The organism is Oceanobacillus sp. FSL W7-1293 (genome assembly GCF_037969815.1).
GTDB classification, from domain to species: Bacteria; Bacillota; Bacilli; order Bacillales; family Amphibacillaceae; genus Oceanobacillus; species Oceanobacillus oncorhynchi.
In genome coordinates this window covers 1,027,059-1,949,804 of the sequence record NZ_CP150212.1, presented here as the reverse complement: position 1 = coordinate 1,949,804, position 922,746 = coordinate 1,027,059, and the positions used below count along the sequence as shown (strand labels likewise).

Annotated in this window: 876 protein-coding genes, 28 tRNA genes, 6 rRNA genes, 10 pseudogenes, 5 riboswitches and 2 other annotated features (2 of these 927 running past the window's edge); of the genes and pseudogenes, 231 read left to right on the top strand and 689 right to left on the bottom strand. The window is 38.8% G+C overall.

The annotated features are described in order from the left end of the window. From MKY65_RS09665 to MKY65_RS09650, 4 genes are all read left to right on the top strand, one after another. Positions 1-171, top strand: the final stretch of a protein-coding gene (locus tag MKY65_RS09665) for a GNAT family N-acetyltransferase (RefSeq protein WP_339184309.1). 420 nt of this gene lie to the left of the window's left edge; 171 of the gene's 591 nt are visible here — the last part of the coding sequence; the start codon falls outside the window, past its left edge; its stop codon occupies positions 169-171. Positions 172-717: 546 nt separating this feature from the next. Next, positions 718-900 carry a hypothetical protein gene (locus MKY65_RS09660; protein ID WP_339184307.1) on the top strand — a complete coding sequence of 61 codons (183 nt, stop codon included), beginning with the start codon at positions 718-720 and terminating at the stop codon, positions 898-900. A gap of 433 nt (positions 901-1,333) precedes the next feature. Further along, complete coding sequence (locus MKY65_RS09655; protein ID WP_339185194.1) at positions 1,334-1,906, top strand: metalloregulator ArsR/SmtB family transcription factor; 573 nt, start codon at positions 1,334-1,336, stop codon at positions 1,904-1,906. A gap of 75 nt (positions 1,907-1,981) precedes the next feature. Next, entirely contained in the window at positions 1,982-3,211 is a 1,230-nt protein-coding gene (locus tag MKY65_RS09650; protein ID WP_339184305.1) for an MFS transporter, read from the top strand. Between the two features lie 420 nt (positions 3,212-3,631). Here the strand turns inward: MKY65_RS09650 and MKY65_RS09645 are convergent, their stop codons facing one another. From MKY65_RS09645 to MKY65_RS09625, 5 genes and pseudogenes are all read right to left on the bottom strand, one after another. Then, positions 3,632-4,462 (bottom strand): GNAT family N-acetyltransferase, encoded by an 831-nt coding sequence (locus MKY65_RS09645; RefSeq protein ID WP_339185192.1) that lies wholly within the window; start codon positions 4,460-4,462, stop codon positions 3,632-3,634. Between the two features lie 333 nt (positions 4,463-4,795). After that, entirely contained in the window at positions 4,796-5,731 is a 936-nt protein-coding gene (locus tag MKY65_RS09640; protein ID WP_339184304.1) for an alpha/beta hydrolase, read from the bottom strand. Between the two features lie 270 nt (positions 5,732-6,001). After that, the gene (locus tag MKY65_RS09635) at positions 6,002-6,835 is read right to left on the bottom strand and encodes an alpha/beta hydrolase (RefSeq protein WP_339184302.1); all 834 of its coding nucleotides are present in this window, start codon (positions 6,833-6,835) and stop codon (positions 6,002-6,004) included. A 188-nt stretch (positions 6,836-7,023) separates the two neighbouring features. Then, positions 7,024-7,555 (bottom strand): annotated as a pseudogene (locus MKY65_RS09630) (GrpB family protein). A 420-nt stretch (positions 7,556-7,975) separates the two neighbouring features. Continuing rightward, entirely contained in the window at positions 7,976-9,733 is a 1,758-nt protein-coding gene (locus MKY65_RS09625; protein WP_339184300.1) for an ABC transporter substrate-binding protein, read from the bottom strand. A gap of 107 nt (positions 9,734-9,840) precedes the next feature. On the opposite strand from MKY65_RS09625, the gene MKY65_RS09620 reads away from it, so the two are divergent. Then, positions 9,841-11,085, top strand: a complete 1,245-nt coding sequence (locus MKY65_RS09620) for an MFS transporter (RefSeq protein ID WP_339184298.1) — start codon at positions 9,841-9,843, stop codon at positions 11,083-11,085. A 347-nt stretch (positions 11,086-11,432) separates the two neighbouring features. On the opposite strand, the gene MKY65_RS09615 is transcribed toward MKY65_RS09620, so the two are convergent. The 3 genes from MKY65_RS09615 to MKY65_RS09605 form a co-directional block, all read right to left on the bottom strand. After that, the gene (locus tag MKY65_RS09615; protein ID WP_339184295.1) at positions 11,433-12,776 is read right to left on the bottom strand and encodes a serine hydrolase domain-containing protein; all 1,344 of its coding nucleotides are present in this window, start codon (positions 12,774-12,776) and stop codon (positions 11,433-11,435) included. Positions 12,777-12,853: 77 nt separating this feature from the next. Continuing rightward, a complete protein-coding gene (locus tag MKY65_RS09610) occupies positions 12,854-13,456 on the bottom strand; it encodes a hypothetical protein (protein ID WP_339184293.1) in 603 nt (200 codons plus the stop codon). A gap of 92 nt (positions 13,457-13,548) precedes the next feature. Next, positions 13,549-14,166 (bottom strand): LysE family transporter, encoded by a 618-nt coding sequence (locus MKY65_RS09605; protein ID WP_339184291.1) that lies wholly within the window; start codon positions 14,164-14,166, stop codon positions 13,549-13,551. Positions 14,167-14,450: 284 nt separating this feature from the next. On the opposite strand from MKY65_RS09605, the gene MKY65_RS09600 reads away from it, so the two are divergent. Beyond that, positions 14,451-15,860 carry a PLP-dependent aminotransferase family protein gene (locus MKY65_RS09600; protein WP_339184290.1) on the top strand — a complete coding sequence of 470 codons (1,410 nt, stop codon included), beginning with the start codon at positions 14,451-14,453 and terminating at the stop codon, positions 15,858-15,860. Positions 15,861-16,378: 518 nt separating this feature from the next. Here MKY65_RS09600 and MKY65_RS09595 read toward each other — a convergent pair. From MKY65_RS09595 to MKY65_RS09515, 17 genes and pseudogenes are all read right to left on the bottom strand, one after another. Beyond that, positions 16,379-16,786 carry an acyl-CoA thioester hydrolase/BAAT C-terminal domain-containing protein gene (locus MKY65_RS09595; protein WP_339184288.1) on the bottom strand — a complete coding sequence of 136 codons (408 nt, stop codon included), beginning with the start codon at positions 16,784-16,786 and terminating at the stop codon, positions 16,379-16,381. 101 nt (positions 16,787-16,887) lie between these two features. Further along, a complete protein-coding gene (locus MKY65_RS09590; protein WP_339184286.1) occupies positions 16,888-17,322 on the bottom strand; it encodes an acyl-CoA thioesterase/BAAT N-terminal domain-containing protein in 435 nt (144 codons plus the stop codon). A gap of 119 nt (positions 17,323-17,441) precedes the next feature. Then, positions 17,442-18,338, bottom strand: a complete 897-nt coding sequence (locus MKY65_RS09585; protein ID WP_339184284.1) for a DUF2268 domain-containing protein — start codon at positions 18,336-18,338, stop codon at positions 17,442-17,444. A gap of 19 nt (positions 18,339-18,357) precedes the next feature. Continuing rightward, positions 18,358-19,100: pseudogene (locus tag MKY65_RS09580) on the bottom strand (MerR family transcriptional regulator). Between the two features lie 401 nt (positions 19,101-19,501). Further along, positions 19,502-19,735, bottom strand: a complete 234-nt coding sequence (locus tag MKY65_RS09575) for a hypothetical protein (RefSeq protein ID WP_339184282.1) — start codon at positions 19,733-19,735, stop codon at positions 19,502-19,504. A gap of 164 nt (positions 19,736-19,899) precedes the next feature. Then, a complete protein-coding gene (locus tag MKY65_RS09570) occupies positions 19,900-21,072 on the bottom strand; it encodes an MFS transporter (RefSeq protein ID WP_339184280.1) in 1,173 nt (390 codons plus the stop codon). Further along, positions 21,073-21,447, bottom strand: a complete 375-nt coding sequence (locus tag MKY65_RS09565) for a MerR family transcriptional regulator (RefSeq protein WP_339184278.1) — start codon at positions 21,445-21,447, stop codon at positions 21,073-21,075. Between the two features lie 160 nt (positions 21,448-21,607). Continuing rightward, positions 21,608-22,135 (bottom strand): GNAT family protein, encoded by a 528-nt coding sequence (locus tag MKY65_RS09560; protein ID WP_339184276.1) that lies wholly within the window; start codon positions 22,133-22,135, stop codon positions 21,608-21,610. Positions 22,136-22,199: 64 nt separating this feature from the next. Continuing rightward, on the bottom strand, positions 22,200-22,349 hold the full coding sequence (locus MKY65_RS09555; protein WP_339184274.1) for a hypothetical protein: 150 nt from the start codon (positions 22,347-22,349) through the stop codon (positions 22,200-22,202). 330 nt (positions 22,350-22,679) lie between these two features. After that, complete coding sequence (locus tag MKY65_RS09550) at positions 22,680-23,432, bottom strand: PIG-L deacetylase family protein (RefSeq protein WP_339184272.1); 753 nt, start codon at positions 23,430-23,432, stop codon at positions 22,680-22,682. A 162-nt stretch (positions 23,433-23,594) separates the two neighbouring features. Continuing rightward, entirely contained in the window at positions 23,595-24,086 is a 492-nt protein-coding gene (locus MKY65_RS09545) for a GNAT family N-acetyltransferase (protein ID WP_339184270.1), read from the bottom strand. 121 nt (positions 24,087-24,207) lie between these two features. Next, entirely contained in the window at positions 24,208-24,615 is a 408-nt protein-coding gene (locus MKY65_RS09540) for a YrvL family regulatory protein (RefSeq protein WP_339184268.1), read from the bottom strand. Positions 24,616-24,716: 101 nt separating this feature from the next. Beyond that, a complete protein-coding gene (locus MKY65_RS09535) occupies positions 24,717-25,139 on the bottom strand; it encodes a PH domain-containing protein (protein WP_339184265.1) in 423 nt (140 codons plus the stop codon). A 316-nt stretch (positions 25,140-25,455) separates the two neighbouring features. Then, the gene (locus MKY65_RS09530) at positions 25,456-26,226 is read right to left on the bottom strand and encodes a CPBP family intramembrane glutamic endopeptidase (protein WP_339184263.1); all 771 of its coding nucleotides are present in this window, start codon (positions 26,224-26,226) and stop codon (positions 25,456-25,458) included. 13 nt (positions 26,227-26,239) lie between these two features. After that, complete coding sequence (locus MKY65_RS09525) at positions 26,240-26,545, bottom strand: hypothetical protein (protein ID WP_339184261.1); 306 nt, start codon at positions 26,543-26,545, stop codon at positions 26,240-26,242. A 400-nt stretch (positions 26,546-26,945) separates the two neighbouring features. Beyond that, entirely contained in the window at positions 26,946-27,263 is a 318-nt protein-coding gene (locus tag MKY65_RS09520; protein ID WP_339184259.1) for a GNAT family N-acetyltransferase, read from the bottom strand. 332 nt (positions 27,264-27,595) lie between these two features. After that, positions 27,596-28,192, bottom strand: coding sequence for a TetR/AcrR family transcriptional regulator (locus tag MKY65_RS09515; RefSeq protein WP_339184257.1), 597 nt, complete (start codon positions 28,190-28,192; stop codon positions 27,596-27,598). A 93-nt stretch (positions 28,193-28,285) separates the two neighbouring features. On the opposite strand from MKY65_RS09515, the gene MKY65_RS09510 reads away from it, so the two are divergent. Continuing rightward, positions 28,286-28,819: a hypothetical protein gene (locus MKY65_RS09510; protein ID WP_339184255.1), complete on the top strand. Its 534-nt coding sequence runs from the start codon at positions 28,286-28,288 to the stop codon at positions 28,817-28,819. Between the two features lie 173 nt (positions 28,820-28,992). On the opposite strand, the gene MKY65_RS09505 is transcribed toward MKY65_RS09510, so the two are convergent. The 7 genes from MKY65_RS09505 to MKY65_RS09475 form a co-directional block, all read right to left on the bottom strand. Continuing rightward, a complete protein-coding gene (locus tag MKY65_RS09505) occupies positions 28,993-30,420 on the bottom strand; it encodes an aspartate ammonia-lyase (protein ID WP_339184253.1) in 1,428 nt (475 codons plus the stop codon). Between the two features lie 42 nt (positions 30,421-30,462). After that, the gene (locus MKY65_RS09500; RefSeq protein WP_339184251.1) at positions 30,463-30,675 is read right to left on the bottom strand and encodes a hypothetical protein; all 213 of its coding nucleotides are present in this window, start codon (positions 30,673-30,675) and stop codon (positions 30,463-30,465) included. A gap of 381 nt (positions 30,676-31,056) precedes the next feature. After that, positions 31,057-31,752 (bottom strand): hypothetical protein, encoded by a 696-nt coding sequence (locus MKY65_RS09495; RefSeq protein WP_339184249.1) that lies wholly within the window; start codon positions 31,750-31,752, stop codon positions 31,057-31,059. Positions 31,753-32,110: 358 nt separating this feature from the next. Continuing rightward, positions 32,111-32,464 carry a hypothetical protein gene (locus tag MKY65_RS09490; protein WP_339184247.1) on the bottom strand — a complete coding sequence of 118 codons (354 nt, stop codon included), beginning with the start codon at positions 32,462-32,464 and terminating at the stop codon, positions 32,111-32,113. Positions 32,465-32,623: 159 nt separating this feature from the next. Continuing rightward, on the bottom strand, positions 32,624-33,139 hold the full coding sequence (locus MKY65_RS09485; RefSeq protein ID WP_339184245.1) for a hypothetical protein: 516 nt from the start codon (positions 33,137-33,139) through the stop codon (positions 32,624-32,626). After that, positions 33,078-33,545: an alpha/beta hydrolase gene (locus MKY65_RS09480; RefSeq protein ID WP_339184243.1), complete on the bottom strand. Its 468-nt coding sequence runs from the start codon at positions 33,543-33,545 to the stop codon at positions 33,078-33,080. The genes MKY65_RS09485 and MKY65_RS09480 overlap by 62 nt, the downstream gene beginning before the upstream one ends. Before the next feature lie 250 nt (positions 33,546-33,795). Beyond that, entirely contained in the window at positions 33,796-33,936 is a 141-nt protein-coding gene (locus MKY65_RS09475) for an FbpB family small basic protein (RefSeq protein WP_289585226.1), read from the bottom strand. 314 nt (positions 33,937-34,250) lie between these two features. On the opposite strand from MKY65_RS09475, the gene MKY65_RS09470 reads away from it, so the two are divergent. Beyond that, positions 34,251-34,463, top strand: coding sequence for a helix-turn-helix transcriptional regulator (locus MKY65_RS09470; RefSeq protein ID WP_339185190.1), 213 nt, complete (start codon positions 34,251-34,253; stop codon positions 34,461-34,463). After that, positions 34,460-34,855 carry a hypothetical protein gene (locus MKY65_RS09465; protein ID WP_339184240.1) on the top strand — a complete coding sequence of 132 codons (396 nt, stop codon included), beginning with the start codon at positions 34,460-34,462 and terminating at the stop codon, positions 34,853-34,855. The genes MKY65_RS09470 and MKY65_RS09465 overlap by 4 nt, the downstream gene beginning before the upstream one ends. A gap of 68 nt (positions 34,856-34,923) precedes the next feature. Here the strand turns inward: MKY65_RS09465 and MKY65_RS09460 are convergent, their stop codons facing one another. The 3 genes from MKY65_RS09460 to MKY65_RS09450 all read right to left on the bottom strand — a co-directional run bounded on the left by MKY65_RS09460 (position 34,924) and on the right by MKY65_RS09450 (position 36,457). After that, positions 34,924-35,718: an AAC(3) family N-acetyltransferase gene (locus MKY65_RS09460; RefSeq protein WP_339184239.1), complete on the bottom strand. Its 795-nt coding sequence runs from the start codon at positions 35,716-35,718 to the stop codon at positions 34,924-34,926. A gap of 127 nt (positions 35,719-35,845) precedes the next feature. Then, complete coding sequence (locus MKY65_RS09455) at positions 35,846-36,172, bottom strand: permease (protein WP_339185188.1); 327 nt, start codon at positions 36,170-36,172, stop codon at positions 35,846-35,848. A 75-nt stretch (positions 36,173-36,247) separates the two neighbouring features. Continuing rightward, positions 36,248-36,457, bottom strand: coding sequence for a helix-turn-helix transcriptional regulator (locus tag MKY65_RS09450; protein WP_339184237.1), 210 nt, complete (start codon positions 36,455-36,457; stop codon positions 36,248-36,250). Between the two features lie 254 nt (positions 36,458-36,711). Here MKY65_RS09450 and MKY65_RS09445 point away from each other — a divergent pair, with 254 nt between their 5' ends. Further along, the gene (locus tag MKY65_RS09445) at positions 36,712-36,915 is read left to right on the top strand and encodes a hypothetical protein (protein WP_339184234.1); all 204 of its coding nucleotides are present in this window, start codon (positions 36,712-36,714) and stop codon (positions 36,913-36,915) included. Between the two features lie 140 nt (positions 36,916-37,055). Here MKY65_RS09445 and map read toward each other — a convergent pair whose 3' ends face one another. The 16 genes and pseudogenes from map to MKY65_RS09365 form a co-directional block, all read right to left on the bottom strand. Then, entirely contained in the window at positions 37,056-37,796 is a 741-nt protein-coding gene (gene map / locus MKY65_RS09440) for a type I methionyl aminopeptidase (RefSeq protein WP_339184231.1), read from the bottom strand. 289 nt (positions 37,797-38,085) lie between these two features. After that, positions 38,086-39,093, bottom strand: a complete 1,008-nt coding sequence (locus MKY65_RS09435; RefSeq protein ID WP_339184228.1) for a ketoacyl-ACP synthase III — start codon at positions 39,091-39,093, stop codon at positions 38,086-38,088. A 521-nt stretch (positions 39,094-39,614) separates the two neighbouring features. Beyond that, on the bottom strand, positions 39,615-39,902 hold the full coding sequence (locus MKY65_RS09430) for a hypothetical protein (protein WP_339184226.1): 288 nt from the start codon (positions 39,900-39,902) through the stop codon (positions 39,615-39,617). A gap of 414 nt (positions 39,903-40,316) precedes the next feature. Beyond that, a pseudogene (gene tnpA, locus MKY65_RS09425) lies at positions 40,317-40,786 on the bottom strand (IS200/IS605 family transposase). Between the two features lie 253 nt (positions 40,787-41,039). After that, complete coding sequence (locus tag MKY65_RS09420) at positions 41,040-42,125, bottom strand: Rpn family recombination-promoting nuclease/putative transposase (protein WP_339184224.1); 1,086 nt, start codon at positions 42,123-42,125, stop codon at positions 41,040-41,042. 468 nt (positions 42,126-42,593) lie between these two features. Continuing rightward, positions 42,594-44,039: an MDR family MFS transporter gene (locus tag MKY65_RS09415; RefSeq protein ID WP_339184223.1), complete on the bottom strand. Its 1,446-nt coding sequence runs from the start codon at positions 44,037-44,039 to the stop codon at positions 42,594-42,596. Between the two features lie 204 nt (positions 44,040-44,243). Further along, entirely contained in the window at positions 44,244-45,275 is a 1,032-nt protein-coding gene (locus tag MKY65_RS09410) for a C45 family peptidase (RefSeq protein ID WP_339184221.1), read from the bottom strand. Then, positions 45,272-46,030 (bottom strand): MerR family transcriptional regulator, encoded by a 759-nt coding sequence (locus MKY65_RS09405; protein ID WP_339185185.1) that lies wholly within the window; start codon positions 46,028-46,030, stop codon positions 45,272-45,274. The genes MKY65_RS09410 and MKY65_RS09405 overlap by 4 nt, the downstream gene beginning before the upstream one ends. Before the next feature lie 383 nt (positions 46,031-46,413). Beyond that, a complete protein-coding gene (locus tag MKY65_RS09400; protein ID WP_339184219.1) occupies positions 46,414-46,830 on the bottom strand; it encodes an ester cyclase in 417 nt (138 codons plus the stop codon). Between the two features lie 122 nt (positions 46,831-46,952). Next, a complete protein-coding gene (locus tag MKY65_RS09395) occupies positions 46,953-47,468 on the bottom strand; it encodes a ClbS/DfsB family four-helix bundle protein (protein ID WP_339184218.1) in 516 nt (171 codons plus the stop codon). A 37-nt stretch (positions 47,469-47,505) separates the two neighbouring features. Then, the gene (locus MKY65_RS09390; RefSeq protein WP_339184217.1) at positions 47,506-47,736 is read right to left on the bottom strand and encodes a DUF3923 family protein; all 231 of its coding nucleotides are present in this window, start codon (positions 47,734-47,736) and stop codon (positions 47,506-47,508) included. Between the two features lie 49 nt (positions 47,737-47,785). Beyond that, positions 47,786-48,085 (bottom strand): DNA-binding protein, encoded by a 300-nt coding sequence (locus MKY65_RS09385; RefSeq protein WP_339184215.1) that lies wholly within the window; start codon positions 48,083-48,085, stop codon positions 47,786-47,788. 101 nt (positions 48,086-48,186) lie between these two features. Then, the gene (locus tag MKY65_RS09380) at positions 48,187-48,795 is read right to left on the bottom strand and encodes a DUF6434 domain-containing protein (RefSeq protein WP_339184213.1); all 609 of its coding nucleotides are present in this window, start codon (positions 48,793-48,795) and stop codon (positions 48,187-48,189) included. Positions 48,796-48,822: 27 nt separating this feature from the next. Next, positions 48,823-49,557: an SDR family oxidoreductase gene (locus MKY65_RS09375; RefSeq protein ID WP_339185183.1), complete on the bottom strand. Its 735-nt coding sequence runs from the start codon at positions 49,555-49,557 to the stop codon at positions 48,823-48,825. Between the two features lie 63 nt (positions 49,558-49,620). Then, positions 49,621-50,286, bottom strand: a complete 666-nt coding sequence (locus MKY65_RS09370; protein ID WP_339184211.1) for a Pr6Pr family membrane protein — start codon at positions 50,284-50,286, stop codon at positions 49,621-49,623. 187 nt (positions 50,287-50,473) lie between these two features. Further along, positions 50,474-50,659, bottom strand: coding sequence for a hypothetical protein (locus MKY65_RS09365; RefSeq protein WP_339184209.1), 186 nt, complete (start codon positions 50,657-50,659; stop codon positions 50,474-50,476). 203 nt (positions 50,660-50,862) lie between these two features. Between MKY65_RS09365 and MKY65_RS09360 the strand changes: the two genes are divergently transcribed. Beyond that, positions 50,863-52,131 carry an aminotransferase gene (locus tag MKY65_RS09360; protein WP_339184207.1) on the top strand — a complete coding sequence of 423 codons (1,269 nt, stop codon included), beginning with the start codon at positions 50,863-50,865 and terminating at the stop codon, positions 52,129-52,131. A 61-nt stretch (positions 52,132-52,192) separates the two neighbouring features. Here MKY65_RS09360 and MKY65_RS09355 read toward each other — a convergent pair whose 3' ends face one another. From MKY65_RS09355 to MKY65_RS09290, 14 genes are all read right to left on the bottom strand, one after another. Further along, on the bottom strand, positions 52,193-52,951 hold the full coding sequence (locus tag MKY65_RS09355; RefSeq protein ID WP_339184206.1) for a dipeptide/oligopeptide/nickel ABC transporter ATP-binding protein: 759 nt from the start codon (positions 52,949-52,951) through the stop codon (positions 52,193-52,195). After that, the gene (locus MKY65_RS09350; protein ID WP_339184204.1) at positions 52,944-53,756 is read right to left on the bottom strand and encodes an ABC transporter ATP-binding protein; all 813 of its coding nucleotides are present in this window, start codon (positions 53,754-53,756) and stop codon (positions 52,944-52,946) included. Before MKY65_RS09350 ends, MKY65_RS09355 begins: the two co-directional genes overlap by 8 nt. A 10-nt stretch (positions 53,757-53,766) precedes the next feature. Continuing rightward, entirely contained in the window at positions 53,767-54,612 is an 846-nt protein-coding gene (gene opp1C, locus MKY65_RS09345; protein ID WP_339184202.1) for a nickel/cobalt ABC transporter permease, read from the bottom strand. Positions 54,613-54,614: 2 nt separating this feature from the next. Beyond that, positions 54,615-55,544, bottom strand: coding sequence for a nickel/cobalt ABC transporter permease (gene opp1B, locus MKY65_RS09340; protein WP_339184200.1), 930 nt, complete (start codon positions 55,542-55,544; stop codon positions 54,615-54,617). A gap of 70 nt (positions 55,545-55,614) precedes the next feature. Further along, complete coding sequence (gene nikA / locus MKY65_RS09335) at positions 55,615-57,201, bottom strand: nickel ABC transporter substrate-binding protein (protein ID WP_339184199.1); 1,587 nt, start codon at positions 57,199-57,201, stop codon at positions 55,615-55,617. A 60-nt stretch (positions 57,202-57,261) separates the two neighbouring features. After that, complete coding sequence (locus MKY65_RS09330) at positions 57,262-57,783, bottom strand: GNAT family N-acetyltransferase (protein ID WP_339184197.1); 522 nt, start codon at positions 57,781-57,783, stop codon at positions 57,262-57,264. Positions 57,784-57,915: 132 nt separating this feature from the next. After that, positions 57,916-58,845, bottom strand: coding sequence for an urea transporter (locus MKY65_RS09325; RefSeq protein ID WP_339184196.1), 930 nt, complete (start codon positions 58,843-58,845; stop codon positions 57,916-57,918). A gap of 99 nt (positions 58,846-58,944) precedes the next feature. Then, a complete protein-coding gene (locus MKY65_RS09320; RefSeq protein ID WP_339184195.1) occupies positions 58,945-59,766 on the bottom strand; it encodes an urease accessory protein UreD in 822 nt (273 codons plus the stop codon). A gap of 1 nt (position 59,767) precedes the next feature. Next, complete coding sequence (ureG, locus tag MKY65_RS09315; protein ID WP_339184194.1) at positions 59,768-60,379, bottom strand: urease accessory protein UreG; 612 nt, start codon at positions 60,377-60,379, stop codon at positions 59,768-59,770. Positions 60,380-60,394: 15 nt separating this feature from the next. Continuing rightward, the gene (locus MKY65_RS09310) at positions 60,395-61,081 is read right to left on the bottom strand and encodes an urease accessory protein UreF (RefSeq protein ID WP_339184192.1); all 687 of its coding nucleotides are present in this window, start codon (positions 61,079-61,081) and stop codon (positions 60,395-60,397) included. Continuing rightward, a complete protein-coding gene (locus MKY65_RS09305) occupies positions 61,074-61,529 on the bottom strand; it encodes an urease accessory protein UreE (protein ID WP_339184191.1) in 456 nt (151 codons plus the stop codon). The genes MKY65_RS09310 and MKY65_RS09305 overlap by 8 nt, the downstream gene beginning before the upstream one ends. Positions 61,530-61,540: 11 nt before the next feature. Beyond that, on the bottom strand, positions 61,541-63,250 hold the full coding sequence (gene ureC, locus MKY65_RS09300; protein WP_339184189.1) for an urease subunit alpha: 1,710 nt from the start codon (positions 63,248-63,250) through the stop codon (positions 61,541-61,543). Then, on the bottom strand, positions 63,240-63,569 hold the full coding sequence (gene ureB / locus MKY65_RS09295) for an urease subunit beta (protein ID WP_193064540.1): 330 nt from the start codon (positions 63,567-63,569) through the stop codon (positions 63,240-63,242). Before ureB ends, ureC begins: the two co-directional genes overlap by 11 nt. A gap of 11 nt (positions 63,570-63,580) precedes the next feature. Further along, the gene (locus tag MKY65_RS09290) at positions 63,581-63,883 is read right to left on the bottom strand and encodes an urease subunit gamma (RefSeq protein ID WP_339185181.1); all 303 of its coding nucleotides are present in this window, start codon (positions 63,881-63,883) and stop codon (positions 63,581-63,583) included. Positions 63,884-64,370: 487 nt separating this feature from the next. Here MKY65_RS09290 and MKY65_RS09285 point away from each other — a divergent pair, with 487 nt between their 5' ends. After that, positions 64,371-65,744: a transposase gene (locus MKY65_RS09285; RefSeq protein ID WP_339181899.1), complete on the top strand. Its 1,374-nt coding sequence runs from the start codon at positions 64,371-64,373 to the stop codon at positions 65,742-65,744. A 397-nt stretch (positions 65,745-66,141) separates the two neighbouring features. Here the strand turns inward: MKY65_RS09285 and MKY65_RS09280 are convergent, their stop codons facing one another. The 17 genes from MKY65_RS09280 to MKY65_RS09200 all read right to left on the bottom strand — a co-directional run bounded on the left by MKY65_RS09280 (position 66,142) and on the right by MKY65_RS09200 (position 81,676). After that, a complete protein-coding gene (locus tag MKY65_RS09280) occupies positions 66,142-67,014 on the bottom strand; it encodes a hypothetical protein (RefSeq protein WP_339184186.1) in 873 nt (290 codons plus the stop codon). A gap of 123 nt (positions 67,015-67,137) precedes the next feature. Continuing rightward, complete coding sequence (locus MKY65_RS09275; protein ID WP_339184184.1) at positions 67,138-68,157, bottom strand: serine hydrolase domain-containing protein; 1,020 nt, start codon at positions 68,155-68,157, stop codon at positions 67,138-67,140. 35 nt (positions 68,158-68,192) lie between these two features. Continuing rightward, positions 68,193-68,840, bottom strand: a complete 648-nt coding sequence (locus MKY65_RS09270) for an HAD-IA family hydrolase (RefSeq protein ID WP_339184182.1) — start codon at positions 68,838-68,840, stop codon at positions 68,193-68,195. A 14-nt stretch (positions 68,841-68,854) separates the two neighbouring features. Next, positions 68,855-68,995 carry a hypothetical protein gene (locus tag MKY65_RS09265; protein WP_339184180.1) on the bottom strand — a complete coding sequence of 47 codons (141 nt, stop codon included), beginning with the start codon at positions 68,993-68,995 and terminating at the stop codon, positions 68,855-68,857. Positions 68,996-69,066: 71 nt separating this feature from the next. After that, positions 69,067-69,966 (bottom strand): PhzF family phenazine biosynthesis protein, encoded by a 900-nt coding sequence (locus MKY65_RS09260; protein WP_339184179.1) that lies wholly within the window; start codon positions 69,964-69,966, stop codon positions 69,067-69,069. 91 nt (positions 69,967-70,057) lie between these two features. Continuing rightward, entirely contained in the window at positions 70,058-70,654 is a 597-nt protein-coding gene (locus MKY65_RS09255) for a hypothetical protein (RefSeq protein WP_339184177.1), read from the bottom strand. Between the two features lie 98 nt (positions 70,655-70,752). Beyond that, positions 70,753-71,301, bottom strand: coding sequence for an MFS transporter (locus MKY65_RS09250; RefSeq protein ID WP_339184175.1), 549 nt, complete (start codon positions 71,299-71,301; stop codon positions 70,753-70,755). Between the two features lie 192 nt (positions 71,302-71,493). After that, positions 71,494-71,892: a RidA family protein gene (locus tag MKY65_RS09245; protein WP_339184173.1), complete on the bottom strand. Its 399-nt coding sequence runs from the start codon at positions 71,890-71,892 to the stop codon at positions 71,494-71,496. Positions 71,893-72,272: 380 nt separating this feature from the next. Continuing rightward, a complete protein-coding gene (locus tag MKY65_RS09240) occupies positions 72,273-72,800 on the bottom strand; it encodes a GNAT family N-acetyltransferase (RefSeq protein WP_339184171.1) in 528 nt (175 codons plus the stop codon). 222 nt (positions 72,801-73,022) lie between these two features. Beyond that, positions 73,023-73,670: an SDR family oxidoreductase gene (locus MKY65_RS09235; RefSeq protein ID WP_339184169.1), complete on the bottom strand. Its 648-nt coding sequence runs from the start codon at positions 73,668-73,670 to the stop codon at positions 73,023-73,025. Positions 73,671-73,916: 246 nt separating this feature from the next. Continuing rightward, complete coding sequence (locus tag MKY65_RS09230) at positions 73,917-74,705, bottom strand: enoyl-CoA hydratase/isomerase family protein (RefSeq protein ID WP_339184167.1); 789 nt, start codon at positions 74,703-74,705, stop codon at positions 73,917-73,919. 70 nt (positions 74,706-74,775) lie between these two features. Then, entirely contained in the window at positions 74,776-76,365 is a 1,590-nt protein-coding gene (locus MKY65_RS09225) for an AMP-binding protein (RefSeq protein ID WP_339184166.1), read from the bottom strand. 56 nt (positions 76,366-76,421) lie between these two features. Continuing rightward, the gene (locus MKY65_RS09220; RefSeq protein WP_339184164.1) at positions 76,422-77,201 is read right to left on the bottom strand and encodes an enoyl-CoA hydratase; all 780 of its coding nucleotides are present in this window, start codon (positions 77,199-77,201) and stop codon (positions 76,422-76,424) included. Positions 77,202-77,300: 99 nt separating this feature from the next. Beyond that, positions 77,301-78,479, bottom strand: a complete 1,179-nt coding sequence (locus tag MKY65_RS09215; RefSeq protein ID WP_339184162.1) for a lipid-transfer protein — start codon at positions 78,477-78,479, stop codon at positions 77,301-77,303. A 38-nt stretch (positions 78,480-78,517) separates the two neighbouring features. Further along, positions 78,518-79,288 (bottom strand): SDR family NAD(P)-dependent oxidoreductase, encoded by a 771-nt coding sequence (locus MKY65_RS09210; RefSeq protein ID WP_339184161.1) that lies wholly within the window; start codon positions 79,286-79,288, stop codon positions 78,518-78,520. 27 nt (positions 79,289-79,315) lie between these two features. Then, the gene (locus tag MKY65_RS09205) at positions 79,316-80,497 is read right to left on the bottom strand and encodes a CaiB/BaiF CoA-transferase family protein (RefSeq protein WP_339184160.1); all 1,182 of its coding nucleotides are present in this window, start codon (positions 80,495-80,497) and stop codon (positions 79,316-79,318) included. Positions 80,498-80,518: 21 nt separating this feature from the next. After that, positions 80,519-81,676, bottom strand: a complete 1,158-nt coding sequence (locus MKY65_RS09200; RefSeq protein ID WP_339184159.1) for an acyl-CoA dehydrogenase family protein — start codon at positions 81,674-81,676, stop codon at positions 80,519-80,521. A 210-nt stretch (positions 81,677-81,886) separates the two neighbouring features. Between MKY65_RS09200 and MKY65_RS09195 the strand changes: the two genes are divergently transcribed. Beyond that, positions 81,887-83,605 (top strand): sigma 54-interacting transcriptional regulator, encoded by a 1,719-nt coding sequence (locus tag MKY65_RS09195; RefSeq protein ID WP_339184158.1) that lies wholly within the window; start codon positions 81,887-81,889, stop codon positions 83,603-83,605. Positions 83,606-83,853: 248 nt separating this feature from the next. On the opposite strand, the gene MKY65_RS09190 is transcribed toward MKY65_RS09195, so the two are convergent. From MKY65_RS09190 to MKY65_RS09170, 5 genes are all read right to left on the bottom strand, one after another. Beyond that, positions 83,854-84,135: a hypothetical protein gene (locus MKY65_RS09190; RefSeq protein WP_339184156.1), complete on the bottom strand. Its 282-nt coding sequence runs from the start codon at positions 84,133-84,135 to the stop codon at positions 83,854-83,856. Between the two features lie 188 nt (positions 84,136-84,323). Continuing rightward, on the bottom strand, positions 84,324-84,686 hold the full coding sequence (locus tag MKY65_RS09185; protein ID WP_339184153.1) for a hypothetical protein: 363 nt from the start codon (positions 84,684-84,686) through the stop codon (positions 84,324-84,326). After that, positions 84,676-85,215, bottom strand: a complete 540-nt coding sequence (locus MKY65_RS09180) for an acyl-CoA thioesterase (RefSeq protein WP_332093608.1) — start codon at positions 85,213-85,215, stop codon at positions 84,676-84,678. The genes MKY65_RS09185 and MKY65_RS09180 overlap by 11 nt, the downstream gene beginning before the upstream one ends. A 135-nt stretch (positions 85,216-85,350) precedes the next feature. Continuing rightward, entirely contained in the window at positions 85,351-86,247 is an 897-nt protein-coding gene (locus tag MKY65_RS09175) for a LysR family transcriptional regulator (protein WP_339184151.1), read from the bottom strand. 329 nt (positions 86,248-86,576) lie between these two features. Beyond that, a complete protein-coding gene (locus MKY65_RS09170) occupies positions 86,577-87,221 on the bottom strand; it encodes a hypothetical protein (protein ID WP_339184149.1) in 645 nt (214 codons plus the stop codon). A gap of 379 nt (positions 87,222-87,600) precedes the next feature. On the opposite strand from MKY65_RS09170, the gene MKY65_RS09165 reads away from it, so the two are divergent. Together MKY65_RS09165 and MKY65_RS09160 are read left to right on the top strand one after the other, a co-directional pair. Beyond that, a complete protein-coding gene (locus tag MKY65_RS09165; RefSeq protein WP_339184148.1) occupies positions 87,601-88,326 on the top strand; it encodes a hypothetical protein in 726 nt (241 codons plus the stop codon). 249 nt (positions 88,327-88,575) lie between these two features. Continuing rightward, positions 88,576-88,896: a hypothetical protein gene (locus tag MKY65_RS09160; RefSeq protein WP_339184147.1), complete on the top strand. Its 321-nt coding sequence runs from the start codon at positions 88,576-88,578 to the stop codon at positions 88,894-88,896. Positions 88,897-89,479: 583 nt separating this feature from the next. Here MKY65_RS09160 and MKY65_RS09155 read toward each other — a convergent pair. The 19 genes from MKY65_RS09155 to MKY65_RS09065 form a co-directional block, all read right to left on the bottom strand. Then, positions 89,480-89,563 (bottom strand) — tRNA-Leu (locus tag MKY65_RS09155). A 7-nt stretch (positions 89,564-89,570) separates the two neighbouring features. Then, positions 89,571-89,644 (bottom strand) — tRNA-Cys (locus tag MKY65_RS09150). Between the two features lie 11 nt (positions 89,645-89,655). Then, positions 89,656-89,727: transfer RNA gene (locus MKY65_RS09145), tRNA-Gly, on the bottom strand. A 5-nt stretch (positions 89,728-89,732) separates the two neighbouring features. Next, positions 89,733-89,807: transfer RNA gene (locus MKY65_RS09140), tRNA-Gln, on the bottom strand. Positions 89,808-89,848: 41 nt separating this feature from the next. Then, a tRNA-His gene (locus MKY65_RS09135) sits at positions 89,849-89,921 on the bottom strand. Between the two features lie 5 nt (positions 89,922-89,926). Further along, a tRNA-Trp gene (locus tag MKY65_RS09130) sits at positions 89,927-90,000 on the bottom strand. Between the two features lie 15 nt (positions 90,001-90,015). Then, a tRNA-Tyr gene (locus tag MKY65_RS09125) sits at positions 90,016-90,101 on the bottom strand. Positions 90,102-90,114: 13 nt separating this feature from the next. Then, positions 90,115-90,187, bottom strand: a tRNA-Phe gene (locus MKY65_RS09120). Positions 90,188-90,210: 23 nt separating this feature from the next. After that, a tRNA-Asp gene (locus MKY65_RS09115) sits at positions 90,211-90,287 on the bottom strand. Between the two features lie 4 nt (positions 90,288-90,291). Next, a tRNA-Met gene (locus tag MKY65_RS09110) sits at positions 90,292-90,368 on the bottom strand. Positions 90,369-90,389: 21 nt separating this feature from the next. Further along, a tRNA-Val gene (locus MKY65_RS09105) sits at positions 90,390-90,465 on the bottom strand. Between the two features lie 3 nt (positions 90,466-90,468). Continuing rightward, positions 90,469-90,543 (bottom strand) — tRNA-Glu (locus MKY65_RS09100). A 15-nt stretch (positions 90,544-90,558) separates the two neighbouring features. Continuing rightward, positions 90,559-90,650 (bottom strand) — tRNA-Ser (locus tag MKY65_RS09095). Positions 90,651-90,653: 3 nt separating this feature from the next. Continuing rightward, a tRNA-Asn gene (locus tag MKY65_RS09090) sits at positions 90,654-90,728 on the bottom strand. A gap of 68 nt (positions 90,729-90,796) precedes the next feature. Further along, positions 90,797-90,912 (bottom strand): 5S ribosomal RNA (gene rrf / locus MKY65_RS09085). A gap of 129 nt (positions 90,913-91,041) precedes the next feature. Beyond that, positions 91,042-93,963 (bottom strand): 23S ribosomal RNA (locus tag MKY65_RS09080). Positions 93,964-94,160: 197 nt separating this feature from the next. Continuing rightward, positions 94,161-95,722: ribosomal RNA gene (locus MKY65_RS09075) — 16S ribosomal RNA — on the bottom strand. Together the 16S, 23S and 5S rRNA genes with 14 tRNA genes alongside form the textbook arrangement of a ribosomal RNA operon. Before the next feature lie 740 nt (positions 95,723-96,462). Continuing rightward, positions 96,463-97,836 (bottom strand): transposase, encoded by a 1,374-nt coding sequence (locus tag MKY65_RS09070; protein ID WP_339181899.1) that lies wholly within the window; start codon positions 97,834-97,836, stop codon positions 96,463-96,465. Positions 97,837-98,243: 407 nt separating this feature from the next. Beyond that, complete coding sequence (locus MKY65_RS09065; RefSeq protein WP_339184145.1) at positions 98,244-99,125, bottom strand: nucleotidyltransferase-like protein; 882 nt, start codon at positions 99,123-99,125, stop codon at positions 98,244-98,246. Positions 99,126-99,375: 250 nt separating this feature from the next. Here MKY65_RS09065 and MKY65_RS09060 point away from each other — a divergent pair, with 250 nt between their 5' ends. Then, the gene (locus MKY65_RS09060) at positions 99,376-99,747 is read left to right on the top strand and encodes a YgzB family protein (RefSeq protein WP_339184143.1); all 372 of its coding nucleotides are present in this window, start codon (positions 99,376-99,378) and stop codon (positions 99,745-99,747) included. Positions 99,748-99,874: 127 nt separating this feature from the next. Here MKY65_RS09060 and perR read toward each other — a convergent pair whose 3' ends face one another. From perR to MKY65_RS09040, 4 genes are all read right to left on the bottom strand, one after another. Continuing rightward, a complete protein-coding gene (perR, locus tag MKY65_RS09055) occupies positions 99,875-100,321 on the bottom strand; it encodes a peroxide-responsive transcriptional repressor PerR (protein WP_042533451.1) in 447 nt (148 codons plus the stop codon). A 98-nt stretch (positions 100,322-100,419) separates the two neighbouring features. Next, the gene (locus MKY65_RS09050; RefSeq protein WP_339184140.1) at positions 100,420-100,977 is read right to left on the bottom strand and encodes a cob(I)yrinic acid a,c-diamide adenosyltransferase; all 558 of its coding nucleotides are present in this window, start codon (positions 100,975-100,977) and stop codon (positions 100,420-100,422) included. A 26-nt stretch (positions 100,978-101,003) separates the two neighbouring features. Further along, positions 101,004-101,477, bottom strand: coding sequence for a thioredoxin-dependent thiol peroxidase (gene bcp, locus MKY65_RS09045; RefSeq protein WP_339184138.1), 474 nt, complete (start codon positions 101,475-101,477; stop codon positions 101,004-101,006). Positions 101,478-101,539: 62 nt separating this feature from the next. After that, a complete protein-coding gene (locus tag MKY65_RS09040) occupies positions 101,540-101,974 on the bottom strand; it encodes a potassium channel family protein (RefSeq protein WP_339184136.1) in 435 nt (144 codons plus the stop codon). A 274-nt stretch (positions 101,975-102,248) separates the two neighbouring features. Between MKY65_RS09040 and MKY65_RS09035 the strand changes: the two genes are divergently transcribed. Next, complete coding sequence (locus tag MKY65_RS09035; protein ID WP_339184134.1) at positions 102,249-103,547, top strand: glutamate-1-semialdehyde 2,1-aminomutase; 1,299 nt, start codon at positions 102,249-102,251, stop codon at positions 103,545-103,547. Between the two features lie 76 nt (positions 103,548-103,623). Here the strand turns inward: MKY65_RS09035 and MKY65_RS09030 are convergent, their stop codons facing one another. The 4 genes from MKY65_RS09030 to mutY form a co-directional block, all read right to left on the bottom strand. Next, complete coding sequence (locus MKY65_RS09030; protein ID WP_339184132.1) at positions 103,624-105,372, bottom strand: ABC transporter ATP-binding protein; 1,749 nt, start codon at positions 105,370-105,372, stop codon at positions 103,624-103,626. Between the two features lie 163 nt (positions 105,373-105,535). Beyond that, a complete protein-coding gene (locus tag MKY65_RS09025) occupies positions 105,536-106,069 on the bottom strand; it encodes a DUF402 domain-containing protein (RefSeq protein ID WP_339184131.1) in 534 nt (177 codons plus the stop codon). 176 nt (positions 106,070-106,245) lie between these two features. Continuing rightward, complete coding sequence (locus tag MKY65_RS09020; RefSeq protein WP_040984584.1) at positions 106,246-106,422, bottom strand: gamma-type small acid-soluble spore protein; 177 nt, start codon at positions 106,420-106,422, stop codon at positions 106,246-106,248. A gap of 174 nt (positions 106,423-106,596) precedes the next feature. Next, entirely contained in the window at positions 106,597-107,673 is a 1,077-nt protein-coding gene (mutY, locus tag MKY65_RS09015) for an A/G-specific adenine glycosylase (protein ID WP_339184127.1), read from the bottom strand. A 72-nt stretch (positions 107,674-107,745) separates the two neighbouring features. Here mutY and MKY65_RS09010 point away from each other — a divergent pair, with 72 nt between their 5' ends. After that, positions 107,746-108,735, top strand: coding sequence for a metal-dependent hydrolase (locus tag MKY65_RS09010; protein ID WP_339184126.1), 990 nt, complete (start codon positions 107,746-107,748; stop codon positions 108,733-108,735). 125 nt (positions 108,736-108,860) lie between these two features. Here the strand turns inward: MKY65_RS09010 and MKY65_RS09005 are convergent, their stop codons facing one another. Both MKY65_RS09005 and recX read right to left on the bottom strand, forming a co-directional pair. Then, on the bottom strand, positions 108,861-109,193 hold the full coding sequence (locus MKY65_RS09005; RefSeq protein WP_339184125.1) for a YfhH family protein: 333 nt from the start codon (positions 109,191-109,193) through the stop codon (positions 108,861-108,863). 60 nt (positions 109,194-109,253) lie between these two features. Further along, positions 109,254-110,078 carry a recombination regulator RecX gene (gene recX, locus MKY65_RS09000; protein ID WP_339184122.1) on the bottom strand — a complete coding sequence of 275 codons (825 nt, stop codon included), beginning with the start codon at positions 110,076-110,078 and terminating at the stop codon, positions 109,254-109,256. Between the two features lie 91 nt (positions 110,079-110,169). Here recX and MKY65_RS08995 point away from each other — a divergent pair, with 91 nt between their 5' ends. Continuing rightward, positions 110,170-111,063, top strand: a complete 894-nt coding sequence (locus MKY65_RS08995) for a TIGR01777 family oxidoreductase (protein ID WP_339184121.1) — start codon at positions 110,170-110,172, stop codon at positions 111,061-111,063. A gap of 738 nt (positions 111,064-111,801) precedes the next feature. On the opposite strand, the gene MKY65_RS08990 is transcribed toward MKY65_RS08995, so the two are convergent. Next, positions 111,802-112,485: an Rpn family recombination-promoting nuclease/putative transposase gene (locus MKY65_RS08990; protein WP_339184119.1), complete on the bottom strand. Its 684-nt coding sequence runs from the start codon at positions 112,483-112,485 to the stop codon at positions 111,802-111,804. A gap of 504 nt (positions 112,486-112,989) precedes the next feature. Between MKY65_RS08990 and MKY65_RS08985 the strand changes: the two genes are divergently transcribed. Beyond that, entirely contained in the window at positions 112,990-113,553 is a 564-nt protein-coding gene (locus tag MKY65_RS08985) for a GNAT family N-acetyltransferase (RefSeq protein ID WP_212928309.1), read from the top strand. A gap of 76 nt (positions 113,554-113,629) precedes the next feature. Here the strand turns inward: MKY65_RS08985 and MKY65_RS08980 are convergent, their stop codons facing one another. From MKY65_RS08980 to MKY65_RS08965, 4 genes are all read right to left on the bottom strand, one after another. Then, a complete protein-coding gene (locus tag MKY65_RS08980; RefSeq protein WP_042533423.1) occupies positions 113,630-113,809 on the bottom strand; it encodes a hypothetical protein in 180 nt (59 codons plus the stop codon). A gap of 12 nt (positions 113,810-113,821) precedes the next feature. Continuing rightward, a complete protein-coding gene (locus MKY65_RS08975; protein ID WP_212928308.1) occupies positions 113,822-114,667 on the bottom strand; it encodes an SPFH domain-containing protein in 846 nt (281 codons plus the stop codon). Between the two features lie 74 nt (positions 114,668-114,741). Beyond that, entirely contained in the window at positions 114,742-115,620 is an 879-nt protein-coding gene (locus MKY65_RS08970) for an MBL fold metallo-hydrolase (RefSeq protein WP_339184116.1), read from the bottom strand. Between the two features lie 218 nt (positions 115,621-115,838). Further along, entirely contained in the window at positions 115,839-122,057 is a 6,219-nt protein-coding gene (locus MKY65_RS08965) for a Cna B-type domain-containing protein (protein ID WP_339184114.1), read from the bottom strand. Between the two features lie 116 nt (positions 122,058-122,173). Between MKY65_RS08965 and MKY65_RS08960 the strand changes: the two genes are divergently transcribed. Next, positions 122,174-123,547 carry a transposase gene (locus MKY65_RS08960; RefSeq protein WP_339181899.1) on the top strand — a complete coding sequence of 458 codons (1,374 nt, stop codon included), beginning with the start codon at positions 122,174-122,176 and terminating at the stop codon, positions 123,545-123,547. Between the two features lie 59 nt (positions 123,548-123,606). Here MKY65_RS08960 and MKY65_RS08955 read toward each other — a convergent pair whose 3' ends face one another. From MKY65_RS08955 to MKY65_RS08880, 16 genes are all read right to left on the bottom strand, one after another. Further along, entirely contained in the window at positions 123,607-126,072 is a 2,466-nt protein-coding gene (locus MKY65_RS08955; protein ID WP_339184113.1) for a collagen binding domain-containing protein, read from the bottom strand. 484 nt (positions 126,073-126,556) lie between these two features. Continuing rightward, a complete protein-coding gene (locus MKY65_RS08950; protein ID WP_339184112.1) occupies positions 126,557-129,601 on the bottom strand; it encodes an ATP-binding protein in 3,045 nt (1,014 codons plus the stop codon). Between the two features lie 36 nt (positions 129,602-129,637). Further along, positions 129,638-130,636: a response regulator gene (locus tag MKY65_RS08945; protein ID WP_339184111.1), complete on the bottom strand. Its 999-nt coding sequence runs from the start codon at positions 130,634-130,636 to the stop codon at positions 129,638-129,640. A 553-nt stretch (positions 130,637-131,189) separates the two neighbouring features. Continuing rightward, complete coding sequence (locus MKY65_RS08940; protein WP_339184109.1) at positions 131,190-134,219, bottom strand: ATP-binding protein; 3,030 nt, start codon at positions 134,217-134,219, stop codon at positions 131,190-131,192. Between the two features lie 33 nt (positions 134,220-134,252). Continuing rightward, on the bottom strand, positions 134,253-135,239 hold the full coding sequence (locus MKY65_RS08935; protein WP_339184108.1) for a response regulator: 987 nt from the start codon (positions 135,237-135,239) through the stop codon (positions 134,253-134,255). Between the two features lie 363 nt (positions 135,240-135,602). Further along, complete coding sequence (locus MKY65_RS08930; RefSeq protein ID WP_339184106.1) at positions 135,603-137,747, bottom strand: AAA family ATPase; 2,145 nt, start codon at positions 137,745-137,747, stop codon at positions 135,603-135,605. 1,126 nt (positions 137,748-138,873) lie between these two features. Further along, entirely contained in the window at positions 138,874-139,656 is a 783-nt protein-coding gene (pdaA, locus tag MKY65_RS08925) for a delta-lactam-biosynthetic de-N-acetylase (protein WP_339184104.1), read from the bottom strand. Between the two features lie 59 nt (positions 139,657-139,715). Beyond that, positions 139,716-141,023, bottom strand: coding sequence for a Na+/H+ antiporter NhaC family protein (locus MKY65_RS08920; protein WP_339184101.1), 1,308 nt, complete (start codon positions 141,021-141,023; stop codon positions 139,716-139,718). A gap of 130 nt (positions 141,024-141,153) precedes the next feature. Next, on the bottom strand, positions 141,154-141,888 hold the full coding sequence (locus tag MKY65_RS08915; RefSeq protein WP_339185179.1) for a YfkD family protein: 735 nt from the start codon (positions 141,886-141,888) through the stop codon (positions 141,154-141,156). Positions 141,889-142,129: 241 nt separating this feature from the next. Then, positions 142,130-142,816 carry an amino acid ABC transporter permease gene (locus MKY65_RS08910; protein ID WP_339184099.1) on the bottom strand — a complete coding sequence of 229 codons (687 nt, stop codon included), beginning with the start codon at positions 142,814-142,816 and terminating at the stop codon, positions 142,130-142,132. A gap of 9 nt (positions 142,817-142,825) precedes the next feature. Further along, complete coding sequence (locus tag MKY65_RS08905) at positions 142,826-143,674, bottom strand: transporter substrate-binding domain-containing protein (protein WP_339184098.1); 849 nt, start codon at positions 143,672-143,674, stop codon at positions 142,826-142,828. Positions 143,675-143,862: 188 nt separating this feature from the next. Continuing rightward, the gene (locus MKY65_RS08900) at positions 143,863-144,678 is read right to left on the bottom strand and encodes a YihY/virulence factor BrkB family protein (RefSeq protein WP_339185176.1); all 816 of its coding nucleotides are present in this window, start codon (positions 144,676-144,678) and stop codon (positions 143,863-143,865) included. Between the two features lie 201 nt (positions 144,679-144,879). Further along, a complete protein-coding gene (locus MKY65_RS08895; RefSeq protein WP_339184097.1) occupies positions 144,880-145,176 on the bottom strand; it encodes a YtxH domain-containing protein in 297 nt (98 codons plus the stop codon). A gap of 13 nt (positions 145,177-145,189) precedes the next feature. After that, positions 145,190-145,657: a low molecular weight protein-tyrosine-phosphatase gene (locus tag MKY65_RS08890; RefSeq protein WP_339185174.1), complete on the bottom strand. Its 468-nt coding sequence runs from the start codon at positions 145,655-145,657 to the stop codon at positions 145,190-145,192. 191 nt (positions 145,658-145,848) lie between these two features. Beyond that, on the bottom strand, positions 145,849-146,844 hold the full coding sequence (locus MKY65_RS08885; protein ID WP_339184095.1) for a glutaminase: 996 nt from the start codon (positions 146,842-146,844) through the stop codon (positions 145,849-145,851). 350 nt (positions 146,845-147,194) lie between these two features. Beyond that, positions 147,195-147,899, bottom strand: a complete 705-nt coding sequence (locus MKY65_RS08880) for a CAP domain-containing protein (RefSeq protein WP_339184093.1) — start codon at positions 147,897-147,899, stop codon at positions 147,195-147,197. Between the two features lie 817 nt (positions 147,900-148,716). Here MKY65_RS08880 and mreBH point away from each other — a divergent pair. Beyond that, the gene (mreBH, locus tag MKY65_RS08875; protein ID WP_042533393.1) at positions 148,717-149,724 is read left to right on the top strand and encodes a rod-share determining protein MreBH; all 1,008 of its coding nucleotides are present in this window, start codon (positions 148,717-148,719) and stop codon (positions 149,722-149,724) included. A 354-nt stretch (positions 149,725-150,078) separates the two neighbouring features. Here the strand turns inward: mreBH and MKY65_RS08870 are convergent, their stop codons facing one another. The 4 genes from MKY65_RS08870 to MKY65_RS08855 all read right to left on the bottom strand — a co-directional run bounded on the left by MKY65_RS08870 (position 150,079) and on the right by MKY65_RS08855 (position 155,318). Then, a complete protein-coding gene (locus MKY65_RS08870) occupies positions 150,079-151,251 on the bottom strand; it encodes a saccharopine dehydrogenase C-terminal domain-containing protein (protein ID WP_339184090.1) in 1,173 nt (390 codons plus the stop codon). 52 nt (positions 151,252-151,303) lie between these two features. Further along, the gene (locus MKY65_RS08865; protein WP_339184088.1) at positions 151,304-152,803 is read right to left on the bottom strand and encodes an aldehyde dehydrogenase family protein; all 1,500 of its coding nucleotides are present in this window, start codon (positions 152,801-152,803) and stop codon (positions 151,304-151,306) included. 391 nt (positions 152,804-153,194) lie between these two features. Further along, complete coding sequence (gene aroE, locus MKY65_RS08860) at positions 153,195-154,100, bottom strand: shikimate dehydrogenase (RefSeq protein WP_339184086.1); 906 nt, start codon at positions 154,098-154,100, stop codon at positions 153,195-153,197. A 21-nt stretch (positions 154,101-154,121) separates the two neighbouring features. Next, the gene (locus MKY65_RS08855) at positions 154,122-155,318 is read right to left on the bottom strand and encodes an MFS transporter (RefSeq protein WP_339184084.1); all 1,197 of its coding nucleotides are present in this window, start codon (positions 155,316-155,318) and stop codon (positions 154,122-154,124) included. Between the two features lie 438 nt (positions 155,319-155,756). Between MKY65_RS08855 and MKY65_RS08850 the strand changes: the two genes are divergently transcribed. Both MKY65_RS08850 and MKY65_RS08845 read left to right on the top strand, forming a co-directional pair. Beyond that, positions 155,757-157,112, top strand: a complete 1,356-nt coding sequence (locus tag MKY65_RS08850) for a sodium-dependent transporter (protein ID WP_339184083.1) — start codon at positions 155,757-155,759, stop codon at positions 157,110-157,112. A gap of 443 nt (positions 157,113-157,555) precedes the next feature. After that, the gene (locus MKY65_RS08845; RefSeq protein ID WP_339184082.1) at positions 157,556-158,905 is read left to right on the top strand and encodes a CoA-disulfide reductase; all 1,350 of its coding nucleotides are present in this window, start codon (positions 157,556-157,558) and stop codon (positions 158,903-158,905) included. Positions 158,906-158,941: 36 nt separating this feature from the next. Here MKY65_RS08845 and MKY65_RS08840 read toward each other — a convergent pair whose 3' ends face one another. From MKY65_RS08840 to MKY65_RS08825, 4 genes are all read right to left on the bottom strand, one after another. Continuing rightward, positions 158,942-159,610, bottom strand: a complete 669-nt coding sequence (locus MKY65_RS08840; RefSeq protein WP_042533379.1) for a hypothetical protein — start codon at positions 159,608-159,610, stop codon at positions 158,942-158,944. Between the two features lie 314 nt (positions 159,611-159,924). Then, positions 159,925-161,811 (bottom strand): ABC-F family ATP-binding cassette domain-containing protein, encoded by a 1,887-nt coding sequence (locus tag MKY65_RS08835; RefSeq protein ID WP_339184080.1) that lies wholly within the window; start codon positions 161,809-161,811, stop codon positions 159,925-159,927. A 30-nt stretch (positions 161,812-161,841) separates the two neighbouring features. Then, positions 161,842-162,027: a hypothetical protein gene (locus MKY65_RS08830; protein ID WP_339184079.1), complete on the bottom strand. Its 186-nt coding sequence runs from the start codon at positions 162,025-162,027 to the stop codon at positions 161,842-161,844. 318 nt (positions 162,028-162,345) lie between these two features. Beyond that, the gene (locus MKY65_RS08825) at positions 162,346-162,864 is read right to left on the bottom strand and encodes a redoxin domain-containing protein (protein WP_339184078.1); all 519 of its coding nucleotides are present in this window, start codon (positions 162,862-162,864) and stop codon (positions 162,346-162,348) included. A 98-nt stretch (positions 162,865-162,962) separates the two neighbouring features. On the opposite strand from MKY65_RS08825, the gene MKY65_RS08820 reads away from it, so the two are divergent. Then, positions 162,963-163,949, top strand: a complete 987-nt coding sequence (locus tag MKY65_RS08820; RefSeq protein WP_339184076.1) for a P1 family peptidase — start codon at positions 162,963-162,965, stop codon at positions 163,947-163,949. A gap of 80 nt (positions 163,950-164,029) precedes the next feature. Here the strand turns inward: MKY65_RS08820 and MKY65_RS08815 are convergent, their stop codons facing one another. The 3 genes from MKY65_RS08815 to MKY65_RS08805 form a co-directional block, all read right to left on the bottom strand. Further along, on the bottom strand, positions 164,030-164,941 hold the full coding sequence (locus MKY65_RS08815) for an RluA family pseudouridine synthase (protein WP_339184075.1): 912 nt from the start codon (positions 164,939-164,941) through the stop codon (positions 164,030-164,032). 83 nt (positions 164,942-165,024) lie between these two features. Continuing rightward, on the bottom strand, positions 165,025-165,255 hold the full coding sequence (locus MKY65_RS08810; protein WP_042533367.1) for an excisionase family DNA-binding protein: 231 nt from the start codon (positions 165,253-165,255) through the stop codon (positions 165,025-165,027). Then, positions 165,256-165,543: a GNAT family N-acetyltransferase gene (locus tag MKY65_RS08805; protein WP_042533365.1), complete on the bottom strand. Its 288-nt coding sequence runs from the start codon at positions 165,541-165,543 to the stop codon at positions 165,256-165,258. A gap of 170 nt (positions 165,544-165,713) precedes the next feature. Between MKY65_RS08805 and MKY65_RS08800 the strand changes: the two genes are divergently transcribed. Next, entirely contained in the window at positions 165,714-166,586 is an 873-nt protein-coding gene (locus MKY65_RS08800) for a GNAT family N-acetyltransferase (protein WP_339184073.1), read from the top strand. 55 nt (positions 166,587-166,641) lie between these two features. On the opposite strand, the gene MKY65_RS08795 is transcribed toward MKY65_RS08800, so the two are convergent. Then, complete coding sequence (locus tag MKY65_RS08795; RefSeq protein WP_339184071.1) at positions 166,642-167,172, bottom strand: thermonuclease family protein; 531 nt, start codon at positions 167,170-167,172, stop codon at positions 166,642-166,644. 46 nt (positions 167,173-167,218) lie between these two features. Next, positions 167,219-168,172 carry a D-2-hydroxyacid dehydrogenase gene (locus MKY65_RS08790; RefSeq protein ID WP_339184070.1) on the bottom strand — a complete coding sequence of 318 codons (954 nt, stop codon included), beginning with the start codon at positions 168,170-168,172 and terminating at the stop codon, positions 167,219-167,221. Between the two features lie 215 nt (positions 168,173-168,387). Between MKY65_RS08790 and MKY65_RS08785 the strand changes: the two genes are divergently transcribed. Together MKY65_RS08785 and MKY65_RS08780 are read left to right on the top strand one after the other, a co-directional pair. Continuing rightward, positions 168,388-169,257, top strand: coding sequence for a MoxR family ATPase (locus MKY65_RS08785; protein ID WP_339184069.1), 870 nt, complete (start codon positions 168,388-168,390; stop codon positions 169,255-169,257). A gap of 33 nt (positions 169,258-169,290) precedes the next feature. Then, a complete protein-coding gene (locus tag MKY65_RS08780; protein ID WP_339184067.1) occupies positions 169,291-171,204 on the top strand; it encodes a VWA domain-containing protein in 1,914 nt (637 codons plus the stop codon). Between the two features lie 441 nt (positions 171,205-171,645). Here the strand turns inward: MKY65_RS08780 and MKY65_RS08775 are convergent, their stop codons facing one another. After that, positions 171,646-172,674: a PTS sugar transporter subunit IIC gene (locus MKY65_RS08775; protein WP_339184065.1), complete on the bottom strand. Its 1,029-nt coding sequence runs from the start codon at positions 172,672-172,674 to the stop codon at positions 171,646-171,648. 217 nt (positions 172,675-172,891) lie between these two features. On the opposite strand from MKY65_RS08775, the gene MKY65_RS08770 reads away from it, so the two are divergent. From MKY65_RS08770 to MKY65_RS08755, 4 genes and pseudogenes are all read left to right on the top strand, one after another. Next, positions 172,892-173,638 carry a DeoR/GlpR family DNA-binding transcription regulator gene (locus MKY65_RS08770; RefSeq protein WP_339184064.1) on the top strand — a complete coding sequence of 249 codons (747 nt, stop codon included), beginning with the start codon at positions 172,892-172,894 and terminating at the stop codon, positions 173,636-173,638. Then, on the top strand, positions 173,639-174,550 hold the full coding sequence (gene pfkB, locus MKY65_RS08765; protein ID WP_339184062.1) for a 1-phosphofructokinase: 912 nt from the start codon (positions 173,639-173,641) through the stop codon (positions 174,548-174,550). Positions 174,551-174,566: 16 nt separating this feature from the next. After that, positions 174,567-175,007, top strand: a pseudogene (locus tag MKY65_RS08760) (fructose PTS transporter subunit IIA); the annotation flags it as partial. 69 nt (positions 175,008-175,076) lie between these two features. Continuing rightward, positions 175,077-176,960, top strand: coding sequence for a fructose-specific PTS transporter subunit EIIC (locus MKY65_RS08755; RefSeq protein ID WP_339185172.1), 1,884 nt, complete (start codon positions 175,077-175,079; stop codon positions 176,958-176,960). A 122-nt stretch (positions 176,961-177,082) separates the two neighbouring features. On the opposite strand, the gene MKY65_RS08750 is transcribed toward MKY65_RS08755, so the two are convergent. Beyond that, positions 177,083-177,298, bottom strand: a complete 216-nt coding sequence (locus tag MKY65_RS08750) for a DUF2187 family protein (RefSeq protein WP_042533352.1) — start codon at positions 177,296-177,298, stop codon at positions 177,083-177,085. A gap of 156 nt (positions 177,299-177,454) precedes the next feature. On the opposite strand from MKY65_RS08750, the gene MKY65_RS08745 reads away from it, so the two are divergent. Then, positions 177,455-177,862, top strand: coding sequence for an SLAP domain-containing protein (locus tag MKY65_RS08745; RefSeq protein ID WP_339184060.1), 408 nt, complete (start codon positions 177,455-177,457; stop codon positions 177,860-177,862). 426 nt (positions 177,863-178,288) lie between these two features. Continuing rightward, complete coding sequence (locus MKY65_RS08740; RefSeq protein ID WP_339185170.1) at positions 178,289-178,906, top strand: response regulator transcription factor; 618 nt, start codon at positions 178,289-178,291, stop codon at positions 178,904-178,906. Between the two features lie 132 nt (positions 178,907-179,038). Here MKY65_RS08740 and MKY65_RS08735 read toward each other — a convergent pair whose 3' ends face one another. The 8 genes from MKY65_RS08735 to solA all read right to left on the bottom strand — a co-directional run bounded on the left by MKY65_RS08735 (position 179,039) and on the right by solA (position 186,764). Continuing rightward, positions 179,039-179,293: a spore coat protein gene (locus tag MKY65_RS08735; protein WP_042533348.1), complete on the bottom strand. Its 255-nt coding sequence runs from the start codon at positions 179,291-179,293 to the stop codon at positions 179,039-179,041. A gap of 15 nt (positions 179,294-179,308) precedes the next feature. Then, positions 179,309-179,497: a hypothetical protein gene (locus MKY65_RS08730; protein WP_339184058.1), complete on the bottom strand. Its 189-nt coding sequence runs from the start codon at positions 179,495-179,497 to the stop codon at positions 179,309-179,311. Between the two features lie 198 nt (positions 179,498-179,695). Beyond that, on the bottom strand, positions 179,696-180,238 hold the full coding sequence (locus MKY65_RS08725; protein WP_339184057.1) for a GNAT family N-acetyltransferase: 543 nt from the start codon (positions 180,236-180,238) through the stop codon (positions 179,696-179,698). A gap of 124 nt (positions 180,239-180,362) precedes the next feature. Beyond that, positions 180,363-180,821, bottom strand: a complete 459-nt coding sequence (locus tag MKY65_RS08720; RefSeq protein ID WP_339184056.1) for a GNAT family N-acetyltransferase — start codon at positions 180,819-180,821, stop codon at positions 180,363-180,365. A gap of 111 nt (positions 180,822-180,932) precedes the next feature. Further along, complete coding sequence (thrS, locus tag MKY65_RS08715) at positions 180,933-182,855, bottom strand: threonine--tRNA ligase (RefSeq protein ID WP_339184055.1); 1,923 nt, start codon at positions 182,853-182,855, stop codon at positions 180,933-180,935. A gap of 619 nt (positions 182,856-183,474) precedes the next feature. Next, positions 183,475-183,885 carry a heme-binding protein gene (locus MKY65_RS08710; protein ID WP_339184052.1) on the bottom strand — a complete coding sequence of 137 codons (411 nt, stop codon included), beginning with the start codon at positions 183,883-183,885 and terminating at the stop codon, positions 183,475-183,477. Between the two features lie 45 nt (positions 183,886-183,930). Continuing rightward, positions 183,931-185,142: a formaldehyde dehydrogenase, glutathione-independent gene (fdhA, locus tag MKY65_RS08705; RefSeq protein WP_193065108.1), complete on the bottom strand. Its 1,212-nt coding sequence runs from the start codon at positions 185,140-185,142 to the stop codon at positions 183,931-183,933. A gap of 452 nt (positions 185,143-185,594) precedes the next feature. Then, positions 185,595-186,764: an N-methyl-L-tryptophan oxidase gene (gene solA, locus MKY65_RS08700; RefSeq protein ID WP_339184050.1), complete on the bottom strand. Its 1,170-nt coding sequence runs from the start codon at positions 186,762-186,764 to the stop codon at positions 185,595-185,597. Between the two features lie 280 nt (positions 186,765-187,044). Here solA and MKY65_RS08695 point away from each other — a divergent pair, with 280 nt between their 5' ends. Together MKY65_RS08695 and MKY65_RS08690 are read left to right on the top strand one after the other, a co-directional pair. Then, the gene (locus tag MKY65_RS08695; protein WP_339184048.1) at positions 187,045-187,962 is read left to right on the top strand and encodes a LysR family transcriptional regulator; all 918 of its coding nucleotides are present in this window, start codon (positions 187,045-187,047) and stop codon (positions 187,960-187,962) included. A 503-nt stretch (positions 187,963-188,465) separates the two neighbouring features. Further along, the gene (locus MKY65_RS08690) at positions 188,466-188,711 is read left to right on the top strand and encodes a phage holin (protein WP_339184046.1); all 246 of its coding nucleotides are present in this window, start codon (positions 188,466-188,468) and stop codon (positions 188,709-188,711) included. A gap of 79 nt (positions 188,712-188,790) precedes the next feature. On the opposite strand, the gene MKY65_RS08685 is transcribed toward MKY65_RS08690, so the two are convergent. The 5 genes from MKY65_RS08685 to uvrA all read right to left on the bottom strand — a co-directional run bounded on the left by MKY65_RS08685 (position 188,791) and on the right by uvrA (position 196,527). Beyond that, positions 188,791-189,690 carry a diacylglycerol kinase family protein gene (locus MKY65_RS08685; RefSeq protein WP_339184045.1) on the bottom strand — a complete coding sequence of 300 codons (900 nt, stop codon included), beginning with the start codon at positions 189,688-189,690 and terminating at the stop codon, positions 188,791-188,793. 758 nt (positions 189,691-190,448) lie between these two features. Continuing rightward, positions 190,449-191,534: a hypothetical protein gene (locus MKY65_RS08680; protein ID WP_339184044.1), complete on the bottom strand. Its 1,086-nt coding sequence runs from the start codon at positions 191,532-191,534 to the stop codon at positions 190,449-190,451. Positions 191,535-191,629: 95 nt separating this feature from the next. Next, positions 191,630-192,415, bottom strand: coding sequence for an ABC transporter ATP-binding protein (locus tag MKY65_RS08675; protein ID WP_339184043.1), 786 nt, complete (start codon positions 192,413-192,415; stop codon positions 191,630-191,632). A 685-nt stretch (positions 192,416-193,100) separates the two neighbouring features. Continuing rightward, positions 193,101-193,820, bottom strand: a complete 720-nt coding sequence (locus MKY65_RS08670) for a DUF998 domain-containing protein (RefSeq protein ID WP_339184041.1) — start codon at positions 193,818-193,820, stop codon at positions 193,101-193,103. Positions 193,821-194,064: 244 nt separating this feature from the next. Next, a complete protein-coding gene (gene uvrA, locus MKY65_RS08665) occupies positions 194,065-196,527 on the bottom strand; it encodes an excinuclease ABC subunit UvrA (RefSeq protein WP_339184039.1) in 2,463 nt (820 codons plus the stop codon). Positions 196,528-196,786: 259 nt separating this feature from the next. Between uvrA and MKY65_RS08660 the strand changes: the two genes are divergently transcribed. Further along, entirely contained in the window at positions 196,787-197,500 is a 714-nt protein-coding gene (locus MKY65_RS08660; protein WP_339184037.1) for a MerR family transcriptional regulator, read from the top strand. Positions 197,501-197,601: 101 nt separating this feature from the next. Here MKY65_RS08660 and MKY65_RS08655 read toward each other — a convergent pair whose 3' ends face one another. The 10 genes from MKY65_RS08655 to MKY65_RS08610 form a co-directional block, all read right to left on the bottom strand. Then, positions 197,602-198,525 carry an aminopeptidase gene (locus MKY65_RS08655; RefSeq protein ID WP_339184036.1) on the bottom strand — a complete coding sequence of 308 codons (924 nt, stop codon included), beginning with the start codon at positions 198,523-198,525 and terminating at the stop codon, positions 197,602-197,604. Positions 198,526-198,554: 29 nt separating this feature from the next. Next, positions 198,555-199,229: an AroM family protein gene (locus MKY65_RS08650; RefSeq protein ID WP_339184035.1), complete on the bottom strand. Its 675-nt coding sequence runs from the start codon at positions 199,227-199,229 to the stop codon at positions 198,555-198,557. A 1-nt stretch (position 199,230) separates the two neighbouring features. Then, complete coding sequence (locus MKY65_RS08645; protein ID WP_339184033.1) at positions 199,231-200,166, bottom strand: DUF1177 domain-containing protein; 936 nt, start codon at positions 200,164-200,166, stop codon at positions 199,231-199,233. Positions 200,167-200,203: 37 nt separating this feature from the next. Continuing rightward, positions 200,204-201,253 carry a DUF917 family protein gene (locus tag MKY65_RS08640; RefSeq protein ID WP_339184032.1) on the bottom strand — a complete coding sequence of 350 codons (1,050 nt, stop codon included), beginning with the start codon at positions 201,251-201,253 and terminating at the stop codon, positions 200,204-200,206. A gap of 16 nt (positions 201,254-201,269) precedes the next feature. Continuing rightward, a complete protein-coding gene (locus MKY65_RS08635; protein WP_339184030.1) occupies positions 201,270-202,838 on the bottom strand; it encodes an OPT/YSL family transporter in 1,569 nt (522 codons plus the stop codon). Continuing rightward, entirely contained in the window at positions 202,828-203,481 is a 654-nt protein-coding gene (locus MKY65_RS08630) for an aspartate/glutamate racemase family protein (protein ID WP_339184028.1), read from the bottom strand. Before MKY65_RS08630 ends, MKY65_RS08635 begins: the two co-directional genes overlap by 11 nt. 304 nt (positions 203,482-203,785) lie before the next feature. Then, entirely contained in the window at positions 203,786-205,372 is a 1,587-nt protein-coding gene (locus MKY65_RS08625; protein WP_339184026.1) for a PucR family transcriptional regulator, read from the bottom strand. 305 nt (positions 205,373-205,677) lie between these two features. Continuing rightward, positions 205,678-205,899, bottom strand: a complete 222-nt coding sequence (locus MKY65_RS08620; protein WP_042533305.1) for a helix-turn-helix transcriptional regulator — start codon at positions 205,897-205,899, stop codon at positions 205,678-205,680. A gap of 11 nt (positions 205,900-205,910) precedes the next feature. Then, on the bottom strand, positions 205,911-206,393 hold the full coding sequence (locus tag MKY65_RS08615; RefSeq protein ID WP_339185168.1) for a DUF2975 domain-containing protein: 483 nt from the start codon (positions 206,391-206,393) through the stop codon (positions 205,911-205,913). Between the two features lie 42 nt (positions 206,394-206,435). After that, entirely contained in the window at positions 206,436-207,245 is an 810-nt protein-coding gene (locus MKY65_RS08610; RefSeq protein ID WP_339184025.1) for a DUF817 domain-containing protein, read from the bottom strand. 304 nt (positions 207,246-207,549) lie between these two features. On the opposite strand from MKY65_RS08610, the gene MKY65_RS08605 reads away from it, so the two are divergent. After that, on the top strand, positions 207,550-208,653 hold the full coding sequence (locus MKY65_RS08605) for a 5-methyltetrahydropteroyltriglutamate--homocysteine S-methyltransferase (RefSeq protein ID WP_339184023.1): 1,104 nt from the start codon (positions 207,550-207,552) through the stop codon (positions 208,651-208,653). 112 nt (positions 208,654-208,765) lie between these two features. Here MKY65_RS08605 and MKY65_RS08600 read toward each other — a convergent pair. The 4 genes and pseudogenes from MKY65_RS08600 to MKY65_RS08585 all read right to left on the bottom strand — a co-directional run. Further along, positions 208,766-209,248, bottom strand: a pseudogene (locus MKY65_RS08600) (methylated-DNA--[protein]-cysteine S-methyltransferase); the annotation flags it as partial. Positions 209,249-209,299: 51 nt separating this feature from the next. Next, positions 209,300-209,851: pseudogene (locus MKY65_RS08595) on the bottom strand (bifunctional transcriptional activator/DNA repair enzyme AdaA); the annotation flags it as partial. Positions 209,852-209,928: 77 nt separating this feature from the next. Then, a complete protein-coding gene (locus tag MKY65_RS08590) occupies positions 209,929-210,345 on the bottom strand; it encodes a DUF5367 family protein (RefSeq protein ID WP_339184021.1) in 417 nt (138 codons plus the stop codon). Further along, positions 210,342-210,929: a TetR/AcrR family transcriptional regulator gene (locus tag MKY65_RS08585; RefSeq protein ID WP_339184020.1), complete on the bottom strand. Its 588-nt coding sequence runs from the start codon at positions 210,927-210,929 to the stop codon at positions 210,342-210,344. The genes MKY65_RS08590 and MKY65_RS08585 overlap by 4 nt, the downstream gene beginning before the upstream one ends. A gap of 193 nt (positions 210,930-211,122) precedes the next feature. Here MKY65_RS08585 and MKY65_RS08580 point away from each other — a divergent pair, with 193 nt between their 5' ends. After that, on the top strand, positions 211,123-211,866 hold the full coding sequence (locus MKY65_RS08580; RefSeq protein ID WP_339184019.1) for a GNAT family N-acetyltransferase: 744 nt from the start codon (positions 211,123-211,125) through the stop codon (positions 211,864-211,866). 142 nt (positions 211,867-212,008) lie between these two features. Here the strand turns inward: MKY65_RS08580 and MKY65_RS08575 are convergent, their stop codons facing one another. Next, positions 212,009-212,977 (bottom strand): 2-hydroxyacid dehydrogenase, encoded by a 969-nt coding sequence (locus tag MKY65_RS08575; RefSeq protein ID WP_339184018.1) that lies wholly within the window; start codon positions 212,975-212,977, stop codon positions 212,009-212,011. A 327-nt stretch (positions 212,978-213,304) separates the two neighbouring features. Here MKY65_RS08575 and MKY65_RS08570 point away from each other — a divergent pair, with 327 nt between their 5' ends. Continuing rightward, complete coding sequence (locus MKY65_RS08570) at positions 213,305-213,787, top strand: hypothetical protein (RefSeq protein WP_339184017.1); 483 nt, start codon at positions 213,305-213,307, stop codon at positions 213,785-213,787. Between the two features lie 110 nt (positions 213,788-213,897). Here MKY65_RS08570 and MKY65_RS08565 read toward each other — a convergent pair whose 3' ends face one another. The 3 genes from MKY65_RS08565 to MKY65_RS08555 all read right to left on the bottom strand — a co-directional run bounded on the left by MKY65_RS08565 (position 213,898) and on the right by MKY65_RS08555 (position 219,035). Then, complete coding sequence (locus tag MKY65_RS08565) at positions 213,898-215,583, bottom strand: 2-isopropylmalate synthase (protein WP_339184016.1); 1,686 nt, start codon at positions 215,581-215,583, stop codon at positions 213,898-213,900. A 64-nt stretch (positions 215,584-215,647) separates the two neighbouring features. Further along, positions 215,648-215,911: a binding site (T-box leader), on the bottom strand. Between the two features lie 310 nt (positions 215,912-216,221). Continuing rightward, positions 216,222-218,123, bottom strand: a complete 1,902-nt coding sequence (locus MKY65_RS08560; protein ID WP_339184015.1) for an endonuclease MutS2 — start codon at positions 218,121-218,123, stop codon at positions 216,222-216,224. Between the two features lie 525 nt (positions 218,124-218,648). Beyond that, complete coding sequence (locus MKY65_RS08555) at positions 218,649-219,035, bottom strand: hypothetical protein (protein WP_339184013.1); 387 nt, start codon at positions 219,033-219,035, stop codon at positions 218,649-218,651. A gap of 97 nt (positions 219,036-219,132) precedes the next feature. On the opposite strand from MKY65_RS08555, the gene MKY65_RS08550 reads away from it, so the two are divergent. Beyond that, positions 219,133-221,169, top strand: a complete 2,037-nt coding sequence (locus MKY65_RS08550) for a copper-translocating P-type ATPase (protein WP_339184012.1) — start codon at positions 219,133-219,135, stop codon at positions 221,167-221,169. A 75-nt stretch (positions 221,170-221,244) separates the two neighbouring features. Here MKY65_RS08550 and MKY65_RS08545 read toward each other — a convergent pair whose 3' ends face one another. From MKY65_RS08545 to MKY65_RS08510, 8 genes are all read right to left on the bottom strand, one after another. Next, positions 221,245-222,558: a D-serine ammonia-lyase gene (locus tag MKY65_RS08545; protein ID WP_339185166.1), complete on the bottom strand. Its 1,314-nt coding sequence runs from the start codon at positions 222,556-222,558 to the stop codon at positions 221,245-221,247. 114 nt (positions 222,559-222,672) lie between these two features. Next, a complete protein-coding gene (locus MKY65_RS08540; RefSeq protein WP_339184011.1) occupies positions 222,673-223,242 on the bottom strand; it encodes a GNAT family protein in 570 nt (189 codons plus the stop codon). Between the two features lie 142 nt (positions 223,243-223,384). Next, complete coding sequence (locus MKY65_RS08535; protein ID WP_339184010.1) at positions 223,385-223,771, bottom strand: hypothetical protein; 387 nt, start codon at positions 223,769-223,771, stop codon at positions 223,385-223,387. Positions 223,772-224,046: 275 nt separating this feature from the next. Further along, a complete protein-coding gene (locus MKY65_RS08530; RefSeq protein WP_339184008.1) occupies positions 224,047-224,505 on the bottom strand; it encodes a hypothetical protein in 459 nt (152 codons plus the stop codon). Positions 224,506-224,517: 12 nt separating this feature from the next. Next, positions 224,518-225,318 carry a DUF3100 domain-containing protein gene (locus MKY65_RS08525; RefSeq protein ID WP_339184007.1) on the bottom strand — a complete coding sequence of 267 codons (801 nt, stop codon included), beginning with the start codon at positions 225,316-225,318 and terminating at the stop codon, positions 224,518-224,520. A 19-nt stretch (positions 225,319-225,337) separates the two neighbouring features. Further along, positions 225,338-226,411 carry an NAD(P)-dependent oxidoreductase gene (locus MKY65_RS08520; protein WP_339184006.1) on the bottom strand — a complete coding sequence of 358 codons (1,074 nt, stop codon included), beginning with the start codon at positions 226,409-226,411 and terminating at the stop codon, positions 225,338-225,340. Beyond that, positions 226,347-227,798, bottom strand: coding sequence for an aldehyde dehydrogenase family protein (locus MKY65_RS08515; protein ID WP_339184004.1), 1,452 nt, complete (start codon positions 227,796-227,798; stop codon positions 226,347-226,349). The genes MKY65_RS08520 and MKY65_RS08515 overlap by 65 nt, the downstream gene beginning before the upstream one ends. 127 nt (positions 227,799-227,925) lie before the next feature. Next, positions 227,926-229,512 carry a helix-turn-helix domain-containing protein gene (locus tag MKY65_RS08510; RefSeq protein WP_339184002.1) on the bottom strand — a complete coding sequence of 529 codons (1,587 nt, stop codon included), beginning with the start codon at positions 229,510-229,512 and terminating at the stop codon, positions 227,926-227,928. Between the two features lie 467 nt (positions 229,513-229,979). Here MKY65_RS08510 and dps point away from each other — a divergent pair, with 467 nt between their 5' ends. Next, the gene (dps, locus tag MKY65_RS08505; RefSeq protein ID WP_339184000.1) at positions 229,980-230,465 is read left to right on the top strand and encodes a DNA starvation/stationary phase protection protein Dps; all 486 of its coding nucleotides are present in this window, start codon (positions 229,980-229,982) and stop codon (positions 230,463-230,465) included. A 72-nt stretch (positions 230,466-230,537) separates the two neighbouring features. Here dps and ltrA read toward each other — a convergent pair whose 3' ends face one another. From ltrA to MKY65_RS08355, 30 genes and pseudogenes are all read right to left on the bottom strand, one after another. Continuing rightward, a complete protein-coding gene (gene ltrA, locus MKY65_RS08500; RefSeq protein ID WP_339183998.1) occupies positions 230,538-231,923 on the bottom strand; it encodes a group II intron reverse transcriptase/maturase in 1,386 nt (461 codons plus the stop codon). Positions 231,924-232,552: 629 nt separating this feature from the next. Continuing rightward, a complete protein-coding gene (locus MKY65_RS08495; RefSeq protein ID WP_339183997.1) occupies positions 232,553-233,536 on the bottom strand; it encodes a helix-turn-helix domain-containing protein in 984 nt (327 codons plus the stop codon). A gap of 81 nt (positions 233,537-233,617) precedes the next feature. Then, entirely contained in the window at positions 233,618-235,189 is a 1,572-nt protein-coding gene (locus tag MKY65_RS08490; protein WP_339183995.1) for a sugar hydrolase, read from the bottom strand. Positions 235,190-235,225: 36 nt separating this feature from the next. Then, a complete protein-coding gene (locus tag MKY65_RS08485) occupies positions 235,226-236,581 on the bottom strand; it encodes a glycoside-pentoside-hexuronide (GPH):cation symporter (RefSeq protein ID WP_339183993.1) in 1,356 nt (451 codons plus the stop codon). 335 nt (positions 236,582-236,916) lie between these two features. Then, complete coding sequence (locus MKY65_RS08480; RefSeq protein WP_339183990.1) at positions 236,917-237,675, bottom strand: DeoR/GlpR family DNA-binding transcription regulator; 759 nt, start codon at positions 237,673-237,675, stop codon at positions 236,917-236,919. A gap of 384 nt (positions 237,676-238,059) precedes the next feature. Next, positions 238,060-240,738: a family 78 glycoside hydrolase catalytic domain gene (locus MKY65_RS08475; RefSeq protein WP_339183988.1), complete on the bottom strand. Its 2,679-nt coding sequence runs from the start codon at positions 240,736-240,738 to the stop codon at positions 238,060-238,062. 19 nt (positions 240,739-240,757) lie between these two features. Further along, entirely contained in the window at positions 240,758-242,329 is a 1,572-nt protein-coding gene (locus MKY65_RS08470; protein ID WP_339183986.1) for a sugar hydrolase, read from the bottom strand. A gap of 167 nt (positions 242,330-242,496) precedes the next feature. Then, positions 242,497-243,561, bottom strand: a complete 1,065-nt coding sequence (locus tag MKY65_RS08465; RefSeq protein ID WP_339183984.1) for an NAD(P)-dependent alcohol dehydrogenase — start codon at positions 243,559-243,561, stop codon at positions 242,497-242,499. Between the two features lie 17 nt (positions 243,562-243,578). Continuing rightward, complete coding sequence (locus MKY65_RS08460; RefSeq protein ID WP_339183982.1) at positions 243,579-244,451, bottom strand: carbohydrate ABC transporter permease; 873 nt, start codon at positions 244,449-244,451, stop codon at positions 243,579-243,581. Positions 244,452-244,463: 12 nt separating this feature from the next. Continuing rightward, the gene (locus tag MKY65_RS08455) at positions 244,464-245,351 is read right to left on the bottom strand and encodes a sugar ABC transporter permease (protein WP_339183980.1); all 888 of its coding nucleotides are present in this window, start codon (positions 245,349-245,351) and stop codon (positions 244,464-244,466) included. A 223-nt stretch (positions 245,352-245,574) separates the two neighbouring features. Next, entirely contained in the window at positions 245,575-246,855 is a 1,281-nt protein-coding gene (locus MKY65_RS08450; RefSeq protein ID WP_339183978.1) for an extracellular solute-binding protein, read from the bottom strand. 446 nt (positions 246,856-247,301) lie between these two features. Continuing rightward, positions 247,302-248,759 carry a response regulator gene (locus tag MKY65_RS08445; RefSeq protein ID WP_339183975.1) on the bottom strand — a complete coding sequence of 486 codons (1,458 nt, stop codon included), beginning with the start codon at positions 248,757-248,759 and terminating at the stop codon, positions 247,302-247,304. A gap of 50 nt (positions 248,760-248,809) precedes the next feature. Then, positions 248,810-249,580: an IS21-like element helper ATPase IstB gene (istB, locus tag MKY65_RS08440; protein ID WP_193065035.1), complete on the bottom strand. Its 771-nt coding sequence runs from the start codon at positions 249,578-249,580 to the stop codon at positions 248,810-248,812. Next, entirely contained in the window at positions 249,577-251,157 is a 1,581-nt protein-coding gene (gene istA, locus MKY65_RS08435; RefSeq protein WP_339180036.1) for an IS21 family transposase, read from the bottom strand. Before istA ends, istB begins: the two co-directional genes overlap by 4 nt. 184 nt (positions 251,158-251,341) lie before the next feature. Beyond that, entirely contained in the window at positions 251,342-253,075 is a 1,734-nt protein-coding gene (locus MKY65_RS08430) for a histidine kinase (RefSeq protein WP_339183973.1), read from the bottom strand. A gap of 981 nt (positions 253,076-254,056) precedes the next feature. Then, positions 254,057-254,905: a rhamnulose-1-phosphate aldolase gene (rhaD, locus tag MKY65_RS08425; protein WP_339183971.1), complete on the bottom strand. Its 849-nt coding sequence runs from the start codon at positions 254,903-254,905 to the stop codon at positions 254,057-254,059. Positions 254,906-255,017: 112 nt separating this feature from the next. Beyond that, on the bottom strand, positions 255,018-256,274 hold the full coding sequence (gene rhaA / locus MKY65_RS08420) for an L-rhamnose isomerase (protein WP_339183970.1): 1,257 nt from the start codon (positions 256,272-256,274) through the stop codon (positions 255,018-255,020). A 2-nt stretch (positions 256,275-256,276) separates the two neighbouring features. Next, on the bottom strand, positions 256,277-257,695 hold the full coding sequence (rhaB, locus tag MKY65_RS08415) for a rhamnulokinase (RefSeq protein WP_339183967.1): 1,419 nt from the start codon (positions 257,693-257,695) through the stop codon (positions 256,277-256,279). A gap of 47 nt (positions 257,696-257,742) precedes the next feature. After that, positions 257,743-259,062, bottom strand: coding sequence for an MFS transporter (locus MKY65_RS08410; protein WP_339183966.1), 1,320 nt, complete (start codon positions 259,060-259,062; stop codon positions 257,743-257,745). Positions 259,063-259,094: 32 nt separating this feature from the next. Then, a complete protein-coding gene (gene rhaM, locus MKY65_RS08405; protein ID WP_339185164.1) occupies positions 259,095-259,409 on the bottom strand; it encodes an L-rhamnose mutarotase in 315 nt (104 codons plus the stop codon). A gap of 512 nt (positions 259,410-259,921) precedes the next feature. Continuing rightward, positions 259,922-261,994 carry a bifunctional aldolase/short-chain dehydrogenase gene (locus tag MKY65_RS08400; RefSeq protein WP_339185162.1) on the bottom strand — a complete coding sequence of 691 codons (2,073 nt, stop codon included), beginning with the start codon at positions 261,992-261,994 and terminating at the stop codon, positions 259,922-259,924. 523 nt (positions 261,995-262,517) lie between these two features. Continuing rightward, positions 262,518-263,936, bottom strand: a complete 1,419-nt coding sequence (locus MKY65_RS08395) for an MFS transporter (RefSeq protein ID WP_339183964.1) — start codon at positions 263,934-263,936, stop codon at positions 262,518-262,520. Between the two features lie 102 nt (positions 263,937-264,038). Continuing rightward, on the bottom strand, positions 264,039-264,659 hold the full coding sequence (locus tag MKY65_RS08390; RefSeq protein WP_339183962.1) for a nitrite reductase: 621 nt from the start codon (positions 264,657-264,659) through the stop codon (positions 264,039-264,041). A gap of 127 nt (positions 264,660-264,786) precedes the next feature. Further along, complete coding sequence (locus tag MKY65_RS08385) at positions 264,787-265,065, bottom strand: glutaredoxin family protein (protein ID WP_339183960.1); 279 nt, start codon at positions 265,063-265,065, stop codon at positions 264,787-264,789. A 36-nt stretch (positions 265,066-265,101) separates the two neighbouring features. Then, on the bottom strand, positions 265,102-265,770 hold the full coding sequence (locus MKY65_RS08380) for a hypothetical protein (protein WP_339183958.1): 669 nt from the start codon (positions 265,768-265,770) through the stop codon (positions 265,102-265,104). 99 nt (positions 265,771-265,869) lie between these two features. Beyond that, complete coding sequence (locus MKY65_RS08375) at positions 265,870-266,457, bottom strand: DUF1541 domain-containing protein (RefSeq protein WP_339183956.1); 588 nt, start codon at positions 266,455-266,457, stop codon at positions 265,870-265,872. Between the two features lies 1 nt (position 266,458). Continuing rightward, positions 266,459-268,886: pseudogene (locus MKY65_RS08370) on the bottom strand (heavy metal translocating P-type ATPase). An 86-nt stretch (positions 268,887-268,972) separates the two neighbouring features. Further along, entirely contained in the window at positions 268,973-269,179 is a 207-nt protein-coding gene (copZ, locus tag MKY65_RS08365; protein ID WP_339183955.1) for a copper chaperone CopZ, read from the bottom strand. A gap of 74 nt (positions 269,180-269,253) precedes the next feature. Continuing rightward, positions 269,254-269,601, bottom strand: a complete 348-nt coding sequence (locus MKY65_RS08360) for a metal-sensing transcriptional repressor (protein ID WP_339183953.1) — start codon at positions 269,599-269,601, stop codon at positions 269,254-269,256. Between the two features lie 199 nt (positions 269,602-269,800). Beyond that, positions 269,801-270,241, bottom strand: coding sequence for an Lrp/AsnC family transcriptional regulator (locus MKY65_RS08355; RefSeq protein WP_339183951.1), 441 nt, complete (start codon positions 270,239-270,241; stop codon positions 269,801-269,803). Positions 270,242-270,359: 118 nt separating this feature from the next. Between MKY65_RS08355 and MKY65_RS08350 the strand changes: the two genes are divergently transcribed. Continuing rightward, entirely contained in the window at positions 270,360-270,911 is a 552-nt protein-coding gene (locus MKY65_RS08350) for a cysteine hydrolase family protein (protein ID WP_339183949.1), read from the top strand. 167 nt (positions 270,912-271,078) lie between these two features. Here MKY65_RS08350 and MKY65_RS08345 read toward each other — a convergent pair whose 3' ends face one another. The 9 genes from MKY65_RS08345 to MKY65_RS08305 form a co-directional block, all read right to left on the bottom strand. Further along, on the bottom strand, positions 271,079-272,038 hold the full coding sequence (locus MKY65_RS08345; RefSeq protein ID WP_339183948.1) for a cation diffusion facilitator family transporter: 960 nt from the start codon (positions 272,036-272,038) through the stop codon (positions 271,079-271,081). Positions 272,039-272,221: 183 nt separating this feature from the next. Next, positions 272,222-272,545: a metalloregulator ArsR/SmtB family transcription factor gene (locus MKY65_RS08340; protein ID WP_042533193.1), complete on the bottom strand. Its 324-nt coding sequence runs from the start codon at positions 272,543-272,545 to the stop codon at positions 272,222-272,224. A 143-nt stretch (positions 272,546-272,688) separates the two neighbouring features. After that, a complete protein-coding gene (locus MKY65_RS08335; protein WP_339183946.1) occupies positions 272,689-273,591 on the bottom strand; it encodes an ROK family protein in 903 nt (300 codons plus the stop codon). Positions 273,592-273,678: 87 nt separating this feature from the next. Further along, on the bottom strand, positions 273,679-274,830 hold the full coding sequence (locus MKY65_RS08330) for a GGDEF domain-containing protein (protein ID WP_339183944.1): 1,152 nt from the start codon (positions 274,828-274,830) through the stop codon (positions 273,679-273,681). Between the two features lie 384 nt (positions 274,831-275,214). Beyond that, positions 275,215-275,676 carry a VanZ family protein gene (locus MKY65_RS08325; RefSeq protein ID WP_339183942.1) on the bottom strand — a complete coding sequence of 154 codons (462 nt, stop codon included), beginning with the start codon at positions 275,674-275,676 and terminating at the stop codon, positions 275,215-275,217. 181 nt (positions 275,677-275,857) lie between these two features. Further along, a complete protein-coding gene (locus MKY65_RS08320; RefSeq protein WP_339183941.1) occupies positions 275,858-276,910 on the bottom strand; it encodes a hypothetical protein in 1,053 nt (350 codons plus the stop codon). A 346-nt stretch (positions 276,911-277,256) separates the two neighbouring features. Beyond that, the gene (locus MKY65_RS08315) at positions 277,257-278,885 is read right to left on the bottom strand and encodes a hypothetical protein (protein WP_339183939.1); all 1,629 of its coding nucleotides are present in this window, start codon (positions 278,883-278,885) and stop codon (positions 277,257-277,259) included. Between the two features lie 95 nt (positions 278,886-278,980). Continuing rightward, entirely contained in the window at positions 278,981-279,883 is a 903-nt protein-coding gene (locus MKY65_RS08310; RefSeq protein WP_339183938.1) for an IS1595 family transposase, read from the bottom strand. A gap of 848 nt (positions 279,884-280,731) precedes the next feature. Further along, positions 280,732-281,166 (bottom strand): VOC family protein, encoded by a 435-nt coding sequence (locus MKY65_RS08305; protein ID WP_339183937.1) that lies wholly within the window; start codon positions 281,164-281,166, stop codon positions 280,732-280,734. 669 nt (positions 281,167-281,835) lie between these two features. Between MKY65_RS08305 and MKY65_RS08300 the strand changes: the two genes are divergently transcribed. Next, positions 281,836-282,444: a hypothetical protein gene (locus MKY65_RS08300; protein ID WP_339183936.1), complete on the top strand. Its 609-nt coding sequence runs from the start codon at positions 281,836-281,838 to the stop codon at positions 282,442-282,444. 210 nt (positions 282,445-282,654) lie between these two features. On the opposite strand, the gene MKY65_RS08295 is transcribed toward MKY65_RS08300, so the two are convergent. The 4 genes from MKY65_RS08295 to MKY65_RS08280 form a co-directional block, all read right to left on the bottom strand. Beyond that, positions 282,655-283,491 (bottom strand): sulfite exporter TauE/SafE family protein, encoded by an 837-nt coding sequence (locus tag MKY65_RS08295; RefSeq protein ID WP_339183934.1) that lies wholly within the window; start codon positions 283,489-283,491, stop codon positions 282,655-282,657. 381 nt (positions 283,492-283,872) lie between these two features. Next, positions 283,873-284,520, bottom strand: a complete 648-nt coding sequence (locus tag MKY65_RS08290; protein WP_339183932.1) for an endonuclease III domain-containing protein — start codon at positions 284,518-284,520, stop codon at positions 283,873-283,875. Beyond that, a complete protein-coding gene (locus MKY65_RS08285) occupies positions 284,517-285,488 on the bottom strand; it encodes a zinc-binding dehydrogenase (RefSeq protein WP_339183930.1) in 972 nt (323 codons plus the stop codon). The genes MKY65_RS08290 and MKY65_RS08285 overlap by 4 nt, the downstream gene beginning before the upstream one ends. Positions 285,489-285,515: 27 nt before the next feature. Then, positions 285,516-285,824, bottom strand: coding sequence for a hypothetical protein (locus tag MKY65_RS08280; RefSeq protein WP_339183927.1), 309 nt, complete (start codon positions 285,822-285,824; stop codon positions 285,516-285,518). A 209-nt stretch (positions 285,825-286,033) separates the two neighbouring features. Here MKY65_RS08280 and MKY65_RS08275 point away from each other — a divergent pair, with 209 nt between their 5' ends. Continuing rightward, the gene (locus MKY65_RS08275; RefSeq protein ID WP_339183926.1) at positions 286,034-286,996 is read left to right on the top strand and encodes an ABC transporter ATP-binding protein; all 963 of its coding nucleotides are present in this window, start codon (positions 286,034-286,036) and stop codon (positions 286,994-286,996) included. Next, positions 286,989-288,506, top strand: coding sequence for an ABC transporter permease/substrate-binding protein (locus MKY65_RS08270; protein WP_339183925.1), 1,518 nt, complete (start codon positions 286,989-286,991; stop codon positions 288,504-288,506). Before MKY65_RS08275 ends, MKY65_RS08270 begins: the two co-directional genes overlap by 8 nt. A gap of 150 nt (positions 288,507-288,656) precedes the next feature. Here MKY65_RS08270 and MKY65_RS08265 read toward each other — a convergent pair whose 3' ends face one another. Beyond that, on the bottom strand, positions 288,657-288,986 hold the full coding sequence (locus MKY65_RS08265) for a helix-turn-helix domain-containing protein (protein ID WP_339185161.1): 330 nt from the start codon (positions 288,984-288,986) through the stop codon (positions 288,657-288,659). Between the two features lie 754 nt (positions 288,987-289,740). Between MKY65_RS08265 and MKY65_RS08260 the strand changes: the two genes are divergently transcribed. The 4 genes from MKY65_RS08260 to MKY65_RS08245 all read left to right on the top strand — a co-directional run bounded on the left by MKY65_RS08260 (position 289,741) and on the right by MKY65_RS08245 (position 294,095). Further along, positions 289,741-291,210, top strand: a complete 1,470-nt coding sequence (locus tag MKY65_RS08260) for an aldehyde dehydrogenase family protein (protein ID WP_339183923.1) — start codon at positions 289,741-289,743, stop codon at positions 291,208-291,210. Between the two features lie 80 nt (positions 291,211-291,290). After that, a complete protein-coding gene (locus MKY65_RS08255) occupies positions 291,291-291,455 on the top strand; it encodes a hypothetical protein (protein ID WP_339183921.1) in 165 nt (54 codons plus the stop codon). Positions 291,456-291,488: 33 nt separating this feature from the next. Further along, the gene (locus MKY65_RS08250) at positions 291,489-292,901 is read left to right on the top strand and encodes a cytosine permease (RefSeq protein WP_339183919.1); all 1,413 of its coding nucleotides are present in this window, start codon (positions 291,489-291,491) and stop codon (positions 292,899-292,901) included. Positions 292,902-292,919: 18 nt separating this feature from the next. Then, entirely contained in the window at positions 292,920-294,095 is a 1,176-nt protein-coding gene (locus MKY65_RS08245; protein ID WP_339183918.1) for an iron-containing alcohol dehydrogenase, read from the top strand. 595 nt (positions 294,096-294,690) lie between these two features. Here the strand turns inward: MKY65_RS08245 and MKY65_RS08240 are convergent. The 42 genes from MKY65_RS08240 to MKY65_RS08035 all read right to left on the bottom strand — a co-directional run bounded on the left by MKY65_RS08240 (position 294,691) and on the right by MKY65_RS08035 (position 342,730). Continuing rightward, positions 294,691-295,245: an HD domain-containing protein gene (locus MKY65_RS08240; protein ID WP_339183917.1), complete on the bottom strand. Its 555-nt coding sequence runs from the start codon at positions 295,243-295,245 to the stop codon at positions 294,691-294,693. Next, positions 295,242-296,411 (bottom strand): MFS transporter, encoded by a 1,170-nt coding sequence (locus tag MKY65_RS08235; protein WP_339183915.1) that lies wholly within the window; start codon positions 296,409-296,411, stop codon positions 295,242-295,244. Before MKY65_RS08235 ends, MKY65_RS08240 begins: the two co-directional genes overlap by 4 nt. A 71-nt stretch (positions 296,412-296,482) precedes the next feature. Continuing rightward, positions 296,483-296,582, bottom strand: a riboswitch (purine riboswitch). A gap of 99 nt (positions 296,583-296,681) precedes the next feature. After that, complete coding sequence (arsC, locus tag MKY65_RS08230; protein ID WP_339183913.1) at positions 296,682-297,101, bottom strand: arsenate reductase (thioredoxin); 420 nt, start codon at positions 297,099-297,101, stop codon at positions 296,682-296,684. A 14-nt stretch (positions 297,102-297,115) separates the two neighbouring features. After that, positions 297,116-298,456 (bottom strand): arsenic transporter, encoded by a 1,341-nt coding sequence (locus MKY65_RS08225; RefSeq protein ID WP_339183911.1) that lies wholly within the window; start codon positions 298,454-298,456, stop codon positions 297,116-297,118. Next, complete coding sequence (locus MKY65_RS08220; protein WP_339183908.1) at positions 298,431-298,775, bottom strand: metalloregulator ArsR/SmtB family transcription factor; 345 nt, start codon at positions 298,773-298,775, stop codon at positions 298,431-298,433. Before MKY65_RS08220 ends, MKY65_RS08225 begins: the two co-directional genes overlap by 26 nt. Positions 298,776-298,865: 90 nt before the next feature. Next, positions 298,866-299,063 (bottom strand): hypothetical protein, encoded by a 198-nt coding sequence (locus tag MKY65_RS08215; RefSeq protein WP_339183907.1) that lies wholly within the window; start codon positions 299,061-299,063, stop codon positions 298,866-298,868. A 57-nt stretch (positions 299,064-299,120) separates the two neighbouring features. Further along, positions 299,121-300,467, bottom strand: coding sequence for an NAD(P)-binding domain-containing protein (locus MKY65_RS08210; protein ID WP_339183905.1), 1,347 nt, complete (start codon positions 300,465-300,467; stop codon positions 299,121-299,123). A gap of 359 nt (positions 300,468-300,826) precedes the next feature. After that, positions 300,827-301,276: a MarR family winged helix-turn-helix transcriptional regulator gene (locus tag MKY65_RS08205; protein ID WP_339183903.1), complete on the bottom strand. Its 450-nt coding sequence runs from the start codon at positions 301,274-301,276 to the stop codon at positions 300,827-300,829. A 591-nt stretch (positions 301,277-301,867) separates the two neighbouring features. After that, the gene (locus MKY65_RS08200) at positions 301,868-304,006 is read right to left on the bottom strand and encodes a heavy metal translocating P-type ATPase (protein WP_339183901.1); all 2,139 of its coding nucleotides are present in this window, start codon (positions 304,004-304,006) and stop codon (positions 301,868-301,870) included. Next, positions 303,999-304,367: a metalloregulator ArsR/SmtB family transcription factor gene (locus MKY65_RS08195; RefSeq protein ID WP_339183899.1), complete on the bottom strand. Its 369-nt coding sequence runs from the start codon at positions 304,365-304,367 to the stop codon at positions 303,999-304,001. Before MKY65_RS08195 ends, MKY65_RS08200 begins: the two co-directional genes overlap by 8 nt. Before the next feature lie 323 nt (positions 304,368-304,690). Then, complete coding sequence (rlmD, locus tag MKY65_RS08190; protein WP_339183898.1) at positions 304,691-306,088, bottom strand: 23S rRNA (uracil(1939)-C(5))-methyltransferase RlmD; 1,398 nt, start codon at positions 306,086-306,088, stop codon at positions 304,691-304,693. 149 nt (positions 306,089-306,237) lie between these two features. Continuing rightward, a complete protein-coding gene (locus MKY65_RS08185) occupies positions 306,238-307,152 on the bottom strand; it encodes a diacylglycerol kinase (RefSeq protein WP_042533072.1) in 915 nt (304 codons plus the stop codon). A gap of 496 nt (positions 307,153-307,648) precedes the next feature. Beyond that, positions 307,649-309,079: an Asp-tRNA(Asn)/Glu-tRNA(Gln) amidotransferase subunit GatB gene (gene gatB, locus MKY65_RS08180; RefSeq protein ID WP_339183895.1), complete on the bottom strand. Its 1,431-nt coding sequence runs from the start codon at positions 309,077-309,079 to the stop codon at positions 307,649-307,651. Beyond that, the gene (gatA, locus tag MKY65_RS08175; protein WP_339183894.1) at positions 309,079-310,545 is read right to left on the bottom strand and encodes an Asp-tRNA(Asn)/Glu-tRNA(Gln) amidotransferase subunit GatA; all 1,467 of its coding nucleotides are present in this window, start codon (positions 310,543-310,545) and stop codon (positions 309,079-309,081) included. The genes gatB and gatA overlap by 1 nt, the downstream gene beginning before the upstream one ends. Positions 310,546-310,563: 18 nt before the next feature. Beyond that, positions 310,564-310,854, bottom strand: coding sequence for an Asp-tRNA(Asn)/Glu-tRNA(Gln) amidotransferase subunit GatC (gene gatC, locus MKY65_RS08170; RefSeq protein ID WP_339183892.1), 291 nt, complete (start codon positions 310,852-310,854; stop codon positions 310,564-310,566). Positions 310,855-311,242: 388 nt separating this feature from the next. After that, complete coding sequence (locus MKY65_RS08165; protein WP_339183889.1) at positions 311,243-312,511, bottom strand: helix-turn-helix transcriptional regulator; 1,269 nt, start codon at positions 312,509-312,511, stop codon at positions 311,243-311,245. Between the two features lie 348 nt (positions 312,512-312,859). Next, positions 312,860-313,978, bottom strand: coding sequence for a CamS family sex pheromone protein (locus MKY65_RS08160; RefSeq protein WP_339183887.1), 1,119 nt, complete (start codon positions 313,976-313,978; stop codon positions 312,860-312,862). A gap of 6 nt (positions 313,979-313,984) precedes the next feature. Beyond that, positions 313,985-315,994 (bottom strand): NAD-dependent DNA ligase LigA, encoded by a 2,010-nt coding sequence (ligA, locus tag MKY65_RS08155; protein ID WP_339183885.1) that lies wholly within the window; start codon positions 315,992-315,994, stop codon positions 313,985-313,987. Positions 315,995-316,000: 6 nt separating this feature from the next. After that, positions 316,001-318,247: a DNA helicase PcrA gene (pcrA, locus tag MKY65_RS08150; protein WP_339183883.1), complete on the bottom strand. Its 2,247-nt coding sequence runs from the start codon at positions 318,245-318,247 to the stop codon at positions 316,001-316,003. Positions 318,248-318,279: 32 nt separating this feature from the next. Then, positions 318,280-318,972 (bottom strand): heptaprenylglyceryl phosphate synthase, encoded by a 693-nt coding sequence (locus MKY65_RS08145; protein WP_339185160.1) that lies wholly within the window; start codon positions 318,970-318,972, stop codon positions 318,280-318,282. Positions 318,973-319,253: 281 nt separating this feature from the next. Continuing rightward, on the bottom strand, positions 319,254-319,577 hold the full coding sequence (locus tag MKY65_RS08140) for a YerC/YecD family TrpR-related protein (protein ID WP_339183881.1): 324 nt from the start codon (positions 319,575-319,577) through the stop codon (positions 319,254-319,256). Positions 319,578-319,715: 138 nt separating this feature from the next. Then, complete coding sequence (locus MKY65_RS08135) at positions 319,716-321,443, bottom strand: adenine deaminase C-terminal domain-containing protein (RefSeq protein ID WP_339183879.1); 1,728 nt, start codon at positions 321,441-321,443, stop codon at positions 319,716-319,718. A gap of 389 nt (positions 321,444-321,832) precedes the next feature. Beyond that, positions 321,833-323,107, bottom strand: a complete 1,275-nt coding sequence (locus MKY65_RS08130; RefSeq protein ID WP_339183877.1) for a TRAP transporter large permease — start codon at positions 323,105-323,107, stop codon at positions 321,833-321,835. After that, positions 323,104-323,601: a TRAP transporter small permease gene (locus MKY65_RS08125; RefSeq protein WP_339183875.1), complete on the bottom strand. Its 498-nt coding sequence runs from the start codon at positions 323,599-323,601 to the stop codon at positions 323,104-323,106. Before MKY65_RS08125 ends, MKY65_RS08130 begins: the two co-directional genes overlap by 4 nt. Positions 323,602-323,633: 32 nt before the next feature. Continuing rightward, positions 323,634-324,665 carry a DctP family TRAP transporter solute-binding subunit gene (locus MKY65_RS08120; protein ID WP_339183873.1) on the bottom strand — a complete coding sequence of 344 codons (1,032 nt, stop codon included), beginning with the start codon at positions 324,663-324,665 and terminating at the stop codon, positions 323,634-323,636. Further along, a complete protein-coding gene (locus MKY65_RS08115; RefSeq protein WP_339183871.1) occupies positions 324,662-325,573 on the bottom strand; it encodes a hydroxymethylglutaryl-CoA lyase in 912 nt (303 codons plus the stop codon). Before MKY65_RS08115 ends, MKY65_RS08120 begins: the two co-directional genes overlap by 4 nt. Beyond that, positions 325,573-326,775 (bottom strand): CaiB/BaiF CoA-transferase family protein, encoded by a 1,203-nt coding sequence (locus MKY65_RS08110; RefSeq protein ID WP_339183869.1) that lies wholly within the window; start codon positions 326,773-326,775, stop codon positions 325,573-325,575. The genes MKY65_RS08115 and MKY65_RS08110 overlap by 1 nt, the downstream gene beginning before the upstream one ends. Continuing rightward, on the bottom strand, positions 326,772-327,449 hold the full coding sequence (locus MKY65_RS08105) for a GntR family transcriptional regulator (protein WP_339183867.1): 678 nt from the start codon (positions 327,447-327,449) through the stop codon (positions 326,772-326,774). Before MKY65_RS08105 ends, MKY65_RS08110 begins: the two co-directional genes overlap by 4 nt. A 177-nt stretch (positions 327,450-327,626) precedes the next feature. Further along, positions 327,627-328,718: a glycerol dehydrogenase gene (locus MKY65_RS08100; protein ID WP_339183865.1), complete on the bottom strand. Its 1,092-nt coding sequence runs from the start codon at positions 328,716-328,718 to the stop codon at positions 327,627-327,629. Between the two features lie 174 nt (positions 328,719-328,892). Continuing rightward, positions 328,893-330,137 carry a phosphoribosylamine--glycine ligase gene (gene purD, locus MKY65_RS08095; protein WP_339183863.1) on the bottom strand — a complete coding sequence of 415 codons (1,245 nt, stop codon included), beginning with the start codon at positions 330,135-330,137 and terminating at the stop codon, positions 328,893-328,895. 81 nt (positions 330,138-330,218) lie between these two features. Continuing rightward, a complete protein-coding gene (purH, locus tag MKY65_RS08090) occupies positions 330,219-331,751 on the bottom strand; it encodes a bifunctional phosphoribosylaminoimidazolecarboxamide formyltransferase/IMP cyclohydrolase (RefSeq protein WP_339183862.1) in 1,533 nt (510 codons plus the stop codon). Then, positions 331,751-332,326 carry a phosphoribosylglycinamide formyltransferase gene (gene purN / locus MKY65_RS08085; protein WP_339183861.1) on the bottom strand — a complete coding sequence of 192 codons (576 nt, stop codon included), beginning with the start codon at positions 332,324-332,326 and terminating at the stop codon, positions 331,751-331,753. The genes purH and purN overlap by 1 nt, the downstream gene beginning before the upstream one ends. Beyond that, positions 332,323-333,342, bottom strand: a complete 1,020-nt coding sequence (gene purM, locus MKY65_RS08080; RefSeq protein ID WP_339183859.1) for a phosphoribosylformylglycinamidine cyclo-ligase — start codon at positions 333,340-333,342, stop codon at positions 332,323-332,325. Before purM ends, purN begins: the two co-directional genes overlap by 4 nt. Positions 333,343-333,400: 58 nt before the next feature. After that, a complete protein-coding gene (gene purF, locus MKY65_RS08075) occupies positions 333,401-334,807 on the bottom strand; it encodes an amidophosphoribosyltransferase (RefSeq protein WP_339183857.1) in 1,407 nt (468 codons plus the stop codon). After that, complete coding sequence (gene purL, locus MKY65_RS08070; protein WP_339183855.1) at positions 334,783-337,011, bottom strand: phosphoribosylformylglycinamidine synthase subunit PurL; 2,229 nt, start codon at positions 337,009-337,011, stop codon at positions 334,783-334,785. Before purL ends, purF begins: the two co-directional genes overlap by 25 nt. Beyond that, on the bottom strand, positions 336,995-337,681 hold the full coding sequence (purQ, locus tag MKY65_RS08065; protein WP_339183853.1) for a phosphoribosylformylglycinamidine synthase subunit PurQ: 687 nt from the start codon (positions 337,679-337,681) through the stop codon (positions 336,995-336,997). The genes purL and purQ overlap by 17 nt, the downstream gene beginning before the upstream one ends. 2 nt (positions 337,682-337,683) lie before the next feature. Beyond that, positions 337,684-337,929 carry a phosphoribosylformylglycinamidine synthase subunit PurS gene (gene purS, locus MKY65_RS08060; protein WP_042533017.1) on the bottom strand — a complete coding sequence of 82 codons (246 nt, stop codon included), beginning with the start codon at positions 337,927-337,929 and terminating at the stop codon, positions 337,684-337,686. Then, a complete protein-coding gene (gene purC, locus MKY65_RS08055; RefSeq protein ID WP_339183852.1) occupies positions 337,926-338,639 on the bottom strand; it encodes a phosphoribosylaminoimidazolesuccinocarboxamide synthase in 714 nt (237 codons plus the stop codon). Before purC ends, purS begins: the two co-directional genes overlap by 4 nt. 13 nt (positions 338,640-338,652) lie before the next feature. After that, complete coding sequence (purB, locus tag MKY65_RS08050; protein ID WP_339183849.1) at positions 338,653-339,948, bottom strand: adenylosuccinate lyase; 1,296 nt, start codon at positions 339,946-339,948, stop codon at positions 338,653-338,655. After that, positions 339,945-341,078: a 5-(carboxyamino)imidazole ribonucleotide synthase gene (gene purK / locus MKY65_RS08045; protein WP_339183847.1), complete on the bottom strand. Its 1,134-nt coding sequence runs from the start codon at positions 341,076-341,078 to the stop codon at positions 339,945-339,947. Before purK ends, purB begins: the two co-directional genes overlap by 4 nt. Further along, a complete protein-coding gene (gene purE / locus MKY65_RS08040) occupies positions 341,065-341,556 on the bottom strand; it encodes a 5-(carboxyamino)imidazole ribonucleotide mutase (RefSeq protein ID WP_339183844.1) in 492 nt (163 codons plus the stop codon). Before purE ends, purK begins: the two co-directional genes overlap by 14 nt. A gap of 387 nt (positions 341,557-341,943) precedes the next feature. Then, positions 341,944-342,044: riboswitch (purine riboswitch) on the bottom strand. A gap of 86 nt (positions 342,045-342,130) precedes the next feature. Continuing rightward, positions 342,131-342,730, bottom strand: coding sequence for a DUF2179 domain-containing protein (locus tag MKY65_RS08035; protein WP_339183842.1), 600 nt, complete (start codon positions 342,728-342,730; stop codon positions 342,131-342,133). Between the two features lie 1,338 nt (positions 342,731-344,068). Between MKY65_RS08035 and MKY65_RS08030 the strand changes: the two genes are divergently transcribed. Further along, positions 344,069-344,599 (top strand): DUF4269 domain-containing protein, encoded by a 531-nt coding sequence (locus MKY65_RS08030; protein WP_339183840.1) that lies wholly within the window; start codon positions 344,069-344,071, stop codon positions 344,597-344,599. Between the two features lie 62 nt (positions 344,600-344,661). Here the strand turns inward: MKY65_RS08030 and MKY65_RS08025 are convergent, their stop codons facing one another. Beyond that, positions 344,662-344,910: a hypothetical protein gene (locus MKY65_RS08025; protein ID WP_339183838.1), complete on the bottom strand. Its 249-nt coding sequence runs from the start codon at positions 344,908-344,910 to the stop codon at positions 344,662-344,664. 77 nt (positions 344,911-344,987) lie between these two features. Continuing rightward, complete coding sequence (locus MKY65_RS08020; protein ID WP_339183837.1) at positions 344,988-345,485, bottom strand: MOSC domain-containing protein; 498 nt, start codon at positions 345,483-345,485, stop codon at positions 344,988-344,990. 157 nt (positions 345,486-345,642) lie between these two features. Between MKY65_RS08020 and msrA the strand changes: the two genes are divergently transcribed. Together msrA and MKY65_RS08010 are read left to right on the top strand one after the other, a co-directional pair. After that, positions 345,643-346,173, top strand: a complete 531-nt coding sequence (gene msrA / locus MKY65_RS08015) for a peptide-methionine (S)-S-oxide reductase MsrA (protein WP_339183835.1) — start codon at positions 345,643-345,645, stop codon at positions 346,171-346,173. A 24-nt stretch (positions 346,174-346,197) separates the two neighbouring features. Further along, positions 346,198-346,641: an SRPBCC domain-containing protein gene (locus MKY65_RS08010; protein ID WP_339183832.1), complete on the top strand. Its 444-nt coding sequence runs from the start codon at positions 346,198-346,200 to the stop codon at positions 346,639-346,641. Positions 346,642-346,705: 64 nt separating this feature from the next. Here MKY65_RS08010 and MKY65_RS08005 read toward each other — a convergent pair whose 3' ends face one another. The 3 genes from MKY65_RS08005 to MKY65_RS07995 form a co-directional block, all read right to left on the bottom strand. Continuing rightward, entirely contained in the window at positions 346,706-347,419 is a 714-nt protein-coding gene (locus MKY65_RS08005; RefSeq protein WP_339183830.1) for a gamma-glutamyl-gamma-aminobutyrate hydrolase family protein, read from the bottom strand. A gap of 174 nt (positions 347,420-347,593) precedes the next feature. Beyond that, positions 347,594-348,898, bottom strand: a complete 1,305-nt coding sequence (locus MKY65_RS08000) for an NCS2 family permease (RefSeq protein WP_339183828.1) — start codon at positions 348,896-348,898, stop codon at positions 347,594-347,596. A 167-nt stretch (positions 348,899-349,065) separates the two neighbouring features. Further along, positions 349,066-349,166, bottom strand: a riboswitch (purine riboswitch). Between the two features lie 192 nt (positions 349,167-349,358). Next, the gene (locus MKY65_RS07995; protein WP_339183826.1) at positions 349,359-349,922 is read right to left on the bottom strand and encodes a TIGR00730 family Rossman fold protein; all 564 of its coding nucleotides are present in this window, start codon (positions 349,920-349,922) and stop codon (positions 349,359-349,361) included. A 350-nt stretch (positions 349,923-350,272) separates the two neighbouring features. On the opposite strand from MKY65_RS07995, the gene MKY65_RS07990 reads away from it, so the two are divergent. Then, positions 350,273-350,929, top strand: a complete 657-nt coding sequence (locus tag MKY65_RS07990) for an alpha/beta hydrolase (protein WP_212928272.1) — start codon at positions 350,273-350,275, stop codon at positions 350,927-350,929. Positions 350,930-350,999: 70 nt separating this feature from the next. Here the strand turns inward: MKY65_RS07990 and MKY65_RS07985 are convergent, their stop codons facing one another. Both MKY65_RS07985 and MKY65_RS07980 read right to left on the bottom strand, forming a co-directional pair. Further along, positions 351,000-352,895 (bottom strand): ABC transporter permease, encoded by a 1,896-nt coding sequence (locus tag MKY65_RS07985; RefSeq protein ID WP_339183825.1) that lies wholly within the window; start codon positions 352,893-352,895, stop codon positions 351,000-351,002. Then, positions 352,870-353,634: an ABC transporter ATP-binding protein gene (locus MKY65_RS07980; RefSeq protein ID WP_339183823.1), complete on the bottom strand. Its 765-nt coding sequence runs from the start codon at positions 353,632-353,634 to the stop codon at positions 352,870-352,872. The genes MKY65_RS07985 and MKY65_RS07980 overlap by 26 nt, the downstream gene beginning before the upstream one ends. 291 nt (positions 353,635-353,925) lie before the next feature. Here MKY65_RS07980 and MKY65_RS07975 point away from each other — a divergent pair, with 291 nt between their 5' ends. Continuing rightward, complete coding sequence (locus tag MKY65_RS07975; protein ID WP_339183821.1) at positions 353,926-355,335, top strand: catalase; 1,410 nt, start codon at positions 353,926-353,928, stop codon at positions 355,333-355,335. Between the two features lie 75 nt (positions 355,336-355,410). Here the strand turns inward: MKY65_RS07975 and MKY65_RS07970 are convergent, their stop codons facing one another. The 3 genes from MKY65_RS07970 to MKY65_RS07960 all read right to left on the bottom strand — a co-directional run bounded on the left by MKY65_RS07970 (position 355,411) and on the right by MKY65_RS07960 (position 357,635). Then, positions 355,411-356,403 (bottom strand): sensor histidine kinase, encoded by a 993-nt coding sequence (locus MKY65_RS07970; protein ID WP_339183819.1) that lies wholly within the window; start codon positions 356,401-356,403, stop codon positions 355,411-355,413. 76 nt (positions 356,404-356,479) lie between these two features. Next, positions 356,480-356,917 carry a GNAT family N-acetyltransferase gene (locus MKY65_RS07965; protein ID WP_339183817.1) on the bottom strand — a complete coding sequence of 146 codons (438 nt, stop codon included), beginning with the start codon at positions 356,915-356,917 and terminating at the stop codon, positions 356,480-356,482. 19 nt (positions 356,918-356,936) lie between these two features. Beyond that, complete coding sequence (locus MKY65_RS07960) at positions 356,937-357,635, bottom strand: response regulator transcription factor (RefSeq protein ID WP_339183815.1); 699 nt, start codon at positions 357,633-357,635, stop codon at positions 356,937-356,939. 181 nt (positions 357,636-357,816) lie between these two features. Between MKY65_RS07960 and MKY65_RS07955 the strand changes: the two genes are divergently transcribed. Further along, positions 357,817-358,179 carry a YxeA family protein gene (locus MKY65_RS07955; RefSeq protein WP_339183813.1) on the top strand — a complete coding sequence of 121 codons (363 nt, stop codon included), beginning with the start codon at positions 357,817-357,819 and terminating at the stop codon, positions 358,177-358,179. A gap of 102 nt (positions 358,180-358,281) precedes the next feature. Here MKY65_RS07955 and MKY65_RS07950 read toward each other — a convergent pair whose 3' ends face one another. From MKY65_RS07950 to MKY65_RS07940, 3 genes are read right to left on the bottom strand one after another with little or no spacing between them, the layout of a single operon-like run. Then, the gene (locus MKY65_RS07950; protein WP_339183811.1) at positions 358,282-359,850 is read right to left on the bottom strand and encodes a PASTA domain-containing protein; all 1,569 of its coding nucleotides are present in this window, start codon (positions 359,848-359,850) and stop codon (positions 358,282-358,284) included. After that, entirely contained in the window at positions 359,843-360,514 is a 672-nt protein-coding gene (locus MKY65_RS07945) for an ABC transporter ATP-binding protein (RefSeq protein ID WP_193063887.1), read from the bottom strand. Before MKY65_RS07945 ends, MKY65_RS07950 begins: the two co-directional genes overlap by 8 nt. Positions 360,515-360,529: 15 nt before the next feature. Continuing rightward, a complete protein-coding gene (locus MKY65_RS07940; RefSeq protein WP_339183810.1) occupies positions 360,530-361,999 on the bottom strand; it encodes an ABC transporter permease in 1,470 nt (489 codons plus the stop codon). Positions 362,000-362,658: 659 nt separating this feature from the next. Between MKY65_RS07940 and fosM the strand changes: the two genes are divergently transcribed. Continuing rightward, on the top strand, positions 362,659-363,081 hold the full coding sequence (fosM, locus tag MKY65_RS07935; protein WP_339183809.1) for a FosM family fosfomycin resistance protein: 423 nt from the start codon (positions 362,659-362,661) through the stop codon (positions 363,079-363,081). Between the two features lie 174 nt (positions 363,082-363,255). On the opposite strand, the gene MKY65_RS07930 is transcribed toward fosM, so the two are convergent. The 4 genes and pseudogenes from MKY65_RS07930 to MKY65_RS07915 all read right to left on the bottom strand — a co-directional run bounded on the left by MKY65_RS07930 (position 363,256) and on the right by MKY65_RS07915 (position 368,350). Beyond that, on the bottom strand, positions 363,256-365,850 hold the full coding sequence (locus MKY65_RS07930) for an ABC transporter permease (RefSeq protein WP_339183808.1): 2,595 nt from the start codon (positions 365,848-365,850) through the stop codon (positions 363,256-363,258). Further along, the gene (locus MKY65_RS07925) at positions 365,847-366,530 is read right to left on the bottom strand and encodes an ABC transporter ATP-binding protein (protein ID WP_339183807.1); all 684 of its coding nucleotides are present in this window, start codon (positions 366,528-366,530) and stop codon (positions 365,847-365,849) included. The genes MKY65_RS07930 and MKY65_RS07925 overlap by 4 nt, the downstream gene beginning before the upstream one ends. A 125-nt stretch (positions 366,531-366,655) precedes the next feature. Further along, a pseudogene (locus MKY65_RS07920) lies at positions 366,656-367,662 on the bottom strand (HAMP domain-containing sensor histidine kinase). After that, entirely contained in the window at positions 367,649-368,350 is a 702-nt protein-coding gene (locus MKY65_RS07915) for a response regulator transcription factor (protein ID WP_339183806.1), read from the bottom strand. Before MKY65_RS07915 ends, MKY65_RS07920 begins: the two are co-directional and overlap by 14 nt. A gap of 361 nt (positions 368,351-368,711) precedes the next feature. Between MKY65_RS07915 and MKY65_RS07910 the strand changes: the two genes are divergently transcribed. The 4 genes from MKY65_RS07910 (at position 368,712) to MKY65_RS07895 (ending at position 371,568) form a co-directional block, all read left to right on the top strand. Continuing rightward, positions 368,712-369,209: a sigma-70 family RNA polymerase sigma factor gene (locus tag MKY65_RS07910; protein WP_339183805.1), complete on the top strand. Its 498-nt coding sequence runs from the start codon at positions 368,712-368,714 to the stop codon at positions 369,207-369,209. Then, positions 369,199-369,882 carry a zf-HC2 domain-containing protein gene (locus MKY65_RS07905; protein WP_339183804.1) on the top strand — a complete coding sequence of 228 codons (684 nt, stop codon included), beginning with the start codon at positions 369,199-369,201 and terminating at the stop codon, positions 369,880-369,882. Before MKY65_RS07910 ends, MKY65_RS07905 begins: the two co-directional genes overlap by 11 nt. A 159-nt stretch (positions 369,883-370,041) precedes the next feature. Next, on the top strand, positions 370,042-370,515 hold the full coding sequence (locus MKY65_RS07900) for a GyrI-like domain-containing protein (RefSeq protein WP_339183803.1): 474 nt from the start codon (positions 370,042-370,044) through the stop codon (positions 370,513-370,515). A 492-nt stretch (positions 370,516-371,007) separates the two neighbouring features. Next, positions 371,008-371,568, top strand: coding sequence for a biotin transporter BioY (locus MKY65_RS07895; protein WP_339183802.1), 561 nt, complete (start codon positions 371,008-371,010; stop codon positions 371,566-371,568). A 151-nt stretch (positions 371,569-371,719) separates the two neighbouring features. Here the strand turns inward: MKY65_RS07895 and MKY65_RS07890 are convergent, their stop codons facing one another. Beyond that, a complete protein-coding gene (locus MKY65_RS07890; RefSeq protein WP_339183801.1) occupies positions 371,720-372,271 on the bottom strand; it encodes a recombinase family protein in 552 nt (183 codons plus the stop codon). Positions 372,272-372,358: 87 nt separating this feature from the next. Here MKY65_RS07890 and MKY65_RS07885 point away from each other — a divergent pair, with 87 nt between their 5' ends. From MKY65_RS07885 to MKY65_RS07870, 4 genes are all read left to right on the top strand, one after another. Then, positions 372,359-373,795, top strand: a complete 1,437-nt coding sequence (locus MKY65_RS07885) for a SulP family inorganic anion transporter (RefSeq protein ID WP_339185159.1) — start codon at positions 372,359-372,361, stop codon at positions 373,793-373,795. Positions 373,796-373,810: 15 nt separating this feature from the next. Next, a complete protein-coding gene (locus tag MKY65_RS07880) occupies positions 373,811-374,230 on the top strand; it encodes a universal stress protein (RefSeq protein ID WP_339183800.1) in 420 nt (139 codons plus the stop codon). 133 nt (positions 374,231-374,363) lie between these two features. Further along, positions 374,364-375,593 (top strand): hypothetical protein, encoded by a 1,230-nt coding sequence (locus MKY65_RS07875; RefSeq protein WP_339183799.1) that lies wholly within the window; start codon positions 374,364-374,366, stop codon positions 375,591-375,593. 139 nt (positions 375,594-375,732) lie between these two features. Further along, positions 375,733-377,031, top strand: a complete 1,299-nt coding sequence (locus tag MKY65_RS07870; RefSeq protein WP_339183798.1) for an arsenic transporter — start codon at positions 375,733-375,735, stop codon at positions 377,029-377,031. 120 nt (positions 377,032-377,151) lie between these two features. Here the strand turns inward: MKY65_RS07870 and cyoE are convergent, their stop codons facing one another. The 8 genes from cyoE to MKY65_RS07830 all read right to left on the bottom strand — a co-directional run bounded on the left by cyoE (position 377,152) and on the right by MKY65_RS07830 (position 383,324). Continuing rightward, a complete protein-coding gene (cyoE, locus tag MKY65_RS07865; RefSeq protein WP_339183797.1) occupies positions 377,152-378,069 on the bottom strand; it encodes a heme o synthase in 918 nt (305 codons plus the stop codon). A 303-nt stretch (positions 378,070-378,372) separates the two neighbouring features. Continuing rightward, positions 378,373-378,828 (bottom strand): hypothetical protein, encoded by a 456-nt coding sequence (locus tag MKY65_RS07860; protein WP_339183796.1) that lies wholly within the window; start codon positions 378,826-378,828, stop codon positions 378,373-378,375. 224 nt (positions 378,829-379,052) lie between these two features. Continuing rightward, positions 379,053-379,967 carry a glycine betaine ABC transporter substrate-binding protein gene (locus MKY65_RS07855; protein WP_339183795.1) on the bottom strand — a complete coding sequence of 305 codons (915 nt, stop codon included), beginning with the start codon at positions 379,965-379,967 and terminating at the stop codon, positions 379,053-379,055. Positions 379,968-380,210: 243 nt separating this feature from the next. Further along, positions 380,211-380,522 (bottom strand): hypothetical protein, encoded by a 312-nt coding sequence (locus tag MKY65_RS07850; protein ID WP_339183794.1) that lies wholly within the window; start codon positions 380,520-380,522, stop codon positions 380,211-380,213. A 198-nt stretch (positions 380,523-380,720) separates the two neighbouring features. Beyond that, on the bottom strand, positions 380,721-381,428 hold the full coding sequence (locus MKY65_RS07845) for an ABC transporter permease (RefSeq protein ID WP_339183793.1): 708 nt from the start codon (positions 381,426-381,428) through the stop codon (positions 380,721-380,723). Next, the gene (locus MKY65_RS07840) at positions 381,425-382,432 is read right to left on the bottom strand and encodes a LytTR family transcriptional regulator DNA-binding domain-containing protein (protein ID WP_339183792.1); all 1,008 of its coding nucleotides are present in this window, start codon (positions 382,430-382,432) and stop codon (positions 381,425-381,427) included. Before MKY65_RS07840 ends, MKY65_RS07845 begins: the two co-directional genes overlap by 4 nt. A 74-nt stretch (positions 382,433-382,506) precedes the next feature. Next, a complete protein-coding gene (locus tag MKY65_RS07835; RefSeq protein ID WP_339183791.1) occupies positions 382,507-382,734 on the bottom strand; it encodes a hypothetical protein in 228 nt (75 codons plus the stop codon). Positions 382,735-382,826: 92 nt separating this feature from the next. Next, positions 382,827-383,324 carry a small multi-drug export protein gene (locus MKY65_RS07830; protein ID WP_339183790.1) on the bottom strand — a complete coding sequence of 166 codons (498 nt, stop codon included), beginning with the start codon at positions 383,322-383,324 and terminating at the stop codon, positions 382,827-382,829. Between the two features lie 38 nt (positions 383,325-383,362). Here MKY65_RS07830 and MKY65_RS07825 point away from each other — a divergent pair, with 38 nt between their 5' ends. Next, complete coding sequence (locus MKY65_RS07825) at positions 383,363-383,515, top strand: hypothetical protein (RefSeq protein WP_339183789.1); 153 nt, start codon at positions 383,363-383,365, stop codon at positions 383,513-383,515. A gap of 181 nt (positions 383,516-383,696) precedes the next feature. Here the strand turns inward: MKY65_RS07825 and MKY65_RS07820 are convergent, their stop codons facing one another. From MKY65_RS07820 to MKY65_RS07800, 5 genes are read right to left on the bottom strand one after another with little or no spacing between them, the layout of a single operon-like run. After that, complete coding sequence (locus MKY65_RS07820) at positions 383,697-384,452, bottom strand: alpha/beta hydrolase-fold protein (protein ID WP_339183788.1); 756 nt, start codon at positions 384,450-384,452, stop codon at positions 383,697-383,699. 38 nt (positions 384,453-384,490) lie between these two features. Continuing rightward, positions 384,491-385,402 (bottom strand): iron-hydroxamate ABC transporter substrate-binding protein, encoded by a 912-nt coding sequence (locus MKY65_RS07815; protein ID WP_339183787.1) that lies wholly within the window; start codon positions 385,400-385,402, stop codon positions 384,491-384,493. Between the two features lie 37 nt (positions 385,403-385,439). Then, positions 385,440-386,474, bottom strand: a complete 1,035-nt coding sequence (locus tag MKY65_RS07810) for an iron ABC transporter permease (protein WP_339183786.1) — start codon at positions 386,472-386,474, stop codon at positions 385,440-385,442. Further along, the gene (locus tag MKY65_RS07805) at positions 386,471-387,505 is read right to left on the bottom strand and encodes an iron ABC transporter permease (protein WP_339183785.1); all 1,035 of its coding nucleotides are present in this window, start codon (positions 387,503-387,505) and stop codon (positions 386,471-386,473) included. The genes MKY65_RS07810 and MKY65_RS07805 overlap by 4 nt, the downstream gene beginning before the upstream one ends. 47 nt (positions 387,506-387,552) lie before the next feature. After that, positions 387,553-388,389, bottom strand: a complete 837-nt coding sequence (locus MKY65_RS07800; protein WP_339183784.1) for an ABC transporter ATP-binding protein — start codon at positions 388,387-388,389, stop codon at positions 387,553-387,555. Between the two features lie 1,259 nt (positions 388,390-389,648). On the opposite strand from MKY65_RS07800, the gene MKY65_RS07795 reads away from it, so the two are divergent. From MKY65_RS07795 to MKY65_RS07780, 4 genes are all read left to right on the top strand, one after another. After that, positions 389,649-390,269, top strand: coding sequence for a TetR/AcrR family transcriptional regulator (locus tag MKY65_RS07795; RefSeq protein WP_339183783.1), 621 nt, complete (start codon positions 389,649-389,651; stop codon positions 390,267-390,269). Positions 390,270-390,337: 68 nt separating this feature from the next. Further along, entirely contained in the window at positions 390,338-391,069 is a 732-nt protein-coding gene (locus tag MKY65_RS07790; protein ID WP_339183782.1) for an ABC transporter ATP-binding protein, read from the top strand. Continuing rightward, positions 391,041-392,603 (top strand): hypothetical protein, encoded by a 1,563-nt coding sequence (locus MKY65_RS07785; protein WP_339183781.1) that lies wholly within the window; start codon positions 391,041-391,043, stop codon positions 392,601-392,603. Before MKY65_RS07790 ends, MKY65_RS07785 begins: the two co-directional genes overlap by 29 nt. 5 nt (positions 392,604-392,608) lie before the next feature. Continuing rightward, complete coding sequence (locus MKY65_RS07780; protein WP_339183780.1) at positions 392,609-392,812, top strand: DUF1648 domain-containing protein; 204 nt, start codon at positions 392,609-392,611, stop codon at positions 392,810-392,812. Positions 392,813-392,870: 58 nt separating this feature from the next. Here MKY65_RS07780 and MKY65_RS07775 read toward each other — a convergent pair whose 3' ends face one another. The 6 genes from MKY65_RS07775 to MKY65_RS07750 form a co-directional block, all read right to left on the bottom strand. After that, positions 392,871-393,806 carry a YitT family protein gene (locus MKY65_RS07775; protein ID WP_339183779.1) on the bottom strand — a complete coding sequence of 312 codons (936 nt, stop codon included), beginning with the start codon at positions 393,804-393,806 and terminating at the stop codon, positions 392,871-392,873. 407 nt (positions 393,807-394,213) lie between these two features. After that, a complete protein-coding gene (locus tag MKY65_RS07770; RefSeq protein ID WP_339183777.1) occupies positions 394,214-395,212 on the bottom strand; it encodes an acryloyl-CoA reductase in 999 nt (332 codons plus the stop codon). 57 nt (positions 395,213-395,269) lie between these two features. Further along, positions 395,270-396,067 (bottom strand): MerR family transcriptional regulator, encoded by a 798-nt coding sequence (locus MKY65_RS07765; protein WP_339183775.1) that lies wholly within the window; start codon positions 396,065-396,067, stop codon positions 395,270-395,272. Next, positions 396,042-396,971, bottom strand: coding sequence for a DUF2268 domain-containing protein (locus tag MKY65_RS07760; protein WP_256705978.1), 930 nt, complete (start codon positions 396,969-396,971; stop codon positions 396,042-396,044). The genes MKY65_RS07765 and MKY65_RS07760 overlap by 26 nt, the downstream gene beginning before the upstream one ends. Positions 396,972-397,155: 184 nt before the next feature. Then, complete coding sequence (locus tag MKY65_RS07755; RefSeq protein WP_339183772.1) at positions 397,156-397,581, bottom strand: DnaA N-terminal domain-containing protein; 426 nt, start codon at positions 397,579-397,581, stop codon at positions 397,156-397,158. Positions 397,582-397,604: 23 nt separating this feature from the next. After that, positions 397,605-398,060: an 8-oxo-dGTP diphosphatase gene (locus MKY65_RS07750; RefSeq protein WP_339183769.1), complete on the bottom strand. Its 456-nt coding sequence runs from the start codon at positions 398,058-398,060 to the stop codon at positions 397,605-397,607. 141 nt (positions 398,061-398,201) lie between these two features. On the opposite strand from MKY65_RS07750, the gene MKY65_RS07745 reads away from it, so the two are divergent. Together MKY65_RS07745 and MKY65_RS07740 are read left to right on the top strand one after the other, a co-directional pair. Continuing rightward, positions 398,202-398,837 (top strand): pentapeptide repeat-containing protein, encoded by a 636-nt coding sequence (locus tag MKY65_RS07745; protein WP_339183768.1) that lies wholly within the window; start codon positions 398,202-398,204, stop codon positions 398,835-398,837. 89 nt (positions 398,838-398,926) lie between these two features. Continuing rightward, on the top strand, positions 398,927-399,859 hold the full coding sequence (locus MKY65_RS07740) for an aldo/keto reductase (protein WP_339183767.1): 933 nt from the start codon (positions 398,927-398,929) through the stop codon (positions 399,857-399,859). Positions 399,860-399,919: 60 nt separating this feature from the next. Here MKY65_RS07740 and MKY65_RS07735 read toward each other — a convergent pair whose 3' ends face one another. From MKY65_RS07735 to MKY65_RS07705, 7 genes are all read right to left on the bottom strand, one after another. Next, positions 399,920-401,101 (bottom strand): aminotransferase, encoded by a 1,182-nt coding sequence (locus MKY65_RS07735; RefSeq protein ID WP_339183766.1) that lies wholly within the window; start codon positions 401,099-401,101, stop codon positions 399,920-399,922. Beyond that, positions 401,098-401,592 carry an Lrp/AsnC family transcriptional regulator gene (locus MKY65_RS07730; RefSeq protein ID WP_042532894.1) on the bottom strand — a complete coding sequence of 165 codons (495 nt, stop codon included), beginning with the start codon at positions 401,590-401,592 and terminating at the stop codon, positions 401,098-401,100. The genes MKY65_RS07735 and MKY65_RS07730 overlap by 4 nt, the downstream gene beginning before the upstream one ends. A 223-nt stretch (positions 401,593-401,815) precedes the next feature. Then, positions 401,816-402,442, bottom strand: coding sequence for a LysE family transporter (locus tag MKY65_RS07725; RefSeq protein WP_339183763.1), 627 nt, complete (start codon positions 402,440-402,442; stop codon positions 401,816-401,818). Positions 402,443-402,460: 18 nt separating this feature from the next. Further along, complete coding sequence (locus tag MKY65_RS07720; RefSeq protein WP_339183762.1) at positions 402,461-402,883, bottom strand: DUF2000 domain-containing protein; 423 nt, start codon at positions 402,881-402,883, stop codon at positions 402,461-402,463. Continuing rightward, the gene (locus MKY65_RS07715) at positions 402,883-403,710 is read right to left on the bottom strand and encodes an AraC family transcriptional regulator (RefSeq protein ID WP_339183761.1); all 828 of its coding nucleotides are present in this window, start codon (positions 403,708-403,710) and stop codon (positions 402,883-402,885) included. Before MKY65_RS07715 ends, MKY65_RS07720 begins: the two co-directional genes overlap by 1 nt. A gap of 127 nt (positions 403,711-403,837) precedes the next feature. After that, entirely contained in the window at positions 403,838-404,251 is a 414-nt protein-coding gene (locus MKY65_RS07710; protein ID WP_226895162.1) for a disulfide oxidoreductase, read from the bottom strand. A gap of 10 nt (positions 404,252-404,261) precedes the next feature. Further along, the gene (locus tag MKY65_RS07705) at positions 404,262-404,954 is read right to left on the bottom strand and encodes a thioredoxin domain-containing protein (RefSeq protein WP_339183760.1); all 693 of its coding nucleotides are present in this window, start codon (positions 404,952-404,954) and stop codon (positions 404,262-404,264) included. 442 nt (positions 404,955-405,396) lie between these two features. Here MKY65_RS07705 and MKY65_RS07700 point away from each other — a divergent pair, with 442 nt between their 5' ends. Both MKY65_RS07700 and MKY65_RS07695 read left to right on the top strand, forming a co-directional pair. Continuing rightward, positions 405,397-405,600 carry a helix-turn-helix transcriptional regulator gene (locus MKY65_RS07700; protein ID WP_339183758.1) on the top strand — a complete coding sequence of 68 codons (204 nt, stop codon included), beginning with the start codon at positions 405,397-405,399 and terminating at the stop codon, positions 405,598-405,600. A 7-nt stretch (positions 405,601-405,607) separates the two neighbouring features. Continuing rightward, entirely contained in the window at positions 405,608-406,075 is a 468-nt protein-coding gene (locus MKY65_RS07695) for a DUF2178 domain-containing protein (RefSeq protein ID WP_339183756.1), read from the top strand. Between the two features lie 106 nt (positions 406,076-406,181). Here MKY65_RS07695 and MKY65_RS07690 read toward each other — a convergent pair whose 3' ends face one another. The 7 genes from MKY65_RS07690 to pgsB form a co-directional block, all read right to left on the bottom strand. Continuing rightward, on the bottom strand, positions 406,182-406,760 hold the full coding sequence (locus MKY65_RS07690) for a histidine phosphatase family protein (RefSeq protein ID WP_339183754.1): 579 nt from the start codon (positions 406,758-406,760) through the stop codon (positions 406,182-406,184). 291 nt (positions 406,761-407,051) lie between these two features. After that, positions 407,052-407,684, bottom strand: coding sequence for a LysE family transporter (locus MKY65_RS07685; protein WP_339183753.1), 633 nt, complete (start codon positions 407,682-407,684; stop codon positions 407,052-407,054). A 299-nt stretch (positions 407,685-407,983) separates the two neighbouring features. Further along, positions 407,984-408,277: a hypothetical protein gene (locus tag MKY65_RS07680; RefSeq protein ID WP_339183750.1), complete on the bottom strand. Its 294-nt coding sequence runs from the start codon at positions 408,275-408,277 to the stop codon at positions 407,984-407,986. Between the two features lie 20 nt (positions 408,278-408,297). Beyond that, positions 408,298-409,941, bottom strand: a complete 1,644-nt coding sequence (locus MKY65_RS07675; RefSeq protein ID WP_339183748.1) for a gamma-glutamyltransferase — start codon at positions 409,939-409,941, stop codon at positions 408,298-408,300. Further along, positions 409,931-411,094: a CapA family protein gene (locus MKY65_RS07670; RefSeq protein ID WP_339183746.1), complete on the bottom strand. Its 1,164-nt coding sequence runs from the start codon at positions 411,092-411,094 to the stop codon at positions 409,931-409,933. Before MKY65_RS07670 ends, MKY65_RS07675 begins: the two co-directional genes overlap by 11 nt. 11 nt (positions 411,095-411,105) lie before the next feature. Further along, positions 411,106-411,555 carry a poly-gamma-glutamate biosynthesis protein PgsC gene (gene pgsC / locus MKY65_RS07665; protein ID WP_339183745.1) on the bottom strand — a complete coding sequence of 150 codons (450 nt, stop codon included), beginning with the start codon at positions 411,553-411,555 and terminating at the stop codon, positions 411,106-411,108. 12 nt (positions 411,556-411,567) lie between these two features. After that, a complete protein-coding gene (gene pgsB, locus MKY65_RS07660; protein ID WP_339183744.1) occupies positions 411,568-412,743 on the bottom strand; it encodes a poly-gamma-glutamate synthase PgsB in 1,176 nt (391 codons plus the stop codon). Between the two features lie 811 nt (positions 412,744-413,554). Here pgsB and MKY65_RS07655 point away from each other — a divergent pair. Continuing rightward, entirely contained in the window at positions 413,555-413,989 is a 435-nt protein-coding gene (locus tag MKY65_RS07655) for a YndM family protein (protein WP_339183742.1), read from the top strand. 111 nt (positions 413,990-414,100) lie between these two features. Continuing rightward, positions 414,101-414,667, top strand: coding sequence for a spore coat protein (locus MKY65_RS07650; protein ID WP_339183741.1), 567 nt, complete (start codon positions 414,101-414,103; stop codon positions 414,665-414,667). A gap of 59 nt (positions 414,668-414,726) precedes the next feature. Here the strand turns inward: MKY65_RS07650 and MKY65_RS07645 are convergent, their stop codons facing one another. The 3 genes from MKY65_RS07645 to MKY65_RS07635 form a co-directional block, all read right to left on the bottom strand. Further along, on the bottom strand, positions 414,727-415,275 hold the full coding sequence (locus tag MKY65_RS07645; protein ID WP_339183740.1) for a GNAT family protein: 549 nt from the start codon (positions 415,273-415,275) through the stop codon (positions 414,727-414,729). A 4-nt stretch (positions 415,276-415,279) separates the two neighbouring features. After that, on the bottom strand, positions 415,280-415,885 hold the full coding sequence (locus tag MKY65_RS07640; protein WP_339183739.1) for a TetR family transcriptional regulator: 606 nt from the start codon (positions 415,883-415,885) through the stop codon (positions 415,280-415,282). Between the two features lie 207 nt (positions 415,886-416,092). After that, entirely contained in the window at positions 416,093-416,941 is an 849-nt protein-coding gene (locus tag MKY65_RS07635) for an MBL fold metallo-hydrolase (RefSeq protein ID WP_339183738.1), read from the bottom strand. Between the two features lie 260 nt (positions 416,942-417,201). On the opposite strand from MKY65_RS07635, the gene MKY65_RS07630 reads away from it, so the two are divergent. After that, positions 417,202-417,582, top strand: coding sequence for a hypothetical protein (locus tag MKY65_RS07630; protein WP_339183737.1), 381 nt, complete (start codon positions 417,202-417,204; stop codon positions 417,580-417,582). A gap of 126 nt (positions 417,583-417,708) precedes the next feature. On the opposite strand, the gene MKY65_RS07625 is transcribed toward MKY65_RS07630, so the two are convergent. The 3 genes from MKY65_RS07625 to MKY65_RS07615 form a co-directional block, all read right to left on the bottom strand. Then, positions 417,709-419,205 (bottom strand): DHA2 family efflux MFS transporter permease subunit, encoded by a 1,497-nt coding sequence (locus MKY65_RS07625; RefSeq protein WP_339183735.1) that lies wholly within the window; start codon positions 419,203-419,205, stop codon positions 417,709-417,711. A gap of 170 nt (positions 419,206-419,375) precedes the next feature. Then, positions 419,376-420,263, bottom strand: coding sequence for a TetR/AcrR family transcriptional regulator (locus MKY65_RS07620; RefSeq protein ID WP_339183734.1), 888 nt, complete (start codon positions 420,261-420,263; stop codon positions 419,376-419,378). A 797-nt stretch (positions 420,264-421,060) separates the two neighbouring features. After that, positions 421,061-421,954: a LysR family transcriptional regulator gene (locus MKY65_RS07615; RefSeq protein WP_339183732.1), complete on the bottom strand. Its 894-nt coding sequence runs from the start codon at positions 421,952-421,954 to the stop codon at positions 421,061-421,063. A gap of 116 nt (positions 421,955-422,070) precedes the next feature. Between MKY65_RS07615 and MKY65_RS07610 the strand changes: the two genes are divergently transcribed. Continuing rightward, positions 422,071-423,099, top strand: coding sequence for a putative sulfate exporter family transporter (locus tag MKY65_RS07610; RefSeq protein ID WP_339183731.1), 1,029 nt, complete (start codon positions 422,071-422,073; stop codon positions 423,097-423,099). An 82-nt stretch (positions 423,100-423,181) separates the two neighbouring features. Further along, positions 423,182-423,592 carry a ribosomal protein L7/L12 gene (locus MKY65_RS07605; protein WP_339183729.1) on the top strand — a complete coding sequence of 137 codons (411 nt, stop codon included), beginning with the start codon at positions 423,182-423,184 and terminating at the stop codon, positions 423,590-423,592. Positions 423,593-423,647: 55 nt separating this feature from the next. On the opposite strand, the gene MKY65_RS07600 is transcribed toward MKY65_RS07605, so the two are convergent. Together MKY65_RS07600 and MKY65_RS07595 are read right to left on the bottom strand one after the other, a co-directional pair. Further along, complete coding sequence (locus tag MKY65_RS07600; protein WP_339183728.1) at positions 423,648-426,860, bottom strand: efflux RND transporter permease subunit; 3,213 nt, start codon at positions 426,858-426,860, stop codon at positions 423,648-423,650. Positions 426,861-426,992: 132 nt separating this feature from the next. Continuing rightward, positions 426,993-427,619: a TetR family transcriptional regulator gene (locus tag MKY65_RS07595; RefSeq protein WP_339183726.1), complete on the bottom strand. Its 627-nt coding sequence runs from the start codon at positions 427,617-427,619 to the stop codon at positions 426,993-426,995. A gap of 340 nt (positions 427,620-427,959) precedes the next feature. Here MKY65_RS07595 and MKY65_RS07590 point away from each other — a divergent pair, with 340 nt between their 5' ends. Continuing rightward, complete coding sequence (locus MKY65_RS07590; RefSeq protein ID WP_339183725.1) at positions 427,960-428,259, top strand: NUDIX domain-containing protein; 300 nt, start codon at positions 427,960-427,962, stop codon at positions 428,257-428,259. Between the two features lie 73 nt (positions 428,260-428,332). Here the strand turns inward: MKY65_RS07590 and MKY65_RS07585 are convergent, their stop codons facing one another. Both MKY65_RS07585 and MKY65_RS07580 read right to left on the bottom strand, forming a co-directional pair. Continuing rightward, on the bottom strand, positions 428,333-428,521 hold the full coding sequence (locus tag MKY65_RS07585) for a hypothetical protein (protein WP_339183723.1): 189 nt from the start codon (positions 428,519-428,521) through the stop codon (positions 428,333-428,335). A 141-nt stretch (positions 428,522-428,662) separates the two neighbouring features. Beyond that, the gene (locus MKY65_RS07580; RefSeq protein ID WP_339183722.1) at positions 428,663-429,676 is read right to left on the bottom strand and encodes an NADP-dependent oxidoreductase; all 1,014 of its coding nucleotides are present in this window, start codon (positions 429,674-429,676) and stop codon (positions 428,663-428,665) included. Between the two features lie 195 nt (positions 429,677-429,871). On the opposite strand from MKY65_RS07580, the gene MKY65_RS07575 reads away from it, so the two are divergent. Then, the gene (locus MKY65_RS07575; RefSeq protein ID WP_339183720.1) at positions 429,872-430,576 is read left to right on the top strand and encodes a phosphatase PAP2 family protein; all 705 of its coding nucleotides are present in this window, start codon (positions 429,872-429,874) and stop codon (positions 430,574-430,576) included. A 216-nt stretch (positions 430,577-430,792) separates the two neighbouring features. On the opposite strand, the gene MKY65_RS07570 is transcribed toward MKY65_RS07575, so the two are convergent. Continuing rightward, positions 430,793-432,115, bottom strand: a complete 1,323-nt coding sequence (locus MKY65_RS07570) for a replication-associated recombination protein A (protein WP_339183718.1) — start codon at positions 432,113-432,115, stop codon at positions 430,793-430,795. A gap of 961 nt (positions 432,116-433,076) precedes the next feature. Here MKY65_RS07570 and MKY65_RS07565 point away from each other — a divergent pair. After that, positions 433,077-433,502 carry a hypothetical protein gene (locus tag MKY65_RS07565; protein ID WP_339183716.1) on the top strand — a complete coding sequence of 142 codons (426 nt, stop codon included), beginning with the start codon at positions 433,077-433,079 and terminating at the stop codon, positions 433,500-433,502. A 220-nt stretch (positions 433,503-433,722) separates the two neighbouring features. Here the strand turns inward: MKY65_RS07565 and MKY65_RS07560 are convergent, their stop codons facing one another. Next, positions 433,723-434,682: a substrate-binding domain-containing protein gene (locus MKY65_RS07560; protein WP_339183714.1), complete on the bottom strand. Its 960-nt coding sequence runs from the start codon at positions 434,680-434,682 to the stop codon at positions 433,723-433,725. Positions 434,683-434,708: 26 nt separating this feature from the next. Beyond that, complete coding sequence (locus tag MKY65_RS07555; RefSeq protein WP_339183712.1) at positions 434,709-435,440, bottom strand: metallophosphoesterase family protein; 732 nt, start codon at positions 435,438-435,440, stop codon at positions 434,709-434,711. A 485-nt stretch (positions 435,441-435,925) separates the two neighbouring features. Here MKY65_RS07555 and cax point away from each other — a divergent pair, with 485 nt between their 5' ends. Further along, complete coding sequence (gene cax / locus MKY65_RS07550) at positions 435,926-436,984, top strand: calcium/proton exchanger (protein ID WP_175297043.1); 1,059 nt, start codon at positions 435,926-435,928, stop codon at positions 436,982-436,984. A 126-nt stretch (positions 436,985-437,110) separates the two neighbouring features. Here the strand turns inward: cax and MKY65_RS07545 are convergent, their stop codons facing one another. Next, complete coding sequence (locus tag MKY65_RS07545) at positions 437,111-437,944, bottom strand: SDR family NAD(P)-dependent oxidoreductase (protein WP_339183711.1); 834 nt, start codon at positions 437,942-437,944, stop codon at positions 437,111-437,113. Between the two features lie 110 nt (positions 437,945-438,054). On the opposite strand from MKY65_RS07545, the gene MKY65_RS07540 reads away from it, so the two are divergent. Continuing rightward, positions 438,055-439,017: a YafY family protein gene (locus tag MKY65_RS07540; RefSeq protein ID WP_339183709.1), complete on the top strand. Its 963-nt coding sequence runs from the start codon at positions 438,055-438,057 to the stop codon at positions 439,015-439,017. A 107-nt stretch (positions 439,018-439,124) separates the two neighbouring features. Then, the gene (locus tag MKY65_RS07535) at positions 439,125-440,927 is read left to right on the top strand and encodes a sodium:proton antiporter (RefSeq protein WP_339183707.1); all 1,803 of its coding nucleotides are present in this window, start codon (positions 439,125-439,127) and stop codon (positions 440,925-440,927) included. Positions 440,928-441,066: 139 nt separating this feature from the next. On the opposite strand, the gene MKY65_RS07530 is transcribed toward MKY65_RS07535, so the two are convergent. The 22 genes from MKY65_RS07530 to MKY65_RS07425 all read right to left on the bottom strand — a co-directional run bounded on the left by MKY65_RS07530 (position 441,067) and on the right by MKY65_RS07425 (position 468,566). Beyond that, complete coding sequence (locus MKY65_RS07530; RefSeq protein WP_339183705.1) at positions 441,067-442,497, bottom strand: 6-phospho-beta-glucosidase; 1,431 nt, start codon at positions 442,495-442,497, stop codon at positions 441,067-441,069. A gap of 72 nt (positions 442,498-442,569) precedes the next feature. Then, the gene (locus tag MKY65_RS07525; RefSeq protein WP_339183703.1) at positions 442,570-444,492 is read right to left on the bottom strand and encodes a beta-glucoside-specific PTS transporter subunit IIABC; all 1,923 of its coding nucleotides are present in this window, start codon (positions 444,490-444,492) and stop codon (positions 442,570-442,572) included. Between the two features lie 373 nt (positions 444,493-444,865). Further along, positions 444,866-445,723 (bottom strand): PRD domain-containing protein, encoded by an 858-nt coding sequence (locus MKY65_RS07520; protein ID WP_339183701.1) that lies wholly within the window; start codon positions 445,721-445,723, stop codon positions 444,866-444,868. 1,253 nt (positions 445,724-446,976) lie between these two features. After that, positions 446,977-447,825, bottom strand: a complete 849-nt coding sequence (gene kynA, locus MKY65_RS07515) for a tryptophan 2,3-dioxygenase (protein ID WP_339183699.1) — start codon at positions 447,823-447,825, stop codon at positions 446,977-446,979. Position 447,826: 1 nt separating this feature from the next. After that, complete coding sequence (gene kynB, locus MKY65_RS07510) at positions 447,827-448,459, bottom strand: arylformamidase (RefSeq protein WP_339183697.1); 633 nt, start codon at positions 448,457-448,459, stop codon at positions 447,827-447,829. After that, positions 448,459-449,733 carry a kynureninase gene (kynU, locus tag MKY65_RS07505; RefSeq protein ID WP_339183695.1) on the bottom strand — a complete coding sequence of 425 codons (1,275 nt, stop codon included), beginning with the start codon at positions 449,731-449,733 and terminating at the stop codon, positions 448,459-448,461. Before kynU ends, kynB begins: the two co-directional genes overlap by 1 nt. A gap of 251 nt (positions 449,734-449,984) precedes the next feature. Beyond that, entirely contained in the window at positions 449,985-451,442 is a 1,458-nt protein-coding gene (locus tag MKY65_RS07500) for a YdiU family protein (protein WP_339183693.1), read from the bottom strand. A 227-nt stretch (positions 451,443-451,669) separates the two neighbouring features. Continuing rightward, entirely contained in the window at positions 451,670-452,851 is a 1,182-nt protein-coding gene (locus MKY65_RS07495; RefSeq protein ID WP_339183691.1) for a GTP-binding protein, read from the bottom strand. A 131-nt stretch (positions 452,852-452,982) separates the two neighbouring features. Next, positions 452,983-453,525: a dCTP deaminase gene (dcd, locus tag MKY65_RS07490; RefSeq protein WP_339183689.1), complete on the bottom strand. Its 543-nt coding sequence runs from the start codon at positions 453,523-453,525 to the stop codon at positions 452,983-452,985. Beyond that, positions 453,522-454,727, bottom strand: coding sequence for a GTP-binding protein (locus MKY65_RS07485; protein ID WP_339183687.1), 1,206 nt, complete (start codon positions 454,725-454,727; stop codon positions 453,522-453,524). The genes dcd and MKY65_RS07485 overlap by 4 nt, the downstream gene beginning before the upstream one ends. Positions 454,728-454,773: 46 nt before the next feature. Beyond that, the gene (locus MKY65_RS07480) at positions 454,774-455,739 is read right to left on the bottom strand and encodes a GTP-binding protein (protein WP_339183685.1); all 966 of its coding nucleotides are present in this window, start codon (positions 455,737-455,739) and stop codon (positions 454,774-454,776) included. Between the two features lie 143 nt (positions 455,740-455,882). Beyond that, complete coding sequence (gene rpsN / locus MKY65_RS07475; RefSeq protein WP_339183684.1) at positions 455,883-456,152, bottom strand: 30S ribosomal protein S14; 270 nt, start codon at positions 456,150-456,152, stop codon at positions 455,883-455,885. A 295-nt stretch (positions 456,153-456,447) separates the two neighbouring features. Next, complete coding sequence (locus MKY65_RS07470; protein WP_339185158.1) at positions 456,448-456,540, bottom strand: SDR family oxidoreductase; 93 nt, start codon at positions 456,538-456,540, stop codon at positions 456,448-456,450. 991 nt (positions 456,541-457,531) lie between these two features. Then, positions 457,532-459,649, bottom strand: a complete 2,118-nt coding sequence (locus MKY65_RS07465; protein ID WP_339183682.1) for a penicillin-binding protein 2 — start codon at positions 459,647-459,649, stop codon at positions 457,532-457,534. 526 nt (positions 459,650-460,175) lie between these two features. Next, positions 460,176-460,898, bottom strand: a complete 723-nt coding sequence (locus tag MKY65_RS07460; protein WP_339183680.1) for a dihydrofolate reductase family protein — start codon at positions 460,896-460,898, stop codon at positions 460,176-460,178. 62 nt (positions 460,899-460,960) lie between these two features. Further along, on the bottom strand, positions 460,961-461,602 hold the full coding sequence (locus tag MKY65_RS07455; RefSeq protein ID WP_339183679.1) for an SDR family oxidoreductase: 642 nt from the start codon (positions 461,600-461,602) through the stop codon (positions 460,961-460,963). 126 nt (positions 461,603-461,728) lie between these two features. Continuing rightward, a complete protein-coding gene (gene ectB, locus MKY65_RS07450) occupies positions 461,729-463,003 on the bottom strand; it encodes a diaminobutyrate--2-oxoglutarate transaminase (protein WP_339183677.1) in 1,275 nt (424 codons plus the stop codon). Between the two features lie 153 nt (positions 463,004-463,156). Further along, on the bottom strand, positions 463,157-464,407 hold the full coding sequence (locus MKY65_RS07445; protein ID WP_339183675.1) for an ATP-grasp domain-containing protein: 1,251 nt from the start codon (positions 464,405-464,407) through the stop codon (positions 463,157-463,159). A 345-nt stretch (positions 464,408-464,752) separates the two neighbouring features. Then, positions 464,753-465,475 (bottom strand): RibD family protein, encoded by a 723-nt coding sequence (locus MKY65_RS07440; protein ID WP_339183673.1) that lies wholly within the window; start codon positions 465,473-465,475, stop codon positions 464,753-464,755. Between the two features lie 59 nt (positions 465,476-465,534). Further along, the gene (locus MKY65_RS07435; RefSeq protein ID WP_339183671.1) at positions 465,535-466,389 is read right to left on the bottom strand and encodes an aldo/keto reductase; all 855 of its coding nucleotides are present in this window, start codon (positions 466,387-466,389) and stop codon (positions 465,535-465,537) included. A 114-nt stretch (positions 466,390-466,503) separates the two neighbouring features. Then, on the bottom strand, positions 466,504-467,313 hold the full coding sequence (yidA, locus tag MKY65_RS07430; RefSeq protein ID WP_339183668.1) for a sugar-phosphatase: 810 nt from the start codon (positions 467,311-467,313) through the stop codon (positions 466,504-466,506). A 140-nt stretch (positions 467,314-467,453) separates the two neighbouring features. Beyond that, positions 467,454-468,566: a sorbosone dehydrogenase family protein gene (locus MKY65_RS07425; protein ID WP_339183667.1), complete on the bottom strand. Its 1,113-nt coding sequence runs from the start codon at positions 468,564-468,566 to the stop codon at positions 467,454-467,456. 242 nt (positions 468,567-468,808) lie between these two features. On the opposite strand from MKY65_RS07425, the gene MKY65_RS07420 reads away from it, so the two are divergent. After that, positions 468,809-469,222, top strand: coding sequence for a MerR family transcriptional regulator (locus tag MKY65_RS07420; protein ID WP_339183666.1), 414 nt, complete (start codon positions 468,809-468,811; stop codon positions 469,220-469,222). A gap of 100 nt (positions 469,223-469,322) precedes the next feature. On the opposite strand, the gene MKY65_RS07415 is transcribed toward MKY65_RS07420, so the two are convergent. After that, positions 469,323-470,495 (bottom strand): MFS transporter, encoded by a 1,173-nt coding sequence (locus MKY65_RS07415; protein ID WP_339183665.1) that lies wholly within the window; start codon positions 470,493-470,495, stop codon positions 469,323-469,325. 429 nt (positions 470,496-470,924) lie between these two features. On the opposite strand from MKY65_RS07415, the gene MKY65_RS07410 reads away from it, so the two are divergent. The 3 genes from MKY65_RS07410 to MKY65_RS07400 all read left to right on the top strand — a co-directional run bounded on the left by MKY65_RS07410 (position 470,925) and on the right by MKY65_RS07400 (position 475,061). Further along, positions 470,925-471,815: a LysR family transcriptional regulator gene (locus MKY65_RS07410; protein WP_339185157.1), complete on the top strand. Its 891-nt coding sequence runs from the start codon at positions 470,925-470,927 to the stop codon at positions 471,813-471,815. Between the two features lie 442 nt (positions 471,816-472,257). Then, positions 472,258-473,229 carry a CAP domain-containing protein gene (locus MKY65_RS07405; protein ID WP_339183664.1) on the top strand — a complete coding sequence of 324 codons (972 nt, stop codon included), beginning with the start codon at positions 472,258-472,260 and terminating at the stop codon, positions 473,227-473,229. A gap of 365 nt (positions 473,230-473,594) precedes the next feature. After that, the gene (locus tag MKY65_RS07400; RefSeq protein WP_339183662.1) at positions 473,595-475,061 is read left to right on the top strand and encodes a UDP-N-acetylmuramoyl-L-alanyl-D-glutamate--2,6-diaminopimelate ligase; all 1,467 of its coding nucleotides are present in this window, start codon (positions 473,595-473,597) and stop codon (positions 475,059-475,061) included. An 82-nt stretch (positions 475,062-475,143) separates the two neighbouring features. Here MKY65_RS07400 and MKY65_RS07395 read toward each other — a convergent pair whose 3' ends face one another. The 3 genes from MKY65_RS07395 to MKY65_RS07385 all read right to left on the bottom strand — a co-directional run bounded on the left by MKY65_RS07395 (position 475,144) and on the right by MKY65_RS07385 (position 477,574). After that, entirely contained in the window at positions 475,144-476,040 is an 897-nt protein-coding gene (locus tag MKY65_RS07395; protein ID WP_339183660.1) for an NAD(P)/FAD-dependent oxidoreductase, read from the bottom strand. Between the two features lie 198 nt (positions 476,041-476,238). Then, positions 476,239-476,565 (bottom strand): DUF4870 domain-containing protein, encoded by a 327-nt coding sequence (locus MKY65_RS07390; protein ID WP_339183658.1) that lies wholly within the window; start codon positions 476,563-476,565, stop codon positions 476,239-476,241. 112 nt (positions 476,566-476,677) lie between these two features. Continuing rightward, entirely contained in the window at positions 476,678-477,574 is an 897-nt protein-coding gene (locus tag MKY65_RS07385; protein WP_339183656.1) for an NAD(P)/FAD-dependent oxidoreductase, read from the bottom strand. 424 nt (positions 477,575-477,998) lie between these two features. On the opposite strand from MKY65_RS07385, the gene MKY65_RS07380 reads away from it, so the two are divergent. Then, complete coding sequence (locus MKY65_RS07380; protein ID WP_339183655.1) at positions 477,999-480,041, top strand: 3'-5' exonuclease; 2,043 nt, start codon at positions 477,999-478,001, stop codon at positions 480,039-480,041. Positions 480,042-480,170: 129 nt separating this feature from the next. Here MKY65_RS07380 and MKY65_RS07375 read toward each other — a convergent pair whose 3' ends face one another. After that, positions 480,171-480,929 (bottom strand): transposase, encoded by a 759-nt coding sequence (locus tag MKY65_RS07375; protein WP_339183653.1) that lies wholly within the window; start codon positions 480,927-480,929, stop codon positions 480,171-480,173. 403 nt (positions 480,930-481,332) lie between these two features. Further along, positions 481,333-481,767 carry a small multi-drug export protein gene (locus MKY65_RS07370; RefSeq protein ID WP_339183651.1) on the bottom strand — a complete coding sequence of 145 codons (435 nt, stop codon included), beginning with the start codon at positions 481,765-481,767 and terminating at the stop codon, positions 481,333-481,335. Positions 481,768-481,868: 101 nt separating this feature from the next. Here MKY65_RS07370 and MKY65_RS07365 point away from each other — a divergent pair, with 101 nt between their 5' ends. Next, the gene (locus tag MKY65_RS07365; protein WP_339183649.1) at positions 481,869-482,696 is read left to right on the top strand and encodes a MerR family transcriptional regulator; all 828 of its coding nucleotides are present in this window, start codon (positions 481,869-481,871) and stop codon (positions 482,694-482,696) included. Between the two features lie 268 nt (positions 482,697-482,964). Here the strand turns inward: MKY65_RS07365 and MKY65_RS07360 are convergent, their stop codons facing one another. Beyond that, positions 482,965-483,318: a metalloregulator ArsR/SmtB family transcription factor gene (locus MKY65_RS07360; RefSeq protein WP_339183648.1), complete on the bottom strand. Its 354-nt coding sequence runs from the start codon at positions 483,316-483,318 to the stop codon at positions 482,965-482,967. A 232-nt stretch (positions 483,319-483,550) separates the two neighbouring features. On the opposite strand from MKY65_RS07360, the gene MKY65_RS07355 reads away from it, so the two are divergent. Further along, positions 483,551-484,549: an NADP-dependent oxidoreductase gene (locus MKY65_RS07355; RefSeq protein ID WP_339185156.1), complete on the top strand. Its 999-nt coding sequence runs from the start codon at positions 483,551-483,553 to the stop codon at positions 484,547-484,549. 283 nt (positions 484,550-484,832) lie between these two features. Here the strand turns inward: MKY65_RS07355 and MKY65_RS07350 are convergent, their stop codons facing one another. The 11 genes from MKY65_RS07350 to MKY65_RS07300 all read right to left on the bottom strand — a co-directional run bounded on the left by MKY65_RS07350 (position 484,833) and on the right by MKY65_RS07300 (position 495,762). Beyond that, positions 484,833-485,783 (bottom strand): D-2-hydroxyacid dehydrogenase, encoded by a 951-nt coding sequence (locus MKY65_RS07350; RefSeq protein WP_339183646.1) that lies wholly within the window; start codon positions 485,781-485,783, stop codon positions 484,833-484,835. A gap of 32 nt (positions 485,784-485,815) precedes the next feature. Next, on the bottom strand, positions 485,816-486,805 hold the full coding sequence (locus MKY65_RS07345; protein WP_339183644.1) for a C4-dicarboxylate TRAP transporter substrate-binding protein: 990 nt from the start codon (positions 486,803-486,805) through the stop codon (positions 485,816-485,818). A 325-nt stretch (positions 486,806-487,130) separates the two neighbouring features. Beyond that, a complete protein-coding gene (locus tag MKY65_RS07340) occupies positions 487,131-488,414 on the bottom strand; it encodes a TRAP transporter large permease (protein ID WP_339183642.1) in 1,284 nt (427 codons plus the stop codon). Between the two features lie 26 nt (positions 488,415-488,440). Next, positions 488,441-488,923 carry a TRAP transporter small permease subunit gene (locus MKY65_RS07335; protein WP_339183640.1) on the bottom strand — a complete coding sequence of 161 codons (483 nt, stop codon included), beginning with the start codon at positions 488,921-488,923 and terminating at the stop codon, positions 488,441-488,443. Continuing rightward, positions 488,920-489,906: a C4-dicarboxylate TRAP transporter substrate-binding protein gene (locus MKY65_RS07330; protein WP_339183638.1), complete on the bottom strand. Its 987-nt coding sequence runs from the start codon at positions 489,904-489,906 to the stop codon at positions 488,920-488,922. The genes MKY65_RS07335 and MKY65_RS07330 overlap by 4 nt, the downstream gene beginning before the upstream one ends. A gap of 16 nt (positions 489,907-489,922) precedes the next feature. Next, positions 489,923-491,176, bottom strand: a complete 1,254-nt coding sequence (locus tag MKY65_RS07325) for an enolase C-terminal domain-like protein (RefSeq protein ID WP_339183636.1) — start codon at positions 491,174-491,176, stop codon at positions 489,923-489,925. A gap of 27 nt (positions 491,177-491,203) precedes the next feature. After that, positions 491,204-491,959: a glucose 1-dehydrogenase gene (locus MKY65_RS07320; protein WP_339183634.1), complete on the bottom strand. Its 756-nt coding sequence runs from the start codon at positions 491,957-491,959 to the stop codon at positions 491,204-491,206. Between the two features lie 14 nt (positions 491,960-491,973). Next, a complete protein-coding gene (locus MKY65_RS07315; protein ID WP_339183633.1) occupies positions 491,974-492,984 on the bottom strand; it encodes an alcohol dehydrogenase catalytic domain-containing protein in 1,011 nt (336 codons plus the stop codon). 56 nt (positions 492,985-493,040) lie between these two features. Further along, positions 493,041-493,991: a sugar kinase gene (locus MKY65_RS07310; protein ID WP_339183631.1), complete on the bottom strand. Its 951-nt coding sequence runs from the start codon at positions 493,989-493,991 to the stop codon at positions 493,041-493,043. A 57-nt stretch (positions 493,992-494,048) separates the two neighbouring features. Then, positions 494,049-494,675: a bifunctional 4-hydroxy-2-oxoglutarate aldolase/2-dehydro-3-deoxy-phosphogluconate aldolase gene (locus MKY65_RS07305; protein ID WP_339183629.1), complete on the bottom strand. Its 627-nt coding sequence runs from the start codon at positions 494,673-494,675 to the stop codon at positions 494,049-494,051. An 82-nt stretch (positions 494,676-494,757) separates the two neighbouring features. Continuing rightward, entirely contained in the window at positions 494,758-495,762 is a 1,005-nt protein-coding gene (locus MKY65_RS07300; RefSeq protein ID WP_339183627.1) for a LacI family DNA-binding transcriptional regulator, read from the bottom strand. A gap of 305 nt (positions 495,763-496,067) precedes the next feature. On the opposite strand from MKY65_RS07300, the gene MKY65_RS07295 reads away from it, so the two are divergent. Beyond that, positions 496,068-496,607 carry a PadR family transcriptional regulator gene (locus MKY65_RS07295; RefSeq protein ID WP_339183625.1) on the top strand — a complete coding sequence of 180 codons (540 nt, stop codon included), beginning with the start codon at positions 496,068-496,070 and terminating at the stop codon, positions 496,605-496,607. Between the two features lie 20 nt (positions 496,608-496,627). After that, on the top strand, positions 496,628-497,113 hold the full coding sequence (locus MKY65_RS07290; protein ID WP_339183623.1) for a DUF4188 domain-containing protein: 486 nt from the start codon (positions 496,628-496,630) through the stop codon (positions 497,111-497,113). A 96-nt stretch (positions 497,114-497,209) separates the two neighbouring features. On the opposite strand, the gene MKY65_RS07285 is transcribed toward MKY65_RS07290, so the two are convergent. The 3 genes from MKY65_RS07285 to MKY65_RS07275 are packed head-to-tail and all read right to left on the bottom strand — an operon-like array spanning position 497,210 to position 499,976. Continuing rightward, positions 497,210-497,398 (bottom strand): twin-arginine translocase TatA/TatE family subunit, encoded by a 189-nt coding sequence (locus MKY65_RS07285; protein ID WP_339183621.1) that lies wholly within the window; start codon positions 497,396-497,398, stop codon positions 497,210-497,212. A gap of 38 nt (positions 497,399-497,436) precedes the next feature. Further along, positions 497,437-499,176, bottom strand: a complete 1,740-nt coding sequence (locus tag MKY65_RS07280; protein ID WP_339183619.1) for a GMC family oxidoreductase — start codon at positions 499,174-499,176, stop codon at positions 497,437-497,439. Positions 499,177-499,196: 20 nt separating this feature from the next. Beyond that, positions 499,197-499,976, bottom strand: a complete 780-nt coding sequence (locus tag MKY65_RS07275; RefSeq protein WP_339183618.1) for a gluconate 2-dehydrogenase subunit 3 family protein — start codon at positions 499,974-499,976, stop codon at positions 499,197-499,199. Positions 499,977-500,498: 522 nt separating this feature from the next. On the opposite strand from MKY65_RS07275, the gene MKY65_RS07270 reads away from it, so the two are divergent. Continuing rightward, on the top strand, positions 500,499-500,825 hold the full coding sequence (locus MKY65_RS07270; protein ID WP_339183615.1) for a four-helix bundle copper-binding protein: 327 nt from the start codon (positions 500,499-500,501) through the stop codon (positions 500,823-500,825). Between the two features lie 47 nt (positions 500,826-500,872). Here the strand turns inward: MKY65_RS07270 and MKY65_RS07265 are convergent, their stop codons facing one another. The 8 genes from MKY65_RS07265 to MKY65_RS07230 form a co-directional block, all read right to left on the bottom strand. After that, positions 500,873-502,459: a glutathione ABC transporter substrate-binding protein gene (locus tag MKY65_RS07265; RefSeq protein WP_339183613.1), complete on the bottom strand. Its 1,587-nt coding sequence runs from the start codon at positions 502,457-502,459 to the stop codon at positions 500,873-500,875. A gap of 240 nt (positions 502,460-502,699) precedes the next feature. Further along, complete coding sequence (locus MKY65_RS07260) at positions 502,700-503,299, bottom strand: response regulator transcription factor (RefSeq protein ID WP_339183611.1); 600 nt, start codon at positions 503,297-503,299, stop codon at positions 502,700-502,702. A 2-nt stretch (positions 503,300-503,301) separates the two neighbouring features. Continuing rightward, positions 503,302-504,426 carry a sensor histidine kinase gene (locus MKY65_RS07255; RefSeq protein ID WP_339183609.1) on the bottom strand — a complete coding sequence of 375 codons (1,125 nt, stop codon included), beginning with the start codon at positions 504,424-504,426 and terminating at the stop codon, positions 503,302-503,304. A gap of 102 nt (positions 504,427-504,528) precedes the next feature. Then, positions 504,529-505,581: a fatty acid desaturase gene (locus MKY65_RS07250; protein WP_339183607.1), complete on the bottom strand. Its 1,053-nt coding sequence runs from the start codon at positions 505,579-505,581 to the stop codon at positions 504,529-504,531. Between the two features lie 262 nt (positions 505,582-505,843). Beyond that, complete coding sequence (gene ppc, locus MKY65_RS07245; protein ID WP_339183606.1) at positions 505,844-508,594, bottom strand: phosphoenolpyruvate carboxylase; 2,751 nt, start codon at positions 508,592-508,594, stop codon at positions 505,844-505,846. 566 nt (positions 508,595-509,160) lie between these two features. Continuing rightward, positions 509,161-509,370: a gamma-type small acid-soluble spore protein gene (locus tag MKY65_RS07240; RefSeq protein WP_339183604.1), complete on the bottom strand. Its 210-nt coding sequence runs from the start codon at positions 509,368-509,370 to the stop codon at positions 509,161-509,163. Positions 509,371-509,622: 252 nt separating this feature from the next. After that, complete coding sequence (locus MKY65_RS07235; RefSeq protein ID WP_339183603.1) at positions 509,623-510,339, bottom strand: dihydropteridine reductase; 717 nt, start codon at positions 510,337-510,339, stop codon at positions 509,623-509,625. Between the two features lie 274 nt (positions 510,340-510,613). Next, positions 510,614-511,507, bottom strand: a complete 894-nt coding sequence (locus MKY65_RS07230) for a sulfurtransferase (RefSeq protein WP_339183601.1) — start codon at positions 511,505-511,507, stop codon at positions 510,614-510,616. A 328-nt stretch (positions 511,508-511,835) separates the two neighbouring features. Here MKY65_RS07230 and MKY65_RS07225 point away from each other — a divergent pair, with 328 nt between their 5' ends. Continuing rightward, positions 511,836-512,399, top strand: coding sequence for a hypothetical protein (locus MKY65_RS07225; protein ID WP_339183600.1), 564 nt, complete (start codon positions 511,836-511,838; stop codon positions 512,397-512,399). Between the two features lie 241 nt (positions 512,400-512,640). On the opposite strand, the gene MKY65_RS07220 is transcribed toward MKY65_RS07225, so the two are convergent. Genes MKY65_RS07220 through MKY65_RS07200 form a run of 5 tightly spaced genes read right to left on the bottom strand, consistent with a single transcriptional unit; the run spans position 512,641 to position 517,143 of the window. After that, positions 512,641-513,453 carry an energy-coupling factor transporter transmembrane component T gene (locus MKY65_RS07220; protein WP_339183599.1) on the bottom strand — a complete coding sequence of 271 codons (813 nt, stop codon included), beginning with the start codon at positions 513,451-513,453 and terminating at the stop codon, positions 512,641-512,643. Next, positions 513,450-514,313, bottom strand: a complete 864-nt coding sequence (locus MKY65_RS07215; RefSeq protein ID WP_339183598.1) for an energy-coupling factor transporter ATPase — start codon at positions 514,311-514,313, stop codon at positions 513,450-513,452. The genes MKY65_RS07220 and MKY65_RS07215 overlap by 4 nt, the downstream gene beginning before the upstream one ends. Beyond that, entirely contained in the window at positions 514,298-515,110 is an 813-nt protein-coding gene (locus MKY65_RS07210; RefSeq protein ID WP_339183595.1) for an energy-coupling factor transporter ATPase, read from the bottom strand. The genes MKY65_RS07215 and MKY65_RS07210 overlap by 16 nt, the downstream gene beginning before the upstream one ends. Before the next feature lie 22 nt (positions 515,111-515,132). Beyond that, positions 515,133-516,071, bottom strand: a complete 939-nt coding sequence (gene menA / locus MKY65_RS07205; RefSeq protein ID WP_339185155.1) for a 1,4-dihydroxy-2-naphthoate polyprenyltransferase — start codon at positions 516,069-516,071, stop codon at positions 515,133-515,135. 19 nt (positions 516,072-516,090) lie between these two features. Continuing rightward, the gene (locus MKY65_RS07200; RefSeq protein ID WP_339183592.1) at positions 516,091-517,143 is read right to left on the bottom strand and encodes an FAD:protein FMN transferase; all 1,053 of its coding nucleotides are present in this window, start codon (positions 517,141-517,143) and stop codon (positions 516,091-516,093) included. 347 nt (positions 517,144-517,490) lie between these two features. Between MKY65_RS07200 and MKY65_RS07195 the strand changes: the two genes are divergently transcribed. The 9 genes from MKY65_RS07195 (at position 517,491) to MKY65_RS07155 (ending at position 525,864) form a co-directional block, all read left to right on the top strand. Beyond that, positions 517,491-519,365 (top strand): FAD-dependent oxidoreductase, encoded by a 1,875-nt coding sequence (locus MKY65_RS07195; RefSeq protein WP_339183590.1) that lies wholly within the window; start codon positions 517,491-517,493, stop codon positions 519,363-519,365. Between the two features lie 76 nt (positions 519,366-519,441). Beyond that, entirely contained in the window at positions 519,442-519,858 is a 417-nt protein-coding gene (locus MKY65_RS07190; protein ID WP_339183588.1) for a NusG domain II-containing protein, read from the top strand. A gap of 55 nt (positions 519,859-519,913) precedes the next feature. Next, the gene (locus tag MKY65_RS07185; protein ID WP_339183586.1) at positions 519,914-520,468 is read left to right on the top strand and encodes a Gx transporter family protein; all 555 of its coding nucleotides are present in this window, start codon (positions 519,914-519,916) and stop codon (positions 520,466-520,468) included. A 63-nt stretch (positions 520,469-520,531) separates the two neighbouring features. Further along, on the top strand, positions 520,532-521,518 hold the full coding sequence (locus MKY65_RS07180) for a polyprenyl synthetase family protein (RefSeq protein WP_339185154.1): 987 nt from the start codon (positions 520,532-520,534) through the stop codon (positions 521,516-521,518). A gap of 225 nt (positions 521,519-521,743) precedes the next feature. Beyond that, a complete protein-coding gene (locus tag MKY65_RS07175) occupies positions 521,744-522,022 on the top strand; it encodes a hypothetical protein (protein ID WP_339183584.1) in 279 nt (92 codons plus the stop codon). Positions 522,023-522,041: 19 nt separating this feature from the next. Continuing rightward, positions 522,042-522,650, top strand: coding sequence for a hypothetical protein (locus MKY65_RS07170; protein ID WP_339183582.1), 609 nt, complete (start codon positions 522,042-522,044; stop codon positions 522,648-522,650). Positions 522,651-522,819: 169 nt separating this feature from the next. Further along, positions 522,820-523,581, top strand: coding sequence for a glucose 1-dehydrogenase (locus tag MKY65_RS07165; RefSeq protein WP_339183580.1), 762 nt, complete (start codon positions 522,820-522,822; stop codon positions 523,579-523,581). Positions 523,582-523,708: 127 nt separating this feature from the next. Then, positions 523,709-524,044 (top strand): thioredoxin family protein, encoded by a 336-nt coding sequence (locus MKY65_RS07160; protein WP_339183578.1) that lies wholly within the window; start codon positions 523,709-523,711, stop codon positions 524,042-524,044. Positions 524,045-524,508: 464 nt separating this feature from the next. Further along, positions 524,509-525,864 (top strand): sodium:glutamate symporter, encoded by a 1,356-nt coding sequence (locus MKY65_RS07155; protein ID WP_339183576.1) that lies wholly within the window; start codon positions 524,509-524,511, stop codon positions 525,862-525,864. Between the two features lie 63 nt (positions 525,865-525,927). On the opposite strand, the gene MKY65_RS07150 is transcribed toward MKY65_RS07155, so the two are convergent. The 4 genes from MKY65_RS07150 to MKY65_RS07135 form a co-directional block, all read right to left on the bottom strand. Then, positions 525,928-527,124, bottom strand: coding sequence for a chromate transporter (locus tag MKY65_RS07150; RefSeq protein WP_339183574.1), 1,197 nt, complete (start codon positions 527,122-527,124; stop codon positions 525,928-525,930). Between the two features lie 18 nt (positions 527,125-527,142). Continuing rightward, the gene (locus tag MKY65_RS07145; protein ID WP_042532745.1) at positions 527,143-527,451 is read right to left on the bottom strand and encodes a PadR family transcriptional regulator; all 309 of its coding nucleotides are present in this window, start codon (positions 527,449-527,451) and stop codon (positions 527,143-527,145) included. Positions 527,452-527,645: 194 nt separating this feature from the next. After that, positions 527,646-529,259: a tetronasin resistance protein gene (locus MKY65_RS07140; RefSeq protein WP_339183572.1), complete on the bottom strand. Its 1,614-nt coding sequence runs from the start codon at positions 529,257-529,259 to the stop codon at positions 527,646-527,648. A gap of 24 nt (positions 529,260-529,283) precedes the next feature. After that, positions 529,284-530,165 carry an ABC transporter ATP-binding protein gene (locus MKY65_RS07135; RefSeq protein ID WP_339183570.1) on the bottom strand — a complete coding sequence of 294 codons (882 nt, stop codon included), beginning with the start codon at positions 530,163-530,165 and terminating at the stop codon, positions 529,284-529,286. A gap of 304 nt (positions 530,166-530,469) precedes the next feature. Here MKY65_RS07135 and MKY65_RS07130 point away from each other — a divergent pair, with 304 nt between their 5' ends. Then, the gene (locus tag MKY65_RS07130; protein ID WP_339183568.1) at positions 530,470-531,069 is read left to right on the top strand and encodes a TetR/AcrR family transcriptional regulator; all 600 of its coding nucleotides are present in this window, start codon (positions 530,470-530,472) and stop codon (positions 531,067-531,069) included. A gap of 68 nt (positions 531,070-531,137) precedes the next feature. On the opposite strand, the gene MKY65_RS07125 is transcribed toward MKY65_RS07130, so the two are convergent. The 4 genes from MKY65_RS07125 to MKY65_RS07110 all read right to left on the bottom strand — a co-directional run bounded on the left by MKY65_RS07125 (position 531,138) and on the right by MKY65_RS07110 (position 536,971). Beyond that, a complete protein-coding gene (locus MKY65_RS07125; protein WP_339183566.1) occupies positions 531,138-531,497 on the bottom strand; it encodes a Lin0512 family protein in 360 nt (119 codons plus the stop codon). 274 nt (positions 531,498-531,771) lie between these two features. Then, entirely contained in the window at positions 531,772-532,647 is an 876-nt protein-coding gene (locus MKY65_RS07120) for an arginase family protein (protein ID WP_339183564.1), read from the bottom strand. Between the two features lie 716 nt (positions 532,648-533,363). Then, complete coding sequence (gene sda / locus MKY65_RS07115) at positions 533,364-533,543, bottom strand: sporulation histidine kinase inhibitor Sda (RefSeq protein WP_339183562.1); 180 nt, start codon at positions 533,541-533,543, stop codon at positions 533,364-533,366. A gap of 242 nt (positions 533,544-533,785) precedes the next feature. Next, positions 533,786-536,971: an efflux RND transporter permease subunit gene (locus MKY65_RS07110; protein ID WP_339183560.1), complete on the bottom strand. Its 3,186-nt coding sequence runs from the start codon at positions 536,969-536,971 to the stop codon at positions 533,786-533,788. A gap of 136 nt (positions 536,972-537,107) precedes the next feature. Between MKY65_RS07110 and MKY65_RS07105 the strand changes: the two genes are divergently transcribed. Beyond that, positions 537,108-537,725: a TetR/AcrR family transcriptional regulator gene (locus MKY65_RS07105; protein WP_339183558.1), complete on the top strand. Its 618-nt coding sequence runs from the start codon at positions 537,108-537,110 to the stop codon at positions 537,723-537,725. Between the two features lie 250 nt (positions 537,726-537,975). On the opposite strand, the gene MKY65_RS07100 is transcribed toward MKY65_RS07105, so the two are convergent. After that, a complete protein-coding gene (locus MKY65_RS07100) occupies positions 537,976-539,859 on the bottom strand; it encodes a heavy metal translocating P-type ATPase (protein ID WP_339183556.1) in 1,884 nt (627 codons plus the stop codon). A 223-nt stretch (positions 539,860-540,082) separates the two neighbouring features. On the opposite strand from MKY65_RS07100, the pseudogene MKY65_RS07095 reads away from it, so the two are divergent. Continuing rightward, a pseudogene (locus MKY65_RS07095) lies at positions 540,083-540,273 on the top strand (DUF6366 family protein). A gap of 162 nt (positions 540,274-540,435) precedes the next feature. Here the strand turns inward: MKY65_RS07095 and MKY65_RS07090 are convergent. The 5 genes from MKY65_RS07090 to MKY65_RS07070 form a co-directional block, all read right to left on the bottom strand. Continuing rightward, a complete protein-coding gene (locus MKY65_RS07090) occupies positions 540,436-541,110 on the bottom strand; it encodes a hypothetical protein (protein WP_339183554.1) in 675 nt (224 codons plus the stop codon). A gap of 220 nt (positions 541,111-541,330) precedes the next feature. Beyond that, on the bottom strand, positions 541,331-542,047 hold the full coding sequence (locus MKY65_RS07085; RefSeq protein WP_339183553.1) for an FAD-dependent oxidoreductase: 717 nt from the start codon (positions 542,045-542,047) through the stop codon (positions 541,331-541,333). A 149-nt stretch (positions 542,048-542,196) separates the two neighbouring features. After that, positions 542,197-543,138, bottom strand: a complete 942-nt coding sequence (locus MKY65_RS07080; protein WP_339183552.1) for an LCP family protein — start codon at positions 543,136-543,138, stop codon at positions 542,197-542,199. 24 nt (positions 543,139-543,162) lie between these two features. Continuing rightward, positions 543,163-543,792, bottom strand: coding sequence for a DUF1232 domain-containing protein (locus MKY65_RS07075; RefSeq protein ID WP_339183550.1), 630 nt, complete (start codon positions 543,790-543,792; stop codon positions 543,163-543,165). Positions 543,793-544,070: 278 nt separating this feature from the next. Then, positions 544,071-544,532 (bottom strand): GNAT family N-acetyltransferase, encoded by a 462-nt coding sequence (locus MKY65_RS07070; RefSeq protein WP_339183548.1) that lies wholly within the window; start codon positions 544,530-544,532, stop codon positions 544,071-544,073. A gap of 180 nt (positions 544,533-544,712) precedes the next feature. Here MKY65_RS07070 and MKY65_RS07065 point away from each other — a divergent pair, with 180 nt between their 5' ends. From MKY65_RS07065 to MKY65_RS07055, 3 genes are all read left to right on the top strand, one after another. Continuing rightward, a complete protein-coding gene (locus MKY65_RS07065; protein ID WP_339183547.1) occupies positions 544,713-545,225 on the top strand; it encodes a cupin domain-containing protein in 513 nt (170 codons plus the stop codon). A 378-nt stretch (positions 545,226-545,603) separates the two neighbouring features. Next, positions 545,604-546,068 (top strand): hypothetical protein, encoded by a 465-nt coding sequence (locus MKY65_RS07060; RefSeq protein ID WP_339183545.1) that lies wholly within the window; start codon positions 545,604-545,606, stop codon positions 546,066-546,068. A 20-nt stretch (positions 546,069-546,088) separates the two neighbouring features. Continuing rightward, complete coding sequence (locus tag MKY65_RS07055) at positions 546,089-547,243, top strand: DUF418 domain-containing protein (protein WP_339183543.1); 1,155 nt, start codon at positions 546,089-546,091, stop codon at positions 547,241-547,243. A gap of 116 nt (positions 547,244-547,359) precedes the next feature. Here MKY65_RS07055 and MKY65_RS07050 read toward each other — a convergent pair whose 3' ends face one another. The 5 genes from MKY65_RS07050 to MKY65_RS07030 all read right to left on the bottom strand — a co-directional run bounded on the left by MKY65_RS07050 (position 547,360) and on the right by MKY65_RS07030 (position 552,476). Next, positions 547,360-549,333: a TRAP transporter permease gene (locus tag MKY65_RS07050; RefSeq protein ID WP_339185153.1), complete on the bottom strand. Its 1,974-nt coding sequence runs from the start codon at positions 549,331-549,333 to the stop codon at positions 547,360-547,362. A gap of 35 nt (positions 549,334-549,368) precedes the next feature. After that, a complete protein-coding gene (locus MKY65_RS07045; protein WP_339183541.1) occupies positions 549,369-549,794 on the bottom strand; it encodes a DUF1850 domain-containing protein in 426 nt (141 codons plus the stop codon). Between the two features lie 37 nt (positions 549,795-549,831). Further along, on the bottom strand, positions 549,832-550,812 hold the full coding sequence (locus tag MKY65_RS07040; protein ID WP_339183539.1) for a TAXI family TRAP transporter solute-binding subunit: 981 nt from the start codon (positions 550,810-550,812) through the stop codon (positions 549,832-549,834). A gap of 412 nt (positions 550,813-551,224) precedes the next feature. Then, positions 551,225-551,518 carry a hypothetical protein gene (locus MKY65_RS07035; protein ID WP_339183536.1) on the bottom strand — a complete coding sequence of 98 codons (294 nt, stop codon included), beginning with the start codon at positions 551,516-551,518 and terminating at the stop codon, positions 551,225-551,227. 109 nt (positions 551,519-551,627) lie between these two features. Then, positions 551,628-552,476 (bottom strand): AraC family transcriptional regulator, encoded by an 849-nt coding sequence (locus MKY65_RS07030; protein WP_339185152.1) that lies wholly within the window; start codon positions 552,474-552,476, stop codon positions 551,628-551,630. A 243-nt stretch (positions 552,477-552,719) separates the two neighbouring features. Here MKY65_RS07030 and MKY65_RS07025 point away from each other — a divergent pair, with 243 nt between their 5' ends. Next, entirely contained in the window at positions 552,720-553,160 is a 441-nt protein-coding gene (locus MKY65_RS07025) for a cell wall hydrolase (RefSeq protein ID WP_339183535.1), read from the top strand. Positions 553,161-553,618: 458 nt separating this feature from the next. On the opposite strand, the gene MKY65_RS07020 is transcribed toward MKY65_RS07025, so the two are convergent. Both MKY65_RS07020 and MKY65_RS07015 read right to left on the bottom strand, forming a co-directional pair. Further along, positions 553,619-553,975, bottom strand: a complete 357-nt coding sequence (locus tag MKY65_RS07020; RefSeq protein WP_339183534.1) for an MmcQ/YjbR family DNA-binding protein — start codon at positions 553,973-553,975, stop codon at positions 553,619-553,621. Between the two features lie 158 nt (positions 553,976-554,133). Further along, entirely contained in the window at positions 554,134-555,000 is an 867-nt protein-coding gene (locus MKY65_RS07015) for an aldo/keto reductase (RefSeq protein WP_339183533.1), read from the bottom strand. Between the two features lie 417 nt (positions 555,001-555,417). Here MKY65_RS07015 and MKY65_RS07010 point away from each other — a divergent pair, with 417 nt between their 5' ends. From MKY65_RS07010 to MKY65_RS07000, 3 genes are all read left to right on the top strand, one after another. Beyond that, positions 555,418-556,035, top strand: a complete 618-nt coding sequence (locus MKY65_RS07010) for a DUF47 domain-containing protein (protein WP_339183532.1) — start codon at positions 555,418-555,420, stop codon at positions 556,033-556,035. Between the two features lie 15 nt (positions 556,036-556,050). Then, a complete protein-coding gene (locus tag MKY65_RS07005) occupies positions 556,051-557,049 on the top strand; it encodes an inorganic phosphate transporter (protein WP_339183529.1) in 999 nt (332 codons plus the stop codon). 357 nt (positions 557,050-557,406) lie between these two features. Continuing rightward, the gene (locus MKY65_RS07000; RefSeq protein ID WP_339183526.1) at positions 557,407-557,784 is read left to right on the top strand and encodes a MaoC family dehydratase N-terminal domain-containing protein; all 378 of its coding nucleotides are present in this window, start codon (positions 557,407-557,409) and stop codon (positions 557,782-557,784) included. A gap of 151 nt (positions 557,785-557,935) precedes the next feature. On the opposite strand, the gene MKY65_RS06995 is transcribed toward MKY65_RS07000, so the two are convergent. Together MKY65_RS06995 and MKY65_RS06990 are read right to left on the bottom strand one after the other, a co-directional pair. Continuing rightward, positions 557,936-558,682, bottom strand: a complete 747-nt coding sequence (locus tag MKY65_RS06995) for an SDR family oxidoreductase (RefSeq protein WP_339183525.1) — start codon at positions 558,680-558,682, stop codon at positions 557,936-557,938. A gap of 243 nt (positions 558,683-558,925) precedes the next feature. Beyond that, a complete protein-coding gene (locus tag MKY65_RS06990; RefSeq protein WP_339185150.1) occupies positions 558,926-560,011 on the bottom strand; it encodes a nitronate monooxygenase in 1,086 nt (361 codons plus the stop codon). Between the two features lie 196 nt (positions 560,012-560,207). On the opposite strand from MKY65_RS06990, the gene MKY65_RS06985 reads away from it, so the two are divergent. Next, entirely contained in the window at positions 560,208-561,080 is an 873-nt protein-coding gene (locus tag MKY65_RS06985) for a LysR family transcriptional regulator (protein ID WP_339183523.1), read from the top strand. A gap of 41 nt (positions 561,081-561,121) precedes the next feature. Here the strand turns inward: MKY65_RS06985 and MKY65_RS06980 are convergent, their stop codons facing one another. The 4 genes from MKY65_RS06980 to MKY65_RS06965 form a co-directional block, all read right to left on the bottom strand. After that, complete coding sequence (locus MKY65_RS06980; RefSeq protein ID WP_339183522.1) at positions 561,122-561,718, bottom strand: sugar O-acetyltransferase; 597 nt, start codon at positions 561,716-561,718, stop codon at positions 561,122-561,124. Positions 561,719-561,867: 149 nt separating this feature from the next. Further along, positions 561,868-562,248, bottom strand: a complete 381-nt coding sequence (locus MKY65_RS06975) for a VOC family protein (RefSeq protein ID WP_339183520.1) — start codon at positions 562,246-562,248, stop codon at positions 561,868-561,870. A 197-nt stretch (positions 562,249-562,445) separates the two neighbouring features. Beyond that, on the bottom strand, positions 562,446-562,676 hold the full coding sequence (locus tag MKY65_RS06970) for a hypothetical protein (RefSeq protein ID WP_339183518.1): 231 nt from the start codon (positions 562,674-562,676) through the stop codon (positions 562,446-562,448). Between the two features lie 54 nt (positions 562,677-562,730). Beyond that, positions 562,731-563,057, bottom strand: a complete 327-nt coding sequence (locus MKY65_RS06965; RefSeq protein WP_339183516.1) for a maltose acetyltransferase domain-containing protein — start codon at positions 563,055-563,057, stop codon at positions 562,731-562,733. 297 nt (positions 563,058-563,354) lie between these two features. On the opposite strand from MKY65_RS06965, the gene MKY65_RS06960 reads away from it, so the two are divergent. From MKY65_RS06960 to MKY65_RS06950, 3 genes are all read left to right on the top strand, one after another. Further along, positions 563,355-564,047 (top strand): hypothetical protein, encoded by a 693-nt coding sequence (locus tag MKY65_RS06960; RefSeq protein ID WP_339183515.1) that lies wholly within the window; start codon positions 563,355-563,357, stop codon positions 564,045-564,047. A gap of 585 nt (positions 564,048-564,632) precedes the next feature. Then, positions 564,633-565,145, top strand: a complete 513-nt coding sequence (locus MKY65_RS06955) for a CvpA family protein (protein WP_339183514.1) — start codon at positions 564,633-564,635, stop codon at positions 565,143-565,145. A 93-nt stretch (positions 565,146-565,238) separates the two neighbouring features. Beyond that, a complete protein-coding gene (locus MKY65_RS06950) occupies positions 565,239-565,625 on the top strand; it encodes a DUF2255 family protein (protein WP_339183513.1) in 387 nt (128 codons plus the stop codon). A gap of 119 nt (positions 565,626-565,744) precedes the next feature. Here the strand turns inward: MKY65_RS06950 and MKY65_RS06945 are convergent, their stop codons facing one another. The 4 genes from MKY65_RS06945 to MKY65_RS06930 form a co-directional block, all read right to left on the bottom strand. Continuing rightward, positions 565,745-566,629 (bottom strand): LysR family transcriptional regulator, encoded by an 885-nt coding sequence (locus MKY65_RS06945; RefSeq protein WP_339183511.1) that lies wholly within the window; start codon positions 566,627-566,629, stop codon positions 565,745-565,747. A gap of 257 nt (positions 566,630-566,886) precedes the next feature. Then, positions 566,887-568,008, bottom strand: a complete 1,122-nt coding sequence (locus MKY65_RS06940; protein ID WP_339183509.1) for an Rpn family recombination-promoting nuclease/putative transposase — start codon at positions 568,006-568,008, stop codon at positions 566,887-566,889. A 415-nt stretch (positions 568,009-568,423) separates the two neighbouring features. Beyond that, complete coding sequence (locus MKY65_RS06935) at positions 568,424-568,744, bottom strand: carboxymuconolactone decarboxylase family protein (protein WP_339183507.1); 321 nt, start codon at positions 568,742-568,744, stop codon at positions 568,424-568,426. Positions 568,745-568,762: 18 nt separating this feature from the next. Beyond that, positions 568,763-569,182 (bottom strand): cupin domain-containing protein, encoded by a 420-nt coding sequence (locus MKY65_RS06930; protein WP_339183505.1) that lies wholly within the window; start codon positions 569,180-569,182, stop codon positions 568,763-568,765. Between the two features lie 307 nt (positions 569,183-569,489). Here MKY65_RS06930 and MKY65_RS06925 point away from each other — a divergent pair, with 307 nt between their 5' ends. Next, positions 569,490-570,344, top strand: a complete 855-nt coding sequence (locus MKY65_RS06925; RefSeq protein ID WP_339183503.1) for a multidrug effflux MFS transporter — start codon at positions 569,490-569,492, stop codon at positions 570,342-570,344. A 65-nt stretch (positions 570,345-570,409) separates the two neighbouring features. Further along, complete coding sequence (locus tag MKY65_RS06920; protein WP_339183501.1) at positions 570,410-570,709, top strand: hypothetical protein; 300 nt, start codon at positions 570,410-570,412, stop codon at positions 570,707-570,709. Between the two features lie 166 nt (positions 570,710-570,875). Here the strand turns inward: MKY65_RS06920 and MKY65_RS06915 are convergent, their stop codons facing one another. After that, positions 570,876-571,205, bottom strand: coding sequence for a hypothetical protein (locus tag MKY65_RS06915; RefSeq protein ID WP_339183499.1), 330 nt, complete (start codon positions 571,203-571,205; stop codon positions 570,876-570,878). A gap of 192 nt (positions 571,206-571,397) precedes the next feature. Beyond that, the gene (locus MKY65_RS06910) at positions 571,398-572,414 is read right to left on the bottom strand and encodes a ZinT/AdcA family metal-binding protein (RefSeq protein ID WP_339183498.1); all 1,017 of its coding nucleotides are present in this window, start codon (positions 572,412-572,414) and stop codon (positions 571,398-571,400) included. An 816-nt stretch (positions 572,415-573,230) separates the two neighbouring features. Between MKY65_RS06910 and MKY65_RS06905 the strand changes: the two genes are divergently transcribed. Continuing rightward, positions 573,231-574,640, top strand: a complete 1,410-nt coding sequence (locus MKY65_RS06905; RefSeq protein WP_339183497.1) for a family 1 glycosylhydrolase — start codon at positions 573,231-573,233, stop codon at positions 574,638-574,640. Between the two features lie 16 nt (positions 574,641-574,656). Here MKY65_RS06905 and MKY65_RS06900 read toward each other — a convergent pair whose 3' ends face one another. Then, positions 574,657-575,562: a MurR/RpiR family transcriptional regulator gene (locus MKY65_RS06900; RefSeq protein WP_339183495.1), complete on the bottom strand. Its 906-nt coding sequence runs from the start codon at positions 575,560-575,562 to the stop codon at positions 574,657-574,659. A gap of 52 nt (positions 575,563-575,614) precedes the next feature. On the opposite strand from MKY65_RS06900, the gene MKY65_RS06895 reads away from it, so the two are divergent. The 4 genes from MKY65_RS06895 to MKY65_RS06880 all read left to right on the top strand — a co-directional run bounded on the left by MKY65_RS06895 (position 575,615) and on the right by MKY65_RS06880 (position 578,640). Continuing rightward, a complete protein-coding gene (locus MKY65_RS06895; RefSeq protein ID WP_339183494.1) occupies positions 575,615-577,015 on the top strand; it encodes a PTS transporter subunit EIIC in 1,401 nt (466 codons plus the stop codon). 318 nt (positions 577,016-577,333) lie between these two features. Beyond that, a complete protein-coding gene (locus MKY65_RS06890; RefSeq protein ID WP_339183493.1) occupies positions 577,334-577,648 on the top strand; it encodes a metalloregulator ArsR/SmtB family transcription factor in 315 nt (104 codons plus the stop codon). 87 nt (positions 577,649-577,735) lie between these two features. Beyond that, complete coding sequence (locus MKY65_RS06885) at positions 577,736-578,164, top strand: DMT family transporter (protein WP_339183492.1); 429 nt, start codon at positions 577,736-577,738, stop codon at positions 578,162-578,164. An 11-nt stretch (positions 578,165-578,175) separates the two neighbouring features. Beyond that, entirely contained in the window at positions 578,176-578,640 is a 465-nt protein-coding gene (locus MKY65_RS06880; protein WP_339183491.1) for a DMT family transporter, read from the top strand. Between the two features lie 135 nt (positions 578,641-578,775). Here MKY65_RS06880 and MKY65_RS06875 read toward each other — a convergent pair whose 3' ends face one another. After that, entirely contained in the window at positions 578,776-579,531 is a 756-nt protein-coding gene (locus tag MKY65_RS06875) for an SDR family oxidoreductase (protein ID WP_339183489.1), read from the bottom strand. 218 nt (positions 579,532-579,749) lie between these two features. Here MKY65_RS06875 and MKY65_RS06870 point away from each other — a divergent pair, with 218 nt between their 5' ends. After that, positions 579,750-580,163 carry a MerR family transcriptional regulator gene (locus MKY65_RS06870; protein WP_339185149.1) on the top strand — a complete coding sequence of 138 codons (414 nt, stop codon included), beginning with the start codon at positions 579,750-579,752 and terminating at the stop codon, positions 580,161-580,163. A 602-nt stretch (positions 580,164-580,765) separates the two neighbouring features. Continuing rightward, a complete protein-coding gene (locus MKY65_RS06865) occupies positions 580,766-581,350 on the top strand; it encodes an N-acetylmuramoyl-L-alanine amidase (RefSeq protein WP_339183487.1) in 585 nt (194 codons plus the stop codon). A 156-nt stretch (positions 581,351-581,506) separates the two neighbouring features. Here the strand turns inward: MKY65_RS06865 and MKY65_RS06860 are convergent, their stop codons facing one another. Together MKY65_RS06860 and MKY65_RS06855 are read right to left on the bottom strand one after the other, a co-directional pair. Further along, complete coding sequence (locus MKY65_RS06860) at positions 581,507-582,523, bottom strand: phosphotransferase (protein WP_339183485.1); 1,017 nt, start codon at positions 582,521-582,523, stop codon at positions 581,507-581,509. 377 nt (positions 582,524-582,900) lie between these two features. After that, positions 582,901-583,098 (bottom strand): DUF2281 domain-containing protein, encoded by a 198-nt coding sequence (locus MKY65_RS06855; protein ID WP_339183484.1) that lies wholly within the window; start codon positions 583,096-583,098, stop codon positions 582,901-582,903. A gap of 532 nt (positions 583,099-583,630) precedes the next feature. On the opposite strand from MKY65_RS06855, the gene MKY65_RS06850 reads away from it, so the two are divergent. Both MKY65_RS06850 and MKY65_RS06845 read left to right on the top strand, forming a co-directional pair. Continuing rightward, on the top strand, positions 583,631-584,737 hold the full coding sequence (locus MKY65_RS06850) for a DNA alkylation repair protein (protein ID WP_339183482.1): 1,107 nt from the start codon (positions 583,631-583,633) through the stop codon (positions 584,735-584,737). Between the two features lie 689 nt (positions 584,738-585,426). After that, on the top strand, positions 585,427-586,104 hold the full coding sequence (locus tag MKY65_RS06845) for a hypothetical protein (protein WP_339183481.1): 678 nt from the start codon (positions 585,427-585,429) through the stop codon (positions 586,102-586,104). A gap of 761 nt (positions 586,105-586,865) precedes the next feature. Here the strand turns inward: MKY65_RS06845 and MKY65_RS06840 are convergent. Both MKY65_RS06840 and MKY65_RS06835 read right to left on the bottom strand, forming a co-directional pair. Further along, positions 586,866-587,441 (bottom strand): dihydrofolate reductase family protein, encoded by a 576-nt coding sequence (locus tag MKY65_RS06840; RefSeq protein WP_339183479.1) that lies wholly within the window; start codon positions 587,439-587,441, stop codon positions 586,866-586,868. A 506-nt stretch (positions 587,442-587,947) separates the two neighbouring features. Next, the gene (locus MKY65_RS06835; protein WP_042532689.1) at positions 587,948-588,145 is read right to left on the bottom strand and encodes a cold-shock protein; all 198 of its coding nucleotides are present in this window, start codon (positions 588,143-588,145) and stop codon (positions 587,948-587,950) included. 392 nt (positions 588,146-588,537) lie between these two features. Between MKY65_RS06835 and MKY65_RS06830 the strand changes: the two genes are divergently transcribed. From MKY65_RS06830 to MKY65_RS06820, 3 genes are all read left to right on the top strand, one after another. Continuing rightward, positions 588,538-588,996 (top strand): DUF4183 domain-containing protein, encoded by a 459-nt coding sequence (locus MKY65_RS06830; protein WP_339183476.1) that lies wholly within the window; start codon positions 588,538-588,540, stop codon positions 588,994-588,996. A 145-nt stretch (positions 588,997-589,141) separates the two neighbouring features. Continuing rightward, a complete protein-coding gene (locus MKY65_RS06825) occupies positions 589,142-589,525 on the top strand; it encodes a DUF4183 domain-containing protein (RefSeq protein ID WP_042536064.1) in 384 nt (127 codons plus the stop codon). A 183-nt stretch (positions 589,526-589,708) separates the two neighbouring features. Further along, positions 589,709-590,107 carry a hypothetical protein gene (locus MKY65_RS06820; protein WP_339183474.1) on the top strand — a complete coding sequence of 133 codons (399 nt, stop codon included), beginning with the start codon at positions 589,709-589,711 and terminating at the stop codon, positions 590,105-590,107. A 586-nt stretch (positions 590,108-590,693) separates the two neighbouring features. On the opposite strand, the gene MKY65_RS06815 is transcribed toward MKY65_RS06820, so the two are convergent. Then, positions 590,694-591,884 carry an MFS transporter gene (locus MKY65_RS06815; RefSeq protein WP_339183472.1) on the bottom strand — a complete coding sequence of 397 codons (1,191 nt, stop codon included), beginning with the start codon at positions 591,882-591,884 and terminating at the stop codon, positions 590,694-590,696. A gap of 119 nt (positions 591,885-592,003) precedes the next feature. On the opposite strand from MKY65_RS06815, the gene MKY65_RS06810 reads away from it, so the two are divergent. Next, positions 592,004-592,909: a LysR family transcriptional regulator gene (locus MKY65_RS06810; protein ID WP_339183470.1), complete on the top strand. Its 906-nt coding sequence runs from the start codon at positions 592,004-592,006 to the stop codon at positions 592,907-592,909. Positions 592,910-594,125: 1,216 nt separating this feature from the next. Here MKY65_RS06810 and guaA read toward each other — a convergent pair. The 12 genes from guaA to MKY65_RS06750 all read right to left on the bottom strand — a co-directional run bounded on the left by guaA (position 594,126) and on the right by MKY65_RS06750 (position 611,730). Then, positions 594,126-595,661 (bottom strand): glutamine-hydrolyzing GMP synthase, encoded by a 1,536-nt coding sequence (gene guaA / locus MKY65_RS06805; RefSeq protein WP_339183469.1) that lies wholly within the window; start codon positions 595,659-595,661, stop codon positions 594,126-594,128. A 174-nt stretch (positions 595,662-595,835) separates the two neighbouring features. Beyond that, positions 595,836-595,937, bottom strand: a riboswitch (purine riboswitch). Positions 595,938-596,019: 82 nt separating this feature from the next. Then, a complete protein-coding gene (locus MKY65_RS06800) occupies positions 596,020-598,221 on the bottom strand; it encodes a transglutaminaseTgpA domain-containing protein (RefSeq protein ID WP_339183468.1) in 2,202 nt (733 codons plus the stop codon). Continuing rightward, a complete protein-coding gene (locus tag MKY65_RS06795; protein ID WP_339183466.1) occupies positions 598,218-599,486 on the bottom strand; it encodes a DUF58 domain-containing protein in 1,269 nt (422 codons plus the stop codon). The genes MKY65_RS06800 and MKY65_RS06795 overlap by 4 nt, the downstream gene beginning before the upstream one ends. Next, complete coding sequence (locus MKY65_RS06790; protein ID WP_339185147.1) at positions 599,483-600,451, bottom strand: MoxR family ATPase; 969 nt, start codon at positions 600,449-600,451, stop codon at positions 599,483-599,485. Before MKY65_RS06790 ends, MKY65_RS06795 begins: the two co-directional genes overlap by 4 nt. 347 nt (positions 600,452-600,798) lie before the next feature. Then, positions 600,799-601,647: an aldo/keto reductase gene (locus MKY65_RS06785; RefSeq protein ID WP_339183465.1), complete on the bottom strand. Its 849-nt coding sequence runs from the start codon at positions 601,645-601,647 to the stop codon at positions 600,799-600,801. Positions 601,648-601,767: 120 nt separating this feature from the next. Beyond that, a complete protein-coding gene (locus tag MKY65_RS06780; RefSeq protein ID WP_339183463.1) occupies positions 601,768-602,751 on the bottom strand; it encodes an aldo/keto reductase in 984 nt (327 codons plus the stop codon). Positions 602,752-603,086: 335 nt separating this feature from the next. Beyond that, positions 603,087-603,665, bottom strand: a complete 579-nt coding sequence (locus MKY65_RS06775; RefSeq protein ID WP_339183462.1) for a DapH/DapD/GlmU-related protein — start codon at positions 603,663-603,665, stop codon at positions 603,087-603,089. Between the two features lie 241 nt (positions 603,666-603,906). Continuing rightward, on the bottom strand, positions 603,907-605,439 hold the full coding sequence (locus tag MKY65_RS06770; RefSeq protein ID WP_339183461.1) for an AbgT family transporter: 1,533 nt from the start codon (positions 605,437-605,439) through the stop codon (positions 603,907-603,909). A gap of 277 nt (positions 605,440-605,716) precedes the next feature. Continuing rightward, positions 605,717-606,922, bottom strand: a complete 1,206-nt coding sequence (locus MKY65_RS06765) for a cystathionine gamma-synthase family protein (protein WP_339183460.1) — start codon at positions 606,920-606,922, stop codon at positions 605,717-605,719. 30 nt (positions 606,923-606,952) lie between these two features. Continuing rightward, positions 606,953-608,173, bottom strand: coding sequence for a M24 family metallopeptidase (locus MKY65_RS06760; RefSeq protein ID WP_193063092.1), 1,221 nt, complete (start codon positions 608,171-608,173; stop codon positions 606,953-606,955). Between the two features lie 218 nt (positions 608,174-608,391). Next, positions 608,392-610,071, bottom strand: a complete 1,680-nt coding sequence (locus MKY65_RS06755; protein ID WP_339183458.1) for a PucR family transcriptional regulator ligand-binding domain-containing protein — start codon at positions 610,069-610,071, stop codon at positions 608,392-608,394. Positions 610,072-610,242: 171 nt separating this feature from the next. Continuing rightward, positions 610,243-611,730, bottom strand: coding sequence for an amidase family protein (locus tag MKY65_RS06750; protein WP_339183457.1), 1,488 nt, complete (start codon positions 611,728-611,730; stop codon positions 610,243-610,245). Positions 611,731-612,320: 590 nt separating this feature from the next. Between MKY65_RS06750 and MKY65_RS06745 the strand changes: the two genes are divergently transcribed. Next, a complete protein-coding gene (locus MKY65_RS06745) occupies positions 612,321-613,898 on the top strand; it encodes a BCCT family transporter (protein WP_339183455.1) in 1,578 nt (525 codons plus the stop codon). 125 nt (positions 613,899-614,023) lie between these two features. On the opposite strand, the gene MKY65_RS06740 is transcribed toward MKY65_RS06745, so the two are convergent. The 6 genes from MKY65_RS06740 to MKY65_RS06715 all read right to left on the bottom strand — a co-directional run bounded on the left by MKY65_RS06740 (position 614,024) and on the right by MKY65_RS06715 (position 622,250). Beyond that, the gene (locus tag MKY65_RS06740; RefSeq protein ID WP_339183454.1) at positions 614,024-615,214 is read right to left on the bottom strand and encodes an MFS transporter; all 1,191 of its coding nucleotides are present in this window, start codon (positions 615,212-615,214) and stop codon (positions 614,024-614,026) included. Between the two features lie 266 nt (positions 615,215-615,480). After that, on the bottom strand, positions 615,481-617,217 hold the full coding sequence (gene pabB, locus MKY65_RS06735; protein WP_339183452.1) for an aminodeoxychorismate synthase component I: 1,737 nt from the start codon (positions 617,215-617,217) through the stop codon (positions 615,481-615,483). Continuing rightward, entirely contained in the window at positions 617,214-617,801 is a 588-nt protein-coding gene (locus MKY65_RS06730) for an aminodeoxychorismate/anthranilate synthase component II (RefSeq protein WP_339183450.1), read from the bottom strand. The genes pabB and MKY65_RS06730 overlap by 4 nt, the downstream gene beginning before the upstream one ends. 34 nt (positions 617,802-617,835) lie before the next feature. After that, a complete protein-coding gene (locus tag MKY65_RS06725) occupies positions 617,836-618,285 on the bottom strand; it encodes a hypothetical protein (protein WP_339183448.1) in 450 nt (149 codons plus the stop codon). 191 nt (positions 618,286-618,476) lie between these two features. Beyond that, positions 618,477-619,928, bottom strand: a complete 1,452-nt coding sequence (abc-f, locus tag MKY65_RS06720; protein WP_339183446.1) for an ABC-F type ribosomal protection protein — start codon at positions 619,926-619,928, stop codon at positions 618,477-618,479. A gap of 591 nt (positions 619,929-620,519) precedes the next feature. Continuing rightward, positions 620,520-622,250, bottom strand: coding sequence for a sigma 54-interacting transcriptional regulator (locus MKY65_RS06715; RefSeq protein ID WP_339185146.1), 1,731 nt, complete (start codon positions 622,248-622,250; stop codon positions 620,520-620,522). Between the two features lie 371 nt (positions 622,251-622,621). On the opposite strand from MKY65_RS06715, the gene MKY65_RS06710 reads away from it, so the two are divergent. Continuing rightward, positions 622,622-624,103 carry a sodium:pantothenate symporter gene (locus MKY65_RS06710; protein WP_339183444.1) on the top strand — a complete coding sequence of 494 codons (1,482 nt, stop codon included), beginning with the start codon at positions 622,622-622,624 and terminating at the stop codon, positions 624,101-624,103. A 148-nt stretch (positions 624,104-624,251) separates the two neighbouring features. Then, positions 624,252-625,679, top strand: coding sequence for an amidase (locus MKY65_RS06705; RefSeq protein ID WP_339183442.1), 1,428 nt, complete (start codon positions 624,252-624,254; stop codon positions 625,677-625,679). A 113-nt stretch (positions 625,680-625,792) separates the two neighbouring features. On the opposite strand, the gene MKY65_RS06700 is transcribed toward MKY65_RS06705, so the two are convergent. The 5 genes from MKY65_RS06700 to MKY65_RS06680 form a co-directional block, all read right to left on the bottom strand. Further along, the gene (locus MKY65_RS06700; RefSeq protein ID WP_339185144.1) at positions 625,793-627,220 is read right to left on the bottom strand and encodes an FMN-binding glutamate synthase family protein; all 1,428 of its coding nucleotides are present in this window, start codon (positions 627,218-627,220) and stop codon (positions 625,793-625,795) included. Positions 627,221-627,395: 175 nt separating this feature from the next. Further along, a complete protein-coding gene (locus MKY65_RS06695) occupies positions 627,396-627,566 on the bottom strand; it encodes a hypothetical protein (protein WP_339183440.1) in 171 nt (56 codons plus the stop codon). 18 nt (positions 627,567-627,584) lie between these two features. Next, the gene (locus MKY65_RS06690) at positions 627,585-628,751 is read right to left on the bottom strand and encodes a Ger(x)C family spore germination protein (RefSeq protein WP_339183438.1); all 1,167 of its coding nucleotides are present in this window, start codon (positions 628,749-628,751) and stop codon (positions 627,585-627,587) included. Next, on the bottom strand, positions 628,744-629,853 hold the full coding sequence (locus MKY65_RS06685) for an endospore germination permease (protein ID WP_339183436.1): 1,110 nt from the start codon (positions 629,851-629,853) through the stop codon (positions 628,744-628,746). Before MKY65_RS06685 ends, MKY65_RS06690 begins: the two co-directional genes overlap by 8 nt. Then, on the bottom strand, positions 629,850-631,388 hold the full coding sequence (locus tag MKY65_RS06680; protein WP_339183434.1) for a spore germination protein: 1,539 nt from the start codon (positions 631,386-631,388) through the stop codon (positions 629,850-629,852). The genes MKY65_RS06685 and MKY65_RS06680 overlap by 4 nt, the downstream gene beginning before the upstream one ends. Before the next feature lie 128 nt (positions 631,389-631,516). Between MKY65_RS06680 and MKY65_RS06675 the strand changes: the two genes are divergently transcribed. From MKY65_RS06675 to MKY65_RS06655, 5 genes are all read left to right on the top strand, one after another. Further along, entirely contained in the window at positions 631,517-632,536 is a 1,020-nt protein-coding gene (locus MKY65_RS06675; protein ID WP_339183433.1) for a DUF3231 family protein, read from the top strand. A gap of 288 nt (positions 632,537-632,824) precedes the next feature. Continuing rightward, positions 632,825-633,325 (top strand): hypothetical protein, encoded by a 501-nt coding sequence (locus MKY65_RS06670; protein WP_339183431.1) that lies wholly within the window; start codon positions 632,825-632,827, stop codon positions 633,323-633,325. 308 nt (positions 633,326-633,633) lie between these two features. After that, positions 633,634-634,425: a hypothetical protein gene (locus tag MKY65_RS06665; protein ID WP_339183429.1), complete on the top strand. Its 792-nt coding sequence runs from the start codon at positions 633,634-633,636 to the stop codon at positions 634,423-634,425. 2 nt (positions 634,426-634,427) lie between these two features. Continuing rightward, entirely contained in the window at positions 634,428-634,886 is a 459-nt protein-coding gene (locus MKY65_RS06660; protein ID WP_339185142.1) for a hypothetical protein, read from the top strand. Between the two features lie 55 nt (positions 634,887-634,941). After that, on the top strand, positions 634,942-635,490 hold the full coding sequence (locus tag MKY65_RS06655) for a CBO0543 family protein (protein ID WP_339183427.1): 549 nt from the start codon (positions 634,942-634,944) through the stop codon (positions 635,488-635,490). Positions 635,491-635,594: 104 nt separating this feature from the next. On the opposite strand, the gene MKY65_RS06650 is transcribed toward MKY65_RS06655, so the two are convergent. From MKY65_RS06650 to MKY65_RS06635, 4 genes are all read right to left on the bottom strand, one after another. Next, entirely contained in the window at positions 635,595-637,037 is a 1,443-nt protein-coding gene (locus tag MKY65_RS06650; protein WP_339183425.1) for a M20 family metallopeptidase, read from the bottom strand. Between the two features lie 110 nt (positions 637,038-637,147). Beyond that, a complete protein-coding gene (locus MKY65_RS06645; RefSeq protein ID WP_339183422.1) occupies positions 637,148-637,603 on the bottom strand; it encodes a hypothetical protein in 456 nt (151 codons plus the stop codon). After that, positions 637,600-638,421 (bottom strand): DUF3100 domain-containing protein, encoded by an 822-nt coding sequence (locus tag MKY65_RS06640; RefSeq protein WP_339183420.1) that lies wholly within the window; start codon positions 638,419-638,421, stop codon positions 637,600-637,602. The genes MKY65_RS06645 and MKY65_RS06640 overlap by 4 nt, the downstream gene beginning before the upstream one ends. Positions 638,422-638,449: 28 nt before the next feature. Then, positions 638,450-639,901, bottom strand: a complete 1,452-nt coding sequence (locus MKY65_RS06635) for a M20 family metallopeptidase (RefSeq protein ID WP_339183418.1) — start codon at positions 639,899-639,901, stop codon at positions 638,450-638,452. Positions 639,902-640,035: 134 nt separating this feature from the next. On the opposite strand from MKY65_RS06635, the gene MKY65_RS06630 reads away from it, so the two are divergent. Further along, positions 640,036-642,063 carry a helix-turn-helix domain-containing protein gene (locus MKY65_RS06630; RefSeq protein WP_339183415.1) on the top strand — a complete coding sequence of 676 codons (2,028 nt, stop codon included), beginning with the start codon at positions 640,036-640,038 and terminating at the stop codon, positions 642,061-642,063. 107 nt (positions 642,064-642,170) lie between these two features. Here the strand turns inward: MKY65_RS06630 and MKY65_RS06625 are convergent, their stop codons facing one another. Next, positions 642,171-642,593, bottom strand: a complete 423-nt coding sequence (locus tag MKY65_RS06625) for a DUF1801 domain-containing protein (protein ID WP_339183413.1) — start codon at positions 642,591-642,593, stop codon at positions 642,171-642,173. A gap of 4 nt (positions 642,594-642,597) precedes the next feature. Continuing rightward, complete coding sequence (locus MKY65_RS06620; RefSeq protein ID WP_339183411.1) at positions 642,598-643,515, bottom strand: VOC family protein; 918 nt, start codon at positions 643,513-643,515, stop codon at positions 642,598-642,600. Positions 643,516-643,764: 249 nt separating this feature from the next. Here MKY65_RS06620 and MKY65_RS06615 point away from each other — a divergent pair, with 249 nt between their 5' ends. After that, positions 643,765-644,958 (top strand): MFS transporter, encoded by a 1,194-nt coding sequence (locus MKY65_RS06615; protein WP_339183409.1) that lies wholly within the window; start codon positions 643,765-643,767, stop codon positions 644,956-644,958. Positions 644,959-645,050: 92 nt separating this feature from the next. Here the strand turns inward: MKY65_RS06615 and MKY65_RS06610 are convergent, their stop codons facing one another. Next, complete coding sequence (locus tag MKY65_RS06610; RefSeq protein WP_339183407.1) at positions 645,051-645,446, bottom strand: acyl-CoA thioesterase; 396 nt, start codon at positions 645,444-645,446, stop codon at positions 645,051-645,053. A gap of 408 nt (positions 645,447-645,854) precedes the next feature. Between MKY65_RS06610 and MKY65_RS06605 the strand changes: the two genes are divergently transcribed. Next, positions 645,855-646,613, top strand: a complete 759-nt coding sequence (locus tag MKY65_RS06605; protein WP_339183404.1) for an IclR family transcriptional regulator — start codon at positions 645,855-645,857, stop codon at positions 646,611-646,613. 69 nt (positions 646,614-646,682) lie between these two features. On the opposite strand, the gene MKY65_RS06600 is transcribed toward MKY65_RS06605, so the two are convergent. The 25 genes from MKY65_RS06600 to MKY65_RS06480 all read right to left on the bottom strand — a co-directional run bounded on the left by MKY65_RS06600 (position 646,683) and on the right by MKY65_RS06480 (position 678,425). Continuing rightward, the gene (locus tag MKY65_RS06600) at positions 646,683-648,581 is read right to left on the bottom strand and encodes a TRAP transporter permease (RefSeq protein WP_339183402.1); all 1,899 of its coding nucleotides are present in this window, start codon (positions 648,579-648,581) and stop codon (positions 646,683-646,685) included. A 120-nt stretch (positions 648,582-648,701) separates the two neighbouring features. Then, complete coding sequence (locus MKY65_RS06595) at positions 648,702-649,667, bottom strand: TAXI family TRAP transporter solute-binding subunit (protein WP_339183399.1); 966 nt, start codon at positions 649,665-649,667, stop codon at positions 648,702-648,704. A gap of 38 nt (positions 649,668-649,705) precedes the next feature. Then, positions 649,706-650,557: a 3-hydroxyacyl-CoA dehydrogenase NAD-binding domain-containing protein gene (locus MKY65_RS06590; protein ID WP_339183397.1), complete on the bottom strand. Its 852-nt coding sequence runs from the start codon at positions 650,555-650,557 to the stop codon at positions 649,706-649,708. A gap of 18 nt (positions 650,558-650,575) precedes the next feature. Continuing rightward, positions 650,576-651,769, bottom strand: coding sequence for a thiolase family protein (locus tag MKY65_RS06585; RefSeq protein ID WP_339183395.1), 1,194 nt, complete (start codon positions 651,767-651,769; stop codon positions 650,576-650,578). A 24-nt stretch (positions 651,770-651,793) separates the two neighbouring features. Beyond that, entirely contained in the window at positions 651,794-652,567 is a 774-nt protein-coding gene (locus tag MKY65_RS06580) for an enoyl-CoA hydratase-related protein (RefSeq protein ID WP_339183393.1), read from the bottom strand. A 37-nt stretch (positions 652,568-652,604) separates the two neighbouring features. After that, complete coding sequence (locus MKY65_RS06575) at positions 652,605-653,369, bottom strand: enoyl-CoA hydratase/isomerase family protein (protein WP_339183390.1); 765 nt, start codon at positions 653,367-653,369, stop codon at positions 652,605-652,607. Positions 653,370-653,400: 31 nt separating this feature from the next. Beyond that, entirely contained in the window at positions 653,401-654,183 is a 783-nt protein-coding gene (locus tag MKY65_RS06570) for an enoyl-CoA hydratase-related protein (RefSeq protein WP_339183388.1), read from the bottom strand. A 21-nt stretch (positions 654,184-654,204) separates the two neighbouring features. Further along, positions 654,205-655,425 (bottom strand): CoA transferase, encoded by a 1,221-nt coding sequence (locus tag MKY65_RS06565; RefSeq protein ID WP_339183386.1) that lies wholly within the window; start codon positions 655,423-655,425, stop codon positions 654,205-654,207. Between the two features lie 703 nt (positions 655,426-656,128). Next, positions 656,129-657,082: a GNAT family N-acetyltransferase gene (locus MKY65_RS06560; protein WP_339183385.1), complete on the bottom strand. Its 954-nt coding sequence runs from the start codon at positions 657,080-657,082 to the stop codon at positions 656,129-656,131. Positions 657,083-657,178: 96 nt separating this feature from the next. Next, positions 657,179-658,054: a MurR/RpiR family transcriptional regulator gene (locus tag MKY65_RS06555; protein WP_339183383.1), complete on the bottom strand. Its 876-nt coding sequence runs from the start codon at positions 658,052-658,054 to the stop codon at positions 657,179-657,181. A 128-nt stretch (positions 658,055-658,182) separates the two neighbouring features. Next, positions 658,183-659,334 carry a DUF1343 domain-containing protein gene (locus MKY65_RS06550; protein WP_339183381.1) on the bottom strand — a complete coding sequence of 384 codons (1,152 nt, stop codon included), beginning with the start codon at positions 659,332-659,334 and terminating at the stop codon, positions 658,183-658,185. Positions 659,335-659,356: 22 nt separating this feature from the next. Further along, positions 659,357-659,974: a YesL family protein gene (locus MKY65_RS06545; protein WP_339183379.1), complete on the bottom strand. Its 618-nt coding sequence runs from the start codon at positions 659,972-659,974 to the stop codon at positions 659,357-659,359. Between the two features lie 43 nt (positions 659,975-660,017). Beyond that, positions 660,018-660,905 (bottom strand): carbohydrate ABC transporter permease, encoded by an 888-nt coding sequence (locus MKY65_RS06540; RefSeq protein ID WP_339183378.1) that lies wholly within the window; start codon positions 660,903-660,905, stop codon positions 660,018-660,020. Between the two features lie 13 nt (positions 660,906-660,918). Next, positions 660,919-661,866 carry an ABC transporter permease subunit gene (locus tag MKY65_RS06535; protein WP_339183376.1) on the bottom strand — a complete coding sequence of 316 codons (948 nt, stop codon included), beginning with the start codon at positions 661,864-661,866 and terminating at the stop codon, positions 660,919-660,921. A gap of 80 nt (positions 661,867-661,946) precedes the next feature. Beyond that, on the bottom strand, positions 661,947-663,566 hold the full coding sequence (locus tag MKY65_RS06530; protein WP_339183374.1) for an extracellular solute-binding protein: 1,620 nt from the start codon (positions 663,564-663,566) through the stop codon (positions 661,947-661,949). Positions 663,567-663,652: 86 nt separating this feature from the next. Beyond that, positions 663,653-665,266, bottom strand: a complete 1,614-nt coding sequence (locus tag MKY65_RS06525; protein WP_339183372.1) for an extracellular solute-binding protein — start codon at positions 665,264-665,266, stop codon at positions 663,653-663,655. A gap of 189 nt (positions 665,267-665,455) precedes the next feature. Then, positions 665,456-667,048 (bottom strand): beta-N-acetylhexosaminidase, encoded by a 1,593-nt coding sequence (gene nagZ / locus MKY65_RS06520; protein WP_339183369.1) that lies wholly within the window; start codon positions 667,046-667,048, stop codon positions 665,456-665,458. 35 nt (positions 667,049-667,083) lie between these two features. Next, positions 667,084-668,961: a beta-N-acetylhexosaminidase gene (locus tag MKY65_RS06515; RefSeq protein ID WP_339183366.1), complete on the bottom strand. Its 1,878-nt coding sequence runs from the start codon at positions 668,959-668,961 to the stop codon at positions 667,084-667,086. Between the two features lie 407 nt (positions 668,962-669,368). Continuing rightward, complete coding sequence (locus tag MKY65_RS06510) at positions 669,369-670,115, bottom strand: hypothetical protein (RefSeq protein WP_339183364.1); 747 nt, start codon at positions 670,113-670,115, stop codon at positions 669,369-669,371. An 84-nt stretch (positions 670,116-670,199) separates the two neighbouring features. After that, the gene (locus tag MKY65_RS06505; protein WP_339183362.1) at positions 670,200-670,928 is read right to left on the bottom strand and encodes a DUF2071 domain-containing protein; all 729 of its coding nucleotides are present in this window, start codon (positions 670,926-670,928) and stop codon (positions 670,200-670,202) included. Between the two features lie 121 nt (positions 670,929-671,049). Further along, positions 671,050-671,958 carry a DMT family transporter gene (locus MKY65_RS06500; protein WP_339183359.1) on the bottom strand — a complete coding sequence of 303 codons (909 nt, stop codon included), beginning with the start codon at positions 671,956-671,958 and terminating at the stop codon, positions 671,050-671,052. 647 nt (positions 671,959-672,605) lie between these two features. Further along, complete coding sequence (tkt, locus tag MKY65_RS06495) at positions 672,606-674,600, bottom strand: transketolase (RefSeq protein WP_339183356.1); 1,995 nt, start codon at positions 674,598-674,600, stop codon at positions 672,606-672,608. Positions 674,601-674,704: 104 nt separating this feature from the next. Further along, positions 674,705-676,063, bottom strand: coding sequence for a PTS ascorbate transporter subunit IIC (locus MKY65_RS06490; protein ID WP_339183355.1), 1,359 nt, complete (start codon positions 676,061-676,063; stop codon positions 674,705-674,707). Positions 676,064-676,095: 32 nt separating this feature from the next. Continuing rightward, positions 676,096-676,377 carry a PTS sugar transporter subunit IIB gene (locus MKY65_RS06485; protein WP_339183352.1) on the bottom strand — a complete coding sequence of 94 codons (282 nt, stop codon included), beginning with the start codon at positions 676,375-676,377 and terminating at the stop codon, positions 676,096-676,098. After that, positions 676,374-678,425 carry a BglG family transcription antiterminator gene (locus tag MKY65_RS06480; RefSeq protein ID WP_339183351.1) on the bottom strand — a complete coding sequence of 684 codons (2,052 nt, stop codon included), beginning with the start codon at positions 678,423-678,425 and terminating at the stop codon, positions 676,374-676,376. Before MKY65_RS06480 ends, MKY65_RS06485 begins: the two co-directional genes overlap by 4 nt. Positions 678,426-678,864: 439 nt before the next feature. Here MKY65_RS06480 and MKY65_RS06475 point away from each other — a divergent pair, with 439 nt between their 5' ends. After that, positions 678,865-679,152: a hypothetical protein gene (locus tag MKY65_RS06475; protein WP_339183349.1), complete on the top strand. Its 288-nt coding sequence runs from the start codon at positions 678,865-678,867 to the stop codon at positions 679,150-679,152. A gap of 59 nt (positions 679,153-679,211) precedes the next feature. Here the strand turns inward: MKY65_RS06475 and MKY65_RS06470 are convergent, their stop codons facing one another. Next, positions 679,212-679,421, bottom strand: coding sequence for a hypothetical protein (locus MKY65_RS06470; RefSeq protein WP_339183348.1), 210 nt, complete (start codon positions 679,419-679,421; stop codon positions 679,212-679,214). Positions 679,422-679,948: 527 nt separating this feature from the next. Here MKY65_RS06470 and MKY65_RS06465 point away from each other — a divergent pair. Further along, positions 679,949-680,614, top strand: a complete 666-nt coding sequence (locus MKY65_RS06465; RefSeq protein ID WP_339183346.1) for a YoaK family protein — start codon at positions 679,949-679,951, stop codon at positions 680,612-680,614. Between the two features lie 976 nt (positions 680,615-681,590). Here the strand turns inward: MKY65_RS06465 and MKY65_RS06460 are convergent. Continuing rightward, positions 681,591-681,812 (bottom strand): hypothetical protein, encoded by a 222-nt coding sequence (locus MKY65_RS06460; protein WP_256705886.1) that lies wholly within the window; start codon positions 681,810-681,812, stop codon positions 681,591-681,593. Between the two features lie 190 nt (positions 681,813-682,002). Here MKY65_RS06460 and MKY65_RS06455 point away from each other — a divergent pair, with 190 nt between their 5' ends. Beyond that, entirely contained in the window at positions 682,003-683,292 is a 1,290-nt protein-coding gene (locus MKY65_RS06455) for a Y-family DNA polymerase (RefSeq protein ID WP_339185140.1), read from the top strand. 208 nt (positions 683,293-683,500) lie between these two features. Here MKY65_RS06455 and MKY65_RS06450 read toward each other — a convergent pair whose 3' ends face one another. Beyond that, on the bottom strand, positions 683,501-685,285 hold the full coding sequence (locus MKY65_RS06450; protein WP_256705885.1) for a DNA ligase D: 1,785 nt from the start codon (positions 685,283-685,285) through the stop codon (positions 683,501-683,503). 89 nt (positions 685,286-685,374) lie between these two features. On the opposite strand from MKY65_RS06450, the gene MKY65_RS06445 reads away from it, so the two are divergent. The 3 genes from MKY65_RS06445 to MKY65_RS06435 all read left to right on the top strand — a co-directional run bounded on the left by MKY65_RS06445 (position 685,375) and on the right by MKY65_RS06435 (position 688,465). Beyond that, on the top strand, positions 685,375-686,253 hold the full coding sequence (locus MKY65_RS06445; RefSeq protein WP_256705884.1) for a Ku protein: 879 nt from the start codon (positions 685,375-685,377) through the stop codon (positions 686,251-686,253). Positions 686,254-687,001: 748 nt separating this feature from the next. Further along, positions 687,002-687,697: a response regulator YycF gene (gene yycF / locus MKY65_RS06440; protein WP_256705883.1), complete on the top strand. Its 696-nt coding sequence runs from the start codon at positions 687,002-687,004 to the stop codon at positions 687,695-687,697. 330 nt (positions 687,698-688,027) lie between these two features. Next, positions 688,028-688,465, top strand: coding sequence for an HIT family protein (locus MKY65_RS06435; RefSeq protein WP_256705882.1), 438 nt, complete (start codon positions 688,028-688,030; stop codon positions 688,463-688,465). Between the two features lie 99 nt (positions 688,466-688,564). Here the strand turns inward: MKY65_RS06435 and MKY65_RS06430 are convergent, their stop codons facing one another. From MKY65_RS06430 to MKY65_RS06325, 22 genes are all read right to left on the bottom strand, one after another. Beyond that, positions 688,565-688,735, bottom strand: a complete 171-nt coding sequence (locus tag MKY65_RS06430) for a hypothetical protein (protein WP_339183343.1) — start codon at positions 688,733-688,735, stop codon at positions 688,565-688,567. Positions 688,736-689,184: 449 nt separating this feature from the next. Then, positions 689,185-689,955, bottom strand: coding sequence for an N-acetylmuramoyl-L-alanine amidase (locus MKY65_RS06425; RefSeq protein WP_276540062.1), 771 nt, complete (start codon positions 689,953-689,955; stop codon positions 689,185-689,187). A 50-nt stretch (positions 689,956-690,005) separates the two neighbouring features. Further along, positions 690,006-690,266: a holin gene (locus MKY65_RS06420; protein WP_256705879.1), complete on the bottom strand. Its 261-nt coding sequence runs from the start codon at positions 690,264-690,266 to the stop codon at positions 690,006-690,008. 5 nt (positions 690,267-690,271) lie between these two features. After that, complete coding sequence (locus MKY65_RS06415; RefSeq protein ID WP_339183340.1) at positions 690,272-690,586, bottom strand: hypothetical protein; 315 nt, start codon at positions 690,584-690,586, stop codon at positions 690,272-690,274. A gap of 70 nt (positions 690,587-690,656) precedes the next feature. Beyond that, positions 690,657-690,911 (bottom strand): hypothetical protein, encoded by a 255-nt coding sequence (locus MKY65_RS06410; protein WP_339183338.1) that lies wholly within the window; start codon positions 690,909-690,911, stop codon positions 690,657-690,659. After that, positions 690,901-691,350: a hypothetical protein gene (locus MKY65_RS06405; protein WP_339183337.1), complete on the bottom strand. Its 450-nt coding sequence runs from the start codon at positions 691,348-691,350 to the stop codon at positions 690,901-690,903. Before MKY65_RS06405 ends, MKY65_RS06410 begins: the two co-directional genes overlap by 11 nt. Beyond that, positions 691,347-695,315, bottom strand: coding sequence for a phage tail spike protein (locus MKY65_RS06400; RefSeq protein ID WP_339183335.1), 3,969 nt, complete (start codon positions 695,313-695,315; stop codon positions 691,347-691,349). The genes MKY65_RS06405 and MKY65_RS06400 overlap by 4 nt, the downstream gene beginning before the upstream one ends. A gap of 33 nt (positions 695,316-695,348) precedes the next feature. Then, the gene (locus MKY65_RS06395) at positions 695,349-696,131 is read right to left on the bottom strand and encodes a distal tail protein Dit (RefSeq protein ID WP_339183333.1); all 783 of its coding nucleotides are present in this window, start codon (positions 696,129-696,131) and stop codon (positions 695,349-695,351) included. A gap of 10 nt (positions 696,132-696,141) precedes the next feature. Beyond that, positions 696,142-700,704 (bottom strand): tape measure protein, encoded by a 4,563-nt coding sequence (locus MKY65_RS06390; RefSeq protein ID WP_339183331.1) that lies wholly within the window; start codon positions 700,702-700,704, stop codon positions 696,142-696,144. 133 nt (positions 700,705-700,837) lie between these two features. Next, positions 700,838-701,092, bottom strand: coding sequence for a hypothetical protein (locus MKY65_RS06385; protein WP_193062992.1), 255 nt, complete (start codon positions 701,090-701,092; stop codon positions 700,838-700,840). A 137-nt stretch (positions 701,093-701,229) separates the two neighbouring features. Beyond that, positions 701,230-701,610, bottom strand: coding sequence for a tail assembly chaperone (locus MKY65_RS06380; protein WP_339183327.1), 381 nt, complete (start codon positions 701,608-701,610; stop codon positions 701,230-701,232). 117 nt (positions 701,611-701,727) lie between these two features. Continuing rightward, positions 701,728-702,270, bottom strand: a complete 543-nt coding sequence (locus tag MKY65_RS06375; RefSeq protein ID WP_339183325.1) for a phage major tail protein, TP901-1 family — start codon at positions 702,268-702,270, stop codon at positions 701,728-701,730. 12 nt (positions 702,271-702,282) lie between these two features. Continuing rightward, positions 702,283-702,672 (bottom strand): hypothetical protein, encoded by a 390-nt coding sequence (locus MKY65_RS06370; RefSeq protein WP_339183323.1) that lies wholly within the window; start codon positions 702,670-702,672, stop codon positions 702,283-702,285. A gap of 34 nt (positions 702,673-702,706) precedes the next feature. Beyond that, positions 702,707-703,522 (bottom strand): hypothetical protein, encoded by an 816-nt coding sequence (locus tag MKY65_RS06365; protein WP_339183321.1) that lies wholly within the window; start codon positions 703,520-703,522, stop codon positions 702,707-702,709. Between the two features lie 45 nt (positions 703,523-703,567). Further along, positions 703,568-703,930, bottom strand: a complete 363-nt coding sequence (locus MKY65_RS06360; RefSeq protein WP_339183319.1) for a hypothetical protein — start codon at positions 703,928-703,930, stop codon at positions 703,568-703,570. 136 nt (positions 703,931-704,066) lie between these two features. Further along, entirely contained in the window at positions 704,067-704,420 is a 354-nt protein-coding gene (locus tag MKY65_RS06355) for an HK97-gp10 family putative phage morphogenesis protein (protein ID WP_339183317.1), read from the bottom strand. Then, positions 704,420-704,728: a hypothetical protein gene (locus MKY65_RS06350; RefSeq protein ID WP_339183315.1), complete on the bottom strand. Its 309-nt coding sequence runs from the start codon at positions 704,726-704,728 to the stop codon at positions 704,420-704,422. Before MKY65_RS06350 ends, MKY65_RS06355 begins: the two co-directional genes overlap by 1 nt. Continuing rightward, positions 704,728-705,081, bottom strand: a complete 354-nt coding sequence (locus tag MKY65_RS06345) for a phage head-tail connector protein (protein WP_256705868.1) — start codon at positions 705,079-705,081, stop codon at positions 704,728-704,730. The genes MKY65_RS06350 and MKY65_RS06345 overlap by 1 nt, the downstream gene beginning before the upstream one ends. A 2-nt stretch (positions 705,082-705,083) precedes the next feature. After that, on the bottom strand, positions 705,084-705,365 hold the full coding sequence (locus tag MKY65_RS06340; RefSeq protein ID WP_276540061.1) for a hypothetical protein: 282 nt from the start codon (positions 705,363-705,365) through the stop codon (positions 705,084-705,086). A gap of 65 nt (positions 705,366-705,430) precedes the next feature. Next, a complete protein-coding gene (locus MKY65_RS06335) occupies positions 705,431-706,489 on the bottom strand; it encodes a major capsid protein (RefSeq protein WP_332094349.1) in 1,059 nt (352 codons plus the stop codon). A gap of 13 nt (positions 706,490-706,502) precedes the next feature. Next, on the bottom strand, positions 706,503-706,862 hold the full coding sequence (locus tag MKY65_RS06330; RefSeq protein WP_339183312.1) for a hypothetical protein: 360 nt from the start codon (positions 706,860-706,862) through the stop codon (positions 706,503-706,505). A 15-nt stretch (positions 706,863-706,877) separates the two neighbouring features. Further along, a complete protein-coding gene (locus tag MKY65_RS06325; RefSeq protein WP_339183309.1) occupies positions 706,878-707,612 on the bottom strand; it encodes a DUF4355 domain-containing protein in 735 nt (244 codons plus the stop codon). A 236-nt stretch (positions 707,613-707,848) separates the two neighbouring features. Between MKY65_RS06325 and MKY65_RS06320 the strand changes: the two genes are divergently transcribed. After that, positions 707,849-708,166 carry a hypothetical protein gene (locus MKY65_RS06320; RefSeq protein WP_339183307.1) on the top strand — a complete coding sequence of 106 codons (318 nt, stop codon included), beginning with the start codon at positions 707,849-707,851 and terminating at the stop codon, positions 708,164-708,166. Positions 708,167-708,366: 200 nt separating this feature from the next. Here MKY65_RS06320 and MKY65_RS06315 read toward each other — a convergent pair whose 3' ends face one another. From MKY65_RS06315 to terS, 6 genes are read right to left on the bottom strand one after another with little or no spacing between them, the layout of a single operon-like run. Then, the gene (locus MKY65_RS06315; RefSeq protein ID WP_339183305.1) at positions 708,367-708,537 is read right to left on the bottom strand and encodes a hypothetical protein; all 171 of its coding nucleotides are present in this window, start codon (positions 708,535-708,537) and stop codon (positions 708,367-708,369) included. Further along, positions 708,534-709,457 carry a minor capsid protein gene (locus tag MKY65_RS06310; protein ID WP_339183303.1) on the bottom strand — a complete coding sequence of 308 codons (924 nt, stop codon included), beginning with the start codon at positions 709,455-709,457 and terminating at the stop codon, positions 708,534-708,536. Before MKY65_RS06310 ends, MKY65_RS06315 begins: the two co-directional genes overlap by 4 nt. Next, positions 709,447-710,910 carry a phage portal protein gene (locus MKY65_RS06305; RefSeq protein WP_332094279.1) on the bottom strand — a complete coding sequence of 488 codons (1,464 nt, stop codon included), beginning with the start codon at positions 710,908-710,910 and terminating at the stop codon, positions 709,447-709,449. The genes MKY65_RS06310 and MKY65_RS06305 overlap by 11 nt, the downstream gene beginning before the upstream one ends. A gap of 17 nt (positions 710,911-710,927) precedes the next feature. Continuing rightward, the gene (locus tag MKY65_RS06300) at positions 710,928-711,080 is read right to left on the bottom strand and encodes a hypothetical protein (protein ID WP_339183299.1); all 153 of its coding nucleotides are present in this window, start codon (positions 711,078-711,080) and stop codon (positions 710,928-710,930) included. A 14-nt stretch (positions 711,081-711,094) separates the two neighbouring features. Next, the gene (locus tag MKY65_RS06295) at positions 711,095-712,420 is read right to left on the bottom strand and encodes a PBSX family phage terminase large subunit (protein WP_339183298.1); all 1,326 of its coding nucleotides are present in this window, start codon (positions 712,418-712,420) and stop codon (positions 711,095-711,097) included. After that, the gene (terS, locus tag MKY65_RS06290; protein WP_339183296.1) at positions 712,417-713,070 is read right to left on the bottom strand and encodes a phage terminase small subunit; all 654 of its coding nucleotides are present in this window, start codon (positions 713,068-713,070) and stop codon (positions 712,417-712,419) included. The genes MKY65_RS06295 and terS overlap by 4 nt, the downstream gene beginning before the upstream one ends. 155 nt (positions 713,071-713,225) lie before the next feature. On the opposite strand from terS, the gene MKY65_RS06285 reads away from it, so the two are divergent. Continuing rightward, a complete protein-coding gene (locus tag MKY65_RS06285) occupies positions 713,226-713,357 on the top strand; it encodes a hypothetical protein (RefSeq protein ID WP_339183295.1) in 132 nt (43 codons plus the stop codon). Between the two features lie 3 nt (positions 713,358-713,360). Here the strand turns inward: MKY65_RS06285 and MKY65_RS06280 are convergent, their stop codons facing one another. The 10 genes from MKY65_RS06280 to MKY65_RS06235 form a co-directional block, all read right to left on the bottom strand. Continuing rightward, a complete protein-coding gene (locus tag MKY65_RS06280) occupies positions 713,361-714,056 on the bottom strand; it encodes a DUF6338 family protein (RefSeq protein WP_339183293.1) in 696 nt (231 codons plus the stop codon). Between the two features lie 90 nt (positions 714,057-714,146). Continuing rightward, entirely contained in the window at positions 714,147-714,944 is a 798-nt protein-coding gene (locus MKY65_RS06275; RefSeq protein WP_339183291.1) for a hypothetical protein, read from the bottom strand. Between the two features lie 508 nt (positions 714,945-715,452). Continuing rightward, positions 715,453-715,869 (bottom strand): hypothetical protein, encoded by a 417-nt coding sequence (locus MKY65_RS06270; RefSeq protein WP_339183289.1) that lies wholly within the window; start codon positions 715,867-715,869, stop codon positions 715,453-715,455. A 145-nt stretch (positions 715,870-716,014) separates the two neighbouring features. Beyond that, positions 716,015-716,608, bottom strand: a complete 594-nt coding sequence (locus MKY65_RS06265; protein ID WP_339183287.1) for a sigma-70 family RNA polymerase sigma factor — start codon at positions 716,606-716,608, stop codon at positions 716,015-716,017. A 90-nt stretch (positions 716,609-716,698) separates the two neighbouring features. Further along, complete coding sequence (locus tag MKY65_RS06260) at positions 716,699-716,863, bottom strand: hypothetical protein (RefSeq protein ID WP_339183285.1); 165 nt, start codon at positions 716,861-716,863, stop codon at positions 716,699-716,701. Between the two features lie 19 nt (positions 716,864-716,882). Then, positions 716,883-717,050, bottom strand: coding sequence for a DUF3954 domain-containing protein (locus MKY65_RS06255; RefSeq protein WP_339183284.1), 168 nt, complete (start codon positions 717,048-717,050; stop codon positions 716,883-716,885). After that, positions 717,050-717,586, bottom strand: coding sequence for a Holliday junction resolvase RecU (recU, locus tag MKY65_RS06250; RefSeq protein ID WP_339183282.1), 537 nt, complete (start codon positions 717,584-717,586; stop codon positions 717,050-717,052). The genes MKY65_RS06255 and recU overlap by 1 nt, the downstream gene beginning before the upstream one ends. Positions 717,587-717,790: 204 nt before the next feature. Beyond that, a complete protein-coding gene (locus MKY65_RS06245; RefSeq protein ID WP_339183280.1) occupies positions 717,791-718,099 on the bottom strand; it encodes a MazG-like family protein in 309 nt (102 codons plus the stop codon). An 81-nt stretch (positions 718,100-718,180) separates the two neighbouring features. Continuing rightward, positions 718,181-718,456: a hypothetical protein gene (locus MKY65_RS06240; RefSeq protein WP_339183278.1), complete on the bottom strand. Its 276-nt coding sequence runs from the start codon at positions 718,454-718,456 to the stop codon at positions 718,181-718,183. Then, a complete protein-coding gene (locus MKY65_RS06235) occupies positions 718,456-718,695 on the bottom strand; it encodes a hypothetical protein (protein ID WP_339183277.1) in 240 nt (79 codons plus the stop codon). Before MKY65_RS06235 ends, MKY65_RS06240 begins: the two co-directional genes overlap by 1 nt. 138 nt (positions 718,696-718,833) lie before the next feature. On the opposite strand from MKY65_RS06235, the gene MKY65_RS06230 reads away from it, so the two are divergent. Continuing rightward, a complete protein-coding gene (locus MKY65_RS06230; protein WP_339183275.1) occupies positions 718,834-719,118 on the top strand; it encodes a transposase in 285 nt (94 codons plus the stop codon). A gap of 62 nt (positions 719,119-719,180) precedes the next feature. Here the strand turns inward: MKY65_RS06230 and MKY65_RS06225 are convergent, their stop codons facing one another. From MKY65_RS06225 to MKY65_RS06140, 18 genes are all read right to left on the bottom strand, one after another. Further along, entirely contained in the window at positions 719,181-719,414 is a 234-nt protein-coding gene (locus MKY65_RS06225; protein WP_339183273.1) for a hypothetical protein, read from the bottom strand. Between the two features lies 1 nt (position 719,415). Further along, on the bottom strand, positions 719,416-719,721 hold the full coding sequence (locus MKY65_RS06220; protein ID WP_339183270.1) for a hypothetical protein: 306 nt from the start codon (positions 719,719-719,721) through the stop codon (positions 719,416-719,418). A 104-nt stretch (positions 719,722-719,825) separates the two neighbouring features. Continuing rightward, positions 719,826-720,086 (bottom strand): hypothetical protein, encoded by a 261-nt coding sequence (locus MKY65_RS06215; protein WP_339183268.1) that lies wholly within the window; start codon positions 720,084-720,086, stop codon positions 719,826-719,828. 12 nt (positions 720,087-720,098) lie between these two features. After that, positions 720,099-720,371, bottom strand: coding sequence for a hypothetical protein (locus tag MKY65_RS06210; RefSeq protein ID WP_339183266.1), 273 nt, complete (start codon positions 720,369-720,371; stop codon positions 720,099-720,101). Continuing rightward, the gene (locus MKY65_RS06205) at positions 720,371-720,535 is read right to left on the bottom strand and encodes a hypothetical protein (RefSeq protein WP_339183264.1); all 165 of its coding nucleotides are present in this window, start codon (positions 720,533-720,535) and stop codon (positions 720,371-720,373) included. Before MKY65_RS06205 ends, MKY65_RS06210 begins: the two co-directional genes overlap by 1 nt. Continuing rightward, a complete protein-coding gene (locus MKY65_RS06200; RefSeq protein WP_339183262.1) occupies positions 720,525-720,695 on the bottom strand; it encodes a DUF6011 domain-containing protein in 171 nt (56 codons plus the stop codon). Before MKY65_RS06200 ends, MKY65_RS06205 begins: the two co-directional genes overlap by 11 nt. Positions 720,696-720,697: 2 nt before the next feature. Continuing rightward, on the bottom strand, positions 720,698-721,471 hold the full coding sequence (locus tag MKY65_RS06195) for an ATP-binding protein (protein ID WP_339183260.1): 774 nt from the start codon (positions 721,469-721,471) through the stop codon (positions 720,698-720,700). A gap of 9 nt (positions 721,472-721,480) precedes the next feature. Continuing rightward, complete coding sequence (locus MKY65_RS06190) at positions 721,481-722,260, bottom strand: Replication protein O (protein WP_339183259.1); 780 nt, start codon at positions 722,258-722,260, stop codon at positions 721,481-721,483. Between the two features lie 174 nt (positions 722,261-722,434). Next, positions 722,435-723,262: a recombinase RecT gene (locus MKY65_RS06185; RefSeq protein WP_339183258.1), complete on the bottom strand. Its 828-nt coding sequence runs from the start codon at positions 723,260-723,262 to the stop codon at positions 722,435-722,437. A 390-nt stretch (positions 723,263-723,652) separates the two neighbouring features. Further along, a complete protein-coding gene (locus tag MKY65_RS06180) occupies positions 723,653-723,838 on the bottom strand; it encodes a hypothetical protein (protein WP_339183257.1) in 186 nt (61 codons plus the stop codon). Beyond that, positions 723,839-724,021 carry a hypothetical protein gene (locus MKY65_RS06175; protein ID WP_339183255.1) on the bottom strand — a complete coding sequence of 61 codons (183 nt, stop codon included), beginning with the start codon at positions 724,019-724,021 and terminating at the stop codon, positions 723,839-723,841. Then, on the bottom strand, positions 724,018-724,950 hold the full coding sequence (locus MKY65_RS06170; protein WP_339183253.1) for a YqaJ viral recombinase family protein: 933 nt from the start codon (positions 724,948-724,950) through the stop codon (positions 724,018-724,020). The genes MKY65_RS06175 and MKY65_RS06170 overlap by 4 nt, the downstream gene beginning before the upstream one ends. Before the next feature lie 86 nt (positions 724,951-725,036). Next, the gene (locus tag MKY65_RS06165) at positions 725,037-725,255 is read right to left on the bottom strand and encodes a hypothetical protein (RefSeq protein ID WP_256705836.1); all 219 of its coding nucleotides are present in this window, start codon (positions 725,253-725,255) and stop codon (positions 725,037-725,039) included. Between the two features lie 197 nt (positions 725,256-725,452). Then, on the bottom strand, positions 725,453-725,695 hold the full coding sequence (locus tag MKY65_RS06160) for a hypothetical protein (protein WP_339183251.1): 243 nt from the start codon (positions 725,693-725,695) through the stop codon (positions 725,453-725,455). Next, the gene (locus tag MKY65_RS06155; RefSeq protein WP_193065341.1) at positions 725,692-725,955 is read right to left on the bottom strand and encodes a helix-turn-helix transcriptional regulator; all 264 of its coding nucleotides are present in this window, start codon (positions 725,953-725,955) and stop codon (positions 725,692-725,694) included. Before MKY65_RS06155 ends, MKY65_RS06160 begins: the two co-directional genes overlap by 4 nt. 115 nt (positions 725,956-726,070) lie before the next feature. Continuing rightward, positions 726,071-726,379 carry a helix-turn-helix domain-containing protein gene (locus MKY65_RS06150; protein ID WP_256705833.1) on the bottom strand — a complete coding sequence of 103 codons (309 nt, stop codon included), beginning with the start codon at positions 726,377-726,379 and terminating at the stop codon, positions 726,071-726,073. Continuing rightward, the gene (locus MKY65_RS06145; RefSeq protein WP_339183248.1) at positions 726,380-727,165 is read right to left on the bottom strand and encodes a phage antirepressor KilAC domain-containing protein; all 786 of its coding nucleotides are present in this window, start codon (positions 727,163-727,165) and stop codon (positions 726,380-726,382) included. 208 nt (positions 727,166-727,373) lie between these two features. Next, a complete protein-coding gene (locus tag MKY65_RS06140; protein ID WP_256705831.1) occupies positions 727,374-727,616 on the bottom strand; it encodes a helix-turn-helix transcriptional regulator in 243 nt (80 codons plus the stop codon). Here MKY65_RS06140 and MKY65_RS06135 point away from each other — a divergent pair. Continuing rightward, entirely contained in the window at positions 727,615-728,031 is a 417-nt protein-coding gene (locus MKY65_RS06135; RefSeq protein WP_339183246.1) for a hypothetical protein, read from the top strand. The genes MKY65_RS06140 and MKY65_RS06135 overlap by 2 nt on opposite strands. On the opposite strand, the gene MKY65_RS06130 is transcribed toward MKY65_RS06135, so the two are convergent. Both MKY65_RS06130 and MKY65_RS06125 read right to left on the bottom strand, forming a co-directional pair. Next, a complete protein-coding gene (locus MKY65_RS06130; RefSeq protein ID WP_339183244.1) occupies positions 728,023-728,226 on the bottom strand; it encodes a hypothetical protein in 204 nt (67 codons plus the stop codon). The two genes, MKY65_RS06135 and MKY65_RS06130, sit on opposite strands and share 9 nt — an antisense overlap. A 166-nt stretch (positions 728,227-728,392) precedes the next feature. Beyond that, on the bottom strand, positions 728,393-728,617 hold the full coding sequence (locus tag MKY65_RS06125; RefSeq protein ID WP_339183242.1) for a helix-turn-helix transcriptional regulator: 225 nt from the start codon (positions 728,615-728,617) through the stop codon (positions 728,393-728,395). 161 nt (positions 728,618-728,778) lie between these two features. Here MKY65_RS06125 and MKY65_RS06120 point away from each other — a divergent pair, with 161 nt between their 5' ends. The 9 genes from MKY65_RS06120 to MKY65_RS06080 all read left to right on the top strand — a co-directional run bounded on the left by MKY65_RS06120 (position 728,779) and on the right by MKY65_RS06080 (position 734,232). Continuing rightward, on the top strand, positions 728,779-729,171 hold the full coding sequence (locus tag MKY65_RS06120; protein ID WP_339183240.1) for a helix-turn-helix transcriptional regulator: 393 nt from the start codon (positions 728,779-728,781) through the stop codon (positions 729,169-729,171). A gap of 45 nt (positions 729,172-729,216) precedes the next feature. After that, entirely contained in the window at positions 729,217-730,212 is a 996-nt protein-coding gene (locus MKY65_RS06115) for a hypothetical protein (protein ID WP_339183238.1), read from the top strand. Between the two features lie 33 nt (positions 730,213-730,245). Continuing rightward, a complete protein-coding gene (locus MKY65_RS06110) occupies positions 730,246-730,332 on the top strand; it encodes an SHOCT domain-containing protein (protein ID WP_339185138.1) in 87 nt (28 codons plus the stop codon). Between the two features lie 13 nt (positions 730,333-730,345). Next, positions 730,346-731,710, top strand: coding sequence for a hypothetical protein (locus MKY65_RS06105; RefSeq protein ID WP_339183237.1), 1,365 nt, complete (start codon positions 730,346-730,348; stop codon positions 731,708-731,710). Positions 731,711-731,742: 32 nt separating this feature from the next. Further along, positions 731,743-731,943 (top strand): hypothetical protein, encoded by a 201-nt coding sequence (locus MKY65_RS06100; protein WP_339183235.1) that lies wholly within the window; start codon positions 731,743-731,745, stop codon positions 731,941-731,943. A gap of 116 nt (positions 731,944-732,059) precedes the next feature. Beyond that, positions 732,060-732,545 carry an ImmA/IrrE family metallo-endopeptidase gene (locus MKY65_RS06095; RefSeq protein ID WP_339183233.1) on the top strand — a complete coding sequence of 162 codons (486 nt, stop codon included), beginning with the start codon at positions 732,060-732,062 and terminating at the stop codon, positions 732,543-732,545. 36 nt (positions 732,546-732,581) lie between these two features. Next, the gene (locus MKY65_RS06090; protein WP_339183231.1) at positions 732,582-732,860 is read left to right on the top strand and encodes a hypothetical protein; all 279 of its coding nucleotides are present in this window, start codon (positions 732,582-732,584) and stop codon (positions 732,858-732,860) included. Then, positions 732,857-733,027 carry a hypothetical protein gene (locus MKY65_RS06085; protein WP_339183229.1) on the top strand — a complete coding sequence of 57 codons (171 nt, stop codon included), beginning with the start codon at positions 732,857-732,859 and terminating at the stop codon, positions 733,025-733,027. Before MKY65_RS06090 ends, MKY65_RS06085 begins: the two co-directional genes overlap by 4 nt. Further along, on the top strand, positions 733,027-734,232 hold the full coding sequence (locus MKY65_RS06080; RefSeq protein ID WP_339183227.1) for a tyrosine-type recombinase/integrase: 1,206 nt from the start codon (positions 733,027-733,029) through the stop codon (positions 734,230-734,232). The genes MKY65_RS06085 and MKY65_RS06080 overlap by 1 nt, the downstream gene beginning before the upstream one ends. Positions 734,233-734,306: 74 nt before the next feature. Here MKY65_RS06080 and groL read toward each other — a convergent pair whose 3' ends face one another. Both groL and groES read right to left on the bottom strand, forming a co-directional pair. Next, a complete protein-coding gene (gene groL / locus MKY65_RS06075; protein WP_339183225.1) occupies positions 734,307-735,941 on the bottom strand; it encodes a chaperonin GroEL in 1,635 nt (544 codons plus the stop codon). A 61-nt stretch (positions 735,942-736,002) separates the two neighbouring features. After that, positions 736,003-736,284 carry a co-chaperone GroES gene (gene groES, locus MKY65_RS06070; RefSeq protein WP_339183223.1) on the bottom strand — a complete coding sequence of 94 codons (282 nt, stop codon included), beginning with the start codon at positions 736,282-736,284 and terminating at the stop codon, positions 736,003-736,005. Positions 736,285-736,601: 317 nt separating this feature from the next. Between groES and MKY65_RS06065 the strand changes: the two genes are divergently transcribed. Both MKY65_RS06065 and MKY65_RS06060 read left to right on the top strand, forming a co-directional pair. Next, the gene (locus MKY65_RS06065; RefSeq protein ID WP_339183221.1) at positions 736,602-737,306 is read left to right on the top strand and encodes a type II CAAX endopeptidase family protein; all 705 of its coding nucleotides are present in this window, start codon (positions 736,602-736,604) and stop codon (positions 737,304-737,306) included. A gap of 1 nt (position 737,307) precedes the next feature. Then, a complete protein-coding gene (locus tag MKY65_RS06060) occupies positions 737,308-737,502 on the top strand; it encodes a DUF4305 domain-containing protein (RefSeq protein ID WP_339183219.1) in 195 nt (64 codons plus the stop codon). Between the two features lie 119 nt (positions 737,503-737,621). Here MKY65_RS06060 and MKY65_RS06055 read toward each other — a convergent pair whose 3' ends face one another. Beyond that, positions 737,622-738,257, bottom strand: coding sequence for a redox-sensing transcriptional repressor Rex (locus MKY65_RS06055; RefSeq protein ID WP_339183218.1), 636 nt, complete (start codon positions 738,255-738,257; stop codon positions 737,622-737,624). 355 nt (positions 738,258-738,612) lie between these two features. On the opposite strand from MKY65_RS06055, the gene MKY65_RS06050 reads away from it, so the two are divergent. Beyond that, positions 738,613-740,547: an ABC-F family ATP-binding cassette domain-containing protein gene (locus MKY65_RS06050; RefSeq protein WP_339185136.1), complete on the top strand. Its 1,935-nt coding sequence runs from the start codon at positions 738,613-738,615 to the stop codon at positions 740,545-740,547. Between the two features lie 116 nt (positions 740,548-740,663). Further along, the gene (locus MKY65_RS06045; RefSeq protein ID WP_339183216.1) at positions 740,664-741,824 is read left to right on the top strand and encodes a CBS domain-containing protein; all 1,161 of its coding nucleotides are present in this window, start codon (positions 740,664-740,666) and stop codon (positions 741,822-741,824) included. Positions 741,825-741,921: 97 nt separating this feature from the next. Here the strand turns inward: MKY65_RS06045 and MKY65_RS06040 are convergent, their stop codons facing one another. The 8 genes from MKY65_RS06040 to MKY65_RS06005 all read right to left on the bottom strand — a co-directional run bounded on the left by MKY65_RS06040 (position 741,922) and on the right by MKY65_RS06005 (position 747,264). Beyond that, the gene (locus MKY65_RS06040; RefSeq protein ID WP_339183215.1) at positions 741,922-743,094 is read right to left on the bottom strand and encodes an FtsW/RodA/SpoVE family cell cycle protein; all 1,173 of its coding nucleotides are present in this window, start codon (positions 743,092-743,094) and stop codon (positions 741,922-741,924) included. Positions 743,095-743,255: 161 nt separating this feature from the next. Then, on the bottom strand, positions 743,256-744,266 hold the full coding sequence (gene tsaD, locus MKY65_RS06035) for a tRNA (adenosine(37)-N6)-threonylcarbamoyltransferase complex transferase subunit TsaD (protein WP_339183214.1): 1,011 nt from the start codon (positions 744,264-744,266) through the stop codon (positions 743,256-743,258). Next, entirely contained in the window at positions 744,263-744,745 is a 483-nt protein-coding gene (gene rimI / locus MKY65_RS06030; protein ID WP_339183213.1) for a ribosomal protein S18-alanine N-acetyltransferase, read from the bottom strand. The genes tsaD and rimI overlap by 4 nt, the downstream gene beginning before the upstream one ends. After that, the gene (tsaB, locus tag MKY65_RS06025; RefSeq protein ID WP_339183212.1) at positions 744,709-745,413 is read right to left on the bottom strand and encodes a tRNA (adenosine(37)-N6)-threonylcarbamoyltransferase complex dimerization subunit type 1 TsaB; all 705 of its coding nucleotides are present in this window, start codon (positions 745,411-745,413) and stop codon (positions 744,709-744,711) included. The genes rimI and tsaB overlap by 37 nt, the downstream gene beginning before the upstream one ends. A 10-nt stretch (positions 745,414-745,423) precedes the next feature. After that, on the bottom strand, positions 745,424-745,870 hold the full coding sequence (tsaE, locus tag MKY65_RS06020) for a tRNA (adenosine(37)-N6)-threonylcarbamoyltransferase complex ATPase subunit type 1 TsaE (protein ID WP_339183210.1): 447 nt from the start codon (positions 745,868-745,870) through the stop codon (positions 745,424-745,426). 12 nt (positions 745,871-745,882) lie between these two features. Next, positions 745,883-746,842: a thiamine-phosphate kinase gene (gene thiL / locus MKY65_RS06015; protein ID WP_339183209.1), complete on the bottom strand. Its 960-nt coding sequence runs from the start codon at positions 746,840-746,842 to the stop codon at positions 745,883-745,885. 215 nt (positions 746,843-747,057) lie between these two features. After that, positions 747,058-747,134, bottom strand: a tRNA-Asp gene (locus tag MKY65_RS06010). 53 nt (positions 747,135-747,187) lie between these two features. Then, positions 747,188-747,264, bottom strand: a tRNA-Met gene (locus MKY65_RS06005). A 627-nt stretch (positions 747,265-747,891) separates the two neighbouring features. On the opposite strand from MKY65_RS06005, the gene MKY65_RS06000 reads away from it, so the two are divergent. Together MKY65_RS06000 and MKY65_RS05995 are read left to right on the top strand one after the other, a co-directional pair. Continuing rightward, positions 747,892-749,265, top strand: coding sequence for a transposase (locus MKY65_RS06000; RefSeq protein ID WP_339181899.1), 1,374 nt, complete (start codon positions 747,892-747,894; stop codon positions 749,263-749,265). Between the two features lie 87 nt (positions 749,266-749,352). After that, on the top strand, positions 749,353-749,913 hold the full coding sequence (locus MKY65_RS05995) for a hypothetical protein (RefSeq protein ID WP_339183206.1): 561 nt from the start codon (positions 749,353-749,355) through the stop codon (positions 749,911-749,913). Positions 749,914-750,076: 163 nt separating this feature from the next. On the opposite strand, the gene yidC is transcribed toward MKY65_RS05995, so the two are convergent. Then, positions 750,077-750,859, bottom strand: coding sequence for a membrane protein insertase YidC (yidC, locus tag MKY65_RS05990; protein WP_339183203.1), 783 nt, complete (start codon positions 750,857-750,859; stop codon positions 750,077-750,079). Then, positions 750,805-751,179 carry a hypothetical protein gene (locus MKY65_RS05985; protein ID WP_339183202.1) on the bottom strand — a complete coding sequence of 125 codons (375 nt, stop codon included), beginning with the start codon at positions 751,177-751,179 and terminating at the stop codon, positions 750,805-750,807. The genes yidC and MKY65_RS05985 overlap by 55 nt, the downstream gene beginning before the upstream one ends. A 195-nt stretch (positions 751,180-751,374) precedes the next feature. Between MKY65_RS05985 and MKY65_RS05980 the strand changes: the two genes are divergently transcribed. After that, a complete protein-coding gene (locus MKY65_RS05980; protein ID WP_339183200.1) occupies positions 751,375-751,932 on the top strand; it encodes a DUF1697 domain-containing protein in 558 nt (185 codons plus the stop codon). 181 nt (positions 751,933-752,113) lie between these two features. Here the strand turns inward: MKY65_RS05980 and rrf (MKY65_RS05975) are convergent. The 7 genes from rrf (MKY65_RS05975) to MKY65_RS05945 form a co-directional block, all read right to left on the bottom strand. Continuing rightward, positions 752,114-752,229, bottom strand: a 5S ribosomal RNA gene (gene rrf, locus MKY65_RS05975). A 141-nt stretch (positions 752,230-752,370) separates the two neighbouring features. Beyond that, a 23S ribosomal RNA gene (locus tag MKY65_RS05970) occupies positions 752,371-755,292 on the bottom strand. 254 nt (positions 755,293-755,546) lie between these two features. Further along, a 16S ribosomal RNA gene (locus MKY65_RS05965) occupies positions 755,547-757,108 on the bottom strand. A 200-nt stretch (positions 757,109-757,308) separates the two neighbouring features. Beyond that, positions 757,309-757,382, bottom strand: a tRNA-Ile gene (locus tag MKY65_RS05960). 9 nt (positions 757,383-757,391) lie between these two features. Then, positions 757,392-757,465, bottom strand: a tRNA-Gly gene (locus MKY65_RS05955). Between the two features lie 21 nt (positions 757,466-757,486). After that, positions 757,487-757,563: transfer RNA gene (locus MKY65_RS05950), tRNA-Pro, on the bottom strand. Position 757,564: 1 nt separating this feature from the next. Further along, a tRNA-Arg gene (locus tag MKY65_RS05945) sits at positions 757,565-757,641 on the bottom strand. 756 nt (positions 757,642-758,397) lie between these two features. Here MKY65_RS05945 and MKY65_RS05940 point away from each other — a divergent pair. Genes MKY65_RS05940 through MKY65_RS05930 form a run of 3 tightly spaced genes read left to right on the top strand, consistent with a single transcriptional unit; the run spans position 758,398 to position 760,236 of the window. Then, positions 758,398-758,718, top strand: a complete 321-nt coding sequence (locus MKY65_RS05940; protein WP_339183197.1) for a PadR family transcriptional regulator — start codon at positions 758,398-758,400, stop codon at positions 758,716-758,718. After that, complete coding sequence (locus tag MKY65_RS05935; RefSeq protein WP_339183195.1) at positions 758,711-759,268, top strand: DUF1700 domain-containing protein; 558 nt, start codon at positions 758,711-758,713, stop codon at positions 759,266-759,268. The genes MKY65_RS05940 and MKY65_RS05935 overlap by 8 nt, the downstream gene beginning before the upstream one ends. Continuing rightward, complete coding sequence (locus tag MKY65_RS05930; protein WP_339183193.1) at positions 759,265-760,236, top strand: DUF4097 family beta strand repeat-containing protein; 972 nt, start codon at positions 759,265-759,267, stop codon at positions 760,234-760,236. Before MKY65_RS05935 ends, MKY65_RS05930 begins: the two co-directional genes overlap by 4 nt. Positions 760,237-760,491: 255 nt before the next feature. Here the strand turns inward: MKY65_RS05930 and nikC are convergent, their stop codons facing one another. The 12 genes from nikC to MKY65_RS05870 form a co-directional block, all read right to left on the bottom strand. Continuing rightward, positions 760,492-761,340 carry a nickel transporter permease gene (gene nikC, locus MKY65_RS05925; protein ID WP_339185134.1) on the bottom strand — a complete coding sequence of 283 codons (849 nt, stop codon included), beginning with the start codon at positions 761,338-761,340 and terminating at the stop codon, positions 760,492-760,494. Positions 761,341-761,439: 99 nt separating this feature from the next. Further along, positions 761,440-762,441, bottom strand: coding sequence for an ABC transporter permease (locus MKY65_RS05920; protein WP_339183192.1), 1,002 nt, complete (start codon positions 762,439-762,441; stop codon positions 761,440-761,442). A gap of 172 nt (positions 762,442-762,613) precedes the next feature. Further along, a complete protein-coding gene (locus MKY65_RS05915; RefSeq protein ID WP_339183190.1) occupies positions 762,614-764,290 on the bottom strand; it encodes an ABC transporter substrate-binding protein in 1,677 nt (558 codons plus the stop codon). 237 nt (positions 764,291-764,527) lie between these two features. Continuing rightward, the gene (locus MKY65_RS05910) at positions 764,528-765,496 is read right to left on the bottom strand and encodes a dipeptide ABC transporter ATP-binding protein (RefSeq protein ID WP_339183189.1); all 969 of its coding nucleotides are present in this window, start codon (positions 765,494-765,496) and stop codon (positions 764,528-764,530) included. Then, the gene (locus MKY65_RS05905) at positions 765,471-766,487 is read right to left on the bottom strand and encodes an ABC transporter ATP-binding protein (protein ID WP_339183187.1); all 1,017 of its coding nucleotides are present in this window, start codon (positions 766,485-766,487) and stop codon (positions 765,471-765,473) included. Before MKY65_RS05905 ends, MKY65_RS05910 begins: the two co-directional genes overlap by 26 nt. A 292-nt stretch (positions 766,488-766,779) precedes the next feature. Next, the gene (locus MKY65_RS05900) at positions 766,780-767,673 is read right to left on the bottom strand and encodes a ribokinase (protein ID WP_339183185.1); all 894 of its coding nucleotides are present in this window, start codon (positions 767,671-767,673) and stop codon (positions 766,780-766,782) included. A 169-nt stretch (positions 767,674-767,842) separates the two neighbouring features. Further along, a complete protein-coding gene (locus MKY65_RS05895; RefSeq protein WP_339183184.1) occupies positions 767,843-768,739 on the bottom strand; it encodes a DMT family transporter in 897 nt (298 codons plus the stop codon). A gap of 334 nt (positions 768,740-769,073) precedes the next feature. Beyond that, positions 769,074-769,946, bottom strand: a complete 873-nt coding sequence (locus tag MKY65_RS05890; protein WP_339183182.1) for a MurR/RpiR family transcriptional regulator — start codon at positions 769,944-769,946, stop codon at positions 769,074-769,076. Positions 769,947-770,148: 202 nt separating this feature from the next. Next, the gene (locus tag MKY65_RS05885) at positions 770,149-771,237 is read right to left on the bottom strand and encodes a hypothetical protein (protein ID WP_339183179.1); all 1,089 of its coding nucleotides are present in this window, start codon (positions 771,235-771,237) and stop codon (positions 770,149-770,151) included. Positions 771,238-771,426: 189 nt separating this feature from the next. Continuing rightward, positions 771,427-772,833, bottom strand: a complete 1,407-nt coding sequence (locus MKY65_RS05880) for an NAD(P)/FAD-dependent oxidoreductase (RefSeq protein ID WP_339183177.1) — start codon at positions 772,831-772,833, stop codon at positions 771,427-771,429. Further along, positions 772,830-773,735, bottom strand: coding sequence for a 4-hydroxy-tetrahydrodipicolinate synthase (gene dapA / locus MKY65_RS05875; protein WP_339183175.1), 906 nt, complete (start codon positions 773,733-773,735; stop codon positions 772,830-772,832). The genes MKY65_RS05880 and dapA overlap by 4 nt, the downstream gene beginning before the upstream one ends. A gap of 21 nt (positions 773,736-773,756) precedes the next feature. Then, the gene (locus tag MKY65_RS05870; RefSeq protein WP_339183173.1) at positions 773,757-775,262 is read right to left on the bottom strand and encodes an aldehyde dehydrogenase family protein; all 1,506 of its coding nucleotides are present in this window, start codon (positions 775,260-775,262) and stop codon (positions 773,757-773,759) included. A gap of 249 nt (positions 775,263-775,511) precedes the next feature. On the opposite strand from MKY65_RS05870, the gene MKY65_RS05865 reads away from it, so the two are divergent. Further along, positions 775,512-776,255, top strand: coding sequence for an SDR family oxidoreductase (locus tag MKY65_RS05865; RefSeq protein WP_339183171.1), 744 nt, complete (start codon positions 775,512-775,514; stop codon positions 776,253-776,255). Positions 776,256-776,421: 166 nt separating this feature from the next. On the opposite strand, the gene MKY65_RS05860 is transcribed toward MKY65_RS05865, so the two are convergent. Both MKY65_RS05860 and betB read right to left on the bottom strand, forming a co-directional pair. Next, positions 776,422-777,630, bottom strand: coding sequence for an iron-containing alcohol dehydrogenase (locus MKY65_RS05860; RefSeq protein WP_339183169.1), 1,209 nt, complete (start codon positions 777,628-777,630; stop codon positions 776,422-776,424). 63 nt (positions 777,631-777,693) lie between these two features. Continuing rightward, a complete protein-coding gene (gene betB, locus MKY65_RS05855) occupies positions 777,694-779,163 on the bottom strand; it encodes a betaine-aldehyde dehydrogenase (RefSeq protein ID WP_339183167.1) in 1,470 nt (489 codons plus the stop codon). Between the two features lie 237 nt (positions 779,164-779,400). Here betB and MKY65_RS05850 point away from each other — a divergent pair, with 237 nt between their 5' ends. Together MKY65_RS05850 and MKY65_RS05845 are read left to right on the top strand one after the other, a co-directional pair. Beyond that, entirely contained in the window at positions 779,401-779,961 is a 561-nt protein-coding gene (locus MKY65_RS05850; RefSeq protein WP_339183165.1) for a GbsR/MarR family transcriptional regulator, read from the top strand. Further along, positions 779,924-780,883 carry a glycine betaine ABC transporter substrate-binding protein gene (locus MKY65_RS05845; protein ID WP_339183163.1) on the top strand — a complete coding sequence of 320 codons (960 nt, stop codon included), beginning with the start codon at positions 779,924-779,926 and terminating at the stop codon, positions 780,881-780,883. The genes MKY65_RS05850 and MKY65_RS05845 overlap by 38 nt, the downstream gene beginning before the upstream one ends. A gap of 68 nt (positions 780,884-780,951) precedes the next feature. Here MKY65_RS05845 and MKY65_RS05840 read toward each other — a convergent pair whose 3' ends face one another. The 4 genes from MKY65_RS05840 to MKY65_RS05825 form a co-directional block, all read right to left on the bottom strand. Continuing rightward, a complete protein-coding gene (locus MKY65_RS05840) occupies positions 780,952-781,455 on the bottom strand; it encodes a GNAT family N-acetyltransferase (RefSeq protein ID WP_339183161.1) in 504 nt (167 codons plus the stop codon). A 217-nt stretch (positions 781,456-781,672) separates the two neighbouring features. Next, positions 781,673-781,840, bottom strand: a complete 168-nt coding sequence (locus tag MKY65_RS05835; RefSeq protein ID WP_175297038.1) for a hypothetical protein — start codon at positions 781,838-781,840, stop codon at positions 781,673-781,675. 14 nt (positions 781,841-781,854) lie between these two features. After that, positions 781,855-783,789, bottom strand: coding sequence for an aconitate hydratase (locus MKY65_RS05830; RefSeq protein WP_339183159.1), 1,935 nt, complete (start codon positions 783,787-783,789; stop codon positions 781,855-781,857). Between the two features lie 191 nt (positions 783,790-783,980). Further along, on the bottom strand, positions 783,981-784,163 hold the full coding sequence (locus tag MKY65_RS05825; protein ID WP_339183157.1) for a hypothetical protein: 183 nt from the start codon (positions 784,161-784,163) through the stop codon (positions 783,981-783,983). 150 nt (positions 784,164-784,313) lie between these two features. Between MKY65_RS05825 and MKY65_RS05820 the strand changes: the two genes are divergently transcribed. The 3 genes from MKY65_RS05820 to MKY65_RS05810 are packed head-to-tail and all read left to right on the top strand — an operon-like array spanning position 784,314 to position 785,313. Beyond that, positions 784,314-784,538, top strand: coding sequence for a hypothetical protein (locus tag MKY65_RS05820; RefSeq protein ID WP_339183156.1), 225 nt, complete (start codon positions 784,314-784,316; stop codon positions 784,536-784,538). Positions 784,539-784,555: 17 nt separating this feature from the next. Then, on the top strand, positions 784,556-784,681 hold the full coding sequence (locus MKY65_RS05815; protein ID WP_339183154.1) for a hypothetical protein: 126 nt from the start codon (positions 784,556-784,558) through the stop codon (positions 784,679-784,681). Beyond that, positions 784,681-785,313 (top strand): protein kinase family protein, encoded by a 633-nt coding sequence (locus MKY65_RS05810; RefSeq protein WP_339183152.1) that lies wholly within the window; start codon positions 784,681-784,683, stop codon positions 785,311-785,313. The genes MKY65_RS05815 and MKY65_RS05810 overlap by 1 nt, the downstream gene beginning before the upstream one ends. An 85-nt stretch (positions 785,314-785,398) precedes the next feature. On the opposite strand, the gene larC is transcribed toward MKY65_RS05810, so the two are convergent. The 7 genes from larC to MKY65_RS05775 form a co-directional block, all read right to left on the bottom strand. Further along, positions 785,399-785,866: a nickel insertion protein gene (larC, locus tag MKY65_RS05805; RefSeq protein ID WP_339183150.1), complete on the bottom strand. Its 468-nt coding sequence runs from the start codon at positions 785,864-785,866 to the stop codon at positions 785,399-785,401. A gap of 29 nt (positions 785,867-785,895) precedes the next feature. Further along, the gene (gene larB / locus MKY65_RS05800; protein ID WP_339183148.1) at positions 785,896-786,642 is read right to left on the bottom strand and encodes a nickel pincer cofactor biosynthesis protein LarB; all 747 of its coding nucleotides are present in this window, start codon (positions 786,640-786,642) and stop codon (positions 785,896-785,898) included. 33 nt (positions 786,643-786,675) lie between these two features. After that, on the bottom strand, positions 786,676-787,569 hold the full coding sequence (locus MKY65_RS05795) for a LarC family nickel insertion protein (protein WP_339183146.1): 894 nt from the start codon (positions 787,567-787,569) through the stop codon (positions 786,676-786,678). Positions 787,570-787,815: 246 nt separating this feature from the next. Next, positions 787,816-788,655: an ATP-dependent sacrificial sulfur transferase LarE gene (gene larE / locus MKY65_RS05790; protein ID WP_339183144.1), complete on the bottom strand. Its 840-nt coding sequence runs from the start codon at positions 788,653-788,655 to the stop codon at positions 787,816-787,818. Positions 788,656-788,777: 122 nt separating this feature from the next. Next, complete coding sequence (gene larA, locus MKY65_RS05785) at positions 788,778-790,052, bottom strand: nickel-dependent lactate racemase (protein ID WP_339183142.1); 1,275 nt, start codon at positions 790,050-790,052, stop codon at positions 788,778-788,780. 168 nt (positions 790,053-790,220) lie between these two features. Beyond that, entirely contained in the window at positions 790,221-791,345 is a 1,125-nt protein-coding gene (locus tag MKY65_RS05780; protein ID WP_339183139.1) for a 2-keto-3-deoxygluconate permease, read from the bottom strand. Further along, on the bottom strand, positions 791,335-792,501 hold the full coding sequence (locus tag MKY65_RS05775) for a glycerate kinase (RefSeq protein WP_339183137.1): 1,167 nt from the start codon (positions 792,499-792,501) through the stop codon (positions 791,335-791,337). Before MKY65_RS05775 ends, MKY65_RS05780 begins: the two co-directional genes overlap by 11 nt. A gap of 147 nt (positions 792,502-792,648) precedes the next feature. Here MKY65_RS05775 and MKY65_RS05770 point away from each other — a divergent pair, with 147 nt between their 5' ends. After that, positions 792,649-793,743 (top strand): sugar diacid recognition domain-containing protein, encoded by a 1,095-nt coding sequence (locus MKY65_RS05770; RefSeq protein WP_339183135.1) that lies wholly within the window; start codon positions 792,649-792,651, stop codon positions 793,741-793,743. A gap of 55 nt (positions 793,744-793,798) precedes the next feature. Here the strand turns inward: MKY65_RS05770 and MKY65_RS05765 are convergent, their stop codons facing one another. Next, positions 793,799-794,896 carry a hypothetical protein gene (locus tag MKY65_RS05765; protein ID WP_339183133.1) on the bottom strand — a complete coding sequence of 366 codons (1,098 nt, stop codon included), beginning with the start codon at positions 794,894-794,896 and terminating at the stop codon, positions 793,799-793,801. A gap of 699 nt (positions 794,897-795,595) precedes the next feature. Here MKY65_RS05765 and MKY65_RS05760 point away from each other — a divergent pair. Next, positions 795,596-796,768, top strand: coding sequence for an MFS transporter (locus MKY65_RS05760; protein WP_339183130.1), 1,173 nt, complete (start codon positions 795,596-795,598; stop codon positions 796,766-796,768). 219 nt (positions 796,769-796,987) lie between these two features. Here MKY65_RS05760 and MKY65_RS05755 read toward each other — a convergent pair whose 3' ends face one another. After that, positions 796,988-797,848: an SDR family oxidoreductase gene (locus MKY65_RS05755; RefSeq protein WP_339183128.1), complete on the bottom strand. Its 861-nt coding sequence runs from the start codon at positions 797,846-797,848 to the stop codon at positions 796,988-796,990. A gap of 330 nt (positions 797,849-798,178) precedes the next feature. Continuing rightward, positions 798,179-798,544, bottom strand: coding sequence for a helix-turn-helix domain-containing protein (locus MKY65_RS05750; protein WP_339185132.1), 366 nt, complete (start codon positions 798,542-798,544; stop codon positions 798,179-798,181). A gap of 201 nt (positions 798,545-798,745) precedes the next feature. Between MKY65_RS05750 and MKY65_RS05745 the strand changes: the two genes are divergently transcribed. Together MKY65_RS05745 and MKY65_RS05740 are read left to right on the top strand one after the other, a co-directional pair. After that, positions 798,746-799,327 carry an NAD(P)H-dependent oxidoreductase gene (locus tag MKY65_RS05745; RefSeq protein ID WP_339183126.1) on the top strand — a complete coding sequence of 194 codons (582 nt, stop codon included), beginning with the start codon at positions 798,746-798,748 and terminating at the stop codon, positions 799,325-799,327. Between the two features lie 77 nt (positions 799,328-799,404). Further along, positions 799,405-800,097, top strand: a pseudogene (locus MKY65_RS05740) (SDR family oxidoreductase); the annotation flags it as partial. 167 nt (positions 800,098-800,264) lie between these two features. Here MKY65_RS05740 and MKY65_RS05735 read toward each other — a convergent pair. The 12 genes from MKY65_RS05735 to MKY65_RS05680 form a co-directional block, all read right to left on the bottom strand. Further along, on the bottom strand, positions 800,265-800,474 hold the full coding sequence (locus MKY65_RS05735) for a hypothetical protein (RefSeq protein WP_339183124.1): 210 nt from the start codon (positions 800,472-800,474) through the stop codon (positions 800,265-800,267). Between the two features lie 63 nt (positions 800,475-800,537). Then, positions 800,538-800,996 (bottom strand): GyrI-like domain-containing protein, encoded by a 459-nt coding sequence (locus MKY65_RS05730; protein WP_339183122.1) that lies wholly within the window; start codon positions 800,994-800,996, stop codon positions 800,538-800,540. A 273-nt stretch (positions 800,997-801,269) separates the two neighbouring features. After that, a complete protein-coding gene (locus MKY65_RS05725; RefSeq protein WP_339183120.1) occupies positions 801,270-801,857 on the bottom strand; it encodes a type 1 glutamine amidotransferase family protein in 588 nt (195 codons plus the stop codon). A 560-nt stretch (positions 801,858-802,417) separates the two neighbouring features. Further along, a tRNA-Leu gene (locus MKY65_RS05720) sits at positions 802,418-802,501 on the bottom strand. 12 nt (positions 802,502-802,513) lie between these two features. Further along, positions 802,514-802,601: transfer RNA gene (locus tag MKY65_RS05715), tRNA-Leu, on the bottom strand. 10 nt (positions 802,602-802,611) lie between these two features. Next, positions 802,612-802,687 (bottom strand) — tRNA-Lys (locus MKY65_RS05710). Positions 802,688-802,781: 94 nt separating this feature from the next. Then, positions 802,782-802,856 (bottom strand) — tRNA-Gln (locus MKY65_RS05705). A gap of 7 nt (positions 802,857-802,863) precedes the next feature. Continuing rightward, positions 802,864-802,940 (bottom strand) — tRNA-Asp (locus tag MKY65_RS05700). Between the two features lie 28 nt (positions 802,941-802,968). Continuing rightward, positions 802,969-803,040, bottom strand: a tRNA-Glu gene (locus MKY65_RS05695). A 16-nt stretch (positions 803,041-803,056) separates the two neighbouring features. Further along, a tRNA-Ser gene (locus MKY65_RS05690) sits at positions 803,057-803,147 on the bottom strand. Positions 803,148-803,153: 6 nt separating this feature from the next. Then, positions 803,154-803,228: transfer RNA gene (locus tag MKY65_RS05685), tRNA-Asn, on the bottom strand. A 261-nt stretch (positions 803,229-803,489) separates the two neighbouring features. After that, positions 803,490-803,942, bottom strand: coding sequence for a SprT family protein (locus tag MKY65_RS05680; RefSeq protein ID WP_339183116.1), 453 nt, complete (start codon positions 803,940-803,942; stop codon positions 803,490-803,492). A 447-nt stretch (positions 803,943-804,389) separates the two neighbouring features. Here MKY65_RS05680 and MKY65_RS05675 point away from each other — a divergent pair, with 447 nt between their 5' ends. After that, positions 804,390-805,883: a catalase gene (locus tag MKY65_RS05675; RefSeq protein WP_339183114.1), complete on the top strand. Its 1,494-nt coding sequence runs from the start codon at positions 804,390-804,392 to the stop codon at positions 805,881-805,883. 106 nt (positions 805,884-805,989) lie between these two features. Here MKY65_RS05675 and MKY65_RS05670 read toward each other — a convergent pair whose 3' ends face one another. The 17 genes from MKY65_RS05670 to acpS form a co-directional block, all read right to left on the bottom strand. Beyond that, on the bottom strand, positions 805,990-808,149 hold the full coding sequence (locus tag MKY65_RS05670; RefSeq protein WP_339183112.1) for a Tex family protein: 2,160 nt from the start codon (positions 808,147-808,149) through the stop codon (positions 805,990-805,992). A 132-nt stretch (positions 808,150-808,281) separates the two neighbouring features. Beyond that, positions 808,282-808,887 (bottom strand): SpoIIE family protein phosphatase, encoded by a 606-nt coding sequence (locus MKY65_RS05665; RefSeq protein WP_339183110.1) that lies wholly within the window; start codon positions 808,885-808,887, stop codon positions 808,282-808,284. After that, a complete protein-coding gene (gene sigB, locus MKY65_RS05660; protein WP_339183108.1) occupies positions 808,884-809,675 on the bottom strand; it encodes an RNA polymerase sigma factor SigB in 792 nt (263 codons plus the stop codon). Before sigB ends, MKY65_RS05665 begins: the two co-directional genes overlap by 4 nt. Further along, entirely contained in the window at positions 809,647-810,123 is a 477-nt protein-coding gene (gene rsbW / locus MKY65_RS05655) for an anti-sigma B factor RsbW (RefSeq protein ID WP_042532436.1), read from the bottom strand. Before rsbW ends, sigB begins: the two co-directional genes overlap by 29 nt. After that, positions 810,123-810,455 (bottom strand): STAS domain-containing protein, encoded by a 333-nt coding sequence (locus MKY65_RS05650; RefSeq protein WP_042532434.1) that lies wholly within the window; start codon positions 810,453-810,455, stop codon positions 810,123-810,125. The genes rsbW and MKY65_RS05650 overlap by 1 nt, the downstream gene beginning before the upstream one ends. Positions 810,456-810,586: 131 nt before the next feature. Then, on the bottom strand, positions 810,587-811,600 hold the full coding sequence (locus MKY65_RS05645) for a PP2C family protein-serine/threonine phosphatase (protein WP_339183104.1): 1,014 nt from the start codon (positions 811,598-811,600) through the stop codon (positions 810,587-810,589). Between the two features lie 183 nt (positions 811,601-811,783). Then, complete coding sequence (locus MKY65_RS05640) at positions 811,784-812,185, bottom strand: anti-sigma regulatory factor (RefSeq protein WP_042532430.1); 402 nt, start codon at positions 812,183-812,185, stop codon at positions 811,784-811,786. A gap of 3 nt (positions 812,186-812,188) precedes the next feature. Then, entirely contained in the window at positions 812,189-812,545 is a 357-nt protein-coding gene (locus tag MKY65_RS05635) for an STAS domain-containing protein (protein WP_339183102.1), read from the bottom strand. A 5-nt stretch (positions 812,546-812,550) separates the two neighbouring features. Further along, entirely contained in the window at positions 812,551-813,420 is an 870-nt protein-coding gene (locus MKY65_RS05630) for an RsbT co-antagonist protein RsbRA (protein WP_339183099.1), read from the bottom strand. Positions 813,421-813,708: 288 nt separating this feature from the next. Then, positions 813,709-814,245, bottom strand: coding sequence for an NADPH-dependent FMN reductase (ssuE, locus tag MKY65_RS05625; protein ID WP_339183096.1), 537 nt, complete (start codon positions 814,243-814,245; stop codon positions 813,709-813,711). Positions 814,246-814,858: 613 nt separating this feature from the next. Continuing rightward, entirely contained in the window at positions 814,859-815,572 is a 714-nt protein-coding gene (locus tag MKY65_RS05620; protein ID WP_042532423.1) for an HAD family hydrolase, read from the bottom strand. A 167-nt stretch (positions 815,573-815,739) separates the two neighbouring features. Next, a complete protein-coding gene (locus tag MKY65_RS05615) occupies positions 815,740-815,874 on the bottom strand; it encodes a hypothetical protein (protein ID WP_339183093.1) in 135 nt (44 codons plus the stop codon). 127 nt (positions 815,875-816,001) lie between these two features. Next, complete coding sequence (locus tag MKY65_RS05610) at positions 816,002-816,364, bottom strand: type II toxin-antitoxin system PemK/MazF family toxin (RefSeq protein ID WP_042532419.1); 363 nt, start codon at positions 816,362-816,364, stop codon at positions 816,002-816,004. 5 nt (positions 816,365-816,369) lie between these two features. Continuing rightward, complete coding sequence (locus MKY65_RS05605; RefSeq protein WP_042532417.1) at positions 816,370-816,657, bottom strand: hypothetical protein; 288 nt, start codon at positions 816,655-816,657, stop codon at positions 816,370-816,372. Between the two features lie 471 nt (positions 816,658-817,128). Continuing rightward, complete coding sequence (locus tag MKY65_RS05600; protein ID WP_339183089.1) at positions 817,129-818,166, bottom strand: outer membrane lipoprotein carrier protein LolA; 1,038 nt, start codon at positions 818,164-818,166, stop codon at positions 817,129-817,131. Between the two features lie 63 nt (positions 818,167-818,229). After that, entirely contained in the window at positions 818,230-819,747 is a 1,518-nt protein-coding gene (locus MKY65_RS05595) for an NAD(P)H-hydrate dehydratase (RefSeq protein WP_339183087.1), read from the bottom strand. Positions 819,748-819,830: 83 nt separating this feature from the next. After that, the gene (gene acpS / locus MKY65_RS05590; protein WP_339183084.1) at positions 819,831-820,187 is read right to left on the bottom strand and encodes a holo-ACP synthase; all 357 of its coding nucleotides are present in this window, start codon (positions 820,185-820,187) and stop codon (positions 819,831-819,833) included. Between the two features lie 132 nt (positions 820,188-820,319). Here acpS and MKY65_RS05585 point away from each other — a divergent pair, with 132 nt between their 5' ends. From MKY65_RS05585 to nagB, 4 genes are all read left to right on the top strand, one after another. Then, the gene (locus MKY65_RS05585) at positions 820,320-821,105 is read left to right on the top strand and encodes a rhomboid family intramembrane serine protease (RefSeq protein ID WP_339183082.1); all 786 of its coding nucleotides are present in this window, start codon (positions 820,320-820,322) and stop codon (positions 821,103-821,105) included. 140 nt (positions 821,106-821,245) lie between these two features. Beyond that, positions 821,246-822,001: an A24 family peptidase gene (locus tag MKY65_RS05580; RefSeq protein ID WP_339183080.1), complete on the top strand. Its 756-nt coding sequence runs from the start codon at positions 821,246-821,248 to the stop codon at positions 821,999-822,001. A gap of 332 nt (positions 822,002-822,333) precedes the next feature. Further along, positions 822,334-823,800 carry an N-acetylglucosamine-specific PTS transporter subunit IIBC gene (nagE, locus tag MKY65_RS05575; RefSeq protein ID WP_339183078.1) on the top strand — a complete coding sequence of 489 codons (1,467 nt, stop codon included), beginning with the start codon at positions 822,334-822,336 and terminating at the stop codon, positions 823,798-823,800. 28 nt (positions 823,801-823,828) lie between these two features. Beyond that, positions 823,829-824,560, top strand: coding sequence for a glucosamine-6-phosphate deaminase (gene nagB / locus MKY65_RS05570; protein ID WP_339183075.1), 732 nt, complete (start codon positions 823,829-823,831; stop codon positions 824,558-824,560). A 238-nt stretch (positions 824,561-824,798) separates the two neighbouring features. On the opposite strand, the gene MKY65_RS05565 is transcribed toward nagB, so the two are convergent. Next, positions 824,799-826,280 (bottom strand): DEAD/DEAH box helicase, encoded by a 1,482-nt coding sequence (locus tag MKY65_RS05565; RefSeq protein ID WP_339183072.1) that lies wholly within the window; start codon positions 826,278-826,280, stop codon positions 824,799-824,801. A 583-nt stretch (positions 826,281-826,863) separates the two neighbouring features. Between MKY65_RS05565 and MKY65_RS05560 the strand changes: the two genes are divergently transcribed. Both MKY65_RS05560 and MKY65_RS05555 read left to right on the top strand, forming a co-directional pair. Further along, positions 826,864-827,775 carry a DMT family transporter gene (locus MKY65_RS05560; protein WP_339183070.1) on the top strand — a complete coding sequence of 304 codons (912 nt, stop codon included), beginning with the start codon at positions 826,864-826,866 and terminating at the stop codon, positions 827,773-827,775. Positions 827,776-827,798: 23 nt separating this feature from the next. Continuing rightward, complete coding sequence (locus tag MKY65_RS05555; RefSeq protein ID WP_339183067.1) at positions 827,799-828,653, top strand: DegV family protein; 855 nt, start codon at positions 827,799-827,801, stop codon at positions 828,651-828,653. Positions 828,654-828,698: 45 nt separating this feature from the next. Here MKY65_RS05555 and MKY65_RS05550 read toward each other — a convergent pair whose 3' ends face one another. From MKY65_RS05550 to MKY65_RS05520, 7 genes are all read right to left on the bottom strand, one after another. Then, on the bottom strand, positions 828,699-829,394 hold the full coding sequence (locus tag MKY65_RS05550; RefSeq protein WP_193064395.1) for an alpha/beta fold hydrolase: 696 nt from the start codon (positions 829,392-829,394) through the stop codon (positions 828,699-828,701). A gap of 103 nt (positions 829,395-829,497) precedes the next feature. Beyond that, positions 829,498-829,818, bottom strand: coding sequence for a hypothetical protein (locus MKY65_RS05545; protein ID WP_193064396.1), 321 nt, complete (start codon positions 829,816-829,818; stop codon positions 829,498-829,500). Positions 829,819-830,033: 215 nt separating this feature from the next. Beyond that, entirely contained in the window at positions 830,034-830,318 is a 285-nt protein-coding gene (locus tag MKY65_RS05540; protein ID WP_339183063.1) for a glutaredoxin domain-containing protein, read from the bottom strand. 231 nt (positions 830,319-830,549) lie between these two features. Then, on the bottom strand, positions 830,550-831,158 hold the full coding sequence (locus MKY65_RS05535; RefSeq protein ID WP_193064398.1) for a PepSY domain-containing protein: 609 nt from the start codon (positions 831,156-831,158) through the stop codon (positions 830,550-830,552). A 167-nt stretch (positions 831,159-831,325) separates the two neighbouring features. After that, the gene (tcuA, locus tag MKY65_RS05530; protein ID WP_339183060.1) at positions 831,326-832,837 is read right to left on the bottom strand and encodes an FAD-dependent tricarballylate dehydrogenase TcuA; all 1,512 of its coding nucleotides are present in this window, start codon (positions 832,835-832,837) and stop codon (positions 831,326-831,328) included. A 98-nt stretch (positions 832,838-832,935) separates the two neighbouring features. Next, the gene (locus MKY65_RS05525) at positions 832,936-834,003 is read right to left on the bottom strand and encodes an isocitrate/isopropylmalate dehydrogenase family protein (protein WP_339183057.1); all 1,068 of its coding nucleotides are present in this window, start codon (positions 834,001-834,003) and stop codon (positions 832,936-832,938) included. A gap of 92 nt (positions 834,004-834,095) precedes the next feature. Next, the gene (locus MKY65_RS05520; RefSeq protein WP_339183055.1) at positions 834,096-834,962 is read right to left on the bottom strand and encodes a LysR family transcriptional regulator; all 867 of its coding nucleotides are present in this window, start codon (positions 834,960-834,962) and stop codon (positions 834,096-834,098) included. 156 nt (positions 834,963-835,118) lie between these two features. On the opposite strand from MKY65_RS05520, the gene MKY65_RS05515 reads away from it, so the two are divergent. From MKY65_RS05515 to MKY65_RS05500, 4 genes are read left to right on the top strand one after another with little or no spacing between them, the layout of a single operon-like run. Next, entirely contained in the window at positions 835,119-836,234 is a 1,116-nt protein-coding gene (locus tag MKY65_RS05515; protein ID WP_339183053.1) for a hypothetical protein, read from the top strand. A 14-nt stretch (positions 836,235-836,248) separates the two neighbouring features. Beyond that, a complete protein-coding gene (locus MKY65_RS05510) occupies positions 836,249-837,733 on the top strand; it encodes a tripartite tricarboxylate transporter permease (RefSeq protein WP_339183051.1) in 1,485 nt (494 codons plus the stop codon). A 1-nt stretch (position 837,734) separates the two neighbouring features. Beyond that, positions 837,735-838,178, top strand: a complete 444-nt coding sequence (locus tag MKY65_RS05505) for a tripartite tricarboxylate transporter TctB family protein (protein ID WP_339183049.1) — start codon at positions 837,735-837,737, stop codon at positions 838,176-838,178. A gap of 17 nt (positions 838,179-838,195) precedes the next feature. Further along, entirely contained in the window at positions 838,196-839,359 is a 1,164-nt protein-coding gene (locus MKY65_RS05500; protein ID WP_339183047.1) for a PrpF domain-containing protein, read from the top strand. A 100-nt stretch (positions 839,360-839,459) separates the two neighbouring features. On the opposite strand, the gene MKY65_RS05495 is transcribed toward MKY65_RS05500, so the two are convergent. The 5 genes from MKY65_RS05495 to MKY65_RS05475 all read right to left on the bottom strand — a co-directional run bounded on the left by MKY65_RS05495 (position 839,460) and on the right by MKY65_RS05475 (position 843,570). Next, positions 839,460-840,092 (bottom strand): PepSY domain-containing protein, encoded by a 633-nt coding sequence (locus MKY65_RS05495; RefSeq protein WP_339183045.1) that lies wholly within the window; start codon positions 840,090-840,092, stop codon positions 839,460-839,462. An 83-nt stretch (positions 840,093-840,175) separates the two neighbouring features. After that, on the bottom strand, positions 840,176-841,531 hold the full coding sequence (locus MKY65_RS05490) for a HAMP domain-containing histidine kinase (RefSeq protein WP_339183043.1): 1,356 nt from the start codon (positions 841,529-841,531) through the stop codon (positions 840,176-840,178). After that, on the bottom strand, positions 841,528-842,217 hold the full coding sequence (locus MKY65_RS05485; RefSeq protein WP_339183042.1) for a response regulator transcription factor: 690 nt from the start codon (positions 842,215-842,217) through the stop codon (positions 841,528-841,530). The genes MKY65_RS05490 and MKY65_RS05485 overlap by 4 nt, the downstream gene beginning before the upstream one ends. 198 nt (positions 842,218-842,415) lie before the next feature. After that, the gene (locus MKY65_RS05480; RefSeq protein ID WP_042532366.1) at positions 842,416-842,736 is read right to left on the bottom strand and encodes a thioredoxin family protein; all 321 of its coding nucleotides are present in this window, start codon (positions 842,734-842,736) and stop codon (positions 842,416-842,418) included. A gap of 21 nt (positions 842,737-842,757) precedes the next feature. Continuing rightward, positions 842,758-843,570: a DUF368 domain-containing protein gene (locus tag MKY65_RS05475; RefSeq protein ID WP_339183040.1), complete on the bottom strand. Its 813-nt coding sequence runs from the start codon at positions 843,568-843,570 to the stop codon at positions 842,758-842,760. A 274-nt stretch (positions 843,571-843,844) separates the two neighbouring features. On the opposite strand from MKY65_RS05475, the gene MKY65_RS05470 reads away from it, so the two are divergent. Then, positions 843,845-844,036, top strand: a complete 192-nt coding sequence (locus MKY65_RS05470; RefSeq protein ID WP_339183038.1) for a hypothetical protein — start codon at positions 843,845-843,847, stop codon at positions 844,034-844,036. Positions 844,037-844,089: 53 nt separating this feature from the next. Here MKY65_RS05470 and MKY65_RS05465 read toward each other — a convergent pair whose 3' ends face one another. Then, positions 844,090-845,115 (bottom strand): hypothetical protein, encoded by a 1,026-nt coding sequence (locus tag MKY65_RS05465; RefSeq protein WP_339183036.1) that lies wholly within the window; start codon positions 845,113-845,115, stop codon positions 844,090-844,092. A 514-nt stretch (positions 845,116-845,629) separates the two neighbouring features. Here MKY65_RS05465 and MKY65_RS05460 point away from each other — a divergent pair. Beyond that, positions 845,630-846,493 carry an arginine deiminase family protein gene (locus MKY65_RS05460; protein WP_339183035.1) on the top strand — a complete coding sequence of 288 codons (864 nt, stop codon included), beginning with the start codon at positions 845,630-845,632 and terminating at the stop codon, positions 846,491-846,493. Between the two features lie 269 nt (positions 846,494-846,762). Then, a complete protein-coding gene (gene mqo / locus MKY65_RS05455) occupies positions 846,763-848,271 on the top strand; it encodes a malate dehydrogenase (quinone) (protein ID WP_339185131.1) in 1,509 nt (502 codons plus the stop codon). Between the two features lie 72 nt (positions 848,272-848,343). On the opposite strand, the gene MKY65_RS05450 is transcribed toward mqo, so the two are convergent. Further along, positions 848,344-848,940 (bottom strand): TetR family transcriptional regulator, encoded by a 597-nt coding sequence (locus tag MKY65_RS05450; RefSeq protein WP_339183033.1) that lies wholly within the window; start codon positions 848,938-848,940, stop codon positions 848,344-848,346. A gap of 333 nt (positions 848,941-849,273) precedes the next feature. Here MKY65_RS05450 and MKY65_RS05445 point away from each other — a divergent pair, with 333 nt between their 5' ends. The 5 genes from MKY65_RS05445 to MKY65_RS05425 all read left to right on the top strand — a co-directional run bounded on the left by MKY65_RS05445 (position 849,274) and on the right by MKY65_RS05425 (position 855,110). Continuing rightward, a complete protein-coding gene (locus MKY65_RS05445; protein WP_339183031.1) occupies positions 849,274-852,576 on the top strand; it encodes a YhgE/Pip domain-containing protein in 3,303 nt (1,100 codons plus the stop codon). Positions 852,577-852,869: 293 nt separating this feature from the next. Next, complete coding sequence (locus MKY65_RS05440; protein ID WP_339183029.1) at positions 852,870-853,223, top strand: CidA/LrgA family holin-like protein; 354 nt, start codon at positions 852,870-852,872, stop codon at positions 853,221-853,223. Beyond that, positions 853,216-853,911, top strand: coding sequence for an LrgB family protein (locus MKY65_RS05435; protein WP_339183027.1), 696 nt, complete (start codon positions 853,216-853,218; stop codon positions 853,909-853,911). Before MKY65_RS05440 ends, MKY65_RS05435 begins: the two co-directional genes overlap by 8 nt. Before the next feature lie 91 nt (positions 853,912-854,002). Further along, entirely contained in the window at positions 854,003-854,533 is a 531-nt protein-coding gene (locus MKY65_RS05430; protein ID WP_339183026.1) for a hypothetical protein, read from the top strand. Positions 854,534-854,564: 31 nt separating this feature from the next. Beyond that, positions 854,565-855,110 carry a hypothetical protein gene (locus tag MKY65_RS05425; RefSeq protein ID WP_339183024.1) on the top strand — a complete coding sequence of 182 codons (546 nt, stop codon included), beginning with the start codon at positions 854,565-854,567 and terminating at the stop codon, positions 855,108-855,110. A 79-nt stretch (positions 855,111-855,189) separates the two neighbouring features. Here MKY65_RS05425 and MKY65_RS05420 read toward each other — a convergent pair whose 3' ends face one another. The 7 genes from MKY65_RS05420 to MKY65_RS05390 all read right to left on the bottom strand — a co-directional run bounded on the left by MKY65_RS05420 (position 855,190) and on the right by MKY65_RS05390 (position 861,572). Beyond that, positions 855,190-855,939, bottom strand: a complete 750-nt coding sequence (locus MKY65_RS05420) for a putative hydro-lyase (protein ID WP_339183022.1) — start codon at positions 855,937-855,939, stop codon at positions 855,190-855,192. Continuing rightward, complete coding sequence (locus MKY65_RS05415; RefSeq protein WP_339183020.1) at positions 855,911-856,909, bottom strand: biotin-dependent carboxyltransferase family protein; 999 nt, start codon at positions 856,907-856,909, stop codon at positions 855,911-855,913. The genes MKY65_RS05420 and MKY65_RS05415 overlap by 29 nt, the downstream gene beginning before the upstream one ends. Next, complete coding sequence (locus MKY65_RS05410; RefSeq protein ID WP_339183018.1) at positions 856,899-857,669, bottom strand: 5-oxoprolinase subunit PxpA; 771 nt, start codon at positions 857,667-857,669, stop codon at positions 856,899-856,901. The genes MKY65_RS05415 and MKY65_RS05410 overlap by 11 nt, the downstream gene beginning before the upstream one ends. Continuing rightward, positions 857,647-858,390, bottom strand: a complete 744-nt coding sequence (gene pxpB / locus MKY65_RS05405; protein ID WP_339183016.1) for a 5-oxoprolinase subunit PxpB — start codon at positions 858,388-858,390, stop codon at positions 857,647-857,649. The genes MKY65_RS05410 and pxpB overlap by 23 nt, the downstream gene beginning before the upstream one ends. A 14-nt stretch (positions 858,391-858,404) precedes the next feature. Next, positions 858,405-859,610 carry an Nramp family divalent metal transporter gene (locus MKY65_RS05400; protein WP_339183015.1) on the bottom strand — a complete coding sequence of 402 codons (1,206 nt, stop codon included), beginning with the start codon at positions 859,608-859,610 and terminating at the stop codon, positions 858,405-858,407. Between the two features lie 314 nt (positions 859,611-859,924). Beyond that, positions 859,925-860,362, bottom strand: a complete 438-nt coding sequence (locus tag MKY65_RS05395) for a RidA family protein (RefSeq protein WP_339183013.1) — start codon at positions 860,360-860,362, stop codon at positions 859,925-859,927. Beyond that, positions 860,346-861,572 carry a pyridoxal phosphate-dependent aminotransferase gene (locus tag MKY65_RS05390; protein ID WP_339183010.1) on the bottom strand — a complete coding sequence of 409 codons (1,227 nt, stop codon included), beginning with the start codon at positions 861,570-861,572 and terminating at the stop codon, positions 860,346-860,348. The genes MKY65_RS05395 and MKY65_RS05390 overlap by 17 nt, the downstream gene beginning before the upstream one ends. Before the next feature lie 160 nt (positions 861,573-861,732). Between MKY65_RS05390 and MKY65_RS05385 the strand changes: the two genes are divergently transcribed. Next, the gene (locus MKY65_RS05385) at positions 861,733-862,689 is read left to right on the top strand and encodes a LysR family transcriptional regulator (protein WP_339183008.1); all 957 of its coding nucleotides are present in this window, start codon (positions 861,733-861,735) and stop codon (positions 862,687-862,689) included. 186 nt (positions 862,690-862,875) lie between these two features. Here the strand turns inward: MKY65_RS05385 and MKY65_RS05380 are convergent, their stop codons facing one another. Both MKY65_RS05380 and MKY65_RS05375 read right to left on the bottom strand, forming a co-directional pair. Beyond that, a complete protein-coding gene (locus MKY65_RS05380; RefSeq protein ID WP_339183006.1) occupies positions 862,876-864,171 on the bottom strand; it encodes an aminotransferase class V-fold PLP-dependent enzyme in 1,296 nt (431 codons plus the stop codon). Between the two features lie 655 nt (positions 864,172-864,826). After that, a complete protein-coding gene (locus tag MKY65_RS05375; protein WP_339183004.1) occupies positions 864,827-865,039 on the bottom strand; it encodes a hypothetical protein in 213 nt (70 codons plus the stop codon). Positions 865,040-865,101: 62 nt separating this feature from the next. Between MKY65_RS05375 and MKY65_RS05370 the strand changes: the two genes are divergently transcribed. Beyond that, on the top strand, positions 865,102-865,836 hold the full coding sequence (locus MKY65_RS05370) for a hypothetical protein (protein ID WP_339183002.1): 735 nt from the start codon (positions 865,102-865,104) through the stop codon (positions 865,834-865,836). A gap of 193 nt (positions 865,837-866,029) precedes the next feature. Here the strand turns inward: MKY65_RS05370 and typA are convergent, their stop codons facing one another. Continuing rightward, positions 866,030-867,853: a translational GTPase TypA gene (gene typA, locus MKY65_RS05365; protein WP_339183001.1), complete on the bottom strand. Its 1,824-nt coding sequence runs from the start codon at positions 867,851-867,853 to the stop codon at positions 866,030-866,032. 174 nt (positions 867,854-868,027) lie between these two features. Between typA and MKY65_RS05360 the strand changes: the two genes are divergently transcribed. Continuing rightward, entirely contained in the window at positions 868,028-868,168 is a 141-nt protein-coding gene (locus MKY65_RS05360; protein WP_339182999.1) for a hypothetical protein, read from the top strand. Here the strand turns inward: MKY65_RS05360 and MKY65_RS05355 are convergent. Then, entirely contained in the window at positions 868,165-869,535 is a 1,371-nt protein-coding gene (locus tag MKY65_RS05355) for a HAMP domain-containing sensor histidine kinase (RefSeq protein ID WP_339182997.1), read from the bottom strand. The two genes, MKY65_RS05360 and MKY65_RS05355, sit on opposite strands and share 4 nt — an antisense overlap. 2 nt (positions 869,536-869,537) lie before the next feature. After that, positions 869,538-870,227 (bottom strand): response regulator transcription factor, encoded by a 690-nt coding sequence (locus tag MKY65_RS05350; RefSeq protein WP_339182994.1) that lies wholly within the window; start codon positions 870,225-870,227, stop codon positions 869,538-869,540. A gap of 352 nt (positions 870,228-870,579) precedes the next feature. On the opposite strand from MKY65_RS05350, the gene MKY65_RS05345 reads away from it, so the two are divergent. Next, positions 870,580-871,947: a trypsin-like peptidase domain-containing protein gene (locus MKY65_RS05345; RefSeq protein ID WP_339182992.1), complete on the top strand. Its 1,368-nt coding sequence runs from the start codon at positions 870,580-870,582 to the stop codon at positions 871,945-871,947. 247 nt (positions 871,948-872,194) lie between these two features. After that, a complete protein-coding gene (locus tag MKY65_RS05340; RefSeq protein WP_339182991.1) occupies positions 872,195-873,124 on the top strand; it encodes a zinc ribbon domain-containing protein in 930 nt (309 codons plus the stop codon). Positions 873,125-873,212: 88 nt separating this feature from the next. On the opposite strand, the gene MKY65_RS05335 is transcribed toward MKY65_RS05340, so the two are convergent. Beyond that, positions 873,213-873,833, bottom strand: coding sequence for a TraR/DksA C4-type zinc finger protein (locus MKY65_RS05335; protein ID WP_339182990.1), 621 nt, complete (start codon positions 873,831-873,833; stop codon positions 873,213-873,215). Between the two features lie 220 nt (positions 873,834-874,053). Between MKY65_RS05335 and MKY65_RS05330 the strand changes: the two genes are divergently transcribed. Continuing rightward, the gene (locus tag MKY65_RS05330; protein WP_339182989.1) at positions 874,054-874,950 is read left to right on the top strand and encodes an NAD(P)-dependent oxidoreductase; all 897 of its coding nucleotides are present in this window, start codon (positions 874,054-874,056) and stop codon (positions 874,948-874,950) included. 92 nt (positions 874,951-875,042) lie between these two features. Here MKY65_RS05330 and MKY65_RS05325 read toward each other — a convergent pair whose 3' ends face one another. The 4 genes from MKY65_RS05325 to MKY65_RS05310 form a co-directional block, all read right to left on the bottom strand. After that, entirely contained in the window at positions 875,043-875,243 is a 201-nt protein-coding gene (locus MKY65_RS05325) for a cold-shock protein (protein ID WP_198048619.1), read from the bottom strand. A 406-nt stretch (positions 875,244-875,649) separates the two neighbouring features. Next, a complete protein-coding gene (locus MKY65_RS05320; RefSeq protein WP_084612924.1) occupies positions 875,650-876,081 on the bottom strand; it encodes a spore coat protein in 432 nt (143 codons plus the stop codon). Between the two features lie 34 nt (positions 876,082-876,115). Then, positions 876,116-876,649 carry a spore coat protein gene (locus tag MKY65_RS05315; protein WP_042532318.1) on the bottom strand — a complete coding sequence of 178 codons (534 nt, stop codon included), beginning with the start codon at positions 876,647-876,649 and terminating at the stop codon, positions 876,116-876,118. A 199-nt stretch (positions 876,650-876,848) separates the two neighbouring features. Further along, complete coding sequence (locus tag MKY65_RS05310; protein WP_042532316.1) at positions 876,849-877,058, bottom strand: hypothetical protein; 210 nt, start codon at positions 877,056-877,058, stop codon at positions 876,849-876,851. Between the two features lie 224 nt (positions 877,059-877,282). On the opposite strand from MKY65_RS05310, the gene MKY65_RS05305 reads away from it, so the two are divergent. After that, a complete protein-coding gene (locus MKY65_RS05305; protein ID WP_339182985.1) occupies positions 877,283-878,260 on the top strand; it encodes a rhodanese-related sulfurtransferase in 978 nt (325 codons plus the stop codon). A gap of 48 nt (positions 878,261-878,308) precedes the next feature. On the opposite strand, the gene MKY65_RS05300 is transcribed toward MKY65_RS05305, so the two are convergent. After that, positions 878,309-878,998: a hypothetical protein gene (locus MKY65_RS05300; RefSeq protein WP_339182983.1), complete on the bottom strand. Its 690-nt coding sequence runs from the start codon at positions 878,996-878,998 to the stop codon at positions 878,309-878,311. 84 nt (positions 878,999-879,082) lie between these two features. Between MKY65_RS05300 and MKY65_RS05295 the strand changes: the two genes are divergently transcribed. Then, on the top strand, positions 879,083-879,562 hold the full coding sequence (locus tag MKY65_RS05295) for a glutathione peroxidase (RefSeq protein WP_339182982.1): 480 nt from the start codon (positions 879,083-879,085) through the stop codon (positions 879,560-879,562). 49 nt (positions 879,563-879,611) lie between these two features. On the opposite strand, the gene MKY65_RS05290 is transcribed toward MKY65_RS05295, so the two are convergent. The 4 genes from MKY65_RS05290 to MKY65_RS05275 all read right to left on the bottom strand — a co-directional run bounded on the left by MKY65_RS05290 (position 879,612) and on the right by MKY65_RS05275 (position 883,937). Then, positions 879,612-880,787, bottom strand: a complete 1,176-nt coding sequence (locus tag MKY65_RS05290; RefSeq protein WP_339182980.1) for a M20 family metallopeptidase — start codon at positions 880,785-880,787, stop codon at positions 879,612-879,614. Between the two features lie 160 nt (positions 880,788-880,947). Further along, positions 880,948-882,384, bottom strand: coding sequence for a proline--tRNA ligase (gene proS, locus MKY65_RS05285; RefSeq protein WP_339182978.1), 1,437 nt, complete (start codon positions 882,382-882,384; stop codon positions 880,948-880,950). 76 nt (positions 882,385-882,460) lie between these two features. Continuing rightward, positions 882,461-882,716: a binding site (T-box leader), on the bottom strand. Between the two features lie 71 nt (positions 882,717-882,787). After that, complete coding sequence (locus MKY65_RS05280) at positions 882,788-883,270, bottom strand: DUF456 domain-containing protein (protein WP_339182976.1); 483 nt, start codon at positions 883,268-883,270, stop codon at positions 882,788-882,790. A 46-nt stretch (positions 883,271-883,316) separates the two neighbouring features. Then, the gene (locus MKY65_RS05275; RefSeq protein ID WP_339182975.1) at positions 883,317-883,937 is read right to left on the bottom strand and encodes a glycerol-3-phosphate acyltransferase; all 621 of its coding nucleotides are present in this window, start codon (positions 883,935-883,937) and stop codon (positions 883,317-883,319) included. A 168-nt stretch (positions 883,938-884,105) separates the two neighbouring features. On the opposite strand from MKY65_RS05275, the gene MKY65_RS05270 reads away from it, so the two are divergent. Continuing rightward, positions 884,106-884,663: a M15 family metallopeptidase gene (locus MKY65_RS05270; protein ID WP_339182973.1), complete on the top strand. Its 558-nt coding sequence runs from the start codon at positions 884,106-884,108 to the stop codon at positions 884,661-884,663. Between the two features lie 91 nt (positions 884,664-884,754). Here MKY65_RS05270 and MKY65_RS05265 read toward each other — a convergent pair whose 3' ends face one another. From MKY65_RS05265 to ytzI, 3 genes are all read right to left on the bottom strand, one after another. Further along, entirely contained in the window at positions 884,755-885,063 is a 309-nt protein-coding gene (locus tag MKY65_RS05265) for a hypothetical protein (protein WP_339182971.1), read from the bottom strand. 142 nt (positions 885,064-885,205) lie between these two features. Next, the gene (locus tag MKY65_RS05260; RefSeq protein ID WP_339182969.1) at positions 885,206-886,531 is read right to left on the bottom strand and encodes a right-handed parallel beta-helix repeat-containing protein; all 1,326 of its coding nucleotides are present in this window, start codon (positions 886,529-886,531) and stop codon (positions 885,206-885,208) included. Positions 886,532-886,550: 19 nt separating this feature from the next. Beyond that, complete coding sequence (gene ytzI, locus MKY65_RS05255; RefSeq protein WP_339182967.1) at positions 886,551-886,730, bottom strand: YtzI protein; 180 nt, start codon at positions 886,728-886,730, stop codon at positions 886,551-886,553. 345 nt (positions 886,731-887,075) lie between these two features. Here ytzI and ehuB point away from each other — a divergent pair, with 345 nt between their 5' ends. The 4 genes from ehuB to ehuA all read left to right on the top strand — a co-directional run bounded on the left by ehuB (position 887,076) and on the right by ehuA (position 890,223). Then, a complete protein-coding gene (gene ehuB / locus MKY65_RS05250; protein WP_339182965.1) occupies positions 887,076-887,939 on the top strand; it encodes an ectoine/hydroxyectoine ABC transporter substrate-binding protein EhuB in 864 nt (287 codons plus the stop codon). Positions 887,940-888,062: 123 nt separating this feature from the next. Beyond that, entirely contained in the window at positions 888,063-888,740 is a 678-nt protein-coding gene (locus MKY65_RS05245) for an amino acid ABC transporter permease (RefSeq protein WP_339182964.1), read from the top strand. After that, the gene (gene ehuD, locus MKY65_RS05240) at positions 888,740-889,453 is read left to right on the top strand and encodes an ectoine/hydroxyectoine ABC transporter permease subunit EhuD (RefSeq protein ID WP_339182963.1); all 714 of its coding nucleotides are present in this window, start codon (positions 888,740-888,742) and stop codon (positions 889,451-889,453) included. The genes MKY65_RS05245 and ehuD overlap by 1 nt, the downstream gene beginning before the upstream one ends. Then, positions 889,453-890,223, top strand: a complete 771-nt coding sequence (gene ehuA, locus MKY65_RS05235; protein ID WP_339182961.1) for an ectoine/hydroxyectoine ABC transporter ATP-binding protein EhuA — start codon at positions 889,453-889,455, stop codon at positions 890,221-890,223. The genes ehuD and ehuA overlap by 1 nt, the downstream gene beginning before the upstream one ends. A gap of 468 nt (positions 890,224-890,691) precedes the next feature. On the opposite strand, the gene MKY65_RS05230 is transcribed toward ehuA, so the two are convergent. The 7 genes from MKY65_RS05230 to MKY65_RS05200 form a co-directional block, all read right to left on the bottom strand. Further along, a complete protein-coding gene (locus MKY65_RS05230) occupies positions 890,692-891,327 on the bottom strand; it encodes a queuosine precursor transporter (RefSeq protein ID WP_256705767.1) in 636 nt (211 codons plus the stop codon). A gap of 46 nt (positions 891,328-891,373) precedes the next feature. Then, positions 891,374-891,871, bottom strand: a complete 498-nt coding sequence (gene queF, locus MKY65_RS05225; protein WP_339182958.1) for a preQ(1) synthase — start codon at positions 891,869-891,871, stop codon at positions 891,374-891,376. Between the two features lie 103 nt (positions 891,872-891,974). Then, positions 891,975-892,021: riboswitch (PreQ1 riboswitch) on the bottom strand. A gap of 104 nt (positions 892,022-892,125) precedes the next feature. Next, positions 892,126-893,049 carry a UDP-N-acetylmuramate dehydrogenase gene (gene murB / locus MKY65_RS05220; protein WP_339182956.1) on the bottom strand — a complete coding sequence of 308 codons (924 nt, stop codon included), beginning with the start codon at positions 893,047-893,049 and terminating at the stop codon, positions 892,126-892,128. A gap of 171 nt (positions 893,050-893,220) precedes the next feature. Beyond that, on the bottom strand, positions 893,221-894,027 hold the full coding sequence (locus MKY65_RS05215; protein WP_339182954.1) for an alpha/beta fold hydrolase: 807 nt from the start codon (positions 894,025-894,027) through the stop codon (positions 893,221-893,223). 366 nt (positions 894,028-894,393) lie between these two features. Then, the gene (locus tag MKY65_RS05210) at positions 894,394-894,951 is read right to left on the bottom strand and encodes a hypothetical protein (protein ID WP_339182952.1); all 558 of its coding nucleotides are present in this window, start codon (positions 894,949-894,951) and stop codon (positions 894,394-894,396) included. A 274-nt stretch (positions 894,952-895,225) separates the two neighbouring features. After that, positions 895,226-895,660 (bottom strand): universal stress protein, encoded by a 435-nt coding sequence (locus MKY65_RS05205; RefSeq protein ID WP_339182951.1) that lies wholly within the window; start codon positions 895,658-895,660, stop codon positions 895,226-895,228. A 701-nt stretch (positions 895,661-896,361) separates the two neighbouring features. Then, a complete protein-coding gene (locus tag MKY65_RS05200; protein ID WP_339182950.1) occupies positions 896,362-897,150 on the bottom strand; it encodes a histidinol-phosphatase HisJ family protein in 789 nt (262 codons plus the stop codon). A 112-nt stretch (positions 897,151-897,262) separates the two neighbouring features. Between MKY65_RS05200 and hisZ the strand changes: the two genes are divergently transcribed. The 11 genes from hisZ (at position 897,263) to MKY65_RS05145 (ending at position 907,217) form a co-directional block, all read left to right on the top strand. Further along, positions 897,263-898,474: an ATP phosphoribosyltransferase regulatory subunit gene (hisZ, locus tag MKY65_RS05195; RefSeq protein WP_339182949.1), complete on the top strand. Its 1,212-nt coding sequence runs from the start codon at positions 897,263-897,265 to the stop codon at positions 898,472-898,474. Next, entirely contained in the window at positions 898,471-899,124 is a 654-nt protein-coding gene (gene hisG, locus MKY65_RS05190) for an ATP phosphoribosyltransferase (protein WP_339182948.1), read from the top strand. The genes hisZ and hisG overlap by 4 nt, the downstream gene beginning before the upstream one ends. Next, positions 899,105-900,409 carry a histidinol dehydrogenase gene (gene hisD, locus MKY65_RS05185; RefSeq protein ID WP_339182947.1) on the top strand — a complete coding sequence of 435 codons (1,305 nt, stop codon included), beginning with the start codon at positions 899,105-899,107 and terminating at the stop codon, positions 900,407-900,409. Before hisG ends, hisD begins: the two co-directional genes overlap by 20 nt. Then, the gene (gene hisB, locus MKY65_RS05180; protein WP_339182945.1) at positions 900,396-900,980 is read left to right on the top strand and encodes an imidazoleglycerol-phosphate dehydratase HisB; all 585 of its coding nucleotides are present in this window, start codon (positions 900,396-900,398) and stop codon (positions 900,978-900,980) included. The genes hisD and hisB overlap by 14 nt, the downstream gene beginning before the upstream one ends. Before the next feature lie 23 nt (positions 900,981-901,003). Beyond that, positions 901,004-901,609 carry an imidazole glycerol phosphate synthase subunit HisH gene (gene hisH / locus MKY65_RS05175; protein ID WP_339182943.1) on the top strand — a complete coding sequence of 202 codons (606 nt, stop codon included), beginning with the start codon at positions 901,004-901,006 and terminating at the stop codon, positions 901,607-901,609. Beyond that, entirely contained in the window at positions 901,606-902,328 is a 723-nt protein-coding gene (gene hisA, locus MKY65_RS05170) for a 1-(5-phosphoribosyl)-5-[(5-phosphoribosylamino)methylideneamino]imidazole-4-carboxamide isomerase (RefSeq protein ID WP_339182942.1), read from the top strand. Before hisH ends, hisA begins: the two co-directional genes overlap by 4 nt. After that, on the top strand, positions 902,318-903,079 hold the full coding sequence (gene hisF, locus MKY65_RS05165; protein WP_339182940.1) for an imidazole glycerol phosphate synthase subunit HisF: 762 nt from the start codon (positions 902,318-902,320) through the stop codon (positions 903,077-903,079). The genes hisA and hisF overlap by 11 nt, the downstream gene beginning before the upstream one ends. Continuing rightward, a complete protein-coding gene (hisIE, locus tag MKY65_RS05160) occupies positions 903,079-903,711 on the top strand; it encodes a bifunctional phosphoribosyl-AMP cyclohydrolase/phosphoribosyl-ATP diphosphatase HisIE (RefSeq protein ID WP_339182938.1) in 633 nt (210 codons plus the stop codon). Before hisF ends, hisIE begins: the two co-directional genes overlap by 1 nt. Further along, positions 903,704-904,765 (top strand): histidinol-phosphate transaminase, encoded by a 1,062-nt coding sequence (gene hisC / locus MKY65_RS05155; protein ID WP_339182936.1) that lies wholly within the window; start codon positions 903,704-903,706, stop codon positions 904,763-904,765. The genes hisIE and hisC overlap by 8 nt, the downstream gene beginning before the upstream one ends. Positions 904,766-905,001: 236 nt before the next feature. Then, entirely contained in the window at positions 905,002-905,943 is a 942-nt protein-coding gene (locus tag MKY65_RS05150; RefSeq protein ID WP_339182934.1) for an agmatinase family protein, read from the top strand. Positions 905,944-905,996: 53 nt separating this feature from the next. Beyond that, positions 905,997-907,217, top strand: a complete 1,221-nt coding sequence (locus MKY65_RS05145; protein WP_339182932.1) for an Nramp family divalent metal transporter — start codon at positions 905,997-905,999, stop codon at positions 907,215-907,217. Positions 907,218-907,401: 184 nt separating this feature from the next. On the opposite strand, the gene MKY65_RS05140 is transcribed toward MKY65_RS05145, so the two are convergent. From MKY65_RS05140 to MKY65_RS05110, 7 genes are all read right to left on the bottom strand, one after another. Then, positions 907,402-908,145, bottom strand: a complete 744-nt coding sequence (locus MKY65_RS05140; protein WP_339182930.1) for a SurA N-terminal domain-containing protein — start codon at positions 908,143-908,145, stop codon at positions 907,402-907,404. 221 nt (positions 908,146-908,366) lie between these two features. Further along, entirely contained in the window at positions 908,367-909,392 is a 1,026-nt protein-coding gene (locus tag MKY65_RS05135) for an iron chelate uptake ABC transporter family permease subunit (protein WP_339185128.1), read from the bottom strand. A 34-nt stretch (positions 909,393-909,426) separates the two neighbouring features. Then, entirely contained in the window at positions 909,427-910,416 is a 990-nt protein-coding gene (locus MKY65_RS05130) for an iron chelate uptake ABC transporter family permease subunit (RefSeq protein ID WP_339185127.1), read from the bottom strand. 44 nt (positions 910,417-910,460) lie between these two features. Further along, positions 910,461-911,504, bottom strand: coding sequence for a siderophore ABC transporter substrate-binding protein (locus MKY65_RS05125; protein WP_339182929.1), 1,044 nt, complete (start codon positions 911,502-911,504; stop codon positions 910,461-910,463). A 573-nt stretch (positions 911,505-912,077) separates the two neighbouring features. Beyond that, positions 912,078-912,857 carry an ATP-binding cassette domain-containing protein gene (locus tag MKY65_RS05120; RefSeq protein WP_339182927.1) on the bottom strand — a complete coding sequence of 260 codons (780 nt, stop codon included), beginning with the start codon at positions 912,855-912,857 and terminating at the stop codon, positions 912,078-912,080. 419 nt (positions 912,858-913,276) lie between these two features. After that, entirely contained in the window at positions 913,277-913,993 is a 717-nt protein-coding gene (locus MKY65_RS05115; RefSeq protein ID WP_339182925.1) for a DsbA family oxidoreductase, read from the bottom strand. 73 nt (positions 913,994-914,066) lie between these two features. Then, on the bottom strand, positions 914,067-914,519 hold the full coding sequence (locus MKY65_RS05110; protein WP_339182924.1) for a DUF2188 domain-containing protein: 453 nt from the start codon (positions 914,517-914,519) through the stop codon (positions 914,067-914,069). Positions 914,520-915,144: 625 nt separating this feature from the next. On the opposite strand from MKY65_RS05110, the gene MKY65_RS05105 reads away from it, so the two are divergent. Beyond that, complete coding sequence (locus MKY65_RS05105; protein WP_339182922.1) at positions 915,145-915,324, top strand: hypothetical protein; 180 nt, start codon at positions 915,145-915,147, stop codon at positions 915,322-915,324. A 367-nt stretch (positions 915,325-915,691) separates the two neighbouring features. Here MKY65_RS05105 and fni read toward each other — a convergent pair whose 3' ends face one another. Beyond that, positions 915,692-916,741 (bottom strand): type 2 isopentenyl-diphosphate Delta-isomerase, encoded by a 1,050-nt coding sequence (gene fni, locus MKY65_RS05100; protein ID WP_339182920.1) that lies wholly within the window; start codon positions 916,739-916,741, stop codon positions 915,692-915,694. 279 nt (positions 916,742-917,020) lie between these two features. Here fni and MKY65_RS05095 point away from each other — a divergent pair, with 279 nt between their 5' ends. Further along, positions 917,021-917,563, top strand: coding sequence for an HD domain-containing protein (locus tag MKY65_RS05095; RefSeq protein WP_339182918.1), 543 nt, complete (start codon positions 917,021-917,023; stop codon positions 917,561-917,563). 57 nt (positions 917,564-917,620) lie between these two features. Here the strand turns inward: MKY65_RS05095 and MKY65_RS05090 are convergent, their stop codons facing one another. From MKY65_RS05090 to MKY65_RS05080, 3 genes are all read right to left on the bottom strand, one after another. Continuing rightward, positions 917,621-918,445 (bottom strand): aldo/keto reductase, encoded by an 825-nt coding sequence (locus MKY65_RS05090; RefSeq protein ID WP_339182916.1) that lies wholly within the window; start codon positions 918,443-918,445, stop codon positions 917,621-917,623. Between the two features lie 164 nt (positions 918,446-918,609). Next, positions 918,610-919,170, bottom strand: a complete 561-nt coding sequence (locus MKY65_RS05085; RefSeq protein WP_339182914.1) for a DNA-3-methyladenine glycosylase I — start codon at positions 919,168-919,170, stop codon at positions 918,610-918,612. Beyond that, positions 919,163-920,005, bottom strand: a complete 843-nt coding sequence (locus MKY65_RS05080) for a sulfurtransferase (protein ID WP_193064439.1) — start codon at positions 920,003-920,005, stop codon at positions 919,163-919,165. Before MKY65_RS05080 ends, MKY65_RS05085 begins: the two co-directional genes overlap by 8 nt. Positions 920,006-920,309: 304 nt before the next feature. Here MKY65_RS05080 and pepT point away from each other — a divergent pair, with 304 nt between their 5' ends. Next, the gene (gene pepT / locus MKY65_RS05075; protein WP_339182911.1) at positions 920,310-921,542 is read left to right on the top strand and encodes a peptidase T; all 1,233 of its coding nucleotides are present in this window, start codon (positions 920,310-920,312) and stop codon (positions 921,540-921,542) included. Positions 921,543-922,313: 771 nt separating this feature from the next. Next, positions 922,314-922,746, top strand: partial view of a D-alanyl-D-alanine carboxypeptidase family protein gene (locus MKY65_RS05070; protein ID WP_339182909.1) — the beginning only. 623 nt of this gene lie beyond the right edge of the window; the window shows 433 of its 1,056 coding nt (coding positions 1-433); its start codon is at positions 922,314-922,316; its stop codon lies off the right edge, out of view.

Below are 922,746 nucleotides of genomic sequence, written 5' to 3'. Positions count from 1 at the left end.
TTTAACAATCTTCATTTTCATCGAATAGAGGCTCATATAAACTTAGATAATACACCTTCTATCCGTCTAGCAGAACGCGTGGGGTTCACCTATGAATGTACTAGAAAAAAATTTATTTATGAGTCTGATGAATGGGCTGATAATCTGATTTATTATATGAATTCTAAGTAAATATTTTAAAATGAAATGCTACACGGCACGTCCTATTCAGTAATAGGGCGTGTTTTGCGATAAGCCGGATAACGTTAAAAAACTTGAAAGATATCTATGATTAGAACGCTTTACACTAATTTTTAAGTATAGTATCCTTTCGAATAAGTAAATATGTATCCTATTCAAGCAGAACAGCTGCATCGGAGGAAGGCCTGCTTCTTAGAATAGCTGAGGTGACTAAATGTTTAAATATATATTGCTTTTCTTATCTATTTTACTTTGCCTGTCGATAGTGAATTACCTTCTTCCTTCATTTGATTGGAGTATATTGAAAATAATAGGGATTTCCTTTTTCACTGCATTTTTCACTTGGCTTTTAAATCAGCTGGCACCCAGGAAATCAAATTAAGCAGGTATGAATTGTATTTTTAGCTGATCAAACGTATTCGTGATATAGGCAATACCCTTCATACACTTATGACTGTGAAATTGCGGTAATAATCCATCAGGAGTATTGATATTTTTGATGATCAGTTTAAGAACTATTTAAAGGAGTGTTCAATTATGGTTTCCGTTTTAAATATATTATCTAAAGTCTGCTTTATTCTTTCCGGTCTGGCCATTTTAATTTTTACTATTATTTTTGATAAATATCTTGCAGGTTTTATCCTCTTCTTTTTATTTTTCATACTAGCAATTGCCATTCTCATATATACGAATAAAAAAATGAATAAGGAATCTGCTTAAACATGCTATCGAACGATTAAGCAGATTCCTTATTCATGAAGTCTTGTTTCATTTTTCTAAATAGGGTTGAATATTTTCGACTTGCATTTCTCAACAATTATATACGCTTGATTTATTCGTGTTCAATATTCGTCAATTAGGTATTCATCTTCTTCCCACTCTTCCTCTTCTCCAACTTCACTAACTCCTTCGGCTATTCATTGCATATCCTTCCTTTTTTACCCTTGTTTAACAAGTATAATTTATTTATGTGGTGAAAATAAATTCTGATTCGATTTATTTAACTAAATTAGACACTTAGATTGCAATATACTTTGAGAATACGAACGCTTTTTGAGCAAAAACTGCCCTGCATCTAAATATTAATTTAAACAAAAGGGTTTTCATATTCATCTAATTAGATTATAATCTAATTAGATGAGGAGGCAAGATGATGCAACTAGATCGAATCGTTCATTTTCACAAAACCATTGGAGATAAAACCCGGATACGCATTATTAGCTTATTGAAATCAGGGCCGCTCCATGGTCAAGCAATTGCAGGCAAATTAGGGTTGAAACCGCCAACCATTTCGCACCATTTAACAAAATTAAAAGAAATTGATGTGGTTTATCAACGACGTGATAAAAATACGATTTATTTTTACTTAAATAAAGATAAACTGGAACGAATGGCCCAGGAGATTATTCGAATCGGGAGTGATGAAATGTTTGGAAAGTTTGATATCACAAAAGAAGAAAAAGCAATGGTTATTCGGAACTTCATCGATCACCAAGGAAGATTAAAGTCATTGCCCGCTCAAAGAAAGAAAAAGCTGATTCTCTTAGAATATATGCTACGTGGTTTAGAGCACGGAAAAACGTATCAAGAAAAAGAAATCAATGAACATATTCAACAATATCATCCAGATTATGCAACTATTCGGCGTGAATTTGTGATGGCACATTTTATGTATCGTCAAAATAGTATTTATGAACTTAATCCGGTTGATATGTGGCCTGTTTAATCAGGCTATTTTTTTCGATAACTAATTAGATGATTATCTATTTAGATATCCATCTACTTTAATGGAGGGGATAAATTGCTTGTTTTTCATGTTTTAAAAAAAGAACCCAACTATCAAATTGTATTCTGGAGCTCTGTCTTAAATGGGATTGGCGGACGATTCGCTCAAGTCGGATCCTTTGCACTTCTTTATCTACTAACGGAATCCGGAATTGCATTAGGAATACTTATGGCTCTGCTGGTCTTACCCACCATTCTATTTGCTCCTATCAGCGGTTATCTGGCGGATCGTTTTCACCAGGCCAAACTGTTATTTGGGACAGATTTGTTGAGAGCACCGTTCGCATTACTTCCGATACTGGGAGCAATAACAGAACAGCTGTGGCTGTTATATCTTAGTACATTTATTATCGCCAGCGGGCAGGCTGTGTATAGACCCGTTCGTTTTTCGCTTATTCCGGATATTGTTGAAAAGAAAAACTTGGTTTCCGTTAATGGGTTAGAGCAGAACGTCGTAGGGATAACACTTGTTTTCGGCTCAATGCTTGGAGGAATCATTGCTTTTTTAACCAATGTGAACGTTTTATTTTTCCTCCATGCAATCTGTCTAATGTCAGCAGCGATTTTAATAAGCCGTTTAACAAGAAGTAACATTACCAAAAGTTCAAAAATGAAAGCTGCAGAATCTTCATTGCGTGAAAGCGGATTTTTAATCATAAAAGTTGCTTTATTACGTGTGTTTTTAATGGTTATGCTGCTCATGCCACTTGCAAATGGCGTGGATAATGTCATATTTAATCTGATTGCATTAGAAGTGTTTGATAAGGGAGATCTGGGTGTTGGTTTCATTTATGCATCCTTAGGAATGGGCTTTGTCTTAAGCTCGACAATGGTTAAGTGGATTCGCGGAAAATATATTGTAATAGGAATTTTCATGATTTTACTGGAGGGCACAGGTCATTTACTACTCAGCCAATCAGGATTTTTTATGCAAGCTCTCGTGCTTGCTATATTTATAACATTTGTAGGAGGAATAAGTGACATATGTTTTGATACAGTATTGATGAAAATACTTCCTGCTTCGAAACGAGGATTTTTATTTGGTTCCTTATCCATGTTTCAGAATAGTTCCATGGGTATCGCGATGATTGGGGCAGGTTTTTTAACAGAATGGCTTTCCCCCTTGCAAAGTTCTTTTCTCGTTGGTGTGGCCTATATCCTTTTTGCATTCATCTTTATATTAGCATTTAGAAGCGTAGATTTTCGTGCTTCCATACGGAAATTAAAAAGATTGGATTTCAGATAATGACAAAGGTGATATGATACAAGACGAATATCTATCACCTTTTTCAGGAAGTTATTTATACATACACACCCAGAATTAGTGAAGCAAATAACCAAGCCCAAAAGCTACCGAAAAAAGAAGAAAAACAGCCGGAATAGCTATCAGTATAATCAAAGAAAATGTTTTCCAGAGACCCCGATAACTGAAGAGCCAACAAGCAAATATTAGTATAAATACAGTTAGCAGCGGTGGCATTGCTCCCGTTTCTGTTCCTTCGATGGCAGATTTATATATCCAATATGCAATAAGCAATATTGGTATAGTTAGAATCCCTAAATATTTCCTCATACGAATCACACCTATCTTCACTTATTTATCACAAAGCAGGCAGCAAATTTATATCAGATAATGAATAAGAATTTACAAAGATTGAAGCAACAATCACTCCAACTTAAAATCATACCCTAAATAATGAAATTTTATTCTAAATCCAATTCTTTCTGCAACCGCAATGGAAGGCTTATTAGATTCCATACAATCCCAATACGGAATAAAGTTATTTCTCATGCAATCTTCTACATAAGCTAAAGCAACTTTTTGTGCTAATTTTTTACCTTGATGCTCTTCCAATGTTTCAATAGCAATACAGTGCACATTATCAACGACAAAACTCGAAATACAAATACTTACAATTTTATTTCTATATATAACACAGTAACCTATTCCTTTGCGAAAGAAGCTGCTTGCTGAAGACCAGCTCTCTGCAATTTGGGAGTGTAAGAAATCAATATTATTAATGGATTTATTCCTATTTTTAAAAAGCTCTTCATTGATTTCGACAATATCATATCCTTCTTCAATCATAAGGTTAAAGTTACTTTTGTAATCATTTTTTTCCAATGTGTAAACCCTCTGTTTCCAGCTTCCTAAACGACGATTTGCAAACACGCTTTTTATCGTATCATCCCATTTATAATGATTTCCAATTCCCTCAAACCAGGATAGCTCTACCTTCTTTGCCTCTGGTGTAATTACTGTATCAACAAAATGATTTAATTCATTATTGAATTTCTTATTTCTTTCATTTCCAATAAAGAAAAAACCATCATTATTCCCCATCCAGATCACTCCAGATGTTGGAGCATCTATATTATCAACAAAAATACGACCTGGATTTACTCCTTCTACTACGGCTTTGGCTTCTAATTGACCTTGTGCATGCAACAAGTTTTTACATTTATGGAATTCAGACTTTTTTAATTCAGTAATCATCATTAACTACCATCCTGTCCTTATTAAATATAAGAATGGTTCATAAAAACCATTCTCCATCCACCTGGCTCTTCTACAGCGACAACGTTTTTCTTTCCAGTATTCATTTTGCGGCTCTACTTTTTCATAACCATTTCAGATAAATGTTTTTGAAAAAAGCCCTTTCTATCATGCTTCCGGAAATATCCCACTGCATTTTTAACTTAATCTATAATTTCGGGAGTAAGTCCTAAATCTCCTCCTGTTTTCTTTAATAAAGAGCTTCTTAAAGAATTACTCCGAAACTTCTGATATTCATAGCAACACGCCTGAAAAAGTAGAATTGAATACTAATCATTTATTTTCTATGATTGAGCTTAATACTTCATTAAATTTTTCCGCTTCTTCCCATTGAGGAAAATGACTTGAATTTTCAAACCAAACCATCTCTTTTGGAGTATTTATTGTTTGATAATATTCCTCCACCAGCGTTGAAGAAACATGCTTGTCATGTCGCCCTTCTAAAAAAATAATAGGAATGTCAAAATCCGTTTCATTACTAAAATCAATCGTCATAAGTTCTTGCCATAAATATTGAATCGATTGTAAGGAACCTTTTTCCCGGTTGATTAAATCCCTCCATGTATATGTTGATGAAAAGATAAAATCTTTTACAAACGTATTATAGTTACTTTTTCCATATAGTGAATGTTTGTATTTAACAACTAACTTCGTAATAAACAATAAATCCTTCAACCAATTCTCTTGAGTTAGGGAAAGGTCTGTATTATTAAGTCTGGCAGTAATTTTGCTTTTGTTTCTTTTTTCACTTTCTTCAAGAACAAAATCATATTGACGCCTTAAGCCTTCTTTCATATCGACTACTTGACCGCAGCCAAAATAGGTATGTATCAAATGAGGATATTCTTTAGCAAATGTTAATCCGAGCACACTTCCCCAGGAATGTCCCAGAAGATATAGTTTCTCTTGATCAAACTTTTTCAGTAAATGATTAACTAAGGTATGTAAATCGTTAATAAAAGTTTGAATGGTTATATGTTCTTCATTTTGGAATGAGTAATAAGATTTCCCTGCCCCTCTTTGCTCCCAAACAACGACATTAAAATGTTTACTTAATACCCGGTTATATTTATAAACTAATGGTAAAGCAGCATCGCCAGGACCTCCATGTATGTATAATAAAAGGGGTAATTTATCGTCATCTCCAAAGATAGAAATAAATTGGTTGGATTCATTTATTTTCCAATACGCTGATAGATTTATATTCATGCCCTATTAATCCTCGAAGAAAATAAGGCAACGTTGAAATCTATATTTATTTTTTAATTCATAATCATTTAGTGATTTTCCTTCTATATTATTTATTAATGGATTTGCCACATCATTTTCAGAAGATCCAGCGGTGATTGGAAAGACCTTTTAACGAAATAAACCTTCAATTCACCCTTTACGTGAATCACTTCAAAATGCTCCCAAATCGGGTAACTACCTCTTTCTCTTTTATATATCACGGAATTCTCCTATATCTTCCTCAGAGAATTATACCGTTCTCCTTACAAACGCTTTAAACTTCTCTTCCTCCTCAATAAACGGATTGTGATTTGATTCCTCAAAGACAGTTAATTGGGAATGGGATATAAGTTCTGCGATTTCAACACCAAACTCAACAGGACATTGCGCATCATATCTCCCAGAGTATATGTAAGCTGGTACATTTACATTGTTTAATTGATTCCGAAGATCATAGTTTTTCGCTTCTACTTTTCTGAAATAATCCAGGTTTTCTCCAACCGTCCGACCGCTATTTGGACGTTTTTTTGCTTCAAGTAATTTATCTTCCGAATAATAAGACATTAATGCCCATTCATATCCTAATGTTTGACGCTCTTCCGGCGCTGTATCAGGATTGTTCAATAACTCCATGATTTCAACTATTCGTGAAAAATGCTTATTTTCTGAGCAGTAAATGCTGTTTTTATGCGCAGCATATTCTTTACTTGCTGCTGTACAGCCTGCAATTATTTTTGTTAAAGCATCTGGTGCCTCTATCGCATATTGCAATGCCAGCACTCCACCTGTTGAATGACCAGCAAATCCCCATTTTTCAATACTCAAAGCTGTTCGAATCGCTTCCAAATCTTTTATAACCTCTTTCATGCTAAGTTGAATTTCATTTTCAGCTTGTACAGAGCTGCCTGCTCCCCGCGTATTAATTAAGTAAACCTTATAATGTTCGGTAAAAGGGTTTGCTGATAAATTTCCGCGTTCGTCGAAAGCCATATATAAATGTGCGATAGCTAAGGGGTCCCCTTGACCAGCTGTAAAATACTCGAAAATACCTCTTTCTGTTTCAATAAATCCTTGCTTCCACATACGATTCATCCCTCATCTCTAATCTAGTTTAAAACAAATCATGCGTTTACCTTATTAATAAATCGACATTTAGGAAATCCCTTTCAACCCTCAACAAGAAGTAATCATTTCTGCAGAGATTAGATGTTTATTTTAGTTATTTAAAAACATGTTATAGTGCAAATTACTCAAACATTTTTATTCGGTGTTTAACCCTTTCTCTTTTTTAAAATTTCTTTAACAAATTCTTCCTTGAAATCAGTATAATCATTGACTCCTGTAGAAGATATTTTTAGATACTCCAACTTTATTCTCTAAATAATGTTTTCTTGCAGCTTCATCTGAATTTAAATAATTTTTAAAGAAAATTAAATTGTTCCATAGCTTCTTTTGATATTCAACCAAGTGAATATAATGGGTTTTTACTTTATAGGTGTCATCAGTAAATTTTGCTAATACAATTTCTCCCGGCCTCTCCACTTTCAACCTTAAAAAACCCGATCTACTAAAATCTTTAAATAAAGCTTTATCTACCCTATTCAAATCATCAACACCCACTAATATATCTATGATTGGCTTTGCGGCCATCCCCTTAATTGCTGTACTGCCAATGTGCTGAATACGATTTCCCTCAAGAGTTGTGTTTTCTAGCAGCTTATTTTTCACTCTAATAAATTCGTCGTTCCACTCAGGTGTATAGTCTACTAATCTCACTTCATCACTGTTTAAACCTAAATTCACGTTTTCACCTCTCGCATTTTGACATGAATACCCACCTTGCAACTTTACAATATTAAAACGGTAAATCATTAAGTTTAATCGGAGTTATTTCTTTGTTCTCCCAGTCGCTTCTAATAAAGGCATAGTAAATTGAGTCTGAAACAGTACCATCATTATTTTCCCAAGCGTTTCGCAGGTATCCTTCTTTAACGTATCCACATTTGCTAGACGTTTTTGTCATAGCTATCTTGTCACATCGAGTATATGCTTCTATCCTGATTTTCTTATCAGGCAAACTAAAGACGTAATCTATATTCCAATTAACTGTTGTATATTGTATATATTTTGAATGCTTATCGTATCAGGTATAAGTATCGTTTCAAAGTACATATTTCATTTACTATGAATTACTTTGGAAGATGTAATCTTATTGTTGTTAGTCTACTCTTTAATCCATAACTTATGAAATACCGGCCAGCCATATCCGCTTATTTGAATTCCTTGTAAATTAGATTGGAATATATTCTGATTAGATGCATGGGCGGTAAAAATAATGGTGCCGTCCTCTTTTAACTTTTCTTCAACTGCTTGGAAAGCTTGGATAAAGCTTTCATAATCTGGCTGCTTAATAATGATGTCAAATCCTTTTTCTAATTCATCACGTTGAGATGGGCTAAGATACCTGCGAATACCATATTCATTACGAAGCAATATAAGAATAGCTAATTCCATGTTATCTTCAAAACCTTCTCCTGTGTATAAGGCATCAAACGACAACATAAAATCTTCCTTGTAGAAATCAGACAACTTAATAGGATAAACCTCTATCTTAATGCCAATCTCATCTAGTCTTTGCTTCATCCATTGAGCATCTTCTAAAAAATCTTCAAAAGATAATGCTGCTAAATGGATGGTCTCACCATTGTAGCTAGATTGATTCAGAAGCTGTTTTGCATTTTTCATTGAATGGCAGATGTTCTTGTAGTCACTTCGCTCTGGAATAAAACTTGTAGAAGGAGCAACTCTGGGCTCGCCCAGATCCTGAACCATTTTCTGAGAATCGATCATTTCACTCACAGCTTGTTTAAAGAAACGGTTTTGGTGTATCCCAGTCTTGTTCATATTAAAGATAATGTAATTACTTCCATTATCATGAATCGTAAACGTGAAGCCATTTGTTTGATCTTTCCTGAGATTATCATGAGTGAAAAAGTGCAACGGATTCAGGTTAGTTTCCGGCAGTTTCCACAGTTGAATCTTATCTAAAAAAGGTCTTCCTTGAAAATGATTATCGAAAGCCTTCAAAATTATTTTTTCATCATCTATATAATCCATTTTGAAAGGTCCCGTTCCCAAAAGAATTATCTTTTTGATATCTGAACCTGCAGGAACAATGGAGGTAAAAATAGCACTCAAATAATGAGGAAATACATGATTTCCGTTTCTTAAATGAAAGGATATCGTATATCTATTCTGGACCGTAATGTCTTTTATCTCCTCCAACAACCATTTATTCGGAATGTTTATGTCTTCATTTATCAGCGATTGAAATGTCCATTGGACATCTTTACTGGTTAAAGTGCTCCCGTCGTGAAATCGAACCCCTTTGCGAATATAAAAAGTCCAAATGGAATGATCTGCATTCACTTCCCATCCATGTGTCAAATGGGGTTCGATGGTTTTAGTGACAGCATTATAGCGAACCAACGTATCAAACACATCATTTAGAATATGAGCTTCTGCAGCAATCGTTACAAAGAAAGGATTCATATTGTACAGATTGTATTGAAGGGGAATATGTAAAATATCCTTCATTTCTTCTTGGTCTTCTATATGTTGAATACCAAATGCGTTTTGAACGGCAGATAAAAGGGTCTCCTTTAGCTCTGAGGAAAAATGCCGTTCTAATGCAAAGTTTACTGCTTCTTTTACCTTCTCTTTTTGGAGCAAATTTTCCACATGAAGAAGTGCCGCTTCTTCTAAAGTCTTTAAAAAAACTAAGGTGGATTTTTTCCCGCGACCGCGCTGACCTTTCCAGACAATATATCCTTCCTGAATCCATTTTTGCAGGATATAATGAGCATTTCTCGATGAACAAAATAAAATATCAGCTATTTCTTGTTTTGATATAAGGACTTCCTGTGCCCCTCGATATTCTGGCTGGCATTTTAAATCAATATAATACTCTAAAACATTCATTAGAAGAAAACCCCTTTTAAAAAATAGGAAATATAAAAATATTGATTGCACTTTTTCCTTCCTATTTTCCAATATACAATATAATCTAAGGAAGGAGAAGAAAAATAATGAATCTATTAGCGTTAAAACAGTTCCATGTAAATATTAAAATTCGAATGGTTGTTTCATTTGTTTCGGATATAGCGGAAATGAGTATATTCCCCTTTATGGCTATGTATTTTTCCAGTAATCTAGGTATCACTTGGGCTGGTGCAATTTTAACGTTGACAACAATTGCATCTATCGTCTTTGGCATGTACGGAGGTTCTTTTGCAGATCGGTTCGGAAGAAAGAAAGTTATGGTAGCAGGAAGCATGGTTCAAACAGTCGCATTTGTTATCATTGCTCTTGCGAATTCTCCATGGTTTGAATCCGTCTGGCTTACATTCGTTATGTTTTTTCTATTAAGTATTACCAGCAGATTTATCGATCCTGCTTCAGAAGCACTCCTTATAGATGTTAGTTCAGAGGAGGAGCAGCCATTGATGTATCGATTTATTTATTGGTCTACAAATCTCGCATTCTCTATCGGTATCATTCTCGGCGGTTTACTCTTTCTTACTCATAAATTCGAGCTATTTTTTGGGTTTGCCATCCTTTCCATCTTTACTTTCCTGTTAACGCTAGTGTGGATTCAAGATGATTATGTACCAAAAAATGAACAGATGAAAAATGGTTTTATGTTAGGCTTTATTTCTGTTTATACAGAGGTATTAAAAGATGCTCGTTTCATGATCCTTTGTGTATCAACATTACTCATCCTGTCCTTAGAATTTCAGCTATATGGCTTTATCGCTGTTCGTCTTAGTGAGGATATTCATACTTCAATATTTGGAATTACTATTGACGGACCCAAAATGTTAAGCATTCTAATTATCACGAATACGATGCTTGTCATTTTAGCTTCAGGTATACTTGGGAATATAGTTCGAAAAATCAATATAAAATCTACGTTGTTCCTAGGCTTGTTTATGTATGTATTGGGGTACAGCTTCTTAGCATGGAGTCATGTAGTTGCTGTGTTAACCATTGCCATCACAATTGCAACGATTGGAGAAATTCTTTTCCAGCCAATTCGATCAACTTATGTAGCGCAGCTGGCAAACAAAGATGCCAGAGGCTCTTATATGGCGGTAAGCGGATTATCCATGGAGGCCGGGCAAATCTTAGGAAGCTTAGGATTAATGGTCAGTGCTTTTTTATCGAATGCAATGATGGCAGGGCTTTTTTTATTAATAGGCGGACTTGGGATATTGGGTTTCTTTTGGTCGATTCAGGATAGTAGATTAAAAACAACAAAAGAGATTGCATAATCAGCTGTTAATATATATTGTTAGAAAATTGGTTGCCATCAAAACCTGAGATGGCAACCTTAATCAAGATTTAGGTCTGGAAATCGCGCTTCGATGGCTCATTTCGTCAAAGATTATTGCTATATAAATTGAAATTAAAAGTTTCTTCTAACTTAATAAATGAAAGTATTTTCCTTAGTTTCTTTAAAAGTAATGTTGTACTTCTGAATAAAAAGATTACTTAAAAGTTAAATTTTTACTATTATTTTAGATGTTTCCGTATTTAAGGTACCACCTAAATAAAAATAATTCAACATAAAAATTGAAAATTTTCAAAAATTAACAATCCTTCAATCTCATTTCTGCTCTTACACTATGTCACCAGATTGTTGAGTACTATTTGCTAACGATAAGTCCTTATAGGCAATATATCTATTATCATTAAAATCTTTATACTCCACGTTTTCAATCTGACCTGATAATGAGTAATAGCATATAAGCTGCTCATTAACCATTCCAGTTAAAAAAGTTGTTTTTGTTGCATTGTGACTGACTGGCACAAGTTTAAATTTACATAATACCCCGTACATTTTAGTAACAGTTAAATATAGCTCTTCATTTTTTAAAGTGATGTCCAAAATTTGGAGCTCATCATCCTCAATAATATACTTCCCAGCAATAAGCTTCTTGTCGGTAATATTGACTGGTTGAATAGAAAATGGCAGAGATACTGGCTCATCAAAAATGATCTTTGTCATCTCTTGCATTAAATGTGTTACAGGTGTAACGCTCATATTACTTAGGAAAATTATTGTAACTGATTCATCGACGAATCTGAAAAAGTTGCTGCAAAAACCACTGATATCTCCAAAATGGTGCATGCATTTTCGGCCTAATATTTCAGATACCACCCATCCAGAAGCATATGAACTAAATTTGGGAGTAAACATTTTTTCCAGTAGTTCTTTGCTGAGGAGTTGCGATGATTTTAATGCCTGATCCCAAAGGAATAAGTCCTCTGTTGTAGAATATAAACCATAGGCTCCTAAGGGAAAGGATAAATCTGCATAAGCTGCGTGAATTGGTTTTTCCCAAAATGAATAGCCTGATGCTAAGTCTGGAACTATTTCAACTCCGTTGTCACAACCTGTATTATTCATACCTAAAGGAAGACATATTTTTGCTTGTATATATTCTGCAAAGGACATACCTGAAACCTTTTCTAAAATTACTGTCAGTAATGCGTATCCTGAGTTGGAATATTCAAATTTACTGCCTGGTCTAAAATTTAATTCAAGATGTTTAAATGAATCAATTAATTGATTCAAAGTCATTGGGAGTCTCATTGTTTCAGACCAAAAATCAGGAAAACTTGTGTAATTTGGAATCCCTGTTGTATTTGTTAAACAATGATAGATTGTAATTTTTTCACCTTGTGGAAAATCAGGAAGATACTTATTTATACAATCATCAATACTTAATTTCCCTTCTTCATGTAATTGAAAAATACCCATGGCTGTAAAAGCTTTCGTAAGCGATCCGATACGAAATTTAGTTGTAGGTTTATTAGGTACAAAATGCTCAATATTCGCCATACCAAAACCTTTATTTAAAAGAATATGTCCGTTAGAAGCAATTAAAATGGAACCATGTAGGTACCCGTTTTCTTCGTATCTTTCTATCCATCTACCTATCCGTTCTTCTACTCTCATGTAGTTCTCCTCTTATCTCCTAAATTTAAATGAATATTATTACATTAGTAAATCTATTATAATTATTCCACTATCATCTACTTCACAAATTCAGCCTTAAGTAAATAAGCAACATCATATTTTTCAAGCTCATTCATATGTCCCGCCGCATCTTCAAAAAAATCGGTTGTAAGTGAATGCACCCCATTTTCGTCATCAGAATACGAAATATTTGCCAATACGGCTTCACCGTTGTCTATAGCTACCTTTTCCGAAGTACTCCCCCATACACTCGCCATGCTCTCTAAACCGGTTAAATCTGTATCCGAGACATTAATTGAAGTCAAGTTCTCATTGGTACCAACTCCGATATTAAAGCTATTATTGTTTTCATTTGTATTTTCCGAAAGTGTAACAATAATGGAACCGCTTTGCTCAACCTCTGTGGTCAGATGAGCTAATCGATCATCAACCAGCTTACCTGCTTCATATTTTTCAATCCATACAGATGCTTCTTTATATTCACTATCTATATTGAAATCAAATACAAATGATTTATCTGAAGCAATGGAAAGTATGGCGTCTTCCCTCTCTGTTAATTCACTGACAGAAAGGCTGTTTGCATCCGTAGCAGTTTGGCTGCAGGCAACTAGAGCTAATGTCGACAATCCGATGATGAATACCCTAAATAATCTTTTCATTTTTTCTCCCCTTTTTTAACCCGTATTTTGGTCATTCTTTTTCTTAACGATAATGTTGGATACTCATCTTCCAGCGCGTACCACTTTCCTCATTAAAAAACCAATGTGATGATATTCTTCATTATAACCAAACTCACTATAATAACAATAATACTCGAAACTTTGTTTAATATGATGATATACTTCCCCGTTCTATCAATAGATCCGATTAATTTCCCGAGAATCGCAAGGAAAATAAACCATAACCAGGACACCACAATTGTGGAAATACTAAATAGCAATTTCTCCGTGCCAGAATAAATAGCAGCACTGGTACCGATTATCCCTATCGTATCCATAATGGCATGCGGATTAAGCAAGGATACTGATAAAGCAAATCCAATTTGTTTTTTTGCGCTCATCGATTCATACTTTTTTAAGCTTGCAGGCTTTTCATTCCACAGAGACCAAGCCATATAGACTAAGAAGATAACGCCAACCGTATAAATGAAAATTTGTAAGGCGGGCAGCGACATTAATATGAGCGAAACACCCAAGATTGCTAAAACAATTAGGAATGTATCACATAGACCGGCGGTTATGACCACTGGAAGCGCACCGATTATTTTTTTATGATTCGCACCTTGATTAAAAATAAATACATTTTGAGCACCCAAAGGCAGTATAAGTCCTAGTGCGAGAATGAAACCATGAATGACAGGTTGTATCATCAATTTCCCTTCTTTCATTTTATGATTTGGTGTACAAGGAAGTACCCCTTAATATCTTTCATCCTTCATCAAAACAATTTCTCAAATTACCAACCAGAAGAGACATTATCATAAGGACTCTTTTTTGCATATTGGATTCCGTTTTTTCTTTATCCCCTTTAAATATAAAGCTTTTTTAAAGCCTGCACTAAAAATACCTCTTTAAATATGTATGTTATACTAGGATTAAAATAAAGAAACCTGCCAGATTTAAAATAAAAATCCAACCAGAAACGAGAGATAAGATGAGCGGATTCAAATATAAAAAAATCGTTGATGATATTATTCATAAAATAAATGAAGGAGAATTGAAACCAGGAGAAAAACTAGCCTCCCAAAGAGAAATTGCGCAATATTATCATGTCAACAGATCAACCGTCGTGCAATCCTTGGATATTCTCAAAAGCTACGGTGTACTAGATACTATAGAGAAAAAGGGTGTATTTGTATCTCCTAATAAATGGAATACATACATAACAAGTAATATTCGTTGGCAAGATTATATCGGAAAGAGTTTGTCTAAAAACAATCACTACTATATTCAAAAGATTAATGAATTAGAGTTTGATGAAAACATCTTACGGTTGGGGACTGGGGAATTAGCACCTGACTTCATACCCAACCATTTATTTAAAGAGATTTTAAGGCAAGATGAAGAGAATAAATTAACAACAAACTATGAAGAGCCAAAAGGAAAATTAGAGCTTCGATCAGAAATTGTTAACTATATGAAAAAAAGAGGAGTAGTATGTGATGTAAATAATATTTGTGTCACTTCCGGGGCTTTGCAAGGTTTAAAATTGATTGCTGATGGCTTACTTGTACCGCAATCAAAAATTATTATTGAAACACCATCCTATATCCATTCCGTCCGCACATGGCATAATATTAGAGCCAGAATGACTCCACTAACCATTGACTACATCAAACGGAACATAAATAATTTATTTAAAGCTGGGAGTGACTATAAAAACAGTATCTTTTACTGCATTCCATCGCTACATAACCCGACGCAGAACACCTATACCAAAATGGAAAAACAGAAAATCATAAATCAATGTCAAAAAAATGGCATCCCTATCGTAGAAGATGATATTTATGCTGATTTATGGTTTCGCTCTGAGCAACCTGTGCCAATGAAAGCATTAAAAAACAGCGATAATGTTCTGTATTTAGGCAGCCTCTCTAAAACCGTAAGTCCGGGCTTGAGAATTGGCTGGATTGTAGCAGATAAAAATGTTATTCGTCACCTGGCGGACTTAAAAATGCAAAATGATTATGGCGCAAGTTCTATTTCGCAGCATATTGCTGCAAGGTGGCTGCGTGACTTTCATGATTCTCATATCAAAAAATTAAAAAAGAAGTTAATGTATAAAAGAGATTTATTTCTAAAGGCTTTAACAACGTATTTATCCGATTATGGGGAATGGAATAAACCGGATGGTTCCTTTTATATTTGGTTTAAGCTGCATGTTTCGCTGGATGTAAAAACACTTTTTAATGAAGCGATTAAAGAAAATATCCTGATCCAACCAGGAGAGATTTATGATAATAGTGCAGCCGATTATATTCGGTTTTCGTATTCTTATATAAATGAAAATAGGATTGAGGAAAGTGTTAGAAGCTTAAAAGAAATAATGGAAAGAATAAGGTAATAGGTCAGTAACTTCATTTATTCATGAAGGGAAAACGGTTAGGTTACAACACGATAATTGTCTGGACTTTCCACCTATCCAAACAATTAAAAACAAGTTTAATAGCCTTAACGGATTCACTTTATGAAAAGGTTACTCCTTTTAGGTCTATTATATTGTTTCTCTCCTACGTTCAAATATTCAATTGCCAGACAATCTCTAATTCGTTTCTCTTCATTCTAACTTAAAAATTTCCCCAAAAAAGATTTGACGCTTTTCCAAGCCTTAGCATGAGCTACAGCATTAGCATGAGGATTTCCCCCGAGCAACATTGTGAAGCCCGAATCAAAAGCAAGCTTATCTGAATCCGTTGTCGGTATTCCAGGAGTAACAAAATAATGTCCTGCGCCGGGATAGGTTATATGTTCATAATAATAGGGATGATTTCTTTCGTCCTAAACGCTCTATCACTTTATCAAACATTATATCTGAAGGCCACAATTGATCATCACCACCCGAAATCAAGAGGACAGGATCATTTATGTTCTCTTGATTTCGGCATTCGTTTGTCCTTCCGTCAAATGGAAATACCAATCCCGAAAAATGATAGGCTCTCCTGTTTGTATACTTTTCCCTAAAGACGCTCCAACCTTTTCAGGTGCTTTCCCTTTTGCATAGGGCAACTCCTCGCCTTTATATTTCCAAGAGGAGGAACTACTATTATTTTGACTAATTCCAGGATAAACAACCGAACTTGGTGCATAACCTGCTACCGCCTTAATCGCTGGAAACATAGAAGCTGATAATAGAGCTAGTTCCCTACCCTTTGATGTTCCAACCATACCAATTTTCTTAGTATCTACATTTGGTTGATTGCCCAACCAATTTATTGCTTTTTCAATATAATCAGCTGAAATATTAACCAACTCATCTGGTAAATCTTCCATACCAAAGTAAGCTAAAGCAAGTGTATTAAACCCATATGAAGCTAAAAGCGCAGTATTTTCTTCATGTAAACCACCTTCTGATCCCCCAAGCACAATGTTGGTTAGGAAAACAACGTTGCGACTATTCCTTGTTCACGTACCGGTATTCTTTTAACTTCGGGCAAAACGAAATGCCGCTTCAAAGATAACACATCCAACAATGCTTCTTGTCTTTTCAATATTAATTTTACTTCCAAAGGGTTTAAAGGTGTTTGCTTTTTTGATGGTGCGTTTGAGTTGGGCAACATAGACCAAAAAAGACCAGCCGCATCAGCCTCAGAATAAGTTCCTGAAATAGGTTGGGCAGTCATTAAATCAACTCTTCCTTCCGTATCCGCTTCAAATACAGCGCAGGATTCCCAATCTACCCCAAAGTTATCTTGCATTTCAGCTTTAAGCATTACAATATCACATGGAGAAAGTCCGCTCATACTGATTTTCACCTGAGAATCTATTAAATTACTGTTGGCTGAAAAATGAATTTTATGCAGTTCCATTATTTCACTCCTTTCCTGCTGTACAATTTACAGTAAAGCAATGAAAACTATTGGCTAAATAATTATTTTGGACTAATAGTAGATTGTTTTCACTTTTAGCCCGAGGCAGTCATCCATTTTTATTTATCGAACAATCCGCAATGATTTATTATTTCATCTGTTCTCCGCAGGGTTGCTTCAGCAATTCCTATGTTATTTTCTTTCATAAAAGACTGTACAACTTGGAATCCAACGGCATAACCGGCAAATGGTGATAATCCCACAGGCTGGTATCCTTGCTCTACTGCAATTTTATCTCCAAACATATAGCTGCTAACTTCCGCAAAACCTTTAACATCTAATGCATCTTTCATTACCTCGGTAGAGTACGCTAAGTCCTCTTTATCAAAAGAGGTAACCCAAGGTCCTAAAAGCTCCTCTCCATAAAGCTCTTTAGCAAATGATTCTGCTAATCCTTCTATGATTAAATAGTCACCAACCGTAACATTGCCATGATCCCAATCAAAATACGAAAAACGGATATTATGGTTAAATTCATGGGCAATCACTGCTGGAATTTTAGGAGTATTATAGGAATCGGGGTAAATAGACACTTGGATAAATCCCGGAATTCCACCGAATCCGCAATAACCCTTCTGCAATTCTAATTTTTTCGGATCTGCTATATACATTCCAAATCTTAATTCGTCCGTATTTATATTTAAATTATTTTCTTCTATAAATTGGACACAATCGTTCAACGTATTACGTGCTGTTTCAAGTGCTTGAATATCTTTTAAATTCTCCAATGCCTTTTTTCCTGTTTGCGTTTCAGATACATCAAGATAACCGAGCATATTTGTAGCCATTATGACATCATACCCATTAGGGTCTTTAGCCTTTAATGGAACATTAATCGTATTCCACATCTTTTCAAAAGGCTTCATCATAGAGTATCGAAAGTAATTTTCTCTATTTTCCTCCATAGAGAATAACTGTTCATATTGTTTCATTGTATTTTCTATTATTATTTCCACTGTAACCACCCTTTTATTTCTAATTATTTGTAAAGACCTTTATTGCACCGCTCATCAGTGTTGTTAACCCTGTACCATATTAATCAATGTTTGGTATAAAGCGCTTATCTTCCATATAAACTTGACTTAATCCATAAAATTCTTCAAGAGAGTAGTTCTTCCTAAAATTTTCATTTAAGAAATCATACCATTCTTTTATGATGGCTTGTACTTCTTGAGATTCATGGGAAAAATCATGACAAACCGCAAGTTTATTAAAAATCGCATCCCACCTTTCCAATAAACTTTTGCGTTCATCCTCTGACATTCTTTTTAATTTCGCGTTTACAAGATTGGCAGATTCATTTCCCCAACGTTTACGAGCTTCTTGTTCATAGGCTTTATAGCTAAAGCCAAGCCTTCAAATTTCTCTTCATTTGTCATCTTTATTTCACCTGACATATATTGAATGGTTTTATTAATCGTATTTATCATTTTATCGATATTACTTTGTTTCTCTAGCAACATTTTCCGTTGAAACAGCAATGCTTCCCCGTGGTTAAATGATGGGCTATAAATAATCTTTCTTATTTCTTTTAGAGATAAACTCAACTCTTTAAAGATCAAAATTTGCTGGAGCGTTTTTATATTTTCTTCTGTGTATAATCGGTAACCGGAACTGGTAGTTTCTTTTGGAGTCAATAAACCAATCTCATCATAGTGATGCAGTGTACGAGCACTAACACCCATTAAATCAGTCACTTCCTTTACTCTCATTGCCACTTTTAGCACCTCCTTGTTTAGTACTATGAGGCCTTACGCACCGTAAAAGTCAATAGAAATATCAATTTATTGAAAGTTATTTATTACTCAATTTATTTTTTAACGGGCGCTCTTTAAATCATCTTATGTCGGTTATGATATTTAGTTTGATTTTCAAGTAATCAGAAATTATAAACTGGATCAGCCCTATTTCTATCTTCCACAAACCAGTGTTTCCCTACTGGCAGCTATTTGTTAATTATTGTTGCTAATCATTCCCGAAAAATTATGGCGTAATTATATATTAAGTATACAAGAGGTGATTAAAACACAAGCGAGAAATAATGGTCAGTATACAATTATTTCTCGCTTGTAAAATATTTAAATATAAAAAAACAGCCAAGAACTTTATTTACTAAGATTCATGACTGTTTGCTTTTACTTGCATTTATATTGGTAAAAGATTTTATAGCTTCAAAATCATCTATATTAATTGTTTTAAATATTAAGTCAAATTTATCAAGTTCTGATATTGGTTTTTTACCTCTGCTATCACCGTCAGTTCGTCGCCTTTGATTCATTAATTCACTATTCTTTTTAACTTTTTCTAAAAAACGGCGAGCATCCTTCCCTTTAGCTGTTGGAGCATTTCGCATTTTAATTCACTCCTTTTCTTAATTATATCAAGAGCATCTTCTCCATTGCAATTAAGGGATTTTTCTATTATCAATAACACTTAAACCTGTATATACAGCATGGCCACTCTTTTTACTTTTGTAACTTTTTGACTTTATTTTTTTAAGTTCTAAAAGAAAACTTATTATTCAAAAGTACTCCTTTCTTTCTTATTCGTAATTTTATGAATCATAACAAACAGCAACAAAGCAATAAGTACCAATATCCCGCTCCCAGCTCCTACATAATTAACCGAACTTACACTAATCACACCGCCGCCTACAAATGCACCTAATCCAATCCCCATATAAAGCGCGGATGCACTAAAGGATAAAACCATTTGCGCTGATTTTGGATTCAATGATATAAGAAAGGTGTTAAGAGCAGGATTCATCCCAAATCCAGGAACGCCCCATAAAATGGCGACAATGGATACCATAATAACCGCAAGTGTTGATGGATTTAATAACGATAAAAAGGAGAAAGAGGCCAATAATACTGCAAATCCTCCAAGAGACAGCATGAGTGTTTTAGAAGCACCAATTCGATCTGTAAAATATCCGCCTATTAAGTTTCCAAAGAGTGCTCCAATTCCAAATAACATTAGAAAAATACTGATATTCTCCATATTGGTAATCCCCGTAATAATTGGAGCAATATAGGTATAGGTCATAAAGCCGCCAGTAGTACCAATTATATTTACAACTAAGGTTAATAAAATAACCTTATTAAATCCTTTTAATCTTTCTCGAATCGTCATCTCTGCTTCCCTTTTCATTTTAGGTAAAAACAGAAAAACTCCGATAACTGTTATAAACGAAATAACAGATACAAGAATAAATGAATAGCGCCATGTGGCTGCATTACCAATCCATGTTCCGATAGGCGCTCCTAAAACTAAACCGATGGTTATACCTGCCAATATAAATGATAATGCCTTCCCTCTCATTTTTTCAGACACCAAGCTGGCAGAAGCAGTCATTGCTAAAGGAGTAAATATCGCTGCTGCCAAAGCAGCCAATATTCTAGTAATAAAGAGCATTTCAAAAGAAACTACCATCGCAGAAAGTGCATTTGCAATCGCAAATACCAGCATGGACACAACCAATAACCCTTTTAAAGGCAAATTCATTGTTAAGGTTCCAAAAAGAGGTGCTCCGATAGCATAGGCAATTGCAAAGGCAGTAACCAGTTGACCTGCTGCAGCAATCGTGACATTCATATCATTGGAGATATGCGGTAACAAGCCAGCAATCACAAAGTCGTCTGTCCCGATAATAAATGTTCCAAGCACAAGTATAAGAAGCCGATAATTCACTTAACCCCCACCTTCTTCTTTTTTCATTTTCCAATACTTCATCAATTTTTCTAAATGCAATTCAATCTCTTGTAGGTGTTTAATTTGTTCACGAACACTTATTAACCTTTCCGAATAAAGATCTACGGCATCTTGAGCACACTCCTTATTTCCAGCAAGCTGAAAATCACCACATGATAAAACGTGATAAATCTCCTCTGTATTCATTCCCAGCTTTAAAAATAATTGAACAGCTTTTACCGTTTCAATATCTGATTCCTCATATTCCCGATATCCGTTTTCCTTCCGGGGAGGACGAATTAAATGCTTCTTTTCGTAATATCGTAATGACCGAATGCTTACTCCTGTTTCCTTTGACAATTCACCGATTTTCATTGGTTTGCCCCCTTCTTTTTCTTAAGTAATATCATCATAAGCCCTGACACCGTGTCAGGGTCAATTCCTTTTTCTTTTGGAATTCTTTACTAAAAAAGCCTTACTGTTTTTTGACAGCAGGCTTATGATGAAATACTCAAATAATTTCATCTCTTTTTAATTACATTTTCCTCCATTCATTTTCTAACATGCTCATTTCCCATAAACTCCAATATTCATTTCCTACTTTCCTAACGTCTCTAAGTAAACCCTCTTTCACAAAACCAACTTTTTCATAACTCTTTATAGCTGATTCATTAAAATCAAATACACCTAATCCAACTCTATGTAGGGACAGATTATCAAAAGCAATTTTGAGTAATTCAGTTACCATTTTCTGACCTATACCTTTACCACGTGAGTTATTGTCACCTAACAATACTTTTCCTATTCTTGCAGAACGGTTCTTTAAATCAATATTGTTTAGAGAAATATGTCCAATCGTTTCATTGGTTTTATTCAAAACGACTTTATAAATATGTACTTTTGAATTTTCTTCATTAGCACCTTTTATATATTGATTTAATTGTTTTAGATCTAAGGGGTAATTAAAATGAGGTCCTGCCCATTGCATAAGAAACTCTGGTGAATCAATCCAACTTATAAGTAAATTAAAATCTTTTTCGCTAAAATATTCCAATCTAATCAATTGTATTCATCTCCCGTTATTTTATGTTAATTAGAAATTAAAGTATAGTTATGAATAATAACCGTTAAGCTTTCTTTCTATTTGATATCCAATATTGTGCTGTTCCTCCAACACCTGCTCCTATTAGTAAACCATATAGAAAAAAATCAAAAATAATGCCAATAACCATACCCATTCCAGTTATCATTAAATAAACATTCCCGGAAAAAAACATCTTTATTTTACCTCCCACAGAAATATATTATATTCTACTAGAAAATAGGTTACTTACATTATCTAAATTATAAAGGCGATTTCAAACACAGAATATTTCGACTTGAATCAATGTTATAATATGTAACCATGTTCAAAGAAAACATACTTAGGAGCTATTTACTCATAAATTACTGTGCCTAATATGTACTATTTTTTAAATCAATTACAGAGCTTTAAGAATTACACAGCATTAAGAATAACAACATATTTATTCTAATCTTCTTACCAACTGATTCACCTAAGAGATGTTCATTTCTTTCAACCAATAACTAGCTACTTTAATTAACAGTTACATATCCATTGCATCTACATTGCTGTGCAGAAACATTAATGGTAAAATTTTAAATCCTTCCGCATAGTTGGAATCATCCTCAATTTGCTTTGCATGTTCCGTTGCTTTATAGGAAAGATAATTTGTTATAAACGTTAAATAGTCCCCGGAAAATTGACTCTTATGCGCTTGAAGAGCTTTTAACTTTTTCTCCCAAAATCTATCTACATTGATAAATGTGTTTGGATTCTTAGTGGTATAATATCCCATCGCCTGCACTTTATGTTCTTTAAGATCCGCTTGCAATTGCTCAGGATAAAACCTTGCATTTCCACTTATCCGCGCTGCAAAAGATGCAACTTTACCAGTAACGACATGATCGAGGTGGGTTTCATAATCGAGCCAAGGATCTACAGTAAAAATAATATCAGGGCATACTGTACGGATTACTCTTACTAACTCTCGCCTCAATTCTTCACTATCATATAAATGTCCATCAGGAAGATCCAACCAGTGTAATTGATTCACACCTAGAATGGAACTGGCTTCTTCCTGCTCCTTTTTTCTGATTTCTATTAATTTCTTCGTTGATAGACTCTTATCATTACTTCCGGAGCCGCCGTCCGTAACAGTTAGATAATGTACATCCACCCCTTCAGATGCAAGTTTTGCAATTGTCGCACCTGCTCCAAATTCATTATCATCATGGTGGGGCTGAATAAATAATGCCCGTTTCATATGGAAAGGATTTGGTATTTCAAAAGAAATCATCTGCTTCACCTCGTTTTATTATATAAAGTTCTTATCATTCCAAAAATTAATATAATTTCTCTATCTTTTAGCGTCTTATTACCATTCCACACCGTATTATTTACCCTTTTACCTTAAGTACTTTCCGCTGCAATGATACCTATGGCAGAAAAAATCTAGAATTTAATTAGAAGGTTCAATTGAATAGATTGCTTGTTCAGCTCCAAACCTGCTAATTGTTCGTTCTAGTTTCATACCTACCCTCTCTAAGAGCTTACAAGAGGATGTATTAACAGTTTGTGTTTCGGCAACGATTTTGGGAAGGTTCAATTCACTTAAGCCATAATCGATTATCAGCTGAACTACCTCTGTTGCATAGCCCCTCCCCCACCAATTCGGTAAAAATTGATAGGAAACTTCAAGGTAAGCGCCATCATGGTGTGGGTCAAGTGAAACTAATCCAATAAAGTTACCTGTGTGTTTTTCTCTAACAGCCCAATAAAAAGAATCATCACTTATTTTAAGCATTTCATCCAATGATGCTTCAATTGAATCCTCTTGACGTACACCACCAAGAAATTTTCTTACTTCACAATCTACATATAATTTTTTCACATCAGCATAATCAGATTTTTGGAAGGTGTTAATGACACATCTTTTTGATTCAAACAACATAATTCATCTCCTGATAATAAATTTATAATCTTTTCATCATGTTCTAAGAATTTATCTCTTTGGCCTAATAATCCTTTCCCCCTTCTATTTCACAATATTTCCCGGTGACTGCACAACTCTCTTAATCTTCTTTTTTATCTTGAAACAATAATTCAGCAAAAGTTAATACAAGGGAAAGGATTAGCTTTGTCCCTAAAGAAAGAGTAAGACTGTTCATAAACGTATCTACGGTCATAATAACAACCCAGTTTGTTGCAAACCCAAAAAGAAATTCGATGACAAGTGATGTTATTCTCCCCGATAATTTTTCAACGGTTAATTTAGCTATGACACCCATAAATAAATCAACTACAAATCCTAGAACAAAGACACTTATGACAAAAATGATTAATGACCAAACAGATTGATATTGAACGCCGAGCAGTACAAAAATTCCTGTTATGCCAAAGAAGAAAATTGCCATTAAAATTCCTACTATAAATATAACAAAAAGTGTCATTCCAATTATATTTTTTGTTTTTTCTTTCATAAATAGATGTATCTCTCCTCTTCCGCTGACTGTCTCGAATATCAAATGAAAATATTGTAAATGATCCCTTGTAAATTTAATTTAACGATATATTAATTCACCTATATATTGGTTTTATTAACTTTTATTTTTGGATTTATTTTGGTTATTTCATTAATGAAACGTTTTGGATTTTTTGGAGATATTAATATTGTATCATATTGGTTATAATTTATTTCTATTCTATTAATGGACAAAGCCGGCGCTGCAATTGGATTTTTTGTAAAACGTATAGAATGAATTTTATCAATAAAAATCGGTTTCTTCTTTAAAATTCCAGAACGTACTTCAAGGACCCCTCTTGCAATTATATATTTTGTATTAAACCAGGCAGTCCCCACAAAAAATATAGAAACCAGTGAAATGATTGTTAAAATCAAACTAAATTCTATAAAAATGGAATATATAATTAGATAGATAAAAAACATCTGTGATCCCCATATTACCCCGCCAAGCCACAAATCTTTTTTCGAGGCAAATACCACCTTCTCCCCCCTCTTTTAAGTATCAGCAATTTATTTCTACACATGTTTTAATCGAAATGATCTTATATTAGATTGGATAGCTTAATTGGTATGTTAAAGCATTTTGATTCATTGCTGTAAAGCGACGGTTCAATCAATTCATCAGTTTCATTGCATCATTCAAAAAATAAACCCCGCTAAAATTATTCGGTTATTAGTTGAGAAATATAGCCTGCCAAAAGTCCTGCTAAGAATAATTTTTAGCAGGACTGATTTGCAGACGAAGATTGAACAAGATGCGTTTTCCTCCAAATTTCTCCATAATCGCTTCTGTTGCTTAATAGAGTATCGGTACGATTAGAACGTGAAGAAAGATATCTGCTGACATATGTGCAATAATTGCGTATTCTAAACCTCTTTTCCAATACAAGTAACCGAACCATAAGCCTAAAAGACCGTTCAAAACCAATGTACGAATAACAATAACTCCGGACAACCCACCAAAAACTTGTGCTGCGGCCGGTAAGTGCCCCGATCCGAATAGTATAGCTACAAGGAAAATTGCTATATAGTAAAAACTATTGGGAATATCTCCTTTTTGTTTTTTTGTTATCCAAGCTAATAACCAAACAATGAGTGTCATTCCGAACAATCGCAGCATGATTTCTTCCGTAATTCCTCCGTATATGGAAGCAAGTAAACCTTGCCACCAATTTGGAGAAGCCATTTGATCAGTTGCTGCTCCCATCAAAGGATTAAATACGAATAAATCAAGAAGAATTACAATAACGCTTCCAATTATTGCTACAACTATACTGTTAATCAACCACTTTTTTGAAATATGTACCCATGTCTTTTGATAAACCATTCCATTTAATATTGGAGCATTTAATCCTGTACGATTTTGAAGCCTTAAGCCAACCAATATCATGACAAACATATATAAGGCCTGAAAAGTTGAATTAATAATTATTATTAATGAAGTCGGTATATCTCCTGTTATAGATTGATTGCCCATTAAAGTTAATTCATATGGTATGATAGCAATTATTCCTATTGTGTTTAATATCGTAAATAACAGGACAAGTTTTATTCTCCAGTTTCCCATACATATACTCCTTTTAATGTCCCATTCGGTCTAATCCGATTGCAATAATAATCAAAATCACATCAATAAAAGCTAATACCCCAGAGATTTTTTCAACGATAGCTCCAAACCATAGGATGAAAATAGATGTTAAAATAGCGATAACACCTAAAATAATTATGAGAATACCAATCCTATTTGCCAGTCTTTCTTTATTAATCGGCTCCCATGTTTCCTTAAAACCTGCAAGATAGGAAAATTCCACTTTTGTTCGAACAAAATATCCAGCTCCAACCAAAGCTATACCGATAATTAGACCGATTGCCATGTTAATTATCATTTCTTTTGCCCCCTTTATACAATAGTTATTACGAATTTAATATGTAAAAGGTTTCAATCATTCCATAAAAAGAACCTTTTATGGGATAAATAACTAATATTGAAACAATCATCTGCTAAAGCAGGTGGAGTTGAACCACGCATTTGGAAATTAAAGCGTTTGTTTCTTATTTGTTGTGTTGTTTAGATTGGCGCTTGTTGTGCAAACTTATTTGCTATGTGAAATCGGTTCAAAACACAAAAGCTTCAAAGTAAAACATTGCATTTAGCATAATGCTAAGAGCAATGTTTTACTTTATGATTTAGGAGGGATTATAACAACATCTCCATCTCCGAACCCTTATCAACAAATCCCATTTTCTTACAAAAATGATATCCCTCCTCAGAAGCATGTAACCATATCATATGCGCCCCACATCTACATTTTCGCAATGAGAAATACATTCTTCTAATAATGTACGAGCTATGCCAAGACTTCTATAGTTAGGTTTGGTATACATATTCATTACGTATGCTTCTATCCCGCTTATGTTCTCGCCTTGGGGTGGCCTGTCAAAAAATACTAATCCGCTTATAGCGACAATCTTTCCTTTATCTTCTGCTAACCAAGCGGTGAACTTACCATTAGATAGCTTTTCCCTAAAATAAACCTGATTTGCGTTAAATACGTTAGACTTATTTTCTTCATTTACGTCACCAGCTGCTGTCAGAAGTTCCATTCTTAATTCCGTAATCGCTATCAGTATCCGTTAATGAGGCTTTTCTGATAGACCAATTCATTTATTTCCCCCTTCATTATTTATTAGATCATCTCTAAAAAACGTTGAGTTAATAATATTGGGTGAAAATCACGGCTAATTTAAAATGGATGTTGTCTATTTCGTCAATTCGCGGCCGTTTAGGAGTCTCAAATAGTTTTCTTTTCTATTTTTATTCAGATTGATTTAAATAATTGGGGGAGGTCGCTAGCAATATTTAAATAGATGTTCAGCGTTCTTTAATTTAATCAACTTACAATTCATTCATACTCAAGAATTATAAGGTTTTTAAATTACTTTAAAAGAGAATGAAGGTGATACTTTAAAGTCTCCATCATTTCTTCATGTGTAAACTGCTCTGGATTTAATAAATGATGCATTGCCATTCCATCAACAATTGCATGAAGCCTGTTAACCTCCATCTCTAGGTCAAGTCCATTTTTTGCTATATCTAATAATTGTAATGCGTGAACGACATTTTTAAATCCTTCATGCATGTCACTATAGACTTTATCACTTAGCTCACGAAGTGTTTTATCGACTAGAACTTTTGCGGAAAAAGCTAACCACACCTCCATTTCTATTTTTCGTTCTTCATCGATAGGCAGTACTTCACTTACACCCTCTGTCACAAGCTCTAACGGGTCCCTGTCTTTTGAAAATTTCCTTGCTTTCGCTCTTTGAATAACCCGATCGGATACAAGTTCCATAGAAAAGTGCAGCAATTCCGACTGCGTTGCGAAATAATGTCTGACAGCACCAACTGATAAACCTGAAGCTTGTGCTATTTTTCTGACGGTTGCTTGTTCAATCCCCTCTTCTACAATAACTTTCCATGTCGTTTCTGCAATTTGAATTTTACGTTTTTGATGATCTACTTTTTTTGGCATGTTTTTATTTTAGCACACTTGTATTAAATAAACAATCATGCTACTATTAATTTAATACAGTTGTACTAAATTAATAAAAAGGATGTGTTCCATTTGATTGGCTGGTTAATTATAGCTTGTGAAATTGGATTTTGGGTGTTTGTTTTAGCTGGATTATGTTCCAGATATGTATGGAAAAAGAAGAAACTAGGTACCTTTCTGTTGATTTGTACGCCCATTGTAGATCTCATATTGCTTATTGTAACGGTCATTGATTTAAAAAATGGCGCTGTTGCTACTACGATACATGGAATAGCTGCGGTTTATATTGGTGTAAGTATTGCTTTTGGCCATCGGATGATTCAATGGGCAGATGGACATTTTAATTATCGATTTGGAAACGGGGATAAGCCGGTAAAAATAAAGTACGGAAAAGCGCATGCCAGAAAAGAACGTGAAGGATGGTACCGGCATTTGCTCTCCTTGTTCATCGGCGGCGGGATATTAGTAAGCATCACTCTTTATATTAACAATTATGCTCAGACGGAATCATTAATGCGTATTATGCTGCTCTGGTCTCTCATTGTGATCATTGATTTTGTAATAAGTTTCAGCTACACACTTTTCCCTAAAAAACAAAAAGTATAGTGTGAAATTGGGGAAATTGGCTTTTCGATTAGAAGGATAGGTCTTCACAGTGAACTACTCTCACCGGTATGACCCTAACTAGTTATTTAGTGAGGAGCGCTTCTTTTGGGAGGAAGTGATAATCAAAAGGTAACTGCGTTCTTTAAGCAAGAAATCAGTTACCTTTTTGATATTCATTTTTTCATCAGAAACTCATTCCCGGCAATGCCTGGTGTCGTCATTTCTTTTGGATCCAGAATCGTATCCAATTCCTCCTCTGAAAGTAGGTCGTGCGCCTTGCAGATTTCTTTGATAGTCAGCCCTGTTTCAATTGCCTGCTTAACTACCTTGGCGGCTGTTTCATATCCTAAATGTGGATTCAATGCGGTGATAATGCCATAACTTTCTTCCACATACTCACGGCACCTCTCTACATTTGCTTCTATACCACTTACTGCATAGCTTGTAAATACATCTAAGCCATTATCCATTATTTTAAGAGACTGCAGCAAATTAAAAATAATAACAGGCCCCATCACGTTTAATTCAAATTGCCCGGCTTCAGATGCCATACAAATCGACTGGTCATTTCCTGCAACTTGAAAAGCAACCTGGTTGACCACTTCAATCATGACCGGATTTACTTTTCCAGGCATAATGGAAGAACCCGGCTGCTTTGCAGGAAGAATGATTTCCTGAAAACCTGTCATTGGTCCGGATACCATCAAACGCAAATCATTACAAATTTTGGACATATTCATTGCCAACACTTTTAACGCCGCTGAAAGTGCCGTATAAGCATCTGTATTTTGTGTGCCATCCACTAAATTTTTCGCTGAATGGAGCTTTACACCAAGCTGTTTAGATAGTTGTGTTACCGCCTTTTCCATGTACTCAGGTTTGGCATTAAGTCCTGTCCCAACAGCTGTTGCCCCAATATTGACCGTCAGCATTGCCTCCGCTGCCTGCGTAATTCTATTAATATCCCTGCCAACTACTTCCGAATAAGCGCTGAATTCCTGCCCTAACAGGATCGGTACAGCATCCTGAAGGTGGGTTCGACCCATTTTTAGCACATTCTGAAATTCTGCTTCTTTCTTCACCAGTTCTTTTTCCAATCGCTTCAAGGTCGTGATCAATTCCTGAGCCATGCGATAGGAAGCTATTTTTAATGCCGTTGGTATCGTATCATTCGTGGACTGGGACATGTTGACATGGGTATTAGGCGAACAGAAATTATAATCGCCTTTTTCTTTCCCCAATATTTCCAAAGCACGGTTGGCCAACACCTCATTCATGTTCATATTAATGGAGGTACCTGCTCCTCCCTGAATGGAATCCACAACGAACTGATCCAATAGTTTTCCTTCCATCACTTCTTCGGCAGCGCTTACAATTGCTCCCCCAATAGATTCTGGCAGCATTCCAGTATGCATATTGGCCAGTGCCGCTGCCTTTTTCACCTCGGCAAGCGCGAGAATCAGCTCTTTATGAACTGGGATTTCCGTGATGGGAAAGTTCTCAAGAGCACGTACCGTTTGAACGCCATAATAAGCATCCTGAGAAATCGTTTTTTGACCTAAAGAGTCTTTTTCAATTCTAAATCCTGTTTTATTCATCATATACACTTCCTGTACAAATACTAATCTATCACGTTCATTATACTACCAAAAGGGAATAATTCCTACCCAATCTCTATGTTTCTGTTCGTCCCCTGCTTCTCTAATAATATTTGTATCATTTGCTGCTTTAGCTATAATTGTTAATAGTTCTTCCTGATCTGAAAAAGAAAGCGTGTTTGGAACAGCAAAGGGATAGACTATTTTATTTTCTAAAGTGAGAAATGAAATAATCTCTTTATTTTTTGTTTCCGTCAATTATCTGTGGCCTTTCATATAACAATTAAAATAGTATCAAAAAATCTGTGAGCTTTTTAAAAGTGATATTAAATTTGTGATTAAAAGATAAATCGTTATAGGCAATTTCCCGTAACAGTTTATCTTTTTCTTGTTGTCCGAAATGTGAACGTTTTCATTATTATAAACTAGTGTTTTAACACGCAACTCTACTACTCTATCACGATAGTTCATCCGAATAATTACATTAAATATAATGGCAACAACCCAATGGATAGCTGCTCATCCATTGGATATATGTGCGTACTCTAATTACTCCTTCGCCTTACCTCATATATCTATGAAAAATTTGGAATGTTAACGCAACGCCATAATACCATTACTTCTAATAATTACAATCGCCTATTCCATAATCAGATACGCATCAATTACTTTTTTGACATCTTCCGGATTACCTGTTTCCACCTCTACTAGTTCTACTTCTTCCAAAATTTTTTGATATGTGTTCTGCAATGCTTCCTCGCCTGCATTATTTCCCCATCGTGGAGGAATATTATATACATTAATCGTTCCATCCCCATTACTGCTGTAAGTTATAACACCAGGCTGTCTGCCACCATCTAATACAGTAACATCCTCAGGATATACAGCACTTTCCTCATCAACTTCATTCAATGGTTCACCTGCAGAAATATGCCGTACATATAAATTTTCATTTGAAGGTTCTTCCAATTCACTCAGCTGCAGCCATATACGGGCATATTCTATTTCTTCTGCGGAATAACCATCCAATATGCTGTCTGTTTCATTATCAGATGCTTCTCCTTCCATATTTCCAGAAGGTTCACTATCCTCATTTTCTGATCCATCTTCTTCTGTATTTGCAGAATTATTACCATCCCCATTTTCTTCTTCGTTACGATTATCATTTTGCTCTGCCCCATCTGATTCCCTATCTTCCCCGTCATTTTCTAAAGCAGCATCATTATCTGGCGTTTCTTCTGCTGATTCATCATTTGAATCGTTTGTACATGCTGTAAGTAACAAAAGGAATAGTAACATAGAAACCATACTGTAAAAATATTTATTTCTCATCACCTGAATCTTCCTCCCTTATTTCTAACCATATAATTCCTCTTTTTTAGATGACTTAAACTATTTGTTTATTTCATTTCTCATCTTTATATGTTATTCTTGCTGCGCTTAGGAGGATTATTATAAGTTTAATGAGCAGGATTTTTGCAGCTGTCTTTTCACCGCTTTTATTGTTCTTATTACATAGTAAAACAGGTTAATTTATTGCATAAAAAAAGAGGATCTCCCCGCTTACACAGCAAGAACCTCCATTCCCAATTAGCAGTTAACTCTTTGTTAATCTGTAACAACTTATTGTAGTATAATATCCGGTTTTATTTCCCGCTCCTTTAAACTTTTGTTTATAAGAAGCTCCTTTTCTCTAATCTAAGTACATTAAATTTAAACGGTATTCTCCAATAAAAAAGGATGTAGGAAATCGAAATTTCTCTATGCCCATATGATATTTTGTGTTGGTATTAATATTTTCCCAAACATCTTCCGTGAAATTATGATTCTCTTCATTATAAATAAGTTGTGTTTTGTCATTAATTTCAATTAGTTGTTCCTTTCCTTCATCTATTAATTCAACTTTCAACTCAAATTTATCATCTGATTTTTGTTTATCAACTACTTCAAAGCTTCCAAAAGAAGAAGTAGTATATAAAATGTAATTTGTAAGAACATAATAGGCAATGATAAGACCTAAAATTATGAAAATACTTCTTTTTTTCATCAAATCTTCCTTCCCAGAAAAATATATCATTTTTTATTATAGAATGAAATAACTAATTTAATTTATGGAAGCTGTGTACCGTCTATTAATCTGATTACAACTGGATATGTTTCACTTTGATAAAAATGTCTATGTGTATAGGTGCTATAACTCCATGTTCTATTTTTCATCAGAAATTAAACCAATAAATGCATGAACTTCTTCGCTTATTTCCTTATAACGCGTCCAATGCAGATAATGATGCCCCTCCAAGGTAACAATTTTACTGGCAGAGGAATCTGTTACCTGTGTTTCAAAAAAAGTCAGCATATTTTTACCATCCGTGGTTTCCTGATCTTCTTTTGGAGTAAAGAGTAAAACAGGCATATCCGCCGGAAATGTCATCTCTGCCGTTTTCTCAATATTATTGGCTATTTTATTGGCTTCGGCAACAACATTTTTGTTATTCATTTTCCAAGCGGAGATAGCTTTGGTCATTTTTAAATTATCTTCAGAATATGTACCGTCAGCAGCAAGCGGCAGGAAGTCTTCAGAGCTAATATATGTTGCTAACCTTGCCAATCCGGAAGGTGCTAAATAGCTCATATATCCAGGCATTGCTGGGGCAGCTTCATCAAAGTACGCTAACGCCTCTGGTAAAGTCGGGTCGATGCCTATGACAGTCTGGATACACATTAGCAAAATACATGCCGTATATTCCTGAAACGGAATGGGGCATCAATATATATGGACCATGGATATCCGATTGCTTTAGAGCGATTCTTAATTCTTCAACAATATTTTCCACTGTTCGTTCTTTTTCGGTTAATTCACTCCAGCCATAACCAAATCCCTCGACCACAACTACTTTATTTTCCTTTGCTAGTTCATTTAATAACGGTTCAAAATCTAGGGCTGGAGCGGCGGTTCCTAGTCCACTCATTAAAACAATCGTATTATCGCCTTCCCCTTTTATATAAATATGCATATCCTTCCCATCCACTTCAACAAATTCTCCGATTGGCGGATACGTTTTTTGCTCAAATGCAGTCATGATATTATTAAAAAGAAACCACATGACAAACGCAGCAACACTAATCAATAATATATTCCTTAAAACCCTCCAAAGTCTAACTTTCCTTTTCGTTTTCATCATTATTTCCTTTGGCCTTCTTTCTTTTTAATTCTATCTTACCGTGCCAACGAACGTTTAAGAATGAACCTGAGGAATATTTATGGATAGGCCTTGAGGCTTATCGGATATCGCTGCCTAGTTACTGCAAATATATTTCTATGTAATCTTTTTTTAGGCACTAAAAAACCACTATAGTAAGGGGCTCTTACTATAGTGGTCAGCTTTTTTTATAACCTGAAAAAGCTTCTTGTTTCTTCTCTAACTTCTCTTCAATTTGGGAAATTCTTTTTTCATCGTTTAATAATTCTTGTCTGTTTAAATCGACAAGCTGTTCAAAATTTAATGTTTTTGGTCTCAATTTATACCCTCCTCTCTTTCTATACCTTTATTATAACTTATAATCGTTTGTATAAATCAAAATTGTTTGAACATTTATTGAATTTTTTATACTTTTTATAGGAAGGATTGATAGATTATATTGTGATTTTTTATTCATTAAAAAAAGGCAGGGTATTGGTGATACCATAGATGCAAAAGCCTCACACAGCCAACATAACAACTAAAAAAATTATATTATTTACATTTTATATCTCTGGCCTTCAATACGAGGCTTTCGTAATATACTTCTATTTATGTAAAGGTATATTTACATTTTATAAAGATGGCGAGCGAATGCCTGTACAAAACAACATCAAAGAAATAAGAAAACAAAGAGGCATTAAGCAATTGCAATTAGCTGAGGATTTACAAGTATCGCGGCAAACGATGACGGCAATTGAAAAAAATAAATACAATCCAAGCTTAGAACTCGCTCTAAAAATTGTTAAGTACTTTGAACTTCCGATTGAAGAAATTTTCATTTTAAAGGAGGACGACAAATCATGAAGAAGCATTTACAACCTTGGGTTTGGACGATCGTTGGGAGTATTGGTTTTATTGCTTCGCTGCTCGTGAAGACCATTATCTATTTATTTACTAGTGAATTTGATTTCTCCGGGCTTCTCGGATTGCTTACCGGATTATTTATTATAATCATCAATATAATCATTGTTAAAACGAAAAAAGATAAAACGCCTTCGATAGATGAAAGAACCCTGAATAACATTAAAAAATTCTATGCGATTTCCCCGCATATTTATTTAGGAATCATCATTATAGGACTTATTATTTTATCTATAATGGGAATGGAAGTGATTTCAATCACTTATCTGTGGGCAGCAGTTATGTTGTATTTGGTATTAAGTGGAATTGGGTCACTCGTAATCCATTTAAAATAAGTGAAAGCTTTTCCAAAAAACAAAAACAGGATAACATTTTTATCATTCTTCCATGTTATCCTGTTTCCTTATTTTATATTTTTTCCTGTAAAATCAACTAAATCAGGCTGATAAAACAGCTTTGAGCGCGCTTCTCCAACATAGCCTTCCAAAATGGCAAATTCCTTTTCAAACTTTTCTCCGATTGCGGGGAACTTTTCCTCATCATAATCGAGCTCTTTATATTCTTTCCATACCCTCTGACCGTTTTCTAAAACCGGACTCATTTTATGAACTTCTTTTATTCCTGCAGCTTTATGCTCTCCGTAATGCATAGATGTATTGGTTCCATAATCCGTTCCAAGCATCAACACATAGCCTTTGTTACGATATATATATGCAAGCGGAGAGTTATCTCCCAGTCCATTATCTAATGAGTGATCACTTGCGATTGCATCCCTGTTCTTTCCCCATACAGAAAAAGAGTGTACAGGATGATAACTGCGTTTGACATCAGGATATGTTCGGAATGCCTCTGGTATAGTCCCCATTCCAAAGGTCGGTGTTACACCGGGATCAAACGGTGGTAATTCCTTCATTACTTCAGGAATCCATTCTTCTGGAATTGCCGGATTACTCCACTCTCTTGGATCCGATATGTCACCACTATGAGCTGGCATGATAATCGTCCCTTTTGAAGTTACCACGTCCTGTAAAGCATGAATAATAGCTACTGGGCCGCCACAGACCCATCCTAATGATCTCATGGAGGAATGGACGATTACCGTCATCCCTTCATATAAGCCCAGCTTTCTGAAGTCATTCGCAAGCGAGCTGCGCGTTTGCGGTGCATTGGATTGTTGGATTAATTCTTCCTGACTCATAATGAAAAACTCCTTTGTATATGAGAGAAATCACAATAATAGACTGACATGATTTCATATGATTCCATTCTGTCTGATATTTTTCTGTCCATATGTATTATCGTTTATTTCATCAAGCTAGAAAATATTAATACTTTTTCGCAGCGATGACCATGCAAATAAATACTGTACAAATGGTTAACGCTGTCAGAATATAGAGCACGTCCAATGCAGATAGTGTTAAGAGATTAAACTGCAGAATAATCATTAGTATCATAAAATAAGCTAATAAGGTGAAATAAGCATACTCCAGCCCCTTTTGCCTAATTAACTTCATTCGTTCATCTTTTTGTTTGAATTGTGGATAAAGATAACTCATGCAAAAAGCCATAATACCTAATGATGGCATGATATAGGTGGAAGTTGGCGGAAATGCATTTGCCATTACCGCTGCAAATACAATAAAACCAAACATACCTGCCTGAAAAAAACCTAAAATTAAGAATAGTCCCCGGTTTGCATCTTTATTCACGATATCCCTCCTGCTCATTTATTTCTTATAATCTTCTTCCTCTAAAATAAAAAGATTCTCTACATTTGTTTGAAAAAGCTCGGCTATAATCATGGCTAAAGGAAGTGATGGATTGTATTTTCCTTTTTCAATTGAAATAACGGTTTGTCTTGAAACGCCAAGCAGCTCAGCAAGTTTTTCCTGAGAATAATCAAATTTTCGTCTGAATTCCACCATATTATTTTTCAATCGATTTCAGCCCCTTCATGATTAATGGTAAAGTAAAGGTTACTTGACGTCAAATAACCTTTACTTTAATTATTTAATATTCCGTTTGAATATTGCAGTGTAACTGGCTGTAAAATATTTATAAAATCATAACTAACAGCCGCTGTATTTCGTACGCTTTTTGTAGATTGGAAATTTTGATACAATGACCCCAGGAAGCAGGGTTCGACATTTCAACAATCGAATGACCTTACAAAGGAAAGAGGGGGATTTTATTGGCAGGATTATTAGAAAACATATCCCAATTGTCTGGAGCAATCCTCCTGATATGTGCCGTTTATTATTATTTTCATTTTAAAAAAATCAAAAAGGAAAGAAAATTAACAGCCATGGAACGAATCGTTTATGTCCTGACTCAAATTGCGATTTTCCTATGGATGGGCAGTAATTTACTTCTGTTTCTGGATCGAATTTATTAAAGGGCGGTAATGGCCTTTAATATGCCATACCGCCCTTTAATGGAATGATAATCTCTTGTTATTAAATAACGATGGAGATAACTAACCTCAATAACAAAATGGCTATTTAAACAATCTGGTTTAAAACATTAAAAACGTACTTACAATGTAGTAATAATCGGCCCTTCCTTCGTCAGAATAATCGTATGCTCATATTGGGCTACAAAGCTTTCATCTGTCAGGAAAGTCCACCCGTCATCCGATTGGTAAACTTCCTCTTCCAGTGTAGAGATAAACGGTTCAAAAGCAATAACCATACCATCTTTTAAAATTTCATCATCCCAGCGGGAGTAGTAATTGAAAATATGGTCCGGCGCTTCATGAATAGATCGGCCAACGCCATGCCCCGTAAGGTTTGTTATAACAGTTAAATCATTTTGCTTGGCTGCATTGTGCACCGCTTTTCCAAGACCACTTTTTTTCGCACCCGGCTTTGCCTTCTTCAGACCAGCATCAAATGCTTCTTTAGCAACGTCACATATTTTCTGCAGGATTTCCTCTCCATTTCCGACTACAAAGGAAATTCCAGTATCGGCAAAATAACCGTTTTTTGAACCTGACACATCAATATTAACAAGGTCGCCTTCCTGAATAATCCGTTTTCCCGGAATACCGTGGGCTACTTCTTCATTTACGCTGATGCATGTATATCCAGGGAAATCATATTCTCCTTTTGGTGCAGATTGTGCTCCTTCTTTTTCAAACATCTCGCCTGCTATTTCATCCAGCTCTTTCGTTGTGATTCCAGGTTTTGTACATCGAACTAATTCATTTCGAATGGCTCCACAAATTTTACCGATCTCTTTTAGACCTTGAAAGTCTTTTTCTGTCTTTGCAATCATTGTGTATCCTCACTTTTTAAGTATTTTATAATTTATATTTCATTTTGATTTTATCATAAACAGTATGGATTTTTCTTCAACTAAAAATTCTTTGTAAAAAATAAACAATCAAAAGAGCTATCTTTTTTTATTCTTATAATGGCGTATCATACAGCCAGTTATATATAATAAATACTACTTTAACTATTTTTAGAATTTAACGGTTTGTATCGCCACGATTTTATAAAAAATAATAAGAGGACTTTCGTACATAAATGCATTACGAAAATCCTCTCCTATACATATTTAATTATAATGGTCTCGGCGTATTAACTTCCTCATCAAAATTTATTTTTAACAGCTGCCCTGCATGCACCAAGCCTGAACCGAAGCCGTACAGAAGCGCTTTATCTCCATTCTGCACTTTCCCATTCCGAATACCAAGGTCCAGCGCCAGTGGAATGGTTGCTGCTGAAGTGTTCCCAAATTTCTCAAGGCTATAAAGTGTTTTTTCGATCGGGTGTCCTATTTTTTCACAAATCGGCTCAATCAATCTCAGATTGGCACTATGCGGAATAAACCAATCTACCTCATCTAAGGTGGCTTCCGCTTTCTCTAAAAGCTGTTCAATGCTTTTCGGCACCTTCCTTACTACCCATTTGAAAACTTCTCTTCCGTTTTGGACAAGATATTTTGTGTCAATCAGCTCTACATCATTCACCTTGTTAGCTAAGCTGGTTTGATATACATGCTGAGCGCCACTTCCATCGCTGCCCAAATGGAAGTCGATAAAATCTTCTGCTCCCTCATCTTTTTCCACTAACACTGCACTGGCAGCATCACCGAATAAAATACAAGTGCTTCTATCCGTATAATCCGTTACTTTTGAAAGCGTTTCTGCACCAATCACAAGCACCTTCTTATGAAGGCCGGAACGAATTAAACTATTCGCCGTATGCAGCCCATAGACAAACCCCGCACATGCTGCACCTAAGTCAATTGCCCCTGCCTGCTTGATTTTCAGCCGGTTCTGTATAATGCTTGCAACAGACGGATATGGAAAATCTGGCGTGCTGGTTGCTACAATAATCATATCGACATCTTCCACTGTTTTATTATATCTTCGCATTAAATCTTCTACAGCAGCTACACATAAATCACTCGTAAATTCATCGGAACGCGCTATTCTGCGTTCGTGAATTCCAGTTCTTTGTACAATCCAATCATTTGTTGTCTCCACCATTTCTTCCAGATCGAAATTCGTTAATTTCTTCTCAGGTACATAGCTTCCAATCGCAGTCATTCTTGTTCCTATCATTTGTATCCCTCCAACATAATTAGAAGTTAGTGTTATTATCTGGTACTAATTATAGCATAAAAAAATTGGACAGTCCTCGTAAAAAATAGAATTCTTACTAAATATCATTCTGTATTGAAGCTTTGAAAATAAAATTTTAGCAGCTGAATCATTATAGCAATATTTGATATTCTTCCCCTAATTTCAACAAAAGAATGTCAGAATATGCGCTTTCCCGGGAAATATTCCAAGTCATGAAGGGAAATATTTTTTACCGGTTCAGGACATTAACTTACGTTTGTTTGATTTACATAGTGGATTATAGTTAAGTATCATACACTGCAGTTATCTCATTTTTCGTTTTAACAGTATTTCTAAATAACAAACAAGCCGCAGTTCTCTGACACACCAGATAAGGAAAAACAGGATACATAACTCCACATAGGATTTAATTTTCTATTTACATAAAGCAATAGGGAGAATATCCGCCCTCTTACAACTTCTTCAACGAAAGCTTTAACTTGTTAATCGATAACTTTTGATTAATCATCTTCCTTCTTATTTACGATCATTAGGTTAATATTTATATCTTGATTGATGACAGAGTTCATTACTCTAAAATACTTTGCAAATTGTGCATTACTCGTATAATCAACAAAATGTATTTCTTGTTCTGTATGTAAAGCTTTATAAATCTCCTCCACATATTTAATCATTTCCATAACCGTTTTATGGTCGGATACAATAGCTCCATAACACAAATAATTCTCATTTGGTTGATCCAGTTTGTTCGATTCATCGAAATAATTTAGTGTGCCATTCCTTCCCATCTCTTAAATTAATCTGTCTTGACGTTGCATATCATGCATTTTATATTAATATAAGGAGTACACTCCTTCCCCGCTATCATTTTGCAGGGCTTGGGTGTTTTTATTTATGAGAATAATCCATCATTCGGCTTTTTTATAATTGCTGAGCGTGTTAAGGAAAACAAAATTATTTATTACAAATATTGGTAAATTAGTTCCGATGATTCGTGCTCTTGTTATTTTGAACAATTTACATACAGAGGCCTGGCAAATTCCAGTTATGTTAAATTTTTCTGACCATTACGATAACCAAAACCATCAGTGTGAACTGGTGGTTTGCTCTGCGGCTGAAGGCCTATGTTACCGGCCTCGGCCTAAAAGGCCCACTGAATGGTTTCCCTTTTGCACCACACTCACTGATTCTAAAAGAATCTTTTATTTCTTCTTATTTTTCTCTCCAGTGAACGGATCAAATTCTTCAAATAATGTTAATTAATCACTCATGTTGTCCTATTTAAGCTGATTTTTAATATATTCTTGAATTTGATTTTTATTTCTGCCCACTGTATCTACAAAGTAGCCTCGACACCCAAGTTTACGATTACCATATCTGTACTTTAAATTAGCGTGGCGATCGAATATCATTAAACTACTTTTGCCCTTTAGGTAGCCCATGAACTGAGATACTCTTAGTTTTGGTGGAATACCTACTAACATATGAATGTGATCTTTACATGCATTTGCCTCGTGTATCTCATCCCCTTTCCTTTCACAAAGCTCTCTTGCTATTTCTCCGATGCATTTTTTATATTTTCCATAAATAATTTGTCTTCTATATTTTGGTGCAAAACGATGTGGAACTTACATCTCCATTGTGTATGTACTAAACTATTCTTGTCCTGCATTGGACATGCCTCCTTCTTTGATGAAATTTGGTGGTCGGGAAACCAACCTTATCTTATCATAAAGAGAGGCTTTTTTTGCCTCACGCTAGAAGCTCTATGGACCCCCCGACATAGTCAGGGGTTTTCAAAGACCATAAAAAACTTGGTTACCATCAAGCCATTAGATGACAACCAAGTTTGAGTTCATTCAGAAAATATCCGTTTTTTTATCCGCAAAGAGTGCGAACAAAAATCAACTCATTTCTTTTCTATCTTAATTTTCATATGACTCCCGAAGCATTTTTACTTCCTTCAGGCTGAGGCTTGTTAATTGAGTGATTTCTTCATCCGAATAGTTTCTCTCTAACAGCTTGGTGGCAAAATCCCGTTCCGCTTCTACCCTGCCTTGCTTTATTCCCTGTTCTTTTCCTACTTCTACTCCTTCCTGTCTACCTTGTTCTATACCTTTCTCCATACCTTTCTCCATACCTTGTTCTATGCCTTTTTCTAAGCCCTTTTTTGTTGCCTCTTCCTCGATTTCTCTAAACAGTCTTCCAAATGTCGGCGTATCTCTCAATTTTTCCATTCCCATGATTTTTCCTTCCTCCTTTTCATTTTGTGCGATTGGTAATAATTCGTACAGTTTTTCCTGTAATTCCGCTGGGACCTGTAGAATATAATCGATAAAATACAATAGCGCTGAAAGATAGGTGTCACGGTGCGAATATTTTTCGAGTGCCAGGCTGATAAGCTGCTGTTTAAACTGGAACCTTTTTTCATGGTCTTCCTTTGTCCTGCCTGAGTTTTCACTGACATAGATTCCTGCAAGCACCGCTAAAGCGAATGGATTATCAGATTTTTTCAGCTTCTCCTTATCCTTTCCGTAAAATCGATAGACATTGTATAAGTAAGTTAATTCTGTTCCATAGAAAGAATAACGAAATGTATCTTCATAATTCTGATGACTTGCATCTGTCAGCAGGGCGATGGAATAAATCGGATGCTTATGTTTGTCATAGATTCGATAAAAGTACTTAAACATGCGTTCAGCAAAGTCTTGCTTCCCAACAGCCTGCACTTCGATATGAACGAAGATGTATTTTTCTGCACCGTTCTTCATTGTCACTTTGGCTAACCTATCTGAATATTTTCTTCCTTTTTTTGAGTTAATCACAAACTGAAAAAGTTCTATATTCGGGAAATCTGTTCCTTTTTCAAAATCAATTTCCGGGTACAAATCGGGTGCGAAAAATTCCATAAATTCTTGAAACAGTTCTTCAATCAAATTTTTCCAAAGTCCGTCATAATCTGTATCCTTTGCATCGTAATTGTTTGTATTTTCTTTTACGGTGGTTATCATTAGTTTATCACATCCCCAGGTAATATTACATTTGATTTTCATCATAGCGGCTTTGGGCGGGGAAAGCAAAACGGTGAAATTGGATTTCCTGCGTGAAAAACAGCTGTATAAATGACGTTTTAACTTAGGTTTGTGCATTTTTCAATGACAATAGGATGTTCATATTGCATTTTTCATGTTTTTTCAGGATATCAGAAAAATATTGGAGCCAATTGTATTTTACTAACACAAGGTTTAGTTCCATCCAGCTCCCCTCTATACAATAAGCTTAGTCGAAGCTCCTTTGCCTCTATCGTTTTTCCTATTCTTTCCTGCCGTGTAAATCGAAAAACAGCGCCAAGGCTTTCCTTGACGCTGCTCCTCTACCTATTTGTGATTCATATAAATAAGCTGTTCCCTTCATAAAACCAGTAGAAACTGCAGCCAAATAGCTTTTTAGAAGTCTTATTTAGTACCGGTTTACTAGGCTTATCTGGATTGATGAGCAGTCTGGTGTTCTTCCTCATCTCGCTCTTTAGTACTTCCCTCTTCGCCAGATGCATTGCCATTCTTCATAAAGAAGCTGATCACAATCCCAATCAGAGAGAGTATGGTAATGACCATAAAGGCTGTATTAACACCATGGATCATCGGATAAGTTATATCCGGATTATGCTCTGCAGACATTTCCGTTGTTGTCATTATCGTGATGACAATCGCTGTTCCAACAGAGGCTGACACCTGACGCATCGTATTCGTCATCGCCGTTCCATGTGGAATCAAATCTCTAGGAAGCTGATTTAAACCGGCAGTTGTCACAGGCATCATAACCATAGACAGACCGAACATCCGGATCGCATACAGAATCGCAATCATAAGCATCGATGTGGATGGTCCCAGATTGGTAAAGGCGAAAGTAGAGATGGTGATAATGATGAGCCCGGTTACCGCGAGCCACCTTGCACCGAAACGATCAAATATTTTACCCGTAATCGGCGACATTATCCCATTCACAAGCGCGCCGGGAAGAAGTGCCATTCCAGCTTCCGTCGCTGTAAAACCGCGCGCATTCTGCATATACAGCGGAACTAAGGTTTCCGTACCAATCAATCCCATAAACACAATCATGGGAATAATCGTTGATAAAGTAAAGATAGGATTTTTAAATACCCTAAACTCCAGCATAGGTGTCTCCATACGTAATTGCCTGATAACGAAGCATACTAGCGCTACCGTTCCGACAATCAGGGTAGTAATCGTAATGGGACTTGCCCAGCCATTGTTTCCTGCACTTGTAAATCCATATAAAAATCCGCCAAAACCGAAAGATGACAAGATAATCGATAACATATCCAATTTCGGATACGTTAATTCCGTAACATTTTTCATCACTTTAGCTGCAAATACAATAACGATAATTGCTATAGGCAGAATAAGAAGAAATACGGCGCGCCAGGAGTAATTCGTGATAATCCATCCGGACAATGCAGGACCAATCGCTGGAGCAAAGGAAATTACCAGCCCTACCAATCCCATCGCTACGCCGCGGTTTCTGACAGGAAAAAGTAGTAAAAACACAGTCTGCATCAGCGGCATGATTACGCCCGCACCGCTGGATTGAATGATCCTTCCTAAAAGCAGCATACCAAAGTTCGGAGCCATAGCAGAAAAAGCGGTCCCGACAGCAAACACGGTCATCGCAGTAATAAAGAGCTGCCTTGCCGTGAAGCGTGCCATTAAAAATGCCGTGACTGGTATCATAACGCCATTGACGAGCATGAAAACCGTCGTCAGCCATTGTCCGGTATTGGCACTTACATCCATTTCGTCCATGATTGGCGGAATAGCAGTAATCATCGTCGTCTGGTTTAAAATTGATATGAACCCACCTGTAAGAAGTACAATAATGATGGGTGTTTTATTAAATGATTGCACTTTCCTATGACACCCTCCTTCATATAACAAATTACAATAGTGACCATGTTACAGGAATGATTTCGTTTTGTCGACGATTGTGCTTTACATTTTCCCGTCATACCAAGGGTAAAGATTTGATACAGAGAACAACAAATTTAGCGCACTGTGGTTAAGAAAAGATATATTTAAAGGATGGCATGATTTCAATCTAAACCCGCCATATTAACAAAGGAAGCTCCCGCTTGCTATCTCCCCTGCAAGTATACAAGGCAGTTTTTCTTTTCCTTTCAGCCAATCATTGAACGAAAGGAAATAGGGATCACCGTTTCCGCCAATCCCCACCACTACACTCCGGTCTTTCGGGCAATAGACCACCGTATGAAGTGTTCCAAAGTATTCTTTATAATCCTTGAAAAATAATGGCGATTCTTCATCATTAAATATATGATACGCAGAAATTGGAGTAACATTTTCCTTTTCCAAGGCTTCCAAATAATTTTTACGATGTAGCGACCCTTGAATGTATGCTCTATTTTTTTCATTTAGCTGCTTGGATTCAAAATGATTCGTACATATCAGCGGTGTCCTTTTACAAACAATCTGTTGTGCTGGTGATACTTCCACAACAGCATTATTTCCTTCTCTATCCATGATGGAAAAGTTCACGCAATATTGATGGGGAACTTGTTTAATAAGTGAAATTGCTTCATTAATGTCAGCACATTGCTCCAAGACCAGCCGGCATATCGTCGTTGCTAAAAATCCTTTTTGACTGATTTTTTCATTTACTAAATGCAGTCCAATCACTAGTCCTTTTTCATTCATACCGTCCAGTCTGCCAATAATCTGCTGGCTGAAGCCGATGCTTGCATAGCCGTTATCCGAATTGAGCAGCACCAGTCGAGCATCATATAATGCCTCACTGAAATCATAATTTCTCACATACAAAGAGTCATTAGCCAGTGCAGTACAGCCCATGGAAGGCATTTGTATATTGTATCCTCCAAACAGCTGCATTGCTGTATCTACATGAATGTTCATTCCTGCAGCCAGCCCCTCTATCTCATTCAAAAGACTTGGCGAAACTTTCTCTATTTGTTTTCTTGCTTCCCGCATATCTCCAATCGGCTGTAATCCCGTTTGCTGTTTCCATTTTGCATTCGTTTTCAGCGTAATGCCCTGTTTCCTTCCGATTTCATACATCTTCCCTTTTAGTTCCATGACTTCCACCTGCAGTTTTTTTCTATGCTTCATTGCTTCGCCCCTATATAACTGACAGGCATAATGATGTCGGCTGTTTCCATCTGGTCACCGCGATACCATTCCAGAATAGAACCAGCAGGAGTCCAGCTGTTTGTCACGCAATAATCCATTAAGCTGCGATAAGCTCTTTCAATTTTTGAAAAGTCTTCATTAAAAGGAAGACCGACACAGAAGCTGCCCCGCATTTTTTCTGAAAAAGCATCTGGAAAGAGTGCTGTATTTATTTCTCGGGATACACCGAAGCCAATCTCTGCTTTGACTTGATTTCTGTTTCCGGATATATACCGTAAATACATGTTGTTAATCGGAATATGGCGCTGTTTCATCTGTTCTCTTCTGAAAATAAACTCCCGGCTAAACTGTCCCGCAGCGGATTCTGCCTCAAACCAAATGACTTTCTCTCCCGCTTTTTCAAACATATAAATCTCTTCTTTCTCATTATCACTTTCTAAATAGCGAAGACTGACTTCCAGCTGTCTCTGATTTTCTTTTATGGTTTGAATCCATTTCTTCTTCATCTGCTTCCTGCTGTATTCGTTTGCTTCTAAATAAAGCTGAATATCACGGATAGGAACCTTGGCTGTCCGCAAGCTTGCAATCAGCTTGGCGAGAGGAATTTGATCTTCGGCATACATGCGGTAGTTACTGTCCTCCTCCCTCACTGATTTCAGAAGATGCTTTTCTTCATAAAAACGAAGGGTGCTTTTTGGTATTCCAGTCTGTATTGAAAAGACCTGTATTGTCATCAATATGCTTTCCTCCAATCCGATTTCTTAACTATAAGCATAAACCTTTAAGTAACTTGAATGTCAAGAAGTATTCTGTAGACTGCCACTTTAAAAAGCCATTTAAATTCATCCCATCATTAAGCATTTTGAAGCCCTTAATGACTGAATTTTCTTCACGAAATGAACCATCTGTTCCCGCCAAAAAAATCAAAAAACACTGAAGCAGCTGCATTTCAGTGTTTTCTTAACTAGATTTTGATTATAACGTTATGTTTCTTAAATGTACTCGCTTTCCGAACTAATTTTAAAAAGGTTATCATATTGTACGTCCACAGCTCCATCCTTCATATAGAAATAGCAAAAATTAATGAATTTTCAAGTAAGCCCAACTGAACATATCGCTAAAATACTTCCAGCTGATTCATAAAATCTATTACATCAGAAGAAACCCAATAATCTTTGATTTTACCCTTTTCAATACGGAATATGTCCGTTCCATCAAAAGAAACAAGCTTTCCTTTCTCTGCTTTTGCTCCTTCCATATTACCATTATAAATACCTTCAAAATTCCAGCGGGCAGAGACATAGTTTCCTTCTTCAATGGGATGAACCACTAGGGACATGTTTACATTTTCAAAATAGTATTTAGCAGATTCAACAACATCCTTTAATGCTTTTACCCCTTTTGCGCTGCCCGAATCTTTGCCATCTGTTCTTGCTTGATGCACTGTGCAATCCTCATCAGTAATGTCATGCAGAATAGATATGTCTTCATTCCAGGCATTCATCCATGCTTGATAAATTTCTTTTCCATTCATATTATAAACCCCTCTCTTGTTTAATAGGACTCCCTTAATAACATGATACGTTAGTAATTTTCCGATTAACTTCCTATTCTTTTTTGGTATCTGCTTATTTTGTAGATTGCAGCAATGCAAACTTATACTTCCCGAACCTTTTTCCACTTTCTAATCTTCGTCCGGAATGTCTTAAACGGCGCCACTGTATTAATATGGATCCATTTCCAAATCGCCCAGCTGGAAGGAGTCGTCGTCGCCCATTGTCTGCCACCCTGCTCAAATAACTCTTTATCCTGATAGCTTTCTACCAACTGAATGACCCGGTCAACATCTTGATGAAACTTCTCAATCAGATTTCCCAATGAATCATCTGCATACGTATCATAGAAGCTTTGATAAAGGCCGCCGAGATTATTCCATTTATAATCCGGCGTTGGCATGATAGCATCTTCCCCATTTTGATTGGCCTGCTCCCAGGATAAGATTAAATTCATCCATCCCAGCTGATAAGCAATCATTTGTGCCGGCGTTCTGTCTACATCATCTACAGAGACATCTTTATCTGCATGATTCACTGAATCAAATTCACCGATAAATAGATTGGCTCTCTTAGTGATTTCATCAATTAGAGCTTGTTTACTCTCGTAACCCTGCATGTCATCCATCCTTTCTAAGATGTAAATTGTTTTATTTTTAATTTTTTGCCAGAGACGGATGCTTTCTTTTCCTGGCAAAATATAAAAATATCAGTTGACCTATCAAAACAAGCACAAAAAATCCGCCTAAAACCATAAATGCAAGAAATCTTAATTTAGGAGTCTGTACCACCCCTGCTCCGTCAACATCTCGAACGCCGATAACAACAGATGCTGCTATAAAAAATAGTATCCAAACGATACTTGTTGTCCACCAAATTTTCATCATATGTATCACCTAGCCATTTCTTTTTCAAGTTAATCTATAAATCCATGCATTAATTATACTTTTCTCTGGAGGAAATCCATTCCATAAATTGTGTATACGGATAATAGGTTTTTCCATTCAGCTCTATCTTTGGCGCATTTGGATATTTTTGTAATAACTCTTCAATCTCATCTTTACTCAAATTAAGATAAAATTCCAGCTCATTTTCTTTGATAAACATATTATATTGATTACCGGCTTCTGGACGGCCAAAATTCTGCAGGCCTTTCCCAACAAAATATCCCATCGCTGCCAATCCAACCGCCAGTGCCACGAAACCAAAACCTAGTCCAGATATTTCTATTTCCATTCCATATCTCCCCCATTTTTCAAATTCTCTTTTAAGTTATCCATCTAAACAACCATAAAAATAGCATGTAATCTCCCAATCCAGATTCGTGTTAACTTACTTCATTCCGCTTCAGATACAGACCGATATACATTATCGCCGCGTCTGCTCCAAACTTTCTTCCAAGCACTGATTGCGTCTTGCAGTGATTTTCCCTTATTCGCCGAATCATCAAAATAAGCACGAATAAACGTATTATATTCAAATTGTCCGGAAATCGTTGTACGCTTTCCTTTCTTTTTATCTTCTTCTAATTGATAATAATGATCTACTACGTCTTGATATGTTTTTCCAGCATTGGCTTTGAGATAATTCTGCAAGGCTACAGAGAAATGAAACTTCGGGCCAATCACACGTTTAAAAAATTCTCTGTGCTCCTGCGTGCATTTAAAATCGGCCTCAATCACCGTTTCCAAGCTCATCGAAGCTTCTTTTTTCTGTTGCGCTGCATAAACATGCACTGTTTTAGATTTGACAGCTTGCGGTCGCTCCCCTGTTTTTAAATAATGGATGATACGTTCTGCAATTTCTGTTTTAGCTCCTGAAGTTCGCATTCCTTTCTTTCTGCAAAAATCCTGCAATTCCACCTTCAACCAATAGAAATCTAAAAAATCTTCTATCGAAATGTTCTCATCCAAATAAGGTCGAATCTCTTTTTTCTGCTTGTTCATTTTTTCGTTTCCCCCTAACGTACAGCTTCATCTCATGTAACCGCCATTATTAATATCAAACGTAGCTCCTGTATAATGTTTCGACTTATCCGATAACAAGAACACCACTGTTTCAGCAACATCCTTAGCAGTTACTGGTGTATCAACTAATTCGCTATGTAAATATTCTTTTTTTCTCCACGAAGGGACGACTTCCATCATCGAGGTGTTCACCATCGTCGGCGCAACAGCGTTTACCCGGATGTATGGAGAAAAATTCATGGCACAGCTTTTCGTCAGCCCCAGAATTGCTGCTTTTGAAGCACCATAGATTGCATCTGAGCTCCCCTCCATCCCTGCAACGGAGGACATATTGACAATCACGCCAGGATGCTTTGCTTGAAGCAGTTTTTCACCAAACAGCTGCGAGAAATAAATGCCTCCTTTCACATTCACGTCTAATACCTTGTCTATTTCATCCTCTTGATAATCTGAAATATTTTTTGCTAAGTAGATACCTGCATTATTCACTAATCCATCTAACTCGGGATGTTCTGTTTCCAGATAATGAAAGAATGCAGAAACTGCTTCATAGCTGCTGATATCTAATGCATATGTAAATAATTTGTCGCGATGATCTATCCTCTGCTTTAAATCATCCAGTCCTTCTTGATTCCTATCACACGCTATAACAGCCGCGCCTTCCTCTATACACTGCCGGACCACTTCCTTCCCGATTCCAGCAGCTGCACCAGTAACGATAATTTTTCTATTTTGAAGCACCATTAAAATCTCCTTTATTTCATTTTATTATATATCCATTTCCTCAAACTCTTTCATGCAAATCTATCGCGACGAAATAGCTCCATCCTTATGACCGATATACAAAAATATTCGATTAGATACAATCAGCAGAAACCCAAGAATAATATAAACAAATAAAAAAGCGGCAATAAAGCCTGCAACATTTGAATAACTTCCCACGCCTGCCGGAATCTCGCCATTGGGGTTTAAAAAGAAATAGGGGTAAAACCCGTCCATTAATCCTCTCAAGCTTGAAATAACACAATAAATAACCGGATAAATCATCCAATAAAAAATATATTTATAGCTGTATCTTTTCTTCGTCTCCAAAAGAAGCCAATTAATAAAGACGGCTATCGGAATAAAATAATGCAGCATAACATTCGTAATGGTGCGGATGCCAGTATATTCACCCCCGCTGGCAAGAAGAAAATGATAGGTAAAAATGCATACAAACATATAAATAACGGAAGCATTTTTGAAAAAATCCAAGAATGGACTCTGATTTTTACGATATGAAATGGCAAAGCTGCTGCACAGAAAGGTTATCGCAACCATTAAATTCGATTGAAACGTAAATTTCGTTAGCGACACCAAGGGGTCAGGGGAGTAGGCAACGTGTAAAATAACACTGATAAAACCTGTAAGCCCGATTAATAAATGAAAACCCGGCTTTAACCTGAATGGTCTTTTGATTACATTTCCCATATAAATACTCCTATCTTGTTTTCTATACAAAATAGCGCAGCTCAATTAAGGCTGCTCTGTTACCTGATTTGCAGCTGCTCCTATTATAGAATTCTACATATCTGCCATAACTCCTGCTCTTATAGTTGAATTTAAACAGTTTATTAATGCAGAAACGATCTCCAAACTAACTTTCTCCATCCCCGCTTCACATTACATCCGTCACCCATCTCAGCACGCCTCTAAATGACCAAAAGAGAATCCGAATCGGAAGAATGATAACTTCCGGAATCCAAAAAAGAATATCAAAAAACAAATCGGTCTTTGTATAATCTCCTTTTCCTTTTCTGCTTTTCCTTGTTTTCGATTTCTTCTTTTCCCACCAGTCACTCATTATCTTATTCCTTCCCTTTCTTATTATCTTTCTTTACGGAATACAGCCGGGAAATGTTTCAATTATTTAACAATTTTATAGAGGAAATGCTTCCTTATTAAATAGATTTGTAAACTTCTCATGTTTTCCCTTGCAATTCTTATTGAATGAAATAAAATAATTAACAAGAGATAAAATTAAGTTACACATGCCGGAGGGATAAAATGAGCACGCTACAACAGATGGATCATTCCAGTCTGCAACATCTTCATGAAAAAACAAAGAAAGAATTGGATGCAATCAAGAAAGAAAATCTATCCTTAAATATGGCTAGAGGAAAGCCAAGCGCTGAGCAGCTGCAATTGTCATTGGAATTGTTAGACAGCGTTACTTCTAAAAATATTGGGGATAACTTTTCTGTTTTAAATTATGGGATGGTAGATGGTCTGCCAGAAGCAAAAGCATTATTTAAAGATCTATTAGAAGTAGATACAGAGGAGATTTTAATCGGAGGTAATGCCAGCCTGAATATCATGCATGATCTGATTTCAAAAGCATTGATTAAAGGCGTTATTGATAGCGAAACTCCTTGGGGTAAAGAAGATGCAATTAAATTTATATGCCCTGTCCCTGGTTATGACAGGCATTTTACGATTTGTGAACAATACGATATCGAAATGATTTCCGTAGAGATGCTGAATGACGGTCCGGATATGGACAAGGTGGAAGAGCTTGTACGCAACGATGCGTCCATCAAAGGAATGTGGAGTGTTCCGAAATATAGTAATCCCGAGGGTATTACATATAGTGATGAGGTCGTGGAACGTTTAGCTAAAATGGAAACGAAAGCAAAGGATTTTAAAATTTTCTGGGATAATGCGTATGCCATTCATGACCTGACGGATCATCCTCCAAAATTAAAAAATATATTGGAAGCATGTAAGGAACACGGAAACCCAAACAGAGTATTTATGTTTGCATCTACTTCCAAAATGACTTTCCCGGGCTCTGGTGTTGCAGTCGTAGCAGCAAGCAGGGAAAATATCAGCTTTATTAAAGAACAGTTAAGCGTGCAGACAATTGGTCCTGATAAAGTAAATCAGCTGCGCCATGTCCGCTTTTTTGAAAACTATAGTAATCTGCTGGAACACATGAAAAAGCATGCTGAAATTATGAAGCCTAAATTTGATGCCGTAATAGAAATACTTCATTCCAAATTGGATTCTTATGGTATTGCTACATGGGCAGAACCGGATGGAGGCTATTTTATCAGCTTAGATACGATGGACGGCTGTGCTTCTGAAGTAATCCGTCTTGCCAAAGAGGCTGGAGTCACCTTAACCGGAGCCGGAGCAGCCTTTCCATATGGGAAAGACCCACGTGACAGAAACATTCGTATTGCGCCATCATTCCCATCATTAGAGGAAGTGGAAAAAGCAATCGACGTATTATGTACATGCATTATTCTTGTAAGCACGAAAAAATTATTATAAAAGATGTAACATGCCATTTGCCGGTTTAGCAGGCAAATGGCATGTTTTATATAGTAGAATTCTATTCCACCCTAAACCGAACCACCGCTTCCAACAGCCTCTTCGCATAAGCACTCTGCACATTTGCCAGATTTTTTGTCTCTATTTGCTCAACGATTTTCCCTTCATTTAAAAACATCACTTGATCACATAGATAAGCAACGGTTTGTAGGTCATGTGCGATAAATAGACAGGTCATATCCATTTCTTTTTTTAGCGTATCGAGTAACTCTAAGATTTGTGCTTGAACAGAAACATCAAGCGAGCTGACCGCTTCATCCAGAACCAGAAATCTTGGCTTTGTACTAATTGCCCTGGCGATACATACCCGCTGCAACTGTCCGCCGCTTAACTCATGCGGATAACGTTCTGCTAACTCCTTAGACAGACCGACTTTCTCCATTAAACTTTCCGTTGTTTCCTGTATCGGATGATTCCGGCCGAAAGCCTTCAATGGTTCCATGATAATATCTTTTACCTGGAAAGCAGGATTGGCTGAAGACGTATAATCCTGAAAAACCACACTCATCTGTCCTCTATTTTCTTTTCTCCACGCTGCTGGATTTTTCCCCTCCAGCAACAGACTGCCGCTGTCTGCTTTTTCCAAGCCTAATATCAATCTGCTTAATGTACTTTTACCACTGCCGCTTTCCCCGACTAAGGCAACCCAATCTCCGTCATGAATCTGAAAGGATACGTCCGCTAAGACAGATAATCTTCCTTTTCTGAAGCCTGCTCCTGTTTTCGGATAGGTTTTATAGACATTTTTTACTTTAAGCATGATAGGAATCCTTTCTCATCGATTGTTCAAACGCGCGGGTCAATTTGATTCTTGTATCCACCAAGTATTTTGTATATTCATTTTGTGGATGCTGAAATATATCTTCTGTCCTGCCATATTCCACTTGTTTCCCGTCTTTCATCACAAGCACATCTTCCGTCAGCTGTTGGATAACGCCGAGATCGTGAGAAATAAAAATAAAGGTGGTCCCCGATTGAGTCTGGAGACGCTGAAACGTTGCAATGACTTCGCTTTGAGTAATAGCGTCCAGCGCAGTGGTTGGTTCATCCGCAATAATAATATCAGGCTGTACGGCTGCTGCAATGGCAATCATACATCGTTGCAGCATTCCGCCGGACAATTGATGCGGATATTTCTTCAGCACCTGTGCAGCTTCCTTTATCCCCACTCTTTCCAATTCTCTCAAGAATACTTGTTTGGCCTCTGTCCTGGCAATTTTCAAATTCTCACATAGCGTTTCCTGCATCTGCTTTCCAATGGTATCTAACGGATCAAAGGCGGACATGGCATCTTGCAGAATCATGCTGATATGCCGGGCTCTTATATCTCGAATTGATTTTGTCTTCATCCTCAGCATATCCGCATCTTCAAAATAGGCTGCGCCAGAAACGGTTATCAAGGGCGCTGTAAGCCTCAGCATCCCCTTCACCGTCATTGACTTGCCGCTGCCGCTTTCCCCGACAAAGCCCAGACTGCGGCCGCGTTCCAATTTAAAAGATATATCTTCAACAATAACCTCGTTTGATTGTGTATCTTGTATCGATAAATTTTTCACTTCCAGCATAACCAAGCAATCACCTCATTCTTTTACCGCGCTTTCCACGCTTAACATTAAAGGCATCCTGCAGACTGTCCCCAAGAAAATTAAATGCCGCTACCACAACAAGAATTGCTATTCCCGGAGCAAGCATTAATTCCGGATAGATGGTCATCACGTTCTTCGCTTCGTTTAACATCATTCCCCATTCAGGCGTCGGTGCCTGCACTCCCAGCCCGAGGAAGGATAAAGCGGAAATCATTAAAATCACCGAACCTGCATCAAGTGTGGCCAGGACCGAAATCTCGCCGATGGCATTCGGCATGATATGCTTTTTGAAAATATGCCATCTGCTGAAGCCGGACACTCGGGCAAACTGAATATAGTTTTTATCGGCATATTTAATGATAATCGAACGGACCATACGTGTGTACCATGCCCATTTTGCGATAATACTTGCGATAACGATATTGGTAAGTCCCGGTCCCATCATTCCGATAATGGCTAGAATCATTACTTCACTTGGAAAGGACATAAAGACATCGCAAATCCTCATAATGATCTCGTCGATTTTCCCGCGAAACAGCCCAGCGATTCCTCCAATCAATGTTCCAATCACAATCGTGACAATCATGGTTATAAAGGCAATGAAAACTGTCGTGCGAATCCCGTATAGCAGCCTGGAAAAAATACATCTCCCCAGCTGATCCGTACCAAGCGGATAGGTTGTACTTATTCCCGCCAGTTTTTCTTTTACATTGACATCAATTGGACTATGCGGGGCTAGCCATGGCGCGAAAATTCCTGCCAGTACCACAAGGGTTAAGAAAATGATACAAATCATGGCGGAACGATCTCTCATCAATTTATTTAAAACCCCCATGATCATACCTCTTTTCTCATTCTTGGATCGAATATGGCAGTAACGATATCTACCAGTAAGTTACAGATGACAAATAAAACCGCCATCAGAAAGACATACGCTTGGATAACGGGATAATCATAATTGAATATCGCTGTCACACTAAGCCTGCCTATCCCCGGCCAGGCAAAGATATTCTCGACAATGACAGTGCCTGCAATTAATTTGGGAATCGACATGCCCAGTGCTGTAATAGCAGACTGAAGAGAGTTTTTGAAAATACGCTTTAAAATAATACCCTCTTTCATCCCGCGGGCTTTTGCATAAAGTACAAAATTCTCGTTTTTGTTTTGCACCATATTATTTCGAATCAATCTCACATAGGTGGAAATATAAGCAAAAGCTAACGTTACTGCCGGCAGAATAACAGATGTCCAAGAGCTCATCCCGCTTGTCGGCAGCAGATTTAATTTAATTGAGAAAAACCATATCAGCAAAAGCCCGATCCAATAACCGGGCATGGCCTCTGCAATAAAGACAAAGCCTCTAATGGTCCGATCAATGATGCTTCCTTCATAAATCGTACATAGAATGGAGGCAGAGACGCTGATAAAAACAATCATAACGAAGGCAACCAGCGCAAGCAGCAACGTAGCTGGCAATGCCTGCCCGATTTCTTCAATCACCGGTTTATTATTAACAAAGCTGTTTCCGAAGTCACCTTTGATACTGCTGGTCACCCATGTAATATATCTTTCAAAAAATGGTTTATCGAGGCCCAGCTCCTCGCGCATCTCTGCAACAGCTGTTTCTGTCGGTGTGATTTCATTTACCCGCAGCGCGACTTCCGCCGGATCACTGTCGCTCAGATTAATGAGAATAAACGCCAAAAAGGATATTCCTATTAATAAGGGAATGATGCTTATGATTCTTTTCGTAATATAACGCTTCATTTACTCCACCTACATTCTTACTCTTACATTAAAGAACCAAAAAAGCGGACCTTCATCCGCTTTTTTTAATTTACTCTGTATCAAAATACATGTTTTCAAATGGAACTTCATATTGAGAGACATTAAACGTGACACCCTGCAGTTCTGGTCGATGGACTGCTTTTGTACGTGAGTATGTGAGCGGGATGTATACTGCTTCATCATGGATATACGATAACACTTCCGCATACATCGCTTCTCTATTCTCCTCATCATGCTCAATCATCAAATCGGTAATTGTTTCGTCCAGCCACGCTTTCTTGTCCAGCCCTGTCTGCGCCTGATAATCGCCATGCGCCGGGATTCTCCAGGAGGACAGGTATGATTGCGGGTCATAAGGCGTTCCCCATGATAAGGAATATTGCAAATCAAATTCTCCTGATTTTTGTCTGTCTAAAAACGCCTGCTTCTGCTCTCCAGTGATATGCAGCTCCACACCTATCTCCCGCAAATCAGACTGAATATATTCACTGATCGTCTTTTCCTGTGCATTATCCGAATTATAATACAGGTTAAGCTCTAATTTCTCGCCATCTTTATAACAATATCCATCATCACTATTCAACTCCCAGCCGGCATCATCGAGCAGATTATTAGCTTTATCCGGATCATATTTCCTTTCCTCCAGTCCAAGGTCGCTGTAAGGAACTGTCGATGCAAGCAAGGTCGGCGCAACAGATTCTGATCCATTTAAGATACCATCCGCAATCGATTGTTTATCAACCGCATATTGCAGCGCTTCTCTTACCTCAATTTCGCCAGTGATAGGACGATTGGAGTTCAATAAAATTGCCCTGGAAGCGACCGGCTCACTCATTTCGGTTACGTACTCTCCCTGCTCTTCCAGCGCGGAGAAAGAGTCCAGGTCAATCATATCTCCATCGGATCCAAAAATCAGATCGACCTCTCCTTTTTCAAGGGCAAGCAGAATGGTCTGATGATCCGGCATCACCTTCCATCTTACTGCATTCATTTTAGGCTGTTCTCCCCAATATTCATCGTTGGCAGTGAACACAGCCTCCTGATTCTCGTTATGTTCTGATAAAACCCACGGCCCTGTTCCCGAATAACCGCTGATGCCATCCTTTGTCGTTCCATCCACAAAGTCATTGGGAGATAAAAAACGAAACGGGCGGGTAAGCCCCAATTCCGTTAATGTCGGATAATACGGATGCTCTAACACAAGTTTATACGTATATTCATCCACTACCACATTTTCGTCAATCAAATTAACTAAATCCAGCCAAGCATGACGTTCTTCATTATCCATGATGGCATCCATATTCTGTTTTACCGCCTCTGCGTTGAACTTTTCTCCGTCAGAAAAGGTAACATCCTCTCTTAAATGAAAGGTATATTCCAGACCATCCTCTGAAATCTCCCAGCTCTCCGCCAGCCAAGGCTCTACACCGTCTTCCGTATTCTTGACCAGTGATTCAAACACCATATTCTGGGCTGCCATTTCTCCACTGTATAAATGCGGATTAATATCGCGGATATCCTTCGAGCTGGCATATACGATTTCATCTTTAGCTGCTGTATCATTTTCCGAATTGCTGCAGCTTGCCAATAAAAGCAAAAACAATACCGAAAGCAGCCCTATATTTATTTTTCTCATTTTATTACTCCTATTATTCTTGATGTCATGCCTAAGGAAGCTGCTAACGCAAAAGGAATACTATAACTTCCTATCCATATGCAGTGTTTTCCAAACGGGATCTGACTCAGCCAATCTTTCTTTAAAGCCCAGTGCTTTCCAGAAGGGAACCCCGCCTGGCAGAAATGGATGAGTATGCAGATAAATCTTCTCGTATCCTGCTGCTTGAATCGACTTTAAAGCCGTTTGATAAAGGGCAGAGCCAATTCCTAAACGTCTATATGCCGGATCTATATAGCATCTTACCAGTTCCGTTGTCTTCGATTGCGCGTAATATTGCTGCAGCTCATCAAAACGATTGTCATAGGGCAGATAACCAATTGTACCAAGCACATTGCCCGCTTCACTTACAGCTGCAAATAACGCCGCTTCTTTCCTATTTATATAATGTGCATAAAAATGAAGCATATCCGGCGGTAATTGCTGATGATCCAACATCGGAAATACTTCTTTTCGAATCGTTGTCATAAAATCCACTACCTGTGCAGCGTCCTTTTGTCCGACCTGTTTCACACGATATTTTACAGGTGTTTGTATAGACATTTCCTATCAGCGTCTCCTTGCTCTGATTGATTCCTTCATGTTGTTCTCTCTTGATAGCTGCAGGCAACATCAACTCGTTTCTCTATTGATGTTACTCTGCAACAACGCTTCATCATAAAAATTCATTTTCTATTATACTCTATTTCCCGGTTTTAAGATAGAATTTGATGCGCTCAACAGCAGCCATGTAATGATTACAAATGGAATGGTTAATACAGGCAGGCCGTATGGGATAAGCAGAATAGATAAGCTCGCAGAAATCGGCACCGTCAATAGTGCTCCTAGCAGACCGTATACAAACATACCTTTCGAACCCTTGGCATTGAATGTGTGACCAACTGCTATAGCTGTCAAAATCGCATTGTATCCATATAGCCCAAGCTGAATCTGATCATTTTCTGCCCCTAATATGTAAGCAAAAGCCAAAGCAGCGACAGCGGATAGAATGGTACTCGCGCTAACTCTGATTCCGGCAATCAGAATTCCTGCCAGAATCAGTGCACCTGCCCACACAGAATCCAATAGAAAGATTTCGCTGATGCTTTTAAAAAATGCAGTAATCCAATCCATCCCGCTTCCTGCAATATACTCCCAGTGCATTAGATTCTGCGGTACAAGCTGATCACTCATTGCGAATAAATCTAATTTATAAGGAAATAAAAATATCAGCCACGATGTAATAATGAATGGAAAAGTGAGAACCGGAATACGCACGAAATAATTATTTAAAGCTACGGTTGCTAATGCGGATAATCCAGTTCCTGCAAAGGCAAGCAGCCACAGATAAGGTCCATCCAAAAAAATAAGAATAGCTAAACAGGTTAATACAGCGTTATAGCCCATTAATCCATCCTCTATAAAACTTCTATTCTTTGTCAGCACATAGCCTATGACATTCGCTATTATCACACTTAATAAGGATACTACGGCAAATTGCCAGGAAACAACAAGAATGCCCAAAAAAATGAAAAGCCCTGTTTTCCAATTCGCCAGCAGGATTACTTGGGAAAAACTGTGCAGCGTACTGATCAAATAATAATTTCCAGAAATTTGTCGTTCCATCTTATCTACCTTTCCAAAGGCCGGGGAAGCTAGCTGTCGAATATTTCTAAATGCTCTTTCAGATACCCTGCTTGTCTTCCCCACCGTTTTTAAACCCTTTTAATACTTCCGTAAAAATACAGGAGACATGCCAAACCATGTTTCTCGTAAATACCCATGACACGTTTGCAGTATCTCTTCGATGATTTGCGTCTGATTGGCCAATATTCTCAAAGAAAACCCCGGGACCGGACACCTCGAGATACCGAAGTTCACGTCCTTCTGCTCCATCATATCATAGATATTTTCAATTACTTCATCTGTCACATAAGGACTAATAACCATCATGGAGCCTAAATGACTATACCCTTCCATTCTTCCAAACACAGAAGGATTATTTTTAGCCGGTTCCGTTACAATACGGTCAAAAACGCCTAATTCCTTATGGATAAACACTTCATTTTGCAAATCTACCTTGTCATAACTGAATTGCTTTCCGGTTGGTGACCATCCAGGTGTAATAATATCGGAGCAAATCAATGTCGAGGTATTATCTACATAAAATTGGTTGAGCTGTTTATACGAACCTTCCCGATAAACGATTAGCGGGTCCGGGATATACTCCAGCAGACTGTTCGATTTCAAGGTAAACTTCCCATACTGATACGCAGGCTCTCCCGGGGTTTTATATACTTTGGTTGCAGATTGCGTTGTCAAAATTGCCCGGGCATTTTCATTCACCCTAATATCCATGGAATATGTATCTGCGGATAAATAGCCGCCTCCAGGATTTAATAGATAATAGGTTAATTGCCCGGAATTGTCTAAATAGATTGGACGCATTACTTTGAAGGCACCTCGGAAATATACATCCGCAGGGACCGTTTTATTCTTCTTCTCGGTTAATTCAAGCTGAAGCTCTCCGGTCCATTCCTTCTGCATCTTAGACAATTCCTCGAAGCAGTACATTATCTTTCAGCCAATCAATTACTTCGTTCAATCCGTCATTATTTTTCAAATTCGTAAAAATAAATGGTTTATCTCCTCGAAATTCTTTCGTATCTCTTGCCATGATATCTAAATCCGCTCCAACATACGGCGCCAAATCTGTTTTATTAATAATAAATAAATCCGATTTAATCATGCCCTGCCCGCCTTTACGGGGGATTTTCTCTCCCTGGGCTACATCAATGATATAAATAGAAAAGTCTACAAGCTCCGGACTGAATGTCGCTGCCAGATTATCCCCGCCGCTTTCAATGAAAATCAATTCCACGTCAGGAAAGCGTTCGGTTAATTCATCAATCGCAGCAAAATTCATAGAGGCATCCTCTCTGATAGCGGTATGCGGGCACCCGCCAGTTTCCACACCAATAATCCGATCATCCTCCAGCACACCATTTTTCATTAAAATTTTAGCGTCTTCTTTGGTATAAATATCATTCGTAATAACCGCCATGTCCATTTCATTATTTAACTGTCTTGTTATTTTCTCTACTAACTCTGTTTTTCCAGCCCCTACTGGACCGCCAATACCTACTCGAATCGGTTCCATATCCAAATCTCCCTTCTAAGACATAAATATCCTTACTTTTACATGCTCATGCTTCATTTGTGAAATTTCCAGACCGGGCGAAACAATCCCAAAGTCATCTATCGTTAAATCAGCTATTTCTTCCGCAACACGATTTATTAATTGCTGACTCTCCAGCAGTATCTTCTGCCCGTCTGTCTGCCCCAGCGGAATAGCTCTTACTGCATTCTGTACCAGGTTGGACACCAGGGAATATAAGTAAAACCCAAGACCCTCCTGAGGTTGTATCCTGTGATAATGGGCAATAACTGCAAAGACAATAGCGCTGTGCCCGAATGATTTCCCTTGCTTTATTCGTTTTAGATAATTTGCAAGTATTCCGTATTCAAACAGACTTTCTGCCAGCTTCAGCATTCGGACTCCCATTTGGGTATTTCCTTCCCTTGTTTCCTTTGGAAGGTTCTGGACATAAAGCAGCCGGTCCATATGCCAAATCCGCTCCAAATCATTTTCACACAGCGCATCGCATACAAGTTGAAAAGCAAGCCCTTCTGTATATTTCACCTGTTCCCTGAAATACGTATCCAGCCATTCTTGAAATGATATCCTGTCCTTCACAACATCTTCTTGAATATAGGTTTCCAGTCCAAATGAATGGCTGAAGCCGCCAATCGGAAAGTTTGAATCGCATAACTGAACAAAGGTGAGCAATGAATTAGTCATGGCTATGCCCTATATGTTTAAACGCTTCTTTTAATTTGCGCTCTTCCCGCTGATAAGAAATGTCTAGCTGTTTCAGCAATTCTTCTACAAGATAATCATATTGGACAATCATATTATCCACTTCAAATTGTGCAGGAAGATGACGGTTTCCTAGTTGGTGCGCAATGACGCCCATTTCATGAATATCTTTAGGATGGATAACAATCACATCATCCTGATAGACATCAATAAAAATAATATTGGATGCATCTTTATATAAAACGTCGCCCTTTGTCAGGGCCTGTCTTTCTTTTAAGGAAATACCGATATCCTTTCCATGGTCTGTTTTCACCCGTAAAATACGCTTCAGCAAATCGGCACTTTCCAGATAAACCTTTTCTTTATGCAGCTTTGCAAGCTCTGCTTCTTCTATATCATTTACATTCATCTCAATTTTTTCAACCAGCATTGGTCATCACCTCAAAATAAAAAGTATCGTTGCCCCATTGCCACCTCTTTCAGCGGTTCACAGGTTATGACTTCACCGTCCACTTTTACTTCATATGTTTCCGGGTCCACATCAATGGTTGGTGTCTTATCATTCAGCTTCATATCTTTCTTCGTCAGATTACGAATGTTTTTTACAGGCAGCACCGTTTTCTCTAAACCCAGCTCTTCCTTTATCCCCTTTTCATAGGCTGCGGTGGATACAAATGTTAAGGAAGTTCGTTGCATTGCTTTCCCATGCGCTGCAAACATCGGGCGATAAATAACCGGCTGTGGTGTTGGAATCGATGCATTGGCATCCCCCATCACACTTTCAATAATCGAGCCGCCTTTTACAATCAATTCTGGTTTCACACCGAAAAATTCCGTTGGCCAAACAACCAAATCAGCATATTTCCCAGCCTCTACCGACCCGACATACTCGGAAATACCATGGGTAATCGCCGGGTTAATCGTATATTTTGCAATATAACGTTTTACTCTATTATTATCTGCAGTTTCTGTATCTCCCTCAAGTATACCGAGCTGTTTTTTCATTTTATCCGCTGTCTGCCAAGTTCTTAAAATAACCTCGCCAATCCGCCCCATTGCCTGTGAGTCGGAACTGAGAATGCTGAGTACACCCATATCATGCAGAACATCCTCAGCAGCAATTGTTTCTTTGCGGATACGAGAGTCAGCAAACGCTACATCCTCCGGTATCGACGGACTTAAGTGATGGCAAACCATCAGCATATCGACATGCTCTTCAATCGTGTTGACCGTATAAGGCATGGTCGGATTGGTAGAGGAAGGAATCACGTTTGGATATTGTGCTGATTTGATAATATCCGGAGCATGCCCACCGCCCGCGCCTTCTGTATGATACATATGAATTACGCGGTCTTTCAGTGCTGCCATTGTATTTTCAACAAATCCGCCTTCATTTAAGGTATCTGCATGCAGCGCCACCTGTACATCGTATTTATCGGCGGCCTCCAACGCATGGTCAATCGCAGAAGCAGTCGCTCCCCAATCCTCATGTACTTTTAAACCGATTGCTCCGGCTTCGATTTGCTCTGCCAGCGGCTCCATCGAAGCAGCCTGTCCTTTCCCTGTATATCCAATATTCACCGGATAATCTTCTGCAGCCTCCAGCATCTTATGAATATTCCATTTCCCCGGTGTAACGGTTGTTGCTTTTGAACCGGAAGATGGTCCTGTGCCGCCGCCAATCAATGTTGTTAAACCAGATGCAAGCGCCGTTTCAATCTGCTGCGGTGAAATAAAATGAACATGGGCATCGATTCCGCCGGCAGTCACAATTTTTCCCTCCGCTCCAATAATATCAGTCGCTGCGCCTATGGTAATATCGACGTCATTCATCACCAGTGCATTACCACTCTTGCCGATTCCGCATATTTTGCCGTCTTTAATGCCGAGATCCGCTTTATAAATCCCTGTGTAGTCTAATATAATTGCATTTGTCAATACCGTATCGGCAGCTTCATCATTTAAAGCAAGCGGATTTTGCCCCATGCCATCCCGGATGACTTTTCCTCCGCCAAAAACAACTTCATCCCCATACGAAGTATAATCCTTTTCAATTTCAATGATGAGATTTGTGTCAGCTAACCTCACTCGATCACCTGTTGTAGGTCCGTACATTTCTGCATATTGTCTTCGGGGAATATTATAAGCCATTTACTTTCTCCTTCCCGACGCTTCCATCTGTCATATTATTAAATCCATATATCTTTCTCTCTCCGGCAAAGTCTACCAGCTCCACCGTCTTTTCATCCCCCGGCTCTAGACGGACCGCAGTTCCTGCTGGAATGTTCAACCTTTTGCCAAAAGCGGTATCCCTGTCAAACTTTATCTGTGTATTGATTTCATAGAAGTGAAAATGTGATCCAACTTGTACTGGGCGGTCTCCTAAATTAATGACGGTTACTTTCGTTGTATCTCTTCCTTGGTTAATTTCTATCGTCCCTTCTTTTGGCAGCACTTCTCCTGGTACCATCGAAATCCCTCCTATTTAATTGGATGATGCACAGTTATCAGCTTTGTTCCATCTGGAAACGTTGCTTCTACCTGAACATCCTTAATCATTTCAGGTACCCCTTCCATGACATCTTCCTCCGTAAGTATGGTTGTACCAAAGCGCATTAATTCAGCAACACTTTTGCCATCTCTTGCGCCTTCCATTAATTCATAAGTAATCAGTGCAACACTTTCCGGATGGTTTAATTTTAAACCTCTGTCCTTTCTTCTCCTTGCAAGGTCAGCGGCAACAACAACCATCAGCTTATCCGTTTCTCTTGGCAGCAGATTCATCAGCTTCCCTCCTTGATTTACTTGATGATGCATCATTTAAAAAATCATCTCGTTATTCCCAATAGTTCGATAATTATTGTGATGCAAACTGGTCTCCTTAACCCAGCATTGAAGAATAGATTAAATCACCGGTTTCGACTTATCTCATTTTTTGAATAACTTCATATGTTATATTATCTAACATATGAAGTTATGTTAATTATCATAAGAGTTATATTATAAAAATGCAAGTCTTTTAACTAAATTGGTTTTGAATAATTTCTACGGAAGGTACAAACACACTGATATATCTACAAAAATAAACCAGATTCTATATTGTTTATTTCGCAATAGAATCTGGTTTATTTATTAAATCGTTGAGTGAATTTCATAATTCAAAGCCCTTGTGTCCCAAGCTTTTTGAAACATAAAAAAAGAAGTACCTCCCCAAATCTTGTATAATGGTAGTTACCCAGAAAACCATAAAAAGACTGGAGGAGTACTTCTTATGACCATTATACGACAACCGAGTCTATTTGGCATCCAAGAATTATATGACATGGAACCTACCCAAAAATATGAAGCGATTATTTCAGCGATTGATCTGGATCGTATTTATCATGCGATTAATAAGAAATCCCGGCTTGGAGCGCCTGTTGAGCTAAATTATGCAGGGATGATTATTTCCTTTTTTATTCGCTACATCGAGCGTATCCCAACCATCAAAGACTTAATCAAGCGTCTAAATGATGACTTTATCTTTAAAATGAACTGCGGATTTCTTGTTTCCGATTCTACACCATCAGAAGCTGCTTATTCCCGCTTGGTAACGAAATTGAGTGAATCAGATATTTTAGAAAAATCCTTCGAAAGCGTAACGCTGGCAGCCGTCACCGAAGGGTTTATTGTCGATGAAGTCATTGCCATTGATGCAACCCATTTTGAAGCACGAGATAAGGCACCTGCCAAAAAAGAAGAAAAATCAGAAACTACGCCAAAAAAGCGCGGACGCAAATCCAAAGAAGAACGCGAACAGTACCTTAAAGACCAAGCGGAAAAGGAAGCAAACCTGCCATTGTATGAAAAGAAAATCGAAGCACAGTTAGACGTTCCGTTAGACATCTTGCGTGCAGAAGTGCCAATAGCCCCCAAATGGGGTGTGAAAAAGAATGCAGATGGTAAAAATGAATACTGGTTTGGCTATAAAGCCCACCTCGCAGTTGGTGCATCCAGCCAATATATTCTGCAATCTTTGTTTTCATCTGGCAGCTTAAATGATGGGAAAGCCGCTATTGCCCTATTGAAGGGAATGGATCAACGACTTCCGCTTACGTCTGCTTCTTACCAGACATTGGATGCGGGTTATGATTTTGAACCGATTTATGAACAGATTCATCGCATGTGTCAACAGTCTGTCATTGCCTATAATAAGCGCAATGAAGGCGAAATGATCGGGTTTGATAAGGATTTTGCCCCAACCTGTTTGCGAGAACATTCCTATAAATATGACAGCTTTGATCCGAAATACGAAACATTGAAATATACCAGACCAAAGGAATGCAGCGACTGTCCCCTTGCGAATGAAGGTATCTGTCAAAAAGTGTATAAAATCAAGATAACTACCGATTTAAGAAGGTATACCGCACCAGCACGAGGATCAAAAGCTTGGAAAAATATTTTCAAACAACGGACAGCAGTAGAACGTGTTAATGCTTATCTGAAAGAGTTCTATCAGCTAAACAATGTTCGTTATCGCACTGGAAAGCGTGCAAAAGTTCATTTTGACATGGTCGCTTTGATTTATAATGCTTCCAAATTAGCTGCTGATCGCATCCAAGCAGAGCTTATTCAGCAACAACAAGCGCATAATTTTTGTTTTTAAAAATACACTTTCGAAAATTCGGTTCGTCTTTGTATTTTTAAAAAGAGCAATTATGAAATTCATTCCGTTATGAAAAAAATTTATGATGAAGCATATAAAACGCAATTTCATTCAGTGGGAGTTTTCAACGCACAAATGTTTCCGATGGGGTGAGTAATCGCAGCCCCAGGAGATTGCGAACTTAGTCTACTGTTTTTCTCTCACTGCGTTAGCCTAAGTGATTCAGGAAGTTAGCTCATCTGATTTCACGCCTTAATAAATTTATTTTTACGTTTGATTTTGACGGGAGTTTTACGGACAGTTTTCTAAGATAAAAATTATACTTTGAAATAAGACCGGGCGTGAAGTGAACATAATCGATTATACTCCCCATTCCATTATTCCCGGCATTTTCATATCACTTATCAAACCAATAAGCCAAAAACTTAAACTCACCCCATTCTTTATATAGCTGCTGCAATTGTGATTTAGGTGGAAGCTCACCAGCGAAATATTTATTTTTTACATGCTTTTTAAATTCGCTGTCTACTGGCAAAAAGTCGTATCTTCCTAATAACATTAAAATAATGCTGAGTGCATAAGGTCCGACGCCTCTAATTTCTTTCAGCTCGTGAACGACATCTTCAGTCGGCATTTCTGGATTGGTAAGTTCCTCTAAGTCATATACACCATTACATATGTTTAATGCAAGATCATAAATATAATCACTTCGATAGCCTAATTTGATGCTTTTATTTAAAAAGATTTTATCTTTCTTTAAAACTGCTTCTGGTGCAGGAAAAGTAAATAATTCCGACTCATTCGAGTATCTTTCTCCTAAATGACTCACAAAATTCGTTGTCATGGCAATGGTCCGGCTCCAGGTCGTATTGGTTGTGAAAATCGTCTTTACAATATCTTCAAAGATGCTTGGGGAGCGTAAAAGTCTTCCTTTATTTTCCACTACGATTTCCTGCATATTCTGGTCAGCGCTGCACATTTGATAAAAAGCACGAAAATCCTCATCTAAACGAAACATCCAGTTAACCTTGCGAACAATCTCTTCACTTTCTTTTCTCGTTAACGTTTGCTTATCCCCTGTTTCTACCATTAATTTATTTTGATTCTGTGTTATATGCAGCAGAACGATTTTGCCAGTCGAAAGCGCTTCTACCCTTTTTAAAACACTTCTGTCATCGTTAGCTTGAAAAGGCGGCAGTAAATACCATCCGTGATCGGTAACAGCAGCTTTAAAATTGAATTGTTTTGGCAGTTCAATAGCATTTCTCAACACGATTTCCTCCTGTCTAAAAACTATTATTTTATATAGGGGGGGCAAAACCTCTAGTCTAGTTGTAAAAAAGGAGTGGAACCAATATAACGAAACTTCACGCAGCGGGAGTTTTGTTCTTCTTCATGATAAACAACGCATCACCGTATCTCCAAATGATCGGACATCCGATAAATAATCATACCCTTCAGGTGACCCGAAGCTGTTAAACATCCGTACAGCTACTATATTTTCCTGTGGAATCACTAATAACGTTACTCCTGTATATCCCAGTATCTGATACGACCCTTTAGGAACGCTTTGCCCAATTTCTGTTTTTTCAGCCGGTAAGTCTTTCACAAACCAAAAAAAGCCATTTTGCGGAAGGTTTTTATCTATCGTTGATGGGCTTTGTACCGTTGCAGCCATCTGTATTATTTCTTTCGGTATCATTTGTTTTCCATATAGATAGCCTTTCTTAAGGTGTACATAGCCCCAATATGCCAATTCACGTGCAGATACATACATATTCATTTTGTTGCCTTCCGTGCTTTCACTAACATTCCAATTTTTATCAGACTCATCTCCAAGAATCACATCCACAAGCTTCTCCTGTTTTCGCGCATACCAGTTGGATTCATTAAATTCGAAAGGATTAAAAACCTGTTCATGAACAATTTCAGATACCGTTTTACCGGTAGTTTGTTTTACAAGCTCCGTTAATACATCTATTCCAACCTGTCTATATGACCAATTTTCCCCTGCAGGAAATTCCCGAAATACCGTACCTTCTTTTTTATGTAAACCATGTGCATGGGTTAATACATGCCTTATTGTTGTATCCTTCCATATATCTTCATCAAGTCCAGGAAAATAATGCAGTATCAAATCATCTATGCCTTTAATTTTCCCATAATAGACTGCGTACGCCACAGCAAATCCAATATAGCTTTTCCTCACAGAGGCTACATGAAATTGGGTATCTTCCTGAACTATTCTTGAACCTGATTTGTTTGATTGGCTTCCAAAATAGTCTTCTAATACTACTTTATCGTTGTGAATTACAAAAGCAGCAGCTCCGGAGCAGGTTACCTTTTCCGCTGTATTTAGGATATGTTCTGTTATAGGAACAAAATCTTTATTCTTTTTTGAGCTGAGAAACATTGTATCCCCCCTGTCTGTCGAATATCCATTATTTTTTAGGTGAATTGCATTCCTCTCAATTCAATTAAATCATTAATCACAACATCTGCTTGCGAAAGCTCTTCTTCTTTCGCAAAATCAAAGCTGCATCCTACAGCAGTCAATCCATTATCTTTTGCCGCTTTAATGTCTGATATCCGGTCTCCAACCACTACCGCTTCCTCTATTCCATATGTCGTTAAAATAGTTTTGACCAAATCAGATTTACTAAATGATTCGATTTGTTCAATACTATAAGTCTCTGAAACCCAGTCATCTAAATGATAATAATCCACAATCGCTTTTAAATAGGCTGGTACTCCATTACTGGCGATAAATACGGTATACCCATCCTTTAATAAAAACTCAAAAATATTCTGTACATTCGGATATAATGCACCATTTCCGTTTTTTATATTTTCAATTAATCTATCTTGAAAATAATCATTGATGTGCTCCCTTTCCTTCACAGAATGATTCGGCAGTAAAGTTTCCCATACTACCGGCAATGGAACTCCCATAATTTCCCGGAACTTATCAATTGGGATGGCGCCTTCCCATTTCCCTAAAGAAGCTAAATAGGTAAACGTATCTTCTAATGACAATTCTAAAATTTTATCTGTTTGAAATAATGTTCCGTCCATATCAAAAATTACTGATTTCATTCTTCCCCACCTCTTTAATACGGAATAAAAATCCCTTTTAATTTATTTTTATATCTTTCTACCTTCTTTATTTTCTTGAAAGTAATCAGAGATAACAATGCAACAGCGATTAGCGTCCACTCATGCGTTTCTCCTCTGTTATCTATAATCTTCATTAGAATCATCACTCCTTGATTTTGACTTTCACAGTAAGATATTTTCATCAATATACATTACTTGTATTCTTCTAATTTTCCAACATAATCTCAAAATCTTTCACAAAAACAGCATTCCCGGTAATTTGAATATCATATGACTCCCCATTCTTAGAAACCTGAACACCTACCCTGCCATCTTTACCAATTTCATGTCCCTGCTCCACCACAAGCTTCATCACATCTTTCCTATCTTCCTTTATGAAGTCAGCATAATAAGCACCCATTACTCCCGACGCTGTTCCTGTTACTGCATCCTCTACAGTACCTGAAAATGGAGAAGAGAAGTGCCTTGCATGCATATCCGCATCTGTATCATACGTTTCGATACAAAATGGATGTACAGACGATTTAGGCATCTCCTTTAAAATTGCAGGAAAATCTTTATTCTTTGGTTTCATTTTACGAAAAGCTTCTAAATTATTTATTGGAATCAGCAGTGTCCAAGCACCTGTGCTTCCATAAAGAATTGGTAAGTTATCATGTATATCCGATTCCTCTATCCCAATTGAATGAGCTAAATCTATTTTAGAGCCATGGAACGCTACAAATTCCGGTGCAGCCTGGTTCATTGTTATCGTTATTTCTTTTTCAGCAGCAGAATCAAGCCTTACTGGTAAAATCCCTGCTTTAGTTTCAATCGTTAATTCTCTTTTATCTCCGAACAGTCCTTTTGTTTTTAACGCATACACCGTTGCCATCGTCGCATGACCGCATAAATTCATTTCATGTCCTGGCGTAAAAAAACGTATCCCTAAGTCTGCTGTTTCTGATTTAACTGGAAATGCCGTTTCATTGAATCCTACTTTAAATGCGACTTCCTGCATTTGCTCATCTGTCAGCTCATCCCCATTTAAAACAACTCCAGCAGGGTTTCCTTTATTCGGCACCTTACTAAATGCATCATAATGATATACTGTGACCGATTTCATGCTATGTCCCTCCCGTAATCATATTAAAATTCCCGATGAAAAATCTTAATATTTATCGGGAATTTTAATGTGCTGTTTTGCTTACATTCTCCTATTTGTTATAAACTGGCTCTACTTTGCTCAATGCGACGCCAGCCTTTCCAAAACGAAGGAAGATGCAAGCTGGCATCAATAGAATAAAAGCGCCGATCATCAAAGCAATTTTTTCCGTAAATAATTCCGGAATAGCTCCCGCTAAAAAAGTTCCCAGTATGGAAAATAGTCCGCCAATAACATAGGTGGAGCTCCTCACTCTTGTTAAGAATTCATCTGGCGTAATCCCCTGGTGAACAGCACCTTGCACAATAAAAGCCATAGATAGCGCACAATCAAAAACAGCCATCCCAAAACACATCATAATAAAAACGTTTGTTGCTGTAATCATTAATATTCCTATCCCTGAGATAATCAGCAAGAAACTCATCAGCAACACCCAATTTAGATTTTTAAATTTATTGATCAAAAAGATGCCAACGATGTTACCAATCCCAGCACTTGATAGCAAAATACCAATGAACCCTTCAGCCAACTCTAATGTAATCCGAGCGTAAAAGATTATAGTTAATGTAATAAATATCGTTGTGAAAGCTAATATTGCCATGGCTATTGTGCTAATCAGCTGTTGTGGATTAGAGATTAAAATCTTCAATCCAGCGATGGACCTTCTTAAAAACACGCTCCATTTACTTTTTTGCAGCTCTTCCGTCTCTGTCCCTATAAAACCTTCTTTATTACGAATAAAACCAATCAACAGGCAGAAAGAAGAGATAAAATCCCGCAAATAAGCAACGTTAATACCGAGCCTGTTTTTGCTAATAATATTCCACCCAACGCAGGGCCGATGACAGTAGCAATAGCATCAGCTGCTTCAATATTTGTATGTGCTTTTAACAGATTTTCTCTGCCGGCAATGGCAGGAATCATTGAAGTAAACGCTGTTCTGCTAATTAAGGCAAGTAACCCCATTACGAACAGCAAGGAAGCAATAATTACTGCATTGACATTCTGTGTTGCCAGAAGAAACGCGAGCATAAAAATGCCTATTCCATATAAAAAATGACAAGAAGATGCAATTCTGACCTTATTCTTCGTTTCTACCCATGTTCCGATTGGGATGGCAAATAGAACCGTACCCAATTGCTGAGACAAAGCGACAAGGGCTGTAACCAGCGGCGAACTGGTTAGACCTAATACAACTAAAGGAATCAACAGCTCTCTAAACCTTCCATTTAAAATAGAAAGAAACTCTGAACCCCACATCCGTCTAAAATCTTGGTTAATGAGTATCGATTTCAATTTAATTCTCTCCTCTTTAAGGGAGATATACTGCTTTCAGGAAATGCATGAAAAAGATTCCTATCTGCGTATAACTGACATTCCTACCCGCCATAGTGCTTATTCCGTTTTGTAGATATCTCCCTGCTTCATCATTCCGTTGCAGATATGAAGAGAGATTGTTAAATTGGACAATCCATTTTATATAGCTCCTTATTTATTTTCTTTACACGCCCATGCATCTATCTCTACTTTAAATTGTGGACCGGCCAGCCCGGCAATAAAGACCATCGTTGTACAAGGAAGGTGATCCCCTAAAAATTCGCCAATTGCTTCTCTTCTTCTATCCGCATCCATTTCCCCGACAATATAAAAAACAAGCTTCGTCAGGTTTTCTACGTCCATATCCGCTTCCTGTAAATTGATGCGAATGTTTTCAAAGGCCATTTTTAATTGCTCCACGGAATCCTCTGAGACATTGCCTTCCACATCCATCCCTAACTGGCCCGACAAATTTAACCACCGTATGTCTCCGGAAGCTTCGATTTGATGACTATACGGAGCTAATGGTTTATGTACATTCTTTGGATTTCTGGATTCTATCACTTTCATTCCTCCTGCTATTCTATTATTTTTTTATTAGCATATCGATTTGCAGATTAATTATTATCTCGCGCATTTATCTGATAACATCAAGAGGAAAGCTTATTTAATAAAGCGTTCCCCTCTATCTTTTTAACAGTCTTCTAATCAGATAAATAACAAGGACAACAGCTATCACCGTAATAATCATCCCTGGTATTCCGATATTTCCCATCATCTATTAGTCCCCTTTTTTATTTCAATATGATTTAATTGTAAGAATTTTATATATTCTGTTCTTTCATGTTAACATATTCCTAGATGTTGTTGTAATTAGCTGGGAAAATACATTCTAAGAAATCTCAATATCCTTAAAACCTTCCAGTATATTTGAATATATTTTTCAATATTCACTCCCATCCTGAAGTAAAAACAATATGCTCCGCACTGTCTAAACTTAGGTGACGCACCAGCCCGCTTTTTTCTGCAACCCTTAAAGAAGGTATGTTAGATGGACGAACTCTCGATATGATTGGTAATTCAGAAAGGTGTTCACGAGCTAAATACACAGAATATCTGGCTACCTCCGCAGCATATCCTCTTCCCCAAACCTTTGGTGAAAATCTATAGTACAAGTTTAACACTTCGCGCCCTTGCCAATTTATATTTCTTACGCCTCCAATTCCTATTACATCCGAGCCCTTTCGCTCAGAAATCATCCAATAACCGTACCCATGCGTTATCCAGTCCTTATTCCAAAGTTCTATCTTTTCCAGAGCTTCCTCTATGTTTTTCATTGGTCCAGACGGCCGGTATGTATTTGTTTTGGGATCTCCTTCAATCTCAAGGACAGCATAAGCATCTGCTTCTGATGGCTTTCGAAGAATTAGATTTTCTGTTTTTACTTGTTCAAAGACTTTTTTGATTAAAGCATTCATTATAAATCCCTCTCTTCTTTATACAGTATATTGGTTTTTAAAATTCTAATTATTTAAATTGAAATGAAATGATACCATTATGTCCTCTTTATTTTTTTATTACCTCAAGCTGATATTAATTGCTCCCATATTAAAAGGCTATTTAACAAAGAAAGACCTGTGCCCATCTTTTACATAGCACAGGTCTTTCTAGACAGATTAGAAAATCTGACGTTCTTATTATCACACCGACTGTATCGCTTCTTCAACAGCTGTCTGTCCGCCTACTGCACGAAATCTCTTGCCGATGGTTGTATCATTTTTCAAGCTGGTATAAATTACTTTCGCAATATCTTCCCGAGGGACTTCTCCACGTTCCACATTGGCTCCAAGATTTACTTGATTGGTGCCAGGTTCATTCGTTAATAGTCCTGGATGAATAATGGTATAGTCTAAATCGGAGTTTAACAGCCACTCATCTGCATAGTGTTTCGCTACGACATAAGGTGCAAACGATTCAGGGGCTGATTGAATAGCTTCACGGCTGGTATCAAACGAACTAATCATGACAAAACGTTTAACATTCGTCTGTTCTGCCGCTTGAATGGTTTTCACCGCTCCATCCAAATCAATCATCAGGGTTTTATCCTTTCCAGTTTTCGGACCGGAACCAGCTGTGAATACGACCGCGTCCACACCCTCTGCTGCATTAGCAATTGCATCGACTTCATCCTCTAAGTTAACAATGGCCGTTTCCGCACCTAAATCTTTAAAATAATTCGCTTGTTCTTCCTTGCGAATCATCGCACGTGCCTGATCCCCATTGTCTTGAATCAGCTTGACCAGATGCTTCCCTATTTGTCCATTTGCTCCAACTACTAAGATATTCAACACACTCACCCTTTCTTTTTGCCTTCTCCCTATTTATTGTAAAGGTTTCAGAATGAGATGTTAAATAATTGGATTGTGTAGAAGAGCTGGCTGGGTAGTCAGCGTGATTTACATCAATAGTTTAAAAGGCTTCTTTCATCCTAAAATATTAAAATAAACATGAAGACATACAGTGGCCAATCTTCCATATTGGGCTTACAAAGAACGATGCGGCAGCTGATATAAGCTATGATTTCTTATTCACTATTAATATCCTTTAAATTCAGGTGTCCTTTTTTCCGAAAAAGCACTTAACCCTTCCCGGAAATCATGTGATTGCGTATGATTTTTAAGCGCCAGTAATTCTTGCCTTAGTGCTGTATCCAATGATTGATCCAATCCGTCTTTTACCAGCCTTTTTATTTCACTTAAAACAAGCGGGCTTTTAGCGGATACTTTATCTGCAATTCTTTGTGCAGCTGTTTCAAGTTCTTCGGCAGGTACTATCTCATGGATAAACCCATACGCTTTCCACACTTCAGCAGGCAGCATATCCCCTGTAAGCAGCAGATATTTCGCACGATTTATTCCAATTTCTTTTGGCAATCTGACAGCTCCTCCTCCGCCAGGAAGTACGCCAAAATTAGCATGACCATCTCCTATTTTTGTGTTTTCGGAAGCAATAACTATATCTGCTGTCATTGCAAGCTCTAAACCGCCGGCAAGGGTAACACCATTTAATGATACGATAAGCGGTTTGGATAAATGATTTAATTTGGTAAAAAGTTCTTCCGCATAATCTAATAGACCCTTTTCTCCATCTGGCTCTTTATCCAAATCATCTAAGAGTTCTTTTAAATTGGCGCCTGCACAGAATGCCTTTCCTTTTCCAGATAATACAATTACCCGAATTTCATTATTTAACTCAATCTCTTCAAGTACTTGCGTGAACTCTGTAATTAGTTTTTTCGATAAAGAATTCATTTCATTAGGTCGATTTAGATATATCCAGGCAGTTTGCTGTTTTTTTTCAAAAATAATTTCTTCATAACTCATGCGGCATAAACCCCTTTCTGTTTTATCTCTTATACTTCAAGAAACTAAACGATCAATAATTGAATCTTGTTTAGTTTTGTCCCATCAATAAATCCTGGTATTCATCTTTTAAAGAGCGCTTTAATAATTTTCCTGCCGAGGTTAAAGGTAAGTCATTTCGAAAAACAATATGCTTTGGCAATTTATAACCGGACAGTGTTGTTTGACAATACTGTATGATTTCTTCTTCTGTAATTATAGCTCCATCTTTTAATACAACTGCAGCTACTACGGATTCTCCCCATTGTGGATGAGGAACACCGAAAACAGCACATTGATTTATATCAGGATGCTGACTTAACGTGTTCTCTACCTCCTGGCTGGAAACATTTTCCCCGCCTGTTTTCACAATATCTTTTTTTCGATCGGCAAAATAATAATTGCCTTGTTCATCACGAATTAGAACGTCTCCAGTATGATACCAGCCATCTCGAAAAGCCCTGCTATTTGCTGCTTCATTATTATAATAACCAATGACGACTACGGGACCTCTTGCTATCTGTTCTCCAGGTACTCCATCAGGCACTTCATTTCCATTTTCATCAATTAATTTAATCTCGCTGCCTGTATGCATCACCCTTCCAACGTATCTTCCGTCCCCATTCGGAACTTCATCCCATGTTTTAAACCAGCTCCCTGTCAAAGGGGTTGCCGTCGTTTCACTAGAGCCTTGTATCGTAAAAAATTTTGCATCCGGAGCTATTTTATTCCATCCAACCACCATACTTTTAGGAATCGTACTGGACCACGTAATTAATTTGCGAAGATAAGATAAATTAAATCCGTCAGAAATCCCTAATATCCCCAAATATAGAGTTGGCGGCAGAGCAGTGAATGTAATTTTATATTTTTCAATTAACTCTGCCATTTGCGCCGGTACAGGTGTCTCCGTCATAATGATGGTTATGCCGACCATATTGCTATTTAACAAAAAGGTAAATCCCGCCATATGAATCAAAGGTAACGATAAGAGTATATTGTCTTCAGGCTGAAACGTACCTGCTGCCATATAGGCGTAATTTGCATGAAAAAAATTTCTATGGCTTACCATGACACCTTTGGGTGCAGACTCCGTCCCACTTGTATAAAAAAGAGCTAAAACATCTTCATCATATAGTTCTAATTCTGGTTCTTCTTCACTTCCATTTTGCAGCTGGCTAAAATCCTCCCAGTCATCAGGAACTTCCGTTGTACGAATGCCATAAAATTTTTCAATTCCAGTTAATTGATCCGCAACCGATTGCACCAAGTCGATATGATTTTTGTCCACAAAGAACATGCGAGGCTGTGAAGATTGCATAAGCTGACTTATCTCATTCGCTTTCAACATAAAGTTCAGTGGCATATACCAGGCTCCAATTTTTGCTAGAGCATAGGATAAAACAACAACCTCCGGACTGTTTTTCCCCATTACAGCAATCCTGTCCCCTTTTTGAATTCCTGCCTCTAATAGTGAATGTGCCACTTGATTAACTTGTTTATTCAATACGTCGTAGGTATACTTCGTCTGTTCTCCATCTGCACTATAGTAAATCAATGCGGGTTTACTTGGATACCGGTTACTCGCCCTTTTTAAGCCATCTCCTATAATCGACCTTGATCCAAAATTTGTATTCGTCATTTTTTCCCTCCTCATAATTTGAATAAAACAATCTTCTAATTTCAAACCGGCCGTACTTAATATCCATGAAAAATAGGGCTTCTTTTTTCGTTAAATGCCTTTTTTCCTTCTTTAAAATCTTCTGTTTGAAAGATACTGGCTTGTCCAAGCGCCTCCATTTCTAAAATACGCTCCAATGAGGAATACGGCGCTTGATGAAGAATGCTTTTTGCTAGTCCTAATGCTCTTGTTGGTCCATTTGCTAAGGATATGGCCAGCTCTTTCCCCTTCTCTCTGGACCTGCCTGCTGCCACAACTTCATTAATTAATCCGTAATCTAATGCTGTATTTGCAGAAAGCATTTTTCCCGTAAAAATTAATTCAGCTGCTTTATGCATCCCAATTTTTTGAGGCAGAAAGTATAACCCGCCCAGGTCTGGTAATGCGCCTACTTTTGCAAAAATCTCAGAAAAGCTTGCTGTCTCTTCAGCTATAATCATGTCACAAGCAAAAGCCAGATTACTGCCTGCTCCGACTGCCGGGCCATGTATCGCAGCAATCGTCGGCTTCTCCATATGATATAAACCTAATACTGCTTCATGCCCTTTCTGCAAAAATTCTTTTACTTCTGTTACGTTCGTTTCATCCATACCAAAATCCTTCAAATCACCTCCTGCGCAAAATCCTGTTCCTTCGCCATATAGTAATACCGCACGAATCGATGAATCTCTTTTTGCTTCATTTACTGCTTCTGCCAGTTCAAATAGCATATCTGCATTTAATGCATTCAATCGATCCGGACGATTCAACACGATTTCTAAGACCCCTTGATCAAATGTTTTTTTGACATTGGCCACATTTCCACTTCCTTTAAATAACGAACTTTGAGCTTCATCCTTGTTCCATTCTTTTATATGAAATAACCACTCGATTGCAATTAATTCAATTTTCAAATATTAAAGTGTTTGGTACATTGTCACCACGCAAGCCCCGCCCAGTCCTAAATTATGCTGTAACGCAACCTGTGCTCCCTCAACCTGCCGCTTCCCTGCCTCTCCACGAAGGTGCCAAACAAGTTCCGTACATTGTGCCAGCCCTGTTGCGCCAAGAGGATGTCCTTTAGACATGAGACCGCCTGATGGGTTGACGACGATTTTTCCACCATAGGTATTATCCTGATTATGGATGAATTTCTCTGCTCCACCTTTTTCAACAAGTCCTAATCCTTCATACGAAATAACCTCATTTGGCGTAAAGCAATCATGCAATTCTACAACATCGATATCCTCTGGGCCGATACCCGATTTTTCATAGACTGCAGCGGCTGCTTTTTCTGTCATTTTAATTCCTACTAAATGCATATTATCGTTTTTCGTATCTGGCTTATCCGTTGTCATAGATTGAGCGGTTATTCTCACTGCCTTCCGGAGGTTATGTTTTTTTGCAAAGGCATCATTGCAAACAATAATAGCTGCTGCTCCACAAGTTGGCGGACAAGCCATCAGTCTCTTCAAACCTGGGTATACCTCTGGTGACTGCATTACTTCGTCCAGCGTGATACGATTGGTAAACAAGGAGTAAGGATTATGGACCGCGTGCTGTCTTGATTTAACAGCAACTTTTCCAAAGATATCCGGATTCGCTCCATATTTTTCAAGATACTCTATTCCGGCTGCGCCAAATACCTTTAAGGCAACTGGCCCATCTGGTAATTCTGGGTTTAATACATCAAACTGATCATAAAGCCATTGAAAGGGCGATGTACGATCTGACCAATTTTCCCCTAACGCTCCCGGCTGCATTTCCTCAAATCCAAATGCTAAAGCACACTCTGCTGCACCAGATTCCACTGCTTGACGCGCTAAAAAGAGTGCAGTGGATCCCGAAGAACAATTATTATTTACATTGATAATCGGAATCCCCGTCATACCAACACGATAAAGTGCGGTTTGGCCGCTTGTACTATCACCATATACATAGCTTGCGTAAGCTTGATCGACATCCGGCAGGCTGATACCCGCGTCTTTCAAGGCATTTGTTATTGCCTTTGAAGCCATAATTTCATATGGCTCATTTTTTCCCGGCTTTTCAAACTTTACCATATCCACCCCAATAACATTTGCATTATTTGTCATGTTACCGCCTCCTCACTGTTCCAGCTATGTTAAGCAAATTATCTTGGCGCCATCCGAATACCGCCGTCCAGTCGAATAACCTCTCCATTTATATACTCCTGTTCCATCAAAAATCCTGCTAGCTCTGCAAACTCGCTCGTTTTTCCTAAACGTTTTGGAAATTCAACACTTGCAGACAGCTTCTCTATTACCTTTTCAGACAAAACACTGGCCATTGGTGTCATAAATAACCCAGGAGCAATGGTGTTAACTCGTATCCCAAACTCTGATAAATCTCGTGATAATGGTAATGTCATTCCTGCTACACCAGCTTTACTTGCCCCATAAGCAGCCTGCCCCATCTGTCCATCGAATGCTGCGACAGAGGCTACATTAATAATCGCTCCTCTTTCTCCAGAATCTGTAACTTCCTCATTGTCTTTCATCACATTTGCAGCTAAACGCAATACATTAAAGGTTCCAATTAAATTTATTTCAACGACTTGCCTATATTTTTCTAATGGTAATACCCCCTTTCGACCGATTGTTTTACCCGGAGTTCCTACACCAGCACAATTTACACAAATATGAATCTTGCTAAAGGCCTCAAGTGCTGAATCAATTCCCTTTTGTACAGATTCTTCATCGGATACATTCACTTTTTGATAACGAACATTGCCTCCTAATTTCTCAACAACCTCATGAGCTTTTTCTTCATCTAAATCAAAGATAACAACCTTTGCTCCTTTTTCTACTAGCATTTCTACTGTTGCCAGCCCCAACCCCGAAGCTCCACCTGTAACGACAGCCACTTTCTCTTTTATTTTCATACCTTTCCGCTCCTTTTCAAGTGTTTTTTAACCAAATAATCCTTTTTGGGACAACTCCATGATTTCTTCTTCATTCCAGCCTGCATTTTTTAAAACTTGATTCGTATGTGTTCCGGTTTGTACTCCAGCATAGCGATATGAGGCCGGCTGACTAGAAAATTTAATGGGAAAAGCGATCTGATTCTGTGTACCTCCCTCCCATTTTGAAACCGGAACAATCATCTCACGCGCTTTTATTTGCGGATGGTCAACTGTTTCAGAGAATTTTAAAACAGGTTCAACGCATCCATCAAAATTATCACCTAGCATGGCAAGCCATTCATCAAATGTTTTTCCTTTAAATATGCTCTTCATTGCTTCCTTAAACTGGTTTTGCTCCTCTTCTTTTATGCTGCCGCTAAGATGGAGAAGCTGTGGATCGCCAAGTAAGTTACACAGCTCTTTTTGAAATTTTGGCTCAAGACTGCCAACGGAAAAATACCGCCCGTCTTTTGTTTCGTAAAAATCGTAAAAAGATCCCCCGTTAAGCATTAATGACTCTGGCTCTGGTTCCGTTCCACCTGCCAGATAGCCGGACCCATACAATGCATTGAAAGCATACATATTGTCCATAATACTTACATCTATATATTGGCCTTCACCAGTGTTCATTCGATGGTAAACTGCGGCTAAAATACTAATTACTGCCGGCATTGATCCGCCTCCGATATCAGCTGCTTGAAATCCTGCCGGGACCGGTGCCTGATTTTTTCGTGCTGAGTAACTGGCAGCTCCGGATAAAGCAAGATAATTAATATCATGCCCGGCCTTAGCTTGTAGAGGTCCCGTTTGCCCATACCCAGTAATAGAGCAGTAAATAATGCTTGGATTCGCTTGTTTCAAAGTTTCATAACCAATCCCCAGGCGGTCCATTACGCCTGGACGAAACTGCTCAATAATGATGTCATACTCATCAATCAGTTTCTTGACGATTTCTGTTGCCTCTGGCTGCTTTAAATCAAGCGTCATCGATTGCTTGGAGCGGTTGAGCTGTGCATAAACAGCTGAAACTCCCCCTTCCATCGGCGGAAGCTGCTTTATCATATCTCCCCTATGCGGTGATTCTACTTTTATCACGTCTGCCCCCATATCTGCGAGCATCATTGTCGCAAATGGACCTGGTAACAAGGTGGTAAAATCCAGTACTTTCATTCCATTTAAAATACCCAAGTGAGTTCCTCCCGCCAATAGCTAGTTAAATACATCCTTACTGATTATTTCTTTCATAATTTCTGATGTACCCCCGTAAATTCGCTGCACTCTGGCATCTACATACGCTCTTGAAATTGGATATTCCTTCATATAGCCATAGCCGCCAAAAAGCTGTAAGCATCCATCTACTATCCTTCCTTGCGCTTCTGTAGTTGAAAGCTTTGCAATACTTGCATCTGCAGTCGAAAGCTGATTGTTTTCTAATAATCTAAGGCATTGCTCTACAAAAGCACGATTAACTTTTGCCTCTGTTACCATTTCTGCTATTTTATGGCGAATTGTCTGAAGTTCATTTAAGTGTTTTCCAAAAGCTTCTCTTTCTTCGAGATATTGTATTGTAATAGTAAGTGCGCCCTCCATAGCTCCACATGCTCCAACAGCCAACGTAATTCGTTCTCTGGGCAGTTCATTCATCAATACAGCAAAGCCGGCGTCAACTCTTCCTACTATCCGATCGGATGAAACATTTACATCCTCCAGGTATAATTCCGATGTGTCTGCTGGATATAAGCCAATTTTGTTTAATTTTTTCCCTTTGATGACCCCTGGATCTGCCGCATCTACTATAAATAGACTTGTCCCCTTAGAAGCTTTCTCATTCGGATTTGTTCTTGCAGCGACAATGGCAAAATCAAAGGTTTGCCCGTTTGAAATAAATGTTTTGGAACCGTTGATAACATAGCCATCCATATCCTCTTTTTTCACTGCAGTAGTCTGGATTCCCTGTAAATCACTCCCAGCCCCAGGCTCTGTCATAGCAATTGCACTTATTAACTCCCCTGTAGCCATTTTAGATAAATAATATTTTTTCTGCTCTTCTGTTCCAGAATTCAAAATGTAATGAGCTATAATAATAGAATGGACTGATATATTAGTAGATACCGCACTATATCCCAGTCTGCTTAACTCATCAATAATTGTTACCGAAAAGGAAAACGGTCCCCCTAAACCGCCATATTGTTCTGGAACATCCACGCATAGGAAACCTGCCTCCCCTAATTTCCTCCATAATTCTCTTGGGATGATGCCGTCCTCTTCCCACTGCTCGTAATATGGCTCGATTTCTTTTTTTGCAAAAGCTTCAATTGATTTTTTTAGTAACAATATTTCTTCATCCACGTATTGTAATTGGTTCATTTTAAACACCTCCATTTTTACACTCATCTATTAAGAAGCAAAAATCATGCCAATTATTTTTCAGCTTCCTGCTGGCAATATTTACAGGGCATTGTTAATCATCGTTAACACTCGAACTGTTAACTGATAATTTTTGTTAACGGAATTATTTATATTTACTAATAATTTGGTACAATAAGAGAAACTATTTACTTACCAGGAGGAATGAATTTGCTGATCTCGGATTATATGACCACTAATTTTGTCAGCTGTACCGTGAAGGATACCTTAGAAGATGTGATTGAGGTATTTTTAAATACACATTCAAAGATGCTGCCTGTTGTAGACATGAATGGGTTATTGATCGGAATCATTACAAAGAATAAAATTTTTCACCTATTAGTAAATAAATTTTCATTTAAAACACCTATTACAGCGTTCTATATTGAACAACCAGTATTTTTAAAAGATACAGATTCCCTTAGCGAAGCAAGAGCTCATCTGTTAAATCATAATGTTGGACACGCTCCAGTAGTAAACTCTGAAATGAAGCCAGTTGGCTTGCTTTCAACACAGGAGCTGTTGGACTCCTATAACATCGTTTATAATCAATTCACATCTGTTATTGACTTTGCCTATGATGCAATGATTGTTCTTAATAAAAATGCAGAAATAACAATGGTAAATAAAAGCTTCACCGATCTGTTTCAGCTAAGCAGCAAAGAAGTCCTTTCTAAATCTACATCTGAGTTATTCCCTGAATTAGATATTGAAACGATTTTGAAGCGAGGGACGAATATTAGTAATACGCCACAAATAATAAATGGTACCCAATGCCTTATTTCTATTACGTTAATTAGAGAAAATGGTGAATTAAACAGCGCTATTTGCAAAATTTCTTTCCGAGGACTAACAAACCTTTTGGAAGCGTTGACAAAAGTAAAAAGATTAGAAAAGCAAGTATCTGCTTATAGAGATGAAATTCATAAAAGCAAAGGAACAAAATATACATTACATGATATCACAGGGGAATCTAAAGCGATTCAAAAAGTTAAGAATGAGGCGTTGCTTGCTTCGAAAAGTATTTCTACCGTTTTAATAACTGGTGAAAGCGGTACTGGAAAAGAGCTGTTAGCCCAGGGGATCCATGCAGCTTCCAATCAGACAGGAAGATTTGTTGGAGTAAACTGTGCAGCAATACCGCCAGAATTGCTGGAATCGGAGTTTTTTGGTTATGAAGGCGGCGCATTTACAGGCGCAAAACCAGGCGGCAGGAAAGGTAAGTTTGAACTGGCCCAAAATGGAACAATCTTTTTGGATGAAATTGGAGATATGCCTCTTCCTTTGCAGGCAAAATTGCTTCGAGTTTTACAAGAAAAAGAATTCCAGCCAATTGGCAGCGAAAAAACCATTCATTTAAATACCAGAATCATAGCTGCCACAAATCAGGACTTAGAAAAATTAAATCGGAATGGTAAATTTAGAGAAGATTTATATTATCGTTTAAATATTATGAATCTCAAGATGCCTCCCCTGCGTGAAAGAATAGAAGATATACCAGAAATCGCAAATGATATTATCAATCATTTGAACCGGAGCGGTTTTTTTATCAAAGGCGTAACACACTCCGCTTTAGTGAGATTAATGGAGTATTCATGGCCCGGCAATGTGAGGGAGCTGCAAAATATGATTGAAAGAGCAGCGAATATACGATCCGGTGATTACATTGATGTGGATGACATTCCTTCTATTTTTAGAAATACGGAGGAGACATCATCCTCCTTAGAAAAAGGGATATATAATTTTAAAAAACGAATTAATATCACCGAAAAAGAAACCATTCTAGAAGCTTTACGAGAAACGGCAGGGAATAAAACCAGGGCGAGTGAATTGCTTGGTATAAGTAGACCCTGGCTATATAAAAAGATGAAGGAATATGGAATCTATTGATAGAAAAGCTGGAAGACTACTTCCTGGCTATCTAATGATTAAATAACAGATTTTAACTTTGGATAGCTGAACGGTTTCCATTCTCTTTTCTATTTTTCTGAGAAAAGATGAACCTTTTCAAATTTTATTTCCCCACTAAAAAAGAACAGTTAGAAAATATCTGTTCTTTTTTGATTGGAATAAGAATTATATTGTTAAACGATTAGTTATTCTCTGCCATCTGCTTTGTAAATAATCTATACTCCTTCTCACGCCTCCCCCATACCAAAACCTAGTAAAAGCAAATAAACAAGTGCTCCCGTTAAGATGAGAGAAATTATCAATCCAAATACGGCAACAACCTTTTTTTCATTCTTTTTAAAAAGAGCAGCTACACTTAAGATGATTGATAACGGAGCGCCAATAAATTGGGCAAGGAGGATAATTTGAGCTAATACTAATGGTTCTATATCAGCCACGGCAAACAATAATAGAAATAACAGTATAGGCAGCCCGAGTGATAGATAACTGATCCAAGAATACTTTTTCATCAAGAAAGCCTCCATTCTTCGTAAAGCCTGATAGATATTTCACAGAACAGCTAATTTAATTAAAGGAATATTATTCAAATTATTTTAACACAAAGCTGCTGATATAATCATGACTATTTTATTTACGTGCCCACAATCGCAAAAACAGGGCTTATCACTCCAAATAACATGGTGATAAGCCCTGGCTGCTATTTAATGATTGTATTGACCTGAATAAGCTCCGGCTTTGCCCCCAGCACTAACAGAAATACTTGTGAATAGGAAACTTGTTCTAAACGCTGCAGGATAGACAGCAATTTTTCAAAATCCTTTTGTTCTTTTAATAAATTCACTTCTTTCTGATAAAGGTGTATAACAGACTCCCGAATAAAAGGAGGTTTGGTTGCTTCTTCATTTCTTACTAATAGTTCCCCTAAATATTTATAAGGAATCTGCAACTGTCTAGTCAGACTCACGATATGCTGTAAATGCTCATACAATTCTCTGTAATCCCTTTGAAGCTGGTCAAGCTCTTCCTCTATTTGATATAAACTATTTATATTAACAAACATAGATATCTCCTCTTTCCCATGGTTTTTCCAAACCAATAATTTGTGTCAGCTCTTTACTGTGTTCTCTTCGCTTCCGGCGCATCGCTGCCCGCTTTTCGCCAGATTCATATAAGAATTTTTCTTCTGCTGATTCCGGTACAATGGGTGCTACTTTCACAGCCTTTTTGTTGCTGTCCAGGGCAACAAAGGTAAGAAAAGCAGTGGCAGCAATTTTTCTCTCCCCTGTAATCATATCCTCGGCAATCACCTTACAAAAAATCTCCATCGATGTATTGCCTGTATAGGAAACAAAGGATTCAATACATACCGAATCAGACTGACGAATCGGATGAAGAAAATCAATTGAGTCCGTAGAGGCTGTGACACATTCCTTCACTCTCGCATGCCTTCTTGCAGAAAGCGTGGCATTATTATCTAATTTCTTCATCAATACACCTCCAAAGAGGGTATTGTAATTATTTAAATCATTGATTAGCACTTGATCCGTACTAACTACTCTGCTTTCATTTGGGTGTTTATAACTGTTCATATTTCAACTGTTCCCTTCCTTAATAAAATTGCTTTATTTTTACTCTATACTTATCTTAAATCCTATCGTTCTATAATAAAAATAGTAATTCTTTATTTGAATTATAGATGAAATCTATGGAAACGCCATATTTAATTATTTTTTGCCATCTTTAAACATCAATTCTTCCTGCATAAACTTCAGCCACTCTTTGGTAACAAAGGAGGTATAGCTATTCTTCTTCCAAATAATTGCTAATTGCCATAAAATCGAAGGATCCGCAATTTCAATACTGACAACGTCTTCCTTTAGCGTGTCAATAATACTTGCCGGGAGAATACTTACCCCAAGGCTTGCCGTAATCATCTGTTCGATAAAGTACCACTGTGAGCTCTCCGCAATCACCTTAGGAATAAAACCAGCAGTCTTACACGCCTCTGTTATACGATCATTTAAGATGAAATCTTCACTAAATAAAATAAAGTCATCATCTTTTAATTCAATAAGACTTACTTTCTCCCTCTCGGCAAATTTATGAGAGCGCGGAACCACCAATTTCAACTGCTCCTCAAGCAGAAAAAATTGATGAAAGGTATCCGTATCTGTCGGCAGCACCGTAATACCGACATCGACCTCATCATTAATGATGCTCTCTTCAATCCGCTTACTGCCACTTTCTAATAATTCAAAGCTGATATCCGGATAGCTCTCATGAAACTCTCCAAGCGTGTGAATAAACAGCTTTACATTCATAATCGGAGGCAGCCCTATTTTAATATGCCCCTGCTTCATTCCTAACAAATTATTCATTTCTGTCGGAAGATTTTCATATAACCGGACAATTTCTCTTGCCTGCTGTAAAAACGCTTTTCCCGCATCAGTAAGCACCATTTGCCGTTTATGACGGTCAAATAATTCCATTCCTAATTCTGCTTCTAGATCCCGTAAAAGCTTACTAATCGTAGGCTGTGAAATATACAGCTTTTCTGATGCCTTAGTCATGCTGCCAGTTTTGACGATTTCTATAAAATAAATCATGTGTTTTAGTTCCATTGTTTTGCCTCTTTCTTGATTAAGGTAGTTATTTTAAGTTTACCATTTTAAGGGTTAAGATAACCATTCAAGTATTGTGGATAGCTGATGAATTGGGTGGAAGGCAATTTTTCTAGTTTTGTTGTAGAAGCCATTTCTTTGGTTATATTGCTATTGTTAGCGACGAAATCTTTTACAAACAAAAACACGCTCTAACGTAACATTATTCTACGTTAGAGCGTGTTAAATATTTTAATTATCTCGCGAAAAAATTCTACATCAAATTCATATTTTATATAAATCCAATAAAGAGCGTCCCACTGTATAGTCTTTGTCGTTACTAATCCCTTTTATTCTTTTGGAAGCTCAATTTCGAAATCGAGTTCTTCGCCTAAATCATCGTAACTTTCCGAATCATATGGAGCAGAAAATACTAATCGAACAGATTCTACGTCTTCTGCTTCGGAATTTTCAAGCATGTAGTAGAAAGTATCGTTCGCTTTCGTTCCAGCCATCATTTCTCCGTCAATATGTCCGCTTAGCCACAAATCAGGCTCAATCTGCTCTCCCGTACTTGTAGCCATTCTACCTTGTCCAGCGTAGAAAGTAACATCATTATCCGAAGTGTTCTCTACGGAAACATCTACTTGAATATACTCGATATGATCCGTCTCCAGCATATCCGCTGTTTCTCCTTCAAAGCTAGCCTCAGCAGTAGCAATCTTATCAATCGTTAGAACAATTGGACCAGTTTCGAAAGTTTCGCCTTCTTCCCACATTCTATGTAGTGTGCGAGTACCGTCCTCTGTTTCTTCTGTTTCGCCCTGTTGTGGCGATTCCGAATCTTCCGTTTGCTCCTCTGTGTTACCTTTGTTTTCTTCTTCCGTGCTTTCTTCAGAATTTTGCGCGTCCTCTTCGCCTTCTGCTTCACTTCCACACGCAAAAAGAACCAATGATAGTAATAAGAATAATACCGTTAATAAAATCTTTTTCATTTACTAATTCCCCCCTATTTTTCTAAGCTCAATATGCTCACCCTTAACATACTACATTATTTCCAATAGAATGAAAAGATGTTTATTAAAGTCTATTTAAAATATTTTATCGCACTAATTCCTTTATGTGCTTTACATATCTACACGCACGATTTTAGTCGTGCCAAGGTATCTCGAAGTGCTTAAACCTAAATTTTATGCGGAATAGAAGTCGATTAAGCTTCGCCAAACTCCTAACCACTTCGCAAGATTTCCACCTTCACGACACATTCTCGCATTCTTTGAAACGTCAATGTAAATCCCCTGTAAAATTATCCGCCGATATGTTACGCTAACCCCAACGTAAAATTTACCATTAATGGAAAAGGAGTTCGATCGGGTGACGAAAAAAAAGACAACTAAAGAGGAGATGGCGAAGGCCAAAGAAGAATTAAGTAAAATCAAAGACGAGTGGCAAAGATTACCGAAGAACGGAAAAATAGGCACGATTGTTGTAGCTGCTGTTATCGTCATCGCTATTTTTGTTTTTATCTTCGGAAATAACGAATTGGATAATCCCGTAAATAATACAGCTTCGAATAATAATTCAAATGGCGAATCCGTTGAACCTGCGGATGTTGCGGAAGAAAAGGATACTGTAGACGTAGAAAGCCTCCCTATTGCCGAATACATAGTTAAAACTGACAATCACGTAGAAGCTGCAGAATTATCCAATGAGGGAATTCTAACTATATTACTTGATGCGAGCAGTTCATTTAGCCCTAAGTCTGTAGCTAGTACATACGTATATTGGTCTTTCGAGGCAATTAACAAATCATTCCAATCCGATGAAGTGAGCGAAGTTAGCATAGTTATTCAAGCCCCTCTAATAGATAACCAAGGAAACGAAGAAGTCAACGAAGTCATTACCTACGCTTATACAAGGAACGATTTTAACGATTTAGATTACGACAATTTCCTGCGGTTAGCTAGTGGACAAGAATGGAGAATTCTAAATGAAGCATATGCTTACTTTGTCCACCCAGCTGTATTTAACGAGGTTGACTTCGATTACCAAAATAACCTGTCTAACAGAAATTCAAAAGTTCCATTAGTAGAGGAATAATACGTAACACTATGATTAATAATATATAAGGCGTTCTTGTTTGCTATAATCGCTTCGAGAACGCCTTTTGAATTTTGTTTCTTCTACATAGCTACCTCTAAACCTATCCAGGCATTTCCGACCATTCGATTTCTTTACTTCTTCAAATATGCTGTCAAACTATGTAATTCTTCTATAAAAATTTCCGTTGATACGGTACGATTTATTTAATGTAAAATTTACCACCAACGGAAAATGGGGTACGATTGAATGACGAAAGAAAAAAATAAAAAGAAGATGAACCAGAATTGGGAGAAAAAATTCTTTATTATCTCAACCGCAATTATCTTTTTTATTACTATATCTGCTTTTATTTACGTAAATATTGATTCGGATAACCTTGGGAACAACATGGCTTCAAATAATGATTCGAATACGGAATCGGTACATACTCCGGAAGCTTCCCAGCAAGAAGAAGACGAAACTGAGTACGATTTTTTTCTAAATAAAGTAGGCGATTTTCTTATCTTTGACTTCGGAGATTTCACGCTTGAAATAAGAGCTGCGGAAATCGTCGAGAAAGAAGAATGACAATTTTACGGAAGACACATCGTTTATAGAAGCTGCTACATTCTTCGTCACACAAGGCGACAATGAACTAGACGAAGTTACCGGGGTTATGTCTGACCCAAGCAGTAATTATTATGTCGAAAATACTACGGATGGCGAAACACTAATTGAATTCGAATTTGCGCTAGAAAACCTCGAAGATGACGTCACAATTAACGTTGACCCAATGAGCGAGTATGAAGGTGTTTCATCTTATATATAATGGATATTAATTAAAATTATATAGAACGCATTAAAACGTCAATCTTAACGGATTGGCGTTTTTATTCAGCATAAATTCCCAGCATATTTACATTGATAAATGCTCATACTTAAGTTCTCGATAAGGTAGATCTTCGATAGAAAATGCCACTATAACCAAAGTAACTCAAGTCTCTCAGCAATAAATGTACAGTTTACCCATCGCCCATTACTCTCTGTGCGTTTAATTTAGCTAATCTAGTCGCTCAAAATCGATCCCAAAATAATGCGTATGCCAGGCTGTTCTCTACGAAAAAATCCCCGTTAAAACTGTATCTCAACAGCTTTAACGGGGATTAATGAATACCGAAGGTGGGACTCGAACCCACACGCTCGTGAAAGCATCGGATTTTGAGTCCGACGTGTCTGCCAATTCCACCACTTCGGCAAGTGTTTGGAGGCGGTAACCGGATTTGAACCGGTGATAAAGGTTTTGCAGACCTCTGCCTTACCACTTGGCTATACCGCCATTTATTCTAGAGCGGAAGACGGGATTCGAACCCGCGACCCCCACCTTGGCAAGGTGGTGTTCTACCACTGAACTACTTCCGCAAAAATGGCTGGGCCACCAGGATTCGAACCTGGGGTACACGGGATCAAAACCCGATGCCTTACCGCTTGGCTATGGCCCAACGATTCTATTATTGATTTATGTAGTATTAAATAAAAAAGGGGCGACCGGTGGGGATCGAACCCACGTGTGCCGGAGCCACAATCCGGTGCGTTAACCACTTCGCCACGACCGCCATATTGGCAGGGGTAGTAGGAATCGAACCCACATCAAAGGTTTTGGAGACCTTCGTTTTGCCGTTAAACTATACCCCTATGATATTTTATAAATGGTGGAGGGAGTAGGACTCGAACCTACGAACCCGATGGGAGCGGATTTACAGTCCGCCGCGTTTGGCCAACTTCGCTATCCCTCCACTAAATGAAAGGTGGCTCGGGACGGAATCGAACCGCCGACACAAGGATTTTCAGTCCTCTGCTCTACCGACTGAGCTACCAAGCCAAATCTTATTTCAAATGTTTAAGTGGCGGTCCGGACGGGACTCGAACCCGCGACCTCCTGCGTGACAGGCAGGCATTCTAACCAACTGAACTACCGGACCATTTTGGTTGCGGGGGTAGGATTTGAACCTACGACCTTTGGGTTATGAGCCCAACGAGCTGCCAGACTGCTCCACCCCGCGATATGAATTTAAGAACTTACATGGTGGAGGATGCAGGGCTCGAACCTGCGACCCCCTGCTTGTAAGGCAGGTGCTCTCCCAGCTGAGCTAATCCTCCATTTGGTGACCCGTACGGGATTCGAACCCGTGTTACCGCCGTGAAAGGGCGGTGTCTTAACCGCTTGACCAACGGGCCATGTAATAGTTTAAATGGCGGAGAGCGAGGGATTCGAACCCTCGAAGCCGCGATAGCGGCTTACACGATTTCCAATCGTGCTCCTTCGGCCTCTCGGACAGCTCTCCATATGGCTCCACAGGTAGGATTCGAACCTACGACCGATCGGTTAACAGCCGATTGCTCTACCACTGAGCTACTGTGGAATAATTCCATAATATTAAAGAAAGAAGTAATTCGCTTGTCCTTAAGGACTTCATAAGAGAATACTCTTGCCTGGCAACGTCCTACTCTCGCAGGGGGAATCCCCCAACTACCATTGGCGCTGAAGAACTTAACTTCTGTGTTCGGCATGGGAACAGGTGTGACCTCTTCGCTCTCGCCACCAGACAATGATTTAAAAATCAGTAACAATCAATATTATAATCGTTTTTGAGAAAAAATCAAGTACTAATTTTAAAAAATATGTAAGAATTTGCACCCTGAAAACTAAATAAGAGTAACGTGACATGAAAAAACTTAGATAAGTCCTCAATCGATTAGTATCCGTCAGCTGCACGTGTCGCCACGCTTCCACCTCGGACCTATCAACCTCATCGTCTCTGAGGGATTTTACTCACTTAAAGTGATGGGAAGTTTCATCTTGAGGGGGGCTTCATGCTTAGATGCTTTCAGCACTTATCCTTACCACACGTAGCTACCCAGCAATGCTCCTGGCGGAACAACTGGTACACCAGCGGTGTGTCCATCCCGGTCCTCTCGTACTAAGGACAGCTCCTCTCAAACTTCCAACGCCCACGACGGATAGGGACCGAACTGTCTCACGACGTTCTGAACCCAGCTCGCGTACCGCTTTAATGGGCGAACAGCCCAACCCTTGGGACCGACTACAGCCCCAGGATGCGATGAGCCGACATCGAGGTGCCAAACCTCCCCGTCGATGTGAACTCTTGGGGGAGATAAGCCTGTTATCCCCGGGGTAGCTTTTATCCGTTGAGCGATGGCCCTTCCATGCGGAACCACCGGATCACTAAGCCCGACTTTCGTCCCTGCTCGACTTGTAGGTCTCGCAGTCAAGCTCCCTTCTGCCTTTACACTCTTCGAATGATTTCCAACCATTCTGAGGGAACCTTTGGGCGCCTCCGTTACCTTTTAGGAGGCGACCGCCCCAGTCAAACTGCCCGCCTGACACTGTCTCCGAACCGGATTACGGTCCTGGGTTAGAATGGTCATACAGTTAGGGTGGTATCCCACGGATGCCTCCACGTAAGCTGGCGCTCACGCTTCAAAGGCTCCCACCTATCCTGTACAAACTGCACAAACATTCCATATCAGGCTACAGTAAAGCTCCACGGGGTCTTTCCGTCCTGTCGCGGGTAATGCGCATCTTCACGCATAGTATAATTTCACCGGGTCTCTCGTTGAGACAGTGCCCAAGTCGTTGCACCTTTCGTGCGGGTCGGAACTTACCCGACAAGGAATTTCGCTACCTTAGGACCGTTATAGTTACGGCCGCCGTTTACTGGGGCTTCGGTTCAAAGCTTCGCTCCGAAGAGCTAACTCTTCCCCTTAACCTTCCAGCACCGGGCAGGTGTCAGCCCCTATACTTCGCCTTTCGGCTTCGCAGAGACCTGTGTTTTTGCTAAACAGTCGCTTGGGCCTATTCACTGCGGCTCACTCACAAGTGAGCACCCCTTCTCCCGAAGTTACGGGGTCATTTTGCCGAGTTCCTTAACGAGAGTTCTCCCGCTCACCTTAGGATTCTCTCCTCGCCTACCTGTGTCGGTTTGCGGTACGGGCACCTATGATCTAACTAGAGGCTTTTCTTGGCAGTGTGAAATCAGGAACTTCGGTACTCTATTTCCCTCCCCGTCACAGCTCAGAATCATGTCAGACGGATTTGCCTGTCTGACTTCCTCGCATGCTTGGACGCACATCCATCGGTGCGCACTCCTTATCCTCCTGCGTCCCCCCATTGCTCAAACAATCATGAGGTGGTACAGGAATATCAACCTGTTGTCCATCGCCTACGCCTGTCGGCCTCGGCTTAGGTCCCGACTAACCCTGAGAGGACGAGCCTTCCTCAGGAAACCTTAGGCATTCGGTGAAAGAGATTCTCACTCTTTTTTCGCTACTCATACCGGCATTCTCACTTCAAAGCGCTCCACCAGTCCTCACGGTCTGACTTCACAGCACTTTGAACGCTCTCCTACCATTGTTCGTAAGAACAATCCGCAGCTTCGGTGATACGTTTAGCCCCGGTACATTTTCGGCGCAGCGTCACTCGACCAGTGAGCTATTACGCACTCTTTCAATGATGGCTGCTTCTAAGCCAACATCCTGGTTGTCTGTGCAACGCCACATCCTTTTCCACTTAACGTATACTTTGGGACCTTAGCTGGCGGTCTGGGCTGTTTCCCTTTCGACTATGAACCTTATCACCCATAGTCTGACTCCCAAGTGTAAGTAACTGGCATTCGGAGTTTGACTGAATTCGGTAACCCGGTAGGGGCCCCTAGTCCAATCAGTGCTCTACCTCCAGTACTCTCTATCTTGAGGCTAGCCCTAAAGCTATTTCGGAGAGAACCAGCTATCTCTGTGTTCGATTGGAATTTCACCGCTACCCACACCTCATCCCCGCATTTTTCAACATACGTGGGTTCGGGCCTCCAGTCAGTGTTACCTGACCTTCACCCTGGACATGGGTAGATCACACAGTTTCGGGTCTACGACCGCATACTCATTCGCCCTGTTCAGACTCGCTTTCGCTACGGCTCCGTGTCTTCCACTTAACCTTGCATACGATCGTAACTCGCCGGTCCATTCTACAAAAGGTACGCCGTCACCCATTAACGGGCTTCGACTACTTGTAGGCACACGGTTTCAGGTTCTATTTCACTCCCCTCCCGGGGTGCTTTTCACCTTTCCCTCACGGTACTGGTTCACTATCGGTCACTAGGGAGTATTTAGCCTTGGGAGATGGTCCTCCCGGATTCCGACGGAATTCCACGTGTTCCGCCGTACTCAGGATACACTCCGGAGGAAATTCTTTTTCGATTACAGGGCTGTTACCCTCTTTGGCTGACCTTTCCAGATCGATTCATCTAAAGAATTTCTTTGTCACTCCAATGGAATGTCCTACAACCCCAAGAAGCAAGCTTCTTGGTTTGGGCTCTTTCCGTTTCGCTCGCCGCTACTCAGGAAATCGATGTTTCTTTCTCTTCCTCCAGGTACTGAGATGTTTCAGTTCCCCGGGTCTGCCTCACCTATCCTATGTATTCAGATAGATGTACTGTTCCATTACGAACAGTGGGTTCCCCCATTCGGAAATCCTCGGATATAACGTTTACTTACAACTCCCCGAGGCATATCGGTGTTAGTCCCGTCCTTCATCGGCTCCTAGTGCCAAGGCATCCACCGTGCGCCCTTATTCACTTAACTAAAGTTTTTGAATAAGATGGCTGATTACAGAATGTAATCAGTTGTGTCGCTATATCAATAGCTTTTTTGCCTTATTTTTAAAGTTTGATGTCGTTGTTACTCTTATTTAGTTTTCAAGGTACAAGCTTCCTTTGAGAGAATTGCTCTCTCAAAACTGAACCAAACAACCACGTACGAATTCCGTTATATATCCTTAGAAAGGAGGTGATCCAGCCGCACCTTCCGATACGGCTACCTTGTTACGACTTCACCCCAATCATTCGTCCCACCTTCGGCGGCTGGCTCCAAAAGGTTACCTCACCGACTTCGGGTGTTACGAACTCTCGTGGTGTGACGGGCGGTGTGTACAAGACCCGGGAACGTATTCACCGCGGCATGCTGATCCGCGATTACTAGCGATTCCGGCTTCATGCAGGCGAGTTGCAGCCTGCAATCCGAACTGAGAACGGTTTTATGGGATTTGCTGGACCTCGCGGGTTCGCTTCCCTTTGTTCCGTCCATTGTAGCACGTGTGTAGCCCAGGTCATAAGGGGCATGATGATTTGACGTCATCCCCACCTTCCTCCGGTTTGTCACCGGCAGTCACCTTAGAGTGCCCAACTGAATGCTGGCAACTAAGATTAAGGGTTGCGCTCGTTGCGGGACTTAACCCAACATCTCACGACACGAGCTGACGACAACCATGCACCACCTGTCACTTTGTCCCCGAAGGGAAAACTCTATCTCTAGAGTGGTCAAAGGATGTCAAGACCTGGTAAGGTTCTTCGCGTTGCTTCGAATTAAACCACATGCTCCACCGCTTGTGCGGGTCCCCGTCAATTCTTTTGAGTTTCAGCCTTGCGGCCGTACTCCCCAGGCGGAGTGCTTAATGCGTTAACTTCAGCACTAAGGGGCGGAAACCCCCTAACACCTAGCACTCATCGTTTACGGCGTGGACTACCAGGGTATCTAATCCTGTTCGCTCCCCACGCTTTCGCTCCTCAGCGTCAGTTACAGACCAGAGAGTCGCCTTCGCCACTGGTGTTCCTCCACATCTCTACGCATTTCACCGCTACACGTGGAATTCCACTCTCCTCTTCTGCACTCAAGTCCTCCAGTTTCCAATGCACGTTTGCGGTTGAGCCGCAAGATTTCACATCAGACTTAAAGAACCGCCTGCGAGCGCTTTACGCCCAATAATTCCGGACAACGCTTGCCACCTACGTATTACCGCGGCTGCTGGCACGTAGTTAGCCGTGGCTTTCTGGTCGGGTACCGTCAAGGTACGATCAGTTACTATCATACTTGTTCTTCCCCGACAACAGAGTTTTACGATCCGAAAACCTTCATCACTCACGCGGCGTTGCTCCGTCAGACTTTCGTCCATTGCGGAAGATTCCCTACTGCTGCCTCCCGTAGGAGTCTGGGCCGTGTCTCAGTCCCAGTGTGGCCGATCACCCTCTCAGGTCGGCTACGCATCGTCGCCTTGGTGAGCCGTTACCTCACCAACTAGCTAATGCGCCGCAGGCCCATCTGTAAGTGACAGCAAAAGCCGCCTTTCAACTTTCCATCAGGTGATAGAAAGTGTTATCCGGTATTAGCTCGCGTTTCCGCGAGTTATCCCAGTCTTACAGGCAGGTTGCCTACGTGTTACTCACCCGTCCGCCGCTCGTTCCACGAACTTCCCTCCGAAGAGTTCCGTTCGCTTCCCGCGCTCGACTTGCATGTATTAGGCACGCCGCCAGCGTTCGTCCTGAGCCAAGATCAAACTCTCCATAAAAGTGTTTGAAACTTTAGCTTTCAGAAGTCAACTTCTGACTTATTTTTTAAGAAAAACGAGGTTGTCTTTCTTCTTTCGTACTGGTTGTTTTGTTCAGTTTTCAAAGAGCAATTTGTATTGCTTCGCTTCAAGCAGCGACTCTATTAATATAACATGAAAGCAATTTCGTTGTCAACGACTTTTTTTATTTCATGTTAGCTGAGCGCCCGCTCAAATCAGCAACGAAATTAACTTTACCATGCTGGAAATAGAAAGTCAACGATTATTTTAAAATTTATCCGAAGCGGATTTTAAAAATAGCTTCATATAGAGGAACTGTAAGTTTAACAAATGGTATATAACGAAACAAAACGTTGCCATATCAGCTTTCAGAGAGTTTACCTTACATATTACAGCAATGGAGAATATACTTCTTCTTTTTATTTCTTCATCCTTTTCTCTTTGCAGATGTTCCTTTATAAAGAAACAAATGGACAGAAAATAACTCCGTTCTTTTTAGCTTTTCTTCTTTTCATTTTAAAAAGTAGATGAAAAACAGTCCAAATTTTCTTTTTATCAAAAAACAAGTTACACTCTCTCCACACACTTCAAGCATAATTAGGAAAAACTTTAATATATAAATTTGTAATAAGAAGTCTTGCTCCCTTTCTAAGTTATTATAATCACCAATTAATTGAATGAATTTCATAATTGCTCTTTTTAAAAATACAAAGACGAACCGAATTTTCGAAAGTGTATTTTTAAAAACAAAAATTATGCGCTTGTTGTTGCTGAATAAGCTCTGCTTGGATGCGATCAGCAGCTAATTTGGAAGCATTATAAATCAAAGCGACCATGTCAAAATGAACTTTTGCACGCTTTCCAGTGCGATAACGAACATTGTTTAGCTGATAGAACTCTTTCAGATAAGCATTAACACGTTCTACTGCTGTCCGTTGTTTGAAAATATTTTTCCAAGCTTTTGATCCTCGTGCTGGTGCGGTATACCTTCTTAAATCGGTAGTTATCTTGATTTTATACACTTTTTGACAGATACCTTCATTCGCAAGGGGACAGTCGCTGCATTCCTTTGGTCTGGTATATTTCAATGTTTCGTATTTCGGATCAAAGCTGTCATATTTATAGGAATGTTCTCGCAAACAGGTTGGGGCAAAATCCTTATCAAACCCGATCATTTCGCCTTCATTGCGCTTATTATAGGCAATGACAGACTGTTGACACATGCGATGAATCTGTTCATAAATCGGTTCAAAATCATAACCCGCATCCAATGTCTGGTAAGAAGCAGACGTAAGCGGAAGTCGTTGATCCATTCCCTTCAATAGGGCAATAGCGGCTTTCCCATCATTTAAGCTGCCAGATGAAAACAAAGATTGCAGAATATATTGGCTGGATGCACCAACTGCGAGGTGGGCTTTATAGCCAAACCAGTATTCATTTTTACCATCTGCATTCTTTTTCACACCCCATTTGGGGGCTATTGGCACTTCTGCACGCAAGATGTCTAACGGAACGTCTAACTGTGCTTCGATTTTCTTTTCATACAATGGCAGGTTTGCTTCCTTTTCCGCTTGGTCTTTAAGGTACTGTTCGCGTTCTTCTTTGGATTTGCGTCCGCGCTTTTTTGGCGTAGTTTCTGATTTTTCTTCTTTTTTGGCAGGTGCCTTATCTCGTGCTTCAAAATGGGTTGCATCAATGGCAATGACTTCATCGACAATAAACCCTTCGGTGACGGCTGCCAGCGTTACGCTTTCGAAGGATTTTTCTAAAATATCTGATTCACTCAATTTCGTTACCAAGCGGGAATAAGCAGCTTCTGATGGTGTAGAATCGGAAACAAGAAATCCGCAGTTCATTTTAAAGATAAAGTCATCATTTAGACGCTTGATTAAGTCTTTGATGGTTGGGATACGCTCGATGTAGCGAATAAAAAAGGAAATAATCATCCCTGCATAATTTAGCTCAACAGGCGCTCCAAGCCGGGATTTCTTATTAATCGCATGATAAATACGATCCAGATCAATCGCTGAAATAATCGCTTCATATTTTTGGGTAGGTTCCATGTCATATAATTCTTGGATGCCAAATAGACTCGGTTGTCGTATAATGGTCATAAGAAGTACTCCTCCAGTCTTTTTATGGTTTTCTGGGTAACTACCATTATACAAGATTTGGGGAGGTACTTCTTTTTTTATGTTTCAAAAAGCTTGGGACACAAGGGCTTTGAATTATGAAATTCACTCAATTGTTACTCTTTTTTATCGGGGATTCAAATTCTCAGTACCGCTTATACAGTAAATCATTATTCAGCACGTTTTTTACATTCTATACTGAATAATGAAGAAAAAGTTCCCTCTTCTATAATCTCATCCATCCCCAGATTCGTTTTATTCTAAAATAACCTTCTGCGGATATAAGATAATATATAGTAGAAACCAAAAATTACTTATTCTGCAATTCCATAAAATTGCAGAATAAGTAATTTGTTTTCTTTCCGGAATGCTCCATTTAGAAATCATCATTATACTTCTTCTAACTTCTTTACTTTATACATTCTCTGAAACACATCTGGATTTTTGGTGGCGACAAGTTTCATATCAATAATATCCTTCTCTTCTAAATAAGAAATAATCGCATGTAAATCCAGACTGTAGTGTTCAATCTCCGGTAAGTCTTTAATCGAAGCATAGGACCAATAGTCCTCTTCTTTATTTAATAAATTTAACAAATGTGTTGAAGCAGATTCCGCTTTATTCAACAGGACAAAATCCATTGCTATCAGCATAAGCTCAATTCTTTTTTCTAAATTCTCTGTGCTGTCCATTAACTTTTCATATAATTTGTAGACCTCTAAATCAATCCTCTTTACCTGGTTCCAGACAGTTACTTCTGGATAATAGCCCTGATCAATTACGGACAATCTTGCTAAATAATGAAGTGCATTTAATATTTTACTGTAAGAATCCATCACTTCTTTTGCTTCATATAATGCTTTTCCTTCACTATAGTTTTTTAGAAGCTTTCCAAAGTCAATTATTTTTCTGAGTGTACGTTTATCCTTTGGAAAAGATTGAAGCTCATCTTTTAATTCTTTTATAAATTCATTCCTGTCATAGGCTTTTCTTCCATAGATCACCCATTCTGCCGCACGCCGATATCCGCTCGTATCAATCCAATCCATCAGAAGCGATTTCGTTACCATATGCATTGCTACGGTCTGACCGTTTACTTCATAATGTTTAACAAACCAATCGACTTCTTGTTTTTCGACAATAATCAATAAGATACTATCAAATTCATCCGTAATTGGATGATCAAAAAGTGATTTCTCCACAATAAGTATTCCTAATGTATTTGGATTGCTTGCATGCTCCTGGTAAATCATTCTTTGAAAATTCTCCATGTTAATTGTTGCCTCCCTGTTTTGCCTCTAATAAACATAATTCGATATATACTTTAAAAAAACCTTTTTTGCATCGTAAAGAAAGGATAAAATTTTAATTTTTATTTTCGCCGGGACCGGCAATACACCATTCCGGATTAAACGGAAACAGATCGGAGCCATTGTATGGCTTATCTCGCTAAGTTTTCTTTATAATTCATTCTTCTAATATTCTATGATATACTAAATTTGAAACTTAAGGGGGATTTAAATGGCGAAACAATTAACTTATTCAAGTAAAATAAATAAAATACGCACCTTTGCCTTAATCCTTGTGTTTGCTGGTATCTTAATCATGTATGGCGGACTTATGGTTCGTAATATTCAGTGGCTGATGCTCGCTCTGTTTATATTGGGCATACTGATGATTGTACTGAGCTGTGTTGTATACATATGGATTGGCACCTTATCCTTGAGAGCGGTTCCTGTCGTTTGTCCAAACTGTGAGAAGCCTACAAAAATGTTAGGGCGTGTAGATGCATGCATGCATTGCAAAGAACCGCTGACTTTGGATAAGAACTTAGAAGGTAAAAATTTTGATGAACGGTATAATCATCGCAAATTCCGTGAAGAAAACAAATAATAAAAAGGCACCATGCTTCGGAGGATTTCGTTAAAGGAACATCCCGCAAACATGGCGCTTTTTTATATAGTAATTAAAAATCGGCCCCGCCTGCTTGCTTACCAGCGAACCCGATTTTTAACATTCTTCACTGTTCATTTGCTGCCTGCTGCTCTTTGCAGGCATTGCATGTACCATAAACCTCCAGGCGGTGATGGCTTACATCAAAACCTGTCACCTGTTCAGCCAGTGATTCCACTTCCTCTAAAGAAGGATAGTGAAAATCAACAATCTTCCCACACTGATTGCAAATGATATGATAATGATCTGAGGTATTACAGTCAAATCTGCTCGAAGCATCTCCATATGTGAGTTCTCTAACCAGTCCGATATCTTTTAATACACGTAAATTATTATAAACGGTCGCAACACTCATATTGGGAAATTTTCCTTCAAGTGCTTTATATATATCATCCGCAGTCGGGTGAGTCATTGAATTAAGCAAATACTCCAGCACGGCGTGTCGCTGTGGTGTAATCCGGACGCCTGATTTTTTCAAAGTATCGATTGCTTGCCGTAATTTAACTTCAGACACCCTAAACACCTCTCTTCCCAATTAATAATATTATTAGATTATAATTCTTATAATTAGTGTATCGCCCTGTGTGCATAATGTCAATTAATTCACGTTTATCAAACATCCACATGAAGAGACTTTTCATCTCCGTCAAGCTGCTGATTGACATACCTGGCAGCGACAAATAAATAATCGGATAATCGGTTTAAATAAACAAAAACAAGCTTATTATCTACTTCATCTTCTAATCCTACAGTCAAACGCTCTGCCCGTCTCGCTACAGTACGTGCATGATGGAGTGCACTCGCAGCTCTGTGGCCAGATGGAAGGATAAAATTCTTTAAAGGTTCAAGTGATTGATCCCACTCATCAATCTGTTTTTCCATCTCATCAATATGCTTCTGTTCAAGCTTCCAATAAACTTCCTTCCCCTTTGGCGTCGATAATTCTGCACCAACATGAAAAAGAATGGTCTGTACGCGGTGCAGCTGGTCAAGAAAAGCAGCCTTTTTATCCCAATCCGTTTCTTCGATATAGCTTACTGCCAAGCCAATACTGGAATTCACTTCATCGCATGTCCCATACGCCTCTACTCTTAGGTGATTCTTTGGTACACGTTGTCCATAGACTAACGATGTCTGTCCTTTATCTCCAGATCTGGTATAGATTCGCAAGCTGCTCCACCCCAATCCCTCTATTTTTAATCCGCTATGTTTTCCTTCAAATAATTTAACGCATCCACAACATGATCTTTTACCCGGACTTTCCGATATTCTTTGATTAGCTTTCCTTCTTTATCTAAAATAAATGTAGAGCGCTCAATACCATAATATTCCTTTCCAAAGTTTTTCTTTAGCTTCCATACTCCAAATTGGTCAGCTGCCTGATGATCTTCATCAGAAAGCAAGGTAAATGGCAGTTCATGCTTATCGATAAACTTTTGATGACGTGCTTCCGGATCCGGGCTGATCCCGACAATAACTGCATCCAGTTCCTTGAAGCTTTCATGATGGTCTCTGAAATCACATGCTTCTGTGGTGCATCCTGGTGTCATATCTTTTGGATAAAAATATAAAACAACGTACTTTCCTTGGAAATCTGATAAGCTGACTTGTTCCCCGTTCTGATTGGGCAGGGTAAAATCATTTACTTTTGTTCCTAATTCGACTTGCATCCAATCCCTCCATTTAAAAATTCAATCTTCTCCCTTAAATATAGCATATCGCAGGGTAAGATTCATTTATCATTGTCTCTGCTGCTGATCTGTACAACTTTTAATACAAAAGCAGCCGGCAATATGTAGCCGATCAGCGCTTCTGAGATAGCAATGATCCTGCCGACGCCGACCGGCGCTAAATCACCATAGCCTAGAGTCAGCAAAGTGACCCCGCTAAAATAAATAGAATGAACAACCGATCCCCATATTGTCACTTCTCTAAGCTCTCCATGCTCCACAATAACGATTCCTTGAAAAGATAAAATAAAATAGATTAAGCCGTAGCCAACCATTGTAATGCAATAAACAATCAGCATAGCAATAAAAATTTCTAAAGAAAAATGTCCTTCCTTCATTTGTATACGTGAATGAACTAATTTATATTGAATGAAATCATAAATGCTTTTTCCAATTAAAATGATAATCGTAATAAGGAATATCCAAGGGATACTCATCTCTTTTACTCCTCCCCTACTGCCTTCCCTCATTAAAAAAACAGCTAGATGCAAACGTCAAAATATGAGGAATCTCAATTTTTAATATCCGCTTTTCCTATGTATATGCAGAAACCAAAACAGTTTGTACAAGTTTTCTGTGTAATTTTTTGTTATATTAGTAACTGGGTAAAATATTACAGAAAACCAAATTGTTCATTTTACCTTTTAAATGAACTTGTAAAAGCGTGTCATACCCTTTACAAGTTGGGAAGAATGAGGAGGAAACGAAATAATGAAATTTACAAATTCTGAGAAGCTGCATCAAGAAGCTTTACAACATATTGTCGGCGGGGTGAATTCTCCTTCCCGCTCTTATAAAGCTGTGGGCGGGGACTCTCCTGTCTATATGAAAAGAGGACAAGGTGCTTATTTCTGGGATGTGGATGATAATAAGTATATTGATTATTTAGCTGCATATGGACCGATAATAACTGGCCACGCTCACCCGCATATCGCAAAAGCGATTGCTGAAGCAGCAACTACCGGCGTTCTATACGGAACACCGACGGAGCTGGAAAACACATTTGCGAAAATGTTAAAAGAAGCGATGCCTTCGTTAGAAAAAGTGCGCTTTAATAATTCAGGCACAGAGGCGGTGATGACGACTATCCGCGTAGCCCGCGCCTATACAAACCGTACAAAAATCATTAAATTCGCAGGCTGCTACCACGGCCATTTCGATGCTGTACTGGTAGAGGCAGGATCTGGACCTTCTACGCTGGGTACGCCGGATTCAGCCGGAGTTCCTGCTTCCAGTGCTGCAGAGGTAATCACCGTTCCATTTAATGATTTAAATGCCTTTAAACAAGCACTTCATCGCTGGGAAGGTGAAATTGCAGCTGTACTGGTCGAACCGATTGTAGGGAACTTCGGAATTGTCGAACCGTTCGAAGGATTTTTACAAGAAGTAAATGAGCTTACCCATCGTGCCGGTGCGCTAGTCATTTATGACGAGGTAATTACTGCCTTCCGCTTCACCTATGGAAGCGCCCAGCAAATCTATAATATCGAGCCTGATTTAACAGCAATGGGTAAAATCATTGGCGGCGGTCTTCCAATTGGCGCTTATGGCGGACGCAAGGATATTATGGAGCAGGTTGCACCGCTCGGGCCTGCCTATCAGGCCGGCACCATGTCCGGAAATCCCGCTTCAATGGCAGCAGGTATTGCATGCCTAGAGGTGTTACAAGAAGATGGGGTATATGAAGAATTAGAACGTCTTGGAAAACGGCTTGAAGAAGGTATCTTGGAAAAAGCAGAAGAATTTGGTATCCACATTACCATAAATCGCCTTCGTGGAGCTTTAACCGTATACTTTGGCGTTGATAAAGTAACCAATTACAGTGAAGCAGATGCTTCAGACGGAGAAGCCTTTGCAACCTTCTTCCAGCTTATGCTGAACGAAGGTATTAATTTAGCTCCTTCTAAGTACGAAGCATGGTTCTTAACAACAGAGCATACAGACTCTGATATTGAAAATACCATCGATGCTGCAGGTCATGCATTTGCAAAAATGGCTGAGAAAAAATAATATAATGGCACGATAAAAAAGCATTTCCCGGAGAAATCAACCTCTGGGAAATGCTTTTTTATCCTGTAAATGAATTTTATTCATCCAGATTTTGAATCTGATACAAATCATAATAATGACCACGGAGCCGCATTAATTCCTCATGCGAACCTATTTCTACAATTTCCCCATTTTCCACAACAACAATGCGATTTGCATGGGTAATGGTTGCTAAACGGTGGGCAACTATAAACGTTGTCCTGTCTGAAGCAAGCTTTTCAAGGGTTTCCTGAATGAGATGTTCACTTTCTAAATCAAGTGCTGACGTTGCTTCATCAAAAATTAATAGCGGCGGATTTTTCAAGAAAACACGCGCAATAGCTATCCGCTGCTTCTGTCCGCCAGATAACTTCACACCGCGTTCTCCGACCATGGTTTCATAACCCTCGGGCATGTCATCAATAAAGTCATGCGCATTTGCTGCTTTTGCCGCCCGGATGACTTCCTCTCTCGTTGCCTCTGGGTTCCCCATCCGGATATTCGTCTCAATCGATTCAGAGAACAGAATATTATCCTGAAGCACCATTCCAATATTGTCCCGCAGCGCCCGGGCCTGCATATCCCTTAAGTCCATTCCATCGATTTCAATCGACCCGCCTGTGACATCGTAAAAGCGTGGAATCAAACTGATTAGTGTCGATTTCCCTCCCCCACTCATTCCGACAAAGGCTATGGTCTCTCCTTTTTGGACATGAAGGTCGATATCCTTAAGCACTGACACATCTTCCTCATCATATTGGAAGGAGACATGATTAAAGGATACTTTTCCTTTCAGCCTTCCCGGATCAACCGCATCCTTTTTGTCCGTAATATCATATGGCTCATTCATTAATTCAAATACACGGTCAATAGACGCAATGGATTGTACTAACGTCGTCGATGAGTTGATCAGCCTGCGCAATGGGCTGTACACCCGCTCCATATATCCGACGAAAGCTACCATCGTTCCGAGTGATGTATTGCCCATAATAACCTGATAACCTGCAAAAGCAATGACGAGCAGCGGCGCCAAGTCAGTAATCGTATTGGTCACGGCAAAGGTTCTGGCGTTCCAATCCGTATGCTTTAAAGCCCGGTCCAGGAAATGACGGTTTCTTTTATCAAACTGCTCATCTTCATAATCTTCCAGCGCAAAGCTTCTTGTCACCGGCACCCCTTGGATACGCTCATGCAAGTGGCCTTGTACTTCTGCCAGAGCTTGTGACCTTTCTCTTGTCAGACGGCGTAAGCGTCCGAAAAAGTATTTGACAGAAATCCCGAACAGCGGGAATAAAATAATCGATACAAAGGTGAGCGGCACATCCATGGTAAACATAATAATGATAGCAATTAAAATGGTTGTGACATCCAGCCAAATATTCATTAACCCGGTCATCACAAAATTTTTCGTCTGCTCCACATCATGAATTACCCTGGAGATGATTTCACCTGTTTTGGTCTTCGAATAGAATTTCAGGCTTAGCTTTTGAAGGTGATCGAATAATTTTCCTCTGATATCAAAAAGAATTTTATTCCCGACCCACTGCGCTAAGTATTGACGAATATACTCAACCGGCGGGCGGACAATTAAAAATACGACAAAAGAAATACCCATAATCCAGAATAAACGGGTTATTCTCTCGGATTGGGTCATGTTTTCTACCGTAACAATATCATCGATAACGTATTTCAAAATCAAAGGCATTAACAGCGGAATACCAAATTTAACAACACCGATGAGTAATGTCCAAATAATCTTCCATGTGTATGGTTTTACAAATTTCATATACTGTTTGATGCTGCTCATTTATCAACTTCCTCTACTTGAAAAGGTATTTCGTTTTAATATCCCTCTAAATAAAAAAAGGATATCCTTGTTATGTCATCCGTAACAAGGATACCCTTTTACTCAGTCGAATTGCAATCAAACCGCTCAAACATCGCTAAAAATATTTGTTTTCTTTTCAAACTTAATGATACGTTAAGTACATTTCATACCAATCATCGACAAACCCCGGAGAAAAAGGACCCTTTCCCTGGCGAATCCAATGAATTAATAATTCTAATTGCTGATAAAGAATATGATGAATTTCTTCCGGGTATTTCATCAAAACTTTATTTTCTTCATATTCATCTTCATCAAGGAGGTTAAACGTCATATCTGGAAATACCTTCACGTCTAAATCGTAGTCAATGTATTTTAGCGATTCCGCCCCCTCATCGTAAACAAATGGGGAGCTGAGATTACAGTAATAATGAATTCCATCATCCCTGAGCATACCAATAATATTAAACCAATGCTTCGCATCAAAATAACAAATGGCTGGCTCTCTCGTCATCCAGGAATGACCATCGCTTTCGATGACTTTTGTCCGATCATTCGCTCCAATTATAATACTTTCCGTTCCTTTTAATACGACACTATTTTTCCAGATTCTATGAAGTTGTCCATTATGTTTATAACTTTGTATCATCATTTTGGAACCAGCGTTTGGAGAAACCATCCAAAATCTCCCTCTCCATTTTCATACAGTGATTTATGAATTATCTTATATTATAAGCCTTCAGCCATAAAAGTTAAAGGATAAGTCCTTTTTATTTCCATAATGGTTTCTTCATTGATATGTAGAATCATTAAAAGGGTTTCCGTAATTGGAAACCCTTTTGGGTAAAACAGATGTTATTGCTTGTTTTGTTGAGATTGTTGGTTTTGCTTTTTCACTTCTTGTGCATCTGTTTCTTGAGCAAACTCAGTACCATATTGTCCTTGAGCTGCTTGTTGGTTTTGCTTTCTTACTTCAGCTGCGTTTGTTTTTGCAGGATTTTGTTGGTTTTGTTGATTTTGTTTTTTAGCCATCAATATCACCTCCGCAATAATTAATTTGTCCCGAAGCGCATTTCTTTATCCAAACTTTTTTAAAGAAATATTTTTAGCATGTTGGAAACCCCGGCCGACAAAGCATTAAGGCGTATTTTTGATGACAAATATTTTTATCAGTATTTATATTTCGTCGTTACATTCGATAATATTTCATTTTTCCTCTAAGAAGGGTATCATTTTTTGATGTGAAACAGGAAAAGGATATTCTTTCATTTCTTCTAAGGAAACAAATTTTAAGCGGTCATCCTTTACTGTTTCCTGATTCGTGATTGCTTTACGTACATCTACATTCCAAATGATATGAGAAAAAACGTGTTTGATGGATGTGCAGGATTCTTTGATTTCCACATCTAACCCATAATTTTCTTCCAGCCATAGCTGCCAGTCTTTTTTAACGATATCATCGGCAGGTATCATAGGAAATTGCCATAATCCTGCAAGTAGTCCAGAATCCGGTCTTTTTTCAATAATATATTTCCCTTCTTGATTTTGGATCAGCAATGCAATATATTTTTTCTTTTGCTGCTTCTTTGCTTTCTTTTTCACAGGCAGCTTTTCCTGAATTCCATCAACATATGCCTGACAATGCTCCATCACCGGGCAGAACATGCACATAGGCTGCTTCGGCGTACATATCGTCGCACCTAAATCCATAATAGCTTGATTAAAGGAGGAGGGATCTTCCTTTGAAATCATTTCCGCTACGTAGTATTCAAACAACTTTTTGGTGGAGTTTAAAGCAATATCTTCTTCAATATGCAATACGCGGGAGAAAACACGCATGACGTTACCATCCACCGCCGGAATCGGCTGATTATAAGCAATAGAAAGAATCGCCCCTTTTGTATATGGCCCTACTCCTTTTAAGTCACTGAGCTGCTTTGGGTCATCCGGGATTTTTCCATCATATGCTTCTACAATCTCGCGTACTGCTGTTTGTAAATTTCTTGCGCGGGAATAATAACCTAAGCCTTCCCATTGTTTTAAAACATCCTGCTGATCAGCTTCAGCCAGTTCATATACAGTTGGATATTTCTCCATAAACCGATTAAAATAAGGGATGACCGTATCTACTTTCGTTTGCTGAAGCATAATTTCTGAGACCCAGACGCGATAAGCATCATTATTTTCGCGCCACGGGAGATCACGTTTATTTTCTTCGTACCATCTAAGTAAATCTTCTTGAAAAGCGGAAATATTTATTTGTTCTAATCTTTTATCGTTCATGTTTTCACGTCCTATGTGTTAAAATAATATTGGAGTGCTTTGATGGAAGCAACTTAAGGAGGATATGTAACTATGGATACTGGTACGCATATCGTTATGGGTGTTGCACTTGGCGGTTTAGCAACGTTAGACCCAAATGTGCAAAGTAATCCTACTCTATTTCATGCCGTATTGGTTGGAACAGTCGTCGGATCACACGCTCCTGATTTTGATACGATTTTTAAATTAAAAAATAATGCAACGTATATAAGACAGCACCGCGGAGCATCTCATTCACTCCCTGCTATTCTTATGTGGAGCCTGCTTGTATCTGGAGCAATTTATTTATTTGTTCCAGAAGTGAGCTATTTGACTCTCTGGCTATGGACATTGTTAGCTGTGTCCATCCATGTTTTTGTCGATTTATTTAATGCGTATGGTACACAGGCATTTCGGCCATTCACCAAAAAATGGGTTGCCAAAGGGTTTATTAATACATTTGACCCTTACATTTTTTTCTTGAATGTAGCTGGTATCGTCGCGTGGGCATTAGGTGCCAATCCCGGATACACTTGGCTGATTATTTATACAGTCATTGTATTATATTACATCAAACGCTATATGGACAAAAGGGAAATCGTTCAGAAAATCAAAGAATACTTCCCTGATACAGAGATTGTCGCTACATCCCCTACGCTTAAACAAAATTATTGGCGCGTTGCTATTACGACAAGCGACCGTTATTATGTAGGCAGCGTTGAGAACCGGCACATTGAGATTGTTGATGAATTTTATCGAGTACCTTTACCCGATACAGATGTCATCAAAGCTGCGATAAAAGATAAAAATATCTCTTCATTTTTAAATTTTTCACCGGTGTACCGATGGGAAATAAATACGGATGAAGAGGATATTATAGAAGTTCGTTTTATTGATTTACGCTATCGCAGCAAAGGGTATTATCCATTTGTAGCTGTGGTAAAGCTGGATAAGAGCCTGGAAGTAATTACTTCCTATACAGGCTGGATTTTCTCAGAACAGAAGCTTCAAAGTAAATTGATACCAAGCGACTCAAGTCCTTAAAGCTTATACAGGACGTGAATACGGTAACTCTGCAAATGGTTCAGGCGTTTGAAACAGCGGTACCTTATTTCGATAACTAAAAGGAACAACTCAGGTGAAACGGATTTCGCCTGAGTTGTTTTTATTCAGTTCACTTTTTTTCCTAATAAGGAGATTGGCAAGGCTTCAATATTTTCACTTTCTTCATTTAATAAATCAATACGATAACCCCATGCAAATACCCCATTAATATAGGATATTCTGAATTTATAGCCTGTTTCCATTTTAAGCTGATAAATTTCCTCTTTTTCAAAATCATCCGGACTCATTGTGTAGGCAAGCGCTACTTGCATTTTTCTTTCACATATTTGCATCTCTGAAATATTCCCAAGCTGCTCTGCTTTTTGAGCCTGCTCTTTTAGTTTCCCAATTTCTTGATGCAGCTGTTCTATGGAATAATCACTATATCGAAATTTCATTCTTCTCCCCCTTACTGTCGATTCCTATTGTACCAAATATAACAGAAAAGTAACCCACATTTATTCTTGATTTCCCATGTATTCCTCAACAAATTGCTGAATCATATCGAAATGGAAGCCTTTTCGATATAAACCTTCCATTACTTTTTGCTTAAGCTGGAAGCCTTCATATTTTTTTACATGCTTTTGATACAGCTTTTCTCCTTGAAATTTCAAGGCCTCCCATTCCTGATTTGTATCCTCTTCCTGGTCCATGGTCTGAATTGCTTCAAAAACAAGCTGCTGATTAAATCCTTTTTGAAGAATCGTATTTTTGGCTTGGTTTATCTGTTTTTGAAAAGAATCCTTCGAGCTTTGCTTTATTTTTTTTCCCAGCAGCTTTTGAACTTTTTCTTTCTGCAAGGCTGGCGTATATTGCTCTAAAGCATTTACAGCAATTTGTCCGCTAATCCCCTTTTCAAAGAGCTCCTGTTCAATGACTTTTGGACCTTTTGAGCTTGTATTTATACGCGAGCGCACAAACATTTCAGCAAATTGCTGATCATCAAGCAGTTTTTCTTTCTTCAACCGCTGCATAATGACAGCAATTTGTTCCTCTTCCACTTCTTTTTTCTGTAAATACGTAATCACTTCTTTTTCCGAACGTATTCGATAGCTTAAAAAGTGAATAGTAAGGGTATATACTTTATGGAGATTATCTTGTTCCTTCAGTGTTTCGATGAGTTCATTATCTAATTCCATTCCTTTCTCCAGACGAAATTGAATGAGAATATCCTCACCGACACTAAACCCATATTCATCACCAGCTGATGTGTTTAAAAATATATTATAGCGATGCTTCTGTTTTTTTTGCGTTGTAATTCGGGTAATTTTCCGCAACATCATTCACCTCTCTTTTTATCATAGCAAAAAATGAAGCAAGCAGATAACATGAAATATATACTTTAAAATATCATCTAAAGGAGGTTTCAATATTATGAACATACTAATAACCGGAGCTACAGGATTTTTAGGCAATAAATTGGCTGCACACCTCACCAGCCTTAATCATAAATTATATATCCTGACCCGTTCTCCTGAGAAAAAAACAAATACATCGCACCTGACTTTTATGGGGTATGATACGACCGCAGATGAACTTCCGAGAATAGATGCTGTCATTAATCTTGCAGGAGAATCATTGTTTGGATACTGGACGAAAAAGAAGAAGGAGGCTATCCTTACCAGCCGTCTTCGTGTCACCAAGTATCTTGTCCAATTAATGAAAGCCATGAAGGAAAAACCAGATGTATTTATTAGCGGCTCCGCAGTAGGATTTTACGGGATGTCTGAAGATTTCATCTACACTGAGGCAACGACGCAGCCTGGTACCGATTTTCTTGCATCTGTAACAAGGCAATGGGAAGAGGAAGCGAATGAAGCCGAAGAGTTGGGAATTCGAACAATCTACGCCCGTTTTGGCATACTGCTGGGCAAGGACGGCGGTGCATTTCCGCTTATGTCATTGCCGGTAAAATTATATACAGGCGGACACATCAGTGATGGCGAGCAATGGCTTTCCTGGATACATGTTCAAGATGCAGTAAACTTAATCACCTTTGGCTTAGAAAATCATACCTTAAAAGGTCCAATCAATATTACTGCTCCTACTCCTAAACGCAATAAAGATTTTATGAAAAAAGCAGCACAGGTATACAAACGACCGAATTGGCTTCATTTGCCGGCTGTATTCTTTTATCTTACCTTGGGAGAAATGGCGCAGCTTCTGATAAAAGGACAGTACGCGTATCCAGAAAAGGCGCTCGCACACGGATTCACGTACGATTTCCCCTCCCTCAATCAGGCTTTATTAGATTTGAAAAATAATTAAATCATGAAAATGCTTTTTTAAGTAAAAAAGCAAAGAAAAAATGCTGGTTTTGTATAGGAGCATGCCATGTTATTTTCCTGCATGCTCCTTGTTATTTTCTATTTTATCGCAGTGTAACTGGCTGGGGCTAGGGTTACCAATGTTGTCAGGTTAGTGCGACCGCTACGACGGGTTATGGTGGGGTGAGTAATCGCAACCCCGGAAAAACACTACGCTTTCCGTGGGCTTGAACTCAGCATCCTCGATAAAGAAGACTTAGCGATTGGCAAGCCGACAGGCGCAGACAGAGCTAAAGCCGCACTTATGCCCCGAGGGTAAAAAAAGAAGTTCGCTTTTTTCTGCGGGGTCTTCCCTCCGCGCTTTCCCACGACGGACAGGACGTCCTAATGTCGGTCGTTGGTCACAGGATGTGACAGTTCTTATCCGACCAGGAGTCCCCGTGTTTTTCTTTCGCTAGTTAGTCTTGTTGCTATCTACTTGTATCAAATATAATTTTTATAAAATTCATTAACCTGACAACATTGCTGGGATTACTTGCCCCATTGTAAAGAACTGTGCGTCGAAAAACCCCATTGAAGGAAGTTTCACTTTATCAGAGCACTTTACACTCTGCTTATTTTGATGCCTCCTGCTGAATCATCTCTAATTGCTCTGAGGTTAAACCCGTCACCTGTAAAATGGCCGTTTGGCTTATCCCCTGCTCTAACATTTTGAGTGCCGTCTGTTTTGCAGATTCCTTTAGTGCGGACTCTGCTTCAAGCCTTTTTCGTTCCGCTTCTTTTCTTTTGATTTCCGCCTTTTCCTTCTGCTTTTCTGCCTCTTCCTTCTGTTTTTCCACTTCTTTTTTCTGTTTTTCTGCTTCATCTCATACAGACGAAAGATATTATAAAAGGCGTCCGTTTCATCCAGCAGGTTAAAATGCATGATATTAATACTGATGACAGGGTACAATTCTTTATAGCTTTGCCCTTCTTTCAGCTGCTCTGAAAAAAGTCTTGACCAATAATACAGCGATCTTTTAATCATATTATACTCATTATTGATTTGAATTTCTATGTTGACCCATTCTTTATTCTCCGTCCTGATTAAGAGATCTAATCTGGATTTCTTATCTTCTTCATACTCGCCGCCAATTTCGATATTTTGAAAGTAAAGCTGCTGAATTGGACTTCTTCCTGATTTGGCTAAAATGGCATTGAGAAAGACGACAGTGATATCCTTATTCTTTTCGTTTCCAAATAGTTGTTTAAAAGCATAGTCTACTTTTAAATCCATTAATTGGAGATCCGGTATTCGATGCAGTGCTTTGTTGGTGCGCTCTTTTCTTCTTTGATATTTGTTGTATGACTTGGATTCTTCCTGTACATGCAAAGGGATTATTTCGGATGAGGAGTATACTTTTCGGAGACATATTTGGGGCATAAAAACACATCCTTTTATTTTGATAAGGTGAGTTTCTAAGGTGACTATTTAAACAAAGTATACAGAACAAACGTTCTTTAATCAAGGTTTTTTTATGCTATTTTCTTATTTCTGTTTGGTAACCATTCTCTCCTGCTTTTTTACGTTTTCTCTAGTTTCGAATCGGCTGCAGCTAGACTGGTACAAAATAAACTTACAAAAATTTCATGCTTTATTATTAAAAAAACACTTGCATTTCCCCAAAAAAATCATACAATAAAATTATCAAAAATGAATTTGAAAAGAGCTGATGAACAGCCTATTCGGCTGTATTGATAGAAGATCAATTAAATAGGGAAGGCAAATGGTGCGCCACCGGGGTTTCCTGGTTCTAGCGGGTTCGATTCCCGCCCCGAATTTTTGTTTCCAAGCTACTTTAAAAATAAAAATTCGAGGGCGGGTGACTCACTAGCTGCGGCTTTTTTGCTAATGAATGTACCCGCCTGGAAAAAGGAGGGTATTTTTATGCTTAAAATACGTGATTTAATGGAAGTGCCAGCTTTATATGAATTGATGACAGCCCCTGAGGTATACCCATTTGTCAGGCAAAAAGCTGCAACCGTGGATGAATTTTATTTTTCAACCAAACAGACAATAGAAGCGGAAGACCGTGGAGAATTAATTTCCAGAACGATTTTAGATGAGTATCAGCAGCCAATTGGTACGATCAATCTTTTTGATATAGAGGATAATTATGGATTTTTAGCTACTTGGATCGGTAAGCCGTATTTTGGTAAAGGCTATAATCGCCAAGCAAAAGATGCCTTCTTTCATGAACTTTTTACTACTAAAGGCATTGATGGTATCTTTATGAAAGTGCAAAAAAGTAACCAACGCTCTTTAAAAGCTGTTTTAAAGCTTCCTTACGTTACTTTTGCAAATGAATTATACGACTCTATGTATAAACGCGTTAACGCACATTCTAATGAAGCAATATATGATTTATTTGTGATTACGAAAGAACATTATCTGTCCTATCAGCAATTTCATTCAGAAGCTGCTGTCAATTCTGATGAGGAAGTATCCTAAATAAAAACAGCCTTAAGAAATCACAGCTCCTGATGATTTCTTAAGGCTATTCGTTCGGGATTTCCATCGAAATTCTTTAATCTTCCCCAATTTTCTTATCCTGTTTTTTCGGCAGTCTTCCCGCCCGTTTAGCAGATTCTCTCAGCAAAAATTCAACGTGGCTATTGACACTGCGAAACTCATCCTTTGCCCAGCGCTGCAATATATCATAAAGCTCAGGATCAATACGTAATGGAAAGTTTTTTTTCTTCGCCATAATAACCCCTGCTTATTGGTAAAGCGATCCTGTATTGATTACCGGCTGTGTTCCTTGATCGGAGACAATGGCAACAAGCAGGTTATTGATCATTGCCACTCTGCGTTCATCATCTAAATCCACTACGTTATCTGCTTCCAAGCGGGAAATAGCATCCTGGGCCATTCCGACAGCACCCTGAACAATTTGCTCCCGGGCTGAGATAATTGCACTTGCCTGCTGACGCTGCAGCATCGCCTGAGCGATTTCTGTAGAATATGCTAAGTGTGTTAATCTCGCTTCAATCACTTCTACACCAGCAACCTGCAGACGGTCCTGAAGCTCTGTTGTTAATTGGTTTGATACTTCATCTGCATTTCCGCGTAAGGTTAATTCTTCATTGGTAAAAGAATCATATGGATACGTTGTTGCCACAGCGCGAATAGCTGTTTCACTTTGAATCTCCACAAAATCCTCATATTGATCAACATCAAAAACTGCTTTCGCTGCATCTACCACCTTAAAAACAACCACTGCAGCAATTTCAATCGGATTTCCGTTCACATCATTCACTTTCAGCCGATTACTGTTAAAGTTACGAACTCTCAAGGAGATTGTTCTGCGTACAGAAAATGGTATAGTTACCAAAATTCCTTCACGACGCACCGTTCCCATATACTTTCCTAAGAAAATAACAACAACAGACTGATTAGGCTGCACGATCGTTATCCCGCTGATTAGAATACCCGCAATTAAAACAAGCACAACCCCTAAAACGACATACGATTGAACAATACTGAATACCCCTAATGCAAGTAAAACAACAATCAGGCCGATTCCAAGTGCACCATTAATGCTCCACGCTTTACGTTCCTGCATGAAATCCACTCCTTCATATCTTTATTATACTATAATGATATCATTTTTGTATTAAATTGTAAAAAGATATGATGTTAGCCTGCATGCTCTTCCACAAATTTCTGAATTGGATCCATTCTTGGGTTTACAATTAACGTCTCTCCATCTGTTTCAACTGTAATACTGTCTAATGCGGCAGTAGAATAAATCAGTGCATTGATTTCATATAAATGATCAATCACACGAGGAACAGGATGACCGTAATTATTATCTTTACTGTAGGTTAAAATAGCAATTTCAGGATCTACCGCTTCCAAAAAAGACATAGCCGTGCTTGTATTCGAGCCATGATGCCCTATTTTAATCAAATCTGCATCGACATCATGCTTTTTTTGTATCTCCTTCTCTTCCTTTTTACCAACGTCTCCCATTAAAAGCATGTCTGTTTTTTCGTAATTAAGCTTTAAAACTAACGAGGATGCATTAGGAGAAGTTAATGGCTGTGCTGCATTCCAAATATCCAGGGAAATCATTGGATCAATCTCAATCGGTGTATCTTTTTCAGCAATTGTCAGCGGTATTTGTAAATCACGAATCCGATTCATATATGCAGCAAATGTTTTTGTCGGATGAAGCTTGCCGATATCAACCACACCGCCTACATCTATCTCATCCAGGACCTTTACTAAACCGCCGATATGATCGACATCCGGGTGAGTAGCAATCATTAAATCAATTTCATTAATCCGCAGTTCCTTAATATAGTTAACGAGAGCATCGCCAGCCTCCGGAGGCCCGCCATCAATTAAAATAGTCCGGTCTAAAGGCGTCTCGATTAAAATACTGTCTCCTTGGCCAACATTAATAAAATGCACCTTCATTACAGGCATTTCTTGTTCTGCATGGGCGGTTGAAGGGGTATGAAATTGTATTGTTATCAGTATAAATAAGAGGATAAAAACACTTTTTCGCATACTTTAAATACCTTCCCTTCTTTTTCATTAGTTTGAGCAAAAAGAAAGCTCGATATGACGACAGGTGATTGGTAATTGTTGAAAGGAATTTCTGCCGTTGTTTTATGCAGGCGATATGTAAGCAAGACGCCATATTTAATTTTTTCTTTTTAAGACAGAAAAAGAGGCTATTACCTTTAATTGGCAATAACCTCTTTTTTTAATTAAATCCGTTCTATCTAGTGAGATGAACGATTACGAAGACGGTATACAATCATTAGAATTGCACCGGCCGCCAGTAAACCTAAGCTGATAAGCAATAAGTTGAACATGGATGTTGCTGTGCCTGGCAAGGTTTCTCCATCATCACCTTTACCGGTCTCAGCACCTTCTCCAACTTTAGGATCTCCTGCTTTTTCAACAGCATCTCCATCTGTTTTGCCTTTTCCATCAGCGGTTGCTTCACCAGAGTCTGTTGCTTCTGCCTCTGGTTCTTCTGGACTTTCTGAATCGGTTGGCTCTTCTCCTGGGTTGCCTGGAGTCTCAGGGTCTGCCGGTTCTTCTTCCGGCTCTCCTGGTGTTTCAGGGTCTGTCGGTTCTTCTCCCGGCTCTCCTGGTGTTTCAGGATCTGTCGGCTCTTCTCCCGGCTCTCCTGGTGTTTCAGGGTCTGTCGGCTCTTCTCCCGGCTCTCCTGGTGTTTCAGGGTCTGTTGGTTCTTCTGATTCTGCTTTCACAAAACCAAAATCTAATGTTGGGTCATGCTCTCCGTCTTCTGTTAAGTGACGAGATACCGCAAACCATGTAGATGAATCAATGGAATTATCATTTCCTGCTTCTTCCAAGGTTGGTACATACCCTTTCAAGGCTTCTGCAGATGCTTCCCGGTCAATTCGTACAATGTACGTTTTATCGATTGGCAAATTTTCAAAGATATAATATCCATTTTCATCTGTAGTAACTGGTCCTACAGGATTTCCATAAACATCTGTTACTGGATTTCCTTCCTCATCTTCAATCGTTAAGACGACTCCTTTAAGCGGAATATCCGTTTCATCTTGTAATCCATCTTTGTTCACATCAATCCATACATAATCTCCTACACTTACTTTCGCCGGACGATTGGTGATGGTGAACCCATCTGCCGCATTTCCTTCTACATTATCCGTTACATATCCGTTAACAGCTGCTTCTTGAACAGTATAAGTAACCTCTGTTCCAGCTGCAAATTTAGGCATATTTGTAAACTCAAATGTCCAATCCATGTCCGCAGTGACTTCTGCTGAATTCACTTTTTCTCCGTCTGCTAACAAGTTAACAGTGATGGAATCTGGGCGTTGATCCGTATAATTATTGTCATCCCAGATTTTGGTTCCTTTTACATCAATCCGTTCCGGTTCATGCGTGTTCGTAATGACATAGCCATTTTCTGCATTTCCGGCTGTTTCCGCTTCATAACCATCAACAGCTGCTTCTTCCACTGTATAGTCAATCAGCTCTCCATTATTGTATTCGTCTAAATCAGTAAAGTCAGCCTGCCAATTGTTATCAGCGCTTAATACCGCTTCTTTTTCTGTTTCTTCACCGTCAGCGATTAATTTCACTGTAATGGATTCTGGACGAATACCATCTTGATTGTTTGCATCTTCCCAATGTTTGATAACATTGATGCTTGTTTTTCCTGGTGTATAACTATTAGTAATATCCATACCAGTAATCTCTGTAGAATAATCTTCTACATTATCTTCTTGAATGGTATAGTTAATTTCTTCTCCATTCTCAAATCTCGGCAAGTCTGTAAATGCATAGCTCCAATCTGATTCCTCTGTCACTTCTGCATCTTCTACTTCCTCACCATTTGCTAATAAATGAACTGTAATGGATTCTGGACGTTTGCCGTCTTGGTTATCAGCGTCATCCCAGGTTTTGGTTCCTTCTAAATCAACCAACTCTGGCTCATGCGTATTCGTAATGACGTAGCCATCCTCCGCATTTCCAGCTGTTTCACCCTCATAACCGTCAACAGCTGCTTCTTCCACCGTATACTCGATTAATTCACCGTTTTTAAATTTATCCAAGCCCGTAAAATCTGCTTGCCAGTTATTTGATTCATTCAATTCGATGGAATCTATTTCTTCCCCATCAGCAAGTAAACTCACTGTAATGGATGCCGGGCGAATGCCATCCTGGTTTTCCGCATCTTCCCAAGCTTTAGAAACAGGAACACTGGTTTGTTCCGGTTCATGATGGTTGGTTAACAGGATATTTCCATGGTCGGCATCATTGACAGAGACTTCATAGCCTTCTGGCACAGATACTTCTTCTACGGTGTAATTAATTTCTTCGCCGCCATTTTGGTATGCATCCAGTTCAGACCATGTATGCATCCAGTCATTTTCTGCAGACAGAATAACCGTATCGCCAACTTCATTTTCCCCTGCATACAATTGAACCTCAATCTGTTCAGGGCGAATACCGTCTTGGTTATCGTTGTCGTTCCATCCTTTTGAAACAGTAACCGATGTTAGTTCTGGCGTGTAAGCATTAGTGACAGTCACATTGCCGTCATCTCCGGTTTCCAGTTCGGTTGAATACTCCGTAACGGAATCTTCCGTCACACGATATCCAATTTCTTCTCCATTACGATTTTTCGGCAAATCTTCAAACGAATGGGTCCAACCGTTTTCTTCATTCAATTCAGCTGTTCCAACAATTTCCGATGCATCATTGATGACATTTACAGTCACGCTGTCCGGGCGGACGCCATCCTGATTCTCTGCATCATCCCATTCTTTGGTAACAGGGATTTCAACTGTATCTGGTGTACGGTTGTTTGTAATCAACACGTTTCCATTAACTTTTTCTACCGTTGGCTCCTCATAACCTTCCGGGACATTTGTTTCTTCTGCCGTATAGTTGATTACTTGACCACCGTCTTGATAAACATCTAATTCTGTCCAAGTATGCGTCCAATCATTTTCTGATGATAAACGAACAGGTTTGTTAACAGGTTCTCCATCAGCGAATAATTGAACGGTTACATGTTCCGGCCGGACGCCATCTTGGTTATTGCCGTCCTCCCATCCTTTCATAACAGTCAATGATGTTTGTTCTGGCGTGTAGCTGTTGGTAATGACAAATCCATCTGCTTGTTTTACAGCAGTTGCCCCGTAGCCTTCGATGGCATCTTCTGTAATACGGTATTGGATTACTTTCCCATTATCATATTTCGGTAATCCTTCAAATACATGAGACCATTCTCCATTTTCATCTGCAGTTACTTCTGCTGTCTGAACAATTTCAGACTTTCCATTGATAACACGAAGCGTAATACTCTCTGGTCTGTTGCCATCTTGATTATTGGCATCTTCCCATACTTTTGAAACTGGAATATCAATCAATTCTGGCTCATAGCTGTTGGTAATCGAAATTGCTCCGTGATTTTCGTCATTTATATCTGACTCATATCCTGCTGGAACATCGACTTCCTCCACTGTATAATCAATAGGTTCTCCGCCATCGCGATTCGCATCTAATCCAGACCATGTATAGGACCACTTATCTGCTGCTGTGATGAGCACCTCATTTCCTAAGGCTTCTCCGTCTGCAAGCAATTGAACGCGAATACTGTCCGGTCGCTGTCCATCCTGATTATTTGCATCATTCCAGAATTTATTGACGGTAACAGAAGTCTGCTCTGGCGTATGTTCATTCGTTACAGTAAATGTTCCGTTACCATTATTGGAAATAGTAGTGGAATAATCTTCTACTGTATCCTCTGCCACGCTGTACGCAATTTCTACGCCGTCACGATATTTTGGTAAATTCTCAAAAACATGTGACCAATTCCCATCGTTATCAGCTGTTATTTCTTCCGTTGCCACAACGTTTGAACGATCATCATAAAGATGAATCGTAATGCTGTCTGGTCGTGCTCCATCTTGATTGTTGGCATCTTCCCATGCTTTTTCTACTGTAATATCCGTCATTTCTGGTGAGTAACTGTTTGTGATGGTATAGCCATTTTCAGTGCTTCCACTAACAGTACTTTCGTAGCCAGCCGGTATATTTGACTCTACAACAGTATAGTTAATTCGTTCTCCATTTTGATATTCATCTAAATCGGTAAAGATAGCTTCCCAATTATTGGATTCTTTCAAAATTCTTTTAGCTCCAAATTTTGCTTCCCCATCTGCATACAGCTGTACCATAATGGCATCTGGGCGGGCACCATCCTGGTTATTTGCATCTTCCCATACTTTTTCTACCGGGATATCTATCTTGCCTGGTGTATAGCTGTTTGTGATAACAAATCCATTTTCTGCATCTCCGGAAACATCACTTTCATACTGCTCCGGTACGTTTACTTCTGCGACGGTATAATTAATCTTATCTCCGCTATTATCCAGCTCCGGTAAATCTGTAAATGAACCTTGCCATTCATTTTCATTACTCAAAATAACGTTTTCTGTATCGGTTTCCTCGCCATTTGCAAATAATGCAATTTCAACGGATTCCGGACGATTGCCATCCTGGTTGTTCGCATCCTCCCAAGCTTTCTCCACTGGAATTTCAGTAGTTGGAGATACGAATTCATTTGTAATCGTTAATCCATCCTCGGAAACAGATTTCTCATAGTTTTCTGGGACAGTTACTTCATCGACCGTATAGTCGTACGCATTACCGCCCGAATCAGTTCTATCCAAGTCCGTCCACGTATATTCTGTTTCACCGTCTTCCAAGGTGACCGGATCTCCAAATGCTTCTCCATTTCTGAATAATTGCAGTTCAATGGATTCCGGGCGATGATTTTCGCCGCCTTGCCATTCTTTCGTGCCTGTTACATTAATTTTTTCCTTGGTGTTTTCGAAATTAACTTCAAAAACTTTTTCATTGCTGCCATATGGCTCATCTACATTAATTTCGATTTCTTTATCGGATAACACGTAGCCATTTGGTGATTCAATTTCTACCAAGATATAGGTTCCTAAGAATAAGTTTCCTACTTCTAAAATACCATTCTCAGTAGTAAATTCGCCCATTAATACTCTCTCTTCATTTACAACTCGATATAATTCAAAAGTTGCTCCTGAAGATTTGATTACTTCTTCAGTAGCTGAATCAACTTTAGAAAGTTGGATAGCTCCACGATCTTTTCGAAATTCTCCACCAACCCATGAAAATTGTCTTGCTGAGATTTCGTTTGTTTCCCTCGTTACTGTCTCAATTTCTTTACCCTTAAGGTCTACTGTATTATTAACAGTTTGCCCATTTTCGGCAATAACGATAGTGGTATAAGTGATTGTTAGAGCTTCAGTTAAATCCTCATCAAAAGAGATATTTAAAATTGTTTGGCCATCTTCAGTAGTTTCTGTTTCAAGCGTATAACCAATCTCTTCACCACTACTTGTAACAATAGTCAAGCTGTCTTCTACAAATGACAGACCAGCACTAATTGTATCTGTAAGTGTTGCATCACTTATTCTTGAAAGGCTTTCATTAGCAGTGATTTTCCATTCAAGTTCTTCACCAATATAAACTTCGCTTACATCAGGCAGAACTTCTTTATTCAACACTTTATCCCATCTGTCATAATGCACAGATGAAGAATAAGGATATTTTCCTTCTTCTGTTGTTACTTCCGCATGGTTTACATAATTTTCTTCTGAAATGTCTGGAACTCTTGTTTCAAACTGAATGACATATCTTTCAGTTACTTCACCATTAAAGTTAACAGTAAGTTCATTACCCTCAACTTCTACAGTATAATCATCATTAAGAGTTAATTCAGTATCAGTAATTGTTGTATTACCACCTGCATCTACTTCATAAACAGATACTGTGATACTGTCTTCAATGATTTCTCCGTCATAACCTAATGTATCAGTAACTGAAACATTTTCCCCAAGATTATGCTGATGATAGTTAAAGTACACTTGCCAAGCGATTCTTCTATCAGATGCATCGGACCAACTATCTGAATCAACAAGATTCCCTTCTTTAAAGCCACTATTCCAAGCGTTTTCTATTACACGTTGGCTAGCATCGTCTTCTTCGTTAATTTCACGATTATTTTCCGTTGTTCCTCCAAAATGTGCGTGGTTTCTATAAAGACCAGCTTCATCTTCATTAGAATGAGGAATCAATGAATTTCCGTCTTCATCCACAAATTGCTCGTCATAAGAAGTAGTATAGTTCACTACTAATTCTGCTTTTTCTATTTCCCGGTTGAATACAATTGTAAAGCCATTTTGGTATCCACCCTCAATTGGAGCAAGTGTATAATCTTCTCCTGAAACAAGATTTTCATTACCAAGAGTAATTTCAACTGTCCCTGGCAATAAGATTAGCCCATCATTTGTGAAGGTATCAGTAATGGTAAAACCTTCATTGATGTCTTCTCTCGTAGGATCGACATTTAAACGCCAATTAATTGTTTTCTCATTATGAGTGAATTTCATAATTCAAAGCCCTTGTGTCCCAAGCTTTTTGAAACATAAAAAAAGAAGTACCTCCCCAAATCTTGTATAATGGTAGTTACCCAGAAAACCATAAAAAGACTGGAGGAGTACTTCTTATGACCATTATACGACAACCGAGTCTATTTGGCATCCAAGAATTATATGACATGGAACCTACCCAAAAATATGAAGCGATTATTTCAGCGATTGATCTGGATCGTATTTATCATGCGATTAATAAGAAATCCCGGCTTGGAGCGCCTGTTGAGCTAAATTATGCAGGGATGATTATTTCCTTTTTTATTCGCTACATCGAGCGTATCCCAACCATCAAAGACTTAATCAAGCGTCTAAATGATGACTTTATCTTTAAAATGAACTGCGGATTTCTTGTTTCCGATTCTACACCATCAGAAGCTGCTTATTCCCGCTTGGTAACGAAATTGAGTGAATCAGATATTTTAGAAAAATCCTTCGAAAGCGTAACGCTGGCAGCCGTCACCGAAGGGTTTATTGTCGATGAAGTCATTGCCATTGATGCAACCCATTTTGAAGCACGAGATAAGGCACCTGCCAAAAAAGAAGAAAAATCAGAAACTACGCCAAAAAAGCGCGGACGCAAATCCAAAGAAGAACGCGAACAGTACCTTAAAGACCAAGCGGAAAAGGAAGCAAACCTGCCATTGTATGAAAAGAAAATCGAAGCACAGTTAGACGTTCCGTTAGACATCTTGCGTGCAGAAGTGCCAATAGCCCCCAAATGGGGTGTGAAAAAGAATGCAGATGGTAAAAATGAATACTGGTTTGGCTATAAAGCCCACCTCGCAGTTGGTGCATCCAGCCAATATATTCTGCAATCTTTGTTTTCATCTGGCAGCTTAAATGATGGGAAAGCCGCTATTGCCCTATTGAAGGGAATGGATCAACGACTTCCGCTTACGTCTGCTTCTTACCAGACATTGGATGCGGGTTATGATTTTGAACCGATTTATGAACAGATTCATCGCATGTGTCAACAGTCTGTCATTGCCTATAATAAGCGCAATGAAGGCGAAATGATCGGGTTTGATAAGGATTTTGCCCCAACCTGTTTGCGAGAACATTCCTATAAATATGACAGCTTTGATCCGAAATACGAAACATTGAAATATACCAGACCAAAGGAATGCAGCGACTGTCCCCTTGCGAATGAAGGTATCTGTCAAAAAGTGTATAAAATCAAGATAACTACCGATTTAAGAAGGTATACCGCACCAGCACGAGGATCAAAAGCTTGGAAAAATATTTTCAAACAACGGACAGCAGTAGAACGTGTTAATGCTTATCTGAAAGAGTTCTATCAGCTAAACAATGTTCGTTATCGCACTGGAAAGCGTGCAAAAGTTCATTTTGACATGGTCGCTTTGATTTATAATGCTTCCAAATTAGCTGCTGATCGCATCCAAGCAGAGCTTATTCAGCAACAACAAGCGCATAATTTTTGTTTTTAAAAATACACTTTCGAAAATTCGGTTCGTCTTTGTATTTTTAAAAAGAGCAATTATGAAATTCATTCATTATAGTTAATTCCATCAAAACTCTTTTGATACGTATTTGCATGCGGACGGATTGTAGCATCTCTATCTCCGCCACCTTCACCAACACCGTCACCTTCCATACCTACAGTGTTTGTAAATGCATCCGCATTATTGAAATTATCAATACTAGTCGTATATTCAATTGTAATTGTTTCCGTACCAACATCTGGCAAATCAATTGTTAATAAGCCATCTTCTTCATCATGAGTCGCTCCAGGGAATTCATTACCATTTTCACCTGTAATTGTAATGTTTGTTAATGTTAATCCCTCTGGCAATTGGTCTGTTACGGTAACATCGCCCAATAGATGTTTTGCTTTGTTTACAGTAACTTTCCAAGTAACTGTACGATTTTCATAATCAATATTGCCCGCTTCTACTTTCTCAAGAATCGGACCTCTATCGAACTGAACTGTTGCATCATCATCGTTCAATTCTTCATCACCATCAAAAAGAATGGCTGTATTTGTGAACCCATTATTCTCTTGGTATTCACCCTCATTAACTTCTGACCAATTAATTTCAGTCAGGTAAGTGATTGTATATGTTTGATCCGGGCTTACTTGACCTAATTCGATTGGGAAATCATCTGCTTCAATATCAGTACCTTCACCATTTAAAGTGATATTAATAGATCCTGGAACAATTTTTAAACCATCTGGTAATTGATCCTCAATCCTGGCATCATCAATAGACATACCATTTTCATTAACGATAATGGTCCATTCAATCTGATCACCCGATTCTGAATCAACTCGATTTCCTTCCTTCTGAATCGGATTACTTCTTTCACCTCCAGAAACGGTTGCTTGTGCTTCCAAGTCAATATTATCACTTACAAATGTCGCATCATTGGTGAACTGTGCTACATTAATATCTTCAATTGATGTTGTATATTTGACCTGATAGCCGCTTCTTCCATCGATAGAATCGAATGTCATTTCAAATCCATCGTCAGTAAGAGTTGGGGCGTTAAAATCGTCAATTGGATCTCCTACGATCTCATTACCATCCACATCAATAGTGATTTCTCTAACTTCAAAATCACGTGCTTCGCCAAGACCGTTTGGAATAACATCGGCCAGCATTCCATTCTCTATTGCCTCGTCAGCACCATTCACAATATTAACTGTCCAATAAACTTCTCTTGCATTGACAGGGCTATCCGTACGACCGGATTTATCTAAATCTGTATTAACTTCTGTCGGTGTAACTTGAACAGTTAAATCTCTTTCACCATCGCCATCAAAATCAATCTCTTGCTCCCATTCCTCAGTGAATATTTCTCGGTCAAAATTTAATTGGAAACCTACGTATCCATTTTGAACACTTTGATCCTCAATGTTCTCATCGAATGTAAAAATCAATTCACCATCATTAATGGTAAATGTTCCTACTTGGGTACCTTCTACCATTATAGGTTGATCTGGCGTATTTACCCAATGTAGAAATACATCTGGCAATGGCATAGATGCTGTATCTCCAGCTTGAATGGTTTCATCTGTTTCCCAGCTATATTGAACCTCATAAGTTCCATCAAAATCAACTTCATGACCGTCTTCAACATCTTCACCACCTAGTCTAAACCACTCAAAGGTAAAGATATTCCCTAGCTCAGCCTGAGGTCCAACCTCCGATGCAGCAGAAGGCGCAATATTTTCTTCTTCAGCCGTTTCCTCCTCTACGGCTTCCTCGGCCTCTTCTTCAGTTACTTCTTCCTCTACAGCTTCTTCGGTTCCTTCTTCTTCAGCCGCTTCTTCCTCTACAGCTTCCTCGGTCCCTTCTTCCGTTGACCCCTCTTCTACAGCTCCCTCGGTCCCTTCTTCTTCAGCTGCTTCTTCCTCTACAGCTTCTTCGGTCCCTTCTTCAGCTGCTTCTTCAGCTGCTTCTTCCTCTACAGCTCCCTCGGTCCCTTCTTCTTCAGCTGCTTCTTCCTCCACAGCTTCTTCGATTCCTTCTTCCGTTGACCCCTCTTCTACAGCTTCCTCAGCGGTTTCCTCTCCTTCCACAACTTCTTCTTCCTTTTCTAAAGGCAATTGCAGCTTCAATGTACCCTCAGCTTCTGAATGCTCCAGTGCCGATTCATTAAACGTGACACGGATTACATCCTCTGTTGTTTCAAAGGAGGCAATTTCCACTTCTTCCCCTTCCGAAGATATTATGCCCTCCTGCTCTATTAGTGCTGCAGGAGAATTAAAATCTACAGGCTGACTTACATCCTCTAAATCATAACCGGCAAGCGACCAGTCTATATGTAGAAACCAGCCATCATCTTCCTCGGAAAAAGAACCTTCAGAAATGCTTTCAAAATCAAAAAACGTATCATTTTTGTTTTCTTCCGCGTATGCCGTTTGAATAGGTGCAATACCTGTTACAACGGACTGCATAACAAGAAGAAAAATCATAAATATACTGGCTCTTTTTGCTCTTCTCTTCAATTATTCCAGTCCTCCTTTTTTATTTAGTTTTTAATCACTGCTGGAATAGGGAAAACCGACACCTCCTAATATCTCTGTATCTTTAAAATGATTTCTGTTCTGCTGAAAAGCATAAAAGAACGTGTTCTAATAGATGAATAGATGCTTGCTATTCATGAAAACGCTCTGGCCTTAAACTTATCCAACTGACAGAAACATTTTAAAGTTTCATTTGACTACATACTCATCCTCTAATCCGTACCATTTTTCTAGTATTCATGAAGTAAAATTTCAATTTATCCCGTTATATTAGAAATGAGCTTTTGTAGTCATTTTTATCATAACTTACGGAGTATACTCAGAAAATAGTATGTATATATACAAATTCTATACAGCCTGATAATCCATAAATATTCCAATATCTGTATGAACCTAACTAAAGGAACCTCCCTTCTATTAAGCAGATAAAACACTTAATAAAAGGAAGGTTTCATGAAGGTTCATCCTATTCTGTTGGAGGCAAGTCCACCTCAAAAAATACTTTCAATCCTTTCTCCTTTGAGCTTATCATCTGCAGTCCCTTCCCAAAATGCTGATGCAATCGTTTATCCACATTAAAAATCCCAATACCTGATTTGCTGTCAGATTCTCTGTTTAAAATGGTTTGCATTTCCGCTTCTTCTATACCTGCCCCATCATCCTCCACCGTAATCACTGCTTTGTTACGGGAGATATTTTTTATACATCTGATGGTGACGGTTCCTTTGCCCTGTCTGTTTCGAATACCATGCTGTACCGCATTTTCCACTAATGGCTGGATGGAAAGGAATGGAACATAGACCTCCTCTTCATCTTCCAGATCCCACTTCACCTGTAAAGCTTCGCCAAAGCGTACCTGTTCAATATACAAATAGGAGCGGACGATATTTAATTCTTCCTTCAAGGGGACCAGCTCTTTCATATGCTGAAATTGAAATTTACTTCTCAATAAATTACTGAATTCGTTCAGGAGTATTCTCATTCCTCTTACGTCTAATTCGCTTAATGCCATAATAGAATTCAATGTATTAAATAAAAAATGCGGCTGTATCTGTGCCTGCAGCCAAGAGGTCTCCATCTGTACCTGCTTCTCGGCGACACGCTTCAGTGTTACCAAAGAATCCATACGTGCTTTCAGTTCAACCGGTTCAACAGGCTTTCCAATGTAATCATTTGCCCCAGCTAAAAAAGCGGCCTGTATACCTGTCGTTCCACCGGTAAGCAGCAGCAAGGGCAATTCTGTCAGAGAAAAGCGTTCCCGAATTATTCTGGCAAGCTCATATCCTGATATTTCCGGCATCATAATATCTGAAATAACGAGATCCCACTCCCGCTTTTTCAGTTCCTCTACAGCCTGTTTAGCATTGGAAACAAATACCGGATGATATGCATCATCGGGAATAATCGCTTTTAAAGCCAATAAACTTGCCGGATTATCATCGACAATCAGGACAGACGGCATCTGATTGTTTTTTCTATTTGGCTGTACTGTTTGTTCACTTTCTTCTTTTGGCATCTGCTTTTCTATTTGGCTTTCAGAGGTCCATGCTGCCGCTTCTTGCGCTGCCAGTGCTAACGTGAATGTAAAGGTTGTTTTTTCTCCTTTTTTAGAAGAAACTTGAATTCTCCCGCCATGAAGTTCTACTAACTGTTTCGTAATATTTAATCCTAATCCAAAACCGCCTTCAGACATTTCATTTTCCGGATGCCCCTGTTCATAAGGCTGAAAAATCTTCTTCTGCATCTCCTCGCTGATTCCGATGCCTGTATCTGTCACATGAATTTCTGCTTGATGATCTTTGACAGAAGCAGAGACCCTGATCGACCCCTGATTGGTATACTTAATGGCATTATCTACGAGATTAAATAAAATTTGTTTCACCCGATTTTCATCTGCATATACAGGAGGAAAATCTTTTGGAATCAAATGAACGATAGACAGGCTCTTCACATCGGATGAAAAACGCAATGCATCGATAATTCCTGTGACAATCGACTCTAACGCAATCACTTGTCTGTTTAATCTCGGTTTATTAATCTGTAAGTTTCTGGTCTCCAATAAATCTGACAACAGCAGATTCATTTGCTGCCCGACGTTCAAGACAGTGTTCAATTCGGTCATGCTCTGTTTGGACAAATTTGTTTCTTCCCTGTCCCGCACCGCCTCGGAAAGCAATAATATACTATTCAACGGATTACGGAATTCATGAGATGTATTTGCCAGAAATTGATCTTTTTCCTCATTCACTTTTTTCAATCTCTCTGCTAAATCCTTTGTCTCCTTATGCTTTTGAAAATATCTCTGAAACCAGACAATCGTATAGCAGGTTACAAAAATCAGCAGATCAAATGGATAAAAGGTCAAATAAATACTTTGTCCTTTCCATATAAAATTCCATATCGCATGATTGGTAATAGCAGCATAACTGCATACCAGAAAATACGCAGCTTTTTGGTTCGTCTTATACATTGAAACAATTGAAGAAATGGTAACAATTGCCGTAACAATACCAAATATATAATAAAGCGGACGAAGCGCCAAAATTTGCGGCATCGACAAAAAGATAGTGACCACAGCCAACACGGCCATCCCCCATTTAAAAAACGGAAAGATTTTATTCCAATAAGGCAGCTTTTGATGATCGGTACATTGAACCAATGCATAAAAAATGATTAAATACACCGTATGGATCATCCAATACTCTAATTCATAACTCAAATTAAAAAATTGCTGCAATAATTTCTCGCCAGTATGAAACAGAAAACCCGAAAACAAGCTAAAGGCCAGCAACGAGAAAGAAAGTACTTTTTTATCTCTTCCCCCAATAAAATAAATAATCAATGTGTATACCGTATGCATGAACAGAATAGCTGCAATGACAACTTGTGAATAGTTTGTGAGCTGTACTTCTCTCGTAATCGTTTCATCTGTCCCAAACCGAAGTGAGAGGTAAATACCGCCATCTCTGCTGTCGATAAAATTGGCAGCTTGAATCACAACATCTATATTGCCCTCTTCGTCCGCTTTAAAAGTCACTGTTTTAGGCATAATATCCGCAACATACGCGGCTTCCGTTTCCGCCAATCGGCCCGTCTCCGCTACTTTCTGCCCATTCACGTAGATTTCCGATGATGTACGGATGTTTGGGACGTATAATTTAAAATTCCGGTCATCCTCCGGCTGTACTCTTACTTGCAGCCTGTAAGTTCCATAACCAAAAGGAGAACCCAGATTATTCTCCCAGCCATGAGGCACTTGAATTGCTTCCGGCGCTTCAACAGTGGAGGCATCCTCCTGCATCAAAAACTGCGATGGGTAAAAATCCCACACCCCATCCAGCAATATTGATTGCCCTTCTTCTATTTCCCATGATCTTAAATCAAGCTTTCCTTCTTGAATATCAGGAGTTATATTTTCTTGAAATAAACCTGCCCAAATCAGACGCAAAGCAGACAAACTGATCATACAGAGAATCACAAAAATCGCCGTTCGGATATTATCTTGTTTCATTGATATCAACTCTTTTTTTCATGGCCATCCTTAACCTTAAATCCATGATTTCTCTTTTACAATCTCTGCTGCCTCTGCATCAAAATCGGTTAACTCTTTTAACTTCGACATATTATAGGACGACGACTTCTCATAACGATGTAAGTACGCTGCTAATCGAATGATAAGCTCCAGCCATAAATCTCTCAGTATGTTCCTCTCGTGCACAGCCCAAAGATAGTCAAGGCCGGCAAAGTACTCGTCTTGATACACATCCAGCACCTTGAAGTACTGCTCGGTATTTATGTTTTCTTTTTTTAATAAATCATACGCTGCAAACTTAAATTCACGCGATTGAATCTGTACATCATCATCGATATCAATTTGATAAAATTCTTTTTGACTGATAATTTTAATCGGTGCATCTATTTGCTGCATAACCTTTCTAATCTGATATACCGTTGTATACAACTGAGCATTCGCTTTCTCCCAGGGTAGGTTACTCCACAGCAAATCAATCAATTCACTTTTCCGGATAGTATCCTCATGATGATGAATAAAATAAGCAAATAATTCTTTTGCTTTGGACGTTCTCCATTTTACATCGATCCTCTCCTTCCCTTGATATATTTGCAAAGCTCCTAAATCCTTAATGACGGTCGCCTGATTTTCAGGTACGCTATTCTGTTCTGCCATCTTCCTTTCCATTATCCGCTGTATAGTTATGGTTAAACGCTCCTGTTTTACAGGCTTTAATATGTAATCTACTGCATTTAATTCAAACGCTTTAATCGCATAGTCATCATATGCTGTAACAAAAACTATATGTAAAGAGGGCTTGATATTTATCAGCTGCTCCGCTAAATCTGTACCTTTCATGGCGGGCATATGTATATCTATAAATACAGCGTCTATGTGTTCTGTCTGAATATGATAAATCAAGTCCTCAGGGTCCATATACTTCCCTGAAATATGTACTCCTTCTATTTTACGCAACAGTAAATCCAAATATTGTAATGCCAAAGGTTCGTCATCAATAATAGCAATTTGAAGCATAGAATCTCCCCCTGATTAGTTATCTTTAGTATTTCTAACATACATATAATTCAAGGATACATGATGATAAATAACAGCTATCTGATTTTATCTATACAAATTCTATACAAATACCTGCTTTTTACTCCATACTTTCGTTGCCTTTCACGAATGTGATTTATTCCAATCATTTAATTTTTTAATATTCCATAATGTCATGTTATACGATTCATAATTGCTTTTTAAAGGAATTTTGTATTGGTGTTAAATGGAATAGATACTTTTTTATTGTAAATTCAGCTTTTTTCAAAATCTGACGCATGATAATGAACGAATAAAACTTCAACCGGCTAGTTGTCCTTGAAGAAGGCAGTGCCTATCTTTTTCAATATCATTCCTTTGCAAATAAATAAAACTCCATTTTAAGCAGACGGGGGCTCCGCCGCAAAATGAAGTTTTGTTTATCTATATTGCAATGGATGGGGGTTACCTGCCGCTTCAAGCTTGGAGAAGACTTGAAATGAGAATCAGGATAATATAATGGTACGATTCGTTCACTGCATATAGTTTCACTTTATATATCTATTTCAAAGGATACGCTCGTTCCTTTATTCACAGTACTGATAATGGTTAATCCCTTTCCGTAATGCTGATGCAATCTTTTTTCTACGTTTAATACACCTACCCCTGATTCGCTATCCGATTCTCCTTTTAAAATGTCAGGAATGTCTGCTTCTTCTATTCCTGCCCCGTCATCCGCAACGGTAATCACTGCTTTGGAGCGGGAAGAATTTTTTTGAAAGCTTATAGTCACCGTTCCTTTTCCCTGTCCGTTTCTAATTCCATGCTGGACCGCATTCTCCACTAATGGCTGGATCGATAGGAAAGGCACATTGACTCCTTCTTGTTCGTCCAGCTTCCATTTCACCTGCAAGGCTTCCCCAAAACGGACTTGCTCAATAAATAGATAAGAACGAACAATGTTTAATTCTTCTTCTAAAGGTATCAAGTCCTTCATTTGCTGAAACCGAAATTTACTTCTCAAGAAATTGCTGAGTTCATCGAGAAGCCTGCGCATTGCCTCTACATCCCACTCACTCAAGGCCATAATCGAATTCAGTGTATTAAACAAGAAATGCGGTTGTATTTGAGCCTGCAGCCAGGCTGTTTCTAATTGTAATTGCTGCTCAGCAACACGCTTCATTGTGATTAAAGAGTCCATCCGGGCTTTCAGCTCTATAGGCTCCACAGGTTTGGTAATATAATCATTTGCTCCCGCCAAGAAGGCCGCCTGAATGTCAGCATTTCCTCCGGTCAGCAGCAGGACAGGGAGTTCTGTCAGGGTATAACGCTCTCTAATCATACCGGTAAATTTATAGCCTGATATTTCCGGCATCATAATATCGGAAATGACTAAGTCCCAATCCCGCTTCTTCAGTTCTTCGAGCGCTTGCTTTGCACTGGTCACCGTCATCGTATCGTATGCATCTTCTGACAAAATGGAGTTTAATGCTAATAAACTCGCCGGATTATCATCAACCAGTAAAACTGCCGGAGTCTGGCCGTCATGTAATGGTGCTAATTCAGCTTCTATCTTCTCTGAATACTTGACATCCGTCTGTTTCGTCTGATTGGAGAGCTGTACAGCTGATTGCGGAGAGGCTAATTCTAAAGTAAACGTAAAGGTTGTTCCCTCCCCTTCTTTCGAGGAGACCCAAACCCTGCCTCCATGAAGCTCAACCAGCTGTTTCGTAATACTTAATCCCAGCCCGAACCCGCCTTCCTGCATCCCACTTGTTGCATTATCCTGTTCATAAGGAAGAAACAACCGTTTTTGCATTTCTTCACTGATTCCGATACCAGTATCTGTTACATGGATTTCCGCATATTTTTCTTTTTTTGCTGCAGATATAATTACTTCTCCCTGATTCGTATATTTAACAGCGTTTCCTGCTAAATTAAATAAAATCTGCGTGACGCGATTTTCGTCCGCATAAACTGCTGGAAATTCCTTTGGTATCTTATTGACCATTTGCAGCTGCTTCATATCTGATGAAAGCTGCAGCAAGTCCAGGACGCCGGTTGCAATAGGCTCCAGAGCAACCGCCTGCTTGTTCAAACGCGGTTTCGTACGATTTAAATTCCTCGCTTCCAGCAAATCTGTTAATAAAAGGTTCATTCGCTTTCCGACGTTCAATACCGTATGAAGTTCACTTACACTCCGCTTTGACAATACTGCTTCTTCCCTGTCCATGACAGCCTTAGAAAGCAGCATGATACTATTTAAAGGATTGCGGAACTCATGAGAAGTATTCGCCAGAAATTGATCTTTTTCTTGATTCATCCGTTGTAAGCTGGACGCCAATTCTTTTGTTTCTTCATGCATTTGAAAATACCCTTTAAACCAGACAATGATATAGCATACGACCGCAACAATCAGATCAAATGGATAAAACGTTAAATAAACACTTTGTTCCCTCCATGTTAAATCCCATATATAATGATGAACGACAGCAAAGAAACTAAGTACAAGGAACATATTCGTTGCAGGATTCTGTCTATACAGCCGGACTACAGAACAGAAGGTAACGATAATAGCTATGAAAGCAAATAGATAATAAACAGGAAATAAAAATAGAATCTGCGGTATAGATAAAAATAAGGTTATTCCCATCATGGCAAATATACTCCATTTATAAAAAGGAAATATCCTTTTCCAATATGGCAGCTCCAGATGATTTGTACATTGCAGCAAAGCATAACATCCCAGCAGAAGCAAGGTGTTCGCTATGCGAAAATCGAAATCATAAGATATATTGAAAAACTGGTGAATCAATTTATCTCCATTACTTAAAAGAGATGTCATAATCATGCAGAACATTAATATAGAAAAATACAATAGATACTTATCCCGATTTCCGATCAGATATAAAATGAAGGTATATACTGCATGAATTAAAAAGATAACAATGATGCTGATTTGAAAATAACTGGACAGCTGCGTTCCGCTTGAGATAGCCTGCTCTGTCCCGAATCTCACAGAACGGATAATACCGCTGCTCCTGATATCTTTATAGTTGGCTGCTTGAATAACGATATCGATAATACCTTCTTCATCTGCTGTAAAAACGATTCTCTGCGGTAAATTTTTTGCAGTATATTGTTCTTCTGCTGCAGCTATCTCCCCAGATGATGCCAGTTTCCTTCCGTTCACATAGATCTCCGATGAACTGCGAATACTTGGTATGTATAACCCATAATTTTGTTCTGCATCACGATCCACTTTTATTTGCAGCCGGTAGCTTCCATATCCAAAGGAAGAACCTAGTATATCATTCCATCCTCTGGGGACTTCTATAATATCTGATTCCCCCTGCACCGAGCTCTCATCCATAATAAAGCGGGAAGGATAAAACTCCCACTCTCCATCTAAAACCAGTGTTTCTTCCTCTCCCAGATCCCAAGTTTGGATATCAAGCATCCCATTTTGAATATCGGGCTGTACCTCCTCTTGAAAAAGACCCGTCCAAATCAAACGGAAAGCAGACAAACAAAGCATAAAAACAAGCAAAATCACTGTCAGCTGAATCGCATTTTTTTTCATTCTTCTTCACTCTTCCAGACCCATTTTCTAATGCTATAATTTTTCATTTACTAATATTCGAGCTTCTTCGTCAAAACTTACCAGTGCACTTATTTGAGAAATTTTACGAGATGAAGGTGACTTATTGTGAAGGGTATCATTTATCAGATTATCTATTATTTGCAGCCAAATGTTCCTTATCTCATTTCTTTCTTTCATAATCCAATCAGCTTCTACCCCTTGCAAATAATCCCCTTGATAGGTTTCTAATAATTTCATATGTGCTTTAACTGATACATCATTCTCCTGCAAGGCCCTCCATGCTGCTTGTTTCCAGCTAATAGATTGAATATCCACTTCTTCTCCCAAGGTTATTTCATAAGATTCCTCCTGACTGACTATCTTAATTGGGATTCCTATTTGCTGAATTACCTTTCTTATTTGATAAACGGTGGAATACAATTGAGAATTGGCCTTTTCCCAGGAGAGGTGGGCCCACATGAAATCTATCAGCTTTTCCTTTCGAATGGTATTTCTATGGTTTTGAAGAAAATAAAAAAATAACTCCTTTGCTTTCGACGTTCTCCACTTTACTTCTATCGGGCTCTCTTCCTTATAAAAACGAACTGTACCCAGGTTTTTGATATGATACGCTGCATTTAACGGAGCTTTATGTAATATTTCATCCTTTTCTTTGATGCGTTCAATGGTCAACTCTAACCTCTCTAACTGTACCGGCTTCAAAATATAATCTAACGCATTCAGTTCAAATGCTCTGACTGCATACTCATTATAGGCTGTGACAAAAGCAATATTTAGAACGGGCTTGATATTTAACAGCTGTTCAGCTAAATCGATCCCCTGTATATCAGGCATATGAATATCCATCAATACGGCATCTACGTCCTCCGTTTGAACATGATTTATTAACCCTTTCGCATTATTAAATTTACCGGTAACCTGTACTCCTTCTATTTTGTTTAAGAGAAAATCCAAATACTGCAACGCCAATGGTTCATCATCAATGATACAAATCTTCACGCTTTCATCTCCATCCGTTTTTATCGTATACATAATATTAGAAAAACTTCCATTGCGGTTAAAGCGAGTTTGAAAACATCTTTTTGCTTTTTATACAGATGCTATCTGGTGATAAACGATTCTATTGCTTTGATTTTCAAAAACTGATCCTTATTCTTTTTATACCATATATCGAACAAAAAAACCTTACTTTCTCACACATTTTAATTCTTTTATACAGCGGGAATGAATTTCAAAGCTGGGGAGTAACTTAACGTAAGTTTTTCAAATAAAAAAAGACCAGCTAAACCAAATTCAATTGGTTTGCTGATCTTTTTTTATGCTTTATTTTATTTGATATGCCTAATACCATTTCACCTTATATTAAGATGCATTGGAAACAACAATTTCTTCGTCTTCAACATCTACATGAATGTCTGTTACATCTTCTCCTTCAAGAATCAAATCTGTTAATTGATCCTCTACTTTATCCTGGATAACACGACGTAATGGACGTGCGCCAAAGCGTGCATCATATCCTAATTGAACAAGACGTTCTTTTGCTGCATCAGAGATAGTGATGGTAATTTGATTTTCCTTCATGGTTGCTTCTAAATCATGCAGCATAAGGTCTACAATTTGCAGTAAATCTTTTTCTTTTAATTCATTGAAGTTTACAATCGCATCGAAACGGTTCAAGAATTCTGGTTTGAAATAGTTGCTTAAGTTTTCCATTGTCGCAACAGATTCATGTGTTTTCGCATTGAACCCGACACTTACTTTTTTCTCACCAGTTCCAGCATTACTTGTCATAATGATAACCGTATCCTTAAAGCTTACTCTTCTGCCGTGAGAATCGGTTAAATGACCGTCCTCCATGATTTGCAGGAACGTATTTTGCACATCTGGATGTGCTTTTTCGATTTCATCCAGCAACAGAATAGAATATGGGTTTCTGCGGATGCGTTCGGTCAGCTGTCCAGCTTCTTCATGACCGACATATCCTGGCGGTGAACCGATAATTTTAGACACCGCGTGTTTTTCCATATATTCACTCATATCCAGACGAACCAGCGCATCTCTCGTACCAAACATTTGCTCAGCCAGTACCTTCGTCAACTCTGTCTTACCGACACCGGTAGGGCCGACAAATAGGAAGGAACCGATTGGACGCTCTTTTGCTTTTAATCCAGCACGGCTACGGCGGATGGATTTCGCAACTTTACCTACTGCTTCTTCCTGCCCGATAACTTTGGCACGGAGATCGTCAGCTAAGTTTTTCATTTTTTCTTTTTCATCTTTTTGCATTTTTGTTACAGGTATGCCTGTTTTTTCTTCTACAATCAATTGAATGTCAGAAATATCTACATCCAGCGTTTTCTCACCATCTTCAACTTTATCCATCTGCTTTTGCAATTGAATTTCTTGGTAGCGTAGATTTGCAGCACGCTCATAATCTTCTTTTTCGGCTGCTTCCTGTTTTTGTTTCACTACTTCATCCAAGTGTTGCTGCAAGGTTTCAGAATCCTTCCCGGCATTTGCAAGGTTTAATCTGGAACCGACCTCATCCATTAAGTCAATTGCTTTATCCGGAAGGAAGCGGTCTTGAATATACCGGTTGGATAAACCGACAAATGCTTCGACGACTTCATCAGAATAGCGAACCTCATGGAATTTTTCATAACGGTCTTTGATTCCTTTTAGTATTTTCACTGCATCCTCTAAGGATGGTTCTTTTACGATAATCGGCTGCAGACGTCTTTCCAGCGCAGCGTCTTTTTCAATTTGACGATATTCTTTCAATGTTGTTGCGCCAATTACTTGCAGGTCGCCGCGTGCAAGAGCTGGCTTCAAGATATTGCCTGCATCCATTTGTGAGCTTTCTGCAGTACCTGCACCAACAAGCAAGTGAATTTCATCGATAAATACGATCACGTCGTTACGCTCTTGCAACTCAGCAATCAATTTATTCATCCGCTCTTCAAATTGACCGCGGATACCAGTGTTTGCAACTAAAGAAGCGACATCCAGCAAGTAGATTTCTTTGTTCATTAATTTAGTAGGAACATTTCCTTCTACAATATTGACAGCCAGTCCTTCTGCAATCGCTGTTTTACCAACGCCCGGCTCACCGATTAATACCGGATTGTTTTTATTTCTTCTATTTAATGTTTCGATAACTCGTTTAATTTCTTTATCTCTGCCAATGACAGGATCAATCTTTCCTGCTCGTGCTTGATCAGTAATATTTTTTGCTAACTGATCAATCAAGCCATTTCCATTGTTTGATTTTTGTTGTGTTCTAGTACGTGCATTTGCACCACTTTGCTGATTTCCTTGGAAAAAGTTGTTGGCAAATGATTGATCCATATTGCCAAATGGAGAATTAGAGAAAAAGTCGCTGTTCATCATATTTCCTTGTATTTCTTGTAAACATTCATGGCAAAGATGCACTTCCATACGCTGTCCATTCATTTGCATTTGTGCATTAATAGTTGCCTCATTTTGTCCACAGTTTTGACATTTCATTTCTCATTCCTCCTTATAACTTAGTCAGATAGCTTATTTATTCGTTGTTTTGACTTTGACTATCTTTGACTATATTTACATTATACTCTGACCTACTTTGACTTTCAAGTGTTTTGGTCAAATTTTTTTATTTTTTTTTGACCTTTATCTTTTATGCTAGTTTACATATAGGCTAAACCCTTGTCCCGCAAGAGATTTAGCAGCTTATATATTCGTCAGATTTTCGGTCAAAGAGGTCAAAACACACAAATTTATTATAAACTCAACTTTCGTACCTAAGAATAAGCATATATATCTTGCTATTTCAGGGTGAACATGTTCTCCATTACATACTTGCATTTTGGTTAAATATCCGGCCTTGTTGGAATTGGTGATGGTGTGTAGCTCCGCTCCGGCCAACCACTCCGCTTTCCATGGGGACGGCTTCAGCTAACTTGAAAAGAAACCCGCTTTTCAAGTGGATCTTCAGCTCGCCCTGTTCCCATAGGAGTCTGCGTGGTTGGCCTTCGCTCTGATAGGATGCAACAGCGAATGAAAGAAATAAGATTTTAATGGGCTGAAGGAAAATGCAGCTTTTGCCCGAATAACCAATCATAACAGCATGGATATGAAATACAGGGAATAGCTTTTATGCACAGAAAGTAATCTTGGTGGAACATTTTACCATGCAGCATGAAAAAGATGTTCTACCTGATTAGACATCTATTTGGTGAGTTGTTTTTTCACGTATAGAACGTCTTACTAGCGGAGGCGGACCGTTTTGACTCCTGAGGGATCAGCACCATCTGAAGATCCACTTTTGCCAAGTGCTCTTCTTAGCAAAAGTTAGCTGAAGAGCATGCCCCTAGGAAAGCAAAATGGTCCGCCGCAGCGGTGCTTTACACTTCGCCTTCTATATCTTTGTCAAGGAAGTTATCAAAGGAACGATCAACTCCTGTTTCTATGGAAATGAAGTTACTTTTTAATGTGCGAAAGTTGAATTATAAAAAAGAAGGCTTTTTCTTTCTCATAAGGATGATTTGTTTTTGCAGTATATCAAAAAAACTGTCCTTTTAGAAGCGTAACGGTTTATCAGAAATGTTTCTTCTGACTTTCATCCGTTTCTTCTATATAAGGACAGTTCAACTTAATACGGAAACTGTTTTGGCAATTGCTTGCTTAGCCATAAATCGTCTAAGCTTTTAAATTGGTAGCCTTCTTTCTTTAAATCCTGAATCACTTTTTCCAAAGCGGTTGCATTATCACTGGAAACTGCGTGAAGTAAAATAATTGCTCCTGGATGTATCTGTTTCATAATTTCATCGTAAGCATAATCTGCACCTTTTTGTGAGTTGGTTTCCCAATCTTTAAAGGCCAATGACCAAAATACATGAACAAGCCCTAACTCTGTTGACCATTTTAATGTATCTGTACTAAAAGTACCCCGCGGCGGTCTGACATAAATTAATTCATCCTGATCACTGACCTCTGCAACAGCTTGTTCTAAATCGGTCAATTCTTTGTTGATGGCTTCTTTATCCATCACAGTAAAGTCCGGATGATGATAGGAATGGTTGCCAATAATATGTCCTTCATCGACCATCCTTTTGACCAAATCAGGCTCACTCTCCACGTAGTGCCCTGTTACAAAGAAAGCTGCAGGAACCTTTTCCTGCTTTAATACATCTAATATCTCTGGCGTAAATCCTTGTTCATAGCCATTATCAAATGTCAGATAGAGATTTTTCTCACCGGAATCGTCCAGATAAAAAGCATTGTATTTATCTAATACCTCTTGGTAAGTGCCAATTTGGGGCGGTGTATGATTCGAGTTCTTTTGATACCCCCATCCATATGCGTTACCTGTATCCATTGGAAATGCACATAAGAAAAAGGCAAGTGAAAGCAGCAAAGTGATTGTTCTTTTCATTTCAAATTCACCTACTTTTTCTCTTACCTTTTCCTTTATATCTTTATTTTATTCACTTTTTAAAGAACCATTGCAGCAATCCATCCGAAAATAAATAATGGAATATTGTAATGGATGAATGTCGGTACACATGTGTCCCAAATATGATCATGTTTTCCATCTGCATTTAAACCAGAGGTTGGGCCAAGTGTACTGTCTGAAGCTGGTGAACCAGCATCTCCCAATGCTCCGGCTGTACCGACTAAAGCCGCTGTTGCTAAAGGAGAAAAGCCGGCAGCTAAACAGATAGGAACAAAGAGGGCTGCAACAATCGGGATTGTTCCGAATGACGTTCCAATACCAATCGTAATAACCAGACCTAATAACAAGAGAACAAATGCAATTAACGGTTTATTATCTCCTAAAGCAGAAACAGATACCTCCACTAATTCCGCTACAGCACCTGTTTCCTGTAAAACATTCGCAAAACCGGCAGCTGCAAAAATGATAAAAGAAATCATCCCCATCATGGAGATTCCTCCTGACATCACAGAATCCAGATTTCTAAATGGTAATGCTACCAGAACGAACATAGCGATAATTCCAGTCAATGCACCTAAAATCAAATCTTGCGTTATAATTTGAACGATAAGCGCCAATATAATGGCAATAATCGTCATTACATGCTGTTTACTGAAAGTCACCTCTTCGACTAAATTCTCTGGTTTTATTTTTTCTTCCTTCATCAGGTCCTTAGATGTTTTATCTTTTCTATACGTAAATAATATACCAATTAATAGACCAACAATCATTCCGGCACCAGGAATCAGCATAGATAAAGTTACTTCATGTAAAGTGATTTCTCCTCCATTAGAATTCAGTCCATCCAAAATCAGTGTTTGGAAAAGCAAACCAAAACCAGCGGGAATCATCATATAAGGTGCTTTTAAACCAAACGTCAGAGCCACTGCTACAGCGCGGCGGTCCATCCGCATTTGATCAAATAGTTTTAATAAAGGAGGGATTAAAATTGGAATAAAAGCAATATGAACCGGAACTGCATTTTGTGATAAACACGCAACCCCAGCTAATGCGAATAGCATCATTGTTTTCTTCCCTGTTAATACGCGAATAATAAAATTCACTAAAATTTTTGTAATGCCTGTGTAGCTGATAGCCACTGCAAAAGCACCTAATAATATATAGCTTAATGCTGTATTTGCGGCATTTCCCATCCCTGCCACCATTAATTCAACAGAGTCAGTAAATCCTAATCCGGACATTAAGCCGGCAGCAATCGTTGAAATTAAAATAGATAAAATAACATTTACCTTTAATAAACATAAAACAGTCATTAATAGGACTGCTGAAAGAACAACCCATTCCATTTTTCTTCCCCCCAATAATCATTACATTTTCTCTTTAATACTTTATCATAATAAAGCATTAAAGAGAAAATTGCAATATATTTTTGCTAAATATGTAAAAAGGACTGTCTTTTCGACAATCCTTTGATGTTTATTTTACTTTAAAGGAGAAAGATAAATAATCCTGTACAGGGATCCAGGCCCCGATTCCTTGCTTGGTTACATTCTTAATTTGAATGGTTTTATTGGATCCTTTTAATTCAATATATACTTCTCCGAATGTCACCTGCCCTTTCTCATTAACGGCCGGCGCATAAGCATCCAGTATCCCGTGCTTTTCCGTTGGGATGTTATACGAATTAGTTAATTTTGTATTATGACCAATAACAGCTTGATACGAAAGAGGAAGCTTTGTATTTTCGCTGGCTTTTAACAGCATCATCGTTTTTATTTGTTCCGGATTACTTATTTTACTGGTCAGGGCGCCATTTATTTCTTTTTCTTCCTGCTGATAATAGCTCATCTCCTGGGCTTTCTCACCGCCAACATTATTCATTTCATTTTTATTGATATGCTGGTATTCCCAATTAATATTTGATTCCGCAGATTGATAATTGATTGGCCACCTTCCCAGATAGACCATACCGCGATATCCGATTGCTATAGGAGATGGTTTGATACTGCTTTCATTCAAAATCTTAATCAGCTCCGGATTTTCGATTGGAATGCCGACCTCTTCGATCAACTCTTTCGTTAACTTGCTGGGTTCAATAATCTCCTGGTCTTCTGTTGAATTCGGAAATGTGTTTTCTTTTGAGATATCCAGTACATGGCTAGGTATATTCAATCCTTCTTTTATTTCTTCAGCAAAGCTGCTGATTGGCATCAAGAGCCAGATTAAACATAAAAGAAGTGTAAAAAAATAAGCACGATTGCATTTTTTCATTCCCGTACCTTCCTTTCTTTTTGTTTTATTTTTTCAGAAAGGAAGGAAACTATACACCAGAAGCCTTGAGACTTTTTGGAAATTATAAAGAATACAGGAAAAATAAACTTTTCAATGCAAAAAAGAGACACCGGAATGTCTCTTTATCATTTGTCAGATGCTGTTGTTACATGCAGTAAACCTATTTTACAAAAACACTATATTTTTTCTCTAAACGGTCCTGAAGCATGCCGATTAAAATACAAACCGGCCAATAAATAAGTGCCGTCAAGACGTACATGGTCATTGCATCAAATTCTCTTCCAGCGACAATTTGTGCTTTTTGGAATAATTCCGGCACTGTAATCACTGCAGTCAAAGACGTCGCCTTCACAATATCCATAAAAACATTTGTTAAAGGCGGTATGGCAATTCGGGTAGCCTGGGGCAGAATAATTTTACGCAGGGTCAGCCAATAAGGCATATTTAACGCCCGAGAAGATTCCCATTGGCCTTTCTCCACGCTATTTAATGCCGATCTGTCGATTTCCGCAATATATGCGGCACTATTTAAACCCAATCCAATGATTGCAGCATGGACTGCGACAAGCTGGATTCCGGCAGAGGGCAAGCCCAGATACAGGATATATAAAAATACAATAATTGGTGTTCCCCGCATAAAGGATATATAGAGCCTGGCCGGCCATCTCAGAAGAACGTTTTCAGACCCTCTTGCCAGCGCTAATAAAAGCCCCAGGACAAGCCCAATCAGCATACTGCCGATGGAAATCAGTAATGTTATCGGCAGGCCGCCAAGAACAAAAGGCAGACTCTCCCACGCTAATTGAACATCAAAAAAACCGCCAAAATCAATATTTGTTATATTCATTTTAAACCTCTAAAAATCCAGACCTTCTACAATTTCGACTTCTACATCCGGTTCTTGGGAAGCGTCTTCTTCGTAAAATTCTTTTGCCAGTTCACTTAATGTTCCGTCTTCACGCATATCATTTAAAGCACTGTTCATTTCCTCCTGAAGCGTGGTAGATTCTTTTGGCATCATTAGAGCCTGCTCCGTTGGATTAAATTTTAAAGTCGGGTGCAAGTGCAAATCAAAATCAGGAAATGCCGCTACCCCGAATTTAGTCAAATAATAATCATTTAATACTAAATCCGTTCTCGCTGTACTGATATCACTTAGATAAGCTTCATTCGGTGCATTACCATAGGTTTTTACTTCTGCTCCATAATGCTCTGCGATTTGACTGTAAATAGTCGAGGCTGCCCCGCCGGCTTTTTTACCCTCTAAGTCTTCCAGTGTTTCTATTCCTGAATTATCTGATTCTCTGACTGCTGCGACAATATACGAATATTTATATGGATCCGTAAATCCAAATTTTTCTTGATTGGTTTCTGTAATCGTAGCATCATTTGCTCCTACATCAATTCTGCCGCTATTGATTGCAGTAGCTAAATCATCCGCGCCCATGATTTCAAATGAAACTTCTAAATCTAAGCGCTCCCCGATTTCTCTCATAATCTCTACGGTATAGCCTGTCAACTCATCATTTTCATCGTAGTAGGATGCGCCAATCAATGTTCCAGAAGTCCCTGCTACAATTTCCCCTTTTTCCTGTATGCTCTCCCAATGTTCATCTGTTACCTCTTCCTGGTCTGCAGACCCGCAAGCAGCCAGCAACAATGCCGCTAGAAGAATAAAGCTAAAAACAAATATGTTCTTTCTCATTCTAAACCCTCCCTGTATTATACTTTTTACATAAAATCAGTATAACAAAGAAAGATTTGTATGAAAACACTTTAATATCCTGTTTATGCTTTTCAATTTATTATATTAGTACAGAAATAAATCGGAAGCACATGCTTTTTAATTTCATTCTTAAAAAAAGAAACGGCAAGCTGACTCGCCGTTTCTTTTTAACGTCTTTTCCAATTTAGAAGGGCTGCATTAAAAATACCGCCAATAATAATAATGATTCCAAATAAATAAAACCAAATTAATAAAATAATGATGGTGCCCAAACTGCCATAAGTCGCAGAAAAATTCCCCAGGTTATGTACATAAAAAGAAAATCCCCAGGAAACCAGCTGCCACGCAAGCGTTGCGAATGCAGTGCCCCATACAACCTGTGAAAATTTAAGACTCCGGTTAGGCGCCAGCTTATACAAAAAGAGCAGTACAATAAAGAAGATAAAAGAAGACACAACCCAGCGCAAGGTTCCCCACGCCGCTAAAAATGATTCCGTAAATCCGATCCATGAAAAAAGATACGTGCCAATCATTTTTCCGAAAACCGGAAGCAGTAAAGCTAAAATAATAATTAAAACCATTCCTATGGTAAGCACCATCGCCACAAGCCGTGAAACGATAAATGACCGGTCTGTTTTTATCCCGTAAGCGTAATTAAATGCTCTTGTAATTGCATTGACACCATTGGATGCTGCCCATAATGTTCCAATAATACTGATGGAAAGCAGTCCGCTGTTTTGTACAGTCAATGATTGCAGATTTGTTGTAATCAGCCCCATCACCTGTTCCGGTGCAAAGTCGCCAATCGTTTCTAAAATTAAATCCATATCAATTGGCAAATACGGAATCAAATTAAGTAAGAAGATTAAAAAAGGGAATAAGGACAAAATAAAGAAGTAAGCAAGCTGAGCTGCTAGTCCAAACACATCTACTTCTCCATAATGCCTCCAAAAATATTTACCTATACTCTGCAGATTTCGAATATTTCCCAACCTCCCCTTCCCACTTTTCAGACGGCTTGTTCAAAAAAGGAGAAGGCGGATGCTACTAAAGATAAACATTCCATTTTTTCACTTTCACTTTATGCGGATGTTCAAAAAGTCCAATACAAATAACACGCCGAATTTCTGCGTTGGCGGACTTTTTGAACACACACTTTAATCCTTCTATTTGAACATCCTATACTATTCTATTTCTTTATTCGAAAATTTATTCGTTACTTTATCTAATGTTTGTTCTACTTGCTCTAAAGCATTCATCGCATTAGCAGAGCCGCTTTCAAAGGCTTCGTTTACCTTATCCACTGTACTTTGCAGCCCTTGGATTGCTTCAGAAGGATTGCTGATATAATAAGACGAAGCAGATTTTACCTCTTTTACTTTTCCGCAGGCATAACTGCGTGCCTCTTTATCCAATAACGCTACTGCGCCTCCTGCTACTGCTCCTGCAACAATACCTAAAATAATTTTACGTTTTCCCATTAGTATCTCTCCTTTAATCTAAATGATGCTTTTCTTTTAAAAATTGAAGCAGTCCGTGACAGCCCTCTGAAACTAATCGATATGTCTGATCGAAATCCCCGGTATAATATGGATCAGGGATATCCTCTTCTTCTATGTTTTCCACAAATTCCATTAATTTCACGATAGCTGCACTTTCCTGATTGTTGGACCCTGTAAGTGTATTATAATTATTCTGATCCATCGCAACCATATAATCAAATTGCTTATAATCATCTGCTGTCAGCAATCTTGATTCCATTCCATCACAGGAAATCCCCTGCTGATCAAGTATCTCCTTTGTCCCGGAATGCGGCGATTCCCCAAGATGCCAGTCACCGGTTCCGCAAGAATCGACCTGAATCTTCTTTTCCAGATGCTCTCTTTTCACAAGGTCACGGAATATCGCTTCTGCCATTGGAGAACGGCAGATATTCCCTAAACATACAAATAATACACGCACCAATCCCTACACACCTCATTACTTATTTCTCGTCTGCTTCCAAAGAAGCTCTTCCCATTGTATATCCCAAATACCTGAATAAGTTTGGGATATTCTACATTAACTCCATTATAAGCAACTTAGCCTGATAAGCAAAGACTAAATTGCAGAAAGTTGTTATTCCGTTTCCATTTTTGTCGAAAAATATTTAGTTAAAACAAACTCAAATCCCAGCTGTTCGCAATATGACGGAGTAATTTAATTCCTGCAACACTATTTCCCTGCTTGTCCAAAGCTGGTCCAAATACACCAATACCACAGCCGCTTAAAAATGGCAACTCATTTTCACGCACTCTTGGAGGGACAACTGCCAGAATCCCGCCTGAAACACCACTCTTTGCAGGAATACCGACATAAGAAGCAAATTTCCCTGAAGCATCATACATCCCGCATGTCAACATTAAAGATTTGGCAATACGCACGATATTCCTGGGAATAATTATTTCTTCTGTTTCAGGGTGAATGCCATCATTCGAAAGAACCAGGCCTATACGGGCTAAATCATCTGTCGTAACATTAATCGAGCATTGCTTAAAATATGTTTCTAAGGTTACTCCTAAATCGGATTCTAAATATCCTTCTTCTAATAAGTAATAACCAATGGCTCGATTACGCATGGAAGTATCACGTTCCGATACATATACATCAATATCAATTTCCGGACGGCGGCCAATCATTTTTTCCATTAATTGAAATAATGGTTCCAGCTTTTCATCTGATGTGTTCCCGCTTAATAATGATGAGGTAGTAATTGCTCCTGAATTGACCAGGGGATTAAATGGCCTCTGGTGTCCCTTAACTTCTAAGTGCATAATAGAGTTAAACGCTTCCCCTGTCGGTTCCACATCTACTCTTTGCAGAACATAAGCTATTCCTCTGTCCATACATGCCGTAATAAAGCTAAGAACTTTAGAAATACTTTGAATAGAAAACTCATGCTCCACGTCACCAGAGCGGATTTCTGTTCCTTTCTTCCCAATAATCGTAATGCCTAAAGAATTGGGATCTGCTTCTTCTAATTTTGGTATATAATCAGCAACTTTTCCAGTGTCTGTCTGCTTTTTAAAAAACTCTACCCAGCCGTCTACATATTCTTGAATCCATTGCTCCGTTTTTTCTGTATTTAAATTCACATGTCCTTGTACCATTTTGACACCCCTTTACTATAAATTGAAACTATCTTCATTCTAAAACTTCTTATAAAAACTATACCCCGTAAAGCATCATTTTAGCCGTCAATCTTTTCCATGATGCATTTATTTTCTTACCTGACAGAGAGTTTGGCCGGAACAATCAACCATATGATTAAAAAGCACTCTTTTTTCGGAAGCTAAAAACCACAAAAATTTCTGTCATTACAGCATTTTTGTGGTTTTCACTATTGTAGCATGAAGCATCTTATGTAAAAAAACCTCCCGTATGAATGGCTCTTCAATAAAAAGCATTGTCATTCACGCGGAAGGTTTTTCATTTATCTTATTCTATTAAAAGAATCTGTTTATTTTCCAATAAACATTTGAGTCCAATAGTTTCCATCTTCTACATGACCAATTCCGATGTGAGTGAAATCACCATTCATAATGTTTTCACGGTGTCCTTGGCTGTTCATCCATGCATCTACAACTTCTTCTGGAGATTGCTGACCTTGAGCAATATTTTCACCAGCAGTATTGTAATCAATACCGAAGCTTTGCATCATATCAAATGGAGAACCGTAGTTCGGGCTATTATGATCGAAATAGTTATTTTCTTGCATATCTTGTGATTTCGCACGAGCTACTTCACTTAACTCTGTGTCTATTTCAAGCGGTGCAAGACCTTCTTTTTCTCTTTCTTGGTTAGTTAAGTCAACTACTTCTTGTTCAAATTGACTTACCTCTCCATCTGCCTGATTGTTTTCTTGATTTTGCTGATCTGCTTCCTGATTTCCAGCCTCTTCTTGATTTGCTTCTTCAGATGACTGGTTTTCAGCTGGCGCCTCAGCTTCTGTATTTGGAGCTGCTTCTCCGTTTATCATATTAAAGCAATCGAAATTGCTCGTATTTAATGTGTCCCAACCTTGACCGTTCACAGAATAGTCGTTCTGTGCGGAATTTTGAGGAAAGGCTCCTGAATTTGCAGATGCTTCTACATCTGAAACGAACGCTCCTCCAAACAATACGGTTGCTGACAATGCAGTAGCAATGCCTACTTTCTTAAACATGCACATACACTCCTTTTTTTGTTGTTTTGTTTTGTGCGAAATCATCATAACACAGGGTTTTCTGTAATATTTGAAATAATCAAGGCAAGGTTTACCAGAGCCCTTTTTCCCACTCTATTTTTTTGCTTCTAAACTTGTAAAACCTTATCAAATCTACTATTCTAAATGAAGTATAATTCTCCTGCTTTGGAAATTAATCAATCGACAGGAAATCATTTCTATAAAATGAATATTGACAAGTTTCTACAGCAGGTCTAATGTTACATCATAAGCACATTTGTAACAGAAATGTTACTTGATTTCATTTCGCTTATGTTTTATTTTAAAAACTAGTTCTTTCTATATAATAAAGGGAGTTCAATACCCCCAAAAAAGCAATCATTTGATAGAATAGTATTTTAAGAAAGTGAAATAATTTTGTTATTATTTATCGATAACCAGCAGACTTAAAGTAGCAGCCGATTTAAAATAAACGCTGCGCCGGTTACGATATTTTGTCGTGAATTGTACATTATTACTATAAAGAATCAAAAAATGGAATCATTTAAATTAGATATGTATATGTATGAAATGTATAAAAGCGGATATGTAACGGACTGATATGAAGTAATGATTTTTCATTCTTTTTGAGGTTTGTTGAATATTCACTTACAGAGGAAAATTAAAAACCCAATAAAAATGAGGCGTTGGAAAAGGAACTTCTTAGTCTTATTTACTGGACTTTTTGAATACGTACTTATACGGAAAAGTGCCGTAGTTTATCTTTTCTGTCTACAATCAAAAATAAAAATTGGAATTATAATGGAGGATTTTATATATGTTTTCAAGTGCTGAAATTGGTATTGATTTAGGAACTGCAAATATTCTGGTGTATTCAAAATCAAAGGGAGTTGTTTTAAACGAACCTTGTGTAGTAGCAATTGACGTGAATACAAAGCAAGTAATGGCTGTCGGAACAGAAGCAAAGGAAATGGTCGGTAAGACGCCGAAGAATATCATCCCGATCCGTCCTTTAAAGGATGGGGTAATTGCAGATTATGACGTTACTGCTCAATTACTGAAAGAATTACTTAAAAAGGTAAGCAAAACATTGGGGATGTCCATGCGCAAACCGAATGTCATTGTATGTACCCCGTCAGGCAGCACAAGCGTAGAAAGAAGAGCCATTCATAATGCGGTCTCAAGCTATGGCGCAAAACAAGTTCATTTAATTGAAGAACCTGTTGCTGCAGCAATTGGAGCAGATTTACCGGTAGATGAGCCTTACGCTAATGTGATCGTGGATATCGGCGGCGGTACCTCAGAGGTTGGTATCATTTCCTTTGGAGGTATTGTATCCTGTAACTCTGTACGTACTGCAGGAGATAAAATGGATGAAGAAATTATTCAGCATATCCGGAAGCAATATAATATTTTAATTGGAGAACGCACTGCCGAAAATATTAAAATGGAAATTGGGTATGCACATCCAAATCATAAAGAAGAAACAATGGAAATCCGCGGCCGTGATATGGTTACTGGACTTCCAAAAACAATCGAAGTTACTTCTACCGAAATTTATGCGTCCTTAAAAGAATCTTTAGAACAAATTTTAGAAACGATTCGTTCAACATTGGAAGAATGCCCGCCAGAATTGAGTGGTGACATCGTTGATAACGGGATTGTTCTTACAGGCGGCGGTTCTCAACTAAATGGAATGCAGGAGTGGCTTGCAGAAGAGCTTAGCGTTCCTGTTCATATTGCTCCAAATCCGTTAGAATCTGTTGCTATTGGAACTGGACGGGCGTTGAAAATGATTCACAAATTACAAAAAGCAGCAAAATAGAATTTATTTTTCTCTGAGGTGCACCCAGAAATAGAATAAATTGCGCTATTTAATTCCTTTTTGACCTATCATAATCATATACGGGGGCTTATACTCCCTGTATATGATTAAAAAAGCTTTTCCTTTTAAAAATTAGAGTTTTAAAGGGCTTTTTAAAGCTGTCTAAAAGAATGGTTAGAAAGAAACGAAGCAACGAGCTCACTTGGTTTCTCTCTCCATCTTTTATATTTAAAGTACAACCGTCTCTTTTGAGCAAAATCAACCAAAGTTTCTTCCTTTTTTAAAAATACCGAATGGGAAGTTCTTTTTGTCGTGCTCTTTAATGAAATCGTTTTCTATATTAACTTATCTTTGTCAAGAAACTGTGGATTGTGTTTCCATCGATATTTTTTCTTTAATCATTACTCCCCTTTTTGCCATCTCGTTAATATAAGCTTTTCCAGGGATGATTTTTTCAGGCGGGTATACTCCTTTTTTTGTGATGGTCCCTCCAGCAATCATCTGTGCAGCAATAGAAATGGTATTCGCTGTTGCCCGTGCCATCGCCGTCACACCAGTCTCCTGATCTTTATATGTCACCATTTCATAGGTGAATACCGTTTTTACACGCTTGTTATAGCCTGTAATTACAGCACGTAATAAAACGGCATCTTTTTTATCCTTTAAATCGACAATAGGATCAAGCACCTTCAGCAAAACCTTCCGGGGGCTGACTTTTACACCATCGATAACCACCTCATAATTGTTCCTGGTTAAATTCAAATCGACCAGCAGCTTGAATTTTTCTGCATGCCCGGGATAACGTATTGTTTTATATTCCAATGTCTCTAAATAAGGAAAAGACTTTGTCAGTGTTGATGTTCCGCCTGAGGTGTGAAATGCCTCCAACTCTCCAAAATCAGCAAATTCTATCGGCTCTATTTCAGATAAGGATGGCACGGTGATTAATTGATGATTCCGGATAATCTCTGATGGATCGGTATAATGATCTAATACCCCTTCCATAGAAAATACATGATTATATTTTAAAGGTGCTTCCGGATGGACAGGAATCCCGCCTACAAATAATTGAATGGAAGCTGCTTTTTCTAATTTACTGGCACCATAGCCGGATAATATATTAATCATACCAGGGGCTACCCCTAAATCAGGGATAATGGTTACACCGGCAGTCCTCGCTTCTCCTTCCAGCTCCAGCACTTTATCCGTAATATGATCGATGTGACCTCCCAAATCTACGACTGAGGTTTCCACTTTGATACCAGTTTTTGCCACTATTTCATTAAAGGTATAAAACAGGGCGTTCACTACCACATCAAAGCGGCTCATAAAATCAGCGAGCTCCGCTTCATTTTTTGCATTTACCTGATAGGCCGTCATCAGGGGTGATTGAAGCTGATAACAAATCTCCTGAGCCCTCCCTAAATCGATATCTGCAAGACCAATTTCTTTGATGCCCTCACTATTTGCCAGATCTCTTGCTACCTCTTTCCCCATGAGACCGGTTCCTAATACTCCTATTTTCATGATGATTCCTCCTTTTCGCTTCCTGCTTTTCAAGGCACCCTATCATGATAGTCTATGCATCTGTATCAATTTGGGCACGCTGCAGCTTCCCGCTATAATCGACATAGACCGCCTTCCATTCTGTAAAAACATCAAGCGCCTGCACACCGGAATCACGATGCCCATTTCCCGTGCCCTTTGTTCCTCCAAAAGGTAAATGGATTTCCGCTCCTGTTGTTCCTGCATTGACGTAAACAATCCCTGTATCTAAGTCACGCTGCGCTTGAAAAACCCGATTCACATCCTGCGTGAATATAGAGCTGGATAAGCCATACTTCACCTTATTATTTGCAGCAATTGCTTCTTCAAAATTATTTACCTCAATGAGTGAAACAACCGGCCCAAAAATTTCTTCCTGTGCAATTCGCATATCTATCGTAACGTCAGTAAATAGCGTCGGTTCAAAGTAAAAGCCTTTCTCATAATTTTCTACTGTAAGCTGTTTACCGCCAGCAGCTAATTTTGCTCCTTCTTCTTTCCCAATTTCTATATATTTTAAGATTTTATCTAAGCCGGCCTGATTAATGATTGGACCAATCTTATTATTGGAATCAAGTCCATCTCCTATCGTCAGGTTTTTCATCGCTTCTAATAAACGTTCTTCCAGTGTTTTTCGAACAGCCTTATGAACAATAACGCGGCTGCAGGCGGTACAGCGCTGGCCGCTTGTTCCAAAGGCGCTCCAGAGAATCCCTTCTACGGCTAAATCAATATCTGCATCTTCCATTACAATCACAGCATTTTTCCCGCCCATTTCAAGGGAAACCTTTTTCAATTGTTTCCCGCATTCCGTTGCTACCTTTCTGCCTGTTTCATTGGAGCCGGTGAATGAAATAACACGGATTGCATCATGCTCAATCATTGCCTGCCCGACAGTAGCACCAGAACCATAGACAACATGAAGAATTCCTTTTGGCAGTCCTGCTTCCTCAAAAATCCTTGCTAATTCATTTGCCATAAGCGGGGTTTCCGAGGAAGGCTTCCAGATAACAGCATTCCCGGAAACAATTGCTGGAAACGATTTCCACGTCGCAATTGCAATCGGGAAATTCCATGGCGTGATAATCCCGACCACCCCAACTGGGCATCTCTCGCTCATCGCAAATTTATCCTTTAATTCAGAAGGGGTCGTCTGCCCAAATAAACGCCTTCCCTCTCCTGCCATATAAAAAGCCATATCGATTCCTTCCTGAACCTCTCCCCGTGCTTCTTCAATGACTTTCCCGTTTTCCAATGTTAATAGCTGAGATAACCTTTCCTTTCGTTCCTTCATCATTGTTCCTACTTTATACAATAGTTCCGCACGCTGCGGCGCAGGTACCAGTGCCCACTCTCTTTGAGCAATTCCTGCTGATTCTGCTGCCTGAGTAATTGCTTCTGCACTGGAATTAGGAACTTCTGCAATTACTTCTCCATTTGCCGGATTATAAACCTTTTCCTTATTTGTTACCTCTGTCCATTCACCGTTAATAAAGTTTTTTAAATTTCTCTCTTCATTTGTAAGCGTTATCATTTGATTTCCTCCCTTTAAAAAATGATTCAATCACATTTCTCAGGTAAGTGCATTCAACAAATTGATTCGAGATGATTATAAAATACATATAGCTTGAAATACTCTGACAGTTACCCGGACTCTTTGAAAGGTTCAAAAAGGTTAATCTGGTCTTGCGTTTTTCTATCCCACAAAATAATTTACTCTTTCTAATTTTAGTATAATGGAACCGCCAATATGTTTACAACTAATTTCAAATAATTTTCAGAAATTGACATATAAACTTATATTGATTTATTATTGACCGATAATAATCAATCCTAATCTTCATCGATCAAAAATTGGCTGGATAAAGTCCGGTTAAAAACCAAACTTCATCCAGCCAATCAAATGCTTTTTTGTATTGTTTCGATTAAAACATAATTTCTTTTATTTTTTCACGGGGCATTTCCTCACCTGTGAATTTTTCGAATGCAAGCGCGCCCTGCCAAAGCATCATGCCAAGGCCATTAATCGCTTTGCTGCCGCCTTCCTCTGCTTGTTTGAGCAGCTTTGAACGCTGCGGGTTGTATACTACATCGGTAATCACAAGATCATCACGAAGCACGTCTAACGTATCGTCGATAATGCTCAAGTCATCAAGCGGCTTCATACCAAGGCTTGTAGCATTAGCGAGAACGAGGCTTTCAGCAACTTCGCGGCGAAATGCTTCTTTATCCTCAAGCGGTAAAATATTTGCCTTTACTTGGTATTCTTGCATTTCTTCATTGATGTATTTCACGTTTTTTTCTGCGTTGCTGAAAAATTTATCATCACGGGCGAAAACACTAATTTCACGGATACCTGATTGAACAAGCTGCGTGGCTATTGGTGTAGCAACCCCGCCAGAACCAACTAATGTGACTTTTTTTCCTTTAAGTTCGACGCCGTGTTCAAGCAAATTGGATACATAACCAAGCCCGTCTGTGTTATAGCCTTTCAGCTTGCCATTTTCGTTCACAACAGTATTGACAGCGCCGGCATGCTTCGCACCTTCATCAAGCTCGTCCAAGTATTGAATCACTTCCATTTTGTTTGGCATCGATATGTTAAATCCAATAGCTCCTATAGCTTTCATACCTTCTACCGCCTTCTCTAATTCATCGTTACCTACTTCAAATGCAAGGTATGCATAATTTAAGTCTTTCAGCGTATAGCCTAAGTTGTGCATACGCGGGGATAAGCTGTGCCCAATCGGTGTAGCCAGAAGCCCGACCAATTTCGTGTAACCATCTATTTTTTCTAAGTTTTTTTCAAAATCTGCTGCCATTGTATCCATCTCCTCTATTTTATTCTTACTTTAAGAAAAAATCTTCCTTCTTCGGGAAGCGATATAAAGTGCCAACAAAATACCTAGTACTGCAATCACCATATCAAACACAAGGGTCATGCTGATTCCAATTAAATCAACAAGTGAGCCGGTAATGATCGGCACCAGAATAAAAGCAGCACTTGATGCAATATTTACATAGGCTGTGGTGGTTCCTTTGTTTTTCCGGAAAAAATCAGTCATGATACTTAACGCCAGCTGAAAAAGCCCTGAGGTAAATAAACCTAACAAGAAGGTGCTGACCAGAACAACCGGATAGGACTCCACAAAGAACAGTAAAAGCATTGCAATAAAAGCTATAATTGGATAAACAATTAAAACCGTGATTGGTCTAATAAATCGGTCAAGCACTACAGCAAGCAATATGACGGAAACAAGCGCACCGATACTGAAATAACTGAGCAGCTGAACAGAATCATGTTCACTTAAGCCGATAAACTGTTCGCCAAGTTCAGGTAACCATGTTTGCCATACAACGAATAATGCCGTTGAAGTAAAACCAATTAAAATAATAGCCAGGCCCTCTCGCATCATGGACGGTTTGGTTTTTAATGCTTTCTTATCTTGTTCTTTATCTGATTCTTCATCTTCTGAAGTGTCGCCATTTTCTACTTCAGGGAAAGGCATAAAGAATAAGTAAACACCGCTAATGACATAAAGAATACCGAGGATAAAGAATGACCATCCCCAAAATATGCCATTTGCTGCCAAAAAGGAAATCAAGAATGGTAAAACAGTCGCTCCAATGGAGACAAAAGCTTTAACTAAAACAGTTGCTGTGCTCGATTTTTTCGGAAATGATTCAATCAGCGCCGGGTATGTCCCGGAATCCAATAACGAGTTAGCAATCCCAGCAGTAATTGCGAAGGCAAATGCTAAATAATAGCTTGATGTCAGCGGCATACCGAGCAAAAACAGTAAATACAAAAAACTCGCAGCAATAATAATTGGCTTACGGCCGATTTTGTCAGAAAGCCTGCCCACAAAAAATAAAGCCGCTAATTTCCCAATACCGATAGCTGAAACGAGAAAACTGACCTGAGAGGGAGTCACATCATACAGCCGAGATAAATTGCCCATATTAGAAGCAATAATAATATTGATCATGCCGAGCATGAAAAAGTTTAAATAGAGGCCAAATGAGGTCTTTATATAAGGATTGTTCAACTTCTGTCCTCTCCTTTGTTGTTACTAATTGATATACTTAGACTTAGTATGAGCGGCTTAGAAAAATCTATTCTCCTTCATTAACGGTCATTCCTTGCTTTATATTGGAAAGACTAAGAAAACCAAAAATATCACTTAGTTTTTAAAACATCCGTGTTCTTGCTAAGGAGATTGTCCGCTGCGGGAAGCGGAGTATATTTCCGGGGCCTAAAATTACTCACCCCACAAAACCCGTTGGAGCGGTTATTTTCAGCTATCTTTATAAACATTCTTATTCTTTAAGAAAGAGCGTCCTTTATTAAAAGGCCTTGAAGGATATCCCTGTACACAAAGGAATCGATAATGTTACGTTTATGTCAGAATAAAACTCCCCGCTGAAGGAAGCTCCGTTTTATGATATACTGGACATTGATTTTATAGAGGAAGGATTTTACGAATATGGAAAAACAGACAGAACAATGGTCGACAAGACTTGGATTTATTTTATCCTCTGCCGGCGCCGCAGTCGGCTTGGGTGCTATCTGGAAATTCCCTTACATGACCGGGATGAACGGCGGGGGAGCATTTTTCTTTATATTTATCTTATTTACTGTTCTGATTGGCCTTCCGCTGCTTATTGCCGAATTTGTTATTGGCCGCGGCGCTCAGAAGGAAGCTGTCAGCGCTTATCAAAAACTAACGCCGAAACGGAGCATCTTTTCATTTATTGGGCATTGGGGCGTTGCCGGGGCTTTTATTTTAATGTCCTTTTACAGTGTTGTCGGAGGCTGGGTATTGATTTACAGTCTGATGTCTGTCCCTGGTATGGTTATTTCAGATAATAGCGATTATGCTGCTTTATTTGATACCATTACTGGAAGCCCGCTGCTTACGATTGCAGGACTTGCATTCTTCGTATTTTTAAATTCCTTTGTTATCTCTAATGGAATTCAAAATGGTATCGAAAAATATAGTAAAATACTGATGCCTTTATTATTTCTTTTTTTCATTATTATCGTGATTCGTGCATTAACCTTTGAAGGTGCCATGGAAGGCGTACGTTTCTTCCTTCAACCTGACTTTTCCCAGTTAAATGGTGAAAATATTTTATATGCATTGGGACAGGCCTTCTTCTCATTGGCAATCGGAATCTCTGTAATGGTAACCTACAGCTCTTATTTGGCTAAAAATGTCAGCTTAACAAAATCAGCAGCTTCTGTTTCTGTCATGAACATTCTGGTATCCTTACTTGCCGGATTAGCGATTTTTCCAATTGTATTCTCATTCGGTCTTGAACCGACTGAAGGACCTGGATTATTGTTTATCGTTCTTCCGGAAGCATTCTCGCAAATGCCTTTTGGTGAATTATTCTTGAGCTTGTTCTTGTTCTTATTCTTGTTTGCAATTTTAACTTCTTCATTTAGTATGCTGGAGATTATTACCTCTTCGGTGAATGAAAGAGTAAAAGCTTCCCGGAAACAAATCGCCTGGGTTGCCGGAGTGGCCGTATTTATCTTTGGGATACCAGCTGCTTTATCATCCAATGCCCTTGCCGATTTTCATATTTTCGGAAAAACAGCATTCGACGCAAGTGATTTCTTAGTCAGCAACATTATGCTTCCTGTCGGTTGTTTATTCATCGCCTTATTTGTAGGGTTCAAAATGAAGCGCACATTAGTCGAGCAAGAATTTCATGCAGGAAATCCTTTTGGCAACGGGATGTTCCAAGTATGGTACCAGATATTACGATGGATCGCTCCGATTACTATCGTGATTGTTTTCCTTTATTCACTTGGAATATTCCAGCTGTTTTAATAAAGCGAATAAAATCTCTCTGCTTTTGCAGGGAGATTTTTTTTAAAGAATAAAAAGCATATAAAAAAATGCTGAATACAGCCGCTCCAGAATTTGTGTTATTTCTTTATAAAAAAGCAAATAAAACATAGTTATTCTTAGATGGGAGCGAATGTTGTCGACTCCTGCGGGAAAAGCAACAGGTAGACCTGAGCAGGAAGTGGTGTTCTTACCGTGAGGCTGAACGTTGCCCGCGGAAAGCGACTTCCTGGGACTGCGATTACTCGCCCCATCGAATACTGTCGGAGCGGACATCTCCTTGGCAAGAACACCGATGTTTTAAGTGGTGTTCTTGTTTTTTTATTGCATAAACACTTTTTAAATCGGACAATAACGGGAACTATATAGTAATGAACTAATACTATGCTATTTTAAGAAGCCAATTGGAAAGGAGCCATTTGCGTATGGTAAATAAAATTGTTATTGTCGGCGGTGTCGGCGGAGGTGCTACGGTTGCAGCACAGATACGGAGAAACGATCCAGATTCCGAAATTCATATTCTGGAGCGGTCTGGTTATATTTCTTTTGCTAACTGCGGGATGCCTTATTATATCGGAAGAGAAATCACAGACCGAAATCGGGTGATTTATTCTGAAAATGATTTTGCAGAGAAATATCAGCTTTCTATTGAAACCTATGCAGAGGTTACACATATTGAAAGAGAAAAGAAAACCATTTTCTTTGAAAAAAATAATAAGCCTTATGAAATGGACTATGATACATTGATTCTTTCTCCAGGGGCACGGGCTGTTATGCCTGATTTAGATGGCATCACATCCAATACGTTTACATTACGGACCATCGAGGATATGGACCGGATAGAAGCATTTATTTCAGATAAAAAACCAAAAACAGCAGCCATTATCGGCGGCGGATTTATTGGTTTGGAAATGCTTGAGAATCTGCATAGAAGAGGGCTCCAATGCTCGCTTGTCGATCATTCCGAGCATGTCATGTCAAGATTGGATGCCGATATGGCAGGCCATGTAGATGAACATATAAAAGAAAACGGGGTAGATCTTTATCTAAATGATAAGTTAGAAAGCTACTCTAATCATGGCACAACCCTGCAGCTTCAAAGCGGAAAAAGCCTTCAGGCGGATATGATATTAATGGCTATCGGTATTACACCAAATATTGAACTGGCAAAAGATGCTGGTTTGGAATTAGGAGAAACCGGTGCAATTAAAGTTAATAATGTCATGCAGACCAGTGACCCTGCTATTTATGCGCTGGGAGATGCTGTGGAGGAAGTCGATTTTATTACAAAAAAACCAGCACATGTAGCATTGGCATGGCCGGCACATCGTCAAGCATTTGTTGTTGCATCCCATTTAAATGGAGAAAAGATTCAGCGTGACGGTATTTTGGGTTCATCTATTTTCCGTATCTTTGATTTAACGGTTGCTATTACCGGCCAAAATGAAGGTGCTTTAGATGAATTAGGCATTCCCTTTGAAGCAGTCCTGTCCAAAGGATATTCTCATGCCGGATACTATCCGGGTTCGGAAATGCTCTGGATGAAGATTGTATTCGACCCGAAATCAGGACAATTATTAGGGGGCAGTGTTATCGGGCCAAAAGGAGCGGATAAGCGCATGGCTGTATTAGCAACTGCGATTAAAGGCAAACTCACCGTAGATGACTTAACGGACTTGGAGCTTGGCTATAACCCGATTTATTCAGGCTCTAAGGATGCTATTAATATTCTAGGATATAAGGCGAGGGAAAAATGGAAAAAAGCAAATAAATGACACAAGCCGGCTGATAACATCCAGCCGGCTTGTTTTTTAATGATCTTCAAATTGATAAACTAATTCATATCTTGTTTCATCTAATAATTCTGCAACATGCACACGGACGCCGTGACCGAATACAATCTCATCATCCGTCATCGCTACAATCATAGCACGAGTATTATTATGGATATCCAAATAAATATCACCCACAGCAGGCTGTAATGCATCATCATTCTCTGCTAAATAAGAAATCGATTCATCCTGCAGCTGTTTTTCTTCCGGAACAAGGGATTTATCGAAATAAGCAATCTCTTGACTTGCCTCTGCTTTCCCTGGAACCATCACAACATATTCACTATGTTTAACACCATTATCGCGTGTTGTAATTACGTTTCCGTCTTCTACCCGCTCTACCTTCTCTATTTCATTTAATGAATAATGATCTAAAAAGTCCGGAGTAGGCTTCACAATCAAAATATAATCACCCGCTTTTGGTTTTGCATATTGATCAATCGTATATCTTTTACCATAAAAAATAAATGTATCATTATGTTTAGGACGATAAAAATTAATATCTTTTGCGGTTGTTAATACTTGTTTCATATCCTTTAACCGATACATGTGAACAGATTTTTTAAACATTGGTTTGACAGAATATACCTTATGCAATTCATTTTCATAAAATACAAACTGACCTTTTCTTACTTGAAAAAGCTTCATTTAATGACCTCCTTGATTAATCAATTCCAAAATAAGGTACGCTCTTCTTCTCTATATTCCCTTATACTCGTAAAAATGAAACATATAAAAACTTTTCTTTTCAATTTGAGAAGCGATAGATTGTTTTAATTGAGGATCAGGGACTAATATTGCTATACGCAATAAAAGAAGCTTTAGCTAATAGTTACAGGTGCGTTCAGCGCCTTCACACTAGACTTTTTAACCTATCTGGTGATTTTCCAACGTAAGTATAACACGCCAAACAACCGAATGCTACCCAGTTTTTGTATAACTTCAAAATTAATTTCACCAAATCATTTCCCTGATTCAAAGCTTTCTTTTAATAATGATAATTCTTCCCAACGTTCCATCTTTTCTTCTAATTTATCTTCTACCTCTTGCTGTTCTGTAAATAAAGGCTGTACCTTGCCGATATCACTTCCAGCTTCCGCAATTTCCTGTTCAATTTCGGTCAATCGTGATTCGAGCTGAGTAATTTCATCCTCTATTGTTTCCCACTCACGCTGTTCCATGTAAGATAATTTCTTTTTCGTTTTTACAGATGCGGCCGGTTTTGATTCTTTCGGGGCTGCAGCCTTTGTCTGCTTTGGAATCGCGTTTGTTTCCAAGAATTCGCTGTAGTTTCCATAATAAACAGATACCTCCCCTTCCCCTTTGAATACAAAGAGCTTGTCTACAATACGGTCCAGGAAATAACGGTCATGTGAAACAGTAATTACGACGCCTGGAAACGACTCCAGATATTCTTCTAAAACAGCCAGCGTTTGTGTATCTAAATCATTCGTCGGTTCATCTAAAAACAAAACATTTGGTTCGTGCATCAATACTTTGAGTAAATAAAGGCGCCGTTTCTCTCCGCCTGATAACGTACGTATATAAGACCATTGCTGTGCTCTTGGAAATAGAAATTGCTCCAGCAGCTGCTCTGCGGTAATTACTTGACCATCCGCAGTATGCATGACTTCGGCTATTTCTTTAATATACTCGATAATACGTAAATCTCCATCTAAATCTTCATCATCCTGGGTATAATAACCGATTCGCACTGTCTCGCCAATCTTCACCTCTCCCTTATCAGGCAAAATACGCTCTGCCATCATATTGAGCAAGGTTGTTTTACCTGTACCATTAGGACCTATAATACCAATTCTGTCTCCAGGAATAATCTGATGGGAGAAATCATGAATCAGTGTCTGCTGGCCAAAAACCTTTGAGATTTCTGTCAGGTCAATAACGTCATTTCCAAGCCGCTTTGAGCCCGCTTGAATAGCAAGATTTTCTTTCTTCGTATCAAATTTCTTTCCCTTCATTTCCTCTACCCGTTCGACCCGGGCACGCTGCTTCGTCGACCTTGCCTTTGCCCCTCGTTTCAGCCAGGCAAGCTCCCGCTTTAATGTATTGCGATGCTTTTGCTCATCACTTATTTCCTGAGCTTCCCGCTCTGCTTTTTTCTCTAAAAACAGTTCATAATTCCCTTCATAAACATAGAGATTTCCTTTATCCAGTTCAAAAATACGATTGGTTACCCGGTTCAGAAAGTAACGGTCATGCGTCACTAATAAAATCGAGCCGCGATAGCTCTGTAAATATTTCTCCAGCCATTCGACCGTTTCGTGGTCAAGATGGTTGGTAGGCTCATCTAAAATAAGCAAATCAGCAGGCTGAATCAGCGCTTTAGCAATAGCAACCCTTTTCCTTTGTCCGCCAGATAACTCATGAACCTTCTTATCAAAAGCTGTGACACCGAGCTTCGTTAAAATTGTTTTTGCATTGGCGTTAGCCTCCCATGCCTCTGCCTGATCCATCTTTTGCTGCAGCTGTAACAGCTTCTCCTGAAACGACTCGTTCTCCGGTTCCTTCTCCAAATTTAACAGGGCTTGTTCATAAGCACGCATCCGTCTCATTTGCTCTGATTCTCCATAGTAAATCTGCTCAATCACTGTTAAATCCTCATAAAGATCCATTTCCTGTGCAATATATTCAATCTGATAACCCTTTGCATGTTTTATTTCGCCTTGATCCGGATCATCTATTCCTGCAATGACTTTTAAGAAGCTTGACTTCCCTGTTCCATTCACGCCAATCAAACCGATTCGATCCAATTCACCGATGGCCGCATGGATATTTGTAAACAGATTTTTATCTCCATAAGACTTGCTGATATTTTCAATACGTAACATCACGCATCACTTCCTTCATAAAAATATGGATTATGATTTATCAGACTCTTTCTTTTCCCTAATCCACGTCTTAATCATTAGAACGATAAGTAATAATAACCATGAAGTAACCAAGTAGAAAATAAGCTGGCTGGCTTGACTCATCTCTTGGAAAAATGTAAGTAAGCCAATCCACACAATGAGAGTAATCACAAACTGTCCAAGCAGTAATTTCATTTCTAACGCCTCCTTAAAGTTTAGGTTATCTATGTATTCTTGATTTTACTATCTATAAAAAACGCCTAACGTATATTTTATCGCATACGCAGGCATTTTTCTATCTATATTCATTATCTTTTTCGTAAAGGAGCCGTTCATTTATTCATGTTTAATTAAAAATCCTGATCCTTATCGATGTTCAAACACAGCCTCTATTATAATGCCATAAAACGAAACTTCACTCCGTGGGAGTTTTACGTACGGTTCTCCGTGATAAAACAAGTATTTCCACTTATAGATAAAGGTCTTCATGCTTGTTTTTAAATTCTTTACCAATTATTCTTTCTTCATCTGCTCAAACTGCTTCACCATCTGCTCATAGCTTAAAGCGCCAATCGATTTAAATTGAATGATTCCTTCTGCATCAACCATATACGTCACGGGAATCGGCTGAATTCGATACAAATTACTGACTTCGCCTTCTTTATCTAATAAAACAGGAAAGGTCAGCTCAAGTTCTTGGATAAATTGCCCCACTTGCTCCGTGCTCATTTCTTCATCCGTTAAGTTTACAGAAAGAATGACTGGATCATGCTCCTGATAAAACCGCTCCATATCCGGCATTTCCTGCTTGCAAGGTGGACACCAGGTTGCCCAGAAATTAATCATGACCCGCTCACCTTTAAAATCAGACAATTGCAGTGTTTCTCCGTCAAGTGTTTCCAGCGTGAAATCCGGCGCCTTATCCCCAATCTTTGCTCCCTCCTGCACTCCCTCTGCATATGCAGGGTGTATTGTTAGTAAAAAAAGAAGCAAACTAATCATTAACATGTTAATTTTTTTATTTCTCCTCATATAATCACCTCTGTCTTAATTTCTCCGATACTGTCTACGCCATACAAACGTTATCCCGTTTGTTATAATTTACTTAAAAATGAAAGGTTTTGAAGTGTATGACATTACCAAAAGGAACAAAAAACTGTATTACAGATGTCCCGGATGTGCAAGTAGGTCACGTGACGCTGTATGAGCACCTGAATGAAACAGATACGATTTGCACGGGAGTTACAGCTATATTGCCTCATTCCGAAAATATATTCAGAAAAAAAGTCGCCGCTGGAAATGCTGTTATTAATGGCTTTGGGAAAACGACAGGGTTAATGCAGATAGACGAGCTTGGTGTTTTAGAAGCCCCTATTATGCTGACAAATACCCTAAGTGTCGGAGCAGTGATGCAGGGTGCCTTAGCGTATATGCTGGAGGAAACAGAAGAAATCGGTGATACGGCAGGCACAATCAATTTAGTTGTCGGGGAATGCAATGACGGTTACTTGAACAGCATCCGCTTACAAGCTGTCAAACCGGAGCATGCTGTAAATGCTATTCAAAACGCAACATCGGAAAGCAGTCTGGAAGGAGCAGTGGGTGCTGGAACTGGCATGCAGTGTTTAGGATATAAAGGAGGCATTGGCACTTCTTCCAGAATCATCTCTGCCGAAAACAAAAAATATACACTTGGCACACTAGTTGTAAGTAATTTTGGCAGACGTGAACAGGCTTTATTTCCTGTGAATTCTACTGAAAACCCGGATACACCTGACGGATCGATTATGATGATTCTTGCTACAGATGCTCCTTTTTCCGACCGCCAGCTTAAACGGCTTGCCAAGCGTTGTGCAGTTGGACTTGGAAGAACGGGAAGCACGATTGACAATGGGAGCGGCGATATCGCTATTGCCTTTTCTACAGCTGCAAAAATCGCTCATCATTCCAATCAAATAACTGACTCTATGGCAGTGATTCGGGATGATCATCCAATCATGAATCAATTTTTCCAGGCTGTTGCAGAAGTGGTAGAAGAAGCCATTTACCGTTCCTTACAGCAGGCAGAAACCACAGTAGGACGCGGAGGGAGAATGTTGGAAAGAGCTCCGATTTAACGATTTTTATTGTGCTGTATTTCTCTTTCTATGTCGAAAAAAGCCATTATCCAATGGTTCATGGGTAATGGCTTTAATGATTATTTCGATTTATGATAAAAAGATTTTGGAACATCTGAACGGAAAAACATCAGTTTATTTGTTTTCGGATGGTAAAGAGCCAATGCTTTAGCATGCAATCCTAATCGGCCAATCACACGGCGATTTCCGCCGCCGTATTTCTTATCCCCTACTACCGGATGGCCCAGCTCTTGCATATGAACCCGGATTTGATTCTTTCTGCCCGTTTCCAGCTCTACCTCCAGTAAAGAAAAACGTTGATTGGATTGAATAACCCGATAACGTGTCGCTGCCCGCTGACCGTCATTTTTAACCCGGCTGGAGTACATCTTATGTGTCGGACTTTCTTTTAACCAGGAAACAATATAGCCTTTTTCTTTAGTAACCTGTCCTTCCACTAAAACGACATAGGTTCGTTCTTTCACTATATCCTTCCAATTATCCTGAAGTTTGCGTTTTACCTTCTCGCTTTTTGCAAAAACCATCACTCCAGATGTTTCCTTGTCTAAGCGGTGGACGACAAAGATACGATTTGCCGGATCCTCCTGTTTCACATAATCCATCAGCTGATGAAAAGCAGTTTGTCTTCTCTCTTCCTTTGTTGCAATTGAAAGCAGACCTGCTTCTTTATCAATGACAATGATATCTTCATCCTCATAAACGATGGACATGCCAATAAAGATTTCCTGCTTCACCGCTTCTTTATTCTTTAATATTTTAACAACCTGTCCCTTTTCCAGCATGTAATTATGCTGTGTTTGGATGCGATCATCCACAGAAACCTGCCCTCTGGTTAAAATAGACTTTACCGAATTACGGCTGCGGTTTTCTAGAACCTCTCTTAGAAAAGGAAATAGTTCTCCCGATTCCGTAACTTCATAAGTCAAAAATGGCGCAGCTTTTTTCGATCGGGGACGTTTTTTGTTTTTCATGTTAAATCTCCTTTATTCTTACACCGTATAGAATTTCATTTTTCACAAACCTTTTTCAGTATATACACCCTTGCGTATAAAAGCTAGTCCTCATCCTTTACATCAATGTCCTCTGGAATTGGTTCGTCTAAGTAAGCTTGAATGACCTTCCTATACTTCTCGACCTGTTCGAAATATGTTGTAAATTGTTCTTTATTGATTAAATAGTTTTCCCCATCATAAATCGCACGTATCTTCCCTTGTAAAACATAAGTACGCACAATGGATTCATCTATTGATAAATACGCTGCTGTTTCTTTGATTGTTAGATACATTTAAATAAATTGCTTTTGAAGGACGTCATGATACGCTTCATTTTTCTGCATTTGTTTTTTTGCAAACGGGCATAAAGGGATAATATATTTGTCGTTTTCTCGTGCATACAGAACAACTTGCTCCAGCAGCTGTTGAGCAATCCCCTGGCTTCGGAGTTCTTTTGCCACATACGTATGATCAATAACTAAACGGTTCGATCCTGATTGTACAAAAGTAATTTCTGCTTCCGGATCCTTGATATCCTCCCCAACGTAAAATTTTGTTTCTCCTTTATGAATGGTAGCCATGTTAGCCCTCCTAAATATCTACATTTCTTTCATTATACTCTTTCAAGTTTCTGGTCTCAAGACATTATTTTTGTAAGCGTTTTAAATATTAAGAAATTAAACTCTTTTTCTAAAATAGATTGCTGGACGAAACCAGATACTTCTTTCTACAATGAACATGAGGTGATTTTTTGAATACTTATATCCGACAATTATTACCATCCGATAAAAAATTAATGGAAAATATGCAGACAGGAATAGAAGATGATTATATTATACGCATTTTTGAGACTTTATGTACTGGAAACCACGTACTTTTTGGGCTCTTTTATAATAATCAATTAGTGAGTACAGCAGGCTATTCTATTTTCGCATCCGCTTATGCCATGCTAGGCAGATTAAGAAGCGATATTCGTTATCAGGGAAATGGCTATTCCAATCGTTTAACTCAATATGTGCTGAATCAGGCATTCCAAACCAAAGGTGTGGAGTGGGCAGGTGCGAATACACAAGCTCATAACACCCCGGCACAAAAGGTATTGAATAAAATCCATTTGGAAAAGCAGACCGAATTTTATGGTTGCACAGCAAACAAATTGGATGGAATACCTGATACAAAGGGAGCTTGGCGGGAAATAACGGATACAGAAGAAAAACTGAAATTATTAGATACATACCATGTTAAGGAACATACATTTTTCCCGCTTGAATGCTATTACCCTTTTCCAAGCTCGTCTAAGCTTTTTCAAGCAGAACAAATAAAGAGCTGGCGTTTTTTTCAAGAGGGCGGCCTTCCTCCATTAATTGCAAAGAAAGATACTAAAAAAAAGGTGTATCTTCACGCTGTTTATCCATATAAAGATTTATTTCAGCGCAGAGGGTTATGGAATACGATTGCGGAAGCACAGCATGCGTTACAAATACAGCACCCAGATAAGGACGTCCATGTATGGATTGATATTCCGGCTTCTATCATCGATCAGCTGCCTGACGAACATCCATTTGAATTAGATTCCCCGTGGCTGCTGTATGGAATGGACAGAGATGCGTGGGCAAACCTCTAAAAAAGCAGGCGATGTATCTTTTAAATACATCGCCTGCTTTTAGCCTTCATACTTTTTAATATTCATGAAACCTGCTTTCCGCATAGCCGGGAATTGACCAGATATTTTCTCCATTTTCTTTTGCCTCTTCCTGCGCTTCCTCCAGATCTTCTAAATACTTTGTATTCGGCTCATAGACAAAGCCGACCCTTGCATATCCTTCTTCGACTAATAACTGGTTAACATTATCATCATCTGCCCAGATATAGGCAAGCATCCGGTCGTAATCGTCTCTTTCGGGATTCCCTCTTTCTAACTCGACCGTTTCCCCTTCCGGCATCAGTTCTTTGGCAAAATCACTTGCTTCTTCACCAAACGGCTGTACTTCCGTATCAGGCTTCACACTTTCCGGGGTATCAATCAAGAGTAAGCGGACCCGCTCTCTTGTTCCATCTTCCAGATGAACAATCACGGTATCGCCATCGACGACCCGTTCCACAGTAACCAATTCTCTTCCTTCTGCCGGTTCATTGTCTTCTAAAAAATCTAGCAGCTCGCATCCTGTTAAAACAAACAGCGAAGCGAGCAGAATAAATAGCTTTTTCATTTCTTACATCCTTATCATTATCCATATTCTTTTTTCGAATTATTTATTAATAACCACGTTCATGACGGTATAGATTAATCGACGGCGCTTTCCCATCTAAATAGTTTTTTAAATTCGGAATAAAAATATCTTCAATAACACGCTGATTATAAAATTCCGTTGCTCCTGCGGTATGCGGAGTCAAAATCACGTTTTCCATTTCCCAAAGCGGGCTGGATTCTTCCAGCGGTTCCTTTTCAAATACATCGATCCCGGCACCGGCAATTTCATTATTCTCTAACGCCTCAATCAGCGCTTTCTCATCAACGATTGGCCCTCGTCCGATATTGACAAAGAAAGCATCGTTTTTCATCTGTTTAAATTGTTCTGTGCCAATCAGATGATGGGTATCCTCTGTTAACGGCAAAGTAACAACCACATAATCACTATGCGGAAGTACTTTATCTAATTGATGCGGCTGGTACATTTCATCCACATTTTCTGCAGCTTTCCCTGAATGACGGACTCCAAGCACCTTCATTCCAAAGGCTTTTGCTATTTTAGCTGTTTCCTGTCCTATTTTCCCTGTGCCAAGCACTGCCATTGTCTTGTTATGAATTTCTCCGCGGAGTTTTGCGTGATGCCACACCTTCTCCTGCTGCTGTCTGACATAAGTATGAATTAACCGTGTAAATCCTAGAATATACGCAAAAATTGTTTCGGAAATCGGATAGCTGTGCACCCCGTTTGCGCTTGTTAATTGAATGTTCTTTTCCACAATTTTATCTAAGTTTAACGAATCGACCCCTGCACTCCAGGATTGCACCCACTTCAGCTGACTGCTTTCCAGATAGGTGCTTTCTTTATCCTTGCGCCAATTAACAAGAATTTCTGCTTGTTTCAGAATATCATCCGAAAGCTCTTTGCCCGTATGAATTTCCCAATCAGGAGCAGCCTTTTTTATTTCCTCTACATACGCATCCTCCAGATTTAAATGAATTGCCATTATCCTTTTCGCCATGTATCCTCCTATCCGACACCATTCTCCTAACCATCGATGGCACCTGTCTCTATATTCTTATCATTATCTTAGCAATTGCTCAGCCATATCGCAACGACTGCGCATTCTTTGTATTTTTCGAGAACAAGTAATACAATTGTGAACGGAGTCTATATCTATTTAAAAACATTGATAAAACGGAATCACAGCAATGGATTTCGAAAGGAGAAACAATAATGAATGCTATTCAATTACCTGAAGCAGTCCAAGAGCTGCTTAAAAATAATAAAAAAGAAGTAACAGATCGCGAGGAATTGATCCGTTCCGGCGGATACCTCCCGCCAAGTGATGATTTATTGATTGATGCCATTGTCGCATTAAGTATGGGTAAAAATATTTTATTAAAAGGACCGACCGGCGCTGGGAAAACAAAATTTGCGGAAACACTCTCCTCTCTTTTTCAGCGTCCGATGTACAGTGTAAACTGTTCCGTTGATCTGGATGCAGAAAGCTTGATGGGGTTCAAAACGCTTGCTTATGAAGAAGAAAAACAGACGATTGAATTTGTTCCGGGACCAGTTACCAATGCAATGAAGCAGGGAACATTTCTTTATATTGATGAAATAAATATGGCTAAGCCGGAAACCTTGCCGTTGATTAATGGTGTTTTAGATTATCGCCGAACGATTACGAACCCTTTCACCAATGAGATTGTGACTGCTGCAGACGGGTTTGGTGTTATTGCGGCGATCAACGAAGGCTATATTGGAACGGTTCCTTTAAACGAAGCATTAAAAAACCGTTTTATTGTCATTGATGTACCTTATATCCAAGGAGCACAGCTGCAGCAATTAATTACCGAATCAACCAAACTGACAGATAAACAGCTGATTGGGCGTTTTGTGACATTATCCAATGATTTAATTACAGCGGTAAGTCAAGGGAAATTGTCAGAGGATGCTGCTTCCATTCGCGCTCTGCTGGATGCTTGCGACCTCTCGACCTACCTTCCGCCTAAACGTGCTATTTTACGCAGTATTGTGGATAAGCTCGAGGAAGAACGTGAGAAAGCTTTTGTGGAGAATTTGGCAGACACGTTATTTTAATTAAAAAGGAAGTCCAAAAGGAGTAACTTTGATATGTACCGATTTCACCAAACAAAGGTTGACACCCATTTGTTTATGCAATTGCAGGATTTAACGACGGTTTTGGCGAAGAATGAACAATTACAATTCGAGTCCAGCTTTGGTTCCTTTATTGATGTAACAGAAAACAAAGTAACCGCCGGCCGTTTTTGGGATCGTCTCCCGGCAGAAATGCAGGAGGCCGGCGCGAAATCAGATGTCATCCTGCGCACATTAGGCACTCTGCATCAGACCGATGTAAAAAGCCTGCAGCAATTCAAAAAGGATTTGGAGGATTCCCTTCTTCCCAAATTTGCAATCCAGCTGATGACGTTATTAGAAGACATTCGTTTAGAGGACGCAATCCGGAAAGAACGTCCGGGCACGAAGCGAAACTTTTCTTACAGGCGAGCGTATTTCCATCACTATTTCACGACCCAGCTGCAGTCCAATGTCACACGCAGCTACGCAACCGATGAAATATTTTGTATGATTTATTTATTGCTGTTTGCCAATCAGCCAGACCCAAGCTTTCCTCGTGTGGAGAAAGCACAGCTGGATATGCTCGACAGTTTAAAAAGCCATCTGTACAGTGTTTTTGAGACAAAGCATACACGCGATAATGTGGCGTTAACCGAACAAATCGTTCGAAAGATGCAGCAGGCAGGTTATACAGATTCGATTCATGAATACTTCATTCTCCCAATCGGACACGTTGAAACATATGAAAAAAATACGCTGTTTGATGAATTAACACGTACCGATCCGTTAGTGAATGACGATCAGCAGGAAGAAACCAATGAAGAAAATGAATACTTTGATGAAACCTTCTCCACCTGGCATCGTGAAAATAAAAATGATGACCGTAAGCAAAACTTTCTGCAATTTGAGTTGGAGCAAGGCACAAAAACCTCGATGCTTGGCGGCGGTGCCCGTGAAACAGAAGACGGCGATCAGGCGATGGCTGCGATTCAAGGGACTTCCGGTCAGAGCAAGCAAAATGATTATTCCGATAAGGAAACGCTAAGTAAAGAAGAAAATACATCTGAAAACAGTGGCGAATCAAGCTTTGGGAAGGAAAATGAACATGCGCAGATGTTTACAGAGTATGCAGAAGCACCTACAGAGGACGAAGAATTACAATACCGGCAGTTAGTAGAGGAAATCGACCCTTTTAAAAGAAAACTTGCCAAAACCATTCAATTAACGCTGGAGCATAAACAGAATGCACCGCGAACAGATTTATTGTTTGGGCGGCTCTCTAAAAAACTGCTTCCTATCTTTTTAGAGGATTCTCCGCGTGTATTTTATAAAAAAGAACAGGAATCAAAGGAATTCGATGCGGTATTTACCTTGTTGATTGATTGCTCTGCCTCGATGGAGAACAAGATGGAAGAAACAAAACGCGGTGTGGCCCTGTTTCATGAAGTGTTAAAAGAGCTGCGCATTCCGCATGAAATCATCGGTTTCTGGGAGGATGCCAATAAAGCCAGTGACAGCTACCAGCCGAATTATCTGCAATATATCCAGACTGTAGAGGATTCCTTGTATAAAGAGCAGGGAGCCAAAATTATGCAGCTGGAAGCACAGGAGGATAATCGGGACGGTTTCAGCATTCGTCATGTTACCAAGAAATTAATTCCCCGCAGCGAGAAAAATAAATTTCTGCTGATATTTTCTGACGGACAGCCGGCAGCTTCCGGCTATGACCAGAATGGCATTGTGGATACGTATCAGGCTGTAGCCAATGCCCGCAAGCATCAGATTGATGTAGTAGGAATGTTTCTCGCAAACGGGCAGATTGAAGAAAATGACGATACAATGATGCAAAATATTTACGGAAAAGAACGCATTATGGTTCCAGATGTGAGCGCCCTGCCAGAGCATTTTACTCCTCTGCTCAAGCGCTTATTACTGAAAGCAATTTGATAAAACGAAACTTCACTCAGTGGGAGTTTTTCGACGCACAAATGTTTCCGATGGGGCGAGTAATCGCAAAAGCACTTCGATGGGACGAGTAACCGCAGTCCCAGTCCCAGGATGTGCTAGTGCAGACGTTGCGACAAATGTTTTCGGTGGGGCGAGTAATCGCAACCCCAGGACGTCGCGAACTTAGTCTGCTTCCTTAATTCTCCCACTGAGTGTTAGCTGAGTGATTCAGGGAGTTCGCGTCCGTTATCTCCCGCCTAAATAAATTTATTTTTACGCTTTATTTTGAGGCGGGAGTTTTACGGACGGTTCTCCGTGATAAAGTGTTTTTCCCCCATACAAAAGGCGAGCATTTTTCGGAAATGCTCGCCTTTTATGATTAAATACAAATATATATTATTTTTCTGAAATTTATTTTCAAACCAAGATAACCTGAAGACTTTATTGAACTTCCATATGCAAATCGCCTGTTTTTGCCCAGCCTTTCATTTGCAGTGCCTTGTAAGTCATTACAGAAATAATTGCCGGCGTAATCACACCAACTACAATGTACATGACTAAAACGCCCGCACCTTGATTGGCTAAAATATTTAATGGCGCAATAAACGAGTTTAGTCCTAAACCGGCTAACTCATAGGGTACTTCAAAATCAAATATTAAAATAGCAATTGGTGCACAGATAATCGATGATGCAAACGGTCCGATAACTAAGCGCGGATTCTTCACAATATTTGGCACCTGCACTTTCGGTGTTAAGAAGAACTGCGCAATATTCGCTCCTAAATTGTTTTGTTTGATTGACATGGCAGTGAACCCTACAAATTGAGCTGTGCAACCGATCAAAGCTGCTGCACTTGATACGGGATCAAGCTGTAATGCAATGGCTATAGCCGCGGAAGATGCCGGCGACATCAAAAAGATACTCCAAATTAATGAAATAACAATGGCTGATACAAACGGAGACCCTACAGTAGAACTCGCAATGATTGCACTGATTTTCTCAAGCAGCGGGGTTGTCACGGCCGCTAAACCAACACCGGCAACTCCCCCTACAAAAATAGAACAAAACGGAATTGCCATCATATCTAGCGATGTTTTCCCTGTTACACGCTTTCCGACCCATGTAGCAATCACAGCGGCTAGTACCGCACTGATCGGCTGTCCTGTAATGAGTGTCCAGCTTCCGTCGGCCGTCATCGATAAGGCATTCGCACCAACCGTACTGGAAGCCATCGCTCCAAAAATAACTAAAGTATTTCCCCCAAGCTGATAAGCTATTCCAGCACCAATCGCCGGTGCCAGCATCAGCTGAGCTGCATTACCAATCAATAGAAAACCTTCCCACCCTGTAAATGTTCCGATTGTTTCAATCAATAATCCGATACCAAGCGTCACTAAGACGGCATTCGCCAATCCCTGTGATGCTTTGTACATTCGATCAATGATGTATTTCTTTGTTGACTCTTTCACTTTTCGTACCTCCTAATAATTCACTTAATTTCCTTTTCTTTAAATTAGTGGGAAATGTTATTCAATTCTAAACAGAAAGTGCTATTTATCATAAACCCATTTCTTTTTCGCGTCAATAATTATTTTTTTCTGAATGTTTATCTTTTCGATGAAAATGAACGTTTTTGGTTGTTTCCGACTGTATTTAATGATATTCTATCATTAAGAGGTGAAAGTAATGCTGACAGATGAACGCCATCAATTTATTTTACATCGTCTAAATGAAAGCGGTGTAGTTAAGTCTGTAGATTTAATCGAGAGCCTTAACTGCTCTGAGTCCACTATACGTAGGGATCTTGCTCATCTAGAAGGCAAAGGACTCCTGCTCCGCATCCACGGTGGAGCAAAATTGAACGCTACATTTGGAGCGGAATTGACCTACCAGGAGAAAACAGTCAAAAACAGTCAACAAAAGAAAAATATAGGAAGGCATGCTGCCTCCCTTTTAGAAGAGAATGATGTGATTTATTTAGATGCAGGGACGACAACACTGGAGATGATACCGCATCTTGCTAATTTGTCGATTACCGTTGTTACAAACGGTATTGCCCATGCTTCGATGCTTGCGGACAGGCAAATTGAAGCCTATCTCGTAGGCGGTAAATTAAAGCATTCCACAAAAGCAATGGTGGGCGCGCCAAGTCAACATTCTTTAATGAATTATCAATTCACTAAAGCCTTTCTCGGCGTAGACAGCATTGATATGACATATGGCTGTACCACGCCGGATCCGGAGGAAGCAACAATGAAACAGCTTGCTATTGAAAGAGCTTCAGACACATATTTTCTTGCAGATGACAGCAAATGGAACAAAGTCAGCTTCGCAAAAATATGTAATTTCTCGGATGTAACGTTTATTACGGATAAAATATCAACGATTCACCAACCCTATTTAAATCACACAACTATTTTGGAGGTAGATTAGATGATCTATACAATCACTTTAAATCCATCGATTGACTATATTGTTCCGGTCGACAAATTGGATTTAGGCGGGTTGAGTTATATGAAGGATGACTATAAGCTCCCCGGCGGAAAAGGTATCAATGTGTCACGAATTTTAAAGGCACTCAGGACAGACTCTGTTGCTCTTGGTTTTGTCGGCGGCTTTACCGGCAAATTTATTGAAGATGCTCTGGACGAATTAGATGTTCGGACAAACTTTGTCAATATCCAGGAAGATACCCGCATCAATATTAAGCTGAAAGCTGATCAGGAAACCGAAATAAATGGACGCGGTCCTGCTTTATCAGATGAAGAAGTAGCAAGGTTCCTGAAACAGTTAGAAGAGGTGAAGGATGGAGATACGGTAATTTTATCCGGAAGCAAGCCCCCTTCCCTTCCAGACAATTTCTATGAGCAGTTAATCCAAAGAGCAACCAATCAAGGCGCTGCGTTTGCGATTGATACAACAGGCGCTGCGCTTGAAGCATCGTTGAGCTATCAGCCGTTATTGGTTAAACCGAACATTCATGAGCTGGAAGCATTATTTGATGTGAAGCTGCAAACAGATGAAGAAGTCATCACTTACGGGAAAAAGCTCTTAGAAAAAGGAGCAAAACACGTGATTATTTCCATGGGCGGAGATGGTGCATTACTTATCACGAAACAGGAAAACTATAAAGCAAAAGCGCCAAAAGGAAAGCTGATTAACTCCGTAGGCGCCGGCGACTCCATGGTAGCAGGATTTATCAGCTCCTTCTTAAAATCGGGAGATCCGGCCGAATCATTTAAAACAGCAGTTGCTTCTGGCAGCGCTACTGCTTTTTCAGAAGACCTGGCTACTGCAGAAGCCATTGAAAAGCTGCGTTCCCAAGTCCAAGTAGAAACCATTTAATTTTTAGATAGAAAGGATGAAAAACATGCAGGTAACTGATTTATTAAAAAAAGACGTCATGATTTTAAACCTTCAAGGCACATCGAAAGAAGCTGTCATTGATGAAATGATTTCAAGTCTTTATAAAAATGGCATTATAACAGAACAAGCATCATTTAAAGAAGCTATCCTGGCTCGCGAAGACCAATCCTCCACCGGCCTCGGTGACGGAATCGCCATGCCGCATGCGAAAACAGCGGCAGTAACCCAACCTACTGTCTTATTCGCTAAAAGTGAGGCAGGAATCGATTATGATTCCTTAGATGGACAGCCTGCCCACCTCTTCTTTATGATTGCTGTTCCGGATGATGGAAGTGATACACACTTACAAACCATCGCAGCGCTATCCCGTCTTTTGATGGAACCGGATTTCACAGGTAAATTAAAAGAAGCAAGCACTCCGGATGAAGTACAAGCGCTTTTCGCAGAAGCAACCAAAGAAGAGGACGCTCCGGAAGAGGAAGCAGCTGAAGAAACAAACGAAGAGATGAACGTCACCGATCTATTGAAAAAAGACGTCATGCTTCTTGACCTTCAAGCTTCATCCAAAGAAGCAGCAATAGATGAAATGATTGCAAACCTTTATAAGCATAATGTCTTAACAGAGCAGGAATCATTTAAAGAAGCTATATTGGCTCGCGAAGAACAGTCCTCTACCGGATTAGGTGACGGGATTGCGATGCCGCATGCAAAAACAAAAGCAGTAACCGAACCTACTGTCCTATTTGCCAAAAGTAAAAATGGAGTAGATTATAATTCCTTAGATGGACAGCCTGCGCACCTTTTCTTTATGATTGCTGTCCCTGAAGGCGGAAATGACACGCACTTACAAACACTGGCTGCTCTTTCCAAACTGTTAATGGAACCTGTCTTTGTAGCAAAGCTGAAGGAAGCATCTACACCTGATGAAGTGCAGCAGCTGTTCCTTGATGCAACACAAGAGGATGCTGCGGAGGAAAAAGCAGAGGCGCCCGAATCAGGCAGTTCAGCCAGCAGTGATGAAAAACCTTTCGTCGTAGCAGTAACGGCTTGTCCTACTGGTATTGCCCATACCTATATGGCAGAGGATGCTCTCAAGAAAAAAGCAAAAGAAATGAATGTAGACATCAAAGTAGAAACAAACGGTTCAGATGGTACGAAAAACCATTTAACAAACGAAGACATCGAGCGTGCTTCCGGCGTTATCATTGCTGCCAGCAAAAAAGTAGAAATGGCACGTTTTGATGGCAAACACGTTGTTGAGCGACCGGTTGTAGACGGCATTAAAAAAGCAGAAGAACTAATTACCAAAGCATCTACACAGGATGCGCCCGTTTATCGTGACTCCGGTGAAAAATCGGATGACGATGGAGAGTACGAAAAGCAATCCGCTTGGGGGAAAATCTATAAAGATTTAATGAACGGAATTTCCCACATGCTTCCATTTGTTATTGGCGGCGGAATTTTAATGGCTATTTCCTTCCTGTTTGAAAGTTTCTTAGGAAGTGAATCAGAATTCTTCTTATTCTTTAACAGTGTTGGAGATACAGCATTTAATTTCTTAATTCCAATTCTTGCTGGTTATATCGCCATGAGTATTGGCGACAGACCTGGTTTAATGCCTGGTATTGTAGCTGGTATGATGGCAGTACAGAGTGATGCCGGTTTTATCGGCGGTCTTATTGGCGGTTTTGTAGCTGGTTACTTGGTCGTATTAATCAAACACTTATTAAAAGACCTGCCACAGTCTTTAGCAAGCCTTAAACCCATTTTATTATATCCTGTGCTCGGATTACTTGCCACAGGAACAGCAATGTACTTTGCAATCGGACCAGTTTTTTCTAAACTAAATAGCTTCATCCTAAGCTTCCTTGAAGGAATGGGTACAGGAAATATCGTTATACTCGGCATCCTTCTTGGCGGTATGATGGCTATCGATATGGGCGGACCATTTAATAAAGCTGCTTACACTTTCTCTATCGGAATCTTTAATGATACAGGAGACGGCGCATTTATGGCAGCCGCTATGATTGGCGGTATGGTGCCGCCATTGGCTATCGCCCTTGCAACAACCTTCTTTAAAAATAAATTTACTTCAGATGAGCGTAAATCTGGAACAGCCAATTATATAATGGGACTCTCCTTTGTTACAGAGGGTGCTATTCCATTCGCAGCTGCTGATCCATTACGTGTAATTACCTCATCTGTTATCGGTGCTGCAATTGCCGGAGGGCTGACACAATTCTTCCATAGTACCATTCCAGCACCACATGGCGGTATTTTCGTTGTTTTCTTAGGTAATGCATGGTGGTTCTTCTTACTATCATTACTTATTGGTACAGTTATCTCAGCGTTAATACTTGGTATATGGAAAAAACCAGTTTCCAAATAAGAAAGAATCAATACCTGGATTTTCAAGGGGCGAGTTCGACAAATGTTGAACTCGCCTCTTTTTCTAATACATAAAAAAGCTCTGGCACAATTGCGATGCCAGAGCTCTTCATTATATCGAAACTATTTTCTCTTATAATTTTTATGATTTACTACGGTTTTAATCGGCTCTCCAGTAGATGGATGATTTCCGATACGGACAATAACCGAATTCTCGCGGATAATAAGCACTTCTGCTTTCTTACCCTTATATTCTCCTCGAACAATACTGATGGTTTCACCGACTTCTGCAATATCCTCCTGCTTCACCGGTTCTTGTTCTAAATTTTCTTCTTCCATGTTATAACCTCCCTGTATCAATAGCGAACTAGTATTTTACCTCATTCATCGTACCACAAGTGTATAAGGAATTATATTTTTTTTCAAAAGAAACGCTAAAAATTTATTTCTATGCTCGAATCTTATATAATCAAGGTATCTTAAGGAGGATTTGTTATGAACCTTGTTTTTGACCCCAAATGGGATGAAGCGCTTCCCGATAAGGACCGTCGTAAAATTGAACAAACGTTCCAACGATTCGTGCTGCCAAATACTGCTGGAAAACAAATGACATTTACCCCTTTATGGCAAGCAAGAAATCACCGGTCTGATTTATTGGTTACTGTTTTAATTAATAATTATAGCAGCCAAGCGTATTCCTTTGGAAACACCACACTAAAATACGTAGAAGACGACGCAGTAAAAGCCGAAAAGACATTCACTTTAGAAAGGGTTTATGTACCTCCAGACACCAGCATGCCCTGGACATTTATTTTTCCGGAATTCAGCTTTACAAATAGCTCTATTAACTTACATGGCAGCTTAATTTGTCACAATTTAAATGACCTTGCTTCTCATGATTGATTATGACGGATAATGACTAATTGTGGTGAAAAATAACTGCTGTTATATTTCCTGGTTCAACCTGATATTGGAAAATAGATTAAAAAACGTACCCTTTGAACTACATTTCGTTTTATAATTAGTATATTACTTGGATATTCATGCATAGGTAGGTACTTTTTCTTTTTTAAACCGGGATTTAATTATCATTTTTTATTAAAAAACTATTACAAGATTTTATTTCATACAATCCTATGCTATATTTGAAGATAGGTTTCATCATGAATAAGTTGAAAATCCATATCCCTGCCCTTATAGTATTAAAAGCTCGAACAGATTAGTCGAAACCTGTAAGTCAGCTTCAAGAATCAACATCGCATAATTATTCATTTTATATTGACATCACGAAAATACTTGCTCAAATGACAGGAGAGGATAATATTGAGTATGACACCAACTTCGAATTCAACTTTGAATTTTATTGACGCATTTACGTTATCTGAAAAAACAAATTTAAATATTTCAATCCTATCTTTAAGAGATTTGGATGATTTTCAACTTGATTCATCAAATATACCGGATTTAATTATGATTCCAATTTATCAATACAACGATATTACACGCATTCTCGAACAGGAACAGTTAAAGGATGTGAAACTAGCAATCATCCTGCCTAATTTGCATATGAAGGATATTATCCGCTTGTATGAATTTGATATAGATGGATATTTTGTTAAAAATATGAGCCTGAATGAAATCATATCAGGAATCCGCTTTATTAATGAAGGATGCATTTATGTTTACCCCGAATTAGCTAAGGCATTACACGATGAATTTTTAACGCTATCTTCTACGTTACAGTCCCGTCCGGATGGCCTTCTTACCAAACGGGAATGGGATGTCTTACTTGAAATATCCAGAGGAAACAACAATGAAATTATCGCCAACAACTTAGAAATCTCTGATAAAACAGTGAAAAACCATGTAACCACCGTTTTACGCAAGTTAAATGTTAATGATCGGACGAATGCGATGCTGTTAGCGTATCGTAAAGGCTGGATCTAAAAAATAAAAAGTATGACTAAAACGAGAAGCCTATGAAATATATAGACTTCTCGTTTTTATAATGGATAGTTTGTAACACACTCAGGCATTCTGAAACTGTACTTTATGCTGTACACACGCTCTTTCCAGCTATTAGCTGCCCTGAGATAATTCTGTTTGCACTTGCTGTACTTCTTGAGGAGTTGCCGTTTGACCAGGCTGATAATAACCATGCTGCAATGCATATTGGTATACTTTTAATTGGCGTGCTTCATCCCGATTTCTTAGTTCTACAAATTTTTGGCGCAACGCAGGGTTATTCGATTCAGAAATATAACCGGCGTAACCTTTCAAACTTGCATTAAGACCATTTAAATAATCATTTACCATCTCTTTATCCTGAAACATTTTCAAATCACCTTCCTATTGTTGTAAAAATGACATTAATTGTTGCTGCGCATTGCGAGCATCCTGTGCATCAAATTGCAGGATTGATTTAAATTCCGGATCCTGTGCCTGTTCAGCATAGGCCTCCAGCTTATTCACAATCATTCCATGCTCTCCAATAACCTTACGCAATGTTTCCAGTTCTGTTTGCGTTAATTGGCTCATCAGACAAACCCCTTTCCATAAATTTATCAAGGTTATTATGCCCGGTGAATGAATTTATATGCTTTTGGATAGGTGCGATAAAGAAATTTTTTACTGTTTTATTTCATTTTAAAACATATTAAGACGGAATCCATTTCTATATTTTCTTTCATAGCAAATACAGTTCTCGTTCCAAAACTATGTAAGACTGTTCTCATGCTATGCCTTTAATCTCAAAACATCGCTTGTCAGCTTCGGTTCAAACCCGTAGATTTCTTTCTGTTTGTAAGAATGAATTTCCTCATAAATGGTTATCATATAATTCAGTAATTGCTCATTTGTTTTTTCTTGTTCATCCCAGTACATAATATCCAATTCTATTTCTGTATGAGATACTAATGCCTGGAATCGATAAGAAATCCTTTCTGAAACCTTAAAGCCTTCACGGAAATAAAAACGCAGGCGTTTCTCTGTATCTTCATCCCTTTCATCGACTGGCTCTACTTCCAAAATAATCGTTTTCTGTTTGTTTTTTAACTGTTGGATCAATTTTTTACCTATCCCTTTCCCCCGGGCATTTTCAGAAACCCATAAAAAGTCAACAAAAACAAAATCGGCATACTCCGCATACATCATAATGTGCAAATCACTTTCATCCTTATGATAATGATTTGGCTTGTCCTTCAGCAAAGCTTTCAATTGCTCTTCCGCTTTCATTTCTTCCACTGGAAAATATCCGTTTAAACGTTGAAACCAATTCACCGTAAAACCTCCTGTTACTTTTTTCACTTTGGCACTGCCCTTTTATCATTCTTTCCTTGTCCAGATGCTGTTGTGGTAAAAAGCCGATGACTGTATGAAATCATCGGCTTTCATGAGAAAATTCCTATTCTGCTTCTAACAACAGCACTGCTTCTTCTTCAACAAATTCACCGGTCCGCTGGAAGCCGCTATGTTCATATAAGGTGATGGCTACATGATTTTCTTTTACAGCAGAGGTGCGTAATTCTTCTTCCGGATAATCTCTTTGAAAGTCTTCTATAAATTTCTTTAAAGAAGCTTTTCCATATCCTTTGCCTTGAAAATCCTTCGCAATCATAAATCGTTCCATCCACCATGAATCCTTATCATAAATATCATCTGCCGGGTAATAACAGAACATGAGAAACCCGACCATTTCCTCCTCATGATAAATTGCATAGGGATGTTTCTCTTCCTTTTCATATACTGCTTCCAAAACAGAATACCAATTAGGAGCTACAAAATCTTTTTGATTATCATTCACCTTTAATAGCGAGCATTTTTTATAGTTCGAGCTGTCAATTTCCTTAAATGTAATTGTCATCCTCACTCATCTCCCTTAGTTATAGATGATACCTCCATTTTATACGAAAGGAAAAAGAATGGACAGTAATTACTCAAAGATATCTAATTTAAAACTCCTAATTCTGTAAAATCAGGCGCGCTTTTCCGCAATTTCTTTTTCAAGATGTTTCTGTACGTCTATCGCCGATAAGCTCTGACTCTGCTTTTCTCCATATTTTCGGACGTTTATTGTCTGGTTCTCTTCTTCTTCGTCACCAGCAACAAAAATATACGGTATTTTTTTCATCTGTGCTTCTCTTAATTTTAGTCCCAGCTTTTCTTCCCGATAATCTGCTTCGATACGGATACCTGCTTCTTTAAAAGTATCTATTAATTGATTTGCATAGGAATGATGAACAGAAGAAACTGGTAAAATAATGGCCTGAACAGGAGCCAGCCAAGCAGGAAAAGCACCTGCAAAATGTTCAATCAGAATGCCCAAAAAGCGATCGATGGATCCATAAATTGCCCGGTGTATAACAACAGGGCGCAGCTTTTCATTTTCTGCATTGACATAAGTTAAATCAAATTTTTCCGGCATTTGAAAATCAAGCTGGAGCGTCGCACATTGATGACTGCGTCCCAAGGCATCTTTGATATGAAAATCAATTTTCGGGCCATAAAATGCACCGTCTCCTTCATTTACTTGGTAAGGCAGCTCCATCCGCTCTAACACATTTTCTAATGCCTGCTCTGAGGCCTCCCAAGCAGCATCTTCTCCCATTGATTTTTCTGGACGCGTAGATAATTCAACGGCATAGCTGAAGCCAAACACCCCATAAATCTCATCAATTAAACGAATGGCTCTTTCCATTTCCGCCTCTACCTGATCTTCCCTTACAAAAATATGGGCATCATCCTGACAGAAAGTACGGACCCGGAGCAATCCATTTAAAGCGCCGCTGTATTCATGACGATGGACTTGGCCGAACTCAGCCAGCCTGATCGGCAAATCACGATAAGAACGCAGCTTTTGTTTATAAATCAGCATATGTCCCGGACAATTCATCGGCTTTAATGCAAAATTAGTATGATCTACTTCCGAAAAATACATATTTTCCTGATAGTGATCCCAATGACCAGATTCTTCCCAAAGCTGCTGGTTCATCAAAAGCGGTGTACGCACTTCCTGATAGCCTGCTTTTAATTGTGCTTCTCTGGAAAACTGTTCAAGCTCCTGACGGATAATTTGGCCATTCGGCAAATAGAACGGCATGCCAGGCGCTTCTTCAGAAAACATAAACAGCTCCAGCTGCTTTCCTAATTTACGATGATCTCTTTTCTCTGCTTCCTCTAAGAAATGCAAATGCGCTTCTACATCTTTTTTCTTCGCAAAGGCAATGCCGTAAATACGCTGCAGCATCTCATTATTACTGTCGCCCCGCCAGTATGCTCCTGCCAGACTTGTAAGACGAAATGCCTTCACGAATCCGGTAGACGGTAAATGAGGGCCCCGGCATAAATCAGCGAAATCTCCCTGTTCATAGATTGTGATTGCTTCCTCAGCCGGGATACTTTCTAACAGTTCAACCTTATAAGGCTGGTTCTGTTCTTTGAAATACGCTTTCGCCTCCTCCAAGGATAACTCATACGAATAAATTGGAAGATTTTCCTGTATAATCTTTTGCATCTCTTTTTCGATTTTCGCCAAATCTGCCTGTGTAATGGATTCCCGACATTTCATATCATAATAGAACCCATGTTCAATCACCGGACCAATACCAAACTGAACGTTTCCTTTTCCATAAAGCCGCTCAACAGCCTGTGCTAAAATATGTGCAGCAGTATGCCGCATGACCTCCAGACCTTCGTCTGAATCCAGTGTCAACAATTCAATCGCACTTTCTTCGGCAATAGGATAACTTACGTCCACCAGCTTGCCGTTCACTTTTCCAGCAACAGCCTTCTTCGCTAAGCCTTTTGATATTTGTTCAGCAATTTCTTTTAAGGAAACTCCTTTGTCTGCCTTACCTTCTCTTCCATCTGGAAATATAATTTTCACTTCATTTTTCATTTTCTACATACTCCTTCTTCATTTTAGGCAAATAAAAAAACATACTCTTCCCTCTCATAAAAAGGGACGAATATGCTTCTCCGTGGTTCCACCCAGATTTCCGCCAAGTGATTGGCAGCTTCATTTTGCAGTAACGTTGCATATGACGGCGTCAGTTGTTACCCTGACACAGCTCGGAGGCGGTAAATTACACTTCTTGGTTAGAAAGCTCTCACCTTTTGCTCTCCTCTCTTTAAACCTTCCATGTAATTCATGTCCTCTTCATTGCCTTTTATTGTTCCAAGCTTTTCATTTTATTAAAAAAACACATCCTCCCCTTCCTAAGAAGGGGCGAATGTGTTAACTTCGCGGTTCCACCCAGATTCCCGTCAAGCTGATTGACGGCTTCATTTAGCAGTAACGTTGCATATGACGGCGTCAGTTGTTACCCTGACACAGCTCGGAGGCGGTAAATTACGCTTCTTGGTTAGAGAGCTTTCACCTTCTGCTCTCCTCTCTTTGAACCTTCCATGTAATTCATGTCCTCTTCTTCGCTTCTCTTGAATAAATTATAGAATATCATACTAAAGTTTTTTCATTTATGCAAGCGTGTTTTTTAAAATAATAAGCTGAGCCGAAATTATTTATTCTCAAAAACATCCACTGCTGCCTGCGCTACCTGCATATCATGCTCTACAGAGCTTCCGCTTACGCCTACAGCACCGATAACTTGATCATTCTCTACTAATGGGATTCCTCCTCCGAAGAGTACAATCCGTCCATTATTCGTGGTGTTTAATCCGTACAGTTCTGCATGCGGTACTGTTGCCTCTGCTAAATTAGAAGTTGGCATTTTTAACGCAACGGAAGTCCAGGCTTTATTTTGTGCGATATCAATACTGGCCAGCCACGCGTCATTCATCCGGTGTACAGCAATGAGATTTGCGCCTTCATCGACAACCGATATAACCATCGAAACGCCAATTTTTTCAGCTTCTTTTTCAGCACCCTCAATCAGTTTTTTCGCTAATTCCAGATTTACTTTAGTCATCAAATGATTCCTCCTTCTAAAAAATAGGCAGAAGATTCTCCAAAATTATCGTAATGCACCATGCGGGTCAATGACGAATTTCTTCGCGACGCCGCCATCAAACTCTTTATACCCGGCAGGAGCTTCGTCCAGTGAAATAACCGTTGCATTGACCGCTTTGGCAATCTGTGCTTTTCCGCTTAAAATAGCTTGCATTAAATCTCTGTGGTATTTCATGACAGGAGTTTGCCCGGTTACAAAGGTATGCGCCTTGGCAAAGCCTAAACCAAACCGGATTTTTAATGCGCCCTCTTGTGCATCTTTATCTTTGGCACCGGGATCACCCGTTACATAAAGCCCCGGAATACCTAGACGCCCGCCAGCCCGGGTAATATCCATAATGGAATTTAATACAGTAGCTGGGGCTTCGTCTGCATTTTCTCCATGGCCGCTCGCTTCAAAACCAACCGCATCAATCGCGCAATCCACTTCTGGTGTTCCAAGAATTTGTTCGATCTGTTCTTCTAAATTAGCATGCTCCCGCAGGTTTACCGTTTCACAGCCAAAGCTTCTCGCCTGAGCAAGCCGTTCTTCAATCATATCCCCAACGATGACAACAGACGCACCAAGTAATTGAGCAGAGTGAGCAGCTGCCAATCCAACAGGTCCGGCTCCTGCTACATATACTGTTGATCCGGTTTTAACACCTGCACTTACCGCCCCGTGATAACCGGTTGGAAAGATATCAGACAGCATCGTTAAATCCAAGATTTTTTCCATTGCCTGATCTTTATCAGGAAATTTCAACAGCTGAAAATCCGCATAAGGAACCATTACATATTCCGATTGGCCGCCAACCCAGCCGCCCATATCCACATATCCGTAGGCGGAACCGGGACGATCCGGGTTCACATTCTCGCAAATATGTGTATCCTGCTGCTTGCAATTTCGGCAGCGCCCGCAAGCAATATTAAACGGAACGGAAACAAAGTCCCCTTTTTTAATAAACTCCACATCGCGTCCTGTTTCAATGACTTCTCCAGTAATTTCATGACCAAGAACCAATCCGGACGGGGCAGTTGTTCTGCCTCGAACCATATGCTGGTCACTTCCGCATATATTCGTTGTAACCACTTTCACAATAACACCATGTTCACATTTTCGGCCAACATTCAGGGGATTGACACCGGGGCCATCCCTTAAGACAAGATCTGGGTATCCAATTTCTTCAACTGCTACTACTCCCGGCTCCTTATACACGACGCCTTTATTTGTCATCTTTATGATTCCTCCAATCTTTTGTTTGAACTACCGATTGCAAGCGATGTCATAATAGGAAAATGTGAATTCAATCCCCCCTTTTAATTAATAATCAAGCAGGTTCTGATTTTCAAAAAATTTCTATTTATTCCTATAATAGATTCTAATTGCCAGCAGGTAAAATATCTAATATTGATAAGACCCATCTGTAAAACTGATGACAAAGGGCGTTCAAAAAGGAACAGGGAAAGTATATTATTACAATCTCCTATTGGCGCATTAAACCCTGAGTCTATATCATTTACACTGCTATAATTTTCTTTTCAGGTACTGTTCCCGCTGTAATATTTGGTAAACACAAAATAATAATTTTAGTAGAATCTCCTCCATTTTCCATATCTATTGTTCGGTGATTATGAATTCTATCATGGAGAATCGGCCGTAAAGCTTCCGTTACATGAAGTTTCTTTTTATGTTATTGGATCCTTCAGACTTGGGCGATTCAATTTAAAAATAGAAATATCATGCTTTGTTTCGCCAGTCACAGCTAATTGAGATAGTATTTCTCCTACTGCACTTGCAAACTTGAAACCATGCCCTGAAAACCCAGCCGCAATAGAGATATGGGGATAGCCAGGATGTTTATCAATGATAAAGTGACCGTCTGGCGTTCTGGTATATAAGCAAATCATCCCTTTCTTTAAGGGACCGGATGCTTCCGGCATGAACTGATTCAGAAACTCCCGGAGATGCCCCTCGTCGTTTTCATCCGTTCCGAATTCTCGATTCATTGTGTCTGGATCTATCGCATGAACATAATCATGTCTTCCCATTTTTACTCCGCAGCCATTAAAGGTAGGAAAACCGTAATAAATAGCTCTTGTATCACCTGCTGGCACCTCTACCATAAACGCAGGGAATACATTTGAATTAAATAAAGCTTCATTTGCTTCAAACCAGGCAACAGGCTGTCTTGTTGGAACAATGGGGAGTTTTAACCCTACTTTGTCAGCTAATTTCCCGCACCAGGAACCGGCACTAATAATTAACTTATCTGAAGTGAACAGACCTTTTTCTGAAATCACTTTGACAGTATCTTCATAGGCCTCGATATCTTTGATGGGATTATTAAATGAAACTTCTGCTCCATGATGTATAGCCAGCTCCTTATATGCCTGCGTGCAATTTTCACTAAATAAAATCCCTGAGTCCGGCTCAAAAAAACCGCTATAGTTATCTGGAACATGCAGCCCTCTAAATTGCTCTCTTATCTGTGTACCTGTGAGCTGCTCAACCTTTAAATGGTATTCTTTCCCGCTGGCAATTGCTTCCTCAATAAATGGCGCATTATTTTCAGGACCAAATCCCACAGCTCCAACCTGGGTAAATATTTTATGATGGGTTTTCTTTTCCAGCTCATTCCAAAGCTCCTGTGCCCGAAGAGCAAGCGGCACATACTCTCTTCCTTCTCCATAAGCATGGCGAATAATTCTGGTTTCCCCATAATGACTCCCTTGATCATGCGGCGGATCATAGGAATCAACGAGCAAGACCTTCACCCCCTGCCTCGCCAAATAATACCCCGCAGCCATTCCCATCGAACCTGCACCAGCCACAATGACATCATAATGTTTCGTCATCTGACAACCTCCCTTAAATTTATAGGAAATGAAATATCCATTTTTTAAGAAATACCTTATCCGGAAGTAACTAAACCATGCTATTCATCTTCATGTTTTCAAACACCAGGGTTGCGACCATCACTATCAGCCGGGCAAAAAAATAATTCCTCTTAATTTTCAAATATTTCAGCTTGTTTCTTATTAAGGTATATTATAAAATGAAATCGCAATCATGAATAATGATTTAAAAAGATAGCTGCTATCACCAGTAATGAATGGAAATTGGAGGAGGCTGGAAATGGAGATTAAAGACTTGTTAATTTTTCAAAGCGTTGCCCAGAATGGGAGTATCAGCAAAGCCGCAGATGAACTTAATTATGTTCAATCACACGTCACAGCCAGAATAAAATCATTGGAAGCAAAATTACAAACCCAGTTATTTGATCGCCACAGCAGAGGGACTACGGTGAATTCAGAAGGAAAAAAGCTTCTGGGCTATACAGAAAAGATATTATTTATGATAGAAGAAATGAATAAAGATTTTCGGGATTCTGCCCATCCATCTGGTACGCTTGAGATTGGTACGATCGAAACGATTATGAAGCTGCCGATGATTTTATCCGCCTATCATAAAAACTTTCCCAATGTGGATTTAACACTGAAAACCGGCGTATCTCAGTATCTTATTAACCAGGTATGGAAGCATAAACTGGACGGCGCTTTTGTTACAGGCTTTGGCGAACACCCGGAAATGGAGCAAATTAACGTTTTCCAAGAAGAGTTAGTTATCATATCCGATAGCAGAAAAGCGGACTATCAAGAATTAAAAAATAGGCCCTTACTCGTTTTCAATTCAGGATGCAGCTACCGGGAGCGGCTGGAAGGCTGGCTGCACGACGAGGGGATAATGAATCCGAAAATTATGGAATTCGGGACATTGGACACCATTCTGGGGAGTGTTGCATCAGGACTCGGCATCAGCCTGGTTTCTAAGTCAGCAGTCAGCCATCTGGAGGAATTAGGAACCATTCAATGTTATCCGATTCCCAAAAAGTACAGTGATATATCAACGGTTTTTATCAGACGGACCGATACCTACTTAACAAATACGATGGAAAAATTTATCGACACCATACATGAATATAAACATACACCTTATTCTCCTTTCGTAAAACCGGTTGTTAATGATTCGGAACGTGAAGCCTATTCGCTATGACAGAAATTAATTACTGCAAAGAATAGCGTCATGAATCATTATCTTATTTTTTAAGCCTTCTTCTCTTTTTCACCGATATCCTATCTTACGTTCTGCACTCAAAACACAAGGGAGTCAAGTAGTAAAAATACAGATCTCCCTTGTCTTTATTATATATTTGAGTACAGTGCAACAGACTGCAAAGATTCCTGCTTCCAACAGGGGGGAAAACCCCAAAAATTCCCCTCCAGTCTTTTTAATATCTCTGCATCACAACAATGCATGCAGCTTTTTTTGATAACTCCATTTACTATCCCGCCTTATTTATTGCCTTTTATGCTCATAATTATCTTCAAATAACCATAGTTATAAAATAAAACTCCGCTCTGTACTGCAATGGAAAAAGGGGCTGGAGCTGGAGGAATTCCCCATCAAAACCATACGCGACGACGTCACATATAAGGATAATCTAATGGCCCTTGATGCAAGTAAATTTAAATGGTCACAATAAGGAGGTTTCTTTCTTGAGTGAAAATCTGGCAAAAATAAATAATAAATGGATTCGGCTGGCTGTTTTAATCATCGTATTCATCAATACAGCTGCCATGCTTTTAGGCTACAAACTCATTCCTTTGTCGAACGAAGAGCTTGTTTCCGTGTTATCTCTCATTGCTTTATTCGTATCCGAAATCTGGAACCATTGGAAAAATAACAGCTATACACCCTCTGCAAAGGAAGCGGATAAACTGATGGAAAAGCTGAAACGTTAACACAGAAAAAGCTGAGGGACAAGGTCCTGCCTCTTCTTTACGCAGAACAGGCATACACTTATCCCTCAGCTTTTGCTTTTTATTCCATCTCCCCATAAATCATATCCAAATGTTTCGGCAGCACTTCAATCGTTGCTGGTGTTTTATTTAAAAATTCGCCATCACAATCAATATTTTGTTCCGGGGAAGCAGATACTTCTAAACGGTTTGTCCGAAAATAAATAATATCATCGTCTTTTTCATTTTTTGGATAATCATCCTGTATTTTGGCCTCCAGCCATTTCTTTAAATACTTCAGTTTTGCTTCTTTGACAATCAAGACATCAAATTTTCCGTCCTCTACATCTGCATTCGGAAAGAAGGATTGAATTCCGCCGAGAAAGGAACCATTTCCAATAACCAGCAATTCTGCGTTTTCGTCGTAATCGAATTCCTCGCTATGTAATTTCAATCCAAAAGCTTCATTTTGGAAAGCAAGCTTTGAAGTGTTCAAATAATAAGAAACTCTCCCAAAAACCTGCTTATTTGCTTCATCCATTTCTTCAGCAACCTTGGTAATAATGCCAATTCCCCAGAAATTTAAAAAGTAGTTCTCACCGTATTTACCTACATCGACTTGAATTCGTTTCTGCATGATAATTTGCTCTAACGCTTCTAATGGCTTTTGGCTGATGCCAAGCGTCCGGGAAAAATCATTGCATGTTCCGCCTGGCAAAATAGCGAAAACTGGCCTGTTTTTCAATGGAACGATGGCATTCATGATTTCAAAAACAGTTCCATCTCCCCCGCCTGCAATCAGTAAATCAACTCCTTCTGCATGCTTTTCAACAAAACGTTTTCCATCCCCTTCTTTCTTGGTCTGAAAGATGGTTACCTCTTCAAATATTTCCGTTAATCTAGATTGAATTTTATCTAATTGTTGTGCCAGCTTTTGTTTTCCGGCGTTCGGGTTTATAATTAAAGCGACTTTTTTCACCATTTCCGCTCCTCACAAATCCATATTTTACTGCATCGATATGTTTAAAGTTCTCCATTACATTTATAAATAACTCAACTTTCGCACCTAAGAATAAGCAAATATATCTTGCTATTCCAAGATGAACATGTTCTTCATTATCATACTTGCATTTTGGTTAAATATCCGGCCACTTTGGAATTGGTGATGGTGCATAGCTCCTGCAACCAACCACTCCGCTTTCCGACGTACAAATGTTTTCGATGGGACGAGTAATCGCAGTCCCAGGACGTACTAGTGCAGACGTTGCAACAAATGTTTTCGATGGGGTGAGTAATCGCAACCCCAGGACGTTGCGGTCATAGTCTGCCATGGGGACGGCTTCAGCTAACTTGAAAAGAAAACCGCTTTTCAAGTGGATCTTCAGCTCGCCCTGTTCCCATAGGAGTCTGCGTGGTTAGCCTGCGCTCTGATAGGATTCTACAGCGAATGAAAGAAATAACATTTTAATGAGCTGGGCGTAATATCAGCTTTCGTCTGAACAACCCAATCATGACAGTATGGATATGAAATACAGGGAATCGCTTCGATGCACAGAAAGTAATCTTGGAGGAACATTTTACCATGCAGCATGAAAAATACCTTTATTCCATTGTACATGAGACCTGCTGTTCTTGCTAAAACACAGCTTAAATTATTTGTAAGATGTTATTCCTTCAAAAGAAAAAAGCTGGCGAAACGTTTTTTCCAGAACATTCCACCAGCTGTTAATCTATTCTTATTTAGAATTCTGTCTCTTTTACTTCTCCGGTAGTCTGATCTACCGTATACCATCCATACGTAGCGGTATGTGCTAAGTCGTCATCCTGATCAACAAGCTCATATACCTGCACCACATAGTTTCCTTCTTCATCCTGATGACTCGTAACAACCTCTAAACTATCATCGACCATATTTAAGTGTTCTTTGACTAATTTTTCAGCTGCTGCAGCATCAATCGATGAGGCATTTTCATCTGTATTCTCTTCTTCGTTCTCTTCTGATTCCGGATTCTGATTGCTCTCAGAGTTATCCATATCGGTATCTTCTGAAGTATCACGGTCACTGGTATCTGTATCGCCCTGGCCAGAATTATTTTCCTCACTGTCAGAACTTACCTGATCATTCTCTTCTTCCGCTGCATTTACTTCATTATTTGCTGTATCTTCATCTGTTGATTCATTTGTTTCTTCTGCTGCTCCACCTGCTTCTTGATCTGCAGTGTCATTATCTGTATCATTTTCCTGTTCGTTTTGATTCGTATCCGCTTCCCCATTTGAAGCATCCCCATCATTTTCTTCAACTGGAATATCCTCTGTTTCTACATCAGATACAATCCACTTCTCTTCATCCCAGGAAATAGAATAAGTAACGATAAGCAAATTATCTGTCTGTTCTTGCTCTACTTCATACACATCATCTTCTGTTTTCTTCAATTCATACGTTTCTTCTTCATCAAACCAGACAGGATCTTCGGAAGTAACTATGTAGATGGGTCCCTCTTCATTCTCTTCAAAATAAGTATCCACCATGTCTGCTGCTAAATCATCTGACATAATGGTCAAGAATTCCTCCTGAAGCTCTTCCAGAGAATTAAAATCCGTTACTTCTCTGTCTTCCGCTGCATTTTCAATCACATTTTGGAATGCTTCTTTGTAGGTTTGTAATACCTCTTCTGCTTCTTCTTCCTCTAATTCAGGGATTTCTTCTGTCTGTTCATCCGGTTCTGGCGCTGGCTCTTGAGCTTCTTCATCATTATTGCTGCAGGCTCCCAGCAATAATACGATAGCCGCAGCTACAGCCATCAGCCTAAACAATCTGCTTTTCACTATATTTTCCCCCATTTCTAATTTCTTCTTCTTTATCATACACCTTTTCCAATAAATTAGAAATATCTTCAAACAGGGAAAAGTCATGCAAGCCGCTACCTTCTTTTTTCAATCGTTAACCAGGGTCTGCCTCCGTCCCAATGTACCTGAACAGGGATTTTAAATGTTTCACTTAATAAAGCATCGGTTAAAACATCCTGCTTTTCTCCAGTCGCTACCAACTTCCCATCACGAACTAAGGCCACGTGGGAAATGGCTTCTGTAATTTCTTCAATATGATGCGTGACATAAAGCAGGTGCGTACTCGCTTTTATATCGTCCATTAATTCCAGCACTTCTTCACGCGATAAAATATCTAAGCCGGAGCAGGGTTCATCTAAAATCAGTATTTCCGGTTGGCTCATTAACGCCCGGCCAATAAGAACTCTTCTTCTTTCTCCTTGCGAAAGCACTTGATATTTTTTCCCTTTTAAGTAGTCTAATCGAAGGTCTGAAAGAATCTGATCAGCCTGCTGCCAATCCGCTTCAGATACCTCTTCATAAATACCAAAGGAAGCAAATTTACCGCTGACAATCACATTTTCAACCGGCTCCAGCTGGATTGTCTCTTGAAAACGCTCCAGCGCACTGCTTACATAGCCAATTGATTTTCGTAATTCAGATAAATCTGTTCTTCCAAAAAGCCGATCCAGCACGGTCATTTTCCCAGACGTCGGATAATTATAACCAGTAATAATATTTAAGAGCGAGGTTTTACCTGATCCATTTAAACCTAAAATGGCCCAATGCTCCCCCTCTTTAATTTGCCAATTAATATCCTGTAAAATTTCCTGATCATTTCTGCGCCATGTTATCTCATTAAAATAAACAATGTTCTCCATTTCTTATCCCCTCTATCTAATTGAAAAGTCTGTTAATTATTCCGCTAGAATACTATAAGATGTGCTGCTTTTCTAGTAAAATGCCTTTTATCATTGTAATTTTATATAACCTATTATCAAAGGAATAACGGGAATAATGCGGACAGCAAGCAATGCCTTCGTTAATCCTAGATAATCTGCCTAAATAATACTATATAAATTGAAGTAAGAAATTACACTTTATTTTTCTTATAAAAATGACGAAATAATGATTGAAAACAGTAACTAGCGGAAGAAAAACACGGAGACTCCTGTGGGAAAGCGCGGAGGGAAGACCCCGCAGAAAAAAAGCGAACTTCTTTTTTTCTACCCGCGGGGCATAAGTGCGACTTTGCTTCTGTCTGTGCCTGACGACTTGCCAATCAGCAAGTCTTCTTTAAAGGAGGCTGAGCTCAAGCCCACGGAAAGCGTAGTGTTTTTCTGTAGCGGTAGCTATTAATATTAATTACAATAACAACGAATAAATTCCCTTGCTGCTAGTTTTTCGGTTGATTCTATATCATAACAATTTTTCATTATCAGAATATCCAAATCATAGCACTAAGCCGCTGTCAGTTCAATCTTATTTATTGAATTGCAAGCAGATTGATAATTCTATGAAAAGGAGTTGATTTCATGCATTTATCCATTTCTTTGCAATGCAGCTTTATATATCATATCGCCTGCTCCAAAGACCAATAGCCGTACCTGTCAGCCAGATATATACCGAAGCATAGAGAATACGCTGAAGCAAACCGCCGGGAAGTCCGGTCAATACAGGCTGTAAGAAAAGACTGAATAAAGCTGCTGAAGTGACTGCCGTACAAATCATCGTCCACCAAAATAGACGCGGCATTTTTTTATAAATCGCAATACTGATTAAAATCATCGCTGGAATCTGCACAACCATTCCCGGGAGCGCGGTGAACGTATGCCAATTAAAGTGAATATCTGCAGGAATGATACCAGAGATACCATAGCTCACTCCAAAAATACCAAGAAAAATACTTGCCATTTTAGCAGAGCGAACCTTTGGCCATAGCGGGTACACCAAAACAGCCCCCGTCAAAATAGCTAAACCCGTTAAGAAAAACGTCCAGTTCATCAGCCAATGATAGGGTGAACAAATTGCGTAGCTTGCAAGTACATACGTATCTGTTCCACAAGCCGTTACGCCAAGGTCACTCATCGGCTGTTTCATAAAGCTATAAGGAGCTGTAGTCGCCCTGATGACAACCGCTTCAATAATAAAATAAGCACTTAAAGCAATCCAGCTGAGCAGACCAATTAGAATAGATAACCTGTTAGATTTACGTAATAAAAATATTGCCGCGACTCCTGCTATTGCAACGATTAGCATTGTTATTAAGTGAAATTCATAACGCATTTACTTCTGCCTCCTCTGCTAATTGAATATATAATCATTTGGCAAAGTTGTATTCACTAATTCATATCCCTTTCTTTCTACTTACGTTGCTTCCCCCTCTAAGGATTCATTCCATTTTGTTGGAAAGGTTTCTTATTTGAAAAGGCCACCCTTCTTTTACAAGGATGGCCTTTTCCAGCAACGTATCGTTAAAGTGAAACTTCCTTCAGTGGGTGAGTCTTCCCGCCAGTCATGCAGCGATAAATTAAACCTGCAAATACTGCCCGGTAAATGAAGCTTTGTTTTCCTTTATCATCTCCGGTGTTCCTTCAGCAATCACGTTTCCTCCTTTTGCGCCGCCTTCAGGACCTAGATCGACCACCCAGTCTGCTGCTTCGATTACCTGACTGTTGTGCTCCACCATAATCACTGTATTTCCTGCATCCACCAGCCGATTTAACAGCTTGAGCAGCTGAATCGTATCATTCGGATGCAATCCAGTGGTCGGCTCATCTAATAAATATAGTGACGTCTTTTTCCCTTGCTTCATTAACTCTTTGGCCAGCTTTAATCGTTGTCCTTCTCCTCCAGATAAAGTAGTTAAGGATTGTCCCATTTTCAAATAGCCTAAACCGATTTCTGTTAAGAGCTTTAAGATGGCTTGTATCTTTTTCTCCCCTTCAAATATAGAAAGGCATTCATGGATAGAGCTTTCTAAAATATCATTGATGGAATAACCCTGGTATTTTACTGCTAATATCTCTTGTTTAAACCTTCTCCCCTGACATTCCGGACAAACGACCTCTAAATCAGGGAAAAAGAGCATATTGGTCGTTACATAGCCAAGTCCCTGACAATTTTCACAGCGACCTCCTGCGGTATTAAAGGAGAAATGCTTTGCCGAGAGTTTCTTTTCCTTTGCTTCCGGCAGCTTCGCAAACAAGGCTCGAACGGGGGTAAATAAATCAATGTAAGTTGCTGTATTGGAACGTTTCATTCTGCTGAGCGGAGACTGGCCGACAATAATCATCTGATCAAAGACATCCAGACCAGTTATTTTTTCAAAGCCTTCGTGGATAGCATCATTCGCTTTTGCCAGCACTTCAAATAACAGCGATGACTTGCCTGAGCCTGAAACACCGGTTACTGCGGTTAAGCAGGCTGTCGGAAAGGTTACGGTCACATCCTGAAGATTATTTGCAGCAGCATGATGTATTGTTATTCCTACCTCTTTCCCTGTCCGATCATTCGTTTGCCGAGGCTTTTCTGCACGCAAATATTGCCCGGTAACTGATTTTTCCTGCTGAAGCAATTCCTGCAGTGTTCCTTGACCAACCACAGTGCCTCCAAGCTTTCCAGCCCCCGGTCCAATGTCAATAATATAATCCGCCTCCCGCATGACATCCACATCATGCTCAATCAACAGAACGGTATTCCCTAAATCACGCAAATGCTTTAAGATACTAATCAGGCCGGCTGTGTCCTTCGGGTGCAAACCGACTGTCGGCTCATCCATAATATATAATACACCGGTAAGTGCAGAATCTAAAAGTGCAGATAACCGTATACGCTGTGCCTCCCCGCCGGATAACGTAATCATTTGTCTATCCAGCGTCAGATAGCCCAGCCCTATTTTGATAATGCGGGAAAGCTTTGTTTTTATATCTTCCATAAATGTTCCGACAAGCTGATAACTTGTCTGCTCCAATGAAGCTTCTAATTTATCTATCCAAGCTGCCATTTCCTCTAAGGAGTGGACAACCAGCTGAGGAATTGTCCAGCCTTCAACAGTAACTGCTCTGCTCACTTTATTTAAACGTTCTCCATGACAATCTGGACAGGTCTGCGAGTAGAAAAAAGCATCTGCTTCAGCTGAAGAACCATCATGCTCTGCATAACGGCGCCACATCGAGGTTAATACGCCGGGGAATTTTCCTTTCTCTACTGTTTTGGGAGGCTTTACGTTTGGAAACAGCTGCTTCACCTCATCACTTTCTACACCATAGTAAAGAATAGCCTTTTGACCTTCATTAAAATCCCTGATAGCTACGTTATCCGCATCCGGAAGCTGATAATATTGAAAGGCTGCTTTTAAAACAGCAATTTGATATTCGCCATAACGTCCGGCAAAAATTGCCACAGCGCCATCTTCTAAAGAAAGCTCCTCATGAAAAACCGATGGCAGATGAATAGCTACTGTTTCTCCCAATCCTTTACAGGTCGGACAAGCTCCTTCGGTTGTATTATAAGAAAAGTGCGTCCGAGTCAGCTTTTCCATTTTTTCATTACAATTCGGGCAAAAGATATATTCTGTAAAGCTATCCGCTTCTTTTTCCACGCTTCCTTCATAAGTCATTGGATTAATGCTATATTGACAGCTTGGGCATGTTCTTTCTCCAAGCTTTTCAAAAACCATTCTCAAGCTGGTATACATATCTGTCATCGTCCCCACTGTCGAACGTGGATTCCGATTGGTGATATGCTGGTTGATACTGATTGCAGGAGATAACCCGCTGATAGTGTCAACTTTCGGCTTATTAATTCCCTGCATCCCCATTGATTCTAAATATTGACGCTGGCATTCATTGAATAAGGTGTCCAGAGCAAGCGTGCTTTTTCCAGATCCAGATGGCCCTGTTACCACTATCAGTTTGTTTTTAGGGATAGACACAGAAAGATTCTTTAGATTATTCTCCCGGGCTCCTTTTACAGTCATTACATTATGCATGTTGATATTCCTCCTCCGTGATTTTTGTTTTCTTCCTTTTTTCTGTTTGCAAGTGCAATGTTTTTTTCATGGTGACATGGTGAACGATAGTTTTAATAACTAATTGCATCTTGATATCCCTCCTTTCAAACATCTATTACCATCATATAACATTTGTGCAAGTGCAAAGTTTTACTTAAAATGATAAGCTATAATAACGTTGAACAACCAAAACCCGTCATGGGTCTATAAGGTTTTAGTCTAATCTTTGGAGGTAATCATGGAACTGCGGCCAATCGATATTGCTAAGAAACTAGATGTAGGAACAAGTGCATTACGACACTATGAAGAATGGGGCATTGTGCCAAAAGCGATTCGGAAAGCAAATGGATATCGTGTGTATACCGAGGTTCATGAAGCTTATTTTCAGTGCATTCGGGCTATGTACCCTGGTTTTGGGATGGGGACTGTCCGCAGAGTGATGCCTCTGCTGCAGGAAAATAAATATATAGAAGCATTATGGGAAGTCAACCAAGTACAGGCTGAGTTATTTGAAAGAAAACAGCAGGCATTGGATGCTGCTTCTATCTTAAGTCCAGATAACATACAGGACTTTATGAAAAAACAGCAAAAGAAATATTATTCGATTGGGGAAGTAGAAGACGAATTACATGTTGCTGCGACCACCCTCAGACATTGGGAAAAGGAAGGATTAATCGCTCCTGAAAGAAATCCGGAAAATGGCTACCGATTATATACGCGGGAGGATATGAGGAGAATATTAATCATCAAAACGGTACAATCCTCCGTTTATCTGTTGGACACCGTACGCGATATCCTGGATAAAATACAGCATCACAGTTTAACAGATGCCAGAAAAATTGTGATTGATGCGCTGGATTATATGGATTATCAAATCGAGCAGCAATTAAGAGGAGCTTATTATCTATATAGACTGATTGATTTGTTGAAGAGCAAAAATACAGCTGTTTAATCTTTTTTTCTGGGAACGCTTCGTATTTTTTAACGCTTTAACACAATGCCCATAAAAATAGAAAACAGATATTCAATTTTATGGAATATCTGTTTTCTATTTTATTCAAATTCCCAATCTAATTGCGGTTTTTTGGTAACACAATCAATATGCACATCTGCTTTATTCATTCCGCCAAAAGTATGATTAGAGCCAAAAGCAACATGGACCGTTTCATAAGCTTTTTCATCTTCTAAAATATTTCCAGTGATTCTCGCAGCATGGTTCGTGCCAATTCCAAGCTCAGCTGCCAGACGCCCATTTCCTTTTCCAAGAAGGGTTAATAGCAATTCCCCCTGTTCTCCGGTTGCTTGAACAAGTCGTCCTTTTTCAACTGTCAGAACAACAGGCCCATCTACCAATCCGATTCCTGCCATGGACCCATTTATTTCTATTTTCCCTTCAGCCAGTCCTTCTACAGGAGCAATATATGCTTCCCCAGATGGAAGGTTTCCTGATGCTGTTTTACCGCGGAATATTCCTGTGCTTGCTATTCCATCTCTGCCTTCTAGCGGAATACGGAGTTTAAGATTTTTTTCTGTTCCAGTTGTAATGGTTACTGCTTTCGCTTTTGTCAGCTTAGCGGTCATTTCGTTTGTTTCTTTTTCTACGCGCTTGTAATCTGCACTCATTGCTCCTTGAAGAATCATATCTTCCGTAATTCCTGGCATCGTAATCACACTTACCCCATGGGCATTTGCATTTTTTCTTGCAACCGTATGAGTAAGGGAATGCTTGGTCAGGCAGAATACAAGATCATATGAAAGCATCGCTTCAGAGATTGATTCCGATGGTTCTTCTCCCGATTTACTGCGGTCCGACATTATTTGTAAATTTGTATTCCAGCCATCCTGCTCCAAAGCCTCATTAAATTTCTTTCCCAGAGCTTCTGTACTATGATCTGTTACCACTAAAATTTTCGTATCTTTCTCTGCAAATACATTATTCTTCATTAATTTCGCAACGGTTTGCTGAAAAGAATTCATTTTACTGCCTTCTTTCTATGCCTTAAAAATTATAATCTATTTAAGTGTGCTTTTGCTGCATAAGCAGCGACTTTTCTTGGAAGAAATACCTTTAGTTCACTTGCATTTACTGCTCTCTTCTCATGCTCTTCATTGTAACCCATACAATCAAGGACAATCAAATCTGCTCCCCGGTTTTTTAAAGCTCTTGCAGCTCCTTCTATATTACTTTTTTCATAAGGAGAAGCTACTTCCACAAGCTTTTTTATTTCCGGATGATTCCACTTTTCAATCAACGAATCTCTTTGCTCTTCTAAAGGAATAATTAACCCCAGATTTCCTGACGGCATTACCTTGTGGACAGCTTGGTTTAACTCAACGTCTGGATAAATAATTGGCTTGGTCCCTTGTATAGTTGGAAAATCTCCTGTACAAAGCATAATAATTACTTCTGTCTGTTCTTCCAACATATCTCTTTCTTCCTGGAGCAGTGGAAGAAGTTTTGATTTTCCCATTTTCACAGAGCCTCCGTTTCTGACTCTGGATATATACGTTATGTCCGAAGCATCCGGAGCAACGGTATGAAATGAATCCACATCAAGCCGGTCCAATGCTCCTTTTTCAATGATTTCTGTTTCTGATCCAAGAATTCTCTGAATAGAAGGAGTAACATCTGTACGCGGAGCTTGTCCGATAGTTAAGACGCCAACGCTTCCTTTTACCATCTTAGGCTTTCCCCAATGTTTGCAGATGTTTCATCGATCCATAAAGTTCTTCCAAACGATTATACTCTGCTTCATCATAAAATTCGATTTGCTTCTGAGTAAATTCTTTAGCTACTTCAATTGAAAAACGGACAGCCTGTGCAACATCCACTTCATGGCTTGCTCCTGTACCGCTTCCCGGAACAGCTGTCTGCGCAGTTATTGCTACACCAATAACTGGTGCATCTGTCGCAACTGCTGGTTGGAGGATACTGTTAATATGGAAAACATCATTTCCATATGGAGTAATATCCTGTGTGGTGACCGCAAAAGTGACTGGTAATTCTCCCGTTGTCATCTCCATAATTCTTATTAAGTCATCGTTGAATTTTAAAACATATCCAGACTTCACAGTTGGTGACAATGCTATTCCGCGGTGATTAAATACTTTATTTCCTTTTGTCGTATCGATAGATAATACTGCATCCATCTCTGGGAATACTTCATATTGATTCATCGTCAAAATATCAACCGGTGATCCCATAAAATCTACAGGCTTATGTGGCTGAGTTGGTGCATTTGGACAAATATGTGTGGTGATATAAATATCTCCAGGCAGGCGATCTCCTTTTTCAGCCATCGTTGCTAGTTTCAAAGCTGTTGTAACTGCTGCAGCCGCACCATCCCCATCAGAGACAAACCCGATACGATTTGGACGTGCACCAAGTCCGCCTAATCTTCCAACAATACCTAAAGAAGGCGCTTCCCCTCCGTCTATTTTTCCATTTGTTCCTTTAATCACTATTTTAATGAAATCAGTCGAACCAGCTTCTCCATTTACTGTCTCAAAACCGGCATCGCAATAAGTCATTTCATCGAACAGTTTTACAATTTTTTCACCATTGATACTTGGATTATCTAATAATTCCATAACTTCCATTGTATATTTTAAAGACATTTTATCTTCAGCTCCTTAACGTGTTTTGTATATTCTTTTAAATAATTGATTTATTGATAATTGGCTCTACCGCTTTTAATAGCTTCTGATTGTACATGGTAGAACTTAAAAGTAAGTTCTCTTTTGGTACTGACATAACAGCTATTTTTATGCCTTCTTTAATTTCTGCACTAACTAGCGGTTTCCCCGTCTCGACATCGAAAGTCATAATTAGATCAGGAAATGTTCCTTTACGCTCTCCGTTCTTTTCTGCGGTCATATATTCGTTCCAAAAAGTAAGCTCTAAATCATCAATGCGAACATAACCAACATCAAATCCACCTGTTTTATCCAATTGAAATTCATTCACTTTACCAGAATGAATAATTCTTCCTTTTAAGTACGTCACTGCTTTTTCAATCCGTTCTGGACCCTCAGGTACAGATAAAAATTCATTACCTAGTTCAATTGCCTGTGTTATTGCTCCAACTGCTGCATTTTCCTTAATATACTGCGTATCGACTGGATTTCGGCAAACACCAACCATGCCTCCTGCTTGCACTGAGATGGAGCGGACTGCACTGGAAGTAAGGTCTAATGTACCTGTGATGGAACCAGCTGCTTCTTTATCACCTTTCCCTCCAGCAAAGGTTTGAATCGATTGATAATCCGCTACTTCGGAAAGATTCATTGACCCCATGGAACCTGTTGGATGTGCTCTCCCATTGGAAGGGGCGTCTACTACTGGCAAGCCAGTAGCAGCAGCTTGCAGCCAGCCATTAATCGTTGTTGAAGCACCATTTTCATTTGTCATTAATGCTGCAATCGGCTTGTCAAATTCCATTTTCATTCGATGAACTGTATTAACTAATTGATCGGAATCAACATACATTTCTTTAGCGGAAGGAGCTCCTACTAAGGAAACACAAGGAACAAATTCATTGTCCTGTAATTCATCGACTGTAATCAGCTCCGGATTTCCCAAAGCAAAAGCAAGGTCGGCCTTTTCTAAGCCGTCAGCGATCCAGCCGCCTCCACCTCCTCCAAGAATACATCCTCCATATACAGCACTAATTGCATCTTCTTTTGTTAACTTTTTTCTAACCATTGTCCAATCCCCCTAATTATCTTGCTTTCCATAAAGATGAAAAGAAGCTATAAATCGCATCACCGGCGATAAATCCGGCTGCCATCGTATACATTGTATTTTCTGCCTCCTGGCCTCGAAGCTTGATAATTGCTATTCGAATAATCAGTCCGGCGATAACAGCCCAGCCGGCAAGTGGGTTAACAATCAGCAAGCCCGTCGCAAATAAAACTCCCATTTGACGCTTTGGACCGCCAATAAGCTGGATAATTGCACCAGGAATGGCCCATATTAATATCATCATGCCTACATTTCCTGTCAGACCCGATTCAATTGTTGCTGCATAAACTGCATCAACAGGTGGAATGAGTCCTTGTTCAAAGAAACTCTCTGCGAATAAAAAAACAACGACAAATGCGACACCAAATCCGATAAACGCACTTTTAAGCTGTTGCTTCCTTCCAAACAATTCCTGCTCCAGAGTGGCTCCTTTTCGTAAAATAACACCTGTTTTCAAATCAAATCCCAAGTCTGCAAAAGCAGGTCCAGTCGAAGCGGTATATCCTGTTAGTAACGCAAGGGCAATCGGTGGAAATCCAATCATCATTCCGATTAATAAGAAAATCAGCGTTACTGCAAATGCAGGAAACCATCCAGAGTGCATAGCGGCAATTCCGACAATCATCTCACTGATGATAGCAGCAAGTGCAGCAAATAAAACAAATACAACAATCTGCCATACTGGCATGTCTGTCATAATTCCACCTAAAATTGCGACTACCACTGCACCTAGAGCATAAAATAGATAACCAAGTCCAAAACCAGTTTTTATATCCTTTTCTGTACGTGTATATTCATGCTCTGGAATCTGTTCATTTATTTTTCTCTGTTCTTTTCTCGATTTGACAAGGATGAAAATAAACTGTAACAGTGCTACACTTCCCGCACCAATCATCATGCCATGTGGAATATAATATGCATTTAAATCTAATCCAAATAAAGGATCAGAATATCCCATAAGTAATAAACCTATTCCAAACATGGCAAGAGCCCAAATATTACCGATAAAAGCTACACCAAAGGCTGACATCGAGATGCCAAAGTAAGAACCAATTACCCCGCCAATAATGCCCAAACTTAAATATTTGGCTTTCTTTCCACCTTCATCTCCTGCTTTGATAGCTTCTGCAGTTGCTATTCCTGATGGCCAAGCTTCATCTGAACCAAATAACTTTGTATCAAACACTTTATATAAGATTAAAGCATCGATAGCAAGAGCAATTCCTGAACCAATCAGCATAGGAATTATCAACTCAGGAACTCCCATTGCATAAGGTAATCCAATTGGAATCAATAAACTGTTTGCTGCGCCAAAGGTTGCAGCAGATATCGTTGTTTGCACCAAATTCTGGTTTTCCAATGTACGATATTTATAAAACATCTGCATCGGAATCCTCGCAATTAGCATTGCAATTAGAGCACCAATAATAGAGGTATTCGGAGTAATCCCCAGTGACGTAATTAACTGCATCCCAATAATCGCACCTAAAAACGCGATAATAATAGAGAATATAATAAATGTAGGATCAAACGTTTTATTCTTCATCTTTTTCCCTGCTTTCTATTAGCTGATAGGCTATCGCCTGCGCTTCGACTAAATCAATCACAGGAATTTTCACCCTTTTCTGTAAATAGTTCTTTAAACGTATTGTTGAAAAGCCTGTACAAGCGAATAAAATAACATCAGCACCCGATTCTATCTGCTCATGAACAAGTGTCAATAGTTCCTGTTTTGCGTTCTCTTTGAATAAATCTGTTGTTTTACTTAGTTTTGGTGAAGAAGTATAAGCGTGGAAACGACTTCCGAGCTCTTCTTTCATTCTTATTGGAGCCTCTTGGGTTATCCCAATAATTCCAACCTTACTCCCTACCATCCTGGCAGCATGTGCACCTGAGACTCCTGCACCGATTATTGGAATATCTGTTTCCAAACGAGCTTCATCTAATGCCGGATCCGCCGCACAGCTGATGGTAATTGCATCAATATCCCTTTCTTGGGATAGCTCTTTTGCCAGAGAAACAATTTTGGGTATCGCTGCTGCTTCCGATTCATTATCATATATACCATTCGGCTGCTCTCCGATACATTTTGTTTTTGAGGCAATTTGATACAACTCTTTCATTCTTGTTCCATGCTCCATCAAAATATTTTCATTATCTGTTGATAATACTCTGATAATTCCTAACATTACTTCATCTCCTTTCCGGCTATTATAAAGAGTTATAAATTATTTTAGAATGTTAAAAATGTGCAATATATTTACAATAAATTTTCACACTTTTTTCAACTGCATAGAAAGTGCACACGTTTTATCTTTCTAAAAATGACTAAAAATAAACCCATTATAGCTGTTATGAAATCAATTGAATGGCCTGGTTTCCAAAAAAACTGGAGCAATACTCAGATTCTATCAGTAGAGTCTGAGTATTGCCCCGGTTTCTTTAATTTCCACAATATTTTATTCATAACAATATTTTTTATCGTTTTATCTTTCAAGATAATTCTTTTATTTTCAAACAAAAACGCAATATAAAACCTGCTTCCGGATTACTGATATCCATATTTAACTCCTCTTCAATTTTATTAATTCGGTAATTTAAGGTACGTCTGTGGATAAATAATTTTTCAGAAGTTTTAGATATATTTCCGTTATTATCCAAATAAACGATTAGCGTATGCAGTAAATCATCATTTTCTTCCCGAAGCAAGGGAGACAGAACTGTGTCGGTATATTTTTGCACAACATCTTCTGAGGTTAAATTAATCAATATCTCATAAATTCCTAATTGGTCTTGGATATAAACATTTTCTTCCGGTTTTACCTTTTCCCCTATTTCCATCATTTTTGTAACAGAATGAATCGACTGATCGAAGTTTTGAGAATCTGATATGCAAGAACTTATTGAAATACGAATCGGTTCTGCACTGTTTCTTGCATTATATTGCACAACAATCTGCTGCCATGCCTTAACAAGCATTGAATAATTCACCTTTTCCCCATAATGAAATGCATAAAAATAATTATGTTTTTCAAAAATTAATGTCTGACCAAATTCGAATTTCTTTATTAGAACGTCCAATTCTTTCCTGATGAGACAGGAGGAATCCACCAACAAATTCGCAGGCTGGTCCGACTGTCTTATCCATGGCGCTTGAAAGTGTACAATGGTTATTCCCTTATCTTCATTCTCCTTCAAATCATTTAAAAAAGATTCCATTAACTCTATTTCATATAGTCGATTTTTTTGATAATAAATCTGGTCACTCATAAATAGTTCACTCAATTTATTACTCATTTTCTTCATAGTGACAGAATCTGTTTCGGCTAATTTTTCATCTGCATAGAGTACATGAATAATTCCAAAGATTTGATTCTTTGACGTCAAAGGAATCAGCATCCTATTTTTATATCCTTGCATTTTATAAATAATAAATGATTGATCATTGAATTCCGTTATCCATCCTTCAATGACTTTTAAATAAGAAGCAGCTTGTGGAGGAGAAAATAAAGCGTTCTTTTTCCTCCATCCATCTGTTTTAAAATAAGCAGAACGATACAAAAGTTTTCCTTCCAGATCTTCCACATAGACAGAAGCTTTCACGATTTCTGCCATATTTTCAATTGCCTGCTCCATGGAAATAAAATTTGATTCTTGTATTTGAGTAAATGGATGATGGGTTTGAATTTGCAGTTGTTTCTCTTCATATAATTTTTCATATAGAGGCATCAGAATATTGATATACGAAATATTCTTTGGAATAGATATAATCGGAAAATCTCTTCTGCTTGCCAATTCAATCATTTTTTCTGGAAGCTTATTAATAAACCTTCCAAGCTTGACTACAATCCCAGACGCACCTTTCTCAATTAAAGTACGGACAATGTCAACTTGCTTTTCTTCGTCATCCTTAATCGAATAGAAAGTAGTCATAATCAATATACCGGGTGTAACCCAATCCAGCACTTCAGGAACCTCCATTACTTCAACAGAATTAATTATATTATTTAAACCTTCATGCCCTGTAATTAGTGTTCCTTCTGATAACTCTCCAATTTTTAATGCTTCTGCAATTCTCATAAACGTACTCCTAACCGTTTCCTAATCTCATTTATAATTTTCAAAACAAATTATTGGTTCACTATCTGAAATAGGATATTACAGTATCTTACCTCTTTACATTATTTGAAGTCAAATACATCAAACACTTTTATATCACATTAATAAACAGCCATGAACCTCAATAATCCTGAGTTTATGGCTGTTAGTTTCTTATTATAGAGCTGCACTAAAAATTATCCTTTTAGACAATTCCTATACTTTTTTATAAACTTCATCAAGGGAATCCAATGATTCATTTTTAGTATAACTTTAGAAAAAACCTCTCAAACTCCTTCTTCCTCATCCGGCACATACTCTAAAATATCCCCTGGCTGACATTCCAAAGCCTCACAAATCTTTTCCAATGTAGAGAACCGAATCGCTTTTGCTTTTCCATTTTTCAGGATAGACAGATTCGCCATGGTAATACCAACCTTCTCTGTTAATTCCGTCACACTCATTTTGCGTTTTGCCAGCATCACATCAATATGAATCACTATTGCCATATCATCACCCCTCACACGGTCAAATCATTTTCTGTTTTAATTTCTAACGCATTTTTAAACAGCTTCTGTAAAAGGGAAGCAAATACAGCAACAACAAATGAAACAAACAATGGCACCATGCCAATTATAATTACACCTGGAGCATCATCCTTCTCGGCAAACAAATAAATAAACGGCATCGTCAGAATATAAATCCCAGTAATTGTTAAAGCACATTGTTTAATCCTTTTCAGAGTAAAAACAGCCTCTTCTGAAAAGGTCTGATTTTGGTCAATCAGCCTCAGTAGTTTTAAGGCTTGGTAAAGTGCCAGATAAAATGGAATCGTTGTAAAAAAAACACCAATTACAATTGGATATATGATCCATTTAACCATCGCAGAACTATCCGAAATATGGATGATAATTTGCGGAATTAAAATAACTGATAGGGCAATCATTATTAATCCCATTAAATAAATAACTGTTTTCAAAAATGTCGTTGAGCTTTTCTGCATCATAATCACCTCGTTTATATATATATAAAATACTTCTCTTAATTAACTTTTACTTCTGGCAATTCCTTGATTGCTCCCTTCCAATAATCCTTCTATCTTCGCTTGCGATTGCTTTAACATGGCTACAATCAAGAAGCTGACAATGACTAATAACAGCCAGGAGCTTACTTTTCCTAAATGTACCATACTCCATGCTTCTGCCTGATTTGGATATTCCCACGCCTGGAAGAAGGTTGCTATATTCTCGGCTATCCAAATAAAGAAGCCTATCAGGAAAAAGGAAAGGACGATGGGCATACGATAACGTTTATTGCCGACCTTATAGTCCACCCATGCTCTTAAAAATACGATAAGCACTAATGCAGACAGCCACCATCTGATGTCCAGCCAATAATGATGGGTAAAGAAATTCAAATAAATCGCAGCTGCCAGCGGTCCTGCTAAAAAGATGGATGGCCATTTTACCAGCCGAACATCTAATCTTCTCCAAGCCTGACATAAATAGCTGGCGACACTTGCATACATAAACCCGCTGTATAGCGGAACTCCAAAGATCTTCGTAAACGCTTCTTCCGGATAGACCCATGAGTCCATATTCACTTTAAAAATTTCTAAAGTCAATCCGATGATATGAAATAAGGTAATGACGACAAGCTCTTTTTTCGTTTCCAATCCGGAGGCTATCATAAAAACCTGTGCGACAAGACAGATAATCAGTAGCCAATCATATCTTGACAGGAAAGGTAAATCAATAAACTTTGTTATCGCTAAGGACGCAAAAATAATGACAGGAAAGATACAGGATAGTGCCTGTTCATAACCAAATCGTATAAGCTGTTTGATTGCTTTCATTTTTTTAATCTCCAATTTAAAATTTCATTACTAACATTGATTATAGATAACTATTTATCGAAAATCAATAAAAATATTCCATTTAGGGATAAATCTCTTCATTCACCCTGTTATAACAAGCTATTGCATCTATTCAAAATTAAATGGAATTTTCCCGACAAAAATTTTAATTAAACAGAATGCCCACTATATGTTAAAACTATATCTACCAATATGTTTTAAGTATTTTACAGACTTTTATTATTCTGTATATAATTAATCTATTAAGCATAAGTAAATACATAACTTACGAGGAGTTGCAGCGATGTTAAACATAAAATACGATATTGTAGGTTCTTTTTTAAGACCCGATGAAATTAAGATTGCCCGTGCAAAATATTTCAATGGAGAAATCGATTTAACCGCATTAAGAGAAGTAGAAGATCAGGCCATTTCTGATTTGGTGGAAAAGGAAGTAGCGCATGGTCTTAAGTTTGTTACAGACGGCGAGTTCAGACGCAGATGGTGGCATCTTGACTGGCTGAAAGAGTTTGACGGTTTTACTACAAAGCATTTTGATAAAGTAATCAACGGGGTCACGAACAAAATTGAGCTGGGATGTATTGAAGGGAAAATTTCTTATGACAAGAATAAGAATCATCCAGAAGTAGAAGCCTGGGATTATTTACATAGCCTCGCTAAAAAATACGATGGCGTAGAAGCAAAAAAATCTATCTCCGGACCAAATATGATTCTGGTTGATCATTTTCTTCAGCTCGGCATCAAGGATACACCATATTATGGCACCGATATTGACCTCGTTATTGAGGATATTGGAACAGCCTATCAGGAAGCCATTCAAGATTTATATGATCATGGATGCCGTTACTTACAGATCGATGATACGTCATGGACCTATATGATTGATGACACATTCAATGAAAAAGTATCCGCTCTGGGTTATACAAAAGAAGAGGTTTTAGAGTGGTTTAGACGAGCTTCAGCCAAGGCCTTGGAGAAAAAACCCGAAGACATGACAATTGCAACGCATTTTTGTAAAGGTAACTTTAAAGGAAACCCGCTCTTTTCAGGATTTTATGATTCAGTCGCAGAAGTTATCAGCACGATTCCTTATGACGGTTTCTTTGTGGAATATGATGATGCCCGTTCCGGTTCCTTTGCGCCTTGGGAAGTGCTTAAAAATACCGGCGCTATATTTGTCGTCGGTCTTATCTCTACCAAAAATCCGGCATTGGAAGCACATGATGATATCAAGAAAAGATACCTGGAAGCCAAATCCGTCGTTGGCGATAACATTGCACTGTCTCCACAATGCGGCTTCGCTTCTGTGGAAGAAGGAAACTCGATTGATGAGGAAATACAATGGAAAAAGATTGACCTGTTAGTTTCCTGTCAGGATTTTCTCTAAATGAAGGATAATCTCCAGCAGTTGTGAGATGGAAAAAGCATTAGAAAGCTTGGCTGTGCCAGACTTCTAATGCTTTTTCTTCTCTCCGTATTCTAATAGATGCTCTAAGCGCTTATCTCCGCTCCAGCTCTAATAAACGTTCTTTCATCGGAATACCTCCGCGAAATCCTGTCAGCTTGCCATCCTTTGCAATCACACGATGACACGGGACCAGAATCATTACTGGATTGGCGCCGATTGCAGCACCCACAGCTCTTACCGCTTGCGGCTTTTCTATTTTTTCCGCTATATCCATGTAAGAAACTGTCTTCCCATAAGGGATGCTTTGCAGCGCTTCCCAGACAGCTTCCTGAAAAGCAGTCCCTTTTATATCAATGGGTACATTAAATTCTTTTCTTTCTCCGTCCAAATAAGAAATCAGCTGCTCCTTATAAGCATTTATTTTCTGTTCATCATGTACCAGCTCTGCACCTGCTCTTTTTTTCTCAGCCCAGCTTTCTATCTCATCTATTTCTTTCTTTTGAGATCCGACATAGCATAATCCATTATCAGTTGCTGCAAGATAGAACGACCAGCCGTTATGCTCTAATTTCCCATAATAAAGTGTTTCTTCTTGGTTATCTTTCATTACAGACACCTTCTCCCTGTTCTCTTTTCTGAATTGACGCGGTGTTTGTTGATTCTTTTCTTTAAAAAGTGTCGTAAAGCGAGTTGGATTTGTTATTCCGATAAGATGCGCTATCTCCTTCACAGATAAATCCGTTTCTATTAAGCACTCCTTTGCTTTCTCCATCCGAATCTGCTGCAAATAAGCCAAAGGAGTTATTCCTTTTATCTTTTTAAACACGCGATGCAGGTGATAAGGGCTGCCATGAACCGCTTCACCCAGTTCACTTAAAGTAAGGGGCTTTGCATAATTTTCCCGGATATAATTTTCCGCCTGTATCACCCATTCTTCATCCGGCAGACTGCTTCCTCCAGATTTACACCTCTTACATGGCCTGTATCCAGCCTGTAAAGCATCTTCTGCCCTTTTGAAAATGGTAACATTATCAAAGTTGGGAATTCTGGATTTACAAGAAGGGCGGCAAAAGATTTTTGTTGTTTTCACCGCATAAAAGAATTGCCCGTCATACGCTTTATCATTTTTTATAATTGCCTTTCGCTGCTCTGCAGTTATTTTTGTATCCAACGGCAACCACCTCTTCTTTCATTGTACACCTGAAAGATAAGAAATAAAGAATAATCCAATTAAAAAGCAAGATATGAAAGCTTCTACTTTCCTCTTACCACTTGTTTTTGCCTGACTTTCTGCTGAAATAAAAAGGGAATTACTAAATACAAGGCATAAGCAAAAGACATCCAGGATGAAAAAGCAATGATCTGTGGCTCGTTTAAGTCAGGAAAAATCATTTGATAATTTGAAAAAACGAAGCTATCCAATACTAAACCAATCATGGTGCCTACAATTCCAAATCGTATCGCGGCATAATCTTTTTTATCAAATAGAGTATAAAGATAGATGACCAGCGTTAATAGAATGGCTGTTCCAACGAGAAGTGCTCCGGAACTATACATAAATGCATCTGTACCAGGCGGAAAAAGAACAGCTTCTCCAAAAATCCGGAAAAATAAGGTAGCTGCGCCCCAAACGATGGCCCCCCATGCTGCTGTGAACAAATAGGTTTTCATTCTGCTGCCTCCTTCTCGCTTAAATTTGTAAGAGCCTCTATAATCTGTTCAAATTCCTGATATACTTTTTCAACTGGAAAATCTTTTTGCAATAAAGCCTGCATCGCCAAGCCATCCACCATGGCATTAAACATAATTCCCCATGCTTCCATGGAAACACCCTGCACCGGAGATGCCGGCCAAATTTTTAATAGATTCTCGGATAAAGCTTGATTTTCTGCCTGCATAATCTCTGACAGCTGATTTCTGATCGTATCATTTTTAAAACTGGCTGCTGTCATTAAAATAAACAGCTGATGAAAAAAGGAATTATAGGAACAGCGGCTTTTAGCCGAAGCAATCGCCTGCTTTAGCACATAGGTATTACTTTTAGAAATTTCATCCCAGCTTTTTTCACATATGTCCTCGACAATGCTCAAGAGCAGCTGTTCCTTGGTCCGAAAATGGTAATAAATCGTCCCTTGAGTTACCCCGGCTGTATCTGCTACCGCTCTCAAAGTAAACTTCTCCGTCCCCTTCTCAACCAGACATTCCTCGGCATATTGAATTAACTCCTGCTTGCTGACTCCATTAGGTTTTGCCATTCGCACACCGTCCTTTTAGTTATTCAACTGACTAACTTTAAAATATCATAACCAAATACTTTTTACAATGATTCTTCTAGATGTTATTACACGACATAAAAGCCTGTTACTATACCGAAAAAAGAATACCTTTTCGCATTGAATGTTTATACAAATAAATGTATAATAATTCAAAAGCTATCGGAGGGATATTATGCATGATAAGACGATGGAAGAATTATCTTTAAACAATTGGCAGCCTTTATCTACATTACTTTATGACGGCTGGGTGCTGCGATTTGCAAATGGTTATACCAAACGGGCAAATTCCATTCAGCCTATCTTCTATTCCACTTACGAATTGGAACAAAAAATAGATGCATGCGAGAAAATCTATTCAGAAAAAAATTTACGTACCATATTTAAAATTACGCCTTTTATTCAGCCAGAAAACTTGGATGATATATTAAAGGAGCAGGCTTATTCATTAATGGACTATACCAGTGTCCAAACTATAGCTTTAGATACTATCAGCGAGCCGACACTTCATTCGGTAAGCATAGATGAAAAGATAAACAGAGAGTGGCTGGATCGTTTTTGCCAACTTAATAATGTAGAAGAAAAAAATAAGGATACCATGCTGCAGATGCTATCCAATATCATAACGCGAAAGTGCTTTATATCCCTCTATTATAATGAAGAAGTGATTGCCTGCGGTCTAGGTGTTATCGAGAGGGAATACATAGGGCTTTACGATATTGTCACCGCTAGTCAATATAGGAATCAAGGATTCGCCGAACAGCTGATATTGCATTTATTAAAATGGGGAAAAGATAAAGGAGCTAAATACAGTTACCTGGCTGTGCTGCTGAATAACGAACCTGCATTGCGACTCTATTCCAAAATTGGTTTTTCTGAAATTTACAGGTATTGGTACAGAGTAAAAGAAAATAAGTAAACGCCGGTTCTTCTGCCGGCACTGTAGCAACACGTCAATAAGCATAAAAAAGGGATGATTGCATCTATTTTCATAAATACAATCATCCCTGCCTTTCTTTCTAAATGGATAAATTATTTTTTATCGCAGTGTAGCTGCCATTTTACCGCTTCATAACGTTTTGAGGCTCTCCTTCTAAAAACGCCATCGTATTATCAAAAGCAATTTTAGCTCGTGCTTCCATGGCTTCATCTGTTAAAAAGCCGACATGAGGAGTTAAAATGGCATTTTTCGCATGCAATAATTTATAATTTCCTGGAATTGGCGGTTCCATATCAAACACATCAATACCAGCTCCTGCGATTTTGCCGCTGTTCAACGCATCTGCCAACGCGTCATTATCCACAATCGGCCCCCGTGCACAATTAATTAAAACAGCTGTTTCTTTCATCAAGCTTAGTTTTTCTTTAGAAATCAGCCCCTTCGTGTTCGGCATCAGCGGCACATGTAAGGTTACAATATCTGATTGAGCCAATACCTCATCTAAATCCATATACTCCACGCCCAGTTCTACTGCTTCTGGATTGATGCTCGCCTGGTTGGAGGCAACTAATTTAGCACCAAATGCTTTGAATAAACGGGCAGTTTCGATACCAATTTTTCCTGTACCGATAATACCGACTGTTTTTCCTTTGATTTCCTTTCCCTGAAAAGCTCCAGAATAATCAGCCGCACGGATATCACTATTCCCCTGCGTTATGCGGCGATACAAATCCATCACCAGGCCAATGGCTAATTCAGCAACTGCCTGATTGGCATATCCTGCTGCATTACATACGAGAATATCTTGATTTTTTGCATCTGCAATCCCTACATGATCCACTCCTGTAAAAGCAACATTGATTAATTTTAAATTGTCATTTTGATTAATTACTTCAGTCGGATACGGATTATTTGCAATCATGACTACATCTGCATCCCCACTCCGTTTGGCCAGTTCTTTCGTATCGGTTGTTTTTTCATTATAGTAAACAAATTCATGCCCTTTCTTTTGGAGTGGTTCTGCTAATTTTTCAATAAATGAATCTGGAACGTTTAGTGGTTCTAATAATTTGACTAACATATCTGTCATTCAATCCTTTCTGCTATCCTTCTTAGCTGCTGATTTAGTTTTTTAGTCTACATTTTAAACTATCTATTGTTTCATTATAATGATAAACATTATGTTAACTCAAGAATTGACCATCATTCTTTTCGGTCATATCTAATTCATTTGGACATTTCGCCCCTTTTAATCCAGTTATGTCTTAACTTCTGTCCCTTTCACTTGAATACAGTAAAAACCAGCCCGTCTTCATCCCTCTATTCTGCCGGTAACTGCAAATAGCTATTGTATGATGATACACTTATCAGACAGAAGCTGGAAGTGCAACAACATACATTTAAAGGGGATAAAATCATGTATTTTGATCGAATTGATTATTATCACGAGTCTGCTTACGAACCTTATATGCAAAAATTTCAAAAAGACGAGGAAGAACTGACAGAAACAGATAGGAATGCAATTGAATACTATGCCGGAAACCATATCGGCTTCTTTCTGACCTGGATTATTCAACATCAGTTTAAAGGGGAATTGTTAAAAGAAATAGCAAATGAAGATCTCCAGGCTGTACGAAACGAAACAATGTCCGGGATAGAGTTTTTTATTAAACATTATGATGGAAAATTCACAGATGAAGATGTCTCTAAAGAAATTTTTCCGTTTGTAAATGCTTATTATGAAAGATACTATCTGACTGATTATGGATTATGGGTAGTAGATGATTTAAAAGAAGTACCATTTGGTTTCATCGGTACTTGGGAAAATTATCATGATTTTGAGTATACGATTGATTATGCCTATCAAGACTACAAAGATCAGAAACTCTATTTAAACTAAAAGAAGAAGAGCTTCGCTTAAACATATGTCTAAGCGAAGCTCTTCCATTCATTGATGTTTTTTTGAAGTCTCTTGATACGCTTCGTTTTACTTGAGATTCCTAAAACACATTACTTTACCGTTTCTTTTTGACTTATCAAGGCATCCTCCAGCCGATTCACAGCTACCACTAAAGCATAAATAGATGCCGCGGTGATATCCTCATGAATGCCTGCTCCCCAATAAATCTCACCCTGATGGGAAATACCAATCTGTGCACAAGCCTCTGCAGAGGAGTCCTTGCCTAAAGATTGCTGCTCATAAACTTCTAAAGCATAATCGATATCAAAGTGCGCTTTCAACGCATTGCTGATCGCATCCAGACTTCCGGCTCCTTTTCCTTGCAGCTCGATTTGCTCATTTTCTTTTTGGATAGTTAACGTAACTTCCTGCCCTGTTCCTTTATTGAAATAGTAATCTACTAATTCAAAGTTTGGATGATATTCCACATAATTTTCTCTAAAGACCTGATAAATTTCTTCTGCAGAAAGCTCTCTGCTTGTTTGATCAGATACTTTTTTCGTTGCATATCCCATTGCTTCGTTCATTTTATACGGAAGTTTTACGCCAAAGTTCGTTTCCAGAATATAACCGATTCCGCCTTTTCCGGACTGACTGTTGACCCGAATAACATCTGCCTGATAATTTCTGCCGATATCTACTGGATCTACTGGAATATAAGGAACATCCCACTTTTCCGTATTTGTTTCCTGACGGTATTTCATCCCTTTGGAAATTGCATCCTGATGTGAACCAGAAAAGGCTGTAAAGACAAGATCGCCGGAATACGGATGTCTTTCATGCACTTCTGTTCGAGTCAGCTTCTCATACTTTTCACGGATGGCATTCATCTGACTGAAATCCAGTTCCGGGTCAAACCCTTGGGAATACATATTCATTGCTAAGGTAATCAAATCGACATTCCCTGTACGCTCACCGATGCCAAATAACGTACCTTCTACTCGTTCTGCACCAGCTAAAACGCCAAATTCAGCATCACTCACGCCGCTTCCACGGTCGTTATGCGGATGAATCGATAAAGTGACTCCATCCCGATAAGCCAGATTTTTGTGAATATATTCAATTTGATTAGCAAAAATATGCGGCATCGCAATTTGAACAGTGGTCGGGATATTGATGATTGCTTTATGATCAGGTGTCGGCTTCCAAATATCTAACACACTATTACAAATATCTAAAGCATAATCTACCTCTGTTCCTGGAAAGCTCTCCGGACTATATTGGAAATAAATATCTCCTCCTGCTTCTTCCGCAAGCTCTTTCACTAAAACAGCTCCATCTAGAGCAATTTGTTTAATTTCTTCTTTAGATTTCTTAAATACCTGCCTGCGCTGAGCTTCCGAAGTGGAATTATATAAATGTACGATGGCTCTTGGTGCTCCTTGAATTGCTTCAAAGGTTCTGCGTATAATATGCTCTCTTGCCTGCGTAATCACCATAATTGTTACATCATCTGGAATCATATTATTATCAATTAATTTCCGTAAAAGATTAAACTCTGTATCAGAGGCAGCCGGAAAACCAACTTCGATTTCTTTAAAGCCGATATCTACTAATAACTGGAACAATTCCAGCTTTTCTTCCAGATTCATTGGAATAGGCAACGCTTGGTTTCCATCCCGCAAGTCCACGCTGCACCATGTTGGAGCTTTCTCCAAGGTTTCTTTCTTCACCCAGTCATAAGATACTGTCGGTGGCATAAAATATTGTTTTCCGTATTTTTGATGATTAAACATGATACATTCCTCCTCAAATTAAATTGAAATAAAAAAAGCCTCTCCTCTCCAGCAAATTATTTTGCCAGGAGACGAAAGACTTATTCTTACGCGGTACCACCCCGGTTTCATGATAAACCAAATTACCATGCACTTATCCAGATACAGACAAAACTGTCTTATATCCTTCCCGTGTAACGGCGGGGTTCCGTCCTTAATTACTTTCTTAACTTGATTTCACTAAGGCTGCTCTAAGGCGAGTTCCCTGCTTCCCTGTCGTTGCTTCTCATCAGCCAGCAACTTTCTGTAAACAAGTCAGTCAAGTACTATTCCTTATCCTTGCATTCCAATTTTGATATTTTCACTATCTTATCAGATTTATCAAAGAATGGGAAGGGGGAATTTTAAAAATATTTTTTGTTGCTTGTAAATTCATATTGAAATCATCAGCTTGGTACTATTTGTATCAGGTGTTCCATGTCTTTTAAATACCCTTCCGATTTCATAGAACAAAATTTCATTCAGGGAGTTAACGCCCGTAAAACTCCCGCCTAAATAAATTCGTTTTTACTCTCTGTTGGGAGGAGGAGGTTTACGGGCAGTTCTAATAACAGAAGATGCCTAACCTTTTTTATAGCCAGCACAGACAAATAGTCAGCTTACTTTTTCCTGTTTCTAATCTCTTTCTCCACCTTCCGCAATGCTTTTTTAGATCCCCGCTCAAAATCATGCTGCATTTTCAGGGAATGATAATCCTCGAATAAAGTTTCCATATCATAGCCTGCCGGATATAAATTCTTCCCTTTAATCTCTAAGGAGATTCGTTTTACATTCACCGTAATCAGCTCATTTTTATAGAAAACGACCACATTATATTGTGAATCAGCTCCTTCATAGATAATTCCAAAATCATCATATTCCAACAGCTTAACCCGATCTCCTTTTTCATACTCCGTAAATACAGCTGATTTCTGTTTAACTGTCTTAGGCTTTCTAATTTTATTATGATTAACAAGCTCGAAATGATATTCTTTATTATTCATATAATCCTTCGCTTTTTGAAGAACTTGTTCTTTCATATTCATTTTTCTGGAGATCCACAGGGCATTACTTTCTCCTGATTTCCCCATAATCAATTTATACAGCGGCTCCAATGTCTCACTATTAAATTGCATGGCGGCATTCATGAAGTCCGGATGCATTTCTGAAAAACGCTTGATTTCACCATAATGGGTTGTAGCAATAGTAATACTTCCCATTTGATAAAATTCTTCTAAAATAGAGATAGCAAGAGCGGCTCCTTCATTCGGCTCTGTTCCGCTGCCAATCTCATCAAAGAGCACTAAGGAACGATGATTCGCCTGCTGCATAATCTCAGCTATATTTTGCATATGAGAAGAAAAAGTACTTAGCGCATTTTCCATACTTTGATTATCGCCAATATCCACAAAAATAGTTTCAAATAAGCTGATTTCCGTTTCCTTATTGGCCGTTATATGAAACCCTGACATCACAGATAATGTCAGAAGTCCAATCGTCTTTAACACAACGGTTTTTCCGCCGGCGTTTGGCCCGGTGATAATCAGGCTCCTGAAATCGTCACCTATCTCAAAATTCAAAGGCACTGCTTCCCCTGTTAACAGCGGATGTTTACAATTGATCAGTTTCATATACCCGTGATCATTCAACTTCGGCTCCAGGCCATTCGTCTGCTTACTAAATTTTGCTTTAGCAAACACCATATCATATTGGCCAATCAATTCCATATTTATTTTTAACTCGCTGATATTTTCTAAAATCATCCCCGATAAAGTTGCCAGAATTTGATATTCTTCCATCTGCTCCTCTGCTTTTAGGACGGCGAGTTCATTATTTAATTTACTGACTGCAGCAGGTTCAATAAAAACCGTAGAGCCTTTGGAAGAGGTGTCTACAATTATGCCATCAACATGATGCTTATAAGCAGCTTTGATTGGGATTGTATATCGATCATCTTTTTTACTGATAAACGCTTCCTGGATATATTTTTTATACGCACTGCTTTTCAAAAATCGGTTTAAACGTTCCTCCATCTTCGCCTCAACAGTTTGAATATGATTTCGAATTCGTTTCAATTCTTTGCTTGCTGCGGAATCGATTCGATTTCCTTTTATCGAAAAGTCAAGCTCCTCTTCTATACTTTGAAATACAGCCATTGAATTTGCATAAGAGGCTAAAACAGGTGCAAAAAATGCTTTATCGAGCATATATTTTTTGATTTTCCGGCAGCCCCGCAGGAAATCCGATACATTCACTAGATCATCCGGCTGTAAGATGATTCCCTTTTCTAGATTTTGCATGATATTTTCAATGTTGGAAACGCCCAGGAAAGGAACACGGCTATTCGTATTCAAAACGGCCACCGCTTCCGTCGTTTCATTCAATCTGCTTTTCACCACATTGATATTTGAGCTGGGCTTTAAATTATCCATCAACTGCTTTCCCAGCCCGCTGATACAATAAGATCTGATAATTTGTTTTAATTCATTATATTGCAGTTTCTCAAAGGTTATCTCATTCATTTTTTTGTTCTCCTTTACGATATACGTTGAAGTAATCAAATTCCTCTCTTGTTTACAAGGGAGCGTATGAATGAAGATACCTGCCCATTAGATTTCAATACGTATCTTCTCATCCATTTTGAGAATGAATTTTGCCAATAAAAAAAGCCGCAGGAATACCGCAGCTTTTTGACATAATAACCCATCTGTCATATACATCTGTTTCAGAATAACAACAGATAACACAACGAGACAAGACGATTATGATGAGGTGCTTATAAGTTCAGCAGGTATCTTCATAGGTTGAAATAAATACATTACAAATAAAGGGTCTACTCACCCTAATTATTTCCATATTTATTTCGTTTGAAATTATCCTATTTAGAACCTACTACAATACTCACACAGCACACTCCTTATTTATTTAAATAGCATTGAAATCTAATTTATAATCACATTATACAATATTTAAAAATGAAATGGAACTGCAAATTTATATGAGATGTATTTCTTCTTAACATCAGGTCAAGGCATCCCATCCCTTTTCTATTTCAAGTATTGTTTGACGTCTTCTATGGTTTTCAATTCATCTATATGAGCCACTATCGCTTCCAGTGTGCTTATTTCCTGTTCGTGTATCTTTTTCTTTATATCTTCTGAAGGTGGAGCTACGAATTTTGTGATTAATCGAATTGTGGTATTGGCTATACCTTCTGCTCTGCCTGATAGATGGTATTTACCACGGCGTGGATATCCTTTTTGCGGATATCCCGAAAACACCATCAGAATAATCCGCAGGAACACATTCAATTGGACATTTTCGTCTTTATAACCAGATACATCGTATAGAAAAAATTCATAATCAGGGACATATTTCTGCAGATCGGGCAGGAAATCCTTATACCCTTCCAGCAGGTACAAACGAAAGTTCACTGACCATTAAAATCCCCTCTCCAGATTGAATAATTACATGTTTCAAAAATACCTTATAGGGGTATAATAAGAATAGAAGGAAAGGAGTGGATTACAAATGCATGAACAACATAATCATCACAACGCGCATCATTCCGACCATGAACATCATCAAGAGGAGCAGCATACTCATTCCCATCACGATCATCATGAGCATATGATTGCAGATTTTAAAAAGCGGTTTTACATTTCGCTTGTACTGGCGCTACCGATTATTCTGCTTTCGGATATGATTCAGTCGTTCTTTAATTATTCGCTAACATTTGCTGGGGATCATTGGGTGGAGCTGATTCTGGCATCTATTATTTTCTTCTACGGCGGCTGGCCATTCTTAACAGGTGCTGTGGACGAATTAAAACAAAAATCTCCTGGAATGATGACGCTGATCGGATTTGCAATTACTGTAGCCTATGTTTATAGCGCCGCTACTGTATTGGGTTTGGAAGGCCATGATTTATTCTGGGAATTAGCAACACTGATTGCCATTATGCTGCTGGGGCATTGGGTAGAAATGAAATCTGTCAGCAAAGCCTCTGACTCCTTGGAATCTTTAGTAGAGCTGATGCCACAGGAGGCAACGAAAATAGATAAAGCAGGAAACACCGAAGTCATAGCCGTTTCAGAGCTAAAAAAAGGGAATCATGTGTTGATTAAACCAGGCGAAAAAATACCAGCGGATGGTATCATTATTAACGGACAATCCTCTGTGGATGAATCCATGCTGACTGGCGAATCGGTCCCTGTTGAAAAACAAGTAAAAGATGAAGCAATCGGCGGTTCGATTAACACATCTGGTTCATTGACAATTGAGGTTTCTAAAACAAGTGAAGAAGGCTATCTTTCACAGGTGGTTCAGCTTGTTAAAGAAGCACAGGAAAGTAAGTCAAAAACGCAAAAGCTTTCCGACCGTGCAGCAAAATTACTGTTTTATGTTGCTATAACTGCCGGAATCCTTACATTTGTTATTTGGATTTCCCTTGGCTATGGAATGGAAGAAGCGATGAAACGAATGGTAACAGTTCTAGTCATTTCCTGTCCACACGCCTTAGGGCTGGCAATTCCTTTGGTAGTTGCCCGTTCCACTTATCTGTCAGCTCAAAACGGTTTGTTTATCCGTAATCGTGCAGGCTTTGAAGATGCACGAAAAATCGATACAGTTGTATTTGATAAGACAGGCACATTGACCAAAGGGGAATTTGCTGTAACAGATATTATTCCCAGCAGCAATATAACCGAAAAAGAGCTCCTGCAAAAAGCAGCTTCTATTGAAGCACAGTCAGAGCATCCGATTGCTGCAGGGATTGTTGCATCTGCGAAGAAGCAGCAAATAAACTTGACCACACCAGAAGCCTTTGATTCCATAACAGGTGCAGGTGTAAAAGCGAAATTGGAAGGTTCCTGGCTTTTAGCAGTAAGCCCCGGTTATATGGATAAAAATGGAATCCCTTATGATAAAGAAGCTTTTAACCAGCTTTCTGATGCAGGAAAAACGGTGATTTTTGTTCTAGAGGAAGAACAATTCATTGGAATGATTGCCCTTGCTGACCAAGTCAAAGCTTCCTCCAAAGAAGCTGTACGCCGTTTACATGAGCTTGGCATTGAAGCACAGATGCTGACTGGTGATAATCAGACCGTAGCAACCGGCGTGGCCAAAGAAATCGGCATTGACCACGTTATCGCTGAGGTGCTCCCAGACCAAAAAGCCGATCAAATCAAACAGCTGCAGGCAAATAAAAAAAGAACAGCGATGACCGGTGATGGCATCAATGACTCCCCTGCTTTAGCCACTGCTGATTTAGGCGTAGCAGTTGGAGCCGGGACAGACGTCGCGATGGAAACAGCTGATGTTGTCTTAGTAAATAGTGACCCGGTCGATGTTGTTTCCATTATAGAGCTTTCCCGCTTAACCTATCGCAAAATGATTCAAAACCTTTGGTGGGCAGCAGGCTATAATATTATTGCCATTCCATTAGCGGCAGGAATACTAGCCCCTTGGGGCATTGTCCTAAACCCTGCCGTTGGCGCAGTATTAATGTCACTCAGTACGATTATTGTAGCCTTCAATGCCAGGTTATTGAAAAATAAACATGCCTAGAGAAGGCTTTCTCCATGTAGAAAAACGCAAATCAGCTGGCGCGTCTGATTTGCGTTTTTTCTATTCGTTCAATAATCACCTTATATCAGGATTGTTTTTATATTCCAGCCCCTTTTGATATTCCGCTTCCTGAATGTCACCCGGCACCATGCTCCCGCCGGTAGCCCAGATTAAGTGCGTATCTCCATCGGTCACTTTTGAATCATTTTGAACGACATAGGAAGGTCCCATCAATCCGGTAACAGCTGAAGGTTCCAAATGAATGCCCTCTGCATCAGCCATTTCTGCAATTAGACGAAACATTTGCTCATCACTCACCGTATAAATTCCTTCTAACAGCGGCTTCATGACTTTTCCGACAAAACCAGAGGGTCTGCCGACAGCTAAGCCATCTGCGGCTGTTTGATTATCTAATCCAAAGTCATTGACGGAAATCTCATTATGCAGTCCTGTCATCATTCCGACCAGCATACAAGGGGAATGGGTCGGTTCTGCAAAATAACATTTTACAGCGTCACCAAAGATAACCTTCAAGCCAAACGCAACACCGCCTGGGCCTCCGCCGACACCGCAAGGCAAGTAAACATGGAGCGGCTTCTCCGGGCTCACTTGAATTTCCTGTTCTTCGAATTGCTTTTTCAAACGAATAGCTGCCACCGTATATCCTAAAAATAAATCCTTAGAATTTTCATCATCGATAAAATAGCTTTTCGGATCATTTTCAGCTTCTTTTCTTCCCTCTTCCACTGCCTTGCTATAATCAGATGGATGCTCCATAACCTGAACTCCGCGCGATCTTAACAAATCCTTTTTCCATTGCTTTGCATCTGCAGACATATGGACAATGACTTGAAAACCAAGCTTGGCACTGATGACGCCGATACTCAGACCCAAATTACCTGTGGAGCCTACAAGAATCGTATACTGCGAGAAAAATTCCCGATACGTTGCTTCCGTCATTTTACTATAGTCATCTGTTTCAGATAACAAATGATGCTCCTGTAACAGGGTTTCTGCATATTTGAGCACTTCATAAATACCGCCTCTTGCTTTAATCGAACCGGAAATTGGTAAATGACTATCCAGCTTTATGTAAAATGCACCAGGAATTTTTTGACCTGTAATCGTTTCGATTCTGGCCTTGATTTGCTCCCCTTCTATCAGCGGGGATTCAATAATTCCCCCATCCTTTTCCGTTTCGGGATAGGCCTTTGCTATAAAAGGCGCAAATCGTTTTAAGCGTTCCTCTGCATCTTTCATATCTTTTAATTGAAGCGGCTGGCCTTGAAGCGCTTCCTTATTTCCCTTTACATCTGGATTACTCCAATAAAACGGGGTGTAATTTAAGATAGGGCCCAAATCCGGAAATTCCCTGATCCATTCCTCCATCGGTTTCCCCTTTATAATTGTCATTATCCTGTCACCTCTTTTTGAAAATTGTTCTGTTATGCTAGATTATAACACTCTCCACTTAAAACAAATAATTTGATGGCAGGCATTCTGCTATGCTTTTTCTTCGCTTAACCACATTTCCCTCGTTAATTTCATTTGCATAGAATCGATCCATTCCCCTTCAAATTCCAGCTCGTTTTCATTGATGCCGACTTTCACAAAACCAATTTTTTCATAAACATGTCTTGCCCTTGGATTAAATTCCAAAACGTCCAGCGTCAGATAATGAAGTGTCGTGTTTTTAAACACATAATCGATAAGAAGCCGTGTCGCCTCTGTTCCTAAGCCGCGATTTCTCCCCTGTGGACCAATAAGTATTCTGAAATTCATACTATGCGTGGATTCGTCGTATAAATTGATTACTGCTTCGCCCACCAAAATGTCTGGGAATGGATCAATAATAGCAAGGTCCAGACGGTCCGTTTGAATATGCCTTGAACGGTACCAGCCAAGAATATTTTCTTCTTCCTCTTCAAAATCAAAATCCACATCGCTTCCGGTTAATTTTAAAACTTCCTCATCCGTCAGGCATGCTTTTATATGAGGAAAATCTTCTTCCTTAAACGGCCGAAGCGTAACCTTTTCACCTTTCAGCCAAGGTTTATGACTTAAATCTATCATACCGCAGCTCCCCCTTTTTCATTAACATACATGGATATAGTCCTAATTTCCAATGAAAGCAAATCTTTTTCAATCGAAATAACGCAAAGAAAGTCATAGAAAAAGCACCTTGTTATCTGCCTGACTTAACAAGGTGCTCTGCTTATTTCTTGAACGCTTTATATATAAAATAACCAATGATACCAATCACTGCATAAACAGCAAAAAAGACAATAAAGCCCCATAAGCCCATGACGGCATCAGCGAATTCCATATTTCCGCGTTGTGTATAGGCCTGCTGAATCTCCACAGCAAATACAAGGACAACCATTACGGTAAAGGTGTAGAGAAAAGCCAAAATGGCAATACTCCACTTTATTTTAGATAGAATTTTAAAAACAACATAGACAAAAAAGAAAGTTACGATTCCCAGGATGCCAAAAATCCAGAAATGCAATTCTTTATCTGTCATATTCGAACCAAATGTATTGGCAATCACATCATGCATATCATTGATTAAATCGACAATCAACATAATTGCTTCCCTCATAGCAGACTCCCCTCTGTCAGAAAATGCTTATAATCATAGCCTACACGAAAACAAAAAATAATTCCTTCCTTATCTCTTTAAATTTATACAGCTTTACGCAATCAAAGGAAGTATGATAATGGGGAACATGTTCATCTTGGAATAGCAATATATATGCTTATTGTTAGGTGTGAATGTTGAGTTATTTAAAAAGATTATTTATGCCGTACACGATTTATACATAACTCGCTGTATTCATTAAGACCGTATTCTTTAAGAACAGCGCTACTTATCATTTAAATAATTCCTTGGAATCGCAATATAATTTCTGCAATCAATGCCGAACCTATAAATGTTCCTAACATGACTAAGCTTGCCACAACAATCGTTTTCCATCCTAATTTCACAAAATCTGTCCACGAACGGCCGATGGCAATACCGGCATAAGCTAATATAGGCGTTGCAAGTGCGAGAAGCTCGACCTGACTCGTCCATTCAACAATTTTCTCCGAACCTGGCATCCATGGCATAGATACCAGGACGCCTATCAGTGAAATATAAGCAATACTCGGAAAATTAACCGGGATAAGTTCTCTTAAAATAAATCCAGCTAAACAAATCAGTATGAGTGTGATCATCCCAGGAACCGCTGCTAATGGCATAATTTCATAGCCTGCCCAATTTCCTATAAGGGCCGTAAACCCAAAAATAACTAATAATAATGTCCATTCTTGTATGTTTTTTAATAACATCATTAAGCCCCCTCATCATTTAGACGATCTATTTCGAGTCATCACACGGTATATTTTTTCTGTCAGCGGCAAACCAATAAACAGGCTGACCCATAGTCCAGTTGAAAGCGATAATAAATTACTTGCTCCAGCGAATGCGACAATTTGAGTTTCTAAATCTGGAAATGCAGCTATAAGCGAACCGCTGGCTGCTGCCATCATGCTGCCGCTTCCCACACCGGATGCCATGGCAAAAGAAAGCGGACTAAGTGGAGTAATCGTCGCAAGCAGACCGGAAATCAGCCCCAAGAATACGGCTCCAAATACGGTTCCAAAAATATACATCGCCATAACACCGCGGCCTTCTGGAGAGTTAATACCAAACTTGTCCATAATCAATCCAACGTTTGGTTCCCGTCCAATCGAATGAGTCATTCCAACAGCTTCCCGTTTCATCCCCAGCCAAATGGCCACAGGAAGCGCAAATAATATTGTCCCTAGATTTCCTAATTCTTGCAGGAGTAATGCCGGGCCAGCTGCAATTACTTCCGGCAAAGATGGACCAATGATAACTCCGATTTTTGCCAATAATAAAGCAACTCCGAGCACAATAATAGGCTCTGCATTTTTTGATTGCTCTTCTTTAACCAATGGAGTAAAAAATAAAATCAGCCCGATAATTAAGGCATATAGCATAGGTAAAAGTAAAATGACTCCAGGGCCGACCGTGATACTGAATTGTCCAATTGCTTCTGTTATCAAAACAATGACAAGTACGATAGCGTGCAAACGCCAATCCTTCCATAACCCCATAACTGTAGTGGATTTTTTACTCATTTTGGAACCCTCCTTTTTATTAATTATTCAGCAATTCTCCTTTTCTTAATTGCCTAATCATTTCATAGACAGCTGTAGAATCTTTATGATTCTTCCCGTTAAAGCTGGCGAGTTGAAATAATTGATGGGCGGACTGGCTGGAAACCGTCGGGATTTGCTGGCTTTCAGCAAGGTCCCGGTATAAATTCATATCTTTCATCATATTCGCTAAAGAAAATTTCACATCATTGAATGTGTCTTTTAACATATTTGTCCCAAAAACATCCATTACACGTGTTTGCGCAGATCCATTTTGTAAAATAGAAGCAATTTTCTCCTTGGAAACACCCGCCTTTTCGCCAGTAATAAGCGCTTCACTTAACAAGGTGATCACTCCTCCAACAACCATGTTATGACACAATTTCACAATTTGACCTGCACCACTTTCCCCTACGTATTCGATATTCTCCCCCACCGCTTCTAAAACAGGTAATACCTCTGGAAAAGCTTGTTCGCTTCCCCCGGCCATAATCGTCAGCGTGCCGTTATGAGCACCTTCCGGACCGCCGCTTAATGGACAGTCAAAATATTCGATTTCATATGTTTTAGCGATTTCATGCAATTGTCTTGTGATTGCTACATCATTTGTGCTCATATCTAAGATATAAGCCCCTTTTTTCATTACAGAAAATGCCCCCTGCTCTTGATCTGTCATCAATCGCTGAATAACTGAAGGGGCTGGCAGGGATAAAATCATAACATCAACCAATTTTGCTAATGTTCTAATATTTTCAGCACCAATGGCGCCTTTATCCGTCAATGCCTGTACAAGTTCATCATTAATATCAAAAACATGTACATGATAATCTTTTTTTAATAAATTGGAAGCAATTCCAGCTCCCATTAATCCGCATCCGACGATTCCTATATTTTTCACGAAACTCTCCCTTTCCTGGTTGACTTCATTTGAATAATAGACAGACGGAACATCAGGTTTATTAGAATATAGATGTGCATTCCAGGATATGAGCCGTCTATCTATTATCGTTTTATGCTTTAATATAAACAGTTTTATACTCTGTCCAAAAATCCAATGCTGTTGACCCTTGTTCACGAGGACCAATGCTGGATGCTTTTTTGCCGCCAAAAGGATATTGATTTTCAAAATAATTAGATGGGATGTTCACATGTGTAACCCCTGATTCAATTTCACGAATGAAATGAAACGCTTTATTCATATCATTTGTGTATATTGTTGACGAAAGCCCAAATTCATTATCATTCGCCAGCTCAATTGCTTCCTCGTACGTATCTACTACTGTAATTCCTATTACCGGACCAAAAATTTCTTCCCGGTTAATCGTCATTTCCTTTGTCACATTACTGAATATGGTCGGCAAGACAAAATATCCCTTGTCCTTTCCGTCGTCTGTCAAACGCTTTCCTCCATATTCCAATGTGGCTCCTTCATCTATAGCAGAGTGAACGTAATGTAAATAGGTGTTTAACTGCCCTTCATCAATTACCGGACCATTGTCTACGTTCTCTGTAAATCCATCAGCAATAACTAATTTTTCTGCCCGTTTTACGAGTTTTTCAATTAATTCTTTTGCGATGGACTTTAATACAATCACGCGGCTGGTTCCTGTACAACGCTGTCCATTATCTAAAAACCCGCTAATCACCAGATTTTCAACCGTTTCATCCATATTGGCATCTTCAAGAATAATAGAAGGATTTTTCCCGCCCATTTCTGCCTGCATTTTTGCTCCGCGAGCTGTTACAGCTTTTCCAAGTGCCAATCCTACATCCGTTGATCCTGTAAACGATACAGCTTTGATTTTCGGATGATTTCCAATAGCGCTCCCAATCACCCCGCCGGGTCCCGTCACCATATTAATTACTCCAGCAGGTACCCCAGCTTCTTCAAATAATTCCATGATTTTCACACTAATTAGCGACGTATTACTTGCAGGTTTAAAGACTACAGTGTTTCCTGCGATCATTGCTGGAGCAATTTTCCAAATCCCGATGCCTAACGGAAAATTATAAGGAGCTATCACACCAACCACCCCAAGCGGTTCCCGAACAGTGTAGCCGAAGATATCATTATCCTGAGAAGGTATGGTTTCACCTGTCAGCCTGGTTGCTTCTCCGCTAAATTGCTTCATCGCCTCAATCGTTTTACGTACTTCTCCATGTGCCTCCCGGAGTGACTTGCCAACTTCTTTTGTAATAATGACAGCCAATTCTTCCTTCTTGATTTCAAGAAGCTGAATCAAATTGAAAATGACGTCCCCTCTTTTCGGAGCTGCTGTGCGCGACCAGTTTGAGAAAGCGTTTTCAGAAGCTTGTATAGCTAACTCGACATCTTCCTCATTAGATTGTTGGAAAAAGCCTAGTATTTCATCTGTTTTTGCAGGATTTACGCTTACGTATGTTTCATTTGTTTTTGATGGAACCCATTCCCCATTTATAAAATTAAAATACGTATTGCTCATTTCTAAATAGCCTCCTTTGAATGCTTGATATATTTCATCTTAAAATGAAAGCGCTTAAAATGAAATAGGGCGAGCAACAAAGATTACCCATCTTTTTTGTTGCTCGCCACATATAGACGAAAGGCTATCACGAAATCAATCCAATCCAATCCTTCTCATCATCAAATTGGATGTCTAATGCTTCCTCTATTTTTCGTAAACGATAGTAAAGTGTATTGGCATGTATATGCAAATGCTCAGCCGTTTGTTTATGATTTTTATTTAAATGGATAAATACTTGAAGTGTTTCAATAAAGCTTTCATCCAGTGAATATAAATGCTGCAGCTTATCGTGCATAAACATTTTCAGAACATCCTCGTCTACTTCATATAGAAGCCTCTCAACTCCCAGCATAGCATATTCAACTATCTCCATCTGGTGATGTTTGGCATACCCAATGGAACGGATGGCTTCCTGATAGGAAACAGACAGTTCCTTTATATTCGTTTCTCTGCCAATACCATAAATAATCTTCATGTTATTCCAATATATTTTTATTTGTTTAATAAGCTCATATAAACGATTCTTTTTTGGCTCCGGTACAATAACAATTACCTGAAATGTACGCGTAAAGATTAAACTGTCTATTCCCAGCGACTGACTAATTCGCTCTATTGATTGGATAAATCGTTCTTTTTCTATTAATTTGTCTAGCTGCCATAATGATTTATCCTTCCCTTCCATTATCATACATTGCACATTCCAATCTTTCTTCCATTTCACATATTGTAAAGCATGCTGCAGATCTCTATCTGAAACTCCTTCTATTAATTGATTAAATACTTCCTCTCTGAAATGGATTTCTTTTTCAAAAAGCGCATTATTCTTAATCAATTCTAATGCAATGGGAAGGCTTGCCTGTTCAATAGCAATTTTGCTCATATAAGAAAAATCATTAAAGGCTTTTTCAAATTTCAGTAATCCCAGTCTCTCATTTCCTCTTACGATAGGAAAAATATTTTCTTTGTATGGTTCTTCTATCTCACGATCAAACTGGACCGGTGATTCAATAATTTTTTCTAATAAAGCAATGACATTTTCAATTCCTCGCCCTTCAATAATTAATGCATAAAATTGATTATGAATAGCATACGATTGTCTAAGTAAATTATTTTTCTCTTTTAAATCCTGATAAACATTTGAATTATCTATTGCTATTGCCGTTTGATCAGCAACTGCTTCAATAACCTGCATATCCTCTTTAGTAAATATATTATTTCGGCTGAAATTATTGACAACAACCATGCCATAGCAGCGGTTCTTATTTACAATCGGAACAACAAATGTGCTTTTTATTTTTCTTTCTTTAATCCCTTTATAATAATATTGATAATTTTTGGCGGTCATATTTTTCATATAGTCGTCAATTTCTTCCTCCGAAGTGAACAGTTTTGACTTTTTTTCTTGAAACACCCTGCCAGCAATCGATTCACCGGGAGCGAATGCAATTTTTTCAAAAGCTTCCTTATCCACATCCTGCCCTTCAGCAAATTTAAGTGTTTTCGTTTTTTCATCATATAAATAGATAATAAAAACCCCTGACACATCAATTAACTCCGTGGCTGCTATAATAACACTTTTTAGGATTTCTTCTATTTTTAATGACTTTGTCAGCATTTTATTTATTTCCAGCAGTTTTTTTGCTTTATGAATATCCTTAAAATTTTCGTCCATTCATTTCACCACTTTTCTAAAAATCTAAATAAATAATTTATTTATTATCTTATCACAATTACTATAAAATAATTGTGATATTCAAAGCCTCACGATAAAACGCCTCAGTAAATACAAACGCCCCTGGTGTTAGATTTTCCTTCTAACCTCAGGGATCTGCATCAAGATATTTTCATGCGTATAATCGTTATTTTTATGTAATCTTAAAGAACGTCCGAATTGCAGGAATTCCAGTTCTGGATGGCAGACCTCAAATTGTCCTGATTATTTCCATTTCCAGACGTTTACTATTAAGGCGAATGGGGTATTAGTAATGTTAATAGTGTATTTAAGATGTTTTTTTGTATCACATGGATACAGAATGGCAGAACTGTTTTTTTACAAAAGAAAGAGCATAGCAAACCGACTTATGTCTGCCTCAAACACTCTAAAAATACAATGAAAAACTTTCTAGGAGGTAATACAAATTGGGTACATTTAGAAAAGCACATTCAGAAAAATCCAGAGAACATATGATAGAGCTTCTTAATCAGCAGGTAACGGATTTAACGGATCTTTTCATTCAGACAAAGCTGGCACATTGGAACGTTCGCGGACCGCATTTCATTGCTTATCATGAGTTTTTCGATGATTTGGCTGGAGAAATTCCAGAGTTGATTGACTCTGTCGCTGAACAAGCTGCGAGTTTGGGCGGTTCTGCCGGCAAACCGGTACAATTTATTGCATCAGAAACTAGATTGCCTGCCTGGGAGCTTCAAAATACTAAAGACATTTTAGTGCTTGAAAACCTGACAGAACGCTGGGCAATTGTAGCTAATAATATCCGGGAAGATATTGAAACTTCTGCTGATGAAGATCCGGATACCTCTGATTTATTTACCGAAGTATCCCGAAAATTGGACAAAAGCCTCTGGTTCTTAGAATCTCATCTGACAGATGGTAGTTCAGAATAATCGAGTAGGGAAAAGCTAAATAACTTTTCGCCCCTCTCACACCACCGTACGTACGGTTCCGTATACGGCGGTTCAATAGTTTGAGTGTACGAACTGGTATTGAAGAGCGATATCTTTATATCCTCTCGATGCCAGTTCTTTATCTGTCAATGAACGGTGGAGTACATAGCTACTCGATATGACCCAGTAGCCTTTTCTTGTATTCGACCATTCATAAGCTTTCCGTTTATCGATACCTAAATGAATTAGATTCTTTCTTTTGGTACGTGGATTTTTCCACTGTTTCCAAATGTACTGTCTAATTCTTCGCTTCAGCCACCCGTTTAGATTCTTCATAAATCCTTTCATTTCTCCTATGCCATAGTAGTTTATCCACCCTGTCATCAGTTGCCGGATTTCTTTTAGAATCACATCGATACTTCGTCCACGATTACGTTTCGTAATTCGTTTGAGTTTCTGTTTAACGGTCACTTTTGCTTTATAATGCGGACGGATTTGAACACCTTTCTTTGTAACGAGGAGACAGAAGCCTAGAAACTTTCGTCTCAAAGGACTTCCTACTGCGTTCTCCCGATTCACTGTAAGACTTAAATCCTTCTCGAGAAATTTCGTCACACTCTTCATGACGCGCTGACCTGCTCTTTTACTCTTCACGTAAATGTTACAGTCATCTGCGTAACGTACGAATCGATGTCCTCGTTTTTCCAGTAATTGGTCTAACTCGTTTAAGTAAATATTACTGAGTAACGGCGACAGGTTTCCCCCTTGAGGCGTTCCTTCCTCTGATTTTTCAAAAATGCCGTCAATCATGATTCCACTTAATAAATATTGTCTTATCAAGCGTAGTACTCGTTTATCCGTTATCCGTTTTTCCACAAAGTACATTAGTTTATCATGATTTACTGTATCGAAGTAGGCTTTCATATCCAAGTCCACCACATATTTGTACCCTTGTTCGTAGTACGATTTTGCCCGTATGATGGCTTGATGTGCACTACGTTTTGGGCGAAACCCAAAACTATTATCGGAGAACGTCGGTTCAAATATGGGCTGTAACACTTGGTTTATTGCTTGTTGAAGCATTCGGTCAATAACGGTAGGAATTCCCAGTTTTCTTGTTCCACCATCTTCTTTGTCTATTTCAACCCGCAATACGGGTTGAGGTTTATATTTCCCAAGATACAACTGTGTTAATAATTCTTCCCTGTGTTCCCTCAAGTATGGAAGCAGCTGGTCGTATGTCATACCATCCACTCCGGCTGCTCCCTTATTTCTGACCACTTGAAGATAAGCTTGATTCAGATTGTTCCTTGACAGGATTCTTTCAAACAGATTGGATACACCATTTTGATTGTTCTTCTCACCATGAAAGGCACTATGCACTTCGACATACCCTTCATGTTCCACACTATCTCTCTGTCGATAGCCAGATTCTCCTGTTTTCTGCAGTTCTCGCACCTTTCACACCTCCTAGACTTTTCAAAATTACTATTGTTCGGTCCTCCATGTTTTGGTCCTTTCACACTACTACGACCTCTGCTGACTTCTTGTGATTCACCAAGATGTCACCACCTTGGTTGTGTCGGCTCGTTATCACTCAACTCACACGTCACCCTCACAAGACCTCCCCCGGTAAGAACGAAAACTTTCCTCCCACGTAACTGCTAGATTTACTGTATAGGTTTCGGGCAGTATTGGATTTTATCTTGTTATGCAGACTCATCCGACCTAAGCCAGCCTTCTATCTAATTTCTGTTCGTCAGTTCGGGAGTTTGCGTCCAGCTTCCTTCAGCCACTACCTCACGATAGCCACCTTGCCTTTCGCTAACAGTTCCTACTGCCAAGCCTGTAGTGGTCTTTCACCACCAAGTTTTCGCCCATGCAGGGCGCACATAAAAAAAACAAGGAGCTGCTGAAGGGCAGTTCCTTGTTTTCATACTTTTTAAAGATAATGCTATTATTTTTGTAGTGCTCTAAATGATTTGTTGGTTACAGAACTTAAGGATTACCATTTAAGTTTTTCATTAAAATACTAGTAACAGCTATTTAATAATGGTCCTCTCAATTATGTTTATATTAAACTTCATTTAATTTCTTCGCATCTGGTTTGGTGTTATGCCATAGTAATGTTTAAATTTACGGTAAAAAAAATTAATATTTTCATACCCTACTTGATGTGCAATATCCACCACGCTTTTGTTTGTATTTTTTAAAAGTTCTCCTGCCCGAATTAATCGCTGGCTTTGAACTAACTCCATAAAAGTCTTACCTGTTTTTTCTTTAAGCATATTTCCTAAATAATTTGGATTAAAATAAAATTCTTTTGCCATATACTGAAGTGAAATGTTTCGATAATTCGTTTCTATGAAACTTAATAAATCAATTATATTTGTTTTTCCTTCTAATGTTTCAATATCATCATAATTCTTATCATGTTGATATACACGCATTAATTCTGTAAACATAACTAAAATATAGCTATTTATCATCTCCGTTGAGTATTCATCTGGATCTAGGTATTCACGAATCATATTTTTTATTATATAATGTAAATTTTTATTCTCTTCTGAATGAAATAAGATATATCTATCACGGATTTGATTGTTACTAGCAATACTTAATAAAAATTCAGGTACAATTCCAGTCTTGGAAAGGCGTGTAAAGAAAGAAGTGGAGAACGTTTCCTTTTTCATAATGATATTGATTAATATATCATTTTCATTCAAATGAGCAATTCCATGAGGAACATCTTTATCTAAAATACATAATTGTCCTTGCTCCAACACAATCTCCTTGCCGTTAATAAATTGCTTACATTTCCCTGAATAAACATAATTAATTTCAATAAAGTCGTGAGTATGTACTGGCATTTCTGCAAAGCGATGATGTTTATTTATAAAAATAGGGCCTCTGTCAAAAAAGTATTTTTCCTGCATTCTAGGAATTGTAGCGCCCTCTTCCAAGTAAAGTTCATTACCGTCAAAATCATTTATATTTTCTCGTCTCTGTCTTTGTTTTACTTCAATTTCATCTAAACTCCTCAGAATACGATCTAATTCTTGCAGGTCCAAAACAATCCACTCCCTGAAGTACTATCTTCTATCATTATACTAAATCCTTCGCAGTTCCCCCTACAAAAATAGCATCCTTCCTTATAAATTATATTTTCTTATTAAGTAGGTCGGGGTACAGCTCCAAGCATGACAATAACTATTAATTAAATGACTGCCATATGGCGAATAATCCTTGTTTGATGGATTGTAGAGTTCCCAGAAAGTATCCGCGCCATCCTTAATCATACCACCCCAATATTCTTTTATAATAGTAATTGTTTTTTTCTTTTCACCTAATAGAAGTAAAGCTTCTGCTAAATGATGATACATATACGGTGTATTCATCATAATTGAAGGCTTTTCTGTTAATAATCGATTCATTAACTTAAGATTTGATTTTTGATCTAGAACCCCTGAAATCACCATCCAGACCTGACTTGCCCATGATACTTGATAATCAGAACCACTGACAAAAAATTCTACATCCTTATCCCATAGATGTTGAAGCGTCGATTCAGTTACATCTTCAATCTTTTTCTGCAAAAAACGGTACGTTTCCTTATTATTCAATATTTGGGCTAGCTTTTTTGCTTTTTTCATAGCATATATCAAGATTGCTTGTGATGGAGCTTGTTTATTTAAATCATCATTCCAATCGATAAAGGACCACCATGTTTCATCATCTTTTACAATGTTCCTTTCATCCAGTCTTTCAAGCCCCAGTTCAATCTGGCGATAGGCGATTGGCCAAAGGTCATCCAAGGTTTCTAAATCTTTAGTAACCATATAGTAGTCATATAAAGTTGTTGTAAAAAATAGCGAATAGTCATATAAATAGGTATCGTCTGGCATTAATTGGGGCTCCATAAACAAATTTGCTGCTATTTGTCCTTCTTCATTAGGAACTGCTGCAAATAAATATAAACAACGTTTTACCAAATCATTATTTTGGAAAGTTTCATAATTAGCAAGAGCTTGTAAACGCAAATCTCCTAGCCACATTCTCCTATCTCTTTTTGGTCCATCTTCAAACACGCTTTGAGTACAATCTTTTAGTGTATTGATACTAACCTGATCAATCACATTTAATTCTTTGTCCGAACTATTTAATGGAACAACGTTCTTAGAATCTGCTGATGTCACTGTATTACAATAGATATCTTCAAATGAAACTCTATATTTAGCTGAAGTATCAAGTACTTCTACTTTTACGTAACGAAAGCTATATCTCCTTGGTAGGGATAAAACTTCCGGCAAGACATCTACATGAAGCATTTCTTCTTGTAACCACGAACTGCTAATCCATCCATTATAATTAGAAAATGGTTCCGCAACCTCAACCGGCATCTCTCCAAAGGTCAAACGTAGATGTAATGGTGCATCTGGCGGACTTCCTACCGGTTTAATATTCGTTGTAAGGTAACCAACTAAATGCTTCCCAAAGTCCAGAATAAATGTATCCCCTTTTCCAAAGTCCTTTCCTTTTAAATCAGCAGCTGGCTCAACAACATTACTTTTCCATCCATGAATTTCATTAACATCTGGAGTCATTTCTATTATTGAGATGGGATGAATTATATTTTTATTAAAGTTTGGTTTTAACTTATCTGCTTTCTCTTTATAAAACTTATTTTCTATAATTGTTCTATTTTTCACTTGCTGAATTTTCATTAAAAACCCGCCTTTATAAAATTAGTAATTGCATATTTAATTTTTTTGATCAACAATATCCTTATAATCTCTGTACTTTTCATCTAATTCTTTTCGTATAGTAGGATAAATCTTATCTAAATTATAGAAACTCATAATTATCATAGAAATAATAACCATTACAGCTGGAATAATTAAATAACTTGCTTTAATTGCTAACAAAGCTGGATCTGACTGTACCTCATTAGGTACATAACCACCAATAGACAATGTCCACGCAGTGATAGAACCCGCCATAGCTAAAGCCAGTTTACCTATAAATCCATTTAACGCATTCAATACTCCAGTAACATTTATCCCTGTTTTCCATTCACCATAGTCAACTGGATCCGCTTGCATAGAAAAGTAAATACTTTGACGTAATCCATATCCTAAAGCGGCTACTGATGCCCCTGCTATTAGTCCTAAAAGATTTATATTAGCTATCATCATAATGATAAAACCTAATAAATTGATTGCACTAGAAATCATATATACCGTCTTTTTGAACATTCGTTTAGAAAATATAGGTGTTAGCAAAGTTCCTAATAAAGGTACAAACGTTGTAATTCCTGCGATTATACCTGCTAAATCTGGACGTCCGACATTATAAGTATAGTAATAGATTAATGCACCTTGCATAAAGAAGTGGGATCCCCACATAAATATAATGTTTAAAGCAAAAATTTGCCAGGGACGATTTTGTTTTAATGAAACAAAAGCCTGTTTTAAAGACACTTTCTTCTGCTGAATCTTTACTTTCTCCTCTACATTTTTAAACGTAACGAAGAACAGTAATACCGCAATGATAGAAAAAATAGTCATTGTAATAAAAAATCCTCTTGCTTGTGATCCACCGCCTAACATATTTACAAGTGGTAAAGTCAACACACTTACCGTAGTTGCACCTATGAAGGAAAAGATAATTCTTGTTGTAGCTAAAACTGTTCTTTCCTGCGAATCACTTGTCAAGCTAGGTAAGATTGATGCCAAAGGGATATTAACCATTGTATAAGCTATTGATAATCCAATATAAGTAATATAGGCGTAAATTAATTTACCAACTGAACCTATATCTGGCACATAAAATGCTAAAATTCCTAGTATACCAAAAGGAATAGCACCAATCAGAAAATACGGTCGAGATTTTCCCCATTTTGTATCTGTCTTGTCAATAACTACGCCCATTGCTATATCTGTAAAAGCATCTATTAAACGAGTAATCAAAAAAAGTAAACTAACTTGGGCAGCTGCAATACCTGCAACATCTGTATAAAAGAACATTAAATAAAGCGTTATCACTTGCCAAATTAAGTTACAAGCTAAATCCGCAACTCCATATCCAAATCTTTGCTTCCATACTCCTGTACTCATATATATTGAACACCCTTTCAATTCTCTTTATATAATAAGTAAAACGCTTTCTAACATAATTAACAATAATCATTTCACAGCTCCTATTGACCATTTCACAGATTGCAGAAAGACATCTTCCCGGATGACATCATACGCCTTTCCTTTGATTCAATTTTCCATACTTCAACTTACAAGTAATTGCTGCTTACGAATCTACAGTGCAGTATGTATTCATACCACCGAAGTGTTACAGTTACACAAAAAAGATGACTTCTGCGCAATACAGAAATCATCTTTTTGATATACTTGAAAAAAGTATATATTTTTCATTAATTTGTTGTTTTCCTTTTTTATTATACTTCTTTAATATCAATTCCCCGATCCCTTAATTTCAGTATACTACTACGTTCTGTATCTCGATCAATGATTAAATGATCCACTACATCTAAATCACCAATTTTTGCAAATGCCTGGACACCGAGTTTACTGTGATCAATCATGATGTAAACCTTATCTACATTTGAAATCATTTTTTCCTTTACTCTTGCTTGTTGCTCATCTGATTCGCTCATTCCACGATCCAAATGCAATCCTTTACAAGAAATAAAAGCTTTATTTAAATGATAGGAGTCTAAACATAATTCTGCAACTGGGCCTATATAAGAAAGTGATTCTTTACGGAGTATACCTCCAGTAGATATCACCGTTACTTGACTTTTGGTACTTAATTCCATAGCTACTTTGATAGAATTCGTTAATACAGTAATAGAGATGTCAGGCAATACTTTTGCCATATACCAAGCGGTTGTACTCGCATCTAATATGATTTTATCGCCTTCTTCAACATGCTTTACCGCCTCTATTGCAATTGCTTTCTTTTCTTCCACATTCATAATTTCCCTTTTAGAGTAGGGAATTTCCAACGAATCCGAATGAAGGCTTACTGCCCCTCCATGACTTCTCAACAATTGTTTTTTCTTCTCTAACTTTTCTAGATCTCTACGTATGGTCTCTTCTGTAACAGAAAACAAATTACTCAGTTCAGATACTCGCACACTTTTTCTTTCATTTACTAATTCTACAATTTTTTGCTGTCTTTCGGCTACTAACATCTTATTCCTTTCCCTTCTGTATAGCTTCTATAATATCCGTTTTCTATTGTAACTTTAGAATACCATTTTTGATTAATTTTTGGCTATTCTCTAGAAGTATTAAACTATAATTGTTTTTACAGAAGAGTTTTGTTTAAGAGCTTACCCCTGTAGATGTACAGAAAGATCGGAAAACTCCCATTGTGATTCAAAAATTCATTCCATGATAAGAAAAAGTCGGTTTTCCGCCAAAATACCTTACAATAAAAGAGATATTTCTTAATAAAGCAGAAAAATAATTTAGTAAACACGCCATTGAATTATAAGTTTCTCACCCCGAAAACTAGCTAATCATCCCATTTACTTTATCAATTTTTTCAAAAAATGGATTTGTATCCCTCTCAATTATATAATTTGAAAGGAATAATTACCTGATCCTAACTTTATGACCGTATCTGTATGGTTTCTATAGAATTGATAGAGACCTTCAATATCTGATAATTGTTTGTTTCTTTCGGTAACTTGTAACGGTGATATATCTCTAAGAACAATCGTTGCACTGGCATTTGCAGGTATATTTACATTGTATTGCATATCCTTTTCAGATATTTTCCACTCAGACTTAACTGATCCATACATGGTTTCAACACTTGCGCTTACCCAATCTAAATTTGCACCGGTACGTGGTTCAAGTAAAATATGTTTATAACCTGGTTTATCAGCAGTTGAATCAATACCAGCTAACACTTTGTACAACCATTCTCCAATAGACCCATAAGCGTAATGGTTAAATGAATTCATATCATCACTCCAAAATGAACCATCCTCTTTAATGCTATCCCAATGCTCCCATACTGTTGTAGCACCTTTCGTAACCTGGTACAGCCAGGAAGGATAGTCCGTTTGCAATAATAACCTGCAAGCAACATCGTGATAACCATGTTTGCTTAAAACAATATTTAAATAAGGTGCTCCAATAAACCCAGTCGTTAGATGATAGTTCTCTTTTTTAATTAATTCAACTAAATTGGCTGCTACCTTTTCCATTTGATTCTCACTTGCAAGTTCAAACATTAAAGTTAATACATGAGCAGTTTGGGTTTCTACTGTTAAATTCCCTGATTCTAATATGAATAATGATTGATATGCTGACTTTATCTTGTCTCTCAATATACGATATGTCTTTGCATCCTCTTCTTTATTTAACACCTCTGCCGTTTTCCTTAATAAATCTGTTGAATATGCAAAATAAGCTGTTGCAATGAGTGTCTTATCCGTTGCACCGCTATAAGTATCGGGTTCAGAATCTAACCCTAACCAATCTCCCAACTGAAAACCTCTATCCCATAGTTCCTCCTTGGTACCTTGATTTCGTATATACTCTACCCAGTTCTTCATACTTTGATATTGCACATCCAAAATACGTTTATCGCCATAGCTAAGATACATTGACCAAGGAATAATGACAGCAGCATCACCCCAGGCAGCTACGGAATGAGTAACTCCTCCTAAGTTTCCACTTGTTTTTTGAATAATATTCGGTACCACATATGGCACTCCTCCATTATCTAATTGATCTGCTTCCAAATCTTTTAACCATTTTGTGAAGAAAGGTGCTACATTCCTCAGATAAGCAGATGTTCGGAAAAACATTTGTGCATCACCTGTCCATCCAAGCCTCTCATCTCTTTGAGGACAATCGGTTGGTACATCTAAAAAGTTACCTTTAAGCCCCCAGTTAATATTACGATGCAATTGATTGATTAGCTCATTTGAACTTTCAAAGGAACCGGTAGTCGACATGTCAGAATGCAGTACAACTCCAGTAAAGTCCTCTATGTTGATATCATTCAAAAAACCCGTTAATCTTACATACTGAAAACCTTGAAACGAAAAGCGAGGTTCAAACATTTCCCCCTCAGGATCGCCTTTACATATATAAGTTATTTCCTGTGTAGCCTTTCTTAGATTACCAACGTAAAAATTTCCATCTTTATCCAATATTTCTGCATGATGTAAGGTTATTTTTTGCCCTTTATTACCCTTCAATTGACAATGCATCCAACCCACCATATTTTGACCCATATCCAGTACTGTTTCTCCATTTGGGGTTTGGATTATCTTTTTTGGCTTAATATACTCTACTTTTCTTACGGGTTCATTTCGCTGATCAATAAGTTTATATTTATCATATGATAAATGCTTTGTAGGTACCCATGTTTTGTCATCCAATGCAGCTTTTGACCAATTATCTATTTCTTCACGTGCATCATAGTATTCACCAAAATAAATCTCAGACATTTGAATAGGGCCAGTAGTCGCTTTCCAACTATCATCTGAAGTTATAACTGTCTTCGTTCCATCTTCATAAGTAATATGAATTTCTAAAATGGCAGCTTTTTTATCACCATATATATTCGTACGACCTTCAAAGCCAAAGTATCCTTTATACCAGCCGTTTCCAAGAATAAAACCTATAGCATTTCTACCTTCTTTAATAAGTGTAGTAATATCATAGGCTTGATATTGTATTCGTTCCTGATAACTTGTCCAACCCGGTGTAAAATAAAAATCCCCTATACGATTTCCATTCAATTGTAATTCATACAATCCTAATGCGCTTGCATAAGCTCTAGCTTTTTTAATCGGTCTATTAACATGAAATTCCTTCCTTAAATAATGGCAGGCTTCTGGATTATCTTTTATTTTTCTTTGATTGGAAGCACAAATCCATTTAGCTTGCCAATTAGATGCATCTAACATACCTGTTTCCCAATAGGCAGTATTAGACCATTCTGATTCTTGATTCGAATCATCCCATACCTTTACACGATAATAGTATCTCGTAAAAGGTTGAAGGTTTATTTGATTCAATGGAATATGAACGCTTTGATCAGATAATACCTTTCCTGAACTCCATTCGATAGATTGAAAGATTTCATCTAGTGCTACTTCTATAAAATAAGCTTGTTGTTTTACATTTCTTTGATCCGATATTAATTTCCAATTCATTCTAGGGTGTTTTACATCTAAGCCTAAAGGGTTCTCTAAATATTCACATCGTAATGACGTTACACGTAGCATATCTTCACTCCTAGACAGATTAAAGTTTATATTTTCGTATAAAATAGGTTGGCGTACAACTCCACGCATGACAGTAGCTATTAATTAAATGACTTCCATACGGTGAAAAGGTTGGATTATCAGGGTTAAAGAGCTCCCAAAAAGTATCTGCTCCTAAATCAACCATCTTTCCCCAATAGTTTTCAAGGTATTGAATAGCGATTTCTTTCTCTTCACTAATTAACAATGCATCAACTAGATGGTGATACATATATGGCGTATTAATACCGACTTTTGGATTTTCTTTTAATAATCGCTGAAGTAACTTTTTATTTCTTTCCTTATCAAACACTCCTGCAATCACCATCCAAATCTGACTTGCCCATGAGATTTGTCGCTTTTCACCACTTATAAAAAAGCCAACTTGTTCATCCCACAAATATTCAATCGTTGCTTTCGCTATGATATTGATTTGTTTATCTATCCAACTAAATGTTTCTTCTTCCTCCAGTATTTTTGCTATTTTCGCTGTTTTCTTCAATGTATAAATTAACACTGCTTGTGAAGAGGCTTGTTTGTTCAGTTCTTCGTGCCAATCAATAAATGACCACCATGACGAATCATCCATAACAATATTTTCCTTAGAAAGGCGACTCAAAGCATTCTCCACTTGTCTAAGTGCGGATGGCCATAAATCTTTTAATGTCTGTTTATCTTTTGTTGCTTCATAATAATCAAACAAAGTGGTTGAAAAAAATAATGAATAATCAAATAAATAAGTGTCATCGGGAATTAATGTAGGTTCTAAAAATAAATTAGCTGCAATCTCTCCATTTTGATTAGGTACCGCTGCAAACAGATACAAACATCGTTTCACTAAATCATTATTTTGTACGGTTTGGTAATTTGCTAAAGCTTGTAATCGTAAATCGCCTAGCCACAATCGTCTATCTCTCTTAGGTCCATCTTCAAATACATCATGCATACAATCGATAAGGGTTTTAATACTTACCTTATCGATTTGTTGCATTTTTTCATCTGCTATCTCTACCTGAGGTATTTTATTAATATCAGCAGACGTCACTGTCTTACATGAAATCGCATCAAAAGAAACGCTATATTTTGGCGAGGTATCTAAAACAGAAACTTTTAAATACCTAAAACTATATCTTCTTGGTAACGTAATAGTAGCTGGCATAACATCAACATAAAATACTTCCTCTTGCAGCCAAGAACTGCTTAGCCATCCTTCATAATTATAAAAGGGTTCGGATACTTCAACCAATGTTTCACCAAAAGTTAACTTAATATGCAGAGGGGCATCGGGTGGGCTCCCTACTGGATTTATATTCAACCTTAGAAAGCCTGCCATATGGTCATTAAAGTCAACAATAAATGATTCATTTTTACCGTATGCTTTATGTTTCATTTCTTGCCAAGTTGCTATTTTCTTGGCATTCCAACCATGAATAGCCTGTGAATCTTCATAGGTTGTTATATAATGTTTAGGTTGTTGCAATTTGGTATTTAATTGCGGTTTTAATTGTTCTGCGACCTGTTTAAATTCCGAATTTTCTATTATATCTCTATCCTTGCTTTCTTGTATATTCATTAGTTACCTCCTTGTTTACACAAATTCACACATACTATCTTAAAAAATTTTCATCATAACATGTTAAAACTATCCCGCTTTAACCAGTTATTTTGCCGTCCATGAAAGATTTATTCATTTTTCTTATTTGGTTGAATTTTTTAATCATCTTTTATAGAAACTAGTTATCAGTCATTAGGATATATCATAATCTTTATGCTATTTTTCTTATCATACATTGCTTTTTCTAAAGCAATTTGAGTATCTTCTAAGCCATAATGATTCGTCATAAGCGGTTGCAAATCATATTGACCAGAACCTAAAATATCAATACCTTGTGAATATGTATTAGCGTATCGGAATATACCAATAATATCCACTTCCAAACCACTTACCGTATGGATGTTAAAGGTAATGTTTTCTTCTGGGGGTAAGCCAATCACTGCCATTTTTCCACCACGTTTAATGGTCTGTAAAATCGTTTGGAATGCACTTTTATTTCCTGAACATTCCCATGCTAGATCTACACCTTTATTGTTAGTTACAGCAAAAATTTCCTCTATTACATTATCACTTATAGGATTTAATACATGCGTTGCTCCTAATTGTTTCGCAATCTCTAATCTCTTTGGCTCTACATCTGAAACAATAATATTTTTTGCTCCATATGCTTTAGCTGCAATAATAGACATTAATCCAACCGGGCCCATTCCTGTAATAGCTACTGTATGACCTAGTCTTAAACAAGTTCGATGTGCTGCATGTAAGCTAACGGAAAATGGTTCAATCAGGGCAGCTTCCTGATAAGACAATTGGTCTGGTATAACGTGTGCAAAATCAGCTCTAATCTTAACAAATTGACATAAAGCGCCATCTATTGGAGGCGTTGCAAAAAATGCTACACTTGGACAAAGATTATACCGTCCTAATTTACAATTCTCACATAACCTACAGGCAACTCCTGGCTCAATAGCCACCCTATCTCCTAATGTAAACTTCTCTACATTCCTCCCTATCTGAATAACCTCACCAGCACACTCATGTCCTAGAATAAATGGTGTTTTTACCTTTGTATTACCAATTCCTCCATGTTCAAAATAATGAATATCTGAACCGCATATTCCAACTGCCTGAAGTTTCACTAATATTTCGTTATCAGATAAAGATGGAATAGGTTGCGTTTTAATTTCTATCTTTTTTATATCTGTCATTACAGCCGCTAACATGCGAGTTGGTATTACAGCTTGATCCATGTTTTTTTCCTCCCCCATCATCCTTTTACTGCCCCGCTTGTCATACCTTTCATTACCGTTTTATTTAAGAAAAGATATAAAATAAGGGTTGGCAAAATTGCCATTGAAATGGAAGCAAATGTTGGACCCCAATCCCGCTGACCGTATTGACCGGCAAAGCTCATTAATCCTGTTTGGATCGTTCTTAAATCAGAATCACTTATGAAAGTCATCGCAAAAATTAGATCATTCCAAACAAAGAAAAATTGTACAAGTGCTACAGTTACAACAGCATTCAAGATCATCGGTAAAGCAATCGAAAAAAAGATGCGATAAATATTAGCCCCGTCCATAATAGCTGATTCTATCAATTCATTTGGAACAGCTTTAAAATAACTAGTAAACAAGAAGATAGTCAGCGGAAGACCAAATGCTATGTATACGAGAATTAAACCAAATAAATTATTTAACAAACCAGTATGGTAATACATCGTAAAAATCGGGAGCAAGACAATGGGAACAGGCACCATAATACCTGAAATGAACAATAATAAAGTACCTTTTTTCATTTTCCATCGCATTTTTTCAAGCGCAAATGCAGCTCCTGCTCCAATAATAATAATCAAAAACAATGCTGGAAAAGTAACTACTATACTATTCTTAAAGTAAGTGCCCATATTTCCCGTATTCCATGCTTCTACATAATTATCAAAGTGAAACCCCTGTGGCAATGCATACATTGGTGCAGAATTGAATTCTTCAGGAGTTTTCAAAGAAGACATGAGTAACCAAAAGACCGGATACACCGCAATAATAACAATCATAATTATCAGCAGTTTTCCTAAGATATTTGCAACCAGCTTTTTTAAGTTGAAAGATTTATTCTGTTTAGTTATTGGTGTTAATTCCACTAGAATCTCTCCTTATTTCTTTTCTTCTTTCCATGAAGATTGGTATACAATAAGCGTAATAATTAATGTTAAAAATAGTAAAAATAAAGCAATTGTACTACCATATCCATAGTTCCCACTTGTAAAAGCCTGTTGATACATATGAACTGATAATGTAGTTGTTGATTTGCCAGGACCTCCGTTGGTTAAAGCTACTACCTGTTCAAATACCTTTAATGTTCCGCTTAAACTAAAGATAATCGCAGAAATAAGAATAGGTTTAATTAAAGGCAGTATAATAAATTGTGTTAATTTCCACCCTTTCGCCCCATCGATTCTTGCAGCTTCTAATACATCTTCTGGTACATCCATGAGACCAGCATACAGAATGACAGCATAGAAACCCATCGCTTTCCAAATCTCCATAATGCATAAAATCCAAAATGCTGTTTCTGTCTGTCCTAACCAAGGTTGGACTAATTGCTCTAAATGAATCGCTTCTAGCAGACTATTAATTAACCCCAAATTAGGTGCTATTTCAAATAATTTCGAGAATAATTGAGCTATTGCTACAGTTGGTAATACTACTGGAAAGAAAACCAGTGTTCTTACAAGAAAAGAAGCTTTTTTTATATAAAATACATATAATAGAGATAACAGAAGCCCTAAAAAAACCTGACCCGTGGTTACTATTAATGTAAATTTAGATGTAACCCATAAACTGTTATAAAAATCCGGGTCATTAAATAAAGCAAAATAATTGGCTAATCCAGCAAATTCAAAGCCACTAATTAAAGACCCCTCAAAAAATGTATACACACTTGACCATATAATAGGAACAAATAGCAATACCATAAAGATCAATATAGCCGGCAAAATAAATATCATTATTGCCTTTCGATCATTTAAAACCTTATGCATGATTTCACCTCAACTACTAAGTTTTATAAAGTGAGACTTCCAACAGCGGGGATTCTCCTATGATGATTAGCGTAACTTATTATGTTGTTAGCAACCGTTTTAATCTATTAATTTCAAAAATAACTATTTAGGTCAGCTTTTACGGATGCTTTATAAAATGATAAAATGATAAAATGATTCAGGAAGGAAGGATTACCTCCTTCCTTTCTTTATTAAGCTATGATTAATTGTTTAATTCATCTTCCATTGCCTGCATATACTCTTCTGGCGTCATATCACCATTTATAAGCAATTGAGCATTCTGTTCCGCTAATAATTTTTGGTCTGCGTTAAATCGACCTTCAAACCATAACGCAGCATTTTCAGCTTCTTCAATTGTTTCCAATGTTAATTCGGTTAGTGGGCTAACATCTTCTGGCATATTTTCTACTTTAAATCCTGATACCATTCCCATCTCATTAATAGCTGTTTCTCCATAATTAGTGAACGCTTCTTTTACCCAATCTGCCATTTGTTCATCATATTTATTAGAAGCAATACTTAATGTTAAACCAGCGTTCATAGACCAATCAGAAAGGCTTCCTTCTCCACCTTCCACTAAAGGAATATTGAAAAGTCCAATATTATCTACACCAACTGAATTTCTACTTGTATCATTAAAATTTGCTACATCCCAACTACCACTGTAATACATTGCTGCATTTCCCTGTAGAAAGCTATCTAAGGCAGTATCCGCATCAACCGTATTAACTCCTTGTCCAAAATACCCCTTATCTCCCATATCCTGAATCGTTTGAGCTGCTTCGATAAAACCTTCATCTGTCATATTTAATTCTCCATTACTTACTCTTTCCATGGCGTCAGTTCCATAATATCGAATGATGTAGCCATTGATATATCTAGTAATCGGCCACCTTTCTTTTCCAGCTACTGAAAATGGCTGCACTCCTGCATTTTCTAAAGTTTCACTTACTTCTAAAAGTTCATCCCATGTTTCTGGAATATCTAACCCTTGCTCCTCAAAAATTTGTTTATTATACCAAAAACCTTCAATATTCATTTCTACTGGCAAAGCATATAAACCGCGACCATCACTTAACTGTTCCAGCAAATCAATAGCGCTTGTATTTAGTTCTTCATATATTCCTAATTCTTTGAGTTCATCTTCAATATCTATAACAGATTCATTATCAATCAATTCCCCCAATTGATTTGACTCATACTTAAATAATTCTGGTAAATCATTACTAGCTGCAAGAAGAGAAATTTGTTGCAGAATATTATTTTGCTCAATTGTTTCGATTTGCAAATCTGTATCTTCTCTCTCATTATCATAATCTGATAAAATTTTTGCCTCCTGTACATCAGGCGGATCTTCAGATATGAAATCTATTGTTCTTACATCTCCACCACCACCGCTACCTGACCCTTCACTTGAACTACATCCTGCCACAATAAATACAGAAAATATTGCTATAAATACGATAAATAATCTCCTAGTCATATCTATACTCCTTTTTTAATTATGATAAAATCTATTATTATTGTAAGCGCAATCAAATAAAGTTGTAACCGCTTTATAAATTAGAAAAGTGTCCGTTTTTTTCAGATTTTTGATAAACTATCTATCAAATAGCGAATGTAAGTGAATGATGATGGTATCTGAAAAATTTCAATCAAATAACCCGGGAGAAGTTCCTTGAAAGGATTTCCCCCGAGTTTTCTGCTAGCACTGTATTCGTTCTTTCTCTCAAAACTATCTTTTTTTAACCAGTTATCACTATCTATGAAAACAGGGATTTTTACTTTGCTTGGACCATTCTTGTAAAACTAAATTCAAACAAGTATTGAATAAGACTTTTATACAAATGCTGCACTCTCATCATAATAAGTTTTTCTATAGATGCCTGATCATTTTCATCATTTTATACCATTCTATAATATGAGAAGTTACAAGGAGCTTTCTTTTTTATATTTACCTGGAGAAACACCTGTATATTTTTTGAATATTTCGGAAAAATACCGGTAAGTCATATAACCGACATCATGGCTAACATTTGATACTGTATTCCCTTGGCGCAACATAAGTTTTGCCACATCTATACGCAGCTGAGTTAAATATTTAATATATGTCATCCCCACCGCCTCTTTAAACAAGACACTAAAATAATTGGGATTTAATCCTACTTCATCCGCAATTTCTTGAATTGAAATACTTTCATTATAATGAAGATGGATATATTTACGCGCTTCCTCAATAACTGGGTATTTGTGAACAAGCTGAGATTTTTCATGAAAATCCAATATCCAATCAAAAGTAGAAAAGAGCCAAGATTTTAACTCCTCTTTCGTATTCAACTTTCTAAATTCGGAATGTGAGAAAAATGGGAGCGGTTCACTTAATGCATATTCAGGATTTTCGAAAATATCTATACATAAATACAATAATTTTTGCAGCCTTTTCGCAATGATTCTAATTTCATCTAAGTCTTCTTCAAGACTAGTAAAATAATTAGTCAGTAATCTATACACTTGCTCTTGATTACCCAATTTCATATTGTAAACAATTTGTTTTTCTTGCTCTGTAATACAACTCTTCCAATGGTTATTTTGGTTTATTTCATCGAATAATATAATGCCTTCTTTATCTTGTATTAACCCTAATTTATAGGCTCTCAATGCTTCCATATAGCTTGTGTATAATCTGTCAATTTCTACATACATATTTCCTGCAGAATAGATTCCCCCATCCCTTTTCTTTTCCTTTAAAATTTGTAATACGTTGGAAGGATTAGGAGTATATAAATAAATAACATTAATATAATTAAAACCTACAGTGATTGAAACGGATAAGTAATCAGAGTTTGAGTCTAATGAAAACGAAGGCGAATCATGAACAATAACCATAAAACCGCTTATTTTTTTTGCATATTCAAATTCACAAAACCAATTTTCTATACTACCTTGATTTTGCATTAGTAAATCCATTGTCATTTTTTCTAACTTCATTTTTTTATGTTCATTAGCATTTTTTTGCTTATCTTTTTGTTCTAATATTTTTTGAAGTGTCTCATTGATCATTGGAATAGTGATTGGTTTTTCTAAATAATCAATTACACCCAATTTTAGAGCATTTCTCACATACTCAAATTCATTAAAACCACTAAACACAACACATAATGTTTCAGGCGATCTATCTAAAATCTCTTTTATTAACGTCAAACCATCTTTGCCAGGCATGCGTATATCAGTAAACACAATTTCTGGCTGATATTTTTCATACAACCGAAATCCCTCTTCGCCATTATCTGCTGTTCCAACAATTTCAATACCAAATTTTGACCAATCTATCATTCGTTTCATGCCTTCTAACACTATAAATTCATCATCAATTATTATCGCTTTCACCTTAAGAAACTCCTTGTGAGCGTCAAGTAGAAATGAACACTTTTTGCTAATTAAATTTGGACACTTTCTTCCATAAAAATGGAAGAACGGTGTTTCATTCGATAACTATCATCATCATGAAAATGAATAACTTCAGCCCGATGTAAAATTCTATCTAGGATAGCCGTTGTAATCCCTGGATCACCTAGTAATTCTCCCCATTCATTTGGTCCTTTATTAGAAGTTAATATAATTGAAGCCTTATCATAAAGGTCATTAATAAGATGGAAAAATAAATTCGCTTCACGTGTATCCATTGCCATAAACATTAAATCATCAATAATCACTAAATGAGAGGAACGAATTCGTTTCATTCTCGTTTGTGATTTTCTAGTAACTTCTTCTGTTTTTAATGTTTGAATCAGTTGCCCCATGGAAATAAAAGAGACTTTATATCCTTTTTGTATGGCTTCTATGCCCAGCCCTGTAGCTAAATGTGTTTTACCTACACCTGGCGGTCCTAAAACGATTAAATTATAGAGTTGATCTAGCCAGGTAAACTCCTTTAATTGATATACTTGTCTTTTGCTGAGTGATTGCTGCTCATCTAAATGAAACTCGTCCAACGTCTTATAGGAAGGGAATGCAGCCCATTTTAATCGTTTTTCGATTAATTTTTCATCCCTACGTTTTAATTCATATCCAGTCAATTGTTTCAAAAGTACTTGATATGTCCAATCTTCTGACTCTGCTTGTTGAATCAGAGATGGCAAATAATTTGCCGTCTCTGTGAGTCTCAACGATCGAAACTGTTGTTGTATTTCTTCGATTGAATGACTCATACCGTTGCTCCTTTCAATAACTCTATATAAGAATCCAATTCTCTTGTTTTTGGCTTGATTTGAAGCAGCGTATCATCCATACCATGCAATGTTTTGATAGCTTCTATTTGCGGAGGCCTTTGATGAGAATCCGTTTGTCTTTGGATAAACTCTACGACATCTCTAAACTCTGTTGCACTATATATTTTGCGTGTGACACATTCTTCTAAAGCTTGGTTCCTTCGTTCTCTTGTTACTGTTTTAGATACCTTTAAAATAAGAGATAATTGATCTCGTATATAACGAGGATATCTTTGGTGAATTTCCTGAAGGAAATCAGAAGCCATTTCCTTATCATCAAAGTACGTTGATACCGTTTCTATATAGGCAGCTATTCCTTTAGAACGGTCTCTGGTATGTTGAGAATCTTGAATCAATTTCCCTTTCTCTATACTTAATGTGTGTTTGGCAATGATTGCTCCATTCGATTCTTCACGTATTATTAATTCGTTTTGATCGCTTATTTCAATAAAAACTTCTTTATCTTTTTTATATGTACCAAGTGGTACCGAATACCGATTCGATTGATAGATAATAGTATTGTCCTTACGAACATTTCTTGTTATACTATTATCGATATTTGAAATTGAAATTTTTTTGTTGACTGGTCTTAAGTGTTGTTTTTCTAGGGCAAACACTTCGACTGGTCTTTTTTTTGTTGTATTATGCACTTTTCCGTTTCCCGTTCGAATCAGCCATGCTAAACAGGATTCATTCCATTTATCTATATGGTGAAATACGCGGTTCTTCGCAAAATTCTTCTTCACAAATCCTACGACATTTTCAATCTTCCCTTTACTTTCTGGATCAGCTTTTCTACATACAAAGAGCTTTAATTTTCTTTCTTCCCTGTATGCTTGAAATTCACTGGTAAGGATGAGATCACCTTCATTTTCACTTACTACGATAAGGGAATCTTGATCATAAGCTAACTCATATGGAATTCCTCCAAAATACTGAAAAGCATCTTCGTGAGCTTGAATCATATCTTTTGTTGTAAAAGGACGGGAGAGCCACGCAACGTATTTATAACGAGAGTGCGAAAGCACGAAACTAATAAAATATAATTTCCTCTCCTTTCCCTGGGATGTTTTCTGTATCGTCTGACCAAAATCTACTTGGGCTTGCTGCCCCATTGGTGGATCTGGAATAGCTTGATAGACACGCTTCATTTCTGTCTTTGGAATATGATATTTTTCCCGGAGTGCTTTGACATAACTACGAACGGTACTTTCTCCAACACATAGAGTTGGAAACCTTTCTTTTAACCAATCATGAACTTGAGCACTAGAAAGATCTGGATGTTCTGTTAGCCAAGTATGAATAAGTAATTCGTAGGCATCTAATTTCTTCTTTCTTGTCTGTGTGGAAGCTACCCACTCCGCCATTTCCTGAGGAGACTTTTCAAGGTATTTATATACTGTTGTTCTTGATATACCTAGTTTTCTAGCTATTCTCCGTATTTTAAATCCTTCTTGTTTTAGTTGATAGATTTCCATATACACTTTCCATGTTTCCACCTTTCTTACTCCTCCCATTTCTGTATCGTACAAACATGTATTATACAGTAAATGAAAGATTGCAATAGTTAGTTGGTACCTGACGGAACGGCGAGCATGTAACAGGCTGCCGCCCCTACGGGGCAACAGCCTGTTACATGCCTATCCCCCAAGAAAAGTGTTCATTCTTATCAAGCAATAATGGTCTACTTTAGTTTAGCAGTTACACTCCTTTATCATGGGGGATATATTGAATTCTCACCACTGTTCCCTTTCCTGCTACACTCCTAACTTTAAAGGAACTTGTTGTACCATAATATATTTCTAACCTTTCCTTAATATTATTTGTACCATAACCTTGATAGATAACCTGAGTATCTTCCATTCCCACTCCATCATCAGCTATATAAAATTCAATTTTTCCTTTATACTGCTTCCCTCTAATCATTATTTTACCTAAGCCAATCTTTTTCTCCAGCCCGTGGTAAATAGAATTTTCCACCAATGGTTGTAATAATAATTTCAATATTATTTTTTCTTTAATGTCATTATCTATCTCTTTTATATATGTAAAGCGATTGTTGTATCGGACATTTTGTATGGTCATATAATAATCAATATGTTTTATTTCTTCACTGATAGGTATCTCCGTCTTCCCTTTGCTCAACATAATTTTGAAACTCTCTGATAACGAGATTGTCATCTCTGCGATGTCGTTTTGCTTATTTATAATAGCCATCCAATAAATAGAATCCAATGTATTATACAAAAAATGCGGGTTAATATGAGCTTGCAATACTCTTAACTCAGCTTCACGCTCTTTCACTTCTAGGTTTTTAATATTTTCCATCATATGTTTATTATTGATAGCCATCTTTTTAAAAGTCTCACCAATTTGTCCCACTTCATCATTATTAAACTTTTCTTTAAAGCCAAACTCTCCTTTAGACCATCGAATCATCATTTCTTTTAATTTTTCTAATGGATTCGTAATTGTTTTGGACAATACAACAGATAAAATAATAGCAATCAATGCGATAATCGAGGCGATAAGAAAGGTTATATTTCGAATAGAGTGTAATTCTGCTAACAAGTGTTTTTCTTGGATAATATGGACTAATTCCCACCCTGTCGTTTCATTCTGATATTGATTATAAATATACTTTTCCTCCTCTAGATAATGGTAGATGCTATCTATCGAGGAATAATCATTGAATTTTTTCATGACAGAAGGATCACTAGCATAGAGCATATTCATATTATCATCTTCATTATTTATAACCATTAATTCCGTTTTACCTTCATCACCCTCATTTGGCTGATGAAATAAAGAATTATTAATATTAATAATTAAAAATCCCATATTATCCATTCTTATGTCTCTGGGATCTAATAACCACTTCACTGTAGAGAATGTATCCGTATCACCTGGTTCAATTACGTTATAATCAAAAAATACTTCTTTTCCTTCCATACCGACAGTTGTGTCATACCAATCTGAATCTTCAACAAGTGATCTTTTTTCTTCCACTTCATAAACTCCCAAATTGTCTGATCTACCATTACATATGGCTCGATATTGCGTGTCTACGAGGCACACCGAATCAATATATTTTCGTTCCACAATATAATCTGACATGATAGTTTGTAGTTGATAAGTAGTATATTGTTCACCTTTGTCTAAACCTACTGTAGTCAACTGCTGTTGTAATTGCGAATTTGATAATATATATCTATTCATTTTAATAATACTATTAAATACATAATCAATACGCTCGTTAAACGTTTTCAACTGTTCATGATAATAATTGGTATAGTTTTCAATAATCGAATCTGAAGATATTTTATATGAAATGATACCTACTAAAAAAAGAGGAGGTATGGATAGAACAATCAGTGTTAATAAAAACCTATTTCGTATTTTATGTAGCGGTAATCTATTAATTATTTTTTTCATACCTACTCATTTCCCCTACTATTTATACAACTTATCAGAATATATTTAGACAGCGAAAGAAATCTTGTTGAAAATTATACGTTGGATCCAGAATTTCTATCCTTAAGCCAAACCCTATTGTTATTTCCGAAGCATTCAAGAAAACAGAACGCTTCATGTTCAACGAAACACCGAATACGAACACATTTTCAAGAAAATATTTCTCTAATAAGAATCAGTAAATATTCTACATTTGACGATCTGAATTGAAATCCTATCACTTTTTAAAGGTATATAAAATTCAGATAACTAAATAAAAGAGATCTTATAAATTCATTGCCTTTTTTCTTAAAATAAAAAAATGTGTTTTCTTATTTTAATTTAAAAATCTATATAGTTGACTTTAAATTTATGTTTTTATACAACATGGTGAAAATAGCGATCCTCTCGTTCTGATGTGAAGGGAATCTAATAATTATTACCTTAAAGTATCACAAGGAAGAAAGGATTGTATAAATTGAAACTTCCTTCAATGGGGGTTTTCTTTCATCCCCCACTGAAGGTTAGTTGGACCAATCGGGCTGTTACTGGCTTCCCAATCTCCCACTAATATCATTTTTTACTCATTTCTTGAAGTGAGAGGCTTACAAAAGCCCTTCGACGGGGCGAGTAATCGCAGCCCCATCCAGTTACACTGCGATAAATATCCACTCTTAAAATGTTTCAGTTCCCAGAAACTATTTCCCTTAGAATCCCCATACTTCACCCGTATTGAAGCACATCCTAAATAATATAAGATGTGTATAATAACTTTAATTGTGCCTTTTTTGAATTATTTATTCTTTTTGGAGCTGTTTTCCATAGAGTTATATTATTTCTTAATTTCATTAAAAAATCAAAAGTTCTTTCTAATTTATTTATGATTTTGATGACATATCATTCTATGAATAATCCAAGAATAGTAACAAAACTCACAAATAGAGATTTACTTAATATAAGGTTTTAATTTAAAAAGTATCTTTTCGACGGCTCCACATTAAATGCCTCTGCGAGAGCAAGTAATTCCTGATCAGTAATAACCTGCTTTGCTCCACCTTGATGTGCATTAACTAAATGATATACTTTAGCAGCTTTTTCAACTGTTTCGATTAAACCAAATGCTTCATCAATGGATTTACCAGCACCAAAAATACCATGATGCGGCCATATTACTAAGCGGAATTCACTCATTTTTCTTGCCGTTTCTTGTCCAATTTCAAACGTACCTGGTACCATCCAAGGCAGGATGCCAACGCCTTCAGGGAAAACAACCAGACATTCCGTACACATTTGCCAAAGGGTCCTGGTAAAACTTACTTCGTCTAAATCATGCGTAAATGTCATGGCAATTAAATTTGTTGCGTGTGTGTGCATGATAACACGATGGTTTGGATCTTGCTTTAAGCGTTCCGTATGACTCATAAAATGAGAAGCTAGTTCACTTGTAGGTCGTCCGCCATCACTTAATCCCCATAGTAATTCTACACTTTTACCATCTTCTGTTAATCGTAGCAATGCAAGGCATTCTTCTGGTTTTTCAATTACTTTCCTAAAATATTTCCCTGAACCTGTAACGAGGAAATACTTTCCTGCAAGTTCTGTAATTGGAAGTTCTAATTCAATTGTACGTAATACATTCGTAATATCTATATAGGGATTTACTTCTTCTTCCGTTAATAAACAACTTATATTCCCACCATTTAATTCGTCCCAACCCATTTTCCACATATCATAAGTTGTATTCATTATATTGGTTACAAAAGGTGCGCTTAATATAGGGTGATAATACTTCCCCTCAGTTGTCATTTTCATTTGTCTACTTCTCCTCTCTATCGTTATAACAATTTCATCATATACTCTTTATATTATTCGTAAAAAGCAAGTGTCACACAATATTTCATTGTTACACTTGCTTTTTTAATTATTATTTTCTTTTTGCCATTACAACTTCTTCATATTTTTTTACTTCATTTAACCACACTTCACCTACTGGAACATCCATTTGTTCACAATAGTAATCCCAAATAGCACCAAATGGATAGGTTTTCAGTTCTTCCATTAATGCAAGTCTTTCTGTGAAATTTCCTTTTTCTTGTAACTCTTTTAAGTACTCGTTTGGTGTAAGCAAAGCGTATAACAAAGATTTGATCATGTTTCTTGTACCAATTGTCCATGCTGCGATACGATTAATACTTGCATCAAAGAAATCAAGTCCAATTCTTACTTTATCTAATGCGCCATTGCGCACAATTTCCAAGCCAATTTCACGTAGTTCATCGTCTAATATAACTACATGATCACTATCCCAACGCACTGGTCTGGAAACATGCAAAGCTAATTCATCACTATACAAAAGCATGGAAGAAATCTTATTAGAAATTACCTCTGTTGGATGATAATGTCCAGAATCCAATAAGAGAAGTTTATCATTTTTCAATGCATATCCCATATAAAATTCATGAGAACCAACGACATATGCTTCAGAACCGATACCAAATAATTTACTTTCAACTGCATCTACATTATATTTTTCGTCAATTTCAACAGAAAAAATTTCATCCAAAGATTCTTTTAATCTTTTTCTCGGAGTTAAGCGATCACTCGGGATATCTTTATAACCATCTGGAATCCAAATATTGGTTAGTGTTGATGTGCTAAGTTCTTTCCCAAAGTATTCAGCAATTTTACGGCTTGCACTCGTATGACGAATCCAGAAGTCCCTAATTTCTTTATTAGGATGGGCCAACGTTAATCCATCCTCTGCTTTTGGATGAGAAAATAATGTTGGATTAAAATCTAAACCGAGATCGTTTTTCTTTGCCCAATTCACCCAGTTTTCAAAATGCTTTGGTTCGATTTCATCTCTGTCAACAACTTCCCCATCTGTTTCAGCATATATTGCATGTAAATTAACACGATGTTTTCCTGGAATCAGAGAAAGTGCTTTTTCCAAGTCACTCCTTAATTCTTCTGGAGTTGTTGCTTTCCCAGGATAATTCCCAGTGACATCTATTCCACCAGATAGTTCTTGTTGATTTACTTCAAAACCACCTATATCGTCTCCTTGCCAGCAATGAATAGAAATGGGGACTTGTTTTAATTGTTGCAGTACATCGTCAACATTGACACCCCATTTTTCATATTGTTTTTTGGCAATTTCGTAATTCTCTTTAATTGTCATATTTACCCCTCCACTTTTTGTTTCTTAGTATATGTTTTCAATTCAAAAGACTCATTGATAAGACTTCTTACATTCTTTATATTATCGATTTTATTTAACGCCATTAATTGCGCCGCTATATTCCCAATCGCCGTTGCTTCAGTTGGTCCAGCAACAACTTCCTTATTAGTTGTATCAGCAATTAACTGGTTTAGCATTTCATTTTTTGAACCTCCGCCAATAACATTTATCTTTTGGAAATTCTTTTCATAGATTCCTTCAATCTGATTGATAGCGTTCTGGTAGCTTACTGCCAAACTATCAAACACACATTTAGCAATTTCTCCTGGTGTTTGAGGTACTAATTGATTGGTTTCTTTACAATATAATTTGATCTCTTTAATCATATTTTCTGGTTTTAAGAATCGATCATCATCTACATTTACCTTGGAATTAAAATGTTCTTCCTGATTGGCCATCTCAACGAACTCTGCAAAAGAATATTTATTATTATAATTTTGTTTTACTTCCTGCATCATCCAAAGACCCATAATGTTTTTTAAAAACCGGAAACTGAAATCCATGCCCCCTTCATTCGTGAAGTTATAATCCAAAGCTTTCGTAATACAGATTGGGAAACGATTTTCCACACCAATCAGCGACCATGTTCCCGAACTAATATATATCGTATCATCTACCTCTGGAACTGCTAAAACGGCAGACCCTGTATCATGGGTTGCAGGCAGAATAACTTCCAAATTAAATCCAAATTCATCTACTAATTCATGTCTTACATTTCCTATCAAGGATTTTGGGGGTAAAATTTTTTGAAACATTTCCTTATTAATACCAAGCTGTTCTAATAACTCTTTATCCCATTTTTTTGTAAATGCATTCACCAATTGAGTTGAGGTTGCATTCGTATATTCATTTATTTTTTCACCAGTAAGTAAGTAATTTAGATAATCTGGAACCATTAAGAATGTTTTCGCTTTCTCTAATACTTCTGGGTTATTTTTCTTTAAATAATATAATTGATAGATGGTATTAAATTTTTGAAATTGAATCCCTGTTTCTAGATACAAACGTTCTTTGCTTACAATAGTAAATACCTCTTCCATCATTCCGTCTGTTCTGGAATCCCGGTAGGAAACTGCATCTGTTAATAATTCATCATTTTCATCTAATAATACAAAATCGACTGCCCACGTATCAATACCTATACTTTCGGGAATAAAGTTTTTTTTCTTTGTTTTATGAATTCCTTTTTTTATTTCTGAAAATAGCTTTTCTATATTCCAGCAAAAGTGGCCATTTATTTCAATGAGTTTATTTTCAAAACGGTGTATTTCTTCTAAAATCATCTTACCATCCTGTAAATAACCAGCAATCAGTCTCCCGCTCGAAGCACCAATGTCTACTGCCAGACTACATTTTTGCATTGTATCACCTTCCACCAGAAAAAATTTACGTTATTTATACTTAGTCATCATCTTTCTATTACTTCATCTTTCTTAGATACTGTATCTCCGTAACGTTCTTGTTCAATTTGTTGTAAAGTTTTCCCCTGTGTATGCGGCGCCAGTACAATACCAATTATCATATGAATAACCAAGAAAGTAATCATCACAATACCTGCAACTTTAAATCCTAATGTTGCCATGATCGTTGGTAACACAAAAGACCATATTGCAATACCTGTACGCACGATGAAGTACATGAGTCCTTGTGCAGTCGCACGATAACGTGTAGGAAATAATTCACTTGTCCATAATGCATAGAATGCTTGAGCACCAATGCCAGCTGCTGCTCCCCAAAGAACAACGAATGCAATTAATGTAGGCCATGTCATTGGCATGAAAGTTAAAATAATCCATGCTACTACTCCCATACATGCTCCAACACCAAATAATGTTTTTCTGCTGAACTTATCACCAAGTTTCATGAATATAAAATAGGTGGTCAGCACGGTAAACATCCATAAAAATGATTGTAGTAGGTTAGCTTCCATATTACTTAATCCGCCGACATTTTCATAAATGTAAGGCATAAAATATCCCATTGCTCCAGCAGTCAAATTCCAAAATAAATAAATACCCAACAGCAAAAATAAAGCTTCCCGATTTGCTTTAAGTGTAAATAATTCCTTTAAAGAACTTTTCTGAATTTTACCTTTTGCTTTATCAGATTTTTCTTGTTCTTGTTGTTCTTCCCAAATTTTAGACTCAGGTAAGCCACGCCGTATATACAATGCTACAGCTGCTATGATAAATAAATGAACAAATATAAGTCTAGATCCTAGTAATCCAAGTGGCGCGACTAATACTGCTAACGCAAAAGTAACCATCGGTCCAATTGACCACGCTAATTGTGCTGCACCAACATGTGCTGCCCGTTTTTCTTTCGGTGACTCTTCTGCAATATAGGTCCAAGATACTGGAACACCTGCACCAACTGCAATACCCGTAATAATTGTACCAATTAATAACATTGGAAAGTTAACGGATGCAGCTATCAACGTAACACCAATCATAAAAACTAACAGGTCATAACTGAAAACAATTTTTCTTCCGAACTTATCGGTCAGTGGTCCTCCGATTAAAGCACCGATTGCTGCACCTAAAGCATTTGCACTTAAGGCACTAAGTAGCCCCACTCCTAAACTATCAATTCCTAAATAAGCTTGCCATAACGTCAAGCTACTTGCAGCCGCAATAATTGAACCAGCTTCAATATAGTTCGCCATAGAAATAGCAATAGTAGCTTTCCATCCTGTTACATTTTTTGCAGCAAACCTTCTTTTGCTCATTTGTAACATCTCCCTCTATTATTATATTTTCATCAATCCATATGAAAAACTTCTTTTAAATTAGTAGATACGGGGCTTTTGTCTGGATATGTTTCCATTACTGAGTCCATAAATTCCCACCATTTTTGATTTATCTCTGTCTCAGCCATTTGCTTCCACTTTTTTTCGTTTTCAATCTCAATGTAACCAAATAATTTATTACTTTCTCTATCTAAGAAAATCGAATAATTACTAGCTCCATGGCGATGAAGTTCTTCTACCATTTCTGGCCATATTTCATTATGCCGTTTTTCATACTCTTCATGCTTGTCTGGATAGACAGTCATAACAAATGCTTTTCTAATCATCATTTCACCCTTTCAATTGCATTTGAAAATTCAAAATAAAACATAAATCCATATCATTGGTAACGGTTACAACATTATACGTTTACTATAATACGCTTTTAATCATAAATCAATGCAAAACAACAAAAAAATGTTTATTTATTTTTGTTTTAGTTATATACATGTTTAATTCACAATTATAAATTTTGATTTTATTTGAATATTGCATACTTACTTCTATATTATTTTTAGTATGTGATATTCTAGCTCTTAAAAGGTTGATATTATTTTATTTTTAAAATGTTTAAGAAACTTATTATTTAACAAATGTTGGTAATACTTTTCGTTAGGATCGAATCAATAAAATACTTTTAAAAATCAGGTATTTCAAGATGCTATCTAAAGGGAAACTTCATTTCATGGGGTTTTACTTTCCATCTCCCACAGCAGGTTATTACCACTTACACTGGGGTAAAACTATATATTAAAAAGGATAGAAAGTTTTTCTTTCCTTCCTATCCAATCTAGTTTTGTTACCTTGTAAATGCTGCCGCTACTCCTCCATCTACAGTTACCATACAACCGGTTGTTTTCGCAGACTTGGAAGATGCTAAAAAGGCAATGGATTCTGCAATATCTTGTGGTAATATATTTACATTTAGAATCGTTCTCTTCCGATAATGTTCTTCTAATTCATCTGCTCCAATTCCATAGGAGGAAGCTCTTTCTTCTTTCCATTCGGAATCCCAGATTTTTGAGCCACGAATAACCGCATCTGGAAGTACAGAGTTAACCCGAATTCCATATTGCCCGCCATCTGCTGCAATTGTCCGGGCTAAATGCACCTCTGCTGCTTTTGCAGTACTATATGCTGCTGCATTTTTTCCTGCATAGATGGAATTTTTTGATCCAACAAATACCATATTTCCGCCAATTTCTTGATCTTTCATTAACTTGAATGCTTCTCTTGCCACAAGGAAATATCCAGTTACCAATACATTTATGTTTAAATTCCACTTATCAATAGTTGTCTCCTCGAAAGGACTAGAACTAGCTAAACCAGCGTTATTTACGATGACATCTAATCCACCGTAAGTCAATATGGAACCTCGGATTGCAGCAGATACATCTTCTTCTTTTGTAACATCCATTTTCACTGCTACTGCACGATTTTCTCCAAATCTTTCATTAATCTCATTAGCTAATTCTTGGGCTCCTTCTAGATTGATATCCGCCACAACGACATGCGCACCATCCTGTACTAAACGAATACAAGTAGCGCTTCCAATACCCCCTGCTCCTCCAGTTACAAAAGCAATCCGACGTGAGAACTCAGCTTCTGGTGGAGATAAACTTAACTTATAAAGTTCTAGTGGCCAATATTCGATAGCGAAAGATTCTGCTTCATCCAATGATATAAAGTTACCTAATATAGTAGAACCACGCATAACAGATACCGCACGATGATATAAGGATTTACTAACATTAGCTGAAGCCGAATCCTTTCCTGTATTAATCATTCCAAGACCAGGAATTAATATCACTCGTGGTCCCGATTCGACCATTTGGTCCCCTTCAGATTTATTACGTTCAAAATAATCAATATATTCTTCAACAAATCCAGTAATTCCATCTTTTATTTTGTCCACTAAATGGTCTATATCTTTACTGCTAGGATCCCAGTCCACAAATAAAGGTACACGCTTTGTATGTACAAGATGATCCGGACACGCAGCACCCACTTTAGATAATTCTTTTGCATCACGACTATTAACAAAATTTAAAATTTCTTGACTATCATCATACGTAACAATCATTTTCTTATTTTTACTTACTTGGCCGCGAATAATTGGTAATACTTTGGCATAAATCTCTTCTCTTTCTTCTTCCGAAAGAACTTCATACGTGTTGCCACCAAACAAGGTTTTTTCTTCTGCTTTTGCTTCAATGTAATCTTCTGCTTTTTGAATCACAGATATAGTTTGGTTATAAGTTTCTTCAGATGTTTCTCCCCAAGTTACCAAACCATGTTTTTCCATAATAACTAATTCTGCATTAGGATTATTTTGTACACCTTCAGCTATCATTTTAGAAAGTTTAAATCCTGGGCGAATATATGGTACCCACACAAATCTGTCACCATATATCTCTTTGGCAATCTCTTGCCCGTTATCAGCACACGCAATAGAAATAATAGCGTCCGGATGCGTATGGTCGACATGCTTAAATGGTAAAAATGCATGTAATAAAGTTTCAATAGAAGACCTTGGGTGTTTTACATTAATCATGCAATGTGTTAAATAATCAACCATTTCTTCATCTGTCATATCATCTTTTTCCATTAATGGTCGAATGTCATCCATTTTTAATCCCGTAAAGTTCTTTGCTCCCATTGTAGCAAGATCTGAACCGCTTCCCTTTACCCACATTACCTCAATTTCGCTTCCTTTGAAGTCGGTTTCAATGGATTTTGTAGAAGTATTACCTCCTCCCCAATTTGCAACTGAACGATCAGAGCCTAATAAATTAGAGCGATAAACCAACTGTTCTAAACCGCTATCAAAATTACTCTTCGTATTATCCCATTTATTTTGAACCAAAACTATTTCCTCCCTTTTCTTTATAATCAAACATTAACATATATTTGTTTATTTTTGAATACCTTTTATCATTTTTGTTATTGTATTGTTTTTTATTATAATTTTCTTTTTAAGTTAAAATAGATATAAAACGAAAACTTCACTCAGTGGGAGATTTAAAGAAACAGACTAAGTTCGCTACGTCCTGGGGTCGCGATTACTCGCCCCATCGAAAACATTTGTACGTCGGAAAGCAAAACGGTCCGCCATAGCAGTGCTTTACACTTCACCTTCTATTCTTTGCCAAGGGCGTTATCGAAGGAACGATCAACTCCTATTTCTATGGAAATGAAGTTACTTTTTAATGTACGAAAGTTGAGAATATAAAAAATCTACAATTTATCTCAACTGATATGACATAAAAATATCCCAATCCAGCAAATGTATTTTTACTAGATTGGGATAAACTTGTTCCTAAAATTTTTGTATTTTACTCTATAAAATTAGTTTCTTCCTGCCGAGTAACTTTATTTAATCTTCTATAGCATTATTATTTCCGCACACGTATAAATAATAAAGTTAACACAGCTCCAACAAAAGCAAACATACCTGCCCAGAAAAAACCTTGTTGAAATCCTTCATTTAAAGCAATGATTGAATCAACAGAATCACTCACCCTAGTTGCTGCACCGGCAATTGCAACCATAATTGACAAGCCAATAGCAGAGCCGATTTGGAAGTTCGTATTGTATAAACCGGAAGCAAGACCTGATTTTTTGGGCTCTACTTCTGATACTGACGCTGTTGTAGACGCTAAATAAGCAAGTGCATTACCCAGCGCTGCAACAAATGAAGGTATTAATACACTTATAAAGTAAGTGCCATCCACTGTTGCAAATTGTGAAAATAAAATATTACCCAATCCGAGAATCACAAAACCTGTAGCCATCGTCATTTTTATACCTAACTTTGCCAATACCTTTTCAGCTACGACGATCATGAAGAATGCCATAAATAAAGGCACAGGCAATACTGCCATTGCGCCGGCTGTCGGAGAGTACTGTAACACTTGCTGCAGATAAAGGATCAACATATAAATTAATGGGAACCATGCTGCCTGTGTTAAAAAGACGCCGATATTACCAATACCTAAGTTAGGTGTTTTAAATATATTAAGTGGTAGTAGCGCTTCTTTCATCTTGGATTCTACGATAAGGAAAATCAGAAACAGAACAACACCTGTAATAAGCGAAATCATAACATTACTTGATGTCCAGCCGCTATGTTCCGCTGATACAATACCATAAACAAGTAACATCAAAGATGCTGTGACTAAAATAGCACCGACATAATCAATACGCCCTTTTAATCTTTGACCGGATTTTTGTAATAGTTTAGGACTGAAAATCAAAACTATAATACTTAACGGTACATAGATGAACAATGTCCAGCGCCAGCCGAGTGATCCAGTTAAAAGTCCTCCAAATACAATTCCGAATGCGCCCCCTGCTGCACCAGACAAGCCCCAAAAGGCTAGTGCTTTTGCTTTTTCAGACGAGCTGAAATTAAACAGCCGCATGACCATAGATAGAGCTGAAGGAGCTATTAAAGCAGATCCCAATCCTTGAATTCCACGGAATATATTTAGACTTAGCTCGCTCCAGGCTAAACCAGCAAATAAAGATGAAACTGCCAAAATTAGAACACCAGTATTAAAAATACGGCGGTTGCCATATAAATCAGCTAATTTCCCTCCTAATAAAAGGAAACCTCCAAATATGAGCAGAAATGCGCTCATCACCCATTGCAAACTTTCTTGCGTATAACCGAGTGATTTCTGAATGGACGGCAGTGCTATCTGAATAATAGACGCGTCCATTATAACAAGGAAGTTCGCAAAACATAATAAAAACAGTGCTTTCCACCGTTTAGGGTCTGGTTGTGAGTTTATATTTGTATGTGTAGACATAGATGTATTGCCTCCAGTAAATAGTGCATGTATTTAATCAATATAAAGATGTTATTTATCACGAAGAGGTATCCGTAAAACTCTCACTGAGTAAGCTTCATTTTAAATATTTATCAGCCTCTCTTTTCCGATTCTTCTCCAGAACTTAAAGAAAGTCTCTCTTTTCTTACCAAGTTTTGCATAGCTGTCAATAATCTCAGCTACTAATTCGTATAACTTTTCCGGCTCCAGGTTCTCTTTCAGAAGCGTCCCCACTTCTGCATCGAAGCCCTTGCCCTTTCCGCCTACATATAAATTGTACTGATCCTTAAATTTCATAACGCCTATATCGCTTACCATCGGTTCTCCACAGCCAATCGGACAGCCTGTATAAGCCATCTTTAAAGTGAAAGGAACTTGTTTGCCGGCAAATCGCTTATTAAGCTCTTTGGCTACAGGCATCCCTTCCCGCTCTTCTCCTTTACAAAAATTGCAGGTTCTTAAGCTCTTAACGTAATTTCCCACTGGATAACAAGCCAATCCGGCACTTTCAAATTCCTTTATAATTTCTTCTTTATTACTTTCCGGTATTTCAATATAAAGCTGTTGAAAAGTGGTTAATTCCAGCTCTTCGTTTTCATCCATATATTTGGAGATGGTCAGCAGCTGGTTGGCATTTAGTTTTGATCCGAATCCAATACCTCCATTGGCGGCGATTTTAATCTTTTTTCCATCACTCTCCATATAAACTCCCCCTCTTTATCCTTTTTCATTACTTTTATACAATACGCTAGTAAGGTATTTTTAATGACAGAAAATAAATAGATTCCGTAAAGAAATAAAATCTCTTTACGGAATCCATTTCTCTCTCTTAGCTGACTTCTAACAGCTTTTTGATTTCTTCTTTATTTTGCTCAAACCCGGTCATACTTTTCGCTTTTTTCCTTAAACCCAGCATAGACGATCGAGAAAAAACAATGCCGGGAACGATTCTATTTCCTGTTATCTTTTTTAATTCCTTCTCTTTTTCGGGCTGTTTTGCTAAATCATATTGCTTATGCGGGATTTGATGTTCTTCCAAGAATTTTTTCAAGTCCTGGCAATCCGAGCAAGTTGGTCTAGTATAAATTTCCAAATGATATGCAGCCATTTGCAAACTTACCTCCTCCAGGTATGATGACATTACTTATTTACTTACTTCAATATTGAATGAATAAGTGTGTACCTTATTACCGAATTCAAATTCTGCCCAAATTTTATACATTCCCTGCTTTGGAAAATGAGCATGGAATGTGGTTGTGTCGTCAGAATCTGGATGAACATGGATATATTGTTCTGCTGCTTCATCTACAATGACTACATGCCCTAAAGCACCTAAATGTGGTTCAGGTGTTTCTCCATGCATATTAAAATCTAAGGGTACTGCTTTTCCGGTCTCTGCTTTGACGGCCTCTAACGTAACGGTTTTACCATCTACTTCTTTTGTCCAATCATCGTCAGAGTTTAAGGCAGCTTCACCTGTTTTCTTCGTTCCGACCTCAACAGGGCTTGGAGCTACCTGATATGCTTTTTCCTTTGGCGTAATATCAACAAAGGCTTTGTAGGTACCATCCATTAAAGGCTGATTAATGGTATAAAGGCCTTCCTGTTCTTTTTCCGGATGCAAATGATAATACTGCTCCAAATCATTCGATACCATAATAAAATGCATTTCTTTTTCATGTGCTAAAGCCAATTCCGGTGCTTTTCCGGTATTATCCTCTAAGGCGATAAATATTTTTCCTTCCTTATAGGTTACATTTACTTTTACCTCTGATTCACCCGAATGGTGATGGTGGTGATGACTATGATCCATATTTACTTCCTCCTTTGATTTTTTCATATGATAATTCACAGCATTTCCGTTTGCCTCGACAGATTCTATGAGAAGAACTTTTTTACAAAAGGGTAACTCTTAATCTGCCGGTGCTAACTCCGCCTCTGTTACCCATTTATGATATTGAACTTCTTCTCCAGTATCTGTGGTTTCAAAATCAATCATATAGACAGTGGTTTCATCTGCCGAATCGATTTCCGCATGAGCACCGTCCATTCCTTCCATATGATTGGCATTCAATACAACCTCCGTACCAGGATCTAAGGGGGCAGCATCTGGATTTTCCAATTCTTCATGGATAACCCACTTATGATTTTCGATTTCCTGCCCATCTTCTGTCGTATAAGATACGGTGTAAACCGTCGTATCAAACGCGCCGGAGACTTCCGCAACAGCACCATCCATTCCTGGCATGTGATCGGCGCTTATGATTGCCTCACTTCCGATTTCAAATGTCGGGTCCGCTGCTTCTTGAAGACCTGCAGGGATGTCTCCAGAACTGGACATTTCTTCAGCTGAATGATCCATCCCTTCATGCTCATCTGTGTGTTCATCGTGTTCCATTTCTCCGCTTGCCAGCGGATTTTGCCCAGTAATAATGGCAAACGCTGCGAAAACAGCTGCTACATAGATAATCCCTAAGGAAACCCACTTCTTAATGGACATATTATTGGCCTCCTTTTAATTTCAAGCGTTGTAATCGTAAAGCATTTAGTACAACGGATACTGAACTGAATGCCATCGCTGCTCCGGCAACCCATGGAGCGAGCAGTCCAATTGCTGCGACTGGAATGGAAGCTGAGTTATAGAAAAAGGCAAAGAACAGGTTCTGTTTGATATTACGCATTGTTTTTGCGCTAATTTGTACACTGTCTGCTACGCTATTTAAATCGCCGCGCATCAGCGTAATATCCGCTGCTTCAATCGCTACATCTGTTCCTGTACCAATCGCCATGCCGATATCTGCTACGGCTAACGCTGGCGCGTCATTGACACCGTCACCAACCATGGCTACTTTTTTGCCTTCCTGCTGAAGCTTTCTAACCTCATCTGCTTTTTGCTCGGGAACGACTTCTGCGATAACACGGTCTATTCCTACCTGTTTTCCAATTGCATCAGCTGTCCGCTGATTATCTCCAGTCAGCATAATAACTTCTAATCCTTGCTCGTGCATTCTTTGAATAGCAGTTTTAGAAGTCTCTTTTACAGTATCTGCCACCGCAATAACACCCGCTAATTGATTTTCCAAACCAATTAACATCGCTGTTTTTCCATCTGATTCAAGGTTCGCCATATTATCTTCTACAGAAGAGACATCAATATTCTCTCGCTTCATTAGCTTTCTTGTACCAACAAAAATCATTTTCCCATCTACAGATGCTTGAATACCGTATCCTGGTATTGCTTCAAAAGAATCGGTTTCTTGAATCTGAACGCCTTTTGCTTTTGCACCTTTTACAATTGCTTCTGCCAATGGATGTTCAGAATTATTTTCAGCAGAAGCGACGAAAGCGAGCACTTCTTCTTCTGTAAACCCTTGCTCAGGCAGAACATCTGTTAATTCAGGTTCTCCTTTGGTTACTGTTCCTGTTTTATCTAAAACAATCGTGTTTAAGTTACGTGTATTCTCTAAATACTCTCCGCCTTTAAATAACACACCAAGCTCTGCTGCTCTTCCTGATCCGGCCATAACGGATGTCGGAGTAGCCAGACCAAGCGCACATGGGCAGGCGATGACCAATACCGTAATCGCAGGGACTAAAGCAGAGCGTAAATCGCCAGGTGCAACAAAGAAATACCATACAAGTCCCGTCACAAGTGCTATTCCTACAACGATGGGAACAAATACGCCAGACACTTTGTCAGCAACACGCTGAATGTCGGCTTTACTTCCTTGTGCTTCCTCAACAACCTTTACAATTTGAGACAGAGCTGTATCCTTACCAACCTTGGTAGCTTCCATCGTCAGCAAGCCATTTTTATTAATAGTCGAACCAATAGCTACATCTCCTGTCTTCTTATCAACAGGAATACTTTCCCCAGTAATCATCGATTCATCAACTGCTGATTCCCCTTTTATGATTTGACCATCCACAGGGATTTTTTCACCAGGACGTACCATAACCACATCACCAACGATTACTTCTTCAATTGCAATTTCTTGTTCTTCTCCGTTTCTGATGACGCGGGCAGTTTTTGCCTGCATGCCAAGCAATTTTTGAATTGCCTGACCAGTTCTTCCCTTGGCACGAACTTCGAATAGTTTACCAAGCAGGATTAATGTGATAATAACTGCCGCAGCTTCAAAATAAAGCTCTGGCATACCCGCCTGCCCTTGTACCTGCCACTCGTAGCCGAGGAAAATACTATAAACAAAAGCAACCGTTGTTCCTAATGCAACAAGGACATCCATATTCGCACTGCCATTTTTCAATGCTTTATATGCGGATTTATAAAATTGTGCACCGACAATAAATTGTACGGGCGCCGCTAATGCCAGCTGTACCCACGGATTCATCAGCATATCCGGTGAATAGATAAACGACGTAAATTCAAAGTGTGTTACCATTGTCCATAATAAGGGAAGGGTTAAAATGGCTGAAAAAATAAATTTCCCTGTCTGATGTCGAATTTCTTCTTCTTTATTATTTGCTGTTTCTTCTTTAGATGATTGCACTTTTAAGCTGTAGCCTAATTTTTTTACAGCTTCCATCATATCGCCTGCAGTAACTTGGCCTTGGTCATAATCTACTGCTACGTTTTCTAAAGCAAAGTTGACAGAAGCGTTAGAAACACCTTCCATTTTATTTAATCGTTTTTCAATTTTATTGGCGCACGCTGCACAGGTCATACCCGATATATCAAATGTTTGCTTATCATGCGCAACATGATAGCCTAATTTTTCAATTTTATCTTCAAAATCCTGCACATTTGTTTTATCAGGATCATAAACAACCTTTGTTTTTTTCAATTGCAAAGTTGACATTTGCATTTTCCACGCCTTCTATTTTGTTGAGCCCTTTTTCAATTCTATTGGCACATGCTGCACAGGTCATGCCTTGAATTTGTAAGTTTACTTCCTTTTGTGCTCCCATTTTTTCCACCTCTCTTATACCTTATAGGGGTATTTAAATTTCAAAAAGGGAATCGTGCTGAAGCAGCACGATTATCCCCTTCTTATTTAAGCAACATCATAGCCTTGTTCTTCAATTACTTCTGTAATTTCTTTTAAATTTACTTTATTAGCATGGAAGGTTACGTCTACTTTTCCATCTTCTAAATGTACTTTGACAGATTCAACTCCATCCAATTCTCCTACGTTTCCTTCAATTGAATTGACACAATGACCACAAGACATCCCTTGAACATTTAACGTTTTATTTTCCATGTAAATTACCTCCTAATTTTTAATGCACTTTTATATTACCATACCCTGGATAGGTATTGTCAAGTTAAAAATTTTTATTTCATTATTTTTGAGATAGTTGTCATAAACTCTGCAACAATTTCTGGGTCTTTACTCTCTAGCCTATCTATTACACATGTGTTTATATGGCTTTCCAGAAGCAGCCTTGAAACAGAATGCAATGCAGATTGCACCGCCGACATTTGCGTTAAAATGTCATCACAATATACATTCCGGTCAATCATTCGTTTAACACCTTTGACCTGCCCTTCAATCCGGTTCATGCGATTCATTAAATTCCGCTGAAGCTCATCTGTCATATGCGTGCTGGAATCTTCTCCATCTTTAGCGCAACACATTTTCTTCTGTTCAATCGGAACCATTTGCTCAGCTGTCTTACCCATATCTATTCTCCTCTCTTGTTCAAGGATTATTCAATCTAATTTGTTTCTAAATCCATCATACTATACCCCTATAAGGTATGTCAAACTTATTTTTATAATATATCACATTCCTGTTGACTGATTTCCAGCCAATTACACTGTAATAAACCTCCTGCATCTTAACTTCCTTGATCTGGATAACCAGATTTAAAAAAATAAATCAGGTCGCATTCAACGGATTATGCTGCTTTATTTCTTTTATAGATAAGTATAACGTATAATTCCCAAAATCGAGAATTTTATTAAGAATAAGGTTTAACTGTTCTTGAGAACGAACTTTTACTTTTAAATGGTAACATCCTTCACCTGATACCCGGTGAACCTCAACAATTTCCTTTTGATTATTGGTGAAATAAGTAAACGAGTGATGATCTGTAGTTTTCATATAAATGATAACAAAAGCTGTATAAGAAAGTCCTAATTTCATTTCGTCCACAATAACCGAATATGCTTTGATTACGCCATTATCCTCAAGTCTTTTAATACGGTTTCCTACAGCTTGTCCTGTCATATGAATCTGCTTTCCTAAGTCCTTCCACTGCATACGTGAATTTTCAGACAGTATCTGAAGTATTTGAAAATCAATGTTATCAAGTTCCATAATCTATTCCTTTCACCGTGAAATGATTTGCCGTAAAAGTGTTTCAGCAACGTATCGATAGAAATTAAAGTATCGTTTATCATGATATTGTAACAAAATTTTTAATGAGGTGATAATAATGAGCACAGCTTTAATTATTGTAGATATCCAAAACGACTATTTTCCAAACGGAAATATGGAATTAGTTAATCCTGACAAAGCAGCTGCAAACGCTGCTAAAGTACTTGAATGGTTTAGACAGCATCACAAAGATAATATTTTTCACATTCAGCACATTGCAAGCAATCCATCGTTAGGATTCTTTCTCCCAGACACAGAAGGTGCAAATATAAATGATACTGTTCTTCCATTAGAAAACGAGCATGTTATCACAAAGCATTTCCCTAACAGCTTTTTAGAAACAGATTTAGAAAGTAAATTAAAAGAAATAGGAATAACTAACGTCGTTGTTGTGGGCATGATGACGCATATGTGTATTGATGCTACAGTTAGGGCTGCAGTGGATTTAGGTTATGATACGACACTTATTGAAGATGCATGTGCTACCAGAACCTTGGCCTATAATGGAAAAGAGGTTCCAGCTGAACAAGTTCATTATGCTTTTGTCGGTGCACTTGATGGTATGTATGCTAACGTTATTTCTACTGGAGACTTTCTCTCCAATAACTAAAACAATTTAAGAAAGTATTATTGGTTGCTTAGGCCATGTAAAATCAATAAACCATTCCCGACAAAATTTTCAAGTTATCCATCATCAAAAAATGGAGATTTCTCTAATTCCTGAGAAATCTCCATTTTTATTTAAACTCTTACATTTCCGCCTTACCCCCTGCTGAATCAATGACTATGCCCATGATGATGATGCTCTTCCCCCGCATACTCTGCCTGACACATAATCGTATCTTCATGAGGATGTTCCTCTGTTTCTACTTGAATCGTGACATGACCGATGTTCTCATGCTCCAATTCATGTTCAATTTTCCGGAGCAGCTGCTGACTTTCTTCTACAGTCATCTGACCATCTACAATAATATGGCAGGAAAGCACATTCTGTCCGCTTGTTACACTCCATACATGCAGGTCATGAATTCCCTCGACACCATCTATATCACTCATCTTTTTAACGACATTTTCTAAATTCACATTAGCAGGTGTGCCTTCCATCAATACATGGATAGAGGCTTTCGTTACACGCCAGCCGCTGACTAAAATAAGCAATGCTACCAGCACACTTGCTACTGTATCTGCCCAAGTCCATTGAAAGAAAATGATAAGAAGTGCTGCAATAATCGCTCCTACTGATCCTAATAAATCACCTAAAACATGGAGGAACGCAGCTCGCATATTCAAATTATTTTCTGTATCTCCGCCGCGCAGCATAATAAATGCTACAATAATATTGACAAGTAAACCAATAACAGCAATAATTAACATTCCCGTTGAAGCTACTTCCGGCGGATCAAACAATCGCTGATAACCTTCATAAAAAATGTAAATGGATACAATAAGTAATGTGGCGCCATTGATGACCGCTGCCAGTATTTCAAAGCGCTTGTATCCATATGTCTTCCCGTAATTGGCAGCTCTTTCTCCTAATTTAAAAGCAATCAATGCAATTAATAAAGAGATGGAATCGCTCAGCATATGTCCCGCATCCGCTAAAAGAGCTAAGCTGTTTGTCAGCAAACCACCTATAACTTCTATAACCATAAACACCGTGATAACAAGAAAACTAATCAGCAATGTCTTTTTATTTGCACCATGTGTATGGTCATGGCCGTGATGATCGTGTCCCATGTTAAAACCTCCTTTATGTTTATATTCATATATACGTATATAGATGCTTACAGAAATCTTCCGCCTGCCTTCTAAGTTAAGAAGCACCGATACTTTTTAAATATGTCTTTTCATCATTAGATTAGTATGTAATCATATACAAATATTAAAACGATTACTTTTATAACATCAATGATTTTGATCCTAACTATGACAAGCGTGGTCTATCATTTGTTTTAATATCAGCATAACGTGTTCATCATCATGAGAATAGTAAAGCGTGGTTCCTGCCCGGCGATATTTCACAAGCCGAAGATTCTTCAAAAACCGCAATTGATGAGATACGGTCGATTGCCTGATATCCAACGTATCTGCAATTTCATTAACGGAACATTCTTTTTGAAAAAGCAGATGAAGAATTCGGACTCTTGTCGGATCTCCTAATGCTTTAAAGGTCTGTGTAACGATAAATAATGTTTCTTCATCGATTTCCTTAGAAGGACTATTTTCAAACTCCAGCTCTTCCATTGTTTTATGAGCCTCCCTTTTAACTATTGTTATTTATCAATTTGCTTATATGAACATATTAACATATACGCATTTAACTTTCAATGAGAAGCCTTTTTGTATTCTTCCTTTAAAGAATGTTAAATACAAAAAGGCAGTTCCCATCACCCATTCAGCAAATTTCCTGTTTTCAGCAGGTGATGATATGTAGCCCCTACAATCCCTGAGTGATTTTTAAAATAACAGGTGTTGATTTCTAACCAATCCTCGTTTAATTCATATGCTTTTAACTGTGATTTTAATTCACTAATAAACGAATCACGATTAGAAATTCCTCCCCCTATTAATATTTTTGCTGGATTAATAACATAAAAAATATGATATATTAAATTCGCAATACGGTCATAAAATGTGGATATGATTTCTATTGCGTCTGCATCGCCCTCATCAAAGGCTTGAAACACTGTTTCTCCAGTTACCTCACTTAGCGGGATTCCTTTCACGGAGGAAAATTGTTTTCGTATAATTGCCATTGTAGCTTTAAGATTTAAGGAATTACTGAAAAGATTCGGTGTTTTGTCCGGGCTGGTCTTCATATATCCAAATTCACCCGCGCGGTGCGAGGCGCCCCTATATAACTGATTATTAAGAAATAAGGCTCCTCCGATCCCGGTGCCAATGGTCATACATACAAAATCGGTATCCTCCCGAGCATTTCCCAGCCATTTTTCTGCATAGGCCACGCAATTAACATCATTTTCAATTGTAACTGGAATAGATAGCTTCTCATCCAGATAGGTTTTCATATTGAAATGATCAAAATCTCTATAAGCCCCTCCATTTTCGATATAGCCGCTTTCCGCATCGATAAATCCAGGAGCGCTGATGGCCAGTCCATTGATTTCGTTGTATTTAGAAGATGCAATTTCCACAATCTTGTCCAGTACAAAGTTACCGTTTGTATTTTTTGAAGAAAATAATTCTACTTCTAATATATCTCCCTGTTCATTTAATATACCGTATTTTATTTCCGTACCGCCTATATCAAATGCTAAATACTGCTTCATTATAAATCCCCCAATATGAACTCATATCAAACGATGATGTTCTACAATTTTGTAATATAATTACTTCCCCTGCAAGCTCCTTATACATTACGAATAAATTCTTATTGCATTTCTTGCTTCTTTTGCCTGATACAGAGCCAAATCCGCCCTTGCAAACCACTGCGAGGTATCTATTCCCTCTTTATATACCGCCATTCCAAAACTGGTTGTCAAGCTTAGCAGGGGCAGCTTTTTAATCTTTATTTCGAGCAGCTTCTCTTGTATTCTTCTGCAAATTCCTGCCGCCTCTTCTATACTGATATCTTGAAAAATCAAGCAAAATTCATCTCCGCCATAACGATAAGGCGTATATTTTCCGCTGTTTTCTTTTAAAATTTGTGCAAATTCAATGATGCATTCATCTCCGCTATAATGCCCCCATGTATCATTGATTTGCTTAAAATTATCAATATCGATGATGGTCAGAATATACTTTCTACCGGAAGTGCCTTCTATGTTTTTTAAATGATGATGAAACGCTTTGCGGTTATGGATACCTGTCATCTCATCAATTTCCAGCTTTTTCTCTAAATGATATCTTTCTAATTCCAGCTGGATACTGGCCATGTTTTTCTTTCGTTGATAATGAATAAAAACCATACAGGTAAAAGAAAATGCAAGGAGAATAAATAAACCGACTAAAAAATCTCCTAATCTTAATGCGCTGTTAAAAATAATACTTTTTTCTGTATCCCATACAATAAATAATTCCGAAACGACAAAACCAAGGATACTGGCTGCAGTTGTTACTGCGGTGACCCTATAGCAGGTGTAGCCGGCGGTCAGCAAAATAGCGATAGCAAAAATAAAATAACTCACTGCAAATATCGTATGGACAGTGAACAGAACAAAAGCGATAGCCACTAAAAGCAGGGATATCGTATACATCTTTCCCTGGTGCGAAATGCGTTTAGAATACATCACTGCCGTACCAATCGCGAGGAATATTACATTCAGAATGCTTGGTACGGCAATAAACCTCCAGAGATAGATTGGAATAGACGTGCTTAGCAGATCCGTCCGGACAATGATGATGCTGAGAAGACATTCAATGATAAAAGTAAAAATCACAAGCCAAATGGATAATTTATAATGAAACCGGAGCCAGTCCTCGTCCAGCCTTGCATATTCCTTTTCAATTTCAGGAATACTGGTGGCTTTTCTTTCATCTGGATCTAACGTTATTTTATTCTGTCCCATATCAGCCCTCACACTTTAATTATCTTTTTCTGCCATGGAGCTGGTTCAGCGTATATGAAAAATTCCATTAGATACTAAGAAGCTATCATGCTTTTCACTAACGTCTAAAAACTGCAGAGATAATGATAATTTAGTTTATTTTAATCAAACTAGTTCTTATTTCATATTAGCATATATGGAAAAAATAGTTGTAATTTTTGTTTTTTATCCAGTGAATCAAATTAAAAACAGCCTTTATACTTTTTGTTATTGAAGTATAAAGGCTGTCTTCGAATTTCTCTAAAGCTTTCTAGATTCATTTATACATATCAAACTGCAGAAGCGTTAAAACCACTGGGAAACTATTATTAAAAAGAACAATGAACTGTAAAGCGAAACCATTAGTCAGCGGATACGCTTCTTGCTGCTCCGCCTTACCAGTTTGGAAATTAGTAAATAAATCACAATTCCTGTGCCCGCACCAGCACTATCAATCAAGACATCTCTTGCCTCTCCGGATCTCCCGGGGATAAATAATTGATGCACCTCATCTGTGATGGCATACAGAATACAAATCAATAAGGCAATACCTATACCCCGCTTGCCAAATACACCGCTTCTCCTTAATCCGTTCAAAACAAGAACGCCCAGTATTAAATAAGCAAAAAAGTGCGCATTTTTTCTAATGATATGATGCAGCTCTTCTATATGGAACTGGAATGAAGAAGCAAGATTCTCCAAGGTATTTATAATCATTTCGGTAATTCCTGAACTGAGTTCATTGGAAATGGCAGCAGGCTGATGGGATAAATAAAAAATAAGCGCCATCCAAAATATCACTGCGATCCAGGAGAGGATTTTGTACATGTAACTAGCTCCTTATATATGTGTTTTATCTGCATGAAACATGCACTTATTCAAGTGGCACCTTTCTAAAGCGTATCAGACGGATACTACTCGCTTCTTATGTATGAGAAAAATAATAAATGGTAACCCCCTTTAAGAAAGGAATTATTTCCCTTAAACTTTCTATAATAACATTTTATCGCTACAATAATGTTTTTACAGAAACCTTTTGCGCACTCCAGCCAAGGCTTTTTGCCCAAGCCCGCATCTCAGACTTTTCCAGCCTATCTTCGCTTTCATAAATAGTTCCTAAAAAATTGGCAAAGCCGCTTAAGCCGCCAACATCATCACATACGGAGATACCTTGTTTATGAATACAAACTGGTTTATGCTTATCCAAAACCATTGCTTCTGCTTCCGCCAACTCCTCTTGATCTATCAAATTTCGATGTAATAAATCCGCACAATCCTCATATTTGGTGATTTTCACCGTCCAATCATCTCCAAAATCATACTGATAAATGAGTTCATCTGTTACGGGAAACAATTTATTGTCCTGTATTTCTTCCGCTTTCGCAGCGATTGTCTTATCCACTTCCAGACGCTCCAGTAAGTTTTCTACATCCCCCTCTAAAGTAAACGCTGAGCGCATTTCAGCAAGAGTTAATTCAACTAATGGCGCTTTCCGGATGGTTCTCATTTCTGTATCAGGATTTTGCTTTTTCCGTTCCAGATAATCAGTAAATGATTCTTTCACTTCAATCATTGTAAAATAATCTAACATTTCCTTCATATCCTGCTTCGCTATTTCCGGCTGCTCCAGTGTCCCCTTATATATGAAAGGCCCTGTATACTTCTTCCTCAACCATGTATTGATACTTCCACTTTTATAATCTTCGTCCCAAAAAAGATCACTTTCTGCTTCAGAAGGAGGTTGAAATAGCGTACCTACTAAATCAGACCAGCCCTTTACCGTGCCTCCGGTCAGTTTCTGAAATACAGGATCAGGAAGTTGAAATTTGCGCAGATGCGCGTTTTGCCATCCAAATAGTTTTTGAATTGCATAATGAAGGTTGTGCAGCGGCATATCAGATGGAATTAGAATGTCTCTGGATATAGAATCCCCCGTTAAAGACTCTCCATATCTTTTCAGTATCCTTTTTTGATAGTCTGACAAATAAGCATCTTTTAATTCCAGATGAAGACGTACAGGAGTAATTTTTTCGTTAGTCATATCCATATTGTGATTCATCATTTCCCTTCTCATAAGCAATTGTTTTTATCTACATGCAAGTTTCATGCAACTATCTTTATTATATGAAACATTGGTTCTATTGCCAAGTAAGGTTACATTTACCACATCAGGAAGGTTCATTCTGAAATGCGCCGCATTCTATATTAGGTCCAATCTCGATTCATTTTCAAATTGCACCTTTCCGTTATATGGATAAAGATATCAGCTTGAAGCTGTTGTTTGAACAACCGCTTCAAGCCGTGTCAGAGAGAGTTATTTTTCTCCCATTTATGATGGATTCTTTCCGTTACATTCTGACACATAGAAATTATCATTAATCTTTTTAACTTTATGTCAGCTTTATCGCTTACAATATAAATTTTTCCAATAAATTTCTATTATTCAATACCGATTTACACAACCTGTTCAAATTTATTTCGTCTGCTTTAATGTTCAAAATGCTAAGCACCCTATTTATCACATTTCTTTCATTCAGATGTTCCATATAGTAGCCCCAAAAATCTTTTCTTATCAGGAAGTGACGGTTTGCAAGGATTAACTTTCGCATTTTATCGTATTCTGATTCTTTATTAAATTGGTCGAAGATATCCTTATGTTCCTCTATCATTTCAGTGGTAAATTCTTTTAATTTCATTAACTGTTTCTCTATTTCCGGATCCAGACTGTCTCCTGGTTCCCAGAGAATCAAGTCATCTATATCACTAATGACGTACTTGGGAGAATGCGTTTCTAACTCTTCTTTATACTCGTTCATTAATTGAGATAGAAGATCTTGAATTGTTTCTTTATTATCATTATCTGATTCCTCAGGTTCTGATTCCCTATGGGTTGATTCCTTTTGTTCTGCTTCTTCATATTCTGATTCCTTGATTATCTTCAGTTCCACCAATTCTCCTAATTTATTTTCTAAAATATGCTTAACTTCTTCCGATGACATTGTTGATTTCATACTTTCTTGAAAACCGGCCATCTGAAAAAATGTTTTTCCAAACTGAGAGTACACGGTTTCCGGCTCTTCCCCTTCCGGCCGGTTATAAGCTATCAAATCATCATCGATTCGAATTTTTCCATCATTCCACTCTAACGATAAAACCGTTTCTGCAAATTCTTGCGCATCATACTGACAGCCCTCCCGGTCAAGCACACAAATTTCACATGCCTTTTCCACCGAAAATCCCATATTGCAAAAGCTGCTTAAAGAACTGCGAAAACCAATTGTCGAAACATCATATTGTTTAAATTTTTCTGTAAAGTAGGCTTTTATCGTCTCATCACTATACTGCTTTCTTATTAACTCCCCCAAAGCAAAGTCCCCTCCCTGCATGTTTAGAGCCATAAAAGCTGTTAGTGCGCCATACTCATCTCCGACAATTCTGCTGATTCGTTTTATTAATTTTTCATTATCCGCTCTCTCTGTCAATTGGATTGGCTTTTGCAAAATAGTGTTTGCCCATTCGATTGCTTTGTTCATCTGTCCAATGGAAATGTCCCCTCTTACAATAACTTGTTCTGGAAACCTGCTTTCAAATAGACAAGCAATTGCTAATATATAATTATGATAAGGGGTCCCTTGTGTCTTACTATCAAACACCGAGACACTATCTATCGGTATCTGACGTTCTTCCTGATCATAGAACACATACCAGTTCATCCAATCCGCCAAAATATCGGGACACCCTTCACGCAGAGGGTTCCGTTTGCGATAGTGTTCTATATCCCGGTAAAGAATAAAAGATTCTGCCCCATGCATGGTTTTATACTCCCCAAATACATGCCATCCTTTTTGATCCTTACCCAATTCAATTTCATCTCCACGAACACCATATACCCATGGTACTCCGTAAGTATCCCTGTCTATAATATGGCCTAAAAACGGATATGCACGGATTAATTCCAGTGATTCCTCATATACAGATTCCCACTTCGCCCGATCTATCTCATTCGGTAACATATCCATGTAAATATAAACACCCATCTTAATCCTCTCCCTATTAATAAAAGTTTCATCAAATATTTGATTAAAATTATTATACTGTAATAGTTATATCGAATCAAGAACAAATGTTCTTGCTATGCACTTACCTCAGTAATAGGATGAGGAGGTGATAAAATACAAGCATTTAACAGCCGATCAAAGATTTCGTTCGGATAAAACCGCCGATTAAAGCGGAAACAGAATTCATCAAAGTAGGACTGAAGATAATCAGAACCCAGTCCGTGATAGGTACCTTGAATATAGGCTTTCGCATTACCAATGATATTGTGCAGCATTTTCAAAAAGGTATCTGGATTTTCTTTATAATACGCTTTGGATGAATGGAGATAACCACTGTTAGCTAACGGTTTGTAGGAAGTATGTCCATCCGAAATAATTCTCGATCCTGATTGAACCCAAGTGTGTGCAACACACTTTATTTCGTTGATACTCACTTTGTCAATCACTTCGATGCGCAGAAATGCCGGATGATTTTGCGTATCTTTGGAAAGGGCAATGACCGCTTTACTTTTACTGGTTCCACGTCCGTCTTTTCCTTTACGAGGGGCTCCAAAGTAAGCATCGTCCATCTCGACAACGCCGGAAAGCAGATACATGGAATCCCGTTCTTTCATGGCAGCTCGAATCTTGCGCAGCATATGCCATGCAGTGCGGTAGTTGATGTTCAATATCTGAGACAGCGATAAGGCTGATTTTCCTCGTTTATCATGGGCAACCAGATACATCGCCCAGAACCATGTTGTCAGAGAGAGTTTCGTTTTATGCATGATAGTGCCCGCCGTGATAGATGTTTGATAATGGCAGGAACAACATTCAAAAAGTTTTCGTGTCTTGATGTAATAATACGTTGTGTGCGCACACTTCGGACAGGAAAAACCTTCTTTCCAACGTTGATCAACCAAGTAATTTGCACACTTTTCTTCCGTACCAAAGGCTTGTTGAAACTCAATCAGACTCATTGCTTTTCCTTTTGCCATGATAACACCTCCGAACATTTGTTTTATACCTTCAGTATACCACACAAATGTTCGTGTTTTAAGAGAAAAGTTTTCTTTACTGAGCAGAGTGCATAGTCAGAACAAATGTTCGATTAATCAAAGATATAAAATAAATAAATTCTATTAACAAGAAAGAAGCTGAAAAGTTTTATATTATCAGGTATCTTTTGACTACCTATTTTAAATAATGTTCGAGTTTTAAAATAGAAGAAAGTTAATTTTATTCATTAATACACATATATCCTTTTTCCAGACTGCGCCCAATAATACTTTACGATAAGCCAGATTAACTTTTTCCAATTATACATTCCTGCGCGCATACATTTGTTTTATACTCTCTGCAGAAGTCAAATCAACCGGGTTATCTAATTGAACAATTCCTGCAATAATAATATCCGCATCCTTTTTCTTTTATTTCTTGACCTTCTTTATTATATAAAGGATATCACTGCCTTCGAACTCTCAATTGTCTCTGTTGAGGACTTTAATATGAAGTTTCTCCAGACTGTTTTTTTAATCTGCAAGAAAATGAGTTAACCTCTCTTGTTGTTCTGAAATTTCTTGCTTGAACGATTACCATGAAATTTTGATCAGGTCTTATGTGGTGTGGTTTTCTAAATGTGCTACATATTCTCTTTAACCGCCAATTTGTTTCCTAAAATAGATATTCAGGGCGCATTTCTATTCTTCATATACAGAAAAAAACGTCCCTATCTTCCCTGAAGGAATTAGTAAACGTCTTTGTTCCTCTTATATTTAATTACCTTACAGATTCTAATTAATAGTGCTGCATTTTTTAGTCGGAATCTCTGGCATATCAAATTGATTTATTCAAAATCTTTACTTAAAATATCAACACGTTCTTCAAAAGATACCTCGCGGTGGATCTCGTGTAACATCCATACATATCCATAACTATCAGCGAACATTGCATTGGAGATGCCCATTTCCTCCATCCTTGTGACAGGCTGTATTTCTGTTGCATGAGCAGCCATCGCTTTTTCATATGTTTCTTGAATGTCTGGAACTGCAATATTGAACCAAAAGGATTGTGTTTCCCCTTCTTTTGGGGCAAATAATTGATATTCAGGGTTCTCATCAAGCATGTGGAAACGGGTTCCATAAATAGTAAATACCGCTTCATTATTTCCTGTCTTAAAATCTGTTTCTTCCACTACTTCTACATCAAAAATAGACTTGTACTGCTTTAAAGCAGCTTTACCGTCTTTTACAACAAAATCAAATTCTACGCCTTTAATCATCTGACACGCTCCTGTTCACTTTTAACTTACCTGAATGTATAAAAAACTTATATAGACTCTTTTCTCATTCTTAAATCAAATATTAACATACTTTAAAAGCCTATCAAATAAAAAGGGAAAAAGCTATTAGAAAGTGGATTAGTAAAGAGCATTAACCAAAATATAAGGATTCTTAACAATATTATTATGCTGGTAATAATAATAAAACCTCTTTAAATTCTGTTTTACAAATGCATAATGGAAATAGAAAATCAAAATGAATAGCATTAAATGTACCATTACTATACTCATCTACATATATAAATCCATAACTGACAGATGTTCTTTAATCAATTCTCTACATTATATTTCTCGGGAACATATTTATATTCCTCTAAGAAATCATATTGTATCTCTAATGTTTCTATAGCGTAATCCATCGATGCCTGACTCTCTTCCATAATAATCCCTACTGTTTGTAGAACTCGTCCACTATCACTGACTGCTATAAACAGTTTGAAAATCAATATCTTTTATTCCAACATCTGCTTGATGAATATTCCAAGCAAAATCAGCAACGGTGGCAAAGATATCAACATTAGGAGGTTACCTTTTTGTGCCTACTTCACAAACGTTTAAAATGCTTCTATACTAATTACTAACAAAAATTTTATGTAAGGAGATGAACTTATGGGGATTGAGTTAATGGAATTTATTCCGGTTCATACAACTACTAAGCAAGTAGCAATTGATGGAGAGTCAGCGTTACAGGTGACTAAAAAAGATAAGTTGATGGATTTTGACGAAAATACTTATGCTAAAGCTGAAAACACTTCATTCCATAATGGTGTGATTGAAGTTAAAATGTTAAGCAGATTACTGCCGGATGCACCTGATTTTGCACGAGGATTCATTGGGATCGCCTTCCGTATCGATGATGAGGATTCTACCTTTGAATCTTTTTATGTTCGGCCAACTAATGGTCGTATCGATGATCCGGTGAGAAAAAATCGAGGAATCCAATACTTTTCCTACCCTAAATACAAGTTTGATTATTTTAGGGATAATGGGATTACAGATTTTGAAGGCCCGGCAGATATTGGACTTGATGAGTGGATCAGTCTAAAAGCTGTCATTGAAGACAATAAAGGAACCTTCTACCTCAATGATAACGACAATCCTGCTCTGGTTGTAGATAATATGAAACTTGGATCAGACGCAAGAGGAGCAATCGGTTTGTTTGTCGATATTGGTACTGAAGGATACTTTAAGGATTTAGTTATTACACCAACAGACTAATCGAAAAGAATATTGAGATGGTAGTCAGAATAACAGCCGTTCAGAAATAGACGGCTGTTTAGTTATCTAGGTATTTATAAAATTCTCTAGTTACGGATAATCTTTAAATTAAAAATTGATTATTATACATGAGGATTAAAGATATGAGGGAAAAGAACGGGGAGCGTTAAAGAAATTAAGAAAATCATTTTGCTGAATCTTTCGTTCTCCTTAATGAACCATGATAAGGTTAACGACATTATACAAATTGATAAAAATGATTAACAATATAGCCGCATTAAATATCTTTTCAATCAGCTTGTTAGACAATCTAATAGCAATATTGGTGCCTATTAAACCGCCAATAACCCCACCTGTTATCATATAACCTGCCATAGATAAATCATAATTTGTAAATCCAGTGGTCAGTGCAATTAACAAAAGCGCGGATAACTGTGAGAAAAAGATAATAAATATAGAATTAAAAGCTGCATCTCTTACATTCAGTGAAAAAAATAGAATTAATACAGCCACATTTAGAGGGCCGCCTCCAATTCCTAAGAAAGCAGAAAGAAACCCTAATGATAAACCAATCATTATAATAATCATTCTATTTTCAAATACAAAGGATTTTAGTTTGTCCTTTTTCAAAAAATAGAAAAGTAACAGCGTAAGAAGTAAAGCAAGCGTTACTGATTGAAGGAGAGCTGTTCCTGTCAGCATACCAAGCGATACTGCAAAATAATTAAATACGAATTTACCTAAAATTCCTCCTGTAATTGAACCTAATGCTAAAAGCAAACTAATTGTTTTGTCAATTTTCGCCTCACTTCTTGATATACTTAATTTTATTAAGGACATTGTTGACATTGCCAATACAGTAGCAGCTGATAATACTCCAATCGTAGGTAAATCAAAATGACCAAAGAAGTCTAACAGCGGCTTGATAATAACTCCTCCGCCCAAACCAGCAACTGCTCCAAGTATCGAAGCTGACAAACTAATGATTAAATATAAGATAAATATAACAATCATCTCCAAAAGGTTGAATGGAATCAACGAATACAAACTACTTCCTGCTGCATAGGCAAAAATAACTTTAACTATTCAAATAAAGACATGATAATCAATTGAAATTATCATATCTTTTTCCCGAATACATTTTGCATTTGCAGAGGATTGATAATAAATTTCGAATTTCTTGATTTACAAGAGATAATTTCACCTTGCAATGAAAAAGTTATGATATCGATACGTTTACTCATATCCAATATGTCCCCAGTTAAAAATATCTGTATTTAGACATAAATCATATCCATTCTGCCTCACTTAATATCTAAGAAAGATTGATAATAACGTTTTTTGTGAAGACTGCTCTTTTACTAAAGACCCGCACTTCTTCTACAATAACCGCTGACTCGCATATCTTACTAGTACTTACTAATAAAATCAGCTATCTCCACTCGATTTACTTCCCAGCAGCCAGGACTCCTCCATACCTTTATTTTTTCCATAATGCTTGCCATGAACATCAATTACCGCATGCCACTCCTTACAAAGTTTATGAGGGATGTCCTTTACAATCGGCATAAATTCTCCTCGCATTTGTTCATAGGTTTTGTATTCTCCAAGACCTAATCGAGTAAATAACCGTCTTGCATAGAGATCGGCAATAAAGACATTGCGTTCAAAAATATAAAGTAGCATTGCATCCGCGGTTTCTGATCCTACCCCTTTAATTTTCAACAATTCTTTTCGTAATTCTTCCGTTGAATACAGGTGAAATTTAACAAAGCTATCTCCATGACTGACAAACCAGTGGATTAAGGCCTTGATATACTTGCTTTTCTGCTTATAGAAACCAGCTGGATATACCAGTTCTTCTAATTCCTTTATTCCAATATTCACCAACCCATCTACTGTTAGATACGGTGTAAGATTCGCTAATGCTCGTTTGGCATTTTTTTCGGTAGTTTGTTGGATTAATATCATAGAAACCCAATCGGAAAGACGATTATTATCTTCCCACCAGTTTTGATGTCCATAATGAGCGACTAGTTTATTTAGAACATGAATTTTTTCTTCATTTGTTTTCATCTATTCATCGCCTCTGAATGGAGAACAATCACTTTGCCAAAACTATTTGTGCTTTCTAAATATTGATGAGCTTGAGGCACTTCTTTTAGAGAAAATATTTTTTCAGGAGTAATCTGAATTTGATTTTTTTCAATATACTGAAGAAGCTCTTTTATCTTAGCTTCATTCACATTATTAGAATAGAACGCAGTGAGATAGCTATTATTTTTTATATCAAAAATAGGATCAAAATTCTCTAAATACCATTGCCCACCTAATTGACCAGTGCTGCAAATAATGCCTCCTTCATTAATATGATGGAAAGAATTTTTGAGCGTTGCGGGACCAATGAGTTCAAGAATTCTGTCATAGGTTTTGTCAGTTTGTAATACTCCATTTCTATCCTCCACCACATCAGAAAAGCCTGCTCTGCGTAAGGTATCTCTTTTATTAAGGTGACGGCTGGTGCCGTCAATGGAAATGTTTTTATACTTTCGTTTAATTAAATTTATAAACGCAACACCAACACCACTAGTGCCACCTCGAACTAAAATGTAATTACCTTCTTTAATTTGTAAATTTTTCATGGAACCGAAGGCAGTATAATAAGTCTCTGGTATCGTTGCTAATTCTTCCCAAGATAATTCTGTCGATACAGGATAAATTTGTTTGTTTGGCAGTAAAGCATATTCTGCATAACTGCCATCAAAAGCTCTTCCCATCTCTCCCATTATGGAGATTACCTTTTGTCCTTTTGGCAAACGATTTTCATCAGTTGTTTCTTCAATTATTCCAACGGCTTCAATCCCTAAAATCCGCGGGAAATGCACAGAAGGCGATTTTCCCTCTCGAGTAAAAATCTCTGAGTGGTTAATGCCGAATCCCATTATTTTAATTAAAGACCAACCTTCTTTTATGGTTGGTGTTGAAACTTCTGTATAAACAAGCTTCTCTGGACTTCCTGCTTCATAAACAACAATTGCTTTCATACGCCATTCCTCCAGTATTCAAATACTTTAATTCTCTCTATAAAAGCCATAAAATTGATGGTCTTGTGACCGTTGATCAAAGCGGCGTAGAATGTGTGTTAATTCTTTTCCAAAGGGGGATATCGTAATAATATCTCTTCTCTTCTGATTCTCAATTTTTAGTAGCTGATCGTTATATAATTCCCAAAAACATTGATTTACCAGCAATCTCTTATCTGGAAAATAATTAATAACCTCATCCAATCTGGCTGCTGAATTATTCTCTTCAATGAATTTCAGCATAGAAATTTTAATTGGGTGATTAATGATGGAGAAAAATATGATGAGAGAATCCATTTTTAAAACACCTCTTTTCATTTCTATTGTAAATTTATAAAAAGGAAATAAGAAGTAGGCACTTTTTTATTAGATACTTACAAAAAGGTAAGTGACTTATAAAAAAGTGCCTACTTCTATCCAATTGATAGTTATTTTACAATAACAACGAGAAAGTGAGCAATCTGTTTCATATCAATATATAGTTGGAATGGAGAGGAAGTATCTCTATGATTACATTTAACAATGTAAGTAAGCAATTTCCTGATGATACTGTAGCAGTAGATTCTATTGATTTCAAGATTGAACAAGGAGAATTCTTTGTTCTAATCGGTCCCAGCGGCTGTGGAAAAACCACTACTTTAAAGATGATTAATCGTTTAATCCCGATTTCAGATGGTACAATCTTTATTAATAATCAACGAATCAGTGATTATCAATTAGAGGAGTTACGTTGGAATATTGGTTATGTGCTTCAGCAAATCGCCTTGTTTCCGCATATGACGATTGAAGAAAATATTGCAATCGTTCCAGAGTTAAAGCATTGGGATAAACAGAAGATCAAGGAACGTGTGACTCAATTACTGCACATGGTTGGCTTAGATCCAGCAACCTATCGACACAGAAAGCCTGTTGAGTTGTCAGGAGGACAACAACAAAGGGTTGGTGTGATAAGAGCATTAGCAGCTGATCCAGATATTATTCTTATGGATGAACCGTTCAGTGCATTAGATCCCATTAGTCGAGAGAAATTACAGGATGATATTCTTCATCTTCAACAAACGATTCAGAAGACAATCGTGTTTGTTACCCACGATATGCAAGAGGCAATTAAACTAGCTGATCGTATTTGCTTAATGAATCAAGGTGAAATTGTGCAAATTGGCACTCCTGATGAAATGATTCATACACCTGTGAATGACTTCGTCAGGGATTTTGTAGGTTTAACTGGTAAGCCTGCTATAGCCTTTAATCTGCAAGCTTTTATGGAGCCTACGGAGAAAGAGGACGTAGATGTAGGGAAAGCACAGCTTTCGCATTCGGCCTCCCTCGAAGAAACGCTGCAAGCATTGTCAGAGCAAGATCAAGTGTTTGTTGAGAAAAGCGGTAAGGTAATAGGCTATGTAAATAGGCAAATGATGATTGTCCATTTATCTAAACAAGCAGCAGGAGTGGAGACCGCTTATGAATAATATCTTGCAAGAATTTCAAAGTAGACAAGGCGACCTCTGGCAAGCTTTGTTGGAGCATATTCAGATTTCCTTTCTCTCTCTCTTTTTTGCGGTTATAATCGCTATTCCATTGGGAATTTTCTTAACTAGAAAAGAAAGAATCGCAGAGGGGATTATCGGTGTAGCTGCGGTATTACAAACCATCCCTTCCTTGGCATTGCTCGGGTTATTTATTCCTCTATTCGGTATTGGGCGACTTCCGGCTGTTATTGCATTAGTTATCTATGCTTTGCTGCCGATTTTACGCAATACATATACAGGTATTAAAGAAATTGACAAGTCACTGATCGAGGCTTCCAAAGCAATGGGAATGAATCAAATCAAGAGACTGCAAAAAGTAGAATTACCTTTAGCCATGCCAGTTATTATGGCAGGTATTCGCACTGCTATGGTACTTATCATTGGAACGGCAACACTTGCTGCTCTTATTGGAGCTGGCGGTTTGGGTGATCTAATCTTGCTGGGGATTGATCGTAATAATTCTACACTGATTATTTTAGGGGCAATCCCTGCTGCACTTTTAGCAATTGCTTTTGATTTCTTGTTACGAAAGATGGAAAATATATCCTATAAGAAATCACTTGCCACCATTGCAGTTATTATAGTAATTACTTTTAGTTTTTCTGTGGTACCAAGCCTGATGAAAAGCAACCAAGATACATTAATCATTGGTGGAAAACTAGGGACGGAACCTGAAATTCTAATTCATATCTACAAACTGTTAATTGAGGAAGAAACAGATATTCAGGTAGAATTAGAACCTGGTCTTGGTAAAACCACCTTTCTATATAACGCCTTACAATCAGGCAATATTGATATTTATCCTGAATTTACGGGAACAATTATTAACGAATTCCTAAATGAAGAAGCAATCAGTAATAATAAAGAGGAAGTATATACCCAAGCGCATGATGGAATTTTAGAAGAGGAAAATCTCACTTTACTTGAACCAATGGCATTTAATAACACGTTTACCTTAGCTACTTCACAGGAGTTTGCTGAAGAGCATCAGCTCAAAACGATTTCAGATTTACATGGGTTAGAGAATGAATTATTCGTTGGTTTCACATTAGAATTCTCAGATCGAGAGGATGGTTACCTTGGTATTCAGGAAGTATATAACCTGACATTCCCTAACCTTACCACGATGGAACCACAACTTCGTTACACAGCACTAGAGCAGGGTAATATTAATTTACTGGAAGCTAATTCCACTGACAGTGAAATTAGGAGGTACGAGTTGACTGTTTTGGAAGACGATCAAGAATTTTTTCCACCTTATCAAGGGGCACCTCTGATGAGGACGGAAACTCTGAAAGAACATCCAGAGCTGGAAGAGATTCTTAATCAATTAGCTGGAAGAATTACCGATGATGAAATGCGCGAAATGAATTACCAAGTCGGCGTTGAAGAACAAAATGCGAGGGATGTGGCTGAATCTTACCTGCTGGAAGAAGGGTTCATAGAATAATTGGAAGAGGTTTGGGACAAATCATTTTATGTCCTATCTCTATTTCCTTTTTCAGTCTGCTGATTTTATGATAAACCCCCTAAAAATATTGATATCAAAATGATTACGAATAATATGAACACTGACTAGGTAATCAGTGTTCATATTATTCTACTTTAAATTTTCTTTGATATACGCTGTTCCCCACGCACTCATTGAATCAATAATTGGACGCAATGAATCACCTAATTCACTTAATGAATATTCAACCTTTGGTGGAACAACCGCATAATTTTTTCGGTCAACAATGCCATCTTCCTCCATCTTTCGTAAGTTCTCCGTTAAAACTTTTTGGCTAATCCCATCAATCGCTTTATGTATTTCATTAAAACGTTTGGTACCAGTCAATAATTCACGCATAATCAATAGTTTCCATTTATTCCCGATTAAATCAACTGTTGTAGCAACTGGACAAAAAGGTAATTCCTCTTTACTTAGCATCATTTTACTCCTTATCTATTTTCTCATTTGATTCTTAATACTAACATAAGTATGTGAAAGTTATCTATGTTTTCCTCCTAGGCGTTGTTGTACCTCTTTTTGATGAATATAATTCCATCACTATGGCTAACGATTAAATGGTGGCTCCCCTCCTCCTACTCATGAATTAAATTTTGATGTGCGTTTGATTTTTACTGGGTTCTCATTTTTATTACAGCCAATAAAGCCTTTTGTTTTTTATTCCTACTAAACAATCATCCCCCTCCTAATCAGTATTTTGACCTGCAAGCATAGACTTAACTGCAACATACTATAACTGTACTTACTGAGTTTTAATAATAAATATTATATTATTTCGAGAATTAATGATAGATAAAATAATAGTGCGTGTTCAAAAAGTCCGATAAATGGGACCAAGAAGTTCAAGGCGACTTCATTTTTACGCACAGAGCATATGCTATTAAATACGTGAGTATCGGAAAAATGAAGTCAACGCAGGAATTCGCCGTGTCATTTTTATTGGACTTTTTGAACAACCTCTAATAGATAGATGACGCGAATAGTCGTCATAAATGTACTAAAAACGACTTAAATAAACAATTTTCCACTCTTATACTGTATTAATGGCTGAAAACAATAAAATAAAGGCGTTTATCACTTTATATCGAACTTGCTTTAAAAAGTAAGATAATTTATTCTTAATAATTATGCTTTGAAATATCAGAAATATCAGTATGAAAAAGGAGATTTAACTATGGAGTTGAACCACTATATTAATGGCAATTGGTACACATCAGTAAACGGGCAGGAAAGGAATATAACGAATCCAGCAAACGGGAAAATAATTGCCCATACAGTTGATGGAACTACAGACGATGTTAAAACAGCTATTAGAGTAGCACGCTCTGCTTTTGATCAAGGAGATTGGGCAGAATTGTGTAGTACTGAGCGTTCTAAATTATTAATAGAAGTTGCTATTCGGATTGAAAAACACCTAGATACAATTGCAGAGTTGGAAATGTTGGACAATGGAAAACCACTGCATGAAGCAAAAATTGATGTACAAGATGCGGCGGATTGTTTTCGTTATTATGCATCTATTATCCGAACAGCGACTGGGCAAACTTATAATACTGCCCCAGCATTGGAAACAGTAGTTGTACGTGAACCTGTAGGTGTTTGCGGATTAATTGTTCCTTGGAATTTTCCTTTACTAATGAGTGTGTGGAAAATTGCTGCTGCGCTTGCAGCAGGCAATACTATCGTACTAAAACCTTCTGAAATCACTCCGATAACAGCAGTTAAGCTATTTGAAATTTTTGATGACATTGGTTTGCCAGATGGCGTTGTTAATCTAGTGATGGGAGATGGCAAAATAGTAGGTAATGAACTGGCTGTTAGCCATGATATAGATATGATTTCTTTTACCGGAGGAACCGATACAGGCAGACATATCATGAAAGCTGCTACAGGTAATTTAAAGAAAGTATCCCTTGAATTAGGTGGCAAGTCACCAAATATTATTTTTGCAGATACGGACATAGATATGGCTGTGGATTACGCGCTATATGGTATTTACTATGGTGCAGGGCAAATTTGTTCGGCTGCTTCTAGAATATTAGTAGAAGACTCTATCTATGGTGCATTTGTCGAACGTTTTGTCATACGGGCAAACAATATTACTGTCGGAGCAGGAGATAATCCGAATACAGAGATGGGGCCACTTGTTAGCGAAGAACATATGCAAAAGGTGCTGGCGTATATTCAAACAGGCAAAGAAGAAGGAGCACGTATTGCATGTGGCGGGAACAGATTAACAAATATGGAACTTGAAAATGGTTATTTTGTTGAACCGACTGCATTTATTGATGTAAAACAACATATGAGAATTGTTCAAGAAGAAATATTTGGACCAGTGGTTACAATACAAAAATTCACGAATGAGTCAGAAGCAATTGAGTTTGCAAATAATACAAAGTATGGTCTGGCAGGATCTGTATTCACAAAAGATTATAATAAAGCTTGGAGAGTTATAAAAAAAATAAAAGCTGGTATAACTTGGATAAATACGTATCACGAAAATTATTATGAAGCTCCTTGGGGCGGTTATAAAGAAAGCGGAATTGGTCGGAGTCTTAGTGAATCAGGTCTGGATGAGTTTTCAGAGCTTAAGCAAATCAATATCAACCTACAGCCCGATATGATTGATTGGTTCAGAGAGTAAAAAGTTAAAACTCGTTAAAAATATCAAACTAAATTCCTTCTACTCATTCAAAAAGTTAAAAAAAAGGAGGCATCTATTCTATGGATGGAAAAGAAAAAAGCATGGATAAAGAAATAGAATATCGAGTCAAAAAAATAGAGGCAGATGACTACGATTATGGACCAGCATTAAATAAGAATGATGTGATTGCCATGATTATTGTCAGTGTTATTTGTGTATTTGGATTGATTTGGGGAGTTATGTAATAGGCTTATGAAACGAATGGAGGAGAAGGACAATTGAAGAATGTAGATAGAGATGTTTATTATGGCATCATGCCATTATTAAAACATGAAAGAATTTATAGTTATTGGGATATTGTTTTAGCAACAGGCGCTTGGGCAATTGCTACTTGGTGCTATGTTCAAGGAGGAACGATTGCTTCACTGTTAGGATTTAAAGAAGCTATTACAGGAACAATGTTTGGCATGGTTCTCGCTGGGATAATTATTTATTTATGTGTTATCATTCCGACCAGAAATGGTATTGACATATGGTTATATTTACGTGCTTTATTGGGTCACTTAGGTGTAAGTATTTTTGCCATTATCTATATAGCGGGACAATTTGGATATTATTCTATTAATGCGGAAATATATGCTAACTCTGTGATGAGGTTATCAGATGCAGCAGGTTTTTCGATTTCAAGTGTATGGAAACCATTAATTGCTATTACTTGTATTATTTTTGGAACGATGATTGCATTAAGAGGACCAATTGCAGTTAGAACTTCTACAAGAATCATGGTGCCCTCCCTTCTGCTGGTAGGTGTCATTATATTAATCTCTGTATTTAGCCAATTTTCTATTGCTGATTTAGCAGCTATTACACCGCCAGATGAAGGAGCCTATGGAGATCGTCATACGAGTTATATGCTAGTTATGGAATGGAATATAGCATACATATTGGCTTGGTTTGGGGCACTTGGTGTATTCGCCAGGCTTGTTAAAACAGAACGTTCAAGCTATTGGGGACATATGACCGGTTTTTCCGTTATCATGGCTGGCTTTATTTGTATTGGTGTTATTACAACGTTAGCAATGTATGCATCCACCGGAGTAGTGACGGATGATCCTACTGAATGGTTAATTGAATTAGGCGGACCTGGATTTGGACTTATTTCACTCATATTTATTGTGATTGCTAATGTAACTACGCAAGCAGTTGGATTATATAGTTTTGCTGTAAGTAGTAAAGTAATCATGCCAAAACTTAAATTTAAGACTGTCACTTATTTCTGGGCTGGCTGGGTTACCCTCTTGATTTTATGGGGCGGTATTTGGACATATTATGAAACTTTCCTAGCTGTTATCGGTGCTACAGCTGGTTCTGTCGTAGCGCTAGTTATTGCAGATTTTTATATCGTAAGAAAACAGCGCTTTTCCATGCGCGGATTATATAAAGTGAATGGGGATCAAACTTATACGTATACAGGTGGATTTAATATACCTGCTTGGGTATCCTTTTTTGTAGGAATTATATGCTACTTTTTAGTATATGATCCAATCAACGCTGTACCTAGAAGTGATATTTTCTTGTATACGACCGCTACAGGTCTGACAATGTTTGTAAGTGCAGCTTTATATATTATTTTAAGTAAGTTTACCAGAATAAAAAATTATTTAATCAAAACAGAAAAAACAAATAAATAAATTAAAGAGGGGCTATAAATGAATTTTGAATATTTGATGCCAACAAGAATAATTAACAAGAAAGGTGTAAGTTCAAATATCGGATATTATGCAAAAGATTACCATCTGAAGCATGTTCTGATTATCTCTGATAAAGGAGTAGAAAAAGCAGGTTTATTAACAAATATTTATAGTAGTTTATATGATTATCAGATTGAATATGAAACTTTTTATGATGTTAAACCAAATCCTCGTGACACAGATTGCAATCGGATTGCTTCTGAATTTAACAATAAGCCCATTGATGCAATTATAGCTATTGGAGGAGGGAGTGTAATCGATACGGCCAAAGCAGTCAGTATTCTTTGTACGAATCAAGGAGTAATAAAAGACTATGAAGGAATGTCGTTAGCTGAAAAGCCCCCACTTCCAATTCTTTGTATTCCAACTACCGCTGGAACAGGAAGTGAAGTTACTTGCTGGTCAGTGATTACGGATACGACCAATCATTATAAAATGGGTATTGGTGACTATCGCATTATTCCGAAGCTTGCCTTGTTAGACGTAGAATTAACACAATCATTACCAGCTCCTGTTGCAGCTAGTACTGGTTTAGATGCATTAACTCATGCGATTGAAGCATACACTTGTCAAATCGCAAACCCGATTACAGACGGGTTAGCACTCCATGCTATCAAGCTGATTAAGGAGAACTTAGCAGAAGCAGTTAACAATAGAAATGAAGAAGCAAGGGAGAATATGCTTATTGCTAGCTTAATGGCTGGAATTGCCTTTGGTAATGCAGATACAGCAGGAGTACATTGTATATCAGAAGCTATCGGAGGCAAGTATGATACGCCACATGGAGTAGCAAATGCTGTCTTTTTACCTTATATGTTTCATCACAATATGGAAGCCAATTTTAAAAGGCATGCAGAAGTTGGATTTGCATTAGGAGTAGATTCTGATAAATCAGTAGAGGAAGCTGCAAATGAGACAGTGGAAATTTTATTGCGCTTAAATCAGAAATTCCATATTCCTCTGTTTAAAGAACTGGAAAATGTGGATCAAAGCGATTTTCAGCAACTGGCTGAAACAGCTGTTCAAAGTTCATCTAATCCGAATAATGCAAAAGAAATGACTGTATCCGATTATGTAAAAGTGCTTGAAAAAGCATACAGAAATTCTTTAAATTTGAATACAGATAGTAAATAAGGGTAAAATAATCTTTCAGAATTTAAAATGTAATAGATGTATAAATATATAGCATATGTATTGGTACTTATTGAACCCCCTCCCTAAGTAGGAGGGTTCTTTTTAATCTGAAAGCGAAAAGAAATAAATGCTAGTAATGTTAGGATTAATTATTTTATCATCAAGTACAATTTTTATATTATCTTATAAACTAACTTATCAAATTTTATGAATACCTCTGAATGTATCAGGTTTTTCTCGACAGTCTTTCCCACTATTATTTCAAACATTATCATTTTGTACACTTAATCTAACTAACGCACTATCGTTTGTTCCCATCATAACTAGTGATACATTAAAAGCTGTTTACTAACTGCCCCATCGCAGTAGAATGAGCTCCATATAAAGAAATAATCCCCTACTTTAATACCTTTTTTCACATCTTTGTTTTCTATTACTACGCTGATTAATTTTTCTTGCCTGCTAACAATCTGTCTAAAAGCACCAGTTGTATACAAGCAAAAAAACTAATGGATAGTTTCACAGACATTGAGCGATTGCTTATGGAAGCTCTAGTTCATCGTATCAAGAAATTTTTTAAAATATTGTCATATGATTACTGGTTGATTAATGTTTTGTAATGATTTTCTATATGACTAATAAATTCTACTTTTACTTCATGCATGGCTCTGTAAGATAAATCATGCTTACGAACATGCTGTTTACTATTTCCTATGTTTGCATTTAACAAATTTTCCATTTCATAGTATAACATTGCGTCATCAATTTCTTTGATAGCCTCTAATTCTTGAACTGTTAAATTTTCTAAAGAATAAGCTTGATAAATGACCTTTTGCAAATTGTCTTCAAGTTTCAAATAACTTTTTAATTCTTTTTTTACTGGTCTTGTTATATCTGAAATATATGCTTCTGAGGCGTCATGTAATAAACAGCCTAATTGTACTCTGGTTGAATAATCTCTTATTTTTGCTTCTTCAGCACAATTTAAAGAATGTTGTGCTACGCTATAAAAATGACTACAATGCCCATTAGCTCTACAAATTAATGATAATGCATGAGCAATATCTTCCGTTTTTATTTCTGTTATTTTAGGGTCTAGTGGGTAAAAATGGATACCTGTAAATGTATTTATGTGTAGTCCATTTCTCATTTTGATTCTCCTTTTTTTACTTTTAAAGATTGTATTTTCAATGATAAAATTGCAAATAACAATGCAATTACGACTAATATAGATCCAATTTTCGCTAAATCCATAGCTGAACCTAATATTGCATAAGATGTACCACCAATAGCCGAACCAAGAGAAATCCCTAATTGTAAGGCTGATGTATTTATACTCTGTTGAATATCAGATGTCTTCGGAGAAATCTGTATTAAGTAATTCTGAAGAGGAGGTGTTAAAGCCCAGCTAAGAGCTCCCCAAACAACCATTATAAATAGGAATAGTGGTAAAAATGAAGTAGCATAAGGAAGTACAAATAAAGTGATAGCAAAAAAAGTAATAACTAATAAAATAGATTTACTGGAACCTAAATGGTCACTTAACCAGCCACCAATGATATTTCCTACTACAGAGGCTACACCAAAAATTAAATAACATACACTAATCCACATAGAATTCATATTGAATGCTTCTATCAAAAACGGTGTGAAATATGCATAAAGCATATAATGGCCTGCAAGCATAAACAAAACAATTAAATGTGCACAATAAATCTTAGGATTTCTTAACGATTTAATTTGAGTTTTTAAAGATACCACTTTAGCAACCGGCATACTGTCCAGAGTTTTATGAATTAGTACCATTGATAAAACAGCTAGTAAAGCTATACCTAAAAATACAGAACGCCATCCAAACAGATCAGTTACAAAAATACCGATGGGTACCCCTATAACAAGCGAAGAACTTACTCCCATCATGATTATTCCTAAAGCCCTTGCTCTTTGATATGGTTCTACAATTTTTGATGTAATTGTTAATGATAAAACAATAATTAAAGCGGTACACATCGCAGTTACAATTCTTGCAACCATTACAAAGAAAAATATAGAACTAATCGCCGTAATGATATTTCCAATAGCAAATAGAAACAACGCAATGAGATAAAGACGTTTTCTTTCTATTTTTGCGGTTAAGGACAACAGAACAGGAGCAGAAATTGCGTACACAAAAGCAAATACTGTTATTAATTGTCCCGCCTTAGCTAATGAAACGTTTAAGTCATTTGCAATAACAGGTAAAATTCCTCCTACAATTAATTCAACCAAACCCACTGTAAACGCAGAAACCGCTAATATAAAAACTTTAAAGTTCAATAAAATCAACCTTTCTATACATACGTCTTACATTTTTTCATAGATACAGAATAAAAAAATCCTGATTACAAAAATAAAAGACGAATTTTTGTAATCAGGATTTAACGGTTCCTGGTAGAGACCCTCAAACCATATTATTGAGGTTATACATATAATTTTTCATAATATTAACATATAAAATTATTATTTACAATACTATATTTTATATAGAACATTGAAAAATAACTCGTTCCCTCTTGTTTACATGGAATCGAAGCAAATAATCATACATTATTCTCCTGTTTCCGCAAAACATCTGATTCTTTCTCCTATTTGGTCCCGAACCCGTTGGAATACAGCCCATTTTTCCTCTTCATTCCCTTGAGCTTTGGCTGGATCATCAAATCCCCAATGGTCACGTTTCACTTGTGGCGGTGTCATTGGACATTTATCCGCAGCATCCCCGCATAAAGTGACTACAAAGTCTGCATTGTTTAAGATTTCCGGGTCAATCATATCGGATGTTTGGTTAGAAATATCAATATTGACCTCTTGCATTGCTTTTACGGCATTTGGATTTAAACCATGTGCCTCGATTCCTGCACTTTTAACCTCCCATGCATCCCCAAGATTTTGTTTTGCCCAGCCTTCAGCCATTTGGCTTCTGCAAGAATTTCCAGTACATAAGAAATAGATTGTTTTTTTAGACATAATCATGCTCCTTGTTAAAATAGAATTAATGTTAGATATAGACCTACTAATGTAATCAATAAGATGGGAAGGGTTAAAATAATCCCTGTTTTAAAATAAGTGCCCCATGAAATTTTAACGCCTTTTTGAGATAATACATACAACCATACTAGTGTTGCTAAAGAACCTATAGGCGTAATTTTGGGACCTAAATCTGAACCGACTACATTTGCATAAATAAGAGCTTCCCGTAACACACCAGATGTGTTTGTTTCCGCAATGGCTAACGCATCAATCATTACGGTAGGCATATTATTCATGATGGATGATAGGAATGCCGCAATGAATCCCATGGCAACTGTTGCAACAAATAATCCTTGATCAGCAACTGTTTGAATGATACCTGCTAATGCAGATGTCAATCCGGCATTCCCTAAACCGTAGACCACCACGTACATTCCAATGGAGAAGAATACAATATTCCATGGTGCTCCTTTCATTACTTCCTTTGTATTAACTGCGGTACTCTGTCTTGCCATGATAATAAAGAAAATCGCAATTGTTCCAGCAATAATCGAAACAGGCACGTTGATAAATTCGCTGGTAAAGTACCCAATCACTAATAGGCCAAGCACAAACCATGATAGACGAAACATTTTTAAGTCCTTAATCGCATCGCCTGGTATTCTTAATTTCGATACATCATAGTTTTTAGGTATGCTTTTTCTAAAGTAAATTAATAATACCGAAATGGTTGCTACCAGGGAAAATAAGTTTGGAATAATCATTCTTGAAGCATATTCCACGAACCCAATACCAAAGAAATCTGCTGAAACAATATTAACTAGGTTACTAACAATAAACGGAAGGGAGGTTGTATCAGCGATAAACCCACTGGCCATGATAAATGGAAAAATCATTTTTTCTTTAAAATTCAAGTGACGTACCATCGCAAGCACAATCGGTGTTAGAATGAGTGCTGCACCATCATTCGCAAATAAGGCTGCGACAATCGCTCCCAAAATACTGATATAGACAAACATCTTGATTCCATGCCCTTTTGCTATTCGTGCCATATGTAATGCTGCCCATTCAAATAATCCAATCTCATCTAATACCAATGAAATAAGAATGATGGCGACAAATGATAATGTTGCATTCCATGTGATGCCAATAACTTCAAGTACATCACTAAATCCCACTACTCCTGCGAGTAAAGCAATAACAGCTCCTCCCATGGCTGACCAGCCAATGTTTAAATTCTTCGGCTGCCAAATGACTAGGACTAGCGTTAAAACAAATATTATAATGGCGAGTATAAGTGTTGCTGACAAAATAAGACCTCCAAACCTAACAGCAAGAAATGCGTGTCCCATTCTCTTCCAGTTCTTTTAATTTATCATCTTGATCTGGTAATTGATCCAAAATTGGTTTGATGAAAGAATAATACGCACTCTTATTATTGACCGAATAAAATATCCATTGACCTTTTCTTTCTTCCTTCACTAACCCCAAATCTTTCAGTTTACGTAAATGTTGGCTAATGGATGGTTGACTGGATTGAAATATTTCAACGAACTCACAAACACAGCAAGTCTGTTCATCCATTAATTTTAGCATGGTTAATCTTGTTTTATCACCAAGTAATTTTAAAATCCCCGCAGCTTTCTCCATTTCAATTATTGTTTGCAGCATTTGATTTCCCCCTTCTTTATTAAATCACGACATAAGTATATAATTATGCACTTATATAATCAAGCAAAAATTTAGTGGAAACTTTATTTCCTATTCTTTTAATTCCTCATAGGCTTCCATAAAATGTTCAAAAGAAATGTTTCCAAATGTATTTTCATCGTTTCGAAATAGACGTTCAAAGGTGATTTCCTTTGCCTTCTCTAAAGTACATTGACTGCTGTTCATAATTAAAGAAAAATACGCCATGAAGTATTCCTTGCTTAAATCTCCGCCTTTGTTAATAATCATTTAGATGACCTCCAAATAGGGAAAGTAATAATACTTCCCCTGTGATTTTTTAAAATTTCAGCAACACGAATTAGCAGCATTTAAATTCGTACTGCATACGCCTGTTTCAGGTAATTCCAGTTCTACTTTTTCAGAGGCTTCATAATCACCCGATAAATACGACACAATGGATCGAACTTGTTCATACCCTGTCACCATTAAGAATGTTGGAGCTCGGCCATAACTTTTCGCTCCCACGATATAAAAATCCTTTTCAGGCTGTCGCAATTCTTTTTCTCCATGCGGACGTACTGTTCCGCAGCTGTGGATATTGGGATCAATTAAAGGTGCAAGATCTTTAACACTTTCTGTTGCTGTATCAATACTGGTTCTTAGCTCACTCAAATTTGAAAAGTCTGGACGATTGCCAGTATTGACAATCATTTCATCTATATCTGAAATAGTTTTTAATTCTCCTTGTGATTCTCCTGTCAGCTCTATTTTGCCTTCTTTTTCGATTATACATTGGATTCTAAAAGGAGTAATTACTTCAAATGTATTTGTTTCTACTAAGTTGTGTATATGTCTTCCTAATGCTCCTCTTGCCTCAAGTACATCCAATTCTTCTCCTCCAAACGCCTCTTTTACGCTATTTTTCCTTAAAATCCATATAATCTCCGTTGCAGGATGTTCTTCTTTTAATTTCTCTAATTCTAACAGGGAATTGATGGCAGAATGACCACTTCCAACAACAGCAACCCGTTTGTTTAGATAGCGGTCTTTATCTTCTCCAAAAATATTTGGAATGCCATAAAAAATTTGATTCTTTATATCTTTCTCTTCTTTTAACCATATTCCATTTGAATTTGCTGGATTGGGATTTCCCCAGGTTCCGGTCGCATCTATGACTGCGCTTGTTTCAAACTGTACCAGGTCGTTATCTTGTTCTGCATAAATCACAAAAGGTTGTTGTTCTCGATTAGCTGTTTTCATTTTATCTGTATTTTTACGGCTAATGGAAATAACCTTTGTATTCACAAACAAGGAATTTTTGACTTCTGGTGTATTCGCTAACGGTTTTAAATATTGGTCAACTAACTCTTTACCAGTGGGCAATTCATCTTGTTTTGGTACATTCCAATCTTGTTTTTTAAGAAATTTCAATGCCTTCTTATCAATATTATATTTCCAAGGTGAAAAGACTTGGACATGCCCCCAGGTTAAGATATTCTCTCCCACTTGAGAGCCGGATTCTAACAAAATAAAAGGTTGTTCGTAACTAGCTAAATGAGCTGCTGCGGCAAGACCTACTGGCCCAGCACCAATAACTGCAATAGGTAAAGATTTGTTATCTTGTTTATTACTTTCCTGTTGTCGTACTTCCTGCGGTTGGCAACAATTCGTTTTAATTTCTATACGTTCCATGATTATCATCCTCACCAATTTTTTTAACTATTTCCCATTGATATTCCATCTTCTTTATATATTTCTTTTTATATGCTTTATCACGAACTTACTATCAGAGCCAACTCTTCTTAATGTTGCAGAAGAAAAAGAACGTTGCCCTTCAAGACCAACATAATAAAGTCCGAAAGTGTTTTGGCTGGTACCAGCTTTTTGTATTGGTCTTAGGTCTTCCTTCAACATCAAATTTTTCGATTGATGTTAGATATCTAAAATCAGAACGATACCCTGTCTTTGCCCTCCATCAATGACGATAGAGTCATAAATCATTTTGCGCTTTTTTCATTTGTAAAATGCAAGTATTTGTTTTATAAAATAATTTATCTTGGAGCAGGAGCACAGCAATAACCAATTTCACCCATTGCATTATTAAGTAACTGAATAGAGCGAATTACAGTTTCTTTTTCGAAATCAGTCATATGCGCAAATATTTCTTCTAAATAAGTATTTATCTGTTCGTCAATGATTTCAGCTACCTTAGTTCCTTCCATTGTTAACTCAAGCGTATGAATGCGTCGATCATTTAGGCTAGGTGTCTTATTAACTAAATTCATTCTTATTAAAGATTGAACTTGGCGGCTAAAAGTAGTAATGTCCGTCCCTAAGGCTTCAGCTACTTCTTGGACTGATGGAGTATGTTGACGATTGATTTCATAAAGAATATGGCTTTGAATTAATGAAATATCAAGCCCATCTGCTGAACAACAGTTTTTATTCAAAAGACCAAAGCGACGCGACATCATTTGAAAAAGATCACGAGTATTTTCCATATCTAAATTCACCTCTTTATATCGTTATACAATTTTTAATTGCAAAATGCAAGTTTTTTTATGTAGCTTAACTTTAATTTATTAAACTTATAACGTAGTCATTCAATTTGTCACGATTCTAACAATAACTCATATTTATATAAGTTGAATTATTTAAACTATCTTTTACATCTAACAAGAAAGCGATTCTTATATTAAGCGCTCTAACTAGCGACGTTTTTGATGGGATTGCGGTGGCTAGAAACTAACATCTTTATTTCAATTTATATAGATTGTAACTTTTTTTGAATATCACTGTCTTCTTTATTGTAGATACCTATGCCGATAAAGAAACAGACACACACGTTTTTGTTGGCTTCAATACTATCCATTGTATACTTATCTAAGTTTAACAGAATGGCTCCTTTCGCAGTTAAAAAATTTTACTACGAAAGGAGCTTATCATTTATTTCCACTGTAATGAATCATAACGTTTTCGGCAAAACATGCCAGTTTGTTCTTTCTTAACAAGAATAACGAAATGAATATTTTGCTGTTTTAGCGAAAAATCCTATAGCCAAACCAGCCTGCCCGCCACCAATTACTATTACGTCATATACCATAGAATTTCCTATTTTTTATCCTTAATAATCGTAAACTGTTTAATGTCACAAGCAATGTCGCCCCCATATCTGCAAATATTGCTATCCATAGTGTTAACCAACCGGGTACAACTAATAATAATGCAACAGCTTTAAGTCCCAGAGAAAAGGTAATATTCTGTTTGATAATCATCAATGCTTTTCGGCTTAATTGAACAGTATAAGGCAACTTATTTAAATCATCAGACATAAGAGCAATATCTGCTGTTTCTAATGCTGTATCAGTTCCTGCACCACCCATAGCTACTCCAACTGTAGAAGCCGCAAGTGCTGGTGCGTCATTCACTCCGTCACCAACCATGGCGACATTTTTATGTTCTCTTCGAAGTTTTTTAATAAAAGTCAACTTATCTTCTGGCAGTAAATCAGCTTCAACATCGACAACCCCAGCTTGTTGTCCAATGGCTTTTGCAGTTCGTTGATTATCACCTGTCAGCATGACTGTTTCTATTCCAAGATGATTTAATTGATTGATAACTTCTTTTGATGTTTCCCTTATTTCATCTGCTACAGCAATAAATGCAAGAATTTCTGATTGCGTCCCTAAAACCATGACCGTTTTTCCTGCAGTTTGTAAATTGGTAATTTTTTCTTTGTGGTTACTTCTTATTTGATTGTGCAATTCTTCAAAAAGAGCTGGGCTGCCTACATAATATAATTCATTATTTATCTTTGCTTTGACGCCCTTTCCTGTTATAGATTGAAATTCTTCCATAGATATATCGTTGAAATGTAATCTGTTTTCCTCCGCCTTTCTTATAATAGCGGAAGCAAGAGGGTGTTGTGACCCTTTTTCAATTGCTGCTGTAATCGTCATTAGTTCATCTTCATTTCCACCATACGTTACAATGTCTGCGACAACAGGAATTCCTTTTGTTAAGGTTCCTGTTTTATCAAAAGCAATGGCTTTAAGGTTTCCAGTCTCTTCTAAATAGACACCGCCTTTAATTAATACGCCATTTTTTGCAGCGTTTCCTATAGCAGTAACTACGGCAACTGGAGTAGAAACAACGAGAGCACAAGGGCAGCCAACTACGAGAACAGCTAAGCCTTGATAAATCCATGTATTCCAGTCACCAACAAACAATGGCGGAATAATCGCTATTAACATAGCTAAAATTACGATAGCAGGAGTATAATATTTGGCAAACTTATCCACAAATGCTTGAGAAGATGCTCGTTCTGCTTGGGCTTCTTCCACAAGATGAATGATTTTTGAAAGTGTGGTATCTTCCACTCGTTTGGTTACTCTAACTTCAAGCAAGCCTTCTTCATTTAATGTTCCAGCAAACACTTCGTCGTCTACTGTCTTAGCGACTGGAACACTTTCACCTGTAATCGCAGCTTGATTTAAGGTGGATGATCCCTTCAACACTGTGCCATCCATGGCCAATTTTTGACCAGATTTTACAATCATAATATCTCCAACTTGAATATCATCCACATGGATACTCATTTCTTCATTGCCTCGACGAATCAAGGCTTCTTTCGGTGCAATATCCATTAATGACTCGATAGATTGACGGGCTTTATCCATAGAGTAACGTTCCAATGCTTCACTAATAGCAAAAAGGATAACAACCGTTGCTCCTTCCATCCATTCGCCAATGATGGCTGCACCGATAATCGCGATAGTCATAAGGGTATTCATATCGAATTGTAGTCTACTAAGATTTCTAAGTCCTTTCATAAAGAGCGTGTAGCCGCCAGTTAAAATAGATACTGCATACCCAATAGTCGGAAGAAAGTGTTCTTCTCCTAATTGTTTTCCTAAAAACCAACTAACTAAAAGCAATATTGCTGAAATATAGACCTTTATATTTTCTTTTTGTTTCCAAAAAGGTTCATGAACTACCTTTTGTTCTTTTTCATCTCGTACCTTTAAATTTTCAAATGATCCTGCTTTTTCTAGCTCCTCAATGGTTATTTTCCCTTTAACATAAACTTTTGACGCTCCAAAATTTACTTCAGCATCTTCCACACCTTGTATTTTTTTTACGTTATTTTCAAAAGTTTTTGCACAACCTGCACAACTAAATCCTTGCACACGATAAGCTTTCATTTCTTCTTTGCTTAATGATTCAGACATTTGCTTTTACCTCTTTTTGATGAACTAATGTAATCGAAATTAATTGTTTAATGTGTTCATCATCCAATGAGTAAAAAGCAAGTTTTCCTTCTTTACGATACTTCACAATTTTTTGTTTATGCAGCGTCCTTAAATGATGGGACGCAGTTGCTACAGAGGAGCCAATGATATTTGCTATATCACATACACACAGTTCATCATCTATACATAACGCATAGGAAATTTTTGTTCTATTTTCATCTGCAAGTACTTTGAATAATTGGGAAACGTAAGATAAATTTTCTTTTTGTAATTCTTCTTGTATACGATTGACTTTTTCCTCGTCATAACAATAAACTTCACACATGTCTTTTTTAGCCAATTCTATCACTCCATTTTCATTCAAATAATCATTTGATTATAGGTTATCTTATTTTCTTTATATATTCAAGTATATATTTGAATAAAATATGAGGTCAGCTGAATAGAAGCTCATTTTTTACAATTAATACAAAAACAATAAAAAATAGACGTTCAATTGTTTGAACGCCTAAAATTTTAAAACTTGCTTATTATGGAATTTTTATTTTGTTGTGCCTTCATATACCAGATTGATTCCCACTGAAACGTCAACGTGGTGTTTCAGCACTTTTTTTCGCCCATTTTGACCATCAGGTATAAATTGGTAATGCTTGTGAAACACCGTCATACTAAGGATTTCGACGTATTCTTCCGTTGTATCGAAACTATAACCTCCACGTGCCCCGTATTCGGAAACATATCCACTGGCTGTACTTCCATCGACTCATAACCGCCATCTTCCAAAATACGCAGATCCCTTGCCAGCGTTGAAGGATTACAGGAAACATAAACAATCCGCTTCGGCTTCATTTCCATCATCGCATCCAAAAATTCCGGATCACAACCCTTTCTCGGAGGATCGACAACAATGACATCTGGATCTAAGCCTTCCTTCTTCCACTTTGGCATGACTTTCTCAGCCTGTCCTACGGTAAACTCCGCATTATCTATTCCGTTATGCGCTGCATTTTTCTTTGCATCTTCAATGGCTTCTGGAACAACCTCGATTCCATAGACTTTTTTTGCTTTTTGGGCAAGAAAGAGCGAGATTGTACCTATGCCGCAGTATGCATCGATTACTACATCATTTTCATCAATAGCTGCATACTCCAGAGCTTTATCATAAAGCACCTTCGTCTGAACAGGGTTTACTTGGTAAAAGGACTTTGGTGAAATCGCAAAGGTTAAGTCGCCTATCGTATCGTGGATATAAGCTGCTCCCCACAATACGTTTGTCTTCTTCCCTAAAATTACATTCGTACGCTGGTCATTGATATTCTGCACAATCGAACGGATAAATGGAAACTTCTCCGTCAATTCTTCGATGATTCGCTCTTTACCGGGAAGCTTGGCTGTACGCGTTACAAAAACAACCATCATTTCTCCTGTAAAATGCCCTGTCCGAATCATAATATGACGCAGCTCGCCTCGATGGGTTTCTTCATTATAAGCTTGGACACCATATTTATTCATTAAGTGCCGAACAAATGGCAGCACCTCATTCATTGCGTGACTATGCACATGGCAGGTATCCTGATTCTGCAGAATTCGATGGCTTCTTTTCTGGTAATAGCCTGTAATTAATTCGCCGTTTTTTTCATCGACAGGGATTTGTATCTTATTTCGGTAATGAGAAGGGTCTTCCATCCCAATGATTGGATGCACGGGAACATGCTCCAGATGCGCTACTTTTTTCATCACATTATGGACCTGATTCTGTTTCATTTGTAATTGAAGGGCATAGCTCATATGCTGGAGCTGACAGCCTCCACAGTACACATGACAGGTTGGTTCCACACGTTCCGGACTTGTTTTCTTCAGCTCTAACAGCTTCCCAAATCCATATTTTTTATTTGCTTTGACCACTTTAATAACGGCTTCTTCTCCCGGTAAGGTCTTCGGAATAAACAAAGGATAGCCGTCCACTTTTCCTACGCCGCTTCCTTCATGGGTAATATCTTCAATTGTAACAGTCAATTGTTCATTTTTTTGAACAGGGGTATTTCCTGTTGATTTTGCCATTGTCATCTTCCTCTATTTCCGTAATCACTTTAATTCACCTTATTTTATCACAGGCTTTTAAGAAACAACAACTGTTCATATGCTCAAGGAGACAGGAGCAAACAAAAAAGCCTCTAAAACAACTTCATGTGGTTTAGAGACCTTTATTTTTATTCCAGCTCTTCTTGATGCTCGATGAAATCTGCTGGAACCATAAACTCGATATGTTCCTGAAGATTGATGAATTCTCCCGGCAGCATGCCACCGTATTCCCCATCAATATTCAGCTGCATTTTATCCTCATTCGTCACTTTAACACGCTTTGCCTGTGTATAGATGATGTTTTTACTTTTTAAGTGTTCCCCGCGAAGGGCAAGTGATGCAATTTGAATAAATTCTGCAAGATTTGTTTTCTTTAGAATGAGAACATCAAAGTACCCATCATTTAAACGAGCATCGGGAGCAAGCTTTTCAAAACCGCCGACGGAATTCGTATTAGAGATTAGAAATAGCATGATATCTTCTTCCAGTACATGTTCATCGTACTCAATTCTGACATGGGCCGGCTTTAAAGAAGGAAGCATCTCAATGCCTTTCATATAATATGCTAATTGACCTAACATTGTTTTTAATTTGCTCGGGACATCATATGTTAATTCTGTCAGTTTTCCTCCGCCGGCAATATTAATAAAATAATGCTCGTTGACTTTTCCGATATCTAATTTCAGCGAATTGCCTTCTAAGATAACATCTACAGCTTTATTAATATCTCTGGGAATTTGAAGTGCTCTGGCAAAATCATTTGTTGTTCCAGCAGGCAATATCCCTAACTTTGGCCGATATTCCTGTTCGGCTACGCCATGTACGACCTCATTGATCGTACCATCGCCGCCAGCCGCAACAATTAAGTCATAGCCTCTTTCTACAGCAGTTCTTGCAGCATCGATAGCATCCCCTTCACATGTTGTCGCATGTGCGGAAGTTTCATAGCCGGCAGTTTCCAGCTTTTCTAAAATATTGGGTAATGCCTTTTTGATTGCTTCACGTCCCGAAGTTGGGTTATAAATGATTCGGGCCTTCTCCATGTTCTTTCCTCCCCATACGGTCCATCTTGCAATTGCTTCTTTACAGACACGTATTATATAAAGTATCACTTCATTCTTTGCTTTTCTTCTCCTTAGATGAAAGGAAACCTAGAGAACCTCACAACATTCCATAGCAAATATTTACTTTACGTATTACAGAACGGTGATATTCACTGAAATCTCTCTCAAAATAGATACATAATAAAAAGCAGTATTTATCCATGATCTGACATGAATAACCTATGAAGTACCTTTATGTTGAAATTATAATCGTATTAAATAAACTCGTCTAATCCATATCATAGACTTTTTTGATGTGTTTGAAAAGCAAAATGAACAAAAAATAACAAGCTTCGATGAAATATACTATCCTTCTGCCATGTTTGTCAGTGTCTGTCCATCCATCTTTTTTGACCATTGGATAGGCTGCCACATATAATTTCTGCGACAGCCTTCCTGTTACTACATTTATTCTATTACGTTTTACCAAAAAAGCTTATCGCTTCTCAAGCTCCGCAGCAAGAATTTCGTTGACCAGCGGCGGGTTTGCCTGTCCTTTGGTTGCTTTCATAATTTGGCCGACAAGGAAGCCTTTTGCTTTTTTCTTTCCATCCTTGAAATCAATAATGGATTGTTCATTTTGATCAAGAATGTCATTTATTATTGGCTTTAATTGCTCCGGATCAGAGATTTGAACCAGGCCTTGTTCTTCGACAATTTTTTCTGGGTCGCCGCCATTTTCAACCAGCTCTGCAAATACCTTCTTCGCAATTTTAGAGGAGATTGTGCCGTCTTCAATCAATTTAACCATTTTCGCCAGGGCATCTGGTGTAATTGCCAGCTCTTCAATCTCTTTATAATGCTTATTCATGTAAGCAGAAACTTCTCCCATTAACCAGTTGGATACTTGTTTGATATCTGCTCCATGTTCTACGGTTTCCTCAAAGAAATCAGACATCTGCTTAGATGCCGTTAATACATTCGCATCATATTCAGATAAGCCTAATTCGCTTACGTAACGCTCTCTTCTCGCATCTGGAAGCTCAGGAATTTCACTGCGGATGCGTTCCTTCCAAGCCTCGTCAATATATAATGGCACCAGATCCGGCTCAGGGAAATAACGATAATCATCTGAACCTTCTTTGATACGCATCAGAATCGTTTCTTTTGTTTTTTCATCGTAACGGCGTGTTTCCTGCAGAATTTCTCCGCCGGATAATAATACTTTTTCCTGACGTGTTTCTTCAAATTCTAATCCTTTTTGAACAAAGGAGAACGAGTTTAAGTTTTTCAATTCTGCTTTGGTACCAAATTCCTCTTGTCCGATTGGACGAAGTGAAATATTGGCATCACAGCGCAGGGAGCCTTCCTGCATTTTTACATCAGATACTCCTGTATACTGAATAATATTTTTCAGCTTCTCCAAATATGCATATGCTTCTTCTGGAGAACGCATATCCGGCTCAGATACAATTTCAACTAATGGTGTTCCTTGACGATTGTAATCGACATAGGAATAACCGTCTTCCCCATGTGTTAATTTTCCTGCATCCTCTTCCAGGTGCAGACGGGTGATACCAATTTTTTTCTTCTTGCCGTTTACTTCAATTTCAATCCAGCCATTCTCGCCGATTGGCTGATCAAATTGCGAGATTTGATAAGCTTTCGGATTATCTGGATAGAAATAGTTTTTACGGTCAAATTTCGTATCTGTTGCAATTTCACAGTTGAGTGCCATTGCCGCTTTCATCGCAAAGTTGACTGCTTCTTCATTTAAGACTGGCAGTGTGCCCGGATAGCCTAAGTCAATCGGATTGACATTCGTATTTGGCGCAGAGCCAAATTCATTTGTACTCGGGCTGAATATTTTTGATGCGGTTTTTAATTCTACGTGTACCTCAAGTCCAATAATTGTTTCGAAATTCATTACTTGGCACCTCCTAGTTGAGGTCGTTTTGTATGGTGTTCAGTTGCTTGCTCAAATGCATGTGCTGCACGATAAACCGTGCTCTCATCAAAATAGTTTCCGATAACCTGCAAGCCGATTGGCAATCCATCCTCGGAGAAACCGCAAGGAATAGAAATACCGGGAACGCCTGCTAAGTTGACAGGAATCGTTAAGATATCATTCACATACATCGTTAATGGATCACTTGTTTTTTCGCCGACTTTAAATGCCGGTGTCGGTGTTGTCGGTCCAACAATCACATCATATTCTTCTAAAATTTTATCAAAGTCATTTTTAATTAATGTACGTACTTTTTGCGCTTTTTTATAATAGGCATCATAGTAACCAGAGCTGAGCGCAAAGGTTCCAAGCATAATACGGCGTTTCACTTCATCGCCGAAGCCTTCACTGCGGGATTTTACAAACATATCCAGCATATTTTCTGCATTCTCTGAACGGACGCCATAGCGTACGCCGTCAAAACGGGCTAAGTTCGCAGAAGCCTCAGAGGATGATAATAAGTAATAGGTTGAAAGTGCATATTTAGAATGCGGCAAGGATACTTCTTCCCAAGTGGCACCAAGGGATTCATAGACCTTCAACGCCTCTAAAACAGCATTTTTTACTTCTTCGGAAACTCCTTCTGCTAAGTATTCTTTAGGAACAGCTATTTTTAATCCCTTTACATCGCCAGTTAATGCTTCTGTATAAGCCGGAACTTCTACATCTGCACTGGTAGAGTCCATTTTGTCATGTCCTGCAATAACTTCCAGTACACGTGCATTATCCTCTACCGTACGGGTCAATGGGCCAATTTGGTCCAGAGAGGATGCAAACGCCACAAGTCCAAAGCGGGATACACGTCCATAAGTAGGCTTCATTCCTACAACACCGCAGAATGCTGCCGGCTGACGAATCGATCCGCCTGTATCCGATCCAAGTGAGAATAATACTTCCCCTGCTGCGACTGCTGCTGCAGAACCGCCGCTGGAACCGCCCGGAACGTGGGCTGTATTCCAAGGGTTACGAGTCGGCTCATAGCCGGAGTTTTCATTGGAAGATCCCATCGCAAATTCATCCATATTTAATTTACCGACTGCAACCGGATTTTCAGCATCCAGCTTGTCAACAACGGTTGCATTGTATAACGGGTCTGTGAAATTATCTAAAAATTGACTTGCACAGGTCGTGCGAAGTCCTTTCGTTACGATATTATCTTTAATACCAGCCGGGATACCGAATAGGACACCGGATTTATCCTCACGTTTGTCCAGTTCTCTTGCTTTCTCCAGCGCTTTTTCTTCATCAAGTGTTAAGAATGCATGCACATCCCCGTCCACTTCTTTAATTTGCTGGTAAGATTCTTTCACTAAGTCTTCTACAGTAATCTCTTGATTATGTAATTTTGTTTCCAATTCTTTTATCGTATAGTCAAATAAAGACATGAATATGGTTGCCTCCTTTTATTCTAGAATAGATGGAACACGAATTTGTCCATCCTTTTGGTCAGGAGCATTCTTCAATGCATCCTCTTGTGTAATCCACTTTTTAGGCTCATCTTTGCGCATCACATTTTTCAAATCTAATACGTGTGTGGTTGGCTTCACATTTTCTGTATCTAATTCATTCAGCTGCTCAGCATATTCAATGATAGCACTCAGCTCATTCGCCATTTGTTCCACAGCTTCATCATCAAATTCCAAGCGTGCGAGATTAGCTACATGCTTTACCTGCTCTTTTGAAATCTCTGCCATTTGCTTAACCTCCAAAATAATCGTATTTATTTATAATATGCTATAAAAATAGCACTTATATTCGAGCGTGCATTTAGAATAAACATCATTCAGCCTATACACTCATTAAAACAACATTATATCATTTTTATAAGATGTTTTATATTAATTATTGCTATATAAATTGAAATTAATATTAGTAGCATTATTAACATTCATGGTGGTATTAATAATAGTACTATGAATAACACTCTTATTAATACCGTTATTAACACGGATTCCACTTATGATAATAGCAAAACTTGCTTATACAAGGCAAGTTTATATTGCTGCATAACAAAAAAACCAAGTTATACTATAATTTACAATTAACATTATAGAATAACTTGGTTTTAGACATAAAATTATATCAAATGTGAGCAATATGCTTATACATTTGGTTTACTTCTCTATAATACTGTGCCGCGTCCTTGTAATTATTATTACCTTCATAACGCTTTGCCAGCAGCTCGGAATAAAGAATAAAATTCCCGTAGTCCTTTTGCTTCTTTAATAATGGAAGTAAATCTTTGACCAATAATTGTTCAAACAGGTTGAACTGTTCCTCAAGCAGATAATTATAGCTGCGCAAGATGTATTTATACACAAGATACGGCTGTTTATCCTTTAAATCATAGAATACATTTAATCCGTAATCAATATACTCTTCAGCCTCATCATAATAATTCGAATGGTAATATTCACGTACGAGAGAAGCTGTGATCTCCACTTTGGTATTCGCTGAGACGTCTGAATCATTTAAAATCCCTTTATAGTATTCAATCGCTTTTGTCGAATCACCCTTTGAAGCATATAGATAACCAAGATTCTGGTGAATCTTTTGAACGACTTTTTTATCATGAATGGTTTCTGCAAGCTGCAGACCAAGTGTGAAATTTTTAATTGCCTTTTCATAAAGCTTAATATGAGTATAACAAATTCCTAAAATATTATGGGCACGTGCACAGTGCAGGAAGCTATATTGCTTCATATACATTTCCAGAGCCTCTTCTGCATATTCGATTGCTTCAAGGGAGTTCCTCAGCTTAGAATGTGTCATCGAAATATAATACTTCAAGTCGGCCTCTGCCTTTTCCTCCAGGCGATGATCCTCTGTAATTTTTTCTGCCCGTTTGTATTGATACATGGAATGATAATAATTCTTCACCGCAAAGCTGTAGCGTCCGTTAAATAAATACCAGTAATACTGTTCTTCTACACTAAACGTGTTTACAACCTCTTTTAACTGCGTAATTTTATTGGCAGCCAAATCGATTCTTTCAATGAATAAAAAATAATTAATCTTATGAATCTCAAACATAATGAGGTGATTAGAATAATTTTTATCCATCAGCATCTGGATTTCCTGATAGGCAGCTTCCATGTCTTTTTCTTTGGTATTCTCATCAAGCATCTCATACCAATTCTTACAGAGTTCGCCGATTTTCTCCTCCTGGCTCTGATCTATTGTAATACAAAGCCGGTGACACAGCCTTCGGATAATATCCTCATTTGGTTCTGTTTTTTGATTCTCAATCTTCGATAAATAGGATAAAGAAACAATTCCCTCCGATAGCTCCCCTAGAGTCATTTTCTGCTTTGTACGCTGGATTTTGATATACGTCCCAATCGCTATCATGTTATCTTTCACCCCACACTTTTATACTTTTATCACGGCATAGCGGTTCGTGAAGCAACCGTCTCTGTAATAGAGAAATTTTGTTTGACTGCTTATCTAATTTTTTCATAAATAAAGAAAATTAGTGCGAAAGTGCTTAAAAACATTTTCCAATGATAAGCTATTTTAATTCCTTTGTCATTATATCTTCTATAAACCCATTGTACCATACTCTGCCGTTCTTCAATTTGGGAAAATCAATAGAAGAATCATTAAATAACTTTCGCCTTCCCGGAAAATTTTCTTAAAAAAAGAAAATCCACTGCTGCTAGCTGATAAACTGCTAGTAACAGTGAATTTCCTGATGCTTTAATCATAAATATGAACTTGAATTTCATCCTCACCCGCATTACGGTAAAGCAGACTCTCCGTCTTCTGGCTGGAAGTAATATTAACTTCTATATCATAATAGTTTGGAAACATATCTTCAATCAGACCATACACATACTGGGTAAAACCGATAACCTCTCCCTTGCCGTAAAATTCTATCGGGACATCGATGCGTAATTTCTGAAGCTCCTCATCTATATAGAAGCCTTCCCCTACCATTCCGACATAGTTTGGAAAGAAATCACGAATTTCATTTCCAAAGCTTGTTACAAGCTCTTGATCATCATAATATTTTTCCTGACCTTCATCAGAAGGGAAGAGGATATTTTCTTCTTCTACATCCTCCCAGCCGTCAATTGAGCTGCTCCCTCCATCCACATTTGTTTTAGCTACAAAATTTCCCGGCACAGGAGAAGCTTGCTCCTCTTCCCGGTAAATACCGATCATAATAGGAACATCACTGAGCTCTTCATCATTTTCACGAATATCATTGACAATATCCTGTGCAATTTCTGTTGCTTGTTCCATCATTGCACTTTCAGAGATATCTTCATATTGGTAAGGCTCGCCAGTATCTGTCTGGAATTGATAAACAGATTTCATCGCAAGTCCTATAGAGATTCCTTCTAAATTGACATTTCCATCCTCTGTCTGTGTTAAATAATTTTGTTCTAGAACATGGGATAAATAACGCGGATTTTCCCTGAAGGTCTCTTCATCTGCCCCTAGATTTACTTCAGGATTTAAATCATCAATCCAATTATTCACACGATCTTCTGTAAAATATTGCCCTTCTTGAAAATAATAATCTTCCGGACTATATGAATCCGTGGACAGACGGCGTAGTCCTTCTTCCATTTCATCAATATCTACACGGTTCGCCATTTGCCTTGTAATAACGCCTCTTGCCTCACTTGGCTGATATGGTAAAATCATTCGGTAATTTTCCCCTGAAAGTCTATTGCTAGGCACGATAGAAGTCTCTTCCTGGCTGCTGGCATCCTCCTGGACGACTTCCTCCTCGCTGGATGACTGCTGCTGCACACATCCGCTTAAAAACAGTGCCACTACACTAATGGATAGCATCCATTTTTTCAAAGCGAATCACTCCTCTCCCTCGGTCGCTTCTTTTAACTCTGTTTCACTCCACACTTCTATCCCCAGTTTTTCTGCTTTTTCCAGCTTTGATCCGGCGTCCGCTCCGGCAATAAGGACATCTGTTTTTTTACTTACACTGCCAGTCACTGCCCCGCCTAACGATTCAATCAGCTCTTTCGCTTCTTTTCTCGTATACTGCTCCATTTTACCAGTCAATACAACTGTTTTTCCAGAGAATAAGCTATCTGTTTTTATTTCTGATTTCTTTTGACCGGTGTAAGTCATATTTACACCCAGCTCTTTTAATTCCTTCAATAGCTGCGTCACTTTTTCTTCTTCAAAATATCGGACAATGGAATCTGCCATTTTCTCGCCAATTTCTTCAATGGCTACAATTTCCTCCAAGTTGGCATGCTGAAGCCGCTCCATGGTTTCAAATTCCATCGCCAGAGTCTGTGCTGCTTTTGAACCAATAAAACGAATCCCAAGTCCGAACAATAATCTTTCCAATGAATTGGCTTTAGAAGCCTCAATAGCATTTAAAAGATTAGTAACGGATTTTTCGCCCATCCGTTCTAAATTCAACAAATCCTCTTTTTCCAATCGATATAAATCAGCAATGGTATGGACCAAATCTTCACGGAAAAGCTGAATGATAACTTTTTCTCCTAAACCATCAATATTCATCGCATTCCGGGATACAAAGTGAATCAATCCCTCCATCAATTGTGCCGGACAGTTCGGATTGATGCAGCGTAATGCTACTTCCCCTTCTAGACGAACCAGTTCATTGCCGCAGTCCGGACATTCCTCAGGCATATGAAATTCTTTTTCTTCCCCGGTCCGCTGTTCGATAATCGAACGGACAACCTTTGGAATAATATCGCCTGCTTTTTTGATAACTACCTGATCCCCAATCCGGATATCCTGTTCACGAATTAAATCCTCGTTATGCAAGGAAGCCCGCTGCACAGTTGATCCTGCTATACGGACAGGTTCAAGAATGGCTGTCGGAGTCACTACGCCTGTTCTGCCGATGCTTAATACAATATCTTTTAAAGTAGTTACAACTTCTTCTGCCGGGAATTTATAAGCAATCGCCCACCGCGGGCTTTTCGCAGTAAAGCCCAGTTCATCCTGATGATCCAGGCTGTCTACTTTCACCACAATCCCGTCAATTTCGTAATTTAAGTCCTTGCGGTGTTCGGTCCAATACGTAACAAATTCCAATACCTCTTCAATGCTCTTACATCTTTTCCATTCTTTATTTGTTTTAAATCCCAGACGATGCAAGGCCTCTAAGCTTTCACTATGACTGGTGATATTACTGTTTTCCCATTCACCGACGCCGTATAGAAAAATATCTAAATTACGTTTAGCTGCAATTTTCGGGTCCAGCTGCCTCAATGATCCGGCAGCTGCATTTCTCGGGTTGGCAAACGGTTCTTCACCCTTTTCTTCCCTTTCTTTATTCATCTCTAAAAAGGACTTATGCGGCATAAAAGCTTCGCCGCGAACCTCCAAAGTTCCAGCTTCTTTGATACTTAATGGAATACTTCGTATCGTGCGCAGGTTAGATGTAATGTCTTCACCAATTCTTCCATCGCCGCGAGTGGAACCCAGAACAAATTTGCCCTCCTGATATTTTAGAGAAATTGCTAAACCATCTATTTTCAACTCGCACACAAAAGTAACCTCACCAGATACGCCTTCTTGAGCCCGTCTGGCAAAATCTCTTAGATCCTGCTCATTAAAAGCATTGCCAAGGCTCATCATTGGCGTTTCGTGCGTTACCTTCCGAAAAGCATCAAGCGGTTCTCCACCAATCCGCTGAGTAGGAGAATCCTCTCTAGCAAGGTCTGGATGCTCTTTTTCTAAATCCTCCAGCTCCCTTAACTTCTGATCATACTCCGAATCGGGTACAGTCGGGTTGTCCAATACATAATAGGAATAACCATATTGATTAAGGACTTCTACTAAGGAATCCATGCGTTCTTTGATTTCTTGTTTGTTCATTCTATTTTACTCCTTTGTTATGGGGGCAAATTTTGCAAGAAGACGTTTGATGCCTACCGGAGCAGGAAATGCTACATCTAATTCCAGCTTTTCTCCTTCTCCCTGTACTCTTACAACCGTACCCGTTCCCCATTTTTTATGAGCAGCTTTATCACCGACAGACCAGCTTTTAGATTCTGCTCCGCTGGACTTAGGTGCCTGCATTTTTTCAGCCCGTCTCTTCGGTGGTGCTTCCTGCTTCTGGCTCGAGCCAAAGCTGTTTCGCATGCTGCCAGATCCGCCAAATGGAGATTTTTGAGTTGTTTCCATGCCATCCATCAATTCCACCGGGATCTCATTGATAAATCGGCTGATTGGATTCATATTGGTACGTCCATATAAAGTACGCATTTGCGCATGCGTCAAATAAAGCTCCTCTTCTGCTCTGGTAATACCGACATAAGCAAGACGGCGTTCCTCCTCCATCTCTTCCTCGTCAAACATCGAGCGGCTGTGTGGAAATACATTCTCTTCCATTCCAATTAAGAAAACAACAGGGAACTCCAGTCCTTTTGCTGCATGCAATGTCATCAGGGTGATTTTTTGAGAATGATCCGGATCCTCTTCATCGACACGGTCAATATCTGCAATCAATGCTAAATCGGTTAAAAAGGCGATGAGCGTTTTGTCTTCTTCACTTGCTTTTTCAAATTCTTGTGTAACAGTTTTAAACTCTTCTAAGTTCTCCAGTCTCGATTGTGCTTCGATGGAACGTTCATTGTTCAGCATTTCTTCATAGCCGGTCCGTTCCAGCACAGCTTCTACCATATCTGTTGCTGTTAAAAACTCCTGCTGCTGTGTGAGCGAGCTGATAAGGCTCCCGAATCCTGCTAAAGCATTGGCTGCTTTTTTCGAAACACCGGTGAAATCAACTTCCTTCACTGCTTCAAAGAGAGAAATATCATGCTCTGCTGCATATGCCTGCAAGCGTTCAATCGACGTTTTTCCTATTCCTCTTTTAGGTTCATTTACCACACGCTGGAAGCTGATATCATCATCGGGATTCGTAATTAACCTTAAATAAGCAATCATATCCTTGATTTCTTTACGGTCATAGAAGCGTGTACCGCCAACCATTTGATAACTGATAGCTGATTTGACAAATGTATCCTCAATTGCACGGGATTGTGCATTGGTACGATACAATATAGCAATGTCACTTGGCTGGTATTTGCCTGACCGGGTTAACTGCTGAATGGTATCTGCAATATATAAAGCCTCTTCCTGCTCAGTTGCTCCTTTATAATAGGATATCTTTTTTCCGTCATCCTTATCCGTCCAAAGATTTTTCGGCTTTCGTCCAGAGTTATTGCCAATTACTTTATTCGCCGCCAGTAAAATCGATTTGGTAGAGCGGTAATTTTGCTCCAGCATGACAGTTTTCGCTGACGGATAATCTTTTTCAAAGGACAGGATATTCGTAATATCTGCTCCGCGCCAACGGTAGATAGACTGGTCTGAATCGCCGACTACACACAGATTTTGATACCTTTTAGCAAGCTGTTTGACCAGAAAGTATTGTGCATGGTTTGTATCCTGATACTCATCGACATGAATATATTGGAACCGTCTCTGGTAATATTCCAACACGTCTGGTACACGATCAAATAAATGAATCGTCTGCATAATCAGGTCATCAAAATCTAAGGACTGATTTTTCCGCAGCATTTTCTGATAGCCTTCATAAATCTGCGCTACTTGGCGGTCATAGAAATTACCGGCATTCTTCGCAAATTGATCTTCTGTAATCAGCTCATTTTTTGCTTTACTGATCTGTCCAAGCATCGCCCGGGGATCAAATTTCTTTGGATCAATATTGAGATTTTTAAGTACTTGCTTCACAACAGATAATTGGTCTGCGCTGTCTAAAATGGAAAAGTTCGAGGAATATCCAATCCGGTCAATGTCCCGGCGTAAAATCCGGACACACATTGAGTGGAATGTAGAGACCCACATATATTCACCTTGAGGACCGACTAATTTCGCTACCCGCTCCTTCATTTCTCTTGCCGCTTTATTGGTAAAGGTAATCGCTAAAATATTTCGGGGAGCTACTTCCTTCTCTCCCATTAAATAAGCAATCCGATGTGTCAATACGCGTGTTTTCCCGCTTCCGGCCCCCGCCATAATTAAGAGCGGACCTTCTGTATACCGTACAGCCTTCTGCTGCTCCGGATTTAATGTATTTATCATCGCTTCCAGCGTTTGCTCCATCTTATCTCTTCCTTCCTTGGTTATTCTCCTTTTTACACATCCTCTTTAACAGCTGCTACTGTCTTGAGTGCTTGTTTTATATCCGTATAAATACTATTTCCGACAATAATTGCATCAGCATGCTCTTTCATCTCTTTGGCCTGCTCCGGCGTCTCAATACCGCCGCCATAGAAAAGCTTGGTCTCATTAAGTTCTGCCTTCACCTCACGAACGACTTCTGCATCGCCATAGGTACCACTGTATTCCACATAAAAAATGGGCAGATGAAAAACGTGCTCTGCCATATATGCATATGCCTTTACATCTTCTATATCGGGCAATTCACAATTCGTATGCTGGAAAGCCTTTGCTTCTGGATTTAAAATGCAATAACCTTCAAAGTATACCTCACTGTACTCCATCATGTCGATATATTCCTTGATTGCTTTTTGCTGTATATCCATTACATATTTTTTCTCTTTTGAATTCAATACCATCGGAACAAAGTAAGTATCAAAGCCTGGAGTCAATGCTTCTTCATTCGAGATTTCCAAAACCACCGGCACCATGTGTGCTCTGCGAATCCTTGATAATAAGTCTAAAACCCCATCTAATGTAACGTCATCCGTGCCGCCGACTATAATCGCGTCGGTCCCTGATTCACAAATTTTATCTAAATCTTCATCAGATATTTCCTTTGCCGGATCTAATTTAAACAGATGCTTCCATTCATTTATATTCATAATCAGTACAAATCCTCCATTATTACATTCATCTCTTTATTATAACAAAAATCGGCATATGTATAGAACGGATAAGGTAAAGATTTTCAATATCTTAAGCAAAAACTTATTTACAAAATAGTGTTTATAAAGTGAAACTTCCTTCAGCGGGGATTTTTCGACGCACTACGCTCTATGATGGGACGAGTACTCTTAGACCCCAGCCAGTTACATTGCGATAAAATGAAAAAGAGAAATCGAAACTATTTCTCTTGCCTCAATAGTTTCGATTTCTCTTCTAGGCTTTATTCTTCTGATTCTTCTTTTTCTTTTTCCCCTTTGATATGCAGCCTTTTTAAAACCAAATTATAGCCGTCACTGCCATAGTTAATGCAGCGTCTCACTCGGGAGATGGTTGCAGTGGAAGCTTTTGTTTCCTGCTCGATGGCACTGTATGTTTTTTCTTCTGTCAGCATTTTTGCAACCCGTAAACGTTGTGCCAGGGATTGGATTTCTGACATAGTGGCAATATCATCGAAAAACTGATAACACTCCTCACGCGTTTTTAATGATAATATAGCATCAAACAATTGATCAAGCTGCTCCCCTCGTAGCTTATCTATTTGCACTTCATTTCCCCCTTATTTTCCCTGTCCTTCTCTGTACCATTCTGAAAAGAAGAATAGGAAATAGTATTTTATTCATCCAACGAAGCTTTCTTCTATAAACAAGAGCTTATTTTCGTCCATCAGAACAACTTTATTATACTAACGCATCGTAGCCGGAATTACAATTTCCCGTTTTTTCACATCCAGCAAACCCTGCTGTGTAATACGGAAGAAAGGCAGGTGGAAGGCAGAAAGAAATAACAGGCTGTAAATCGGATCTTCATAAGCATATCCGTGCGCTTTCAACACCTTTTTTATTTCCTTATTCATCGGAATCAATTCTTCCATCGCGTTCTTCGGCATCACTCCTCCAAGGGGAAGCGGCATTTCTGCTAAGATCTCCCCCTGGTCCACCAATACAATTGCTCCGCCCAGCTCTCTCATCCGTTTCGCGGCAATACGGATATCTTTCTTAGAATTACCAATATGAATAATATCTCCCGTAGCTGAAAAACTGCTGACCAGCGCACCGAGCTCCGGAGCAAATCCGCGAATAATTGTATTTACCCGCCACTTGCCGTGCTTATCAATTAACGCAATAAATTGCTCGCTTTTACTGGAGGGAATCTGATCAGCACTGACATCTGATACAATCGTATATGGCTGGATAATCACATCATTGACCATATCCATCCCGATTGGACTGGAAAACTGTAAATCCTCATCCGTCAGCTCCCAGTCAAATTCAACTGGTGTAATATCAAATTCTTCCCAATTAATGACGGATGGATAAGGAATTGCTTCGCTGTCCTTTTTGATCCATTTCCCTTTGCTTATCACGCTCTGCGGATGCGGATTTTGTTTATCTAAAAGGATATTTATATTAGCAACTCTTCCCGGCGCAATACTGCCGAATTCTTCTTCCATATTAAAATGTCTGGCAGGATGATAGCTCGCCATGCGATAAGCCGTTTCCGCAGGCAGTCCATTCTCTATTGCTTTCTCAATACAAACATTGATGATGCCATCTTCCATAAAGGCTGGTGTTGGTCCATCCATGGTAAAACTCATATTATCAAATTGCGATAATCCTTTATCCAGAAGGCCTTTGATTATTTCGGGCAAATCTGGACGGATCGGTGAATAACGAAGACTGACACGATAACCAAGCTCCAGCCGTTTTAACACATCCTCCGCTGTCATTGATTCATGATCACTCGAAATGCCGAAAAGCTTCATTTTCGTCAGAGTGCGGGAGGACGCGCCCGGCAAGTGGCCTTCTATCGGCTTGCCCAGCTTCTTCATCTCCTGAATCCAGTACAGCAGACGGTCACCGCCTGTCAGCAGGCTCGGCCAGTCCGTCAGCTCTCCTCCCTGAATAACCAGCGGATGCTCTGCCCAATCTAATACATCTCTCGTATTAAACACATGATCATCCTTCAATATGGTCTGGCTGTCAAAACGATTCCACCAAAACATATTTACCGGCAATTTCGAGAAAGCATTTATCATAGAGAACGTTTTCTTTTTATTTAACAGCAAATACCAGGTTAAATTATCATTTACAAAGGTCGTTGTTCCCGTTTTCGCAGCATACATCACCGTTTCTTCCGGATTGGCAGCCTGAAAAGGATGCGCATGCGGTTCGATGTAGCCTGGCACTACAAATTTCCCCTGACAATCATAAAAATTTGTTCCTGTTGTCTCTTCCGGCAGGTTCTCACCTACATATACAATCCTGTTCTCATCAATCCAAATATTCGCTTCAAGCCATTGATTTGTATATACATTTAAATAGGTTGCATTGGTTAAGACAATACTAGGGGCAACCGTCCCGTCGATTACATTGATATGCTGTCGTAATTCCCTATTTCTCCATAATGTCATTAAGCAACTCTCCACTATTTGTCATTTGTTTTTATTTTATCATAATGTCACGCTTTAATATAGTAAAGTTGATTATTTCTCTTATATTCATATATGGATACTATGTTTATATTTTTGTGTTGATCCTATACTTTTCAGTTTTAGGTCTGGCAAAATTCTACTGGGAGGCTAGATGAATAATCCTATTAAAAAATTCGCGTTGATTCAACGAGTGCTATGGGTATCCCGATTTTTAAACAGTGATTTTACTGTTAATATTCCATTTCCACAAAAAAACAGCGTAGTTTCTACACATTATGTAAAAACTACGCTTTGTTAATTTACTATCTGACAGAACGATTAAATGCAAGTCCAAAGCATCTTTAAAACTCCCTCTCTAAGAGTTTTAATTACTGTACATTCTCTACAAGATACGTTGCAATTTGCGGGAAGAAGCATAGCAGAATGATAAATAAAATCATAATAAGGGCATAAGGGATTACGCCTTTTACAATTTCCGCAATGGAATTCTTTCTATCCAGTCCTTTTAAAACAAAGAGATTTAATCCTACAGGAGGTGTGATTAACGCCAATTCCATATTAACAACCATGATGATAGCAAACCATATCGGATCAAACCCTAAAGCAGTAATAATTGGATACAGGATTGGCACCGTAATAACCAGAATAGATACAGTTTCTAAAAACATTCCTAATACCAGTAATAGTATGTTAATAAAAATAAAGATTACCCACGGAGAGACATCTGCCGAGGTAGCTGCCTCTGTAATTTGCTGCGGAATCTGTAAAATAGTTAAGATAAAACCGAGCATTTTAGCGCCAATGATAATAAATAGAATCATTGCGCTCGTATTAACTGTAGAAAGGATCATCTTTTTCAAACTAGCAAATGTCAGGTTTCGATATACAAAAATAGCAACGAGAAAGGCTAATACCACGCCGACGGCAGCTGCTTCTGTCGGTGTAAATATCCCTGAATAGATTCCGCCGATAATCACAATCGGCAGCAATAATCCCCAAATTGCTTTTTTAGACGCTTCCCAGCGTTCTGCCCATGTAGCAGGCTCTTCTTTTATATGGCGCATCTGAATAGAAGAAAAAATCATAAAACTTAACGTTAAGATAATCCCCGGCACGACACCGGCAATAAATAATTTCCCGACGGATTCACCAGTAAGTGAACCGTATAAAATCATTGGCACGCTCGGAGGAATAAGAATTCCCAGTGTACCGCCGGCTGCCAATAGTCCAAGCACATATTTCTTTTTATACCCACGGCGAACCATTTCCGGCAGGGCCACAGCACCTACTGTCACAGCTGTTGCAACACTGGATCCGGAAATAGCTGAAAAAATCGCACAGCAGAAAACGGTCGCTATACCTAATCCTCCCGGAAAATGTCTGAACCATCTGCTCGCCATTTCATATAAATCCCGGCCTACACCGCTCACAACAAGGATTTGGCTCATCAATATATACATCGGCAAAGCTGTTAAGGTAAAGTCATCCAAAGCAGAATACGCTATAATCGGGATCTGTGCAAAAGCGAAACTCCCGCCATTAAATAAATACATTCCCAGTACAGCCAGCATCCCTAAAGAAAAAGCGACAGGGAGACCGATAAGTAAGAATGTTGCTAAGCCTCCTACAAAAAATAGATTCATAGATGATCTCCCCCTTTATGTACGCCGCCATCGATCAGCTGTAAGATAAATGCGATAACGAGTAAAACGCCGCCTATCGGAATAAATAACTCTGGTAAATACATCGGTATGCGCAGCAAGGAGGTAGAAATAACTCCTAATTCAAATGTCATGAAAACATGAGTGAATCCGTACCATGTTAATAGAACACTAAAAAGTAATCCTATTACATTGCAAATATATCCGAATACCTTACGAGTTGTTTCGTTCACCCGATTAACTAATAAATCTACCGTAATATGCGAGTACGTTCTTACGGCATATGCCGTTCCTAAAAAACAGCTCCCTATAATCGCATAAGTAGATAATTCCGTTGCCCATGCAGTCGGCGTATCAAAGAATGATCTGGATATTACTTCATAAAACGTCATCAGCGTTGTCGCAATTATTAGAATTCCAGCCAAATATCCTGCATACTTAATTAATAAATCAGAAAATTTATATACTTTATTCATGCTATAACTCCCTTCCAAGTGATGAGCAACTTTTATTCGTCATCTACCATATCTAATAATTCTATGCCTGCTTCTCCCGCTTCTTCCTCAAATATTTTCCGTACCGGCATTGCCGCTTCTTTCCATATGTCGAGTTCTTCAGCAGGTACTTCATATACTTCCATTCCCCGGTCCTTCAACACTTGGAGTGTCCTTTCATCTTCTAATTTTGTCTGCTCGCGAATCCATTCCTCCGTTTCGCTGGCAGTATCTTCAATCAATGTTTGTGTATTTTCAGGCAATTCATCCCAAAAATCTTGGTTCACGCCTAGAATAAACTCAAAATAAGTATAATTATTTATCGTCAAATAATCTGTCACTTCATCATAACTGCGCTGAACCATTGCTGTTGTTCCAGATGTTGCTCCATCTACGGTTTGTCTTTGCAATCCCATATATACTTCTCCGCCTCCCATAAACACAGGAGATGCGTCATAAGCTTGAATTAACTCAGAAGGGAGTGTTCCTACACTGCGGATTTTCAAGCCTCTAAAATCTTCTGGTGATTCCAGCGGGCGTTTATTATTCGCAAATTGTCCAAAACCATAATCACCAAACATTAACACTTTCACGCCTACATCTTCCATTTCTGATCGAAGTATATCTCCAAATTCACCATTCAACGCTTCCCCTACTTCCTCATATGTCTCAAATACATAAGGGACATCAAATACACCCATAGCAGGCACCGTGGAAGACCAGATTGTAGACGAGTTCATTCCCATTTCCACACCGCCTGTTAAAAGAGATTGGTTCATATCTGTATCAGACAGCAGCTGTCCATTCGCAAAAACCTGCATGTCTATCTGACCGTTTGATTCCTCTTCTATTTTTTTGGCAAATTCTTCTATTCCTTCTGAAATATGATGACCTGATGGCAGGTTATAAGCTAATCGGATGGTCGCCGGTTCATATTCCTCTTCGCTTGCACCTGCTCCTTTCGAGACCTCGTCATCGTTGCTGCAGGCTGCTAAAATAATTCCTGTAAGAACTAACAGAAAAGAAAGGTGACGTAACCTCTTCATTTTATCATCTCCTTTATCGTGCGCTCTCTATCTAAATGGCGAATTCTTCCCAGAGGTGTTTTGGAAGAAAGACTTGCTGCAAAATCAGCAGCCTCGAACAGCTTGTTGACATCCACTCCTGTTCTAACTCCCATCCGCTCAAATAGATATACTAAATCTTCCGTTGCCAGGTTCCCCGCTGATCCTGGAGCAAATGGACATCCGCCAATTCCGCTTACAGCTGTTTCAAACATTCGTACTCCTGCTGAATACGCGGCATACGCATTCGCTGCTCCCAAACCTCTGGTATCATGAATATGGAAAGAAACCTTCGTATCTCCTGTCAACTCTAATACTTTTTTGAACAAACAATCCACAGCATCTGGTGTTGCAATGCCAATTGTATCCGCAATTCCAATTCTGTCTGCTCCGGCCTGTACCGCTTTTTTTACCAATTCGAGCACTTTTTCTTCCTCTACATGCCCTTCATAGGGACATCCAAAACTGACCGCAATCGAGAAGCAAATCTCCATTCCTTTTGATTTTGCTTCCCCCGCCACTTCTTTAAACATTTCGAAATTTCTCTCGATCGTCATTCCTAAATTTTTATCGCTGAAGGTTTCTGTTGCAGAAGCTGCCCAATTCAGTTCTAAATGCGGAAACTCACTTGCTCGCATAAATCCCCTTTGATTAGGAATCAATGCAATGGGCAGCACATTCTTATTGGAACGGAGCTGCTCTAATAACGCTTCTGCGTCGGCCATCTGCGGAACCTTTTTCGGGTGAACAAAAGAGGCAGCCTCAATTTTTTTAATTCCTGCTTCTGTCAGCTTATGGATAAGCTTTGCTTTCTCTTCTGTAGAAATATTTTTCGGTTCTATTTGCAGCCCGTCACGCGGACTTACATCAATAATAGTGACCTGAGCCATCAGATAATTCCTCCCTCTTTTAACCTTTTAAAATCCTCATAGGAGAAGTTTAGAAATTCCTTGTAGATTTCCTCATTATGCTGGCCGAGTACCGGTCCATTTGCTTCAATTTCACCCGGCGTTTCCGAAAGTTTTGGAACAATACCTGGAGTCTTTATTTTTTGGCCGTCATCCAGCTCAATTTCCTGAATCATGTCTCTGGATTGGTAATGTACGTCCTCGATAATATCCTTGATACTATAAATCGGGCTGACTGGAACGGAAGCTTCATCTAAAATCCGCTGCACCTCTTTGATTGGATGCTGTTTCGTCCACGATTCAATAACGTTATCAATATATTCCACATTATTCACTCTGTCTTGGTTCGTAGCATAGTTTGAATCTGCTGCCATATCCTCTCTTCCGATGGTTGTCATCAGACGCTGGAAGATCCGGTCTCCGTTTCCGCCGATAATGACATAAGAGCCATCCGCACACAGGTAGGAATTAGACGGAGCAACTCCCGGCAGTGTACTTCCTGTTCTCTCGCGAATCTCCCCTGTTAAATCAAACTCCGGAAGCATCCCTTCCAATAGGCTGAATACAGATTCATAAAGAGCCACATCCACTTCCTGTCCCTTTCTTTCCTCGTCCCGGTCCCGAACCCGCAACGCCATCAATGTACCAATAACAGCATATAGTCCGGCAACCATATCTCCAATAGCAATCCCGACCCGAACTGGCGGTAAATCCGGGTATCCAGTTAAATACCTCAGACCCCCAACCGCTTCTGCGACGCTTCCAAACCCGGCTTTTTCCCGATAAGGTCCTGTCTGACCATAGCCGGATATTCGCGTTAATACGATAGAAGGATTTACTTTCTTAAGGGTCTCATAGCCTAGCCCCCATCTCTCCAGCGTACCTGGTTTAAAATTCTCCAAAACGACATCCGCGTTTTTTGTCAGATTTTTAATGATTTCCTGTCCTTCCGCCTCACGAAGATTGACAGTAATCGACTTTTTATTTCGTGATTGAACATGCCACCAAACGGATGTATCCTTGTACATGACTCTCCAGTTTCTGAGCGGATCACCATTTTTCGGTTCTTCTACTTTAATCACTTCTGCTCCAAATTCAGAGAATAATTTCCCCGCAAAAGGAGCCGCTACAATATTTCCTAATTCTAATACCCTAATTCCCTCAAGAGGCTTTTTCTTACTCACTCTAATCCCTCCAACTCGTCTCTGTTCAAATTCAGAAAGTGTGTAAAATCTCTTTCAATATGCTGTTTCATTAATTCTTTTGCAGCATCTGCATCCTTCCTGGCAATGGCCTCCCATATTTGCTCATGATCAGCAAATGCGGTTTCTCTATGTGTCGGGTCTTTATCCACAATGACTTCCCGATAAAAACTATTCACCCCGCGCAGTGTCCCAAGCATGGATATGAGAAAAGGATTCGCGCTGGCTTCAATAATAATATCGTGAAAAGCTACCGTAACATGTTTTTCATTGTCATCCTGCTTTTCTTTGTGGTTGGCAGTATTTTCCACTTCCTGCCTCATCAAGCGCAGCTGTTCATCTGTCCGTCTGACAGCAGCATAATAAGCAGCAAGCGACTCCATCCCTATCCGGCATTCGTATAAATACCTAAAATCTGTAAGAGAAGGCTCTACAACTGTAACACCGCCGGTTTTTGATAAATTCAGAAATCCCTCTTTTTCCAGCATCCGTATCGATTCACGGATGGGACTCCTGCTAACATTTAATGCTTCTCCTATCTTTTCTTCTATTAATCTTTCTCCAGGTTTGAATTTTCCGACAATAATTTGCTCTCTCAAGTAATCGTATACTTGGCTTTTTAAGGTTTTCTTTACAATTTCTACGATAACGATCACCTCTTGTATACAGTATGCAAGTTCATTCGTTCATATTATTACAATAAAAGTAAAAAGTCAAACTATTTCAAAGATAAAAATGCAGATTTTTCTTCATTCAGAGAAAATAAGAAAACTCTGCATCCATAACTGGGTGCAGAGCTTCTTTAAGTTAATTCAATTATTGTAAACATACGGTTACTTTTTACTTAATTGATCCACCGCTAAAATAGCTTGGGCAACATCATCGGCAGTGATTTCTTCAGACAGGTTACCCATGGTTTCGCCTTCTTGTGTTGCTGCAACTCCAACCTTTTGTAAATCTTCATAGGATACTTCGTCCAAATGCATTTCTTCCAAGGTCGTCGGCAGGCCTAATGACTGATAAAAATCAATGTATTTTTGGATTTCCTGTTCTGGATGCAATTCCAGTACAAGCTGTGTCAGCGTACCATAAGCAACCTTCTCACCATGAGTTAAATGATGAATATCTCCATCCAGTACGGTAAAACCATTATGGATAGCATGTGCAGCAGCTAATCCACCGCTCTCAAATCCAAGTCCAGATAAGAGAGTATTTGCTTCCACGACCGCTTCCACTTGCTTTGTCACCAGATTTTTTTCCACTGCCTTATATGCTGCTTTTCCGTAAGCAAATAATGTTTTCTCACAGGCTTCTGCAATAGCACGTGCAGCAATGCTCGTCTTTCCTCCTGCCATTGCTTCTCCATTACTTTTAATCGTCGCTCTTGCTTCCACCCATGTTGCCATGGCATCAGCTATTCCAGAAGCAAACAGACGGGCTGGTGCACCAGCTACTACTTTCGTATCTACCAGCACTAATTCCGGGTTTTTATTGTAAAACTTATAGGATTCAAATACACCCTCATCGTTATAAATAACAGATAATGCACTTGTCGGTGCGTCTGTTGATGCAGTCGAAGGAACAATAACAACACTTACTTCCAGCTCATCCGCAACGGCTTTTGCTGTATCTAGTGTTTTTCCTCCTCCGACACCGATGATAAAGTCGGCCTCTGCTTTATTACCTTCTTCTGCTATGCGGCTGATTTCTGTTAAAGAGGCTTCGCCATTAAATGGAACAAAATGAAAATCGATATTTACATCTTTCAGACTGCTCTCGACCGTTTCCTCCGTTATCTCCCAAACTACGTCATCAGATATAATTAACGGCTTTTTCCCAACTGCTTCAACATATTTGCCAAGCTCGTTTAAAGCTCCTTTTCCTTGTACGTATTTGCTAGGTGAAGTAAAAATAACGTTAGACATCTAATCTCTCCAATACTTATATTTCCCTTTATTATACCCATCATTTGGATTACCAAAACAACAGAATATCCTTGCATCTCATATTCAGAAAATAGCAATATTTTGTCGTCACACCTTTTAAAAGGCAAAATAAAAAATGCAAAGGAGGTTTCCGTCCTTTGCATTTTTATATCTTTATTTAGCAATATCGCTCCGGTAAAAAAAGTTACCATTCAGTTCTGCTTTATCCAGCTGCTGATATACTTTGTCTGCAGCCTGTGAAAGTGTGTCTGCACGTCCGCCGATCAGGAGCACTCTGCCTCCGTCATTGACAAGCTTTCCATCTGTCTTTTTTGTTCCGGCATGAATAATATAGGTGTCTTCGGTATCTTCAAAACGCGGAAGCTCATTTCCTTTATTGTACGCTCCAGGATATCCTTCCGATGCAAGCACAACACCGACGCATGCTTCCTTATGCCATTCTAAATTTGGATTTTTTTTCGCTATTACATCCTGCAGGACCTGAACTAGATCATTCTTCAATAAAGGAAGAACGACCTGCGTTTCCGGATCGCCAAAACGTGTATTGAACTCAATTACTTTGGGTCCGTTTTCCGTCATCATTAGGCCCGCATATAGAATCCCCGTGAATGGTCTGCCCTCTTCCAGCATTCCTGCTGCTGTTTTCTCTAAAATCTGTTCAACAGCGAACTGATAATCTTCTGCCTTCAAATCCGGAATCGGCGCAAAAGCTCCCATACCGCCTGTATTCGGACCTTCATCATGATCAAAAGCCCGTTTATGGTCTCTTGCTGCCATCATTGGATAGACCTTATCCTCATGGACAAATGCCATTAAAGAGAATTCAGCGCCCTCTAAATATTCTTCAATAACTACGGTGGAACCGGCCTGATCAAATGCTTTGTCCACAAGCATATCATCGATTGCCTGAACAGCTTCCTCCTCTGTCATCGCCACAATAACACCTTTTCCTGCTGCTAAACCATCTGCTTTGATTACAATAGGAGCGCCTGTTTCCGCAATTCTCTTTTTCGCTTCTTCAGCATCCTGATAAACGCCGTAAGAAGCAGTAGGGATCTTATATTTTTTCATAAAATCCTTTGCAAAGCTTTTACTGCCTTCCAGCCATGCCGCTTCTTGTGTGGGGGCAAAAACTGCAAGGTTTTCCTGTTGAAACCGGTTGGTGATTCCGGCATTTAACGGATTCTCAGGGCCAACAACCGTTAAATCAATTGCCGCTTCTTTTGCAAAAGCTGCCAGTTCTTCGATGTTCATTTCATCAATGGGAACACATTCGGCTTCTTCTTCCATGCCGGCATTTCCAGGAGCAACATAAATCTTGTCTAACTGCAGGTTTTCCTTTAACTTTTTGATGATACTATGCTCTCTGCCGCCGCGTCCTACAACTAATATTTTCATAGCTTCCCCTCCAATTTCAGCTTCTTCCCTGCTAAAAAGCTCCTGCATAAACGAATTAAGAAGAAATACAGGAGCTCTATATTAATGTTTAAAATGACGAACAGCTGTAGTCACCATGGCAATCCCGTATTGATTACATACATCGATGGAATCTTGGTCGCGTTTGGAACCGCCCGGCTGAATAATCGCTGTGACACCGGCTTTAGCTGCTGCTTCTACGGTATCCGGCATCGGGAAGAAGGCATCTGATGCAAGCACAGCTCCTTTCGCTTTATCTCCAGCCTGTTTAATGGCAATCTCTGCTGCTCCGATCCGGTTCATCTGACCGGCGCCCACACCAATGGTCTGTGCATCCTTTGCAAGCACGATTGCATTTGATTTCACATGCTTCACAGCTTTCCAAGCGAATAGTAAATCAGCTATTTCCGCTTCAGTCGGCTGCTTTTCCGTTACCACTTCTAAGTCCTCGTTCGTCACTTCTTTGACATCTAAATCCTGGATAAGAACTCCACCGTCAACGGTGGTCATCCGTTTTTGGTCAGCCTGCTGATTCGAAACATCCAATTCTAAGAGACGGATATTTTTCTTCTCTGTTAGTAAAGCAAGTGCATCCGCCTCAAAAGAAGGTGCAACGACGATTTCTAAGAAGATTGAAGAAAGCTGCTCTGCTGTCTGTACATCAACCGGACGATTGCAGGCTACAATCCCTCCAAAAATAGAAACAGGATCCGCTTCATACGTACGTCCAAATGCTTCTGCCAATGTTTCCCCAATACCGATGCCGCATGGATTCATATGCTTGACCGCAACGGCAGCAGGGTCATTATAGTCCCGCAAAATTTCTAATGCTGCATTGGTATCCTGAATATTATTATAAGAAAGCTCCTTGCCATGCAGCTGGTTGGCAGTTGCCAAGGTTGCTGCATTTTGAATAGGTGCTTTGTAAAAAGCTGCCTGCTGATGCGGATTCTCTCCATAACGTAAATCCTGCACCTTTTCATAGGTTACGGTATATGTTTCTGGAAATACTTCTTCTGTCTGTGTTTGGAAATAAGCTGCAATCATCGCGTCATAATGTGCTGTATGACGGAATACTTTCGCTGCTAATTTCTGACGAAAAGCATAGTTATCCTCTTCCGTTTCCAGAGCTGCCAGAACAGATGGATAGTCAGCCGGGTCGGCAACAACGAAGACATCTGCAAAGTTTTTCGCTGCAGAGCGAAGCATAGAGGGTCCGCCAATATCAATGTTTTCAATAATTTCATCATGGCTTACCCCTGATTTTTGAACTGTTTCTTTAAACGGATAAAGGTTAACAGCTACAAGATCGATTGGAGCAATATGATGCTCCTCCATTTGCGCACGATGATCTTCATTGGTTCGTTTTCCTAAAAGCCCGCCATGAATCATCGGATGCAGTGTTTTTACTCTTCCATCAAGCATTTCCGGAAAGTTTGTTACTTCCTCTACCGGAATCGCCTGGACGCCAGACTCTTTCAATAAACGGATGGTTCCGCCGGTTGATAAGATTTCAAATCCTTTTGCTTCGAGTCCTTTTGCAAATTCTGCGACCCCTGTTTTATCAGATACACTAATAAGCGCACGTTTTTTCATTATAATTCCTCCGTTATATTCTGCATAAGTTGATTGATTACATTTGGATATAAGCGATGCTCCACGGCTTGGATTCTCGTTTTCAGCTGCTCTTCCGTTTCTTCAGGCAGCCTTTCTATTTCTTCCTGTGCAATGATTGGGCCGGTGTCCATGCCCTCATCTACATAATGAATCGTTACTCCTGTCTTGGAAACACCGGCTCTATAGGCTTGGCCAATCGCGTCTTTCCCAGGAAAGTCCGGTAAAAGGGAGGGATGTATATTAACAATCCTGCCTTCATATTGTGAAAGTAAGGTCTCTCCGATAAGCCGCATATAGCCTGCTAAGAAAATCCATTCAACTTCTAAATCCTGCAGTTTTTCAGCAATCACTTTTTCATACTCCTGTTTAGAAGCATACCTTTTTGGCTCTGCTACAAGCGTCTCGACACCATAACCTTGAGCCTTTTTGATAACCGCTGCTCCCGGCTTATCACAAACAAGCAGCACGATCGAACTCGCAATTTTTTCATCCAGCATCATGGCATCAAAATTACTTCCTGTGCCTGATGCAAACACACTAACCCGCTGTTTCATGAAGAAATCTGCACCCCTTCACCTGCAATGACCTCTCCGATAACTGCTGCTTCGACCTTGTTCTCCTGCAATATATCACAGGCTTTCTGCGCTTCTTCATTAGATACAGCTACGACCATGCCGATGCCCATATTGAAAACACGGTACATCTCACGTGCATCGATTTCTCCTCGTTTTTGCAGGAATGGAAAAATCTCAGGAACATTCCATGCCCCTTCCTGTACTGCTGCTCCAAGGCCATCTGGCAGCATCCGCGGAATATTTTCATCAAACCCGCCGCCGGTAATGTGTGCAATTCCTTTAATATGTACCTCTTCTTTTATAGCTTGAACCGCTTTTGCATAAATCTTCGTCGGTTCCATCACGGCTTCACTTAGAGGTTTTGATAATCCATCAGGAGTTTCTTCAAAATCCAAACCTTCAATTAGCTTGCGGACAAGCGAGTAGCCATTGGAATGAATTCCGCTCGAAGCGAAGCCAATCAGCGTATCTCCCTCTGCTATGGTTTTTCCTGTAATAATCTCTGCTTTCTCGACGATACCTACCACAAAACCAGCTAAATCATATTCATCTGCATCATACATCCCCGGCATCTCTGCTGTCTCACCGCCGATTAATGCAGCTCCTGCCTCCTGGCACCCTGCTGCAACACCAGAAACAATCGCTTCGATCCGTGCCGGGTCATTTTCCCCGCAAGCAATATAATCTAAAAAGAAAAGCGGGTCGCCCCCCTGAGCAACAATATCATTGACACACATCGCTACTAAATCAATTCCTACCGTATCATGCTTATCCAGTTCGATTGCCAGCTTTAATTTGGTGCCGACGCCATCTGTCCCGGAAAGCAGGACAGGCTCTTGATAGGAAAAGGAGGATAAATCAAATGCTCCTGCAAAGGAACCTAAAGAGCCCAGCACCTCTTTACGATGTGTTTTTTGAATATGTTTTTTCATTCGCTCTACTGCTTCATAGCCTTTTTCAACATCTACACCAGCTTGTTTATAAACATCTGACATCTTTTCGCCCTCCAACATGGTTTTGATTCTAGTGTGGCTTCAAATGGAACACCCACTTCTAGCAGTTTGATATGTCCATTTCCTTCTCATCAGCCGGAGCAACTGGGTACAAGCCTGTCATACAAGCCATGCAGACACCTTGATTGATCGTTTTATCTTTGACGATGGCATTCTCTAAGCCTTCTTCAGACAGATAAGCGATGCTGTCTGCCCCAATGATTTCTCCAATTTCTTCAATACTGTTGTTTGCTCCAATCAGTTCTTCCTTCGTAGACATATCGATTCCATAATAACAAGGGTCTGTTATCGCTGGAGAAGCAATCCGTACATGAACTTCCTTTGCACCAGCATCCTTTAACATTTTTACAATTCGTCTGCTTGTTGTTCCGCGAACAATCGAATCATCAATCATAATGACACGTTTTCCCTCTACAATTCCGCGGACTGGAGACAGCTTCATCTTTACACCAAGCTCTCTCAGCTCCTGGGAGGGCTGGATAAACGTTCTTCCGACGTAACGATTTTTGATAATTCCCATTTCATAAGGCAGCTTGCTTTCCTCTGCGTAGCCAATGGCAGCTGAAATACTGGAGTCCGGCACTCCTATCACTAAATCTGCATCAACCGGCGCTTCCTTAGCCAGCTCTTTTCCCATCCGTTTCCGGGAGGCATGTACATTGACATAATTTAAATCACTATCCGGTCTGGAAAGATAGACATATTCCATCGCACACATTTGTCTCTTGTCGCGCGGGGCAAACCGGAAGGAAGTAAGACCGTCTTGGTTAATTTTAATTAATTCACCCGGCAATACCTCCCGCTCAAAGGTTGCACCAATTTGGTCGAAAGCACATGTTTCCGAGGCAACGACATACGCTTCCCCTATTCTTCCAATAGAAAGTGGTCTGATTCCGGCCGGATCCAGCGCAGCATATAAGGTATCATCCTCTAAAATAAGATAGGCATAAGCACCTTTGACACGGTTGAGCGCTTCCGAGATAGTTGCTTCCGTGACCTCTCCGCTTCGTTTCATTAAATGGGCTAACACTTCTGTATCGGAGGTCGTTTGAAAAATGCTTCCCTCTTTTTCAAGCTCTTCACGTAATGCGGTAGCATTCATTAAATTTCCATTATGTGCTAAAGCCATCCCGCTGGTAAGTGACTGAAAAAGAAGGGGCTGTACATTTTCCAGCCCTTTTCCACCCTGGGTAGCATACCTTACATGCCCTAAAGCAATTTTTCCGCTTAAATCATCAAATTTCACTTGCTTAAAAACATCATTAACCAGTCCAAGCTGTTTATAACCGGTTAATTCCTTATCTTTGCTGACAACAATCCCGGCACCTTCCTGCCCGCGATGCTGCATCGAATGCAGCCCATAATAGGTTAATTCTGCTGCTTTCTCATGTCCCCAAATTCCGAATACACCGCATTCCTCGTTTATGCCTTTGATTTCAGCAAGCATGGAATAGCTCCTTTCCAAAGTGCTTTTAACGCTGCTGCATCTTTCTGTAGAATCATCTCGTTATTTGCCGTAACCGTTAGTTGATTATCTGCTGTTACCTGACCAAGTCTGGCTGCATCCGCAAATACATCTTCAAAAGCGGCCTGGTGCTCCGGCTTTACGGTAACAAGAAAACGTGATTGGGTTTCACTGAATAACGCAACCGTTGCATCTCCTGTAAGTGTCACTTCTGCACCCAGCGCTTCACTGGAGAATAATGATTCCGCTAATGCAACTCCTAGCCCGCCCTCTGCAAGGTCATGCGCAGATTGGATTTTACCCTGCCTGATTAAAGAGAGCAGTTTTTCCTGACGTTCCGCTTCAATCGTTAAATCCAGATGTGGTGCTTTTCCTTCATATTTTCCATCCTGGATAAATTGCAATTCACTGCCGCCAAATTCATTTTTCGTTTCCCCGATAAGATAAATACTGTCGCCGGCTTTTTGGAAAAAGCTTGGCGTAATATGCGCCGTAGATTCATGCAAGCCAACCATGCCGACAACCGGTGTCGGATAAATCGATTTCCCTTTGGACTGATTATATAAGGAAACATTTCCGCTGATAACCGGCGTTTGTAATGCTTTACAGGCCGCACTCATTCCATCAACGCTTTTTTCCATTTGCCAGAAGATTTCCGGATTTGTCGGATTACCGAAATTCAATCCATCTGTAAGACCTAATGGCTTCGCTCCGGAGCAGACAATATTGCGGGCTGCTTCCGCAACAGCAATCTTTCCGCCTTCTTCCGGGTCTAAATAAATATAGCGGGAATTACAATCCGTTGTGATAGCCAAGGCTTTGTCTGTCCCCTTGATACGAACGACTGCTGCATCAGAACCAGGTGTAACAACGGTATTGGTCTGCACCATGGAATCGTATTGGTCATAGACCCACTCTTTACTGGCAATCGTCGGACGCTGCAGTAATTGTTTCAACGTTTCTCCATGATGATCCACAGCTGGTGTTTGGACATCAATCTGCTGGAAATCCTGATAGTACTGGGCTTCCTTCGATGGCATATGATACACGGGTGCATCATCCGCCAAAGAATCCACCGGAATATCTGCCACGATTTCATCGTGATGCTTGATACGGAATACTTTTTCCTCGATAACCTTTCCGACTGGAACAGATTTCAAACCGTACTTTTCAAATATATCGATAATCTCCTGTTCACGGCCAGCTTTCACACAAAGCAGCATCCGTTCCTGTGACTCAGACAGCATCATTTCATAAGCAGTCATATTTTGCTCGCGCTGCGGTACAAGATCTAAGTTCATTTCCAGTCCAGTTCCTGCTTTACTCGCCATTTCACTGGCAGAAGAGGTTAAGCCGGCAGCTCCCATATCCTGCATGCCGACAAGTGCGTTAGAATGAATGACCTCCATACATGCTTCAATCAGCAATTTTTCCATAAACGGATCGCCGACTTGTACAGCAGGGCGGTCTTTGTTGGAATCCTCTGCTAAATCATCCGAGGCAAAGGTCGCGCCATGAATGCCGTCTCTCCCTGTTGGCGGTCCTGCATACAAAATCGTATTGCCGATCCCCGCAGCAATTCCTTTTTGTACTTCATCATGATTGATCAGTCCCACACACATGGCATTGACAAGCGGATTATCTTCATAGCTGTCATCAAATTGTACCTCTCCGCCGACAGTTGGAACACCGACACAGTTTCCATATCCGGCAATCCCGGCAACAACCTCGGAAAATAGATACTTGGTACGGTTCGTGGTTAACGGACCAAAGCGTAAAGAGTTCATTAACGCAATCGGACGTGCTCCCATGGAGAATACATCACGGATAATGCCGCCGACGCCGGTTGCTGCTCCCTGATACGGCTCAACAGCGGAGGGATGATTATGACTTTCCACCTTGAAAACAACTGCCTGCTCATCGCCAATATCAATGACTCCTGCACCTTCTCCAGGTCCCTGCAAAACATTTGGGCCTTCTGTCGGGAACTTTCTTAAGAGAGGCTTGGATGTTTTATAGCTGCAATGCTCTGACCACATAACAGAAAAGATGCCTGTCTCCGTAAAATTCGGACGACGGCCAAGGATCGTTTTGATTTTCTCAAACTCTTCATCACTTAAACCCATATCCTGATACAATCGGTCTTGTTCAATTTTCTCTGAATCCATATTATGCGTTAACTGCATTGCTGCTCCTCCAATTCGCGATCATAGATTGAAATAGCCTTAAGCCGTCTTCACTTCCTAATAATGCCTCCACTGCCCGTTCCGGATGCGGCATCATACCCAGCACATTACCTGCTTTATTGCGAATACCGGCAATATCCTCGACAGAGCCATTTGGATTGTTTTTATAAGTGAATACGATTTGATTATTGTCCTTTAATTTCTGTAACGTTTCCTCATCACAGAAATAGTTGCCTTCTCCATGAGCGATTGGAAAACTAACAACCTCGTTCTTATCATATAACGTTGTAAAAACCGTCTCATTATCCTCGACAACCAATTCCTCCTGATGACACATAAACGAAAGATTTTTATTGCGCATTAATGCTCCCGGCAGGAGGCCTGCTTCCGTCAATATCTGAAATCCATTGCAAATCCCCAGTACAGGCTTGCCTTTTTCCGCATGCTCTCGAATCTTGTTCATAATATCTGATGTAGATGCCATCGAACCAGACCGTAAATAATCTCCATAAGAAAAACCGCCCGGAATCAGAATGCCATCCACTTCATCTAACAAATGCGTATCTGTATACCAGACAAGGCTGGCTTCAGCACCTGCAACCTCTCCAGCTGCATGGTACATGTCCCTGTCACAATTAGAACCCGGAAAAACAATCACAGCTACCTTCACAATTATCGTGCCTCCTCTAGCTCGATCCGATAATCTTCAATGACCGGATTCGCCAATAATTGCTCACACATCTGCGTTACTCTTCCCTCTAATCCAGGCCCGTCCTCTACTTGAAGTTCAATATATTTTCCGACACGAACATCTTCCACCTCTGGATAATCCAAAGAATGAAGCGACGTTTGAATTGCCTTTCCCTGTGGGTCTAACACACCTTGTTTTAACGTAATATATACCTGTACTTTTCTCATAGCTGCGCCTCCAAACGATTTAGTATTTCTTCATATACGGTAATCAAATCTCCTGTTCCTTGCCGAAAAACATCTTTATCTAATTTTTCATTGGTTTCGATATCCCATAATCTGCACGTATCCGGGGACACCTCATCAGAGAGCAGAATGTCACCTTCCTTGTTTCGGCCAAATTCCAATTTAAAATCGACCAGACGGACACCGATTGCAGCAAAAATTTCTGTTAATGCCTGATTCACTTTTCTTGCCTTCTCTTTGATGCCGGCTAATTCTTCCGCTGTAATATCTGTTAGATAAAGCGCATGCTCATCATTAATCAACGGGTCTCCTAAACTATCATCCTTATAAAACAGTTCTGCCAGCGCAGGCTCAAAAGACGTTTTTTCCTCGATGCCGAGACGTTTGGTAATACTACCTGTCGCAATATTCCGAATTACCACTTCTAGCGGAATAATATCTGTTTTCTGAACTATTTGGGTAGTGGAATCCAGCCGCTCGATAAAATGCGACGGAATTCCTTTGTTTTCTAATGCTTGGAACAGGAGGGAAGAGATCTCGTTATTGAGTCTCCCCTTCCCGGTAAACTGAGCTTTCTTCTCTCCATTAAAAGCTGTTGCATCATTCTTATACGAGAGAATCAAGTGATTTTCATCCGTGTCTGATTGATAAACCTTCTTTGCTTTTCCTTCATACAAAAGCTCGAGTTCCATATGGGAATTCCTCCTAGGCAAGTCCAATTTTTGTAAAGATTTGATCGACATTCTTCAAATGGTAGGTATAATCAAAGCAGCCATCGATTTCTTCCTGTGTTAATTTACTTGTAATCCGCTCATCCTGTTCTACCAATTCCTTAAAAGAAGTCGCTGTTTCCCAGGCTTCCATTGCTTTGGGCTGCACGATATCATAAGCTTCCTCACGCGCCAATCCTTTATCAATCAGCGTTAACAATACGCGCTGTGAGAAAATAACCCCGTGAGTACGGTCAATGTTGCGCTTCATATTTTCAGGGAATACTGTTAAATTCTCTACAATATTGCCGAAGCGGTGCAGCATATAGTCCAGTGCAATCGTCGCATCCGGCAAAATGACACGCTCTGCAGAGGAATGCGAGATATCACGTTCATGCCACAATGCTACATTCTCATAAGCCGTTACCATATAACCGCGGATAACGCGTGCCATCCCTGTCATATTTTCAGAACCAATCGGGTTACGTTTATGCGGCATCGCGGAAGACCCTTTCTGGCCTTTGGCAAAGCGTTCTTCTACTTCTCTTGTTTCTGTTTTTTGCAAGCCGCGGATTTCGGTTGCAAACTTTTCAATCGATGTAGCAATCAATGCTAACGTAGATAAATAAGCTGCATGACGGTCACGCTGCAAGGTTTGTGTGGAAACCGGCGCTGGCGATGTGCCCAGCTTTTCGCAGACATATTGCTCTACAAACGGATCGATATTGGCATAGGTTCCAACCGCTCCAGACATCTTTCCAAACTCTACATTGTTCGCTGCAAGCTCAAAACGCTCGACATTACGCTTCATTTCCTCATACCATAAGGCCATTTTCAAACCAAAGGTTGTCGGCTCTGCATGCACGCCATGGGTGCGCCCCATCATCACCGTATGTTTATGTTCTTTCGCTTTTTCTTCTAAAATACGGACAAAGCGATTCAATCCATTTCTTAAAATGTCATTTGCCTGTTTCAATATATAAGAAAGAGCTGTATCCACCACATCGGTTGAAGTCAAACCATAATGGACCCATTTTCTTTCCTCGCCTAATGTTTCCGATACAGCGCGGGTAAATGCAACCACATCATGGCGTGTTTCCTGCTCGATTTCATAGATACGGTTGATATCGAAAGAAGCATTCTCACGCAATTTTTTAACGTCCGCTTCCGGAATAAACCCAAGCTCACTCCATGCTTCACAAGCCAAAATTTCCACTTCCAGCCAAGCCTTGAATTTATTTTCCTCTGTCCAGATATTGCCCATTTCTTCTCTTGTATAACGTTCGATCATTGATTTGCTGCCTCCTCAAAAATATCCAATTGTTTCCGTAAAGCTTCTGCTGTTTCTGCTGTAAATGTGATATGTCCCATTTTACGTTTTTCTTTCGGTTCTTCTTTTCCATACAGATGAAGGAAACCAAAATCATGATTCGCAGTAAATTCGATTGCTTCCGGAAGGGATTCTCCTAAGATATTGACCATCGCGGTCGGCTGATGCAAGCTGACTGGGATAAGCGGCAGTCCGCAAATTGCCCGGATATGCTGCGTGAATTGCGATACATTACACCCTTCGATCGTATAATGTCCGGAATTATGCGGTCTTGGTGCCATTTCATTCATATAAATCGTACCCTCGCCGACAAACATCTCAATCGCAAAAGTCCCGACAATCTCCATGCGTTCCGCAATTTTCGCCGTCATCGCATACGCTTTTTCTCCAAGTACCGCCTCTATTTCTGCCGGCACCGTTGTTTTGTACAGAATATGGTCACGGTGTTCGTTCTCGGCGATAGGGAAGAAGGTGATATCTCCTTGCTGCGACCTTGTAAAGACAACCGAAATTTCCTTATCAAAAGGAACCCATCGCTCTATTATACAATAGCCATGCTCTTGGAAAAACGCTAAAGCTTCCTTTTTATCTTCTTCTGTTGTGAGTTTCAGCTGTCCTTTTCCATCATACCCTCCCCGGCAGGTTTTAATGACTGCCGGAAGCGGAATAATGGACAGCGCTTCTTTACAGGCTTCCTCTGTTTTCACGATGCGAAATGCCGGCACGGAGAGCTCTAACTCATCCATCAGCAGCTTCTCTTTTTCCCGGTTCTGGGTAACCTCTAATGCCAGCGCACCCTGCGGAAGCTTTCCTGCGTTCTGGATCAGCTCTGCAGCATCCAAATCGACATTTTCAAATTCATATGTAATCACATCGGTTTTTTCAATCAATTCTTTTACAGCTGTGATTTCTGCATAGTCTGCTACAATCTGCTCATCAGCAACCTGTGCAGTCGGGCAGTTCGGTGTCGGGTCTAAAACAACAATGCGGTATCCCATGTATCTGGCAGCAATCGCCATCATTCTGCCAAGCTGACCGCCGCCAATAATTCCAATCGTCTGAGGTGACAAGATTTGTTTAATAGGTTGCAAGCTGATCCCTCATTTCCTGAACAGCGTCTTTCATTGCTGCACGGTATTCTTCTAATGCTTTTTCTGCATCTTTATCAAACGTGCTGATAATCTGCGTTGCTAAAATAGCCGCATTTTTTGCCCCCGCTTTGCCAATGGCAACTGTTGCAGTCGGGACACCGCCGGGCATTTGAACAATCGATAAGAGTGAATCGACTCCTTGCAGGGCTTTGCTTTCAACAGGAACGCCAATAACCGGGAGCGTTGTCTGTGAAGCAATCATTCCTGGCAGATGTGCTGCGCCGCCTGCACCGGCAATAATAACCTTCAGCCCTTTATCCCGCGCGCCTTGAGCGTAGGTAAACATATCATCCGGCGTACGGTGGGCGGAAATAACTTCTTTTTCATAGCTGATATGTAGCGTTTCAAGTTCTTTGCAGGTATGCTGCATGGTTTCCCAATCGGAGATACTTCCCATAATGACACCAACTTGAGCCATCGAATCCCTCTTTCTGAATTTTTATTGTTTTTACGGATTTTAAAAGATAGTTTTTAAGATAATGTTCGGATTTTGATTGAAACAATGAAATAATAAGTTACAGCTTACCTATTCAGAAATACATTACTTTTCCAACAGGAGTTTGTATGTGTTTTTTCTAGGACTGGCATTGCGATTACTCGCTCCACCAAAAACCTTCGATAGCTACTTTTACAACTTAAACCTCTTATTACATCAAGAGAATAAGTATATAAACCATTAAAAAAGTCCATTCACCTTCCATAAGGGAAGATGAATAGACTTGGTTAAAAGTTGTTCAAAGCGTAGTTAACTGGACTTTTGAACATCCTTATTATAAGCATCATTCAACATCCGCTGTTCTTCAAACAACGGCTCATCCTCCCTCATAGTCCGGTCATTTACGGTGCCGGGTAGAAACTTTTGAGCCATATTCTCAAGTATATATGAGGCATTTTTCAATTGTTGGCTTTAGCATACCAAAAAAAAATGAAAAATGCAAGATAATGTCGAACAATTTTAGCTTTACATGAAATTAATGTTCGGTTTTTGAAGACTATTCTTTTGAATGGCCTTCATTTTGTGTCTGTTCTTTATTTTTATTATTATTCTCTTTACGCATCAATTTTCCTTTACGAACCTGTTTTACCCAGAACCCGCCGTGGATTCGTTTTGGTTCGTAAGAAATAATAAATGCTTTCGGATCAATTTCGTGAATGGTTTCATATAATCTCAATTCATACTTTCTCGGTGTTAAAATTTGAACGGAAAGTCTGTCTCCATCCATTCCATAGGAGGACCAGCTTGTTACGCCATATCCCTTTTCACGAAGACGCTGTGTGAAATTTAAATCTGGATTAGCAGAGACAACATTTACGGTAATGTAGCCGAGGGCAAGCTTTTCTTCAATTTTGGAACCAATAATCAACCCTGTTGCGAAACCTACTGCATAAGCAATCACATTTTGAAATTGGTTGAGGTTATCTAATACGAGCATTAGCCCAACAACATACATAACCATTTCAAATATACTCACAAATGCGGCAATATAGGTTCTTCCCTTTAGTGTTAAAATCATACGAACCGTCATAATTGATACGTATAGCACATTCACTATAAATATAATGGCCACCATAACAAGCACATTCTCTAACATATTGATTCCCCCTCTTTACCTCATATTAAGTGAAAATTTATTCAGTGAAGGTTGTGTATATCCCTCCTAAATAAGGAACAAAGATTACGATCATAACTTTCTTGTCGTCGTCATCTCTTTGTGACTTACAGCCAGTTACACTGTGGTAGAATATCCTTACAAACAGAAGAAAATACATTCAAACAAATTACAGACCTTGTGAATATTTCCCTTTATTTCCTAAAATAAAACACATTGGTTTTAAGTGAAACAGGGTTACTTTAATTTACCATAATTATAAATCATTACGCTACAGATTTTTGATAAAATAAAACTTTGATCAACGGGAAGTTTATGAGCGCTTCTCCGTGATAAAAGTTCTTACTCATATTATGATATTTTATTAACACGTAGACCAAGTTCATCCTTTCTTTCAAAAGTTTCTTTTTGTATATTAACTCAACTTTCGCACCTAAGAATAAGCATATATATCTTGTTATTCTAGGATGAACATGTTCTCGATTACCATACTTGCTTTTTGGTTAAATATCCGGCCATTTTGGAATTGGTGATGGTGCATAGCACCGCTCCGGCCAACCACTCCGCTTTCTATGGGGACGGCTTCAGCTAACTTGAAAAGAAACCCGCTTTTCAAGTGGATCTTCAGCTCGCCCTGCGATGCACAAATGTTTTCGATGGGGCGAGTAATCGCAGTCCCAGGACGTGCAAGTGCAGGCGTTGTGACAGGAGTCACGGGTTTAGCCTGCAAACCATTTAGGAGTCTACGTGGTTGGCCTGCGCTCTGATAAGATTCTACAGCGAATGAAAGAAATAGCAGCTTTCGCCTGAACAACCCAATCATAACAGCATAGATATGAAATACAGAGAATAGCTTCGATGTACAGAAAGGAATCTTGGTCGAACATTTTACCATACAGCATGAAAAATATGTTCTATCTGAATTAAACATCTATTTGGTGAGGTGTTTTCCATGTATAGAATATCCTACTAGCGGAGGAAAAACACGGAGACTCCTATGGGAAAGCGCAATGGTCTTCGGTGGGGCGAGTAATCGCAAAAGCTCTTCGATGGGACGAGTAATCGCAGTCCCAGTGGGAAGACCCCGCAGAAAAAAGCGAACTTCTTTTTTTGAGGAGGCTGAGCGCAAGCCCATGGAAAGCGTAGTGTTTTTCCGCAGCGGTGCTTTACACTTCACCTTCTATTCTTTGTCAAGGGAGTTATCCAAGGAACGATCAACTCCTGTTTCTATGGAAATAAAGTTACTTTTTAACGTGTGAAAGTTTAGTATATTTAGAAAAATCTTATCCCACAATCTCCATATAAGGGAAGTGTGTTATTTTGTTAAAAAATATAGCGTACCTGAAATCTGGAAACGAAAAACAGAGCAGAGCGTATAACGTGATTCATCAATTAAATATAATGAAAGATTTAAAATCATACTCTCCCATATTATGCGGAACTATACCGCTGGGGATTGACACAGCAAGCTCTGATTTAGATATGATTATGGAAGTGTACCACCTGCAAGACTTTGCAAAGATTATACATAATTATTATGGCTCTTACTCAGGTTTCCGGTTAAAGAATAAAACGATCCGGGGAAAACCAATCGTAAAAGCAAATTTCACTTATCAGAAATTTGAATTTGAACTATTTGGTCAGCCCCAGCCTGTCGCAGAGCAGTATGCTTATCTGCACATGGTTATTGAAAAATATCTGCTGGATGAACATCCATTGTGGAAAAGTAAGATTATTGCGTTAAAAGAAGATGGCCTTAAAACGGAGCAGGCATTTTGCGCTATGCTTGGGTTAACTGGAGATCCTTATGAAGCCTTAATAGATTACGGGCGTAAAAGACAGATAATCTGAAGTATTTTGATTTGCCCTTCTCAATAAGCATGAAAAAAAAGGAGTTTTTCCTCCTTTTTTCATTACATAGCTATTCTTTTAAGCAATAATCTTGTAAGACCAAAAGTAACTACCAATGATGTTACAGCAATAATGAATGGGGAAGCAGCACTTGCTTTTATAAGTGCCGTCTCTGAAGATAAAGCACCTGTCTGTTGCCAAGCCGCACTGATATCAGGAGTATAAAGCAGCGTCCATATCATCCCTGCAGCAACTTGAAGTACTAAAAAAGAAACACAGAAAATCCCTGCAAAAACCAGATATTTTTTCATGAATATTTTCCTCCCTTTATCTGCCTTACGATTTAACAAGGCTTAAAGATTCAAATTTTCATTAGAAATCTATCTTCCTAGAATCCTCTCAATCTCTTTCGCAATGTCTTCCTCCAAATAATCCCTAAATCTGTACAATGAAACAGTTTATCCGCACTCCATAAATTTTCTCGATCTAAATACATGACTTCATTACAAGCTGCAATCGACCACTGGGGGTTGGGACGTTCTATCAGTTGTAAATCTTTCTTCGGCTGGATTTTACCTGCTTCCAGCACGCGAAAATACCATCCTGTTTTTAAGCCGTTTTCCATTTCCTTCTGCGATACGATGCCAGGCTGAGATACTTGAATCGTTGCTTCCCCTAACTGATAAATATCGCCAATAAAAACAGTATGCTCATCCATTTCCAGCACAGAGAAATTTTCTTTCTTCTCGCCTGCACGTTCTGTAAATAACTTCTTTACACCCGGTTCATTATAATGCTTCACTGGAAAAGCAAAAATACTTTTATCAAAAATAGCTTTCTTTTTTTCCGGATTCTCTTTGGCAAATCCTAATCTAGATAAATACATAATATTTATTATCTCTTTCTGTTTACTAGTAAGAATCCTATGTACAAATGGTTCTTCCATGATGTCACCTTATTTCTAAAAATACTTAAATTATGTTATATTAATTCCATTCTACAAATTATCGTGACTTTTGAAAAGCCTCAAGGAGGAAGTGAACATGACAATGCAAAAAGCAACATTTGCCGGCGGCTGCTTCTGGTGTATGGTGAAGCCCTTCGACCAATGGGACGGCGTACACCAAGTGATATCCGGTTACACAGGAGGACATATCGATAATCCTGCTTATGAGCAAGTCAAGCAGGGAAATACGGGACATTATGAAGCGGTGGAGATTACGTATGATGATTCCTTCATCGATTATCAAACAATCCTCGATCTATACTGGCCGCAAATCGACCCAACTGATCCGGACGGGCAATTTCAGGATAGAGGCGAGCAATATCGAACAGCAATCTTTTATCATAATGAAGTCCAAAAAGAATTGGCTGAAAAATCAAAGCAGCAGCTTGCTGAGAGCGGCAGGTTTTCCAAGCCGATTGTAACAGAAATCAAAGCAGCAGCACCCTTTTATCCTGCAGAAGATTATCATCAGGATTTTTATAAAAAAAGTAAAGAAGAATATGAAGAAGACCGCGCTAAATCAGGCAGGGATGAATTTATCGCTGAAAATTGGCAGCCATCATCCTAAACAAACTTATTTGGAGGAATTTCAGTGAAAAAACAACTTATTGTTACCGAAGAAATAACCATTCATGCATCCTTAGAGAAGGTTTGGGAAGTATTAACACTTCCGAAATATGTAGCACAATGGGATGAGCTGCCGGAGGACTACCCTTCTGAACCAATGACGGAGGGCAGCAAAGTAGTTTGGGACCTGCCAAACGGAGAACAGTCTATTACTACGATTATAAAAGCAGAAAAAGAAAGAGAGCTTATCATCGATTTACACGGAACTGGCTGGAAATTCAAGCCCGAACCAGGAGAGGTTGCTTACCGTTATTTATTAGAACCTGCAGGCAGCCATACAAAATTAGTTATCGAAATTGGTGACTTCTCTCTTTTGGATCAAGGGAAGGATTATTATGACGCTTCCGTTGATTTTGCAAAAGAATCCTCTAACGTGATAAAAGCTTTAGCTGAAAATGAATCGAAATAGCTTGGATAAAGAGACTTGATAACGAATAGGTTAGATGGTCTCTTTTTGCATGTAATCCATCAACCTACCTTTCTTTACACGCTTCAATAAACCCCTTATAAATTGCCAAAGACGGGTCATTTTCGAGATGAATCATGCCTTCCGGATGCCACTGTATCCCTAAAACAAAACGATGCATTTTACTTTCAAAGGCTTCCATCACACCATCTCCTGCCACAGCCGAAATCATAAAATCCTTCCCTAGAGAGCGGTTTGCCTGATGATGGTAGCTGTTCACCTTGACTTCCGATGCCTGCACCAGCTTTTCCAATAAAGAAGAAGGTGTTATCTTGACAGCATGCGACCGGTGATGAAAAGCTGCTTTTTGAGTATGCTGTATCAACGGTTTTGGATACTGCGAATCTAAATCCTGATACATGGTTCCACCAGTAACAACATTTAAAATTTGGCATCCTCTGCAAACGCCCAATACCGGCTTATCCTTCTCTAAAAAATAAGGAATAATCTCCTTTTCCAAGCGGTCTCTTTCAGGAATGATCGTACCTAAATTCGGATTCGGCCCCTCTTGAAACAGGGAAGGATCAATATCATAGCCTCCAGGAAGATAGAGACCGTCCAATTTATCAAGCAATGCTGCAATCTCCTGATAATCGCTGTAATACGGCAGAATAACAGGGATGCCGCCGGCTTTTTCGATAGCTCTTACATTTCGCAGGTTCATTTTATATTCCATGCCATCTACTTCCATCGATGCGGTTAACCCAATGATTGGTTTCATTTGTACATTACCTCCTTGTGTATTTTATATGATTTGCATTTGGTGTATTCTATACATGCGAAGTGTATTCTGTGAATCTATTGAATACTATTTTCTCAATGGATTAATTTCCAGTATACAACAAAGGGAGAGTGCTATCATAACGCACCCTCCCTATATATTTCAGTTTTATTTTTACGTCAAAAAGATAAAATACAATGCAAAAATAACAAACAAGACATACATAATCGGATGAATTTCTTTCGCCCGTCCTTTAACAAGCATCGTAATCGGATAGAATATAAATCCAATCGCAATCCCCGATGCGATGCTGGCAGTTACCGGCATCATCAGTACAGTAAAGAAGGCTGGTACAGCAATCTCGAATTTATCCCAAGGAATGTCCTTCAAGCTGCTTGCCATTAACACACCGACAATAATCAACGCCGGAGCAGTCACTTCATTCGTTACTACACTTAATAAAGGAGAGAAAAATAAAGCTAACAGGAAGAACAAGCCTGTGACAACTGCTGTAAAACCGGAACGTCCGCCTACGCTTACGCCGGATGTAGACTCTACAAAAGAAGTAGTTGTAGATGTACCGACAGCAGCCCCGACCACACTTGCAGATGCATCTGCAAAAAGTGCTTTTCCTGCTCTTGGCAGCTTATTGTCCTTCATCAATCCTGCTTTTGTTGCAACGGCAACAAGCGTCCCTGCCGTATCAAAGAAATTAACAAACAAAAACGTTAAAATAACAATCAGCATTTGCATGGTAAAAATCTGATCAAAATGAATGAATGCCTGTCCAAATGTCGGCGCTAGGCTTGGCGCACTGCTGACGATTCCGCTGAGGCCAGATGGCACTGGAATCAAGCCAAAAATCATTCCAACAATCGAGCTGATAATCATCCCGTAAAAAATACCTGCTTTAACACCAACCGTAATTAAAATAACTGAAACAGCAATCCCAAAAATAGCTAATAATACCGTCGGCGAGGATAAATCACCAAGTGCAATAATGGTTGACGGATCAGCCTGAACAATTTCTGCATTCTTTAAACCGATAAATGCAATAAACAAGCCAATCCCAGCTCCTACCGCCTGTTTCAAGCTTGGCGGGATAGCATTAATAATAATTTCACGAATTCCGGTTAAGGTTAAACCAATAAATATAATTCCTGAAGCTAACACACCTGCAAGTGCTGTTTCCCAAGGGACACCAAAACCAATTACGACGGTATACGTAAAAAATGCGTTCAGTCCCATCCCAGGCGCAAGTGCAACTGGATATTTAGCGAGAACTCCCATGATGATCGAACCAAAAGCAGCCGCAATTGCTGTCGCAGCAAATACCGCTTCATGGTCCATTCCCGCTTCTCCTAAAATACTCGGATTAACAAATAAAATATAAGCCATTGCTAAAAAGGTCGTTAAACCCGCGATAAACTCTGTTCGAAAATTCGTACCCAGTTTTTCAAACTCAAAAAATTTACTCATGAACTTTTTTCCTCCATTTTTTATCGGAATTTTTGTATATTCCCTTAGATAGAAAAGTTCCACAAACGCTATGTATTCAGCACGATTATTTTTTTGTAAACAGTGCTTATAAAAAAACTCTTAATCAAATTAAGAGTTTCCATAGGAACAGCAGATAATAATCTAAAATAAAATTATTTCCGCTGCGTAGTCAGACCATTTACGGCAGTCTGGTAGAAACTCTGGGCCATATCCCCGAAATTATACGCATTTCTATTAAGTTCACATCATTATATTACTAATGCACCTCCTATTTGTCAATAAAACACGAACAAAAACATTCTTTTTCATCTTAACATTCGTCGATAGACTTTCCCACGTAACATAAAGCCGCTATTTTATACATTAAAAACATAGAAATGCTGTAATGACAGCTTTTCTATGTTTTTTCTAACACGTCTAATTAATCGCACGATACACTTTACGTATATTGTCGTATTTCAGGCGGCACATAACTGGAAATAAACGCTTCAATCTCTTCCAGGGAATCGGAAAATAAAATACGTTCTCTATCCTGGATGGATAAAAAGCCGTTTTCTACCATCTCATCGTAAACCCTTGCTAAACTGTCATAATACCCATTCTGGTTAAAGAGAATGCACGGGTTATTATTCTGCCCCACTCTTGACCAGGATATCACTTCAGCTATTTCTTCCAGCGTTCCCGGTCCGCCTGGAAGGGCTATGTAGCAATCACCCAATGATATCATTTTATTCTTTCGTACAGTCATTGAATCAACAATTTCTAATGTCGTTAACTTGGGATGACTTAGCTCTCTTTCCACTAAGAAGTCAGGAATAACTCCAATCGCTTCTCCTTTGTTTGCCAATACCTCATCCGCAACGGCACCCATTAATCCAGCTTTTCCGCCACCGTAAACCAACGTGTGCTTCTTTTCAGCAATCCACTTTCCAACCCGCTTAGCCGCTTCCTTATAGGCTGGATCTGTACCAAGACTTGCCCCGCAATACACAGCAATATGCATATAAATCCCCCTTCTAAATCCATCTCTTTTTTTATAGTAAACATAACTTATTTTACAATGTAACCCGGACCTGATTCAATATGCTGTATACTATATAAATTGAAATTAATAGCTACCGCTACAGAAAAACACTACGCTTTCCGTGGGCTTGAGCTCAGCCTCCTCGAAAAAAAGAAGTTCGCTTTTTTCTGCGGGGTCTTCCCTCCGCGCTTTCCCACAGGAGTCTCCGTGTTTTTCTTCCGCTAGTTACTTTTTTCAATCATTATTTCGTCATTTTTATAAGAAAATAAAGTGTAATTTCTTACTTCAATTTATATAATAATAAAAATCATTAGAAGGGTGATAAAAACATGAACTGTATATTCGTCCATGGTCTTGGTCAAAATGCTGCCAGCTGGCAAAGGGTTATTGATTACACAGAAACAGATTCTCACCAAATAGCTTCTCCTGATCTATTTCTATCTCTTGAAGAAGGCAAAGTTAATTATCATCATCTCTATCAGCGTTTTTACGATTATTGTGAACGTCTTGACGGTCCGATTCATCTGTGCGGTCTTTCCTTAGGTGCCATTCTTTCTTTAAATTATGCGCTCGATCGCCCGGAGAAAGTCCAATCTCTTCTTTTAATAAGTCCACAATATAAAATGCCCGGGTTTCTCCTCTCACTTCAAAATGTCATTTTTCGGATGCTTCCCAGCCCGGTCTTTCAAAAAATGGGGCTGCCGAAAAAGGATGTGATTCAATTAACTAATTCCATGAAGCAAATAGATTTCAACAGGCAATTAGCAGATATATCATGTCCAACGCTTATTCTGTGCGGGGAAAAAGATAAGCCTAATAAAAAAGCAGCGGAACAGCTAAGCAGCCTGATAGCTGGTGCAAGCTTAAAAATAATCAGGAAAGCCGGACATGAAGCAAATGTAGATAATCCTCAAGAGCTTGCAGAAATAATAAATGATTTCTGGAGTGAGTCCGTATTATCTCCGTCTCAACATGAAAATGTATAAAAAAAGGCTGCATACAGCAGAAACGACTAAGCTTCCCGTTGTATGCAGCCTTTTGTTATGAAACATGTTATTAACGCAATGCCTGCTTCACCTGTCGAATGTAATAAAAACGAACAATAAAGAAATACACAATTTGAATAGCTAAAAACATTCCGAGTACCATTGCCGATTCCTTTACCAGACTGTAGAAAAACATATTGGAAAGCGCCGTTAATGCGACAGCTCCATGAACCAGCGCAACAGCAATCGGCGCAAAGAAAAGAAGTGCGGTTTGTCTGTTCAATACTTTCTTCAATTCTTTCTCCGTTAATCCCATTTTCGTGATTGCCTGGAACTTCTTTTTATCTTCATCTAAATCGGAATAAAGTCGGAAATAGAGAAAGCTTCCAGCTGATACGAAAAAGACGATTCCGATAAATAGGCCGACGAACAGGATTGGTCCATACATTTTATTGATAAGATATTCTTCATACTCACCAATCCGGATTCCTTCTGTAGATAATTCATCATCTAATTTTTCCGCTATCCCTAAAGGAATCTCCTTGTCCTCTGCTTCCTGCCAAGCATAGTAGTTTTCTTCCATAGCAGGCTTAGGCAGGCTCTCGAAATCATGATCAGAAACAACATAATATTTTTGGGTAGCAGGCAGTATACTAGATTCTACCAGCTGTACTGGCTCTAAAACAGTGTTTCCCAGCTCAAGCTCCGCATCCTTTAATATATCCGCTTCCTCTTTATTCGAATTATCCCCGCCGATATTAAGAAAAATAACTTCAGGTCCCATCAAAGCCGGAGCACCGTCTTCTATCTGAACCGTTTCATTATCACTTAATTCCGCAATCCGGTTATAATCGGACTCCTTTGTAACCATAACCTGCGATTCATCAGGCAGCTCATAATAAAGGAGCGTTACCTGCTCTTTATCCACGTCAACATTTGCTTCCCGCAGCGTTTCATCAATATACGAAACATTCGCTTCCTCATTTCCTGTATCATAGTCCTGATAAGAAATCGTAGTTTGGTTCATCTGCTTGATTCCTGCAGTGATATACGATTGAAACCCATACAGCGAGCCAATGGCGCTAAATGCAACGGTTGAAATAATCGCTACTAAGAAAAATGATCTTGCATTATCCTTCATTCTAAAAGATAGATCGGATAAAAGAATCATATTTGTTTTATACCAGAATACATTCTCTTTCTTTTTTAACCGACGGATGATAAATACACTTAATTGGGTAAACAGAAGATACGTGCCAATAATCACGACAATAACAACCGGAATCAGTGCAAAAAACACTTGTAAACCTTCCACTGTCAAAGCAACCGCATATCCCGTTCCAAGCAAAAGCACTGCCAGAATGGTTAAAAACAAGTTTGCTTTCGGCTCCCCTTTTGACTTTTTATCCCCTTTGATTAAGTCAATCAATTTTCGGCTCCGTAAAATATACGACACAAATAATGAAATTAAGAAAAATAGCACCATAAAGCAGCCAAAGGTTATCAAAATAGGCTGTGTTGGAAAATAAAATGGCAGTTCATTATCAATAATGAGCACATTTTCAGCAATCAATAAAATACCTTTGGAAAAAACGAGCCCTAATCCAATACCGCCGATGGTAGCCAGCAAGCCGATGAACATATTTTCTAAGAAAACCATCGAGCGGATTTGTTTCATACTCATTCCCTGAATCATCAATAAGCCGAATTCTCTTTTCCGTGATTGCAGGAAAGAACTCATCGAGTAAAGCACAAAGAAAAAAGAAAACACATAAATAATCCCGGCAGCCACATTCATCCCAAAGCTGACATACGAATCCATATTATCTCCCGTCAGCTGCGGATGAGAAGCAAAAATAGAAAAGGTAAAGAAAACCATCACAGTAAAAAGGCTGGTTAGAAAATAAGCTGCATATAACCGTTTATTCCGGATGACATTATTAAACGCGAACTGACGAAAAGTCATTGGAATCCCCTCCCATTAATGAGAGTGTGTCGATAATCTTTTGGAAAAACGCCTGCCGGTTATCGCCCCGGTGAATTTCCGAATAAAACTTCCCGTCGCGGATAAATACGACACGATTACAATAACTTGCAGCCTGCGGATCGTGTGTTACCAAAAGCATCGTTGTCTTTTCCTTTTCATTAATGGACTCTAACATTTCCATCACATCTTTGGAGGACTTGGAATCCAGATTTCCTGTCGGTTCATCTGCCAAGAGCAGCTTCGGGGTATGAATCATTGCCCGGGCAACAGCTGCTCTCTGCGCCTGCCCACCGGAAATTTCATAGGTTCGTTTATTCATGATTTCCGTTATCCCCAGCTTCGCAGCAATTTCCTCTGCCTTTTTCTTCATTTCACTTACCTTTTTGCCATCAAGAGTTAACGGCAGCACCATATTCTCTTCCACGGTCAGTGTATGGAGCAGGTTAAAATCCTGAAAGACAAATCCTAACTCCCGTCTGCGGAATTGAGCAAGCTTTTCTTTTTTGAGACGATGCGGGTCTTTCCCGTTAATTAAGATTTCACCTGTTGTCGGCTCGTCAATCGTAGCAATCATATTTAATAACGTTGTCTTACCGCTTCCAGACGGCCCCATAATTCCGACAAACTCATTATCCTCTACGGTCAAATCAATATCTGACAAGGCACGATAGGAGACTTTGCCTTCATAAACTTTGCTGACTTGCCTTACTTTCAACATATAAATCCTTCCTTCCTTATCATTTCATTTAACCATAGTATATCGCTGCTCTTAAGGAAGAAACTATCGAAATTCCTTTCAATTACCTTACAGCATTGTAAGATAAGTATCTATTGTTTTAAAGGGATTTTCCAGCGTCCATCATCTTGATTCGTCTTTCCGCTTACCAAAATCTATTTTGTACCTTTTAATTTCCCAATCTCCTGATTATTTTTTACTAATAAGGCATATTGAAACAAGCAATATTCATAACATTATTAAGGTAGATTATATTTTCACAAGGAGGAACTAATGAGCGATAACAATCAAAACCCGCAACAAGGAAAACGTCATCCTGTTCCAAAAGCAGAAGCAGCAGAAAACAAGCACGCTGCTCGCCAACATGACCCATCCAACACTTCCGGCCCGATGCACTCCCAAACGGTTGGTAAAGATGGTCCGATATTGGAACAGGATAACATTTTGCATGAAACACTGGAAACGTTCATTCACGAGAAAATCATCGAACGTCCTTTACATGTGAAAGGATATGGTGCCTTCGGGTATTTCGAGACACTGAACAGCATGAGCAAATACACAAAGCTTCCTTTTCTTCAGCAGGCTGGTCAATCCGTTCCTGTTGCGGTCCGTTTTTCACTCGGAGCGAGCAATAAAGGAACCCCGGATACATCGCGAAACATACGTGGATTTTCAACGAAGTTCTATACAGATGACGGGATTTTTGACCTTATTTGTAATGATATCCCCGTCTTTTTATTACGTGATCCGATGCGTTTTCCAGAAAGTATCAAAGCTCTTTCCCCATCACCTAAGAACAACCTGATGGATCCGAATTCGCTTTGGGAATTTGTCGCCAGGCACCCGGAGTCCACCCATTTTATCGTCCGTCTCTTTTCTGACCAGGGTACAGCCAAAAGCTTTCGGCGAATCCCTGCTAACAGCGTCAGTACGTACGTGTGGCGGAATGCAGAAAGAAAACGTCATTATATAAAATACCAGTGGATTCCATTCGACGGTGTACAATTCATTACAAGCAGCGAGGCAGATAAAATTGCAGCGGCCAATCCGGATTATTCCGGAGAAGATCTCTACAACACGATTGCAGACGGGGGCGTAGTAGAATACGGACTGTATGTACAAATGATGGATCCTAAAGATGCGGGGCAGCTTCCGTTCAATCCGCTTGATGATACAAAAGTATGGGATCCAAAGATGTTTCCTTTTCACCCTGTCGGAAAGATGGTGCTTAATCGCAATCCAGACGATTATATGGAGCAGGTGGAAAAGCTTGCATTCTCTCCATCAAACTTGCTGGACGGAGCGGAATTGTCCGATGATAAAATCGTACAAGGACGGGCGAATGTATATTGGGATTCGCAGCGCTATCGTATCGGCCCGCGGTTCCGAGATGTGCCGGTAAATGATCAGAAGCATTGGAAGCCAAGCGATTTACAGACGAGCGGAGAAGGCAGGTATGTGGAAGGCGAGCTCATACGCTCGGATATTGTAAAGCAGGATGATTTTACCCAGGCAGGGGAATACTATCAATCTTTATCGCAAACAGGAAAATCCCAGCTTGTCTCGAATCTTGCAGCCGGACTGACAGGAGTACGGCGAGACTTGCAGGCAAAGGCAATAGAGTATTTTTCGCTTGCTTCCTCTGAACTCGGGGAACGTGTATCAGACGGATTACGATCGTAAATTATAGCATGACATCTGCCACAGTAGCACCATTGCGGCAGATGTCATTTCTTTAGATACTATTTCACTTTAAATTCATCGCTTTTGCGTTTCCGAAAAAAGAATCCGGAACGTGGTGCCCTCTCCCACCCTTGACTCAAATTCAATCCGATGATGAAGATACTCCACGGATTCTTTGATTAAATACAATCCCATTCCGGTAGATTCTCTAAATTTCCTGCCGTTCTCACCAGTATAAAAAGCATCAAAAATACGTTTTTTATCGGCTTCTGGAATGCCGACACCAAAATCCTTCACTTCCAACACAGCTTCTTTCTCCCTTTCATAAATAGAGATAAGAATGGAATTGCTTTTGTCTGCGGAGTACTTTACAGCATTTAAAACAAGCTGGGTCAGGATAAAGAAAAGCCACTTTTCATCTGACTGTACTGTCAGCCCTTCCGTTCGTTCTTCCACTTTCGGATAAACTTTATTGCGTATGTAGAATCGTTTGTTTTCACCGTTTACCTCATGGACCAATGATTCCAAATGTATCGGTTTGATATGAAAATCCTGCTCAATTGTCCGCAGCCTTGCCATATAAAGAATTGTATTTAATCCCGATTTCATCCGCTCCGTTTCCTCCCGAATACTGGAGGAGTCCGGCTCATCCAGATTCTGTGCGGTAAGCTCAATGACTGAGATAGGTGTTTTCATTTGATGCACCCACTGATCCATCAGCTTAAGATGCTCCTCCCTTTCCTTTTCAATGGTATTGATCTGCTGCTGATACTGTTTATACTGACTTCGCAACAAATCGTTCATTGCTTCGGAAACAGGATGCGGGCTGCTTTTCTGCAAGGATTCATCTAAGGATTCCATCGGATGGCTTAAACGGTGATAAAATGTCCGGCGGCTGAAATACTGATAAAAAAGATAACAGACTAGAAAAAAGAATCCAATAAAAATCGCGTACAATGCCGGCAGTAAATTCCGGTAGCCATCCAGCCAGTAAATAAGCAGAATAGCCGTAAACTGCACGATATTAAGGACAATCAATAAAGCATGTTCCTTTAAAAATAACTTCATTTCCAACCTCCTTTCAGAGGATGTTCAAAACGCCCAATGAAAATGACTTTTTGAACACGCATGTTAAACATCTGCTTCAAACATCACGGCTTAGAAAAACAAGTCTTTCTATTTCTTTAAAGCCATTTCGTTTATAAAATGCTTCTGCCGGTATTCCCCGGTCCGTCAAAAGAGAAATAGCAGTAACTGCTTCCGTTTCCATTACTTCTCTCAAATGATGAAGGAGCGCCTTCCCTATTCCTTTATTTTGTCTGTCCGTATCTACACACATTTCATTGATAAAAAACTCATCTCCATTCCACCAAGCCCGGCGTGTCCCAAAAATAAATCCAATAATCTCTTCATTTTCTATCGCTGACACACCAAAAAATCCAGGAGTCCGGTAAAAATCTGCCAGATACTGTTTGGCTTTTTCTAACGTCCATTTATCATTCCATGGTTCCCCATTAAAAACGGTTAAAAATAATTTACTGCATGGAATCAAATCTGCTTCCACAACGGTTTTAAATTGCATAGAATCCTCCCCATTTACATTATTCTTCTTTCAACAGGCTTTTTAAGCGGTAGCCGACTCCTCTAACCGTCTCCACCCCATCTGCAATCCCGACAGACTGCAGCTTTTTCCGCACTCTTGTTATATTGACGTTCAATGTGTTTTCATCCACATAGGTCTGGTCGTCCCACAGCTTCTCCAGCAAATCTTCTCTGCCGGCAACACGCGGATAACGATTCATTAAGGTTTCCATAATATCCGCTTCTTTTTTAGATAAAAACGTATCCTCTCCGGCGAAGGTTAATTCCAGCCGCTCCGGGGAAAGCTTTAACCCTTCCACCTCCAGGAATCGCTCCTTTGCGTCCTGTGCATACGCTCCATATGCCCGTCGCAGCTGACTGCGTATTTTTGCCATCACGATTTCCGCACTGAACGGTTTTGTGATAAAATCATCGCCTCCGTTTTCCAGAGCCATCACCTGGTCCATCTCTCCTATGCGGGCAGAAATAAAAATCACCGGGCAGGTAGACAGCTGGCGAATTTGCCTGCACCAATAAAAACCATCATAGCTTGGTAAATTAATATCCAGAAGCACTAAGTCAGGATTTTCCTCTTGAAACACTTCCATAACCCGTTCAAAATCCGTAATAAAAGACACCCGATAGCCATATTTTTCAATATAATCCTGCAGATGCTTTGCAATCTTCGGATCATCTTCTACAATCATAATGGTTTGCATCCGTATCCCCTTCCCCGTTTTTAACTAATTATGGCACAGATTGGATGGAACCACAAAAATGGAGAAAGCATTTTCACCTTACAATTCTGTAAGCTAACTGTAAGAGAAAGCGATTTTTTCAGCCTGCCTCCTTCTTTACAATAAAGATTAGAATAAAGAACGTAAAAAGGAGTGTCATGATATGAAAAAAGCAGTAAAAGTATTGTTTGGAATACTCATCCTCTTCACCCTCGCCGCTGTTGCCATCCAAAAGACAACTGCCGGCATCATTCCATTAACAGACTGGTTATTACAGCACCCGGTAGAGACCTATTATGCAGAAACAGCTGATGATAATTACGAAAAGCTGTGGACCGGGAATTATAAGTATGTCTTTTCAGGGTATAATGCGAATGGCGAGGAGCAGCAAATCACAAAAGTAATCGATAGAGAGCTCCGGCCAGGTGCTTTTCTGCGCATTGATGCATCGGGCAGCTATGGTAAAGGCTGGACAGAGGTAAGAGAAGAGGATGTTTCAGAAGAAGCGCTGCTGCAGTTAAATTAAGAACCAGAATTTTGCAATGCTGCAACAATATTTTATAAAAAAAAGGAGTAATCCCATGACAATTGGGAGATACTCCTGCTTCAATATCGTACTTCTTTGTGTCTATTCCTCTCCTGCTTCAAGGTTTTCCGCTTCTTCCAATGCATCCGGCGACTCACCTGCACCAAGCTCTGGTTCAGGATCTTCCAGTCCGTCAGCTTCACTTGGGCCGGGCTCCGGATAAACATCTTCCGGCCCTCCATCGAATGCCGGCGGATTTGGCGGTGCAGAATCATTATTGCTAATTCGGACCTCCACCGTATACGTCATGGGTATAAATTCATTAAATACACCCATATCCACGACGGTTCCCTTTACTTCGGATGAATCAACATACTTCACAATATAGTTAATATCTGCGCCCTTTGATTGATACTCCTCATAAAACAGTCTTGGCAAATCACCCTCTGTTTGTCCGCGGAAATCATGTAAATATGGTCTGCCTTGCGAATACGTCACAGTCACATCCTTATCATCTTTATTTGTCAGCTTTGTATCTGCTTCAACAGATTGTGAAATCAGCGTTCCATAAGCAACATCTGCATGAAAAGCATGCTTTACGGTGACATTTAAATCTGGATAATTCATCGCTGCTTCTTCCGCAGTTACTCCTCCAAAATTCGGAACGACCACTGCTTTACCGGCAGATACAACCACTTCCATCTCGTCTCTTTTCGCGATTTTCTCATCCGCTGGTTCACTTTGACTGATAATAGTCCCTTCTTCGACGCTGTCCGAATCAGACTCTTCATAGCTCATCTCAATCTCATTAGTCTCTGCCCATTTTTCCACTTCTTCTTTGGCGACTCCTGTAAAGTCAGGGATGGTAATATTCTTTTCGAAAACTTCTTCTCCTCTTGAATAATAGACAGCAGCACTATCCTTCCGTTTGTATTCCGATTCATCAATACTGCTATCCTTGATGGAAAACTGAAGAAAGCCCCCTGCTTCGATATCATCACTATATTCTGTGACCAGCTGCAGGTTTTCTGCTTTATTTTCTTCAATCCAGATTTGTGCTTCTTCTTGGGACATCTCTGAAAAATCAACCAGCGGAATAACTTCTTCTGGATCAGCACCTAAACTGCTGATTAATTGCAGCGTTTTTCCTTTTTTAATCTTGTCCCCTTCTGAAACACTTTGGGAAATAACATGGTTCGCGTCATGCTCCATGCTGTGTTCCTGTTCTAATTCGATTTCCACATCGTTCTCCTCAGCCCATGCCCGCACATCTGCCACAGGCTGACCCACAAAATTTTCTATCTTCACATGAACAAGCAGATAATAAATGAAGAAAATCAAAATACAAGCTACAACAGCTCCTGAAATAAGCAGCCACATCCGGCGTTTTTTCTTCCTCCGGTAATCTAAGTCAATTTCCACTTCTTCTTCTGCCTCCTGATAGCGGCTGCTTCTGGAGGAAAGTGAGGAAGAAGCAGGGGGAGACGCATGCTTATGTACGGGTTCTTCTTTTTCCACAGCAGAAGCCTGTTCCTCGTGCTTCTGCTGCGGTACTTTTTCTTCCTGTTTCTGTTCTTTCTTATTGTCACTGCTCTTTATTTCCTTGTCTTCTTTTTCATTTACCAGATCATCATATTTATCTTTATTAAACTTGGATAAAAAATCACTCATAGGAAGACAGAACACCCTTCCTTAATTGGAAAGCCTGATCAGACTGTTCGGCAATTTCATTGGAGTGAGTTACCACAATGACACATTTTCCATGCTCATGTGCCAATTTTTTAAAGATATCAATGATTTCCTGCTCCATCTCTTCATCAAGATTTCCAGTAGGTTCATCGGCAAGAATCAATTCCACGTTCGTTGCCAGCGCACGGGCAATGGCAACACGCTGCTGCTCTCCCCCGGACAGCTGATTAACCAGACGGTCTGCTTTATTTTTGACAATCCCGATATAATCCAGCAAATTATACGCTACGGTTTTGGTATCATCCGGAATTTCATTTTCCGTGATTGACATCGGGACCAGTACGTTTTCAATAGCTGTAAAAGTCGGGATTAAATTATAGCTTTGAAAAATAATCCCCACATTATTGCGGCGGTATTTTTCATATCCAATTTTCTTAATATTTTCCTCGTTAAATAACACTTCTCCGCTATGCGGTGAATCCAACGCACTGAGCAAGGATAACAAGGTTGTCTTTCCTGAGCCGGACTGCCCTAAAATCGTATAAAACTTCCCCTTCTCAAAAGAGATAGATGTATCTTTTAAAATATAACGGCGCTGTTCGCCGTCCTGATAATAATAATTTAAATCCTTTGCTTCTAATATCATCTTCTCACCTCACCATCACATCAGTATTTTCTTTGGATTCAACCGGACAATATAAATCAGCGGGATAATCGTTGAAATCAAAATCGTTAACAGACCGATTCCATAAAAACCAAGCACATAGCTGGAATTAAGACTGACCTCATACGAATCCATCACATCTTCTGCCGTCAAATTGGTTTCTATCCCTTCATAATAAATAACACCTTCAAAGCTTTCTTCTTGCGTATCATCTGCTTTCATCATCGTATCTGATACTTGCCCTGCTAAGAGATTTCCAGTAAATAATGATAATGTAATACCAACAAAGGCAACGACGATTACTTCAATTAAAATCTGCCCGACAACCTTACCCCTTTTCTCACCTAAGGATAAGTAAATCCCTAATTCACGTTTACGGTCCCGCAAAAATAGTAAAACGACTAATCCCGTAATGAGTACGGTCGCAATCACAGCCACTAATAAAACATATTTTGACAGCGTGGACATGGATTCCATCGGTCCTGAAATATCATCATATTGGTCACTTGCGCTAATTACCGTATAAAGCTCCGGCAATAACGGGGTCACCTCTTCCTCAAACGGCTCTATATCCTCTGGATTATTTAAGTAAAAGATCGGTGTATAGTATTCCATCGTTTCTTCTTCCAGCATTTCAGCAATTTCCGGGTCATCTTCTGCATATACCTCCCAGTAATACTGTTCTTCGGCAGATATAATGGCATTAGGAACATATACGGTATTCTGATAGTCGATATCCTCCATCAGGAACATATCGCTATCTTCCTCTTTACTCTCTGTCTCTTCCTTTCCAGATTGCGGATCGAATAATCCAATCACTTCTAAAACAATATCTCTGGAATCCAATACGGTCTCTTCACCCGTTTCTTCCGAGTATTCATAAACGGCATTTAATAACGTAAAGGTATCCCCTACCTCTAAATTATTTTGCTCTGCCAGTTTTTGAGATATAATTGCCACGGACGTGCCATTCTCAATCTCTTCCTCTGTAAACACCCGTCCGTCTGTTAACTCCCCTTTTCCTTCTTCAAAATCAATAACTGGAGCGTAATTGATCCCTTTCAAGCTAAAAGGGATATTATCTTCCTCCCCATACATAACATCCTCTTCCAGTTCTTCTTGATAAGGTTCTATACTCTCTGACCCCATCCAGGTGGTCATGCTGTAATCATAGTATTTCACATAAGGAAGCTCGCCGATCTGTTTAATCAGATCAACGCCCAGCTCTTCCATCTCCAATGTTTCCATCTCTTCCTCAGACATGGACTCCCATGCTTTATAATCCATATCAACCGTTGCTGCAGTCCCCAGTCTTTCTTTAATGGTGGACTCTACATTGCCGGTTGCCTGCTGAATCGCAATAGCGCCAGAAATCAAATTTCCTAAAATAAAAATAACTGCAAGTAAAATCAATGACTTTCCTTTTTTTCTAGTAATCCCTAAAAAAGCCCGTTTCATAAAATTCATAACTAACCCCCTCAACAACTTCTAACAATAAATTCTTTTTTAGTATAAATATTACAATTAATATAAAATAACTATCCAAGCCACTACTTGGATATAGCCTCTCACCTCGTTCTAATGATGTATTTTTGTTGCACTGTATTAATACATTAAGACACATATTTAAATGTATTATATTCTTAATACAGCAGAAAAACAACTACTATTTTAAAAATATACAAAATTTTCTTTTCCTTAGGATGGAGCGGAAATAATTTTTCGTAAATATACGCACATCAGAAATTAACATGTGCTTTTGCATTAATAGAGTAGGCTCTTTAACGTAAGAAAACTTTTTGGTAGAGTTAAAGAATGAAATGAATATAAACGAAATTGATTAAATCATTTAAAGGAGAGAAAGATTTTGAAGAGGGGTCTAGTACTTATACTTTGTGCTTTTTTTCTTTTGGCAGCCTTATCCGCTTGTCAAAAAGAATATACCGGCGAATACACCGAGTGGGGAGAAAAGACGAATAGCAATGTGCTACGGAATTGTTAGAAAACCATGATATACCTTACGAAATAAGAAATGAAATCATCTATATTCCGGAAGATGCTTTTGATGCAGCTATTTATTGTTGTGCTTAGTACTGAAATACACTAATCATGTTGAGGTGATAAAATTGTTTGTAAAGGGAGTAAATCATTTTTTATTTTCTGTTTCTGATTTGGAAAAATCCATACGTTTTTACCAGAATGTGTTTGATGCTGAATTACTGGTTAAGGGAAAAAGTACAGCTTATTTTGATTTAAATGGCATGTGGCTGGCTCTTAATTTGGAGAAGGACATACCCCGGAATGAAATAAGTCAATCCTATACACATATTGCTTTTTCCATTGAAGAAGCTGATTTTGACAGCATATATAACAAATTAGAGGAGTTAGGCGTAAATATTTTAACGGGCCGTCCCAGGGATGAAAAAGATAAGAAATCGATCTATTTTACAGACCCTGATGGCCATAAATTCGAATTTCATACAGGCACGCTGCAGGACAGGCTGGATTATTATAAACAGGAAAAGCCTCATATGGAGTTTTATATTTAAACGGATAGCTTTGTTTGATTCGCGGCTTCTCCGATTCGAAACATGTTCGTCTATGGATCTTTTTCACTATTAGCGCGAACAGCCACGTTATGATAACTTTAAAGCCCAGCATTCTAAATAACAAAAAACAAGCTATCTCAGATATTCCCACCCGAGATAGCTTGTTATGTTGCTCTAAATATTTTCCTGTCTTAACGTCTCCACGATACTATCCTTCTTCAATTTCGACATCGAGTAAAGCATGGCTGATCCAACAATCAGAAATACAGCTAATATAGCTATTCCAATATACATCCACGGAATGTTGAAGCTGTAATCAAAGGCGTATTGCGTCTGCCAGTAAATAATATACATCACCACAAAACTGATGGGCAGCCCATACAGCAAGGATTTTATTCCATAAAACAGGCTCTCAAAATAAATCATTTTACGAAAAGCTTTTGGCGTCATGCCAATCGATTTCATCGTTGCAAACTCTCTTCTCCGCAGAGCAATACTTGTTGAAATGGTATTAAAGATATTAGCAACGGAAATCAATGTAATCAGGACGATAAACCCGTAAACAAAAATAGACAGCACCCGTGCGAATTGTTCATTATCCTGTCTGACTTCATACTGATTGTAAATAGATACCTCATCCGCAATCCCCAGCGCTTCTATATCCTCTTGCGCCTGGTCCGGATCATCAGAGGTGACATATATCTCAGATAAACTTGTTCTTTCATTTGGAAATGATTCCATTGTATTCTCAAGCACTTGCTCCGGTACAATAAGATAAATGGTGTTCGAATCGGCATAGGAATTTCCAACAGGATATTGATTCGTCAGACCAAGCAGCTCGATGTCTTCTCCCTGTCCGAAGTTCCAATCGCCTGTTTCTTCATTGTAGCTGCGCACTTGCAGCGGCAGCCTATCCCCTGTATCCACTTTTAACATATCTGTTTCGATGTATTGCGTGCCATCATTATAGGTGACATGGTTTACTAAAACACCACGAAAATCACTTTTCGTTACATCTGTTATATCATTATCGGCTAGATATTGTTCCCAATCCGCATCAGATAAGCCCACTAATTCCAGGTTATATGGGAGACCTTCTGCTGTTTCAGGAGTTTCATCCCTATTTTCATAGTTCTCTCCAGCCATTTGCTCTGGAAAATACGCCTGAAGCTGGGCTGTTTTGTAAATGAAACTTTCCTCCACACTATCTAAATCCTGTATGTCTTGATAGATTTCCCACAAAGGATTGGAATCATCTACCTCTCCCGTGCCGCTGATGGAAATATCATATTCCAGTTCCTCCGACATCACTTCATATGATTTGGTCAACGAGCTGGTATAGAACCCTACAGCTAAAAATAATATAACGCTGATCATTAGTGAAAAAACAGTCACCTGATAACGTTTCTTATGTCTCTTTAAATTCTTCAAAGCAATTTCCGCTTCATAGCCAAAGAGTTTACGGACGATACGGTTTGTTTTCACTTTCTTTTTCGTTAATTTGACATCCTTCGCCTGGCGGATAGCATCTATTGCAGTTACTTTAGATGCTCTGACTGCAGGTATCCATGCAGAAATCAAAATAGTCATCAAAGAAACACCGACAGCTATCCCAATTAAAGGAAAAGTAACAACCAGCCGGAAATCTGTCTCAAGCCCTACATTTTGTAAAATCTGATTCACATAATGCAGCGTGATGCCAATGCCGGCAAAACCAGCTCCAATTCCAATAGGAATACTGATCAATCCGATTAAGAGCCCTTCAAATAAAACGGAATTTCTTTTTTGCCGTTTCGTCGCTCCAACGCTCGCAAGCATCCCCAAATACCGTGATCTTTCTGATACAGAGATAGCAAATGCATTATAAATTAAAGCCATGGAACCAATTACGATAATCAGCATAATAACCGTTAATAATCCAGATAAAGTAGAAACCGTCCCGCTATTCAAGGAAACAAGGTACGTATTCAATAAAGTCGTGTTAAAATTATACGCATCATCCGCTACATCCAATTCTTGTGCCAGCAAATCTACATCATCGAAAAGGGTTATCCCTAAATCATTCACTTTTACAAAAGCACGGTCCACCACAGATGACGCTTGTGCATCCGTATAAGCTAACACGGTATATCCTGGAGACCACGGCTCGTCCCATATCGGTTCTTCAATTTCACCAACAATCGTAAAGCTGTATTCGGTTTGCTCACGTAATTCTTCATCTAATTGTCCTTCAATAACCAAAAGGGAATCATTTTGGTCTAACGCACGATTTTCCATACCTTCCGTTCCTGTATAACGTCTTTCTCCTATGTCTAACTCAATCGTATCTCCAATTTGGTAATCAAAATCCTGTCTCTTTAATTCCTCAGAGATCACTACCTCCTTTTCATTTGCCGGGAGCCGGCCTTTCGTCAGATTCACTTGCATCTGCTCCATAGCCGTTTCATCCATGCCCCGGACATACAGGTATCTTTTCAATAATTGGTCATTCAACGGTGCATACCCATATTCCTTCATCACACCAATGGAATCTGTATTGGCATCGGTTTGAATTTTTTCCAGCTGCTCTGAATCAAGCTGATCCATGCTGTAATGCCAATTTCCCTCATTAGCAATCGCATCCCGCTGCTGCATATCTATAAAAGAAATTCCCAGGGAAGCTACTCCTGTAATCATCGCAACAGAAATAATGACACCAATAATAGTAATAAGCGTTCTTCGTTTATTTTCTTTTAAATGCCTTAACGTAACTTTATTGACTATATTCATTGGCGAATCACCTCGTCCTTGGCGATCACACCGTCCTCAATGGAAATAATCCGATCAGCCTGAAGGGCAATTCGTTCATCATGGGTAATGACGACCAATGTCTGGTGATATGTTTTATTAAATAGTTTTAATAAATCAATGATTTCTTTACTATTCTTACTGTCTAGATTCCCTGTCGGCTCATCCGCAAGAATAATAGACGGATTACTGATTAGAGCTCTGCCAATGGATACACGCTGCTGTTGTCCCCCAGATAGCTGATTCGGTAAATAATCTAATCGGTCTTTAAGTCCAAGTATTTCTATCAATTCCTTAAAGTGCTTTTTTTCCACCTGATGAGAATCTAACAGCATCGGCAACGTAATATTTTCCTCCACGGTTAAAATCGGCAGGAGATTATAAAACTGATAGATTAAGCCAATCTGCCTCCTGCGAAAAACAGCTAACTGTGTTTCATTTAATTCATAGATATCTGTATTCTCTATAAATACCTTGCCATCCGTCGGCCGGTCCACACCTCCCAGCAAATGAAGCAGTGTCGATTTCCCTGAACCAGACGGTCCAATAATTGCTACAAACTCCCCCTGTTCCACGGAAAATGATACATTATCCAATGCTTTTACCGCCGTGTCACCTTTTCCGTACACTTTAGACAAATTTTCAACCCGCATTAATTCCACTACAATTTCCTCCTTATTTTTCTTTGCTCCCTACTTTACCTGTCTAAGGTGACGGGATGGTGACAATAACAGTGACAATATTGTCACTTATGATGACATAATCTGCTGATAAAGTGAAACTTCATTTAGCGAGCTGCTTCTCCCTGATAGAATTTAATTAAAAAAGTGGTTCCTTTTCCAGATTCACTTATTACTTCAATATCTCCCTGCTGGTTAGCAACAATCGAATAAGCCATCGCCAAACCAATACCAACACTGCCATCAGCCGCCTGACTTCCTTTATAAAAACGTTTAAAAATATGCGGAAGCTCTGTTTTTTCAATACCTTTCCCATTATCTTTGATTCGTATTTCTGTAAAAATGGCATTTTCCTCATAAGAGATGGAGACTTTTCCGCCATGCGGGGTGTGTTCTATTGCATTCTTTAAAATATTAATACAAGCCTCTTTCGTCCAATTTTTATCGCCTATAAAAGTCACCCCTGGCTTTTCTTCTATCTCCAGCTCTATCTCCTTCAGCTCCACAGGGATCTCCATTGGTGCTACGACTTCTTGTATAAGCTGGTCCACTTCAACCTTTTCCTTGCTGAATAACGTAGTTCCCGCATCGATTTTGGAAAGCTTTAATAACGAGGATACAAGCCATTCCATCCGTTCTAATTGCCTGCGAATATGATATGTAAATTCCTGCCGCTTTTCCGTCTCCATATTCGGATCGCTTAATAAATCAGCCATTACGGTCATCGAAGTCAGCGGTGTTTTGATTTGATGAGAAATATCGGAAATCGCATCTGTGAGTTTTTCTTTATCCTTCTGCAGCCCTTCCTGCTGTTCGGATAGCATCCGGGTCATTTTATAGATTTCATTTTTAATATACTGAGGTCCCCTTCTCTATTATCCCGGACATCGAGCGCGGTATCTCCTGCCATAATTTTTCGTAAATAACCGGATAACTGGATAATCCGCTGATAGCGCCAGGCCATCCATACCATATAGCAAATCGCCAGGCTCCCGCCGACAATCGCAATATAGACAGCTGTGACAGGAGAATGCATATATCCTAATAGCATGCCAATTCCTAAAATCAATACCGTGGAAGTGAGAAAAAACCGGATTTCTTTATTTCGTAACATCTTCTGCCGCCATTCTGTATCCCAGCCCTCTGACTGTTTCTATGATTGCCGGCCGTTGCGGATTATCTTCAATTTTCTTTCGAAGCCGTTTAATATACACCGTAAGCGTATTGTCGTTGACAAACTCCCCAGCCACATCCCATATCTGTTCCAGCAGCTGCTCCCGAGACAGTATCTGCCCGCGGTGATTGATAAAAATCATCAACAGCCGATATTCCAGTGCGGTTAATGCCAGTTCTATGCTTGCTTTATATACTTTTCCTTCCAACGGAAAAACCTCCAGCGAATCAAGGAGGACAGAATCCTTCTCCTGCGTGTTATTTTTTTGATAACGCCTGAGCACGGTTTTAATCCGTGCACTTAATTCACGTATACGAAACGGCTTGGTAATATAATCATCTGCCCCCATATCCAGTCCCATTACCACGTTTACTTCATCATCGGCAACAGTTAGAAATATAACCGGAACATCTGCACTTTCTTTGACACGCCGGCATAAATCATAGCCGCTGCCATCCGGTAAGGATAAATCAAATAAGCATAGAGAAATACTGTTGATTTCTGTGTCTATCCTTTCCTCTGCTCCTTGCGCATGATGACAGACAATCACTTCATAGCCTTCTTGGCTTAAGGAATACTCCAAGCCGGAAGCAATTGTTTTATCGTCTTCTACAATGAGTAATTTCATAGCTGTCCCTCCATTTATCTGTTTCATTGCTGTTAACTGATATCTATGGTCATTATACAAATGAATTTCAAGAATTTATAGGATTAATATATATTTTCCACTTTTCTTTTAATATGTTTTATGTACGATAAGACTGTTTTTGATTCGTTTATTTACCATTTAAAGAGACCTATTATTCTCCCGATACAGCTGTTTTTCCATCTATCTTAGACCAGCTGAAAATTGTTTACAGAAGAAGGTAAATAGCAGAAAATAATAGAGTTGGAAAAAAATATTGTAACGAATCAGTAAATTCTTGGATATATAGATGATTAAACATTTAACAATCATTAATTAGATTACAATTGAGAGGAGGTAAAAAGTGAACACAGAGGATGTTTATCAGGAATATGGAGACTTTATTTTTAAATACTTATTAACATTGACTAATAACAGTCAGACTGCTGAAGAATTGACACAGGAGACCTTCTATCAAGCTATCAAATCCATTGATAACTTTCATAACAATGGAAAAGCTAAATTTTCTACCTGGCTGTGTTCTATAGCAAAAAATGTCTGGTTACAAGAACTGCATAGGGAAAAGAAAAGGAAACAGTTAGAAGAATCGCTCCAGAAGGAGAATACGCTATCTTATCATTTGGAGGAAGAATATTTTAAGAAGGAAGATAAAATCAATTTTTTCAAGCAAGCCCATCAGCTTGATGAGAAAAAGCGTGAAATTATTTATCTCAGGCTGTTGGGGGATTTATCTTTTAAAGAAATAGGGTTGATTTTCGGAGAATCAGAAAACTGGGCCCGGGTAACATTTTATCGAGCTAAACAACAATTACGAAAGGGTGACAAAAGGAATGAACCATAGCGTCTTCAAAGATTTAGTACCTAGTTATATTGAAAACCTGACGAGCGATGAAACAAATAAACAAATGGAAGAACATATGGAACAATGTGCGGAATGCAGGGAATACTTTAAAGAAATGCAAGAGGATTTGATAGTAGAACGTACACATGAGCAAAAAGATGAGAAAAAAAATATTGATTATTTGAAAAAGGTTCGATCAAAAAACAGGAAAAAGATTTTCGCAATCACAGGATCGCTGCTTGCGCTTTTTCTTCTTCTATCCATTAGCTATTATTTCCTTTTTGTCCATATGTGGATAGCAGATGAAAACAATGTGGAAACAACGATTCAGCAGCAGAATCAAACAACTACGCTGACTTTTCAATCAAAAAATGATAACCGCTACCTTTTAGCCATGCTGCAGCCAGGAGATAAAGAGTATGTTGATACAATTATTATCTATGAAAATTGGAATATCCTTGCAGATACGAAAATAAATTATTTTTCAGAAGTGGCAACTGATCACCAAAATGGAAGTGAGATTACGTATACATTTTTAGATGAAAATACGTTATTGCTACCTGATGGAACAGAAAAGAAACTGACAGATGAAGATATAATACACATTCAATATAAAGACCGTACGGAAGAAATACAATTAAAGGATTTATACAACGCAGAAAATAATAATTAATTGGAGAGAATCGTCATCAGATAACCTTTCACCTAAAAATGATAAATTTCAAAATATCATTTTTAAAATTATTTTAAAACTCTGGTTGTTTTTCATTTTAAAGGGACTTATGATGTTCATAGACGCCGGCGTACTTATATTTTTAGGAGAATGTTTATTATGAAATTAGAACAAGTTTCAGATCTGCCAATTGTCTATATGCGGAGAACAGGTGCATACGGAGAGGAAAATAATCAGCTAATGGCTAGATTTAAGCATTGGATGACCTATAACAATGTTTCAAAGGGTAATTTATTGACAGATAATGCAGTTGTATTAGGTATTATTTGGGACAATCCAGCACATGTTCCTTCTGAAGCATGTCGATATGACACAGCCCTTGTGCTTTCTGAGCAGCAGGTAATAAATGATGAATGTGTTCAACAGGGTATATTACAAGGGGGCAATTATGGTGTTTTCACGGTGGAACATACTGCCGATGCATTGTCCAGAGCATGGCAGGTTATTTTCTCTGAATTAGCTGAAGCCGGCCATCAGTTAGATGAAACAAGGCCAATTCTAGAGCGGTATGTGCAGTCCATGCTGGAAAAACATGTTTGTGAAATTTGCTTGCCTATTCAAAACAGAATTTAAAACAGCTTGTTGAAATAACAAATAATTTATTTCGCTATAAAACGAAACTTCATTCAGTGGGAGTTTTTCGACGCACAAATGTTTCCGATGGGGCGAGTAATCGCAGTCCCAGGATGTGCTAGTGCAGACGTTGCGACAGGACGTCGCGAACTTAGTCTGCTTCCTTAATTCTCCCACTGAATTAGCCTAAGTGATTCAGGGAGTTAGCGCCCGTTATCTCCCGCCTAAATAAATTTATTTTCGCTCTTTATTTTGAGGCGGGAGTTTTACGGGCGATTCTCCGTGATAAATAATAATTTTCATTCCTCAGGAGTTTTACCTCTATCTTTATATACAGGAGGTTTCGTATTACCTTTGTCCATGCTTAGAGGCTCTCCTGAGGATTTATTATTCTCCCACACTTAATTGTCACCTAAATAAAATATAGGTTGACAATTAAGTGTATATTCCCTTATTCTATTAATATCAAAACTAGAAAGTGTGGGAATAAAATTGAAATTAAGAGATATGATGTTTATATCATTGTTCGCAGCAATTATGGGGATTTTTGCTATTTTCCCTCCGATTCCAGTCCCTTTTATTCCCGTCCCTATCGTCGTACAGACAATTGGTATTATGTTTGCAGGCGGAATATTAGGTGCGAAACGAGGCGGACTCAGTATCTTGCTTTTTGTGTTTCTCGTTGCTGTCGGGGCACCGTTATTAACTGGCGGGCGCGGCGGTTTAGGAGTGCTTATTGGGCCAACAGGAGGATATATTCTAGCTTATCCGATTGCAGCATGGATTATCGGGTATTTAACGGAAAAAAGCATCCGTCACCTGACCTATTGGAAGCTCGTATTAATTACAACCTTTGGCGGGGTTATCATTGTGAATGTTATCGGTGTTACCTATTTATCTATTTTATCTAATCTTCCGTGGGGACCGACTGCTATTTCTGCCTTGGTCTTTTTACCCGGAGATGTCGTGAAAGCACTAATTGCCAGTGCCGTTATTATAAAAATCAATCAGGTGTATCCTCTGATTGATAAGAAAAAGCGTGTTACATATTAAGGTGATAAATGCTTGGACAATTAACGATTAGAAATACCATCTTTTAGGTAGATAACAGCATTGAATTTAAGTGAATAAGGGAGATATTGGAATAGAAGTAACTATCCTTCAATTTTTGAAAGTCAATAAATCATTCCAATATCTTCCCAAATCAATTCTCCCCCTCAAACGATTCCAAATAACGATAAAGCGTTGACTTACTTATCCCTGTTTCATTTTTAATATCAAATAATTTAAAGCCATCCTGATACATCGCAATCGCCTTTTTAATATTTTCATCCGATTTCTTAGGACGCCCAATGGTTTTCCCCTGCTGCTTCGCCTCATACATCCCTTGCGTTGTAGATTGTTTAATACTGTCTGATTGGAATTGCAGAATATGTGCCATCATGTCCTGTAAATGAATGTTTAGCAGCGTATCGCTTTGAATATCCTCATTCAGAAAATGGATTTTTACATTATCTTTTTCACATACTTTTAATACTTCCATCAAGTGGTGAAAGGTATCAGCTAAGGCAATCATTTTTTCTACAAAGATACTGTCTCCTGGCTGCATCTCCATCAATAGATTCTCCAGCTGGATTCGTTTTTTCGGCGTTCCATGTGCTTCTTGAAAAATCCGGTCACATTTTCCTTTTAAAGATGCTAGTTGGTTTTTAGAATGTTTATCGTTATATAACGGTCTTGTATAGCCATATATCATATTATCCGCTCCTATTTATTTCCCTGAAGGGTTCCTTTTTGGGAAAGTTAGTGCTACAATGTGAAAAGAATTTTAGAAAAGGAGTTTATCATGCAAACTTTAAAACAACAATGGTTCGGTAATATCCGGGCTGACATCTTATCCGGCATTGTCGTTGCGCTCGCTCTTATTCCGGAAGCGATAGCTTTCTCCATCATAGCGGGTGTTGATCCAATGGTCGGATTATATACCTCATTTATTATTGCTGTAGTCATTTCTTTTGCCGGCGGCCGGCCGGGAATGATTTCCGCAGCTACCGGAGCAATGGCATTACTCATGGTTCCGCTGGTCAGAGATTATGGTCTCGACTATCTTTTGGCAGCAACCATTTTAACAGGTATTATTCAGCTTATCTTTGGTATTTGCAAGGTTGCTAAAGTCATGAAATTTGTTCCAAATGCAGTCATGATTGGCTTTGTCAATGCATTGGCTATTTTGATTTTTATGGCCCAGCTGGAGCATTTTATTGGCATTTCAACCATGACTTATCTATTTGTGGGGATTACATTAATCCTATTATATACTTTACCACGGTTTATCAAAGTAATTCCAGCTCCATTGATTGCTATTGTCGCATTAACGTCCATTGCCATATTTAGCGGCGTCAACCTTAATACAGTAGGGGATCTTGGAACAATCACTCAGACACTGCCGTCTTTTTTTATTCCGAATGTGCCGTGGACATTTGAAACGCTGCAAATTATATTTCCATATGCGTTATCCATGGCGATTGTCGGGTTGCTGGAAACTCTGCTTACCTCACAGATTGTCGATGATATGACTGGAACGGAAAGCAATAAAAACGGAGAAGCACGCGGGCAGGGAATGGCCAATTTTATTACTGGATTCTTTGGCGGAATGGCAGGCTGTGCGATGATCGGCCAGTCGGTGATTAATGTAAAATCTGGCGGGCGCGGACGTTTATCTACATTCATTGCAGGTATTTTTCTAATGTTTCTCATTATTGTACTGGGGGATCTGGTTGTTCAAATCCCCATGCCTGTTTTAGTCGGCATTATGATTATGGTAAGTATCGGAACTTTTGATTGGAGCTCCTTTAATTATTTAATAAAGGCTCCGCGCACAGATGCCATCGTAATGTTAACTACTGTTATTATCGTCGTCTATACACATGATTTATCCAAAGGAGTCCTTGCCGGAGTGTTGTTAAGTGCTATTTTCTTTGTGATAAAAATTTCAAATGTGAAAATTTCCAAAGACAGCAATCGCTACAGTATTCATGGGCAGCTCTTTTTCGCTTCCATCGATGGATTTGTTGATTACTTTAAAAAAGCGGATATTCAGAGTGAAAAAATCCAGATTGATTTCTCTGACAGCCGTGTCTGGGACGATTCTGGTGTCGGCGCCATCCTAAAAGTATCCGAATTGTTAAAGTCCAAAGGAATTCAGGTGGAGCTTGTCGAACTGGATAGTTCAAGTAAAAAAATAATGGATAAATTGAATGGGGTTTTATCCTCACATTAAAAGGAGAGATATTTCATGTATAAACATATTTTACTTGCTTCAGACGGTTCGGAAAATGCGGTGCGTGCTGCAAAAGAAGCGGTTAAAGTTGCTTCATTTGATAAAGAATCCGTTATTGACGTTGTGTATGTCATCGATATTGAAAAGTCAAAGTCAGATGTTCTCCATGCAAATTCCAGTGAAGCCGTTGATTTAGAACGCCGTAAAAAGAATTCAAAAGTCATTCAAGTTCTAAACCAGGCAAATGCAGCCTATCAAACAACGATTCTGCGCGGCAAGCCCGGTCCCGAAATTGTTCAGTACGCCAATCAGCAAAAAGTAGATATGGTTATCATCGGCAGCCGCGGTTTAAATACGCTTCAGGAGATGGTTTTAGGGAGTGTCAGCCATAAAGTGATGAAACGGGTGAACTGCCCGGCGCTGATAGTAAAGTAATCTAATACAGCAGCTTATGTTTTCAACCAGGCCGCCAAGACCAAGGGTTAACAAATGATGAATCGTAGGATATAATTATATTTTGATATATAATTAGCAAAAGAATTAATTTTCAAACAAAGGATGGAACTGGATGAAAAAAAGATTATTTTACGGCCTGATACTGATTTTATTTGTTATCCTTGCTGGCTGCAGTGATTCAGATGAACCGCCGTCGGATGAAACGGTTGAAGAAGCTCCGGATGAAGAAACAGAAGAAACCGCAGAAGACAATAGTGAAGTAACCGAACAACTGGAGAAAGAGCTGGATGAATTGGATGATGAGCTGCCGAGGGACGCAGCAGAATTCTTGCTGGAGGAGTTTGGAGAAACAGCCAACATAGACTCCACACTCGTTTCAGATGATTTTTATATCCTGGAAAAACGGGAAGCTAATGATAAGTTAATGCGATTTTATGAAGAACCGCGTCATTTAGTATCTGAGATTGCCCAATATGATGACGACGGAGGAGAAACCAACGGGCTGTCCGTAAACATGCTGGGAGATATCGAAGCAGATTCAGAAACAACTTACATAGAACGTTTAAAGGATACGAAGCAGATACTTGATTTTTTATTTGCCTATAATGATCAGGAATATGATATTCATACAGTGATATGGTCCTTTCCAATCAAAGGGCACGCCGCTATCGAGCAGTATGGAAGTATCAGCAGCACCATCATAGCGGAGAGAATAACAAGAGAGCAATATGAAAATGAATGGGAATCCGTTGATTTTGATCAGATAACGATGGATGAGATACGCGATATGGAAAATACACCGATTGTCGATAATAAGCTGCTCTACCCTTTTACAGACCGGCTGGACCGGCACGATGTTCTCGGTCAGACATATGAAGTTAACGGTTTAAGTGTTACGCTGGAAGAAGCAGAACGATTAGATGAATATGACGGCGTATCGATTGATGAATTTTGTGCTGCGGAGGATGAAGATCGAAGCTGCAATTCTTTTATAAAAGCAAACTTTGTCATTAAAAATGACCGTGATTATGATATGGCTGGTTTTTCAACATTTTTATTTGGTTTGAGCTGGACAATGGATGATGGTCAGAACCAAGAGACCTCCCCCTTAACTGATACAGCGAATGGATTTGATTTCCCCAATTTGGAGTATGATATTTTAGTACCCTCCGGTGAGGAGAGAACGTTTGAGGTGGTCTTTGCTGACTATAATGATGTTGAACACGTAACCATCAACTTTAACAACTATGTATTTGATGAGGCTAATAACACCAGCAATGATTCGATGGGGCCGATGGATCAAGACCTCAATTTATCCTGGCTGCTGGAAGAAATTTTATAAAACATATAAGGATAGGTTTCACTTTTCTCCTCGTTTAAGTGTAAATCTATCCTTTTTTTGATAAAATGAAAGTCTGTTTTACACATTTTCATAGTTTGTATAAATTACATTCCATTTAGTTGAAATAAAGGAGATCACCATGACACCAACGCTTATACTTGCACTTATTATTTTTTTCATCACACTTGTTTTCGTCATTTGGCAGCCTAAGGGTTTAAATATTGGCTGGTCTGCAACAGGCGGAGCGATTCTTGCCATTTTATCCGGAGTTGTCGAATGGAAGGATGTTCTGGAAGTGATTGGCATTACCTGGAATGCTACCTTAGCCTTTGTAGCTATTATTTTAATCTCCTTAGTTTTAGATGAAATCGGCTTATTTGAATGGTCTGCACTGCATATGGCGAAAGCAGCTAAAGGGAACGGCCTGAAAATGTTTATTTACGTCGGTATATTAGGCGCAGTCGTAGCAGCGTTATTTGCCAACGATGGAGCAGCTCTTATCCTGACACCAATCGTACTGGCTATGGTTCAGCACCTGCATTTTAAAGCACATATGATTTTTCCGTTTATTATTGCCGGAGGATTTATTGCTGATACAACCTCCCTCCCCTTTATCATTAGCAATCTGGTGAATATCGTATCTGCAGACTTTTTCGGGATTGGTTTTGCAGAATATGCAACACGGATGATTATTCCTAACCTTTTCTCTTTTATTGCGACCATGTTCGTGCTGCTGATTTATTTTCGCAGAACGATTCCGAAAAGGTATGATTTATCCAAATTAAAAAAGCCGGCAGAAGCGATCAAGGATAAAAAGCTGTTTCGTTTATCCTGGTATGTTCTCAGCCTATTGATTATCGGCTACTTTACAAGTGAATGGATACATATTCCTGTTTCTATCATTGCCGGCTTGATTGCAATGCTCTTTATACTCTTGGCAAAACGCAGCCCGGCTGTCCATGCAAAAAAAGTAATTATAAATGCTCCCTGGAATATCGTCATCTTTTCTATCGGCATGTATGTTGTTGTGTATGGACTGGGAAACGCCGGTCTTACCTCCGCCCTTGCTGCTCTGATTCAGGCTGCGGCTGATCAAGGATTATTCGCTGCCACGTTTGCCATGGGCTTTCTCGCAGCAGTTCTGTCATCTGTAATGAATAATTTGCCTACCGTGATGATTGATGCGCTTGCTATAGCGGAAACAAATACAACGGGGATTCTAAGAGAGGCACTTATTTACGCAAATGTCATCGGATCTGATTTAGGGCCGAAAATTACGCCGATAGGCTCGCTGGCCACCTTAGTCTGGCTGCATGTGCTGTCACAAAAAGGGATAAAAATATTATGGGGAGAGTACTTTAAAATTGGTATTATTTTAACTTTTCCTATTCTCTTTATTACGCTGCTCGGACTGTATCTGACTCTGATTATTTTTTAAAAATCCGCTAATAAGAAATCCAAACACCTTCAAAAAAGTGTTTGGATTTCTTATTAGATTCAACAATTTCTTCTCAAAGGAGCAGCCTTTTTGATGAATCAATTTCATATTTTATTTACACTACAATTTAAAAATAATCCCCATCAACGAATAAATAATCACGGTTGAAAAAACAACTGTCATATGAATCAAGGAATAAATAAACATTGATTTTGCCCATTTTTTCGAGTCCATCCGCTGGTAGCCGAAAACACTCAACATAAGCCACCCAAGACTCATTATAAGCGCTACAAGCATCAACCCGACACTTAATGAGCTCAATAAAAAGCTGATACCAAACATAATGATTAAATAAATATTCGTCTGGATATAGGTGCGCCGGACTCCTTTTACAACCGGAAGCATCGGGATTCCAGCTGCTTGATACTCCTCATGTCTTCGAATCGCGATCGAATAGAAATGCGGCATTTGCCAAATAACTGCAATGACAAAAAGACCTAAAATCGCCGGATGTGTAATGTCCGGATACATCGCAGCCCAGCCGATTAATGGAGGCATCGCTCCAGAGATACTGCCGATTTCTGTATTATATACGGTTCTCCGCTTACTCCACATCGTATATGGAAAAACATAAAAAAACAGTCCCAGAAAGCCTAATAGTCCTGCCAGCGGTGTCGTCAAACAAAGCAGGATAATTCCAGCTATAGCCATAACGATGCCCAGCCACAGTACTGTGCCAGGCTTAATTTCACCTGTAACCGTCGGACGGCCTTGTGTTCTTTTCATAATTGCATCGATTTCCCGATCGTATAAATTATTGAAAGCTCCAGCTGCTCCTATCACGAAAATAGAACCTAAAAACGCAAATAAGATTTCCAAGAGCTTATCTGTAATACTAATCTGGTACGTGTATAAAGATAAGGTTAATCCTGCAAACATCGGAACCAGGTTGGAGCGTATAATACCTGTCTTCACGGTTTGCGAAAGTATCTTTAATAATGGCGTTTTTTGATTTTGTCCATTGATTGTTTCTGCCATTTCGAATCTAATCCCCTTTTATCTATCTATCTGAAATGAATACCTTTGCTTTAAATAAGGATAAAGCAAGAAGTAATAAATTTTTAAGCACTATGAAAAATATATACCATACACCATTTTAATTCCAGTGAATTTGTTTGTATAGCAGGTTTTATTAAACAAATTTGTGAACATTAGACGAACACGTTTTTATAATGTTCTCATTTTTATTAATGAAATCCTGCCATATCGGGTTTTATTATTTCCAGAGATACATTAAGAAGGGCAAATACCACTATCTGATATTTGCCCTTCTTTACTCTTTCACCCTATAACATTCCCTGCTCTCCGATGCTTTACCACCGTGACGATACCGGCAATAAGATAACCAATACTGCCTAAGATTCCAATAATTCCTAGAACTAACGTCAAAAGAACACTTAATCCTCCTAGCACAATCAGCAGAATCCCTGTAAGCTTGACTCTTATTTTTTTCGCTAAAAAAACGGCAGCGACAATGCCTAACAAGGCATAGATAATAGAAATAATAATCACAAAGGTTATGATGCTGCTAAAAATTTCTATCTGTTCTTCCAGTGTTATTCCTCCAAGATCATCTCCAGCTGCTTGCAGATTTTCCTCAATATATTCCCGGAATTCCCCGTCAGATTCTATGTTGCCAAGCATACTGTAGGAATTCATTGCCAAAAGAGCATATGATAAAATAGCAATGATAATAAATACAATACTGACATTATATTTTACTTCTCCAGTTCTCAAAAATGGCACCCCCTGTTTACACATTTTTTAAATTATGTAAGTTTCTTTTTGATTCCTTCCTCTATATTAAATCATATACAGGAGGTTTGAAAAGAATGTAGCGATATATATGTTTTTTTCTTTCTTTTCGAAAATCCGATATAAAATGAAAAACCTTATACGAAAGAACCTGCGAATGAGCCGATTCTTTCCATATAAGGCTTTCCTCTTTTATTGAATTATTTTTAGTTTGCTTCTAAATCCTCAATCGAATCAATATCCATATATTCTGGAACAACAAGACCGATTTTAGCGCCTTCTAAATTAGGTCCTAAATCTTCAAAGTTGTCCTGATTCGCTTCATAGAATTCACTATGTGTTAATGGTAACCAGGCAGCTAAAGTAGCATCGATATCGCCAGAGGCAACCGATTCAAAAACAACTGCTACATCTACCTCCGTTACAGTCACTTCAAAACCATGCTGTTCCATTGCCGCTTTTACGACGTTGGAAGAAGCACGCTCTGAATCCCATGGTGTAGACGCAAGCTCTATTTCAGCACCGTTTCCGTCATTGACTCCTTCTGCCCATGCATCTACTCTGTCTTGATTATCCTCTACCCATTGTACCGCTACATCTTCAATATCTTCACCAGTTTCTTCTGCTTCATACATAATTTCTTCCATATCCTCTACTTCCCATTCAAACTGGTCAATAAATTGATAGGCATCTGGATTATCGTCTTCCAATCCAAGTCTTGCTAAAGAATTAAGCGTTTCTTCTCCCCCATAAATTTCTTGAGGATCTTCCAGGTACTTCATATCTGGATAAAGCGCAAACATCCAATGCGGATTCCAGCCTGTAATAACGATTGGTTCTTCATTCTCAATAGCTGTTCCTAATTCAGACATCATTGCTCCGGTAGATGACAGCTCTACGTCCCAGCCATCTAAATTCTCATATTCTTCTAGAGCATTTTCCGTAGCAACAGAAATCCCGGCTCCGGGTTCAATACCAATAATCGTATGATCTACCGCTTCACTGTAATTCGTTTCGCCGTCCTCTCCAGTAGATTCATCATCAGAGCCTCCACATGCCGCAAGTAAGAATACAGCTAAAATAGAAAGAATAAATCCAAGTCCTTTTACTTTCTTCATCATAACCATTGCTCCCCTTTCTAAAGTATGTAAAATAAGCCTATATCCTCTTTTAAAAGGAATTTTTTCATGACAAATTACATTCTACCTTTCTATCACAGCTCCTTCAAATGGCGTAAGCCGGCAAATAAACGGATAAATCAGCAAATAGTTGAATCTTTTATACCTCATCATACAAAAGCATAAGTTTAATGCTTATTTCTTATGTTTGAGCATTTTTGTTCAATTGACAAATAATTCAGATTATTAATCTTTTAAAAATACTAAGGATACCGCTTGTTTTTTAAACATCGGCGTTCTCTCCGAAGAGATGTCCGCTCCGGGAAGTCGCTTTCCGCGGGCAACGTTCAGCCGCACGGTAAGAAAACCGCTTCCTGCGGGGTCTTCACCTGTTGCTTTTCCCGCAGGAGTCGACTTCCCTCCGCTCCCATCTAAGAAGAAATAAGTTTTATTTGCTTTTTTTCTACCCGCGGGCGTAAGTGCGACTTTGCTTCTGTCTGCGCCTGACGACTTGCCAATCAGCAAGTCTTCTTTAAAGGAGATGAGCTCGGGGCCCATGGAAAGAGTAGTGTTTTTCTGGGGTTGCGATTACTCACCCCACCATAACCCGTCGTAGCGATCGCATTAACCTGACAACATTGCAGATTACTCCCTCCATGAAACCTGTTAGAGCGGCTATATTCAGCATTTTTTTGCTTTTCCATGTGCCAAAAAACAGCACCTAACGCACCTGCTGTTTTTTACACATTTATTCACCTAATCAAATTGCTGCTTCTTATACCAGCTTATAAACACTGCACCTACTGCTGCCATCCAAATCACAGGTACAGCTAAATAAGACAGAAAGGGTTCATTGTAATAGATTTGATCAATCCCATAATGTATATGATAATTTGGAAAGATGGCCAGCCAGGGCATCGCTTCCCGGCTGCTATTCATCAAAAGACCTTCCAAGAAAAAATAAAATATCATGATTGGCGATCCATAAAGACTGACTTCAATGGTGTTCTTTGTTTTTATGCCTAAGAACGTACCAGTAATTAACATCATTATCACAATAGGCAAAACAAGTATAAATAGCTGTAAATGAAATAGCAGATGATTCCCATAAAGTACAAAGAAAAGAAGCAATATTAGTACTGTTGTCGTAAATGTTACCATCATTTTTGAAAGAAGAATTTCTTTTAGGGAGAAACCAGCCTGCTTCAAACGCCGGATGGTTCCTTGCTCCTTTTCTTCCACGACTAAATTTCCTTGCATCAGCAATGTCAGCATCCCAAAAACAAATGCAAACACAAACGAAATCGGAATTTCCTCGTGTGGGAGCAAGGCAAACAACGAAATCAAAATAGCACCTGTAATCAGGTTAAAGAGCACTTGCCCATTCCAGCGCAAATCACAAATGTCCTTATAAAGCAATGCTTTGAAGCGATACAAATGTCCCGTTTTTTCATTTTTCATCATAAATGGATCAACTCTTTCAGCTTACTATAGTTTCCTTTTGATAATGGAATGGTGCTTTTCGATGGATTATCCAGACTGAGACTGTAGCTGTTTTTGCTCCAAATAATAATTTCCCGTACCCGCTGCAGGTTAACTAGATAGGATCGGTGACAGCGAAAAAATCCCAAAGGCTGCAGCCGGTCCTCTAAACTTTTTATCGTATTGGACGAGGCAAATTCCTCATTATTCACAAAAAGATATGTCTGCCCATCACGAGCCTCTATATAATCAATTTCAAGCGGATTAAAAAGAATGATTTTATCCTCGATTTTTGCACTAATCTTATCCAATTGTACCTGCATACTTGTTATTTCTTCCTCTGGTTCTTCTTCCGCCGTATTTTCAGCATCTTCTATATCCTGTTCCAGCTGCTGGACGCCCCGTTCGGAATATCGATAAACAGCGCTTCCAAGTCGAATGGCTTCTTCCAAGGTCGGCGTAAACAATACTACTGCTGCACCTTTATCCGCTAAATGAAGCAGCAGATTATGAAGTACATGCTTGGATTGAAGGTCCAATCCAAGGGAAGGATCTTCAAAAATATATACTTCTGCCCGCTGGATCAATGCGGAAGCAAATAGCAACCGCTGCTGTTCGGATAATGTCAGCTGTTTTGTTTTCTTCATTGTACAATGCTGCAATTCACATAGGTTTAAAACGAATTCTAAATCTGCCTGATGCCGATATAATTTGCACCAAAATAGAAGCATCTGCTTCACGTTTAATCGTTTATATAAACCGTCCGTCTGCTGAAACAGATAGACATTTTGAAATCCGTCTTCCGGCAAGGTAATCGCTTCTTTTTTGATATGCTCCGGATGATTTAACAGAGCAAACAGGCGTCCAATATATTCATTTTCACACTGAACAGCAATGATGTCCCCTTTTTGGACAGTCAGGCTCAAATCCGGCAGCAGAACTGTATTTTGTTCAATTTTTCTTAGCTTGTTAAAAGACATTACCATCCAAACGTCTCCTTTGTTCAATTCGTTATCTTAGTTTCAATATTATAGGAAACATCCTCATTTAACCATTATTTTTAATACTTGCTCGAATCTCCATTTGAGCTTAAAGAGGCTAACAAAAACGAAAGAGCAACAATCAGAGCAATGCTGATAAAGCCGGCAGGAATAAACCACCCGGGAGCTTCATACTTTGGCAAGGCGGGAATAGCCTGTGACAAAGGCTCATAGATAACCAGAAATGGAATAACTGCAAACAAAATCATCAGTACAGCTACACCTGCCTGTTTTATTTTTTTCATCATGTATCTTCTCCTTTTTAAAATTTGAAATAGATGAAGGAATATCTTAATATTTCAGTTTCTACTTACATTCAACGGTTTCCTCCGCTTTAACTTTAAGAAAATGGATTCAGGTTAGGAAGGTATTCCAAAAGATTGACACCATAATGAAAAGCTGCCCCCAATGCAACCGACCATACTCCTATACCAATTGTCTGCCAAATACTCACATAAGACTTTTTCGCTCCTGACGCAATAGAAATTGCAGCACACACATGAAAACAAATAATCGGGCCAGCAAAGGATAAACCAGCAACTCCATATTTATTGAATATGTTTTGCGCACGGTTTTTCCGCTTACTTTCTTTATTTTTCTTTCCAGCTATTTTCTTCCGCAAACCAGAAATAAGCCAAATAAACACCATGACAGACAACCAATTACCAACTGCACCAATCAGGACAACTTGAATACTTGGAAATCCAAAGACAATCCCGATTGGAATCGCTACATAGGATTCAAAAAAAGGCACAATAGAAATTAAAAACACACTTACATACTGCACCCATGTATCTGCCTCAATTAGCTTAATTAATAGATCTTGAAAAAACTCCATAAAAAATTCACTCCTTATTTGCTTAGTGACTCAAGCATATGGGAGAAAAAGCGCTGCTGCATCAGATTCCGGATGAAGAGAGGGAAAATAGCATGGAATGGAAGCTGGATTATGATGAATGGTACTTGTTTTTTTATGAAAGGCAGCTATCGTATAAATTTATAAAAGATAAACAGAATGAATGGGGATAAATGAGAGACAGACAAACCTGAATATTATTTTATATGGTTAAACTGACATATCTTTATAACACGAAGCAGGATTCCAATATTTTTCTTTATTCTTTTACTATACTTGAGAATAACTTGGAATTTATATTCCCGTCTCCTCACCAAAAAAAGGAACCTCCTAAAAGAGATTCCTTCCTGATTTTTATGAATGCAGAAATCGCATTCCCCTGCTAAACGCAGTAGGCACAATAGACATATGGTTCTCTCCTTCTGATGCAAAAAAAGCTGTTTTTAAATCTTTATTGCGCTCAGAAAGTTTTTCATACATGGCAAGACCGTTTGCATACATTTGCTTGTTTTCAACTTGCTCTGCAGCAATAAACAGTCCCTTGACATGTTTATCATTGATATTTGTTTCATATGATAGAATTGCCTGCTTATTCCACCATATGGAAGGACTGCAGGCGAAATAATGGCTGAAAAGGCGGGAACGCTGAAATAATGTATATAAAACAAATAAACCTCCAAGTGAATGTCCAAAGATTGTTTGCTTCTGCTGATTTGTTTTATATTTTTTATTTATAAATGGGATTAATTCCGCTTCTAGAAAATCCATAAATTCCTCTGCTCCGCCATGTTCCTGCCAAGAAGATCCGTCTGGCCTTGCTGGCAGCTCAACCTCTGCAGCTGGAGGGGTAAAATCATATACCCGGTTAGAATGAAACGGCTCCCCTCCCTCATATTCGATACTAACTAACAACATCGGCTCGATCCCTGTTTTCTCGAATCGCCTGCTTTGCAGCTTTATCATTTCACTGAAAAGCGTGCCATAAGCATTTCCATCCAAAATATATAACACGGAAAATCCGTTGTCTGGAACTGGCTGCTCCGGGATGAAAACATTTATAATATAAGGGTGATGCTTTCCAGAAAACTGAAATCTTTTGTTGCGATACATGGAATGACTACCTCCTGTGATGAGTTAGAAAAGCTTTCTTATTGAAGAAATCCTTCTTCAAAAATGTCCAGTAAATATTCCAGTGTTGCCGGGTCGCTGTAGCTTGCCTCTTGTGTATCAATTTCGATTACCTGATTATTTTCTACTGCCGGAATGGACTGCCATGTTTCACTTTTTGTAAATTCATTCTCTCCGCCCATACTGCTTAGAATAATAAAATCTCCTGCATATTCTGGCAGTGTCTCCTGCGATAAGTTGTAATAGCCGTCGGCAAGTGCATCCTTTTGTACTTTTTCAGGCATCTCCAGCTCCATTGTCTGATATAATATTTCTGTCCCGCGTGCCCAATTATCTCCAAAGACAGCGAAATTTTTAGAATCTGTTTCAAATACAGATACGGAAACATCTTCCCCGTGCTTTTCCTTTATCTTGTCACCGACTGCTTTCGCACGTTTAGTGAAGTCATCCACCCATTCCTGTGCTTCTTCCTCTTTATTTAGAAGCTTACCAATCTCTATTTGCTGCTCCAGATAATCCAGCTTTCCCCATGTATAAATAACAGTCGGAGCAATCTTTTCTAACTCATCCAGATTCTCCATATGTGATCCGGCGATAATTAAATCCGGTTCCAGCGCCAAAATACCTTCTGGATCATTTTCCGAAACTATTTCTATATCTGCCATATCTTCTTCAAAAAGCGGACTCGCTTTTGTCCATTCATCGACCCCTACTAAATTTCCGTCTAAAGCGAAAACATTTGGTCCATTTGACAGGGCAACAATTCGCTGCGGTTCAGCAGGTATTTCAACCGGCCCTGTTTCTGATTCATACGTAACGGTTTCATTTGATGCTTCTTCCTTCCCGTCATTTTGTTTGCTGTTTGACTGATTGCTGCAGCCCGCAATAACAAGACAGAGTAAACATCCAAAAAGAAATAGTAATTTTTTCATTTGTTTTCCCTCATTCTATTTTTATTGTTTTAAACTATTAATCTTTCAGCCTTGCTAATAAATATAAAAAGTATGGTGCTCCAATTACAGCGACGATAATCCCTGCCGGCACTTCCGGCTGTTTAATGAAACCGCCAATCATATCTGCTGAGAGCAGCAGCAGCGCCCCCACCAAGCCTGACACTGGAATTACATACTCATGCTTGTCTCCAACCAGCTGTCTGCTGAGATGCGGAGCAATAAGCCCAATAAATCCGATCCCCCCGCTGACAGATACACTCGCTGCTGCCAGACCAACAGCGGAAGCCAGTAACACACGCCGTTCTTTTTCTAAGTTTGCTCCTAACCCAATGGATGTTTCTTCCCCTAAGTGGAGAATATTCAGAACCATTGCTTTGGAATAAACAAACGGGACCAGGATAACAAGCCACGGAAGCAATGCAAGAACAAACTGCCAATTGGAGCCCCATATACTTCCCGCAAGCCAGGTTGCCAGAAATTGATAGGTCTCTGGGTTCAACCGCAGTGTTAATACAATCATTAACGCATTGATACCGGCTGCAACTGCAATTCCTGTCAATACCAGCCGCATCGGCGAAATTCCCTCAGACCGCTTGTAAGAAAGCAAGTAGATGATAAGGGCAGCACCTGCTGCTCCAAAGAAAGCTAAAAACGGCATCAGAAAGACAGATATTGTTGTTGTTACTGCAAAAAAGGATAAAAAAAGCATAATGGTTAAACCTGCTCCAGCATTAATCCCAATAATTCCAGGATCTGCCAATGGGTTCCGAACAATCCCCTGCAGTACGGTTCCTGAGATCGCAAGACCCATTCCTACCAGCAAAGCAATAATCATACGCGGCAAGCGAAAATCAAATAAAATAAGCGCCTGCTGCTCTGTACCTTGTCCAAATAAAGTAAAAATAACCTCTGCCGGTGTTAAGTAAATGCTCCCTGTATTTAAGCTGATAAAAAATATGATAATAATCAGAAGGACTAAGGTAACACTGACCAGCCCTGCTCTTCTCGCTTTTCTGACTTGGCTATGCTGTTTGTTTTTCTGTAATGTCATACCATTCCCCCGCCCTTTCTTGCCAAGTATAAAAAGAAAGGCACGCCCAATAAGGCAATTAAGGCACCAATCGGCATTTCATGAGGAGGACTGATAATACGTGCTGTTAAATCCGCTAACACAACCAGTAACGCACCATAAATGACCGTTCCGGGAATAATCCAGCGGTAATCGTACCCAAACAGCCAGCGGGCCATATGCGGTACAATCAATCCCACAAAACTCACCGCGCCGACGACAGAAACAGCCAGACCAGCTAATACAACAATAATCAAGGCAGCAGTTAATTTAATGCGTCCAGTTTTCGTACCCAGCCCAACCGCAACTTCTTCTCCCAGACTTAATAATGTAATTGAGCGGGATATTATCACTGCAGCGATAACTGCCAGCAGCAGCCAAGGTGTAATTATTTGCAAATGGCCCCAGCTTGTACCGGAAATACCGCCTGCATACCAGAATGCTAAGTCCTGCCCAATTTCATAATAAAGCGCGATTCCTTCACTTAATGCTCCCAAAAGGGCACTGACTGCTGCACCAGCCAACACTAAACGGATTGGTGTCAGGCCATTTTTTGATAAAGAACCGATGCCATATACAATTCCAGCACCAAGGGCAGCACCGAGGAATGAAAATAAAATCATATATACATACGACAGATGCGGAAAAAATGCAAAACAGCATGCTAACATAAACACAGCACCGGCATTTAATCCAAGCAGTCCGGAATCCGCAAGCGGGTTACGTGTCATCCCCTGCATTAATGCCCCAGATACAGCAAAACAGCTGCCGACAATTGCTGCTCCAAGGATACGCGGAAAGCGTATTTCCCTGATAATTTGATGCTGCTGTAAATCCGGATCAAATTGAAATATGGCCTGCCAGACTGTTTTCAATGGCATATCCGCAGCGCCAAGAGATACAGCCAGCAGCAAAGATAATAGTAAAAGGAAGCTCCCCGCCGCTAAAATAAGCACATTCCGGACAGGCCGCACGGTTTCTCTGACTTCTTTTAAATCTTCTAGTTCATTCATTGATTAGTTACCTTTCATTGTTTACTTTTACTATTTATCATAAATGCTTAACCTGACACCTTTTGATGGCATGGTTTAGATGAAGCGCATGCCGATTCCGCCTGACATAACTGATACGATAAGCAAATCGGATTCGCACTATGCGGACACCTTGCTAGATGTGCATCAATTTGAAAAACCTGCTGCAGATTACCACAGGTCATCACATCCTCTGGCGTACCGTCTGTCACAACCTCTCCATCACGCATCGCAATCATATAATGCGAGAAGCGCGAAGCATGGTTTAAATCATGCAGAACCATAATAATGGTACGACCTTCTTCTTTGTTGAGGCGCTCCAATAAGAGTAAAATGTCTAATTGATGTGCCAGATCTAAATAAGTAGTCGGTTCATCCAGCACAAGAATATCTGTCCCCTGCGTCAAGGCCATTGCAATCCAGACCCGCTGTCTCTGCCCGCCGGATAAAGCACTGATTGCCCGCTCCTGAACTTCCGCTAATCCTGTCACCTCAATTGCCCAGTCAATGTATTCGTAATCTTCCTTCCTTAGAGAACCCATCCCTTTTTTATAAGGAAACCGACCATAAGAAATTAATTCATATACGGTCAATCCGCCAGGCGCTTCGGCAGTTTGAGGCAGGATAGCCATGCGTTTTGCAATCTCTTTTGTATCGACCTTATGAATTGCCTCGCCTTCTAAAAAAACTGCACCGCTTTTCACGCTTAAAATGCGGGCAATTGTTTTGATGAGCGTTGACTTTCCACAGCCATTCGGGCCGATAATCGTTGTGATTTTATTGGCCGGGATCGAAATGCTGAGGTCTTGGATAATTAACTCATTCGCATAGCCGACATCGATTTCGTTTATTTCGATTGCTTTCATTGGTTCGCCTCCTTTTCTATGACATTTTAATTTTTTGATAATGATAATCATTATCACTGATAACGATTATCATTATTGATTAAAAAGATGATCTTGTCAAGATAAATTTTTAATACTCTAATATATATTGAAATTAATAGCTACCGCTACAGAAAAACACTACGCTTTCCGTGGGCTTGAGCTCAGCCTCCTCGAAAAAAAGAAGTTCGCTTTTTTCTGCGGGGTCTTCCCTCCGCGCTTTCCCACAGGAGTCTCTGTGTTTTTCTTCCACTAGTTACTGTTTTCAATCATTATTTCGTCATTTTTATAAGAAAAATAAAGTGTAATTTCTTACTTCAATTTATATAGTCTTGAATTATCTCTAAACCATCTAAAGCTATTATTATCAATTATTTACACCTGGACTTTATAGAAGTTTCTGAATAAATATGGCAAAATTGTTATAGATTATATGTAAATTGTATTTAAATTAACGGGTTAAAAATTAGGAATGGATGAGATGGTGATGCAATATGAAAAAACATACGAAGCTTGGGAAGTCAATTTTTTGGTTAGGATTTCTATTTTTCATGACAGGGATGATGTTTAATGAAAGGATAGGTACGATAACGGACGGTCCAGAGGTCTTTTCTACTTTTTCCTTGCCATTACTTATAACAGGAATAATTATAGTCCTCATTTCTAATTTCTTTACAAACAAGAAGGCTTAGCTTCTTATTATTGGTTTCATTCCAAACAATCTATTATAAAACGAAACTTCAATCAGTGGGAGTTTTCGACGCACAAATGTTTCCGATGGGGCGAGTAATCGCAGTCCCAGGATGTGCTAGTGCAGACGTTGCGACAAATGTTTTCGGTGGGGTGAGTAATCGCAACCCCAGGACGTCGCGAATTTAGTCTGTTTCCTTAATTCTCCCACTGATTGTTAGTTGAGTGATTCAGGGAGTTAGCGTCCGTTATCTCCCGCCTAAATAAATTTATTTTTACGCTTTATTTTGAGGCGGGAGTTTTACGGACGGTTCTCCGTGATAAATTTGAGAAAACGAATTGTTCGCACCTTCAGCGATTAATTCGTTTTCTATGTATTAAATGCTCATCGTCTATACACAACACAGGATATCTCGTCTACTGTCAGGCATCATTCATATCTTAATTATTTTTAATGGACAGGTTTCCTTGTCAATATAAAATTATGCTCACCTCTGAATTGACACTTTGTCAGTCGTCTGTATATACTATCCTCAAAGGAGGTATATAACATGAGAGATGTGAAATTGCCTGAAGTTCGAAAAGCAGAAATCCTGGATGCTTCGATGAAGCTGTTTACAGAAAAAGGCTATCTGCAGACAACTACACAGGATATTATCAACCAAGTAGGAATTTCACGAGGACTGCTTTATTATCACTTTAAAAATAAAGAAGAAATTCTTTATATCCTGGTTGAAAAATCTGTTAAGCCGCTTATCCTGCAGATGGAAATAATAGTTAACGATACTTCATTGACCCCAATAGAGAAGTTAAAACAGTTTTTACAAACAACGATTATTCAAGAAGATTCTGTTACAGAGGAGAAAGTCACCCTGCAGGAAACGGTTCAACTGGAAGAAAACAGATATATGATGGACCGTTTTTATCATAAATTTATTGAAAAGCTGCTCCCTTTGTTTACAAAAGTGATAGAGGAAGGAAAAGAGCAGAACGCTTTTCAAGTAGCTTACCCTTATGAGACTGCCCATTTTTTAGTAACAGGATATGTTTTTGTTTCGAATGATCTCAAGCTAAAAAAATTAGCTGTAGAAGAAATGGAAATTTACTTAGAAGCTTTTAAGGGAGTTTTAGCAAAAACGCTGGGAATTGAAGAATCGATTTTAAATTGGTAACCAATGTACCTTACTTCATTGGTTTCTTTTATCACTACGACTGACACTTTGTCAATAGGAGGGAATTTATGCTAAAAGCAAATCATGTTTCAAAAATATACGAAGACGGTACAAAGGCAATTACAGATATTAAACTTCACGTTCAAAGCGGCGATATTTACGGATTTATTGGAGCGAATGGAGCAGGAAAATCCACGATGATCAAATCAATTGTTGGCATTCATCCATTTAATGAGGGAGAGATCTCGATTGATGGCTATTCCATGAAAAATGATCCTGTTCTTTGTAAGAAAAGAATGGCTTATATCCCAGATACCCCGGACCTTTATGAGCATTTAACCGGCATGCAGTATATCAACTTTATAGCCGACATTTTTGAGGTTAATCTTACGGAAAGAGAATCATCTATCGAAAAATACAGCAGCCTGTTCGAAATGACTGGCAAGCTCCATCACAGCATCACTTCCTACTCTCATGGAATGAAGCAGCGGATTGCAATCATTGCTGCTCTGGTACATCAGCCATCCCTGTTTATCTTGGATGAACCATTTGTCGGCCTGGATCCAACTGCTTCCTTTCAATTAAAAAAACTGATGCAGAAGCATGCAGATAATGGCGGTGCCGTGTTCTTTTCTACGCACGTCTTAGAAGTTGCCCAGAAGCTTTGTAATAAGGTAGCCATTATTCATAAAGGAAAGCTTGTCAAAAACGGCTTAATGGAAGAGGTTGCCGGCTCAAAAACCTTAGAAGACATTTTCCTGGAGGTTCGCAATGAATCAAAAAATATGGATATTATTTAAAAATGACCTTGCCAACAGCTTTCATCTCCATGATTTATTTCGTTCCGGCAAGCAAGGAAATGGAGGGAAAATAACGGCTGTTGTTCTGCTTCTTATGGGAATACTTCTGCTTACGTATAATATACTGTCAGCCAAAACATTGGTCAGTCTTGGCCAGACAGCTATGATTCCGGGATACATGCTTTCTGTTTCCAGCATCATGATGGTTTTCTTATCGTTGCTACGAGCGAATGGAACAATCTTTGGCAGCAGCGATTTTGAACAGCTGGCTGCTTACCCCGTCAGTGAAAAAGAAATTTTTATCAGCAAGCTGCTTCACCTCTATTTTTTCAATTTACTGATTGGTCTGTTATTCAGCCTGCCTGTTTTATTCGTCTGGGCCACAAATGCTATTGTCTCGCCGATTTTAATTATCTTGTTTTGCATCACAGCGCTGGTTGCCCCTGTGATTCCAATTTGTATCGGTGTCATTTTTGGAAGTCTCGTTTATCGGATGGCGGCTTATTTTCGGCAAATGAATCTGATTGCTGTCTGTTTATCTCTGTGTCTATTAGGTGCTTTCAGCTATTTTATCATGACGCAATCTAACCAAACAGATAGCATGCAAGATATCGGAACCGCTGTGTATAGTCAGATGACAGCTATTTATCTGCCTTCCGTCTTATTTCAATTTAACAGCATTGCAGACAGCTTTTCTATTCTGTTTTTTCTTTTTATCAGCGGTTTATTGTTTTTAGTGCTTACCTTTTTCGGCAGCAGATACTACCGAATATTGAACCTTCGCCTTCTCACTTTAAAAAGCACAAACCATATGAAACCGCGAACGATCAAACAGCGAAGTATCTTCGTTGCTTTATGGAAAAAGGAAATAGCTGCTTTATTCAGCTCTTACAACTATTTGCTTAATTCGATATTAGGCACCGTGCTGTTAGTTTTTATTAGTATGGCATTACTTCTATTTGGATTTGAAAAACTAACAACGGTTATTCCGCTTCCTGTTTCTATACAGACCGTTACCAATGTATTCCCCATGTTTGTTGCAGCAATGCTGTTAATCAGTAATCCGGCAGCTGCTGCACTATCCATGGAAGGGAATAAAGTCTGGATTTTAAAAACACTGCCGATTGAGCAAAAAAGTGTGGTCCATGCTAAATTAGCCTGTACCTTTTTCCTGCATTTTATTGGTTTTGCTATTAGCATCCTAGCTTATACCATCCATTTATCTCCAACGATAGAACAGCTGATGTGGGCCATCCTAATTCCAGTAAGCTATTCCGCTTTTATCACGACGTTTGGATTGATGCTGAATTTTTCCTATCCACATTTCAGCTGGAAAAACGATATGTATATCGTTAAACAAAGCCCGCCTGTTTTAATCGCTGCATTTACCGGAATGGCAATGATGATTGTACCGCTAGTGCTTATTTTATTTCAGATACTTCCGTTGTTTGTGATTTATCTTGCACTTTGCATTCTATTGCTCGGTCTAGCTGTGTATTTTTATCAGCGGACCTGCACGATAAAATTTATATAAGGAGAATGATGATGAAAAAGGATATCACTGTATTTTTAATCATGTTCGTTATTTTGTTTGGAATTATTCTATTTTTGCCTGATTTCATTCCAATTCATTTTAATTGGCGGGGAGAAGCAGATATTGTAGTTCATAAATTTTTTCTTTTGATCGGGGTGATTATTCCTTACTCTGTTTACTGGCAATTTTTCAGAGAAAAGAGAGATTAATATCTCTATATGAAAAAGGTCCTTTCCATATCCTAGGGAAAAGACCTTCTTCACGTATTTATGCTTTTTCGTTTACTGTTGTATTATCAGGCGATGTAAAACTCTCTTCATCCGCCTGTTTCTTATAATAGCGGCGTTCCAGTTTCTTGCTTCGGAATGTCTTCTGCCCAGGGTGATGAGCTTCTGCAAAGCTGCCACCGGTAACATCCTTCACCGTATGCACAACCGTGAATGCATTTTCGTCAATGCTGCTGACCAGCTTTTTCAGATAGAATAACCGCTGCTTCGGGATGGCGACATAAATCAGATTTTCCTCCACACCATCTGCATTTTCCTCTGCTTTTAATACGGTCGTATGCGTCCCCAGACTAGTTTGCAGCGCATGTTCGACTTCTTTTGTTTTATTGGAAAAGATGTGCACCACTCTTTTTGCTTCAAAACCTTCTAATACATAGTCCGTTACCCTCTTTCCAATAAACAGAGCAAGCACTGTATACATCGTGTACACCGGACCAATCACAAAAATCCCGGCAATGACAACAGACGCATCCAAAACAAAATTGGTTCCTGTCAATTCCCAGCCGAATTTATAATTTAACATGCGGGCGATAGTCGATGTTCCTCCTGTCGTGCTTCCTGAGCGGAAAATAAGTCCAAAACCGGCACCGGTAAATACGCCTGCAAAAATTGCTGCCAGAAGGGGGTCTGGTATTCCTGTAGCCAGGTCTTCGAGGATATAAATAAATAATGAAAATAACGGGATGGTCACAAGCGATTTGATAATCATGTCCTTTGGCAAGTAACGAAAGCCGATCAGAAGAATAACTGCATTCAGAATAAATGTCGTCATGGCAGGCGATATATCTGTTTCGTGGTAGATAAGCAGAGCCAGCCCCGGCACGCCTCCCTCTGCTAAAGAATTCGGCATCGCAAAGACTGCTACGGAAGCAGCAAAGAAAAATGTACCGGCAATTAAAAATACATAGTTCTTCATTGTGTATTCCTCCTTATTTAGTTGTGTGAAGTTCATTCTGAACGGTTATCCTATTTTATCCTCTAAAACAGGATAATGTCCCAAAAAGATATACCTCATTCGATAAAGTAATTATCCCAGCAAAGCGAAATAACCACCCGAAAAAAACCTTTCCCTAAATGAATTAGGAAAAGATTTAAAAAACAAAAATGGGCAGAACCCACGCATCAATTAAAACAGACGGCATGTAATTCTGCACTTTAACTGAGATAATCTTCTTATACTGGTTACTTTAACGTACTAAACACTTCTTTTCAACAGCTAAATGAAATTATTTCATTACTTCAGCATGTCTTAAAAGATAGTACTAAACAAAAAAAAGGAAGGAGAACGCCATTTCTACGCCCTCCTTCTGCATGGTACATATATTAATCACCTAAATTCACAAGCACTCTTCCCAAATGATTACTTTCTAATACAGCTGGCAGCAGCTCTGTTAACTCCTCTAATCCAGCTTCCTTATATACCATATCTTCAAGGTTATCTAATTTTAAATCAGAGGCTAAACGCTCCCAGATATGCTTCCGTTCTGCCATCGGACAATATACCGAATCAATCCCGAGAAGGGAAACACCGCGTAAAATAAATGGAAAAACAGATGACGGTACATTGACACCGGCTGCCATTCCGCTGACCGCAACGCTGCCCCGATACTGAATTTGCGCCAATAAAGCTGCTAACGGCTCCCCGCCTGCTGCATCGATCGCTCCTGCCCATTTCTGCTTATCCATCTTTTTCAGCTCTCCGTTATAAACTTCTTTTCTGTCAATAACTTCGTCTGCACCTAATTGTTTCAGATAAGCAGCCTCCTCAGTTTTTCCTGTACTGGCTGTTACCTGATACCCTTTCTTTTTCAAGAGGGAAATAGCAATACTTCCGACACCGCCTGTTGCTCCAGTGACAAGGATAGAGCCGTTTTCCGGCTTCATTCCATTCTCTTCTAACCGCTGGACAGATAAAGCAGCTGTAAAACCGGCTGTTCCTAGTATCATGCTTTCTTTTAAGCTCAACCCTTTTGGAAGAGGCACAATCCATTCTGCCGGAACACGTGCATATTCACTATATCCGCCAAAGTGGGAGACACCTAATTCGTAGCTGGTAACAATAACTTTATCGCCTGCTTTATAGCGTTCATCCTTGGAATCAATTACTTCTCCGGCTAAATCGATTCCCGGAATAAACGGATATTCCTTTACAATATTTCCATTTGGATGAGCAGCAAGCCCGTCTTTATAATTGATCCCGCTGTACTTTACATCGACTAGAACATCGCCCTCAGGTAAATCAGAAGGTTCGATTTCTTTTACATTTAAATTCAAGTTTTCATTGTCTTTTTCTACGACAAGTGCTTTAAATGTGTTTGCCATGATATAACCTCCATCTAACTATATATTCTAATTGATTATTCCCTGAATTTAGGTGCTTCAATCCTGTATTGATTTACTATTTTTATGTGACAGCTTTTCATCTTCACAATGGTATAAAATAGCTTGATGAATAAATTCATTCAATGTATCGTTTCCGAATTGATTGATATATGCTTTAAAGCTTTTATCTTCCTTATACGTATAAGCAATACATTGCATGATTTCTGTATCACCTATCATAAACTGTTCGAGATAACTTTTCCATTCTAGAACGATTTGCTGTACTTTTTCAGAAGCAGGTGATTCCTCTGAGAGCTTGGCAAACTGCATGAATACATCCTGCATATTCTGATCAAAAGCTTCAAATACAGCAGCTCTTTCTTCTTCGGGAATTTGTTTGATATTTTTTTCATATTCTTGATACTTATCTGTATCCCCATATACATATTTAGCTTCCATTTGATACTGTTCTTTTAATGGCAGCACGCTGCCTTCCTGAAAAATATCCAAGTTAGAGATATCTTTTCCAGAAATAAAATCATTTAAATTGGCTAATGTCCGCTCGAGGTTTTGCTTTTTTATTTGCATCGCTTCATAATGTCCGGCTAAAATCGTCCTTTGCTCTTGTTTTGGCAACTGTATAATCGCCGCTATTTCTTTCAAGGGCAAATCTAGTTCCTTTAACAGCAAAATGGTCCGCAATTTTTTGAGATCCTCCTGGTTATACAGCCGGTAGCCTTTATCTGAATAGCTATAAGGCTTTAATAAATGGATTTCATCATAATAATGCAGTGTTCTTTTCGTTACACCTGTAATGGTAATCATATCTTTAACGGTGTAGTATGGTTTCTTCATCCCAATATGCTTCCACCTCGCTTAATATCTCCTGAGCCGGGAGTGTCGTTGCTTCCACAATGGATTTCCCTGTTTTTTGCAGATAATACTTCACTAAATAATAACCGCATGCATACCCGGCACTATGTGGCACTCCTCCAGCAACCGGTAACCCCTGTAATTTAGCAACTTCATCTCCATAAAGATACGCCATGATTTGCTGTAATCCTGTGATTTCTAAATGCTCTCTCAATACCGGTTTGATAATATGATTCAATGTATCAGCATCTGTTTTGCTGACCCAAGGTCCGATTAAATCTTCCCCATATAAAGAAGTCGCAAAGTTTTCTGCCAGTCCTTCACTGACAATCAATTCCCCAAGATTAATTTTATCATCCCATTTAATAAATTGATAACGGACATTATGATTACATTCATGTGCTAAAGCAGGTTTTAATCTTTTTAACGTATACTCATTTGGAAGCAAGCTTAGAATAATGTAGCCGGGAATCCCTCCTTCCCCACTATATCCTTCACTTAGCTGCAAGATTTTGCTGTCCGGACTGCCTAACAAAATCGTAAATAAATATTCAGACACAGGTAAATGGATCCCATGCTGTGTAAATTGGTTTAAGCAGTGTTCCAATGTTTGCTTTAATTCACCCCATAACGCATCAGAGGAAATCTGTTTCATGTCTGATTCAACTTCAGTTGTTATCATCTCCGGTGACAGATGTGCCATATTATTTATTGTCATCACATCAAATCCATTTTCCTCCTCCGCATGGAATGGAATCTGCTGTATTTCCCACTTTTTCTTGTAAGGACCAAGCATCTCCCGTCGATACAACTCTGTTTTTTCTTCTGGTGGACTAGCTATGACCTTCTTATAAATCTTATCCGAACGTAATATGTTGATATTCATTTTATCACACCTTTTCAAAGTTTATTTTTAACTTACAGTATGACGTAACGTGAAGGTCAATATGAAAAGATGAAATAATCTGCTGCATACACATGAAAAATCTCAGCAATAGAAATTACTGAGATTTTTCTTAATTTATAAGACCAAAGTTATTACTTTTGCTATAGGAGCATTTTTTTTAACATCACTTCATCTGCTGCTCCAGCTTACTTATTTTTTCTTCCAGCAATGCAGCTCTTTCATCCAAGCGTTTCACATCGATCAGCCGCTGCACTTTCTCCTCCAGACAGTCTATCTTTGCCTCTAACCTGCTGATGCTGTCCGTTTCATATGAAAATGATTCTAAACGGGTAGTAGAAAAAATAGAGTCAGCATTCTTTTCCTCTACTGCAAAGCAGATAATATAATCTTCTCCCGTTACTTCTTTTACAGCCTCCCCAATCCGTTCACTATATTGAGTCTCCAGCCAATCGATCGTAAATTCATTCGCTGCAAATACTGTTAATTCATCTTCGTCCCATTCCACTGTTGTATTTTTCAGCCATGTATCAAAACTTGGTTTAGATAAGTCACTGCTTAGTTTTTCTAAAACTTTTCCCCATATATCCATATTGTTTTCCTCCCTCTATATAATTAAAATAAGACAACTTCTTTCTTTTCATTGCGCTGGTTATAATAGAACTCTGAAATCTTCTCATCTACAAATACCTTATACATCTCCATAAAATCAGGCGCTAATGGATAATCCGGCAATGCAGCTTTATCAATCCAAAAAACCTCCCCTTCATCCGAACCCTTTAATTCTCCAGAAAAAGAATTTGTTTTATAAAGTAAAACGACATACCTTTCATCCTGGTTCGTCTGGAATTGCTTTGTTCCACACAGCACAGGTTGTTTTATATGCAGGCCTGTCTCTTCCTCTACTTCCCGGACTACTGCATCATGGAATGACTCCTCTTTTTCAATATGCCCGCCGGGGAAAGTAATTCCCGGCCAGTTTTTATTTTGTCTATCTTGGACTAGAATCTGCCCCTGTCCATTTTCAATCATGCACATATTGGTGAAAATTGCTGCTTCCGATCGCCCCATGCTGACTCCCCTTTTTCGTCTATATTTCCTTACTGTCTAGTATACCATTCTACAAATATCGTGAAAGGAAGATATGTTATGATGGAAAAAATGCAATATTAGAATGATAATGTAAAAGAGGCTAAGGAAAGAAGGTATAAAATGAAAATAGACATTCCAAAAATTTCACCTGCATTAACTGAAAAAAGATTTACCGATATTTTTTACGAAGAGGATCCGTTACTGGAAATGTGCGAAATCACTGGAGCAGAGTTTACCAATGAAGTGGTGGAGCGTGTACGAATTTACGATGCGGTTATCAAAAATTGCCAATTCAATCAGACAGACTTTGAAAATATAGAGCTGACAGATGTCCGATTTGAAAATTGTGATCTATCCAATGTAAATTTGACGAAATCTTCTATCCACCGCGTGGAGTTTATTCATTGCAAATTAGTCGGCTGTGAATTTCCGGAATCGTCCATTGGCAATGTCCGATTTGATGATTCTACCTTAAATCTGGCTGCTTTTGGAAATGCGAAGCTTGAGAAGGTTATATTTAATGAATCCGTATTAACCAATGTTGATTTCTACAATTGTAAATTCAAAAAAATTGAATTTAACCGCTGCGATTTAAATGAAGCGAATTTTGAACAGACTACGCTGAAAGGAATCGATATCAGTTCTTCCAGTTTTGAAACATTGACCGTTTCATTAGAAAGCTTAAAAGGCTGTAAAGTTTCCTCTTATCAAGCAATTCAATTTGCTTCTCTGATTGGATTAGTCGTTAAAGAATAATAACAGATGCATTTGTTAACTTATGTTTAACTATCCTATTTTGTGGTATATTCATAATAGAGTAAATCAATCGGAAAAGGAGTTTTATAATGGTTAAACATGTAAATTTAGGTAAATCAGATGTTTCTGTACATCCTATCGGCTTAGGAACCAATGCAGTAGGAGGCCATAACATTTATCCGGATATGCTGGATGAGGAACAAGGAAAAGACGTTGTCCGTACAGCACTGGATAATGGGATTAATATGCTGGATACAGCGTTTATTTATGGGCCGAAGCGCTCGGAAGAATTAGTTGGAGAGGTTATTCAGGAATATAAGCGTGAGGATATCGTGCTGGCAACGAAGGCAGCGCATAAATTTGTCGGCAATGATACGGTAATGGACAATTCACCGGCATTTTTAAAGCAATCTGTTGACGATGCGTTGAAGCGTACACAGACAGATTATATTGATTTGTTTTATATCCATTTCCCTGATGTAGACACGCCGAAAGCAGAAGCAGTCGGTGCTTTAAAAGAATTAAAAGATCAAGGTAAAATCCGTTCCATCGGGGTTTCCAATTTTACGCCAGAGCAATTGAAGGACGCAAATCAGGACGGTTATGTAGACGTGTTGCAGGCAGAATATAACCTGTTAAATCGTGATGCTGAAAAAGACTTTTTCCCTTATACTGCGGAAAATAACATCACATTTATTCCTTACTTCCCATTAGAATCTGGTTTATTAGCTGGGAAATATGATAAGAACACCACTTTTTCTGATTTACGGGCAGAAAAACCAAATTTCCAAGGGCAGCAGTTCTTAGATAACCTGGAAAAAGTAGATCAGGTAAGAAAAATTGCGGATAAATACGGAGAAGAGGTTGCTCATATTGTTCTGGCCTGGTATTTCTCTCAAGACTCAGTTGATGTGATTATTCCTGGCGCAAAACGCCCAGAACAGGTGTTGAGCAACAAAAGAGCTGCTGAGATTTCATTATCTGAAGATGATATTCAAAAAATCAGCAATATCTTTGCTTAATCGTTTAAAGATAAAAACCCGCGTATTGTTTTAAATGAAAAACAATACGCGGGTTTTCGGTTACAAATATTTACTGACAAAACGATTCATCCGCTTCGTAGCTTCCTGCAGATTTTCCATCGAAGTCGCATAGGAGCAACGGATGTGCCCTTCTCCGCCAGCACCAAAGATATCCCCCGGCACGACAGCAACATGCTCTTCATACAATAATTTCTCCGCAAATTCTTCCGAAGATAATCCAGTTGCTTTAATAGACGGAAATGCATAAAATGCGCCTCCAGGCATATGACAGGCTAAGCCCATCTCTGCAAAAGACTCTACAAAAAATCCGCGTCTCTGCTTATAGGATTGCGTCATTCTTTCCACATCATCCATTCCGCTCTTCAAAGCCTCTAACGCTCCATACTGCGCCATTGTCGGTGCACACATTAAGCTGTATTGATGCAGCTTCAGCATTGCTGCCAATAAATCAGGCGGTGCCATTACAAAGCCTAAGCGCCAGCCTGTCATTGCAAAAGCCTTGGAAAATCCGGAAATTAAAATCGTTCTCTCCTTCATCCCATCCAGCGCCGCAAAGCTGACGTGCTTGTGATCATAGCTTAATTCTGCATAAATCTCATCAGAAAAAACAATCAAATCATGCTCTTCTGCTAACGTTGCTATTTCCTGCAAATCTTCTTTTAACATCACAGCACCAGTAGGATTATTCGGGAAGCTGATCATTAACGCCTTTGTTTTTTCTGTGAGCACGGCCCGAATCTGTTCCGCGGATACTTTAAAATCATCTTCTATTTTTGTCCCTACCGAAACCGGCACACCTCCTGCCATGGATACAAGCGGCGCATAGGATACAAATCCAGGCTCGACAATAATGACTTCATCCCCCGGATCTAAAATAGCACGGCAGCCAATATCGATTGCTTCACTTGCCCCGACAGTGACAAGCACCTCTGATTCCGGATCATAATCCACTCCAAAGCGCTGGTCCATATATTTTGTTATTTCCTGTCTTAATTCAAGCACACCGGCATTCGCTGAATAAGCAGTAAATCCTCTTTCCATCGATGAAATACTAGCCTCACGAATATTCCATGGTGTTGTAAAATCAGGCTCTCCCACACCTAAAGAAATAATATTATCCATCGAAGAAGCTAAATCAAAAAACCTCCGGATGCCGGATGGCTTAATATCCTGGATACGTGATGATAAACGATTTTTCGTTTTTACGCTTACTTGACTCATGGTGTCACCACAATTCTGCGATCTTCTTCGCCTTCTTCAAAAATAATTCCGTCATGTTTATACTTCTTCAACTGAAAATGGGTTGTCGTTGAAATCACAGAATCGATGGAGGAGAGTTTTTCTGAAACAAAGCGGGCAATCTCCTGCATTGTCTTTCCTTCAATCACTACCTGAAGATCATACGCACCGGACATAAGATATAGGGCCTGTACCTCAGAAAAGCGATAAATACGCTCTGCAACCTCATCAAATCCCACGCCGCGTTTTGGAGTTACCTTCACATCAATCATCGCTGTTACCTGTTCAGCCTGTGGCACCTTGCTCCAATCCACCACTGCAGAATAGTTTAAGATAACCTTCATTTTCTCTAATTTTTTTAAAATCGTTTGAATTTCTTCTTCACTTATATTTGTCATTTTCGCTAATGTATTGTAATCAATTCGCGCATCTTCTTCTATAATTCTCAAAATTTCTAATTCTTTTTCTGTCATTCTCCTTTGACTCCTTTACCATTTCTGTCCAATATCCAATCTCGTGTTTGGATTATATTCCATCATAACATATTCGACAGGATAAATTCATTTCTGTCCCCAAATATTTTAAATCTTTTGTTTTGTATATATCAAGCATTTCTAATTTTAGGAGATGAAATCGTAAACAAAATAAAATCTGGAAATCTGTCAAAGGAAAGTATCTCTTTCTGCAGAAAAAGTTCTAAATAACCAGCTTTATCCCAAAACCCATTAATAGCATTCCGGCACATTTTTGAAAAACCTTTTGAAATCCAGGCTTTTTCAGCCAACGCTTCATTGTATCTAAAAAATAAACCAGCATAAAAAACCAGCCGGCCGCTATCAGCGTTAAGATACATCCAAGAAAAATCAGCTGCTGATTAACATTTCCGCTTACATCTATAAATTGCGGCATAAAGGTGATGTATACCAAAACCGTTTTCGGATTCAATATATTACTGACGGCCCCCTGAAAAAAAGAATCTTTAGAATAAGATTTTGCTGTTTTCCTATTATCATTTTTCTCTGATACAGCGTCCATGGAGAAGGTATCTCTTGAAATGAAAGCCCGGATCCCTAAATAAATGAGATAAGCAGCTCCAAGATATTTAATGATATTGAAAAGAAAAACTGGCTGGGCAATCACAACAGACAGCCCAAAGACAGCAATCATGGTCCAGAAGGTGAGTCCAGCCGCTATCCCGAGTATGGTAGCACAGCCAGCCTTTGCACCATAACGGAAGGTATTTTTCATCACCAATACTGTATCTGTCCCCGGCAGCATGGACATCATCAATGCCATCAGGATATATGCCATTAAATTATCCATCCCTTATACTCCTTTCAGCTACCTTAATAACGCAAGACTGCCTGTTAATTGATTCACTTTTTTCTTTTCTCCATAGATTCCCAATCCATAATACAAATAATCTGATTTCGATTTCTCCTGCAGCTTTGCTATGTATTCCTCATACGTTTTACAGCTTTGCGCTGCATTGGAAAAATCAACAACAGTCAGATTAGCAAACGGCTCTGTCATTGTTTTACCTCTTAATTCATGAAGCAGTCCGGCATTTCCCTTTAAAATAGGAATAGGTGTTTTTACAATTCCTGCATGCTCCACACCAGATAAATCCGTTACATTCTCCCCTGCCATTTCAGGGGCTTCCTTTCCAAGTGTGACCCCGAGAATAGCTGCTGTATTAGCAATTAATCCTAAAGGCAGATTTTCATCGATAACTAGTACACATTTCGTCTCCATCGAATGCATTATATCTCTCCGTTCCGTTCAAAAATCTTCATATATTGCTTCGGTGTTAATCCAATCATGCTCTTAAAAAACCTGGTCAAATGACTTTGATCACTGAACCCCGTCAGAAAAGCTACTTCAATCGGCTTCACTCCTTGTTCTAACAGCCTTTTTGCATGATTCACCCGAATTGTTTCCAAATAGCTGTAAGGAGAAATTCCCTTTTGTCTGGTAAAGGATCTCAATAAATAATATTTGCTCCATCCTGTTAAATCGCTTAACGCTTGTAATGAAATTTTTTCAGCATAATGCTTTTCTAAATAATTGCTGATTTCCTGCACCTTTTGAGAGGATTCCAGTTCTTTTTCCGGGATAGTCAGGTCCGAATTTATCTCAATAAGCTCTTCCACTAAATAAAGAAACAGCTCTTCTTTTTGGAATGCCTCCTCTTCCTCCGTCATTTTCTGATGAAGGTCTTTTAAAGCAGATGCTACTTCATTCTTATACAAAACATTTTCTTTAAAACGCGGAAGAACCTCCTCTCCCTTCATCTCAAATACAGCTTTTTTCATCACATCCGCTTTTACATTAATACAGCGGTAATCCAATGTTCCTCCATCCACCTGCTCACAGCTGTGGGTATCGTACGGATTGAAAATAAGTACATCGCCCGGCTGAATAACATATTCATCTCCCTGGCAGATTAACTCCCGATCTCCCTCCTCGATAAAGCCAATTACATAATAATCATGAAAATGCGCCGGAAACTTTTGTGTGATTCCTTTAAAACGATATGCTTCCACATCTAAATCCGGATCTAAATAAATCGTTCGCGTTTCATCTGCCATACTTATTTCTCCCTCCTTACACCGCTTAACCTTCTTCTAAACTAACAAATACTCTCTGTATTTTCTTGTATGATATTGCGCTTTTTTACATAAAACAGCCGCCGAAAAGTTTTCCGGCGGCTGTTACTTACTTTTTATTCGATTTCATAAGCAGCATAAAAATAATAATTAGAGTGAAAGCAGTGAAGGCTAAAAATGGTATCGTCATAAAACCGAACCAATTTATATATTCTGCATTACAAGGCACCCCGCCAACACATGGCTTTAACGGGGCAAACCCCGGTACTTTTTGCTGAAGATAATGATACAGCGAAATACACCAGCCGATAATGGCAATGGGCAGTACATACTTTTTGATTGTAAATTCCTGTTTGAACGTAGCTACTCCAAGGATAAAGGCCAATGGATACATCGCAATCCGCTGATACCAGCATAATTCACACGGTATAAATCCTTTTATTTCACTAAAATAAAGGCTTCCTAAGGTGGCAACTAAAGAAACGACCCAGGCAAAATACATATAAAGCTGTCTCATATCCAGTTTATTCATCTTATTCACCTAACGCTTCGTCAATCGCTGCTTGGATAACCTCGTAATCAAACGTATCATCATCGTCTATCTTAACATTATTAACCATAATCGTTGGAGTTGATTCCACTTCATACTGATTTCTTAAATTATCATCTATTACAAGTTCATCCATAAGCGGATTATTTTCTACATCCTCCGCTAATGCCGCTTCGATATCTTCCATTAATGCCTCTGTATCAATTCCCTCAACCCCATCAGCAATTTCCTCTATTTTATCGTTGGTTACCCATGTCGCTTGCTGATTTTGTGGCTGGTCATCAAACAGGGCATGATGGAAATCCCAATACGCATCAGGGTTCTGCACATAGACAGCTTCCGCTGCTAATGAAGCTAATCGTGACTCTTCTCCATGGAACAATATATTGACATATGAAAATTGCACGTCTCCATTATCTATATAGTCCGCTTTCAATTGTGGAAAAATAGTTTCGTCCCATGCTTTACACCCAGGACATTTATAATCTCCAAATTCGACAACAGTTACTGGAGCGTCTGAGTCTCCATAGATTGGTTGTCCTTCTGTGGAAGGTGCTTCATCAAATTCCCTTCCAAAAGATTCTGAGTCCCGGTTTACGAGCACAACCAGTAACACCAACAGCGCAACAACTATTAACGTTATCGTTACGATTACTTTTAATGGCGATTTTTTCATATAAACATCTCTCCTATCTAGGTAAATATAACATATAAATGTCATTTTGCTCAGCCTGAAATTACAAAAAGTAACTTTGTAACAAAAATTTAAATACAGTACCAATATACATTATTTTTTACAGTCGTACACCTATTTGATTGTCACTTTTATGACAATATCAAAACATCTTCGTTTTGTCTAACCTTGCAATTAAAATGTTTATAAAAAAAGTACTCTATACAAGGCAAGAAGGTCAAGCATCCTGTCATTTGCTAGAATTTTGAACTCCCTCTTAAAAGATAGAAAATCGATACATAAAGTAAAACTATATCACGACGAACAAATAGACTGTTTTATTGCAATAAAGATACATTAAAAATGTGAAGTTGACTTCTCATTTTGCTTTTGATAACATAAAATGAGAAATCAACTTCACATCACTAAAGAGAAGAGAGATGTCATGATCGTTATCAATAAGGTGCAGACATTTAGAAAGCAAAAAAAGATGACACAGGAGGCATTGGCAAATAAGGTCGATGTATCCAGAAAAACGATTGTTTCTTTGGAAAAGGGCAATTACACGCCTTCTTTATTGTTGGCATTACAGATAGCAAAAGTACTGGAAACAGATATTAACGTTATTTTTTATTTAGATGAGGAGTGATCCTGCTATGAAGAAAATTATATTTGAACAAACGGGGAATATCATTATGATACTGCTCCTGACCTTGGGAATGATACAAACGGTTCTAACTGCTACTGTAAATAAAGGCTCTTTTTCTTTTTCCTTTGAATTCGGCATTTTTTGGTTTTTATTTTTAGGCTGGCTAATTATTTTTGGCATTGCCCGATTTTGGTACGGGAAGAAAAAGAATAATGAAGGCTATAGCACTCGAAAAGGAGAATTCAGCACGCAAGATGAACGGGAGGAGTTAATCTCCAAAAAAGCCAGTCTGATTACCTTTAAAATGCTGATCTCCTTATGGGTTGTCCTTCTTTTTCTGTGCTTCGGACTCGGTTTATTCGTTACAGATATCAAAACCTTACAAACCATGGTTATCGGCATGTTGGGAGGCAGTCTTATTATAGGGTTTCTCTCGTATCTGACTGTCTGGATAATACTTGATTCAAAGGATTAATCTGCAAGCTACAAGCAATATCATAAAATAACTATTGATATAAGCGGTTTTATACAATTGGCAGACTTATAGTAAGCCTGATTTAGTTACAGGCTTACTCCGCTGACTAAAGGTGAGAATAATCATGATTAATGATTTCCACTAATTCAAACGTATCTTTATCAAATTTAAATTTCAAAATACAGCAGTTAGCCATTCCGCTTTGCTGGTCAATTTGACTGGTATGACTCCAGATTCGCATAAATTGCCGGCAGGAGGCACCATGAGAAACAGCCAATACAGTGTTGCCCTTTTCCTCCTGCATTATTTTCAGCAGCGTATCCGAAACCCGCTTTCTCAATTGCATTTCTTCTTCACCGCCATAAGCCACAAAAAAATCTCTATAAGGAAGCTGCGGATTCAAGTATTCATGTTCCGCTTCAAACGTTCCGAAATTCCATTCTTTTAGTCCCTTTACTCGCTTATATGGCATATCCGTAATTAGTTCTAATGTATCACAGGCTCGTTCAGAAGTTGAAGCATAGGCGCTGTCAAAGGTAATTTCATTGTCGGAAAAATATTCCGCTGCAATTTTAGCTTGGTTCATTCCTTTTTCTGTTAATGGCGAATCACACCAGCCTTGAATCTTTTTCTGCTGATTAAAGAGTGTTTCCCCATGCCGCATTAAATATAATGTTTTCTCCATCTTTTTCTTCCTTTCTTTATCCATAATCATAGCATTCAACATGTTAACTTTGTTATGAGCCTATCATTTTTCAAAACTTATGGAAAGCAGAACACGCTTATCCTATCTTTGACTTCTGCCCCAAGCTTAAATAATAAAAGGCAGGGTTTGATTTTCAAAGAAAGTAAAGATGGATATCCATACACTAGAAAAGAAAGCCTATAAATCAAAAAAGGCTTTCTTTACGATGCAATTCGGCTTGAAGTACAATAATTCCGCTATCAATCTAGTTTAATCAGGCCAGCCGCTGACTTAAATCATATCTGTTATAACCTTAAAAAATTCATAAACAAAATACCCGGAAAAACCAATTAGTACGATACCGGCAATAATAGAAAATCCTTTGATCATTGCCCGGTTCATTACTTTTCGCGTTGTAGCTACAATCGCCAGCAAACCGATATCATGCAGTAAAATTCCTGTTAAAATCCCAGCAGCAATAAGTAAGAAATTGGATGGCTGCTCTGGATTATATGTGTTACTTAAAACAGCTCCAAAAACACTCAGCCAAAACACAACATTTCCTGGCGAAATAGCCACAAGAAATCCATTTCGGTAGGAGGAGCGTATGGATTTAGCAGGTTTTTCCCCTGCCAATGTAATATCACTATCAGCATTTTTAATCGATTCATAACCAATCAGAAATAAAAAGACTGCGCCGACCAGCCACATAGGGATTTGTATAAAAGGTAATTGCAGAATAGATGCTAAACCTAAATAAAGCGCAGCAATCAAAACAAAATCGATTGTCATTCCGCCTAATCCTACAGCCCAGCCATGCATAAACCCATTTTTTAGACCCTGCTTTGTCATTTCAATGGTAATCGCTCCCACTGGCATCGCAATAGCAAGTCCTGCTATCACATATGTAAAAAATAATGCCATATCTTTCGTTCCTCCCAAAAAGAAAATATTTTCTATCATACTATAAAATACAACTAATGTATATCTATACATTTCCTTTTATATTTATTCTTTCCGAAAAGGCGGCAAACTGCTTTCTGATGGTAAAGATAAGCTAACACTCTCTGAATATCCTTTTAAATAAAAAAGATATAATTAATTAGCAACCTTCTAATTGCCCGAATAAACCGCACCTTTAAAATACATAAAACGAATATGATGGGTTATTCATTGCGCATAAAAAAAAGAGGCTCAATATATGAACCTCTTTTTCTATCATTTTATTCCTCGGCGCTAGAAGCATCTACGTTATTGCTTTCATCCTGCTCATCATCTTCTTCATCTTGCTCTTCATCATTTTCGTCATTATTTGCGCTGGCAACGTTATTTTCAGCCTGTTCTTCTTCTGGAGCATCTGCAGACTCAGAATCTGCCGCTTCCGCCGCCGCAACATAATTTCGGATTTGATATCGTTCTGTGTCAGACAGGTCGTCCCATTGTTTGTAATTAGTCATGAATGTTAAAGCAAGAACAAGCAGCAAAATTGGCGTAATGCCAGTAATTATTTTTTTCACTTTACCTTCCTCCTGTTAGATTAATCTTTGACTTGCACTATACCGTTTCTCCGTTCATCTGCCACACCATAAATGGAATTAGATTCATCATCGATAACAAGTGCCTGAATTCCTCCATAAAAATCGTGTTCCGTTTGATTGTAGATTTCATAGCCCCGGGCCCTCAGACCTGATTGAATATCGGTATCTAACTCGCCTTCTGTGAAAATATCATTATCTTCAATGTAAAATCTATCATCCCCGACGGCATCTTCAAGCGTTTCATCAAACATCAAATATTTCACGAGCACTTGTGTCATCACCATCGGGATCCTCTTACCGCCTGGCGAGCCAATTCCGATCATCCGGTCACCATTTGTCAAAATGGTTGGGCTCGTGAAGCTTCTTGGTGTTTTCCCTGGCTCAATACTATTTAATGACTCATCCCTTTGACTGAAGTTTTCCATTTGGTTATTCATGAAAAACCCGCCTACATCGTCACCGGAGCCAAAGAAATTCCCTAAGGTATGCGTTGCTGATACCATTGTACCATCTTGGTCGACAATGACAAAATGTGTCGTATTATCGTGGTCTTCCTCATCGGATACCGAATCATTCACTTCATAGTCCTCGGATAATTCATCGAGTGAAATCGTGTCCGCCATCTGCTGTGTATGCTCAGGTGATGTCAGTTCATCAGCAGACATCGCATCCGTAAAGAATCTGTCCCCCACATTTTCAACGCGGTCATCATAGGACCGTTTGGAAATTTCTCCAATCAGATGCATATAATCTCTTTGATTATTCTCCGTCGACCCAATATTTAACTGCTCCGCCATTTGCAGAGACTGAATCAGTGTCACTCCTGCTAACGGCGGCGGCGCAGAATACACATCATATCCGGCAAAGGTGCCGTGCGCAGCTTCCGTCGTTTCTGCGGTATAACCGCTTAAATCCTCCGCCGTTATTGTTTCCTCATGTTCTAAGATTTGGTCTGCAATTGGTCCGTTATAAAAAGCATCCGCTCCGCCTTCCTGAATTTGACGTAAAGTATCTGCTAATTCAGTCTGCACCAATGTATCGCCCGCTTCTAATATGTCATTATCCGGGAAAAATTGTTCCAGCTCTGGAACATTCATCCGGTAAGAGCCTTTACTAAGCCGGTCTACCAAATGTCCGTCAACTTGAAACCCTTCTTCTGCATAATCGATTGCCGGCTGGATCAGATCCTGCATATCCATCGTACCTAAATCCTTATTGAGATCCTCCATTCCCCTTACTAAACCTGGAATAGCAAAGGTTTCCGGCTCTGCACCTGATTCTGGTGCCGTTTCACGGTACTCATAAACGGTAGGCTCCTCTGCATCATGCGGGTAGACAAGCATCTCTCCGCCGCCGCCGATACCTGAACCATAGGGCTCTACAACGCCAAGCACGTAGGAAACGACTACTGCCGCATCCGCTGCGTTCCCGCCTTCTTCCAATACTTTATTCCCTGCTTCTACTGCTAATGGATGCGAAGCGCTCACACCATATCCTTCTGACGAATTGATTGTCTCCGATTGTTCGACACCATAATCGGTCGTTGTCGTATCCGATTCAAACATTCCTTGCTGAGCATAAACAAATACCAGCCCTGCTACGACAATAACTCCCAATATAATCATAAGTTTTTTATTGCCCATTATCAGAACTCCTTCCTTCTAAAACATCAGAATGATCCACTTCCAGAATCAGCTTCCCATCTTCTTTTTCAAAATTCTCTTCCGGCTGATTATTCATTAATTGCATATGAATTTTCATTTGGTTATATTTGTTTTCTGTTACGTAAGGCTGTGCTCCATCTATACGCAGCGGCGTAATCTCAAACCTGCCTGTCCCGTCGCTTAATAGATCATACTGCACAATCGCACTATCCTTTGTCCTGGACCAGCCCTGGTCAAAAACAAAGTTGCCCAGTCCGTAAAAAATAACACCATCTTTATATTTTTCCACTTCTGATAACACGTGCGAGTGATGTCCAATAATTGCATCTGCGCCGGCATCAATCATTGCCCTTGCTAACTCGGTCTGTCTCGGGTGCGGCTGATTATCATACTCAACCCCCCAGTGCATGTTCACAAAAACAAGGTCTGCCTCTTGCTTCGCTTCTTCAATCATTGGAAAAATATTATCCGGCAACGAACGGGCTACGCCTGCCCGGTAACCAAGCGCTGAGAAGCCCTCTACAAGCGCATCTGTATAACCAAGTGTTGCAATTCTTATTCCATTCACGTCCTGATAATCAACAGCTGTTGCTTCTTCTACATTTTCCCCGGCACCAACATGGGCTAAACCTGCACTATCAAGTGCCGAAATCGTATCAGTCAGTCCTTCTGCGCCATAATCCATCATATGGTTATTAGCCAGATTGAGCATGGTAAAATTCATTTCTGCTAAAGCTTGAGCTGCCTCTTCACCCGTATGTAGATGAATTCGTTTATCTATTTGCTCATAATTATCTTCATCTTGCAATAAAATCGGATTCTCAAAATTACCAGACACATAATCCGCATTGTCAAAGAAAGGCTTCACTTTTTCAAATGGATAGGTTACTCCGTATCTCTCTGTCACATCTTCCACGTGACGGCCAAACATGATGTCACCGACAAAAGTAGCTGTCAGCTCTGAATCATCTCTGCTTTCAACCTGTGCTACATCTGGTGAAAAGAAAATTTTATGTCCGATAATGAAGACAACAACAACAGCTAAACCGATGGCCACATGTTTACCGGCAGATTTTTTATGACGTTTCCCCATCCGTAATATTTTTTCTTGATATGTTAATTTTTTAGACATATTAACCCTTCCTATATGATGTAATAAACGCTTAAAATAACAAAAGTAAGTCCACCTAATAGAAGCGAACTTCCGATAGTAATAATGGCTCCTTGTTTTTGAATGGTATTGGCGATAAGACCGGGTACAATAACCCCAATCCCTCTAAACTCCAATATTTCAAACGGGAGCACCGGATAGGTGAAATCGAGGAGCAGCTTCAACACAATTCCTACGGATAACATAGCAGCAAATTTTCTGCGTCCATAAAGCAGGACAATGCGTGAAAGTCCGTATGTCACAATAACATATGTTAAAAGACTGATACCAAAAATAACGGCAATAAAGATAGGCTGGTCAAAAACCAGTGCTAAATATCCAGGCACAACCAGTCCTGCCGGAACAATGCCAGTTTTCTCTGAAAAAAGTAAGCTTAGAATAACTCCAAGCACGAGTGCAATATATAAATCTGAGCCAAACATTCTATGATCCTCCTATTTCTCTGTTTCTGTGCCGGCATGGAATTTTTCAACTAATGGTTCGGCAGCACCGTGGATATTCCCTATTCCATAAATCATATTATCTGATGATATCTCGATTAATGTTTCATAGATTTCATCCGTTGATTTTCCTTGAAGATCCATTACTTGATTAACTTCCAGTTTGCCAGATTTTACAGCATTCTTAATCGGGTCTGCCTTTTCCCCAATCAATACAAGCACATGCATCGGCAGGTGCGGCAATACATCATCCACAAATTGAATGGTCCGGTCCACACGGTCTGCCCGGCAGTTCATTACGATAATCGGGTTCTTCGCGGGATATCCTAATGACGCTACATTCTTCCAAATGTTAATGGTAGAAACAGAGTCATTGGCCGCAAAACCGTTAACGAAATAAGTTTCGGAATCCTCATGGCTCACCTGCTTAATCCACATCGCGCCCGGATCCGGCTGCGCCTTAAGCATTCCGCGAAATGCTGTTTCTTCATCAATATCCAATGCTTCCGCAACTGCTAAAGCGAGCGAAGCATTTTCCGGGAAGATCATATAATCGAATTTGCGTAAATATGCATCCGGAATTTTGCTGTTATCGGCAACGATCACTTTCGTGTTTCTTTTCGCTGCTTCTTGTTTAAAATACTCTACATAAGGACCTTCCGAGATAATTAAATGCCCATTATGCGGAATCGTCGCTGTAAAGGCTTCGGCAATCTCATCTAATGTTGGCCCCATGACATCCATATGGTCTTCCAGCACATTAACAATTACACCAATATTCGCTTGGAGCAGCTTCTCCTGAAAAACAATTTGATAATCCGGGTTGACCGCCATACACTCACTTACCAACGCCTCGGCGCCCAAATCGGCTGCTTTTTTCACAACGATTTTCTGTTCACGGATATTCGGGCCCTCGGGACGTCGAACAATAGGCTCTTCCTCCGGCGTATTCCAATAAATCATCCTTGCTGAAGTACCAGTCGTTTTCCCGATGGTCTTATATCCTGCTTCTTTAATAATACCTGTAATCAGCCGCGTTACTGTTGATTTCCCACGGATTCCATTCACATTCACCCGAATCGGCAAAGCATTCACATGCTTTTTATGCGAATTCCACTCCAGGATACCGATAACCAGTACAATAACGAGCACAATTGGAATCAATAACATAACTATACCCTTCCTTTATCATTCATCAAATCATGAAAATCGCAGAATTTCATTTCGCAATCATCAGCTGTCATGTTTAGACACACTTTGACAGCACGTTAGACATTTTAACAAAAAAAATAAGTGTTACTAAGAAAAAATCTTTTTTTTATTCTATTTGTAATCTGTGTGACTAAACTGACTTTCAAATGTAATGTATTGTAATTTTATAAAATTTATGTCGATTACTTCTGCTATATTTCAAGACTTTCTAATCTATTATATCAATTTTTATAGGATTGTCGTTTTTCAAATCCCTTCTTACGCTTCATTCGCAGAAAAAAGTAACAAAGGAGAATTTATCCAATTGATGCACTGCCCATAAGTTGACCTTGATGAAGGCACACACAAGAAAACGGATATCGAATCATTCACCTAATCAAACCCGTTATATAGCAGGAATCTGCCGATCTATAGTTTTCAAATTCAACGAAATTAATATTCCGATAATCAGCAAGCCAATAATTTTAAAGGGGTATTAAAAAAAATGGCGCATCAAATTTAAGAAAATTCTGCTAAAAATGACAGAATATAAAACGAATTGGTTTAATATACCACGTTCGAGCAAATTCTAAACCAACTGAATCACAATAAAAGAAACACTATGACTCAGACAAATAAGCTGTACGTGTTATGAAATATACAGAGTTACTGCATAAACACTAGGATTAGAGAGCAAAATACAGTTATTAATAATGGCAAACTTCATCGAGCAGGAGATTTTTCTGATGAATGAGACTCCGATAATAAAAATTGAAAGGTAGGTGATTAGATGAAATACGTTTTGGCATTCTTCATTAAATTTGCTCTGACAACAGGAATATTATGGGTCACTTTAGGTTTGATTTTTCAAATTTCTTTCAGCAGCTTGATGATGACCAGTTTGATTTTAACTGCCGTTGCATTTGCAGGTGATATGCTGATTCTTCCCCGGATCGGGAACATAGCAGCAGCAGTAGGTGATTTTGCACTTGCTTATATCGGCATCTGGGGAATCGGCGCTTTACTGTATGATAATGCACTTTCTGTGGATGGAGCGGCATTAATAGCTGCTTTTCTAATTACGATAAGTGAACTTTTTTATCATCGATATTTGCGTAATTTTGTGTTTGATTATGTAGAGAGGGAGGAGAAACACATTCATTCGGATAGCTTGCAAACAGAAATAAGTGAAGAATTTCATGCTAAAAAAGACAAAAACAAATAAAAAACTATTTCGGCTTGATATTTTCGCAAGTTTTTCCCGTCAACGCCTGAAAGTATAAATTAAGTCTAACGGCAAAGCATAAGAGAAATAGAAAAATAAGGAGTGGTTCCCATGAAATTAGCCTCCCATGAATTACATGAGTTAAGTGAGCTGATTGCAGGGTGTTATAATACAATATCTTGCATGGCAGGCTTTATCAATCAAGCCCAAGACCCTGAATTGAAGGGTTTATTACAAAGGCACTTCCCGTTACATGTACAAGACTATAATCTAAAAGTAGAATTTGTTCAAAGCGAAACAACACCGGATATTACAAAATTTCAGCCTGCTCAGATAAATCCGATGTTAGCCTCTTATACGCAGGCTCCCGTTTCAGAATTTCCTGCTGCAACGCCGCGAACAGAAGTACAGCAGCATACCGACCGTGAAATTGCTACAGCTTATCTGCTTAATCAGAAGAGTTCAGCCAAAAATTATGGTAATGCTTCTGTAGAATGCGCTAACCCGGATTTAAGAACGTTTTTGGAACATGCCTTTTTGAACAGCAATCACCATGCTTACGAGGTTTGGCAGTATATGACAAAAAAAGGCTATTACCCATTAATGGCCGCACCGGATCATGCCATTCAGACGATAGCATCTATCTACCAGCCAGTTGAGCAGCCGCCTCAATTATAAAAACAATTAAAAACCAGGAGCAGAATTTCAGCTTCTCGCTCCTGATTTTTAACGAACTTCTACACTATCTTTTTTCTCTCAACATATTCTTTTTGCAAAATTCCCATATGAATCATATCGTACCACTTCCCGTCCCGAAATAGAGCCTCTCTGCTTTTCCCTTCCAATTCAAAACCAAGCTTCTTATACAGATGGATTGCCCGCTCATTAAAGGAAAACACCCGTAAGGATATCCGGTGCAGATTCAGTTCAAGAAAAGCATAATCAAGCAGCAATTCCATTCCTTCTGCCCCGTAGCCCTTTCCCCAATATGCTTTCTCGCCAATATCAATTATACATTCTGCGTTCCGGTTTTTATGATCTATGTGAATGAGGGAGACAATCCCAATGGCCTTATCCTTTTGCTTATCAACCATCATATACCCTTTTGACGTGTCTGATTTTAAAATAGCATACTCTACAAAATCCTCGGTAGCTTTTATTGGATATACATCTAAAGCAGGACTGGTTGAATGCATGACCTCTACATCATTTCTCCATTTGTGATAAAGCTCTGTATCCTCTTTGGTCATCTTTCTCAATTGAAGCCTTGCTGATTCAAATAACAAACAATCACTCCTTATATACTAATTTTTCCAAAGTAAAGCGCAGAATGGATAATTGTTCCCGTACTTTCGTTTGTTTGTTTCCCAGCTGAAAAGTATCGAGCATCAGTCCATTTAAAAAAGAAATCATATATCTGGAAATCCGCTCTGGCCGCTGCTGCAGCTGAAATTCTTTATTTTGATTACCCGTTCTTAATACTTCTTCTATCGCTTCCGTTATTTCATCGTAACGCTGGGATACATAAGAAAAATCGTCTTTATGCTGTTGCGCGGTTAAAAAGAATTCCGCTTTTGCCCGAAGCAAAGACTGATGGATATTTTCAATAACCTGCTGCTGCCTTTCCAGCCAGCGCTGGAGCTGGGGCCAAATCCGTTCATCATCTGACACTTCAAAAAACTGCACATCCCTTTGATCGTCTTCTCTTAGCACTTCCAAAAAAATATGATCCAGATTATTAAAATAACTGTATATTGCCCCCCTCGATACACCAGCTTCATCCATGATATCCTGCATCGATGTCTGCACATAGCCTTTCTTGATAAAGACCCCTTTCGCAGCCAAAACCAAATTTCTTCTCTTTTCTTGCTTATAAGCCTCACTTACTTTAGGCATCGAATCACCTCGATTTTAATCAATAAAATATACAACAGTGTCGTTTATTTCATTATAACGACACTGTTGTATATTTTCAAATTTGAACTGCTTCTGCTTTTTGTTCAGCCAGAAAGATGAGATGGTCATATAAAAAGATTGCTGATTTATATAATCCAGCAATCTTTTTATAATAACCGTATTTCATTCTCTAATAAGCCATCTGCGCTATTTCTGTTCACCGTCGACATATCTCCCGAAATCAGGAACAGCTGTCTGATCAAATGTTTTTACTAATTTCTTCAGTCCTTCAGACAGTTCCTCTTCATACATTGGTTCTCCGTGCCCTGTTATTGCGATTGCAGGTTTTAAGGCTTCCAGCGTTTGAACCGATTTCTTTGCTGCTTCCCAATCTGTTGTGAAATATCGGGGCGGTCCGTGTATTTCTCTCTCCTGTACCATCACTTTATACAAGGAATCCTGTTTCACAGTAATAAAAGCATCTCCAGCAATCAGCATTCGATCGGATTCTCTATATAAGGAAACATGTCCCGGAGAGTGTCCGGGGGTGTGTATCCATTTACAGCCAGGCATCTCTGGCACACTTCCATCAGCCGGGAGCTCCACTATACTGCTTCCAATGTCAATGGGCTCATTAGGAAACATGGAAGACGCTTTAGCAACCAGCCCGCCCTCCACACTCGGATCCGGCTCAGGATAACTCTTTTTTCCGGTCAGAAATGGAAGCTCCAGCTTATGGGCATAGACTGGGACATTCCAATGCTTCACTAAATCAACCAGTCCTCCCACATGATCAAAATGACCATGTGTTAAAATAATTGCTTTTGGCCTGCTGTTCTTGCCAAAACGTTCCTCTGTCACAGCTATAATTTTATCTGCTGATTTCGGCATACCTGCGTCAATCAATACAACGCTTTTTGTTTCTGGGTCTTGTACGAAACAAATATTAACAATTTGGATGGTATGACAATAGATGTCTGGCAAAACTTCTGTCCCGGCACCGCTGTTCACAGATGTAGCCGGAATATATTCATAATCCGCTCCGTTCTGATTCATTTTTTTATCTCCTCCTAATATGCCATTGTTTAAATGAATACAATGATACCTTTCCTTTGCATTACATTTTTATCCCTTTTGGAGAAAGATTTTTATATTTTTTCTGGACAAAGGTTTATAGCAGTCCTGTTAAGCAATGCGTTTAAATAATTGTTTCCTCTGCTTAAAAGTTTCCATTATTTAACTAAAAATCAACCGAAGCTGAACCATCGAATTTTTTAAAAAATATGTTATATTAAAACAGAGAAAGGAGTTTTACCATGTCAAAAAAGATTCTGATGATTGCTCTGACATTATTAAGTGCAATCGTCTGTATTTTATTAGCTGCGCGACAGCCGACAGGTCCCAATACCATTTCCTATGATGATCTTGGCGGTTTATTTATTTCCATAGGGATGGTCGTCGTGTTATTTTTACCGCCCTTTCTTTTATCATTCTTCCATCATGTGGTGGTAAGAACTATTTCAGCAATTTATCAAGCCTTGATTGCCATTTCTTTTACCGGGCTTATTTTGGGAAGCTTTTTTGCATCGACGGGTGCGGCTGTTACGATTACAGCAATCATCGGCACGATTTTAAGTATTGCAAGTATTTTTGTAACCCTTTATGCAGGAAAAACAAAAAATACATACAGCTTCTAAAATGGATTGGATAATTATCTTATCCATTTTTTTATGAAGAAAATTCTTTATTATAAGAAACATTTTTTCCTAAATTAAAACCAGGGTGCTGTTCATTTTTCGAACAGCACCCTGGTTCTATATAGATTATGCTTTTTCCTGTACAAGATTATCCTGTTGCAACTCCGGTTGTTCTTCCTGCGTTGTTCTGCCTCGTTTAATAAAGAATGACAAAATCAACCCGATAACTGCAAATACCGTAGATACCATAAAGGCATCATTGATTCCCTGTACCTGTGCAAGGTTAGCTGCATGGAGCATATCTTGCTGGTTTGCAGGATTAAAATGATTATCTGCAATAATACCTTCTATACTGTTTTTAGCCTGGTTCGTCATAACTGTTACTAAAAACGCGGTCCCAATTGCTCCTGCTACAGAACGTACAGTGTTAACCATTGCTGTACCATGCGGATGAAGCCTTTGCGGCAGTTGATTTAATCCAGCCGTCATAATAGGCATCATAATCATGGACATGCCGAACATACGAATGGTGTAAATAACAATCAGGTACGAATAGCTTGTTGTATCGGTAAGCTGTGTAAATAAATACGTTGTTACGACAGTTATCGCTAAACCGAAAACAGCAAGCGGGCGTGCACCAATTCGATCAAATACCTTACCAGTAATCGGCGACATAATCCCCATTACGATCGCTCCCGGCATCAACATCAAACCGGAGTTCATCGGGCTGACACCTAAGACATTTTGTAAATATAGCGGAATCAGCAGCATTGGAGCAAACATAGCTACCGTAATTGCTATATTAATCACCGTGGTCAGAGAAAAAATACGATCCTTGAACACCCGGAAATCCAACATAGGGACATCTGCCTTTAATTCACGTAACACAAATAAAATTAATCCAACAAAGCCGACGACTAATCCGGTGATTACTGTTGCATCTGTCCATCCGTTTGTTCCGGCTGTACTAAAGCCATATAGAATTCCGCCAAACCCGAGGGTAGATAGAATAACCGCTATTACATCAATATCCGGGAAGGTCTGTTTGGTAACATTTTTCAAGAAAACAGCTCCAAGAATAATTGTTAAAACAGCAATTGGGAAAATGATATAGAACAGTAATCTCCATGAGTAATGTTCTACTACAAAGCCGGATAATGTCGGGCCGACCGCTGGCGCGAAGATAATCGCAATACCAATAACCCCCATCGCTCCTCCGCGTTTTTCAACCGGGAACAGTGCCAGAACCACAGTTGTTAACAGCGGCATAATAATCCCTGCGCCGACTGCCTGAATAATACGTCCGGCCATCAATATAGGGAAATCTGGTGCAATCCCGCAAATTAATGTTCCCAGCGCAAATAAGCTAATTGCTGTTAAAAACAGCTGTCTTGTCGAAAATTTCTCCATAAAAAATGCCGTAATCGGAATAAGCACCCCATTAACCAGCATAAATCCTGTCGTAATCCACTGTGCTGTACTTTCTACGATATCTAAATCCTCCATTATCGAAGGCAATGCTACATTCATCAATGTCTGATTCAAGAGCGATACAAATGCGCCCAGAATGATAACAGCAAGAATGGGCCCTTTTTTTATATTGTTCATTGTTGATTCAGCCATAATACTTTCTCATCTCCTATTTCTTCTACTATTCTTTTTTCAACTAATTCCAGTCATTGATTTGGAAGATACAGCTTCACTTCACTTATTCCGCATAACGAAAGAAAAAGAATGTTAAAAAAATCACATTCCAATCCTTTCTTCTTATTTACTTCACTTTTAAAAAACGGCTACACGGTCTGCAATGTTTTTAAAAATACTTCTATCCGATGCACAAGCGGCTGACATTCTTCTATCTCAGCTAAAAACAAAAGTAATGATTTAACTAAAAACGTTCTGGGTTTCTTTTCATGGATTTCTGCTTGTAAAGATTGCACGGCTGCAGCATACTCTTCTTTTTCCTCATCATACAGCGCCAATTTCTTTATTTTTTTCTCCAGTTCTTCCAAAAGCTGATTGATTTGCTGTTCTGGAGATTTCGGTTCTAAGTCTGCTTGAAAAGCCTCGTATTCTTTCATTTCCAAAGGTGTCAACACAGGTTCTGCCTCTGTTGTATTTTGTACGATCGTATCAAACCGCTCCACGACAAAACGGGCAACATCTTCAAAATCAAGCTCCTTGTGATCTCGAAAAATCAAAGAAGTATACTCTTTTAATGTCCCCTGAAACATCAGTGCCAGATCCCAGATGTACGGCTCTACTTGGCTTCCATAAGCCTCCATAAAGCAATCCTTATACCAATTCATCATCGTGATTCGGATTCGTTTCATAAGCAAAGAAATTTTCGGATTGTCATGCGGAGGCAATGCTGTCAGTAACATACTCAAGTAATCTTTATTTTCACGAATCCCGTCAAACTGTACAACCACCTTTTGAATCAGCTTTTCTTTCGGAGGCAGGGTGGCATCCAGATTGAGATTTTCAGCCTGCTCCAGCATTTTCCGATGATTATGCCGGATAACCTGTATCAATAAGTCTTCCTTCGAATCAAAAAAATTATATAATGTTCCTTTGGAAATTCTGCAGTCATTAGCAATTTCCTGAACCGATGTGGCAGCATATCCTTTTTTAGAAAAAAGATGAATCGCGGATTGCATAATTTCTTCTTTTTTATCCATTATTTATCCCCTTTTTAAAACACATCTCTTCCGCATTTTTGCTTTCTGATATCCCTGTTCCTAAAAACAACTAGATCATATTACTGTTAGCTTTCTTTCATCCATATGACCACTAAGTCAAATTAGTACTATCAAGTCACTGACATATTATAATTGACCGTTTGGTTTTTTGTCAACTACTCAGTTCTATTATAATTAGACGAGAGGATCCCCAACCTCAAGGCAGGCTAACGTCGTAACGTCCTGGGGTTGCGATTACTCACCCCATCGAAAACATTTGTACGTCGGAATGTTCAGGGTGAAACCCAATGAGTAGGTGGGAGGTGAATTGCCTTTTTGCATTTACGAACATAAGTTTGCATGGTGTAATGTTCTTGAAAGACGCTCTTTGAAAACTAAACATAGCAGGTTGTGGCGAGAATCGTTGCTTTGCCACGTAAAATGTTCAAGCCAAACATGGCAGCCAGGACACACAAACATGTGAACCTCATATAGGCTGAAACGTAATTTCAGGAGGCAGGACCAATGGGCTAGCGAGGTTGGGTGTTTTTAGCACACCGATGTGTCAGCTCCACTGGCGGTTAATCGTCATCTTGAAAGTCGACACCCCAGAAACCCACACTTCAAATTTTTTAGAAATGAAGTCGCGGGAGTATTCATAAGTGAATAATTTATTTAAAAAGAGCCATACTTTTGCCAGTATGGCTCCTTAAAGGGAAACTTTCATCAAGGGGATGTTTTGTATCTCTCATTGAATATTTAGTTGAATGAATCGATTTAAATATACCTGCAATAAGCTAAACTATCCGCAGCAATTTACTGCCCCGCAATTGCTCTATAAAAATCTCTAAGGTTTTCGTTTGGAATGGCGATTTCGTAATAATAGAAAACGCACGCGTAAAAGGAAACCCTTCCATAGGCACTATCTTTAAATCACCATATTTTACTTCCTTTTGAATCGCCCATTTCGAAAGCAGCGTAATGCCTAATCCAGACGCAACAGATTCTTTGATTGATTGGGTACTGCTAAATTGCATCAACCGGGCAGGGTGAATGCCAGCCTTTTGAAAAAAGTTTTCCGTCGCCGCTCTCGTACCTGAACCATGTTCGCGCACAACCCATGTTTCATTTGCTAAGTCACTCAGCTCGATTTTCGTTTTTTGATGGAACAGCTTATTTTCTGCCGAAGCAACGATAACCATTTTATCTTCTGCTAATTCCTCAATCATCATGTCCTTCCTGTTAAATTCTCCTTCTATTATTCCTACATCCAGTTGATGCGTTGCAACCAAATCCGCTATTTCAGCAGTATTCCCAATCGTCACAGCTGGTTCGATATCCGGATGTATTTCCAGCAGGTCAGCAATAATCCTTGGTAAAACATATTCCCCAAAAGTGTAGCTTGCTCCAATGGCTAAGGGTCCATTCGCTCGATTCATCAAATCATCCACTAAATGCTGCATGGTTGTATATAAGCCCAGTATTTCCTTCCCATAATGATAAACAATTTCTCCAGCTTTATTTAAACGAACATATTTGTTGCTGCGTTCCAATAACCGTATGCCTGCACTCTCCTCCAATGTACGAATATATTGACTGACCGCCGGCTGGGTCATGTAATGCTCCTCCGCCGCTTTGGAAAAACTCTGCTTTTCTGCAACGGTTATAAATATTTGCAAATGCTTATCCATCCCTTCACCCTCTTTCCTCTCATTTCTATTATAACAATTTACTTATCCTGTTTATTATAATAAATTATTTTCCTTATGCATTTATGTTGGCTATGCTATAAGAAGGAGGTGCTTTTATGACTTCACAAGCATCACATCGAATAAAACGACAGCGTTTAAATTCTGCAAAAAACTGGATTGGCGGTATTGGATTTACCTTTTTTATTGCCTTGCTCGGGTTCTTCTTAGCAAAAGTTCCTGGCTTTAACCATGCTGGGCAGCTCGCCTGTGCTATCATTATCGCCATCATTTACAGACAATTTTTTGGTTATCCGGAAGCGCTGCGTTCTGGAATTACGTTTTCATCTAAAAATCTGCTCCGCTTCGCTATCATTTTGTATGGATTAAAACTAAACATCGATACCATATTGCATGATGGGCTCGGACTCCTTGTACGTGATGCGTTTATTATTCTGTTTGCAATCAGTGTGATGATCTGGCTTGGCAAGGTATGCAAAGCAGATAAAAATATTTCGCTTCTGCTCGGAATCGGGACAGGAGTTTGCGGTGCTGCCGCCATTGCAGCTGCAGCACCAATTATGAAGACAAAGGATGAAGATACTGCTATCAGCGTCGGGATTATTGCAATGATGGGCACTGTCTTCGCACTTGGATATTCATTATTGCGTCCTGTCTTACCATTAACCGCTTTGGATTATGGAATTTGGTCGGGAATCAGCCTGCATGAGCTTGCCCATGTTGCTATTGCAGCAGATCCGGCTGGAGAAGATGCATTAGCCATTGCATTACTTGCTAAATTAGGACGTGTATTTTTACTTATTCCTCTTTGTTTTATTCTTATTTATATAATGAAAATCAAAACAAGCGGTTCTCAAACACAAAATAAGGTTGATTTTCCATGGTTTCTGCTTGGTTTTATCCTGATGAGCCTTATTGGCAGCTATGTGCTTGGACACACCATCCCTATATCTGAAAATATGATGGAAGGAATCTCCGCAGCAACCACATGGATATTGACAGTAGCTATGGTCGGGCTTGGATTGAATGTCAACCTGAAAGACTTGCGGTCAAAGGCTTTAAAACCGTTGCTGGCAGTGACTGTTACATCTGTTTTTCTTTCTATTATTGCTTACTTTATTATTTGAATACGTTATAAAATGAAAATTTACTCAGCGAGAGTTTCGTTTTATGTTATGATAAATGAAAAAAACAATGGAGGTAACTGACATGTCCATGGAAATTATTCTGATTGCTGTTATTGCTGTTGCTGTTATTTACCTGTTAACGTTACGAAATAGAGATAAATCCACTAATGGACAAAGGAAAGAGCTGCAATCTCCAGAAGAAATTCTACCCGAAATTCAGCAAAGACTTGAAGCAGGTGAGGATAAAATTAAATTGATCAAGTTTGTCCGTATAGAAACCGGACTGGGGTTGAAGGAGGCAAAGGATTTCGTTGAGGGAAATTATAAAATGAATCCTTCCATTGATACAGAGCTTCAAGAAAAAGTACAAGAGATGCTTCAATCAGGGGCAGGGAAAATTAAAGCTACAAAATACGTTCGGGAACAAACGGGATTTGGCTTAAAAGAGGCAAAAGATTTTGTTGATAACGTTGAAAAAGAAGCAAATATGTAATCAAACAAATCAATATAAACAGGGCAGCTCATATGGGCTGCCCTGTTTATATTGATTATTTTATTTCTTTTTTACGAAATTTAGCAAGTACTTCATAAACAATCGGTACAATAACAAGTGTTAACAGTGTAGAGCTTGTTAAACCGCCAATAACCGTAACACCAAGGCCTTTGGAAATGAGACCGCCGCCTTCTGCTCCAATTGCAAGCGGGATAAGCGCTCCAACTGTCGCAAGAGCTGTCATCAGAATTGGACGAAGCCTTGTCGAACCAGCTTCCAGTAATGCTTCTCTGGTAGAAAGTCCTTCCTTCTCCTGATGGATAACGCGGTCAATCAATACAACAGCATTGGTTACCACAATACCAATCAGCATCAGTGCACCAATCATTGCAGAAACACTAAGTGGCTCGCTAGCAATCCATAACGCAACTAAGCTTCCTATTACTGTAAATGGCAGGGAGAATAGAATTGCAAATGGCGCCAATGCTCCGCCAAAGGTAACAACAAGTACAAAGTAAACAATCGCTATAGCTGCCAGCATTGCAAGCCCAAGCTGTGTAAAGGAATCATTGATTTCTTCTGTTACCCCGCCAAATTCTACACTCACACCACTCGGCAGGCCTAATTCGCTGATTTGCTCTTCTACTTCACTAGACACTGCGCCAGCATCATTTGTGCTTATATCCGCTGTAAGAGATGCATACATTTTGCCATCTCTGCGGTCAATGGTATCCGGTGATTTTTCCTCTTTTACATCCATCACTTCTCCAACTGTAACAGTTGTTCCTAATGGAGTTGGAATCTCAATATCCGTTAAATCATCTATGGAATTATATTCTCTTTCTTCTGTCTCTACATAGACATTAACGTCTTCCCCGTCATGTTTCACGGTAGTAAGAACCGGCGCATCACCAGCATCACTTAGATTCATGCCAATTTGAGCTGCTGTCAGACCATATTGGCTTAATTTTTCCTGATCTGCTACAAGTGTGTATTGGTCATATGCTTCAGACATACTGGATTCAGCTTTCTCTAAATCGTTGTTGTTTTCTAAAATAGGTAAAACCTGATTAGAAGCACTTTGGATATCCTCCAGATTATCACCGAAAACATACAGCTCTAATCCACTGCCCATGCTGGCAAAGTCCATACTCTTCCATTCGCCGTTTTCCGTATCTTCATTCAGCGCGTCAATCACTTTAGCAGGCTCTTCACTGAAATTCTCAAAATCATCATCATACTCAATAAAGAACAATGCGGAATTATCTCCGCCCGCCCCCATCATACTCGTCATCGGGTTGCCGCCGCCAAGTGAATACTGATACGTAGTGACACCTTCCCGGTCACTTAAGAAGCTTTCTGCATTACTTGCCGCTTCTTCTGCTTCTTCTTGTGTTTCTCCTGGTTCAGGACTATACGTAGCCATGATCATTTTTTGTTCCTCATCCGGCAGGAAGCTTACGCCAATAACCGGCAAAAGGAATAAACTGAGTACAAGCACAAGAACAGAACCGCCAAAAGTAACTAATTTATGATCTAAGACCCAATTTAATATACGCTTATAAAAACGTGCTAACTTATTTGGCTTCTCTTCATGTCCGTCAGTTTCTTCAACTGTCTTACTGTTTAATTGCTTTTTATATAATGAATGAGCAAGCATTGGCACCACGGTTACTGCAACGAGTAAAGAGGCAGCAAGCGCAAAGACAACAGCAAGTGCAAACGGCATAAATAATTCTCCGACCTGTCCGCTGACTAAACCTAGCGGCAGGAATACAGCTATGGTTACAACTGTTGAAGAAAAGATTGGAACAAACATCTGTCTGGTTGCTTCACGTATCAAATCTTTTCCGCGCAGCTTTTCACCCGGTAAAGCCATTCTCCGGTAGATGTTTTCCATAACAACAATGGAATCATCGATAACCCTTCCGATAGCTACGGTCAACGCCCCCAGCGTTAAAATGTTCAAGGTAATATCCATTTGCTGTAACAGGAATAAAGCCATTAATAAAGATAATGGAATAGAAATAATGGAAATCAATGTCGTTTTGATACTTCTTAAAAATAGCAGAATTATAACGACAGCAAAAATAATTCCAAAGAGAGCCTTGCTCAGCATGGTATTCACTGATTCTTCAATCGGTTCTCCCTGGTCAAATGTAGATGTTACCGTAAGTCCTAATTCATCTTCAAATGTTTCTGCTTCAGCTTTCACTCCATTTACCACATCTACCGTATTCGCATCGGCACTTTTCACGATTTGAATACCAATGGAGTCCTCCCCATTCGTCCGGGAAATAGATTCTGCTTCACCAACCACTTCAATATCTGCAAGTTCGCCAAGCTGTACGGTTGCCATTTCCGCCGGTAACTGCTGTCCTGCCTCAGCTTGATCTGGCATCTCATCACCAGCTGCCTCTTGGTCTGGCATTTCTGCAGATGGATCCATATCTTGTGCTTGTCCATCCTGTTCCGGCATTCCTTCAGGAGGCATCATGTCTTGTTGTCCGCCAGCATCACCAGATGGTACTGCCGGAATCTCAAGCTCCTTTAAATCGTCCACTGAAGCAATATCTCCATCGATAACCACATTTTTTACGTCTTTATCAAACGTGGTTAATCCAAGTGGAAATGTAATATCAGATCCTTGAATAATTTGTTCAATCGTATCTTGGTCCAGTCCATATTCATTTAATGCTTCTTCATCAAATTCGATATTAACCTCGTTCATCTGCTGTCCAGTAACTTGAACATCGGAAACCCCTTCGATGCCTTCCAGGGCTGGTACAACATCCTGCTCGACGCTATTGGTCAATTCTTCTAAACTATGCGCATTGTCACTAATGCTTAAAGCCATTACCGGCAGTGCATTGATACTTAACCTGGAAACCTCCGGATCATCTGCTCCTTCAGGCAACGAAAGATCAGACAGCACTTCTGTTACTTCCTCTGCCGCCTTATCCATATCCTTATCAAAGTCAAATTCTAATTGAACGGATGACATATTTGCCATAGAAGAGGAAGTAACATTTTCTACCCCTTCTAAATTTTGTACTCGCTGTTCAATCGGTTCGGTTACCTCATTAACAATCTCATCTGGAGCCGCTCCAGGATAAGTCGTCATAACAGAGACATTCGGCATTGTAATATCAGGCATTGTTTCTTGTTTCATATTTAAGCCTGCAAATAACCCTGTAATAACTACCATAATCGTAAGAATCCATATGGCAAATTTATTATTAAGGGAGAAATTAATAATCTTCTTCAAATCGTACACCTTCTTGTAATAGTATGTTTTCTTTTTAAATTCACTTGTTCAATTTTTTTGTCCTGTTCAAGCTAAACGGAGACAAAGGAATCAAAAAAACAATGTTAGCTTGTGTTCAGGAATTTTCACCGCTTATCCTTGTTCATCTCCCTTGTATAATCCTTTTTTAAGTAAATTCATTTCAAACCGATAGTTATTCATAGCGTCTTCGAATGTATTATGTTTGGCAAAATGCTTCATTAAATTGTGGAAGGTTACCGCCATAATAATTTCCATGATATGAATAACTTCCTCATCATTGGAAATATTCAATTTTTCCTTATCAATAGCTGTTACAATTTCCAAAAAAGGCTTCCCAAACCGGGATTCACTAAAATCACTAAGAATTTTATTCTCCATCTGGTAGTCCATATTTAAAAATACATTTCTAAAAAAATCACGATTTTTTTGCACCTGAAATTCTTTTTGCATTTTTTGAAAGGTCTCCATAAATGCTTCAAATAAATCACCGCTATTTTTCTTCAGAATAGCAATAAATTCCTCACTGTTCACTTTCATCTGTTTTTCTAATAAGAAATAAAAAGCATCCTCCTTTCCATCAAAATACTGATAAAAACTTCCTCTTGGTATGTCTGCATTCTTAATAATATTTGAAACGGATGCTTTATTTAACGGCTTATTCGAAAACTCTTTTTTAGCTGCAGCAAGTAAATTATCCTGTTTTTCTTTCGGCAAATTGTAAAAAGTCTGTTTCGGCATAATCCCCCTCCTCTAAAATTATGACACTTTGTCGCATCTAGACTTGATTAATGTTATTTGATAAATAATTTAATGTCAACTTTCAAGGCGACACCTTGTCACTTTAAAACAACTGGGCTTAAATCAAATTGATGAAGATTCCTCTCTGATTGGGATATGATATATTAAATAAAGAAGCTAGAAGGAATTCAATTAGAAGTCTTAATAAACGAGGTGTGTATAATTTTGAATCCAATCAAAAAAGTATACGGATATATAACAAGGTGGAAGGACAACAAAATAGGTACTTGTATTCCGGCATTCTAACCCAGCAGCTGGAATACAGATACCCAAAGGGACAGTGAAAAAAGGAGAAGACACGATTCATGCGGTCATTAGAGAAATGAACGAAGAAACAGGTTTGAAAAAGTTTAAAGTCGGAGCATTGATTGCAGAAGATTTTTGGAAAAATAATGATGGGGCGGTTCATCATAGGTTTTTTTATGAGATATATGTAACAGAAACTCTTAATGAATGGGAATATCAGCCAACAGGCGGCGGGGAAGAAAAAGGGCTGACCTTCCATTACTTTTGGATTTCTTCCAAAAACGAAACAGAGCTCGTCCGAGGGCATGGAGATTATTTAGATTATATTTTTTAACAGAAGGCTTTTTATAGACACATGTTAATATGTTTTCTCAGAAACTTCCAATTTATAATAATGCTCTTATCGACTATCTGACTTCTTCCTGCTGTTTTTCTTTGCATAATACGTCCATGTAATACACAATCCAAAATAAAGCGATGACTAAAAACGCATAGAGGGTCCTTTTATTATCTGGTATAAAGATAATTAAAGAAATAGATATGAGTAAAGACGGCGGCATAAGTATCCAATAACGTTTATGTTTAAAAGTATTCATAGCAGCCCTTCTCCATTAAATCAGAAATCCAGCCCGAAAAACATGATAGCATTTCCATCATTACTTCTTCTCAACAAATCTAGTTTTTTAAAAGAAGCCGCTTATTCAGAACATATGAATCAAGCGGCTTTCTCTGTAAACTTATTCTGCATCAGCAACTTTTACCAGCTGCTTCCCTATATTATCTCCGGAAAATAGTCCTAAAAACGCATCTGGAATCGCATGGAATCCTTCCTGAATGGTCTCTTCAAACTTCAATTCACCATTTGAAACTGCTTCTTCCAATGCCTGATAGGCTTCATCATATTGGTCGGCAAAGTCGCCTACCAGCAAGCCCTGCATTTTCACACGTGATTTAATAAGGAATTGCTGCACGCGCAGGCCAATATCTTTCTCTCCTTCTTCTAAATTATAGGCAGAAATCGCGCCGCATACAGGTACACGGGCGAACACATTTAATAACGGCCAGACAGCATCTGAAATTTCACCGCCGACATTCTCATAATAGACGTCAATTCCATCTGGACATGTTTCTTTCAACTGCCCGCTGACATTTCCTTTTTTATATTCAACAGCTGCGTCAAGCCCGAGTGTTTCTGTAATATAAGCAGCTTTTTTCTCTGATCCGACGATTCCTACAACTCGTGCTCCTTCTTTCTTAGCCAGCTGTCCCGCGATTTGTCCGACAGCTCCTGCTGCCCCCGATACAACAACGGTCTCTCCCTTTTTTGGCTCGCCAATATGCATCATGCCGAAATAGGCGGTGAGTGCAGGCATTCCCAACACGCTTAGAGCGCTTGATGGACTCATTCCTTTTGTAGTTACCTTTCTCACCTTATCATTTTTGACCACATTGTATTCCTGAAAATCGAGCGTACCAGTTACCAGGTCGCCCTTTTCAAAATTACTGCTGTTGGATTCGACCACCTGGCTTACTGTTGCGCCCTTTAATGGTTCCCCTACTTCAAAAGGAGCTGCGTAGGATGGACCATCAGACATTCTCCCGCGCATATAGGGGTCAACCGATACATACAACGTTTTAAGCAGCAGCTCTTCTTCTGAAGGTTTACCGATTTCTGCCTTTTTAAATTGAAATGTATTTTCATCCGGCAGCCCATTTGGACGCTCTTGTAGTATTAATTGTTCTTGTGTCATCCTTATTTCCTCCCTAATCTTTACTGTTAACAAAATAAAAATTAACCTTTATGTATCTTTTCCTTTCTCTCTAAAAGATTAAACATAACTTTTTGTTTATTTCCATGCAAAAAAGCTTGTTATTATGTACAATGAAAATTTGACAATTAATTTAAATAGGGAATTGTAAATAGAGAGAGAAAGAAGGTTAGCGTTTTGAAGTCTCAAAGATTAACTCTTGCTTCTTTTTTATTGGCAGGGATTATATTTCTATTATTATTCGGCGTCATCGCCTGGAGTGTATATTTTGAAAGCAATTGGATCCGTTCCTTTGATTTATCATGGATTGAGCGGATTCAGGGAACAATTTCTGAAGGAAAAACAGCCTTTATTATGTTTATGACAGAACTGGGAAGCATGAAAGCTGTTATCGCCATGACAATTATTATTTGTATTGTCCTCTTTTTCAAGCGTAAATTTGCAGAAGGATTATGGTTCGGCGGTACGATTCTTGTCTGCGCAGCAATCGGCGGAAAAGTATTAAAGAAAATCGTTGACCGTGATCGTCCTAACTTCTTACAACTTATTGAAAAAACAAACGAAAGCTTCCCGAGCGGACATGCCACAGCTACAACGATTTTTTATGGTTTTATCGGGATGGTACTTATTCTTGCAGTTTATCAAATATGGAAAAAAATAATTATCGGCTTTATCACACTTGCTTGGATTGGTTTTATATTATTTACAAGAATTTATTTAGGAGTACATTTCCCTACAGATGTGCTTGCCGGATTTTTATATGGTTTAGCTGCAATATTTATTTCCATAGGCGTCTATTTACTTATTCGGGAGCCGCTTCGTCAGCTGCTCCGAAAACTTCATTTAGCTGATCAAAGTCAGGCTTTTAAAAGAGCGAGATAGTACGAAGAAAGGCATCCGTATGAGATACGGATGCCTTTCTTTTCGAAATTTGCGGCGAAAGAACATGCAGTTCACATCTGCATATCGTACGTTGTCTCTCGGCTTACGCAAATCAGCTCATCGCAAAATAAAGTATAGCATGGTTTTGGTTAAAATACCACGCTTATTTTTTACCTTCCAGCTAGAAAAGTTTTCATCCCTTCATCTGCTGAGCTGTTAATTATTCCTTTTCTGCCATTCCTTCACATAATTCAATCTTTCTTTAAATTTTTTCTCATTTCCTTGCTCTGTCGGGTAATAGTACTGCTGTCCCTCTAACGAAGGAGGCATCGTTCGCATTGCGGTTAATTTATCTTTTTCATCATGCGCATACTGATAACCCTTTCCATAATCCAGTTCTTTCATTAGCTTTGTCGGTGCATTTCTTATTTGCAAGGGTACAGGTTCATTAATCGATTCCTTTACATCCTTTTTCGCTTTTTGCCGCGCTCGGTACACGGCATTTGATTTGGGCGCCAGTGACAAATAAATAACTGCTTCGGTAAGATGGACATCACATTCCGGCATTCCGATATAACGACAGGCTTGAAATACATCCGTGGTAATTGTCAGTGCACGTGTATCAGCTAAGCCGATGTCTTCACTCGCAAAGCGAATCAGCCTTCTGGCAATATAGATTGGATCCTCTCCTGATTCAAGCATTCTGGACATCCAATAAATCGCGGCATCGACATCACTGTTCCGCATCGATTTATGAAGGGCAGAAATGATATTATAATGCTCTTCGCCACTCTTATCATACAGAAAGGAAGTCCGGGTAATCAGCTGTTCCAGATTCGACTCGTTGATATAGAAGCCTTCAGCATTTGTGCCGCTATTTAACACCGCCATCTCTAACGTATTTAAGGCACTCCTTGCATCTCCATTTGCAAACTTTGCAATCGCCTCTAAGCTTTGTTCGGTTATATGAATATCCTTATCTCCAAATCCATACGGATGGGTTATTGCATTCTTTAAAAGGTTTACAACATCAGCTATTTCCAATTGATTTAAAACAAACACCTTACTTCTCGACAGCAATGCTGCATTTACTTCAAAGGAAGGGTTCTCCGTTGTTGCCCCGATTAAAATAATACTGCCATTTTCGACATAAGGCAGAAAAGCATCCTGCTGCGCCTTGTTGAACCGGTGTATTTCATCAATAAAAATAATGGTTTTTTCACCGAAATCGCGTCTTGTTTCCGCTTCCTTCATTATATTTTTGATATCCTTGATGCTGCTGTTTACTGCAGACAGATTAATAAATTTTGATTCTGTCTTATGTGCAATAATTTCAGCCAACGTTGTTTTGCCAACGCCAGGCGGCCCCCAAAAAATAATCGAAGTCACCTGATCATTTTCGATAAATTCACGCAACACCTTCCCTCGCGCCAATAAGTGCTGCTGACCGACAAATTCATCCAGTGTTCTGGGACGGACACGGCTGGCAAGCGGGGAATTTCTTTTATTATCCTCTCCAAAAAGCGATTCCTGTTTCATTGGACTCACCTCTCATTTCAGCAAATTGATTGTTACGGAATAATTATATTTATTTCAAACGTCTAAACTCAACTTTCGCACATTAAAAAGTAACTTTATCTCTATAGAAACAGGAGTTGATTGTTCCTTGGATAACTTCCTTGACAAAGAATAGAAGGTGAAGTGTAAAGCACCTCACCAAATAGATGTTTAATCAGATGGAACATATTTTTCATGCTACATGGTAAAATGTTCCGCCAAGATTACTTTCTGTGCATCGAAGCGATTCCCTGTATTTGATATCCATACTGCCATGATTGGGTTGTTCAGGCGAAAGCTGCTATTTCGTCCAACTTATCAAAATGTTAGTTCCTTCATTCGCTGTAGAATCCTATCAGAGCGCAGGCCAACCACGTAGACTCCTATGGGAACAGGGCGAGCTGAAGATCCACTTGAAAAGCGGGTTTCTTTTCAAGTTAGCTGAAGCCGTCCCCATGGCAGACTAAGACCGCAACCTCCTGTTGCAACGTCTGCACTAGTACGTCCTGTACGTCGGAAAGCGGAGTGGTTGGCCGGAGCGGAGCTACGCACAATCATCAATTCCAAAAAGGCAGGATATTTCACCAAAATGCAAGCATGGTAATCGAGAACATGTTCATCCTAGAATAACAAGATATATATGCTTATTCTTAGGTGCGAAAGTTGAGGTCTAAACTTTAAAGCTTTCGTCTTCGTTATTTGAAGTAATCAAAACTACCAAAAGAACATTTGTTCCATTATAACAAACGTTTATTTATTTGCAAAGCTTTTAAAAACAAGGAAGAAATATTCGTTACAGCCGCAAACAGCCCGATTGAGCTAACTGCCAGCGGTTTTAACAAAATGCGTAAGCGCATTCTGCAGTCATCATTTTATCTCCGATTAGAAGCTAACTGCCTTTATGCTATAATAAAACAAAGTATTTACTGAAGGAGGATGACATATGCTTTTTGTACAAATCTTTTTGATTATTATTATCGTTGTCGGAATAATCTATTTATTATTTTTACGCAAAAGAAATAAATTCAATCCATCCCATTCACAAAGAGATCCTTTCGAGGTTATTATAGAAGCCACTGAAATGCTTGAGGATAATAAAAATAATGCGTCACCTTTAAAATTTATACGAATCATGAAATATGTACGGCAAGAAACCGGTATGGGCTTCTTCGAATTAAAAAGATATGTAAACAACTCGACCTCCCCCTATCTGAAATTAGAAGATCCAGAGGTTGTAAGCCATTTAAAAGATATGCTTGAAAATAATAAGGATGATCATCAGGCTGTAAAGTATGTGCAGGGTCGCAGCGGGTTAAATTTCGAAAAAGCAAAGGATTATGTTGATAAATTTAAAAAGGCGGATATATAAACTAAAAAAACACTTGACCTGAAAACGATATCAGAAAGTACACTCAAGTTAGAGAACAATCCGGCGGCATGCGGCATAGATTTTGGATATTGATATGAGTGTAACTGAAAAGGCATGATCGTATCATATACCATGATTTTTGCCGTGCCAGGATTGTTTTTTTATGTTCATGAAAAGCAGTAAACATTCTCAAGACGTTGCTGCTTTTCATCCTTTTTTATCAAACCGTTGACCTTTCCATTAACTCCGTTGAAACTTCTTTATGGGAAATCTCTTCAGCTATGGCCTGTTCAAACAAAATCTGCCCGATAGAATACAGTGGGATATTAACGGAAGTAATTTGCATAGCACGTGCTATTGGCTGATCATCAAAGCCAATAACCGCTAAATCACGCGGAACCTTGAGTTTATAGTTTGAACTGGAAGTAATTATACCCGCTGCTACTTGATCACTTGTCGCTAGAATAGCTGTAGGACGTTCCTGAAATGCAGCGATTTCTCGTAAAATACGTTCCCCATCTTCTATATTGAGACATTTTTTAAAGATATAATCTTTGTGAAAAGGGAGACCTTTTAACTTTAAAAAATCACGGTAGGCACGTTCACGCTGACTGCTGTTTGCCCCCTCCAGCCGATTGATAGAAAAACCAATTTTCCGGTGTCCATGCTCATACAGGTACTCCAGGGCCCTCATAAAACATGCATAATGATCGATATACGTATAGCTCAACGGCGTATCTTCCCCATTTTCAAATAGAACAATGCTGCCATATTGCTGATAATGTTCCACTGTTTCTAAAGATATTTTTCTGGAACAAATGATCAAACTGTCTATTTGCTTTAGCTTTAACATTTCTAAAGCTTCTTTCTCCTGATGCTCGTCATACCCAGTCTGATACAGCACCAGCTTATATTGATGAACAGAAGCTGCCTGTGATATCCCTTGAACCAGCTGTGAAAAATACGGCACATCTAAAAATGGCAAAACGATGCCTATAAGATGCGTCTTTCCTTTCTTTAAATTAACCGCATTAATATTTGGAATATAGCCTGTTTCTATAATTGCTTTTTTCACAGCCTTTACTTTTTCCTTTTTGACATAAGGATGATTATTCAGTACGCGCGAAACCGTACTGACAGATACACCTGCAGCTTTCGAAACATCATGAATATTTGCCATCTCCCTGCCCCCTGCCTGCTACAGATTTACGCTTCAATATGGTTGATATACGTCGTTTCGTATGAATCTCCCGTTATTATTAAACAATTTAATCTTCCACCATAAGCACATGCTCCGTCGATATCAATTTTTTTATTCCCAAAAAATATGCTATTATCATTTTTTCCGCGAAGATTCTGCGTTGGCGTGTGCCCATGCACGACGGTAAAATCGTGGGGATGATCAAAGCCTAAAAATTCTTGACGAATCCAGATTTTATCAAAATCGGGCGTCTCCTTCCAATCATCCAATGCTGGGTCAATACCTGCATGAATAAAGAGATGGTTTTCCGTTTCATAATAATACGGCAGATTAGATAAAAATTCTAAATGCTCGCTATCATCTTCTTTGATTTTTTCCTTGGCAGCCTGCAAATGCTCCCCTGCAGTATTACCTGAAAAAAAGTCTTCTCCCACATATGATTCTATCGTATCCATCCCGCCATTGATTAAATAACGCCGTTCCTTATCTGGATTGTTGCTGAATATACACTCCAAAAACATCTGATCATGATTTCCCCGCAAAGCAATAGCTCCCTCTTCTGCCAGTTTCATTATATAAGCAACCGTCCGCTTTGGCTCAGGTCCTCTATCGATATAGTCTCCCAGAAGGATAAGCTGGTCTTCTTTTGGGTTATAATGATTTAATTGCAATAGCTGCTCAAGCTCATGATAACAGCCATGAATGTCGCTGATGGCAAGGATTCTTTTGTTTGACATAATAAATCACTCCTCTTTTCGTTTGACATTTTTTCCATGGTGTTTGAATAGCTGTTATTACAAATCTGCCTCCTGGTAAACATTATATTATGCAGAAGGCTCGTTTACATGGCCTTATAATAAATGATCCAATTCACCTTTTTTAAATATGGCTTGAGCGTTATATTCATCCGTGAAATTCTATTCCTCCCAGCTCATACCTATTCTTTCTGACTATTTTATACTTTTTTTGAGGCAGCTTCTAGAATAAATCCTCCATTCTCTACAAATACAAAATATCTCATTCTATTATACCCTTATTTAACTCCAGATAAATCTGTAATAACAAAGTGAATAGCACCTTTTTTACTGCGCAAGTGTAAATAATGTGATCTCTCTTTATTTTAATACCGTTTACGTTAAGCGGAATTATCTTCCTCCAAATAATATCGAATCAATCGGGGTAATCTATAGCTATCCAGATATAGAAAAACGGAGGGACTTTGATGAATAAGTTATTTATGATACTCGTGTTGATTGGACTGCCGCTTTCCATCATCGGCTCCATCTTTCATTGGTCTGCTATCATCATGTTTATCATCTATTGCTTGACGATTATTGCTTTAGCGGGCTTTATCGGCAGAGCTACGGAAAGTTTAGCAATCGTTTTAGGACCGAGAGCTGGGGGATTGTTAAATGCAACCTTCGGAAATGCGGTTGAACTTATTATTTCTATCTTTGCATTAAAAGCCGGACTCATTGGAATCGTACTGGCTTCGTTAACTGGCTCTGTATTAGGCAACTTACTGCTTGTCGGCGGGTTATCCTTTTTTGTCGGCGGACTGAAATACAAAAGACAATCCTTTAGTGTTCACGATGCACGTCATAATGCAGGTATGCTGATTTTTGCTGTGATTGTTGCCTTTGTTATTCCAGAAGTATTCACCCAATCGCTGAACGAACGTGATACGATGATTGTCAGTGTTGGAATAGCTGTTATTTTAATCGTGTTATATTTGGCAGCATTACTATTTAAATTCGTTACCCACCGTGGCGTTTATCATTCAGATAACGAACAAAATGAATCGAAACAGGAGGAAGAACCTGAATGGGGGAAAGGCAAAGCAATTGTTATTCTGGCACTTGCTACAGCTGCTGTTGCTTATGTTTCGGAGCATTTGGTATCGACATTTGATACTGTCGGCGCGGCATTTGGATGGTCTGAATTATTTATCGGGATCATTATTGTAGCAATTGTCGGAAATGCAGCAGAGCATGCATCAGCGATTGTCATGGCTTATAAAAATAAAATGGACGTCGCTGTTGAAATAGCCGTTGGTTCCACCCTGCAGATCACAATGTTTGTTCTGCCGATTCTTGTTTTGTTATCCCTTTTCTTTTCCACATCGATGCCGCTTGTCTTTACATGGCCGGAGCTGATCAGCATGGTGACAGCTGTATTTTTAATGATTACCATCTCGAATGATGGGGATTCCAATTGGTTTGAAGGGCTTACTTTATTAGCTGCATATGTGATTATGGGCATCGGATTTTACTTTATCTAAGGTTCGTAATAGAAAATACGCATATTACAGCCAGTGGCCTTATTATATAAGAACACTGGCTATTTTACATAGAGAATATCTGTTTTCCAAGTAATCCATTCTTTTAAAAATAATATACATCCGAGTCTATATGGTAAATGGCGGAATATAACGCCCGTCTATATCTGTAAATCCATACTCCTTCGCTAATTCTCCCGCTCGGAACACCTGCCCGCTTTTCTCCATCACATTTGGATCAGCTGCTAATGCTGCAATTCCTCTTCCAACATAGTATGGTGTTTCTGTTTGCTGTAAATCATCCGCTTCCCTCCAGTTTTCTTCGTCTGCACCATGATATTTCAATACGAGCTCGGTCCGCATAAATCCGGGAGAAACAGCAAGAACAGCAATATTATCCGCTTTTAATTCGATAGATAGCCCATAGGCCATTCGCACCAACGCATTCTTAGCTAAATCATAATAAAATTGGCCAGTGTATTTGCCATGATCCCAAAACGTTGTATGAATGATCAAAGCCTGTTTATTTTCTCGAAGCAAGGGAACAGCAAAGTGATTGACAGCCAGTTGCGCTCTTACGCCTGCTGTAAACATTGTATCCCAATTTTGCAAGGTCAGCTCCCAAAAAGGTTTTCCTTCCACACCCAAGTCATGTGCGCCCCAAACATTATTTATCAAAATATCCAGCTTTCCCTGCTCTTTGCGAATTTGAGAAATCACAGCCTCTGTTTCTGGATCTTTCGTATGGTCGCACTGTAATGCAATTGCTTTTCCACCGGCAGCTTCTATTTCTGAAACCGTGTCATTAACGGTCCCCGGCCAATGATTCGTAGATGCTCCCCGAACACTGCGGCCTGTGACATATACGGTTGCACCAGCTTTCCCCAGTTCTACAGCAATACCGCGTCCGGCTCCTCTGCTTCCGCCTGTGACAAGAGCTACTTTTCCATTCAATGTTTTCATTCTCTTCCACCCTTTCTTCCTCAGATATTTTCATTATACAAACTAATTCTTGACATCTATTGTCATATTTCATTTAATTAATATAATTCATTAGAAGAAAGGTGATGTTCATGCGAGGGGACCGTTTCATATCCATTCTTTTATTGCTGCAGTCGTATGGTCGAATGACTGCTAAAGAATTATCTAAAAAGCTGGAAGTCTCCGAACGGACAATTTACAGAGATATGGAGGTTTTAAGCGGCTCTGGCATTCCCGTTTTTGCTGATCGCGGCAAAAATGGCGGCTGGTCTTTAGTTGATGGGTATCAGACTGATTTGACCGGCTTAAAGGAATCGGAAATACGCGCTTTATTCGTGCCGGCAGCTCCTCAATTACTGGATGATTTAGGATTAACCCGTACTTCTGAAGACGCCAGAAACAAAGTTATCGCATCCCTGCCTGCAGCTTATCGTGAAAGTGCAAAGGATGTATGGAGCCGCATTCATATTGATACCAGCTCCTGGCGGGGAACAAAAGAAAAAATTGCATCCTTTGAGGTTCTGAAAAATGCAATATGGAAAAATAATAAATTGAATATCCTCTATCAGCGTGCAGACGGACAAACCAATCATTATATCGTACAGCCGCTGGGACTAGTTGCGAAAGGAAGCAGCTGGTACGTGATTGCCGCAAAGGAAAATGGAGATATCCGGAATTATCGCGCTTCACGAATCCAGTCTGCTGTGCCAAGCAAAGAAACCTTTGAAAGACCGGTTGATTTTGATATTGCAGCATACTGGAAAAACTCAAAACAAGCATTTATCAAGGCCTTGCCGACTTATGAGGTATGGGTAAAGACTTCCAGAGAAGTGCTGCCGAGACTTTCCTTTTCAACTTATTTTGTACGGATAATAGAGACTGCATCTACTGACGAAAAAGGATGGACACACGTTAAATTAGCTTTTGATACAAAAGAAGAAGCAAAGCGATTTCTTCTTGGATTTGCAGACCAAATGACCATTACGGAACCAGAAAGTCTTCATGCAGAAATTCTTCGGATGGCTGAGGCCGCTGTTGCACATTATAAGAAATAAACGATATTCAGTAATATGATTTATTCACCTTCTGACAAAATATAAGACAAACTCTACCAGAATTGATAAACTACTTTACATGAATCTAAAAGAACGGAGAAAATGCTATGGAAAATATTGCTCTAGTCAGTATTGTTGTTATTATTGTCGTTGGTATCTTCTCGCAATGGCTGGCTTGGCGAATTCAATGGCCTTCCATTGTTATCATGTCCATTGCCGGTCTATTATTGGGACCTGTGCTTGGGTTGTTCAACCCGCAGGACGCATTGGGCAGCCTGTACAGTCCATTGATTTCGCTTGCTGTCGCCATTATTTTATTTGAAGGCAGCTCCAGCCTCGATGTCCGGGAAATCAGAGGCGTATCTAAATCCGTATTCCGGATCGTTACGTTCGGTGCTTTCATTGCCTGGATCGGCGGAGCACTCGCTGCTCATTTTATCGCAGGCTTGAGCTTGGAGATATCTTTCATTATTGGCGGTTTATTTATTGTAACCGGACCGACTGTTATTCTGCCTTTGCTGCGGAATGCAAAATTAAAACCGCGTACGGCAGCTGTCCTTAAATGGGAAGGAATTATTGTTGATCCATTCGGTCCGCTGCTTGCATTATTTGCTTACGAAATTATTAAGGTACTTACAACAGAAAGTCTGCATGCAAATTACTTAATTCATTTCTTTCTCAGTGCCATTATTGCCGTTATTCTCGGCTATGTAATCGGCATGGTGGTCAGCTTAATGATCAGCAAAGGTGTATTTCCCGAATACCTAAAAACACCGATTATTATATCCTTTCTCCTGCTTTGTTTTACCGTAGCCGAGGTTATTATGCATGAAACTGGCATGCTGGCTGTTACCGTTATGGGATTAACAATTGGCCGTACCAAACATTATGTATCCTCTATCGGCCATGAAGTCAGTCACTTTGTTGAAAATATTTCTGTCCTGCTGACATCCACTATTTTCATTTTACTGACGGCTTCTTTAACACGGGAGACAATTGCGGAGATGTTCACTTGGCCGATTATCGGCTTTGTTCTTGTCATGTTATTTATTGTACGGCCTTTATCGATTTGGCTCTCTACTATTGGCACAGAGCTTTCCAATTCTGAAAAAATGCTGATTGGCTGGATTGCACCGCGGGGAATTGTTGCTCTGTCTGTTTCCGGTTATTTTGCAACCATTCTGCTGAATGACGGGCATGAAGGTGCTGCTATGCTGACAGCTTTAACCTTTGCGCTTGTATTTATTACTGTATGCGCGCATGGCTTTTCACTGCGACCAATTGCTAAGGCGCTCCATCTTGCCAATGACACCGCACCAGGCGTTCTATTAGTGGGAGCAAACAGCTTTTCCATTGCATTGGCTGCTTATTTACAAAAGATGGATTTACCTGTATTAATCAGTGATTCTTCCGCCACACAGCTGCAGCCTGCTGTAAACAAGGAAATCCCTGTTTATCACGGACAAATTCTGGCAGAGCACAGCGAATATGAAGTAGACCTGACACCATATGAGACCATTCTTTCTTTAACTGGAGATGCTGCATTTAACATACTAGTCAGCCAATCCTATGCACCTAAATTTGGTCATAATCATACATTTACCCTTACCAGCAACAACTATAAACAAGAGGGCTCGAACAAAATTCCGTTTGCAGGAAAAGGACATCTCCTGTTTCATGAAGATGCTGTATTTACCGAATTAAATAAGAAAATCAATACAGGCTACACGATACAAGAGTTCCCATTAAAACAAAAAGGAAAGCTTGAGAAGGAGCAATTGCCGGAAGATACGGTTCCACTGTTTATCAAAAAGAAGAACCATACCATTCAGCTGATTACGTTAAGAAGTAAAATAATGTTAGATGAAGAGGATCAGCTTGTTGTTTTACAGAAAAATAAGCATACTTAAATGGGACAAAGCCTCGCTGAAATGATGATACTTCATCTATCAGCGAGGCTTTTGAAATACATTTTTCGTTTATATCGATTTATTTATGATTGGAAATATTCATCTTAACAACTAACTCTCGGTTACCCTCTAAATCAAATTATAGCTTCTCCCCATTCGAAGCAATCACTTGCTTATACCAATCAAAGCTTTTCTTTTTCGAACGTTTTAAGGTCCCTTTTCCTTCGTTATCACGGTCTACATAAATATAACCGTAACGTTTTTTCATTTCGCCGGTGGAAGCACTGACAATGTCAATCGGACCCCAGCTGGTATAGCCGATGATATCCACACCATCTTCTATTGCTTCACCCATTTCGGCGATATGCTCCTTTAAATACTCTATACGATAATCGTCGTCAACGGTACCATCAGCATTTAATTGGTCAATCGCGCCAAGTCCGTTTTCCACAACAAATAATGGCTTTTCATAGCGGTCATACAGCTGATTAGCCGTAATGCGGAAGCCTTTTGGATCAATTGTCCAGCCCCATTCGGATGCTTTCAGATATGGATTGGCAACAGAGGCAAATACATTTCCATCTGTGATATCCTTTAATATTTCCGGATCAGTGCTTGTTGTTCTGCTGGAATAATAGCTGAATCCGATATAGTCCACTGTATGATTCTTCAATAGTTCTTCATCATTTTCTTCCATATCGATTTTCAAACCATTGTCCTGGAAAAAGCGTTTTGCATAACCAGGATAGTGCCCGCGGGATTGCACATCAATAAAGAAGAAGGATTCCCTGTCTCTTTCCATTGCTTTGGCAACATCGTCTGGATTAGAAGTGTACGGATACGTTGTACCTGCTGCCAGCATACAGCCGATTTTAGCATCCGGGATAATTTCATGCCCGGCTTTTACAGCTAAGGCACTTGCGACGAGCTGATGATGCGCTGCCTGATATTTGATTTGTAACTCATTTTCGCCTTCATCAAACACTAATCCGGCACCAACAAATGGAAGATGCAGGAGCATGTTTATTTCATTGAATGTCATCCAATATTTCACTTTATCCCGGTAACGTGTGAAAATCGTTTTTGCATAGGTTTCAAAGAAATTCACAAGCTTGCGATTTCTCCAGCTTCCATAGGCTTCAATTAAATGTACCGGCACATCAAAATGAGCAATGGTTACCACCGGTTCTATGTCATATTTCCGCATTTCATCAAATAAATCATCATAAAATTGAAGACCTGCTTCATTTGGCTCTGCATCGTCTCCATTCGGGAAAATACGCGCCCATGAAATCGAAACTCGTAATGCTTTAAATCCCATTTCCGCAAACAAAGCAATATCTTCTTTATAGCGATGGTAAAAATCAATGGCTTCATGTGACGGATATAATTCGCCTTCAACAGGTTTTAATGAATCCACTTTTCCTGTCATGACCTGCCAGCGCTTTTCTCCCGTCGGCAATAAATCAACCGATGTTAATCCTTTTCCATCCTCTAAATAGGCACCTTCTACCTGGTTCGCAGCTACCGCTCCGCCCCATAAAAATCCTTTTGGAAATTGTGTCATCATAAAAACTCCTTTGTTTAGTATGGAGAAGGAAAGACTGGATACAGCACTTTCCTTCTGTTTATTTGGAATCCGTTACTTTTCTAATGAAAGCAGCGGGTCGCCAATCTTAATTTGTTTTGTTTCTGTGAAAGCAATATCTTTATACTCACCTGAATTCGTGATAATAATCGGTGTAGTCAGCGGGAAGCCGGCTTTTTTAATTTCTGGTATATCAAATTCAATAAGCAGCTGCCCCTTCTCGACTTTTGCGCCTTGTTCTACGTGACCCTTGAAGTTCTTGCCGTCCAATTGTACTGTGTCCATCCCAATATGCATTAAAATCTCAGCACCATTTTCCGTAGTGATTCCAATGGCGTGATTTGTAGGGAACATCGCCGAAACGGTTCCAGAAACAGGTGAGATCAATTTCCCTTCCGTCGGCTCCACTGCAATCCCTTTCCCAAGCGCTCCGGAAGCAAATGCAGTATCTTCTATTTCTTCAAGTGCAATGGTTTTTCCAGTTAACGGGCTGACAATGTCTTCATTTTGTATCGTAACAACTGTTTCCTCTTTTGCGGAAGCTGCTTCAGCTGCTGGTGCAGCTGTTGCTTTTTGGTTAATCCCTCCGAAGAAATAAGTCAGAACAAAGGATAGAACCATCCCGACCGCTGCTGCTATGATAGTACCGATAAATGCTGTGTTTAATCCTTCCTCTGGATGGATCATGGCAGGGAATTGAAAGATACCAAGTCCGCCGAGCAAGTGAATTTTCGTCCCGAATAATCCAATGATTGCTCCACCGACAGCTGATGATATAAGCGAGATAACAAATGGTCGCTTCAATGGTAAAGCAATCCCGTATAAAGCAGGTTCCGTTACGCCGAATATGGAAGAGATAAACGCCGGCGGGCTGAGTGTTTTCGTAGTTTCATTTTTTGTTTTTATCCAAATAGCCAGTACTGCTGCTGCTAAAGCAAATGAATGCACGAAAATCAATGCCAGAATTGGATCTTCTCCGGAAACCGCAACATTGTTAAACGCAATAGGAATAAGCCCCCAATGCAATCCAAACATAACAAATACCATCCAGAAACCGCCCAGAAAAGCACCTGCAATAATAGGGCTTAAATCATATACCCAGACAGTTACCTGTCCCAATAATTGACTTGCCCAGGTTGCAATTGGGCCAATCACAATAAAGGTTAATGGAACAATAATCAGTAACGTGAACATAGGTACAAAAAACATTTTGACAACATTAGGAGTAATTTTCGCTAAAGCCTTTTCAATTTTTGCTGCAAAAAATGTTGCTACAATAATTGGTATAACAGACATCGAATACGTCATTAAAATGACTGGAATACCAAAGAATTCTATATAGACAGGTGATTCAAACACCGTTCCTGCAAATAAGGTATACAACGGTTCTGCCGCTGCGGGTATTCCCTCCAGCGCAGGATATACCAGTGCCATGGCAATAACCATACCTATAAAAGGCGTCCCGCCGAACTTTTTCATTGCACTATATCCTAATATAATCGGCAAGAAATAAAACAGGGCATCCCCGGTTGCATTTAAAATTTGGTATGTTCCGCCTTCTTCGTTAAGCCATCCAATCGCAACGAATAAAGCATTGAACCCTTTGATCATACCGGACGCCGCCAATACTCCAAGAATCGGCGTGAAGATACCGGAAATCATATCAATAAAACGGTTGAGCAAGCTGCCTTTATCTCCGCCATCCGCTTCATCAGCAGATCCTTTTGACTCAAAACCGCCGACTTCTACCACTGCCTTATACACATCAGGTACATGGTTGCCGATAACTACCTGGTATTGTCCAGCACTTTTCATGACGGTTACAACGCCATCCATTTCTTTTAATACCTCTGTATTTGCCTTTTCCTCGTCTTTTAATTTAAAACGAAGACGCGTAATACAATGAACAACACTGTTAACGTTTTCTTTTCCGCCGACATTTTCAATGATATCTTTGGCTAATTGTTCATATTTCATTGTTTTCCCCTCTTTCTATTAAAGTAAAACAAACTAAATCTATTTTCTGATTTTCTTCAGGATTATTGCCTGAAATGGATTCTTTTACATATAGCGTTTGCTTAAAACATCTTACGTTGTGATACTTTTCCGGATGGAGATTACGCTTCTAAAAAATAATAAATAATTCCGACATACTGCCTGGCAACAGCTCATCCATTCGTTTTATGATGATTTATAATTTGTTCCAACCACCTCCTCAAGGTAATAAAAAAAACCTAAATTACACACAGCATACAGAGCTCTCCTCTGTAAACTGCGGGTAACTTAGGTTTTGCCTGCTTCATCAGTAACAATCCTAAACATGATTATTCAATTGAAGATTTCTTTTATATCACGATGTAGAATCTATTTGGTGCCGATTGGTAATTCGGTGGATATGCAATGTTAAGTAAACTTTTTCATCATTGGAAATGTCCCAATCATAATTTTTAGCAATATAGGCTGCAATTCTTTCTGTGCATTCAAATGCAGCTGTATATTTCCTTTTCACCTGTTCATACAGGAAATCATCATGCGTATTCTCTGCTTTTTCTTTTCGGATAAAACGGGTAGCAAAAAATCGCAGATGTGTCAGAAACCGTTCATAGTTGATAGAATCCTCATCCAATTCAATTTTGAAATAGTATCTGACAATATTCAGGATATTATTAACCAGCTCCGTTACTTTAATTGCGGTATCCATGTTTTCACCGGATAGTTGACTATTGACCAGATGCAGGGCAATAGAAGCCGCTTCATCTTCTACAAGCCTTACTCCAGTATCCTCTTCCACCATATCCAACGCTTTTAATGCAATATGAAACTCCTGTTTATAATATCTGCGAATTTCCCACAACAGCGGATTTTTCAAGTCGATGCCGTTTTTATGTCTTGTAATCGCAAAGCTTAAATGATCCGTTAAGGCAACATATAAATAGTTATCTAATTTATACGTCAGCTGAGATTTAGCCAGTTCAAGGATTTTGTAAGAAAGATCCAAGTATATCTCAGAAGTTTCTTTCATTAATTCCGCAAGCTTCTTAGCTACATTAGAATTCTCCAGCACAAAGGTTTTCTCCACTTTCGATGATTCAATCGCATCTCCAGTCTTTTTTTGAAAAGCTAACCCTTTGCCCATGACAACGATTTCCTGATTGGATTCATCTTTTGACATAACTACATTATTATTTAATACTTTTGTAATTTTCAATTGCATTCACACCTGAAATGAGTATTTTTTAAATTCTTCTGATACCTGTTTGTCCAGAAAAAAACCTGGATTAACCCAAAATTGTAGACAGAAAGCCATACAATCCGCTGTGATTAACCCAGGTTTTGCCTGCCGAACAGTAACAATCCTTTAGTTAACTTCATTATAGATGATTACGGTTTCAAATGCAACAGGAAAGTAGATTTTTTACCTAACTGTTTAAGCACTTCCTGATATAGATAGTAAAATATATTTATTTTATCGTCACCGTTCGTTCTTATCCATTCCATCTTATGCTATTCTTCTATTATCTCCGTTAGCTGAACCTGGGTTTTGAATATAATATACTCAACTTTCGCACCTAAGAATAAGCAAATATATCTTGCTATTCCAGGGTGAACATGTTCTCCATTACCATACTTGCTTTTTGATTAAATATCCGGCCTTTTTGGAATTGGTGATGGTGTATAGCTCCGCTCCGGCCAACCACTCCGCTTTCCATGGGGACGGCTTCAGCTAACTTGAAAAGAAGACCGCTTTTCAAGTGGATCTTCAGCTCGCCCTGTTCCCATAGGAGTCTACGTGGTTGGCCTGCGCTCTGATAGGATTCTACAGCGAATGAAAGAAAGAAGATTTTAATGAGCTGGACGAAATAGCAGTTTTCGCCTGAACAACCAATCATGACAGTATGAATATGAAATACAGGGAATAGCATTTATGCACAGAAAGTAATCTTTACGGAACATTTTACCATGCAGCATGAAAAATATATTCTATCGGTTCAAACTTCTGTTTGTTGAGTTGTTTTTCACGTATAGAATACCCTGCTAGCGAAGGCGGACCGTTTTGACTCCTGAGGGATCAGCACCATCTGAAGATCCACTTTTGCCAAGTGCTCTTCTTGGCAAAAGTTAGCTGAAGAGCGTGCCCCTAGGCAGACTAAAGTCGCAACGTCCTGTTGCAACGTCTGCACTAGTACGTCCTGTACGTCGGAAAGCAAAATGGTCCGCCGCAGTGGTGCTTTACACTTCACCTTCTATTCTTTGTCAAGGGTGTTATCGAAGGAACGATCAACTCCTGTTTCGATAGAACTGAAGTTACTTTTTAATGTGTGAAAGTTGAGTAATATAAAAATGGCTTTGGCTTCATTGGAACAAATGATTTTAATCAGAAATAATGCGTCGCATAGGATACATTTCACAGGATAAACATTTAAGATAAATTATACTGGCCAAAATTCGATGTATCTACAATTACAGCTCTGTTCGCAGCTCCCACAATTCTGGAAAAAAATATTGGTCCAGTACTTTTTTCAAGTAGCTCACGCCGCCAGAACCGCCTGTTCCTTTTTTAAAGCCAATAATTCTTTCTACCGTTTTCATATGCCTGAAGCGCCATTGCTGAAATAGGCCTTCTATGTCCACCAGCTTTTCAGCAAGCTCATATAACTCCCAATACTGCTCTACGTTTTTATAGACAATCATCCAGGCTCTTTTCACGCTCTCATTCGTCTGATGCGTGATACTGGCGTCCCTGTTCAACACTTCTTTATCAATAGAAAACCCTGCTCTGGAGAGAGCTTGAATCGACACATCATAAAGACTTGGCGCATCGTATGCTTCTTGTAAAATTGGATAAAGATTCGTATCATTTTCATATATTTTGAGAACATATTCTGTTTTATATCCCAAGGCAAATTCTACTAATCTATTCTGATAGGATTGAAATCCAGAAGCACTTCCCAATTTATCTCTAAACTCGATATACTCACTTGGCGTCAGCGTAGAAAGGACGTCCCATACACTTTTCAGCTGCTCCTGTATTTGAGATACGCGCGCAAGCTTTTTAAAGGAAGACCTGAGGTTATCTGCCTGTATATCATCAATGGCAGAATGGATTTCATGCAGAATCTGCTTCATCCACAGCTCGCTTACATGATGAACAATGATAAATAACATTTCATCATGATGGCCGCTTAACCGATGCTGGCTCGATAATAACGTATCCAGGCTTAAATAATCACTGTATGTCATCTTCTCTTTAAAATCAGTTTGGATACTCTTTTCATTTTCAAAAGCTTGATGTTGATTGACCGATTTCATTTTAACGCTCCTCTATTGGTTTTATGACAGCACGAACTGGACTCCCATCCCCTTCTTCCAACGCTAATGGCAAGGCAATCAATTCAAAATCACCTTCTTCAACCTGGTCCAGCATCACATTTTCCAAAATATAAATATCATGGTTGTACAATGCATGGTGCCCGGTCAAATCTTTACTTGAAATCGAATCCACAGATGGGGTGTCTACACCTACAAGCTTTACACCGAGCTCTTTCATATAAGCTGCTCCATCAGCTGTTATCGGAGACACTTCTTCCGGAAAACGATTCGGTTTGTTTGGGAGCGCCGTTTTAATCAGCAAACGCTCTGCATGCGAGATTCCTTTTGTTTTTATAGCTTTTTCGCTAATTTCATTAAAATCACTTAAATCAATCACCTTACAAGGACCAATATAGCGCTCAATATCTAAGTCCAGTATCCGCTTGCCCTCATTTGAAAAATGAAATGGTGCATCAACGTGCGTGCCTATATGAGCACTTGTTTTGATTCTGCCGATATTAACAACTCCCGACGCCTCTTTCGTTACGGGCGTATCATAGTGAAATGGTTCATCCCCCGGCCAATGTGCCAGATGGTTATTTAACGGTTGGGAAATATCGATCCATTTAGACATCAGGAAACAACCTCTCTTTCATTGGAAAATTGATCGTAAGCTTTTTCTTCCATAATATTCTTTAGTATTTGTATACATTCATAAACATCTGTAAACGAATTATATAAAGCCACCGGCGCCAGCCGAATGCCGGATGGTTTTCGAAAATCCGGAATGACCTTCTTCCTCTTTAATGCTTTGCAAATTCTCGCAGCCTCCGGATGTTCAAGGTAAATATGCCCTCCACGCTGTTTTTCATTTACTGGATTACAAATCTCAAAATCAAATTCCTTTAATTCATGTTCAATCAATTCCATCATATAAGCGGTCAGCTGCAAGGACTTTTCGCGTATTTTTTCTATTCCGGCTTCATGAAACAGCTCTAATGCTCCAATTAGCGGAGCAGCACTTAACACATGCGGTGTCCCGATTTGAAAAGCTCCGGCATTCCCGGCGGCCGTCAACGTATGCTCCATATCAAACTGCTTTTCTTTATCCGAGCTGAACCAGCCCGCAAGTCCAGGCACAGCCCCGAAATGCTTTTCATTCACATAAAGCGCCGCCACACTGCCGGGGCCGCCATTCAAATGTTTATAGGTGCACCAAAACGCAAAATCAACGTCCCACGCATGCAGTTGATGCGGGACAGCCCCAATCGAATGACATAAATCAAAACCAATTTTTATACCGCGCCCATGCGCTGCTGTTGTCAGCTTTTCCATATCTAAGATTTGTCCGCTCCGGTACAGGACGCTCGGCAATACAATTAATGCAATCTCTTCTGTCATTGCATCTATAATGGTCTCTTCATCCAGTATGTGCCCATCCTCACTCTGTACTTGAATAAGGTGGGATTCATCATACCCTTTTAACTTCAGCTGTGCTTTTAAAGCATAAATATCACTGGGAAAGTTTAATGCATCTGCTAAAATTTTTGTTTTGCTTCCTTTTGGTTTATAAAATGTGGACACAAGCTGATGCAGATTTACGGTTGTTGAACCAGTTACGACAACCTCCTCTTTTTGGGCACCAACAAGCACGGCCATTTTTTCACCAAGCGATTCCGATAAGTAGTACCAGGTGTTCTCTCCTTGCGTCCATCCATCAATCGCATGCTTTTTCCAGGAAGCAAGCAAATCATAGACGGACTGCTCTGCTCTTTTGCTCATCAAACCTAAGGAATTCCCATCCATGTAAACGTATTCATTTTCGAGATAAAATTCATTTCGGAAGGACCTTAATGTATCCTCCGCATCTAGCTTTTCAGCATAGGTTCTTGTATATCTTTCTTCCATTTTGTCACTTCCTTTGCCATTATGCTATGGTTGAAACGTATTAAGGGATTTTTAGACTGTTTTGCTAATTATCTTCTGTTAACAGCTTACCAATAACTCGACATGAATGGAACCAATAACATAACTATTGTTAAAAATAGAAAATACTTCCCATATCAGATGGAGCAGCCCTAAAAATAAGCCCAAAAAGATTATGTTGATAATTTCTTGGGCTTCTATCTGTTCCATTCTTACAATTCCAAAGTATATCATCACGTACCACAAAACGTCTGAAAATCCTGTTCCGGCGGATCAACAGCATATTTCTCCTGCTCCTCTGTATACGCATAAGGATCTTCCAATGCTGTTAATAAAGCATGAAAAGGTTCGTAATCGCCTTCTGTCACAGCCGCAGCCAACACCTCTTCCACCAAATAATTTCGGGGAATAATCGATGGATTATGCCGTTTCATTAATTGATAAGCTTCTTCTAAAGATGCCGTCTGACTTTCAAGCTTATCCTGCCATGCCTGATGCCACTCTTTAAAAGCAGTGGATTGGAAAAGAACGGAATCAGCATCAAGCTGCTGCAGCGTTAAAGCACGGAAGGTATTGGTAAAGTCTGCATGATATTTCTCCATCAAATCCAACAAGCTTCGAATCAATGTTTTATCATCATCACTTTGACCGATAATCCCCAGCTTCTTCCTCATACCGTCTAACCAATAGGCTTCTACTGACTGCACATAGGTTTCCACAGCCTCTTTTGCCTTTGGAATCGCTTCTTCTTCATCCTCATCCATCAGAACTAACAAGGATTCTGCAAAGCGCGCCATATTCCAAGTACCAATTCCCGGCTGATTGCCGTAAGCATAACGCCCTTGCTGATCAATCGAACTAAAAACCGTTTTCCGATCATATTGATCCATAAAAGCACATGGACCATAATCAATCGTCTCTCCGCTGATAGCAACATTATCTGTATTCATCACACCATGGATAAAGCCTTTTAACTGCCAATCCGCAATCAGCGCGGCCTGCTTGTCTGCCACCTTATACAAGAACGTCAAATAACGATTTTCATCCTCTGCAATCTCTGGATAATGCCGCTTCATGCTATAGTCTGCCAACGCTTGTAAATCCTCTTTACTCCCCCATTGCCTTGCATATTGAAACGTCCCAACCCGAATATGGCTTTCTGCCACTCTTGTCAAAACAGCGCCGGGCAGCGGAGCTTCACGAAATACCGTTTCTCCAGTGGTTGCTACCGCTAAACTGCGGCTTGTCGGGATACCCAATCCATGCATTGCTTCGCTGATTAGATATTCTCTCAGCATCGGTCCAAGCACCGCCCGTCCATCCCCACCGCGGGAATAAGGCGTTCTGCCAGAGCCTTTCAGCTGAATATCATAGCGCTCACCCTTCGGAGTCACTTGCTCTCCAAATAATACAGCACGACCGTCTCCGAGCATCGTAAAGGAACCAAATTGATGTCCTGCATAAGCTTGAGCGATTGGATTACTTCCCTCTGGAAGCTTATGGCCTGCGAAGATTTCCGCTTCGTCCTTTAAGGCTGAACTGTCCAACCCTAATTCTGCTGCGAGCTTTTCATTGTACACGGCTAGCACAGGGGCATCTGCTTTTGCTGGTTTTACATTTGTATAGAAAAGCTTGGGCAATTGCTGATAGGTATTTTCTAAGCTCCAGCCTTGATTCTGTTTATCTGTCATCGGATCGCCTCCTTTATTTAAACTGTTCGTTTTCTTTAGGATAACATATAAGTATATTTTACTTGAATGAATCACCTATTTTACTTTGCACTTTTATTTGTAAAAATATTTATTATCATTAATTTCTCCACTTAAACTTCTTGTTTTCCTATAGTATAAGAGGGGAAGAATACATAACTTATGCATTCTTCCCCTCTTATACTTGAATTTTAATATAATAAATTTCTTTAAACCACAGGAAAAGCAGGTAAATCATCCACAAAATCAGAAATATCCTGCCCCGCTTCCTCCTCCGTCACTAAACAAGCATCCAACGACGCCGTAATCCCTTCCTTATCCATCTCGCTGCCAATCAAAACAAGCTCTGTCATCCGATCCCCGGCCTGCTCATCCCAGTCCTCAAACAAAGAGGGGTCCTGCACTTTTAATGCTTCCTGTTCTGCTTCCGAATAGCTTGCCAGCCATCTGCCGGCTCCTTCCAGTGTCATCATTGAGCCTGCCTGGGATAAAAATCCCGCTACATTATTTCTGGTGACTAACCAAAAGAAGCCTTTCGCCCGGAGGATTTCCTTTGGCCAATTTTCCAGCCATCCTTGAAAACGCTCGGGATGAAACGGTTTTCTGCTTCGATAAACAAAGGAACTGATCCCATACTCTTCTGTTTCCGGTATATGCTCCTCATTCAATTCCTTGATCCAGCCGGCGCCATGCTTTGCTTTTTCAAAGTCAAATTGCCCGGTTTGAAGCACCTGTAACGGATCTACTTTCCCGAAGACTGCTGTGATAAACTTCGCATCCGGGTTTAGCTTATAAAGTAAACTCTTTAATGAAGTAATCTCTTCCTCCGTCATCTGATCTGTTTTATTTAAAATAATCACATTGGCAAATTCAATCTGGTCTACCAGTAAATCGACAATCCCTCTTTCATCATCCTCAGCGACTTCCATCCCGCGGTCCATCAATAAATCCTCTGATTGATAATCCTTCCAAAACTGATGTCCATCGATGACCGTTACCATCGTATCAAGCTGGAATAAGGCATTTAATTCGATTCCTAATTCACCATCCGCATAGACAAAGCTTTGCGCAACCGGAATTGGTTCCGACACACCGCTTGATTCAATCAATACATAATCGATATCGAGTTCTGCGAGTTTTTCCAGCTCTACAATCAAGTCTTCTCTTAATGTGCAGCAAATACAGCCATTAGTCATTTCCACCATATTTTCTTCCGTACGGATAAAGCCGCCTTCTTTGACTAATTTGGCATCCACATTTATTTCACTCATATCATTCACGATAACGGCTATTTTCAATCCTTGCTGATTTTGAAGCAGATGATTCAGCAGGGTTGTTTTCCCTGCACCTAGAAATCCGCTTAACACCGTTACTGGTATTTTCTTGCTCACTTTATTTCACACCTTTCTTACAGATGAACTGGCTGTAACCGTCATTCTGGAAATGACAGCATTACAGCCAATTAAAAATCTTTATTTATTCATTTTTGTACGAAGAAGCTTCCTCTCCGCTAATGTAAGTTTCACGTTCTTTCCTTGTCCAAATAAACTCGGCTCGGAGTCGTCCCTTGCTGGTATAAATACTTTCCACTATACCCTTCCGTTTTCTGATCCACCTTGGCAATAACCAGCTGGCAAACCCGCATTCCGGCCTGCAGCTGAACAGGCACGCGGTTCGCATTAAATAGCTCCAAGGTAATTTGTCCGGAAAAACCCGGATCAATCCAGCCTGCATTTTGAATAAAAACACCGAGTCGACCGATCGAGCTTCTTCCTTCCACAAAGGCAGTTAACTGTTCTGGGAGACCAATTTGCTCCAATGTCGTTCCCAATAGAAAACTTTGCGGCGGAATCGTGATGGTCTCTTGCTCTGCTATCTTGATTTTCCGATAATCTGCTGGTTGATCAACCGATAAATAAGGCGTAGACAAGTCATCAACAACTAAAAAATCTTTCCCCAGCCGTAAATCAATCGAAGCTGGCTGAACACTTAATTCCTGAAAAGGGGTAATTGTTAACTGCTTATCATCAACATGCTGTTTTATCGTTTGTCCGGATAAAATCATGCCTTCGCACTCCCGGATAGCTGCCATGGAAATGGATTTCTAAACACGGACCAGTCCTCATCCATTTCTGTTTCACTCAACAGGCAGCGTTCTAAATCCTCGGTTATCTGTTCCTTATCCAAGTCCATGCCGATGAATACCAGCTTGGTATGGCGGTCTCCGAATTGCGGATCCCACAGCTCTCTGACCTCCGGATTATTCTCGAATATTTCCCTTTGCTGGGCTTTTGGCAGCGAATCGACCCAATAAGCTAACGGTTCCACCTCGACAGAAGGGCCTGCCTGCGATAGCAATAAGGCTAAATCATTATGCGTTGCACACCAGACAACGCCTTTCATGCGGACAATTTCTCTTGGCAAATCCTGATACCAGCTTACCAGCCGTTCCGTATGAAATGGCAATCTGGACCGGTATACAAAGGAACTGATCCCGTATTCTTCAGTTTCCGGCGTATGATTTTCCACGCCTGCATTTAATTCCTGTAACCAGCCGGCTGACTCGCCGGCCTTCTCAAAATCAAATAAATTCGTATTGACAATTTCCTGTAAATCTACCTTACAATGCTGCGTGCGGATGATTTTTGCTTCCGGCTGTAAGGTACGAATCACCTTCTCCAGCTTATCTAAATCCTCTGCTTTGACTAAATCCGTTTTATTGAGAATAAGGACATTACAGAATTCAATTTGATCAATTAATAAATCAGCAATATTTCGTTCATCCACATCACTGACCGCCTGTTTCCGGTCAAGAAGCGAATCGCCTGAACCGAAATCATGCCAGAAACGGTTCGCATCAACAACGGTAACCATGGTATCCAATCGGCAATATTGGGTTAAATCAATATCCATCGTTTCATCAATATATGAGAAGGTTTGGGCTACCGGAATCGGTTCACTAATACCAGAAGACTCAATCAATATATGATCGAACTCTCCTTGTTTTACGAGTTTTTCCACTTCTACTAATAAATCCTCCCGCAGTGTGCAGCAGATGCAGCCGTTAGACATTTCAACCAGCTTTTCCTCTGTCCGTGAAAATCCGCCTTGGGATTGGACCAGCTCACTATCAATATTGACCTCACTCATGTCATTGACGATGACCGCCACCTTTAACCCTTCCCGGTTATGTAAGACATGATTTAATAACGTTGTTTTTCCAGAACCTAAATACCCGCTTAATACCGTAACAGGGATCCTTTTCATATGTTCATCCTCCTAATCGTAATCATTACGTTTTAATTATCAAAAATTAAGCAAGGCAATATTGAAAGCCTTTTTCCAATTCTTGATGGTCAAGATGCTTTCCAATAATAACAACCTCGCTTTTACGCTTTTCATCCTTTGTCCATACATCGCCTTCTGTACCTGCAAAGAGCATATGCACTCCTTGAAACACCACTTTTTGCTCCATTTGTTTAATGGAAAGAACTCCTTTGTAACGGTAGAGGCTCTCCCCTTTGATACGAACTAAGTAAGCAAACCATTTATTCACTTTATCTAAATCAAGCGGACGGTCATCTTGAAATACAAAGGATGTTACGTGATGATTATGATGATGGTGATGCGTTTCTGTTAACAGCTCAGGGTCAATGTTTAAGGCATAATCTAAATCAAACGATTTTTTTTCGATTAATTCTTTGGTATCTATGTTTCCATATGTCGTATAAAACTGCTGGGCATTTGGATTCATATGCGTTAACTGTGCTTCCAGCTGCTTTCTTTCGTCTTCTGTAATCAAATCGGTCTTGTTCACGAGCAAAATATCGGCAAATGCAATCTGCTGCTCCGGCTCCTCTTCCTGTAGATGCAGCTTAATATGCTTGGCATCAACCATCGTAATTACGCTGTCGATTTCAAAGGTATCAGCCATCTGCTCGTCTATCAAAAACGTTTGAATAACTGGAGCCGGATTCGCCATGCCTGTTGTTTCAATGACAATGCGGTCCACTTTTTCTTCCTGCTTCATTAAATCAGTTAACAAGCTGATCAAATCACCACGCACATTACAGCAAATACAGCCGCTGTTAATTTCAACGATTTCTTCTTTTGTTCGTATCACTAATTGACTATCAATCGATGTATCACCAAACTCATTAATGATCACAGCAGCCTTCTCATTGGGCATATCGTGCAGCAGTTTATTTAACAATGTCGTTTTGCCGGCACCTAAAAAACCAGTTAGAATCGTTACAGGAATGAGGCTTTCTTGTGACAATGCGTTTCCTCCTTATTCATGAAAGAAAAAACAGCTTTCCGCCAAGCATCAGCTAAAAGCTGTTTTCTTTCGTACTTCTATCGTGCAGCCCTTGAAAATACAGCGTCAGCTGAGATGGTGCTGCTTAGACATTCACAGCATAATTACCAGCTGGCTTTTTTCACGCCAGGCACTTGCCCTTTATGCGCATATTCTCTCAAAGCAATACGGGACATGCCGAATTTACGTATATAACCGCGTGGTCTTCCTGTTACCTCACAACGGCTTTTCAAACGCGTCGGTGAAGAATCCCGAGGCAGTTTACGAAGCGCTTCATAATCCTCTTTTGCTTTTAACTCTCTTCTTAATTCTGCATATTGTGCAACCATTTGCTGGCGTTTTTTCTCTTTTGCAATTTTAGATTTTTTAGCCATCTTACACTTTCTCCTTTCGATAGTACTATTTATCTCGTTTTTCTTTTTTAAATCGTAACTATTACGAATAAAGTTCATTATAAACTATTTTATTAATTATGTAAATAGTAATTATTACGTTTTAGGTTTTTTATCTGATAGCCGCAAAGATTAATCCTACCTGTGATAAAAAATATGTACAATAAAAAATAGAAGGTTCCTGTTCCAGCTGCAAACATTAGAATCGTCAAAGTAAAACCAAAATCATGGACACCTGCCCCAAGTAGAGTCAAATATCCATGATTGATAAGCTGCTTTATTTAATTGTAACGCCGCCATCCACAGCAATAGACTGCCCGTTAACAAAGCTTGAATTTTGACTGCTTAGCCATAATACCGCGTCGGCAATTTCATCATCCTAACCTGCTGTTCTGATTCCCCTTCACTCAACCCTGGAAATGCTTGAATTCCGACGAAGGATATAATACAGCCATTCCTATTTCTGTATAAATTTTTAATTCCCATGTCTTTTTTGAACAAAAATCAATTTTAACAGCAATCTCTCCCAATTAGGAATAAGTGCAGAAAAAAAGAATCGGATTAACCTTTTCATATTAATCCGATTCTCTCTATGTATGTTTCTCACTATGAATTACTTCCACTAAATGTGACTCTGACTTTGTATGTCCATGGATATCACAATAATACACGACGGTTTTTATTTTATGGAAAATATCACAGGTGCGTGTTTCCCTGAGGAAATTTTTCCAATAAGTATATTCATGTGTGTCAACGTGGATTATTTCATAATTAGTGCTTGATATTTCCCAATTGTGTTCTATTTCATCTGTCGTCGTGTCTCCCTCAATAATTTCTGCTCCTGCTTTAGGCAACCCTATTGAGAAGTATAGAATAAGCGTAAGCCCTATTGTAAAAAAAATATTTCTCAATTTCATCAGCCCTTTTACCATTTTATTTAATTCAATAATTCTTCTATGTAATTTAACCAAGCTAATGAGAAATATACCCCTTATTCGACAAAAATGGACAGATGCCTGGCACTGTAAAAACAGTACCATGATTATTTATGAATCTGTTTTTTTATAGAAAAGAATATCTCCGGCGGCTTGTTGCTGTTATCTCGTTAATGTCGGCTGTGTAATTTTTAATTTTTGGCAGCTTTCGTGATACTTGTTTCTGAAGCAATCGTTAAAAAGTATTTAATAATTCTTATCTCCAAATTCCTCTCACAAATTACATAATATCCAGCTCAAAGATTAGAAAGCTAACCCTAATCATTTATAAACCGTGATGTGGTTAGTTCACATCACGGTTTACTATAATTTCTAATATAGTCTTTTTATCTTCATCCATATAATATAGGAGATAGTAAACGTTGATTATTCTTCCTCTTCATTATCACTATCACCATCAGAATCCTCAGCTTCTTCGTCGTGATCTTCTTTGACTTCAAAATAGGAATCTAAAACACGTTCCCCAACTTTTAAGTTAATCTGATCTCCTTCACCAATTCCAACATGCGGTACAACTACTGCAAAAGCAATTTCCGGATCATCAAATGGTGCATAGCCGACTAAGGTTAAATTATTGAGGTCAAACCGCTCTCCATCAACAAATTCCGCTGACTCTGCTGTCCCTGTTTTTCCAGCCGGGTTATATGATTTATCATCGAAATAATCATTACCTGTTCCTTGTGACCCTTGATAGGAAAGACGAAACCCGTCCTGCACACGACTGATTTCATCATCTGTCATCTCAATTCGGTTCATCGTCGTTGTATTGGACGAATAATACAATGGGCCAAGCTCATCCATGGAAGCAACTGGATCACGGGCTTCCTTTAAGAAATGAGGCTGAACACGATAGCCATCATTCGCAATCGTGGATACATACTGAGCAAGCTGCATGGTCGTATACGTATCATACTGCCCGATGACAAAATCAAGTAGATTCCCTGGATTATCAGGAACCTGTCCTCTTAATCCAGTACTCTCATATGGAAAGTCCACTCCTGTAGTCGAACCGAGTCCGAATTGATTAAAATAATTTTGCAGGGTTTGCAAGGTTTCACCCATGTTTATATCTAAATTGGCATTTCGCGGCATCGGATGACGATAGTCTCCCCCTAACCGCAAGGCGACATAGAACATATAAACATTGGAGGACCTTTCTAAGGCTGTTAAATCATTGACCGTTCCCATATCTTGAACCGACCTTTTCACTTCCGATCCTGCCAGCCGCATCGGTGCATCGTTAAATGTTTCCCCGGGAGAAATAACTTCGGAATCATAACCGGCCAGAATTGTTGCCCCTTTAATACTGGAACCAGGCTCATGCGCGTTAGCCAACGCTGTAAACCCGGCATTATTATTATATTCATCATTCTCGGTATCATATTCTACACCAGAAGTGGCTAACAGTTCTCCCGTTTTCGGATTCATAACAACAGCATAGGCATTGGTTGCAAACCGATTTTCATATGGGCTGCTTGCTTTCATGGATTGAAATTCATCTAATAAAATATCATCCACTTCCTGCTGAAATTCTAAGTCTGTCGTTAATACCAAATCTTTTCCACGTTCGCCGTCCACAATCGTTTCTGAACCGATAATCGATCCATTTTGGCTTGTCGTATATTGGATTTGTTCTTTACGACCGCGAAGGAATTCTTCATATTGCTCCTCAAGTCCACTTGTACCAACACGATCGTTCCTGCTGTACCCCATTGTTAAGTACGCATTCAAATCTTCTTCAGGAATACCTTCTTCCTGACTGGAGACATTGCCTAGAATACTTGTTAATGTATCTCCATTTGGATAAACACGATCCCAATCTGTGCTGGCATTGATTCCAGGCAGTTCATCTAAATTTTCAGCTACTGCAGCATATTCCTCTGCTGTAACATCTTCATTTTTGACAACCTGCGGGGTTAGAGCATAGGCACTATCCAATTCTTTTTTTATCGCTATGATCTCTAATTCATCATCTGTAAAATCGGCAATTTCTTCATCTGTGATTAATTCCAGCGTGGCATCATACACCTCGGAATTCTCCATTTCTTCTGTATTGACCGTCTCTAACCTCTCTTCTATCTCTTCCTCATGATGCAATAGATAGTATTCTCTTCTATCTCTGTCTGTGATTCGATCGATGGTTTGTTCATCACCCATATCGATATATTGGGCTAGCTTCTCAGCTACTTCCAGACGATCCTCTGCTTGTACATCATTTGAAGGTGTATACGTAATAGAATACATTGCTTCATTATCTACAATAAGTTCTCCATTGGTATCATAGATTTTCCCTCGGGGTACAGGTACGTTCGTTGTATCTAAATTCGTCCTCTGAATTTCATCTTGATACGATTCTCCATTTAAAATCTGAACAACGCCTAATTGAAGTACGAGTGCAGAAAATAATAGGAAGATGGCAAAGAAGAGGATATTCATACGTATCGAGAGCGGGGCACGTTTTTTCTTGTTTTTTTTGTCTGCCACTTTTCCCCTCCTTGTTCTATTTCAAGTATATTATCAAATGATATCTTTCTTGAAATACTTTGTCAGCTGATTGAGCAACAAATTTAAAATAATTCATTCTGCTGATTATTCCCATTTCAGATTGTAAAGCTCAAGTAAGCACATATCAAGTTAACCAATCTGTTTTAATATTTTCAGAAATTTCTTTTTAATATTGATGAGCTTTATCATCTATTTAATACCTCTTTCCTTGTATAAATAAACCCTGCTTTATAAAAAATCCCTTTATAAGGTATGAGGCAGATAATTTTCTAACCTGATTCAATATAAAGGGATTACGGAAAATATGTTAAATAATGCTTCTTCTATAAGTTGAAATAAAAATTCAGCTTACCAGGAAACAACTTACTATTTTTATTAATAGTCGATAATTTAACTGCCGGCTATCGGTATTATCTGTTAAAGATACATTTTTAGATATTTTCTAGTTTTCAAATCGTTCATCAGCCTCTGTTTAGCTTGTACTCAAAGCCAGTTATGCTTGCTTTTACTTCTTTTTCACAGTATAGCGTATCCACAATGTATCATGTTCTAATTCCTTCACAGACTTCAGCTGAAAAGCGGTTTCTTTTATGTTGGAATATGGTTCTTTTGCGACAAAAAAGCGATGCGCACCTGGGTCACCATTTGCAATAGGAGCTAAGATAACACTAACTTCATCTACCAATCCAGTTTGGATAAATGACCAGTTCATGGTACCTCCGCCCCCAACCATCATACGTTCGATGTGGAACAGGTTGTAGAATTTATCCAGCATGATGTCATAATCAATTTGCTCTTTTCCAGCAATGATGTAGGATACCTTTTTCTTCCTGAGAAAATCTTTATATGCATTGGATGCTTGCTCAGTTAAAACCTCCACAATATGAGAAGAAACGCCGCCATAGCCAAAGGTATTATCTTCAAAAGCCAATTCTCCCCGAGGGTCTATCGATAAATAATACATGGGCGCATCAGCGTCCGCTACATAATCCCCTTCCGGAACAAGCGGAGCTTCTTCATCTAACACAGGAGTCTTGTAATGGGTGATTCCGTCTTCTGTAGTTGTCTTCCCATTTAAATATCCTTGTATACCAAATTGCTGCTTTTCAGGGTCTAATGCAATTTCTTGATATTGCCTGCTTGCTTCTTCAAACTCTTTTAAATTCATAATATCCAAATTACCATCAATCGATGTATGTGTGTGTATAATAATATAAGGTTTATTCATCGTTTATCCCGCTTGTAATTAAATCGGTATGGACTGTCATTTTGCTACATTCTTTCATTCTTCTACCGATAAGCAGCAGGCTTGTCACCATCTGTATTTGGCTGACTGATTCCTACATTTTCCTTTTTATGACGCTCGGGGCTTGCAACAATTTCTGAAATAAATTGTGCAATACTGGCCCTGGAAGTCTCTGTACCCTTGTACGTTTCCCCTTTTGCCGTCAATTGAAAGTCTGTGATTGGCTTATTTGTCAGCCAGACAGGACGCAGAATGGTATAATCCAGTGAAGCATTTTCGATAGCCTCCGCTGCTTTTAGATTAACCGGGCGCGTTTCCCCCGTCATATTATAATCCCAGGAATTGAAAGGTTCAGGCAATTCATTATAAATACCGCCTGCATTGATTGTGATAATTCGTTTTACATTTACTTCTGTCATCGCCCGTACCAACGTCTCTGTGGTATCTCCTAAATCCATCCCGCCCATCGTATTGACAACCATATCCTGTCCTTGAAGCGCTGCTTTTAATCCTTCTAGATCTCTGGCATCACCTTCTACTACCATCATGTCTTGGGTTGCGATATCTTGTACTCTCTCAGCCTGGCGTAAGAAGAGTGTCAGCTTGACGTCTTTTTGTTCTTGTAAACGCGGGATGATTTCTCTAGCGGAACGGCCATTCGCGCCAATAATAATGACGTGTTTCATGAAGGTATCCTCCTTTGGCTGGTTATTTATCATCGTGTAACTGGCTATAAAACTCCTGCATCAAGAAAATAGGCAAAATTTTATTTCTAAGCGGGAATTTTTACAGCCAGCAGCTTTCTGATTGCTTCAGCTCTCCTGAAGCAATTCTGTCATGCTTTCCTCAAGAATAGATATTCCTTTTTCTATCCCCTCTTCGTCAATAATCAAAGGAGGCAATAGCTTAATCACATCATCATTTGCTCCGGAGGTTTCAATAATCAGCCCTTTTTCAAACGCTTTTTTTGTTATTTTTTGAGCAATATCAGGGTTTGCGCAAGCGATTCCCTGCATTAACCCTCTTCCTCTTAATTCTCCCTCTATAAACGGATATCCCCTGATTAATCTAGCTAACCCCTGCTTTATCGCAGCTGCTTTTACTAGAATTCCAAGCCCAAATCGATTATCTTTCCAATAATTTAAAGCTTCGGTTGCAGCTACAAATGCCAGATTATTTCCTCTAAAGGTACCGTTGTGTTCTCCCGGACGCCACTTATCCCATTCTGGTTTAATCAATGTAATTGCCATCGGTAAGCCTATTCCTCCAATGGACTTTGATAGACATACAATATCCGGGTTGATTCCTGCAGGCTCGAAGCTGAAAAAAGTACCTGTCCGGCCACAGCCGGCTTGAACATCGTCTACGATTAATAGAATATCGTTCTCTTTACATATTTCTTCGATTTCTTGTAACCATGCGTAACTGGCTGTATTCAATCCGCCTTCTCCTTGAACGGTTTCTAAAATGATAGCGGCCGGCAAATCTACTCCGCTTCCACTATCCGAAAGAAATCTTTTTAAATACGCTATTGAATTTTCGTCTTCCACATAGTTGTCAAAAGGCATGATCGTAACATTATTTAAAGGAATGCCGGCTCCTTTGCGTTTCATGGCATTACCGGAAAGAGAAAGCGCACCTATCGTCATCCCATGAAATGCATTACTAAAACTGATAATATTTTCTCTGCCGGTTACTTTACGGGCAATCTTGATAGCACTTTCCACTGAATTGGTACCTGTCGGGCCTGGGAACATTACTTTATAATCCAACTCTCTCGGGCGGAGTATGACTTCATTAAACTGTTTTAAAAATTCTGCCCGGGCTGAGCTCCCCATATCTAAACTATGGATGATTCCATCGTTTTTAATGTACTCTATCAATGCATGTTGCATTTTTTCATGATTATGCCCATAGTTTAATGCTCCTGCGCCAGAGAAAAAATCAATATATTCTTTTCCGTCTGAATCCCATAGATGATATCCTTTTGATTTTTCAAATACAGTCGGAAAATTCCGGCTGTAGCTTCTGACTTGAGATTCTAACTCATTAATTGTGTCTAATGCAGATTGTATATTTACGGACATGTAATCCAACTCTTTCTTTTTTAATTTTGTTGCTTTGTAATTCCATACCTGACGATACAAATGTCTATTGCTAAAACTATTTCAAAGATTTCATTTATTTCAAACCGATCCCAACTATGCTTGGCCCTATAGTTATTGTCAGTTTATCCTTTCTTAAACGATTCGGTAGTCCAGCTTATTTTCCATCCTGCTGATTTTATTCATTACCTCTTCATACCCGCTTCCTCTTACAATGGCAGTTGCCAGATAACAAGATTCAAAATCCGTTGGAGGCAGGACGACTTCATCATGAATTTGTTTTACAGGAATAATCAAAATAACATCCTCATCTTCCATGACGTCATCCAAACCGCGTATATCGGTAATAACGCCTTCTTGGTCAGCCAATATTTCATAATGACATACGCTGTATTTGCTGATTTTATCAAAATCTGGCCAGCTGTCTTTGATGCTATCACCAACTGCTACTTTTATAATAAACTCTAAATACGACACACCCGAAGCTTGTTCAATTACGTGCGATGCAATAAAACCTCCCGCAGGGCGCCCTGCCACTTCTATTACTTTAAAACCGTCAGCTGTTACCCTGCCTTCCAAGTGAAAAGCACAATTATTGAATCCGAGTTCCTTCACCGCTACTTCTGTACGTTTCTTTATATTGCCAACGGTTTCATCGTCTTTTTCTGAAGGGAAAATCTCCATATAATCCAATGAATAATCAGCTGACACTAAATTATCAGCAACTCCTGTAATATATACGTTATTATCCTGGACCACGCCGTCAATCGATACCTCTGGACCATCCAAATATTCTTCATAGATATATTCGTTTGGATAGTAGGTATAAATTTTATCTTCTTCAGGCGAGGTAGAGGCAAGCATGACATCATATATTTCACGAATATCCGTTTCCGCTTCTATTTTAAAAATGCCTTTACTCCCTGCTGCGCCGACTGGCTTAAAAATAGCTGGTGTTCCAATTTCATCAAATGCTTCCTCCAAATCATCAAAGGATTGAACCCGTCTAAATTTCGGACAGATCCCTGGAACCTGACTTAACGCTTCCCGCATGAAATATTTGTTTCTCGCCCTTTTTGCAGCTTCCACACTAATGGTCGGCAAGCCTAATTCGGAACCGATTTTTGCCACCAGCTCCACATCTTTATCTGACCAAGTTAATACCCCGGCAATCGGGTGGCTTTTCGAATAATTTGCAGCTGCGTTAAAGGATACTTCCATATCATACGTATCTGTTAAGATGAGGTCATCAATCAGCCCTTCATCTAAACCAGGATCATTATCCGCCATTAAAGCGATCTTAAATCCTAATTTCTTTGCAGCATAAATTGGTTTCATTCTCTCTACCTTATAGTTTCTTATATTTACAAATAGCAACGTCTTCAAAATAGATTTCCCCTCTATATATGGACTAGACTCCGGCCGATTAAGGTGTCTAGCCATTACAGTTTATTTGACCCGTTTTTTGCTCATTTATATGCGTTCAATGATAAAACACAAAAGAAGCTTCTCAATCCTATTTTTCAACTAAATACCTCAACCACAATGCGTCATCCTTCAGCTTTTCAACATGATCCAATTTGAATGTTACTGGCGTATTATCCGCATACTTGCTGTCTTCAAATAAAGAAGGCATATCACCATACAATATACGGTTTTGACATGTTCATTTCCTCCTCTCTAATTAGCATTCCGTTCAGACCCCCCTGAATGGATAATTCGTTTACTCTTTTATTTCTTTACTTTATAGCGCAGCCAAACGCCGCCATTTTCTCTTTTTTCTACATGCTCTAAATCAAATGCAACAGGAATGTCTGTAGACAACCCTTCCTTCGTTTGGAACAATGCGTGCGTAGAAGCAGAGCCATCGGCAAATGGCGCCATCATGATACTTACCTCATCGCAAAGACCGGCTTGAATAAAAGACCAATTCAGCACAGCGCCGCCGCCAAGCATTAACGTTTCAATCTGAAATAAATCTTTTAGCTTCTCCATTAATAGCTCGTAATCGAGTGTCTCTTCCCCCACAATAACGTAAGAGATATTTAATTTTCGGAGCATGGCTTTATATTCATTGCTGGCTCTTTCTGTTAACACCTCAATAATATGCGCCTGCGTATCCCGGTATTGCAGACTGTTCCTTTCCCAGGCCAGTTTTCCAGACGGGTCTACCGAAACATAATACTTAGGAAGGTCTGTTTCTACGATATAATCCCCTTCTGGCACAGGAGCTGCATCTGTATCTACATTTGGTTTCCTATTCTTCGTAAAAGCAGCCTCTGAGGTTGCACGTCCAGACAGCCAGGCTTCTGTTTGATAATGGGCATTTTCTCCAAAAGCTATGTTGTAAAAATCCAGTGCATTTAAGCCTCTGTCTGGAAGCTGTTTATGCGTTCCATCAATTTTCCCGTCAATCGAGGTAATCATATGGCAAAATATATATGGTCTGTTCATGTTAAAATCTCCTTTTCATTGTTTTACTAACAAGCAAATAATCTAATTAAAATGCAAGCTCACCATAAAGCAAGCGGCTGCTTCGAGACTGGTTTTGGAAAGACAGCGTCTATTTGCTCAAGATCCTGCCGGGTTAATTGAATGTCAGCTGCCCTTACATTATTTAATACATGATCAAGATTGCTGGATTGTGGAATAGCAATGGTTTCTCCATTTCGGATACACCAGGCTAATAAAATTTGAAAAATATCTGCTTGATGTTTTTCGGCAATTTCCTTTAAAACGCTTTGCTCTGTTAATTTAGTGCCGGAGCTATCATGCCGGTCAACCGGAGCATAAGCAATAACAGGCATTTCCTGCTTGCTCATTACGGGAACCAGATCATATTCAATTCCCCGATCTGCCAAATTGTAACGCACTTGATTTGCTACACAATTTGAGCCACCAGGAAATGTCTGTATTTTTTTAATATCATCTGTATCTAAATTAGAAACACCCCAGGCCTTGATTTTGCCTTGATTTTTAGCTTTTTCCAGTGCTTCCACCGTTTCTTGAAGCGGGATGTTTACTTGCCAATGAAGCAGGTATAGGTTCAAATAATCCACATTTAATCGTTTTAAACTATCATCCAGACTAATTGGCAACTGCTTTTTGGAAGCATTGGAAGGAAGCACTTTGGAAATAAGAAACAAATCCTCCCGATTTTGAAGATAAGGCTTGATGGCTTGAGCCACCAAGCGTTCAGAATTCCCGTTTCCGTACATTTCTGCGGTATCAATAACTTGGACTCCATTATCCAGACCGGTTTGTATTGCTTTTATTTCCTGATCAAATTTATTTGACTTATCTCCCATATTCAACGTACCTAAACCGATAGGAAACACTTCTCTTCCGGCAATTTTTACTTTTTTCATCAGTTTTCCCCTCCAAACTTTCGTATCAAATTAAAAATCGCTATACAGCCTGACTCGTAAATATAAGGTTCTATGAGGAGCAGTTTCACATGGATCTCAGCATTCATCGCTAAATCAATTTAACACCAGTTTTTCAATGGCATAAGCTACTCCATTTTCATCTTTAGATAATGTCTGAAAGTCTGCAGCAGCTTTTACAGCTGGAGTTGCATTTCCCATTGCTACTCCGCAGCCGGCATATTCAATCATGCTTAAGTCATTTCCACCGTCACCTATAGAAATAATTTCTTCCTTTTTAATGGATAGCTTTTCTGCAAGCTGTTTGATGGCATTGGCTTTACTTACCATAGGATGAAGAATTTCCAAATAGAATGGCGTACTTTTAATCATCATATATTTTTCCTTAAATGTGTCGGGGATGTTTTCAATAATTCTATCTAAGCGTGTCTCCTCTTCAACAAACATAACTTTGGGAATAACAATATCTTCCGGTGTTTCTGCCATTGGGCGATAATAAATCGGAAGTCGATTAGAATGCGCCTCATAGATGGTGTACAGGTTAATCATTTTATTAGGTGTATACATATTATTTAAGTCAAAATAATGCATTGGTGAATCTAGGGTCTTACTTAGTTCATATAAATCGTTTAAGTCACCGTAAGTTAAATCATTCTGTACAACCACTTCCTTCGTTTGTGTATTTTGCACAAATGCTCCATTGAAAGTAATGACAAAATCGTTTTCATTATTTAACTCTAATTGCTCAATAAAAGGATTGACACCAAATATTGGTCTTCCCGTACAAAGCACAATTCTCACACCTTTTTTTATAGCAGCCTGAATGGCATCTTTAACTTCTTTGGTTATTTCCTGGCGGCTATTAAGAAGTGTTCCATCAATATCGATTGCAACAAGCTTATACAAAAGAAGTCCTCCTTATTTTTAATTCTTTCCGTTTCCTTAAGTGAATAGCGGGTTCCATACGAGCCGGGCACCTGTGAATGATAGAAATTATTTAAAGATAGTCTTCCATAACAAATGGTCGGCATAATAGCCGCAAGCATTTATTCTAATTCGGATAGCGCAATTCGATAAAGCCTGTCATCACTATTCTCCGGCATACCTCTGCCATCTTCATTATTACTTACAAAATAGAGATAATTATCCTCAATCCGTACATCCCGGATTCTTCCCAGATCACTTATTACTTCACGATAGTCTTCTGTCTCCAAATCAAATTCTAAAACCGCCTCTCCTCTCAGCGCTGCCACATATAATGTTTCGTCATCATATGCCATCCCGGAAGGCGCCCAGGTTTCTTCATTTCCAGAAGTGAACAAAGGAGAGACCAAACCTTCCTGCTCTTCTTCTCCTTCAATAATCGGCCAGCCATAATTTTCACCAGCTTCAATTACGTTTACTTCATCATTGGCATTATCCCCATGCTCACTGGCATACATCGTACCATCTGCAGACCAGGTGATCCCTTGCGGATTGCGGTGGCCAAAGCTATAAATATAGGAATCCGAAATAGGGTTATCATCGGGGATGGAGCCATCCAAATCCATTCTTAAAATGTTTCCGCCTAACGAATTCTCGTCCTGTGCCAGTTCCGGATCAGAAGCATCTCCCGTGGTTGCGTAAAGCATTTCATCCGGTCCTATTTGAAGTCTTCCTCCATGGTGATACGCACCGCTTGGAATTTGATCGAGCAGTAAATTATCTTCTCTCCACACATCATCTTCCAATTGAAGGGTTACAATCCGATTAAATTGTCCTCCGTCATTTTCATAGGTATAGTAAGCATAGGCTTGATTTGATTCGGAAAAATCAGGAGCAAGTACGAAACCGAGTAAGCCCGCCTCTGAAGCTGTTGAAACCTCATGCTCCAGGTCTACCTCCTGTCTTTCTGCTTCACCATCATCTATTCGGACAATACTTCCAGTTCTTTCCGTTATATAAAAGGTATCCTCCACCATCTCCATCGACCATGGCACGTCCAAATTTTCTGCTATAACTTCTAACCCTTCTATAGGCGCCGTTAACGTTTCCTCTTGAGCATCTTCTCCTTGATTAGATGTATTTTCATTATTCGTTGGTGCGGGTTGCTCATCATTTGCAGAGCAGCCAATCAGAAAAAGGAGACCAAATAGATACCCTGATATTATTTTCTTCATTCGCATTACTCCTCTCTTTTTGAAGTATTTTAAGATAGATAGTATAATTTCAACTCATTTTTATTAAACCCTCTATCCCTCCTTATTTTGTTGGAAATAATGTTAACCCATAAACCTAACTTTAGGTCAATTCATTTGGTTATATTTTAGAAAATTCATTTTGACTCTTGGTAATAAGTGTGTTAATGTTTTTTTTAAACCTCAAGTTAACTTGAAGTTTAGATTAGAAAAGAGGGGATACAATGACATATTCTATTGGTGAAGTTGCTGAAAAGTTAAATCTATCTGTACCTACCTTGCGTTATTATGATAGAGAAGGATTGATTCCTTATGTGGAACGCACAGATAATGGAACTCGGATTTTTAAGCAATCCGATATCGATTTATTAAAAGTAATCCAATGCTTAAAGGTTAGCGGAATGGCAATCAAAGATATCAAAACATTTATAGAATGGGCTTCTGACGGAGATTCAACGCTTCAGCAAAGATATGATTTATTCTTGAAACAAAGAGCCGCGGTAGAAGAACAAATGGAAGAACTGAAAAAAACGATGGATGTTATTGAACATAAATGTCACTATTATAAAGTGGCCGTAGAGGCTGGAACAGAAGACATCCATAAAAATAAAAAGATAGGCAATACTGTTTTTGATTAATGAAAATCCTCTATGCTTCACGAGTATGAAGTACAGAGGATTTTCATTTTTTCAGGTTCCTTAACAGCGGCTCTCTAGCTTAATAGTTTCAATTGAATTATCATGCATCAACTGCATCAGCTGTCGTTTTAGTCAATGTATTACGAAGCACAATAAATATAAAACCGCCTATTAATGCAACAACACCGACAAACAGAATTTCTCTCGTTCCAATTTGCGATATAATCATTCCTGCTACAGCCGTTCCAATCGTTGTACCCAGGTTAACAGATGTCAGGAACAAACCGTTTGCGAAATCTGGAGCTTTTGGAGCAGCAGACATAATCCAATACTGGTTGATGTTTGCACCAATTCCCCCCAGTACCCCCCAGAATAAAATGATAATAGCGGTGGGAACTGTCATTTCAGCGACAGGGTAGAAAATAAGATAAAGCGCAATTAAAGCAATCGGAAAAATAGTTACGGTGCGAATAGGGCTTTCCGATAGTAATCTGCCTGCTATAATGTTTCCTAAGATATTCGCCAAACCATATACCAGCAGCATCATACTGATTAAATTGGACGACATATTTGTTACTGTCCCTAAATATTCAGCAAGATAACTGTAAACTCCGAAGATAGCTGCATTGATAAGCAGAACAGCAAAGATGGAAAGCCAGGTAATTCCTTTGGTTAATATTTTCAACTGTGAACCATAGGATAGTCTTTCCGTAACCGGCATAGACGGCACCAAAAAGATCGTTGCAATTAATGTAAAGATATTAACGATAGCAAAAAAGGCCATGCCCGCTTGAACAGAAATTGCATCCGCAATAAAGCTGACGATTGGAACCCCTAATACCATCCCTGCGGAAACTCCAATAAACACTTTGGAGATTGCTTTCGGTGCTTCCTTTTCACTTACAGATGCCCCGGCAACAGATAAAGCCATCGAAACATAAAGCGGATGGAAAAAGGCCGGTATCACACGTGAAATCAAAGCAACCGTAAAGTTAGTTGTAAAGACGGAAATAATGTTACCGATAATGAAAATAGTCAGCACCAATAACATGATATTTTTTCGGTTCATGCCTGAAAATATTAACGGCATGGTTGGTCCGGCAATCGCAATCGCTAATGCAAAAAGACTCACCAATAAACCAGCAGTCGGAACACTCACATTAAAGTAAACTGCTAAATCCGGGAGTATGCCGATAACCCCCATTTCGGTATTGATAATACCAAACACACCAACTGCTAATATAAATATAAGTAATCCTTTAGAATTCTTCATAAAATTTTGTTCCACTTCCTTATTGATTCATAGAGGTAAAAATTTTTAATACATTTCCCTTCATGCAAAGATATAAAGAAATAATTTCTATCAATAAAATATAAATGCATATTTATAAATAAAGTGTTATAAGTTCTTTTTATTCAAATAGATATACTTCTTTACCACTAATAAAGTTATATCATTCCAGTACAATGAGATGTCCTGACTTTTGCTTTGCCATAATTGATACTACTGCAGCAATAAGTAGCTTAGGATCTTTTTCAGCAAGCAATTTCGATGTTGCCTCGCCCCTACTGGATGCACCTATAATTAACCTCCCTTTTTGGATTATTTTCTTTTCAATAACATCATAGAATGGTATGATTCTAATAGCAAATACCTATATTGAATAACTTAATATACCTTTAAAGCATAGGAGTGTTTATGATGGAAATTCGCATATTACGCTATTTTATTGCTGTTGCAAATCAACAAAGTATCTCTGGAGCAGCAGAATATTTACATATATCACAACCTACCTTATCAAGACAACTAAGTGACTTAGAAACCAAATTAGGGACTCCATTATTTATTAGGGGAAACAGAAAAATCACTTTAACAACGGAAGGGATGTTTTTATTAACAAAAGCGAAAGAAATTGTCGAATTAGTTGATAAAACCGAAGCGAACTTTAATCAACCAACTGAATTCATTAGCGGGGAGATATACATTGGCGGCGGAGAAACAGAAGCCATGCATTTTATCGCAAAAGCTTTAAAAAATCTTACTCATAATCATCCAGCTATTCAATTTCACTTATACAGCGGAAATGCAGATGATATTCGGGATAAATTAGAGAGCGGCCTATTAGACTTTGGCATTGTCATCGAACCGACAGACAAGCAAAAATATGATTATATACAATTGCCGGCAAAAGATGTTTGGGGCGTATTAATGCGCAAAGATAGTCAGCTTGCACATAAACCATCCATTCAAGCAGCAGATTTGATAGATAAACCTTTAATCATCTCTCGGCAAACAACTGTCGATAACGAGCTGTCCGGCTGGTTTGGACAGAACGTAAAAGATTTGAATATTACCGGAACATATAATTTGATTTATAACGCTTCACGAATGGTTGAAGAAGACCTCGGCTATGTCTTATGTATTGATAAATTGGTTAACACTTCTGGCAACAGCAATCTTTGTTTTAAACCATTAAATCCTAAATTAACAGCAAATTTAAATATTATCTGGAAAAAACATCAGGTCTTTTCCAGTGCTGCTAGTAAATTTCTAGAGCAAATTCGATCTAATATTGAAAAATATAATGACTAAATATGAAATTGAAAATCCGGCTCTGTCTGAATCTCCATGAGAATTGAGACAGAGCCGGATTTTTCATATCCAACATACACCTCCTTCAACACGCTCTAAATTACATGAACTTCTCAGTTGCCTTAAAGTTAACTTTAGGCTGTAAAATGACAAGATACTAAAAATAGGAGGACTCCGCTATGACAAAATAACACCTGGAATGACGATATGAACAGTACTCCTTTTTGATTCAACAAAGACTCCATGGAAAGAAAAGGTTGGGATAAATATTTTAAAACGATTATTTTTTCTTCTGTTAATTATATTAGCAGCTATTTGGACAAGACCCTATTGGGAAGACCCCGTTCGTGAAGTAATTCCGGATCAAGTTACCGAAGCCTTTCATTCCGCAAGAGATTTTACAACGCAAACGATAGAGGATAGTGACTTTGATTTTGATACCGTGAGAGATCAAGCTGCCTCTTTTTATTCTTCTATCGTGGATTCCGATTCTGCACAAGAAACGGAACAGGAAGAGGCAACTCCTCTAGAATTGACAACACCGGAAGAGCAATCTTTTTCGATTGGCAACGTAGAATTAGGAGATACAAGAGCGGATGTGGAAGACATGTATGGAGATCCGGAGCGGGAAAGTGAAAATGAATATGGTGTCAATTGGTCCACTTATCATGAAAACTACCAGAATTTTATGATGGTAGCCTATGACGAGCAAGAAATGGTTCGCGGGCTATTCACTAATCAGGATTTGCTTTCTTCCGAGTTTGATTTAGGCTTAGGAGATACCAAATCGGCCGTGAACGAAACATTGGGAGACCCAGAAGAAGGCATTCGCAACGGCTGGTTTAATTATCAAATCAACAGTGAAGGTGAATATGATATTTATCAAATAGATGGAAGCTATGCAACCATTTTTTACGACATCCATGAAAATGATGAGGTTACAGCTATCCAGCTAATTGATGAGAACTTGGAAAATGAGAAAGAAGCTGTCTATACTTCCGGCAGTGAAACGTTACGGGACGGGTTCGAATATCAATTATTCGACTTAACCAATACGGATCGGGTCAATCACGATCTTCCAGTCCTGGAATGGAACGAGGAAGTAAGAGAAACAGCCAGAAAACACAGCACCGATATGGCGGAAAATCAATATTTCGACCATACCAATTTACAGGGTCAGTCTCCATTCGATCGAATGGAAGCGGATGATATTTCCTTTACTACAGCCGGAGAGAATCTGGCCTATGGACAATTCAGCAGTGTTTTTGCTCATCAGGGATTAATGAATTCCGAAGGGCACCGTGAGAATATATTGCAGGATAACTTTGCTGAATTAGGAGTTGGTGTCGATTTTAATGATGACAATCAGCCATTTTTCACAGAGAATTTTTTAAATGATCAGTGGTTATACTAACGCCCAAACAGCTATTTAAAAGGGTGACATCCATTGGTTCTGGAAGAGAAGAAATATATTTACTTTGAATTTCCCTTTGCTCTTCTCTTCCTACATATAATGATAATAAATTATTAACGCATTTGCGTTATAAGCTTTCCTTACTAGAAGAACCGCCATATTTTAAAGCATATACTTTGAAATTTTTACAGCCTCTCTTCTATCGGGATTTCCCATGACGAATTTATTTCTTCTCGATGGCAAATTACCTGCCCATCATTTTAAATTTTTAACCCATCTTTATAATAATTTATCTTCAAATGGCAAAACCTAAGGTAATATTACATTCTCCCGTATCATTCGCTATGTTTAAGAGGTGACAACACATGAATTTACAACAACTATTGAAAAATATTAGTAAACCGATGAGTATACCGAATATGATAATCAATAAAATAACAACGAATTCCAAATCTGTAGATGAAAATGACTTATTCATCGCTATAAAGGGATACAGTTTTAATGGTCATGATTTTATTAATCAGGCAATCAAGGCCGGTGCGGTTTGTATTATAGGAGAAGAAGACCTCCAAGAGTTATCCGTACCATATATTCGAGTTTCTGACAGCCGTCTGGCTTTAGCTGAAATAGCTTCTGAATTTTACGGAAACCCCGCAAAAGATAAAAAAATAATTGGTATCACCGGTACAAACGGGAAAACCACGACAGCTTATATGATAAAACATATTTTAGAGGATTTTGGTCATACATGTGCCATGTTTGGATCCGTAAACACGATAATCAATGGGGAAACGTATCCTTCGCTGAATACAACACCCGATGCGCTGAGCCTGCAAAAGCATCTGGCAATAAGTAAGGACGAATTTGTTATTATGGAGGTTTCTTCGCATGGAATAGCGCAGGGCAGGATACATGGAATTGAATTTGATTTTGGTCTGTTTACCAATTTAGACCACGACCATCTCGATTATCATCACACGATGGAAGATTATTTCTTAACCAAAGTCAAAATGTTTGAAGCATTAATAGACCAGGGATATGCGATTATCAACAACTATAATGAATGGGGAGCAAAGCTTAGCAGCATGCTTCCATCCCGTAATTTCTCCTTAATTACTTTAGGGAATAAAGAAAGCGATGCGCTGAAGATAAATAAATTAACCCCTGGTTTTTCTGAAATCTCCTATAAAGGATGGAACCTTCCCCTTCAATTAACTATCCTGGGACAGCATAATACGTATAATGCGGCGATGGCGTTTTTGACAGCTTCACAAATAGGCGTACCTGTTCCACAAATTATAAACGCATTACGTACATTCTCTGGTGTTCCTGGAAGGTTTGAAATATTCAGACGTACAAATGGAACGACAATCGTTGTAGATTATGCCCATACTGCAGAAGCTTTTTCTAATTGTCTTACCACTGCTAAAATCGAGGGCGCCGAAAAAATCTTTCATGTTTTTGGTTTTAGGGGAGACAGAGATTCCAGTAAAAGAAATAAAATGATAACTGTTTCTAAAAAACTGGCGGATGAAATCATTCTTACATTTGATGATTTAAATGGGGTCCCCTCTGCTGCTATGCTTCAAGAGCTCAACGAACTAAACGAAGGACAGGTTATTTCAGATCGCACCTTAGCTATACAGTATGCTATTGAAACAGCAGCGGAAAATGACTGGGTAATCATTACCGGGAAAGGAAATGAACGTTACCGCTTGGATTTTAGTTTGCCAGTGAGCTCCGATAGAGAGGCTGTTGAGTATGTTTTGCAAAAAGAAGGGAAAAGGGTGTTAGAAAAGGAACATTTAAAACTGCGTAATTTATTAAAATAGCTGAGAATAAAGTGAAACCTCATTCCGCGAGGGTTAAAAAGAAAATCCCTGCAGAATAAGGTTTCACTTATCAATTTATGATTTAAAATGTATCCTCCACAAAATCACTAATCACCCCTATCGCCGCTTTACTCCCTTCACTTGCAGCGATAATCAGCTGCGGCGGACCAGATGCAGTATCTCCGCCGGCATAAATCCCTTTGATACTTGTCCGGCCTTGCGAATCTGCTTTAATTCCGCCCATATCGGTCAGCTCTAAACCAAGACGTTCAGCAAAAGGGGCAGCCTGCTCCATTTTATAAGATATAAAACCTGCTTCTTTATACAATTCGTTTCCATTCTTAAATAAAATTGTTTTTAATTGCCCATTTTCTCCTTGCAATCGTAAAATCTCGTCATCAATAACCTCCATTTGCTTTTGCTTCAAAATATCTCTTTCTTCCACAGAAAAGCTTTCCTTGCCATTTGTGCAAACGGCTATATCCGTATTCCAATTAGATATCATCTTTATACCATGAAAAGAAAATTCTCCATCAGCAATATAAACCAGCGGAATGTCTTTTAGCTCCCACCCATCACAGAAAGGGCAGGCAAACAGACTCTTTCCATAAAAATCATGGATTCCTTGGATATCAGGCAATACATCCTTCAGTCCTGTCGCCAGAATAATGGTTTTTGCTTCGTAATCCTTCCCTGCTTCTGTGTGAATGCGAAAAGGAGAAGCAGCCGAATCTATATCGGTCACCCGGTCTTTTTGAATCACTATATTCGGATACTTTTTTAAATCTGCATGGGCCGCTTTCCGAAACTCAGCTGGTTTCACGCCATCCCTGGTAATAAAATTATGAGATTCCTGTGTGACAGCATTGCGCGGGGCATCATTATCCAATAAAATTACTTCTTTTTTTCCTCTGCCTAAAACAAGAGATGCATTTAACCCGGCAGGGCCTCCCCCGATAACAGCACAATCATATACCAATATAATCTCCTCCTTCGTTACGCAGGTTCTGTTTTGCGTAATTTTTATTAACTATATCGTAATGATTACGATTTATCAAGTGAGGAGATTCTTTTTTACTTCAATCTGTACTATATGTAAAATAAAAGAACCTATAGAAAAATTTCCCGTCTTCTAATAGATTCTTCTTATTATTATATTTCATTTTTGAATTCGATATTAAGAGCTCAGCACCTTAATCCCTTTAACGATATTCCAGATGAAATAATAAATATCAATGATAAAACACACAGCTATCGCAATTATCATTGCAATAAATAATCCGCCGCTTACTTCATCTGTCCAAACTTGTCCGATGCCAATTGAAAAGATAATGATTCCTGCAATAATGGTTGCGATAATTGGAATAAGATGTGTCCACAAGGCTTTCTTCGCGTGTCCTTTTGTTTCCTCATCTCCAAGAATCCATACCAAAATCGGAAATAAAAATGGCGCAAAAAATATACTAAAATAGCATAATGATGATAATAGTTTATTCCCTTCCATCTAATAAACTCCTTTAATATTCTCTAATAATAAGGAAGTTATTTTATCATTTCCTTCCTCAAAAATACACCCTCTTTTAATGATAAAAGGGTGTATGTAAACAATACATTATTTAAAAGTTTTCTGCCACGTAATCACTGAGTACACTTATCGCCGCTTTGCTTCCTTCAGCCGCAGCTACAATCTGCTGAGGCAGACCGCCGGCATTATCTCCTGCAGCATATACACCTTTCCTGCTTGTGCGTCCATAGGGATCTATTCTAATTCCTCCCGCGCCATTGGATTCTAAACCCAGACGCCCGGCAAATGGCGCAGCCTGCTGTAATTTATACGAAATAAACCCGGCTTCGCGACGGAGTTCCTTCCCATTCTTAAATTGAATGCTTTTTAATTGCCCGCCTTCTCCTTGCAGCCGCAAAATTTCGTCTTCTATAACCGGAATATTCTTTTGTGCTAGGATAGCTTTTTCCTCTAGGGATATGCTATCCTTCCCATTTGTGCAAACAACAATATCCTTGCTCCAATTCGAAACCATTTTCACACTGTTAAAAGCATGTGGATATGCAGCAATATAAACCAATGGAAGATCTTTCAGCTCCCATCCATCACAGTATGGGCATCCGAAAAGACTTGTTCCGTAAAATTGTTGGATACCTTCTACCTCAGGAAGTATATCTTTTAATCCCGTTGCCAAAATAATTCTTTGCGCATCAAAGACCTGCCCTCTCCCTGTTTGAATCTGAAAATAAGAGGCAGCCGGAACAATATCAACCACTTGATTTCTTTCAACGGAAATCGTTGGATATTTATTTAAATCCTCATAAGCCGCTTTTTTAAATGCTGCTGGATGAATCCCGTCTCTGGTAATAAAATTATGAGATTCCTGTGTTACGGCATTACGAGGTGTATCGTCATCAAATAAAATAACTTCTTTTCTACCCCTGCCTAAAACAAGTGATGCATTTAATCCGGCAGGTCCTCCTCCAATAACTGCGCAATCATACAACATGATGATTTCCTCCTTTTTACTGCAGGATGAAATTTCGTAATAATGCATTTACTATAAAGGAATCCATGTGCTTTATCAAGATGGAAGTCGATATAATTCACATCATAGGAAAATGAAACCACTTCGAATAATTCACTGTTATCCACAAAGCTTCTCTGCTTGAATTAGATTTGAAAACTGGGTTGCCACCAAGCCTTCAGGTGATAAGCTTAGTTACACCTATGCAGTAAGAAAGCTTAAACTTTCTTACTGCCAAAAAAACACTTGAAAAAGGCTTCGCTTCTTCAAGTGTTTTCCATTATATGTAATTTTATTTTTTGGCATGACTGTATTTAATAGTATACATCAACGAAATATATAAGTCTATTTTTTTCTTAATTTCATTGCTAAAATGAACAAGACATTCAGTTAAGGGGGATTCGCAATGGCATTTGAGGAAGAAAAAAAGGTATTACATGGAACCTTAGCAATTATCAATAAGCAATATGAACGTTTAGCCGAAATACCGGAATATATCGGCGATGATTTTACAGAAAACGTATTGGAAGACAGCCGACAGCGTGTAAGAGAATCTCTGACGATTGCTAAAAAGGAACCTTATTTTGCCCGTCTTGATTTTAAAGAAGAAGAAAATGAGGAAGTGAAAGCCACCTATATCGGGAAAGCCGGGGTTTTTGATGAGCATACCGGAGATGTTCTGATTACGGATTGGCGTGCCCCGATAGCCAGCCTGTTCTATGGCTTTAGCGGGAGTGAGGATGACGTCTACTATCTTTCACCAGACGGCATCGTAGAGGGTGAAATTTATTTAAAAAGAAATATCGTCACTTATAATCAGGAGCTGCAAAGAGTGGTAGACCGCTATATTCGTGGAGAGCAGGAAGCTTCAGGAGGAGATGAATTCTTATTATATAAGCTGGAAGACCAAAAGGATAATAAACTTCGTGATATTGTTGCAACCATCCAGGGAGAGCAGAATGAAATCATCCGTTATCCTTTAAACAAGGCTGTTATAATCCAAGGTGTTGCCGGAAGCGGAAAAACCACTGTGGCACTGCATCGATTAGCTTATTTATTATATGAATACCGGGAGCAATTAACGGCGCACCGGATGATTATTTTTGCACCGAATACCATCTTTCTTGATTATATTTCACAAGTATTGCCGGAATTAGGGGTCGGAGATATTGTCCAGACCACCTTTCCAAAATGGGTCATGACCTCCATTATCGATGATCCGAAATGTAAGCTGGAATCTCTTAGCGAAAGAAGGAAAGCATTTTTTGAATCCGGCACAGTGGAACAAACTAATTGGAAAGGTTCTTTAGAATTCCAGCAGCAAATTAGGGAGCAGTTATCACAATTAGAAAAGGATTGGATTCCGGAAGAAGATTTTATTCCCTGGGAAAATAAGCGAGGCGTCCCCTTAGAACAAATTAACAATTGGATTGAAGCAGATTTTAAAGACAATCCGGTCACAAAAAAATATGATAGGCTTAAAGCAAAATTGACACGCTGGATAGAAATAGAAGCTAAGATGTATGAAGAGAAAAAAGAACAGGAGCAAGCACGTAAAGATGGCAAAAAGGAATTAAGAAGATATTTACGGAAATGGAAAAAAAGAAAACCTTATGAACTGTACGCACAAATCTTAAAAAAGATGGAAAGAACGGACCTTTTGCCGCCTAAGGATAAAATAACTTTAGATGACCTGGCTCCCCTGCTCGATATTCATGATTATTGGTATGGAATTGAAAGAGACGAGCGATTTGATCATGTGGTGATTGATGAAGCACAGGATTTTTCACCCTATCAGGTTTCTGTATTGCATGCACGGACAAAAACAGCGTCATTTACGATATTAGGAGATTTAGCACAAGGTATTCACAGCAACGAAGGAATTGACGAGTGGGAAAACTTTATTGACCTTTTCGGCACATCCCGCTCAAAATTCTTCCAAATGACAAAAAGCTACCGCTCCACTTATGAGATTATTGCGTTTTCCAACATCATTCTCCGTCATCTTGCCAATCGTCCGGCCTATGCAGAACCGGTATTTCGAAGCGGTGAGGAGGTACAGATCCAACAAGTAGATACAAAGGAAAAATTAGAGAAAATTACAAGCTGGATACATGATATGAAAAATAAAGAGATGAAGACCATTGCAGTTATTTTAAGATCGGAAGCTGATTGTAATGCAATTTATCCGAAGCTAAAAGAAAAGATTCCAGAGTTAACCATGATTACTACCGAGGATAAGTCGTATGAAGGAGGAATTTCCTTATTGCCTGTGTATGTATCCAAAGGGCTGGAATTTGATACTGTCTTAATGATTGATGTGGATGAAAAGCATTATCCGGCGACCGAGCAAGCTGCTAAGTTATTATATGTTGGCTGTACCAGAGCGCTGCATCATTTATCCGTTATTCACAGCGGAAATGCATCGAAGCTGATTTCTAATGAATAAATATTAAATTAGACAGAGATGAAACGGGATTCATTTGGCTGGTGGCAGTTGCTTTTTATTTCAGTATAAAAAGTGAGCAGTTTGAAATATAACCTGCTCACTTTTTTTATACTATAGCATGCGGATTACCTATTCTTCTTTTCCTTGCTTGCCTGCAAGCTTTTTAATCTCTACTTCGCTGTACTCTGTAATTTCTGCTACTTCGCTGATAGACATGCCCTTTTTTATCAATTTTAAAACGATTTCTTGCTTTCCTTTTTCTATCCCTTTTTCTATCCCTTCTTCTATCCCTTCCTCTTTTCCTCTCTCAAAATAAGAATTCGGCAGCTGCAAAACCATGTCTTTTTCCTCCTCCGGCAAGTTCTCCATTTGCTCCATCATTTGCGCTTCCTCCCCTTTGTTTAACTTTAAATAGGTCTCGAAATATCCGTAAAGGAACTCCATTTGCGCCGGGTTGATTTTCATCCGGGTAATCATACGCAGAAACTCCAGCTTGACCTGAACCCGCTCATGCACTTCATAGCCCATCTGACTGAGCAATGCTGCGGCGGCCGGGTTGTCTGATTGAATATATGCTCTCCAGTTTTTCTTGATTAAGTGTAATTGTAAAAAGTTAAATTGAAGGACGTCTTGGGTGGGTGTATCGATTCTGAATTGTGTCGGTTCTTCTTTCTCCCTATTATAACTCAAAACAGCGATGGGTTGAATGGGTTTGCGGTGTTTGGCGTAAAGGTAAGAAAAATAGAGAAACATTCCTTCAGGGAAATCAGCTTCATGAGTTGATTGGGCTTCGGTATGAATATGGAGTATTTTGTCTTGGTGGTTTAGCTTTACTGCTGCGAGGACGTCTATTTCCTTTTTACGGCCATTGATATAGTCCAGATACACTTCTTGCTCAAGGAAGGACACGTTGGAGAAGTCAATGTAGGGATAGAGATTGGGGAAAAATGCTTCGATAAACTCTTCAAAAAACTCTTGTATCAGCTTTTTTTTGTCAGCCGATCATGCTTCATGTAGTCTGCTTTTTCTTCGTAAATAACCGGGAATGTAAACAATAGAACACTTCCTTTCTTTGAATTGTCTTTATTTTACCAATCATTCAAAAATAAAGATAGTCTTATTTTCAATGGAGCGAGGAATCGCAATGGTTTTCGATGGGACGAGTAATCGCAGTCTCAGTCTCATCCAGTCACACTGCGATAAAATTTCCTAACTTGAAATAAGCAGCATTACCAAACTAAATCCACCTACTCCAGCTGCATAGGTGGATTTATATTTCTGCTGCATTTTATCAGCCTACAAAAGCGACACCATAATATGTTAGAACTGCAATAACAATCCCATATACCAAAATACTTGCACCAGCGGATATGAATAACTTCACCTTATTCATCCCAATTCCATTAGCAATCACTGCAACAGCCCAAGAACCAATAATCGGTGTAAGCAAGACAACGACTAACGGTCCCTGCTTTTCGATACGATGCTTATACCTGCTGTTTGCTAATTTATCCAGCCATTTCTTAATACGTTCCGATTTTGCAAGAAGCTGATAGAAAAAAGCAATGAACGGGATCGGAAGAAAATTCCCAAAACTGGACCAGATAATGGAAGAAACCGCATCTAATCCCATCACCATCGTAGCTGGAATCGCAATATATATTTCAAACATTGGAAAGAACCCAATAAACCATGCAGTAGCTGCTAAGCTCAAATAATTTAACATAAATAGATTCTCCTTTTTTCTTACACTACATTTTCCTGATTCCTATAGTATAATATAAAGTATATGGTTACCGTATACTCAAGCGTAAAGTTGGTGATAAAATGGACTCTGCCAAAAAATTGATGACAACTGGAGAATTTGCAAATTTATGTGATGTGAAAAAGCAAACGCTATTCCATTATGATGAAATTGGTCTGTTAGAACCCGAATACAAAAATGAAAATGGATATCGTTATTACACAATTCAACAAGCTGAGGCCTATAGCATGATTGATATGTTAAAAGAAATTGGAATGTCTTTAGCTGAAATCAAAGATTTTTTACAATCTAAAAATACAAAGAAAATCACTGATTTATTAACGGAAAAAGAAAAACTGGTGGATATAAAAATCCGGAAAATGCAGCGTATCCAGCACCTCATTAAAAATCAGAAAAAACAAATGGAAGAAGCATCACAATTAGACCTTGATCAATTTACTATCGAGGATATGGAAGCAGAGCAGATTGTATTAAGCGAAAATATTTTAAATCAATCACATAAAGACATCACAAAAATGGTCATATCGTTTATGAAATATGTAAAACAAGGCGAAATCAATGTGGAAAATTGGGGTGCTCTTATTCGCCACGAACAAATAGAAACAGGAGATTATTTAAATTATTCCTATTTCTATTTGCGTGAGAACCAGCTTCATTTAACAGAAACATTTGAGAAAAAAGCCGGAAAATATGTCATTGGCTATCATAAAGGAAGCTATATGCATACGTATCAAACATATGAACAAATAAAAGATTATTTGAATGAGGCAGGATATCATATTTGTGGTGACAGCTTTGAAGAGTATCTATACCTAATGGATGGGAGCAGTTTGAATGTAAGAGCAAATTACGTAATAAAAATAATGATTGAAGTAGAGAAAAATAAATAAGCGTCCTGCAGTATTGCTTGCTCTGTATCCGTTTAATCAGAGTTATATTGTGATAAACCAATAAAATTACCGTCTTCATACTAATAGAAAACATGGACTTATCTGTACGCTTTAAACTGCGAGGGTCAATTAAAACAGACCCTCCTTTAAATTCACATAGCTCATCTTATATCCAGCTTTTACAACTGCTCAACATATTGCCATAAACTTATTGTCTTAATACCTTCTCCATATTCATGCAGACTGGTCAGCACAACTTAAATTCTTTTCACACTTCCTCGTTTCCTTCAGCCATGACCGACATAACATTATCCAGCAAATCCCTCAGCTTTTTCATTTCCGGTACTGCATTGCAAAGATAGTAATAATTCTTTGTTCCTTCCCGGCGGATATCAACGATTCCAATTTGTTTCAAAATCTTTAAATGATGTGATACAGCTGGTCTTGAGAGCTTCGTAGCTTCCGTTAAATCAATCACACGCAAACCTTGACACCCATTACAAGCATGGTCATTCAATAAAGCAACAATGATGATTTGTCTTTTTTCATCCCCTAAAGCGATAAGAAAATCCTTAACTACATCAAATTCATTTTTTAAATTCTCTATTTCATTTGTTTTCATATAAATCCTCGTTTCATTTGAATAATCAATTGTTCAAATTATTAAACCATTAATTTTCAAACACGTCAATAGCATGAACCCGTTGCGCATAATTAGAAAATGATTTTTGAAGTTACTTTTCATTTGATTAGTTGACATTTTTTGAAAATCAAGCTATCATTTATTATTAGTTCAACTGTTTAAATGTTTAAACCATTATTCTAATAAGGAGATTTATCAAATGAAAAAACAAATGAAAGCAATGCTTATTCATAAATATGGACAAAAAAATATGCAATTGGAGAATGTTCCTATTCCTGAAATATCTGATGACGATGTATTAGTAGAAATTCACGCTGCGAGTATTAATCCAGTTGATTTCAAAATTAGAGACGGAAAATTAAAGCCGCTCATCAACTATAAAATGCCATTGATTCTTGGAAATGATTTTTCCGGAACGGTCATCAAAACTGGAAAAAATGTAACGAAATTTAAAACTGGAGATTCTGTTTATGGACGTCCAAGAAAATCAAGGATCGGTACTTTTGCTGAATATATTGCTATTCATGAAGATGATATTGCATTCAAACCAGAAAACGTAACATTTGAAGAAGCGGCAGCTGTACCATTGGTTGGGTTAACTACCTATCAGGCATTTCATGACATATTAAACCTTCAGCCGAAAGACAAAATTTTAATTCAGGCAGGCTCTGGCGGAATTGGAACCTTTGCGATTCAATTAGCTAAAGAGATGGGAGCTTATGTCGCTACAACCGCAAGCAACGCCGGGAAAGATTTAGTAGAAAACCTGGGGGCAGATAAGGTCATAAACTATCGAGAGGAAAATTTTGAAGAAGTATTAGCTGATTATGATTATGTGTATGATACCTTAGGTGGTGATGCTTTAGTTAATTCGTTTAAAATCCTAAAGGCCGGCGGGAAAATTGTATCAATCTCTGACCGCCCAAATGGCCGCTTCGGAAAAGAGAATAATTATCCTTTTTGGAAAACAATCGCTTTTAGATTGGTTTCAAGGAAATTAACAAAATTGGAAAAGCAATATCAAGTGCAATATAACTTTTTATTCATGAAGCCCAGCGGCGAGCAATTAAATAAAATCAAAGAACTTATCGAGGCTGAAAAAATCAAACCATTCATTGATCGGGTCATTCCTTTTGAAGATGCACAAAAAGCAATGGAATATTCAGAATCAGGCAGGGCGAAAGGTAAGATTGTTATTAAAATAAAGTAGCCTGTTCTTTTTTAAAAGATTCATCAAAAAACCCATTATTATATTAATAAAGGATAATCACGAATTTAGATTATTATAAAGAAGCTATTCTTTTATTAGTTTTCAGCTATATCCTTAATGCTAAATTAAACTGATTTATTTTAAAATATACCACAGCACTGAATACTGTGGTATATTTTGAAAATCTATGCTTTTATTAGCAGCTTTAGAATGACAAAATTATATTTCTTGTATAGCCTTTAACTCATTAGAAATGAATTTAACTTTATTAAACAATAGCATATTAATAACCTTGCTCTACATTAACAATATTCACCAAATCTTCTTCATTATTTTTATATTTATTGAAGTTCTCAGCAAAAATATCCAGTGCTCTATCAAAATAATGTGGAGAAACACCTGATAAGTGTGTAGTCACAGTAATATCTTCTTCTTCCCAAAATGGATGATCTTCCGGAAGAGGTTCCTCCTCAAACACATCTAATACTGCATGGGATATTTCTCTCTCATGTATAGCTTTTAAAACATCCTCTCCATTAACTACGTCACCTCTTCCAATATTTACAAATACTGCATGCTCAGACATCGATTCGAAATGCTTATATTGAAAGAATTCCTTTGTTTCCGGAGTGCTTGGAAGTATGGAAATTACAAAATCCGCCTCATTTAAATATCCATCCATTTCTTTAAAGTTAATATTTTTATCAAAATAATCAACCTGTCTCCCGCTTCTTGAAACTCCAATGGTTTTCATTTGAAAAGCTTTTGCTATTTTTGCAATTTCTTTTCCTAAAATGCCAGTCCCTGCGATCAGCATCGTTTTGCCCGTTATTTCTTCCATTTGAATATCTCTTGTCCAAACCTTCTTTTTCTCATTCTCTATTAATACTTTTCCTTTTCTATAAACTAACATTAATACAAAAAATACATATTCAGACATTGGTGCTTTATGAATACCTTTAGCGGTTGTTACTAAAATATCTTTTTTCTTTAATGCTTGAAACGGAAGCTGGTCCACCCCGGCAGCAATAACCATGACCCACTTTAACTTAGAAGCTTTTTGAATCAAAGCTTCAGTTAAATCAGTTCCATAAGTTATTAATATCTCAGTATCTGAAAGGTGCTCCTCTGCTCCCTCCATACTATTACAAAAAATAAAATTATCCTCTGGAAATGTATCTTTCAGTTTCAATTGATTGTCTTGTGGTAATTCAGCAGATGTTAATATCTTCAAGCCGATTCCTCCTGTCTTATTTTTAAATCTATTTACTTTCCTAATACTTCATTCACTTCATCTCTTATTTCTTCTAATCCCATTGTTTCATAAACTGTATCAGCCAATTCTTTGAATTCTTCACGATCTACTTCATGAAATTCAACACCGGCTTCTTTCATTAATTCTTCATACTCATTAGATGACTCCATACTCATTTCGGTAGCTGTTTCCCCAGCTGCTCTTGCTTCTTCTAAAACAATTTCCTGATATTCTTCTGGTAAGCTGTCAAACCAATCTTCACTGACGATTAATGCTGAGACCAATTGATAATGATTCGTTTTAGCAATATGATTGATCACTTCATACATGCTTGACTCATATATAGCGGTATTGTGGGCCTCTACACCATCAATTACTCCTTGCTCTAAACCAGGATAGGCTTCTGTCCATGGCATGCCAGTCGGAGAACCTCCCATAGATGATATGGCAGCGTTTACAATTTCTGCTCCGCTTGTTCTTATTACAGAGCCTTTAAAATCATCAACAGATGTAACCGGATGCGTCGTAGCTAAATTTCTTTCACCCAGCTGAAAATTAAATGAAAGAATGCGGATTCCCTGATCCGTAAATTCTTCTACCCACTCTTGATATAAACCAGAGTCCATAAACTGTTCGATTTCATCCTTATTTTCAAACATAAATGGAGATTGTATGATAGAAAACTCTTTTTTTAAATCACTTAATTGTGCAGCATCTGTGACTGTACCTACATCTGCTCCAACAGAAGCTTGTTCAATTAAATCCGGAATACTTGCTAATTGGTCACTATGGTATGTTTCGACCTCGATTGCTCCTTCTGTCCGTTCTTCTACAGCCTCTTTAAATTGAAATATTGCCTGGTATTCTGCGTTTTGTTCATTTTGTGTAACCCCTAAGCGTAAAGTGTACTCTGCGTTACTTCCTTCTGTCGTTTCAGAACCACAGGCAGCTAAAACCATCAGACTGGAAGCAATTAACAAAAAGCAATACAATCTCTTCATTACAACACCCCTATTTTAAATTAGTTATGAGTTTATAATATTTGTATCCCTTGTAAATCTCAGCAAAATTGAACAGAAACAATTCGTACCACACTTCGTAACTGTATTTCTTTTTCACAGAGGAGCCTGCGTATATTTCCTACACTCAGATAATTAATTGTTCAGTTTTGAGTTTTTCATTCTTTTATTCCTCCCTCTTAATTCTTTTTTCAATGGTTCTTTATGCAACGGCTATAAGTTATTCATTGCATGAAGTTAAATATATTTGATTTTACACACACCGTATATAACCTGATTCTATTAAAGCCCTTATTTTACAGATTACTTAAGGTCCTAATAGTAAATCTGGTAAAAATAATACAATACTTGGGAACATTGCTATAATTACAATTACGGCAAGTACTGTTATTATGAAAGGCAAAGCTCCTTTGGTGTACTCTACGACACCAGTCTTCGTAATAGATAAAACGGCAAACATTGTAACTCCTAAAGGAGGTGTCATACCTCCAAATGTAATCAGAACAACCATTACCACCCCAAAATGGACTGGATCAATTCCTGCCATTTCTGCAATCGGAAGGAATATAGGTGTTAACATTAAATTGTTTGCAGTAGCTTCCATAAAGAGTCCGGCAATAAATATAAATAGTAATATTAACAGAAACAGCAATTGTGGATTTTCAGTAATTCCTGTAACAAATTGAGACATTGTTCTCGGGAAATTTTCAAATGCAATAACATAACTGAAAATAGATGCTGATGCAATAATTAACATAATCATACTATTATCTATAACTGCATCCTTTAAGCATACTTTTAATTTTTTCCAAGTTAATTCTCTATGAAAGATAACCCCTACCATAATTGCATAAACAACTGCTACAGCTCCGCCTTCTGAAGCAGAAAATATCCCAAATCGAATTCCAACGATTAACAATACAGGAAACAAAATCGCCCATATACAATTCTTGAAACTAATTATAACTTCCTTAATCGTTGGAGGATTAAATTCATTATCCTGATCATAATTATTTTTCTTAGCAACAAGATACACACTTATCATTAACGCAATTATTAGAAGTATGCCAGGTATAATACCGCCAATAAAAAGCTTGTTAATCGAAACTCCTCCAATAAAACCAAATAAAATCAATCCAATACTTGGAGGGAACGTAGCTGTAATAATGGAACTGACAGAAATCAATCCTGTTGAAAAACCTTTTGAATAGCCTCTCCGCAGCATATCATTCGTCATGATTCTACTTTGCATTGCTGCATCCGCTGTAGCAGATCCCGATATTCCACCCATCATGGCACTAAGTAAAACAGAAGCTTGCGCTAATCCGCCAATCATATGACCAGTTAGAACATTAGCAAATTTTATCAATCTGCTGGTTATTCCTGAAGCATTCAATATATGACCGGCTAAAACAAAAAATGGAACTGCTAATAACGGAAATGATTGTGTACCGGTAGCAAACTGTTGAACAGCCAGTGAATTAGGAATATCTGCTAAAAAGAAGTAGGCAACACTTGAAATTCCTATTGCGAATGCAACGGGCATATTTAAAAAAAGTAAAACAAAAAATATAATCAACATCAAAGTCATAAGTTTATCTCCTTCCCCGGCTGCCTTTATTCAACTCTACTTTGCAGTCTTTTCCATTTCCCAAAAATTTGTCCTAAAGTAGTTAACAGCATCAATAAACTACCTGTTGGAATAGCTAAAGTTACTGTCCAATAAGGAATTGGTGTACCTGTAATAAGACGGCCTGTTGATGATACAACCATATCGCTCCCATATTGGATAAGGAAGATTAAAAATAGTATCATCAAAATATTCATTATCATCTCTATTACAACTCTTAATTTGGGTTTCAAAAAATAGTTGATAGCATCCACTCCTACATGGGAATGATTTCTAAGCGCCTGATTAGCGCCCAAAAAGATTACCCAGATAAAAATCAACTGTGCCAGCCCCACTGACCACGTTGTAGGACTGCCAAATGCACGTACAACAACTTCCATAAAAACTAAACCAACAAGTAATAGTAACAACAAAGATGTTAAACTCTCTTCTATTTTTATCCAGCCAACTCTTATTTTTTCTATAATCATTGACCCAACACCTCTAACACTTCTTCTCTAATCTCTGTCATATCAAGTTTTTCATAAACTTGCTCTGTTAATTCTCTAAATTCCTCTCTATCTACATCATGAAATTCAACGCCATATTCACTCATTAGTTCTTCATATTCTTCTGATTGCTCTAACGCTAATTCTCCAGCTACTTCTCCAGATTTTTCTGCCTCTTCTAAAACAATCTCTTGATATTCTTCCGGTAAATCATCGTACCAATCCTCACTTACGATAAGTGCGGACACCAGCTGATAATGATTCGTTTTGGCGATATGATTGATTACTTCATACATACTTGATTCATAAATTGCTAAATTATGAGCCTCTACCCCATTGATAACTCCCTGTTCCAAACCTGGATAAGCTTCTGTCCACGGCATTCCGCTTGGAGAACCTCCCATTGCTGAAACGGTCTCATCTACAATTTGTGCCCCACTTGTCCGAATAACATTACTTCTTAAATCAGCTGCAGACGTTATCTCATCTACTGTAGCTAAATTTCTTTCTCCTAAATAATAATTAAAAGAAAGAATCCGGATGCCTTGTTCTGAGAAATCCTCGACCCATCCTTGATATAATTCGGAATCTGTAAGCTCACCTACTTGATCATAGCTGTCAAACATATACGGCGACTGTAAGATGTAGAATTCTTTCTTTAAATCACCGAGCATTGCAGCATCTGAAATAGTACCAACGCTATTTCCCATGGAAGCCTGTTCAACTAAATCTGGTACACTTGCTAACTGATCACTATGATACAGCTCAACAGTAACCTCTCCATCTGTTCTCTCTTCAACTCCTTCTTTAAAGGACTCTATACCCATAAATTCTGCATTCTGATCATTTTGAGTTATTCCTAACCTCAATGTATAGCTTTCATCATCCTCACTATTATCAGACCCGCAAGCCGCTAATAGAAGAACCATACTTAACATGCTTATTATTATTAAATTCTTTTTCATTATCTCACTCCTTAAATTAAGGTTTAACAGAAGTTCCATCAGGCGTTCTTGCTAATGTCCACTCAGGCAATGTTTGAAGAGCCGGATATTCCACAGCTATTTCTTCATTAAAATCTACACCAAGACCGGGTGCTTCACCCACATATGCATACCCTTGTTTTATTGTTAAATCAGCAGGAAATACATTTTTTAGGGCTTCATTCATTGGTGTCCACTCTTGTATCCCAAAATTATTAACTGCATAATCCAAGTGATAGTTAGCCATTACTCCAACTGGTGAAAGGTCTCCAGGTCCATGCCAGGCAGTGCGTACACCAAATAATTCTCCAAAATTAGCCAATTTCCTTGCCGGTGTCAATCCACCGATTGCACTAATGTGTGCTCTAATAAAATCGATTCGTTTATTAATAATTAATTCTTTCCAATCATTCGGATGACTAAATAATTCCCCCATTGCAATTGGCGTAGATACTTGTTCACGTAATAGCTTTAACCAGTCTGCATTTTCCGGTGAAAATGGATCTTCAAGATAAAACAGATCATATTTTTCTAATTTTTTAGCTAAACGAATTGCTTCAATTGGCGGAATCCTTTCATGGATATCATGGATGATTTCAAAATTATTACCTAAACTATAACGCAAATGCTTAAATAGATCTTCGACATTTTTCGCATAAAATTCCGGATCGAAATATTCTCCATCTCTTCTATTGTCAGGAGATCTTTTCAGCTCAAAATTTTCTGCTTTTTTCATTTTCTTAGATATTAAGCCAGTATCATTTGTTCCGGCTCCTCCGTACATTCCCATTTGGCAGCGGACATGCTGGTATCCTTCTTCTAATGCTTCTTTAACATTGGCTTCGACTTCTTCCAAGGTTCCCCCATCAACGTGACGATATAAAGCAATTCCATCCCTTGATTTTCCGCCGAGCAGAGAATAAACCGGCAGATCCGCTATCTTTCCTTTTATATCCCATAAAGCCATATCAATTCCGGAAATAGCATTATTAACTATTGGTCCATTTCTCCAGTAACCGCTGACATTAGCAGATTGCCATAAGTCTTCAATATTTGCAGGATTTTTCCCTATCAGGAAAGGCTTCAAATAATCATCGATGGCACTTTTTACGGCAAATGCCTTTTGTGTAAAAGTCGCACATCCCAATCCATATAAACCTTCTTTATTCGTAATTACTTTTACAACAACTAAATTAATATTATTTGGTGCAGTAATAAATACTTTTACATCTCTGATCTCAAGTTTGTTCATAAACATTTCTCCTCATCTCTATATTGTCTATCTTCCCAGCCATCCGCCGTCAACTGCCAATAAATGTCCGTGGATATAATCAGCTAAAGATGATGCTAAAAATACAGCTGCTCCTTTCATATCATCGGGATCTCCCCATCTCCCTGCAGGTATTCTATCCAGAATTTGTTTACTCCGTTCAGGGTCATTAATAAGAGCTGTATTCATTTCCGTGGCAAAGTACCCTGGTACAAGTGCATTGACATTGACACCTAAAGAAGACCATTCATTTGCCAGCTCTTTCGTAAGCTGACCAACTGCACCTTTGGCTGCAGTGTATGCAGGCACGAGAATACCACCTTGAAATGAAACTAAAGAAGCTACATTAATAATCTTCCCACTTTTCTGATTTGTCATTATCTTCCCAGCTTCCTGGCAAAGAACCCAAACCGCTTTTAAATTCACATCGATGACTGCATCCCACTCATGTTCTGGAAATTCAACTGCCGGATATCTTCGTTGAATACCTGCACTATTTACCAAAATATCTACCGAGTTCATTTTTTCATTCACTTCAGAGACGACATCTCTCACTCTATTTAAATCACTTAAATCACATTCAATTATTTCGCAATTCCTTCCAAGAGCGGTTATTTCTTCTCGAACGGTTGTATCATTAGAACGCTGTACTAGAGCAATATCAGCACCTGCTTCAGCCAACCCAAGAGCGATTGCTTTTCCTATCCCTCTAGTTGCTCCTGTTACAATAGCTACTTTATTTTTTAAATCGATGTTGATACTCAATTTTCATTCCCCCTTTATAATTTGAATAGCACCTTTAATGAATCTGTGGATTTCTTTACAAGTTGAAACCCTTCTTCAAATGATTCCACTGGTAAACGATGACTTATTAAGCCTTCAATATCTATTCTTCCTTCTTCTATGAACTGGATTGCTGCTTCAAAGTCTTTAGGAGAAAAACATCTCGTTGTAGAAAGAGATATTTCTCTAAAATGCATTTTTGCTAAATCAATCATTGGCGGCTTTTTATATACACTTACCACCATGATTTCACCCTGTGTCTTAATAGCACCTATCATTTGGTCTGCAGTAATTTGGTTTCCTGCAACCTCAAAAACAACATCTGAACCAATTCCTTTTGTTGTCTCCTTTACTTCCTCTATCAGATCCTTTTCCTTCGCATCGACTGGATGAAGTCCATAAGAAGCTGCCACCTTTAAACGATAATCGCTTATATCAGAAATAATGACTTTTGCTGCCCCCGAAAGTTTAGCGATGATTCCTATTAATATTCCAATCGGCCCTGCACCTAAAATAGTAACTGTGTCACCTACTTTAAATGTTGATCGCCTGACAGTATGGATAGCTACTGCTAAAGGCTCTATTACAGCTGCCTCATCTTGTTTCACTTGGTTGGAAAGAGTATGTAAATTTTCGATTGGAATTTTAACATATTCTGCAAACCCACCATCTAAATCGATACCTATATATCTTAAATTTTCGCAAATATGATAGTTTCCTGATTTACAGGGCACACATGTCCCACAAGACCGAATTGGATTGATGGCAACGCTGTCACCGCTTTTAAATGAAGACTTCCCTTTCACTTCACTAATCTCACCAGAAAATTCATGCCCCATTACTAAGCCGGATTGCGCCCGCGGGTGGACACCTGCATAAATCATCATATCCGTTCCGCAAATCCCGCCATAGCTCACCTTTACTAATGCCTCTCCATTAGCAATTTGCGGTACATCAATATCTTTTAACGATAATTTTTCTTCTCCCACATATGTTATTGCTTTCATTTTTTCAATCCTTCCACTCTTTTATTTAAGAGAATACGTGATACTAATTTTCACAGTTATCTTTCCACCTTTTCAACTTCCCCAAGCCTTTGTTGAATTTCTTCATAAAATGGCAAGCCTTCATTGTCACCGGTAATACTTACGACCATAGAGCCAATTGTATTCGCAAAATGAAGAGAACTCTCCAAATCCCAATCATGTAAATAACCATATAGAAAACCTGCATTAAACCCGTCACCTGCTCCAACTGTATCAACAACTTTTGTCGCTTTCACAGGATCTGCAATTACTGTTTGTCCTTGATGATAACCGACAGAACCGCGTTCTCCACGTTTTATAATAATAGTCGGTATTCCGATTTCTTTTGTTTTTTCAATAATCGTCTCCGGATTATTTTCTCCAATAATAATATCCATTTCTTCATCACCGGCAAGAAGGATATCTACATGTGGAAGAATATCTGACAATACTTGACGAGCCTCTTTTTTGGTCCACATTTTTAAACGAATATTTGGATCGAAGGATATTTTCACATGATGCTTTTTTGCTAATTGAATAGCTTTCATCATGACATTTAAATTCTCTCCTCCAATTGCCGGAAAAATTCCCGTAATATGAAGGATTCGTGCATTTTTGATATACGATTCATTTAACTCCTCAGGTCTCATCGTCAGCGTTGGTGACTTGTCACGATAATAGAATGTCTGTACATTGCCATCCTCCATAATTTCTTTAAAGTATACAGAAGTAGGATGGTCTTCTACCAAGTCCAGCTCTGAAGTATCAACTTGTTCCCCTCTTACAAAAGTACGTATAGACTTCCCGAATTCATCATTGCCCAACCTGCTGATAAAGCCCGTTTTTAATCCTAATCGTGAACAGCCGACAACCAGGTTTAACTCAGCACCCCCGATTTTTTTTTGAAATCCATTCACAAATTTCATTGGACCTTTAGCATCTGGATTAAATACAATCATTGCCTCTCCTATACTGATTACATCCCTCATTCCCTTTCCTCCTGCAAAACTTATTTAAGCGCTTTCTTTATCGCTGTTAAAAAGAATTTATTTTGTTAATTCAATAAACTCCTTTGCCCGTTCCGTTAATGCCTGATAATCTTCTTCGATTTTCATTTTAGAGGCATCTACTAAATTACTGCCGAGGCCGACTGCTGCACTGCCATGTAAAAGGTATTCTTTCAAATTATCTTTCGTAATTCCTCCTGTTACCATTGCAGTGACCTGAGGAAGCGGGCCAAGAATATTTTTTATATATTCAGGACCAACTGCATCTGCCGGAAATACTTTTACCATACGTGCTCCGTGTTCATACGCTGTTAAAATCTCGGTTGGTGTAAAAACACCGGGGATATGCTCAACTCCATAGCGTTGACATATCTGTAACGTTTCTTTATTTAAAGTCGGTGCAACAACAAAAGCGGCGCCTGCTAAAATAACTGCCCTAGCTGTTTCTGAATCTAAAACTGTTCCAGCACCAATTTTGATAGATTCATCTACATTGGCTGCTGCCTCGGCAATAATCTCGTTGACTTTTGGTGTTTCTGCAGTAATTTCTACATGATGGATACCCCCTTTTGCCAAAGCTTTCAAAATAGAAACAATATTATCCTTACTAGATTTCCTAATAACAGCAACTACTTTTTCATGTTTAATTCCTTCAATAATATCCACTACTAACTCCCCCTCTATTCAATTAAAATTGCTCGCTAAAAACGATTGCTGTCTACTACTTATCCAACTGCAAACAATTATGTCAGCATGATTCTCTTCTATTCAATGTCGGTGTAAATCGAATTATTTCAGACTGATGCTGTTTGTCAGGTTCTAAAATCAATGAAAATAAAATTTCTGCTGCTTTTCTTCCCATTTCAAATGCAGGTTGAGAAATCGTTGTTAATGGTGGAGTATAAAAATTAGCAAATGATACGTCATCCACACTAATAACTGCAACATCTTCCGGTATTTTCATGTTTTCTTTTTTTACAAAAGAAAGTACTTCATGCAAAGTTAAATCATTCATGGCAAAAATAGCATCCGGTTTATCATCGTGTTGGAATAATTCGTGTAATTTCTTACTAATTTCATTGATTTCCCCACTTATCATAGAGAGTTTTTGGATATTACCACCTTGTTCTTCAACCTTTTTTGCAACTGCCTCTGCTCTTTCTACCCTTGGAGTAACTTGCTGCAATAAAGGAGGGCTCACCACTGCTAAATGTTCAAAATCCTTATGCATTAATTCTTCTACCGCAATATGTGCTGCTTTTTCATTATCTAAAAGAATCGTATCTACTTTTAGTTCCTTAACAATCCTGTCCATAAATACAATTGGATAACCTTCATCCAATAATTGTTTATACAACGCTATATTGTCACCTGTAGGAAACGCAATAATACCATCTACTTGTTTTGCCTTTAACATCTCAATATACTTCTTCTCTTTTTTAGGCTGGTCGTCTGCATTACATATAATGAGATGAAATTCCTTCTCATTACATAGATCCTCAATAGCGCGAATCACCTGCGTGGAATAGACATGAAGAATATTCGCCACAATAACGCCTATCGTTGTTGTAGTTTTCTGCTTCAAACTCCGGGCAACCATATTTGGTCGGTAATTTAAATCTTTTACAGCTTGTTCTATTTTAGTTCGCGTTGTTTTTCCCATATAGTCAAATCTGCCATTTAAATACTGAGAAACAGTACTCTTAGAAACGCCAGCTTGCTCGGCAACATCTGCCATTGTTATTTTTTTCATTTGCTTCACCCATCATGAATTTATTCCAAAATCGGTTTACTAAACCGATTTACCAAACCGATTTAGTAACAGTATAAAATAAAAGAAAGCGTTTTACAAGTCTTTTTTTAATATGAGAAAGAGAATTTATAAATTAAATAACTATTTACAAAATTATAACTCGTTATTTTTTTGATTTTATTACTGTAGCTAGTATCTATTTAATCATTATAAGTTAATTAAATTACATTCACCCTTTACTTCCAGCCTAAATTCATATATTATATATCTAAATGATATATATCAAAAAGGTACGGGTGAGATAAATGCAAAAATACAATGATAGCACATACGCCATACTCGGTATTTTAACCACAAACTGCCGTTCAGGCTATGAAATCAAACAGTTTATTGATAATAGCTTGAACCATTTTTGGAAAATCAGCTATGGACAGATTTATCCGACATTAAAGCGGCTGGAGGAAGAAGGTTTGGCTACGGTTCAAACCTCAGCACAGGAAGGGAAACCAGAGCGTAAGGAATATTTTCTGACGGAAAAAGGAAAAGAGGTTTTAAAAAATTGGCTGGAGAAGCCCTTAAAGCAGTTGCCAGTCGAGCGGAATGAAGTATTGCTGAAGCTGTTTTTTGGCAGGCATCAGACAAAGGAACAAAGTCTCTATCTGTTAGAGGATTATAAGCAAAAGCTAAAGAATCTGTATCAAACATACGAAGGAATCGAAGAAGGCATTGCCCGTCATAACCATCATCAACATGATGCGAAATATTGGCTGTTTACCTTAGATTATGGAAAACGTGTGACAGAAGCTGCTATTGCATGGTGTGACGCCACAATAAAGGAACTCTAATTTTTAAGGAGGAATCATCCATGGGTAAAAAAATCTACTCTGGCAGATATACTACGGAAAACGATCAGGATGTTGTTGTTTTTATTATTGGGATGCGTATCAATAAAAGGCTGGCGGTACGGAAATGGGGACCTGTGTTTACCGCCATGCCTGGTATGATCAGAGAATTGTATGAAAACCAGGAGGAATTAGGATTTCTTTCCATGGAAAGCTATTTTGGCCTGCGCACTACCATCATGGTTCAATACTGGCGTTCTACAGAGGATTTACTCGCTTATGCCAAAGGAAAAAAACATTTGAAAGCATGGCAGAATTTCAACAAGAAAGTTGGGGAAAATGATGCTGTCGGCTTCTATCATGAAACCTATCAGATAAAAGCTGGCAATTATGAATCCGTCTACCGAAATATGCCATTATTCGGGATGGGGAATGCGAAAAAGCATATTCCTATCACAGCACAGCATACTTCTGCCCGTAAACGGCTGCAAGGTGTGAAAGCAAACTAAGTTAATTTTAATTTTCAAGATTTCCCTCTTAAAAATGGGCTATTTATTAAAAACAAAACTCCAAAACTTACATATCTTTGGAGTTTTGTTTTACGATTAAGTTTTATCTTTTGGTTCTGCTTCCTCCGTTTTATCCTCCATAATATCATTCGCCGTGCTCTTAAATTCTCTTAATGTTTCTCCAGCTGCTTTACCAATCTCCGGTAATTTTTTCGGTCCAAAAATGATTAATGCCAGAACAACAATAAGGATTAATCCAGGAATTCCTATGTTTGCTAACCCCATCAACACTCTCCTCCAGCTCTCAATATATTTTTCTTACATTAAACCTGTTTCTTTTGACTTTTTGCCTCGACCAGCTGCCCGCCATTTTTAAGAAATTCAATCATTCCTTCCGTTGCACGATAGGTTAAAGCAGCAGCTGTGGTGGTAGGATTGGTTACTCCAAAGTGTGGAAAAGCACTCGATCCACAAACAAATAAATTATTCATATCCCACATTTGTAAATAGCTATTTACTGCTGAAGTTTCCGGGTCATCTCCCATGATTGCTCCGCCACCATTATGCTGGAAGGCAAGTACCCCATCAAAATGCTCTTGCATAGGATATTTAATAATATGTGTTGCACCCATCTCTTCTAAAATTTCAGCATGCTTTTCTTGAATAAAATCATGTATCCCCCGATCATTATCAGAGTAATCATAAGTAATTCGAATCAATGGATCTCCATTGCTGTCCGTATATGTTGGGTCTAAATCAAGATAATTATGTTTGAATGGCAATGTGGCTCTTTGACTCGCTAACGTTACAGCACGATTATAATAAAATAAAGAACGCTCCTTAAATTCTTTTCCCCATTGCGGTGTATCTTCTGGTATGGCATTACTAGAAATAGGAGTGTTTCCCAGTATTCGCACCTCAATCTGTGCTCCATGCAAGAAATCAAGATTGGTATGGTCGATAAGATCCCCAGTAAAATTCGTTATCGCCATCCCATAAGCACCTGTTGACACATAATTATTAAATTTTTTATCATCATATAACCCAACAGAAGAAGTTGAACCATGGTGATCTGTAAAATTTCTGCCGATAATTCCTTCTCCAGTCTTTGGATTATAAGGTGCACCTATTTCCGATAATAATAACAAACGGATATTATTAAAGACAAAGCTCGTTAATACAACTAAATCTGCAGGTTGTTCAAATTGTTCCCCTGTTCGTGTATCTTCATAAACAACTCCCTTTGCTTCTCCATTTTCATGTAATATCCGTATCACTCTTGAGTAGGTGCGTAATTCAAAATTACCTGTTTTTTGTGCTGTTGGAATGACAGTTAGCACTGGATCTGCTTTTGCGCCATACTCACAATAATTTGGTGTACAAAAACCACAGTATTGACATGCATTCAACTTCTCCCCATCAGGATTCGTATATTGTTCGGAAAGCGTGCCTGTTGGGATAACAAACGGATTATATCCCAATTTTATAGCTGCCTCTTCAAACATATGCATCTGCTCATTTTTTACAAGTGGCGGTGTCGGATAATCATCTGAACGTTCCGGATAATTTGGATCCGGTTCTCCAGAAATTCCTGCCACCTTTTCAAATTTATCAAAATGCGGTTCCAATTCCTCATAAGTAATGCCCCAATCTTGAAGCGTCATTCCTTCAGGTATTTTGTCTTCTCCATATTTTTCGATTGTTTTGGAACGAATTTCAAAATCATAAGGATAATACCGATGGGTTTGTGCTCCCCAGTGACTGCCTCCACCACCAATCCCCTCTCCCCACGCAATCATCGAATGATCTCTTACTGGTTTAGCATCTTGATCTAATTTATTTCTATAAGTAATCGTTTCCCCTGTTAATTTATTTGTTCCTTCTCCACGAAGATGATACCGCAATTCATCATGCGTATGGAGATAATCTTTAATATCTTTTTCTTTTCCCTTATCGAGCCCGACAACATGATACCCTGCTTTTGTAAGCTCTGCTGCAACAATCCCTCCCATCCAGCCAACTCCTACCGTAACAACGTCTACTTTATCTAATTTTTTCGCCATAGTATCCCCCCCTTCTTTTTTTACATATGATCGCTTAAGCTCATTGGCTCTTTTTTAACAAATTCCTCTGCTTCTACAACATCAGTATAAGACATATATGCTCCGGGGAATTCCTTCATTCTCCAGCCTTCCATATCTTTATTGCCGCCATATAACGGATCTGCGTAACATCCTTCCAGTGTCAGCTGTCTTAATAATGCAAAAAATCCAGCTGAAGAGACCAGATTCATTTCTACTTCTCCCGCCTCAAAACTTTGTAAAATTTTAATCTGCATATCTTCCTCTAACTTAGCGAACATATCATTATGCGTTTTCTGACTGACTTCATTTAATTTCCGTAAACCGGTAAGCATCGTATCGCCACGATTTAAAGGAGATTCCCCTGCACGAAATGGCCGCTTCCTGTAGTCATCTGCATTTTTCCCCCATGGTGAGGCCAATTGTTTATCAATATAGTAAGCTGCGCCCAAGCCAATTGCCCCCGGCCCGTTTTCATCCTCTGGGAAAATGATTTCTGATGCGGCAGCCAACGTATCAAAGTCCTCTTTTCTCGTAAAAAATTGCATCGCTTCTGTAAACATAGTATTGCCAGAACCGTGATGGTGGCTATGACTATCTCTCGAAACCGGTTCTGATTTCTCTCTTTTATAAGGCTTGCTTATGAGACTTCCCAAAACAACTCCGCCAACAATTCCGCCTGTTGTCATTCCCGCTGTTTTGATAAATTGACGTCTTGATACATCGACAACTTGCTGATTTTCACCTGTCTTCTTCTGTTGATCATCTTTATTCTCTGACATGTGACTCCCCCCTTATTTACAATCACACATGCAAAATATATTTTCAAAGTGCCTCCTTTCAAGCTAATGTAAAAAAGACTGCTATTATAGTGGTTATCATTACTAGAAATCCAAGTATTTGTTCAGAACCTAAAAATTCTAAGTTGTATATGAAAAACAGAAGAATATGCCTCTTGTCTATCTACTATAAATAAAAGAACTGCTAAATTAATAAGGTTAATATGAGAATTCATCCTGAATTAATTGTATGCGCTTACATAATTTTCTCTAAAGTATACCGCTTAAGCATTTCTTAGGCACTCTATTTATTTCTATAGGCTTATACTTCCCTTAAGTCATGTTACAAGTATGTATATGAATAAATTGTCTTATATATAACTGATGTTTTTATAAACATCCTGCCATTCTATTTTTACAAGTAATTATGCACCATAAAATCCAGCGGAAAATGAATGAACCGCTGCCTTCTCGGGAACGTTATAACATGCAAGCTAAAAACATACGCTTTGGAGGAGATTATTCATGTCCCATCAACAACATCAGCAGCTCATTGACGCATTGCAAAACTGTATTGTCGCATGTAATCATTGCTACGATGCATGCCTAAAAGAAGAAGATATTAAAATGATGGCCGAATGTATCCGTTTGGATAGAGAGTGTGCCGAAATCTGTTCTTACCTGGCACAAGCTCTATGCAGAGACACGCCTTTTGCCAAGGAGCTTGCTTCGGTTTGTGCTAATATTTGTGAAGCATGTGGAAATGAATGTAAAAAACATAGCCACGAGCATTGTCAGAAATGTGCGGATGCTTGCTTCCAATGTGCAGAGGCATGTAAAAAGAGTGCTTAAATGCATTAAAAAGAAGCAGCTCCACTTAAAGAGATGCTTCTTTTTTATTATTCTGCTTCAATTGTAACGTCTCTAAAGAATGGGAAGCTGCTTGGAAATTGATAGTATCCATTTACTTCATCACGCAAGCCGGATAAAAGAACAGAATGATAAATCGGCACGATCGGCGCCTCATCAACAATTATTTGCTGTGCATCTGCATAGAGAGATAACCGTTCTGCTTCATCGCCCTCTTGTCTTGCTTCTTCCAGCAACTCGTCCACCTCTTCATTTGCATAGAAGGAACGATTTCCCGGCGCACCAGCATTATCAGAATGAAACATGGGATATAATCCATAATCCGCATCCAGTGTGACCGTTCCCCAGCTTCCTAAAAACATGTCAACACTACCGTTTCCAGTATCTTCTAAATAAGTAGCTGTTTCTGTCATTTGAATGTCCACGTCTATTCCAATTTCATTCAGCTGCGATTGGATGACTTGTGCGATATCGCCAGTATTTGTATCATATGCCATCAGGGTTACCTCTAAGCCATCTGCGTAGCCGGCATCCTCCAGCAGAGATTTGGCTTCTTCCACATCTCTGTCAATGGGCTCTATATTTTCATCGTATCCAAATACAGTCGGTGCAAGAGGCCCTTTTGCCGGTAAAGCAATCCCGTTAAGAATACCATTAATAATTTCATCCTTATCCAGGGTCATCGCAATCGCTTGACGAACTCTTTCATCATCAAACGGCTCACGTTCTACGTTAAAGCCTAGATACGTCATACTGGCACTGTCAGACTGCATCACATGTGTGCCTTCATTATTGTCAACTTCCTCCACATTATTGGCATTTACCGGATAAATGAAATCAGAGTCCTCTGTCTGAAGCTCCGCAATGCGAGTTAAGTCCTCCGGAACAAAATGGAATGCAATAGAGTCCATTCCAGCTTGCTGTCCCCAGTAGTCTTCATTCTTTACTACGGTTATTTCCCCGCTGACAGCACGTTCCTCAAATTTAAAATAACCTGTTCCTATCGGATTTTCATTCACAACTGAAAATGGTTCTTCTCCATTTGCAATTGCTTCATTATCTGCTTCAATCGCCTCCAGACTGATCATATGTCCGCCTGGATGTGCTAGATGGGCAGGTAATGCGGAAAACGGATATGCTGTTTCAATTTGAACCGTGTATTCGTCAATCACTTCGACGTTCTCAATCATGTCAAAGAGAAAACCAAGCGGTGAACCTATTTCCGGATCACGTACACGGTCTAAATTTGCTTTCACCACTTCTGCATTAAAGGGAGAGCCATCGTGAAAAGTAACATCTTTCCGCAGTTTCGCCTCCCAGACCGTATCCTCGATTTGTTCCAGACTTTCCGCCAGTGCAGGCTGTATTTCTAAATCGGTATTCTGTTCTACTAATGTATCATACAAGGTATTCATCACATATAACGAATTACCATCATTTGCAGCATGCGGATCAAGCGATACAGGCTCTGATGCTAAGCCGGCTTTCAGGTGTGTTTCTTCCGTAGTCTCTTCTGCAGGTGTTTCCGTTTCATCTTCCGGCCCGCTGTCATCTGCACATGCTGCCATCATAACTAACAAGGAAAACAGTATTGTCCATCCAATTATCTTCTTCAAATTTACTCCCCCTCATTTTCTATGTAGAATCTCCTTCATTCTGATAAGAATACAATTCTTTCAGTTGAAAATAAGTATATACTATTTTTAAAAGAGTGAGAAGAAGTAAAATTGCTGCTTCATAGCGATAATAAGAAACTGTTGAATTAGTTAGCAGTAAAGGGAGTCGTGTTTTAACAAAAATCTTGGCAATTCAAAAATACCAACGTTCTTCAAACCGAAAATAATGTCCTTGCAGTACTAACTTAACCAGCCTTTTTCTTTCACTTTCGCTACGGCTTCTATCCGGTTATCCACCTCTAGTTTATCCAAGATAATTGAAATATAGTTTCGAACGGTTCCATTGGATAAATGTAATTCTTTTGCAATCGCCTTGGTTGTTCCCCCCTGTGTTAATAGCTGCAGGACCTCTATTTCCCGTTTGGTTAAGGGATTTTCTTCTGCAAAGGCAAGATCGATCAATTCGGAGGAATACAAACGCTTCCCTTTCATAATCTGACGAATGGAGTCGGCCAAATCCTCGCTGGGGCTATCTTTTAATAAGTAACCATCGACTTCTGCCTTTCTAGCCCGTTCAAAGTAGCCGGGTCTTGCAAAGGTGGTCAGAATAATAATTTTACAGGAATCCTCCCTTAGATACTCTGCAGCATCCAGACCTGTCATAACTGGCATCTCAATATCCATTAAGCAGATATCAGGGCGCTCTTGCTTGACTAATGCCAACAGTTCTTCCCCATTACCTGCTTTTCCTACCACGGTCATATCTTCTTCTAAATCCAGGAGCGCGCCTAAAGCTCCTAACAATAACTGTTGATCTTCTGCAATTACAATCCGAATCAAATTCAAACCTCCTCCATTTGCCTTAATATCTTTGGCACCGTCATATCTACTTTAAACCCTTTTGAATGTGCAGTGATAGCTAATGTCCCGTTGATAAAGGATAAACGCTCTCTCATCCCTTGAAGGCCATTTCCAAATTCAGGAACACTATTCTTCCCTATCCCATCATCCTCTACCTGCAGTCTTATTTCCTTTTCTGTTTCTGAAAATTCCACGGAACAGTGATCTGCCTGACTATGCTTTACGACATTCGTTACTGCTTCTTTCAAGCACATACTTAATACTGTTTCCATTAACATTGGCAACGATGATTGATCCACTTTAATTATAATTTCATGCTTGATTTGTGCGACTTCCATTAATTGTTCGACATGCGCAATCTCTTCTTCCAAGCGGACATTTTTCATATCCGACACCATTTCCCGCACTTCTTTTAATGCATGTCTGGCTGTATTCTGCACATCCTGCAGCTCTTTTTTCGCTTTTGCAGGGTCTTTCTCCAGCAGCTTCCCGACAAGTTCACTTTTCAGACCGATCATCGATAATTTCTGACCTAAGGTATCATGTAAATCACGGGCTATTCGATGCCGCTCTTCTACAATTGCAAGTTCAGCAATTTTGCGGTTGGCATCTTCCAATTGTTCCTCCAGCTCCTCCTGTTTCAAACGATTATAACGATTAATAGGTATCAGAATAACTCCTAATATGGTCATAATCAAGAATGGCAGCTGATTTAGAAACAGGGAATAATTAAAGAAAAATCCTGCCGTGATGGAACCTATAATCACGACCATATGTATCACATACATCGTGATAAACCCTGCTTTGCCACGAACATTCCCAACAAAAAAAGCAGTAAATAAAGCAAAATAAACGTATCCATATAGAATTGTCATCACCGTATTAATAATAAATTCCATCGTTAACCCGATATACATAAACGGTTCAGGGGAGTTAAAGGTAAACCAGTAAATCGCAAAGAAAAGTAATGTTAACAATACGCCAACACCGATCTCCCAAATCGAAGTAGAGCGAAAAATAAAGTAAAACGGCAACACACAAAAAATAACCCAAATATATATGCTTAATCCTGTGTTTCTTGGAAAAATATAATACCATTGACGCACGATTTGTCCCCCTATTTTCTCGCTTGACGTTATTATACCAAATATATCTCGTGAACGATAAAGAACCCCCTAAAACGTGCAGGGGGTGTGCAGCCAAGCCAGTTATGAGCGAATCGTAGAAGTTGACTTTGCTGTCGTTATCCTTTGATTTTTTGATTGATTTAAACGATGCTTCATTTCGCGGAAGCTGATAAATGTTTTCTGTTCTTCATCATAGAGACGGAATTTGATTGATTTCAAACTCGTTTTTAACGTAATGATAGTCGCATTGTGTAATGGCGGCGTTTCGCGGTGTGCCTGTTCCAAATTGTAATTAGGAACTTTGGGTGCCAGATGATGCACATGGTGATAACCAATACTTCCCGTCATCCATTCTAACCATTTCGGCAGCTTATAGTAGGAGCTGCCATCTACCGCTGCTTTCACATAATCCCATTCTGACTCATTCTCAAAATAAGAATCCTCGAACTGATGCTGAACATAGAATAACCAGATTCCTAAGAAACCTGCAATATAAGCAATCGGCAGCTGCACGAATACAAGCGCCTGCCAGCCAAGCAGAAAGCCTATAAGACAGTAAATCACAATTAATGAGATATTAATAATATAGGTATTCTTTCGTTCCTTTTTTTTCGCATCTTTACGATTAATCCGATTACTATAAAGAAATAGAGAAAATGGTCCTAAACCAAACAAAATAATTGGATTGCGGTATAAGCGATATTGCAATCTTTCCCATCTTGTTGCCTTTTCATATTCTTCCACAGTCAAGATCCAGATATCACCGGTGCCTCGCTGATCTAAATTGCCGCTTGTCGCATGATGAATTGCGTGTTCTCTTTTCCACTTTTCAAAGGGAAAATGAGTAATCACGCCAGTAATGGTACCAAGCAGCCGATTTAATTTCGGTTTTTTGAAAAAAGATTGGTGTGCGCAATCATGAAAGATAATAAACGTTCGAACCATAAAGCCTGCCGCAGCAATGCTGCATAACATACTTAACCAAATGGAAACAGCTAAACTTTGATAAGCTAGGGTCCATAGGATAAAAAATGGAGGTATCGTATTTAAAAGTTGAATAATACTCGTTTTCGTTTTAGATGTTGCAAATGGCATAACGTCTTTTCTAAGCTGTGCTTGCTTTTGTTTGCTCATTGGTATCCCCGCCCTTATAAACTTACTATAATTTCAGTATAAGGAATGGAGCAATAAAATGTTAGATACAGTTGTCAGTAATTTGATATGACACTTGTCATATTTTCTGGGTTATCCCCCCTTTTACGGAATAAATTTCACTTAATAGGAATTTGAAGAATGATTCTCCATGATTTAAATCACACCCCCGCAGGAAAAAGCCAATTGGTTAAAACGTATAACCAATTGGCTTTTTCATTTAAAAGTGTTTTCTATTCTTCCATCAGCCCGTATTCACCAATCCTGCAGCTACCCCATTGATTGTCAGTAACACCTCGGTTACCAAATCTTCAGAAGGATTATCTGTTTCTCTCAACTTCTGGATTAAATCCACCTGCAGGAAATTAAGCGGATCGACATAAGGATTACGAAGGTGAACAGAACCTTGTATATTTGGCGTGTGGCTGAGCAGCTCCTCATTACCGGAAATATCCAGCAGCGCCATTTTTGTACGTTCATATTCATCAGCGATATCCTCATAAATTCGTTTTGCAGTCTCCGAATCCTCAACTAATTCCAGATATTCTTCAGCAGTTTTCATATCTGCTTTCATCAATGCCATTTGTAAATTATTAATCGTTACTTTGAAGAAAGGCCATTCTTTATACATCGTTTGTAAAGCTTCTAAATGACTGGCATCTTCCTCAATGAAAGCTTGCAGACCTGTGCCCGCTGCATACCATGCAGGCAGCATGTACCTGGATTGTGTCCACGCAAACACCCATGGAATCGCCCGCAAGTCTTCAAAACGCTGGCTGTTCTTCCTGCTCATCGGCCGCGAGCCAATATTTAAAGCGCCTAATTCCGTTAAAGGCGTCGCCTGATTAAAAAATGCTAGAAAATCCGGGTCACCAAACACCAGCGATTGATATTTTTTCAATGATTTTTTGGAAATAGATTCCATTGTGATTTCCCATTCTTTTTGACGCAGTTCTTCTTGATCCGGTGTATTTGAAACCTTGGCGGACCTTGTAAATAAAGCAGAGGCTGCCTGCTCTAAATTTCGGTAAGCAATATCTTCAAGAAGATATCTGGAAGAAAGCACTTCTCCCTGCTCTGTGATTTTCACGCCATCCTCTAAAGTCTCCGCAGGCTGGGAAAGGATGCTGGTACTCAATGAACCGCCTCCACGGCCAAGCGAACCGCCGCGGCCATGGAAGAATTTCAGACGAATTTGGTATTGTCTTGCTATATTATGGATTTCCTCCTGTGCTTTAAACAGGTTCCAGTTAGCACTTAACGTACCGCCGTCTTTGCTTCCATCTGAATAACCAAGCATAATTTCCTGATGTTGCCCGCGTGCTTTTAATTGTTTCTGATATACCTCTGTTTCAAACAAGGTCTTCATAATATCCGGACCTGCAATCAAATCGTCGATTGTTTCCAGTAATGGAGCGACATCAAGATCACTTTCCGCCGTTCCATCTGGATAAAGACGATAAATCCCGGTTTCTTTGGCAAGCACCAGCACTTCCAAGAGATCGCTCGGTGATTCTGACATGCTGATTAAATAGACTTCAATCGCCCGTTTACCAAATTCCTCATGGGCTTTTTTAATCGTTCTGAACACTTTCAAAATATCCAGTGTTTCTTTAGAATAACCGCCATCGAAAAGCAACAGAGGCCTCGGATCATTTAAAACCTCACACAACACTTTTTGTTTATCTTCTTCTGCAAGCGCAGCATAATCATCGGTAACATGAACAGCTTTTAAAATCTCATGAATGGCTGTTTCGTGCTCTCCACTATGATTTCGTACATCCAATGTAGCTAAGTGAAAACCAAACATCTCTACTTGCCGGATGACCTTTCGAATCGTTTTCAGCTTTTTCGTCTTTGGCAAATGCGCTTCAGCACTTTCCTTGATTTCTTTAAGATTATGAACCAGCTCTTCTGGAGAATCATAACCCTGTGACGTTTTCCCTGTTTCACGCAAACGTTTTAGAATAATGGCAAATTTACGTCGATATACTTCTGACTTAATTGGCCATTTATCGTTCTCATTTAAATAGCTGGTCTCTTCTTTTTCCATTCTATCAATAAATTGCTGATTAATAGATATCCGCTGGCTTGATTGGCTAAATCGTCTCATCAGCTCAACGATAGAAGCTTCATATTTTTTCAAAATCAATTCCCTCTGCATTTCCAATGTCTGCCAAGTGATTTCTGGAGTTACATTCGGATTACCATCCCTGTCTCCTCCAATCCAGGAGCCAAAATGAATGAAATTTGGCACTTCCCAGTTTCCTTCTGGAATTTGCTTCTGCAGCTGTGTTTCCATTTCTTGAAAGACATCGGGTAATGTTTCAAATAATGTTTGGTCAAAATAATAAAGACCATTTTTTACTTCATCCAATACTCCCGGCTTCCTTTGTCTCAGCTCATTGGTATGCCACAAAGCAGTAATTTCATTAAACAGACTTTCTTCCACATCTGCTTTCTCTCTTTGTGAAGTCTGTGGATTGTCCAGTGTCCGCAGATGCGCAGATATGCGTTTCTGAATTTCCAGCACTGTCCGCTTCGTTGCCTCTGTCGGATGTGCAGTCATAACCAGTTCAATGGATAATTCATCAAGTATCTCTTGAATTCCTTCATTGGTAAGGGTGCTTTCTTTGACTTTGGATACTGCTTTTTCAATAGAAAAAGACTGGCTGCTCTCCTCATCCAGCAGATACTGGCGTTTACGCCTGATCCGGTGATTTTGCTCCGCAATATTAATCAAATGAAAATAGATAGAAAAAGCACGGATGACCTGCTGACGTAAAGGCGGTTTTAAATTGCTGATTTCTCTTTTTAACGTTTGATATGTATCTTCATCATGCTCATTTCGGATACTTTTCGTCATTTCCCGAATCGATTCTACCTTATCAAATAATGCTGTACCTCCATGTAACTTCAAAACTTCTCCTAATATGTTTCCAAGCATATTGACATCATTTCGCAATGAGGCATTTTTATCGATTGTTTCTCTCATGTTGTTTCCTCCTGTTCCAATTACCGTAGAATTATCATATCATTTTTTTGAAAAAAATGATAAAACGAAACTTCATTCAGTGGGAGAATGAAGTCTGTTTCCCTTATTCTCCCACTGAATAAGCTTAAGTGATTCAGGGAATTAGCTCCCCTGATCTCCCGCCTAAATAAATTTATTCTCTCTCTTTATTTTGAGGCGGGAGTTTTACAGACGGTTCTTCGTGATAAATCCAAGATGCAAAAGAGTTTACTTTCCATCTTAAATGGTTAGTCTCTTCACCGCTCTCATCGAAAAAAGCCAAGTGAACATATCCTTAAACAATTGTTTTCACATACACTATTTCTGATTTTTCTTTATATTTTCGGTGAAGCGGCGATATGAATTAATACATCTTTTCCCTTTTTATGAAAATATCAAACATTTGAGAGATAAACCTTGAAGATACCCTCCTCTTTCTTTTTAAAACAAAGGATAAGATATTGCTATTTTACTTGATTTTCATTGATTCATTATTATAGCAGAAGAAACAGGAAAGCACCTGCTAAAAAGCAGATGCTTCCTCATTATTATTTACTGTTTTTTTGAGATTGCTGATTCTGCGCGCTTACATCTTCCAAATCGGTATCACTGTATATTTCCGTGCCGTGACCTTCCGTTGTTTTAGCTAGGAATTCCTTGACTTCATTATAAGACATACCTGAATTTTGATTTGCCTTTTTTACTGCTTCAATATTTGTCCCAGCTGCTGTAAATTGCTTATCCTGATTTTTCTGCATTCATACCCCTCCTGCTTTGTTTCATTCTATTTTGTCCATTAGAGGGGTTTTTAGCCGAATTTTTCTCCTGTCGTTTATAAAATGATTTAAGCTCTTCTATCTCCTGCCAATTCTTCGGAGGATTTGTAAAAACAGGTTGTGTCACATCAGGTTACGTTTTCCTTCGTAATAAACCAAATAAATCATTTATTAGCTCAGCAATACGTCTGAAAACGGCCGTTCTTTCTTATTTATCAACTAGAACTGACTTGCCTACATGGATACATCCAGTGTTAAAAATGCAGGCAGCTGTTGTTTATGTTTATCAAGCATAATCTGCTCCGGCTTGATTCCCTGCTCTAGAAGCACGTCAATATTCTGCTGTAGAAATTCGTCACTGCCGACAACATAGAAGAGTCCCTCTTTATCAGCTGCAAGGTTTTTCACTTCTTCATAATAGTCTTTACGGTTATCGACGAACTGTGATGTGAACTTCTTGTCAGGTGCAGATTCAAAAATAGGCGTGAACAAGAAATCTCTTGATGAATCGATGTTCAGAGAATGAATTTGATTCACATTATCTGCGCGTTCAAAATAATCGAGTACAAGCGGTCTAAAGGTTGCCAGACCGACACCTGCCGACAGCAAGTAAACATTTTTGTCTTCTCTTTTTAGTGGTACATTCGAATGCGTTTTAAATATAGCAACCTCTTGACCGACTTCCATATTTCTTAAAATCTCTTTAAACTCAGAGCACTGCTCTTTAATGCGTGTTGTGATCCCGATGGAATTCTCATGCGGTAATGTAGCGATAGACATATGGCGAATCAAGCTGCGATTGGGTTTCTCTCCAGCATTAAATCCTTCCAGCGCAAAGTGCGTATGGGATCCTTCTTCCCATGTAAAGCCTTCGGGACAGTCAAGCATATATGTTTTAACCTCAGGCGTTTCTTCAATAATATCATTTATTTTCGTCCAGTATATTTGCATAATATATTCTCCTCCATTATATTTACCTTTACTAATTAATATACAATAAATGATAATAATTCTCAATTAAACGGATTGATTATTTTAGATATTTTATGTAATACAAGAAGAATTAAGGGATAATAAATGGTTAATCAAACATATACCGTTTTTAAAATATGAAATGATCTTGATGCCATAGCCAAAATAGGGGGTTACAGCTTTATCAAATTATCTTAAGAAAGCGCCTCTGCTGTAACTTCTATGCAGAGACGCTTTGATATGTCATTTCTATTTATTTATCTGTTTCCAGCGGAAGGTCAGGATCACTTGCCCATTCCGTCAGAGAGCCATCATACACGGCAACATTATGCTGACCAAGCTTGTTTAACAGCGTCGAATTCCAGGTAGCTGCAATCCCGCTGCCGCAATAGGTAATCACCTTCTTATCAGGGTCAAGGGCTCCTGCTTTCTCAAACGTTTCCCGGATTTTCTCATCATCGTAAAGCTCTAATGTTTCGGAGTCAGAATGATCTCCAAAAAAGACGTTTACACTTCCTGGAATATGTCCTGGACGGCCATACGTATTTACTTCGCCTTTATGAGCAGCTTCATTTAAGCTGTTGATAATAATAACATTGTCATCATCTATCGCTTGTTTTACCTCTTCCTTGTTAACAAACAATTCGGGTTTTCGCTCACCGCTAAAGCTTGCTTTTGGATAGGAGCCTGCCTCTGTGGTTACCGGTCTGCCTTCTTTTTTCCACTTTGGAAAGCCGCCATCAAGCACTGCAACATTTTCCAGACCTTCATAGCGCAGCTGCCAAGCTAAACGGGATGCCCAGTCTGAAGCAACAACAGGACTCTCTACTTGCGCACCTTGGTCATAAACGACGACATACGTATCTTCATCGCCGACACCTAATTCAGTGATTTTTTTAATAAATTCCTCTCTTGGCGGGAGAGTAAAAGCATATTCCGCATTCGCATCGGATAAATCTTCTAATAAATCAGCAAAAACAGCACCTGGAATATGCCCTTTTTGATACGCCTCTTTCCCCGACCAAATATCATAATAACCGCTTGTCGGCAATTTTAAAAAAGTGGTTGCATCTACTAATCTCAGTTTTGAATCGTCCAATCTTTCCTCAAGCCAGTCTGTTGTTACAATGAATGGAACATTACTCATTATATGCACTCCTTCACTTTAATTATATAATTCTTATAAACTTACTTATATTTAAACGTATAATAACATGGGAGGATGGTTTTTGCAAAATAACAGATTCAAAATTTATGATGCCATTCCTTTTCCAATTCCTCTCCTTTTAGTCGTTTACACGAAGCATTATACGAAGGCAGCTTATACATACAACCTCTTTTTACTTCATTGATTTAAATTTGTCACACTTTCTATTCATCATGTTCATTATTTCACAAATACTTCACGAAATACCTCTATATTCTATGATATACTTATTGTGAAGATAATCACAAAACAACACTTAGGAGGTTTTATGATGAGATTCAAGCTTATATTTATGTCCTTTTTGTCCCTATTGTTAGTGGGATTTTTGGCCGCATGCGGTGCTGACGAAGAGGAGCAGACAGACGAAAATGCAACAAACGATACGGAGGAAACAGAAGAAACAGAAGAAGATGTCGTCACAACCGCATCCCTGGTTGATCAGCCCGACGCCTTTGTCAACGCAGTCAGCGAGGATGGAACTTGGATTATCGCTACACTGGATGATATCGCCATAGATGAGGATGTTGTGGTTGCCGGTGAATTCTACGATAAAGATGATGAATCCAGTGATATTTATCGTAAAATTGCTCCATATACACAAGATGAAGACCATAACATTACAGATTCATTTACGATTACCGTTCCCAGCATGACCGTACAGAGTGAAAACTTGAATTTTCAAGGCGGTACTCTGGAAGGTGACGTAATTGTCGAAGCAAACGGCTTTATGCTGGATGAAACAGCAACCATTGATGGAAATTTACAATTTGCAAATGAAGAAGCAGAAAGCTCCGCAACCATTGATGGAGAAGTAACAGGCGAAATCGAATAAAAATAGCAAGGCTTTGACAGGATGCGTCCTGTCCCCTCCCCGATTCAAATTAAATAAACAGATACCTCGCTAAAAGAGCGGCCAAGTCAAAGCTTGTCCGCTCTTTTAAATATGTAGAAAAATCTGCCGTTCTTATTACGTTTTTTCTTTATTCCATCATACCGTCTCCTCCCTGTTCAAAAATCAGAGAAGAGACGTTTTCGTGTAACCTTCTTTTCTATAAATGACACCAATCCATCTATCAATGAAAGTGATGCCCCTCTGTCCGTAATACGATCAGGATAACCGACAGCAGCACCATGGTAAAAAGAGTGAACGTATCTCCCTTCCGCCAATGCAAGCGTCGAAAGGAGGATCTTGGTTGATTGGACTGGTAACCTCTTACCTCCATCGCGTTTGCCATATCCTCTGCCCTGACCAGGGAACTGACGAACAATGGAACAAACATCGGAACGATTTTCTTCATCTGCTGAAGCAGTGACCCTTCGCCAAATACGATACCTCTGGCACGCTGCGCATCCAGCACTTTCTGTGTTTCATCCAGTAAAATAGGAATAAAACGAAGCGCTATCGACAGCATGAGTGAGATTTCGTCGACCGGCAGTTTGAGCCGTTTCAAGGGCTGGAGCAGATAATTAATCGCATCTGTCAAATCAATTGGCTTCGTGGTTAATGTAATGACCGTCGATACAAAAATAATCATGGTAAAGCGGCTGAAAATGTATACCCCATTGATTAAACCAAAGGATGAAATGGTAATTGGTCCCCAATCGATATATATTTCTCCCCCTGCCGTAAACATTACCTGTAGCAGCACCGTAAATAAAATCAGCCATATCAATGGTCGCACACCGCGAATATAGATGCGGAGGGAGACTCCGGAAATTTTCGTCATTGTAAAGGTAAAAAGCCACAGCACCAGATAGGTGAGCCAATTGTTGGCAATAAATAAGATAAAAATAAACGAAATCCCTGCGATTAGTTTAGCTCTGGGATCAATACGATGAAGCAGCGAATCGCCAGGGAAATAACGCCCTAAGATTAATTTGTTCATGCTAATCCCGCCTCTATTAAAGCATCTGCCAGCTGATCCAGCGTCAGACAAATCTGCGGCAAGATAACGCCCGCTTCCTGCTCCAGCTTTACCTGCAGCTTCCTGGCCTGCGGCAATTCCAGTCCCCATTGATGAATCGCTGGTACATCAGCAAATAGTCGCTCAGGCTCCCCCTGAAAAACTATTCTGCCTTCCTCCATCACGATAACTTCGTCTGCATAATAAGCTGCATCATCCATATCATGGGTAACCAGCAACGTTGTTAACCCGCGCTCTTTATGCCAGGCATGGATCAGGTCCATCACTTCTTTCTTTCCTTTTGGATCCAGCCCGGCACCAGGTTCATCTAAAACAAGAATATCTGGACGCATGGCCAATATTCCCGCCATCGCCACATACCGTTTTTGACCGCCGGACAAAGAGAATGGTGACTTCGACAAAATCGATGCATCTAAGCCGACACGCTCAATAACCTCTAGAGCAATCTCCTTCGCCTCTGCTTCAGGCACTCCAAAATTCATCGGTCCAAACATAATATCTTTTTCCACCGTTTCTGCAAACAGCTGGGATTCTGGGAATTGAAAAACCATCCCCACTTTTCGGCGTGCTTCTTTTACGGATTGCTTCGCATTTTCCAGCGTAATTATTATTTCGCCGACAGCTACCTCCCCTTTTTTCGGAAGGAGCAATCCATTCATCAGCTTCAATAAGCTTGATTTTCCGGAACCGGTCTGGCCGACCACAGCTGTAAAGGAGCCTGACTTTATCGTTGTACTAATCGACTTTAATATTTCCGGGCTGCGAATCGGCCCTGCTTGGTAATCTGCGGTTACTTCCTCTAGATTTATCTGCATAGCCATCGCACCATTTCCTGCTCTGTCATATATTGGTCTGGTACGGCACTGCCCCGTTCTTTTAATTTTCTTCTCAATGCTTCTATAAAGGGAACATCCAGCCAATCCTCTCTTTGAAAAATTTGGGCAGGTCTGTCTATTTCCCTCACTCTGCCTTTCTTTAAAACCAGCATTCTATCCGCGGCTTCTGCTTCATTCATATCATGGGTTATCGAAATAATAGTCAGCTGCTGCTGTTTTCGCAAGTCATGTAAAAAATGCATGAATTCCTGTCTGCTTTTCGGGTCAAGCATCACCATGGCTTCGTCTAATACAATAATGGCAGGCTGTAACGCTAAAAGTCCGGCAATAGCGACGCGCTGCTTTTGCCCTCCGGATAAGCGGGAAGGGTCGTAATCTGCATAGCGGCTCATTCCAACCATTTCTAACGCATGTTCTACCCGCTGTTTCATGTCATCATAGGACATATGTTGATTTTCCAAAGCGAAGGCTACATCGTCTTTAACAGTTGTTCCAATAAATTGATTTTCCGGGTTTTGAAATACTAATCCGATATGGCTGCGAATCTCCCATTTAGATTCCTCTGTCAGCTCGATTCCATTAATATAAATGCTTCCTGAGGATGGTGTGCGCAGACCGACCAGCAAACTGGCTAAGGTTGATTTTCCCGAACCATTATGTCCGACAACAGCCAGCCACTCTCCTCGCTCTGCGGTAAAGGAAAGGTCTGCTATCGTTTCCTCCTGCTTTTGCAAGTTATAATGAAAAAAGACATTTTCTACGTTGACACAAGGCGTTGACATTTCTCCACCCCTCTCTCTAAGATTACAAAATGACGGAGACAAGCAAGGTAATTGCCATGGTCCCATTTACGAGCATCATATTTTTCAAAGATAATGGAAAAGTTTCCAGCTTACTCTGCTTTTGTCTAAACCGTCTGATGCTTTTCGTGATTGGAATCAGCACCAGGCATACAAGCAAGGCATAGACAGGCAGCACCTGAAGCAGCACAGCGGTTACAATCGCTGCAAATGTGAGTACATAGAGCAGATGGAATAATAACAAAGCATGCTTTCTGCCGATATAATAAGGAAGGGTAAAACGTTTATTGGCAATATCCTCTTCCAGATCGCAGATATTATTTGCCAGCATGATATTCGCAATGGTCAGTATACAGGGGAGCGAGACCAGGAAAATCTCCAGCAGCAGCAGGACATCCATTTCAAACGTAATCATGCGTCCGGTCCAGCCTAAATGGGCTATTCCCTGATTAGCGGCATTGACATAGATAGCTAGAAACGTAATGCCAAATCCCATCGTCACACCGGAAAACACCTCGCCAAGCGGCATACGGGATAGCGGGATCGGTCCGAATGTATAAAAGATACCAATGGCGAAACAAAGCATGCCAATAACCAATACAAATAAATCCGTACGAAATACCAGCCAAATCCCTAAGAAAGAGGCTATCGCCAGCATGGTAATAATCGTTGCCACAACTCTCTTTTCAGGGATATTCTCCTGTCCGATAATATTAGATTCTCTGCGGTAGTCCTCACTTAGCGCCTTCTTATAATCCATATAATTATTAATTGCCGTAGTGGTTAAATCAAACAGCAGCATGGCACTAAAGAAAATAGCTGTATTTAGCGGTTCAAACATGTCATAACGATAGATAACAAATAATAGTCCAATTAAAAACGGAAATAAACTAGCTAATTTGGTGCGAATTTCTACCAGCTTTAAAAACGTAGGCAATGTCATCATAGCCCGCTCCCCTCACCTATTCTATTAACGTAAATTCCTCATCTGTCAGTTCAAAATTGCCGGCTAATCCATCAGTGATATAAACATTTTTGTCCTTTGTCACAAAGATAGCTTCTGCATCCTGCCTATTCTGAATAAATTCTAAGCCCTCCTCTAATCCTTTTGAAAATAGCAGTGTAGAAAGTGCATCCCCGTCAATCGAAAGCTCACTGATAACAGAAACACTGGCCAGCTCTCCTTCAAACGGATAGCCGGTCTGCGGATTTAATAAATGATGATAGATTTCTCCCTCCACTTCTAAAAAACGTTCATAAATACCGGAAGTGACAATAGACTGATTCGAAGCAGTCAATCTGCCAACAGTTTCTCCCATCGGCAAGAATGGATTTTGGACACCGACGACCCAAGGGTCGCCTGAGGTCTGATTTCCCATGACATATATATTGCCTCCTAAATCAACCACAGCAGTGGTGACCCCTTCCTCCTCTAACAGTTCTACTACTTCATCAGCAATATAACCTTTCGCAATTGCTCCCAGGTCTAACCGCATACTGGGTTCTGTCAGCATCACGCTTTGCTCTGCTTCATCGAGTTCTATTTTTTCATAATCAATCAACGGCAGTATGTCATCAATTTCCTCCTGCAACGGTTTTCTTGCATCATCCATCCCGATATTCCAAAGGCTGGTTAATGGACCGACAGCAATATCAAAGGAACCCTCTGCCAATTCACTGTAATCCTTTCCTTGCTTAATCACCTGCCATACATCCTCTGACACCTCGACAGGGTCTTTTCCGGCCTGTTCATTGATTTCAGCCACTTCCGACCCAGCTTCATTGGCAGTCATTTGCTGTTCCAATACTTCAATTCGGTCAAACACCTTATCTAACACCGGCTCTTTATCCTCGTCATACACCTTTATCGTGATAACTGTTCCCAGTAAAAATTCTGTCTCACTATATGGATTGCTGGTTAATGATGACGCATCGCTTGATGAATCGGCATTTTTAGAACAGCCTGCAATAATCAGCATCAGCAGCATCAGTGAGATACCAATTTGTTTCTTCATTTTCATACCTCCCTCGCCCTTGTGAATGTTAATAAACACCATAATAATTATTTTCATGTGATTTAATTCACAATTATTTACACAATTTTAATTGTGAATAATTTCACAAATATTACATGTTTATTGTATAATTTATTTCGTATGATGTCTATAAAAACCACAAACAAATCTATGATTATCAATGATTTTGTCATGAAAATGACACACCTGATTATTTGATATTTTATCTTTAATTTGTGAACTATTTATCAAACCTATAGACTTTTTTTATGAATATGTTAGAATGAAATTGTTCAACGGTTCACAAAGTTAATATTATCTATTTTGATTACAAAGGAGTGAATACAATGGCGGAGAAAAATATTGTTATTATTGGCGCTGGCTACGCAGGAGTGCATGCAGCTAAGAAGCTGGCCAAAAAATACAAACGTGATGATTCTGTTTCTATTACTCTGATAGATCGACATTCCTACCACACCATGATGACAGAATTACACGAAGTAGCTGCACACCGTGTAGAACCATCTGCTATTCAATTTGATTTACGAAAATTATTTAACCGTACCAAAGTGAAACTCGTCACAGACAATGTTACCAACGTCGATCATGATGCGAAGACCGTCACCACGGAACACGGTGAATTCGCTTATGACTACCTTATTCTCGGGATGGGCGGCGAAGCAAACGACTTTGGTACACCAGGTGTAAAAGAGAAGGGCTTTACCCTCTGGTCCTGGGAGGACGCCATTCGCATCCGGCATCATTTAGAGGATGTCGTCAAACAGGCAGCATTAGAACATGACCCGGAAAAACGCCGTGCCATGCTCACCTTTACAGTTTGCGGTTCCGGCTTTACCGGTATTGAAATGATTGGAGAGCTTATCGAGTGGAAATACCGTTTAGCAAAGGAAAATAAACTGGACGAAGAAGAAATTCAGCTGTATGTAGTCGAAGCAGCCTCCTCTATTTTAAATATGCTGGACCGGAAAAGTGCGGATAAAGCTGAAAAGTATTTAAATAAAAAAGGCGTTACCTTGCTTAAAAACTCACCAATCGTTGAAGTAAAAGAGGACAGCGTCGTATTTAAATCAGGGGAAACACTTTCCACACACACATTGATTTGGACAGCCGGGGTCAAGGCAAATTCGGATACAGAGGATTACGGCATCCCGACTGCCAGAGCAGGACGACTAAAAGTGAATGAATATATGGAAGCAGAAAACTTAGAGAACGTCTATGTTATTGGCGACTTAGCCTATTTTGAAGAAGAGGAAGGCAAGCCGACACCGCAAATTGTCGAAGCGGCCGAACAAACTGGTGTGACAGCAGCTAAATCCATTATTGCGGAAATCGATAACGGGCAAAAAGAAGCGTTTGAAGGGAAATACCATGGCACGATGGTTTCCATCGGAGCCAGATATGGTGTTGCGAATTTAATGGGGCTGCGTTTAAGCGGCTGGCTGGCTAATCTGATGAAGCACTTGGTTAATCTTTATTATTTCTTCGGGATACGAAGCGGCTATTATATGTTTCATTATATTATGCATGAATTTTTCCAAACAAAGGATAAGCGCAATATTTTCAGAGATACAATTACCAGATATGGAAATGTTTTGTGGAGCTTGCCATTGCGATTATTTGTCGGCGGTTTTTGGCTCGATGAAGCAGCCTCTAAAATTTGGGGAGAATCTGTTTGGAGTGAAGTCACCTCGGGTTCTGCAGGTATTTCACGATTATTTCAGGGACTCGGAGAAGATTCCTGGCTGACCGGAAATAGCGTGAACATGCCGTTTGAATGGCTGCAAACAACCACCAGCAGCGCAAGTGAAGCGGTAGATGGCGGTGCAGAATGGGCTACTCCTATTTTAAGTGATATGCCGGGTATTTTTGAATGGTTTATGCAGATTATGCTGCCAACACCGGAAGTCGCTATCTTTATGCAGAAGGTTATGACTTTCATTGAATTATTCATCGGCCTTGCTATTGTATTCGGCCTTTTCACTTGGCTAGCCAGTGCTGCAAGTGCCGGATTCCTGATGATGTTTACTTTATCCGCGATGCTCGGCTGGGATCAAATCTGGGCACTCCCTGCTTCCATTGCCTTAATGAATGGCTCTGGACGTTCCATTGGTTTAGATTACTGGGCTGTTCCATGGCTGCAAAGAACACTGGGAAGGTTCTGGTATGGAAAAGAGCGGGCTATCTATAAAGATCGTGAATAAAAACATCGGGCAACCCGGCTTTTGCCGAGGAGATGAATCACTGTTTACTGAATGAGCCATAAGGAGGGAAATGGGCATGAGGGATTTCTATCATATGCTGAAACCTTGGGATGTTATTCTTGTTATCCTGCTGGTTCTTCTATCTTTTCTCCCTGTTGGCATCTTTGTTTTACAACAGTCACAATATGCTGAAGAAGATTCAGTAAACGTTGCGGTGATTACAGTAGATAATGAAATTGTAGAAGAAATCCAGCTGACAGGGAATACTGAAACCAGAGAAATTGAGATTGAGATATCCGATCATGACAATAACATTATTGAAGTAGACAATGAACGCATTCATATCAAAAGCGCTACCTGCTCTGACCAAATCTGTGTTCGAACCGGCTATATTTCCAGACCGGGACAGACCATCGTCTGCCTGCCTCATAAGCTTGTAGTTGAGATTCAATCAGACAGCGGGGAAACAGAAGATATGATTATCAGCTCTTAAATCAATTTTGAGCAGCTTATATACACGTTCGGAAATAGATTGGGAGGGTCTGGCGATGACAAATAACCAGCGTCTTGTATACATTGCGTTATTAGCTGCGCAGGCAGTCATTATCAGTTTAGTAGAAAGAGCCGTCCCCTCCCCTTTTGCCATCGCTCCAGGTGCAAAAATCGGTTTAGCGAATATTATTACGTGCATGGCCTTATATACGCTCTCTACAAAAGATGCGTCCAAGGTTGTGATGATACGGATTATCCTTGCTACCCTGCTGGGCGGTACGCTGTCCTCCTTTATGTATAGTGCAGCAGGCGCCATTTTAAGCTTTATCGGCATGTGTGGAGTAAAAAAGCTCGGGCCGTCTCGAATCAGCTTGATTGGAGTCAGCGTAGCCGGCGCTATTCTGCATAATATTGGACAATTAACGATTGCCAGCTGGATTGCCCAAACATGGACCGTTCTTCTCTACCTCCCTGTTTTATCTTTTTTCGGCATTTTATCAGGTATTGCCATGGGTCTGGCAGCTAATTATTTATTGAATCACGTAGAAAAACTGCACTATTACCGGGACCTGCAAGAAATGAAATATACACATCCCAATCGAGTATCATAGTTTTGGCTGAAGAAAAATCCTTATGTTCGTTAAATGGAGGTTATCATAATGGCGATTCCAGCTATTCCTGTTCATCCAATGTGGGAGCCCTATCCCCGGTTACAATCTGATTTACAATCCGTTTTACAGGTGATTGAATCTCACCTGCAAATCCACGATAAGCAAATCGAAGCTACCATTAAAGATTTAGTCTATTCAGGAGGAAAATTATTGCGTCCTGCCTATACGCTTCTATGTTCTCAGATTGGGGACGTAACATATCAGGAAAAAGAAAGGTCGATAGCCGTTGCCGCGGCACTGGAAACCTTGCATATGGCCACTCTGATTCATGATGATGTCATTGATGAAGCAGACTTCCGTCACGGAAATCCAACCATCCACACCCAGCAGGGCAATCAATTTGCCATCTATTCCGGTGATTATTTATTTTGCGTCTGTTTTACTATTTTATCTAAATATGCCCGCACATTAGCACATCTTGAGTTTAATGCGCGCAGTATGGAAAAGATTCTCACAGGGGAACTGGATCAGCTCCATGCGCGCTACCAAAAGGGAGCCAGCATCAAAGATTACTTAACACGTATTTCCGGAAAAACCGCGCAGCTCTTTGCTGTCAGCTGCTATTCAGGAGCAGTGACCAGTCAAGCAACTCGGAGGCAGACCATGCTCGCCTGGAATATGGGGCATTATATTGGCATGGCCTTTCAGATTATCGATGACATATTAGACTTTAAAGGTGATTTCAACACCGTGCGAAAACCTACGCTGGCAGATATTCGTCAAGGCGTGTATACCCTGCCGCTGATTTACGCATTACGTGAACAGCCAGAGCCATTACATCCTTATTTAGATAAGAAAGCTGATTTAACAGATGATGAATTAATGGAGATACTAGCTATTGTCGAAAAAACAAAAGGCATAGAAAAATCCAGGCGGCTTGCCCTGAAGTATACAGACAAGGCATTAAAATCCTTAAATAAACTGCCGGACGGAGATTATAAAGAGACCTTGTATGAATTGACTGCGATGCTGTTGGAGCGGAAAATATAATGGCCTGCAATGAAACTTGCATAGTAATTTTCCGAACTGTTATCGATAATAAAATAAAAACTATAGGTGTTATATATAATGAAAACCTTCATTTTACGGGACTTGCGAGAGTACTGCTGAAATGAAGGTTTATTACGGTTTAGCTGAAAATCATCTAAAATAAAACTAGCTTTATTTTTAAATGATTGGTAAAATAAAGACAATTCAAAGAAAGGAAGTGTTCTATTGTTTACATTCCCGGTTATTTACGAAGAAGAAGCAGACTACATGAAGCATGATCGGCTGACGAAGAAGCTGATACAAGAGTTTTTTGAAGAGTTTATCGAAGCATTTTTCCCCAATCTCCACCCTCACATTGATTTCTCCAAGGTCACCTTCCTCGAACAAGAAGTGTATCTGGACTACATCAATGGCCGCAAGAAAGAAATTGACGTTCTCGCAGCAGTAAAGCTAAACCACCAAGACAAAACTCCATATTCATACCGAAGCCCAATCAACGCATGAAGCGGACTTCCCCGAAAGAATGTTTCTCTATTTTTCTTACCTTTACGCCAAACACCGCAAACCCATTCAACCCATTGCTGTTTTGAGTTATAATAGGGAGAAAGAAGAACCGACACAATTCAGAATCGATACCCCCACCCAAGACGTCCTTCAATTTAACTTTTTACAATTACACCTAATCAAGAAAGACTGGAAAGAATATATTCAATCAGACAACCCGGCCGCAGCAGCATTGCTCAGTCAGATGGGCTATGAAGCGCATGAGCGGGTTCAGGTAAAGCTGGAGTTTCTGCGTATGATCACCCGGACGAAAATCAACCCGGCGCAAATGGAGTTTCTATATGGCTATTTCGAGACTTATCTAAAACTAAACAAAGAGGAGGAAGCGCAAATGATGGAGCAAATGGAAAACTTGCCAGAGGAGGAAAAAGAAGTGGTATTGCAACTGCCAAATTCTTATTTTGAGAGAGGATTGGAGAAAGGAAAACAAGAAGGAATAGAGGAAGGGATAAAAAAGCGAAATCAAGAAATAGCTTTAGAATTGCTGGCAATAAAAATGCCAATCAACCAAATCGCAGAGATCACAAAATTAAGCAAAGAAGAGATTGAAAAGCTTACTAAAAAATAAAGAATTAATTCTTTGCGAAAAATCCTATAGCAGCATTACAAAACGCTTCCTCCGTCTTTACAGGGGAAGCGTTTTGCATGTCAGGTACAGTCTTCCATTTAACGATGCATAACTTTAAAGAAAAACGGGAATTTATAAAGGATTAACGAATTTTTGGAGGAGGATACGTATGACTCAGGAAAAAGATTTTGAAGGCAAGGTTGTATTAATTACCGGAGCTGCTTCCGGTATTGGAGAAGCGACGGCGTTAAAATTTGCAGAACGCGGAGCAAAAATAGCGATTGGCGATATAAATGAAGATAGCGATAAAGTCATTCAACAAATTAAAGACGAGGGCGGAGATGCTGTTTTCTTTAAAACAGATGTAAGTAACGCTGATCAGGTAAAATCACTTGTAGAAAAAACAGCCGATCACTTCGGGAAAATAGATTGTGCCTTTAACAATGCAGGGATTCTGCCTAAAATCGCTTCTTTTATTGATACTACAGAAGAAGATTTTGACCAAACGATTGCCGTTGACTTAAAAGGCGTTTTCCTTTGCCTGAAGTATGAGCTCGAATATATGGTTAAAGCAGGCGGCGGAAGTATTGTCAATACGGCTTCTGTTGCCGGATTGATTGCTGATCCCGATATGTCTCCTTATGTTGCTGCTAAACATGGTGTTGTCGGGTTAACAAAGGCTGCCGGAATTGAATATGCGGACAAAGGCATACGCGTTAATGCTGTAGCACCTGGAGTCACCGCAACACCACTGGCTAAGGAGAAATTGGAAGATCCCGAAATACGTGAGGAAATGATAGGAAACGTTCCTGCAGACCGGGCAGCAACACCAGATGAAATTGCAGAAACCGTGCTCTACTTATCATCCGATAAAGCAAGCTTTGTGATGGCTCAAACCTATGTGATTGATGGCGGTCAAATCGCCCACTAATATTGAAATATAAAAACGTAAAAATTGAAATTTATTATATACTGAATAAAGCATTTGTTTTATCAACCTGATTGAATTATATTAGAAAACGTATAAGTCCTAAAAAGCGTGACAAAGGAGGTGCAGTATGAAAAAGGTATACGAACTGACTACCATAGAAATGGCAGAAGAATTTTTGAAAAATCATGCGTTAAGCTTCCTTTTCGTTTCCAGACCGGATTGCAGTGTATGCCATGCCATTTTGCCCAAGTTAACCGAAATGCTGGATGACTACCCTCTTATCCACCTGGGACATATTGACGCTTCCAAGGTGGAAGAAGTAGCAGAAAAGTTCTTGATTTTTACTGTTCCTATCATGCTTTTGATTATAGATGGCAAAGAATATATCCGGGAGGATCGCTTTGTCCGTTTTGAACAATTAGAAGAAAAACTGAACCAGTTGTATGAAATGTATACCCAATAAGCGGTTCGAGTGTGTGTTCCAAAAGAAATCAATAGTTTTCGTTGGAACGGGGGATTTCAGTCCTGACGAAAACTATTGCTATTTCTCACCCCATCGTAAAAACCAGTCAGTTAAGTTAATTCAAGAAGTTAACCGGCCTGCCCTCCCTCCTAATTGTATTTATTTCACCCGCTACTTTGAAGCAAACGTTGTTACGGTTGTTTCACTGTGCTCACTAATTAAATAATGCTCTCTCCTTTTTACTTCAAAGACAAAACCACATACTATTCGAACCATTTATTACCTTTTAATCGAGATTTTTTCTTTTCTGTTAGCTATGGAAAATATTTGCTTATATGGTACAATAATAAATCTGTACATTATTTCACTGCCTCAAAAAATTTACCATCTTTTCACGTACATTTCGCTCAAAACCCTAACTATTTTTTTCAATATACATTGATGAAGGAGGAATTTTATTAGAAATGGAAAACTTTACAATTTGGTCATTAATGATAGATATTAGTATTATTTCAGGATTACTATTAGCAGGAACCATCTTACGGGCAAAAGTGAAATGGATTCAATCCTTATTTCTGCCGGCCAGCATGATTGCCGGATTTCTTGGACTTGCATTTGGTCCCAGCGGGGTTGGGATTCTGCCCTTTTCGGAGCAATTCAGCAGTTATCCTACATTGCTGATTGCAGTTATTTTTGGAGCAATTCCAATCGGAGCTGCGAAAGTGCAATTATCAGAGGTATTTCATCGTGTTCGTGATATGTTCTCCTACTCCATCATCTTGACATTATCCATGTGGGGAGCAGGTGTCCTATTTGCTTTACTTATTTTAAACCCAGTCTTCAGAGACTTGCCTAATGGATTTGGACTTATTTTAGGAGCAGGTTTTCTAGGCGGACATGGTACTGCAGCTGCTATAGGAGAAGGGTTAGCGCATGCAGGCTGGGAAGAAGCAATGGATCTTGGCATGACCTCTGCTACTGTAGGAATTCTGGTTGCTGTTTTAGGAGGTCTTTTTCTTATTAAACGCAGTACGGAAAACGGACATACCACATTTATTTCAAGCTTTAGGGATCTCCCTTCTGAACTAAAATCTGGTTTAATGCCGGCTTCCAAACGTTCTGCAATGGGACAAGAAACGGTATCATCCAATTCGATTGACCCGCTTGTTCTGCATCTGGCAATTATCGCTTTTTTAATCGGCATATCTTACTGGTTAACCAATTTATTGACAGAATTAATACCAGCTGTGTCCATACCGCTATTCAGTGTCGCCTTTATTTTAGGCTTAGTTTTTCAGGGCATCAGCCGGCAGTTAAAGGCTGATAAATATATTGACGGGCGCGTAATGGAGCGTATCGGCGGAACAGCCACTGATTTCCTGGTTGCTTTTGGTATTGCTTCGATCAACATTACCGTCGTGATGGATTACGCATTGCCGCTGGTTTTATTGTTTGGCTTTGGAATACTTTGGGCATATATTCTCTTCCGTTTTGTCGGTCCAAATATATTCAGAGATTTCTGGCTGGAGAAATCTATTTTCGGCTGGGGCTGGAGCACCGGTACAGTTGCGATGGGGCTTGCCCTTTTACGAATTGTTGATCCGGAATTGAAAAGCCGGACGCCGGAAGACTATGCGTTGGGATATGTAGGTGTTGCGCCTGTTGATATTATTATTGTTACTTTTGCTCCGATTCTTTTCGCACTTGGACTCACTTGGGTGATTCCAATCGTTCTCTTGCTTGGTACTGCTGTTGTAATTATGATTTACAAGAAAGCAGGCTGGTGGGGCCAGGGTAAACATCAAAACACATCGAGCTGACATGCTTGATGTGTTTTTTCTTTTTCAAGTTTAATTACACAGATTAAAAAATCACCGCAGACATTATAGAAGCGATATAAGTAAGCCCCCAATAGCTCCGGTCAAAACAATCACCCAAGACGGCAGCTTCCAATAGACCAGCATACTAAATAGGATAGCGGCAAAAGCAAAATCAATCGGACCCAGGATAGCACTTGTCCAAATAGGATGATAAAAAGCCGAAATTAAAATCCCTACGACAGCTGCATTTACTCCCATCAGGGCTCCCTTCATTTTTTGATTTTGACGGATTTGATTCCAAAATGGCAGCGCACCTAAAATCAATAAGAATGCCGGCAAAAAGATAGCTGCAGTTGCCAACATCCCGCCTGTCCATCCGTTAATAACAGCGCCAATATATGCAGCAAATGTAAATAATGGTCCAGGCACAGCCTGTGCCGCCCCATAGCCGGCTAAAAAGGAGGTTTCGTCCATCCAGCCTGTCAGTACAAATTCACGCTCCAGCAACGGCAAAACAACATGTCCGCCGCCGAAAACAAGTGAACCAGAGCGGTAAAAACTATCAAACATAGCAATCCAATTCAGAGATGTCACTTCTTTTAAAATCGGAAGCAAAATAAGCAATCCGAAAAAAAGCGATAAACAAATGCCCCCCAGCTTTCGGGAAATCGGAAAAACGAATTTCGATTCTTCGTTCTCAGCATGATTTTTATATACCAAATAACCAATGAGGCCTGCTAATAAAATAACGCCAACTTGAGTAAAGGCTGTTTGCCATAATAAAGTGATAACTAACGCGAACAGCGCAATGGATTTGCCCTTTAAATCCGGTGTCAATTTTTGAGCCATTCCTAAAATCGCATGCGCTACAACAACAACTGCTACGATTTTTAACCCTTGAATCCAGCCAGTCTCTTCCATAGCTGAACCTTGTAAGATCAAAGCAAAAATAATCAACGCTATGACAGAAGGCAGCGTAAAGCCAATAAAAGATATTATCCCCCCGAGGATGCCTCCGCGCATGACACCAATACCAATACCAACTTGGCTGCTTGCTGGCCCAGGTAAAAACTGACACAGTGCAACTAAGTCGCTGTAACTTTTTTCATCCATCCATTTTCTTTTCCGGACATATGCCTCATGAAAATATCCAAGATGCGCAATCGGTCCGCCAAAAGATGTCAATCCCAGCCGTGTAGAAATAAGCAGAATTTCGAATAGCAGTTTGAATTTCTCTTTTAATGTTGTAATATGATTCACCCAGTACACCCTTCCCTGTCAGTCTTTAATTTCTTTAAACAGTTCATATGCTTTCTCTCGAGCTTCCTCCAGCACGGTCCGCCCTTTATCGGTAGCCGTATAATATTTTCTTATTTTCCCGCCTGCATTACGTTCTTCCATACTCAATAGTCCATCCTTTTCCATCGAGTGAAGAATCGGATATAAGGTTCCTGGACTTATCTTGTATCCATGCTCCCTTAATTCATCCAGCATCCATACACCAAAAATCGGGTGTTCCATCGCATGATGCAGAATATGGATTTGAATAAATCCCAAAAATAGCTTTCTTAATATTTTTTCTTCCAATTTGATTCATCCCCTGAAGTATTGATATCGAAGCCTGATATCGTATTTCGTTATTAATTTATCATTGGAACGTAACCAATTCAATCCATCATCTAAAAAGTTTACAGAAACTTTACAAAACGGCAAAAAGCCAATCCGTCCCATTCGTATATGGAACAAATTGACTTATAAAGATTAAATAAATTTTTTAGAGGTTAAGCTCCTTCTATCATATCCCGCCTATTATAGCCGAGGTAACCAATTATCATTAAAGCAATACTAATACCTGTTAAACTAATAAAAACGGGAGCATCAAAACGGTCCATCGGCATTTGCGGAATCCAGCTTTGGATGGCTGTTTTCGAAAACCAGCCCGGTAAATCCAAAATACCGCCAAAGTAATTTAAGATAAAGGAATAACCAAGATACGCATAAATTATTTTCCCTAACTTCGGTGCCCATCCAAGTGCTAATGCTGCAAGTCCTGTAAAGAATAAGACGGATGGAAAGAAGTTATAGCCCGCAGCCAGAAAATCTCCGATATCCAGCACAGCATTTTCGCCCATAACGGAGATAGCTGTACCTCCAAGACCGCCGGCCGCCAGCAGCGTTCCAATCAATCCTGCCAAAACGGCTAACCCGATTGTCGTCCAGTAAAATTGACCGCGCGTGACTTTTGTAGCGTGAAGCTGACTTAAATGCAAACGGCTCTCTTCCGCGAAAAGCTTATTCACAATAACGATTGGCAGAATAGAAACCAAAACCATCATGACCATCATAATTGTTCCTGTAAAGGATTCTTCAATAGAAACGCCTGACTGTGCAAACATTTGCGCCATCATTTCATTACTTTCAAGAAATGTCTGCATATCCTCATAAATGGATCCGTACGCTGCGCCCATCACTGCAAAGCCAATCAGCCAGCCAATAATGACTCCCTTATTCAGTTTGGTAAACAATCCCTGCACCGATAATAGAGACTGTCTTGCATGCTCCCGTCCTTCTCTTTCAGGCAGGTAACCCGCGCCCATATCACGCCCGCCTTCCAGTGTAAAAGCAAGGATTACCATCACTGCATTAAAAATCAAGGCAAAAATAATCGGCAGCCAGTTGTTCTCTGTAAAGGGATACGTTAAATACGTCCAGCCGAGCGGATTGAACATGGATAAATCCACATTCGATACATCCGTTCCAGCACGAATAATATAGAGCAATCCAACCAGACCAAGCGCTGACCCTGTGGCGCTGGATGAAGCAGGCATGATTTGTGCCATCACCAGTCCGATGCCTGCCCCAATCACACCAGCTATCCCAACTGAACTTCCAAATAAAAAGGAACCTTGGACAGAAATCGTATCTGCACCGAAAATCAGTAACAGGCTGCTGATAACAAGCGCCAATAGCACATTAATTACAATCACTTCTGCCATTGCCGCAAGCGAATTTGCCTGCCGCCCGATTTGAAAAGAACGGACAAGCTCCGTCAGTCCGAGGTCCTCCTCCTTACGTGTGTGCCCTACAATATGCAGGACAGACATAATCATCGCAAACAATCCGCAGAATAATAACATTTCATGCGCATACATCGCGCCTAAGGTATACTCCGCTGCCGTTTCAATTGGTGTGGGACCGACCATGGAGATCATTGCCGGGTTTTGCAGTGTTTCATACATTCCTATTAACCCCTGCCCCTTTGCTATTTCTTCAAACGCAGGAACAAAGCCTCCTGAAAATAAACCCACTCCCAAAATCCAGAAAATAATCTTTTTCCAATCACGCTTTAGATACTGTAAAAACAAGGTATCCCAACGTGCAAATTTTTCCTTCATTGCCTTTCACCTCCCTGTCAGCTTTTATCCCTCATAATGCCGCATAAATAAATCCTCAAGCGTCGGCGGCACCGCTTCAAACTTCTTCACACCAAGCTTCGTTGCCTCGGTTAAAATAGCATTGATGTATTTATTGTCAGCAGAAAAGGTAGCTTCGTTATCTTTCTGTGTAAAATCATGGACGCCCTCTACAAATTCCATTTGCGAAACATCCGCTTCTGTCGATAACGTCACAGCAGAGCGTGTCAAATGCCGTAATTCATCCAATGTCCCGGACTCTACAATCTCCCCTTGACGAATAATAACGACCCTGTCAGCTAAACGCTCTACCTCACTCAAAATATGAGAAGACAGCAAAATGGACTTTCCTGCTTTCTTGATTTTTTCTACCTCTTCCTGAAAAACGGCTTCCATCAACGGATCAAGCCCGGAAGTCGGCTCATCAAAAATATATAAATCGGAATCTACAGATAAAGCGGCGATCAAGCCAACCTTTTGCCGGTTCCCTTTGGAGTACCCCTTGGCCTTTTTCTTCGGATCCAGTTCAAAACGTTTGATTAAATAATCACGTTTTTGCTTATCTCCGCCGCCATGCAGCTTCATAAACAAGTCAATGATTTCTCCGCCTGTCAGACTCCCCCAGAGCGCAACATCTCCCGGCACATAAGAAATACGTTTATGGATTTCCAGACTTTCCTTCCAAACGTCCTTCCCAAAAATTTCTGCCTGCCCGGCATCCCGCTTAATAATTCCCAATAAAGCACGAATCGTCGTAGATTTACCAGCACCGTTAGGACCGATAAAACCAACAACTTCTCCCGCATCTACCGTGAAGGTTACATCACTTAACGCTTGAAACTTACCGAACTTCTTTTGCAGGCCTTGTAATTTCACAATTTTTGTCATAAGGCTGACACTCCTTCTCTCCTTCATTTCATACGCTGTTTTATCCAGTTCCGCCTATTTAATCGTTCAAAACACAAATAAAACTATTGATCATATTACAGTTCAATATAATGCATTATATAAAAAGTTTTAAACCATAAAACCATTTTACAGTTCAATATTATTCCTTTTTATGAATGAAGTCAATATAATATATACTATTTTTTATTTGCCAGTTCATAATTAGATAGATATAATAAATAGGAAGAGAAACGTTCATTTTTAGAAATTTTATTGAATGTTCAACGGAAAGCAGGTTATATATGTGAATGGTTTTGAAAAAAGAACAGAGGAAAAGAAACGAAAGATTTTAGAAGCAGCTTTTGAGCTGATAAACGGAGATACAGATGCCGGCAATGTAACCATGGAGGAAATCGCAAAGCATGCAAATGTCGGAAAAGCTACCCTTTTTAAGTATTTTGGCAGCAAGGATAATCTGATTCGTGAAGTTTTCCAGGACTTTATTAATCAATTAATTACCGATGCCAAAGAAATCATAGCTGAAAATAAATCCTTTGAAGAAACACTGATTGCATTAAGTCAAAATAAAATCAGCTATTTAGATAAAATCAATCACCAATTTTATATGCGAATGATGGATTTCTTTACGAAAAAGGACGAGGAAGGCCTATCTTTAATGATGCAGAAATTTAATGAAGTAAATTACGGCATGCTATTAGATTTATTCCATCGAGGCCGTAAAGAAGGTAAAGTGGACTTAAAATATTCAGATGAATTTCTGCTGCTCTATTTCCAAGCAATTGTAGAGGGTATTTCCAAGCCGCAGATTTATGAGAAAATCGCTCCCTATACCGAGGAATGGACAGAGATGCTCATTAAAGGGATTGCCCCGAGGAAGGATTGATAATTGCTTTAAAACAGTTATCCGATTGAAAAAGGGAAGGACCCTTCGCTGGTTCCTTCCCTTTCTTATTAATACCCTACTTCCACAACGGCATTGACAATATACATCAGGTCATTTTTATCCTCTTGCTCACTTAGATAGATACCATTTGTCGAGGCCAAGCCTCCATCTAGTTTTTCCACCGAGACATCGCCATATGGTATTAACTTTTTGATTCTTTCCTCATCCAAGTCCTCCAAATCTCTAGGGATGCCTAATTTCACATTTACCTTCATATTATTTAAATCCTGATTAGGAAGAGCATCCTGAATACCTGGCATTGAATTAGATTGAATCGCATTGTTGATGGCACGCTCTGAAGCTTGGTTCACGTTCTGCCCATGCAAATCTACTCCTGTACCTGTTTGAATAAATATCTTTTTTTCCATGTTGCTCTCTCCTCCTTGATTTTTTCATTTTTCATCTAACACATGAATAGCCTATTTCTGTGCCTGACGGATTTTGAAATATGATTATTGCTATTCTTCCAACCGCTTATGCGCGTCCTCATTTGTTTTGATTCAGGAAATATGATGGCTGAAATAAACAGACCAAGCCCTTTAGTTATTTCATCGTCAATCCGGCTGCAATTCCATGATAGATAAGCGCTCTTTTCCTTTCATTTTCCCGATATAATCTATGATAAAACACTCCTTTTTTTAATCAATCATCAAAAATCGAGATCTTAGAAAGTGCTTTTCTAAGATTAATAGCATCCCAAGGCAGATGTTCGGCAATCCCAAGTCCTACAATCTCAGCTTGTTCAGAAACATCATTCAACACACGCACCACTTCCGCAAGCTTCATTTCCCCTACTGCAGCAGGAAAATCTTCCGCATTTGTATATGGTTCCGCCGGATAAATGGAACGGAAATCTTTTGGAGACAAGACATCCAGATCAAAGTGAACAGCTAAATATTCGATTTTGTTTTCCTTTACCCAATCTATGATTAGCTGGCTATTCTCTTTTAGCTCATCCGGACCGGCAAAGCGTACATTTAATTCCTTTACTAGCTTATCTCTATCACGTAAATCCTTTTCTATTAATCCTGCATACATCATATGACTTGTAGAAACTGGATTTTTCACTTTGGTAACAGATTGATCCGCACCTTTTCCAAGCAAATTCGCTGCTACCATCTCATGCGCATTTGACGAATCATTTGTTGTTGCAATATCAGGATGTGCATCCAACCATAAAATCCCTAGCTTATCACCATATTTTCCACTCAAATAATCAAATGGCACTTGGTCCATGGAGCAGTCCCCGCCAAAAATAATGACTTTATCCGGCTGTTGTTCTTTCAGGATATCAACTGTCTTTTCCATTTGTTGAGATATTGCTGCGCCACCTGTTATTCCCTTTTCCTTTTCTAATTTCTTTACAAAGTCCGTATCCACTTCTACTTCAAACGTTTTGCTCGTATTACTTTTCGGAGCGATTTGAGCTAATAATTCACCGCCAAAGACATAATCAGGATTATTACCTCCCTGCCATTGCGGGAATAAAAGTCTTATTGTCTTTTTATTTTGTGCCATATATATCCTTCCTATCTTTGATTTCCTATCTTATATTCCGAGTTTATTTCATGATCCATTTTCATAGTTAAAGCACTTGCAGCAAACTAATGATGTGTTGTCTGATAAAAGATGGATTTTCTACTTCAATCCTTTTCCCTAAATTCCTACACGGTTAAACATGACATCTAATATAACATTCCTTTCTATAAATATGATTTCATCTATTACGTTATCTCTATAACAGGTGTATATTGGCTCTGCAACAGGGTGGAGAATTTAATTTGAATTTATTATAGTATACGTATTACTAAAAAAGATTATAAAGGAAGTCAGCTAAAAATAGAGAAGTAATAATTTGTCTCCTTCTTATTCCATTAAAAATAATATACTATATATTCCATAAAAGTAATTTTTTACTAGATATTGATGTACTTCTTTATTAATAATAAAAAATTCCCTTGCAAAATTCATTTCATAACCCTCCCAAACTATTTCCCGGGAAATTTCCAACAATTTTCATTACATTATTCTTTAGTCTGAATGAATATTTTATCTACAAAAAACCATTGAAATTCGACAACAACTACTAAGTATATCTATTAACAAAAAAGAAGGCAGCGCTGCGTACCATTCAGTACCAACGCTGCCCTTTCCAGCCTGAAATTCAGGCTGGAGGATTCTACTTCCGGCTTCAGCAATTACCGATTAAAGGACAATGGAACCTCCTAACGCTATTACCATTCAAAAGTATTCGTCATATCCATCGCTTTCCCAGTACCTTTTTCGCTCCTTTCTGCCCGTTGGCTGATTTCATCTCTTAATGTTGCACAAAAATTCTGTTCCAGCTTTAATTTAACTGCATTTCTCAAGGACTCTTGTAAGAGCTCGTCTGACAAATGCCTAAGACTGTTCATGAATATCCCTCCCACGTTTGCATTTTTGAACCTTTCCATTTTAAACAGCCGAAAGTAGAATCTATCTAAAATATTACAAAGTAAGACAGAAAGGGCAAAATAATTCGACAATAACTGCCAGGGGGGATAACATTTTCAGTTTCTCTTTGGAAAATCTTAAAAAAAGAAAATCCAAACTTATTCTCGCTTGGAATAAGTTTGGACTACTCTTTTAACGCCGCTTTACGCTATTAAATTGATTACTATTTTTGATCTGGATCTTCTTCTGAAGAATCAACCGCTTCTTGATTATCTTGCTCATAAGACGCAGCAGCCTCCTGTTTTTTTCTCTCATCAACCTGACGCTGCGTGATGATTTTTCCATCCGGCGTCATATATTTCTTGTTCATCTTCCTAGTTTCCGGATCGATAAAGCTGTAGATAATCGGAATGACAAACAAGGTTAGGAACGTACTTGCAGTCAGACCGCCGATAACGACAATCCCCATTGGTGCAATGCCTTCCATGCCTTCACCGATTTCCAGCGTTAGCGGAAGCATACCCAGAATCGTTGTAATAGCTGTGATGAGGATCGGTCTGAATCTGTCTTGAACGCTGATTTCAATCGCTTCATAAGCAGACATTCCTTTTTCCTTCTGCTGCTGGATATAATCGACAATCAAGATCGCATTGTTCACAACAATTCCGATAAGCAGAATGATACCTACCATCGCGATGACACTTAGCGGATTATTGGTGATTAACAGGGACAAGGCAATCCCAATAAATGCTAACGGAATCGTCATAATAACTGCAAACGGTGCTTTAAATGATTCAAACTGAGCAACCATGACAAGGTAGATGAACACAATTCCAAGTGCAATCGCCAGAATTAATTGTGGAATCGCATCATTTAGCATTTCCATATCGCCGCCCATAGAATGCTCTGTATCCTCATGAAGGTCAAGGTCTGCAATAACGTCATCAATCAGCTGACTTGCTTCATTTAAAGAAAGGCTGTCGCTGAATGAAATCGTTAATTCTCTTGTATCTGTCATCTCATCTCTATTAATAAGGGTAGGCGATTCAGCCTCTTCTAACGATGCAATATCTCCTAAAGCGATATACTCTCCTTCATCATTTGGGATGGAGATATTCTCAAATGCCTCTTCACTTTCTAAGACATCTGCAGGATATTTCACGTTAATTGTCGTGTAACCGCCAGTTTCTTCTATTGTAGAAGCTTCGACACCATTGGTTGCCTCATATAGAGCCTCGCCTACCTGTGCCGGCTGAAAACCATTTTCACGCGCTTCAGCTTTATCCACAACTACTTGCAATTCTTCTATCGTCCCTGAATTGCTGGAAGTCACACTATTAATATCCGCTTCGTCCTCCAATTCATTGATGATGTCTGCTTCTGCTTCATCCAGACGTTCTTCATCATTATCGGAAACATTCAGTACAACTGTATTTGGTTCCCCGGCACCAGCCTGTGACATCGGGATAACATCTATCTCTGCAGATGCATCTGTATCTTGAATATCATCTTCCACTTCATTAATAAATTCAGAAGTAGTTATATTTCGATTACCTGCATCTGTTAATTGCACGCTGATGGTTGCTGTATTGCTTTCATCTGCAAAAGACATCATACCGGATGAACCAGCTGTACTTAGATAAGCATCTACTTCCTCTTGGTTATCCAGTTCCGTTTCAATATCTTCCACCGTTGCCAGCGTGTCTTCCAGTAAGGTTCCCTGTTCTTTTTCCACCTCTATGGTTAAGAACCCTTCATCTTGCTCTGGCATAAACTCCATTCCCTGCGCAGCCAAGCCAAAGGCACCAGCAGCAAACAGAACAACCGCTGTAATCAGCACAGACGCCCTGTGCCGCAACGACCATGCTGTCGCTTTTCGCAATCGTTTCATATAGCCTTTTTGTTTCCGCTTCGTTTCATCCATATTTTTCGATTCTGTCAAAATACGGCTTGCCAGCATCGGTACGACGGTGACCGCTACAAACAAGGAAGCCAGCAGACTGAATACGACAGTGATTGCTAACGGTGTAAATAACTGTCCTACCAAACCTGTAACAAATACGACCGGTAAGAAGACAGAAGCAGTCGTTAATGTAGAAGCAAGGATTGCTGTAAATACTTCTCTTGTTCCTTCTCTTGCTGCTTGTTTCGGATTTTTACCCATCGACAGATGTCTATAGACATTCTCAATAACAACAATGGAGTTATCGAGCAGCATCCCAATTCCAAGTGCTAAACCGCCCAATGTCATCATGTTGATACTGATATTTGTGAAAAACAGCAAAGCAAAGGTGGTGATGACGGAAAATGGGATCGATAACCCAATAATCAATGGAGCTTTTAGGTTTCTCAGAAACGCAAACAGCACAAACATAGCTAATACCGCACCGCTGATAAGGGAAACATAGATACTGTCAATCGCCATATCTATATATTCACCTTCGTCATAAAGCGTACTGACAGAAAGCTGTTCATACTCCTCATCATCAAGCAAAGCATCCAATTCTTCATTAAACTCTGCGTTAACAGAAGATGCATTCGCGCCGTCAGCTAACATCATTTCAAGCTGAACAGCATCTTCCTCATTAAAGCGGGTAATGACGCCGCCATTATCTTCGGAAATAGAAATATCTGCTACGTCATTCAATGTTACCTCTTCATCAGGCATGTCGAGCAGAACAAGTTCCCGCAGTTCATCCAAACCATCTAATTCATTCATGGTACGAGTAGAAATGTTATAACCTTGCTCTGTATCTTCAATTGTATTGATAGGCATCGAGATATTATTCGCTTCGATCATTCCGGCAATATCCGATTGAGATAGATTATAGTCACTCAGCGCTTCTGTATCTAATTCAACAGCTACTTCCCTTTCCATTAAACCATTAATATTGATTGATGCAACTCCTTGAATCGATTCCAGCTCATTCGCCAAATCATTGACTTGATTTTCAAATTCTGCTGTGTCTCCATTTGTCGATGTCGCTGCCATTTGTATGCTTGGCATCATGGAAATATCAAATTCGATAAAACTTGGCTCTTCCGCCTGTTCCGGCAGATTCGCAGAGGATATCGTACGAGTTATTTCATTCTCCACCTCATCTATCGTCATATCATAATCAAATTCCAAAATAACGAGGGATGAAGATTCCTGTGATTGTGAGGATATATTTTGTAACCCTGTAACGGTAGAAAGATCCTCTTCCAGAGGTTCTGTAACGCTGTCTAAGACTTCCTCAGGCCCTGCTCCAGGGTAGCTTGTTGCGACAACTGCAACAGGCGGTTCAATCTCTGGCATCATTTGAATCGGCAGCCTGGTTAACGATACACCGCCCAGAATTAAAAGGACCAGCATCACAACGATTGTGAATTTTGGTCTCTTAATAGAAAAGTTCGATAAATTCTTCACTTGCAAAATTCCTCCTATTAATTTTTTTGTTGTCTATTCAAAATTTCAACAACATGTTGTATTATTTATTGTAAGGAGATATGTATCATTAAACAATGAACAATTAGGGTCTATTTGTTGAAAAAAGGAGGAATGCATGATGGGTGTCAAAGAACAGACAAAATTTAATTTGCAGGAAGCATTTTGGGATATTTATAAAGAGAAACCTATCAATAAAATTTCGATTAAGGAAATAACAGACCGCGCAGGATATAACAGGGGTACCTTTTATAATTATTATACGGACGTATACGATATACTGAATGAAATCAAACAAGGCCTTGTGCCATCAGAAGAATTAATCTCAGCTGTTTTACAGTGGTTTCAAGACTATGATCTGAGCAGTATTACGAAGGAAGAGAAAGAACAAGCCCGCTTTGAGGTAGAACAATCCTATGACGACGAATTGAACGAAAAAATGAATGAACGGATTATGGTGCTGCTTGGACCGAATGGGGACCCAGATTATTTATATGAATATAAAAAAGAAGCCCGAGCGAAAGTAATGGAGCAAGTAAAAGATTTAAATGAAAAAGATCAAATGAAACTGGAATACATCATTGAATTTTTGCTCTCAGGCATTATTCATACGTGGATGCTCTGGAATGAAAATAACATGAATATATCCAAAGAGGAAGTAGATGGAATGTTTGACGAAATCTCGGAAATCGGATTCGAGAAGGTGCTCAGCGATATATTTAATAATAAAAAGTAACGCAGGATAAAGTAATGAATGAAGGCTGAACAGGATATGAAGCGTAAAGCCGCTGCAGCATAGAAAAGAAGCTTTTCCTTCTGAAATAAGACAGGAAAAGCTTCTATACGGTTAATTTCGCAATATTGTTTTGCTTTATCAAAGAACATCAACTCTTCATCAATCGGCTCTCTTGATTGTGTATGAAATGATGGTGAATCAGAGCTATCTTCATTAGGCATGTGAATGAACAAAGCTGTCTCCTGACTTTTTAATCGCCCTTTAACATCCGCAGCCCATTAAGAATAACAAGAATCGTACTTCCCTCATGCCCAATCACACCCAGCGGCATATTGATGATCTGCAGAAAATTGCTGGCAATCAGAATAGCTATGACAGCAAGAGAAAAGATAATATTCTGTTTTACAATGGCATTCATTTTTTTCGAAATCCGAATCGCATTAACCATTTTTGCTAAATTATTTTTCATCAGCACAACGTTTGCTGTCTCCAAAGCAATATCGCTTCCTGCACCCATCGCCACACCAATGTTAGCTGTCGCCAGGGCCGGCGCATCATTTACACCGTCGCCAATCATTGCTGTCTGCTGGTTGTGCGCTCTCAGCTGCTTTAAATAATTTACTTTATCCTCCGGCAGGCAATTGGCATGGAATTCTGTAATTCCAGCTTCCTGAGCAATGCTTGCTGCAGTTGCTTGATTATCACCTGTCAGCATAATCGTTCTTAAACCAAGCTTATCCAGCTCTTGTATTGCTTCAACAGCATCTTGCCGGAGAGTATCCTTCAGCAAAAATACAGCAATAATCTCTGTATCTTTTCGTACAAATATATTGGTTGTTGCTTGTTCTTTTATAATAAACGCTTGAAGGAACCGATCTGCCTCCTGCTTTCCGACCAGTTCTGCATTGCCAATCAGCCAAGAAGCATTATCCATTTCAGCTGACAATCCTTTGCCATTATGATGCTCAACAGATGCAGATAGCTTCTCAGGTGCTTCTTTGTATGCGCTCGCCCATTGTTTCATAGCCTGAGCCAGTGGATGAATAGATTCACTTTCCATCGTATAAATAACATTTGCCAAGGATTTGATATCCTGCCCTTGCTTCATAAAATAATCAACGACAGTCGGTTCTCCTTTGGTCAATGTTCCTGTTTTATCAAAAGCAACTGCATCTAATTTAGCTAAAGCTTCTACATATACACCGCCTTTGAACAGAATTCCCTGACGCGCACCATTGGAAATTGCGGATAAAGTCGCCGGCATAATGGAAGCAACCAATGCACAGGGAGAAGCGACAACCAGCAGAATCATGGCGCGGTAAATGGTATCTGTCCAGGACCAGCCAAATAAAAAATGCGGCAGAAACATCATCACAGCAACAGTAATCAACACAATATTGACATATAATCCTTCAAATTTCTCGATGAATTGCTGGGATGGAGAACGTTCTTCATGTGCATTTTGAACCAGTTCGATAATTTTTTGAAACATGGTCTCTGTCGGCAACGTATTTATTTCAATTTGCAAACTGCTGCCAAGATTAACAGTTCCAGCATAGACCTCATCGTTTATTGCTTTAGTCAAAGGAATCGATTCTCCGGATAATGCACTCTCATCTACGGTTGTATCTCCTTTGACTATAATTCCATCAGCAGGGATTCTCTCCCCTGATTTTACCGCAATGCAATCACCCGGTTTTAAATCACGAATGCTTACTATCTCACCATTTAGCAGGGTTGCAGTTTCCGGCTGCAGCTTCATCAGGCTTTTCAATTCATTCTTATTCTTATTTTCCGTATAGCTTTCCAAGGCACCGGATAAGGAAAAGATAAAAATCAAGATAGCTCCTTCTGCCCAGTAGCCGATAGACGCTGCTCCAATGGCCGCAATAATCATTAGCAGTTCTACATTTAATTTTTTGGTTTTATATGTCTCTGTGATTCCTTCCTTCGCTTTCGCAAAACCGCCGATTAAAAAAGCAGCAACCAATAAAGTAATCCATAAGGCGTGACTAATATGGCCGGATAATATCCAGGCAGTCAAAATAAGTATTCCGCTTATTGCTGCGGCAATGATTTCTCCATGTATTTTAAAATATGATAATAAAGAGCTACTGCTATTTTTTCCCGTCATTTCATTATCCCCCTTTTACCACCGTATAATTTTCTGATATTGATTATCATTTTCATTTATTTATAATTAATATTAGATTATAATCGTTATAAATAGTATACCATACTTCTCCTTAAATTGTTTGTAGAAATGGTGACAAATTTTATTCAGGATATGCTATAGTCACAGGTAAGAGACTTATTTCAATGGTTAGAGGAAAAGTTATCAAAGGTGGGGTTCGATTATGCGTAAAGACAAAGAAACTCCCGAAGAAACCAGAGAAAGACTCCGGCAAGAGGAATTAAAAAATCATCAAGCAGTATTCATGGTGGAGGCCTGTCCGATTTAGTTGGCGGATTAGGATGGAAAGGTACAGGTATTTTAATTCTGCTTCTAATTATTGTCGGTGTTATTGTATTATTATTTTTAAAGTAGACAGCGGATTAAAACTGGATGGTTAGAGAGGACTATAATGATTTAAGGCGATTAAAGAGTGACTAAAACAAAAAGCCTCATTTATAACGTTTATCATTTCGATAAACGTTATAAATGAGGCTTTTCCATTCCAATCATTTTTTAGAAGTTATAGACACCTTATTATCTCCCAGCTCGCTTGGACTGTCTCTCATCCAAATCCTGATAGAACCGCTCCTTACCAGAAGGATAGCGTCCATGTCCCCGGCGCTCTCTGGATCTTTTCATTTGTGCCTGGATATACATCATCAGCGGCAAGACACCTAGGGCATATCTTCCATAACGCCCCACTTCAAAATCTGGTAAAACCGACTCAACCACAACAGGAAATACAGTAAACACCAGGCCGATCATCACAATTAAAATGATTTCAGCATGGAATCTTCTGCTGACACGCGTAACCTTCCGCCCCATCGCCAGAATAAACGAAATAATATATACAGCCACCAGGCAAAAACCAGCATAAAGCATCGTAAAAAATGCTGCGTCTCTCGCATTATCACCAATCAAAAAGTTTATCGGCTCTCCTTGGAATAAGATTCCCTCTTCGCTTCCATTAAACGTAAAGAATACAATCACCATATAACCGACCATAAAGAACATAAAGAAGGTAAGGCCTAAAACAACGATACTCCACAAGATCAGAAAAAGTCTGCGAATAAAGCGAAAGATAAGACCTGAACCAGGAATTTTGCTAAAAACATAAACAATAAGTAAAAGAACCATAAAGCCGCCAACTACAAATAGCGTAGAAAGAATTTCATCTGTAATCATCATCTGCTCCTTCATTTTTCTCATAGAGAGAAGTTGCTATTATCATATACAGACTTCGCGTTAGCTGACAATAGGTTTTTCTAATCAATTCATCATCGTTATAATAAGCCCAGCCTTCCTTCATTTATCCTATCGTTACTTTGGAAATCACATGAAATACCCCTGAAAACAGGTTAAAAAATCTAATTTCAAGGGTGTTTTCTCTTTATTATTTCAAAGAAATTCATTCTAGAATATAACCTTTTTAGTACCCTGCAAATTCCTCTGACCGGATATTATCTTCATTGACACCGGCATCTACAAGCATTTTCTGCATGGCTTCTACCATATCGCCGGGTCCGGATAAATAATATATCGGCTTATTAATATCGGAAACATATCGCTTAAGCAGCTCGGCATCGATATGCCCTCTTTCTCCGCTCCATTCATCCGCATCCGACCTTGTCATGACTGGGACAAAGGTGAAATGACGATTTCTTTTTTCCATATCTTCAAAATCAGATAAAAACGGTGCATCCTCCGGCGTTTTATTCGAATACAGCAATGTAAGCTCATGGTCTGTTTTCTGATTGGTAGCCTCTGCGATCATGCTTCGAATCGGGGTGATACCGATACCGCCAATGAGAAATACTGCCGGCGTTGATTCCGTTTTATGCAGGGTAAAGCTTCCGTTTGCTCCGTCAAATTCGACTTCACTGCCTTCGGGAAGGTCTTTTAATTCTCGTTTAAAAGCGGAATCTCTCAGCCGGGTTGTTGTAACTAATTCTTTTTCACTCGGTGCATAAACGAATGACAATGCTCTTTCCGTTCCTTTCTCATCTATCTCGCTTGGATTAATCAATTTAATATGGGTCAGCTGACCTGCTTTAAATTCAAATCCATCTGGCATTTCCCAATGAAAAGCCATTGTATCTTTTGCAACCAATTCTTTTTTCTTTAATTTGATTCTGCTGTTTGCCATTTCTATTCGCTCCTTTGCATAGAGTAATTCACTTACTCAGAAAGTTGCTGATTGTAAGTTATCATATGGACATATAGTAATTGTACCCTTATTTCTCTATTTACAAACAGGCTGGCGAATATAAGCTTAGAAATCAGTAGTACAAATTTTTATTCCCTATCTGCTGATAAAAATTCTTCAAGAGCTTGTTTATTTTGTTCTACATCGATTTCCAGTACAGCTCCAACGTCAGTCCGGACATTTTGATAGGAATTATCTACAGGAATTCTTAATGTTTCCATCGGGTGTTCACTGCCGCTGATTAGTCCTTTCCCTACAGTAAGGATGGTTTTACTATCTACATTCGTATCGATATATGGGTCAGCAACTCCTAAAAGCTTCGGCAATTTCATCAGACCGTGGATACTTACCGCTTCATCTTTCAGCTTGCCTATTATTTCCTGCTGCCGCTGCACTCTTCCGTAGTCTCCATCTGCATCCTTCCGAAAGCGCACATAGCCAAGCAGTTCGTCTCCATGTAAGACTTGTCTCCCTGGTTCAAGCGTCATTCCGATATCCTCTGACATTTGGTGTGGGATATCCACTTCAATACCATCTGGAGCAATAATGTCTGCGAGCTTGGAAAAGCCTTCAAAATCAACAACTGCATAATAGTGTAAATCGATATCAAAATTTTGCTTCAGCGTTTGTCTGAGCAGCTCCGGACCATCAATTGCAAACGCAGCATTAATTTTCTGCATGCCATGTCCCGGAATCTCAACGTATGTATCACGCATAATAGAGGCAAGCTTGATATCGTGCGTATCCTGATTGTAGTTGGCAATCATAATCGTATCCGAAAGCCCGCGTTCTTCTCCGCGAGTATCGCTGCCTAGCATTAAAACATTAATTTCTCCAAATTGCGGCTCTGAACCTTCAAATGGAATAAAGGTTGTACCATCATCCTTGTATTGGCCTTCACTTGCTTCGGATAATCCTTGATAATATTGCGTAATGATATAGGCGCCTGCTGCAATGATGCAGACGAAAACAAGTAACAGGACACGCCGTATCCATTTACGCTTTCCAGATTTTCTTTCACGTCTTTTCATATTGAATGCTCCTTGTATATTCTTTTAGTTAGAAAGTTTTTTTAAAGCAATTTGTACTGCGATAGCATCATCCATATATCCAATAGGGAAAATATAATCAGGAACTACATCAACAGGTGTAATAAAATATAATAGTACGCCTCCCATGACAGCTAAAGTAAAGGGAGTCCTCTTATTTTGTGCAAATTGTGCATAAAAATCCTTGAGTTGATTAATAAATGGACCAATGCTGCCTACTTCATCAAGCTTTTTCTTAAACTGATCATGTATAATTTGTTTTCCTTCCTCTGTTTGGGCATTTTGTTCATACCTGTCTAATTGCTGCTCAATGGCAGCTGTACTTAAATGATCATGATAAAGATTCGATGCCTTTAGTATTTGCTGAATCTCTTCCATGGATGTATGCATATCCGAAATCCCACGCGCTTCATCAGCGTGTATGGAATAACCGGCAGCGTGCAGAAGTTCTATGAGCGGTATATTTAAACAAGAAGCAAACTTCTTTAAGTGCTGGATGTTTGCTTTTCGTTTTCCATTGATAATACGTGAAATGGTCCCTTTATCAATACCGGTCTGCTCACTGCATTTTCTTATCGAGATGGCACGAGCCTGTAATAACGTTTTTAATTTATCACCAAAATTATCTGTAGACATATGTGCGATCCTCTCATTTATAGTAAAATTTGATGTTTGCGTTACTTGCGCTAAGACAACTGCAAAAGTATCGATATGGCTGTATCGTTTAAAATTCTGCCAGCCAGATAAGCTAATAATCTATTAAACAATATATCCAAACGTTGACAAAATGTCAACACACAAATAAAACACGGTTCTGCTTTAAGCTTAGCAAAGTTATTTAGTCCCTTCTATAAATTAAAATAAGGATGCAATCCTTGTTTTTACAGAATAGCACCCTATTTTTACATTATTGATTACTTTTCCATTTTAAAAATTAATTTCATTCCTTCATGACTTGCAGAAAATCCTAATCTTTCATAAAAGCGATGCGCATCATTGCGCTGCTTGTCTGTTGTCAGCTGCATTAAACCGCATTTCTCGGCCTTAGCGATAGCAATTGCTTCTTTAAATAAAGCTTCCCCTACCTGTTTTCCGCGATACTTCTTATCCACCCGTACGCCCTCAATCTGCGCCCGCTTCATCCCTAACCTTGCTAGTCCAGGGATAATAGTCAATTGAACACAGCCGATAACTACCTCTTCTTCTAAAGCTAAAATAACCTGATTTCCGATTTGAGCCTCTATTGCATCAAAAGCTTGATCATATTCCTCAGGCAAAGGATCTTCATACCTTTCCCGTCCGGAACCTAATTCATCGTCAGCTAATAAGCGGACGATGGCACGTAAATCTTCTTTTTGAGCTTTTCGAAAATGCATTATGCGTATCCCCTTTCATGCAGCAGCTTCCTCATTTTAATTTATAATACCTCTCCACCAATTTCATCCCTCTTATTTATCTATTGTAATTATAGAAGAAATTATTTTAAATTCACATGTTTTATTTCTTCCTTGCAGGGAAAGAAAGCAACAAAAGCTTTTTGAAGGAGGGGAAGAATCATGAAACAGTCGGAAAATGTGGAGATAAAATCCTTGCAATTCAAAGATGACGGCTCGATTCCAAATAATCCAGCCTATCCACTGCTTTTGTATAAAGATGTTATAACTTCAACGGATGATGTAAAAGCGATTTTAACAGAAAATAACTGGCTGGGCGCATGGCGCGGAGGTGTTGCTTCTTTTCATCATTATCACAGTAATACACATGAAGTTCTTGTTGTTGTCAGCGGGAAAGCGCAGCTTCAGCTTGGTGGGGAACAGGGAGAACAGGTACAGGTTGAACAGGGCGACACAGCCATTCTTCCAGCTGGAGTTGGTCACAAGCTGCTGGAAGGCAGTACAGATTTCGCTGTAATTGGTGCCTATCCGAATGGAAAAAGTTATGATTTTTGTTATGGAAAGGCTGAAGAGCGCCCTGAAAACGTGGAGAATATCAAAAATGTTCCCTTACCTGATACCGATCCGTTGTTTGGTGAGCGTGGTCCCCTGTTTTCATATTGGGTGGATGAATGAAGCGGATGCTTCATCGTGTTTTAAAAAGCATTTTATGATTTAAATACAGAATATTTCCCTCACAAAGAAACCATTTTGATGACAATCTTATCAAATGGTTTTTTTGTGTTATTGAAAAGATGATGAACAATACAAAATATAAAGCCAGCAGCCCCTCTTTCAAAATCGTTTTTCTAACAACTACATACGCTTAAATTGTTCATGCTATTCTCTGAGGTCCATCCTGCTCCCTCTTGAAGGCAGGATTTTTTTGTCAGCTAATAGATTGATAGCTTACTTGACAAAAAAAGCCCTAAATGATAAATTTTGATTAAACAATCAAAAATATTATCAATCAATCAAATTACGTGTTGATTACTCAAAAAAAGGAGTTTAAAAATGAACAATAAAATAGATGAATTTCATCATCTTCCCCGCTGGTTCCAGCGTATCACACCGTTGCTAAGTATTATTTTATCGATACTTTCATTTTTCTATGTGATGCACCTATACAGTTTGGAATCCTTAGCATTCGTCCAATGGATTCGTTTCATTATCTTTTCTCTTATAAGCGTGGTATTTATACTGGCTGCTATTATTTATTTTTTTAATGGGGCATTGGCTTGGAAGTGGTTTATTGGCGGTTTTGGCCTGCTGCCAATTTTGCTTTTATTGCAGCTTATTATATTTCTGCTGACGATAGTCAGAACAGCTGTCGATGCAATCTTCCAAGGAAGCCTTCCTGAACCAGTCCGCATGTTTATTGACAATTATCCAAGCAAATTTGATGTTGTTATATTAGCTGTGCTTTTTATCGTTGGGATGATATGGATGATTAATAAGCTTAGGCATAAAAAAGGCTGAAGAAATGAGGAGGAGAATTCATGGCTGATTTAGAAACAGCTCAAACAAAGCGTGCGCTATCTTTGGATCTTGCACGAGGCTTCATGCTTTTTCTGATAATCCTTTCGCATATTCCATTGTTTTTATATACCATCGAACCAGGTGTTATCACTAAAGTTTCCGGCAGTACAGCCTTCGATCATTTCTTAAATTTTCTAATGGAAATCATCGTGGATAATCGGGCGCGTCCATTATTTGCTATCCTGTTTGGCTATGGTCTCGTCATGATTTACCGTAAGCAATCGGAAAGAAAAGGTGCAGCAGAAGCAAAGCGATTGATAAAAAGACGCTGCTGGTATTTAATATTATTTGGCGCTATCCTCGCCGGGGTTGCAGGCGGTCAGGATATCTTGATGACTTATGGTATTGCAGGACTCTTATTAATCTCCTGCTTGAAAAAGGATAACAGGAAGATTAAAATATATGTGCTTATTTCTACGGTTATCTGTATTTTATATATCCCGTTTTTTTGGGGCGGTGTTCTGGTAGAAAATCAGTCGTACGGATTACCGGTAGAGCTAACTGGTCAGGAAACGTATGCAGGTACGATACTTGAGCGTTTGGTTTCTATCCCGATTATTCCATTATTTACGCATATCACCTTCCCTGTTATTCCCTCCGTCCTAATTGGAATGTGGCTGGGGAATATAAATATATTGATTAAACCGCAGAATCATCTTAAGCTGTTAAAGCAATTAAGCCTTATCGGTTTAACGATTTCACTGGTAGGTGCTGTCCCGCTCGTGCTGATTAATGATGTTTGGTTTCCAAATCTTTTCACCGCAGGTTTTGCATATGGTATCCATATTCTCACTGGTTTTGCTGGCGGCTTAGGTTATGCAGCACTGTTTGGATTGTTGGGGGTCCGTATGAAAAATCATCGCGGCGTCATCCTAAAAGCAATCACTGCAATGGGCAAACGTTCCTTAACATTTTTCGTGCTGCACGAAGTTTTAACGGTTATTCTGTTATCCCCTATCGCCTTTAATTTAGGGGCCTCTTTAACTGTTACCACTTCTATATTAATCGGTATCGTGATGTGGATGGTTACTCTATCGATTGCGTACTTGATGGAATGCCGCCAAATAGCGGGACCGTTGGAGAAGTACATGCGATATTTAGTTTATAATAAATAGCCAGAATAAAGAATAAGGCTGGAGAGAGATTGCTTCCGCTCAAGCCTTATTCTTTATTTATATTCAACAGAGTATCAAAGAATATACCTGCGAGCCCTTTTGACATCATTTCTTCCTTATGAAACAGCTGCTGGCGGTTCTTTTTTGCTCTTGATATAGTTTAAAACAAAAATCACAATAATGATTGTGTATCCAATCATATCCGTTAGTAACTCTGGTACGATCAAAAGTAACGAGCTGATGCCAAGTATCAGCCGGGTAATGACGTTTAAATGGGTTTTGATATATCCTTCAACAGCAGCACTAATGGCTATTACCGCTACGGAAGAACTTATCGCAACCATTATAATTTGAGGTATCGCCGCAAATGGAAACTCTGTTGCATTCGCAGGCAACCCAGCCGGGTTAATTAAAAGCATGGCAGGTTCGTACACAAATATAAATGGCACAATGAAACCTGCGATGGATAATCTCAGTGATATAAAGCCTGTTTTCATCGGATCGCCTCCTGCCAGACCGGATGCGGCAAAGGAAGCCAGAGCAACAGGCGGAGTGATGTTGGCAAAAATCCCAAAGTAGAACACAAATAAATGAGCAATAAGAACCGGAATACCGAACTCTGCCAGAGCCGGAGCAGCCATGGTAGCTGTAATAATATAGGCTGGTATAGATGGCAGACCCATTCCTAAAACAATAGATGCAAGCATCGTTAATAGTAACGTAAGCATCAATGATCCAGCCCCAAGGCTTGTAATGGCAGAAGACAACGTGGCTCCAAAACCAGTTAAGTTAACAACACCAATAACAATACCGACGACTCCGCAGGCAACAATCGTTGATAACGCTTGTCTTGTCCCGGTTTCTAATGCCTGCAGAATATCTTTGAAGTTCATTCTTGTATGTTTTCTAAACCAAGATACAATAACAGTAATGATGATTGTATAAAAGGCAGCATAAGAAACGGGCACATTAGAAAAAAGCATGATAATCAAACTGATAAGCGGTACCGTTAAATGCCAGCCTTCCTTCAGCACTTTCTTTACCTGAGGAAGATCCGCTTTGGGCAAGCCTCTTAAATTTGCACGACCAGCGCGGTAATGAACCTGCATGATACTGCTTAAAAAAAATAAAAATGCGGGAATGATTGCGGAAAGAGCGATTGTTCCATACGATATACCTGTGGTTTCAGCCATAATAAATGCGCTTGCTCCCATAATAGGAGGTAAAATTTGACCGCCAATCGAGGAGCTTGCCTCAACAGCACCTGAAAAGTTTTTATCATAACCAATCCGTTTCATTAAAGGTATCGTAAAAGCACCTGTGCTTACAACGTTTCCGACAGCTGAACCGTTGACCGACCCCATAAAAGCACTTGAAATAACAGCTACCTTTGCCGGCCCGCCCTGTTTATGGCCAGCAAGCGCCAGAGCCAAATCATTAAAAAATTTCCCCATTCCCGATTTTGCCAGAAATGCTCCAAATAAAATGAATAAGAAAATAAATTGAACAGACGCTCCGATTGCTGTGGAAAATAATCCTTCTGTTTTCGTATATAATTGACCGAAAATATCTGCTAAATCAAAAGGCCTTGTTAATAACATTCTCGGCAGCCAGTCTTGATGGCTAAAGAAAGGGTAAGTTAGAAATAACAATGCCAATATAGGTAAAATCCAGCCAGTAACCCTGCGTGCAGCTTCAAACACCAAAATAACGGTCAACATCGCCATCAAAATATCAGTAGTATTTGCAACGCCGCCACGTACAGTTACAATATCCTGATATACAGCAAACAAATAAATACAGGAAGCGATCGTTAGTCCAAAAAGAATCCAATCATAAAAAGGAATTTTCCTGCGGTCTTGAGCTTTAAATGTTGGATAGAGCAGAAAGACCATAGCCAGCCCAAACATTAAATGAAAATTACGCTGCAGAAGCGTGGGCAGCGGGTTAAATGTAATGTACAAATGAAATAATGCATAGCTGATTGCCAGAATACTAAAAAACCAAACGATCGCCTTGTTGTCCCACTTCCGTACATTTGATTCCAAATCATATTTTTCCAGCACTTTTTCTACCTTGTCCTGTGACATCTCAGAATCTGCTGCAGCGGTTAATTTATCATTTTTCAAAAATAATCACCCCTTATGTATTCCCAGACAGGTAATTTTCGTGTTGTAATCATGACATTTTCATATTGGTCAAAATGGTGATATAAAGGTATTTCACGATTTCCAATAAATAGCGTAGTTTGTGCAAATTCAGAAATGGTTACATTTAAATCCTCATAATCCATATCAAGCTCCATATGGATAAATCCGTTTTCTGTCATTGTTTTCTTGGCTTGAAAGGGAGTGCCGGCACCAAATGTTTTGAAAAACGTATCGCTTAAAATGATTTTCCCGTCTTCCCTCTGATATCTTTCAAACCACTCCTCTTTTTCAATCGAATGAATCCATCCTAAAACAAACGCTTCCTCTTTGATAAAAAAAGAAGTATGCTCCCCCGCTACTTCGATGACAGGAATACGATAGAAAAGAGGAAAAAGGAGCAAGATAAGCAACGAGCTCCCTATCCAAATTCTTTTTTTCTTATTGCTCATTGAAGTATTTTTCAGCCCCTGGATGTAACGGTGCAATGAGCCCCTCTTGAGCGTCTTCTAATGAAATATCTTCTGCTGCTTGATGGGAATTACTTAATGTATCCAGGCTTTCAAAGAATGTTTTCGTTAGTTTATACACATCCTCCTCGCTAAAATCACTGCGCACAACCAGCGCATTTGGCACAGCCGCAGTCGGAACAGGCTCCTCGTTATCATATGTGCCAGCCGGGATTTCAAAGTCTATAAAGTATGGATGTTCCTCTGCGATTTCTGTAATATTATCTGCATCGATCGTTACTAAATTAATATCCGTGGTTTCCGATAATTCCAGTAAAGAAGCATTAGGGAGACCGCTTGTTAAAAAAGCTGCATCAATCCGTCCTGAAGATAAACCATCCGCCGCCTCGGCATAGCCAAGGTAGTCTGCCTGCAAATCTTCATAAGAAATATCGTGTCCCTCCAATAACGCACGGGCATTCAGCTCTACTCCAGATCCCTGATCACCGACAGCAACGCGTTTGCCAGTTAAATCCTCTATTGTTTCAATTCCAGCATCAGCCCTGGCAACGATTTGAACCACATTCGGATATAAGTTCGCAATCTGGGAAATGCCTTCTAATGGTTCTGAAAAGCTCTCTTCCCCATTTAACGCCTGACTCAGCGCATCACTCATCACAAAAGCCATTTCCACTTTTTCCTCTGCCATTAAGTTTAGGTTCTCAGCCGAAGCCCCGGTTGTCTGCGTTCTGGAGTTTACATCGTACGTATTCGTGTAAATATCGGCTAAAGTAGTCGCTATAATATTGTAAGGACCAGACGCTCCGCCTGTAGCAATGGTTACGATATTACTGTCTAAGCTCTCGCTCTCACTCTCGCTTTCCCCGTCGTCTCCGCTTCCACAGGCCGCAAGCAGCAGTCCAGCTAGTACAATAAATAAGATCAATATCACCACATACTTAAGTTTCATCATTTTCTCCCCCTTTTCCCTACTCTTCTATTACATTTATAATCCTTGTCTTATTAAAATAGAACTTTCAAAGGAACATTGACTATTTATTTTTGTTATGTAAAACAAAGACGGCTCTCTATGAAGAGGAAGCCGCCTTTGTTGATTTATGAATGTTTTTTTGTCTATTTTTATTGGATTCATATTTCATGCTGAAAAATGTTAATGTTACATTAACAAGGATATTCAAAATTACTAACAAGGTCGGTAAGTCCATATTTGGTGCAAAAATGGTATGAACCAATGTAATAATCACTCCAGTAAGAATGAAATAAGAACTGACCCCAAACACTTGAAAAATGAAGTTTTTACCCTTAACGATATATATCCCCAAAGGAACCAATAAAACAATACTTAGATAAGAGCTTATCGCCAGCTAGCTCACTGCCTCAAAAGAATGATTCGGGAGCAGAGAAGGCCATATATTTAGCAGCGTTTTTAAACCAAATATATAGAAGCTCATATAAAATAACAGCCCTGCTATGTTCAAAAAAATACGTTCCATCAGTAGATACCAAAAGCTATGTCTCTCATGTTTGGTTTCATACATCAGTTCATAGATAACCGCCAATAATAATCCCCCTGCTATGACATATAATTGCAGCATCGGCAGATTCCCTTTAAACATTTCGAGAAAGAATTTGGCAACCCCTATGAATTCGCCTAACACTGGATTCACCTCCCACTTTTTGTTATAGCTAAGCAGCCTCCATCGATAGATTGAGATTTCGTTTGCTTACTACCCCTTATACGAAAGCATTATGAAAGCAGTGCTTCCATCATATTTCCTCTTCAAATGACAGATTTACTGGTTCGTCCTGCAGTTCACCCTGTATCTCCAGATTCGTCGTCGGCGTATGTTCATCTACTTCATCAAATGTAAATTGATCTGACCATACCGTTCCCTGGCCGGCTAAATTGATGCCAAACGAAATAACCGCACTTTTTTCCGGTACATCTAACACAATCGAATAACGATTCCAGTTTGTCGTCCCTTTAATGGGGCGATTACTCATATTATCAAATTGAACGACATCCTCCGTCGTATCATCTACCCGCATCCACATCCCAGCGTAGGTTTCGACATCTTTCGTGCGAATGAAGCATGAAAGCCGAATACGTTTGCCGATAAACCGCTCAGCCTTAAATGCCTGCATCATCGTAGCAAATTGTGTAGAATCAAGCACGGTTTTCGATGTTAAATAACCTGATGCCTTTCCTTGATGAACAATTTCATGATCCAAACCCATTTCATAACTAAACGGATCTGACCCGCTCAAAAACCAGCCCTTTATTTTTGTTTCCATATACGATTCCTCCTTCTTTTTTATCACGTCAGACATTAGCCTGCGATATTGGCCAGGGGGCAGCTTATATATTTTTTTAAATGCTCTTGTAAAGGATTCTTGTGATTCAAATTGATAGTAAAATGCAATATCCAGAATGCGCTCCTTTGAGTAGAGCAAAGCAGCAGAGGCATTTGCCAGCCTGCGCATCCGAATATACTCCGTAATCGTCATCCCTGCCGATTTTTGAAATATGCGGTGGAAGTGAAATTTCGAAAAATTGGATTGCCGCGCGATGTCTTCTAATGTAAGCGGCTCGTGCAGATGCTCTTCGATATACATAATGGATTTTTTTACAACGAATTCATAGTTATTCAACGTAAGCTCCCCTCCTTATCTAAATATAGAATATCAAAATTCACGATTTGCTTTTTGATATATTTTGCGATGTGCTTGTTTTCTTCTTTCTAATTACTTTCACCCGTATAGCAGATGTTTTTCCATCTGTATTCATGTACTTAAAAATTATAGCTGACATGGTCATGAATGCAGCCTTTCCTTCATATTATATCTAGAGGTGAGATAATGGGAAGAATAGCTTACCGGGAAGCAGATGTTGACGTAATGGCAAGGATGATGAGAGCAGAAGCGGAAGGCGAAGGAAAACAAGGGATGCTGTATGTTGGAAATGTCATTGTTAACCGCGTTGCAGCAGATTGCAGTGATTTTACGGACTTGGTAACCGTTGACGATGTTATTTTTCATGTTCAAGGCGGAAACTACTCTTTTGAAGCCGTTCAAAAAGGAAACATGTTTTATCAAAGAGCAAGACCATTTGAAAAAAGATTAGCAAGACAGAATCTGGATTTTTGGAGAGAACACCCGGCGAAATATGCTCTGTGGTACTTTAATCCATATGCTCCCTGTCCTCCAACATGGTATGATCAGCCTTTTTCCGGTCAATTTATGGATCATTGTTTTTATGAACCGGCGCCAGGAACATGTGACAGTGTTTATATGGGATGATAGACTTGTATTTCGTACTTTTTTGTAATACGGACTAGAGGAATATTTTTTCACAATCAGGTTATTAGAACCTAGCCAATGAAAAATGGCTCTATTAATTGAATTATGATATATGAGAAAAAGGACTGTTGCACAATTAAATAACCATTGTGCAACAGTCCCTTTTTTAAAGAGTTTAGATTTTAAATAATGCCTGTTCAAAAAACAGGATAAAAAGAATCTAGAAGCCGAGTGACGCAGCTTTGAATATTAGAGTATACATAACTGGTAAATGAGGAACGAAAAAGCAAGCCAACGAACTTCCACAGGATGCGGTGACTTCTACGTTGCCCACACGGCGCGGGCGTTCTTAGTAGAGGATTCCCTTCCTGAAGTGTCATTTTCACCGGACTTTTTAAACATTCTCCAATACCAACTCTAGTCGAGTATTAATTGTAAAGTGACTAAAAATATTTTTTTTAGGTAGTTAATTCATAGCTTTCTGCAATCAAATCTCGAATATCGTTTAAATCCTTTGTATAATCAAGAACAATACTGACCCAATTATCTTTATCCATGTGATATGCAGGATATATATTTTCATTTTTTCTTAGTGAACCTATAAATTCCTTTCTGGCTTTCACATTTAATACATCAATTTTTCTATCGTTTTTTATTCCTAGCTTATCTTCTGTGATATCCATAATTAAGCCAAACCATTTTTCATTATCTTTATGCCTTAAAGCTGCAAAATTCGGGAATTTTCCCCAGGGATAATCCGGTTTTACATCATATCTTTCTTTAACATATTCAAAAATATCTTTTCTTTTTAACATTGATACCCCCCCTTATACGCTGGTTTATCTACTTATTTATGGAGTGCTTTATCCAATAAATTGTTCCCTTTTCTGGGTAACATCAAACCTGCATAAGCGTTATCAATAAATTTACGATTTGGATAAGAAAAGCTATTTAAGTGAGAGGCTGTATTCTTTTATTTCAATTTCCCGCCAAACACAGGCATATAACTCGCATCCCCATAATCTTCAATGCGCTCGACATTTTTCAAAAATTCCATGTCCTCATCAGAAATGGTAAAGTCTACATCGGCATTATTTTTCATATGCTCCGGATTAGCCGTTTTTGGCAATGGCAGTAAGCCAAGCTGCAACGTATAGCGGATGCTTAATTGCGGAATGGAAACATCATATTTTTTGGCAATAGCTGCTACTTTTTCATTTTTAAACAATTCTCCATGAGCAATTGGTGAATAAGCCTCAACAAGTATGCCCTGTTCCTGCGTATATGCAATCAAATCAAATGGTGTATTGCTGATATGAGCTAAAATCTGGTTAACCATTGGTTTGACATTGCAATGATCAAGAATGTTATCTAAATCCTCTTTTTGAAAATTTGATACACCGATGGCACGAAGTTTCCCCGCTTCATATGCTTCTTCAAGAGCACGCCAAGCCTCGCGATTCCCTTCAAAGAATCGCTCTTCTCCGTCAAACTCCATCCACGGCTGCGGACTATGGATAATCATCATGTCAATATAATCAAGATCTAACGTCTCCAGGGATTCGTTAATCGATGAAACAGCTTCTTCATAGGATTTTATTTCTGCAGCAAGTTTTGTGGTAATAAATAAATCTTCTCGATTCACACCACAATTTTTAATTCCTTGACCGATGCCGCTTTCATTCCCATAAGCCTGAGCTGTATCAATATGACGATAACCAAGTTTCACAGCCTCTATCACTGCCTGCGCGGCATCATCATTATCAATAAACCACGTTCCAAGACCTAATTTAGGAATTTCAACCTTATTGGACAACTGATACGTTTCATTTAAAATCATGTGAACATCTCCTTGTATAAATAAAACGAATAGACTATATTTTATAGCTTATCCGCTTTGAAAATGATTATAGTACCTATAGTCAACTATAGGTCAATCGTTTTTTTATTATAATTGGATAAAACCTGTCTTTACATATCCTTCGTTCAGCACTTCCCGGAATAGAAATACATTGTTTTTTCCCCTCCTCATCTATCTCCCGAGGGTAAAACCAGAAAATTACGGAAATTCATTATGAAAAATATTTGGATATTCTTTAACAGAAAGCTACAAAATATCAAATGAAAGTGTATAATGTACTTCGTGACGAAAATGGACAAAATCGGACAGTTATTTTTTATTTTCTATAAATCACTGGTAAAATATATAGGAAACAAGGATACGAAGTTTCTTTTTGTTTAATGGAGGTTAAGAAATATGTTCAAGAAAAAACCAGATAAATTTTCCCTTTATCTCGTTGATTTTGCAAAGCATTTACATGAAACGGCAGATTATTTTGTTCATTTCAAGGTAAAAGACTCGGAGACACTGAAACAATTTTCCGATACGATAAAAAAACATGAATCCGTCGCGGATGATAAGGTTCATGAAATTATTAAAGAGTTAAATCAGGCTTTTATTACGCCGATTGAGCGCGAGGATATTCTTCAGCTTGTCAATAATCTGGATGACATTATGGATGGGATTGAAGAGTTCTCCTCCAGAATGGATATTTATCATATTTTATCTTCAGATGATTATATTGACCAATTTACAAATTATATATTGAAATGCGCCGAAGAAATTTTGACGTCCATGGAATTGATTGCTGACTATCAATTAAAAGATGTAGAAGGGCATGCCATTCGGATCAAAGAATATGAAAGTAACTGCGACGAGTTATACCGTGAATCCTTAAGGAACTTATTCCAAACCGAAAAGGATGCTATTAAAGTTATTCAGTATAAAGAAATTTATGAGATTCTGGAAGAGATTGCTGACTATTGTCAAAATGCAGCAAGTACACTTCAAAGTATCATCATGAAAAACGCGTAAAAGAGTGGTTAAAAAATGGATTTTCTTACTATAATTATCGTATTGATTGTAATTTTTGCTCTTCTCTTCGACTTTATAAACGGGTTTCACGATACAGCAAACGCCATTGCAACATCAGTATCAACGAAAGCCCTGACACCCAGAAGAGCAATTATATTGGCCGCTGTAATGAATTTTGTCGGAGCATTAACCTTTACCGGCGTTGCTCAAACGATTACGAGCGGCATTACGGACCCATTTGAATTGGATAATGGGTTAGTCGTTATTTTAGCCGCTTTGATTGCGGCAATCATCTGGAATCTGGTGACATGGTATGCAGGAATCCCGAGCAGCTCCTCTCACGCAATTATCGGAGCTATTACGGGAGCGGTTATTGTATCAGCAGGAGTTCATGCCATCCATTTTCAAGGATTTCTATCTATTCTTGAAGGGCTGCTCTCCTCGCCAGTGATTGCCTTTATCATCGGATATATTATATACAGTATTATTAAAGTTATTTTTAAAAACAGCAATTTAGCAAAAACCAATAAACGATTTCGGCTCGTACAAATTTTAACAGCATCGGTACAATCCTTTGCCCATGGTACGAATGACGCTCAAAAATCAATGGGGATTATTACGATGGCATTGATTGTCGGCGGTATGCACCCAACGACAGATATCCCCTTTTGGGTACAGGCTTCATGTGCTACAGCAATGGCGCTTGGAACTTCTGTCGGCGGATGGCGGATCATCAAAACAGTCGGCGGAAAAATTATGAAAATCCGTCCGGTAAATGGCGTTGCGGCTGACCTTACTGGCGCTGGTGTCATCTTTGGAGCAACACTCATTCATTTACCTGTAAGTACGACCCATGTAATTTCGTCCGGCATCCTTGGGGTTGGAGCCTCGCACCGGCCGAAGGGAGTTAACTGGGGAGTAGCCAAACGGATGGTTGTCACCTGGGTGATTACATTGCCAATAACTGCTGCGCTTGGCGGGGCTATTTATTATATTTTAGATTTGTTTATTTAAAAATAGTATAGCTGCTGTTACAACAAATCATGAAAAGCTTGGTATCTCTGCTGTAGGTATAGCAGAAGGGCTTTATACACTTAGATAATCTGGTCTTTCCTTAATTAGGGAAGACTTTTTTATTGTTGATGTTGGTATTTTTAAATTAACAACAGGGTGAATGCATGTTTCAATGAATTCATCTTACGTCGTTTTAAAAAAGCTTTGCCATAAATAAGCTGACAGGAAGCATATTGAGTTATATCATATCGACACACATGATGAATAGCTTAAAGAAGTAAACTACTATAAAATAAAAATATATTTCTAAAATATTTACTATTTACTATTTACAACTAAACCGGAGGAATAGATATCATGTCATTAAAAGCTGGAGACACCATTACATTTGAACGAACTTTTACATTAAAAGATGTTGAATTATTCACAGCACTTTCAGGTGATGCAGGTATTCATCACCAAACTCCTGATGAACAAGGAAGACTCGTTATTCAAGGGCTGTTGACTGCCACACTGCCGACAAAAATTGGCGGAGATAACAACGTGCTTGCCCGTAATGCAAATTTTGAATTTCTACGCCCTGTCTTAACCGGAGACACGATCACTTGTGAAGTATTCATTGAAGAATATAAAGAAACAAAAAAGAATCGAAAAACAATTGATACAACCTTCTTATGCAAAAACCAACACGGCAAAAACGTATTAAAAGGAAGCTTTTCCGGGATAATACGTTAAATTTTGTCAGATCTATATATTGGGAAAATGAAAAAGGAGCAGAGGAATACCTCCCCCTAAAGCAGGCCTGAAAACTACTGCAGGGGGAGTAAATCGTAAAATTAATGTGTTTGAAATCGCTTCATTACAATATATTTCAAAAGAGAAAAAATTAAGGCAAACTCAGTTTGGTTGTTCTGCCTCCATCAACCGTATAGACCTGTCCTGTGATAAAGCCTGCTTCATCAGCAGCAAGAAAAGCAACCAGCGCTGCTACCTCCTCCGGTTTTCCAGTCCGTCCTACAGGATGAATTTTTCCGAGATCGCGTTTGAACGCTTCGGCATCTGGTGAATTTTCGATAAGATTAATGTTTAGATCGGTGTCGATCCATCCAGGTGCAACAGCATTGCAACGTATTCCTTCCTGTCCATGATCAACTGCTATGGAACGAGTTAACCCTAAAATACCGGACTTTGTGACAGCATAGGCCGCATGCCCAGGGTTTGCAGCCATCCCCTCCACTGAACTGGTATTGACAATACTGCCTTGTGTCTTGCGCAAATAAGGCAATGCGGCACGTGTCAATAGAAACGGTGCAGTCAGATTCAAATTAATGTTGCGCTGCCAATCCTCTAAAGTCATTTCTTCGATGCTCGCTTCCATCATCATGCCTGCATTATTAATTAGAACATCCAGCCGTCCAGCACGATCAATGACCTCCGCTACAACACGGTCAGGTGTCTGCGGGTCGGAGAAATCGGCAGAAATCCAGTCAAACACCTTATCCTCGCCGCGCTGTGCAGTGATGACAGTCGCGCCCTCTTGGTGCAGGCGACACGCGATGGCTTGCCCGATTCCCGAACGCCCTCCAGTCACCAATGCTACTTTACCTTCAAAGCGCTTCATTTGGTTTGTCATTATCCTATTCCCCCTTTGCCTAATTATGTTACACATTTGGATGGACGCTGTAAAACACGGGGATTATGGGGGAGCTAGGTCATATATAAGGCAATCTATTTTTGCCTCTATTGAGTCAAGTGATATTAAGGCTACAATATTATTGTATCGACAGCCCCTGCTTCACATACCCTGCATATCAAAAAGGGACAGCTTAATATTCAGCTGCCCCCGTCATACAAAAAGGAGTAAATAATACATCTTCTATATGTTTATATTTAATTTTTTAGCTTCTGCAACCATATTTTCAATTAATGCTTCAACCGTTTGGCTTTTAGCTAACCTGGTACTTTGCCCGGACCAAAGAGACATGAAATCTGGATTATTCTCTGCAGAGGCAGCTTTTCTAATATCCTGCGTCAGTGTATTTTGAACAGGAAAATCCGGCAAATATACTTCATGATTTTGCATTTCTAAGATAAAATGATTTTTAACTCCCCGCGCCCATTTACCAGAAAATGACCGGGTGTAGACCGTTTGATCCTCACTAATGCTCAGAATGGCTTCCTTGTGGACCGGATGTGCTCCGCTTTCGACACAAGTCAGAAAGGCCGTCCCCATTTGCACTCCCTGTGCACCTAAACACATCGAGGCTGCTAATCCTCTCCCATCCATGATTCCTCCAGCAGCAACGACAGGTATCGTTATCGCATCCGTCACTTGTGGAAGCAAAGACATTAAACCGACAGAATCAGAGCTTTCCTGTTCCTGATTAAGAAACCCTCCTCGGTGACCTCCAGCTTCACTTCCTTGGACCACGACCATATCCATTCCTGCCGCTTCATTTTGAACTGCCTCCATAACCGTTGTAGCAGTTCCCATCAGCGTTATATTATGTTGTTTTAATTCTGCAATCACTTCCTGGGATGGAATGCCAAAGGTAAAGGAGCAAATAGGAACCTGTTCTTCGATGACAACCTGAATCTGTTCTTTAAATACTTCCAAAACTTCATTATAATCAGCAATTCCAAAGTTATCCTTATCAGGTAAATGTAATTGCTGACGAATTGTGGTTAAAGCCTGATTCGCCGCTTTCATACTATCTTCTGAAACATCGAATGGTTGAGGGACAAACAAATTAATTCCAAACGGCTTTGAGGTCAGCTTCTGAATTTCCTTGATTTGATCCCGTATTTGCGTTGGAGCCATGTACCCTGCCCCAACCATCCCCAAACCGCCTGCATTCGAAGTCTCGGCTACTAATTTTGAAGTAGTCACCCCGCCAGCCATTGGTGCCTGTATAATCGGATACGCTATCTTTAAACATTTTGTCATTTCATTACGTAGCATCATTTCCCGCCTCCCTGTTCTTTTCCTTCACGTCTCTATTTTTCTTATCATGCAGCATTTCATTGTGGACTATATTGTTTTCGATTAAATAATGATATATAAATTATACATTTTTTTTGGTATATTGAATAATACGTAATTATGATATTGGATATCAATACATTAGATAGCAAAGAAAACAGGAGGAGGGACTTATATGGATTTGCATTTATTAAACATTTTTCGTACGGTTGCGAGGTTGGGGAGTATTTCACAGGCTGCAAAAGAGCTCCAATATGCACAATCAAACATTACCATGAAAATTCAGCAATTGGAGAAAAGCCTGCAAAGCCCCCTTTTTTATAGATATAATCGCGGGATGACATTGACGGACAAAGGAAGCTTGCTTTTAGCATACAGCGAAAAAATATTCCATCTGATAGAAGAGACAGAAGCGGCGATGAAGGATGATCAGACACCCGGCGGATCGTTAATTATCGGGTCCATGGAAACAACTGCGGCCGTGCGTTTACCGCCTTTTCTTTCAACGTATCATCGGACTTTTCCCAAAGTGGATTTAACCTTAAAAACAGGTCCTACCGAACAAAATATCCAGGGTGTGCTTCAGCATCAGATCGACGGTGCATTTATTGCCGCACCTGTTGAGCACCCTGCTCTCATCCAAAAGGAAGTATTCGAAGAGGAAATGGTTCTGATAACCGATACAAAGCATCCGGATATCGCTTCCATCAAAGATATTCAAACCGATACCGTACTCGTCTTCCGCTCAGGGTGTGCTTACCGGGAAAAGCTTAAACATTGGCTGCACCAGGAGGGGGTGATTCCTGCTAAAGTGATGGAGCTCGGAACAATGGAGGCAATTATTGGATGTGTATCGGCGGGACTTGGCCTAAGCATGCTTCCGTTAAGTGTTGTTTCTAAACATATACAAGAGGGAAGCCTGAAACAACATTCCATCCCTCATCCATATGAGAAAGTGAAAACCGTATTTATTTATAGAAAAGACAGGTATATTCCGGCATCATTGACGGCATTTATCAACCTATTTCCAGAGAAGGTAAAGACTTAATCAAAAAACCGGACGCCCGCCCGGTTTTTCTTTTCCCATTCTCATGTCAGAACACTTTCCGAGACTTTTTCGTCCGCTTCATCTTTCACAATTTTGATAACCCTGGCCGGATTCCCGCCAACGACTACATTATCCGGTACATCCTTCACAACGACCGCGCCGGATGCAATAACCGCATTATTTCCGACAGTTACTCCCGGATTAATGACTGCACTTCCCCCGATCCACACATTGTTTCCAATCGTAATCGGCTTTGCGTATTCTTTTCCTGAATTACGCTCGATTGGGTCAATGGGATGGGTTGCGGTATAAATTTGAACGCCGGGCGCAAGCATGCAATTATCTCCAAATCGAACTTCACATACATCCAAAATCGTACAGTCGAAGTTGGCAAAGAAGTTTTCTCCTACGTAGGTGTTACTTCCGTAATCAAATCTGATGTTCGGCTCCATATAAACGTTTTCTCCAGTGGCACCAAGCAGTTCCTTCAATAATTTCGAGCGTTTTTCTTCTTCTGTTTCCAACGTTTGATTATATAGCCGAACCTTCCCTCTCGCTTCTTGACGCTCTTTTAATAAAACGGAGTCCTCCGGATCGTACATCTCTCCAGATAACATTTTTTCTTTTTCTGTTTTCATATCCATAAGCTCCTTCATACTTTCTATCAAATTTATTCCATCTATGTTTTCTAATACGCTTGCTGGATTCCCGGCAATTAAAATATTATCGGGTACTTCCTTTATGACGAAGGAATCCGAAACAACCCTATATCCATCGGCTTCTCCTATTACACAGTCAATTCTATCAAGTTACCTTCTGGGTCCTCAAAGACACTTTCATAATACCCGTCTCCAGTCACACGCGGACCATTTACAAGCGGGTAGCCATCCTTTTTTAATCTGGCAGTCATTTGGTCAACGAGCTCTTTGCTGCCCAGCGAAAGAGCAATATGAGCCCAGCCTAGCAGCTCAGCAGAAGCGGATTGTTCAATATCTGATCTACACATGATTTCTAAGCGTGCAGATGTATCAAATGTTAGAAAATAGGATTCAAAGCCCTTCTTTTCATTATGATACTTCTCACCTGCAACCGCTTGAAAATACGTTTCATAAAATTCCTTCATCTTTTCTAAATCCTTCACCCAAATTGCCACGTGTTCTATTTTCATATTTTTTTCTCTCCCTTCGGATGGCCTCTCTTAACAAGAAATCCAGTCCGAGATTTTATAATCCATTTAAATAAGTATGCACCTGCTGGATATTGCTTTGTTCGTCACAAGTGCACTGAGTTAGTATCATTAAATCCATAATAACAGAATTCGTTCCTCTGCTCTTCCATTCTCTACAACAATTATGATGAATACTTTTATTCTATACTTGCTTGATACGCTTCGTACATTGCCTCCCAATCACTTTTATCTTTTTCTGTAATTTCTCTATGAACACTACAAGGATTCCCCAAAGCAACAACATTTTTTGGTATGTTCTTTGTCACGACAGATCCGGAACCAATTACACTTCCTCCACCAATAGTTACCCCTGGATTGATTACAACATCCCCTGCTATCCAAACATCATCTTCAATGATAACTGGCAAGGCATATTCTAGACCAGTATTTCTCCCCTCTCTATCAATGGGATGCAGCGCAGTTTAAATGCTGACTCTCGGACCAATTGCAACATTATTGCCAATATGAATCTTGTTTAAGTCTAAAAAAATACAGTTAAAATTGCAGAAAAAATTATCTCCCACGTAAATATGCAAGCCGTGACTGCAATAAAATGGGGGTTTGACAGTATAGTTTTCTCCTGTACTTCCAAATAGCTGTTTAATTAATTTCTTTCTTTTCGTATTTTCTTTTTCTGTTGTCTCGTTAAACAGTCTGGATAAATATCTCCCTTTCTCTTTCATGCTTTGAATCTTTTCGTCTGTTTTGTAGAGTTTTCCAGCAAGTAAATTTTGATATTGTTTAGACATTGCCGTACTGTGACCTCCTTTAGACGACTTTTATATGAAGTTTAACATAAGTACGGTAATCTTTATAAAGTGAAACTTCCTTCAGTAGGCTTGAATCTCAATTACTCATCTCAACATAAAACATTTTAAAGGATTTATTAAATTAGTTTCACATCAATAAAAATTGTTAAATAAAGGAAAAACCTCTTCATTCATACCCTTCTCCTTTTATTAGATAAATAGAAATAATCAGTCCTCTATGGTATGGTAATATATGATATTATTTATCCACCATAACGAAGGAGGAGGTGTTACATAATGAAAAAGTATGTATTGATTATGATGATTTTATTTGTAAGCGCATTACTAATGGCATGCGGCGGAGAAAACGATGAAACGGAAGCTTCTGATACCAACACCGCTGGCACTCAGGAAGATGATAGTGAAAATCAAGAAGCGGGCGCAAATCTTCCGGAAGAAGTAATCCGTGATGCCGATGCTGAGCCAATTGAACTCGAAGACCAAATGGGGCTTGAAATGGGAGACAAAGGCTATGTCATCACACAATCAGAAAACCTTCCGCTTGCTGTAACGTTAAACAGTGTAGAAAAAACACAGGACCTTGGAGCAGAAACGAAAGACGGGGATGAATTTTACCTGGTCGGTGATTTTACATTCGAGAACCTGGGAGACAGTCACATTGAAGTAGAAAAACCAGATGCAGCTTCAGGAGCAGAGGAATCCGTCATCCTGAACGACGAACTGACAAAAGGGGATCGGCTCGGAATGGGTGCTTGGTATCTCGATGATCAAAATAATATCGACTCCGACAATCCAACAAATTCTATTTCATTAGAACCGGGTGAAGAAGCAAACCATAAAATCGCTATCGACATGCGTGAAAGTGCAGATGACTATATTGTTTTCTTTGGTCTTTATACTTCAAATAACAGAGATTACCAGAATAAAGCTGCATGGATAGTTCAGCCTGACCAGATAGATGAAAATTAATCGATCAGATGACTTTACGCAAAATCGGCATCGAAAGCGTCCAATAAGGAACTGGACTTTTTCGATGCCGACTGTTATTTTTAATATCTCATATAAAAGGGTTTTCCGTTGAAATATTATGTTAGAAAGTTATTTATTCTTCCTCAAAATGTACTGTTCCCCCGCCGCAAGTACTTTTATGCTATATCGAAAAGATCAGCTGGGTTACCGTTAAAAACATTCATATTTGGCGCATCAACAATTTATACATTTATAATAAAATCAGTCTTGAAAATTATTTCCTTCTATTATTGACAACTTATATTAGAAAACTAAAAAATAACAGTATATTTTATTAGCCTTCATTATTGACTTGAAGTCAACTTCAAATGATAATATTAAGTTAACGTTACGATTGCGACGTTTTTTAAATAAGTAATCAACTCTGGATTGCAGGGGAAGCAATATAGAGAAAAAATATAAAGTGAAGGATGATTTTATACGCAATCACCTATAGAAATATTTAACTAATACGAACTCTCTAGCAGCTAACGCTTCATTATCCCTCAAGAAAATATACCATCATCGCGAAAGGAAGCGGATATAATGATACTGACATTAATTATTTCCCTTATTTTAGTCGGCGGCTTCTTTATTGGTCTGAAACAAGGATTGGTTCTACAATTTGTAAATATAACGGGCTTTATTGTTTCACTTGTCGTTGCCTATCTATTTTTTAATGATATTGCCCCGCATTTAAACTGGATCCCTTACCCCGGTGCAGCAGACAGTTATTTCGAACCCATTTATTATCAAAGTATTGCTTTTCTGTTCTTGCTTATCGGTACAAGAATTTTATGGAACATTCTGGGCTCCATCCTTCATTTTTTAGCAAACCTGCCATTGATAAATATCTTAAACAGCTGGCTTGGCGGAGCATTTGGTTTTGTAAAAGTATATTTGGTTGTTTTCCTTTTTCTAAATCTTGTCGCCTTCGTTCCCATCGTCTCTTTGCAACAGGCGGTTTCCGACTCAACACTGGCACAAACGATGATTGAGCGTACCCCAATTCTTTCTGAGAAGGTAGTAGAAACTGTAAATAACGCATGGAAACTCTAATTCATCTATAAAAGAGTCCTCCAATCCTTTTACTTGACCTAAAGTGAACTTTAAGTATTAGAATAGTCATTAAAGAATAAGGAGGTAGAAACCATGCAATCAAATTGGACACAAGAACAGCTTGAAACGTTCTCTACAGCGGATGATATGTATATCTCCCCGTTTTACAGCGATGGAAAAACACCTGGAACACCGACTTGGATCTGGTCTGTCGTAGCAGATAACAACCTGTATGTCCGTGCCTATAACGGCCAGCGTTCCAGATGGTATCAATCAGCCGTTGAACAAAAAGCAGGAAAGATAAAGTTAGCTGGACAAGAATATGACGTCACATTTGAACCAATGGATAATAATCCTGCGTTAACAGAAGAAATAGACGAAGCATATAGAAAAAAATATGGTTCCAGCATGTATCTTTCTCCAATGCTGGAAGAAGGACCCGTCAGTGCAACTGTAAAAATATTACCGCGCAATGTGTAATAGGATGATACAAAACCGGCTAATCAAAATATCGATTAGCCGGTTACTTTTTTATACGAAATTAATCAAGAGATTGATTTCTATAAACTGAAAATCCATCACACTATCAAAAATATAAACTACACTTTAAAGGCATCATTCATTCTTTTAATAAATTCTTGCACTACCGGAGAAAACATGACATTTTTTCGCCAGGCAAATACACATTGTGTTTCCAGCAACGGATTCAAGGGGATAAACCGGAAGCGTTCATCCTGCCGGGGGATAATTGCTCCTTCGATCGCAAGCGCGGAGGCTATTTTATTTTCAACTAATGAAAACACATTAAAAATCAAATTATAATCCCCGGCGATATTCAATTCGTTTAAGTCCTTATTCATCCACGTTGAAAGCATTTTTTGTACTTCTTTTCGAACTGGAGCGAGCAGCGGCACTCCAATTAAATCTTTTGGTTCCAGTGACGTTTTCTGAGCTAGAAAAGAGCTTTTTTCTACCAATAATCCCCATTTCTCTTTTTTTGGAAAAGAGACATAATCATACTTTTCCGTTGAGATTGGTTTTATTAATACGCCAACGTCTAATAATCCTCGATCCAGCTTATCAATAATATCCTCACCGGTACCACTGAAAATGCTAAACGTTACTTCAGGATAATCTGTAATAAATTCCTCCAGAATCATGGAAAGCGTGTCTGAATTATCTGCTTCGACGCATCCGATAGAAAGATGTCCGCTAAATAATTGCTTGCGCTGATTCATAAATTCCTGCGTTGTTTTATCTGATAAAGATAAAATTTCCTGAGCTCTGTCTACCAGGTACTCTCCAGCTTTGGTAAGTGTCATATTTCTTTTTTCACGAATAAATAATTCCGCACCCAGTTCTTCTTCCAACTCTTTTATTTGTCTGCTTAACGTAGGCTGTGTTATATGAAGAACCTCGGAGGCTTTTGAAATACTTCCCTCTTCAGCAATTACTAAAAAATAGCGCAATACTCTTAATTCCAATTTGATCTCCTCATTTTTATTGGGCTTTTTTGAATCCTATTTCATGCATTCTTTTCAATCCATTATAATTATTTCTGGTGGAAAAGTATAATAAATATAGCTGAATGAAGAAAGCTTGAATTCCTTCTCTGATTGCAATTTTTACTAAAGTTATTTTGAAAATGTACATAAAAAAACTTGGTTACTATGAAGCCATGAAGCAGCAACCAAGTTTGAACTTATGCAACAAGCATCATTTTTCTCATTTGTTTTCTACATTAATTTTCAAGTGATTCCCGAAGCATTTTTACTTCTTCCATGTTGAGGCTTGTTAATTGAGTGATTTCTTCATCCGAATAGTTTCTCTCTAACAGCTTGGCGGCAAAATTCCGTTCCGCTTCTACCCTGCCTTGCTTTATTCCTTGTTCTTTTCCTACTTCTACTCCTTCCTGTCTACCTCGTTCTATACCTTTTTCCATACCTTTCTCCATGCCTTGTTCTATGCCTTGTTCCATGCCTTGTTTCATGCCTTGTTCCATGCCTTTTTCCATGCCCTTTTTTGTCGCCTCTTCCTCGATTTCTCTAAACAGTCTTCCAAACGTCGGGGTATCTCTCAATTTTTCCATTCCCATGATTTTTCCTTCCTCCTTTTCGTTTTCTGCGATTGGTAATGATTCATACAGTTTTTCCTGTAATTCCGCTGGAACCTGCAGGATATAATCGATAAAATACAATAGGGCTGAAAGATAGGTGTCACGGTGCGAATATTTTTCGAGTGCCAGGCTGATAAGCTGCTGCTTAAATTGGAACCTTTTTTCATCATCCTTCTCTGTTCTGCCTGAGTTTTCACTAACATAGATTCCTGCAAGCACTGCTAAAGCGAATGGATTATCAGATTTTTTCAGTTTCTCCTTATCCTTTCCGTAAAATCGATAGACATTGTATAAGTAAGTTAATTCTGTTCCGTAGAAAGAATAACGAAACGTATCTTCATAATGCTGGTGACTTGCATCTGTCAGCAGGGCGATGGAATAAATCGGATGCTTATGTTTGTCATAGATTCGATAAAAGTACTTAAACATGCGTTCAGCAAAGTCTTGCTCTCCAATAGCCTGCACTTCAATATGGACGAAGACGTATTTTTCTTCACCGTTCTTCAGCGTCACTTTGGCTAACCTATCTGAATATTTCCTGCCTTTTCTTGAATTAATTACAAACTGAAAAAGTTCTATATTCGGGAAATCTACTTCTTTTTCAAAATCAATTTCCGGATACAGATCGGATGCAAAAAATTCCATAAATTCTTGAAACAGTTCTTCAATCAAATTTTTCCAAAGCCCGTCATAGTCCGTATTCTTTGCATCATAGCTGTCGGTATTTTCTTTTACTGTCGTTATCATTAGTTTATCACATCCCCAGGTAATATTAAATTTGCTTTTAATCATAGCGGCTATGTATGGGGAATGCAAAACGGTAAAATAGGATTTCCTGCTTGAAAAACCGCTGTATAAATGACGTTTTAACTAAGGTTTGTGTCTTTTTCGATGACAATAGGATGTTCATATTGCATTTTTCATGTTTTTTTATAATATTAAAGCCAATTGTTTTTTACTTATCCAAGGTTACGTTCCATTTAACATCCTTCCTCGATATAGAGAGCTTAGTCGAAGTACATTTCCTCTTTACCACAAAAAAGACTCCCTTTATATGAAAAGAGAGGGTTCATCCTATCTCTTCATATTAAAGGGAGCCAATTGCGGTCAAACCTATATTTAAGATTGTCATCATTTTTTTGATTATATGCTAGTCTTCCACTTATTCTTCATCAAAAATGTCTTTTGCTAAATTAAAGGCAGACCAAGCTTTTGGCCACCCTGTATAAAATGCAACATGCGTAATCAATTCCACGATTTCTTCTTTGGTTACGCCATTTTGTTTTGCTATTTTCAAATGCGCTTCTAATTGCGGTACACCTTGAGTCATTAAGCTTGCACAGGTAATCATGCTGCGGTCACGCGGAGACAATTCAGACTCTCTAGACCACACTTCACCAAATAAAACATCATCATTCAATGCTGCAAATTGAGGAGCGAATTCTCCTAAATTGTCACGACCTGCTGTTTGTTTCTTTGCCATGATTCATCCCTCTTTCTATTATTTATTTTCTTCTAATCTCAGGTAAATTTCATCCGATACAGGCTCCAGCCATTCTGGTGTTCCAGCTGTGATGGCAATATGCTCAAACCAGCTGTCCTTGGTTGCACCATGCCAATGCTTGACACCATCATGCGTTACGACCACATCACCAGGCTTTAAGAATTGTGCCGGTTTTCCTTCTTCCTGATACCATCCTTCGCCGCCAGTTACCAGCAATAATTGATATCCGTCATGATGGATATGCCAATTGTTACGGCATCCAGGTTCGAATGTGACATTACCGACACCTACATTGATTTCCGGATCGGCTACTAAGCTTTGCAAATAGCTTTGGCCTACAAAATATTGTGCAAATGCATCATTTTTTTCTCCTGCTGGAAAAATCACGCCATTTTTAACTTCTTCATTCTTTGCCATTCTTTATTCCTCCCATTTCGGATATGGATCTAAGAAATTTCTGCTTCCTCTTGTTACGTTTTTCTCCTTCCAAGTTATCTATTCTATAACTGAATAAACACCTGAAAATACTGTATCTATACTTATTATCCTTTACAGTTACTATTTTACTGCTGCGTATCTATATCGTCTAATGCCTATTAAATTTGTGAATATGCTTATAAGGCATCACCTCTTCTATTTTAGGTATTATACACCTGCTCCATTCTTTGTTAATCTAAACTGTAAAAAGTAAAAGAGAAACTAATGAATAGGGTGATTGAATTACATGGAATCCGCAAACAGCATTTCTAAAAATACAATTTCAAATTCCAGAAAAATAGCTATAAGTACCCTATTAGGTATTTTAGCGGCCTTTGGTTCGTTGACGGTCGATATGTATCTGCCGAGTTTTCCAACGATTGCTAATGAGTTTGGAACAAGCGCTTCCAATGTCCAATTAAGCTTGACCTTTTGTTTGCTAGGTCTTGCCGCCGGCCAAATTGTTTTTGGTCCATTAAGTGATAAGCGCGGGAGAAAAATGCCGCTTATTTCTGCATTGATTCTTTATGTATTTGCTTCTGTCTTATGCATCTTCGCTCCCTCCATCTGGCTTTTCATTGCTGCCAGATTTTTTCAAGGGTTGACTGCTTCAGCAGGAGTTGTCATTTCCAGAGCAATCGTCCGGGATATCTATTCTGGTAAGGATTTAACCAAACTATATGGATTAATCACCCTCTTTGTTGGAGTCGGACCTATTTTAGCTCCCATTATCGGCGGAGCAGTTCTCAACTTCACAAATTGGCAGGGCATTTTTCTATTGCTCGGATTTCTGACACTGGCCATATTAGCATTTATCTTTATCGTTCTGCCTGAAACAAATCCTGCCTCTAATCGGGTCGATGGAAATATCAAAGAAACCTTGATAACGTTTGGCAAATTAACAAAGAATAAACGATTTTTAGGCTACGGGCTGACTCAAGGGTTAATCGTGGCAGGTGTGTTTGCTAATGTTTCCGGTACACCGTTTATTTATCAGTCCATTTACGGGGTATCACCGCAAATGTTCAGCTTCTTGTTTGCTTTAAACGGCGCTGGAATTATACTCGGCACCAGAATCATTGGGAGAATCACAAAAAAATAGAGGAAGACAAACTCCTTTACATCGGACTGTGCATCTCTACTTTATTTAGCATTATTTTATTTTTCATGACCTGGATACAGGCACCTTTACCTTTGATTGTTATTCCTTTATTTATGGTTGTTTCCTGTACGGGGATCAGCACGCCTTTAACTTTTTCTTTAGCTATGCGCAATCAGAAAAAGCATGCAGGGAGCGCATCAGCTTTCTTAGGAATTCTGCCTTATCTATTAGGAGGCATTGCGATCCCTTTTGTGGGGATTGCCGGAGAAAATACAGCTGTTCCAATGGGGATCACCATAGTGATTGCCAATCTTGGCGGGTTGTTAAGCTATTTGTTATTCGTTCGTAAAAATCCTTCAGCTTAACGTGTGAAAAGGCATTCCAGACTAATGAACTGGAATGCCTTTTTCTGCTGTTCTTATCTTTCACTTCTCTTCCGATTTCATCCATTTTACAACAAGGGATGTCTCCACCAAATTCCGTACAAAACTTCTACAGGAAAGACTCTTCTCACAGCAGGATAATTTTTACTTAACTAGACTGATTTCCTTCCCAATAAGGATTTGCGTATCCATATGGGTTAGACCGAGGAAAATTATCAATCGCCATACCTGTGATGACTCCGCCCAAAAACGGCACGCCATATTGGAAAACTGGGTTTCCATAATACGGACCTCCAAAACCTGATCCAACAAAGCCAGGTCCATAAAAACCCGGGCCGAATCCCGGACCAAATCCTGGGCCGAAAAATCCCGGTCCCCACGGCCCCGGTCCTCCAAAAAAGAGCCGGGAATCCATCATTCCATGTTGATTATATTGTTGTGCAGAAGGCATATGCATCTCATCCATATTCATGCTCATTCCTTTCTCTTTTCACATCCACTTTTAATGTATGCGTTCTCCTAGAAAAGGAATGGGCTTGGATTCTCGTTCTATTTCTCAATTGCTATTTAAAAAGAAAGACTATAAACCTTTTAATATAGAATCGATAAGGTCTATAGGCTTTCTTCAATTATTTACATGTAACAGCACAGTATATAAATTCTTAAACGCTTAGTGCAAGTACAGATCATCTATAATCTGTTCCTCGCTCCAATCTTCAGGATAGTAAGTCGGCCATTGGTCAACTTCTTCCAAAAGTTCGTCTTTGTCATCTCCCCAATAAATATGGAAATGAGAAGATTTCTGTGGTGCGATGATATGGTCGCTGAACTGAATGTTCTGAGGTGCTTCCTCATCGCCTTCTTCTAATTCAAACAGGAACCGGACACCACGGTTCCCTGCTTCATATTCAAGGATTTCGTAGCCGTCATATGCATAGGTTCCTGAATAGGTTGTATCCCCTTCATGGAAGGTAAACTCCCCATCTTCTGTAATTTCGATGTTATCTACATCTGTTGCATAACCTGTGTCATAATACTCCTTGTACTCTTCAAATGTCATATCGTCACTTTCTTCAGCTCGATGCTCATACACTTCGTCAAGAGCACCTTCTTCAAAGTAAGGGTAGATGGATTTCCACTCTCCAGCCCAATCCGAAATATCTCTGTCTTCCACATCTTCATCATCAAAGTAGCCTTCATACACATCCCCATCGTGGTCATCAATTACTACGGTGACAGGCTCCGTTTCACTGATGACTTCATGGTCTTCACCATATAATGTCGCCTTTATCTGCTGGTGGTTTACTGCTTCAGATTCGAAAGTTTCTCCATCTCCGCCGTCAGCTTCTTCCCATTCCCCTTCATCGCCGCCTCTGACATACCAATGCCAATGACCGTCTCCTTCACCTTCAGCTGAGACTGCTGTAAGATTTAATGTATCGCCAGTGTGATAATGGGCATTGAATCCTTCAATCTCAGCACCGCCAGCTTCTGCATTTTCTTCGGACTCATGATCATGCTCATGTTCCTCTTCTTCGGCTGCCTCTGTATCCTCGGTTGTTTCTTCTTCCGTAGCTGCTGCTTCTTCCTCCGACCCGGTATCTTCTTCGTCCGCAGTATCTTGACATGCTGCAAGCACTAGTGCCAGAAATAATATTCCTGCAATTCTGAGCAAGTTTTTACTCATTCAAATTCTCCCCTTTTTTATGTAAATAGTAACGGTTACGTTTTACATATTACCATCATATTTAAAAGAATACAATAGGGGAATGAATATAAATTTTTTACTATTTTAAAAAGCGTTAATTTTAGTAGGTTTATTTTGTATATTAATATTTATTAGCTAAGCTCTTCAAGCTTGGCTCTAATCAGTGTTGCTTACCAATAGATTTTCCTCTTGATTATCATATATATGTACAGCAATTTCATCTACAACATGACTTTCATCATTACGCACTACCGGAAAAAGCATTGTCACTAAGTTTTCTCGTAATACGATATAATATCTAACCTCTACATGAATTATTTTTCTTCTTGAATAGAATCTATCTCAACTTTTCTAATACCTCCCACGAGACTAATCGTTCCCTCTATATAGAAAAATTTTCATCGAGTACTGTGAAGCAATGCCGAAATTTCCCTTTAATGATTTAATACTTCTTAGAAGTTCCATAAGTGTGTATACAAACTTCATTTACTTTATTCACTTAGAATTTTGATTTGTTTGGAAATCCCCCCAAGTACCCCCCAGCCTTCTATGAAACTCGTATCTCTAAGGACTGAAATCTACCGCCTACTTTCTTCAATTTTTCTAATTAGGTAATTTAAAAAGCTGTTTAATATTAATAGAGCAAAGCACTTTTTGTAAGTTAACTTGCAACTAATTCAGCTTTTATTGAGTTTTTTTGAAAGAAAAATTCTGTTTAGATGGATTCTATTGATTTGAATGCGTTTACTGGATAAGCTAAATTCACACTTTTAATACAAAGGAGAAGGTTAGAAAATGAAGAAACTGAAAACGGAATTCCCCAAAAATTTTATGTGGGGTGGAGCCATTGCGGCAAATCAAGCAGAAGGAGCTTATCTTGAAGATGGTAAAGGCCTAGATATTTCCTCCGGTTTCGCAAATGGAATTAAGCACGAACACGATATTGAGATTCAAAAGGACAAGTATTACCCCACCCATGACGCAATTGATTTTTATCATCGATACAAAGAAGATTTAGCATTGATGGAAGAAATGAACTTTAATGTTTTTAGAACTTCCATTAACTGGTCTCGTATTTTTCCAAATGGAGATGATGAAACTCCTAATGAAGCTGGTTTAAAGTATTATGACGATTTGTTTGATGAAATGATAAAACGAGGTATGGAACCATTAATCACCTTAAGTCATTATGAAACCCCATTAAATTTAGTTAAAAAATATGGTAGTTGGAGAAATAGAAAGTTAATAGACTTTTTCTTGAATTATTGTGAAACCGTTTTTAACAGATACAAAGACAAGGTGAAATATTGGTTAACTTTTAACGAAATCAATAATATGAGAAGAATGCCCGGTGGAGCAGGTGGAATCTTTTTCGAAGAAGGAGAAAATCAGCAGCAAGTAATCTATCAAGCAAGTCATCACATGTTCGTTGCAAATAGTTTAGCGATAAAACGATTCAGGGAAATATGCCCAAATTCAAAAATAGGTTGCATGCTTTCTTTAAGTAATGTATACCCTCATACATGCAAACCAGAAGATGTTTTCGAAACAATGGAATTGCGGAGAAGATCACTTATGTTTGGTGATGTAATGATTCGTGGGTATTACCCAAGCTATACTGCTAGAATCTGGGCTGATGAAGGTGTAGAAGTGCAAATGGAACCAGGAGATGAAGAATTAATTCGCTGCTATACATGTGATTTCTTAGGTATTAGTTATTATAGAACATCAACTCATGAATATGGTCAGCCTTTCTATGGAGATACTGGCGGCGATCAAGGTACACCAAACCCTTATATTGAAGCTACACCATGGGGATGGCAAATTGATCCTCTTGGTCTCCGCTTTACATTAAATGAACTATACGATAGGTACCAAATCCCTTTATTTGTTGTAGAGAACGGTCTTGGGCAGGTTGATGAGATAGATGACCAAGGAGAAATCCATGATGATTACAGAATTGATTATATAAAAAATCACGTAAAAGCGTTGAAAGAAGCAATTAAAGATGGAGTAGACATCATGGGATATACTTATTGGGGACCAATTGATATTGTTAGCGCTGGTACAGGCGAAATGGCAAAAAGATACGGTTTTATTTATGTTGATAGAGACAATGAAGGAAAAGGAACAATGGACCGTAAGAAAAAAGCTTCTTTTGAATGGTACGCAGATTTGGTGAAAAATAATGGAAATAATATCTAGAAAGCTATTATGCTTTCTAGATACCTTTCTTATTTCGATCACTTTTGTAAAAATACTTTCGTTCCATTTTCCTTTTTGCAAATTTTGATAAATTATTTTTGTTTTCTTTATAATTCAAGGTAAATAATTCACCAAATACGCAATCCAGAATATACAGCATGGAGTTTCTTGAAATAAAAGAACCCATTTTATATCTACTTTCTGAAGAATTTACTCGCAAAGTTACTTTAGCAATTTTATCATAAGGCCATGAATCAGATGTTGATGTCACAAGGATAAAAGGAATACTATTTGTTACCAATTCATCAATAGTATAGTGAATTTGGTGGCTGTTCGAATATTGAGAAATTACAATTGCTACTTTTTTTATAGAAGGATTGTTGTCATTTTGAATGCTTATTGCTTCTTGAAACCCGTTTAATGGTTCTAATATAGAAGAAATGCCTAAGCGGATAAGTTTATAATGTAAATCCTCTGCAATAATTAAAGATTCCCCTCTTCCAAAAAGATACACAATATCTGCTTCATTAATGGTTTGTGCAGCTTTCTTTATTGATGGGAAATCTAGTGCTTTATACTCGTATTCCAAGGTTCTAATGGATAAATTATAAAAAATATCTGCCACATCTTCAGTTGAAGATCCTTCAGGTATAGGTAAGTCAACAGAAATTTCTTTTTCATCTAAGGCAAATGCGGTTAATTCAGATGCCAACTTAACCTTGAATTCAGAAAAACCTTTTGTGCCAACCTTTTTACAAAGACGAATAATCGTTGCTTGAGAAACATGACATTGGTTACTAAGTTCATCAAGAGATATGTTCACTACAAGTCTAGGATATTCCAGGATAAATTCAGCAAGAACTTGCTCTGAACTAGTTAATCTAGTTGTCTCTTTTAAATGTTCAATTATTATGATGATCACCTTGCCTATTTCAAAATTTAAGTACTCAATATGAGTAAAAGGAGTTGTTATAATGGATTACAATGATATTTCAAATAAAATAGTTGAACTATGTGGCGGAAATAATAACATCAGCAGTGTAACTCATTGCTCAACAAGATTAAGACTTTTTATTAAGGACAAGTCTAAAGTAAATACAGATAAAATTCAAGAGTTAAAGCCGGTAATTGGAGTTGTATTTTCAGGGGATGAGCTACAAATAGTATTAGCCCAAAACCTAATTCCTATTTACGATGAGGTCTCAAAATCATTTAAAGAATACAGTGATAATAATAAAGATACAAAGGAAACAGAATCATCATCTAAAAATGAAAAATCTAATGATGAAGATCAAAAAGCAGTAACTAGAATTTTTAATAAAATCATCGGATTTGTATCTGCTGCTGTTACTCCAATGATTCCTGGTTTAGTAGCTGGAGGGATGCTAAAAGTTTTCTTATTATTAATTACTCTAGCTTCTAGTTCTTTTGAAAGTTCTCAAACGTATACAATGCTCAGCATGCTAGCAGATGTCCCATTTTATTTTATGCCAATTTTTGTAGCCTATGGTGCAAGTACGAAACTAGGTGGCACCCCTCTATACAGCATGGCAGTAGCTGCAGCACTTGTATATCCTGATTTTATGACTGCGGTTGCAGATGGAACCTCACTATCCATTGCTGGTATGTCAGTTACATTAGTAGAATACAGTAGTACATTACTGCCAGCCCTGCTAATTAGTATTTTTGCTTATTATTGTGAAAAATTCTTAGTTAAAATTATACCAGGAATCATTCGTCCAGTTTTGGTCGGAATGTTAACTATTTCAATCGCTTATATTTTAGGAGTTACTGTCATAGGACCATTAGGAGAATTAGCAGGAAGTCAAGTTGTTCATGTATTTTTATGGTCTTCTGAGAATTTAGGCCCGTTTGCTGTAGGTATTCTTGCAGCTTGTATGCCTTGGTTAGTAATGACTGGTATGCATCATGCTGTTACTCCATTTATGGTTCAAGCAATTGCTAATCCGGGTTACGATGTACTATTCAGACCTGCCTATTTATTACATAATATGGCAGAAGGCGGTGCGTGTCTCGGCGTTGCATTGAGAGCAAAAGATAAAGCTCTCAAAGCTGAATGCTTTAGTTTAGCTGTCGGATGTATATTAGCAGGAGTTACGGAACCAGCAATTTATGGGATTAATCTCCGATTAAAGAGACCCATGTATGGAGTTATGGCTGGAGGATTTTTAGGTGGAATTGTTGCTGCAATCATGGGAGCTACCGCATATATTTATGGATATTCTACCATTTTAGCTATCCCAATTTTCGAACACACAATTATTGCTATTGTAACTGCGATAATCACCACAATTATAACATCTTGTGTTGTTACGATTATTTTAGGATTCAAGGAAGAATTAGTTTTAAAATAAATGAGAGAGTATGAATATTCTGATTGATATATTTTTACTAATACCCAATGGAGAATCACATACCTATAATTCCCTGCTAATTTTTATTTTGGTCAGGGAATTATATTAATGTTATTTACACTACACTTTCCTAAATCCTTTTATGCTGGATTTTTTCCGTTACTGCATCACAATGGACAGTCTTAGAAAATAAACAATAGAAATAGAACGACTCACCTTATGAACCTCAAGTTTCGTTGCACCATGAGCTAAATTATAAGAATAAATTTCAATCCCCTAAATTGACATATCGTGAAAGTTCGATATATAATAATCACCATGGAACCAATTGATGTATTTAAGGCGTTATCAAATGAAACTCGACTGAACATTTTGAAGTGGTTGAAGGATCCGGAGAAGCACTTCCCTAAACAGGGCGCTCATCTGCCAAAGGGAGTAAGCGTTAAAGGAGGAGTATGTGTTGGTGATATTCAAGAAAAAGCGAAAGCTTCTCAATCTACGGTTTCCCAATACCTGAATATGATGCAAAATGCAGGTCTCTTAGAATCTGTTCGTTATGGTCAATGGACTTATTATCGGCGAAACGAAGAAACATTATCTCGGTTAGCTGAATATTTTAAAACAGAAATCTAAGTCGATGACAGGTTTCTGTTTTTTTATGCGCCTTTATATCGATAATTCTAGATATTTAAATATAATGATTTAGGAGGATATTATTTCATGCGCTACTTAGCATATATTTTAGCAGTATTAGCAGGAACAGCACTCAGCTTCGAAAGCGCAATATACGGGCAGCTTGGAGAATCAATAGGAGAGCTGGAAACCAGTTTTTATAACTTCTTTATGGGGACACTCATCATGGGATTATTATGGCTATTCTTTGGAAAAGGGAAGCTTTCCTATGCGATGGAGGCACCAAAATGGTCCCTGCTTGGAGGAATCTTAGGCGTTGTATATTTAACAGCTATCGTGATCAGCGTTCCTTTTGTTGGTGTTGGTATAACGATGGTTACCGTAATTATCGGTCAACTGATTATGAGTATGGTGATTGAACACTATGGCTGGTTTGGCATTAAACAAACCAAAATTAACAAGGAAAAAGTATTTGCAGTTATTTCTATGATAATTGCTCTTATATTAATTAACTAGGAGGTCTACTAATGGAGATATTAATGATTCTATTTACTTTATTAGGTGGTATCACATTAAGCGCACAATCATCCGTCCATGGAACATTCAGCCGAAGAGCTGGCACCATTGAAACGACGTTTTTAACTATGTTAACCGGATTAGTGTTTCTGACAATTATTATTATATTTTTTGGCCAAGGTAATGTCCTAGGAATACTGTCAGCACCAGCATGGCAGTTAAGCGCTGCATTTTTAGGTACGGGGTTCTTACTTCTCTCTGTCATAGCTGTTCCAAGAATTGGCGTCATCGCGGCTAATGTTGCTATTATCAGCGGACAGCTTGGAATTAGTGTGATTATTGATCATTTTGGCTGGTTCGATAGCTTAGTCATCCCGTTAGATTGGAAGCGTCTTGTTGCGATGCTATTTATGATGATTGCTGTTTATTTCATTTACAAAGGAAATAAACGCTCTATCGCGGAAGCTACATCATGATTTTTAAATAACTATAAAAGAGAAACTGCTATGATTATTTCATGGCAGCTTCTTTTTTTATAAAACTTTATTTTCTTTTAGTAATTCTTTTACCCTTGGAATAACCTTTTCCCCGTAAAGAGTATCTTCAGATAATTATTGAACTGTATATCCTCCATCCACGGATATTGATTGACCAATGACATAGGTTGCGGCCGGTGAACATAACCAGTGAACAACGGAAGCAACTTCCTCTGCTTTGCCTATACGGCGAATAGGGAGTTGGTTGATTAATTCCTCCATCGCATCACTTTCATTAATTAACATATTTTCAACCATTGGCGTTTCGATGATTCCTGGTAGAACTGCGTTAACCCGGATGCCTTTTGAGGCAACTTCTAAGGCAGTACTCTTCGTTAATCCAATTACTCCGTGTTTAGATGCGTGGTACACGGAACGGCCAGGAACACCAACAATTCCTCCCATAGAAGAACAGTTAACAATAGCTCCTTCACTGCCTTGTTTCTCAAATTGTTTCAATTCATATTTCATGCAGAGCCAAACGCCCTTCGCATTAACATCCATGACATTATCGAAAACGTCTTCTTCTAAATCAACTGTGTCTGTGACCGGGTTTTGAATACCAGCATTGTTAAATGCATAATCTAACCTTCCAAATGTATCAACTGTTTTTTCTACCATTGCTTTAACAGCTTCTTCGTCTGAAACATCACATTGGATGGATATCGCCTGATAGCCTGCATCAACTAAGGCTTGTGCTTCTTGTTTAGGTTCGTTTATATCCACTAAGGCCACACTTGCTCCTTCTTTTGCAAACAATTGTGCCGTTGCCAGTCCCATTCCGCCTTTTGCTCCAGTTGCCAGTGCTACTTTACCTTTCATCGTTGTCATGAAAACCACTCCTTATGATTTAATGAGAATACGCTTGTACCTCTGCGTTATTTTCTCTTACAAAACAAATGTTAAGCCTTCCAGTCAACTCGAGGTCAAGCGCTTTTATAAAATTTTTTAAATCATATAGTTTATTAAGGCTTTTGACACTCAGAATATATCACGATATCCTAGAGTTATATCGAAGTCTATATTTTAAAAAAGAAAGGTGAGTAATGATGAAGACATATTCTATCAGTGAGGCTGCTAAAGAATTGAATCTGACTGTATATACCCTGCGTTACTACGATAAAGAAGGGCTTATGCCTTTTGTAGAACGTACAGCTAGCGGGACAAGAGTGTTTAAAGAATCCGATATCCAAACTTTAAATGTCATTGAATGTCTAAAGGATACAGGGATGCCTATTAAGGAAATTAAAACATTTATTGATTGGATTTCTGAGGGAGATTCCACATTGCAACAAAGATATGACATGTTTATCGAACGAGAAGCTACGGTAGAAGCACAGCTGGAAAAAATGAACAAGACGATGGAGGTCATCAAGCATAAACGTTGGTATTACAAGACAGCCTTGGAGGCAGGAACAGAAGCTATTCATAAAAAAGATGAAACTGAAATTCCTATGGACTAATGTATGTTCAATCATTTTTGCGAATGAGTGACCCAGTGGATTGGCAATCAGAAATGGCTATTGATTTGAAAAGATATGAATATTTTCAAGCGGTGTTTCTGTTTAATTTTGGATAATCAATACTTGTGCTATTTTAAAAAAAGTTATGGAATATAGTATTCTTTGTCATAAAGACGCCCCTATGTAGATTGTATGTTTGTTAACATTCTACAAGATAGGTGTCTTTTTGTGTATATTATTGGTTAATCAACACTCGTGATTTAAAAATGCAGAAGTACTAATGCCTCCAGTTCACCACCCTCCTAACTTGACATCTAGTATGTCAGGATTAAAAATGTTTTTGAAATTTTGGATGTTAAATGAATAAAAGGTGTCAAATGGTGTTTCCAGCACCTGTCGCTTTACAGATTTTTAAACATATGGAAATATACTTTGTCAATCTATCAACATATCGACCTATCGACAAATTTTTTAATAGATTCTAAAATGGTTGAATAACTATAATAGAAGGAGGAGGCAGCATTATCTTTTCAAAACAAGGAAAACGAGGCTTAAAAAAGTTTCTATTTGTTTCTATCATTTTGGGAATTGCCCTAATAGGTATGACGATTTCCCATCATGCAGCAGAAGCAGCAAATACGCGCATTTATATCGATCCAGGACACGGCGGATCTGACCCAGGAGCATCAGCGAACGGATTACAGGAAAAGGATATAACACTGGATATCGCATTGAGGACCAGAGACATTTTAAATGAGCAGTATAGCGGTCACACGATTAAGCTTTCCCGGACGTCCGACGTTACCAAGTCATTAAATGCGAGAACTAATGAAGCAAATAATTGGGGAGCTAACTTTTTTGTTTCCATACATATCAACGCAGGTAATTCTACTGGCTATGAATCTTTTACATGGAACGGAAGCTATGAAAATAAGGAGAGAACCAACGCCATAAGAAATACAATCCACAATGAAACGGTGGAACAAACAGGATTCACCGATCGCGGGAAAAAACAAGCCAATTTACATGTCTTACGCGAATCAAGTGCACCAGCCATTTTAACGGAAAATGGGTTTATCGATAATGCAGCAGATGCGGACAAGCTGAAAAGTGCTGCATCTATAGAAAAAATAGCACAAGGGCATGCGGATGGAATAGCCAAAGCGCTTGGGTTGCCTGCGAAATAAGGTTTTGTTCGTTTTCGAAATCTTAAGCAAGGTTAGAGCAAATGGAAAACTTAAATATGTTTGATGGAAATCGTACCGCTATTTACTGGGAAGATGGCGGTACGATTTTTCTGTTCTTCAAGTATAGGTTATACACTTTATAATATGGTTAACGCCTTAAGACATGAACGGGAAAACCTTACGTTCAAAGTTAATTATTTCCTCATATTTGTATTCAAACGCTATATTATCTGTATCATGAAGAATAAAATTTAGGAAAAAGAGACAAAAATAAGATTGTCGATACTTGGGCTCAAACGTTAGATGGAAAATAGCGAAAAGATTTGTTAACCCTTCGTCAAATTCCCCAGCTATATACCTCTGGTAATAGGAATAATTATGATGTACATCTAATTCGTTCCAAATAAATTTGAAAAAATCATAGAAGAAAACATATTTACCTGCAGTTTCCCAGTCGATATACCATAAAGTTTTTTCCCCTGCCTCATCAGTTAAAAGAATGTTATCAGACCACAAATCGCCGTGTAAGTTGATAAACGGCAAATTTAGAGAAAGCAATTCTGGGGAAACTTTTTCTATTATTTTCTCAAACTGATGGATATGCTTCCCATTTGAACTTGTGTTCAATAAGTGTTTCAACGTTTGATAATCAACCTTTGAATAAAGCGTTAGATAATTGAAATAACTACGATAATCATCATATACTGCTTTCAAAATGAAATCTGCATCGTTATCTGTTTCATCTTCAAAATGAACGAATTCTTCCGTCAACATGTTGTTCCTAGCGTCTCGATTGATTAATGAGGGAATACGGAAGAAAGGTGAAAAATAAGTATAGTTTGTTGTTTTCCTTTGATAACTTTCTTTATTGGCACAAATGACAAGCACCTCATCATCTGAAAAAATTTTGATATCGCCATTAATACAGAACCATAAGATACTTCCATTGAAATACTTCAGCCTGGAATCTTCTATTTCCAGTGAAAGTTGATCCTCTTTTTTTGTATTTTTAAGGTTATTAACCATAGGATGAGCAGTTTTTGTTGTATTAAAAACAGTTCTAAGATCTTTATCCAACGTATACAGCCCGTTCTCTAAGTAAGCACTCCATTCTATTACTTGGTCTTTTTTCGCCTGGACTTCTTTAATGTATTTTTTAAATTCTTTTGTCATCCGCTACCTCCTAACCTTTCATACTTAGATTCATTGTAATATAGCTCTCTCAGACATTTCATCAAAACAATTTCTTATTTTATTGTATAAATAGACCATTTGACTTTTATACCTATTTCCTGTCTCTGTTGCGCAACAATTACGCCCGATTCTAAAATAATTTTAATTCCCTTCCTAAGAATAAGAATCTTCGTTGCACTTTTTAGCAGCAAATATCAGACCACTCATACTGCCAAGAATGATGAAAATAATTGTTAAAACTATATTATCAAATACAATAAAGCCAACAACTATTATTTGAAATAATGAGCACAGCACGCTGCTTTTGTTATTTTAAATCACTGAATGGAACTGGTATTAAAACAATATGACCTTGTTTATACATTGTTCCAAACCTCATCGTCAATGTCATTATCCCAAAAATCCAGGCTGCTCTCACTAGGTTTTGCTAAATCCTCAGATAAACTTTTATCGCTTTTAGCTTTTAAAAACTCCGCAAAATCCAGAATTTTATCCACTTCTTGTTCAGGTATTTCATCAATAATTTTAAGTAACCGATCCTTAGCTATATTCATGTATTCATCACCACTTTCATGAATATTTTATTATATCACTTCATGTTTCGTTACACTATATATTCATGATTCCAACATTGATATATAGTCGCGATTATTTGCTTCATCATTTGAATATTTATAGTTATACAGACAATGAATGACTGCAACTCCTTGAAAATAAGGAGGATTTACAGGCTTTTGTAATTATTTATATTAATATATAAAGGAATCCGCCTCAGGCATGAGGTTGTATCTATGCTTTTATAAAATATTAAGCTATAATAGCCACATATTAGCATGTGAAAGGGATTAAATCAGCTTGACTATAAAACGAAACTTCATTCAGTGGGAGTTTTCGCCCTTCTCCCACTGAATTAGCCTAAGTGATTCAGGGAGTTAGCGCCCGTTATCTCCCGCCTAAATAAATCTATTTTCGCTCTTTATTTTGAGGCGGGAGTTTTACGGGCGGTTCTCCGTGATAAAGGCATTTATTCCTTTGTTATCCCATTAATTGCGGGGGCATCTACACACCATTTGGAAGGAGAAACATATGGCAGAATTACTAAAAAACAAGTATAATTACGAGTCCGTTCACGAGCTGGCTTTAAGTATTCGATCTGTATATTATCCGTTTCAAGTTGATGATTTTGTCAACGACATTATGGACGAAAGATGGAATGAGTTAGGATTGAAAGCACGTATGCGGCAAATTGCTATAAGATTAGGAAAGTATTTACCAGCCGATTATGAACAGGCGCTTGGTATCCTTGATGAGGTCATTGCGGGTTATCCTGCAGGATTTAACGACTTTACTTTAATGTATTTACCAGATTTTGTTGAAGTCTATGGGCAGGATGAACGCCATTGGGATCTGTCAATTGCTGCTTTAGAAAAATATACCTCGTCCTCCTCTTCTGAGTTCGCCGTGAGACCATTTATCATAAACTATGAAGAGCGTATGATGTCCCAGATGGCTGCCTGGGCAAAGCATGACAATGAGCATGTCCGGCGGCTTGCCAGTGAAGGCTGCCGTCCTCAACTGCCATGGGGACAAGCATTAGCCAGTTTCAAAAAAGACCCATCGCCAGTTCTTGGTATTTTAGAACAGCTTAAAGCTGACCCATCACTGTATGTTCGTAAAAGCGTGGCCAATAACCTAAACGATATTTCCAAAACACATCCTGACCTGGTTGCAGAAATTGCCAAGGATTGGTACGGTCAAAACGAGCATACGGATTGGATTGTAAAGCACGGGTGCAGGACACTTCTTAAAAAGGCCAACAGGGATGTATTGGCCATCTTTGGATTTGCAGATGCCGATTACGTGGATGTTGACGCCTTTACGCTAGGTGCTACGTCTATTTCCATTGGCGAGAATATAGTCTTTTCTTTTAAGATTGAGGCAAAAAAAGCAACTAAGGTTCGGCTGGAATATGGCATTGATTATGTAAAAGCAAACGGAAAGCGAAACCGTAAAATATTCCAAATATCCGAGCTTTCTTTAAAGAAAAACGAAACGAAGACTTATACAAAAAAACATTCTTTTGCAAATTTAAGTACAAGGAAGCATTATACAGGCATCCATTCGGTTACGCTTATTGTGAACGGTGTCGAGCAGGGTACGCTGGATTTTGAAGTGTTAGCTGCTAATAAATAGGCTAATTTGGGATTCTGTTTAGGTGGCTTTATCATTTTCAACATGTAGTACTTTTATTCATGTTACTTCACTATTTATTATCATTTACATTATTATTTAATTATTACCTTTCTACTTTAAGGGTTCATAATATTGAAGGAAAACATTGATTTTAAAGTCTTTTCAAGAAATACACTATTTAGGTTTATCACTAGAAATATTTGATATCTTTTACAAAAGACGTTTCAATTAAAACGTCTTTTTTTATAAGGAATTAGAAAAGGTTATTGAAATACATGAAAACGGGATTGTACCAAAAAATAGGATTCTACATCTCCATTTTCATTAAATTCTACTAAACTAACATAAGAAGAAAACATTCAGTAATTAAGTGTATTTGCTTGTAAAAAAATGTCTAGATGGCGTTTTTTCACTAAGTAGTAATAATATGAAATTATACGAAAGAGAAATAGAAAATATTTTTTATCAAATGATCAATTGTTGTGATTGTCTTGTATCTTGAATTCAAGCGTGGACTTAGCAAATTAATTGACTTTCTAAACACTGGGATTATTGCATCTAGATTAGTTCTTAATGCAGGTGGTCCGAAGAATATCTTAAAGCTATTTAACCGAATTCTTGGAGCCTAGTATCTATTGAATAGTATAAAAACATTTGATAGTATTTCATAAAGACAAAGGGGGGTTTTAATGCTAGATGTTATTAAAATTATAGTACCTGTTTTAACATCTTTGGCTGTATGTTACATCACTCTTTATTTTACGAATAAAAGAAGTAAAGAAGCAATGAAGCTACAGCAAGAGAATCATATCGAAAACATGGAGTTATCAGAAAAAAAGCATCAAGAGCAATTAATGATTAATGAAGAAAATGAACGTTTAAAGTATTTACCTTATCTATCTCTTGTTCCAAAATACAAAAATCATAGATTTGAAGGAGAAATGGAAAAGGTAGAAAACATTAATATTATCTCGATTCCTTTCAAAATAATCAATGAAGGGCCTAGTATTGCTTTTGGTATTCATCTTAAATATTTAGATAATGATATGAAGCCCGAGGGTATGGAACATATTGCTATAGATTTTAAAGATAATTATGACAATGGATACAATATTCTGGGGGTTAGAGAACCTATTGATACGGATGTTTTACGTGTTGAGAAACTAACTGAATTTTGTTTATACTTGTCTGCTATTAATGAAAATTTAGACGAAATTAATCCCACTACTGATATAAGATGGGAATTTGATATTATGTTCTGCGATATTCAAGGAAGAGAGTATTCACAGACCTATTCTTTTTACTCTTCAACTCGAAATAATAAAATTATTAGAGTAAATTCTTATATGCCTCAACTGATAAAATAATATAGCCAGCAGCAAGCTATTAAATACGCTTGTTGCTGTTTTATTTTCAAGTTGCCGATAGATTATGCAGTTTTATTTAGCTAAAATAAGCGATGATACACAAATTGAACACTACAGCAGCAACCAATATATAAGCACCACTTATCAAAGTGTACCATAACTGTGCCTTTTAAAAAAATAAGTCCCCTAAAACCCCAGTATTACCAAGGGGTTTTGAGCAACTGTTACTACTTCTATTCAATAAACAGATTGAAACGAAAACGTTTAATCGTATGGCAACTCGTTTCTTCTCCTGGCGCTAACCACACCATGCAAACGCTTCTTTTCTGTAAACCTCTATTTTTCATCCTGAGAATACAGCTTCCGCATATCCACATAGTTGACCTTCAACATCATGTGAGGATGATAGACAGACAGCCAATTTGTCGCAGGAAATCCTTGAAATATTCATCGGGGATACTTTCAACAAGGTCATTAACTGCATAGGAAATATCATTTTCTTTTTAATTTAATCTCTAAACCTAACGGCAAAATAACTTAATTTATGTTAAAACGTTTAAATAGATGGACACTGCCAAAGATTATTATACGGCAACTTTAATTTTATCAAAAGGTGTCCGTTTCTATTTACTAAAATATAAAAAGACGCGGAACTCAGTCTATTACGTAAGCACCACATCTTATTTTTATTTACTGGGTTTTGTCCCAGCCTTTTATTGAATTATCGTTCCCATTCCACTAATTGCCTTTAGGCGAAAAGATCATCTTACCGTCTGATAAACAAGACCTAAAGCTCCAGAATCAAAGGATTTATTTTCAATCAGTTTAAGATGAACCTTCTTCTTAATGCCCTGAAATAACGATAATCCGCTGCCAATCAAGATAGGAGAAACCGTAATTTTATACTCATCAATTAAATTAAGCTGCATAAGGTAGTGTGCGAACCTGGGACTGCCAAGGATAACCATATCCTTGCCTGGCTGCTGCTTGAGCTTCTTGATTTCTTCCTCTGCCTCTTCTTTCACCAATCTCGAATTGTTCCATTCGACTTCTTCCAGCGTCGTAGAAAAAACGATTTTGTCTGTCTTTTCGATCCACTCGGCATGATTCCGTTCATACTCTGAAGCGGATGGATTCGAAGGTACAGATGGCCAGTAACTGTGCATCATCTGATAAGTCCCGCGTCCCCAAATAACCGTGTCGGCAGTACTCAGAATTTCTTTTGCGTGGTTCTCCAAATCAGCATCGTAGGAAACCCAGCCAATGTCCATTTCACCGTTAGGTCCTTCTACAAAACCGTCTAGCGATGCATGCAAAAATAGAACAAGTTTTCTCATCTTCTGTTCTCCTTTGTTCATATGGGATATTTACATTACCTTTTTTAGCTCATTTCAGCTTGGGTCGTTTCTTATGGATTGCTAATCGACAAAAAATACTTCCGTAAACTTTGCAAAATCATGAATTTTATCTACTTCCTTGTTCAGGTATTTCATCCAGAATTTTAAGTAACCGATCCTTAGCTGTATTTATGTAATCAACACCACTTTCATAAATATTTTATTATAGTACTTCATCTTGAGATATGCTATGTATTCATGATTCCAACATTGGTATATACTTCCGATGATTTGCTTCCTCACTTGAACACTTATAGTTAAAAAGATTACACAAGTTCAATGAATCGTATCGGTTTAGCTTACAAAAATAACCTGCACGTTAATACATTAATGAAGCAGCTGCTGATCTATCTCTTATTCAATTCTTACATCGGATTGTTTTCTATTTATACGGCAAAATAAAAAGCCCTTCTGTGACAGAAGAGCTCTTTATCAATTATAAATTATTATTTTACAACGTTAGTTGCTTGTGGTCCACGGTTACCTTCTTCGATGTCGAAAGTAACTGCTTGACCTTCTTCTAATGTTTTGAAACCTTCGCCTTGAATTGCTGAGAAGTGTACGAATACATCGTCTCCACCTTCAACTTCGATAAATCCAAAACCTTTGTCTGCGTTAAACCATTTTACTGAACCTGTGTTCATATGAAATTCCTCCATTGTGCATAATGCACACATTTATTACTTTGGTTGTTCTGATAATAATTCAAGACGATGATATAAATTGTGAAGTTATGACATAAATCCTGTATTGCTAGCACGAACAATTAAGTTATTTGTAGTATAACACATGCCATTCAAAAAAGATACCCTTCTTTCTATATATTTGAAAGACGGTCTTCTTGTTCAATATAATGCTTTTTAACGGTGAAAATTTCCGTTACAAGGAATCATTCATACTGCAATAATTCGGGACGGCAAGGAACATACATTTTTTACTTGCCAAATACAGCCAGCTGCACAGTCAAATCACCTTCTTTTTAAATAAGATACAGAAAAGCAGATCAAAATTTCATGTAGGAGGGGGTGAAATACCGTTGAATGAAAGCTATTATCATAGTAGAAAGCTACGTGGCAGGGATTCTTGTCCAAATTGCCACTGCCATCATTGTCATAAAGAGCGCAAAAGGATTCATGAGAGAAATAAAAATAGCACTTCCAATACAAATACATTTAATCCTATATTTAATCCATCCATTACAGTCAATATATCCCCTGAATATACACCAACCCCCATAGGAGTGGAGACTGTCCAATACCTTACCCTTGCCGAAGAAGGGAAAAAGGTTTATACGAATAAAGATGCATTAAAGCAATATGGAAGCAGTGATATACTTGATCCGGACAATGTTTCCACTCTAAATTTATTTGTCAACGGCGTGTTGCAGCCCCCGTCCATTTACACTGTCGAGGAAGGTATTCTTCACTTAGAATCCAGTGACCTCCCTCCAAAGGACGCCCCAATTACGCTTCTGTTTGTCACGGTTAAAGGATAATATTACCTTGCTATGTAATAAATATGCCTTTTTTAATGGGGCATTTTGTTAACTTTCAATACGAACTAATTCGTCTGACCAAGCATTTCCAACTCCTCTTCATAGAATAAAATGTGGTTGATATAAAATGGAGGTGAAAATGAATATGGCACTTCAATTAATGAAAATCGCTATTAGCGGTACAATTGACACAGATGTTAATCCTGAGTCCGCAAAATTCTTTTACATCACAACAGAAGATACAGCAGCAGGAAGTACCTTATCTATTGATGCTGCAAGTTTCCTGGGGGATGATGGTGAAGCGGTAACGACACTTCCAGAACTTGCAGAAGATAATAGTTATTTCACTGTGGAAATTAACGGTGTTGAGCAAATGCAAGGCATATCAACATATACACCAGGTGCTACAGGGACTGGCTCATTAGACATTGCTGTTCCTGCTGGCGGAGGGTCCATTCCAGCAAACCAAACTGTTATCCTGCAAGTTGTTAATTTCGCAGCAACATCCTCTGGGACATTTGACACCTAGAATAAACGTACTCCCTTTGTGCCCGCCAGATACTGGCAGGGCACAAAGAAATTTATCTATTTTCATCATAAACACCTCATATAAGAAAAGGTCTGTTTAGATTACCGCACTTTTTTGGAAGTTTGAATACATTATACTGTCATGCTTTTTAATTTCTATTAAAGAATACGAGGGGGATTAGTTATGAGTATTGAATTCTTTACATTGGGTCCGACAGCTATTCAAATATATGAGGCTGGAGAGCAAAACCCGCAAAAAGAAAAACGAATGGTTTATGGACAGGCTACGTCAAATGCAAATGGTGTAGCTACACTTTATTTCACAGATAATGGATTAGCAAATGGAAACCCATTATTAGATACGATTGATTATGCGGTATCAAGCGTATATTCAACAAATGCTACGATAAATGCAAGACCAAGAGTGCAAATGCGTGAGAAGAACATTACTGGAAAATATGTTTCGGCCAATGTTACAAATATTAGTGGTGTAACCGTTCTAGGCATAAGTGTATTGGGTTCGGAAAATCCAGTGAGTGGGATTGTTGTGGACTTTATGATTTTGGGCAGTTTTCATAATTAAGATAGGCCTTCTCTGAATGGAAAAGTAACAATACATGTACTTGTTCGAGTATAAATAATGATTGTCCAAACCACAATATGTAACATATTCTCCCCACACAAAATAGCATATACATGATGATGCGCTTGTATTATATACCTAAATTGCGAATATATTCGTGTCAATGACAAATAAAGTAAAGAGCCGAAACCCTGGTCATCAAAGGGGGTTCGGCTCAGCTAAAACTATTCTCACTCTACTAATTCTTTATAACGCTTATATTGTCTCCGGTCATAACGCTCCATTTTAAAATGCTCAAAAAAGCTTTCTAATGGCGCATTATCAATATATTTCCCATAAAAGGATTACTGAGTGTAATCCTATCTTCTGTCATCATAAGCAATATTCTTTCGAGGTATACTGATATCTTCGATCATTTTGGAATTTAGGAATGACATCTTGACTTGCCCCTAGTACTGCTTTGATTGGTGCGATCCTCTCCTTTCGATTTCCTTTAACTTCTTTATGAGACCATTTTTGCCTCTAAATATTGATTAGGGTGTTCCAACTCCCTGGTTTGAAGCTATAGTTAGTATATTTTATTTCGTCATACTTTCTCCCTGTGTCGCCATGCTTTTTTGCCATGTAGGAAATAGTATAAAACGGAAACAACAATAACTAAAAGAGCCATGAACCAGTACAAGTTGCGGTATCCTAATAATGGAATCAACATACCAAGAAGAAGTGGAGCAAGGCCTGCACCGAAGTCCGTAAACATATAAAATGTTGATGTAGCAAGTCCAATCTTTTCTTTTGGTGAGGACTTGACAGCAACTGCTTGAAAACTTGGAATTAATGTTCCATAACCTAATCCGATAAAAACAGCGGATAATAAGAGCAAAAAACCATTTGTTGCTGCCGCTAATAAGCCTAAACCAATCATAAAGCTTAAAAAGGATGGATATATCACTTTGTTTTCTCCAAAGCGGTCAAAAATCCTTCCTGTAAATGGACGTGAAACCAGCGTACTTACGGCATAAACCATAAAGAAAAAGCTTGCAACAGAGACAAGATTAATTTCTTGAGCGTAGGATTCTAAAAATGAAAGTACACTTGCATAAGCAATCCCTATAAATACCGAAACGAAGGCAATTGGTAAAACTTCTCTTTGCAAGTATTTCTCCACCCCTTTTGCTGCAGGTTGTTTTTGGACTTCTTGCTTTGGAATAGGAGCCACTTTGATTTGTTTTATTGTCAATCCAATAAAACAAGCCACCGCAATGATCGCTAAACAGAAAGCAAAGTTCATTTCAAATCCAAAATGCTGATTAATTAAAATACCAGCAAACGGCCCAACTGCGGATGCTACAGTTAAGCTTAAAGCGTAATATCCAATGCCTTCCCCTTTACGATGTTCAGGAACAATTTTTGAAGCAATCGCTCCAGTAGAGGTAGATGAAATACCAAAAGCAATTCCGTGTAAGAAACGAACAATTATTAAAATCACTAAACTATGAATGGTAAAATATAATGATATTGTCGCAACAGAAGCAACAAGACCGATTATTAAAATATATTTAGGCTGCCATTGGTCAATATACTTACCGGAATATAACCTTCCAAATAACATACCGATAATAAATATTCCAGCAGCTAAGCCTCCTGCTCCTTCGCTTGCTTGGTATTCTTCAATCGTAAATACCGTAATTGTAACAATTAAAGAATAGTGAATAATATACATAAGAAAGTTCACTATTGTAATTAACATAAAATCCTTTGTCCAGAGTTTTTCCGACATAATACTCACAACTCCCTTTAAAAACAGTACGTTACTTATTATATATATTAATAATAATGTTGTATAATTAAAATTAGTGATATTTACATTAGCATAACTTATGTAAAGGAGTGATGACATTGAATTTCGAACAGTTACATTATATTAAAGCTGTTGTAGAATATGGTTCTATAACACACGCGTCCGAAGCACTGCATGTTAGTCAATCGGCTTTGAGTCAATCAATCGCAAGCTTGGAAAAGGAGATGGGACATAAACTTTTCAATCGGTCAAGAAGTGGTACAGTACCCACTGAAAACGGCAAACAACTTATCTCAATTATTCTGGAAATGCTCGAAACCGAATCAAAATTAAGGCAAACTGCCAGTACATTATCTGCAACGCTTAGAGGAACTTTAACGATTGCAACATCACCATCTTTATTTATGACTGTTCTTCCACAGGCACTTTCAAATTTTAGAAAGGATTACCCTCAAATCGTAGTACGTATCACCGAGGCTGAAAATGATGAAATTTTTCACTTAGTACAAAAAAATGATGTGGATATTGGTCTAATTTCATTAATGGATAACCATGAGGTAGACTCCACTATGGAAATTAATTCTTTATTCTTATCTAGCGGATTTAAAGCAATTGTACCAAGTGATTCCAAGCTTGCATTCCGTGAATCAATTAATTTAGAAGATATTCAAGATTATCCTTTTATTTTATTCGATCGAGAATTTTACAACGTAAATATTAAAAAATTCGAAGCTCAAAACAGACCGTTAAATATCTTATTTAACACAAAAAACACAAGCGTTTTATTTCGATCCGTTTCAGCAGGATTGGGAATCAGCATTGTTTCCGACCTCATGCTCCATAATGATCCATATCTTCAGACCCAATCTATTGCTGCCATTCCAATAGGTTATCCTTTTAATAATGAAATTCATTTTGAAGCATTATCTAAAAAAAGCAATGAAAAAAAGCAGCTGATAGAAACTGTTATGTCTTATATACGAAACAACAAAAATTTACCATGACTTCATTCCGTCCCATGAATAGATAAAGCTGAATTGAAAAAAGTTTACCAATTGTAAACCCGTATCTCATGCCATTGATAGGCTGTACTCTTTGCGAAAACCTGTAATGCCAAACATTGTTACAGGGATGCCTTGGGCAAATAACTTCTTTGTAGTATCCCATTTAACCTGTATCCCTAAATTTGTAACGGGATTCGTAGTAAAAGTCTTTATTTACAACATTTATAATGTTTTTCCTTTATAATAACTCGTTATAAACCTCTGATTTTATAACGAGTTAAATCATTTTGTTTTCAAGGGTTTGAAGCTCCACGTTCTACAATCTTAGAATCTAGGATTTAAATTAAAATCAGTTCCACTCACATACTAAATTCCAAATTATAATCCATCTGTTGAGTATTAATAAAGTTCTTTACTTTTATAGCCGGAAAGCCACATTGTTCCGTTCAACCATACGTCATTATCAAAAAATAGTTCTTTACTTTTACTCAACAATCGCATCCGTTAATTGAATACTGTTATTTCATTTGCCATTCATTTACAATTATTAAGTCAAATATGTTTAAAGGATGTAAAGCCGGAAAATAATAATCTTCCACCGGATCCCATCAAAAATGCCAATCTATATCATCTGTTTCTTCCCGTAGATTATGACGCCTGTACCGGACATCAGAAAATACGTCTACAAGTACTTTAACGTCAACAAAGTCATTCAACCAATATGAACTGTAGATGCCATCAATAATGATTTGTGAAGGCTCTTTTACTATCGTATTTGAAGGTAAATTATTCATAGACAAAAAATAATAAGGATAATATATTGCCTTTTTTCCGGCAAGTAAAGGTAGGTAGGAGCGCTTCTTTGCTTAATCATTCAAAATCAATACATAAACGGCATTTCTTTTCAACTGAAAAAGTATCCCAATCTGCATCAGGTATTATTACTCACAGTTAATTATCCCCTTATAACATAATAAGTTTTCCATCAGTTTATCAAACTAACTGGCTCATTTGTGGTATAAAAAGTATTTTAAATCAATCTTTTAATCCCCATTTTAACCTTGACCGATTTTATTCAAAAACCTAAAAATACACCCTACTAAAATTCAATGAAAAAAATTCCCTACCAAAATTTTTCTTTGGTAGGGAACTATATTATTTTTATCCATTTTATATACCGTCAAATCAACAAATTATAATTGGTAGTTTTTACCAATCACTCCCACTCTATGGTAGCTGGGGGCTTAGAGGTAACATCATACACTACTCTGTTAATATTATCTACATCATTCACCAGACGAGTAGAAATCTTCTCCAGAACATCCCAAGGAATCCGCGCCCAATCCGAAGTCATTCCATCAATCGAAGTTACCGCACGAATCCCAATTGTATGTGCATACGTACGAGCATCTCCCATGACACCAACACTCTTGATGTTTGGAAGGACAGTGAAGTATTGCCAGATGTCACGGTCAAGACCTGCTTTAGCAATTTCTTCACGAAGAATCGCATCGGATTCACGAACGATTTCTAAGTGTTCTTCCGTTACTTCACCTAGGATACGGATAGCAAGTCCCGGTCCTGGGAATGGCTGACGCCAAACAATACGGTCAGGGATTCCTAATTGCGAACCTAATTCACGTACTTCATCTTTGAATAATGTATTTAATGGCTCAATTAATTCAAATTGCATATCTTCCGGCAGGCCGCCTACATTGTGATGTGATTTGATGGTTTGAGCTGTGTCTGTACCACTTTCAATCACGTCTGTGTAAAGCGTTCCTTGCGCCAAGAAATCAATATCCTTTAATTTTGCTGCTTCATCGTCAAATACATAGATGAATTCATTTCCGATGATTTTACGTTTTTGCTCTGGATCGGAAACGCCTGCTAATTTAGATAAGAAGCGGTCTTTTGCATCGACTTTGATAATATTCATCTGGAAGTCTTCTGCAAATACTTCCATCACGTCGTCTGCTTCATTTTTACGAAGGAGACCGTGATCAACAAAGATACAAGTCAGCTGGTCGCCGATGGCCTTATGAATTAAAGCAGCAACAACAGAGGAGTCTACCCCGCCGCTTAATGCGCAAAGTACGTTGCGGTCGCCGACAGTTTCCTTGATCTTTTCTGTTTCCATTTCGATAAAGTTTGCAATCGTCCAGTCTCCTGTACATTTACACACATCGAAGACAAAGCTGTTTAATAAATCATTTCCATACTCGGAATGACGTACTTCGGGATGGAATTGTACCCCATACATTTGCTTATCAATATCGCTGATAGCAGCAACTGGTGTAGATGGACTTGTTGCATCAACGATGAAAGAAGGTGGTGCTGCAGTTACTTTATCGCCGTGACTCATCCACACCGTTTGTTTTGTCGGTGTATCTTTAAATAGAGCCGGGCTTTCATTTAATTCGATTAATGCTTTTCCGTATTCGCGGTTTTTGGATGCTTCTACTTTTCCGCCAAAATGCAGGGACATTAATTGCATGCCATAGCAAATACCGAGGACAGGAATTCCTAATTCAAAGATTTCCTCATCACAACGGAAGCTGTCTTCGCCATAAACACTGTGCGGTCCGCCGGAAAGAATGATTCCTTTTGGATTCATTTCTTTGATTTCTGCAGCGGTCAGTTTATGTGAATGAAGCTCACTATATACGCCAAATTCACGAATACGGCGTGTGATTAATTGGTTATATTGACTGCCAAAATCTAAAACCAGTACTAATTCATTGTTCTCCATAACTAGACTCCAATCTGTATCTTTTATAGAAAATAGCTTGTAAACTATACGTTCCTTTACCCTGTATTCGAAATCCTTTGTCTCACCTATTAAAAAGCCCGGCTTCCACCTTTCTACTTCCTGCAGCTCACGCACACAAAAAATCATAGAAAGGCAGAATCCGGGCAGCATAAGCAAACCTTCTTCTGCCTTCATAGTCGAGTCATTTACGGTGACCCGGTAGAAACTTTCGAACCTTATTTTCGAGGATATACGAAAGGCATATGTCAAACGATAATTTTTCATTATGGGAAGACATATTCTTACAACGTCTCCCACAGTATTTCCTTTTTCATTCTACTAATTGATACGCCCCGGGTCAAGCCATTATTTGATTGATTAAATTTTTCCATAATTGAATTATTTCCTCTTTTTCACCTGTGAGCCGTTTACTGTAAATCATCCGCTCGTAGATTCTTGTCAGCTTGCTCATTTCTACGGCAGAAAGATGCTCATCCACTCTTCGGGCAAACTCCCTTAAGGTTTCGTCACTTCCTCGTTTGAAACCTTTTTTACCTGTAAGCTTTAACAGGTAGAGATAGGCTTCCTGGAATGCTGTCTCATCAAAATGGTTTTCCAGTTTTCTTTGTAAGAAATAAATCCGTATCTCTCTACGTTTTATATAAAGAGCAAGTAGCAGCAGCAACAGAACAATCGCTATTCCAATAAGGATATAACCTGTTAGTGCAGAAATCCCTGTTTCTTCATCGGAAGCAGCTGTATCTTCTTCCTGATCTTCTGCTTCATCTGTCTCTTCTTCCTCTTCTGCGCCTTCTTCCTGGTCTAATTCTGGTGCTTCAAGCGGTTCTTCTTCCTCTGGCAAAGGATAATCATTTTCATCGACATCCGCTTCGAAGTCAGCCATATTGGTGAAGCCTTGTGTCGGTTCAAACGGCACCCAGCCCACCTCTGGAAAATAGACCTCTACCCAGGAATGGGCATTGCTGTTGGCAACTTCATTCACATGCGTTTGTTCTTCAGCATTGGAATCGATTCGTTCTCCGCTTGTGAAGCCTTTCGCCCATCTAGCTGGAATCCCTTCTGACCGGAGCATTACAACCATGGCAGTGGAGAAGTTATCGCAATAGCCAATCTGTGTCTCAAATAAAAATTGGTCGACATAGTCCTCTTCTTCTCTCGGCCTCGGAATATCGGTGGTCTGGTATTCAAAGCCATTTGCACTGAAATAACGCTCGATTGCGCGTGCTTTATCGTATCTTGTTTCATGATTTTCTGTTATTTCTGCGGCTAAATCTCCCACTCTTTCCGGAAGATCCTCCGGCAGCTGTGTGTAACGGTCCCGGACTTCTTCAGGATCCTGTTCGGAATTATTCTGCAGTGCATCGATATCAAAGGATGGATTTTCATAGGTTATTTCATAAGTCTCCAAAGGGCTGTCTGCTCCATATAAGGTTGTTTCGATTCCTTCCAGACTTTCATCAAGGAAAAATTGAAATGGTTCTTCCGTTGTTATAGTGGAAATACCATAAGGATAAACGACCTTTGGCAGCCGGTTACTTCCCGTAAAAGTAACCTGTGCATCTAAGGTTTCTGTCTCAACATGGTTATCAAAGGTCGATAACGAAATTTGTCCCTCTGGCTGGTCCAGAAGATTTCGGTCTTGAGAGGTTTCCCAACCCTTTCCTGTATAGACATCCTTTGTTTCGATTCGCCAATAATGGTCCTCTTCTACGGTCGCTTCGAAAAGGACTGTATCATCCTGGACAAAGGACCCGCCAAGCTGGGAATCATCTTCTCCGTATCCAACCCGTCCTGTTCCGATGCCGCTATCTCCTATGTTATCGGCAGCGCCCTGCAAAAATGGCAGCGGGTCCGGCCATTGCGGATCAGCTTTCGGAGCTTGATACCCGATAATACTTACGATCGCTACGACGAACACAAGCGGCAGCAGCCAATATTTTAATCGTTCGCTGACAGAAATAGGAATTCGTTTATTTTCAATCTCCTTGCTTAAACTGGACATTCCGAGCGCAATAAAGGAAATAATAAAGATACGGACAATTGCTGCAGCGCCTTCATATACCGTAAATGTATCCAAAATACCGATATAGACAAAAGTCAATAGAATAAATAAGATAATATTTTTCATTCTCACAAACCAGTAATAAAGCAGATAGCTCATCAGCCAAATGAGCACCAGGAATAATAGACTTCTGAAAAAGTTGGTAAGCATATACCAGTCGCCGGAAATCATCAACTCCAGATTATACATGACTTCCTGTAGAACCTCTCCTGCCCAATTCAGGTCTAAAAAGCTCGTCTCAAAGTAAAGCATATGGATGATAAAAAGCAATCCCAGCCCTTTTACTGGGATACTAATCAGCCAATGCAGCTGAAAATAAGAAATAAAAAAACAGTACAGCGCGAATAACACAAAAACACCAATGCTTGTTTCCGAAATATCTCCAAGCGGATAGAGCCATTCTAAGAAAAGGGAAAATCCTGCAATATACAATAACAGCGTGTGCAGCGTTTTTACTTGTTTCTGGGTCTTTATCATTTAAAAATCACCTCAACCGGATCCGCCGCCATCTGCTCCGGACTTAATTCCTGTACAGCTATCCCGGAAAATCGCAAAGGCTCAAGCACATGCTTCTCCTCTTCCGACAAGGTTTTCTCTGGATGGATATAAATAATCGACAGATACTTCATACGCTGTCTAGCTTCTTGGACAGCCTGTACAAATTGGGAATCAATGGATGTTACAATCAAAAAGATAAGATCCGCTTGGTGGAAATGAGCCATTTCTTCACGGAACCGGATGGAAAAAGATCCCTGTTGTTCCTGTCTCGCTGTCAGAAGATAATACTTCATCCGTTCCATTTGATGCTCGCTTTGTCCCAGCTCAAATACATGCGGCCTTTCACCAATGGAAAGAAAGCTTGTCTGGTAATCTTTCTTTGCTATTTTTTCTATAAAAGATAAACTCATTTCAATCGATGCTTCATAGATGAGCTGATTTTTCTTCCCGTTCATAAAATTATCATGAACCAGCAAGATATCCATGCTTTTCTCCCGGTCAAATTCCTTGGTCATCATCGTTTGTTTTCTTGCTGTCTGTTTCCAGTCAATCCATGCGAAACGGTCCCCTGGAGCATATTCTCTTGCTCCGGAAGCAACGGTCGTATTCATATGCTGTAATTGATTGGATAGCACTCCGCCCTGCTCGTAGCTTGCCATATCACTCACTAAACGAAGCTCATGCTCATAGGGATAGACAGCAAATGTATTTTCCACCTGAAAATCACGGCTTTTCTTAATAAAACCAAAAATATCCCCTGTTTGGATTGTTACTTTATCCAGTACATGCTCTCCGCGCGGCAGGGATTGTATCGAATAACTGAATGTAAAATTTCTGCGGAATAGAGGAAATAACATACGTATCAGCCTGCGGGAAACTGTCATTTGTCCTGAAGCCTGAGAAGAAAGGTATTTCGCCTTCTTTGTATCTTCCTTCATTAAAGACTGGGGAAATTTTTCTTCAAACGTACAATATAATAAAGGAAATGGCAGCTTCCGTTTTAGATGTACCTTCACAATGATTTCATCTCCCGCCTGACATACGGGATTCTCGATTTCCCGGTAAATCTGCCAGGTACGCAGTGGATAGGTGGCAAAGAGGAGCTGGTAGATGCCGATTGGCAGGTAGCCATAAAATAAAAACCAGCTGACAAATCCGCCTTGAAACATGGCATAGCAAAAGAGAATAACAATGAGTGCCAAAACGCCAAAGCTGCGAAGGATGATCCGGAGATTCTCCTTCATTCTCCGAAGCCTTTCTTAATCGGGATATGAGCAGACTGAATAATAGAATCAAGAATTTCCTCACTTGATTTGCCTTGATATCGTGCTTCTGCTTTCAGCATCACCCGGTGAGCTAACACATAAGAAGCGAGATACTTCACATCATCCGGGATGACATAATCTCTTCCTTCGATATACGCATACGCTTTGGAGGCTTCCATTAAAGCAAGTGACCCTCTCGGACTCACACCTAAATAAATCGAATGGTGTGATCTCGTACGAGTGACAATATTTAAGATATATTGCTGGATCGTTTCGTCTATATAGACACTTTTGGCTTCTTCCTGCGCCAGCAATAATTCCTCCTGCGACATGACTGCCTGAATCTCTTCAATCGGATGATGGCTTTTATTTCTCGCAAGCATCTCTAATTCATCCTCATAGGTTGGATAGCCCATGCGCAATTTTAATAGAAAGCGATCAAGCTGTGCTTCTGGTAACGGATAGGTTCCTTCATATTCAATCGGGTTTTGAGTTGCCATCACAAAGAAAGGACTATTCAACCGCCGTGTCTCTCCGTCTACGGTGACGCTCTTTTCTTCCATCGCTTCCAGCAAGGCGGATTGCGTCTTTGGAGACGTCCGGTTAATCTCATCTGCCAGAAGAATATTTCCAAAAATCGGTCCTTCCCGAAACTCAAATTCTAGTTCTTTAGGATTGTAAATAGACACCCCTGTCACATCCGACGGCAGCAGGTCTGGTGTGAATTGAATCCGGCTAAAATCACAATTGACTGATTTTGCTAACGTGCGGACCAGCATTGTTTTCCCTACTCCTGGAACATCCTCCAATAAAACGTGACCTTCTGTTAACAAGGCTACTAAACTTAATTTTACAATTTCCTCTTTGCCAAAAATAACGTCATTGATATTATTTAACACATCTTGAATCTGTGTATTTTCTGCTAACTTTTCCTGTTCCATCATCACCCTCCTTATCTTCCTGAACCTTTCTGCCTTTCATGTTACTATATTAGGAAACATATTGAAACGAAATGCATTCCAAAGATTTAGTTATCTCTTATTATGGACAAACGATAGAATGAATATTCAACTTAGATAGTTTAATCCCATTCTATTTTTTATAAGAATCTTTCAGTTGAGGAGGAAAAGACCACTAAATGAAATGTCACTTAATAATTTCACCTTACAATATAAAGTGAACTTTATGTCAACGAATTACGCTGCCATTTTCAACATGTAAAAAAGCGGCCGAGGTTTCTTCTTCCTCAGCCGCTTTTTCCTTACTGTGATATATTTTTTTAATACCCTTTCTACCATAAAGCAAGGGGCTGCTTCGAGGCTGGTTCAGGATACACTGTATCGATTTGCTTCAAGTTCTGCTCTGTTAGTTCAATTTCCGCTGCCTTTATATTATTTAAAACATGATTCGGATTACTGGATTGCGGGATAGCAATTGTTCTTCCATTCCGTATCGACCAGGCTAATAAAATTTGGAAGACGTCTGCCTCGTGTTTTTCTGCTATCTCCTTTAACACCTGCTGTTTCGTTAAATTCGCTCCAAAGCTGTCGCCGCGGTCAATTGGAGAATAAGCAATCACGGGCATGTTTTGCTGAGCCATCATCGGCACTAAATCAAATTCGATACCTCTGTTTGCGACATTATAGCGTACTTGATTCGCTTTGCAGTTATTCCCGCCCGGTAAATGAATCACATGCTCCAAATCGTCCACGTCTAAATTAGAAACGCCCCATGCTTTGATTTTGCCTTGGTTTTTTGCCTCCTCTAAAGCTTCTACCGTTTCTTTAAGAGGAACTTCTTCTTTCCAATGCAGTAAATATAAGTCGATATAATCGGTTTCTAATCTTTTTAAACTATTATCCAAGCTGACTGGCAAATCTTTTTTTGATGCATTCGACGGGAGAACTTTTGAAATAAGAAATAAATCTTCCCGGGCGTAAGGTTTTATAGCGCTTCCAACTAATTTCTCCGCATTCCCGCTGCCGTACATTTCAGCCGTATCAATCAATTGTACACCCTGATCAATCCCGGTACGGATGGCCTGTACTTCTTGATTAAATGTATCCGCCTTGTCTCCCATGTTCATGGTGCCTAAGCCAATCGGCAACACTTCTCTGCCGGCAGTTTCCACCTTTTTCATTGCGCTTCACTCCTCTTTTTAGGATCTGCTTTCTATGTCTGTTCCACTCTTAGAGCAAAATGAAACGCAAAAGAGGCGGTATCGAGAAAATAACGAGTTTTACTCCTTTCTTTTAAAATATTAAAGCGCCCCAACGACTGGATGAGGAATATATAATTCTTCCAGATAATCTATCTCTTCAGACGTCAACTGAATATCTAATGCAGCTACTGCGCTTTCAATATGACTTTCTTTTTGGGCACCGATGATTGGAGCTGCAACCTGATTCTGGTGAAGAAGCCAAGCCAGGGCAACTTTATCTCTTGTTGTCTGATGGTTGTTTGCTATTTCACCCACACGTTTTACGATGCCATTATCCGATTCCATCATAGCATCATATTTAGACTGTTGTACGGTATCAGTTTCTGAGCGATACGTCGTTTTAGACAAGTCACGTGTCAATCTTCCTGAAGCAAGCGGACTATACGGTGTGAGTGCTATTTTCTCATCCTCGCAGAACGGAACCATTTCACGCTCTTCTTCCCGATAGATTAAATTATAATGATTTTGCATGGAGACGAATTTCGTCCAGCCATGGCGTTCCGCTACCCGCTGGGCTTTTTGGAACTGCCACGCATACATGGCGCTGGCACCGATATAACGTGCTTTTCCAGACTTCACCACATCGTGCAGTGCCTCCATCGTTTCTTCAATCGGCGTATCGTAATCCCAGCGATGAATAATATATAAATCAACATAATCTGTTCCGAGGCGTTCTAAACTATGATCTATTTCACTCATAATTGCTTTTCGGGATAAACCGCCTCCATTCGGGCGATCCGGACGCATCGTCTGGTGTACTTTGGTAGCCAGAACGATATCATCACGATTGGCATAATCGTTTAACGCTTTCCCAAGAATCCGTTCACTTTCTCCCATGGAATAAACATTCGCCGTATCAAAGAAATTAATTCCTGCATCAATCGCTTTTTTTATCACAGGGCGGCTTTTTTCTTCATTTAAAACCCATTTATGAATCCATTTTTCGGGATCTCCAAATCCCATCGCTCCCAAGCAGATACGAGATACATCCAGACCAGTATTGCCAAACTTTACATATTCCATCTAAAACATCCTCCTTTTGGTTAAGAATATACGCTTTTTTCTAACGGTTGCCAACAAATCTAGTTTATCTATCCCTCATTATCTATCATTATAAAACGCGGTATCTTTGACAACAAATGCCTAGATTGCATGCAAACTATACTCTAAAAGCATATCTATATCACTTACGACAAATGGGATTTATCACATTTTTGATAAATCCCATTTGTTTATTATCTATATTCAATTTCCAAAACAGGCATTGTTTAAACCATGTTCTTTTACTGCAAATCGCTCTGACCAGCCAGTGGCATACTTCTTATTTCCGTTCTTCTGCCAGCTAAAAATAACGAGGATTACTTTATTTTATCCTCTAGATTCGATATAAATTTAGCAGGGTTCCCGCCAACGATTGTATCCGGCGGGACATCCTTAGTAACGACGGATCCGGCTGCAACAACCGAATTTTCACCGATTGTTACCCCAGGAAGAATAGTTGCATTTGAACCAATCCAGGTTCTCTGCTTCAATTCAATGGGTTTAAGGTACATCGTTCCCCGGTTTAACGGATCATAGTCATGATTGATAGTTGCGAACACAACATTATGCCCGATTAAGCTTCCATCACCGATAATAATTTGCCCCTGATCTTGAAAACGGCATCCAGAATTTATAAATACATTTTTCCCGATTCTTATGTTCTTTCCAAAATCGGAGGTAAACGGTAGAAACAAGGAAAAACTTTCATCTAATTCTTGGCCGGTAATCTGGGACATCTGCTGTCTGATTTCTTCATTGGTATACACGCCATTATTTAATATGGCACATAATCGCCTCGTTTCATCTGATACGGCCACCATTGCCTTATTGACTTCTGAACCGCCATGAATCACACCTTCTTCTGCCATTTTTGATAACAATTCCTCTAATTCCATGTGGATCGTTCCCTTCCAGCTGTATTTCTATTTCATTCACTATTTTAATAAAACACCGTCATGACCTTAATGCTCATCCAATCTTACTTCCATTTAAACATAGCGATTAATGCTTTTCCATGATTTTATAGTGACTTCGTTCTACCTTTCTCAGGATGGATAAGCAAAATGGAACGATTATTAAAATAATAAACAAATTAAAAAACCATGAAAAGCTGTCACACTCTTCATGGTTTTTAATTTATCCGTAATAAATCGGTCCGTTTGGTCCAAGAGGAATACCCAGCCACATCCAAACAATCAGCATAATCGTCCAGCCTATCAAGAAGAAGATAGAATATGGAAGCATGGTCGATACCAGGGTTCCAATTCCCATTTTCTTATCATATTTCTGGGCAAAGGCAATAATTACTGCAAAGTATGTCATCAATGGCGAGATAATATTTGTTGCTGAATCAGCGACACGATAAGCCATCTGCGTAAATTCCGGCGCATAGCCAAGCTGCATCATAATCGGAACAAATACTGGAGCCATCATGGCCCATTTTGCAGATGCACTTCCAATAAAGATATTGATAAATGCTGCAATCAGAATAAACAACAGAATTAAACCAATTCCGCTAAAGTTTACACTGTCTAAGAATTCTGCTCCGTAAACACCAATCACAAGTCCCATATTGGTTTCATTAAAGTAAGCAACAAATTGCCCGGCTGTGAACGCAAGCACGATAAACATCCCCATCGACGCCATCGTATCGCTCATTTGTGCTGCAACATCTTTATCATTTTTAATTTCTTTTGTTACCAAACCGTAAACAAGTCCCGGTATTAAGAATAGAATAGCGATAATCGGTACAAGGGAATCCATAAATGGCGACATGATAATCCCATCGATGCCTGCGTCCTCCCCGCGTAATGGTGCATTTGAAGGGATAACCAGCAATGCTGCTAAAACAAGAGATACGACAAAAGATACACCTGTCCAGATTAATCCTTTTTTCTCTGTTGCAGAAATTCCTTTAATATCTTCATTTGCTTCCCCTTTATACGTACCAAGACGAGGCTCTACAATTTTTTCCGTTACCCAGGCACCAATAATCGTAAGCACAAACACAGATACTGCAATAAAGCCCCAGTTCATCGCAATATTCATTTGCTCTGCATAGGCAGGGTCAATAATTGCTGCTCCGGCGATGGTCATTTCTCCAAGCATCACATCTGTTCCGGATAAGAATAAGTTCGCACTAAAGCCGCCAGATACGCCGGCAAATGCTGCCGCAAGACCTGCTAATGGATGACGCCCGAGTGCTGCAAAAATTAATGCACCCAATGGAGGCAAAACAACGTATCCTGCATCAGAAGCCACACTGGACATTACCCCGGCAAAAACGATACCTAATGTAATAAAGCGATTCGGGATTGCCAATACAAACCCGCGCAGCAGCGCACTGATAAGGCCTGTCCGCTCTGCTACCCCGATACCAAGCATTGTAACAAGTACTACACCAAGCGGCGCAAATCCGATAAAGTTATCGGTCATACTGCCGAAAATATATTCAATCCCCTCCGCGTTCAGAAGATTCTTAATTTCCACCGCTTCTCCTGGATCACCAGGATTTTCAACACTTATATTAAATGGCTGTAATGCCGCAGAAAGGACTACAACCAGCAAGGCCAAAATGGCAAATAATGTAGCCGGGTGCGGCAATTTATTTCCGACCACTTCCACAAAATCTAAAAACCGTTGAAATGGATTCTTTTTCTCTTTAGACATATTGTCGCTCCTCTCTTTTTGGTAAATCGATAATATTCTGACTAATAAAAGGCCTAGAGAACGGTTTTCATTATACATAGTTTACCTATTAATGAAAACCTTTTCTGTAAAAGTAATAAAAGTGACATTAGGTATAATTTTATGAATACTGTATTTATTACCACAGAGAGCCTTCTGCAGCACGCTCTCGGAGGTTTGTCTTATATTCTTATCGTGCAATGAAAAAACCGAATGAACGATGCCCATTCGGTTTTTTCATGTTTATTCATTATGATTATCAAGAAGGCAGCTTTTCTGATTTTGCCGCTTCCAGCGCCTGATCAAAATCATGAATAATATCATCGACAGCTTCAATACCGCAGGAAACACGGATAAGTCCTTCCGGAATACCAAGCGCTGCCCGCTCCTCTGGTGTGCATTCCACATGGCTGGTTGTTCTTGCCGGTCCTACCGTTGTTTCCACTGCCCCTAAGTTCGCAGCACGATGGGCAAACTGCAGCTTTGGAAGTACTTTTCGGACTGTATCGATGCCTCCCTTTACAGAAAAGCTCAGCATGCCGCCGAAAGCATCCATCTGTTTTTTAGCGATATCATGATTGGGATGTTCTGGCAGACCAGGATAAAATACATCCTCCACGATATCCTGTTTTTGAAGGTATAATGCCAGCGCCATCGCATTTTTACATTGCTCACGAACACGCAGATGTAATGTTTTCATACCGCGGAGGACTAAATAAGCAGCCATGGGGTCCATTGTAGCACCATTGATTTCCCGATAATGGAAAATAGGCTCAATCAACGCTTTCCTGCCGCAGACGACACCGCCTAAAGCATCGGCATGCCCTCCCAAAAACTTGGTCGCACTGTGGATGACAAGATCTGCTCCAAGAGCCAGCGGACGTTGATTCATCGGTGTCGCAAACGTATTATCTACAATCACTAATGCGCCCGCTTCTTTCCCTGCCTTAGACATCCGTTCAATATCGGTTATTTTTACAGTTGGATTCGTAGGCGTTTCTAAATATAAAATTTCACAGCCTTTTTTAATCTCTTTCTCCATTTCTTCCATATTTCCTGTATCGCATAAATGAACTTCAATTTGCTGGCGCGGAAGAAATTCGGAAAATATTTTATTCGTTCCGCCATAAGTGTCTTTAATAGAAACAATTCGATCTCCCGGAACTAAAAACGTAGCTAATGTATTGCTGATTGCTGCCATTCCCGTTGAAAAACTGGTTACCGCTTCCGCCCCTTCCATTTCTTTGATTTTATCTTCAAAGGATTGGACGGTTGGATTCGTATTCCGTCCATAAATATGCCCTGCTTTTTTTCCTGTAGCTACGTCAAACCATTCATCGATATCATCATAATTATAGGCTACGCTCAACACAACAGGCACCTGCGTCGCTCCATGAACCAAATAATCCGCTTCTCCCGCCCAGACTGTTTTGGTCGCCAAGTCAATTTCTTTCTTGTGTGTCATTTTCTCAGCCTCCTATTTTTCCGCCTTCCCTTACCCGGCAGAATTTTCATTTTTGCCTTCTTCTATCTCTTTCATTGGCATGGATTCCTTGACATAAAGATTTCTTGGTACGTTTCCAAATGTCTTGCAGCCTGTTTCTGTCACATAGAAAGACTCACTGACTTCAAAGCTTTCCCCCTCCGACCAGATAGCAGGAATGAGATGGAATGTCATATTGGGACGGATAATCGTTTTATCCCCTTTTCGAATACTTGCTGTATGCTCCCCCCAGTCTGGAGGATAATTTAATCCCATCGAATAGCCGAGACGTGACTCTTTGAAGACGCCGTGTCTCTCTACCGTTTTCCGCCAAACTGCTTCTATTTCCTCACAGGTGACTCCCGGCTTAATAAAATCAAGACATACATGTAACCCTTCTAAAACAATAGATGACAGGTTTTTCATCGATACAGACGGCTTTCCAATTTGAACGGTCCGTGCAATCGGGGCATGATAGCGCTGATAGCAGCCTGACAGCTCTAAAATAACGGTCTCATTCATCTGATAGGGCTGATCCGTCCATGTTAAATGAGGCGTGGAAGTCCGTTCCCCGGCTGGGAGCAACGGTATAATCGCTGGATAATCGCCGCCAAATTGCGGCGTTCCCCGGAATTGTGCATAGCTGATTTGGGCAGCGACATCACAGCCTCTGACCCCTTCATTCACCAGGTCGATTCCTGCCTGCATCGCCTGTTCAGAAATCACTGCAGCCCGCTCCATCATCGCTAATTCCACTGGAGACTTTTCGATACGCAGCCAATTCACGAGTAACGTCGCGTCTTTAAATAATGCATCCGGAAGCCCTTGAGTTAACGCAGCATAACATTTTGCCGTAAAATAATAACTATCCATTTCCACACCAATATGACGGCTGCTCAGACCAATTTCTGTTAAAATCGAAGCAATAAAATCCATTGGATGGGTTATCCGCGAATGTACATACGTGTCTGGATAAGCAATTATATTTTCTTCCCGCAGCCATGTGGTCACTTTTGCAGCATTGGCATCTGCTGTTCTCCCTATCCAGATTGGCTGCTCCTCCTCATCAATTACAATCAGCATTTGATGAACATAGAAGGACCAGCCGTCAAAACCGGTTAAATAATACATATTTGCCGGATTGGTGATAAGCAATACTTCTATTTCCTGCTTTGCCATACTCTCCTTTGTCTTCGCTAAACGTTCCCGGTACTCCTCTCGATCCACTTTCACAGCAAACAAGCCCCCTCCCCATCTTCCTATTTTCCCAAAATGCTCTTCTGCGATGAAATGATATTTATTTCTGTTTGAATTTATTATATATTTAAACTATTCTTTAAATCATCCGACATTTTGTATGAAAAGAAAATTATTTTATTATACAGTTAGGAGGTGTCGTCCTAAATAAAAAAGCATGATCTCCATACAGACCATACTTTTCGTTCTTCCACTCATGTGTTGTTTATTTCCCATGCTCTCATACTCAGCTCCAACAGGAATAAATGATGAGAATCATGGAGCGACAGTCCCGTCAGCGCTTCTATTTTTCGCAAGCGGTATAACAATGACTGTCGGTGAAGATGGAGTGATTGAGCTGTTTTACTGACATTTCCCCGATGCTGCTGAAAAGTGAGAAATGTTTCTATCAGATTAATCTTCCTTTCTTCTTGATACGTTAACAGCGGCTCTAATACGTCCTCCCTGATGGTATCCATTTCTGAAATAGGTTGAAGCTGCAACAAGATCCGCTCAAGCACTGTATCTTCATACCATGTACGCGGATTTCCTTTCTTTTCTCCAATTTGCATTGCCTGTTTTGCTTCGATAAATGATCTTTGAAAATCGGTAAATGATTCTACTTTTCCACTAACTGCCCAACGTAAAGTTACCTCAGGAAAAAAATGTTTTAGCCGTCTGTCAACCAAATCCAAAAAATCCGTCGCAAGCTGATAATCCGTCTGATGCTCGATATGCAAATATACCAAAAATGCTTCCTCTGTTTGCGTCATCATCACTTCTTGTTTTAACGTCTGCGCAGCATATACCAGTTCTTCCTCTAAGTAGCCGTGCATCGTTTTCTCCCATAGAGAATAAGTGCCTGATGCATGTTTCCTTTGTTTATAAATCTCCCGCAGTTTTTCCGGCTGAGCAAGAATGCATACATACGTATGATAAATAGAGTACCCTAACGGATTTGCACGTAAATCCGCCTCTTCCGCATTACGAAATTTTCCTTTTGCCAGTTCTTCGACAAAATCACTGCGCAGTTTATTCTCTGTTGCTTCCACGGCATTTCTTTTAGAGAGCCATAAGGCGATCGTTGTAGCCGCATGCTCCAGTATTTGACCGTATTTATTTAAAAAGGGCTCGTAAGCTGCCTGATTGGGAAGTTCTACAAATAAATAGCCTTTCGCTTCGCCGGTTACCTGCAAAATAGGAATTTGAATCAGCTCTTTATCCAGAAAAGCAACTAAATCAAATTTTTGCCTATATGGATCACGCATGAATCTATCTTGCCGGAGAATGATTTCCTCTTCCATTTGAAAAACAAGCTGCCATTTTTCCTGTGCTCCTTTTGAATACTCCTCTAAATCATACAAACGGAAGTTATGATCCGTCAGGTATACATTTGCAGCTACCTGCATTTGGATAAATTCCAGCAGCTCATGCAGACGTTTTTCTTCCAGAAGAAATTGCAGCAGCTCCTGCTGTACCTTCACATTCTGAAGGATTTCCGAACTTTTCCTCTGTGCCAGCTCCTCCATGACGAATTCCACAATCGTTGCAAAACGGATTTCCCAAGGAATGCGAATCATTGTTAAACAATGCGATTCTGCCAACGCTTTGATTTCAGACGGTATCTCATTAATATGTCTCCCTGTTGCAATGACTAATGCACTCGCTTCTGCACGGATAATATCTTCTACAAATTGCATGAAAGCATCCAAATCATCTTTACAGCCAAGCGCTGTAGTTAAAACAAGCTCATTTTTCCGGACAAAATTCTCCACAGGCATTTCAATGACAGATACCCATTGGATTTTCTTCTCAGAAAAGTTCGATTTCCCTGTCTCGACAACAGCCTGTGCAAATAACTCTTCCTGCAACATATCTTGAACTGTAATTTCCATTTGGTCCCTCCTCGACGCTTCTTTTATTCTATTTAAACTACTTTTTCATTATTCTAACAGATATCAAAAAATGAAAGGAATGGAGAAGCCTAGAAATAGGACACCAAAAAAAGAATCAGGCAAGCTCTTCCTTAGCAGCATTTGCTTCTTTTTTTCATGGAGTAAGGTTTATTATGAAAAATAAGGATTACCCTGCATGCCCTTCCATAAATCACTGTTCTCTGTTTCATAGGCAAGCTGCAACAGACGATGCTCCCCGCCTTTTCCTGCCATAACCTGCACACCGATTGGCAATCCATTATCCGTGACATAAAGCGGTAAAGAAATAGCCGGCTGACCTGTTAAGTTAGCAAGCTGCGTAAATGGGGTGTACGTTAAACTGGGCAGAAACATATCGTAAATGATGCTCTGCTTTTCCTTTTCAACAGCCATTCTTTCCTTAAATTCCTGTTCCTTTTGCGCTGTCATCGTCAGCTCCCCGACCTTTGGAGCATGAAAAGCGGCAGCCGGAGAAATATAGAAATCATAGGACTGATGGAAAATAGACATAATTTCTGCTGCACGGTCCCAGGACGCCAGACTGTCCGAATAGTCTGCAGCTGATACAGATTTTCCAGCTTGATGAAGCAGCCATGACTCGATTTCCATATCTTCTGCTGTCAATGAGGTTCCCATTGCCTTTTCAAGTCCGCGGACAACACTATTCATTTCCCCGCTGTTCATCACATAGTAGTCCCGCATCAGCTGGACCCCGTCAACGGGAGAAATTTTTTCTTCCACAATATGTCCATTCTGTTCCAAATGGCGGACAAACTGCAGCACTGCTTTTTTTGCATCATCGGATACAGGGGTGTTTGCCGGTGAGTCTGTAGTGAAAGCAATCCGCAGTTGGGGAAGCTTGGCAGACAGCGTATGCTGATACCCCGCTTCATATAACGGCGTCTGAAAGGCTGCATGAGGCTCCACCACCTGTAACTGGTCCAGCATGGCAGCAGCGTCCCGTACGGTTTTGGTTAATACAAAATTAATCGATGCTCCCTGCCACTGCCTGCCGACCCCCGGCCCTACAGGAGTTCGTCCGCGTGTCGGCTTTAATCCGACCAGCCCGCTAAAGGATGCAGGTATGCGGATCGAACCGCCGCCGTCGCTTGCTCCTGCCATCGGGACAACACCAGAGGCAATAGCAGCTGCTGCCCCTCCGCTTGATCCGCCAGGAGAGTAAGCCGGGTTCCAAGGATTTCTTGTCGGTCCATACAGCGTTGGTTCGGTAATGTTTTTCAAGCCAAATTCGGGGCTGTTGGTATGTCCCATAAATAAAAAGCCCGCTTCCCGAAATTTTTTAACAAAATAATTATCATGCTTCTCTACATGATTCTGAAGCAGCCGCGAGCCTGAGGTTAATTTTTCTCCTTCAATGGCTTGTGAGATATTTTTCATCAATATGGGAACACCTGAAAAAGCAGCTTCTTGAACAAGAAATTGATTTGCTTCTTTTTTCACTGCTTCCTCCCGTTGATGGGTAGTGATATTTAACTCGGGATTCACTTGATGCAGCTGCCTAAAGGCGGTTTCTACTAATTCAGAGGGCTGTACCTCTTTTCGCCGGATAAGCTCTGCCAGACCCGTTGCATCATAGTTTTTATATTCATGAAACTTCATCGAATCACTTCCTTATATTTCTTTTTTAATAGGGAAACAACCGGCCCATCTCTGATTCGGATTGCTGCAATATATTTAGTACAGCGCCTGTCTGAATCTGTTTAGTGGGAATGTCATCGTATTTTCTTCAAAGAGTTGTATCTATTTCCCAATTTCCTTTTATTCTATCTTATTTTTACCATAAACGATACGGTTTCAAACTGCCCGGAACAAAGCCTCCTCCATCTAAATACCCTTGATAAAATCTGCAGAGAATATTATAATGATATCGTTTTACAAATGGCGACTTTTCTCTACAATATTCTGCCTCAGCATTCGCATCGTCTGCTATCAGGAATAATTCCGCTTCCTAAATAGCTGACGAAAAAAATAATACCGTCCTTTTCCGTTCCGAATGTTAAATAATTTCTGTTTTTAACTATACCGTTTGCGAGAGCGTTTCTGCCTGGAAGCATAAGCTCCTTTTAAATTGTTTGTAAACGGATATATAGGGAAGCATACAAAACAAGGCAGGTCCTTTTTAAACCATTGATTCAGATAGTTATCCATGGCATCCAAAATACGCACAACACAGATGAGGAGATGAATAAATGAATAAACGTTTAATAGACTGGCCTACTTTCATATTAGCGCTTGTTATTTTGTTTAGTGTCGTTATTCCATTGATTTTATTCCCGGAAGCCGGCGCATCCGTTATTAATCAGGCGAATGAATTTGTCACCGGAAATTTTGGTATTCTATACTTATTATTGGGACTCGGCGTCCTAATCTTTCTAATCTATGTGTCATTCAGCAGAAACGGTAACATAAAACTCGGCGACAGAAATACGAAAAAAGAATTCGGAACATTTTCATGGGCTGCCATGCTCTTTTCCGCAGGTATCGGCTCCAGTATATTATACTGGGGAATGATTGAATGGGCTTACTATTATGAAGGACCGCCATTTGGCATTACACCCGAATCGGAGGAAGCTATCAACTGGGCAGCAAGCTACGGAATGTTCCACTGGGGTCCTGTTGCGTGGGCATTATATACATTACCGGCACTGCCGATTGCTTACTTCTACTATGTCCGAAAGAAGCCTGTACTTAAAATCAGCGAAGCTTCCCGGCCGGTTATTGGCAAACACGCAGATGGACCGCTGGGGACAATAATTGATGTCTTATTTATTTTCGGTCTGCTTGGCGGAGCCGGGACAACGCTGGCACTTGGTACGCCAATGATTGCAGAAGGCGTGAATCACGTTACTGGTATTCCTGTATCGTTGGGAATGCAGGCAGTCATTATGCTCATATGTACTGCTATATTTGCTTTCAGTTCTTATTCCGGGATTAATAAAGGAATTAAATTGCTGAGTGATTTAAATATTTGGCTTGTTCTGTTCCTATTAACTTTTGTATTTATTTTTGGTCCAACCTTATTTATCAGTGAAATGACGTTCACAAGTATCGGACGGATTGTCAATAATATCTTTTCCATGGCAACCTGGCTTGAGCCGCTTGCCTCTGTCCCAGGATATGAAGCCACCAATTTCCCAGAAACCTGGACAGTTTTCTACTGGGCATGGTGGGTTGTTTATGCACCGTTTGTCGGGCTCTTTGTAGCTAGAATTTCGCGAGGAAGAACCATCAAAGAGATGGTTCTTGGAACATTAATTTACGGAACACTGGGCTGTGTCCTGTTCTTTGGGATTTTAGGAAATTATGGCCTTTATCTACAGCTGTCCCAATCCTTCGATGTGATTGGATTTATGAATGAATATGGAGCTCCGGCTGCCATTATTGCTATTTTGGATCAGCTGCCGATCTCCTGGTTTATTATTCCTGTCTTCACGATACTCGCTATTATTTTCTTAGCGACCACCTTTGATTCAGCTTCTTATATTTTGGCAGCTGTGGCCCAAAGAAAATTAATCGGCGGCGAGCCAATGCGCTGGCATCGGATTTTCTGGGCATTTATGCTAATGATTTTGCCGATGGCGTTAATGTTTATCGGCGGGTTGGAGACCTTGCAAACAGCCAGTATTGTTGCCGGATTCCCGGTTATTTTCATCATGATTCTGCTGGCATGGTCGTTTATGCGGGCTTCTACAGAAGATTTGAATAAGCAGAGAGAGGCAAGAAAACCAAAATCGATTACGATCGAAAATATAAGCAGGAAGGATTAGCTTTTGTTTCCTGAAGGTTGCTGTCTTTCTGCAAAAAATGATTGTTAATACACAAAAACGCACTTGTGCTTCAGAGCTTTCCGCTCGCACAAGTGCGTTTCTTCTATTCATTTATTCCCCAGCAATTATTCTATTTTTTCTAAAGCATGCTCTCCCTGGACTTTTGGTTCTTTCCAAACCATTGCCACAGCAATACCTGCTAACAATACCATTGCTGCAAAATAATAAGGATAATTTAAATTTATATCAAATAATATCCCGCCAATAATTGGTCCAAATACATTTCCAATACTTGTAAACATCGAGTTCATTCCACCAACAAAGCCTTGTTCATTATTTCCAGCCGCTTTTGACAGATAAGAGGTAACGGCGGGTCTTAGTAAATCAAAGCCTATAAAGATAACAATCGTTACGAATAAAATCATCGCATAGCTTTCCACAACGGTCATTGCCGTAACAAGAATGGCAGAGAAAATGAGACAATAACGAATCAAACGGATTTCTCCCCATTTATTTGCCAATTTGCCGAACAAGGCAACCTGTGCAATCGTGCCGACAATCGCTCCTCCGGTAATAATGATCGCAATATCCTTCGGTGTGAATGCAAATTTATGATCCACGAATAGAGAAAATAGCGATTCAAAGGAAGATAAACCAAATGCGGTAATAAATATAATAATAAACGCGATAAAGTACATTGGAACAAAGATTCTTCCTAAGCCGGGTTTTGGAGCTGCTGTTTCTCCTTGTTCCATTTGTTTTCTTTCTGGTTCACGTAATGTTATTGTGGATAAAACCGCTGTGAATAAGGCTAAACCTGCCGCTGCGAAAAACGGGACTCTCGGTCCTACTTCCGCCAGCAATCCACCGACACCAGGACCAATAATAAATCCGGTGTTGATCGCTGCAGACATATAGCCTAACGCTTTCGGTCTGGATTCAAGCGTTGTAATATCGGCAATAAATGCGGTAACTGCAGGCATTATAAAAGCAGCACTCACTCCACCTAAAATTCTTGAGATAAATAAAATTTCTACGGTCTTCCCGATACCGAATAAAAACTCGCTAAAACTAAAAATCAATAATCCGATAACGATCATGCGTTTACGTCCAAACACATCGACCCATCTTCCAGAAAGTGGTGAAACAATAAGCTGCGCAACTGCAAAAGCTGCTACCAAGTACCCTACAACAGATCCAGACAAATTCAATTCATTCATAATGGTAGGTAAAACTGGAATAACTAAACCAATACCCAAAAATGCAATAAACAAATTCATCAGCAAGATAGACAGTGTCATATTTTGTTTTTCCATACTTCATTTCTCCTTAACTAAAATTTCATTTAAAACCTCCCTTAGGAATCTGATACATCATATCACAACTTTTTTATTTCAGATATAGTTTTGCTCAAAATTTTTTTGCCTTTTTTTCGACTGCCATCGACTTCTTTTAACAGCATGCATGTTTATAATCGAACAACTATAAATCCCTTTTGCTGCAGCAATATTCCAGTCATTTCATCATGCATAAAAAAAGATTGCACCGGTTAATCATGCAATCTTTTTTACAAAATTATTTTTTAAAATGTTACCCTTACCCAGCCTCGTACACTATTAACCAGCCAAATTTCTTCAAAGGAAGAAATATCCTTCTTCCACAGGATTTTTTCTTTTATTACTCCCTGCCCCAGCAGTTCTTCCCGGTAAGTACCGGCAAGCAGTCCCGAAGAAACAGGCGGCGTATAATAGGCACCCTGTTGTTTTACAACCAGATTGCCAATCGTAAACTCCGTCAGCTGCCCTTCCTCATTCCATAAGAGGACATCAAAGGAAGCAGGGGCTTGCTCTCGAAAAGTCGTATACATTTGCCGATTCGTCGTTTTATAATAGTAAAAAATATCATTTTTATTGATTGGCGAGGAAGCTATCCCTGCTTTTTTTATTGCTTCCGATTCTTTCATAAGCGGCGTACAGGTTATGTTTATCTCCCCATCCTGCCCCAATAAAAGGCGTACTCTTTGTTCTCCATCATAATTCTTTACCTTTTCCTTCAGCTGTTGCCGGATGTTATCCATGGAATAAGGATACTGGAATTGAAGCGCCGTTCGTTTTAGCCGGGCGAGATGCCTGTCCAGACGAAGTATCTGTGTTCCATCATATTTCATTGTTTCTACAATTTGAAAGGGAGGAGAAGCCGCTTTTAAAATGGCTGCTTTTGCTAAAGCTTCTTCATATTCCCCTTCCGTATCCGAATCCCAGGTAATCCCTCCTCCTGCGCCATAAACAGGCGGTTCCCCACCCTTCATCCAAGCGGTCCGTATCGCAACATTAAATAGTGCATCCTGATTTGGTGTGATAAAACCGATACTTCCACAATAAATATCTCTCGGTGAATCCTCCAGCTCGTGGATGATTTCCATTGTACTTTGCTTTGGTGCGCCGGTGATGGAGCCGCAAGGAAATAACGCTTTAAATAGATCAAAATTGCTGAGGTTTTCTTTTAATTCTGCCCTAATGGTTGAGGTCATTTGATAAACTGTAGGATACTTCTCTATTTCAAACAGCTTCGGTACGTGAACAGAACCCCGTACAGCAATTTTCGATAGATCATTTCGAAGTAAATCCACAATCATTACATTCTCTGCCCGGTCCTTTTCAGAATGAGTGAGCTTCCTTTTATTAGAGGAATCTTCCTCTGGAGTCCGCCCTCGTTTGATGGTTCCTTTCATCGGTTTCGTATGGATGAACTGCTGCCTTCGTTCAAAAAACAGCTCCGGAGAGGCAGATACAATTTGGTAATCTCCTATTTGCAGATGCGCACCATACCTTGCCTGCTGCGCGCCAGATAATTGTTCGTACAGTAAATCTCCATCCACTGCTCTATCTGCTTCCATCCGAACAGTATAATTTACCTGATATGTATCTCCTCTTGCTATCGCCGCTTTTATCGATTCGATATTCTGCTGATATTGCTGCTTGTGAGTTATCATCTTCCAATTCACCGGAGGATAGGCACGGCTAACAGCTGGCTTTATATGCTCCAGCTGTACACTCTTAAAGACCCCCATCACCATAAGCGGCAGATCGCTTTTTTTATGGGTCTCCAGATTTTCATCAAATGCTGGGGCAGCTTCATAGGAAATATATCCAGCCAGATAATAGCCCTGCTGCTGGTATACTTCCATTTGTGCAAAGACATTTTCTACTTCACTCTCCGTATGAGCAATTAGAATGTCTGCCGGATTTTCAAAAATGCGGCGCACGCCTGCTTCTTCTTCAAAGGAAAAATCAAATAACATTTTCGTACTCTCTATCATTTTTGCAGTTCACCTGCCTTTTTATATTGCATTAGAAAATTATTCAGCAATGTATAGCCATGCTCCGTGCTGATGGATTCCGGATGGAATTGCATCCCTTCGATGGGATAGGCTTTATGACGTATCCCCATGATTGTTCCATCCTCTGTAGTCGCGCTGACTTCAAGGCATTCCGGAATGCTGGCCGGATCGATACTTAAGGAATGGTATCTTGTCACCGTAAAGCTTGCAGGAAGCTGTGAAAATACGCCCTGCTGATCAGTAAAAATAAGCGACTGCTTTCCATGAACAGGATTATTTTCTATCACGTCTGCACCAAAAGCTTGCCCGACAGCCTGATGCCCGAGACAAATACCAAGAATAGGAATGCTTCCTTTAAAATGCTCAATGATTTTTAATGTCATCCCCGCTTCTTCTGGTGTATGCGGTCCTGGCGATAAGACAATATACTCCGGCTGCCACCGCTCAATCGCTTCGAGAGTCAGCTGGTCATTATATTTGACGACAACCTTTTCACCTAAATTCTCCAGATAATGGACGATATTATAAGCAAATGAATCATAGTTATCTATCATTAACAGCATTTCTTCACCTCCTGATCGTCAAAATAGTAAATCTCTATAACTCTCCCTCATTTAACAGCTCCCATTGATTATCCATTCCTTGAATAGCGTGGAATAATGCATTTTTTCCTTTAATATCATAATGTTCTTCATGCCCGTTCATATCTATGTTTCCTTCTTCATCCACAGTCAACGCATAATTTTCTTTAGAGCCTTGAAATAGAAGCAGGTAACCCGAGCTTACAAAATCATCTGTCTCATTGAGTTCCATTGCTTCACCAGCTTTTAAAATCTTGGCAATATCCTCTTTTTCCGTTAGCGAAATGGCTTTAGGCTTTCCTGTCGGCTTCACTTCGTATATGGTAATTTCTTTAATCTCATGTGCTTCATTCATATTAGAGGGTAATGTTTGTGCAAATAGTTTACTATCCCCTCCCCATTTTCCAACGAGGAAAAATACTCCTGCTGCAATGATACATGTAATAATAAGTATCTTTTTCATCATGCTGTCCACCTTTTTTTCTTTAAATGAATTGTCTGTTCTTATTATTGATATTGTGAACTGTTTTGTCCATCAAGAAAGTATATGATTTTTATTTTTATTATAAAACGAAACTTCACTCAGTGGGAGTTTTACGGACGATTCTCTGTGATATAAGGTAAAAGAGCAGGAGCAAATAGCTGCCCCTGCTCTCCTTACTTTTCAGTGATATTTTTATTTTTCATTTCATATACATGATCTGCTGTATTTTCGATAAAGGCTGCATCATGGGAAACAAAAATAATGGTGCCCGGATAGCCTTTAAAGAATGCTTCTAAAGCTTTCGTTGTCTGGATATCCAAAAAATTCGTCGGCTCATCAAGTAATAAAATATGGTAAGAGCCAAGAAATAATCTGCACAGCTGCAGTCGGATCGCTTCGCCGCCACTTAAATCACGCAATTTTTTATAAATAGAATTTCCTTTAAAATACATGGAATGCAGAATACTGCGTAAAAAGCCTTCCTCATAATCGGTTGTTTTCTTTAAACTGTCTAACACCGTTTCATCAGACTTTTCCTGATAAGCAAGCTGGTCAAAGAAACCAAATTCTACTTTCGGTGAAATCTCCAGTCCTTCCTGCCGCTCGTAAATCGCCTTCAGCAGTGTACTTTTTCCAGAACCATTTGCTCCCGTAATCGCAATTTTTTTACCCAAAGGAAATTGAAAACGGACTTCTTCTAAAAGCAGTTTTCCCCCAGCCTTTAACGTCAGCTGGTTTCCCATTACCGGAAAGGAATGATGCAGTTCTAACGCTTTGGAACGATGAAACTGAATGGGCCGTTCATGCTGGACAGCATCGATCTTTTCCAATTGGTCCATCCGTTTTTCCATGGCTTTAGCACTTTTTTGCATCGCTTTTTGTGAAACGTCTTTAGGCTTTGTGGCAAGCCGCCGATCCGCCCCTTCTTTCTTTCGGGCATTTGCTTTCGCACCCTTCGTCATTTTCGCAGCTTTTTGCATTTTATCCTGTGCCGCTGTTTCTAAACGGGCTTTTTCCTTCAAATATTGCTCATGTGCTTCCTGCTGCTGATGTTCCTCTAAAGCCTTCTGTTCTTCATACTCCGTATAATTACCAGAGTAGACATGGATTTCTCCGTCCCGAATTTCCCAAATCGTTGTAACGAGCTGGTCTAAAAGCTTCCGGTCGTGACTGATTAAAATCAGTGTTCCATAATAATTTTCCAGTTCTCTCCGTAAATAACGGATTCCCTGCTGATCAAGATGCGTGGTTGGTTCATCAATCAACAGCGCTTCGTTATAATCTGCCAAAAGCTGTGCTATTTTTATTTTTGTCTGCTCTCCGCCGCTGATACCTTCCTCTAAATCAGGGACCTGAAGCTTGCCTAAAACCTTTGGATCTGCTTGTTCCTCACCTGGGACTTCCATTTGTTTTAAATAAGCAAAGCTTGCATGGCAGTGAATTTTCCCTTTTGTCGGCTCCATTTCCCCTGCCAGCAAACGGAGCAGGCTTGTTTTTCCCGCCCCATTCGGACCAACAATACCAATCCGATCCATAAAATGAACCGCTAACCGTTCGATAGAAAAAATATCTTTATCTAAATACGTTAATTCGACGTCTTTTATTTCAAATTGAATGTTTTGCATGTTTGCTACCTCCGAGATTTTTTAATTTCCCGTACCGATAGCTTGTAACTGTATCGATACGAGCTTGTGTTTTCTGATAACAAGCCCGTATCCATTAAAAGAACAATAGCATCTGCATCGTCATCTCTCCCTATTTTTTATTAGAACGAACGCCCTGCTTCGCCGCGCAAACAGAAATAGAAATCCTTTTGTTGTATCTGTATTTCATCATTAAAAAAGAACAGCAAATTGTCTGCTGTCCTTTTTGCATACTTCCTTCAGGAAAAAGATATACCTCATGTATACCTTCATTATAATAGCTAAAAAAAAAAGACAGACGACTCCTATTTCTCTGCGAGCGTCAAAACACAGGCAGAGCTTGAACATGTTATCAAATTAATTGTTCAAGTCTAGGAATCGAAATCTCATCTTAGCACATTTTCCCTTCCGTTCTGAATTTAATTTTATTATATGATGTTTGCATGTTTGCGTCAACTTGGTTTTATTGCAAATATATACGGTTCATAGGATATCCCTTTAACTTAATCAAGTGCTCACTTCTTTAAAAACTAACAAATATGATTACTATATTTTTTAGATTCTCTTCCACCACTATTTAATTCGTATATTATATTTTTTTAGTTTCTTACTTACTGTTGATTGATTAATATGAAGTGAACGAGCCATTTCCGTAGTTGTATTATATTTACTAGCTGTATATTCTATTATTTGCTTTTCAACGTTGGATAAGACTTTGTATAAATCTAAGTCTTGTAGAATTTCAAAGTGAAAACCTTGAGAACTCTTCTGATCACTGCCAATAAATTGAATAGCAAAGCTTTTTTCAACCAAATTATCTGAAGATAAAATCAACATTCTATCCACAATATTTTTTAATTCACGAACATTACCTTTCCAATCTGACTTCATCATTTCAGCTATTGCATCTTCAGCAAACATCTTGTTTTTTCCATAATAGTGATTAAATTCTTCTGTGAAATAATTTATTAAAGCTCTAATATCTGCCTTTCGATTTCTAAGCGGAGGAACCTCCACTGGCATTCCGTTAAGACGATAATATAAATCCTCACGAAATTCTTTTTGTTCAATTAAAGATTTCATTTCCCTATTTGTTGTAGAAATCACCCTGACATTGATTTTCTTTAGTTTGGTGCTTCCAACAGGTAATATTTCTTGTTCCTGAAGAACACGAAGTAACTTTACTTGAAGAGAAACTGGCATCTCCGTAATTTCATCTAACAGAATCGTTCCGTTATTTGCCGCAAAAAAAAGACCGTCTTTTCCTTCCTTGTTTGCTCCAGTGAATGTTCCTTTCTCATAACCAAATAATTCTGATTCTAATAATGTTTCAGGGATCGCTCCACAATTCACTTTAATAAACGGCTGATTAGAACGATAACTCCAATCATGAATAAGTGATGCAATAATTTCTTTTCCCACTCCAGACTCTCCTGTAATCAAGACAGGAGTCTCATATGGCGAAATCGTACGTACTTGTTCAACTATCTGCACCATTTCTTCACTTTGGTAAACAAGTTTATTTAATTTAAACGATTGTTTTTGTGATTTCAAATTTAGAATTTCATCTTGATAATGTTCCAATAAATGACGAGTTTCAGTAAGTTCATCCTGTAGCTGGTGAATTTCTGTTACATCTCTTGAAGCATTGATAACTCTAGCTACTCTACCCGATTCATCTAATACAGGTGTGCCCAAAACTAATAACGTTTTTCCAGTACATGTTTTTTGTAAAATAGATATTTTCTTTTTTTGTTCTATTACAAGCCTTGTAACTGACGGGCTAAAGACACCTTCTGTTTCAAGATCAAATACATTTCTCTTCAAAATATTACTTTGTTTGATTCCCCATAATCGTTCACAAGCAGAACTAACTCTTAATACCTTTCCATTACCATCAGATACAAATAAAACATCGTAAGAAGACTCAAATATCGTTTTCAAATCAATCTCCATATTATGATATTCATCATACATTGAATTTGTTATATTAAAAATTATAATGACGGCAATTAATTTATTAGAAACTTTAACTGGTATACCTTTCATGTGTAGCTGTGAGGCGCTATTCAATGATATTGTCTTTGAATAAGGTTCTTCATTTGTTGATACATAATTAAATACTTCATCAGTAGATCGTTTTTCTGAACCAAAATAATCAGAAAGAGAATCTGTTAAGTACATTAATTGTATTTTTTGTTTAGAATCAAATAAAACATATGGAATTTGAAATGCGTTAAGCAAATCATTAAGTTTATAAACGTAATCGGAACCAAAGGTAAAGCCATCTAAGAATTCTTCCATCTCCAATTAATACACCTCTATTCCAAATGGAATAAATCACATGACTATTATAATATTTAAAATCTTTCGTTAAATTATACCGTGTTTTTATTATATTTGAAAGGCTTTTATTTAATTAATTATGATGTTTGTAATAGTACCTACTAAAAATGATATATAGAATGATAAGGATATCCATTCAAAAAAATATTAACCTTGCTTAAAACAAAGCTTATCCAACTTTATTTAAAATAATTTATCGATGTTATTAATAATGGCATGAATTTTGCATATAAAATGATTAAATAAAGGAATTAAAGTGGGAGGTGAAATAAAGTATTTTTTAAGTTCTATCAAAATTAAAATAATTTTAAAGATGAGGAGGAAACACCTTGGATCAAATTCAAATTTATATGTGGATTGGATTTATAATATTTATTGGTATAATGGTCTTTCTAAGTTATCTAGGTTATAAAAAAACGTCCAGTATTGAAGATTTTTCGATTGCCAGTGCATCCTTAGGCCCAATTGTATTAGGGTTAGCTTACGCCGCTACTTTCTTTAGCGCAACCACATTTATTGGTTATCCGGGTTGGGCTTATGATACTGGTTTTTCTACATTATGGATTTTCTTAACACTTATCGTTGCTTCACCTCTAGGATTAATTGTTGTTGCTAAAAGAGCAAGATTGATGAATATCAAACAAAAATCTTTATCACTCTCAGACTGGCTAGGCGATCGATATAATAGTGATTTTGTTAGAGTCGGTACAGCTATTGTTTGTTTATTTAATATTTTTGCTATTGCATCTCAATTCGCTGCTGGAGCATGGATTTTCAATACACTTTTAGATATTCCCTATTCTATTGGTTTGCTAATAACAATGATTTTTGTTATTTCCTACGTCTATGCAGGAGGCTCTTATGCAGATATCTATACAGATGCAGTCCAAGCTGTATTAATGGGGATTATGGGGGTTTTTGTCTTTTTCTCCGCATTATGGGTCTTTGATGGAGGTTTTACAGGAGCATTTTCACAAATCGACTCCATCCTATCTGCAGAAAATCAAAACTTAACTGCCATAGTGAATCCAGAATCTCTCGTGTTTTATTCGGTTCCTGCTATTGTTGGCGCATTTATTATCCAATTCGCTTTCTCATCTCAGCCTCAATTATTTAATAAAGTATTAGCACTAAAAGACCCACGTGATATGAGAAAGATGATTATCACTTATGTTGTTTGTGCAATGGCTTTTTTATTAGTAATCTTTGGTGGGCTATATGCTGCAGTAGAAGTAACTGTTGAACATCCAGACCAAGCTCTGTTAGCCTATGTTATGGAAGTTTTCCCAGCTATAATTGTTGCATTTCTAGGGGTAACTGTTATTGCTGCAGCAATGTCTACAACAGATGGATTATTTGTTGTTATGTCCACAGTTATTGCTAATGATATTTATAGAAAATATTTAGTCCCAAAAGGGATTATTAAAACACCTCCTGAAAAAGTAGATAAAGTCTCGTTAAAAATAAGCCGCTATATGGTTGTTATTGTTGGGATAATTGCATACCTTCTTGTTTTAAATCCACCCGAATCTCTAGGTATGTTTTTATGGATTGGAATTTCTGGCGTTGCTTCTGGTACGATGGGGCCTCTTTTAGCTGGATTATTCTGGCCAAAAATTGCAACAACTGCTGCCGCATGTGCTTCTTTAGTCGCTGGTGTTGTTTCTTATATTGTTATTGTTATAACCGATTTTGAAGAAAGTAATTTAGCAGCTGGAGCATGGGCTGTATTGGTAGGAGTTTTCGTAATGATTATTGTTGGAGTATTCACCCATAAAAGAAATACTGGAGGTGCAGATCATGTGGGTTAATGAAATGTTAACAATTTGGCTGTATGGAACTATTTTTGGAATCGCTATGATTATTCTTACTTTATCGATGTGGTACAAAAATAAAGACTGATATCTACATTTCATTCTATTTGTATTAAAAAACGAGTTAAAGAAGAGGAGAATGGCCATGAAGGAGGAAATCAGTAACTTACAAATTACGCAACTTGCAAAAAGTATAAGGGAAAAAAAAGTTTCACCTGTTGAAATAACCAAACTTTTTTTAAATCAAATTAAAGAATTTAATCCTCAAATCAATGCATTTATTACCATTATGGAAAAACAAGCATTAGAAGACGCAAAAAAAGCTGAGAAAAAGTTAATGAATGAAACATATAGAGGGCCTTTACATGGTATTCCAATCGGTCTTAAAGATTTAGTATTTACGAAAGATATAAAAACAACCATGGCATCGCCTATCTATAAAAATTTCATACCTAAAAAGAATGCAGCAATTGTTGGTAAACTTAAAGATGCAGGTGCTATTATCATTGGAAAGCTGAATACACATCAATTTGCTTACGGACCAACAGGGGATCGCTCCTACTATGGTCCAGTAAAGAATCCCTATGATTTAAATAAAATGTCTGGGGGATCGAGCAGCGGTTCTGCCGCTGCTCTAGCAGCAAATATGTGTTTAGGAGCTATTGGAACGGATACAGCAGGATCTATTCGAATCCCTGCTTCCTTTTGTGGAGTTGTTGGAATGAAACCAACATATGGGCTGGTTAGTAAAAGAGGTGTTTATCCATTAAGCAGAACACTTGATCATGTTGGACCCATGACAAAATCAATAGAAGATAATGCGCTATTTTTAAATATAATTGCTGGATATGACCCACTTGATTTCAACTCAAAAAAATTAAAAACTTATCCTGATTACAGCAAAAATATAAACAAGTCGATTAAAGGAGTCGTGATAGGTATTCCCCAAAATTTTTTCTTCGATAATGTTGATGAGGAAATAACGAAATCCATAGAGAACAGTATCAACTTATTAAAAGAACTTGGTGGCATAATTGTTGAAATAGAAATTCCAAATGTCCAAAATCACATATTAGAACAACAATTGATTTTACGTTCCGAAGCTTATACTACTCATAAACAACATCTGGAAAACCCAAAGAATGCATGGGATGAAGAAGTAAGAATGAGGCTTTATACTGGGGAAGGAATATCAGCAGACTCCTATATTAAAGCACAGGAAGAAAGGGTTACTACCTACTATAAGTTCAAAAAACTTTTTGAAAAAATTGATATACTTATTTCACCTACTGCAGCCATGCTCCCACCAGATATCGAACAACGTGAAATCAATCACGGCATATTCAAAGGACAGCATATTCGATGGCCGATTTTACGCTTGACAAGCTTGTTTAATTTTATTGGGTTCCCAGCAATGTCATTACCTTGTGGCCTCTCTAAAAACAATCTACCAATCGGAGTGCAATTAATTGGAGATATGTTCCAAGAACAAAAGTTATATCAAATTGGTGATGCTCTTTTTAAAGCATCTAATATTAGTGAAAGATTAAAACAAAAGAATCTTTTCCGTTAAAATTATGAGCCCATTTTGAAAAAAGCTTAATCATAATGGGCTTTTCCTAATAAAAAATGGATTGGTTTTTATGTTTTCTAAAAATGTAATTCAGCGTATCTTAGATGTTACTCTCAGAGCTCAATCATCGGCTCCTCCTTCTTCTCAGAGCCCCCTTCATCCGAACAAACACTATAAGGAACAGCAAAATCCCGGGCAACAGCCTCATCATAGGCGACAAGATCATCCTTCGATAATTCGGATAATGCTTTTTTTCCCATCATCCGAATCCCCTCTTCCATTTCTTTAACGGAAGAATTGATATAATTGACCAATGATTTCGTTCCTTCCTGACGGTTAAAATCATCCTTGTATTTGCCATCGTACCAGACGACCTGTGTCGGCGGTTCAAAGGGAACAGCATTTAAAACCTGCTTATGAGAGACCGTAAATAAGACTGCCGATCCTAAATAAATAGCATCTGCTCCTAATGCCATTGCTTTTAAAAATTGTCCTGGTGTAAACATTCCGCCCGAAATAATCAGACTGACCTTATCTCTTACCTTCTTTTTTTGCAAATGCTGATGTGCCCGGTGGAGACCGTGAATGGTAGGAATCCCAAAATCCTCTGATAAGATTGGCGGCGCTCCGTGAGTTGCTGCCTGCCCGCCATCCACAGCAATATAGTCCACGCCGATTTCTAATAAAGCATCAATGTCCGCTTCTATTTTTCCACCGGCAGCAATTTTTGCTCCAATCGGCACGCCGTTAGTCAGTTCTTTTAACTCCTGGACAAGGTTTTTAAAATCTTCTAAGGTTTGATCCTTAAAAAAATGATTATGGATAACGGCTTCTTCTCCATCGTCCAGGTTTAATACCTTTCGAATATCTCCTTGAAGATCCTCTGCCGGAATCACAACACCGGAGCTCATCAAAGCACCTTGGCCAAATTTTATTTCAATCATCGATGCTTTCTTGATAAGCTGTTCTTCCTTGGACCAGCTTGTCTTGGAAAACTGCAGGATATACTTATCTGTTCCATCGATTTCTTCCTCCATCACGCCGCCTTCACCGGAATTAAGTGCGGTGCCCAGCTGATTTACCGCATCAGACAGCGCCAGTCTTACTTCTTTGCTTAATGCAATTCCATACGCCATCCCGCTGATCATTAAGGGAATATCTAATTCCATTGGCTGCTTAGCCTGGGGACCTATCGTTACCTTGAAATCTACCTGCTCCGTATATTCTGTCGGAAACGTTGCTACTTGAGCCGGTATAAATGTCAGCTTTTCAAAATCCGGCCACTTTTTGGAAGAACCAAGCGGCCGGTGCAAGACATCGCCAGATTCCGCCCGTAAATTATTCTCAAAGGTTCGCTGAATCCCCATATGTTTAAAACCGGTTACCATTTCAAATAAATTCTCTTGATAGCGGTCTTCCATCAGGGTTTTCCCATATTTAGCAACCATCCTTTTTATCAAATGGCGTCTCATGATAAACAGCAGAAGACACGTGATGATAAACAAACTAAGCAGAATAAGAATAATGATATCGAGCACCATCTGTACACACACTCCTTTTTTCCAATTTACATCGTATGTTGTTTTGTCTTGCAGTTCTCGGTGTTGAGTATCTGGACGTTTCCGAAATAACAATTGATTAACTGCCCCTGCTTCGCTACTGTTATCTTTCGCAAAAACGGAACATAATCGGTTTATCTGCCAGCATCTGCAGGGGTTATGTTTTTTTGTTTTTATTTTCTTCATATCTGCTATGCTTCCATGGCGGATCACCGTATTCATGCAGCTTTTGATTCACTTTATAAATAACATACGGAACCAGGAAGGATAATAAAGTACACAGCAGAATTAAATAATTGGGTAATATGCCCGTCAGCTGATCCCACATAAATACGTCACTCCCTTCTTAATCCCTTGTCTGATCCATGGTGCCTGTTGCACGGACAGTGGCATCTACCGTTACATTTATGGATGCATTCTGAAAGATATTTTCGCCTTCGTCCCAGTTATCCTTTGCTTTCAACCACTCTTTATAATGCCTTTCCTCCATCATTTCTCTGAACCCAAAAAAGTCCATCCCTATGTCTTCTTGTGCCTTTTTTATGATATTGGATGTTATTTTCTCCATCCTTTCGCTTATCAGTTTATCTAATTCATTGAAATATTCTTTACTTAACAAGGAATTATCACTAAACACCTCAGCGATATTACCCTCTGTATCAATTTCTATATCAATATTTAGTTTGCCCGTCTCATCAATGTTCATTTCTATGTTACTTTTTGCGCGTTTAATTTCATAAACCATCTCTCCATCGTTACTCTCAAATTCAATATAGCCCCCTTTTAAATCTCCTGTTATTAAATTAACGGCAACAATTTCTAATCCACTGATAACATCAACTAATTGATTCGTCTTTCCATCAAAGACACCAGCTCCGTTAAACATCATTTTTCCATCTGATGGAACAACTCTTGGAATAAGGTAATTATTTTTTTCTAACATGTATTCATTTAGATTCCCTATTCTTAGCGGTTCAATCAATGCTCCCGATTTATCCATATTTTCATTAACCCTGTCAATATGCATCGCAGGAAGCGGCTCTATTTGCGATTCGATTTCCAGTAGCTCTTTCGCCTTCTGGTCGGAAACGATAACTTTGGTTTCTCTTCGCATCTCCGGGTCACGAATAAGTAAATCCATGCTATTTGCAAACATTTCTGGTTCCCTTGCTAATTCTTCAGAGACAACAATTAATTTTAAATGCTCATAAAAGGGAGGATTGCCTTGAATGAGTGCCATTTCCCGAGTTATTTTAAACAAGCTTTGACCGCTAATGGATAGGTTGTTATAAGGCGTTTCAGCATTGTTTCCGCCTTCGCTGGGAGTTCCTAATCCTGAAGGAACAACAAACTGATCTGTCATTGTTATGATTGGTTTATCTCCAGATTGTTCTTCTGCTAAATCGAGTGCAACACCTATCACAAACCCCCGTTCTTCAATATTCACTTCATCCCAGCATCCGGCAAGCAGCAAACAAAAACAACCTAGAAGGAATAGATATGCTTTATTCATTCCGCTTCACCCCTCTGATTTTAGCAACCACCGTTAATAAGATAAGAACCGTGATGTTTAAAATAAGCATCAACCAACTCATTATTGATCCTAATAAATCCACTTCCATGACATCTTGCGGAAACATCCCGGCAAAATATATGATTGGAGTTAAAATAAAAATTATTTTTAGCTTCTCCGCATTTTTGAAAATGGCATTCAATGCAAAAACCCCAATGTCCATAGCCATCGTTGCCGTAATAAAAATAGCCATGATCCATATTACAAAGAAAACAGATTCAAACCGTTCAAAAAAACCGCCGGGTATCTCTACCACCTTTGCCAGCTCTATCGTCGGATAGAGTAAATTAGATGTAACAGCATTCCCAAACACGCCAATACACATGATAAAAATCATCATATATAATCCAACAGGTATACACATACCAAGTGCAGCTGCCTTTGGTGCTTTTTTGGGTTTATCAACCAATGAAAGATAAAACCATAAAATTCCAAATCCGAGATAAGAGATGGCACCTGTATTCGCAATCACCTGCGTATAACCAGTTATGGGGGTCTGTAATACAGGCATTAAGTTTCCAGCGTTCAACCAGCCAACATTAAATACCACAATGATAAGAGCTATCGAAAGAATAATCGGCATAAACATCATGTTGATTCGAAATAGCCCAGCGCGTGAACCTGAGACAGCATAAACAACTACCAGCAAAAAGGTCAGTGCAATAACTTCGATTGGTGTACGGTCGAATAAATATTGCTGCGATATATTGCTGATTTTACGAATTTGATAGGCAGTGACAAAGATGGAGAGAATCGCAAACATCAGACTTAAAACTATCGCTACTGGTTTTGTTACGATTTTGGAAGCGTAGGTAAGAAAGGTTTGCCCTTGGAATCCTGACGCAAATTTAGCTATTGCCCAAGACATAAAAACAGCAAATAGTCCGACAAGGAGCAAGGGTATCCATCCATCAGCACCTATCGTTACAGATGCTAATTGTTTTGGCATCGAAAGAATCCCTACCCCAATAACAATGGATGGAATAGCAATCATGATATCTCTTTCACTAATTCTTTCATCTGCATATTTAAACCTTTTCACTGTTTACGCTCCCCTTTGTTCATGAGCTTTTTATCATTGGTCTGCATATAGACAGGGCGTCTTTTCATCATTGCAATCGGTGCACGTAACACAAGGTCCTTCCAATCATTCATAAAGCTTGGTGCAAATGGGGTAGAATAAGGAACACCGAAGCTCATCAAATTCACAATATGGATATTGATCATGATGTAGCAAAGGATGATTCCATAAAGTCCGAATACAGCAGCTGCAGCCATCAACCCAAACTGCAGGATTCGAAATGTGATGGCAATACTATAGGAAGGCAAAGCAAACGATGCAATGGCGTTGAGTGCAACGACAATAACCATAACAGGACTGACTATCCCAGCGGAAACTGCTGCCTCTCCAATAACGAGCCCGCCAACAATGCCGATGGTCTGCCCAATCGCAGTCGGCAGCCGTAATCCAGCTTCGCGCAGCAACTCCATCGTTGCCGTCATAATCAAAGCCTCCACAACAGGCGGGAAAGGAACTTCATCTCTGCTCGCAGCAATGGAAAATGCCAAATCGGAAGGAATCAGTCCAGGATGATAGGAAACCAATGCGATATATAAAGCTGGTAAAAATACCGAAATAAATGCGGCAAGATAACGCAGCAGTCTAACCAGCGTCCCGAGTGACCAGCGCCAATAATAGTCCTCAGGTGACTGAAGCAAGCTTCCAAAAGTCGCCGGTGCAATCAATACAAACGGCGTACGATCAAGAAGGATAACTACTTTTCCTTTAAGAAGCGCCTCAGAAGCCTTGTCTGGTCTTTCCGTATTTAAAATCTGCGGAAATGGAGATAAAAAACTATCCTCAATCCATTGCTCAATATAGCCGCTTTCCGGTGCATCATCAATATCAATCGTTTCCAGTCTTCGTTTTACTTCATCAACCATATCAGGGTTCACAATACCATCCATATAGGATACAACAAGGTCTTTCTTCGAGCGTCTGCCGACTTTATAGGTGCTGAAACGCAGATTAGGGTCCGCAATATACCGGCGGATCATCATGGTATTGGTTCGTATATTTTCTACAAATCCCTCTTTGGATCCGCGAATCAGCGATTCCGACTGCGGCTCCTCGATAGCGCGACTTTCCCCGCCTATCGTATCCATGATAAGTACTTGATCCACTCCGTCTAAAAAAAACACCGTATTTCCGCTTAAGATAGCATTCGATACATCGTCTAATGAATGTCCTAATTCGATGCCTGTTACCGTAATAACTTCCTTATCAATCACATCAAAAAGCTTCTGTTTGTCCTCAGGCAATTCCGAAGCTGTTTTCAAATCCTCCATAATATGATCATGGATGTAGACATTGTCCACGATACCATCGATATAAACAATTGCCGTTCGATGATTTGCCTGGCCAATAGTGAATTCACGTATCACTAAATCGCTTGGGTCTTCTAACATTTTTCTTATATTACTTAGATTTTCAGTCAGATTTGTTCCAATTTCCAAAGAGAAATTTTCTTCTGTGTTTTTCTTTTTATTTTGCCAATAGAAAGATCGACCCAACATTATCCCCTCAAGTCATCTAAATAGTTGCTCCTCTTCTTTTTCCCAATAGGCCCCCCATTTATGTATAAAATATATCCATTTGCAAAATCTAAATCTATATATCGCCTGTGAAAGGGGTACTAAACCAAATGGATGAAAAAAATATACACTTAACCGCTGCCGAAATCGCTTCTGTATGGACAGGATATATGAATGATACGCTGGCAAAAAGCATTTTGAGTTTTATGTTAAAGCATATGGATGACCCTGAAATAAAGCCTGTTGTCCAGCATGCCTATGACAATTTCACAAATCAAATAGACCAGCTGCATCAGATTTTTGAAGAAGAAAATTTTGCAGTCCCAAATGGATTTACGGAGAAAGACGTCAATATGAATGCTCCCTGGCTTTTCACCGATGTTTTTTGTTTAACCTATGTGACACATATGGCAAGGATTGGGATGATTACTTACAGCGGGTTTGTCACGATGAGTATAAAAAAAGAAATACGGGATTACTCCATACAAGCGCTTCAGGACATGGCGGTGCTTTATGATCATGCTGTGGAAATTGCTTTGAAAAAAGGAATCAATGCGAGACACCCCTATATTGAGTCTCCAAAGCAAATCGATTATGTGGACAGCAAAAAATATTTTAGCGGACTCAATCCATTTAGTGATAAACGGCCATTAAATGCCATTGAGATATCTCATCTCTATATGAACATCCAGACAAATGAAATGGGGGTAAGGTTGTGCCTTGCGTTTGCCCAGACCTCTCCTTCCAAAGTCGTACAGGATTTTATGATCAGATGTAAAAACATTTCACAAAAACATATAAAAATATTCGTGGATAGTTTGATGGCCAATGATATCGGTGCGCCCCAAGTACCTGATACAGCAGTTAGTGATTCTACAACACAAACTTTTTCGGACAAATTAATGATGTTTCATATGTCCTTGCTCATGTCTGCAGGGATTGGAAATTATGCCACTGCTGCAGCAGCGAGTCAGCGAATGGATCTGGCTGCCAATTATGAACGGCTGTCTATGGAAGTTGCTAAGCTTGCAAAAAGCGGCGCAGATATCATGATTGATAACAATTGGTTAGAGCAGCCGCCGGGGACGAGAAATCGAGAAAAACTGGCGAAGAATAAGGAGAAGAGCTGATACCTTTTCTCATCTTAATTCATATGGAAAAAACATCGGCTTTTGCTGACACGCAAGGCCGAATTTTTTCTTAAAAAATCAATGTTGTATCTAATGGCAAGCATCATTAAACAAGGCAGCCTTTATCATTAAGGTAATTTGGTCAATAAAAAATACATCATCACAAATTATCTCCATTTAGTTGTTGAATCTTACCTTACTCTGAATATGGCTTTTATACCAAAATAAAATCAGCGAAACAGCCCTCCCTGAATGGATGAAGAGAAAATTAACAAAGTGGGTGAACCAATGGAGACGAAGTTATCAAGGAAAAGCAAAAAACTTGAAGCAGTACTTTGGAGCATTGCTCTACCTGGATTTGCTCAGTTACTAAGTCGTCATTATATAAAGGGGATTCTGTTTATTGGATTGGAATTCTTAGTTAACGTGATGGGAAATTTGAATACCATTATTGTATTGAGCTTCAACCTTAGAATCGAGGAAGCCATCGCACAGACTAACTATTTATGGTTAATGTTTTATCCGTGTTTATATTTCTATGCGATATGGGATGCTTATAAAAATGCTGGCGGCGGGGAAAAAGCTTTTGCCTATCTGCCGCTTGTTTTTTCTGCCTATTTTGTTACGATTGGTATCATTTATTCGCCCAGCTTCACCATTGCCGGTTACTTGATTGGTCCATTATGGCTGCCTATTTTGTCTACACCGGTCGGTTTAGCAGTCGGCGGACTGATCAGATGGATTTTATTAAAAATAAATGCGGAAAGTGAAGCAGAAGAAGTTATCTAAGCATGCTTTCAGGCGATTGCTTTGCCTGATAAAAAGTTTATTTTATTACGGATTGCAGACTGCATTCACACCCAGCTAATGGATTCTTTTTGTGACAACAATTGGCGCCTTTATTATCTTTTTTTGGATAAATACATGTATATCGCTGCCTTTGCAGAAAGTTAACTGAATGGAAAATTCATTTGACATGGATTGTATATATTCAACAACATGAATCCCCTATAAAATCCCAATTGATAGGACAGTCCGTATAAAACATTCGTTAAAAGGAAAAGATGTTAAAAAATAGGAAAACGAGGAGAACCTTCATGGATAATCATGTAACCGATAATACCGCCAGACGTTATAAAGCACATGTCAGTATTCTTGGCACCACACAGCTTCATCTAAGAAGTCCTTCGATTATTGCGTGGTGGAGCGCTGCTTATCCAGGGTTCGGCCACCTGCTTTTATCGAAATACCTTCGCGGATTTGTTTTATTTATTTGGGAAGTGTTTATTAATTTGAATGCGAACATTAATTTAGCCATTCTTTATTCTTTTCAGGGCAAGTTTGAAATGGCTACGAACGTACTTGACTCTCGCTGGCTTCTAGCCTATTTACCTGTCTATTTCTTTGCTATCTGGGACAGTCACCGAACAACGGTAGATATGAACAAAGTTTATCTTCTGGCAGAGCGTGAAGACCATCATTTCAATCTATTTAGTATTGGATCGATGGAAATCAACTACTTAGATAAGAGTAACCCCATGATGGCTGCCATTTGGTCAGCTTTTGTGCCGGGTTTGGGACAGCTTTATATCCATAGACTTGTTACGGCACTCTTCGTTATCAGCTGGACGGTTATCTTTTTGTATTTATCACATCTGCTTGAAGCTGTCACACTTTTGATTTTAGGAGACCTCAGTCAGTCCACTGCTGTTTTAAGAGAGGAATTTTTGCTTATGTTACCTTCTATCTATGGATTTTCGATTTATGATGCGTATGTCAACACGGTGGAAAATAATAAACTTTTTGAAAAAGAACAACGGAAATTCTTAAAGGAAAATTATCAGGACGCTAGTTTTCAAATTCTAAAGGGAGAGAAAGTGAATGAATAATGATGCAAGTTTACGCCGCATTAGAAAATAGTATTTATATAGAAATGGCTATTGCCACGCTTGAAAAAAATGGAATTCCTAAAGCGAATATTTATGCGGTTCCTCTTGATAATCGCAGTGAAGATCGCAAGTTGTTTGATAGTTTGCATAACTCTGATGGTACCTCATTGATTGATATAGGGGTAGCACTTGCTACAGCTTTTTCTGTTATCGGGACCAGTATCGGTTTTGAATTAGCTTGGGGACCGATTTATTGGGGACTGATTGCTTCGCTTATTGGATTCGTTTTAGGTGTCGCCATCAGGCTGTATACAGAAAAGGTTTTCAAGAAACGAAAAAGACTTTTAAAAAGAAAGCGTCCAGAGGTCATTCTTATTATTGAATGCGAGAAAGCAATGGCTGAGTTAGTGGAAAATATTCTATTGGAACATTTAGCATTAGGCGTAGCAAAAGTAAAATAATCCTTCGCCTGTTTTCATTATTTTATTATTGCTTTTAATGAAGGAGAGTATATTTATGCAATCAGCTCGGAGCGAAGTGGTTGAATTATTACAACAGTATAGAGAACTAAGAACGGAGTACTGGTTACATGAGAACTTATTTACCATCAGCTGGTGGATTCTTTTTGTCACTACTGTCGGTATTTTTATTGTATGGTTCATTATTTTAGACAAAAAAAGAATATTTGAGATTGTCACATACGGTTTTTTTGTTACCGCTGTGGGAGTAATCGGGGACGCAATAGGGGTTTCTTTGATGCTATGGCATTATCCCAACACCTTATTGCCTGTTTCTCAGATTGCTGAGGTACATACCATCCAAATGCCAATCATTTATATGCTTGTCTATCAGTATTTTCATTCCTGGAAATCCTTTATCATTGCCTCTGCCATAAATGCTTTTGTTTTCGCATTTATGCTGGAACCACTTCTGGTCTGGTTACAGATATATGAACTGCATGGTTGGAAACATATCTACTCCTTTTTCCCTTATATCCTGATAGCGGTTGTATTCAAATTGGTGGTGAATAAATTTAAAAAACTGGACCGGTATTATGAATCTTAAAATGCTCCCTTTATCGTGTAAAAGCAGTTTTCATCTTTCTCTGCCAATGATAAAGGGAGCATAGATTTTGTTTCTTATTTCAACAAGAATTGGCTTTTCCCAGCCTATTTACGAAGCATAGAAGGTAAATCCTGGTCTTCCGGCAACAAGGACACATAGTTTTCCGGACCTGCTTCACGATCGCGAAGCTCTTTCGCGGCATCCTCGAGAACCTCTGGATTTTGCAGCACATCAATGATGGTGCTGGCGATTGCTTTTCCTGCATAAAGCATTCCTTTTTTAGCATAGGAAGTCTTCCCTTGCGATACAACCTGCCACGTATGGAATGGCGTCCCAAAAGTCCAGGTTGCTGCCATCAGCTGTGCAGTAGGCGTCACCCAGCTGACCGCTCCAACATCAGTAGAGCCTGATCCTTTGACATATTCCTGCGCCTCGCGATAGGCATCCACTTCATGAATAAGCGGGCGTGCTGCTAGTTCCTTCGCTACATCCTTGCCGACCAAGGATGCAGCAAAAGCAATATCATCTTCATTTAATGTATTATAGTATTTCTTGCTTAATTCTAGCTCTTCTGCTGTAAAATGCGGACGCTCTAAGGCCTTCATATTTTTATGGAGCATTTTATCTAACGTTGCATTTTGAACAAGATTAGAGCATACGCCCTCGATACGGTGTTCCATAGAGGTTTCTGTCATTAACGCAGCGCCCTCCGCAATTTTTATGAGTCGTTTAAACAAAGCACGCGCCTGATCTGCATGCGGAGCACGTACAAAATAAGAAACCTCTGCTTCTTTTTGGACAACATTTGGAGACATTCCTCCAGAGTTCGTAATCGCATAATGAACACGAGCTTCATCAATCATATGCTCACGCATGTAGTTGGCGCCGACATTCATTAATTCCACCGCATCAAGCGCACTTCTTCCCAGTTCTGGTGAAGCTGCTGCGTGAGAGCTTATCCCTTTAAAAGTAAAGGTAGAGTGGATAACTGCCAGAGATGGTCCATGGAATAATCCGTTTGTGTAATGCGGATGCCATGAAAAAGACGCAGCCACATCATCAAATAACCCCGCTTTAACCATATATGTTTTGGCATAGCCGCTTTCCTCTGCCGGACAGCCATAATAACGGATGGTTCCTTCTAAATGATTTTTCTCTAAATATTCTTTTACCGCAACAGCCGCTGACATTGATCCAACGCCAAGCAGATTATGCCCGCAGCCATGCCCTGGTCCATAAGGTACTTCTGGATCAAATTCTGTCACACCGGCTTTTTGGCTTAACCCGGGTAAAGCATCATATTCTCCTAAAATTGCAATAACTGGACCGCTGTTCCCAAAGCTGGCAGTAAATGCAGTTGGAATATCCGCTCCCCCGCGTTCTACCTGAAAACCTTGCTCTTCCATAAAATCAGATGAGTATTGGAAAGACTTTTCTTCTTCATAACGAATTTCAGGTGTTTCCCAAATTTGGTCGCTTACTTTAAAGAAAGCTTCCCGCTTCTGTTCGATAATTTCTTCGATTTGTTTTACAACATCTTTACTCATTGTTTTCATACATCCCTTTCTACAATGACTTCACTATATATTTTATAGCAAAGCAGGTTGCGTTGTATAATTTTTGGTTCTTTTTATATTTTTAAGAGGATGTTCAGCTATTAAACTATACCTTGAATTCTTAAAACGATTTCTGCAATGATCGCTGATCCCAAAAACGTACCTAAGAATACCATTGAACCAATTACAATACTCTTCCAACCCAATTTCGTGAAATCAGCCAATGAATTACCAATTCCGATAGCGGCATACGCTAACAGCGGTGTAGTAAATGCTTGAATATCTATAGCGCTTGCCCATTCAATAACTTGCTCAGAACCAGGCGTTATCGGCAAGGAGACAATAACGGATATCCCTGCAACGTAAAGAATGCCTGGTATCGTCTTCCACGGAATAATCATTTTTAAAGCAAAGCCGGCTGCAGCAATTAAAATAATAACCAGTATTCCCATTAAGGCGTCTGTCGGGACAACTTCATAACCAATCCAATTTCCTATCAAAACAATAATTGCTGATAAAATCAAAGCCAATATCGTATGAAATAATTGTTTGCTCATGATCCTGCCTCCCTCTTTTCTTCCTCTTCCTTATCAGGCTTTCTTTTCGTTAATAGATGATACATCTTTTCTGCCAGCGGAAGTGCAATAAAAATAGATACAAAAAAGCCTGTCGCAACGGATAAAATCATACTGGCCGAGGCTAAAGATTGAATCTCTGCGGCCATTTCCGGGTATACAGCTGACAGAGAACTGCTTGATGCAGCCATCATACTGGCGCTCCCGACCCCTGATGCCATCGCAAGTGCCAACGGGTTTAATGGAGTAAAACTAGCCAATAAACTTGCCATTAACCCGAAGAATACGGCTCCAAAGATCGACCCGAATAAGTATATTGAAAAAACACCTCTTGTTTCTGGAGAATTAAAACCAAATTTATCATTTATAATAGCCAAACTGCCTTCTCTTGCAATGGAAAATGTCATTCCAATCGCTTCCCGCTTTACTCCTAATAAAATCGCAAGGGGGAGGCCCAGTAAAACAGTACCGAGGTTTCCAATTTCCTGCAGTAAAATAGCCGGGCCTACCTGAACAATCATGCTAATTGCCGGGCCAATATTCAGACTTACTTTTGCAACAAGCAACCCTATTAAAGCTGTTGTCATTATTTCTGAATGCTTAAATTGCTTCTCCTTGATAACCGGAGTAAATACCATTGCAATTCCCAATATAAACGCATAAATCATTGGCAGGATAAGAATCATTCCAGCTCCAAGTTCAAATGAAATGGTGCCGATTGACTCTGAAAGCAATACAATCAAAAGAGCTGCAGCATGCAGCCGCCAATCTTTTAAGTATCCTGGAATTTGTTTCAACATGTTGTCTTCCCCCTCTAGTTACGATATCTTAATTTTTAATTAATGACGGCAATTCTTGTTCTTCCGGCAAAAGCGATTGATAATTTTCTGGGCCTGCCTCACGTTCATACAATTCTTTAACAGCATCTTCTAATACTTCCGGCTTGCAGAGTATATCAATAACCGTGCTGGCAATTGCTTTACCTGCAAAGAGCATGCCTTTTTTTGCATAGGTTGTCTTTCCTTGAGATACGACTTGCCATGTATGAAATGGTGTTCCATAGGTCCAGGTTGCTGCAGTGAGCTGTGCAGTTGGTGTTACCCAACTCACTGCACCTACATCGGTCGACCCTGCCCCTTTTCTATACTCCGGTGCTTCTGTATACGGTGTGATTTCATGGATAAGCGGCCTTTCCGCCAATTCTTCCGATCTTTTCTTCCCAACTAGCTGTGCAGCAAAAGCTTTATCATCTTCATTCAATGTTGCGTAATATTTTTTGCTTAATTCTATTTCTTCCTCAGTAAATCCATCTTGCTGCAGCTCCTGCATATTTTTATGCAGCAGTTTGTCCAATACCGAATTCTGAACAAGATTAGAACATGCTCCTTCAATTCGATAAGTCATTTTTGTTTCTGTCATCAACGCTGCCCCTTCTGCAATTTTATTCAGACGTTTAAATAACGCACGAGCTTGTTCTGCATGCGGGGCACGAACAAAATAAGAAACCTCTGCCTCCTGCTGGACAACATTCGGAGACTTTCCGCCAGTATTCGTAATCGCATAATGTACACGGGCTTCGTCAATCATATGTTCGCGCATGTAGTTCGCTCCTACATTCATCAGTTCGACAGCATCCAATGCACTTCTTCCAAGTTCCGGAGAAGCAGAGGCATGAGAGCTCTTCCCTTTAAAAGTGAACGTAGCATGAATCACCGCTAAGGATGGTCCATGGAATAAAGAATTAGAATAATGAGGATGCCAGGAAAAGGATGCTGCTACATCATCAAACAGTCCAGCTTTGACCATATACGTTTTTGCATAGCCGCTCTCTTCTGCAGGACAGCCATAATAACGAATCGTTCCTTCCAGATTATTGTTCTCTAAGTATTCTTTTACAGCAACAGCTGCTGCCATTGCACCTACGCCAAGTAAATTATGTCCGCACCCGTGTCCTGCTCCATTTGTTTCAACGGGGATATATTCTGTCACACCTGCTTTTTGGCTGAGTCCCGGTAAGGCATCATATTCTCCTAATATGGCAATTATCGGTTCCGAATTTCCAAAGCTTGCCACAAATGCTGTCGGAATTCCAGCCACACCGCGTTCCACCTGAAATCCCTGCTGTTCCATAAAATCAGAGGAATAAGCAGCAGACTTTTCTTCTTCAAACCGTATCTCTGGTGTGTGCCAAATCTGATCGCTTACTTTAAAAAATGCTTCTCGTTTTTCTTCGATAATTGCTTCAATTTGACTCGTAACTTGGTTTTCAACTGTCTTCATGCTTTTTCGCCTCCATATATAATATTAATAATTATCTTATAGTAAAAATAATTGCAATAATAGTGTATAAACATCTATAATTAATTAAAATATATGTATATTCATCTATCTTCTTACTCTGAAAGGAGCTAATTATGTCAAATAACCTCACATTCATGCTTGATGTTCCTTATCAGTTATGGCAAAAAAATAACTCGAACCGATTTAAACAAATAGATAATCACGAATTACCTATCTTTGAACCGCCAACTCATTTTCCCTTACTTACAAATGATATCGCCTATACCGACGGGGGGTTAAAAACAAGTCAAGACATCCATTTTCAATATGCGTATGATGTACGTTATGTCCTTCGGCTCCCTTCTTCTTATAAGCTTTCTGACGGTATGGAAGCACAACTTTCCAGTGAGCTCCCTTTTTATGCTCAAAGAATCATGGAACAAACTCAAAAAAGACTGCTGTTGAAGATTTACGATTGTATCAATGCCATTACAGCTTTAACCAATCTGGATGAATTACTTTCTAAAATGATTGACACAACAATGGAAGTTATCCCTGAAGCGGATGTTGGCGTGTTATGGGTTTATGATGAAGAGGAAAAATGCCTAAAAGTCAGAAAAGCATCCTCCTTGGTTGATAACAAGACAATGAAGCATATGAGAATGAAGCCTGGGGAAGGGATGATTGGTTCCGTATTTCAGGAGGGGGAGGCTAAAATATATCAGACAAGCAGTGAAGTTTTCCAAGCAAGTGCGAATATGTCTAATATGAATCTTCGTTATTTGGGAAGGGCTTATTCTTTTAAAGATGTAAAATCTGTTATATGTGCTCCAGTCAAAGTACAGCAAAAAACTAAATGCGTTCTGATTCTTTATCAATTTAAACAAGCAACGTTTGATAAATCTGAATTGGAATTGCTCAAAAATTTCGCTGATCAAATCAGTATTGCGTTACATAATTCGAATATTTTTGAAGCGATGCAGAAACAAAATCACCTGTTACAAAAACGGACAGAAATTCACGAACGACTCGTGAAGCTTTCCTTAGAAAATAAAGGAATTTACCACATCAAACATGCTTTAGAAAAAATTATTGGTTTTTCTTTTTCATTGATCGATGCTTTCCATTTTTCTATTGATGAAGATGAAAATGAGGCTTTCTATCTTATTGATAAACACCTCGAAAAATGGAATGACAGCAAGTCCTTAAGTACATCATTCTATGTCCGGTCTCCCAAGAATTATTTACATCAGGTGTATCCTATCGTGGGTTCAAGTACCTGTTTGGGATACGTTGTTTTTGAAGCAAAAATGACCCTGTCTTCCACACAGCGAATGGTGCTGGAACAAGGTATTCCTATCCTGGCACTTGAATTTACACATCGGCAAACAGAAACAAACAATCAGTTTAAAGTCTCCGAAGAAGCCTTTCAGCATTTACTTCTTGCCAAGACAAATGCGGAGTTGTTAGAAGCGGCCAAAAAGCTTAAACTGGAGAAAACACAGCCTGTATTTGCACTTATATTCGAAGTGGCATTGGATATGAATCCCACATTTATAAACTTATATATGCAACGTTTTTTACATTTTCTTAAAAACCAGCTGGAAAAGCACCTACATGTTCTATATACGCAGGATTCATCCATCATTACCTTGCTGAAGGCTTCCACTGCACAAGAAGCAGAAATGCTTGTTTCTAAAGTACTTTCTAATACTTCCGTGAGAGCACGCGCGGGAATTGGAGGAAGAGCAGTGCAGTTTGGTCAAATTAGCAAAAGTTATAAAGAAGCTTATAAAGCGCTAAACCAGCTGCAGGAAAAAAAGGTATGGAACAAGCACTTAAATTTCAAAGATATCGGAATCAATCAGCTCTTCCTATCTCATTCAGAAGATGAAATACGATCTTTTGTCGATGATTTTTTTGAACCAATCATGGCTCCTAACGGAAATGACTCACATCTCGTTGAAACACTGCAAATTTATATGCAGCATAACCAGAGTATGCAGGAAACGGCAAAAGCTCTTCATATTCACGTTAATACATTATATCAGCGTATTCATAAAATCGAATCCGCTCTTCAGATTTCTTTAAAAGATTCAGAGGATGTGCTAAATGCTCAGCTAGCCTGCTACTTAAAAGAACACTGGGTAATTGATGCTTGATTCAGAAGGAATGATAAAATAAATAAGCCGTAGGAATGATTGATTTCATACGGCTTATTATCCTTCTGGCCTTGCTCGAATCTTCGGACGGTAACAAAGAGATTCTTCTACTTTTCCGGATACTTCTCCTGTAAAAATGTCACCGATTGCTTGATTAATTCCTTTAATACCTCTTCATCAATATCTGCTACTTTGTTAATATACACACAGGCCTTGCCAGTGGTATGCTTGCCAAATTTCGCAAGCAAATGCTCCCGCTCTGTATCACCTGTCGCAAAATAAAGACTGATTTTTGCTTTACGCGGAGAGAAGCCGACTAATGGGGCATCTCCTTCATGACCAGAATCATATTTATAATGATACCTGCCAAAACCGATAATGCTCGGCCCCCACATTTTTGCCTCAAACCCCGTCGTTTCTGTAAATAAATCCAGCAGACGGTATGCATCCTCCCGCTTCTTCAGCTGCTCTACCTGCTCAATAAATTCAATGACACTGCTATCTGTTTCTTTCGTTTTTAATTGATACATCTTACTACCCCCTATACGCCTTTCGCAATGTCTCTATATCCAATTTTTTCATTGGCATCATTGCCTGATTCACTCTGGCAATTTGTTCCGTTGTGGCATTCTTCCCCATCAATTCATCCATCTCACTTGGGGAAATCTGCCAGGAAACACCGAACTTGTCCTTCAACCAGCCGCATTGCTCTGCTTCAGGTACAGCTGTCAACTGTTCAAAATAATGATCAATCTCTTCCTGTGTATCACAGTTAACCAGCAAAGAAACAGCTTCGTTAAATTGAAAACCATGCTCCAATCCGCTATCCATTGCCGTTATCCAGACATTTTCAAGTGCAAAATCTGAAAACATAACCGTGCCTTCCTTATTGGGTTCCATTCCTGCCGGGTAATAAGCCATGTTCCCTTTTTTACTGTCGTTAAAAATAGATAAATAAAATTGAACGGCTTCCTCTGCTCTTCCTGCATTTCCCCCTGTAAACATCATGGATGGCAGAATTGGCGGGCGCTCCTCGCCTTCCGGGTTCGTCAAAATAAGCTGCCAGGACAATCCATATTTATCTTGTATCCAGCCATATTTTTTACTAAAAGGGTACGAGTCAAGCGGCATCAGCGGTACACCGCCATCAGACAGCTTTTCCCAAACGGCTTCAAGCTGTTCGGCAGCGTTTTTATCTCTTGCTGGATCAAAATTTACCATAAACGAAATGGATGGATTGAATGAGAAATAAGGCCCTGCACTGATTGCCATAAATCGCTGCCCCCATAAATCAAAAGAAACCAAATCGCAATCTCCTGATGGGGTGTCTGGAATAACCGATTCACTGATTATCTGCGAATCTGGAAAAATGGACGTATAAAATGCCGCTGCCTCTTTTGCTTCTTTATCAAACCAAAGATGGGGCACAATGTTGTTTGTGTCTGCTGTCATTATTATATCCTCCTTCACGGAATCAAGATTCTTTTATTATACCATTTTTTAGCTTTTCTACTTCTTTTCATTTGCTCTTATTTACAGCTTCAAAAAACCTATTTTTTACACAGCAAGCATTTGCTCTGCGCTTCCATTAATCTGAAAATTATTTCTTTATTTTTTTCAAACAGATACCTAGACAATAGGTCTCTGTTCCACTATGATAGTGCTATTGTTTTTTTAGACGGACAGAAAGGAAGTGTTAAAATGACGATGAAATTCTCCCGTAATACGATTCTATTTGTATTTATGATTGGTACATTTGCGATTGGCATGACAGAGTATGCCGTTACTGGTTTATTAACACAGTTTGCGGCGGATTTAGATGTGCCCGTTTCAACCACTGGATTATTGCTCAGCGTTTATGCTATCAGTGTTGCTGTCTGTGGCCCGCTGCTTCGGATATTAACAGTCAAATTTTCACCGAAGCCGCTGCTTATCGCACTTATCTCCATCTTTATTATAAGTAATATGATTGCGGCCACCGCACCAACCTTTGAGGTACTGCTACTTTCCAGGCTCTTTTCTGCAATTATGCATGCCCCATTCTTTGGATTATGCATGAGCATGGCAGTTGAAATTTCCCAGCCTCATAAACGTACCAGCTCCATTGCTGCTGTGCAGGGCGGACTGACGATTGCCATTATGCTTGGTGTTCCTTTTGGTTCCTATATCGGAGGCGTACTTGATTGGAGACTCGTTTTCTGGTTTATTGCAGCGATGGGCGTTATTAATTTAATTGGTCTTATGATTGTGACACCAAATATAAAGCAAAACGAAACTCCTAAGTTAAAAAATGAAATGGCAGTATTAAAGAATAAAAATGTCTGGATGCTGATTGCCGTTATTGTCTTTGGCTTTTCCGGGGTATTTACCGCTTATACGTTTACGGAGCCCATGCTAAGGGAAATTGCAGGCTTTGATGTAACCAGTATTACGATTGCATTATTCCTCTTTGGGCTTGGCGCAGTTATTGGGAATTTTGTTTCTGGAAGTATTCAGCCTGAAGTACTGACGGAGCGGTTAATCGTGGCGATGACTATTTTAGGCACTGTGCTGATTGCCATTACGTTCTTATTTATGAACCCAATCTTGACGTACGTTGCCTGCTTCTTATTTGGTGCCGGAACCTTTGGAACCACACCAATATTAAATGCAAAGATTATCTTGGCAGCAACAGAAGCTCCAGCCTTATCGGGAACGATAGCTGCATCTGTATTTAATTTAGCAAATTCGATTGGAGCAACATTAGGCAGTCTCTTATTAACGAATCAATTTTCATACAGAGAAATCACCTTTGTCGCCGGCGGAATGATTTTCTTTGGCGTTGTTCTGATGTTTGTTACGCATAAAATTGAGGATAAGTCTTTATTTAGAGTTTCTGAAGAGGCTTATGAATAGCTATAATTATAGGAAAAGAACGGTTCACTTTATACTAAAATGAGCCGTTCTTTTTGTATATGATTATCGAAGTTATTATAAAAGAGATAACTCTACTTGAAATTACGTGCTATCTCTTCAATTACCTTTATGCTTTTTCTATTTATAGTATCAAACATAACAATCGTAACAGTGGCGTTTGTCAAGCATTCATGGTTTTGATTATAAATATTTTGGTTTAATAAATAGCTTTTATTTCCTAGCCGAAGAGGGCGAGTAATAATAATTAAAGAATCCCCTAATCTTGCCTCTTTCAAAAAGTTAATTTCTATCTTTCTAATAACATTGCCTATATTTCTTTTTTGTTTTTCTTCTAATGATAGGCCAGCTTTATGGTACCATTCCTTCCGTGCTATTCCAAAATAGGAAGAATAAACGCTATTATTTACATGGCCTAAATTATCAATATCTTTTTCCATCACATCAATATTTGTTATTGTTTCTAACATTTTTCCCCTACTTTCTAGTTATAATAACCTTAAATTGAATTACATATATAATAATATTCTAATTTTTTAAAGCAAATTAATCTTTAATCTTTACAGTATTCAGAAAAAAACATATAATATGATTATCGTATAAAAAAACCGATAATCGTATTGTATAACTTTTATCAGTTTTTTTCAATTATTTATTAAATTCATTACTGTAATATATCAATGAAATTCTTAATTTTAGGGCCTATCGCTTAATGAATCCACTATAGTATTGCACTAAAACATATTTTATTATATTTTTACACTAACTGCTAATTATATAAATTCATACTATTAAATTACAAAAGCTTTTTTAATATATGACAAAAATTAATTTATAATTAAACCTATTATGACTTTATACAGAAAGAAGATGATTTAATGATAGACAAGTCAACCTCCCAAACTTTGCAAAGAGGTTTAAAGATTTTAGATCTGTTTGATGAGAAAGACAAAGAATATAATGTAAAAGATTTATCTAATCATTTTGGTTTTTCACCCACTGTTACCTCTCGTCTAGTGAATACGTTAGTAGAAGGCGGGTATCTATCAAGAAATGAAAGCAACGGAAAATATAGATTAGGCTTTAATGCATATAAATTAGGATTAAATGCTAATCCAAACATTTTACTCCAACAATTGGCAACACCATTTTTAGAGGAAGTTGCTGAAAAAACATTAGAAACTGTTAGTATGTATGTTATAAATCCTATAACCTTAAAGGGAATTTGTATTGTTTCAATTGAAAGTTCACAACAAATCAAATTTTCAACTCCTGTAGGTTCAAGTCGTCCTCTACATCACGGAGGGTCAAAAAAAGTGTTACTAGCATTTATGGAACAAAAACACCAGGAGCAAGTTTTCCAAAGGGCTCTTGCAGATGGTTATACTAAAATTGATGATTTAAAACGAGAATTAGAAGAAATAAAAAAAAGGGGATTTGCTTATTCAGAAGGAGAAATATACAATGGTGCGTTTAATATCTCTGTCCCCATCTTTTCTTCTAAACAGGAAATCCTGGCAGGTATATCAATAACTTTTCCGGCTTTTAGAAGAGAGAAAGATACTATTAATATATTTTCTGAATATCTAAAAGAAGCTGCAAAACAAATTGAAAATTCGTTACAAGAATACAATTAAAACTATGAAAAATGAGGTTATAATCCAATCAGATACCTGATTGGATTATAACCTCATTTTCTTAATACTCTATTTAAACGATTCCTTCTTTTTTTCTACTTCATTTGAAACATAGCTTTTACTTGCTTTATGCAAATAAACATAAGCTACAAAGAGTATTGCTATACTTAATCCTACTATATCTGTTACAAACTCTGGAATAATTAATAATAAAGCAGCTACAAACGGTACGGCTCTTTCAATAATATTTAAATCTTTCTTCAACCAACCCACCATTGAAGCTGATAATAAGGTAGTACCTACAATACTAGTAATTAATGTTATAATAATATCTTGTGCATTTCCTATAAATAATAACTCTGGGCCATACACAAAAACAAAAGGAATAATAAAGGCTACTAGACCAATACGTAGAGAACTAAAACTAGTCGCCATAGGGTTGCTACCAGCAATACCAGCTGCCGTATACGATGCAAGAGCTACTGGAGGAGTAATAGGAGCTAAACAAGTATAATAGTAAACAAACATATGTGCTACAATAACTGGAATTCCAACTTCTACTAATGCAGGAGCAGTAAGTACTCCTAATAAAATGTAAGCTGCTGTTGGTGGGAGTCCCATACCTAAAATAATACATGCTACTGTTGTTAGAAGTAGTGTTAGCAACAAAGAACTATCAGCAAGTGCTATCATAAGAGTTGTTAATGAAATACCAATGCCAGTTAAATTTACAATACCAACTACAATTCCGGCAGTACCACAAGCAACTGTCACCATCAACATTGCTTTTGCTCCTTTTTCAAGAGCTTCTATGATAAAATCCCATTTCACTGTTTTACGTTTAAAAATAAAAGTTGAAATAACTAGCGCAATTATCGCCCAAACTGCTGATTTCATTGGTGATGCTTGGGCAATCATTAACATATAAATAAGAACTATTATTCCTATATAAAGATGAATACCCTTTTTAGCAACATCCTTAAAATTAGGTAAATCTTCTTTTTTTAGTCCATTCATTTTACTCTTTGCTGCTTCAAAGTCAACAGACCAGTATACAGATAAGAAATAAAGAAAAGCAGGTATAATAGCTGCTATGACAATTTCATAATAGGGGATACCTGTCATTTCTGCCATTACAAATGCCCCTGCTCCCATAATCGGTGGCATAATAGAACCGCCTGTCGAACCTACAGCTTCGATTCCTCCTGCTACCTTTGGGCTGTACCCCACCCTCTTCATCAGTGGAATTGTGAACTGACCTGTAATACTAACGTTAGCTACTGGACTACCTGAAATTGTTCCTGTTAAAGCACTAGCTAATACTGATACTTTTGCTGGACCGCCTCTAAACTTACCTCCAATAGCAAAAGCTAAATCTATAAAGATTTTACCCGCACCAGTTGCTTCTAAGAATGTCCCAAATAAAATAAACAAAGCGATAAAAGTTGCTGCTACTCCCAAAGTAGTACCCCAAATCCCACTTGTTGACATATAAATAAGAGAGACCATTCTATCATATGAAATATTTCCTATTGAGAACATGCCTGTTAAAAGATGTCCAAAGTAACCATACATTAAGAAAACCACGCCTATTAGAGGTAGAATCCATCCAGTTAGTCTACGAGTAGCCTCTAAAAGCAGAATAATTGTAACTGCTGTAAAAAATTGATCTAGAAAATTAGGGTTTCCAACTCGGTTAAACAAATCTGCATAAGAAAAATAGAGATAAAAACCATTCATTAAGGCAAGAACTGCACTTATATAGTCTAACCAGCGGAATTTAGCTGAATTGCTAATTGGGTAAAGTAAAAATATTAAAATTAATACCAATGTTAAATGCACACTTCGTTGTAACATTGGTGTTAATACTCCAAATCCTCCTGTATAAAGTTGAAATATTGATAGTATTAGCGCAATTGTTAAAACAACTTTTTTTACATTGTTATTTCCCACGACCGCCTTAGACATATTGCCACTCCTTTCTTTTATCTATAACTTTTTTTCTTCAACAAAAAAGTGATATGAGATATTTCAATAATAATCTTGGTAATCTGACTCATATAAGAAGTCATTCTCAAAAATCTAATATTATTCAATTGCATCAACTTCTTTATAATACTTCTCTGCACCTGGATGTAAAGGAATAGGGTTATTAGTTGCTGTTTCTAAAGAAAAATCCTTAATAGCATCATGTGATGTATTAAACTCCTCTATATTTTCAAAAATTGTTTTTGTGAAAGTGTAAACTATGTCCTCATCTACTTCTGAATTAGTAACGATTTGGGCGTTAACTGAAAGCGTTTCTATATCTTTATCTACACCTTCGTACGTACCAGCAGGAATTGTATATTCACCATAATAAGAATGTGTATCGGAGATTAATTCTTGTTCTTCTTTCGAAAGTGAAATAAGGTTTATGTCTTCAGTTGTTGCTAAATCCATAATTGATGCATTGGGACTACCCGCCCAAAAAAGTATGACATCAACATGATTATCCTTTAAAGCATCAACAGCCTCAGAATATCCAATGAATTGCGGATCAATATCTTTATATTTAATATCTAAAATTTCAAGCATTCGTTTCGTTTTAACCTCATTTCCACTACCTGGTTGCCCAACTACAACTTTTTTACCTTTAATATCTTGTACTGAGGATATATTAGAATCGGCACGTACTACAATTGCTAAAGGCTGATCGTACGCTACAAATACGCCGTTTATATTTTGTGGGTCATCCTCATAATGGTCAGTTCCTTCATATGCATTAATAGCCTCGTCTCCTCCAATTATTGCAAATTCAGCGTCTCCATTGTGTAATAAAGATACATTTTCAACCGAACCACCAGATGCTTGATTTGTTAATTTAATAGTATCTTGACCTCCATTTACAACTTTAGTAATTGAAGCACCAACTGGATAAAGTGTGCCGCCAGTACCACCTGTTGTAATGATTGCGTTATTAGAATTGCTAGCGTCTGAATTACCAGAACAAGCTGCCATTACCATAAAAATAGATGTCAGTAAAATTAAAAACATAATTTTTTTAATTTTCATTTATAAGTCACTCCTAATTTTAATTTATAACAATTAAATCAGCTCTTAGAATAGTTAAAAAATCCTGCACCTGTTTTAACGCCTAATCTTCCAGCTTTTACGTATTTTGTAATTAATGGAGAAGGGCGATATTTTTCGCCTAAAGTTTGGTATAAATATTCCATATTACGCAATCTAGTATCCAACCCAACTAAATCTGCTAGCTCCAATGGTCCCATTGGATGATTTAATCCTAACTTTACGGCTTTATCAATATCTTTAGCTGTCGCTACTCCTTCCATAAGCATATTCATTGCTTCATTTCCTATTAAACAATTCATTCTGCTTGTAATAAATCCTGGAAATTCATTTACTTCTACAGTTTCTTTTTTCATCAATTTAGCTATACCTGTTACATACTCAACAGTCTCTTGAGAAGTATCAAGCCCCTTTATTACTTCTATAAGTTTCATTTTATGAACAGGGTTAAAAAAATGCATTGCTATGACTTTTTCAGGGCGAGAAATATGTGCACCTATCTCAGTTGGACTCATTGTTGATGTATTCGAGGCAAATATTGTACTAGGTGAACATAGTTGATCTAATTTTTGAAAAACCTTTATTTTAACTTCCATTACTTCTAAAACTGCTTCTATGACTAAATCAGCATCTTTTACGCATTCTTCTAACTCTAGCGAAAAAGTCAAGTTATCTTTTCCTTTATTTATATCTTCTTTTGTAAGAAAACCTCTTTGTTCACTCTTCTCCCATTCATCGTATATATATTTTTTAGCATTCTTTAAAGATTCTTGATTTATATCATTTAACGTTACTGTAAATCCACTTATCGCTGCAACATAGGCTATCCCTCTTCCCATCGTTCCAGAACCTATTACTGCAATTTTAGGCATATAATATCTATCCTTCCTTCATAGTCGCAAATTTTCAAAAATTGTAGTTATACCTTGACCGCCAGCAATACAGAGTGTAACTAAACCATATTTCGCCCCTCTACGTTCCATTTCATGTAGCAGTTTTGTTGTTAAAATAGCGCCGGTAGCACCAATAGGATGACCTAACGCTATCGCTCCACCATTAACGTTAACTCTATCTAAATCAAGATTAAGCTCTTTAATAACTGCTAATGATTGAGCCGAAAAAGCTTCATTCAATTCAATTACATCAATTTTATCTAATGTAAGTCCACTCTGTTTTAATGCCTTTTGTGTAGACTGCACAGGGCCAATTCCCATAATTTTGGGTGAGACTCCAACACTTGCATGAGCAACGATTTTTGCTTTAGGAATAATTCCTCTTTCTCTAGCAACATTATAATTCATTAATAGTAGAGCTGAAGATGCATCATTTCTACCTGAAGAATTACCTGCTGTTACTGTTCCTCTATCTTTAAATACAGGATTTAAAGATAATAACTTTTCTAATGTTGTTTCCCTTGGATGCTCATCCTGGCTAAAAATTAAATTATTATTTTTCTTTTTAACCTCATAAGGGACAATTTCATCATCGAAAAGACCATTTTGAATAGCCTTAGCAGCTAGTTCCTGGCTTCGTAATGCAAATTCATCTTGTTCTTGACGCCCGATTTCATATAAGCTTGCTAAATTTTCAGCTGTTTCACCCATTGTTAATTTACCGTATTCCTTGATTGGTTGTGAGTTAGGTTGACTCTCTATATTAGGGTCAAGTAATAGTCCATTCCCAGACCGATATCCAAATCTAGCATCACGAATATAGTAAGGCGTAGTACTCATACTTTCCGCACCTCCAGCTATAATTACATTACTTAACCCCAGTTTAATTTGCATATCAGCATTGTTAATAGCTTGTAGCCCAGAACCACATTGACGATGAATTGTATAAGCAGATACTTTTTCTGGTAAACCTGCTCTTAATAATGCAAGCCGTGCTAAATTGGATGAATCAGCGTTTTGCTTTGCCTGTCCCAAGATAACTTCATCTACTAATTCCGCTGATATTCCAGACCTCTTCAAGGTTTCATTGATAACTTTTTCAGCTAACTGATCAACAAGTACAGTTTTTAATGCTCCACCAAGTCTGCCAATAGGTGTTCTTACTGCGTTAACTATTACAGTTTCGTGCATCTATTTATCTCCTCTCAATAATACTCAATCTTTACTATAACTTGGCTTTCTTTTTTCTAAAAAGGCTTTAATACCTTCTTCTTTTTCTTCTGATGCAAAAGCAATAGTTTGTGCTAGTTTTTCTAACATTAGACCAGTATCTAAATCAATGTCTGCTCCTTTGTTTACTACCATTTTAGCAAGTTGTAATGCCACAGTCCCTTTAGATAATATAGATTCTATTACATTATCTAAAGTCTCTGTTAATTTATGGTTATCAACAGCTTTAGTTACCAGACCAATTCTCTCTGCTTCAATCCCATCTACCATCTTACCTGTTAAAATCATCTCCATTGCTCTGCCTTTACCAATTAATCTTGTTAACCTCTGAGTTCCGCCAGCACCAGGCACAATTGCTAAATTTAATTCCGGCAAACCAACTTTTGCATGGGTTACTGCAATTCTAATATCACAAGCTAAAGCTAATTCCAGACCGCCTCCTAAAGCATGACCATTTATAACTGCTATGGTTACTTTATTCGATTGTTCAATTTTTTTATAAATCCCCTGCATTCCTGGTGCTAACGTTTCTATCATAGTTCTTTCATACAATTCATTTATATCAGCACCAGCTACAAATGCTTTGTCTCCCGCCCCTCTAATTACAATAATCCTAAGTTCAGGTATTGAATTCAATTCATCTAATGCCGTTTCAAGCTCTTTAATAGTAGCATTGTTTAGTGCATTTCTTACTTCTTCTCTATCAATTAGAATTGTACTAATATATTTTTCTTTTTTTAATTTAATATGGTTGAACATTTAATCACCCTCTAATTGCCATCTGCTGAACATAGTTTTATTTTCCTCTCCATACAGGTTTTCTTTTTTCAAGGAAAGCTTTGGCTCCTTCCAACCTGTCTTCGCTTTCATATACATTAGGGCCAATATCTAATTGTAATGATTGATACAAGGGAACATCCATTGTCTTCCAAATAGTTTCTTTTATTCGTTGAACAGAAAGAGGTGCACTTTCACAAATCTCATTTGCTATTTCAGTTGCTCTTTCAAATAATTCAGTATTACTTTCTAATACTTCATCTACTAAGCCAACTTTTAAAGCCTCTTCACTCGAAATTAACTTTCCTGTAAATAGCATTTTAGCTGCAATACTAGGTGATATTAATTTTGGTAAAATGGTAGCGCCAAACGTTGCACCCATCCCTCTTTTTGCTTCTGGCATTCCAATTCTACACCCTGACCTAGCTAAACGTATATCACTTGCCAGCGTTATCTCGCACCCTGCCCCCACTGCAGCCCCATTAATAGCCGATATCACTGGTTTATACGTTTCGATTATTGCATTGAAGAGCCTGCCTCTTAGAGGTTTTCGTTTAAACAATTCAGGGTTTTCTTTCGATTCTTTTAAATCTCTTCCACTACAAAATGCTTTATCACCCTTCCCTATGATAATTAAAACTCTTGCATTCTTATCTTCTTTGAATTCATATAAATATTCTATAAATAAATCAGACATCTCAGAGTTAATTGCATTCCTTTTTTCTGGCCGGTTTAAATATAAAAAACTAATTTGACCTTTCTTTTCGTATTCGATAACACTCATTTCTATCTTCCCCTTTCTACTATGCCTTCAACTATTTCCCCTTGAAATTCGGCTTTCTTTTTTCTTTAAAAGCTATGATTCCCTCATTATGGTCATCTGTTTCTTTTATAATTGCGTAGTGAGATGAAATTAAATCTAATGCCGGTTCAAGTTCCATTGTTCTAGAATATCGTACAGCTCTTTTTGTCATTCTAATAGCAACTTGAGGTCCAGCAGCAATTTTTTCAGCTAGTGCAATACTATTTTGAAGAAAGTTTTCTTTAGTATATACATGGTTCACTATTCCATATTCATAAGCTTTTTCTGCGCTAATAAAGTTCCCGGTCCATAATAATTCTAAAGCTTTTGATTCCCCTGTAATCTGTGGTAAGAAAAAAGCTCCTCCATCGCCTGGAACAAGTCCTACTTTCACATATCCTTCACTTACTTTAGAATTACTTATTATTGTGCGTATATCACACATTAACGCCATATCTAATCCTGCTCCTACTGCAGGACCATTTATTGCAGCAATTACTGGTTTATCTATTCTTTTTAAAGCAAGAGGAATTCGATGAATATTTTTCCAAAGTTTGTTTTTATTATCAATTGGTTTCTGATCTTGTTTCATACCACCTACATCACCGCCTGAACAAAAAGCATCGCCTGAACCAGTAACTAGAATAACATTTATATCGTCATTTTCTTGTGCATGTTCTAGAGCACTTACCCACTCATCTATCATTTCAGCATTAAAAGCGTTCTTCTTTTCAGGGCGATTTAGAGTAATAGTCAAAACATTATTTTCAACTTTTTTTAAAATTGTTTCACTCAATAGTTAATCCTCCTTGTAAATCTAATAAACTTTTTGAAAATCATTTTCATCCTTTTGAAGAATTATTTTTCTCTCTTCTAATAATTCGAGTTGATCTTCTGTCAGGTTTAACATTTCTTGAAGTACTTCTTCCGTATGTTCTCCCAGTAATGGTGCAGGTATTACTTCTTCTAGAGGCGAGTCAGATAAACGAATAGGAGAACCAGGAACTTTAATTTTACCTTCTACAGGATGATTCACTTCACGAATCATTTCTCGATAAATGAGATGTTGATCATCTGCAACTTCTTCTATTGATAACACTGGTGCATGAGGAACACTCGATTCAATCAAAATATCAGAGATTTCTAATTTATCTTTATTAGACGTCCAATCAGTAACTATTTCATCTACAATTGTAGTATTTGCAGACCTATCTACATTTGATTGAAAACGGCTGTCGCTAAGAAGATCATCTCTTTTCATTGCTTTAAGTAAAGATTGCCATTGTCTATCAGCTACACATAGGATAGCGATATGACCATCTTTCGTGGGGTATACATTATAAGGAGCTGTTGCCATACCACTATGCTGATTTCCTGTTCTTTGTGGAACATTTCCACCACTGCTATAGTAAGCCCCTAGAGCTGATGCAAGCGTTGGGTAAATTGCGTCATGCATGGAAACCTCAATCAATTGTCCCTCCCCTGTTTTCTCTCGTTGATAAAGTGCAGTTGTAATTCCTCCAAAAAGGTGAATTCCACCTAAGAAATCACACAAAGCAGGGCCAGCTTTTACAGGAGGCTTATCTGCAAAACCAGTTGTTGCCATCACTCCTCCCATTGCTTGAATCGTTAAATCCATTGCAAGTCTATTAGCATATGGGCCTTCAAGACCATAACCTTTTCCAGAAGCATATATAATTTGGGGATTTACTTCTTTTAGGTCTTCATATCCTAACCCCAAACGATCCATAGCACCAAGAGAGAAATTCTCAACAATGACATCAGCTTTTTTAACTAAATTTAAAAATAACTCCTTGCCTTCTTCTGATTTAAGGTCAATAGATACACTTCTTTTATTGGAATTTAGCATAAGCAATTCATGACTGTCGCCTTTTCTTCTTACTCTCAGATTTTCTCCTTTAAGAGGTTCTATTTTTATAACTTTTGCTCCTTGAAAAGCTAACATCAATGAACAATATGGGCCATTATATATTTGACCTAAATCTAAAACCACTATATCTTCTAATGCTTTTTTCATAACCTCTTCCTCCTTCATATCAATTAGACCTACATATAGAAAGCCTTTTCATTTAATCCGATAATCGGTTTAATAAACCTAATATCGGATTTGAAAATTAGTTTACCATAATTCAAAATTATATTCAACATAAAATTTTGATAATTTTAATAACTGCACCAAATTTATCGAGCAAATTTATCGAAGTCAGCAGTAAAACAAATTAAATTGCTACGACTCCTATTATTTTTAAGCCCTTCTTGCCTACCTTAAAATTCTGGATGAAAGTAGAGGAAAACAATACTGAAAAGGACGGTCCACTCGTGTCTGAGTAGGCCGTCCTTTTCAGTATTGTTTAACATTCATATATTTTTTTCTAATGATATAGTTATAATTATTTCAATATCTTAATTTAAGAGATTATTATCCAAATTAGTTACAACTACTTTAATATCCCTCCACTCCCCCCAAAGCAAAGGCGCTCCTCACAAATACCATCTCACGTTAAAATAAAAAACCAGTATCTTCATACTATATTCCAATAAAAACCATTCCCGTTTTCATATATAATTCTATAGAAGCATTGTTTATCTTCAGCACCAAACTTGATATAGATTACTGGTTCACCACCCCTATAGAAAAAAATCTCTTTTTAATTACGCCTACTACTATACTGTTCCAACTTTCGAAAAATAATTTGAAAAATTTGTTTAAAATACTGTATTTACAAATTCTTACTATACCCAGCATAGCTCTTCCAAACCGTATATCCCAATTTATTATAAAAAGCTGTCAGCCCTGTCCAGTCAATGACAATGCGGGAGACGCCCCGTTCTCTTAAAAACCCGATTCCTGCTTCAACAACAGCTAATCCATACCCTTTCCCGCGTTCGTTCGCATCCACTCCTAAAGGTCCAATCCCGCCTAATTCCTCCTGAAACAAAGGAGCCCAGTATACATTTTGAGCGATAAACGGTGCATTTTCATCATTCATTCTACAAAACCCAATGATTCGCTGCCCTTTTTTTAGAATCGCAAATTCTCTTCCTGTACCGCCCTTTTGAAAATAATGAATCGCTTCATATTCCCATCTTTCCGGGAAACACCGATGTAAAAAATCAAGAAATAGTTCCTTATCTTCCAACTCTAACACCTGGCATTCTATCCCTGCTATTTTGGGGACTGCCGCTTCATCATGGACATTATATTTTCGGATCATGTCATGCTCTATCCCGCTGTTTTGGTATCCTTTTTGCGCAAACCAGGATTTTGTTTCTTCCAATTCCATGGGAATACCGGGAAAATAATGCCATGGGTCACGTCCCAGCAGAATTTGCTTTACACCGGCAGCCTTTAAATGCGTTTCAGCATTTATTAACAATAAGGAGCCAATTCCTTGATCTCTTCGGTTCTCCTCCACAAGAAGTACTTGGATCCACCCGATTTCCTTACTCATATTGACTTCCTGTTTTTCTTGGTATCTCTTTGCAACAACAAATCCGACCACATGATTTTCCTCATCGATAGCAATTGCAGAGGCTTTTTCGCATATATTTTCGTCCTCGAAACTATTTTGTTTAAACAGCTCCTTCCGCATTGGAAAATGGCTTCCTATTTCCTGATTCCATAATTGAACCAGTGCATCTATTCTTCTTTCATTCCAAGACTCTAGCCTCATGCTTTACATCTCCTTTCTTTTTGAGAATGTATATAGTAAGCTTTTTCCCTTGTTTTGATGCTGCAATAAGAATTCTTACGGCACTCTTTAACTTCCTTATTTTTTTATCTTTTCATTTCCTTTTTTAAAGAAATCCACCGCATCCCTCGTCTCATCCAGATGCTTTACGGTAACAGGATATTGTAAGGCAGCTACACTCATAAACAAAATATCCATGACCTGCAGCTGTACGATTCGGGATGACGTAGCGCCGCTCCGGAAAATAGGCTCTCTCGTTGTAGATGTATACAGCTTTATATCTGCATGCTCGGTAACCGGCCATTTCCCGTATTTAGTCAGACTGATTGTTTTCACACCTCTTCTTTTGGCAAGATGAAGCATATTTGCAATTTCAACGGTTTCTCCTGAAAAAGAAATACCAAAAACAACATCGTTTTTGCTCATATTGGCAATGACTGTCGCCGCAATATGCATGTCTTCAAAGGCATAGGCGTTTTTATTAATCCGGATAAATTTTTGCACCGCATCCTGTGCAATCATTCCTGACGCGCCGACGCCGATAAATAAGATTTTTGAGGCGTCATTCATCCATTGAACCCCTGTCTGCAGTTGATCAATATCAATTAATTGCGCTGTTTCTCTTATCGTTTGAATACTGTTATTGGTCATTTTATCAATAATAGATAAGGACGTTTCATCCGGATCAATATCGCGGAATCCGTACTCCTCTTTTCTTTGTAAATCACCTGCAATACGGATTTTTAAATCGTGAAAACCCTTCAAATTCAAAGATTTGCATAATCGGATAACTGCTGCGCCGCTTGTTTCACTGCGTTTCCCGAGCTCCTTTGCAGTCAACGAAATAACTTTTTCCGGGTTTTTTAAAATATAATCAGCAATCTTCTTTTCAGATGGCGGGAGACTCAAAAGCATCTCATTGATTCTCGTTATTCCACCGTTTATAAAAGGCAATAGGATCAACTCATTTCTTTTTCTCTCTTCACAGAAGAACCTGACTTTTGATTAATGCTTTCATGAAGCTTATACTCCTCGGTTCTGTAATTACAGTGGGACGCATATCTATATCTGCCGTAATGATTCTAACGATATAAAAGATATTTTTTTCGCGTTTTTTTAAATACCCCCAGCTCCTGTTGGCCTTCCTCCAAATACTTTTCTGCTTCTCCAGCCAAGATGTAATTTCTTAAACGCTTGGTTCCTGCCAGTAAATCAAAGAAATACTTCCCATTTTCATTTTCGGTAAATTGAAATTGATTCGGATAGAGTGCTGCGATAGTTTCCACTAAAGTGACCCCTGCTCGTAAGGCATAAAGTGTATGGCGGTTTTCAATATGAAGCTGTACACCGCCGCAGATTTCACCTTCATGTTTTTGATAAGTCGGAACAAAAGATACCGGGCGGGCAAGCACGCCAGGTATTTTTTTATCATTATATACTTTCGCCAGCTTCTGCCCTTCTATAAAAGGAGCGCCAATCCACTCAAATGGTTTTGCTGTCCCTCTTCCCTCGGATACATTGGTTCCTTCTAAAAGACAGGTGCCCGGATATAAAATAGCCGTATCAGCCACAGGCACATTCGGCGACGGCGGAATCCAGAATAAATTCGTATCATCAAAATACATACGGCGTTTCCAGCCTTCCATCGGCACGATAGAAAGGTCGCAGAAGTAAGCGAATTCCTTTTTAAATAACAATGCCAATTCTCCTATAGTCATACCATGACGATTCGGGATTGGCAGTAAACCGACAAAGGAACGCACATCCGGTTCGACCAGATTTCCCTCCATACTCAAACCGGACACTGGGTTGGGCCGGTCAAGAACAATCAGCTTCTTTCCATATTCCATACATGCTTCCATCATATAAGCCATGGTATAAATGTACGTATAGTATCTTGAGCCGATATCCTGTAAATCAAAGACCAGCACATCCACATCTGCAAGCATCTCTTGACTTGGCTTTCTCGTCTCTCCGTACAAACTGTATACCGGCAGCCCTGTTTTAGCATCTATGGAAGAGGATACCTCCTGCCCTTCTTTCGCATCTCCGCGGATGCCGTGTTCCGGAGCATACAGGGCCGTCAGATGGATTGCCGGATGCTCCGCAAACAAATCAATGGATGGCTGCAGTTTTTCGTTTACTCCCGTCATATTCGTAACCAGACCGATCCGCTGCCCTTCCACACGTTTATATCCTTTCTCTAAAAATATATCCAGACCTAACCGTACCAATCGTTCCACCTCCGTACATCATTTAAGCAAGGCTTTCCTCCATTTTGGCAAAGGTTAAATGCGTTCCCCACATCAAAATATATGCAATCACACTTCCGCCAAAGAAAAAGAGGACAGCAGGAATGGTAATAAACAAAAGATAGATAAGCGCCATGACGATGCCCAGAAGAAATACAGTTAATAAAGGATGACCGATTCCAATAAGCAGTGCCCATTTGATATAGTCCACTGCCCGTAATTGAAAATGGGCATAAATAGGGAAAAGATAGAGCACAATCACAGCGAATAACAAAAACAATCCGACAACAGCAAAGCTTGCCATCGTATAGGCTATATGCTCCTGCGTCCGTAAAATGCGAAATTCCATTATCATGAGATATCCTGTTCCAGCCAGAAGATATCCTAAAACATTGATTTTCAGAAATTCTTTTTTATAGTTTTTCCAAAAAACCTGAAAGACAGGAATATCCTTCTCTCCATGGACCCACTTCCGTACCACCGCAAACATCGCTGCCGTAGCTGGAAAAAATCCAACTACACCAAGTCCGACCAGCGAGAAAGCAATCCACAGTAAATTGAGATAAGCAAATCTCGTAATCCATACAGCAAAACGATAATATCCATCTATAAATCCGTTCATCGCCATCCCTCCCGTCTATTCCATTATTCCTTTACAGCCTCATCTATTCTTTAATAGAGCCAATCAACACTCCCTGTACAAAAAATCGCTGGACAAATGGATAAACTAATAATAATGGCAGTGACGATACGATAATCACTGCATATTTGATCAGACCGGCTGTTTTCACCTGATCCACCAAAGATTCGGCTGATCCGCCTGGATCATTCAATTGCATCTGGTTTACTACGAGGATCTCTCTTAAAATCAATTGCAATGGGTACTTATCACGGTCCGATAAATAAATTAAAGCGTTAAAATACTGGTTCCATAAATTCACTGCGTGAAACAGTGCCATAACCGCAATAATCGGCAGCGATAGCGGCAATACAACCCGTATAAATATATAGAAATCAGAAGCTCCGTCAATTTTTGATGCTTCTACTAATTGATCCGGAATACTTTGCTGGAAAAAAGCTCTTGCAACCAGAATGGACCAGGCTCCTACCACGTTCGGAATAATAATTGCCCACATTGTGTCGAGCATTCCCAGAGATTGGACAACAAGGTAAGTAGGAATTAACCCTCCATTAAACAGCATGGTAAATAAAATAAACCAGAGGATAAGTTTTTTAGCCATTAATTCTTTACGTGACAAGGCGTATGCACAAGGCAATAAAACAAATAAGTGAATGGCCGTTCCTACAAATGTGTAAATAATGGTGTTTTTATAGCCGAGCCAAATAGCATCATTGGCAAATACACGTTCATATCCTTTAAACGTGATATCGACCGGCCAGAGCCACATCCTGCCTGAGCTGACTGCTTGCGGATCACTGATAGAGGCACTTAGAACAAAGACCAGGGGATAGACAATCAACACTAATATAATGAGAAGAAATATGGTATTGATCCAATCAAATCCTCTATCTGAAAGCGTAAACCTTTTCATCTTCTATACCTCCTTACCATAGACTGTTGCCGCTTACCTTTCTGGCTGTATAATTAAACACAACCAACAATGCAATGTTGATTGCTGAATCGAACAGCCCGATTGCCGCCGCAAAGCTGTATTGCCCTTCCAGCAGACCTGTTTGATACACAAATGTCTGAATCACATCCGATGTTTTGGCATTTAAATTATTTTGCATCAGCAGCACTTTTTCAAAGCCGACGGTCATAAAGCTGCCGATGTTTAGAATAAATAACACAACGATTGTCGGCAGAATGCTTGGTATATTAATATGGAAAATACGCTGCAGCCGGGATGCACCATCCACCTTTGCCGCTTCATGTAATTCCGGATTAACACCGGATAATGCCGCCAGATAAATAATCGATCCCCATCCGAGCGTTTGCCAGACACCAGACCATGTAAAAATGTGTCTGAACCAGCTTGGGCTTGTCAGAAAATCAATCGGACTTCCGCCAAAAACAACAATAAGACGATTTACTAAGCCTGTTGTAGGATCTAAGAAAATAACAATCATCCCTACCACAACAACGACGGAAATAAAGTGCGGCGCATAGGTTAATGTCTGGGCCCACTTTTTAAACATTCTATTTCTCACTTCATGCAGAGAGAGTGCCAGAATAATAGGCAGTGGAAATAAAATTAACTGATACGCACTTAAAACCAGTGTATTTTTAAGCAGTCTCCAAAAATAATATGAATTAAAAAAACGCTCAAAGTGATCAAATCCTATCCAAGGACTCCCCCAGATTCCAAGGTTGGCAAAAAAGTTCTTGAAAGCAATCTGGACACCGTACATCGGTATATAATGCAATATGATAAAATACGCAACCGCCGGAAGCAGAAAGACATATATTTGCCAATTACGGGCAAAATTCTTTTTCACTTGATAAAATTTACTTCGGGCTGGGACAGAAACGTCATTTTTAACTCCCTTCATTCTTTAACCCCCTATTTATCGGTGTCTGGATTCCCCTCCAGACACCGATAAATTCAACTTCTGTTCAGGATGACAAGTCGTTAATTTTCTTGATAGCGTTCATAGGCTGCCTGCTGGATTTCCATATATTCGTCATAGCCCATCTCTTTAATCGTTTCTACATAGGCATCCCATTCAGAGAAATCATTTTCTCCCGTAATAAAACCAGCCTGCATTTCTTCTACATATTTTTGTAAATCTGTTTCCAATACAGCGATACGGTCATTTTCTTCTGCCGTATACGTAAATGCCGGCCAAATTTCATCAATCAAATACGGCTCCAGCTGTTCCGCAGCTTCTACATCTGCCGGCGCATTCTCTGAACCGGTAAAGTATTCATCTGTAACGATAACCGGGTGATTGCCGCCTGGGTTGATAATATACTTGGCAAGTGCCTGTGTCAGCGTTAAGCCGTCCGGATTATCCGTTATTTCTTCTGTCAGCTTCGGACCGTCCTCTGTTTCTTCATAGGTTTCTCCTTCAATGCCCATAAAGAACATTTTCTGGCCTTCTTCACTCCAGAAATAATCAATCCATCTTAATGCCGCTTCCGGATTTTCGTTTTCGCTGGTGATCAGAAAGTTCCCTAACGAAAGAACAGGTGAGGTAATCCCCGTATACATTTTTGTTCCATCCGGACCTTCTAATGCATTGCCCGGGATAAACTGCTCGCCTACTTCTTTCCCATATAATTCCATTGGGTTATAGAATTGCACAGCGCCATAAAGATCATCCGCGGCACTCGCTAAATGCTGATCGACTTCCAAGGAATAAATATTTTGCTCAATCAGTCCTTCCTCGTAAAGCATATTTAAATATTCCAACATTTCTTTGTATTGATCCGCAATCGGATAAAAACGGATATCCTCTGAATTTGGGTCACTGTCGATCAGGGTATGAAGCTGCCCGCGGTTTTGAACCCCAAACGCTCCTGAAATCCAGTGAATGATACGGGACATTTCCGCTACACTGCTTAATGGAATTTCATCATTTTTTCCATTCCCGTTTAAATCTGTTTCTTTCACCGCTTTCAAATATTCATAGAATTCTTCGGTTGTTTCTGGATTATCCATATCTAATTGCTCCAGCCAATCTCCATTTATCCAACCTTTTGCTCCAATCAATAAGGACGAAAAATCTGGTGAATAGACGGTCGGGATCGAATAGATATTTCCATCCGGGAACGTAATCCCTTTTCGAATATCCGGGTTTTCATCAAGGACCTTTTTGATATTTGGCGCATATTCCTCAATCAAATCATTTAAAGGGATAAATGTGCCCTGACTTCCATATTTTTGAACATCGGAAACAGGCAGGTTAGCGGAGTAAAATACATCCGGCAAATCGCCGCTGGCCAGAGCCAGATTTCTTCTTTCTTCCAATCCATCTGCCGGCACCATATTCCATGTGATATCCATATTTGTCATTTCTTCATATTCATTCAAAAGCAGCACATCATTCCAATCATCCGCCGTCGTTGCTGCTTTCCCGGCAAAAACCTCTAATTCAATTGTATCCTCCACAATAGGCATACCTTCTGTATTTAAGTTATTTAACGCCTCTTCACTGCCGCCGACATCATCCTTGTCATCGTTATTACATGCCGATAGGGCAATTAACGGCACAGCTGCCAGCATCATGAATTTCATTTTGATTTTCACAGAAAAACCTCCAAGCTTTTTTATTCTAATATAAGGCGGAAAAAAGGAAGGAATTTCTCCCTTTTTTCCACTTGTGAGGCTATTACTTACTGTCCTTCTTCATAACGTTTCAGTGCTTCGTTTTGAATTTCCATATACTCATCGAGACCCATTTCTTCCAATGTCTTCACATAATTATCCCACTCGTCAAAGGACGTTTCTCCCGTAACAAATTGTGCTTCCATCTCTCCAACATACTTCTGAATATCCGCTCCTAAAGAATCCAGCGCTACTTGTTCCTCTTCTTCATAGAAGAAAAACGGCCAAGGCTCTTCAATCAAATAAGGAGCCATGTTTTCTGCGTTTTCGAGATCCTCCGGCTGAAATTCAGGCGCTGTCGAATATTCCGGATTTTCAATCACTGGATGCCCTCCGCCTGGATTAATAATATACTGCGCCAATGCTTCTTGAACCGTTAACCCGTTTGGATTATTTGTAATTTCTTCCGTTAATTCCGGACCATCCGGCGTTTCTTCATAGGTTTCTCCCTCTAATCCCATAAAGAACATCTTCGCTCCTTCATCACTCCAGAAATAGTCAATCCAGCGAATCGTTGCTTCCGGGTTTTCATTGACATTGGTAATGGAAAAATGCCCCAGACTATTTACTGGTGAAATGACAGAGGTAAACAGCTTATCTCCATTCGGACCTTCCAGTGCATTACCAGGAACATAGCGTCCGCCGACTTCTTCTCCAAAATAATCCTTAGGATTAAAGAAGTTCATCGCAGCATACTTTCCTTCTGCTCCATTCGCCAGAAAATGATCGACTTCAATCGAGTAGATATTTTGTTCAATCAAGCCTTCTGTATATAGTTTGTTCATATATTCCAGCAATTGTTTATACTCATCCGCTGTACGGTAAAAACGCAATTCTCCTGTTTCCGGATCTTCATCAATGGAAGGATGCAAAATTCCTTTATTTGATACACCAAATGCGCCGGTCAGCCAATGGAATAAACGATCCATCGACACACTGCTAAATGGAATCACTTCATTTCCGTCAACGGATAATTCTTTGGCTGCTTTTAAATATTCATAAAATTCGTCCGTCGTTTCCGGGTTATCCATTCCGGTCTCATCCAGGATTTCTTGGTTTATCCACGGCTTATCATCCATCAGGGAAGTCGCCGATTCTGGATCTCTTAATCGGGGAATGGCATAGATATTTCCATCAGGAAATGTGATGCCTTGTTTGATTTCAGGATATTCCTCCAGGTATGCCTTGATATTTGGAGCGTATTCATCAATCAAATCATTAAGCGGAATGAAAATTCCCTGCTCGCCGTATTTATATAAATCGGAATTAGGCATATAAGAACCGTAGAAAAGATCCGGCAAATCGCCGCTTGCTAACGCTAAATTTCTTTTTTCTTCTAACCCGTCAACCGGAACCTGATTCCAGTTCATATCAATATTCGTCATTTTTTCATATTCATTTAAAACAGGAACATCATTCCAATCATCTGCCGCTGAAGCAGCTTTACCTGCGAATACATCAATCGTGATTTCTTCCTCCACAATTGGCATCCCTTCTTGATTCAGATTTTCGAGTGCATCCTCACTTCCTCCGACAGCTTCTTTTTCATCTTTACTGCACGCAACCAGCACGGCTAAAAAGGAGATGCATAATAGAAATAAGATTTTCTTACTCTTTTTCACTCAAAAACCTCCCCCTATTTTATTTTTCTTTCTCTTTCAAGATTCTTAATTAAATAAAGCGCAGGGTATTTCCCCATTCGGATACTGTGAACAGCAGCTTTTGTCCCCCCTATTATTTAGCTCACCCTCCCCTCCTCCTTTCGTACTTTACTTCCTTGCAGCTGATCAACAGCTTTAGTAATCATGCTGCTATCCAATATTGACTGGGAGTGTGCCTCTCGCTTTTTCCCTGCCAAAAATTACTCCAGCGGCTGCCTGTAATGCAGGATAACTAGGTTCATAGGTATTGATAAAGGCTCGCAATTTGTTTAGATAATGAAAATCATATGGATTTCGTATGCCAACGCCAATAATATTGCTATTATCTTTTACTAATCGATTAACAAACGCAATAACAGGGCTCTTTTCCGTCACAGTCTTTGTTCCTAAAATGATATAATCAACTTTTTTAGCAGCGTGAACAAGCTTTTCCATCTCATGCTCCAGTTTATTTTCGTCATACACCTCCACAGCTGCGTGCGGAATATATTCTCTTACTGCTGAGCCAAGTGACTTCTGCTGCGACGTTTTATCTTCCACCTGCGTCATGAAGCTGTGGGCTGGTTCTAACACAAGGACTTGCAGCTGTTTATCTACTTTTAACGGCAGCAGCTGATTATTATGCACCATTGTGACGCTTTCTCTATACACTTTCCGGGCGAGCTGATGATGCTCCTTTGAACCGACAATTTGTAAGGCTTTTTCTTTATCTGAGGATAAGGTGTCCTCCCAGGAGGTATACTTTTCTTTTAACAGCTGGATGCGCTGAAATGATGCTTCAATACGGGAAGCATGTAACTCTCTGCTTTCTACAGCATCGGTTATTGCTTGGATCGTTCCTTTTTGAACAGGGTACGTATGGGAAACCATGACAAAATCCGTACCCGCCTGCAGTGCTTTTACTGCACCTTTTTCTGTTCCAACGGAGTTTGATACCGCTTTCATCTCCATACAATCCGTTGTAATCGCTCCTTGAAATCCAAGCTTCTCCCGTAACAGTTTCACATACACTTGCTTCGATAAGGTTGCAGGCGTATTTGCTTTCGGCTCAATTGCCGGAAAATAAACATGAGCAGCCATGACAGTGTCTGCACCAGCTTGAATACAAGCTTGAAATGGAACTAATTCCACTTTTTCCAGCCGTTCCACCTCATGCGATATCACCGGTAAATCTAAATGAGAATCCACACTGGTATCCCCATGGCCTGGAAAATGCTTTAACGATGTCATCACCCCGGCATCCTGCAGTCCTTTCATTATTGCTTTCCCAAACGCTGCAACCTTTTGGGGATTTTCACTAAAAGAGCGCACACCGATAACTGGATTCTCAGGGTTATTATTTACATCTAAGACCGGCGCCAGATTCCAATTGATTCCCAGCGCTCTTAGTTCTCTTCCCGTTGCTAAACCGACTTCATAAGCATGCTGCGATTCATCTGCCGCACCAAGCGCCATCGCCCCTGGAAAGGTTGTCATCCCTTGATGCATTCTGCTGACGACCCCGTTTTCCTGATCCAGACAAATAAATAGAGGCTTTTCATATCCGGCGGCTTTTGCTTCCTTTTGTAAACTGGAAGTCAATTGAAGAACCTCTTCCGGCTCACCGATATTTCGGCTAAACAAAATGATAGAACCAACATGATAATCATGAATCAATTCTTTTATTTCGGGCGTGATTGCTTTTCCGTTAAACCCGACAACGAGCAGCTGCCCAATTTTTCTTGCTAACTTTTTATTACTCACAAAGCATCCTCCTTTATTCATCAAACGCACGGAAATTATGATAAATTTCCTGCTGTGACAATACGATGGTATAAATTTCTGCCTAGTGAACCTTCCTGCATCGGATACGGACCTTCAAAATAAAGCCGATTTTCCTCCAGCTCCTCTATTTTATTGATTTCTCCTCCGATGTACTGATTGAGGCGGTACATCACCGTATCAATCCGCGTAAGCACGCCGCCATACCGAATCTCAATAATTTCCCAGCCAAAGGGTTTATGGAGAGAAAACCATAGGGTGCGATGTGTTTTCCGCAATGTATCCACACGCTCTTTTATCTCTTCTAAGATAGGGAGCATATCTTGAAGCATTCCCATATTTTGGTTATCATATATTACTTTTAAGTTTCTGCCTATTTCCGCTTTGTTACTGAGCACATGGGATAATTGCCGGTAAAAATGGAACAACAGGCTCCAATCCTTATTTCTTTTTGCTGCCCGCTCTAATTTGGCCGTTAAAAGCTTATAATGTTTGTTCAGGGCCAGATTTTTGATATTCTCATCATACAAACCAATTAAAATATCTTGCCATAATAATAGCTTGGATGGATTGGAGGTCTGTAAATTATGCTTACTGACTCCAGGTGTTTCATCCAATTGAGTGAACAGCATAAAATCATCAAAATGAGCACCCGTACAAAAACGAAACCGTTTCTGCAAATGGGCATCGGAAAAATATTCCTGATAAGCATGTTCGGCAAATAACTGCAGGACTGGCAAAGCTGTCATCATCGGTGTCTCCGCTCCATTATCTCCCCACATCGTGACGAATACTTCCTTGATATTCTCTTTTTTACAGGCACGTAAAGCTGCTTCCGTGGTGGCAAAGGCTTTTCCATAATTCGGGGAGATTCCATTCCACGTCCATACACCGCCCGCAAATACCGGATTATCCTTTAACGCCTTATGCTTCTGAATAAATGTACGATAAAATGCTTCATCATCATGGTAATAATCCCAATAAACAAGCTGCGTATCTGGGATCGATGCTATGGCCGATTCAGGAATATCCGCTTCCAGATCATAATATCCTCCATGCTTGGACCCAAGGCGAAAATACATGTCACTCCAAATCATCGGCTTCAGCTTTTTTCTCTCTGTAATAGCTGTTACCTCTTGCAAATGTTTATTCATAATATCGAATCTTTTTTCATAGCCATGCTTATCCAAATATTTCCCTAATCCCAGCTGATGTGCTTCATCCATTCCAATGTGAATCCGTTTGGATTGGAAGGGACGGCTTGCAGCTTCAATAAGATGTTCTAAAAATGTATACGTCTCCGTTGCGCCGGCCAATAAAATGTCAGCTGTATCGCGGAGAGGAATAGCGTAGTTCCATTTTAATGCCTCGGTTAAATGAGCTAATGTCTGAATACAAGGAATCATTTCAATCCCTAAATTCGCTGCATACCGATCACATTCCCTGAGTTCTTCTTCTGTATATCTTCCACGCATATAGCCAAAATAGGGATATTCCTTTACTTCATATGTATCTTCTGTATAAATCATCAGCGTATTTAACCCCATCATGGCCATTTTCCGTAACAAATCCTTTATCCCGTCTACCGTCATAACTGCATTTCGTGAGGAATCCAGCATCGCACCCTTCATCGTAAATTGAGGATACTCCACAAGGGTAAAATCTTTTTCCGTATAAAAATGCTCCAGCCATAATCCAATTCCTCTAAAAAAATGAATCTTTTCCTGAAATAAGATTTCACCTTTTATGTTTTCATTTTTTACCGAAAGGGGTCCTTTTCTTTGTTTCACATGAATGTGATGCCCTTCCTTGGCTAATTCAATACCCAATTCCTTTAAAAGCAGCTTCAGCCCCTTTTTCACCTGTGACACATCACCTGTTAAATGAAGTTTCATATCCAAACCGACCTCGCTTTTCTTTCATTTGTGATTTTTTCGTTTTAGAACGTTAACGTACGTATTTGAATATTCCAAGCTGCACTTTTTGGTTTGTATTAGAATATGCTTCTAAAAATTGAAATAGAATATCAGATTTTCATTCGAAACATTGTTATTCTGTTTTATCCTGACTGAGCGTCCAGAAAACGCTCATTGTTATTTTCCCTCGTCTTTTAGATTTGGCTTGAGTTCCAACACCTTTCCGCAGTTTGATGATAAGAATCATTAGCAAGTGCTTATTGTACAATTTTTCCGGTTTTTAGAAGACATACGAAAAACTCCCTTTATAGCAGGAGGGAAATCTCCAGCTGCTGTAAAGGGAGCGTATCAAATGATTTTTTTTACCAAAGAGAATATTAGCCTTGTTACCAGTCAAAGAAAAATTTTAACATTAAAACGATAGTTGCATATCCAGCAGCCCCTGTTAAAAACCATTTGAAGTGGGCCTCTCTTTCTTCCGGCATCTCATATTTGATAACGTTTAGAATCATCGCACCGGAAATAAAAGAGAAAATAATAGTGAGGACAAGCGTATTAAATGTTACAAATGAACCAACCAGCCAGCCGATAACGATTCCTGCTGCCAGCACGTACCAGCCATATTTATTATACATTTCTGAATTTTCTCTCCACATATCATGAGCTACTGCAAAAAAGTGCAGGCCAATAGCTGAAGAATAAAAAGCGACTTGAATTCCTTGTACCTGTGATTGAATAACAACAAACGAAATTAACATATTATAAATGCTAAAAAAGATTATTTGCACCCAAAAAACGCGATTTTCGATGACCTTTCCCTGAGCAGTGTCTGACTCCTTCTCTGATTTGTTCAAAGACCGATTTACTATATTTTGAATGCCGAAAAAAAGCAGCATGCCAATTAATCCAACAAAATATAATTCCGATTCCATTGCCAAATCATCTGTATCCTGCAAGCTTGCCTGTTCTTCATGAAAAGCAGGTAATACATAGACAAAGATATACGCAGCTGCAATCCCTCCGGAAAAAGACAGCCAACGATCTCTTTTAATACGATCAGAAGGCAGTATCTGATTAGTTAATAAATGAATGGTTATCAAAATAACCCCAACAACGAACGCTCCAATTGTCAATATTTACACTCCTACGTTCTAAAAATCTTTCCTTCATTCAATAACCTGTACCCCTAATCACCTCGTTAAAAACTAGCTTTATCATCATTCTACTCTTCTTATCATCCTATTGAAAGCAACTTTAGAACAGGCATAATGGATAACTGGTTTCCCGCCTAAAAGTTCTTTCGGTAAAAAGGAAACCATCGTCTGCTTTTCTATAGTGACCTCTGCATTTTGGACTTGCCACCGCTTATGCTGAATATCCCCGCGATATAAACAACCCTTTTTATATGACCAGAAGATATACCGTTCCAACAGCCAATAATCAAGACTTTCTTTTTCCGGATAAAAAGCTGCTTCCACCGGCGTATAGCTTGCTTGAAAATTAGCCGCCAGCTCCCCTTTACGTGAGCTCTCCAAATAATAGGCGCCAGCTGAGCTCTCCATTTTCATATCTGCATGAAGAAAAGGAGCATGTACTATTTTTGCTCCTAAAACGACAACGAATTTATTCGTATCCATCGTAAAGAAATAAACCCCTCTTTCTCCATTTCTTTTTACATATGTTCTTACATTCAGCTGCAGCATCGGGCGCAGATAAGGGGTTCCAGGCAGATAGCGAAAACGGTTCTTGCTTACTTTGAAAGCAACAATACTGATCCACGCCTGTCCATCATAAGTATCCAGTTCTACTCCTTTGGGGAGCTGCCCTGCTAAAGCATCCCGTGATACTGGCAGGTGGATAAATAGCAGGTGCTCCCATTTTTGGAGGAGAACCCATGGAGAAGGATGAGGCATGCCTGCTTTTTTGATTGTTTTTTTAATGATCATATGAATTTTTTCCTGTTCATGTTTTTTTAGATATGTTTATGCATCCATTAGTCTAAACAGCTTTGTACTCCATTATTCGCTCTGCTTCAAAAAATGTATATCAATCAGGTAGCCCATCCATTTACTTAGCAACAAACTTTCCTCTTCGCTTTAATAATACATACTCCAATGTTCCTGTCCCGACAAATATTCCACACAGGATGAAAACAAATCCAATGATATGAAATAATGTTAGGCTTTCATTTAAGAACAGTACAGAACCAACTATTGCAAAAAGCGTATTCAGATTCATAAACAGCGTTGTTTCCGCAGGACCTACCTGCTTAATCGCCAAATTATAAATAATATGACCAAAGGCCGTACATAACAGCGAACTAAAGAGAAAAACCAGCCCCAGTTTCCATGAGAACAGCTGGGTTAAATCGGAAACTTGGTTATCAAAAAGCTGACTCGTCAGAAAGATAAAACCCGAGCCGATGAAAAGCATAAAGCCCGTACTCAATATCGAATCGAAATCATCATGGTATTTTCCTATTAAAATAAAGCTGAAGGCCTGCACTAAAACAGCAAAAAAGACAACCACATCACCTATTGCTATACTGTGAAAACCTCCTCCTGAACTGGTGGTAAGGAAAATTCCAGCAAACCCCAAAACAAATCCAAATAAACGTAATTTCGGAACACGCTGTTTTAATAATAAAATCGCTAATAAAACAGTCAATAATGGACCCGTCCCTAAAATCAAGCTGCTGTTTACACCAGAGGTATATTTTAACCCGACACTTAGCAGCGTATGATGGAGGACAACATTAAATATCCCGACATAAAGGATAACCTTCCATTCTTTTTTATTAGGCCACCGAAACAGCCCCATAAATAAACAAATTAAAAGCACCGCAGCCCCCGCAACAAAAATCCGGAGCGCCGTTACTAAAATCGGATCGATATCAGTAACTAAAACCTTAATAGCGGAAAGGTTGAATCCCCAAAACAGCATTACAATAAATAAGAGGATATGTATTTTTTTCAATTCAACACCTGATTTCTATTTAAAATACAGAAAATTTTAAAACAAATATGTCTTTTATTAAACTATCATATTGGGTGGGGGATTTCAAAAGGGGGGGTTTTTTTGATTTTTATGTTTTCAGTATAATCTTCCCTTTAATAAACTAAATTATAGTTTATTAACATCCAATCAAATTTCATCCTGACTGTTTTTATAAATTTACGTTTTTGTTAGTTTAAAGGAGAAACATACAGAGAAAAGACTGATATAATTCATAATACACTTTGGCAACTATTTATAAATCCATACTTAAATTATATGATAAAATCAGATTGCAATCTATTTCTGAAAGTCATTATCGTATATGGCAAAGTGCTTGAGAAAATATGCCATTATTTAGACATAAAATTTCATAAATGAACAATACTTAAATACAGGGCAAGAATTATTTAAGAAACAACAAAATGTAGAAGACACACCCGTACAATATGTCAGCATAAAAAAACTAAGGCATTCCCAAATTTTTTGGTGAACCCCTTAGTTTCGCTTATATAAATTGGTTTACGGTTTACTTATTCGTCAATGGAAATAACTTCTGAAACAATTACCTGCAAATCATAAGTTCAAAATTTGCCAGATTAAATACTTTTGAGCCAGACTTATTTCTTTCAAAGACACTTATACGTATTAACTACATTTTCTATAGTGTATCCATACCTTTCAATAACCTCGTTACCAGGAGCTGACGCCCCGAATGAATCAATACTCATTACAATCCCGCTATCTCCAACATATTCTCTCCAGCCAAGTTTAGAGCCCATCTCAATAGAAACACGTTTTCTTATACCTTTTGGAAGAACACTCTCTTTATAGGCTTCCGATTGTATTTCAAAGCGATCCCAGCTTGGCATACTTACCACATTAACAAATATACCTTGCTTTTCTAGTTCTTTTTGAGCTTCAATAGCTAAGTTGACTTCTGAACCGGCAGCAATTAAAATTCCTTCTGGTTCTTGGGCCGATTTAGAAACCACATAAGCACCTTTTCTCACGCCATCTTTAGCAAGTTCTGCGGAATTCTTCAGTGTAGGTAAACCTTGTCTTCCAAGAACAAGCATCGTTGGTTGAGAAGTATTTTCTACTGCAAGTTTCCAAGCTTCTTTCGTTTCATTTGCATCTGCTGGGCGGATAACGGACAATCCTGGCATTGCGCGGAAAGATGCTAAATGTTCGATTGGTTGATGTGTTGGACCATCCTGTCCTACCGCAACAGAATCATGTGTGAACACATAAGTGACTGGGAGCTCCATTAATGATGCTAAACGGATAGCCGGACGCAAATAATCAGAAAATACAAAGAAAGTACTAATAAATGGGCGCAAGTGATGAAGTGCTAAACCATTAGCAATCGCTCCCATTGCAAACTCACGAACTCCAAAACGCAGGTTTCTTCCTTGATATTGACCTCTTTTAAAATCTCCCTCATTTGTTAAACGTGTTTTCGTAGAGGAGTCTAAGTCTGCCGATCCACCTATTAATTCAGGTAGCTTTTCTGCTAATTTATTCAATGTACTACCTGATGCAACACGTGTTGCAAGTGTATCTTCTGAGGAATACGTAGGGAGATCTATATCCCAATCATTAGCTAACTCTCCTTTTACAATGCGATTTAACTGTTCTCCAAGTTCAGGATAATCCGTTTTATAGATTTCAAACATTTTATGCCATTTCTCTTCAGCGGTCTTTCCATTTTCTTTAATTGTGGCAAAATCCTCATATACTTCTTTTGGTACATGGAATGGTTCATATTCCCATCCGTATACTTCTTTCGTACGTTCAATTTCCTCTTTACCTAATGGGTCACTATGTGCATGATGTGTTCCTTGTAAGTTCGGAGAGCCATATCCAATTGTCGTTTTTATTTCAATAACAGTTGGACGTTCCTTATCTAGTTTCGCCTCTTCAATCGCTTTTGTAATCGCTTCTACATCATTACCGTCTTCAACATTTAGATACTGCCAACAAGCAGCTTCAAAACGTTTTTGAATATGGTCGCTAAACGAAATATCTAAATCGCCATCTAAACTGATATCATTAGAATCGTAAAGAACAATAAGTTTATCTAATTGAAGGTGTCCTGCAAGGGAAATAGCTTCATAGGAAACACCTTCCATTAAATCGCCATCACCACAAATCGTATACGTATAATGGTCTATCATTTTATAGTCAGGCTTGTTATATATTTCAGCTAAATGCTTTTCTGCAATTGCCATTCCAACACTTACTGGAATACCTTGACCCAGTGGACCTGTGGTTGCCTCTACTCCAGGAGTAATTCCATATTCTGGGTGACCAGGTGTTTTACTGCCCCACTGCCTGGTTTGCTTTAAATCTTCGATAGTAATAGGATACCCAGATAGATGTAATAAATTATAGAGAAGATTAGACCCATGCCCAGCAGAAAGCACAAATCGATCTCGATTAAACCAGCTTGGACTTTCCGGGTTAATACTTAAATGTTTTTTCCATAATGTATACGCCATTGGTGCTGCTCCCATTGGCATTCCTGCATGCCCATGCTGAGCTTTCTCTACACTGTCAATTGTTAATGTTCGAAGGGTATTGATGGATAGTTCAGAAATGGTATAATCTTTCGTTGTCATTAAAAATCTACCTCCAATATAAGATTAACTCTCTTTTATGATGTGATAGAACAAGTACATATAGTTGGAAAATATATATACTTGTTCTACAACGTACTTTTTGCTTAACCTACTTTCGTTTCTTCTGATCGATTACTATTTTTCTTTTTTCCTGGAATAATCATCAGAAGAATAATCACTGCTAAGCTAACCGTAATTGCAATGGGCCCTGCATAGTTTGCCAGACTTCCAAAGAAGATACCTGATACGCCAAAATCTGCATCAGAGAAGGTGGTATTTGCAAATCCTAAATCTCCAAGTACTGGCATTAAGAATACTGGCAAGAAGGAAATAATAATCCCGTTTACAAATGAACCAGCTACCGATCCTTTAAACCCGCCAGTAGCATTACCAAACACTCCAGCTGCTGCTCCAGTAAAAAAGTGAGGAACTACACCAGGGAGGATAATTACTCCTCCTAAGAAAATCATGATTACCATACTTGCAATACCGCCTATGAAACTAGCAAAAAAACCAATTAACACGGCATTAGGTGCATAAGTGAAAATAATCGGTACATCTAATGCAGGTTTTGCATTTGGAACAAGCTTTGTAGAGATACCTTTAAATGCTGGTACAATTTCTGCTAGAACTAAACGTACTCCTGAAAGAATAACGTAAACTCCTGCAGCAAATGTACCTGCTTGAATTAATGAAAATACAAGAAAGTTTGTGCCCCCGCTTAATTCTGCTTCAATAAATGTTGGCCCAGCAAAGAATGCAACAATCAAGTACATTACTACCATAGTTAAAGCAATACTTACTGTACTATCGCGTAAAAAACCTAAACCATTCGGAAATTTAATATTTTCTGTAGAAGTTTCTTTACTCCCTTTAAATAGTTTTCCAACTAATCCGCTCGCAGCATATCCAACAGCACTAAAATGACCTAACGCCACATTATCGTTTCCCGTTAATTGACGCATGAAAGGCTGTAAAATTGCTGGAGATAATGTCATTACTATCCCTAAAGCTACCGATCCTGCTGCAATTAACCCGAATGTGTCAAAACCGGCAACTGCCATAATAACTGCCAGCATACAAGCTAAATAAAGCGTGTGATGTCCGGTTAAGAAAATATATTTATACCTGGTGAAACGGGCAATTAATATATTAACGATCATCCCAAAAAACATAATCAGGGCTGTTGTTGTTCCATACTCGGTTAACGCCAAAGCTACAACAGCTTCATTATTCGGTACTACTCCAGACACATTAAAAGCCTCTTCAAACATGGCACCAAACGGCGTTAATGACCCGGATAGAATACCAGCACCAGCTGCAATGACGAGGAAACCAACAAAGGTTTTTGTCGTTCCTTTTACAGTATCCGCAAGACCTTTCTTCTGAGCAATTAATCCAATTAAAGCAATTAAAGCTACGAGTATTGCCGGTTCACTTAAAATATCAATCATTGTACTCATATGGAAAACCTCCTTTTTCAGTTAAGCTGTTTTTATAGATAACCTTTTTCACGCACCACTTTCTCTACTTTTTCACGCAGCTCATCCATATCAATAATACTTTCCAAAACCACAATCTCACCTAAATGACTTCCCCCATCAGCAATATCCTTAGCAAGGAAAAAGACATCCGCGTCTCCAGGCGTTGCAGAACTCAAATCTGAATGAGCAACCTCTATACCTTCTACACCTAATTCTTGTAGAATCTGATTAATATTCATTTCTACCATAAAACTTGTACCTAATCCTGATCCACACACTGTTAAAAATTTCATAATACCTTCTCCCCTTCTTGGATAATAGATATAATTTCATCTATAGATTTTGTTTCTTTTAAACGGTTAATTAAAGTTTTATTCCCTAATATTTTGGTTAACTGGGCCAAAGCTTTTAAGTGCGCTTCATTGTCCACTGCAGCTAAGCAAATGAATACATCAATTTGATGATCCTCTTTACCTAATAATGCAATGGGCTGTTTTAACTTCAGCAGCGACATTCCTAATTTATTCACACCATTTTCAGGTCTTGCATGTGGAATACCGACACCCTTGCCAACATGGATGTAAGTTCCTAATTCTTTCACATTTTTTATCATCGCCTCTACATATGATTCTTGAATAATATGCTGATCAAGTAATGGAATAGAAGCTTTACGAATTGCTTCTTCCCAGTCAAGTTTCTCTTCTGTAAATTGAATCATATCTTCGGTTAGTAATTCGGATAACATCGGTTTATACACCTCTTTCTGATTACTTGTTGCGTAAAATAATTGGACGAGATTTCCATACAGTTTTTCTTCATTGATGACTGTTGCATTTTTTTTGATAACACTCATAATCTCATCAATCATCAAATGCTTTGATTGACTCGATAAATTAGGAAAATGTCTATAAACCGATTGTAGTAAATGTTTTTTCTCCACCAGAGTCATCAAAGGCTTCACTACAAATGTCGGCTTTGGAGATTCTACCGGTATGGTTGAAAATACTAAATCATAGTTTTGTACAGATATATCTGTAAATTGATCTCCATTAAACACCTTAGAGAAATAAATTTCAGGAAACAATTCTTTCAGCTGAGAAGCCAGCATCATGGATGAACTGATTCCATTTGCACAGACAATTAATCCGGTAATTCGCCCAATCTCCATTGTATTTTGGCGATCAATAATACTGCCAAAATGCATAGTGAAGAATCCAATTTCATCATCACTAATTTCTTTTTTTGTCCAACTTGCTAATGGCGACAAGGAGCGTTTTACAAATTGGAATAGCTCAACATACTCTGATTGAATCGTCGTTGACAACGGATTATGAAAAGGAATTTCAAATAAAATTCGGAAATATGCAGGCACTAAATGATTAAACAAACTCTCTTTTAAAAGCTGTTTATTCTTCACAGGAAGGAGCGTATTTTTTTCAAATTCTTCAATAATCTTCTCAGATAATGTTAAAAGTCCTGGATTGTCAACCCGTTGAATATGTTCGGTTGCAGTTAATAATAAAATCGTTACCAGATATATTTCGTTTTCAGATCTGTCCTCTCCATACAGCTGTTTGAAAAGAGAACTTGCCAAACAAAATAATGATTGATTTTCTAACAGCTTCTTCTCATTCTCTGAAAAGAATAGGACTCCTTTTTCACCTGCTTGAAAAAATGTAAAATAATAAATCAATTCAATTTTTCTTGTTTTTACTAATTGCCCCCCGTGTTCTGCAAGCCATTTTTGCATGACATCATTTGTCCGGTTTAAAAAATTTTCCTGATTCCATGCTCTTAAAATATAAATGATAAATTCTTCTCCCATAGATTGGCTTAATAATTGATGGATGCATGAAATGACGCTTCTCCGCTTCTCCATCTCATTTCCTTCAATACAATATCCTTCATTTCGGCTGTACCTGAAGGCCAGCCCTTTTTCCTGACAATGCTTTTTCAACCTGCGTACATCACTTAATGCGGTATTTTTACTTACTTTAAACAGAGATTGCAAGTGAAAATTAGATACAGGCTCTTTTCGGATATAAACATAGAGATAAATCATGTAAAATCGGTTATCCTCTGAAAAATTATATTGTCCTATGCTCTTATCAGAATGTAATTTTTCTCTTAAAATCTCTCTGGCTTCTTTCGAGATTTGAAAGCGTTGGTGGCTAATTTTTAACTTTGGAATGTTGAAATCTTCCAAAATTCCATTTACCTTCTCAAAATCATACATCAACTGCCGATCGGATAATTTTAACTGTTGCATCAACTCCAGCTTTGTAATCTGTTCATGGTTCATTAATTCTTCAACTAGTCGAATCGAGCGCTGATCTAACATGTTACTATCACCTCTCATTATAATCATAAAACGCTTACAACTTTGCCACAACAACGTTAAGGCACAACTTATGATGAATATATTCACATAGATTGTGCTTTCCTTTTCTTGTTAAAATTGCTTTTTCATAAATACAAATATAAAACTGTTTACATTTAGTTCACCAATGGATGTAATTGCAGAAGTGTTAAATAAGGCATTTATAAATAGCCATTCTGTTTTAATCCAAGCAAACATCATGCAAAACGGACTGTATTATAAAGACCTCCAATGCAAACTGGATGGATACGCGGAAGGTCAGATTCATTTAAAACTGAAAGATGGAAGAACGACCTGCTGCACCTTGAAGGAAATAAGAAATATTGAAATAATGAATCCTTTGGATTGATATGATAAGCTAAATTAAGATACACAATAACACAAAAAGGAGTATCAATATATGACAGAAAAGTATAGATTGTTTTTAGATAGAATAAAAGTACACGAAGAGCACTTACAAAAGGAAGTTAAATTAGCGCAAGAACTAGGAGGGAAATCACCTTACATTGATAATTACCAAAAGAAGAAAATTATCGATGAGGATGGGGAGACTGTTGTTTTTATCTCTAAAATAGAAATCAATGAATTTAAATATAGTAAAGATCGAGATGAAATTTATCATAATCGTATTACCGGTAAAGCATTAAACTATTGGTTAGATTTTGTTATAGATAAAGTTAGAGTATAAAAATAATTTCGGCTGCATTAAGTCCGATACCAAACTTAATGCAGCCGATAATTAAAACTCTAAATTCTTAACATTACTGCTTTCCTTTTAGTAATACCTGTTACAGCAATAACAGAATTTTTTCTTACAACGACTTTTGTAGCAATTTTTTCGGCATTTGTAATAATCATCATAATAGTCGTCTTTTTTACACCAATCATAATCATATTCTTTTTTCTTGTGACAGCGACATTTACAATAATCACCGTGTTTCTTTTTACATGGGTCATAGTAATAACACATAGCTTTATCACTCCTTTCTCAATCAATATACGCAATCTCGGAAAAGGAGTTTGGACAAAGTTAATAATAGCCTAACACATTTTATTTTAAATATAGATTCACGTGTATTAATATGACAAAATAAAAAAGACGCCCTTGGATAGAGCGTCTAAACTTCCTTGAGTTCCAATTGCCAAAGCAAATCAAAATATCCCACAGAGTATTGTATGCCTGTAATTCTACTAAGTGAGGGTTTATTTTATTTAATAAACTTGATAGCAATCTTGACTTATCGAGTTTTAAGTATCTGTTCAATGTTTCTTTAGGTAAAAAATGCTAATAAAATTTTTAACACTTTTTTCATTTTTCAACTCTTCCTTATTTTCGAGATTATTGTAGCATTTTTAATGGAAAATTGTAACACCGCAGGGGTCTTGTAATTTGTCAGAAAACCTTTACATGTTTTACTTTATAGGCTAGATCAAAAATAAAAATCTATTAATCTATTCATTTATCGCAAGAGGAGGTTATAAAGTTGAGGGATGAAATCAATCAAAATAAAATCTTGACTGTCTTAACGATTTTTTCTACGTTTTTAATGGGATTTCTTGATGCTTATACTTTTATCACGCAAGATGGTTTATTTGCCAGCGCTCAAACGGGAAATATGGTAGTTTTAGGTGCAAAGCTGTTTGAAGGTGATTTTATGGAAGCTCTAGTCCATATTTTCTCTTTTGTCGGTTTTGCTGTTGGAGCATTTATAGCACAAGGGGTTATAGAGCGCTTTAAAGAGTACGGCTGGGAGAAGTATCGTATATATCTTTTTCTTCAGATGGTTTTTCTGCTTATCATCGCTATCATTCAGAAAAATATCGGTCCTTCTGTAATTGGATTTCTGCTCGGATTATTAGCAGGGTATGAGCTGACAGTATTTCGTAAAATCAAGTCAACCAATATTAATAATGGGATTATGACCGGCAATACAAAGAATCTCATGAATAATCTTTATTTAGCTATTTTTAATAAAAATAAAGAGGCTTTACATACTTTTCTAACATTATTGCTGGGCTTGTGTGTATTTATGCTCGGGGTAGGTTCTGGTACTGTAGTTCAACTTTTTGGAGTATATTTGAATTTATGGTTGGCATTTTTTATTACTGGACTGTTTTATATCTGGCTGCTTTTAATAAAAATTAAATGACAGGAAAGAATTGATAGCTGAACATATCAATGAAACAGAGGAATGAAAAGCAATGATGAACAAAATGGCAAATATGCTGCGTGAATTAAGTGGTAGAGAAGATGATTTATATCCAAAAAACCGACATTAGATTTGGTACTCCAACCACTTGACCAAGCTATAGAAATCATCGACCGTGAAGCTTCATATCGAACGACTATCCATTCAGATCAAGGCTGGCATTATCAGCATAATAAATAGGTAAGGATATTAAAAGAAAACAAGATTTTTCAAAGCATGTCACGTAAAGCGACCTGTGCAGACAACGCTTCGATAGAGAATTTCTTCGGAATCATGAAACAGGAAATGTACCATGGACAAGGATTAGTTAACTATGAGAGATTAAAGCTTTAAATAGACATATTGAGAAAGCTTAAGTTTATAAAATCACTCCTATTTCATATCCAAATGCTATCACTAAGCCAGCCGAAGAATTGAAAGGAATACTTTGTTAGGAATTAACACGTGCGCCGGACGGATTTTTAAACAACTTATTAAAAATAACCCTAAGGATGGCGCTGTAATCCCTAAAAAGCGTAGAACCGTTGAAGAAAATGAAAAAGGACGCTTCCGAAAAAGTAAAAACTTTATACGAAAACGCCCTTAATGATATTGTTTTAAAATAAAATGTTACCTTTTTGTTACCTTTTAGGGTTTCAGCAACACTTATCAGCTTTGAAACCCTTATAAATCAAGGGTTTCAGCGAATGACTTACATCATCCCAGGCATGAACCACTTTGATATTTTCACTTCTATTGTCTTTTAATTACCTATTATGTAGCGAATATATTAAATGTATTTAAATAATTTTTATAATCATTGGTAATACTTTTTAAATAATTAGTGGTCAAAATAAGGTCAATTCATTTATACGTAATTTTTGAACTTTATTTTTAGCCAATTATACCACATTACAGTAGAGAGGTCTCCCCCTCTCTATTTTTCTGTCTCCGCATCATCATAAGCACCAGATTTAATCAGATGCATACGTCTCATTAAATAATTCTCCAGTTCGCCCAGCCCTATCTTATGTAAACTTCTCACCTCTGACTCATAATAACCGTATGTAATTCCTGTCTGTAAATCTAACGCATCGATAAACCTTCCACCGTCTTCCCGGTCGATGAATGGTATTGTGATTTTAAATTTTTTCTTCATTATAATATACCCTCCTTTTATACTACATATACGACAAAAAGGGACTAATATCCTTCTTTTTTTAATCAGGTTCCAAATATTACATACCGAACTTTCTTGACTATAGGAACGTATATTCTTATAATTAAACGCATATAATAGATACAAACGTATATTCGTATAAGAGGTGTTTGTTGTGGATGAAATTATGATGATGGATTACAGGAATGAACCGCGTCGGGATATTATGTGTATTGATGCTAAATCCTTTTTCGCAAGCGTCGAGGCGGTCGAACGTAGACAACACCCTTTATATGCTCGTATTGCTGTTGTTTCGAAACCAGATAATCAAGGTGGTTTGGTTTTAGCTTCTTCTCCTCGCGTCAAGAAAGAATATGGTGTTAAAACCGGCACAAGGATTTATGAGATACCAAAAAAAGCAAACATAGAAATTGTAGAGCCTCGTATGGCAGTGTATTTACAAAAGAATATGGAGATATTACGTATTTTTAAGCGATATGTAGCGAAAGAGGATTTACTTGTTTATTCTATTGACGAATCGTTCCTCGACGTAACCAAATCACATAAACTTTTTGGCGGCACGCATGACGTAGCTAGAAAAATACAGAATGATGTATGGAGAGAGTTGGGGTTAGTATTGACTGTTGGCATCGGTGACAACCCTCTTCTTGCTAAATTAGCATTGGACCACCAGGCAAAGCATGATGAAAAGAATGGGTTCATAGGCGAGTGGCGTTATGAAGATGTTTCTGAAACAGTCTGGAAAATAAGACCCTTAACTGAATTTTGGGGAATTGGCGGGAAAACGGAGGCAAAACTAAATCGCATGGGGATCCGGAGTATCGGAGAGTTATCGCAATATAATCTTCGTAAGCTCAAAAATAATTTCGGAGTGATTGGCGAGCAACTCTTTTTTCATGCTCACGGAATCGACCGAACGCTTTTATCAGAGGTTTACAAACCTAAAAGTACGTCATTCAGCAGAAATCAGATACTTAACAGGGATTATAAAGATAGGCATGAAATTGAGGTAGTCATTCGAGAAATGACAGATGAGAATGTGGCCAGATTAAGAAAGAATTACTTAATGACTGGTCTTGTGAAATTGTATATTGGTTATTCCAGAGATGTCGTTCAGGGTGGATTTAACCAACAGATGAAGATTCCAGTAACTGACTCATCTAAAATATTAAAAGAACATATTATATATCTTTTTTACAAGCACTACGAAGAAAATACACCTGTAAGAACGGTTAACGTCACTTTCGGCAAACTCAAACATAAGCAGTCGCTGCAACTTAATTTATTTGAACCTGCAGAAGAAACAATACAAAATGAAGAACTTGACCAGACGATTGACCATATTAGGAGAAAATTTGGATATACATCCTTGTTGCATGCTTCGAGCCTGCTTGATGGCGGAATGGCTAGGTTCCGCGCTAAGTTGGTCGGTGGCCATCGTGCTGGGGATGATAAATAATAACGTAACCCACATTATTTAATGTACAATAGGGATAAAATAAAAAACAAAAAAGGGATGAATATTGATGCCGATATATAAAGTTGGAGATAGATGGGTTGCACAAAGGTATCCAAATGATAAAAATAAAATATACGGTAAATAAAATTTGCAGATAGACCTAATCCAAAACAAAAACTTGATTAGCCCTACGATGAAGTGAGGGCTTTTAATCTTTCACCATTTTCAATATCTTATCCAGTTTTTGTTTGCTCCCTGTTTCAAAATATCCTGCAAACGGGCACCCTATTTCACGTACACGTTCTATTACGTTTCCTATTGTAAATGCAATAGGAGTCAATTCTTCATTCACTTCATGCCAATACAAAGGAGTTGAGACAGTTCCTTCTTCCGTTTTTCTTGGAGAATATGGAGCAATTAACGTTTTGTCTTGACCGTGCTGCACGTAATCAATATACAATCGGCCGTTGCGATTCTTTTTCAGGCGTTCAGTCGTAAAATCTTTGGGATACGCTTTCTCCAAAACTTTTGCTACTGCCTCAGTAAAAACCCCTGTTTCGTCATATGTCATACTTCCCTCTCGGATAGGAATATATATTTGTATTCCCTTATTTCCAGACGTTTTCACAAAAGACACAAGGTTTAAATCATCTAACATTTGCTTCAACAATTTGGCTGCTTTTACTGCTAGAGAAAAGTGTTCCCGGTCTGGTGGGTCCAAATCAAATACAATTTCTAAAGGAGTAACTTGCCCGATTCGTTGAAAAGGAACATGATATTCGATGGATCCGTGATTTGCTAACCAAACTAAGCTTTCTAACTGATTACATACAATTAAATCGTCAGTAGCATCTGATGCTAAGTAATCTGGTGCGTAATCGGGAAGACTTTTTTGAAAGAATGATTCTTCTTCTACTCCGTCGGGACAGCGAATAACTGTTAATGCACGTTGTTTTAAAAATGGCAGCATCCATGGCGATATTTCTCTGATATAGACTAAAAGGTCTTTCTTTTTAAAAATATCACGCCATAAGTACTTATCTGTATTCGAAACTTCAATAGGTATCTGTGCCATGTCTAACTGCAGTTTATCCAGTGTACAGTCAGTATAAGGTGTAGAAGGATTGATATCTCTAAAATTAGGTTCTCTCAACTCTTTACTATATAAATCCAGAGTATTGATTGTACTTGTTATAGCTGGTGGCAGATGATACGACCCATCGGAAAACTCACCTTGCTCCTTAAAAAGCTTTTGCACCGTTTCTACTGATTCTTTTGGTAGTCCATGTTTGCACGTACCAACGTTTATTAAATCATCGCCCTCTAATACATTAACAGCAAAATACCCGTTACTTGGATTATACTCTGTTAATACACCTTGAATCACTCTCCAGTTTTTAATCTTGTACCAATCATGATGATTCTTCCCTTTTTGATACGTACTGTTTTTTTGTTTCGCAATGATTCCTTCACTTTTAGATGCATTAACAACCTTCTGAATTTCCTCAATGGATGTAAATGCTTTTACGTATTTTAAAACTTTGTTATCGTTGACTGAATCCAATAATTGATAAAGTGTTTCTTTTCGTAAGGATAAATTATTTTTAGTGAGTTTCTTCCCTCTAATTTCAGTTATATCAAATACCATTAATGATGCAGGCCTAATACTTGACTGCTTTTCGATCCGATCATTACTTTTCATTCGACCACGCATTTGAATTTGAGAAAAATTAGCTTGATATCGATGATTTAAAACGACAAGTTCCCCATCCAACTTTAAAGGTAATTTATTTTTAAAGTAATCGTAATTTTCATTGCACCAATTAATAATCTCAGGAAATTTACTGGAGATGTCATGACTGTTTTTGCTTGCCAGAGTTATCTTTTTATCAGTCCAGCTTAATTCACAACGAAAGCCATCATATTTAACTTCATACAACCAATCATCGCCCTCTGGAATATCAGTACGTTCTATCGGTTTCATCCAATCCATATGTATCACCTCTTTTAAATAGGATGCCTCATATCTTTGTATAAAAAACATACAAATCAGCAAAATAAATTTAAAAGGAGGCACGGAAAATGCACACGATGTGGAAAGGAACCATCAACTTTGGTCTGGTTAATATTCCTGTAAAGATGCACGCGGCTACCGAAAATAAAGATATTAAACTGCGGCAGCTGCATAAGAAATGCAAAACACCAATTAAATATGAAAAAACCTGTCCTAACTGCGGTGATGAAGAAGTTAAAAGCGAGGATATTGTTAAGGCTTATGAATATGCAAGTAACAAGTTTGTGGTTTTGGATGATGAAGAACTGGAAGCATTGAAGAAAGAGCAAGAAGATAAGGCTGTTGAAATTGTTGATTTTGTCCAGTTGGAAGAAATAGACCCCATCTATTTTGAAAAAAGTTATTATCTATCCCCTAATGAGGGCGGATCGAAAGCATATGCGCTATTGAGAGAGGCTTTAACAGATACAGGAAAGATTGGCATAGCTAAAATGATGATACGTTCTAAAGAACAGCTTGCTGTAATCAGAGTGTATAAAGATGCTATCGTAGTTGAAACAATACACTATCCTGATGAGGTTCGGGACGTAGGAGAAGTGCCTAATGTTCCGAGCCAAGAATCTGTTGGCAAAAAAGAATTAGATACTGCTAAGATGTTAATTGAGCAACTCACTACTGAATTTGAACCCGAAAAATATAAGGATGATTATCGTACAGCCTTAATGGAATTGATTGAAGCTAAGAAAAATAATAAAGAAATCGAAATCGGTGGAGAGACAAAAACAAAACCGGATAACGTGGTCAACTTAATGGATGCGTTGCAGGAATCGTTAGATAAGGCTAAAAGCGAAAAACCAAAAACAACAAAACCGAAAAAGAAAACAGCTGCCAAGAAGAAAACAACTACTACCAAGACTTCTGCTAAAAAGAAAAAAGCTACTTCTTAATATATGTAAAGCCCTCGTGTGAAGGGCTTATTTTTTGCAGAAAGAAAGACGCCCGTAATTATCTATGCAAGCGTTCATTCTTTGAGTCCCAATTGCCAAAGCAAATCCAAATATCCCGCAGAACATTCTATGTACGTACTTCCATAAACGTGAAGGCTTATTCTTATTTAACAAAAAAGGCGCCCGCGGTGCAGTTCAGCATAGTGGGACGTCTAATTGCAGAGTTACTAATAGTTGAAATACTGACGATGGAGGTACTAGATCACCTGCAACTCTATGATGACATTATAGCTTAAGATTTTTTATTATGTAAAGCCCCCACAACCAAGTAAAGACTTTTTACTCTTTTACCATTTTCAAAACTTTATCCAGTTTTTGTTTTCTCCCTATCTCAAAATAACTTTCACACAGGCAGCCTATCTCTCGTATTCGTTCTACTGCGTTTCCGATTGTCAATGTAGTTGGTTTTAAATCTCCATGAACGCTCTTCAAGAGTCGCTAGACAGAGCTAAAAATGATAAGCCTAAGACGAAGCAAACTGCAATAAAGAAACCAGCTGCCAAAAAATCCACTAAGACGCCTGCAAAGAAGAAAAAGGCAACTTCATGATTACCCTCATTTATTTGAGGGTTTTTCTTATTTTATTTGAGAAATGATGTTTTTATTAACATATTGTGGTATAATTTTTTACATGATTTTTTCACTGAGTATTTTTAATATTTACTTAACTTAAAAGGATGTACAAACAATGAGTCAAAAAATATTAATTGTCGACGATGAACAGCCAATTACTGATATATTACAATTTAATTTAGAAAAAGAAGGGTACCAGACAGTGGTAGCGAATGATGGCGATACTGCAATTGAACTTGCAGAAACAGAGCGTCCTAATCTTATTCTATTGGATATCATGCTTCCTGGAAAAGGCGGAAATGAAGTATTGCGTGAGGTACGTAAAACACAAAGAGTCCCTGTTATCATTCTGACTGCAAAAGATGCTGAATTTGATAAAGTGCTCGGATTAGAACTGGGTGCAGATGATTATGTGACGAAACCATTCAGCAATCGTGAATTAATCGCTCGAGTGAAGGCAAATTTGCGACGTGAAAATGTCCTGGTAGAAAAGCCGACGAAAACACCGAAGGATATTGTGATTGGTGATTTAGTCATATATCCTGACGCATATGTTGCTTCTTGCAAAGGTGTAAAGGTTGAATTAAGACATCTTGAATTTGAACTATTATATTATTTAGCGCGTCATATTGGGCAAGTCATGACACGTGAACACTTATTAAGAACAGTATGGGGTTATGATTACTTTGGTGATATGCGCACCGTTGATGTGACTGTTCGTTGTCTGCGTGAAAAAATTGAAGATAATCCTAGTAACCCATTGTGGATTGTAACAAGAAGAGGTGTCGGATATTATCTGCGCAGACCTTGACAGAAGTATGGCATAACGAAGTCCGATAATATGTACTCAATTAATTTTGCAATTGTTGGAAGTGCTTCTTATTTTGAAAATAACTTAGATCATCATCTAGATAGGGCACTTGATGACCAATACTAGTCAGACTCCAACTCGATTTATAAGTGTTTTGTTCTAATGAAATAGTGTTTTTATCGACTATATCATGTTACAATTTCCCTGTTCGTATAAACAATAAGAGAAGAATGCAGTAATGAGGGCAAAATTTGATTTGGATAAAGATTTAGTAACTGAATAAAAATAACCTTTCGAAATGCTTCAAAAGGGGAGGATTTAAACTAAATTATGGAAAAATGTGTTTTCTGCCAAATCGTTAATAAAAATAAACCAGCCTATATAATTTATCAAAATAAAGATGTAACTGCGTTTCTGGATATTAACCCTGCTGCAAAAGGACATGTATTAGTCTGTCCAAACAATCATATTGAGAAATTAAATGAAATTCAACATCCCAGTATTTCTAATGCCTTGATGGAATCTCTAATCAATGTTTCGAATTTACTGATTCAATCAGGACTATGTAATGATTTTTCAATTGTGCAAGCAAATGGCGATTCAGCCAGCCAACATATTAAACATCTTCATTTTCATATAATACCTAGGCAAAAAAATGATAAAATACATTTTAAACTAGATACAGATAAAATCGCTGCACTAAATGATAATTTAGACAAAGTATATGAACATCTTTTATCATTTAAATGTTCGTCGAAAGATCAGTAAAAATACTATCAAGAATGAAGAGAGTATAGAGTGCTGAAAGATAAACAAACCAATTCTTAACGTCGCTTAAGTTTTTAAAGCCCCCACAACCGTGAGGGCTTATTTTTTACCAGAATTTATCAAAACAATGACTGGATTTTTTCTTACAACGACTTTTGTAGCAATTTTTTCGGCATTTGTTATGATCATCATAATAGTCGTCTTTTTTACACCAATCATAACCATAATCATATTCTTTTTTCTTGTGGCAACGACATTTACAATGATCATCGTATTTCTTCTTACATGGGTCATAATAGTAACACATAGCTTTATCACTCCTTTCTCAATCAATATACGCAATATCAGAAAGAGAGTTTGGACAAAGCTAATAGTAGTTAACAAATTTTATTTTAAGTATGAATTCACGTGTATCGCATACGAAAAAGGAAATAAAAAGACGCCTGCTATGTATGACAGGCGTCTAATTGCAGAGTCACAGTTATCCAAATGCTGAAGATGGAGGTATTAGATTTATGTAACTCTACAGAGCAATTATAGCTTAAAAAATTTTAGTTATGTAACCCCCTTGGTGAAGAAAGGGGGTATTTAATTGAAGAAACCTGTACAAGGTTTACTCTTCAATATATTTATAGTCAAAACAATTAGGTTTTATTCCAAGATAAATCAAAAAGGAAATTTAATTATTACAAGCCCCACACCAGTGAAGGGTTTATTTTTTACCTAGTGTAATATCTTACATACTGCGTGCTGGCAGTGATATACAGTCCGCTCTTAAGCTGGTACATGTAACCATTACCAACTTTAAATTTATCTCTAGCCACTGTAAAAACTTCACCCTCATTAACGATTACCGCTTTGTCATCCCAATTAGCAGTGTTGTAAGTCCATAAGGACGGTGTGATTACCTCAACGTAACCTTGCTTGCCAGAGCCACCACTACCAGATTTACGTTTTAATCCAAGAGCTTGAGCAATACCATTTGCATGACCTAAAGCAATGCGGTCAAGGTAGGCATCTGATTTGAGTTTATTTGCATCTGCTGTGGTATCAATAAAGCCGTTTTCTGTTAAAACTGCTGGCATGCTCGACTGACGTAACACATGGAAATTAGCACGCTTTTTACCACGATTGTTAAAGTCAACCTGCTTCATAACTTCCGCATGAAGCTTATCACGATACGTTACCGTGTTATTGGAGACACTGCCGTTATAAATATAGTCCTCATAGCCAGTTCCTCCACCAGCATTAATGTGGATGGATACAAAATAATCAGCACCCCAGCTGTTTGCATCATTTGTACGCTGTGACAGGCTTCGAGTCGTGTCGCTTGTCCTACTCATACGAATACTATGCCCTTCATAGTCACGATTTAAGATATCTCGTGTTTTTAGTGCGATTTTTAAAGTAAGCACCTTCTCCTGTAATCCGTTTGCAGCTGCACCTGGGTCTGTTCCGCCGTGTCCTGGATCTAAATAAATTTTTGCCATAATAAATTCCTCCTAAAATAATTTTTTATATAGAAAAAGAGCAGCCGTAGCTACTCTTTTGTCTCTCCTTGTCTCTGGTTACCTAATTCAAATAATCCTACTGACGCTAAACCTGCCATTCCACCTGCCCATACTCTTGATACTGCTTCAATATCGCTGAATGGCCATGCCATATATCCAAGTAAAATGCCTGTAATGACTGCTACAAATGGCAGCAAATTTTTCTTAATGGTAAAACCGACCTTCAACGCCTGTACTACTCCTGTGATAATAGGTGCTAACAATGTAGCTAAAACTAAAATTTCTTGCATTCTTATCATCCTCTCTGGGTGTCTTTAAAATAATACTTTTCCATACGATCAATACGACCTTCCATTTGATTAAGCGTGTTGCGTATCTGTTTTAACGTTTCTGTCGTTTCCTGGTGTGCTTTATTTGTTCTATCAAGATGCTCTAGTAACTGCTGTTCTCTGTCTCTCGAATCGCATACTTGACGGTCATACAGCTTAATCAAATCGTCTTCACGCTTTACGTTTTCTTTTCGCTGCTCTCTGATAACGAGTGCGGCTAAAGCTATTGCTAGGATAGCCCAAACAAATTGGGATGCTGCCACCTCCATAATAAATTCCAAGATACTAATCCCCCTACAATCAGACATTAAAAAGAGGCTAGCATAGCGCTAACCCCATAAAAAATAACGCTTATTCAGCGTTTTCTGTTTCACGGGCTGTCAATCGCTCGACAACCTTATTTTTAATCAATTCTGGAATCGCTCCATCTATACCAGCTTGGAAATATTCCGTTATCTGCACAACAATCGCTCCATCAATATTGAGTCGTTCCCTGTCATCGCCTTCAATCGGTGAATTACCTCGAAAACTGACTAATCTAACCTGCTCACCGTCCCGTTCAATGTTGCGTGAGCCAGTTTCCTTAAATTCGTAGTTATTCATCATCCTTATCCTCTCCTTCTGTATTTTCTTCCTCTGCATTTTCAAATGCTTCTGCAAGTATGAAATGAGCCTCCGCCTGTTGGCCGGATAACTCTTTATCAAAGTCATTTACTAACTTCTCGACTGTCTTCAATGCTGATTCAAGGTTTTTATCATCCAGCACAAACTCCTCTTCAAACAACGCCTTATGCGCTTCATTGAATTCTTTCTTTTCTTTGATTATTGGCTGGCCATTATCAAGGAAGATAATCTCCTCCTCATCATCCAACTTGGCATAATCTTTAAGAAGCGTAACTTCCTCCTCCTTCACCTCCTTGTCCTTGTCTGCAATCGCCTTAACAACTCGCATCCGGTGCACGTTTTTCTTACCCTTTACAGACACCGTATTTTTTAGAAAATCAGCTACGTTTCTCAAATCTTTATTCTGTATTTTAACTGTCATGCTGCACTCTCCTCTAATTGTTTTATTCTGTCTTCCATTTTGGTTACTTTATTTTTCAACGCTTGATACTCGATGCGTTGCCAGTTGATTTCTTCTTCCAGCTTTGCATCAATTTCTTGTACTGCTCGGATCGTAGGCGCTATTAACTGCTCATACTGTACGCCGTACATGCCGTCTTCTGATTGATTAACCAGCGACAAACCTGTTGCTCTATCGCCCAATACACTGATTAAATCTTGAGCAACCACGCCGTATTGAACCTCGTTTTTAGTTATCCCGTGATTTAAGTCAGCTTGAGTTGCTTTTAATCTAAATTGCTTTGGTTGTAAATCTTTAATAAAGTCTAAGCCCAAATCTAAAGTCTGGATATCCTCTTTTAGTCTTTTGTCAGAAGATATATTAGGGCTATTTTTTAAATATATATAACTCCACCGATGTAGACCGTTGCCGATATTATAGTTATTCTCATGCGAATTTATCGGTCTAAAAGTCGTGTTGTAACCATCATTTTGCGGGAATGTGTCAAATCGATAACCGCCATTAGCCGAACCGCCGTTGGTGATTATCAACGCACCCTCACTTCCGCCGGTACGAATCGAATCTGCATACACCCTATCCCAACGGTTAAGGTATCGCCCTAAATCATAATTATACGAACCAGTGTTTTGTGGGAATATGCCTCGTCTACCGCTTAGAGCATGTAACCTGAATATATAACCACTCCCGGACCTGTCAGCCAAAGAGTAGATGCCGAAATTTTGACTGATAGCATTAACGCCGTAACCTTCCGAGCCTTCTGTGCCGAGACTGTGAATACGCAATCCTCTAAAGGTAGAGTCATTAACACTATGTGAACCATCTGATACACCAATACCAATCATCGGGTTTCCATTAGTGCCCAAGCTATGGTCAAACTGGATGCCCGCAGAAATGCCATTATTACGATATAGCAGGCGGTTGTTTCGGTTCGTAAACCTAATCATCGCTCCATTACCAAGGCTAAAATCAGCGTTACGCATCGTCAGATTACCGGTGTTGAGGTTCAAGTCCATATTGTTATTATTGGATAGCAACCTTCCCGAGCGCAACGTACCCATATTAGCGCTAATCGCCTGTAGATTTGCAGCATTAATCTTATCAGCGTTAAGGCTGGCAATTTTTGCGTTGGTAATCGCTCCATTTTCAACTTGGGCTGTGCCTATAATGGCACGACCCAACTTTGCACGCTCTATCGTACCATCGGCTATATGTGCATTTTGGATAATGGCTTCATCTATAAGCGATAATCCATTCAGATGGATTAATGCGCCAGATAATCGTATACCTTCACGATTTACGTTGATTTCGGATACTATCTCATCCACGTTTACTTTTAACGTGATGTCATCTGCTAATTGTGTAATTGATGATTCGGCAATAGTCATACGATTTTCCATATCTTCCGGTGCTGGAGTCCAGTCAGTAACTTTATTCCCCTTTTCTAATTGGAAATTATTAAAATCGAAAGACTGACTATAATTTGTACCTATCGCAAAAGTAATTTGAATTGCGATTTCATTTGTATCTCTCGAATGAGTAAACGGAGCAGTATATCTATATATCGTATTACCGTTAGATGTTACTCCTATTTCTTCTCTTTCGAAATCAACACCATAATTTGTATCACCATTCACTAAAACCCATATTTGTTTAGGATAAACTCCACTATAATTTTGAATCCCCTTAAAAGAGAAGATATAGTCATTCCCTTTGCTTATAGATAAGGTTTGATAAGGAGTCCTTAGTTTCGTCTCATTACCTTGGTTATTTGACCCACTCCAAAACCTTCCGAAAGATTCACCATCAACATTTGAAATCAGTGTACTGTAATAGGTATCCCAAAATACTAATCGGTTAAAATTATCTTCGTTCGAAAAATCTGTATATCGCAATAGGTTACGGCCGCCAATACGAATATCGGATACCGTTTGTTGCACGCCCCATGCATATACTCCGACTTCTGCAATAGTCTCCCTTAAAAATCTTGACTCCTCATTAAATTCTGTTTCAGTTACCCGGTTTAAAATTTCGCGTTCGTTCTGTCGGATAAGACTTTCTTGATGCTCTAGATCTTTTACTATGCCTTTTTTATCCGTTTCATAAGTTGTGATGCTGACTGTATTTTCAAACATGTCATCGATATTTTCGATAGTATAAACATCACCAACATTGACCTTATCTACAAGTTGACCATCTATAAATTCCAAGTCATCTGCTATTTCACTAATATCTCGCATCACATCTTCACGTGTTATCTGTATCTCCTTGTCAGTGTAGATACGTGCCTGCTGGTTGATTAAATCTTTGGCTTCCTCACTGATTTGGTCAAAGTCTACGCCGTTTTCACCGATGATATCGCTGATACGATGCAACTCTCTCATACGTTCGGCTAGTTCTGGTCCCCACATAATATCTTCGGTATCAACCCGATGCGTTGCCGCTCTTACCTGTACAGACCAATCAGAAGGCCTGCCATGATAGTTGACTGCTCTCACTCGGTAATACCAGACTTCATCTGTACCGACAGTGTGAGCAAATGCGCTGACATCACCGCGCCATAAAAGATGCTGTGTATCTGGTACAAAGTCCTCTGTGCGACTGCCGTAGACCTCGTAATGCTTGATAAACATTTCATCCGCATACTGCCAGTACAGCTGAATGACTTCCATACCGCCGTAGGCTTCCAAGTTAACAGGTGTAGATGGCTTACGGTTCGGGTAGCTATTTTCATCAATTCGATGTCTTGGCGGGTTGTTCTTAACATCCTCTATTTCTTTCCGTAGGTCGTCGATATCGTCTCCAAGGTCAAGAAACTGCCCCATTTCAACGACCATCGTTCCCTCGATGTCCATCAGGTCATATTCCATGGCTATTACTCTAGCTTGGATTTCTATCGGTCTTGCGAATTTACGGTCGATAGCCTGGCATGTATCACCTAAACGGACTTTTTCGTCGAATAGCTGGACTGATAGGCGGTAGTTTACCTCTGGCTTATTAGCTTTTTGGAGTGCTTCCCAAGTAGCCAGTAGCAAATCCTCTGGGTCTTCGTAATCCTGATTGCTAAAGATGCCAAAACGGTGTTTCAAGTTACCGTCCTCATCATAATGGCCCATTGCGAGCCTGTCTTCATCCGTGCCAACCCATTCCTGGCCCAACGGCTTGTCTACTGGATCGCCATTAGATACTTTCCACTCAACATCAGCAAAATCTATATATCTTGTATATCCACCTGTATGCTCACCGTCTTCATCTTCGACCTCAAGACTTGAGCCAAAACCATACAGCGCTGTTTTCGGATAGGAAAGAACTTCTCTTTCAATCTCGACAACATTATGGCCAATCTCCATTCGCTGACCATGCTCTTTACCATGTCGCTGAATAAGCTTTAGATAGCATCCTGTGATGCGGTTTGTTCTTTCATCAAAGGTAACAACGTCTTTTATCTCACCGCCCCAAGTAGCAATGATGTCCTCTAATGCTTCGGTGCTGAAAATACGATAAAAATTTGTTGTCGCTCTGCCCAGTTCAACCTCTACAACAGCTTGCCAGCGAGTACCTTGTACCGCGGCTTCCATGGCCACATCTACTAGCTGATCGATGAACCGACGTTCCTCTATCACATGGTCGTTTAATTCAGCATGATATACGGGAAGGCAGACAGCCCTTGTCTTGGAGCCGGAAATATCAGATGAATCCTTTAACCGTTTGATAATAAACAGGCGATAGTCCCCTTCATGGTCACGGAAAACAACTTTATTTTCTTCTTTAACATGCTTAGAAGTGGGATGCTGTGCATTTACAACAAAAGAAAAAGGCTCAGTTGGCACGCTGTTTATCTCAATACGATACGGCGCTTCAATAAGCCCAGTTTCTGCAGTTATGACTGTTAACGGCTGTTCATCTTGACTGAATATAAATACTTCCATAAGTTCCCTCCTTTCAGTCTGACGTAAGTAAAATTAATATATTCTTTCCTCATAACTTAAATGGCACGCATGGCTGGCTTTTACAGTCAGCACTCCTGGAGTAAGAGGCTTATAGTTTGATGCCAATCTGATGACATGTCTTAAATCTCTATCATCATTGAGCCATACCTCTCTGCCTTCATATTTAATGGTAAGCCTGTCACCTTCTATAAAACCGAAGCCGAGTAAAATATAAATGCCTTGGTCTGTTTCCAGTTCAAATTCATCTGCATCCTGACTAAAAGTCAGATTAACTTCCCAGGGCGTTTCGTCTTGCCCTGTGATGGTATAAGAGCTTTCGTTCGTACCAACTTCAATGGTCTTCCCGTCCATCCGTTTAGCACTATCCGCACAGGTAAAAGTCATCGTACAGATAAGACTATTACTGTCCTCATCTGGAATGCTTGCATCGGATAGTGTTGCTATGAAATGAGCATCTTCATCAGTAAACTCTAGCCTTTTTTTGCTGCCTTTAATATAGCCATTCAGCCGGTTAAATCTATCTCTAAAGCCGGCACTTGTTTTATCTTCAATTAAAAATTTGACAGTAATCTCCCGCACATCATACAGGGTACTATTCTCTTTCGCCCCATGCATGCCGGGCATTTCCGTCAAGTCCAGCCGGCGATTGAGTATACCTCTACCGCTGACCGATATTGTGACAAACCTGCCAGTATCATCTGTTAGTAGTTCATCAAGATCGTTTCCATTGAATACAGTTCGTAAAGTCATAGAGGTGCTTTGTGCAGCCTCCATAGTATCTATAAATTTATACATAAAGCACCTCCTATCTCATTCTCCTTGGTTTCAGACCAACCTTTTTGATCTGCTGTTCGTCTGATATATCATCCACAAAGGCACTGTACGTCTTATCGCCTAGAGTGAAATTGATATATGCAGGTTGCGGCATTCTAAAATTGCCTTGATGACTAAACTCATGGCTAACACGAGATTGTATTTGAGCATTGGTATTAGCAACTTGTCCGGCAATATCAAACTGCGGTGTTGCCACATCAAATGGTGACGATACATAATCAGCCATTGCGTCCATAATGTTATACACCTTACCAGCATACTGTTCAATTCCAACTGCAATACCTTCTGGAATCCAACGACCAACATCGTCCCTCATAATTCGGGATGGTGATTTAATTTTCAATGCACTGCGCATAGTTGATGCGACACGACTTGCTATGTTGCGTGCTGTAGACATAACGGCGCCGGATCGGCTGTTTAATCCGCCTTGCAAGCCTGCCATTGCGTTAGAACCGACGCCGGACATCGCTCCGCGCAATCCTCTGAATGGAGAAACTAATCCACTAGATAACCTCGACATAATCCCCATGCTAGCCGATGCACCGGAATTCAAACTTCCTTGGAAAGCGCCCATAGATACTCGGGCTAATCCTGGTAATCGGCTCAAGCTATTACTCATATTGGATACGCCGCTTTGCGTGGTTCGATTAAGGCTTTGCATTCCCATGTCAGTTCTGTTAATCATGGCTGTTGTCATAGTAATTATTGAATTAATTACACTAGATTGATTATCAGATATACCATTGCCTAAACCTTGAGATACGAATTGACCAATAGCAAAAAACACACGAGAAGGACTGTGCGTATCAAATTCACCTCTTGCTACGTTAATCACATCTTGCGCAACGGTGCGCATAGCACTTACCGTACCGTCACCCATTCCGCGAATACCGTTACTGAGGCCGAGGCTGACATTATTTCCAATTGTTTCAAATGTAGACTTCGGCAACCCACTCTCTGTCGTAGTGGTTACGTCATTCGTTAAGGTTTCTGCAGCGCTTGTAGCGTTACCTTTGCTACCTTCGATTCCTGTGCCAGTACCTTGACCTACGTTACCGCCATAATTGATATAAATAGATTCAGGCATACCCTCTTCTACTTCAGATTGAACACCACTTGTCATGCTGTTAGCAGCACCAGTTGCTTCACCCGTACTCCCTTGGATTCCTATCGCTGTTCTAATCGGCACGGAGCTTCCGAATATTTCTAGCGGTGTACCTTCGAGCGCTGCTGATATTTCTTCGCCTGGCGCTCTTCCAATTTCACCGGAAGCCCATGCAACGGATTCTTTACCGTTGTTAAGCGATCCTGCAAGTCTGGTTGGAACGCCATCTGCCGCTCCTTCGATATCAGAATTGTTCATTTCTTCTATCGCTGGATTAGTCGCTTCTCTACCTAACATTTCAGAGGCAGCCTTTACATAAGGAGATCCGGTTTCCATTCCAGCAGATATATCAACAGGAACTTCTTCACCTTTTGCAGAGAAATCATGGTTTCCTAAAGCTATATCAAGCCCTTCCCAAAGTCTTCCACCTAATCTGGTTGTGGATTCCTCAACTTCCTCGGCGCTTTCATCAACCCCGCTTGCTGTCTCATTTCCAACTTGAAGACCATACGCCTCCCAATCCGCCTCATTGATTTGCGTGCGAAGGATTGTTTCCATACGTTCTACAAGAGTTGTCATCAAATCTACAACTTCTTCGAATCCTTCACCTAAAGCATCTTTAAGAGCATTTGATGATAGTTCTCCACCTTCTTGGTAAGTGTCTGCTAACGTTTTTAATTTCTCACCACTAGTGCCTTCAGTTCCTTCTAAATCATCAACCATTTCTTGCAAGACAGCCGCATGGTCAATCCCCATATCTTCAATGAATGGAATAAAGCTTTCATAACTATTGTCTCCTGCCCATTCCATCAATGTGGCTTGGTTCTCTCCCCACTGTTCCACCATTTTTTGGTTATGCTGCATGGTTTCAATCATGCTGTCCATAGTGTGGTCAGTCTTGCTTTCAATTTCTTCGAAAGCGTTGGTTGCAGCATCTTTTAATTCTCCGTATTTATCAGCAAGCGAATCAAAAGCATCTTTTGCAGCTCCTTCTAAATCCTCATAAGATATGATGATGTCATGGTTATTGTCAGCGATAATGTCTTTAGCATTCTGACTGGATTCAACCATTGTGTCTTTCGTTGTTTCATATTGAATACCTAGTTCATCAAGTGTTGCCAGTAACTCTTGCTCTTGTTCGTCAAGTTCTTGTATTTTTATTCGAGCGTCAGCAGTGTCGTTTCCACTCTCTTGTATAGTTGAGTTCCATTCTTTACGCATCGCTATAACTTCATCGAGTTGTAGTTCTACTTCTTGCTGCTCTTTTAAGATTTCTGTTAGGCGTTCTTGGGCAGCGTTACCCTTATCTTGCTCCGCCATAAGATCGATACGCGCTTGCATTTTTTCAGTTGATTCGCTCAACATGTCTGCTTCTTCGTTATATGAAGCGTTTAAACCATCAACATTACCATTCAATTGTTCAACTGCGATGCTTAGATTACGTTTATCCTCAGCAGATTTGTTTTCTTTTTCTGATAGTTCTTCGACCGTTCCCAGTAATGTGTTATTCGCTTCTCTGGTTGCATCAATATCATTAACTCTATCTTTATAAACTCCGGCACTTTCATTCATAGAATCTATTAATGTATCAGTAGATTCTCCCAGTTCATCTGTTTCTTCCTTTAAGCGCTCGGTTTCTTCGCTAGTTTGGTTGAAATGATTCCATACAGCGTATGCTCCTGCGGCTAATCCAGCTGCTCCAGTAATAATCCAGCCAACGGGACCCATTAGTGCTAACATCGCCGTCCTTAGACCTGTTGTTGCTACTCCAAGTGCCATTTGTGCAGCAATTACTGCTGTCGCCCTGCCTCTTAAAGCATTGTAAGCTAAGGACATTGCTGTTGTAGTTGTTGTGACAGCTGCTTGAATCACTGGGATTCCCATTAGAGTTGCTTTAAAAGCAAGAAGTGCTGTACCAACGGATTTGACCACCATCAACCCTGCAAACGCTACTGCCATTCCACCAATAACAGGAACAAACGGTTTAGCCACAGTCAGCAAAGGACTAAATACATCTAACAAACCAAACAATGCATTTCCAACCGGTTCAATTACAGCAGCTGCTGTTTTCATACTTGATTCCATGAAGGAGCCAAATTCACTAACCATATCACGCATCGTTGGCAATCCATTATTTGTAAGCATGCCGTCAATCGCTTCAATGATTGCGGTCACGCCACGGGCAGCCGCTGCGCCCATATTGGCAAATGCACCAGACCAAGATGCACCAGCTTCTTTTGCTGCACCGGATATATTAGTAACACCATTGGTACCTTCCATCATGGCTGTAGTAACCGTATTAACAAATTCCTCTGCACTAATTTCACCATCAGACAATGCTTTAGATACTTCATCAACACTTCTACCGGTTGCCTGAGCGTATATATCAACTGCTGGAATACCGGCTTCAAATAATCGATTTAATTGGTCCATGCCAACTTTACCTTTTGTCAGCATGTTTTGGAGCGCATTTGTTACGTTGGCAAACTGCTCATTTGAGCCATTGCCATAAAAAGCTACAGCATCTCCCCAAGCTTCTATATATTTAGTCGCTTCTCCTACTTCAACACCACGCGTTACAAAGTCCTGCACACTGGATGCTGCGACATCCAAACCGTAAGCTGTACCAGTTACAATGTCATTCGTTTTATCGAGTGCAGCATTAGCATCCGTTGTACTACCTGTCATTTCCGTCATAACACGTTCGAACTGCTCCATGGTGTCTATACGTTGAAACGCTAAGTCAACTGCATTACGTAGCACTTTAAATACACCAACTGTTGCAGCTATTCCGGCGATTGTTTTAATCAACTTATTCATGGATATATCTGTTTCGTCAGCTGAGTCGCTCACGCCATCTAATCCATCTTTCGCTTGTTCACTACTTCCGCTGACACCTTCTAACGAATCGGATGCGCCATCAATTCCTGCTCCGGCACTTTCTCCGCTCATTCCCGCTTCTTCAAGTGCAGACCCTACATCACTAACGCTAGTCGTAGCACTGTCACTGCTTCCGTCAACACTATCCAGTGCTGCATCGACAATATCTACTCCAGCGCCGGCACTGTCACCACTTGTTCCCAAATTATCCATCGCATCGGTTACACCGTCGACAGTTGTTGATGCCTGGGAACCGCTGTCAGACATGCCGTCTAATGACGAATCAAGAACATCTAACCCACTGCTTGCGCTATCGCCACTGGATCCTAAATCATCAAGAGAGGAACCTGTGTTGTCTATCGCGCCAGATGCTGATGAACTTGAATCCATCACACCTCCCAACGCAGCATCTACCGTATCAATACCAACACCCGCACTGCTTCCGCTGTCATGAAGTGAATTCATGGAGTCGCCTACATCATACATTCCGGATTCAGCACCACCAGTTGCCCCTGTGATACCTTCGAGACCGGATTCAACAGACTTCATTCCGCTTCCAGAACTGCTGGCTGCGCTATCGAAATCGATTATGCTTTGTGTGCCTCGTTGAAATGATCTAATAAACTCTTCAATACCGGTCGCTCTCAGATATGCTTCCACACTGTATTGTTCAGAAATAGTATTAACCTCCCTTCTTATTAAGGATTTTTGCTGCTTCTACCATTCTTTTTTGTCTATCAGTTAAATTGCTTTTGTTCGGTTTGCTTGGACCTTCTAATGACTTAATAGCTTTTTCATAATCAAAGAAAGACTTGAAGTCTTTGAAAACAGGCTCCATTTTCGGCTTGTCTTTACTGCCGACGTTTTTATTTGCGGTAACTTGATGATTAAGCCACGCTTGCATATGCATGTCATATTGCTTGTCGATTTGAGCCAAATTAAAAGCCCTCATCCGCAGTGAATATTCACGCAGTGAGAGCACTTTGATGTCATAAAGGCTTGTAAATCCTAAATAACGAAAGCAATTTATTACAATCTGTTCATAGGCCTCTTCTGATGGAGGATTTTCATTCTTTACTGGGCTTGTCTCTGTTCCCGTTGAGCTCGTTGAACGCCTTTTTTGAACTCTTGCATTTTTGGTTTCAAAAAAACCGATTCTTCCATAGCCTCTGTAATGGTTTTAAAAAGTTCTTCTAATTTTCCTTCTGCAGCTTGTCCCTCGATATACTCATCGATACCGCTATTAGATGGCTTAGATTTAAGGTGATCAGTTGCCGCTTTGATAATATCTACCAAAATAACTGGATTCCTCGTTCCTAAGTGAGTGATAGCTGTCTCTACCCCGACCCCTAACGGAATTCCTTGCGCCTTTACTGTATGAAATTCATCCATCTTTCTAATAAATCCTAAACCAAAAGCTAACTCGTATTTTTTCTCGCCAATTTGAATTTCCATAATAAAATTCCTCCTAGTATAAATAAAAATAAGTACAAAAAAAGAGCGCCATTTCAGCGCCCTTAGTCAATAATTAACGTGCTACCGATTTCTGCATCCCCAATCGCTTGGGGTACATTAGGGAGTTTCTTCTTCGTCATCATCACCGTTTCCGTTGTCGTTTTCACTTTCAGGCACGGTATCGGTAAATGCATACTGTACTGCTTGCTCTTGTTCTTCTGTTAACGTGGCCATTCCTGTTTGCGGTTCTAGTTCTACGACAAGGTTTGACTCGATGTTTGACTGCTCCTCTACATTCGCTGGATTCTCCCATGAATCAAGATATCCTTGGCAATAAACTGCTGGGTATTTTCCGTCATCATCCCTTAAATCTTCATCCACTGTAACTTCCCAAACTTCCAGTCTAGATCCGGATTTAACGGCATCTTCTAACATTTCTCTCACAGGGTCGTCCTTTGCTTGAATTGCTGAGATACTAACAGCAGATTCTAATTCTCCGACTTGAACTACCGTACCGTCTTTAGTGACGATAGATTCTAATTCACGGCTGTAACTAAACGTATGCTCCGTTTGAAACACTAATTTAGCTGCCGCTTTATCTCGATCTGTATACTTTCTGAATAGCAATATTTTATCCTTACCTTGTAACATTTCTGGCATGTTGTTTCCCTCCTAATTTAAAGTAGCTTCACAGCTTAAAACGCCGTGAAGCAATGGTGTTCCGGTTGAATTGTCGGGCAGTACCCGACCGGTTGTATGGTGATTCAATACTTGATATCCGTCGGTCTTTGAGAGTTGGTAAAAAGCATTTTTGATAGCATTACGCATGTCTATGACTGCCCTTCTGTTCCGTACGGGGTCATCTGCATAAATGTGTACAGTGACCTCATAATCTCCAAATCTGTTAAATTTAGTTCTTCTATTAATCTCGAATAATTCTCCAACGAACACAAAAGGATACGGTGCTTTACTATCCGGGAGATAGTTATAAACGCTATATCCAAGTTGTTGACACAGAATCATTATTCTATCGTGGAGCGCTTGATCTGGACTTTTACGCATCGCGTCACCTCTTTCAAGGCATAATAAAAACGCCTTACGATATAAGGCGTTTTAACTCTTGAAACTTACTATTTATATCCTTGAAATCCTCTGGATATATTTCTAATAGTTTCAATCCATGCTTATTATATAGTTTTGTTTTCTTCACTCGGCGCTCATTGTATTTTTTGTTGTTTTGAACGCCCCATATTTCTACATATACATCATCGATTAAAAAATCAGATGAATATCGCTTGTCGAAAGGTAATCTCGGTTCATACTCATGTTCTATACCATTTCTAGAAAGAAGATTATCGAATGATTTTTCGTAATATGACTTAACCATATGACCATCATCACACTCTAAAAGGCTTTTTCCATTAAACAAGTTAGATTTAACTTCTATTCCAAAGTCATACAGCCTTCTTGATACTGCGCCACCACCACACCCTAGTATTTTCCCAATCTCTGTTGTAGGCAGTTCTTGGTTGACATATAGTTCTATCAATTCTCCTTTTGTTGGTTCTTTAAAATGTTTACCTAATCGAGTTTCTGCATGGGTTCTAGTTGTTAACCCATAAAGTTTCAGCCACCTAGGAATATTTGTAGGGTCAACATTTAAAGCCTTACCTATTTCTTCATAGGAAAGCCATTGATTCCAATACAAATCATTTATTTTTTCTTTAGATGGTGGCTTATATCCTTCTGGCATTCTTGTTTCTGATGCAGTTCTTCGATTTATTCCGTATCTTGTTAAAGCCGCCAAAATATTCTTTTTAGAAGTATTGTATTTATTAGCAATTTCTATACTGGATAACCTCTTTATTACGTAGTCATTGTATAGAATTTCTTTAGGAAACCCCATTTCCATAGATTCATAGAAACATTCTTTACTACAATACTTTCTTCTATCCGCTTAATTTGGTTTTGTTTCGAACTCTTTATCACAATTAGGGCAAATACAAGTAATGCGCCTTTCTTGTGATTTATTTTGACAATCCTTAGAACAAAATTTACCGTAACCCAACGCAAGCGCCGATTGCTTTACAATAAATTCTTTATCGCAATATTGGCATTCGGCTTTTGCACTTTTACCACTAAACAGGTTAGCGCAAACTCTGTCGCAAAATTTATGTTCTCTTTTGTCTTGGTATTGAATAATTAACTTACCACATTGAGAACATTTGAATTTTCTACTTTTTTTACACTTGTTTGAACAGTATTTTTGGTTCCATACTTTCTTTTCAAAAAGCGAATCACAAGTAGGACATTTTTCCATATTGATTACCTCCCCAGATAACCCCCATTTGTTATTGGCAGGCAGGAAGGTGGGTGCCTTCTTTTCGGGTGCGACCCTAGCCTACATCTCTATTATATCATAATTGACACCTATCAACCATTGATATAACAAGGTTTTATCGCATTATTCGTTCCATGTCACTAATGAATTGTTTCCGTTGTTCAAAGAAACTAGGTCGAAAAAAATCTTGAGAAGCCATAAATCTTGTTCCGTAAATCAAATAAGGGCTATAATGCGTTCCTGGTGAAACTTCTCCAGTGAATCCATTGTCTGAAACACTGCTTGTTATAGACCTCTTTGTTGTTCCTGTAGCATATCCTTTTGTGAAAGTAGCATTCCTTTGCATTTTCCTTTGTAATTCAGATGTGTTCAATTGAACAACCTTTTTCACAGCACTCAAATCAGATTTCTTTTGCATAGCTTTTATTAATGGTCCAGTTCCTTTGATACCAAAACTGCCCCTAGCCATTATACTTCACCCTCAACAAAAATAACGCCTTTCCGGTAATTGGATTGGCGTTTTGGTTGGTAAGTCTGCTTTTCGTTGTCACCTAAATACAGATGCTTAAAATCTTTATAATAAGGCTGTTGCAAACGAATGACAGTCATTACCCTATCTATCTGTCCGAATATCTGATTGGTTCGGTCTATGCCTAGTTTGGATACATTACAAGGAAGTGTTCTTTCAACATTCTCTCCCGGTATCCATTCGCCTTTTTCCGGATCATAGTATCCATCGGTTTCACTAACGAAGGTGACTCTTTTATCAAAGTGCATTAGAAGAACAGCACCTTTCCGCGCTTCGGCTTAGATTCTTCATCCTCCACATAATCATCGATGATATCAAGATACGGATCCAGTTCCTTATCTAAATCATAAAAATCGATTTTGTGACCTTCTACAGATTCAGATTTCATACCTTCTGAGCCAATACGATTGAAGCGACGCAAGGTTACTTCTTCGATGATATACTCCAATTCTTCTGGAATCTCTTTGATAGACTTGTTAACTTTGCGTAACTTACCTAACAACAGACTGCGAACATTTTTAATCAAAACATCCAAGACAGGGTCCTGTAGATTGTCTTGGATATTTAATACGATTTTCACATTCTTTTTAATTTCATCCATGATTATTCACCATCTTCAATCAATGCCAATAACGCCGCCACTTGTTCTTCGGTAAATTGAGGTTCGGCGTCTTGGCCATCTGCACCGTCAGAGCCAGCAGGACCTTGTGGACCCTGTTCGCCGGTATCGCCTTTATCTCCCTTATCACCTTTTGTTCCTCGTTGTCCTTGAGGGCCTTGTTCCCCTTGCGGTCCTTCCACTCCATCAATTAACTCTGCGAAATCCTCACCAGTAGGTTTTTTACCAGTGCTGAACATTTCTTTTAATTCTTCTTTTGTAGCCATTATTAGCCTCCTATCCTATTTCAAAAGATTCACCAATTGTGGCTTCCCCTATTGATAGGGGTCCATTAGGGAGTACCGTCAGCAACCTTTGCGATAAAGATATTGTCAATAGATTCAAAGGACGGCAGTACAATTTCAGACACAATGTTATAAACGTTGACCGGATGCGGCTCTTTTACCGATGTTACAGCGATAGCGTTGTCAATAAGTGATACTTCGGCATCGGTATTTCCACTCATGAGATCAGCTTCTTCCGGAGTTGTCCCAAAATAGGTGTTACCTAAATTACCTTCTGGAATCAGAGTAAACACATCGTCCGGAAAGAATAAATTAGAATCTCCACCAACTTCTGTACTGTACTTTTTGTTGTAGACAGCAATGGTTAGACCTAATTTGTTTGACAGGTATTGCTGCACCATCGCATCAGTTAGAATGATGTTCTGACCTCCTAGAGGATTCATATCTAACCGGATTGTTTTATTGTTAACTAGATAGTTCCATGTCTTACGTGTGCAAATCGCTCTCGTAGGACGTGTGCCAGTTCTATCCTCAATTTCATCCTGCCATTCTTTAATGTCAGTAATCGGATTAGAATCTGGATTACTCCATTGATTTGAACCTGTCAGTGTATCTTGATTGTTATCTGAAAGATCATAATCATAATCATAAACTTGCCGACCGGATTCAATACTAATTTGACCAGTTGATAATAGCTGCATAATCATTCGTTCTGGCACAACTCTTGCACCATCTACTAGATTAGCAACATCATCATAAATACGATTAATCAAAGGCATGAGATACTGTGAATTAGCTGACCCCATTACCTTTAAAATTTCTTGGCGTTCTTTCTCACCGATTCGCATTCCTTCACGGAAAAACGGCATTTCTGTTTCAATTTTCGTAACGCCAATACGGTCACGTAAATCAGCTTTTGCATCAAATGCAGATGCTTTCAATGCTACTGGAAGTCCTTTACTCCCTTTAATCCATGACAAATCTAATCCCATTTGCTTTCGTGCAGGGAATAGCGTTTCTCCTAAATATGGAATGCGGTCTGAGGCATTCTCTTGATAATAAGTTGCAATATTTGGTGCGTTTACTAAATCAAAAATGTTATCCATTATCAAAACTCCTTTATTTAATAAATTTAATTTGGTTTAATGCTGCTTTTGCTTCTGATGCTGGTGCTTCTGGCAATTTATCTGTTTCGATAAATGCATGAATGAGTGCTGCACCAGCTGCAGGACCATACGTTACATCCACATCATTAAACAAAACACCCTCTGCATTTTCATCATTGGATTTAACAGCGAATTTTGACTTATCGTCAATGAAACCTCCGCCAATAACAGTTCCTGCAGGGACAATCTTCTTTCCGTTTTCGTTTGCTGATACACCTGAGTCGCCCACCGTCACCGGCAGTGCAACATAATGGTCAGCAAACTTTAAAATTTGTTTTTGTGGTCCACCAAATGGTGTTTTTGTAAATTTCATTCTTCATAACCTCCGTTATTTAAAATAATTTCCTTGTGCTTTTTCAACGTCAACACTATTTTGCTTATTTAATTGCGCTAACTGCTTACCTAAGTTGTCTTTGTTTGAAGAACCTCCCGCGCTACCAGCTGGCGGTGTGTCCTGTCGCAATTTCTCTTTGACTGCATCATTTACAGCACTGTCGAATGCTTCTTTAAATGTTTTGATATTTGCTAACGTGCTTTCTGCATCTTCACCAAGTAAGATGTCAGCGAAATCAGAAGGTAGTTTCTTTTCTTGCAAATATGCTACTGCATCAGAGCGCAATTCTGATCGCTTAATTTTTTCTTCACGTTCTAAAAGTTCCTTTTCACGCTGTGTCAGTTCCTCTTGTTGACGTTCCTTTTCAGACAACTTGGATAAGCGCTGCTGTTCTGCCAATGCATCCTTGACAGCTTGATTGATAGCTTCTTGCTGCTTTGGTTTTTGATTCTCTTCAAAGGCAGCGACTGCCTTGCTAATTTTGCTATCCACTTCTGACTGAGTGAAGGTTTTTTCATTTCCTTCTCCGCCTTCACCATTGCCGGACTCGCCTTGTTGGCCGCCTTCTCCTCCATCACCTTGCCCGGCGCCTTCCTCGCCCTCAGCAAAGAACTGTAAATCAAGTGGTAATCCTTGCTGTGCCTGATGTGTCAATCTTGATGCAATCTGACCTTCTGTAAAAGGAGTTACATTCGCTAACTTTTTAACTTTATCCATTAATTCATTCATCTTCGTTTCCTCCTAATCCCATGCAGTCATTCCTATCAATCTTTCACCACATAAAAAATAAGCCCCGTACAGTCTTTTTACAGCCCGTTCAGTGCTTATCTCTAGGAAACTATTCAATTGATATTTAACGCCCACACAGTATTAAATTTTGATAGTTTAACGTCGTTCCGGACAAAAGCAATTGTATAGTATTCACCTCCGTTAATAGATATAATCTAATCAGGAGGTGATTAACTATGGATAATCTTGAGGTTGTTGTAACTTTCGCTAACGATGAAAAGTTATATATTAAACAAGATGCTATTATTTTTCCTGTTCGCTTAGTTGAACATAAAAACGAAATATTTTGTTCCACTTCTGAACCAATTGTTTTAGAGGAAGAAATGCATCACAGTGAAGGACTGATACCTGCATTAACATCCGTTTTTGCACTTAATGAATTCTTCTTTTTATCTGAAGAAGGACAAACAAACAGAACTGTTTATAAAACTGGGTCTATTGTGTCTTTGGAACAAAGGAAACAACAAAAAGCTGGTATCGGCAGGTTTTTCTAATATTCAATTCTGATTTCAATCAATTTAACCGCACTAACGCTTGTCTGCTAAGTGCGGTTAATCCACTCAACATCTTTGAGTTTGTGGTAAACCTCTGTTCCGTCCATCCAAGTGAAATCACCAGTTCGTTCCATTTTCGCATTTAGTTTTTCAACCCACATTTCACCGAATCCTCTTTCATATCTAACAATTACAAAATTCTAAGCTAATTCAACGGATACTGTGGAATCAATTGGAGAACTGAATAATATTGTTCCATCTTTGTCATAAAAGATATACACATCATCTCTAACCTCAATAGAGTTCACTTCAATAACCTTTCGTTCTGTCATCCAATCACCATTCGCCACTGCAATTAAATAATTCATCATGATTCTCTCCTTTCAACCTCTTCCCAAAATGCTTCTCTGTCCATGTATGCTGCAGTAGAGCATCGGCAATTTGGGTGCATTGGGTACATATTTGTACCGATTTCCATAGCGGACTTTTTGAATATCTCACCATCTAATGCTTTGCAAATAGGACAGGCATCAGGCTCACTAATAAATTCGTACTGTTCAAAATTAGCTTGGTCAAGGCTATCTTTAAATACATCACTTTGTACCCTGGCCACTTCTGTCCGCATCAATCGTTCTGAATTACTGATACTGGAATCAATGGACTTCCTAAGTTCTCTGGCAAGTTCCCTTGGATTCAATCCTTGAACAATTCCGCGGTTCAATTGCCTTTCAACTTCCAATCGTAGTGCATCTTGATTGCTCCACAATCGTTCTGACCAAGTAGCATTCTGAAAAGAGGAATTGACAATCGTATCAATTTTCTTAGCGTTTGCTGTGACAGTCTCACCTAAGATTCCTGACTGCCTTTCATACTCTGCTCTTGCTCCCTCGGTCAATGACTCATCTAGTATTCTTTCCTCATCACTAGCCATAGCGATAACCTCTAATCGAATGTCATGTTTCAACATTTCCAAGCGATTGATACGCATAGTAGCATTATAAAGACGCATTTCCTCATTGGCCGTTACTGTGAAATTCCTTTCCTTCACATATCGTTTTACTTTCTCGGCGTATCGTTTAACATCAGCCTTTCTGACGCGTTTTCTAGCAGCAGACATAGAAATACCTTCCTTACCAGCGTATCTGGCGTAGAAGGCTTGTATTAGTAACTCTATTTCCTCTAGTGCAGCATCCTGATTTGCACGGATCCGTTTGGCTATCTCAGCATCATTTTTGATTTGGTTGCGTATGTGCCTTTCTTCACGCCGTCTCCAGTAAGAATTATTCGCCATCGTCGTTCACTTCTTCTTGCTGCTCTTCCGAATTCTGATGCTGATGCTCTTCAAAATCATATTGCGGTTGATTGATAGGACGCTGTCTTTCTTCTTCTTCCAGTTGTTCTATTTCTTCATCAGCATTCTCGATGAATGACAGCTGGCTAATCATTGTCTTTTGAGATAACTGACCACCGGCATCAGTGAACCATTTCATTTCAGCTTCGATATTCTTCGGTAAGTTTTCTGTAAAGGTAATATTTAATTCGGATACATCAATCTCACCTTCACTAGCTGTCTTCATCATGTTACTTATCAATCGATAACGTTCACGCAAAGCACGCTTGAACCGTCGTTCTTTAGCTGCACGTTTTTGTTCCATGAGAAATAGCTTGTACTTCATTACTTCTCCACTCATGTTTCCCGCAAAGTTTTCATCACTTAAATTAGGTGTGGCAGTGAATAAATGAATATCGTTGGCTATGCGCGTTTTATATGATTCGGATCCTTGTACATCGTACTGCTTGTAAATGTAATCAGCATTGGCAGTCGATTCTCTACCATCTGCGTTTGGCTCTGTTTTAAGGAAAATGATATTATTCTTTTTCATTTCTTTCGCTTCTTCTACTTCCAAATCCAAATTACCTATAATCTTTAGCATGGCATCATTTAAATCCTGTGAGTAATTGGCTAAGTCAGATTGCGCTCCATCGTACATGTCGATAAGAGCCAGCACATCTTCAAAATCACCTTGTCGAAATTTGTTATTTTCGTACTCGATGATAGGCACGCCTTCGAAGTTATTAATTTCTTTTTCCTTTTCTTCCTCTGTTTCCGGTTCAACGATTTGCAATTTACTGCCGTCTTCATAATTCAACTTTAAATTTTTTTCAGATGTATAGAGTAGCACCGTCTCTTCTTCGGAATACTTACTTTTAAAGTAACGAACACCAGCAATTGGTTTACGTTCCACTGTTTCGTCATAGATGACAAAAGTATTCAATACATCAACATGCGTGAAGTGATATTCATCATCGGTACCGCGATAGAGTAATTCATATGCTCGGCCGTATATAGATTGATCAAGTACCAATTCACTGTTATGTTCGTCAGCATCATTAATACGGTTCATATCTCTGATACGCTCTGATACATCTTCATCATCATGTGTTGTCTTAAGAGGGATGCCAACCATATATCCTTGAATGAATGTACTGACATATCTCGCAAAGTTATGCACCGCTCTGTTATCAGCAAGGTGTTCTTCCCTGCGACGGTTGTCTTTTAGAATGGTTTCATTGTTGCCCTTGAAATAGTTTTGCAGAGTTTGAAGCCTTGGCCGCTGTACTTTTTTGTGCTGCTCTATCATCTGCTGCAAGTGTTCCATATTTTCGAGTAACTTATCTGCACTTTCATAGGTGAAATGTTCGTTTGCTTCATCTGAGAAGCGTTGCTTAGTTCCTGTCGCCATGTCATCCCTCCTTTCAGTTACACAATCCCTTTAAGTTTTTCTAATACGGCTTCAATGTCTTTCTTTCCTATCTCGGTGCCGCATGTCCTTTGACCAGCTATTGCTCTATCACAGATGAACTTGATATCTTGCATGGTTTTAATTAATTCATAGTAATCTTCTAAATCCACTTTCATATAAACACCTACAATCCAAGCGACTGGATAGCTTTATAAGTTTTCTTATGGTCTTTCAAATCAACGACCTCATAATCATCCAACCCATACCAGATAGCACTGAAAGTATGTGGGTCAATGTTGAATTCGTCATATATCGTATTGCCTTGCTTGTCTTTCTTGTAAGTAAGGCTTTTTAATTCTCTGATGGTGTTCTTGCACTTATCAGAGCAAATGATTTTATGGAACCTTTTAACCTTCTTGGTATTTTGAAGCCTTGAACCTTTTGGTTTGTATGCCCCAGTAATGTTCAAGCCCTTCTTTTTCAAGTAGTAAATGGTTTTAGGCTCTGCGGAATCACCCTTGATTCTTTCCTTTGTTCTAGCAAACTCTTTTAAATCATCAAATATCTCCGGATCGTCTTTATGGTTGGAATAATATTCCCAATAGATGTATAAAATTTTCTCTTTATCATCTACGGCCATTCTCAACAAAGCATTGTGAGATTCTTCAAAGCCAAAGTCCATACCAGCTTTATATATCGGTTTTCTAATAGCGTTAATTTGCTTCATAACCTCGTCATGTGGCATGCTTTCGAATTTAGGTAATACTTTGGTTCCGGACACACCAAAACGACCTTCACGTGCTACTCTGTAAAGGTCTAGATCATAAACTTTTGTATTTTCAAGTTCTTGCACATAGGATTCAGGCAAGAATAAATTATCATCAGCTATAGAGTGATGGTAATAAGTATCTCCAACAACAATCGTGCGCTCTTTATATAAATCTTCATCATCCAGGAACAACACTTCATCACTTTGGCCTTTGTTCTTGATAAAGAAATGTGAATAAGTCCAGTTACCTTCATCCACCGGGTTAGTAGATAAAATCATATGCAATGGTAATGTCGGATGCCTCAAGCGACCGATTAATTCTTTAAACCCTGCATACTTAATTTCTGAACACTCTTCCAACCATATAAGTGATACGTTGTTTATTGATTTCAATTTGGTTGGTTTATCCATCCCTTTGAATATTATCTTGCTGCCATTCGGAAAGCGTATTTGCATTGGAGAAACAACCATTTTTATTTTATCGGCTAACTCCATTTCTTCAATGATTTCTTCAAACAAAGAGAAGCATGATTCCCTGATAGTTTCATAGACTTCACGAACAACCAATGCTGTCCTTTTTTCTTCCACTAGCTTCAAGATGATTTTTAGTGCAACATGATAACTTTTGCTAGAACCGTATCCACCAACCAACAATTGAAACTTTTGATTCCAATCAAATAAAAAATCCTCGAAATGAGGATTAACTTCTTTTTCCACTTGTTCAAAAGGTGCTGCACTCATGATGTATCACCTTTTCGCTTAATCATGATTTGAATTGGTTGGTTATTTCCATCATCACTGGATAGCTTTTCCGTTTCAGCCTTAGCTTTATCGATTGTTACTTCCATTTTTTCAATTTCGAGAAGGCGGATATCATCTTCATAAGCCATGTCTCTGAATTGTTTAAGCATATTCCTCAACTCTGCCATTGAACGACTGAGCGACTGCATGAAGGTAGCCTGTTTATTCCACGCCTGTTCTATCTCATATTCTTTCTCGATTGGAATTTGCGTATGACCTTCTCTAGTCTCGATGTTCTCAACCTTTAACTTTTTAAGGGTCTCAGTTCGATCGTTTATATCCTCGACATACATAATCTGCTGTGCTCGAACTATTGAAGCAAACTGCATTTTAATGTTCATCCATAAAATATCTGTAGGTTTCATGGTTTCAATGTCATTCATTATTTCCATTGTTTCTTGCGGTAAATATTTAGCAAAGAGACCATGCTTTTTGGAGTTCGTATTCTTTTTTAATTTAGCTGGTGGAGCGCCAGTTGATTTTCCTCCATGCATTCGGCAACGACCGTTAGCCATAGCCTTGTTTTTGCACGGTTCACCACTTCTAGTCTTAGCTCCACACAAATTGTTTGCATGGGGTTCGTTTTGCATATCACATATTCACCGCCTCCATTTGTAATTAAGATTGTTTTTAGGCATAAAAAAAGCACCCTTTTAGATGCTCATAAATAATAAGTACTGATTTTTTTGAGTTTTTATTTTATAATTTCATTAATAGCTATATTTTCTAGAAGGTGGTGAAAACAATGCCAACACAAAACAATAAAAAAACAGAATCAATACACAGAAGAACTGGCGGAAAACATGAACAGAATTCAGTTGATAAGAAATCAATAACAAAGCCTCCGTCTAGTGAAAAAATGCCAAGAAAAAAATAATGTTTAATTTATATTATTATCTTTACGATAGAGGTCTTGGGCTTTTAAACACTGACCTCTATCATAAATTTCAATGATAATGTTTGATCGAGTGTCAACATAGACATTATCAACCTCAACTTCGTAAGCATTCATAATTTCGGTCCACCAACCTGTATAACGTAGTAATATGTCTTTTTCTTTCTCTATTTCTGTTGAAACTGTTTTCAATTCACCTATATAAATTCTATCTTCTATTATAATTCTTACTATTTGTGCATCCGTTCCACTGAAAGAATTCTCCCAAACAGTTGGATCCCTTGATAATGAAGCCTTACCATTATTATTTCTTTCGTTATTAATTTTATCTAAAAGAACTTTATACATATCACCTGATATAGTTACTGCCAAGGCATAGGCTGTTAAGATGCTAAACAACACATAATATAGTATGAATAAAAAATGATTAGACAAATTATTTAGCGTTTCAAAATTATACACATATGGAATTGAAAATAACCCGTACGTTTTACCAGTATAAGCCACTAGAGTATAAAACCCTAAAACTAAAACGTTTATTGGAATCCACATAATGGAACTAATTAATAACAATTCATTATTCTGATGTTTAATATTTGGATACAATCCAAATAACTTTAATAAATTAAAAGATACCAATCCAGGCAACAAAAAAATGATTAAAGTCAAAAACTCATCCAAAAATATCCCCCCCTATTATTTATATTACAACAAACAGAGGGGAAATGTCCTATCACATAATATTTAATAATGAAGTACCTTTCAAGCGAACTACGATGCATATTCTTCTATTTCTTTTATAATATCTTTCATTTCCTCTTGTAATGTGTTAAAACTGATTTCTATTATTATTTTCTTAATTTCCTTGGAGCTTTCAGTTGAAAACTCTCCTGGTTTATCAGTTAAATATTTTGTGTGTCCTTCATCAGAATAAAAACAATTATTTACTTCCTCTAACAATTCCACAAAGTTCTGTTGTAAATGAAAAATTAGTGGTTTAGCTCTTTCAATATAGTTTGACAAAACACTCAATCTCATTGCAGCTTCATTTATTTCAAAACGATATTTGCTTAATCCAGTCCTTAATCGATACATTTCGTTTCCGTGATCAACATCTCTATTTCCTTTTAAGCCCTTATTTTCTGTCAACTTAATAACACTAAATTCAACTAATTCATTATTTAAACCTATATTGATTGAAGATAACTTGTCCAGTAAAACTTGCATTTCTTCAATCTTTTCTAACTTATTTATTAAATAAAACTTCTTCATTTCTCTTTTTGTAGAATGCTTATTTTCCATTTCGATTGATTGAATTTGCTGCTTATTTTGCAACTTGAATAGTTCCATCTGCTGATCATATTGTTTTTTTATTTGAAATCGTGCTACAAAATATACTGCACTCGCACTAACAATAGCACCGATATAGCTCCCCCAGAACGTAATCCATGTATTATTACTGCCTAATTTGAAGTTAATTAAATCACTATCCAATAAGGCTACTAAAGCATATGGTATCCCTAATATAAAAACTATTAGAAGAGCACATATAAAAATTTTTCTAAACAAATGACATATCCCCTTTTTTTCTAATATCTTTCAATATACATCTTTTCAAGGAAATATTCATCTACTTTTCAGTTTTAATAAATCATTTGCCCAGAAGGGCAAGACGACTAATATTTCTCCACGCCGTTCTGTCTTCCATTGTACTAAACACATTTTTGTTTTGTCACATCTTGGGAAAAGTGTGCAGAGTGTGAAATCTGATCCACAATAGAATTCTTAATTGTGTATATATGACGTCTTGATAATCGCATATGCTGACCAATCGCACTAATACTCAACCCATCCAACATGCACTCCAACACCGCTTTTTCTCGTTCATCGGTAATAAGGTGGGTTCTTTTTTGAATAAACAATACCTTGGTTTCTAACTTATCCAACCATGACGCTGTTTCCAAGACTTTACTGTGTTTAACGAGACATCATGCTTTTCAGCCACTACATCATCACCCACCCCCGATTGTAATTAAGTTTGTTTTGGACATAAGAAAAAGCACCCTCGTAAGGATGCTTAATTTAAAAACTTATATATTTCTTCAATTTTCTCCTTGAAATCATCCGCGTTAGAAGGATCGGTATCTTTAGCTGGGTTTAAAACTATCTCCTCATCTGTACTTAAGGAAATAGTTAAGCTACGGTTATATTTACTTCCTGCGACAACTTCTAATTCTGTTTTTTGTATAGAACTTAAGTTAGTTATTTTAAAATTTTTTATTTCTGGGAATGTTACTGATATAGTTTTATCATCATAAAAGAATAGCAAGTTCAATTCGTTTTTTGTCCCTAGTCCTTTGGGATAGAATAGTTTTATATCTTTTTCTAAACCCAGTTTTTCATAGTAACCTATGAATTCTTTTAATACGTATTCAGTAACTTCACTGCTAAGAAACACGTCAATCTGCTTGCTTTTAAAATCATTGTAATCCACCTAACCACTCCTTTTATCTGTTTATATACTTGTTATTCGCCAAAAGGAGACAATATTCCTGCTTATTACATAATATTTATAGTGCTTAATCTGTATAGACCTTACGGTCTTTATATATAATTACAAATCTTTATTAGTGCTCTAATTAAATAACCCTCTCACTAATATGTTCATTTTCGTACGACAAGCGTACGACACGCAATTTCAACTTTGCCCTTTCCATATATTTCTGGACAGTGCTTTTTCCAACATTCAATTCAGCAGATATTTGAGCGTAGGAACGCGAATAAACAGTATGCAGAATAAAGCATTGACGCTCTCTTGGAGACAATTCAGCCAACACACGAATAACACGTTGTTTTTCTGATTCGCTCAAATCACGCTCTTCCGGGAATATATCTAACGATGGAAAAATATCCATATCAGCCATTGCATTTCTTTGATAAACGGAACTTTTTTCGATGCCGCGCAAACTTTCCGGATCGCGACCGGTTTCCAACCATTCCATCGATTCAGACATATCACGAATCATGCTATTTACCTGTGTTTTATCAGATTGATTTCGTTCAATTGCGTCTTGCGTTTCTACATCCATTTCACGCCAGTTCTTATCACCGATCAAATCTAAATTTTGATTGTGCAACCGATTTTTATGGTTGCTCAATTCTGTTCTGCCTTCCTCGTATTCCAAAAGCATTGCATCCGCCCAATTCTCAATCTGTTCGCTTGTCATCATCATTACCGACTCCCCTCAAATAAAAAAGGATAACGCAAAGAGTCCCTCAACTCTCTACGCCATCCTCGATTGTTTCGATAGATTGCTTGTTATTTAATTTTCTTCTGCGACGTTCTTTTTATCATCTGAACTCATTGAAATCATTGCAGGAATCAATAAAGCCCATAAAGGTAATAATCTACCCGTAACCACAATCGCTGTACTAACTGCTAGCGCTGTTGAAATCCAAGTAATTGCGTAAGCTGTCGTCATTTTCATTTATGTTATTCACTCCTTATTACTTCACTGTATAACTAACCTTCTTAGCGTGTATTTTGCCGTTCTGCCATGTAATGCTCGTCTCCCCGAAACCACTATCTGGCTTAGGGATCCGTTGCACTTCCCCATTTTTAACTACAATTACTGCATCTTCCCTCAGATTGATTTCTACTTTGCTTGTTTCCACTACTTAACACCTTCCAATGCCCTGTTAATCTCTTTATCTATCGTTCCTAAATAATCCAACGGAACGCCCCTCTTGGTCTGAATTACATTCACATTAACTGCAAACCAGTCGTAGGGAATGCTTTTTCTGCCTCCTTGGGTTTGACCCTCCCACCACTCAACAAACTTGTCTATCGGCATTAAATAAGCTTCTTGGTGCTTCTCGAAATAAATGATGAAGAATGATATTCCGCCTTGGTCTTGATGCCTAGTTAAATAATCTACTTGATGCTGTTCGACATTCGATAAAGGGAATCGTGTACGCTCCTTTGTATTTTTTGCATCAAATGCAATTGATCGCCCATGGCTTACTCCTATAAAATCAACTGTACCTTTCTTTTGCGGGAATGCTCTGGCTACTCTGCCGTTTTTCTTGTTGTAGCTAACACTCCATGGCGTAGGTACTTTATCAATAAGAGCGATACCCTTGTTTTTATAAATTTTGTTGGAATACTCAATCATGTTTTCTAACGCCATTCCTCGTTTGCCTTGGTTCACTTAACCACCTCTTTTACATAAACAGCCTCATACCAGCTAAAATTGTGCTGCATAGGTCTAACACAGATAAACCCCTCATCTTCCTTGTTCCGGCACATTTCCAGACATTTGAATTTATCAACATGTTTAACAATGCTAATAGCTCTCATTGGCAAGTCCATACCTTACGGATATATTTGTCCATTCCAGCGTGTATAATGTCGCTCATTGCAAGTCCTCCTCTTTAACAAATACGCCGTTTACCATTTTTCCTTTTCTGTCCGCAATCTCCACATAAGCTTGCTCGATGCAATCCTCAATTCTTAAATCTAACTGCATTGACAAAATTGTAAGGACTACATAAACATCACCTATAGAATCGATTATCTTATAATCATCTCCTTTGGCTAAACCTTGCGCCAATTCTCCTACTTCCTCCATCAACTTAAGCATTTGCTTTTCTGGTTCAGCGACCTCTAGCCCTTTATCCAATGCCCATACTGCAATTAATCCTGTTAAATCGTCTAAATTCATTCCTTCTCCCCCTATCTAAAAATCACATAATCATAATCACGAACCTTGCTGTGATACGTTTTGACAATAATCAATACATCGTCATCGTGCGTTTTCTTGGTGGTTTATTTGACATAAATTTTCTTCATTTTGCTCCCACCTTCCTACATTCACAGCAACAATCGTATCGCCGAATTTCGCATTTTCCATTCGCTTTCTATAACTTTCAGTTGCATACCATTGCACTGTTTCCGGTTTGACACCTAATCTTGCAGCACATTCCTCTGCTGTTCCCGTAAACTGAAATTCATCACCGATATAAATGGCGTACTCTGTTACTTTCTGCAGTTTATATCCTTTTGGTCTTCCTCTTGCCATCAGAACCAACTCGCTTGTGGCTGTTCAACAACCTTGCTTCTCAATCTCTCATCCCGTTCAGCCGCCGTCTCTTTAACCATCACATCAGGATGCAACCTTTCCCAATCCCACACAAACATCTGACCGTTAACTTTAACTAGACCACCTTCTCTAATTGATTCCACAGTAGCTTCAATCCCGTTTGAATCAATAATTGTCATCCCAACTTCTAATCGCCCGTATTTTTTTAGTGGTATCATTCCGATTCTCCTCTCAACGCTTCCTCCATCACGATTCACTTCCATTCAAACGTATTGTCCTATATTTGATTAATCCTATATATTTTGGCAAAACTAACTAACACAGCATCATATATCTATCGTTAAAGGAGTGACATTTTGGTAATTATATTAACTGGATCCATTATTTGCCCGATTCTTATGCTTTATCTAAAGAATAGAAGCAAGAAATTTCAAATAGCTTTTAACGCCATTGCTGCAATATCAGCAGTTATTTTCGGTGTTATTGCAGCAGTATCCATTCGGCAAGTTTTAATTGATGACACTGTATTCATGACTGCAATTCATAGCGTTTTTCTTAATCCATTTTTCCTAATAACTGGTGCTTACATTGGGTTATTCACTATTTACAGATTATTGATTTTGACATTAGATGAAAGATAGTAATTTATCTTTCCCCTAATTTGATTAATCCCTCGAACATTTATGAAGTTAGATGTTTAATGCTAATCAGCACCCTGTTTTCTTTCTAACTGATTATTCAACTGCCAATAAGCATCCAAAGCATTTTCTAAATCGATTTCCAGATTGATTTTATCTAGCAGCAAATCTGCGTTCTCTTGCTTTAATTGTTCATTCTCTGCATGTACTTCTTTGACTTCGTTAGCCATAACAAACATTGCAATAACAGCACTAACCAATAAAACAGCTAACCCAGCATCTAATATCTTTTGTTTCATGCTATCCCTCCAATGCATCCAGTAACTTTTGGTTTGATTCCTCTACCTGTTTTAAGTAGCTATTTAAGTCGCTCACTGCATTTTCGTCAATCAGCCACTCTTTCTCTTTATTTAAGATTCCATACAACACTTGTCTGATAGAGGCATAATAGCCTTTAACTCTCCATCTGTACTTTTCTTCTTTTGTGCGTGGGTCTTTTGTTAATTCGTTCCTCTCGACCAGTACATTTCTTTCGTCATATCCAACAACACGACAGTTATCGATTTGAATGAAAACATGTGATTCTTTCTTTTCTTTGGTTGTCATGAAATAACCCTCCATTTGGTTAATTTGAGACGTTTTACATATTTGTATATATTTAGTCTCAAATCTATTAATCTCTTTAAATAAGGTATCTCTCGTTACTAATTTCAATAGATATAACCCATCGGTCGAGTTATCCTGTCTTCCTCTGCTAGTTCTGTTAGGGCAAATAATATTTCAAGTGGCAGCCGACCTTCTTGTTCCGCTAAATCCTCCATACGCATTCCGTTGTTCCAATCATTAGCGATTCGGTCTAATTGATCTTCATAAAATGCGAATTCCTTATCCTCGTGCACGATCCTTACGTTTCCTGTTTGTTTCAGCATCGGCACATGCTTACCGTTCGTCTTGAACTTAACTACTCCCATTAGTTGCACCTCTTAAAATTCACTAGTTGCAAATATATCTGGAGTATCACAATATTTATTGATTAAGTTCTGAATTGTATCTTTTTCTGGAGTTTTGCCGTCATGATAATAGGTCATCATTTCATCCGGATCCATTTCTCTTGCATATTCATTAAGATCATTAAACCAATGAGCAATCTCGTCTCCTATTATATTTTCATATAAATCAATTGCCTGTCCTTGGGTTTCAGCAGCAACCCATGTAATAACATCGTCATTTTCACCGAATACAAACATTTTCAGCATCACGCATACCTCCTAAGATATTCTTGTGTTTCCTGTACTCCTGGCACTGCCTTATCCCCAACAGCACTCTTGTTATCCTGCCACCATCTAGCCCATTCAGCGTTTGTCTGCTCGTCCGTATCGTTTGTGTCAAATATCATTACTGATTTCATGTCATGAAACATATTGCGCCTCCTCTGGAATTTCATCTATGGTTAATTGATTCCGTTCAAACTCTGCATCTGCCTGCTCTTTTAAGTGTCTTTTGTAACAGACAGGTCCATACCCTCGTTCGATGCTCTTTTTATCAATTAGCTTTCTATTGCAGCGTGCGCATTGGTTCATGGTTAAAACTCCTTCCGTCGGTAATCTCTGCCATCCATTTTGATAACATCCGTATTCTCCATCACCCGGGAAAAGTTACGCTCATTAATCTGTGCCCGTAGCTCTTTGCTGCCTAAATTAGTTGTATATATAGTTGATTTACCGGAACGATCATCCAGCACCTCAAACAGCTTCGTATTCGCCCATTCGGTATGATGCTCGGCTCCGATGTCATCCAGCACCAATAAATCAACTCGTTTAATCATCTGCAGTAATTCATCTTCCGTTATTCCATTGCCGCTGAATGTTTCTTTTATTTTGGTAAGTAACTTAGGCAATGACAGGAATAAGCACTCTTTTCCTTGTTCCATAAGTTTTTTAGTCACCGCAACGGATATATGACTCTTACCAGTTCCGTAGCTACCAGTAAGCAATAGGTTCTTTTTACCGTCGTATTCGGCTATATAATTAATCACCTGCTGCTTGGCTTGCTGCAAGGCCTCATTGGTAGGATCGTAGTTTTCAATGGTTGCTGTCTGCAGGTTGTCATTAATCAGCGAATAGTAATCAAAAACCTGCATCATTTTAGCTTTACGCAGTTGCCTCCTGCGCTCTTTGGCTTGGTTGGCCAGTTTTATATCCTCACACTTGCAGCCGTAGTTAGCTATAACTTCCTCGCCAGCTCTCGGACCCTTAGGTATCTGTAACTTGGTTTGCTTTACTTCTTCGCCACAGCCCTCACAGATGAATTCAGCAATCAACTCCGATTTTGGTTTTGATAGTTTAATAGATTCCATAGCGCCCTCCTAAAAGCCGTAATTATAGCCATCGTCCTCGGCTTCTTTCTTGTTAAATTGAACAACATTTGATTTAGGTTTTTGTTCATCTTTCATTTCCAGTTGTAATCTATCGAACTGTTTTCTTAACTTGTCAGCAGAAAGAATGTTTTTATACCAAAAATAATGCTGTTGACTCCAAAGAATTAAATCCTGTATCTCTTTCCCACTCTTTTTATCTATCTCCATGATTTTTCTGAAAGTATCAGCCCATGATTCTAAATTTGGTTTCTTGGCATTTGGATTGTTTTCTTTAATTTTCTTGAATAGCAACTCGGCTAATTTCATATGATGGGTTTCAAATTTTAATTTGGAACGAGTATCTTTTTCTTTCTTTACATTCTTATCATTCTTTACATTCTTGTTTGTGTTGGTCTGCTGTCGTTCTGTTGTCGCTTTGTTGTCTTTTTGCTGTCGGTTATCCTCTTTTTCATCTTGGTAAAACTCCCAATTGACAACGGTTATTACACTAAATTTGTTGGTGGGGGTGATGGTGATAACGTTGTCGGATTTTAGAGTGTTCATGTAGTCTCTGACGGTAGATTCTTTTAGGTCTAATTCAATGGCTGCTTTCTTTCTACCAAAAACAAATTGACCTGGTTTTAATGGAACTATCTGTCTTCCTACTACTTGTTGGTGGTCACTGTGTGATGCTTTTAATAAGCAATACATAAATACTTTTAATAGCTTTTCATTTTGGAAGATTGGACTTCCTAATAACTTACGGTGTAGCTTGATCCATCCGTTCATCACTCCACCCCCTCCTTTTATCTTCTTGCTATATCACAAATAGCAAATCTGCCTTTAACCTCTAAAATGGTGTAGCCTGGGTAACGTTTCATGTATTGATCTATTAACTGGTTGCGTTCGTTTTTGTCCTGCGCCTGCTCGAATATCCAAGCAGGCAGCAGAACATTGCTTTTGTTATGCATTTACATCAAAATCAGCTTCGGATTGTTCATTTTCTCCCTGACCCTCATCGACTTCCATAAATTCTCCGTCAATAATGTTTTCATCAGCTTCACCGAGATTATTAACATCCGTGCTGCCTACCTGGTTATCACTAACGACCGACTTCTGCATATCGATAGAAAGGATTCCCCACTTATTCAATAGATTCCGTATGACTGTTTTCTTAGCCATTGCATCCCAATCTTTGCCCCAACCGTAGTTTGATTTACTGAACTTATTTTTGTGTTTTTGAATTTCTTCTTTGGACCAGTAAACCGTCTTACGGAATCCGTTGATCAATTCAAAATATCCTGTATAACCGATAACCTTGTCCGATTCTCTTGATTCAAAATCAAGTTCTATTTCTTCTGTCAATCTATCCCATTTAACAAGCTCGCCTTCATATACTTCAATAACGTTTATATTGCGATACTGACCAGTCCTGAGTGCTAACTGGATGAATCCCTTATAACCCATTTGAAACTGCGCTTTGCCACCGTACGGAACAATCCATGCGTACCCAAGGTTTTTATCCACTGGAAGGTCTAGTGTTGCTGCAATCATAGCGCTTGAGATAACGCTCATAGGTTCTGCTTTCTGCAGCATTTTTTCGCTGTTATATAGACTTAAAATGGATGCCGTGAATTGATTTGCTCTTTTTCCTAGCACTTCTTCAAATCGTTTCATCACAGCTGAGGAAGCGAGTAATCCTTTCATTGTTGTCCCTTGGGCTTGTCCCACCTGATTATTACCTTGTTTTTTATTTGAAATTTGGTTTTTTAATGAGTTATTTGTAGCCATTTATTATTCCTCCTAAATTGTTTCTTTTTGGTATAATCCCTTAATAAGGGAGGTGAAAAAATTTGCTAAAATTTAAATGTTGGTCTTGTAAACAAGAATTCCAAATTTCGTTAGAGAATCTGCATAATAAAATTTCAATCCAATGTCATAATTGTAATAACCCATTGCCTAAAAGTGCGTTGAGTCCTCTTAGAAATTTAGGTAATTCATATATGGACTTAATAGACTCTTTGCACTATGAAAACACCTATGGAAACTCCTGGGGTATTTCAATAATGGGTACTGAGGATTTCATACCTGATGAAAAAAGCCAATATAGTTTTGATTCACCCAGCACCGATGACTCTTATTGGCCTGTTCGCAAGAAATCATTCAAACCAGATAGTGACATCAATGATTCTGATTTACCTTTCTAACTTTTTCGCTCAAGGAAAATTCTTTCAAAGCCTGTTCTACTTCAGGCAGTAATTCAACTGATTGCTTGTAAGTTAAGTTATTAGTAGAAAATATGTTTATAATATTTTTCACTACAGCAACTTCCTCTTTTTGAAGTTGCTTTTTTCTTTCATTCAACATTTATTTTTCCTCCTCTTCTTCTTCAATAAGGTGCGTCACAAAATGTTCTTTAAAATCAACTTTTGTACTTGTAACGTTTTGACCATGTTTAGCTTTATTTACAGCAGACTTGGCACTACTAGCCTCCACATGATAGATAACTGACGTCTCAGTCACTTCAGTAACAATATATTTAGCCATCATCCAATCTCCTTTATATTCAATTTGCGGTACTGTGACTGCTTTAAAACGGAATTATATACATCAGGGTACTTACTCTTTAAAAGTTTGCTATCGACCCTATTTTGAGTTACTGGCTTCCAATCCACCTGATAGTTTTTAACGAATCCTGTTTCTGCATCTTTTAATTCATGCTTAAGTTCATTTTTAATTTGCGTTTCCACTTCTTTCAGCTGCTTGATTTGCTGACTTAATTCAGATAAGTTATCGATTTTTTCCTTATATGAAAAAGCTAAATCTACTGTTTTTCCTTCTTCTGCTTCGGCATAGCGTTCTTTTAAAAACTTCTCTGCAGCGCTTGAGCCGTCTAGTTCCGGTGCGTTATTTCCTTGTACGTGATACTCCCAAAAATGCACTTCTGCATCAAAAATCATTTGAATAAGTTCCTCGTCACGTTCTATCTCTTTCCAGACAAACTTCTGACCACCGATTAATACAGCGATATAGGCCTTTTCATAACCTGTGACACCTAGATAATGCTGGACTTGCACCAGATAGGATTCTGGTATTTCTTCGCTCTCCCAATCTTTAGCTAAGAAGGCATTAGCGGTCTTACATTCTAGCAATGTATTCTCACCAACGATCTTTCGGTCAATGTTTGCCATGATAAATGGATGTTCTGGATGTTGTAGCATAAAGTTATTCTTCCGTACTTTTTTGCCTGTTCTTACTTCAAATTCCTTCGCTACAACATCTTCTAGCAGATTTCCAAAATATGCAGCTTCCCCAGCCGTATCTTCTGTGGTTGATTGACCTGTTTTCTCAAGCCATAGTTCAAAGGGCGTTTTCCATTTATTAAGACCTAAGACAATTCCTGCATCACTCCCACCGATTCCTTTAGTTCGCTCCTGTAGCCATTCTTGATGGCTCATTTCAGTTGTGTTTTTAGCCATTGCTTAATCCTCCTAAATGCCGTATAATAGGCATATAAATAGTTTTTAAATACGAATTTCTAAAGCGCCTCTGCCAAGGCGTTTTTTTATTGCGCAATTTCATACGTTGCTCCTTGCTGTTCAAGGACTTCAATCGTCTCTTGGAACAAATCATCCACTCGATAAAATTCATCGTTCAGACGTAATATTGAATCACCTGTGTGAACATCATTTCCTAAGCCATCGACACCGTACATTTGATGCCTTTCACTGAATGGGTAGCCTGTCCTCTCGGCTCTAGTGATATCCGGATGTTGCAAATCCATGTTAAGCACCCTTTCTTTGCGTTTTGTCATACCAAATTTGTATAAGAATCTCTTTGTGGCTGTCTTTAAGCGACTGCCAATTAACAGCTCTGATTTTCATTTCATTCCCTCCTATACGTTAATCATCATGTAATAAAGAAACGTCATTGCTCCGATAAAACCCAATCCATAGAACCATTTGATAAAGCGTTCACTGCTCATATGCGGGACCTCATAAATTCTTCATGGTCATTGTCGATTTGAACGACTATAAATTTGATTTGCTCTAACTCTTCGATGTATTTTTCCAGCTTGCTGATTTCTCTTAATGATCTAGTTGCATTCTCTGCATAAGCGATTGCTTTTTTGCTATCTCCAACTTTTAATGCAGCTCCTTCAAGTTCTCTGTTATACAGATAGCAATCCTTTTCTTTTTGAAATCTTTCGAAAACGTTTGTCATATTAATCCTCCTAATCTGATAAATCCTGTAATCATTTGCGTTAATGGTGTTGCTACATCAACTGCTGCATATAGAATCATAAGCATTTCCGGATTGTTGGTTATCTTGCACCATTTGAGTAAATCCTCTGCTTTTGTTTGAATTCTTCCGGTCTCTAATTTGGCTATATTGCTGCGGGTCATTCCCATTAATTTAGCCATGCAAGTCTGTTTTAATTTGGCTTCTTTACGCATCTTGGTCAAAGCTGCAGGTATCTCCAATCCTCCCACCTCCCTTCATGTTCGCAATACGAACATATACAGAATGTTCCAATAGCGAACCGCATTAATAGGTGAATAGAGTTATAATGTAATTAACCAATCCCTCAGTTGGTTTCTAGTTTGCTTGTTTTAATAGATTTACACGCTCGATGTTTTCGGACGCATTCGCCCACTTGATCACCTCATCTCTTGGGTATCTTGCGTTCACAATTTTTGATTTCGGGAAACCACTCATACGAATGATGTTTTCCACAGATGCTTTAGAGACTTGAAAATAGTCTGCAACATCTTCTTTTTTGAACATTGGAGGATAAGATTGATTAGTACGTGCATCATCAAGACCTTGGTTATAAGCTCGTCTGCACAGTTCTTTCAATCTTTCCTCAAATAATCTGGCTTCAAGTTCTTGAATTTCTTGAGTCATTTAGATCACTCCTCTCTGATTCAATGTTGAGAATTCGGATATTAACTTGTTTGATAATTTAATTTGACCTTTACCTGTAACTAACGTAGTAACACTCTCGACATCACCCTCAGTGCGAGAAACCATTGTTACGGTAGTGGTAAATAAGCCTTGTTCAATGAATTGTTGCTTTGGTTGATTACGTTCTCTACCAGATTTGATAAGGAAACCGTTATCGCGTAGCCACTGGAACATCTTGTTTCGACCTAATCGGATGCCGTGTTCGTCATACATCAGTTTGGAAAAGGCACCGATATTGATAGCAGCGCTTGAGTTGGATACGGCTTTACCAAAGTTTGTGTATGGTAGTTCTTCTTGGCGTTGTTGTTCAATTTGCTTTTTCTCTTTCTGTGAATTGAAGAAAGCAATTGCTCTGTCTTCTTCGCTCATGGATAAATAGTTTGTTACTAAATCGTTTGGACCTACTTGATATGAGCCGGTTTTTCTTATTGATGGAATTACTTCAATTGCTAACCAATCTTGAAATTTTTCAGCGATGTCATTCGCTGCTTTGAAAGCTAGCTTATAAACAAGTGGTTCTGGGATGAAGTCACCTTTCCCCACTACTGGGGAATTTTTAGGAAGGTAATTATTCACACGTTCCCATCTCACAAAGACTGAGCTTCCTTTTGATTGAGTTAAACCTAATGATTTAGCAACCTGTTCAACATCAAACGATGGTTCACCATTAATAATTTTTGCGGTTACTTTAAAAAGTTTATTTTCAAATACTTGTAATTGGTTCATTGGATTACCTCCTGGTTTTAGTCTGTTAACACAATAGCAAATAGGGTATTTTCCAATTTTCGTTTCAAACTGTTTTATCTGGTTTTATTTGATTTTTACATTTACCATTATTTTCAATTCTTATTTCATACAGTTTTATTCAGTTTTATTTCTTCCAGAAATATTTTCCATAAATGGATATTTCACAAAAATACTTGTCAAGCCCTTTTTATAAATCAGGAAAAATTTCTTCATAATTCAGATCAAATATTTCTTGTAATGAAAGTGATATTTCTAATCCCGGTTTCATTCGTCCGTTTTCTAGATATGAAATAGTCGCTTCCGAACAACCGATAATCTTAGCTAATTCCTTTTGAGAAAGTTTTTTCTTCTTTCTCTCTTGAATCAATCTGGTTCTTTTCGGACCTTTGATACTGTGATATTCAAGACTTGGTGATTTTGATTTTTTCATGATTACCTCCTATACGATTTGTTTGCCCCTTCTATGTGATAGAATTTACCAAGCTGTTATAGAAACAATAGAAACTAAAAAACCTGGTAATGGAAGTGAGCTATTTAATTCTTTAACAGATAATCAATTAATTAAGACCCAACGCTCTAATGGTATTTCAGATAAAGATTTAATAGATTCCGCATTAGAGACTGTTGACAACTTACTTGATGACAATCTTGTTAAAGGAAAGAAAGTGGTTACTAAAGACGGCAATCTTTACACTTTTAAAGGCTTAACAACTTCTGGTCATCAATACTTGGCTAGTTTAGAGAAACCGGAATTTAAAGAAAAAGTTAAGCAATTTCTCAAAGAAGAAGGAATTCCTATTAATCCACAGTCAATAAGTAAAGCTATATTCCAGTTTTTATTTTGATTCGTCGGTGAAACTCTTAGCGATAAATGTCAAGGTAACCTCCACGGCATCTTCGCTAAAGGGTTTCGTTTTCACTGAATCTGTTAAAACGAAATCAATCTTGAATCCGTCGATGTATAATGCATCAATAGTTTCAACAACTTCTTGTGTTGGACTAGGGATATATAAAGGATTTTTATTTGTTTCGTTTGACATAGTTACCTCCTATACGATTTGTTTCACATCGCTTTGGTTTATCACATCCAAGCAACAGCACCTAACATCATGGCGTTACCTATTAGCGCTGCTCGATATCGTAATTGATACGTCGTGGCATGCTCCGCTCCTTTAGATGTTGTTGCTTGGATGTGATGACGATGTGTTATATTGCATTAATTGCAAGTTCATCATCAAAAAAATATTCAATTGGTAAATCGAAGTAATTGGCTATAGCGTGAATCTCTTCGGCGGAAAATTTTTGCGCTCCTGACTCTTTTCTGTGATATGGATAAAGAGATTTTAATCCTAATAAATTCGCCATATCTTCTTGGGATAAACCTTTATTTTTACGTATATCTTTTATTTTTTTCAGATTTACTTTCTTCATTCAATCACCTCTTTCTATTGCACTTTTTGCAATTCGTTAACCAAATTATATATTGCATTTTTTGCAATGTCAATAGTTTTAATGCATATTTTGCAATTTATATTTGCAATAACTGCAAAAATGATATATTAGGTATAACTTAAAGCTTGGAGGAGAAGGCTTTGGATAATATATTAGGAAAAAGAATTAGAGCGACAAGAGACAAAAAGAATATAAAACAAAATGAATTGGCGAAAGTACTTGGGGTGACTCCTTATCAATTATCAAGATATGAAACAGGAAAAACTAAACCTGACCCTGACCTAATAGCTGATATAGCTGATCATTTGGAAGTAACTACTGATTACTTACTGGGAAGAACAGACACTCCAGAATCATTCCAATATTTACAAGCATCCGGTAGAGCGAATAGAAGACTTGATTATTATAAAGACAAAATAGCCACAGAATATCCGGATGTAGATTTAATGTTCAAGGATTTAGAATCATTCACTGCTGAGGAAATGAAAGAAGTATATGAATACATCAAATTCAAAAAGAGCCAAAAGAAATAGAGAATGGCTTTGATATAGATAATATTTAATTGAGGGGTCGATTATTTGAAGAAATACTTATTTTTATTGATAGGAATGGCGATGCTTCTCGCGGCTTGCGATGATAGTTCTGAAGGTGATACTTCTGAGGAAGAAAATAACGGATCTCGAACCGAAGAGATTGCTGCAGAAATAAATAGTGAAGAAGCGAATACAGAGGAAATGGGTAAAAGGGATGCGTTATATTATTTAGAGGAGATTACAAAGAGTTCTTTAAATATTTCTTACCTTACTGATCGTGACGGAGAAGCTGAGATAAAACAACTTTTGACAGAAGGAATAGATAATATAGATACTGCCATTGAAGATATAGAGAAAAATTTTAATTCTGAGGACCCTTTAACTAAAGAAGTTGTAGAAGTTGCCGATTTTGTGAAAGAGTCTTCTGAGAAGTATCTTGATGATAATGATTTTGAAGCTCTTTCTAATGCATCTGGAGAAATTGGATATATGGTAGGTGTAATAGCCCGTAATTATCTTGATAAAGAACTCCCTCCTACAATAGCAAGAGTATCAGAAGATTTTAGTGAAGTAGATGAATCTGAAAGTAATGATAAAGGTCAATTAGATAAACAAGTAAATGAAGAGTTAGAAGATTTCATCGAAGAATATAACCGCTACGGTTCACAGTTAGATGGGTTTGAATTACTCGATCCAAATGCCTTTGAAGATAGACAAGAAACTGAATTCGGAACATCTCAAGTATTACACTCTTCGGATGATTATGTAATAAGAGTTGCTTATGACAGCGACAATGAAATAAATAGTTTTGCTGTAGGGGTAGTTGATAATGAATCAGGAAATGCATTTTCTTCTCTATTTTTTGTTGGAGAAGTCTTGGGAATAAATAATGATAGTTTAGTAGTTGCTATGTCAGAAACACTTGACGAAAGACGTAATCAATATAATTTCAGTGAATCAGGTTATAAAGTTACGATTTTTAATGAATTAGAAAATCAGTCATCAGAATTGACATTATCAGTGTGGTTTGAAAAAGAGTAATTAAAACAACAAACCACATCAGCATCAGATGAAATCAAGAAATATAAAAATCTATTAGATGCAGGAGCAATCACTGAAGAAGAATATAACCAAAAGAAAAAGCAATTACTAGATTTGTAGGGGGCGTTTCTAAATGGATTTTGATTATTTTAGAGACATTAGTAAATTAATGGAGTCCGATCCTTCACAAGCTATTGAAAAGTTAGAGAGATACGAAAACAATTCAAAAAAATATCCGGTTAATTTGCATTATGCATACAACGAAATAATTAAAATCTATTACAAAAGAAGAGATGACGAATTTTTCCTAAATAAATGCATTGAGATTTGTAAGAAAGATATAGAATTATATCCATTGTTCAAGGAAAATTATATTGATAGCGAACTCAAAAAATTGCGACAAGCCATTAGCGTTTATGAAGAAATGGAATCAGATATGGGTTTAGATATGACGTCGAGAATAGCTGAAACAAAGGAAGAAATTAAAAACTTTGTATATCCTGATTTTTTTATCCCTTCTTTTAGTAAATTAGCTATTATTTATGAAAAACAAAAAGAATACGAAAAAGCTATTGAAGTATCTAAGTTAGGTTTGGAATATGGGCTTAGCGATGGCACGCAAGGTGGTTTTGAAGGTAGGATAGATCGATTAAAAAAGAAACTTAAAAATCCACCAAAACCAGTAAAACCTCCATCAGACATAGCTATTAAAAAGCAAGCAGAATTAGAATCAGCATCTACTAATATTGTTAGTAAACAGCATATGAATAATCAAAAAGGCTTTATGATTACTTTCTCTAAATCAACTTCTAAAAATTTTGAACGAGCTTTATCTCTTGCGCAACAGGCTGATCAGTTTGAAATCTCAACTCATAAAAATCAAGAAATCTATCAAGCACTGTTTCATCACGATAACTATTTAAATTTCATTACACTATATGAGTTAATAGGTAACTGGAAGTCAACTTTTGTATTTAAAGATGGAGAAATGATGGATAGAAAGGTGCTAGGGCAAATAAATTATTGCTACGGGGACAAAATAAGGACAGGCAGCGACTCTTTTTGTTATGGAGCGTCTATGTTTACAGAAAACCCTTTTGGTTGTCACAGATTAATGATTCATTCTGGACAACGGCCATGGTATGAGTGGAAAAGAGGAGAAGATAACAAGTATGTATACATAGATAAAGAATCCATGAGAAAGCAAATTGATGAAAGAGCAAAAATATATCATCATTGCCCTGCTTTTAATTATAACAAAATAATGGCTGTATTGAATGATTTACCTAACAAAATTGATAAAAATTCAAATTATTACAAGTCATTACACGAAAGAAATCATGTTCATAATATTACTATAAAAATTGATACTGAACAAAAACCACCAATAGAAACTACTAAAAAAGAAACAAAGAAGAAAACAGGTTGCGCTTCAACAGCATTACTATTAATTTCTGTACCCGGAATCGTTTTGAGTTCGATTTATTACCTTTTTTAAAATATGTCAAAAGAGAAAAGTAGGTGGTAATAGTGAAGTTCAAAAAACCAAGGTCTCCTATTTCTAAAGCGAAATCTAGTGTAAAAAGAAAAGTTAAAAAATCAGTGACACCTGGTTATGGTAAAGGCGGAGCAACTGCTATAAGCAATCCTAAAAAATATGTTAAGAAAAAAGTGCTTGGACAACCACTTTCAAAAAAGAAGAAAAAAGGAATTTTTTCGTTGTTTAAGTAATTAACATTTAGACAAAAAAACTATAAAATTTAATAAATCAACTGAGGGCGTATTTAGGTACGTCTTCTATTTTAACCTTGAAACGAACATACATTCTTACAATCGGGGGTTTTAGTTTGTATTCTCATCTAGAAGATTACATTTATGAATTATATTTAAAAATTGGCATCACCAAACCAAGTGAGTTGGACATGCAAGTAATAGCTAAAAAATTAGAAATAGAGATTTTGGATAAAAGGAAAGCATACATGCTGGATGGTGAAATATTTTTAGAGCCTGGAACAACTAGAGAGCAATGGATGGAGTTTGGTCATGAAATTTGTCACTACCTAAGGCATTGCGGCAACCAATTAAACATGCACCGATTGTTTATTGACCTGCAGGAATACCAGGCGGACTATTTCGCTTATCATTTTTGCGTCCCTACATTTATGCTGGAAGATTTAAAAGTTAATTGTGTGGCCGACATTATGAAGCATTTTAATGTAGATTGTGAATTTGCGTTAAGACGATTAGAGATGTATGAAAATAAACAAATCGATTATAACCCGAATTATACTGCTTATCAAATAGCGGAAAATCAAAACAACAGACACTATTAAATAATTATCAAAACTAATTACAAGGAGTGCATCATTATGCTAAGAGATAGAGAAATAAGAAATGGAGAAGTCGGAATCTTTTTAGAGGAAATGCTTGAGATTGCAAAGAAAACCAACCAGCGAGGAGTATTTATAGAATTGAATAAAATACTGGAAATGCTAATTGGTCATTATTTTATGGGTAACAACTACGAGAATGACGGCATGGAATGGTCACGTGAAGATTCGAAAATTATGGCTTACCAATTATTAAACACGTTGCATTTTAATCAAATGATTTTGGAAAAAGACAAAAAGAAAGGTGGTTTATCATGAAAATCACATCACTAGAAGATAAAAGAAAACAGAAAGCGATGGAAGAAATAGTGGTGCTACCTGTTTATGATTCAATACGGGTAAATGATGACGGTGAATTAGTTGGAGAAATAGTAGCTTATAAAGAAGTTCCAAAATGTATTTTAGAGGATGAAGGTGATTTATAATGGCAAGCTTTAAAAAGTACAAAACAAAGAGTGGTGAAAAATGGTTATTTAAAGTTAGAACAATTCATGATCCAATAACCGGCAAAAAGAAACAAACTACAAGGAGAGGATTTGATACTAAACCGGAGGCAGAAAGAGCTGCAAGGGAACTGTTAAATGACCTTGATTTAGGAAAAACAGTTTACGACAACCCTATTACTTTTAATGAGTTTGCAATGAAGTGGCTGGATATCTATGAAAAAGAAAGAAGTGTTAAACCGGGAACTAGACGCATAAGACAACACGAAATCAATAATCTTAATACACACTTTGAAAATATTCGTATGATTGATATTACTTGGAATGTCTATCAAGAAGCATTGCATAAATTACAAGACAAATACGCTTATCAAACCGTGCATGGCATCCATACTACCGGGAAAATGATATTTAAAAAAGCAATGCAATTAGAAGTGATTAAGAAAAACCCTACAGAATATGCGTATTTAACGAGAAAAAAGAAAACAGTTGAAGAATTAGAAACAACGGCTTACTTACCAAAATATATGGAGAAAGGGAAACTGGCATACTTTTTATTAACTGCAAACAGTGAAGGTCTCGACCTTGATTTTGAGGTATTTTTAACATTAGCCTATACAGGGTTACGCGTTGGAGAAATGTGTGCTCTAAAAGAAACAGACTTGATAAATGAAAACGGCCATTATTTTCTAAAAATAACCAAGACGTATTACAATCCTAAAAATAATATTATTGATTATCAAATTTTCACACCAAAAACAGAAAGCTCTGTCAGAACTATTGATATTGACAATAGAGTTGTTAAAGCCATCAAAGAAGTAATAGAATTAAATCATCAAATAAAAAACGAGGTCGGAGAAGAATATCATGACGAAAACTTTATATTTGTTAATCGGAATGAGAATTATGGGTATCCTATCTATCCTAAATTAATCGATTCTCGAATGAAACGAATCTTAAAGAAAACAAAGGAATTGAATCAAGAGTTATCTCCACATACATTGAGACATACTCATACTTCCTTATTAGCAGAGGCTGGCGTTCCGTTAGAGAGAATTATGGAGAGGTTAGGTCACTCTGATGATAAAACAACAACCAACATTTATTTGCATACAACTGAAGAAGTAAGAAAAAGAGACTCCGAAAAATTCGGAAGTCTCATGAATAATTTACTTGATTTTTTATGAAATGTGGTCAAAATGCGGTCATTTTTATTAGTATACCGCTTAAACCATTGCTGTATCAGCGTTCTGCGAATGACTTACATCATCCCAGGCATGCCGCCCATTCCGCCCATGTCAGGCATTCCGCCGCCGCCAGCATTTTCTTCTGGCTTGTCAGCAACAACTGCTTCTGTAGTTAAGAACATTGCTGCAACAGATGCTGCGTTTTGAAGCGCGTAACGAGTTACCTTCGTTGGGTCTACGATACCAGCCTCAACCATGTTTACCCATTCGTCTGTTGCTGCATTGTAGCCGATGCCTACTTTTTCGCCTTTTAGACGTTCTACAATGATAGAACCTTCCAGTCCAGCGTTATGAACGATTTGACGAACCGGCTCTTCTAGTGCACGAAGTACGATGCTGGCACCAGTTGCTTCGTCGCCTTCTAAGCTGAGTTCACTTACTTTTCCATGGATGTTCACAAGGGCAGTACCGCCACCAGGAACCATTCCTTCTTCTACACCTGCACGCGTAGAGTTCAGTGCATCTTCAATGCGAAGTTTACGTTCTTTCAATTCTGTTTCTGTAGCTGCACCAACTTTAACGACAGCAACACCGCCAGCTAATTTTGCCAGACGTTCTTGTAATTTTTCTTTATCGAAGTCAGAAGTTGTTTCTTCTGCTTGTGCACGGATTTGTGCAACACGGCTGGAGATTGTTTCTGGGTCTCCTGAGCCTTCTACGATTGTTGTATCATCTTTGGTTACGACAACTTTAGAAGCACGTCCTAATTGCTCAATGCCTGTTGATTTAAGATCCAGTCCAAGGTCTTCAGTAATTACTTCTGCACCAGTCAGTACAGCGATATCCTCAAGCATTGCTTTACGGCGGTCACCGAATCCTGGAGCTTTCACAGCTACCGCGTTGAATGTACCGCGTAATTTGTTTACTACTAAGGTAGCAAGTGCTTCGCCTTCAACATCTTCTGCAATCATAAGAAGCGGTTTGCCTTGTTGAACAACTTGTTCTAACACTGGCAGTACTTCTTGGATATTTCCAATTTTCTTATCTGTAATCAAGATATATGGATCTTCTAGTACAGCTTCCATTTTATCTTGGTCAGTAACCATATAAGGAGAAGAGTATCCGCGATCGAATTGCATACCTTCTACTACTTCAAGCTCTGTGTTGAAGCCTTTTGATTCTTCAATGGTGATAACACCGTCATTGCCTACACGTTCCATTGCTTCTGCAATCAATTGGCCTACTTCGCCGTCACCTGAAGATACAGCTGCAATTTGAGAAATTGCTTCTTTGCTTTCGATTGGCTGAGAAATGCCTTTTAATTCTTGCACTGCCAGCTCAACTGCTTTTTCGATACCGCGGCGGATGCCAACTGGATTTGCACCAGAAGTTACGTTTTTAAGTCCTTCACGAATCATTGCTTGAGCAAGTACAGTTGCTGTAGTTGTACCGTCACCTGCAACGTCATTTGTTTTAGATGCTACTTCGGATACAAGCTGCGCACCCATGTTTTCAAATGCATCTTCTAATTCGATTTCTTTTGCAATGGTTACGCCATCATTTGTAATTAATGGAGAACCAAATTTTTTATCTAGAACCACGTTGCGGCCTTTTGGTCCTAAGGTTACTTTTACTGCATCTGCTAAGGTGTCCACACCACGCAGCATTGCGCGTCGTGCGTCTTCACTAAATTTAATGTCTTTAGCCATGTTAATCTTCCTCCTTCAAATTGATTCACGGTTTCATTAAAGATTCATCGTATATTTTTGATTAGCCTACAATCGCTAAAACATCATTTTCACGAAGAATTAAGTATTCTGTACCTTCATATTTCACTTCGGTACCAGCAAATTTAGAGAAAATAATGCGGTCTCCTTCAGAAACTTCCAGTGCCACTTTTTTCCCATCTTCCACACGTCCAGATCCTACTGCAACTACTTCACCTTCTTGCGGTTTTTCCTTTGCAGAGTCTGGAAGTACGATTCCGCTTGCTGTTGTTTCTTCTTGTTCAACAAGTTTGATAACAACACGATCTCCTAATGGTTTAATCATGTAGAATTGCCTCCTTAATCCCAAATAATTTTATTTTTTATTAGCACTCTATACACTTGAGTGCTAACTCCAATTATTATAATAATTAATTCTTAGAAAAAATGCAAGCAGGATGATGAGGAATTTTTAGAAAAACTTGTATTCGTTTACTTTTTGAAGATAACTTCTACTTTTCACTTTCTGCTTTCCTATTTTAACCCCTGTTTATTTTCTTTTTCAATGTTTCATGCATGATTTGATGTACTTTTGATTATAATTTTCAGTAACAGTTGTGTTAGAATATATCCTATGGCGATAATAGTTGAAGGAGCGTTTTTATGACTCGAAGATATACATATGTCATTCTCACATATATCATTATGCAATTTTCTGTTTTACTTATGGCACCGCTGATTACATCCATATTTGGTTTGAATCTTGCGCTTGCCAGTATTTATTGGTCTGTCTTTAGTTTCACTATTGGCCTTGTTATTGTTCTCTGGCTCTTAAAGCCTGATATGCAGGTCCGGACTCATCCCGATGCTGTCGGGGTCGGCGGTATTATTGTCTGGTCTGTTCTAGGGATTATTATGGCGCTTCTTTCACAGGGGCTGGCTGCCACCATTGAGATGGAGCTATTTGGAATCGATCCCGGTTCAGAGAATACCCAAGGCATTATGAATATGGCACGGGCTGTGCCAATTTTTATTGTTCTTCCGGCAATTTTGGCACCTATATTAGAAGAAATCATTTTCCGGAAAATTATATTTGGTTCGCTGTATAAAAAAATGAACTTTTTCTTTGCGGCTTTAATTTCTTCCCTTATTTTTGCCGTGATTCATACAGATTTTCTGCATATACTAGTATATGCTGCGATGGGCTTTGTTTTTGCATTCCTTTATGTACAAACAAAACGAATTCTTGTACCTATCATTGTACATGCCGGGATGAACACCCTTGTCGTGCTGGCTCAACTTTCCTTAGATCCAGAAGAAATTCAAAAACAGCTTGACCAATTACAACTCATATTCTTTGGAGGTTAACATGCATCAGCCTTATTTAGTAAAAGCCATTCTTTATGTTTTATTCGGTGTTTTATTTATTTATGTCGGGGTTCTCAGCAAGGGAGAATCCGTCTGGGATACAGTCCCCCTTATATTCGCCGGATTTGCAGCTTTAACCTTCTATGCCGGCTTCCGGATGCTGCGATTCTATTTTAAAGTAAAGAATAAAAAATAAAAAACTAGCTCTTAGGCAGGAAGCTTCTTAAATTTAGAAGTTCTGTAAAGAGCTAGTTTTTTGTAATTAGAAAAGTAGAAGATTGGTTAAGAAAACACTATGGAGCTTCTGTGCATCCCCTACTCCTCTTCTAAGGAATAATGCTTCAAAAAGTATACAAGTGATTGCAATTCTACTGTTAAATCAATGTGATGAACGCGAATATAGTTTGGAACGGTAATACGTGCCGGCGTGAAATTAAGAATACCTTTAATACCGAGCTCCACAAGGCGGTTCGCAGCGGCATCTGCTTCTTCTGCAGGTATTGTTAAAATAGCAACTTCAATTCCGCTTATTTTATCCTCTAATTCATTCACATGATAAACGGGAACACCGCCAACTTCCGTGCCTACCTTGGATTCATCCGTATCGAATGCCATCGTGATACGAATATTATTGTTCTTTAAAAAGTTATAATGCAAAAATGCAGTTCCCAGGTTTCCAACACCAATTAAAGCAACATTCGTTATCTCATGCTGGTCCAGTGTACTTTTAAAGAACCCTAATAAATACTCCACATTATATCCGTATCCTTTTTTCCCAAGCGCACCAAAATAGGAAAAGTCTCTGCGGATGGTGGCAGAATCTACTTTAACTGCCTCACTTAACTCTTTGGAAGATACGCGCATCTTCCCTTGCTGATATAAATTATTTAAAAATCGATAATATAAAGGCAAACGCTTAGCTGTTGCCTGCGGAATTTTATTTTGTTCCATTTGAAACGGCCTCTCTTCAGTTACTAAGTATAGGAAAACTTACATGTTAACCTATTTCATATCCCCTCTAAGGATATTGCTATATTTTAAATTGTAAGCCTTCTTTATTTTGTAAATAACGCATTTATTCAATAGTACACACTCTATTATATAATTTTAACAGAAATACAGCCAACATAGCGAACTTTATTATAATTTTATTGTAGCTTCTATTTGGATACGTTACACTGATAGAAGGTATACTTTCCTTTTACAGGATGGTTCAAGAAGACAGGATAAGCAATAACATGCTCGTCACCTTATTTTCATGTGCTTTTTGAACAGCTTTTTTTACGAGTCAGAAAGGATGGCAACGATGATTTTAATGCAACTAAATGGAATCTCTAAATCCTTTGGAGCAGAAGAGATTCTCGCTAATATAAAAATGGAAATAAAAGATAATGAACGGATTGCAATAGTCGGCCGGAATGGAGCCGGAAAGTCAACACTTCTCAAAATCATGGCAGGAGAAATGCCTTATGACGGCGGTGAGATATTCCAGCCGAAAGACCTGACATTCGGCTACCTCTCACAGCATATGACGTTAGAGTCCGGAAAAACCATCTGGCAAGAGATGCTGGATGTATTTTCGCCTCTGCTTGCCATGGAGAAAAAATTACGTGAACTGGAAGCACAGATGGCAGACGCCTCCAATATGGAAGCATCTGATTATCAACAGCTGCTCGAGAGATATGATACGCTTCAAAATGAATATCAATCGAATGGCGGATATACGTATCAAGCGGAAATAAAATCTGTGCTCACTGGGTTGTCCTTTGGTGATTATGATTACGATACATTGATTACCGATTTAAGCGGCGGACAGAAAACAAGACTGGCTCTCGGGAAGCTTCTACTGCAAAAACCGCAGCTGCTTATTCTCGATGAACCGACGAACCACTTAGATATTGACACACTTACATGGCTCGAAGGCTATTTAGTAAGCTATCCAGGTGCTATCATTATTGTTTCCCATGACCGCTACTTTTTAGACAAAACTGTATCAATTGTTTATGAAATTTCCAGACACCATTCTAAAAAGTTCTACGGAACATACAGTAACTACTTAGCTCAAAAAGCGCTTGATTATGAGCAGGAGAAAAAAGAATTTGAAAAACAGCAGACAGAAATCAAACGGATGGAAGATTTTATTCAGCGTAATTTAGCACGCGCTTCTACGACGAAACGTGCCCAGAGCAGACGTAAAAAACTTGAAAAAATAGAACGTCTTGATCATCCTGCCGGGGATGAATCCTCCGCATCTATTTCTTTCCAGGTGAACCGTCAGAGCGGAAATGATGTATTAAAAATAAAAGATTTAACGTTTCAATATCCTGATACGGATCAGCCGATTTTTAAAAACATCACGCTACATGCTAACCGGGGCGACCGTATCGCATTGGTAGGCCCAAACGGTGTCGGCAAAACCACCTTATTAAAAAATATTGTCGGCAAGTATCTGGCAAATCAAGGCGAAATCCAGCTCGGGACAAATGTTCAAATCGGCTACTACGACCAGGAACAGGCAAACCTTCACTCAAATAAAACTGTTCTGCAGGAGCTGTGGGATGATTATCCATTAATCAATGAGAAAGATATTCGTACAATCCTCGGGAATTTTCTATTCTCTGGCGAGGATGTCTTAAAACCTGTATCTGCCTTAAGCGGCGGTGAAAAATCAAGGCTTGCTCTGGCAAAATTAAAAATGCAAAAAGCAAATTTACTAATCCTTGATGAGCCGACCAACCATTTGGACATCGACAGCAAAGAAGTATTAGAAAGTGCTTTAATTGATTTTCCGGGAACAATTCTTTTTGTTTCCCATGACCGTTATTTTATTAATCGAATTGCGGACCAAGTTGCTGAAATGCAAGCAAGCAGTGTAAAAATATATCTGGGCGACTATGATTATTATTTAGAGAAAAAAGCAGAGGAAGAGGAACGGCGGCTGTTGCAGCTGCAAAATCAGCAGAAGGAAATAGAAGAGCCGGCAGCTTCAGCAAAAAAACGCAGCTTCCAGGAAGAAAAACAGCGGCAGCGCGAGGAGCGCAAACGCAAGCGGCGGATTGAAGAGCTGGAGACAAGCATTGAACAGCAGGAGGAAGCTATTGCTGCCATCGAACTGGAGATGACCAAGCCAGACGTCTTTGATGATCATAAAAAGACAATGGAACTGACCGATAAATTATCGGCTTTAAAAGAAGAGTTGGATCATTTCATGGAGGAATGGGCAGAATTAGAAGAGAATTAAGCAATTGATATAATTTTCAGATTGTTGTATACTGAAAACAGGCAGAGTTAATGCCTGTTTTTTACTTAAAATTAAACAGTAAACTATCCAATTTGATAAACGGAGGTTGTTATCCCGTGGCGATACCCATCGTTACTTTTTTAGTTTTCATTCTTGCCAGTTTGATGTACTATGCTATCAAAGAAACAATGCTGTCTCAATCGACCGCAGCAGAAGTACGTTCCCATTCCTTTCTTCGTTTCCTTCGCTTTGCCGTGATATTTATCGGCCTTTTCAGCAGTGTATGGCTTACTGCGGCTGTCACTCTTCCGCTTGGTCAGGCTCTCTTTCATTCGGGTTTACCTTTTCCACAAAATCTAAATGAGTTTATGTTTCTATTTGGCTCCAGTCTGCTTTTATTTGGCTTGTGGGTCAGCTTAGGATATCTTTTGCCTAAATGGCTGGCAAATCATCATTCTCAGCTTATTGCACAAGGATTATCCCGGCTGATGCCGTATCCCTTCAAGAAAAAAATGAATGATAAAACCATACAATCGGAAAATCGTCATGTAGCTCAAAATATTATCGAATTCAGCGGCAGGGATGTAGGAGAAATTGCAACACATCGTACGGATTTAACCGTTCTGCAAATAGATGCAACCATGGAAGAAGTATTTGCTGCTGTGCAAGAAACCGAATTTACAAGAATTCCAGTTTATGATGAAGATATTGACCAAATCGCTGGGATATTACATGTAAAAGATTTCTTTCGAAGTCTGAAATCAGGTGGATCTCCTGCTTTCTTTTCTCTTCATCATATTATTCGCCCTGCTGTATATGTCAGAATAAATCAAGAAATGGATGAAGTTTTTAAGGATATGAGGGAAAGAGATTACAGCATCGCCATGGTTCTCGATGAATTTGGAGGAACATTTGGGTTAATTACTTTGGAAGATATTATCAGAGACATAACGAAAGACTTATTAGGAGAACAGAAGCCAATGGCAACAGAGTCAAAGGACATCCTGCCGCTTTCCGGTAATCGTTATCTGATTAACGGGGCGGTCAGCCTGTTTATATTAGAGGGAACACTTGGAATCACTTTTCCAATCGATACACCGCATCAGACGTTGGACAGCTTTTTATCGGAATTAATGAAACAGCAGCCTGACAATCCAAACACGATACACTATAAGCATCTATTATTTACTGTACATTCTGCAAAGGACAATCCTATTGAATCTGTGGTTGTTACAGTATATGAAGAGGATTTGATGGGACAGCAATTTACCGGCTGATTTTATATAAAATAGAAAGAAGTGCTTGGAATACCATATCCAAGCACTTCTTTCTATTTTAATTACATGTTCAAATTTTGTTCCTGATGCCATCCTTTTATTTAAATAAATAGTCGTTCTGTATCGTTTCTTCCACAGCAACGCGATAAACGACCGCCATACCCAGCATGGTCGACATCACCGAGCTTCCTCCGTAACTTATCAGAAGCAAAGGAATCCCGGTAACTGGCATGATTCCTACTGTCATACCAATGTTTTGAAAGACGTGAACAAGCATCAAGCTCAAAAACCCAAAGCAGAAATAAGCGCCAAATGGCGAGTGCTTATAAATATTTAAGCCGAGCGTTACCAGTTTATATAAAAGCATAAAATAAAGTAGAACAACAAAAGCGCTGCCGACAAAACCAAAACTTTCTCCAATAACAGAGAAGATAAAATCAGTCTGGGCTTCCGGATAATTTACTTCCACGCTTCCTATTCCCTTACCAAATAATTGCCCTGACCCGAGCGCCATATGTGAGCGTTCAAAGTGATAATTAGCATCTGCTGACTGCTGTGAGGGATCAAACCAAGTCATCACACGATCAATTTGATAGGGCGCTACTCCAATTGTCTCTTCCGCAAATTCCGGAAATTCAATGATAACGAATAAAGCACTGGCTATAACAGCAACTCCTACAATAATTAGAGAAAAGATGATTCTCCAATTAATCCCGGATAAAATAATCAGCATGCCGGCAATAAATAAATACACCATGGCTGTACCAAAGTCCGGCTGCAGCATAATTAAAAACACCGGGATGGCTATATACAGCAATAATTTACCAAGAAGCTGTATATCTGTCTTTAACGTACTTACTTCAAATTTTTCCTTATGCCTGCTGACGACTGCCGATAAAAATAGTATAGTTGATATTTTAACAAACTCTGCCGGCTGCAACGTCAATCCTGGTATAAAGGTATACCAGCTTTTCGCACCGTTTATTTCTCTCGCAATAAAGTCAGGACTGATAGGGATAAGCGCCAGCAGGACAATCCCACCTATATAAATATAGAGACTTGTTTTATACAACTGCTCTAAGTCTAAAAATTGAATAGCAGCAATCATACCGACTCCAATTGCGTAAAAGAGCATTTGCCGTATCAGAAAGTTTGTACTATATTGTTCCAGCTGCTGTGCATTGTACACGGCCAGAAAGCTTATTATTGCGAAAGCAATCAATAATAAGATTAAATCGGTTTGAAAATAATAATTTTGTTTTTTATTCATCGGATTCCCACCAAATTTCTCCTGTCGCTACCCTTGATTTTCATGAGCCAATCTCACAAGATAAGCTGTTATCATTAATGGTAATTTCAACATCATCCATTATGTTACATAAAAACCAATCTGCATTCTTGCAAATCACAAGCTTTCATTATTTACTATTTCTATTCTAACATTAAAGAAGGATTTGCGTTTAAATCAAGTGCTTTAAATTTTTCTTTTTCATACAAAATCGTTCCGGCTGCCGCAATCATAGCGGCGTTATCTGTACATAAATGAATCGGTGGAATGTACAATTCCGTATCTGTATGATTAAAACGATTTTTCAAGCTTTGCCGCAAGCCTTTATTCGCTGCAACACCGCCCGCAACAATAACCTGCTTCACCTTATACTCCTGTGCTGCCCGGTATGTTTTTTCAATCAATACGTCAATTACACTTTGTTGAAAGCTCGCAGCAACATCTGTGGGATTCAGGGTTTCTCCGCGCTGTTCAGCGTTATGGAGCGTATTGATAACTGCTGACTTTAAGCCGCTGAAGCTAAAGTCATAGCTTCCTTCTTCCAGCCACGCACGCGGGAAATCAATCGTATCCTTCCCTTCTGCACTTAAACGGTCAATTTGCGGCCCTCCTGGGTAAGGAAGCTTCAGCATTCTTGCTACTTTATCATAGGCTTCTCCAGCTGCATCGTCTCTTGTTTCACCAATTAATTCATAATCATAATGATCTTTCATGATAACCAGCTCTGTATGCCCTCCAGAAACAATCAGGGCCAATAACGGAAAAGCAAATTCATTTTCTAAACGGTTTGCATAAATATGCCCGGCAATATGATGAACACCAATAAGCGGTTTATTTTTTGCAAAGGCAAGAGCTTTCGCAGCGTTGACCCCGACAAGAAGGGCGCCTACTAAGCCCGGGCCTTCTGTGACTGCAATTGCATCGATATCCTCCCAGGTTACGTCCGCCTGATTCACTGCTTCCTCTAAAACCATCGTCATTTGCTCAACATGATGTCTGGAAGCTATTTCAGGAACCACACCGCCGAATCGCTTATGGCTTTCAATTTGTGAGGCAACCACATTTGAAAGTATTTCACGTCCGTTCTTTACAATCGATGCAGCCGTCTCATCACAGCTTGTTTCTATACCTAATATCATTGTATCTTTTTTCATTTTAAATTCACCCACATTACAATAGCATCTTCAAAATTATCCGTGTAATAATGCTTTCTAATCCCGCCAGGTACAAGCCCGAATTTCTTATATAGAGATTGTGCAACGGTATTTGAAACACGTACTTCCAAGGAGAGACGCTCCACCCCGTTACCGGTCATAAATGTCGTAACATATCCAAATAGCTTTTTCCCGATTTTGCGCCCGCGCATATCGGGATGAACAGCAAAATTTGTAATCTGCCCATCTTCAAATACAACCCATGAACCAATATAGCCGACAATTCTGTCCTCCAGGCAGGCTACAAAATAATAAGCATGATCATTTTCACACAGCTCTTTATGAAAAATCTCTGCATCCCACGGTCCTGTAAAAGCAGCTTCTTCCACTTCCATTACTCCCGGAACATCCTCCAGATTCATCTGACGAATAACAAGCTCACTCATGAATCTGCTTGTTCCTTCTGCTGTTTTTGCCAATTTGCTTCTGCCTCTGCCAAACGAAGATAGTTCGGAACGAGCGCATGCACAGAACCAGCTTCTCTTTCTCTTCCCAGCAAAGCCAAGTGGGCTGCTCTCGGCAGTTGGAATGATGAATCAGCAATCACAGCTTTATCCTGTAAATGCTCTTTAATAACTTCTTTAAATGCATCGATATCCTGGCTTAAGAACAAGACGTTTTCTCCTGTTTCTTTCAGCTTTGCAAGCCATTCTGTCATTAAAATATTTTCTTCTTCCATTACCGTTTCAAGCTTTCCATTTTTCCATCGATACGTCCCTGTATAAACTAAACCACGTCTGGCATCAAAAAACGGACAAATGATTCCATCAAATAAAACCCCCTGGTAAGCAAATGCTTCCAAGCTCGATACACCGATAACCGGGATGTTTAACGTCCAGGCCATTGTTTTGGCTGTAGCCAGACCAATTCGAACACCTGTAAAAGAACCGGGTCCTTTCGCAACGACAATCCTGTCTAATTCAGATGGAGTGATATGTACATCCTGCATCAGCTTTTCCACCGCCGGCATTAAACGTACGGAATGGTTCTTAGCAATATTCGTAGTGATTTCACCGATTAATTGTTTATCTTCTAATAATGCCACACTTAAAACCTGATTGGAAGTATCCATCGCAAGTATTTTCATAAAAAAACTCCTAACTTAATGCTTTGACAACTTGTTCAAAATGCTCCCCGAAAGGAGTAAGTGTTATTTCACGCTGAGCTGCATCTTCTGTATAATGCAGTTTGATATCCAGCCGTTCCTTTGGAAGAAAATCTTCAATAAAGCTTGCCCATTCAATCACAGTGACACCATCTCCAAAGAAATAGTCATCAAAGCCGATATCCTCCATCGAATTTTCCAAACGATACACATCCATATGATAAAGCGGCAAGCGCCCACGGTATTCCTTTACAATTGTAAAAGTCGGACTGCTGATATTCCGCTTGATATCTAATCCCTGTGCCAGACCTTTTGTAAACGTCGTTTTCCCGACACCTAATTGACCTTCAAGCGTCAAAACATCGTTCGGCTGTAATTTTTCAGCCAGCCGGCAGGCAAAATCCTGTGTATCTTTTTCTGTTTTTAATAGCCTCTGCATCAACGCATTCACCTACTTTAAATGTGTATATCCACTTTTCATTAATTTTTTCGTCTCTCCATGCATCTGAATGAGAACACCTGGCTCTTCTGCTTGACAGACATAGCCAATCTGCTGGATAGGCGTATCTGTCTGGACAGCAATTTCCTGTACTCGCGGCCAATTCACCTCTGACACGGTCCCTAGGAGCTCAAAGTCTTCTCCTCCTGACAGCTTCCAGTCATACTGCTGCCCTTTGGAAAACTGTTGAAAACTGTTAGAAACAGGAATTTTTTCTTCTATAATTGTAAGCTCCACATTGGAAGCCTCTGCTATTTCATTTGCTTCACTTGAAATACCATCGCTTATATCATTTAAAGCCACGCGGTCTATCTCCCGTAATCCTAATGCCAATGCTACTCTCGGATTCGGCAAGCGGTGACGCTCGATATAATAATCTTTATCCTTACAGTCCTGTCCTTGCAGCAGGATCTCTAACCCTGCTCTGGAGTCTCCTAAGGTTCCAGTCGCAAAAACAATATCATTTGGCTCTGCATGGCTTCTGTATCTTGCTTTATTCTCTGGCACGTAACCCATTGCTGTAATCGAGATCATCAAACGTTCACTCGACACCGTATCTCCGCCAATCAAGTCCATTTGATACATCGATGCCAATTCATGCATTCCTTGATAAATCTCCTCTAACGCTGATTGTTTCCAGTTTTTCGGGATGCACATCGACACCAAATAAAAGGCAGGCTCTGCTCCCATAGCTGCTAAATCACTAATATTTGCAGCCAGTATACGATACCCAATATGAAAGGGGGCCATCGTTTCTAAGGAAAAATGGATATTTTCCACAAACGTATCTACCGTGGTGACAATATCAGATGTGCTGCGAAAAACAGCAGCATCGTCCCCGATTCCTTTAATCAATGCAGGTTGATTATATGTATTTGGTTTAATGGCGTTAATAAATGAAAATTCATCCATGCTATCACCAATTCCTTTATTTTCTACTATTTATCATAGCAAATCAACAGCAAAAAATAAAAATTTATGTCATGCAAATCAGTGTAATTTATTCCAACGGCACGTTTTCCTTATTTTCAAATACCTAAGCATGCTTGCTTCATTTATGGCATTAAAAAAACACATGTTTCTCATCGGAAACCATGTGTTGCTGATTACTATTTTTTTTAAAATCATGGCGGTCCGGACGGGACTCGAACCCGCGACCTCCTGCGTGACAGGCAGGCATTCTAACCAACTGAACTACCGGACCTAAGTATGTACTCTCTCTTATCCAGTACTTCGATGGTGAATCTGGATCTTATTTGGTTGCGGGGGCAGGATTTGAACCTGCGACCTTTGGGTTATGAGCCCAACGAGCTGCCAGACTGCTCCACCCCGCGATGTGAATAATTAATTTTTTCAATGCCTTTATTTAAGGACAAGATTTATTATATCTCTTTTTAGAGAATAATGCAATACCTTTTTAAAACTTTTTCATATTTATTTGCTTATCTATAAGTTTAACCAAGATAATCATTATCTATAACTATTTTGGAGAATGATTACATATTGTTTACAAGCTGAAGATAGTTTTTCTTTAAAACAGCTATTATCATTCAAAGCAGCATCTGATATAATTTGTTAATATGTGACATTTTCAGTCTCAAAAAGTATTAAATAAGAAATAAGGAGATTATTGAATTGACTTTATTAACCCTTTTTATTCTGATTTTGCTAATCATACTTCCACTTATTACATATGTTTTTTTCACAGTCTATAAAGAAAAAAGCTTAGATTACGTTCTTATTATTTAATAGAAGCTATGATTATTATACTGCTAACAACGACGGGCCATATATATTATTATTATATTTATAATTTGAATATTTTACCAGATGAGTGAATTTCATAATTCAAAGCCCTTGTGTCCCAAGCTTTTTGAAACATAAAAAAAGAAGTACCTCCCCAAATCTTGTATAATGGTAGTTACCCAGAAAACCATAAAAAGACTGGAGGAGTACTTCTTATGACCATTATACGACAACCGAGTCTATTTGGCATCCAAGAATTATATGACATGGAACCTACCCAAAAATATGAAGCGATTATTTCAGCGATTGATCTGGATCGTATTTATCATGCGATTAATAAGAAATCCCGGCTTGGAGCGCCTGTTGAGCTAAATTATGCAGGGATGATTATTTCCTTTTTTATTCGCTACATCGAGCGTATCCCAACCATCAAAGACTTAATCAAGCGTCTAAATGATGACTTTATCTTTAAAATGAACTGCGGATTTCTTGTTTCCGATTCTACACCATCAGAAGCTGCTTATTCCCGCTTGGTAACGAAATTGAGTGAATCAGATATTTTAGAAAAATCCTTCGAAAGCGTAACGCTGGCAGCCGTCACCGAAGGGTTTATTGTCGATGAAGTCATTGCCATTGATGCAACCCATTTTGAAGCACGAGATAAGGCACCTGCCAAAAAAGAAGAAAAATCAGAAACTACGCCAAAAAAGCGCGGACGCAAATCCAAAGAAGAACGCGAACAGTACCTTAAAGACCAAGCGGAAAAGGAAGCAAACCTGCCATTGTATGAAAAGAAAATCGAAGCACAGTTAGACGTTCCGTTAGACATCTTGCGTGCAGAAGTGCCAATAGCCCCCAAATGGGGTGTGAAAAAGAATGCAGATGGTAAAAATGAATACTGGTTTGGCTATAAAGCCCACCTCGCAGTTGGTGCATCCAGCCAATATATTCTGCAATCTTTGTTTTCATCTGGCAGCTTAAATGATGGGAAAGCCGCTATTGCCCTATTGAAGGGAATGGATCAACGACTTCCGCTTACGTCTGCTTCTTACCAGACATTGGATGCGGGTTATGATTTTGAACCGATTTATGAACAGATTCATCGCATGTGTCAACAGTCTGTCATTGCCTATAATAAGCGCAATGAAGGCGAAATGATCGGGTTTGATAAGGATTTTGCCCCAACCTGTTTGCGAGAACATTCCTATAAATATGACAGCTTTGATCCGAAATACGAAACATTGAAATATACCAGACCAAAGGAATGCAGCGACTGTCCCCTTGCGAATGAAGGTATCTGTCAAAAAGTGTATAAAATCAAGATAACTACCGATTTAAGAAGGTATACCGCACCAGCACGAGGATCAAAAGCTTGGAAAAATATTTTCAAACAACGGACAGCAGTAGAACGTGTTAATGCTTATCTGAAAGAGTTCTATCAGCTAAACAATGTTCGTTATCGCACTGGAAAGCGTGCAAAAGTTCATTTTGACATGGTCGCTTTGATTTATAATGCTTCCAAATTAGCTGCTGATCGCATCCAAGCAGAGCTTATTCAGCAACAACAAGCGCATAATTTTTGTTTTTAAAAATACACTTTCGAAAATTCGGTTCGTCTTTGTATTTTTAAAAAGAGCAATTATGAAATTCATTCAGATACAAAAAATTTAAATACGATGACTTTTATCCTGTTAGGCGTTACGGTTATCCTGTATATTTTTGACAGTATTTTCAGCAGAGTTAAAAATACGCAAAAAGTATCTGTTCAAATAACCGCTATTTTCTTTCTCATCTTATTACTCTTTCTCACTTGGATAATTCCTTTAGGACATAAATATTTATATGTGAACAGGCTGGATACAAAAGAAGAATTATTTGCAAACCCAAATGCAAAAAGAGTAATGATAGATGAAGATAAGAATATGATGGTAGCACTCGTTGACTCATCATACGATCCATTAACGCGGCCACGTACCGGCAGATCATATGATAATTATTTTTACATAAGAAATAATGGCAGCACTCCATATAACGGAAATATTTATTTAACACTGTTTAATGAAGATAATGAAACTACCGATGTAAAATTGTTTGAAGAAGTAACAGTTGGTCCAAATTCTGAACAGCTCCTTATCGAAACAAGAAAAAATTCATTTCAGGCCAGTGAGTGGAACGAGCAGTCGTTTACTACAAAGCAAAAGGTTGAAACCTTTGAGACAGTGATATCAGGCAAATAAATTGTTTATCTGATAATGCCTGAAAGATTAATAGACATTAATAAAACGCTTATTTCGTCTATTAGATTAGACAAAATAAGCGTTTTTCAGAGCATGTTATCGACCTGACTCCAGTACGGAAAAGAAATTGATATTTTTTATATTCTTTTACCAGTCTCTCTTATTAATGCACATATTTTTTTATAATCAGTGTCTGTACAACCATAAACATTCCGCCGACAGCCCAGTACAAAGGTAGCGCTGCAGGTGCATTTAAGGAGACCACTCCAATCATAATCGGAGATATAAAGCTCATAACTGCCATTTGCTTTCGCTGAGCTTCATCCATACCAATCAGACTCACTCTTGCTTGAAGATAATAAATAAGTACAGCAAAAACAACAAATAAAATATCTGTTTCTCCTAAACTAAACCATAGAAAGGAGTGCTCAGCTATTTCCGGAGTCCGCATAATAGCATAATAAAATCCCAGAAGAATAGGCATCTGAATGATTAGCGGTAAACATCCTACAGCCATCTTTACCGGGTTAAAATCATGCTTTTTATAAACTTCACTAAGCTCTCTCTGCATACTTAGCTGATCTTCTGTACTGCTCTTTCCTTTATATTTCTTTTGAATCTCGTCCATCTCAGGCTTCATAACTGCCATTTTCTTTTGCGAGTCTTTACTATTCTTTGACTGGCGAATAAAGAACGGCATTAACACAAATCGGATAATAATTGTAATCAATACAATAGCAATCCCATAACTGCCCTGAAATAAAGAAGCAATCTGCTTTATCAACAGAGAAAAGGGATATACAAAATAATGCTCAAAAAACCCTGTTGATGAACTGTCAATAGGTACGTTATTCCCTCCGCACCCCGCAAGTACAAAGACAAGCAATAGTACTAAAATGAAAAGTCTATATTTCTTAAAGGCTGTGAGTAAGCCATGTTTTTCCATAATTCTCCTCCTCTTATTTTAAACTCATTTTTAAAATAAGAGGATACATTATCCATTTTATCATCTTTTTGGTCGACTCTTTTAAATGTGATGATGAGCCAAATCAGAAAGGGTTCATTAATAATTAAGGTCTTTCCCATTTGGTTCATATTAATTTTAATATTGCGATGCTTACTGCCAAAAGAGTATTCATAGATAATTGGATTATTATGATGCAGATTAACAAAATACATAATTCCCATTGTCATTAAAATAACACCAAAATACATATAAAAGATGGAAGAATCTATCAACGCATTATTAAACAATTCCAATAACATACTTACTCACCTCCTTCACATATTAATGTTTAAGCTGATTATAATTATATCAAAAAAATAAACAATTTCCTATCTGCAGCTACTTACAGAACTAGGGAGTTTATTATTGGTTTCTTTTTTGTATTGCTTCAGTCAATAGAGTAAAATAATAAAAAGAATACTGGACTACACTCACATAAAAGGAGTTGACAGGCTATGACAGGATATATTGCATTATTACGAGGTATTAATGCAGGCGGAAAAAATAAGATGAAGATGGCGGAATTGCGAGAATCTCTTACAGCAATAGGTTTAGAAAATGTTCGAACATATATACAGAGCGGAAATATCTTATTTCAATCCAATAAACAGAAAAAAATACTTAAAGAGGAAATAGAATATAAAATAATGCAAGATTATCAACTTTCCATTCCTGTGATTTTGAGAACCTCCGAAGAATGGGAACAGATAATGAAAGCTTGTCCCTTCTCTGCAGAAGAGATCACAAAAGCTGAAGCAGATTCTATAGGAGAGAGTCTCTATGTAGCTTTTTTTCCAAGCAATCCGTCGAAAGATAATTTAGTAAGTTTACAAAAATTCCAAAATGAAAAGGAAAAATTTCATATTCAAAACAAAGAAATGTATCTTCTATTTTTTGATAGTATCCGCAACTCGAAACTGGCAAATCAACTTCAGAAACTGGATATTCAGTCTACAACTCGTAATTGGAAAACAGTCAATAAATTGGCGGCACTGTCCAAAGCAACGGAATAAAGGGACTAGGATTAAAAATATTTAAACTTGATAAACTTCGAAATATCGATTATACGAGTAATTGCAACACCTTTAGAAAGTCAGGCAAGCTCAGATATATACTGAACTTGCCTTTAGTGTATCCATGTTTACTTATCCAAAAAAAAAGAGCTAAGCATGATGCTTAACTCTTTTTCAATATGCCTGGCAACGTCCTACTCTCGCAGGGGGAAGCCCCCAACTACCATTGGCGCTGAAGAACTTAACTTCTGTGTTCGGCATGGGAACAGGTGTGACCTCTTCGCTCTCGCCACCAGACAATAAAATATGTAACTTGAAGATGTTTCCTGAAAAACAAGGACAAGTTATATTATATGCATTTTAGAATAAAAATGCAATACTTTTTTTCAAGAATTTGCACCCTGAAAACTAAATAAGAGTAACGTGACATGAAAAAACTTAGATAAGTCCTCAATCGATTAGTATCCGTCAGCTGCACGTGTCGCCACGCTTCCACCTCGGACCTATCAACCTCATCGTCTCTGAGGGATTTTACTCACTTAAAGTGATGGGAAGTTTCATCTTGAGGGGGGCTTCATGCTTAGATGCTTTCAGCACTTATCCTTACCACACGTAGCTACCCAGCAATGCTCCTGGCGGAACAACTGGTACACCAGCGGTGTGTCCATCCCGGTCCTCTCGTACTAAGGACAGCTCCTCTCAAACTTCCAACGCCCACGACGGATAGGGACCGAACTGTCTCACGACGTTCTGAACCCAGCTCGCGTACCGCTTTAATGGGCGAACAGCCCAACCCTTGGGACCGACTACAGCCCCAGGATGCGATGAGCCGACATCGAGGTGCCAAACCTCCCCGTCGATGTGAACTCTTGGGGGAGATAAGCCTGTTATCCCCGGGGTAGCTTTTATCCGTTGAGCGATGGCCCTTCCATGCGGAACCACCGGATCACTAAGCCCGACTTTCGTCCCTGCTCGACTTGTAGGTCTCGCAGTCAAGCTCCCTTCTGCCTTTACACTCTTCGAATGATTTCCAACCATTCTGAGGGAACCTTTGGGCGCCTCCGTTACCTTTTAGGAGGCGACCGCCCCAGTCAAACTGCCCGCCTGACACTGTCTCCGAACCGGATTACGGTCCTGGGTTAGAATGGTCATACAGTTAGGGTGGTATCCCACGGATGCCTCCACGTAAGCTGGCGCTCACGCTTCAAAGGCTCCCACCTATCCTGTACAAACTGCACAAACATTCCATATCAGGCTACAGTAAAGCTCCACGGGGTCTTTCCGTCCTGTCGCGGGTAATGCGCATCTTCACGCATAGTATAATTTCACCGGGTCTCTCGTTGAGACAGTGCCCAAGTCGTTGCACCTTTCGTGCGGGTCGGAACTTACCCGACAAGGAATTTCGCTACCTTAGGACCGTTATAGTTACGGCCGCCGTTTACTGGGGCTTCGGTTCAAAGCTTCGCTCCGAAGAGCTAACTCTTCCCCTTAACCTTCCAGCACCGGGCAGGTGTCAGCCCCTATACTTCGCCTTTCGGCTTCGCAGAGACCTGTGTTTTTGCTAAACAGTCGCTTGGGCCTATTCACTGCGGCTCACTCACAAGTGAGCACCCCTTCTCCCGAAGTTACGGGGTCATTTTGCCGAGTTCCTTAACGAGAGTTCTCCCGCTCACCTTAGGATTCTCTCCTCGCCTACCTGTGTCGGTTTGCGGTACGGGCACCTATGATCTAACTAGAGGCTTTTCTTGGCAGTGTGAAATCAGGAACTTCGGTACTCTATTTCCCTCCCCGTCACAGCTCAGAATCATGTCAGACGGATTTGCCTGTCTGACTTCCTCGCATGCTTGGACGCACATCCATCGGTGCGCACTCCTTATCCTCCTGCGTCCCCCCATTGCTCAAACAATCATGAGGTGGTACAGGAATATCAACCTGTTGTCCATCGCCTACGCCTGTCGGCCTCGGCTTAGGTCCCGACTAACCCTGAGAGGACGAGCCTTCCTCAGGAAACCTTAGGCATTCGGTGAAAGAGATTCTCACTCTTTTTTCGCTACTCATACCGGCATTCTCACTTCAAAGCGCTCCACCAGTCCTCACGGTCTGACTTCGCAGCACTTTGAACGCTCTCCTACCATTGTTCGTAAGAACAATCCGCAGCTTCGGTGATACGTTTAGCCCCGGTACATTTTCGGCGCAGCGTCACTCGACCAGTGAGCTATTACGCACTCTTTCAATGATGGCTGCTTCTAAGCCAACATCCTGGTTGTCTGTGCAACGCCACATCCTTTTCCACTTAACGTATACTTTGGGACCTTAGCTGGCGGTCTGGGCTGTTTCCCTTTCGACTATGAACCTTATCACCCATAGTCTGACTCCCAAGTGTAAGTAACTGGCATTCGGAGTTTGACTGAATTCGGTAACCCGGTAGGGGCCCCTAGTCCAATCAGTGCTCTACCTCCAGTACTCTCTATCTTGAGGCTAGCCCTAAAGCTATTTCGGAGAGAACCAGCTATCTCTGTGTTCGATTGGAATTTCACCGCTACCCACACCTCATCCCCGCATTTTTCAACATACGTGGGTTCGGGCCTCCAGTCAGTGTTACCTGACCTTCACCCTGGACATGGGTAGATCACACAGTTTCGGGTCTACGACCGCATACTCATTCGCCCTGTTCAGACTCGCTTTCGCTACGGCTCCGTGTCTTCCACTTAACCTTGCATACGATCGTAACTCGCCGGTCCATTCTACAAAAGGTACGCCGTCACCCATTAACGGGCTTCGACTACTTGTAGGCACACGGTTTCAGGTTCTATTTCACTCCCCTCCCGGGGTGCTTTTCACCTTTCCCTCACGGTACTGGTTCACTATCGGTCACTAGGGAGTATTTAGCCTTGGGAGATGGTCCTCCCGGATTCCGACGGAATTCCACGTGTTCCGCCGTACTCAGGATACACTCCGGAGGAAATTCTTTTTCGATTACAGGGCTGTTACCCTCTTTGGCTGACCTTTCCAGATCGATTCATCTAAAGAATTTCTTTGTCACTCCAATGGAATGTCCTACAACCCCAAGAAGCAAGCTTCTTGGTTTGGGCTCTTTCCGTTTCGCTCGCCGCTACTCAGGAAATCGATGTTTCTTTCTCTTCCTCCAGGTACTGAGATGTTTCAGTTCCCCGGGTCTGCCTCACCTATCCTATGTATTCAGATAGATGTACTGTTCCATTACGAACAGTGGGTTCCCCCATTCGGAAATCCTCGGATATAACGTTTACTTACAACTCCCCGAGGCATATCGGTGTTAGTCCCGTCCTTCATCGGCTCCTAGTGCCAAGGCATCCACCGTGCGCCCTTATTCACTTAACTAAAGTTTTTGAATAAGATGGCTGATTACAGAATGTAATCAGTTGTGTCGCTATATCAATAGCTTTTTTGCCTTATTTTTAAAGTTTGATGTCGTTGTTACTCTTATTTAGTTTTCAAGGTACAAGCTTCCTTTGAGAGAATTGCTCTCTCAAAACTGAACCAAACAACCACGTACGATGGCCCACACGATGTGGGTTATGTCGATGTTGCCACAGGATGTGGCGAACTTAATCGACGTTCCTTTTAATCCTTAGAAAGGAGGTGATCCAGCCGCACCTTCCGATACGGCTACCTTGTTACGACTTCACCCCAATCATTCGTCCCACCTTCGGCGGCTGGCTCCAAAAGGTTACCTCACCGACTTCGGGTGTTACGAACTCTCGTGGTGTGACGGGCGGTGTGTACAAGACCCGGGAACGTATTCACCGCGGCATGCTGATCCGCGATTACTAGCGATTCCGGCTTCATGCAGGCGAGTTGCAGCCTGCAATCCGAACTGAGAACGGTTTTATGGGATTTGCTGGACCTCGCGGGTTCGCTTCCCTTTGTTCCGTCCATTGTAGCACGTGTGTAGCCCAGGTCATAAGGGGCATGATGATTTGACGTCATCCCCACCTTCCTCCGGTTTGTCACCGGCAGTCACCTTAGAGTGCCCAACTGAATGCTGGCAACTAAGATTAAGGGTTGCGCTCGTTGCGGGACTTAACCCAACATCTCACGACACGAGCTGACGACAACCATGCACCACCTGTCACTTTGTCCCCGAAGGGAAAACTCTATCTCTAGAGTGGTCAAAGGATGTCAAGACCTGGTAAGGTTCTTCGCGTTGCTTCGAATTAAACCACATGCTCCACCGCTTGTGCGGGTCCCCGTCAATTCTTTTGAGTTTCAGCCTTGCGGCCGTACTCCCCAGGCGGAGTGCTTAATGCGTTAACTTCAGCACTAAGGGGCGGAAACCCCCTAACACCTAGCACTCATCGTTTACGGCGTGGACTACCAGGGTATCTAATCCTGTTCGCTCCCCACGCTTTCGCTCCTCAGCGTCAGTTACAGACCAGAGAGTCGCCTTCGCCACTGGTGTTCCTCCACATCTCTACGCATTTCACCGCTACACGTGGAATTCCACTCTCCTCTTCTGCACTCAAGTCCTCCAGTTTCCAATGCACGTTTGCGGTTGAGCCGCAAGATTTCACATCAGACTTAAAGAACCGCCTGCGAGCGCTTTACGCCCAATAATTCCGGACAACGCTTGCCACCTACGTATTACCGCGGCTGCTGGCACGTAGTTAGCCGTGGCTTTCTGGTCGGGTACCGTCAAGGTACGATCAGTTACTATCATACTTGTTCTTCCCCGACAACAGAGTTTTACGATCCGAAAACCTTCATCACTCACGCGGCGTTGCTCCGTCAGACTTTCGTCCATTGCGGAAGATTCCCTACTGCTGCCTCCCGTAGGAGTCTGGGCCGTGTCTCAGTCCCAGTGTGGCCGATCACCCTCTCAGGTCGGCTACGCATCGTCGCCTTGGTGAGCCGTTACCTCACCAACTAGCTAATGCGCCGCAGGCCCATCTGTAAGTGACAGCAAAAGCCGCCTTTCAACTTTCCATCAGGTGATAGAAAGTGTTATCCGGTATTAGCTCGCGTTTCCGCGAGTTATCCCAGTCTTACAGGCAGGTTGCCTACGTGTTACTCACCCGTCCGCCGCTCGTTCCACGAACTTCCCTCCGAAGAGTTCCGTTCGCTTCCCGCGCTCGACTTGCATGTATTAGGCACGCCGCCAGCGTTCGTCCTGAGCCAAGATCAAACTCTCCATAAAAGTGTTTGAAACTTTAGCTTTCAGAAGTCAACTTCTGACTTATTTTTTAAGAAAAACGAGGTGTTTTTCTTCTTTCGTACTGGTTGTTTTGTTCAGTTTTCAAAGAGCAATTTGTTTGTCACTTCTAAAAACAGCGACCTAATGAATATACCATGTTTCAAAAACATTGTCAACAACTTTTTTTAACAGAAGTTGTTGAGTGGGCCTGAGTGGACTCGAACCACCGACCTCACGCTTATCAGGCGTGCGCTCTAACCAGCTGAGCTACAGGCCCATAATTCTATGGAGCGGGTGAAGGGAATCGAACCCTCATCATCAGCTTGGAAGGCTGAGGTTTTACCACTAAACTACACCCGCTTGTCAAAATTAAAAAGCTTCTGGTCGGGAAGACAGGATTCGAACCTGCGACCCCTTGGTCCCAAACCAAGTGCTCTACCAAGCTGAGCTACTTCCCGATGGCGCGCCTGAGAGGAGTCGAACCCCTAACCTCTTGATCCGTAGTCAAACGCTCTATCCAATTGAGCTACAGGCGCTTTATAAGCGAACTTTTATATAATAACACATCTTTTAAATCGATGCAATTACTTTTTTAAATATACTTTTCAATCAATCTCTCAATCGCTCGTGCAATCAATCGACTTTTAATACTATAGCATGTCCTTTTCATTGTTGCAAGAAGAAATCCCCCAAAAATTATAATCTAACTATTCTTTTAAATATAAGCTCTTGTTCTCTCATTAATATAGATAACTTCTGTTCCCCATCGCAGCGAAGTCACTTGCTCTCCATTCATTGTTTCAGCTTTCTTCTATATATAGATATTAATTTCTCCCCCCTGGTTCTTCTACAAACTTTTAACGAAAACTTGGCATTCGTTAAAGGAAGATTTGAAAATCTTTTATTCTTTAATACTAGTTTTTCAGAAAATACCTTATTTGAGACCAAAAGCGCAGTAACTCGTCCCATCAAGACCGTTGGGACTGCGATTACTCGCCCCATCAAGGCCGTTTCTATTTGAAATGGAGAGGACGATTACCGGCTGTATAGTTTTCTGTTTAAAAATGGGGTATTCTTTTTCCTTAAACGAAGTGCCCTAAAGCCAGTTACACTGCGATAAAAAATCTATCACATCAAATTCCTTTCTATAATAAGATAATTAAATCACTACTTGTTATTGAATAGTACTGAACAACATGCTATAGTTGGTTTTATCACGGAGCATTGTCCGTAAAACACTTGCTGAATGAAGGTTCGTGTTTATCAGCATACCTATAAAGAAGGTGACTTTATTGAATGCACAATTTAAAAAAGGGGTTCTTGAACTTTGTGTACTAGTGCTCCTTGATAAGCAAGATTTCTATGGCTATGAATTGATTAAACGAATTACGAATAAAATTGAAATATCAGAAGGATCGGTTTATCCCGTATTACGCCGGATATTGAAACAGGGGTACTGTACAACCTATCTTAAAGAGTCTACAGAAGGACCAAGCAGAAAATATTATCATTTAACGGATGAAGGCAAAGGTTATCTCCTGGAGCTTAAAGAAGCATACGAGAATTTTACACGAGGCGTTGATTCGTTAATGAAGGAGGAAGGAAATGAATAAGTTAGACTTTTTAAAGGAACTCACGGTTTATTTACAAGATTTATCGTCACAAGAACAAGAAGAAATCATTCAAGACTTTGAAGAACATTTTGAAATGGGAAGAGCAGAAGGAAAAACGGATGAGGAAATAGTTCGCTCTCTGGGTTCTCCACAGCAGATTGCGAATGAATTGCAATCCACGCAGCAATTTGAAAAAGCGCAAGTAAATCATAGTGAACAAAGTCACCTCCGGAGAACAGGCATCATCATAGGACTCTTTTTCTTCAATCTGATTATTGTCCTTGGTCCTTCTGTGGGTATTGCCGGAATTATTCTGGCTGCATGGGTAACAGCTTTTTCTTTTGTTGCCCAATTGCTGATAGCGGGCGTGCAATGGATTATCCACCCAGAATCATTTTATTTATTTGAACTATTTACTTCCATTACATTTGCCGGGTCTGGATTATTCATTTTTATAGCTGCGAATTATATTACAAATGCTTTTATCCGTCTATTTTCTAAATATATCGGGTTCAATGTCCGCCTAGTGAAAGGAGAAAGCCATTCATGATAAATGTAAAACGAATTATTATTTTAGCTGTTATCCTGCTTCTTATTGGAATTATCGGGATGGCTGCCACTTTTTCCTCTTACAAGGAATCTGCTTTCAATGAAGAATCAGAATCTATCCCTTTCGATGCTGATGAAATTACTGAGATTGAAGTCGATGCAGAAAATACACAAATCCGTCTCCAGCCGGCTCATGTCGAAGAGCCAATCGCTGAATATACGACAACAGGGAGAAAGAGTGAAACGCAAGAACTCAGCACCTCCGTTAATGGAGAAAAGCTAACGATTCAAATCAAAGAAACCTCCTTTCCCTTCTTTGATTTCGATTTTATGTTTCGTTCAAATGCTGCATTAGATATTTTTGTTCCTGATGACATGATGGAAAAAATTGAAGTGAAAACTACGAATAGCAAAATAAATGCTGCTGATTTACAAATCGATGCGTTACAGCTTCATACAAGCAATGGCAAAATTGAGGGAGAGAATATAGAAGCTGCCTTCCTTGACATACAGTCATCTAATGGAAAGATAGTACTTCAAAACGTGCAGGGCGATACCAGTTTAAACACTTCCAACGGGAAGATTACGTTAGAAAATATCATTGGTGAGGTAACAGCAAATACAAACAATGGCAAAATTGAGCTTGCTTCTATCGAAGGTAATACGAATGTGGAAACTACAAATGGAAAAGTGGAAGCACAAGATATTTCCGGGGAAATGAAAGCCAAAACGAATAACGCAGCTATCCATATCGATACTGAAAGCTTCGATACTCCAATGGACCTGCAAACTAGTAATGGAAAAATCACGGTTATTTCTGAACAGAAGCCTGAAAATGCCACCTTCGATTTACGGACGAATAACGGAAGAATTCGTGTATTCGATTCAAAGGATTGGGATGTCACGTACGGTGATGGAGAAACACTGATTAAAGCACGTACAAGTAATGGCGGAATCAACATTGAATAGAGCTGCTCAGTTTAAATAAAAGCCCTCCTCTGCTAGGAAAGTCACATTTTCTAGAGCAGAGGAAGGCTTTTATTATACTTTTTATAAAAAGAAATTTCACTCAGTGAGAGTTTTACGAACGGTTCTCCGTATAAACATTCTTCTCAAAGACAGCTTATATATAGCAAAAACGATAACATAATGCCTGTCATAAAATACTTCTTCTTTACACATGACCAAGCATCGCTCTTAAACAAACACGAGCAAACAGCAGCATCAATTCCTCATTTTAGGGTCCAGGACATCGCGCAAGCCATCCCCAACCAAGTTAAAACCAAGAACAACAAGCATAATAGAAACTCCTGGCATAATAAGCGTCCATGGGGCCAGCTGAATAAACTCTCTGGAACTGGCAAGCATTTGTCCCCATTCCGGTGTCGGAGGCTGGGCGCCGAGCCCGAGGAAACCAAGTGCTGCCGCTTCCAATATGGCAGTTCCAAATCCAAGCGTTGCCTGCACAATAATCGGCGTGATGCTATTCGGTAAAATATGATGAAAAATAATTCTGCCATTCTTCATTCCCTGGGCCTTAGCAGCCATAATATACTCCTCCGCCCGTAAACTAATCACTCGAGAGCGTACAATCCTTCCGAATATCGGTATATTAATAATGGCAATCGCAATCAATGCATTTTGCAAAGAAGCACCAAGAATAGCAACAATGGCAATTGCAAGTAAAATACTTGGGAAGGCCAGCAGAATATCAAATATTCTGGAGATAATCATATCCACCCAACGGCCGAAATAGCCGGCAATAATTCCAAGAAATGTCCCAAAAACCAGAGCACCTATTACAGCAAAAAAGCCAACCTGCAACGAAACTCTTGCTCCATAAGCTATTCTGGTAAGTATATCTCTTCCCAAATCATCGGTTCCCATCCAATGCTCACCAGAAGGAGGGAGCAGCCGGTTCGCCAGATTTTGTTCATAATACGAATAGGGCGTAAGAAGCGGCGCAATAAGCGCAAGTATAAGAAAAAAGAGAATAATGATCATACCAGCCATTGCAAAACGATTTTTTCTCAAGCGCCTCCATGCATCTCTCCAAGGCGAGACAGTTTCCATCTGCTCCACATCCGTCTGGTCGCCTCTATTAACGGGGGCGGTTATTTGCTGTTCGACCTCTTCCGGCTTTCGTTCATCCAATTTCATCACAGCTTCCCCCTAATAATTAATCCTTGGATCAATGATTTTATATAGAATATCTACAACAAGGTTAATGAGGACGAAAATAAATGCAACAACTAAAATGCCAGATTGAATTACCGGGTAATCCCGATAGCTTATTGCTTCAAATACATATCTCCCTATGCCGGGCCAGCTGAAAATCGTTTCGGTTAAAATAGCTCCGCCTAATAAAACTCCTGTCTGTAAGCCAATAACCGTTAACACCGGTATCAATGCATTCTTTAATGCATGCTTGTATATGACAAGAAATTGTCCGGATCCTTTTGCACGCACTGTACGAATATAATCCGACTTCATCACCTCCAGCATGCTCGACCTCGTCATTCTGGCAATAATTGCCATCGGAATGGTACCAAGCGCGATACTGGGTAGAATTAAATGCTTCAATATCGTCCCTGCTCTGGAAAAATCCAAATGGATGAAAGAATCAAGCACATATAAATAAGTTATAGGAGCAATCGGATCCCTGTTGTCCTGTCTGCCATAGGCTGGAAACCATCCAAGCTCCTGCGCAAAAATCCATTGTTCCATCAGCGCAAGCCAAAAAACAGGTATGGAAACGCCAATTAAAGCAAAAAGCATCGCAAGAAAATCAAACCAGGAATTCTGCTTCCAAGCGCTGATAATGCCTGCATTGACTCCTATAAAAATCGCAAAAAGCATGGCGAAAATAGTTAATTCAAACGTAGCAGCGATATACGGCCAGATTTCTGTAGATATTTCCGCATTGGAGCGCAGAGAAGTTCCCAAATCCCCCTGCAGCAGGTCCTTGACATATATTCCATATTGCGTCAGATAAGGCTCATTCAGTCCCATGCTCTCTTCCAAATTTGTGATGGCTGTTTGGTTAGCGGTTTCTCCGAGTATCACCTGAGCCGGATTTCCTGGAATCAAATGAACAATGGAGAAGGTGATTAATGTCATTCCAATCAACACAGGAATCATCATTAATAATCGTCGGATAATATAGGAAACCATTATTTCACCTCTATTCTTCTTTATGTATGTGAAATGTAAACAGGAGACTCTCTCCAAAAAAATCTGGCCTCTTTTCCAATGCATCAGAAATACCATTATGATTGCTGCCTGCTGATTGCAGGAAGAGGACAGAGCTTTGACTGGCAAAAGAGTCTCCTTCATTTACTGCTAATTAATTTGCTAGCTCTACTTCTGCTAACGATTCACTTGTCGATGGATGCGGCACATAATTTTCTACAGCATTCGTTGTAGCAAGCACCGGTCTGGAATGCACTAAAGGAACCATTGGTGCGTCATCAGCAATAAGTTCCTGTGCCTGCTGGTAAAAGGACGCCCGTTCATCCTGGTCAATGGATAATTTTGCTTGATTTAAAAATTCATCCACTTCATCATTATCATAGAATTCCCGGTTGCTGCTTCCGACATTATCTCCATGCAACAAGCTGCTAAGGAAGTAATCCGGATCTCCATTTGTTCCTGACCAGCCCAGCATATACATCTGATGTTCTCCATTCATTGTTTTTTCCAAATATGGAGCCCACTCTTCTCTCACAATTGTAACGGTAATACCTACTTCCTCCAGGTTATTTTGAATAATTTCCGAAACGGTCTCTGGATCGGGCATGTACGGTCTAGCTACAGGCATGGTCCATAATTCGATTTCCAATCCATCTGCATAACCGGCATCCTCCAACAGTTCCCTAGCCCTGTCCGGATCGTACTCAAAGCTCTCCACTTCATCGTTATATCCCATATAGCTAGGCGGTAGCGGAACGGACGCAGGAGTCGCATAGCCAGCATATAAAGCCTCTGCAATAGCCTCTTTATCGATGGCATGACTGACTGCATGTCTTAAATCTTTATTATCGAATGGCTCTTTTTGTACATTAAACCCTACATAGCCAATATTATTCTCAGCCCGCTCATAAAGCTCCAGCCCTTCATCTGCTTCCACGCCTGCTGCATCATCTGGATTCAATCCATCCATAATGTCGATTTCACCAGAACGCAGCGCAATCAAACGGGCAGCATTATCTGGAATGACTTCAAATACAACGCGATCGAGCTTTGGAAGTCCCTCTATACGATAATCATCAAATTTATCAAGTACAATGGAATCATCTTTTGCCCAGCTGACAAATTCAAATGGTCCTGTCCCAACAGGATTCTCGTTAATGGCTGGACCATATTCCTCCAGTGCCGCCGGGGAAGTAATCGGAAAATAAGTCATCGCCATATTCTGCAGGAAGAATCCCAGAGGCTGGCTTAACACAAATTCAATTTCATGATCATTTACTACATTGATCTCTTCAACAACATGATTCTCATCACCTAGAAATCCGCCAAACATCGTACCGTACATGGAATAGACATAGCCGTCATCAGCAAAAGCATACTCATGATCAGGATCTGCCCAGCGTTCAAAATTGACCTTAACTGCCTCGGCGTTAAACTCTGTTCCATCATGGAAGGTTACGCCTTCCTCCAAATAGAAAGTATAGCTTAACCCATCATCAGCAACCTCCCAGTCATGGGCTAGTCCAGGCAGAACCTCAAAGGACTCCTTATCAAATTCCAAAAGGCTTTCGTAAATTTGCTTGGTAATACGTGAGGATTCTCCATCCGTGGTGCTTGCCGGGTCAAGACTTTCTGAATCTCCACCCCGGGCAAATATCAACACCTGATCTCCTTCTGCATCTCCTGTATCCGCTTCTGCTTCTTCTGCCGCATCCGGATCACTGCCTTCTTCCGATTCTCCTCCATTTTGTCCGCCATCACCTGAACATGCTGCCAGTACCAAGAAAATGGCAAGCAGCCAGACAGTAAAAATTGAGAACTTCAACTTCATTGCTTTCCCCCCTCATATTTTGTTAATTTATCATGAAGAATCGTCCGTAAAACTCCTGCTTCAAAATAAAAAGTAAAAATAAATTTATTCAGGCGGAAGTTCACAGCCGCTAACTCCCTGAACCAATCCACTCACAGCGATTTTCGATGGGACGAGTAATCGCTGTTCCATTCAGCAGAAGAAGAATCTCCGCTGCATGAAGTTTCGTTTTATAAGATTCATATTTTGTCATCCCGTTTATTTATATAAATGACAGGCCACAAAATGATTATCTTCCACAGGCTGAAAAGCCGGTCTTACTTCTTGGCAGATATCCATCGCATGCGGACACCTTGTATGAAAAGCACACCCGGAAGGCGGGTTGGCAGGACTTGGTACGTCCCCCTTCAAAATAATCCTGTTCCTCGGCAAATCCGGATCAGGAAGCGGCACGGCAGAAAGCAGCGCCTGTGTATAAGGGTGTTTTGGATTATCATAGAGCTTATTTTTCTCTGTAAGCTCAACCATTCTCCCTAAATACATCACACCGATGCGATCACTGATATGCTTGACCACACTTAAATCATGCGCAATAAAAATATAGGTCAAGTTAAATTCATCCCGCAGTTTTTCCATTAAATTAAGTATTTGTGATTGAATTGATACATCCAATGCAGAAACCGGCTCATCGCATATAACCAATTTAGGGTTATTGGCAAGTGCCCTCGCAATGCCGATCCGCTGTCTTTGCCCTCCGCTGAATTGATGCGGATATCTTTTCGCATGATAAGGACTCAAGCCTACTACTTCTAAAAGTTCTCCTACTCTGTCCAGCCGCTGCTTTGCAGATGTCATTCCATGCACCAGCAATGGCTCACTAATTATTTTTTCTACCGTATGCCTCGGATTCAAAGAAGCGTAGGGATCCTGAAATATAATTTGCATATCTTTTCGCAAACGGCGCATTTCGCTGTTCGTTAAGCTGGTTATATCCTGATCCTGAAATTTCACTTTGCCTTCTGTCGGTTCAATCAGGCGCAAAATTGACTTTCCTGTGGTGGATTTCCCACAGCCTGATTCCCCTACGATACCCATGATTTCTCCTTCCATCACCGTAAAAGATACATCATCGACCGCCTTTACCTCGCCGACTTTTCTCCCTATAGGCCCACCTTTAATATCAAAATATTTCTTCAGACCATCAACTTCCAATATCGGCTTTTGCATGCTTTTTTACCTTCCCTTCTGTATCCTCATGTAAAAAGCATCTGCTCTGACGTTGATTACCCAAAGCATAAAGACCTGGATTCTCCTGAAAACAACGTTCAAAAGCAAATTCGCATCTTGGCGCAAAATGACATCCGACGCTGTTCATTTTTGGCTTCGGCACCACACCTGGAATGGAATATAATTGCTGTTCTCTTTCATGCATGTTAGGAAGTGACTTAATCAGTCCTTGTGTGTAGGGATGCTCGGGGTCTTTTAATATTTCTCTGGTTGTCCCTTCTTCAACTATTTGTCCTGCGTACATCACCACTACTCTGTCGCAGATTTCTGCAACAACGCCTAAATCGTGCGTAATCAGCAAAATAGCTGTATCTTCTTCCTTATTTAAATTTCGCATTAAATCTAAGATTTGCGCTTGAATCGTTACATCAAGTGCTGTGGTGGGCTCGTCTGCAATCAATAATTCCGGATCACAGGACATCGCCATCGCAATCATCACCCGCTGCCTCATCCCGCCGGATAATTGATGCGGGTACTCCCCTGCAACCTCACCTGCTCTGGGGATGCCAACAAGCTGCAGCATGTCAATCGCTTTTTTTCGTGCTTCTTTTTTTGTTATTTTCTGATGCAGCCGAATCGCTTCAATAAGCTGATTCCCTATTGTAAATAATGGGTTGAGAGATGTCATCGGCTCTTGGAAGATCATGGATATTTCATTTCCCCGAAGCTTTTTCATTCGTTTCTCGGAAGCTTTTACAAGATTTTCTCCTTTAAAATTCATTTCCCCGCTTACAATTTTTCCTGGCGGGCTGGGAATCAGCTTCATAACCGAAAGTGAAGTAACACTTTTTCCACTGCCTGATTCTCCAACAATCCCGACGACCTTCCCCTTGTGGACTTTAATACTTACTCCGTTGACAGCAGGTATTTCTCCGCTCTCCGTAAAAAAATGGGTATGCAGCTCTTTTAGTTCGAGGACGATTTCTGCCATTCGTGTTCCTCCCGTTCTCATTTATAAAGTAAAACGACATTTAATTAGCTCTTTATATGGAATAAAAATTTGAAGTTGTTGAAACTCGTGGAATAATTTATACTTTTTGGAATATTGCTATCACTAATTATACTGAAAAAAGATGTTTTTGCAAGCGTTTTCAAAAATAAAATAAATATTCTTTTTCGAACATAAAAAAGCTGTCAGCATTTTACACTAAACAGCTTGATTATCTATTTCTCTATTGAAGAAAATATCCTCTATTCTTTTTTACTCGATTAAATATTTTCTTTTATCTGCCTGCTTCTTGCATTCTTCGTACTACTGCTTCCCTGACAGGCATTCCTTCTTGCGCACCACGTTTTTCTACTGCTAATGATGCGGCTGCATTCGCAAACAGAATGGCTTTTTCAATATTCTTTTCTTTTGCATATTCTGTAACAAAAGCACCATTAAACGTATCTCCTGCTCCGGTTGTATCTTTCACCTCTGCTTTAAAGGAAGGAACTTTTTTCTCTTCTCCATCTGACAGGGTAAATACAACACCATGCTCTCCTCTTGTTTCAATGATTTTCCCTTTTATCAAGGAAGTATCTATCGACTGCTTCATTTCCGAGAGTTCCAAATTATTAGGTGTTAAAAATGCTGCCTTCTCTGCCACTGTCTCTGAAATATCAGCAAATGGCGCCGGATTAATAACTACAGGAATCTGATGCTCATACGCAAGGTTTACCGTAAATTCAATGGTTTCCATCGGTATTTCAAACTGCATTAAAATAATATCGCTGGACAGAATTATATCTTGTTTCTCTTGTATCAGATCAGGTGTGACATATTTATTGGCACCCGGGGCAACAATAATTCGATTATCTCCGTCCGAAACAATAATGGAGGCAACGCCGGTAGATTCATGAGGAACGGTAATAATTGCTTCGTTATCTGCACCTTCGTTTCGGAAACGTTCTTTTAAACTTTTTCCAAAAGCATCCTCGCCAACGGCTCCTACCATAACAACATCTGCTCCCAGTCTGGCTGCCGCAATTGCCTGGTTTGCTCCTTTGCCGCCGGGATAGGTTGTGAACGATTCACCAAGAACCGTTTCCCCTTGCTCAGGTACTTTATCTGTTGTTGTCACCATGTCCATATTGATGCTTCCAACAACACAGACTCTTGGATTTCTTTTCATCTCATTCACTCCTCGTATCAAAACTTCCTTGTTAGGGCGGATAACTGAAATGAAAGACTATCCGCTCACCCATTTTACCGCAGATTAACTGGTTGTAAAAGCCGAGGGGAGGGAATTGACACCTTATCACGGAGAATCGTCCATAACCTCCGCTGAGTGAAGTTTGACTTTACAGGCTTTCCGATTCTTTTGGCACTGCTTGTTTCGAACCGCCTTGCAATCTCAGGAAGTAAAATATTCCGGCAATAATCAGTACACCGCCTATCATTTCCACAGAAGTAAGCACCTCATTCAATAGAATAACAGCCAGTATGGAGGCACCGATCGGCTCTCCTAATGTACTCATTGAAACGGTGGTTGTATTAACATAGTTTAATAGCAGATTAAAAATAATATGTGCTCCAGTCGGAAAAATAGCAAGCATCAGGAAAACCATCCAATCATTTCCACTATAGCCAATGAAAGCTATTCCGCCTATCAGATTAAATATAGCTACGGTAATCCCTGCCACCAAAAATACTAAAAAGCTGTATACCCAGTGATTGATAGATTTTACATTTCGTTGACCGATCATTAAATACAGCACTACAGAAACGACAGCAAGAAAAGATAAAATATTTCCTAACAAGGCTCCGCTGCCGCCGCCAAAACTTCCGCCTCCAACCACAACAACTCCAGCAAATGCAATCCCCATTGCTGTCACGGTACGGATATCTATTTTTTCTTTAAAGAAAATCAGACCTCCAACCAAGGCAATTGCAGGCTGCAGCGCTAATATCAAGGTAGAGCTTGCCACCGTCGTATGATTTAATGATTCAAACCATAATCCAAAGTGACCGGCTAGAAAGATTCCGGCAAATGTAATAGCTGCCCATTCTTTTCTTTTTATCATTAAAAATGACTTTCGGTATTTGTACACGATAGGAAGAATTAACAAACAGGCCAAAAACATCCGATACATTACCATAATGGTAGAAGGCGCATCCGATAATTTTACAAAGATGGCTGATAAGGATATGCAAATAATTGATACTACTAAAAGAATATTAATGGTTCCTTGTTTCAATGATTATCCCTCCTCTGAGAGTGATTTTTATTTTGTTAAGAAGAGATTCGAGTATTTCTATTGCGAAGCCGGTCCAGCATTAACGAAAGATAAATAGATTCCCGGATAATAATAGCACGAGAAATCCATTTTTAATACTGATCCGGCTTCTGAAAACTTGACGATTCCCCCAATCTTGGGCTGAATGCTGAAACCTCACTTCCATATAACAAGTTCTTATTTTGCATTATCTGAACATCCCAATAAAATCAGGCAGCTGTTAAGCAAAGGTTACCTGATTTTATTTTTGGACAGCTATTTTCTATGTTTTGTGAAGAACAGCTTTGGTAATCACTTAATAAGAAAATGTCACATGATGTTCCTTTAATGTTTTTTCCAGTTTATTCAGCTTCTTCATCGAATCAACAGAAGATCGTTTTCCAAATTCAATCACGATGGCTTCGATTAAAGCGATGGTTGGCACAATAGAGAATTTATCATCACTCACTTCGATTTTTAAAATCGCTGTGGCATAATTTATAATCGGACAAGAAATATGATCCGTGATTAAAATAATGGGAACACCTAAATCAAAAGCTACTTTAGCTGCTTGAATAATTCGTTCTGTATACGGTTCAAAAGCAAAAATAATCAATACTTCATCTTTTTCGATTTGCAGAACCTTATCGAAAACAATTTCTGAATCGTGACTTAACTGTCTTAACTTCGGATAAAATTCTCCTATCAGCTGTTCAAAGTAAAGAGCAACCGGTTTATAAGGCCTTGTTCCAAAGATATTAATGCACGCAGCTTTACTCATCATATCGATTGTTTTATCAAAGTTTTCCAACAGCTCTTCGTTTAACGATTTATCCAGCAGCTCTACGGATTCCTTACTCATCCGAACCATCGTGTGCTCATATTTTTTATTCTCTGGAGCATCTGAAAGAGAATCCCTCAGCTTCCATTTTGAATTTGTTTTTTCAGTCAGTGACTCATCATAAATGTCTTTTCTAAAATCATTAAAGTTGCTATATCCTAATGAATGAATCGTCCGCATAACTGTTGATACGCCGACACCCGATTCTTCAGAGAGCTCTTTTACAGTAATTAAACCCAAGGATGAATAGTTTTTTAATATAAAATCACATAAATATCTTTGCCTTTTAGGTAGACGATCCTTTAAATTGACCATTTCTTCTACTAAGGATTGATGATTGTCTGCCATTCCATTTTCCTCCCCTAAAACGATCCAATTTAATGAAAGGACGTTTCACTTCATGCACGATATCAATCGCAGAGATGTATCTATTTCACAGTTAACTTTGTCTGATTTGTTCATATAGGACATTATAACTTATCATGAAGCAAACGTCATGATTAACATTTCTGGCCAGGGGGCTTCTCGGCAAATAGAATAGTGAAAAAATTTACTTTGCTATTTTCAAATCAGCTTTTTTGGGGGCCTCCTTCGATTTTGACTTTATTCGAAAAGCTCCAACTACTAAGATAACCATAAAAACATATCCCAGATAGCCGACAATCGGGAACACGATAGAAATCAATTCAGAAAAACCATACAAGCTTAAGCTGCTGGCTACAACTAAAGCAATAACACTGAATACATTAAACCCCTTCGTTTTTGGTTCAAAAAAGCGTGAACTGAAAGAGAAAAACATACTCACTGCTGTACTAAAAATCATACCGAATAAAGCTACAGAGAATATCACTCCTAAGAGCGGCGATATTTGAGTTGCCAGTCCCAGCGTAGGCATCGGCAGGGATGCAACGGTATCTATATTTTGGAAAATAGCCAGGTTGCTGACTAATACTAAGACGCCGCAAAGCAATCCGCCAAGAAAACCGCCGATTACAGCTTGCTTTCCATTTGTCTCACTGCCTCCCATAATAAACAGCATTGCTGCGTTTGTAAGCGTAACGACAGATAAATAGTTAAAAGCGGCGGAAAACCAATGATTTGTAACAGAAGGCTGCTGCAATGCAATTGCTTCCATCTCTGCAGTTGAATTATTACTCGTTATCAGACTATAAATATTTACAAAGACGATAACGAGTAAAAATACCGGCGTTACAATCGCAAGCACTTGGATAACTTTTTTTACCCCTGTCATAATCGTTATCAGCACCAGCACAGACATAAGTATTGTTCCCACGTATGTCGGTATATTCAATTGCTGACTGAAAATAGGCCCAGATCCAGCCAGCATCACTAATCCAATGCCAAACAGTACGAAGATAATGACAATGTCATACCCCATTCCTAAATAGCGTCCGCTGATCTGACGAATAACTTCCATATGAGAAATGGCCTTTAACTTATATCCGATACTTACTAACATCATTCCGGTAATACCAAACAATATCGATACGGCAATTGCCCCAACGATTCCAACTTGACCAAAACTTGTGAAATATTGCAGAATCTCTTGTCCGGAAGCAAAGCCAGCGCCTAAAACTGCCCCTATAAAAGCACTGCTGATTTTTAATATGTTTTTCATACGTTCTCCCTTCCCAACTTAAATCCCTCTTATATAAACTTCCATGAATATACACTTATATGGTAAGCGTTTACATTCAAAGGATTGTGGTTTACCTTTTTAATAAAAAGAATGATTTGTAATACATGGTTTTGCTATTACAAATGAATCATGTATTACAAATAATATATTTCAAAGTTTAGCAATGTATCATGAACCGTCTGCCATATATATATCTGATGGCACCTGTGAGAATGTTGTTACTTCGCTATTGGCCTCTGTTCCTAGAAGACTATTTATATTTTGTGCCGCAGTAAACCCGGATTGAACAGCTGTCTCTGTATAAGTTGACCCTAAATAATCTCCCGCCAGGAATAAGCGCCCATCCGGTTTTGTTAAAATAGGCTGTATCTTTGCACGCCCTGGAAAAATATAAGCAGATCCATATGGGTACTTGTTTACTCGTGCTTCCACAACATGATCGCTAAAGCCAGGAAAAATATCATCTAAATCCTTCAATATGATATCAATGATTTCTTCTCTCGGCTTATCAATTAAGCGACTGCCGCTTTCACCAGGCGAAAATGTCATGATGCTGCTGCCCGGCTGTCTTTTCGTTTCCCTTGCCCGGACCAGATTGGTTTGATTCAGAACAATGTCAAATGCTCTTTTTGGTGTAGCAAAAGAATAGACATTATCCCAAACTTGCGGTTCTGTTTCATCCGTCAGGAAGGCAGCACTTACATGCGGGCCGTAAGTTACCTTATCAAGCGCCTCACCAAGTTCCGAATCAATATTTTTAGTTACTTTCCTTGTAATCGGAGCAGGGGTAGCAAGTACGGCATAACGAGCTTCCTCGACATACTCCACACCATTTTGCGTATATCTTACTACCACAGAATCTTTTTTCTGAAGCACCTCAACCACCTTTGCATTCAGCTGAACACTTCCCCCTAATTCCTTTGCAATAGTGTCTGTAAGTGTTGACGGTCCTCCATCGATGTTTCTTCCAAGCCCGTCACTTTTATTCCATACAGTGTGAAAATAACCTACACCTGACCCTGCAGTAATGGTCTCTGGACTGCCCGTGGAACGACTGACAGTAGGCCTGAAAATGGAATCCGCATCTGTTGGCAATTTTCCGGTAAAATCGGTAAACGTTTTGTCATCCATAAATTCTAAGATGCGCTGCTGCTGCACTCTATAATCTTCTCCTGGTCTTCTCTTGGCAATTTGTCCATATCGGATCACAGCTGCGCGCACTTTTGCGCCTGCTCGTATCAGTGCAAATCTGGATTTCCATGACATCGGCGCTCGAAAAGGATACATCTCAACAGAACCTTTTAAAAGCAGCTTCCCATTTAAAGACATTGCGGTTAACGTGCCAGGTACAGGTGATGATGTTACTCCTACAGATTGTAATAATTCATCGGTAGCTGAACCGGGTCCGGCATAGAGATGCCCTCCCCAATTCAGCCAGTAATCTCCTCTTCGTTCCGAATGAACACGTCCGCCAATACGATTTTCTGATTCCAATACTAAAATGTCGTGGTGTTTCAGACGCCAGGCTGCTGATAGCCCGGCAAGTCCTCCACCAATGATGATTACATCTTTCATTTTACTTCCTCCGTTTTTAGTACACCTGCATCTGATAATAGGCTCTTGATTTTTTGCTGATATGCTTCTGATGCTGGTAATAGTGGTAATCTGCTAGTTCCTCCAGGTAATCCCAACGCTTCTAATCCGGCTTTTACCGTACCTGGTATCACTTCTTCTTCAATCGCATTGTATAAAGGCATCAGTTTTTTATTTAATTCAATCGCTTCTTGAATATTATTTTCATTTACTATCAAATCATATAGACGCACCATCTCTGCAGGAACTAGATTATGAACAACACCAATCGTCCCATGTCCGCCAATTGCTAACGTAGGTACAATAAGGTGTTCAAATCCAGTCAATACGGAAAAATTAGGATTATCTTTTGTAAGCTCTAATAATTTGCAGGTGTGAACTTGATCATCCGTATTTTTTATTCCTACAACACCCTCAATTTCACTTATCTCATGAAGTAATTCCGGACTTAATACCACATTCGTTGCTTCCGGGTAATGATAGATAACAATGCCGATATCCGAATTCTCTGCAACCGCTTTATAATAATCAACAATTCCCTGTTCGCTTGTCTGCATATAATAAGGATTAATGACTAATGCCCATTCCGCTCCTGCTTCCGATGCAAATTTTGTAAGTGCAATTGTATCCTCTAAACGATGGCATCCTGTACCAGCCATTACTTTCGCTCGGCCGCTTGCTTTTTCACAAACATACTTAATTACTTCTTTTCTTTCATCCAAGCTCATTAGGGAATACTCGCCAGTGCTCCCCCCCACTAATATCGTCTCAATTCCATTACCAATAAGATGGTCAATTACTTCTCCAATCCCATTATAATTAATGCTATTGTCCTCATTCATAGGCGTTGGTAAAGCCGGTATCATTCCTGTTGGTTTTGTCATGTAAAAAACCTCCTCATATTTTTATTCATTATTTTCATCTTGTTCTATATTCACAAAAACACTTTTAACTTCTGTATAGTTTTCTAAGCCATATTCGCCGCCCATTTCTCGGCCGATGCCAGATTGTTTATATCCTCCGAATGGCATTGTTTCCCATTCTTGTCCAACATCATTAATCCATACGGTTCCTGCCTGCAGCTTGCCGGCAATATAGTGACCTTTTCTAATATTTTCTGTCCATACACTTGACGCTAATCCGTATTCGCTGTCATTTGCTCTGCGGATACCTTCTTCTACCGTATCAAAGACATGAACGGTCATTACCGGTCCGAAAATTTCTTCTCTGGCAACGGTCATATCATCCTCTACATCCGCAAATATAACTGGTTTAACGAAATATCCTTTATCAGACACCGGAGAGCTATCTCCAATCAGTCTTGCACCTTCGTCAATACCTGTCTGAATGTAATCAAGCACGGTCTGCTGCTGTTTCTTAGATACCAGCGGCCCCATATCTGTCTCTGGATTCATGCCGTGTCCAAGCTTAACCTTCTCCAATTCTTCTGAAAGCCCTTGCAAAACTTCGTCATATAGCTTTCTTTGTACGTATACTCTTGTGCAGGCACTGCAATTCTGACCATGATTATACATCGTTCCTGAGAATGCGCCTTCAATTGCTTTTTTTGTATTGGCGTCTTCCAGAATAATGCTAGGTGATTTGCCGCCTAATTCCAGTGTTACACCCTTTAACTGATCTGCCGCTTTTTTCATCACATCTTTTCCTACATTCGTTGAACCAGTAAATGCTACTTTATCAACCAGCGGATGTGTAATAATCGACTCGCCAGCTTCTCTTCCTGATCCGGGGACGATATTGACAACACCGTTCGGGAATCCGGCTTCGTTAAATAATTTTGCGATATAAAGCAAGGATAAAGGTGTCTCAGTTGCTGGTTTGATAACCACTGTACAGCCGACAGCAAGTGCGGATCCCAGCTTCCAGGCAGCCATTAACAGCGGGAAATTCCATGGAATAATTTGTCCAACCACGCCCACTGGTTCGTGTACCGTATAATTTATATAATCGGGAGATACATTCGTTGTCTTTCCCTGAATTTTTGTAGCAAATCCAGCATAATATCTGAAGTGTTCAATCGTGCCATCCACATCATCTGTTAAGGCCACTTTGTAAGGCTTTCCATTATCCAGCGACTCCAATTGAGCTAATTCTTCGCGATTCTCCTCAAGCAAATCTGCCAATTTATAAATCATTCGAGACCGGGAAGACGCTTCCATTTTCGTCCATTCCCCTTCATCAAAAGCTGTTCTGGCAGCTTTTACTGCACGGTCTACGTCACCGCTGTCTCCCTTATAAACTTGAGCGATTCTATCCTCTGTAGCAGGATCTACAACATCAAATTTATTGCCTGCTGCTGCCTCAACGTAGTCTCCATTAATATAAAGTCCGATAGTTTCTTCAAGAAATTCTTTCACCTTTGGTTTCAAATCAAAATTAAGCGTTTGCAATGTTATCCTCCTTTTGAAAATGTAATTTTTAGAATTTCCTATACTTTATCACATGATTGAATATATTGAAACCCTTTTTATAAAAAAGGAATAAATTTATTCAAAAGTATAATTGATAATTCTTCTTTGTTATTGACTGATCAGGCTTTTGAAGGTAGGGTAATGAATGTATTTATATATTGAAATGCTGTTCAGCAGATACGCTGTGGTAATTTCAAACAGAAAGCAATCAACATTAAAGGAGAAATTATGACAAATTTAAAAGATCAAGTTGTATTAATTACTGGAGCAAATCGTGGACAAGGGAAAGGAATCGCTCAACATTTCGCTTCACTTGGCGCAAAAGTTGCCGTCGGAGCAAGGAATTTGGAGGATGCGGAAGCTCTTTCAATAGAAATTGGGCAAGACCAAAGCCTTCCTGTTCAATTAGATGTAAGCAAAGAAACGGACTGGACAGCAGCTGTTCAATCTGTTATTCAAACCTATAATAAAATAGATGTACTGGTGAACAATGCAGGTATATTCATTAAAAAACCTTTATTAGAGACGACTGCAGAGGATTTTCATCAGTTGATCCAAGTGAATCAGCTCGGTGTCTTTATGGGGATAAAGACGGTCGCACCCTACATGGAGAAACAGCAAAAAGGATCCATTATTAATAATGTATCTATCTCTGCTTTTTCTCCAATCAATGATGCAGCGGCTTATGCAGCTTCCAAAGCAGCAGTGTCCAATCTTTCAAAATCTGCTGCCATCGAATTAGGACCAAAAGGAATCAGAGTCAATTCGATTCATCCAGGTGTTATTCAAACAAATATGGTGAGTGACAGCAATCTAGAGGTGAACGAAGCTGAGGCTATCCCATTAAAAAGACTCGGACAGTCTAACGATATCGCACAGGTAGCTGCTTTTCTCGCTTCGGATGAGAGTGCTTATTGTAATGGTGCTGAAATTGTGGTAGATGGCGGACTTACGCTGGGAACCAATATTTAACCGTTGGCTTGCAAGGAGTAATTTAAAGGGTAATGATGTCGCTTCATTCCATATAAAAACAGAGAGACTTTTCAGCTCTCTCTTCAAATTACTCTAAAATATTCTGTTTTCTATGTAAAACCTCCAACGTAATCCTGCTGCTGTTGGAGGTTCTTCTTAAAAAATATTATATTGTTTTTTCAACCTGGTTGAAGCAGCGGCCATAAATCCATTTATAACCTTCTTTATTCAAGTCTCTCGGATTCCCAATTGTTTGCGGATCTTTCATTGCTTCTTTCGCAAGACGGTCGGTCATATCTGGTGATACGCCTTGTTCTTCTAGGCTGGGAACCTCTAAATCTTCTACCAATTGATAAACTTCATTCACAGCTGCTTTAGCTGCCTCTTCCTCCGTCAAATTAAATGTATTGATACCTAGCCCTTTAGCAATACGTGCAAATTTCGCTGGGTGACCTTTCCAATTATATTCCATAACAGGGCCCATCATCGCTGCGACAGCCTGACCATGCGCTACTGGAATGATTCCTCCAAGTGTTTGCGACATCGCATGTGCTGCCCCTGCTGATTCACTGCCATAGGATAACCCTGCTAACATCGCAGCTTGTGCCATCCCGTAGCGTGCTTCCAGATCATTTCCATCTGAATATGCTCGTCGAATATATTTACCGACGTATTCTATCGCAAGTAATGCTGCAGCATCTGTCACCGGCTGGGCATAATGCATGGTATAACACTCGATGGCATGTGCTAACGCGTCAATCCCAGTCATTGCTGTTACATGCGGTGGCATCGAAACATGCAGCTCTGGATCAATAATTGTTAAATAAGCAGCAATCAATGGTCCGCCTGTATTAAATTTAAATTCTCTTTCTTCATCTGTAATAACAGCCCATTGCGTTACTTCCGAGCCTGTTCCAGCTGTTGTTGGAATTGTTGTTAGCGGAGGTATGCGATTTTCTAACGGTTTTTTCCCATCCGCTGCTTCGTAATCCAGTACGCTTCCATCATGGGTCGCTTCTACACCGATTCCTTTAGCAGTATCCATTGAGCTGCCTCCGCCCACTGCTACAAGTCCATTACAGTCTTCCGATTTATATAAATTGGACCCTTCTGCAATCAAACGCACTGGAGGATTCGGCTCTACTTTGTTGAATAGAACAACTTCTATGCCGGCATTCTTCAAAGATGCTTCAATCGGCGCAGTCACACCTGCCTGATAAATCCCCGGGTCTGTTACTAATAAAGCTTTTGTAACTCCCAAGTTTTTTACCTCTTCCCCAACATGTTTTATCGCGCCGATTCCATGTTTTATCGCTGTTGGTAATTCAAATTGATGAAATTTATGCATATGCTCTACTTTCATATGAAGACTCATTGTACATTCCTCCAAAAACGTATTTAATATCTATTTCATTATCAAAATCATATTCTATTATCCTCAAAACCAATTTATCGGCTCTGGATTTATATTATGGTAAACATGCTTTGTTTCCTGATATTCTTCCAGGCCAAGTTTGCCTAATTCCCTGCCGATGCCTGACTGCTTGAAGCCTCCCCATGGAGCATGCGGGAAGTATACATTAAAATCATTAATCCATACTGTACCCATCCGCATGTTAGCGACACATCGCTCTGCTTTCGCAATATCTTTTGTCCAGACCCCGCCAGCTAATCCATAAATAGAATCATTTGCGAGACGGATAGCTTCTTCCTCATTACGAAATGTTTCTATCGTAATAACCGGACCGAACCCTTCATGCTGTACAACATTCATTTCCGTTGTACATCCAGTCAAGACGGTTGGTAAATAGAAAAAGCCATTTTGCAGTGCTGGTTCATCAGGACGAGCTCCTCCAACCGCAACCTTTGCGCCTTCTTTCACGCCATTATTTACATAGGCCATCACTTTTTCTAAATGTATTTTTGAAATTAACGGTCCCATTTGCGTATTCTTATCAAAACCACTGCCTAACCGAATCTTTCTCACACGTTCCACCAATTCCTCAACAAACGCATCGTGAATACTTTCCTCCACAATAATGCGTGTTCCTGCTGAGCATATTTGTCCTGCATGGAAGAATACCGCATTCAATGCCTGATCAACTGCGGTTTCAAAATTTGCATCAGCAAAAATAACATTGGGATTTTTTCCGCCAAGCTCTAAAGCTAACTTTTTCACATTGGAGCTGGCTGACCGCATAATACGTTTCCCTGTTTCAATCCCGCCTGTAAAAGAAATCAAGTCCACATCTTCATTGATGGCTAACTCCTCTCCAACCGTTGCTCCAGCTCCCAATACAAGATTAACCACTCCTTTTGGCACGCCTGCTTCTTCCATGAGTTCAAATACTTTAATGGTTGTTAAAGGAGTAATTTCACTCGGCTTCATAATTAATGTATTTCCTGCAGCAAGCGCAGGAGCTAATTTCCAGGAAGCCTGTAATAAAGGATAGTTCCACGGAGTAATTTGTCCACATACACCGACAGGTTCTTTGACTACTTTACTTATAGTATGTAGGACAGGTGAATCAATCATTTCACCGCCATCTTTATCTGCTAATTCTGCATAATACCGAAATACGCCGGCAATATCATCCATATCTCCTCTGCTCTCTTCCACTGTTTTTCCAGTATCGAGCGATTCTAATTCTGCTAATTCTTCTTTATCTCTTTCAATCAGTGCAGCAATATCACGAACGATATTTCCCCGTTCAGTTGCTGAAGTCGCTGACCAATCACCTTGGTCAAAAACATTTCTAGCTGCAGCAACGGCCAATTTAGCATCTTCTTCATTACCTTCTGCAGCAAGTGCAATGACTTCCTGATTAAAAGGGTTAATTATTTCTCTTGTCTCTCCAGAGAGGGCAAGCACCCATTCCCCATTGATATATTGTTTGCTGGTATCCAAATGAGTTCCTCCTAACTTACGTTAACTTTGTTAAGAAAAAATTTAACGTTGTGAACAAAATAAATCTTAACGAATAAATTTCATCCTGTCAAACGAACCTGTTTTCTTCTTATATGTATAAAAGAACCTTGCTTTGGCATTCTCAAATCATTTGACAAATTTATATATTTTACTATCATTAAGTTTGTTAAGAAAAAATTTAACTTTATGGACATTGATCTGTAGGAGGTCATTATTTTGAACAATCCCCATGACGAGAGGGCAAGAGAACAAATAGAAGAGGCAAAAGATCAGGTTATTCAATCGATATCGGAAACGATGGACTTATACGGTGTAACACCAGCTGCCGGTAAAATATATGCAACGATGTATTTTGAAAATCAAATGAATTTGGATGAAATGCGGGAAGAGCTTGGTATGAGCAAGCCTAGTATGAGCACCAATGTACGCCATCTCCAGCAAATTGGAATGGTAAAAAAGAAATTCCAGCGTGGTTCCAGAAAACATACCTATACTGCGGAGAAAAATTTCTTTCATTCCTTTATGGCCTACTTCTGCCAAATGTGGGAACGGGAAGCAAAAACAAATATGGAAGCCATCCAGCAAGCTGAAAAACCGCTCCTTGAAATTATCCATGACGAGCATGTTTCTGACAGCTTCAAAGAAGAAGCTAGACATCATTATGAATTATTAAACCAGTCCAAGGTTTATTACAACTGGCTGGATCAGTTGGTACACAGTATTCGATCCGAAGAAATTTTTGAGTTTTTACCAAAGGACACATCCCAAAAAGACTAAGAGGAGAGATACCATCTTTAACTTTCAAAAACAACCTATAAATATTCTCATTATCACAGCAATTTCGATTCTATTATTAAGTGCATGCGGCGGAAATACATCGAACAACGAATCCGCGGCAGAAGATGATAATCCCAACAGCCTCGATATGGGCCAAATCAGCTGGGAAGAAAATATCGCAATTACAAATATGTGGAAATTCATTCTAGAAGAAGAAGGTTATGAAGTAAACTTGCATTTATTAGATATCGGGACACAAATGGCGGCACTTGAAAATGATGAGCTGGATATCAGTCCTGAAATATGGCTGCCTGTTCAAGATGCAGAATATGTAGCACAATATGAAGATGCTATTAATTTCTCAGAAGAAACTTGGTATGATAATGCAAAAGTTGGTTTAGTCGTACCGGCTTATATGGATTATTTGGATAGTATAGAAGATTTAAATGCGAATAAGGAAAGTTTAAATGGAGAAATAACTGGATTCGATGCCGGAGCAGGCACGATGTTAGTAGTGGAAGAAGCAATGGAAGCATACGAGCTGGATTATGAGCTCACGGCCAGCTCCGAACCCGCTATGCTGACCGCGTTACAACAGGCAATCACTAATGAAGAGGATATTGTTGTGCCGTTATGGAACCCACATCGTGTATTTTCAGAAATGGACTTAAAATATTTAGACGACCCTCAAAATATCTTTGGAGAGGCTGAAAAAATTCATCACGCAACCCGCCAAAATTTTCATGAGGATTATCCAGAAGTCGATCAATGGTTGAAAAATTGGAAAATGGATGATGAACAAATTGGTGAATTGATGAGCTACGTCAGTGAGGCTGAAAATGAAGGAAAAGAAGCGCTGGAAGGTGCTGAAAAATGGGTGAATGATAATCGAAATCTTGTGAATCAATGGCTGGAAAAATAACTCGATATGAAGCAGTCTGATGGAAATTCCAATCAGACTGCTTCATTTTATCAATGCAACTATTGATTTTAAAAGCTTAATTGATAGTAAACAAAAGTAAGAGGCTTTCCTTCATAAACAGTATCTTCCCTGCTTATTTCCTTAAACCCATTCTTTCCCAGAACGCTTTGAGAAGCTATATTATCTGCAGTTGTCTGTGCCTTGATACCCTTTAATCTTAATGTTTTCTCCGCTTCCACTTTGAGAAGCTCAACTGCCTTTCCTGCTATCCCTTTTCCCGTATGAGCTTCACCAACCCGATATCCTAAAAAGCCAATTTTCTGTGAAGGACGAATATCTGTTAAGTTAACTCTCCCCAAAATTTCTCCATCAGCATCCTTGATTAGAAAAAAATAAGATTTACTATCCGCTTGTTCCTTCAGCAATTCACGTAGTCTGTCATGAAAGTAATCCTTTTGGTAAAACGCTTCTCCACGGGAAGGAACAAATTTTTCAAAGTACTTTCTATTATGTAATTCAAATGTGTAAAGCTTATCCTCATCTTCTATTTGCAGCGGGGCAATATGTATCATCTAATAGACACCCTCTTCTGTATCACACGGTATATATGACCTCGATACTTTTTTCATATATTATTTCACAACGAAAGCTTTCTGTCGACAGGATTGTAAATCTGGTTATTCTTAAATGTAAAGAATATATTTAAAGAAACGATTTGGTGTTTTTATATGCAAAAAAAGTCGAAGCAGCGACTGTATCTGTAAACAGAACTGCTCCGACTGTTTATTATTAATCAATGACCCTGTGGTTCTCATCGACTTGAAGCTTTTCCGTCTTCTCCACAGCGGCAACAAATCCATCACCGTGACAAACAGTGCAAGTATACTGCCACTGCTCATCATCTCTTAATAAACCTGTTCCTTCACAAGCTTTACAGGCATGCTCCTGAGATCCCATTGCTGACTTCCTTTCTATTGTTTTTCTTTAATCCAATTAATAATTCCGCCGGCCAGCAGAATTTCAAGCTGCCGTTTGGTCAGATCATGCTGAACGGTAATCGTACGATCTGTTCCTTTTAATTTAATATCGAAGGTTTGCTGATTTTGAATCGTCTGGTGGATGTGACGAAATTCAAGCGTATCCTCCTGACGAACCAGATCATAGTCTTCCTCATTGACGAACGTTAACGGTAAAATACCGAAATTAATCAAGTTCTGCAGGTGAATACGGGCAAAGTCTTTTACAAGTACGACCTTTAATCCAAGATAACGCGGTGCGAGCGCCGCATGCTCCCGGCTTGAACCCTGGCCGTAATTAAAACCTGCAACAACCATATGGCCACCGTCATCACGTTGTTTCATCGCCGTTTCGTAATAATCATCATCAATAATTTCAAATGCAAAAGTACTGATTTTTTGAATATTACTGCGGTATGGCAAGACGCGTGAACCGCCAGCGAGAATTTCATCTGTTGAAATGTTATCATTCATTTTCAGTAAAACAGGAACATCAAAGTTATCCTCAATCGGTTCAAAATCTGGGATGGCCGTGATATTCGGTCCTTTTTCCAGTTCAATCTGATGATTATCTTTCGGTGGTGCTTCCAGCATGCCCTGCGTGGAAAAAGTAGTCGGTTCTTTTATTTCCGGATAAGGCATATCCAATGTTCTCGGATCTGTAATAACCCCGGTTAATACAGATGCAGCGGCTGTTTCCGGGCTGCAAAGAAATACACTGTCTTCTCTTGTTCCAGACCGTCCTGGGAAATTCCGGGGTGTCGTCCGTAAACTGTTTTTACCTGTAGCCGGAGCTTGTCCCATGCCAATACAGCCATTGCACCCTGCCTGATGCATCCGGGCGCCGGCAGACAGCAGATTCGCAATATGTCCGTTTTCTACAAGCTGCTCCAGCAATTGCCTGGAGGTCGGGTTAATATCCAGAGAAGCGCCATTCGCAATCTGCTTCCCTTTCACGATTTCACTGGCAATCGCAAAATCGCGGTATCCCGGATTAGCAGAAGAACCGATGTAAGACTGGTATATGTCTTCTCCGGCTACTTCCGTAACAGGCACCACATTCCCCGGACTGGAAGGTTTTGCAATTAAAGGTTCCAGCGCAGATAAATCAATTTCTTCATGTTCATCGTAATCCGCTCCATCATCTGCTTTTAATTCAATCCACTCGTCTTCGCGCCCTTGTGTTTTTAGAAAATGTTTAATTTCTTTATCTGACGGAAATACTGTGGCGGTCGCTCCAAGCTCTGCTCCCATATTGGCAATCACATGCCGATCCATAGCAGATAACTCCTTCACGCCTGGTCCATAGTATTCAAGGATTTTACCGACACCGCCTTTTACGCCATGACGGCGCAGCATTTCTAAAATAACGTCCTTGGCGCTGACCCAATCTGGCAGTTTTCCTGTTAATTCAACCCCCATGATGCGCGGCATTTTCACATAGTAAGCTTCACCGGCCATTGCCATCGTAACATCAATTCCGCCTGCACCAATCGCTAACATGCCCATACAGCCATTGGCACATGTGTGACTATCCGAACCTAATAAGGTTTTTCCCGGCCGTGCCAGCTGCTGCATATGAACTGGATGGCTGACCCCATTTCCGGGTCTGCTGTAATAAATACCGAATTTCTGTGCCGCACTTCGTAAAAATAGGTGATCATCCGCATTCCGAAAATCTTCCTGAATCAGGTTATGATCCACGTACTGTGCAGAGGCCTCTGTTTTCACTTTATCAATGCCCATCGCTTCCAGTTCCAGCATCACCATGGTACCTGTCGCATCCTGCGTCAACGTCTGATCAATTTTTAAACCAATCTCTTCTCCGGGCTTCATCTCTCCTGACAGCAAATGATCTTGAATTAATTTTTGCGCTGCATTAAGCTGCATGTTGCTTCCTCCTTATAATATACTGTCCTGATTAGAATATGCTTATATAGTAATTATTACACGTAGCAAATGAAGTTAAACTTCATGTTACTTCCTCAAAACCTCCGATTCATACCATCTGTGAGGCGTTAACAGACAAACACATCCTCCTCCCCTCTCTGCATATACGATTTTTGAAGCATACCCATCCTTTATTTTGATTTCATTTTCTTTTCCATCACTGGACGAAAAAATGCCCCATAAGTAAACCCTCCCCGCAGAAAACCAATTATTCCATTCCAATAAGGCTCTCCTCCAAGAAGGATACTGACCATAAGCATGATGACGGAGCCCGTTAAAGCATATAAAAGTCCACTGACCCAACGGTTTTTCACGGTTCGCCGCTCCTTCCAAAGTGCTTTATACGTGTTTACCCTTGAATAAAAGCCGGAAAACGATGAATTAAGGTATATAAGAAGGCTTTTATTAGCGCTGTATCACGCCTATTCCTGCATAGCAAACGTATTAAAAAAAGAGAAACATGCGTGGATAATTTAATTACGTTAAAATTTGCGCTAGCTGAACAAGCCCTCTATAATAAATATACATTCAAATTAATCCCAAAGGGGAGTAGCATAATAGCAGCTGTCGTCATTACAGGAGAAATCCTCGGCACTGCTGGCAACCGTTTCATTTCGTTGCTTGCGAGACCTTTGTCCAAAAAATATGTGGGCAAAGGTCTCTTTTTTATTAGCTTTTGCCGCACATAAGCCAAGGAGGAAAAGAAATGTCTAAACTTACGAAGCTTCTCAAGTCTAAAATGGTAAAAGAAGGAATAAAACAAGCGCAAAAACATGCCTTGCCGGTGATTAAAAAGGAAGTAGCCAAAAGAAAAGGCAGTTTTAAAAAATAATGAAACAATCCATGTACAATCACTATGTATCCACCGTTCTATTTACGAAGAAACACAGACGCATAAAAATACGCAGGTATCATAGTGACTTAGAACTCTATGGGGCGGGGAGAAGTGCCGCTGTATTCAGAATAAAAAATGAACATAAAGTGATTAAAATTTTCTACCCGTCTTTTGAAAAAACAGCAAGGGAAGAAAAGCAAAATTACGAAAAGCTAAATGGCAGTCCTTACTACCCAACGATATATGAAGCAGGAAGTAACTATTTAGTAATGGATTTTATTGAGGGCAAAACATTCTTTGAATGTCTGGCGGAAGGTATTCCGTTGACATCTCAACATATCCAGCATGTGGATAATGGATTATATACTGCGAAAGAGGCAGGATTAAACCCATCAGATATCCATCTGCATAACCTTATCCTGACCAAAGAAGGCGCTGTGCGTCTGATTGATACAGCCCGTTTTTCCCAGGAGAAAAAATGTACGCAATGGGAAGATTTAAAATGGGCTTATGCACGATATTATCAGCGTACGAATTTCCCAAAAAAGATTCCAAGATGGGTCATGTATGCCGTATCAAAGCTTTACCGATTCTATCAATATCTGCCTGTCAGAAAGGAAAAGAATTAGATACGGGCTCTTTTCCTTTTCAATCACTAAATTTTAATAAAAAAGACACAGACCATTTTAATATATAAAATCGTCTGTGTCTTTTTTATAACTGCCTCCAAACCGCTCCATATACTTGTTTCAATGGAATTCCATGTTTTTCAGCGATATCTTTACAGTCTGCATACTCTGGGGAGCTTTGAAAGACCTCTCCATTAGAAGAGATTCCCTGTTTCACCGTTACAGGGCCCCATGCGGTATCCACTTGAATAAACTTTCTTTCCATGCGGTGGACGGTCAGCGGATAATAACGGATGCCAAGCGTGGTTGTTTCTTGCAGCAGGATTTCCTTCATTTCTGGCAATGCATGGTTGGAACAGAGCAATTGCAGTAATACCCCCGGCCGATTTTTTTTCATATAAATAGGGGTGTAAAAGACATCATTTGCCCCTGCTTCAAATAAACGGTCCATTACAAATCCAAGCCATTCCCCTGAAATATCATCCAAATTTACTTCCACTTTCATCATATTATCATCAATATGTTCCTGATTCGGAGGATGCTTTGGTGCCACCTAGACAACTCCCTTCTTATTGCGAAATGCTACTCCTCTTTTCCTTGAGCCAGCCGGTCAATCAATACGGCATTATATGCACCACCGAAGCCATTATCAATATTGACCACGCTGATTCCGCTCGCACAGGAGTTCAGCATCGTCAGTAATGCCGACAGACCTTGAAAGTTCGCACCATAACCCACACTTGTCGGCACAGCAATGACTGGATGCGAAACAAGACCGCCGACCACACTTGGAAGCGCCCCTTCCATTCCTGCTATGACGACCGAAACCGTTGCGCCTTGAATAGCTGGAGCCTGATCTAATAACCGGTGAATTCCAGCAACTCCGACATCATAAAATCGGCGTACATTACTGCCCAATGCTTCAGCAGTAACGGCTGCTTCTTCAGCGATCCGCAAGTCAGAGGTTCCTGCACAGAGAATAGCGATATATCCTTCTTTTTCTTCTCTTTTCTCTTCCACCTTCAAGGACAGGATTTGTGCCATATCATGGTACGTCAATTCAGGATGAACCTCTAAAATTTTATCTGCCTTATCCGGTGAAATCCTTGTAATTAAAATATCATTCTGCTTCGCTTTGATTGCTTGCAGGATAGCTATGATTTGCTCCACAGTTTTCCCTTCTCCGTAAATCACTTCCGGAAAACCCTGCCGTTGTTTCCTGTGATGATCTACTTTGGCAAAACCTAAATCTTCATAAGTCGCTAGCTTCTTTTTTGCGTCCTCTATGCTTAATGTTCCATTTTGGACTTTCTTTAAAATTTCTTCCATTTACGTGTCCTACTCTCCAAACTTTTTCAATCTTTACGCCTCTTCGCCAATGATAACCCGGAGTACATTGGGATGATTCGGAAATGTTTTCGTACCGGCTCCATATCCCACTTTCATCACTTTCATAGACGGCATATCACAAAACTCCTTCGCTAACACCGCAGCAAAAGCAGCCCCCGTCGGCGTTGTCAATTCTGCTTTCAAATCACTTTGTGCAATCGGTACTCCACGCAAAATCTCCAACGTAGCCGGTGCCGGGACAGGATACACCCCATGATCAATGTGAATTTTTCCAGACCCTGTTGGAACAGCTGCTGACTTGATTTCATCAATCTCAAGCTCTTCTAATAAAATAGCTGTCCCTACAATATCAATAATCGAATCAACAGCGCCTACTTCATGAAAATGGACATCCTCCAGCGGCACACCATGAATATGCCCTTCTGCTTCACCGATTTTTTTAAATATCTTTAACGCCATATCTTTCACGTCTTCTGATAAATCTGCTTCTTGAATCATATTTACAATATCACGATAGGAACGATGATGATGGCTATGGTCGTGATGCGAGTGTTCATGATGGTGGTGATGTCCCTCATCGTGACTGTGACCATGATGGTGCTCATGGCTATGCCCATGATGATGCTCATGAATATGCTTATGGCTGTGACCGTGCTCATGGGCGTCCTGTTCAGGATGATCATGGTGAGAATGTCCATGCTCCTCATTCTTCAGGACCACATCAAATTTTGTGCTTGTAATTCCATTCTTCACTACTTTATATACATTTAATTCATATTCATCGGCTAAAGGAAGCTTCTGCAACTCGTTTTGCAAATGGGAAAAACTCCCTCCCGCATCAAGCAGCGCTCCTATCGTCATATCACCGCTTATTCCTGAAAAACAATCCAAATATAACATCTTCATGAAAATTACTCCTTTATTTATCTTCTTTATACTTTTTTCACGCGAAAAAGCAGTTTTTTCAACTGCTTTCCCGTAAAAGATCATGTTTAAATTTATCCGGAGAATCACCCGTAAAACTCCATCTCTAAATAGAGAGTAAAAATAAATTTATTCAGGGGGGAGTTAGCGGGTGCTAACTCCCCCCTGAGTCACTCAGGCTAATTCCGGGAGAGAAAGGAAACAACTCCCACGGAATGAAGTTGCATTTTAAGCATTGGCAGCGATTTGCTGTTTTGAAGAAGCTGCTGGTAATACTTCATTCATGCTGCCTGTACGGTAACCGCGTAAGTCTATCGATACATAGTCGAAACCAAGAGATACCAGTTTATGTTGAACTTCTGTACGTTTTTCCAGTAATTCCATCATTTTATCAGCTGCAACTTCGATACGCGCCACGTTATCATGATAACGTACACGCACTTCATCAAAACCGGCACGTTTTAAATAAAGCTCCGCCTGATTAACCTGATTTACTTTTTGCTTGTCCAGTTTTGTACCATACGGGAATCTGGATGCTAAACTGCAGGAAGCTAATTTATTCCATACTGAAAGCTCCAATTCCTTCGCAAGCTCGCGGACTTCCGGTTTATATAGATTTGCTTCCTGAAGCACACTGCGGATGCCTTCTTCCGTTCTTGCCTTTAGCCCCGGACGGAAATCTGCTTCATCATCCATAATCATTCCATCTAACACATACGGATAATCCAATTCCTCCGCCAGCTGATTCAGATGGGTGTAAAGCAATTTTTTACTGTAATACCAGCTGTCTGGGTTATTCGCTGTAATTTGAGGCTGGTTCAATTCTTCTATTTCTGTTTGGTGCACCTTCACACCCAGATTCTCTGCTAATTGAACCGCTGCCTGAAATTCGGATTCACGAAATAATTCTGATGCCACAACAACTGCCAGCACGTTATCTCCTAACTCCTGCTGCGCTCTTTTCAAAACAACTGCACTGTCTACGCCGCCTGAAAATGCAACCATAACACGTCCCATTTCCTTCAGTGTTTTCCCTAAATAACGATTTTTCTCATTGATTTCCATCATTCATCTTCACCTCATTTCCCCTGACTGAAGGGGATATTTTACTAACAAAAGGATATAAAAAGCTTTCCATTTATTTAATGACTAAATACATTTCATTCTATTACTAGTATACTACGCTCAGCTCAAGATTTCACTTTTTCTTCAACGTAAGGTATCGTCAATGGCCCTAAAGGCATAACAGCAACTGTCATAGATTCCCCGTATTTTTCCTTTAACCCTTCTAATGTCTGTTCTATATCATGAGTCGGCTTTAACATTGCATTGGTTACTTGTTCGTCCGTCAGCTTGGAATAAACATAAACATCAGCCCAGACCTGAATGACAGCCTGTTTCTGAACCTGCCACTGATCAAACATTTTAAATTCCGGATTATTAATCATATCCAGCAGATCCTGCGGGCTCTTTGCCATATCAAAAATTTTCGCATAGTTTCCATGGTCAGGCAAGCCATCTGAACACTCGGATGCTACAATAATCGAACCGCCCTCTTTGACAATTTTATGGGCAGCGCTCATCCCTTTTACGGCCTGATATAAATTTTGGTCCAGCGGATAGCCGGAATTAGATGTAATCACGACATCAAACCGCTCTTCACAATGGAACATCGCGTGCTCTTTTGCATACGCACATCCTTCATCATGTGCCTGATAAAGCTCGCCAGCAAACACATTTGTAATTTCTTTCTCCCGATTTAATGTAACATTTAACATAAAGTCGGGCTTGCACATCCCGTTAATTTCACGGGTCATATCCTGAACCGGGTTATTCACCATATTTCCCCATGTGGAGAGCGGATCTCCAATCATCCGCGCATTATGGAAGGTCATAATCGTTTCAATCCCCGCTATTCCGGGCATGATTCCTTTTGGACCTCCAGAAAAGCCCGCGAAAAAATGGGGCTCTATAAAACCGGTTACAATTCTAAAATCAGATTCTACGTAATCTTTATTCAGGTAAACATCGCATCCAAAGCTGCTTTTCCCAAGGTTAACAAGTGTATCCTTTTCATGACAGTGATTATTTACAATTCGTATATTGTCTACAACCCAGCTTCCTAACATTTGAACAAATTCTTCTTTTGTCTGATCGCGGTGTGTTCCAGTTCCATTTATAATAACAAAATTCTCTAACGGTACATGACTTAATTCTTCAATTAACACTGGAACTAGAATATGATTGGGCGTCGGTCTGGTAATATCACTAATGACAATGGAGACCGTATCGGTTGCTTTGACAGATTCTTTCAAGGGTGCGCTGCCAATCGGATTTCGCAAAGCCTGACGGACTGCTTCCTTTTCATCTTCCATCTTTGGCAGATTGGTCGGTTCAATTAGTAAAGCGTTTTCTGGCAAATCTAAAGAAATTCCATTCTTTCCATACAGTAAATCCGTCTTCATATTCAAAAACCTCATTTCATTTAATAGCTTATATCCTGTACATTTTTAGGTTTAAACGTCATTTGCAGTAAACCGTTACTGCTTCAAAATATTTATTTGTAAATTAATATATCATTGTATCATCAGAATAACATGATTTGTCGAATAAAACCTGCTTCTTATAACCTATCAGTCATTAACCGCATATTTGGTTTCCTGTTTATTCTCTTTTAAACCCAAATCTTCTTTTGTACCATCAATTCCTTTTTTCCGCTGATGTCTGTCCATTAAAATAACACCTAAAGGACAAAGTAATGAAGTCGTGATAGTTGCGATAGAAATCTGAGCAGTTGCCATTGGTACGATATTCTGAATCGCATCGTATTCTGCTTGTGTCATTCCTCCTGCCCCTACAGCTACAGCAGCGGCGGCAGCCACAGCTGCAGGTGTTGCAGCAGCATTTCCTGCTGTCGAAGCTTCTGAAATTGGTGCAATAAAACTTTTTTCTCTAAACAGTTTAAACACAAGAATACCTGCGCCGGCTGAACAGAAAAATGTTAGAAATGCTAACGTTAACCCGCCTGTAAGAACAGCAGGATTAAAGAAGTTTGACAAATCCATACCAGCTCCAAGAGCAAAGGCGAAAAACGGAATGGTAACAGCCTCGCCCGGTTTTAGAAATTCTCGTATTTTTGGATCCAGATTTCCTAAAATCATACCGATTCCAATTGGAAGCAAAACAGCAATAAATGAAATCATCGGGAATGCAGTACCTAAAACACCCAGTGCAACTAATGTTAGAAACGGTCCATCATTGATAGCCAGAATAGAAAGGCCGCCAACGTCTGATCTATTTCCAAATTTCCCGGTTAAAGCAGCATACATTCCGCTATTACTATTCGTCATTCCCGCTATTAATGCAAGCGTTGAAAGTCCAAATAACCCGCTCATTGGATCGAAAAAGAATCCAAAAGCCATTCCGACAGCTAATCCGGCACCATATTTAGACCCAGTAAGCAATATCCCTTTCTTCAATGCTTTTCCGCCGACTTTCAAATTCATCTGACTGCCCACACAGAATAGGAATAAAGCAATTAATACAAGGGCACTGTCTTTAAATAATTCTTGTGAAAAACCGCCAATTCGTAAAAATTCATAGTAGCCTTCCTCTGTTTGCGGTGCTCCCAGAAATTCAAGAACCCTCATCACTGCCGGTATATGCATTTGGTCAATCGTGTTCAAAGAAGCTCCTAATAAAAGTGGAACTACCATTAACCCTCCAGGTACTTTTTCAATTGTATCCTTAATTCTCATAAACCGCTCCTCCTTTGATGTGATTAAAAGCGTAAAAATAAGAACGAACAACTTGTTCAGCACTTAATTCCAATAGAACAGATGCATTTCGCATAGACTCTTCTAACGTCATTGGCTTATTGATAATACTGTGGATACTGACAACGCCAAAATCATGGAGCACTGCCGTATCATCACCTGCCGATCCTGCTAAAATAATCGTTGGAACTCCTTGCCTTTGCGCTGTTTGCGCTACTCCCAGCGGCGTTTTACCAGAAGCAGTCTGCCCGTCTACTCTTCCCTCGCCGGTAATGACTAAATCTGTTCCTGTCAAAAATTGGTTTATGTTACTATACTCCAGGACAACATCAATTCCTCTTTCCAGTTCACATGGAAAGAAGGCTTGAAATGCTCCTCCGATGCCGCCCGCAGCTCCTGCACCCGGCATATCATGCAATCTAATGCCAGTAACCTCTGCAACTTGATCCGCAAAATGAGCCAGGTTTTTATCAAGCTGCTCTATGATTTCCGGAGTTGCTCCTTTTTGTGGTCCAAAAATATGAGATGCTCCATTTAATCCAATCAATGGATTCTCTACATCAGAGGCGATTAAAAATTGACAATCTTTAATTCTGGAATCAAATGAATCGGTTTCTATGGAAGCAATTTTATCTAATGCGGCTCCTCCATAACCGATTTCATTTCCTTCTGTATCTAAAATTCTCAGCCCCAGCGCCTGCAGCATGCCGGCACCTCCGTCATTCGTAGCGGAGCCTCCTAATCCCACGACAAAAGAAGTAAAACCATCATCCAGAGCCTGTTTAATCAGCTGCCCTGTCCCATAGGTTGTTGCTTCCAAAGGGGAAAGTTCTTCTTCAGATAGCAAAGTGAGCCCGGATGCTGCTGCCATTTCAATGACACATGTTTTCTTATCTCCTAACACACCATATCCGGCCTCAACTTTATTCCCTAATGGATCTGTTACAATGACATGCTTTACCTCTCCCTTTGTAGCAGCAACCAGTGTTTCCAATGTTCCTTCGCCTCCATCAGCAACAGGGATTAAGACGGTTTCTGCATGCGGAAAAGCTTTTTTGATTCCTTTATCTATGGCATTAGCTGCTTCGACTGCACTTAAACTTCCCTTAAATGAGTCTGGAGCAACGATAATCTTCATTTCATCACACTCCTTAGTAAGCGTTTTCTTTTTATCTGTAGTTTAAATTATACGAATATTGACTTATATTGTATATGGCTATATCATACAAAAATAAGAGGAATATATAGTTTATTATTGTATGGTATAAACAAAGGAGCTTAAATAATGGATATGTTGACAAAAGAAATTGCGAATGCCATCGTCAGAGAAACCTCCCTCCGTTTAAACCGAAACGTTAATATTATGGATATGAACGGAGAGATTATTGCCGCTCTGGATGAAACTAGACTGCACACTGTTCACGAAGGAGCAGTAGAAGTGCTGAGCAGTGGAGAAACACTTTCTATTTACCCTGAACAAGGGGATTCCTGGCAAGGCTCAGAGCCTGGAATCAATTTACCTATCGTCTTTCAGGACACCATTATCGGAGTGATCGGGGTTACCGGCAATCCGGATGAGATGGAGGATATCGGGGAGCTGGTGAAAATGACTACAGAGCTGATGATTGATCAGGAATTTATTACTTCACAGCTTGAGTGGAAACAGCGTACAAAAGAGATGGTTATTGACCAGCTGTTAAAAAGCAATGCCTCTCATAAAACGATTCAGCAAGGGCTTGAGATGCTGAAAATAGAATTAACGCCTCCATTCATGGCATTCGTCATTCAAATAGATACACTCACTATCCAAAAACAAGAATTGATTCAAAAAATAGAGCGGTTATTTGGTAAGCGTCCTGCTATTGCCGGATTTATAAACCTTAATCAGCTGTTTATTGCCGTGTCTGAAATGGAAGAGATCGAAGCCGTGCGAAAAGTAGAAGCGCTGCAAGCACTATTTCATAAGCTGGGTATTACATTCAGAATAGCCAATAGTCTGGCTTTTCATGAACTGAAACATTTTTATCAGGCTTATTCCGATTGCGAGCTCGCCTTAAAAATCAGTGAGCCGGAAATCGAAGTAATTTCATTCAGCCAGATTGAAGTACGAGCATTGCTTTATCAGCTTGACCAGACGCTTAGAGAAAGGTTCTCCAGGCGAATCCTGAACGGTTTAGATGAAACACAGGCAATGACATTAAAAGCATTTTTTGCAAATGATTTAAATATCCAAAAAACAGCTGACGCCCTATTTTTACATCGGAATACATTGCTTTACCGGATAAATAGTATAACAAGGGAGACAGGATATAATCCGAAAATATTCAATGATTCTCTTATTTTGCAGGTGGCCTTATGGATTCATGAACAAAATAAATAAGGCAAGGGAGTTTGATAAGCAGTGTATCAAACTCCCTTGCCTTTCAATCAATTCTCTACTCTTCGCTTTCCATATCCGTGTGCCGGTATCCGCTGATTTCATTTTCACGATTCACATATACAATGATGGACGCCGGCTGTTCCGAAAACTCCACATCGTATACAAACGAATAATTTCCAGCAGAAGGACCATAATAGTCTTTTTCATGATTTAACTCAAAACGAATCCATTCGCCATATTCCTGCTCGACATTATTGCGCCATCTTTCCAGGTCTTCAGGAGTAGCCTCTGCTTCAGCATCATCTAAGAGATCTGCCGCCTCTTCATAACCTTCAGCAGCAATAAATGTTAAAAAATCCTCGGCTGTCTGATGCGCTTCTTCCGGATAGATGTAATTCTCTTCTTCATCATAGCTGCGGGAATAATAACCTGTAATTGCCTTATCCTCATTTACATAGATATTAAAAAGAATCAGCTGTTCCCCAAACGTTGCAGCATAAATAAGAGAAGAATCTCTGGAAAACGTCTGTTCATCATAAAGATGAATATCTGCGAATTCCCCATACGTTTCCTCCAGCCGGCTCCAATCAGACGCAATATCTGCCGGTGCTATATCTGATTCCATATCATCTTCCACTAAGTCAGCCGCTTCTTCAAAGGCACCCTCCCTCGCAAATTCTAAAAATTCTTCCGCAACGTCATGGGTGTTTTCTGAAAACTGTAATTCTGGATCAATGTTTGTCCGAAAATTAAATACTTCATTATTTCTGTTAATACCGATATAAAAGAGCGCCTTACGCGCACCAAATTTGCCTTCATAAACAAAATTAAAGATGGACGAATATGTATCTTCCTCTTCCTCCATTAAATCAATACTACTTAATCCACCATAAATTTCAGCTGTTGGAACAAATAAATCTTCAAAATCTTTTGATGTCCATTCACTGATAGAATTATCACTCAGAAAGGATGCCGCTTCTTCAAATTCTTCCTCGCTTAAAAAGGATAAAAATTCCTCTGCTGTTTGCACCGCTTCATCTCTGGCTTCCTCTCTAGTCTCTCCTTCTGATTCAGAATCAGTTTCCCCGCATGCAGAGAGTGTCAAACCAAGTAAACTGACTGTTAATAGAATGGTTAACTGTTTGAACTTCAAATTTTATGCTCCTTTACCCTGATTATTTCCTTGCCGGTTAGCAGCGGATTCCTCCCTGCACAACGATGTTTTTTCAAAATCGACTTATTATGTATCTATTAAACTCCATTTACGAAAATACGCTTAATCTTTTCATATCGTACCATATGCCAGAGAAGCTTGCTAGTACTCTAATAAATGAGGAAGTTTCTATCAGGATTTCACTTTCATATCCCTTCAAACAAGGTTCATCGTGTCATCTTTTCAACTGCATTGGAAATGCTGCTTCGTATTAATCTTTTTTAACAACAATGAGGAAGAAACTACAGCCTCATAGAAAGGTTATTATCGAAAATTTTCACCTGCTATGAAGTTAGAAAACAACCAAAAATAACAATACCAAAGAAGTTTTATCCAATGACAGTGCCATTTTTGGTGTATATTTTTACAGCGTTCAATCATCGGATATTTCCAATTGTTCTTTCTGTCATTACTTTATGACTCCCCCGCTTAATTCCTGTCATAATCCCTAAAAACACATAAATGCATGGCCTGTAAAATGACTCAGCCTGATAGCTCCCCTTCTCCAGTTAGACCACTAATTCATCACCATTTTACAATTCATTCACTATCCTTTCGTTCAACCTCTTTACATCTGCCCCGTATCAGATATAATGTCCTTTGTATCAAAATGCACCAACATAGAAGGAGTTTCGAAAAATGCATGATTCAAATACGAAAATATGGTCATTATCCTTTATCTTTATCGTGGTTTCCAACGGCTTAGTTTTTATGATTTTCGAGATGCTGCTTCCCACGCTGCCTCTCTTTATTACTGCAATTGGAGGCGGTGCCAGCCAAGTCGGCATCGTCACAGGAATATTTATGTTATCTGCTATTCTGACTCGTCCTTTTGCTGGTCTTCTAGCAAGTAAAATGGACAAAAAATTCCTCTTAATCCTAGGTATTTTAATTAATGCCTTGGCGACTGGAGCCTATTATCTTTCAAGTGATATCACTACTCTATTGATTATTCGGCTTTTTCATGGAGCAGGCTTTGGGTTGATCACGACATATTTCGCTACACTAGCAGCCGAAATCATTCCAAAAAAGAGGCTCGGAGAAGGAATTGGATATTTTGGTCTGGGTGAAACGATAGCGATTTCTGTCGGTCCCATGATAGGTATCTTAACGTTGGAATTATATGATTTTCAGCGCTTATTCTTAGGCGGAATGGCAGTATTGATACTGGCTGTAATCATGGCCATATTGATTAAACGCGCACCAAATGGAAGAGATTTAGATAGAACAGCCAATGTGAAGACAAAAATTCTTGAAAAGAAAGTTCTCTTCCCTGCTCTTCTAATTTTATTAGTCGGAACGGCAGCAGGAGGAATCATGTCATTCTTTTCTTTATATGCCTTGGAAAAGGATTTTTCTCATGTAGGATTGTTTTTCTTCGTTATAGCGGCAGCCAGCTTTGCAGTACGGTTGGTTTCTGGCAGGCTGTTTGACTTGCACGGGCCAACCGTCATCTTGGTTCCAGGTTCTATCTTTGCAATCATTGGATTAGGTCTTTTATATATTGCCAATACAGACACGGTCTTTTTTACAGCAGCAATATTTTACGGTCTAGGCTTTGGAGCATTGCTTCCTGCTATACAAACCTGGTGTATCAATCTAGTCGATAAACAGGAGCATGAAGATGCCATGGCCTCTTTCTTCAATTTTTTCGATATCGGGATTGGCGGCGGCTCATTGGTTCTGGGATTAATAGCAGAAGCAGCGTCTTATCATGCTATCTATATTGTATCTGCCTTCGTATACGTCTTATTTTTCATTATGTATGTAGTTTATTTACTTGTAAAAAGACGTTCAAAAGAATTCGTTTAAGTGGAATATCAAGGGTTTAATACCCTTGATATGATTAGTTGAAAAAGCAGCCATGCACTTACTTTTCTCTGCTGTTGTACATGCCAGGAAGTATTTTTAGATTCCCGCTTTGATTCTCGGAAAACCGCTTATACCCCGGTGCCTCGATTCCATAGATGGCAATTTTGCCTTCTTTATTAAAATGAAAACTTCTTCAGTAAAAAGCAGAGGCTCGTAAAGTTAATTACTTTCTATATATTGAGGTTCATCCACCCCCGTCCACTGAACACTTTTAGTATATAAATCTTTTTGACGATCTTTATTATACGAAACAGGGGAAGTCTGTTCTATTTTATTATCTTTAAAAAACTTCCCTGTAACATCTTTCACTTCATTGGATGAAGCCAAATAAGCGGGCAAAGCGGCGCCCTGCTCTGGATTTTTTGAAAATAACTTCATAACTGGTCTTAAAAACCTCGGTGCCATTCGGGTTGCCTGAGGTGTATAAATAAACCCTGGGTGCAGTGCATTGACGGTCACACCGCTGTTTGACAAGCGCTCACTCATATAATACGTCATCATTAGAACAGCGGTTTTTGCCGTTTTATATGCTTGCATTCCCGAATAATCAGAAGCAGTTTGATTTACTGCATTATCCGGCTCAAACTTTTTGTCTTCCATGACCGATGCGATATTAACCACTCTGCCTGAACCGGAAGCCTTCAATTGATCAAGCAGCAGATGAGTTAATAAAAACGGTGCTAAATAATTAACCGCAAAAGTCATTTCAAAGCCGTCATTGTTGACTTGATATTGACTGAATACACCGCCGGCATTGTTTATAAGAACATCTAATTTGGAATATCGCTTCTGAACCTGCTCTGCCAGCTTTCTAATCTCCTGCTGTGAGGACAAATCAGCGATCAGTAAGTCAATAGCCTTATTATCAGCAGCCTTCAATAATTTTTGACGTGCTTCTTCCCCTTTTTTCTCATTTCTGCACACTAAAATGATACGACAGCCTTGTTTAGCTAAAATAGCAGCTGTTGCGAATCCAATTCCTGAATTAGCTCCAGTTATCAAAACCGTTCTCCCTTCCATTCATCTCGTCCTCCTAATATTTAAGTCAAAGCAGCATTCCTATGCCAAAAGCAGTTTGATAATTTCAATAATATAATTTATAAAAATACTGAGGGTTACGTCAGAGGCAGCTATAAGACGGAAGCATTGCAGGCAATCTCCCGTGATATACTTTCTACTAATGTAACCCTTCTTTGCTCAAGACATTTTATAACCTTGTTATACATTCATAAATACTTTATACTTTTAACCACAAAAGTATCCAGGCTTAATAAGCATACTATTACCGGACAATAAAGTGAGTAATTCACAGAAAACACCATTCCGTCTCGTGTCACAACTTATCGGAAATTATATTTGTTCCTTCTGCTCTTCATTATCTTTTCCATATAATTTCTCCAAATGTTCCAGATGCTCCGTCCCCCAGCTTCTCATTGATACTAATAACGGCTTTAGCCCATGACCGTACGGTGACATAGAATACTCCACTTTTGGGGGCACCTGCTGATAAACCTTGCGATGAACAATATCGTTATATTCTAATTCTCTTAATTGGGAAGTTAACATTTTTTTAGTGATTTCCGGAATAGCCCGCTGCAGTTCACTAAAACGCAATTTTTCGTTTTCCATAAGATGAAATAAAATAATCGGTTTCCACTTACCCACAATAATATCTAACGCAACTTGAAGCTCTCCACAATTTTTACCTGTCGTTATATTCTTCACGTTTCAACCGCTCCTTTATAAATATATGCATGAATCCCTTATATACCAAATGGTTTCCTAAAAGTAACTAGGTATAAATAAAGTGCCTTCTTCACAAAAAGAAACTTTAGGTTTATTATAACTCTTGTAATCAAATTAATACAAACTTATGATTTGATTCATTTCATATATATTTATACGGAGGGTTAAAACATGACTAGAATTGGTATTATTACAGGAAGCACACGTGATGTACGTGTTAATTTACAAGTGGCAGAATGGATTAAAGATTTTGCAGATAATAAAGATGTGGATGCAGAATTTGAAATTGTTGATATAAAAGAAAGCGGGCTGGGACGTTTCAACGAAGCAATTCCGCCGCTTATGACAAATAAAGAATACGCAACAGAAGAACAAAGTGCATGGTCAAGAAAAATTGATTCGTTTGACGGGTTTATTTTTGTCACACCGGAATATAATAAAAATTTCCCTTCTGGCCTTAAGGATCATTTAGATTATTTAGGTTCGGAGTGGCATCATAAAGCAGCAGGCATCGTAAGCTATGGCTCTACGCTTGGTATCGCAGCTTCTCTTGCACTGCGTACAACGTTATCTAATTTAAAAGTAGCTACAGTTGAACCACAAGGCGCATTCAGCTTATTTAATGACTTTGAGAACATGGCAACTTTCGCACCAATGGAAGTGCATAAACCAAGATTTGGCGAAATGATTGATGATGTTGTTGCTTGGTCCAATGCCCTTAAATCTGTGAGAAAAGAAAAGGCCCTTGTATAAGTAAATCGTAAAAAAATCATTTATCCTAAATAATAATGGAAAAGAGGAGAGTGTAAAATGAAACTGACAAACAAAAAATAGTTATTATTGGCGGCTCCTCTGGTATTGGATTAGAAACAGCGAAATTAGCTGTTGAGCAAGGTGCGGAAGTAGTAATTGCCGGCCGTTCTGAAGAAAAATTACAACAAGCAAAAGCAGAAATCGGTTCTGAAGTAACAACGTATAGCCTGGATTTCACCATTGAAAAAGAGGTTCAAGCATTTTTTTACAAAATTGGAAAACTTGATTCGCTAGTGGTGACCGCAGGAATTGCGACCTATGGAAACTTCCTTGAAACGGATACTGCGCAGGATCGTCAATTGTTTGACGGGAAGTTCTGGGGACAGTATCATGCTGCAAAATATGCTGCACCAAATCTTCCTGAAGATGGTTCCATTACACTCTTCTCCGGAGTCGTAGCATTTAAAGCGATTGAAGGTGCTTCTGCACTTGGCGCCGTTAATGCTGCAATATCCAGCCTAGGCCAAACATTGGCGTTGGAATTGGCACCCATCCGAGTGAATGTTGTTTCTCCTGGGGTCATCGACACACCATCACGTTATGGCATGCCTGAAGAAGAACGAAAAGCATTCTATGACGCCATTGCAGAACAATTGCCGCTCAATCGTGCCGGCCAGCCAGAAGATGTAGCTGAAGGTGTTATTTATTTACTGCGTAATCACTTTTCCACTGGAGAGATCCTTCACGTGGAAGGCGGACACAGGTTGATTTACTCAAATAGGATACAGATAAAGAAATCCTATCCGCTTATGCTGCAGGGGGTTATCAAAGAACGGTTTTTACTTTCTTCGGAAAAGAATAAGCACTCACTTCGATTATTGGAAGGAGTGCTTGTTTTATTTCAGCGGGTTAAAGCCTTTGACATAATGTTTAACAATTAATGTATCTTCTCTTTGGATTTTGATACAAGATACACTAGAGGGCCGCCAAAAATCAATCCAGCTGCGCACGTGCCTAAAAATACAGCTGTATATGAGATTAATTCAATCTCTCTTCCTAAAAAATAATCAATTATGATACGGCCAATGGTTATAATTGCGGGAAATGCAAGCGACCAAAACAAGATAATTTTTAATCCTTTTGACACATTATCCCTCCACAACAAACTTATAATTCTTCATATACCTATCAACTAAAAAAGATTTATAACCTACTTTATAGGTATTAAAATTTCAAAATCAGATTCTCCATTTAAATATTTTTCATGCTTTATTGGTAATTCATCATAATAATCAACACCTTCTTCTTTAAAAGGTGTATAATCGCTTTCTTTTATCCATTTCATTATGTTTTCATAAGTACCTTCAATACTTTCACCATTATACTTTGCTACTAGATAGGTCATTTCAGGTATATTAATCTCAACCATGTTATCAAGCAGAGGTTGCTTGTCCTGTACTTCATAAACAGAATAGTAAGTAAAACCATCTGGTCGAAGGTGATAAGATAAACCGAGCCTTATTCCAGGATTCACAGGATAATCAAACTCTTTCACTCTGCTCATTGAGTTTTCAATCACCGTTTTTATCGTTTCAAAATCAGTAAAAGAAACATCGCATTTCAAACCCATTGCACGATATGCCGGAAGCGTTTTAATTTCATATTCCATATTATGCTTAAAGCTCCTCTCTTATTAGTAATAAAATACTACTTTTTTTCAACCTACTATAATGAACGGCCTTATGTCAATGTAAACGATCAACAAAAGAAATCGCTTACTAGATAAAAAAGGGGGGCAATTCACCAGTCACTCTTCTTCCAACAATGACCAAAAAATGTTCAGTTACATCTGTATATTCTTCTCGACAAATACTGGACTGATTCAGGCAAAAAAAGCACACATTTTACATTGATTAAACAATCCATTTCAAGCAAAAATGAACTAAAATGGACCCCCATATTTTTCACAATAATGATAAAATCCATACTTATACATATACATCATTCTTTTAATGTTTTCAGAAGTATCAAATGCAACCAATTCCAAAACTAAATGCGTAAATTCAATAGGAGCTGTTCCGTTTGCAGTGACTAAATTTTTATCTTTTACTGCTTGCTGCTGAAAAAAACTGCTCTTAGCATGATAATTCTCATAGTCATTCCAAGCATCAACAGAATTCCCCGTATGATTATAATCATTTAGAAAACCATTTTTTGCTAAATAGTCAACTCCACCGCATATAGCACCTAGAGGTATATTATTTTGAAATGCAGTTTTGATTAAATGGAAAAGCTTTTTATGATCATTATTCCATGTATTCCCGCCTACCATTACCAATAGATTAAAATCCTCAGGTTCCGAACCAATGATATAATCGACAGCAGTTTTAAAACCGCCAATGGAACTTACCGTATCCTCTAAAGAAATCGTATGAACCGACCAATCCTCACTCTGATTTAATGTTGATGATAAATAAGCACCTTCCCAATCTGCGTATTCGTCCAGGATAAGAAATAAAGCCTGTTTCATAAGCATCACACCACCCGTTAATAATTTACAACCTTGCAGTGATTGCCTCATTTAACTCATTTATAAAATCGCTACATTCTTATTTATTAAAGTAATTATACCAAAAAAGATTTATATTATGAATATTATAAATTTTTTATTGAGCTGGTTTATTGGGTTTACATTCTTTCAAGTCAATATGTTCCAGCAACTAGAGATATTTTTAACAGGCGCATCGAAAAATTGGTGAACACGTTAACCTTGAAGCTATCTACTGACATGATTTAAGGTATTCTCCCGTTGCTTTACTAGTTCCTCAAGGCGAAGAACACGTAACCTTTAAAGAACGCCTGGGTCGCTCATCCATTACTATGATAATTAATGTTTAGTTGTTCTCTAGTAAGCAAAGAGAAACTGCTGATAAATTAGATGATTTATTCTAAATCCAAACATTGCGATTTTACCATATATTTACATGGCATCGAAATGGCATCAGTAAAACAAAAAAGCACCCATAGAATGAGTGCATAAAAAAATATCAAAGGTCTGGAACCCTTGATATGACTGGTTTTTACATATGATGCGGTCGGTGGGATTTGAACCCACACGGGTTATTCACCCACCAGGCCCTCAACCTGGCGCGTCTGCCATTCCGCCACGACCGCATGATATAAAAATGGTGCGGATGAAGGGAGTCGAACCCCCACGTCCTTAACGGACACTGGAGCCTGATTCCAGCGCGTCTGCCAATTCCGCCACATCCGCAAAATAAAAATGGTGAGCCATGAAGGATTCGAACCTTCGACCCTCTGATTAAAAGTCAGATGCTCTACCGACTGAGCTAATGGCTCCTATATATGACAGGTCATTATTTATAGTCCCTATCAATAAAAAAATACTATTATCTGTAATAGTATTATCATGTATTCCTTCTAAAAAAGAAAATGGCTGGGCCACCAGGATTCGAACCTGGGGTACACGGGATCAAAACCCGATGCCTTACCGCTTGGCTATGGCCCAACTATAATGGCGGTCCGGACGGGACTCGAACCCGCGACCTCCTGCGTGACAGGCAGGCATTCTAACCAACTGAACTACCGGACCAATTATTTATTTTGATTTCTTAGAAAGATGACCCGTACGGGATTCGAACCCGTGTTACCGCCGTGAAAGGGCGGTGTCTTAACCGCTTGACCAACGGGCCATTATGAAAATTAAAATGGCGGAGAAGGAGGGATTTGAACCCTCGCGCCGCTTACACGACCTACACCCTTAGCAGGGGCGCCTCTTCAGCCACTTGAGTACTTCTCCAAATAATGGCTCCACAGGTAGGATTCGAACCTACGACCGATCGGTTAACAGCCGATTGCTCTACCACTGAGCTACTGTGGAATATAAAAGTAATCAGTCACTATCTATGTAATATCCTAATTACGCAACAACAAGAAATATCATACAATATATCCTGTTTTTTGTCAACAAAAACTGTTAAATTTCTTAAAAAGTTTTTTTGCTTAGAGAGTTATTCAAAAATCCAAGCCATTCGACAAAGCTGCAGACAGGACATTCGCAATGAATGAAAACTGTCATTTCATATCAGCTACATTAATTTATCATGGATAATATTATTCGTCAATACTTAATTGAAAAAAATTAAATCAGATGTAATTTCCCCCTGCATTTTCCACATCGGTACCTGGATACATCCACTTTCCTTACTCTTTTATAAACCATTTTACATTTTTGGCATTCATATGTATGCCGGTAACGCTGCTGATTCGAAGGAAGCTGTTTACAATGACGGGGAGAGCCTGTTTTTGCAAGCAATTCTCTAAAATCTTTATCCCGATGCTGGTAACCTTTTCCTTCAATATGCAAATGATAATGACAAAGCTCGTGCTTTATAATCCCGTGAAACTCTTCCTTATCAGATTCCAGTACATATTTGGGATTCAATTCAATTAATCGTTTACTCGGGATATATCTTCCGCCAGTTGTCCGCAGACGGGAGTTAAATCGTACTTTGTCCATAAACGTTTTATTAAAGAAAGCTTCTGACAACTGGTTAACTAACTGATACAATTCTTCATCCGGCATTGGGTTCATACGTTTCATCCTCCAACATAAAAGAACATTTCATTATTTTAATATTTTTCTTACCTTCCTTAACCATTCCAAAACGTACCTCTTTTATTATACGCCATCAGAAATTTCAACAAAAACTGTTTAACTGATGACAACTTATTTTAACATAAAGAAGGAGCTATCGGAACATTTATTCTCTATATAATACTACCTCATTCCTCTTATTTATTCTCATTTACAAAACGTAATTGAGAAAGAGTAGAATCATTTATTCAATATATTATTTTATTTTAAAAGAAAACAGCATGTTGCTAGTATTTGTTTAGAAATACGACTTTAACCGGCAAGAAAGACTTCTATATAAGATTAAAAAAATGTCATTCAAATTAAACAAGAATATTAATAGCAATCTACTATTTATTATGTTATTATAATAATTGTATTTAATATATAGGAGGGAAACTATCTATGAGTGAAAAAAGAAAAATGACCACTGCATTTGGCGCTCCTGTTCCAAATGATGATGATTCTAAAACGGCCGGTAAACGTGGTCCATTATTAATGGAAGATTTTTGGTTTCTTGAAAAGCTTGCACACTTTGATCGTGAAGTAATTCCTGAGCGCCGTATGCACGCAAAAGGATCCGGAGCTTATGGAACATTAACGATTACTAACGACATTACTAAATATACAAAAGCAAAAGTCTTCTCTGAAGTCGGGAAGAAAACAGACATGTTTATCCGTTTCTCTACCGTAGCTGGGGAACGCGGAGCTGCTGATGCAGAACGCGATATCCGCGGTACTGCGATGAAATTCTACACAGAAGAAGGAAACTGGGACTTAGTCGGTAATAATACGCCTGTATTCTTTATGAGAGACCCTAAACGTTTCCCAGATTTAAACCACGTTGTAAAACGTGATCCAAAAACAAATATGAAGAATGCTGATGCAAACTGGGATTTCTGGTCTAATTTACCAGAAGCACTTCATCAGGTAACTGTTGTTATGTCTGACCGCGGGATTCCAAAATCTTACCGCAACATGCACTTATTCGGAAGCCATGCATACAGCTTATATAATGAAAATAACGAGCGCGTATGGGTGAAATTCCACTTCAGAACACAGCAAGGTATCGAAAACCTTACAAACGAAGAAGCTGCAAAAGTTGTCGGTGAAGACCGCGAAAGTCACCAACGTGATTTGTATACTGCTATTGAAGAAGGAAACTTCCCTAAATGGAAAATGTACATTCAGGTTATGACTGAAGAAGAAGCTAAAAATATGCCTTACAATCCATTCGATTTAACAAAAGTATGGTACAAAGATGAATTCCCGCTTATCGAAGTTGGCGAATTAGAACTGAATAAAAACCCGGAAAACTATCATGAAGAAGTAGAACAGGCTGCATTTGCTCCTACAAACATTGTTCCTGGCATTGGTTTCTCTCCAGATAAAATGTTGCAAGGCCGTCTATTCTCTTATGGAGATGCACAGCGCTACCGTCTAGGCGTGAACCACTGGCAAATCCCTGTTAACTATCCGAAAAACGCGAAAAACTTCCACCCATATCATCGTGACGGTGCAATGCGTGTTGTCCCTTACACTGGCGGACAAGTCAGCTACAGCCCGAACCAATATGGAGAATGGGAAGACAGCAAAGAGCATCAGGAGCCTGCATTACAGCTGGGTACAGATGTAGATGCTGATTACTTTGATTTTGATGAGGACGACGCGTTTTACTACGAACAGCCTGGTAAGCTATTCCGCTTAATGTCTGATGAGCAGAAACAAGCTCTTTTCCAAAATACAGCGGATGATATTGCTCCAGCAACAAAATCAGTAAAACTTCGTCACATCAATAATTGCTATAAAGCTGATCCAGAATACGGAAAAGGCGTTGCAGAAGCAATTGGCATCTCTCTTGATGAAGTGGAAGCTGCTAACGAAGAATCTGTAAAATAATAGCAAATAAAAAAGACCTCTCCTAATCTAAGGCGAGCGTCTTTTTTTATGGTTGAAAAAGGGGAACTTCCCAGCATGGAAGCTCCCTTATCTTATTTATATATCTTTATTGAATCATTGAAAGCGCGATTCTTCCTTTTTGAACATTTACATCATCGACCCAGACGGTGACTACATCACCAACAGAAGCGACATCCATGGGATGCTTGACGAACTGCTTGGACATCTTAGAGATGTGCACAAGACCGTCCTGTTTAACACCAATGTCAACGAAGACTCCAAAATCAACCACATTCCGCACCGTTCCCTGAAGCTCCATGCCAGGTTTTAAATCTTCCATATTCATGACATTTTTCTTTAATAGCGGCTGTGGAAAATCATCACGCAAGTCACGTTCCGGTTTGCTTAATGCCTCTAGAATGTCCTCTAATGTAGGCAAACCAATCTCCAATTCATCTGCGACTGCCTGCTTGTCTATTCCTTCTATCTTTTGCTGTAAGGGCGCTGTCCCTAAAGCTTGCTCATCAAAGCCAAGCTTATTCAATAATGCTTTCACATGTGGATAGCTTTCCGGATGGATTGGAGTACGGTCAAGCGGCGTGTCCCCATCTACAATTCTCAAGAAGCCAATGGCCTGCTCGTATGTTTTCGCTCCAAGCCTTGGTATTTTCTTTAATTGCTTGCGGCTGGTAAATTTCCCTTCCTCTTCCCGTTTTTTGATCACATTATTTGCAACGGTTTTACTTAAACCAGATACATACTGCAGAAGCGAAGAAGAAGCTGTATTCACATTAACACCGACTTGGTTAACCGCTGTTTCCACAACGAACGTCAATGAATTGGACAGCTCTTTTTGACTGACATCATGCTGATATTGACCAACTCCGATAGACTTCGGATCAATTTTCACCAGCTCGGCTAATGGGTCCTGTACCCGTCTTGCAATAGATACTGCACTTCTTTCTTCTACTTGTAGATCAGGGAATTCCTCTCTTGCTAGAGCGGAGGCAGAGTACACACTTGCTCCTGCTTCATTTACAATAATATACGGAATATCCAGCTTGTTATTTGTTAATACATCTGAAATAAATTGCTCTGTTTCCCGTGATGCTGTACCATTTCCAATTGCAACCAGCTCTACATCAAATTGATTTATTAAGCTGATAACCACCTTCTCTGCGCCCTTCACATCTTTCTTTGGAGCAGTCGGGTAAATCACATGGATTTGATGGACTTTCCCCGTTTCATCCACAATCGCAAGCTTACAGCCAGTACGAAAAGCCGGGTCCACTCCTAAAATGACTTTCCCTTTTAATGGCGGCTGAAGTAGTAGATTCCTTAAATTAACAGAGAAAACTTCAATTGCCTGTGCTTCCGCTTTTTCTGTAAGTGCACTGCGGATTTCTCTTTCCACGGAGGGTTCAATCAACCTTTTATAACTGTCCTCTACAGCTGCTGTTAATAATTCCTTCATATACTGCGGGCACGTTTTTTTAATTACCTTTTTCTCTAAATAGGCAATTATTTTATCCACAGGCGGTTCTACCTGTACTTTTAAAATTCCCTCTTTTTCTCCGCGGTTAAGCGCAAGAATACGATGGGAAACTAATGAGCGAACCGTTTCACTATATTCATAATACATCTCAAAAATCTGTTTTTCATCTGCTGCTTTATTTTTCTCTTCAGATTGGATGGTTCCTTGCTTCATCGTGGCATCACGAATAAATTCACGGTAAGCCGGTTCATCAGAAATCCATTCTGCGATAATATCATTTACTCCCTGAAGCACCTCTTCTACGGTGTTTAGCTCATGTTCTTCAGAGAAATACTGTGTAGCTTCCTGTTCTAAATCAAGTGATTCGCTCTGCTCCCAAATAGCTTGGGCAAATGGCTCTAACCCTTTTTCCTTTGCGATAGTAGCTCTTGTACGGCGTTTTTGTTTATAAGGGCGATACAGGTCTTCTACTTTTTGAAGCTGCGTCGCTTTTTCAATGTCGTTTCTTAATTCATCTGTCAGCTTACCTTGTTCTTCAATGATACGAAGTACTTCTTGTTTTCGTTCAGACAGGTTAAGGACATATGTCCACCTATCCTGTATCTCTTTTATTTTCACTTCATCCAATCCGCCAGTTGCTTCTTTCCGATATCTTGCAATAAACGGAACAGTATTCCCTTCATTTAAAAGAGAAATCACTTTCGAAACAGTGTTTCCTTGAATATTGGTATCTTTTGATACGATTGCAATTAATTTTTCATCTGCACTCACTGTTGCTTCTCCTCCTTACTCTATGTTCTATTGTATCAAATTAAACGTGCCAGTGCTTTCTGACACAACAAAAAAAGATTGATTTATAATCAATAACAAATGAATCCATGTTCATGTTATTGTGATTATAAATCAACCTTTTACTCCTTTGTATCTAATTGCCAGTAATGTTGTGTCATCCTGTCTGTTACCGTCACAATGCTGTGCATACGTCTCCGTAATCTGCTCTACATTATAGTCTTTAAAATAATACGCAGATAACTCTTTATCTTTTACGCCGTCTGAAAATACAATGAAATTTGTTCCATCGGTTAATTTTTCCGTCATAGCCTTTACGCCTCGGTAACGAGATCCCAAATATCCAGAGCTTGGAATATTTCGCTTTTTCTTACAGCCTTGCTCCAAAACAATAATCCCTATATTTCCAATGGAGGAAAAAGTAAAGGTTTGATCGATGAAGTCTAATTTTAAAATCCCCATCACTGCACCACGCATGCCAAGCAATTTTTTATTGCATAAATCAACAATTTCTTTCACTGTTTTAAACTTATGCTCCTTCACAATATCGATTACTGCCTGTGAGGATTCTTTTGCAATTGCTCCGCTTCCAAGACCATCCGCGAGCACTCCCAGAAACATATGGTCTTCTTCTATAAAAAAGTAACTGTCTCCACATAAATGATTACCTTTTTTAGATTGTTGATAGACGGAAACATCGACATATTTACCGGAAATCAATCGAATACCTCCGTACTTTCTGTTTGCATCGTTTCTCGCAATTTGCGGAGCGCTCGTCTTTGAAGCCGTGAAACATGCATTTGAGAAATACCCAGCATTTCACCTGTTTCTTTCTGACTCATGTTTTTAAAATAGGTACATTCTAAAATAAGCTGCTCCCGTTCTGATAAAACAGGGAGAATTTTTTCAAGAATCATTTTTTGTTCCAAGTTCTTAAGACTATTGTCTTCGTTACCAATTAAGTCCAATATAGCAACAGTGCTGCCGTCTGAATCAGCTTCAATTTTATGGTCAACTGATAAAGCTTTATAGCTTTTACTCATTTCCATTGTTTCTAAAACTTCTTCTTCCGGTACACCAATGTGTTCTGCAATTTCTTGTATGGTAGGAGATTTTTGATTTTTAGTCGTTAGTTCATCAGCACTTTTGCGGATTTTTGGTCCCAATTCTTTAATACGACGAGGCACATGGACACTCCATGTCTTATCTCGTATAAATCGCTTTATTTCACCAATAATGGTTGGGATAGCGAAAGACTCAAACGACTTACCATATGACGGATCGTACCTCTTAACTGCCCCAAGCAATCCAATCATGCCGACTTGTACAAGGTCTTCATGAATAGCGCTATTTTTGGAGTACTTCCTGGCAATAGATCCAACGAGATTCTGATAAGTTAAAACAATCTTTTCCTGTAATTCTTCATTTGTTGGATCTTCCTGAAGTGTACTTATCCATTGGTAAACCTCATCTCCCCCTCTATTGAATGGTTGAGATTTGGTCGTCATCCATGTCCACCTCTTCTTCTCTATTATATTTAGTCATAATAACCATTACACCATATTTATTGTTGATTTTTACTTCGTCCATAAGTGCTTCAATCAGGAATAGGCCAAACCCTCCTTCCCGGATTTTTTCAACAGGTTCATCGGATTGATAAGGCCCTGTACCGTTCTTTACTTCTTCTAAATCAAAGCTTCCTCCGCGATCAGCTACCATAATTTCCATCCGGTCTTCATACAGGCCGAAGCCAACAGTGATTTCACCAGATTCTTTTTCTTCATAAGCATGCTCTACAGCATTTGTAACTGCTTCAGAGATAGCTACTTTTAAATCTTCAATCGCATCATAGGAAAAGCCCATCCGGTTGGCAACTCCCGATAAAGTTAGACGCATCACTCCAATATACTCCGCTTTCGCCGGTACTTTCATCTCTATATAATCAAATGCTTCCATCACTCATTGCCACCTCGAATCGCTGCTTTGATCTCTATAATTTCACTAAGTCCGGTAATCTCAAAAATACGAAAAACCCGATCTTGCACATTTTTCAACGTATAATGGCTTCCGCTTTCCTTAGAGGCTTTCAAAGCGCTGACAAACACTCCTAAACCGGTACTGTCCATATACTGCACATTTTCTAAATCTACTTCGATTTCATTGCCGCTCTCTCTCATTAACGGCATTAATGTTTCTTTCAGCTCCGGAGCTGTGTATGCATCAATTTCTCCGCTCACTTCTAAAACTTTTACATTACTGTCTTCTTGTACATTTACTGATAAATTCATAATAACCCCCTCTGCCATCCAGATATAAGATTAGATGACTATACATTATAAATTCATTTTCTCTATAACTTTGAAACGAAATTTACTCATCTAGAATAAACTATTATATTGTATTCCCTGCATTTATTTCTTTAAACCTCTTTACGAAGAACAATTAATGTAAAATCATCCCTCAATTGAAAATCCTGCAGTTTTTCAAAATACTGGTACACATTTTCTACCAGCTCCTGTGCCGGTAAATCAATATATTTTCGGATGACTTCCAACAATTCTTCTGTTTCAATAAACCGGTCGCCGTCTCTGCACTCGGAAACACCATCTGTCAGAAAGATAATCAGGTCATCCTTCTGAATTGCTAATTCATATTCCTGATAAGCAGCATCCGGCATCACGCCGAGTACAATCCCTTTCGCATGAACCTCTTCAAATTCTTCCGTTTCTGCACGGAAAATATATCCCGGCTCATGCCCTGCGGAAGATAATCTTAATTTACTTTCCGCCGGCAAATAATGTGCATAACACATCGTAATAAACATACTGGGATCAATATTTCTTTCTACTACACGATTTAGGTTTTCTAATACTTTATTGGGTGACATTGTCGCTTCTGGATAACTGTCCATTGCATATTTGATCATCGACATACACAGTGCTGCCGGTATTCCTTTTCCAACGACATCCGCAATGGCAATCCCGATTGTCCCATTGCTTCCTTTTGTGAAATGATGATAATCTCCGTTCATCTGATGAGCAGGAACACTAATCACACCGATATCTAACCCGCTTACTTCCGGCCTTTGCGTTCCAAGCAAGGTTTTTTGCATATTCGCCGCAACAGAAATTTCAGAAGTCAGCACATCTTTTTCCTGTCTTAAATAATCAACTTCCTGCAATGCCAATCCATAGAAAACCGTAGCTTCTAATAAAAATTCCATCGACAGCTTATATTCCTCCAATAATTGAGGATAAATCCGCTCCATTGCTTGAATATGCAAATTGATTAATTCTTCCGGCAAGATATTCTTTTTAATAAAAGCTTTGCTGATTAATTCAAGGTCATACAATGATTTCTCATCTTGTGTTTCAATATATTTTTGTAATAATTTCTGGTATTTTACAGTATTCTTTCTGATCGTTTCTTCCACTATGGTTACTCCCCCCTTATTCCAAAGAACCTTTTATTCTTTTTTAAGGCTTTCCCCGAGCTGGTAAACCGGTGTTTCGTGCTTTCTGCACACAGCTGTTTTCTCTTTCTTTTTTTCGCACCTGGCTTACCAATGGCATGTACTGTATAAAATAAGGAAGGGTGCTAAAATAAAGGGATTATATTATCTGATCCATTTAATCGCTTTGATTTTAGTTCCTTCCCCTGCTGCGGATTCAATATCAAATTCATCCATCAAGCGTTTTACCCCGGGCAGTCCAGCACCAAGCCCTCCAGAGGTCGTATAGCCATCCTGCATGACACGGCTTATATCTTTTATTCCTGGACCAGTGTCCACAGCTGTCATTAATATTCCTTTTTGACTGTTCGTATAGATGTACTCAAAACAAACCTGTCCATTTTTAGCATATAAATAAATATTGCGAGCTAATTCAGATACTGCGGTAGCAATCCTTGCCTGATCAACTGTTCCAAAGCCGATTTCTTTTGCCATTTCCCGTCCGAGCTGTCTTGCTCCAACAATATCCCACTCTTTATGAATGTTGACACAGGATCTTGGGTTCATATATTAATCCCCCAATTCCTGATGTAACTTCACTAAACCTTGTTCTAAATCTAAAGCTGTCGGGACATTTTGCAAGTGTATTCCCAAGTCAATTAATGTCATTGCAACAGCTGGCTGAATTCCAGTTAATACAACACGCGCCCCCATTAAATCCGACATGGACACAACATCACCAAGTACTTTTGCAATAAAAGAATCAATGATATCAACAGATGTCAAATCAATCACAACACCTGTTGCACCTGTTTTATGAATTTTTGCTAATAAATCTTCCTGAAATTTAATAGCCGTTTGATCATCGATCTCCGTCTGAATAGAAATCAGCAAATAATTGTGCAGTTTTAAAATAGGTATCCGCATTTTCTCTATTCCCCCTTAAGAGCATTCATTATTTCATCAATGCCTTGGTTTTTGGAAGGCAAATCTACAACAGTTCTTCCAGTTATTTCAAGCGCTCTGGTAAAACCTTTCTTCAGAGAACTTCTGGTAGGGAATTTACTTAAATCAATCCCTATATTTATAATCGTTTGAGCAATTTCCGGACGGATGCCTACAAGAATACATGTAGATCCAATCAGTCTGACCGCTTCCGCTGCCTGAATAATATGATGTGCTACCATGGTGTCCACAACAGGAACACCCGTAATATCTATTAAGACAACTTCGGAGTTATGCTTGATTGCCCCCTCCAGTAAATTCTCCATAATCAATTTCGCTCTGTCCGTATCAATGGTTCCAATCAACGGCATGACGGTTATCCCTTCCATAACAGGGATCAACGGTGCAGATAGTTCCTGTAATGCTACCCGCTGCAAAGATAATATATTTTCCCAGCTTCCTGAATACTCATTGACGAGCTGTCGGATCAATGGTTCTATCCATTCATCTACGCTTGTTAAGACATTTGAAAAATGATTGGAATCTACTTGGTCTGCCTGCTTCAGTAAAAATTCAATCGTAACACGACGAAAAACCTGCAGCCCATCGGTTATATAACTGAGCGGCCAGCCAAGGTTGATCATTTTCTCCGAGAATTCCTCCACTACTTTCGAAGACCCTTGATTTTGGATACTTGTAAAAATAACATTCACAAATTCGCGGTTGGTATTCTCATAGAGTTCATCAGATATACTCGCTGTATAATTCCCTGATTTTATTCTCCCTACTTCATCCATCCAACTATCAACAATAGAATCACTATTACTGATCATTAATTCTTTCAGATTTGCATCCATTCCCTGATACCTCCAAATTCTAAGCATTTTTACATATTAATACAAACTTCTACAAAACTCCAGTCAAAATACTTTTGTATCAGCCTCTTCTAAGTATACAGAAACTACTATTCCCATTTTACCTCAATTGTACCATATATCAAATAAACACAGCATTTTTTCAAGTTACACTATCCACTCCCCCGCATACATGCTTCTATTATTTTCTCATTTTATTGACAAAAGCTCCCTCATTAAAAAAAGGCCTGCTTAGCTGCAGACCCTTTTATGTATTGAAAAAAGAACCAGTTAAACAAATTCTTTTCGTTTTAAATTCCCCAGGAAATAATCCAATTGTTTATGTGTCCGAGTAATCATGGCTTCATCCAGGATTGGATTATCCTTGGTTTTATCAACTTCACTATCCTGAAAATATAACCCTTTTAAGGTTTGGCTTTTTAACGTAGCAAGCAGCGGCTTTAAGGCATAATCTAATGCTAATAAATGCGAGAGGCTTCCCCCTGTCATAACAGGCAGTGAAACCGTCCCCCGTAAAACATCCTGGGGCATTAAATCAAATAATGACTTTAGGATGCCTGAATAGGAGGCTTTATAGACAGGACTCCCGACGATGACCCCGTCTGCCGCTTCCAAATCCCCGGCAATCTCTTTGATTTTCGGACTTTGGAAGTTCGCATACAGCAAATCTTCTGCTTCTACATCTCTGACGGATATATGCTTTACACGAAACCCTTGCTGCTCCGCCAATTCACCTAAATAATAAAGAACGCGTTCTGATCTGGATAATGTTGAAGGACTTCCTGATATAACAACAATTGTACTCACAAATATTCTCCTTCCTTTATATAGCATAACCCTACGAAACCAATATACTTCTAATCAGCCTTCCCGATTTGCCGTTTCTTTTTTATTATGATTGGAAGAAATATTAACGCCAAAATTTCTACTGAGCACATCATATGCATATTCACGACGAAAAAATCCTTCCCTCGTAATTTTTAAGCTTTCTTAGTTCTCTCTTTCCTTCTATCCATCACCTAACAGATATTTTGAGTTTTTTAAATTTTCATTTTAGAAAAAACTATTTTTTTGCTGAATAGTGTACTATTTTCCATAGTTGCAGCGTTCTTTTCTTATTTATATTTGAGTATCCCCAGTATTTTACACAGATTTATAAATTGAATATTAGTATATCATCCTATTCCTCTCACTACAATAGGTATTATTATAAATAATTTATGTAAGGACTTATTCTTCGTGTCCAAAAAGACCGATAATCAGAATCAAGAAGTTTGGCATATCATTATATAGAAAATTTCAATATTCACTTTGAAGCAGTATCCTTTACCGGAATACTTCCCTTGAGTTTACACAAAAAGAGCCTTGAGGAATCCCTCAAGGCTCTATATGATGAAATTACTTTCATTAACCTAATCCATTATGTGCTTAGCGTCTCTTCCCGAAAAAATGTATATAGCTCTGCTGCACTGGTTACTGTTTTATCTGCTTTTATTCTTCCTTCCGGTTCTTCCCTCTGTCGATGGTTCATCCAGACGGCATGCCAGCCTGCCTGTTTGGCACCGACAATATCATTAGCAAAGGAGTCGCCGACATACACTGTATTTTCTTTCTTTAAACCCAGCTTATCCTCCATGAATTGAAACGCTGCTGTGGATGGTTTCGCATGCCCTATTGTTTCAGAAATAAATAAACGCTCTTCCGGGATCCACTTGTTCAGCTTTAACTGTTTGATTTTCATTGCCTGATGTCCTTCCGCACCATTTGTCATTACAGCTAATTGCTTCTGACTCGCTGAAAGATAATCCAGGAGCTCAACCACTTCATCAAATAACTCTATTTTTCCTTGTTCTTGGACGTAGCTGTCCTGAAATTCTAAAGCCTGCTCTGCTGTTATCTGTATTCCTATTTCTGCGCAAGCATCTTTGATTCGCCGGATATGCATTTCTTCCATTGTAATTTTACCTGCTACCTGATCATCAAATAGCGCATCGCTATGTTTGCGACTTAATAGATAAAGATGATTTAACTCCGCTTCCGACAAAGCCACGTTCAACATTTTTTTACATGTTTTTCGAAATGTCGCAGCCTGGTCATATAATGTATCATCCATATCAAAAATGATTGTATCCATCGTTATCAACCTCCACCTTCATTCCTTTTCATTTTACTATATCTTTTAACGAAGGAGAATAATTTCTTAAAACATCGGTATTCTTGCCAAGGAGATGTCTGTTACAACGGTCTTATTACTATCTGCTTTTATCAAATAAATCCCTGCAGAAAAAACGAACTTCTATTTCACCCTCTGGGCATAAGTGCGACTTTAGCTCTGTCTGCGCCTGTCGGCTTGCCAATCGCTAAGTCTTCTTTAAAGGAGAGGAGCTCGGAATCTATGGAAAACGGAGTATATTTTTGAGACTTGAGATTATTCACCCTATGGACCCCCGTTAGAGCTTCCTCCTCCAACTTTTTATATGCTTTCCTTTCTTTCTCCAAAGAAACTTCATTAAAAAAGACTGCCCTGATATAAGGACAGTCTTTTTTACGCATCAGAAAAGTATTAATTATTACTGTAAACATCTCGTAAGCCAAGGCTTATTTCTAATGATTGATTGATTTTTTCCATCATTTCTTTATCTAATTTTGTAATTTTATCCGTTAACCGCTGCTTATCTAACGTGCGAATTTGTTCCAACAGAATAACTGAATTCCGGTCAAACCCATAACGTTTTGCATCAATCTCTACATGCGTAGGCAACTTAGCCTTTTGAATTTGCGCGGTAATGGCCGCCACAATCACAGTCGGACTAAATCGGTTGCCTATATCATTCTGAAGAATAAGAACCGGTCTCACACCGCCCTGTTCTGAGCCAACTACAGGGGATAAGTCAGCAAAATAAACCTCGCCTCTTTGAACGATCACAAGTGTTACACCCCGATCACAGAGCGCTCTAGAGTTATTTCAGCCTCTTCTTCAGCTTGAAAAGCCTCTGAAGCAATCGTCAGATTAATTCTTGCCATTTCCTCATATCCGCGCTGCATCGTTTCATGAAAACGCTGGAGGTGTTCTTCTTTTTTATGGTTTAAATAAATTTGAGTTGCTTCACAAATGAAATCACTTAAGTCAGAGCTATTCTCATATTTCATTAATCCATCCACCTCACTCAGCAAATTTTTCGGTATTTTCACTAAAATTTCTTCTTTATTTTCAGCCAAAACCAAGCACCCCCGCCAACAATTAACGTTCGTTATTCAATTTAATATTATGATAGCATTGTGAACATACTTTTGCAAAGGGGTTATGGCGAATTTGTAAAAAAATCATGTAAATTTGTCGTTTTAAACCTTAAATTTTGTGGTATTTATATTATTTGAAGTGTTAAAAATGAGCGTTTTTTCCCTTACGCTGCTTTCCCTCCGGCTTCTTGACTGCCGCTTAGGAAAATACTCCGCTAAACAATATATTTCTTCATTAAATTTTCATTTTATGTTCAAAAATGAAAGAACGTTCACCAAGCCTTGAAATTTTCATTCGATTCTTTCTTATCCTTTAGCTGATTTATGCAACGAAATAAATACCTGTCTATTAATTATATGCCAATATGTTAAAATCATACCTCTAAACTGGAAATGGGACATACAAAAGCAGACTCCGTTTTCAGAGAGCCTGCTTTTGTATTAACCGTATCATTTTGTTAACTGTCCTTGGACAGATTGTGCTACTTCAATCATTTCTTCCTTCGTCAGCTCTGTACTTGCCAATTGATAATCAACGCCCTGATAACTCCATTTTAAAACATTATCTTCCAACCCAGCAACAGTAGCTCCCAGATTCACAATATCTCCATTGACTACTTCTGGAGCTGAGCTCACTGGAGCAGCTTCTCTGATTTCTTGAACAAGCGTAAAGTTCTTCTCTCCCTCAAAGGTTGTAATAATTCGTTCTCCATCCTCCAGGGAAACTTCTTGCTTATCCGCCATTTCCGCTCCAGCTGTAAACGTAGGATACAGCTCCCGGACTTCCTGCGCAGCTGTTTCTACAGCTTCTCCCTCTTCTGCACCAGCACTTTCCTCATCTGTTTCCTGCTCCATGTTTTTCTCCATCGTAAAATCATCTTCTGCAAATGTTGCATCTAAATCGAAACCATGAAAAGTGACATTAACCAGCGGCTCCCCATCTTGATTTAACACATTGACCATTGCCGGTGTATAACTGGATTTGTCAAAGTAAATTTCTTGAGCCGGTAAATTATTGTTGCTTTGATAATTTGTTTTCGTCCGGAAAATATAATGGTCTTCCGTTGTTTCAAATTGCGCTTCTGGATCGTTTAATACATCATTGACAAGTGATTGAAGCAAATACGGCTGACTGCTATTCTCTGGCCAGTCCGATTGGAATTTGAAACTTTTTTCCAAAGCTGGCGTTAACACAAAAACACCATCCATATTTTTCAAAATGACTTGACTTTCATTCTGCTCTGCTTCATTTTCCAGCTTCACGCGATATTGATCATCTGCCTGATACCATATATCAATCAAAAATGTTTGTTCCTGCTCTCCTGTATTCATCGTCATATCCGCCGTTGCTTTGTATCCCTCTAAATCGGCAACTGTCTCCTGCAATTCCTCCACAACATCTTCCTGCGTTTTTTCTCCACATGCTGCCAGCACCAGACTCAATGCACCTAATAGTAAAACGACACTGAAAAAACGTCTATTTATCATCAGCATATCTCCCTTGTCTCATTTAACAAAGGGAACGATTTGTTAACAGTACGTCACACCTTTTTAGGAAGAAAATGTACGGATTGCCTTTGGAATGCCTTGAATGACATCCCCCGCCAGCAAATCCTGTTCCGAGTGTTCTGCTTGGACTAGTAAGTCTGCAGATTTTCCGTGCAAGAAGCAAGCATTATTTATCCCTGCAAAAATTGATATGCTCTGCATAACCATTGCTAAAATCATTCCGGTCAGTACATCCCCGCTGCCACCCTTAGCAAGGCCGGGGTTCCCGCTTGATTCCACGGTCTGGTTCCCATCCGGATCAGTAATAATGGTCTGCTTTCCTTTCAACACAAGATAGCAGTTCAAACGCTTGGCAAATTCAGAACTATGCCGGAAAGGCTCCATAAGTAAGTCAGAGACAGATATATCCATTAAAGCAGCAAGTTCACCTGGATGAGGTGTTAAAATCAGCGGAGCCTGTCTTGATTCGAAATCTGCTGCATAGGCTTTCAGATGATAAAGACCATCTGCATCGATAACGATTGGTCCTTTATACTTGAGCAATGCCGGAAAAATGCCTTTGGCCGTTTCCTCGTTTCTGCCCAGACCAACGCCAACAGCAATCGCATCAAAACCAGACAAGTCAATGTTATCGATTCCCGTGATACAGCCATCTGTTTCGGATGCACTAATATACATAGCCTCCGGGTTATTTCCAGCAATCATGGAAATCACATTTTTCACAGAAGCCGTTGTTAATAACCCTGCTCCTGTCCGCAAAGCAGCTTTTGTTGTCATCAGAACGGATCCCGGCATCGGCTCACTACCGCCAATAATCAGCCCTTTTCCATGATCTCCTTTATGGGAATTGACGCCCCGCTTTGGAAAAGCTTCCTGAAAATCGGCTGTTGTCCACAAGCGTTTTTTTGTGTGCACTTGGAATAGTTTTTCAGGGAAACCAATATCCGCTACAATCCATTCACCATAATAAGAAGACGTTTGCTGACAGACAGCCGATTGTTTTACCGCTCCTACCATAATCGTTGCATCTGCTTCAATAGCCTGAAAATCCGGGAAGCCTTCCTCTGCCGGCAGCCCAGTTGGTATATCGATGGAAATAACATACGCATCTTGTTTATTCACCTGTCTCGTTACAGTTAAGATATCGCCTCTTAACCCGCCGCGCACACCGATACCAAGCATCGCATCAATAATCACATCAGCCTCTGCAAGAACTGTATCTGCTGTCCCTTCATTACAACCCGCCACCTGGCCACCAAATTGACGATAAATCTCCTTATGGCAAGCTGCATCACCTGTGATTTTCTTGTCCGGTGCAACCTGGATCACCTTGATAGCGTAACCTGCTTCTTCAAGCACACGGGCAATGACAAAGCCATCTCCGCCATTATTTCCGCCGCCAATTAAAATAACTGTCTTATCTTCTTTAGTTATCCGCTTTTTTATTTCTCTGCTCGCTTCTCTCCCTGCATTCTCCATGAGTATCTTTCCATCAAGACCCATCGTTTGAATAGTTTCTCGGTCAATCTTGTACATTTCTTCCGCGGTAACAATATACAAATTCGTTCCCTCCCACCGCAATAAAATATATGAGACAAACTATGCGATTATGCATTTTTAGAATACTGTCATTTTACTTTATCCTATCTCTTTTCTAATAAAACCTGTGCAACAGCATACTCCTTGCTGTGAGATATAGACACGTGGATAGAGATCTCCTCCATCCCCTCTGCCTGCATCTCCGGCGCTCCATTGGCATGATTTCTAATTTCGATTTGTTGAAAGCTTAATTTTCCAATCCCAGTTCCATTTGCTTTAGACAGAGCTTCCTTTGCAGCAAAACGCCCTGCTGTATACTCCACGCGCCGGTGAGGAGCTAACTGCTCTGCCTGGTCCAGCTCTCTGCTGGTTAATACACGTTCTAAAAAACGATTATTTTTTTCAAGTAATCGTTTGATTCTTGCTAATTCAATGATATCCACACCGATTCCAAGTATCATGGTCACTGCTCCTAAAAATTTTTCTATATATAGTAACACCTTTATAATGGTCATAATCTGTATTATTTCTTATTATTATAGTATATAGGACAACTTATTTCATTTAAAAGCATTGGCTATGGGAGGCACAATATGTTTATTAGAACGGAACGGAGCATCAAAGAATTCTTTGAATTATATCCCGTGGTAACTATCATTATCGGGGTGAATATATTTCTATGGTTCATTATTGATTTTTTAAATTTACAAATTGGCACTTACATAAGAGATTATGGGGTGGGAATCAACTATTGGATTGGGGAAGGAGAATGGTGGAGATTATTCACTCCTATTTTTCTTCATGGCGGAGTGATGCACATGCTGTTTAATTCCTTTTCCCTCGTGCTGTTCGGCCCTGCGCTTGAACAAATGCTCGGTAAATTCAAATTTATTTTAGCCTATATGGGCACTGCTGTAACAGCAAATATTGTTATTTACTTTATTGAATCTCCTGCCTACGCCCATTTAGGTGCTTCTGGAGCAATCTTTGGTTTGTTCGGAATCTATGTCTATATGGTCTTTTTCCGGAAAGATTTAATTGATCAATCCAGCAGCCAGATAATTGGTGTCATTGTAGCCATTGCACTGGCCATGACATTTTTACGAAGCGGTATTAGCATATTAGGGCATTTATTCGGCTTTTTCAGCGGTTTTATCTACGCACCACTTCTCTTAGCGGGCGTGAAAAGTTATTCCCCTTGGGCACGGCCCCGGCCGCGTAAAAGAAAGTATGCAGATGATGACGACGGCCCGCAATTTGATCCGGATCGATGGAATAAAAAGCGAAAAATGCCAGAGGCTATCCGGAAAAATATGCTATGGATTATTGTCGGTATCATTGCTATTCTATGGTTATTAGGACAGGCAAATATTTTATAAAAACAATGAGCTGGCCGTGAATTTTCATGTCCAGCTTTTTATTTTGCAAAAATAGGTTGACGATATAAAAAAGTACTAGGCTTTATGCTATAATAAAAACACTCCGCACGTATCCTCAAAATTAAATAAGGAGGTTTCTTATGGAAATCTATACTTCATTCATCTTTTTCCTGTTTGGAATCATTTTTGGTTCATTTTTTATGGTTATCGGCATTCGTCTCCCACAAAAAATTCCTTTTGCCAATGAACGTTCTAAATGTCCCACATGCCATTATCAGCTCACATGGTATGATAATATCCCCATCCTGTCTTATCTTCTTCTGAAAGGCCACTGCAGAAAATGCCGTTATCACATCCCCTGCTTATACCCGCTGACAGAAGTTTTCACCGGCTTTCTCTTTATTTTCTGCTATTTACACGCAACCTCCCCCACAGAACTGCTGCTCTCGCTTTTATTTACTTCTTTGTTAATGCTTATCATCATAACCGATCTATATTATATGGTAATTCCAAATAAGCTGCTGGCTTTTTTTCTGCCTGCTTTTATTCTCATACGTCTGATAGAACCAGCAGATCCTTGGTGGGATTCTCTGTCAGGAGCTCTTGCCGGTTTTTTGATTATTTTTATCGTCATCTTATGGAATAAACAAGCAATGGGAGCAGGGGATATGAAATTAATGGCCGTACTCGGTGTTGTATTGGGTTTCTCTCATATTATTGCAACCTTTCTGCTGGCTTGTATTTCTGGAGCAGTAATTGGAAGTGTTTTACTTCGTTTCGGTATCATTCAGCGGAATAAGCCATTTCCTTTTGGCCCTTTTATAGCTTTCGGGGCGCTGCTCTCTTATTTTTTAGGTGATAGTCTGATTCACTGGTATTTGAATTTATTTACCTGATGTTGAAAAAGTCTGCTGGTTTTGAATAAATATAAAACGAATCATTATTTCATACAAATACACAATTGTATTCCCGCTCAACCTAGAAAAATCTAAATACTTCCATAACAAATAAAACAAATTTAATGATTGATATTAATATTCAGTTAATAATTATATCCCCCTTAAAATGATTGACAATACGAATAATTCTCTTTAATATTTGTAATTACAAATATTAAAAATTATAATTAACTACAAGTATTTCATACTACTACTTCAAAAATGTATGTACAATTTGTATTCTTTTCGTCTATAATTGTATTAAATATTATTATAGGAGGATACAAATTATGATGAAATATTTACAGAACCTTGGTAAATCACTGATGTTACCGGTTGCTGTATTACCTGCAGCGGCGGTTCTTATGGGAATTGGCCATTGGATAGACAGTTTCTTTGAAGCTGACAGCCGTTTTGCTGCCTTTCTAATCAGCGGCGGGGATGCCATCCTTTCTTCTCTGGCCATTCTTTTCGCAGTCGGGGTCGCAATAGGAATGACAAAAGCAAAGGACGGAGCCGCAGCGCTCAGCGGGCTTGTTGGCTATCTCGTTATTACGAAGGTATTGGAATCAGAAAGTGTCGCAGGCTTACTGCAAATTGATTTAAGTCAGGTAGACATGGCTTTTGACAATATCGAAAATGTTTTTATTGGAATTTTAGCCGGACTTATTTCTGCAGCACTTTATAATCGTTTTAGTCATGTTTCGCTGCCGGACGCATTTGCTTTCTTCAGCGGGAAACGTCTTGTACCAATTTTAACAGCGGCAACTATGCTGCTCGTTTCCATAGCCGTTCTCTTTGTTTGGCCGGTTGTTTATGGCTGGTTAGTCAGCTTCGGAACAATGATTAGTGACCTGGGAGCTGCAGGAGCAGGCTTATACGGGTTCTTTAACCGTTTATTAATACCGACTGGACTGCATCATGCATTGAATAATGTATTTTGGTTTGATGTAGCGGGTATTAATGATATCGGTAATTTCTGGGATGGAAATGGAGAACCTGGTATCACAGGCAGATACATGGCTGGATTCTTCCCGATTATGATGTTTGGTCTTCCAGCAGCTGCGCTTGCAATGTATCATACTGCAAAAACAAAACAGCGTAAACAGGCAGCATCTCTATTAATGGCAGTTGGCTTTGCCTCATTCTTTACAGGAGTAACCGAACCGCTTGAATTTTCCTTTATGTTCTTAGCGCCTGTATTGTATTTCGTTCATGCTGTACTTACCGGGCTGTCCTTATTCATTGCCGCAGCCTTCCAATGGACTGCAGGGTTTACGTTTAGCGCAGGATTTGTAGACTACTTCCTGAGCTTCCGATTACCGTTGGCGAATCAGCCTTATATGCTCATCCTGCAAGGACTTGCATTTGCTGTTGTTTACTATTTCTTGTTCCGTTTTTTAATTGTAAAATTAGACTTGAAAACGCCTGGTCGCCAGAATGATAATGAATTAGCTGAAGAACCCACTACAAATCCTGAATCAGCCAATGAAGCTAAAGACAAACATACATTAATGGCTGAAACAATCTATGCACATCTCGGTAAAAAAGAAAATATTGATTCTATTGATAATTGCGCAACCAGACTGCGCTTGGAAATCCAGGATATGGATAAAGTGAATCAGGATGGCATTAAGAAAACTGGAGTTCCCGGTGTCCAGCAGGTAAGTAAAAATAATTTACAAATTATTGTCGGAACTCAGGTACAAGCAGTGGCAGATGCATTGCAAAAACTATATAATGAGGATAAATCATAATTTATATTTATCTTATAGGGGGAACATAATGAATATTATCAGAGCAGAAAATTATAGTGAAATGAGCCAGCTGGCAGCAAAAAAACTGATAGAGCAAGTAAACGAGAAATCAAACAGTGTGCTAGGTTTAGCAACTGGATCTACACCAGAAGGATTGTACGAAGAAATTATCAAAGAACACAAAGCAGGCAATGTTTCTTTCAAAGATGTGGCGTCCTTCAATTTAGATGAGTATGTCGGACTTAACAAAGATAATGATCAAAGCTACCACTATTATATGCATCATCTTCTGTTCAATCATATTGATATTGATAGCGGACAGGTCAACCTGCCAAATGGAGATGCAAATGATTTACAGGAAGAATGCAACAGCTATGAAAAGGCCATTAAACAAGCTGATGGCATTGATATTCAAATTTTAGGGATTGGTTTAAATGGACATATCGGTTTTAATGAGCCAGGAACCCCATTTTCTATGCAAACCCATGTAGTTGACTTGGATGAATCCACCCGTCAAGCAAATGCACGCTTCTTTGATTCCATCGATGATGTACCAACACAAGCCATTACCATGGGTATCGATACGATTATGCAGTCCAAACAAATTATTCTCTTAGTTTCTGGTTCACAAAAAGCAGAAGCGTTAGATAAATTAGTGAATGGACCTGTAACAGAAGATTTCCCTGCTTCTATTTTACAAAAGCATGCAAATGTAACGATTATCGCTGATCAGGATGCATTATCCGAGCTTTCTGAATAAGAAAACACCTTATTAAAAAGAAGCATTCACTAAAGGACAAGTGAATGCTTCTTTTTACGCTTGTTTACTGACATTGTCATATTCTTTCAGGACTTAAATTACATATTCCATTATAACAACCTATTTAGACTGCGGTTATTCCCTCTCAAGAGATAAAGTTTATCATCAAAGTAAAAAACATGAGGCATTGTTCTAGTAATAAGAACGTTGCCTCATGTTTTTTTATGCAGATATTAAATTAACGGTCGTCTCTTCTTTTACGCTGGAAATTCCCTTTATTATTTTTACGATTTCTGCCGCCCTGGTTTCTACCGCCTTGATTGCGTCCGCCTTGGCCGCGTCCGCCATAATAACGTTTTTTGTTATTACCGCGACGATTATCATCCTTCGCTTTTTTCACACTGATTGGTGCAGCTGAAGAAATGCGTACAGGTGTATCTCTTCGTTCTTTTGTCATCATGCTGATTGCAGCAGCAATAACCGTAACGGAATCATGATCATCAAGTAATTCTTTCGCCGCTTCATAATAAGGGTTCAAATCTTTTTGATCAATCGCCTTTTTCATTTTATCAATGGTTACTTGCTGTTGTCCACGTCGCGCATCCTGGTTGGTAGGAGGTGTCAGACGCTTCATTTTACTCTTTGTTGTTTTTTCAATCAGGCTGAGATGAGCCATTTCTCTTGGTGTGATGAAAGAGATAGCTTCCCCTGTTTTACCAGCTCGCCCAGTTCTTCCAATACGGTGAACATAGCTTTCCGGATCTTGTGGAATATCAAAATTATACACATGCGTTACACCGGAAATATCCAGTCCGCGGGCTGCTACGTCTGTTGCCACAAGAACATCTACACGTCCTTGTTTAAATTTATTCAATACAGACATACGCTTGCCCTGTGTTAAATCGCCATGGATTCCTTCCGCGCGATAACCTCTTGCTTGAAGACCTTCAGTGATTTCATCTACACGTTTTTTCGTTCTTGCAAAAACGATAGCTAATTCAGGAGAATTGATATCCAAATGGTTATTTAATGTTTCAAACTTAAACTTCTCTGGAATTTCAATAAAATATTGATCAATATTCTCTACTGTCATTTCTTTCGCTTTTACTTTAACTTCCTTTGGCTCTTTCATAAGCGTTGTCGCAATATCACGAATTTCCTTCGGCATGGTCGCAGAGAAAAGCAATGTTTGCCTATCTTCTGGAATACCTTTTAAAATTTCGCGAATATCATCAATAAAGCCCATGTTCAGCATTTCATCTGCTTCATCAAGAACTGCTGTATGCACTTCATCAATACGAATCGTTTTGCGGCGCATATGATCCATTAATCGTCCTGGTGTTGCTACAACGATTTGAGGGCCGTCTTTTAATGCACGAATTTGACGGTCCATTGGAGAACCACCGAAAATAGCAAGTGCCCGTATCCGCTTGAATTTAGATAGACGGTTAATTTCTTCCGCTACCTGAATTGCCAGCTCACGTGTCGGTGCAACAATCAATCCCTGAACCTTTTTTAGTTTTGGATCGATTTTATTAATCAATGGGATACCGAATGCTGCAGTTTTCCCTGTACCTGTTTGCGCTTGTCCAATCACATCGTGTCCTTCCAGCGCGTATGGAATCGTTTCTGCTTGAATCGGGGTAGCTTCTTCAAACCCCATTTCTTCTAAAGCTTTCATTATTGGCGCAGAAACGCCTAGTTCGTTAAATTTAGTCACGTAATCGTCGACTCCTTTTTGTTTTTTATTGCAAAAGAGGCCTTATAAAGAGTTTCTCATACTTTTCATTTTATTATACAAATCAGTAAAAATCATCAATACACCGGTGAAAGAAGCAAAGTCTTTTGAAATCAAGTCCGCTTCAAATATTTTATACATTTACTGATTTACTACCTAAAAATTGCTGATTGAATGAACATTTCACTCCACATCAGCAATTAAACGAATAACGTATTTTATCGCTTATTCATTATCAACGTTTAAAGTACAAAAAAGGCATAACCAATTCAATAAGGTAAGAGGCCCCTAAAAAATGCTTTCTTAATCATACCATACTTATATACCATATATCCAGTACACAGATTAAAATGATTTTTTTTTCGTATCATGATAAAATGTAATTAGCTATGTATGCGTATGCACTAAGAATTCCCAGTTTCTTTTCATTAAAGATTCCTCACTTCTCCAATGAAGGTTCTAAAAAATTATCATGCGCTTGCATTCAGTTTTTCACATTGCACTTATATAACACCAAAGAAGAAAAAATACATCATATTGAACATGTAAAAAGGGAGTTATCACCATGCGTCAGTCCGCATTCAACCCTAAAGCAGCAGTTGTCATTGGGGTTTTTTCTATATCTACATCAGCAATTCTTGTCCGGCTTGCAACAGAAGCGCCTGCTTCTATTATCGCCAACTATCGTCTTTTATTTTCCGTTTTACTCTTATTGCCTTTTATTTTATTTCATTACAAGCATGAGTTTAAACGAATTTCCACAAAAAATTGGTGGCTTTCCATTCTTGCCGGCGTTTTTCTGGCGCTATATTTTATTTTGTGGTTTGAATCACTCAATTACACTTCTGTCGCCAGCAGCGTTGTACTTATATCACTTCAGCCGATTTTTGCTTTTATCGGGACCTATTTTATCTTCGGCGAGCGTTTCTCATCTGGAGCAATCATCAGCATCTTCATTGTTTTACTCGGCGGATTGATTATCGGTTCAGGGGATTTTCAATTATCTGGAGAAGTCATTTACGGAGACATGCTTGCATTACTTGGAGCAATCGCTGTAACCATTTATTTTCTATCCGGTCAGCATGTACGAAAAAATGTTTCTTTAATTACCTATACATTTATTGTCTATGGTATCAGTACGGTTATACTAACACTGTTTAATCTCATCCGGCAGGAGAATTTCTTCTCTTATCCTGCCGATCATTGGTGGATTTTTATTGCTCTGGCAATCATACCGACCTTTTTGGGACATTCTCTTTTTAATTGGTCACTGAAATGGTTGAGCACATCCACAATTTCCATGGCAATCGTGTTTGAACCGATTGGTGCCAGCATCCTAGCTTTTCTTATCTTGAATGAGACGCCGACCTGGGCCCAATTTCTCGGAGGAACCATTATTGTATTTGGATTATTTTTATTTATCCTTAGTACATCACGAAAAAATAAAGTTACTATTTCAACAAAGAATCACAAATAATACGCATTAAAGCAGGTGAATCAATGACAATTCAATTCATGACAGACAGCTCTGCTGATCTGCCTCTATTCTTACAAAACAAACTCCATGTAGAAATCGTTCCGTTATACCTTCATTTTAGTGACGGCCAGTACAAAAGCGGGCAAACGATGGATATTGAATTATTTCATCAGAAAGTAAAGGAATTAGGAGAGGTTCCCCGTTCAGCAGCTCCGAGCCCTTCCGATTTTTATGAAGCATATAAAAAAATCCCGCCGGAAAAGCAGATTCTGATGTTAAGTATATCTAATGAAATAAGCAGCACATACGCAAATGCTGTAGCAGGAAAAAATATGCTGTTAGAAGAAGAGCCTGAGCGCGTTATTGAGGTGCTTAATACAAAGACGGCTTCCTGCGGTATCTGCCTGCTGATGCATGAAGCAAATAAGAAAATCGAGGAAGGGTACGCGTTTGAAGAGCTCGTCAATCATTTAACAGAACGCATTGAACAAACTGCGACTTTATTTGTATTAAAAAGTTTAGATAATCTTGTTCTTGGCGGCCGTTTAGAAAAAATAAAGGGAAAAATCGCAAAGACATTAAATATAAAAGTATTGATGAAAGCAACAGAGGAAGGCGCTATTGATGTTGCAGAAAAAGTACGCGGCGAGAAGAAATCTTTAAAACGATTCGTTGATCAAATTGGTGAATACACACAAAATACCGAGAATAAAATCATCACGATGACCTATTGCCGGGATAAAGATAGAGCGATAAATGTACTTGAGAAAATCCGCAGCACATACGCTTTTTACGATGCTATTATAGAAGAATCAGGACCGCTTATTTCCACATACGGCGGAGAAGGTGCACTAGTTATTTCTTTCTTCAAAAATTAATTATTAAAATACACTAAAAATGCTGGGAGTTTGTCCCAGCATTTTTTATGCAGATGATTCCATCAGAAAATCATAAACCATATTGTTTAATGTGTCTTTATCAGTCCCCAGGCAAATTAAATGTTTGGATCTTTCAAAAAAGACAACTTCTTTTTTTTCAGAGTGAATTTCTTTATCAAGATAATATGCTGTTTTATAAGGAACCATGCCATCAAGCTGTCCTTGGGCAATTAATACTGGAGAATTAACCTTATCCAGATATTTTCTGGTAAACCGGATCAGCTTCATAAATTCAAAGTGCGCTTTTAACGGCACAACGCCCATTTTTCTTTTATAGTGATTGAATAATTGATTTTCTTTTAGATGTCCGCGTATTCCATCACCAACTACTGCAGCAACATCTAAGCTTATCTGCTTTAAGGATAAATATTTACCAGATGTGGCGAGCAGGACAAGCTTAGCAATATTATATTTAGCTGCTAAATAGGAAGCAATCATCCCGCCCATAGAAAAACCGATAACATAAATGGTATCAAACTGGTCAATCAGTTTCTGAAGTTCTTCTTCCGCTGCTTGAATCCATCTCTTATACGAAGCATCTTTCAAATTTAATTCTGTCCCGTGACCAGGCAAAGTCGGCACTTCGATATGCCAATCCGTGCTGTCTCTTAAATAATTTGCCAATGGTTCCACTTCATAGGGCCCTCCAGTATACCCATGAATAATTAAACATCCTATCATGATTTTCTACTCCCTTTATAAAATTAAACTCAATGGAATCTCCTCCTGTGATACACAGCTCAGGAGGTTAACCTTATCATTTCTAAATCAGGCTGATATATACCTACATGAATCCTTTTACAAACGTACCAAATTGCTTCACAATCGGGGAAACTTGATGGTAAGTACTTGCTAACTGACTTACTTTGCTAATCATTGTATCAAAATTAAACGGATTATTTTCATTTGTTCCGCCGGCACCCGCGCCCGGCTGTGACTGCATTTGCTGCTGCGACATTAAATACTGTGTTGGTAATTCTGGTTTTGAAAATAATTCATATGGAGTAAGCTCTTGTCTATCATTACGCTGGTTAATAGTTGAAGAAACTGGTGCATAAGGATTATTTCTACTAAATTCATTAGGGGGGAAATTTCGATATTGCACATTTCTCACCTTCTTTTGCCTTTTTATAATGACGCTTCGGGAAAAGGAATTTCTATTATGACATATACTGTATGGTAGTTGTTTTTTTCGAGGCATTCCCTGAACGTCTAAGACCACGGTAGATTGGGCTCTTTTCATTATTATAATTGAACCATTACGTTTACTTTTAGATTACTACCATTTTATGCAAATGAAAGCTGATACGTGCATAGCCCTTAATCATCTTTGGACTCATTTTCAAAAAAATAAGCATCCTCACTCAAATTATTAGCTAATCCTAATTCATAAAGAATTTTATTCTCTTGATTTCCCTCTATTTTCTTCTCATCAATAAACAGTGTGGGTGTCCCAAAAATCTTCATTTCCTGTAATTCCTTTAAATATGCTTTATTTTTTGTTACGTTTTTTAGTTCATAGGTAACATCATTTTTATCTAGAAATGCTTTTACCTTATCCGATGCTTGACTTCCTTCGCTGATGAATAATGTAACCTTTTTCATACAAATCCTCCTAATCAATCCCTTCATATATCATTTATCAATTTTTTATTACCCTTTTTCCTCATATATGAAACTTTTTTACGTAAGAAAATCTGGTTGTCACCAAGCCTTTAGGTGACAACCTTAGTTACACTTATGCAGTAAGAAAGTTTATACTTTTTTAACTGCCAAAAAAAAAGAGGACTAAAATCGCCCTCCTTTTTACCATTTGTATTTTAAGTTTATTTTTTATCAATCATCTTCATAATCGATTTCTAAAGATAGAATATCTCCTGTTTCAGCATGAATGTCAAAGTCTGCTTCTTGCTCTCCATTAACAAGTTCCAGCTCATAAACATATCTGCCATCGTCATAATCTAATTCCATCTCTGTAACCTCACCATCAAATTCCTGCTTTGCAATCTGGATTGCTTCTTCCTGGGTAATGACATTCTCTTTATTATCATTGTTTTCATTTGCTGCCGCTGTGTCCTGCTGGTTCTCTTCCAGATTTACATCATCATCATTTCTGTCATCATCATGTCCATCCTTATCGTCTATTTCTTCATAAACCACTTCACCTGATTCAGCATCCATCTTCACATCATATTCGTGGTTTTCGACAATAATTTCTGCTTCATAAAAGGACTTATCTCCTTCTCGATCCAGTTCCATTTCTTTAACCTTACCTTGATATTCTTCTTCTAATTTTTTCGTTGCGTCCTCCATGGTTAAGCTGCCTGCTTCAACAATTTGCGGTTCCCCTTCGCTTGAACTTGCCGCTTCTGCATGGTAAATTCCTGTTCCGACAACTCCTGCTAATACAACCGCTCCAGCAAACATTCCAATTTTTTTATTCATTTATTTTTCCTCCTTATTTCTTATTAACTACATCTTACCCGTTAATAATGAAAACAGCCTTTGAGTAAGATTAGAATTTCATGAGAAATAAGTTATTAGGAAAAAACCTTCAAATAGACATTACAGTTATTTGGATATTAGCTTTGTTGTTTTATCAAGTCAACTGCTTATTTACTGATTACTTCATCAAATTGCTCCGCATAACTTGCTGCTGACTCTCCTGCTAGTTTCCCAAAAACAGCCCCAGACATTAAACCTGAACCACCAGGGTAATTTCCATAAAATAGACCGCCTATCATTTCTCCTGCAGCAAATAATCCCGGAATTGGATTTTGATTTTCGTCTAATACCTTGCTGTGCTTATTGGCTTGAATGCCTCCAAAAGTAAAGGTAATTCCGCAAGTAACTGGATAAGCATAGAATGGCGCTTGTTGAAAAGACAAAGCCCAGTTGCTTTTCGGAGGTGTAATTCCTTTTGTCCCCTTACCATCTTTGATTGCCGGATTATACTCTCCATCCTGTACAGCATCATTATAATCTCTTATAGTCTCTAAAAATTTATTTTTATCTACACCTATTTTTTCAGCCAATTTTTCTATTGAGTCAGCTTTTATACAGGTGGCTTCTTCTAGATTATATTCCGCTCTTAACAATGGGCGTACCTGATTATCAAATACTTGAAACGCCTTTTGTTCTGGTTGACGAAGTGTTTCTTTTCCATATTTCGCATAAGTGTAATTTCTAAAATCTGCTCCTTCGTCAACAAAACGTTCTCCGTTTGCGTTTACAATTAAACCAAGAGGATACGAGGATTTCTTGTAAATATCACCAGGTTTTTTATAATCACCAACTTTTGGAGCTTGAAAATCTGTGGTATGTGCATGGCAGCTTGACCAATCACCATAAGGTTGTGCGCCCGCTTCTATTGCCATGTCCAGCCCATCACCCGTATTGAATTCACTTCCACGGACGATCGCTTCCCCCCATTCTTCGCCCAGATACTTTATACGCTTTTCCTTGTTTGCTTCAAAGCCGCCGCATGCCAAGACCACAGCCTTTGCAGGAATTTTCTTTCTTAACCCATTTTCCTCAACAATGACACCACTTACTTTATTGTTTTCAATTTCTAGTTGAAGAGCTCGTGAATCATATTGAATCTCTACATCAAGCATTTCCAGCTTTTGAAATAAAGCCTCAACTAATCCGATACCTTTACGATATGTTTTTACAGGCAATCCTCCCCAAAACTGACGGACGCCATTGTTATCAAATGACTGGTTTTCATTCAGTTCGAATCCTACACCTTGCTGCTTCATCCATTCAATTGTCTCATAAGATTTTTCAACTAATTGTTTAGATAGCTCGGGGTCACTTTTTCCTTCTGTGACTGCCATAATATCTTGGAGAAAGTCCGTTTCTTGATATTCCGGCATACTTATTTTATCGAAATCTTCAGAGGTTAATTGCGTTAAAATAGGCTTTAATGCGTGTTTATCATGATAAGCAAAGCGTATTGCTCCATCTGTAAAAAATGAATTCCCACCACGTTTCTCCTTGGGTCCGCGCTCCAAAACAAGAACATTAACTCCATTTTCCTTCGCAGCAATAGCTGAACAAAGTGCCGCATTTCCAGTGCCTACAACAACTACATCGAATTTCTGGTTATCTTTTCTATTCATATTGTCCTCCCATAAATTATTTATAATTTACACTGAGTATAATACTTCTTATAAGATAAATAAAATACTGTTTTTTTAGCATACTTAATAAAAATTTTTTATGACTTGAGTCTTGTTAATACTTCATTTGTGAAAGCCCCGGTTCCTTTATTTCCTCCTAAATCTTTTGTTTTTATACCATCAGCTAATGTTTGATATAAACTTTTTTCTATTATTACTCCTGCCTCTTTTAATCTGGAATCAGCAAATCTTTTGCTCATCCATTCTAATAAAAGAGCAGTAGAAAGCATCATCCCGATTGGATTAGCAAGGTCTTTCCCTGCTATATCCGGCGCAGATCCATGAGCTGCTTGCGCCATGGCAACGTCCTTATTAGCATTAATAGAAGGTGCAAGCCCTAAACTTCCAATTAATTCACCAGTTAAGTCAGATAGAATATCTCCAAACATATTTTCCGTTACAATGATATCAAAGTCTGACATTCGCCGAACAATATGGGCACACATTGCATCTATATGATAATCATCTACTTGCACCTCTGGATAATTCTTCGCAACCTCTTTACATACTTCCAAAAACATGCCTGACCCCATACGAATTACATTTGCTTTGTGAACAATGGTTACCTTTTTTTTTCGTTGCATCGCTTTTTGAAAAGCAGCATGAGCAATTCTTTCAATAGCTTGCCGGGTGAAGACCCCTGTAGTAAGTACAACATCCCTGGTAACCTGAAATTCTCCTGCCCCTTGAAACATATTCCGATCCACGTAAAAACCTTCTGTATTTTCTCTGTAAATAATCACGTCCGCTTCCTTCACTACTCCATGAATGCCAGGTAACGTTTTTGCCGGACGAATATTTGCAAATAAATCAAATCGATGCCGTAATTCCCCGCTGGGATTACGTATTGCTTTAAACCTCTCAGGATAAGAAGCAGAGTCGTGTGGCCCTAAAATCCAGCCATGACATTGCTTTAAAGCTGCAATCGTTTCATCGGGAAGCGGGTGCCCTGCTTCCCGAATTCCTTTCCAGCCAACTAGAAGCTGGACCCATTTGATCTCAACTTCCTGCTTTTTAAGAGCTGCATTCACTACACGAGTAGTTGCATGGACGATTTCTGGACCAATTCCATCTCCTTCTAATAAACCAAGTTTATATAATGCCATTCTTTTCCTCCTTTTCATGCTTTGGCTTTTAACATAATTTATCTTTTAATAAACGTCTAATACTTTTTTCTTTAATAAGACGATAAATAAATTTAATCTTCTTCATTCCATTGTTTTAAATAGTTTACAAAATGCTTAACTACTGATAAATTTTCAAATAATTGGTTATAAACAAGCCAGGTTTCTCTTGTAACCAATGTTCCATCTTTAAAATAAATTGCCTGCTGGTATAAATCATCATCTTGTTTCAAACATATCCCCGGGACAATAGCAAAACCCAAATTATTTTTCACCATTTCTTTACATGTTTCAAGCCGATCTACTTCCATTTCAATATTCGCAGGTTCAGAAAACTGATCTGCCCACCAGGTTGTGATGCTCTCTTTCAACGAGCTATCAGTATTATAATTAATCAAGCGATATTCTGGTAAAAAATCCATATTTATTTTTTCTTTAGAAATAAGATATAACGCTTCTCTCTTTAAAAGTATTTTTTCTCCATGCCATCCTCGTATACTTCTTAAGATGCCTACATGAACACTGGAATTATTAAGAAATTCAATAACCTGTGTACTCCAGCCAGTCTTAACATTAAACCGAACATTCGGAAAATTATTAGAAAAATCCTTCAATACTCTTGGCAGCAAGTACTGGGCAAAATTACTGGATACACCAATTCGCAGGGTTCCAGACACCTCATCTTTCATATTACTCATCGTATCTTTCACAAACTGAAACTGTTTAAGCATTTCTTGAGAATAATTTACTAAATACTCTCCTTCAGAAGTAAATTCTACTCCATTTTTTGTTTTAAAAAATATTCTTACCCCTAAATTCTCTTCTAAATTTCTGAGTCTATAACTTAAAGATGGTTGAGATACATATAATTTTTCTGCAGTGCGAGTCATATTTTTTTCCTCATGAAGCGTTTTCAATAAAATCCAATCTTTTTGTTCCACCTTATTCCTCCTCTGGGTTTATTTAAATCCCATTATGTAGAAAACGTCATAGGTTATCAAGTTTTTTTATGAAGATAAATAAAATATCATTATTTTACTTATCCCCTGAAAGCGTTTACTATAAAAACAATCATTATTTGGAAAGGGATGAATCTTTTGAAAATAAATCTTTTTTGTATCTTATTACTCTTGATGAGTGTCATGTTAATAGGCTGTAACACCATGGAAGCAACAGGAACAGAGAATGATAAAAATGCAAGTACTTCTTATGATGGAGAAACGATTTCGTTTGTTGTTCCTTTTCAGGCTGGAGGAGGAACAGACGTTTTTGCTAGATTTATGACACCTTACTTCGCCAAACATATTGAAGGGGAGCCCCGAGTCCAAGTAGAAAATATTCCTGGTGGTGCAAGTATTACCGGAACGAATGAATATGCTAATTCTCGTTCACCAAATGGATTCAATATTCTTACCTCCAGTGCCTCGTCACACGTTCCGTTTATATTGGAGCAGTCTTCTGTAGATTATGATTTAGATGATTTCACCCCATTAATAGGTGCTCCATCAGGGGGAATCGTTTATACAAAACCGGAACTTGCAAAGGACGGAATGGAAAACTTGCTCTCTTTAGAGAATGAACTATATTATGCAGGCATTTCGCCAACTGGGCTGGACTTGGTAACCCTGCTGTCTTTTGAAGTTCTAGAGATGGATGTCAAAGCTGTATTAGGTTATGAAGGACGTGGTCCATCACGTGTTGCTTTTGAACAAGGAGAAAGCAATATTGATTACCAAACCACTTCTGCCTATAAAAGTAATGTAGAAAATTTAGTAGAAGAAGGAAATGCGGTTCCTTTATATAGTTTAGGTCAAGTTGATCAAGATGGGAACCTTATCAGAGATCCGCAATTTCCCGAACTTCCTACTATTGAAGAAATTTATATCGATATCTATGGAACAGAACCCAGCGGAGAAGCATGGGAAGCTTATAAGCAAACCGTGGCTGCTTCCTATAGCTTAAACAAAGTTATTTGGGTACACAAAGACGCACCAGACCATTCCCAAAAAATACTGCAGCAAGGGATGGAAAATTTAATTGAAGATACGAGCTTTGAAGAAGAATCACAGGATATTCTTGAAGGATATGATGCCTTTGTGGGAGAGGAATTAAATAATCAAATTGAACAGTCCTTCTCCATTTCATCAGGTACCAAAAAATGGATTATTGAATATTTACAACTCCATTATGATATTGACATTAATAAGCTATAGAAAGGAGTAATTTCATGATAGAAAGTGCAATCGAAGCCTTAATGATCGTATTAGATCCTTCAAGACTAATCTATATGTTTTTAGGTATTGGAATTGGAGTCATTGTTGGATTACTGCCAGGATTAAGCGGAACAGTTGGTATGTCTTTACTGCTTCCGTTCGTTTTCGGACTGGAACCATATGTTGGAATGGCTCTTTTAATTGGAATGATTGCTGTAATTCATACAGGAGATACCTTCCCTTCCGTCCTGTTAGGAATACCAGGAACCTCAGGTTCTCAAGCAACCATTATGGACGGATACCCGTTAACGAGAAAAGGAGAAGCTGCCAGAGCAATGGGAGCATCTTTTTTCTCCTCCATGATTGGAGGTGTTATTGGCGGAATTGCGCTTTATTTAACAATTCCTTTTGCCAGACCATTAATTACCTCATTCAGCTCACCCGAATTATTCATGCTGACAATGTTAGGTCTTAGTATGGCAGGATTATTAGCAGGAAAATCACCAATAAAAGGAATCATCTCTGGGATTCTTGGTTTGCTTATTGGTGCTGTAGGAAGCGCACCGGCAGTTCCTGAGTACAGATATACATTGGATACACTTTATTTAACACAAGGAGTTTCTTTACCCGTTGTTGCAATGGCTATCTTTGCATTCCCGATTCTTATTACAATGCTAACAGACAAAGGAAGTGTATCCAGTCACGCTAAATTGCAAAGCGGCATTCTAAAGGGAGTTATGGATGCGCTGAAAAATAAATTTTTAGTATTTCGCAGTGCAGTTATTGGTGTTCTAATCGGATTTATTCCAGGACTCGGCGGTAGCGTTGTCGACTGGATTGCTTATGGTGCAGGGCAAAAAACCGTTAAAAATAATTATTTTGGCAGCGGTGATATCCGAGGCGTAATTGCTCCAGAAAGTGCCAATAATGCTAAAGAAGGAGGCTCTCTTGTCCCAACATTACTTTTCGGTATACCAGGCAGTGGAACTACCGCAATCCTGCTGGGAGGGCTTACACTCATGGGGCTGGAAGCAGGACCGAAAATGTTGTCTGACGATCTTCCTGTAACCTTATCTATTGTATGGACGCTTGTATTTGCAAATATTTTCGGTGCATTATTATGTATGTTGTTAGTTCGCCCTATCTCCAAAATCAGTTTAGTTCCAGGAGAAAAAATTGTTCCCTTTCTTGTAGTTTTATTGGTGGTAGGTGCCTACCAAAGTACGATGTCATGGGGAGATTTGATTGTATTTGTTGTTATCGGCTTACTTGGTTATATTATGACAATCTTAGATTGGCCTCGTCCTCCATTGCTTATTGGTTTTGTGCTCGCCCTGCCTGCTGAAAGATATTACTGGATATCCATTGAAAGGTATGGATGGGAATGGCTTACAAATCCACTAGTCATTGCACTTGCTGTTATTATCGTGCTTCTTCTTGCAGGAGGAACAATCATGAAACGTTTTAGTAAAAAATTTGAAAGTGAAGGGGGAATATAAAATGAACAAAGATTATCTTAATCTTATTTTTAGCGGGTTTCTTTTTTCCTTATTTACATTTACTTTAATTGAAGCATTAACCTTTAGTAAATTAGCACAATTTTTCCCTCTCTACATTTCTATCGCTGGTGTAATATTAACGTTTGTTTATTTCATCGCTCAGGTATTGACAATCTATAAACAAAAGAAAGAAGAGGAAAATCAAACAATTCTCCCTTTATTAAAACCGCTTAAATATATCGGATGGGTGATTGGTTACTTATTACTTATTTTTATCGGAGGATTATTGTTAGCAACTATTATATTCTTATTTACATTCCTAATTTTCGAATCAAAAATGAAACTGCTATCAGCCGGGATTTCTGTAGCTTTTGTTCTTATTTGCGTCTCCCTGTTGAGTTCAGCTCTTGATATTTATTGGCCGACAAATTTACTAGGATTTTAAGCAAAGGAGAATGATTTATGAGAGATTATGAAAAGATACGTTCAGTAATTATACGTGGTGGAACAAGCAAAGGTGTTTTTATCTTAAAAAACGATTTACCTGATGATCCAGAAGTTAGGGACAGAGTAATTCTTTCCATTTATGGCGGGACAGATGAAAGACAAATTGATGGATTAGGAGGAGCAGATTCACTAACTAGCAAGCTGGCTATTATAAGTGTCTCTACTAGACCTGATGCAGATATCGAATTTACATTTGGACAGGTTGGCATTGGAACAGGGAAAATTGACTATAATTCAAACTGTGGAAATATTTTAAGCGGTGTTGGGCCTTTCGCCGTCGATGAAGGTTTGGTTGCTGTACAAAAACCCTACACAAAGGTAAGAATTTTTAATACAAATACAAATACGATAATTGAAGCTCGTGTTCCAGTCAGCTCTGGAAAATCAGTATCTGAAGGAGATTACACTATCGATGGTGTCCCTGGAAAAGGAGCAAAAATAGATTTAAATTTTCTTCATGCTGATGGCGCAAAAACTGGGAAGCTTTTTCCTACAGATAACCGAAAAGAAATTCTTCATACAAAAGCGGGAGATTTTAATGTCAGTATAGTTGATGTAGCTGCACCAGCAGTATTTATTCAAGCGGAGCAATTAGGTCTTACTGGAACAGAGATGCATACTGATTTAACAGCAAAGCAGCTGAATACTTTGGAAATAATCCGTTCAGCCGCTGCTAAAAAAATAGGTTTTGTAGAAAGTGCGGAAGAGGCGACAAAGGTGACCCCATCAAGCCCTAAAATTATTATGGTTTCTCCGTCACAGACATACACAAATATACATGGAGATACCATAGAGCATCAAACAATTCATTTAACAGCTCGCGCAATGTCTATGCAAAAAATGCATAAAACATTTCCCGTTACTGGCGGAATCTGTACAGCAGCTGCTGCAAAATTGACGGGAACCATAGTTTATGAATGCAGTACTAATCCTTATTATAATAAAGTTATTATTGGCCACCCATCTGGGGCTATGGAATTTTCTATCGACTGTAAAGACAATGGTCAACTGGTTCAGTTTAACAAAACAGCTGTAGCTAGAACCTCCCGGCGTTTGATGGAAGGTTACGCTTATGTGCCAAAAGAATTATTTTGGAATGAGACAGAATCTATTTATTAGTCATATTACCAACTAAAATTCTTCATTCATTAAAAATCCAAACGTTTACCTCTCACATTTCTTTCAAAGAGAATACGTTTGGATTTCTTTATAATATTTTTTAATCATCTAAATCAATTTCCATCGTAATAATATTCCCCGTATAAGCATTAATTTCAATCGTAGCTTCATCTTCTCCATTGATAATCTCGATTTCATAAACTAAAATGTCGTCATCCGAATCCATTTCCAGATCTGTGACTTCTCCTGGGAATTCTTTTTTGGCAATTTCCATTGCTTCTTCATGTGATATCACAGCATCATTTTCTGCCGCTTGATTATCAGCATTACTGTCTGTTTTTTCTTCGGCAGTTTCTGTGTCCTCATTTGATTCTGGATTTTCATTTTTATCTTCTTTTGCAGGTTCTGTATCGTTTTCTGTTTCTTTCTCTTGATGATGTTCAGCTGTTTTTTCCGTAGCTGTCAAATCAATTACCTGCCCTGTATCTCCATTTAATTTTAAGGAATAGACACCTTGATTCTGCGTGATTTCCATCTGATAAACCGGTTCCCCATTCTCCACACTCAATTCAGGTTCTGTGTGTTGACCGGGATATTGGGCAGTGACAAGGTTACTGATTTCCTCTGTGCTTAGATCCGGATTAGAAGATGTAGCATTAGTCTGATATACGGTTAAACCAATAATACCAAGGACAATCAGACCGCTGATCACCCAGATTATATTTTTACGCACGCCCTACCCCCCCTTTTTTTCTAGTATAAACGGCAGTTGTTATGAAAGCATGATAATTAGATTAGAATTTGATGAGAAAAACGTTATTTGGAAAGTGTCCAAGTAAATGTTGACCCCTGGCCAATTTCGCTCTCCACGGTGATTTTCCCGTCATGTCTTTCAATGATTTCTTTAGCAATAGCTAATCCCAGACCAGTTCCCCCGGTTTCTCGATTTCTCGCACGATCCACGCGGTAGAAACGGTCGAAAATCTTCTCCTGTTCTCCCAATGAAATGCCTTCCCCATCATCTTTAAATTGAATCACTGTTTTCTCTGTATCTGTATGCATTGTGATTAGAACTGCTTCTTCACTATATTTCAATGCATTTTCAATTAATATATATGGGATTTGTTTTAGTTGCTCGATATTACCAAAGGCGTCATAATTTCCAGCCTCTGCTTCAAGACGAATAGCCCTTTCAGGATACGCCTTCTGGAAGGTATGAATGACCTGCTCAACTATCGCTTGTATATCTACTGCTTCCTTTTGGTCCTCATTCTTATGCTTCGCTAATAATAGCAGCTGCTCTACAAGCTTTTGCATCCGGTCAGCCTCTGAATCAATGGCTCCTACAGATTCATCCAGTAATTCCGGACGCTTCTTCCCTTGCCGTTCAATAAGCTGGGCGTAGCTTTTAATAATCTGAATGGGCGTTTTTAATTCATGAGATGCATTAGATACAAAGATTTCCTGCTTCTCAAAGTTTTCTTTTAAGGAATCAATCATTTCATTAAATGTGGTTTCCATTTCGTAAAGCTCATCTTTAGAACGCTTATTTACATCAATCTTCTGCCAATTTTTATTAAGGATGTTCCGCCGCATGGTATCCTTTAACTTTTGAATCGGTGTTAATAAAAAGCGGCTCAAAACGATACTCGCTATAATAGTTGGAATCAGTATCACCGCACTGGAGAATAAAAGCACGTATGTTAATGTCCCCATTGTTTCATCTAAATAAACCAGTTCATTCGCTACCTGAACTGTAACAATTTCGCCACTTTCCCAAATGATTGGTTTTTCGATAACCGCAAAATTGCTTCCAGTGTTGTCGTCTTGGACAATACGACTTGTTTCTGATGTTGTATAACTTACACTCAAGTCTGTATATCGATTTGATTTTGTCTGCACAGGAAGAACATCACTCTCTGTTTCATTTATAATTCGAATAATTCCGTTCGCTGGCAAATAAGCCTTTAACAGTTCCCCCATTGCTTCTTCCGATAAGGAATTATTTTCGGAAATGGTAGATACTAAAGCATCTGCCTGTATTTGCAGCTGATCGATTTCTCCATTGGAAGCCGTCCGGTAAAATAGAAAGTAAATCGCCGTATGTGAAATAGCAATCACCAGAAACATAAAAACAGATGAAAATAAGATAATTTTTTTACGTAATGTCATTGGCTTCCTTCCTTAATCGAGTAGCCTACTCCACGTATTGTTTGAATGTATACTTTATCATATCCTTTATCTATCTTTTGACGCAGATAGCGGATATAGACATCCACCACATTTGTTTCGCCAATATAATCAAAACCCCAGACCTTTTCAATCAATTGCTCGCGCGTCAATACTCTATTTTTATTTTCCAATAGACAGACTAATAAATCATATTCCCTGGGTGTCAAATCAATCATGTTGCCTGACCGGGTTACTTCATGCGCAGCTGTGTCAATTTGTAAATCCCCTACCTGCAATGTTTCATTACTGCTCCCGCTCTGAACGGTTTTCCGTAAATTCGCACGGATACGGGCTAGCAATTCTTCAATTTGAAACGGTTTGGTTATATAATCATTCGCTCCAAGATCAAGTCCGTTCACTTTATCATATACTTCATCACGAGCAGTCAGTAAAATAACCGGTGTTTCATTTCCCTGTCTGCGGACTCTTCTTAATACTTCCAGACCGCTTAATTCAGGAATCATGATATCTAATAAAATTAGTCCCCATTCTTCTGCTTCTATATATTCCAGCGCTTGTTTTCCGTTTGCTGCTACAATGGTTTCATAGCCTTCATAATCTAATTCTAATTGCAAAACACGGCTGATTTTTTGTTCGTCCTCGACAATAAGTATTCGTTCTGACATGGACCGTGCTCCTTTCTTTCTAAACCAAAACTTGGCATTCGTTAAAAATAATTATACAAAAAAACTGTCCCCAAAACAGCTGAATGAATAATTACCTGCGTAAATCGCTCTGCTTTATCAAGCAGAATTGTCTATTCGTTCAATCCTTTTGGGAAACAGTTTAATTCAAGCATGGTCTAAGCCCGCTGCCAAAGCTTGCTAGCCTAGATGTTGTTTTAAGAAATCTGTAACAGAATCCGGCGTTTTGGTATACGCGCTATGCTGATGAGCAATTTTCTCTCCATTTTGGAATAACAGAATGCTTGGAATACCCATTACTTCATATTTTTCTGCTAATCCGGATACTTCATCACTATTTACTTCATACCAGTCATAGCCGTTGAATTCTTCCATAACTTCGCCGATGAACATATCCATACGCTTGCAGTCAGGACACCAGTCTGCAAAGAATTTTATAATTACCGGTTTTTCACTTTGAATAATTTCTTGAAATGCTGCTTCTGTTTTAATTGCTTCCATCATCATCTCTCCAATTCCATTTTATTTATATTCTAATCTGCCCAATGCCAATGCTGCAATTAATCCGCCTATAAATAAAAGGATACACACAATAATACTTCCGGCACCTGCCGGGACACCTGGAAATACAATGGTAACAGCGCCGACAACAAGCCCGATAATAATAGCATAAGTACTTGTAAAAAAGTTCCTTAGAAAATAAGCAATAATTTTACTCATGAAAATAAATCCAAGTGCAATCCCTGCACCTGCCACAAAGATAATAGAAAACTGAAAATTACTGATGGCAGCCATTATCGTTGGATATACACCAAGCAGCATCATTATCATAGACCCGCTAATTCCCGGCACAATCATGACACTGCTGCCGATAAATCCTGCGATAAATAATAAGATATACGTATCTGTATTAATATCTTGAATAACCTGTCCCTCATTCGGGTTTAAAATTCCAAGTCCGCTAACAATAATAAACCCAATAATCAGCAGTATATACTGCTTTGCCTGAAATTTTGTTTTCCCTTCAGCCTTTTGATATAAGAAAGGAATTACGCCAATGACCAGTCCCAAAAAGAAAAATTGCGTTTGCGTCGGGTAATGTGTAAACAGCCAATCAATCACTCTGGCAAATAAAAAGATGGCTGTAACCATACCGACCCCTAACGGAACTAAAAAGCTGAGATGCTTCTTCCAATCCTTACTGAAAAAACCGCTTATTGATGCAATCAACTGTTCATAAATGCCTAATAATACTGCAATTGTTCCCCCGCTTATCCCGGGAACAACCTCAACGGAACCCATAATTAAACCTCGATATAAATTTTTCCAATCCATGTATGCTTGTACTCCTTCATATTTCTTTACTCCCACGTTATTTTATCAAAAGTGGTCAGAAAAATATACTTTAGAAAAGGTTTTATTGATTAATTTACAAATTGTACAAATATTATTTACAGAAATAAGAGGTTATCCATATATTAAAAAGGCTTTTATCATGACGATAGTTGACATATCCTTTATACTGTTTGTATAGATTAAAATAGATAAAGAAAAACTATATAATAATCATCATATATATCGTTGTGTTCAGTTTTTAGGGGGAAGGAAGATGAAACGGTATTTAACATTAATTCTTTTTTTAGTAAGTATTCTTATTATCTACATTGGGGCTAAATTGCAGCTGTATTGGAGCGGCGTAGTTGCATGGGGACTTGCCTTAGTGTGTCTTATCTTTGCCGTACACTTTTCGAAGTACATTCCCAATGAAAAAGCCTCTAAAAAGAAAAAGAAGGAAATCTAGAAAAATCTCCCCGTTATCCATTTTCGTGACGAGGAGATTTTCATATTGTTCCCTTATTCAACTTCCTTCAAAGCGTCCACCCATGTATCTATTTCATCATCATCCATCTCATGTGTACCAAATTTGTTATATTGCACAACATGCAAGTTATTATCATCTACATACGCTCTGCCCAGCTGCACATGTTCTGAATATCCATCTATATCTTCAGGTAAAGAAACAAAATAAATGACTTGGCTATCATCCTGTTCCAAAATCTTTGTTTCAGAATCTTCTAATTCATAACCGGCCTCCACATTAGCTGCATAACTTTCTATTGTATCAGGTGTAGCTTCATCAACCATTACTTCAACGGTTAATTGTTTATCATAATCTTCTGGAAAAGCAAATGTCAATATGCCATAATTAATATTTTCATCATATGAATAGATAGATACTTCCTCATCTATAGCGCTTAAATCTAAATCTTTGATAAGGTCCGTATATTCCCCTTCCAAATCATCCATGGATTCCGCTTCTGATTCTTCAGGAAGTCCTGCTGCTTCTGACGATTCTATCTCTTCTCCGTTTTCATCAATCGTAGTCACATTAATTGGAACTGTTCTATATATCTTCCAATCATCGCCGTCTCTTTCCAGAATATGTGTAGCTTCTAAGCGATTATTTTCGCCCATACCGTCATGAAAATAAGTATCTTGCTCAATATAGACACTGGCGGAAGCATCATCTTTATCTTCCACAGACATTTCGATAATGTCCGATTCTATATCTAAGCCCTCTAAACTTTCTATCTGCTCTCTGGACGTTTCAAAATCCGGAGATTCCGGATGAATTCCCTCCATATACGCGTCTATATCCTTTTCGTTAAAAGCTTCTAAATTTGCTGTCAACACATCGTATAATTCTTCATCTTCAGGTATCCCGTCTGCCGTCTGTTCATTTTCCACTTCTTCGGTTTGTTCTGCCTCTTCATTTTCTTCTTGTGTTTCCCCTTGCACATCCTCATCTTCACCATTGCCGCATGCACTGATAAATAGGAATAAAAGCATAATAAACAACAGATAACTTATTTTTTTCACTATCCATTCCCCTTTCCCGATACAAATTTATCATTTTCATCATAACATACGATAGATGGATTTTTTTAGCAAACTGCGCCATAATAAGATAAAGTGATATTTTATTCCGTCTAACTTTATTTCTGCCTCATCAGCTTAAAAGTTAGTACCCTAAGGATATCTGCTTAAAGGTATGATCTCTTAAAGATTCTTGAACCATATCAATGGAGTTTTTACTGCTAGTTAAGCCGCGGATAATGTTATGAATGACCAATTTTGTTTTTAAGCATTGATGTTGGTATGGGACTGGGACTACCAATGTTGTCAGGTTAATCGACCGCTACGGAAAAACACTACGCTAGTTAGTCTTATGGCTACCTACTTGTATCAAATATAAATTTTATAAAAATCATTAACCTGACAACATTGCTGCAATTACTCGTCCTACCAAGTTCGTTGCATCATCATCATTTAATACATATAATAAATTTACGGAAACAAGTTACCTAAAGGAAAAATTGGGGGCACAGTCTATATGGATAATAAGGAAAATGAAAAATATATCATTCACTGTCAAAATGAATTTGACCCATTACAGCAAGTCATCGTTGTCCCGCCAGATTATATGAAAATTACAACGGTTATTAATGAAACACAGGCTTATTATGCAAACGAGAATATTGATATAAGAAAAGCTACCGAACAACATGATTTCTTTGTAAAAACGCTGGAGGATAACGATGTCGAAGTCATCTCCCTCCCGGCAAAACCAAATTTAAATGAACAAGTTTTTACCCGGGACGTTGGTTTTACACTTCATGATACATTATTCGCGGCTAATATGGACCGGGATATTCGCAAGGAAGAAACCATTCTTTTAAAAAAGTGGCTGCGTGACGAACAGCTGGACTATACTTCTTTTTCCAATACAAGTATAGAGGGCGGAGATGTGATTCTTGACAGCAATCATATTTGGATTGGCTTAAGCCAGCGTACAAATCAGGCTGCAATCGATTATCTCTGTGAGCAATTCCCTCATCTGGAGATTACTGCTGTGCCACTGCAAGAGGATATTCTTCATTTGGATTGTGTATTTAATATCCTGGAGGACGGGTACGCATTAATTTACCGGGATGGGATGAGTGAAGCTGCCTATCAAAAGCTGAACGAACATTATACATTAATCGAAGTAACTAAAGAAGAGCAATTCAGTATGGCGCCAAACATCCTGTCTATTGGAGATAAAAAGGTAATCAGCCTTCCTGAAAATAAACGGGTAAATTATCTATTGAAAGAGTTTGGTTACCATATTATAGAAGTTCCTTTTTCTGAAATAATTAAATCCGGAGGCTCCTTCCGGTGCTGTACGCTTCCCCTTTATCGGAAGAAGTCATCTTAAACTGCGGGCGCTGATGCAAAATAGATCAGCTTTCGCAGTTTTTTTGCAGCCATCTCCCTCCTGTATCAGCAGGACCTCTTCCCCCCTTCATTCGCCCTTATAATCATTCGATTACGTGAAACATCTTTTTTCTTTTATCAAAAAGGAGTATAATAGATTAATATGGGTAACTGTTTATTTAAATAACAGCTGGACCGTTATTTTTAGAGAATTCTATTTTGTAAGAGTATACATGCAAGAATTTTAGTTTAGGAAGGTTTGTGACGATGATGAGGAAAGATACGAATCAAACAGATGTCATTTTAATCGGTGGTGGAATCATGAGTGCCACGATTGGCTCCTTATTAAAAACACTGCAACCGGAATGGCAGATTAATGTTTTTGAAAAACTTGACCAGACTGCCCGGGAAAGTTCGGATGCATGGAATAATGCCGGCACAGGACACTCGGCTCTATGCGAAATGAACTATACACCGGAACAGGCAGATGGCACGCTTGATATTACGAAAGCAATAAAAATAAATGAACAATTTCAACTTTCGAAACAATATTGGTCTTACCTGGTGAAACAAGGTATATTAGAAAACCCTGGTGATTTTATTCAAAACGTGCCGCATTTAAGCTTTGTAGAAGGCGAAAAAAATGTGGAATTTCTAAAGAAACGTGTAGAAGCTCTAAAGGATAATCCATTATTTGAAGGCATGGAGATTACGGATGATGAAGAAAAATTAAAAGAATGGATCCCGCTTATGATGGATGGACGTAATGATAATGAGGCTATTGCCGCTTCCAAAATTGAGTCAGGTACAGATATTAACTTTGGAAGCTTAACACGAAAACTGTTTGATCAGCTGGAGGAACAAGGTGGAACACGGCTCTACTTTAAGCATGAGGTAGAATCGATTACACGTACGAAAGATCAATTATGGAAAGTGAAAGTTAAGAATCTATTCAACGGCAAAGTTTCTTATCATAAAGCACGATTTGTATTTATTGGTGCTGGAGGCGGCAGCCTGCCTTTATTACAGAAAACAAATATCCCGGAATCAAAGCATATTGGCGGATTCCCGGTGAGCGGATTATTTATGGTTTGTAATAATCCGGAAGTTGTTGAACAGCATCACGCGAAGGTTTATGGAAAAGCAAAAGTCGGTGCACCGCCAATGTCTGTCCCGCATTTAGATACTCGATTTATTAACGGAAAACGCTCCTTATTATTTGGTCCTTTCGCTGGATTTTCACCGAAGTTTTTAAAAACCGGTTCAAACTTGGATTTATTCGGATCTATCAAGCCAAATAATTTAACCACTATGCTGGCAGCCGGAGCGAAAGAAATGGCCCTGACAAAATATCTTATTCAGCAGGTGCTCCTGTCAGATGAAAAAAGAATGGAAGACTTACGTGAATTCATTCCTAATGCCAAGAGTGGAGAATGGGATATTGTAGTTGCTGGTCAGCGGGTACAGGTTATTAAGGATACGGATACAGGCGGAAAAGGGACCCTTCAATTCGGGACCGAAGTAATCACTGCAGAAGATGGTTCGATTGCGGCTTTACTCGGCGCTTCCCCTGGAGCATCTGTCTCTGTTGACGTCATGCTTGATGTGCTTCAACGCTGCTTCCCGCATCATTTCACAAAATGGGAGCCGAAAATCAAGGAAATGATTCCATCGTACGGTGTTTCATTATCCGATCACCCTGATTTATTTGCTGATTTAAACAAGGAAATGAATGACGCATTGCAATTAGAAGCAGAAAAGGAAGTATTATTAAGCTAAGAAGATTAATACGAATGATTAATAAAAAGACTTCAATTCTATAAAAAATACTAGAATTGAAGTCTTTTTAATTTAAATTACTTTTACTGGAGTCCAGGAGACAGCATTCAATATAAAGGACGATAATTCTTCTTTATACTTTTCCACTTCCTCCGGGGAATGCTGAAATAAAATCAGGCCCCTGGCTGTAGATTCAATCAACGATATCACAAATTCACTATAATAGTCGGGGTGGATGTCTTCCCGGATTTCTCCATTCGCTTTTGCAGCCTTCAGATAGTCAGCAATCAGATCATATAATGGACGATAAATGACTCTCCACTTATCGATATCCCCGCTTCTGGTAATCCCTGCGTAAACAATCGAAGGAATAGTTCTATCTTCTTGGTTTACTTCAAAAATACGGTCTATTGCCAAACGTAAATTAGCATCCAGCCCAGCTTCTATATCTCCATGCTCTGTAAGGTATTGCGTATAATTGGAGATGATTTGCTGTGCTAAATCCGGGAGAACATCCATTTTGCTGTTATAGTATAAATAAAATGTACCTTGAGCAATCCCGGCTTCTTTCACAATCTGGGAGACACGTGTATCTTCTAATCCTTTTTCTTTAAAAATCTGATAGGCACTCTCTAAAATAAGCTCTTTTTTATTTGATATTCTAGCCATCTCTATGCCCCCTTTTAAAATTTTTAAAACTGACTGATTGTCATTCATTTATATTTATGATACCATACTTCTAGTAAAAGATGAACATTAAAAAATCAAAAGTACCGATTCTGGCAGCCATTGGATACTTCAATCTGTATGTATAAAGCATAAAATAAGACACTTAACCAAAATCTATAGGTGAGAAACTACATTGAATTTGTTATGTGCAGCCGCTAGAGGAAGACAACATATTTATTCTTTTATATCAACTATAGATGTTAGCGTTGATTCTGAAATAATAACACTTTTATAATTTTTTATTTACCCGACTTAGAAAAGAGGAGAATTTTTTTGAAAAAAGCTTTTAAAATTACAAAACAAGATATGAAAAACATCATTCGGGTTCCTTCCGTTCTTATTTTGATTATTGGGTTAGCCATCCTCCCTTCTTTTTATGCTTGGTTTAATATAAAAGCATCCTGGGACCCTTACTCCAATACAGAGGGAATCAAAATCGGCGTAGTCAGTGATGATGCCGGGGCGGAAGTAGAAGACCGATCCATTAATATGGGAGACGAACTGATAGAAAACTTAAAGGAAAATGATTCGTTAGGCTGGCAATTCGATGATTCTATTGAAGAAGCAGATGAAAAGGTATATACAGGAGAATACTTCGCCACTATTCATATTCCTGAAAGCTTTTCGGAGGATGTAGCCAGTATACTTAATGAAGAACCAAGGAGCGCCATCGTCCAATATAAAGTGAATGAAAAGGTCAATGCCATTGCGCCCAAAATGACCAGCACCGGAGCTACACAAATCACAGAAACCATCAATGATGAATTTGTGCAGACAACAGCAAAAACATTACTGGAGGAATTTAATAATGCTGGGATTGAGCTCGAAGAAAATCTGCCTACCATGCAAAAAATAAGAGATGCTGTTTATAATCTTCATGATCACATTGATGATATTGATGAAGCAGGCTACCTTATTGTTCAGTTAGACGAAGATCAAGATACGATTCAGAACTATGCAGATACATTAGACAGTTTACAGGAGTATGAGTCAAACATTCGGGAAGGCGGAGACCAGATTCTGACTGCCCAGTCCCATCTGGATGATATCAACAGGCTGGGAAATGCTGTAGTTGAATTAAATCAATCCATGCCTGATATCGAAAATGCCTTAACTCGAATCAGCTCTATTCAGCAATACTTCCCTGCGATTAACCAGGGGCTGGAGGATGCTTATGCAGCAAGTATTACTGCCGGCGATACATTAGCAGATGTACAAGAACGTATTCCTGAAATCAATAATCAAATTCAGGACTATCAAAATCAGGTTGATAATGCACAGGATACGTTAGAAGAAGCAGAACAAGTAACCGATGAAGTATCAGAGCTTGTCAACAGCCGGATTAATGAAGCAGAGGAAATTATCAATGGATTGCCTTCCTTTGATTTTGATACAGAAGAACCCGTAACACCTGATTTTGTAAATAACGTTAAGGATTCAGTCAATGATTCTCAAGGCAGCCTGGAAGAAATGCTGGATGAGCTTCGTAATTCGGACAGCCTGGAGTCAAATGAATCCTTAGATAAATTAAGCAGCGCTGCTGATGGGACAATAGAGCAAGGGAATGAGCTTTCTGCTGAATTAGAGGATAAGCTTGCTCAAATAGAAGCAGATAATTTTACGGAAGAGGATATCAATACGTTAAATGAGGCAATAGCTAATTACCAGTCCTCTTTCGACGAGGTCAAAGAAGATTTAGCAAATGCGGAATTTGTTCCAGATACCTCACAAAATGAAGAGAACGAAGAAACCGATGAGAATAGTGATAATGCCGAAGAAGGTACCGAAGAGAATAACGAAGAAAGCAGCAATGACACGGAAGAAAACACAGAACAAGAAAGCGAAGAAAATAATGATAATGCTGCGGAAGAAACAGAGCAATCCGAAGATACACCGGAAACTCAAGCGCGTGATGAAGAAATCGACCAAGTCATTAATGAACTTCATGACGATACGATGCAGGCTTTTGATGAAATTTCCAATGTATTGGATCAAAATATAGACCTTGCTAAAAGCAATATACAGCAACTGCCTGAATTGATTGCCATGAAGGAAAATCCTGACCGGGCAGAATATGCAGAAGAGCAGCTTCAAGCGATTCAGGACAGTATTGAAGGGCTTCAATCCTCTATTACAAGCACGGAGAACTCACTTGCTTTATTAGAAACTCCGGAGAATAAAGAGGAATTGGATAACATTCAAGAGGCTCTTGAAAGCGGAGATTCTAATTTAAATAATATCATTGATTTTCTGGAAAACGGCAATTTAGACCTTAGCCAGTTGGAAGACGTGAAGGATAATGCCATAAATGATTTGAATACGTTACAAACCTTTAACGAGGACACATTAGAACCATTTGTGAATAATGCTTTCACTACGCTAGAAAATAGGTTAAATGATGCAGACTCTAAATTAAGCGCCGCATTGGAATATACCGATTTAGCTTCTGATTATTTATCGGAAGCAGCAACGGTCGTCAATGATTCACAGTATTATTTAAACCTTTTAAATGAGAATTTACCATATTATGAAGAACAATTCAGCGATGTCTCTGACACCGTAAATCAACACTTCCCTGAATTTAAAAATGGGGTGAATATGGCAAGCGGCTTTTTCCAGAATGATATGCCGCATTTAGAGGATGAAATAAATAATTTAGCCGGCTTTGTTACAAACGATATGGATGATTTAATTGCGCAATATGAGAATTTAAATTCCCTTGTGCAGGATAATTTACCGGAAGCGCAGGAAGCTATTGGGGAAATGGCTGATTTTATCCGAGATGATTGGCCAGGATACAAAGAAGATATCCAAAATGCCTACGACCGGATAAAACAGATGGAAGACGATCAAATTATCGAGGAATTAATTGCTGCATTGCAGAATGATTTAAGCGATGAAACAGAGTATTTCTCCCGCCCGGTACAGCTGGATGAAGAAAAATTATTCCCTATCCCGAACTACGGGTCAGCCAACACACCATTCTACACTGTGCTGGCAATATGGGTTGGTGCATTGCTGCTTTGTAATTTGATTACAACGGATCTAAAAGATAAAAATAGAGAAGAATTCAGCTTAAGAGATATTTATCTTGGCCGAATGACCTTGTTCTTGATTGTAGCTGTTTTACAGGCTGTCATTGTTTCGCTCGGCAATATCTTTATACTCGATGCTTATATGGCACACCCTGTTTACTTTACACTCTTTAGCGTCTTGATTGCGTTAGCGTTTATGATTATCGTATACACGTTAGTTTCCTTATTTGGAAACGTCGGAAAGGCGATTGCGATCATCTTTATGATTCTGCAATTATCAGGCGGCGGCGGAATGTTCCCAATCCAAGTAGCGCCGGAATTTTTCCAGGCTATTCACCCATTCCTGCCGTTCACGTATGCTATTGATATTCTAAGAGAAGCGACCGGCGGTATTGTATGGTCTGTTGTTTACAACCGATTCCTTATACTGGCGATTTTCCCGGCTATCTTTATTCTGTTAGGATATACTTTCCGACCATGGATTGCACCGCGTGTTCATAAAGCCTATCTTAAGAGCAAGAAAAGTAATATGATTGATTAACAAAATGATGATCACTTAATAATAATAAGATTACAAACAGTCCGGCCAGCGCTTTGCCGGGCTGTTTTTTTATGCAATCCTACTTTTTCTATTTAAAAGGGACAGGCAATAAAAAATCTTATTCATCAATGATTCGCATTCCAGATTATAAAGATTTACAAGAAAGTAAATATGCCTTCAAAACGCCCTTTAACGAATGACACGTTTTCTGATAAAATGATTAGTATCTTTTATTTTTAAAGGCTGTTCAAAATGGAGAATAACAACGGAGGTTTATGGTGAAGTATTTCATAATGATTTTACAAATAGGTATCTTATTTCTTTTTAATTTTATTGGCCAGCTTATTCAAGGCTTCTTCTCCCTGAGTATTCCCGGCAGCCTTATTGGGATGCTGCTGCTTTTCAGCCTGTTGTTTTTCAAAGTCATTCCATTGACATGGATGCAGGCAGGCGTTGATTTTCTTTTAAAAGATATCCCATTTTTCTTTATCCCGGTTACCATTGGAATTATCCAATACCTATCCTTTTTTTATGGAAAGGGCAGCTTGTCCATTCTATTGGTTATTGTGAGTACCTTCATTGTTATCGGCGTCAGCGGAATCGTAACAAATCTCATCTTAAAAAAAGAGGTGAAATCCTATGACTAACCTCTTTATTGGGATAACGGTGATTACAGGAACGTTTATCCTGTATCGATTATCCAAGAGAATCTATCGAAGAAAACCAACACCGTTCACCATGCCCATTTTCCTGTGTACGGCAAGTATAGTCATTTTCTTATCCTTAACAGGCATCTCTTATGAAACCTATATGATCGGCGGTCAGTGGATTGATATTTTTCTCGGCCCTATCGTTGTTTCTCTCGCTGTTCCTTTGTACAGGGAGATTCATTTAATCAAAAAATATGCAGGAGCGATAAGTATCGGCGTATTTGCCGGTTCTCTGACTGGTGTTTTCACCGGAATAGCAGGAGCAAAGCTACTAGGTTTTGACGACTGGATGGTTCAGACTGTAGCAGCCAAATCTGTGACTGCTCCTATTGCGATCAGTATTACGGACACGGCAGGCGGGAATGTCTCCCTAATCGCTGTATTCGTTATGTTAGCTGGTGTCAGCGGAGCAATGTTTGGACCTGTTATTTTAAAAATTTGCCGGATTGAGCATCCCATCGCTAAAGGACTCAGTATTGGAACGGCTTCTCATGCGATAGGGACGGCAAAGGTATTAGAGGACAGCGAAATGGAAGGTGCCATCAGCGCTTTATCCATGACACTCAGTGCTGTGGTTGTTTCTTTTCTTGTTCCGATATTCTTATTATTATTTATTACATCATGAAAGCATTCGTTATTTTTGTACATAAAAGAAATGCTGTATCTTATTGGAGTATTGCACTGTTATTACTTAGCGATGCAAGGAGGCGGCTTTATTGAAAAGGATTTGGCTATTCGTTGGATTGGCTGGCATACTGCTTCTTTCCGGCTGTTTTAATAAAAGTCAAAAAGGCGATGAACTGATTTCCTATTATAATCATTGGATGGAAAATTGGGAAATAGATAGTTCTACATACTCCTCCCTTAGTCGGGCAGAGGATACGGATGAAATGTTACTTATTATCAGAAACGATATATTGCCTGTTTTGAGAGCAAGTGTAGACTATCTGAAGCATGCAGATTTAGAATATCGCGCTGTGAATAACTTAAACGAATCACTATTAGACAGAGAAACTTATTTATTAGAATTATTTCAAGAACTTACTGAGGGTATAAGTTCAAGCAATACCCAGACAGAAATAAAAATCATTCTGAAAAAATTCAATGAAAACATGGATGAGGCTGCTGATAAAAATAAAGAATTTGCAGAGAGCTTAGATACGTTAATGGATAAATATAATGTCTATTGGATTACCGAATATGACTCGAATGGAAAGGAATTAGAAAAATTAGGAAAGGACAGATAAGAAGTCATAAAGGAAGGAAGGAAGGAACGCTTTGCGAAATATTTTTGGGTCTGTGCTATATTTATGTATCTTTATTATATTATCCGGCTGCGTTGATCCTCATGACAAGGCAGAAGTGGGAAGCCTGGACGTACTGGAAGACTTTATTCATGAATTAAATCACGGCGACCTTATTATTGATTCAGATGATCCGGAAGAGGTCATCGAAACAGTTGACGATCAGCTGGGCGAATATTTTTCTGGTGATTTTTCCAGAAAAGTTGCCTATCAAATCCGAAACAGCATGGAAGGAAATCCGAATTATGAAGAAACTCCTGAAAATATCACTTTTTTTCTAACAAATACGGGTGACGGATTCCGCTATTCTCAAATTGAAGCTTCCAGAAGAGATGGAGTCTCATCCTGGCTGACTCAGGACGATAAAATTGTAGGCACAGAGATTCGTATCACCTTGCCATCAGATATTCCTGAACAGGATTCCAAATACGAGCTGTACGACAATATTACGATGATGAAAATAGATAATAAATGGTACATTGATGATATTGAATATTTTGATGAGAGATATGTTCAATGAATCCAGCAAAATGATTCAAAGCGCCGTAATCTTTAAAGTGATTAGGCGCTTTTTTGGTACCTTCAATCGTGCTACAAACTCATCTTCCTATTTCAGAATCCAGCAAATCTGTAATAAACATATGTCCTGGAGCATGCGTAATCATTATTTCAATTTTTGCTTGAAGAGCTACAAGCTGGGGTGTTACGCCACATGCCCAAAACACCGGAATTTCATCTTCCTTTATTTCTACAGAATCACCATATTCAGGAGCCTGCAGGTTTTTGATTCCCAGCTTCTCTGGATAACCAACCTGTACCGGCGCCCCATGCATCGTTGGGAAGCCCGATGTGACTTGAACAGCAGCAGGCACATGATCGGCCCGGATCGGACGCATGGAAACCACCATATTCCCTTGAAAGGCCCCTGCCCCATAACAGGGCACATTGGTTTCATACATCGTAACGTTCTGTTTGTTTTCTATATGCCTCAAAGGAATTCCAGCCGCTATTAAAGCATCTTCAAAAGTAAAGCTGCATCCAATCAAAAAGCTGATAAAATCCTCACGCCATTCTTCTGTAATATCTGTTACTTCATCTGCCAGCTTCCCGCGTCTAAAAATCCGATATCTCGGAGTATCCGTTCTAATATCTGCGTCTGGTGCAGAGCTTACAGGTGTATAGGAGCCTGCATCCGTCACTTCAATTAATGGGCACGACTTCGGATTTCGCATACAAAATAAGAGAAAGTCATACGCATGCTTCTTTGGGACAATAACAAGGTTCGCCTGCACATGAGACGGAGCCAGCCCTGCTGTGGGTTTAGTCCACTCTCCTTTTCGAATAGTCATCCTTTCCTTTAACACTGCAATCACCTCTGCAAAAATATTTTATTTGGAGTAAAAACCGCTCTCTTTCTCTGTAAAGTTCTTGTGCTTCTTCGACATCTACCTCCCGAAAACGAATTTTACCGCCCGGGACAAGCTGAGCTACTTTCGGAAGGTCAACAGAAATAACTGTAGCAATTCTCGTATATCCCCCAGTCGTTTGCCGGTCAGCCATCAATATGATTGGCTGGCCATTCACCGGCACTTGCACACCTCCAAACGGAATGGCATCCGACCAAATATCTGCTCCATTTTTATGAGCAATAGCCTTTGATTGGAGCCGATACCCCATCCGGTCTGCCTGCGGACTAACGAGATGTACGTTATTGAAAAAGTTATCTATTCCTTCCTTTGTAAATCGCTCCGTATGCGGGCCTTTCACGACACGAAGCTCTACTTCCTTACGATATCTGGGAATTTCCGTATGCATTAATCCAACTCCCGCTTTTCCATTCACCGCATAACCGAAAATCGTATCTTCCTTTTCAACGTGCTTCCCAATTCCAGCTTTTTGATAAGTCGATTTGCTGCCCATAACTACTGGTGAGTCAAACCCGCCCGAGACAGATAAATAAGTCCGTATCCCCGATTGAGGAGCACCAAATGTCACATAATCATCCTTTTTAAGCTGGATTGATTTCCACATCGGTGCTGCTTTACCATTTATCATAGGACTTAAATCTGCGCCACAAATAGCTATCGTTGCTTCCGATAATACAACCAGCTCCGGGCCCATCATGGTTATTTCCAGACAAGCCTCATCTCTTCTATTTCCAACTAAGAGATTGGCTGTCTGCAAAGCAAATGGATCCATTGCCCCAGAGACAACAACGCCGTATTTTTGAAAGCCGGTTCTTCCCAAGTCTTGGATCGTGGTTAACAGTCCTGGTTTCACCACTTTAAAAAGCGGCCGCTGCTCCACTTTATTCTCCAACACGTTTCATCCGAATCCCTTCTTGTTCCAAACGTTGCCGCAATTCTTTTGCAAACAGAAGGGCGTGCTCTCCATCTCCATGGACGCAGATGGTGTCGGCTTCCACTTGAACTTCTTCTCCATCAACGGAGGTGACTTTCCCTTCAAAAACCATGCTGCGTACTTGTTCAATTGCTTTTTCGACCTCTGTAATCATTGCATTTTTTTCTGTACGGGCTGTCAACGAACCATCCGATTGATACGTTCTGTCAGCAAATACTTCCGAAGCTGTTTTTAATCCGTATTTTTTCCCCGCACGAATCAATTCACTTCCTGACAACCCGAAAAGAATTAATTCTTCATCTACTTGAGCTGTCGCCTTCGCAATTGCTTCAGCAATCTCCCGGTCTTTCGCTGCCATATTGAACAAGGCTCCATGCGGTTTCACATGCTGCATAGGCACCTCATAAATGTTACAAAACGCCTTTAAAGCACCAATTTGGTAAGCTGTTAAATGAAAAACTTCATCGGGGTCCACTTGAATCGCTCTTCTGCCAAAACCAATCAGATCCGGCAAGCCTGGATGGGCTCCAATCCCTACCTGCTTTTCTTTAGCCATTTTAACGGTTTTCCCCATAACATTATAATCTCCGGCATGAAAGCCGCAAGCAATGTTTGCAGAGGTGACTACCTCTAAAATTTCGTTATCAAGACCTATCGTATAAGCTCCAAAACTCTCTCCCAAGTCACTGTTTAAATCAATGCTTCTTTGTTTCATCATGGAACACTTCCTTTCTTACTTTATAGCTGCCGTTCTTTACCGCTTGTTCTATTGCTTCATACTCATCTTCCGTAATCGAAACAAAGCGGATTTTATCTCCTGCCTGAAATAAAAATGGATTCTCCTGGGAAGGATTAAATAAGGTGACAGGTGTACGTCCTATAATATTTGCACCGCCTGGAGACTGCAATGAGTATATCACTGTTTGCTCCCCGGCAATTCCTACCGACCCTGCCGGAACATGTAATCTCGGGCTTTCCAGCCGCGGTGTGCAAATAGATTTAGACAGTCCGCCCATATAAGGAAAGCCCGGCAGAAATCCCATCATATAAATAAGATAATCTGTACCTGAATGAATCTCGATTACTTCTTCTTTCGTTAATTGATTAGAGCGGGCGACATGTTCCAAATCAGAACCTGTTTCTCCGTCATATAAAGTTGGAATAAATATCCGATTCCACTGCTCCGCTTTATCCTGTGATGCATAACTGGATAAACCGGATAATTTTTCACAGACAGCATGATACGTAATCTGGTCTGGCAAATAATAAACAGAAACGCAATCATAGGCGGGAACCCATTCTATGACCCCTTTGATACGCTCTTTTTTTAGCAGAAGGCAAAAGCTCCTGATCTTTTTATTTAGTCCAGAGGAAACCTGTTCGCAAAACTGTACTCGTACCCCTGTATCTCCTAATGGCTGAAAGATAATATTTTGCATAGCGATTCCTCCAGCTAACCTATTATATTAAATGATAATAAAGCCAAAAGTACTGTAATGGCAAATACAACCCAGCCTGCAATGTTTATCCATAGCTTGTTGACGTTCTCGCCCAGCATCCGGCGGTTGTTCATGACAAACAGCAAAAACAGAACGATAACAGGTAAAATTAAGCCATTTGCATATTGGGAAAACACAATAATCTCAATCGGGCTGTATCCCAATCCTGAAAAAATCACTCCGATTAAAATAATAACCATCCAAACGGCTCTGAATTTCATGGATTTTAAATTCCTGTCCCAGCCAAAAACACCTGTAATAGCATAAGCGGCTCCTAGTGGCGCTGTCATCGTTGAAGTAACACCTGCAGCAAAAATACCAATCGAGAATACATATTTTGCCCAAGAACCAAGCAGCGGTTCTAATTGAATAGCCATTTCAGCTGGATTATCAATTGTTGTGCCAAGAGGAAAAGCCATTGCAGCAGTGATTACAATCGAGGCCGTAACAATACCGACCACAATCAGCGATGTAACAATGTCAAACCGGCTTTCCCCTATCCCGCTTTTATCCTTCCACCGCTCCTGAACCGTTGCTGACTGCAAAAAAAGCGTATACGGAACAATCGTTGTACCGATTAGGGAGATCACAAGGATAATGGAGCCATCCGGAATTGCCGGTATAAATGCGCCTTCGAAAATAGCTGACAAATCAGGTTTAACCACAATTGCTGTAATTAAAAAACTGAGTACCATTAAACCAATTAATACAATGAAAACTTTTTCAAGTATTTTGTATGTGCCAAACCAGAGCAGGACTCCGGCTGAAATACCGATAATTACACCCCATGTCTGGATAGGAAAACCCGTTAAAGTCGTCAGACCGATAGCACCGCCGACGATATTGCCTGTCTCATAAGCTGCGTTGCCGACTCCAATAGCGGCAACAACTAGTATGATTGTCAACATTCTTAATAAAGGATTTTCAAACTGTTCCCTAAAGGCTGTACCCAAATCTTTTCTTGTAACAATTCCTAACCGGGTAGCCATTTCCTGTAAGACCATGGTAGCAATAACAGAGAACAGCAAAGACCAGATCAAGATAAAACCGAATTGGGCACCAACCTGACTGGCAGTTGTTATCGTTCCCGGCCCGATAATAGCAGCAGCTACAATAGCGCCGGGTCCGACATTTTTTAACCTTAATAAAATCTTTTTCATGGTAACTCCCCCATTGTTTATTTTCTTTAAACAAACTTTCAGATTTTAAAAAAGGCTGATTTTGGCAGTATTTCATCGTTAGCTTTGCTTACAATCCGAAGAAGCGTACGATGGATGACTGAAATAAGTGTAAGCAAGTCTAGTTTTGTTTTTCAACCTTTTCTGCTTCGATGTCATCCACCCGTCATCATTTCATTTAACCTCGTTAATTAAAGCGTTTTCATTTTAACTTTGAATGTAACTCGACAAAGGAGATTTCATCAAGTTAGATTCATCTTTTTAGCTTGCTCTAATTAAAAATTCCGGTATATTCTTTATAAGCTCACTCCAGCAACCAATTGAATTTCAACAGGTGCATTTCCTGGTAACGAGGATACACCAACCGCTGCCCTGCTGCCTATCCCCGCCTCGCCCAATTGTTCGGATAAATATTCGGAAGCAGCATTTGCCAGACTTGAATGAGATTGGAATGTTTCTTCTGCATTCACATAAACGGTGAGTGATAATATCTGCGTGAGCTCTTCTCCCTCCGTAAGTGCGTTTATAGCAGCAGCTAAGGCATTTGCAGCTGCTTGCCTGACTGCCGCATAATAGGTCGATACAGGCTCTGCTGCAACAACCTTTCCGCTCTGAATCAGCTCCCCATTCCTTCTTGGTGTCATCCCGGCAGTATAGATAATATTTCCAAACCGGGATGCTGGAAGGTATTTCCCCTGCGGAATCGGATTATTCCCTTCATTTGATGGCTGCATTACGATACGCCTCCACTACTTGGATAACACGTTCCATTGCTTCTACCGCCGCTTGATGATCCTGTGAAAAATTTATCCGAAAGCTGTCACCGAATTGTGGACCGAATTCCGTTCCTGGTGTTACGGTAACACCAGCCTGAAGACGAAGTGCTTTCACAAACTGATTGATTGAAATACCCAGTTCCGGAATTCTCGGGAATAAATAACTGCCCGCTTCTGTCGCTCTTACCTGAAATCCCTTAGCTGCACGTATTTTGGCGACCAGATCATCACGGATTGCCTGATGTGCTCTAATTCGGTCTTCCATCCAGCCTGCCGGCTCAGAAAACCATGTTTTCAAGACGGCCTGATTATATCCGCCAGCACGCAATGATACGATAGCCTGCAGTTTTTCCATTCGGTTAATCATTCTTGCCGAACCAAAAGCGACCCCTAACCTGTATCCGCTAAGTGATTCTGTTTTGGAAGGTCCCATGATCGTAATGACGTTTTCTCGATCAATCCGTTTCTCCGCACATAAATGGGTATACGTCCGTCCTTCAAAAATTTGCCGCGAGTAGAGCTGATCAACAATCACGGTTGCTCCATATTGTTCTGCTAAACCAGCAATCTTCTGAATTTCATCCCGGGAATAAATAACACCCGTCGGATTATTGGGATTTGAGAATAAAAAGAGTTTCACTCCTGATTGAAAAGCATCCTCCAGCTGCATTAAATCTAAACCGGCTGATGTGTCTGTTTTGTAATAATCCATCTGGACAGGAACGACTTCCCCATCAAAAAATTCAACAAGCTTCCGATTGGCAAAATAGTCCGGTTCTACAATAGCAACCTTATCTCCTCTGGCCACCGTTGATCCCATTGCGAGAAATAGCGCTCCCTGGGTTCCAGGCGTCAGGATAACATGTTGATCCGGGTCAATGCTTGTGTTCGTAAAATCAGCAAGCTTTTTAGCTAGATTCTCCCGGATATCCATCCCCCCGCGGTATTCTGTGTAGGCCTGCTTCCCTCCAAGATGAACTCCTTCCACAAAGGCATCTAAAGATCCCGGGATTGGTTGAAATGCATCTACATCCCCATGTGAAAAGTCCACCGGCCTACCGGGAATTTTCTCAAAAGGGACATCCATTTCATTCGTTTTCTGGCGCCCTTCTTGACCAGGAGCATATTCTGCACCAAGCTTTAAAAACTTTTCTTCTATCAAATCCATGATTAACCCTCTTTTCTATGATTGAAAATAGTATACCTTTACAAAATATCTGCAAATTCATTATAGTTATAATAGTATCCCATCTTAGATACGAACTCCAATACGAAATAATTTATAACAATATAGGTATTTCTCTATACATAATTTGAGGGGGAATGAAATGCTGAAAAATATGGAGTATGTATATGCAGTATATTTAAATAAGAGCTTTTCGAAAGCTGCCAGCGAATTATATATTTCCCAGCCTGCGCTCAGTGCAACAATTAAAAAAGTGGAAGAAGAGATAGGTCTTCCTATTTTCGATAGAAGCAGCAATCCCATTCAATTAACAAAGGCTGGTGAATATTATATTGAATCCATCGAGGCTATTATGAACATTGAAAAAGAAATGAGGAGCTATTTTAATCACTTAGCAGAAGATAATCAAGGTACCATCAGTGTTGGAGGCGCGTCCTTCTTTTGCACACATATCCTGCCGAAAATCGCTCAAGAATTTAAGGAAGAATATCCAGATTATAGGGTAAATCTTCTGGAAGCCAATGCGGATGATCTGATAAAATGTCTGCGCACAGGGATTGTTGATATGATGATCGATGTGGAGAAAAAGGACATTTCTAAAATGTTTGATTCCTTTGTCTGGGCGGAAGAACATATTTTGCTGGCGGTTCCTTCAAGCTATGAAATAAATAATAAGCTTCGTAACTATCAAATCACCTTTCAAAATATAGCTAATGGAAACTATTTAAGTGAACGGTATCCTAAGATAAACCTGAAAGAATTTCAGAATGAAGATTTCCTGCTATTAAAAAAAGGGAATGACCTTAACCAGCGAAGTTTAAAAATGTGTAGAAATGCCGGCTTTACACCAACTATATCCATGTACCTTGACCAGATGCTGACTTCCTATTACATTGCCAGTAATGAAAAGGGAATCGCTTTCGTTCGTGCCAGCGTCACGCATTACTTAGAAGCAACCAATAAATTATGCTTTTACAAAATTGATGATGACAACGCCCGTCAAAATATTATGCTGTATTATAAAAAAACACAGCCGCTTCCGAAAGTCGGCACAGATTTTATTTCATTTATCAAAGAGAAAAAAATCGATCATCTCTGAGCTTTAATATGCAGTAAAAAATGATTTTGCAGAACGCTGGGAAGCAAGTATTTCAGATTTACATGAAGCAGGAAAAGGAGTGACCGTTTTTCTCTTCTGCTCAGCAGAGGAAATGACGGACACTCATACTGCCATAAATAAAGAATCACTTACTTGAAAGATGAGCACCAAGCAAAAATTTAATTATTAACTTACTGTTTTAACTCTTTCCGCTATTTTTTGTGTAACACGCAGGAATGCTTCTATTTCCTCCACACTATTGCAGTGTAAAGGAGATACCCTTACAACACCGTCGAGATCAAAAGACTCTAACATTCTTTTAGAATAAATACTGGAAGCAGCACGCTCATAAACCACTATATGCTCCGCTTCATATTGCCGAACTGCCTCTTGATAATCTAAGTGATCAATTGTTATTCCGATAATCAGATCCCTCTTAGATAAATCTTCATCATCTAAATGGACGGTAACACCGGGGATATTTCTTAACCCTTTTGCTTTATCTGTCCCATGAAGTATCGCTTCCAGCAATGCTCTTTCATGTAAAGCAATCCGTGTCATTCCTTCCTCATACAGCCTTCTTCTATCCTGTTCCTCCGAAAATTTACTCCCTATCCAGCAGACATAATCGACAATTTCACTAAGAGAAGCAAAATGACCCGGTGTAGAACTTCCCAGCTGCAGATCACTGTCATCCTTTCCAGCTAAACGTTGATGTGGAAGTGCTGCTGCCCTTTGGGAAATATATGCAAAACCGCTTCCTCTTACCCCGAAAAATTTATATGGCGCAATGTTAATCGCATCTACAGGCGTTTTCTCGATATCAATGATACCGTGTGGAGAATGCTGGACAGCATCAACGATAATGTATAAATCCGGCTTGATTTTCCTGGCTTCCTTTACAATCGTTTCAATATCTAAAATCGTACCTGAAATATTTGAAGCATAAATCACGCTTAAAAAGCTTGTGTTCTCATCAATCAGTCTGGTGATTTCCGCAACATCCACACCTCCAGTTACCCGGTTTGTTTTAGCTACACGAAATTCTTTTCCCAGCTTATTTGCATAAAACTTGGCAGCATCATAAGCGGACGGATGCTCTAATTCCGTTGTCACAATATTGCTTCCCTCTATATTTTCGGCAATAACTCCTGTTGCTGCAAACATTGCTTGAGACGCAGTAAAGTAAGTGGCAATACTTCCCTGCTTTGCATTAAATATCGTTCTGGCATCTTCTATGCCTCGCTGCTCCACTTCGAATAAAAATTTAGCTGTGTCATGATTGCGCAAAGGGTGGTCAGGCATCAAGTCGTACTGAGCAAATTTCTGATTGGCACTTTTTAACCGAAAAGAACCGCCGGCATTGTCTAAAAACACCCGTTTTTTCTGTGTTAATGGATCCATATCGATATAGGCGAACCTGTCTCTAATTTCTTCTAATAATTCATTGCTAAATAATCTGCCATTCGTTAATCCTGCCATTTTATCCCTCCAATAATTTTTAGTGATGATACAAGCCTGCTCCAAATGAAATCTTTCGATACAAATCAGGAAGAATTTAACTTATAGAATATGCTATCAGCTGTTTCTCTTTAATTTACATATTTTTTCTATAATTATAATAGTAGTACTTCTTATACGTTTACTCCAATACAAAATAAATTATAATCATATATATTTTCTTCTATGCTGACTGACTATTTAGTTGGCATAAAAATAAACTGACCCTATAAAAAAACAAGGATGAAGAGAGATCAATATTATTAAAGAAATGTACCATAATGGATATTGTTTGAATATTATCGCTGAAAAAGTTGGTGAAAACGCTTTAGGTATTTGAGTTAAAATGGAAAGGCTGGGAAATCGATTTGAAAATGGCACGTCAGTCAAGGAGCAAAATCTTAACAATAAATGTAGAAAGAAAATATAAAACACACGATACTATTGGAATGTGTATTCCCAGTAGTATCATGCGTGAAAAAGAAAAAATCAGTAGAAAAACATTTGAAATTTACATTCAATTATTTCAAACCAAAAATAAGAAAATCATCAAAAAAGTTTGACTTTTTAGAAATTTATTTATATCATTAGATAAGGATAAATTTATTAAATACTCCTAACATCATGAAGTTCTCCATTAATTAGTTTTTACTTTAATAAAGAAATTTATAATTCCGAATAAAATAAAAGCTATTGGGATTAAATACATTGAAAAACTTATTGGAGGACTAGAAACCTCTTCTCCCTCAACGAAGAAAGTAACACCAAACATCATTCCAACTAAAGACACCATTTGAATAACAAAAATTAATATTAAGCCTATTGCAATAGAACTAATGGATTTACTCATTAAAACCACACCTTTCTATTTTTAATAATCATACCATTTTAAATTTAGGAGGTCTATATAGCATGAGGAAAATTTCCGTATTAATGTCAATAATAGGTTTATTGCTTTTAGTTAGCGCAACTTTTGGGCTTTCCAAAGCTTATGCCCAAAATGCGGAAGAAATTCTTGATTTCGAAACACCTGAAGAATTTACTGATTTTTCTCCATCTCACCAAGACGAGGCTATAGAAGAGGAAGTATATGAACCAACTGAAGAGGATTTAACAGACCTCACGCAGGAAGAAGCAGTAGAATTAGATGAAGATGACTATATCGAGTATCAAATGCAAACTGGGAACTACACGGTTGAAGATGACGGAACTGTCGTAATTCCTGATGAGCGGGATCAAGGCGTAGGTCCGCAATGCGTGGCTTGTGCAAACGGGAAATGGAAACTCAAAGTAACTGCTGGTCCTACTACTGTATATGGAGCTTGGAAGTCAATAGCGTCAGGATGGGGCCCAGGCTCCCTAAGCAAGACGGTAACTGAAACAAGAACAAATTCATATACAGGAACGCTTTCAGCTAGTAAAAGCGCTGTAAATACCGCAGTAGGTTTTAACATCAGTAAAAGCTCTACAAAATCTGTAACTTATTCAGGAACAATTAAATCAGGAAAACAGGGATTTTTACAGACAAGACCAGCTTATAAAAAGTATACCGTTAGGCAGCAATACGTGAAATTTGGAAAAGTGCAACAAACAAGATATGTTTATCCTCGTAAATTTTGGCTAACTGATCATCGCATTGGATATTAGTTAATCTTTAAAAAAGGTGTGGTATCTTTTTTAATTAGAATAGAAGTTTAAAAAACTGTTACACAATTTATTATTCAGTGGTTCATTTTTACTTATATCTTCTCAACAAAAATTACAAAAAAAGCCGGTTCAATTCTTACTATTTCTAGTAAAAATCGAACCGGCTTTTCTGTCAGCTTATGCTTCCACTTCATTACTTACTTTTTTTCGCTGCTTTTTCACGTTCGTTTTTATTTAAGATTTTTTTACGAAGACGGATTGTTTCTGGTGTTACTTCACAATACTCATCCTCACTTAAATATTGCAGGGCTTCTTCCAGAGACATATCTCTTGTCTTACGGATAGTGGATGTCTGGTCTTTTGTAGCTGAACGCACGTTAGTTAAGTGCTTTTCTTTTGTGATATTAACCGTTAAGTCATTCTCACGATTATGCTCTCCGACAATCATCCCTTCATAAACTTCTGTTCCAGGAGTAATAAAGATAACTCCGCGATCCTCCAAGTTCATGATTCCATAGGTAGATGCTTTCCCTTTTTCCAGTGCAACTAGCACACCTTCACGGCGGCCGCCGACCTGTCCTTTAATAACAGGCTCATATGCCTCAAAGGTATGGTTAATAATACCATAACCGCGCGTTTGCGACATAAATTCTGTTGTATATCCTAAAAGACCGCGGGATGGCACTTTAAACTCAATACGAACTTGTCCGTTTCCTTGGTTAGCCATATCAAGCATTTCGCCTTTACGTTCTCCTAAAGATTCCATAATTGCTCCTGTGTGTTCTTCTGGAACATCTACTTGCACACGCTCCATCGGTTCACATTTTACACCGTCAATATCTTTGATGATTACTTCCGGCTTGGATAATTGAAGCTCATAGCCTTCGCGGCGCATGTTCTCAATAAGAATAGACAAATGCAGCTCTCCGCGTCCGGAAACAGTCCAGGCATCTGGTGAACTGGTCGGCTCCACACGTAAGCTTACATCGGTTTCTAATTCTTTTAATAAACGCTCTTCAATACGTCGGGACGTAATATACTTCCCTTCTTTTCCGGCAAATGGACTGTTGTTTACAACAAATGTCATCTGCAGGGTCGGTTCGTCAATACGCAGCCATGGAAGCGGATCAGGATGCTCAGCCGGACATACCGTTTCACCGACATTCAAGTCTTCCATTCCAGCCAGAGCTACGATGTCACCAGAAACAGCTTCTTGAATTTCAACCCGTTTTAAACCAATGAAACCAAATAATTTGGAAACACGGAAGGATTTTTGTGATCCATCTTCTTTTAATACAACAACCTGCTGTCCTACCTTGATAGAACCGCGGACCACACGTCCAACTCCGATTCGGCCGACATAATCATTATAATCCAGTAAAGTTACTTGAAACTGTAACGGATCTTCTCTTGTATCGGCTGGAGCCGGAATATGCTCCATAATGGTATTAAAGACTGGATCCATTGTTTCCTGCTGATCTTCCGGCTCTAATCCGGAGGTTCCATTTAACGCAGATGCATAAACAACAGGGAATTCTAATTGGTTATCGTCCGCTCCTAATTCAATAAATAAATCTAATACTTCGTCAACGACCTCTGCCGGTCTGGCATTTGGACGGTCAACTTTATTTAATACCACAATTGGTGTCAGTTTTTGTTCTAAAGCTTTCTTTAATACGAAACGTGTTTGCGGCATGGTTCCTTCGTAGGCGTCCACGACTAAGGCAACACCATCAACCATTTTCATAATACGTTCCACTTCACCGCCAAAGTCGGCGTGACCTGGTGTATCAAGAATATTAATTGTCGAATCTTTATATTTTACAGCTGTATTTTTCGCTAAGATTGTAATCCCGCGTTCACGTTCTATATCTCCAGAGTCCATCGCACGTTCATCTACGTGCTCGTTTTCCCGAAAAGTCCCAGAATATCTTAATAGCTGATCCACTAACGTTGTTTTCCCGTGGTCAACGTGTGCAATAATTGCGATATTACGAATATCATTTCTTAATTGCATAAATAGTACGCTCCTCTAACATATCGAATGTAAAACCAATTTATTATATCATATAATGAGGAAATTTGTAAAATTGTTTTTCTTTCCTTTAGGATGTGTTTATCTCTTACGAATTATTACAGCAAGATATTCTATGTTATACTTTTAGCAACAAATCATAAAGGATGGGTTTTTATGTGGATAGACATACTGATCCCAGAAGCTACTGCAGCAATTGTTTCTTTTATCATGTTTCTTTTCAGTAAAAACTCAGAGAAAAAAGACCTCTTCCCCGCCCAACCAGGCAAAGAAAGAAGTCTTTTTGTCATTCACTAAGATTTTAATTTTTTATTCCCTTTTGGCTTATTGGAAACAGGCAGGCACATGGTAAATTTCGCTCCGCCTAATTTTTTCGACTGCCCGGCATAAATCTTCCCGTTTGACTGTTCAATAATTGCACGTGCAATCGCCAGTCCCAGTCCCGTTTCTCCGCCTTTTCCTTTGATAAACCGGTGGAATATTTTATCCATATCTTCCTCAGAGATTCCTTTTCCATCATCCTCTATATCAAAGAAAATCATGTTCTTTTTCTTATATACATGGATAGATATCTCTTTATTGGCATACCTGATTGCATTAAATACCACATTGGAAACAGCTCGCAGGAGCTTTTCTTCATCTGCATGTATCGTTATGGATCCGTCCACCTTCTGATGAAGGTCCAGTTTATTTTCATTGACGATTGGCAATGCTTTACTGACAATGCCATCCACAAAAGCCTGCACATCGATTTCTGTTTCCTCATATACATCCGGCTGTGAGTCTAATTTGGCAAGTAAAATCATTTCATTGATAATTTTCTTGAGCCTGTTTACTTCTGTCACCATAACATCCAGCCCTTTTTCGGTATCTTTTTCATCAAAAATACCGTCGCGGATGCCTTCTGCGTAGCCCTGGATTGTCATCAATGGCGTTTTCAGCTCATGGCTTGCATTTTGAAAGAAGGTTTGCTGCGATTTCATGTATTGCTCCAATGTCTGTGACATCTCGTAAACACTCTGCTCCACTTCTTTTATCTCTCCGCTGGCCCGGATTCGCTTCATTTGATCAAATTGGCGGTTTTCCACCTTTTTCAATTCTTTCTTCAGCAAGGATAATGGTGTTACCAATTTATTGGTCATATAATAGCTTAAAATGACTGCCGCCAGGGCTCCAATTAAAAATACCCATGCTAAGCGGAAGAAAAAGTTTTGCTGTACAGCTCGCAAGTCATTGATAGGTGTTAATAAAATCAATTCCATTCCAGACTGCTCCGGAGAGAAAATGATTCGCTGCGTTACAAAGCGGTCATTTCCATGCTGCCATAACGTTTCATCATTATCTTCAAAATTATTTTCATCAAAAAACTCATTTACAACCCCAATAGACATGGTCGAAAATAACACCGTATCTAAATTCCGGTCATATAAGAAAAGCTGTAATTCCTGATCCTTTAGAAAGTCATCAATATTCCGATACTCGCTTGCATCATCATACTGTTCCGATAGAAAACTGATAAGTAATTCTCCTGTTTCTGCAAGCTGACGCTGTTCATCCTGGATGAGCACGTCCAAAACCAGCGAGTAAATAACCAAGCCCGCAGTGGTCATAATAACAAGCAGCAGTGCTGTAAAAGCAGCATTTAGTTGCGATTGTAATTTCATTGTTATGCTTCCTCATCTTTTCTCAAGCGATAGCCGAATCCCCACACTGTCTCGAGCGGAATATGCTCCATTTTTTTGCGAATCCGTTTCATTAAATCATCTACCGCACGGTCACTTCCGAAATAATCATCGCCCCATACCTTTACCAGCAATTCTTCACGGGAAAAAGCACGGTTGGGATTCTCTGCTAAGAGGAGCAGCATATCATATTCTTTTGCAGTTGTTTCATATTCGATTCCTTCAAAGAATACTCTGCGCTCATTTTTATATACAAGGAGCTGATCTACTTTCACCCGATCATCCGCTTCTTTATAATCCAGAGACTTTGGCTGCACCCGTTTGAACAGCCTTTTCATACGGGCAATCAGCTCTCTCGGGCTGAATGGCTTTGTTAAGTAATCATCGCTGCCCAGCTCCAGGCCTAGAATTTTATCGATTTCCTCATCTTTCGCTGAAATAATAATAATGGGGACATCACTTTCATTACGAATTTTCCTGCAAAATTCATAACCGTCCATCCCCGGGAGCATAATATCTAATACCCACATATCCGGCGGATTATTTTCCCATAATGTCCAGCCGTCCTCCGCATTGTCCAGTACGGTTATTTGGTACCCCTCTTTTTTCAAGTATGCAACGACAATATCTTGTATGTTTTTATCATCTTCTACTAAACCAATATGATATGACATGTATTTTCCACCTCTTTCACCCTGCACTCAATTGTAGTTTATCATCTAGAGATATAAAAAGACACTGCTCCAGTGAGTTCTAATAATACCGACAAGCTCTCTAGCGCTATCGATATTTTTCTTGAATTTTCATGTTTATTATAAAAAATCAAGCGGGTAATTCTAATATAGGAAGGTTGAATAAATCCCTTATTTTACAATTTTCCATTCTATACTATTTATTTTCACATGAACACCCCGCTTCTGACAAACGGGATTTAAGATTACACAGTTTTTACACAATTATACCAAAGGATTTCCCATGGTCGGCACTATAATAAAATTAAATCAAATAACTTGGAGGTGCTTTACAATGAGTAACAACGATTATGAAAATGAAAGTAATGAAAATGTATCGGGTGACCTTGAAAAGAATAATGAGCCTTTGGCTGATGAAGCATCGACAATTGATAATAATAGATCAGAGCAAAATAGAACAACCGATGAACAGCAGCAAACATATGTCGCTTCATCAGAAACAAAGCCGCCAAAGCAAAAAAAATCGAAAGGCTGGTTCAGCGGTTTTTTTAGCGGAGCAATTGGAGGGGTTATCTCCTCCGTACTTGTTGTCCTGCTCTTAGGAAATCAATTGCTGCCGGCTTCTGAGGGCATAATGGATTCCTCTGGAGGAGAAACTGCATCATCCAACGCCTCTTCAGAGTCTATTATTCCTACCATAGCTTCTGATGATGCAGATGTTTCTGCTGATATTTCGGAAGTTTCCCAAGCTGTTGTCGGCGTTATTAATATGCAGCAGCAAAATTTATGGGAGGACAGCCAAGAAGCTGGTACTGGTTCAGGAATCATCTATAAAAAAGAGGATGGAAAAGCGTATGTTATCACAAATAATCATGTTGTAGAAGGCGCAGAACAGCTTCAAGTAGCTTTGGATGAAGAACACCAGGTAGATGCAACAGTACTTGGAACAGATGCATTAACAGACTTAGCTGTGCTTGAAATTGATGGAGAGCATGTTGATACAGTTGCAAATTTAGGATCGAGTGAAGATATCGAAGTAGGAGAAACGGTTATGGCAATTGGTAACCCGCTTGGGATGGACTTTAATAACAGTGTAACAAGAGGTATCATCAGCGGATTAAATCGTAATGTGGAAGTAGATACAAACGGAGACGGCGCTCCGGATTGGGTAACAGAAGTACTGCAAACAGATGCAGCGATCAATCCTGGTAACAGCGGCGGCGCATTAGTTAACGCAGACGGTGATGTGATTGGCATCAACTCCATGAAAATTGCTCAAAGCCAAGTAGAAGGCATCGGATTTGCCATTCCTATTGACGAAGCACTTCCAGTTGTTGAAAAACTGGAAACAGACGGCGAAGTTTCCCGTCCATTAATCGGTATTTCTACAGCGCCATTAAGCCAGGTTCCGCCTCAATACCAGCAAGAAATCGAGCTTCCTGAAGATGTAGATGGCGGCATGGTTATTGCAAATGTCCAATCTGGTTCACCAGCAGACAATGCGAACCTGCAACAATTTGATGTCATTACAAAAATAAATGGGAATCCGGTCACTTCCATTATCGAGCTTCGCAAAGAGCTTTTTGATCAAGGGCAGGCTGGAGAACATGTAGAAATCGAATTTGCACGTGATGGAGAACTGCATTCCATTACATTAAAAATGGATGAATTAAAAGCAAACCAACCGGAAGCAAATCAATAAACAGCATAAAGGAACACTTTCTTCAACGAGGAGTGCTCTCACTGAATGCAAGTATAAGAATTACCAAGCTATCTATGGCAATAGAAAAGCAGACTGTTGAATTTCAGCAGCCTGCTTTTTCTATATACATAAGGAAATAATAGGAGGATAAACCTATTTTCCCCTACCGATTCCCGGAAAAATCGTATATAATTAACTTTCAAAGCAGGATTTATCCTGCTGAATTATTGGAAAAGGAAGTGATTTTTTGATTTGCCCAGCATGTAATCAGGAAACGGAGGAAGGAAAATTTTGTACCAAATGTGGTTCACCGCTGCATCCACAGGAAAATGCAGCAGCAGAGGATTCATCAAAAGAATATAATCCAGAGGTACATACAGAGACATCGCAACAGGAAAATGCATCCACTGCAGAAACGTCACAGCAATTCAATGCAACACTTGAAAAAGTAAAAACAGGTTCAAATCAATATTGGAGTTATTTTATTACCCGGGTTAAAAATCCGAATGTCGCTTTTAGGGATAATGAACAGCACTTGATTAATTCGATTGTTACAGCAATTATCCTTACGCTGGCTGCCACTTTATTCTGTTATGGATTAATTAACTCTTTATTTAATGACGCGATGGCTGCAGCATCTTTTAGTGACGATTCCTTAAGTAATTATCTGCCTATTTTTTCTACTATTTTGAAAGGGATGCTTATTTTTATTATTCTTTTCTTTACTGGACTAATTGCAAATTTTATTACGTTTAAATTGGCAAAGCATCCCATGTCTTTTACAAAACAATTCACCCGTTTTACTGGAACACTTGTACCATTCACTGGATTTTTTGTTGTAATAGCTCTATTATCCCTGCTTGGAATCGCTAAAATCAATGTTATGGAACTTGGTTTGTGGATGCTTCAACTAGAAGGGGGATCATCCGGTAATTTTCCATGGGGGCTGGCTTTTGGAATGTTCATTGTTACTGTTCTGTTTACTTTTGTAATTTACATTAATCCAGTTATTCATATGTTATATGCGCTTATCCAAGAAAAAAACAAGCAAAGCTTTTATTTCACCGTCATATCATTAGCAATTACCATCGCTATCATTACAATACTGCAGCACTTTTTTATTTTAGATATCTTAGTAAGCATATTGGAATCCATTGAGTATATGGGTGTATTTTAATAAATATCCAGATGTAAACATGCAGTCTCAAAAATCCGGACAAATTGACTTTCAGAAGCAAGGTCACGTCCGGATTTTATTTTATGAATTACTCTTCTTCGCTATCCAATTCATCCTCATACGCCTCATGATTAGGCATCACGCCTGTATACTTTCCTTCCATATCTGCTGCCAAAAAGTCTTCCACTTCTATATCATCAGAGCTTTCTTCCCCGTCTTCCGGCACCCCTGCACCGTCATGATAATCCGGAGTATAGCTGGAGGTTCCGTACTGCTGAACATCCTCCCAGCTGTTTTCTCCACCATCTTCTCTTACTTTAAATACTTCTTTTGGCGGTGTCTCTCCATGAAATGTCCGCTGTTTTTCATGTTCGGCGCAGCAATCTGCAGTCGGTAATGCCTCCAAACGCTCTGGCTCAATATTTTCGCCGCACACCTTGCAAATTCCATACGTTCCTTCTTCCATCGCGTGAATGGAATTATTTATCTCCTCTAATTCTGATTCCGCATGTCGCTGCAGAGCGCTGTCTTTTTCTCTTTCAAAAAGCTCTGTTCCTGTATCAGCAGGATGATTATCATAATTGGATAATTCACCTAACACCTCTTGGCTAAATTCATATTTCATTTCTGTTTTTTGATTTATTCGTTCAATTAACTCCTCTTGTCTCGCAAGCAGCCGCTGTTTTAGCCGAACCGTATCTACTCTCATCGTTATCCTCCCCTTCTATCTATATTTATTTAGGAATGAAGTTTCGTTTTATACTATATGTAAATGGGAAAATTCGATGCAAGGCAATCGTTGCCAAGTATATTTCAATGAGTGAAAAGGATTTATTGGAAATTCTGCTGTTTTTTCTTAATAATTATTTGCGTTTTTCGAATTTTCATGACAAGATTTAGTTACAACATTTATACAAAGGAGAGAGACAATGATAACGGCATCAACGGCTACTATCGGTTTTATTGGTTTAGGTGTAATGGGGAAAAGCATGGTAAAAAATCTAATGGAAGCAGGCTACAAGCTTAATGTTTACACAAGAACAAAATCAAAGGCAGAAGAGTTACTGGAGCTTGGAGCTGCCTGGCATGATACACAAGCCAGCTTGGCAAAAGCAAGTGATGTCATTATTACAATGGTTGGGTATCCGGAAGACGTGGAAAAAGTGTATTTTGGAGAAGAAGGTATTTTAAACCATGCAAAAAAAGGGGCTTATGTCATTGATATGACGACATCTAAGCCAAGCTTAGCAATTGAAATTTATGAAGAAGCAAAAAAAGCAGGATTGACGGCTTTAGATGCACCTGTGTCCGGAGGGGATATCGGCGCAAAGAATGGTACATTGGCTATTATGACCGGCGGAGATAAAGAAGCGTATGATGAAATTGCGCCTATCTTCCGTGTCCTCGGAGAAAGAATTACCTTACTTGGCCCTGCAGGAGCTGGACAGCATACGAAAATGGCAAATCAAATTGCGATTGCGACCAATATGATTGGGGTCAGTGAATCCATTATCTATGCAAAAAAAGCTGGGCTGGATGCGGAGGAAGTGCTCGCCACCATTTCTACCGGAGCTGCGGCCAGCTTCTCCTTATCCAACTTAGGTAAGAGAATGCTCGAACGGGATTATGAGCCGGGTTTCTATGTGAAACATTTTATCAAAGACATGGAAATAGCGTTAGAATCTGCTCATAACATGGGAATGCCGGCGCCTGGACTGGAATTGGCATTAAAGCTTTATAAAGAATTAGCTGACATGGGCGAAGCTGACAGCGGCACCCAAGCATTGATTAAATTGCTTGCATATGAGGCGGAAATGACACTATAGTAAAACCTTTTTCACCAGAAAAAACCCCGAATGTTTCTAGAAAACATTCGGGGTTTTTTAGCTGGCTTATCCAGTGTTTTATATCATTCGAATTAAAGACGAACAACGTTTGCAGCTTGTGGGCCACGGTTGCCTTCTACGATTTCGAATTCAACATCTTGACCTTCTTCAAGAGTTTTGAATCCTTCAGCTTGAATTGCAGAGAAATGTACAAATACGTCATCTCCGTCTTCACGCTCGATGAAACCAAAACCTTTTTCTGCATTAAACCATTTTACTTTACCAGTCATTATCATGACCTCCTTATACAAGATATGCAAAGTCATTGAAACTTAAATACTTTTACACCGTCTTGGAAAAGAGATCGTAAAGTATTCTTGTAACTCCAATTACCTTTTGCAAGTATTATTTTAACCCCTTTCATAAAAAAATGCAAGTGAATATCGATGACGTTTATTAGACAAAATTCGATGTTTTTCAATGGAAAAAGCGTTTTCATATGACAACAGCGTTCCACACTATAAAATCCATTAATTTTTAAAATTACTAAAAATAGGAATTATGCATAGTTTTCTCCTATGAAAAGTATAAAATACAGCAGATTGTATATCTATTTTTAAATGAATAGAGCTCCCTTTAACAGTTTTATAAAGGGAGCTCCGGTAAAAAACGTACCGTTATTTTTTGCAATTAATGTTCTTATAAAATATCCAGACTTACTACAATTGCCAGCAGCAGCTGAATCAATAACTGAATATTAATGGCAATATCAATATCGGTAGTGGTGATATTTACATTTTTCGATTTTTCAACAATGGTTTTTTGACGGTTGCTTTGTTTCGTTTTCATCACTTGTTCTAAATCCTGGAAAACAGCCTTTGCCTTGTCTGAATCAGCCAATGTAATGCTGAGCACCACAGCAATAGCTACTTCAATCCCTACCTGTAAACTGATTGCTGCTTGCGTATCTGTCGTTGTTACCGTAACTCCCTCAGAGTCTTTAATGATAATCCATTCCTCAGAGGATTGCTTCGTTATATTCTTTTGTTTGGCTGCTTCCTCTACTTCTGCCTGATTGTTTCGTTCGTCATCACAATAATCTAGGGCTCTCCACTCTTTTTTGTGCATCATGTTCGTCTACACTCCTTTCTATACCAAATTTGGATTACAGAATATCAATCATGATTACCAAAGCAATGAGGATTTGTAAAAGCAGCTGAATATTTACAGAAATATCTGTGTCGGTTGTTGTCACAGTTGCATCTTTTGTATTATAGATAAAGATTTTTTGTTTATTTACCTGGCTGGCACTGATTGTTTGCATTAATTCTTGTTCTACCGCTTCCTCATCTCCAGAATCAGCAATGGATAAACGGATAACAATGGAAATAGCTAATTGCAGTGCTGCTTGTAAGGATGCGCCGATTTGCGTATCTGTTGAATTCACATTGATATTACAGGATTCTTTAACCCAGATAACCTCTGCAGATTCTTGCTCCATATACGAAAATTCATCTGCTGTTTGAACAACACTTGCCTCGCCAAAATTCGGGCTGAAGGAATTATCATAATAAGCCGGTGCGTATTGATTATCTTTTGTGTCACAGGCATTTTCTTCAGGTTGACATGCATAATCGTTTCCATATAAGTCATCGTGGAAACGGTTGGTCCCTTCTGTTTTACTTCTGTAGACAGACATCGATTAACACTCCTTTCTTAAAGTTCTAAATTAATTTATGGTATTGATAACTATACTTCCTGTACACCAGCACAAAGAACACGGAAAATAACAAAATCACCTAGTCCAATTTTTAGGGAATATGCAATGCTGCTGTTTTTGGAAAGCAGCACAAAAAATGTGAAGAAATCATACATTTCCTTCACATTTTAGATAGAAACTATTCTGCTTTAGACTCATTCTTCTTTTCTTGAAACTCCTCTACCTGTGCTTTTAAATCCGTCACCATTTCTTTTAACATTTCACGCTGTTTTTCAGAAAGGTTATTTTTCACTTCTTCTGGTTTAATCCCGTTCTTACGGAAAATACTGTCTACCATTACCTCAACCACTTTATTGGACATCATTGGGTCTTTAGATGATTCGCTCATTATTTCATCTCCTTCCTTCATAGATACTCCATCTTATGGAGAAAAAGTTCAGATTGACTATGCTCACGTCTACAGCGGGATAAATAATGAGGGGCGCGTTTGTCTTATGGACTGGAATCAGGCAATAAAACATGCTAAAATAAAGAATTGCAAGACGAAAAATGAATAAACGAAACCAGACTCATTTGTATCTTGCAAATATAAATGAACAGGTGGTAAACCAAATGGAAACAAATCAAGAATATCGCGTTTTACTTTATTACAATTATGTGCATATTGAGGATCCGGAAGCATTTGCGGCTGAGCATCTTAAATATTGCAACGAGCTTGGGCTAAAAGGACGTATTTTAGTAGCTGAAGAAGGCATTAACGGAACTGTTTCAGGGACAGTGGAGCAGACAAATGCCTATATGGAGCATATGCATGCAGATTCTCGCTTTGAAGATATGACATTCAAAGTAGATGCTCATGATAAGCATGCTTTCAAAAAAATGCATGTCCGTCCCAGAAACGAATTAGTTACACTGCGTTTAGAAGATGATATTAACCCGTTAGAAACAACCGGAAAATATTTGGAACCGAAAGAATTCTATGAAGCATTAAAGGACGAAGATACCATCGTATTGGATGCCCGCAATGATTATGAATATGATTTGGGACATTTCCGCGGCGCAATCCGTCCAGATATCAAGACATTCCGTGAACTGCCGGAGTGGGTACAAGAAAACAAAGAAATGCTTGAAGATAAAAAAATCGTAACGTACTGCACAGGCGGTATTCGCTGTGAGAAATTCAGCGGCTGGCTGAAGGATGAAGGCTTTGATGATGTAGGTCAATTACATGGCGGCATTGTTACTTACGGAAAGGATCCGGAAGTTCAAGGCGAGTTATGGGATGGACAGCTGTATGTATTTGACGAGCGTATCAGCGTTCCTGTTAATCAAAAAGAACATGTCATCATTGGCAAGGATTACTTTGACGGAGAGCCTTGTGAGCGTTATGTAAACTGCGCAAACCCAGAATGTAACCGGCAAATGCTTGCTTCTGAGGAGAATGAACATAAATATTTACGCGGATGCACGCATGAATGCCGTGTGACGCAACGTAATCTTTATGTGAAAGAACATGATTTATCCACAGAAGAAGTGAAAGCCCGCTTAGCAGCTATTGGGGAAACACTTCCAGAAACAACAACGGTTTAATCATATAGATACGAAAACAGGCTGGAGAATTTAGATTCTCCAGCCTGTTTATTTCTGATAAGTAATCGTCCATTCCTCATCTGACTTTTTCATCTCTACCCCAATATAGCCTTCTTCGATCAGCTTCTCTTGCCCGTCAATATCGTTCATATTTATCTCCATTTGATTTTCCGCCCTGATTTCATTTAATTTTAAATCATTGCAATAAACATAGCGCAGCTTTCCGCCATACTTCTCTTTTACTTTATAAATGCGCATCCCCAGTGCAAATTTATCCTTCATACTTGGAATATTTCCGGGAGCTACTGTAGCTAAGACATAGCGGAATAGCGACGTATCTAATTGCTCCATAATGAATCTGCCCATTTTGGTTTGTAAATGATTGCCCCGGTAATCGGGATGTACATTGGAAATCTCCGAGTAGATGATTTCTGCAAAATGCTCTTCTGATAAGCCGATATCGCCTCCTAGCCCTTCTTCATCAGCGGCTGGATTCAGAAAAGCCCGGAAAGCAATCAGCCTGTCTTGATGAAAGATACCGACCATTAACGGTTCTCCCTCTAATATCGTACGAAATTCACTTTCGTCCAGGGTCTCCAGTCTTTTTTTATCCTCTAAAGCTTCATAAACAGTCGTTTGCAATTCTAAAATATCGGGTAAATCTGTAGTAGTGAGATAACGTAAATAAGCATTTTTTTCATCCGTCTTTAATGGAATATCTTTTATTTTTTTAGTCACAAATAAACGCCCTTTCTTGCTATAATACAATTGGAATTATTTTTAATGCATGTACATCTTATCATTTTTTCGAGGTGAAGTAATATGACAACTATCTATGATTTTTCAGCAAAAACAATGGAAGGCGAGGAGAAATCACTGTCAGATTATGAAGGGAAAGTACTGCTTATCGTAAATACTGCAAGCAAATGCGGCTTCACCCCTCAGTTTGAAGGCTTACAAAGACTGTATGAAAAGTATAAAGATCAGAATTTTGAGGTACTTGGTTTTCCATGTAATCAATTTGGCCATCAAGATCCGGGAGCAGACGAAGAAATTAACCAATTTTGCCAGCTGAACTACGGGGTGACATTTCAAATGTTTTCCAAAGTCGACGTAAAAGGAAAAAATGCGCATCCGCTTTTTGATTTTTTAACGACCGAGCAAAAAGGGATATTAGGCGAACAGATCAAATGGAATTTTACGAAATTCCTCGTTGATACGGATGGAAAAGTTGCAAAACGATTTGGTCCACAAAAAAATCCGGATACGATGGAAAAGGATATTGAAGCACTTCTTCATTAGAAAAACAGCGGAGGAAGACGTTATCTTCCTCCGCTGTTTTTCTATCTAATTAAACCAAAGCCTGCGCTTTATTTTTATTAAATTCTTCTTTCATTGCTTTCAAAGCTTCTTCATTTGTCAATAAATCATAGCCTGTTTTTGCTAGAGAGAGCGCTCCTTCGTACAAAGCCAAGTGCCCGTCTTCTGTAATCGTCTGGACAGCAAATTCTTTCGTATGCCCGATCAACCCTTCTTTGTTTAAGCCGATATAAGGATGGATTGCCGGAACGACCTGGCTCACATTTCCCATATCAATGGAGCCATAGCTTTCCTTTGAACCGTGCACAGGTAGTCTGCTTGTTTCTTTTAAATTTGCTGTAAATAGATCGGATAACACTTTATTTGTTGTCATATCATCGTAGCTTAATTCATAATTGGATATCTCTAATGTTGCTCCTGTCATGGAAGCGGCGCCTTCAGCAATATTTTTCACCTTTTCCACAACCTCATTCAGGTAAGAGCGATCCGCTGCCCGGACATAGAATTGAGCAACTGCTTTATCAGGCACCACATTGGCAGCCTCTCCTCCTTCAGGAATGACGCCATGAATACGGACATCTGATTTCACATGCTGTCTTAATGCGTTAATGCCATTAAATAATTGCAGTACACTATCTAATGCATTAATTCCTTCTTCCGGAGCAGCTGCAGCATGTGCGGTTTTTCCATGATATTCAAACTGAATCGCATCCATTGCCAAGGAATCTCCGCTCTCCTGCGAAACATCACTGGGATGCAAAATCATCGCAGCATCTATCCCTTCAAATACACCCTGCTCACTCATCGGCACTTTTGCTCCGTTTGTCTCTTCAGCAGGTGTGCCAAATACATGAACGGTCCCGCCAATTTCATCAATCAGCTTGCTTAATACCACGCCTGCTCCGACACTCATGGTTCCAATTAAATTATGTCCACAGCCATGTCCAATACCTGGAAGGGCATCATACTCTGCTAAGTATGCAATCTGAGGACCAGGCTTTCCGCTTGAATAGGTCGCTTTAAAAGCAGTGTCACGGCCAACAATCCCTTTTTCTACGTCAAATTGATGAGCTGTTAAATAATCTGTTAACCGCTTCATTGATTCAAATTCCTGGTCTCCCAGCTCTGGATGATTAAAAATTGTATCGCTTAAATCTGTTAAATCATGGATCACTTTATCTAATTCATTTTTTAAATTTGATTTCATTATTATTCCCTCACTCAATGTATATATATAAATCAACATGTATATTTATAACATATTTATGCAGGCTTATACAAGGTACAAAACAAAAAATATATATTCAGATAATTATTCATCAGAAAAAACAGACTGAGATATACACTCAATCTGTTTTCTCGTTTCATTAATATGCTCTGGCCCAGTAAACTAATTCTTTTGCTTCTTTTCCACAGCATACACATGTTTCCGATACGCTTTCCGGTTCAAATGGGATACAGCGGGACGTAGCGGATGTTTCTTCTTTAATCTTTTCTTCACAGGCAACGTCTCCACACCACATTGCTTTGACGAATCCGCCTTTTTCAATTTCTGTTTTGAATTCATCCATGTCTGTTGCCGTATGAGTCATCTCTACCCGGCGCTCTAAAGCACGACTATAAAGATTAGCCTGTACTTCATCCAGTAATGCAGGAAGGAGCTCTTCTACATCTGCTAAAGCAACAAACTCTTTTTCCCCTGTATCACGGCGGACAAGAACAACCTGTTCTTTTTCAATATCCTTTGGCCCCATTTCGATACGGACCGGGATACCTTTCATTTCATATTCATTAAATTTCCAGCCCGGCATTTTATCACTGCCGTCAATGTCCACGCGGGCAATACCAGCCAATTGGTCGCGTAACGCATAAGCTTTATCGAGAACCCCTTCTTTATGCTGCGCGATCGGTACAATCATTGCCTGTGTCGGCGCAATCTTTGGAGGTACTACTAATCCGCGGTTGTCTCCGTGTACCATGATCAATGCTCCCATTATGCGGGTGGATAAGCCCCAGGAAGTTTGATGCACAAATTGGCTTTCGCCGTTTTCATCCAGGTACGTAATGTCAAATGCTTCTGCAAATCCGGAACCAAAATGATGAGAAGTACCGGATTGCAAGGCTTTCCCATCATGCATCAACGCTTCAATCGTTAATGTGAACTCAGCGCCCGCGAATTTCTCTTTGTCTGTTTTCTTTCCTTTTAGAACAGGAATTGCTAGATATTCTTCCACCAGCTTGGCATAAATTTCAAGCATCCGATTTGTTTCTTCGGTCGCATCTTCATCTGTCGCATGCGCCGTGTGGCCTTCCTGCCAATGAAATTCAGAAGAACGCAGGAACGGGCGTGTTGTTTTTTCCCAGCGAACCACATTAGACCATTGATTATACAGCTTTGGCAAATCACGATAAGAATGAATGTTGTTCGAGTAATAGTCACAGAAAAGCACCTCAGAGGTTGGACGCACGGCGATACGTTCTGTCAGTTCTTCATCTCCGCCATGGGTCACCCAGGCAACCTCGGGAGCAAACCCTTCTACATGATCCTTCTCTTTTTGCAGTAAACTCTCAGGAATAAAAAGCGGGAAGGCCACATTGGTGTGCCCTGTTGCTTTAAACATACGATCTAATTCATCTTTGATGTTTTCCCAAATTGCATAGCCATAAGGCTTGATAATCATTGTACCGCGCACCTGACCGTAGTCCACAAGCTCCGCCTGCTTGACAACGTCTGTATACCACTGTGCGAAATCATCCTCCATCGCTGTAATTTTTTCTACAAATTGCTTATTCTTCTTACCCAAAAGTAAGCACCTCTTTCTTATTTTGCTCTTCTATTATTTGAAAATCCAATGTAAACGCAAAAAATCCTCCATCCAAAAAAGGGACCGAGGTTTAGTGGTGGTACCACCCTTGTTTATATATAAGCAGTGTTCTATTATTTTATAGACACATCCAGCTTATATACACACTTTATTGGATAACGGTCCAAAACCGCGCCAATTTCAAAGCCTCAGCTCCTTATATGGCGAACTCGGGAGGCAGGTTCCCTTGCCTGTCTAAGAAAAAGTCTCAGCACTCTTTTTCTCTCTGTGTTAGACATTCACAACGTACTATTCTCCGTCCACATTTCAACTATGCTTTTAATATATAGTTCTCACTGATGAAAGTCAAGAAGCTGACGATTTTTTCATATATGTTGTCCAGTTAAAACCAAATTGCAATGAAGAACCAGACAATCATTATCAGCTGCAATACTACTTTCGCAACTGATCCGCCTAAAAACCCTAAAAAAGAACCAATCGATGCGCGAATTGCTTCTTTTGCTGTCCTGCGCTGCATCATTTCAATAGCAAGAACCGTCAAAAATGGCACATAAATAATTCCAAATGGCGGTGTAATAAATGATCCGACAATAACAGCAACCGCAGCTCCTCTTTCACCTGCCTTACTCCCGCCAAATTTTTTCACAAAATAGCTGTTGGCGATAATATCCGCTACAAAAAGAATAACTGTGATAACTATCATTCCTGTCCAAAACCACCAGGTAAGGGAATCACTGTTTATAAAGAAATAATAGACTAAAAATCCGCCCCAAATCGCGATAACTGATGGAATCATTGGGAAAATAATTCCTAGAAAGCTTGCGATAAATAATAAAATAATGATAATCCATAATAAAATATCCAATACGTGCACGCCCCTTCAAAAAAACTTCCTTTTTAAATCTTTCTCTTTAAGCACTCTTTTTAAACATACTGGATAGCCTGGTCTCTTCTTTTAATAGAATCCGGCGATAATTTTCCATATGTTTGTATATACATAACAGTGTTAAAAAGATCACTACCAGCGCAGGTCCATTCCCAAAGAAATAATAGGTTGTAATTAAAAAGGAAAGATACATAAACAGCACACCAATAACAAGATAGTCCGTTGCAAAGGTAAAGAATAATAAGATAGCAATTCCAATTAATGCAACCCGCCAATCAATGGCAATTAGTGCGCCTACTAACGAGGCCGTGCCCTTCCCGCCGCTGAATTTCATCGTAATTGGATAATTATGACCGATGATAACACATAAAGCCGTCAAATAAATAGATAGTGAAATTCTCTCAGCCGACATTCCCGCTTCATTTAAAATAAAGAGAACAAGCAAAATAGCAAGTGTCGCTTTAAAAATATCGATAAGCGCTACAACAATCCCATATTTCCAGCCTAGCAGAATCGTTGTATTCGATGCTCCGGCATTCTTTACACCTTCCCCCTTAATATCCCGCTTCTTTATCTTGCCAACAATTTGCGATCCATGAATACAGCCAAAAATATAGCCAATCAAACAGCTGATGAGGTAATACATTGTTTTCCCTCCATTTCTGTCAGGTTTATCTCATTATATGTCTAGATCAGCGAAGAAATCAATTTGCAAAACTGCCAGATTTCGCTAACTGTTCAACCCTTCATCAGAAGCTTGTACATGTTATGATATGACTAGAGAGATTCTTTTTAAAGGAGCCCGAAATATCGAATGAAAGCTATAAAGCATTTTACGCTTTCTTGGATTGCCATTATTCTTTTTATAGGTTTGCTGTTCTGGCTTTACGAGCAGACAACCCCTTCTTATGAAAGAGTGGATGGAGAAGAAACGGTATCAGAACTTCATCCTGATGTCCAAGAAGCGGTGGATACGTTAATCGATCGTGCGGATGATATAGATATAGAGGTTGTTATTACGGATGGCCTGCGTACAGAGGAAGAGCAGGAAACACTGTACGCCAGAGGCAGAGAAAATGAAGAAGATATTGTTACCCATGCCAGAGCCGGGGAAAGCTATCATAATTATGGACTGGCTGTCGATTATGCGATTCGTAATCATGATGGAGAGGTTATTTGGGATATCCATTACGACGGGAATAATAATGGAGAGTCTGACTGGTTTGAAGTTGCAGACATTGCAAAGGATTTAGGCTTTGAATGGGGCGGAGACTTTAATAGCTTTACAGATTACCCGCATCTGCAAATGACATTTGGCTTGAGCATTTCTGAGCTGCAGCAGGGGTACCGTCCTCCTGTTGAAGGGGAATAAGATGGTCTGATTTATTATATTCAAATATATTTTACAAAAAGAAATGCAGGCAGAAAAAACTTCTGTCTGCATTTCTTTTTATCATCTTATTTTAAAACAGACGAAGTTCCTCGATTTCGCTCTTGGTTTTATCGGTTCCTAAATCATACAATTTGCGGTAGAGGGCAATCAAATCTCCCTCGTAATTATCACGCTTCACATCGACAGGCTGCTCATCAAAAGGTTTTCCTACAAATTTAACGGCATCCTTTGCATTTTTTTCTTTTCTTGCAAACAGAACTTCCACTTCTTTTACCTCTTCCGGTGTCGCATATATTTCATACTCAATTCCGTTTTCAGGAAGCGAAACCTCTCGGATTTCCTCCGTATCTACTGTTACATAGTATTTCTTTCGTGCCATCTTTAGAAACCTCCTTTCTAAAAATATTACCTATTTTGGGAGGTCTAAAACTTCTCTATTGGATTAGGAAAAAATATGACTTGGATTGCCGTCTGTTTTTCACAGCAGGAGATGCCCTTTTAAACAGACAATACAGCCCGCTTTATTCCCCAATATATTGCGAGGCTTCCTCCCCGGAAGCCTCTTTAAATGCAGAAAAAGAACGATATTCTTCATCCTTCCAAATCCAGATGCCTTCTTCTTCTGGTTCTCTATAATAAATATTTTCAATCAGACGATTATCTCTATTTTCCCGAAAGAAATTCGCAATAAAAATGCGCGATGGGCCGGCAGTGAATTTATTTTCCTTTATTTCATTATCATGTACATTATACTGCACCAGAAGCTGGCCGCCGTCTAAGTCTTTCGTATCGTTTTGATACAGGGTATTCTTCGTAATCAGCGTATTGCGGGTGCCGCCTCTATCTTCATCATAGCCGCCAATAGCAATTCCAGTGTAATCGTTATTTGAAATCAGATTATCTGTAATTTGTATACCTTCAGCATATTTCCCGGTGTGTTCTGAGGCAGCTTCAATACCTATATCATTCTCATATAATTCATTTTTCTCAATCAGGATATCCTTTCCGCCATCTACATAAATAGCCGCTGCACTATACTCGCCATTGTACGCCGGATTTGCAAAAGAGGAAATATGATGGACCGTATTATTTTGTACCGTCCCATTACGGACATAATCCGCAGCGGGATTAGCGGCAACCCCTTCATAGCCGATCAGGTCAATGCCAATATTATCACTGTACTGAACTCTATTTCCATCTACCGTAAACCCGTCAATATCTCCATTTAATACAATTGATTCACTGGTCCCCAGCTTTAGATCCTCAACGATATTATGGACGATATTTATATCCTTCATCGAGTCCGTACCATATACCGCAATCCCGTGTCCGTTCCCTTCCTCATGCCATGTTTTTATTCCTTTGACAGTATTATCCTTCACTGTAATATGGCTGCTGGAACCAGTGATAAAAATTCCCATTACTGTTTCATCCATTATATCTGTTGTTACATTTTTGATAGTTAATCCTTCTATGTGTATGTAATTCTTATCTTCTAGAACAACAAGTGCACGATTCCCATCAGCCGCTTTCAGATTCTCGCCATCCAAAATAACTTCTCCTCCATCATACGCTTGAAAGGTGATCGGCTGATGCTGCGTGCCGCTGTACTGGACAACCAGCGGCTCCTTGTATATCCCTTCCTGAATATATACAGTAGTGCCAGCCTCCGCTTCTGAGCTGGCTTTAGCAATAGTCTGAAAGGGAGACTCCAATGTACCTTCATTTTGATCGTTTCCATCCATTGCTACATAAATTACTTGGTTTGTAGAATACAGCGAATAGATAGCAAATAAAACACCAGCAGCTGCACATGCTGCAATCATAAATAATCCCATTCTCTTCATGGCTTTCTCCTAGATAACCTTATTTCTTTTCTTCTTTCTGATTCTCCTCATTGCTGTCACTATTCTTCTCTTCTTCACCAGGAAGCGGATCTATTTTATGCTTATAGCCATACCCTTTTGATAATGTAACCAAGGATAAAATAATAACCATCGCTACCACAATGACTGAAACAGCAATTACTGCGATATAGGGCCCCATAATATACCTCCATCATCTCTTCTTATCTTCTATCCTATTAAACTATGCATGCCTTTTCAATTAATTTCTATTTTCGTTTTTAGAAAATGAAGTTTTTTAGTTATACAGAGAATATGAAACTATACCACCGTATATGTTGGTATCTGAAAGTTATTTACCATTCATCCCGTAAAACGGTAAATAAACCATATTTTTGCTAAAATATCCGGTTTGAGAATCTCCCTCTTTCTCTGTAACATATTTGTTAACTCATGTTGATTTCATGTAACATTCTTTCTTCAAAGAATAGCGGCATTGTTAATCAACATTTTTTATTATCTATTATTTTTGAGGGGGAGCATTTAGTTGAGGAATAAAATAATACTTATTGGATTGATTTTAATTCTAGCATTTCTAGCTGCTTGCGGCGGTTCAGATAATAGTCTGGAAAGCATTCAAGACTCCGGCACTGTCGAAGTCGGTTTCGCCAATGAATCACCTTACGCTTATGAAGAAGACGGTGAATTAAAAGGTGCGGCAGTTGATATTGCTACAGCGGTTTTTGCTGAACTTGGAGTCGATAATGTAGAAGGTAAATTATCCGATTTTGGTGAACTGATTCCAGGAGTACAAGCAGGACAGTTTGATGTTGTTACTGCTGGTATGGCTATCAATCCGGAACGTTGTGAAAATGCGCTTTTCGGTGAGCCGGAAATGGTATACGGAGAAGGGCTTGTTGTCGAAGCCGGCAATCCGTTATCCATTGAAAGTTATGAAGATATTGCAGATAACCCGGATGTGACCGTAGTTGTTATGGAAGGTGCCACAGAAATTGAATTTTTAAAATCAGAAGGTGTAGATGACGATCAAATTATTACTGCTTCTGATATTCCTGCGACCTTTTCAGCTATTCAAGCTGGACGCGCTGATGCAACAACTGGTACAGAAATGACTGTTCGCGAAGCATTTGAATCCGCTGATACAGAGGATTTAGAGATTGTTGAAAATTTCGAACAGCCGGAAAATATTGACGGTGTACCAAGTTATGGGGCTGCTGCCTTCAGTCTTGAAAACGAAGAGCTTCGTGATGCCTATAACGAAAAACTAGAAGAATTAAAAGAAGATGGAACTGTTGCTGAATTACTAGAACAAAATGGATTCCATCCAGAAAGTAATTTTGTTGAAGCTGGTTCTGTAACAGCAGAGCAAGTTTGTCAAGGTGAATATTAATCTTGTAAGCTTATGAAACATATATTTTTCAGACTCCATAGGGCGGTTCCTTCACGCAAGGAGCGCCCTATCTTTCTTTTTAATAGAAAATAAGACATTCCATTCATTTTACACATAACGATTATGAAGGAGGTACTTGCTATTAGTGCTATATTCGAAATCGCCCCGCAATTATGGCGTGGTGTTCAAATAACTGTATCTATTTTAATTGCTTCTGCATTGTTTGCATATGCTATGTCATTTATAGCAGGACTTTGCCGGCTGTCCAATAATTTTCTATTACGAAAACTGACCGGATTTTATGTAGAGGTATTTCGCGGGACGTCCTTGATAGTTCAGCTATTCTGGCTGTACTATGCTGTACCGATGCTATTTGGGATTAATCTGGGTTCGAATTGGTGGATTGGTGTCATTGCCATCGGTTTAAACTACGGCGCATATCTTTCAGAAGTTGTCCGCAGCTCCATTCTATCTGTATCTCAAGGACAGTATGAAGCAGCAACTGCGTTAAATATGTCTTCTTTTCAAAGGATGCGCCTGATTATTTTCCCACAGGCAATACGTATGATGCTCCCTGAATTCGGTAATTATACCATTCAAATTTTAAAAGGAACCTCTCTTGTCTCTTTAATTGGCTTAACAGATATTTTATATTATGGAGATGTGATGCGAAGCACCAGCTTATCTTTATCACCATTGATTTATCTAACTGTGCTTGTATTCTATTTCATTTTAGCCCTTCCATTAATTTTCCTTACCAGAAAGGCTGAAAAAATTGCTAAAAAGGGGGTAGCTAGCTGATGAATTTGAATTATTGGAGCTGGGATACATTTTTTGATGCGTTACCAGTGGTATTACAAGGACTTGGAATTACGATTGGACTGACGATAGCCAGCTATCTCTTTGCCTTGATTTTTGGTTTTTTGTGGACATTCTTACGCCGTATCCCAAATCGTTTTATTCATTTTATTGTCACCTGGACCATGGAATTTATACGTTCTACGCCTCCACTCGTTCAATTGTTTTTTATCTATTATGCTTTGCCGGTAATACCTTATATTGGCATATCGCTCCACCCATTCGCTTGTGCCGTTTTGGGACTTGGTATACACTTTAGTACGTATATCGGTGAAATTTATCGATCCGGAATTGAAAGTGTGGATAAAGGACAATGGGAGGCTTCCACTGCACTGAATATTTCTACATGGGATAAATGGCGAAAGATTATTCTGCCACAAGCTATCCCGCCCACCATTCCGATGCTTGGAAATTACTTTATCATTATGTTTAAAGAGGTTCCGCTGGCATCCACCATCGGGGTAGCTGGTATTATGCTGCTCGCCAGATCATACGGTGCGGAAAACTGGTCCTATCTTGAGCCATTGACCATTGTAGGAATCATTTTCTTAGTACTAAGCTATCCTTCTGCAGTGCTGATTAAAAAGTTAGAGAATCGTTTCAACAGAAGGTTCCATAAAAATCAAATGATAAAAGATAAAGGAGTAATGCAATAATGGCAGAACCAATCGTTACTTATCAAGATGTTCATAAATCCTTTGGAAATGTGGAGGTATTGAAGGGGATTGATTTAGATATATATCCAGCTGAAAAAGTCGCTGTCATTGGTCCAAGCGGATCAGGGAAAACAACAATTATCCGGATGCTGATGACATTAGAGCAGCCAACATCTGGAGACATTATCGTAGACGGCCGCAATCTGTGGAAAATGGAGAAGAACGGAAAGTGGATGCATGCGAATGAAAGTCATCTGCGCTCTATTCGCGGTGAGATTGGAATGGTATTTCAGCATTTCAACCTGTTTCCGCATATGACTATTTTAGAAAATTGTATGACAGCACCTATTCATGTGAAAAACGAAGAAAAAAGTGATGTAAAAAAACGCTCGATAGAAATGCTGGAGCGTGTAGGACTCGGGAGTAAGCTGGATAATTACCCCAGCCAGCTTTCAGGCGGACAAAAGCAGCGGGTAGCTATGGCCCGCGCCCTTGTGATGCGCCCTAAAATCATGTTATTTGATGAGGTTACCTCTGCGCTTGACCCGGAGCTGGTCGGAGAGGTGCTAAATGTCATTCGTGACATTGCAGAAAATGATGATATGGCAATGATCCTGGTTACGCACGAGATGGATTTTGCTCTGGACATAGCGGATAAGGTACTGTTTTTAGATGAAGGAATTATTGCAGAACAAGGAACGGCCAGCGAGGTTATCGAGCATTCAGAAAATCCTCGTGTACAATCGTTCTTGCAGCGTTTTAGAGGATGAGCGAATTTTTATATACTCCCCGGTCAGGTTTTATTTTTGAGCCGGGGTTTTATTTTATATGTACATTCTATAAATAGTCGTTTCTCTCTGCTATCTGTCTAGTTAAAAATGATGCAGATGAACCGCCTTTATATTCAAAACATAACGTTTTGCTTCTGTCTGCGCCTGCCGGCTTGCCAATCGCTAAGTCTTCTTTTCACCCTCGGGGCATAAGTGCGACTTTAGCTCTGTCTGCGCCTGCCGGCTTGCCAATCGCTAAGTCTTCTTTAAAGGAGATGAGATTGGGGACCACGGAAAGCGGAGTGTATTTCTGGGGCCTAAAATTACTCACCCCATGAAACCCGTTGGAGCGGCTATATTCAGCATTTTTTATATGCTTTCCTATTCTTGAACCTAAAAAAACCAGCCGTCTGGCTGGTTTCTTGGTATGATAGGTTATTCAAAGTGATAGGGCATCAGCTGATCTTCTCAAGAAGCTTCTAACAACTCCGCTTTGTTTTTCACCTCATATTTACGTATGCACCGTACAAGAAGATAAACAAATGGCGTATCAATTATTGCCACCATCACCTTCCATATGTACTGCGATACAATCATCCCGATTAAAACACCTGTTGGAACAATCCCCCAAAATGCAATCGTAATAAATAGAACGGTATCAAAAAGCTGACTGGTCATCGTTGATAAGCTATTACGTAACCACAGCTTCTTTCTTCCATGCCGGTGCTTTAAGCGGTGAAAGATAGATACTCCTAAATGCTGACTGACAAAATAAGAAACTAAACTAGCTAAAATAACGCGAAAGCTTCCGTTAAAAATCGTTTCAAAAGCAGCCTGTTCCTGAAAACCTGCTGCTGGCGGAAGGTGTATGGCAATAAAAATAAAAATCATTGCAATAATTTGTGTGAAAAATCCTGCTTGTATCGTTTTGCGGGCAGCTTTTTTTCCATAAACCTCGCCAACCACATCCATTATCATATACGTAATCACATAAACAATCGCTGCAGCCGGCAATACAAAACTTCCCATTTGAAACAATTTGACCGACAAGACATTCGACAATAATAATAAGCCAACAAAGATGGCGTTAAAATAAATATACATTCTCCTGTTCCCTTCTCTTCAAAGGTGCAAGGATCTTAGTTTCCCTCTATCGATTATCGATGGTTTCCGGATACATATCGTGCTGCATTAACCGGTTTTCTGCCATCTTTTCAAATTTAGTTCCGATTTTTCCATAATTGCAATACGGGTCGATGGAAATCCCCCCACGCGGTGTAAATTTCCCTCTTACTTCAATATAACGCGGATCCATCAGCTCAATTAAATCATTCATGATAATATTGATACAGTCCTCATGGAAATCACCATGATTCCGGAAGCTGAACAAATATAATTTTAAAGACTTACTCTCTACCATTTTGATATTTGGAATATAGCTGATATAGACGGTTCCAAAATCCGGCTGATTCGTTATCGGACAAAGCGTTGTAAATTCCGGACAGTTTAATTTTACAAAATAATCACGATTTGGATGCTGATTATCAAATGTTTCTAAAATCTCAGGTGTATAATCAAATGCATATTTCGTTTCTTTATTCCCTAGCAATTCAATTCCTTGAAGTTCTCTTTCATTTCTTCCTGTCATACTCGTCAGCTCCTTTGATTTTCTGTTTCCTCGCAGTTGAAAACTTCTTTGCACAAACTAAAAAAAGCCGTGCTCCCAAAGAACACGGCTTGATAATCGCAGGTTGTCCTTAGTTTTTTATAGAGGGTTGAAGCTAAGAACCTCTGCCTGAAGTTTAAAATAACACTTCATATTATAAGAATAGATCACAGGCATGTCAAATTTTCTTTTTATCCCAGCCGTCCTCTGTCACAGCCAGAATCTGGGCTATGAGACTATCCTTCCACATCCTCACCAATAATCCGCACTTCCCGCTCTAACTGCACATCAAATTTCTCTTTCACCGTTGCTTGAACAAATTGAATTAATGAAATATATTCGGATGCTGTAGCGTTTTGTTTATTTACAATAAAACCGGCATGCTTTGTAGAAACTTCCGCTCCGCCAATTTGCTTTCCTTGAAGATTACAGTCTTGAATCAGCTTGCCGGCAAAAAAACCGGGCGGACGTTTGAACACACTGCCGCAAGACGGGTACTCGAGCGGCTGTTTGGATTCTCTTTTATATGTAAGATCATCCATCATTTCTTTAATTTCTTCTTTGCTCCCGGGCTTTAATGCGAATGTTGCTTCCAATACAATATAACCATTGTCCGGAATATTACTTGTGCGATAGCTGAGGTCTAATTGCTCTGCTGTTAATGTCAGCAGTTCGCCGTCCTTTGTCGCAACTACCGTGCTTTCCAGCGCATCTTTAATTTCTCCGCCATATGCACCTGCATTCATATACAACGCTCCGCCGACAGAACCTGGGATGCCACAGGCAAACTCCAACCCGGCAAGCTCTTCATTTAAAGCAAAACGGGAAGCATCAATAATTCTTGCTCCGCTCTGAGAGATAACTTTATCTCCTTCTCTCCAAATAGCAGACAGCTGCTGCAGGTTCATAACGATCCCGCGGATTCCGCCATCCTTCACAATCAGATTAGAACCATTTCCAAGCATTGTAAACGGTACATTTTCCTGATTAGCAAAGCGGATAATCGCCTGCACTTCTTCATAAGTCGACGGGGTAATATAAAAATCCGCTTCCCCGCCTAATTTCGTATACGTATGTTCTCTAATCGGCTCGTTCACCAATACATTCTCTTTATTGGTATGTTGAATTAATTGATCATAAAGATGATGGTATTTATTCATGCTATCATTCCTTTAATTTGTCAAAAGCTTTTATCTATTTGACCTTTATATTCTCATTCTTTTTCTGCTTTGTTAGAAACAGGCATTCAGCTTACTCCAGTTGGGCATTTCCGCATAACTGAAGTAAGATAATTTGATAAATCAATCCTATACCATTGTAGTTGATTCGCTTTAATCTTGCCACAAAAAGCTATGAATCAATTTATCAATTTGCATACTTTCGTGCAGGGCACTGTGTGTCAGCTGCGGGTCATCAATAATCGTTTCTTTGAAATTTTGCTCGGGTATCATACTCCTCAGCGCCTTCACACTCTCCGGGACTGCAACTGCGTCTCCTGTACTGGCAATGCTGTACACATCCACATCCGCCGGAAACATATTCTGCTGCAGTATATTTATCGCATGCGAATCGGGTTTCAAATCTTCTGCAGCTGCATCTTGATGAATTTCAAAATATCTTTCATTATAAATGCCATCAAATGGACTGCCGATGGCTACAAGTTTATTAACAGATGGATAGTCATTCCTTACATATTCCATCGTATATTTCACCGCCAGAATACCGCCCATAGAATGTCCGACCAGGTTAACTTCCTCCACCCGATAATTTTCCTTGAGATGAAGAAGCACTGCCGCAATCCATTCTGTACTTTCCTCAAAGCTTGCACGATTATCCTCTAAAACAATCTGTACAAACATGGGCGCATATCTTCCGTTATTTAAGTTATAATCGACAATATCTCCGTTCTCTGTCACATAGTAGATAAACCCTTTATTTCCCCATTGGTACGTATTTTCAAAACGGTCAAGCATATGACCAAATGAATTCTCCGTTCCTTTATAACCATGTATAAAAATCGTCGGTGCTCCAGTATACTCCTCTGCTTGCGTTTCATCGTTCTGGTAAAAATAAATACCTGTTGCAATGGCGCAGACAACCAGGAGACCCAGGACAATACCTGCAATCTTCTTTCTCATTTATTTCCCTCAATTTCTGTTGTAAATCTAAGTACGTCTCATGCTCTGAAGTACATAGCTATTATAACATCCTTCCTTTGCTGGAACACCTTTTCTTCTGCTTTATGTGTTTATTTTTTTACTGCATTAACATATTTTATTGTTATAAAATTAAAGTAGAAATTTTAAGAAAATAATGATTAAAAAATAAGCATCTGCTGGAAGCACTGTGTTCATTCCTCCTCCATGGCTATCTACAAAAAGAAAGCAAATAGAATCTGCTTTTTAAACAGCATTCTATTTGCTTTCAACCATTATTGAGCATCCGTTCATAGAAATATCCCGTCCGATAATCTATTTCTGCTTATAAGTATTTACATAATATGATTAATGATGATGGTCGTCATCTTCATGCTCATGATCGTGGCCATGATCATCTTCACTGCTATCTTCATGGTCATGACTCTCGCCTTCATGGTCGTCAATCGTAATTTCTGTAACAGGAGACTTGGCAACCGGATTATGATCATCATCGTAAAGAACCGCAAGAACTTCCTGTCCATCTACTTCTGCATCACCCATATAAGAATCCCCGTATTGATCTTCTGCCACCGCCCATTCCTCTTCAGCAGAATCACGTATGTACCAGTGCCAATGATCCAAGCCTTCCTCTTCTGTTACCGCCTCTAATTTAAAAACATCGCCTGTATGGTAATGGTCGGATAACCCTTCAATTTCGATATTTTCCGGCACATCATCGAAGGAAGCTGCTTCGTCACCATGAGCATGGTCGTGCCCCTCTTCTTCATGATTTCCTTCTGCATCTTCTTGACTGCCAGTTCCTTCTTCCTGATTATCTGCTTCCTCATTCCCGGATTGACAGCCGGCTATAAACAGGAAACTGATTAAGCCTAATATAATTCCTAATTGCCAAAACTTCTTCATAGAAACACTCCTTCCATTATACGTAATGATTACGTTTCGTAATGATTACGATTAAATTATACATAGATGCCTATTAATGGTCAAGAGATTTTTTAAGGTACTATTTCTTCATAGACATGAAAATATGCTGCCATACTATGCTGATCGAATGATATGATTGCTGCTGTCACTAATCGTTTGGGCAAAAATGGCCTGAGACCTGATTCAACTCTAAAAAAAAGTCTCAAGCTCTCATAACCAAATATCATGAGAGCTTGAGACTTTTTTTTATCCTTTATTTCACAACAAGTACTTTACACGCCGATTGATGAACAATCTGCGTACTGACGCTTCCAAGCAGAAATCTTCCTACTCCTCCAAGTCCGCGGCTTCCTAAAACAATTAAATCTATTTCCTTTTCTTTGGCATATTCAATCACTTTAGAACCTGGATTACGGAAAGAATAATCTATCAAAACTTCTGTTTCACATGCTATTCCATCCGCTTCCAACTCTTTATATATTTCATGGATGGCAGGACGTGCTTCCTCTGCCAAATCGTCCATAAATGCACGGGCAAGGGCTGCATTTACAGTCGGCCCGCCATTGGAAATAACGGTAACCACATGGACAACGGCGTCTTCTGCAAGCTTCACCTGCTCTTTCGCTTCTTCTACTGCTTTTTTACTAAGGTCGGATCCGTCATAAGCTACTAATATATTCATACTCATCCCTATTCCTCCCTATCTCGTATTGTCTTCCTATTATTATCGTAACACATTTCCTTTAAAACGTTTACAAATTCATAAAAGTGTTGAAAAAGCGTCATTAATTTACACAGTGTAACTGACTGTAAGAATCCCGCCTCATAAATGAAGAATGATGGTCTCTCTTTACGGAAATTCTAACAGTCAGCAACGACCAATTAATTCTACTATATAAATTGAAATTAATAGCTACCGCTACAACGGGTTTCATGGGGCGAGTAATCTTAGGCCCCAGAAAAACACTACGCTTTCCGTGGGCCCCGAGCTCAGCCTCCTTTAAAGAAGACTTGCTGATTGGCAAGCCGTCAGGCGCAGACAGAAGCAAAGTCGCACTTATGCCCCGCGGGTAGAAAAAAAGAAGTTCGCTTTTTTTCTGCGGGGTCTTCCCTCTGCGCTTTCCCACGACGGACAGGACGTCCTAGTGTCGGTCGTTGGTCACAGGACGTGACCGTTCTTAGCCGACCAGGAGTCTCCGTGTTTTTCTTCTGGGACTGGGACTGGGACTGCGGTTACTCGCCCCACCGAAAACCATTGCGGTTACTCGCCCCATCAAAAACCGTCGCTAGTTACTGTTTTCAATCATTATTTCGTCATTTTTATAAGAAAAATAAAGTGTAATTTCTTACTTCAATTTATATAGCAGCAAAATCCGCTGAATTGCATTTTTATTTTATAGAGTGATATTGGACCTCGTCTCCATTCATACTGCATATATAAGAAAAACCGCAATCTGTTAATATCTCTTTAGCTTCTTCAAAATGAGCGGCAATCTCTTCCGGACGGTGCGCATCAGAACCTAATGTGATAATCTCTCCGCCAAGCTTACGGTATAATCGCAATAAATTTTTACTTGGCAGCGGTGCATTCATGCCATATTTATAGCCGGATGTGTTTAATTCGATTCCCTTGCCTTCTGAAATAACCAGTTTTAATATTTCTTCCATTATATCCTGGGGCACATGTTCCCAGCCTCCAGATGCATATCTGCTGACTAAATCAAGATGACCTAAAATATGATAGTTTTTAAAATTTTTCAGGCATTCATAGTACTCTTCAAAATAAATACGATATGCTTCATCTACGGTTCTGTCTTCAAAAAATTCACCGGAATGCAAATCCTGTTTATTTGCCGAATGCATGGAACAAATAATAAATTCCGGCTCTAACTGATTAATAAAATCGGATGTCTCCTGTAGCACATGCGGCTGCACCCCTACCTCAATCCCTTTGCGGATTTGGATTCGATCCTGATATTTCTCCCGCAGCCCTTCTAATTTTTTTTGATAAGCTTCTTTATCGAAGCTAAACTCCCATTCCTTATCCGGATAATCCACATCTAAATGCTCTGTAAATGCAATTTCCTTCAACCCTTTGTTTATCGCTTCCTGAATCATCTCCTCCATCTCTGCATCGCAATCTGCCGAAAAGCTTGAGTGCATATGAAAATCATACATAAAAGTTATGCTCCTTTCATTGACTTTTTTTCTGAACATTACTATAATACTAAATAACTTTAATTAGATAAAGCATTAAATTGATAAAGCGTTGAATGCGAAGGAGAATTTTATGAGAAATAAACAACTGCTTCATACCATGTTTTACCCGAAACAATTTTCAAAAAAACGTCATGTTATCCGTACCTTAACCGACCGCTTTTCTAAATTTGGATATCAGCAGGTAGAGACGCCTGTTTTTGAAAATTATGATTTATATAACGATGTCCAAGGAACTGTCAATACAGCCGATATGCTGAAGCTGATTGACCCCTCTGGAAAAGTGCTCGTACTGCGGCCAGATGCAACCATCCCGATTGCCAGACATTATACCAATTTGCAGGAGGAAGTAGCAACCGGGCGTCTCTCCTATGTGCTGGATATTTTCCGTTCCACGACAGAAGAACGCTCCCGCACACAAGCAGGTGTAGAGCTGTTTGGAGAACGTACCCCGGAAGCAGATGCAGAGCTGATTGCATTAGCTGTAACAAGCTTAAAAGAATTAGAGATTCCTTCTTTTAAAATAGAAATCGGTCATGCTGCTTTTTATAAAGAATTATTACGTGAGGCTGACCTGGACGCCATGCAGCAGAAAGAACTGGATCAATACATCCAGTCGAAAAATATCTCGGAGATTGTTCCCTTTTTAAAAGACTTGGGGCTGGAGGCTGCCTTAATTGAAAAGCTTCGTAAAATTCCAATGCTATACGGAGATGCAAGCTTTGTTATCGATGAAGCGGAGAATATTATCTCGTCAGACAAGATGCGTGAAGAACTGGACTATGTATCAAGAGTGTACCAGCTTCTCCAGGATTATCAGGTGGATTCCTATATTTCGATTAATCTCGGCCTGATTAACCATATGAATTATTATTCCGGCATTATCTTTCAGGGCTTTGCGGAGGGGCTTGGCCAGCCCATCATGATGGGGGGACGCTATGATTATTTAACCCGCTCCTTTCATCAGGAAACGCCGGCAATCGGCTTTGCTTTTGAGGTTGATTTGCTTGTTAACCTGCTTCCCAGTGTCTTTACTGAAGCTGAAATCATCGAGCTTCGTTATGAAGTTTCTGAACGCCAGCGTGCTTTTCAGCTTGCAGAATCCCTCCGGGCAGCAAATCAGACAGTCATTGTAAAGACGATTGATAAAAAGGAGAATCGCTCTGATTCACCGGAGATACTCGTAAAATCTGAAGAGATAGTATATAGTAAACAAAAAGAAACAGCAGCGTTTAAGACAAATCAGGAATTACTAGATTGGTATTTTAGAAAGGAAGTTAAATGATGCAGCCAGTAACTATCGCTTTAGCTAAAGGCCGCCCTGCAAAGCAATCCATTGATTTATTAGAAGCAGCAGGAATCCATTTTGAAGGCTTTCATGAAAAAACCCGTAAGCTCGTTTTTTTTAATAAAGATAAGACGTTGCGATTAATCTTTTTAAAAGGGATGGATGTTCCGATTTATGTTGAAAAAGGCGCTGCGGATATCGGGATTGTCGGCAGAGATAATATTATTGAAACAGAAGCAGATGTTTATGAAATCCTTGATTTAGGGATTGGAAAATGTAAATTCTCTGTCGCCGGAAAAAAAGGAGTCTCCCTTCCGGAAAATCAGTCGTTAACGATTGGCACCAAATATCCGAATATTGCCAAGAACTTTTTTGACAAGCGTAATCAGACAATTGAGACCGTACATCTCAATGGCTCCGTTGAGCTGGCGCCATTAATTGGGCTTGCTGATTATATCGTTGACATTGTCGAGACTGGAAACACCCTGCATGAAAACGGGCTAGAGATATTAGCAGATATCGAGACCATCAGCACGAAGTTCATTGTGAATAAAGCAAGCTTTGTAACACGTTCAAAAGAAATTCAAGATGTACTAAAAAAATTGGAACAGGTTGTGAGTGAGAAAAATGCAAATTCTCCGTTATGAAACATATAAACAAAATGTAAAAAATACAGAAAAAGCAACACAGCTGGTGCAGCAAAATTTAGATGAGCAGGTTTTGGAAATTATCCGTGCTGTACAGGAACGCGGAGATGAAGCTGCCCTTGCATATACTAAAAAATTTGATAAAGCTGATTTATCCTCCTTGCTTGTTTCTGATGAGGAATGGAATATTGCCTTTGATAAAGTAAAATCTGAACAGCCAGCTCTCTTTCAAGCATTAACAGAAGCTGCGGAAAACATTCGCCAGTACCAGCGACGAACCAAAGAAGAAGGTTTTCAGTTCAGTCCGCAGCCCGGCATTCGTCTCGGCCAGAAAATTACACCGCTGGAGCGTGTCGGTGTTTACGTTCCTGGAGGAAAAGCAAGCTATCCTTCCACGGTATTAATGGATGTGATTCCAGCTGTCGTTGCCGGTGTCGAGCAGGTTGTGATTACAACCCCTCCCCGCCCCGACGGAACGATTGATCCTGTTGTTCTGACAGCAGCAAAAATCGCCGGTGCGGATCAGGTATTCAAAATCGGCGGAGCTCAGGCTGTTGCTGCTCTGGCCTATGGAACAGCGAGCCTTCCTAAAACAGACAAAATCGTTGGACCCGGGAATGCTTTTGTCGCCCGTGCGAAGAAATGGGTATTCGGCGATGTCGCTATTGATATGATTGCAGGACCAAGTGAAATCTGTGCCTTTGCTGATAATACCGTTCCTCCTTCCTACGTTGCTGCTGATTTATTATCCCAGGCAGAACATGCGGAGGATGCTGCCTCGATTTGTGTGACGACAGATGCTGCTTATGCAGAGAAAGTGCAAAAAGAGGTTGTGCGGCAAATCCCTTTACTGGAGCGTGCAGCTATTATCCGTGAATCGATTCAGACAAACGGAAAAATTATTATCTGCGAGGATGAAGCACAAGCAATCGAATTAATTAACACGATTGCTCCTGAACACCTGCAATTAATGGGGGAAAATGCGGAAGAACAAGTGGAGAAAATCAAGCATGCTGGAGCTATTTTCATCGGCCCGTATTCCAGCGAGCCTTTAGGTGACTATTTTGCCGGCCCTAACCATACGCTGCCGACAAATGGGACAGCGCGCTTTTCCTCCCCGCTCGGCGTGTATGACTTCATGAAAAAATCGAGCACCATTCATTATTCAAAGGAACGGCTGCTGGATTATGCTGATACCATTATTACCATTGCTGAAGCGGAAGGCTTAACCGGACACGCAAATGCAATTCGAATTCGAAAGGAGAACAACGATGCGTCAAGCTGAAAAAGAACGGCAAACCAAAGAAACGAATATCTCCCTTGCTCTTAATGTAGATGGAGAAGGTAAATCAGAATTAAAAACAGGGGTCGGCTTTTTAGATCATATGCTGACTCTCTTTACCAAACATGGCGGATTAGATTTACAGGTAGCATGTGATGGAGATTTAGAGGTAGACCAGCATCATACGGTAGAAGATATCGGTATTGTCCTTGGTCAGGCATTTAAGGAAGCATTAGGAACAAAGGAAAGCATTAAACGCTATGCAACAGCAACAACACCAATGGATGAATCGCTCTCTTCCATTTCCATCGATATCAGCGGCCGCTCCTTTTTAGTTTATCGTGTAGACGGGTTAAAGGACAAAGTCGGGAACTTCGATACCGAATTAGTGGAAGAATTTCTGATTGGCTTCACCAGCCATGCCAAAGTGACCCTTCATGTGGAAGTTTTATACGGAACCAACACTCATCATATGATTGAATCCATCTTCAAAGGATTGGGCAGAGCAATTCGTGAAGCGGTATCCATTGATCCGACGATAAAGGGTGTTCCTTCTACCAAAGGAAGCCTATAAGATTTTAAAAAGGAGGCTGGGGTATGATTGCCATTATTGATTACGGTGCAGGGAATATTAAAAGCCTGCAATTTGCATTAGATAAATTAGGGAAGACCTCTAAACTGACCATGGATCCAGAAGAAATCCATCAGGCGGATTCCATTATTCTTCCCGGTGTCGGAGCCTTCAAGGATGCGATGGAAGCATTACAGCGCTACAAATTAGATACGATTTTGAAAGAAGAAGCGGCAAATGGCAAGCCTATTTTAGGCATCTGTCTTGGAATGCAGCTTTTCTATGAATTCAGCGAAGAAAATGGCGGATGTACAGGACTTGGTCTTCTATCCGGTTCGGTAAAACGTATTTCAGATAAAGTCAAGGTTCCACATATGGGCTGGAATACGCTTCAATCTAATCAGCCTCAGAGCTTATTAAATCAGCTTGGCGAAAATCCTTATGTTTATTTCGTTCATTCCTATGCAATTGATGAACTGGAAGAAAAAACATTGGTCGCCAGTGCCGATTATGGCGGACGCGTACCAGCAATCGTGCAGGATAAAAATATAACAGGAATGCAATTTCACCCGGAAAAAAGCGGGGATATCGGTATTGCATTATTGAATAATTATGAGGAGATGATTTCATGATCATTTTTCCAGCAATTGATGTGAAAGATGGCAACTGTGTCCGCTTAAAGCAGGGCGATTATAACCAGCAGACAACCTATAATGACTCCCCGGTGGACACAGCAAAAAAATGGCAGGAAGCAGGCGGCGCCTTCCTCCACATGGTCGATTTAGACGGAGCCAAAACAGGAGATCCCCAAAATAAAGAAATTATCCTTAAAACCATTCAGGCATTATCCATTCCTGTTGAAGTCGGCGGCGGCATCCGCTCCCTGGACACGATCAGAGAGTATGTGGAAGGCGGAGCTGCCCGGGTTATTCTTGGAACCTCTGCAATCACTGATTGGGATATGCTAACCGAAGCAATTCAATTATATGGAGATAAAATCGCAGTTTCTCTCGACGCTCGGAATGGCTATATTGCGACAGATGGCTGGACAAAAAATAGCGATAAAAAAGCTGCTGACCTTGCGAAGGAATTAGAAGCAGCCGGCTTAACAACAATTGTATATACAGATATTTTAAAGGATGGCATGCTGCGCGGACCGAATCTGGAGGAGCTGCAAGCGATGCAGGAAGCAACCAATATGAATATTATTGCTTCCGGCGGAGTTTCCCGGAAAGAAGATGTCGCCAACCTTCAGGCTCTGGATCTTTACGGCGCGATTATCGGAAAAGCGCTGTATGATGGAAGCCTTCAGCTGGAAGACGTTGTAGAGGAGGACAATCATGCTCGCTAAACGCATTATCCCCTGCCTGGATGTAGATAAAGGCCGGGTCGTTAAAGGTAAGAAATTTCAGGATATCAAGGACGTTGCTAATCCTGTGGAATTGGCTGCACGTTATAACCGTGAAGGTGCAGATGAACTCGTTTTTTATGACATTACTGCCTCCAATGAAGAAAGGAACATTTTCCTGGATGTGGTTGAACAGGTTGCACGCGAAATCGCTATCCCTTTTATGGTCGGCGGCGGTATCCGTACCATCCAGGATATTCACAGTGTGCTTCATGCCGGTGCGGATAAAGTTTCGGTAAACAGTGCAGCTGTGCAGCGTCCAGAATTAATTAAGGAGTCCTCTGATAAGTTTGGCAGTCAATGTATCGTGCTCTCGATTGATGCCAAAAGAACAGCAGATGATGCGTTCCATGTATTTATTAACGGCGGAAGAAAGGATACCGGGATAGATGCAGTGGAATGGGCGAAACGCGGAGAAGCTCTCGGGGCAGGCGAGCTGGTTGTCAATGCCATGGATGCAGACGGTGAAAAAAATGGCTATCAAATCGAATTAACCAAAAAAATTGCAGATGCCGTCAATATCCCTGTGATTGCCAGTGGCGGCGCAGGTAAAATAGAGCATTTCTCAGAAGTCTTTGCAGAAGGTATCGATGCTGCACTTGCTGCATCTGTCTTTCATTACGAGGAGATTCCTATTCCGGAATTAAAAGAATATTTATCCTCACAAGGAATACCAATGAGGAGGAAAGCATAATGGAGATTTCAATTAAATACGATGAAAATGGACTCGTTCCGGCTATTATTCAGGATTACGCAACGGGAAAAGTATTGACTTTAGCTTATATGAACGAGGTTGCTTTAGTAAAAACATTAGAAACGGGTGAAACATGGTTCTATTCCCGCAGCCGCAAGGAGCTCTGGAATAAAGGGGAAACTTCCGGAAATAAGCAGATAGTCAAAAACATTTCAGTGGATTGTGATCAGGACGCTTTAGTTGTCCAGGTACAGCCGCTTGGCCCAGCCTGCCATAAAGGCACAACAACCTGCTTTGAGACAACCTTATCTGAAACAGAAAAACCGTTATTCTCTATCGTTAATGAGCTGACCGGCAAAATTAAAGACCGTAAAGAAAATCCGCAGGAAGGCGCTTATACAACGTACCTGTTTAATAAAGGATTAGATAAAATCCTTAAAAAAATCGGTGAAGAGTCGACGGAGGTCGTCATCGGTGCAAAAAACAATGATAAAGAAGAATTAACCAATGAGTTAGCTGATTTATTGTATCACTCCCTTGTTTTAATGGAGGAGCAAGGCGTAAGTTCCAAAGACATAAAAAAAATATTGAACGAACGCCATATTGAAAAAGAGGGACAGCACCGTGAGTAGATTTTGGAATCCTTTAATCGAACAGCTGGAACCTTATATTCCCGGGGAGCAATTAGATGACCCCTCCATTATTAAATTAAATACGAATGAAAATCCCTTTCCTCCTTCTCCAAATGTTATTGCAGCGATTGAGGAGGAGGCAAGGACGAAATTGCAGCTTTACCCGTCCCCTGCTGTCGATGATCTCAGGAAGGAAATAGGCAGCTGCTATGGATTAAAAAAAGAACAGGTTTTTATCGGCAATGGTTCCGATGAAGTGCTTGCGCTTAGTTTTATGACATTTTTTGAACCTGGAAAGGCTATTAAATACCCAGATATTACTTACAGTTTTTATCCCGTATATGCAAAGCTCTATCAGCTGGATGTGGAGGAGGTTGCTTTGGAGGATGATTTTACAATCTCTCCCCAATCGCTCTTCAACGCAGAAGGCGGCGTCATTTTCCCAAATCCGAATGCACCGACCAGCCTATATCTGGAGCTGGATGCGATTGAAGAAGTCTTAAAAAATAATCCGGATCACGTTGTGATTGTGGATGAAGCATATGTAGACTTCGCTGAAAGCTCCGCTGTTTCTCTGATAGACAGCTATCCGAATTTACTCGTTGTGCAAACCCTGTCTAAATCCCGGTCGCTTGCCGGTCTCCGTGTAGGTATGGCGATGGGGCATAAAGACTTGATTGACGGATTAACACGGGTGAAGGATTCGTTTAATTCCTATACCATTGACCGGTTAGCTATCGCCGGTGCCGTGCAAGCATTTCGGGATACCGCTTATTTTGAAAAAACACGGCAGGAAATTATTAAAACCAGAGAGTACTTTCGGCAGGAATTAGAGAAAAGAGACTTCCATGTCCTCCCTTCTCAAGCTAATTTTGTGCTTGCTTCTCCGGAAGGGATAGAAGCTGAGAAACTGTTTATGGAACTGAAGCAAGCCGGCTTCTTGATTCGCTATTTTAATAAACCGAGGTTAGAAAACTATTTGCGAATTTCCATTGGGACAAAGGAACAGATGACGAAGCTGTTACATGCTATAGACAGCATTACGGAAAAATAAGGTATTTATTTTAACCAAGAAGAATAGGTTCATAGAAAGCCGTTAGAGGAAATCCTCTAATGGCTTTTTATATAGCAAAAATTAAAGGTTTATATATTTTTCAGAAGTGTATATAAGAAATAAGGAATGTTTTTAAATCAGCCCTTATTCCAGGGGCTTGATAAACAATCTATTTTTCTATGATTGTTTTTAGAAATATCAGACCAAATGACTTCTATTCAAAAAGGAGAATGATAATGAGCACAAATATTTATGGGAATACACCGCCGCTGTTAGGAGCAAGAAATCTGACAAACCAAAAGAACCCTGATACCGATGTACTAATCTATGGCGTGCCTTGGGAAGGCGCTTGTACATGGGGAGATTATACGGGCTGTGAGCTTGGTCCAAAGCAAATCCGTTTATCCTCTGCCAGATACAGTACATACCTGCCGGAATTAGACCATATCAATGTAGAAGACCATCTAAGTTTAGGAGATGTCGGCGATGTCAGCATCGTTCCTCATGATGTGCCGGAAACCATGAATCGAATTGAGGACTTTGCAGAAAATCTGTGGAAAAGCGGAAAGTTTCTGGTCGGACTTGGCGGAGACCACGGTATTACTTATCCGATTGTAAAAGGTCTGACCAACACAGGCAAAAAAGTCGGTATTATTCACCTAGATTCCCATTATGATAATATGCCGCATCATGAAGGGGATAAGTTCGCCAGAAGCACCCCTTTTATGCGCTTATATGAAACGGAAGGTGTACGTAACGAAAGCTTGATTCATACAGGAATCAAAGGCCCACGTAATAAACCGGAAACAGGCAAGCATGCGAATGAAGCCGGCGCTGTAACGATAACCATCAATGACATCCGCGAGCAAAGTGATTTAAAGAAATATGCAAATGAAATCTATGAGATGGCTTCTAAGGACGTTGATGTGGTTTATTTGACGATTTGCAGTGATGTGCTTGACTTTGCTTTCAATCCGGGCGGACCAGTGGACGGAAATGGATTGACTTCCTATGAGCTTCTGACAATGATTTATGAATTTGCTAAACGCGGCCTTTGCGGGATGGATTTTGTAGAGGTCTATCCGCAGCAGGATTTCAATCAAAATTCAGCACATTTTGTATCGACAGCCGTGCTGTATGTATTGGCCGGTCATGTTCATGGCGGGCAAGCCAAGTAAGCAGGAAAAGGGAGCTTCCCCTTCCTGCTTATCATACAAAGGAGGCGTTTTACTTGGCGCAATCAAAATTAGTTGAGAAGCTCAAAATCATTGGACCGGGTGCTATCATTACGGCATCTTTTATCGGCCCCGGTACAGTAACTACTGCGACAAGAGCAGGGGCAGGATTTGGTTTTGCTTTGTTATGGGCAGTTATTTTCTCCATTATAGCGACGATTTTCCTGCAGGAAATGGTAGCCAGAATTGGAATTGTAACCAAACAAGGTTTAGGAGAAAACATTCGCGAATTATTCCAGAATCAAATTCTAAAATTCGCATCCGTATGGATTGTCCTTATTGCGGTTTGTGTAGGCTGTGCCGCATACATAAGCGGAGATTTATTAGGAACCTCTCTAGGTGTTTCTTACTTAACCGGCATCTCTGAAAATTATGTTGCGCCAATTATCGGAATTATTATTTTAATGCTCAATTTACTTGGCGGTTATAAATTTATTGAAAAAGTCATGATTTTTTTAATCGTTATTATGAGTATCACCTTTATTACCACGATGTTTGTCGCTGGACCTGACGTTCTCCGCGTTCTTGAGGGAGCATTTATTCCATCGATTCCAGACGGATCTATTCTGATGATTATTGCGTTAATCGGTACCACCGTTGTTCCCTATAACTTTTTTATCCATGCTTCTACAGTCAGTGAGAAATGGAACAATGTAAAGGATTTAAAAGCAGTAAGAACAGATACCATCCTTTCCATTACAGTGGGCGGGATTATTACCGCAGCAATATTAATTACAGCTGGCGCATTAATCCAAGGTACAGAGGTGACAAGCGTGGTCCAGCTTGCTTCCCCATTAGAGCCTCTGATGGGAGATTTAGCTCCAATATTTGTTAGTATCGGTCTCTTTGCTGCCGGTTTTTCATCTGCTATTGCTTCTCCTATGGGCGCTGCAGTGACAGTAAGCAGCTTTATGAGATGGGAAGGCGGATTTGCTAATAAGAAATATAAAACGGTCTTTAGTGTCGTCATCATTTTAGGAATTATCACTTCTGCAATTGGTTTTGAACCTCTAGAAGTATTGCTTGTCGCACAAGCATTAAATGGAATCATCCTGCCGCTTATTGCAATTTTCATCTTGGTTGTGGTTAACAGGAAAAACGCAATGGGGAAATATGTAAATCCATTGTGGTTAAATATTATCGGCGGTCTGGTTACTGCTGTTGTCTTCTTTCTCGGTACGTACAGTTTAGTAGATGCTATCAGCAGCTTTTTATAAAAAGAAGGAAGTGCTCCCCTATGGAGAAGCACTTCCTTTCCTTCTTTATTCATGAGATTTTTTCTTCTGTAAAAGTGTCATCCTGTCTGGTATTACGTAAACATTCGCCGAACCTTGCGATGCTTTTCAGAAATATTTCTCTCTGCTGCTTTCTAAAAATGAATTGCTTCGTCTTTATGAAGCTTTAAATTTGTTCTTCTATCTCTGCAGATTCTTTTAATTCATCTACTTTATTTGTATAAGCTTCCTGCTGTTTGTTCTGGATAACCATTTGTTCCACATCATCTCTGATTTCATCCAGGTCTTGCATTTCCTGGTCACCCATTTGTGCTGATAACTGATCATACATTTCCTGCACTTCTTCATCCGTTACTTCTGTATCTACTTCTTCTTCCATATATTGCTGTGTTGCTAAATCAAATCTGAGCTGTTGTGCAAATTGTTCTTCTGTTAAATTTAACTGCTCCAATGATTGTTGAAAGCCTTCTTCTCCGCCGCTTTCTTTAGCCGCATCTACTTCTTCTTGTACTTCTTCGTCGCTTACCTCAATACCGGCATCTTCTGCTTCTTGCATAATAAGCTCTTGTTCTACAAGATAATCAATGGTTTGATCCTGTACTGCTTCTAAATCTGAAACATCCTGACCGTATTGAGCAGACATTGATTTTACTAGAGAATAAGCTGCATTATATGCTGCTCCATTCACTTCTTCTCCATTTACAACAACGACTGGATCTTCTTCATCTAAAAATTCATCATCAGAGAATTCTACCGGATCCGGCTCTTGCGGTGCGGCTTGCTCTTCTCCCTGTTCTTGCTGCTCTTGTTCTTGTTCAGCGCCTTCTTGCTCGCCTTCGTTATCATCATTTCCGCATGCTGCTAGAAGCATGGTGATTATCATCAATATTGTTAGTGACAGTTTCTTCATTGAAACATCCCTCGCTTTTTTGATTTGTCATGTTCCATTCAATCATACATGCTTTCCCTGTTTCAAGTTTTCGAGCATTAATTTTTTTTACAGTTCTATAACAGTATGGCTGTATCTGGATTTCTTATTCTCTCAACAACTAAAATAAACAAGAGCAACGTAAAACGCTGCTCTTGTTTAAGCTGTTCCGAGAATATAAAAGTATGGATAAAATTAAACAATCATAACGTCTTCCTCTTTAAGATAATAATCAAAAATGTGACTCCACCAGCAATTTCAATAATAATTGAAACGACGCCCTGTGCATTAAATACATGGTTCATAATAAAATATGCGCCAGTTAATACCAAGAAACCAATAGCAAGAGCCATAGGAAAAATATATCTGTGATCATACGTCTGTGCTAATTGATAACTTAACGTTGCTACCAAAAAACCAAAGAAAGTAAGCGGTCCAACTAAAGCCGTTGAGATGGACATTAAAATAGAAACTAATACAAGAACATAAATGATACTAAATTTATGATTCAATCCTAAAGAACTAGAAATCTCTTTTCCGAGCGATAATACATTCAATCGCTTAGAATACGCAAGAAGAAGGAATGCTACGATAATTACAATCGGAATCGCAATCGGAAAATATGCTGCGTCCGCATTATTAACAGATCCAAACAGCTTTGCCTGTAAAATATCAAACTCGGAAGGCGCAAGCAGTTTTCTCATAAACGTTGACAAAGACCTTAGCCCCGTTCCAATAATGATACCAACTAAAAGCATAAGTTGTAAATTTCCATACTTTCCGGAAAGTAACCACCCATACAGTATCAAACACATCGCGACCATAATAGCTACTTGAAATAAAAAAGATCCAGTACCCATGTAACCTATAAATGCCGTGGTACCGAAGAAAAACATGGTACTCGTATGTATTGTAGAGTAAAGTGCTTCAAATCCTAAAAGCGAAGGAGTGATCACCCGATTATTCGTAATCGATTGGAATGCAACGGTCGCCAGACTCTGACAAACTGCAGCAATAATCATGGAAACAATAGCTACCATTCTTCTTTTAGCAACCGGGATAAAGGAAGGAGAGTCTATTGGAACCGGATTATTATAAACTAAAAGTCCATACGAAGAAAGAAGGCCCAAAGCAATCAGTGTTATCAATAGTATCCAATAACGTCTTTCCTCCTTTTTAGAACGAAAAGCTTTAGATGGTTTATCATTTTTAGGAAGGCTAGAATCCATTTTGACATTTTTTTCATTAGTATATTCCAATTCGTTATCCTAGCCTCCTTCTTCTTAATAAAATAACAATAAATACAACTGCGCCCACCGTTCCAAGTATCAAAGAAACAGGTACTTCAAATGGCATGATAACGGTTCGGGATATGATATCAGCGGCGGTTAGGGCCGCCATTCCAGACACACATACCCACGGCAGGTTACTTCTTAAATCATCGCCTCTAAACATGGAAACAATATTTGGTACAATCAAACCTAAAAACGGTAAGTTTCCAATAACAGCGGCAACAATTCCAACTGCAACAGCAATAAGAGCCGTACCAATAAGAACAATTGTATTATAACTTACTCCAAGGCTTTTTGTAACATCCTCCCCTAATCCAGCTAGTGTCAGCCTATTAGCATAGATGAAAATCAGAAAAGTAACTACAACAATCAGCCATAAATATTCATATCTTCCAACCTGAATTGATGCAAAAGAACCTACAAACCAGGTTTCAACACTTTGTGACATTTGAAAAACGAGCCCGACAAACGTGGAAACTGCTGAAATAACCGCTCCAAGCATGATTCCAATAATCGGGACAATTAAAGACGAACGAAGTTTAACTCTTCTTAAAAACAAAAAGAAAACCATCGTTCCTATAAAGGAAAAAATGATTGCTCCAGTCATTCTTTCAACTAAAGATGGTGCGGGAATTAATAAATAAACGATAACCAATCCCAAGCCTGCCCATTCAATCGTTCCTGTTGTGGTAGGTTCAACTAAGCGATTCTGTGTAATAAGCTGCATGACGAGTCCAGACATTGCCATCGCAGCCCCAGTAAGCATGAGTGCAGCTGTCCTTGGGATACGGGTAATGAAAAACATCTCCATTCCATCTTCGCGTCCCCGTATGTCATAAACTCCGACAGACATGGAAATAACACCTAAAATAATAACAATGAGAATTGCTAATATAAAAGGCTTCGTCCATATTTTTTGATGATTAGAATGCAGGGGCTGAGAGTTCCCAGCCCCAAACATTTTTTGTTTTGTATTTTTAAGCACTATAGTTATACCCCTCTAAATTACTCTGCTAAAGTTTCTGCAAGATCTTCAAATAATTTAGTAAATGTTTGTATGGATTCATTTGTATACGTGTCTGCCGGCGCATAAACGATTTGTTCTTCAGAAACAGCTTTTGTGTTTTGAAGAGCAGGTGCGTTATCGATTACATCTTGAGCAGGACTTGCTTCCTCTTCAGACGATACAGCAGCATCACGGTCCATGACGAAAAGCCAATCAGGATCTGTTTCTGCAATAGCTTCAACAGAAACATCATCACCTTGGTGGTCTGCAGAAGCTTGGTCAATTTCTAACGCTGGTGTCCAATCGAAAATATCATATAATGGTCCCCAAACACGACCGGAATGAGGAGCTGCAAAATTAATATCTCCTCCAGATACTATAACACTCATGATTGTATCTGTCCCGTTATAAGCTGATTTAGCATCTTCGATGGATTGTTCAAAATCAGCTATTAATTGTTCAGCTTCTTCATTTTTATCAAAAATTTGTCCAAGAGAGGTTGTAATATCTTTAAATCCGTTCTCTAAATTTTCTCCAGGTGTATCAGCTTCCTCAGAAACATCAAAATTAAGATCAATAACTGCTGCATCTGGCACTAATTCTTTTATATCTTCATAAAATCCTCCAAATCTTTGGCCCACAATAACAAGATCAGGATCTGCAGCTGCGATAAGTTCAAGATTTGGTTCACGATGGTTTCCTATATTTTCAATGGATTCATCACTTGCATAAGGTATATCCTCAGGTATTAAATCTCTTGGAGCAGCAGCTAATTCAACTCCCCAATCAGATAATGTTTCAAAAGTTCTATTATCTAAAGCTACCACGTTCTCTGGATTTACTGGAACTTCAACGGTTCCATGAGCATCCGTAATTTCAACCGTTGCATCTTCAGAAGAACCCTCCGTTTCAGCAGACTCATTTCCTTTGTCATCGGCCTCTTCGTTTTCACTGCCTGAATCGGAGCAAGCAGCCAATACCAAAGCAAAAATTGCGAATATTGCTATAATAAATGTTGACTTAAAAAAGTTTGATTTTCTCATTTCTCCTACCTCTTCCCCTATGTATATTTTTTTGATGAGCAGACTATTGGATTGATTAAATCAATACCCGCATTATATTTTGCGCTTGATTTAAAAAATAATTCCTGTTTTACTATAGTGCATTGCTATAATCTAATACATTGATAATGATAATCAATCTCAATTAGCTTGTTTAAAGTATATCAAATAAAAAAACATTGTCAACTGTATTTTTTAATCTTATCTCTTGTACAATTATCACCAATTAAAAATTCCATTATTCTCGTTTTATTCTCAACTGCAGTTGCGATAACCCAGATGAGAATAGTTACTTAAACAATGGAAAGAAACCGCTTTAACACGGTTTTCATGAAAATGTATGACTATTTGGTTGAAAACGATGTTACACATCATCGGCATGCGTACTCCTGACGAAAGAAGCACGCATGGACCAAATCAATCGTTTTCAAGCAGCCGCTACCTGCTCAAGTCAGGTTATCATAGCAAAGATATATTCATTGAGAAAGCATAAGGTTTGGACATTTCTAAGAAAGCAATTATCGGATAAACCCATCATATATAGGATTCAAACATCTAGCTGCTTTTACTTATATGTGAGTCAAAGTATACACAAAAACGACAGCCGTTTTGCATATGGACTGGAATATGCATATCATAGATTTCGTTTAATGCCTCTGAATTAATGATTTCATGTGTTGGACCGTTTTTTACCAGACGCCCGTCTTTTAAAGCTACAATCTGGTCTGAATAAACCGAAGCAAAGTTAATATCATGCAATACAATCACAACTGTTTTCCCCAGCTCATCGACAAGCTTGCGTAATATTTTCATAATCTGTACAGAATGCTTCATATCCAAATTATTCAACGGCTCATCCAATAAAATATATTCCGTGTCTTGGGCAATAACCATGGAGATAAACGCACGCTGCTTCTGACCGCCAGACAGCTCATCTAAGAATTTATGCTGAATATCTGTTAAATTCAAATATTCAATGGCTTGATCAACAATCCGATTATCCTCTTCATTTAAACGGCCTTTCGAATAAGGATAACGGCCAAACGATACTAATTGGCGAATCGTCAGTTTCACTGTGAAAAAATTCGCTTGTCTTAAAATGGCAATGCGCTTCGCAAATTCATTTGATTTCATATTCTTTACATTGTTTTGATCCAGTAATACATCTCCTGTATCTGCATCAAGCAAACGGCTTACCATGGAAAGCAGCGTTGATTTCCCTGCACCGTTCGGTCCGATAAACGATGTAATTTTATTAGGCTGAATTTGAACCGATATATCATTTACAATAGATTTATTCCCATATTTCTTTGTCAATCCTTTAATATCAATCATGTCATCGCCCTACTTTCTTTAAGTAATTAAATAATAAATGGAATTATGTGGAAAAAGGATAGCTAATGTAATTAAGTGTAAAGCTTCATTAAATATAAGGCATTTCACCAAAAATATATTAACCTTTCTTATCCTGAAATTTTACTCAAACTAATCTAGATAATAATTATTATCAAGTTCTAATTGTTCTAAATAATAATGATATTCATTATCAATTAGATAACAATACCTAGTATATCAAATTTTCAGCCATCGTCAATGGCTGATTTATGTAAATATGGCGATAAACAAAAAAACTGCCGGGAACGACAGTTTTTTTGTTTATTCTGTTCAATTTTTCGTCAAATTTATTGATAATAATATGGTCAATCAGGGTACTCCCATTCATTTACAGGTTTATATGGAATAGATTACCACATTTATTTATTCTCACAACCATCACCTGTACAATAGGAGGTTTTATTCTCATTTGGGTTCAATGATTGCAAAACAGGCGCTTCCTGTTCTTCTTGCCATACCTTTTCAAGTACCTGTGTAAAAGCTGCTTCAGGCTGTGCACCGGACACGGCATATTTTTCATTAAAAACAAAGAAAGGAACGCCCTGGACACCAAGCTGCTTTGCCAAATCTATATCTTCATTGACTTTATTACGGAATTTACAGCTGTCCAATACATTTTCAACAGTCTCTCTCTCCAAACCCACTTCTTCCGCTAACTGAATTAGTGTCTTTTTATCACTCAACTGTTCGGAATCAGTAAAATAGGCTTGAAAAAAACGTTCTGTCAGTTCCGCTTCCTTTCCATTCTCGGCAGCTAATTTAGCAACTCGATGCGCGTCAAATGTATTCCCGTATTTCATCGTATCAAAGCGGTAGGTCAAGCCTACTTCTGCTGCCTGCTCCGCTACCTGTTTATTCATTTCATATACTTGCTCTAAAGGCATTCCCTTCAGCTCAGAAAAAGTTTCTGCGAAGTTCTTTCCCGGAAGATGCTGTGCATCCGGATCAAGCTGGTAGCTTCTAAACTGAACTGCTACTTGTTCACGATGTGTGAATTTCTCCAAGGCATGTTCAAACCGGCGTTTTCCGATATAACAAAAAGGACATACAAAATCAGACCAAATTTCAACTTTCATTTATGTTCACCTCAATTTCCTCACTTATTTTAGCATAAGGAAACCTGGGAACAAAGTAATCTGCATTCCTTCTTTAGTCATATTTGCGAGTCTCTTCAACCGTCCCATCTGCACGATAAACCATCAGGGAGGTTCCTTTATTTTTAGCAATGTCTTTCGCTCTTTTCACCGCTTCCTCTTTTGTATCAAATCGTTCACTTGCCTGACTGGAACCGGAAGAGCCGACAGCCCATCCTTCTTCCTGCTTATAGACTTCCTCTCCCTCCTCCAGCCGCTCTGGATTATTTGTTTTTTCTTTTCCTTCCTTTGAGCGCTGGGTCGGTTTTCCGCTTTTTTCATAGCTTTGAATTTCTTCTTTATCCGCGTTCTTATACCATTCTTTAGCCTGCTCCGTAGCTATCGGAATTGCCCTGTCCTCCTTATAGCCATCATCCAGCATGGAATTTGCGATATCAATGGCCTTTTTACGGACAGGTTTTTCTAGGTTTTTCATTGAGCTTGGATAATCATTCATTGTCCAAACCATTAAAATGCCTCCTTTTTTCCGTAGTGTAAGTAGCTGTAAGGTTCACTTTATAAGGAGTTTTCCCTTTTCAAAACACATCAAACATCTTTATAGCCGATTTTTCTTCTAAAACGTCACTTGGCCTTTAAGCATCGGTGTTCTTGCCGGAGATATGTCCGCTGCGAAGGTTTTCGGTGGGGCGAGTAACCGCAGCAATGTTGTCAGGTTAATGCGACCGCTGCGGCGGACCGTTTTGCTTTCCTAGGGGCACGCTCTTCAGCTAACTTTTGCCAAGAAGAACACTTGGCAAAAGTGGATCTTCAGATGGTGCTGATCCCTCAGGAGTCAAAACGGTCCGCCTCCGCTAGTAAGATATTCTATACGTGAAAAACAACTCAACAAACAGAAGTTTGATCCGATAGATCATATTTTTCATGCTGTATGGTAAAATGTTCCGCCAAGATTACTTTCTGTGCATCGAAGCGATTCCCTGTATTTCATATCCATACTGTCATGATTGGGTTGTTCAGACGAAAGCTGCTATTTCCTTCAGCTCATTAAAATTTTATTTCTTTCATTCGCTGTAGAATCCTATCAGAGCGCAGGCCAACCACGCAGACTCCTAAGTGGTTTGCAGGCTAAACCCGTGACTCCTGCACTTGCACGTCCTGGGACTGCGATTACTCGTCCCATCGAAAACATTTGTACGTCGGAAAGCGGAGTGGTTGGCCGGAGCGGAGCTATGCACCATCATCAATTCCAAAAAGGCCGGATATTTCACCAAAATGCAAGCATGGTAATGAAGAACATGTTCATCTTGGAATAGCAAGATATATTTGCTTATTCTTAGGTGCGAAAGTTGAGTATTTAAGGAAATTCATTAACCTGACAACATTGGTAATCGCAGTCCCAGTCCCAGGGTGAAGATCCAACAGGTAAAAAGTGAATTTCTTTTTTTACCCGCGGGGCATAAGTGTGACTTTAGCTCTGTCTGCGCCTCTCGGCTTGCCAATCGCTAAGTCTTCTTTTCACCCGCGGGGCATAAGTGCGACTTTAGCTCTGTCTGCGCCTCTCGGCTTGCCAATCGCTAAGTCTTCTTTAAAGGAGATGAACTCTGGGGTCACGGGAAGCGAGGTATATTTCCGGGACCTAAAATAAGGCGTGGAATTCTCCACGCCTTTTTGCTCGCAAATTTATGCATCTAACAGCGATTTTCCATTAATGGATACACGCTTTGTATTTTTTAGTTCATTTAAATCGACTGCGCCAACGCCAAACATCGTCATCTTCAGCTCTAATTCCAATTGTTCCATTGTCTGAACAACGGCTTCTGCTGATTCTGTGGCTGCCTGGAGCAGATGCCTTGCATACCCGATAATATCTGCACCAATCGTGATGGCTTTCGCAGCATCTACGCCTGTTTTCATGCCGCCGCTGGCAACTAAAGGCGCATCAGGAAGCTGGCTGCGTACTGTGACCAGACAATCCTTGGTTGGATTTCCCCAGTTATTAAATGCCTCCGCAGCTGCCCGCTTTAATGGGTCTTTCGAGCGCAGCTTTTCCACCTGGCTCCAGGATGTTCCGCCCGCTCCAGCAACATCAATATAAGAGATGCCGGCATCATACAATCTTTTGGCTGCTTCCCCGTCAATGCCGAATCCTACTTCCTTTACTCCTACTGGCGCTTCCACCTGTTTACAAACCTGTTCAATTTTTGGCAGTAAATCTTTGAAATTCAAATCACCGCCGTCCTGCACAGCTTCCTGCAATGAATTTAAATGGAGTACGATGGAATCAGCCTCTGTCTTATCAATAATACGCTGGCATTCCTCTGCTCCATAGCCATAATTTAATTGGACAGCACCAATGTTTACGATTAATGGCACAGTTGGCGCCTGTCTGCGAATAAGGAAAGAATCCTTATGCTGCTCACTTTCTAAAAATGCTCTTGTCGAACCAATTGCCAGTGCCCAGCCTTTTTGCTCTGCCGCTATAGCCAAATTTTGGTTGATCGTGGTCGCCAGTTCGGATCCGCCAGTCATGGAACTGACTAGAAATGGCGCCTGCAGTGCTTTGCCTAAAAATGATGTTTCCAATGAAATATCAGCAAAATCAATTTCCGGCAAAGCATTATGAAGAAAGTGAATGCCTTCCAGTCCTGTAGATTTATTTACACCCTCTACGTCTCCTTCCAGACAAAGGCGGATATGTTCTGTTTTACGTTGGTTAATTCCTTTTTCCATGAATGTCCCTCGCTTATCTCAAATTATCAAACTATTTTTGCAGAGAGTAATGACATTTTCAATCATTCATCCTCTGCTTTTAAAATAAATATAAGTATGATTTTTTAATTTCCTTCGTTATCGTTACATCTAGTGTACTTGTTTCCTGCAATAATTGAAAGGCAAATGATGCTGTTTCAAAAGTTCATGTCCATTTGTCTTTCAATAAGAAAAAATTCAGTTGACACTTGTATTTTCTGTTATAATAGGACTACTTAGTTACGTTTTTAGGAGGACATAATGAAAAGAGATAATGCAAAAGCTTTTGCCGCAAAAGCGCATCAAGGGCAAGCACGTAAAAATTCAAATGAACCGTACATAACCCATCCTGTTCGTGTTGCAGAACGTTTAGAAAAAGAAGGCTGTTCTGATGATTTAATCAGCGCCGGATACTTGCATGATGTTGTTGAGGATACCAATGTCAGCATCGAGGACATTGAGCATCAGTTCGGAAAAGAAATTGCTGACCTTGTTGCTTCTCATACGGAAGATAAATCAAAGTCATGGTGGGACAGAAAAAAAGCGACAGTAGAACATTTAAAAGATGCTCCAAAGGAAGTGAAATATCTGATTATTGCGGATAAATTAGATAATCTCTTAGAACTGGAGAAAGAGCATCAACAGCTGGGCGACGCTATTTGGAAGAATTTCAATGCCGGCTATAATCAGCAAAAATGGTACAACGAGGCAATCGCAGAAAAAATGTATGCTCACTTATCTCCTGATGAGATTCCTTCTTATTTTAAAGAGTTTGAACAGGCTGTTAAACGTTTTTTCAAATGATAAAGGAAACACCTTCTCTCTTTAATAAAGGAAAGAAGGTGTTTTTATTGTCGTTTGTTAACGTGAATTCATTTCATTCGGATGCCATCCGCTGCGAATATTACGATCCAGCGCATCGATTGTTTTTATTTCTTCTTCGTTTAATTCAAAATCAAACACATCCAGGTTAGCTTCGATACGGGAAGGTGTTACTGATTTTGGAATGACAATCAAATCAGACTGTAAGTGCCAGCGCAGGATAACTTGCGCAATGGTTTTCCCTTTGTTCTCAGCAATTTGTTTTAGCGCTTCATCTTCTAAAACATCTTTTCCATTCATGAGAGGGCTGTATGCTTCTATATAAATACCTTTCTCCTTACAAAAGGCACGCAATTCTTTCTGTTGCAAGTATGGGTGGCACTCTACCTGATTTACAGCTGGTACAACCTCACATTCTTCTATCAAACGTTCTAAATGCTCTATTTCAAAATTACATACGCCAATCGCTTTTGCCTTGCCGTCTTTATATATTTTTTCCAACGCTTTATACGTATCGATATACTGATCATGCTCCGGTGTCGGCCAGTGAATCAAATAAAGATCCACATAGTCTGTACCCAGTCTTTCTAAGCTTGCATCAAAAGCTTTTAAGGTTTCTTCATAACCGTGGTCTGCATTCCACACCTTTGTTGTAAGAAAGATTTCTTCACGAGGGACACCGCTGTTTGCAATTGCTTGCCCAACGCCTTCTTCATTCCCATAGACTTTTGCAGTATCAATGGAACGATAACCTGATTTTAATGCATGCTCCACAGCAGGAATAGCTTTTTCATTTTCTACCTTCCAGACTCCGAAGCCAAGCTGCGGCATTTCTAAGCCATTATTAAGTGTAATATATTTCATATTCTTGGATGACCTCCTGCAAATGATTTTATCACGGATTTATTTCCTTCAATCCATATTGCATTTTTTAGTTTACAATAACAGGCAGGCAAAACAAAGGAATGTGCTTGGTTCTACTATAGAGATACCAGTAGCTCACCAAAAATCTCCGGTCCGCAGGCTGTTCATCCACTCAAAAAACAATTTTTAGTATGGTCATTTACCATACCTATCGCTTGCATAAAGGAATAACAAATCACCGGTCCTACAAAGGAAAATCCTCTCTTTTTCAAATCCTTGCTTAGCTGTTTTGATAAATCTGTTTGAGCAGGTACATCCTCATGCCGGTCCCAATGGTTCACAATCGGTTCTCTGTCAACAAAGCTCCAGATATAATCATCGAATGAACCAAATTCTTTTTGAATCTGCTGGAAGGCCTTCGCATTTTTAATGACAGATTCAATTTTACGCCTGTTCCGGATAATTCCTTCATCCTGCATCAATGCTTCTACTTTTTCATCTGGATAAGCAGCGATGATATCGGCTTCAAAATTATCAAAAGCTTGGCGGTAGTTTTCCCGGCGCTTTAAAATTGTAATCCAGCTTAGTCCTGCCTGCGCCCCTTCTAATGTCAGCATTTCAAATAAATAGCGATCATCCTGAAAAACAGGCCGTCCCCATTCTTCATCGTGATATGCGATATAGACAGGGTCTTCACTGACCCAGGCACAACGTTCCTTATTCATCTTCCTCACCAATGGCGACTTCATTTTTTTCATAAGAAATCCAGTCGCTGAAGCTGCCAGGATATAGCTTCACATTTTTAAAACCGGCATTATCTAAAGCCAGAATATTTGGGCATGCCGAAACACCAGATCCGCAGGAAACGATAATCTCCGCATCCTTATCTAATTTGGAAAAATGCTCCCTTAACTGCTCCTCATTTTTCCAATTACCGTTTTCTTTTAAAACACCCTTCCAAAAATAATTGACCGCTCCCGGAATATGCCCTGCACGAGCATACATCGGTTCCTCATCGCCTAAATATCTTGCAGGCGCTCTGGAATCGATAATCGTTGTCTCTTTAGACGCAAGCTTTTCCTTGACCTCCTCCATATCAACATAGCGATTTTCCTTCTCGTTTCTGCGAAAGATGGTCGGCTGAAGATTGGGAACCGTTGAGGTCAGTTCGCCTCCCTCCGCTACCCACCTGTCCAATCCGCCATCAAGAAGATATACCTTCTCATGACCTAAATAGTCCAGCAGCCACCAAAATCGCGGCGCGAACATATCATTTCCCTGATCGTACACAACAACCGTTGTCTCATTGGAGATGCCTAGTTTTCCAAGTTTATTTGCAAATAAATCCCAGTCGGGTAAAGGGTGATTTCCGCCATGCTTACCTGCTTTTCCGGATAAATCTCTATTTAAATCCATATAGACAGCACCAGGTAAATGCCCGTTTAAATAAGCTTTCCGCCCAGCATCAGCATCCATTAAATCAAATCGTACATCTACAATAACGACATTATTTTGTGGTAAACGTTTCTTTAATCTCTCTACGCTAATGATGTTTCTCAAAATCTAACCCTCCCATATGCTTTTTTCTTTTTCTAATCATATCATTCCTAATTTATTTTAACAGAAAAAATTTTCTGCAGAAATTAATAATTTTGCTTCGTAAAGGGTATTCGTAAACTCTGTTAAACATGTCCACGCCCAGAAACTTTTACTGGTTTAAGGCTTTATACTGTACTTTTTGAAAGCGCATGGATACGGTTTTCAGCTTGAGTATGGTAAAATATACAAAACGTTGTAAAATTAAAATAGCAGAAATTTTTGCTTCAAAGGAACAATTAAAATTTATTCAGAAGGAGTCTTTTTGATGAAAGAACAATTAATCAAGCGTTTAGAAACCTATGCAAAAATAGATACCCAGTCGGATATGCATTCTCAAGCCACACCCTCTACTCCGGGGCAGTGGGATTTAATTAAGCTATTGGAGAATGAGCTGAAGGAAGTTGGTCTGGAAGAAGTATCTTATGATGAAAATGGTTATTTAATGGCTACATTGCCGGCGAACACGGATAAGGATATCCCGGCAATCGGTTTTCTGGCACATGTAGACACAGCAACAGACTTTACCGGCAAAGGAGTGGCTCCTAAGGTTATCGATTATAAGGGTGGAGACATTGTATTGAATGAAGCTTTACAAGTCACGCTTTCTCCAGAAGACTTCCCTGAACTTTCCGGTTATGAGGGACACCAGTTAATGGTGACTGACGGTACAACCTTGCTTGGAGCGGATGATAAGGCAGGCATTGCTGAAATCATGACTGCCATGGAATACTTCATCCATCATCCGGAAATTGAGCATGGAAAAATCCGTATTGCTTTTACCCCTGATGAAGAAATCGGACGCGGACCGCATAAATTTGATGTGGAACGCTTCGGCTGTGATTATGCTTACACCGTGGACGGCGGTCCCTTAGGCGAATTGCAGTATGAAAGCTTTAACGCCGCAGCTGCCCGAGTCACGTTTTACGGAAACAGTGTTCACCCGGGAACAGCGAAAAATAAAATGGTGAACGCCGGAAAAATGGCTGCACAGTTTATCAATAAATTCCCAGATGAAGAATCTCCAGAGCATACAGAAGGATACGAAGGTTTTTATCATCTTATTTCTGTAGAAGGCGATGTGGAAAAATCAACAGTCTATTACATCGTTCGCGACCACGACCGGGAAAAATTTGAAACTCGTAAAGATACACTTCAAAAGTATGCAGAAGAAATCCAGAGCGTATATGGAGAGAAAGCCGTTGAGTTAGAAATGAATGATCAATATTATAATATGCGTGAAAAAATTGAACCCGTAAAACATATTGTAGATATCGCTGAACAAGCAATGAAAAACCTGAATATAAAACCGATTATTCATCCAGTCCGCGGTGGTACAGACGGCTCACAAATTTCATTTATGGGATTGCCGACACCGAACCTATTTACTGGCGGCGAAAACTTCCATGGAAAATTTGAATATATTTCTATCAATAACATGGAAAAAGCAGCAAAAACGATTGTTGAAATCGGTCGTTTGTTTGCAGAAGAAAAAGCATAATCAGGTTGAAAAAACAAGAACCAATTTCACTGGTTCTTGTTTTTTTTATTATTCTTTTTCCTGAAATTATTTCTTCACTTTCCTTTCTTTTTCACTTCCATACATCATATAATATATATTGAAATGCAGATTACTACGCTCTCTATTTAATAAGCAGGTTCTGTACTGCATCATTTCAGAATTATGGGAATCAGCCTGCGGATTGTTTTCATCTTTTTTCGAGTTATCGTATACCTCAAAACAGATTGGAGAATAATTCTCGTTACTGATCACCTCCTATTATTTTTTATTTAAGAAAAACCAAGAATACCGCTTGGTCTTTAAAACATCGGTGTTCTTGCCGAAGAGATGTCCGCTACGGGAAGTCGCTTTCCGCGGGCAACGGCTTAGCCTCCTCGGAAGAAAACCGCTTCCTGCGGGGTCTTCACCTGTTGCTTTTCCCGCAGGAGTCGACTTCCCTCCGCTCCCATCTAAGTGGAATTATGTTTTATTTGCTTTTTCACAAGGAAATAACGCAAATTCTAGCGGAAGAAATACATGGAGACTCCTGTGGGAATGCGCAGTGGGAAGACCCCGCAGGAAAAAAGTGTTCTTCTTTTTTTCGAGGAGGCTGAGCTCAAGCCCACGGAAAGCGGAGTGTATTTCTGGAGCGGATATATTCAGCATTTTTTTATACTTTCTTATTCTTTAAAATAACTCTGCACTTCAAAATTAGTTAGCTGATCATAGTGTTTGAGTTTCATTCTATTAAAAGCAAGGAGTTAACATGATATGCAAGGATTTAGTTGGATTATCCTTTCAGCAATTTGCTTCGTGCTGATTGGCTGTGGACCACAAGAACCATCTCAATCACAGGAAGATGTTCCGGCATCGGAACAAACAACATCAGAAGAGCAAAACGAAAAGGATGAAAAGCAAGCAGAGGGACAACAGACAGAAGAAACAGAGCCGCCGGATGCGGTGCTGCAGAAATTTGATACAGATGATGCTGTATTACAATTAAAGAATGCATTAAATGCCCTCGGTTATGATTTAGAAGCAACAGGGGAATTTGATGAAGAGCTTACTTGGGCTATAACAGATTTCCAGCTACAATCAGAGGACTTATTGGCTTCAGGCGTATACGACGAAGAAACCAGAGAAGCCTTGCTGCTGTATTTTGAGGAAGATACATCGATTGAACCGGGCGAAGGGTTAGCCTTGC

Coding starts and splice junctions, on each gene's coding strand:
- MKY65_RS09385 (WP_339184215.1), bottom strand. CDS start 48,085: ATGGAAATAGAAATATCTGGACTAGGTTTTGGTTTCGTGGCACTGGCG.
- MKY65_RS08810 (WP_042533367.1), bottom strand. CDS start 165,255: ATGTATCTAACAATCAAAGAAACAGCAGCGTATTTATCAATAGATGAA.
- MKY65_RS06190 (WP_339183259.1), bottom strand. CDS start 722,260: ATGAACGGATGGATCAAGCTACACCGTAAGTTATTAGGAAGTCCAATC.
- MKY65_RS05440 (WP_339183029.1), top strand. CDS start 852,870: ATGATTTTACAAATAGGTATCTTATTTCTTTTTAATTTTATTGGCCAG.
- MKY65_RS09060 (WP_339184143.1), top strand. CDS start 99,376: ATGGCGAAACAATTAACTTATTCAAGTAAAATAAATAAAATACGCACC.
- MKY65_RS07870 (WP_339183798.1), top strand. CDS start 375,733: ATGACACCAACGCTTATACTTGCACTTATTATTTTTTTCATCACACTT.
- MKY65_RS05540 (WP_339183063.1), bottom strand. CDS start 830,318: ATGAAAAAGGTTACATTATTCATCAGCGAAGGAAGTCAAGCATCGGAT.
- MKY65_RS07595 (WP_339183726.1), bottom strand. CDS start 427,619: ATGCCGAAACAGACTTTTTACAATTTGCCGAAAGAAAAACAGGATAAT.
- MKY65_RS08475 (WP_339183988.1), bottom strand. CDS start 240,738: ATGCTACGTGTAACGTCATTACGATGTGAATATTTAGAGAACCCTTTA.
- hisH (WP_339182943.1), top strand. CDS start 901,004: ATGATTGCCATTATTGATTACGGTGCAGGGAATATTAAAAGCCTGCAA.
- MKY65_RS07790 (WP_339183782.1), top strand. CDS start 390,338: ATGCTAAAAGCAAATCATGTTTCAAAAATATACGAAGACGGTACAAAG.
- MKY65_RS05680 (WP_339183116.1), bottom strand. CDS start 803,942: ATGAACCCAATGCCGGATGAAGAATTGTATCAGTTAGTTAACCAGTTG.
- MKY65_RS08710 (WP_339184052.1), bottom strand. CDS start 183,885: ATGACTAAAGTAAATCTGGAATTAGCGAAAAAACTGATTGAGGGTGCT.
- MKY65_RS06315 (WP_339183305.1), bottom strand. CDS start 708,537: ATGATGAATTATTTAATTGCAGTGGCGAATGGTGATTGGATGACAGAA.
- MKY65_RS07420 (WP_339183666.1), top strand. CDS start 468,809: ATGACATATTCTATTGGTGAAGTTGCTGAAAAGTTAAATCTATCTGTA.
- MKY65_RS09330 (WP_339184197.1), bottom strand. CDS start 57,783: ATGTCTATACAAACACCTGTAAAATATCGTGTGAAACAGGTCGGACAA.
- MKY65_RS06360 (WP_339183319.1), bottom strand. CDS start 703,930: ATGGAAAAATGTCCTACTTGTGATTCGCTTTTTGAAAAGAAAGTATGG.
- MKY65_RS07380 (WP_339183655.1), top strand. CDS start 477,999: ATGGCATTTGAGGAAGAAAAAAAGGTATTACATGGAACCTTAGCAATT.
- MKY65_RS06235 (WP_339183277.1), bottom strand. CDS start 718,695: ATGATACCACTAAAAAAATACGGGCGATTAGAAGTTGGGATGACAATT.
- MKY65_RS07170 (WP_339183582.1), top strand. CDS start 522,042: ATGTTTCTCTATTTTTCTTACCTTTACGCCAAACACCGCAAACCCATT.
- larB (WP_339183148.1), bottom strand. CDS start 786,642: ATGGAAGAAATTTTAAAGAAAGTCCAAAATGGAACATTAAGCATAGAG.
- MKY65_RS06820 (WP_339183474.1), top strand. CDS start 589,709: ATGAGTATTGAATTCTTTACATTGGGTCCGACAGCTATTCAAATATAT.
- MKY65_RS07200 (WP_339183592.1), bottom strand. CDS start 517,143: ATGAAGAAACAAATTGGTATCTCACTGATGCTGCTGATGCTGATTATT.
- MKY65_RS07455 (WP_339183679.1), bottom strand. CDS start 461,602: ATGAAACACGTCATTATTATTGGCGCGAATGGCCGTTCCGCTAGAGAA.
- purF (WP_339183857.1), bottom strand. CDS start 334,807: ATGCTTGCTGAAATCAAAGGCATAAACGAGGAATGCGGTGTATTCGGA.
- MKY65_RS09215 (WP_339184162.1), bottom strand. CDS start 78,479: ATGACAAATAATGCAAATGTTATTGGGGTGGATATGGTAAAGTTTGAA.
- MKY65_RS05370 (WP_339183002.1), top strand. CDS start 865,102: ATGAGGAAAATTTCCGTATTAATGTCAATAATAGGTTTATTGCTTTTA.
- MKY65_RS09305 (WP_339184191.1), bottom strand. CDS start 61,529: ATGCTGGTTGAAAAAATTGAGATGAATGTAAATGATATAGAAGAAGCA.
- MKY65_RS08185 (WP_042533072.1), bottom strand. CDS start 307,152: ATGGAGAAGGCCCGAATCATTTATAACCCAACTTCGGGACGTGAAGCA.
- MKY65_RS09540 (WP_339184268.1), bottom strand. CDS start 24,615: ATGAAAGAAAAAACAAAAAATATAATTGGAATGACACTTTTTGTTATA.
- MKY65_RS06055 (WP_339183218.1), bottom strand. CDS start 738,257: ATGGAACAAAATAAAATTCCGCAGGCAACAGCTAAGCGTTTGCCTTTA.
- MKY65_RS07610 (WP_339183731.1), top strand. CDS start 422,071: ATGACTTCACAAGCATCACATCGAATAAAACGACAGCGTTTAAATTCT.
- MKY65_RS05915 (WP_339183190.1), bottom strand. CDS start 764,290: ATGAAGTTGAAGTTCTCAATTTTTACTGTCTGGCTGCTTGCCATTTTC.
- MKY65_RS06130 (WP_339183244.1), bottom strand. CDS start 728,226: ATGTCAAACGAAACAAATAAAAATCCTTTATATATCCCTAGTCCAACA.
- MKY65_RS08350 (WP_339183949.1), top strand. CDS start 270,360: ATGAGCACAGCTTTAATTATTGTAGATATCCAAAACGACTATTTTCCA.
- dcd (WP_339183689.1), bottom strand. CDS start 453,525: ATGATTTTATCCGGACAAACGATAAAACAGCATGTTGATGATAAGCAG.
- MKY65_RS08660 (WP_339184037.1), top strand. CDS start 196,787: ATGGAACTGCGGCCAATCGATATTGCTAAGAAACTAGATGTAGGAACA.
- MKY65_RS07765 (WP_339183775.1), bottom strand. CDS start 396,067: ATGAAGAAACCATACTACACCGTTAAAGATATGATTACCATTACAGGT.
- MKY65_RS09660 (WP_339184307.1), top strand. CDS start 718: ATGGTTTCCGTTTTAAATATATTATCTAAAGTCTGCTTTATTCTTTCC.
- MKY65_RS09265 (WP_339184180.1), bottom strand. CDS start 68,995: ATGAAGATTATAGATAACAGAGGAGAAACGCATGAGTGGACGCTAATC.
- acpS (WP_339183084.1), bottom strand. CDS start 820,187: ATGATACTTGGAATCGGTGTGGATATCATTGAATTAGCAAGAATCAAA.
- MKY65_RS08165 (WP_339183889.1), bottom strand. CDS start 312,511: ATGATAGCGATTGGGACGTATATCAAAATCCAGCGTACAAAGCAGAAA.
- MKY65_RS06540 (WP_339183378.1), bottom strand. CDS start 660,905: ATGAAAAGGTTTACGCTTTCAGATAGAGGATTTGATTGGATCAATACC.
- MKY65_RS08735 (WP_042533348.1), bottom strand. CDS start 179,293: ATGTTTCAGGATAAAGAGATGGTAAATGATTATTTAAATGGTCTTAAT.
- MKY65_RS09320 (WP_339184195.1), bottom strand. CDS start 59,766: ATGCAGAAGGAATGGACCGGAGAGCTTCAGCTTGAATTAACCGAGAAG.
- MKY65_RS07000 (WP_339183526.1), top strand. CDS start 557,407: ATGTCATTAAAAGCTGGAGACACCATTACATTTGAACGAACTTTTACA.
- hisZ (WP_339182949.1), top strand. CDS start 897,263: ATGAGAAATAAACAACTGCTTCATACCATGTTTTACCCGAAACAATTT.
- MKY65_RS06935 (WP_339183507.1), bottom strand. CDS start 568,744: ATGGCAAAGAAACAAACAGCAGGTCGTGACAATTTAGGAGAATTCGCT.
- MKY65_RS08835 (WP_339184080.1), bottom strand. CDS start 161,811: ATGTTACGTATTGAAAATATCAGCAAGTCTTATGGAGATAAAAATCTG.
- msrA (WP_339183835.1), top strand. CDS start 345,643: ATGACAATGCAAAAAGCAACATTTGCCGGCGGCTGCTTCTGGTGTATG.
- MKY65_RS06840 (WP_339183479.1), bottom strand. CDS start 587,441: ATGAGAAAACTTGTTCTATTTTTGCATGCATCGCTAGACGGTTTTGTA.
- MKY65_RS06040 (WP_339183215.1), bottom strand. CDS start 743,094: ATGAATAAAAAACAAAATTATTATTTTCAAACCGATTTAATCTTATTA.
- MKY65_RS06245 (WP_339183280.1), bottom strand. CDS start 718,099: ATGAATTTAGACGATTTAACAGGATTAATTGCAGTATGGGCATTGGAT.
- MKY65_RS08730 (WP_339184058.1), bottom strand. CDS start 179,497: ATGAGCCAATTAACGCAAACAGAACTGGAAACATTGCGTAAGGTTATT.
- MKY65_RS07340 (WP_339183642.1), bottom strand. CDS start 488,414: ATGACTTTGATGTTGATTATATTTTTTGTTTTACTTTTTTTAAATATG.
- MKY65_RS09640 (WP_339184304.1), bottom strand. CDS start 5,731: ATGAATATAAATCTATCAGCGTATTGGAAAATAAATGAATCCAACCAA.
- MKY65_RS08865 (WP_339184088.1), bottom strand. CDS start 152,803: ATGATAACGCTTACAAATGAAGAGAGAAATTTAAAAAACTTTATTAAC.
- MKY65_RS09325 (WP_339184196.1), bottom strand. CDS start 58,845: ATGGAACGACAAATTTCTGGAAATTATTATTTGATCAGTACGCTGCAC.
- MKY65_RS06980 (WP_339183522.1), bottom strand. CDS start 561,718: ATGAAAACAGAAAAAGAAAAAATGTTATCTGGAGAGATGTACGATCCG.
- MKY65_RS08605 (WP_339184023.1), top strand. CDS start 207,550: ATGTTAAACATAAAATACGATATTGTAGGTTCTTTTTTAAGACCCGAT.
- MKY65_RS06825 (WP_042536064.1), top strand. CDS start 589,142: ATGGCACTTCAATTAATGAAAATCGCTATTAGCGGTACAATTGACACA.
- MKY65_RS06775 (WP_339183462.1), bottom strand. CDS start 603,665: ATGGAATTAGAGGAATTGTTATCAAAAATGGCAGAAGAAGGTGTGATT.
- MKY65_RS06175 (WP_339183255.1), bottom strand. CDS start 724,021: ATGATGGCTAAATATATTGTTACTGAAGTGACTGAGACGTCAGTTATC.
- MKY65_RS08375 (WP_339183956.1), bottom strand. CDS start 266,457: ATGTCCATTAAGAAGTGGGTTTCCTTAGGGATTATCTATGTAGCAGCT.
- MKY65_RS08470 (WP_339183986.1), bottom strand. CDS start 242,329: ATGAATATACAAGAAAGCAAGGATAGAGATATAATAGAAAATTCGGAA.
- MKY65_RS07355 (WP_339185156.1), top strand. CDS start 483,551: ATGAAAGCAATGCTTATTCATAAATATGGACAAAAAAATATGCAATTG.
- MKY65_RS05490 (WP_339183043.1), bottom strand. CDS start 841,531: ATGACATTACGTAAAAAAATTATCTTATTTTCATCTGTTTTTATGTTT.
- ehuD (WP_339182963.1), top strand. CDS start 888,740: ATGAATTTGAATTATTGGAGCTGGGATACATTTTTTGATGCGTTACCA.
- MKY65_RS07290 (WP_339183623.1), top strand. CDS start 496,628: ATGGGTAAAAAAATCTACTCTGGCAGATATACTACGGAAAACGATCAG.
- bcp (WP_339184138.1), bottom strand. CDS start 101,477: ATGCAAGTCGAATTAGGAACAAAAGTAAATGATTTTACCCTGCCCAAT.
- tsaD (WP_339183214.1), bottom strand. CDS start 744,266: ATGAAAAAAGATACAATGATATTAGGTATAGAAACAAGCTGTGATGAG.
- MKY65_RS05550 (WP_193064395.1), bottom strand. CDS start 829,394: ATGATAGGATGTTTAATTATTCATGGGTATACTGGAGGGCCCTATGAA.
- thrS (WP_339184055.1), bottom strand. CDS start 182,855: ATGAAAAATGAAGTGAAAATTATATTTCCAGATGGAAGAGAAGGTAAG.
- MKY65_RS07720 (WP_339183762.1), bottom strand. CDS start 402,883: ATGCATTCGATGGAGACGAAATGTGTACTAGTTATCGATGAAAATCTG.
- MKY65_RS07670 (WP_339183746.1), bottom strand. CDS start 411,094: ATGTCTAAAAAATTAACATATCAAGAAAAAATATTACGGATGGGGAAA.
- MKY65_RS07220 (WP_339183599.1), bottom strand. CDS start 513,453: ATGAACAAATTAATCTTAGGGCGTTATTTCCCTGGCGATTCGCTGCTT.
- MKY65_RS08550 (WP_339184012.1), top strand. CDS start 219,133: ATGCATGAACAACATAATCATCACAACGCGCATCATTCCGACCATGAA.
- MKY65_RS06750 (WP_339183457.1), bottom strand. CDS start 611,730: ATGAAGTTTCATGAATATAAAAACTATGATGCAACGGGTCTGGCAGAG.
- MKY65_RS08610 (WP_339184025.1), bottom strand. CDS start 207,245: ATGAAAGCAATCAAACAGCTTATACGATTTGGTTATGAACAGGCACTA.
- MKY65_RS06485 (WP_339183352.1), bottom strand. CDS start 676,377: ATGAAATTTTTAACAGTGTGTGGATCAGGATTAGGTACAAGTTTTATG.
- MKY65_RS06205 (WP_339183264.1), bottom strand. CDS start 720,535: ATGTTTCATGACATGAAATCAGTAATGATATTTGACACAAACGATACG.
- MKY65_RS05995 (WP_339183206.1), top strand. CDS start 749,353: ATGACTTTTATCCTGTTAGGCGTTACGGTTATCCTGTATATTTTTGAC.
- MKY65_RS08390 (WP_339183962.1), bottom strand. CDS start 264,659: ATGGAGAGTGATGGAAAAAAGATTAAAATCGCCGCCAATGGAGGTATT.
- MKY65_RS05985 (WP_339183202.1), bottom strand. CDS start 751,179: ATGTTATTGGAATTGTTTAATAATGCGTTGATAGATTCTTCCATCTTT.
- MKY65_RS05890 (WP_339183182.1), bottom strand. CDS start 769,946: ATGGCAGACAATCATCAATCCTTAGTAGAAGAAATGGTCAATTTAAAG.
- purD (WP_339183863.1), bottom strand. CDS start 330,137: ATGAAAATATTAGTTGTAGGACGCGGCGGCAGAGAGCATAGTATCATC.
- mqo (WP_339185131.1), top strand. CDS start 846,763: ATGAGGAAAGATACGAATCAAACAGATGTCATTTTAATCGGTGGTGGA.
- opp1B (WP_339184200.1), bottom strand. CDS start 55,544: ATGAAGCGTTATATTACGAAAAGAATCATAAGCATCATTCCCTTATTA.
- istB (WP_193065035.1), bottom strand. CDS start 249,580: ATGAGTCATTCAATCGAAGAAATACAACAACAGTTTCGATCGTTGAGA.
- MKY65_RS06140 (WP_256705831.1), bottom strand. CDS start 727,616: ATGAAAAAATCAAAATCACCAAGTCTTGAATATCACAGTATCAAAGGT.
- MKY65_RS07675 (WP_339183748.1), bottom strand. CDS start 409,941: ATGGGCAATAAAAAACTTATGATTATATTGGGAGTTATTGTCGTAGCA.
- MKY65_RS05295 (WP_339182982.1), top strand. CDS start 879,083: ATGACAACTATCTATGATTTTTCAGCAAAAACAATGGAAGGCGAGGAG.
- rhaB (WP_339183967.1), bottom strand. CDS start 257,695: ATGCAAAAATGTAGTCTGGCAGTAGACATTGGTGCTTCGAGCGGGAGA.
- MKY65_RS08410 (WP_339183966.1), bottom strand. CDS start 259,062: ATGAGCAAAAGAAGGTTTGCTGCAAAAAATGTAACAGGATGGAAAGCT.
- MKY65_RS06515 (WP_339183366.1), bottom strand. CDS start 668,961: ATGAAACTTCATTTAACAGGTGATGTGTCACAGGTGAAAAAGGGGCTG.
- MKY65_RS09655 (WP_339185194.1), top strand. CDS start 1,334: ATGCAACTAGATCGAATCGTTCATTTTCACAAAACCATTGGAGATAAA.
- MKY65_RS08780 (WP_339184067.1), top strand. CDS start 169,291: ATGTACCGATTTCACCAAACAAAGGTTGACACCCATTTGTTTATGCAA.
- MKY65_RS05585 (WP_339183082.1), top strand. CDS start 820,320: ATGTTTATTAGAACGGAACGGAGCATCAAAGAATTCTTTGAATTATAT.
- MKY65_RS08020 (WP_339183837.1), bottom strand. CDS start 345,485: ATGTATTTATCTAGATTAGGATTTGCCAAAGAGAATCCGGAAAAAAAG.
- MKY65_RS06345 (WP_256705868.1), bottom strand. CDS start 705,081: ATGGATGAAATTAAAAAGAATGTGAAAATCGTATTAAATATCCAAGAC.
- MKY65_RS07735 (WP_339183766.1), bottom strand. CDS start 401,101: ATGAGTCAAGTAAGCGTAAAAACGAAAAATCGTTTATCATCACGTATC.
- opp1C (WP_339184202.1), bottom strand. CDS start 54,612: ATGGGGGTTTTAAATAAATTGATGAGAGATCGTTCCGCCATGATTTGT.
- ureB (WP_193064540.1), bottom strand. CDS start 63,569: ATGGTACCAGGAGAAGTGCTGCCAAAAGAAGGGACGATAGAAATTAAC.
- MKY65_RS06650 (WP_339183425.1), bottom strand. CDS start 637,037: ATGAGTAAAGATGTTGTAAAACAAATCGAAGAAATTATCGAACAGAAG.
- pabB (WP_339183452.1), bottom strand. CDS start 617,217: ATGATAGAGAGTACGAAAATGTTATTTGATTTTTCCTTTGAAGAAGAA.
- MKY65_RS08120 (WP_339183873.1), bottom strand. CDS start 324,665: ATGAAGAGGTTACGTCACCTTTCTTTTCTGTTAGTTCTTACAGGAATT.
- MKY65_RS07390 (WP_339183658.1), bottom strand. CDS start 476,565: ATGGAAGGGAATAAACTATTATCATCATTATGCTATTTTAGTATATTT.
- MKY65_RS08975 (WP_212928308.1), bottom strand. CDS start 114,667: ATGCAGGAACGTAAAGCGTGGAGCATTAATGGTGCACTTGGAATCGGC.
- MKY65_RS05375 (WP_339183004.1), bottom strand. CDS start 865,039: ATGAGTAAATCCATTAGTTCTATTGCAATAGGCTTAATATTAATTTTT.
- arsC (WP_339183913.1), bottom strand. CDS start 297,101: ATGTCTAAAAAAACAATCTATTTCTTATGTACTGGAAATTCTTGCAGA.
- MKY65_RS07805 (WP_339183785.1), bottom strand. CDS start 387,505: ATGAATGAACTAGAAGATTTAAAAGAAGTCAGAGAAACCGTGCGGCCT.
- MKY65_RS07140 (WP_339183572.1), bottom strand. CDS start 529,259: ATGAAGGAAAAATTTGCACGTTGGGATACCTTGTTTTTACAGTATCTA.
- MKY65_RS06715 (WP_339185146.1), bottom strand. CDS start 622,250: ATGGAAGAATTCTTAGATGGCTTTACCTTTGGTTCCGATTACGTTTAT.
- MKY65_RS08825 (WP_339184078.1), bottom strand. CDS start 162,864: ATGAGGAGAAATAAAAAAATTAACATGTTAATGATTAGTTTGCTTCTT.
- MKY65_RS07650 (WP_339183741.1), top strand. CDS start 414,101: ATGAAATTAGCCTCCCATGAATTACATGAGTTAAGTGAGCTGATTGCA.
- MKY65_RS06450 (WP_256705885.1), bottom strand. CDS start 685,285: ATGGATTGGATGAAACCGATAGAACGTACTGATATTCCAGAGGGCGAT.
- MKY65_RS06870 (WP_339185149.1), top strand. CDS start 579,750: ATGAAGACATATTCTATCAGTGAGGCTGCTAAAGAATTGAATCTGACT.
- gatB (WP_339183895.1), bottom strand. CDS start 309,079: ATGAATTTCGAAACAATTATTGGACTTGAGGTACACGTAGAATTAAAA.
- MKY65_RS08930 (WP_339184106.1), bottom strand. CDS start 137,747: ATGAAATGTCAAAACTGTGGACAAAATGAGGCAACTATTAATGCACAA.
- MKY65_RS08950 (WP_339184112.1), bottom strand. CDS start 129,601: ATGAAACAAGATAATATCCGAACGGCGATTTTTGTGATTCTCTGTATG.
- ureC (WP_339184189.1), bottom strand. CDS start 63,250: ATGGCTTATAATATTCCCCGAAGACAATATGCAGAAATGTACGGACCT.
- MKY65_RS07730 (WP_042532894.1), bottom strand. CDS start 401,592: ATGACAGAAAAAGAATTAGAAATTTTGAGAATTATAGAAGAAGATGCG.
- MKY65_RS06610 (WP_339183407.1), bottom strand. CDS start 645,446: ATGTTAGAAACAATAACAAATATTGATGTGATGGAAAAAGATATTGAT.
- MKY65_RS08535 (WP_339184010.1), bottom strand. CDS start 223,771: ATGAGGGAAGCAATTATGTTGATTGTCGATTTAATCAATGATATGCAT.
- MKY65_RS06885 (WP_339183492.1), top strand. CDS start 577,736: ATGCGCTACTTAGCATATATTTTAGCAGTATTAGCAGGAACAGCACTC.
- MKY65_RS08320 (WP_339183941.1), bottom strand. CDS start 276,910: ATGATGAATCACAATATGGATATGACTAACGAAAAAATTACTCCTGTA.
- MKY65_RS07005 (WP_339183529.1), top strand. CDS start 556,051: ATGGATTTTCTTACTATAATTATCGTATTGATTGTAATTTTTGCTCTT.
- MKY65_RS06605 (WP_339183404.1), top strand. CDS start 645,855: ATGATAGACAAGTCAACCTCCCAAACTTTGCAAAGAGGTTTAAAGATT.
- MKY65_RS07460 (WP_339183680.1), bottom strand. CDS start 460,898: ATGAATAAACCTTATATTATTATACACACACATACATCGATTGATGGT.
- MKY65_RS06670 (WP_339183431.1), top strand. CDS start 632,825: ATGGAGACGAAGTTATCAAGGAAAAGCAAAAAACTTGAAGCAGTACTT.
- MKY65_RS06675 (WP_339183433.1), top strand. CDS start 631,517: ATGGATGAAAAAAATATACACTTAACCGCTGCCGAAATCGCTTCTGTA.
- pfkB (WP_339184062.1), top strand. CDS start 173,639: ATGATCTATACAATCACTTTAAATCCATCGATTGACTATATTGTTCCG.
- MKY65_RS05270 (WP_339182973.1), top strand. CDS start 884,106: ATGAAAGCTATAAAGCATTTTACGCTTTCTTGGATTGCCATTATTCTT.
- MKY65_RS06770 (WP_339183461.1), bottom strand. CDS start 605,439: ATGTCTAAAGAGAAAAAGAATCCATTTCAACGGTTTTTAGATTTTGTG.
- MKY65_RS06310 (WP_339183303.1), bottom strand. CDS start 709,457: ATGGCGAATAATTCTTACTGGAGACGGCGTGAAGAAAGGCACATACGC.
- MKY65_RS05860 (WP_339183169.1), bottom strand. CDS start 777,630: ATGAGTCTTCATATGAAAGTAGAGCATATGCATAAATTTCATCAATTT.
- ectB (WP_339183677.1), bottom strand. CDS start 463,003: ATGTCCGTAAATATACAATCTGCATTAGACACAATTAATGAGTTAGAA.
- MKY65_RS05115 (WP_339182925.1), bottom strand. CDS start 913,993: ATGAAAGTTGAAATTTGGTCTGATTTTGTATGTCCTTTTTGTTATATC.
- MKY65_RS09490 (WP_339184247.1), bottom strand. CDS start 32,464: ATGAAAAAAAGAAGTATTTTCATAATTTTAGGTCTTATCATTGCCTAT.
- MKY65_RS07275 (WP_339183618.1), bottom strand. CDS start 499,976: ATGTCAGAGAATAAAGATGATCAACAGAAGAAGACAGGTGAAAATCAG.
- MKY65_RS08625 (WP_339184026.1), bottom strand. CDS start 205,372: ATGAGAATTGCAGAAGCATTAAAAATTGGAGAGTTATCAGAAGGAACA.
- MKY65_RS06575 (WP_339183390.1), bottom strand. CDS start 653,369: ATGAGTGTTATCGAATACGAAAAGAAAGGTCAAATTAGTTTTTTATAT.
- MKY65_RS09530 (WP_339184263.1), bottom strand. CDS start 26,226: ATGGGAAACTGGAGAATAAAACTTGTCCTGTTATTTACGATATTAAAC.
- MKY65_RS06090 (WP_339183231.1), top strand. CDS start 732,582: ATGCTAAGAGATAGAGAAATAAGAAATGGAGAAGTCGGAATCTTTTTA.
- MKY65_RS08480 (WP_339183990.1), bottom strand. CDS start 237,675: ATGTTAGTAGCCGAAAGACAGCAAAAAATTGTAGAATTAGTAAATGAA.
- ytzI (WP_339182967.1), bottom strand. CDS start 886,730: ATGGGGCCCTATATCGCAGTAATTGCTGTTTCAGTCATTGTGGTAGCG.
- MKY65_RS06380 (WP_339183327.1), bottom strand. CDS start 701,610: ATGGAAATTCAAATTGGCGAGAAAAAATACGAGTTAGCTTTTGGTTTA.
- MKY65_RS06430 (WP_339183343.1), bottom strand. CDS start 688,735: ATGATCATTGTAAATGTCGTTGCCACAAGAAAAAAGAATATGATTATG.
- MKY65_RS05110 (WP_339182924.1), bottom strand. CDS start 914,519: ATGGTTTGGACAATGAATGATTATCCAAGCTCAATGAAAAACCTAGAA.
- MKY65_RS09180 (WP_332093608.1), bottom strand. CDS start 85,215: ATGAACAGTTATAAACACCCAAATGAAAGCAGAGTAGTTAGTACGGAT.
- MKY65_RS05395 (WP_339183013.1), bottom strand. CDS start 860,362: ATGCAGCCATCAAATGAAGGGAATAATCCGATTCCGCAGGGGAAATAC.
- MKY65_RS07900 (WP_339183803.1), top strand. CDS start 370,042: ATGAAATTAGAACAAGTTTCAGATCTGCCAATTGTCTATATGCGGAGA.
- MKY65_RS07755 (WP_339183772.1), bottom strand. CDS start 397,581: ATGGATATATGGGGAAAAGTTTTAGAAAAACTAAGCAGTGACTTATCT.
- MKY65_RS06305 (WP_332094279.1), bottom strand. CDS start 710,910: ATGGCGACAGGAACTAAGCAACGCTTCTCAGATGAAGCAAACGAACAT.
- MKY65_RS07580 (WP_339183722.1), bottom strand. CDS start 429,676: ATGACACAAGAACAATTAATACTACAAGAGCGTCCAAATGGGCTGCCG.
- menA (WP_339185155.1), bottom strand. CDS start 516,071: ATGACATTGCCTACGTTTTTAAAGCTGGTAGAAATTCGCACCAAATTA.
- MKY65_RS05500 (WP_339183047.1), top strand. CDS start 838,196: ATGAGAGATTATGAAAAGATACGTTCAGTAATTATACGTGGTGGAACA.
- MKY65_RS08330 (WP_339183944.1), bottom strand. CDS start 274,830: ATGGGACAGAATAAAATAACGTTAGATCCAGATGAAAGAAAAGCCACC.
- MKY65_RS07215 (WP_339183598.1), bottom strand. CDS start 514,313: ATGGCTATGCAGATAAATCTAGAGGAAGTAACCGCAGATTACCAAGCA.
- MKY65_RS09360 (WP_339184207.1), top strand. CDS start 50,863: ATGAGCACGCTACAACAGATGGATCATTCCAGTCTGCAACATCTTCAT.
- MKY65_RS05470 (WP_339183038.1), top strand. CDS start 843,845: ATGAAACGGTATTTAACATTAATTCTTTTTTTAGTAAGTATTCTTATT.
- MKY65_RS08340 (WP_042533193.1), bottom strand. CDS start 272,545: ATGGAAGAGCTGGAGTTTGAAAATAGTCCTTCTAAGGAAATCGATGAA.
- MKY65_RS07715 (WP_339183761.1), bottom strand. CDS start 403,710: ATGGCAGATGAAACGCGAACGATTTATTTAGATCCGGATTTAGATGTG.
- MKY65_RS07075 (WP_339183550.1), bottom strand. CDS start 543,792: ATGTCTACAGATAATTTTGGTGATAAATTAAAAACGTTATTACAGGCT.
- MKY65_RS05335 (WP_339182990.1), bottom strand. CDS start 873,833: ATGAGAGTAGATACGGTTCGGCTAAAACAGCGGCTGCTTGCGAGACAA.
- MKY65_RS07980 (WP_339183823.1), bottom strand. CDS start 353,634: ATGTTGAAAGTAAGGCAAGTCAGCAAAGTTTATGAAGGCAAAGTCTCC.
- recX (WP_339184122.1), bottom strand. CDS start 110,078: ATGATGTTGCGGAAAATTACCCGAATTACAACGCAAAAAAAACAGAAG.
- MKY65_RS06335 (WP_332094349.1), bottom strand. CDS start 706,489: ATGGATAACATTTTTGATTTAGTAAACGCACCAAATATTGCAACTTAT.
- MKY65_RS09380 (WP_339184213.1), bottom strand. CDS start 48,795: ATGAACAAGCAGAAAAAAGAGATTCGACCTTATTTGGATGAGAACATT.
- MKY65_RS08945 (WP_339184111.1), bottom strand. CDS start 130,636: ATGCTTCAAATTGCTATTATTGATGACGAACCTTTGGCATTACAATAT.
- MKY65_RS08630 (WP_339184028.1), bottom strand. CDS start 203,481: ATGTTAGGAATTATCAGAGTATTATCAACAGATAATGAAAATATTTTG.
- purE (WP_339183844.1), bottom strand. CDS start 341,556: ATGGCTCAAGTTGGTGTCATTATGGGAAGTATCTCCGATTGGGAAACC.
- MKY65_RS05640 (WP_042532430.1), bottom strand. CDS start 812,185: ATGAACCCAAGATCCTGTGTCAACATTCATAAAGAGTGGGATATTGTT.
- groES (WP_339183223.1), bottom strand. CDS start 736,284: ATGATTAAACCATTAGGAGATCGTGTTGTTATCAAACTTGTTGAACAA.
- MKY65_RS06050 (WP_339185136.1), top strand. CDS start 738,613: ATGATTTTAATGCAACTAAATGGAATCTCTAAATCCTTTGGAGCAGAA.
- MKY65_RS06195 (WP_339183260.1), bottom strand. CDS start 721,471: ATGGAATCTATTAAACTATCAAAACCAAAATCGGAGTTGATTGCTGAA.
- MKY65_RS07385 (WP_339183656.1), bottom strand. CDS start 477,574: ATGTTGTATGATTGCGCAGTTATTGGAGGAGGACCTGCCGGATTAAAT.
- MKY65_RS09370 (WP_339184211.1), bottom strand. CDS start 50,286: ATGGGAAATGTAATCAAAAGACCATTCAGGTTAAAGCCGGGTTTTCAT.
- MKY65_RS07485 (WP_339183687.1), bottom strand. CDS start 454,727: ATGAAAAGGATCCCTGTTACGGTATTAAGCGGGTATTTAGGTTCTGGA.
- MKY65_RS08035 (WP_339183842.1), bottom strand. CDS start 342,730: ATGTTAGAGAATGTGCTTGTTATGGTGGCCATTATATTTATAGTGAAT.
- MKY65_RS07880 (WP_339183800.1), top strand. CDS start 373,811: ATGTATAAACATATTTTACTTGCTTCAGACGGTTCGGAAAATGCGGTG.
- MKY65_RS07705 (WP_339183760.1), bottom strand. CDS start 404,954: ATGAAAAAATCGCCATTAAAAGTAATCGTAACGATAACGTTAATAGTT.
- MKY65_RS05480 (WP_042532366.1), bottom strand. CDS start 842,736: ATGGAAGCAATTAAAACAGAAGCAGCATTTCAAGAAATTATTCAAAGT.
- MKY65_RS09550 (WP_339184272.1), bottom strand. CDS start 23,432: ATGATTTCTTTTGAAATACCAAATCCTTTCCATATGAAACGGGCATTA.
- MKY65_RS05770 (WP_339183135.1), top strand. CDS start 792,649: ATGGATATGTTGACAAAAGAAATTGCGAATGCCATCGTCAGAGAAACC.
- MKY65_RS07160 (WP_339183578.1), top strand. CDS start 523,709: ATGAAAAAGGTATACGAACTGACTACCATAGAAATGGCAGAAGAATTT.
- MKY65_RS08905 (WP_339184098.1), bottom strand. CDS start 143,674: ATGAGAAAGAACATATTTGTTTTTAGCTTTATTCTTCTAGCGGCATTG.
- MKY65_RS08805 (WP_042533365.1), bottom strand. CDS start 165,543: ATGGCTACCATTCATAAAGGAGAAACAAAATTTTACGTTGGGGAGGAT.
- purS (WP_042533017.1), bottom strand. CDS start 337,929: ATGAGAAAAGTACAGGTATATATTACGTTAAAACAAGGTGTGTTAGAC.
- MKY65_RS09525 (WP_339184261.1), bottom strand. CDS start 26,545: ATGATAATTAACATGGCAATCGGTCTAATTATCGGTATAGCTTTGGTT.
- mreBH (WP_042533393.1), top strand. CDS start 148,717: ATGTTTTCAAGTGCTGAAATTGGTATTGATTTAGGAACTGCAAATATT.
- MKY65_RS05410 (WP_339183018.1), bottom strand. CDS start 857,669: ATGATGAAACAAAGAAGCATTGATTTAAACAGTGACTTGGGAGAGAGT.
- MKY65_RS05815 (WP_339183154.1), top strand. CDS start 784,556: ATGTCTAAACTTACGAAGCTTCTCAAGTCTAAAATGGTAAAAGAAGGA.
- MKY65_RS07360 (WP_339183648.1), bottom strand. CDS start 483,318: ATGAAAACAAATGAAATAGAGAATTTAAAAAATGAATTTGATGTAGTT.
- MKY65_RS05580 (WP_339183080.1), top strand. CDS start 821,246: ATGGAAATCTATACTTCATTCATCTTTTTCCTGTTTGGAATCATTTTT.
- MKY65_RS08310 (WP_339183938.1), bottom strand. CDS start 279,883: ATGGCAAAAGGAAAAGCAATGAGTCTGATTGAGTTTCAACAAGCCTTT.
- MKY65_RS07025 (WP_339183535.1), top strand. CDS start 552,720: ATGGGAAGAATAGCTTACCGGGAAGCAGATGTTGACGTAATGGCAAGG.
- MKY65_RS07810 (WP_339183786.1), bottom strand. CDS start 386,474: ATGACATTACAGAAAAACAAACAGCATAGCCAAGTCAGAAAAGCGAGA.
- MKY65_RS07535 (WP_339183707.1), top strand. CDS start 439,125: ATGGAAAATATTGCTCTAGTCAGTATTGTTGTTATTATTGTCGTTGGT.
- MKY65_RS08280 (WP_339183927.1), bottom strand. CDS start 285,824: ATGGATTCTCTCATCATATTTTTCTCCATCATTAATCACCCAATTAAA.
- MKY65_RS08740 (WP_339185170.1), top strand. CDS start 178,289: ATGACACCAACTTCGAATTCAACTTTGAATTTTATTGACGCATTTACG.
- MKY65_RS07440 (WP_339183673.1), bottom strand. CDS start 465,475: ATGAACAGACCATATATATTTTGCCATATGATTACCTCGATTGACGGG.
- MKY65_RS08750 (WP_042533352.1), bottom strand. CDS start 177,298: ATGGAAGAAGAAAATTTAGAACAAGAACCGGTGAAGCAGGAGGATATT.
- gatA (WP_339183894.1), bottom strand. CDS start 310,545: ATGTCTTTATTTGACTATACGATAAAAGAATTGGAAACAAAATTACAT.
- MKY65_RS05245 (WP_339182964.1), top strand. CDS start 888,063: ATGAAGGAGGTACTTGCTATTAGTGCTATATTCGAAATCGCCCCGCAA.
- ehuA (WP_339182961.1), top strand. CDS start 889,453: ATGGCAGAACCAATCGTTACTTATCAAGATGTTCATAAATCCTTTGGA.
- purM (WP_339183859.1), bottom strand. CDS start 333,342: ATGTCAGATGTTTATAAACAAGCTGGTGTAGATGTTGAAAAAGGCTAT.
- MKY65_RS08345 (WP_339183948.1), bottom strand. CDS start 272,038: ATGGGACACGATCATCACGGCCATGACCATACACATGGTGCAAATAAA.
- MKY65_RS07750 (WP_339183769.1), bottom strand. CDS start 398,060: ATGGGGCGATCGGAAGCAGCAATTTTCACCAATATGTGCATGATTGAA.
- MKY65_RS09520 (WP_339184259.1), bottom strand. CDS start 27,263: ATGGAACTTCTGACAGCAGCTGGTGACGTAAATGAAGAAAATAAGTCT.
- pepT (WP_339182911.1), top strand. CDS start 920,310: ATGAAAGAACAATTAATCAAGCGTTTAGAAACCTATGCAAAAATAGAT.
- MKY65_RS06950 (WP_339183513.1), top strand. CDS start 565,239: ATGCAATCAAATTGGACACAAGAACAGCTTGAAACGTTCTCTACAGCG.
- MKY65_RS06635 (WP_339183418.1), bottom strand. CDS start 639,901: ATGAAGACAGTTGAAAACCAAGTTACGAGTCAAATTGAAGCAATTATC.
- MKY65_RS07570 (WP_339183718.1), bottom strand. CDS start 432,115: ATGAAACAGGAATCGCTTTTTGGAGAGGATAATAAAAGAAATTCCCCG.
- fdhA (WP_193065108.1), bottom strand. CDS start 185,142: ATGACAAATAAAGGCGTCGTGTATAAGGAGCCGGGAGTAGTAGCAGTT.
- MKY65_RS08485 (WP_339183993.1), bottom strand. CDS start 236,581: ATGAGTACAGGAGTATGGAAGCAAAGATTTGGATATGGAGTTGCGGAT.
- tsaB (WP_339183212.1), bottom strand. CDS start 745,413: ATGAAAATACTTGCGATGGATACTTCCAATCAGGTTTTAAGTGTGGCA.
- MKY65_RS09275 (WP_339184184.1), bottom strand. CDS start 68,157: ATGTTTCTCAGCTCAAAAAAGAATAAAGATTTTGTTCCTATAACAGAA.
- MKY65_RS09485 (WP_339184245.1), bottom strand. CDS start 33,139: ATGTGTATCCAGACTGTCATAGGCATCGACCCGACTTTACCAGAGGCG.
- MKY65_RS06585 (WP_339183395.1), bottom strand. CDS start 651,769: ATGCACGAAACTGTAATAGTTAACGCAGTAAGAACACCTATTGGCAGA.
- MKY65_RS09400 (WP_339184219.1), bottom strand. CDS start 46,830: ATGAATGGAAAAGAAATTTATCAAGCATGGATGAATGCCTGGAATGAA.
- MKY65_RS08125 (WP_339183875.1), bottom strand. CDS start 323,601: ATGAATAAAGTATATAAATTTTCTGATTTATTAATTAAGTATGCAGGA.
- MKY65_RS05450 (WP_339183033.1), bottom strand. CDS start 848,940: ATGGCTAGAATATCAAATAAAAAAGAGCTTATTTTAGAGAGTGCCTAT.
- MKY65_RS07500 (WP_339183693.1), bottom strand. CDS start 451,442: ATGACAGATAAACAGAATCAAGGCTGGAGCTTAGAAAATACCTATCAG.
- MKY65_RS06220 (WP_339183270.1), bottom strand. CDS start 719,721: ATGACAACCAAAGAAAAGAAAGAATCACATGTTTTCATTCAAATCGAT.
- MKY65_RS06850 (WP_339183482.1), top strand. CDS start 583,631: ATGGCAGAATTACTAAAAAACAAGTATAATTACGAGTCCGTTCACGAG.
- MKY65_RS06590 (WP_339183397.1), bottom strand. CDS start 650,557: ATGCCTAAAATTGCAGTAATAGGTTCTGGAACGATGGGAAGAGGGATA.
- MKY65_RS08275 (WP_339183926.1), top strand. CDS start 286,034: ATGATTACATTTAACAATGTAAGTAAGCAATTTCCTGATGATACTGTA.
- MKY65_RS05345 (WP_339182992.1), top strand. CDS start 870,580: ATGAGTAACAACGATTATGAAAATGAAAGTAATGAAAATGTATCGGGT.
- MKY65_RS05265 (WP_339182971.1), bottom strand. CDS start 885,063: ATGGCACGAAAGAAATACTATGTAACAGTAGATACGGAGGAAATCCGA.
- MKY65_RS07015 (WP_339183533.1), bottom strand. CDS start 555,000: ATGATTTTAAATGAAACGTATCAGTTGTCCAATAAGGTTGAAATTCCT.
- larA (WP_339183142.1), bottom strand. CDS start 790,052: ATGAAGACGGATTTACTGTATGGAAAGAATGGAATTTCTTTAGATTTG.
- MKY65_RS08450 (WP_339183978.1), bottom strand. CDS start 246,855: ATGACTAGGAGATTATTTATCGTATTTATAGCAATATTTTCTGTATTT.
- MKY65_RS07225 (WP_339183600.1), top strand. CDS start 511,836: ATGATGAGATTCAAGCTTATATTTATGTCCTTTTTGTCCCTATTGTTA.
- MKY65_RS06690 (WP_339183438.1), bottom strand. CDS start 628,751: ATGAATAAAGCATATCTATTCCTTCTAGGTTGTTTTTGTTTGCTGCTT.
- MKY65_RS05635 (WP_339183102.1), bottom strand. CDS start 812,545: ATGCGGATACCTATTTTAAAACTGCACAATTATTTGCTGATTTCTATT.
- tcuA (WP_339183060.1), bottom strand. CDS start 832,837: ATGAATAGAAAAGATAACCAGAAATTCGATGTAGTTGTTGTAGGCACT.
- MKY65_RS07555 (WP_339183712.1), bottom strand. CDS start 435,440: ATGTCAAACAAAAGAATCCTTGCCATCAGCGACATTCATGGCTGTTAT.
- MKY65_RS07630 (WP_339183737.1), top strand. CDS start 417,202: ATGTCAAAAAAGATTCTGATGATTGCTCTGACATTATTAAGTGCAATC.
- MKY65_RS06160 (WP_339183251.1), bottom strand. CDS start 725,695: ATGACAAACGTTTTCGAAAGATTTCAAAAAGAAAAGGATTGCTATCTG.
- MKY65_RS06320 (WP_339183307.1), top strand. CDS start 707,849: ATGGATAATCTTGAGGTTGTTGTAACTTTCGCTAACGATGAAAAGTTA.
- MKY65_RS07800 (WP_339183784.1), bottom strand. CDS start 388,389: ATGAAAGCAATCGAAATAAACGAAATCGATGTCGGCTATGCGAATGAG.
- cax (WP_175297043.1), top strand. CDS start 435,926: ATGAATAAGTTATTTATGATACTCGTGTTGATTGGACTGCCGCTTTCC.
- MKY65_RS07785 (WP_339183781.1), top strand. CDS start 391,041: ATGAATCAAAAAATATGGATATTATTTAAAAATGACCTTGCCAACAGC.
- MKY65_RS08920 (WP_339184101.1), bottom strand. CDS start 141,023: ATGGAATGGGTTGTTCTTTCAGCAGTCCTATTAATGACTGTTTTATGT.
- MKY65_RS06330 (WP_339183312.1), bottom strand. CDS start 706,862: ATGAAATTTACAAAAACACCATTTGGTGGACCACAAAAACAAATTTTA.
- MKY65_RS07425 (WP_339183667.1), bottom strand. CDS start 468,566: ATGAAGAAAATAATATCAGGGTATCTATTTGGTCTCCTTTTTCTGATT.
- MKY65_RS06455 (WP_339185140.1), top strand. CDS start 682,003: ATGATGGATTACAGGAATGAACCGCGTCGGGATATTATGTGTATTGAT.
- MKY65_RS07235 (WP_339183603.1), bottom strand. CDS start 510,339: ATGCAAATATACTGGACGAAAATAAATGATATTATTGAAGAAACGCCT.
- MKY65_RS09285 (WP_339181899.1), top strand. CDS start 64,371: ATGACCATTATACGACAACCGAGTCTATTTGGCATCCAAGAATTATAT.
- MKY65_RS08790 (WP_339184070.1), bottom strand. CDS start 168,172: ATGGCGAAAAGGATAATGGCAATTCATTTAAATCTGGAGGATGCGTAT.
- MKY65_RS09600 (WP_339184290.1), top strand. CDS start 14,451: ATGAGCGGATTCAAATATAAAAAAATCGTTGATGATATTATTCATAAA.
- MKY65_RS07345 (WP_339183644.1), bottom strand. CDS start 486,805: ATGAAGAGATTGTATTGCTTTTTGTTAATTGCTTCCAGTCTGATGGTT.
- MKY65_RS06925 (WP_339183503.1), top strand. CDS start 569,490: ATGGAATCCGCAAACAGCATTTCTAAAAATACAATTTCAAATTCCAGA.
- MKY65_RS05900 (WP_339183185.1), bottom strand. CDS start 767,673: ATGAAAAGAAATCCAAGAGTCTGTGTTGTTGGAAGCATCAATATGGAC.
- MKY65_RS05130 (WP_339185127.1), bottom strand. CDS start 910,416: ATGTTTGGGGCTGGGAACTCTCAGCCCCTGCATTCTAATCATCAAAAA.
- MKY65_RS09065 (WP_339184145.1), bottom strand. CDS start 99,125: ATGGAGAATTTTCAAAGAATGATTTACCAGGAGCATGCAAGCAATCCA.
- MKY65_RS07365 (WP_339183649.1), top strand. CDS start 481,869: ATGGACTCTGCCAAAAAATTGATGACAACTGGAGAATTTGCAAATTTA.
- MKY65_RS08895 (WP_339184097.1), bottom strand. CDS start 145,176: ATGGGAAAACGTAAAATTATTTTAGGTATTGTTGCAGGAGCAGTAGCA.
- MKY65_RS07540 (WP_339183709.1), top strand. CDS start 438,055: ATGCGAGGGGACCGTTTCATATCCATTCTTTTATTGCTGCAGTCGTAT.
- purC (WP_339183852.1), bottom strand. CDS start 338,639: ATGGAACTCGAGCTTTTGTATGAAGGAAAAGCAAAGAAGGTTTATCAA.
- MKY65_RS07250 (WP_339183607.1), bottom strand. CDS start 505,581: ATGAGCAAACAAAAGCAAGCACAGCTTAGAAAAGACGTTATGCCATTT.
- MKY65_RS08880 (WP_339184093.1), bottom strand. CDS start 147,899: ATGTTTAAGAAAGTAGGCATTGCTACTGCATTGTCAGCAACCGTATTG.
- MKY65_RS05315 (WP_042532318.1), bottom strand. CDS start 876,649: ATGTCTGTCTACAGAAGTAAAACAGAAGGGACCAACCGTTTCCACGAT.
- MKY65_RS06975 (WP_339183520.1), bottom strand. CDS start 562,248: ATGAAAATAGAACACGTGGCAATTTGGGTGAAGGATTTAGAAAAGATG.
- MKY65_RS09455 (WP_339185188.1), bottom strand. CDS start 36,172: ATGTTTGGTTTTATTGTATTTGCAGCGGTAATGGCAAATGCATTTCCG.
- MKY65_RS05230 (WP_256705767.1), bottom strand. CDS start 891,327: ATGTATATTTATTTTAACGCCATCTTTGTTGGCTTATTATTATTGTCG.
- MKY65_RS06200 (WP_339183262.1), bottom strand. CDS start 720,695: ATGAACCAATGCGCACGCTGCAATAGAAAGCTAATTGATAAAAAGAGC.
- MKY65_RS05210 (WP_339182952.1), bottom strand. CDS start 894,951: ATGAAGAAGTTTTGGCAATTAGGAATTATATTAGGCTTAATCAGTTTC.
- MKY65_RS06225 (WP_339183273.1), bottom strand. CDS start 719,414: ATGAAACAAAAGATATTAGATGCTGGGTTAGCTGTTTTATTGGTTAGT.
- MKY65_RS05760 (WP_339183130.1), top strand. CDS start 795,596: ATGCATGATTCAAATACGAAAATATGGTCATTATCCTTTATCTTTATC.
- MKY65_RS06350 (WP_339183315.1), bottom strand. CDS start 704,728: ATGCACTTTGATAAAAGAGTCACCTTCGTTAGTGAAACCGATGGATAC.
- MKY65_RS05780 (WP_339183139.1), bottom strand. CDS start 791,345: ATGAGAATTAAGGATACAATTGAAAAAGTACCTGGAGGGTTAATGGTA.
- MKY65_RS07530 (WP_339183705.1), bottom strand. CDS start 442,497: ATGATGACACAATTTCCAAAAGGATTTTTATGGGGCGGAGCGGTAGCT.
- MKY65_RS07930 (WP_339183808.1), bottom strand. CDS start 365,850: ATGAATATAGTCAATAAAGTTACGTTAAGGCATTTAAAAGAAAATAAA.
- MKY65_RS08525 (WP_339184007.1), bottom strand. CDS start 225,318: ATGAGTAAAAAATCCACTACAGTTATGGGGTTATGGAAGGATTGGCGT.
- MKY65_RS05935 (WP_339183195.1), top strand. CDS start 758,711: ATGAATAAGTTAGACTTTTTAAAGGAACTCACGGTTTATTTACAAGAT.
- MKY65_RS07970 (WP_339183819.1), bottom strand. CDS start 356,403: ATGAAGTTATTTTTAAAGGAACATGCTTTATTGATTGTCCTTAATATC.
- MKY65_RS07775 (WP_339183779.1), bottom strand. CDS start 393,806: ATGAAGAACTATGTATTTTTAATTGCCGGTACATTTTTCTTTGCTGCT.
- MKY65_RS09430 (WP_339184226.1), bottom strand. CDS start 39,902: ATGGGAAGGAATGGCACACTAAATTATTTCGATGAATCGAACAAACTG.
- MKY65_RS07835 (WP_339183791.1), bottom strand. CDS start 382,734: ATGATGAAAAAAATAAAACAGGCAGGTGTAGCTGTACTGATGATTTTG.
- MKY65_RS09410 (WP_339184221.1), bottom strand. CDS start 45,275: ATGAAGCATAGAAAAAAACTGCAGGTGGAAGTCATGGAACTAAAAGGG.
- MKY65_RS05675 (WP_339183114.1), top strand. CDS start 804,390: ATGAGTGAAAAAAGAAAAATGACCACTGCATTTGGCGCTCCTGTTCCA.
- MKY65_RS08255 (WP_339183921.1), top strand. CDS start 291,291: ATGGATGGAAAAGAAAAAAGCATGGATAAAGAAATAGAATATCGAGTC.
- MKY65_RS09565 (WP_339184278.1), bottom strand. CDS start 21,447: ATGAAAATCGGTGAATTGTCAAAGGAAACAGGAGTAAGCATTCGGTCA.
- MKY65_RS07725 (WP_339183763.1), bottom strand. CDS start 402,442: ATGGATAATTTAATGGCATATATCCTGATGGCATTGATGATGTCCATG.
- MKY65_RS06295 (WP_339183298.1), bottom strand. CDS start 712,420: ATGAGTGCAGCACCTTTTGAACAAGTGGAAAAAGAAGTTAATCCTCAT.
- MKY65_RS08545 (WP_339185166.1), bottom strand. CDS start 222,558: ATGGAGGAATGGATCAGGGAATTTCCGGATTTGGGCCCTATCTTAAAT.
- MKY65_RS07030 (WP_339185152.1), bottom strand. CDS start 552,476: ATGTATATCGAAGAGCATCTGCACGAGCCGCTTACATTAGAAGACATC.
- MKY65_RS05865 (WP_339183171.1), top strand. CDS start 775,512: ATGACAAATTTAAAAGATCAAGTTGTATTAATTACTGGAGCAAATCGT.
- dapA (WP_339183175.1), bottom strand. CDS start 773,735: ATGACAAAACCAACAGGAATGATACCGGCTTTACCAACGCCTATGAAT.
- MKY65_RS08745 (WP_339184060.1), top strand. CDS start 177,455: ATGAACCTTGTTTTTGACCCCAAATGGGATGAAGCGCTTCCCGATAAG.
- MKY65_RS07770 (WP_339183777.1), bottom strand. CDS start 395,212: ATGGCAAACACATTTAAAGCACTTGTCGTAGAAAAAGACAATGAAAAC.
- MKY65_RS08910 (WP_339184099.1), bottom strand. CDS start 142,816: ATGAATATAACAAATATTGATTTTGGCGGTTTTTTTGATGTTCAATTA.
- pdaA (WP_339184104.1), bottom strand. CDS start 139,656: ATGAAAAGAACAATCACTTTGCTGCTTTCACTTGCCTTTTTCTTATGT.
- MKY65_RS08720 (WP_339184056.1), bottom strand. CDS start 180,821: ATGACAATTACATTTAAGGAAATTGACAGCTCGAACTATAAAAAATGC.
- MKY65_RS07760 (WP_256705978.1), bottom strand. CDS start 396,971: ATGAATATCAACATATTACGTTCGGATAAGATTTATAAGAAGGTCATA.
- MKY65_RS06920 (WP_339183501.1), top strand. CDS start 570,410: ATGACCTGGATACAGGCACCTTTACCTTTGATTGTTATTCCTTTATTT.
- MKY65_RS07010 (WP_339183532.1), top strand. CDS start 555,418: ATGTTCAAGAAAAAACCAGATAAATTTTCCCTTTATCTCGTTGATTTT.
- map (WP_339184231.1), bottom strand. CDS start 37,796: ATGATTGCAAAGACAGAAAAAGACTTTCAAGGTCTAAAAGAGATCGGT.
- MKY65_RS06730 (WP_339183450.1), bottom strand. CDS start 617,801: ATGCTGTTAATGATAGATAACTATGATTCATTTGCTTATAATATCGTC.
- pgsC (WP_339183745.1), bottom strand. CDS start 411,555: ATGTTTGGCTCAGATTTATATATTGCACTCGTGCTTGGAGTTATTCTA.
- MKY65_RS07815 (WP_339183787.1), bottom strand. CDS start 385,402: ATGAAAAAATTACTATTTCTTTTTGGATGTTTACTCTGTCTTGTTATT.
- MKY65_RS06640 (WP_339183420.1), bottom strand. CDS start 638,421: ATGTTGAAACAAATTCCAGGATACTTAAAAGATTGGCGGCTGCATGCT.
- MKY65_RS05475 (WP_339183040.1), bottom strand. CDS start 843,570: ATGGATTGGAAAAATTTATATCGAGGTTTAATTATGGGTTCCGTTGAG.
- MKY65_RS07400 (WP_339183662.1), top strand. CDS start 473,595: ATGAATTTACAACAACTATTGAAAAATATTAGTAAACCGATGAGTATA.
- MKY65_RS06785 (WP_339183465.1), bottom strand. CDS start 601,647: ATGAAAAAGGTGGAAACTGCCGGCAGAGAAGTGTTGCCGATTGGCTTA.
- MKY65_RS09010 (WP_339184126.1), top strand. CDS start 107,746: ATGGATACTGGTACGCATATCGTTATGGGTGTTGCACTTGGCGGTTTA.
- MKY65_RS08795 (WP_339184071.1), bottom strand. CDS start 167,172: ATGAAAAAGCTATTTATTCTGCTCGCTTCGCTGTTTGTTTTAACAGGA.
- MKY65_RS08215 (WP_339183907.1), bottom strand. CDS start 299,063: ATGATTATTAACAAAGGCGGAGATTTAAGCAAGGAATACTTCATGGCG.
- sda (WP_339183562.1), bottom strand. CDS start 533,543: ATGAACAGTCTTAGGCATTTGTCAGACGAGCTCTTACAAGAGTCCTTG.
- MKY65_RS06960 (WP_339183515.1), top strand. CDS start 563,355: ATGAAAAAGTATGTATTGATTATGATGATTTTATTTGTAAGCGCATTA.
- MKY65_RS08560 (WP_339184015.1), bottom strand. CDS start 218,123: ATGAATGAGATAACCTTTGAGAAACTGCAATATAATGAATTAAAACAA.
- MKY65_RS06400 (WP_339183335.1), bottom strand. CDS start 695,315: ATGGAAGTATTTATATTCAGTCAAGATGAACAGCCGTTAACAGTCATA.
- kynB (WP_339183697.1), bottom strand. CDS start 448,459: ATGTCTAAATGGATCGATATTTCCCAACCGTTAAATAACCATCTGGCA.
- MKY65_RS05485 (WP_339183042.1), bottom strand. CDS start 842,217: ATGTCAGAACGAATACTTATTGTCGAGGACGAACAAAAAATCAGCCGT.
- MKY65_RS07165 (WP_339183580.1), top strand. CDS start 522,820: ATGACTCAGGAAAAAGATTTTGAAGGCAAGGTTGTATTAATTACCGGA.
- MKY65_RS07230 (WP_339183601.1), bottom strand. CDS start 511,507: ATGAGTAATGTTCCATTCATTGTAACAACAGACTGGCTTGAGGAAAGA.
- MKY65_RS09555 (WP_339184274.1), bottom strand. CDS start 22,349: ATGTTTTTTTCCGGGAATGTTTATTTAATGATAACTGGAATGGGTATG.
- MKY65_RS07625 (WP_339183735.1), bottom strand. CDS start 419,205: ATGGCTGAATCAACAATGAACAATATAAAAAAAGGGCCCATTCTTGCT.
- MKY65_RS08260 (WP_339183923.1), top strand. CDS start 289,741: ATGGAGTTGAACCACTATATTAATGGCAATTGGTACACATCAGTAAAC.
- rhaA (WP_339183970.1), bottom strand. CDS start 256,274: ATGACAATTAAAGAGAATTACGAAATTGCCAAAAAACAATATGAAAAA.
- MKY65_RS07635 (WP_339183738.1), bottom strand. CDS start 416,941: ATGAATCAGAACGGAGCGGATTATGAATATATTCCGGCTACATCTGTG.
- MKY65_RS09005 (WP_339184125.1), bottom strand. CDS start 109,193: ATGAAATTTCGATATAGTGATTATTCCATAGAACAGCTGCATCAAGAA.
- MKY65_RS05090 (WP_339182916.1), bottom strand. CDS start 918,445: ATGAAATATATTACACTTAATAATGGCTTAGAAATGCCGCAGCTTGGC.
- MKY65_RS09355 (WP_339184206.1), bottom strand. CDS start 52,951: ATGCTTAAAGTAAAAAATGTCTATAAAACCTATCCGAAAACAGGAGCA.
- MKY65_RS09435 (WP_339184228.1), bottom strand. CDS start 39,093: ATGATAGGAACAAGAATGACTGCGATTGGAAGCTATGTACCTGAGAAG.
- MKY65_RS07795 (WP_339183783.1), top strand. CDS start 389,649: ATGAGAGATGTGAAATTGCCTGAAGTTCGAAAAGCAGAAATCCTGGAT.
- MKY65_RS09590 (WP_339184286.1), bottom strand. CDS start 17,322: ATGGAACTGCATAAAATTCATTTTTCAGCCAACAGTAATTTAATAGAT.
- MKY65_RS08980 (WP_042533423.1), bottom strand. CDS start 113,809: ATGGCGAAGAAAAAAAACTTTCCATTACGTATTGATCCTGAGCTTTAT.
- MKY65_RS07525 (WP_339183703.1), bottom strand. CDS start 444,492: ATGAAATATGAACAATTAGCCAAAGATATCATTGAAAATGTCGGCGGA.
- MKY65_RS06930 (WP_339183505.1), bottom strand. CDS start 569,182: ATGGCAAAGAATGAAGAAGTTAAAAATGGCGTGATTTTTCCAGCAGGA.
- groL (WP_339183225.1), bottom strand. CDS start 735,941: ATGGCTAAAGACATTAAATTTAGTGAAGACGCACGACGCGCAATGCTG.
- MKY65_RS05380 (WP_339183006.1), bottom strand. CDS start 864,171: ATGGCAGGATTAACGAATGGCAGATTATTTAGCAATGAATTATTAGAA.
- MKY65_RS08620 (WP_042533305.1), bottom strand. CDS start 205,899: ATGGCAATAGTGATTCATATTGATGTGATGCTGGCAAAACGCAAAATG.
- MKY65_RS06645 (WP_339183422.1), bottom strand. CDS start 637,603: ATGAGCAAACAATTATTTCATACGATATTGGCTTTGATTTTATCAGCA.
- MKY65_RS07240 (WP_339183604.1), bottom strand. CDS start 509,370: ATGCAGAAAAATCAGGATAAGCAATTTACAGCAGCTGGGACAAATATT.
- MKY65_RS06990 (WP_339185150.1), bottom strand. CDS start 560,011: ATGCTACGTAATGAAATGACAAAATGTTTAAAGATAGCGTATCCGATT.
- sigB (WP_339183108.1), bottom strand. CDS start 809,675: ATGACGACCAAATCTCAACCATTCAATAGAGGGGGAGATGAGGTTTAC.
- MKY65_RS08240 (WP_339183917.1), bottom strand. CDS start 295,245: ATGAGAAATGGACTACACATAAATACATTTACAGGTATCCATTTTTAC.
- MKY65_RS05260 (WP_339182969.1), bottom strand. CDS start 886,531: ATGAAGAGAATGGGATTATTTATGATTGCAGCATGTGCAGCTGCTGGT.
- MKY65_RS09645 (WP_339185192.1), bottom strand. CDS start 4,462: ATGATTACTGAATTAAAAAAGTCTGAATTCCATAAATGTAAAAACTTG.
- MKY65_RS06995 (WP_339183525.1), bottom strand. CDS start 558,682: ATGACAAACCAAATGAAGCGCTTTGAAGGTAAAGTAGCATTGGTGACT.
- MKY65_RS06655 (WP_339183427.1), top strand. CDS start 634,942: ATGCAATCAGCTCGGAGCGAAGTGGTTGAATTATTACAACAGTATAGA.
- MKY65_RS09240 (WP_339184171.1), bottom strand. CDS start 72,800: ATGAATGCTTTAATCAAAAAAGTCTTTGAACAAGTAAAAACAGAAAAT.
- rlmD (WP_339183898.1), bottom strand. CDS start 306,088: ATGGCAAAATCAACAGGAAATACCCCTGTTCAAAAAAATGAACAATTG.
- MKY65_RS07820 (WP_339183788.1), bottom strand. CDS start 384,452: ATGTATCGCAACAAAAGATTTCAGTTTTCTGGAAAGCATCACCCTTAT.
- MKY65_RS06600 (WP_339183402.1), bottom strand. CDS start 648,581: ATGTCTAAGGCGGTCGTGGGAAATAACAATGTAAAAAAAGTTGTTTTA.
- yidC (WP_339183203.1), bottom strand. CDS start 750,859: ATGGAAAAACATGGCTTACTCACAGCCTTTAAGAAATATAGACTTTTC.
- MKY65_RS06475 (WP_339183349.1), top strand. CDS start 678,865: ATGACAGAAAAGTATAGATTGTTTTTAGATAGAATAAAAGTACACGAA.
- MKY65_RS08960 (WP_339181899.1), top strand. CDS start 122,174: ATGACCATTATACGACAACCGAGTCTATTTGGCATCCAAGAATTATAT.
- MKY65_RS07685 (WP_339183753.1), bottom strand. CDS start 407,684: ATGGCATTATTTTTTACATATGTGATAGCAGGACTTGCTATTGCGATG.
- MKY65_RS06405 (WP_339183337.1), bottom strand. CDS start 691,350: ATGACAGTTAAAATACAGAATAAAGATTTGAGAAACGTAGCTGATTTT.
- MKY65_RS05920 (WP_339183192.1), bottom strand. CDS start 762,441: ATGGTTTCCTATATTATCCGACGATTATTAATGATGATTCCTGTGTTG.
- murB (WP_339182956.1), bottom strand. CDS start 893,049: ATGAATAAATACCATCATCTTTATGATCAATTAATTCAACATACCAAT.
- MKY65_RS09200 (WP_339184159.1), bottom strand. CDS start 81,676: ATGAACCAATTACAATACGTGGATGAAGAAATATTGTTACTAAAAAAA.
- MKY65_RS07825 (WP_339183789.1), top strand. CDS start 383,363: ATGGGAGAAAAAGCGCTGCTGCATCAGATTCCGGATGAAGAGAGGGAA.
- MKY65_RS06460 (WP_256705886.1), bottom strand. CDS start 681,812: ATGAAGAAAAAATTTAAAATCACAATACCATTCATCGACCGGGAAGAC.
- MKY65_RS06800 (WP_339183468.1), bottom strand. CDS start 598,221: ATGATAAAGACCCAGAAACAAGTAAAAACGCTGCACACGCTGTTATTG.
- MKY65_RS09460 (WP_339184239.1), bottom strand. CDS start 35,718: ATGAGTCAGGAAGAATTAATCCAACAATCCAATGCACCGCAAACGCGC.
- MKY65_RS05420 (WP_339183022.1), bottom strand. CDS start 855,939: ATGACTATTCGAAAAGGAGAGTGGACTAAACCCACAGCAGGGCTGGCT.
- MKY65_RS06325 (WP_339183309.1), bottom strand. CDS start 707,612: ATGAATGAATTAATGGATAAAGTTAAAAAGTTAGCGAATGTAACTCCT.
- MKY65_RS05400 (WP_339183015.1), bottom strand. CDS start 859,610: ATGAAAAAGATTTTATTAAGGTTAAAAAATGTCGGACCCGGCGCTATT.
- MKY65_RS09185 (WP_339184153.1), bottom strand. CDS start 84,686: ATGTTTGTTAATATAAATAGTTTATATCAAATAGAGGAAGAGCTTGAC.
- MKY65_RS06125 (WP_339183242.1), bottom strand. CDS start 728,617: ATGAAGAAAGTAAATCTGAAAAAAATAAAAGATATACGTAAAAATAAA.
- MKY65_RS08695 (WP_339184048.1), top strand. CDS start 187,045: ATGGAGATTAAAGACTTGTTAATTTTTCAAAGCGTTGCCCAGAATGGG.
- MKY65_RS07585 (WP_339183723.1), bottom strand. CDS start 428,521: ATGAATACTTTTAAACATAAACGTTATTGGATACTTATGCCGCCGTCT.
- MKY65_RS06855 (WP_339183484.1), bottom strand. CDS start 583,098: ATGAATATAGCTAAGGATCGGTTACTTAAAATTATTGATGAAATACCT.
- MKY65_RS08655 (WP_339184036.1), bottom strand. CDS start 198,525: ATGAATTCTTTTCAGCAAACCGTTGCGAAATTAATGAAGAATAATGTA.
- MKY65_RS07780 (WP_339183780.1), top strand. CDS start 392,609: ATGATGATGAAAAAGGATATCACTGTATTTTTAATCATGTTCGTTATT.
- MKY65_RS06625 (WP_339183413.1), bottom strand. CDS start 642,593: ATGTATCAATTAAAAACGAAAGAAACAGATAGCAGTGTCATTGAATTT.
- MKY65_RS07195 (WP_339183590.1), top strand. CDS start 517,491: ATGGCGGAGAAAAATATTGTTATTATTGGCGCTGGCTACGCAGGAGTG.
- MKY65_RS08575 (WP_339184018.1), bottom strand. CDS start 212,977: ATGACAGATATGTTAGTCAAATTATTAGAACCACTAAACGTTCCAGAT.
- MKY65_RS06915 (WP_339183499.1), bottom strand. CDS start 571,205: ATGAGCATGAATATGGATGAGATGCATATGCCTTCTGCACAACAATAT.
- MKY65_RS07310 (WP_339183631.1), bottom strand. CDS start 493,991: ATGAGGGATGTAATCAGTATAGGAGAGGCAATGATTGTATTTAATCCA.
- MKY65_RS08970 (WP_339184116.1), bottom strand. CDS start 115,620: ATGCGAAAAAGTGTTTTTATCCTCTTATTTATACTGATAACAATACAA.
- MKY65_RS05810 (WP_339183152.1), top strand. CDS start 784,681: ATGAAACAATCCATGTACAATCACTATGTATCCACCGTTCTATTTACG.
- MKY65_RS06170 (WP_339183253.1), bottom strand. CDS start 724,950: ATGGCTAAAAACACAACTGAAATGAGCCATCAAGAATGGCTACAGGAG.
- MKY65_RS06105 (WP_339183237.1), top strand. CDS start 730,346: ATGGATTTTGATTATTTTAGAGACATTAGTAAATTAATGGAGTCCGAT.
- MKY65_RS09210 (WP_339184161.1), bottom strand. CDS start 79,288: ATGAAAATAAAAGAGAAAGTGGCTGTCGTTACAGGTGGAGCTTCGGGG.
- MKY65_RS08510 (WP_339184002.1), bottom strand. CDS start 229,512: ATGGACGAAAATTTTAAGGATATTCATAAAGCAAAAAAACTGCTGGAA.
- MKY65_RS08565 (WP_339184016.1), bottom strand. CDS start 215,583: ATGTTTAATCATCAAAAATACGGAAAACAATATTTTATGCCACCGACA.
- MKY65_RS09160 (WP_339184147.1), top strand. CDS start 88,576: ATGACGAAAGAAAAAAATAAAAAGAAGATGAACCAGAATTGGGAGAAA.
- MKY65_RS08965 (WP_339184114.1), bottom strand. CDS start 122,057: ATGAAATTCACTCATAATGAGAAAACAATTAATTGGCGTTTAAATGTC.
- MKY65_RS09605 (WP_339184291.1), bottom strand. CDS start 14,166: ATGATACAACCTGTCATTCATGGTTTCATTCTCGCACTAGGACTTATA.
- MKY65_RS05755 (WP_339183128.1), bottom strand. CDS start 797,848: ATGGAAGGGAGAACGGTTTTGATAACTGGAGCTAATTCAGGAATTGGA.
- MKY65_RS06565 (WP_339183386.1), bottom strand. CDS start 655,425: ATGAAAAAAGCATTAGAAGATATAGTGGTTTTAGATTTAGGTCAAATA.
- MKY65_RS08285 (WP_339183930.1), bottom strand. CDS start 285,488: ATGAAAGCAATTGTTGTTTATGAAGCAGGAAGTCCAGAGAAGCTTGTT.
- MKY65_RS09070 (WP_339181899.1), bottom strand. CDS start 97,836: ATGACCATTATACGACAACCGAGTCTATTTGGCATCCAAGAATTATAT.
- MKY65_RS09040 (WP_339184136.1), bottom strand. CDS start 101,974: ATGAGTATCCCTTGGATATTCCTTATTACGATTATCATTTTAATTGGA.
- MKY65_RS06470 (WP_339183348.1), bottom strand. CDS start 679,421: ATGACCCATGTAAAAAGAAACACGGTGATTATTGTAAATGTCGCTGTC.
- MKY65_RS05535 (WP_193064398.1), bottom strand. CDS start 831,158: ATGAATAAAAAAATTGGAATGTTTGCTGGAGCGGTTGTATTAGCAGGA.
- MKY65_RS08570 (WP_339184017.1), top strand. CDS start 213,305: ATGTATTTTGATCGAATTGATTATTATCACGAGTCTGCTTACGAACCT.
- MKY65_RS08675 (WP_339184043.1), bottom strand. CDS start 192,415: ATGGAGAACATTGTTTATTTTAATGAGATAACATGGCGCAGAAATGAT.
- MKY65_RS08115 (WP_339183871.1), bottom strand. CDS start 325,573: ATGGCTCAGGTCACTATTATTGATGTAAGTCCGCGTGACGGGCTGCAA.
- MKY65_RS06765 (WP_339183460.1), bottom strand. CDS start 606,922: ATGACACACAAGAAAGAAATTGACTTGGCGACCAAAACAGTCTGGGCG.
- MKY65_RS05555 (WP_339183067.1), top strand. CDS start 827,799: ATGACAATTCAATTCATGACAGACAGCTCTGCTGATCTGCCTCTATTC.
- MKY65_RS07055 (WP_339183543.1), top strand. CDS start 546,089: ATGGCTGATTTAGAAACAGCTCAAACAAAGCGTGCGCTATCTTTGGAT.
- guaA (WP_339183469.1), bottom strand. CDS start 595,661: ATGGAGAACAATGAATTAGTACTGGTTTTAGATTTTGGCAGTCAATAT.
- MKY65_RS05275 (WP_339182975.1), bottom strand. CDS start 883,937: ATGTATTACCTCATCAGCTGTTTGATTGGCTATATTTTTGGCTGTATT.
- MKY65_RS07325 (WP_339183636.1), bottom strand. CDS start 491,176: ATGAACAAACTTGAGATCAGAGATGTAAAAGTATTTATTACTGCACCA.
- MKY65_RS09030 (WP_339184132.1), bottom strand. CDS start 105,372: ATGAGCAGCATCAAACAGTATATGAAATTTGTAAAACCATACACATGG.
- MKY65_RS07695 (WP_339183756.1), top strand. CDS start 405,608: ATGAAGAAAATTATATTTGAACAAACGGGGAATATCATTATGATACTG.
- MKY65_RS06065 (WP_339183221.1), top strand. CDS start 736,602: ATGACTCGAAGATATACATATGTCATTCTCACATATATCATTATGCAA.
- MKY65_RS08580 (WP_339184019.1), top strand. CDS start 211,123: ATGCATGATAAGACGATGGAAGAATTATCTTTAAACAATTGGCAGCCT.
- MKY65_RS06790 (WP_339185147.1), bottom strand. CDS start 600,451: ATGATGGAACAGGAAAAGTTAGCAGAAAATACACAGATTCAAGATGTG.
- MKY65_RS07185 (WP_339183586.1), top strand. CDS start 519,914: ATGACAAATAACCAGCGTCTTGTATACATTGCGTTATTAGCTGCGCAG.
- MKY65_RS07890 (WP_339183801.1), bottom strand. CDS start 372,271: ATGATATATGGCTATACAAGACCGTTATATAACGATAAACATTCTAAA.
- MKY65_RS09625 (WP_339184300.1), bottom strand. CDS start 9,733: ATGAATGTTTTAGAGTATTATATTGATTTAAAATGCCAGCCAGAATAT.
- MKY65_RS08385 (WP_339183960.1), bottom strand. CDS start 265,065: ATGGCTGCATATCATTTGGAAATTTATACTAGACCAACTTGCTCGGAT.
- MKY65_RS06185 (WP_339183258.1), bottom strand. CDS start 723,262: ATGGCTACAAATAACTCATTAAAAAACCAAATTTCAAATAAAAAACAA.
- MKY65_RS08205 (WP_339183903.1), bottom strand. CDS start 301,276: ATGGAAAATACTCGTGATCTTTTTCAAATGATGTCGCGTCGCTTTGGT.
- MKY65_RS06740 (WP_339183454.1), bottom strand. CDS start 615,214: ATGGAAAAACAAAATATGACACTGTCTATCTTGCTGATGAATTTGTTT.
- MKY65_RS07960 (WP_339183815.1), bottom strand. CDS start 357,635: ATGCAAACCATTATGATTGTAGAAGATGATCCGAAGATTGCAAAGCAT.
- purN (WP_339183861.1), bottom strand. CDS start 332,326: ATGAAACAGCGGGTTAGTGTGTTTGCATCAGGCACAGGAAGTAATTTT.
- MKY65_RS05435 (WP_339183027.1), top strand. CDS start 853,216: ATGACTAACCTCTTTATTGGGATAACGGTGATTACAGGAACGTTTATC.
- MKY65_RS08640 (WP_339184032.1), bottom strand. CDS start 201,253: ATGGTTAGAAAAAAGTTAACAAAAGAAGATGCAATTAGTGCTGTATAT.
- MKY65_RS07210 (WP_339183595.1), bottom strand. CDS start 515,110: ATGTCAACGCCTTGTGTCAACGTAGAAAATGTCTTTTTTCATTATAAC.
- MKY65_RS06210 (WP_339183266.1), bottom strand. CDS start 720,371: ATGCTGAAAATGTTTGTATTCGGTGAAAATGACGATGTTATTACATGG.
- MKY65_RS06630 (WP_339183415.1), top strand. CDS start 640,036: ATGTCAAATAACCTCACATTCATGCTTGATGTTCCTTATCAGTTATGG.
- MKY65_RS05150 (WP_339182934.1), top strand. CDS start 905,002: ATGAGCACAAATATTTATGGGAATACACCGCCGCTGTTAGGAGCAAGA.
- MKY65_RS08870 (WP_339184090.1), bottom strand. CDS start 151,251: ATGAAAATAGGAGTATTAGGAACCGGTCTCATGGGGAAAGAGGTAGCA.
- MKY65_RS06755 (WP_339183458.1), bottom strand. CDS start 610,071: ATGGAAATTACAGTTCAAGATATGTTGCAGGAAGAGTTATTTGCACAG.
- MKY65_RS09405 (WP_339185185.1), bottom strand. CDS start 46,030: ATGACAATACAGGTCTTTTCAATACAGACTGGAATACCAAAAAGCACC.
- abc-f (WP_339183446.1), bottom strand. CDS start 619,928: ATGCAAAACATTCAATTTGAAATAAAAGACGTCGAATTAACGTATTTA.
- MKY65_RS05125 (WP_339182929.1), bottom strand. CDS start 911,504: ATGAGAAAATCAAACTTTTTTAAGTCAACATTTATTATAGCAATATTC.
- MKY65_RS07300 (WP_339183627.1), bottom strand. CDS start 495,762: ATGAAAAAAATAACAATGGCAGATGTTGCCGAGCAAGCTGGCGTTTCT.
- MKY65_RS07435 (WP_339183671.1), bottom strand. CDS start 466,389: ATGAAAAAAGTAAAAATTGCCGGAAGAGAAGTGTTTCCTATCGGTTTA.
- MKY65_RS06150 (WP_256705833.1), bottom strand. CDS start 726,379: ATGACTCAAGAAATTCAAGAACTTGAAGCCAGATTATTTGAGGAAAGA.
- larE (WP_339183144.1), bottom strand. CDS start 788,655: ATGATGGAAATCAATGAGAAAAATCGTTATTTAGGGAAAACACTGAAG.
- MKY65_RS08670 (WP_339184041.1), bottom strand. CDS start 193,820: ATGCGTTATGAATTTCACTTAATAACAATGCTAATCGTTGCAATAGCA.
- MKY65_RS05600 (WP_339183089.1), bottom strand. CDS start 818,166: ATGATAAATAGACGTTTTTTCAGTGTCGTTTTACTATTAGGTGCATTG.
- MKY65_RS09575 (WP_339184282.1), bottom strand. CDS start 19,735: ATGCGAAATGCTCCAACAGCTAAAGGGAAGGATGCTCGCCGTTTTTTA.
- MKY65_RS07565 (WP_339183716.1), top strand. CDS start 433,077: ATGCTTTTTGTACAAATCTTTTTGATTATTATTATCGTTGTCGGAATA.
- gatC (WP_339183892.1), bottom strand. CDS start 310,854: ATGGCAGAGATTTCAAAAGAGCAGGTAAAGCATGTAGCTAATCTCGCA.
- rhaD (WP_339183971.1), bottom strand. CDS start 254,905: ATGAAAATGACAACTGAGGGGAAGTATTATCACCCTATATTAAGCGCA.
- MKY65_RS08645 (WP_339184033.1), bottom strand. CDS start 200,166: ATGTCTTTAAAATATACAATGGAAGTTATGGAATTATTAGATAATCCA.
- MKY65_RS06420 (WP_256705879.1), bottom strand. CDS start 690,266: ATGCAAGAAATTTTAGTTTTAGCTACATTGTTAGCACCTATTATCACA.
- MKY65_RS09245 (WP_339184173.1), bottom strand. CDS start 71,892: ATGAAAGTGATAGAATCCAGAAATCCAAAGAATGTACATAAACCATTA.
- MKY65_RS07040 (WP_339183539.1), bottom strand. CDS start 550,812: ATGATGAAACTTAAGTATGTGGTGATATTGATCTTATTTATTGTACTA.
- MKY65_RS06955 (WP_339183514.1), top strand. CDS start 564,633: ATGATACTGACATTAATTATTTCCCTTATTTTAGTCGGCGGCTTCTTT.
- MKY65_RS06410 (WP_339183338.1), bottom strand. CDS start 690,911: ATGATGAATAACTACGAATTTAAGGAAACTGGCTCACGCAACATTGAA.
- MKY65_RS06595 (WP_339183399.1), bottom strand. CDS start 649,667: ATGAAAATTAAAAAAATTATGTTTTTAATTTTACTGACATCTATTTTT.
- MKY65_RS06725 (WP_339183448.1), bottom strand. CDS start 618,285: ATGATGAAAAAGATACTTATTATTACATGTATCATTGCAGCAGGAGTA.
- MKY65_RS08915 (WP_339185179.1), bottom strand. CDS start 141,888: ATGCCAATCAGCAGCTTTGCTGAAGAAATAAAAGAAGGATTGAATATA.
- hisA (WP_339182942.1), top strand. CDS start 901,606: ATGATCATTTTTCCAGCAATTGATGTGAAAGATGGCAACTGTGTCCGC.
- purB (WP_339183849.1), bottom strand. CDS start 339,948: ATGATCGAACGTTATACAAGAGAAGAAATGGGCAATATCTGGACAGAG.
- MKY65_RS05910 (WP_339183189.1), bottom strand. CDS start 765,496: ATGCAAAAGCCGATATTGGAAGTTGATGGTCTGAAGAAATATTTTGAT.
- MKY65_RS06390 (WP_339183331.1), bottom strand. CDS start 700,704: ATGAAGTCTGTTGAATCCGGTCTCGAAGGTATCACAGGGGCAACTGGT.
- MKY65_RS08380 (WP_339183958.1), bottom strand. CDS start 265,770: ATGGATCATAGTCATCACCACCATCACCATTCGGGTGAATCAGAGGTA.
- MKY65_RS06865 (WP_339183487.1), top strand. CDS start 580,766: ATGACGATTTCCCATCATGCAGCAGAAGCAGCAAATACGCGCATTTAT.
- MKY65_RS07155 (WP_339183576.1), top strand. CDS start 524,509: ATGGAAAACTTTACAATTTGGTCATTAATGATAGATATTAGTATTATT.
- MKY65_RS05560 (WP_339183070.1), top strand. CDS start 826,864: ATGCGTCAGTCCGCATTCAACCCTAAAGCAGCAGTTGTCATTGGGGTT.
- MKY65_RS06135 (WP_339183246.1), top strand. CDS start 727,615: ATGATTACCTCCTATACGATTTGTTTGCCCCTTCTATGTGATAGAATT.
- MKY65_RS05290 (WP_339182980.1), bottom strand. CDS start 880,787: ATGAAATCAAATTTAAAAAATGAATTAGATAAAGTGATCCATGATTTA.
- MKY65_RS08785 (WP_339184069.1), top strand. CDS start 168,388: ATGAATGCTATTCAATTACCTGAAGCAGTCCAAGAGCTGCTTAAAAAT.
- MKY65_RS05505 (WP_339183049.1), top strand. CDS start 837,735: ATGAACAAAGATTATCTTAATCTTATTTTTAGCGGGTTTCTTTTTTCC.
- MKY65_RS09175 (WP_339184151.1), bottom strand. CDS start 86,247: ATGGAACTAAAACACATGATTTATTTTATAGAAATCGTCAAAACTGGC.
- MKY65_RS08220 (WP_339183908.1), bottom strand. CDS start 298,775: ATGCTGCAAACAATAATTGAAATGGAGAAAGCTGCGGGGATTTTAAAA.
- MKY65_RS08515 (WP_339184004.1), bottom strand. CDS start 227,798: ATGAGCAATACGTATTTTAATTTTATAAATGGGGAATGGGTTCCATCA.
- MKY65_RS08325 (WP_339183942.1), bottom strand. CDS start 275,676: ATGTACAAAATCCTCTCCTGGATCGCAGTGATATTTTGGATGGCGCTT.
- MKY65_RS07905 (WP_339183804.1), top strand. CDS start 369,199: ATGAACCATAGCGTCTTCAAAGATTTAGTACCTAGTTATATTGAAAAC.
- MKY65_RS06490 (WP_339183355.1), bottom strand. CDS start 676,063: ATGAGTACAATGATTGATATTTTAAGTGAACCGGCAATACTCGTAGCT.
- MKY65_RS08840 (WP_042533379.1), bottom strand. CDS start 159,610: ATGAAGCTTTTTCAAGTAAGAAAAGGTCAGTTTGTATTTTATGAAAAT.
- MKY65_RS07990 (WP_212928272.1), top strand. CDS start 350,273: ATGAACTGTATATTCGTCCATGGTCTTGGTCAAAATGCTGCCAGCTGG.
- MKY65_RS09190 (WP_339184156.1), bottom strand. CDS start 84,135: ATGAAAAAGTATTCTTGGATCAGTTATCTATCACTCGGGCTGCCTATA.
- MKY65_RS09420 (WP_339184224.1), bottom strand. CDS start 42,125: ATGATAACCACCGTAAAAGAAAATACAAACAATTACGATGCAAAGGAT.
- MKY65_RS07855 (WP_339183795.1), bottom strand. CDS start 379,967: ATGATGAAGAAAGTAAAAGGACTTGGATTTATTCTTTCTATTTTAGCT.
- MKY65_RS07940 (WP_339183810.1), bottom strand. CDS start 361,999: ATGAATTTTATGAAACGGGCTTTTTTAGGGATTACTAGAAAAAAAGGA.
- MKY65_RS06215 (WP_339183268.1), bottom strand. CDS start 720,086: ATGGGAGTAGTTAAGTTCAAGACGAACGGTAAGCATGTGCCGATGCTG.
- MKY65_RS06835 (WP_042532689.1), bottom strand. CDS start 588,145: ATGAACACAGGTTCAGTAAAATGGTTTAACGCAGACAAAGGTTTTGGA.
- MKY65_RS05085 (WP_339182914.1), bottom strand. CDS start 919,170: ATGAATAAGGAACGTTGTGCCTGGGTCAGTGAAGACCCTGTCTATATC.
- MKY65_RS09505 (WP_339184253.1), bottom strand. CDS start 30,420: ATGATGAATAAAACAGGATTTAGAATTGAAAAAGACTCTTTAGGTCAA.
- MKY65_RS05305 (WP_339182985.1), top strand. CDS start 877,283: ATGGAAACAAATCAAGAATATCGCGTTTTACTTTATTACAATTATGTG.
- MKY65_RS08770 (WP_339184064.1), top strand. CDS start 172,892: ATGCTGACAGATGAACGCCATCAATTTATTTTACATCGTCTAAATGAA.
- MKY65_RS05725 (WP_339183120.1), bottom strand. CDS start 801,857: ATGAAACAGGCTTTATTTCTTATCCTGGACGAATACGCAGATTGGGAA.
- MKY65_RS07995 (WP_339183826.1), bottom strand. CDS start 349,922: ATGCATATTGCTGTGTATTGCGGGGCAAGTCTTGGTACAGATCCAGCC.
- ppc (WP_339183606.1), bottom strand. CDS start 508,594: ATGAGAGAAACAATCGATAAAAATGCCTCATTGCGAAATGATGTCAAT.
- MKY65_RS06695 (WP_339183440.1), bottom strand. CDS start 627,566: ATGTGGGATCAGCTGACGGGCATATTACCCAATTATTTAATTCTGCTG.
- MKY65_RS06965 (WP_339183516.1), bottom strand. CDS start 563,057: ATGTCTAAACAATATCAAAATTTACTTGCTGGAAAACTCTACAAAACA.
- MKY65_RS07875 (WP_339183799.1), top strand. CDS start 374,364: ATGAAAAAAAGATTATTTTACGGCCTGATACTGATTTTATTTGTTATC.
- MKY65_RS06860 (WP_339183485.1), bottom strand. CDS start 582,523: ATGACAAAAGAATTTAAAAAATACATTAAAGAAGTCCAGGCGAAAAAA.
- ligA (WP_339183885.1), bottom strand. CDS start 315,994: ATGAACAAACAAGAAATCAAAGAACGCATGGATTCCTTAGTAGAAGTC.
- MKY65_RS06895 (WP_339183494.1), top strand. CDS start 575,615: ATGGATTACAATGATATTTCAAATAAAATAGTTGAACTATGTGGCGGA.
- MKY65_RS09465 (WP_339184240.1), top strand. CDS start 34,460: ATGAAGAAGCATTTACAACCTTGGGTTTGGACGATCGTTGGGAGTATT.
- nikC (WP_339185134.1), bottom strand. CDS start 761,340: ATGGAAACTGTCTCGCCTTGGAGAGATGCATGGAGGCGCTTGAGAAAA.
- MKY65_RS09035 (WP_339184134.1), top strand. CDS start 102,249: ATGAAATTTACAAATTCTGAGAAGCTGCATCAAGAAGCTTTACAACAT.
- MKY65_RS06425 (WP_276540062.1), bottom strand. CDS start 689,955: ATGGCAAAAATTTATTTAGATCCAGGACACGGCGGAACAGACCCAGGT.
- MKY65_RS06910 (WP_339183498.1), bottom strand. CDS start 572,414: ATGAGTAAAAACTTGCTCAGAATTGCAGGAATATTATTTCTGGCACTA.
- MKY65_RS08940 (WP_339184109.1), bottom strand. CDS start 134,219: ATGAAAAAAAATGCGATTCAGCTGACAGTGATTTTGCTTGTTTTTATG.
- MKY65_RS07285 (WP_339183621.1), bottom strand. CDS start 497,398: ATGGGGTTAGCAAACATAGGAATTCCTGGATTAATCCTTATTGTTGTT.
- MKY65_RS06795 (WP_339183466.1), bottom strand. CDS start 599,486: ATGAAGGAGAATCTCCGGATCATCCTTCGCAGCTTTGGCGTTTTGGCA.
- MKY65_RS08830 (WP_339184079.1), bottom strand. CDS start 162,027: ATGAAATTACTGCTTGGACAGTTTGTGATTACTCTCATTGTGTGGATT.
- MKY65_RS06340 (WP_276540061.1), bottom strand. CDS start 705,365: ATGGCTACAAAAGAAGAATTAAAAGAAATGTTCAGCACTGGTAAAAAA.
- MKY65_RS09350 (WP_339184204.1), bottom strand. CDS start 53,756: ATGCTGGAAGTGAAAAATTTATCGATACAAGATACACAATCAAACGAG.
- MKY65_RS07270 (WP_339183615.1), top strand. CDS start 500,499: ATGTCCCATCAACAACATCAGCAGCTCATTGACGCATTGCAAAACTGT.
- thiL (WP_339183209.1), bottom strand. CDS start 746,842: ATGGATGAATTTTCATTTATTAACGCCATTAAACCAAATACATATAAT.
- MKY65_RS07605 (WP_339183729.1), top strand. CDS start 423,182: ATGTCCATGGAAATTATTCTGATTGCTGTTATTGCTGTTGCTGTTATT.
- MKY65_RS08000 (WP_339183828.1), bottom strand. CDS start 348,898: ATGAGTAAATTTTTTGAGTTTGAAAAACTGGGTACGAATTTTCGAACA.
- MKY65_RS07295 (WP_339183625.1), top strand. CDS start 496,068: ATGCAAAAATACAATGATAGCACATACGCCATACTCGGTATTTTAACC.
- MKY65_RS08360 (WP_339183953.1), bottom strand. CDS start 269,601: ATGGGTAAGACAGCTGAGCAAATGGTTCCGATTGAACAGAAGAAAATG.
- MKY65_RS06545 (WP_339183379.1), bottom strand. CDS start 659,974: ATGAACGGATTTATAGATGGATATTATCGTTTTGCTGTATGGATTACG.
- MKY65_RS07105 (WP_339183558.1), top strand. CDS start 537,108: ATGATGGGTGTCAAAGAACAGACAAAATTTAATTTGCAGGAAGCATTT.
- MKY65_RS05320 (WP_084612924.1), bottom strand. CDS start 876,081: ATGATGCACAAAAAAGAGTGGAGAGCCCTAGATTATTGTGATGACGAA.
- queF (WP_339182958.1), bottom strand. CDS start 891,871: ATGACAGGAAGAAATGAAAGAGAACTTCAAGGAATTGAATTGCTAGGG.
- MKY65_RS07085 (WP_339183553.1), bottom strand. CDS start 542,047: ATGGCAAACAGCAGAATCAAATTAAAGAAAAAAGAATTGGTTGCAAAA.
- MKY65_RS06080 (WP_339183227.1), top strand. CDS start 733,027: ATGGCAAGCTTTAAAAAGTACAAAACAAAGAGTGGTGAAAAATGGTTA.
- MKY65_RS07410 (WP_339185157.1), top strand. CDS start 470,925: ATGGAAATTCGCATATTACGCTATTTTATTGCTGTTGCAAATCAACAA.
- MKY65_RS07655 (WP_339183742.1), top strand. CDS start 413,555: ATGAAATACGTTTTGGCATTCTTCATTAAATTTGCTCTGACAACAGGA.
- MKY65_RS08395 (WP_339183964.1), bottom strand. CDS start 263,936: ATGTCTACACATACAAATATAAACTCACAACCAGACCCTAAACGGTGG.
- hisB (WP_339182945.1), top strand. CDS start 900,396: ATGCGTCAAGCTGAAAAAGAACGGCAAACCAAAGAAACGAATATCTCC.
- MKY65_RS08685 (WP_339184045.1), bottom strand. CDS start 189,690: ATGGTGAAAAAAGTCGCTTTAATTATAAACCCGAACGCCGGAAAACAA.
- MKY65_RS09635 (WP_339184302.1), bottom strand. CDS start 6,835: ATGTGGAAGCAAGGATTTATTGAAACAGAAAGAGGTATTTTCGAGTAT.
- MKY65_RS06365 (WP_339183321.1), bottom strand. CDS start 703,522: ATGGAAATGGGGTTTCCTAAAGAAATTCTATACAATGACTACGTAATA.
- MKY65_RS07975 (WP_339183821.1), top strand. CDS start 353,926: ATGAGCGATAACAATCAAAACCCGCAACAAGGAAAACGTCATCCTGTT.
- MKY65_RS08635 (WP_339184030.1), bottom strand. CDS start 202,838: ATGAAGAATAAAACGTTTGATCCTACATTTATTATATTCTCTATTATT.
- MKY65_RS06845 (WP_339183481.1), top strand. CDS start 585,427: ATGCTAGATGTTATTAAAATTATAGTACCTGTTTTAACATCTTTGGCT.
- MKY65_RS08455 (WP_339183980.1), bottom strand. CDS start 245,351: ATGCATAAGGTTTTAAATGATCGAAAGGCAATAATGATATTTATTTTG.
- MKY65_RS06000 (WP_339181899.1), top strand. CDS start 747,892: ATGACCATTATACGACAACCGAGTCTATTTGGCATCCAAGAATTATAT.
- MKY65_RS07700 (WP_339183758.1), top strand. CDS start 405,397: ATGATCGTTATCAATAAGGTGCAGACATTTAGAAAGCAAAAAAAGATG.
- MKY65_RS09225 (WP_339184166.1), bottom strand. CDS start 76,365: ATGACGAATACAAATTTTGGATCAAGGTCGATTATAGGAGATGGCTTA.
- MKY65_RS07065 (WP_339183547.1), top strand. CDS start 544,713: ATGAAACAGTCGGAAAATGTGGAGATAAAATCCTTGCAATTCAAAGAT.
- nikA (WP_339184199.1), bottom strand. CDS start 57,201: ATGAGAAAAATAAATATAGGGCTGCTTTCGGTATTGTTTTTGCTTTTA.
- MKY65_RS05350 (WP_339182994.1), bottom strand. CDS start 870,227: ATGTCATATCATATTGGTTTAGTAGAAGATGATAAAAACATACAAGAT.
- MKY65_RS07100 (WP_339183556.1), bottom strand. CDS start 539,859: ATGACGGGAAAAAATAGCAGTAGCTCTTTATTATCATATTTTAAAATA.
- MKY65_RS08615 (WP_339185168.1), bottom strand. CDS start 206,393: ATGCAGAAAAGCTCAACGACATTTTTGAAAACAGTTATTTATTTAATG.
- MKY65_RS07070 (WP_339183548.1), bottom strand. CDS start 544,532: ATGCATTTTCGAAAAGCTCAAAAAGAAGATTTACGTGCCATCGTCCGC.
- MKY65_RS06285 (WP_339183295.1), top strand. CDS start 713,226: ATGCCAACACAAAACAATAAAAAAACAGAATCAATACACAGAAGAACT.
- MKY65_RS08465 (WP_339183984.1), bottom strand. CDS start 243,561: ATGGATCAAGCTGTAATACCAACTCGCATGTTAGCGGCTGTAATGACA.
- MKY65_RS05650 (WP_042532434.1), bottom strand. CDS start 810,455: ATGAATTTATCAGTAAATGTACAAGAAGACAGTAATGTAAAAGTTTTA.
- MKY65_RS07090 (WP_339183554.1), bottom strand. CDS start 541,110: ATGAGAAAAATGAAGGAGCAGATGATGATTACAGATGAAATTCTTTCT.
- MKY65_RS07020 (WP_339183534.1), bottom strand. CDS start 553,975: ATGTTAAAAAGAAAAGATATTTTTGAATATGTTAAAGAAAGATATGAT.
- MKY65_RS05385 (WP_339183008.1), top strand. CDS start 861,733: ATGCTGAAAAATATGGAGTATGTATATGCAGTATATTTAAATAAGAGC.
- MKY65_RS06445 (WP_256705884.1), top strand. CDS start 685,375: ATGCACACGATGTGGAAAGGAACCATCAACTTTGGTCTGGTTAATATT.
- MKY65_RS08335 (WP_339183946.1), bottom strand. CDS start 273,591: ATGAAGCAGTATTTAGCATTTGATATAGGCGGTACGGAAATAAAATAC.
- MKY65_RS06180 (WP_339183257.1), bottom strand. CDS start 723,838: ATGTTGAATGAAAGAAAAAAGCAACTTCAAAAAGAGGAAGTTGCTGTA.
- MKY65_RS07050 (WP_339185153.1), bottom strand. CDS start 549,333: ATGTCACAGGACAAGGTAGAAAAAGTGCTGGAAAAATATGATTTGGAA.
- purH (WP_339183862.1), bottom strand. CDS start 331,751: ATGAAAAAACGTGCGCTTATTAGTGTATCTGATAAAACAGGGGTCGCA.
- MKY65_RS09390 (WP_339184217.1), bottom strand. CDS start 47,736: ATGATGAAAATTTGGTGGACAACAAGTATCGTTTGGATACTATTTTTT.
- MKY65_RS08755 (WP_339185172.1), top strand. CDS start 175,077: ATGAACGTCACCGATCTATTGAAAAAAGACGTCATGCTTCTTGACCTT.
- hisG (WP_339182948.1), top strand. CDS start 898,471: ATGATGCAGCCAGTAACTATCGCTTTAGCTAAAGGCCGCCCTGCAAAG.
- MKY65_RS09230 (WP_339184167.1), bottom strand. CDS start 74,705: ATGAGTTATGAAGAAATTATTTTTGAAAAAAAACAGCAAACTGCCTGG.
- MKY65_RS07830 (WP_339183790.1), bottom strand. CDS start 383,324: ATGGAGTTTTTTCAAGATCTATTAATTAAGCTAATTGAGGCAGATACA.
- MKY65_RS08025 (WP_339183838.1), bottom strand. CDS start 344,910: ATGAAAAAATATCTGGTTTTTGCAGGGATTTTCTGTGTTTCTTTTTTA.
- MKY65_RS08590 (WP_339184021.1), bottom strand. CDS start 210,345: ATGAAAACCTATTTGTTCACAGCAGCATGGGGGGCCATCGTTTGGGGC.
- MKY65_RS06085 (WP_339183229.1), top strand. CDS start 732,857: ATGAAAATCACATCACTAGAAGATAAAAGAAAACAGAAAGCGATGGAA.
- MKY65_RS07985 (WP_339183825.1), bottom strand. CDS start 352,895: ATGACTTTTCGTCAGTTCGCGTTTAATAATGTCATCCGGAATAAACGG.
- MKY65_RS07335 (WP_339183640.1), bottom strand. CDS start 488,923: ATGATTATAGAAAAAATAAGAGTTGGCTGGATAAAAATAGAAGAGAGT.
- MKY65_RS08650 (WP_339184035.1), bottom strand. CDS start 199,229: ATGGTAAAAGGAAGCGTTGGCGTCTTAACTATCGGACAAGCTCCGCGT.
- MKY65_RS08885 (WP_339184095.1), bottom strand. CDS start 146,844: ATGGTACAAGGACATGTGAATTTAAATACAGAAAAAACGGAGCAATGG.
- MKY65_RS08135 (WP_339183879.1), bottom strand. CDS start 321,443: ATGACATTATGGAGAAATAGGGAATTACGACAGCATATCAATGTAATC.
- solA (WP_339184050.1), bottom strand. CDS start 186,764: ATGACGAAACATTATGATGTCATTGTGGCTGGTGCAGGTTCGATGGGA.
- MKY65_RS05795 (WP_339183146.1), bottom strand. CDS start 787,569: ATGAAGATGTTATATTTGGATTGTTTTTCAGGAATAAGCGGTGATATG.
- MKY65_RS07840 (WP_339183792.1), bottom strand. CDS start 382,432: ATGGTAATGTCTTTTAACAAGCTAAGAAAAATTGAACAAAATACAGTT.
- MKY65_RS05095 (WP_339182918.1), top strand. CDS start 917,021: ATGAAAAGAGATAATGCAAAAGCTTTTGCCGCAAAAGCGCATCAAGGG.
- cyoE (WP_339183797.1), bottom strand. CDS start 378,069: ATGGCAGAAACAATCAATGGACAAAATCAAAAAACGCCATTATTAAAG.
- MKY65_RS08985 (WP_212928309.1), top strand. CDS start 112,990: ATGCTTAAAATACGTGATTTAATGGAAGTGCCAGCTTTATATGAATTG.
- MKY65_RS06615 (WP_339183409.1), top strand. CDS start 643,765: ATGACGATGAAATTCTCCCGTAATACGATTCTATTTGTATTTATGATT.
- MKY65_RS05120 (WP_339182927.1), bottom strand. CDS start 912,857: ATGATTGATATTAAAGGATTGACAAAGAAATATGGGAATAAATCTATT.
- MKY65_RS09290 (WP_339185181.1), bottom strand. CDS start 63,883: ATGAATCTGCTGCCAAGAGAAACGGATAAGCTGATGGTTGTTGTTGCC.
- MKY65_RS05135 (WP_339185128.1), bottom strand. CDS start 909,392: ATGGATTCTAGCCTTCCTAAAAATGATAAACCATCTAAAGCTTTTCGT.
- MKY65_RS08130 (WP_339183877.1), bottom strand. CDS start 323,107: ATGAATCTATTTTTTGTAGGAGGCTTAGCAACATTCTTACTTATCGGT.
- MKY65_RS09310 (WP_339184192.1), bottom strand. CDS start 61,081: ATGACTAATTCATTGCTCACCTTTGTTCAGTTATGCGATTCAAACTTT.
- rhaM (WP_339185164.1), bottom strand. CDS start 259,409: ATGATTAGAAAAGCATTTGTTATGACTGTCTATCCAGACAAGCATGAA.
- MKY65_RS08530 (WP_339184008.1), bottom strand. CDS start 224,505: ATGATGTTATTAAAAAACATACAAGAATGGACATTATTATTAGTTATT.
- MKY65_RS05745 (WP_339183126.1), top strand. CDS start 798,746: ATGACTAGAATTGGTATTATTACAGGAAGCACACGTGATGTACGTGTT.
- MKY65_RS09025 (WP_339184131.1), bottom strand. CDS start 106,069: ATGGTTTCTCCAAACGCTGGTTCCAAAATGATGATACAAAGTTATAAA.
- MKY65_RS06395 (WP_339183333.1), bottom strand. CDS start 696,131: ATGTATAAATTTATAGATACTATGGAGGCTGCACAAAGCACCTCTATG.
- MKY65_RS06580 (WP_339183393.1), bottom strand. CDS start 652,567: ATGTTCAACCATATTAAATTAAAAAAAGAAAAATATATTAGTACAATT.
- MKY65_RS05980 (WP_339183200.1), top strand. CDS start 751,375: ATGACAGGATATATTGCATTATTACGAGGTATTAATGCAGGCGGAAAA.
- MKY65_RS08305 (WP_339183937.1), bottom strand. CDS start 281,166: ATGATTAAAGGCGTAGAATTTGATTTTGTTGTAAAAGACGGTAAAGCT.
- MKY65_RS08540 (WP_339184011.1), bottom strand. CDS start 223,242: ATGATAGATTTAAGTCATAAACCTTGGCTGAAAGGTGAAAAGGTTACG.
- MKY65_RS05885 (WP_339183179.1), bottom strand. CDS start 771,237: ATGAAAAACATATTAAAAATCAGCAGTGCTTTTATAGGGGCAGTTTTA.
- MKY65_RS08245 (WP_339183918.1), top strand. CDS start 292,920: ATGAATTTTGAATATTTGATGCCAACAAGAATAATTAACAAGAAAGGT.
- MKY65_RS08355 (WP_339183951.1), bottom strand. CDS start 270,241: ATGGAACTTGATAACATTGATTTTCAAATACTTCAGATACTGTCTGAA.
- MKY65_RS06745 (WP_339183455.1), top strand. CDS start 612,321: ATGAATAAACGTTTAATAGACTGGCCTACTTTCATATTAGCGCTTGTT.
- MKY65_RS06940 (WP_339183509.1), bottom strand. CDS start 568,008: ATGATAACGACAGTAAAAGAAAATACCGACAGCTATGATGCAAAGAAT.
- nagE (WP_339183078.1), top strand. CDS start 822,334: ATGATGAAATATTTACAGAACCTTGGTAAATCACTGATGTTACCGGTT.
- MKY65_RS05355 (WP_339182997.1), bottom strand. CDS start 869,535: ATGAAATTACAATCGCAACTAAATGCTGCTTTTACAGCACTGCTGCTT.
- MKY65_RS09610 (WP_339184293.1), bottom strand. CDS start 13,456: ATGAAAAGATTATTTAGGGTATTCATCATCGGATTGTCGACATTAGCT.
- MKY65_RS05630 (WP_339183099.1), bottom strand. CDS start 813,420: ATGGATGCAAATCTGAAAGAATTAATGATCAGTAATAGTGATTCTATT.
- MKY65_RS06265 (WP_339183287.1), bottom strand. CDS start 716,608: ATGATGATGACAAGCGAACAGATTGAGAATTGGGCGGATGCAATGCTT.
- MKY65_RS07080 (WP_339183552.1), bottom strand. CDS start 543,138: ATGAAAAGACGTGAAAGAAAATCTGGAAAGCGTAAATGGATACGGCGT.
- MKY65_RS07190 (WP_339183588.1), top strand. CDS start 519,442: ATGAGGGATTTCTATCATATGCTGAAACCTTGGGATGTTATTCTTGTT.
- MKY65_RS09470 (WP_339185190.1), top strand. CDS start 34,251: ATGCCTGTACAAAACAACATCAAAGAAATAAGAAAACAAAGAGGCATT.
- mutY (WP_339184127.1), bottom strand. CDS start 107,673: ATGAACGATAAAAGATTAGAACAAATAAATATTTCCGCTTTTCAAGAA.
- tsaE (WP_339183210.1), bottom strand. CDS start 745,870: ATGCAGAGGCTATTAAAAACAGAAAAAGATACACAGGATTTTGCCTGC.
- MKY65_RS07955 (WP_339183813.1), top strand. CDS start 357,817: ATGAAAAAAGCAGTAAAAGTATTGTTTGGAATACTCATCCTCTTCACC.
- MKY65_RS07060 (WP_339183545.1), top strand. CDS start 545,604: ATGAACAATAAAATAGATGAATTTCATCATCTTCCCCGCTGGTTCCAG.
- typA (WP_339183001.1), bottom strand. CDS start 867,853: ATGCAATTAAGAAATGATATTCGTAATATCGCAATTATTGCACACGTT.
- MKY65_RS05205 (WP_339182951.1), bottom strand. CDS start 895,660: ATGAGTATGAATATATTAGTAGCTTATGACGGATCCGACCTTAGTAAA.
- MKY65_RS05460 (WP_339183035.1), top strand. CDS start 845,630: ATGGATAATAAGGAAAATGAAAAATATATCATTCACTGTCAAAATGAA.
- MKY65_RS09365 (WP_339184209.1), bottom strand. CDS start 50,659: ATGAGTGACTGGTGGGAAAAGAAGAAATCGAAAACAAGGAAAAGCAGA.
- MKY65_RS09260 (WP_339184179.1), bottom strand. CDS start 69,966: ATGAAATCGGTCACAGTATATCATTATGATGCATTTAGTAAGGTGCCG.
- MKY65_RS05200 (WP_339182950.1), bottom strand. CDS start 897,150: ATGTATGATTTTCATATGCACTCAAGCTTTTCGGCAGATTGCGATGCA.
- MKY65_RS06905 (WP_339183497.1), top strand. CDS start 573,231: ATGAAGAAACTGAAAACGGAATTCCCCAAAAATTTTATGTGGGGTGGA.
- MKY65_RS05215 (WP_339182954.1), bottom strand. CDS start 894,027: ATGAGAAAGAAGATTGCAGGTATTGTCCTGGGTCTCCTGGTTGTCTGC.
- MKY65_RS09515 (WP_339184257.1), bottom strand. CDS start 28,192: ATGCCAAAAAAAGTAGATCATCAAAAACGTAAAATTCAAATTGCAGAA.
- MKY65_RS07965 (WP_339183817.1), bottom strand. CDS start 356,917: ATGCAATTTAAAACCGTTGTGGAAGCAGATTTGATTCCATGCAGTAAA.
- MKY65_RS09170 (WP_339184149.1), bottom strand. CDS start 87,221: ATGAAAAAGATTTTATTAACGGTATTATTCTTATTACTATCATTGGTT.
- MKY65_RS06890 (WP_339183493.1), top strand. CDS start 577,334: ATGGAACCAATTGATGTATTTAAGGCGTTATCAAATGAAACTCGACTG.
- hisIE (WP_339182938.1), top strand. CDS start 903,079: ATGGAGATTTCAATTAAATACGATGAAAATGGACTCGTTCCGGCTATT.
- MKY65_RS05835 (WP_175297038.1), bottom strand. CDS start 781,840: ATGGGATCTCAGGAGCATGCCTGTAAAGCTTGTGAAGGAACAGGTTTA.
- MKY65_RS08270 (WP_339183925.1), top strand. CDS start 286,989: ATGAATAATATCTTGCAAGAATTTCAAAGTAGACAAGGCGACCTCTGG.
- MKY65_RS08990 (WP_339184119.1), bottom strand. CDS start 112,485: ATGCCCCAAATATGTCTCCGAAAAGTATACTCCTCATCCGAAATAATC.
- MKY65_RS06060 (WP_339183219.1), top strand. CDS start 737,308: ATGCATCAGCCTTATTTAGTAAAAGCCATTCTTTATGTTTTATTCGGT.
- MKY65_RS07315 (WP_339183633.1), bottom strand. CDS start 492,984: ATGAAAGCAATAACATATGTGGGAGAAGAAAAATTATCGTTAAAAGAT.
- MKY65_RS09020 (WP_040984584.1), bottom strand. CDS start 106,422: ATGGCTAAAAAACAAAATCAACAAAACCAACAAAATCCTGCAAAAACA.
- tkt (WP_339183356.1), bottom strand. CDS start 674,600: ATGACAACGAAAGATTATACCATTTCTGAACTATCCATCAATACCCTT.
- MKY65_RS06370 (WP_339183323.1), bottom strand. CDS start 702,672: ATGCGTAAAAGTCCAGATCAAGCGCTCCACGATAGAATAATGATTCTG.
- ureG (WP_339184194.1), bottom strand. CDS start 60,379: ATGGAACCGATTCGAGTAGGTATTGGCGGTCCAGTAGGGGCTGGAAAA.
- MKY65_RS07845 (WP_339183793.1), bottom strand. CDS start 381,428: ATGATGAAAAATGAAAAAACGGGACATTTGTATCGCTTCAAAGCATTG.
- MKY65_RS08815 (WP_339184075.1), bottom strand. CDS start 164,941: ATGAAAAACAAAAAACGTCCCCGATCGAAAAAAGCTGCGCCATTTTTG.
- MKY65_RS06375 (WP_339183325.1), bottom strand. CDS start 702,270: ATGCCAGAAATGTTACAAGGTAAGGATAAAATATTGCTATTCAGAAAG.
- MKY65_RS07370 (WP_339183651.1), bottom strand. CDS start 481,767: ATGTTAAATTATTTGAGCTTAGCAGCTACTGCATGGTTTATTGGGTTC.
- MKY65_RS08225 (WP_339183911.1), bottom strand. CDS start 298,456: ATGGGACACGCATTTCTTGCTGTTAGGTTTGGAGGTCTTATTTTGTCA.
- MKY65_RS09620 (WP_339184298.1), top strand. CDS start 9,841: ATGAATCTATTAGCGTTAAAACAGTTCCATGTAAATATTAAAATTCGA.
- MKY65_RS06780 (WP_339183463.1), bottom strand. CDS start 602,751: ATGGAATATGTAAAGTTTGGCAATACTGGTCTGGATGTATCTCGTATC.
- MKY65_RS07125 (WP_339183566.1), bottom strand. CDS start 531,497: ATGGAAAAAAAGATATTTATTCAAACAGGTACAGGAGTAGATTTGCAT.
- MKY65_RS08315 (WP_339183939.1), bottom strand. CDS start 278,885: ATGGGTGTTTATATTTACATGGATATGTTACCGAATGAGATAGATCGG.
- MKY65_RS06705 (WP_339183442.1), top strand. CDS start 624,252: ATGAAGGAGGAAATCAGTAACTTACAAATTACGCAACTTGCAAAAAGT.
- MKY65_RS06535 (WP_339183376.1), bottom strand. CDS start 661,866: ATGAAGGGAGTTAAAAATGACGTTTCTGTCCCAGCCCGAAGTAAATTT.
- kynA (WP_339183699.1), bottom strand. CDS start 447,825: ATGAAATCGGTCAATCAACATCAAGCTTTTGAAAATGAAAAGAGTATC.
- MKY65_RS07740 (WP_339183767.1), top strand. CDS start 398,927: ATGGTTAAACATGTAAATTTAGGTAAATCAGATGTTTCTGTACATCCT.
- MKY65_RS05775 (WP_339183137.1), bottom strand. CDS start 792,501: ATGAAGATTATCGTTGCTCCAGACTCATTTAAGGGAAGTTTAAGTGCA.
- MKY65_RS07850 (WP_339183794.1), bottom strand. CDS start 380,522: ATGGGCCCCGAGCTCATCTCCTTTAAAGAAGACTTGCTGATTGGCAAG.
- MKY65_RS07545 (WP_339183711.1), bottom strand. CDS start 437,944: ATGAAAACATTGAATGGAAAAGTAGCTCTTGTCACAGGCGGAAGCAGA.
- MKY65_RS06505 (WP_339183362.1), bottom strand. CDS start 670,928: ATGATCATTAAAAAAACAATCAAAAAAGCAGGCATGCCTCATCCTTCT.
- MKY65_RS07120 (WP_339183564.1), bottom strand. CDS start 532,647: ATGGCACAAAATAAAAAGACAATAAGACTTTTATTCCCGCAATGGCAG.
- MKY65_RS06985 (WP_339183523.1), top strand. CDS start 560,208: ATGGATTTGCATTTATTAAACATTTTTCGTACGGTTGCGAGGTTGGGG.
- MKY65_RS05510 (WP_339183051.1), top strand. CDS start 836,249: ATGATAGAAAGTGCAATCGAAGCCTTAATGATCGTATTAGATCCTTCA.
- MKY65_RS05390 (WP_339183010.1), bottom strand. CDS start 861,572: ATGGATTTGATAGAAGAAAAGTTTTTAAAGCTTGGTGCAGAATATGCT.
- copZ (WP_339183955.1), bottom strand. CDS start 269,179: ATGGAAAATAAAACGTTAAATGTTCAAGGGATGTCTTGTGGTCATTGT.
- nagB (WP_339183075.1), top strand. CDS start 823,829: ATGAATATTATCAGAGCAGAAAATTATAGTGAAATGAGCCAGCTGGCA.
- MKY65_RS08995 (WP_339184121.1), top strand. CDS start 110,170: ATGAACATACTAATAACCGGAGCTACAGGATTTTTAGGCAATAAATTG.
- aroE (WP_339184086.1), bottom strand. CDS start 154,100: ATGGATACAATGGCAGCAGATTTTGAAAAAAACTTAGAAAAAATAGAT.
- MKY65_RS08820 (WP_339184076.1), top strand. CDS start 162,963: ATGACATTACCAAAAGGAACAAAAAACTGTATTACAGATGTCCCGGAT.
- MKY65_RS07745 (WP_339183768.1), top strand. CDS start 398,202: ATGAAAATAGACATTCCAAAAATTTCACCTGCATTAACTGAAAAAAGA.
- MKY65_RS06660 (WP_339185142.1), top strand. CDS start 634,428: ATGCAAGTTTACGCCGCATTAGAAAATAGTATTTATATAGAAATGGCT.
- MKY65_RS09615 (WP_339184295.1), bottom strand. CDS start 12,776: ATGAGAGTAGAAGAACGGATAGGTAGATGGATAGAAAGATACGAAGAA.
- MKY65_RS08200 (WP_339183901.1), bottom strand. CDS start 304,006: ATGTCTGAATCATTAAGCAAAGAAGAAATGAAAGCTTATCGTGTGCAA.
- hisF (WP_339182940.1), top strand. CDS start 902,318: ATGCTCGCTAAACGCATTATCCCCTGCCTGGATGTAGATAAAGGCCGG.
- MKY65_RS09595 (WP_339184288.1), bottom strand. CDS start 16,786: ATGGAAGATTTACCAGATGAGTTGGTTAATATTTCAGCTGATTATATT.
- terS (WP_339183296.1), bottom strand. CDS start 713,070: ATGCAAAACGAACCCCATGCAAACAATTTGTGTGGAGCTAAGACTAGA.
- MKY65_RS07330 (WP_339183638.1), bottom strand. CDS start 489,906: ATGAAAAAGAATTTAATAATAATAAGCATGTTAAGTATGGTTCTTCTA.
- fni (WP_339182920.1), bottom strand. CDS start 916,741: ATGGAAAAAGGAATTAACCAACGTAAAACAGAACATATCCGCCTTTGT.
- MKY65_RS07690 (WP_339183754.1), bottom strand. CDS start 406,760: ATGGAGAAAACATTATATTTAATGCGGCATGGGGAAACACTCTTTAAT.
- MKY65_RS09545 (WP_339184270.1), bottom strand. CDS start 24,086: ATGTTGTTTGAATCAAAAAGATGTGTCATTAACACCTTCCAAAAATCT.
- MKY65_RS07945 (WP_193063887.1), bottom strand. CDS start 360,514: ATGATATTAGAAGCAAAGGATTTAAATTATTATTATCAGGACGGCGAA.
- MKY65_RS08265 (WP_339185161.1), bottom strand. CDS start 288,986: ATGCTAAGTAAAGAGGAATTACCTTTTTGTCCAGTTGCTACAACAGTT.
- uvrA (WP_339184039.1), bottom strand. CDS start 196,527: ATGCATAATGTAATGACTGTAAAAGGAGCCCGGGAGAATAATCTAAAG.
- MKY65_RS06880 (WP_339183491.1), top strand. CDS start 578,176: ATGGAGATATTAATGATTCTATTTACTTTATTAGGTGGTATCACATTA.
- MKY65_RS06700 (WP_339185144.1), bottom strand. CDS start 627,220: ATGGTGCTCGATATCATTATTCTTATTCTGCTTAGTTTGTTTATCATC.
- MKY65_RS06165 (WP_256705836.1), bottom strand. CDS start 725,255: ATGGATTTGCAACATCCGGATATCACTAGAGCCGAGAGGACAGGCTAC.
- istA (WP_339180036.1), bottom strand. CDS start 251,157: ATGGGAGGAGTAAGAAAGGTGGAAACATGGAAAGTGTATATGGAAATC.
- MKY65_RS08100 (WP_339183865.1), bottom strand. CDS start 328,718: ATGTCTAACGTTATTTTTACTTCACCTAGCAAATACGTACAAGGAAAA.
- MKY65_RS05620 (WP_042532423.1), bottom strand. CDS start 815,572: ATGGATACAATCATTTTTGATATGGATGATACATTATATGACCAGGCT.
- MKY65_RS07915 (WP_339183806.1), bottom strand. CDS start 368,350: ATGAAATTACTCATTGTAGAAGACGATAAAACAATTGCTTCCGGCTTG.
- yycF (WP_256705883.1), top strand. CDS start 687,002: ATGAGTCAAAAAATATTAATTGTCGACGATGAACAGCCAATTACTGAT.
- MKY65_RS05525 (WP_339183057.1), bottom strand. CDS start 834,003: ATGGCATTATATAAACTTGGTTTATTAGAAGGAGATGGAATTGGTCCA.
- MKY65_RS06355 (WP_339183317.1), bottom strand. CDS start 704,420: ATGGCTAGGGGCAGTTTTGGTATCAAAGGAACTGGACCATTAATAAAA.
- MKY65_RS07415 (WP_339183665.1), bottom strand. CDS start 470,495: ATGAAGAATTCTAAAGGATTACTTATATTTATATTAGCAGTTGGTGTG.
- pcrA (WP_339183883.1), bottom strand. CDS start 318,247: ATGGAGCAAACGCTGGAAGCGATGATAAATACATTAAATCCGGAGCAG.
- MKY65_RS08490 (WP_339183995.1), bottom strand. CDS start 235,189: ATGAAAATTCAGCAAGTGAAAAATAGAACAATTATAGAAAATAAGTTT.
- MKY65_RS09395 (WP_339184218.1), bottom strand. CDS start 47,468: ATGCAGGGTTACGAGAGTAAACAAGCTCTAATTGATGAAATCACTAAG.
- MKY65_RS08585 (WP_339184020.1), bottom strand. CDS start 210,929: ATGGCAAAACCTAATGGAGTCAGCAAGCAGGAGTTAATTCAATATGCC.
- purL (WP_339183855.1), bottom strand. CDS start 337,011: ATGCAGTTAACGCATAATATGGATTCAGAGAAAATTGAACAAGACCGA.
- MKY65_RS06240 (WP_339183278.1), bottom strand. CDS start 718,456: ATGGCAAGAGGAAGACCAAAAGGATATAAACTGCAGAAAGTAACAGAG.
- MKY65_RS08005 (WP_339183830.1), bottom strand. CDS start 347,419: ATGAAACCAATCATTGGGTTAACCGCATCGATGGAAGTAGATGGCATG.
- MKY65_RS06815 (WP_339183472.1), bottom strand. CDS start 591,884: ATGTCGGAAAAACTCTGGACAAAGGATTTTATGTTAATTACAATAGTG.
- MKY65_RS06435 (WP_256705882.1), top strand. CDS start 688,028: ATGGAAAAATGTGTTTTCTGCCAAATCGTTAATAAAAATAAACCAGCC.
- MKY65_RS05905 (WP_339183187.1), bottom strand. CDS start 766,487: ATGGCAGAAATCGTCCTCGAACTAAAAGAGCTGCATACCCATTTTTTT.
- MKY65_RS09270 (WP_339184182.1), bottom strand. CDS start 68,840: ATGAAATCAGTAATTTTTGATATGGACGGAACATTATTTCAAACAGAT.
- MKY65_RS08210 (WP_339183905.1), bottom strand. CDS start 300,467: ATGGAACGTATAGAAATTAAAACGAATTGTTGCCAACCGCAGGAAGTA.
- MKY65_RS07280 (WP_339183619.1), bottom strand. CDS start 499,176: ATGGCGAAAAAATTAGATAAAGTAGACGTTGTTACGGTAGGAGTTGGC.
- MKY65_RS05930 (WP_339183193.1), top strand. CDS start 759,265: ATGATAAATGTAAAACGAATTATTATTTTAGCTGTTATCCTGCTTCTT.
- MKY65_RS06560 (WP_339183385.1), bottom strand. CDS start 657,082: ATGAGGCTAGAGTCTTGGAATGAAAGAAGAATAGATGCACTGGTTCAA.
- MKY65_RS06620 (WP_339183411.1), bottom strand. CDS start 643,515: ATGACAGCAGACACAAACAACATTGTGCCCCATCTTTGGTTTGATAAA.
- MKY65_RS05310 (WP_042532316.1), bottom strand. CDS start 877,058: ATGAGCGAATCATCTAAAGACCCAATGATGTCCAATAAAGTGGTTGAG.
- MKY65_RS07135 (WP_339183570.1), bottom strand. CDS start 530,165: ATGACAAAAATTGTGAAATTACAAGGCCTGCAAAAGAAGTTCGGTAAG.
- kynU (WP_339183695.1), bottom strand. CDS start 449,733: ATGGAAGAAAGATATACAAGAACCTATGCTGAAAAGCTAGATGCGGAG.
- MKY65_RS06480 (WP_339183351.1), bottom strand. CDS start 678,425: ATGTTAGATCAGCGCTCGATTCGACTAGTTGAAGAATTAATGAACCAT.
- MKY65_RS07560 (WP_339183714.1), bottom strand. CDS start 434,682: ATGGCAAATATTCATGATGTTTCGAAAGCTGCAGGTGTATCTGTCAGT.
- MKY65_RS05880 (WP_339183177.1), bottom strand. CDS start 772,833: ATGAAAGATGTAATCATCATTGGTGGAGGACTTGCCGGGCTATCAGCA.
- pgsB (WP_339183744.1), bottom strand. CDS start 412,743: ATGTTATTGATTCCAATTGTGCTCGTTATTGTACTGGTTATCGGTATC.
- MKY65_RS07620 (WP_339183734.1), bottom strand. CDS start 420,263: ATGGATAAAAAAGAAGAAATTATGCAATCCGCGATTCATCTTTTTTCT.
- MKY65_RS07615 (WP_339183732.1), bottom strand. CDS start 421,954: ATGGATAAGCATTTGCAAATATTTATAACCGTTGCAGAAAAGCAGAGT.
- MKY65_RS05140 (WP_339182930.1), bottom strand. CDS start 908,145: ATGAAGAAACTGTCACTAACAATATTGATGATAATCACCATGCTTCTA.
- MKY65_RS07640 (WP_339183739.1), bottom strand. CDS start 415,885: ATGCCTAAAGTAAGTGAGGCTTATAAGCAAGAAAAGAGAAGAAATTTG.
- MKY65_RS08850 (WP_339184083.1), top strand. CDS start 155,757: ATGGAAAAACAGACAGAACAATGGTCGACAAGACTTGGATTTATTTTA.
- MKY65_RS06145 (WP_339183248.1), bottom strand. CDS start 727,165: ATGAACCAATTACAAGTATTTGAAAATAAACTTTTTAAAGTAACCGCA.
- rpsN (WP_339183684.1), bottom strand. CDS start 456,152: ATGGCTAAAAAATCTAAAATTGCAAAAGAGAAAAAACGCCAGCAAATG.
- MKY65_RS05360 (WP_339182999.1), top strand. CDS start 868,028: ATGTGGATAGACATACTGATCCCAGAAGCTACTGCAGCAATTGTTTCT.
- MKY65_RS08300 (WP_339183936.1), top strand. CDS start 281,836: ATGGGGATTGAGTTAATGGAATTTATTCCGGTTCATACAACTACTAAG.
- MKY65_RS05330 (WP_339182989.1), top strand. CDS start 874,054: ATGATAACGGCATCAACGGCTACTATCGGTTTTATTGGTTTAGGTGTA.
- MKY65_RS06680 (WP_339183434.1), bottom strand. CDS start 631,388: ATGTTGGGTCGATCTTTCTATTGGCAAAATAAAAAGAAAAACACAGAA.
- MKY65_RS06665 (WP_339183429.1), top strand. CDS start 633,634: ATGGATAATCATGTAACCGATAATACCGCCAGACGTTATAAAGCACAT.
- MKY65_RS05830 (WP_339183159.1), bottom strand. CDS start 783,789: ATGCAGCTTAATGCAGCGCAAAAATTAATTCAAGATCATTTGCTGTCA.
- MKY65_RS08845 (WP_339184082.1), top strand. CDS start 157,556: ATGGTAAATAAAATTGTTATTGTCGGCGGTGTCGGCGGAGGTGCTACG.
- MKY65_RS05840 (WP_339183161.1), bottom strand. CDS start 781,455: ATGATACATATTGCCCCGCTGCAAATAGAAGATGAGGATAAGCTTTAC.
- pxpB (WP_339183016.1), bottom strand. CDS start 858,390: ATGCAAAATATTATCTTTCAGCCATTAGGAGATACAGGGGTACGAGTA.
- MKY65_RS05730 (WP_339183122.1), bottom strand. CDS start 800,996: ATGGAATATGAAATTAAAACGCTTCCGGCATATCGTGCAATGGGTTTG.
- MKY65_RS08430 (WP_339183973.1), bottom strand. CDS start 253,075: ATGAAAAAAATAATTAATAGATTACCGCTACATAAAATACGAAATAGG.
- MKY65_RS08290 (WP_339183932.1), bottom strand. CDS start 284,520: ATGAAAACAAATGAAGAAAAAATTCATGTTCTAAATAAACTAGTCGCT.
- hisD (WP_339182947.1), top strand. CDS start 899,105: ATGCAAATTCTCCGTTATGAAACATATAAACAAAATGTAAAAAATACA.
- MKY65_RS06260 (WP_339183285.1), bottom strand. CDS start 716,863: ATGAAAATGACGACAGCTTACGCAATTACTTGGATTTCAACAGCGCTA.
- rsbW (WP_042532436.1), bottom strand. CDS start 810,123: ATGGAAGCATTTGATTATATAGAGATGAAAGTACCGGCGAAAGCGGAG.
- MKY65_RS06875 (WP_339183489.1), bottom strand. CDS start 579,531: ATGACAACGATGAAAGGTAAAGTAGCACTGGCAACTGGAGCAAAAGGC.
- MKY65_RS07950 (WP_339183811.1), bottom strand. CDS start 359,850: ATGAGTGATTTTTTATCCAAGTTTAATAAAGATAAATATGATGATCTG.